This window comes from Vibrio sp. Y20_XG_PY13 (assembly GCF_024181925.1).
Classification (GTDB): domain Bacteria; phylum Pseudomonadota; class Gammaproteobacteria; order Enterobacterales; family Vibrionaceae; genus Vibrio; species Vibrio parahaemolyticus.
Genome location: NZ_JAMZAL010000001.1, coordinates 403,118 through 1,182,259 on the forward strand (window position 1 = coordinate 403,118; position 779,142 = coordinate 1,182,259).

The 779,142-nt window shown below is 45.5% G+C and carries 668 protein-coding genes, 3 tRNA genes, 2 rRNA genes and 9 pseudogenes (1 of these 682 running past the window's edge); 302 read left to right on the plus strand and 380 right to left on the minus strand.

From position 1 onward, the window contains the following. A protein-coding gene (locus NL646_RS01810; protein ID WP_253663761.1) for a biotin-dependent carboxyltransferase family protein crosses the window boundary here: on the plus strand, positions 1 to 118 show its end. It extends 818 nt beyond the left edge of the window; only the last 118 of its 936 coding nucleotides appear in the window; the start codon falls outside the window, past its left edge; the stop codon is at positions 116 to 118. 22 nt (positions 119 to 140) lie between these two features. Here the strand turns inward: NL646_RS01810 and NL646_RS01815 are convergent, their stop codons facing one another. The 3 genes from NL646_RS01815 to NL646_RS01825 all read right to left on the minus strand — a co-directional run bounded on the left by NL646_RS01815 (position 141) and on the right by NL646_RS01825 (position 5,065). Continuing rightward, entirely contained in the window at positions 141 to 1,574 is a 1,434-nt protein-coding gene (locus NL646_RS01815; RefSeq protein WP_025499132.1) for an FAD-dependent oxidoreductase, read from the minus strand. Positions 1,575 to 1,916: 342 nt separating this feature from the next. After that, complete coding sequence (locus tag NL646_RS01820) at positions 1,917 to 4,373, minus strand: ABC transporter permease (protein WP_180710053.1); 2,457 nt, start codon at positions 4,371 to 4,373, stop codon at positions 1,917 to 1,919. Then, positions 4,373 to 5,065, minus strand: coding sequence for an ABC transporter ATP-binding protein (locus NL646_RS01825; protein WP_005455354.1), 693 nt, complete (start codon positions 5,063 to 5,065; stop codon positions 4,373 to 4,375). The genes NL646_RS01820 and NL646_RS01825 overlap by 1 nt, the downstream gene beginning before the upstream one ends. Here NL646_RS01825 and NL646_RS01830 point away from each other — a divergent pair. The 4 genes from NL646_RS01830 (at position 5,064) to NL646_RS01845 (ending at position 10,775) form a co-directional block, all read left to right on the plus strand. Beyond that, a complete protein-coding gene (locus tag NL646_RS01830) occupies positions 5,064 to 5,666 on the plus strand; it encodes an arylesterase (RefSeq protein WP_021483970.1) in 603 nt (200 codons plus the stop codon). The genes NL646_RS01825 and NL646_RS01830 overlap by 2 nt on opposite strands. A gap of 83 nt (positions 5,667 to 5,749) precedes the next feature. Then, the gene (fabV, locus tag NL646_RS01835; protein WP_017447563.1) at positions 5,750 to 6,949 is read left to right on the plus strand and encodes an enoyl-ACP reductase FabV; all 1,200 of its coding nucleotides are present in this window, start codon (positions 5,750 to 5,752) and stop codon (positions 6,947 to 6,949) included. Between the two features lie 188 nt (positions 6,950 to 7,137). Next, complete coding sequence (locus NL646_RS01840; RefSeq protein ID WP_005498840.1) at positions 7,138 to 9,048, plus strand: GGDEF and EAL domain-containing protein; 1,911 nt, start codon at positions 7,138 to 7,140, stop codon at positions 9,046 to 9,048. A gap of 71 nt (positions 9,049 to 9,119) precedes the next feature. After that, positions 9,120 to 10,775, plus strand: coding sequence for an ABC-ATPase domain-containing protein (locus NL646_RS01845; protein WP_029857158.1), 1,656 nt, complete (start codon positions 9,120 to 9,122; stop codon positions 10,773 to 10,775). A gap of 133 nt (positions 10,776 to 10,908) precedes the next feature. On the opposite strand, the gene NL646_RS01850 is transcribed toward NL646_RS01845, so the two are convergent. After that, on the minus strand, positions 10,909 to 11,529 hold the full coding sequence (locus NL646_RS01850) for a DNA-J related domain-containing protein (protein ID WP_024701249.1): 621 nt from the start codon (positions 11,527 to 11,529) through the stop codon (positions 10,909 to 10,911). 132 nt (positions 11,530 to 11,661) lie between these two features. Further along, complete coding sequence (locus NL646_RS01855; RefSeq protein ID WP_005455357.1) at positions 11,662 to 12,501, minus strand: isopenicillin N synthase family oxygenase; 840 nt, start codon at positions 12,499 to 12,501, stop codon at positions 11,662 to 11,664. Between the two features lie 275 nt (positions 12,502 to 12,776). Between NL646_RS01855 and NL646_RS01860 the strand changes: the two genes are divergently transcribed. After that, positions 12,777 to 13,373: a DUF2238 domain-containing protein gene (locus NL646_RS01860; protein WP_253663762.1), complete on the plus strand. Its 597-nt coding sequence runs from the start codon at positions 12,777 to 12,779 to the stop codon at positions 13,371 to 13,373. Here NL646_RS01860 and cutA read toward each other — a convergent pair. From cutA to NL646_RS01885, 5 genes are all read right to left on the minus strand, one after another. Then, the gene (cutA, locus tag NL646_RS01865) at positions 13,335 to 13,667 is read right to left on the minus strand and encodes a divalent-cation tolerance protein CutA (protein ID WP_005455382.1); all 333 of its coding nucleotides are present in this window, start codon (positions 13,665 to 13,667) and stop codon (positions 13,335 to 13,337) included. The genes NL646_RS01860 and cutA overlap by 39 nt on opposite strands. An 8-nt stretch (positions 13,668 to 13,675) precedes the next feature. Beyond that, a complete protein-coding gene (locus tag NL646_RS01870; RefSeq protein ID WP_005479768.1) occupies positions 13,676 to 13,927 on the minus strand; it encodes a hypothetical protein in 252 nt (83 codons plus the stop codon). Then, positions 13,911 to 15,617, minus strand: a complete 1,707-nt coding sequence (locus NL646_RS01875; RefSeq protein WP_053305778.1) for an SgrR family transcriptional regulator — start codon at positions 15,615 to 15,617, stop codon at positions 13,911 to 13,913. The genes NL646_RS01870 and NL646_RS01875 overlap by 17 nt, the downstream gene beginning before the upstream one ends. Positions 15,618 to 15,696: 79 nt before the next feature. After that, positions 15,697 to 15,930 (minus strand): DUF3389 domain-containing protein, encoded by a 234-nt coding sequence (locus tag NL646_RS01880; protein ID WP_229611921.1) that lies wholly within the window; start codon positions 15,928 to 15,930, stop codon positions 15,697 to 15,699. Between the two features lie 42 nt (positions 15,931 to 15,972). Further along, positions 15,973 to 16,407 (minus strand): hotdog fold thioesterase, encoded by a 435-nt coding sequence (locus NL646_RS01885; protein WP_253663763.1) that lies wholly within the window; start codon positions 16,405 to 16,407, stop codon positions 15,973 to 15,975. A 204-nt stretch (positions 16,408 to 16,611) separates the two neighbouring features. Between NL646_RS01885 and NL646_RS01890 the strand changes: the two genes are divergently transcribed. Further along, positions 16,612 to 17,400 carry a M48 family metallopeptidase gene (locus NL646_RS01890; protein WP_005455384.1) on the plus strand — a complete coding sequence of 263 codons (789 nt, stop codon included), beginning with the start codon at positions 16,612 to 16,614 and terminating at the stop codon, positions 17,398 to 17,400. Between the two features lie 84 nt (positions 17,401 to 17,484). On the opposite strand, the gene NL646_RS01895 is transcribed toward NL646_RS01890, so the two are convergent. After that, positions 17,485 to 18,567, minus strand: a complete 1,083-nt coding sequence (locus tag NL646_RS01895; protein ID WP_140354420.1) for a site-2 protease family protein — start codon at positions 18,565 to 18,567, stop codon at positions 17,485 to 17,487. Positions 18,568 to 18,925: 358 nt separating this feature from the next. Here NL646_RS01895 and NL646_RS01900 point away from each other — a divergent pair, with 358 nt between their 5' ends. From NL646_RS01900 to NL646_RS01910, 3 genes are all read left to right on the plus strand, one after another. Then, a complete protein-coding gene (locus tag NL646_RS01900; protein ID WP_005455385.1) occupies positions 18,926 to 20,167 on the plus strand; it encodes an outer membrane protein transport protein in 1,242 nt (413 codons plus the stop codon). A 21-nt stretch (positions 20,168 to 20,188) separates the two neighbouring features. Continuing rightward, positions 20,189 to 22,597 (plus strand): VolA/Pla-1 family phospholipase, encoded by a 2,409-nt coding sequence (locus NL646_RS01905; protein ID WP_025540662.1) that lies wholly within the window; start codon positions 20,189 to 20,191, stop codon positions 22,595 to 22,597. A gap of 278 nt (positions 22,598 to 22,875) precedes the next feature. After that, positions 22,876 to 23,433 carry a PhnA domain-containing protein gene (locus NL646_RS01910; RefSeq protein ID WP_005455388.1) on the plus strand — a complete coding sequence of 186 codons (558 nt, stop codon included), beginning with the start codon at positions 22,876 to 22,878 and terminating at the stop codon, positions 23,431 to 23,433. A 158-nt stretch (positions 23,434 to 23,591) separates the two neighbouring features. On the opposite strand, the gene NL646_RS01915 is transcribed toward NL646_RS01910, so the two are convergent. The 3 genes from NL646_RS01915 to NL646_RS01925 all read right to left on the minus strand — a co-directional run bounded on the left by NL646_RS01915 (position 23,592) and on the right by NL646_RS01925 (position 27,346). Then, on the minus strand, positions 23,592 to 23,783 hold the full coding sequence (locus NL646_RS01915; RefSeq protein ID WP_005451745.1) for a hypothetical protein: 192 nt from the start codon (positions 23,781 to 23,783) through the stop codon (positions 23,592 to 23,594). A 279-nt stretch (positions 23,784 to 24,062) separates the two neighbouring features. Then, positions 24,063 to 25,082 (minus strand): TerC family protein, encoded by a 1,020-nt coding sequence (locus tag NL646_RS01920; RefSeq protein ID WP_025520708.1) that lies wholly within the window; start codon positions 25,080 to 25,082, stop codon positions 24,063 to 24,065. 521 nt (positions 25,083 to 25,603) lie between these two features. Continuing rightward, complete coding sequence (locus tag NL646_RS01925; protein ID WP_253663764.1) at positions 25,604 to 27,346, minus strand: bifunctional UDP-sugar hydrolase/5'-nucleotidase; 1,743 nt, start codon at positions 27,344 to 27,346, stop codon at positions 25,604 to 25,606. A 271-nt stretch (positions 27,347 to 27,617) separates the two neighbouring features. On the opposite strand from NL646_RS01925, the gene NL646_RS01930 reads away from it, so the two are divergent. Continuing rightward, on the plus strand, positions 27,618 to 29,252 hold the full coding sequence (locus tag NL646_RS01930; RefSeq protein ID WP_253663765.1) for an ATP-dependent endonuclease: 1,635 nt from the start codon (positions 27,618 to 27,620) through the stop codon (positions 29,250 to 29,252). Between the two features lie 193 nt (positions 29,253 to 29,445). Here NL646_RS01930 and NL646_RS01935 read toward each other — a convergent pair whose 3' ends face one another. Then, positions 29,446 to 29,928, minus strand: a complete 483-nt coding sequence (locus NL646_RS01935; protein ID WP_005483841.1) for a DUF1097 domain-containing protein — start codon at positions 29,926 to 29,928, stop codon at positions 29,446 to 29,448. A gap of 267 nt (positions 29,929 to 30,195) precedes the next feature. Beyond that, positions 30,196 to 31,101: a LysR substrate-binding domain-containing protein gene (locus tag NL646_RS01940; protein ID WP_005498809.1), complete on the minus strand. Its 906-nt coding sequence runs from the start codon at positions 31,099 to 31,101 to the stop codon at positions 30,196 to 30,198. Between the two features lie 264 nt (positions 31,102 to 31,365). On the opposite strand from NL646_RS01940, the gene focA reads away from it, so the two are divergent. After that, positions 31,366 to 32,817, plus strand: coding sequence for a formate transporter FocA (gene focA / locus NL646_RS01945; RefSeq protein ID WP_024702949.1), 1,452 nt, complete (start codon positions 31,366 to 31,368; stop codon positions 32,815 to 32,817). A gap of 115 nt (positions 32,818 to 32,932) precedes the next feature. Here focA and NL646_RS01950 read toward each other — a convergent pair whose 3' ends face one another. From NL646_RS01950 to NL646_RS01960, 3 genes are all read right to left on the minus strand, one after another. Then, a complete protein-coding gene (locus NL646_RS01950) occupies positions 32,933 to 33,502 on the minus strand; it encodes a YceI family protein (protein WP_005477055.1) in 570 nt (189 codons plus the stop codon). After that, positions 33,499 to 34,038, minus strand: a complete 540-nt coding sequence (locus tag NL646_RS01955; RefSeq protein WP_025553871.1) for a cytochrome b — start codon at positions 34,036 to 34,038, stop codon at positions 33,499 to 33,501. The genes NL646_RS01950 and NL646_RS01955 overlap by 4 nt, the downstream gene beginning before the upstream one ends. Positions 34,039 to 34,212: 174 nt before the next feature. Continuing rightward, positions 34,213 to 34,455, minus strand: a complete 243-nt coding sequence (locus tag NL646_RS01960) for a DUF2164 domain-containing protein (protein WP_005454378.1) — start codon at positions 34,453 to 34,455, stop codon at positions 34,213 to 34,215. A 214-nt stretch (positions 34,456 to 34,669) separates the two neighbouring features. Here NL646_RS01960 and NL646_RS01965 point away from each other — a divergent pair, with 214 nt between their 5' ends. Further along, positions 34,670 to 35,302 (plus strand): hypothetical protein, encoded by a 633-nt coding sequence (locus tag NL646_RS01965; protein ID WP_015313219.1) that lies wholly within the window; start codon positions 34,670 to 34,672, stop codon positions 35,300 to 35,302. Positions 35,303 to 35,490: 188 nt separating this feature from the next. Then, the gene (locus NL646_RS01970) at positions 35,491 to 36,279 is read left to right on the plus strand and encodes an EAL domain-containing protein (RefSeq protein ID WP_015313218.1); all 789 of its coding nucleotides are present in this window, start codon (positions 35,491 to 35,493) and stop codon (positions 36,277 to 36,279) included. A 39-nt stretch (positions 36,280 to 36,318) separates the two neighbouring features. Here the strand turns inward: NL646_RS01970 and NL646_RS01975 are convergent, their stop codons facing one another. Both NL646_RS01975 and NL646_RS01980 read right to left on the minus strand, forming a co-directional pair. After that, entirely contained in the window at positions 36,319 to 37,572 is a 1,254-nt protein-coding gene (locus NL646_RS01975; protein WP_253663766.1) for a DEAD/DEAH box helicase, read from the minus strand. Between the two features lie 78 nt (positions 37,573 to 37,650). Continuing rightward, positions 37,651 to 38,247 (minus strand): ACP phosphodiesterase, encoded by a 597-nt coding sequence (locus NL646_RS01980; RefSeq protein WP_101945289.1) that lies wholly within the window; start codon positions 38,245 to 38,247, stop codon positions 37,651 to 37,653. Positions 38,248 to 38,824: 577 nt separating this feature from the next. On the opposite strand from NL646_RS01980, the gene NL646_RS01985 reads away from it, so the two are divergent. After that, positions 38,825 to 40,240: a methyl-accepting chemotaxis protein gene (locus NL646_RS01985; protein WP_253663767.1), complete on the plus strand. Its 1,416-nt coding sequence runs from the start codon at positions 38,825 to 38,827 to the stop codon at positions 40,238 to 40,240. Positions 40,241 to 40,792: 552 nt separating this feature from the next. On the opposite strand, the gene NL646_RS01990 is transcribed toward NL646_RS01985, so the two are convergent. From NL646_RS01990 to NL646_RS02000, 3 genes are all read right to left on the minus strand, one after another. Next, positions 40,793 to 41,461: an HAD-IA family hydrolase gene (locus NL646_RS01990; RefSeq protein WP_005498787.1), complete on the minus strand. Its 669-nt coding sequence runs from the start codon at positions 41,459 to 41,461 to the stop codon at positions 40,793 to 40,795. Positions 41,462 to 41,644: 183 nt separating this feature from the next. Next, positions 41,645 to 43,396 carry an HD domain-containing phosphohydrolase gene (locus NL646_RS01995; RefSeq protein WP_015313214.1) on the minus strand — a complete coding sequence of 584 codons (1,752 nt, stop codon included), beginning with the start codon at positions 43,394 to 43,396 and terminating at the stop codon, positions 41,645 to 41,647. Positions 43,397 to 43,466: 70 nt separating this feature from the next. Beyond that, positions 43,467 to 43,976, minus strand: coding sequence for a hypothetical protein (locus tag NL646_RS02000; protein ID WP_005454066.1), 510 nt, complete (start codon positions 43,974 to 43,976; stop codon positions 43,467 to 43,469). Positions 43,977 to 44,246: 270 nt separating this feature from the next. Here NL646_RS02000 and NL646_RS02005 point away from each other — a divergent pair, with 270 nt between their 5' ends. The 4 genes from NL646_RS02005 (at position 44,247) to glgC (ending at position 49,714) form a co-directional block, all read left to right on the plus strand. Then, entirely contained in the window at positions 44,247 to 44,720 is a 474-nt protein-coding gene (locus NL646_RS02005; RefSeq protein WP_005454218.1) for a CreA family protein, read from the plus strand. A gap of 131 nt (positions 44,721 to 44,851) precedes the next feature. Continuing rightward, positions 44,852 to 46,156: an inosine/guanosine kinase gene (locus tag NL646_RS02010; RefSeq protein WP_024701266.1), complete on the plus strand. Its 1,305-nt coding sequence runs from the start codon at positions 44,852 to 44,854 to the stop codon at positions 46,154 to 46,156. Between the two features lie 238 nt (positions 46,157 to 46,394). Then, positions 46,395 to 48,143 carry a formate--tetrahydrofolate ligase gene (locus tag NL646_RS02015; RefSeq protein WP_253663768.1) on the plus strand — a complete coding sequence of 583 codons (1,749 nt, stop codon included), beginning with the start codon at positions 46,395 to 46,397 and terminating at the stop codon, positions 48,141 to 48,143. A 356-nt stretch (positions 48,144 to 48,499) separates the two neighbouring features. Beyond that, positions 48,500 to 49,714, plus strand: a complete 1,215-nt coding sequence (gene glgC / locus NL646_RS02020) for a glucose-1-phosphate adenylyltransferase (RefSeq protein WP_253663769.1) — start codon at positions 48,500 to 48,502, stop codon at positions 49,712 to 49,714. A 108-nt stretch (positions 49,715 to 49,822) separates the two neighbouring features. Here glgC and NL646_RS02025 read toward each other — a convergent pair whose 3' ends face one another. Both NL646_RS02025 and NL646_RS02030 read right to left on the minus strand, forming a co-directional pair. Further along, the gene (locus tag NL646_RS02025; RefSeq protein ID WP_253663770.1) at positions 49,823 to 52,987 is read right to left on the minus strand and encodes a glycosyl hydrolase family 18 protein; all 3,165 of its coding nucleotides are present in this window, start codon (positions 52,985 to 52,987) and stop codon (positions 49,823 to 49,825) included. Between the two features lie 277 nt (positions 52,988 to 53,264). Then, the gene (locus NL646_RS02030; RefSeq protein ID WP_025591183.1) at positions 53,265 to 54,146 is read right to left on the minus strand and encodes an AraC family transcriptional regulator; all 882 of its coding nucleotides are present in this window, start codon (positions 54,144 to 54,146) and stop codon (positions 53,265 to 53,267) included. A gap of 204 nt (positions 54,147 to 54,350) precedes the next feature. On the opposite strand from NL646_RS02030, the gene NL646_RS02035 reads away from it, so the two are divergent. Then, positions 54,351 to 55,499 (plus strand): iron-containing alcohol dehydrogenase, encoded by a 1,149-nt coding sequence (locus NL646_RS02035; protein ID WP_005498772.1) that lies wholly within the window; start codon positions 54,351 to 54,353, stop codon positions 55,497 to 55,499. A gap of 299 nt (positions 55,500 to 55,798) precedes the next feature. Next, the gene (locus tag NL646_RS02040; RefSeq protein ID WP_253663771.1) at positions 55,799 to 56,455 is read left to right on the plus strand and encodes a lysoplasmalogenase; all 657 of its coding nucleotides are present in this window, start codon (positions 55,799 to 55,801) and stop codon (positions 56,453 to 56,455) included. A gap of 89 nt (positions 56,456 to 56,544) precedes the next feature. On the opposite strand, the gene NL646_RS02045 is transcribed toward NL646_RS02040, so the two are convergent. From NL646_RS02045 to NL646_RS02055, 3 genes are read right to left on the minus strand one after another with little or no spacing between them, the layout of a single operon-like run. Then, positions 56,545 to 57,813, minus strand: coding sequence for a sigma-54 dependent transcriptional regulator (locus tag NL646_RS02045; protein WP_253663772.1), 1,269 nt, complete (start codon positions 57,811 to 57,813; stop codon positions 56,545 to 56,547). Continuing rightward, positions 57,803 to 60,157, minus strand: a complete 2,355-nt coding sequence (locus NL646_RS02050; RefSeq protein ID WP_253663773.1) for an ATP-binding protein — start codon at positions 60,155 to 60,157, stop codon at positions 57,803 to 57,805. Before NL646_RS02050 ends, NL646_RS02045 begins: the two co-directional genes overlap by 11 nt. Then, positions 60,157 to 61,443 carry an ABC transporter substrate-binding protein gene (locus NL646_RS02055; protein ID WP_021454501.1) on the minus strand — a complete coding sequence of 429 codons (1,287 nt, stop codon included), beginning with the start codon at positions 61,441 to 61,443 and terminating at the stop codon, positions 60,157 to 60,159. Before NL646_RS02055 ends, NL646_RS02050 begins: the two co-directional genes overlap by 1 nt. 287 nt (positions 61,444 to 61,730) lie before the next feature. On the opposite strand from NL646_RS02055, the gene NL646_RS02060 reads away from it, so the two are divergent. The 7 genes from NL646_RS02060 (at position 61,731) to NL646_RS02090 (ending at position 69,206) form a co-directional block, all read left to right on the plus strand. After that, on the plus strand, positions 61,731 to 63,110 hold the full coding sequence (locus NL646_RS02060; RefSeq protein ID WP_005397635.1) for an MFS transporter: 1,380 nt from the start codon (positions 61,731 to 61,733) through the stop codon (positions 63,108 to 63,110). 135 nt (positions 63,111 to 63,245) lie between these two features. Then, complete coding sequence (pyk, locus tag NL646_RS02065; RefSeq protein ID WP_025520728.1) at positions 63,246 to 64,724, plus strand: pyruvate kinase; 1,479 nt, start codon at positions 63,246 to 63,248, stop codon at positions 64,722 to 64,724. Positions 64,725 to 64,933: 209 nt separating this feature from the next. Then, positions 64,934 to 65,668, plus strand: coding sequence for an amino acid ABC transporter ATP-binding protein (locus NL646_RS02070; protein ID WP_253663774.1), 735 nt, complete (start codon positions 64,934 to 64,936; stop codon positions 65,666 to 65,668). Further along, positions 65,668 to 66,465 (plus strand): amino acid ABC transporter permease, encoded by a 798-nt coding sequence (locus NL646_RS02075; protein WP_253663775.1) that lies wholly within the window; start codon positions 65,668 to 65,670, stop codon positions 66,463 to 66,465. Before NL646_RS02070 ends, NL646_RS02075 begins: the two co-directional genes overlap by 1 nt. A gap of 9 nt (positions 66,466 to 66,474) precedes the next feature. After that, the gene (locus NL646_RS02080) at positions 66,475 to 67,293 is read left to right on the plus strand and encodes a transporter substrate-binding domain-containing protein (protein ID WP_005498752.1); all 819 of its coding nucleotides are present in this window, start codon (positions 66,475 to 66,477) and stop codon (positions 67,291 to 67,293) included. An 81-nt stretch (positions 67,294 to 67,374) separates the two neighbouring features. Beyond that, entirely contained in the window at positions 67,375 to 68,295 is a 921-nt protein-coding gene (locus NL646_RS02085) for an amino acid ABC transporter permease (protein ID WP_025611373.1), read from the plus strand. 92 nt (positions 68,296 to 68,387) lie between these two features. After that, a complete protein-coding gene (locus NL646_RS02090; RefSeq protein ID WP_005454118.1) occupies positions 68,388 to 69,206 on the plus strand; it encodes an EAL domain-containing protein in 819 nt (272 codons plus the stop codon). A 126-nt stretch (positions 69,207 to 69,332) separates the two neighbouring features. Here NL646_RS02090 and NL646_RS02095 read toward each other — a convergent pair whose 3' ends face one another. Continuing rightward, positions 69,333 to 69,872 carry an RNA-binding S4 domain-containing protein gene (locus NL646_RS02095; RefSeq protein ID WP_005454291.1) on the minus strand — a complete coding sequence of 180 codons (540 nt, stop codon included), beginning with the start codon at positions 69,870 to 69,872 and terminating at the stop codon, positions 69,333 to 69,335. 226 nt (positions 69,873 to 70,098) lie between these two features. On the opposite strand from NL646_RS02095, the gene NL646_RS02100 reads away from it, so the two are divergent. Beyond that, a complete protein-coding gene (locus NL646_RS02100) occupies positions 70,099 to 71,052 on the plus strand; it encodes an endonuclease/exonuclease/phosphatase family protein (protein WP_253663776.1) in 954 nt (317 codons plus the stop codon). Between the two features lie 7 nt (positions 71,053 to 71,059). Here NL646_RS02100 and cra read toward each other — a convergent pair whose 3' ends face one another. Continuing rightward, positions 71,060 to 72,040, minus strand: coding sequence for a catabolite repressor/activator (gene cra / locus NL646_RS02105; protein WP_025505589.1), 981 nt, complete (start codon positions 72,038 to 72,040; stop codon positions 71,060 to 71,062). A gap of 364 nt (positions 72,041 to 72,404) precedes the next feature. Between cra and fruB the strand changes: the two genes are divergently transcribed. From fruB to NL646_RS02125, 4 genes are all read left to right on the plus strand, one after another. Further along, positions 72,405 to 73,535, plus strand: coding sequence for a fused PTS fructose transporter subunit IIA/HPr protein (gene fruB / locus NL646_RS02110; protein WP_253663777.1), 1,131 nt, complete (start codon positions 72,405 to 72,407; stop codon positions 73,533 to 73,535). Positions 73,536 to 73,546: 11 nt separating this feature from the next. Further along, positions 73,547 to 74,521, plus strand: coding sequence for a 1-phosphofructokinase (gene pfkB / locus NL646_RS02115; RefSeq protein ID WP_029834567.1), 975 nt, complete (start codon positions 73,547 to 73,549; stop codon positions 74,519 to 74,521). A 19-nt stretch (positions 74,522 to 74,540) separates the two neighbouring features. Then, complete coding sequence (gene fruA / locus NL646_RS02120) at positions 74,541 to 76,274, plus strand: PTS fructose transporter subunit IIBC (RefSeq protein WP_237460234.1); 1,734 nt, start codon at positions 74,541 to 74,543, stop codon at positions 76,272 to 76,274. A 308-nt stretch (positions 76,275 to 76,582) separates the two neighbouring features. After that, positions 76,583 to 77,158 carry a porin family protein gene (locus tag NL646_RS02125; RefSeq protein WP_253663778.1) on the plus strand — a complete coding sequence of 192 codons (576 nt, stop codon included), beginning with the start codon at positions 76,583 to 76,585 and terminating at the stop codon, positions 77,156 to 77,158. Between the two features lie 68 nt (positions 77,159 to 77,226). On the opposite strand, the gene vmeV is transcribed toward NL646_RS02125, so the two are convergent. From vmeV to vmeT, 3 genes are read right to left on the minus strand one after another with little or no spacing between them, the layout of a single operon-like run. Continuing rightward, a complete protein-coding gene (gene vmeV / locus NL646_RS02130) occupies positions 77,227 to 80,286 on the minus strand; it encodes a multidrug efflux RND transporter permease subunit VmeV (protein WP_017447598.1) in 3,060 nt (1,019 codons plus the stop codon). Continuing rightward, positions 80,286 to 81,347 carry a multidrug efflux RND transporter periplasmic adaptor subunit VmeU gene (gene vmeU / locus NL646_RS02135; RefSeq protein ID WP_253663779.1) on the minus strand — a complete coding sequence of 354 codons (1,062 nt, stop codon included), beginning with the start codon at positions 81,345 to 81,347 and terminating at the stop codon, positions 80,286 to 80,288. The genes vmeV and vmeU overlap by 1 nt, the downstream gene beginning before the upstream one ends. Beyond that, positions 81,347 to 82,432 carry a multidrug efflux RND transporter periplasmic adaptor subunit VmeT gene (gene vmeT / locus NL646_RS02140; protein ID WP_253663780.1) on the minus strand — a complete coding sequence of 362 codons (1,086 nt, stop codon included), beginning with the start codon at positions 82,430 to 82,432 and terminating at the stop codon, positions 81,347 to 81,349. Before vmeT ends, vmeU begins: the two co-directional genes overlap by 1 nt. A gap of 150 nt (positions 82,433 to 82,582) precedes the next feature. Between vmeT and vdeR the strand changes: the two genes are divergently transcribed. After that, the gene (vdeR, locus tag NL646_RS02145) at positions 82,583 to 83,308 is read left to right on the plus strand and encodes an efflux transporter transcriptional repressor VdeR (protein ID WP_005478460.1); all 726 of its coding nucleotides are present in this window, start codon (positions 82,583 to 82,585) and stop codon (positions 83,306 to 83,308) included. Between the two features lie 74 nt (positions 83,309 to 83,382). Here vdeR and gcvT read toward each other — a convergent pair whose 3' ends face one another. Then, complete coding sequence (gene gcvT, locus NL646_RS02150; protein ID WP_005478448.1) at positions 83,383 to 84,501, minus strand: glycine cleavage system aminomethyltransferase GcvT; 1,119 nt, start codon at positions 84,499 to 84,501, stop codon at positions 83,383 to 83,385. Between the two features lie 260 nt (positions 84,502 to 84,761). Further along, on the minus strand, positions 84,762 to 85,385 hold the full coding sequence (locus NL646_RS02155) for a helix-turn-helix domain-containing protein (RefSeq protein WP_005454180.1): 624 nt from the start codon (positions 85,383 to 85,385) through the stop codon (positions 84,762 to 84,764). A 375-nt stretch (positions 85,386 to 85,760) separates the two neighbouring features. Here NL646_RS02155 and NL646_RS02160 point away from each other — a divergent pair, with 375 nt between their 5' ends. From NL646_RS02160 to NL646_RS02180, 5 genes are all read left to right on the plus strand, one after another. Beyond that, positions 85,761 to 87,056 carry a serine hydroxymethyltransferase gene (locus NL646_RS02160; protein WP_005498726.1) on the plus strand — a complete coding sequence of 432 codons (1,296 nt, stop codon included), beginning with the start codon at positions 85,761 to 85,763 and terminating at the stop codon, positions 87,054 to 87,056. A gap of 51 nt (positions 87,057 to 87,107) precedes the next feature. Next, entirely contained in the window at positions 87,108 to 87,488 is a 381-nt protein-coding gene (gene gcvH, locus NL646_RS02165) for a glycine cleavage system protein GcvH (RefSeq protein ID WP_005454126.1), read from the plus strand. A gap of 128 nt (positions 87,489 to 87,616) precedes the next feature. Beyond that, positions 87,617 to 90,481 carry an aminomethyl-transferring glycine dehydrogenase gene (gene gcvP / locus NL646_RS02170; protein WP_253663781.1) on the plus strand — a complete coding sequence of 955 codons (2,865 nt, stop codon included), beginning with the start codon at positions 87,617 to 87,619 and terminating at the stop codon, positions 90,479 to 90,481. Between the two features lie 306 nt (positions 90,482 to 90,787). Next, positions 90,788 to 91,747, plus strand: coding sequence for a hypothetical protein (locus NL646_RS02175; protein WP_253663782.1), 960 nt, complete (start codon positions 90,788 to 90,790; stop codon positions 91,745 to 91,747). Further along, the gene (locus NL646_RS02180; protein ID WP_140332605.1) at positions 91,740 to 92,858 is read left to right on the plus strand and encodes a hypothetical protein; all 1,119 of its coding nucleotides are present in this window, start codon (positions 91,740 to 91,742) and stop codon (positions 92,856 to 92,858) included. The genes NL646_RS02175 and NL646_RS02180 overlap by 8 nt, the downstream gene beginning before the upstream one ends. A 64-nt stretch (positions 92,859 to 92,922) precedes the next feature. Here NL646_RS02180 and NL646_RS02185 read toward each other — a convergent pair whose 3' ends face one another. The 5 genes and pseudogenes from NL646_RS02185 to accD form a co-directional block, all read right to left on the minus strand. Beyond that, complete coding sequence (locus tag NL646_RS02185) at positions 92,923 to 93,417, minus strand: YcxB family protein (protein WP_253663783.1); 495 nt, start codon at positions 93,415 to 93,417, stop codon at positions 92,923 to 92,925. A 224-nt stretch (positions 93,418 to 93,641) separates the two neighbouring features. Then, entirely contained in the window at positions 93,642 to 93,902 is a 261-nt protein-coding gene (locus tag NL646_RS02190) for a DUF5062 family protein (protein ID WP_005376453.1), read from the minus strand. 82 nt (positions 93,903 to 93,984) lie between these two features. Beyond that, a pseudogene (locus tag NL646_RS02195) lies at positions 93,985 to 94,347 on the minus strand (threonine aldolase); the annotation flags it as partial. Positions 94,348 to 94,353: 6 nt separating this feature from the next. Next, the gene (locus tag NL646_RS02200; RefSeq protein ID WP_025621640.1) at positions 94,354 to 95,214 is read right to left on the minus strand and encodes an immunity 49 family protein; all 861 of its coding nucleotides are present in this window, start codon (positions 95,212 to 95,214) and stop codon (positions 94,354 to 94,356) included. A gap of 240 nt (positions 95,215 to 95,454) precedes the next feature. Continuing rightward, positions 95,455 to 96,324: an acetyl-CoA carboxylase, carboxyltransferase subunit beta gene (accD, locus tag NL646_RS02205; protein WP_024701292.1), complete on the minus strand. Its 870-nt coding sequence runs from the start codon at positions 96,322 to 96,324 to the stop codon at positions 95,455 to 95,457. 103 nt (positions 96,325 to 96,427) lie between these two features. Here accD and NL646_RS02210 point away from each other — a divergent pair, with 103 nt between their 5' ends. From NL646_RS02210 to NL646_RS02225, 4 genes are all read left to right on the plus strand, one after another. Continuing rightward, positions 96,428 to 97,339: a LysR family transcriptional regulator gene (locus NL646_RS02210; RefSeq protein WP_049877423.1), complete on the plus strand. Its 912-nt coding sequence runs from the start codon at positions 96,428 to 96,430 to the stop codon at positions 97,337 to 97,339. Between the two features lie 155 nt (positions 97,340 to 97,494). Beyond that, complete coding sequence (locus NL646_RS02215; protein ID WP_024701294.1) at positions 97,495 to 98,109, plus strand: PolC-type DNA polymerase III; 615 nt, start codon at positions 97,495 to 97,497, stop codon at positions 98,107 to 98,109. A 173-nt stretch (positions 98,110 to 98,282) separates the two neighbouring features. After that, on the plus strand, positions 98,283 to 100,043 hold the full coding sequence (locus NL646_RS02220; RefSeq protein ID WP_253663784.1) for an ABC transporter ATP-binding protein/permease: 1,761 nt from the start codon (positions 98,283 to 98,285) through the stop codon (positions 100,041 to 100,043). A gap of 301 nt (positions 100,044 to 100,344) precedes the next feature. Further along, positions 100,345 to 100,737, plus strand: coding sequence for a hypothetical protein (locus NL646_RS02225; RefSeq protein WP_021448467.1), 393 nt, complete (start codon positions 100,345 to 100,347; stop codon positions 100,735 to 100,737). A 39-nt stretch (positions 100,738 to 100,776) separates the two neighbouring features. Here NL646_RS02225 and NL646_RS02230 read toward each other — a convergent pair whose 3' ends face one another. From NL646_RS02230 to NL646_RS02245, 4 genes are all read right to left on the minus strand, one after another. Further along, a complete protein-coding gene (locus NL646_RS02230) occupies positions 100,777 to 101,781 on the minus strand; it encodes a metal-dependent hydrolase (RefSeq protein WP_025522773.1) in 1,005 nt (334 codons plus the stop codon). A gap of 334 nt (positions 101,782 to 102,115) precedes the next feature. Further along, positions 102,116 to 102,574, minus strand: a complete 459-nt coding sequence (locus NL646_RS02235; RefSeq protein WP_005454292.1) for a hypothetical protein — start codon at positions 102,572 to 102,574, stop codon at positions 102,116 to 102,118. A gap of 94 nt (positions 102,575 to 102,668) precedes the next feature. After that, positions 102,669 to 103,697 carry a phospholipase A gene (locus NL646_RS02240; RefSeq protein WP_029831638.1) on the minus strand — a complete coding sequence of 343 codons (1,029 nt, stop codon included), beginning with the start codon at positions 103,695 to 103,697 and terminating at the stop codon, positions 102,669 to 102,671. Positions 103,698 to 103,929: 232 nt separating this feature from the next. Beyond that, the gene (locus tag NL646_RS02245; RefSeq protein WP_253663785.1) at positions 103,930 to 104,433 is read right to left on the minus strand and encodes a DUF2938 domain-containing protein; all 504 of its coding nucleotides are present in this window, start codon (positions 104,431 to 104,433) and stop codon (positions 103,930 to 103,932) included. Positions 104,434 to 104,517: 84 nt separating this feature from the next. Between NL646_RS02245 and NL646_RS02250 the strand changes: the two genes are divergently transcribed. Further along, positions 104,518 to 104,925: a helix-turn-helix domain-containing protein gene (locus NL646_RS02250; protein ID WP_025507947.1), complete on the plus strand. Its 408-nt coding sequence runs from the start codon at positions 104,518 to 104,520 to the stop codon at positions 104,923 to 104,925. Positions 104,926 to 104,988: 63 nt separating this feature from the next. On the opposite strand, the gene def is transcribed toward NL646_RS02250, so the two are convergent. The 7 genes from def to NL646_RS02285 all read right to left on the minus strand — a co-directional run bounded on the left by def (position 104,989) and on the right by NL646_RS02285 (position 110,914). Then, positions 104,989 to 105,495 (minus strand): peptide deformylase, encoded by a 507-nt coding sequence (def, locus tag NL646_RS02255; protein ID WP_020842054.1) that lies wholly within the window; start codon positions 105,493 to 105,495, stop codon positions 104,989 to 104,991. Positions 105,496 to 105,715: 220 nt separating this feature from the next. Next, positions 105,716 to 106,174 (minus strand): ABZJ_00895 family protein, encoded by a 459-nt coding sequence (locus tag NL646_RS02260; RefSeq protein ID WP_253663786.1) that lies wholly within the window; start codon positions 106,172 to 106,174, stop codon positions 105,716 to 105,718. Between the two features lie 32 nt (positions 106,175 to 106,206). Next, positions 106,207 to 106,536: a YceK/YidQ family lipoprotein gene (locus NL646_RS02265; protein WP_005478428.1), complete on the minus strand. Its 330-nt coding sequence runs from the start codon at positions 106,534 to 106,536 to the stop codon at positions 106,207 to 106,209. Between the two features lie 313 nt (positions 106,537 to 106,849). Then, positions 106,850 to 107,101: a DUF2999 family protein gene (locus tag NL646_RS02270; RefSeq protein WP_005395194.1), complete on the minus strand. Its 252-nt coding sequence runs from the start codon at positions 107,099 to 107,101 to the stop codon at positions 106,850 to 106,852. A gap of 100 nt (positions 107,102 to 107,201) precedes the next feature. Further along, positions 107,202 to 108,647 (minus strand): AGE family epimerase/isomerase, encoded by a 1,446-nt coding sequence (locus NL646_RS02275; protein ID WP_253663787.1) that lies wholly within the window; start codon positions 108,645 to 108,647, stop codon positions 107,202 to 107,204. A 113-nt stretch (positions 108,648 to 108,760) separates the two neighbouring features. Then, positions 108,761 to 109,297, minus strand: coding sequence for an AAA family ATPase (locus tag NL646_RS02280; protein WP_253663788.1), 537 nt, complete (start codon positions 109,295 to 109,297; stop codon positions 108,761 to 108,763). A gap of 270 nt (positions 109,298 to 109,567) precedes the next feature. Beyond that, the gene (locus NL646_RS02285; protein WP_025559407.1) at positions 109,568 to 110,914 is read right to left on the minus strand and encodes a magnesium transporter; all 1,347 of its coding nucleotides are present in this window, start codon (positions 110,912 to 110,914) and stop codon (positions 109,568 to 109,570) included. A 212-nt stretch (positions 110,915 to 111,126) separates the two neighbouring features. On the opposite strand from NL646_RS02285, the gene NL646_RS02290 reads away from it, so the two are divergent. Then, positions 111,127 to 112,002: a universal stress protein gene (locus NL646_RS02290; protein ID WP_005395202.1), complete on the plus strand. Its 876-nt coding sequence runs from the start codon at positions 111,127 to 111,129 to the stop codon at positions 112,000 to 112,002. A 45-nt stretch (positions 112,003 to 112,047) separates the two neighbouring features. Here the strand turns inward: NL646_RS02290 and NL646_RS02295 are convergent, their stop codons facing one another. Both NL646_RS02295 and NL646_RS02300 read right to left on the minus strand, forming a co-directional pair. Beyond that, positions 112,048 to 112,437, minus strand: coding sequence for a MazG nucleotide pyrophosphohydrolase domain-containing protein (locus NL646_RS02295; RefSeq protein ID WP_025498829.1), 390 nt, complete (start codon positions 112,435 to 112,437; stop codon positions 112,048 to 112,050). Positions 112,438 to 112,463: 26 nt separating this feature from the next. Then, positions 112,464 to 112,892, minus strand: a complete 429-nt coding sequence (locus NL646_RS02300) for a PaaI family thioesterase (RefSeq protein WP_020835230.1) — start codon at positions 112,890 to 112,892, stop codon at positions 112,464 to 112,466. Positions 112,893 to 113,103: 211 nt separating this feature from the next. Between NL646_RS02300 and gloA the strand changes: the two genes are divergently transcribed. Then, positions 113,104 to 113,490 carry a lactoylglutathione lyase gene (gloA, locus tag NL646_RS02305; RefSeq protein WP_253663789.1) on the plus strand — a complete coding sequence of 129 codons (387 nt, stop codon included), beginning with the start codon at positions 113,104 to 113,106 and terminating at the stop codon, positions 113,488 to 113,490. An 11-nt stretch (positions 113,491 to 113,501) separates the two neighbouring features. After that, entirely contained in the window at positions 113,502 to 114,602 is a 1,101-nt protein-coding gene (locus NL646_RS02310; protein ID WP_253663790.1) for an alkene reductase, read from the plus strand. Between the two features lie 120 nt (positions 114,603 to 114,722). On the opposite strand, the gene NL646_RS02315 is transcribed toward NL646_RS02310, so the two are convergent. After that, a complete protein-coding gene (locus NL646_RS02315; RefSeq protein ID WP_005498697.1) occupies positions 114,723 to 114,998 on the minus strand; it encodes a nitrogenase-stabilizing/protective protein NifW in 276 nt (91 codons plus the stop codon). Positions 114,999 to 115,238: 240 nt separating this feature from the next. On the opposite strand from NL646_RS02315, the gene NL646_RS02320 reads away from it, so the two are divergent. Next, positions 115,239 to 117,089: an acyltransferase family protein gene (locus NL646_RS02320; protein WP_253663791.1), complete on the plus strand. Its 1,851-nt coding sequence runs from the start codon at positions 115,239 to 115,241 to the stop codon at positions 117,087 to 117,089. A gap of 78 nt (positions 117,090 to 117,167) precedes the next feature. On the opposite strand, the gene NL646_RS02325 is transcribed toward NL646_RS02320, so the two are convergent. The 4 genes from NL646_RS02325 to NL646_RS02340 form a co-directional block, all read right to left on the minus strand. Continuing rightward, positions 117,168 to 117,638: an RES family NAD+ phosphorylase gene (locus NL646_RS02325; protein ID WP_005376497.1), complete on the minus strand. Its 471-nt coding sequence runs from the start codon at positions 117,636 to 117,638 to the stop codon at positions 117,168 to 117,170. A gap of 1 nt (position 117,639) precedes the next feature. Beyond that, on the minus strand, positions 117,640 to 118,092 hold the full coding sequence (locus NL646_RS02330) for an antitoxin Xre/MbcA/ParS toxin-binding domain-containing protein (protein WP_005454082.1): 453 nt from the start codon (positions 118,090 to 118,092) through the stop codon (positions 117,640 to 117,642). A 162-nt stretch (positions 118,093 to 118,254) separates the two neighbouring features. Continuing rightward, positions 118,255 to 120,429 (minus strand): catalase/peroxidase HPI, encoded by a 2,175-nt coding sequence (katG, locus tag NL646_RS02335; RefSeq protein ID WP_253663792.1) that lies wholly within the window; start codon positions 120,427 to 120,429, stop codon positions 118,255 to 118,257. Positions 120,430 to 120,622: 193 nt separating this feature from the next. Then, the gene (locus NL646_RS02340) at positions 120,623 to 122,164 is read right to left on the minus strand and encodes a glutamate synthase-related protein (RefSeq protein WP_031821976.1); all 1,542 of its coding nucleotides are present in this window, start codon (positions 122,162 to 122,164) and stop codon (positions 120,623 to 120,625) included. 157 nt (positions 122,165 to 122,321) lie between these two features. Between NL646_RS02340 and NL646_RS02345 the strand changes: the two genes are divergently transcribed. After that, positions 122,322 to 122,801: an aminoacyl-tRNA deacylase gene (locus NL646_RS02345; protein ID WP_005486498.1), complete on the plus strand. Its 480-nt coding sequence runs from the start codon at positions 122,322 to 122,324 to the stop codon at positions 122,799 to 122,801. 77 nt (positions 122,802 to 122,878) lie between these two features. Here the strand turns inward: NL646_RS02345 and NL646_RS02350 are convergent, their stop codons facing one another. Together NL646_RS02350 and NL646_RS02355 are read right to left on the minus strand one after the other, a co-directional pair. Next, on the minus strand, positions 122,879 to 123,556 hold the full coding sequence (locus tag NL646_RS02350) for a response regulator (protein ID WP_005395226.1): 678 nt from the start codon (positions 123,554 to 123,556) through the stop codon (positions 122,879 to 122,881). Further along, positions 123,553 to 125,127 carry a sensor histidine kinase gene (locus tag NL646_RS02355; protein ID WP_253663793.1) on the minus strand — a complete coding sequence of 525 codons (1,575 nt, stop codon included), beginning with the start codon at positions 125,125 to 125,127 and terminating at the stop codon, positions 123,553 to 123,555. The genes NL646_RS02350 and NL646_RS02355 overlap by 4 nt, the downstream gene beginning before the upstream one ends. 273 nt (positions 125,128 to 125,400) lie before the next feature. Here NL646_RS02355 and NL646_RS02360 point away from each other — a divergent pair, with 273 nt between their 5' ends. Continuing rightward, on the plus strand, positions 125,401 to 126,804 hold the full coding sequence (locus NL646_RS02360; RefSeq protein ID WP_017447632.1) for an anion permease: 1,404 nt from the start codon (positions 125,401 to 125,403) through the stop codon (positions 126,802 to 126,804). A 66-nt stretch (positions 126,805 to 126,870) separates the two neighbouring features. On the opposite strand, the gene NL646_RS02365 is transcribed toward NL646_RS02360, so the two are convergent. The 4 genes from NL646_RS02365 to NL646_RS02380 form a co-directional block, all read right to left on the minus strand. After that, a complete protein-coding gene (locus tag NL646_RS02365) occupies positions 126,871 to 128,283 on the minus strand; it encodes a coniferyl aldehyde dehydrogenase (protein ID WP_253663794.1) in 1,413 nt (470 codons plus the stop codon). A 125-nt stretch (positions 128,284 to 128,408) separates the two neighbouring features. Further along, positions 128,409 to 128,981, minus strand: coding sequence for a GNAT family N-acetyltransferase (locus tag NL646_RS02370; RefSeq protein ID WP_253663795.1), 573 nt, complete (start codon positions 128,979 to 128,981; stop codon positions 128,409 to 128,411). Between the two features lie 5 nt (positions 128,982 to 128,986). Beyond that, positions 128,987 to 129,472 carry a GNAT family N-acetyltransferase gene (locus NL646_RS02375; RefSeq protein ID WP_005454093.1) on the minus strand — a complete coding sequence of 162 codons (486 nt, stop codon included), beginning with the start codon at positions 129,470 to 129,472 and terminating at the stop codon, positions 128,987 to 128,989. A 17-nt stretch (positions 129,473 to 129,489) separates the two neighbouring features. Next, a complete protein-coding gene (locus tag NL646_RS02380) occupies positions 129,490 to 129,948 on the minus strand; it encodes an NUDIX pyrophosphatase (protein WP_015313152.1) in 459 nt (152 codons plus the stop codon). A gap of 183 nt (positions 129,949 to 130,131) precedes the next feature. On the opposite strand from NL646_RS02380, the gene NL646_RS02385 reads away from it, so the two are divergent. Beyond that, the gene (locus tag NL646_RS02385) at positions 130,132 to 131,037 is read left to right on the plus strand and encodes a DMT family transporter (protein ID WP_025520421.1); all 906 of its coding nucleotides are present in this window, start codon (positions 130,132 to 130,134) and stop codon (positions 131,035 to 131,037) included. A gap of 82 nt (positions 131,038 to 131,119) precedes the next feature. Here the strand turns inward: NL646_RS02385 and NL646_RS02390 are convergent, their stop codons facing one another. Beyond that, a complete protein-coding gene (locus NL646_RS02390; protein ID WP_005498670.1) occupies positions 131,120 to 131,434 on the minus strand; it encodes a multidrug efflux SMR transporter in 315 nt (104 codons plus the stop codon). A 154-nt stretch (positions 131,435 to 131,588) separates the two neighbouring features. Continuing rightward, the gene (locus NL646_RS02395; RefSeq protein ID WP_140107522.1) at positions 131,589 to 133,694 is read right to left on the minus strand and encodes a M4 family metallopeptidase; all 2,106 of its coding nucleotides are present in this window, start codon (positions 133,692 to 133,694) and stop codon (positions 131,589 to 131,591) included. Between the two features lie 350 nt (positions 133,695 to 134,044). Between NL646_RS02395 and NL646_RS02400 the strand changes: the two genes are divergently transcribed. Further along, positions 134,045 to 135,412, plus strand: coding sequence for an endonuclease/exonuclease/phosphatase family protein (locus NL646_RS02400; protein WP_253663796.1), 1,368 nt, complete (start codon positions 134,045 to 134,047; stop codon positions 135,410 to 135,412). 75 nt (positions 135,413 to 135,487) lie between these two features. On the opposite strand, the gene NL646_RS02405 is transcribed toward NL646_RS02400, so the two are convergent. The 4 genes from NL646_RS02405 to NL646_RS02420 form a co-directional block, all read right to left on the minus strand. Next, complete coding sequence (locus NL646_RS02405) at positions 135,488 to 136,027, minus strand: phosphatase PAP2 family protein (RefSeq protein ID WP_253663797.1); 540 nt, start codon at positions 136,025 to 136,027, stop codon at positions 135,488 to 135,490. Between the two features lie 387 nt (positions 136,028 to 136,414). Further along, positions 136,415 to 136,801 (minus strand): MAPEG family protein, encoded by a 387-nt coding sequence (locus NL646_RS02410; RefSeq protein ID WP_005454090.1) that lies wholly within the window; start codon positions 136,799 to 136,801, stop codon positions 136,415 to 136,417. A 206-nt stretch (positions 136,802 to 137,007) separates the two neighbouring features. Next, complete coding sequence (rarD, locus tag NL646_RS02415; protein WP_017447640.1) at positions 137,008 to 137,913, minus strand: EamA family transporter RarD; 906 nt, start codon at positions 137,911 to 137,913, stop codon at positions 137,008 to 137,010. Positions 137,914 to 138,001: 88 nt separating this feature from the next. Further along, the gene (locus tag NL646_RS02420) at positions 138,002 to 138,724 is read right to left on the minus strand and encodes a sulfite exporter TauE/SafE family protein (RefSeq protein ID WP_005486597.1); all 723 of its coding nucleotides are present in this window, start codon (positions 138,722 to 138,724) and stop codon (positions 138,002 to 138,004) included. Positions 138,725 to 139,101: 377 nt separating this feature from the next. Here NL646_RS02420 and mshA point away from each other — a divergent pair, with 377 nt between their 5' ends. Next, positions 139,102 to 139,638: a type IV pilin MshA gene (gene mshA / locus NL646_RS02425; RefSeq protein ID WP_017447641.1), complete on the plus strand. Its 537-nt coding sequence runs from the start codon at positions 139,102 to 139,104 to the stop codon at positions 139,636 to 139,638. A gap of 66 nt (positions 139,639 to 139,704) precedes the next feature. Here the strand turns inward: mshA and NL646_RS02430 are convergent, their stop codons facing one another. Further along, positions 139,705 to 140,679: a chemotaxis protein CheV gene (locus NL646_RS02430; RefSeq protein ID WP_005481272.1), complete on the minus strand. Its 975-nt coding sequence runs from the start codon at positions 140,677 to 140,679 to the stop codon at positions 139,705 to 139,707. Positions 140,680 to 141,227: 548 nt separating this feature from the next. On the opposite strand from NL646_RS02430, the gene NL646_RS02435 reads away from it, so the two are divergent. The 4 genes from NL646_RS02435 (at position 141,228) to NL646_RS02450 (ending at position 144,130) form a co-directional block, all read left to right on the plus strand. Further along, entirely contained in the window at positions 141,228 to 141,563 is a 336-nt protein-coding gene (locus NL646_RS02435) for an Hpt domain-containing protein (RefSeq protein WP_253663798.1), read from the plus strand. 96 nt (positions 141,564 to 141,659) lie between these two features. Beyond that, the gene (locus NL646_RS02440) at positions 141,660 to 143,291 is read left to right on the plus strand and encodes a response regulator (RefSeq protein WP_005486537.1); all 1,632 of its coding nucleotides are present in this window, start codon (positions 141,660 to 141,662) and stop codon (positions 143,289 to 143,291) included. A gap of 73 nt (positions 143,292 to 143,364) precedes the next feature. Beyond that, positions 143,365 to 143,529, plus strand: a complete 165-nt coding sequence (locus NL646_RS02445) for a hypothetical protein (protein WP_005454149.1) — start codon at positions 143,365 to 143,367, stop codon at positions 143,527 to 143,529. Further along, positions 143,522 to 144,130: a response regulator transcription factor gene (locus NL646_RS02450; protein WP_253663799.1), complete on the plus strand. Its 609-nt coding sequence runs from the start codon at positions 143,522 to 143,524 to the stop codon at positions 144,128 to 144,130. Before NL646_RS02445 ends, NL646_RS02450 begins: the two co-directional genes overlap by 8 nt. A gap of 10 nt (positions 144,131 to 144,140) precedes the next feature. Here the strand turns inward: NL646_RS02450 and NL646_RS02455 are convergent, their stop codons facing one another. From NL646_RS02455 to NL646_RS02480, 6 genes are all read right to left on the minus strand, one after another. Then, the gene (locus tag NL646_RS02455) at positions 144,141 to 145,028 is read right to left on the minus strand and encodes a LysR family transcriptional regulator (protein WP_005486496.1); all 888 of its coding nucleotides are present in this window, start codon (positions 145,026 to 145,028) and stop codon (positions 144,141 to 144,143) included. Positions 145,029 to 145,187: 159 nt separating this feature from the next. Next, positions 145,188 to 146,558, minus strand: coding sequence for a GGDEF domain-containing protein (locus NL646_RS02460; RefSeq protein WP_005486479.1), 1,371 nt, complete (start codon positions 146,556 to 146,558; stop codon positions 145,188 to 145,190). Between the two features lie 9 nt (positions 146,559 to 146,567). Beyond that, positions 146,568 to 147,164: a response regulator transcription factor gene (locus NL646_RS02465; RefSeq protein WP_005481323.1), complete on the minus strand. Its 597-nt coding sequence runs from the start codon at positions 147,162 to 147,164 to the stop codon at positions 146,568 to 146,570. Continuing rightward, on the minus strand, positions 147,157 to 148,323 hold the full coding sequence (locus tag NL646_RS02470; protein ID WP_005454249.1) for an EAL domain-containing protein: 1,167 nt from the start codon (positions 148,321 to 148,323) through the stop codon (positions 147,157 to 147,159). The genes NL646_RS02465 and NL646_RS02470 overlap by 8 nt, the downstream gene beginning before the upstream one ends. Beyond that, positions 148,307 to 151,972: a transporter substrate-binding domain-containing protein gene (locus tag NL646_RS02475; RefSeq protein WP_253663800.1), complete on the minus strand. Its 3,666-nt coding sequence runs from the start codon at positions 151,970 to 151,972 to the stop codon at positions 148,307 to 148,309. Before NL646_RS02475 ends, NL646_RS02470 begins: the two co-directional genes overlap by 17 nt. 409 nt (positions 151,973 to 152,381) lie before the next feature. Then, positions 152,382 to 153,833: a DUF1254 domain-containing protein gene (locus NL646_RS02480; protein WP_031829864.1), complete on the minus strand. Its 1,452-nt coding sequence runs from the start codon at positions 153,831 to 153,833 to the stop codon at positions 152,382 to 152,384. A 190-nt stretch (positions 153,834 to 154,023) separates the two neighbouring features. Here NL646_RS02480 and NL646_RS02485 point away from each other — a divergent pair, with 190 nt between their 5' ends. Together NL646_RS02485 and NL646_RS02490 are read left to right on the plus strand one after the other, a co-directional pair. Beyond that, a complete protein-coding gene (locus NL646_RS02485) occupies positions 154,024 to 155,022 on the plus strand; it encodes a LysR family transcriptional regulator (RefSeq protein ID WP_367618096.1) in 999 nt (332 codons plus the stop codon). 167 nt (positions 155,023 to 155,189) lie between these two features. Beyond that, on the plus strand, positions 155,190 to 156,044 hold the full coding sequence (locus NL646_RS02490) for a LysR family transcriptional regulator (RefSeq protein WP_253663801.1): 855 nt from the start codon (positions 155,190 to 155,192) through the stop codon (positions 156,042 to 156,044). Positions 156,045 to 156,217: 173 nt separating this feature from the next. Here NL646_RS02490 and NL646_RS02495 read toward each other — a convergent pair whose 3' ends face one another. The 14 genes from NL646_RS02495 to NL646_RS02560 all read right to left on the minus strand — a co-directional run bounded on the left by NL646_RS02495 (position 156,218) and on the right by NL646_RS02560 (position 168,148). Then, positions 156,218 to 156,676 carry a hypothetical protein gene (locus NL646_RS02495; protein WP_015313138.1) on the minus strand — a complete coding sequence of 153 codons (459 nt, stop codon included), beginning with the start codon at positions 156,674 to 156,676 and terminating at the stop codon, positions 156,218 to 156,220. 222 nt (positions 156,677 to 156,898) lie between these two features. Further along, on the minus strand, positions 156,899 to 157,462 hold the full coding sequence (locus NL646_RS02500; RefSeq protein ID WP_005459729.1) for an OmpA family protein: 564 nt from the start codon (positions 157,460 to 157,462) through the stop codon (positions 156,899 to 156,901). A 1-nt stretch (position 157,463) separates the two neighbouring features. Then, positions 157,464 to 158,849, minus strand: coding sequence for a VWA domain-containing protein (locus NL646_RS02505; protein ID WP_005454199.1), 1,386 nt, complete (start codon positions 158,847 to 158,849; stop codon positions 157,464 to 157,466). A gap of 1 nt (position 158,850) precedes the next feature. Beyond that, positions 158,851 to 159,429 (minus strand): tight adherence pilus pseudopilin TadF, encoded by a 579-nt coding sequence (gene tadF, locus NL646_RS02510; RefSeq protein ID WP_005498630.1) that lies wholly within the window; start codon positions 159,427 to 159,429, stop codon positions 158,851 to 158,853. Beyond that, entirely contained in the window at positions 159,419 to 159,961 is a 543-nt protein-coding gene (locus NL646_RS02515) for a TadE family protein (protein WP_005481299.1), read from the minus strand. The genes tadF and NL646_RS02515 overlap by 11 nt, the downstream gene beginning before the upstream one ends. Next, positions 159,958 to 161,046, minus strand: a complete 1,089-nt coding sequence (locus NL646_RS02520; RefSeq protein ID WP_253663802.1) for a lipopolysaccharide assembly protein LapB — start codon at positions 161,044 to 161,046, stop codon at positions 159,958 to 159,960. Before NL646_RS02520 ends, NL646_RS02515 begins: the two co-directional genes overlap by 4 nt. After that, a complete protein-coding gene (locus tag NL646_RS02525; protein ID WP_193291072.1) occupies positions 161,046 to 161,912 on the minus strand; it encodes a type II secretion system F family protein in 867 nt (288 codons plus the stop codon). Before NL646_RS02525 ends, NL646_RS02520 begins: the two co-directional genes overlap by 1 nt. After that, positions 161,912 to 162,826: a type II secretion system F family protein gene (locus NL646_RS02530; RefSeq protein WP_015313136.1), complete on the minus strand. Its 915-nt coding sequence runs from the start codon at positions 162,824 to 162,826 to the stop codon at positions 161,912 to 161,914. Before NL646_RS02530 ends, NL646_RS02525 begins: the two co-directional genes overlap by 1 nt. Beyond that, positions 162,823 to 164,088 (minus strand): CpaF family protein, encoded by a 1,266-nt coding sequence (locus tag NL646_RS02535; protein WP_005454188.1) that lies wholly within the window; start codon positions 164,086 to 164,088, stop codon positions 162,823 to 162,825. The genes NL646_RS02530 and NL646_RS02535 overlap by 4 nt, the downstream gene beginning before the upstream one ends. Then, a complete protein-coding gene (locus NL646_RS02540) occupies positions 164,085 to 165,284 on the minus strand; it encodes an AAA family ATPase (RefSeq protein ID WP_005454059.1) in 1,200 nt (399 codons plus the stop codon). The genes NL646_RS02535 and NL646_RS02540 overlap by 4 nt, the downstream gene beginning before the upstream one ends. A 3-nt stretch (positions 165,285 to 165,287) precedes the next feature. After that, positions 165,288 to 165,737 carry a hypothetical protein gene (locus NL646_RS02545; RefSeq protein ID WP_005498619.1) on the minus strand — a complete coding sequence of 150 codons (450 nt, stop codon included), beginning with the start codon at positions 165,735 to 165,737 and terminating at the stop codon, positions 165,288 to 165,290. Further along, entirely contained in the window at positions 165,737 to 167,080 is a 1,344-nt protein-coding gene (locus NL646_RS02550) for a type II and III secretion system protein family protein (RefSeq protein WP_005454128.1), read from the minus strand. The genes NL646_RS02545 and NL646_RS02550 overlap by 1 nt, the downstream gene beginning before the upstream one ends. Positions 167,081 to 167,082: 2 nt before the next feature. Beyond that, positions 167,083 to 167,835 (minus strand): hypothetical protein, encoded by a 753-nt coding sequence (locus NL646_RS02555; protein WP_005481305.1) that lies wholly within the window; start codon positions 167,833 to 167,835, stop codon positions 167,083 to 167,085. A gap of 58 nt (positions 167,836 to 167,893) precedes the next feature. Then, positions 167,894 to 168,148, minus strand: a complete 255-nt coding sequence (locus tag NL646_RS02560; RefSeq protein ID WP_005481274.1) for a Flp family type IVb pilin — start codon at positions 168,146 to 168,148, stop codon at positions 167,894 to 167,896. Positions 168,149 to 168,342: 194 nt separating this feature from the next. Between NL646_RS02560 and NL646_RS02565 the strand changes: the two genes are divergently transcribed. Beyond that, the gene (locus NL646_RS02565; protein ID WP_025498934.1) at positions 168,343 to 168,786 is read left to right on the plus strand and encodes a prepilin peptidase; all 444 of its coding nucleotides are present in this window, start codon (positions 168,343 to 168,345) and stop codon (positions 168,784 to 168,786) included. Positions 168,787 to 168,838: 52 nt separating this feature from the next. On the opposite strand, the gene NL646_RS02570 is transcribed toward NL646_RS02565, so the two are convergent. The 3 genes from NL646_RS02570 to NL646_RS02580 form a co-directional block, all read right to left on the minus strand. Next, a complete protein-coding gene (locus tag NL646_RS02570) occupies positions 168,839 to 169,747 on the minus strand; it encodes a LysR family transcriptional regulator (protein ID WP_005454057.1) in 909 nt (302 codons plus the stop codon). 607 nt (positions 169,748 to 170,354) lie between these two features. Beyond that, positions 170,355 to 171,338, minus strand: coding sequence for a GlxA family transcriptional regulator (locus NL646_RS02575; protein WP_005454316.1), 984 nt, complete (start codon positions 171,336 to 171,338; stop codon positions 170,355 to 170,357). 46 nt (positions 171,339 to 171,384) lie between these two features. Next, the gene (locus tag NL646_RS02580; RefSeq protein WP_253663803.1) at positions 171,385 to 174,420 is read right to left on the minus strand and encodes a M6 family metalloprotease domain-containing protein; all 3,036 of its coding nucleotides are present in this window, start codon (positions 174,418 to 174,420) and stop codon (positions 171,385 to 171,387) included. A gap of 265 nt (positions 174,421 to 174,685) precedes the next feature. Here NL646_RS02580 and NL646_RS02585 point away from each other — a divergent pair, with 265 nt between their 5' ends. From NL646_RS02585 to cqsA, 4 genes are all read left to right on the plus strand, one after another. Beyond that, entirely contained in the window at positions 174,686 to 176,908 is a 2,223-nt protein-coding gene (locus tag NL646_RS02585) for a M9 family metallopeptidase (RefSeq protein ID WP_253663933.1), read from the plus strand. 179 nt (positions 176,909 to 177,087) lie between these two features. Beyond that, positions 177,088 to 177,825 carry an EAL domain-containing protein gene (locus NL646_RS02590; protein WP_025638121.1) on the plus strand — a complete coding sequence of 246 codons (738 nt, stop codon included), beginning with the start codon at positions 177,088 to 177,090 and terminating at the stop codon, positions 177,823 to 177,825. A 288-nt stretch (positions 177,826 to 178,113) separates the two neighbouring features. After that, positions 178,114 to 179,058, plus strand: a complete 945-nt coding sequence (gene ylqF, locus NL646_RS02595; protein ID WP_140307802.1) for a ribosome biogenesis GTPase YlqF — start codon at positions 178,114 to 178,116, stop codon at positions 179,056 to 179,058. A gap of 353 nt (positions 179,059 to 179,411) precedes the next feature. Then, entirely contained in the window at positions 179,412 to 180,593 is a 1,182-nt protein-coding gene (gene cqsA, locus NL646_RS02600; protein WP_140261903.1) for an alpha-hydroxyketone-type quorum-sensing autoinducer synthase, read from the plus strand. Positions 180,594 to 180,670: 77 nt separating this feature from the next. Here cqsA and NL646_RS02605 read toward each other — a convergent pair whose 3' ends face one another. Next, positions 180,671 to 182,719 (minus strand): response regulator, encoded by a 2,049-nt coding sequence (locus NL646_RS02605; RefSeq protein ID WP_253663804.1) that lies wholly within the window; start codon positions 182,717 to 182,719, stop codon positions 180,671 to 180,673. A gap of 319 nt (positions 182,720 to 183,038) precedes the next feature. Here NL646_RS02605 and NL646_RS02610 point away from each other — a divergent pair, with 319 nt between their 5' ends. After that, the gene (locus tag NL646_RS02610; RefSeq protein WP_140124323.1) at positions 183,039 to 183,656 is read left to right on the plus strand and encodes an HAD family phosphatase; all 618 of its coding nucleotides are present in this window, start codon (positions 183,039 to 183,041) and stop codon (positions 183,654 to 183,656) included. Between the two features lie 86 nt (positions 183,657 to 183,742). Here NL646_RS02610 and NL646_RS02615 read toward each other — a convergent pair whose 3' ends face one another. Then, positions 183,743 to 184,291: a GNAT family N-acetyltransferase gene (locus NL646_RS02615; protein WP_005481267.1), complete on the minus strand. Its 549-nt coding sequence runs from the start codon at positions 184,289 to 184,291 to the stop codon at positions 183,743 to 183,745. 272 nt (positions 184,292 to 184,563) lie between these two features. On the opposite strand from NL646_RS02615, the gene NL646_RS02620 reads away from it, so the two are divergent. From NL646_RS02620 to NL646_RS02635, 4 genes are all read left to right on the plus strand, one after another. Then, positions 184,564 to 185,688 carry a fatty acid desaturase gene (locus NL646_RS02620; protein WP_065769775.1) on the plus strand — a complete coding sequence of 375 codons (1,125 nt, stop codon included), beginning with the start codon at positions 184,564 to 184,566 and terminating at the stop codon, positions 185,686 to 185,688. A 353-nt stretch (positions 185,689 to 186,041) separates the two neighbouring features. Then, positions 186,042 to 187,409 carry an anaerobic C4-dicarboxylate transporter DcuC gene (gene dcuC, locus NL646_RS02625; protein WP_005454288.1) on the plus strand — a complete coding sequence of 456 codons (1,368 nt, stop codon included), beginning with the start codon at positions 186,042 to 186,044 and terminating at the stop codon, positions 187,407 to 187,409. A gap of 229 nt (positions 187,410 to 187,638) precedes the next feature. After that, complete coding sequence (locus NL646_RS02630; protein ID WP_005486526.1) at positions 187,639 to 188,229, plus strand: LemA family protein; 591 nt, start codon at positions 187,639 to 187,641, stop codon at positions 188,227 to 188,229. Beyond that, the gene (locus tag NL646_RS02635) at positions 188,229 to 190,082 is read left to right on the plus strand and encodes a M48 family metallopeptidase (protein WP_253663805.1); all 1,854 of its coding nucleotides are present in this window, start codon (positions 188,229 to 188,231) and stop codon (positions 190,080 to 190,082) included. Before NL646_RS02630 ends, NL646_RS02635 begins: the two co-directional genes overlap by 1 nt. 154 nt (positions 190,083 to 190,236) lie before the next feature. Here the strand turns inward: NL646_RS02635 and NL646_RS02640 are convergent, their stop codons facing one another. Further along, on the minus strand, positions 190,237 to 190,593 hold the full coding sequence (locus NL646_RS02640) for a hypothetical protein (RefSeq protein ID WP_005454342.1): 357 nt from the start codon (positions 190,591 to 190,593) through the stop codon (positions 190,237 to 190,239). Positions 190,594 to 191,168: 575 nt separating this feature from the next. On the opposite strand from NL646_RS02640, the gene NL646_RS02645 reads away from it, so the two are divergent. Together NL646_RS02645 and NL646_RS02650 are read left to right on the plus strand one after the other, a co-directional pair. Next, positions 191,169 to 192,401, plus strand: a complete 1,233-nt coding sequence (locus NL646_RS02645) for an OFA family MFS transporter (protein WP_005486542.1) — start codon at positions 191,169 to 191,171, stop codon at positions 192,399 to 192,401. Positions 192,402 to 192,468: 67 nt separating this feature from the next. Continuing rightward, entirely contained in the window at positions 192,469 to 194,106 is a 1,638-nt protein-coding gene (locus NL646_RS02650; protein ID WP_253663806.1) for a VRR-NUC domain-containing protein, read from the plus strand. On the opposite strand, the gene NL646_RS02655 is transcribed toward NL646_RS02650, so the two are convergent. Together NL646_RS02655 and NL646_RS02660 are read right to left on the minus strand one after the other, a co-directional pair. Further along, entirely contained in the window at positions 194,103 to 195,230 is a 1,128-nt protein-coding gene (locus tag NL646_RS02655) for a tetratricopeptide repeat protein (RefSeq protein ID WP_253663807.1), read from the minus strand. The genes NL646_RS02650 and NL646_RS02655 overlap by 4 nt on opposite strands. Positions 195,231 to 195,239: 9 nt before the next feature. Beyond that, positions 195,240 to 196,562, minus strand: coding sequence for an anaerobic sulfatase maturase (locus tag NL646_RS02660; protein WP_253663808.1), 1,323 nt, complete (start codon positions 196,560 to 196,562; stop codon positions 195,240 to 195,242). Positions 196,563 to 196,940: 378 nt separating this feature from the next. On the opposite strand from NL646_RS02660, the gene NL646_RS02665 reads away from it, so the two are divergent. The 3 genes from NL646_RS02665 (at position 196,941) to NL646_RS02675 (ending at position 199,099) form a co-directional block, all read left to right on the plus strand. After that, positions 196,941 to 197,924 (plus strand): HAD family phosphatase, encoded by a 984-nt coding sequence (locus NL646_RS02665; RefSeq protein ID WP_031827593.1) that lies wholly within the window; start codon positions 196,941 to 196,943, stop codon positions 197,922 to 197,924. Between the two features lie 176 nt (positions 197,925 to 198,100). Beyond that, a complete protein-coding gene (locus NL646_RS02670) occupies positions 198,101 to 198,748 on the plus strand; it encodes an AcfA family outer membrane beta-barrel protein (protein ID WP_253663809.1) in 648 nt (215 codons plus the stop codon). 15 nt (positions 198,749 to 198,763) lie between these two features. Continuing rightward, positions 198,764 to 199,099, plus strand: a complete 336-nt coding sequence (locus tag NL646_RS02675; protein ID WP_005454158.1) for a YgiW/YdeI family stress tolerance OB fold protein — start codon at positions 198,764 to 198,766, stop codon at positions 199,097 to 199,099. 134 nt (positions 199,100 to 199,233) lie between these two features. Here the strand turns inward: NL646_RS02675 and yegS are convergent, their stop codons facing one another. The 11 genes from yegS to NL646_RS02730 form a co-directional block, all read right to left on the minus strand. Next, positions 199,234 to 200,133, minus strand: a complete 900-nt coding sequence (yegS, locus tag NL646_RS02680) for a lipid kinase YegS (RefSeq protein ID WP_005454287.1) — start codon at positions 200,131 to 200,133, stop codon at positions 199,234 to 199,236. A gap of 9 nt (positions 200,134 to 200,142) precedes the next feature. After that, a complete protein-coding gene (locus NL646_RS02685; protein ID WP_005454286.1) occupies positions 200,143 to 201,048 on the minus strand; it encodes a LysR family transcriptional regulator in 906 nt (301 codons plus the stop codon). 173 nt (positions 201,049 to 201,221) lie between these two features. After that, complete coding sequence (locus NL646_RS02690) at positions 201,222 to 201,647, minus strand: bifunctional diaminohydroxyphosphoribosylaminopyrimidine deaminase/5-amino-6-(5-phosphoribosylamino)uracil reductase RibD (protein WP_025508756.1); 426 nt, start codon at positions 201,645 to 201,647, stop codon at positions 201,222 to 201,224. 49 nt (positions 201,648 to 201,696) lie between these two features. Continuing rightward, positions 201,697 to 203,013, minus strand: a complete 1,317-nt coding sequence (locus tag NL646_RS02695; protein ID WP_253663810.1) for a BatD family protein — start codon at positions 203,011 to 203,013, stop codon at positions 201,697 to 201,699. After that, positions 203,010 to 204,740: a VWA domain-containing protein gene (locus NL646_RS02700; RefSeq protein WP_253663811.1), complete on the minus strand. Its 1,731-nt coding sequence runs from the start codon at positions 204,738 to 204,740 to the stop codon at positions 203,010 to 203,012. The genes NL646_RS02695 and NL646_RS02700 overlap by 4 nt, the downstream gene beginning before the upstream one ends. Further along, positions 204,733 to 205,803, minus strand: coding sequence for a VWA domain-containing protein (locus tag NL646_RS02705; RefSeq protein ID WP_029855965.1), 1,071 nt, complete (start codon positions 205,801 to 205,803; stop codon positions 204,733 to 204,735). Before NL646_RS02705 ends, NL646_RS02700 begins: the two co-directional genes overlap by 8 nt. Then, a complete protein-coding gene (locus NL646_RS02710) occupies positions 205,796 to 206,374 on the minus strand; it encodes a DUF4381 domain-containing protein (RefSeq protein WP_005477551.1) in 579 nt (192 codons plus the stop codon). The genes NL646_RS02705 and NL646_RS02710 overlap by 8 nt, the downstream gene beginning before the upstream one ends. Beyond that, the gene (locus tag NL646_RS02715; protein WP_015313118.1) at positions 206,375 to 207,337 is read right to left on the minus strand and encodes a DUF58 domain-containing protein; all 963 of its coding nucleotides are present in this window, start codon (positions 207,335 to 207,337) and stop codon (positions 206,375 to 206,377) included. 12 nt (positions 207,338 to 207,349) lie between these two features. Then, entirely contained in the window at positions 207,350 to 208,333 is a 984-nt protein-coding gene (locus tag NL646_RS02720) for a MoxR family ATPase (RefSeq protein WP_086494522.1), read from the minus strand. A gap of 85 nt (positions 208,334 to 208,418) precedes the next feature. After that, complete coding sequence (locus tag NL646_RS02725; RefSeq protein WP_025499466.1) at positions 208,419 to 209,720, minus strand: anaerobic sulfatase maturase; 1,302 nt, start codon at positions 209,718 to 209,720, stop codon at positions 208,419 to 208,421. Between the two features lie 114 nt (positions 209,721 to 209,834). Further along, on the minus strand, positions 209,835 to 211,361 hold the full coding sequence (locus tag NL646_RS02730) for an arylsulfatase (RefSeq protein WP_005454209.1): 1,527 nt from the start codon (positions 211,359 to 211,361) through the stop codon (positions 209,835 to 209,837). Between the two features lie 141 nt (positions 211,362 to 211,502). Here NL646_RS02730 and NL646_RS02735 point away from each other — a divergent pair, with 141 nt between their 5' ends. Next, complete coding sequence (locus NL646_RS02735) at positions 211,503 to 212,360, plus strand: LysR family transcriptional regulator (protein ID WP_005477563.1); 858 nt, start codon at positions 211,503 to 211,505, stop codon at positions 212,358 to 212,360. Here NL646_RS02735 and NL646_RS02740 read toward each other — a convergent pair. The 3 genes from NL646_RS02740 to NL646_RS02750 all read right to left on the minus strand — a co-directional run bounded on the left by NL646_RS02740 (position 212,347) and on the right by NL646_RS02750 (position 218,193). Then, positions 212,347 to 214,662 (minus strand): tetratricopeptide repeat protein, encoded by a 2,316-nt coding sequence (locus tag NL646_RS02740; protein WP_253663812.1) that lies wholly within the window; start codon positions 214,660 to 214,662, stop codon positions 212,347 to 212,349. The genes NL646_RS02735 and NL646_RS02740 overlap by 14 nt on opposite strands. 159 nt (positions 214,663 to 214,821) lie before the next feature. After that, entirely contained in the window at positions 214,822 to 216,369 is a 1,548-nt protein-coding gene (locus NL646_RS02745) for an arylsulfatase (RefSeq protein ID WP_021452642.1), read from the minus strand. 309 nt (positions 216,370 to 216,678) lie between these two features. Further along, positions 216,679 to 218,193, minus strand: coding sequence for an arylsulfatase (locus tag NL646_RS02750; RefSeq protein ID WP_021451831.1), 1,515 nt, complete (start codon positions 218,191 to 218,193; stop codon positions 216,679 to 216,681). A 281-nt stretch (positions 218,194 to 218,474) separates the two neighbouring features. Between NL646_RS02750 and NL646_RS02755 the strand changes: the two genes are divergently transcribed. The 3 genes from NL646_RS02755 (at position 218,475) to NL646_RS02765 (ending at position 221,515) form a co-directional block, all read left to right on the plus strand. Further along, positions 218,475 to 218,861, plus strand: a complete 387-nt coding sequence (locus tag NL646_RS02755; protein ID WP_072828631.1) for a winged helix-turn-helix domain-containing protein — start codon at positions 218,475 to 218,477, stop codon at positions 218,859 to 218,861. 89 nt (positions 218,862 to 218,950) lie between these two features. Beyond that, positions 218,951 to 221,305, plus strand: coding sequence for a fatty acid cis/trans isomerase (locus NL646_RS02760; RefSeq protein ID WP_140121165.1), 2,355 nt, complete (start codon positions 218,951 to 218,953; stop codon positions 221,303 to 221,305). Positions 221,306 to 221,323: 18 nt separating this feature from the next. Further along, a complete protein-coding gene (locus NL646_RS02765) occupies positions 221,324 to 221,515 on the plus strand; it encodes a hypothetical protein (protein ID WP_005454225.1) in 192 nt (63 codons plus the stop codon). A gap of 74 nt (positions 221,516 to 221,589) precedes the next feature. Here NL646_RS02765 and torS read toward each other — a convergent pair whose 3' ends face one another. Beyond that, complete coding sequence (torS, locus tag NL646_RS02770; RefSeq protein ID WP_253663813.1) at positions 221,590 to 224,556, minus strand: TMAO reductase system sensor histidine kinase/response regulator TorS; 2,967 nt, start codon at positions 224,554 to 224,556, stop codon at positions 221,590 to 221,592. Between the two features lie 43 nt (positions 224,557 to 224,599). Here torS and torT point away from each other — a divergent pair, with 43 nt between their 5' ends. Together torT and NL646_RS02780 are read left to right on the plus strand one after the other, a co-directional pair. Further along, entirely contained in the window at positions 224,600 to 225,649 is a 1,050-nt protein-coding gene (gene torT / locus NL646_RS02775; protein ID WP_367618099.1) for a TMAO reductase system periplasmic protein TorT, read from the plus strand. Positions 225,650 to 225,712: 63 nt separating this feature from the next. Then, positions 225,713 to 226,168: a methylglyoxal synthase gene (locus NL646_RS02780; protein ID WP_005454351.1), complete on the plus strand. Its 456-nt coding sequence runs from the start codon at positions 225,713 to 225,715 to the stop codon at positions 226,166 to 226,168. A 78-nt stretch (positions 226,169 to 226,246) separates the two neighbouring features. On the opposite strand, the gene helD is transcribed toward NL646_RS02780, so the two are convergent. Continuing rightward, positions 226,247 to 228,316, minus strand: coding sequence for a DNA helicase IV (gene helD, locus NL646_RS02785; protein WP_203503206.1), 2,070 nt, complete (start codon positions 228,314 to 228,316; stop codon positions 226,247 to 226,249). 458 nt (positions 228,317 to 228,774) lie between these two features. Here helD and yccS point away from each other — a divergent pair, with 458 nt between their 5' ends. The 3 genes from yccS to NL646_RS02800 all read left to right on the plus strand — a co-directional run bounded on the left by yccS (position 228,775) and on the right by NL646_RS02800 (position 231,759). Further along, entirely contained in the window at positions 228,775 to 230,928 is a 2,154-nt protein-coding gene (gene yccS / locus NL646_RS02790; protein ID WP_025503796.1) for a YccS family putative transporter, read from the plus strand. Positions 230,929 to 231,180: 252 nt separating this feature from the next. Continuing rightward, positions 231,181 to 231,378, plus strand: coding sequence for a hypothetical protein (locus NL646_RS02795; RefSeq protein ID WP_017448124.1), 198 nt, complete (start codon positions 231,181 to 231,183; stop codon positions 231,376 to 231,378). An 81-nt stretch (positions 231,379 to 231,459) separates the two neighbouring features. Then, positions 231,460 to 231,759, plus strand: coding sequence for a hypothetical protein (locus NL646_RS02800; RefSeq protein ID WP_005498550.1), 300 nt, complete (start codon positions 231,460 to 231,462; stop codon positions 231,757 to 231,759). 114 nt (positions 231,760 to 231,873) lie between these two features. Here NL646_RS02800 and NL646_RS02805 read toward each other — a convergent pair. Beyond that, a pseudogene (locus NL646_RS02805) lies at positions 231,874 to 247,556 on the minus strand (retention module-containing protein). Positions 247,557 to 248,423: 867 nt separating this feature from the next. Here NL646_RS02805 and NL646_RS02810 point away from each other — a divergent pair. Next, complete coding sequence (locus tag NL646_RS02810) at positions 248,424 to 248,675, plus strand: YgjV family protein (RefSeq protein WP_005454365.1); 252 nt, start codon at positions 248,424 to 248,426, stop codon at positions 248,673 to 248,675. Positions 248,676 to 248,740: 65 nt separating this feature from the next. Here NL646_RS02810 and NL646_RS02815 read toward each other — a convergent pair whose 3' ends face one another. Further along, a complete protein-coding gene (locus NL646_RS02815) occupies positions 248,741 to 249,022 on the minus strand; it encodes a DUF2218 domain-containing protein (protein ID WP_025522308.1) in 282 nt (93 codons plus the stop codon). Positions 249,023 to 249,081: 59 nt separating this feature from the next. Continuing rightward, positions 249,082 to 251,088, minus strand: coding sequence for a TonB-dependent siderophore receptor (locus tag NL646_RS02820; RefSeq protein WP_253663815.1), 2,007 nt, complete (start codon positions 251,086 to 251,088; stop codon positions 249,082 to 249,084). Between the two features lie 116 nt (positions 251,089 to 251,204). Here NL646_RS02820 and NL646_RS02825 point away from each other — a divergent pair, with 116 nt between their 5' ends. Further along, entirely contained in the window at positions 251,205 to 252,191 is a 987-nt protein-coding gene (locus tag NL646_RS02825) for a helix-turn-helix domain-containing protein (RefSeq protein WP_063518067.1), read from the plus strand. A gap of 208 nt (positions 252,192 to 252,399) precedes the next feature. After that, positions 252,400 to 252,786, plus strand: coding sequence for a Cu(I)-responsive transcriptional regulator (cueR, locus tag NL646_RS02830; RefSeq protein WP_005486235.1), 387 nt, complete (start codon positions 252,400 to 252,402; stop codon positions 252,784 to 252,786). 47 nt (positions 252,787 to 252,833) lie between these two features. Here the strand turns inward: cueR and vctC are convergent, their stop codons facing one another. From vctC to NL646_RS02860, 6 genes are all read right to left on the minus strand, one after another. Continuing rightward, positions 252,834 to 253,589, minus strand: a complete 756-nt coding sequence (gene vctC / locus NL646_RS02835; protein ID WP_253663816.1) for an iron chelate ABC transporter ATP-binding protein VctC — start codon at positions 253,587 to 253,589, stop codon at positions 252,834 to 252,836. 2 nt (positions 253,590 to 253,591) lie between these two features. Then, positions 253,592 to 254,542 carry an iron chelate uptake ABC transporter permease subunit VctG gene (vctG, locus tag NL646_RS02840; RefSeq protein ID WP_253663817.1) on the minus strand — a complete coding sequence of 317 codons (951 nt, stop codon included), beginning with the start codon at positions 254,540 to 254,542 and terminating at the stop codon, positions 253,592 to 253,594. Further along, a complete protein-coding gene (gene vctD / locus NL646_RS02845; RefSeq protein ID WP_005482134.1) occupies positions 254,535 to 255,470 on the minus strand; it encodes an iron chelate uptake ABC transporter permease subunit VctD in 936 nt (311 codons plus the stop codon). Before vctD ends, vctG begins: the two co-directional genes overlap by 8 nt. A gap of 22 nt (positions 255,471 to 255,492) precedes the next feature. Further along, the gene (locus NL646_RS02850) at positions 255,493 to 256,401 is read right to left on the minus strand and encodes a siderophore ABC transporter substrate-binding protein (protein ID WP_005487329.1); all 909 of its coding nucleotides are present in this window, start codon (positions 256,399 to 256,401) and stop codon (positions 255,493 to 255,495) included. A gap of 163 nt (positions 256,402 to 256,564) precedes the next feature. Beyond that, positions 256,565 to 257,245 carry a Crp/Fnr family transcriptional regulator gene (locus NL646_RS02855; protein ID WP_005455737.1) on the minus strand — a complete coding sequence of 227 codons (681 nt, stop codon included), beginning with the start codon at positions 257,243 to 257,245 and terminating at the stop codon, positions 256,565 to 256,567. A gap of 239 nt (positions 257,246 to 257,484) precedes the next feature. Then, positions 257,485 to 258,528: a hypothetical protein gene (locus NL646_RS02860; RefSeq protein WP_025524608.1), complete on the minus strand. Its 1,044-nt coding sequence runs from the start codon at positions 258,526 to 258,528 to the stop codon at positions 257,485 to 257,487. Positions 258,529 to 258,907: 379 nt separating this feature from the next. Between NL646_RS02860 and NL646_RS02865 the strand changes: the two genes are divergently transcribed. Both NL646_RS02865 and NL646_RS02870 read left to right on the plus strand, forming a co-directional pair. Beyond that, entirely contained in the window at positions 258,908 to 259,369 is a 462-nt protein-coding gene (locus tag NL646_RS02865) for a hypothetical protein (RefSeq protein ID WP_025499212.1), read from the plus strand. A 90-nt stretch (positions 259,370 to 259,459) separates the two neighbouring features. Then, positions 259,460 to 259,933, plus strand: coding sequence for a copper chaperone PCu(A)C (locus NL646_RS02870; RefSeq protein ID WP_253663818.1), 474 nt, complete (start codon positions 259,460 to 259,462; stop codon positions 259,931 to 259,933). Positions 259,934 to 260,039: 106 nt separating this feature from the next. Here NL646_RS02870 and yegD read toward each other — a convergent pair whose 3' ends face one another. The 3 genes from yegD to NL646_RS02885 form a co-directional block, all read right to left on the minus strand. Further along, positions 260,040 to 261,392 carry a molecular chaperone gene (gene yegD, locus NL646_RS02875; protein WP_253663819.1) on the minus strand — a complete coding sequence of 451 codons (1,353 nt, stop codon included), beginning with the start codon at positions 261,390 to 261,392 and terminating at the stop codon, positions 260,040 to 260,042. A gap of 85 nt (positions 261,393 to 261,477) precedes the next feature. Beyond that, positions 261,478 to 262,104 (minus strand): hypothetical protein, encoded by a 627-nt coding sequence (locus tag NL646_RS02880; protein WP_253663820.1) that lies wholly within the window; start codon positions 262,102 to 262,104, stop codon positions 261,478 to 261,480. A gap of 337 nt (positions 262,105 to 262,441) precedes the next feature. After that, positions 262,442 to 262,762: a DOPA 4,5-dioxygenase family protein gene (locus NL646_RS02885; protein ID WP_005455725.1), complete on the minus strand. Its 321-nt coding sequence runs from the start codon at positions 262,760 to 262,762 to the stop codon at positions 262,442 to 262,444. 685 nt (positions 262,763 to 263,447) lie between these two features. On the opposite strand from NL646_RS02885, the gene pdhA reads away from it, so the two are divergent. From pdhA to NL646_RS02905, 4 genes are all read left to right on the plus strand, one after another. Continuing rightward, a complete protein-coding gene (gene pdhA / locus NL646_RS02890; RefSeq protein ID WP_045586843.1) occupies positions 263,448 to 264,542 on the plus strand; it encodes a pyruvate dehydrogenase (acetyl-transferring) E1 component subunit alpha in 1,095 nt (364 codons plus the stop codon). Further along, positions 264,535 to 265,518 (plus strand): alpha-ketoacid dehydrogenase subunit beta, encoded by a 984-nt coding sequence (locus NL646_RS02895; RefSeq protein WP_253663821.1) that lies wholly within the window; start codon positions 264,535 to 264,537, stop codon positions 265,516 to 265,518. Before pdhA ends, NL646_RS02895 begins: the two co-directional genes overlap by 8 nt. Continuing rightward, a complete protein-coding gene (locus tag NL646_RS02900) occupies positions 265,515 to 266,669 on the plus strand; it encodes a dihydrolipoamide acetyltransferase family protein (protein ID WP_017448113.1) in 1,155 nt (384 codons plus the stop codon). The genes NL646_RS02895 and NL646_RS02900 overlap by 4 nt, the downstream gene beginning before the upstream one ends. 236 nt (positions 266,670 to 266,905) lie before the next feature. After that, positions 266,906 to 268,567: an electron transfer flavoprotein-ubiquinone oxidoreductase gene (locus NL646_RS02905; RefSeq protein WP_253663822.1), complete on the plus strand. Its 1,662-nt coding sequence runs from the start codon at positions 266,906 to 266,908 to the stop codon at positions 268,565 to 268,567. Positions 268,568 to 268,634: 67 nt separating this feature from the next. On the opposite strand, the gene NL646_RS02910 is transcribed toward NL646_RS02905, so the two are convergent. Then, positions 268,635 to 269,282, minus strand: a complete 648-nt coding sequence (locus NL646_RS02910; protein ID WP_031848340.1) for a glutathione S-transferase family protein — start codon at positions 269,280 to 269,282, stop codon at positions 268,635 to 268,637. A 128-nt stretch (positions 269,283 to 269,410) separates the two neighbouring features. Between NL646_RS02910 and NL646_RS02915 the strand changes: the two genes are divergently transcribed. Then, entirely contained in the window at positions 269,411 to 270,244 is an 834-nt protein-coding gene (locus NL646_RS02915) for a LysR family transcriptional regulator (RefSeq protein ID WP_253663823.1), read from the plus strand. Between the two features lie 15 nt (positions 270,245 to 270,259). Here NL646_RS02915 and NL646_RS02920 read toward each other — a convergent pair whose 3' ends face one another. The 21 genes and pseudogenes from NL646_RS02920 to NL646_RS03020 form a co-directional block, all read right to left on the minus strand. Further along, positions 270,260 to 270,832 carry a protocatechuate 3,4-dioxygenase gene (locus tag NL646_RS02920; RefSeq protein WP_025502744.1) on the minus strand — a complete coding sequence of 191 codons (573 nt, stop codon included), beginning with the start codon at positions 270,830 to 270,832 and terminating at the stop codon, positions 270,260 to 270,262. A 170-nt stretch (positions 270,833 to 271,002) separates the two neighbouring features. After that, a complete protein-coding gene (artM, locus tag NL646_RS02925) occupies positions 271,003 to 271,671 on the minus strand; it encodes an arginine ABC transporter permease ArtM (RefSeq protein WP_253663824.1) in 669 nt (222 codons plus the stop codon). Beyond that, the gene (artQ, locus tag NL646_RS02930; RefSeq protein ID WP_193268031.1) at positions 271,668 to 272,357 is read right to left on the minus strand and encodes an arginine ABC transporter permease ArtQ; all 690 of its coding nucleotides are present in this window, start codon (positions 272,355 to 272,357) and stop codon (positions 271,668 to 271,670) included. Before artQ ends, artM begins: the two co-directional genes overlap by 4 nt. Before the next feature lies 1 nt (position 272,358). Further along, positions 272,359 to 273,102 (minus strand): arginine ABC transporter substrate-binding protein, encoded by a 744-nt coding sequence (locus tag NL646_RS02935; protein ID WP_025558729.1) that lies wholly within the window; start codon positions 273,100 to 273,102, stop codon positions 272,359 to 272,361. A gap of 88 nt (positions 273,103 to 273,190) precedes the next feature. Beyond that, on the minus strand, positions 273,191 to 273,919 hold the full coding sequence (gene artP / locus NL646_RS02940) for an arginine ABC transporter ATP-binding protein ArtP (RefSeq protein ID WP_005483352.1): 729 nt from the start codon (positions 273,917 to 273,919) through the stop codon (positions 273,191 to 273,193). Between the two features lie 348 nt (positions 273,920 to 274,267). Beyond that, positions 274,268 to 275,653 carry an FAD-binding oxidoreductase gene (locus tag NL646_RS02945; RefSeq protein WP_253663825.1) on the minus strand — a complete coding sequence of 462 codons (1,386 nt, stop codon included), beginning with the start codon at positions 275,651 to 275,653 and terminating at the stop codon, positions 274,268 to 274,270. A gap of 501 nt (positions 275,654 to 276,154) precedes the next feature. Beyond that, a complete protein-coding gene (locus tag NL646_RS02950) occupies positions 276,155 to 277,258 on the minus strand; it encodes an NADH:flavin oxidoreductase (protein WP_025556625.1) in 1,104 nt (367 codons plus the stop codon). Positions 277,259 to 277,448: 190 nt separating this feature from the next. Beyond that, the gene (locus NL646_RS02955) at positions 277,449 to 277,853 is read right to left on the minus strand and encodes a hypothetical protein (RefSeq protein ID WP_253663826.1); all 405 of its coding nucleotides are present in this window, start codon (positions 277,851 to 277,853) and stop codon (positions 277,449 to 277,451) included. Then, complete coding sequence (locus NL646_RS02960; RefSeq protein ID WP_020835102.1) at positions 277,837 to 278,352, minus strand: hypothetical protein; 516 nt, start codon at positions 278,350 to 278,352, stop codon at positions 277,837 to 277,839. Before NL646_RS02960 ends, NL646_RS02955 begins: the two co-directional genes overlap by 17 nt. Before the next feature lie 463 nt (positions 278,353 to 278,815). After that, positions 278,816 to 279,730, minus strand: coding sequence for a heme o synthase (gene cyoE / locus NL646_RS02965; protein WP_253663934.1), 915 nt, complete (start codon positions 279,728 to 279,730; stop codon positions 278,816 to 278,818). Further along, positions 279,691 to 280,002, minus strand: coding sequence for a cytochrome o ubiquinol oxidase subunit IV (gene cyoD, locus NL646_RS02970; RefSeq protein ID WP_025556633.1), 312 nt, complete (start codon positions 280,000 to 280,002; stop codon positions 279,691 to 279,693). Before cyoD ends, cyoE (NL646_RS02965) begins: the two co-directional genes overlap by 40 nt. Beyond that, positions 280,002 to 280,604 carry a cytochrome o ubiquinol oxidase subunit III gene (cyoC, locus tag NL646_RS02975; protein ID WP_021821510.1) on the minus strand — a complete coding sequence of 201 codons (603 nt, stop codon included), beginning with the start codon at positions 280,602 to 280,604 and terminating at the stop codon, positions 280,002 to 280,004. The genes cyoD and cyoC overlap by 1 nt, the downstream gene beginning before the upstream one ends. Beyond that, positions 280,594 to 282,630, minus strand: coding sequence for a cytochrome o ubiquinol oxidase subunit I (cyoB, locus tag NL646_RS02980; RefSeq protein ID WP_253663827.1), 2,037 nt, complete (start codon positions 282,628 to 282,630; stop codon positions 280,594 to 280,596). Before cyoB ends, cyoC begins: the two co-directional genes overlap by 11 nt. A 4-nt stretch (positions 282,631 to 282,634) precedes the next feature. Further along, positions 282,635 to 283,516 carry a ubiquinol oxidase subunit II gene (gene cyoA, locus NL646_RS02985; RefSeq protein ID WP_005455699.1) on the minus strand — a complete coding sequence of 294 codons (882 nt, stop codon included), beginning with the start codon at positions 283,514 to 283,516 and terminating at the stop codon, positions 282,635 to 282,637. Between the two features lie 639 nt (positions 283,517 to 284,155). After that, positions 284,156 to 284,914, minus strand: a complete 759-nt coding sequence (locus tag NL646_RS02990; RefSeq protein ID WP_005455723.1) for an SDR family oxidoreductase — start codon at positions 284,912 to 284,914, stop codon at positions 284,156 to 284,158. 75 nt (positions 284,915 to 284,989) lie between these two features. Continuing rightward, the gene (gene mmsB, locus NL646_RS02995) at positions 284,990 to 285,892 is read right to left on the minus strand and encodes a 3-hydroxyisobutyrate dehydrogenase (RefSeq protein ID WP_005498503.1); all 903 of its coding nucleotides are present in this window, start codon (positions 285,890 to 285,892) and stop codon (positions 284,990 to 284,992) included. A 26-nt stretch (positions 285,893 to 285,918) separates the two neighbouring features. After that, positions 285,919 to 287,063: pseudogene (locus tag NL646_RS03000) on the minus strand (enoyl-CoA hydratase/isomerase family protein). 8 nt (positions 287,064 to 287,071) lie between these two features. Further along, entirely contained in the window at positions 287,072 to 287,857 is a 786-nt protein-coding gene (locus NL646_RS03005; RefSeq protein WP_253663828.1) for an enoyl-CoA hydratase, read from the minus strand. A gap of 41 nt (positions 287,858 to 287,898) precedes the next feature. Next, positions 287,899 to 289,053, minus strand: coding sequence for an acyl-CoA dehydrogenase family protein (locus NL646_RS03010; protein ID WP_140073552.1), 1,155 nt, complete (start codon positions 289,051 to 289,053; stop codon positions 287,899 to 287,901). 20 nt (positions 289,054 to 289,073) lie between these two features. Next, positions 289,074 to 290,567, minus strand: coding sequence for a CoA-acylating methylmalonate-semialdehyde dehydrogenase (locus tag NL646_RS03015; protein WP_140073553.1), 1,494 nt, complete (start codon positions 290,565 to 290,567; stop codon positions 289,074 to 289,076). Positions 290,568 to 290,596: 29 nt separating this feature from the next. Then, positions 290,597 to 291,823 (minus strand): thiolase family protein, encoded by a 1,227-nt coding sequence (locus NL646_RS03020; RefSeq protein WP_140073554.1) that lies wholly within the window; start codon positions 291,821 to 291,823, stop codon positions 290,597 to 290,599. Between the two features lie 257 nt (positions 291,824 to 292,080). On the opposite strand from NL646_RS03020, the gene NL646_RS03025 reads away from it, so the two are divergent. The 5 genes and pseudogenes from NL646_RS03025 (at position 292,081) to NL646_RS03045 (ending at position 296,903) form a co-directional block, all read left to right on the plus strand. Beyond that, complete coding sequence (locus tag NL646_RS03025) at positions 292,081 to 292,455, plus strand: MerR family DNA-binding transcriptional regulator (RefSeq protein ID WP_005455792.1); 375 nt, start codon at positions 292,081 to 292,083, stop codon at positions 292,453 to 292,455. Positions 292,456 to 292,533: 78 nt separating this feature from the next. Beyond that, positions 292,534 to 293,703 carry an isovaleryl-CoA dehydrogenase gene (locus NL646_RS03030; protein WP_005485970.1) on the plus strand — a complete coding sequence of 390 codons (1,170 nt, stop codon included), beginning with the start codon at positions 292,534 to 292,536 and terminating at the stop codon, positions 293,701 to 293,703. A gap of 34 nt (positions 293,704 to 293,737) precedes the next feature. Then, positions 293,738 to 295,121 (plus strand): annotated as a pseudogene (locus tag NL646_RS03035) (carboxyl transferase domain-containing protein). A gap of 37 nt (positions 295,122 to 295,158) precedes the next feature. Continuing rightward, positions 295,159 to 296,004 (plus strand): enoyl-CoA hydratase-related protein, encoded by an 846-nt coding sequence (locus NL646_RS03040; protein WP_005456044.1) that lies wholly within the window; start codon positions 295,159 to 295,161, stop codon positions 296,002 to 296,004. After that, entirely contained in the window at positions 296,001 to 296,903 is a 903-nt protein-coding gene (locus NL646_RS03045; RefSeq protein ID WP_253663829.1) for a hydroxymethylglutaryl-CoA lyase, read from the plus strand. The genes NL646_RS03040 and NL646_RS03045 overlap by 4 nt, the downstream gene beginning before the upstream one ends. 35 nt (positions 296,904 to 296,938) lie before the next feature. On the opposite strand, the gene NL646_RS03050 is transcribed toward NL646_RS03045, so the two are convergent. The 4 genes from NL646_RS03050 to NL646_RS03065 all read right to left on the minus strand — a co-directional run bounded on the left by NL646_RS03050 (position 296,939) and on the right by NL646_RS03065 (position 301,465). Further along, positions 296,939 to 297,490, minus strand: a complete 552-nt coding sequence (locus tag NL646_RS03050) for a DUF2301 domain-containing membrane protein (RefSeq protein ID WP_015313064.1) — start codon at positions 297,488 to 297,490, stop codon at positions 296,939 to 296,941. A gap of 25 nt (positions 297,491 to 297,515) precedes the next feature. Beyond that, complete coding sequence (locus NL646_RS03055; protein WP_005485953.1) at positions 297,516 to 298,394, minus strand: DMT family transporter; 879 nt, start codon at positions 298,392 to 298,394, stop codon at positions 297,516 to 297,518. A 285-nt stretch (positions 298,395 to 298,679) separates the two neighbouring features. Then, positions 298,680 to 299,993 (minus strand): methyl-accepting chemotaxis protein, encoded by a 1,314-nt coding sequence (locus tag NL646_RS03060; RefSeq protein WP_005498481.1) that lies wholly within the window; start codon positions 299,991 to 299,993, stop codon positions 298,680 to 298,682. A 278-nt stretch (positions 299,994 to 300,271) separates the two neighbouring features. Continuing rightward, positions 300,272 to 301,465: an acetate/propionate family kinase gene (locus NL646_RS03065; protein WP_005483382.1), complete on the minus strand. Its 1,194-nt coding sequence runs from the start codon at positions 301,463 to 301,465 to the stop codon at positions 300,272 to 300,274. Between the two features lie 360 nt (positions 301,466 to 301,825). On the opposite strand from NL646_RS03065, the pseudogene NL646_RS03070 reads away from it, so the two are divergent. Further along, positions 301,826 to 303,365: pseudogene (locus tag NL646_RS03070) on the plus strand (putative bifunctional diguanylate cyclase/phosphodiesterase). A gap of 78 nt (positions 303,366 to 303,443) precedes the next feature. Here the strand turns inward: NL646_RS03070 and NL646_RS03075 are convergent. Further along, positions 303,444 to 305,363 carry a DEAD/DEAH box helicase gene (locus NL646_RS03075; RefSeq protein ID WP_025547263.1) on the minus strand — a complete coding sequence of 640 codons (1,920 nt, stop codon included), beginning with the start codon at positions 305,361 to 305,363 and terminating at the stop codon, positions 303,444 to 303,446. A gap of 379 nt (positions 305,364 to 305,742) precedes the next feature. On the opposite strand from NL646_RS03075, the gene rnb reads away from it, so the two are divergent. Continuing rightward, positions 305,743 to 307,749: an exoribonuclease II gene (rnb, locus tag NL646_RS03080; protein ID WP_253663830.1), complete on the plus strand. Its 2,007-nt coding sequence runs from the start codon at positions 305,743 to 305,745 to the stop codon at positions 307,747 to 307,749. Positions 307,750 to 307,820: 71 nt separating this feature from the next. Beyond that, complete coding sequence (locus tag NL646_RS03085) at positions 307,821 to 308,624, plus strand: AraC family transcriptional regulator (RefSeq protein ID WP_017448088.1); 804 nt, start codon at positions 307,821 to 307,823, stop codon at positions 308,622 to 308,624. 4 nt (positions 308,625 to 308,628) lie between these two features. Here NL646_RS03085 and NL646_RS03090 read toward each other — a convergent pair whose 3' ends face one another. Beyond that, complete coding sequence (locus NL646_RS03090) at positions 308,629 to 308,982, minus strand: DUF3024 domain-containing protein (protein WP_237462050.1); 354 nt, start codon at positions 308,980 to 308,982, stop codon at positions 308,629 to 308,631. Positions 308,983 to 309,238: 256 nt separating this feature from the next. Here NL646_RS03090 and NL646_RS03095 point away from each other — a divergent pair, with 256 nt between their 5' ends. Further along, the gene (locus tag NL646_RS03095) at positions 309,239 to 310,066 is read left to right on the plus strand and encodes a phosphate ABC transporter substrate-binding protein (RefSeq protein WP_005462121.1); all 828 of its coding nucleotides are present in this window, start codon (positions 309,239 to 309,241) and stop codon (positions 310,064 to 310,066) included. Between the two features lie 54 nt (positions 310,067 to 310,120). Here NL646_RS03095 and NL646_RS03100 read toward each other — a convergent pair whose 3' ends face one another. Beyond that, positions 310,121 to 310,801, minus strand: a complete 681-nt coding sequence (locus NL646_RS03100; RefSeq protein WP_005462115.1) for a MaoC family dehydratase — start codon at positions 310,799 to 310,801, stop codon at positions 310,121 to 310,123. Between the two features lie 329 nt (positions 310,802 to 311,130). On the opposite strand from NL646_RS03100, the gene NL646_RS03105 reads away from it, so the two are divergent. Then, positions 311,131 to 311,221 (plus strand) — tRNA-Ser (locus NL646_RS03105). Positions 311,222 to 311,245: 24 nt separating this feature from the next. Here the strand turns inward: NL646_RS03105 and NL646_RS03110 are convergent. Continuing rightward, on the minus strand, positions 311,246 to 312,199 hold the full coding sequence (locus NL646_RS03110; RefSeq protein WP_253663831.1) for a LysR family transcriptional regulator: 954 nt from the start codon (positions 312,197 to 312,199) through the stop codon (positions 311,246 to 311,248). A 135-nt stretch (positions 312,200 to 312,334) separates the two neighbouring features. Here NL646_RS03110 and NL646_RS03115 point away from each other — a divergent pair, with 135 nt between their 5' ends. The 3 genes from NL646_RS03115 to NL646_RS03125 are packed head-to-tail and all read left to right on the plus strand — an operon-like array spanning position 312,335 to position 316,908. Next, entirely contained in the window at positions 312,335 to 313,573 is a 1,239-nt protein-coding gene (locus NL646_RS03115; protein WP_071652716.1) for an anaerobic sulfatase maturase, read from the plus strand. Between the two features lie 8 nt (positions 313,574 to 313,581). Then, positions 313,582 to 315,951, plus strand: a complete 2,370-nt coding sequence (locus NL646_RS03120) for an arylsulfatase (protein WP_253663832.1) — start codon at positions 313,582 to 313,584, stop codon at positions 315,949 to 315,951. A gap of 21 nt (positions 315,952 to 315,972) precedes the next feature. Then, positions 315,973 to 316,908, plus strand: coding sequence for a LysR family transcriptional regulator (locus NL646_RS03125; protein ID WP_367618097.1), 936 nt, complete (start codon positions 315,973 to 315,975; stop codon positions 316,906 to 316,908). Positions 316,909 to 317,020: 112 nt separating this feature from the next. Here the strand turns inward: NL646_RS03125 and NL646_RS03130 are convergent, their stop codons facing one another. Together NL646_RS03130 and NL646_RS03135 are read right to left on the minus strand one after the other, a co-directional pair. Beyond that, complete coding sequence (locus NL646_RS03130) at positions 317,021 to 317,194, minus strand: hypothetical protein (protein ID WP_020835079.1); 174 nt, start codon at positions 317,192 to 317,194, stop codon at positions 317,021 to 317,023. A gap of 57 nt (positions 317,195 to 317,251) precedes the next feature. Further along, on the minus strand, positions 317,252 to 318,802 hold the full coding sequence (locus tag NL646_RS03135) for a PAS domain-containing methyl-accepting chemotaxis protein (RefSeq protein ID WP_253663834.1): 1,551 nt from the start codon (positions 318,800 to 318,802) through the stop codon (positions 317,252 to 317,254). A 252-nt stretch (positions 318,803 to 319,054) separates the two neighbouring features. Between NL646_RS03135 and modF the strand changes: the two genes are divergently transcribed. After that, positions 319,055 to 320,509 carry a molybdate ABC transporter ATP-binding protein ModF gene (gene modF, locus NL646_RS03140; RefSeq protein ID WP_253663835.1) on the plus strand — a complete coding sequence of 485 codons (1,455 nt, stop codon included), beginning with the start codon at positions 319,055 to 319,057 and terminating at the stop codon, positions 320,507 to 320,509. Positions 320,510 to 320,522: 13 nt separating this feature from the next. Here modF and NL646_RS03145 read toward each other — a convergent pair whose 3' ends face one another. After that, the gene (locus tag NL646_RS03145; protein WP_253663836.1) at positions 320,523 to 321,989 is read right to left on the minus strand and encodes an EAL domain-containing protein; all 1,467 of its coding nucleotides are present in this window, start codon (positions 321,987 to 321,989) and stop codon (positions 320,523 to 320,525) included. A 334-nt stretch (positions 321,990 to 322,323) separates the two neighbouring features. Between NL646_RS03145 and NL646_RS03150 the strand changes: the two genes are divergently transcribed. The 3 genes from NL646_RS03150 to NL646_RS03160 all read left to right on the plus strand — a co-directional run bounded on the left by NL646_RS03150 (position 322,324) and on the right by NL646_RS03160 (position 327,225). Further along, positions 322,324 to 323,058, plus strand: coding sequence for an IclR family transcriptional regulator (locus NL646_RS03150; protein ID WP_005462094.1), 735 nt, complete (start codon positions 322,324 to 322,326; stop codon positions 323,056 to 323,058). Positions 323,059 to 323,064: 6 nt separating this feature from the next. Beyond that, positions 323,065 to 323,904, plus strand: a complete 840-nt coding sequence (locus tag NL646_RS03155) for an arginase family protein (protein WP_005482584.1) — start codon at positions 323,065 to 323,067, stop codon at positions 323,902 to 323,904. Between the two features lie 300 nt (positions 323,905 to 324,204). Beyond that, entirely contained in the window at positions 324,205 to 327,225 is a 3,021-nt protein-coding gene (locus NL646_RS03160) for a DUF6701 domain-containing protein (RefSeq protein WP_253663837.1), read from the plus strand. An 89-nt stretch (positions 327,226 to 327,314) separates the two neighbouring features. Here NL646_RS03160 and NL646_RS03165 read toward each other — a convergent pair whose 3' ends face one another. The 4 genes from NL646_RS03165 to pcp form a co-directional block, all read right to left on the minus strand. Further along, entirely contained in the window at positions 327,315 to 328,607 is a 1,293-nt protein-coding gene (locus NL646_RS03165) for a DEAD/DEAH box helicase (protein WP_005482719.1), read from the minus strand. A gap of 184 nt (positions 328,608 to 328,791) precedes the next feature. Next, entirely contained in the window at positions 328,792 to 329,778 is a 987-nt protein-coding gene (locus NL646_RS03170; protein WP_253663838.1) for a GTP-binding protein, read from the minus strand. Positions 329,779 to 329,841: 63 nt separating this feature from the next. Beyond that, positions 329,842 to 330,105 (minus strand): hypothetical protein, encoded by a 264-nt coding sequence (locus NL646_RS03175; RefSeq protein ID WP_005462091.1) that lies wholly within the window; start codon positions 330,103 to 330,105, stop codon positions 329,842 to 329,844. Positions 330,106 to 330,285: 180 nt separating this feature from the next. After that, positions 330,286 to 330,924: a pyroglutamyl-peptidase I gene (pcp, locus tag NL646_RS03180; protein WP_020835073.1), complete on the minus strand. Its 639-nt coding sequence runs from the start codon at positions 330,922 to 330,924 to the stop codon at positions 330,286 to 330,288. Positions 330,925 to 331,165: 241 nt separating this feature from the next. Between pcp and NL646_RS03185 the strand changes: the two genes are divergently transcribed. The 3 genes from NL646_RS03185 (at position 331,166) to NL646_RS03195 (ending at position 333,762) form a co-directional block, all read left to right on the plus strand. Beyond that, a complete protein-coding gene (locus tag NL646_RS03185; protein ID WP_005462100.1) occupies positions 331,166 to 331,414 on the plus strand; it encodes a hypothetical protein in 249 nt (82 codons plus the stop codon). Between the two features lie 480 nt (positions 331,415 to 331,894). After that, positions 331,895 to 333,118 (plus strand): tryptophan synthase subunit beta, encoded by a 1,224-nt coding sequence (trpB, locus tag NL646_RS03190; RefSeq protein ID WP_017448076.1) that lies wholly within the window; start codon positions 331,895 to 331,897, stop codon positions 333,116 to 333,118. A 230-nt stretch (positions 333,119 to 333,348) separates the two neighbouring features. Next, positions 333,349 to 333,762, plus strand: coding sequence for a VF530 family DNA-binding protein (locus NL646_RS03195; RefSeq protein WP_005462112.1), 414 nt, complete (start codon positions 333,349 to 333,351; stop codon positions 333,760 to 333,762). Positions 333,763 to 333,914: 152 nt separating this feature from the next. On the opposite strand, the gene NL646_RS03200 is transcribed toward NL646_RS03195, so the two are convergent. After that, a complete protein-coding gene (locus NL646_RS03200; protein ID WP_253663839.1) occupies positions 333,915 to 335,165 on the minus strand; it encodes a DEAD/DEAH box helicase in 1,251 nt (416 codons plus the stop codon). Between the two features lie 269 nt (positions 335,166 to 335,434). Further along, the gene (locus tag NL646_RS03205; RefSeq protein WP_005375557.1) at positions 335,435 to 335,650 is read right to left on the minus strand and encodes a DUF3820 family protein; all 216 of its coding nucleotides are present in this window, start codon (positions 335,648 to 335,650) and stop codon (positions 335,435 to 335,437) included. Positions 335,651 to 335,823: 173 nt separating this feature from the next. Between NL646_RS03205 and NL646_RS03210 the strand changes: the two genes are divergently transcribed. Next, positions 335,824 to 336,132 (plus strand): cysteine-rich CWC family protein, encoded by a 309-nt coding sequence (locus NL646_RS03210; protein ID WP_017448075.1) that lies wholly within the window; start codon positions 335,824 to 335,826, stop codon positions 336,130 to 336,132. Positions 336,133 to 336,173: 41 nt separating this feature from the next. Here the strand turns inward: NL646_RS03210 and NL646_RS03215 are convergent, their stop codons facing one another. Beyond that, entirely contained in the window at positions 336,174 to 336,518 is a 345-nt protein-coding gene (locus NL646_RS03215) for a HopJ type III effector protein (protein ID WP_025522811.1), read from the minus strand. Positions 336,519 to 336,729: 211 nt separating this feature from the next. Between NL646_RS03215 and NL646_RS03220 the strand changes: the two genes are divergently transcribed. Continuing rightward, positions 336,730 to 338,499: a choice-of-anchor I family protein gene (locus NL646_RS03220; protein ID WP_253663840.1), complete on the plus strand. Its 1,770-nt coding sequence runs from the start codon at positions 336,730 to 336,732 to the stop codon at positions 338,497 to 338,499. Between the two features lie 176 nt (positions 338,500 to 338,675). On the opposite strand, the gene NL646_RS03225 is transcribed toward NL646_RS03220, so the two are convergent. Both NL646_RS03225 and phhA read right to left on the minus strand, forming a co-directional pair. Continuing rightward, complete coding sequence (locus NL646_RS03225) at positions 338,676 to 339,014, minus strand: 4a-hydroxytetrahydrobiopterin dehydratase (protein ID WP_005482617.1); 339 nt, start codon at positions 339,012 to 339,014, stop codon at positions 338,676 to 338,678. Further along, on the minus strand, positions 339,004 to 339,798 hold the full coding sequence (gene phhA, locus NL646_RS03230; RefSeq protein ID WP_253663841.1) for a phenylalanine 4-monooxygenase: 795 nt from the start codon (positions 339,796 to 339,798) through the stop codon (positions 339,004 to 339,006). The genes NL646_RS03225 and phhA overlap by 11 nt, the downstream gene beginning before the upstream one ends. Positions 339,799 to 340,019: 221 nt before the next feature. Between phhA and NL646_RS03235 the strand changes: the two genes are divergently transcribed. Continuing rightward, positions 340,020 to 341,990, plus strand: coding sequence for an acetoacetate--CoA ligase (locus NL646_RS03235; RefSeq protein ID WP_203500570.1), 1,971 nt, complete (start codon positions 340,020 to 340,022; stop codon positions 341,988 to 341,990). A gap of 57 nt (positions 341,991 to 342,047) precedes the next feature. On the opposite strand, the gene NL646_RS03240 is transcribed toward NL646_RS03235, so the two are convergent. Then, positions 342,048 to 342,623, minus strand: a complete 576-nt coding sequence (locus tag NL646_RS03240) for a class I SAM-dependent methyltransferase (protein WP_253663842.1) — start codon at positions 342,621 to 342,623, stop codon at positions 342,048 to 342,050. A 225-nt stretch (positions 342,624 to 342,848) separates the two neighbouring features. Here NL646_RS03240 and NL646_RS03245 point away from each other — a divergent pair, with 225 nt between their 5' ends. Both NL646_RS03245 and NL646_RS03250 read left to right on the plus strand, forming a co-directional pair. Next, a complete protein-coding gene (locus tag NL646_RS03245) occupies positions 342,849 to 343,727 on the plus strand; it encodes a LysR family transcriptional regulator (protein WP_005461877.1) in 879 nt (292 codons plus the stop codon). A 175-nt stretch (positions 343,728 to 343,902) separates the two neighbouring features. Next, positions 343,903 to 344,799 (plus strand): cation diffusion facilitator family transporter, encoded by an 897-nt coding sequence (locus NL646_RS03250; protein WP_005462012.1) that lies wholly within the window; start codon positions 343,903 to 343,905, stop codon positions 344,797 to 344,799. A gap of 107 nt (positions 344,800 to 344,906) precedes the next feature. Here NL646_RS03250 and NL646_RS03255 read toward each other — a convergent pair whose 3' ends face one another. Both NL646_RS03255 and NL646_RS03260 read right to left on the minus strand, forming a co-directional pair. Next, complete coding sequence (locus NL646_RS03255) at positions 344,907 to 345,200, minus strand: hypothetical protein (RefSeq protein ID WP_050551424.1); 294 nt, start codon at positions 345,198 to 345,200, stop codon at positions 344,907 to 344,909. Between the two features lie 230 nt (positions 345,201 to 345,430). Then, positions 345,431 to 345,760 carry a hypothetical protein gene (locus NL646_RS03260; protein WP_017448068.1) on the minus strand — a complete coding sequence of 110 codons (330 nt, stop codon included), beginning with the start codon at positions 345,758 to 345,760 and terminating at the stop codon, positions 345,431 to 345,433. Between the two features lie 529 nt (positions 345,761 to 346,289). On the opposite strand from NL646_RS03260, the gene NL646_RS03265 reads away from it, so the two are divergent. Next, a complete protein-coding gene (locus NL646_RS03265) occupies positions 346,290 to 346,856 on the plus strand; it encodes a hypothetical protein (protein ID WP_253663843.1) in 567 nt (188 codons plus the stop codon). 189 nt (positions 346,857 to 347,045) lie between these two features. On the opposite strand, the gene yddG is transcribed toward NL646_RS03265, so the two are convergent. Next, positions 347,046 to 347,948 carry an aromatic amino acid DMT transporter YddG gene (gene yddG / locus NL646_RS03270; RefSeq protein ID WP_253663844.1) on the minus strand — a complete coding sequence of 301 codons (903 nt, stop codon included), beginning with the start codon at positions 347,946 to 347,948 and terminating at the stop codon, positions 347,046 to 347,048. A gap of 120 nt (positions 347,949 to 348,068) precedes the next feature. On the opposite strand from yddG, the gene NL646_RS03275 reads away from it, so the two are divergent. The 5 genes from NL646_RS03275 (at position 348,069) to NL646_RS03295 (ending at position 352,352) form a co-directional block, all read left to right on the plus strand. Continuing rightward, entirely contained in the window at positions 348,069 to 348,224 is a 156-nt protein-coding gene (locus NL646_RS03275) for a hypothetical protein (protein WP_005461930.1), read from the plus strand. 12 nt (positions 348,225 to 348,236) lie between these two features. Continuing rightward, positions 348,237 to 348,887 carry an isoprenoid biosynthesis glyoxalase ElbB gene (elbB, locus tag NL646_RS03280; RefSeq protein WP_253663845.1) on the plus strand — a complete coding sequence of 217 codons (651 nt, stop codon included), beginning with the start codon at positions 348,237 to 348,239 and terminating at the stop codon, positions 348,885 to 348,887. Positions 348,888 to 349,221: 334 nt separating this feature from the next. Then, the gene (yiaY, locus tag NL646_RS03285) at positions 349,222 to 350,370 is read left to right on the plus strand and encodes an L-threonine dehydrogenase (RefSeq protein ID WP_005461954.1); all 1,149 of its coding nucleotides are present in this window, start codon (positions 349,222 to 349,224) and stop codon (positions 350,368 to 350,370) included. 163 nt (positions 350,371 to 350,533) lie between these two features. Beyond that, entirely contained in the window at positions 350,534 to 351,610 is a 1,077-nt protein-coding gene (locus NL646_RS03290) for a PQQ-dependent sugar dehydrogenase (protein WP_025558889.1), read from the plus strand. A gap of 133 nt (positions 351,611 to 351,743) precedes the next feature. Continuing rightward, positions 351,744 to 352,352: an HAD family hydrolase gene (locus NL646_RS03295; protein WP_253663846.1), complete on the plus strand. Its 609-nt coding sequence runs from the start codon at positions 351,744 to 351,746 to the stop codon at positions 352,350 to 352,352. Positions 352,353 to 352,463: 111 nt separating this feature from the next. Here the strand turns inward: NL646_RS03295 and NL646_RS03300 are convergent, their stop codons facing one another. The 8 genes from NL646_RS03300 to NL646_RS03335 all read right to left on the minus strand — a co-directional run bounded on the left by NL646_RS03300 (position 352,464) and on the right by NL646_RS03335 (position 362,028). Next, entirely contained in the window at positions 352,464 to 352,943 is a 480-nt protein-coding gene (locus NL646_RS03300) for a Dps family protein (protein WP_005461991.1), read from the minus strand. A 216-nt stretch (positions 352,944 to 353,159) separates the two neighbouring features. Continuing rightward, positions 353,160 to 355,160: a methyl-accepting chemotaxis protein gene (locus NL646_RS03305; RefSeq protein WP_253663847.1), complete on the minus strand. Its 2,001-nt coding sequence runs from the start codon at positions 355,158 to 355,160 to the stop codon at positions 353,160 to 353,162. Positions 355,161 to 355,304: 144 nt separating this feature from the next. Further along, positions 355,305 to 356,522, minus strand: a complete 1,218-nt coding sequence (locus NL646_RS03310) for a hypothetical protein (RefSeq protein WP_025558891.1) — start codon at positions 356,520 to 356,522, stop codon at positions 355,305 to 355,307. Further along, positions 356,515 to 357,228, minus strand: a complete 714-nt coding sequence (locus tag NL646_RS03315; RefSeq protein ID WP_005482754.1) for an ABC transporter ATP-binding protein — start codon at positions 357,226 to 357,228, stop codon at positions 356,515 to 356,517. Before NL646_RS03315 ends, NL646_RS03310 begins: the two co-directional genes overlap by 8 nt. Then, on the minus strand, positions 357,228 to 358,463 hold the full coding sequence (locus tag NL646_RS03320) for an FtsX-like permease family protein (RefSeq protein ID WP_025558892.1): 1,236 nt from the start codon (positions 358,461 to 358,463) through the stop codon (positions 357,228 to 357,230). The genes NL646_RS03315 and NL646_RS03320 overlap by 1 nt, the downstream gene beginning before the upstream one ends. Beyond that, a complete protein-coding gene (locus tag NL646_RS03325) occupies positions 358,453 to 359,682 on the minus strand; it encodes an ABC transporter permease (RefSeq protein ID WP_025558893.1) in 1,230 nt (409 codons plus the stop codon). Before NL646_RS03325 ends, NL646_RS03320 begins: the two co-directional genes overlap by 11 nt. 40 nt (positions 359,683 to 359,722) lie before the next feature. Beyond that, a complete protein-coding gene (locus NL646_RS03330) occupies positions 359,723 to 360,469 on the minus strand; it encodes an outer membrane lipoprotein-sorting protein (protein WP_025558894.1) in 747 nt (248 codons plus the stop codon). Between the two features lie 116 nt (positions 360,470 to 360,585). Beyond that, on the minus strand, positions 360,586 to 362,028 hold the full coding sequence (locus NL646_RS03335) for a diguanylate cyclase (RefSeq protein ID WP_253663848.1): 1,443 nt from the start codon (positions 362,026 to 362,028) through the stop codon (positions 360,586 to 360,588). 475 nt (positions 362,029 to 362,503) lie between these two features. Between NL646_RS03335 and NL646_RS03340 the strand changes: the two genes are divergently transcribed. Then, the gene (locus tag NL646_RS03340) at positions 362,504 to 363,847 is read left to right on the plus strand and encodes a PAS domain-containing methyl-accepting chemotaxis protein (protein ID WP_253663849.1); all 1,344 of its coding nucleotides are present in this window, start codon (positions 362,504 to 362,506) and stop codon (positions 363,845 to 363,847) included. A 28-nt stretch (positions 363,848 to 363,875) separates the two neighbouring features. Here the strand turns inward: NL646_RS03340 and NL646_RS03345 are convergent, their stop codons facing one another. After that, positions 363,876 to 364,169 (minus strand): alternative ribosome-rescue factor A, encoded by a 294-nt coding sequence (locus NL646_RS03345; protein ID WP_253663850.1) that lies wholly within the window; start codon positions 364,167 to 364,169, stop codon positions 363,876 to 363,878. Positions 364,170 to 364,536: 367 nt separating this feature from the next. Here NL646_RS03345 and NL646_RS03350 point away from each other — a divergent pair, with 367 nt between their 5' ends. The 4 genes from NL646_RS03350 (at position 364,537) to NL646_RS03365 (ending at position 366,381) form a co-directional block, all read left to right on the plus strand. Beyond that, positions 364,537 to 364,746 carry a cold-shock protein gene (locus tag NL646_RS03350; RefSeq protein ID WP_005375625.1) on the plus strand — a complete coding sequence of 70 codons (210 nt, stop codon included), beginning with the start codon at positions 364,537 to 364,539 and terminating at the stop codon, positions 364,744 to 364,746. Between the two features lie 90 nt (positions 364,747 to 364,836). After that, the gene (locus tag NL646_RS03355; protein WP_005482675.1) at positions 364,837 to 365,382 is read left to right on the plus strand and encodes a YaeQ family protein; all 546 of its coding nucleotides are present in this window, start codon (positions 364,837 to 364,839) and stop codon (positions 365,380 to 365,382) included. Continuing rightward, positions 365,369 to 365,911, plus strand: a complete 543-nt coding sequence (locus NL646_RS03360) for a hypothetical protein (protein WP_025588520.1) — start codon at positions 365,369 to 365,371, stop codon at positions 365,909 to 365,911. Before NL646_RS03355 ends, NL646_RS03360 begins: the two co-directional genes overlap by 14 nt. 110 nt (positions 365,912 to 366,021) lie before the next feature. Continuing rightward, positions 366,022 to 366,381 carry a glutaredoxin gene (locus NL646_RS03365; protein ID WP_005482613.1) on the plus strand — a complete coding sequence of 120 codons (360 nt, stop codon included), beginning with the start codon at positions 366,022 to 366,024 and terminating at the stop codon, positions 366,379 to 366,381. A gap of 91 nt (positions 366,382 to 366,472) precedes the next feature. Here NL646_RS03365 and NL646_RS03370 read toward each other — a convergent pair whose 3' ends face one another. Continuing rightward, positions 366,473 to 367,099 (minus strand): OmpA family protein, encoded by a 627-nt coding sequence (locus NL646_RS03370; RefSeq protein ID WP_005482692.1) that lies wholly within the window; start codon positions 367,097 to 367,099, stop codon positions 366,473 to 366,475. Between the two features lie 290 nt (positions 367,100 to 367,389). On the opposite strand from NL646_RS03370, the gene NL646_RS03375 reads away from it, so the two are divergent. Both NL646_RS03375 and NL646_RS03380 read left to right on the plus strand, forming a co-directional pair. Further along, positions 367,390 to 368,022 (plus strand): thiol:disulfide interchange protein DsbA/DsbL, encoded by a 633-nt coding sequence (locus NL646_RS03375; RefSeq protein WP_241619090.1) that lies wholly within the window; start codon positions 367,390 to 367,392, stop codon positions 368,020 to 368,022. Positions 368,023 to 368,035: 13 nt separating this feature from the next. Then, positions 368,036 to 368,509: an FKBP-type peptidyl-prolyl cis-trans isomerase gene (locus tag NL646_RS03380; RefSeq protein ID WP_020842306.1), complete on the plus strand. Its 474-nt coding sequence runs from the start codon at positions 368,036 to 368,038 to the stop codon at positions 368,507 to 368,509. Positions 368,510 to 368,587: 78 nt separating this feature from the next. Here the strand turns inward: NL646_RS03380 and cyoE (NL646_RS03385) are convergent, their stop codons facing one another. From cyoE (NL646_RS03385) to NL646_RS03400, 4 genes are read right to left on the minus strand one after another with little or no spacing between them, the layout of a single operon-like run. After that, the gene (cyoE, locus tag NL646_RS03385) at positions 368,588 to 369,496 is read right to left on the minus strand and encodes a heme o synthase (protein WP_005461901.1); all 909 of its coding nucleotides are present in this window, start codon (positions 369,494 to 369,496) and stop codon (positions 368,588 to 368,590) included. After that, positions 369,489 to 370,508 (minus strand): heme A synthase, encoded by a 1,020-nt coding sequence (locus NL646_RS03390; RefSeq protein ID WP_253663851.1) that lies wholly within the window; start codon positions 370,506 to 370,508, stop codon positions 369,489 to 369,491. Before NL646_RS03390 ends, cyoE (NL646_RS03385) begins: the two co-directional genes overlap by 8 nt. Positions 370,509 to 370,518: 10 nt before the next feature. Continuing rightward, positions 370,519 to 371,055 (minus strand): hypothetical protein, encoded by a 537-nt coding sequence (locus NL646_RS03395; RefSeq protein ID WP_005482681.1) that lies wholly within the window; start codon positions 371,053 to 371,055, stop codon positions 370,519 to 370,521. Beyond that, on the minus strand, positions 371,052 to 371,888 hold the full coding sequence (locus NL646_RS03400) for an SURF1 family protein (protein ID WP_253663852.1): 837 nt from the start codon (positions 371,886 to 371,888) through the stop codon (positions 371,052 to 371,054). Before NL646_RS03400 ends, NL646_RS03395 begins: the two co-directional genes overlap by 4 nt. On the opposite strand from NL646_RS03400, the gene NL646_RS03405 reads away from it, so the two are divergent. After that, positions 371,836 to 372,072: a DUF2909 family protein gene (locus NL646_RS03405; RefSeq protein ID WP_253663853.1), complete on the plus strand. Its 237-nt coding sequence runs from the start codon at positions 371,836 to 371,838 to the stop codon at positions 372,070 to 372,072. The two genes, NL646_RS03400 and NL646_RS03405, sit on opposite strands and share 53 nt — an antisense overlap. Positions 372,073 to 372,080: 8 nt before the next feature. On the opposite strand, the gene NL646_RS03410 is transcribed toward NL646_RS03405, so the two are convergent. Genes NL646_RS03410 through coxB form a run of 4 tightly spaced genes read right to left on the minus strand, consistent with a single transcriptional unit; the run spans position 372,081 to position 376,374 of the window. After that, positions 372,081 to 372,965 carry a cytochrome c oxidase subunit 3 gene (locus NL646_RS03410; protein ID WP_015313021.1) on the minus strand — a complete coding sequence of 295 codons (885 nt, stop codon included), beginning with the start codon at positions 372,963 to 372,965 and terminating at the stop codon, positions 372,081 to 372,083. A gap of 51 nt (positions 372,966 to 373,016) precedes the next feature. Next, positions 373,017 to 373,556, minus strand: coding sequence for a cytochrome c oxidase assembly protein (locus NL646_RS03415; protein WP_005498389.1), 540 nt, complete (start codon positions 373,554 to 373,556; stop codon positions 373,017 to 373,019). 20 nt (positions 373,557 to 373,576) lie between these two features. Then, positions 373,577 to 375,214: a cytochrome c oxidase subunit I gene (gene ctaD, locus NL646_RS03420; protein WP_017447847.1), complete on the minus strand. Its 1,638-nt coding sequence runs from the start codon at positions 375,212 to 375,214 to the stop codon at positions 373,577 to 373,579. Then, positions 375,211 to 376,374 (minus strand): cytochrome c oxidase subunit II, encoded by a 1,164-nt coding sequence (gene coxB, locus NL646_RS03425; protein WP_017447848.1) that lies wholly within the window; start codon positions 376,372 to 376,374, stop codon positions 375,211 to 375,213. Before coxB ends, ctaD begins: the two co-directional genes overlap by 4 nt. A gap of 330 nt (positions 376,375 to 376,704) precedes the next feature. Here coxB and NL646_RS03430 point away from each other — a divergent pair, with 330 nt between their 5' ends. After that, a complete protein-coding gene (locus tag NL646_RS03430; RefSeq protein ID WP_025626433.1) occupies positions 376,705 to 378,399 on the plus strand; it encodes a phospho-sugar mutase in 1,695 nt (564 codons plus the stop codon). Positions 378,400 to 378,502: 103 nt separating this feature from the next. On the opposite strand, the gene NL646_RS03435 is transcribed toward NL646_RS03430, so the two are convergent. Together NL646_RS03435 and NL646_RS03440 are read right to left on the minus strand one after the other, a co-directional pair. Further along, the gene (locus tag NL646_RS03435) at positions 378,503 to 378,925 is read right to left on the minus strand and encodes a GNAT family N-acetyltransferase (RefSeq protein WP_025626435.1); all 423 of its coding nucleotides are present in this window, start codon (positions 378,923 to 378,925) and stop codon (positions 378,503 to 378,505) included. Positions 378,926 to 379,003: 78 nt separating this feature from the next. Next, positions 379,004 to 379,636 (minus strand): LysE family translocator, encoded by a 633-nt coding sequence (locus NL646_RS03440; RefSeq protein WP_005498379.1) that lies wholly within the window; start codon positions 379,634 to 379,636, stop codon positions 379,004 to 379,006. A gap of 228 nt (positions 379,637 to 379,864) precedes the next feature. Between NL646_RS03440 and NL646_RS03445 the strand changes: the two genes are divergently transcribed. The 3 genes from NL646_RS03445 to NL646_RS03455 all read left to right on the plus strand — a co-directional run bounded on the left by NL646_RS03445 (position 379,865) and on the right by NL646_RS03455 (position 381,793). Next, positions 379,865 to 380,692 carry an AraC family transcriptional regulator gene (locus tag NL646_RS03445; RefSeq protein WP_005498376.1) on the plus strand — a complete coding sequence of 276 codons (828 nt, stop codon included), beginning with the start codon at positions 379,865 to 379,867 and terminating at the stop codon, positions 380,690 to 380,692. A 79-nt stretch (positions 380,693 to 380,771) separates the two neighbouring features. Next, positions 380,772 to 381,482 carry an AzlC family ABC transporter permease gene (locus NL646_RS03450; RefSeq protein WP_020842318.1) on the plus strand — a complete coding sequence of 237 codons (711 nt, stop codon included), beginning with the start codon at positions 380,772 to 380,774 and terminating at the stop codon, positions 381,480 to 381,482. Further along, the gene (locus NL646_RS03455) at positions 381,482 to 381,793 is read left to right on the plus strand and encodes an AzlD domain-containing protein (RefSeq protein WP_017447854.1); all 312 of its coding nucleotides are present in this window, start codon (positions 381,482 to 381,484) and stop codon (positions 381,791 to 381,793) included. Before NL646_RS03450 ends, NL646_RS03455 begins: the two co-directional genes overlap by 1 nt. Here the strand turns inward: NL646_RS03455 and NL646_RS03460 are convergent. Both NL646_RS03460 and NL646_RS03465 read right to left on the minus strand, forming a co-directional pair. Next, positions 381,790 to 382,404 (minus strand): fumarylacetoacetate hydrolase family protein, encoded by a 615-nt coding sequence (locus NL646_RS03460; protein ID WP_005461913.1) that lies wholly within the window; start codon positions 382,402 to 382,404, stop codon positions 381,790 to 381,792. The genes NL646_RS03455 and NL646_RS03460 overlap by 4 nt on opposite strands. 202 nt (positions 382,405 to 382,606) lie before the next feature. Further along, a complete protein-coding gene (locus tag NL646_RS03465) occupies positions 382,607 to 383,635 on the minus strand; it encodes a porin (protein ID WP_025570368.1) in 1,029 nt (342 codons plus the stop codon). 613 nt (positions 383,636 to 384,248) lie between these two features. On the opposite strand from NL646_RS03465, the gene NL646_RS03470 reads away from it, so the two are divergent. The 3 genes from NL646_RS03470 to NL646_RS03480 all read left to right on the plus strand — a co-directional run bounded on the left by NL646_RS03470 (position 384,249) and on the right by NL646_RS03480 (position 387,211). After that, a complete protein-coding gene (locus NL646_RS03470; RefSeq protein WP_253663854.1) occupies positions 384,249 to 385,220 on the plus strand; it encodes a porin in 972 nt (323 codons plus the stop codon). Positions 385,221 to 385,694: 474 nt separating this feature from the next. Further along, a complete protein-coding gene (locus NL646_RS03475) occupies positions 385,695 to 386,552 on the plus strand; it encodes a DMT family transporter (RefSeq protein WP_253663935.1) in 858 nt (285 codons plus the stop codon). A gap of 44 nt (positions 386,553 to 386,596) precedes the next feature. After that, complete coding sequence (locus tag NL646_RS03480; RefSeq protein WP_253663855.1) at positions 386,597 to 387,211, plus strand: glutaredoxin; 615 nt, start codon at positions 386,597 to 386,599, stop codon at positions 387,209 to 387,211. 86 nt (positions 387,212 to 387,297) lie between these two features. Here the strand turns inward: NL646_RS03480 and NL646_RS23345 are convergent, their stop codons facing one another. From NL646_RS23345 to NL646_RS03490, 3 genes are all read right to left on the minus strand, one after another. Further along, on the minus strand, positions 387,298 to 387,432 hold the full coding sequence (locus tag NL646_RS23345) for a hypothetical protein (RefSeq protein ID WP_005461920.1): 135 nt from the start codon (positions 387,430 to 387,432) through the stop codon (positions 387,298 to 387,300). Positions 387,433 to 387,564: 132 nt separating this feature from the next. Further along, the gene (locus tag NL646_RS03485) at positions 387,565 to 387,912 is read right to left on the minus strand and encodes a hypothetical protein (RefSeq protein ID WP_253663856.1); all 348 of its coding nucleotides are present in this window, start codon (positions 387,910 to 387,912) and stop codon (positions 387,565 to 387,567) included. Positions 387,913 to 388,122: 210 nt separating this feature from the next. Next, entirely contained in the window at positions 388,123 to 389,325 is a 1,203-nt protein-coding gene (locus NL646_RS03490) for a multidrug effflux MFS transporter (protein WP_253663857.1), read from the minus strand. Positions 389,326 to 389,432: 107 nt separating this feature from the next. Between NL646_RS03490 and NL646_RS03495 the strand changes: the two genes are divergently transcribed. Continuing rightward, positions 389,433 to 390,320 carry a LysR family transcriptional regulator gene (locus tag NL646_RS03495; RefSeq protein ID WP_005498358.1) on the plus strand — a complete coding sequence of 296 codons (888 nt, stop codon included), beginning with the start codon at positions 389,433 to 389,435 and terminating at the stop codon, positions 390,318 to 390,320. Between the two features lie 248 nt (positions 390,321 to 390,568). Next, positions 390,569 to 392,389 (plus strand): bifunctional diguanylate cyclase/phosphodiesterase, encoded by a 1,821-nt coding sequence (locus tag NL646_RS03500; RefSeq protein WP_005461969.1) that lies wholly within the window; start codon positions 390,569 to 390,571, stop codon positions 392,387 to 392,389. A 52-nt stretch (positions 392,390 to 392,441) separates the two neighbouring features. On the opposite strand, the gene NL646_RS03505 is transcribed toward NL646_RS03500, so the two are convergent. Then, positions 392,442 to 393,725: a peptidoglycan DD-metalloendopeptidase family protein gene (locus NL646_RS03505; RefSeq protein WP_086458281.1), complete on the minus strand. Its 1,284-nt coding sequence runs from the start codon at positions 393,723 to 393,725 to the stop codon at positions 392,442 to 392,444. A gap of 124 nt (positions 393,726 to 393,849) precedes the next feature. Beyond that, positions 393,850 to 394,479 (minus strand): hypothetical protein, encoded by a 630-nt coding sequence (locus tag NL646_RS03510; protein WP_005482728.1) that lies wholly within the window; start codon positions 394,477 to 394,479, stop codon positions 393,850 to 393,852. A gap of 160 nt (positions 394,480 to 394,639) precedes the next feature. On the opposite strand from NL646_RS03510, the gene NL646_RS03515 reads away from it, so the two are divergent. The 4 genes from NL646_RS03515 (at position 394,640) to NL646_RS03530 (ending at position 400,016) form a co-directional block, all read left to right on the plus strand. Beyond that, positions 394,640 to 395,041, plus strand: a complete 402-nt coding sequence (locus NL646_RS03515; RefSeq protein WP_005487761.1) for a GFA family protein — start codon at positions 394,640 to 394,642, stop codon at positions 395,039 to 395,041. Positions 395,042 to 395,194: 153 nt separating this feature from the next. Next, complete coding sequence (locus NL646_RS03520) at positions 395,195 to 395,866, plus strand: YoaK family protein (protein WP_015313010.1); 672 nt, start codon at positions 395,195 to 395,197, stop codon at positions 395,864 to 395,866. Positions 395,867 to 396,334: 468 nt separating this feature from the next. Next, positions 396,335 to 397,699, plus strand: coding sequence for a YjiH family protein (locus tag NL646_RS03525; protein WP_025629385.1), 1,365 nt, complete (start codon positions 396,335 to 396,337; stop codon positions 397,697 to 397,699). 445 nt (positions 397,700 to 398,144) lie between these two features. Next, complete coding sequence (locus NL646_RS03530) at positions 398,145 to 400,016, plus strand: methyl-accepting chemotaxis protein (protein ID WP_020842326.1); 1,872 nt, start codon at positions 398,145 to 398,147, stop codon at positions 400,014 to 400,016. Positions 400,017 to 400,062: 46 nt separating this feature from the next. On the opposite strand, the gene NL646_RS03535 is transcribed toward NL646_RS03530, so the two are convergent. The 3 genes from NL646_RS03535 to NL646_RS03545 form a co-directional block, all read right to left on the minus strand. Next, complete coding sequence (locus NL646_RS03535) at positions 400,063 to 400,392, minus strand: hypothetical protein (RefSeq protein ID WP_020835034.1); 330 nt, start codon at positions 400,390 to 400,392, stop codon at positions 400,063 to 400,065. Positions 400,393 to 400,607: 215 nt separating this feature from the next. Beyond that, the gene (locus NL646_RS03540; RefSeq protein WP_005462067.1) at positions 400,608 to 401,765 is read right to left on the minus strand and encodes an amino acid permease; all 1,158 of its coding nucleotides are present in this window, start codon (positions 401,763 to 401,765) and stop codon (positions 400,608 to 400,610) included. Between the two features lie 711 nt (positions 401,766 to 402,476). After that, positions 402,477 to 402,788, minus strand: a complete 312-nt coding sequence (locus NL646_RS03545; protein WP_025627987.1) for a hypothetical protein — start codon at positions 402,786 to 402,788, stop codon at positions 402,477 to 402,479. Between the two features lie 143 nt (positions 402,789 to 402,931). Between NL646_RS03545 and NL646_RS03550 the strand changes: the two genes are divergently transcribed. Beyond that, complete coding sequence (locus NL646_RS03550; RefSeq protein ID WP_005462056.1) at positions 402,932 to 403,267, plus strand: helix-turn-helix transcriptional regulator; 336 nt, start codon at positions 402,932 to 402,934, stop codon at positions 403,265 to 403,267. A gap of 65 nt (positions 403,268 to 403,332) precedes the next feature. Beyond that, positions 403,333 to 404,091 carry a hypothetical protein gene (locus tag NL646_RS03555; protein ID WP_253663858.1) on the plus strand — a complete coding sequence of 253 codons (759 nt, stop codon included), beginning with the start codon at positions 403,333 to 403,335 and terminating at the stop codon, positions 404,089 to 404,091. 76 nt (positions 404,092 to 404,167) lie between these two features. Here the strand turns inward: NL646_RS03555 and NL646_RS03560 are convergent, their stop codons facing one another. The 7 genes from NL646_RS03560 to NL646_RS03590 all read right to left on the minus strand — a co-directional run bounded on the left by NL646_RS03560 (position 404,168) and on the right by NL646_RS03590 (position 411,651). Continuing rightward, a complete protein-coding gene (locus NL646_RS03560; RefSeq protein WP_017447865.1) occupies positions 404,168 to 404,914 on the minus strand; it encodes a phosphatase in 747 nt (248 codons plus the stop codon). 25 nt (positions 404,915 to 404,939) lie between these two features. Continuing rightward, positions 404,940 to 405,674, minus strand: a complete 735-nt coding sequence (locus NL646_RS03565) for a nucleoside/nucleotide kinase family protein (protein WP_253663859.1) — start codon at positions 405,672 to 405,674, stop codon at positions 404,940 to 404,942. A 9-nt stretch (positions 405,675 to 405,683) separates the two neighbouring features. Continuing rightward, positions 405,684 to 406,202 carry an MltR family transcriptional regulator gene (locus NL646_RS03570; RefSeq protein ID WP_005462031.1) on the minus strand — a complete coding sequence of 173 codons (519 nt, stop codon included), beginning with the start codon at positions 406,200 to 406,202 and terminating at the stop codon, positions 405,684 to 405,686. Between the two features lie 59 nt (positions 406,203 to 406,261). After that, complete coding sequence (locus tag NL646_RS03575) at positions 406,262 to 407,533, minus strand: zinc-binding dehydrogenase (protein ID WP_029840801.1); 1,272 nt, start codon at positions 407,531 to 407,533, stop codon at positions 406,262 to 406,264. Positions 407,534 to 407,580: 47 nt separating this feature from the next. Beyond that, positions 407,581 to 409,005 (minus strand): PTS mannitol transporter subunit IICB, encoded by a 1,425-nt coding sequence (locus NL646_RS03580; protein WP_015313003.1) that lies wholly within the window; start codon positions 409,003 to 409,005, stop codon positions 407,581 to 407,583. 12 nt (positions 409,006 to 409,017) lie between these two features. Beyond that, positions 409,018 to 409,461, minus strand: coding sequence for a PTS sugar transporter subunit IIA (locus NL646_RS03585; RefSeq protein ID WP_005487743.1), 444 nt, complete (start codon positions 409,459 to 409,461; stop codon positions 409,018 to 409,020). A 432-nt stretch (positions 409,462 to 409,893) separates the two neighbouring features. Then, positions 409,894 to 411,651 (minus strand): SgrR family transcriptional regulator, encoded by a 1,758-nt coding sequence (locus NL646_RS03590; protein ID WP_253663860.1) that lies wholly within the window; start codon positions 411,649 to 411,651, stop codon positions 409,894 to 409,896. A 489-nt stretch (positions 411,652 to 412,140) separates the two neighbouring features. Here NL646_RS03590 and NL646_RS03595 point away from each other — a divergent pair, with 489 nt between their 5' ends. Together NL646_RS03595 and arsB are read left to right on the plus strand one after the other, a co-directional pair. Next, positions 412,141 to 412,482 (plus strand): helix-turn-helix transcriptional regulator, encoded by a 342-nt coding sequence (locus NL646_RS03595; protein ID WP_024703322.1) that lies wholly within the window; start codon positions 412,141 to 412,143, stop codon positions 412,480 to 412,482. A gap of 84 nt (positions 412,483 to 412,566) precedes the next feature. After that, a complete protein-coding gene (gene arsB, locus NL646_RS03600; protein WP_253663861.1) occupies positions 412,567 to 413,622 on the plus strand; it encodes an ACR3 family arsenite efflux transporter in 1,056 nt (351 codons plus the stop codon). Between the two features lie 42 nt (positions 413,623 to 413,664). Here arsB and NL646_RS03605 read toward each other — a convergent pair whose 3' ends face one another. After that, the gene (locus NL646_RS03605; protein ID WP_025557904.1) at positions 413,665 to 414,444 is read right to left on the minus strand and encodes a helix-turn-helix transcriptional regulator; all 780 of its coding nucleotides are present in this window, start codon (positions 414,442 to 414,444) and stop codon (positions 413,665 to 413,667) included. Positions 414,445 to 414,465: 21 nt separating this feature from the next. Continuing rightward, a complete protein-coding gene (locus NL646_RS03610) occupies positions 414,466 to 414,999 on the minus strand; it encodes a YbhB/YbcL family Raf kinase inhibitor-like protein (protein ID WP_025557905.1) in 534 nt (177 codons plus the stop codon). A gap of 188 nt (positions 415,000 to 415,187) precedes the next feature. Between NL646_RS03610 and NL646_RS03615 the strand changes: the two genes are divergently transcribed. Further along, positions 415,188 to 415,979: a PhzF family phenazine biosynthesis protein gene (locus tag NL646_RS03615; protein ID WP_140069735.1), complete on the plus strand. Its 792-nt coding sequence runs from the start codon at positions 415,188 to 415,190 to the stop codon at positions 415,977 to 415,979. 93 nt (positions 415,980 to 416,072) lie between these two features. Here NL646_RS03615 and NL646_RS03620 read toward each other — a convergent pair whose 3' ends face one another. Next, entirely contained in the window at positions 416,073 to 417,101 is a 1,029-nt protein-coding gene (locus tag NL646_RS03620; RefSeq protein ID WP_253663937.1) for a lactonase family protein, read from the minus strand. A 545-nt stretch (positions 417,102 to 417,646) separates the two neighbouring features. On the opposite strand from NL646_RS03620, the gene NL646_RS03625 reads away from it, so the two are divergent. The 4 genes from NL646_RS03625 (at position 417,647) to NL646_RS03640 (ending at position 422,547) form a co-directional block, all read left to right on the plus strand. Then, positions 417,647 to 419,278, plus strand: a complete 1,632-nt coding sequence (locus NL646_RS03625; RefSeq protein WP_015312995.1) for a methyl-accepting chemotaxis protein — start codon at positions 417,647 to 417,649, stop codon at positions 419,276 to 419,278. 293 nt (positions 419,279 to 419,571) lie between these two features. Then, on the plus strand, positions 419,572 to 420,519 hold the full coding sequence (locus NL646_RS03630; RefSeq protein ID WP_253663862.1) for an HlyD family secretion protein: 948 nt from the start codon (positions 419,572 to 419,574) through the stop codon (positions 420,517 to 420,519). A 4-nt stretch (positions 420,520 to 420,523) separates the two neighbouring features. After that, on the plus strand, positions 420,524 to 421,450 hold the full coding sequence (locus NL646_RS03635; RefSeq protein ID WP_253663863.1) for an ABC transporter ATP-binding protein: 927 nt from the start codon (positions 420,524 to 420,526) through the stop codon (positions 421,448 to 421,450). Continuing rightward, entirely contained in the window at positions 421,450 to 422,547 is a 1,098-nt protein-coding gene (locus tag NL646_RS03640) for an ABC transporter permease (RefSeq protein ID WP_021487033.1), read from the plus strand. Before NL646_RS03635 ends, NL646_RS03640 begins: the two co-directional genes overlap by 1 nt. A 109-nt stretch (positions 422,548 to 422,656) precedes the next feature. Here the strand turns inward: NL646_RS03640 and NL646_RS03645 are convergent, their stop codons facing one another. The 3 genes from NL646_RS03645 to fdhF form a co-directional block, all read right to left on the minus strand. Then, a complete protein-coding gene (locus NL646_RS03645; protein WP_005482732.1) occupies positions 422,657 to 423,028 on the minus strand; it encodes a hypothetical protein in 372 nt (123 codons plus the stop codon). Positions 423,029 to 423,204: 176 nt separating this feature from the next. Then, entirely contained in the window at positions 423,205 to 424,146 is a 942-nt protein-coding gene (locus tag NL646_RS03650; RefSeq protein WP_253663864.1) for an endonuclease/exonuclease/phosphatase family protein, read from the minus strand. 78 nt (positions 424,147 to 424,224) lie between these two features. After that, the gene (fdhF, locus tag NL646_RS03655) at positions 424,225 to 428,493 is read right to left on the minus strand and encodes a formate dehydrogenase subunit alpha (RefSeq protein WP_253663865.1); all 4,269 of its coding nucleotides are present in this window, start codon (positions 428,491 to 428,493) and stop codon (positions 424,225 to 424,227) included. 242 nt (positions 428,494 to 428,735) lie between these two features. Here fdhF and NL646_RS03660 point away from each other — a divergent pair, with 242 nt between their 5' ends. The 5 genes and pseudogenes from NL646_RS03660 (at position 428,736) to NL646_RS03680 (ending at position 436,401) form a co-directional block, all read left to right on the plus strand. Beyond that, positions 428,736 to 429,167: a hypothetical protein gene (locus tag NL646_RS03660; protein ID WP_253663866.1), complete on the plus strand. Its 432-nt coding sequence runs from the start codon at positions 428,736 to 428,738 to the stop codon at positions 429,165 to 429,167. A gap of 218 nt (positions 429,168 to 429,385) precedes the next feature. Further along, positions 429,386 to 430,807 (plus strand): TolC family protein, encoded by a 1,422-nt coding sequence (locus NL646_RS03665; protein ID WP_253663867.1) that lies wholly within the window; start codon positions 429,386 to 429,388, stop codon positions 430,805 to 430,807. Between the two features lie 102 nt (positions 430,808 to 430,909). Next, positions 430,910 to 432,612: pseudogene (locus NL646_RS03670) on the plus strand (efflux RND transporter periplasmic adaptor subunit). 2 nt (positions 432,613 to 432,614) lie between these two features. Next, complete coding sequence (locus NL646_RS03675; protein WP_253663868.1) at positions 432,615 to 435,755, plus strand: efflux RND transporter permease subunit; 3,141 nt, start codon at positions 432,615 to 432,617, stop codon at positions 435,753 to 435,755. Positions 435,756 to 435,819: 64 nt separating this feature from the next. Continuing rightward, positions 435,820 to 436,401 (plus strand): cupredoxin family protein, encoded by a 582-nt coding sequence (locus NL646_RS03680; RefSeq protein ID WP_023584633.1) that lies wholly within the window; start codon positions 435,820 to 435,822, stop codon positions 436,399 to 436,401. 119 nt (positions 436,402 to 436,520) lie between these two features. On the opposite strand, the gene NL646_RS03685 is transcribed toward NL646_RS03680, so the two are convergent. Next, positions 436,521 to 437,870, minus strand: coding sequence for a ferric reductase-like transmembrane domain-containing protein (locus NL646_RS03685; RefSeq protein WP_025499626.1), 1,350 nt, complete (start codon positions 437,868 to 437,870; stop codon positions 436,521 to 436,523). 242 nt (positions 437,871 to 438,112) lie between these two features. On the opposite strand from NL646_RS03685, the gene NL646_RS03690 reads away from it, so the two are divergent. Together NL646_RS03690 and NL646_RS03695 are read left to right on the plus strand one after the other, a co-directional pair. Further along, entirely contained in the window at positions 438,113 to 438,964 is an 852-nt protein-coding gene (locus NL646_RS03690) for a carbenicillin-hydrolyzing class A beta-lactamase CARB-18 (protein WP_005459715.1), read from the plus strand. 302 nt (positions 438,965 to 439,266) lie between these two features. Continuing rightward, on the plus strand, positions 439,267 to 440,334 hold the full coding sequence (locus NL646_RS03695) for a sensor domain-containing diguanylate cyclase (RefSeq protein WP_047725670.1): 1,068 nt from the start codon (positions 439,267 to 439,269) through the stop codon (positions 440,332 to 440,334). 127 nt (positions 440,335 to 440,461) lie between these two features. On the opposite strand, the gene NL646_RS03700 is transcribed toward NL646_RS03695, so the two are convergent. Next, the gene (locus NL646_RS03700; protein ID WP_005459713.1) at positions 440,462 to 440,614 is read right to left on the minus strand and encodes a hypothetical protein; all 153 of its coding nucleotides are present in this window, start codon (positions 440,612 to 440,614) and stop codon (positions 440,462 to 440,464) included. Positions 440,615 to 440,887: 273 nt separating this feature from the next. On the opposite strand from NL646_RS03700, the gene speG reads away from it, so the two are divergent. Then, positions 440,888 to 441,418, plus strand: a complete 531-nt coding sequence (gene speG, locus NL646_RS03705) for a spermidine N1-acetyltransferase (RefSeq protein WP_005488166.1) — start codon at positions 440,888 to 440,890, stop codon at positions 441,416 to 441,418. Positions 441,419 to 441,600: 182 nt separating this feature from the next. On the opposite strand, the gene NL646_RS03710 is transcribed toward speG, so the two are convergent. The 7 genes and pseudogenes from NL646_RS03710 to NL646_RS03740 form a co-directional block, all read right to left on the minus strand. Then, positions 441,601 to 442,398 (minus strand): hypothetical protein, encoded by a 798-nt coding sequence (locus NL646_RS03710; RefSeq protein WP_005459709.1) that lies wholly within the window; start codon positions 442,396 to 442,398, stop codon positions 441,601 to 441,603. A gap of 176 nt (positions 442,399 to 442,574) precedes the next feature. Continuing rightward, positions 442,575 to 443,678, minus strand: coding sequence for an OmpP1/FadL family transporter (locus NL646_RS03715; RefSeq protein WP_253663869.1), 1,104 nt, complete (start codon positions 443,676 to 443,678; stop codon positions 442,575 to 442,577). Between the two features lie 116 nt (positions 443,679 to 443,794). Beyond that, positions 443,795 to 446,935 (minus strand): efflux RND transporter permease subunit VmeQ, encoded by a 3,141-nt coding sequence (gene vmeQ / locus NL646_RS03720; protein WP_005459706.1) that lies wholly within the window; start codon positions 446,933 to 446,935, stop codon positions 443,795 to 443,797. A 10-nt stretch (positions 446,936 to 446,945) separates the two neighbouring features. Then, the gene (vmeP, locus tag NL646_RS03725; protein WP_005391278.1) at positions 446,946 to 448,088 is read right to left on the minus strand and encodes an efflux RND transporter periplasmic adaptor subunit VmeP; all 1,143 of its coding nucleotides are present in this window, start codon (positions 448,086 to 448,088) and stop codon (positions 446,946 to 446,948) included. A 90-nt stretch (positions 448,089 to 448,178) separates the two neighbouring features. Then, the gene (locus tag NL646_RS03730; RefSeq protein ID WP_005479226.1) at positions 448,179 to 448,970 is read right to left on the minus strand and encodes a hypothetical protein; all 792 of its coding nucleotides are present in this window, start codon (positions 448,968 to 448,970) and stop codon (positions 448,179 to 448,181) included. 530 nt (positions 448,971 to 449,500) lie between these two features. Further along, a pseudogene (locus tag NL646_RS03735) lies at positions 449,501 to 451,659 on the minus strand (prolyl oligopeptidase family protein). 204 nt (positions 451,660 to 451,863) lie between these two features. Next, complete coding sequence (locus tag NL646_RS03740) at positions 451,864 to 453,435, minus strand: ATP-binding cassette domain-containing protein (RefSeq protein WP_253663870.1); 1,572 nt, start codon at positions 453,433 to 453,435, stop codon at positions 451,864 to 451,866. 445 nt (positions 453,436 to 453,880) lie between these two features. Between NL646_RS03740 and NL646_RS03745 the strand changes: the two genes are divergently transcribed. From NL646_RS03745 to NL646_RS03755, 3 genes are all read left to right on the plus strand, one after another. Next, the gene (locus NL646_RS03745; protein WP_005459700.1) at positions 453,881 to 454,306 is read left to right on the plus strand and encodes a universal stress protein; all 426 of its coding nucleotides are present in this window, start codon (positions 453,881 to 453,883) and stop codon (positions 454,304 to 454,306) included. Between the two features lie 235 nt (positions 454,307 to 454,541). After that, a complete protein-coding gene (locus NL646_RS03750) occupies positions 454,542 to 455,159 on the plus strand; it encodes an NAD(P)H-dependent oxidoreductase (protein WP_005459699.1) in 618 nt (205 codons plus the stop codon). Continuing rightward, complete coding sequence (locus NL646_RS03755) at positions 455,156 to 457,114, plus strand: monovalent cation:proton antiporter-2 (CPA2) family protein (protein WP_140082143.1); 1,959 nt, start codon at positions 455,156 to 455,158, stop codon at positions 457,112 to 457,114. The genes NL646_RS03750 and NL646_RS03755 overlap by 4 nt, the downstream gene beginning before the upstream one ends. Positions 457,115 to 457,222: 108 nt before the next feature. Here the strand turns inward: NL646_RS03755 and NL646_RS03760 are convergent, their stop codons facing one another. Then, on the minus strand, positions 457,223 to 457,516 hold the full coding sequence (locus tag NL646_RS03760; protein ID WP_005459692.1) for a hypothetical protein: 294 nt from the start codon (positions 457,514 to 457,516) through the stop codon (positions 457,223 to 457,225). A 244-nt stretch (positions 457,517 to 457,760) separates the two neighbouring features. On the opposite strand from NL646_RS03760, the gene NL646_RS03765 reads away from it, so the two are divergent. Next, positions 457,761 to 458,054 (plus strand): helix-turn-helix transcriptional regulator, encoded by a 294-nt coding sequence (locus NL646_RS03765; protein WP_253663938.1) that lies wholly within the window; start codon positions 457,761 to 457,763, stop codon positions 458,052 to 458,054. Between the two features lie 68 nt (positions 458,055 to 458,122). Here NL646_RS03765 and NL646_RS03770 read toward each other — a convergent pair whose 3' ends face one another. From NL646_RS03770 to NL646_RS03780, 3 genes are all read right to left on the minus strand, one after another. After that, positions 458,123 to 459,472, minus strand: coding sequence for an alpha-amylase family protein (locus NL646_RS03770; protein WP_005479245.1), 1,350 nt, complete (start codon positions 459,470 to 459,472; stop codon positions 458,123 to 458,125). Between the two features lie 476 nt (positions 459,473 to 459,948). Beyond that, positions 459,949 to 460,179: a PAS factor family protein gene (locus tag NL646_RS03775; protein ID WP_005479230.1), complete on the minus strand. Its 231-nt coding sequence runs from the start codon at positions 460,177 to 460,179 to the stop codon at positions 459,949 to 459,951. 286 nt (positions 460,180 to 460,465) lie between these two features. Beyond that, positions 460,466 to 462,916 carry a M9 family metallopeptidase gene (locus NL646_RS03780; protein ID WP_253663871.1) on the minus strand — a complete coding sequence of 817 codons (2,451 nt, stop codon included), beginning with the start codon at positions 462,914 to 462,916 and terminating at the stop codon, positions 460,466 to 460,468. A 533-nt stretch (positions 462,917 to 463,449) separates the two neighbouring features. Between NL646_RS03780 and NL646_RS03785 the strand changes: the two genes are divergently transcribed. The 5 genes from NL646_RS03785 to katG (NL646_RS03805) all read left to right on the plus strand — a co-directional run bounded on the left by NL646_RS03785 (position 463,450) and on the right by katG (NL646_RS03805) (position 469,569). Next, entirely contained in the window at positions 463,450 to 464,430 is a 981-nt protein-coding gene (locus tag NL646_RS03785) for a hypothetical protein (RefSeq protein WP_025510728.1), read from the plus strand. 256 nt (positions 464,431 to 464,686) lie between these two features. Then, on the plus strand, positions 464,687 to 465,562 hold the full coding sequence (locus tag NL646_RS03790) for a hypothetical protein (protein ID WP_253663872.1): 876 nt from the start codon (positions 464,687 to 464,689) through the stop codon (positions 465,560 to 465,562). 114 nt (positions 465,563 to 465,676) lie between these two features. Next, complete coding sequence (locus NL646_RS03795) at positions 465,677 to 466,567, plus strand: hydrogen peroxide-inducible genes activator (RefSeq protein ID WP_017447896.1); 891 nt, start codon at positions 465,677 to 465,679, stop codon at positions 466,565 to 466,567. 239 nt (positions 466,568 to 466,806) lie between these two features. After that, the gene (locus NL646_RS03800; protein WP_069527160.1) at positions 466,807 to 467,277 is read left to right on the plus strand and encodes a Dps family protein; all 471 of its coding nucleotides are present in this window, start codon (positions 466,807 to 466,809) and stop codon (positions 467,275 to 467,277) included. Between the two features lie 126 nt (positions 467,278 to 467,403). Beyond that, complete coding sequence (katG, locus tag NL646_RS03805; protein WP_253663873.1) at positions 467,404 to 469,569, plus strand: catalase/peroxidase HPI; 2,166 nt, start codon at positions 467,404 to 467,406, stop codon at positions 469,567 to 469,569. Between the two features lie 125 nt (positions 469,570 to 469,694). Here the strand turns inward: katG (NL646_RS03805) and NL646_RS03810 are convergent, their stop codons facing one another. Next, positions 469,695 to 470,225, minus strand: a complete 531-nt coding sequence (locus tag NL646_RS03810) for a cytochrome b (RefSeq protein ID WP_005479211.1) — start codon at positions 470,223 to 470,225, stop codon at positions 469,695 to 469,697. Between the two features lie 246 nt (positions 470,226 to 470,471). Here NL646_RS03810 and ati1 point away from each other — a divergent pair, with 246 nt between their 5' ends. After that, the gene (gene ati1 / locus NL646_RS03815) at positions 470,472 to 470,921 is read left to right on the plus strand and encodes an Ati1 family type III secretion system chaperone (RefSeq protein ID WP_005457555.1); all 450 of its coding nucleotides are present in this window, start codon (positions 470,472 to 470,474) and stop codon (positions 470,919 to 470,921) included. Between the two features lie 40 nt (positions 470,922 to 470,961). Further along, positions 470,962 to 472,455, plus strand: a complete 1,494-nt coding sequence (locus NL646_RS03820) for a VPA0450 family T3SS effector inositol phosphatase (protein WP_086484214.1) — start codon at positions 470,962 to 470,964, stop codon at positions 472,453 to 472,455. A gap of 91 nt (positions 472,456 to 472,546) precedes the next feature. Here NL646_RS03820 and NL646_RS03825 read toward each other — a convergent pair whose 3' ends face one another. After that, positions 472,547 to 474,451, minus strand: coding sequence for a S8 family serine peptidase (locus NL646_RS03825; protein WP_253663874.1), 1,905 nt, complete (start codon positions 474,449 to 474,451; stop codon positions 472,547 to 472,549). Between the two features lie 815 nt (positions 474,452 to 475,266). On the opposite strand from NL646_RS03825, the gene NL646_RS03830 reads away from it, so the two are divergent. Continuing rightward, positions 475,267 to 478,785 (plus strand): AAA domain-containing protein, encoded by a 3,519-nt coding sequence (locus tag NL646_RS03830; RefSeq protein WP_053300659.1) that lies wholly within the window; start codon positions 475,267 to 475,269, stop codon positions 478,783 to 478,785. A 405-nt stretch (positions 478,786 to 479,190) separates the two neighbouring features. On the opposite strand, the gene NL646_RS03835 is transcribed toward NL646_RS03830, so the two are convergent. Then, positions 479,191 to 480,648, minus strand: a complete 1,458-nt coding sequence (locus NL646_RS03835; RefSeq protein ID WP_253663875.1) for a DUF3360 domain-containing protein — start codon at positions 480,646 to 480,648, stop codon at positions 479,191 to 479,193. Positions 480,649 to 481,185: 537 nt separating this feature from the next. Next, positions 481,186 to 481,479, minus strand: coding sequence for a peptidylprolyl isomerase PpiC (ppiC, locus tag NL646_RS03840; protein WP_079722410.1), 294 nt, complete (start codon positions 481,477 to 481,479; stop codon positions 481,186 to 481,188). 250 nt (positions 481,480 to 481,729) lie between these two features. On the opposite strand from ppiC, the gene NL646_RS03845 reads away from it, so the two are divergent. After that, positions 481,730 to 482,644: a chemotaxis protein gene (locus NL646_RS03845; protein ID WP_005457535.1), complete on the plus strand. Its 915-nt coding sequence runs from the start codon at positions 481,730 to 481,732 to the stop codon at positions 482,642 to 482,644. Positions 482,645 to 482,784: 140 nt separating this feature from the next. On the opposite strand, the gene NL646_RS03850 is transcribed toward NL646_RS03845, so the two are convergent. The 4 genes from NL646_RS03850 to hutW all read right to left on the minus strand — a co-directional run bounded on the left by NL646_RS03850 (position 482,785) and on the right by hutW (position 485,953). Then, positions 482,785 to 483,321: an ATP:cob(I)alamin adenosyltransferase gene (locus NL646_RS03850; protein WP_005488170.1), complete on the minus strand. Its 537-nt coding sequence runs from the start codon at positions 483,319 to 483,321 to the stop codon at positions 482,785 to 482,787. Positions 483,322 to 483,396: 75 nt separating this feature from the next. Next, positions 483,397 to 483,927, minus strand: a complete 531-nt coding sequence (hutZ, locus tag NL646_RS03855; RefSeq protein WP_253663876.1) for a heme utilization protein HutZ — start codon at positions 483,925 to 483,927, stop codon at positions 483,397 to 483,399. 118 nt (positions 483,928 to 484,045) lie between these two features. After that, entirely contained in the window at positions 484,046 to 484,549 is a 504-nt protein-coding gene (gene hutX, locus NL646_RS03860) for a heme utilization cystosolic carrier protein HutX (RefSeq protein ID WP_253663877.1), read from the minus strand. Positions 484,550 to 484,582: 33 nt separating this feature from the next. After that, positions 484,583 to 485,953, minus strand: coding sequence for a heme anaerobic degradation radical SAM methyltransferase ChuW/HutW (hutW, locus tag NL646_RS03865; protein WP_031855327.1), 1,371 nt, complete (start codon positions 485,951 to 485,953; stop codon positions 484,583 to 484,585). A gap of 162 nt (positions 485,954 to 486,115) precedes the next feature. On the opposite strand from hutW, the gene NL646_RS03870 reads away from it, so the two are divergent. Genes NL646_RS03870 through NL646_RS03895 form a run of 6 tightly spaced genes read left to right on the plus strand, consistent with a single transcriptional unit; the run spans position 486,116 to position 490,687 of the window. Beyond that, a complete protein-coding gene (locus tag NL646_RS03870; protein ID WP_025517877.1) occupies positions 486,116 to 486,859 on the plus strand; it encodes an energy transducer TonB in 744 nt (247 codons plus the stop codon). After that, a complete protein-coding gene (locus NL646_RS03875) occupies positions 486,859 to 487,551 on the plus strand; it encodes a MotA/TolQ/ExbB proton channel family protein (protein WP_025500715.1) in 693 nt (230 codons plus the stop codon). The genes NL646_RS03870 and NL646_RS03875 overlap by 1 nt, the downstream gene beginning before the upstream one ends. Continuing rightward, entirely contained in the window at positions 487,548 to 487,961 is a 414-nt protein-coding gene (locus NL646_RS03880) for a biopolymer transporter ExbD (RefSeq protein WP_047123294.1), read from the plus strand. The genes NL646_RS03875 and NL646_RS03880 overlap by 4 nt, the downstream gene beginning before the upstream one ends. A 27-nt stretch (positions 487,962 to 487,988) precedes the next feature. Then, positions 487,989 to 488,858, plus strand: a complete 870-nt coding sequence (locus NL646_RS03885; RefSeq protein ID WP_025442966.1) for a hemin ABC transporter substrate-binding protein — start codon at positions 487,989 to 487,991, stop codon at positions 488,856 to 488,858. A gap of 9 nt (positions 488,859 to 488,867) precedes the next feature. Further along, positions 488,868 to 489,905, plus strand: coding sequence for an iron ABC transporter permease (locus NL646_RS03890; protein ID WP_140094460.1), 1,038 nt, complete (start codon positions 488,868 to 488,870; stop codon positions 489,903 to 489,905). Continuing rightward, positions 489,905 to 490,687, plus strand: a complete 783-nt coding sequence (locus NL646_RS03895; RefSeq protein WP_253663878.1) for a heme ABC transporter ATP-binding protein — start codon at positions 489,905 to 489,907, stop codon at positions 490,685 to 490,687. Before NL646_RS03890 ends, NL646_RS03895 begins: the two co-directional genes overlap by 1 nt. A 132-nt stretch (positions 490,688 to 490,819) precedes the next feature. Here NL646_RS03895 and NL646_RS03900 read toward each other — a convergent pair whose 3' ends face one another. After that, a complete protein-coding gene (locus NL646_RS03900) occupies positions 490,820 to 491,281 on the minus strand; it encodes a TetR/AcrR family transcriptional regulator (protein ID WP_005481342.1) in 462 nt (153 codons plus the stop codon). 525 nt (positions 491,282 to 491,806) lie between these two features. Here NL646_RS03900 and NL646_RS03905 point away from each other — a divergent pair. Beyond that, positions 491,807 to 492,106: a YfcZ/YiiS family protein gene (locus NL646_RS03905; RefSeq protein WP_005488152.1), complete on the plus strand. Its 300-nt coding sequence runs from the start codon at positions 491,807 to 491,809 to the stop codon at positions 492,104 to 492,106. Positions 492,107 to 492,150: 44 nt separating this feature from the next. On the opposite strand, the gene NL646_RS03910 is transcribed toward NL646_RS03905, so the two are convergent. Continuing rightward, positions 492,151 to 492,423 carry a YnjH family protein gene (locus NL646_RS03910; protein WP_005498191.1) on the minus strand — a complete coding sequence of 91 codons (273 nt, stop codon included), beginning with the start codon at positions 492,421 to 492,423 and terminating at the stop codon, positions 492,151 to 492,153. Positions 492,424 to 492,631: 208 nt separating this feature from the next. On the opposite strand from NL646_RS03910, the gene NL646_RS03915 reads away from it, so the two are divergent. Then, positions 492,632 to 493,231 (plus strand): hypothetical protein, encoded by a 600-nt coding sequence (locus tag NL646_RS03915; protein ID WP_021452488.1) that lies wholly within the window; start codon positions 492,632 to 492,634, stop codon positions 493,229 to 493,231. A gap of 111 nt (positions 493,232 to 493,342) precedes the next feature. On the opposite strand, the gene NL646_RS03920 is transcribed toward NL646_RS03915, so the two are convergent. Further along, entirely contained in the window at positions 493,343 to 494,452 is a 1,110-nt protein-coding gene (locus NL646_RS03920) for a 1-acyl-sn-glycerol-3-phosphate acyltransferase (protein WP_005498187.1), read from the minus strand. Between the two features lie 192 nt (positions 494,453 to 494,644). Here NL646_RS03920 and NL646_RS03925 point away from each other — a divergent pair, with 192 nt between their 5' ends. Next, positions 494,645 to 495,253: an AraC family transcriptional regulator gene (locus NL646_RS03925; RefSeq protein ID WP_140275068.1), complete on the plus strand. Its 609-nt coding sequence runs from the start codon at positions 494,645 to 494,647 to the stop codon at positions 495,251 to 495,253. Positions 495,254 to 495,418: 165 nt separating this feature from the next. Here the strand turns inward: NL646_RS03925 and NL646_RS03930 are convergent, their stop codons facing one another. Then, positions 495,419 to 495,901, minus strand: coding sequence for a hypothetical protein (locus tag NL646_RS03930; protein WP_005480810.1), 483 nt, complete (start codon positions 495,899 to 495,901; stop codon positions 495,419 to 495,421). A 13-nt stretch (positions 495,902 to 495,914) separates the two neighbouring features. Further along, a complete protein-coding gene (locus tag NL646_RS03935; RefSeq protein ID WP_005480803.1) occupies positions 495,915 to 496,448 on the minus strand; it encodes a nicotinate-nicotinamide nucleotide adenylyltransferase in 534 nt (177 codons plus the stop codon). A 222-nt stretch (positions 496,449 to 496,670) separates the two neighbouring features. Between NL646_RS03935 and nadE the strand changes: the two genes are divergently transcribed. After that, positions 496,671 to 497,501, plus strand: coding sequence for an ammonia-dependent NAD(+) synthetase (gene nadE, locus NL646_RS03940; protein WP_005480808.1), 831 nt, complete (start codon positions 496,671 to 496,673; stop codon positions 497,499 to 497,501). An 85-nt stretch (positions 497,502 to 497,586) separates the two neighbouring features. Here the strand turns inward: nadE and NL646_RS03945 are convergent, their stop codons facing one another. Then, positions 497,587 to 499,404 (minus strand): hybrid-cluster NAD(P)-dependent oxidoreductase, encoded by a 1,818-nt coding sequence (locus tag NL646_RS03945; RefSeq protein ID WP_025638764.1) that lies wholly within the window; start codon positions 499,402 to 499,404, stop codon positions 497,587 to 497,589. 266 nt (positions 499,405 to 499,670) lie between these two features. On the opposite strand from NL646_RS03945, the gene NL646_RS03950 reads away from it, so the two are divergent. Together NL646_RS03950 and pyrC are read left to right on the plus strand one after the other, a co-directional pair. Continuing rightward, positions 499,671 to 499,835, plus strand: a complete 165-nt coding sequence (locus NL646_RS03950; protein WP_005480188.1) for a YqaE/Pmp3 family membrane protein — start codon at positions 499,671 to 499,673, stop codon at positions 499,833 to 499,835. Between the two features lie 157 nt (positions 499,836 to 499,992). After that, complete coding sequence (gene pyrC / locus NL646_RS03955) at positions 499,993 to 501,021, plus strand: dihydroorotase (protein ID WP_005480191.1); 1,029 nt, start codon at positions 499,993 to 499,995, stop codon at positions 501,019 to 501,021. A gap of 87 nt (positions 501,022 to 501,108) precedes the next feature. Here pyrC and NL646_RS03960 read toward each other — a convergent pair whose 3' ends face one another. Then, a complete protein-coding gene (locus NL646_RS03960; protein ID WP_005464288.1) occupies positions 501,109 to 502,014 on the minus strand; it encodes a DUF808 domain-containing protein in 906 nt (301 codons plus the stop codon). A 172-nt stretch (positions 502,015 to 502,186) separates the two neighbouring features. Between NL646_RS03960 and NL646_RS03965 the strand changes: the two genes are divergently transcribed. Beyond that, on the plus strand, positions 502,187 to 503,104 hold the full coding sequence (locus NL646_RS03965; protein WP_020834982.1) for a M14 family metallocarboxypeptidase: 918 nt from the start codon (positions 502,187 to 502,189) through the stop codon (positions 503,102 to 503,104). Here NL646_RS03965 and NL646_RS03970 read toward each other — a convergent pair. Further along, entirely contained in the window at positions 503,099 to 503,887 is a 789-nt protein-coding gene (locus NL646_RS03970; protein ID WP_017447919.1) for a helix-turn-helix domain-containing protein, read from the minus strand. The two genes, NL646_RS03965 and NL646_RS03970, sit on opposite strands and share 6 nt — an antisense overlap. Positions 503,888 to 503,985: 98 nt before the next feature. Between NL646_RS03970 and NL646_RS03975 the strand changes: the two genes are divergently transcribed. Continuing rightward, positions 503,986 to 504,894: a DMT family transporter gene (locus tag NL646_RS03975; protein ID WP_005464099.1), complete on the plus strand. Its 909-nt coding sequence runs from the start codon at positions 503,986 to 503,988 to the stop codon at positions 504,892 to 504,894. Positions 504,895 to 504,957: 63 nt separating this feature from the next. Here NL646_RS03975 and NL646_RS03980 read toward each other — a convergent pair whose 3' ends face one another. Continuing rightward, complete coding sequence (locus tag NL646_RS03980; RefSeq protein WP_005498169.1) at positions 504,958 to 505,197, minus strand: YdcH family protein; 240 nt, start codon at positions 505,195 to 505,197, stop codon at positions 504,958 to 504,960. Positions 505,198 to 505,429: 232 nt separating this feature from the next. On the opposite strand from NL646_RS03980, the gene NL646_RS03985 reads away from it, so the two are divergent. Further along, positions 505,430 to 506,467, plus strand: coding sequence for a DUF4382 domain-containing protein (locus tag NL646_RS03985; RefSeq protein WP_253663879.1), 1,038 nt, complete (start codon positions 505,430 to 505,432; stop codon positions 506,465 to 506,467). Positions 506,468 to 506,571: 104 nt separating this feature from the next. On the opposite strand, the gene NL646_RS03990 is transcribed toward NL646_RS03985, so the two are convergent. Further along, complete coding sequence (locus tag NL646_RS03990; RefSeq protein ID WP_020841847.1) at positions 506,572 to 507,441, minus strand: GyrI-like domain-containing protein; 870 nt, start codon at positions 507,439 to 507,441, stop codon at positions 506,572 to 506,574. Between the two features lie 125 nt (positions 507,442 to 507,566). On the opposite strand from NL646_RS03990, the gene NL646_RS03995 reads away from it, so the two are divergent. Both NL646_RS03995 and NL646_RS04000 read left to right on the plus strand, forming a co-directional pair. Next, a complete protein-coding gene (locus NL646_RS03995; protein ID WP_253663880.1) occupies positions 507,567 to 508,715 on the plus strand; it encodes a PLP-dependent aminotransferase family protein in 1,149 nt (382 codons plus the stop codon). 414 nt (positions 508,716 to 509,129) lie between these two features. Then, positions 509,130 to 510,158, plus strand: a complete 1,029-nt coding sequence (locus tag NL646_RS04000) for a hypothetical protein (protein WP_023585592.1) — start codon at positions 509,130 to 509,132, stop codon at positions 510,156 to 510,158. Between the two features lie 95 nt (positions 510,159 to 510,253). Here NL646_RS04000 and NL646_RS04005 read toward each other — a convergent pair whose 3' ends face one another. After that, positions 510,254 to 510,580, minus strand: a complete 327-nt coding sequence (locus NL646_RS04005) for a DUF4156 domain-containing protein (protein ID WP_020834976.1) — start codon at positions 510,578 to 510,580, stop codon at positions 510,254 to 510,256. Between the two features lie 225 nt (positions 510,581 to 510,805). Between NL646_RS04005 and NL646_RS04010 the strand changes: the two genes are divergently transcribed. Then, positions 510,806 to 511,516 (plus strand): lipoate--protein ligase, encoded by a 711-nt coding sequence (locus NL646_RS04010; RefSeq protein ID WP_193281495.1) that lies wholly within the window; start codon positions 510,806 to 510,808, stop codon positions 511,514 to 511,516. Positions 511,517 to 511,565: 49 nt separating this feature from the next. On the opposite strand, the gene NL646_RS04015 is transcribed toward NL646_RS04010, so the two are convergent. The 4 genes and pseudogenes from NL646_RS04015 to NL646_RS04030 all read right to left on the minus strand — a co-directional run bounded on the left by NL646_RS04015 (position 511,566) and on the right by NL646_RS04030 (position 516,262). Beyond that, positions 511,566 to 512,603: an HlyD family secretion protein gene (locus tag NL646_RS04015; protein ID WP_005498155.1), complete on the minus strand. Its 1,038-nt coding sequence runs from the start codon at positions 512,601 to 512,603 to the stop codon at positions 511,566 to 511,568. 1 nt (position 512,604) lies between these two features. Then, entirely contained in the window at positions 512,605 to 513,921 is a 1,317-nt protein-coding gene (locus NL646_RS04020; RefSeq protein ID WP_025542278.1) for a glycosyltransferase, read from the minus strand. Next, positions 513,908 to 515,264: pseudogene (locus NL646_RS04025) on the minus strand (diguanylate cyclase). The gene NL646_RS04020 and the pseudogene NL646_RS04025 overlap by 14 nt, the downstream one beginning before the upstream one ends. 569 nt (positions 515,265 to 515,833) lie before the next feature. Then, positions 515,834 to 516,262 carry a VOC family protein gene (locus tag NL646_RS04030; protein WP_023624755.1) on the minus strand — a complete coding sequence of 143 codons (429 nt, stop codon included), beginning with the start codon at positions 516,260 to 516,262 and terminating at the stop codon, positions 515,834 to 515,836. 235 nt (positions 516,263 to 516,497) lie between these two features. On the opposite strand from NL646_RS04030, the gene NL646_RS04035 reads away from it, so the two are divergent. Beyond that, a complete protein-coding gene (locus tag NL646_RS04035; RefSeq protein ID WP_253663882.1) occupies positions 516,498 to 518,066 on the plus strand; it encodes a DEAD/DEAH box helicase in 1,569 nt (522 codons plus the stop codon). 105 nt (positions 518,067 to 518,171) lie between these two features. Here NL646_RS04035 and NL646_RS04040 read toward each other — a convergent pair whose 3' ends face one another. Continuing rightward, a complete protein-coding gene (locus NL646_RS04040; protein WP_140169723.1) occupies positions 518,172 to 521,051 on the minus strand; it encodes an amylo-alpha-1,6-glucosidase in 2,880 nt (959 codons plus the stop codon). A 220-nt stretch (positions 521,052 to 521,271) separates the two neighbouring features. Between NL646_RS04040 and NL646_RS04045 the strand changes: the two genes are divergently transcribed. Beyond that, the gene (locus tag NL646_RS04045) at positions 521,272 to 522,183 is read left to right on the plus strand and encodes a LysR family transcriptional regulator (RefSeq protein ID WP_020841841.1); all 912 of its coding nucleotides are present in this window, start codon (positions 521,272 to 521,274) and stop codon (positions 522,181 to 522,183) included. Here NL646_RS04045 and NL646_RS04050 read toward each other — a convergent pair. Then, a complete protein-coding gene (locus NL646_RS04050; protein WP_069497631.1) occupies positions 522,136 to 523,071 on the minus strand; it encodes a LysR family transcriptional regulator in 936 nt (311 codons plus the stop codon). The genes NL646_RS04045 and NL646_RS04050 overlap by 48 nt on opposite strands. 199 nt (positions 523,072 to 523,270) lie before the next feature. Here NL646_RS04050 and grxB point away from each other — a divergent pair, with 199 nt between their 5' ends. Together grxB and NL646_RS04060 are read left to right on the plus strand one after the other, a co-directional pair. After that, complete coding sequence (grxB, locus tag NL646_RS04055; RefSeq protein WP_024701478.1) at positions 523,271 to 523,900, plus strand: glutaredoxin 2; 630 nt, start codon at positions 523,271 to 523,273, stop codon at positions 523,898 to 523,900. A gap of 10 nt (positions 523,901 to 523,910) precedes the next feature. After that, on the plus strand, positions 523,911 to 525,035 hold the full coding sequence (locus NL646_RS04060) for an alkene reductase (RefSeq protein ID WP_140169722.1): 1,125 nt from the start codon (positions 523,911 to 523,913) through the stop codon (positions 525,033 to 525,035). An 83-nt stretch (positions 525,036 to 525,118) separates the two neighbouring features. Here NL646_RS04060 and NL646_RS04065 read toward each other — a convergent pair whose 3' ends face one another. Genes NL646_RS04065 through NL646_RS04075 form a run of 3 tightly spaced genes read right to left on the minus strand, consistent with a single transcriptional unit; the run spans position 525,119 to position 527,496 of the window. Continuing rightward, positions 525,119 to 526,177 carry a zinc-binding dehydrogenase gene (locus tag NL646_RS04065; RefSeq protein ID WP_140169721.1) on the minus strand — a complete coding sequence of 353 codons (1,059 nt, stop codon included), beginning with the start codon at positions 526,175 to 526,177 and terminating at the stop codon, positions 525,119 to 525,121. 4 nt (positions 526,178 to 526,181) lie between these two features. Continuing rightward, positions 526,182 to 526,694: a 2,4'-dihydroxyacetophenone dioxygenase family protein gene (locus NL646_RS04070; protein ID WP_140169720.1), complete on the minus strand. Its 513-nt coding sequence runs from the start codon at positions 526,692 to 526,694 to the stop codon at positions 526,182 to 526,184. A 40-nt stretch (positions 526,695 to 526,734) separates the two neighbouring features. Continuing rightward, positions 526,735 to 527,496, minus strand: a complete 762-nt coding sequence (locus NL646_RS04075) for an SDR family NAD(P)-dependent oxidoreductase (RefSeq protein ID WP_140169719.1) — start codon at positions 527,494 to 527,496, stop codon at positions 526,735 to 526,737. Positions 527,497 to 527,627: 131 nt separating this feature from the next. Between NL646_RS04075 and NL646_RS04080 the strand changes: the two genes are divergently transcribed. Then, on the plus strand, positions 527,628 to 528,632 hold the full coding sequence (locus NL646_RS04080) for an AraC family transcriptional regulator (protein WP_253663883.1): 1,005 nt from the start codon (positions 527,628 to 527,630) through the stop codon (positions 528,630 to 528,632). Between the two features lie 135 nt (positions 528,633 to 528,767). Further along, entirely contained in the window at positions 528,768 to 529,289 is a 522-nt protein-coding gene (locus tag NL646_RS04085; protein WP_005479918.1) for a DUF2058 domain-containing protein, read from the plus strand. Between the two features lie 94 nt (positions 529,290 to 529,383). Here NL646_RS04085 and NL646_RS04090 read toward each other — a convergent pair whose 3' ends face one another. From NL646_RS04090 to NL646_RS04100, 3 genes are all read right to left on the minus strand, one after another. After that, positions 529,384 to 529,998: a LysE family translocator gene (locus NL646_RS04090; protein ID WP_005464091.1), complete on the minus strand. Its 615-nt coding sequence runs from the start codon at positions 529,996 to 529,998 to the stop codon at positions 529,384 to 529,386. A gap of 77 nt (positions 529,999 to 530,075) precedes the next feature. After that, positions 530,076 to 530,468: a ribosome recycling factor family protein gene (locus tag NL646_RS04095; RefSeq protein ID WP_005479876.1), complete on the minus strand. Its 393-nt coding sequence runs from the start codon at positions 530,466 to 530,468 to the stop codon at positions 530,076 to 530,078. Between the two features lie 4 nt (positions 530,469 to 530,472). Further along, complete coding sequence (locus NL646_RS04100; RefSeq protein WP_005373812.1) at positions 530,473 to 531,342, minus strand: LysR family transcriptional regulator; 870 nt, start codon at positions 531,340 to 531,342, stop codon at positions 530,473 to 530,475. A 105-nt stretch (positions 531,343 to 531,447) separates the two neighbouring features. Between NL646_RS04100 and NL646_RS04105 the strand changes: the two genes are divergently transcribed. Both NL646_RS04105 and ansB read left to right on the plus strand, forming a co-directional pair. Next, on the plus strand, positions 531,448 to 532,704 hold the full coding sequence (locus NL646_RS04105; protein WP_005464135.1) for an adenylosuccinate synthase: 1,257 nt from the start codon (positions 531,448 to 531,450) through the stop codon (positions 532,702 to 532,704). A 412-nt stretch (positions 532,705 to 533,116) separates the two neighbouring features. Continuing rightward, positions 533,117 to 534,181: an L-asparaginase 2 gene (ansB, locus tag NL646_RS04110; protein WP_005464084.1), complete on the plus strand. Its 1,065-nt coding sequence runs from the start codon at positions 533,117 to 533,119 to the stop codon at positions 534,179 to 534,181. Between the two features lie 81 nt (positions 534,182 to 534,262). On the opposite strand, the gene NL646_RS04115 is transcribed toward ansB, so the two are convergent. After that, positions 534,263 to 535,099, minus strand: a complete 837-nt coding sequence (locus tag NL646_RS04115; RefSeq protein ID WP_005464081.1) for a pyruvate, water dikinase regulatory protein — start codon at positions 535,097 to 535,099, stop codon at positions 534,263 to 534,265. Positions 535,100 to 535,315: 216 nt separating this feature from the next. On the opposite strand from NL646_RS04115, the gene ppsA reads away from it, so the two are divergent. The 4 genes from ppsA (at position 535,316) to tyrS (ending at position 541,057) form a co-directional block, all read left to right on the plus strand. Further along, on the plus strand, positions 535,316 to 537,685 hold the full coding sequence (gene ppsA, locus NL646_RS04120) for a phosphoenolpyruvate synthase (protein WP_005479906.1): 2,370 nt from the start codon (positions 535,316 to 535,318) through the stop codon (positions 537,683 to 537,685). Between the two features lie 219 nt (positions 537,686 to 537,904). After that, on the plus strand, positions 537,905 to 538,684 hold the full coding sequence (locus NL646_RS04125) for a hypothetical protein (RefSeq protein WP_253663884.1): 780 nt from the start codon (positions 537,905 to 537,907) through the stop codon (positions 538,682 to 538,684). A gap of 224 nt (positions 538,685 to 538,908) precedes the next feature. After that, positions 538,909 to 539,715 carry a helix-turn-helix transcriptional regulator gene (locus NL646_RS04130; protein ID WP_005479785.1) on the plus strand — a complete coding sequence of 269 codons (807 nt, stop codon included), beginning with the start codon at positions 538,909 to 538,911 and terminating at the stop codon, positions 539,713 to 539,715. 82 nt (positions 539,716 to 539,797) lie between these two features. Continuing rightward, positions 539,798 to 541,057, plus strand: coding sequence for a tyrosine--tRNA ligase (gene tyrS, locus NL646_RS04135; RefSeq protein ID WP_005479869.1), 1,260 nt, complete (start codon positions 539,798 to 539,800; stop codon positions 541,055 to 541,057). A gap of 105 nt (positions 541,058 to 541,162) precedes the next feature. On the opposite strand, the gene NL646_RS04140 is transcribed toward tyrS, so the two are convergent. Together NL646_RS04140 and NL646_RS04145 are read right to left on the minus strand one after the other, a co-directional pair. Then, complete coding sequence (locus NL646_RS04140; RefSeq protein WP_253663885.1) at positions 541,163 to 542,197, minus strand: PotD/PotF family extracellular solute-binding protein; 1,035 nt, start codon at positions 542,195 to 542,197, stop codon at positions 541,163 to 541,165. Between the two features lie 137 nt (positions 542,198 to 542,334). Next, positions 542,335 to 542,694, minus strand: a complete 360-nt coding sequence (locus tag NL646_RS04145) for a DUF6559 family protein (protein WP_031850917.1) — start codon at positions 542,692 to 542,694, stop codon at positions 542,335 to 542,337. Positions 542,695 to 542,806: 112 nt separating this feature from the next. Between NL646_RS04145 and NL646_RS04150 the strand changes: the two genes are divergently transcribed. The 8 genes from NL646_RS04150 to NL646_RS04185 all read left to right on the plus strand — a co-directional run bounded on the left by NL646_RS04150 (position 542,807) and on the right by NL646_RS04185 (position 552,809). Continuing rightward, positions 542,807 to 543,688, plus strand: a complete 882-nt coding sequence (locus tag NL646_RS04150) for a LysR family transcriptional regulator (protein WP_023583967.1) — start codon at positions 542,807 to 542,809, stop codon at positions 543,686 to 543,688. 104 nt (positions 543,689 to 543,792) lie between these two features. Continuing rightward, positions 543,793 to 544,875: an efflux RND transporter periplasmic adaptor subunit gene (locus NL646_RS04155; RefSeq protein ID WP_017447945.1), complete on the plus strand. Its 1,083-nt coding sequence runs from the start codon at positions 543,793 to 543,795 to the stop codon at positions 544,873 to 544,875. Between the two features lie 10 nt (positions 544,876 to 544,885). Then, on the plus strand, positions 544,886 to 547,948 hold the full coding sequence (locus tag NL646_RS04160) for an efflux RND transporter permease subunit (protein WP_025500330.1): 3,063 nt from the start codon (positions 544,886 to 544,888) through the stop codon (positions 547,946 to 547,948). Next, on the plus strand, positions 547,945 to 549,447 hold the full coding sequence (locus NL646_RS04165; RefSeq protein WP_140080223.1) for an efflux transporter outer membrane subunit: 1,503 nt from the start codon (positions 547,945 to 547,947) through the stop codon (positions 549,445 to 549,447). Before NL646_RS04160 ends, NL646_RS04165 begins: the two co-directional genes overlap by 4 nt. Positions 549,448 to 549,632: 185 nt before the next feature. Continuing rightward, positions 549,633 to 549,887, plus strand: a complete 255-nt coding sequence (locus NL646_RS04170; RefSeq protein ID WP_011106259.1) for a hypothetical protein — start codon at positions 549,633 to 549,635, stop codon at positions 549,885 to 549,887. A 371-nt stretch (positions 549,888 to 550,258) separates the two neighbouring features. Beyond that, positions 550,259 to 551,275 carry a GGDEF domain-containing protein gene (locus NL646_RS04175; protein WP_017447948.1) on the plus strand — a complete coding sequence of 339 codons (1,017 nt, stop codon included), beginning with the start codon at positions 550,259 to 550,261 and terminating at the stop codon, positions 551,273 to 551,275. A gap of 65 nt (positions 551,276 to 551,340) precedes the next feature. Continuing rightward, positions 551,341 to 552,156, plus strand: coding sequence for a helix-turn-helix domain-containing protein (locus NL646_RS04180; RefSeq protein WP_005479824.1), 816 nt, complete (start codon positions 551,341 to 551,343; stop codon positions 552,154 to 552,156). Then, complete coding sequence (locus NL646_RS04185) at positions 552,156 to 552,809, plus strand: LuxR C-terminal-related transcriptional regulator (protein WP_140070941.1); 654 nt, start codon at positions 552,156 to 552,158, stop codon at positions 552,807 to 552,809. The genes NL646_RS04180 and NL646_RS04185 overlap by 1 nt, the downstream gene beginning before the upstream one ends. Before the next feature lie 52 nt (positions 552,810 to 552,861). Here NL646_RS04185 and NL646_RS04190 read toward each other — a convergent pair whose 3' ends face one another. Continuing rightward, on the minus strand, positions 552,862 to 555,270 hold the full coding sequence (locus NL646_RS04190; RefSeq protein WP_140087993.1) for a glycoside hydrolase family 2 protein: 2,409 nt from the start codon (positions 555,268 to 555,270) through the stop codon (positions 552,862 to 552,864). A 304-nt stretch (positions 555,271 to 555,574) separates the two neighbouring features. Between NL646_RS04190 and NL646_RS04195 the strand changes: the two genes are divergently transcribed. Beyond that, on the plus strand, positions 555,575 to 557,158 hold the full coding sequence (locus NL646_RS04195) for a BCCT family transporter (protein WP_015312921.1): 1,584 nt from the start codon (positions 555,575 to 555,577) through the stop codon (positions 557,156 to 557,158). A 69-nt stretch (positions 557,159 to 557,227) separates the two neighbouring features. On the opposite strand, the gene NL646_RS04200 is transcribed toward NL646_RS04195, so the two are convergent. Further along, positions 557,228 to 557,956, minus strand: coding sequence for a UTRA domain-containing protein (locus tag NL646_RS04200; RefSeq protein ID WP_140055492.1), 729 nt, complete (start codon positions 557,954 to 557,956; stop codon positions 557,228 to 557,230). Between the two features lie 209 nt (positions 557,957 to 558,165). Between NL646_RS04200 and NL646_RS04205 the strand changes: the two genes are divergently transcribed. The 6 genes from NL646_RS04205 to NL646_RS04230 are packed head-to-tail and all read left to right on the plus strand — an operon-like array spanning position 558,166 to position 563,468. Continuing rightward, positions 558,166 to 559,248 (plus strand): ABC transporter substrate-binding protein, encoded by a 1,083-nt coding sequence (locus NL646_RS04205; RefSeq protein ID WP_031855307.1) that lies wholly within the window; start codon positions 558,166 to 558,168, stop codon positions 559,246 to 559,248. Positions 559,249 to 559,278: 30 nt separating this feature from the next. Continuing rightward, positions 559,279 to 560,103, plus strand: a complete 825-nt coding sequence (locus tag NL646_RS04210; RefSeq protein ID WP_031855306.1) for an alkaline phosphatase family protein — start codon at positions 559,279 to 559,281, stop codon at positions 560,101 to 560,103. Then, positions 560,100 to 560,999, plus strand: a complete 900-nt coding sequence (locus tag NL646_RS04215; protein ID WP_025525367.1) for an ABC transporter permease subunit — start codon at positions 560,100 to 560,102, stop codon at positions 560,997 to 560,999. The genes NL646_RS04210 and NL646_RS04215 overlap by 4 nt, the downstream gene beginning before the upstream one ends. Before the next feature lie 3 nt (positions 561,000 to 561,002). Continuing rightward, on the plus strand, positions 561,003 to 561,788 hold the full coding sequence (locus tag NL646_RS04220) for an ABC transporter permease (RefSeq protein WP_031855305.1): 786 nt from the start codon (positions 561,003 to 561,005) through the stop codon (positions 561,786 to 561,788). Then, positions 561,788 to 562,807, plus strand: a complete 1,020-nt coding sequence (locus tag NL646_RS04225) for an ABC transporter ATP-binding protein (protein WP_140203248.1) — start codon at positions 561,788 to 561,790, stop codon at positions 562,805 to 562,807. The genes NL646_RS04220 and NL646_RS04225 overlap by 1 nt, the downstream gene beginning before the upstream one ends. Before the next feature lies 1 nt (position 562,808). Further along, complete coding sequence (locus NL646_RS04230) at positions 562,809 to 563,468, plus strand: HAD family phosphatase (protein ID WP_045604224.1); 660 nt, start codon at positions 562,809 to 562,811, stop codon at positions 563,466 to 563,468. 568 nt (positions 563,469 to 564,036) lie between these two features. Here NL646_RS04230 and NL646_RS04235 read toward each other — a convergent pair. The 6 genes from NL646_RS04235 to NL646_RS04260 all read right to left on the minus strand — a co-directional run bounded on the left by NL646_RS04235 (position 564,037) and on the right by NL646_RS04260 (position 572,686). Beyond that, the gene (locus NL646_RS04235) at positions 564,037 to 564,876 is read right to left on the minus strand and encodes a hypothetical protein (protein WP_029816689.1); all 840 of its coding nucleotides are present in this window, start codon (positions 564,874 to 564,876) and stop codon (positions 564,037 to 564,039) included. Between the two features lie 384 nt (positions 564,877 to 565,260). Next, on the minus strand, positions 565,261 to 566,109 hold the full coding sequence (locus NL646_RS04240) for a hypothetical protein (RefSeq protein ID WP_029854660.1): 849 nt from the start codon (positions 566,107 to 566,109) through the stop codon (positions 565,261 to 565,263). Between the two features lie 4 nt (positions 566,110 to 566,113). Then, on the minus strand, positions 566,114 to 566,902 hold the full coding sequence (locus tag NL646_RS04245) for an alpha/beta hydrolase (protein ID WP_253663886.1): 789 nt from the start codon (positions 566,900 to 566,902) through the stop codon (positions 566,114 to 566,116). 848 nt (positions 566,903 to 567,750) lie between these two features. Next, entirely contained in the window at positions 567,751 to 568,017 is a 267-nt protein-coding gene (locus tag NL646_RS04250; RefSeq protein WP_005464185.1) for a hypothetical protein, read from the minus strand. Between the two features lie 339 nt (positions 568,018 to 568,356). Continuing rightward, a complete protein-coding gene (locus tag NL646_RS04255) occupies positions 568,357 to 571,515 on the minus strand; it encodes an efflux RND transporter permease subunit (protein ID WP_253663887.1) in 3,159 nt (1,052 codons plus the stop codon). A 13-nt stretch (positions 571,516 to 571,528) separates the two neighbouring features. After that, the gene (locus NL646_RS04260) at positions 571,529 to 572,686 is read right to left on the minus strand and encodes an efflux RND transporter periplasmic adaptor subunit (RefSeq protein WP_253663888.1); all 1,158 of its coding nucleotides are present in this window, start codon (positions 572,684 to 572,686) and stop codon (positions 571,529 to 571,531) included. A gap of 741 nt (positions 572,687 to 573,427) precedes the next feature. Here NL646_RS04260 and NL646_RS04265 point away from each other — a divergent pair. Both NL646_RS04265 and NL646_RS04270 read left to right on the plus strand, forming a co-directional pair. Beyond that, positions 573,428 to 574,945, plus strand: a complete 1,518-nt coding sequence (locus tag NL646_RS04265; RefSeq protein ID WP_086582194.1) for a phospholipase D family protein — start codon at positions 573,428 to 573,430, stop codon at positions 574,943 to 574,945. A gap of 123 nt (positions 574,946 to 575,068) precedes the next feature. Then, positions 575,069 to 575,656: a trans-aconitate 2-methyltransferase gene (locus NL646_RS04270; protein ID WP_025635575.1), complete on the plus strand. Its 588-nt coding sequence runs from the start codon at positions 575,069 to 575,071 to the stop codon at positions 575,654 to 575,656. Positions 575,657 to 575,724: 68 nt separating this feature from the next. Here the strand turns inward: NL646_RS04270 and NL646_RS04275 are convergent, their stop codons facing one another. Then, positions 575,725 to 576,195 (minus strand): ASCH domain-containing protein, encoded by a 471-nt coding sequence (locus tag NL646_RS04275; RefSeq protein WP_140130105.1) that lies wholly within the window; start codon positions 576,193 to 576,195, stop codon positions 575,725 to 575,727. Between the two features lie 238 nt (positions 576,196 to 576,433). Here NL646_RS04275 and NL646_RS04280 point away from each other — a divergent pair, with 238 nt between their 5' ends. Both NL646_RS04280 and NL646_RS04285 read left to right on the plus strand, forming a co-directional pair. After that, positions 576,434 to 577,285, plus strand: coding sequence for a tetratricopeptide repeat protein (locus tag NL646_RS04280; protein WP_005464201.1), 852 nt, complete (start codon positions 576,434 to 576,436; stop codon positions 577,283 to 577,285). 13 nt (positions 577,286 to 577,298) lie between these two features. Next, positions 577,299 to 577,694 carry a DUF2391 family protein gene (locus tag NL646_RS04285; RefSeq protein ID WP_005464146.1) on the plus strand — a complete coding sequence of 132 codons (396 nt, stop codon included), beginning with the start codon at positions 577,299 to 577,301 and terminating at the stop codon, positions 577,692 to 577,694. A gap of 3 nt (positions 577,695 to 577,697) precedes the next feature. Here the strand turns inward: NL646_RS04285 and soxR are convergent, their stop codons facing one another. Then, the gene (gene soxR / locus NL646_RS04290; protein ID WP_005464169.1) at positions 577,698 to 578,135 is read right to left on the minus strand and encodes a redox-sensitive transcriptional activator SoxR; all 438 of its coding nucleotides are present in this window, start codon (positions 578,133 to 578,135) and stop codon (positions 577,698 to 577,700) included. 200 nt (positions 578,136 to 578,335) lie between these two features. On the opposite strand from soxR, the gene NL646_RS04295 reads away from it, so the two are divergent. The 5 genes from NL646_RS04295 (at position 578,336) to fusA (ending at position 585,047) form a co-directional block, all read left to right on the plus strand. Beyond that, on the plus strand, positions 578,336 to 579,544 hold the full coding sequence (locus NL646_RS04295) for an MFS transporter (RefSeq protein ID WP_253663889.1): 1,209 nt from the start codon (positions 578,336 to 578,338) through the stop codon (positions 579,542 to 579,544). 154 nt (positions 579,545 to 579,698) lie between these two features. Further along, positions 579,699 to 580,580 (plus strand): LysR family transcriptional regulator, encoded by an 882-nt coding sequence (locus tag NL646_RS04300; protein WP_253663890.1) that lies wholly within the window; start codon positions 579,699 to 579,701, stop codon positions 580,578 to 580,580. A 101-nt stretch (positions 580,581 to 580,681) separates the two neighbouring features. Beyond that, positions 580,682 to 581,686: an N-acetyltransferase DgcN gene (gene dgcN, locus NL646_RS04305; RefSeq protein ID WP_253663939.1), complete on the plus strand. Its 1,005-nt coding sequence runs from the start codon at positions 580,682 to 580,684 to the stop codon at positions 581,684 to 581,686. A 50-nt stretch (positions 581,687 to 581,736) separates the two neighbouring features. Continuing rightward, positions 581,737 to 582,729 carry an N-acetyl-D-Glu racemase DgcA gene (dgcA, locus tag NL646_RS04310; RefSeq protein WP_253663891.1) on the plus strand — a complete coding sequence of 331 codons (993 nt, stop codon included), beginning with the start codon at positions 581,737 to 581,739 and terminating at the stop codon, positions 582,727 to 582,729. Positions 582,730 to 583,022: 293 nt separating this feature from the next. After that, positions 583,023 to 585,047, plus strand: coding sequence for an elongation factor G (gene fusA, locus NL646_RS04315; RefSeq protein WP_253663892.1), 2,025 nt, complete (start codon positions 583,023 to 583,025; stop codon positions 585,045 to 585,047). Positions 585,048 to 585,125: 78 nt separating this feature from the next. Here fusA and NL646_RS04320 read toward each other — a convergent pair whose 3' ends face one another. Next, entirely contained in the window at positions 585,126 to 585,320 is a 195-nt protein-coding gene (locus NL646_RS04320; protein ID WP_140155090.1) for a hypothetical protein, read from the minus strand. Between the two features lie 187 nt (positions 585,321 to 585,507). Here NL646_RS04320 and NL646_RS04325 point away from each other — a divergent pair, with 187 nt between their 5' ends. After that, positions 585,508 to 586,320, plus strand: a complete 813-nt coding sequence (locus NL646_RS04325) for a phosphotransferase (protein WP_049877745.1) — start codon at positions 585,508 to 585,510, stop codon at positions 586,318 to 586,320. On the opposite strand, the gene nqrM is transcribed toward NL646_RS04325, so the two are convergent. The 3 genes from nqrM to NL646_RS04340 are packed head-to-tail and all read right to left on the minus strand — an operon-like array spanning position 586,298 to position 587,296. Further along, positions 586,298 to 586,507, minus strand: a complete 210-nt coding sequence (gene nqrM / locus NL646_RS04330) for a (Na+)-NQR maturation NqrM (protein WP_005464141.1) — start codon at positions 586,505 to 586,507, stop codon at positions 586,298 to 586,300. The genes NL646_RS04325 and nqrM overlap by 23 nt on opposite strands. A gap of 1 nt (position 586,508) precedes the next feature. Beyond that, a complete protein-coding gene (locus NL646_RS04335) occupies positions 586,509 to 587,009 on the minus strand; it encodes a NifB/NifX family molybdenum-iron cluster-binding protein (RefSeq protein ID WP_140155092.1) in 501 nt (166 codons plus the stop codon). Continuing rightward, positions 587,006 to 587,296 carry a DUF134 domain-containing protein gene (locus NL646_RS04340; protein ID WP_005464150.1) on the minus strand — a complete coding sequence of 97 codons (291 nt, stop codon included), beginning with the start codon at positions 587,294 to 587,296 and terminating at the stop codon, positions 587,006 to 587,008. Before NL646_RS04340 ends, NL646_RS04335 begins: the two co-directional genes overlap by 4 nt. 376 nt (positions 587,297 to 587,672) lie before the next feature. On the opposite strand from NL646_RS04340, the gene NL646_RS04345 reads away from it, so the two are divergent. After that, entirely contained in the window at positions 587,673 to 588,197 is a 525-nt protein-coding gene (locus tag NL646_RS04345; protein WP_005464155.1) for a copper resistance protein NlpE, read from the plus strand. Between the two features lie 215 nt (positions 588,198 to 588,412). After that, positions 588,413 to 589,189, plus strand: a complete 777-nt coding sequence (gene ompV / locus NL646_RS04350) for an outer membrane protein OmpV (RefSeq protein ID WP_140067670.1) — start codon at positions 588,413 to 588,415, stop codon at positions 589,187 to 589,189. Positions 589,190 to 589,279: 90 nt separating this feature from the next. Here the strand turns inward: ompV and NL646_RS04355 are convergent, their stop codons facing one another. The 3 genes from NL646_RS04355 to NL646_RS04365 form a co-directional block, all read right to left on the minus strand. Further along, complete coding sequence (locus tag NL646_RS04355) at positions 589,280 to 590,938, minus strand: ABC transporter substrate-binding protein (RefSeq protein WP_193231318.1); 1,659 nt, start codon at positions 590,936 to 590,938, stop codon at positions 589,280 to 589,282. A gap of 158 nt (positions 590,939 to 591,096) precedes the next feature. Then, positions 591,097 to 591,711 carry an outer membrane beta-barrel protein gene (locus NL646_RS04360; RefSeq protein WP_005464189.1) on the minus strand — a complete coding sequence of 205 codons (615 nt, stop codon included), beginning with the start codon at positions 591,709 to 591,711 and terminating at the stop codon, positions 591,097 to 591,099. A 182-nt stretch (positions 591,712 to 591,893) separates the two neighbouring features. After that, positions 591,894 to 592,778 (minus strand): LysR family transcriptional regulator, encoded by an 885-nt coding sequence (locus tag NL646_RS04365; protein WP_253663893.1) that lies wholly within the window; start codon positions 592,776 to 592,778, stop codon positions 591,894 to 591,896. Between the two features lie 91 nt (positions 592,779 to 592,869). Between NL646_RS04365 and NL646_RS04370 the strand changes: the two genes are divergently transcribed. Then, positions 592,870 to 593,778: a DMT family transporter gene (locus NL646_RS04370; protein ID WP_005479806.1), complete on the plus strand. Its 909-nt coding sequence runs from the start codon at positions 592,870 to 592,872 to the stop codon at positions 593,776 to 593,778. 72 nt (positions 593,779 to 593,850) lie between these two features. On the opposite strand, the gene NL646_RS04375 is transcribed toward NL646_RS04370, so the two are convergent. The 4 genes from NL646_RS04375 to pncB form a co-directional block, all read right to left on the minus strand. Next, positions 593,851 to 594,630, minus strand: coding sequence for a methyltransferase domain-containing protein (locus NL646_RS04375; protein WP_025572553.1), 780 nt, complete (start codon positions 594,628 to 594,630; stop codon positions 593,851 to 593,853). A gap of 170 nt (positions 594,631 to 594,800) precedes the next feature. Further along, positions 594,801 to 595,319 carry a glycine zipper 2TM domain-containing protein gene (locus tag NL646_RS04380; protein ID WP_131168392.1) on the minus strand — a complete coding sequence of 173 codons (519 nt, stop codon included), beginning with the start codon at positions 595,317 to 595,319 and terminating at the stop codon, positions 594,801 to 594,803. A 252-nt stretch (positions 595,320 to 595,571) separates the two neighbouring features. Next, positions 595,572 to 595,931 carry a hypothetical protein gene (locus tag NL646_RS04385; RefSeq protein WP_005479882.1) on the minus strand — a complete coding sequence of 120 codons (360 nt, stop codon included), beginning with the start codon at positions 595,929 to 595,931 and terminating at the stop codon, positions 595,572 to 595,574. A 293-nt stretch (positions 595,932 to 596,224) separates the two neighbouring features. Then, positions 596,225 to 597,535, minus strand: coding sequence for a nicotinate phosphoribosyltransferase (gene pncB / locus NL646_RS04390; protein ID WP_021821357.1), 1,311 nt, complete (start codon positions 597,533 to 597,535; stop codon positions 596,225 to 596,227). A 299-nt stretch (positions 597,536 to 597,834) separates the two neighbouring features. On the opposite strand from pncB, the gene NL646_RS04395 reads away from it, so the two are divergent. Together NL646_RS04395 and NL646_RS04400 are read left to right on the plus strand one after the other, a co-directional pair. After that, the gene (locus NL646_RS04395) at positions 597,835 to 598,560 is read left to right on the plus strand and encodes an NUDIX domain-containing protein (RefSeq protein ID WP_005463941.1); all 726 of its coding nucleotides are present in this window, start codon (positions 597,835 to 597,837) and stop codon (positions 598,558 to 598,560) included. A gap of 32 nt (positions 598,561 to 598,592) precedes the next feature. Next, entirely contained in the window at positions 598,593 to 599,246 is a 654-nt protein-coding gene (locus NL646_RS04400) for a nicotinamidase (protein WP_025527183.1), read from the plus strand. A 116-nt stretch (positions 599,247 to 599,362) separates the two neighbouring features. On the opposite strand, the gene NL646_RS04405 is transcribed toward NL646_RS04400, so the two are convergent. Continuing rightward, positions 599,363 to 599,830: an ankyrin repeat domain-containing protein gene (locus NL646_RS04405; RefSeq protein WP_005490844.1), complete on the minus strand. Its 468-nt coding sequence runs from the start codon at positions 599,828 to 599,830 to the stop codon at positions 599,363 to 599,365. Positions 599,831 to 599,931: 101 nt separating this feature from the next. Next, on the minus strand, positions 599,932 to 601,446 hold the full coding sequence (locus tag NL646_RS04410) for a catalase (protein ID WP_253663894.1): 1,515 nt from the start codon (positions 601,444 to 601,446) through the stop codon (positions 599,932 to 599,934). Positions 601,447 to 601,702: 256 nt separating this feature from the next. Here NL646_RS04410 and NL646_RS04415 point away from each other — a divergent pair, with 256 nt between their 5' ends. Beyond that, the gene (locus NL646_RS04415) at positions 601,703 to 602,059 is read left to right on the plus strand and encodes a VOC family protein (RefSeq protein WP_020834926.1); all 357 of its coding nucleotides are present in this window, start codon (positions 601,703 to 601,705) and stop codon (positions 602,057 to 602,059) included. A gap of 18 nt (positions 602,060 to 602,077) precedes the next feature. Here the strand turns inward: NL646_RS04415 and NL646_RS04420 are convergent, their stop codons facing one another. Beyond that, the gene (locus NL646_RS04420) at positions 602,078 to 602,818 is read right to left on the minus strand and encodes a DNA-binding transcriptional regulator YciT (RefSeq protein ID WP_005463954.1); all 741 of its coding nucleotides are present in this window, start codon (positions 602,816 to 602,818) and stop codon (positions 602,078 to 602,080) included. Between the two features lie 91 nt (positions 602,819 to 602,909). Further along, entirely contained in the window at positions 602,910 to 603,299 is a 390-nt protein-coding gene (locus tag NL646_RS04425) for a VOC family protein (RefSeq protein WP_025533509.1), read from the minus strand. A gap of 181 nt (positions 603,300 to 603,480) precedes the next feature. Between NL646_RS04425 and NL646_RS04430 the strand changes: the two genes are divergently transcribed. The 8 genes from NL646_RS04430 to NL646_RS04465 all read left to right on the plus strand — a co-directional run bounded on the left by NL646_RS04430 (position 603,481) and on the right by NL646_RS04465 (position 619,796). After that, positions 603,481 to 603,960: a peptide-methionine (S)-S-oxide reductase gene (locus NL646_RS04430; protein ID WP_253663940.1), complete on the plus strand. Its 480-nt coding sequence runs from the start codon at positions 603,481 to 603,483 to the stop codon at positions 603,958 to 603,960. A gap of 552 nt (positions 603,961 to 604,512) precedes the next feature. Then, on the plus strand, positions 604,513 to 604,953 hold the full coding sequence (locus tag NL646_RS04435; protein WP_140244332.1) for a PTS sugar transporter subunit IIA: 441 nt from the start codon (positions 604,513 to 604,515) through the stop codon (positions 604,951 to 604,953). 11 nt (positions 604,954 to 604,964) lie between these two features. Next, the gene (locus NL646_RS04440) at positions 604,965 to 606,365 is read left to right on the plus strand and encodes a fructose-specific PTS transporter subunit EIIC (protein WP_029839222.1); all 1,401 of its coding nucleotides are present in this window, start codon (positions 604,965 to 604,967) and stop codon (positions 606,363 to 606,365) included. Positions 606,366 to 606,486: 121 nt separating this feature from the next. Further along, positions 606,487 to 609,318 (plus strand): GH92 family glycosyl hydrolase, encoded by a 2,832-nt coding sequence (locus tag NL646_RS04445; RefSeq protein WP_005429443.1) that lies wholly within the window; start codon positions 606,487 to 606,489, stop codon positions 609,316 to 609,318. Between the two features lie 133 nt (positions 609,319 to 609,451). After that, positions 609,452 to 611,872 (plus strand): GH92 family glycosyl hydrolase, encoded by a 2,421-nt coding sequence (locus tag NL646_RS04450; RefSeq protein WP_253663895.1) that lies wholly within the window; start codon positions 609,452 to 609,454, stop codon positions 611,870 to 611,872. A 47-nt stretch (positions 611,873 to 611,919) separates the two neighbouring features. Beyond that, the gene (locus tag NL646_RS04455; RefSeq protein WP_253663896.1) at positions 611,920 to 614,625 is read left to right on the plus strand and encodes a GH92 family glycosyl hydrolase; all 2,706 of its coding nucleotides are present in this window, start codon (positions 611,920 to 611,922) and stop codon (positions 614,623 to 614,625) included. Positions 614,626 to 614,769: 144 nt separating this feature from the next. Next, complete coding sequence (locus tag NL646_RS04460; RefSeq protein ID WP_253663897.1) at positions 614,770 to 617,238, plus strand: GH92 family glycosyl hydrolase; 2,469 nt, start codon at positions 614,770 to 614,772, stop codon at positions 617,236 to 617,238. 77 nt (positions 617,239 to 617,315) lie between these two features. After that, a complete protein-coding gene (locus tag NL646_RS04465; protein ID WP_253663898.1) occupies positions 617,316 to 619,796 on the plus strand; it encodes a GH92 family glycosyl hydrolase in 2,481 nt (826 codons plus the stop codon). A gap of 31 nt (positions 619,797 to 619,827) precedes the next feature. Here NL646_RS04465 and NL646_RS04470 read toward each other — a convergent pair whose 3' ends face one another. Next, on the minus strand, positions 619,828 to 620,898 hold the full coding sequence (locus NL646_RS04470) for a nitronate monooxygenase family protein (protein WP_029809486.1): 1,071 nt from the start codon (positions 620,896 to 620,898) through the stop codon (positions 619,828 to 619,830). Positions 620,899 to 621,176: 278 nt separating this feature from the next. Here NL646_RS04470 and NL646_RS04475 point away from each other — a divergent pair, with 278 nt between their 5' ends. Next, complete coding sequence (locus NL646_RS04475) at positions 621,177 to 622,742, plus strand: bifunctional UDP-sugar hydrolase/5'-nucleotidase (protein ID WP_140078951.1); 1,566 nt, start codon at positions 621,177 to 621,179, stop codon at positions 622,740 to 622,742. Positions 622,743 to 622,775: 33 nt separating this feature from the next. Next, positions 622,776 to 624,218, plus strand: a complete 1,443-nt coding sequence (locus tag NL646_RS04480; protein ID WP_253663899.1) for a hypothetical protein — start codon at positions 622,776 to 622,778, stop codon at positions 624,216 to 624,218. 74 nt (positions 624,219 to 624,292) lie between these two features. On the opposite strand, the gene NL646_RS04485 is transcribed toward NL646_RS04480, so the two are convergent. Continuing rightward, positions 624,293 to 624,829 (minus strand): TetR/AcrR family transcriptional regulator, encoded by a 537-nt coding sequence (locus NL646_RS04485; protein ID WP_021484471.1) that lies wholly within the window; start codon positions 624,827 to 624,829, stop codon positions 624,293 to 624,295. 125 nt (positions 624,830 to 624,954) lie between these two features. Here NL646_RS04485 and NL646_RS04490 point away from each other — a divergent pair, with 125 nt between their 5' ends. Then, positions 624,955 to 625,176, plus strand: a complete 222-nt coding sequence (locus NL646_RS04490) for a hypothetical protein (RefSeq protein WP_025500180.1) — start codon at positions 624,955 to 624,957, stop codon at positions 625,174 to 625,176. 101 nt (positions 625,177 to 625,277) lie between these two features. On the opposite strand, the gene NL646_RS04495 is transcribed toward NL646_RS04490, so the two are convergent. Then, a complete protein-coding gene (locus NL646_RS04495; RefSeq protein ID WP_005395273.1) occupies positions 625,278 to 625,649 on the minus strand; it encodes a VOC family protein in 372 nt (123 codons plus the stop codon). Between the two features lie 59 nt (positions 625,650 to 625,708). Continuing rightward, positions 625,709 to 626,599 (minus strand): LysR family transcriptional regulator, encoded by an 891-nt coding sequence (locus tag NL646_RS04500; protein ID WP_253663900.1) that lies wholly within the window; start codon positions 626,597 to 626,599, stop codon positions 625,709 to 625,711. 109 nt (positions 626,600 to 626,708) lie between these two features. Here NL646_RS04500 and NL646_RS04505 point away from each other — a divergent pair, with 109 nt between their 5' ends. Next, positions 626,709 to 627,320, plus strand: coding sequence for a LysE family translocator (locus NL646_RS04505; RefSeq protein ID WP_025500177.1), 612 nt, complete (start codon positions 626,709 to 626,711; stop codon positions 627,318 to 627,320). Positions 627,321 to 627,409: 89 nt separating this feature from the next. Here NL646_RS04505 and NL646_RS04510 read toward each other — a convergent pair whose 3' ends face one another. From NL646_RS04510 to NL646_RS04525, 4 genes are all read right to left on the minus strand, one after another. Then, positions 627,410 to 628,381: a leukocidin family pore-forming toxin gene (locus NL646_RS04510; protein WP_025553336.1), complete on the minus strand. Its 972-nt coding sequence runs from the start codon at positions 628,379 to 628,381 to the stop codon at positions 627,410 to 627,412. A gap of 154 nt (positions 628,382 to 628,535) precedes the next feature. Then, positions 628,536 to 628,745 (minus strand): hypothetical protein, encoded by a 210-nt coding sequence (locus NL646_RS04515; protein ID WP_005464025.1) that lies wholly within the window; start codon positions 628,743 to 628,745, stop codon positions 628,536 to 628,538. Between the two features lie 105 nt (positions 628,746 to 628,850). Further along, complete coding sequence (groL, locus tag NL646_RS04520; protein WP_140201075.1) at positions 628,851 to 630,449, minus strand: chaperonin GroEL; 1,599 nt, start codon at positions 630,447 to 630,449, stop codon at positions 628,851 to 628,853. Between the two features lie 33 nt (positions 630,450 to 630,482). After that, on the minus strand, positions 630,483 to 630,773 hold the full coding sequence (locus NL646_RS04525) for a co-chaperone GroES (protein WP_005373989.1): 291 nt from the start codon (positions 630,771 to 630,773) through the stop codon (positions 630,483 to 630,485). 259 nt (positions 630,774 to 631,032) lie between these two features. Here NL646_RS04525 and NL646_RS04530 point away from each other — a divergent pair, with 259 nt between their 5' ends. Continuing rightward, the gene (locus NL646_RS04530; protein WP_025508552.1) at positions 631,033 to 631,383 is read left to right on the plus strand and encodes a rhodanese-like domain-containing protein; all 351 of its coding nucleotides are present in this window, start codon (positions 631,033 to 631,035) and stop codon (positions 631,381 to 631,383) included. A gap of 154 nt (positions 631,384 to 631,537) precedes the next feature. Here NL646_RS04530 and NL646_RS04535 read toward each other — a convergent pair whose 3' ends face one another. The 6 genes from NL646_RS04535 to NL646_RS04560 all read right to left on the minus strand — a co-directional run bounded on the left by NL646_RS04535 (position 631,538) and on the right by NL646_RS04560 (position 638,169). After that, on the minus strand, positions 631,538 to 632,002 hold the full coding sequence (locus tag NL646_RS04535) for a hypothetical protein (RefSeq protein WP_253663901.1): 465 nt from the start codon (positions 632,000 to 632,002) through the stop codon (positions 631,538 to 631,540). A gap of 10 nt (positions 632,003 to 632,012) precedes the next feature. Further along, complete coding sequence (locus NL646_RS04540; protein WP_253663902.1) at positions 632,013 to 633,692, minus strand: LruC domain-containing protein; 1,680 nt, start codon at positions 633,690 to 633,692, stop codon at positions 632,013 to 632,015. A 236-nt stretch (positions 633,693 to 633,928) separates the two neighbouring features. Continuing rightward, a complete protein-coding gene (locus NL646_RS04545) occupies positions 633,929 to 634,330 on the minus strand; it encodes a GFA family protein (RefSeq protein WP_005464047.1) in 402 nt (133 codons plus the stop codon). Positions 634,331 to 634,682: 352 nt separating this feature from the next. Continuing rightward, a complete protein-coding gene (locus tag NL646_RS04550; RefSeq protein WP_005481466.1) occupies positions 634,683 to 634,946 on the minus strand; it encodes a DUF3012 domain-containing protein in 264 nt (87 codons plus the stop codon). Between the two features lie 160 nt (positions 634,947 to 635,106). Next, positions 635,107 to 636,126, minus strand: coding sequence for a type 2 isopentenyl-diphosphate Delta-isomerase (gene fni, locus NL646_RS04555; RefSeq protein WP_005481444.1), 1,020 nt, complete (start codon positions 636,124 to 636,126; stop codon positions 635,107 to 635,109). 243 nt (positions 636,127 to 636,369) lie between these two features. Continuing rightward, the gene (locus NL646_RS04560) at positions 636,370 to 638,169 is read right to left on the minus strand and encodes a sodium:proton antiporter (RefSeq protein ID WP_253663903.1); all 1,800 of its coding nucleotides are present in this window, start codon (positions 638,167 to 638,169) and stop codon (positions 636,370 to 636,372) included. Between the two features lie 314 nt (positions 638,170 to 638,483). Here NL646_RS04560 and NL646_RS04565 point away from each other — a divergent pair, with 314 nt between their 5' ends. Beyond that, positions 638,484 to 641,198, plus strand: a complete 2,715-nt coding sequence (locus tag NL646_RS04565; protein ID WP_253663904.1) for a DUF2339 domain-containing protein — start codon at positions 638,484 to 638,486, stop codon at positions 641,196 to 641,198. Between the two features lie 124 nt (positions 641,199 to 641,322). Here the strand turns inward: NL646_RS04565 and NL646_RS04570 are convergent, their stop codons facing one another. Genes NL646_RS04570 through flgB form a run of 12 tightly spaced genes read right to left on the minus strand, consistent with a single transcriptional unit; the run spans position 641,323 to position 651,301 of the window. After that, positions 641,323 to 642,363 carry a flagellin gene (locus tag NL646_RS04570; protein WP_024703144.1) on the minus strand — a complete coding sequence of 347 codons (1,041 nt, stop codon included), beginning with the start codon at positions 642,361 to 642,363 and terminating at the stop codon, positions 641,323 to 641,325. Positions 642,364 to 642,380: 17 nt separating this feature from the next. Next, positions 642,381 to 643,280, minus strand: a complete 900-nt coding sequence (gene flgL / locus NL646_RS04575) for a flagellar hook-associated protein FlgL (protein WP_005497981.1) — start codon at positions 643,278 to 643,280, stop codon at positions 642,381 to 642,383. Positions 643,281 to 643,291: 11 nt separating this feature from the next. Further along, positions 643,292 to 644,665, minus strand: a complete 1,374-nt coding sequence (gene flgK, locus NL646_RS04580) for a flagellar hook-associated protein FlgK (RefSeq protein ID WP_025526556.1) — start codon at positions 644,663 to 644,665, stop codon at positions 643,292 to 643,294. Continuing rightward, positions 644,666 to 645,205, minus strand: a complete 540-nt coding sequence (locus tag NL646_RS04585) for a rod-binding protein (RefSeq protein ID WP_005481473.1) — start codon at positions 645,203 to 645,205, stop codon at positions 644,666 to 644,668. It abuts the gene before it with no gap. Between the two features lie 10 nt (positions 645,206 to 645,215). Beyond that, complete coding sequence (locus NL646_RS04590) at positions 645,216 to 646,337, minus strand: flagellar basal body P-ring protein FlgI (protein WP_005463987.1); 1,122 nt, start codon at positions 646,335 to 646,337, stop codon at positions 645,216 to 645,218. Then, positions 646,337 to 647,008, minus strand: a complete 672-nt coding sequence (flgH, locus tag NL646_RS04595) for a flagellar basal body L-ring protein FlgH (protein ID WP_011106240.1) — start codon at positions 647,006 to 647,008, stop codon at positions 646,337 to 646,339. Before flgH ends, NL646_RS04590 begins: the two co-directional genes overlap by 1 nt. Positions 647,009 to 647,040: 32 nt before the next feature. Further along, entirely contained in the window at positions 647,041 to 647,826 is a 786-nt protein-coding gene (gene flgG / locus NL646_RS04600) for a flagellar basal-body rod protein FlgG (RefSeq protein ID WP_005481471.1), read from the minus strand. A gap of 25 nt (positions 647,827 to 647,851) precedes the next feature. Further along, positions 647,852 to 648,583 carry a flagellar basal body rod protein FlgF gene (locus tag NL646_RS04605; protein WP_253663905.1) on the minus strand — a complete coding sequence of 244 codons (732 nt, stop codon included), beginning with the start codon at positions 648,581 to 648,583 and terminating at the stop codon, positions 647,852 to 647,854. 12 nt (positions 648,584 to 648,595) lie between these two features. Beyond that, positions 648,596 to 649,792: a flagellar hook protein FlgE gene (gene flgE, locus NL646_RS04610; RefSeq protein WP_005463978.1), complete on the minus strand. Its 1,197-nt coding sequence runs from the start codon at positions 649,790 to 649,792 to the stop codon at positions 648,596 to 648,598. 26 nt (positions 649,793 to 649,818) lie between these two features. Beyond that, positions 649,819 to 650,502 (minus strand): flagellar hook assembly protein FlgD, encoded by a 684-nt coding sequence (flgD, locus tag NL646_RS04615; RefSeq protein WP_005463939.1) that lies wholly within the window; start codon positions 650,500 to 650,502, stop codon positions 649,819 to 649,821. Then, positions 650,502 to 650,936: a flagellar basal body rod protein FlgC gene (gene flgC, locus NL646_RS04620; RefSeq protein WP_005464013.1), complete on the minus strand. Its 435-nt coding sequence runs from the start codon at positions 650,934 to 650,936 to the stop codon at positions 650,502 to 650,504. Before flgC ends, flgD begins: the two co-directional genes overlap by 1 nt. Before the next feature lie 2 nt (positions 650,937 to 650,938). After that, on the minus strand, positions 650,939 to 651,301 hold the full coding sequence (gene flgB / locus NL646_RS04625) for a flagellar basal body rod protein FlgB (protein WP_005463947.1): 363 nt from the start codon (positions 651,299 to 651,301) through the stop codon (positions 650,939 to 650,941). 78 nt (positions 651,302 to 651,379) lie between these two features. Here flgB and flgA point away from each other — a divergent pair, with 78 nt between their 5' ends. The 4 genes from flgA to NL646_RS04645 all read left to right on the plus strand — a co-directional run bounded on the left by flgA (position 651,380) and on the right by NL646_RS04645 (position 653,782). Then, on the plus strand, positions 651,380 to 652,177 hold the full coding sequence (gene flgA / locus NL646_RS04630) for a flagellar basal body P-ring formation chaperone FlgA (RefSeq protein ID WP_133280788.1): 798 nt from the start codon (positions 651,380 to 651,382) through the stop codon (positions 652,175 to 652,177). A 135-nt stretch (positions 652,178 to 652,312) separates the two neighbouring features. Beyond that, a complete protein-coding gene (flgM, locus tag NL646_RS04635; RefSeq protein ID WP_005464040.1) occupies positions 652,313 to 652,594 on the plus strand; it encodes a flagellar biosynthesis anti-sigma factor FlgM in 282 nt (93 codons plus the stop codon). A gap of 23 nt (positions 652,595 to 652,617) precedes the next feature. Continuing rightward, positions 652,618 to 653,055 (plus strand): flagellar export chaperone FlgN, encoded by a 438-nt coding sequence (gene flgN, locus NL646_RS04640; RefSeq protein ID WP_005463929.1) that lies wholly within the window; start codon positions 652,618 to 652,620, stop codon positions 653,053 to 653,055. Next, positions 653,036 to 653,782, plus strand: a complete 747-nt coding sequence (locus tag NL646_RS04645) for a lytic transglycosylase domain-containing protein (protein ID WP_025542801.1) — start codon at positions 653,036 to 653,038, stop codon at positions 653,780 to 653,782. The genes flgN and NL646_RS04645 overlap by 20 nt, the downstream gene beginning before the upstream one ends. 501 nt (positions 653,783 to 654,283) lie before the next feature. Here NL646_RS04645 and NL646_RS04650 read toward each other — a convergent pair. After that, on the minus strand, positions 654,284 to 654,802 hold the full coding sequence (locus tag NL646_RS04650) for an NUDIX hydrolase (protein WP_005464022.1): 519 nt from the start codon (positions 654,800 to 654,802) through the stop codon (positions 654,284 to 654,286). A gap of 334 nt (positions 654,803 to 655,136) precedes the next feature. Between NL646_RS04650 and NL646_RS04655 the strand changes: the two genes are divergently transcribed. Then, a complete protein-coding gene (locus NL646_RS04655; protein ID WP_005463993.1) occupies positions 655,137 to 655,397 on the plus strand; it encodes a DUF333 domain-containing protein in 261 nt (86 codons plus the stop codon). A gap of 252 nt (positions 655,398 to 655,649) precedes the next feature. Continuing rightward, on the plus strand, positions 655,650 to 656,306 hold the full coding sequence (locus NL646_RS04660) for a hypothetical protein (protein WP_005481502.1): 657 nt from the start codon (positions 655,650 to 655,652) through the stop codon (positions 656,304 to 656,306). On the opposite strand, the gene NL646_RS04665 is transcribed toward NL646_RS04660, so the two are convergent. Further along, positions 656,296 to 657,138 (minus strand): YdcF family protein, encoded by an 843-nt coding sequence (locus tag NL646_RS04665; protein ID WP_193274537.1) that lies wholly within the window; start codon positions 657,136 to 657,138, stop codon positions 656,296 to 656,298. The genes NL646_RS04660 and NL646_RS04665 overlap by 11 nt on opposite strands. 158 nt (positions 657,139 to 657,296) lie before the next feature. Between NL646_RS04665 and NL646_RS04670 the strand changes: the two genes are divergently transcribed. Both NL646_RS04670 and NL646_RS04675 read left to right on the plus strand, forming a co-directional pair. Next, positions 657,297 to 658,667 (plus strand): L-serine ammonia-lyase, encoded by a 1,371-nt coding sequence (locus tag NL646_RS04670; protein WP_025508228.1) that lies wholly within the window; start codon positions 657,297 to 657,299, stop codon positions 658,665 to 658,667. Between the two features lie 359 nt (positions 658,668 to 659,026). Then, complete coding sequence (locus tag NL646_RS04675; protein WP_025518534.1) at positions 659,027 to 660,523, plus strand: peptide MFS transporter; 1,497 nt, start codon at positions 659,027 to 659,029, stop codon at positions 660,521 to 660,523. Positions 660,524 to 660,616: 93 nt separating this feature from the next. Here NL646_RS04675 and NL646_RS04680 read toward each other — a convergent pair whose 3' ends face one another. Continuing rightward, positions 660,617 to 660,853, minus strand: a complete 237-nt coding sequence (locus tag NL646_RS04680; RefSeq protein ID WP_005464033.1) for a hypothetical protein — start codon at positions 660,851 to 660,853, stop codon at positions 660,617 to 660,619. A 207-nt stretch (positions 660,854 to 661,060) separates the two neighbouring features. Here NL646_RS04680 and NL646_RS04685 point away from each other — a divergent pair, with 207 nt between their 5' ends. Continuing rightward, positions 661,061 to 661,936 (plus strand): LysR family transcriptional regulator, encoded by an 876-nt coding sequence (locus tag NL646_RS04685; RefSeq protein WP_042772249.1) that lies wholly within the window; start codon positions 661,061 to 661,063, stop codon positions 661,934 to 661,936. On the opposite strand, the gene NL646_RS04690 is transcribed toward NL646_RS04685, so the two are convergent. The 5 genes from NL646_RS04690 to NL646_RS04710 all read right to left on the minus strand — a co-directional run bounded on the left by NL646_RS04690 (position 661,933) and on the right by NL646_RS04710 (position 668,022). Next, positions 661,933 to 662,712 carry a phosphotransferase enzyme family protein gene (locus NL646_RS04690; protein ID WP_180798731.1) on the minus strand — a complete coding sequence of 260 codons (780 nt, stop codon included), beginning with the start codon at positions 662,710 to 662,712 and terminating at the stop codon, positions 661,933 to 661,935. The genes NL646_RS04685 and NL646_RS04690 overlap by 4 nt on opposite strands. A 165-nt stretch (positions 662,713 to 662,877) precedes the next feature. Beyond that, positions 662,878 to 663,747, minus strand: coding sequence for a LysR substrate-binding domain-containing protein (locus NL646_RS04695; RefSeq protein ID WP_180798772.1), 870 nt, complete (start codon positions 663,745 to 663,747; stop codon positions 662,878 to 662,880). Between the two features lie 204 nt (positions 663,748 to 663,951). After that, complete coding sequence (locus tag NL646_RS04700; RefSeq protein ID WP_015312861.1) at positions 663,952 to 664,929, minus strand: OmpA family protein; 978 nt, start codon at positions 664,927 to 664,929, stop codon at positions 663,952 to 663,954. 454 nt (positions 664,930 to 665,383) lie between these two features. After that, a complete protein-coding gene (locus NL646_RS04705; protein WP_253663906.1) occupies positions 665,384 to 666,508 on the minus strand; it encodes a M14-type cytosolic carboxypeptidase in 1,125 nt (374 codons plus the stop codon). A gap of 113 nt (positions 666,509 to 666,621) precedes the next feature. Further along, positions 666,622 to 668,022, minus strand: a complete 1,401-nt coding sequence (locus NL646_RS04710) for an FAD-dependent oxidoreductase (RefSeq protein WP_253663907.1) — start codon at positions 668,020 to 668,022, stop codon at positions 666,622 to 666,624. A gap of 357 nt (positions 668,023 to 668,379) precedes the next feature. On the opposite strand from NL646_RS04710, the gene NL646_RS04715 reads away from it, so the two are divergent. Beyond that, on the plus strand, positions 668,380 to 669,288 hold the full coding sequence (locus NL646_RS04715; protein WP_253663908.1) for a VirK/YbjX family protein: 909 nt from the start codon (positions 668,380 to 668,382) through the stop codon (positions 669,286 to 669,288). A 51-nt stretch (positions 669,289 to 669,339) separates the two neighbouring features. Further along, positions 669,340 to 669,891, plus strand: coding sequence for an outer membrane beta-barrel protein (locus tag NL646_RS04720; RefSeq protein ID WP_077282527.1), 552 nt, complete (start codon positions 669,340 to 669,342; stop codon positions 669,889 to 669,891). A gap of 53 nt (positions 669,892 to 669,944) precedes the next feature. On the opposite strand, the gene NL646_RS04725 is transcribed toward NL646_RS04720, so the two are convergent. The 6 genes from NL646_RS04725 to NL646_RS04750 all read right to left on the minus strand — a co-directional run bounded on the left by NL646_RS04725 (position 669,945) and on the right by NL646_RS04750 (position 676,121). Then, positions 669,945 to 670,853: a multidrug transporter gene (locus NL646_RS04725; protein WP_140377130.1), complete on the minus strand. Its 909-nt coding sequence runs from the start codon at positions 670,851 to 670,853 to the stop codon at positions 669,945 to 669,947. A 65-nt stretch (positions 670,854 to 670,918) separates the two neighbouring features. Beyond that, positions 670,919 to 671,623 carry a phosphonate utilization transcriptional regulator PhnR gene (phnR, locus tag NL646_RS04730; RefSeq protein WP_005463955.1) on the minus strand — a complete coding sequence of 235 codons (705 nt, stop codon included), beginning with the start codon at positions 671,621 to 671,623 and terminating at the stop codon, positions 670,919 to 670,921. A 9-nt stretch (positions 671,624 to 671,632) separates the two neighbouring features. Further along, on the minus strand, positions 671,633 to 673,357 hold the full coding sequence (locus NL646_RS04735) for a putative 2-aminoethylphosphonate ABC transporter permease subunit (RefSeq protein WP_017448002.1): 1,725 nt from the start codon (positions 673,355 to 673,357) through the stop codon (positions 671,633 to 671,635). Positions 673,358 to 673,364: 7 nt separating this feature from the next. Then, entirely contained in the window at positions 673,365 to 674,483 is a 1,119-nt protein-coding gene (locus NL646_RS04740) for a putative 2-aminoethylphosphonate ABC transporter ATP-binding protein (RefSeq protein WP_017448003.1), read from the minus strand. 103 nt (positions 674,484 to 674,586) lie between these two features. Next, on the minus strand, positions 674,587 to 674,997 hold the full coding sequence (locus tag NL646_RS04745) for a GNAT family N-acetyltransferase (protein ID WP_253663909.1): 411 nt from the start codon (positions 674,995 to 674,997) through the stop codon (positions 674,587 to 674,589). A gap of 113 nt (positions 674,998 to 675,110) precedes the next feature. Then, entirely contained in the window at positions 675,111 to 676,121 is a 1,011-nt protein-coding gene (locus tag NL646_RS04750) for a putative 2-aminoethylphosphonate ABC transporter substrate-binding protein (RefSeq protein WP_017448005.1), read from the minus strand. A gap of 267 nt (positions 676,122 to 676,388) precedes the next feature. On the opposite strand from NL646_RS04750, the gene phnW reads away from it, so the two are divergent. The 3 genes from phnW to phnX all read left to right on the plus strand — a co-directional run bounded on the left by phnW (position 676,389) and on the right by phnX (position 679,804). Further along, positions 676,389 to 677,492, plus strand: coding sequence for a 2-aminoethylphosphonate--pyruvate transaminase (gene phnW, locus NL646_RS04755; RefSeq protein WP_017448006.1), 1,104 nt, complete (start codon positions 676,389 to 676,391; stop codon positions 677,490 to 677,492). Positions 677,493 to 677,518: 26 nt separating this feature from the next. Then, complete coding sequence (locus NL646_RS04760; RefSeq protein ID WP_017448007.1) at positions 677,519 to 678,898, plus strand: aspartate aminotransferase family protein; 1,380 nt, start codon at positions 677,519 to 677,521, stop codon at positions 678,896 to 678,898. A gap of 90 nt (positions 678,899 to 678,988) precedes the next feature. Beyond that, on the plus strand, positions 678,989 to 679,804 hold the full coding sequence (gene phnX / locus NL646_RS04765; RefSeq protein WP_253663910.1) for a phosphonoacetaldehyde hydrolase: 816 nt from the start codon (positions 678,989 to 678,991) through the stop codon (positions 679,802 to 679,804). A gap of 76 nt (positions 679,805 to 679,880) precedes the next feature. Here phnX and NL646_RS04770 read toward each other — a convergent pair whose 3' ends face one another. Next, on the minus strand, positions 679,881 to 680,909 hold the full coding sequence (locus tag NL646_RS04770; RefSeq protein WP_017448009.1) for a LacI family DNA-binding transcriptional regulator: 1,029 nt from the start codon (positions 680,907 to 680,909) through the stop codon (positions 679,881 to 679,883). Positions 680,910 to 681,158: 249 nt separating this feature from the next. Between NL646_RS04770 and NL646_RS04775 the strand changes: the two genes are divergently transcribed. The 3 genes from NL646_RS04775 (at position 681,159) to NL646_RS04785 (ending at position 683,223) form a co-directional block, all read left to right on the plus strand. After that, positions 681,159 to 681,602 (plus strand): PTS sugar transporter subunit IIA, encoded by a 444-nt coding sequence (locus NL646_RS04775; protein ID WP_005463973.1) that lies wholly within the window; start codon positions 681,159 to 681,161, stop codon positions 681,600 to 681,602. Between the two features lie 67 nt (positions 681,603 to 681,669). Beyond that, on the plus strand, positions 681,670 to 681,957 hold the full coding sequence (locus NL646_RS04780; RefSeq protein WP_005463968.1) for a PTS sugar transporter subunit IIB: 288 nt from the start codon (positions 681,670 to 681,672) through the stop codon (positions 681,955 to 681,957). 9 nt (positions 681,958 to 681,966) lie between these two features. Further along, the gene (locus NL646_RS04785) at positions 681,967 to 683,223 is read left to right on the plus strand and encodes a PTS ascorbate transporter subunit IIC (protein WP_005463995.1); all 1,257 of its coding nucleotides are present in this window, start codon (positions 681,967 to 681,969) and stop codon (positions 683,221 to 683,223) included. A 125-nt stretch (positions 683,224 to 683,348) separates the two neighbouring features. Here the strand turns inward: NL646_RS04785 and NL646_RS04790 are convergent, their stop codons facing one another. Both NL646_RS04790 and NL646_RS04795 read right to left on the minus strand, forming a co-directional pair. Next, a complete protein-coding gene (locus NL646_RS04790; protein WP_005464009.1) occupies positions 683,349 to 683,696 on the minus strand; it encodes a hypothetical protein in 348 nt (115 codons plus the stop codon). Positions 683,697 to 683,705: 9 nt separating this feature from the next. Then, a complete protein-coding gene (locus NL646_RS04795; protein WP_005464000.1) occupies positions 683,706 to 685,739 on the minus strand; it encodes a S8 family serine peptidase in 2,034 nt (677 codons plus the stop codon). 469 nt (positions 685,740 to 686,208) lie between these two features. Here NL646_RS04795 and NL646_RS04800 point away from each other — a divergent pair, with 469 nt between their 5' ends. Beyond that, positions 686,209 to 687,465, plus strand: coding sequence for a type 2 secretion system lipase (locus NL646_RS04800; protein ID WP_253663911.1), 1,257 nt, complete (start codon positions 686,209 to 686,211; stop codon positions 687,463 to 687,465). Between the two features lie 127 nt (positions 687,466 to 687,592). Here the strand turns inward: NL646_RS04800 and NL646_RS04805 are convergent, their stop codons facing one another. Genes NL646_RS04805 through NL646_RS04815 form a run of 3 tightly spaced genes read right to left on the minus strand, consistent with a single transcriptional unit; the run spans position 687,593 to position 692,125 of the window. Next, positions 687,593 to 688,969, minus strand: a complete 1,377-nt coding sequence (locus tag NL646_RS04805) for an efflux transporter outer membrane subunit (RefSeq protein ID WP_171901782.1) — start codon at positions 688,967 to 688,969, stop codon at positions 687,593 to 687,595. 14 nt (positions 688,970 to 688,983) lie between these two features. Beyond that, positions 688,984 to 690,948, minus strand: coding sequence for a MacB family efflux pump subunit (locus NL646_RS04810; RefSeq protein ID WP_017448012.1), 1,965 nt, complete (start codon positions 690,946 to 690,948; stop codon positions 688,984 to 688,986). Between the two features lies 1 nt (position 690,949). Then, positions 690,950 to 692,125, minus strand: coding sequence for an efflux RND transporter periplasmic adaptor subunit (locus NL646_RS04815; protein ID WP_253663912.1), 1,176 nt, complete (start codon positions 692,123 to 692,125; stop codon positions 690,950 to 690,952). Between the two features lie 771 nt (positions 692,126 to 692,896). On the opposite strand from NL646_RS04815, the gene NL646_RS04820 reads away from it, so the two are divergent. The 4 genes from NL646_RS04820 to NL646_RS04835 all read left to right on the plus strand — a co-directional run bounded on the left by NL646_RS04820 (position 692,897) and on the right by NL646_RS04835 (position 696,124). Further along, positions 692,897 to 694,240 (plus strand): OmpP1/FadL family transporter, encoded by a 1,344-nt coding sequence (locus tag NL646_RS04820; RefSeq protein WP_017448013.1) that lies wholly within the window; start codon positions 692,897 to 692,899, stop codon positions 694,238 to 694,240. Between the two features lie 78 nt (positions 694,241 to 694,318). Next, positions 694,319 to 695,038: a carbonic anhydrase gene (locus NL646_RS04825; protein ID WP_025521866.1), complete on the plus strand. Its 720-nt coding sequence runs from the start codon at positions 694,319 to 694,321 to the stop codon at positions 695,036 to 695,038. Positions 695,039 to 695,117: 79 nt separating this feature from the next. After that, positions 695,118 to 695,669 (plus strand): YtfJ family protein, encoded by a 552-nt coding sequence (locus NL646_RS04830; protein ID WP_005480925.1) that lies wholly within the window; start codon positions 695,118 to 695,120, stop codon positions 695,667 to 695,669. A gap of 20 nt (positions 695,670 to 695,689) precedes the next feature. Further along, positions 695,690 to 696,124, plus strand: a complete 435-nt coding sequence (locus NL646_RS04835; protein WP_005480927.1) for a hypothetical protein — start codon at positions 695,690 to 695,692, stop codon at positions 696,122 to 696,124. 79 nt (positions 696,125 to 696,203) lie between these two features. On the opposite strand, the gene NL646_RS04840 is transcribed toward NL646_RS04835, so the two are convergent. Both NL646_RS04840 and yjjG read right to left on the minus strand, forming a co-directional pair. Then, positions 696,204 to 696,743, minus strand: coding sequence for an NUDIX hydrolase (locus tag NL646_RS04840; RefSeq protein WP_017635078.1), 540 nt, complete (start codon positions 696,741 to 696,743; stop codon positions 696,204 to 696,206). A 51-nt stretch (positions 696,744 to 696,794) separates the two neighbouring features. Next, a complete protein-coding gene (gene yjjG / locus NL646_RS04845; RefSeq protein ID WP_253663913.1) occupies positions 696,795 to 697,469 on the minus strand; it encodes a pyrimidine 5'-nucleotidase in 675 nt (224 codons plus the stop codon). Between the two features lie 138 nt (positions 697,470 to 697,607). Here yjjG and NL646_RS04850 point away from each other — a divergent pair, with 138 nt between their 5' ends. The 4 genes and pseudogenes from NL646_RS04850 (at position 697,608) to NL646_RS04865 (ending at position 700,041) form a co-directional block, all read left to right on the plus strand. Continuing rightward, entirely contained in the window at positions 697,608 to 698,531 is a 924-nt protein-coding gene (locus NL646_RS04850) for a LysR family transcriptional regulator (protein WP_005384329.1), read from the plus strand. A gap of 115 nt (positions 698,532 to 698,646) precedes the next feature. Further along, positions 698,647 to 698,961: a hypothetical protein gene (locus NL646_RS04855; protein ID WP_253663914.1), complete on the plus strand. Its 315-nt coding sequence runs from the start codon at positions 698,647 to 698,649 to the stop codon at positions 698,959 to 698,961. Positions 698,962 to 699,008: 47 nt separating this feature from the next. Continuing rightward, positions 699,009 to 699,695 carry a YafY family protein gene (locus NL646_RS04860; protein WP_005497912.1) on the plus strand — a complete coding sequence of 229 codons (687 nt, stop codon included), beginning with the start codon at positions 699,009 to 699,011 and terminating at the stop codon, positions 699,693 to 699,695. A 164-nt stretch (positions 699,696 to 699,859) separates the two neighbouring features. Beyond that, positions 699,860 to 700,041: pseudogene (locus NL646_RS04865) on the plus strand (hypothetical protein). 70 nt (positions 700,042 to 700,111) lie between these two features. Here NL646_RS04865 and NL646_RS04870 read toward each other — a convergent pair. The 5 genes from NL646_RS04870 to NL646_RS04890 all read right to left on the minus strand — a co-directional run bounded on the left by NL646_RS04870 (position 700,112) and on the right by NL646_RS04890 (position 707,561). Beyond that, positions 700,112 to 704,230, minus strand: a complete 4,119-nt coding sequence (locus NL646_RS04870) for a M66 family metalloprotease (protein WP_253663915.1) — start codon at positions 704,228 to 704,230, stop codon at positions 700,112 to 700,114. 31 nt (positions 704,231 to 704,261) lie between these two features. Beyond that, a complete protein-coding gene (locus NL646_RS04875; RefSeq protein ID WP_005479976.1) occupies positions 704,262 to 705,131 on the minus strand; it encodes a hypothetical protein in 870 nt (289 codons plus the stop codon). A 1,032-nt stretch (positions 705,132 to 706,163) separates the two neighbouring features. Beyond that, positions 706,164 to 706,397 carry a hypothetical protein gene (locus NL646_RS04880; RefSeq protein ID WP_005497910.1) on the minus strand — a complete coding sequence of 78 codons (234 nt, stop codon included), beginning with the start codon at positions 706,395 to 706,397 and terminating at the stop codon, positions 706,164 to 706,166. An 87-nt stretch (positions 706,398 to 706,484) separates the two neighbouring features. Next, positions 706,485 to 707,039, minus strand: a complete 555-nt coding sequence (locus NL646_RS04885) for a sugar O-acetyltransferase (RefSeq protein WP_253663916.1) — start codon at positions 707,037 to 707,039, stop codon at positions 706,485 to 706,487. 123 nt (positions 707,040 to 707,162) lie between these two features. Then, positions 707,163 to 707,561: an OsmC family protein gene (locus NL646_RS04890; protein WP_005459319.1), complete on the minus strand. Its 399-nt coding sequence runs from the start codon at positions 707,559 to 707,561 to the stop codon at positions 707,163 to 707,165. A 205-nt stretch (positions 707,562 to 707,766) separates the two neighbouring features. On the opposite strand from NL646_RS04890, the gene msrB reads away from it, so the two are divergent. Then, positions 707,767 to 708,909, plus strand: coding sequence for a peptide-methionine (R)-S-oxide reductase MsrB (gene msrB / locus NL646_RS04895; RefSeq protein WP_253663917.1), 1,143 nt, complete (start codon positions 707,767 to 707,769; stop codon positions 708,907 to 708,909). A 32-nt stretch (positions 708,910 to 708,941) separates the two neighbouring features. After that, positions 708,942 to 709,091, plus strand: a complete 150-nt coding sequence (locus tag NL646_RS04900; protein WP_071653083.1) for a DUF2256 domain-containing protein — start codon at positions 708,942 to 708,944, stop codon at positions 709,089 to 709,091. 3 nt (positions 709,092 to 709,094) lie between these two features. Here the strand turns inward: NL646_RS04900 and NL646_RS04905 are convergent, their stop codons facing one another. From NL646_RS04905 to NL646_RS04915, 3 genes are read right to left on the minus strand one after another with little or no spacing between them, the layout of a single operon-like run. Next, the gene (locus tag NL646_RS04905) at positions 709,095 to 709,802 is read right to left on the minus strand and encodes an SDR family oxidoreductase (RefSeq protein WP_253663918.1); all 708 of its coding nucleotides are present in this window, start codon (positions 709,800 to 709,802) and stop codon (positions 709,095 to 709,097) included. Beyond that, positions 709,802 to 711,346 carry a cryptochrome/photolyase family protein gene (locus NL646_RS04910; protein WP_238815116.1) on the minus strand — a complete coding sequence of 515 codons (1,545 nt, stop codon included), beginning with the start codon at positions 711,344 to 711,346 and terminating at the stop codon, positions 709,802 to 709,804. Before NL646_RS04910 ends, NL646_RS04905 begins: the two co-directional genes overlap by 1 nt. Further along, entirely contained in the window at positions 711,347 to 712,684 is a 1,338-nt protein-coding gene (locus NL646_RS04915; protein WP_238815115.1) for a DASH family cryptochrome, read from the minus strand. 320 nt (positions 712,685 to 713,004) lie between these two features. Between NL646_RS04915 and NL646_RS04920 the strand changes: the two genes are divergently transcribed. After that, positions 713,005 to 714,018: a GGDEF domain-containing protein gene (locus NL646_RS04920; protein ID WP_015312837.1), complete on the plus strand. Its 1,014-nt coding sequence runs from the start codon at positions 713,005 to 713,007 to the stop codon at positions 714,016 to 714,018. Between the two features lie 138 nt (positions 714,019 to 714,156). Here the strand turns inward: NL646_RS04920 and NL646_RS04925 are convergent, their stop codons facing one another. After that, positions 714,157 to 714,735, minus strand: coding sequence for a malate synthase (locus NL646_RS04925; protein WP_005484284.1), 579 nt, complete (start codon positions 714,733 to 714,735; stop codon positions 714,157 to 714,159). A 174-nt stretch (positions 714,736 to 714,909) separates the two neighbouring features. On the opposite strand from NL646_RS04925, the gene NL646_RS04930 reads away from it, so the two are divergent. Together NL646_RS04930 and NL646_RS04935 are read left to right on the plus strand one after the other, a co-directional pair. Then, the gene (locus NL646_RS04930; RefSeq protein ID WP_253663919.1) at positions 714,910 to 716,466 is read left to right on the plus strand and encodes a DUF3612 domain-containing protein; all 1,557 of its coding nucleotides are present in this window, start codon (positions 714,910 to 714,912) and stop codon (positions 716,464 to 716,466) included. A 397-nt stretch (positions 716,467 to 716,863) separates the two neighbouring features. Beyond that, positions 716,864 to 718,861, plus strand: coding sequence for a methyl-accepting chemotaxis protein (locus tag NL646_RS04935; protein ID WP_253663920.1), 1,998 nt, complete (start codon positions 716,864 to 716,866; stop codon positions 718,859 to 718,861). A gap of 90 nt (positions 718,862 to 718,951) precedes the next feature. Here NL646_RS04935 and NL646_RS04940 read toward each other — a convergent pair whose 3' ends face one another. After that, a complete protein-coding gene (locus NL646_RS04940) occupies positions 718,952 to 720,307 on the minus strand; it encodes a diguanylate cyclase (RefSeq protein WP_253663921.1) in 1,356 nt (451 codons plus the stop codon). Between the two features lie 137 nt (positions 720,308 to 720,444). Between NL646_RS04940 and NL646_RS04945 the strand changes: the two genes are divergently transcribed. Together NL646_RS04945 and NL646_RS04950 are read left to right on the plus strand one after the other, a co-directional pair. After that, entirely contained in the window at positions 720,445 to 721,050 is a 606-nt protein-coding gene (locus tag NL646_RS04945; protein WP_140098686.1) for an alpha-ketoglutarate-dependent dioxygenase AlkB, read from the plus strand. 69 nt (positions 721,051 to 721,119) lie between these two features. Beyond that, entirely contained in the window at positions 721,120 to 722,214 is a 1,095-nt protein-coding gene (locus NL646_RS04950) for a DUF3541 domain-containing protein (protein WP_025442470.1), read from the plus strand. A gap of 109 nt (positions 722,215 to 722,323) precedes the next feature. On the opposite strand, the gene NL646_RS04955 is transcribed toward NL646_RS04950, so the two are convergent. After that, complete coding sequence (locus NL646_RS04955) at positions 722,324 to 723,523, minus strand: NupC/NupG family nucleoside CNT transporter (protein ID WP_253663922.1); 1,200 nt, start codon at positions 723,521 to 723,523, stop codon at positions 722,324 to 722,326. A 563-nt stretch (positions 723,524 to 724,086) separates the two neighbouring features. Here NL646_RS04955 and NL646_RS04960 point away from each other — a divergent pair. Together NL646_RS04960 and NL646_RS04965 are read left to right on the plus strand one after the other, a co-directional pair. Further along, a tRNA-Leu gene (locus tag NL646_RS04960) sits at positions 724,087 to 724,170 on the plus strand. 32 nt (positions 724,171 to 724,202) lie between these two features. Further along, positions 724,203 to 724,814, plus strand: coding sequence for a DUF2913 family protein (locus NL646_RS04965; RefSeq protein ID WP_005459325.1), 612 nt, complete (start codon positions 724,203 to 724,205; stop codon positions 724,812 to 724,814). A 118-nt stretch (positions 724,815 to 724,932) separates the two neighbouring features. On the opposite strand, the gene NL646_RS04970 is transcribed toward NL646_RS04965, so the two are convergent. Next, entirely contained in the window at positions 724,933 to 726,333 is a 1,401-nt protein-coding gene (locus NL646_RS04970; protein ID WP_015312832.1) for a tryptophanase, read from the minus strand. Positions 726,334 to 726,747: 414 nt separating this feature from the next. On the opposite strand from NL646_RS04970, the gene NL646_RS04975 reads away from it, so the two are divergent. After that, on the plus strand, positions 726,748 to 727,143 hold the full coding sequence (locus NL646_RS04975; protein WP_005459310.1) for a cystatin domain-containing protein: 396 nt from the start codon (positions 726,748 to 726,750) through the stop codon (positions 727,141 to 727,143). Between the two features lie 66 nt (positions 727,144 to 727,209). Here NL646_RS04975 and lhgO read toward each other — a convergent pair whose 3' ends face one another. The 3 genes from lhgO to NL646_RS04990 form a co-directional block, all read right to left on the minus strand. Continuing rightward, positions 727,210 to 728,436, minus strand: a complete 1,227-nt coding sequence (gene lhgO, locus NL646_RS04980) for an L-2-hydroxyglutarate oxidase (RefSeq protein WP_025522643.1) — start codon at positions 728,434 to 728,436, stop codon at positions 727,210 to 727,212. Between the two features lie 8 nt (positions 728,437 to 728,444). Then, a complete protein-coding gene (locus NL646_RS04985) occupies positions 728,445 to 730,568 on the minus strand; it encodes a TRAP transporter permease (protein WP_005459237.1) in 2,124 nt (707 codons plus the stop codon). 81 nt (positions 730,569 to 730,649) lie between these two features. After that, the gene (locus tag NL646_RS04990; RefSeq protein WP_020834857.1) at positions 730,650 to 731,660 is read right to left on the minus strand and encodes a TAXI family TRAP transporter solute-binding subunit; all 1,011 of its coding nucleotides are present in this window, start codon (positions 731,658 to 731,660) and stop codon (positions 730,650 to 730,652) included. An 882-nt stretch (positions 731,661 to 732,542) separates the two neighbouring features. Between NL646_RS04990 and brnQ the strand changes: the two genes are divergently transcribed. Together brnQ and NL646_RS05000 are read left to right on the plus strand one after the other, a co-directional pair. Continuing rightward, on the plus strand, positions 732,543 to 733,853 hold the full coding sequence (brnQ, locus tag NL646_RS04995; RefSeq protein WP_025578044.1) for a branched-chain amino acid transport system II carrier protein: 1,311 nt from the start codon (positions 732,543 to 732,545) through the stop codon (positions 733,851 to 733,853). A gap of 103 nt (positions 733,854 to 733,956) precedes the next feature. Beyond that, on the plus strand, positions 733,957 to 735,165 hold the full coding sequence (locus tag NL646_RS05000; RefSeq protein ID WP_193271670.1) for a GGDEF domain-containing protein: 1,209 nt from the start codon (positions 733,957 to 733,959) through the stop codon (positions 735,163 to 735,165). 36 nt (positions 735,166 to 735,201) lie between these two features. Here NL646_RS05000 and NL646_RS05005 read toward each other — a convergent pair whose 3' ends face one another. After that, entirely contained in the window at positions 735,202 to 736,557 is a 1,356-nt protein-coding gene (locus NL646_RS05005) for a sigma-54 dependent transcriptional regulator (RefSeq protein WP_253663923.1), read from the minus strand. Between the two features lie 268 nt (positions 736,558 to 736,825). Between NL646_RS05005 and NL646_RS05010 the strand changes: the two genes are divergently transcribed. Next, on the plus strand, positions 736,826 to 738,898 hold the full coding sequence (locus NL646_RS05010; RefSeq protein WP_253663924.1) for a sensor histidine kinase: 2,073 nt from the start codon (positions 736,826 to 736,828) through the stop codon (positions 738,896 to 738,898). A 233-nt stretch (positions 738,899 to 739,131) separates the two neighbouring features. After that, positions 739,132 to 740,523, plus strand: a complete 1,392-nt coding sequence (locus NL646_RS05015) for a glycoside hydrolase family 1 protein (RefSeq protein WP_025507394.1) — start codon at positions 739,132 to 739,134, stop codon at positions 740,521 to 740,523. Positions 740,524 to 740,615: 92 nt separating this feature from the next. Here NL646_RS05015 and NL646_RS05020 read toward each other — a convergent pair whose 3' ends face one another. After that, positions 740,616 to 742,652 carry a PhoX family phosphatase gene (locus NL646_RS05020; RefSeq protein ID WP_253663925.1) on the minus strand — a complete coding sequence of 679 codons (2,037 nt, stop codon included), beginning with the start codon at positions 742,650 to 742,652 and terminating at the stop codon, positions 740,616 to 740,618. 357 nt (positions 742,653 to 743,009) lie between these two features. Here NL646_RS05020 and NL646_RS05025 point away from each other — a divergent pair, with 357 nt between their 5' ends. Continuing rightward, positions 743,010 to 743,348 carry a YggL family protein gene (locus NL646_RS05025; RefSeq protein ID WP_005459294.1) on the plus strand — a complete coding sequence of 113 codons (339 nt, stop codon included), beginning with the start codon at positions 743,010 to 743,012 and terminating at the stop codon, positions 743,346 to 743,348. A 615-nt stretch (positions 743,349 to 743,963) separates the two neighbouring features. Here the strand turns inward: NL646_RS05025 and NL646_RS05030 are convergent. After that, positions 743,964 to 744,830, minus strand: coding sequence for a helix-turn-helix domain-containing protein (locus NL646_RS05030; protein ID WP_005459287.1), 867 nt, complete (start codon positions 744,828 to 744,830; stop codon positions 743,964 to 743,966). A gap of 168 nt (positions 744,831 to 744,998) precedes the next feature. On the opposite strand from NL646_RS05030, the gene NL646_RS05035 reads away from it, so the two are divergent. The 4 genes from NL646_RS05035 to NL646_RS05050 all read left to right on the plus strand — a co-directional run bounded on the left by NL646_RS05035 (position 744,999) and on the right by NL646_RS05050 (position 748,528). Continuing rightward, positions 744,999 to 745,244: a hypothetical protein gene (locus tag NL646_RS05035; RefSeq protein WP_020841707.1), complete on the plus strand. Its 246-nt coding sequence runs from the start codon at positions 744,999 to 745,001 to the stop codon at positions 745,242 to 745,244. Between the two features lie 536 nt (positions 745,245 to 745,780). Further along, complete coding sequence (locus NL646_RS05040; RefSeq protein ID WP_017448038.1) at positions 745,781 to 746,671, plus strand: LysR family transcriptional regulator; 891 nt, start codon at positions 745,781 to 745,783, stop codon at positions 746,669 to 746,671. 457 nt (positions 746,672 to 747,128) lie between these two features. After that, a complete protein-coding gene (gene rimK, locus NL646_RS05045) occupies positions 747,129 to 748,034 on the plus strand; it encodes a 30S ribosomal protein S6--L-glutamate ligase (RefSeq protein WP_005459235.1) in 906 nt (301 codons plus the stop codon). A gap of 65 nt (positions 748,035 to 748,099) precedes the next feature. Then, positions 748,100 to 748,528, plus strand: a complete 429-nt coding sequence (locus NL646_RS05050; protein ID WP_005459284.1) for a RimK/LysX family protein — start codon at positions 748,100 to 748,102, stop codon at positions 748,526 to 748,528. Positions 748,529 to 748,594: 66 nt separating this feature from the next. Here NL646_RS05050 and NL646_RS05055 read toward each other — a convergent pair whose 3' ends face one another. Then, positions 748,595 to 749,320, minus strand: coding sequence for an MBL fold metallo-hydrolase (locus NL646_RS05055; RefSeq protein ID WP_021451066.1), 726 nt, complete (start codon positions 749,318 to 749,320; stop codon positions 748,595 to 748,597). A gap of 311 nt (positions 749,321 to 749,631) precedes the next feature. Between NL646_RS05055 and speA the strand changes: the two genes are divergently transcribed. The 4 genes from speA to NL646_RS05075 all read left to right on the plus strand — a co-directional run bounded on the left by speA (position 749,632) and on the right by NL646_RS05075 (position 756,585). Then, positions 749,632 to 751,554 (plus strand): arginine decarboxylase, encoded by a 1,923-nt coding sequence (speA, locus tag NL646_RS05060; protein WP_005459323.1) that lies wholly within the window; start codon positions 749,632 to 749,634, stop codon positions 751,552 to 751,554. A 1-nt stretch (position 751,555) separates the two neighbouring features. Next, the gene (gene speB / locus NL646_RS05065; protein ID WP_005393578.1) at positions 751,556 to 752,476 is read left to right on the plus strand and encodes an agmatinase; all 921 of its coding nucleotides are present in this window, start codon (positions 751,556 to 751,558) and stop codon (positions 752,474 to 752,476) included. Positions 752,477 to 752,887: 411 nt separating this feature from the next. Further along, positions 752,888 to 754,093, plus strand: a complete 1,206-nt coding sequence (gene emrD, locus NL646_RS05070) for a multidrug efflux MFS transporter EmrD (protein ID WP_005459347.1) — start codon at positions 752,888 to 752,890, stop codon at positions 754,091 to 754,093. 326 nt (positions 754,094 to 754,419) lie between these two features. After that, positions 754,420 to 756,585 (plus strand): S9 family peptidase, encoded by a 2,166-nt coding sequence (locus tag NL646_RS05075; protein WP_253663926.1) that lies wholly within the window; start codon positions 754,420 to 754,422, stop codon positions 756,583 to 756,585. Between the two features lie 209 nt (positions 756,586 to 756,794). Here NL646_RS05075 and NL646_RS05080 read toward each other — a convergent pair whose 3' ends face one another. The 20 genes from NL646_RS05080 to NL646_RS05175 form a co-directional block, all read right to left on the minus strand. Next, positions 756,795 to 757,775: a porin gene (locus tag NL646_RS05080; protein WP_029846957.1), complete on the minus strand. Its 981-nt coding sequence runs from the start codon at positions 757,773 to 757,775 to the stop codon at positions 756,795 to 756,797. Positions 757,776 to 757,990: 215 nt separating this feature from the next. After that, positions 757,991 to 758,860 (minus strand): ABC transporter substrate-binding protein, encoded by an 870-nt coding sequence (locus tag NL646_RS05085; RefSeq protein WP_005459366.1) that lies wholly within the window; start codon positions 758,858 to 758,860, stop codon positions 757,991 to 757,993. Positions 758,861 to 758,895: 35 nt separating this feature from the next. Continuing rightward, positions 758,896 to 759,771, minus strand: coding sequence for a metal ABC transporter permease (locus NL646_RS05090; protein WP_005479618.1), 876 nt, complete (start codon positions 759,769 to 759,771; stop codon positions 758,896 to 758,898). Continuing rightward, complete coding sequence (locus tag NL646_RS05095) at positions 759,771 to 760,505, minus strand: metal ABC transporter ATP-binding protein (RefSeq protein WP_253663927.1); 735 nt, start codon at positions 760,503 to 760,505, stop codon at positions 759,771 to 759,773. Before NL646_RS05095 ends, NL646_RS05090 begins: the two co-directional genes overlap by 1 nt. After that, positions 760,505 to 761,431 (minus strand): metal ABC transporter substrate-binding protein, encoded by a 927-nt coding sequence (locus NL646_RS05100; RefSeq protein ID WP_015312818.1) that lies wholly within the window; start codon positions 761,429 to 761,431, stop codon positions 760,505 to 760,507. The genes NL646_RS05095 and NL646_RS05100 overlap by 1 nt, the downstream gene beginning before the upstream one ends. 22 nt (positions 761,432 to 761,453) lie before the next feature. Next, the gene (locus NL646_RS05105) at positions 761,454 to 762,008 is read right to left on the minus strand and encodes a DUF6162 family protein (protein ID WP_253663928.1); all 555 of its coding nucleotides are present in this window, start codon (positions 762,006 to 762,008) and stop codon (positions 761,454 to 761,456) included. Continuing rightward, entirely contained in the window at positions 762,005 to 762,325 is a 321-nt protein-coding gene (locus NL646_RS05110) for a hypothetical protein (protein WP_005497843.1), read from the minus strand. The genes NL646_RS05105 and NL646_RS05110 overlap by 4 nt, the downstream gene beginning before the upstream one ends. 42 nt (positions 762,326 to 762,367) lie before the next feature. Beyond that, positions 762,368 to 763,198 carry a DUF4198 domain-containing protein gene (locus NL646_RS05115; protein ID WP_005497841.1) on the minus strand — a complete coding sequence of 277 codons (831 nt, stop codon included), beginning with the start codon at positions 763,196 to 763,198 and terminating at the stop codon, positions 762,368 to 762,370. A gap of 15 nt (positions 763,199 to 763,213) precedes the next feature. Further along, a complete protein-coding gene (locus NL646_RS05120; RefSeq protein ID WP_005479631.1) occupies positions 763,214 to 763,753 on the minus strand; it encodes a DUF2271 domain-containing protein in 540 nt (179 codons plus the stop codon). A gap of 23 nt (positions 763,754 to 763,776) precedes the next feature. Next, positions 763,777 to 764,406, minus strand: coding sequence for a PepSY-associated TM helix domain-containing protein (locus tag NL646_RS05125; protein ID WP_005459339.1), 630 nt, complete (start codon positions 764,404 to 764,406; stop codon positions 763,777 to 763,779). A gap of 187 nt (positions 764,407 to 764,593) precedes the next feature. After that, positions 764,594 to 765,766, minus strand: a complete 1,173-nt coding sequence (locus tag NL646_RS05130) for a tetratricopeptide repeat protein (RefSeq protein WP_025534505.1) — start codon at positions 765,764 to 765,766, stop codon at positions 764,594 to 764,596. Beyond that, a complete protein-coding gene (locus NL646_RS05135; protein ID WP_101944873.1) occupies positions 765,763 to 766,383 on the minus strand; it encodes an energy transducer TonB in 621 nt (206 codons plus the stop codon). The genes NL646_RS05130 and NL646_RS05135 overlap by 4 nt, the downstream gene beginning before the upstream one ends. Beyond that, the gene (locus tag NL646_RS05140) at positions 766,383 to 766,787 is read right to left on the minus strand and encodes a biopolymer transporter ExbD (protein WP_005459364.1); all 405 of its coding nucleotides are present in this window, start codon (positions 766,785 to 766,787) and stop codon (positions 766,383 to 766,385) included. The genes NL646_RS05135 and NL646_RS05140 overlap by 1 nt, the downstream gene beginning before the upstream one ends. Beyond that, positions 766,784 to 767,338 carry a MotA/TolQ/ExbB proton channel family protein gene (locus NL646_RS05145; RefSeq protein WP_253663929.1) on the minus strand — a complete coding sequence of 185 codons (555 nt, stop codon included), beginning with the start codon at positions 767,336 to 767,338 and terminating at the stop codon, positions 766,784 to 766,786. Before NL646_RS05145 ends, NL646_RS05140 begins: the two co-directional genes overlap by 4 nt. Beyond that, the gene (locus tag NL646_RS05150; protein ID WP_253663930.1) at positions 767,338 to 768,705 is read right to left on the minus strand and encodes a MotA/TolQ/ExbB proton channel family protein; all 1,368 of its coding nucleotides are present in this window, start codon (positions 768,703 to 768,705) and stop codon (positions 767,338 to 767,340) included. Before NL646_RS05150 ends, NL646_RS05145 begins: the two co-directional genes overlap by 1 nt. After that, positions 768,706 to 769,473, minus strand: coding sequence for a DUF3450 domain-containing protein (locus tag NL646_RS05155; protein WP_005497831.1), 768 nt, complete (start codon positions 769,471 to 769,473; stop codon positions 768,706 to 768,708). 74 nt (positions 769,474 to 769,547) lie between these two features. Next, positions 769,548 to 771,641, minus strand: a complete 2,094-nt coding sequence (gene peuA, locus NL646_RS05160; RefSeq protein WP_025636555.1) for a TonB-dependent siderophore enterobactin receptor PeuA — start codon at positions 771,639 to 771,641, stop codon at positions 769,548 to 769,550. A 208-nt stretch (positions 771,642 to 771,849) separates the two neighbouring features. Further along, positions 771,850 to 773,223: a sensor histidine kinase gene (locus NL646_RS05165; protein WP_025557424.1), complete on the minus strand. Its 1,374-nt coding sequence runs from the start codon at positions 773,221 to 773,223 to the stop codon at positions 771,850 to 771,852. Then, positions 773,223 to 773,888, minus strand: coding sequence for a response regulator transcription factor (locus NL646_RS05170; protein WP_005459337.1), 666 nt, complete (start codon positions 773,886 to 773,888; stop codon positions 773,223 to 773,225). The genes NL646_RS05165 and NL646_RS05170 overlap by 1 nt, the downstream gene beginning before the upstream one ends. Before the next feature lie 158 nt (positions 773,889 to 774,046). Continuing rightward, on the minus strand, positions 774,047 to 775,000 hold the full coding sequence (locus NL646_RS05175) for an L-lactate dehydrogenase (protein ID WP_005479617.1): 954 nt from the start codon (positions 774,998 to 775,000) through the stop codon (positions 774,047 to 774,049). Positions 775,001 to 775,257: 257 nt separating this feature from the next. On the opposite strand from NL646_RS05175, the gene NL646_RS05180 reads away from it, so the two are divergent. After that, complete coding sequence (locus NL646_RS05180) at positions 775,258 to 775,968, plus strand: glycerophosphodiester phosphodiesterase family protein (RefSeq protein WP_025622571.1); 711 nt, start codon at positions 775,258 to 775,260, stop codon at positions 775,966 to 775,968. Between the two features lie 30 nt (positions 775,969 to 775,998). Here the strand turns inward: NL646_RS05180 and NL646_RS05185 are convergent, their stop codons facing one another. Continuing rightward, positions 775,999 to 776,481, minus strand: coding sequence for a murein L,D-transpeptidase family protein (locus NL646_RS05185; RefSeq protein WP_005479613.1), 483 nt, complete (start codon positions 776,479 to 776,481; stop codon positions 775,999 to 776,001). 229 nt (positions 776,482 to 776,710) lie between these two features. On the opposite strand from NL646_RS05185, the gene NL646_RS05190 reads away from it, so the two are divergent. Both NL646_RS05190 and NL646_RS05195 read left to right on the plus strand, forming a co-directional pair. Continuing rightward, positions 776,711 to 777,706 (plus strand): 2-hydroxyacid dehydrogenase, encoded by a 996-nt coding sequence (locus tag NL646_RS05190; protein WP_015312805.1) that lies wholly within the window; start codon positions 776,711 to 776,713, stop codon positions 777,704 to 777,706. Between the two features lie 83 nt (positions 777,707 to 777,789). Continuing rightward, the gene (locus tag NL646_RS05195; RefSeq protein WP_005467110.1) at positions 777,790 to 778,146 is read left to right on the plus strand and encodes a YibL family ribosome-associated protein; all 357 of its coding nucleotides are present in this window, start codon (positions 777,790 to 777,792) and stop codon (positions 778,144 to 778,146) included. Between the two features lie 502 nt (positions 778,147 to 778,648). On the opposite strand, the gene NL646_RS05200 is transcribed toward NL646_RS05195, so the two are convergent. From NL646_RS05200 to NL646_RS05210, 3 genes are all read right to left on the minus strand, one after another. Further along, a tRNA-Ser gene (locus NL646_RS05200) sits at positions 778,649 to 778,739 on the minus strand. A 69-nt stretch (positions 778,740 to 778,808) separates the two neighbouring features. Further along, positions 778,809 to 778,924 (minus strand): 5S ribosomal RNA (gene rrf / locus NL646_RS05205). A 125-nt stretch (positions 778,925 to 779,049) separates the two neighbouring features. Beyond that, positions 779,050 to 779,142: ribosomal RNA gene (locus tag NL646_RS05210) — 23S ribosomal RNA — on the minus strand; the annotation flags it as partial.

Genomic DNA, 779,142 nt, shown 5'->3' on the forward strand with positions numbered 1-779,142 from the left:
AATAGATTTGCCTAGATTAGCGCAAGCGAAGCCGGGTCAGAAAGTGCGTTTCATCAAGGGTGATAGACAAGGTTTGCAGGATGTGTGGTGTCAGTGGGCTCAGTTCTTTGGCTACTGAGCCCTATTCAGCTTTTGGCTGTTTACATCCCGTAGCGTTCAGCTAGAGCATGCGGATAGCCTCGTTCTTCGGTCAGTTTAATCGCGTATTGTTCGATTTCATCTTCAGACCAATTGACGGTCACTGGATGTTGCGCTTCTACATTTTGTTGAGGCGTGATATCAAACCAATACTGAAGCATTTTTTGAGCAGCTAACAACGTAGAAGACGCTTTCACAACTTCAATTCGAGCGTAGTGATTTTGTTCGAATGAAACATCTGCCGCGCGAAGCACAGGATCTGTGCCTGGAATCTGTTGAGCACCAAACAATGCTTTGCCACCTTTTTCCGCTGTTTTGTAATCAGGGATAAATTGGGCCATGTGTTGTATTGCGTTATGCGTTCTTTCACCCAAAATTTCTTCACGCCACCCACTGCGAATTTTAGACAGTAACGGTACAGGTAGCTCAGGTTGAGCAGAGAGTGCCGTGCTTTCAACTAAGCCATCTTCAAACAACGTGATCTCTTTCGTCATGCCGTGCAGCTGGAAATAGCCATCTCCATAAGGCGTTAACTGCGCCATTCCTTTATCTGTGCCACGGGGGCCGTGGAAAATGACTTCTGGCCATTGCTGGTTACATTCGTTCCATTTGGTCACGTAAGCGGCTTTGAATTCAACTAAACGGTCACGCTTAGCGCCAACTGCGTTATCAATAGTTCCCGTCTCGAAACCACATGCGTTGACTAAGTAATCACAAGTAAGCAAACAATTGACGCCATTGTGTTCGTAAGTCAATTGCCAATGATCACCAAGCCAATCTGCCTGATTCAGTGTCGCTTGAGTAATCACGTTTGAATTCGGCAGTTTTGCTAAGGTTAAGTTAGCAATAGCCGCTAAACGGAACACGCTCCAACCATACTCCTGAACGGCAACGACCGGATATTTTAATTGCTCTAAATCAGCGTGCTGAGCAAAAGGAATGCTCCATTCATCAAATGTGGATGGATGTTCTGGTTGGTTTTGTTTTGCCAGTTCCTGCAGTTCTTCTTTCGAATACAGTTTGAAATACTCTTCAGGCTCGCCAAGTACTTTGTTGTGTTCGTCTTTGTCGACCAACGCCTGGTATGCACTTTTAATCACCTCTAAGCGAGGCAGCAGCGCGAATGGGTCACCTCCATCAGAGTGAGGTACGGCAATAATGGTAGGACGAATATTCAGTGAGTGAGGATACAGTCTGATCGTATCTATAGATTGCGTAAGCAAATCCAAACATTGTTGTTCAGAAATTTCACGATACAAATTACCGCCCGCATGAAGGTGACAAATTGGTGGGCCGTTGACTAACGAGACGCCCTTTTCAATAACAGAGACTTTGAATCCCAACTCTGCAAAATGAATGGCGGCTGTGGCACCGGCTACACCACCACCTACAACGGCGATGTGTTTATCTTTATGACTTAGAAACTCAGACTTCATTGCTTCACTAAAAATTTTATAAGGAGAAATCTTTACTAACCGTGATTCTACTCGGGTTTGGGCATGATTAAAATCACAAAAAGTTCATGGGTTTGCGATAACTTTAAAAGTTGCTTTACGGAATAAAAAAATTGTAAAAAAAGTGCTTGACGAAGTGGTTTGATGAGCGAATTTTTAGCCTGTTGTGTATAAGAATCCCTATCTAAGACCCATGGCGTAAAGCTTGCGGAATCACCCCTATTTTTGACCTCTCCAGTTATCCCAAAAGTTATCCACCGTTTTTGTGGATAACTAAAATAAAAATGTCATGGAGTGAGTCCGCGTTAGTTATATAAATGGGTATTAAGTGTTTACTGGCGTTAGCAATCTTTTCAACAAACTCATTACAACAAGTGCCAGTGTAACGAAAGTGGCTAACGGTAAAGCTATCCACAATTCAGGGTGAATTTGAGCATTGAGGTCAAACCCATACTTCATCACTGCTGCAACACAGGCTTCGGCTGCCATAACGGCGACAGAACTTGCTACAAGCGCCATAATTCCGTATTCCGCCCACAAGGTTGTATTAATCCGTTTTTTGCTTGAGCCAAGCGTACGATACAGACGGATTTCTTGCTGACGTTGAGACAAGCTCAAGCGTAATAATGTAAAAATGAGCAATAGCCCTGCAACTACGCCTAACAAAGCAAGAATGGTGATCGCAGAAACGATTTGTTGTATTAGCGCCTGTATTTTTTCTCCCATAGTTCGGATGTCTAACACAGAAACTGTTGGGTGCGCTCTCGACATTGATGTAAGCAGCGATTCGTTTCCTTCATTGATTCGGTAGCTAATCAAATATGAACCCGGAACATTGGCCATCACATCAGAAGAAAAGATGAAATAGAAGTTAGGCTTCATATCTCGCCACTCAACATGGCGAATGGTATCCACTGTCGCATCAAAGTTTTGGCTGTTGATAACAAACCTTAATTTGTCTCCAAGTTGAATACCCAAATCGCGCGCGACATCGGCTTCAACAGATACACTGTTTGCGTTCATCCATTTTCCTGAAAGAACGTCATTGTATTCTGGTAACTGATCACCCCATGTTAAGTTGAGCTCTCGACGGATTGCGTCAGAGCCTTCCCCTTCATATTCAACGTCTTTAACGTTTTGGCCATTAATCTCTGTGAGTCGTCCTCGAATAATTGGAAATGCTTGTGACCGCGTCACTCCATTTTTATCCAGTGTTTCTAGGTAGTTAGCCAGTTCATAATCGGCAATGTTTAATGCAAATACATTAGGCGCATCCGCAGGCAAAGTCCGCTCCCAATCTGCGAGGATATCGCTACGGACAAGCCAAATAATGGAAAGGAGCATCAAAGAAAGCGACAGTGCTCCAAACTGCAGACCGCTGGTTATAGGCGTACGGTTGATTCGGCTCAGTGCCAACTTCATCGCTGGTTTGGTGGCAAAGCGGGAGAATAACTTCGTCAATGCGATGCTTAATCCGGCCAACACGACAAATAGTGCTGCAATACCCGCCAGTACAATCCAGACCAAAGTGTTGTTTGCGTACAACGCGAGCAATGGAAGCACAGGGACAAGAACGAGCAGCAGTCGCTTCCAAGATCGTTGAGCTGTGCCCTGCTGTAAAACCTCAAGTGCTGGTGTCTTAATTAACCCAAGTAGCGGGATACCAAGCGCCGGAACGGTGATGAGAATGGCAGAAACCACAGCGACAATAAATGGAGTGACGCCGTAACTCGGCAGTGGGTTTGGCAAGAGATCTTTCAGAGGAATACGTAACAAATATTCCAAGCCGCTACCCAGAATGAGTCCGACAATGCTGGCGGTTACCAATAGAATGGCAACTTGAATCAATACCCACTTTTCTATCCAACGTCTGCTCGCGCCAAGGCTTTTCAACATTGCGATGGTTTGAGTTCGGCTATTCACGTAGTTTTGGCAAGTAAGAACCAACGTTGTCGCGGCCATTATTATGACGATAGCTACGGTCAATGATAAATACTGTGTAGTGCGATCAAAAACTTCATTGCTGCGACTCGCGGTATCTTGAGTACGCCAGCGATCACTTGGTGACAGCTCTGTCTTATCTTGGAGTTGCTTTAGCGCCGCATTGTCTGCTTTTAGAAACAGTCGATACTGCACTCGACTGCCGACTTGTATCGCGCCTGTTTTTTCTACGTCGCTTTGGTGAATATACGCCGCAGGCATTTGTTGGAATGGATTGAAACTTAAACCCGGCTCCATCAGCACTGCACCTGAAACGGTGAAATCTGCATCACCAATGGTGACATTGTCACCTTTAGTAACTTCTAATTGAGCCATAATGCGTTCGTCTAACCAAAGCTGATTAGGCTTCACGCGACCTGACTCATTCCCATCTAAAACCAACTCTCCCATTAAAGGATAACTTTCATCGACACCTCGTACAGAAATAAGCTGCATTCCGTTATCGCTAAAAGCCATGGTCGAAAATCGGGTCATAACGGAGCGCTCAAGTTGCTCTGTCGATTTTAATAGTGAGTCAGATAATGGGTTTGCGGAAACGAACACCGCATCCGCTGTTAATGCATCTTTCCCCTGCTTAACAATCACTTGCTCCATACGAGATGCAAGTGCAGACAATGCAAAAATGCTCGCGATGACCAACACAAGAGCGACGCTGATCGGCCAGAGGTTTCCTTGCCTAATTTCGCCCAAACTCCAACGCACCAAACTTTTATTCGGAGAGTGTTGCTTCAATCCACGTTGATCTGAAGATGTTACTTCACTTGAAGATACTGCTGACATTACATCTCCTCCTTAAGCTCACCCGCCTCCATACGATAAATTCTGTCGCATCGGCTTGCTAAGTTCACATCATGAGTGACCAATATTAATGTCGTACCGTGCTGGCTATTGAGATCGAACAACAGCTCGATGACTTTGTCCGCGGTTTGGTGATCAAGGTTCCCTGTCGGTTCATCAGCAAACAGCAATTCTGGCTGAGTCATAAATGCCCTGGCCAACGCAACGCGTTGTTGTTCGCCACCAGAAAGTTGACTTGGTAAGTGGTCGAGTCGCTTTTCCAATCCTACAGCGCTTAATAATTCTGTCGCTCGTGCTTCATCTTCGGCTTCTCCGCGTAAAAGACACGGTAAGGTCACATTGCGAAGTGCACTCAAACTTGGGATAAGTAGAAAGCTTTGAAAGACAAATCCTAGAGAATCGGCTCGGATTTTCGCACGAGCTTCGTCATCTAGCTTCGAAAGTTCGTGTCCTAGAAGTGTGATTTCTCCGGAGGTTGGTGTGTCGAGCCCCGCCAACAATGTCATTAGCGTGGATTTGCCTGCACCAGATGTGCCGACAATTGCGATGGTCTCGCCCTTTCTGATGTCAACATTTACATCTTTAAGGATTGTTAATTGTTCTTGATTAGTAGAGACTTGTTTAGAAACCAAATTCGCTTGAACAATAGGTGCTTTGAGTACAGGTGTTTGCATGATTCGTTTACTTTCCTTAGTTCTCTTTTTTTGTCTTTCCGCCGCATCGCAAGCAAGCGAAAAGCTTCTTGTTCTTGGTGATAGCTTGAGTGCGGGCTATCAAATGCCGATTGAGAAGAGTTGGCCTAGCTTACTCCCTGACGCGCTGCTCGAACACGGGCAAGATGTAACAGTTATTAATGGCAGCATCTCCGGAGACACTACTGGCAACGGTTTGGCTCGCCTCCCGCAACTGCTTGACCAACATACACCCGACTTAGTTCTTATCGAGTTGGGCGCCAATGATGGGTTGCGTGGCTTCCCTCCAAAAGTTATTACGTCGAATCTGTCGAAAATGATTAGCCTGATCAAAGATTCTGGTGCCAATGTGGTCATGATGCAAATTCGTGTCCCACCTAACTACGGCAAGCGCTACAGCGACATGTTTTACGACATCTATCCTAAATTGGCTGAGCATCAACAAGTTCAGTTAATGCCGTTCTTCTTAGAGCATGTGATCACCAAACCAGAGTGGATGATGGATGATGGCTTACATCCGAAACCTGAAGCTCAACCTTGGATTGCGGAATTCGTTGCTCAAGAATTGGTTAAACATCTCTAATTTTGATGGTCTAGCTCAATAAGTTTTACCTAACTTTACGTTAATCTAACCAGAATTCCACTCACCGAGGTTAGATCACAACAATGCGAATAGAACCGTTAATTCAAGGTGTTGTTGCTCGCTCTGCGCATCCACACGGTTGTCATGCATCCATAAAAGAGCAAATTGAATACGTAAAAAAAGCCCCGCAGATCAAAAGCGGCCCTAAACGAGTTTTAATTATTGGTGCTTCCTCCGGTTTTGGGTTAGCAGCACGTATTGCCCTAACGTTTGGCGGCGCTGAAGCAGACACCATTGGCGTCTCGTTTGAACGAGGTCCATCTGAGAAAGGGGTTGGCAGCGCAGGCTGGTACAACAACATCTTTTTCAAACAAGAAGCAACACATGCAGGACGCACTGCAATCAATATTGTTGGTGATGCATTCTCTGACTCTGTCCGTAATGAAGTTATCGAAGCGATCGAAACCTACTTTGAAGGTGAAGTCGATTTGGTGATTTACAGCCTTGCAGCGGGCGTTCGTCCAAAACCTCATTCAGATACGTTCTGGCGCAGTGTGATTAAGCCTATTGGTGAGTCGGTTACTGGCGCTTCCATCTTACTTGAAAATGATCAATGGGTTGAAACCACGCTCGAGCCTGCCACCGAAGAGGAAGCAGAAGCGACCATTAAGGTCATGGGGGGTGAAGATTGGGAAAGCTGGATTGATACTCTCATCAACACGGAATCCGTCGCTCAAGGTTGCAAAACCATTGCATTCTCATACATGGGCCCAGAAGTTACTCACCCAATCTATCTTGATGGTACTTTAGGCCGAGCCAAAATTGATTTGCACCAAACCAGCCATGCATTGAATCTGAAGCTGGCTAACTTCGACGGTGGTGCCTACGCCACGGTGTGTAAAGCGCTGGTAACCAAAGCCAGTGTTTTCATTCCTGCTCTGAGCCCTTACCTTTTAGCTCTGTACCGAGTAATGAAAGAGAAAGGCACGCATGAACGCTGCATCGAACAAATGCAACGTCTGTTCACGACGAAGCTTTACGATCAGCCTAAAGTTCCTGTTGATGGCGAGCGATTGATTCGAATTGATGATTTAGAACTGGATCCGCAAACGCAGGCTGAAGTGAGTCATTTATTAGAACAAATGAATGCAGAGAACTTTAAAGATGTTGGTGATTACCAAGGCTTTAAAGACGAGTTCATGAAACTAAACGGCTTTAACTTTGACGATGTAGACTACTCGCAAGACATTTCGTTAGAAACCTTGGCGTCACTTAAGCCATAAGTTCGTCAAATTTGTTTCATATTTGAGATGGCTTCCAACAATTTTGGGTCCTGAAAGGTTTTCAGGACTTTTTTTTGTTTCGTCTGTGGGCGACCCTATACTTAAGTAAAACGACTAATGTTATAACAATTACTACTGCATAAATCTTCGATTCACAGGATGTGAAACTACCGGAAAGGAAGGCCTCTATGGGGAGATTTCAAACACTAGATTATGAGATTCCTGAATCCATGCAGCGAAGCTGGCAGGATATCGTCAATCTCCTCGCACAGATTGCAGACGTGCCAACCACGCTTATCATGCGAGTGCATCAAAACCACATCGAAGTAAACACCTCAAGCGACACTCAAGGTAATCCATATAAAGCTGGTGACAAAGAAGATCTTGGACATGGTTTGTACTGTGAACATGTCATTGAAACCAAAAGCCAACTGGTTGTTCCCGATGCCCTTGCCGATGAAAAATGGTCGAATAACCCGGACATCAAACTTGGTATGCTCTCCTATTGTGGTTTGCCGTTGTTTTGGCCAAATGGCGAAACGTTTGGAACCATTTGTATGTTGGACTCCAAAGCCAATGAGTACAGCGAAACTTACCGGCAATTGCTCAACACGTTCAAGGACTCGATAGAAGCTCAACTTGCTGTTGTCTACCAGCAATACAAACTGTTGAGACTTAACAGCGAACTTAAAAATCGCGTAGAAAACCGAACCACTGACCTCGCCCAACTCAGCTTTTCACTCACTCAAGAAATTGACCGCCGCAAAGCCGCTGAAAGACAAGTTAACTACCAGAAAACCCATGACCAAGGTACCGGATTTCTTAATCGCGCCGCACTGGAAGCGGTGGTTGAAGATACGCTTCAATCCCTAGAACACGGGCATCAGTCTTTAATTGTTATAAATGTGGGCTTTAGTAATGCGCGTAGCATACAAACTCGATACGGCTTTGAAGCGTTTGATGAGATCCTCAAAGAATTTCGCAAGCGCCTTGGGACGAACGATTCAAACTACTTCATTACTGGTCGCCCAAGTTCAAACGACTTAGTGCTTTTGTTATGGGGAGAAGATGCTGATTCGAAACTGCATAATCTGCTCGATAAAATCACTAACATCAGCGTGGGGAACTTCTACATCAACGACACAGAAGTGCATTTGCACTCCTACGTTGGCGTAGTTCAGGCTCATCGCTCGAGCAGCGCCAAACAACTTCTACAAAATGCTTGTTACGCAATGTTGCTATGTAAAGAGTCGGGTGAAGCTTACAGTTACTTCTGTGAGAGCCACACGCATGAGTTGAACAACCATAATCAGCTCGAAAGTTATCTGCTCCAAGCGGTACGTAATGACGATTTGATGTTGTATTTCCAACCGAAAGTGAACCCTCATACGCACAAATGGATAGGTGCAGAAGCACTATTACGCTGGCGTCACCCCGTTTTAGGTGATGTATCTAACGAAGCGCTCATCCACATGGCTGAGCAAAATGGGCTCATATTTGAAGTTGGCTCATTTGTTTTGCGTACTGCTATCGACAAAGCCAAACAGTGGTCTGAGTTATTCGATAATTTCAAAGTTGCGGTAAATGTCTCTCCTATTCAACTGCAAAACGTGAATTTCGCCGAGCAAGTTGAACACCTTCTCGAAGCGTTCCACCTTCCGGCACGTTTTCTTGAGTTAGAAGTGACGGAAAGTGCGTTAATTGCTGATGAAGTGGTCGCACGAACAACCCTTAAAAAACTGAATAAACTTGGTGTGACATTGTCACTCGACGATTTTGGTACGGGCTACGCCTCTTTCAGTTATTTGAAGAAGTACCCTTTTGATGCCATCAAAATCGACAAGAGTTTTGTTCAGCAAATGGAAAAATCCGACGATGACCGCGCAATCATTTGTTCCATCATCCATATTGCGAAAAAACTTGAGCTGCAAGTGGTCATTGAAGGAATTGAATCGCCACAACAAGAGCAGTTTTTGATTGGCGAAGGATGCGATATCGGACAAGGCTTTTTGTACGGAAAACCGATGCCTTGTAACGAGTTCGAACAAAGTTTGTTTAATCAGCGTCAAATTGGTGGCCAATACGCCTATTCTTCATAAGCTCTCCTTTACTCTCTTTGCGGTGGTTTCTATAATCGCCGCCCGCTTCTAATTAAAAGGCCAATATCTTCATGGATCAGTTAACTGCCACGCTTAAGAAAATTGAAAAGCAGAACTACCGTGCTTACCAACAAATCAAAGGTCAGTATGACTTCACTGATTTCACGTTGTTTATCGATCATGTTCAAGGCGACCCGTATGCTTCTGCGTCACGTTTTCGTGCGACTCGTGCTTGGTCACTAACTGGTCTTGAGTGGCTAAAAGACGAGTCTCCGGCGTTCCAACGCGCGGCTCGCGACTTTATTGCTCGTAGCTTTGAGCAATTTGCTAAACAAGAAAATACCGTATCAATCGCTTTAAATGGTCAAACGGTTTTAGACAGCACAGCGGTGCTATTCACAGAAGAAGGGATTGAACTGCGTTTTCGTGTCAACCTACCCGCTGAAGGCCGTTCTGTGCTTGGTAAAAAGGCGAACAACATCCTCACGTTCCATCTGCCTAAGTTTATTCGACGCGCGACGCTTGAGCGTGAGTTGGATAAAGAAGCAATGTTGAAGCACTGTCAAGTTGTAGAAGATCAAAGCGCACTAAGAGAACAATTAGAAGCACACAATCTTGTTGCGTTTGTTGCGAATGGTAGCGTTCTACCACGTATTGCGGGTAACTGTGATTTACCGATGAAAGAAGCAGTGGAGTTTACGGCTCCTGAGTCTTTGCAAGTGACTCTGCATGCACCAAACAAAGGTTACGTGACTGGACTTGGCATTCCCAAAGGCATCACTTTGATTGTCGGCGGTGGTTTTCACGGTAAGTCGACATTGCTGAACGCCATTGAGCGTTCTATTTACGATCACATTCCTGGTGATGGTCGCGAGTACATCGTGACAGATCAGAAAGCGATGAAGATTCGTGCAGAAGATGGCCGTTGTGTGCATCACTTAAATCTGTCGAACTACATCAACCATTTGCCAATGGGTAAAGATACTGCAGATTTCTCAACGCAAGATGCATCAGGTTCAACATCGCAAGCGGCTTGGTTACAAGAATCTATCGAAGCCGGTGCAACATCACTGCTGATAGATGAAGACACATCTGCAACTAACTTTATGATTCGTGATGAGCGTATGCAGGCACTTGTGGCAAAAGGCGATGAGCCAATCACACCGCTGGTTGACCGTATCGGTCAATTACGTGATGAACTCGATATCTCTACTATCATCGTTATGGGTGGCTCTGGTGATTACCTAGATGTAGCGAATACCGTTATTCAGATGCATGACTACCAAGCGGTCGACGTGACTGAAAAAGCAAAACAAGTGATTGCGCAGCACCCTACTCAGCGCCATAACGAATCAGAAGAGAGCTTACAAACTTTCCGACCTCGCGCACTAAACCGTGTGGCTCTTATGAATATATTGACTGACGGCAAGTTCCGCGTAAGTGCAAAAGGCAAAGACTCACTGCGTTTTGGTAAAGAATTTACTGACCTTAGTGCGCTAGAGCAGATTGAGTCTGCTGACGAAGTGAACGCCATTGGTTGGTTGTGGTTCCAACTTGCACAACTGCCTGGTTGGTGTAACAACCCAGCAAAAGAAATTGAAGAGATGTTATCGGGCGAATGGCACGCATCACTGCCTAAACAAGGTGACCTTGCTAAACCACGTACTTTGGATGTGATGGCAGCACTTAACCGTATGCGTAAGTCACAGTTCAAACCTTCACACTAAGTATTTTGTATTTGACGTATCACGACTTATCCAAGTCTGGCTCGTCTAAAACAAAACAAAAAGGCAGCAATTATCGCTGCCTTTTTTATTTTCAGTCCTAAACCACCAACTACAGTAGGTAGTTATTTACTATTTATCCATTTCGAAGCACGTTCCATGCTTCGCACAACACTCTGAATCTTTCGGCATCGCCATTTTCTCTATCAGGATGCCAGCGTAACGCCAGTTTTCGCCATTGTCGGCGGATTTCAGTACGAGATGCATCACCCGCTAGGTCAAAGAGTTTAAGCGCTTTCGCTTTATCGATGTTATGCTCCGAGGCGCCGCCTACAAAGCGTTGATAACGACTCCAAAACTCATTGAGTAATCGACGAACTTCATCTTCGTTCGCTTCATAATGGCTCCAATCTAAATAGTATTGTCGCAAAGGATCGTTTGGATCGACGCTATTTCTACTCGCTTCTAATGCTGACATCAACATGATATCCATCGCTTCTACTTGCAACCAACTGTCCGGAAAGAGCGTCTCTTGCAGTTGATACAGCGCATTCATTATCAGAAAGTTTCTTTTGAATAAGTCTTTATCTGGCGAGGGGTCAAGCTGGTTAATGTAACCGCGTTCACTGAGCTTGCTGGCCAAGGTGTGTACTTTCCAACCAGATGGTTGCTTTTTGAGAATCTCAAGCATTGGCCAAAGCAACGGGTTTTCTATTTCACTCTGACTGCTATCGCATACGCCATATTGATCTTCCATGCGCCCTCGTTTGATTTATAAGCGATTAAAATTAAGCACGTTTCAAAGCTCAACGTCATTACTTTTGTACCATAAACGAAAAAAGGCCGATAGCGAAAAACCATCGGCCTTTGGAATCAGGATCGCGTTTGATTAAATAACGCCTAGCTCACGTAAGCGTTCCATCAAGTAGCTGTGTGCTGTGTAACGCTCAGAAAGTACTGTATCTGGTTTTGGGTGCAAGAAAAGCGGTAATGAAATGCGCGATTTTTCTTGGCGAGCACCTGTTGGGTTGATAACTCGGTGTGTCGTCGACGGGAAGTAACCACCTGATGCTTCTTGTAGCATGTCACCGATGTTAATGATCAAGTTACCAAAGTCACATGGAACATCGATCCACTCGCCATCTTTGCTCATAACTTGCAGACCAGGCTCGTTCGCCGCTGGCAGTACAGTCAGTAGGTTAATGTCTTCATGAGCGGCTGCGCGAATTGCACCTGGCTCTTCTTCGCCTGTCATTGGCGGGTAATGAAGAACGCGAAGCAACGTTTTGTCACTGTTATTGATCATTTCTGACAGTGCAATAGAGAACTTCTCTTGTACGTCTTTTGGTGCGTACTCTTCTACCCAACCTAGCAGTTCCTGTGCAAAAGCGTTTGCGCGCTCGTAGTACTCAAGAATCTCTGCTTTCAACTGTTCTGGGATTTGTCCCCAAGGGTAAACATGAAAGTACTCTTTGATGTCTTTTACTTTGTGGCCTTTCGCAACTTCAGAAACCGAAGGTGGGAAATAACCATCTTGCGTTTCTACATTAAATTGGAAATCATTTTTTTCTTCTGAGCAGAAAAACTCGTGCCAGTTTTTGTAAATGGACTCAACCAACTCTTGAGGGATTGGGTGATTCTTTAATACGCCAAATCCTGTTTCGCGTAGTGATGCTACGAACTGTTGAGCAGCGTCGTCAGCAAGATAATCGACAGTTTCCAGTTTCATGACTTTACTTCTTTTTTATTAGACTGAGTCACGGATTCTATGGATGGGCATGTTGTAAATCAAACTTTAATGAAATGTGCACGCGCAAACGTTTTAATGTTGAGCGGTTCGCTAATAATTCAACATGTTTAGTTAATAATTGACCAATAAAAATAAACAATTGCACACCGTTCAATTAAGTGTAATCATTGTTAACGCATTACAAACAGAGATATAAACGGTTTAACTCGATGCTTGTACGCTCTAAAAAATCAATTGAAGGATCAACTAACCCTATGAAAAGCACTTCTACACTATTGGGATTGACGATTTTTTACGCCATCGTTTTTTTATTTTCAGCATTAGAACCTAGCTCGCGTGCTGTCTGGTTTGCTGAAATCATTCCGGCGATTGGTATTCTCATTGCGATTTGGGCGATTTCGATTCGCTACCAGTTCAGCAACACCGCTTACCTTTTGATGTTTATTTGGTTGTGCCTACACACCATTGGCGCGAAATACACCTTCGCTGAAGTGCCGTTTGATTGGTTCAATAACCTAATTGGTTTAGAGAGAAACAATTTTGATCGCGTAGCCCACTTTGCGATTGGTTTATATGCCTACCCGATCGCTGAGTATTTGATTCGCAACAAAAAATTCAACCCTACTTTTTCATGCTGGTTTGCGTTGTTTGCCATTATGTCTTTGGCTGCAGGCTACGAAATCATTGAGTGGTGGTATGCCGAACTGGCTGGTGGCGATGAAGGCATTGCCTTCCTAGGCTCCCAAGGAGACATTTGGGATGCCCAGAAAGACATGTTGTGTGATACGACGGGTGCCATACTGTCGTTGTTTTTAATGTCGGCTCAACGTCGATTCGCGAAGCCATTCTAAATACGGATTAAAACCATCCACAATAGGAACCTGTACGATTTGAGCAACCTCATATTCGTGCAGGTTTTCAATTTTTTCTTCCACTAACTCGTAAAGCTCACGTCGTGTTTTGATGATCAATAACCATTCGTGATCAGTACAAACTTCCCCTTTCCAAACATAATGGCTCTCAATTGGCATCGTCTGAATACACGCCGCTAATTGAGCTTCTAATAAACCTTTGATGATTTCATCGCGATTTTTTTCATTATTGGTGGTACTTAACACCATGCAGCAATCGTTTTGTTGGCTCATTATTTTTCCTACTTCATTGTCACTTTTCCGCCAATCATCTTAAACGCAGGCGTACCTCTGACTAACGTATCTCGTGCAAACTCTTGCCCGCAGCTCGGGCAAAAACAAGGGGTTTGAGTGTAATCTTCTACAATGCGTTCTTTAAAGCACTTCACCAAGGCCCCCTTTCCGCCCTTGCGATATTTATATAGCTGCGCTTTGCATTTCGCACAATAAATTTCGACAGTTTTACTCGGTTGCTTTTTATTCGGCTTGGCCATTATCTTCTATCTCTGGCTTGACCCACACATTGCTGAAATCGAACCACCCCAGCGCATTACATTTTGCGTTTTGAAGCGCACCGCTGTGGTCTTTGTTTACCCCTAGCCAGCAATGGAACATTGGAATAACCTGACAGCTTTTCACTAACTGCCTTCCTAATTCGCGAGCAGGAAAGTCGGCATGAATGCCTGCACGCCATTGATCGACTAATGTCGCCCATTCTGAAAAATCGTAACCCGCGCTGAATTTTTCGATGTCGCTGTAATCAAGTAGCCAACCCGCTAAGGCATCGTTGCGATTGGTCGCAATACCCATTGCTTTTACCCAAACGTCGACTTCTTCTGGGTTTGGCGGCTGCGTATCGTAGCGAATAAACTCGACATCGACACTGTGCGGTTTGAGCAAATGTTTAATTGCTTTGGCAATGACAGGAAACATCGGATGTTTTTTCTGATAAGCGACGGTAATCGATTTACCTTGTTGCGGGACTTCACCCACTGATGTCGGCCTTAAGTCAATCCACCCCGGTTTTAAACCAAATGCTTGCAGTACACCCAGTTCAATCACTTTATCTTGGGGAACGTGCGCGTAGATTTGATGGCTATTTAATGTTTGGCTTAAAAATTCGGCCCAACGTGGGTCTTTTGCGATCCCGGTGTTTTTGTTAAGCAGCAAGAAGGTACAGCCCGGATCGAGTTCCACTTCATCGGTCGACGCTTGTTTGTCCATTTGTGGCTTAGACAAGCTTGGATACACCATTGATGAGTAGGCTTCATCAATCACCCACACTTCAACTTGGTCCAGCAGTGGACGAAACCCAAAATAACCATCGAAAGCAGTAAGAATAAGGCGTTTGTCGTCGTTCACTTTCACTTGGAACGGACCTGTGCCAATAGGCTTACGGTCAAAATCCTCAGAGCGAAGCGCTTGTGGCAATAAGACTTTGGCTTGAGACTCGCTCAATGCTAACGGTAAATAGCGATCTGGACGAACAAGCTTAATATCCACGGTCCAAGGCTGTGGTGACGAAACTTGCTGAATGTGAGAGAACAAATTCAATCCACTCAAGGCAAGAATGCTCTCTACAACACAATCTGTCGTGAGTGGTTCACCATTGTGGAAGCGTACGCCACGACGCAAATAGAAACGCCAATGAGTGTCAGAAAGCGCCTCCCACGTATGTGCGAGATCCGGTTGAAGTTGTTCGTTTTCATCAAGACGCGTTAAACCGCTAAAAACTTGTCGCGCGATGTGTTGTTCCGAGCGACGCATCGGCTTTTGCGGATTCAGCATGGCTAACGGTCGGTAATAAGGCAATCTCACGACTTGCTCGCCTTGTCGATGCTGCAAGCCCAAATAACCTTGAATCACCTGGGTTAAACGTGCGGCGTCATTGTCTAACGCATCGAGCGCCTGTCCAATCTTTCCTTCGTCTAGGTAGCGTCTCGCTAAGTTTTCGCTTACGTCACTACGATTGCGTTTAAAGATCAGTTTGGATAGTTTTCCTCGGCCAGCAGCCGGGTGCCATTCTATCCACCCTTCTTCTTCGAGCTTATTGAGAACGATACGCGCATTTCGTCGCGTACAAAACAGAGCGTCGGTAATGTCTTCTAGCTGAACTTCTGTGTCGTTACCGGCAAATTTTTCAAAGAGTGTTTCGAACTGAACACGTAAACGAGGGCTACTCATAAAGAGGAAATACTTGTCTTGATGTCAATAAGTCAAGTTTCCTCATTTTTATGAAAAAGTGCAAATATGAAGGGGTAAATTATTGAATATCGATACCAATTTCTTGTGCGAGTTGGACAAGTTGTTCCTCATTATCCAATTTTATTGACCATTTGCATTCGGCCCCATGGGCTAACACAACATTTGCGCTACGACCAAGAAGTTGAAGTGCATCGGTTTGTGCTTGCAATGTGACCATTGCCTCACCCGTTAGTTTGATGACGATTTCACGCTGCGTCGCGATAATTTTACCTAATGAAAACTCGATAACCATTTTCTGCCTTTGGGTGAATCTCTGCTGATTGATGAAGTCGAATTAAGCCAATTTTGCTTTTTGTTGTTTCACAGCAATCGTTAGACGACTAGTACACACCAAACGATCACGTTCGTCTGTAATTTCAATCTGCCAAACTTGAGTCGAAACACCAAGGTGAATAGGTTTTGCGGTACCGATAACATAACCACTGCGCATTGCTCGTACATGGTTTGCGTTGATATCTAAACCTACGCAGTAGTTACCTTCACTCACGCAAAAGTTTGCGGCAATGGAACCTAATGTTTCTGCTAGTACGACGGATGCACCACCATGCAACATACCTAGCGGTTGATGAGTAAAACTGCACACTGGCATCGTTGCACTTAATGAGTCATCCGTGAAGTTGGTGTACTCGATTTGTAGGTGCTCCATCATGGTATTTCTTGATGTAGCGTTAAGGATGTCCAAACTGATCGACTTTTTCCAAATACTCATTTTTCGCTCTTACTGTTTGCAGGTTGAGACTGCTTATTCATATTTATGCCAAGCGCTTAGCATAGTCTCTATTGCTACGACACTTCAAGACAAAACGCGTTAGCCCTCAACTCTACCATCACACTTACCTCGCCTATGCATCTTGTCATCATTTGGGTATATACTACTGGTTCAAAACAAGAATTAGTGAATATGGAGCCACTTATGAAGGTATGGATTAAAGCCTCTGCTCTCTTGACCTTAGCAGGCTTAACTGCGTGCAGCGCCTCACCAACTGGTCGAAATCAAATACTGATGTTTTCAGATCAAGAAATGTCATCACTTGGTGCAAAATCCTTTGATCAAATGAAGAAGGATATTCCAATCAGTAAAGATAAAAAGACCAACGCTTACGTACAATGCGTAGCTAAGCAGATCACCAATGCCATTCCACCTCAAGCTGGTTTCAAAGATTGGGAGGTCGTGGTGTTTGATAGTGACCAAGTCAATGCGTTTGCGTTGCCAGGCGGAAAAATTGGTGTTTACACTGGCCTTCTCAAGGTAGCGAAAAACCAAGATCAGTTAGCAACGGTTATCGGGCACGAAGTGGCGCACGTTTTAGCAGAACACAGCAACGAGCGGCTGTCTCAAAGCCAATTGGCCAATGCTGGGCTGTCGTTAGCGAATGTGGCAATTGGCGCATCTGAATACAAACAATATCAACAGCTCACTATGGCCGCGTTAGGTGTTGGGGTGCAGTACGGCGTTATTCTCCCTTATGGAAGAACGCAAGAGTCTGAAGCGGATATCGTTGGCTTAGAGTACATGGCGAAAGCTGGATTCAATCCTAATCAAAGCGTCGATCTGTGGAAAAACATGAGTGCAGCATCAGGTGGAGCGCAGCCGCCGGAGTTTTTCTCTACTCACCCTTCTCACAGTACGCGAATCAAAGACTTGCAGGCAACCATCAACAAGTTACCGAAGTACAATGTGAAAGCACCGAAATGTGGTTAGAAAGCGTATAACCCTACAAAAGTCTGATACAAAAAAGCTCCTACTTAAGGAGCTTTTTCGTTATTTGTGTGTTGAGAACTTTCGTTAAGCTCCAAGAATTTGCAAAGGTAAGCTGAGTAAGCTGTCACCCAGTCCTGCGAAATACCAAATAATCCCAACAAAACCACCAACGGATGCTAAATACCAAATCAATGAGAACAATTGACCGTAACGAGTGAGTGGCAACAAGTGGCTGTGATGTCTTGCTCGCCATTCCATGACCACTTCCAGCATCCCCATCATCAGTAAGAATCCGAGCAGCGTTAAACCAAATGAATAGCTGAGCGCAATACCAAGTAGTGCTGTAACAATGCTGCCCGCCAACCCAATCCAAGTATTCATCGAGAAAGTAATACTCTTTAGAACATGGCCACCATCTAACGGTAAGATCGGCAGCAAGTTAAAGAGGTTTAGCAGCGCGTTAAACACAGCAAGACCAGCGAATATCATTTCGCCTGTCATCCAATAAAGCAGAGTAAACACAATGCTTAAAACCAATCCAAAGAAAGGCCCCATGATAGAAATGACAACATCTTGCCAACGCGTGTTTATTTTCTCGTCACTTAAAGCCAAGCCACCTAGAAACGGGATCAAGTAAATGCCCTTGGTTTTCATACCGAAATACTTCATCGCTTTGATATGCCCATATTCGTGGAACATAAGACAAGCGATAAGAGCCAGAGCAAACTCAATAGAAAACAACCATGAATAGGCAGCTAAACTTGCTGACGCCAGCGCAACTTTAATCACTTTCGCGCTTTTTAAGGCTTTCATACCTAAGGAAAAAATACCGATGACACTCAAGCGCTTTTCTGATGGTGGCGCGGCCTGTGGCACCTGCCTTTCAATGTCTTTTTCGTTTCTTGAACCTTCCGTAATTAGCTCACCGTTAACGGTGGCGCGATAGGTCAGATCAAAAGGTTGCCAATCCAATGTGCAGTCTAATTGGCAAAGCAAAACCTCTTCTCCAGCACTCAGCTTAAATTGATGCGTGTAAGTTTCGGTTTTCTTTTCGCTCGCATCAATTTGAGAAACTAGAGTGTTATCCCAGTACAATTGCTGCCATCCCGCCATCGATCCTTCTAATCTTAACGGGCGACCTAAAAATTCAGTGTGTAGTAATTCCAACGCGATTCCTAATGCGATAACCACAAAGGTCGAATTATGCCTCTTATAACAAGTGACATCAAAGCATGTGAACTCAAGATTTGAAGGTTATTTAATCATAAGATTTGCAAAACAATTCTGGTCGTACCATTTCCACAAAAAATATAACGATAATACATGCCCTTACGAGCAGGCGTTTGACGTATGCATCAAATTTAAAACGCCAAATACGCTCAAACTTTGACAAGTTATTAAACATACAATTAACATTACGTTTACATCACAGTTGTATTTCAATGCAATCACAACTGCTGTTTAGTACCACACAACAATTACAAGGACTTCGGTCCAGCATAATGACACCCTAGGAGGGTCAAGGATGAACAAGAAGCACTGCTCTCTGCTGACAATTTCAATATTGTTTGCGTGTAATGCCCATTCAGCGGGCTTTCAGGTTGCTGAACACTCGGCATCTGGTCTTGGTCGAGCATTCTCAGGTGAAGGGGCTGTAGCAGACAATGCCAGCGTTCTTGCACGTAACCCAGCAGCAATGACTCTTTTCAAAGAAGCTCAGTTTTCTGGCGCACTTTCTATCGTTGATCCTGAAGTCAACGTTTACGATACGCTTCATAAAGAGCAATCTGATGACGTAGCACCACTGCAAGTGGTTCCTGCGGGTTATTACATCAGCCCAATCAATGACAACTGGGCTTGGGGTATCGGTATGTTCACCACTTACGGTGTTGCAACAGATTATCCAGATGATATTTCTGCGGGTGATATGGCTGGCGACACCTCGCTACTTTCTGTCAATATCAATCCAAACATTGCTTACCGCATCAACGAAAAATTCAGTGTTGGTGGCGGCATCAACTTAGTTTATGCAGAAGCTGAACTGACACGTCACAAAGGTGCGTTGGCGCCGCTATTTGGTTCTGGTAGCAGTAAATCCGATAACCTAATTGGCATGGAAGGTGAGACTTTCGCATGGGGTTGGAACGTTGGTGCCCTATTTGAACTTAACGAAAACAACCGTTTTGGCTTTGGCTACCGTTCTAAAGTCGATCTAGATTTTGATGATGGTGAATTCAGCAGCTACGACTCCGGCATCGCAACCGCAGCAAAAGTTGATGGTCGCTTGAAGATTTCGCTTCCTTCTATTATCGAACTTTCTGCATTCCATCAACTTAATGACCAATGGGCGATTCATTACGGTTGGCAACAAACTGACTGGAGCACTTTTAAAGAGCTAAAAGCGACCAGTAATGAATGTAAAGGCGGCGTATGTTTCTTCAAACCAGAAAAGTATGAAGACAACAACCGTTACTCTGTAGGTGCAACTTACACGCTAAACACCGAGTGGACATTCCGCGCAGGCTTGGCTTATGACGAGCAAGCGGGTGAAGCAACATTGAGTATCCCTGATAGTGACCGTATGTGGTACAGCGCGGGTCTAACGTATGCAATGAATGAAAACCTATCGTTTGATGCTGGTTTTGCATTGGTACAAAGTGAGTCGGGCTCTTTCACTGAGACTAACGCAGCAGGTCAAGAAATTAAGTTTGATTCAGAAGGTACGGCATACATCAGTGCAGTACAGATGAACTACACCTTCAAATAATAGGATTCTCGGAGTAACCCAATGAAACATACGTTTAAACTATCACTGCTTTGTTCTGCGATCCTACTTGCAGGTTGTGGCGACAACACATCAAGCTCAGGCACAACAGATAAAGTAACGTTTGAATCGGAAGTTCAAGCATTGCTAGATCGTGGCACTTCAATTAGCTTTACTATCCAAGGTGCAAACGCAGACGTACCTGCCCCTTCTTACCTACTTATGGATACGTCAGATGGTACGCTTGGCCTGCCAACTAACGGTGATGATGCCCTTACTAATCCACGCGCATCAATGAACACAATGGACGGTTGGTCAACGTCTATGCCTATCGTTTTGAACTTTAACGGCGATGGCTTCGCTCCTGGCATGTTGGCTTCTGGCGTTAAAGTTATCAAAATCAACCAGCGTTTGACGGAATGGGACGGAAAAACTAACCCGATTGCAAAAGTCCTTGTTCAGAACCAAGATTACGTCGTTCAAGCCAATGGTAAATCTCTTTATGTTCAGTTTGCCGATTCTCTAGATGAATCGAGCGAATACATTTTCGCGGTCACGCAAGACGTAACCGACGTTAATGGCGAGCCTATTGGCACCTCTTCAAGCTACGCGGTGGCAAAGAGCAAACAAGTTAAGTACGAATCAGGCGATCTTGCATCCGTACAAGCGGTAACAGAAGCTGTCGAAGGCATTTTTGGTCTAGCGCAAGTCAACCCAGCTGATATTGTCTACTCATCATGGTTCAGCACTCAATCTGTAGGTGACACGTTAGCGGCTGTTAAAGGTGTTACTGCGACAGGTTTTGCTACTGGCGCGAACACGCTAAATACCATTTACAAAAATGATACTAACGAGAATGCTGTCGACCTTGCTACTGCGTACACAATGGTGCTTGGTGAGACACAAGACTTTATGACAGCGTTAGATTCGGACAGTGACTTTAATAAATACGTCAGTGACTTAGATGCAGCGAAAACCGCGATTAAAGGTCTTTACGTGCAATCTGGCGCGAGTGTGAATGTTACTCAGGGTCAAGTAAGACTGCCACACTACCTTGAAAAAGGCGCAAACTGGAACATGCAACCGATGGTGTCTGCTATGCCAAGCCTAGCGAAGCTAAACGCAGCACTTACCGATCCAGCAGAACAAGCGAACATGGTTCAGCAGCTTTCTTCTGGCGTTTTCGCAAGCTCTCCTGTAGACGTTAGCAAGCTGGCAACAGATCCAACTGAGCAGCTAAAACTGGTAGGCTCGAAACTGTACTTAAACGACGGTACACAGCTGGATAGTGAGCGAGTTATTACTCGTTACTCTCCTGTTCCTGAGGTTAAGTCTTTAGAAAATGTCGAGTTCTTACTGTTTACTCCTCAAAATGGTGTAGCAAAAGACGTGGTGATCTACCAACACGGTATCACCTCAGCGAAAGAAAACGCGTATGCATTTGCTTTTAATATGGTGCAGGCTGGCGTAGCTGTTATCGCTATCGATCTTCCAATCCACGGCACACGTAGCCTAGACGAACAACGATCGGCAAATGCGAACGTTCTTGCTTACTTGAACCTTTCTAACCTTGCTGTAGCGCGTGATAACCTTCGTCAAAGCGTGCTGGATGTACTGGGCTTACGTGCTAGTTTAGTAGTATCAGCGCAAGGCGGTCTATTGGCTGGAGGCCCTCTTCAAGGTTTTAACCCAATGACGGGCTCTCAAGTAAAAATGCTAGGTCACTCACTAGGCGGTATTGTTGGTACGTCTGCGGTTGCTGCTGCAAACAACACACTAGGCAGCCCTACTGCTGACGCACTGTATACATTTAGCGCGGCCTCTATTCAGAACTCTGGTGGTCAAATCGGTAATCTATTGTTGGGTTCTTCAGACTTTGGTCCACAAATCAAGCACAACCTTGCTTATGTAGCATCAACGGATTACAAGTCTTACGCTGACGCGCAATGTGCTCAGTTAGATGACAAAGCATGTTACGAGGTCTTTGAAGGTTTAGCGACGCCGGAACAGCTTGCAGCTCTGAGTGCTGGTTTCTCACAGTTCATCTACGCAGCGCAAACCACGCTTGATACTGTAGATCCATTTACTAATGCCGCAGACCTAGTTGCTTCAGGCACTCTAACTACACCATTCTTGATGACAGAAGTTGAAGGTGATAAGACGGTACCGAATAACGTTGCGAACGCTCCATTTGCAGGTACAGAGCCGTTAGCCAAGAAATTGGGCTTAACTGAGGTTAATAGCTTAAATACAGCGGTCTCTGCGACGTCAAGCTTTGTTCAATTCAACGCTATTGCTTCACACAGTACGTTTGCGTCGCCATCAGGCACACTTGCCGATGTCAATCATCATGCTGAAATGCAAAAAGAAAACGCGGACTTCTTGATGGACAACGCATTGAGTGATGTTTCGGATACAACAGTACTGAAATAATCGACCATTCATCCATCGAAAAAACCCAGCTTAGGCTGGGTTTTTTATTTTTCGCACTCAAAAGAGTGTTGAATAATTCACACAACAATTCATAACCCAAGGTAATTGACCACTTCTTTTATATTCCAAATATTATTTATTTAGCGATTGTTTTACATCTTTCACCTAATCAGGTTGGAATATTGTAAAATCTCGGCTTTAATTCGCTAACACCCTTTTATTTCTCAGGATAAAGTGGATAATACCGCCACAAAATAACATTACTAAGGTGAGTCCTTATGTCTATCGAAGCTACTCTGCTTGCACGCTGCGAGTCAAAATGTGAACTGTGTTCATCTGAATCTCCATTAACTGCTTATGCTGTACCACCACACGGTAACGTAACAGTTGATACCGCTATCATGGTATGTGACAAATGCCACAGCGAGATCGAAGAACCTAAAGACATTAACCATTGGCGTTGTCTGAACGAAAGCATGTGGAGCCAGGTTCCTGCAGTACAAGTAACTGCATGGCGCCAACTAACTCGCCTAAACTCTGAAAGCTGGGCTCAAGACGCTCTTGACATGATGTACATGGAAGAAGAGCAAAAGAACTGGGCAATGACAGGTATGTCTGCTGATGACAAAACTGTTGACTGCAACGGCACTGAACTTAAGAAAGGTGACGATGTAACAGTAATCAAAGATCTACCAGTTAAAGGTACAAACCAAGTAATTAAGCAAGGTACTGTGATTCGCGGTATCAGCCTTGGTGATGACCCTAAACTGATTTCAGGTAAGGCAAACGGTGGTCAGTCAATGTACGTGATCGCAGAGTACTGCCGTAAGAAGTAATTTTAGTTACTTTTGTATAAAACGGGGTTCCAGTTGGAACCCCGTTTTTGTTTGTGCTTCGGAAGGCCCCTAACCCATGCGTTTGAATCAGGTCCCTTTGAAACAGCAAATACAAAAATGCCAGCGGCTAAGCTGGCATTTTTTTCACAGTGTTCAGATTAACGGTACATACCGATATCTTTTTGAATGTGAGCTGACAAATCTTCTGCGTAGTAGCTGCGAGGAGCAGAGTTATCTACAAAAAGAATGTCGAGTAAGTGAGCAATCAATCCTTTGAAGTTAACCGCGTAGGTTTTCTTATCCATAGAGGTTGGTAAAGCTACATTTGTCATTTGCATTGCTTGTGCCATGATTGCCTCTCTTTAAAAGCAGTAATATGTTTTGTTGGTTGTATAGTAGTCACTTCCTCACTGTTTAAAAAATGACAAAATTTGACCAACCAAATTAGTTTTTCTAATAAAACAAATCATTCACATTGCTGCGAGCTAGAAATGCCCACTTTTCGCATAAAAATTCAACAACCGCCTACTTTTCTTGAATAACTTGGAGTTACAGGGATAACCCCAAGCTTTTAAGTAACAAATCTTTAACCAATCAATACTAAAAATATCTTTTCAAAAATCCGGTTATCAATATTTTTGATTAGTAATATTAACTCGAGAACGACTGTTTTCTTTGTTCTTATACACCGACGCAACTACCGCGGTAGTCATTACTAGAATCAAGAACGTCAACGACCAAATCGTTGGGATTTCGTATTCTGTTCCGACCAAAAGCATCTTCACACCGATAAACATCATGATCACAGAGAGCGCAGGTTTTAAGTAGACAAACTTGTCCAGCATCGCTTGCAGCACGAAGTACAGCGAGCGTAAGCCTAACAACGCGAATACGTTAGCCGCTAACACCAAGAATGGCTCGCGAGTGACCGCAAAAATAGCCGGAATTGAATCGAGTGCAAACATCACATCCATCACGGCGATCACGCCTACTACAATTAACATTGGCGTCGCAACCCACTTCCCTGCTTGCTTCAAGAACATATGATTACCTTGATACTCATCCGTCACTGGCAGCAATTTACGAATCACTTGCTCTGGGTATGGGTTCACTTCTTCCTCTTCACCTTTGTCGCGAGCAAGCTTAATGCCTGTCCAGATTAGGAACGCTGCAAATAGGTAGAGTACCCAATGGTATTGGGCGAGCAGCTGCGCGCCGACAGCAATCATAATTGCACGCAGAAGCAACGCGCCAATCACACCCCATAGTAACGCACGCGGACGAAGATGCTCTGGCACTTTGTATTGGGCAAATATGATGGCGAAGACAAATAAGTTATCAACGCTTAATGACTTTTCGAGCAAGTAACCAGTTAGGAATGAAACGGTCGCTTTCTCATTGCTGTAAGCACTATGAGGAGCGTAAACGTCCCAAAAGAAATAGATGGAACCTGCAAAAAGAAACGCGAGTAAGAACCAGAATATGCTCCAAACGATGGCTTTTTGCATCGTAATGGCACCGCCTCGGGTTTGATAGATATCAAGCGCAACCAAAACGAGTGTGAAAAGGCCGAATGCACCATACATTGTCAGTGATTCTTGAAATAGAACAGATTGGCTTAACTGGGTGGTATTTTCGATAAGAGACATGCTTCCTCCCACGCGGAAGGACAGCAGTGTTTGGTGACCTTCCGCAAACAATACAAACCAGCAGTCACATTACCCATGTGTCTGCTAATCAATGAATGCGTTGGTCTCGTTGAAGTGCCAAGATTGAATGTTCAATCAGACACCTTTACTTACCGGATAAGCTATCGCTTAACGAGATGACGATAAGTAAACTTGCGCTAACTACTCCCCAAACGCCGCCATCATACGCCTGATCATTCTGATTTCCAACAAAAATTCCCTATCAATAAAATCAATGCATTTAATCGCCAGCAGTCCATCAAATATATGAATATAAAGAAAAAGGAGCACTGACTAGCGCTCCCTCTTATTACTCTTTGTTCTTTATAGCCCATTTAGTGGCACAAAATACACAAGCATGGACCAAGCGGCTACCCACGCAATGACCACTGCAGCGTCTGCCCAGTCTTTTTTCCACATACTTTCCACCCTCTCACTCGCATGTAGTGTGGAAAGTACAGCAAAATCAATACCAAGAATGATTAACGATTTTGTTGAGAGTAAAGTTTGTGACTTTCGTTCAAACAGTTAGGCTCATCTGTAAGTAGTTCAATAAAACAATCCGCCATTGATAAGTTACTCACGCAACCCTCGCCTTTCATATCAAGCAGGGCTTCATAGCCTTCTTTGCCTTTCATCGTGTAAGCCGAAGAGGTGCCACGATACCAAGTGTCATCATCAACCTTTACCCAGCGGTATCCATCAAATATTTCTAATCGTTGGATCCTCTCACCTTTTGGCGCATCGGCTTGATAGTCAAAGTTCAGATTGTACGTATATGGGTAACTGCCTGACCCAGTACCTTCTACGCCGTTGTTTAGTGCGTTATTGATTGCACCTTCTAGAGCTCGACGAATAACCGCACCTTTCACATCGTAAAACCCGATCGGTACGGCAAAAGGCAATAATCGTCCGGCAACATCTGCCACTGTAATATCACCTGGATTGAGTGAAGTACGAACGCCACCTGCATTATGAATTGCAAATTGAACGTTGTGCCCGCGTTTATTTAAGCTATGAAGGAAAGAACGAGCGACCGCACCGGCAAGTTCACTTCCGCCCAACTCATCCGGTATACGGACATGACGCTTTTTGCTTTCCACATGAGCAATCACCTGCGATTGCAAGGCACGCACGCGAGGTATGTATTTATCTCTCAAAATAGCTTGAGTTTCTGGGTGTTTCTTACAGACCACAACATTTGGTTGGTCGTGAATAAAATCACAAGCGGTTTCAAATACGCCTTGGTCCAATTGTTGATTCAACGTTGAATCCCAGAAAATACGGCGCCCTAACAGCAATTCATTTTGACCATTCAACATGGTTGCTTGGCCATTCTCGTCAAACTCAAGCACACAATGGCCCATGGTCAGAGCATGAAAACCGGCTTGCACAACGTAGGTTCCATTTACTTTGATACCATAAGGATCATCTTCACCCAAGCCAATCGCAGTAAAGTCACCTTGCAAACGGTGGCTATGACCACCCACGATGATACCGATGCCTTCTACTTGCTCTGCAAGTTCTAAGTCGCCCTCGTAACCTAGGTGACTAAGCAAGATAATGTTTTTGATTCCATCATTGTTAATTTGTGCGACCGTCGCTTTCGCGGTTTCAATTGCAGTCATAAATGGCGTATCAGCGTCAGGGTTTGCTATATCGCTCATTTTATCGATGGACAAACCAAAAATAGCGACTTTTACACCGTTAAACTCTTTCACAAGGTATTGCGCACTGCGTGAATCCGGTTGATAGCTCAGTACGTTGTTACAGTCGCTTAGTCGATGCGCTTTGTTTTTTGACTCATTGGACAGATCCCAGTTGCCTGCGAGCAGCGGAAAATTTGTACGCTGACAAAATAGTGCAACTGGTTCATTCCCCATGTCGAGCTCGTGGTTTCCCAATGCCATGGCATCAATATTCAAGGCATTCAACAAATCGGCATTCGCTTTGCCTTTAAATAAGGAAAAATAGAGCGTGCCTTGGAAGCAGTCGCCAGCATGAAGGAACAACATTCCCTGCCCTTGACGCTGTGCATCATCACGTAGCTGTTCAACTCGAGTCGCGATTCGTGAGAATCCGCCCGCACTAACATAAGGTTCTAATATGAGGTCTTTGTTGATTTTGAGTTTTAGCTGTAATGACGTTGGCTCAAAGTAGGAATGAGTGTCATTGATGTGTGCCAGTTTGATTCTTACTGGCTTATGATTTTTATTCATTTTCATCTTCTCTCTTTTCATTCCTTATAATAATAAGAAGTGAATCATGACAGAATCATGAATTTTATGAAACTGTGAATTTTTGATTTCACGTTTACGTGATCACGATGCTGTCTGTCGTTCAATTGAAAGCAACTTACGCTTGTCGCGGTCTCTATTCAATAGGAGGCTCTCGTAATTTTGTGAACTGAGCTTAACTCAAAAATTTCGAATTCATATATGCTTAGGAGTAGCAAAATAACTCTCTATAATTCAAATAATTGCAAGGAGGATTGAGATGAGACTAGAACGCATCGAAATCTCCGGGTTTAGAGGCATCAAACGCCTTTCACTCTCTTTTGATGAACTCACTACCCTCATTGGTGAGAATACGTGGGGCAAATCTTCATTGCTCGACGCCCTATCTATCGCGTTACCAGCCAACGGAAGTCTATATGAGTTCGAACTGAAAGATTTCCACGTCGACTACTCCATTTCTCACCCTCAGTCTCAACACATCCAAATTATTGTCTGCTTCAAAGCACAAGATAAACATGAAGCAAACGCTGGTCGTTATCGCCGCATCAAACCCGCTTGGTGCACAACAGAAGATGGCGAACATGTCATTTATTATCGAATCAGTGCCTCTCGCGTTGATCATGACATCACAACCAAATACGCGTTTCTTGACCGTGATGGCAAACCGAAACAGATTCACCATTCAGAGAAATTAGCGGTTGAGTTGATGACGTTGCACCCTGTCATTCGACTAAGGGATTCTCGTCGCTTTCCTCGTCCGTCACACATTAATGGTGACAGCAAAAACGCGCGTATCGAAAAACGCATCAACAATACCTGTCGACGTTTATTGGCGATGCCGGGTCATGTAAACAAAGGGGAAATACGAAGCAGCCTCGATGCCATGAAAACGTTGGTCGAGCACTATTTTGCGTTTCGTAGCATCAGTAAAGGCAATCCTAGAAAACCGAGAGACGGATTATTCTACACTAGCCCATCTTCTGATAAAGGATTGAGCCAATACCTGAAAGAGACCAACGATAAGCAAAGTCGCTTGCTCTTAATGGGGTTGCTTAATGCATATCTCCAAGCCAAAGGACCGACGGATTTAAGACGTTGCGCGCGGCCTATTTTGATCATCGAAGATCCAGAAGGTCGTTTACACCCAACGCATTTAGCTCGAGCTTGGTCGTTGCTTCAACTTTTGCCAATGCAAAAAATCTTAACCACGAACAGTGGTAGTTTGCTTGGTTCCGTGCCGCTCTACTCCATCCGTAGGCTTATCCGTCTGTCCGATAAAACTATCGCGAAGAGTCTAAACACGTCTAAGTTTGGTGGTGACGAGCTAAGACGAATTGGTTTCCACATTCGTTTTCATCGCGCTGGCGCTTTGTTTGCGCGTTGCTGGCTATTAGTGGAAGGCGAAACTGAGGTTTGGTTGTTTAATGAATTGGCAAGACAATGTGGATACGATCTCGCCGCTGAAGGGGTTCAGATTGTCGAATTTGCACAATCTGGCTTACGTTCATTAATAAAAGTAGCCAAAGAGTTCGGTATCGATTGGCATGTGGTTACCGATGGTGACCCGGCGGGTAAAAAATACGCCCACACAGTGAGAGCGCAGCTTGGGCATGATCAAGAGCGCCATAGGCTCACTGAACTGCCCGATCGGGACATCGAGCATTTTCTTTATAATCATGGTTTCGAGCTTTTCTTTAAGAACATGATCAAAGTCCCTCATGACCATCCAATTCCGGCGAAGAAAGTGGTTAACCGCGTTTTGAAAAAACATGCGAAGCCCGATTTGGCTCTAGCCATTGTGTCTCACTGCGAAGAGAAAGGCATGGAATGTATCCCTGTGTTGTTGCGTTGGACTTTAAAACGCATCGTTACTATGGCAAGCGGGAATACTTAAGCCTTATATATCTATTTACTCGTTTTCCATTTAAATAGTCTTTGGGGATAGCACTGCGCTATCCCCTTAAAATTTAGGCAAAAAAAAGCACACTAAATTAGTGTGCTTGTATCAAATATCATTAATTTTGATTAACTGTATTGAGAGGGATAAAGCTCAATACACAGTGGATACAAATTAGATCGGGGGTTCACTACTGTGCTTGCTCAGCGAGCGAAGAAGAAGTAGCGGTTGATTTCGCATGTAACCAAAGTCCTGTTGCTTTCATCAAGTAACCAAATACGCCACCTAATACAAGCGATGGAACAACAAGTTGCCAATTGCCATCTGCTGCGAATGTCGCGCAAGAACCAATGAAAGTACCAGGAATGTACGCTAGCCAAGCCTGTTTCGCTTGAATACACATGAAAAACGCTACAACAGCTGTGATCACATAACCCAAGATCTCTAAACCTGCGTAAGTGGAACCATAAATAATTACCATTGCCCAGAATACACCGGTCAAGTTAGTAATTAAGCTTGTCGCTAAACCTTTTAATCCACTCGTTGGAGCAGCGAAGTAGCTTGTACAGCCTAAAAAGCCTGCCCAAGATAAAAGGCCAAGAGAAATGGCAATCCAACCCCAAACGCCGGACAGAATCCCAGTAGTAATAGAGATAGCTAAAAGTGTTGTCATGGTATTCGTACCTGCTTGGCAACTATCGCACCCTTTTGGTTTGATAACTGCCTTCATACATTGAAATCAAGAACCAATACTAGGCACATCGCGCCAGTTTATCGGTGATAATGATCACAACAATATCACCTTTTGTTTCATGTTTTACACAAATTATTTGACGCAACCGATAAATCAACAGATTTAGAAAATAACAAAAACAGAGATGGACGAATAAAAGAAATAAAAAAGGCTCTGCAATGCAGAGCCCATTAAAATTGATAGTACCTATAAGACGGATGGTTTGCCCTTCATCATGCGCAAACCTTCACGCTTTATGCAATCGACCAACGGGTTTTCGGCCATATCCGCACGCCAAATAAAGGACAATGTGCGCTCCATTTTCAGATCTGGTACGTTTAGCGCGACTAAACGTCCAGCCTCAATGTAACGTTCAACATCCAAATATGGCAAACAAGTTAAGTATTGTCCGTTAGCCACCAAGCTGCGCAACACAGGAACGTGTTCGTACTCACGCCATACATCTAAATCTTCAATCAAATGATGAATGGAGCTATCAAAGGTTTTACGAGTACCTGAGCCATGCTCACGCAACACCCATTTCGCCTGCTCTAATTGAGCTAAACTGACCGAAGGGTTACGAGCAAAAGGATGATGAGAAGCTGCGACTACAGTAAGGTGGTCACGACACCAGATTTCTTGGTGTAAACGGTTATCGTCACAACGTCCTTCAATAATGCCTAAATCGTATTTGTAATCTAACACGCCATCGATAACCCCTTTCGTACTTTGTACGCCTAGCGAGATTCGCATCTCAGGAAAATCGTTATCAATGATACTGATAAGGTCTGGCACCAAGTGTTCTGCTGGTGTTTGGCTCGCACCAAGACGGATCTCTCCGCTTAACAAATGTTGCTCATAGAATCCCATTTCTATCTGCAAGGCATCTTGCAATAAACGCTTTGCTTTTGGCCTTAACCACATCCCCCAATGTGTTAGGGCCATTTGCTTTCCTTGCCTTTCAAATAAAGGCCTGCCAAGCATTTTTTCTAACTGCGCGAGCGACATACTTGTCGCCGATTGTGTCAGAGCCAGTTTGTCTGCGGCCTGGCTTACACTGCCGGTATCTGCAACTGCGTCGAAAACCGCTAATTGCTTAAGAGAGTAGCGCAAAGTGTCCTCCATCATGGGCGAGTATTCCCATACTCTCACAACCTCAAAAACATGCCCCAATAAGCAATAGGGTTCATTTTACTCCGCGCTAAAAACTTATCAAATAATTTGATGAGATTTCTAAATATTATCAATTTTACCTGTACCACTGCCCGCCCTATTCTGGATATGCGGTTCGGGAACACCGCAAAACAAAAACAACAATTCATTTTTGAGCTAATAAATCAAGGAGCTTTTTATGGAACCACAAACTAAGGAGTCATTATGGCGGTGACCAGTTCTCAAACTCACCAGGACTTTTCTCCTAAAGAGATGATGGCTGAGGCGGAGAAATTCGCATTAAGTAAAGCAAACAAAACCAGCAGCATGACACTTGGCCTAGCAATAATGGCTGGTGCGTTTATCGGTTTGGCATTTTTGTTTTACATCACAGTGACAACTGGCAGTGCGAATACAGGTTGGGGTTTAAGCCGCTTAGCCGGTGGTATCGCCTTCAGTATGGGGTTAATCCTTATCGTTATTTGCGGTGGTGAGCTGTTTACCAGTTCGGTGCTTTCCAGCATCTCATGGGCAAACAAACAAATCTCTTTCGGCAAAATGTTGTCGATTTGGGGCAAGGTTTACGTGGGTAACTTCATCGGCGCAATGTTTTTGCTTGCTCTTGTGACTGCGGCAGGTTTGTACCAAATGGATGCAGGCCAATGGGGTTTGAATGCTCTTAATATCGCACAACACAAACTGCACCATACATTGCTTCAAGCCTTTGCTTTGGGCGTTCTATGTAACCTACTGGTTTGTCTTGCAATTTGGTTGACGTTTAGTTCTGCAAACGCAATGACGAAAGCGCTTATGACCATTCTTCCAGTTGCGATGTTCGTCAGCAGTGGCTTTGAGCACTGTGTGGCAAACATGTTTATGGTCCCACTAGGCATCGTTATTGCCAATTTTGCCCCTGAATCATTTTGGGCATCTGTTGGTGTACCGGCTTCCCAATATGCGGATTTAAATGTCGCACACTTTATTAGTGCGAACTTAATTCCAGTGACGTTTGGCAACATCGTCGGTGGCGCAGTACTCGTTGGTTTGGCTAACTGGTGTATCTACCGCCGCCCAGAGTTAAAAGCAGCCAATGTTTCATCTATCACAAATACAACTCAGTTATCGTCAGTTAAGGAAATCACAATGAAAAACGCATCTTTCGTAAAGGACATCATGAATCCAAAACCGGTTACACTCAGCGTGGAAATGCCTGTAGCCGCAGCTCTTGATACTCTATTAGACAACAATCTAACAAGCGCACCAGTGGTGGATCTCCACAATCGTTTAGTTGGTTTCTTCTCTGCACACGACGTGATGGTTGAACTGTGGTGTCAAGATTACATCCCAGTGAAAGATCAAAAAGTGGTTGATTTGATGAGCCGTGATGTCGTTGCAATTGATGCTAGCGATCGTTTGGTGGATGTGGTCGAGTTCCTATGCATCGACAAAGAGCAACTATACCCAACAAGCAGCATGGGGATTGCAACTCGTCTAACTTCTCTATCTTTAGAAGAACGAGCGAAAAGCATGAAGGTTAGCAAACCGCAAGTATTGCCGGTTCTTGAAAATGGTCAAATGGTTGGTGTTGTTACTCGCCAAGAAGTCCTTAAAGCCCTACGTCCAGTATTCGGTGAGCGACTAAACCTTGTTGAAGATAAAGCACTAGAAACTGCTTAAACAATAAAGAACGAACAATAACAAAACGCTAGTTGTTAGAAACTAACAGCGTTACATGGCACCAATAAAAAAGCGCTCTTGAAACCAAGAGCGCTTTCATTTATTCAAAGCTTAATTACTTCTTCACGCCTTCGATATGCAGTTCCATATCAACGTAGCTTGATGAACCCATTACTGGGATATCGAAATCAGCAAGCTCTAGACGAGTTGTGCCAACAAAACCAGCACGCTCACCACCCCATGGGTCGTTACCTGCGCCAACAAACTCTGCTTCGATAGTAATAGGCTTAGTCACACCGTGTAGCGTTAGATCACCCGTTACGTCTAGCTTACCATTACCTTTATCAACCACTTTCGTGCTCTTAAAAGTCGCTTCGCTGTATTTGCCAGCATCAATAAAATCGCCGCTGCGGATGTGTTTATCACGCTCAGCGTGGTTTGAGTCTAAGCTTGTGGTGTCTACTACTACGTTTACTTTTGAGTCAGCAATGTTTTTTTCATCAAAAGAAAAGTCACCAGAAAAAGTATTAAAACGACCTTTGATGAAGCTGTAACCTAAGTGGCTAACTTTGAAGTTGATAGACGCGTGAGCACCTTTCGTATCGATAACGTAGTCTGCAGCCTGAGCACCTAAAGGTAGTGCCATAGCGATTGCTAGTCCTGTAGCGAAGAGTGACTTTTTCATTTTGAAGCTCCTAACATTTTTCTTAATGTGTTGTCTTTATCGATAAAGTGATGTTTGAGCGCAGCGACAGCGTGTAAACCTGCAATTAGGATCACAGCCCAAGCTGCATAGAAGTGAACTTCACCTGCGATATCTGATTGACCAGAAAATAATTCTCCTGCGCCGGGTACAGTAAACCAATTGAATACTTCAATACCGCGACCATCAGATGTAGAGATGAGGTAACCTGAAACAAAGATTGTGAGAAGTAATAAATACATCACACCGTGTGCCGCTTTAGCTGCGACGACTTCAAATCGACTGCCTTCTACTTTTGGTGACGCCGTAACATGCTTCCACACGATGCGACCCACAGTAAGAATGGCCAGAAGAATACCGACAGAGCGATGATAATGTGGCGCAGTTCGATACCATTCGCTGTAATAGCTAAGATCGACCATCCACAAACCCACAGCAAACAGACCAATAATGCAAAGCGCAGAAAGCCAGTGCATTACTCGAGCAGGCAGGTTATAGCTTTTTACCAGTGTTTCCATCTCACGTTCCTAGATATATTCCTAAGTTAATGTTGAGCAAGAAACACAACATTAACCTATTTACCTTATATGAAACAGATTATTTACCATCCTTTACATCCAGCCAATCGCACAGTATCTATCAACTTGTTCGAAAATTTTGAAGGAACTTTGGCGTATTGAATGCGCAAAAGCTTAAATTGATACTTCTTGCTCTATCTCGTAAAGCTCATCAGACATTTCAAGCATTCGACGTTCTATCACGGCTTTCGCATCTTCAACGCCTTTGTTGTAATAGACTGCGCCTAGTTTATCGGTAATAAAATCTATCAGAAATTCGCTGTCAAACTGGCCAATCTCAATGCTGAGTTCATCCTGCATATAATCTTGAATTGCCGACGCTAATGTTTCTTTTTGGGCTCTTTCTAACTTAATCATGCGTGTTCCTTTTAGTGCGGCTTAATGGGGATTTCGCTAACCGTTACGAAATAGTCGAGTTTCGTCTCGATTGTGTAGCCTTTAATCACCCCAAATTCGTATTGCTTCTAATTTTGGTGTTTAGATCAAGAAGTTGCCGATCTAAATTAGTCTATTCTGAAAAGACTATGCTAACCTTTTGCGGTTCGTTTTGTTAACCATTAAGGGATATTCTTTGCTACTCGACCTAGTGATCCAAAGTGTCAATGATTTTCAGGACGATTGTCTTAAACTGTGTGAGAAGCATTATCCTGCCGTACATAACCAAGGTATGAGTGAACACCATCTTGGTCTTGCATTTTCTCGCCGAATGGAACACACCTTCCGTCATTTTGGTTACAACAGCATCGTAAGACCGATTGAAGTACTCGACGCTCCAGACCTACCTCACCACTATCGCATTTCTTCTGAGATTGGAACGGTTTGGGTGTTAAGCCATCACATGGTCAGTGCCGGTAAATCGTGTCGCGAAAACTTGTTGTCTTCAATTACCGAATGGCAAAGCGAATATGGCTACGCTCTCCAACCTAACGACCTACTCTTTCTTGTTTGCGATCATTGGATCAGTCGCAGTAAAACCAGCCGAGAACTGCTCCATTGGTGGATGGGCGAATTACCGGATCAAATCAACGAATATACTGAGCAAGGCATCACTCTTTACACCAGTGAATCTCAGCTCACTCAATCCCTTGATACTCGCTTTGGTATCAGTCCTTGTTACATCAAATTTGGCCACCCTTTGCGTCGTTCTAACAAACAGCAACTGGTTCGAAAGTACTTGCAGTTGTACGCCGTATTACAGTGGTAGTATCAAATTGCAACAGGTAGATTATCAGTCTATTCATACATTTGTTTGATACGGCTCGATAAATCTAATCATCTCGTATTAACCCTCTTGCCTCATATGGCCTAGCCCAATTAGATTCTGACTACTGAAATCAAAGTTGGTGTCCATGTAACACCAATCAAAAACCATTGATCTAGGTTGTCGTAATAATGATGAGCATCTCGCAGCTTCTTGGCTGCATTTCTAAACAAGTAGATGGGCAGTACATCGCGCAATATGAGGAGTTGACACTTCGCAGTGTCTTCCAACCCATTTATAAAAAGGATCTTTCCATCATCGGCTTGGAAGCCTTAGTGCGAATCAGCACTGCTGATGGTTCTATGATACGTCCGGATCTCTTTTTCCAATCTCCTTCCATCTCTGAACATGTTCAACTTAATGTCGAGCGACTTAGTCGCCTTATTCACATCAAAAACTTTGGGCAATCTCGTTACCGCAACAAAAAGCTCTTTCTTAATGTGCTTCCCAGAGCTGCAGAAATGCTGGCGAAGGACCTTTCATACAGCCATCTACTGAAGCAAGTTATTTGTGAGGCGGATTTGCGTCGAGAACAAATCGTGATGGAGTTAGTTGAATTAAGCGCAGGCGATGAGTCCTTTCTGTACAAAGCGACGAAAGAACTGAGTGACGGAGGCTTTAAACTTGCTATTGACGACTACGGCATTAATGCCTCAACCATCGAGCGAGTGAAATGCGTTCGACCAGACATCATCAAGATGGATCGTTCATTGCTGTTGAAATACGAAGACGGGGATTTTTCTGCGTTAATAGAAGCGTTAGCGCTCGCGAAAGAACTGAGTTCAAAAACCGTTATCGAGGGAATTGAAACCGAGCATCAACTTAACTTAATGAAAAAACTCGGTTTCGATATGTACCAAGGCTACTTGCTTGCGATGCCTCAAACCCTAGAAATGTACGAGGAAGCCAAAACGGCCTAAGATCGTCTTGTTAAGCACCGCCGCCTTTGAATACCTGGATTACTTGCGGTGCTTGCCACGATTTTTATGAATCGCGAGTTTTGCTTTTAGTTTGCGCTTTTCTGATGAACGACTCTTACGACGACCGCCACCATCACGCTCAGGTTCTACCTCTTCGATTAGACTTGGTTCGAATCCTTCTAGCCATTCTTGAGGCAAACGCTGGTCTAACAACGTTTCGATCGCACGAAGCAGGTATTCTTCATCTTGGCTCATTAACGAAACTGCCAAACCGGATTTACCCGCGCGGCCAGTACGACCAATACGATGTACGTAGTCTTCGGCTTTAAATGGCATATCAAAGTTCACCACTTGTTCAAGCTCTTGAATATCTAGACCGCGAGCCGCCACGTCTGTCGCAATCAGGGCTCGAACTTTACCTTGCTTGAATTCATCAAGTGCACGCTGGCGAGCACCTTGCGATTTATCACCATTAATCGAAACCGCTTTGACACCATCCAGTTTGAGCTCCTTTGCAAGCTCATCGCTGCCTTGTTTGGTTTTAGTGAAAACAAGTACTTGTTGCCAGTTTCGTGAACCAATTAAATACGCTAACAATTCACGCTTACGCTTTTTATCAACTGGATACACCATCTGCTTAACCGTTTCTGCCGTTGTATTCGCTGGAGACACTTCCACCTCAACAGGAGAATCCATCAGTTTGTAAGCGATGGTTTTAATGCGTTTTTCAAACGTCGCCGAAAACAGCATGATTTGTTTGTCATTCGGTAGTCGACGAAGAATGCGTTGCAGATCAGGCCAAAAACCCATGTCCAACATTCGGTCAGCTTCATCAAGCACCAACACGCCAGTTTTAGAAATGTTTACGTTGCCGTTAAACAAGTGGTCTAACAATCGGCCCGGCGTAGCAATAAGAATATCCGCGCCCTCTTCCAACTTGTTCTTTTGCACGCCAATACTTGTACCGCCGTACACACAAACAATACGTAGATCCGTGTGTTCCGCGTATTGCGTTAAATTGTCAAACACTTGCTGCGCCAATTCACGAGTTGGAACTAGGATGAGAGCGTGAGGTGTGCCATTACGTTTCTTTTGCTGTACCGCCTGAATAATCGGCAAACCAAATGCCGCCGTTTTACCGGTACCCGTTTGCGCAGCCGCAAGAAGATCTTTGCCTTCCAGTACGTGTGGAATCGATTTTTCTTGGACTGGCGTTGGCGTCACAATATTCATATTGTTCAACGTTTCGACTAACTGTTGTTCAATGCCAAGATCAGCAAAATTAACGGACATGATAAACCTCATAATTTTTGGAGCGCAGAGTTTACCAGAGCCGCCATAGCCATACTACCTCTACGCCAAAGGATTGAGTTATGAACTGCTTAGTTGTTGGTGAAATTCAAGTGATTGGCGCAGAACGTCTTGATAAAGCTCTGAGAAATTCGCCTCTAACGCTGCGTATTCACCATCTAACACTTCAAACGTTGTCGTCAAGTCTGCCATTCTCGGGCTTCGCTGAGACATCCGATGCAGTGCAAACTCAATGTTGGCGAGATCTTGATAAGATTGCAGCCAGCCGCCTCGCCACATGCGTTGATGCAATAACATAAAACGCGCAGGAAGCGGTTCGTGAACATCTTTGTCTACTTTTTGAAATGCGAACTCGACAAAGTCGTCTAACGACTCTTGATGAAAATCATTCCAATGCTTTGCTAAACAATGGTCCCAAAACATGTCTAGCGCAATTGGCGCGAAGCGTCTCGCTACGCCTTTAAAATGTGGCTTACATTCTTCGACAATAGGGTGATGATCGGTAATTCGGTCAACGAAGCGGTGGAGTTTGATGCCATTAGTAATGTCAGAATCGTATAGCTTGCTTGGATCTCCTTTGACGAAGTCTCCAAGCAAGTTTCCCATAAAATGGCTATTACAGTGATCTGCAATATGCAGGTGGGCTAAAAAGTTCATTTACCGTCTTTCGCCCTTCTTGGCTCGGTGTTTCATGAACTTAGTATAACGTCTAAAAGAACGTGAAGAGAGTACTAAACGGTACTATTCGTTTTCGTTGTCAGAGCCAACGTATTCCGACAAAATAATGCCAATTTCAAGCGCATCTAGCAGCTCTAGGCTTTCGTCGTTTTGGTATTGGTCGCTCATTGTGACCTCCTTTATGAAACTATGAAACATTGCGGTTTCAACTTGCTGCCACCATTCCTATTTCATTCGGTGACAGCAACTCCTTTTTATAGACTTTATATGACACATTCATGACAGCGAAAAGTAAAGATTTAAAAACCTATGAGCATAATCATAAGTAAACGATTGCAGCGTCGTTACTCTTCTCTGCCATCTTCACTTAGATAGCTGGAATTACATCGATATTTCTATCATTAAAAGACATAACATACTGTTATAGGCGACCCTAGATCTCATTTTGTAAAATAAACTCACCCTTCGTTACATATTTTGCTGATTCGCATCGCATATTTTGTTTCGATATATCCATAGATTTGTTCAATATCTTTTATCTCTAATGGAGTAATCAATGAGAGAAGTTGAGTTTAGAACGATAGACCGACTATTTATTAAGATGTCTATCAACGACAAAATGTGGGTTATTTTCCTCCTATTTCTGATGGCACTCACTTCGGTAGCAGGAAGCCGATACCTAAATGATTTACATCAGTTCGAGCGACAATCTATCGCCAACGTGCAAGCAAAACTAGATGGCATCATTGAAGCTAATCCCACAGATATCTATCAAATTACAGGTATCTCAAAAGCTAACCATCAACAAAAGAGCTTGTTTGCAGATGGTGTTACCACGGTTTATGGCACAACCTCTGCGGGTGAGCTTGTTCGATTGACCGAGCACGCAGGCAATCAATACAACGCCCTTACCTCTTTCCTTCTTAGTTTTCTATGGGTTTTGCCGTTTGCAGTATTTTGCTATTGGGTAGCGACATTCATCGGAGGCGCTTTGTGGGTGCTATACACCACAACAGAGAAAATTGGTGACGGTGACTTAACTTCTCGATTGGGCTTTCACCCTGGCCGTGACGAGTTTGGCACCATTGGCTGCGCACTAGATAAGTCGATGGATACATTAAGCGAACTGGTCAATAGCGTAAAAGAAAACGCCAATACGCTAAGTGAAACGTCATCTGCATTTGAACAAGACATGAAACTGAGCGAAACACAGATTACGCACCAGTACCAAACACTTGATTCTGTCGCAACCGCAATGGAAGAAATGACGGCGTCTGCCAAAGAGGTTTCGAGCATCTCTCAACAAGCGACCATGCAATCGGATCAAGATGCACAAAAAATAGAAACGAGCCGTAGCCGAGTACAGCACGTTATTGCTGAGATCGAAACCTTGTCGAGCTACATCGAGCAAGCTTCTTCATCAGTCACCAACTTAAATGAAAACACTACGCAGATTAATGATGTCATCACGACCATTAATGCAATTTCTGAGCAGACCAACCTGTTAGCTCTCAATGCCGCTATCGAAGCGGCTCGCGCAGGCGAACAAGGCCGCGGTTTTGCCGTTGTAGCCGATGAAGTCCGAACGCTGGCAAGTCGTACACAACAAGCCACGGTAGAGATCCAAGCCATGATTGAGAAGCTGCAATCGGAAAGCCAAAACATCGCTTCGATTACTGGCAGAACGGTCAAGCAAGCCCAAACAAGCAGCCAGTTGATCGATGAAATTGGTCAAGATGTCACAGCGATTGCGGACTCTGCTCGTTCATTGATGGACATGAGCATTCAAATCTCCACTTCCGCGGAGGAACAAAGTGCGGTTGCGAATGATATCGCCTCTGAGCTTGCTGATATCCGTACTCAGTCCAGCACAATTCGAGAGGTGGCGGAGCAGTCTACTGTTGGTGTCGCGAACTTAACCAAAGCGTCGGTTTCACTCGGTGAAGTATTAGAGCGTTACCGCACTGCTTGATAACAAGGTAATAACAAATAAAGGCTCCTAATTGGGAGCCTTTATTTTCTACATTTGTATTCACTTATTTGTTTCGAGAATATAACTCGCATTCACTTTCTCTACGTACTTGTCTCGTACTCATTCTTTGGTGTAATAAAACCGAACTTATTGAATAATTTGAAGTCTATTTGAGGAGTGAAAGGAAAATAGCATTGATCAAATACCGATTGGGAAACGGTTTATTTTGAAGTGAATCTCAAGTTCTCCTTGTACCTGATGAAATAATGTTCAAGCGGACGGCGTTCCGCTATGCTTAACCTGCCAATTCCAATTTGCTGCTGGAAAACAATATGAATAATTACAACGATACAAAAGACAACGAAAACCTAAACTGCCCTATTTGCCAATGTGATGAATACTTAATCTCATCAAACGGTGAAAAATTCACGTGTGCTGCTTGTGGATTCCACACGAAAAATTTCTCATCCATTCAATGCCTTTACCAAGCGCCATATTTACAGTCGAAAATTAAACAAATTCATAACCTAAGTCATTCTCGTCATTAAACGGTTAAACAGAGCAGCCCATGAGCTGCTCTTTTAATTCATCCAAATGTTGAATGCGAATAACTCGGTCATCGTCGACTCGGTTAATGGCCTCACCATTAAATAGCTGAACCGTCTTAATTCCGGCATTCAACCCTGCTTCTACACCTTTGGGTGTATCATCGATATACAAACAATCACTAGGCAAAAAGCCCATGCTCATCGCGCTGTACATGATCAAATCAGGTTCAGGTTTCCAACTGTTTGCTTCAAACGCAGAGAATACTTTTCCTTTGAATGCATCAAGCAGGCCGGTTAACTCAAGTGCGTATTCAATTTTATCTTTGGGACCATTTGACGCGACGCAGTATTCAATATTGTGAGAGTCGAGGAATTGGATCAGCCTTTTAGCGCCATCCATTGGTTGTAAATGACGAACAAACAATTTTTGAACTTCTGTTCGGTATTGGGGTTCAAGAACATCAATTGGAACATTAATGTTCATCAACTCTTTCGTATCAAGAAGAATATCGGCCAGTTTTCCACCTTTAAAGTGAGAAACACATTCTTCCATCGTTAACTCTGCACCGTGTAGATTAAATACATTCACTAGTGCTTGGCAGCATAAACGCTCACTGTCGACCAACGTGCCATCACAATCAAAAATCACGCATTTAATATTGGTAATTGCCATAGCCTTCCCCTAGACGCATTTGTCGATGTCGCTGATCAAACTTATTTTTTAATACAAATGTATGGCTTAATCATATTTGAGTTTAGATTTGTTTAAACGACAGACTTGGCATTTCGTAGAAATGGGGAAAAGCAATTCCTGTTTTTCTAAGCAAGATCACCGAATGTAATCTTGCTCAGTTTGTTATGCATCAGGATACATGTATCGAACTTCGATGAAGTCATCTAAATTATCTAGCAACAGTTGGCATAATATTGGGTCAAAGTGTTTGCCTTGTTCCAACTTAAACCAATCGACGACTTCATTAATTGTCCAAGCCCGTTTGTAGCAACGCTCTGTTAATAATGCGTCAAATACATCAGCAATTGCGACAATGCGTGCGAAGAGATGAATGTCCTCACCTTTTAGATTATTTGGATAACCCGTACCGTCCCATTTTTCATGGTGTTCGTGGGCAACCACCGCTGCTAATTTGGTGATGTCGCCCTCTTTCATGTTCAGCAACTCATAACCTTTAATGGTATGTTGCTTCATGATTTCACGCTCTGAACTTGTCAATGCGCCAGGCTTATCGAGAATCGATTCTGGCACGGAGATTTTACCGACATCGTGCATAGGGCTAATGATTTCAATCATTTCCACTTCACGATGCGTTAATCCGCAAAGTTGAGCCAAACGACGAGACAGTTTAGCGACACGTTTTACATGTTGGCCAGTTTCTCCAGAGCGACTTTCAATCGCCTCACCCAATACGTGAATCATCTCTTTTTGGACGTTTAGTGTTCGTTTTTGAAGCAACACAATTTTTCTATTTTTCTTATCAATCTCTTTGCGTTGGCGAATAGTCATAAACTGAATCACAACAACAAGAGAAAGCAGCACAATAATGCCGCACGTGAACAACAGTGTTTTGAGGTTTACTTTAAACAGTGGTGGTGGCGCATTAAGAATTTCAGCGTTTTTAGGGATGTCATAATGGCTGATTTCATATTTTGTAAGCGCCTTATAGTCCAGGACCGCTTCAGTGATAGCCAGCGCATGCGCCGCTGACGTCAGAGACATCCCCATCTTACTCGCCATTATCTCCGCAGCTTCATAACCAAATTGCTCAGAGCGGTTCACAAAGCCACCCAGTATTCCCGGCTCGCCTAAATAGAGTTCCCACATCACAAACACGGGGGCACGGCTTTTTGCACCAATAGCTCGAGCCACTTCTCTGTAGGTGTGATATTTCCCTGAATCCCCTTCCGTATTGTAGTGAGTCAACAAAACCGCATCATTAGCACTGACTGTAGAAAGCTGATTTGCCGCCTCTTGTAGGCTCGCGTCTCTGATTTCAATCAAATTGATACGTGGAAACTTGTTCATCTCTGCTTTTACGCGTTGATATATCAGTTCTGAGGTCACACTGCGATCGGCAAGGTAATACAAATTTTTGATACGGGGACGCAAACGATTGATCAACGCGATGTTTTCGACCACGCGATCTTCTTCGTAAATCACACTGCCATTTGTACTTACTGTATCGAGAGAAGAGTCTTTATCATTAATCCCAATCGCGACCATAGGAACATTGCGCTTGGGGTTCTGAAAATAATTTCTGACGAAACGCATGGCTGCGTCGTCAGAGATAATCACACCATCAAATTCATAAGCTCGATATTTAAACCGAAGATAACTCGCCATTTGTTGCAAATAGCCTTCGGAATGAACACGCTTCGCGTCCAAATATTCAATGGATAGTTTGACTTCGCCGTCAGTTTGCTTGAATCCCTTTTCGATTCCCGCCTGAATGTCATTAGTCCATTGATAAGACGGATCATAGGAGTGAAGCACGAGAACTCGTTTGAGCTCCCAATTTGTTTCCTCTGCTTGTACGGCAACCGTTCCTATGCACAACACAAGAGTGAGAAAACGCGCTAAACGCTTAACCATTTTTTACCCAGCCGAACCAATGCAATGCTGCATATAGTAGCGCTTCATTTTTAAATGAAGCCGATATTGATCAACTTTCTATTATAATTGTGTCACATAATTTGTGATCACTATTAAGTCTTTTCGCAATATCCGCTGAAAACTGTTGTTTATCTAAAGATTGAGAAACGGCCACGTCAGAAATCAGCGTGTTACCTTCATAGCTACTCGCAATGGCTGCACCCACCGGGTTGCCATCTTTAAAACCAACGTACAACTCAAAATCCGGCGTTAAGATAATTTGGGTAAGGTATTCAACTATCATCTCTTGGTCATACTGTTCTTCCCAACGTTGAGACTGAAGAATCGAAAACATAATAGTCAGTCGATGAAAATCCACGAGGAAAATGTCATCAGCCTGCAAATTCGCTTCACCTTCCAACAAAGAGTCTTTAGCGACGATTTGGTATTCTTGAGCATTTGTTGCTTGGAAATAGGTTTCGCGACCTTTCAAGCTTTCAGGAGTGGGAAATTCAACTTCGACGAGATCGTGCAGCCACGCATTTTTGCGTTCGATGCTGGCTAACTGCTGTTCATTCATTTGAGTACCTTAAATATCTCAGGCTACAGAGTAGTAGCGAGTCAAAAACGAGGGCTGTATATGAGCCATCACGCCAATATTCCGAAAACCTAACAGGGTTTTCTATATCGCATTGACTCAACTCTTAAACATGAACTCGCTTTGAAGCGGTACATTAGCATGAAGCCCTTAACAAACCTAGCTAAAGTCCTGAGGTTGCGCCAAATTTTGTTTTAGATGCCAACGTCTGATAGATTGAATCTATATATTTTTCTAATTAAGGACGGAATAATGAAAAAACGTTTGCTTGCTTTAGGTTTGGTTACCATTCTTGCTGGCTGTGGCAACGATGAGGTTGGTGATGTCTCTTTGGGTATGTTTACTATGAAAGACATAAAACTGAATACGCTCGTAGACCCTGAAGTTCCGGGCGTTACTTGTCATGTAGCGAGCATCGAAGCGGACTTCAGTTTAGCGGACCCAAGCGACAGTTCAATTTCTTGCCGTCAAACTGGTGAAATTACACCTGAGATGATTACTAAAATTGATAAGAGCAAATCAGGTGAAGTGGTATTTAAAAAGTCTAAGAGCGTTTTCTTCAAATCGATGAAGATTCGCCGTATTTATGATCCAGAAAATCAAACCTTGATGTACCTTTCTTACTCAACTAAAGAGACATCAGGCAGCTTCAAACACAGTCTATCAACTGTACCTCTTTGGGGTACGAAAGCTTACATCCAACCGACTGAAGCTAAGATAAATTAAGCTCACTTCGCTTACGAATTCGTCAGCCCGCTGCATTTTTCAGCGGGCAAATTTCTTTGCAATAAAACACCACGATTTTCATTTTTTTGTGATACAATCCCGCCTCTTTTTTTTCTCACTCAAGAACAAGCATGAAGTTTCCTGGTCAGCGTAAATCTAAACACTACTTCCCAACTCACGCTCGAGATCCATTAGTCAACCAAATTCGACAAGCGCCTAAGCTATACCGCCCAACCATTGTCGGTGTTGGTCAAACCATCGTAGATATCGAAGCTCGTGTGGATGATGCGTTTCTAGAAAAATACAACCTAAGTAAAGGACATTCTCTTGTTCTTGAAGAGAGCAAAGCAGATGCATTGTATGAAGAGTTAGTAGAGCAAGGTCTGATCACACACCAGTACCCTGGCGATACTATTGGTAACACGCTGCACAATTATTCTGTTCTAGCAGACAGCAAATCTGTATTGCTTGGCGTAATGTCAAAGAACATTCAAGTGGGTTCTTTCGCCTACCGCTACCTTTGCCGTACGTCTTCACGCATGAACCTAAACCACCTACAAACGGTAGATGGTCCGATTGGTCGTTGCTACACCCTTATATCTCAAGATGGTGAACGTACATTCGCGATTAACGAAGGTCACATGAACCAACTTCTTCCAGAAAGCATTCCTGAAGAAGTATTTGAGAAAGCTTCTGCGCTTGTTGTTTCTTCGTACCTAATGCGCGGTAAAGAAGAAGACCCAATGCCTAAAGCAGTACAACGTGCGATTGATTTTGCCAAGAAGCACGATGTACCTGTTGTTCTTACTCTGGGCACAAAGTACGTGATTGAAGGCAACGCGGAATGGTGGCAAGAGTACATTCGTGAAAACGTATCTGTTGTGGCTATGAATGAAGAAGAGGGCGCGGCGCTTACAGGCGAAAACGATCCACTCGCCGCTGCGGATAAAGCACTTGAGTGGGTAGATCTTGTTCTTTGTACTGCAGGGCCAAACGGTCTTTACATGGCAGGTTACACTGACGAAAAAGTGAAACGTGAAACTACACACGATATTCTTGAAAGCTCTATTGAGAAATTCAACAAGTTTGAGTTCAGCCGCGCAATGCGCAAAGAAGATTGTGTGAATCCAATGAAAGTGTATTCACACATCGGTCCATACCTTGGTGGCCCTCTAGAAATTAAGAACACTAATGGCGCGGGTGACGCTGCACTGTCTGCACTGCTGCATGACATGGCTGCAAACTCTTTCCATCAGAAAGAAGTGCCTACTTCAGAGAAACACGAAGTACGCTGTCTGACGTATTCATCACTTTCTCAAATTTGTAAATACGCGAACCGCGTGAGCTACGAAGTGCTAACTCAGCACTCTCCTCGCCTATCGCGAGCTCTGCCAGAACGCGAAGACAGCTTAGAAGAGACCTACTGGGATCGCTAAGAAGGTTAGCTTTAGAGCAAAAAATATACTTAGGTCACCGTTTGGTGGCCTTTTTGTTTTGATCTAGCGCAGTATTTAGTGGATTTTGTTACTATGTAGCACGCGAAGGCGCACGAACTTCTTTACACCTAATTTTTAACCAGTATTATTCTCGCGCAAACGTTTGCGCAACAACAATACAGTCTACATAGATTGCTTGATGTTGAACGCCGCGTGTTAGCCATATTTGGGAGTATCCATGCAGTCTGATATTGAAATTTGCCGAAACACACCGTTATCTTCCATCGATGTTATCGCTGAAAAAGCAGGTCTTTTGCCTGAAGAATTTGATACGCACGGAAAATACAAAGCCAAAGTACACCCTAAGTGTTTAGCCCGCCTGAATGATAACCAAAACGGGAAATTGGTTCTGGTCACCGCGATTACCCCTACTCCACTAGGTGAAGGTAAAACCGTGACAACCATCGGCCTTGCGCAAGGGCTGGCGAAGCTACAGCAATCCGTGATGGCATGTATTCGACAGCCATCAATGGGCCCTGTCTTTGGCATCAAAGGTGGTGCCGCAGGTGGCGGATATTCCCAAGTTGCGCCAATGGAAGAGCTCAATTTGCATTTGACGGGTGATATTCACGCCGTTACGGCAGCACACAACTTGGCGTCTGCAGCTTTAGATGCGCGCTTATTCCACGAGCAGCGCGAAGGATATGACGCCTTTGAAGCTCGAACTGGTTTAAAAGCATTAAAAATTGACGTTGAAAGCATTACTTGGAAACGCGTGATGGACCACAACGACCGTGCACTTCGCATGGTCAAAATTGGTTTGAACGAACAAGGCAAAACCATTAACGGATTTGAGCGTAACGAAGGGTTCGATATTTCAGCCGCATCTGAATTGATGGCCATTATTGCGTTGGCAAAAAATCTTAAAGACTTACGTCAGCGCATTGGCAAAATTGTTGTTGCTTATGATCTCGACGGTCAGCCTATCACCACAGAAGATTTACAAGTAGCAGGTGCGATGGCCGTAACGTTGAAAGAAGCCATTGCACCAACATTGATGCAAACGCTTGAAGGTGTCCCTACTCTGATCCACGCAGGCCCTTTTGCTAACATTGCGCATGGTAATTCTTCTATTATCGCTGATGATATTGCGTTAAAACTTTCGCGTTACACGGTAACTGAAGCAGGATTTGGCTCTGACATGGGATTTGAGAAAGCCTGTAATATTAAAGCAGCGGCTGCCAACAAAGCGCCTGACTGTGTGGTGATTGTTGCGACGTTAAGAGGCCTTAAAGCGAACTCCGGCCACTACGACTTGCGCCCTGGCATGGCAATTCCAGATTCGATTTTCTCGCCTGACCAAGCGGCATTGGTAGCCGGGTTTGAAAACTTAAAGTGGCACATCAAGAACGTCCATAAATATGGAATCCCAGCCGTTGTTGCGATTAACCAGTTCCCTCAAGATTGCGAACAAGAACTCATCGCGCTTCAAGATCTCATTCACGCATTCGATCCAAATGTTAAAGTCGCTATCAGCACTGCTTTTGCCCAAGGTGGTGAAGGTACGAGAGATCTAGCACAGCATGTCGTTGATGCTTGCGAAAAAACCACGAATTTCCGACCTCTATATCAGAAACATCAATCCCTTCAGGAGAAGCTGATGTCTGTGTGTGAAGCTGGATATGGTGCGACAAATGTTGAAATGAGTGAACTTGCAACTCAGCAATTGGCTCATTTTGAAAAACTAGGGTTTAACGAATTAGCTGTTTGTATTGCTAAAACGCCACTTTCTATCACCACCGATTCTTCAGTAAAAGGCGCGCCAGTTGGCTTTACTGTTCCAATTCGTGAACTGCGTTTATGTGCCGGTGCTGGCTTCGTGTACGCATTATCGGGTAGCGTTATGACCATGCCAGGTCTTCCTGACAAGCCAGCGTTTATGAATCTTGACCTTGATGAAGATGGTAATATCATCGGTTTGTCATAATGAGCTTCATTTAAATGAAATCAAACACAAAGGGAGCTAGACAGCTCCCTTTATCTTACTGTTTTAAATAGGTTTTACATTGTAAATCAATAATCTCTTTAAATCCCCAGATTCTATACCGCCCCAATATAATGCACTGTCTATTTTTTAATTCACTAATATAGTGCATCAACTCTCGGTCACAAAATTCATCATTTTGATTTTTAAAGAAATATTCAATGGCGCGATTCTTGTACTACAGTTTGCAGTAGCTAACAAACAAACCAGCACATGTCATTCTAAATTGTTGCGTTGTATAACACCTCCTCCGGTTAAGCACGGTTTAGACGCATGTAGAACAAGGGAAAGGGAATATTATGCAAGACGCACTCGCTGTAATTTTAGCAGGCGGGATGGGCTCACGACTTAGCCCACTCACTGATGATCGAGCCAAACCTGCGGTACCATTTGGCGGCAAATACAGAATCATCGATTTTACGCTAACCAATTGTCTTAATTCAGGTTTACGTAAAATTCTAGTGCTTACTCAATACAAATCTCACTCACTACAAAAGCACCTTCGTGACGGTTGGTCGATTTTTAATCCCGAACTTGGTGAGTACATTACGGCAGTTCCGCCTCAAATGCGCAAAGGTGGTGCATGGTATGAGGGTACCGCCGACGCCATCTACCACAACTTGTGGTTACTATCGCGGAACGACGCAAAATACGTTGTTGTGTTATCTGGTGACCATATCTATCGTATGGATTACGCAGCGATGCTTGAGGAGCATAAAGAGAAAGGGGCAAAGCTGACCGTCGCTTGTATGGATGTTCCAGTAAAGGACGCCTTTGCTTTCGGAGTTATGGGAATCGCTGAAAACGGACTGGTTAAGTCTTTTGTCGAGAAGCCCGAAAACCCACCTACTCTTCCAGACGATAAAACCAAGAGCCTTGCATCAATGGGGATCTACATCTTTGATATGGATGTGCTCAAAGAAGCGCTGACCGAAGATGCGAAACTGGAAACGTCTAGCCATGACTTTGGCAACGACATTATTCCAAAATTGATCGACACCGAATCGGTTTACGCTTACAAGTTTTGTGGCAGCAAAGGTCGTGTCGATAAAGATTGTTACTGGCGTGATGTCGGGACAATTGACTCCTTCTATGAAGCAAATATGGATTTATTGGAACCAGTACCTCCGATGAACCTTTACCAATCTAACTGGGCTATCCGCACTTACGAGCCTCAATTTCCACCAGCGAGAACCGTCTCTTCTGCAACAGGAAACGAAGGTATTTTCATCAACTCGATCATAGCTACCGGTGTTATCAACTCAGGTGGCTCAGTCCAGCACTCGATCATTTCATCAAATGTGCGCATTCAAGACAGCGCGACCGTTGTGGATTCCATCATTTTTGATGATGTAGAAGTCGGTGAAGGCAGCCAACTGGTGAATTGCATCGTCGATAAACACGTTCGCATACCACCGAATACACAAATCGGCATCAATAAGGTTGAAGACGCCAAACGCTTCAAAATCTCAGAAAAAGGCATTGTTGTTATACCGGAGAGCTACCAGTTCTGAAAGTCCTCAATTCAAACGACAACATAAACGAAAAAGCGCACGATAATTACCGTGCGCTTTTGTTTAAGTACCTATGAAAGTTAGGTAATAACAGTTAATCAATAATGATTAGATGTTACATACTGTAGCCCAGCTACCATCGCTACCTGGTTCAGAAGCCGTCCACCAGTTTGCTTGGTAAACCACACCATTGTGGATGACTTTGTCGCCTTGGTTTGCGTGGCTTGGGTTACCTGCCCAGTCAGTTTGTGGCAGATTTGGGTATGTTACCAAACCAGCAGTATCACAAGAACCTGGTTCAGTTGTACCGCCACCGCCAGTACCCGCGTTTAGGTCTCCGATTGGTAGATCTGGTTGCTCAAACTTGAACGCAAATTCTTTACCACCAGAAATCACTGAGTAGTTCGCAGGACCAGAGATTGGTAGGTAGTAAACCATATCAAGCTCGTAAGTACCGCCTGCTGGAAGATCTTTCCATGCTGGTAGAGAGAACGATACGCGGTGCATTACGCCATCCAAACCACCGATGTTGTTTGCACGAGTATGCCCAGAAGCAATCACTTTCAAACCGCCACCAGATTGGTCTTTCGCGTTGTCCGGCGCAGATACTGGGATATCGAATTGGAATTCAGTACCGCCAGGGATTGCTTGACCTGTGTTGTTCGTAAATGTGATCTTAGGGTTAATTGGGTAGTTTTGGTCGCCAACTTTGAAGCCGCCAACACTAACAGTAATATCTACTGCTTCAGTTGGTGTTGGACCTGTCGCTACTTTGTTACCGTAAGGCGTTGCAGACTTAAACTTGTCGTAGATAGCTTTGGTCATAGTGTTACCCATGTGGTATTCACCATTACCTGCAGCACACGCTTGTTCAGTTGCATCGATAGCAGTACGGTTGCCATTTGCATCTAGTACGTAACAGTTGTAGTCACCTGCTAGTTCCCAGAACATGATACCGCCGATTTCTTTATCGATAACGTAGTCCGCTTTCACTTCGATAGAAGCTTTATCTTCTGTAGATAGGAATACGCCCTTCTCCGCGTTCCACAACCAAGGAGCTACAGCAACACTGTCGTAATTACGAGTGTACGTACCAACCAATTTGTCAGAAGGATCGTTCACTGGATCTAGACCGTAAGCTTGAGCGTAAGAACCCCAAATGCCTTTCTCTAGGTTCTTCGCGTGCCACATTGGGTTCGAGCCTGCACCCATTTCACGACCTTGTGGATCTAAATCGTGCCACATGTTGTCGATGCCGATAGCACCGTTACCACAGTTGTTCTTCTCACCTTCACCTGTGCCTGGTTGACACTCAGCTTGGTTAGGTAGCGCTGCTCGGCCCCAAAGACCATTGTCACCACCAGTTACGCCTTGCCAACCACGGGTGTAATAAGGAACACCGATGTTGATACGGCCTGCTGGCATAGAACCACGGAAGTAATGGTAAGCCCAGTCAGTATTCAAGTAACCAATACCGCCATAAGCTGCTGTGCCGTATACGTTCCACTGTGCTAGCTCAGAGTCTTTGCCTGTATCGAATAATGCCGCGTTGTGGCCAACGTGATCGTTCCAAGCACCGTGCAAGTCGTAAGACATGATGTTTACGTAGTCTAAGTACTTAGTTACATCGAAGGTTTCCATACCGCGTAGCAAGTAACCAGACGATGGCGCTGCGATAGTCAGCATGTAATGCGTACCATCTTGAGCAGAAGCTGCATCTAGTTTTTCACGAAGTACTTTCATCAGCTCTTGGTAAGAAGCCCATAGGTACTGACGACGTGGTTCCATGAAGTCTTTATCGTAAGGGTTACCAGCACCAGCCATTGATGTTGGGTATTCGTAGTCGATATCCAGACCATCGAACTTGTACTTACGCATCATTTCAACTGCAGAAGCTGCGAACTTCTCAATGCCAGCATGGTTGATAGAACCATCAGCATTGGTCGTCATTGTGTAGAAGCCACCATCAGCAACACGATCGCCATTTGCATCGAAGTGACCGCCGGTTTCAGCCCAACCACCAATCGAGATTAGCGTCTTAACATCGTGTTTTTGCTTGTAAGTTGCTAGTGCACCAAAGTGACCTTTGAAACCAAGCGTAGGATCGACTTCAACACCTGGCCATGTTTTGCCAGTTGCAGCGTTGTTCGGATCATTAACATCGCCAACGTTCACTTTACCGTCAGAACCGATGCTCACAAACGCGTAGTTGATGTGAGTTAGCTGTTCCCAAGGAATGTCTTTAACAAGGTAAGTCGATTGTGGGTCGTCACCTGCGCGCCAGCTCGTGAAGTAGCCGATGACACGACGTGGGTGATCCGCACCCATTTTCTCACGACCTTCTTCGTCATAGATTGAACAGTAAGGTACGTCCACGCCTGTTGTTTGGTAAAGACCGTCAGGACGACAGTTAGATGCCACAGCTCCACCATTTACAGTTAACGTAGCAATTGCAGAGTCTGTGCTTGCACCTGCGTTATCTGTCGCTTTCGCGTATACCGCTAGAGCGCCCGCTTTTGAAGGCGTTACGTCTAGTGTGTAAGGGGCAGCGGTTGCTGTGCCAGCTAATGCGCCAGCAACGTAGAAGTCAACTTTAGCAACGCTACCATCCGCGTCTGCTGCGTTAGCAGTAAGCGTAACAGTACCGCCTAAGTCGATTGAAGTAGCTGAAAGCGCAACATCCACTGTAGGCGCTTCATTACCTGGCTGAGCTGAAGCAATCGTAAGCGTTACTGAACTTGCAGTACTTACCGCGCCAGCGTCATCATAAGATTTAGTTGAAAACTCGTGTACGCCTTCAGATGCAGTCCAAGATGCAGTGAAAGGAGCCGAAGTAGACTGACCAACTAAAGCACCATCAACAAAGAATTCAACTTTGCTAATTGTGCCATCAGTGTCTGCTGCATCTGCGGCGAGGTTAACCACTTCACCAGCGGTGATAGATGCCGACGCAGAAGGAGCGGTTAGAGTCACCGTCGGGATTTCATTTTGTGGTGGATCAACAGGACCTGTTCCATCACAAGCACCAAGAGATTCCCACTCGCCCCACTGGCCAGCTTGTGCAGGGTTATTGTTTTGCGTCCAGTAACGCGCTTTGTATGCGTTACCTTCGTGCTGAACTTGGTCGCCGCCATTATAAACTTTTGACGAATCCCAAACTTCTAGAGGGGCACAATCAACCGCTGCGTAGCTGTTGAAGGCCAATAGACAAGATGCAGTCAGAGTACTTAGCGTAAAGACACTTTTCACTGCTTTCCCGTTTTTAAGGTGCATAATCGCTCTTCCTTAAGTTATTGTTAAAACAATATTAAACGTGTTTAAAACAACACGTTCTTACTTTTATTTCGACGTAAAATAACTTAAGTACAAGTTGGAAATTTCACACTATGTATTTGCGAGTTTTCAACACCACCTCTCAAGAATCCACTAAATGGTTGCAACAAAATACCTATTATTTGGCACCAGCAACTAATTTTATAATTCGAATAAATAAGTGACTCGCAAATTAATAAAAAAGGCGAAAAAAGTCGTCATTTTGAAATAAAGATCACTATGCCTTTGTTGACCTTGGTGTTTCATTGAAATGTCGCTTGTACTCGCGACTAAACTGTGATGGGCTGCTGTAGCCTACAAGTCGAGCAGCATCGTTGACTCGTTTCCCTTCGAGTTGAATCAAATCTCTCGCTTTATTGAGACGTACTTTTTTGATGTATTGCAAAGGTGATTCTAAGGTTACGCTCCGAAACGCCTGATGAAATGCCGAGATACTCATGTTGGCCTCTTCCGCCAATGTTTGGACATTCAATTGCTCATGGTATTCGGCATGAACTCGATTGAGTGCTTTTGCAACTCTCGCGTAGGAACCTTCTTGGTGAGCCAATTCAAACAACACGTGCCCTTCTTTGCTTATAAGCGTTCGATAGACAATTTCCTCTAGTAAGGACTCGCCCAATATCGCCACATCCAAATCGTTGCAAAGCGCCTTCATTAATCGCTTGCAAGCATCGAGCATGGCGTCGTTCATTCGAACCGATTTGAGGCCACAACGTTTAGAATCTTCGCAGATATTACTGAATTTCTGTGCTTCGAGCTTTTTCACAAGTTTGTGCAGCAGCGTGGGCGAGATGTCGATAGAAATACCGAGCAAAGGCTCATTGTTGGTGGCAAATGCTTCACACTCTAGAGGCATAGGTACGCCCACCACCAAATAGTCATCCGGACCATACTGAACTGGCGTTTGCCCTATATGGATGTTTTTATGCCCTTGGCCAAGCACAATGATCCCTGATTGATACACAAATGGTTGACGGTTATTGCCTTTGCTACTGCGATAAAACCAAACGCCTTCGATAGCGGTTTGCTTAATGCCTTCTAAATTGTGCAGATCATGCTTTTCAACATACTGCTGCATGGTTTCAGCTAATGTGTTCATGTAATGCTCCATAAACCGTCAATCGGTCTACGCTTTGTTGTCATTTTGCTCACTATACTTTCTCTTCTGTTTCCGATTCCAGCGCTATAACAACAATTTTGTAGAAATAGGCAAGTAATTTACAGAAACCGACCTACAACACGACAAAAAGTCGTACTAATATGCACGTATTCAATCTCCTCAACTGGAAACAAGAGGTCTGCAATGAACTTTTCTTATGTCAACCCAACCAAAATTTTCTTTGGCCAACAACAAATCGCAGCAATCAAAGACGCGATCCCAGCGGATCAAAAGGTCTTGGTGATTTACGGTGGCGGCTCAATCAAAAAGAATGGCGTATACGACCAAGTAGCAGAAGCGCTCACTGGCCACGAATGGTCTGAGTTTTCTGGTGTAGAACCAAACCCAACAAAAGAAACATTGGATAAAGCGGTCGCTATCGTAAAAGATCAAAACATCGACTTCATTCTTGCTGTTGGTGGTGGTTCGGTTATCGACGGTTCTAAATACGTTGCGGCAGCATCAAAGTACGATGGTGACGGCTGGGACATTATGATCGGTAAGCATCAAGTTACAGAAGCAACACCGCTTGCGGCTATCCTAACGCTACCTGCAACTGGTTCAGAATCCAACATGGGTGCAGTGATTACAAAAGCAGAAACTCAAGACAAACTGCCGTTCATGTCTCCTGCTGTACAGCCTAAATTTGCAGTCTTAGATCCAGATGTAATGAAAACGCTGCCTGAACGTCAGCTTATTAACGGCATTGTCGATGCGTGGGTACACGTTTGTGAGCAATACATTACACTGCCTACTGGTGCGATGGTTCAAGACGGGTACGCAGAGACCCTGCTAAAAACCCTAAAAACGCTTGGCGAACAGTTCGCAGAGCGCGATGACGACCAATGGCGCGCAAACCTCATGTGGTCTGCAAACCAAGCATTGAATGGTTTGATTGGTAGCGGCGTTCCTCACGATTGGGCAACGCACATGATCGGTCACGAGCTGACTGCACTTTGGGGCGTTGATCATGCACGTTCTCTTGCCATCATCCAACCATCACTGCTGCGTAACCAGATGCAATTTAAGCGCGCGAAGCTTGAACAAATGGGGCGTAATGTATTTGGTTTGGAGTCTGGTGATGATCTTGCAGAACGCACTATCGAAGCCATCGAAGCGTTCTACCACCAACTTGGTGTAGCAACTCAACTAGACAACTACGGTGAGAGCCGCGAGCAAGCGATCGATGCCATCATTGACCAACTCAACAAACACGGAATGACAGTTCTGGGTGAAAACCAAGCGATTACTCTTGAACGCAGCCGTGAAATTTTAGAATTAGCTGTCTCATAACAGCAACAACTGTTCACTGCCCTTTCTAGGGTTTAACGGTATTGTGACTTAACGGTCACAATACCGTTTTTTTATGCTATTTTGTAAGCTTTAACGCGTTCAAATATTGGGCATTCTAAAAACAACAATTAATGCACAAAATTAAGTGTTCGCGTTGGTCAGTAAAATGGCGACCGTTTAGCTTTACATACACAAAAAATAAAATTGAAATCAAAGGTCTAACTTACGCATTTGTTAGATCTTTTTGTTTAGAGTAGTACTACGCTACTCACATTTGTCTGTTCGAGAGTTCTTTATATATGTGGCTAGTTGTCGTTGTATTAGCATTCATACACATCATAAGTGTCCGTAAAGGGCCGAAATGGCTATTTTACGTATCAAAGCCATTGCCTGTACTAGTGATGAATGGCATTTTGCTCAATTCTCCCGCGAGTCAACTTCCTTACACTCAGTGGATATTAGTGGGTTTATCGTTGTCACTACTCGGTGATTTACTACTGATGTTACCGCGAGATAAGTTCATCATTGGTCTAAGCCTATTTTGCTCTGCTCATTTGTCCTACAGTTATGGCTTTAGCTTAATGTCGGCATGGCATTTCACTCCTTGGCTTCCTATTGCTTTGTTTGGGCTCGGCATTTGCTTTTACTGGCTGTTTCGACCTGACCTCGGCAAAGAAAGAATCCCTGTCGCGATCTACATTTGGGTTTTGATGACCATGTGTTGGATGGCCATTGAGTATTATCTAAGTGGGAAAACGCAGTCGTCTTCGTTTGCGGTGTTAGGAAGCTTTATCTTCATCATTTCCGGCACGGTGCTGGCTTTTGAACGCTTTGGTGGTTACTCGGTATTTTCTCGGCAAGTGGTGATGGTCACGTACTATTCCGCGCAAACTTTAATGGCGATGTCCGTAATTGCCATCGTGATCCGGTATCCGTATCTCACGGTGATCAGTTAATTTTCTATGCCGAAGATGGTTGCTCATCACTCTGAGTTTTGATGAAAAAGCGTTTGAGCTTACTGATGCAGACCTCAAACGCTTTTTTGTTATCGCGACTTGTAATTGCCCTTTTCAATTCCGTGCTTTTTCATTCTCAAATACAGCTTTTTACGCGGTATTTGCAGATGGTTTGCCGCATCCGTAATTCGCCCGGAGTGCAAAAACAACGCATCTTCTATGAGCTGCTTTTCAAAATCGTCCACCAAATCATCCAATGGAAGCTGAATCTCATTTTGTGAGTAGATGCGCTCTTTACCCGTTAATTTAACAATTCCGATTGCGTATAACTCAGCGATGTTTCTTAGCTCTCGGATGTTGCCCGGCCACGGATAGCCTCTCAGTAGCGCAAGATAGTTAGAGTCGACATTTGGCAATGTTTTGCCTAATTTCTTACAACTCAGTTTTAAGAAGTAATGAAATATCGTCACGATGTCGTCAGGGCGCTGACGCAATGGCGGTACGTGAACCACGCCTTGGTTGAGTAGATAGTACAGTTCCGGCAGCAATTGATTTTTGGTGATGTACTCTTCCGGTTCTGAGTCAAAAATCGTTACAACACGCAGATTCTTTTTCCCACAACGTTCTCGCGCCAGTAATAATTGAGCCAGATGCCGTTGCCCCTCTTCAGGCAGTTCAGGTAAGCTCTCTAACACAAGTAAACACGACTGCTGTTTGTCGATGGCCTCATCAATGCTATCCATTGTTGTGTTTGCACTGAGAGCAAAAGAGCCATACTCCGTTTCTTCACTCTTAGACATCATGTCTTTAATTAACCCCGCGACGCTGTGACGCCCAGTGCCCGACTCACCATAAACCACCACGTGCGTGTCCAGTAACGCGTATTGGGCAACAAGCTTGCGGATCTGCTCCATATGCGCAGACTTACCAATTAATGAGCGCGAAATAGATTTCTCCGCCTGTAGCTGCAATTCCACCTGGCTGCTTCGATTTTCAAGCTGCTGTTTTACTAGTGTTAGGAGCTCCGCAGGATTGATCGGTTTTTCTAAAAACTCACACGCGCCCTGCTTTACTGCATCAACCGCCATTGGAATATCGCCGTGCCCAGTGATCACAATGACAGGGATTCGCTCATCGACGTTTTTGATCATCCGAAGCAGTTCTAATCCATGCATTTGCGGCATGTACATATCGAGAATAACAACGCCCGCCCACTCTGGAGAGACATATTGCAGCGCTTGTGTTGGGTCGTTAATGGCCTTTGACTTGATTGATGATATGTTCATCAAGTACGAATAAGAGTCCAAAACATCCTGATCATCATCGACCAATAATACTGAATATGGGTTATTGCTCATTAGGTAACTCCAACACAACCATCGCACCTTTTTCTAATGAGGAAGCGAGGTAGATACTTCCTTTATGCTTTTCTATTAATGACTTACAAATATTCATCCCCAGCCCTAGACCAACTTCTTTTGTCGAAACAAAAGGCTGAAAAATCCGCTGCACAATCTCTTCACCAAACCCAATGCCGTTGTCACTGATTGCAATCAGTGTGGTTTGGTTGGTTCGTTCCACCAGCGCCATTTGAATCCGTTTTTGTTCGTCCCTTGTGCTTTCCATCAACGCATCACAACTGTTTACTAAGACGTTAATGAAGACCTGTTCTAGCGCCAACATGTCGCCTTGCACTTTTACATCATCAGGTAACTGGTTTTCTATGATGATCTGTTGACGCTTCGCTCGCGTGTTCACAATGGTGGATGCTTGCTCCGCCACCTCATGAACACTTACAGACTTCACTTCTCTTTCACCTTCTGGCTTGCGAGCGAATTGGCGCAAACTGTTGATGATCTTACTCATCCGAGTCGCCAAACCTTCGATGTGAGTAATGGATTCACCAACCTTTTCTGGAGATTCCTGTTCGAGGAACATTCTCGCGCTGTATAAATACGTCGACATTGCGTTTAATGGCTGATTAAGCTCATGCGCTAAACTGGTCATGGTTTGCCCTACAACCGCCATTTTTGCAGCTTGAATCAACTCATCTTGCGTCTTTTTAAGATTGTCTTCGGTGCGAATGCGCTCTTCGATTTCGTTTTCTAACTGTTGGTTTTTCAGTAGCAAATCTTGCGTTTTTTCTAACACCCGACTTTCCAAGGTACGCGTGGTCATTTCTTGATGAGTGACATCCGTAATGGTCATGATCAGTTTGTATTCAGCACCATGAGCGAAAGGACGAATATCGAAACGCACATACTTTGGTTTCTTGTCTCCAAGTGACAATGTCACATGAATTTTGCCGAGTTCAATCCACAAATGAGAACCGTCGAATACCTTTTTTAGTTGATCTCGACAGCTCTCTGGGAAGTACTCCCAAATCGGATAACTTTCGTTAACCTCACCAAGTTTCAATAATTTACGCGCACTTAAGTTTGCTGATTCCACTACGCCATTGAGGTCACTGGTAATCAAACTCGCCGTTGTGTTGTTGATCAGACTCAAAGCGTTAGTTCGTTGAATTTCCAGTACCTTTTCACCATATTCGATGAGCTTTTCACTCAAGCGTCCGATCTCATCATTGCCGTCCACCACAACCGGATGGCTCAGGTCGTTTTTGATGATGGCATCAATACTGTCACCTAACCCTATCAAACGTGCCACAATGCGGCGGTTGATGAAGTAATACGTCAAGAACATACTCGTCATGATCGACAAACTAAAGCAGACGATCAAAACGTGGTTGCCGTAAGACACGCGCTCGGCGGTTTCACTCTTCACCTGTTTGAACGTTTGGTCCGCAGTAGAAACCAGTTCACCGATTTGTTGATGAATGGCATCCATGCTGAGCGCGATTTGCTCTTGTATTTTCTGAATATCGCCGTTCAGTGTCACTAATGACATCAATTGTTTATCGAACGCGCCTTCTGGACTCAACACAACCACAAGTTCTTGCAATAACTGTTTGTAAGCGATTGAGGTTGGCTGATTCATTAAGGTTGTGCTGCTTTCTTGCAGATCCATCAAACGAAAGTGAATCACCTTCATCCCATTATCGACCTGCTCCGGCATTGATGCGCCAGCAACATCAATCGCCATGTCGTACACCGCCGATTCAATATCGATGACCCGTTGCAAAGTACTCAATTGCACCAGCAAGTTTTGAATTTCTTTCGAATCGTTTACCCGCTCAATCTGCCAATGCACTTCTTGTCGAACCGGTTTGAGCTCAGAGCGAATATCTTGGTGAAGCCAGTTAATCTGCTCCATCAGTTGGTCGACGCGGCGAGTTTGATCGATGCGAGTTGAAATCATATCCACGTACTTTTCCAGTAGAGAGGCAAGGCCAGCTTCCGATTCGAGCAATTGATAAAACTCCGAGCTCATCTTATTGCTTTTCAGAACGGTCGAAATCGAAGCCAATTGCTCGTTGACCTGCATAGCTTGTTCAGTCAGCTGTACTTTGTTGTCTACCGCTTGCAACGCTTCTACGCGGCGGTTAATTTCACTGGTTTTACTTTCGAGAAAATAGCTGGCGTTATATTTAGGTACGCTATCTTCCAACAAAAGGCGCACCTGATTATCCAAGCTGTTCCATGTCGCCCAAGCGACCAAACACACCACTGTAAGCAAGAGCGTGCTGCAAGCAAAAGCGGCAATTAAGCGTGCACCGATGGTTTTGTATTTCGGGTATAACACTACTTCTCTTTCCCTCGCCATTGAGCCAATTGCTGATTTACGTTGTCCAATTTTTCCGACATCGCACGCCCTAATTCATGGGAAAACTCTGCCAATAACGCTTGGTAGTGCGTCATGCCAACTTCGGAGTCTTTATCCATGGTCGACAGCTTTTGCGCAATTTCGGTTACTTGCGCTTTACTCAGTGGCAATTCAAACAGTTGTTTTTCAATGGCTTGTAGCGAACGTTGTTTCTCTGGTTTTCCGTCGGCTAGTCGATTCAATTTAATGAGCGAGAGCCAAGCATCTTGAAGCTCCGGAAGACGCTTGGTGATCGCGGTATCAAAAATCAAGTTGATTAACGCTTCGCGTGGCATTACCTGTTCTAGGTCGAGAACGGGATTTTCTCCACCGTATCGAGCCGTATCGTCAAGCGCTGTTTTGGAGAAGGTGCTGCTTTCCATCTGTTCTTGTACTTCTTTCGAAAGCAAATGAGCAATAAAGGACTCTGCCAACTTATCACTCTTGCCCCGATTGATTTGTGCAATATAGGTAGGCATCAGCGTAAAGTCTTGGTCATAAGCAAAGCCAACGTAGTCGAACTTGCGTTGCGCAATCAGTGCGTAGCTGTCGATCGTCGGCCCAATACCAAACTTACCTTTGGCGATGTAATCCGCCACTCCAAAGCTGCGAGAAGAGATCGTCGCGAGGTTCGCACCCACATTGAGTAAAATCCGCCAGCCCTCTTGCCAACCATATTGACTAAGCACACTCTCGACCATCAATTGCGTGGTTCCGGAGCGGCTTGGTGTGCTCATAGTGACGTGACCAAAGTACAGCGGATTGGTCAGATCTTGAAAACGCTTCGGTTCTGGTAAATGGTTCGCGGCCAAATAATCTTTGTTCCAAACAATCCCGGCGCCGGAGTATCCAAACGCCACGACTTGATCGTTATTAGGTAATAGATAAGGCGACAACCATTTCGGCACTTGCACACGCGACGACATATCAGCCAAACGATGTTCATTAGACAGCTCTTGCATCAGAAACGGCGACGAGCTCAACACCAAGTCGATATCCTTCATGTAGCTTTTGCTAAGCAATTGCAGGCTTGATTGAGTGCGTCGGTGAACCACTCGGACTTCAGCATCAGGATAGTGCTGCGTAAAGTCATCCACCAAAGCAGTGATTGGTGCTTGAGAGAAGGTCGTGAGTATCACCAACTCTTTTTCTGCTGCCATTGTGAGTGGTGCATAAAGCGCCGCACCAAGAAGTAAACGACGCCCAAATTGCTTGAAATCAGCCATCAAATTAACCAAAAACCTTAAATAGTGTGCGGTAACTCAAATCTATGAAAGATTGTCAAAAAATCTTACAGAGTATGTTTGAGTCACTATTGACGCACTTCAACCAGAACTAAGCATATTCTATCAGTAACAAGTGTCAGCCTAACGTTCTAAATTCCCGTTTTTGACTCAACCTAAATATCAATATGGGTCAATTCTGTCTCAAATTCATGCCTTTGTACTGTGCAATCTGTCACTTCAAGATAGCCCTGCAACAAAACATTTGTGATTAAAACTTGGAGTGCAAGATGTTTAATTTCTTTAAAACACGCCCTGACCTCCCTCTTTCAGATGGCTCGAAAGAGGAAATGCAAGCGCGTTTCAAACGCTACCAATGGCATGTATTTTTAGGCTTGGTTTTCGGTTACGCCGTCTTCTACGTAGTTCGTATGAGTTTAGGTGTTGTTAAAAAACCAATGCTGGATGCAGGCATCGTAACCATCGAAGAACTCGGTATCATGGGTTCGGCTTTCTTCTTCACTTACGCTTTTGGTAAGTTCTCGAACGGCTTCCTTTCTGACTATGCCAACATTGGCCGATTTATGTCGTTCTCTCTACTACTGTCTGGTATCACCGCAGTATTCATGGGTTTGAACACCACGGCATTCTTCTTTGTTCTGCTTTGGGGTCTAAACGGCTGGTTCCAATCTGTTGGTTCAGCACCGTCTTGTGTGTCTCTGTTCCAATGGTTCTCACCAAAACAACGTGGTAGCCGTTACTCTATCTGGGGTGGCTCACGTAACATCGGTGAAGGTATCACTTGGATCCTAACGGCGTCTCTAGTGAGCTACTTCGGTTGGCGTGCAGGTTTCATCGGTGCGGGTATTGCAGCGATTGCAGCAGCGATTTGTATGTTCTTCATCCTAAAGGACCGTCCACAAACTTACGGTTTGCCAGATTCAGCAACAGCATTCGACGAAGAACCTGAGATCAAGAAAAAGAACGATCCGCAAGCAACTCGTCGCGCTCAAATGTTCATCCTGAAGCAACCAACCGTTTGGCTAATTGCAGCAGCGTGTGCAGCGATGTACATCTCTCGCTACGCGATGTCTTCTTGGGCAGTGCTTTACCTACAAGAAGCAAAAGGTTACTCACTGATTGACGCTGGCTTCGCAATGTCTACATACCCTATCGCGGGTCTAGCAGGTGCAATCCTATCAGGCATCATCTCTGACAAGGTGTTCAACTCTAACCGCCATATCCCGACTCTACTTTACGGATTGGCGAACATCGGTGGCATGTGCTTGATGTTCTTCGGCCCAGATAACCGCATCGTTGACGCAGTAGCACTAGGTATGATCGGTTTCGCTATCGGTGGTCTGGTTGTGTTCCTTGCAGGTCTAACTGCTTGTGACTTGATGCCTAAGAACGCAGTTGGCGCAGTGAAAGGCTTCATCGGCCTGTTCTCTTACATCGCCGCTTCTGGGCAAGAGTTAGCGTCAGCTTCTCTAATCAAAATCACAGAGGTTGATGGCGTAACTAAATACGACTTCTCTCAAGCGCAATATTTCTGGCTGGCTGCTGGTGTGATTTCTCTACTTCTTGCTCTAACAGTTTGGAATGCGAAGAAAGTGGTTGATATCGACCCAGTTGAAGAAAAAGAGCTAGAAGCTCGCCCTAGTCACTAATCCTGACTAAAGCGGGAGGCAACTCCCGCTTACTTCCCCAATGTCTTAAGTTCTTTTGCAAAGAGTGCTTACGAGATTGATAGAAAATCCCCCCCTATTTCTATTTTCCTTTTTAAGTGTCGATTGAGGTGACAAATGTGTAAAACCAAAATTGTGGCTACGCTAGGCCCAGCAAGTGAAAGCCGCGAAACACTAACTAAGTTGATTCGAGCAGGCGCGAACGTAGTCAGACTCAATTTTTCTCACGGAACGGCGCAAGAACACATTGCCCGCGCGAATTTAGTTCGTGAAATTGCGGCCGAACTCGACACTTATGTTGGTGTGTTAGTCGATTTACAAGGCCCTAAGATTCGTATTTCTTGCTTCGAAAATGGCGCAGTTCTACTCAATCAAGGCGACGTATTCACCCTGAGCGGCACACTTGACGCACAATCTGGAACCCAAGAAATGGTTGGGCTTGATTACCCAGAGCTGATTCAAGACGTGAACGAAGACGATATTCTGCTGCTAGATGATGGCCGCATTCAGCTAAAAGTAAGCCAAGTACACCGTGACGAGCAGTGGATTAAAACCACAGTATTGAACAGCGGTAAATTATCTAACCGTAAAGGCATTAACTTGTTAGGTGGCGGGCTTTCCGCTCCGGCTCTTACCGCGAAAGACATTCAAGACATCGACACCGCAGCTAAACTTCGAGCCGACTTCCTTGCCATTTCTTTCCCGCGCAATGCACAAGATATCGAATACGCTCGCAGCTTGGCGCAAAAAGCAGGTTGTCACGCCAAGATTGTCGCGAAGGTAGAACGCGCAGAAGTAGTTGAAACCAAAGAAGCCATGGATGATGTCATTAAAGCATCAGACATCATTATGGTTGCTCGCGGCGATTTAGGCGTAGAGATTGGCGACGCACGACTGCCAATGGTGCAAAAATCATTGATCAATCGTTCTAAACATTGGGGTAAGCCAGTCATTACCGCGACCCAGATGTTGGAATCGATGATCGAGAATCCTCTCCCAACTCGCGCTGAAGTGTTAGACGTGGCAAACGCGATTATCGACGGAACAGACGCCGTGATGCTGTCGGCGGAATCGGCGGCGGGCAAATACCCAATCGAAGCGGTCGAAGCCATGGTTCGCATCGCACAAGGTGCAGAGCACGAGCTGGAATGCAACCATGACTGCTGGGATACTCTGCAACACTTATGTTCTAACCCAGGCAAAAGTTTCGCGCTTTCATCAATGATTTCGGCTTCTCGCGTTCATCAAGATCTTGGCGTTGCGATTTTAACCCAACATGGTGAAACACCCCTGTTGATGTCTCGCTGCCAAAGTAAAACTAAGATTTGGGCTCTGAGCGACAACCCCGCTTTACTTGCACAAATGACCATTCTACGCGGTGTTGAACCTTTGTATTTCAAAGCAGCAGAAAGCCACGTCGATCTCGCGCCGCAGTTAGTGGAATGCTTACGTCAAAAGGCCAACGAAGCACATATTTCCTCCATTTTGATGACCCAACTCGATTCCATCGAAGGCATGGGTGAAATCAACGCGTGTCGCTTGCTGAGCTTGAATGTGTCTTCTCACATGAAGCCAGCGGAAGAAATCGCAGCTTAGGTTTACCTCCCCCTTATTCAAGATCGACCTTGAATTTCTCCCCCATAACTTGCTCCACAGGGACTTGACCTGCCAAATGGCAGGTCCTTTTTATTGCGCACGATATAACCAACCATTCGCTGACTCTTGGAATATGAGCGTTAACTTAATGAAATCACATTCACAACTTGTTATTGTAGAGCGATTGTTATCCCTAAAAGCGTGCCCCTTTGAAAGAGAACACTCCCGTCGTCGAATTTAGCAACGTAAACAAGTGGTATGGCGATTACCACGCTCTAAAAGATATCAACTTCTCCGTACATTCTGGCGAGATCGTCGTGGTGTGTGGCCCTTCTGGTTCAGGAAAATCAACGCTCATTCGTTGCATCAACCATCTTGAATCGATTCAAGAAGGCCAACTTCATGTGTTCGACCAGCCTTCTCATGCAAAATCCCTCAAACCCGGTAAAATCGGCATGGTGTTCCAGCACTTCCACCTTTTTCCTCATTTGACTGCACTGGAAAACCTTACCTTAGCGCCGATTCGCACACTCAAATTGTCAAAACAAGAAGCTGAAAAACGCGCACGACATTACCTCAAGCGCGTCAATATTGAAGAACAAGCGAGCAAATACCCCATCCAGCTTTCCGGCGGTCAGCAGCAGCGCGTCGCGATTGCCCGTTCCTTATGTATGGAACCGGACTTACTCCTTTTTGACGAACCGACTTCGGCGCTTGACCCGGAAATGATCAACGAAGTGTTGGATGTCATGGTTGAACTGGCTCAAAGTGGAATGACGATGATTTGCGTCACGCACGAAATGGGATTTGCCAAAAAAGTAGCGAACCGCGTGGTATTTATGGATGAAGGCCAAATCGTGGAAATGAACTCACCGATCGCCTTATTTGAAACACCACAGCATCCACGAACCCAAGCATTTTTGAACCAAATTTTAAGTTACTGATGATAGTTCGCGTAATCAAACCTGTGTTTCAAGCTTTACTGCAAATGACGCTCCTCTTCATCGCGATTGTGTGGGTGTTGGACTCTGGTGCCGATGCTATGGGCTATCAATGGCAATGGGAACGCGTGCCTGATTACATCGCTTTTTATGAAGATGGCGAATGGTGGCCAGCAGAACTTATCGATGGGTTATTGGTCACGCTAAACATCTCGGGTATTAGTCTATTCTTCACCTTAGTGTTGGGGTTGGTCACCGCGTTACTAAGGCTTAGCGATTCGAAAGTCGGCAATGTTATTGGCACCACTTATGTCGAGGTAATACGTAACACGCCGTTGTTGGTGCAAATCTATTTGCTCTACTTCGTGTTTGGCCCCGTGATTGGTTTGGACCGATTCAGTACCGCCGTTTTGGCATTGTCCTTTTTCCAAGGTGCCTACACTGCGGAAATATTTCGCGCAGGTTTAAACAGTATTCCTAAAGGGCAATTCGAAGCAGCACAAACACTCGGGTTATCACCGTTTTACACTTACAAAGACGTTATTTTGCCTCAGGTTTTACAGCGCACATTACCGCCATTGACCAATGAAGTGGTTTCTTTGATCAAAAACTCTTCCATTGTAAGCGTGATGGCGATTTTTGATTTAACAACACAGGCACGCAACATCGTCTCTGAGACGGCGATGCCGTTCGAAATTTGGTTTACCGTGGCAGCAATTTATCTTGCTCTCACTCTATCACTTTCTGGCTTGTCTGCATGGCTAGAACACAAACTCGGAGCCAGTTGGCGCAAATTATAAGGAGATAACATGAAGTTATTCAAAGCGACCATTACTGCATTATTAGGGCTAGCCATCGCTATGCCTACTATCGCGAAAGAAGACGTTCCCACTCCCAATGTAGATCAAATCAAAGAACGAGGCACTTTGCGCGTTGGTATGTCAACATTTGTACCTTGGGCAATGCGCAACAAGCAAGGTGAGTTAATCGGTTTTGAAATCGATGTGGCCAAACGCTTAGCACAAGATTCAGGTTTGAAAGTGGAATTTGTACCGACTGCATGGGATGGCATTATTCCCGCACTACTGGCGAAAAAGTTCGACGTGATTATCGGTGGCATGTCGGTCACGCCCGAGCGTTCCAAAAGCGTGTTGTTTACTGAGCCCTACTCGCACTCTGGAGTTCAAGTGGCAGCGAACAAAGAGCTTGCTTCAGGTTTTAGCGAATTCTCCGATTTTGACTCACGACGCGTAAAAATTGCGGCTCGTCGCGGCGCATTCACCGTTCAAGTAGCCAGAGAAACCTTCCCGAAAGCGAAGATTCTGCAATTTGATGACGACGCGCAAGCCTTCCAAGAGGTGCTGAATGGTAACGCCCACGCGGTCATTGCTTCTAGCCCAAAACCAGAACATGAGACAGTGAAACACAGCGACAAGCTATTCCTTCCATTCTCTGAGCGACTATCAAAAGGTAACGAAGCCTTTGCGGTTCGCTTAGGGGAGGAAGATAAAAAAGCCTTTTTCAATAAATGGATTGAAGAAAGAACCCAAGATGGATGGTTAAAACAGCGTTATGAATACTGGTTCTCGACATTAGATTGGCAAGACCAAGTCGCGCAAGGCCAGTAATCTGAATGGCTCGTGGTCTTCGCGAGCCTATACTTTTGGATCATCCATTTTACTTTTCCATCATCTATTGGAGTTAAATTTTTGGGCGAACAAACCACCACTCGCACAGCACCCACAAAGGCCAACACAGGTTCCTTTCTAGTTCGGTTAAACACGCTCGATTGGGTACTGCTTATTATCTGTGGTATTGGTGGTGTTTGGCTGTACCATCGTTCCAACGTTGGTGTGCATTATTTGTGGCAGTGGAAAGAGGCGTTTGAACTACTTTTCACACCAAGATCCGACGGTGGTTTGCCCTACTTCTTCCAAAGTTTGATTTCGACGTTAAGGCTCAGTATTTGGGGCATCAGTTTCGCATTAGTGCTTGGCACTTTGTTAGGCTTAGCCCGCTTCTCTCGCTCTGTTTGGTTGCGTACACCTGCCAACGCGTTTATTCAGTTGGTAAGAAACATCCCACCGTTGGTTTTTGTTTTTATTTTCTACTTTTTCATTTCTAACCAATTGATCCCGTTACTCGGTTTGGAAGATCTTCTACGAAACTACAACGGTGAACCAAATGCGCTACAGAGCTTTCTTTTTGGACCTTCTAACCTTTGGGAAAATCTTGCCTCTGGTGTGTTATGCGTCGGCTTACTCTCTTCTGCATACATAGCAGAAGTTGTGCGCGCAGGTTTACAAAGTATCGACCAAGGTCAGTGGGAAGCGGCGGATTCATTGGGCTTGTCTCGGTGGGTGAAATACCGATTCGTTATCGCACCACAGGTACTTAAAGCAATAACACCTGCACTTGCCGGTCAAACCATCTCTTTGGTGAAAGACACCTCCATCGTTTCGCTAATTTCTATACAAGAAATGACTTTCGTTGGGACAGAGATGGCAAATTCATCAGGATATATCTTTGAAATTTGGCTGATTGTTGGCTTTTCTTACTTCTTGATTTGTTTCGGTCTGTCACTTATTTTTCGATATATTGAGAAAAAATCGGAATCTATTTCAAATTAACTCAATAGCACATGCAATTAGACACATTTGATTCTTCAAATTGGAACTGCATCCTGTTACATTGACTCAATGCTAAATTCTCGGCGTTTTTCATGGAGTTAAAGAAACAGTCTGACTACGAACAGTACATAAGACAGGACGGTCTTGGGGAATATTACGTAGTCATCAACCAATTCACTTTTCACAGTGTTTATCAGCCGATTTTTGATAAGCACCAACGCGTTATTGGAATGGAAGCCCTCCTTCGTATTCATGGCGCAGACGGCGTTCAAATTCGCCCAGACATTTTTCTCTCCAACGCAAGTATCGACCCTTACTTTCGCTTATGTGTTGAATTTTTATCCCGAGCCATGCACATCAGAAACTTCGCTCGTCACTTTGCCGGAACGCCGATTAAGCTCTTTCTCAATGTTATGCCTCAAACCCTACTCACGCTCACCAAAGACATGGGCTTTAAAGACAACGGCTTGCTTTACAAACGTCTTGCTGATTTGGGGATGACCCCGTCTGATGTGGTGTTTGAGGTTGTAGAAGAATCCTGCGGTGATACTGATTTACTGATTAAAGCCGTACAGTTAATGAGAGCGAATGGCTTTATCTTTGCCATCGATGATTTTGGCGCGCAACATTCCGACATTGCCCGAGTTCAGCAGCTTTGTCCTGACATAATTAAAATTGATCGCTCTTATCTACTCGATTATTGCGCTGGTGATACCTTTTCCATTCGAAGTGCGGTAGATCTAGCGGCAAACATGGGGGCCAAAGTGATTATCGAAGGGGTTGAAGAGAACAACCAGCTGCAAGCCATGCGTCAACTGGAACTCGATTATTATCAAGGGTTTTATCTCGGTAAACCAAGTGCAATTCATCACTGGACAGAATACGCAACCTGCCAATGCACGGTGCATTAAGCTTATCTCGTCATGCCGCATAAGCCACACAAACTATCCCAACAAAAAAGCGCTGAACACATGTCGGCGCTTTTTGTATGTATGGGTTTGAACGCTAAGATTCAATCGCTTATATGATTCTATCGCTTAGAAGAAGTCGATAGAGTTACGTCCACTCTTCGGGTCACGCGTTGCTTGTGGTTTGTCTTCTTTCTTGCCTTTCTTAGCAGATTGAGACAGTGCTTCTTTTTGTGCTTTGCGCTCTTTATGTGCCGCTTTACGACCCGTTGATTTAGGTCCTGTGCCTTTCGCTTTAGGCGGCTTGCTTTGGCGAGACTTCTCTTTACGAGTAGATTGCGCTTCTTTCTTCGCTTTCTTTTCCGCTTTTTGTTCTGCCGTTTCTGGTTCTGTCACTGGCGCGTCACAAACCACCACATAGTATTCTTGGTTAAACTCAAAAAAGTCACCATCGTACATTTTGCGTCGTTTACGTGTTTCTAGCTCGCCATTCACCGCAACATAACCTTCTTCGATGATATGTTTTGCTTCGCCACCACCACTGACCAAGTTTGCGATTTTAAAAAGCTTATACAGTTCGATAGGATGCGCATCAACATCAATGCCAATCGCTTCGATTTCAATCTCGTCGCCTTCTAAATACTCTTCGTGGTCGTAATCTTGGGTCATGTTATTTACTCTTCATATTTGATGCTCTGAAGTTTAAACGCAATGCCCCAAAATAGAAACCTCAGCCAATGCTCTATCGCAGGTTCTTTGTGGCTTTTGAGCACGTCTTGACCTATTTAACTGACCATTCGCAAGCTGTTACGTCAATGCCAACTTCAAACGAGGCTGCAATTCCATAATCCGAAGGTATATACTCTCCAGGTTATTGTTAAAAAGAGCGAATACTTTGTCTCGACCAAGCAGAATTACCTTTGGTACGGCTAACTTGTTTAATTTTGTCGCACCGCCGAACGCCTACTACGACTTCGAGAATATTTATTCCCAAGAGCAGTGGCGAGACAAACTTGCTTGGACGCAAAACCAATTAGAAAAGCTCGAACCGGACATTATCGGTCTGCAAGAGGTGTTCAGTATCGAAGAAACCCGAGCGTACTTTTTGTCACTTGGCTTTCCGTATTTCGCAACGGTCGATACCCCAAAAATAGAAGACGAGTATATTTATTCTCGCCCCGTCGTCGCGATTGCGTCTCGCTTTCCTATTGAGGATGTAAAACGCGTAGAGTTCGATTCAAACTCACTCACGCCATTTGGGGTAAATGAAGCACCCGATTTCAGTCGCAAGCCGATTTATGCGCAAGTCGTTCACCCAGTCCTTGGTCACATTGCCATATATGTCACTCACCTCAAATCTCAACGCCCTGCGGATACCGAAACGCCAGAACCATCAAGTCGCGTAATGGCTCGTTGGTTGTCTACACAGCAACGCGGTTGGGAAGCGGCCATGTTGCGAGACGCGATGCAGGCACAATATCGAGCACATCCTATACCGACCGTGTTAATGGGTGATATGAACCAGCCCATCTCAAAAGAAAGCGTTAATAACGTGCTTACCGAAACCTTTAGTGACAGCGTCACCGAATTACAACTAAAGGATGGTTGGAATCTGCAAACGGGCTCGTCTCTTGAAGTGCGCCCTGCGACTCACTACCACTTTTCTACGGGGAACGTGCTGGATTACATCCTGCTTTCTCAAGAGTTTGATACACATTCGGATGTATCGGTAGCGGAAGTGATTGATTATCAAGTGTTAGAACAACACTTGATTAACCCATCCTATGAGAAAGACAAAAACGCCAGCGATCACGCGTTTGTGTCGCTGACGGTCGAAGTGAAATTGTAAGTGTTGACTATTGTCGTTTAACAATTTTGCGAGGAATAAGCTCCACACCTGGCTTGTAACGTTTGGCCGAGGCATTCAGTGCCAACTCCATCGCGCTATCAGCAATCAACTCAAATTGCTGAGGCAGAGAGTTGATTTTCACTGGTAAGAAGTCCAGCAGTCGATTATCACCAAATGTCGCCAGACGAACTTGACTCATGAGTTCCGGCTTTTCAAGCATCACGTCCAGGACGCCTTCAAGCAACGTGTAGGAAGTCGTCACGATCGCATCAGGCAAACTGCCTGCTTGAACCCATTTATCCAGTACCTTTTTTCCCTCCTCACGAGAGAAGTGCAAACCGTAACCGACGGTCATTGCCGTATCGTCTTTTTGGCAGGCAGACCGAAAACCCAGTTCGCGCTCTTTCGACACTTGCAAATCTTGCAACGCACCAATCAAACCAATGGTTTTGATCTCTGGTGACAGTACCGATTCTGTAAGCTCAAAAGCAGCATCAAAATCTTCACTGATAACGCAACAAAAATGCTCATCATCCATTGGACGGTCAAGTGCTATAACCGGAGTGCCCGAGTTTTGTAACTTGAGATAATACTCATTAGCCGATGGCATACCACTTGCGACAAATAGCGCGTCAATTCGGCGGCTGATTAGCGCTTCAGCAACCTTTTTCTCCGTTTCCGGATCATCATCTGAGCAGCCAATTAGAATTTGATAACCCGCCTTACGCGAGTTTTGTTCAATCAGTTTTGCAAGGCGTGCGTAACTGGTGTTCTCCAAGTCTGGGATGATAAGTCCAAACGAACGCGAGTTACCGGCACGCAACGAAGAAGCGGCATGATCCGGCTTGTAATTGTACTCGTCGACAACCGCCATCACTTTCTTTTGCGTCTTTTCGCTGATGCGGTATTTCTGCGCTTTTCCGTTAATTACATAGCTTGCAGTTGTCTTTGAAACCCCTGCCAATTTGGCTATTTCATCCAGTGTCATATTCTCAACCCTATTCTGTGCGCGCGATCATATTAATACATCAACGATCTTACGATAAGTTGAATTATAAGCTGAACCGATTCAGTATAAAAGCTGAAAGGATTCAGCAAAATCTAAAAATTGACGAAAATCACCAAAATCCGGCAATGCAGTAAGTCTTCGTCTAGGCTTTAAGCAATACAGCTCAAGGGGTGTTTAGCGTCAGATTTTTAAAACATTTTGCTAAGTCTTTTAAAAAATTTGCCACTTAGCTGAATCGATTCAGTATCGAAAGGATATTTAGCTAAGACACAACAAAACTAGAGCAAGACTGAATACATTTTTAATTTGATTGGTACGAATACCTTAAGGCTGGAGAAGCACCATGCTTAAGCTAAACAAGAACGACATTACCCTCTCGCAATCAGCGACAGATAAGTTTGCAGCAATCAAGAATATTGCGCAAAGCCTGACAGACAAAGGCCTTGTTGAACAAGGTTATGTGGAAGGCATGCTAAATCGTGAAAACCAAAACTCAACGTTTTTAGGTAACGGCATCGCGATCCCTCACGGCACAACCGACACTCGCTCAATGGTAAAAACCACTGGCGTCGCTGTTCACCACTTTCCTAAAGGTGTGGATTGGGGTGACGGAAACAAAGTCTTCGTTGCGATTGGTATCGCAGCAAAATCAGACGAGCACTTAGGCATTCTGAAGCAACTGACCAAAGTGCTAGGTGCTGATGGCGTGGAAGAGCGTCTTCGCGATGCAAAAAGCGAAGAAGACATCATTGCCCTACTTCATGGTGATGTTCAGCTTGAAGCGGACTTCGATGCCTCTCTTATCCAGCTACTTTTCCCTGCTAGCGATATGGTACAGATGAGCGCTGTGGCAGGTGGCCTCTTAAAAAACACTGGCTGTGCTGGCGCTGAATTTGTTGCTGATCTCGTGACAAAAGCACCGACTAATCTTGGCAACGGTTTGTGGCTAGTTGGTAGCGATAAGCACGTTTCTCGCACGGGTGTGTCTTTTGTCTCGACGGCCAACGATTGCGAATACGAAGGCCAAAAAGTGCGTGCTTTGGTTGCGTTTGCTGCTTGTAACAACGCTCACCAATCAATTCTGAACAACTTGTCTAAAATCGTTTTCAACAACGAACACAATAAGCTGTTAGATGCCTCTGCAGAACAGATTCTCGCGCTATTCAAAGGCGAAGAAATGGCTGCGCCAGCCGAAGATGGCAACGTAGCAGTCTTTAAGATCAAAAACGCACATGGCCTTCACGCTCGCCCGGGTGCGATGTTGGTTGCAGAAGCGAAGAAATTCGAATCAAACATTCGCGTGGCAAACCTAGATGGTGATGGTAAAGCAGTAAATGCGAAAAGCCTGATGAAAGTGATTGCCCTTGGTGTGAAACACGGTCACCAATTGCAGTTCTCTGCTGAAGGCCCAGACGCGGCTCAAGCGCTGGAGTCTATCGGCAACGCGATTGCTTCTGGCCTAGGTGAAGGTTAAGGGGCACGCAAATGACAGCATTAAAAACAAACAAAGTTGTGACCATCACGCTGAACCCTGCGCTTGATCTAACAGGCTCGCTCGACGCGCTAAAGGTAGGTTCAGTCAGCCTTGTTGCACAAAGTAGCCTTCACGCGGCAGGCAAAGGCGTTAACGTTGCAAAAGTGCTGAGCGACCTTGGCGCCGACGTTACGGTGACCGGCTTTTTGGGTAAAGACAACCCAGAACTGTTCCATCAACTTTTCACCGAAATTGGCGTAAAAAACGAGTTTGTTGAAGTCGAAGGCGCAACACGCATCAACGTAAAACTGGTAGAAGCCGACGGCCAAGTGAGTGACATCAACTTTCCTGGCGTTCAAGTAACGGCAGAAGAAATTGCTCGTTTTGAAGAGACACTGTTCCGCCTTGCAGACACTCACGACTACTTCGTTCTAGCTGGCAGCTTACCGGGCGGTATAACCGCTGAGCAATGCGCAGCATGGATTGAAAAACTGCATCAACAAGGCAAAAAAGTATTGTTCGACAGCAGCAAAGCCGCTCTACGTGCAGGTATTGATGCTCATCCGTGGCTTATTAAACCAAATGACGAAGAGCTGAGTGACTTTGTCGGTGAGCACCTAGAAACGCCAGAACAGTGCCAAGTGGCAGCACAAACACTCAGCAACAAAGGCATCGAAAATATTGTTGTGTCGATGGGTGCTGACGGTGTGATGTGGCTAAACCAAGGCGAGTGGCTACGCGCACAACCGCCACGCATGAATGTGGTGAGCACCGTAGGTGCGGGCGACACACTGGTGGCAGGCTTATGCTGGGGCCACATGCAAGTGATGCCGAAACACGATTTATTGCGCTTCGCGACAGCGCTTTCTGCTTTAGCAGTTAGCCAAGTTGGCGTGGGGCTAACCAGTCAAGAAGAACTGGAAAACATTAAGCTGCAAACACAAGTCAGCGAGCTTTACCCTAATACGAACTTAGACAAAAACTAAGGAACAGAAGGTTATCAGTATGAATATTGCCATTATTACTGCCTGCCCTAGTGGTGTTGCTAATAGCATCCTTGCGGCGGGTCTATTAGAACAAGCGGCCGCTAAACTAGGTTGGAACGCCAAGATTGAATGCCAATCCAGTGTTATTGCTCCAACGCCGCTGACAGACGCTGACATTGAGCAAGCTGACGTGATCGTAATCGCGGCGAACACCACCGTTGATACTTCTCGTTTCGTAGGTAAAAAAGTCTACCAAGCAGAAATCAGCGCGGTGGCAAAAGACGCTACCGCATTCTTAACGACCGCAGTCGAAAGTGCAGCAACACTTGAACAAGTAACCACAGTTGAAGCGCCTGTCGAAAGTGTTTCAGCAGCCAAGAAAATCGTCGCTATTACGGCATGCCCTACTGGCGTGGCGCATACCTTCATGGCAGCAGAAGCGTTAGAAGAAGAAGGCAAACGCCGTGGTCACCAAATTAAGGTGGAAACTCGTGGCTCTGTTGGCGCGAAGAACCACCTAACTGACCAAGAAATCGCAGATGCGGACTTGGTTATCATTGCGGCGGACATCGAAGTGCCACTTGATCGCTTCAACGGCAAAAAAATGTACCGTACAAAGACTGGCCCAGCTCTGAAGAAAACCGCTGAAGAGATGGACAAAGCGTTCGAACAAGCCACGATTTACCAACATTCAGGCGCTGCAAGTTCTGCTTCGGCAGCAGATGAGAAGAAAGGCGCATACAAACACCTAATGACGGGGGTTTCGCACATGCTTCCTGTCGTCGTCGCAGGTGGTTTGATCATCGCCCTATCGTTCGTATTCGGTATTGAAGCATTTAAAGAAGAAGGTACATTAGCCGCAGCACTAATGACCATCGGCGGCGGCTCTGCGTTTGCACTGATGATCCCTGTGCTTGCTGGTTACATTGCCTTCTCAATTGCTGACCGTCCGGGTCTGGCTCCGGGTCTTGTTGGTGGTATGTTGGCAAGCTCTACTGGCGCAGGTTTCCTTGGTGGTATCGCGGCTGGTTTCATCGCAGGTTACGCAGCGAAGCTCTTAGCAGATAAAGTAAAACTTCCGCAATCAATGGAAGCATTGAAACCGATTCTGATCATCCCGTTTGTTGCGACGCTATTTACGGGCCTTGTGATGATCTACATCGTTGGTGGTCCGGTTTCTGGCATCATGAATGGTCTGACTGACTTCCTAAACAACATGGGTTCAGACAGCGCCGTTCTACTTGGTATTATCCTTGGCGCAATGATGTGCTTCGACTTGGGTGGCCCAGTAAACAAAGCGGCTTACGCATTCGGTGTAGGTCTATTGGCTTCTCAAACTTACGCACCAATGGCTGCAATCATGGCGGCAGGTATGGTGCCGGCGCTAGGTATGGGTCTGGCCACTTTCCTTGCGAAGAACAAGTTTGAACCAAACGAGCGTGAAGCGGGCAAAGCATCATTCGTGCTAGGTCTGTGCTTTATCTCTGAAGGTGCAATCCCATTCGCAGCGAAAGACCCAATGCGTGTAATCCCATCTTGTATGGCTGGTGGCGCTCTAACAGGTGCTCTATCTATGCTATTCGGCGCGAAACTGATGGCACCTCACGGCGGTCTATTTGTACTGCTTATCCCTAACGCAATTTCTCCAGTCTTGATGTACTTGGTAGCAATTGCTGCAGGTACGGCGGTAACAGGCTTTACCTATGCATTCCTAAAAAACAAAGCTGATGCAAAACAAGAAGTTGCTGCATAAGCAAAACTTAAGCGATTAACACTTAAGCAATTAACAATGCCACCCTCGATTTGGCATTCAGCACCTCCCTTAAATTCCGGTTAAGGGAGGTGTTTTTTATTTCCCCTCTTCTGACAAAACCATACATTTCGATACTTAACCTTTGCTTTTTGACTCGTTATGCTGCACGCATGAGAGGTGCGACTTATTTGCTTAACTAACGCTTCGGTGACTTGTGTTTTTTCAAGTAGCCGATGAAAAATCCCAAATGCAGATAAAGCCTCTTATATTTCACTTCGTTTTAATCAAAATAATAAAGTTAATTACACATGAAAAAAGCTGTCCTTTTGTTAGCTGTTGTTTCAGCATTCGCGCAAGCAAATCAAACTGATGTCGAGAAAAAAGACGTATCAGGCTTTTACCTTGGTGGTGGTATCGGGGTTACAACTGTCTATGACGACAGTGTTTGGCCGTATGCGGTTAATCTGGATTCTAACGACTCCACATACAAACTGTTTGGCGGTTACCAGTTCAACCGTATCGTCGCAATCGAAGCGCAATACACACGCTACGGTGATATTTTTGACAAGTTTGAAGATGCACCACGCACAATGGTAAAACCTGAAAACATCGCTCTAATGGCGAACCTAGGTTACACCTTTGACAGTGGCTGGCGTCCGTTTGCGACGGTTGGCCTTGGTCGTACCGAACTTGATTTTGGCTCTTCGTCAAAAGCAGAAACGTCATTCCGTGCAGGTGTTGGTGGCGAATACTCACCTAAAGCGATCGAGAATCTGAATTTCCGCATCGCGTATGAAGTAGACACATTTGTAATTGACGAAACTTACGATGACTTAACCATCATGCTCGGCTCGCTTTACGCTGGCGTCTCTTACAAGTTCTAAAACGAAAAAAGCCCTGAGGAAATCCCTCAGGGCTAGGCAGGAAGCTGACTTAGATAAGTCAGGAGTCCTTATGCAGTGGTCGGTTTAATCCTAAATAGAATCGCAAACATTACTGGTACAACAATCAATGTTAGTACCGTTGCAAAACCAAGACCTGCCATAATCGTAATCGCCATTGAGCCAAAGAAGGCGTCAAACACGAGTGGAATCATCCCTAGAATCGTTGTCAGCGCCGCCATGCTTACTGGACGCACACGGCTGATCGCGCTATCTACAATCGCAAGATACGGATCTTTGCCAGACTCTAATTCCAAGTTAATTTGATCAAGTAACACAATGCCGTTTTTCAAAATCATCCCGCTCAAGCTCAGCAATCCAAGGAATGCAGTGAAGCTGAATGGCATGTTAGTTGTCAGTAGACCGAACGCCACACCAATAATGGAAAGCGGAACCGTAAACCAAATCACCAACGGTTTTTTGATTGAGTTAAACAGTAAAATGGTGATGATGAACATCAGCAAGTAGCCCATCGGCAGAGAACCAAATAGCCCTTCTTGCGCATCTTTCGATGATTCGTATTCCCCACCCCAAGTAATTTCGTACCCTTCAGGGATGTGTAAAGCCATCACTTTTGGTTGTACACGAGCAAACAAACTTGCCGCCGTATCATCACTCAATACATCGTGGTCAGCCAACACCGTTAAGGTACGTTTTCTGTCTCGGCGTTGGATCAGAGGCTCACTCCAATCTAGTTCGACACCATCAATGATTTGATCGACAGGAATGTACGTTTGTAATGACGGGCTCCAAATCTTCACGTTTTGTAGCGATTCAAAGTCCACACGCTCTGCTTCAGGTAGACGCATCATAATAGGTAACGTATGAGTTCCGTCACGCAGAACACCAAACGTGCTGCCGCCAAACGCCATTTGCAGCGTACTTGATAGATCTTCTTTCGAAATACCAAGGCGACGCGCTTTGGATTCGTTGAAGACGGGCACAAGTTCTTTCGTTCTTTCACGCCAATCGTGGCGAATGTTTCTCGCCCCTGGATCTGTGTGAAGGATGTCTTCCACCTGAACCGCTAGCTCTCGCAACACTTTCGGATCTGGGCCAGTAATACGCGCTTCAATTTTAGACGCTGGAGACGGGCCAAATTCCATCAGTTTGAACTGGAATGTAGGCTCATCGAACGTCTTAGCTAAATTGTCATCCAGCTTGTGAAGCAGCTTGAACATATTGTCACGGTCAGTTGTTCGCACTTGGAACTGAGCGTAAGCCTCGTAGCTTTTCTCCGGTTGGTACGTCAATGCAAAACGTTGTAGACCTTGGCCAATCGAAACCGAGACAAAATCGATGTCATCTTGCTGACGAATATAGCTTTCTACTTTTTCCGCTTGCTTAATGGTCTGACGGATATCCGTACCTTCTGGCATCCACATATCAACGTAGAACATCGGCGTATTCGAAGGTGGGAAGAATTGCTGCTTCACATTGCCAAACGCAATAACGGCACCCACTAACAACGCCACCATCGCAGCGACCGTCATCCAACGAAAACGTAACGAGAATTTAAGCAACGCGCCAAATACAACGAACAACCAGCCTTTGTAAGGGTCTTCGTCTTCACCGTTCGTGTCTTTCTCTTCTTCTTTTAGAAGCAGGTCTGCTAAGAAAGGCGTGAGTGTAATTGCCGTGACCCAGCTCAAGAACAATGAAAAACACAACACCCAGAAGAGTGAGCCCATGAATTCGCCAGTTGCGTCCTGAGATAAGCCGATTGGTGCAAACGCGGTAATTGCGATTACTGTCGCGCCAAGCAAAGGCCACTGTGTTTGTTTCACAATATCAACGGCAGCTTGAACCTTTGTGCGCCCTTTCTTCAGGCCAACCAGAATACCTTCAACCACAACAATCGCGTTGTCCACCAACATACCCAACGCGATGATCAACGCACCGAGCGAAATTCGATGAAGTTCTATGTTGTTGTAATTCATCAAGATGAACGTACCAAACACCGTCAATAGAAGTACCACACCAATGATCACGCCACTACGTAAGCCCATAGTGAACAACAGCACAATAATTACGATGGCTACCGCCTCAGCTAAGCTGATCACAAACGCTTTTACAGAATCATCGACCTCTTGCGCTTGGTTGTAGAAATAGCTCATGTCCAAACCCGCAGGTTTGATGGACTCTAAACTGCTTAACTCAGCGTTAAGGCGCTCACCTACTTCTACTACGTTAACGCCAGACGCAAACGAAATACCGATGTTGATTGCTTTCTTGCCGTTAAACAAAATCATGTTGCCCGGCTTTTCTTGAATACTTCGGGTGATCGTCGCAACGTCTTTTAAGCGAATCAAATTACCCGTATCACGACCGTGAATGATCAGGTTTTCTAACGCTTGAACGGTATTCAGCGTACCGCTAGGACGAATGACGAGGCTTTCACCATTCACCATAACTTCGCCAGCCGAAACCACGTTATTCTGTTGGTTAAGCAAACCAGAAACAACGTTCATGTCGAGATTCAGAGACGCAAGGCGGTCAAGCGAGATTTCAACGAACAACATCTCTTGCTGATCACCAGCAATGTCTACTTTGCCCACGCCATCAACCAGTTCGATTTCGCGTCGTAGGTGGTCGGCATAGCGTTTGAGCTCGACATAGTCGTAATCGTCGCCCGTCAGCATCAACATGACACCGTACACGTCACCGAAGTCATCAATAATCTGCAGAGATTGCACACCTTGCGGTAAAGTTGGTTGCAGATCGTTGATTTTACGGCGCATTTCGTCCCAAATCTGTGGCAGTTCGTCTGGGCCGTAATCCATCTTCATACTGACCATGATCTGCGACATACCATTCGAAGAGGTCGACGTGATTCGATCAATGTACGGCAGTTTACGAATCTCTTTCTCAAGCGGATACGTTAATTCTTCTTCCACTTCTTTGGAGGTCGCCCCAGGATAAGTCGCGACAATCATCGCGTCCTTAATCGTAAACGCAGGGTCTTCTAATCGACCAAGCTCTAGGAATGAAGTCACCCCACCGATAGCAAGAATAACAATGAACAACCAACTGATGACTTTGTTCTTAATGGAATACTCAGCAATGTTCATTATTGTTCCTTCTCCACAACATCCACATGCTTACCTTCGCGTAATTTACGCAGGTTTGAATTAACCAACACATCACCTTGAGTGATTCCCGATGAGACAATCGCCCCTTCACCGTTAACTTGTGAAATCGCCACAGGCACTTTAGTGACAGCGTCATTGTTCATTTTCCAAACAAAGAACTCATTATCATCGTTGCCTGCTTGAAGTGCCGTCATTGGGATGTTGTAACCATCGATAGAAGTGATACCGGCTTTGATCATGTCGACCATCACGCTCACACTCGTGCCGGGCAGAATCTCTTGCTCTGGTTGAGGCATGGTTAAGTACATCTCATAAGTCTGTGTTTCTGAGTTTGGCTCGCTAGTGTGCTCTAAATAGTCCAGCGCATACGTTGTCGGAATACCAGAGAACGTCGCACGCGGCTTATAACTCATGTTTTGTGCGGTTGGGTTCACCATCGCTAACACGTTGTCAGACAATTCGATACGCACATAAACCACATCGTTTTGATACAAGTTCAGTACAGGTTCGCCAATCGCCACGCGCTCAAAACGCTCTTTGAAAACGTCTGAGACTTTGCCTGCAAACGGGGCAAATAAACGCGTATAGTTCAACTGGTTGGTGGCGCTATAGAAGTTTGCCTCTGCCAGTTCCTTGTTTGCGGTCAGCTCATCCAGTTCTGCTTTGGATATCATTTGGCGACCGTGCAGTTCCTCACCTCGTTTAAGCTGGCGAATCGCAAGCGTGTATTGCGCTTCAGCATCATTTACCGCTTGCTTTTCTTTACTGTCATCCAGCTTGGCGATCATTTGCCCTTCTTTCACTACGTCACCAGCTTTCACTAGTACGTGTTGAATTTCACCGGCGCGACGAAATGCCATGGGTGTTTGTTCAGCAGGAACAACTAGCCCTTTAAACGCGCGATATTGGCTTTTCACTGGCGCGTCAACTGAAATGGTCGAAACATACAACGGTTGTTCGGCTACGTTTTGGCTATCACTTTGACAACCAGTAAGGACGGCCAATGCGATAGCCGATACTGCGAATAGAGAATGCTTCATTAAATGCCTTCCTCACGAATCCAAGCTTTCACCACTTGCCCTTCGACTAATCGTTCTACGCCAGCAATAACCACGTAGTCGTTGTTATCCAAACCTGACTCAATCGCACCACTTTCATTTAGTGACAATGTCACCTTATTCACTTGTTGCGTTGAGCTATCCATCACCCAAACTTCACCTTGGCTCTCTTGCTTGTTTACCCAAGCCGATGTCGGCAACGTCATGGCGTTAGACTTGTTTTGCTTAGCAATGTGTACTTGTCCTGTCATCCCAGTGAGCAAGTTGCGATCGGTTGGCCGAGTGATCGTCACAATCGCTTCATAGCTGTTGGTATCGATGTTTGGCTGCGTTGAGATTTCTTTGAACTTACCCGAAATACGTTTGCTTGGTTCGCTGTCCATCGTTACCCACATCTCTGCGTTTTTTAGTGCAGACAGAGAGACAGACTCCGCGTAACTAACGGGCAAAGTGAAAGAAACATCCAGTGTGGTGTTATCAATCAAATTGAGGATTTCTTGCTTTTCACCTACCACTTGATAAGGCTTCACGTAGGTGTACGACACCACACCGTCAAATGGCGCTTGAATTTTGGTGTAGCTCAAATCGGTTTTCGCTTGTTCAAAACTTGCCAACGCTGCTTTGTATTGCGTTTCTTTTTGATCGTAGCTATCGGTGCTGATGAGTTTTTTGCTGTACAGACTTTTTGCTCTTTCCCACTGAGTTTTCGCCAATGCATATTGGGCTTGCGCCGCGTCTAAAGCTAATTGCAGATCTTTCGGGTCTAGTGTGGCGAGCACTTCACCCTTTTCTACCCCTTGTCCCATTCTTACCAGTAGCTTTTCAACTTCCCCACCAACTTGAAAAGACAACTGCGCTCGATACGTTGCATCAATACGCGCAAGAAAAGCGTCAGAGTCGTCAACCGTAAGATCTTTAACAGCAAGTAATTTAACGGGTTTGATTAAAGGCTCTGCCGGTTCTGATATGGCTTTATTACACCCTGTCAGCAACGTAGAGAGACTTAACGTCACCACAGCGCCAATCAAAGTGTGCTTTATAGTTTGTTTTCGCACTGGCTTCTCCATAGACTTAAAATTTACTACACAGTCGTGCAGTATAGGCAGAATTGAATATTGATCAACATATTTTCCACATGGATAGCAAATTAATTAGTCAAAGCGTTCGGTTTCTGGTAAAAGTAGGCACGTTGATTAATATTCGGGAAAAATCGAACTATGAATGTAAGAAAGCAAGGCCGACGTAGCGCTGAAGCCGCAGAACAAACTAAGTGTCTGATCCTTAAGGTCGCTGCAGATATGTTTTGTGAGCTGGGTTACGAGCGAGTCTCGCTAAGAAACATCAGCGAAAAGGCGGGTGTATCACATAGTTTGATTCGTCATCACTTCGGCAGCAAAGAGAAAATCTGGCAAGCAGTGAGTGACGCGATGGATGAGTTCCTGCAAAATTATATGGCAGGCCTAATCAACGAAATGCCTGAGAACACCCCATCAAATCGCAAGATTTACCTGTTTATGGTTCGCATGTTGGCGTTTGCACTCGTGAACCCTCATCCAGTGCAAATGATTGCGGACTCAATCAGACAAGATGATAACGCGCTGTTTGACTACTTCTTAAAGTCAAAAGACGAGTTTGCCGAGATTTTCACGAGCATTTTCGCGCAGTACAACAGTGAATTCCCAGAAGCACAATTCGATCAGTGGGAATCAAAATGGCAGATGTTGATCTTTGCACACGGCGCAGTCAGCCTTGCTCCAATGATGCAAGAAACATGGCCAGATATTGCAGACAATCGTGAACAACTGCTGATCAAACACTGGGAATTGTTTAATACAATCATGGCGACGCAATTCAGAATCGCGAAAGAAGATATGATCCACCCTAGCAAGCTAGAAGACATCGTTATCGACATGTGTTGTACCATCGATGAAGCGGTAAACTAAAAAGTCAATAAGCGAAAAAAAGAAGACATAAAAATGCCGAGCTATTCAGCTCGGCATTTTTGTTTCATTCAGTTTTAACCGCGGTAGTAGCGTTGCGGTACAAACGGCATTTTTTCAACCGTCATCGGTAGCATTTTTCCACGCACTTCTGCGAACAGCTCCGTACCAATCGCAGCAAGATCGGCGCGCACATAACCCATTGATACTGGCTTACCTGCGTTTGGACCGGCTGTACCGCTGGTGACGATACCAATTTTCGCACCATCAGCATCAAACAGCTCAACACCTTCACGAACTGGCGCTTTTGTTTGACCAACAAGGCCAACGCGCTTACGTGCAACATCTTTGGTTTCAATCTGCTTTAGAATGATATCAGCACCAGGGAAACCACCTTCACGTTCACCGCCAACACGACGCACTTTTTGGATACCCCAAAGCAAGCTCGCTTCAACTGGTGTTGTAGTCGTGTCTAGGTCATGTCCATATAGACACAAACCACACTCTAGACGAAGAGAATCACGCGCACCAAGACCGATCCATTCCACTTCTTCTTCCGCAGTCAGTTTGCGTGCTAGCTCTTCTGCTTTGTCAGCAGGAACAGAGATTTCGTAACCATCTTCGCCAGTGTAGCCACTGCGAGAAACAATGCACTCAGCGCCCAGAATTTCCACTTTACGAATATCCATGAACAGCATGTCTGCCACTTCTGGAGCAAAACGTGCTAACACCGTCGCCGCTTGAGGGCCTTGAATAGCCAGAAGAGCGCGATCTTCAATGACTTCTAGTTCAACACCCGATGGCAGGTGCGCTTTTAGGTGAGCGATGTCTTGTTCTTTACACGCTGCGTTCACAACCACAAAAAGATGATCGCCCAAGTTTGCAACCATTAGGTCATCCATAATGCCGCCTTCTTCATTAGTGAAGAACGCATAACGCTGTTTGCCAGACTCAAGATCCACAATATCAACAGGAACTAATGTTTCTAGAAATGCTGCCGCGCCTTCACCAATTAAGCGAAGCTGACCCATATGAGATACATCAAACAAACCTGCTGCATCACGAGTGTGTAAGTGTTCCTTCTTTACGCCTAGAGGGTATTGAACCGGCATATCGTAACCCGCGAACGGGACCATTTTTGCGCCAACTTCAACATGAAGTGCGTGCAGTGGTGTTTTCAGAAGTTCTTGAGTCATTTTCGTCTCCATTTAGATAGACCCGAGAATGCTATCGGCATTCGATGTGTTTCCAATAATAAACATGGCTCATTCTATTTTGCACGAACAAGACAGCGATCGGCTTTCAAAAGTGTGACTCTTAACATTTTAATCACAACAAAACGTATAAAAAAGGCGCTTCATTGACCGATATATCATCAACAGAGCGCCATCATAACGTATTTACACTTGTTAGCAATCGTTTGCTTTCACTATAGGAAATTTACAACTATTTATCACTACTTGGCGGTAACCCACAAAATTTGAGCATCTTCCTCACTTACGCTGGTCAACATGTGTCCCATGTTCGCGTCGTAATAGACACTGTCACCTTCGCTCAAAACCACCGGCTCGTAAAACTCAGAATAGAACATAACCTCCCCTGATAAGATGAGCAAAAACTCCTCGCCATCATGACGAACCCAATCTTTGTATTCGTCGAAACTGCGAGCACGGATCTGGCTCTTAAACGGCATCATTTTCTTATTGGAAAGTTGTGTCGCGAGCAGTTCATGCTCATAGGTTTGAGTTGGGTGTGGTTTTCCTTCACTTTTCTTAGTGATATCTCTACGCCCTGTTGCCACTTTTTTTCTTGGAGGTTCAAATAGTTGTGGCATGTCAATCTGCAATCCAAGTGCCAATTTTTGCATGGCTTGGAACGTAGGAGAAATCTGTTCGTTTTCAATCTTACTTAGCGTAGAACGCGCAAGGCCAGTACGCTGACTCGCCTCTTCTAACGTAATGCCCAACTTAGAACGGATATCCTTAATGCGCTGACCAAGCTTTAACGGCTCGATATTTTGATCATTTTGTTCTTTCGCCAACGTCATCGACGGGTATTCATCGTAAATACTTTCTGCCATAAATCCCTCTATAAATATCCTTATTTCTCTCCTACTAGCATTGTGCATGAACCCTATAGTGGATAAAAGTGCACCACGTTAATTAAAGCGTGCTCTTGTTAACAAAACCAGAAATCTTGTTTCTTATAGGAAATTTTTGGTTGATTGTTCTCGCCTCAAGCGCTATGTTACCAACTTGTTAGATGTAGAGATGCAAATTTCCGTAAGAGATTGAAGAAGAAAAAGCGCAATCCGACGGAGTTTTCGCCCACTTTTTAGGGCTGGATGTTCACTCTGTTCTGCTACGCAGTTCAGCTGTTTTGAGGACAAATGAACCACATCGCAAGTCAATCAATCTTCTGCGGGTTCATTTTCAGATTTGGAAGGTCAACTACCATGAATAAGAGTTACCCTAACCACAGCTTGGAAAACTTTTTCTCTACCAACCTCTCTGCGACAGATGACGCTGTCTTTGCCGGAATTCAGGCGGAATTCACTCGCCAAAACGAACAAATCGAACTTATTGCTTCTGAGAACATCGTGTCTAAAGCGGTAATGCAAGCTCAAGGCACATGCCTAACAAACAAATACGCTGAAGGTTATCCCGGTCGCCGTTACTATGGTGGTTGTGAGCACGTAGATACAGTGGAAGCCATTGCTATCGAACGTGCGAAAAAACTTTTTAATTGCGAATACGCAAACGTTCAACCTCACTCAGGCGCTCAAGCAAACGGCGCAGTGAAACTGGCACTACTTCAACCTGGCGACACCATTCTTGGCATGTCTTTGGACGCAGGTGGCCACCTAACACACGGTGCACGCCCTGCTCTATCTGGCAAGTGGTTTAATGCAGTTCAATACGGCGTTGATCGTGAAACACTAGAAATCAACTACGATGATGTTCGCGCTCTGGCGCTAGAACACAAACCAAAAATGATCATCGCAGGCGGTAGCGCGATTCCACGTACTATCGATTTCGCAAAGTTCCGTGAAATCGCCGACGAAGTGAACGCAACCCTAATGGTCGATATGGCGCACATCGCAGGCCTTATCGCAACAGGCGCACACCCTAGCCCATTGCCACACGCACACGTTGTGACCACGACAACGCACAAAACACTGCGTGGTCCACGCGGGGGCATGATTCTGACTAACCACGAAGACATCATTAAGAAGATCAATTCGGCGGTATTCCCAGGCCTACAAGGCGGTCCATTAATGCACGTTATCGCCGCTAAAGCGGTCGCATTTGGTGAAGCACTTGGCCCTGAATTTAAAACTTATATTGATTCGGTGATCAATAACGCAAAAGTCCTAGCGGAAGTATTGCAAACTCGCGGTTGCGACATCGTAACCGGTGGTACAGATACGCACTTAATGCTGGTTGACCTTCGTCCTAAAGGCTTGAAAGGCAACAAAGCAGAAGAAGCTCTAGAGCGTGCTGGGATCACATGTAACAAAAATGGCATCCCATTCGATACAGAGAAGCCTATGATTACATCGGGCATCCGTTTAGGAACGCCTGCGGGTACAAGCCGCGGCTTTGGCGCTGAAGAATTCAAACTCATCGGTAATTGGATTGGTGACGTACTGGACGGTTTGGTGAACAACCCAGAAGGTGACGCAATCGTTGAGAAACGCGTTCGCAAAGAAGTAAAAGAGCTTTGCAGTCGCTTCCCTCTTTACCAGTAAACGACTTTTTAAATCAGAATAATTCCTGACAAGTTATTTGGAGATTAAGCAATGGACAAAACACTGAAGTTTACAGATAGCCACGAGTGGGTACGTGACAACGGTGACGGCACAGTGACAATCGGTATTTCTGAGCATGCGCAAGAAATGTTGGGTGACGTAGTATTCGTTGACCTGCCAGACGTGGAAGACGAAGTAGAAGCCGGCGAAAGCTTCTCTTTGGTTGAGTCTGTAAAAGCGGCTTCAGACATCTACTCACCAGTAACCGGTGAAGTAGTTGAAATCAACGAAGAGCTAGAAGACAGCCCAGAGCTAATCAACGAAGAACCATACGAAGGTGGTTGGATCGTGAAAGTGAAACTTTCGGACCCATCTGAGTTGGATGACTTAAAAGATGCGGAAGAATACCTAAGCTCTATCGAAGAAGAGTAATTAGGATGTGACGAAAGCTGTTCCCTAGCCTGTTTAGAGAGCAGCTTTTTTTCTAGGTTCGGACGTATAATTAAATGAGTCAATTAAGACCATTTCCGATACCCGAGCCAAGGAGTAGGTAAAGGACAATGACTGAATTACTTCAAAGCCTCAGCACACAAAACGAGTTCGTTGGACGCCACAACGGACCAAAACTTTCTGACCAACAAAAAATGTTGGAAGCGATCAACGCAGTTAGCCTAGACGCACTGATCAGCGAAACCGTACCAGCAAACATCCGCCTTGAGCAGCCAATGACGTTGGCAGAAGCGAAAAGCGAAGCGGACATGTTGGCTACGATGAAACAATTCGCAAAACAAAACCAAGTCAAACGTACATTCATCGGTCAGGGTTACTACAACACGTTCACGCCAAATGTCATTCTGCGTAACGTACTAGAAAACCCAGGCTGGTACACCGCGTACACACCATACCAACCAGAAATTTCTCAAGGCCGTCTGGAATCACTACTGAACTTCCAACAAATGGTTATCGACCTAACCGGTATGGAAATCGCAAACGCGTCTTTGCTTGATGAAGCAACGGCAGCGGCAGAAGCAATGACACTTTGTAAGCGCGCTGGTAAGAGTAAGAGCAACGTATTCTTTGTGGCTGACGACGTGCATCCACAAACCATCGAAGTGGTAAAAACGCGTGCTAAATTCATCGGTTTTGAAGTGCTAGTTGGCTCTTTAGAATCTCTACCAGAGCAAGACGTATTCGGCGCGCTGGTTCAATACCCAAGCACAACGGGTGAAGTTCGTGATCTAACGGACATCATCGCGAAAGCACAAGCAAACAAAACGCTTGTTACTGTTGCGACTGACCTACTTGCTTCTACCCTATTGAAACCTGCTGGAGAAATGGGCGCAGACGTCGCAATCGGTTCAGCTCAGCGTTTCGGCGTACCAATGGGTTACGGCGGTCCACACGCGGCATTCATGGCAACTCGTGACAAACACAAACGTACAATGCCAGGCCGTGTTATCGGTGTTTCTATCGATGCGAAAGGCAACCAAGCACTTCGTATGGCAATGCAAACTCGCGAGCAGCACATCCGCCGTGAAAAAGCGACATCAAACATCTGTACCGCTCAAGCGTTACTAGCAAACATGGCGTCTTTCTACGCGGTTTACCACGGCGCAGAAGGTCTGCGTACCATTGCTCGTCGTACGCACCACATGACTGCAATTCTTGCTGCTGGCCTAACGAAAGGCGGCTTTGAGCTTGCTCATAACAGCTTCTTCGACACCATCACCATCAACACTGGTGAGAAAACGCAAGATCTGTACACAAAAGCACTCGCAGCAGACATCAACCTACGCGTCCTACCTGGCAAACTAGGCATTAGCTTAGATGAAACAACAACCGTTGCAGACGTCGAAGCTTTGTTTGCTGTCTTTGGCGTAAAAGAAGACGTTACCGCTCTATCTACGGAAATCGCTGGTAACGAGTTTGCCGCCATTCCAGAAGCGCTACGTCGTACTTCAGAATACCTAACGCACCCAGTGTTCAACACTTACCACAGTGAAACACAAATGATGCGTTACCTAAAACAGCTTGAAAACAAAGACTTCTCGCTAACGCACGGCATGATCCCACTAGGCAGCTGTACGATGAAGCTAAACGCAGCGGCAGAAATGATCCCAATCACTTGGCCTGAGTTTGGTTCTATCCACCCATTTGCACCAACAGAACAAGCAGCGGGCTATGCAGCGCTAGCGAAAGATCTAAAAGAGAAGCTTTGTGAAATCACAGGCTACGACGCATTCTCACTACAGCCAAACTCCGGCGCATCGGGTGAGTATGCAGGTCTTATCGCGATTCAACGCTACCACGAAAGCCGTGGCGAAGGTCACCGCAACGTATGTTTGATCCCAAGTTCTGCGCACGGTACTAACCCTGCAACTGCATCTATGGTGTCAATGAAAGTTGTGGTTGTTAAGTGTGATGACGAAGGCAACATCGACATCGACGATCTAGCAGCGAAAATCGAGAAGCACAAAGACAACCTATCAAGCATCATGATCACTTACCCTTCTACGCACGGCGTTTACGAAGAGAAAGTGAAAGAAGTGTGTGAAATGGTTCATGCAGCAGGCGGTCAAGTATACCTAGACGGCGCGAACATGAACGCACAGGTTGGTCTAACATCCCCTGGCTTTATCGGCTCAGACGTTTCTCACCTAAACCTACACAAAACCTTCTGTATCCCTCACGGTGGCGGCGGTCCAGGTATGGGTCCTATCGGCGTTAAATCGCACCTAGCACCTTTCCTACCAGGTCACATCGAGAACGGTGTAGAAGGCGAAGACTTCGCAGTATCAGCTGCAGATTTTGGTAGTGCATCTATCCTACCTATCTCTTGGGCTTACATCGCAATGATGGGTGAAGCAGGCTTATCCAACGCAACCAAGGTCGCGATTCTAAACGCTAACTATGTGATGGAGCGTCTACGCCCTCACTACCCTGTTCTTTACCGTGGTAAAAACGGCCGTGTAGCGCACGAATGTATTATCGACATCCGTCCGCTGAAAGAAGAAACAGGCATTAGCGAAGAAGATATCGCGAAGCGCCTAATGGACTACGGTTTCCACGCGCCAACCATGTCGTTCCCAGTTGCTGGCACGCTAATGGTTGAGCCAACGGAATCTGAAGACCTAGCAGAGCTAAACCGCTTCTGTGATGCGATGATTTCTATTCGTGAAGAAATGACGAAAGTGAAAAACGGTGAATGGCCACTAGAGAACAACCCTCTCGTTAATGCGCCACACACGCAAGTTGACCTTTCTGCTGAAGAATGGGATCGCCCATACTCACGCGAACTTGGCTGCTTCCCTTCTAAAGCAACCAAATCTTGGAAATACTGGCCAACAGTAAACCGCGTAGATAACGTTTACGGCGACCGTAACCTAATCTGCTCGTGCCCAAGCATCGATAACTACGAAGACTAATTTTTGTAGAATCTAAATAGATAAAGGCGAACCGAATGGTTCGCCTTTTTGTTATTTAATCTCACAGAAACCGTCCTCACAGTTAACCACATTAATACCCACCCCATTACAAGAAACAAAATACGCTCATTTACCTTTAAATATCAACACGCAAAACAATAACACAACCAAAATTAAAGCAAATCGCTTATTCCCATTAGATTTTATTAATCAACACTGTGTAATCTGAAGCTATAATTTGTTTTCAAATACAAGTTTTTAGGTAAAATATACTCATCACAACGAATAGCATGCAAGTGGATAAAAATGTCTGGAGAAGACTCCAAATCATCAGGTGAAACTGGCGAGAATATTGTCAGTAAATTTTTCAAAAAAGTCGGATGGCCGAACTCTAACCCAAACATTAGTTTTCCGTGCCATTTTGGAACAACGCATCCATCTGATGCTGATGGACCAAGAACCAAGCATGGTGTAGATGAACACTTTTCTTACTTATCTAGCTTAGAAACTGAGACACTTGTACATATACTTGCTTCGGTAAAACACACAACTGGTGATTACCCAAAAAGCTTTACTAACAAGATAAAAGGTTATGTAGACGATATTATTTATTCAAGTGTTTGTTTTCGAGTATCAGATCATAATGCAGACACAAACGCAATCTTCTCTGGGAATACGATAAAAAACATAAAATACGTACCTGTACTTTTCTATTTGTCTAGTAAGGAAGATAAACATAAAGATTACTTCGCTAATATTTCAAACACCCAGTACTTCAAAAAGTTTGAGAATGAAGGAATCGAGGAATTTTATGTTGTCGATAACTGCAAATTTACCTTTATGCTTAACGCTATTGACCATGTTACTAATCACTATTCAGACTACGAAATCTTCTTTGGTCACACTAGCACAAGTTTAAATCGAATGTCGTTCAATCAACGTTCATATAGTTCGGTTATGCCCGTAGAGTACTTGACCCTTCCATATCTCACTTTTGTTTTGAGAAAGAACATCGAGAATGAGGAAGTGTTTAAGTGTGTAGTTGTTGCCAACGAGCCTTTCTCACAAGATAGTTTATCAAGACACACATATAGTGCTCTCCAACATTCAGATAGAATTAGTTCAGTATCAATCTGTTTTCCAGACTTCTTTTTAGATGAGCACAAGGGTGATGTTAGTAAAGTTATGCAAGCCCATAATATTACAGAGCAAAAACTACGTGTCGAAAACTACATACCAAACTTTAGGAACTTAACAAATGAATAGTGACGCTTTCATTCCTGTTGGTGATGTTTTACGTCAGTTTCTTGCAAACCCAATGATAAAAGCTAGTGACTTAAAACAAATCTTACAGAGTAGAGGCTGCTTTAGTAGCTCAAACGACAAAAAAGTGTTGGGACCATTACTAATTAAAACAGGTGTAGCTCCTTACGAGTTCGAACAACTCAAAGAAACTGTAAAGGAAAAGGAAGACAATCCAAAAATTCAAACTAAGCAGTTACAGTGGGATGCAACCCAAGGGAAAACATTAGTTCAAGCTTTGGGTTTTAATTTTGATTTCAATAATTTAATTAACGACCCATTTGATGTCTTAACGATAGAAAACAGTCCACAATTTCGAGCTGCTGGAAACGCAAAAGATCCGAATCATGTTATCGCTGAAATCAAACTAAAACGCCGAGATAAAACAAAAAACTTTGGTGATGATGAAAGCTACTTTGAATGCCAAGTCGAACTGAAAGTTGATGCATCAAACAAGCTTGATTTGAACATAACGACTAAACATACTGCTAAAGAATCTTTGTACGTAGCGAACGAGGTTGTAAGGCGAGCTACTAAAGCTTTAAAAGATGCCAGCTTAATCAAATCAGATAATATTAAGAGAATACTTTTCACCGACTTCACCAATATAGGTAGAATTAACTTCTTAAAAGCGCTGGTACAATCTACAAAGGTAGAGGTATACCCTTCTAAAAAACATACGCGAAGAATACACATTCAACCCGATGACACAGTGACTAAAACTAGACCTAAGGAAATAGATTTTCTTGAAAAGAAAATCAATGACTTAACCTTAAAAGGCTCTAATCTGGATAGTAGTGTTTTTTTGAGTAAAAACGAATTAAAAGAGCACTTGAAACTATATAGTGTACAAGGTTCGTATGAGATAAAAACAACTAAGCATGAAGGGACATGTGACCTGGTTTTTGAGTTCCCAATCTATGACTCAATGAATACCAGTGAACTACAGATCTATATTGCCAATTTTAATGTACGTGGGAAGCTTTCTCAAAAAAACAAAAAGGAATTAAAAACTTTTGTACTAAAAACATTTGAAGAGAAGAAGTTTTCATTATTTTCTCAGCATAAAATTTAGCATTTAAGTGTAAGATCAAAAAAGGCGAACCCGTTGGCTCGCCTCTTCTGTTAATAGAGATTTCTTAGCTCGCTTTTGATACGGCGTGCTGCTGTACCATAAACGTGATGACTTCTTCATTTAAGCAGGATTTACTGATGTATTGGCGTTGTTTACCAAGATGTAGGATAAAACCCAAATCGGTTTGTTCGAGTTGGTCGATTTCACTCCAAGCGAGGCTGCGATCGATTTTACCGCTTTTATAGCGCACGCCATCTGCATTCACTTCAAACACCACTTTGTTGCCACGGCTTGAACTGATGGTTTGACGCCATAGCCACCAGGTTCTTTTGAAGTAAACGCTGCACGCTTCAATCACACTCAATACGATAAAGAACCAACCGACATAACCGTTAGGTAGCAGTTCAAACTCCAATAAGACCACACCAAAAATGAGAAAGAGTAATCCTTTCAAATACGCTTGTGGGAACTTCGTTGGCTGGCTAGTTTGATCATAACACTCAGCAAAAAATGGCTTGTCGAGTGTGTATTCTGTGGTGAATTCGAAATCTTTAGACATGTATGGTTACTTCAAGGCTTCTGTAAATGAGTATTCTTGGTTGCACTCTTGCAACGCGAGCATTGTAGCGCTTCTCTGGCTTTATCTTTAGCCCTTTTGATGCTGTTTTGTAAATCAATGATAACGAAACATTAGAAGACCTCGGTGCACTTGCCAAGATCAGACAAGGCGAACCATCTGGCTCGCCTTGTTAATTAATGACCTATGTAACTTCTTCAGGCTTTCTACTTTAGAGGGTCGTTGTCTGGCAACGCACTGTGTATCCATACTGCTAGTCGGTGTTTGATGCTTGCGCCATCTAGCTTGCTTTCCGGTAGTGGCGTGATCTGTTTGGCATCGACCAAGAATAGATAAATCGCTTTTACTCTTAGAGGCTGTGGTGACTGAGGAAGGTCAAAACCTTGTAGCTTCGCCATCTTCCCACCAATCTCTAGTGCCTTCTTAACCAGTTTGTCTTCATTGTGAAGCTTGGAGCTTTTTGACATTGATAAATCCTCTTCTTCGCTTCAATTAAGAATACATGAAGTGTCACGTATGGCGTGTTAGTAAGCTCGCATATTGATAAGTTTATGTCTTACCACCGAGTAACTGGTTGAAAAACGACCTTAATTCTTCGTCACCAAGGCTGAGCAGGTAGTCACCGACATACCATTCAACGATGGATTGATGTGGATGTGCCGTGACTTGCGGATTACCAAACCAAATGCCCTTCTCTGTAGCAAAAGTATGTTGGAGTTCTTTCAACTTTTCACAGCTGAAAGGCAGGATCAGGTGCAACATGTTTGCTCGAGGTTGGGTTGGTCTTACCGCCAAAGATGGGAACTCATCAATGATCTTGTAGATTTGTTTTGTTCGCTCAAACAGAGCCGGCATTTGTGCCAACCTTTCATCAAACTGCATTGCCGCAGACACCATATAAGGTGTTCTATTAATGATTTATTTAGAACAGAGATCATGCTCACCGTAAACGAGCCATTTCGGTAAATATGCGGCTTCTGGAATCGTCCAGCCATACTTATCGTATGCCAATGCAGCAAGACCAGTCAGTTTCAGAGAAACATTTCCTTTTGGCGAATAACGAACATCTTCATTCATGTAGAACTGGTAATGCGCCTCTAACGCATCTCTCAGTGCTTCTTGATAATGCGCCTCATCTCCATCGATAATGGCAACAAACACATTCACAAATGGAATAAACAAAGAGTGTACATATGGCACTCTGGTTGATTCTAAGTATTGCGGAGAAGATTTCTCCATCACAGTTTGCAATAACTCAGGTAACGCTGATGAATTGCTAAATACACCGCTAACGAACTCGACTAGCGCAACATTAAACGGCGTCTTTATAGAAACTAACGACTCATCCATGATGGTCATCAGCTCTACACAGCGCCAATCTCTCGCTGCCATCGCTAAACAGATTTCATCCAACCATGCATCCATCGTTCCCCCTGCAACAGAACGGTTACCTACTTCCGAAAAGTGTCGGTGCCCAACGGAGAATTCAACAACTTGATCTGAATGATTGGCCAGTAAGTACACGTTATTCAGTAACTCAAGCGCTCTTTTTATATAAGCCGGCGAGGCCTGATGTTGTCCATATTTTGAAGCAGTAAAAAATGCTTGAAGCGAATCCCAAGCATCGCCTTTCATTCTTTTAAGAGGTTGCTTATAAAAAGATTGTTTTTCATCAAGCATTCTTTCCCAGAAGCTGTAGAAATCTTCATCTTCTTCACGAAAAATACGCAATTTTCTTTCTTCAGGTATCTCTAAATAGTGATTTTTCATTGGTTCCATCGTTCCCTAGCCTCGCATTATAAGTTGTTCTAATTTTTTGCCGTGATGATAATCATCCTCAAAATCAAGCAGTGAATGATGCCGAAGTTGTTTTATGAAATCAATTTATAATCAGTATCTTATATCGAAAAGCAATACTTAATTGAAATGAATCGAAAAGCCGCCTGTTACGCTCTTCAATCAATCGAACGCATAGCAGTGAGTATCTCAAAGAACATATAAAGCATGAGCCAACCGCAATTACTTAACTTCTAGTCGGATGCTTGTATTAGTGAGTTTTGCTATCAACCCGCCTATCCTCTCGCGCATATCGTGCCTTTGCACAATCATATCTAAAGCGCCATGCTCAAGCAGAAACTCGCTTTGTTGAAAGCCATCCGGTAGCTTTTCTCGCACGGTTTGTTCAATCACACGACGCCCTGCAAACCCGATTCTTGCCTCAGGCTCACCAATATTGATGTCCCCCAGCATTGCCAAGCTTGCCGAGACGCCGCCAAAGGTTTGATCGGTCAATACCGAGATATAAGGCAAGCGCGCATTGGATAAACGCTCCAACGCAGCGCTGGTTTTGGCCATTTGCATTAAAGCCATCAGCGACTCTTGCATACGTGCGCCACCACACGCAGAAAAGCAAACTAACCCGCAATTTTCCTCTATCGCCGTATTCACGGCATCAACAAAACGAGCACCCACAACCGACCCCATCGAGCCAGCCATGAAAGAGAACTCGAACGCGCAAGCCACGATGGGTAAGCCCAACAGCTCGCCTTTCATTACGACCAACGCATCTTTTTCGCCAGTACTTTTTTGAGAGAGAGCAAGACGCTCTTTGTAGCGTTTCTTGTCCTTAAAATTGAGCAGATCTTTCGGCTCATATTCGCTAGCAAGCTCTATACGCTCACCTTTGTCCAAGAAGCTGTCTAAACGATGTCGCGCAGACATTCGCAAATGGTGTTGACACTTGGGGCAAACTTCCAAGTTTTCCTTGAGCGCGATGCGATACAGCACTTGGTCACAAGACGGACACTTAGTCCATACGCCTTCCGGAATCGACGCTTTACGCGTATTAATGATGTTCTTTTTATCTAATATTTTTTCTAACCAACTCATTGGAAAACCTTTATGCCCAAACAACGGTAACTCGCATTGTATAAACCTGTTTTAAGTAATAAAGTGCAACTTATTGGCTTTATAATCCAACCAAGTGGGATTAATGGAGATGCTTGAGAAAATTGATCAGCAATGGCTAAAAAGCTTCCATTGTGTCTACGAGAACAACAGCTTTAAAAGAGCCGCCGAGTTTTTATCTCTGCCGACATCAAATGTCAGTCGCCACATTGCGTTACTTGAAGAACAGCTTGATGTGCGTTTGTTCGACAGAACGACTCGACGAATCTGCGCAACAGACGCTGGAGAGCACCTCTATTTACGTACACAACCTTTGTTAGACAAACTGAATGATGCACTTGAAGAAGTGACGCAACACTCTCGTGAGGTCATGGGGCAACTCAACGTTGTCATGCCAGATTCACCAGAACTAGCTAAAGCCGTCGTCTCTTTTTGTGCTCAGTACTCTGCTATTTCATTGAATTGCGAGACGAACCTAAGCCCTAAAGAGGACTTGCTCGATGGGTTTGACGTTATCTTGAGTTTTCACCGCGGCAAGCTTGAAGACAGCAATTGGATTGCAAAAGAGATCAAGCGTTGGCCGAGTATTGTAGTCGCATCACCTAAGCTACTGCACACACGTCAGAGACCTTTCAAAATTACCGATTTGAAGCACGTTCCTTGTATCAGCAGCTTTACTGCATTGAAAGGAACACCTTGGGTTTTCAGAAATTCGGAAGGAGAACTGATAAGTCAACGAGTACAATCTGCATTTAAGGTCAACAGTGGGCAACTTGCAAAAGCCGGCGCGTTAGCAGGATTCGGGTTTGCGATTCTACCTGTCGAGTTTTGCCATGAAGAAATCGAATCAGGAGATCTGGAAGTGATCGAACTGGAATATGAACCCGAAGATTTGGTGCTGTATGCCTTTTACGCTTCCAGAAAACACTTAGCCAAGAAGATCCCGGCGTTTATCGAGCACTTAAAACGCCAAGCGAATAACGAAACAAGCGGGTAAAGCCATAGACTTGCCTATTACTGCCCATACATTGTGAACCAGAAAGGCTGACTTTGTAGAATCCAAATAGATAAAGGAGCACCGTAGAATTCACCTTTCTTTTTCTGGCTCTTTCAATAATACTCTTGCGCAATATTACTCAGCTGGAAAACTTCATGCCTCAAGCAAACTCTGTGGTCGTACTCGACTTTGAAACCACTGGTCTCTCTCCTACTTTGGGTGACCGTGCAATAGAAATTGGTGCGGTAAAGTTAGTCGATGGCGAGGTTGTTGATAGTTTTCAGCAACTCATGAATCCCGGTTTCAGAGTGAGCTCCTTCATTGAGAACTACACTGGTATTACCAATAACATGTTGCGAACGGCACCAAGCTGCGAAGAGGTCATGGCATCATTTAGTGAGTTCATAGCTGGCGAGAACCTTATCGCTCATAACGCTTCATTCGATAAACGATTTTTAGATGCAGAGCTTGAGCGAATCAACTGTGGTTATTCAGGTGAGTTTGCTTGCTCCTTACTGGTGGCAAGACGGCTCATTCAAGATGCTCCGTCACACAAGCTAGGTGAACTTGTTCGCTATAAAAATATCGACAACGACGGTGTTTTTCACCGCGCACTAGCCGATGCACAAATGACGGCCAAGCTTTGGCTCTTAATGGTCGAAGGATTAGAAAACTCAGGTATCGTTAAACCAAGTTTTCAGTTGATGCAAACGGTTAGTAAAACAGCAAAAGGAAAGGTCGACCTGCTACTCGCCAAAAGCCGAGCTTAACTCCCCCCTCACTCAAAGTTCACTTTTGACTCTTAGACATTTAAGCAACTTTCGATATACATAAGATATTGAGCATCCCAGTGAACTTCCTACTCCGAAAGCGGCAGTTCACTGGTCTCACCAACCAAACTCGCTTACTATGCCATTTACCTAAAACGCTTTGTGAGTCACTCATGAGCCGAAAAAATAACAAAAATCTCAGCATTCTTCTTAAACTCAACACCTTTATTGCGCCTTATAAATGGCGGGTTGCAGCGGCCTTAGTTGCACTTGTCGCGACGGCAAGTTTAACGTTATCCGTTGGTTATGGAGTACGTATTCTTATCGACCAAGGGTTTGCACAGCAATCATTGCAAGAGCTTACCAATGCGATTCAGTTTATTGTTGGTGTCACACTGTGTATTGCCATTGGGACATTCTTTCGCTTCTACCTTGTATCTTCGGTGGGTGAGCGCGTCAGTGCGGATATTCGCCTTGCGGTGTTTAACCATGTGATTACGCTGCATCCGAGCTATTTTGAGACCAACAGTAGCGGCGATATTATGTCGCGCCTGACTACCGATACCACGTTGCTGCAAAGCATTATTGGTTCATCGTTCTCGATGGCGATGCGTAGCGCTTTGATGTGCTTTGGGGCCATCATAATGTTGTTTGCCACCAACGTTAAGCTCACGCTGATTGTGCTTGCTTCTGTGCCTTTGGTTTTGGTTCCGATTTTGTTTTATGGACGTCGCGTGCGTGCGCTCTCTCGCCAAAGTCAGGACTCAATGGCCGATGTCGGCAGCTACGCAGGTGAAGCGATAGAACATATTAAAACCGTGCAAAGTTTTAGCTCAGAGCCGTACGAACGAGCGGCTTTCGCTGTCGAGCTGGAAAAAGCGTATGAAGTGGGCAGACAGAGAGTCAAACAGCGCGCGATCCTGATCTCTGGCGTTATTGTGATTGTGTTTAGCGCAATTGCAGGCATGCTTTGGGTTGGCGGCAGCGATGTGATTCACGGAAAGATGTCTGCGGGTGACCTAGCAGCGTTTGTGTTTTATGCCATTATGGTTGCCTCATCGACTGCAACCATTTCCGAAGTCATGGGCGAATTGCAAAGGGCCGCAGGTGCTACCGAGCGACTGATTGAGATCCTTCAAGTAGAAAGCGATATTAAAGCACCAAGCAACCATTTGCCTGTCCGTTCAGACATGTCTGCTGAAGTTAGCTTTAAGTCGGTGAATTTCAACTACCCTTCTCGCCCAAATCAACCTGCTATCAAAGGATTAAACCTAACCGCTGAACAAGGCAAAGTCTTGGCGTTGGTTGGCCCTTCTGGTGCAGGTAAAACAACGCTATTCGAACTGCTGCAACGCTTTTATGACCCACAACAGGGGCAAGTGTTGTTTGGTGGCGAAGATATTCGACAGTTCGACCCAAACGAGCTTCGACGCCAAATGGCGCTCGTACCACAACAGCCAGCGCTGTTTAGCCATGAAGTGTTTCACAATATTCGTTACGGCAATCCAGAAGCCTCAGATGAACAAGTCATCGAAGCCGCCAAAAAAGCCCATGCCCATGAGTTTATTGAGAAGCTTCCCGAAGGCTATCACAGCTTTCTAGGCGAGCGCGGCGTTAGGCTATCAGGCGGTCAAAAGCAGCGCATTGCGATTGCTCGTGCGATTCTAAAAGATCCAAAAATCTTACTGCTGGATGAAGCCACCAGCGCCCTTGATAGTGAAAGTGAACATCACGTTCAGCAAGCACTTGAAGCACTGATGAAAGGACGCACAACGCTTATCATTGCTCATCGTCTTTCAACTATCCAACATGCGGATAAAATTGCGGTGCTGGACAATGGCGAGTTAGTCGATGTTGGTAACCACCAATCATTAATGCAAAGCTGTGAGTTGTATCAGCGACTTGTGGCGTTGCAATTTAAGCACTTAGAGTAGCGCCTAGTTAAGCCCCTAAAACAAGCAAAGGCGAACCAAACGGTTCGCCTTTTTCTGTTCATTCACTTCCGTGAACTTTGTGCAATCCAAACATCCTTTCGCTCATCTAAAAAACCTCACTCCACTATTTCACTACTCCACCACTCCACTTAGAAGACGAACAACTTCACTCGTAACTAATCTGTTTTCAAAATAGGAAATCACCACTGTAAAAGTTCACCGCGTTTTGTCTTGCTGACTATGGTTACAATATTTGTGAAATCAATGCCTTTAAACCAAATTACAAGAAAGTGGCACCGATATGAACAGCGAAGCGAAACAACTTTTTTATCATTTATGTCAGCAATACGATGCGCTATCTCAAGATTTAGAGTCTCGCGCGTTTCCTGAGTTTTCCGAGACCATCACTCATCCGCTTGGACACTGCTTTGTCCGTTGCCCTGTAGGCAGCCAGCGCTTTTCCATTGTTGCAGTCAACTTCGTGCCCTCCGTTCGCGGGCAAGGCGTGCTTACTGCATTTATCGACTACATTAAAAGCCATCCATATCATTACCAAGGCGTTGAAGTCGCTATCATTGAAAACAAAAGCTTAGCAAAACGACTGTTGTCTCTTGGATGGAAGTACAAATCTCTGTTTAGCAAGATCTTCTTTGCAAATAAGCCGACGCTGGTGAAGGACTTTCAATCGGCTTGATAGTCACCGAGTCGCTCCCCATGTAACCCAAGTAAACGCTCAATCAAAGTCCGTAAGCATATTGAGAAAAGTTTGGCGGTCTTCCGCTGTACTACCTCGATGAGCAGTGTATTCGACGTGTTCGTCCGCGCTGGCTTTCGGGGATAGATTGATGCCCCACAGCGCATTAATTTGGTTTGGCACAATGGAGTAACGCACATCAACAATTCGCATTTCGTCATCTGGGTCTTGCACTACAAAACCATTTGAAAACCAACGGAAACGTTCAATATCTTTCGCTTGCTGCGATTGCGGGTCGAGCCATGGAAATTGTGTTTTTACATTGAGCTTTGGTGTGGATTCGCCAGGATAGATTTTTATTGAGCGCCCCACTCTTACCGCATCCACATAGTAGTTATCTTCCGTTTCATAAATCACTTTCCAGACCAAAAGATTGCCGAAGGTTGGTTTTGCTTTTAGCTGCACAGCGCTGTGCTGTCGCTCTTGGACAATTTTCCATCCGGCCGCTTCTGCTCTATCTCGTTGAATAACCCCAAGAGTCAGATAAGCCAGAGACCATAGAAATGCGACACGCGCGTAACTTCGATTTCGCTTCAGTGCGGCAAACAAAAGCAGGATCAAAATAGGAAGTGAGAAAGCGGGGTCGATAACCGAGATCGTGTTCCAGGCATAGCGTGTGTTGCTTATCGGCCAAAAAAGCTGAGTCCCATAGCTGGTGCAAGCATCTAACAGCGCATGGGTACTATAACCAAGCGCGCAATAAAACCAACTCTGTTGAAAGTTTAGCTCTCGTCTTTTTGCAAACAACGGATACAACACTAAAGCACAGAGAAAACTGCCAAAAGGGATAAACAATAATGAATGGGTAAAGTGTCGGTGATATTCCAAAAACAGTAATGGGTCACTTGATGAACGGATAAGTACGTCCAAATCCGGAGCCATCCCTGAGGCCACACCTAATACGCCAGCAGCCACAATATGCCGCTTGTTACTTGCAGATTGCGGCAAAGCAGCGCCTAGTAAACCTTGCGTTAACGGGTCCATTATTTACGCCCACCACGATAACGTAGGCGAGAGAGAGGAGCATATGCGCTTCAAAATCGGTTCAAATTTAAAAACCAGAACGTTCTCCGACATAAATTATCCGTATTTAAGTGGATTGGAAAGCACGGCTTAATGATGCATTAAAGTGTTCGAAAACAAATGCTTTGATTTTAGTGTAAGAAGGAATCGCCCTATTCGCTAGTGAGAAGCGAACCTGAAGCAAGGATCGTGGTGTACGTCAGAAGTCCAAAACGGCGGATTTTTCAGACGCAAAATAAAACAAGGCGAACCAGATAGCTCGCCTTGTTTACTGAACGATTAACGACAAAAAACCTTAGTCTTGAGGGTTTTCTTTCGCGTTGATTTCAGCGTAAGTGTGCAGAAGCTCTGTCAGTGTTTTCACCCAAGCAAAAACATCCGAAGGTGTATTTTCGAGTAGTTTTTCCACTAGTTCACAGTGTGTTTCTAACGTGATTGCCTCTTCCAAATGGAATGAAATCGCATAGAAATGCCAAAGCACCAATCGCGTCATTCGCTCGCTATTTTGCTTTGCATTGTCTGAGTCATCAAACGCTTGTTGAATTTCACTCAGTGCGATTGCTGTCATGCGTAGCATTGCATCAAGACGTGCAGACAACATACGGTCTTCGCTATCCACTTCTTCTTGATCAAAAGTAAACAGCTCATTCATCACGTCTTCTGGCACCATTTTACTGATCATGCGAGCACTAAACTCTTCCAGTTCATGGCGAGGCATGGTTACAAGACAATCGAAGGTGTAATCACGAAGCATAAAATCACTCTAGGTTGGAAATCAATTTCAGCCACGCATTCTAAATACTGAAATCTCAATTGCCAGCGTTTATTTCTATTGGACTATCGAAAAACTACAGAACACCGTTGATCGCGATACCAACACCAATGCGCTGCTGATTATGGTCGTAGTCAATTAGGCTTTTGCCGTATCCAGTCGAGTATTGAGCATATCCCCTAACTTTTCCCCAAATTGGAAACAACAAACCAATCTCAGCATAGCCTTTATGCGTTTTAAAATTCTCGCGCCCCAAGAACGTCAACTCGTAATCGTCCCATTTGTAGGCGCTTGTTAGCTCAAAATGCCCCATGTAATCTTCGATATCTGGATTATCATCGCCTTTAGGATCATTCGGAAAGGTTTTTTCGTCCTCAGGTATGCGCCACCAAGGCTGGATAGAGGCGACAAAATTGTCTTTCGCAAAGGTTAAGTTGGTATAAACGCGGTTCCAACTGCGCGATAGCTCTTGTCTTTGGCCATTTGATTCATGCTCAATACCGAAACCCAGCCAAGTTGAGCCACCAAGCGGCTGCCAACTTGTAGGAGTGAAGTAAAACAGCTCAGGACGATAATTGGTTTCGCGAAACGGACGCGACGCATCCCCCGTGTATACCTGCCAGAAAGATTTTAGCGTCATACCAAAAAACAGACCATCGCCGTCAAACAACAAATCGTCGTAGTTCATTGGTACTTTAAAGCTGATTTGAAACTCTGCCTCTTCCTTACGCAGTTCATCGCCGTATTTGGTGTCGGCATACGCACGTTTGTTTACGCGATCACTATAAGTAAACGGCAGAATGTAGTTAATTCGATGTGCAACCAAGCTAAAAGGCTCGAACGCGGTTTGCTTTTCTGATTCCAAACGTTTGTCGATCAAGCTTTCCTGCGGTTCTTCTGATTCTTTCGTTGTTGATTCGACAGGCGCAGTGCTCGTGACGGTATCTAGCTCACACTGCTTGCGAATGCTCTCGATCGTTTCTTCGCCATTGCTTTTTTTGATTGTTTCTAGCAAACATAAATCGTATGCGCTTGCGGTCTCTCCCATCGCCACCGGAGCTACTAATAAACTCAGTATCGATATCCCTGTCGCTTTTGAAGCCATCTGAAATCCTCAATAGTCTTGATGTCAAACCAGACAATTCTAATTTTTATCGGTAAATCACTTGCCATAACGGAGTTAAGGTAATGTTAAATGTTGGCCGACTTTACGTCTTGGATTGATACGACAGATTTAAAAGATATCTGCTCACTATGAACAGAGCGCCAAAAAAACCAAGAGTTGAGCATCATAAATCCAAACCGAAAGCAGTACGTTTTTATGATGCTCATGCTCACTACATAAAATACTGACTCACTACTTTGATTGCGAATGCGGTAATGAATAAGCCCAATCCATAAGCCAAATGCGCCAATGTGCTAAGAAGACGGGCTTTCCAAGGTGTTGGGGTTTTACTGGCAGCAAAACCAAATCCTAGGCAAGGTTGAATGACCAAAAATGGGAACACCAACGTTACCGCACCTGTAATTAAGCCAGGCGCTGGGCTAGGCTCTACCAACCAATGATGACCAAAAGCAGCAATGTGAGCCAAAGCGAAAACAACGCCAATGGCATAGTGTAAAAACCAACCGAGTGCTTTTTCTCCCGGCATCGGGTCTGTTGACATAATTGGCGCATGCACAAGCTTCCCTTTGGGCATGCACAAAACCCAGCGCGCAACCAATGCATAGTTTAATGAGGGAATACCAAACACTCTCCTTTGTAGCCAAGCCCATAAATCCATTATCACAGTCGCACCAATCCCTATTAGCGCCGCTTGTAATCCTATTAAAAACAGCATTTATCGCTCCTCAAGTTTTTGATTTGTTAAGGTCTTAGTTGCATGCTACAACTTAAAGCTAACTTGAAGTCAATGAGGAATAGTATGGATATTGCAGAAGTGGTTAAAAAATCAGGATTGCCGACCTCAACACTCAGATACTACGAACAATTGGGGTTAATTCGCTCAATAGGAAGGAATGGATTGAGACGTCAATATTCGCCAGAGGTACTCAATAAACTCAACTTAATTAGTTTAGGGCGTATCGCTGGAATATCACTTAACGAAATGGCGGAAATGTTGAATCACTCAGAAGGTTCAAAACCATACATTGATCGTGACTTACTGGCGAAAAAGGCGCTTGAGATTGATGAGCAAATAACACGTTTGAAAGCGGTGCGAGACAGCCTAAACCATGTTGCCTCCTGCCCTCATGAATCACATATGGACTGCTCTTCATTTCAGAAGCTTATGAAGGTCGTAAAGCGTTATGTCCCCAAAAAACCGAGATAAACCACTCTACTTATCCTTGATTTAAAAGGAAGCAACTCGCGGTTGTGAGTTACTTCCTCCATCTTACTTAGCTTGCGCTTTTACGTACTTCTTCACTTTTTTCATCGCCATTTTTTGCTTTAGCGGTGAAAGGTAATCAATGAACAAGTTACCAGATAGGTGATCAATTTCGTGCTGCATCACAATCGCTAAGAACTCATCGCTCTCGATTGTAATCGGGTTGCCATCACGGTCCAATGCAGACACCACAACTGATGTGTAACGCTCTACATCGGCGTAGTATTCGGGAACAGATAGGCACCCTTCTTGACCAAGCGCTTTGTTTTCTCCGCTCACCACTTCTGGGTTGACTAAGATTAAAGGATCATTGCGTTCGTCAGAGATATCGATGACAACAACCGCCTCTTTTCTGCCCACTTGGGTTGAAGCTAAACCGATGCCATTGCCCGTTGCGTAAAGTGTTTCTAGCATATCGTCGATCAACGTTTGTACTGTCGATACATCAGTGACTTTTTCTGCTTTTACTTTAAGTCTTGGGTCTGGAATGGAGAGAATTTCGAGGACTGCCATACTTACCTTTCGTTATCTGTAAATCGTAATTTCCGGCGAATTATACACACGTTTCGGCAGACATAAACAGGTTGAGTTTTCGTGGAAAGACCGTTTCGTTCAGAACATTCAATTTTGCTAGAGACCAAAGAGGCACAAAGAAAGAGAAAACTATAACGCCAGCACGATATGGCTGGCGTCTTTTTTACGTATCTATCTTTAAGCGTTCGTTATATGTGAGTTACACACTCTTTTGCGCTTTTAGCAAAACCTTAATCGCCATTTTTTCACCACTCTTGAAAATAAAGTACCCGAGACAAACGGTTATTAACGTTAATACAACGATAATAATACTGAACCAGCCTAGTTCCGCTATCAGTTCAAATATAGAAATGTCCAAAAACATTAAGATGAGAGAAAACACCACTAAGCTCGATAAATTCCAAAGCAGCACTGAATACCATCTCGTTGTCGAAGGCATTATATTCCCTGTTTTATAGCCAAAATAATATCCTACACTCATCGCTGGTATTAACGTCCCAAGAAAGCCGACACCGTTCATTTCCATGCCAGAAATGTACTCAATAATAAATAGCAGTATGGCCAAACAAACTGATGCCAAACACAAAAGCGACGTTACAAAGAGCACCGAGGGAGCGTTGTTTTCTGTTAAGTAATTATTTTTCGATTCCACTTTCATTTCCTTCCATTTATTTGAATAAAATAAGTGTTTTAGATCATGCTACCGCTTGGACAGCCTAGAGAAACAACACCGCCATAACTCGTTGTTGGTGTAGCTACCATGATTAAATCAACAGGAAGAAACACAACGTCCGTTGCTAACGACAAAGGAATGTCAATCAATGATAGTGGGTATAACGCGATGGAAGTAATATCAGCTCTTAAATAGCAAGGTTGTCGTGCGACAGATAACGCGGTGCCTGAAAACGGCTTTCCGTATCCGCCACCAGCATGCGCATCTATAGACGAACACCCCACCATTAAAGATGCTGACACCACAAGAAATACAACTTGTAGCTTTTTAAATATATTTATTTTCATTTAACCTAGATTCCAACTAACTATTATTTTTTAAAACTAAACCCTCTCTCAAATTGTATATTCAATGAATTTACTCACATGGGCCTAGTGCAACCATGTTAATACGTCCTATGTATTAGAAACAATTCATTTATTTCCAATAGCACCCGTGAGTTCATACGACGTGACTAGAATCGCACTTAATTTTTTATGCAAGCACCAAGTTAAGCTCAACCTATTCGCTTTCCCGTTGGAGTCGCGTACCTTTCATCTGATGTAAAAAAGCCGCCAGAACCGTTTGGATCTGGCGGCTTTTGTTTTTATCAAAACTCGATTACTGCTGTAGCTTCGCTTTGGCTTCTACTACTTTGGAGAAGTCTAGGCCTAGCTCTTCCACTGCTTCTTTAATCAGTACAGGATTTTGCATTACCTGCGCCATTAACGCTTGAAGCTGATCTTGTGGCAGACCTAGTTGGCTGATAGTTGCCATTGCAGCCAGAGGGTTTTGAGTTAACGCCTGAAATAGCTCGTTGATTTGCTCGTCGCTAATATTGTTTTCTTTCAACATCGCAAGAATCGGGTTCATCAAATTACCTTTAAATACTATTTAAAACAGACCCGCAGTTTACCATTGGGTTTTGTTAGTTTGCACGCAGACTTTAACCACCACTCCACCATCGACCAAGTTATGGTCGAATATTGGTGAACGTTGCGGTAGTGACTCCATCACTTTGCGATGAGAACGCTTTTATATCCGCGTTAAAGTAATATGGATTAAGTGGCATTTTACTCTCGGCTGGTCGCGCGTAGTAAAGCTTGGCAGGCTGTTTTGCCATTTGTTGCGCGTACAAATACCCGACCAACGCATGTTCAAACTGGTGGTAACCATTTCCCCAATGGAACGCTTTGGTTGATTTAGGATTCAGACCAACACCTCCGTATTGATGATCCACCCACACGTCCATAAAGGTGGGTAATGTATATTGAAGCGTTTCTTTCATCGAGCCATCAACAAGAGAAACCGTCATCGCCGCTTGATCGAGTTCAGCCCATTCCCAAGACGAGCTATAGTGCTTGTGCGGTCTTGATTGCCAAGCAAGAATGCTCTCTTGCGTCCATTTACTCTGCCATTCTAGTGAGAAGAGCGCTTTGACTTGCTCAAAGTTTTGCTGGTATTGCGCTTGTTTAAGCGTGTGTTTCATTCCTTTGAAACCAAACTCTGTCCAATTGGAATTCTCCAACAACTGACCAGTGAGATACGTCATCCAATACGCTTTGATGGTGTGTCCAAAATCATTGTGTTTCGCATCTGGCATCATTACCGCTTTGTGGTGTATCGCGCCATAAAAGCGCTGCTCTTTGTCGGAGTGGTAGTTATCCAGCATCACTTGCGTCAGCCATTGCAGATCTTGCTTCCACTTGGCTTGCGCTGGCTCTGGTAAAAGTGGCGACGTTAGCAACAGATAGCCATTAATTTGGTCAAGTTGAGCGACTAACTCTTGCTGCTTCTCACTTTCCCCATCACCATCTTTCAAAACCCACGCCAGACCGCGATCATCGCTTCGTCGGTAATGTTTAAATATAAACGCTTGCTGGTCGATAAGTGCTTGTTCAACCTTTGGATCTTGCGTCAAGTAGTAGTACATCGCCAAGCCCACCAAGGCGTAAGCTTGGTCTTGAGAAGTTCGCTGTTGCCACTCCATCCCCGGTTTTCCACTACGCGTAAAGCTCACGAAGCCACCGTTTTTCTCATCTCGTAGATGATCAATCAGGTAATAAGCCCCTTTCTTGGCTAGCTCTAATGCTTGTTTGTCACCCGTAAGATGAAAAAGCACGCCATAAGCGTAAGTTTGACGCGATTTCATGCGTGTGTATTCGCGATCGAAGTGCGGGCTAATCCACCCTTTGTTTAATTCTTCACACGGCTTTTGTGGGTCGAGAATGACACCGTTATCACAACGAAATGTCGGAAAATTCCCCGCAGGTTGCCCATGCGCACTTTCCATCATCCAATATGGAGCTAGGCCATTTGTCACATGGTTTAACCAATCATCCCCCGAAGGCAGGTCCACATCAGCAAAGCTGTTCATGCTCGTCGTTGCGAGCAATAAGGTAAGATATTTAAAAGACATAATACTCAATTAAGTTATTGAATTTTATCCAGTATAAATAACTCCCTTTACACATATTGTCGTCGTGGTCACAATCGCCTTACGCATTTGTTTGCATTATTCATCTGTCTGCCTTATTCGATGACTGAGTCGAGAATAAACGCCACTCTGTCTTCGACTGACATTTTGGGCACTTCGATCAATTGATAACCAAACTTGTGGTATGCATCGACCATCTGTTGATATGTGGCGACCGCTTCAGAAAAATCTTGCTTTCGCTCTTCATCGTTACTGAATATCGATGCCCACGGTGGAAAAATGAATACTTGAGAATGATAACGAAGCGTTTGGCAATGCGTGATGAGCTCATCCGAGATTGGCAGTTGTTCCAACTTGCTGTAGCCATATACATCCACAATACTGCGATCAAAAAACACCTCCGTCTGGTGCACATTGAAAGCTCGGTAATTGCCCACTTCTTCTTTTGTCATTTCGTCTCGAAAGGCTTGTTTGTCATTCCAAGGTAATGCTGAACCGTGATTCGCAACCTGCGTTTGTATCACGTGACGACCTGTTTCTGGCGCGCAGATAAAGCCTTGTATTTTTAGTTGTTCGATAACCGAGGTTTTTCCTGCACCGGGACCACCAGTGAATACGATGAGTTTGTTCAAAATCTTTTCCTTATTTTTTGTTTGAGTGAAGTAATGCGTGTACGGCCAAGAAAATTGGCATGGCATTTGGCACACCAGCGTTAAGCGAGATCGGCAATGGAAAGTTTTGGGATAGAAATGAGCAGTGAAAAATATTGATGAAATGAAAGCTTAAACGGCGTGTTCAGCGTTTATGAAAACGGAGGAATTTTGAGCAAACCAAACTTGCCCAAAATATTGGGTTGGGAAATGGAGAGATTGGATCATTAGGTTAACGCGTCAATTGGCTTTCTATATCAAGAAGATTGCACCTAAGCCTAAGAACGCAAAGAAACCGACGACATCGGTAACGGTTGTTAATACTACCGAACCAGCCACGGCGGGGTCAATGTTAAACTTCTTCAAGGTGAATGGTATCAACGTCCCCGATGCCGCAGCCGCCAGACTATTGAGAAAAATTGCGCAGCAGATAATAAGAGCCAATGGCCAAGAGTCAAACACCATGTAGACGACACCCGCGATGACTAATCCCATGATCAAGCCATTAATGGTGGCGATTTTTAATTCCTTATTCACCAATAGCTTCAAGTTACTTTGGTGCAAGTGGTTCAATGCGATACCCCGAATGGCCACCGCTAAGGTTTGGCTACCTGCGATGCCGCCCATACTCGCCACAACAGGCATTAAGATAGCAAGCGCTACAACTTGCTCGACCACATTATCAAAAATACCGATGATGGCAGAGGCAACAAAAGCGGTCAGCAAGTTAATCACCAACCAAAGTGCTCTTAGCTTTGTCGCCACAGTTAATGGTGTGAACAAATCTTCTTCGCTTCGTACGTTTTCTGCCACTACAGCTTGTAGGCTGAGTTCACGCAAGGTAATCGCGATGGTCGCCATCGACAAAACGCCCATAATTTTGCCACCAGCCATGATAGGAAACCAATGCGCTCCACCATCAATCGAGACCTGTTTACTGACGCTTTGAATCGTTTGGATATCTTCCAGAATTGGCGTGACTACGGTCAAGTCTGTGAGTTTGGTATGGTTCTCATGCAGCAACAGGGTTTGAGGTTCTATCGTCCCAATAACGCCTCCGACATCACGCACGATGATCAATCGCACCGGGCTTTGTCCTCGTTTTAACAACTCGGTTTTGATGCCTCCTACGCTGTTTTTAGGATTTGCGACTAAAAAATGCGGCTCGGCATACCTCCCCACTTTGTTATCTTCATACGACAGCGCTTGTTGAATGTGCGCGACCGACTCTTCACTTTGGTCGATAAGGTACTCATCCACAAACTCGGTCGGTAGAAAGTCTGCAAAGATGATCAGTTCCGAATCCGTGATGTACGCTAAGCGTTCATGTTGCAGCTCTTTGTTGAGTGATTGATGAATGTGCTTGGCGGTATCGTATCGCAGCAAATTTAATACCGTCCAGTACTTCTCTGGCGGCACCGCTTCTATCACGCGTTTACGATAAGCAATGTTGACCGACTCCAAAATGTTCGCGATTTGCGCTTCCTGATAGTCTTTCAAAAAACTGAGGTCTTCGGTCGACTCTATCGCTTTAATGATCTCGGCAAGCAAATGAGGCACTTTGCGATTAATTTGTAATTGGCTGGAATCTATCATCATTGTCACCGATTTCCTTGGGCATCACGTTAGTGTCAACACGATGTCTATTACCTAAAGGCATGAGATCCTGATGTTAAAATTCTAGGCAATGGCGCGCACAATTGCGGAATTTATATTTTGCTCGCAGAAACAGAACGTCTTTGCATAAGGGGATGGTATAAACTTTTAGTGTGCATTAGGCGCATTTGCCTCGTTTGATAATGGAGTAATCAATGGCACCAGTATTTTTTCTGACTCAGCAAGCAGCCTTACCAAGTCGTAAGGTGCTTCGTAAAGTGATTCAGTTTGCGACAGCGCTGGCTCAACCCATCGTGGTATTGGTGGAAGACCACCGCCGGAGTGAAGATCACGCGTTCGCGCATTTCCTTAGTTTCAACTCTGACCATATAGAAAAGAGACAAGCTGAGTTTGAAGCGTGGACATCAAAATTTAAAGACTTCGTTATCGAGCTTTGTGAAGAAGAGGAAGTTGAAACGCCAACCCTCTCTTATGAGCATTTCAAAGGGAGTCATTGGATTGCTCAAGTCGCGAAACGGCTTGTCGACCACACAGATTTACTGCTCGTGGGGCATTTTAACAAGCATGACATTCAAACCTTACTCACCGAGCTAGCAAAAAACGATTGTGATTTATTGCTATTAAGCGAGCGTTCATGGCCTTCTCACGCCAACATGCTTTGCGCGATAGATCCGCTTCATCGCGGAGATGCAAAGTCGGTGGTAGATAAAGCCATCGTATCGCGAGGCTCAAAGCTAGAAAAAACCTTGAGCGGAAAAATGACATTAGTTTACTGCCGCTACGTTGCGCCTTATCTGTCTCGCTATCGTGCAGAGATTTTGAGCAACCAAAAAGCAGGCATTACGGACTTTATTACTGCGCAAAAGTTAACACGAGTACCACTGCTGCTGCCAGAAGGAAACCCTGAAACGGCGTTACCAAAAGCAGTTAAGCAATCACAAGCGGCAATTCTGATTATGGGTGCATGTAAACGAAGCATGTCATCCCAATTTTGGTCTGGCAGCACTGTAGACACGTTGCTTGATCAACCACCTTGTGACCTGCTGTTGGTCAATAGCACGAAGGATTGATCAGACTTCCCCATTCCGCCGCATCTTAAATAATATCACGCGCAGTTATTGGCTCTTCATGGTCTCTAACTGCGCGGCTTCATGTTCCGCGTTCAAGGCTCGTTTCTGCTGCTGTTTAACCTCATCCCAACTGCGTCCCGATTCAATCGCAGATACACGCTGCTCGTATTTAGTGCAGGCTCTTTCGAGTACTTTCTCAGGATCTATGCCCTTTTCTCTTTCCAACGCTTTTAATACATTAAGATAGTTCCACAACACATCGCCTAACTCGTCTTCCAAATGACAAAGGCGGTCCTCACGAATCTCTTCACGGACTTCATCGACTTCTTTGCCAATGGCCTCCAGATAAGTCTCTACGCCTTTAAACCAAGTGTTGGTTTGGTCATATTGAGATTTTCTCGTCGCAATTGCGTACAGCTCATCAAATTTCTTCATTATCTCTCCGTAGAACGAGTTTTTATTTACGCCTCTTTAGGACGAATAAACTTCCCTTTTGCCGTCACTCTAACTTCATTATTGACCAGTAATTGAGCCACCAGTTGATATATACCGCGGCGTTCACCTTCACAGTGTGCAGTAATCATGACGTGCTCATCTAACTCAATAGGTGCATGGTAGCGCACATCCAACTGCGCGGTAAGGGCTTGAATGTCTCTAAATAACAAACAGTGCGTCATTGCACCATCGAGCAGCGAACTCGCAATGCCACCATGCAACAGGTCGGTGTAACCCTGATGACGCGGTAAAACGTGAAACTCTCCGACAACAGAACCATCAGCTAGACACTGGTAGTTCACAGCCAAAGAGTTAGGATTTGCATCGATTGAAGAACAAACCGCACATTGATAATGAGATTCGTGAGTGGAATGAAAGTGACTGTTTGCGGACATGATAAGTACTCGGCTTGTAAAAAGGAGTAATTAGCATATGCCAATTATTCAAAAGAAACGGCGAGTAATCTTTGTTTGCACGTTGTAGGGCCAACAACCTCATTGTCCATAACGTTAAATAATCATTTTCATAATTAACGATAATTTCCAGTTTATTTAGAGCAGCGATAAGGTTTGCATCGTGATTACGCAACGTTATGAAAGGCGACTTATGAAGTTTCTCCACACGATGATCCGTGTTGTTGACCTAGACAAATCTATCGAATTTTATACAAAAGTTCTGGGTATGAGCGTTTTGGATCGTTTTGAAAACCAAGAATTCCGTTACTCACTGGTGTTTGTTGGTAGCCCTGATCAACCAGATGGCGCGACCATCGAGCTAACTTATAACTGGGATACCGGCAGTTACGACTTAGGTAACGCATTCGGGCACATGGCGCTTGGGTGTGAAGACATTTACGCAGCTTGCGAAAAAATCAAAGCGCTTGGCGGCAACGTCACTCGCGAACCCGGTCCAATGAAAGGAGGAGAAACGCACATCGCCTTCATTAAAGATCCCGACGGCTACCCAATCGAACTGATTCAAACTAAACAATAACAAGGTTTCCTATGACAGATGCATTATTTCAACCGATTCAACTTGGCTCTCTTTCATTAAAAAACCGCATCGTTATGCCTCCGATGACACGCTCTCGAGCCTCTCAACCGGGTAATGTTGCCAACGACATGATGGCCACCTACTACGCTCAACGAGCCGAAGCGGGATTAATCGTTGCTGAAGGCACGCAAATTTCACCAATGGGTCAAGGCTACGCGTGGACACCGGGTATTTATAGCCCAGAGCAAGTTGCTGGCTGGAAAAAAGTAACTGATGCAGTGCACGAGAAAGGCGGCGTTATCTTCGCGCAATTATGGCACGTTGGTCGTGTGACTCATCCTGACAACATCGGCGGCGAGCAACCTATTTCTTCTTCTGCGCTTAAAGCGGAAAACGTGAAAGTATTTATCGACAATGGCACAGACGAACCTGGCTTTGTCGACGTGGTTGAGCCGCGTGAAATGACCAAACAAGACATCAAGAATGTTATTGAAGAATACCGCCAAGCCGCATTAAACGCGATAAAAGCTGGGTTTGATGGTGTCGAACTTCACGCAGCAAATGGCTACTTGGTTAACCAGTTTATCGATTCTGAAGCGAACAACCGCACCGATGAATACGGCGGCTCAATTGAAAACCGTCTGCGTTTTCTTGGTGAAGTGGTCGAAGCAATGACGCAAGCCATTGGCGCCGAGCGTGTTGGTGTTCGCCTTGCACCATTCACTTCGTTAAACGGCACCGTTGATAGCACACCTGTCAACACCTACACCGCTGCTGCTGCGCTGCTTGATAAACTCAATGTGGTTTACATTCACATTGCAGAAGTGGATTGGGACGACGCACCAGACACTCCGCACGACTTTAAAACCGCAGTTCGTGAGGCGTATAAAGGCAAACTGATCTATGCCGGTCGTTACAACGCAGAAAAGGCGCAACACGCGATTGAAAGTGGCTTAGCCGACATGATCGGTTTTGGTCGTCCATTTGTTGCAAACCCAGACTTACCAAGCCGCATCAAGCATGGCTATCCACTGGCAGAACATGACCCAGCCACATTGTTCGGCGGCGGTGAAAAAGGCTTGGTGGACTACCCTGCTTATCACGCGGGTTAACTCATCTACGTAAAGCCGATTCGCAACTCGCGACAAACCAATAGCTAATCCAAAAGAACCTTGCTCTTCCCCCTGTGACGCCAAGATGCAGGGTTCTTTTTTAGGCTAAGCCACCAAGAATTAACGTCTTTGACAAGATGTGCAACCTCGGCACGCAGAGCGCGTCGTTTTACTTAGTAAACTGCGTTGTACTTTACAGTAGGCATTTTTCAGTGCGCGGCGGCCTGAAAACCAATCATCCGGTTTAGTGAGGATTAAGTAGCCATTAAATCTCTTAACCAACTCGGTTCGGTTGTTTTCGATAAATCGGCTATCAAACTCGATTTCGAAGTAATCCAACGCTTCTTCGATACAAGTAAAGCTGGCAATTTTTTCCTGAATCGTATTCTCTGTCATTGTTTCTTTAGCGTTATCATTTTCAATGAAGTCTAAGAGCCTCGCGCTTTACGTTCTTTGATTTAGCGCTTCTTAACATCACTCTTTCTGGGATTTCCATATTGAAATTCAATTTGGGAATTCGTTATTTCCCCAGCCTTTTCATTTTGACACTCAATTTAAGGTGCTGATTTAAAGCAATATTATTTCTGGTTCATATTTTGCTCTACTTCGTTAAACGGAATGTTGGAGGGACACGATATGACTTACAGAGCGGAAGTGGACGGATTAAGGGCGATTGCTGTCACGTTGGTGATTTTGTTTCATGCAGGAGTTGAGCAATTCGCTGGTGGCTTTATTGGCGTCGACGTATTTTTTGTTATCAGCGGCTATTTGATCACCACCATCGTGATTAACGATTTGGAAAACCAGAAGTTTAGCCTCGGTGATTTTTATGAGCGACGCATTCGCCGCATACTTCCCCTGCTACTGGTGGTGATTGCCGTCAGCTATTTGATGTCTTGGTGGCTATTTTTGCCACAAGCACACAAAGACGTTGGTCAGTTCGCAGTGTCTTCTATTCTTTCTTCATCCAACATTCTTCTGTATTTAAAAGGCCACAATTACTTCGGTTTAGAAGATCAAGCCAATCCGCTATTTCACACCTGGAGCTTGGGCGTTGAAGAACAATACTACATTGTCATTCCTTTGCTACTCATGCTACTCGCTCGTGGCAAAAACGCGTTTTACCTGACTTTTTTCATCGCGGTATTTGCGCTGAGTTTGATGACTATTGTTTATGCGAGCAACGATCCTGATTTCGCCTTCTACATGATCTTTTCTCGTGCTTGGGAGCTGGCAACCGGTTCATTACTCGCATTAGTAATGAGAAAAACCCAAGTTCAATCCAACGATACGCTGGCAACCATTGGCATCGTTTTGATATTGGCCTCTGCACTTTTGTTTGAAAAATCGCAAGATGGCGCGGGTATCACTTTGCTGGTGCCAGTCATCGGTAGCGCGTTAGTGATTTTGTTTGCCTCTAAAGACAATGTCTGCGGTAAATTGCTGAGCCTAAAATGGGTCGTGTTCGTCGGCTTAATCAGCTACAGCTTGTACTTGTGGCATATTCCGCTATTTGTGTTTTACCGCTACATGCTGGACGCAACTCAAGACGTCAATATCTCGCTTTACATTGCCGCTCTTTTTGTACTGTCTTACTTCACTTGGCGATTTGTGGAAAAGCCGTTCCGCAGCCGAAAAGCCATGAGCATGCGCACTGTGTCTGCGGTTGTTGTGTTGTTGACGCTGCCCTTGCTGACGTTCGGCGTTATTGGCCATCAAAACGGTGGTTTTCCAGAAAGAAGCGCATTTTTCGAGGCCATGCGCGTTAACAACGGTTACGGTTTAGATTGCAACGGCAACACCGACGTTAACGATGTGTGCTCGTCTGCGCCGCAGCCCACCATCGCTGTGTTAGGCAATAGTCACAGCATGGTTTACGTGAAGCGTCTATCCGAAGTAACACCAACTGGCGTGGTGCAACTTACTCAAGATTCCTGTGCGGTCGGTTATGTCGACATCCTCGAAGCTGCTGGCTCAATTTCTTGCCGACAGTTCTTCAAACAGGCAGTCGATACCATTTTGCGTACCCCTTCTATTCGTCGCGTCGTTATCTCTTCCAACTTCAATAAAGAGCTTTCACAAGCCGATTACGAGGCATCATTAACTGGATTGTTGAATGAACTGGAAGGGAAAGAAGTGGTCGTTTTCGGCCCAACCCCTTCTGCACCGTTTGCGGTGGGTGAATGCCTTTGGAAAGCGCGTTTGTTTGGCGAGCAGGAAGAGTCTGTATGCGATTTCTCTCCCAAGCGACATCACCCTCAAAACGTGGCGAAGTTAGTGAACTACTTTGATCAATTTGAGCACGTTGAGTTTGTCGACTTGACCGATGCCATTTGCAGAAATGGCGTATGTCGAATGAAAGTTGGTGCGAACAACGCCATGTATACCGATGACAGCCATTTATCTTACAAAGGTGCTGAGTTGGTGCTTGGGCATTACCACAACAGTACGAATGAAGCTCAACAGTTCACTTACGACCGACAATAACCAAGGAATTAGCTTTATGCTTCAGCGCTTATCTCAGGTAAGCGCTGAATATTTTAGAGCAAGAGAAAGCCAACGCCTCTATTTGAAAATGCGCGGGTCAAACGCGAAATCAAGCTTTTCGGCTTTCTTGATGATCTCTTTCATTTTGGGATGATTTGGGTTCACCACGTAGTTTTTATCACGAGGTGAAATCGTTGAAGGCACTTGCAGCGCAGCAAACTCAGGATGAGGATCATTGAGAAACTGATCACCAATGTATTGCGTAGACTCGCTCGCCGGTATTGCTCGCCACGTCACTGGGAGATCTTCTTCATCTAAGGTGGCGATGAGGTATTCTGGCATTTCGATACGATATAAATCGTACAGTTTGGTGATGGCAGGGTCGTTGTTTACGTGAACAAACACTTCCAACGAGCAAAGGGATTCCGATTCAGAGAAGTAGAGGGCTTCGGTTCCTTTTGAGTTCCATCGCCCTCCAAATAACTTTGCGCCAACGGGGCTAAATGGCGTGTCAGCAAATTTCTTTTGTGTGAGACGATAGAGCTTCATATTACGAGAATACCCCGTGCTCTAAACGGCCGATCAAATCTTTCACGATTTCAAAATCCACCGTGGTCGAGACCATGTCTAGCGGCCTTTTTCCACCTAAGCCGTAAACATTCTCTTTCATCCATTCAAGCGCGCGTTCTTCGTTGTCAAACAGCTCTGTCGCGAGTTTTAATAACATCGCTAATCGATAAATCGCATCACTTTCTTGCGTATTGAAGCGTTCATCGTTTTTTAGACGACGCTTGATCGTGCTGACAGGTATCAATGTGACGTTTTGAAACTCATTTTGAGATAGCTTCACACGCTCAACAATATTGCGATACACCTTAGGTTCAAAACCTTTGTGAACCGCATCAGTGCGACCTGTCTCGGCGTCTTCAATACCCAACATAAACCAGAAATTGGCTTTATGAGGTTGTTTCGGTTTGAAGCTTTTTAATGCTGCAGTTGCCATATCAAGCTCCTTTAGTTCATATGGTCTAGTGATTATGGTTCAAATGAGCTTAATTTTCAAACAAAGTAAACAGCCACGTAAAGAAAAAGGCGAGCATTGCGCCCGCCTCTCTTACTTATTCATCAACTTTGTTTACGCATCTATCGATGAACAGCGTTTCACTTATTGCAAGTCAAAACGATCCGCGTTCATGACTTTCGCCCATGCAGCGACGAAATCATGGATGAATTTTTCCTGATTATCATCTTGCGCATACACTTCCGCGTACGAACGTAGAATCGAGTTTGAACCAAAGACAAGATCCACTCGAGTCGCCGTCCATTTCACTTGGTCTGTTTTACGATCACGAATTTCGTATTGGTTCTCACCCGCTGGCTTCCATGTGTAAGCCATATCGGTGAGGTTTACGAAGAAATCGTTCGATAACGTACCCACGCGGTCGGTAAAGACGCCATCTTTGCTGCCACCGTAGTTGCTACCCAGAACGCGTAAACCACCAATCAGTACCGTCATTTCTGGTGCTGTCAAACCCATAAGCTGCGCTCGGTCGAGCAACAACTCTTCCGGCTTCACCACATAGTCTTTCTTCAACCAATTTCGGAAACCGTCAGCCACAGGTTCAAGCACTTCGAACGATTCCACATCCGTCATATCTTGAGAAGCATCGCCTCTACCTGGTGCGAAAGGCACAGATACATCATGACCCGCCGCTCGCGCAGCCAGTTCAATACCTACGTTACCAGCAAGTACGATAGCATCAGCAACGCTACAGCCCTCTTCTGCTGCGATGCTTTCTAGCACAGCAAGAACACGACTTAGACGCTCTGGCTCGTTACCTTGCCAATCTTTTTGCGGAGCCAAACGAATTCTCGCGCCATTTGCGCCGCCCCGTCGGTCAGAGCCACGATAAGTACGGGCACTGTCCCAAGCGGTGGCGACCAAATCAGCGATAGACAAGCCGCTCGCTTCGATTTTGCCTTTCACAAGATCGACGTTGTAGTCCGTTTTGCCTGCTGGCGTTGGGTCTTGCCAAATCAGATCTTCGCTAGGTACATCTGGGCCTAGGTAGCACGATTTTGGTCCCATATCACGGTGAGTCAGTTTGAACCACGCACGAGCAAACATATCTTCAAAGTATGCAGGGTCTTGTTGGAAACGCTCTGAAATCTTGCGATATTCAGGGTCCATTTTGAGTGCCATATCGGCATCGGTCATGATTGGATTGTAGCGCTTAGAGCCATCTTCTACATCAACAGGCTTGTCTTGTTCTTCAATGTCGATAGGCTCCCATTGCCAAGCGCCAGCTGGGCTCTTCTTCAGTTCCCAATCGTATTTGAAGAGCAAATAGAAATAACCGTTATCCCATTGAGTCGGATGCGTTGTCCAAGCCCCTTCCAAACCACTTGTTACCGTGTCACGACCAATACCACGAGTCTTGTGGTTCATCCAACCAAGGCCTTGTTCATGCACGTCAGCGCCTTCTGGATCTGGACCAAGGTTGGCAGCATCACCGTTACCGTGACATTTGCCCACGGTATGACCACCAGCCGTTAGTGCAACAGTTTCCTCATCGTTCATTGCCATACGTGCAAATGTCACTCGCATGTCTTGCGCCGTTTTCAAAGGATCTGGGTTGCCATCCACCCCTTCTGGGTTCACATAGATCAAGCCCATCATTACTGCTGCAAGTGGGTTCTCTAAGTCACGCTCTCCGGAGTAACGGCTGTTTTTCGCGCCACTTGGCGCAAGCCACTCTTGCTCAGAACCCCAATAGGTGTCTTTTTCTGGATGCCAAATATCTTCGCGACCAAAACCAAAGCCAAAGGTTTTAAAGCCCATCGATTCATAAGCCATGTTACCTGAGAGAATAATCAGGTCGGCCCAGCTTAACTTGTTGCCGTACTTTCTCTTGATCGGCCAAAGAAGTCGGCGTGCTTTGTCTAGGTTGGCGTTATCTGGCCAAGAGTTGAGAGGGGCAAAGCGTTGGTTACCGGTTGCGGCACCACCACGTCCGTCTGCGATACGATAGCTACCAGCCGCGTGCCATGCCATACGAATCATCAAACCGCCGTAGTGTCCCCAGTCTGCTGGCCACCAATCTTGGCTGTTTGTCATTAGGTCTTTTAAGTCTTGTTTGAGTGCGTCGACGTCCAGTTTTTTAAGTTCTTCTTTGTAATTAAAATCTGGACCAAATGGATTCGTTTTGGAGTCGTGCTGATGCAGGATGTCTAAGTTTAAGGCATTCGGCCACCAATCCATCACCGACTTGTCTGTAGATGTTTGTCCACCATGCATAACTGGACATTTACCTACTGAACCGCCGTTTGTATTGCTCATATTGTACTCCTTTATTTTGTAGCCTCCTTGGCTACTCATTCTCTACTCAATGCGAAAAACATTGAATACCTGACCAAAACAGCGTAGTCCACTTGACGCAAGAAAGAAGTCTTTTTCTTCAAAATTTGCACGCTGTTTACAAGCTTTTACTGTTACCAAACATGTACATATATGCGTTTTATATGGATTCAGATCAGATTGGATTTACCCCTGAATACTTAACGCCAGACAATCTCGCCATGTTTTGATCCCACGTCGCTAAATCCCGAACATTGAATTGGCTGAGTGAATGATGACCGCACGCCCTTGCCATCACTTGCATGAGCTCAACCGATGATTCAAAGAAGTTTTTCAGTTGTTGAGACGATTTTTCAATATCGAGACGCTGCCTCAAATCGGCATTTTGTGTCGCAATTCCTGCTGGGCAGTTGTTGGTGTTGCAGATGCGAGCTGCGACACAACCGATTGATTGCATCGCGCTATTCGCTACCGCCACGCCGTCTGCACCGAGCGCTAACGCTTTGACAAAATCCATAGGAACGCGAAGTCCACCAGTGATGATTAACGTGACACGGTCACTTGCACCTTTTTCATCTAAGTATTTACGTGCACGAGCTAACGCAGGAATGGTCGGTACGCTAATGTGATCACGGAACATGGTTGGTGCGGCGCCCGTGCCACCACCACGGCCATCGAGAATGATGTAATCGGCACTCGCATCAAGCGCAAACTGGATGTCTTGCTCAATATGGTTAGCACTTAATTTAAAGCCAATCGGAATACCGCCAGTAATGCCACGAACTCTGTCGGCAAACTTTCTGAAATCGTGAGTAGTATGAAGATCGGTAAAGGTTGGTGGCGATATTGCAGGTTGCCCTTCAGGAATGCCCCTCACCTGAGAGATCTTACCAATGTTTTTGTTGGCAGGAAGATGGCCTCCTGTCCCTGTTTTCGCACCTTGTCCACCTTTAAAGTGAAAGGCTTGAACCTTTAGGAACTTGGATTCGTCGTAGCCAAACTTCGCACTGGCTAGCTCATAAAAATACCGCGAATTAGCAGCTTGCTCTTCTGGCAACATGCCGCCTTCCCCGGAGCAAATCCCAGTTCCGGCTAACTCCGCACCTTTTGCCAGCGCGATTTTCGCTTCTTCCGAAAGCGCACCAAAACTCATGTCCGACACCAATAAAGGAATAGCGAGCTTGAGCGGCTTACGTGCGTTTGGCCCCACAATCAACTCGGTAGACACGGGAACGTCTTCCAACAGCGGTTGTGTCGCCATTTGCGCCACCATGATTTGTATTGCATCCCAATGTGGTAACAAGTGCCTAGGCACGCCCATTGCAGCCATCGGCCCATGATGACCGAGCTTAGAGAGCCCTTCTCTGGCAAGTTGGTGAATAAACTCTAGAGTTGGCTCCTCTTGAGTATTGGCAGCAGCGAGCTTTTCACTTTTCTCTCGTTTTTGATCTGGGCCTTCTTTGCCTACTTGCTCGGCGGTAAATCGTTTATGCGTACCATCGCAAAAAGGCGCATTGGCAGTGTGCTTGCACTGGCAGAGATAAGCATCTTCGTCTTTTTCCGCAGTAAAGCTCATTGGCTTCATCCCAGTTCCAGAATGCGAGCCGTCACAATAAGGTTGCTTTTTTGATCGCCCACAACGGCAAAAATAATATTCTTGCCCGGCCTTCAATTCGACCTTGATCGGCTTGTTATCGGCGATGATTGGCTTGCTCATGTTGCCCCCTAGTTATTGTTTTTCACCATGCTTTGTCGCTGGCTTTCAAATAAGCGTAGAACAGGAGCCAAAGAGCGTCAGTGCAAGCGGAGTAAAATGCGCGATTGCGACCGTCCTCTCCTATACTCTTTATGGGTCTCATACACGTGGAGGCTATATGACGATTGCAACCCGATTAGATGAATATTTGACTGAGCATAACATTCACTTTCAAACCGTGAATCACAGCCACAGTCATAGCTCGCTACAAAGTGGTGTTGCCGCAGGTGTGCCTTTAATGAATATCGCAAAAGGTGTGATTCTTGAGGATCATGAAGGGCGTCATATGATGGCGGTCTTACCTGCCAACAACAAAATCAGTTTGTCGAGATTAAACGACGAATTTAACGCCACCTTCCACTTGGTGAAAGAGCGCATGGTTTATCGACTCTTCACCGATTGTGAACACGGCGCTATTCCGCCGATTGGTAGCCCTTACCACATGTCGACAGTTTGCGATGAAAGGTTAGCAAATTTGGAACATGTCTATCTCGAAGCCGGCGATCATGAAACTCTGATTAAGCTGGATAGAAAGGCATTTAAAGATTTGATGAACGACTGCAAATACTTAAGATTCAGCAGTGAAGTTCTGCATTAAACTTGCCAAAATATGTCGACATTTCGTGAAAAAGGCTCTTTCAACAAGAGCCTTTCTTTGTGCTTTATCTCAAACACTTAGCTTTCTGAGACTAACTTATTGCGATAAACCCGAGTCGGTCGCCCTACTTTCCCGTGTTCTAAAAAGGCCACCAACTCACCTTGCTCAACGGCTTTATCCAAATAACGACGAGCCGTGCTCTTACTGATGGTTAAACTTTCCGACACACTCAATGCGGTGTGCTCGACATGCACGTGCGTAAACAGGTCCACCACCTGACGGAACATAAAAGGATCTAAACCAGCCAAATCCGTTGGCGTGCCTTTTCCAAGATGGAACAAGTCATCAAGCTGCGACTGTCGAAAACTCTCTTGGCTACGCATATGGTTTTTGACCTTTGCGAAACGAAGCAAGCTTTCGGTTAGTCTTGAGTAATCAACGGGCTTGACGAGGTAATCAAATGCGCCGAAACGATGGGCTTTTTGAACCGTAGATGCGTCATTGGCCGCCGTGACCAAAATGCATTCTGGTTTCTGGTCGCTCTCTAACCATTGATAAACCAGCTCGACACCTTGCCCGTCTGGCAAGTAGTTGTCGACGATGACCAAATCCGGCTTAGTATGCGTCACTAGCTGCTGGGCAATGTGAATACTACCAGCAATACCGACGACTTGATATTGTTCCACTTGCTCAATGAAATGGTGATGAAGCTCTGCAATGTTGGGATCATCTTCCACTATGACTACTTTTATCATCCTAACTCCTTGGGAAAATAGATCGTAAACGCGGTTTCTTGCTCGTCACTGTCCAACTCCATATGCCCATTGCCTTGCTCAACGATGGAACGTACAAGGTACATGCCTACTCCATGATCGGCTTTGTTTCGCTTAGTGGTAAAGCCCAATTCACACAACACATCAAACTCACTCTCGATCAGCGGGCCGTTATTCGAAACCTGAATGGTGTACTCACAGGCCGATTCTGAAATACCAATGTGTACATGACCGTTCTCTTGTCCTTTCACCGCTTCCAAAGCGTTTTGAGCTAAATTGCCAATCAACCCACACAATTGTTCTTCTGACAAACGGCGAGATAGTGCGCTCAAATCACTTTGGCCGTCAATGCTCAGTGCCACACCCAGTTCGTTGGCTTTGCTCGCCTTTGCCAAAATCAAGGCTGACAAGGCCGGTCTGCTATTCAGCGCATGTAGCGAATCCAGTTGTGATTGACTGGCTTTCGCTTGCGACAAACAAACTGAAAGCGCTTTATCGTAAGCCCCCATTTGTAAGAGACCCGAGATAGTCGAAAGCTTATTTTGATACTCGTGACGCGCAACGCGCATGTTCTCCATGTACTGCGTCACCTGACTGATTTTCTCCGAGAGTACGTGCATCTCATTTTGGTCACGCAAGCTAAACACTGCGCCATAAGGTTCACCTGTCGACGTACGAAGCGTAACTCTGTTCATCACCAAATTTTTGCCATTCACGCGAATCAATCCATTAATGTAATCGTCACCTTTCAGCGAAAAACTTTCAGGGTTATCTATCCCGTCGGTAAATACGTTGCCAAGCTCTTGATGATAGTTGAGCATAGCGCGAGCGGAATCATTAATAAGATACAAACTTCCCTCGGAGTTTATCGCGACCAATCCTTCATACGTCGCTTGCAGCACGCCTTGATGCGTTTTTAATGCCTGCTTAAGCTGCCAAGGTTCTAACTCTTGCATTTGAGTTCGAACATAGCGAGAAAACTTCCAAGACAACCAAATACAAATACCGACGGCAATGATTCCGAACGATATCAAAGGCAACAACCGTTCGCTTGTCCAGAGATCCAAAGTATCAATCAAATAGCCAACTTTGATCATGCCAATCACATCGCCTTCATTGGAAAAAATGGGAGATATGTAACGAACCGATGGCCCTAAAGATCCCACGCCATAAGAAAGATAGGACTCGCCGTTTTCCAGCGCTCTTTCAATGTCACCTCCCAATACAGGCAGACCAACGCGTTCAGCGACAGGATGTGCCAGCCTAATTCCTGCGCGATCACTCACAGTGATAAAGTCCGCATCACTCACCGCCTGAACCGCATTGATGATTTCTGACGTTTTGCTTGCGCTACCAGACCCAACAGCGGCAATAAGGCTGGACAATTGCGAGAGCTGCTGCGACTGAACTTGAGCACGCAGGCTGATTTGATGAGTGAGGATGTCGTCCAACTGATGAGCACTGTAACTCCACCAACTCAACATGCCCAATAGCATTACACCACTGAGCAATACGGCCAGTTGTTTAGTAAAAGAAAAGGAAGCAAACGGCACGATAGGATTCCAAGAAATGACTTGCCCTAAGCTTACCGCAATTCCTTATTCGACTTAGGGGCTCTCACCATGAATTTTGACGCGGATCTCAGTGGTGATTTTTATGACTTTTATTAATTTAATGCGTTTATTCTCAATTATTTTTCAAACAGATTTTGTCGTGACATGCAAATTGATAAAGAGCTCAAGTACGTCGTTGATGAAATTGATTTTTCTCAGTTTTTTGCCATTTCCAAACCCTATGATGAAGAAAAATAACTTGGAGATGGATGTATGAATAGTTCCCAAATGAAAATGCTCCTACTGGTCGCGATAGGCTGCATCTTATGGTTTATCCCAACCCCAGAAGGACTCACCGATCAAGCTTGGCAAATGATGGCGATATTCGTCACCACCGTACTAAGCTTGATCCTCGCCCCACTTCCTCTTGGCGCGATGGCGTTGATGGGTTTGACGCTCGCGACACTGCTTGGCGTACTACCAATCAAAACCGCACTGACTGGCTTCGCGCACCCAACGATTTGGATGATTGCAGCTGCGTTCTTTATCTCTCGCGGTTTTATTACCACCGGCTTTGGTCGACGCGTCGGATACTGGTTTATCTCTAAACTTGGTCACAACTCATTAGGCCTTGCTTACGGCTTAGTGTTGACTGATTTGCTGTTTGCACCTGCAACCCCAAGTACCACAGCACGTTGTGGCGGTATTATTTCTCCGCTATTTCGCTCGGTTGCGAGTGCTTATGATTCCGACCCAGAAAAAGGTACTGAGAACCGAATCGGCGCATTTTTGGTGCAATGTATCTTCCAATGTAACGCGATTACATGTGCGATGTTCCTGACCTCAATGGCAGGTAACCCACTCGCCGCTAACTTCGCAAAAGAACAAGGCGTTGAAATCACATGGGCTGGCTGGGCAACCGCGGCGATCGTCCCTGGTTTGTTGTGTTTGTTCCTCATCCCACTCGTGATGTACATGGTGTTTCCACCAGAGCTAAAGAAGACACCAGAAATGCGTGAAATTGCGCGTCAAAAGCTGGCTGAAATGGGCAAAATGACGCGTGACGAGCTGATGGTTTGTATCACTTTTATCGGTATGGTTTCACTTTGGGTATTGGGCCCAACATTAGGCATTCATGCAACGGTTACGGCTTTACTTGGGTTAGTTTTCTTGCTTCTCACTCACACCATCACGTGGGACGCCGTTCTTGGCGAAAAAGAAGCATGGCACACCATAACTTGGTTCGCTGTATTGGTAATGATGGCTGCACAACTTAACAAACTCGGATTCATCAGCTGGTTCAGCGAGTCTATGGCCGAGTCACTGTCCGGCTTTGGCTGGGTGACAACCATCGTCGTGCTTCTTTTGGTTTACTACTACAGCCACTATTTGATGGCGAGTGCAATGGCACACATCAGTGCGATGTATTCCGCGTTCTTGGCAATTGCGATCTCTGCTGGCGCGCCTCCAATGCTTGCTGCGATTGTTCTTGGTATTTTCAGCAACTTGTATATGTCGACCACGCATTACTCGTCTGGCCCTGCGCCAATCTTGTTTGGTGCTGGTTTCCACACTCTGCAAAACTGGTGGAAAATCGGGTTTATCTTCTCACTCATCGTCATTCCAATCTTTGTTTTTGTTGGCGGTGCGTGGTGGAAGCTTCTCGGCCTTTGGTAATCCGCAATTTACAACGCATAGAAACCAAAAACCGCCCGTTTGGGCGTTTTTTTATCAATCCAATCACTATCGAACAAAAATCTTCTGAATCGCTTTTATCGCCATTGCTCTACGACGCATTAAAGCCCCCGTTCTTGGCAGCCATTTCGGCGTGTGGAGTACGGTTTTCGCATGGCTAAAGGTTCTGAATCCTTCCACTCCGTGATAATGACCAATGCCTGATTGACCAATGCCACCGAAAGGCGCATCTTCAGCGCCAACGTGTAATACCGTGTCGTTAATGCCGACGCCGCCACTGTGTGTGTTGCGAACGATATGTTTGATGGTCGATTTGTCGTCCGACATAACATACAGCGCAAGTGGCCGCTGGTGCTGATTAATGTAGTCAATCGCTTCTTCTAAGCTTTTGTATGACTTGATGGGTAGAAGTGGCCCAAAGATTTCCTCTTGCATGATTCGCATATCTGCTGACACGTTTGTGACCAAATGAGGGTACAAAAGCCGTTCCTCTTGAGGTGACGCTTCAACAGTATGGATGCTTGCGCCCTGAGCTTTGGCATCCTCAAGTAGCGCAGTCAAACGATCATACTGTCGTTGGTTGATAATATGGGTCAGCTTTTGATTCTTGTTGGATTTCAAATAGAGTTTTTCAAAACGTTTTAAGAACAGCGTGATGAACTCTTCGACGCGTTCTTGCGGTACAAACGCGTAATCAGGCGCCACACAAATCTGGCCCGCATTGATGCATTTACCAAACAAAATTGCATCAACGGCTTTCTTCATGTCTGCATCTTCTGCGATGATCACCGGAGATTTCCCACCCAGTTCTAACGTCACTGGAGTCAAATTTTCTGCCGCTGCTTTTGCCACAGCGCGGCCAACATTTGTCGAGCCAGTAAACAAAAGATGATCGAATGGCAGTTGGCTGAATGCTTGTGCAACGTCTGCTTCACCTTCAAATACTTCGACATGCTCCGACAGCTCGCGACAAATATTGACGATGACTTTATTGGTTTTGGGCGTAAATTCGCTGAGCTTCATCATCACACGATTGCCAGCGGCCAAAGCAGTCACTAAAGGCGCAAGGCTCAAAATGACAGGAAAGTTCCACGGCGAAATGATCCCGACAACGCCGAGTGGCTGATATTGAACGGTCACTTTCGACGGAGCAAGCAACAGGCCTGATTCACGTTTACTAGGTTTGCACCATTTTTTTAGCCGCTTGAGGGTGTAATTGATGTGCGAGACCGTCGGCAAAACGTCGGTCATTGCGGTATCAAATTCTGAACGATAACCAAAATCGTCACTCAGCGCTTCCACCAACGCTTGTTTGTTCGCGATAAGCGCTTGTTTTAGCATAATAAGGCGCTGCTTACGTTCATCCAAACTAGGATAAGGTTCGGCGGCATACGCCGCTTTTAAGCGGTCGAGGCTTTGTTGTAACGAGTTGTCCACTTCAACCTCTGCGATTGCGTTCATGATGCTTCTCCTAGCCTAGTTTCGATCAATGACGCTCCAAATTAACACGAGCGCAACAATGTTACTATTGTAGCGCTCGCGAAATTAGAGTTCGAACTCTGATTAAAATATCGGTGGGTTTGGACCTAAGTCAGACGCAATTCATAAATGCCTAATCGTTTAGAGCGGTCAAGCGTCTCGAACTCGTGATCAACGTATTCTTTTAATGTGGCACCAGCACGCTCCGCAATATTGATACTGGCAATGTTATCTTCCATACAGTGGAATTGGATGAACTGCGCATGCCCTTTCTGCTTTAAAAAAGGAATCAAAACCGCAAGCACTTGGTCAATCACTCGGTGTCCTCGCCCATTGTTCGCCAACCAATAGCCAATCTCAGTAACGTGTGTGTGCGAATCCACACCCTTGATGCCAATAACACCCGTAAACTGCTCATCAAAATAAATCGCGCACCAGTGGGCATCTAACGCTTTGCTGTTCACGCGCTGAGAGATGTAGTTCACTGCTTCTCTGCGGTTGGTCACAAAGTCCGTCCAAGGTAAATAGCCAGATAGGCTGTTTCGATACGTGTTCACCACTTCCAGTAAAACCGTCGCATGCTTGGTGGTTAGAGGCTCAATTGAGACCCTTTCCGAGACGGAAAAGCGCGCTTGCGAGCCATTCCCTTGATAGTCGTGTGGATACATCGAATCTCCCATTCACATCATCCTTTAGCAAAGCGCTGCAATGCATCTCCCGCCAGTCGATAGATCTTCCATTCATCTTGAGGCTCTGCACCGATTGACTGATAGAAATCAATCGCGGGTTGGTTCCAATCCAATACAGCCCATTCAAAACGGCCACAACCACGATCAACGGCAATATTCGCCAAATGCTTTAACAACGCTTTCCCAGCACCAACATTTCGGTACTCAGAAGAAACATATAGATCTTCCAAGTAGAGTCCGTTCTTTCCAAGCCATGTTGAGTAGTTAAAAAAGTAGACGGCGAATCCTATCGGTTCTTCGTTCACATAACAAATCACTGCGTGTGTCGTCGAATCTTCGCCGAAAATCGCTCGATCAACGTCTTCGACGCTGGCTTTAACTTCATGTTCTAAATGCTCGTAACGAGCTAACTCTTTAACAAATCTTAAGATGGTTGCAGAATCCTGCTTTTGTGCTGCTCGCACAGAAATTTTATGAGTCACGTCCTTGTTGCCCTTTCCTAGCTGTTTTGCTCGATTAATGTATACGGTGTCAGCGACTCCACATCAACATAGTATTGCCAAACATGATCATAGAGATGATGTTGATTGGCAAACGGCGTAAGCTGCTTTGCTTCTTCCAGCGAACACCAGCGATATTCCGTGTGTTCTTCATTAAGCACCACAGGTTGGTTTGGCGGACAAAATAACACAAAGCATGGGATGACCAAGATTCGGTTCTCCTTCGCTTCGTAAAACTGTTCTAAAAAGTCCGCCTTATGTAACTCAACATCGTCAATCTGCGTCTCTTCTTTAAGCTCTCGCAGAATGGTTTGCCATCCTGTTTCACCAGCCTCTACACCACCAGCCACATGGCACCAATACCCGCCTTTAACGCGTTTGAGTAACAGAATTTTATCTACGCCATCAATTCGAGAGATGACAACGCCAGAGACATGCGTCGCTTGTATTGGGATCATGTATGCTCCTTAAATATCTAGATATTTCCTAGATGCGCTCCATGCGCGAAAGAAAGATAGGTTGATTGAGAACCCACAGTCTACCGCTTATTCTTTCTCTAGGCAGAGATGTTTGAATGCCGCCGATCATTTTGTCTGTTGAGTATGCTAAAGTGCGATCTGTCGCAACAAATGAGCAGTAAAATGTCTAATTCACTCAACACTATGGTTCCCATTGGTGTGCGCTTTATGGTGCTCTCCGCTTTCGGGTTCGCGCTAATGTCGGCCACGGTAAAGCATGTCAGTCTTCATGGTATCCCTGTCTTTGAAATCGTTGCAGCAAGAGCACTCGTTTCTTTAGTGATCAGTTATTTAGATGTGAAACGAAAACGAATCTCTGTTTGGGGCAACAACAAACCACTACTCTTAGCGCGTGGCGCGGTGGGCACCTTCGCGCTGATGTGTGTTTACTATTCGGTGACCACGTTACCTTTGGCAGAAGCAACCATCTTCCAATACATTCATCCGGTATTTACGGCGATGCTCGCTGTCATTTTTTTGAAAGAGCGAATTCAGCCCACAACCTTCATTTGTATTGCGCTATGTTTGCTCGGCGTCTACGTCATGGTTCGGCCAGAAACCGGCGTAGAATCTGCACAAACACTTCCAATGTTCAGTGTGATGATTGCTATTTTAGGTGCTTTTGGTAGCTCTATCGCTTATGTCATTGTAAGAAAACTCAGCCAAACCGAAGACAGCTCGGTGATCATTTTCTACTTCCCGCTTGTGGCGCTACCAACGTCCATCCTGTTTATGGGGGATAACTTTGTCATGCCAGATCTTTACCTGACGTGTATGTTGGTATTGGTCGGCGTGTTCACTCAAATTGGTCAACTTGGGCTGACTAAGGCGATGCAAACTCAACAAGCAGGTAAAGCATCAGCCTACTCTTACGTGCAGATTGTCTTTTCGGTACTATTAGGCATTGTGTTCTTTGGCGAGCTTCCATCACTATGGACATACATTGGCGGCGCGTTAATTGTAGCGGGCGCATTGATCAATGTGTTCGGCCATCATTTACGGTTGCCTTTTATTAAGCGTAGTGCTTAACGCCCCATCCCAAACGGGCAAGATATTTAAATGCAACAAAGCCAGAGTCGACTCTGGCTTTTCTTTTATGTTTAACCCGGCGTTAAGCTGAGATTTTTAACCCTGCAATACCTGCCACAATCATCAATAAACTCAGTGCTTTAATTAGCGTTGCTGGCTCATTGAACAAGTAAATACTGACGATTGCCGTGCCTATTGCACCAATGCCAACCCAGACGCCATAAGCGATGCCTAAAGGTAAGGTTCTTAGCGCGATACCAAGCAGCCAAAAGCTCAACAACATAAAAACGATGGTGAACGCCGAAGCGCCAAATTTGGTAAACCCTTGTGAATATTTAAGACCGACAGCCCATGCGATTTCACACAAGCCCGCAATGAAGAGAATTCCCCAAGCCATGTCATATTTCCCAACGAGATTGGGGTCGTCCCCGAGAAAAGATAGAGCGGTGAGGTCGTCCTCACTTCTGTGTGGCCCTCGAGTATAATCAAAAATTCGTATGAGAAAAATAAGGCTCTGAGAATTTCAGAGCCTTAGGAAATATGCTTTGTCGCTATTGTTTGAGAATGACAAAAGTTTGCCCATCACTCAGCGCGAAGCTTACCGAACCAGTTTTTTTATCAATACCCGATTTACTACACTCGCTATCATTGCTACATGAATCACTAGGGTTGTTGTTCCACACGCCACCAAGCAATCCTGAGCCCGTGACAATCGCCGTCCACGTTTTGCCATTGTTGATGGATTGTGTTGTCACACCGCCAGAAGGTGGTGGGGCTTCTTGTTCTGTATAACTCGCGGTTACACTCACGTTACTGATACCGCTATACGCGTAAACCCCAATATGCCACGTCCCTTCACTTGGCGTAGCAAAACTGCACACTTCGTTACTATTCGAGCTGATAGAGCGACAATCGTAGTTTGACAAACTTGGCGCACTGCCCAACTTAACGTAGAGGTCGGCATCCCCATTTGAACCTGCGGTCGTGATGGTTAAGTCTGAACCGTTTGCTGGCACATCAATAGTGAAGCAGTGCCACTGCCCTGTCGAAGCAGATTCGATATTGCTTGATGTCCCATTACTCAACGACACAGCATCACAAGCGCTTGAAGGTGGTTCAACGACACCACCATCCGTCGACACGCCAACTTGGGCAAAAGCCGCCGTCACATCACTCGCAGGTAAGCTTAAGTCTTGCGCCGCCGCCAATACGCCAGCAGCAGCTGAATCAAACGTCGCACTTGGTGTCCAATAGTTTTGGTTCGCGTGGGCAAATGCCTTGAAGGTGTTTTCGGTGCCCCAACCATAATCGACGGCTAACAGATAAAACGCCTTGTTAAACACACCACTAGAGTAATGAACATCCATACCACTGACATATTGAGACGCGTGGTCAATCGAGCGTCCGTCTAACGGAGGGTTGTCCATGTAACGTAATGCGCCAGTTGGAGACTTACGAATATCAAATCCGACTTTCCAATCGTTTGAACCTCGGGAATAGAACTCTGCTGCTTCGCCGGCCATATCCGAAAACGCTTCATTAATACCGCCAGATTGACCTGAATAAATCAGGTTAGAATTTTGCTCTGTAAACCCGTGGCTGACCTCATGCGCGGAGACATCCAAACTCACTAACGGATAGAAGTAACTCGCTCCGTCGCCGAATGTCATACTCGATCCATTCCAGAAGGCATTTTCATATCGCTTGCGGTAATGGACTCGCATTTGCAGCTGAAACGTCAAGGGAGCAGTATTCAACCAATCTTTGTACATGTCGTATACCACTTTGCCAAAGTAGTGCGCATCGTTTAACGGACTGTACGCGCCGTTAATCTCTTTGATCGTATTCGTTGGACAAGTAAAGGTGTGAACACTACCTGAAGTTCGGCCATCTAGGTTGATGGTTTGGACGATATTAGGCGTATCCATGATACAAGTGCTCCCCGACTGCTGAACAAGTAGCGGGTCGTATTCCTTACCATACTCATAGAAACCAATCTTTTGATTGCCTCCCGGGCCATCTGCTTCTGCATGAGCTAATCCTTCATACTGCAACAGCACTTCACCGGATTTAGCATCCACGAGATAAGTTGGTCTAGTGGGGTTTACCGCTTGTTCAGAATCGGCAAAAAACTGGATCTCATAGGCTAAATGCGCAACGTCTTTGTCATCGATATAAATACGCAATCCCTGTTGTTGATCTTCGATGTGATAGCCAACATCCAAATACGGCTTTTGTACTTTGCTTCTTATTCTTTCAAGGTTGAGCTGAGGAGTCGTGTTAGAAATGTCTTGCCCGATATCATGAACTAACGTACCACCAAAGCGTTTGATTTTCCCTTGTTTATCCCGGTGTAAAACGATCTGTTTCCCCCAGATCGGAATTCCTTTGTAGGTTTGTTGATACCGAACGTGGACATCACCATTTTTGTCTTGGTTGGCTTTAAGCTTTTGAACATTATTGCCCGGCTTTAATCCAAGCGCTTTGGCGACATTTTGGGTCGCGGCAAGGTTTTGCTTTTCGAGAGAAACCACACGTCCATGATTTGGCTCTAATCGCTCCAACTGAGCGGCAGAGAGAGAAGGTGAAACAAGAAGTGGTGACGCCAACACCAAGCCAACTGCGAGCTTGCGCTGATATTTTGATCCTAGATCCATCGGTAAGTCCCCTATTTTGCACAAATAGCAAAGCCAAACTGACAGATTTTATGCGCCGAATAATCCCTTAACAGGACGTTAGGCTTATTGATCTTATTCTGTTCATTGAGTCTAGCACAGGAATTTATAGACCTTATGGATGAGTTTATGGCGATTCAACGCTCTCGACACATGCCTTTAACAATTTGCATATAACCTTTTGATGTTGAAACTGTCGCATTTATTGCACAAATCACACAAAAATTGATTGTATATGTAATTATGCAAACGTTTGTGTGACTCATATCGCTTACAAATATTACTGATGTTATTAATATTTGCCCGAATCAATTATAAGGTATGACGTACCCATGAAAACAATTAAAACTTCTCTCGCTCTCCTTATCGGTGCCGCTTTACTGACTGGCTGCAATGACGACGACACGAAATACGTAAACGTTCAGCCAACTGAAGTAAAGATTGCCACCTACAACCTCTCTTTTGACCGCGCGACCTTCGAAGCTTTAGTAAATGAAATGCAAATTGAACCAGCACAGCAAACTGCATTGGTTAAAGCCTATTTAGACGGCTCCATCGCAACTGAAGACAAAACCACTGCGGAAAAAGTCATTCAAATTCGCAACGTTGCTGCGATCATTCAAAAGAATCGCCCTGATGTACTGATGATGGCGGAATACAACAACGACGGAACAGGCGAAGACAAAGCAGCCCTTGAAGGCTTCCAAAAGAACTACCTGTCTGTTGCACAAAGCCTCGATGGCGCGGGCGGAGAAGCAAACCTCGAACCTATCGAATACCCTTATGCAGAGTCTTACTCTACCAACACAGGTTTGTTGAGCGATTTTGACCTCGACAACAACGGCACTGCCGGCCAAATGCCGGGGGATGCATGGGGCTTTGGCATGTACCACGGCCAATACGCCTTTGCCCTAATGTCTAAGTACAAAATTGATACGGCAAATACACGAACCTTCCAAGAGTTTAAATGGAAAGATTTAGAAGGCGCGAAAATCCCAACCATTACTATCTGTGACGGCTCACAAAAAATTCCAGACGGCATGAAGTGTGGCGATGAGTGGTACTCTGCAGAGGAATGGGCTCAAGTACGCCTCTCTTCTAAAAACCACGTAGATGCACCAATTATCATCCCGACCAACAATGGTAATGAGGTTGTTCATCTTCTGATGTCGCACCCTACACCACCAGTTTTCGACCCAGGTAAAAACCAAGCGCAAAACGCAGCGGAAGTGGAATTTTGGCACCATTACATCCAAGGAAAAGAATTTTTCTACGACGATGCAGGTAAACAAGGTGGCTTGGCGAGCGGTGCTAAATTCGTCATGATGGGCGACCAAAACCTCGATCCAGTTGCTGGCGATGGTATTAGCTCTGTCATGCAAGATCTGCATAGTGATCCGCTGGTTAACCAAGACGTGATGGACGGCAACCTGTACCCAACAAGCTTTGGCGCAGCTGAACACGCCGTTGAAAAGAGCTCAACTCACCCATATCCGAACCGTATCACTTCAACATTTGGTTTAGGTGTAGACTACGCCTTGCCTTCTGCAAACTTAAACGTGGTTGATTCCGGCGTTTACTGGTCTGCATCTTATGAAGAAGGTCGTAAACTGTTTAACGATTCGCGCATCGGCAAATACGGTAATGGCAAAGATGTTTCATCTGACCACCGCATGATCTGGATTAAAGCGCAGTTCTAAGTAACTTCATAAACAACAAAGCCTCGGACATTTCCGAGGCTTTTTTCATTCGATTCATATATCTAACTCATATCCTTACCAACGATAAGTGATAGAGATACCCGCATCCTCGCTGATCACCCAAGGTACAAGCTGTACATTTTCGTCATACGCATCAGTAAAAATATAAGCACTCAACGTGCCTATAGCCGCGCCTGCCAACACGTCTCGCCAGTAGTGTTTCTTGGCTTCAACACGGCCGACGCCCACTAACGCTGCCATGCTGTATGCAGGAAGTCCGGCTTCCCATCCATAACGCAAGTAAAGGTTGGTCGCAGAAGCAAATGCGTTTGCAGTGTGGTTGGATGGAAAGCTGTCGTTGTCACTTTTATCTGGGCGTTCTGCATCGATGGTCTTTTTACCAATCAAACCAACACCAGAAGCAGTGCCAATGCTCAATCCTGCTTGCCAGAACCCTTCCCAATCGCCTTTATAAGCTGGCACAGCTGCAGCGGTTGCCACTAAACCGTAAGTGCCAACATCCGTTAGAACGTCCCAGTCTTTTTCGCTCATCGCCTTAACCGACTGACAGCACAGTAAAGATGCCACACCTACTACACGTATTGTTTTCTTCATTAATACAACCAATTACATTTAAACCGCGCGCAAGTTATCACACTTGTTGGTTTTATTCGATAAGGCAAACACCCTAATAGCGTGTAGAGATAGGAAACCTGAAGATAAAAAAAAGCCAACCACAAGGTGTGTGATTGGCTGTATATACTTGTGAACAATTGGGTTCACTAACAACGTCAGTTGGCTAGGTGACCCTCGGCTTAGAAAGGGTCAATAGTACTAAAGCATGAGGCGTGCCAACTTTAAAGCGCATAGAAACAGGCTGATATTTAATCAATTTCATTAAAACTTCATCAATAGCGACTATTTGCTCACAGTTTCCATTGCAATTTGCAAACTCGATTTAGCAATTCGCAAACAGATTCGCGCTGTAGGAACTTATTAGACTTACCACAATTTTCCGTAAGGGAAGTAAAACATATTCAAAACCACAAGAGACACAATCACGAGAAACGTCAGCTGCATACCCTTCACTCTTCCTTTAAAACTCTCTTGTAGGATACCTCTGGCATGAATGATGCGGCCAATTACAAAGATAATACCGGTAAGATGAATCCAAATGGGTGCTGCGCCGTTAAACTCTAACAACGCCATAAGAATTAGCGTAATGGGTATGTATTCGCTTGCGTTACTTTGTGCGCTGCGGGCAATTTGCAGTGCTTCTACGCCGCCATCTGCGTACGCAACCTTGTTAAGGCGCCTTTGTTTGATGACTTGAAACGCTAACCAAACTAAAAGTAGAGCCAGAATACTGGCATAAAGTGCAGTGATCATGTTGAGTCCTTTCTATTCAGATACCTATCCACTATACCTAAGTAACTTCAAGATGCCGAATAATGAAAAACATCGCTATTCATAACTTGAATTTCAGTGATAAAAAAAGCGCTCGACTGAGCGCTTTTATGTTTGGTTTTACTTGGATGCACGATGAACTAAAACGAACGTGGTTTGGCCCAAACTTGGTTTAAACCGGATTCGACCTACACCGAATGATTAGCCAACCTTTTGCGCTTTATTCCTTTCGCAACGCCTTCGAAGATCGTGAGCAACAAACCCACCCAGATAAAGGCAAACGTAACCGCTTTAACGTCATCGAACAGCTCCCCAAAGAACACGACAGCAAGAATAAACTGCAAGCTCGGCTCTATGTATTGCATCAAACCAACCGTCGATAAGTTTGTAATACGAATCGCGATTGAGTAGAAGATCAAAGGCAGAATCGTGATTGGCGCGCTGCCGAAGTAAAGCAATAAGGTTGTCGTATCAACGGAAGAAGCAAGCTCGCCTGTCGTCCATTGTTTGAACAGCAAATATCCCAACGCAAACGGCGCAAGAACAAGCGCTTCAATAAACAATGTTGTGCTCCAATCGTAGTTGATTTTCTTTTTGTAGAGTCCATACAGCGCAAAGAAAAGCCCCATTGTTAAGGCAACAAACGGTAGCTGCCCGTATTGAAACACTTGGTATAACACGCCACAAGTTGCGAGCAATATTGCAATTAATTGCCCCTTAGAAAGCTTATCTCCCAAAACAAATACACCTAAAGCGACAGACACAAGTGGCCCGATGAAAAAGCCCAAGCTTGCATCAATCACTCGATGGTGAGTCAATGCCCACGTAAATGCACTCCAAGAAATACACATTAGGCTACTTGCCACAAAGGTATACCAAAGAGACTTTTTATCTCGCCACACCTGTGACCAATTTGGCCAATGGCGAGTCACCGCGTAGACGATAAGAATCCCTACGGGTACCGAGCCAATAATGCGCCATGCCAGCAACTCATCCATTGCAGCATTAGGAAGAAAACGGTAGTAAACCGGCAGTAATCCCCAAATAACGAAGGATAACGCAGCCATAAAATTGCCGTAGTGACGATGATTCATAGGCTATTGCTCATTGAGATGAAGAAAAAGTGACGCGATTTTATAGCGCAAAAGGCGTTTGTAAAGTGATTATCATCGCGCCTAATTGTTACAGGTTCAGCCCTTGTACGACTGCCGTAAAGCCACTAACAAAACACAGCAGTAACGCACCAAAACGAATCTTTTCTTTCGGCAGCGATTGCGTCGTTTTCATCGCCAGCCAATACCCTAGCCCGGCAGCTGGTAACAACGGAATCGTAATCACAAGATGGTGCAACGTAAAGAAGCCCGCTGGGATTTGAACCACCAGAGAGATGATAGAACTGAATACGAAAAATGCCGACAAGTTACCACGTAACTGATTCGCTTCTTGATGTTGCAATAGCAATGCCATCGGAGGGCCACCGATTGCCGAGCTGGTACCAAACAAACCGGAGAAAAATCCAGCTAACGTCATACGCTGAGGTGTAGGTTCAATACGAAACGGAAGCACACTGACGATAACCGCGAACAGAACGAGTAAACCGATCCACAACGTCAGTGCTTGAGTGGAGACAAAGAACAGCATGAAGCCACCAGCAATAGAGCCGGGAACTCGGCCAATCAATGCCATTTTTAAACCACCGATTTCGACGCTACTGCGGTGTTTCAGCGCATTCATGATCGAAATAAACAACGCGACCAAACAGATAGGTGCAGGCACATATTCGGGCGCCCATAGAATGAGCAATGGCGCGGCCACAATGGCTAAGCCAAAACCAATCGCAGTTTGGACAAAAGAACCGAGAAAAATCAGTCCCATCGCAAGCAAGTTAACCGAATCAAATTCCATCTAGATTGTTCTTATATTCAGATGATCAATAAGGGCGCTAGACTTATCGCATTTCGAGATAGTTGCCTAACCCCGCCTTGCGTAGCATTCCTCAATGACCATGAAAAGACAATCTATTTGTCTGTTTTTAGACAACATTCATTTTCGCTAACCTCACTACCAACGTAAGGCTTTTCTTACAGAAAACTGAATGCACTGTACACCAAAACAACACATATGCCGTTGATAAAATCATCAAAATGATTGATGTCGAGCTCTAGCGCTTTATTTTGCATCGCTCTATAATGCTGACCCTTTTATCAATACTGTACTTATTTCCACAACAAAAAAGCGTACAGTTATTTACTTTTTTACCTTTAACTTGCTGTGAAAATAATATGAAAAAACAGACTGGATTTACTCTGATTGAGTTAGTAGTGGTGATTGTGATACTCGGCATTCTTGCTGTCACCGCCGCACCACGTTTTTTAAACTTACAAAACGATGCTCGCGAAGCCCGCTTAGAAGGTATGAAAGGCGCAATTGCGTCGGCGTTGGGGATCGGATATGGAAAAATGGCGATCGTAGGATTAGAGCATTATCCATACATTTCAAACAAACACACAGACGCGGGATCAGGTAAAGGCCCAGAAAGTCTTCCTTTCCCAGGTTGCAATCTTAATGGTTCTAAGAGCTGTACATTTAGATATGGATACCCAGATGCGGATGAAACTAGCTTAGCCGTACTCGTTGCTGAGCTAGATAATCAGTATGGAACAAGTGATTGGAAAGTAACCCAATCACAGGAAAAAATTGAAGTCGTAATTTCCGCTAGAGACGACAAAAATAGTAGCTTAACCCAGTGCGGTATTTTGTATGCTCCGCCAACTACATCAAACGAAAGCTATAAATTAGAAATTCTTCCTTGCCCATAACCAAATAAGGCTGCCAACCGGCAGCCTTATTACTTTTAACTCTGTGCTTGATGAGCGATACGCAAATTAAGCGAATACGTATTTATCCATCATATTCACCATACGACCAATTTCTGGCTTGGTAATGGTGTCATTAGCGCCAAGCGACAGCGCTTTTGCTCGGTTATCTTCACTCATTAGTGACGAGAACATGATGATTGGCATTTGGCGGAACGCTTCGGTTTCACGCAACCTTTTCACTAAGTGCATGCCATCCATTCGAGGCATTTCTACGTCCGTCACAACCGCATCCAGCAGTTCTCGCACTGGTAGCTGTTCTTCTTTCGCAACTTCAATCAGGCTCATCAATTTCTCATGCGCTTCACCACCATCTTTACAGGTGATAACGTTGTAACCTGACGACGCCAAAGTATCTTGAATCAGAGAACGGATGAACGCTGAATCGTCCACAACCATGATGGTTTTCGCGTTACGCTTACCAACCATGCGCTGGTTCAAATCAACAGATTTATCCACTTTCACGTCGTATTTTTCCATACTCAGCTCAGGGTTAATGTCTGCAATGATCTTTTCAAAGTCGAGGATCATAATCAGGTTGCCATCTTTGCGAACGACCGCCACAACACAATCCTGCTCACCGGCTTCTAAAAACTGACTTGGCGATTCCACATCATTCCATGAAATACGGTGAATACGTGAAATGCTGTCGATTAGGAAGCCATTGGTCATCTTGTTGAAATCGGTAACGATAACAAACTTGCGCTCAAGGTCTTGTCGCGTAGGGACACCTAACCAACCAGCCAAATCGACTAAAGGCGTTAGGACATCGCGAGATGAGAACACACCAATCATATGAGGTTGCGCGTTCGGATAATCTGTCGTCTCAGGCACGCGAATCACTTCACGTACTTTGGCAACGTTAATACCGTAATAACAGGTTTTGGTGCTGCCGTCTGGCAATTGTTTTTCTAGGTGAAACTCAATAATTTCGAGTTCATTGGTACCACTTTCAGTCAAAATGGTGCTGGTTACGTTACTCATAGACCCAATATCCAAAAAACGCGTCAAGAAAAGGCTTGATGCAATACCGTAAAGAACTTCTTCCTACGGCAAAAAATCCAAGCGTCCTTTTTAGTCTTTACGACTGTGTTTGTAAACCTTCAAAAGGACGATTACTGCACACTTCCATCTCAAACAGTGAAAATATGTCTCAATTTTGAACAAGACTTCGGTAGAGATTCTACTCTCCCACCTTCGTTACGTTCTATAGCGGCCATAACACTGAAAAGTTTAGGAATAATTTGAGCGAATGCTTTATGCCACAAGCAAAGTTACAACGCAGAAGATAGCAATAAAATGCCACTCATTTCTAACATGAAGAAATTTGAAACGCAGCTATCGAGTGTAGTGCAGCAACCTCTTCCTTATTGGCTTCCTATTTTGATGTAAGAAAAGCCTCACAACTACAACAAAACATTAGATATCAATAATTTAGAATTAGTTTAAAAACAGCCCTATACTTGACCCGTTTCTTAAAATTAATAACTATTTATCTGTTCTTAATCAATAACAAACGATGCTCCACTTATATGAATTCAGGCTCTTCTCTACATACTCAATGGTTAACTCACTTTCCAGCCGATATGCAACACCACATGGCAACGGTGTATCTGGAAACCATGACAGAAGATCTCGAAGTGTTAAAAGCGCATCTACAAGAACCAAAACATTCACTCCAGACCGTGCACAAGATTAAAGGCGGGCTCGCACAAATAGGCTTAGAGCATATTCATCAATCCGCTTTATTGACCGAACAATTAGGCCGATCTGATTCCCCCCTTTATCAAACGGCGTTAGAGAAACTCATCACCGATCTAGAGCTAAGCATTGAAGACGTTCATCATTGGGTTACTCAACATACGTAAAGCGATTCTCTTCCCTCAAAAAAACCTCAAGAGAAGCATTTAAGCTTCCGCTGCATTGAATTTTCTTACACGCTTTGACTGCACAAGGATTAACCCATGAGTTTTGACCGTAATCTGTGTAAAGTTCTGGTCGCTGACGATTCCAGACTGGTTACGAGCAGCGTGACCGCGATACTTCGACAACTCGATTTAAGTGACATCTATTACGCTTATAAACCTTTTGAGGTCATCAATCTTTGTAAGCAAATGCATTTTGATTTGGTGATTTGTGACTACAACTTTCAAACTCAGCTCAATGGCTTTCAGTTGTTAGAAGAGTTAAAGCACGCGCAAATTCTGCCTGCACATACAACGTTCGTCTTTTTGACCGGAGAAAATGATCACAAAATCGTTCGTTCAATAGTGGACTGCGACCCTGATGACTACTTGCTAAAACCGTTTAATCACACCTTTTTTCGCAACCGACTGCTGTCAGCCATGAAACGCAGAAGCGTGCTACTACCGATTTACGAAAAACTGCGTGAGATGGACTTTGAAGGCGTGATTGAAGCCACCGATACCCTTCTTCCCTTTCATCCCGAATATTCAAAACTGATCAGACGTTACCGTGCGCATGCAATGGTGCAAAACAAACAGTTTTCTAGCGCCCGTAGCGAATACGAAAAGTTACTCAAAGAAGACAATTTTGACTGGATTAAAACTGCACTCGCCAACACGCTAATTGAGACCGATGACTTAGAAAAAGCACAAGAAGTTCTGGAAAGCTTGAGCAGTAAAAAAGAGAACCCCTACTATCACGATGAAATGTCTAACATGGCGGTACTGAGTGAAGACATTCCTAAAGCGATCAAACACCTTAAGCAATCGACTATGTTGTTGGATGCTGGTTCTGAGCGTGAACTGGTGATCACCAACCTCTCTTTAGCCAGCGAATCTTACGATGACGCGGTCACTTACATTAAGCGCTACTACGAAAAAAACGAAAATACCTTCCGAGGTGGCATCTTCACCAAACTGAATTTTGTGCGCTGCCACTTATACCGAGCGCTCAATGCACCTTCAAATCAATGCTTTGAAAACCTTCTGTTTGGATTAAACCCACTGATTGGTGAAATAGAGAAGAACTCGCAATTCAAAGCCCAATTTGCATTGATTGACGCGCACATCGCACTGATTCGTGGTGATTTAAAAGCCGCTATTTCTCAAGTCAGAGCCGTACTAGCCAGCAATCAACTGTCGCACTTCTATGATCTTTACCATCTGTGCGTACTGCTCGAACGTTGTTCATTTTTAAGTGAAATGAAATCGATGTTGCCACGTGCTCGCCGAGCCATTGCCGAGGCGCAGCATCCAAGTATTTTCCGAAGCCAAGTGCACATGCTCAAAAGCCTGGAAGTGCGCCTGCAAGAATCGCAGACCAAAATCGAGCAAATCCGAAGACAAATTACCGCTCAGAAGTCGATTTCTACCTCCTCAATCACACCGCACTTTGATCGCTACTTTCAACTGCACGACCTTCTTCCTCACTCTAAGAAAATCTGTTTAGCGATTGTGAGGTTAGCCTCACTTCGCCCATTTGAGTATCGCGGCGAATACGCAATTTATCGTAAGCTCGAGCATTGTGACCGCGTAATACGAAACTTGTGTGATAACCGAGAATTACAATCCATTAAATACAACAACATGTATCAATATGCGAAACAGAACATCACGGTCAGCAATGGATGAATTAACGTTTTCTGTTTGTTAGTTTTCTGTCAGAGCGTGTTTTTACACAATTTTCTCATCGTTAAGTGTTTCAATGGCTGCCGCCAACATTCCAAAAAATAAGACACTGATTTTCATTTTTGGAAAGAGTCATTTTCCTTCCTCTCAGCAAGGTTTTTCCTACAATCCTACTCATCCAATCGAGCTGTTGCCTGACAGCGTACTAGTTGAAATATTAGATGAGGTTCACTTTGAATAACGTTCTTATTATCGACGACCAGCCATTGTACAGCGAAGCGCTTGCTTCTCTTGTTGAAAATGCAATCAACACAGCTGAAGTAATCCAAACCACTGACAGTGCGGAAGTAATGGAGCTCGTTCGAAGTCAAAGGATTGATTTGATTATTTTAGACGTAGTGCTTGGCGACCGAGATGGTATGCGTTTAGCCAAAAACATTTTAGCGACGGGCTATCGTGGACGACTGTTGTTTGTCTCTTCACGTGACTACTCTAGCCTTTCTAAAGCCGCTTACGAAATGGGCGCTAACGGCTTCTTAAACAAGAATGAAGCAAGAGAAACTATCGCCGATGCGATTGTGAGTGTGTCTCGCGGTTACTCGATGTTTAAGTCGACTCTCACGCCATCATCGGGTGATGTGACGCTATCAAACCGCGAAGCTATGGTGTTCCATTACTTAGCGCAAGGCTACTCAAATAAGAAAATTTCTGAGCAGCTTTCACTGAGCGCTAAAACGATCAGTACCTACAAAACACGTATCTTGAAGAAGTACCACGCAGACTCATTGATTGAGCTGCTGCATACTATCCCTCAGTCAGAAAACATTCAGTTTTGCCGCTAAGCACTGAGAATTAAGCACTCATGTATTTTGCAATGGCGCCAGTTAACAGCTGGTGCATTGCATCATGCCGATGACTTTGCTTCATTTGCACCACAATCTTGGGCCAACCATTCGGGTAGTAAGATTCCGGTACTCGTATAAAGTTGTACCCTTCTATTGGCGCTTGATACTCAAGTAACACCGTTGCCGCACTCTTTTGCTTAATTAGCTTCAACACGCTGCTGACATTATCTAACGCTGCAATTCGGTTGATCACCATACCGTGACTCTCCATTGCGCGCTTGGCAAGCTGCTCTTTCTCTTTCCAGCCGATGATTTCTAACATGATGAATGGTAATTGTGCAGCTTCTTCAAGAGTTGTAATCCCCAACTCTTCCGGAACCACAACCACTGCGGGTGCATAACCAATGAATTTCTGATGGACAGATTTCGGTAAGTCATCGTTAAAGTAATGAAGCTGCGCATCCACCTTGCCTAGGATGATCTCTTCAACCGTGTACTCAGTAATGGTGGCCACTGAAATGTGTGCTTTAGGGAACAGCTCCATCAAATCCATTGCGAGCAAGTGACCAAATGAGTATTGAGCGGTTTGCGGTAAACAGACTGTGATGTCTTTTTCGTAGTTTTCTGGCTCAAACTCACCACTGATTAAGCAAGTTTCAAGCTTTTCCAACGCGTCGGCAATTTTAGGCAGTTGACGCTTTAAATAGTCCGTCGGCTCCATGTGGTGAGGATGTCGGATAAAGAGCTCATCGTTAAGCTGAAGTCGTAATCGGGCAAGGTATTTACTGATGGACGCTTCACTTTTCCCCATCGCTTTTGCAACGGGCTTGAGTTGGCGGTGCTTATCCAATAAGACAAGAATTTTGAGTAGGTTTAAGTCGAGATCTTTGTTCACACGCGACACCAGATGTAAGGTCAGAAAATAATTAGAGCAGCCATTGTCTGCTGGCTGCTCTAATATAAAAGACCACTCTTTCTGTTTGGTCAAATTAATCAAACAGTTATGTCATGGTTATGTCCAATCACTTGGCATTTTTATCAATAAAACTATTACTTACTGTGATTGTTGTCTGCGTTTTTTCATCTCATAGAGATCTTCATCTGCTCGAACGATAACATCTTGCAGTGATTCGTGTGATTCGTTTGCCGCAACGCCAGTGCTTACGCTAACTTCAATGTCTAACGTTTTAAGTCGGTTGTCTTTGACAACGCTACGTAACTTTTTCGCCAACATCGAAGACTGACTGATGCTGCACCCCGGCAAGATTGCGATAAACTCATCGCCCCCAGTTCGGACGAGATAATCGCTGGTTCTGAACACTTTACGCATCGCATCGGCAATGATCTCGATAACCTCGTCCCCAACGTGATGACCATAGCGATCATTAATTCGCTTGATCCTGTCGCCATCAATGGCAATGACGGAATAAGGGGCCGTTTTCAAGCGGCGTTTGAATTCGCTATCTTTGAAGACCCTGCGGTTAAGTAACCCAGTTAAATCGTCTTTTGTCACATTCGTCAGTGCCGTCGCCAGACGAAGTTTGCTCTCTTTGGATTCATGCGCTTTGTTGTAATACGCCAAGGTTGCCAAAAAGAAAATAACAAACAGAAAGCTGTAATCCACCATCACTTTACTGAACGGGTACATGTAGACAATCAAGTTGTTGTTGTCTGCCACAAAAGATTGGGTGTACGCGAACGATGGCCACGGATAACCTGAAAAATAGATCACCATTTGTTTGTTACCATTGGAGATCTGTACGTCGACGGCTTTCCCTTCGTTATAAAGTGATGAAAGATAGAGCTGTTCTGAAAACTCGCCGACTAACTCACCTTGGAAATAAACCGGGCTCATGATGCTTATTGCCATGTCATCCGAGTAGGTGGTTTTAAACGGCAGAGAAAACAACACGCGATCAGTCAGTTGCTCTTTCCACGCAGCCAGAACGCAAGAGTAGTTGCTCTTGCACCAATCGACATCGAATGTGGCCTTCACACCTTCTAACGCTTTGATTGGTCGCTCTAAAATCAACTTGCTCCCAGTATAAGAGCGAAAGTACATAATGGCATTTTGTCGATTAAACGCATTTGATAAATACGCTTCGGCTTGATGCAGCGATTTGCGTGCGACGGCTTCAACGTAATTCAGCTTTTCGTACGGTGACAGCGAGTAAATCGCGTCTTGGAAGCTGAACTCAGTTTGAGCTTCCACTTCATCCACGCTCAAGCCTTTGTATTGTTCAAGCTTCGCTTCCGTCAGCAGCCCCATTAAAATGACTTTTTGCTTTATTTTGGCTAGGTTATTTGCGTAGGTGTTGAACTGCTTTACTTCATAAGAAATCAACACAGCGCCTATCATCATTGTTGAAGTCGCAAACAGTAACGTCGCCACAAAGAAAGACAGCGCGATGCTTTTAAATGTCATGGTGTCTCCTTAGGTCCCTGCTACTCTCGTTAGCTCGACAATGTTCTTTACGTTAAATTTATCCAGTACGCGGCGTTTATAAGTGCTGACGGTTTTATCGCTAATCGACAACACAGACGCGATATCTCGATTGGACTTGCCTTGCAGCAAATACTTCATCACGGCACTTTCTCTGCTCGAAAGTTGCGGCATTTCTCTGACTTCGTTCGCGACTTGCTTAAATTTAAAGAAGGTATAGCCCTTCACCACCGCTTCGATAGCGTCTTTCAGAATGTCGTGATTTTCCGATTTGCACACATAACCATCTGCGCCAGATCGAAACGCCATTTGACTGTACATTTGGCTGGTTTCCGCCGAGAAGAAAATGACCTTGCCTTCATAACCGTGGGATTTGATGCGTTTGTAGAAATCAAAGCCGTCGCAATCGGCCAAGTTCACATCCAAAATCAGCAGTTCAATGTTGCTCTCTTTTAATGTCTTAAATGCAGACTTTGCTGACGTTGCGGTAAACACTTCATTGGTCATCCCCAGCTCTTTCAGTAAGGATTTGATTGCAACGCAAACTAGAGGGTGATCATCAAAGATCAAACAATTCATTTTATTCATATCTTTCATTCAGTATGGTTATTGCTTCTAAAGGCATGGGTTTGTCGATGTAGAAACCTTGGCAAAGGTCAATTCCGTATTCACGCATCACTTGAAGCGTGACTTCATCTTCAATTCCTTCCGCGACGAGCCGTATGTTCAAACTTTTCGCCAGCGCACAGATGGCGACAACAATGTTGCGTTTTTTCATATCGCACTCGACGCCTTGCACAAACGAGCGATCTATTTTGAGCTCGTTGAACGGCAGTTGAGCCAGTTTTTCAAACGTCGATGAGCCTGTGCCAAAGTCATCAATTGAGACGGTGACGCCGTTCATTCTTAGCTTGAGTAAGTTCTTGTACAGAGATGCACTGGTTTGAAACGTGTCGCGCTCTGTAATTTCAATGGTGATTTGAGAGGGTTCAATCTCGTTCTCAAGGCATTGCTGCAAAAAGCGATGTGAAAATTCCGGATCTTCCAAGTTTTCATGATCAACATTGATGGATACTTTTTGCGTCAAACCCCGATGCTTGATGTCATAAATCGCGTTATTCAAGACGGCTTGGAACAACTCGGCAGAGAGATGGCAACGTTCAACAATCGGCAGAAAGTGGTAAGGCGACAACACACCATAAATCGGATGACTCCAACGCGCGAGCGCTTCATACCCAAGCACCTCTCCACTTTGCGCATCCACTAGCGGTTGGTAATAGTTTTTCACTCGCCCTTCACCCAACGCGAATAAGAACTCTTGATCTTGCACTTCGATGGGTTGAATAAACGTCGCCTTTTTGGTTTTTTCACCTTTCATTAGGCTCAGCAGTTCAACCACTTGGTTTTCGTCATACGGCTTAGGCAGCTTTCCTAACACCTCAAAGCTAAACCCTTCGCACATGGCACGCACCGCAGAGATGATGGTCAGCTCCATCGCGCTGACTAACACAACTTGTCCTTGGTATTGAATCTGATCGAGCATTTCCATCATGTCGATGCCGTCTTTTCCTGGCATCTGGATATCGCAAAAAATCACATCAAAATGCTGACGTTGCGCACATTGAATCGCATCATCGACACCGTTGAAGGACGTTACTTGCGCGCAATAGCGATTCAATATCTGCGTAAGTATTGTGGTTTGTAGTGGATGGTCATCAATCACCATCACATTAAGCTGTGTATTCATTCATCTCTGCCCAATAGTCTATATTGTCGATCTCCTGCTCGATTCGTAAAATTAACTCCGCGGCTCGCCTGTCAAACTCCGCCGCGGTGACTCGCTCTGCCTCAATGCAAAGCTCAGTCAGCATGCTGATTCCAATTGCCCCAACTGCACCTTTGATGCCGTGGATAACCCGTTTTTTATCTCGCTCAGTAGAGGCAGCTTGTAGGTTTTCAATATCCGTTGCCATAGATTGGCTAAACACACGCGCAATTTCTTTTGCGTCTTGCGTTTTAAAACGCTTAATCCAATCCGGTAATCGGGTCTTTTCTTTCTTGCCAATAAATGGCACCAAAACGGTTTTCAATTTGTTGAGGTCGTAAGGCTTGTAAAGTACATCATCAATACCGATGTCTTGTGTGCGCTCATTGGCAAGGCGAGCATCCTCCGCCGTCACACCGATGATTGGCAGCGATTTGAAACCAGACGCCCTCACATGTTTGATCAGTTCATAGCCATCCATTTCTGGCATGTGAAAATCGGTCAGCAGCAACACGACGTTTTCATCTTGGTTGATGTACTCCCAAGCCTCACGGCCGTTGTTCACAATCACAGGTTCGATACCAAGCTCACGCAGCTGCATTGAAATCACGCTTTGGTTGATTGGGTTATCTTCCGCAACTAATACCGTTCCGAGAATCCACGAAACTTCTTCGGACTTAAGCTCGTCCAACTTGGTCTCTTGCTGCGTTTGGCTAAGCAAATTGAACAGCGCATCTGGGTATTGAAGCTCTCGCAGCGTGAGACTACCGAGAATTTCTCGATCATCGCGCAGCATCACACCATCAAAGCCCGCTTCGTTGTCTTGTGCGGCGTAAAGGTTCGCCATACTTCTTGCCAGTGTTGCTGGCTGCATTTTCCATGCGTCACACCACTGACGAATGCTGAGTGGCAATGCCTCGCTGTAAGTCCAGTTCAAACGCACTTCTGGTTCTGAATCACAACGCTCAATTGGCAATTTGACGGTGATCGTCGTACCCAAACCGAATTGTGAATCGATGCAGAGCACGCCGCCCATACACTCGATCAATCGGTCAACGATGCTCAACCCTAACCCTGTGCCGCCATATTTGCGCGTAATGCTGTCATCCGCTTGAACAAACGGGTTGAGAATGCCTTCGAGTTGACCATCCGTCATACCGATGCCCGTATCTGCAACTTTCAAAATAAGCTGCTTTTCGTGCAGGATGACACTGATTCCGATCTCGCCTTCTGCTGTGAATTTCACGGCATTTGAGAGCAGATTGGTGGTGATTTGCACTAATCTCAGTGCATCGATTTCAATGAACGCATCCGAAAACGGCTTGATCGTAACTTTGTAATCCAAACCTTTCGCAAGCGCTCTTGGCTCGAAGCTTCTAAACACATCGCACAAGGTTTTGAGTAAGTCGGTTTTAGCAGGAGCAACGGTTAACTGCCCTGCTTCCAGCTTTGAGTAATCCAACACTTCGTCGACTAGCACATTCAAATGATTGAGTGATCGCATGGCCTGAGCAATCAACTCGCGATTTGAATCGGCCGTCACTTGGCGATTCAGCAAATCGAGGATGCCGTGCGCCGCCGATAATGGGGTTCTTAACTCGTGACTCATGGTCGCTAAAAAGTTTTCACGGGCGCGCACTGCAGTTTGTGCTTCTTTTTGCGCATCAATTAACGCCTGCTCACGCTCTTTTTGCTGAGTAATGTCTTGAATCACAGTCAGCACAAACTTCTTCTTCCCGCTTGGAGACGCGATGGTTTTTCGCTCTCGATACACATGTTTAATACCGAGTTCGCACCCCGCAGACGCGACCTCTTCCGAGATGCGTTGTCCGCCAATTACAGTGGCCAATTCATCCGAGTTGTTCACGAGAGGCGCATTAGTCGAGCAGCTTTTCAGCTTACATTCTTGGCATTGCTTGCTCTTATAGTTGGCACAGTTGCTCATTTCCAACTGGTTATCTTCACCGTGAATAAACACCAAGCTGTTAATTTCTTGAATGATGCCCATCAGCCATTGTTTTTCCGCTTCTTCATTGTTGGCATTCAGCTCAGCTAATTTCACCTTTAAACGTAGGTGCGCAAGAATGAAATACGCGGCAGCAAACATCAGAGAAAAAGCGACCGCACCTGCCAAGAAAAATTTGGCCATTTGCTCATCGTCGTAGCCATAAACTAGGTTGAAGCTTCGGTGCGAGCGCAGAAGTTTTTCTATCTCATTTGAGTCAATGGTTTCGATGATGCTGTTGAGCATGTGTTGGAGCTGCGTATTGTGTTTTGCAACTGCAAACGCATTCGAGAACGTCAGAACGTCTTGCTCATTGATCACCAAACCATCGACCTGATCTTGCGCAATCATGCTATGAACAACGTCATCAGGAATGTAAGCCACGTCCAAAGCGCCCGATTTCAAATCCGCAAGCAACTGTTTTAAATCGTCATAACGTTCAAAACGGTCCTGTTGCCACACACCTAAGTGCACCAACCCTTGCTTCTTTAAACTCAATAGAATGCCCGCTTTTTCTGGCAAAGACTTGTCGCGTTCGCTCTCTTCTGCTTGGATAGAAACGTAATTGCTGTGCATGAATGGTTTAGTGATCAGCCAGTCTGACTTAGGCACTGGGCCCACATAAGATACCGGGACAATATCGGCATCAAACGCCGTCAACCCATTAGAAAGACTCGACGTCGGTTTCACATAACTAAAGGCCAAACCCGTACGCGACTGAATTAAGTCGATAAAGTCAGGGAAGAATCCGTCCAGCTTACCCGTGTGCGAATCTCGATAGAGAAATGGATACGCTTCATCACTGCTGCTGTACGTGATCGTTAAGTTACTTTTATGATTACGACGGTACGCCACCAGCAACTTGTCGTTGATGTGATACGGGTTTTTTGATGCCACCGAACGAATGTTTTTACCGCTCTGCTCCCATTCAAGAATTTTGTCGATGCTGTCGATCAGTTTCTGGTTGTCTAGTGAGGCGATAAAACTCACCTCCTCTTCTTGCAGCCAATTCGGAATATCGACAATTCCTTTCACAATATCATTAGCATCAAGGTATTCGGTAATGCCCACATAGGTGTAAATCAACGCGTTAGCTTTGCCGCGTCGAACGTCATCAAAAGCTTCTAAACGCGTTTTCACGTAGATAATGTTGTCGATACCCTGCGAGGTTAGATTGTCGCAGTACACGCTGCCTTCCACACACACCCATTTGATATCGCGAATATCACGATCTTTGTAGCTAGCATCACGATACCAAGCAGCGATGGTGCTGGAGAAAAAGGGTTTCGAGAACAGAAAACGCTTCTCTCTTTCTGGCGTTTTGCTAAAACCCACAGCGCCATCAATCACACCGTTTTCAACATCGTTAAGCAACGGCGGAATGTGTTGATAAGCGCGCAGTTCTAGGTTGAGCCCAAGAACCTTAGCGATGTTAGAGAGATAATCGAGGTTGATGCCGTAAAATGGACCGACACTGTCTACAACGGAATTTGAAGAGTCGTTTTGTGTGATAACGCCGACTACGATGCTGTCTTTTGTATTTTCTTTCGCAAGCGCATTAAAGGAAACCGCAAGACTGGTTACGGTTGCGGTAAGTATGATTATTTTTCTTAGAATGCTGAACATAAATGCTTCCTCTAATTGGAAAGCCAGACTAAATTGATCAGCAAAAATGTCAAATTTCGAACTTTAGCGAAATGACAATTAACTATATGTTTTTAATTGATTAATTAAAAATAAGTAAGGACATTCTGACAAGATATTCCACCTTTGACTACACGATATTTGCGTTCAATATCTCAACAGTAAATGTTCTGTGTTTCAGCCAATAAACAACTGAAAAGTTGGAAAACGCGCCATCAGATTATTCTTATGACTTAGCCAGTTGATAAGTCTTGTTTATTTAGTAAAAAGCTCAGCCACAGGTAAAACAGTCCTGTAGCCGAGCTTAATTTTACAACAGACAATCTCAGTTTTGAGGTGCCGTGCTATAACTCAGGGAGACGTGTGTTTCCCTATATTGATACCAATGTTCTTATTTGACGAGTTCGATATCACCCATCGTCCAGCTCTTATCGAACATTCTCTCTGTTGGGCCATAGAAGCGGAAATACGTAAACCAACCTTCTCCTGGGTTCGTTTGTACCCAGTTGTTCTCATAACCTTTCACTGGCTTTGGACCGTAATAAACGTCAATCGAACCGTCAGAGTTAACTTTTAAATTCTTACGAGAAGAAATGTCTGGTGAGCCTGCATCGTTGATGATCATCAGACGATTGTGTTCATCGTAAACCGTCGTCGACCAGAAGTTTGACGCAGGGACATTCGCTGGTACATGCAGTTTGTAGGTATGTTCACCTGACAGCCAGTTACCATCACTATCTTGATACGTTACTAAGTAACGCTGACCAAAGCCTGGAATCGTACTCTTCATACCGCGAGAAACCGTGATCGCTTCGTAGAACCACGCCGCACGCTCATCAAGTTCATCGTAGTTTTCGCTTCGTTGATCAAGTGACACACTGATGGCATCTTTCCAATTCGTGCCTTTCCAGTACGGCTGTGTAAAACGCTTGGTGTAATCATTTGATTGCGCCATTGCTCGGCCAACTTTACTTGCTTCAAGCAGAATTTTCTTTTGCTCTTCTGTTGGGTTAAACGGCTTACCCTTCTCGATACCTAAGAACTTCAGCTGAGCCATAACAAAACGATCGCGTTCTTCCACTGGGTTTTCTTGGATGATTTGATGGATGGTCTTCCAGTATTCCAAGCCATCTTTTGGAATATGCGTCCAATCAATTTCCGGCACTTGAGCAACCGGGATTTTACGACCTAGTTTGCCATCGGCGTATGGTTGCGTTGTGATGTTTGGCACCACTTGTTTCACTACGCGATCAACATCCGGTTCAAGAATACGGATGCCACCATATACAACATTGGTCTTCGGTCTAATGACGTAATAGCCTTTTGGATTTAGATCTTTGTATTTTTCACCCGGTGGCACAATCAAGTATTTGCCACCTTTACCTTTATCTGGGCCCAATAAGCTCAAATCAGACAGTACGCGCTGATGGACATCAAGCATCATGCCCGCCATCTTAGCTTCAGGAAGGTTAATAATTAGCGGGCCTGTCTTTTCTAGGTTCCACGTACCGATAACATAAGGCGTTGTAAAGTTGGCGGTAATAATGCCTTGTTTTTGCTTAAGGGTATTGAAGAAGCCCATTTGACCTTCTTCAAATTTAAAATCATTACGGCTAACGTTCAGCCATTCCATAATACTTGAGGCAGGGATTCCCCAAAGATAAGCTTGGGTTGCACGCTGAAAATCCATTTCATTCAACATGTTTTTCATTGTTTCTTGTGTCGGAAAATCTGATTCAAATTTCAAATCACCCACGCGGCTTGGAACCACCGTTTCTTGTGCAAAGACAGAGGCAGACAGAAGCATACTCGTCACTGCTACTGCTAAAATGCGCTTTTTCATATGGAAGTAATCCTTATCTTATTAGATGGTGTTGCTCAAATTAGAACAAGTCTTTTCAAGTCTAGATTAATGTTGAACCGATTATTCTTTGTTCATATCTCAAACCCACCATCATCATAAGGTTCATAGATAAGGAGATAAATTGACCATTTATTATTGGTAATATACCAATTTTGGTATAAGTTAATTTATGCAAACACGGATACGCCTTACACCACAAGAACGTAATCGAATGAAAAATAAAGATAAAAACAAAAAGCCGTTACATAATTTAGATTTGAATCTGCTAAAGATTTTTAGAGTAGTATCGGAAGAGAAGAAAACAGTCGCGGCAGCCAAGAGGCTCAACATCACTCAACCAGCTGTCAGCCGGGCGATGGCACGTCTACGTGAGCATTTTAACGACCCACTATTTGTGCGAACGAGGTATGGATTAAAGCCTACGGACAAAGGACAACTTTTATCCGATAGCTTACCTAAAATAATGGATGATTTATCGAATCTCATTTTAGAGCTTGATGAATTTTCGCCAGAAAGCAGCTCCGCGAATATAAAAATCGCAATTAATGGATTTTTTGGCGTCTCTTTCCCTGCGAAATTACATTTAAAGTTATTAGATATCGCTCCTAATATCACAATAGAAACAGAAAGTTGGAGCTCAAATACCATTAGCAAACTGATTAATGGTGAGTTAGATTTGGGAATCAACTACCCTCTAAACAATGTCCCAAAAGAACTACAAACCAAGCACCTTGCCACCGATGAATTTCAGATATTAGCGAGAGATGCGCACCCTTTATCGAATCAAGCGATCGATTGTAATGACTTAAGTCTATACCCAATTGTCACTGCCATCGTCCCAGATTGGAATGAGAACAGAACGCTTATTGAGTGCTGGGCAGAGCGTGAAAACATTGAAACCGAAACCGCTTTTAGGTCCAGTTCCATTTTGTCTCTATTAGAAGTGATTTCGGAGACAGATGCTCTATTCCCCACATCTGCGTTTCTTTCAAGAAAGCATCTTTCCGGACTCAAAAGTTTGTCACTCTCTCCACAACTAAAAGCCTCCTTCAAAGGCGAGTCTCAAGATATTTACCTATACATGCACTATCGCCATCGCAATAGTCCTATTTATAAATGGCTGATTCCAATAATTGAAAGCACACTTTCATCCATTAACGATAATTAGTTGTTTTTTAAAGCCTTTCGATTCTTCTCAATGGTAACGTTTCATTTACCGGTGAGATATTAATATTTGATATATTCTGTATAACATCAACGAAGTTAATTGATCTTTGTTTTAGAGGTATATTGATTAAGCAATCAATATTAAAATAACAACAGACCATAACTTTAATGACTAATAAAAAACTGGATTTAAACTTAATCCAAACATTTTTAATTGCTGCAGAATATCAATCATACACCAAAGCGGCTGAGCACCTTGGCGTGACGCAACCAGCAGTAAGCGCTTCCATTAGGCGCTTGGAAGCACTAATTGAATACCCACTCTTCATCAAGGTAGGACGTTCAATTTCCCTGACGTCTAGAGGGCAGAACTTGCTCCCAAAACTAAGGCAAGCACTGTGTATGGTAGAGAATGCATTGTCCATTTCGCCTCAATTTAAGGTTTACTGCTCAGAGGTATTTTCGGGTAGTTTATCGTCTATTAACAACGTTTCTATTCACGAAGCTGTCGCGACAAAAAACCTGTTACTGGAACTGCTTCATCAGCAGAAAATTGCGTTAATCATTGATTCAATCAAGTCTGATGATTCTACACTGGTCAATGAGGTGATTCACGAAGAGCCAAATGTCGTCGTATGCCGCAAAACACATCCGAGAATTAATGGACAAATCAATACCAAGCAGTTTTTTCAAGAGAAACACTGCGTGCTGACTGATGAATGGGCTGTGAGCCAAACGACCAATCACAACCAATACCTAAATAACGTACAAGTCGAAACCGTAGCATCTTCTCTTTCTGGCGTCGTGTTAAACGTGATTGAGAGTGACAATATCGCGATAATCCCCCACTCTTTTGCAATGAAATGGAAGGAACAACTAGACTTACAAGTGATTGACTTGCCCATTGAGTCAAACCTTGTCACCTACCATTTCATTTATCACAAAAGAGAAAAAAACAACCTGCACCACAAGCGTATTCGAAACAACATCAAAGAAACGCTAAAACCATTTTACAAATCTTAGCTCTTTGCTTGTTCCCGATGCCAAGAACCATACAGTTGTATCGGTAAGCTAGGCGCGGTTATCTAGCGGCTTTACCTCGTGTACTGATAATAATTCTATAGACAGAACAAAAGCGATGGTGGCTAAATTCGTTTTTAAATAACAGATCTTTTTAAATGGCAAAGATATCACGATTAAACTTGATGATATTTTTTGTTTTTACAATCATAGCTTAGCAACTCGTATGTATTTCTAATATCCAAGTACTTTTCATAATGTAGATAGGCAATGATTCTAGCGTCTGTATTAAACATCAATACGTTTAATGCATTTATTGAATCATATAAATCTTTACCATCAACACCTGACTCTTTATAGCAGCTATTTATATAATTGAGTTCTTTGTAGAGTTCGCTAGCAATCAGCGGATTTTCTAACCTATCTTTTGCGAAATCATAACTTAATATACTTGTCGCGTATTGGATATAACGTAACATAAACTCTTTATCAGCTTCTGTTACTTCTAGGTGGTTAACGACTTTATCGACATCATCTCTGATATTATTTTTATTTAAGTCGATGCCTAATAAAGTGTCAGAAACATCTTTGAGTATACGAGGGTTATATACATACTCCTCTAGTTGGGCGCTCATCGCTGGTTTTTCTACTTCAGCATAGGAATGGTAAGCGTTACCAAAAAACAAAAATATCGACACGAAAATATGTTTACATTTCATTGGTTGAGACAACTAATTTATACATTACAGAAATAATATTCACAAAAATAAAAGCTTAGTAAAAACTAAGCTTTTAAATACCACATAATATTGAGCACATGAATATTAAAATTACAACAGCAAATAGTGGATTGCTCATTACTCTATAGTTAATACAACTCGACGGTTACAGCCTGACAGCTTATTCTCGTTCACCTTACATATAGGTGCAGACTCCCCAAAGGCCTTTTCCACAATTCTGTTGCCAAGCCCCAGATCTTTCTTTAAATACTTTGAGGCTGTACTTGCACGTCGAAGGGATAAACTTTTGTTGTAAGCCTGGCTTCCGACATCATCCGTGTGCCCTTCAACGAGAATACGTTTGTCTTCGTTAACCAGTTCTAAATACTTTGATATAGCTTGTTTATGTACGTTTGTTAGATAGTGCTCATTAGTATCATAGTGTAGAACTAACGACATTGAGTTCTTATCAAATGTGCAACTTTCCGTGGCGTTTGTAGCTTCAACCTTTTCAATTTTTTCATCTTGCACAATGGAAAGATCCTCATTAATTACTGATGCGAGTTTTCCATCCACCTGAGTAATTTTTGTATCAGAGCTTTTCAAAACTTTTGAAGTAACATAGTTTTCACTTTGGTTGATACAATTAGCGAGCGCGACATTTGAAGTAAAAATAATCGCAAATGGTATTAACTTTTTCATTTTAATCTTTTAATCGTCCTGTTTCTTCGTTAATCAGATTTAATATATATTTGTAAACGTCTTTACCATTTTTCGCATGATAAATGTTTTTCTCACCAACGCACTCACCGAAACCATCATCTTTTTGTACGTTGTAGTTAACACCTATTACGCCCATGGTGACCTTGGTTTTTTCACCCTCTAGCTTCGCATGTTCACTTTGAAACTTATTTTCTTTACTAGATATTCTTTTCTTAAGGCTTTCACACAAACCATGCTCACCCACTAATGACTTTAAGAATTTGTCATAAACCTGATAATAATAAGTTCGCCCATCATACTGGTCTACGTAATATTTAGTCACGACGTCATACTTATCTCTATAAGATCTATTTCTATTCAGTCCCATCGGGAATTGCACATCTGTATCTGCACCATCAGAAAGAATAATAAACACTTGCTCTGGGTTTCGATCTTCCTTTTTAACTTTATCCGCTTCTTTCGCCGCAGCAATTAAACCGAGCCATGATTGAGTACCACCACCTCTTGCTGGCATCACTTTGTTGGAGTTTAGAATATCAATAAATTCCTGATATTTATCAGTCAGAGGGATATCCTGCGACTTATTATAATCACTAGCATAGTGCGGCTTTTGCTCTACTACAGACTTATCAAACATCTTATCGACGATGCTTTCAAATGACGCTTCAGTGTGAGAAAACTCACTTGCATAATCGTATAACTTCACTCGACCAGCGCCTTTATCGAACTTTGCGTTGTAGGCGTTATAAGTTAAAAGCGCAACTCGACTTTTCTTATCCGGACCGGTTTTGAAGTTCTCCAACTCTTTAACGACTCTGGTAATCGTATCTTTTACGACCTGCATTTGAGTCTTGTTTCTTTCACCATACCATGGGTTACTCATCGATTGACTGGTATCCAATATGAAGTAGATATCAACGGGCTGAGGTAGGTATTTTCTCGTAATCGAGTCACCAGAGACCTTGAACTTGGGTTCTACACCAATTTCGTTGTGTGAGATCCACGAGTCATGCTCCGCAGTCGCGACAACGGTGAAGTCAGCAAATGGTGATAGCTCATTATTCCGTTGAACACAGCCATCTTTGTATTCACACTTTTTGGTGGATACGCTGATCTCGATATCGCTGATGTTGTCAGTAATGTATAAATCAACAATTCTCTGCGCATAGTCCTGGTCGTCTTTATTGTCTTTACCAGGGCTTGCGATCAAAGCAAGACTTGCTACTTCCGCCGCTTCTTCGATTTTTGAGTGCGCAAGTAAACGTTGTGTGTAACCGACAGAAAATGAGAACGTGATGATTAATATAGGGAGAAACGAAACAAATATGATTCCAGCCACTCCTTTCTGCTTAGTGAAGCCCTTCATATTAAATCCTTGCAAATGAGTATGAACTGGTCACAACCTTGATCGGCTCACCACGCATTACACCGATGATATTGAAAGGTGTTTTGTAGCATAGAGATACGTGATAAAGCGGAAGACGTCGGTTCTGTGTCGTCAGTGGTAATAGCTTCTTCGCTTCTGCCACCGTGATTTCCTTCAGATCTGGAAAATTACAATCTTCTGTTTTGCCTTTGAAGTTGGTAAACGTAACGAGCTTAGTGTCCTTTTCTTCTAACGAGAGCTCCGTGATTCTCATGCCTAATTCGCTGGCATCAAAATCTGGTAACGTACGTTTCAGCATGCCTTTCGCCATGTAAAACGCGTTATTTACTTGTGCCTCACAATGTCTACCGTTCTCACCACAAATATTAAGTTCGTTGGCGAACAACTGTCGACGCTCGCTTATGACGCTTACGATGGAATAAACCACTCTATCCAACTGCCCTTTCTTGTTTACTGCGATCGTGTAGTTGATATGCATGGCAATGATTGAACCAAAAAAGAGTAATACCAATGCGAGTTCAACGATAAAGGCTCCGGTTTGTTTCGACTTAGCCACCACAAGTGATCTCCTCACCTAATTTGAAAGTGCATCGTTCATATTCTTGAACTGCGACCATCTCTCGATTAATGCTCATGCTTGGCATAACAAAGTTAAACAAAGGGTGATAAGTGAAACTCAATTGATAGATGGCTATCGGCATATTGACTGAGTTCGCCACTGCATCGCCCTTTTTAACATTGGGGCAATCATCTAAGGCTTGGCCGCTACGGTTACATTGAACAAAATCAGACAAATTTTTAAAGTAATAGACCGATGCCGATACCGATGAATGGTCAACAACCTTCGACCATAAGGCACCACCGCTGGTTTCTAGTTTGGTTTTGACCACATCTTGATAGTCCACTTTTTCCGAGTTGCTAGAACTACCTTGTTTTTTACTACTCATCACAGCTGTCGTCAGCGCATGGTCGGTTACACCCATCGAATACGTAAGTACAGACAAGTCAAACCAGGTAAATAGCACCATGATCAAAACGGGTAAGCCCATCGCAACTTCGACCGTCAAACTTCCTTTTTGAAACTTGATCATAATTCAACGTACCTTTTCTTCGTGTAATCAACGACAAAAGCACCTTTGATATTCATGTTTTCAAGAAACTTCTTTGCATCATCTATATCGCTAAACTCACCAACGCAATAACGCTTCCATAAGCCGTGAGTGTAGGAATACACTTTGCCATAGTTGCCTTTCAGATAATTTAGGTAATCAGACGGAATGACTTTATAGGTTGCTAATACTTGAATTCGATAAATTGACGGCGCTTTAGGACGTAAGTTTTGCGGGTCTAATACTGAGCGCGCTACGTACTTTGGTTTCAAATCGACAGATTTCGTATCCATTTCCATATTTTTCTTTTCCTTTGACTTCGCGACCTGTTTGGGTGGAACTTTTGTATCTATTTTTTTATTCAGAGGTTTAACGCTCTTCATGAGCTTTTTCAGTTTGACTCGTGCGCCTTGCTCGCTACTGTCGTGTTTCAAAACCTCCAACGCCACATCCGGACGATTCGACCGAGTCGACGCCAAAAGGAGATTTGAACGTACCTTTTCATCATTTGGATTGGCAGCAAACAAGCCATAGAGCAACTCCATCGCGGGCTCTGGTCTGCCTTGCAACATCATCACTACTGCAATATTGTTGTTTGCCTCACGGTCTGATGCGCCATTCTTCTTACTGTCATTGAAGTGAGAAATTGCACCATCGTAGTCTTTTTTACGCGCAAGTATTTTGCCTTTTAGAAGGTAGTAATCACCCTCTGGACCGCCACTATCTAAATACTCTTCTAAGTAACGTTCACTCGCATCGTAATTGGATTTTAAATATTCAAGCTTAGCTAAGATATAAATAATATCTGGGTCTTTAAGATCCTTTTTCTCTAGAGTGTTTATGTATAACTCAGCGGATTTTTGGTCTTTATTATCCAAATATAAATTGATCAGTTTTATCTTATAACTCGGGACTTCGACTAAATTCGCTTTATAAAATTCAATAAGTTGTTCAGTTTGACCAGAGTTAGTCAGTAATTTTTCTTTTGTTACTAATTCTTGATTAATAGTTGAACAACCACTTAAAAAAAGTAACACCAAAAGAGAGAAATAGTTTTTTATATTCATTATCCTAGCATCCTCATTATCCCTGGCGCTGCGATTAGAACAACAATAGGAATCATGATAAAAGCGATCATTGGGATCGACATTTTTGCCCCCATCTTGCCGATTTTCTCTTCCAGTTCGAGCATGTTTATTTCTCGAATATCAGAAGCAAGAGAGGCTAACACTGCACCCACGGATGATCCGTACTTTAAGCTTTGAGTAAGCGTCATGACGAAGCTTTGTGCTTCCGTCGTTGGGACTAAGTCGTAAAACTCGGTGAGAGCTCGGTCTAACCCAACAATTTTGGCCCGTTCTGACGTTTTCTTAACGACATAAGCAAGGTTTTCATCGACCGTTTTTAGCTCGTTCGACAAGTAATCCAAGCTCGCTTCTAACGTCATCCCCGTGTGTACACAAACGTTCATCAAATCCAGTAAGAAAGGCAGCCGACTACTTACATGTCGCACGTTTGCATTCCCTCGCGATGAGATATACATATCCGGCGCGATCAAACAAACAAGCATAGAAAGCGAGAATGAAATAAACGCGGAGGAAAACTCCATCTCTCCTTGAATGTAGGAGTAGCCAATAAACGCCAAACAAAAAACCAAGGGTATAATTTTCAACAGATAATAGGCTTGAGCAATAAACTCGCTATGAATACCTGCTCTAACTAGATTATTTTTTGTTTCTTCTTTATTAAAAGATAATCGAGAAAGATGTAACAATAATTTGTCAACAAAAGGCGTTTTTTCTTGAGTTGAATCAATAATCTTTTTTGTTGAAATATTTGCTTTGGTTTTATCAAACACCTTTAACGAGTAATACGCGGCAGATAACGAGATAATTAAACCGAGCGCTAAGAAGATTAACTTAATATCAACCATTACCTAACTCCTCTTAATATCATGTAGATAAAGAAGAACCCAATAGCTTCACTAACCAAGACGTAATAAAAGATGGGCTTTCCCCCTTCTTCAAACATTACGAAGTTATAGTTTTCCGGGCTGGTCACTTTCAAAATCATGATAAAGATAACTGGCAACGCCGCGATAATTTTTGCTGATGCACGCGCTTCCGACGTCAACGCATTTTTCTTTTTCTCGATTGCCCTCGCTTCAAACATGATTCGGTTGATGCGGTTAATCACGTCTTTTAGCTGCCCACCTCGACTCAAGTTGATTCGAATTGTTGCGGCAAAGAAAAAGTACTCAACGTAAGGAAACGAAGCTGCACTTCGTGCCAATACATCGTCTGGGTCTTCACCAATCAGAAGTCGTTCTGACATCTTTTTGAACTCTTCGCCAACTTCATTATCAAGCTGAGTTCCTACGTATTCGAAGGCATGAACAATACTTTGTCCCGAAGAGAGCGCACCCGACAGGATGTTTAGTGCATCTGGAAAGTTGTCCTTGAATCGCTGCGCTTGGATACCACTTAATTTGAGGATAAACATCACAAATAATATTGGTTCTAACGCCAGCAGCACTTTCCAGTACTCAAACATAAAAAACCAGTCATTAACGCAGTAAACCGCTATCGAAGACGCAGCGAAAAAGCCGATCAGTTTTAGTCCTGCATTTGGGCTCAGCAGCTTTTTCAGCTGCTTAAATTTGTCCTTTACTTTCTTTTTATAGCTAACATCAAAACTCTCCGAGTCGATAACCGCTCGGGAGCCAGTAACGCCCTCGAATGTATTGGACTGTTCAATGATAGACGTGATTTCTTTTTGTCTTTTCACATGACCAATAAACAGGAATAACGCGACAGCAACCCATAGTGAAATGACGATCAGCATCATGAGAATAACTCCTGAAGTGCCCCATCTAAGCCGAAGAACTTAGCTCTCTCATAAATCACAGAACGCTTAGAAAGACCTGGCGTTCGGAACTCACCTGAGATTTTTCCTTCATCACCTACGCCATTGTTCTCAAAGCGGAAAATATCTTCCATCACTACGCTGTCCCCTTCGAGGCCAACAATCTCACTGATGAACAATATTTTACGACTACCATCATGCAGTCTTCGTACTTGGACGATCAGATCGACCGCACTTACAATAGTGCGACGAATCGCCTCAAGCGGTAGGCTTGCTGTAGCCATCATTACCATACTCTCGACACGCGCAATTGCATCACGAGGGGTGTTCGCGTGCAGTGTTGACATAGATCCATCGTGACCGGTGTTCATCGCTTGAAGCATTTCAAATGCCTCACCGCCACGACACTCACCGACGATGATTCTGTCTGGTCGCATACGAAGGGCGTTAATCACCAAATCTCGGGCGGTAATTTCACCAGTACCTTCGACGCTTGCTTGGCGCGTTTCCAAACGCACAATGTGAGGCTGCTGCAACTGAAGTTCGGCAGCATCTTCAATGGTGACAATACGTTCACCACTGCCGATAAAGCCTGACAAAGCGTTCAGTAGTGTCGTCTTACCAGAACCAGTACCACCTGAAATAAGAATGTTGCACTTGCAGTGGCTCGCAATGGAAAGTAGCTTCGCCATTTCAACGGACAGCGCGCCAAACTGAACCAAGTTTTCCAACTTGATTTTTTGCTCTTTAAACTTACGAATTGAGATTGAAGTACCATCAATCGCAAGAGGTGGTATTACGATGTTTACACGACTACCATCTTCTAAACGCGCATCACAGAGCGGTTTCGATTCATCAATTCGACGCCCTACATTGGATGCAATGCGTTTGGCGATAGTATTGAGCTGCTTTTCATTGACGAACTGGATTGGCGACTTCTCTACCTTGCCGTTGATTTCGATGAAAATATCTGACGGGCCATTGATCATAATGTCCGAGATATCATCGTTATCAACCAACGCTTGAAGCGGCCCTAAACCTTTAAGTTCATCCAGTAGTGCTTTGACGAGATCTAAACGCTTCAAACTGCTGATTTGCAGTTGCTTTTTCTCGATAAGAATATTGACGGAATCTTTTAGTTGGCTTTCAAGCTCTAATGGCTCGACATCGACTAAAGAAGCGGCATCAAGCGCGTCAAAGATTTCGTCTCTTATGTCAATATAAACTTCTTTTAGGTGATTCATTTCTTAAACCACGCGAACTTTTTCTGAACTTTGACTTTTTTACCAGTCAGCGAATTCACCATATTTGCAATAGCTGGGGTGAACTTAATTTTCGCCGTATTGTGAATGCCCTGTTGGATGATCAACTTTTCCAAATTGGCTTCATAAACGAAATCAATGGTGTCTTTCGCTTTAATTTTTTCTTTGGCGCCTTGGAGAGGCATCATGTAATCCTTCTGCGATCGAGTCATAGAAAAAATGATTCGATGCTCGGCCTTTCCTAATTTTTTCTTTATCGAGTGATAAGCGCGCAACGAGGCAACAGAAGGCTCACAAACAACAAAAATGCGGTTGTATCTTTCATTAATGTCTTCTGAAGTCAGTTCGTTTATCGCATTTAAAGGCAATGAATCTATGATGAAGTTGTACTGATCCACCAACTCATTAGAAATTCTAAATAGAGAGTCTGCATGGTCACTTATGCATGCAATGTTCTTTTCAAGGGCAAGGAAATCAAGCTTGTCTTTGATTGGGTGTACATAGCTCCCAGCAATTGCAGCATCGAGCTCAGATTGGTTTAAATCGATGCTATTTTGTTGCGCCTTTAGCCCTTTTAAACCCAAGAAAATATCCGAATTTAATGCCAGCGTATCGTGTTCAACAAGCAACGTTTTCAAGCTCGCTTGCTGGCTCAAGCTATGGGATAAAAAAGCACTGATGGTTGACACGCCAACACCGCCTTTACTACCAAGCATCAAGACTCTTTTCGCGATTCGCGACTTTTTCTTCACCGTTGGCGAAAATGTGTCTTTACCAGACTCTTTTAATGCCCCCAACAAGCCATCAAGTTCCGGATCCCAAAGAATGTAGTTCGCACCTAACGACAGCACTTTGTCACGCATCAAGATTGAGTCCGTGTTGCTCAACACAATCAGAGAGATGCTCACATCTAATCTTGAAGATATTTCCGCCACTTCCGAAACAAGCTCGCCACAATCTCGCAAATCAAGAACGACATGCTTTATTTCTGCGCTTGTTTTGTGCCAACTCTCATCATCGATATCATCTACTTTAAGAGGTGATGCGAAACCTTCGATCGCATAGAGCTCATCGATCGCTTGCAGAAAAGCCATATCATCTGAAACAACCAGATCAATGGTGTTATTCTTTTTGTCTTTACTCGATGAAGTCGTTTTGAATAGGTTATCTAAATCCATTTTTTACTCCACGACAGGATTCGTCATACTCAAACGTCTGTTGTATTCCAAGCTGCATCCAAATGGATGATTTTTAAGAGTATTGAATGAAACAGCACCACAGGTTTGTTCTTGAATCTTGTGATACTTCGCGACGATTTTTACACCTTTGCCCTCACTGTTTGCGTTCAGTGTGTATCGCAGTTTATTTACGCCTTTGGCTTTGATTTCTTTTACAAAACCATCAACAAATTGACTCTCTTCGGTGTCGTAATTGATTGCAAACGTAGACTTTGGGTATTGGCTATTGATTTGATTAACAAAGTTAACCGACTTATCCATTGCCACGTCTTTGTTGGTGACTCGAAACTCAAAGGTTTCCACAATGGTGTCTACCGTCGTTTTATTTGGGGTTACCGATACCGAGCAACCGGTCAGTAAAACGGAAACGACCAATAATAGGTTTGCCTTCATTAGTTAAAGCCTCCCGCCTTTATCGTATTTTCCAACTCTTCGTCATCAACTTTCGAAAGATCGAGCTTCAGCAAGCGCTCAAGGTCACTCGTTCGCTCGAACTTCGGCAGCTTGATGTCGGTTTCTTTGACAGGGTCGACAAGATTAACTGTCGCGACGATGATCAACTCCGTCTTTCTTCTTTCGGTATTGGTCTTACTGAATAACGCACCAAGAATTGGGATGTCGCCTAGATAAGGAATTTTTGCCAATGACTCCTGCTCTTCCGACGTTAAAAGACCAGCTAACACGAAGCTTTGGCCGTCTTTCAGTTGAACCGTTGTCTGAGCTTTTCGAGTTCGTAGCGAAGGGACGCTAACTAGACCGGAGTTCACACCATTGGTTTTATCAATCGAGCTCACTTCTGGTAGCAGTGACAGGCGGATGTTTTCTGAATCTGTCACCTTAGCAACCATAGACAGCTTTACCCCGTATTCTTTATAAGTTACGGAAATACCATCGTTGTCTCGGACGGTGATTGGGATTTCACCACCGACAAGAAAGCTCGCCGATTCACCAGAAATTACCGACAAGTTTGGCTCAGCCAGCACTTGGCCGATACTGTCGTTGCCACTCGCTGAAATAACCGCGACGATATCTTCTGCCGTAAAGTCCAGAATTTTGTTGACGAACTGACCAGCACCGCCAATCGACTTACCATTCGTCTCTGCGTATGACACGCCGAGTTCTGTTAAGAATGAGCTCGAAACCTCTGCAACCGTCAACTTCACATTGATTTGATCGGTAGTGAGCACTTTTAGGTTGTTGATGATATCTTCGAAAACGTAAGTAGCTGTATAGTCAAGCGGATCAACGGATTCTCCATTTGCGCCAGAAAGCTCAAAAGTATTTCTTTGCTTACTCTTTTTCAGCATCTCGCCAACATGGCGGTAAACTTTGTCTTTGATCTCTTCGCTGCTAACAACACCATCAATGACTATTTGCTCACCAATATTGGTCAGCTTAATGTCTTCATCTGGATATCTCGCAATAATGGTTTGCTTTAAAAGTCTTAGACTCTTGTTGACTACCACTTCTGCGTTATAAATTTCGTTTCCGGCTCGGTCATAAGCAATGATCGACGTTGCACCACGACCGATACCGTAAATCACGAGCTTCCCATTTGCGATTACCTTGTAGTCCGCAATTTGAGTGTCTGCGACAAATACGGTGTCGATGTTGCGTTTTACGTTAATGGTTTTTGCTGCGCCTTTATCTAAGCTCAATAGCTCCCCTGCGGAGACTGAAGCTGGGAGTAATAGCGCCACTCCTAATGTGACTAATAGTATATTTTTATTGAACACCCTTAATTCCCTCTCAGCTGTCGAACGCCAAATCGATGCTCAATTAAATCGCTACTTTTCACAGATAAGTATTTATGAACCATCTTTGCAGGAACCAACGTTATAGCTCCGATCTTTTGTGCCATTTCAAGCTTAAGTACTTGTTTAACGGTCAACGCGATGATCAAGCCATAGTCTTCGTTTGACGAATCATCTTCAGACACATTCATCGCCTGTAAAACTAATGCACCATCAATAATGACGTTGCTTGTTAAGCTATCGATATCGGAATAACCGCTTTCTAATAAATTCGATTGAGATGAGGTTGTAGCGACAAAGCTGACGCGGTCGCCAGGTTGTATTGGTAACGCCTCAACAATGCTACTGCCTTGAGAAAGGTAGTAATAAGGTACCTGATCTTTTTTAAGCGAAAGATACATGTAATCTTTTTCGCCGGGGTTAGAAACCAAGTTTGACGTTAGTTGAGTTCCTTCGGTGACATCTTTTGCCCATAGAGCGCCAGATTCAATCTTGATACTCGTATAAGGGGTATAAGAATGCTGTTTTGCTTCTGACTCTGAAAACTCACGAATATCAATTGCATCAATATTGACGGGATCAGCTTTGTTCACAGTTCGATTAACAAATGCGACTTGTACAAACACTTCATTTTCCACGACGGCCACAGGCTCTGGCTGGTCAAAGAAATCACTGACGTAAAAAAAGGCCAAAAACATAGTGATGGCAACAAATACAAAAATTAATGCTCTACTCATAGAATAAAAACCTTAAAAGAGAGGGTTTCCCCTCTCTCTAAATTTATAACGGGTTAACTTATCCTTGTTTACCGTCGGCAGTACCGCCTTTACTACCACTGCCACCGGCTGAATTAGCACTATCCATCGACGTAGAGATCTTACCCATTGCATCATTTAACGTTGTTTTCAAAGTGCCATCTTTGAATACAAATAGAATAATTGAAGACATTGCTACAGCGATGATTGCGTATTCCACAGCAGTGACACCACGTTTGTCAGACTTAAATTTGTTGCGGATATTACGAAGTTTAGAATTGATATTTAAAAGCATGTTTACCTCTATTTCCCTTGAATTAATCACTCATTTCGTGAACGAAGAAAATTTACATCAACAGAAACAATCACACCAATTAAGCTTTTTTATTTACATATAAGATGTTGTTATAAAAGTAATGAAATCCATTACATAATTTTTTATTATCCAAAATGATTTGAATTTATAAGTAACACATTTAAAATAGTAAAATGAATTATATAAATTTTGCTTTATGGCTAACTTGCCTGGTTAATGTCTTACTCATATTCTATGGTGACATTCGCTATAGAATTGTGAAACATCGATTTCTTCTTATTATCTTCATTACTTCACTACTTAGCTTGTTCTTTACTCCAGAACCACTAACTCAGATCGCAGTGAGTACCTCTGTTTTTATTTGTTTCTTTATACTTTGGTTGATAAATATTGTAGGCGGTGGAGATGTAAAACTCATTGGCGCACTTTTCTTAGGAGTGAACGATGAATATATGTTAGCGGCAATAGTAGCGATAGGATTACTGGGTGGGATTCAAATATTGGTTATGTGGTTAATGTCTGTTTATCGAAAAAAAACACCTTTTGAGAATGGTATCCCTTACACAATACCAATTGGTACAAGTGGGCTCTTTTTCTTCTACATGTCATTAATTTAATCATTATTAAAACAAACGCCATGTCTATTTATTCAATAGCCATGGCGTTTCTCTACATCACTTCACAACTGGTTAGCAAGCGACCCGTAGGTGGTCTACCAACCACGCCTTTAGAAGTAAGTCGGAATGTTTCGGTAATCAAACTTCTCAAACGTTCTTGGTCAATTTTCTTCGCAGCAGAATCATTACACCATACGTACATCTCGATATACTTGGATAGCGGATATTGGCTACACTTGTAATCACCTAATGTCCAACTTGGACAGATAACAAAAGTATTTGCCGCTTGCAGTTCATTGATCATCAATCGAGAGGAAGAAGTGGTAAGCCAATGTTTTACCTTAGAAATATCCACCCCAGAAGAATCAAGCAATACTTCAGCATCTCGCCTAGTCAAAGTATTACAAAAGACGATTCGCTCAGGGTAGCACTCCTCAGGTTTGACGGCACAGTCGCAAGCTAAAATGTATTGCTCTCTATTTAGGGGGAAAACGCGACCTTCCACGGATGTGGTGTCACCAATAGCGAAGACTAAATCGTGGTTATCTTTATCAACACAGTTCATGTCGCTATAACTTGTAATAGCCAACTCGACGTCATTATACACTCTAAAAGAGCTAATTACCTTCGCGACCAATTCAGGGGCAAATGAATCAGATATCGCAATAGAGTACCGATCAAACATATCTACTTGAGCCAATTCGTCAAATAATTGGTCATATAAAGACATTGTTCTGTCTGTATAACTAAGCAATATTTGGCCATGTTTAGTCAGATTGAATCCATCTTTTCGATCGAAGACTTCAGCCCCTATAGTACATTCAAGTTTTTTAATATGTTGTGAAACGGCTGGTTGGGTTAAATATAGACTTTCTGCTGCCGCAGTAAAACTTCTATGCCTTGCAACATGTGAAAAAGTGCGCAAGTACTTTACATCGATGGTACGTTTATTAGCTTTCATTTAAATAACACCAAGACCCAATAATTTTCCGATAGTTATAATTTTTATAAATCCATAAAGCTACAGATGAAGCCAGTTAATAAATAGCTCCCCTCTATAACTCAGTGTCTTATTTTACGTCTAAGCATTAAACAGTTGTATAAGAAACCAATTGCTTACTCATTGAGTTTGCCACTGATCCGACAAGATAAAAAACATTGTAAATATCTGTTTTGACTATTATTTTATGTTGCGAAATAATTAATTAAAAAAAGATAACTTTATAATATTGTGTCTTAATCACCCTCTTTATAAGGTCTAAATCCCCCTTTAATTTTAAGTAATTACTTAATAATATTCATATTGTTTTATTTCATAACAAACAGTATACATTATATGAACGACAATATTATTAATAGAAATTAAGTAATTATAAGAATACGTATATATAAGTATAAGTTACCGTTATTAAAAATCAATTCAAGACTAACTCATTTATACTCGAACGAAAATAGCAAACGTTTGCCATTTTCGTTCGAACTATAATATGGATTTAAAACGAATGTAAATACGACTATTCAATTAATAATGTTGTATAGATCATGATTCTGGCCATGAGATATGCTTATCATTCAGCTTTAACTTGGTTTCTTTTACGATATTCAAGCGGAGAACAATCATTTTCTCGTTTGAATATCTGCCTGAAAAACTGTGTATCAACATAACCAGATCGACTTGCAACTTCATCAATTGACAACTTTGTTGACCTCAACAGTTCTTTTGCAAAAGATAAACGCCCTAACTGAATAAACTTTAGCGGACTGATGGATGTCGCCTCTTTAAATCGGCGTTTTAACTGCCGTTCTGATAAGCAAGCTTCATTCGCTAAATCACTGATAGAGACGATGTCTAGATCCGTGGTGAGAATCCATTTTTGGATTTTTAGAATCAGCTCATCTCTGTGTTGCATGTAACGGAAAACATCACAGTATGAATGAGAGTTTCCACTGCTCTCTATTGTACTTAAAAACTGGTTACCAAGGTTTCGAGTGTGCTTTCCAAAATACTCTTCTACTATTTCCAGCATCACACTTGAGTGAGAGTAAGGTCCAGACGAAAGATAGACGTTTCCGTCAATGAGTGCTTTCTGCTCAGTCATGAGCATTATCTCAGGGAACAGTTCGCCAAAGAGGTGGGCGAAGTAAGAATGCATTACAGCTTTGTTTTGCTGCAAAAGACCGGCTTTCGCGACGACAAAAATACCAGTGTCAATTGCAACTATTTTGCTGCCTTTTAGATGTAACTCTCTGATCCAATCGAACAATGCAGGATCGATATTATCTAACGATTCTAAAGGATCGCCAATTGAGCCAATGATTAATATGTTTGTAAAATCAAATGATTGCCATTGTGCGGTGGGTTGAACGCTGATCCCCCCTCGACCAATTAACGGCCGATTGTTTGGCGTAACGACGTGTGTCATGAAACCTTGGAACTCTGCAAATTCAGCTGCTGTTTCCAAGATCTCTAATGAGCTTATTATTGATGCAAAATACCTCCCTGTCGGAGCAAGCGCTACGACACGGAGGTTTTTCTTATTGGTTTCCTTCAATCTTCATTCATCCTGCGAATATAAGACGATGAATTATAATACCTTTCTACCAAATATCATTTTTTATTACGAATCTATACAAATTATTAACCTTTGTTCTTAGGCTAATCAGCATCATACATAGAGTGACCCACAGCCCCATAGAGCCGCCTTCTTCACTCTTGCCAGGATCATTTTCCACAACGACTTCTTGCTTAACGACCATAACAACGCTCTTAGTAATAATTGCACCATCGTTGTCGTTTACCGCCACTTCAAACGTCAGCTTTTCACTTTTCTCACTCACTTTTGGTAACGTCACTTCTACACTTGCCGTGTCCGTGGTGGCAAACTGAGCTTTAGTCCCAGAAACTTGACGCCATTTGAATGAGTGATCCGTTGAATCAACGTCTTTTAAGCCAAGTACAGATAGTGTAACTTTTTCGTTTGATAGGCCTTCTTTACGGCTCGCTTCAACAGTGAAGATCGGCTCATCATTAACCGATTCAACTGTAATTACAGCCATAGCTGTATTAGATTCACGTCCGTTTTCTTTCATAATAGAAAACTCAAACTGGTCATTACCAAAGTAGTTTTCCTTGCTTTGGTAGGTATTCCCGTCAATCTTGCCGTGCATCGGCGGCTTCTTAATGACGATGGTGTCCCCTTTCTCAAGTCCTTGTTGCTGACGTAAGTTAAGTTCCAGTGGCGTATCTTCTAGCGCTTTGTATTGAAGACTATTAGCGGTGATTACGGGAGAATTGATCGTTATGACCACCTCACCTTCTGCTGTCGTCCCAAAATCGTCAGACACTTGATACTTCATTACTGCTCGTTGTTCTGGAATGTCTGAAACAGGAACAGAATAGTGGATTTTTTGTCCTGAGATTTCAGCGCTACCAATCGAAGGCTTTGATGTGATCTTATCTAGCTTCAATGTGCTATTCGCATCCGATGAGTGGTCATTCGCCAGTACATCAATCGTAATACTTTCACCGCTTAATACGGTGACGGAATCCGTTTCAACCGTAATACTAGGTTTCGCTTGAGGTTTTTCTAACAAAGCAGCAAAAGGATAGTTACGGCCACGCCCTTCGCTTAATCCGCTCGTCTTGTACGAACTGGCATTTCCATAGAACTGCTTCTTTTTCTCTCCGTTAGACAAATAAGCGTCCAAGAATGAATAGCTGTATTCTGGCTTAGCGTTTTCTAGCTCAATGACCAACAACTGCTCACCTTCATCGATATCAAATGGCGATGCAAACATAACTCGACCACCAAACGTAGGAATCACCCCCGATGACACTTCAACTTGAGTGTCAACGTTAATAGACGCATTCCCCCAACGGTTTGTAGTCAGGTCATATTTAAACATGCGATAACGCATCTCGGAGTTTGGTAGGATTGGCTTAGCAAATAAGTAGAAACCAACCAAAGATTGGTAACCATCGTTATTTTCTAACCCAAACCCTATCGTATTGTTGCGGCTGTCTTCATACACGTACGTTCTTGAAAGTGACGTTATCCAAGCCGATTTATTCGTCGATGAAGGAATAGACGCTCGTAACGTGCCGCTTTGATCTGTACTGGCGATATCATTAATCGAGATATTGGTTTCCCGGCCACCGGTGATGAGTTTTAAAGAAGGAGTTGTATCGTCCGAAATAGTTACCACATTGCTTGAGCCCGGGAACACATCACCTTGATCTGACCAACCACGAGTTTGTAGTTCATCCAGACCGTCCGCTTGGAATACTTGAACTTGCATTGGCCCTGTGTCATTGAAACGGTTGTCGATACTTACGGCCGTGATCAAAAGACCTTCACCTGACAACGCACGGTCGTATTCCGTTTTTCTTCTGTTTTCGAAGTAAGCTCTTGGACCTTGCTGTTTCAAATACGGATCGAGATACACCACACCCTCGCCTTGACGGGTCTCGATTGTGCTAGAACCAGACGCTTCAATCACTTTCGGCTTGATGAAACCAGCAGCTTCCTTACTCCATGCCAACATATTGACCGGCGTTTCCCCTGCATACGTATCACCTTGTTTACTTGCCCAGCTTCCGCCACCCATTAATCCCCATTGGCCAACAGAGCCGGAATGTTTGTAGGAGTACAAATCAGGTAGACCAAGCATCAAGTGTCCAAGTTCATGGGCAATCACGCCCATCGTAGATTGATGGTCACCTTGGAAGTCTGCAAACAAGCAGTAATCTCGGATGGTCTTTCCATCGATCTCAATCGCATTATGACTATAACGATGAGGCCAAATGTACGGCGTATTTACCGAACCGGCAGATTTGTCATATCCCGCAAATACAAACATCACAGACAATTCGTCAGGTGTGATTTTGTCGTCGTTATTCAAATCGTAAGTAGACAAATCCACATAACGGTCTAACTTGTCGTAAGCAGCTTTAAAAGCCTCATTTAGCTTACTGTCACAAGTCGCATCATTTTTTGAGTGGCAGTTCGGGTGAGCGATATCCAACGTAAGGTCGATGACACCATCGTTCGCTGTACCTTCCGTTTCTTTCGCAGGCTCTACAATGTAACGTCCGTAGCTATTCTTACTGAAGTAGTCTTTTACACTTTGCTGATTATCACCAAAAATCACATTGGTGAAGTCATTCACAAAGTCTTGGTTGTTAAAGCTCACCTGAACAACGAGCAAAGGTTGGTGCGTGGGCTCATTTGTTGCGTTTAGTGCTCGAATGGGAGTTTGCTCAAGATATGGCTCATTCATTGGATAAACGTGCTCAGAAGGCAATAAAGAAGACGTCGGGGTGACGCGCTCTTTTAACAACTCTCTCACTGCTTGTGGCATTTCTAATTTGGCTTCAACCCCAAGAGAAGTGACGACAAAACGCCCATCAACAATTTCATGATTACCATAAAACCACCCTGTCTCTTCATCGTGGACATAAATAATGCCTTCTCTATCTTGATACCAGAAAGATTCTTGATCGCCATAAAGTTTTAATTCTTTCTTTGAACCATCATTTAACTGAAATTGATGCCAAGTTGGCGCAGGCAGCGTATTGGCATGAGCAAAGGAAACCATCAAAGTGCTGATGATTGGAAAATATATTTTTTTCATATACCCGTCGACTAAAATAAAAACCAAGCGTTATGTATATCAAAATCAATTTTTCCTTCCCAATTAACATTTCTACTGAATTTATAAATAATAGTTATTTGTTCAATATCACATAAAAATAGGCGTGTTGAGCATAATACATTTTTATCTAGCCATTAAATTCTATTATTTAACTATGCATCAGTAAAAATATATATTTGACGCCCATTTCAAATACAATACTAATTCTATGAAAAATATTAAAACTGCATGTCTTCTATTATCCATGCTTGGTGTTTTAACTGGATGTGGTGGTGATGATTCTTCCGGTGGAGTCAAGACTGTTCCCGTCGCTGGCGTAGATTCTGGCGGCAAAAACGATGACAACGCCGACGTAGATTCAACTGTAGATGACGATTCAGATACAGATACAGATGATGACAGTACCGTCGATGATGATTCCACGAAAGATGACGATACCAGTGACGATGACACCGTGGTAGATGACGAAACTGAGCTTTTCCCACACAAAGGAAAATGTACTGTTGAAGATTTTACGGTTGACCGAGTCAATATCGAATCAAGAGTCGCAAACAGTGACTACGAGTGCATGAGAACGTGGTTTTCTCCATCGTTAGAGCAAGCAGACGTCGTCTTCAGTACCATGAGCGTGAGTCGAATTACTGGCGGATTAAAAAAGGCAATTGAAGCTTATAAAGGAACAAAAGAGCAAGCTCAGCAAATATACTATTTAGGTGAGTTCATTAAGGCAGCTTACAAAAACCGACACGATACCTTTGCCAAAAATTTACAACCTTTCCCATCCGAATTAAGCGTAGATATTGCCAATACTATTCAACAATTTTTGCGCTCACCACACGCTCTAACTGAAGGTCGCGAACAGCAAGAAGCGCTCGCATCCATGTTGATTGTTGTTGATAGTATTCGTCAACTCGCCGTCGCCGCACCCGATGTTTTCGCTATTCTCGATAGCTTTTCAGCAGATAAAAGCGACAGCTATTACTACCGTAAAGCCATCAACAATATCTTTGTCGCTATGGCTGGGCACTCACAAACCAAAGCGTTTTACGATGTGATTGAATCTGACTCAAGTTATATCCATCGTTTGAGTGGTTTTATTATCAACAACGAATGGGCGATAGGCACGGATTCTGAACAACTACTTGGCAATGCCGCGCGAGAGCTCGCTAGGCTGGTAAAAACTGAAGATGCAGAGACAAAAAAAGTCGTTGTCGACACTTTAGATTCTTTGTTAAAGCGCTACCCGCTAGGCGGTAAGTCAGACAGAATTTGGGTTGGCATCGCCGAAATGGTTGACGCTTATGCATCAGATTATCTTGAGCAGCTAGGGCTAAGTAACTCAAAATCCGTATTAAAACAGCGAATAATGACATTCAGTTATGATTGTCGCGGACCCGCGCGAATTCTTGCTCAAGAGATGACAGAAGCTCAAGCAATTACAAGCTGCGAAACATTAAACCTCAAAGAAGATGACTTCCACCAAACTGTTAACACCGGATATCAGCCTGTCGCTGATGATCATAGCGATAGTGTCGATGTTATTGTTTTTAAAACCAAAAGTGACTACTCAACCTACTCGAGCTTCCTTTTTGATAACACAACCAACAACGGCGGACAGTTCCTTGAGCGAGACCCATCAAAACAAGGAAATGTACCTCGATTCGTCGCTTATCAAAACGGATGGGACGACGACTTTTCGATTCTAAACTTAGAGCACGAATATGTGCATTATTTAGATGGTCGATTCAACCAATACGGTGACTTCCACGACACAATGCGCGAAGGCAATATCGTGTGGTGGTTGGAAGGTTTTGCTGAATACATGTACTACAAAGAGGGCTACAATGCTGCTCTAGTACTTGGCAAAGAAAAGACACACACATTGGCAGACGTGTTCAGTACGAACTACAGCGACGGTTTAAACCGTGTGTACCGCTGGGGCTACTTAGCTGTGCGCTTCATGATAGAGAAGCATCCTGAAGACGTTACTGAACTGTTAGGTTACTCGCGTACCGGCCAATACAAAGAGTGGGTAAAACTGCTTGAACGATTAGGGCCTGCTTACAATACCGAGTTTCATTCGTGGCTGGATGAGGTGACGAAAGACATTGACGATTCGGATATTTCTCAGCCAAAACCGAAAGAGAAGCCTAAGAAAATCGAACTCAATACCAGCATCCAAGTAAGTGGTAAAAAGTTCTCTGAAACGCTCTTCTTTGTCGATGTTTCAGAAAGTTATAATCAACTGGAAGTGTCTATCTCCGGCACTGGTGATGCCGATCTATACGCTTGTTACGACAAAGTATGCCACTACTTCGAGTACGAATGGTCGAACTACACCCATGGTAGTAACGAAACGATTTCAATCCCAAAAAATGAAGACGGGTCGATCAAAATGGGACAATACTATTTCAGCATCAGTGGTCGTGAAGAATTCGACGTAGAACTGTCTGTTGTTGCGAAATAAATTTCTATCATCGTTCATTAGGCACCTGTTTTCTCGATGGTGCTTAATGAACATTAAATATTATTTATAGAGGTATTATAATTCTTAATTTCCTGACGTAATAACTTTAGATATAGAATATGAAACGATATTTAAGTGTGAGTCAAACATAGTAATAGTAAACGGATAAAGTGGATAATATGAAAAGGAATATGCCTTACCTACCTAGTTTCAAATTGACTGACTTTGATATAAAAACGTTAGTACAACCTATCCTCTGTCCTAGAAGCCAAGAAATTCAATATTACGAAACTTTGTCTAAGATAAGCACTTTTGATAAAAGCAACATAAACAACGACGTATTCTTTTCCATTATAGACAACACGTTTATTCAAACTCTCGCTTTACAACAAATTCGATTTTCTCTTGAAAAATACCCTCACCAACTACACTCTTTTAATATTAAACTCTCTTGTTTAGCTGACGAAGATTTTGTCCGTGAGCTTTTAAGCTTCAATGGTGCTAAGTTTGCTCTTGAGATAAGCGAGCTTGATTGTTATACCGAATCAAAAGAAATACGCGAAAACTTGTCAGTGTTACAAGCGAACAATATCGAGATTTGGCTGGATGACTATCACCGTAACAACAAGCTGGCTAACATGTCACTTGGCAAAATACTTTGGGATCGTATCAAGATTGACAAAAGCTTTCTAAAACACGCCGACCAAGAGTCTATACAAGCACTAGAGTACTTCTTAGCCCCTTTCTGCTTACACGGATTGATCTTCGAGGGTGCTGAGTACATCGAGCATCATAAGATGTTAAAGACAAGCCACTCATTAACTCAAGGTTACTATTACTTTAGACCGTCCCCAATAAACTCTCTCGACTCAAAACCGCGCGTTGCCGAGTCAATCAAACTCTCCTATGCGGGTTAAATAAAGCAAAGCAATTTGAACAGTTCCACAGTTGTTCATTTTTGATGCCTAATTTAAGACCATTATGCCGCAACTGAATACCTTTGATATTGGTCCGAGATCGTGAGAGGAACACGTTGAAACTCTGTTTCTAAATGATAAGGGTTCCTGAACGTTTTCCGCTACAAGATAAAGTGTTAAGATCCTCACATCTATGCTGTCGTAGTTTCAGGTGACCGATATCGTACCTTTGATACCCCACCTCATACCTTCCACAGCTTAACCATAAATTTAAAGGCATATTTTCAAATGGTTAACAACTCAATCCAGTGGTTTCCTGGCCACATGCACAAAGCGCGTAAAGAGATCGAAGAAGCCATCCCGCAAGTGGATGTGATCATCGAAGTACTGGATGCTCGTATTCCTTTCAGTAGCGAAAACCCTATGATTTCAAAAATCCGCGGTGAAAAGCCTGTTGTAAAAGTGCTAAACAAGCGCGATTTGGCTGATCCAGAGCTGACGCAACTGTGGATTGACCATCTTGAGAAAGAACAAAACGTAAAAGCAATGGCAATTACGACTTCTGAGCCTCAAGAAGTACATAAAATTACGGAGCTTTGTCGTAAGCTTGCGCCACACCGTGAAGAAGTTGGTAAAAACATTCGTACCATGATCATGGGCATCCCGAACGTGGGTAAATCGACCATCATCAACACACTGGCTGGTCGCACTATCGCAGTAACGGGTAACCAACCAGCGGTAACGCGTCGCCAACAACGCATTAATTTACAAAACGGCATTGTTCTGTCTGACACACCTGGGATTCTTTGGCCAAAAGTGGAAAACCCACATAGTGGTTTCCGTTTAGCGGCAACGGGTGCCGTAAAAGATACGGCAATGGAGTACGACGAAGTTGCGTTTTACACTGTTGAGTATCTAGCAGCGCATTACCCAGAACGTCTAAAAGAACGTTACCAAATCGAAGAACTGCCAGAGTCTGACATTGAGATCATGGAAGAAATTGGCCGTCGTCGCGGCGCGCTACGAGCAGGTGGCCGAGTAGATCTTCATAAAGTATCTGAGATTCTACTTCACGAGCTTCGACAAGGTACACTAGGACAAATCACTCTTGAGCTTCCTGAGATGATTACTCAAGAACTGATCGAAGTCGAAATAGAAACGGCTCGCAAAGAAGAAGAGAAAGCGAAACGTAAGGAAGAACGTCGTAAACGTTACTTACGTAACAAACGCTAAGTTCTTTTTCTCACTCTATTCCTAGGCGCGATTTTCGCGCCTTTTTTGTCCGCCACTGTTACACCCACTAGATAACCCCGCCTCATAAACGTAACCACTTTTTGTCGTATTTACGTGTAATTTTGTACTACATTTTTTACGGCGTACAATCGCAAGAAACTATGTTTATTTATTGAACACAAACTAGTTTAGACCCCCACAGCCTAAGGAGTTACAGCCACCATCCAACCCTTAAATATCGAGTTTGCAAGCGCTAGCAAAGTTATGCAACTTGATTAGTGACACTCTCCCCAAAATCCTCAATATAAATAAGGTCAGCGCTGGCGTTTTTCCAAATCACAAAGAGATTTATTATGTGTACTAAAAACGAAACTAAACCACTGCCCTCTTTTATCGAGGAACGCCTTACTTTCCATATTCAAGATTTAATTAAATCTAACGAAAATCAAAAGCACCTCGTTCTTGGCAAACGACCGTCCGAAAATGCTGTGGTTATGCAAAGCAATGATTACCTTTCGCTCTCTCACAATGAGCTCATTCAGAAAGCGCATCGAGACGCAATTTCTGAACGAGATGACAATGTCGTGATGTCAGCAATCTTCTTGCAAGATGATCAATCAAAACCCGCCTTTGAGCACCAGCTAGCGACGTTTGTCGGCATGGAAAGTTGTTTGTTGTCACAATCAGGATGGGCAGCCAATATTGGTTTACTGCAAACCATCTGCGCGCCAAACGTTCCCGTATACATCGACTTTTTCGCTCATATGTCGTTGTGGGAAGGAGCACGCACCGCTGGAGCGCAGATTCATCCTTTCATGCACAACAACATGAATCATCTGCGCAAGCAGATCCAACGCCACGGTGCGGGAATCATCGTTGTCGATTCAGTGTATAGCACGATTGGCACAATCGCCCCGTTACGTGCCATCTACGAAATGGCGAAGGAGTTCGATTGTGGCTTAGTGGTAGATGAATCCCATTCATTAGGCACACACGGACCAAAGGGTTCTGGATTATTACAAGAACTGGGACTAACACAGATGGTGGATTTCGTTACCGTAAGTTTGGCTAAAACGTTCGCCTACCGCGCTGGTGCGATATTAGGCCCGAACAAGCTAGCACAATCGCTGCCCTTCGTGGCCTATCCTGCGATTTTTAGCTCAACGGTTTTGCCGCAAGAAGTCGTGCGTCTAGAAAAAACACTTGAGGTAATTAAAGCGGCTGACGACAAACGTGAATGTTTGTTCAAGCGAGCCAAAGAACTCGCGATCGGATTAAAACGTATTGGGTTTAACATTCGCAGCGAATCGCAGATTATTGCTCTTGAGTGTGGAAGTGAGAGAAACACTGAACGAGTACGAGACTTTCTTGAAGAAAGAGACGTTTTCGGTGCGGTGTTTTGCCGACCTGCCACGGGCAGAAACAAGAACATCATTCGATTTTCTGTCAATGCCGACATGACAGCTCAACAAGTGGATCACGTCTTATCGGCTTGTCAGGAGGCATTTGACCATCCCGACTTAGAGTTTGTGTAAGTTGATTCGTAGTGGACGCTGAGCCTACGCTTGGCTCCAGTGAAAGTTCAGAGCTCAGTTAAATCCTGAGCTCTGTTTTAAATCCAGTTAGCAATTTTATCGAAAAGGCGATTCTTATCTGCGGGTTTAACGATAAAGTCGGACATGCCGGATGAGCCTATTTTATCTAGCGTTACAGGAGAACTGTCTCCCGTATGCGCAATAATCGGCACCGATGCATACGGCTTTTCTGAGTTACGGATACGTCGCGACGCTTCTACTCCGTCCATGATTGGCATCTCAATATCCATTAAAATCAGATCGATATTTTCTTTTTCAAGAGTGTCCAATGCTTGCTGACCATCTTCCTTTTGTACCACTTCAAATCCCTGCTTCTCTAGTAACATCGCCGTAAACTTACGCAGAGACTCGTTATCATCCACAACCATGATGGTTCGCTTGATGGATTTATCTAAAGGCGCAGATGGCAGCGTTGACGAGATATAAGTGGAATCGTAAAGCAAACGTTCAATCGTAGCTTTGGTATTTAGCAGCCACGCTTGAGTCTCTACCCAAATCGGGTCATGGCCAGCTTTTTTAGCTCGTTGTGCAGGTTTGTGCTCAAAAAGATACACCACACGCGCTTCAGTAAATGAAAGTAACGATTCGATTCTGTCTAATTGGTTTTCTAAAACATCAAGGCTTTCCACATCGACGAATATCAGGTCAAATTCAAACTCGTATTCTTTCTTTTTAAAGACGCTTTTTACATCTAAAACGGTGACATCAAATCCCATGAAGCGACTAATATCAGCCATTTTTTGCACGATAATGTCTTGATTACTGACCAATAAAATCGATTTCATTTTGGTCAGCTCATCTTTAATTTCCGTTACCGTATCTGATGTGATAGGCGGAAAAGTCAACGTAAACTGTGACCACTCTCCCGGCTGGGAAATGCACTTAATATTACCGCCAAACGAACGCATGACTTTCTTACAGAACGGTAGTCCAAGGCCATAACTGCCAGATTTACCTGTGGTATAGAAGTCCTGAAAGATATGTCGAATCACATCTGGCGCAATACCTGAGCCGTTGTCCGTCACTACAATTTGGTTGACCGTGTCATTACTCTGCATACTCACATGAATATGAAACTCGTCTGAACTGCGATGATGAAATGCGTTCTTAAACAAGTTATACATAACGTACTTTAACAATGTATCGCTACCCAAAAAGTCAAACTCACTTCTTGCATCGAATGAGATCGCGAACCTGTCTGTCGAACGTTTATAACTGAAACTCTCAATGGCTTTTTCAACCACCGATTGAGCAGAATATCTTTTGAAGGAAGAGCGAGATACGCGGTTTTCATCAATCGATGTGAGCAATAAATCGATTGTCTCGTTGCCTGAATGAATAATGTTCATCGCATCTTCGCTCACTTCACGGAGCAAGGTTACGTCTTCACCACTCATCACATACTGATCTTTTTCGCCCATCGCCTTTTTGTTAGGCAAGACAGACTGAATAACATCTATCGACGTACATAAGCCACTGAGTGGATTACGCATTTCATGAGCAATACCAGCGCCAAACGACTTAGCGAGCGATACTCTTGCTTCATGCTCGATCTGATTTCGGAAATAGAACATGTTGCCAAACACATAAATAAACAAAAATATCGGCACATGCGTCCAATCCATTGTGATATCGAGATGAAAGCCTTTCGCGATCCACGCAAAAAACGTCGCTAGACCAATACCAGCGAACGTCTGAGCAAACATGACCCTTGTGACATGAACCAATAAAATATGCAGGAAAATAGCCGACATGAATGACATCACCCAAACATTGGACCAATCATTCATGAGCAACATATAAAAAAAGAAGAAAGGTAAACAGGTCGTAATCGTTATTTGATAATAGACGTGCACGTATTTTCGCCATGATGACGACAAACGGTTACGAAAAATGATGCCAAAAAACAGTGCGGAACAGAACAAACGTAGCGGCAAGTTTTCATAGGATTGCGGGAACATGAAGTCCCAAACGAAGTAGTAGAGCGGGAAGCCAATAAATCCCATCCAACCAACTAATGTTAAATTGGGCTCTGCGTACTCATATACCTTACGTATCGAATCCATACTATCTAATTTGTCTACTCCGCCTGACGTTCAAAGTTGTGACTTGCTATCTTTTTTATAATCACGTTGTTTTGTAATTATATATTACTTGCCAAATATAAGCAGCGCGAAATCCGTCAATTTATTCGCGATGCTTGTCTTTAAATTCAGTCTTTTATCTAAGTTCAGCTTGATTTCACGAATTTTTTGGTAACGAGTTCAATTGCATATTATTTTATTGTGATTCAAGTAGAATCAACTTATGCGAGGGCAACGCGAATGTTGTTCTCACTCATCTTCGTTTGATTACTCTGCCCAACTCACAAATCAAAGGTGTTCTATGGAAAGCTCTCAAATTAAAAATGTTGTTTTCGATGTCGGCAACGTACTGGTTCGTTGGTCACCACCAGAGATTGTACGCTTAACATTTGGTCATTCCGTAGATGCAGAACAAATGGCGAAAAGACTGTTCTCAAACAAGATTTGGCTAGACCTCAACAAAGGTTTGATCAGCGAAGAAGAAGCAATACACCGTTACCAACAAGAACTCGACTTAACGGCTGAAGAATGTTGCTGTTTCTTCTACTACGTAAAACAGACTCAGATTCAACTGTTCGGCAGTGTTGAGCTTTTACAAAAGGTGAAGCAAGCGGGTTACGGTGTCTACGCACTAACTGATAATGTTGTAGAAATTGTCGAACACTTAAAATCAACGTACGATTTTTGGCCTCTTTTTGATGGCGCGATTGTGTCTGCCGAAGTCGAACTTTTAAAACCTCAACCGGAAATTTATCAAGCGCTTCTCTCCCGCTACGACTTAAACCCATCAGAAACCGTTTTTCTGGATGATATGCCTTACAACGTCGAAGGGGCCAAACAGGTGGGCATGGCTGCTATTCAGTTTGAAAACGCGAGCCAATGTGAAAGTGAGTTAAAGGAAATGGGCCTGTCTTTTTAACTCGCCAGATTGTTAACTATCCCGCAAACAAAAAAGAGCAGCGTCAGTGCTGCTCTTATCGTCTCCGTTCTTTCGCTTAGAAAGCGTTATGAATAGATGACGTTTTCCTCAATGCCACTTACCAGCGCTTGCGCGTTAGACCAACGGAACACTTTTTCCATTACTTCTGTTCCGCCCGGAGCACGCCACGTACGCTCTTGGCATTCTTGTCCACCAATATGTTGATAGAACGAAATCGCTGATGTGTTTTGCGAGACTACTTCTAGATACAATCCTGAATCTTTGAAGTATTGCTGTTGCCACTCTGCAACGGCAAGCAAGAGTTGTTTGCCGATACCACGACCACGATAGCTATCATCAACATGCAGAGCGTCAATGAATGTACCGCGCTCAAAGTCATGATTGCCGAAGACACAGACAAAGCCGAGTAACAAGCCCCCCTCTTCTGCAAGAACGATATGTTGGTTAAATGGAGGATTGGTTAAGCGAGTTTGCCAAATCAACAATTTGTCGTCGATTGCTTCGCTGTCTAGGTAAGTGTTCGTTAAAATGCCTCGGTAGTGACGTTTCCAACTGTCCGCATGCAATTGAGCAATGCGCTCATAGTCCTTATATTCCGCTAATCGTAATTCCATTACGTATTCCTATTTTCTTACATTTTTTGCTTTTCCACAGAGCCTTGGCATATTTCACCTTTACAAAGCCAATTACTTGGTAGATTTCATACACCTCAAGCCATAGCTCATTTTTTAATACTACTCATTATTAAATTAAAAGCAAAATATCCCAGTTAGAATTCCGGCTCAGCTCAACAAGAATAGTCACATTTATCTAACTTTAATTTGACTTACACGTGTTCGCTGATATTCTAGCGAACAGTTGTTAGCTCAAAGTTAGGAATACCTCCGTGAATCAAAACAAACCACCATTTATCTGGTTGAATATATTGATTTTTTCAGCCAGTTTTGTTCTAACGTTTATTGTAATGCCTTGGTACGCATATCATTATGGACTGGGCTGGGAGCACTTGATTTGGGGTATCCTTGCATTCAGTTTCACTAACCTGTCGATTACTGCGGGATATCATCGCCTTTGGAGCCATAAAACTTACGAAGCTCATCCTGTATTACGTGCAATTTTCGCGATTGGCGGCGCTTTTTCTCTCCAAAACAGTGCATTACACTGGTCTTCTGATCACCGAGTGCATCACAAACATGTCGATAACAATGACAAAGATCCCTACTCCGCCAAACGTGGCTTTTGGTATTCACATATTGGCTGGATGTTGCGCGACTACAATAAGTCTAAAGAAAATGAGTACACCAATTGCCGCGATCTAAAACGCGATGGTATTGTGATGTGGCAACACAACTACTACGTGCCGTTAGCTTTGGTGACTAATATCGGTTTCCCTGTAGCTTTGGGTCTTATCTATGGGGATGTTTGGGGAATGCTGCTGGTTGTTGGCGCAGCTCGCCTGTTTTTGAGCCATCACACAACCTTCTTTATTAACTCTTTGGCGCATGTTTGGGGCAAGCAAACTTTTACGGACAAAAATACGGCCCGCGATAACGGTGTCTTAGCCTTCTTTACCTTTGGCGAGGGTTACCACAATTTTCACCATATCTTTGAAAATGACTACCGCAATGGTGTTTATTGGTGGCACTACGATCCAACTAAATGGCTGATCAAGTCTTGTTCTTGGTTGGGGCTGACGTCCAAGCTTCGCACTACATCAACTTTCCGAATTGAAAAAGCGCGAGCAACCCAGTTGTTGAAGAAAGCGAAAGAGAAACTGGAGTCCAAACCCAATGCGCAAACAGTTCTCGATCAACTTCAACAAGAGTTTGATGCATTGGTTCACCATATGCAGGAATACTACGAAGCACGCAAAGAGTTGCTCGGTGAAAAAACTGCGAACGTAGTGAAGAAATACGAGTGCTCTGTATCAAAATTGAAGTATCAACAACTTAAAACTGAGTTTGAGCGTCAACAACGCAGTTGGAACTTGATGATCCGTCGTTACGCATAATGCATTAAGTTGCTGAATAAGCCCCGCTTAGTCGGGGCTTTTTGTTTATTTTAGCCGTTACAAATGTGATCTAACTCGAATAATGTTTTTCGATTACTTTTAATTATTTCATCCGCATTTAATTCACCAATCTGCTTATATTTTCTTTCCATTAAAACCCAAAAAACCAGCACATAACACCTACAAAACGAAATTGAAACAAGAGAATCTGTCGGATTTAATTATTAAATTATTATTTGTTTTAGATCATGCAAGTCCCAGATTAGCCTCGTGCCACAGTTAAGAATTCTGTAAATTCCTTGTCATAAATTGAAACAGAACCTTTCTTTTTTTCATAACATCTGGAGACCCCTATGCTAGAGCTCTTAATAGGCTTGGTAGTAACCATTGCGGTGGGCTATTTCATTGTCAAAGGTTACAAAGCAGCTGGCGTACTTTTAACAGCCGGTATCAGTTTGCTTCTTATGACTGGCTTTTTGGGCCATGACGTTCTGCCATCAAGCATTACCTCAACCGGTAACATGGTGACGGACTCGCTAGAATACGTGAAATACATGCTGCAATACCGTGGCGGCGGCCTTGGTATGCAAATCATGTTGCTATGTGGTTTCGCTTCTTACATGACTCACATCGGCGCGAACAACGTTGTCGTGAAACAGTTTTCTAAACCGCTTTCTGTTATCAAGTCTCCTTATGTCCTTTTGGTAGCGGCTTACATTGTGGCGTGTTTGATGTCTCTAGCGGTGAGCTCTGCAACAGGCCTTGGCGTTTTATTGATGGCAACCCTATTCCCAATGATGGTTGCGATGGGTATCTCTCGTCCTGCGGCTGTGGCAGTGTGTGCATCTCCTGCTGCTATTATTCTTTCTCCTACTTCAGGTGACGTTGTTATCGCTGCAGAAAAGTCTGGCTTGGCACTAGATGTGTTTGCGGTACAAACTGTTCTTCCTGTTTCGATTTGTGCAATCGTCGTAATGGCGGCAGCAGCTTTCTTCTGGAACAAATACCTAGATAAGAAAGAAAATACGCCGATGGAAAAAATCGACGTATCAGAAATTAAAGCAGATGCACCAGCGTTTTACGCAGCACTACCATTCTTACCAATCATCGGTGTGTTCCTATTTAATGGACGTACGATTCCTGGTCTTAGTCTAGATATCTACACCATCGTTGTGGGTTCTATTTTCCTTGGCGCACTTATCCATTATGTCGTGAACAAATTCGACGGCAAAAAAGCACTTGAAGATTTGGACTCATGCTACGCAGGCATGGCCGATGCATTTAAAGGCGTTGTGATGTTGTTGGTGGCGGCAGGCGTATTTGCACAAGGTCTGATGTCTATTGGTGCTATCGATAACCTACTTCACCTTGCCGATAACGCAGGTGCGGGCGGCGTTGCACTAATGCTGATCCTAACAGGTCTAACCGTTGCAGCGGCTATTGCTACTGGTTCTGGTAACGCGCCTTTCTATGCGTTTGTAGAACTTGCACCTTCTCTAGCGGCGAAAATGGGCATCAACCCAGCGTTCCTAATCATCCCTATGCTTCAAGCATCAAACCTAGGTCGTACCATCTCGCCAGTATCTGGCGTAATCGTTGCAACATCAGGTATGGCGAACATCAGCCCATTTGAAGTTGTAAAACGCACTTCAGTGCCTGTTCTTGCTGGTCTATTGACGGTAATCATCGGTACTATGGTACTTGTTCCGATGACAGCTTAGTCACGGATTAGAATTTCTACATTCCACAAGGCTCGGCTTTCACGCCGGGCCTTTTTATTTTGCTCTCCTTGAGAATCCTTTCCCTTCGTTCTTATCCTAAATGGCTCTCATATTTCTTACGCAATGCGTGCCATATTTAAAAATACCCCACATTATAAGTAAGTCTAATTTGCTTAATATCTCAACTACTTATATAAAACACTGATACATTCACAAAATGGAACTCACTATGACTGCACTGATTGTCTTTATTGTTATTGTTCTGCTGGTTGTGGTTTACGCAATCAGTATTTACAACAAGCTCGTTACTCTACGAAATCGCTTTAAAAACAGCTTCGCTCAAATCGAAGTTCAACTGAAACGTCGATACGACCTAATTCCGAATTTAGTAAACACCGCTAAAGGTTACATGGATCATGAGAAGGAAACGTTTGAACGCGTTATCCAAGCTCGTAACCAAGCGATAGCAGGTTTAAAAGCCGCCAGTGATGCACCAGATAGTGATGCTGCAATTAGCCAGCTTAGCCAAGCAGAAGGCATGTTACAAAACGCTCTAGGCAAACTGAACGTTGTGGTAGAAGCCTACCCTGAATTGAAAGCAAACGAGACGATGAGCCAACTCCAAGAAGAGCTAACCAGTACCGAAAACAAAGTCGCGTTTGCCCGCCAAGCATTTAATGATGCCGTGACCAGCTACAACACTTACAAGCAAACATTCCCACCCGTTATCTTCGCGAACACATTTGGTTTCCAAGACGGTAAGTTACTTGAGTTTGCAGACACAGAAGCAATCCAAGAAGCGCCGAAGGTTGCGTTCTAATGGACTTTTTTCATCATCAAGACACTGCGCGCCAGCGAACTGGACTTTTGGTGATGCTATTCACTTTGGCCGTTTTAGCCATCACAGGGCTAGTGAGTGTCATTTCGATTGGCATCTACTTTTATTTCACTGGCGAACCGTTCACCACTCAATCCATCATCAGTTATTGTTTGTTGAGCTTTGTGGGCGTGCTATTGGTTGTTAGCATCAGCTCATTCATTCGTCTTAGTGAGCTAAACGCCAATGGTGGACGTGGCGTTGCAGAAAGTATCGGCGGCAAGTTGATTTCGACAGATACGTCAAATGCGAAACACCGCCAGTTACTCAATGTTGTGGAAGAAATGTCCATCGCGTCAGGGATTCCCGTGCCACCAGTTTATGTGATGGCGGAAGAGCACGGCATCAACGCGTTTGCTGCAGGCATGAGCATTGATGATGCTGTCATAGGGGTAACGCAAGGAGCACTAGATGCATTTAGCCGTGACGAACTTCAAGGTGTAATTGCCCATGAGTTCAGCCACATCTTAAATGGTGATATGCGGTTGAATACTCGTCTGATTGGTGCGTTATTTGGCATTACCTGCATTGCTCATTTTGGTCATCTGATCTTGGATAACTCGAACAGCACTCGTCACGTATCACGCAGTTCTTCTGATTCAAACAAAGGCTTCGCTGTCATCATACTGATTGCGATTGTCTGCTTGGTGCTGGGTTGGTTAGGAACCTTGTTCGGCAATATGATCAAAGCAGCGATTTCGCGCCAACGCGAGTTTTTAGCTGACGCCAGTGCCGTGCAGTTCACTCGCAACGATCAAGGGATTGCGGGAGCGTTAAAGAAGATTGGCAGCAACGTTCAAGGCTCTACCTTAAACACGAAAGCCAGTGATGAAATGAGCCACATGATGTTTGGACAGAGTAAATTGTCCGGTTTCTCTAGTTTGTTCGCGACCCACCCACCACTGGACGAAAGAATTCGAAGAATCGAACCCAATTGGGACGGAAGCTACGCTCAACATTCTCATGCTCAAAACACGGCGTTTGATAACGAACAAGTCAGTGGCTTTGCCGTAGGTGGCGGCTCTCCTGCTTCGCAATCTGCCTCACCATCGGAGCAATTGAGTGAGACAGGCCAACAGTTGATCAGTCAATTACCACCAGAGTTAGTTGATATCGCACGTGAACCATATAGCGCCCGATTTGTCGCATTCGCCCTCATTTTTGATGGCAGCGATATTCAGCGCGAAATGATTAAGTCGTACGTTCCACTCGCATCGCAATCTACATTGCTTCTCTGGCTAGATTATGACTTACCACTGCATCTGCGTTTCCCATTACTCGAACTCGCTCTGCCGGCGCTTAAATCGCTGAGTGAAGCCCAGAAAATCAGCTTATGTAAAGTGCTACGTGAGCTCTCAGAGACGGATAATCAATACTCGCTAGCCGAATGGTGTGTCATCAACTTACTAGAAAAGCAGCTTCTCGCCTCTTTTGGGTTCATCAAACAACACAAGACATTGAAGCAATTAGAGGAAAGTGTGTTTTGGCTATTGCGAGAGCTGGCATGGGTCAGCCACTCTCAAGCAGACAAAGCTCAGCGCGCCTACCATTGTGCCCTCGCCCATTTAGGCTTTCCTGAAGTGAAGTTAGAACCAGCTAACAGCAATTGGCATTTAAGTCGCGCCGCATTAGAGTTGTTGCTACAACTGAAACCCAAAGACAGACGAATGTTCGTCAAAGCTTGTCGACTCGCGATTGAATCAGATGGGGAAATTACCGTTGCGGAAGGAGAACTCTATCGCGTCATTGCTTGCTTCCTTGAAGTGCCGGAACCACCGCTTACCATCTCGGGTTAGCCCAGGCATGTCTTTTTAAGCCTTTCGCTCTAAACGAAGGTTATTTGCTGCAACTCAAGAAGAAACTTCACGCCAAATAGCGAAGTATCACCAAAACAAAAACGCCAGCGTTAATCGCTGGCGTTTTCATATTTGTCGGTATCAAAGCGCTAAATTAAGCTGCTTTAAATCGCTCTGGAATTTGCGTGATGCTTTCACGATAGCTGAACCACAAGTACGTAACAGCAAGTGAAAAGAAAAGATAAGATAACGCAAACACGATTGGTGAAGTAATCAATTGCGCAGACATACCCCACATAACACCTACAACCGTAATAGTCAGTTTAGATAACATGCCGCAAATCAATAAAAACAGCGCTAACTGCGGAAAACGCGAGCTACGGAAAGCAAAGAAATAACAGCTACCCACTGCCAGAGAAGCAATAGATAAACCTAACATAAATGAATGGATGTGATCTGCAGATGCTACACCAGCAGAAACAGAAGCCATGAGTAATAGGAACAATTTCATAAGTCACCTCACAACAAGTCTAAAAAAGCATCCCTTCATAAATGAAAACTCATTTTGCGCTCCATTTTGCTTATCTAGATCGCAATATCAAGCACATTTTTTATTCACTTTCGTCCTTGCTGACAACTCAGAGCGCGCACTTTACATACAGTTAACAAGCAGAATTTTATAAAGCCTTTAAATTCGGCACTTCGGCTGCTTAGCACTTATTTTGAGCACTTTTGTTACAAAAAATTAACTCAAAAACATTTTGAAACTATTTACAGGAAATGTGAGCTAAACGTCGAGTCGTTCTGAATTCACTCAGTTGCACTTAGCTTTACAGGATTGAAAACAAAGCACATTACGTTAGATCAACATTTTTCCTATATACAAAACCATCAATTAACAATTGATTTTATATTTTCAAATTATTTTTAGATCTGTAAGTAAAAAGAGATTCCAATCACATCTTTATTGGTTATAATCCGCGCTCATTGCGTTAAACGTTGAAAAACGCAAACTAATTTTGAGAAAAAACATCTTTAAACCAACACCTCTTTGCGTTGTAGCAAGAGGTAAAACTGAGAATGAAAATGAGCAAGATTGATAAAGCTATGCGCATCCTGCTTGCAGGGTTCTGTATCAACCTTTGTCTTGGCATCCTGTATGCTTGGAGTGTATTCAACAAGGCATTGGTGACTGAATCAGGCTGGAGTGCTGCAGAAGCTTCTGCACCTTACGCAACTGCAACGATCACCTTCTCTATCTGTCTTCTTGTTGCAGGTATCCTTCAAGACCGTATGGGTCCGCGTATGATCCTTATCCTAGGTACTGTTCTTACAGGTCTAGGCATGATCGCATCTGGCTTTGTTGATTCTCCACTAATGCTGAACATTACGTTTGGTGTGATCACAGGTGCAGGTATCGGTTTTGGTTATGCATGTCTGTCACCTTCTGCGATGAAGTGGTTCCACGCTTCGAAGAAAGGTATGGTCAACGGCATTATTGCGGCAGGTTTTGGTCTAGCAGCTATCTATCTTGCGCCAGTAACGTCTGCGCTGATCGACAGCATGGGCATTCAAACCAGCTTTATGGTTCTTGGTGTTGGTATCCTAGCGATTGCGGTTCCTCTTGCAGCAACCATCAACAACCCACCAGCAGACTACACACCTGCAGAGCCGAAAGTAAAAGAAGGCCAAGCACCTAAAGCGGTGAAAAAGTCAGATGACCTGACTTGGAAAGCAATGTTGAAAACGCCACAGTTCTACTCTCTATGGATCATGTACGCGTTCGCAGCTTCTGTTGGTCTAATGATCATCGGTAACATCACGACAATCGCAAGCGTTCAAGCAAACTTGCCAAACGCGGTTTACCTAGCGTCCATTCTTGCTGTATTCAACTCTGGCGGTCGTGTTGCTGCGGGTATGCTTGCAGATAAAATCGGCGGTGTTCGTACGCTTCTACTCGCGTTCGTTCTACAAGGCGTAAACATGGTGTTGTTCGCAACGTTCGATTCTGAGTTTACTCTCATCATCGGTACCGCAATCGCAGCGGTAGGTTACGGTACGCTTCTAGCGGTGTTCCCTACTCTAACGGCTGAGTTCTACGGTCTGAAAAACTACGGTACTAACTACGGTGTGCTTTACACTGCATGGGGTATCGGTGGTGCAATCGGCGCAGCAGTTGTTGGTTTCTCGATGACAAATGGCGACGGCTACACCTTGGCTTACACTATTTCTTCAGCAATGATGGCTGTATGTATCGTACTTGCGTTCATCACTAAGCCACTGTCTGAAGCGAAAGTAGCACAGCTAAAAAACGCATAATTGCGAATTGATTTGATAGCAAAAAGGCTTAACCTATGGGTTAAGCCTTTTTTGTTATCGGTCGTTTATGGAAAGCCCTATCGAACTTGCACCAGACTACTATCTAGAGAACTTCTTTAAGCTGACTCATCACGCAGTAACTTGGTACAGCGATTTACTGACCAAGGAAGAACACGCATGGCTTTGCTCGTTTGATTCTTTGAGCAAACACGCCCAGTGCCTTTTGGTGCGTTTATACAGCCGAAAGGGATGTTGGTTTCGAAGTGATAAGCTGAGTTATCAAGAAATACCTTCTATCAATGAAGCACTGGCAGAATTGAGTCAACATGAGTTTGTAGCCCTTTCCCCACCCCTTTCTCATCAAGAGTTAGCGGCCAATTTACTGACCAAACCAGAAATCTCTGCGCTTTATCCCGAACTGCCGAAATCACTCAAGAAAGACGCCCTTGTCGAACGTTTGAGTAATACGGAATTTGATCGCGTAGAGCAACTTGAGTTTACGATCGTCAGACTCAACTCCGCCCACATGATCGACGTGTTGCTCACCCTGTTTTTTGCCAACACTCATCAAGACTTAAGTCAGTTTGTGCTTGATGACTTAGGTCTACATCAGTTCGAGCAATATCAATTGAGTAAAGTGCGCCGCTTCTTTAATTCACGAGAGCAAATAGACCGCTTAATTGAACTGAGCCAACTGGCCAACCTGTACTGGCAATTTGACCGAAAAGACAAAGCCAATCTCGACCTCCTTGTTGAGGCGATGCCTCACCCTGTTCATCATCCTTATGTGGATCGTAAACGTGAGCACATGTTGAATGACATCGCGCGTGACTACGAACGGATTGATGAGCTAGAGACCGCCCTATCTCTATTTGGCCAAACTCAGCTTACGCCAAGCCGAGAACGACGCGCACGTATCTATGACAAACTGAACCATGATGATTTATTTAGTGACATTGTCACAGAGATGCTTCACTCACCGATCGATGTGTCTGAGCTCGAAGTCGCACAAAAACTTGAGCAGCGGCTGAAACGAAAACAAGGTGAGAAAGTGCCAAGAGTGACAAAGCCAACCTGTATGGAGTACCGCGTTGAACTGGATTTATCTCAACAGAGAGTCGAACTCGCCAGCAAAGCGCACTTTGAATCTTTAGGCTGGAGTGTGTTTTACGCCGAAAATGCACTGCTGAATGCATTACTTGGGCTCACTTTTTGGGATGCGATTTTCGCTCCCATTGAATGGGCATTCATCAATGCCTATCAACACCGTCCTCTGGATTTGTACCATTCCGACTTTGTAGCAAAGCGCCAAGCACTTATTGATGAAGCTTTCGCACAGTTAAAATTGGGTAATACACAAGCGATTTTAACGAAATACGATGAAAAGTTTGGTATCAGCAATCCGTTTGTTCAATGGAGCTTAATAGGCAAGGAATTGCTTGAACAGTCACTCAACACCATTCCTACCCGCACATTACTCGAACTATTTAAGGTTCAGTTAAGCGATCTTAAGCTTTACCGTAATGGGATGCCGGATCTGATTGCTTTTAGAGACAACGAGTTCGAGTGGATTGAAGTAAAAGGGCCCGGCGATAAACTCCAAGATAACCAATGGCGTTGGATCAAAGAGTTTTCTCGCCTTAATGTGCCATTTGCAGTGTGTTACGTCACCGTGCGAAAAGAAGATGAAATGCGGATTGACTAGCTTTTAGGCTTTGCAGAAGTCAGCGCTCTTTTCTGTTTTAGCTGGTCAATCACATAGCTTGGTGCGACTTTTTCTAGTCCCGTCAAGCATTCATCCGTTTTCGGATTATCGTAACGAATATAGATATCACAAACCGCGTACAGCTGTTCTGGCGCGCCTGAAATCAAGTAAGCCTGTTCAAAAGATTTCACAGCCTTATCGACACTGAACTCTTCTTGTAGCACACCATTCAAATACCAAAAGTAGCTGTTGTTTTTCGCCATGTTGGCCGCTTTTTCGATTTCATTTGCGGCTTGCTCTTTGTCGTTTAAACGAACGAGCGTCAAAGATTTCGAATAATGCAGGGCGGCATTGTCTGGAAGGCGTTCGATCGCTTTATCCAATGTATCAATCGCTTCTTGCTCACGTTGCTGCGCGCGGTAATTGTCGGCTAAGTTCAGCCAAACATCTGGGTTTTCCGGCATTTTGGATAACAATCCTTGATAGATATCGTCCGCTTGTTTCCAGTTTTCATGCCAGCGATACACATCGGCTAACAGCAATTGGGTGTTGTTAGCCGTTCCGCTCTTTAAACTCGCTATAAGCTCGTCCACAGGCTTTTCTATCGCTGGTCTTTGCGCTTCTGTCAAAACAGAATAGTCACGCACTAAGTTCAGTGCCGCCGCAATACGCACGGAAGAGGATTCGTCTTTAAGTAGTGGTTCCACCATGCGCCAGCGGTTTTCGATCGCGTAAGGTTGTGCGCCGACTATCGCAGCTTCACGAATTACCGCGTCTTTATCTTGTAAACCTCGAGCAACAGCCACCAGAGCATTCTGGTTTGGGTAGTTACCCAGTTCGCGCAGCGCTTGAACACGTTGTTCGGTCGGCAACTTTTGGTCTTGGGCTCGACAAGCGAGCTTAGAAATCACTTGCTGCGGCGTTGGTTGTTGCACTTGCTCTGCCGCAGTCGGCTGAGCTTGAGTTTGTTCCGTCGGCGTTTGCGCCATAACAGAATGATTAACGACCACGCCTAACGTGACCGCCAATAACGACTTAGAAAGCATCTTCACTTTGTTCGGTCGACGTTTGCGCGGTGCCAAACACGGTGTCTTTAACAGGGGGGCTTCTGTAGACAATGACATACCAATTCCTCAAAATTTTGTTTCGAATACTGGGCGTTGTTCACTCTCTTGGCGCACGACTGAATCGCTGTATTTGCCATGAGCCACCACGTTACCCGTTGCGCGTAAAATGTATGCCATCGCTTTGTCAGCATGTGCAAAGAATTTCTTCCATCCTGCACATAAATAGTTAAGTCCCGGCTCACCATCACGAGTACGAATGAAACGGTTTTTCGGGCATTCACCGTAGCATGCAAACTGATACTCACAGTCTCGACATTGCTGCGTTAACAAGCGAGATTTTGCAAAACCGAACTTCTGTTGCTCTTTGCTGTAGGCCAGTTCATCCAGCTTGTCATGATGAATATTGCCAATTTTATACTCCGGATAAACGTAATGATCGCACGCAAACACATCGCCATTTGGCTCCATCGCTAACCCCTTACCGCACACCTCACCCAGCGTACAAAGTGGATTAGCGCGCCCCATCCAAGCCTCTACACTGGCTTCAAAATATTGCACAAACACTTTGCCGATATCGTTCTTAATCCATTCATCAAAAACCGAAATCAGGAAGTTACCCCAAGCTTCATCAGCAACACACCAAGGTTCCATGACAGAATCTTTGTGACCCGGAATCAAACGCTTGTCTCCTTGTTTAAGCTGTTCTTGCGGTTGCCATTTTTGAGGCGCAGTGGTGCGGAACGTTTTCTGTTCAACAATAGGAATAAACTGCATTTGTGGCGAGCGGACTTCATCTCGAAGAAAACGGTATACTTCAAGCGGATTTCGGCTCGTCAGGTTGTTCACACAGGTAAGCGTGGCAAAGTTCACCTGATATTTAAGCAGCAACTCCACCGCATTCATGACTTGTTTGAATGTACCCCGACCGGCTCGGTTGGTTCGATACGCGTTGTGCAGCATTTCAGGGCCATCAATACTCAAGCCCACCAAGAAATGGTTCTCGCTTAAAAATTCGCACCATTCGTCATTCAATAACGTGCCGTTTGTTTGCAGATCGTTAGAAATCTTCACGCCTGCGGGCTGGTACTTCGCTTGAAACTCGACAATTTTCTTGAAGTAATCCAAACCCAGCATCGTTGGCTCACCGCCCTGCCAAGAGAAGACGATCTCAGGTGTGTTTTGCCCTTCAATATACTGTTTGATGTAAGCCTCTAACGTGGCTTCATCCATCATTGGTGAACATCCTTTTTTATACTCAAGTAAGTCCTGTTTGCTGAGGTAGTAGCAGTAAGTACAGTCAATGTTACAGGCAGCACCAATTGGCTTTGCCATAACATGTAAACGCTTAGACGCTTTGCCGTTGAACTGAGGACTTTGAGTAATTTGCATGAGTCACCTTTGCTGTTGCGAATTTGAAGGCGTGATCCGGATATTTATCTGCGATTCACCTTGATGACCCAATCATAAATTTCATTAATACCGCAGGCTTGTTATACCGCTTATAACCTATTTTCATGGCGCTTGTTGCTACTCTACTTTGGGCAGTTTGAGATAACCCATATGCGGCGTTTGGGAAGCATTACGCTATTCATTTCGTGCACAACCAAGGAATGCGACTACGCTTGCTTATGATGAAGGCGAATTTTCAACGCTAACGCGTGGGCGAGAAAATGACATGAGTACAACGTGTAAGTGGTCGTTTAAGGTTATCCGCCCTCATTGCCCTTTTTAGGGATCACAACCTAGTGAAATCAATCGAGGTAAATAATGAACAAAATCCATCTCTGTACTCTTGCCGTCTTAACTAGCTTATCTTTTTCCAGCCTCGCGAAAGATTGCGATGCCAACTTGCTCCCTTCTTGGAAAGACAGCGACAGCAAAACCGCCATTGTGAATTTTGTCGAGCAATCTACCGACAGTTCAAAGGCAACATTTATTCCCGTTTCTGACCGCATTGCCGTGTTCGACAACGACGGTACACTTTGGTCAGAAAAGCCGATTTATTTCCAAATTGCATTCGCGTTAGATCAAGTCAAAGCCCTTGCGAAAACGCATCCAGAATGGAAAACGCAGGAACCTTTTAAATCCGTCATTGAAAACGACTTAGAGAAAGTCTTTGCTGGCGGTAAAGAATCGCTACTCCAAATCATGAAAGTCACCCACAGCGGCATGACTGTAGAAGAATACCAACAATCCGTCGAGCAATGGCTTGCAGCGGCGAAAGACAAGCGCTTTGGTAAAGCCTATAACGACCTCACCTTTAAGCCGATGCGCGAAATGCTTACGTACCTGCAAGAGAACAACTTCAAAACCTACATTGTTTCGGGTGGTGGCGTGGACTTTATGCGCGTGTGGGCGCCAGAAGCTTACAACATTCCTGAAGAACAAATCATCGGCAGCGCGTTGAAATACGAATACAGCTTTAATGATGGTCAGCCGAAAGTGATGAAGTTGGGCGAACTGTTAACGCTCGATGATAAAGAAGTGAAAGTCGAAAACATTCAGTACATTATTGGTAAGAAACCAGTGCTCGCCGTTGGTAACTCGGACGGAGACCAAGCGATGATGCAGTGGGCGACAAGCCAACCAAACTCTATGGCGATGATTGTGCATCACACTGACGAAGCGCGCGAGTGGAAATACGACCGTCAATCGGACGTTGGCCGCTTAGATAAAGCGTTAGACGAAGCCAATGCGCGTGACAACTGGCAGCTTATCGACATGAAAAACGATTGGTGCGCTGTTTATTAAACAGGAGTGCTGTTCGAAGCTCATTCAATTGACGAACCAAGACCGAAAAATTCCCCACGCTTTGGGGAATTTTCTATTTGCACGCCAAATTCTTTTATTTCTTCACGATCACTTCACGCTTCATCACACAAAATGCGCTTCTACTCACTAAGTTGATTTGAAGAGGCAAAATTAGAATGAACAAAACACTTCTTGCGTTACTTGTTACCTGCTCAGTTTCGGTATCTGCGGCTCCTTATGTAGGTCTGGAATATGGATTAGGCACCACTGACCATGATTTGGAACCTCACTTTTCAGCTGACAACGTAACACTCAACCCTGAACTTGAAGATGGTATTTTCTCAGGCTTTGTCGGTTACGCATTTAATGACAACTGGGCATTGGAACTGGGTTACAGCCAGTTTGACCTTGATGATAGTCATTCAAAAAACCTAGGTATCAAGCCAGTCGATGGCAAAGATTACCATCATGAAATGGATTGGGATGCGTCAATCAAAGCCAAACAAGTGTCGTTGGCTCCAGTGTTTAGTTACGCATTAAATGATAAATGGACAACCAAGTTCAAAGCGGGTCTAACTTACACACAATACGACACCAAGGTGTCTAAACATCAAGAATACGAGCTTGTCGCGAACGACGATGTGGAAATGACCAACACGCTTTTCCATAGCGCGGAGAAAAATAACGAGTTAGGCGCAATGTTCTCTGTGGGTGCGGAATACCAAGTGTTCCCAAAGCTCACCATTGGCGCAAACGCAAAATACCAACTAGACAGCTACGCAAACACAGCATCCTTTAACGTAGGCACAACTTACTACTTTTAATTTAAGGAAACGATAATGAAAAAAATGATTTTGGCATCCATGTTTGCCCTACTTTCAAGCTCGGCTTTCGCCGCTTTTAATGGCCCAGAAGTAAGCGTAATCAACACAGTGAAAGATGCGCAAAACGCAACCGAAGACAGCGCCGTAATGCTCACTGGGCACATCATTCAATCACTAGGTAACGAGACTTACTTGTTCAAAGACAGCACTGGCGAAATCGAAGTAGAGATCGACAACGAAGAATGGATGGGCTTAGACGTGACACCAAACGACAAAGTGGCAATTCGTGGCGAAATCGATTCAGAATGGACCACCATGCAAATCGACGTAGATACCATCCAAAAGCTATAAACGAGCCCTAACAACGAAGAGTCCTAACAACGAAAGTCCTCTAGCCAAGGAGCTATTGTTGAAACAGTAAAAATAGTGATAAAACAAAGCCACCCATCGGTGGCTTTGTTTTTGCTCATCTCATAAGGTTAGACTTAGTGCGTCACGCACGGGCAATCTTTAGGTAGCACCAACTTCAAACTCTTTGGTTGCACTTCAAATCGAATTTTACGGGAATGATACGGTTCGCCATCCAAGTTAAGTGGTAGAGGATTCGGAAAATCGATCTCCAACCAACTGGCTCGGGTGTGTTTCACAAACTCGCCTTTCTCGGATGGGTTGTTAATCTCTTCAATGACTTTGGGCAATTCATGCGGTAAAAACGGACGAACCAGCGTTAAGTCCATCAAACCATCATCAATCATCGCATGGGGAGCGAGCTGTTGACCGCCACCAGCTAAGCGGCTGTTGCAAAATGCCCCTAACAACATTTCACCATCGTAACGGCCCCCTTCGATAATGATGCTGCCATCATAAGGTTTGAAGCCGAGCGCCTTCACAACGCCAGTCAGTGTGTAAGCCCCACCACCGAGAAAGTTTTTTAACTCAACAGGCGTTTCTGCCGTCACTTCTGCGCCAAAACCTGCCGCCGCAACATTGATAAAGCAACGATCGTTCGCCTTAACGCAATCAACAGACAGCGCTTGCCCTTCCACTGCCAAGGTTAATGCATCAGCAATCGAGTCTGGAATATGATTCGCGGTCGCAAAATCATTGGCCGTACCAAGCGGAATAATGGCAAGTTCAGGGCGACTTTCATGATCAATGTGGATAAGTGCCGAAGCAGCCTCATTGACAGTGCCATCGCCACCCGCAACAACAATACGCTCAATACCATCCGTTACCGCTTCTTTCACGAGACGCGGCATATCTTGCGATTCCCAAGTGACGCGAACTTGCACATCTACGCCCCTGTCTCTCATTTTCATGATGGCGTCTCTTAGCTCAGGATTACCGGCTTTTTTGCCGTTTAGAATCGCTCGTATTGTCTTCATATGGACTTCCTATTTCTTGATGACTTTCCCTGCGTGTTTGATTTGCGCGCGCAACCACTGATGAGCACTTTCATTAGTGCGACTAGGGTGCCAAATGGTGCAAAGATCGTAAGTTGTTACATCAAATGGAAACGGCAGTGCTTTCACATGATAGGTATTACTGAACAACTTAATCATCGATTCTGGCATCAAACCAATGTATTCGCTACCGCAGATAACCGGCAACATTTCCAGTGCTCCTGCGGCTCGATACATGATTTTGCGTTTGTCCAAATCAACAATATCTTCTGCACTCAGCATGCTTTTTCGGCTTTGCCACTGCGATACTGCAACGTGTTCTTCTTCAAAAAACTGCTCTTGAGAAATGCTCTCTGCGATACGAGGGTGATCTTTGTTACACACCACCATCAAACGCTCAGTGATCACGGGTTCAACTTTCAAGACCGTTCTCCCGCGTGGTGCTAAATCGATAATCAAATCATAACGTTGTAAGCGTAGATCACTTTCGTAATCCTCAGTAAACAGCGGGTGCACTTCCAAAGCGATATTCGGCGCTAACTCGTGAATCTGCTTCATCAACTGTGGCAGCAACTCGTAGCTTAAAATCGACACGCAAGCGATAGAGAAAATGCGATTGGAAACTTTAGGATCAAACTCAACCGATGCCGACAGCGTCGAGGTAAAGTTCTTTATCGCTGCAACCATAGCCGGATAAATATCGACAGCAAACGATGTTGGCTCAACACCAGAAGAACTGCGGTGAAACAATGGTTCGTCGTAGATATCGCGCAATCTTGCTAGCGCTTTACTCACCGCGGGTTGGGTGATGTCTAAACGTGCCGCCGCCCGAGACAAATTACGCTCTTCGTAGATGGCGATAAAAATGGGGATGAGATTAAGATCGGTCGGTTTCATGCTATTAAATTTTTCGAAAATCACTTTTTCAATTTTAATCTAACAGCATGATAGTTAACGTAGCTAAGTACAAGAAATGGGCGGTACGACCTGTTTTAATGAGTTTTAACTCAATTTTGACGTACTCCATTCACCGCATAAGTGGGCTGCTAACGTGCAGGCCAAAGCTTACATTAAGATTTGCCTAAATATGGGGTAAGAAACTCGCTGACTTCCTTGCTGCATAAACCAATTTCTACCTCAATACCGGCTTGTTTTAGAATCTCGATACCTCGACCACTGTTGCGTGGATCTGGGTCCAACATGGCTACGACGACTTTGCCAATACCGGATTTCACTAATGTCACCGCGCAAGCTGGCGTGCGACCTACAAACGAACACGGTTCGAGCGTAACGTATGCCGTCACCGATTCTAACGAGCCTTGATATGCATTCAGCGCTTCTACTTCCGCGTGGTTGCCACCAATAGCTTGAGTATGACCTTCTGAAACGATTTGATTGTCTTTCACTAACACGCAGCCAACCGGCGGGTTTGGTTGACATTCAGGAAGCGCATTTTTGGACACTTCCAATGCGCGGCGCATAAACTCTTGGCTCATTTGAACTCTATTCTCTAATAAAAACGAGGCGCTATAGTAGCGCCCCATTTTATTCATTGCCATCTCTTCCAATGACTTTGTCCAGTTCTGGTAACGCTCGCGGAATACGGAATTTAAAACGTTGTTGTTTGGTCTGGATCTTGCGCCACATCGACTTCATTAAATGAGCGCTATTTTCACCATTTTGCATTCGCGACGCACTTTTTTGCCACGATTCACTCGAATCGGCTTTGGTCATTTCCAGCTCTGCCGTATTTAAACGCAATTGTTTGTACAATACGGTCCTTGCTTCAGACCAACGTTTAGCCTTTAACAAACGGTGGAACGTCAACCATGCTGGTGTCGGTTTGTTGCGGTAGTAACGTTTAATGGCTACCAATGAAACAGTCACAAAACCCAGAAATACAAGCGTGGAAACAATCCATGCAAAGTACGTTTTGATGAAGGATTTCAACGTGTGCTTCGCGGCAAATGTTTTGCCCTCTAACACCACCGTTTCCACTTGTTGAGTCTTACTGTTCCACCAACGGAACTCATAATCTGGCAGGGTTAATTCACCACCTTGTTGAATCACGTACACACTCTCTTCTGTGCGTGTTGACTGGTAATCACCACGTGTTTGCGTATCTGTAAGACGGTGCGGTTGAGGATACGCTTGGTAACGGGTTGTTGATTCTCCTTTCAACAAGTCTGGTAGCAACACAGATAGCGAATCATGAGCCAAAATGGTGATTTTACGCGTGATTGCATCCCCAACTTTGAGTGACTCAGTGGAGGTTTCCCACTCTTGTTTTACGTCTACGTGCGTTGCAGAAAACCAAGGCGTATCACCGCTCAACAATCCCGATGGCAAGACAGTTTTGAACTTAATCGGCTGCGTGTAAAGTGTGCCTGACACCTTCTCGCCGTCCGGTGCTGACACCTGAACGCCCACAGCGACAGGTGGAATCACAAAATCACCAGATGCTTGTGGATACAAAGTCACTTCCCAGCGTTGACGCGACCAAGTTTGTCCGCCCTTGTGCTCCGTGAAGTTAGTGGCTAACTGATTACGCTGTTTGGCGATAACATTGGGCATTTCAATACTGCCAATTCGCGTCCCACCCGTAAACCAGCGCGGCGTTGCCACTTCGATGGTTAAAATGACTTGCTCGTTGACACTAAAACTTGGCGTTTTACGCTTTTCTCCAGCCGTTGGCTGTTGACCAACCCACGCTTGCAACTCAACACCATGATTGCGTTGAAGATCGTAAATGTCCTGAGCGAAAACGTGACGACTTACGAACAGACTCAAACAAACCACTAACCATGCCACTATCCGTACAGGAAGTGCAAAAGAGGTAACGCGATGGACATTCATCATCATTGGGCCGCCTCCTCTGTATTGTTTTCCGTTGTCGTAGTTGAGCTACCCGTTGTTGGCGAGCGTAATTGAATTTGAAATTTAGCGCGTAAAAAATACTTCGGATCCGCTTCGACTCGCTTTAGCCACTTATCGGCTAATTCTTGGCTACCTAAGATGTCGTCTGCACTTAACGTCTCTTTAATCATCAACTCTGCTGACGTTTGTTCATCCGCTCCTTCTGCGGTTTGAGGGGTGTCGCCTAGCTCGGTTGACGCCTCTTGCTCTGTTCCGGCTTGACTTTCACTCATCTGATTTATCTCATCGACGATGCCAGCAATCACTTTCAAGTTGTGCTCAACATCAGGTCTTAACGACTCGTTCAACGTTGGCTTGCTGGCTAAGGATTTTAACAAGTCGCGAGCAGCCAAATATTCACGTTGGCGCGCCAATGCGCTCGCCGCATTGTAAAGACCGTAATCTCGAACCTCTTCGGACGGGTCGTTTTGCATTTCCAAAAACGCACTGTGCGCGAGCTCAAACTCGCTAGCGTAGTAGTACGCCGTGCCTTTGCGTAATGGATCGACAAAGTGTTTTGCAGCTTCTAAATACGCTTGTTGGTTGAACAAACGCTGTCCTTGTTGGTCTGGCGTCAGCCACAAATCCCACCACCATTGCGCCACCTTGTCGAAGGTCGTCACTTTTTGCACAACTTGTGGCTGCTCGGCTTTCACAGAAATGTTCTCCGCCATTGCACTGGTCGGCATCAACAGTGTACCGCTCACCATTACGATCACGCACCACTGCACTAACCACCCTTTTCTAAACCACAGCATCATGATCAACGCGATTGGGAACAGCAGTTGATAGCCCATGTCTTTCCAAGGCATTGAAGATTCGCCATTAAGCTGCATATTGCGCTCAACATATCGATTCAGTTGTTCGATATCACTGTTATCGACCGTCACTTCCACCAATCGACCGTTGGTCTGGCTGGCCAGTTTTTGCAGAGAATCCAAATCCATCGGGTTGTTACTCACGATGTCTGTATTCCCCGCAGCAAGAATTAACAGTTGATAAGGTTTGCCTGCAAAATACGCTTGGTATTGCTTAATCGTGGCCGGGTTCACGCCATCGCTCACCAACAAAACGGTGGAGCCTGGTTGACCTTGCAATTGTTGATCAATTAACGGCAAGGCTTTTTCAGCAAGCTTACCTTGCACGGGCATGATTTCTGGCGTAATGGCCGCCAAGAATGGGTCAAACACTTTGCTGTCTTGAGTCACAGGCATCGCCACATGAGCACTGCCCGCAAACACGACTAAACCCGTTTTTCCGCCTTTTCGCGCAACTAACAAATCGCGTATTTTCTGTTTGGAACGCTCAAGGCGGCTTGGTGGGAGATCTTTTTGCAGCATCGAGTCGCTGTTATCAAGCACCACAAGCAGAGAGGCTTTATCTTCACCAAAGGGAGAAGATTCACGTTGCCAAGTTGGGCCTGCACAAATCACAATGGCGAGTAGCACAATCAGCATCAAGAGCTTAAGCGGCAGTTGCTTGCGCCAACCTCGCTCGCCTATCGTCAAAGCATTGCGTAAATGTTCGGGCAGAATATCCTTCCAGCTTGGTTTGCTTTCTTCTCGCCAGCGCAACCACACCAAGAAAAACATGGGGATCAAAGCCATTAACCACAGCGGTCGGATAAAATGAAACTGCGTAAAGAATTGCGTCCAACTAAGAGAATCAAACATCGCTCTCTCCTAATGATGATCGTGTTGCAGCCCTTCTTTTGAGTGTCGCGACGCTGAACGCGAGTAAATGCATGATGACCACTAACGCCATCAAGTAATGGTGAAGGCTTTGTTTTGGGCGGTATGTGGTGCTTTCGTAAAGTTGAGGTTCCAGTTTGCCAATCTCGTCGTAGGCAGCCGACAGTTCATCACGGTTGAGAGCTTCAAACGCTTCACCGCCGGATTCTTTCGCAATGCGATGAATCGTGTCCATATCCAACGCGGTTTCACCTATCGTTTCCGGATCACCCATCGCAATCACGTGCACTCGCACGCCTTTGGCTTTCGCAACTTTCGCCGCATCAATCGGTTCGACAAAGCTGCCCGTGTCATTACCATCGGTTAATACAATCGCGACTTTTTCACTGTTTTGATCTTGTTCTAAAGCGCCACGCGACTTATCGCTTTGCTCAAAAACTTTAATCGCTAAGCCAATCGCATCACCAAGATGGGTACTCTGCCCTGCCATCGCCACATCGGTTTGGTTAAGCAGTTCGAGCCACACTTTTTGGTCTGCGGTAAATGGAGTTTGCACAAAAGCGGCATCACCAAAAAGAACCAAGCCTAATCGGTCACCTTTACGAGACTGAACAAACTCCGTCAGCACTTCTTTCGCCGCATCAAGGCGAGAAATTTTTTCACCTGTACGAGAGGTGAAATCAGGCTCAGCCATGGAACCCGAAAGATCCACCACCACCATCACATCGCGCCCTAAACTCTCGCGAACTTGAGGCTCGCCTAACACGGTGGGTTTGGCCATCGCACACACCACCAAAAGCCATGAGAGAATTAACGTTGCTCGTTGCCACCAGCTTGGGGTTAACTGGCTTGCACCTTCTGACGGCGTCTCGCCAATCGCTTCCACCAACTGACTAAAAAACGGCACTTTGATCGCCATTTGCTTAGTGCGATATGCAGGCACCAAGTAGTACACCACCAATGGCAGCGGCAAAATCAGAAACCACATTGGGTGAGCAAATTCAAAACCAGACAAACCAGTTAGCGATGCAAGAAGATCATTCATGTTGACCTCCCTGATTTGCTTTGCGTTTCAATAATGGAGATTTCTTTGCCGCGTTTTTTTGAGCATCACAGCGGTGTTCACTCACCCAGTTTTTCGCACGAGCAATAAGCGTTACTCGCTCTTCGTTGGTTAGCATAACGCTTGGGTCAACAATACTTTGTAGCCAGCGCTTTGAAAGCTCATCGTTAAAGACCACTTGCGAGTTTGCTTGAGAATCTCCGGTTTGCGGATATAGCGCATCGAGCTTTCGCAAAAAGGCGGTATCAAACAATTTCGCGTTACGGCTATCAACATGAATCAACACAATTTTAAGCACAGAGAACAATGCTTTAGGCATGCCTTTGTCGCTCGGTTTGATTTGCGAAATCGTCAACAGAGCTTCTTGTCGGTAGCGGTTACACCACCACTGTTGAGCCAAACGATACGCGACATACACTAATGCAATGAGCGCAACCGCCGCTAAAATTTTCCAGCCAATAGTTTGCGGATACCAACTCACGCTTGGTGGCACGGCCACATCATGTAGCTCTCTGAGTATGTAGGTACTCGGAGGCGTAGGAAGACCACTCATTTAACGCCCTCCTACCAGTTTTTGAAATTGTTTAATGTGCTCGCCTGTCGTATCGAGTTCAATGTGCGGAAGGTGTTTCATCGCCATAAGTTGAGAGAGTGACTGACGCTGTAAGCTAGTTCGAGCCTCAAGCTTTGCGCTCGCGGCTTCTACCTTTGCTTTGCTGTCTAAATTGAGTTGATACTGCCCATCACCAACCACCCATTTCGATTTTGCCAAATCGTCTGGTAGCGCTTGTTCTAATGGGTCACTGACCATCACGGCGAGAACATCGTTGTGCTGTTGTAGCTGTTTAAGGTGGTCAAGATGGTGCTCCTCGCAGTCGCTCCAGTCGCTGATAAAAATCAAAGTGGATTGTTTGAGCTTCATGCGTTTAATGAGCTCAATCCATTGACTGAACGTCACTTTTTCGGAATTGCGGGAGTCCACATTGAGCGATTGATTGGCTTTAGCGAGACGCTTAAGTTGAGCCAGAAGATCGTTTTGCGAACGCTGCGCCTTGCTGTGAAACAACGCCTGTTGGGATGCGATGACAAAACCGACTCGGTCGCCATCTTTTAACACGCGCCACCCACACATGGCCGCGATTTCTGCCGCGACGACCGATTTCATTACTTGCGTCGAAGCAAAAAACATTGCGCTGCGCTGGTCGACACACACGATCACGTTGCGATCTTTTTCTTCGGTGTAGCTGCGCACGTGCGGCTTGCCTGTGCGCATCGTGACTTTCCAATCCAGGTTACGAATGTCGTCACCCAATTGATAATGGCGCAGCTCTTCGAAGTTCAATCCACGACCGCGAAACAGCGAATTGTGGCGGCCTGAGAGTACGCTGCCCGCTTTTAGATGAGGAAGTAAACTGAATGATTCTGCTTGTGCTTGCAAACGTACTAAACGAGCGTAATCGCAGTACAAACGGGGATCCATCCCCTGTGATTTTGGCGCAAGAGTTGGCTTAGCCATAATGCCTCCCGCTTACCCAATTTCTACAAAATCTAGCAGCTCTTGCACGACGCGTTGGTGATCGACTCCGTCTGCTAGTGCATCGTAGGTCAAAGAAAAACGGTGGCCCAGTACAGACGGAACCATGGCTCGCACATCGTCAGGAGTGACATGGTCACGTCCTTGCATCCACGCATACGCACGAGCGCATTTGTCTAGTGCGATGGAAGCACGAGGACTAGAGCCAATCTCAATCCATTTTGCTAAGTTTGAATCGGCATAACGCTCTGGCTTACGAGTCGCCATCACTAACGCTACAATGTAGTTTTCCACTAGGTCTGATACCACGATGTTTGGTAACTGACGGCGCGCTTCTAGCACCACGTCTGGCTCGATGTGTTTTGGCGTAATAATTTCGCTGCTGGTTTCCGCACCTAATTCTTCACTGCGCACCAAACGAATGATGTCACGTTCAGCGTCGTCTTCTGGGTAATCGACGGTAACCTTCATGATAAAACGGTCCATTTGCGCTTCTGGCAGCGGGTACGTGCCCTCTTGTTCTACTGGGTTTTGCGTTGCAAGCACCATAAACAAGTCTGGCAATACGTGAGTTTTATCGCCTACCGTGATTGTGCCTTCTGCCATGGCTTCAAGCAGTGCTGCTTGTACTTTGGCTGGCGCACGGTTGACCTCATCGGCAAGCACTATGCTGTTAAAAATTGGCCCTGGCTGAAAATGGAGTTGCGGCTTGCCATCCAACTCTTGATAAACCTCGGTTCCCGTCACGTCCGATGGCAAAAGGTCTGGCGTAAACTGGATTCGACCAAAACTGGTGTTTAACAAGTTGGCCAACGATTTTACAGAACGTGTTTTTGCCGTTCCCGGCAAACCTTCTAGAAGAATGTGCCCGTTCGTTAATAACCCGATGACTAAAGCTCGAACCACGTGGCTTTGTCCAATGACGCTTTTTTCTGTTTGTTCGATGAGTTCTTTTATCGCTTGTTGTGCGTGGTTCATAGGGTACCTTTTCAGTGGTTTAAGCCGTCTTTTCAATAGTTAAGTATAAGAACAAATGAAATAACTTAAGGTTATATTCACTATGTTATCTTTGCGGTTCTTCAGATTGGAGAAGTTGTGCAAGACCAACCAACATCGGTAATGCGTAATCAAAGAACATTTTGATTCCCGAACACAGATAGTTTAGTCCAGCCTCGCCATTCGGCGTTTTGATCAGACGGTTTTTCGGACACTCGCCCCAGCAATAAGGCAAGTAGGGACACTGCTTACAATACGTCGGCAAAGATTCGCGTTTTGCCATGCCAAAGGTGTATTGTCGTGTAGAGAAGGCCATGTCATTCAATGAGTGTTCATGAATGTTGGCGAGTTTGTATTCTGGGTACACATAGTGGTCGCAACTGAACACGTCGCCATTGTGCTCAATCGCCAAGCCTTTGCCACAAAACTCAGCCGTCACGCAAAGCTGAGACGGTTTCCCCATTACTTGCGCTACCGCGGTTTCAAACAGGTTAACCAGTACACGGCCAAGATCGTTATTCACCCACTCTTCAAAGGTCGCCATTAAAAAGCGTCCCCAGTCTTCAGGATCGACCGACCAATCCGTCACAACAGACATTGGATGACCCGGTTTCGCCAGATCACTACCTTTGGTTGGGATCATCTGTTCGTTCCAAAACTGCGGTGCGGTTGTTTGGAAGTCGTTCGCTTCAACCACCGGTGCAAACTGAATATATGTCACACCCAATTCTTGGGTTAAAAATCGATACACTTCGAGCGGGTATTTCGCATTGTGACGATTCACCGTCACCAACGCGTTGAATTTCACGCCATGCGCTTGGAGCTTATCTACCGCTTTCATCACCAGATCAAACGTCGGCTTACCGCTACGGGTTTTGCGATATTTATCGTGCAGCTCTCGTGGCCCATCAATCGACAAGCCAACTAGGAAGTTGTGCTCTTTTAAAAACGCACACCACTCATCGTTTAGCAAAATGCCGTTGGTCTGAAGGTCGTTTTCAATGCGAACGCCTTTCGGCTGATGTTTCTTTTGCAGAGCTACGACATTGCGGAAGTAGTCCAACCCAAGCAGCGTTGGCTCCCCACCCTGCCATGAGAAAACAATTTCTTCGCCATCCTGACTTTCGATGTAGCTTTTCACGAACGCTTCCAAAGTTGCGTCGTCCATTTTTGGCTGCTTTTCTTGGTGCAGTAAATTTTCTTTATGCAGATAAAAACAGTACTGACAATCGATGTTGCATTTTGCTCCGCCCGGCTTTGCCATCACATGGAATCGACGGTCATACGCGCCCGAAACCGGTGCTTTAGAAGCCGTTTTAAGAGGAACAATAGGCATGGTAGTAGAATGGCGAGGGGAAATCTTACTCATACGTTTCTCACTATTAAATATACCCAAATAACCTCGTAAGCGTAGTGCAGTAAACGGGAAGCTATTTGGGTATATAGCGCTCCGAAGAGCGCTATGGATTATCGATGTTCTTTATTACTTAGAAGACTTAGGTACGAATGAACCTGCTTCCATGCGAGGTGGGAACTCTTTAAACGTACCCATTACCTCTTTCACTTTCTCTACCGCTGGCATCATTAGGAATGAACGCTCGTACATCCAACGAGAGTAACCCATACCTTGGTCACCACGTTCGAATGGGTCGATGCTCAAATCGAAGATCAATGGAACACGAAGTTTAGTGAATGGTTTACGCCATACATCCATACCCGTTTCATTTTCTTGGATCATGAAGTGGTATTTGTATTTACCGTAACGTAGTGCAACCAAGTCACCGTCATCACTCCAGTAAACGAATTCGTTACGAGCAGACTTGTCTGACTTACCTGTGATGTATGGCAATTGGTTGTAACCATCTAGGTGAACTTTGTAGTTCATCTTGCCAACTTTCTTACCTTTCAGTAGCTCGTCTTTAACTTTAGTGTCACCTGCTGCTGCAACCAATGTTGGGAAGAAATCTTCAAGAGACATCATGCCATTAAAGGTTTCGCCAGCTTTGATGTGACCAGGCCATTTGATAAGAGCAGGAACACGGAAGCTGCCTTCCCAACCTGTATTCTTCTCACTACGGAATGGCGTCATACCTGCGTCTGGCCATAGGTCAACCATCGGGCCGTTATCTGTGGTGTAAACGATGATAGTGTTGTCATCAACACCAAGATCTTTCACTTTTTTCAGTAGTTCGCCGATTTGGTCATCGTGCTGTTTCACACCGTCAGCGTAGAAACCAGCACCGGTTTTACCTTGGTACTCTTCAGGAACGTGCGTGAAGTTGTGCATGCGAGTGGTGTTAAACCAAACGAAGAATGGCTTGTCTGCCTTAACTTGCTTGTCGATGAACGTTTCAGCCGCTTCTAGGAACTCACCGTCTACTGTTTCCATACGTTTGCGAGTTAGAGGGCCGGTATCTTCAATTTTGCCGTCAGCGTAAGAATGGATAACGCCGCGAGGGCCAAATTTTTTCTTGAACTCTGGATCTTTAGGGTAATCCACGTTCTCTGGCTCTTCTTCCGCGTTCAAGTGGTATAGGTTGCCGAAGAACTCATCAAAACCGTGGTTGGTAGGAAGGTGTTCGTCTCGGTCACCTAAATGGTTCTTACCAAATTGTCCGGTTGCGTAACCCATTTGCTTAAGCATGGTTGCAATCGTTGGATCTTTTTCCGAGATACCTTCCGGAGCGCCTGGTAAGCCCACTTTTGATAGACCAGTACGTTTTGGCATTTGACCAGTGATGAATGCAGAACGGCCTGCTGTCGAACTTTGCTGTGCGTAGAAGTTAGTGAACTTCGCACCTTCTTTAGCAATGCTATCGATGTTTGGCGTGTTGTACGCCATCATGCCTTGGTTGTAGGTACTAAGGTTCCAGTAACCAACATCATCACCAAAGATGACAAGAATGTTGGGTTTGTCCGCTGCGTGTGCAACTGCAGAAGCAGCGCCTAATGCTAACGTACATGCGTTAAGTACGAGTTTTTTACTGCTCGTTTTGGTCGCATTTTTCATATTATCTCCAAGAGTTCGCTAGTGCGTAAAAAATGGTATTCGCTTTTCAATACCATTGTTGATATAAGATAAAGCACTAATTTCAGGCGATAAATGCAGTCAAAATTAGTTAACCTATAAATTAAATTTATGAGTAACGTTATGGACTTAAATTTGATCCAAACTTTTCTTGTTGTCGCGGAGTTTCAATCTTATACAAAAGCCGCGGAACAATTGGGGCTTACGCAACCTGCTGTGAGCGCTGCAATAAAGCGTTTAGAGCAAGTCGTAGATAAGCAATTATTTGTGAAAAAAGGACGGGGAATTACGCTGACATCCGCGGCGTATCAACTACTGCCTCAGTTTGAGCAAGCGGTGAGTATTATTGATAATGCTATCATGGAGAAGAAGCACTTTGAGGTGTGCTGTTCAGAGATTCTGCTGCACATTATGAGCCCGATAAAAAATGCCATTTTTTACGAGTCACCTCCCGAAAAATACATCTTGTTTGAGCTTTTAAGACAACAAAAAGTAGATCTTGTAATTGATACAGTGGTCACAAAAGATGCGGCGTTTGTTATGGAGGAGGCGTACGAAGAAAAGGCCGTCATTATTTGTCGAGAGCAACACCCTCGAATCCAAGGCACTTTGAGCAAAGAACAATTTTATGATGAAACTCACTGTTTGTTTTCAGGCAAATGGAACAACATGTCGGGTTTTGAGCAACTTGCTCAGGAAACCATTTTGGAAAGAAAAGTGGATCTCGTCACATCTTCGCTTGCTGGTATGGCGTTGTACGTCGCACAACGCGATTGTTTAGGTCTAGTGTCTCAATCTTTTGCGAACAAATGGAGCAAAGCCCTTAAGCTTCAAGTTCTGCCTTGCCCCATTTCTATATGCACTATCCCTTACAAGTTCGTCTACCATAAACGTGAGTTAAACAACCCTGCTCATATTGCATTGCGAGAGAGAATCAAAACGCACCTAGCCGCTGCGCATTACGAACCTATTTCTTTGTAGTCACGGTCGCTTTGAGCTGTTGAACAACTTCCGCAGGAGCATGTGCACCAAGCTGCTTGGTGCACTGTTCAAAGGCAAATGCAACGCCGCCTTGTCGATAGTTTCTCGCTAACACTTCGCACTGGGCATAAAGATGCCGTGGGTCGCCACCAACTTCAAACGCCTTGTTTAAGGCCTTGCTCGCTTCTAATACGTCAGTTTTCTCCAACGCTAAACCGTACACATACCAATACTGAGCGTTATTTTTCGCACTTTCTGCAGCCTGTTTTAAATACTGATTAGCTTGTTTGCTGTTGCCTTGTCTTAACAGCGCAAGCCCTGCACTGTAAGGCAGCGAACTTGATTTCGGTTGTGCTTTCATTCCCGCATTCAGAATTTGTACCGCTTTGGCTTCATCACCTTGTCGGCGATACATGTCCGCTAAATTGACGTAGCTATTTTCGAAATAAGGTTCGATGTCGATAGCTTGTTGATACAGTTCTATCGCTTTATTAGCCTCTCCCAAACTACGATATACATTGGCTAAGTTGGTTCGCCCAAATCCGCGATCGGCATTAAAGCGTTGAATGTCCATGTATTCATCTAACGGTTTTTGAATGCGCTCTCTTTGTAGCGGATTCATTTCCCCATAATGACTGACTAGCGCAGCAGCCGCTTCGGTTCGCACCGACAACACTGGATCACTCAGCAACGGCTGTAGAATCTGCCAACGGTCACTAAAGTCATACCCTGCCGAGCCAGCAACAGCACCCAGTCGAATCATCTCGTTCTCATGTTTCACGGCGCGAGCAAGCGCAACCAACGTATTCTGGCCAGTATTGCCTGCCATTCGCTCTAAAGCCGATGCGCGAATGATGTCACTGATGGAAGAATCTTGAGCCGTATAAGCCAAGGCATCTGAACCACCTCGGTGACCTATCGCGTCTGCATAAAATGCGACCGAAAAGTGCTGAGTGTTGCGATACTTTGATTTTGGGAACCATTGACCAATCTGCTCATCGGCCCACTTCGCATCTTTATCATCATGACAAGCAGTACAAACATTGGGCGTATTAATATGCTTGCTTAAATCTGGGCGGGGAACGTGCCAACTGTGGTCTCTACGCGGGTCTACCTGCATATAAGTCGTCTCCGGCATGTGGCACGTTGTGCATTTCGATGCTTCGGTGTTCGCTTGATGAAAGGTGTGGTTTTCTGGCAGATAATCTGACGCTACATGGCATTGCGCACATACTGCTTCTTCAGGGATTTTAAGTTGGGCGGTATGTGGATCGTGACAATTTGTGCACGTTACGCCTTTCTCTGCCATGGCCGATTGCAAAAACGAGCCGTAGACATAGTCCTCATCGTAAATTTGGCCATCGTGATAGTAGAGCTCAGGGGTAATTAAACTCAGACGATACTTATCAAGAAATGCACCTTTGACGTGATCCGCTTCTTCATTCAACTGGGTACGTCGACTGTGGCACTGAGCGCAAGTTTGAACTTGGTTGGTTGGCACAATGTCTTTTGGCTGAAGCGTACTGTGCCCTTCTTTGTAGACCCACTCTTTGACTGCGGCTGAAAGATCGCGAGAAAAACCATAATGATTCGCGGTGGCAATTGGCATTCCATTTTGCTTGGCCTGTTTCGCCATTTCCACATGCAGACTTGCCGGGCCATGACACGCTTCGCAGCTGACGTTGATTTCCGACCACGTTGTTTGATAAGTATTGCTTTGCGCGTCGTAGTTTTTCTTCAAGTTGGTCGAGTGGCAATCAGCACACATGAAGTTCCAGTTTTGCCCTGTATTGGTCCAGTAAAACTCATCGGTTGTGGTCGTGTCTGGATATAAATGAAACCAACGTTGCCCGCCTTGTTCCACACTTCTCGAGTCCCAAGCAAAAGGAATCAGTTGTATGCGTCCATCATCAAATTCCACCATGTACTGTTGTAATGGCACCCAACCAAACGTATAGCTGATTTTGTAATCGTGCCACTGTCCATCTGGACCTTGGATGTTGACCCAATATTCATCGCCTTTGCGAAAAAAACAGTTTGCCTTGCCCTGATGCTCAACGGCTTGATTGTCGAAGTTACCCAGTACGGATTCTGAATCAGCATGGCGCATCGCCATATCATGGTGCGAGCCTTGCCACGCTTCCACTTCGACTTGGTGACAATCGATGCACGTTTCATTACCAATAAACTGAGCTTGAACAACTTCTGGTGGAGTTTGGGCGTTTTGCTGTCCAAACAGAGAAAAACTGACGAGCATAGCAAGGCTCACTATTGCCTGCTTCCAACTTGCCCACTGAGTCATAACGATCCTTGTTATTCTAATTTTGTTCTTCATCAACTGTAGGATGACTTTTTCTTTTTGGACAAGTAATTACATGAGTTTTAAGAAAAACTTAAACGGTGCGCAAAAAAAGAGGCTCATCAGAGCCTCTCGATTTGAAGTTTTGATCGTGCAGCAAACCTACTTATTCGGGTTCTCTTGCAGCTTCTCCATCACTTGATCAAGCGAGAAACTTGCGGCTTTTTGCCTTGGCGGGAACTCTTTGAAGGTTTCTAGGAACTTACTCACGTACGCTTGCGCCGGAACTAACATGTATGCCCTATCCATCATCCAATCGTAATACGTGTTGGAGGTAACATCCGCAACTTCATAAGGGTCCATGCGCAAATTAAAGATTTTTGGTACCCTTAATGGTGTAAAAGGTTCGGCCCAAACGAGTAATGTGCCTTTTGCACGCTGCTCCAAAAAGACGATTTTCCAATTGTTATATCGGATCGAACTCAAATCACCATCGTCAGTAAAGTAAAATATCTCTTCACGCGGTGCTTTCTCTTCTTTACCAGTGAGGTATGGCAGGAAGTTATAGCCGTCGAGATGAACTTTGAATTTTTCGCCACCAGCACTATAACCCTTTAGCAGCTTCTCTTTGATGTTGTCATCACCAGCGGCAGCTACCAAAGTCGGCATCCAGTCCATGTGGTGCATGATGTCATTCGAGACAGAACCCGCTTTAATTTTGCCCGGCCAACGCACCATTGCAGGAACACGGTACGCACCTTCCCAGTTGGTATTTTTCTCGCCACGGAATGGCGTTGTACCCGCATCGGGCCACGAGTTCATGTGTGGGCCATTATCGGTTGAGTAGAAGACGATGGTGTCGTCTTTAATGCCTAAATCATCCACTTTTTTCAGTAGTTGACCAACGTGGTTATCGTGCTCCACCATCCCATCAGCGTAAGTACTGATGCCTGTTACCCCTGAGTTCTTTTCACTTACATGAGTTCGATAATGCATACGAGTCGAGTTCCACCAAACAAAAAATGGTTTTTTCGCTTTTACTGCACGATCCATGAAGTCGAGTGCCGCATCTAACGTCTCTTGATCGACAGTTTCCATACGCTTACGAGTCAGAGGCCCTGTATCTTCAATTTTGCCGTCAGCGTAAGAGCGAATCACACCGCGTGGGCCAAACTTCTTACGGAACTCAGGATCTTTAGGGTAATCGACGTTCTCCGGTTCTTCCTCAGCGTTCAGGTGGTAAAGGTTGCCAAAAAATTCATCGAAGCCGTGGTTAGTAGGGAGATGTTCGTCTTTGTCTCCCAAATGGTTTTTACCAAACTGACCTGTCATATAACCCATGGGCTTTAGAAGCTCTGCAATCGTCACATCTTCAGGTTGCAAGCCCAAATCGGCACCAGGAAGTCCCACTTTACTTAGACCCGTTCTGAGCACAGTCTGGCCGGTAATAAAGGTGGAGCGACCCGCAGTACAAGATTGTTCACCGTAGTAATCTGTGAACATCATGCCCTCTTTCGCGATGCTGTCGATGTTTGGTGTTTTGTATCCCATCAAGCCAAAGGTGTACGCACTGAGATTGGACTGGCCAATATCATCACCCCAGATGACGAGAATGTTAGGTTTTTCTGCCGCGATACTGCTGCTTGTCGCGCCAATTAAAGCCGCGGCAAGAATCGCTAATCGGCGTTTAACGCCATATTTCGCTGTCATATAAACCTCTGTGTGTATTAGAAAAGTGCTTCCTGCAACAGAATGTATAGTTCACAACCTCCGGATTTGCGAATATTCAAAATGAGAATAAAGGCAATGGGGTTTAATAATTTCCGCGAACATATTCACACGGCGACAACAAAGATCTGAAGGCGTTTAGATAAGAGAAGATTCGCTAACGCAAGGAATGGCAGGAAGAGATAACAAACGATTAGAGGGTTGCGAAATAGATAAAATAAAAAACGGTTCGCGCCGACAACCAAGATAGATCATCACTGCGAACCGTTGGGGGTTCAAATACGCTTAGGATTAACCTTTCGCTTGTTGAACTTTACTTAGGTTCTTCATTTGTTCCATCACTTTATCAACCGAGAAGCTTGGGATCTCTTGACGTGGTGGGAACTCTTTGAATGATTTCAGAACTTTCGCTACTTTCGCTTGAGCAGGAACAAGCAAGAATACGTGGTTGAACTGCCATGTTTCGTAACCGAAGCCTTGGTCGCCCTTCTCTAGTGGGTCAACTTTAAGGTCGAAGATCATTGGTATACGTAGGTTTGTGAACTCTTTCGTCCAAACATCCCAACCTTCATGCTCTTGGATCTTGAAGTGAAGCTTGAAGCGCTTGTCACGCATTGCTAGCAAGTCGCCATCGTCTGACCAGTAGAAGAACTCATCACGAGCAGATTCTTTGTCTTTACCCATCAAGTAATTCATTTGGTTGTAACCATCTAAATGGTTTTTGTATGTGCGATCAGCAGACGATGATTTGTAGCCTTTCAGCAAGTCTTGCTTGATGGTGTTGTTACCCGCCGCAGAAAGCAGTGTTGGGAACCAGTCTTCACCCGCAAAGATGTCGTTTAACTTCGTATTTGGTGCAATGTGCCCAGGCCAACGAACCATTGCTGGTACGCGGAAGCCACCTTCCCAACCTGTGTTTTTCTCACCACGGAAAGGACCAAATGCTGCATCAGGCCAGGTCGCGTTCATCGGACCATTATCGGTGGTGTAAATCACGATGGTGTTGTCGGCTACTTTCAGATCATCCAGTTTATCTAGCAACTCACCAACCATGTTGTCGTGCTCTACCATACCATCTGCGTATTCACCCAAACCTGTTGTACGGTTTTCTTCTTTCACATGCGTCCAAATGTGCATGCGCGTTGCGTTGTACCACAAGAAGAACGGCTTGTTCGCTTTAACTTGACGCTCCATGAAGTTCATTGCCGCGTCTAGCGTTTCTTGGTCGACCGTTTCCATGCGCTTACGCGTCAAAGGACCTGTGTCTTCAATTTTGCCATCGGCATAAGAATGGATTACGCCACGCGGGCCAAAGTTTTTGCGGAACGCAGGATCTTTCGGGTAATCAGGGTTTTCAGGCTCTTCTTCCGCGTTCAAGTGGTAAAGGTTACCCATGAACTCATCAAAACCGTGGTTTGTTGGCAACATTTCATCTTTGTCACCAAGGTGGTTTTTACCAAATTGGCCTGTCGCGTAGCCCATGTCTTTAAGTGCCGTCGCCATTGTAATGTCTTGCGGTTGAAGACCTTGCTCTGCACCCGGTAGGCCTACTTTCGTCAAACCGGTTCGGATTGGCATTTGACCAGTAATGAAAGTACTACGACCCGCAGTACAGGATTGCTGCGCGTAGTACGCAGTGAAAAGCGCACCTTCTTGCGCAATTCTGTCGATATTTGGTGTGTTGTAGCCAAGCATGCCTTGGTTGTAAGCAGAGATGTTACCGTAGCCGATGTCATCACCCATGATAACCAGCATGTTGGGTTTAGAAGCTGCTTGTGCGGCAATCGGAGCTGCCGTTGCAAGCATCGTGAGTACTAGAGTATTTTTGCGAAAGTTCACGTTTTTTATTCCTTCACGTTAAAAACTTCCTTTATGGTATGCCTGCTGAAAAAACGATTGAAGTTATACAAGATATAACCAAATCTCATCTCAACTGGCATAGCGTTGCAATAACAGGCCGGACAATGAGCACATTTACCAACCACTTGTCATCATCGATTTGAATATCTTCTTTATATATTGCATTGATTTTTGATTAACCATTAATGATAATGGTTCGCAATTTCATTATTAATCTGGATATCAACGTGAGCGATCAAGCAACCTTGTCAGTTTTGCCAACCTTAACGTCTGATAGCCAAGATTGTGGTCACTCTTCTTCAGCAGATCATGTACTTACACTCGATAAGTACACGCAGTCTGTTACGATTCAAAGCCAACCAAAGAAGACGGATATCCAACTCACGCCCATTCAGTTTGAACTGCTGCGCACGCTCATTCAGCATCAAGATAAAGTACTGACCAAACCTTTCCTCTATCAAACCGTTTTGCAACGTCCGTTCACTGATCATGACCGAGCGCTGGATATGCACATCAGCCGAATGCGAAAACGCTTGATTGCCGAAGGCATGCCACCAGATCAAATTCAGACAATTCACCGTAAGGGTTATCTATTTAAATCCATAAATAGGTAAAGAAAGCGCGGCTATTTGTCTCGATTTTTGGTATTTCGTCACTTATTTTGCTTTAATTAATGCAAATTCAATTTACTCAAAATAACTCAATGAATTTGCGTCTAATTTTTATACTCTGCATTGCCAGTCTGTTTGCTGGTTGTGCTACTTATGCTGGCCTGAACTTTGACCAACTGTTCGGCCCTCAGTTGGTTCGTGAGCGTACTGCCAGCGTTGAAACGCCACAGGCAGATTTCTTCCAACGCGAGGTAAAACCTATCGTCGATAACCGCTGTGTGGTTTGCCACGCCTGCTACGATGCGCCATGTCAGCTAAAACTCTCATCAGTAGAAGGGATCGACCGCGGAGCATCGAAAGCATTGGTTTATGAAGGCACTCGCCTGACAGCGGCTGCACCTACTCGCTTGTTTGAAGATGCAGAAACCACCCAAGAATGGCGCGACGCTGGCTTCCACCCTGTTTTGAATGAACGCGACCAAAGCATGGCGGCAAACCTTGAAGCTGGCCTTATCGCTCGTTTATTGCAACAGAAAGAGCGCCATCCCTTGCCAGACCAAGTGCAATTAGAAGGTTTTGATTTCTCGATTGATCGTGAGCAAACCTGCCCGACAATTGAAGAGTACGAACAGTACGAAAAAGACAACCCAAACTGGGGAATGCCATTTGGTATGCCGAATCTAACCAACAGCGAATACCACACGCTGATGACTTGGCTAGAAAACGGCGCGATCATGAATATGCACATGCCAATCAGTGACCAAGAGCAGGCGCAAATCAATCAATACGAAACACTGCTCAACCATTCAGACCTCAAAAACCAGTTGATGTCGCGTTACATTTACGAGCACTTGTTCCTGTCGCACCTGTACTTTTCTGAGTTGAGCGAAAAACCTCGCTTCTTTACTCTGGTGCGCTCCGCAACGCCACCAGGACAGCCAGTAAAACGCATTTCCACTCGTCGCCCTTACGACGATCCGGGCGTTGAACGCGTCTACTACCGAATCATTCCAGAACAAGGCACTATTGTTGACAAAACGCACATGCCATTTGCGCTCAACAAACAGCGCATCAGTAACTGGAAAAAATGGTTTATTGAAGCGGATTACTCCGTTACTCAGCTACCTAGCTACGAGCCAGAAGTTGCAGCTAACCCGATGACGGCATTCATTGATATGCCAGTGAGGTCTCGCTTCAAATTCATGCTTGATAACGCGCAAAACACCATAATGGCGTACATTAAAGGCCCTGTTTGTCGTGGTCAGCTTGCACTTAACGTCATCAATGATCGCTTCTGGGTATTCTTCTTAGACCCAGACAAAGCTGACATTCCTGAGGTTAACGAGTTCTACCGTTCACAAGCAGATAACTTAAAACTGCCAGCCGAACAAGAAAGTAATACGCTTCCAGTCACGAACTGGGTTAAGTACGCACGCCAACAAGCGCGTTATCTTGAAGCGAAATCTGAGTTCACGAACAACTGGTTTAAGCATGGCGAAAACCTATCGACTGACGTCATTTGGGATGGTAACGGCACCAACCCAAATGCAGCATTAACAGTATTCCGTCATTTCGACAGTGCCTCTGTAGTTCAAGGTTTGGTTGGCGAGCAGCCAAAAACAGTCTGGATCTTAGATTACGCTTTGCTAGAGCGTATTCACTACCTATTGGTAGCAGGGTTTGACGTATACGGTAACTTTGGTCACCAGTTGATGACGCGTATGTTCATGGACTTCTTACGTCTTGAAGGCGAGAGTAACTTTGTTACCTTGTTGCCTGCGGATATGCGCCACCAGCTTCAATCGAGCTGGTATCAAGATCAAAGCCCTCAGCTTAGTGACTTTTTGCAACGTAACGTGAAGCCTTTTAATCAACCGACCAGCGTTGTTTACAAAACGGACGATCCAAAAACCGAACTACTGAACATGATGCGCAAACGCTTATCGCCAGTGCTGCTGCCGCGTTATGAGATTACCGATACTGCGCTTTCAGATAAAACGGAAAAAGAGCTAAAACGCATCGGTCAAGTGCGTGGTGAAGGGCTACAAACCGTCCCACAAATCACGATGCTGATGGTGCGTAGTAAGTCAGGTAAGGACGAACTGTTCACCCTACTTCACAATAATGCGCACACCAATATTTCGAGTTTGTTTGATGAAGAAAGCAACCGAGACTTCGCCAACGACGATATGACCATCGTGCGCGGCGTTGTCGGTAGCTACCCAGCAGCATTTTTCTCGCTTAAAGAAAACCAAGTAAAAGAATTTGTCGATCAGTTTAGCGCGATTCAAAACGAAGCCGATTACGTTAAGTTGTTGGATAGTTTTGCGATTCGCCGTAGCTCGGAAAAATTCTGGCCGTTTAGCGATCGTATCCACAATTGGTACCGTACAAATCAACCGATCGAATTTGGATTACTTGACTATAATCGTTTTGAGAATCGATGATGATTTAAGGGGGTTCTCATGGGTATCCGAGACAACATTGCCGCTCTGGAGCAACAAATTTACGTTGCTTGTTCAGAGGGAGACTACGAGACGGTCAACATGCTTGAGCATCAACTCGAATACTTACGTGGCAAAGTGGAACATCCATTAGATGATGACCCTTATGCCTTAGACACTCGATTCGAGTGGGAAGATGACATGACCAAATAGAAAAAACCTCCGGCATTTACCGGAGGTTTTTGTTTTTAGGTTTGGCTTAAGGCTTAGGTGTAAAAAGCAGAGCTTTATTCTGCCATCAGCTCATCAAGTGCATTAACTGACGCTGCGACTTGCTCGTCCAACAAACCTTGCTGAGCGTTGTATGTATCTAGCGGTTCGGCTGCAATCTCGATACTTTGGCAAGTGTTCATTAACGCAGTAAGACCTAAACTCCCCGCACTGCCTTTTAGTTTATGAGCGAGATTTTTCACTGCTAGGCTGTCATTTTTTTCTGCTGACTCAACCAACTGTCCAAGTACATCCGCACTGGTATTTCTGAACAAGTCGATGATATGCAGCATTTTTTCTCTGCCTAAAATCTTCATGTCGGACTGGATCACGCTTGGATTAATGATGACCATTTCTGGTTCCTCTCGTTGTTGGTGGTCTTGTTCGACCTGATTTTCAATAGTTAGATTGGTATCGCTCGTTTCGCTCAGAGGTAAGCATTCTCCACTTTGCGGAAGCAGTAATTGTTTGCCATCCAGAACATCCTGAATCAACGTAGCAAGGGCTTCTTTCTCAACCGGTTTTGGCAAGTAACCATCAAAACCCGCTGCCAAGTAGCGTTCAACTTCTTCCGCAAAAACATGAGCAGACACCGCAATCATAGGTGTCGGTGACAGCGCTTTGTCACCTGGCTTGTTACGTTCGATGCGTTTTAAGCGTTGAATCAAATCTGTGCCGTCGCAATCAGGTAAATTGATGTCAACAAGCGCGATATCAAAATCTTGTTTATCAATGATTCGTTCAGCTTGCAGACCATCTTCCGCCATCACAACTTGATGCCCCATGCTCTGGAGGAAACCTTCCGCCACCACGCGGTTTACTTCATTGTCTTCGACCAACAGCACTTTCGCTTTCACCTTGCAGCGAGCGCTCGCCACAACACCGATTTCCACAGGTTCGCTTTCTTCAAGTGGGATGGAGAACCAGAAACGGCTGCCTTCGCCCTCTTCTGAGTCGACTTCTAGCACGCCGCCCATGGCTTCTACGATGCGTTTGCTTATCGCCAAACCAAGCCCTGTACCACCGATTTGATTCAGACCACCTTCTGCTTGCGTGAAGGCATCAAACAGAGTTTTCTGATCTTTTTTCGAAATGCCGATACCTGTGTCTGAGACTTCAAATAGCACTTGCGATTCGTCTTCTAGATTCAGGCTGACGTAAATATCAATTTCACCGTCTTCAGTGAATTTGATCGCGTTACCCACTAGATTGTTCAGCACTTGGCTAATGCGCGTTACATCCCCTTTCCAGTATCGGCTGACGTCACTTTCAATGTGGTAAGAGAACAGCAGTTGCTTCTCTTGTGCTCGGCTGTTCATCAGTTGGAACGTGTCTTCAACCATTTGATGTAGGTCGAAGCCCAATCGGCGAATCTCAAGATGGCCGGCTTCAATTTTCGAGTAATCAAGAACGTCATTTAAGATGGCAAGCAAGGTTTTACCACTGCGGTTGATGATCTCCGCGTAACGCTTTTGAATTGGGTTTAAACCAGAATCCATTAACAAACGAGCAGTACCGAGCACGCCGTTCATCGGCGTTCGAATTTCATGGCTCATTGTCGCTAAGAAGGCCGATTTCGCACGGCTCGCCTGCTCGGCTTCATTACGCGCCTGAGCGTGGTTCACGACCTCTTCATTCAAGCGCAGGTTTGCTTGTCTCAACTGCGAAGTGCGCTGCTCAATCAATTCTTCAAGGTGTTCTTTGTGCTCTTCCAGTTCTCGTTTGGCTTTTGCCTCCCCTTCTGCCACCACTTTGAGCGCTTGGGCGGTATTGCGAGCGGTGATGATTGCTTGCCCCATGTGCGCGAGTTCGTCTTTGCCTTTAACTTCTAGCTCAACAGCCAAGTTACCTTGGGCAACAGAAAGCAGCGCAGCAGAGTATTCCGCCAAACGTTTCACTACCGACACGTAAACCACGCGCCAAAGGATAAGCACAACCACAATCAAACCAACAATCGAGATCACCGTTAGCGACCATTGGGCAAATTTCAGGGTATTGGTCAGCTGGTCAACGGCAAACGTGGTGGTTTTGTTGGAATCGTCCACCAGCTTGTTTACGGTGCTGTTCAGTTCAGAAAACAGCTCCAGCGTTTTTTGCATCAACTGCTGAGATTGCTCGTTGTTTTCGTATTGTTGCAGCAAAATGGTAAATACCACTTGGCGCTTACCGAGCTCGGTGAGCAATTGGCTCATCTGTTTTGAACGTGTTGGGTCTTCGACCGCTAAGACGCGGCGTTTCATGATCTTAAGATTGTTTTCAAACGCCGTCTGGATTTGTTGGATACGATCAACGTTGGTCAGAGTGCGTGCTTCTTCAATTTGATTAAGCATTTTAAAAGCGAGAAGATGCAGCTCGTGCAGACGCTCGGTTAGGTCAAGATCGACTTCAACCAAGGCATCGAGCGCTTGATAGACTTGGTCTTTTTTATTCGCTTCTAACAGGTCATAAATATGGGTTACGTTAGCAACCGCAATCGTGCTGGTGTTTTGAACTTGAGTGCGGGTGAGCTGTTCCAACTCTTCACTCAGCAGGCGCATTTCTTCAACACGAGTATCAATTTCTTTCGCGAGCCACAACTTTCTTTCAACCGTGACACCAAGCTCTGCGAGGTTATTGATCACATTCTGAACATTGCTTTCAAGTGCATCGAGCAGTTTTGAATCAAACGACTCACCGCCTAGCTCTTTAATGTGCGTCAACAGCGATTCAAGTTGTTCGAACAACACTCGCCCGGCTTCTTTCCTCTCTTGCTCATTTTGCGCATTAGAGAGCATTTGCACCGATGAAATGATTCGAGTACTCAATTCCGAGACTTGTCGCGCTTCTATCATGGCGGGGATCGCGGCATCTACCACGTTCCTTTCTGTTTTTGCCACCAGCGAAAAGCCGGATACGCCAATCAATGCTGATAACATGACCAGCATTGCCATCGCGATGAATGACAACAGAAGTTTACGACCGATGCTTGCGGTTGCTAGCAACATATTTTCATGACCTTAATGTTCGTGTTCGGCGACATATTACGTTATATTTTGCAGTGTTTACTTAATCTATGCCAACGAACTTCATTTCATGGTTATAAATCAACGCTCAATTCGTACAATTTTCAAGCATTCAGTCTTGGCAGCGTCACTTTGCGCTTCACTGCCTTCTGTGGCCGCTGAAAAGATCTGTGCGATCTACCCTCATTTAAAGGATTCTTACTGGTTATCAGTAAACTATGGAATGGTCTCTGAAGCAGAGAAACAAGGCGTCAACCTGCGCGTATTAGAAGCAGGTGGCTACCCAAATAAAAGTCGTCAAGAGCAACAACTTGCGCTGTGTACCCAATGGGGTGCGGATGCCATTATTTTAGGCACGGTTGATCCTCACGCCTATGAACACAACTTAAAAAGTTGGGTCGGCAACACGCCCGTATTTGCAACAGTCAACCAACTCGATCTTGATGAAGAACAGAGCACACTGCTCAAAGGCGAAGTCGGTGTCGATTGGTATTGGATGGGTTACGAGGCCGGTAAGTACTTAGCCGAGCGCCATCCAAAAGGCTCAGGTAAAACCAATATTGCCCTACTGCTTGGCCCGCGTACTCGTGGTGGCACTAAGCCTGTCACAACAGGGTTTTATGAAGCTATCAAAAACAGCGACATCCACATCGTTGACTCCTTTTGGGCAGACAACGACAAAGAGTTACAGCGTAACCTGGTGCAACGCGTGATTGATATGGGGAACATTGATTACATCGTCGGCAGTGCGGTCGCCATAGAAGCAGCCATCAGTGAATTGCGCAGCGCAGATAAAACCCATGATATTGGTTTGGTATCGGCGTATTTGAGTCACGGTGTGTATCGTGGTCTTCTGCGCAACAAAGTGCTTTTTGCTCCGACAGACAAAATGGTGCAGCAAGGCCGCCTGTCTGTCATGCAAGCGGCGCACTATTTACGCCATCAACCGTATGAAAAACAGGCATCGCCAATCATCAAACCACTGACGCCAAAGACGCTTCACGATGACACAATTGAAGAATCGTTATCTCCGTCAGAATATAGGCCGACATTCAGCATAAAGGCTGTTGATTGATGCGCTAAAAAAGTGTTTTATTGATAGATAACCAGTTCATAATCATAAAATCGGAATAACTTGATGCAAAAAACGACTCGTACCATGCCTGCGCATAAACACGTGGCATTGGTTGCCCACGACAATTGCAAACCTGAGCTCCTTCGCTGGGTAAAAGAGAATAAAGAAAAGCTGCAACGCCATTTCTTGTACGCTACAGGCACAACTGGCCACATGCTGAGCAAAGAAACTGGCTTAGCAATTAAGAGTATGATCAGCGGCCCGATGGGTGGCGACCAACAACTCGGAGCATTGATTTCGGAAGGTAAAATCGATGTGTTGGTCTTCTTCTGGGATCCACTAAACGCCGTACCTCACGACCCTGATGTGAAAGCCCTACTTCGTATCGCGAGTGTTTGGAACATCCCAGTTGCGACTAACCGTGCAACGGCAAAATTCCTCTTCGACTCTCCTCTTTTAGAACAAGAAGTCGACATCGAAGTGCCAGATTACGAAGCTTACCTTGCAGAACGCATGTAAATCGACGTAATCAAATAGATAACACAAAGGCGATACTGAGTATCGCCTTTGTTGTTTTTAACGGTTGAAAAAGTGCGTTTAGCGTGAGGTAACGATTGGGTAGTCGCCACTTACGAGTTCTTGCACAAATGCAGAACCCGCGCCCGTATGCGTGATCCACACTTTCTCTTTTGCACGCGTAATCGCGACATAGAACAGTCGGCGCTCTTCGGCATACGGGAATTTGTCTTTGGACTCGGTCAACGCACCGTCGATGTGAATCTGCTTCTTCTTAGCTGGGAACTGCCCTTCATCCACAGCCAAAATAATCACAAAATCGGCTTCTCGACCTTTACTCGCATGACAAGTCATAAAACGAATATCGAGATTCGGGAATCGTCTTAACCAGTCATCATACAAATCGGGTTTGTGGTAATGGTTACGGCCAAGCAGCAATACAGACTTAGTTTGTTTCGCTTGTTGATTCAATTGATCGAGGATTTTCTCAACTTGGTTGCTTGGCGCTGTGTGCACGCTCTTTTGCTTGCGTTGTTTGTGGCTGTTGAGCGTCTTCGGTAATTGTGATGGGTTTTGCTGCACGAACGTATTCGCTACATCGCCAATTTGATTATTGAAACGATAGGTTGTGTCTAGGTGATGTACCGTAGAGTGAGCGAATCGCTCTTTAAACCCAGTAATCAAGTCCACATCTGCGCCCGCAAACTGGTAAATCGCTTGCCAGTCATCGCCTACGGCAAACAAGGTTGCGCCAGGCTGCTTCTCTGTTGATTCACATAACGCTTCGATCAACGCCAAACGATCTGGAGAGATATCTTGATACTCATCGACCATAACAAAACGCCAAGGCGATACGAACTTCCCTTTATTCACGTAATCCGTTGCTCGACTTATCATGGTTGGGAAATCGACTTGATTGCTCTCTTTGAGCATTTTTTGCCATGCAGAAAAACACGGCCAACACAGTGCTAATTCGCTATTGAGGCGCGTATAGTCTTGGTGATCCACCAACTTCTCTTGCACTTGCTTTTTCGTTAAACCAACAGCAGCTAAATGCGACAATTGAGAATCCAACCAAGCAATTAGCTTCGGATTTTCCGAATGGCTACCCAGCTCATCATCACCTTTCAGGTAAGCAATAGGCCATTTATCTAAATGCTTTTGCCAACGTTTGAAATTTGTTGGTGTCATCCAGTGCTTTTTCAACCAGTCGACACACCAAGCCGTGCGTTGGTTATCGTCTAATGCAAGAGGGCTAATTTCGACAGGCTGCTGCTCGACTTGATTAAGAATGTACAAGCCGAGTTGATGAAAGGTATTTACTCTTACGCCTTCTGCCGCCAAACCGACTTTATCAACCAAACGCTCTTTCATTTCTTTCGCGGCATCTCGGCCAAACGCAAGCATCAAAAGTTCTTCCGCTTGAGCTTGATGGCTTTGAAGTAAGTAAGCCACTCTTGCAGTCAATACGCTGGTTTTACCCGAGCCTGCCCCAGCCAAAATGAGGTTGTGATCATCATTGAGCAACACTGCGTATTGTTGCGACAAGTTCAGCGGAGACGATTCAATGCGGTTGAACAAGACTTCCCAATTAGGACGTTCGTTCTCCAACCATTCTTGATTGCGCTCTCCCAACGTATGAGAGGTGTCAACCAGCCAAGGCTCAATTTCACCCATGCGATTAGGCATGCGCATTTTAGCTTCGTCGAGGCTGGTCTTGATTTCTGCGAGTTCTTGATTGAGTTTCTCTACCCACGCCATAACTTGAGAATGCGAAAGATAGGCAGGAAGGTGTTTGAGCTGGTACAACTCTTCTTCCCATTTAGGAAGGTACTCCGCCAGTTTTCGGCACTGAGTGTTGTGCCACTCTTGATATTGACGCACAGCTTCTAACGCAAACTTACGACATTGAGGCCAAGGTAAACCTTGTACTAACCAACTTTGTTGCTTGCCATCTTGCTCGTGAGCGAAGAACTGAAGCGAGCTCCAAAACAGGCCGCGTTTCACGTTGACTTTACCGTTCCAGACGGTGAAAGGAATATGCTCTTCACTGCCAATTGAGCTTAATAAAACACTGTTCTCTTTTATTTCGACATGATAATACTCATTTTGAATAAAAAACTGTGCTTTGCTGGTGGCAGTAAGCTGCATGAAACGTGCGCCTTTTAAGTGAGAAGTTGTCGATTTATATCATTTTAGGGCTTCAAATTGTAGCAGCGACCGCCACCTAAATACGCATCTTCCTTGATTCTTTAATAAAATTCACATTACTGCTGATTTTGTGAACATAATTGTCATTACTTCAACGCTATAAACCCAAACTCTAGACGGTTTTCGCATCCGAAAAACTGCTCTGCATTCTTAAGTCAATGACATTTCTGTCGATTTCATAACCAAGCGTGATTTTTTCTTAAATTAAATCATAAACACGCTATAGTGAGCTTGGTAACATATCCAAACAACTTCAAGATGATAGCGCCCGTGAAAGCCGTTTGTTTTAAGGCTCAATTAGTGAGCGTTAACCGTTAGAACGTCAACTTTCTAACGCAGTCATCCTTGAGTGAAATTGGGAATTTTTCTCCGTTTTTATCGGAAATGTAAGGCGCATTGTGCAAGCAGCTTCTAAATTTCGCCTCTATTGGGCAAATAAAACCATTAACTACAGCATTCTTATATTGATCACCCTGTTGGGTGTCGTTATTCCTGCTTGGTACTTCGGACAAAACACCTTGATCACACCTCTCATACTAGGTGTGATTGCCGCTGCACTAGCGGAAAGTGATGACAGCTTTATGGGACGAATCAAAGCTCTGATTCTCACGTTTATCTGTTTCGCGGTTGCGGCCTTCTCTATTGAAATACTGTTTCACACCCCTTGGCTGTTTGCCACGGGTCTGTTTATTTCCACGTTTGGCTTTATCATGCTTGGCGCAATTGGGCCAAAGTATGCCAGTATCGCATTTGGTTCGTTGCTGATCGCCATTTACACCATGCTCGGCGCGCACGAAAGCACAAATATTTGGTTCCAGCCGTTGTTACTGCTAACTGGTGCCGCTTGGTATTACTTTATGTCGATGATCTGGCAAATGTTCTGGCCGTTGCAGCCGGTGCAATTAAGCCTCGCGAACGTGTTTCTTGCGCTTGCTAATTATCTCGATGCCAAAGCCAAGCTTTTCCACCCAGTCACGAACCTTGCACCGCAACCAATGCGTATTGAAGCGGCTCGCCTTAATGCTGCTACGGTCACCGCACTCAATGCGTGTAAAGCAACGCTACTCACCCGTTCCAAGCGTGGTCATGTAGACGGCCCGAGTGACCGATTCTTGAATATCTATTTTATCGCGCAAGACATTCACGAACGCGTGAGTTCGAGCCACTACCGCTACCAAGATTTGGCAACGGAGTTTGAGCGTTCAGACGTGCTGTTCCGCTTTAAATATCTTCTTGAGACACAAGCGCAAGCTTGCCGGGATATTGCTCAAGCCATTCAACTCGGCAACGAATACACTCACACCGATGAGTCGATTCTGGCTTTGGCAGAACTACAAAATTCACTGGCGTATTTGGAAGAGCAGCAACAAGGTCATTGGAAGCGTTTGTTAATGCAGCTGACGTACCTGTTCAATAACCTCGCTACGGTTGAAAAGCAGCTAAACAACATCAATAACCCGGATGCCGAACGCCTAGAAGAAGACACGCTTGCCGATACCAACCCACATACGTTGAAAGCAATGTGGCAACGCATTTCGGCTAACTTTCATAAAGATTCGATGCTGTTTCGACATGCGCTACGTATGTCAATTGCGCTTACTATTGGGTACGGCATCATTCAGCTGTTTGATATTGACCGTGGTTACTGGATTTTGCTTACAACGCTGTTTGTATGCCAGCCGAACTACAGTGCGACGCGCCAAAAACTTACGGCTCGTGTGATCGGTACTTTAGCGGGGTTGTTGATTGGCGTACCGCTGCTAACGTTCTTCCCTTCTCAAGAAAGTCAGTTGGTGTTTATCGTTGTTTCGGGCGTGATGTTCTTTGCATTTAGGATGAACAACTACGGCTACGCGACCGGATTTATCACCTTGTTAGTCTTGTTCCTGTTCAACCAGTTAGGTGAAGGCTACGCAGTGGTACTTCCTCGGCTTGCCGATACACTGATTGGCTGCGCGCTAGCCGTCGCGGCTGTGATGTTCATTTTACCTGACTGGCAATCGAGAAGACTGCATAAAGTGATGTCTGATGCGATAGATGCGAATAAACAGTATTTGGATCAGATCATCGGCCAATATCGTATCGGTAAGAAAGACAACCTGAGCTACCGCATTGCTCGTCGTCAGGCTCACAATAATGATGCGACATTGACGTCAGCAATCAGCACAATGCTTGCTGAACCAGGTAAGTATCGCGCAGCCGTCGATGAGAGCTTCCGCTTTCTGACGCTCAACCACGCCATGCTCAGCTACATCTCTGCTTTAGGTGCCCATCGTACTCGCATCGAAGATGAATCCATTCATAAACTGGTTCTGGATGCTCACCGTTGTATCCACCAGCATTTGGATGTGTTGCATCAACAATTACACCAACATTGCGAAGAGTGCGATTTATCCAACATTGACGATGCGGGACTTGAGCAGCGTTTGAACGAATGGCGCGATGAGGATGACAGCTCGGCGCGTATGGTGCTTCAACAACTCCACCTTATTTATCGCATGTTGCCTGAGCTTCACTCGCTGGCGAGCAAATTTGCCGTTCGTGTGAACTAACTCGACCTTAGAGAGACTAACTTAAAGGTGCATGTGACTTAACACGCGTTCTTTATGCAATTAGGGAAGCACTTTTGCTTCCCTTTTTAATTTTAGATAACCCGAAGTAGGTAAAATTACCTTTCATAGGAAAAGTCTTACGTATCACTTAACGCACCTTGACAATACTCGGACAAAAAACCATCGATCAAATTCTAATCTAATTCTATTGAATAAGTATGTTGTGTGGCCACGGAGGCCGTTAGACAGGACATGAAGGATAAACCTGAGTACAGCGAGGATACAGAGATGAAAGCGCAACAATTTAAAGAGCTAAAAAAGAAGCTTGGAGACCTGACGGCAAGTCAGTTAAAAACATTGCAAGGCGAAATCAGCATGACGCTGAACAAAAAGGAAAAGCCATTGCTCTCCACTGAAGAGCGTGAAATGTTATCTAAACTGTTTGTTTGATTAAGTTATTGATATAAATCACTTGCACGTTTTATAAACACTTCCTATGCTAACAACAGCATAATAAGTGGAATTATGATCATGCCAGTTTCAGGGATTCACTCCGGTCAACAAATCATGCAGTTGTCGCACAAGATGGCGGATAAAGCTGCACATGAGATTCAACAAACCTTCGTAAAAGGCGGTGAAGACTTATCATTCAATAAAGTCGAACTCGCTAAAAATGTGGCTTTCGCCGCGAACCCTTCCCTAGCCGCACATGCTACTGTTATCGAACCTCTTATCGAAGTTACTCAAGCCGCAAGTTACAACCGTATTGGTGCGTCCGTTGTGGAAAAAAATAACGAGGTAATTGGCAGCCTTCTCGACATTCACGTCTAAAGAAACCAAGATAAAAATTATACCTAACTCCCTTTCCAGATATTGAAGAACACCAAACGCTAATAAGCGCAGCGGTCAAATCTAACCGCCGCACTTTTCATTTCTCAAGTCACTTTATCCGTTATCAATAACACCTCGATTAAGAAGCGATTCAACAATCTCGTTTGAGCTTAATCCATTGAAGTCTATTGCCTGACCTAAGTTCTCAACCACAATAGTCTGATGAACGTTCGCATCAGTAGTAATGCTCAAAGAGACATTGTCTGTCGTGGCATCGTAGTCCGCTTGAATATGCGCAAGTAACTCATCAATTCCTGCCATTGGGTCATTTAAATCCGCAATCACGTCTTTAAGATCGATCGTGTCTTCATTAAGCGTAAAGTCGGTGATGGTATCCACCGCACCTTCGTCAACGGTATCTTGAGTCCATTTAAAGATATCGTTACCACCGCCACCCGTTAGGATGTCCGAACCCAGACCACCGATGAGAATATCATCGCCGTCACCACCGATAATGCGGTCATCACCCGCCCCGCCGATGAGGGAAATTCCGCGATCACTACCAAGTAACAGATTATCTTCCGTTTCAGAAGAAACATCGATGTCACGGTTGTTAGACGTAACATTGATGCTGATATCGATTGGGTCTGAGAACGCTTGATCGCCATTCGATTCCGTTGAAACCGCAGTCAGCGTGATATCGTGATCACCTTGGCGCACATTATCGATGTGAAGCGTATCAATTTCATCAGCAGGCACTGTCCAAGTAGAAGTCGCGCTATCAAAACTGATGCTCGATGTGGTTGCATCACTCGTTAGCGTTGCGCCTCTTGGAACGCCTGTCACCTCTAACGCTAAGACTTCATCCAAATCCGTCAGTGCAGCAATAATGCCGACTAACGCTACGCCCTGAAAACTCGCACTTTGGCTAGCAGTAATACGTTGGATGTAATTAAAGTTCGCGTCAAAGGCAAGCGTCGGTTTGTCCGCCACTGGTGTCACGTTGATATCAAACGTTTCGGTGGCTTGCAGCGACGTTCCTGTGGAATTCTCGTAGTAAATTCCATTATCGTCCGCTGTAACCGTCAATGAAATCGCTGAACTGTTCACGTCACTTGCATCGACAAAAACACCGACATTTGGATCTGTCGAAGTCAACACCGCATTAAGTTGGGACAACGTTCCCATCAACACGGTTTCACCCGCTAAACCAACACCTTGCGTCACACCACTGCCGGATGGCGCGATAACACTGACATCACCTTCACTCGCACTGAGCGAAATCGTCATGATCTCGTTCTCATGGATACCAGTGAAATCCACATCCGCTATCGTAATGCCTGATATTTTTTGACCTGCCGATTCGAAGATCGTGCTGGTTACTAATGAGCCATCAATCTCCGGAGCATCATTAACCGCTTGAACGTTCATGACCGCAGAACCGCTGATTGTGATTGGATCCGGTGCTCCATTGGTCGTGCCATCATCAGTAATGTCATAGACAAAACTCACGTCGCCGTTGAAGTTTGCTGATGGTTCAAAGCGCCATTCCGTCGCGCTAATCTGCGTGATCGTTCCCGCTGATGGATCCGCAAGCGTGACATTACTGACCGCCAAGTTATCGTTTTCCGGATCAGTTGCATTTGCCAATAGTTCCGAGGCGGTAATGCTCACAGCGCCGCTGTCTTCTTCTATCGAAGAAAGCGTCACTTCCGATGTTTGAGGCGCATCGTTTACATCGAACACTTCAAAAGATGCAGAACCCGATACCGTCTTAGGATCGGATACACCATTTGTTGTGCCATCGTCCGTAATATCGTAAGTCAGCTCTACAGGGCCGTTGTAACCCGGCGCTGGCGTAAATTCCCAATTCCCTGTGGTTGAGTTAAACGCCAAAGAGCCAGAACTAGGGTCCACAAGTTGAACGTTACTCACCGTCAAGTTGTCGTTTTCCACATCAGTGGCATTCACAAGCAAATCTGATGCAGAAATTGCAAATACACCACTGTCTTCACCAATACTGGTCAAGGTAACTGGCGACGTTTCAGGCGCATCGTTCACGGCTGTAACATCAATCACAAAACTGCTGCTGTTGGTGTTTACAGTTTCATCAACACCACTAATAACAATGCCTTCGTTACCTTGGTCATCGACTGTAATGTTCACAGTAACATCGCCGAAGAAGTTGAGATCAGGGTTGAACTCAATCAATCCTTCTGCAATGGCGGCGTTGAGATCTGCGACTGAACCTTTTAGCTCAACTGCTCCTGTACCGTCACCCTGAACCGTCAAACCATATTTCGAGATAACGTTAGCGTTCAATGCGAGATACCCGCTATCTACCGCTACATTAAGAACATACTCTGCATTCGGGTTATCAAGTACCGCATCGACATCAGAGATACCGAAGCTATTTAGCAATAAGGCGTTGTCTTCAGGTGTTTCCACATCGACAACATTAACGAAGTCAGGTCTGTCGTTTACCGCTGTAACATCGACAGACACATCAAACTCTTCCGCATTACCCAAGCTTTGGCTGCCGTCTAGGCCGGTATCGACCGCTTGCACTTTAAAATGAAGCGAGCCACCCCAAGAATTGTCATTTCTATCACCAGAGTTAAAGACGATTTGATCTAGGTCTTGTGCATTGATTTCAAGGACAAAAACACCACTACCTTGATCAACAAATGTCGTTCCATCTGGAAGTGACAAGCTCGCACCATCTGGTACGTTTGAAATCTCAACCCTCAGTGTTTCTGGATCATTCTCTTGATAATTTGCACCGTCGCCAATCGACTCTTTGTTATCCACCACCAGCGCATTCACGTTGATGGTAATGTCTTCGCCTTCATTGCCTGAGACTTGAGCATCTGGGTTAACATCCACGTCGTCGCCAATCGGGTTAACGACTAACGTAAAGTTGCTGTTTCGCTCGGTAGGCACTTTCAACAACTCTTCTTGAATGAAGACAGAGATACCGATTTCAACTTCACCACTAAAGTGTTTTGGCGGCTTAATTTGAATATCGCTCAAGTCGATAGAAGTTTGCGTCAAGTCTTTAACTTGAATGCTCCACTCGCCATTGCCTGCGTTTTTCACAATGTAATCGGATGAATTAGACTCAACAACAAAGTCATTCGGAATGCCTGTCAGCTTAAGTGAAACAAAGCTTTCAGAGCCATCATCGTCGGTCAGACTGATCGTAACGCCAGTACCTGACTGGTTGAGTGAAATCAACGTATCTTCATCACCCGTCACGACGATAGGCTGACTTGGATCGGTTCCCGTAATTACAATGTCATCCACGACAGGCGTGACTTCAAATGTCACGTCGTCGGTAAAGGTGCGTACATCTACGTTATCGCCCGGATTGATCAATGTCGATTGGTCAAACACGGCAACGTCTGTGATTTCGCCTTCGATGTTAATTTTCACCGTATTTTGACCACCACCAACCGGGTAGTTTTCACTCGGTTTGAACAGAACGTTATCCAACGCTCCCGCTAAAATATCGGCTTCATTAAATTCGATACTCGTGCCCAAACTATTGCCATTGCTATCGACAAACTCACCCTGTGTCGTGTCATCAAGCGTCAACTTGATGTTGGTTAACGTTTCTCTACCGCCTAATGTGTTGTTGAAGCCATCTGCAAAATCGACGTTCAAATTAAGCTGAATTAATCCATCTTCGTAACCAATACCATCAGCGGTTGGAACATCGTTATTGAGGTCATCAACAGGCTGCTTGTTCGCATCAAGACCAAGTGTTCCAGTAATATCGACTGTGACATCTGGCGTGATGTTGCGATCCAACGGCTGGTCGCCTGCCGAATTTGGCACGTCAGCAACTGGCAGAATTTGCACCGGAATCAGTTCTGTGGACGATTTTTCATCTGCAGAGCCCGTATCTTTAGTCACAAATCTCACAGGCAAAACGAAGTCGCCAGCATAATCTTCAGCCACACGCATCGTTAAGCCTTCAAGGCCAACAATGTTTCCGCTTGCGTCGATATCCGCTTGGAATACGTATTTGCCGTTAATGAAATCAACGTCCGTACCCGTAATGATTAGGCCCGGCGGAATACCAGGTGAAGATGGGTCAATGACGATGGTCAATACGTCTTCCACACCATCAGGATTGATCACATCAATCTTGGAAGTAAGCTGAGCACCAAGATCGACAAAGTTGTCTTCTGAGCCTTCAATTTGTACGTCATCAGTCACATCAATTTCGGCCGCGACACTGGTTTGCGGGGTAAGAACCGTTGGGAACTCCAACACCACATCCGTTTGTCTTATTTCAGTTGCGTCTTTTTCAACCGAATCTTCACCTAAGTCATTCACACGCGCGTAAATCGTCAAACCAATTTGCGATAAACCGCCGTTATCACCATTGTCAGTGTCGTCGTTCGGCGTCAGATCAAGGCCAGATGGCGCTTTGATGCAGAAATTCTCCTCATCAATGATCGTCCAACGGCCGTCACCTTCATTCAGTGCTCCGATAATGACTAGCTGGTTAAGAATGGCAGGATCGGTCGTGTGCAACTGAACAACCAGTTCAGTTACCACCTCATCCGAAGAAGCATCAAACTCTTGATATTTAATGATGTTTGCACCAGCTTGGCCACCCGCAGAGGTGTTGATTGTAAAGTCGATTGCACCTTGCGCATCCGATTTAACAACGTCTATCGCAGTACCATTACTTTCTGTGACCAGCAAGCGCGTTTGATCGCCTATCGCACCAGAGGTATCTTCTGGTTCAACAACTGGATTCACTTGAACGTGAACCGAACCTGTAATCACCGCTTCTGCAATCCCTTGTCCTGGATTTGCCGCATCAACGTACTCATGGTCAATCTCTTTCACGGTCAACGTTGTGCTCAAATCAAAGTCGGCACTGGAATCTTGTTCCAACTTAACTTGAACATAACCACTCTGCGTAACGCGAGCAGAGAAGTCTTGCTCCGATTCATTGGCTTGTGGCGTTAATGTTAACGTACCAGCGACGAGCGTTTGCGCTACACCGTCCACGAACACGGTACAACTAGGAGGGAAGCCAGAAATCGTCACTTCTGAGAAGAACTCATCGGCATCTGGACTTTGGCTGGTCGTTGGTTTCCAATCGATGTTGAAGCGCGTATCTTCGTCACCTTCCGAAACCACGGTATAGTTATTTCTTGCGTCAATCACAGGGCCAACAATCACACGAATTTCCCCAGTTGAGGTGCGCGTATGACCATCGTTTTCAGTAACGATCGTGGTTGCTGTGATGTGAATATTCTCGGTAGACGATGCTTCCGGTTTAATCACAATGCCCGAGTTGATGTTTGCTTGCGTAATATTCGCTTCATAGATTGGCTGGTTATTGCCATCGTACCCAACGAACGTTAAATCGACCGAGTTGCCATCATTATCAAATATCTCAACGCCATCAGGAATGTTGGAAAGCAGTACCGTTACCGTTTCAGAGTGATCGTTCGGGTTATCTTTGAATTCTCCAGAAAGAATGCTGAACGAAATATCAACTTGGCCATTTTCATCCACAAATGTTTGAACGCCACGTACGTTGCCATCATCAAACTCTTGCCAAATGCCTGATTTATCATTGAGTTCAACGATTGGAATATCCGCTACGCCTTTCACATCAACAATGACGGTTTTGTTCCCGAGTGAAAGTACATCTTGCGCAGAACCTGTTGAAAGCGATGCGCTGTCTTTTACGATGCCTTCAACGTTGAAGGTGAAATCGTCGTTACTGTGCAGTGGTGGCAGCACTTCTACATTCGTCAGCTGCGACTCAGGAATTTCGTAATACAGCACATTGCCGTTGCCATCCGTTACTTCAACAATCTGTGAAGGATTCACGCCATCGAGCCAAACAAGCGTCACGCCGTCGATAGAGAAATTCGAGATGCGAACAAACAGCTCTTCTGAACCATCCATATCCGCGGATGGTTTCATTGAAATCACTTCGCTTAATTGAAGTGGATCGTGGTCAGTAACCGGATCGACCGTATCTTGAGTGCGAGCGTTATCCTCGAAAATATTGATGCGATTCACGGTAAAGCTCCCAGCATCAGCGACTGGAGAGACATCAATGACGATGGTTTCCGTTTCTGAGCGAGCCGTTTCTTTGCCTGTCAGTGGATTCACGCTCTCCGTGGTGATCGCAGTGACATCAATTTTTATTTCACCCGAGAAGTTATCAATTGGATCAACTTGAACATCGCCAATTCGACTTGCATCAACAAGGTATACCCCGCCCGTTTGCGCGATGGCACTGCCATCTGAGTAAACTAGCGTTGCGTTGCCCTCACCTTGGGTAAAGACAAGTTCGTACACGATGCTTTCTGGGTTACTGCTGTCTTGTGTTTGCGCGCTGATGTTCAGAGAAACGTTGTTACCATCTTCATCAACCGTGTAGTTAAAGGTACTGTTTGCCGTCCACGTCGCGATGTCTGCAACGCTTTCCACTTGAATGTTGAGCCTGCCATTGATGATGTGGTCAGACACACCGTTATTAAGGATCTCAACTCGGATGCGTGGATCTATGCCACTATCGCCTGTCGCAAAATGGCGGTCAGGCACAAAATAGAGGTTCTCAAGCGTAACGAACTCACCATTGAATGATTGAATGACATTCGAACCGTCCAACACAACAGAGCCATTGACTGGAGTAAGTTCAATGTACTCACCATTGGCATTTCGATAATAGAACGTGCCGTTGTGCGTGCTCGCATCGCGAATCGTGATGTCGCCTAGGCTTTCATTTCTATCGAGGTCGTGCAAGTTAATCACTAGATCGACTTTCGCTGGCGTAGTATCTAGACCAGATAAGTTATCTTGCGTATTGGCATTCTCAGTACCAAGGATAGAACCGTCACGGCCTTTATCTTCGAAAGACAACACCGATGAGGTATCGATTTGTGCATTTCTGTCTGTCACGGAGATGTCGAGATCGGCGGTACTCGTATCTCCGTCACCATCGGTAGCCGTAACATGAACCGTGAAATCGATTGAAGCCGCATCGGTATGATCAAGATCGTCATTTGGTCTAAAGCTAATAGAGCCATCAGTTCGAACAATCAAACGCCCAATTTCAGTGTCAACGCCGTTTAGGGTTTTATGTACAAAAACCGTTTGATTACTGCCGTTAAGATCAACGGTTGTCATATCTATTCCATTCTGTTTGAAATAGATACCTGAATCGTCTGCGCTAAATGAGGTCAGCTCACTGCCATCTGCACCATAATTTAAGTCGCCTTCTACAGGGTCTTGGAACAGTTGAACGGTTCGCGTTCCCTGCCCTTCAACACGAGTGATGGAACTATCGTAAATCGTTGGAACATCATCTGTGATCGTCACAGGAAGATTGATACCAGCGGTATCGCCATCCACATCCGTCGCAAAAACAGGCAGATTGAGCGTCAGTAAATCTTCGCCCTGAACACCATGATCCAGTACGCCTTCTAGCGTGAATTTGTATGTTCCGTCAGCATTTAACACCAGAGTAAATACCGACTTTCCATCTGGCGTTTGACCTTGGTAAGTGTAGTTGTTGTTATTCACACCAGTTTGTACGAGCGTGACCGCTTGTCCGCCTGACGTTACCCCGCTGATTGGGTCACCAGACAAATCTAACTGGTAAGAAACTATCGTATCCGCACCTTCTACGCTATCAAAGCTGCCGCTTGCCTCTAGGCTGTCTTTGCTCAGCTCTGAGCCTGAAGGCAAGTCATCTTCATCTAAGAACAACGGCGTCGCCGTTTTGATTTCCGGCACGTCATCCACGATGGAGATTGGCAAGTTCACAGATGCCGATGTATCACCATCGAAGTCAGTAACAGAAATAGGAATATCTAACGTTAGGCTGTTTTCGCCCGCGCCAGCAGGATGATCCACAGGACCCACTAACTCAAATTGGTAGCTATTGTCTTTTGCATCCAACGTTAGGGTGAAAATCTGCGTGTTCGTGCCAACAATCACCGCTTCATAGGTGCTTACACCGTCGGCTTCAGAGACCAGTCTTAGTTCCACATCTTGACCATTTGACTGCAAACCAGCGACCGCGCCAGCTAAGTCAGAAACATGATAACTGACGATTTCATCAGCGCCAGCAACAACGTTAAAGTGTCCATCTAACACTCGTAAGCCAGAAGTATCAGAGCCAGCAGGTAAATCATCTTCGTCAATCGTCAACTGGCTACTGTTATCCACCCCAGTGATAGACGGCACATCATCAACAACGGTAATTGGCAAACTAATCGTGTTCGACACATCGCCATCAAAATCCGTGGCATTCACAGGGAAATCAATCACTAGCTCATTTTCACCATTGCCATTTGGATGGTCTAGCTGAGCAAATAATTCAAATTGATACCTATCTTCTCCAGCATTTAACGTAAGTTTAAACACGATATCGGTAGTGCCTTGCACGTACGCACGGTACTCAATCACGCCATTCGCGTTTGAGTATTCAACAAGCTCTAGTGGCTGACCTGCTGACGTTAACCCAGCAACAGGTGAGACAAGATCCTCCAATTGGAAGCTAACGATAGAATCTGCACCGTCAACGACATCAAAATGTCCGCCGATAATATGATCACCTTGACCATCCGACCCTTTGTTCGGAATGTCATCCTCATCAATGGACAAGTGACTTCCTGGACGAATAGCTTCAATCGTCGGCTTATCATCCAAAATAGTGACTGGCAACGTCGCGTTAACGGAGTCGTTGTCCCCGTCGGTAATCACAATCGGCAGATTGATGGTCAGGTCATCAGAATTGGTTGCATGATCGAGCGCGCCAGACAATTCAAAATCGTAGCGTCCGTCTTGATGCAATGTCAGCGTGAAAATGGTGTCGCCACCAACGGTTTTTCCGACATAAACCAAAGCATCACTCGTTGACGCTGTAGCGTCTTGAGTAATCGCGATGCTCTCGCCGCCAGAAGTAAGTGCAGGCAGTAGATTGGAATTGAGATCCAGAACAAATGAGTCGATACCATCCGCGCTGGTCACTTCAAACTGACCAGAAACCGTTAGAGGCTCCTTGGTCTCGTCTGAGCCCAGCGGCAAATCATCTTCATGCACTTGTAAACTGTCTATATTCGTTACCACGGGTACATCGTCGACCACCGTAATCGGTAACGTGAACACTGGTGATACATCGCCATCACCGTCAGTCACGGTGATTGGCAGTTCGATTATAATGTTGTTTTGCTGATTACCATCAGGATGATCAAGTGGTTTTCTAAGATCAAACTCATAGGAGCTATTTGACGCATTCAGAGTTAACTCAAACACCACTTCTTGAGAATTAACCGTGATACCTTGATAAACATTCACTCCGCCAGTACTGGACGTTAAGACTAAGGTGACTGCCTCTCCGCCAGACATCAATGCACTAACTGGCGTCGTCAAATCACTCAGTTGAATCGAGGTGACTTGGTCTGCCCCTTCTGTTACATCGAAGGTACCACCGATGATGGTGTCTTGAGTACGGTCAGTACCCTGCGGTAGGTCGTCCTCATCGACGGTCTGTTCACTACCCTGAGCCAAACCGTCGATGGTTGGTACGTCATCCACAACAGTGATCGGCAACGTGAGAGTATTCGAAACATCACCATCAAAATCCGTCGCTGCGATAGGAAGGTTGATGACGATGTCGTTTTGACCATTCGCGGTTGGATGATCGAGTGGCTCAAGTAGTTCAAACTTGTAGCTGCCATCAGAAACATCCAACGTCACTCGAAAAGCAGGTGTTGTTGTTCCATCAATAATGGCTTCATAAACGGATACGCCACCTGAATTAGAAACTTCAACGAGAGTCAGTGATTGCCCACCAGACTTTAAGCCTTGAACTGGCGTGTTCAAGTCAACGATATGGTACTCGACGATATAGTCCGCACCTTCTGTCGCGACAAACTTACCAATAATACTCGTTGGTTCATTGCCATCAGAACCCACGGTTGGCAAATCATCTTCGTCTACTGTGAGTACGCTGTTTGCGTCGATACCATCGAGTGTTGGTCGATCATCAACAATCGTGACTGGAATAGTCGCGCTCGTGGTGTCGCCATCAAAATCGGTCGCGATAATAGGGAAATTCAGCGTTAGCTCATCTGCACCGATTGGATGGTCAAGTGTCCCTTCAAGAGTAAAATTATAACTGCCATCCGGTTTTACAACGAGCGTAAACACAGCATTCGTACCCGCGGTGGCTGTGTAAGTAAAACTGCCATCTGCGTTTGCAGTTTCAGTCATGGTTACGGCAATGCCTTGCGAAGTAAGCCCATCAACAGGCATCGCATTCGCATCGAGCTGATAACTGACGACACTATCCGAGCCTTGAGTCGTAGTGAACTTACCGTCTATGGAAAGCGCTTCTTTTTGATCAGAACCAATGTTGTTCAAGTCATCTTCATCGACCGTAATTGGCGCAACATTTGTGATCACTGGTTGGTCATCAACAATGGTCACAGGAATCGTGGCAGAAGTGGTGTCACCATCAAAATCCGTCGCGATGATTGGGAAGCTCAGCGTCAGTTCGTCACTGTTACTCGCATGGTCAATTGGGCCTTCGAGTGTAAAGTTGTAACTGCCATCTGGATTCACAGTTAACGTAAAGACAGGATTGGTTCCTGCGGTTGCCGTATAAGTGAAACTACCATCTGGATTTGCCGTTTCACTCAATGTCACCGCAATACCTTGCGAAGTAAGCCCATCAACAGGCGTCGCACTGGCATCCAATTGGTAACTCACTACACCATCAGAACCTTGATTGGTGGTGAAGTGTCCGTCAATCGATACTGAACCGTCTTGAGCCGAGCCAATCTGCGCGAGGTCATCTTCATCAACGGTGATCGCTTGAACATTGTTAATTGTTGGCTGGTCATCAACAATGGTTACAGGGATGGTGGCCGATGACGTATCGCCATCAAAATCGGTCGCGATGATTGGAAAGTTTAGCGTCAGTTCATCACTACCAGTCGCGTGATCGATTGGGCCTTCCAACGTAAAGTTGTATGAACCATCGGTATTCACCACCAACGTAAAGACAGGATTGCCATTTGCTGTCGCACTGTAAGTAAAGCTGCCATCTGCATTCGCTGTTTCAACCAAATCAACAACTTCGCCGTGCGACGTTACCCCTGCTACGGGGTTCGTCGAGCCGTCGAGTTGATAGCTCACCACTCGGTCAGAACCTTCCGTTGTGGTGAACTTGCCATCAATAGAAACAACGCCATCTTGAGCAGAGCCGATACTCGTTAAATCGTCTTCATCCACTGTAATGGCATCGACGTTTGTGATGGTCGGTTGGTCATCGACGATCGTCACTGGGATCACCGCAGAGCTGGTGTCACCATCAAAGTCCGTTGCGATGATTGGGAAGTTCAGCGTTAGCTCGTCGCTATTAATAGCGTGATCGATTGGGCCTTCCAACGTGAAGTTGTAAGAGCCATCATCGTTCACTATCAACGTAAATACTGGATTGCCATCTGCCGTCGCAGTGTAAGTGAAGCTGCCGTCAGCATTTGCCGTTTCTACGAGTACAATCGCTTCGCCATGTGAGGTAAGGCCAGTAACAGGATCCGTCGAGGAATCAAGTTGATAGCTCACCACGCGATCAGAGCCTTCTGTTGTGGTGAGTTTACCGTCAATAGAAACAACGCCATCTTGAGCAGAACCAACGCCCGATAAATCGTCTTCATCAACCATAATGGCATCTACGTTTGTGATGGTCGGTTGGTCATCGACGATGGTCACTGGGATCACCGCTGAACTGGTATCACCATCAAAATCGGTCGCAATAATCGGGAAGTTCAGCGTTAGCTCGTCACTACCATTGGCATGGTCTATAGGGCCTTCTAGCGTAAAGTTATAAGAACCATCTGCGTTAACAATCAAGGTAAAGACGGCGTTACCACCCGCGGTGGCTTGATAAGTAAAACTGCCGTCTGGGTTGGCCGTTTCAGTCATCGTTACCGCGACGCCTTGAGACGTCAGCCCTGCTACAGGGTCGGCAGAAGCATCCAATTGATAACTAACGACACCATCAGAACCTTGCGTTGTAGCAAATTGACCGTTTATAGAAAGTGCATCACTTTGGTCTGAGCCAATCCCCGTCAAGTCATCTTCATCAACTTGGATTGCATCCACACTCGTGATGATTGGTTTATCATCGACGATAGTCACTGGGATGGTGGCAGAAGTTGTATCGCCATCAAAGTCAGTCGCAATAATTGGGAAGTTCAGCGTTAGCTCGTCGCTATTAATAGCGTGATCGATTGGGCCTTCCAGCGTGAAGTTATAACTGCCATCCGTTTTCACGACCAACGTAAAGACAGGGTTGCCATCAGCGCTCGCAACGTAGCTGAAGCTACCATCAGGATTTGCAGTCTCTATCAACGTCACTGGATTGCCTTGCGAGGTGAGCCCTGCAACCACATCTACAGAGGTATCTAACTGGTAACTAACCACGCGGTCAGAACCTTGCGTTGTCGTGAACTGACCATCAATCGTAAGTGAATCATTTTGGTCCGAACCGATGTTCGCTAAGTCGTCTTCATCAACACTGATGGCTTCAACATTTGTGATAGTCGGTTGGTCATCGGTAATCGTGACAGGAATAACGGCAGAAGTCGTGTCTCCATCAAAATCGGTCACTGTGATCGGGAAGTTGAGCGTTAAGCTGTCACTGTTTGCTGCATGGTCAATCGCGCCTTCAAGTGTAAAGTTGTAGCTGCCGTCGGGATTGACGGTTAATGTGAAAACCGGATTTGTCCCTGCTGTTGCCGTATAGGTGAAGCTGCCATCAGAATTAGCCGTTTCTGTCATTGTGACAGCTACGCCTTGTGAGGTTAATCCATCAACAGGTGTCGCATTCGAGTCAAGCTGGTAACTCACAACTCTGTCTGCACCTTCAGTGGTCGTAAACTGGCCATTAATTGAAACTGGGTCGTTTTGGTCAGAACCGATACCAGCCAGATCGTCTTCATCAACACTGATCGCTTCAAAATCCGTTACAACTGGCAATGAGTCAACGATGGTGACTGGCAACGTAATTTTGCTCGTGTCGCCATCAAAATCCGTCGCGATGATGGAAAAGTCCAACGTTAAGGTGTCACTATTTGGAGCATGATCAACAGCCCCTTGCAGTTCAAACGAGTAACTCCCGTCACTGTTTACCTGTAACGTAAATACCGGATTGCCGTTTGCCGTCGCCGTGTAGGTAAAGCTACCGTCGGCATTACTGACTTCGGCCAACGTGATAACTTGACCGTTGGAGGTCAAACCGTTTAGCGGGTCTGAACCTGTTTCAAGCTGGTACTGAACCACACCATCTGAGCCTTGCGTGGTAGTGAACTGCCCTTCAACCAACAGTGCGTTGATTGTCCACCATTCGTAATTAAGTCATTTTCATCTACAGTGAGAGGCTCGACATTCTCAATCGTAGGAACGTCATCTTGAATGGTGACAGGCAAAACCATGGTGCTGGTATCGCCATCAAAATCCGTCGCTGTAATAGGGAAACTCAGTGTTAACGCATCACTACCACTAGCGTGATCGATTGTGCCTTCTAACGTAAAGTTGTATGAACCATCAACATTCACCACTAGCGTAAATACTGAGTTGCCGTTTGCTGTCGCGGTGTAAGTGAAGCTGCCGTCGGCATTTGCGGTTTCTACCAGCTCAACGGCTTCACCATGTGAAGTCAAGCCATCAATTGGATTGGTCGATGCGTCGAGTTGATAACTCACCACTCGGTCGGAGCCTTCTGTCGTGGTGAACTTGCCGTCAACCGAAACAGAATCATTTTGATCCGAACCGATGCTCGCAAGGTCGTCTTCATCCACCGTTAAAGCTTCCACACCATCAATAGAAGGCGCATCATCTTTAACTTCTATAACGATTTCTGCGGCTTTGGCATCGTTCGAACCTAGCGTCAAAGAAGAGCGGTCTCCGTCGGCATCAACGGCATAAACTGGAATGGTGAACGTTAACGATTCGTCGTTTGCGCCAGTATGATCCAGCTGTTCATAGAGGTTGAACTGATATTCGCCTTGAGACGGTGAGTCGATACTGATGTCGAATACCGTAATGCGCACACCATCAAGCTCAATGTAGCCTTCGTAAGTACGAACGCCATTGACATCAGAAGTGAGTTCAAGAAGTACAGTTTGCCCTTGCGATTGCAACTCGCCAGAGACATTAAATTCCGTTGGTTCTACTTCGAAGTGATCAATAATATCGCTGCCTGCGGCTGCCGAAATCGATCCGGTACCGCTAGTAATCGCGATGCCCTGTAGAGAACCTTGCTCGACGCCAGACTCGTCCAAAGACAAGCTTGTGACATTGTTAATGACTGGGTTATCGCCATCAGCAATTGTAATCACAAAGGTATTGCTGACCGTATCTTGGTCGAAATCCACGATCGTCGTTGGAAGGGAAAGCGCTATCGTATCGCTATCATTCGTCTGCTCAAGCGGTTTGAACTGTTCAAATTGGTAAGTGCCATCGGTGTTTAAAGTGATGCTTAATACCACCTCTCCCGTGCCAGCTACGGTTAACGTGATGTTACTGCCATCTTCAGACAAGGTCGCAACCGTCGCTTGGTTGTCAGTTAACAAACCATCAAATTGCGACAAACTTTCCTGATTAAAGGTGACAGAAGCCAACTGGTCACTGCCAATTTCGACAAACGTCCCCGTAATTGGCGTCGATGAAGATTCTTCATTCTCAAACGAGATGTCTTGCGGCGCTGGATTATCACCATCGATAATCGTCGTGACAAAATCAATTGGCGTACGAATGCTGTTACCACCAATATCAGTACCCGTCATCTCAAACTCAATACTGATGCGGTCACCAACAATCGACACCTGCCCGTCATCTACAGACGCAACATGGTCAATGCCTTGGCTTATGGTGGTCGTCACCTCCAACTCGATATCACGACCTAGCGAAGTCGCTTCAATTTCAATACGTAGGACTTCATTGCCATCTTGAACACCAATGATGGCATTTTGCGCTTCGTCGTATGAGAACTCGACAGCTTTACCACCAGATTGAATATCGGTGTTCAACTCGGCCAGTAGCGACTCTAGTGAAGCAGCAGATGGAACAAATGAGCTAGGGTCAAGCGGGAGATCGCCCGCCTCAACGGATACGCTGGTTGCAATAGATTGAGGATAAGTCGTAAGGGAAATCGAACCTTCGGTTACTTCCGATTCAAGAGATTGTCCACCATCAGCAAAAATGGTGACGTTGATGTCATCGGTTTCTTCGCGATCTTGCACGCCAGTGAGTGCTGCAGAGGTTTCGAAAAACGTCGAGGCAAGCATTTCTGGGTTGTTGTATTCAACCGTCACATAGCCAGCATTTGCCGAGCCAGACGCATCGCCACCAGCGGCCGTTGCTTCAAGAATTGCCGTCGGGTCGGCACCTTCCAAAATCGCTTGTTGGATAGCAGCAACATCATTTGCGTCAAAATTAGCACTATCAATCGCCGTCGGGTCGAAAGCAATTTGGCCATCAACCGGGGTTTGAACCAAAGTTTCCGGTTGTTCTGATGAAGGCTCGGGAAGACACGCGACACAGTTTTGGTCGACAAGATAGAGCTCGTTATTGATTAGAACATCCAAAGACGCATTGTTTTCTGTGACAATGACATCCCCTGTATTTAACGCATCTCCGGCGCTTACCACTCGGATCTTACCTGTAAGATCCAATACCAAAACTTCCCCTTTGACAGCATTTACAATCGCGTTTTGCGGCACGGTTTGCGTACTCATCTGACCTCCGCTAATGGCCAACGTTTCCCATTAACCTATTGCATAGTTTTTAGTTGAATATATGTGGTGTTTTGCACATCGTTGGTTGATTAAACTAACTATCAACTCATTAAACAATCGACTTATTGCGTTCCACATCCCAAAACAAGTGAAAGTTACTATCTGTCACAAAAATGGGACACATATCCTAGCGGCGCAATATCAATTAATTATATGAAATGCGTCACTTATTTCTAAACAAGTGTAGTCGGTCTGATAAAAAACGGAGTTATCAAAGTCACTTAACTAAAAGCGATACTGCCAGTTGCGATCAAAAGTGGTAAAAACGCAAACAAAATACTGTAGAGACTTGAGCGAGTTGATAACTTTATTAGTAAAGGAGAAGAAAAGAACGTCACAATTAGATACTGAACGAGATAAATAGGTTGGAAAAACAGGGCTAACATCATGTGTAAAGCCATGTGCAAACCTACACACCATGAATTAGGTTTTGTCCGAAGCGCAACAGCGCACAAAACAACCAAACTAGCAGAAAAATACATCATAAAAACGACACAAATAAAAATAATTCTCATTTGCAACATTAGGATAATATGCCCATATATTCAACTGCGTTTGAGCTATCAATCCCATCGTTATTATCAATCAACATAATAAGTAAAGTTATCAGTAATTTTCTCCCTAAACGTTTGCGTAATCGCTAACCTTCTCTTAACCTTGATTTGAGGCTTTCATCACGGTTTTTCCATTGATATAGTACGGCCAATACAAAAATAAAGACCATTCGAGGCATGGAGCTTCCTCGCTAATCTCAAGATGAGAAGAATTGGTACCGACAAATTCGGCAGATTTAAAGAGGGTCAAATAATGGAAATGAATATGGTTGAGATTTTAGGCTACGCAGCTTCAATCATGGTCGCAATTTCGCTAACTATGAAAGATATTGTTAAGCTTCGTATCCTTAACTTTATCGGCTGTGCACTGTTCACTGCTTACGGACTGATGATTGATTCGTGGCCAGTAGTGCTAACAAACGGCTTTATTGCATGTGTTAACGTGTACTTCCTAGCTAAAATGCAGCAGGAAAAAAAAAGCCTAGAGCCTGAAAAAGCCCAATAAAACTCGTATTTTGAAAGGCCCGCAAGTCATACACTGCGGGCTTTTTTATTGTCTAAAATTCGTTTTTATCGAATCCAATCAAGCTCGAGCGTCTCTCTACGTGAAAACATTTCGACATGCGATTCGATAATGCCCTTCACTTGCTCCAACTGCTTTTCAGAATCCGCTTCACACGCAATAATGAGGCACAGCCCATTCAAACTGAATTCTGCCTTTCCAGCAGGGAATGTTACCAAGCCACTTTGTTCATCCCACGTTGCAGGCACTTTACGTGCGAAATGTCGGCATAGCGTCACTAAGTATTTGCTCACATGTTCACTTTCAATCTGGGTCGTTTCTTTGATCATATTGTCACTTTGCTTATTCGTGGAAAAAGGCTCTCTCTCGAGAGCCTTATGAATAGGTTTTAGAATTGGTAAGCCGCTGAAAGCTTGAAATTGCGACCTGGTTCGTAATCATCTAGCGTGAAGCCGCGTACCGTGCCCGAACGTGACGCATGTGATGTGTAAACCTCATCGAAGATATTATCGATACCGAACGTTACCGATAAGCCATCAACGTTTGACGGCACCCACTGAGCGTACAGATTATGCACATCGTAGCTATCTTTAGCAGGCTGACCATCAAACACATTGTCTTCTTCAAGTACAAACATGGATGTCCAACCAAAGATGGTTTCTAGCGAATCAGATTGGTAATCCAGCGTTAAAGCAATGCTGTCACCCATGTCGATACTGCGACCATTTCCACCTGCGACTGGGCCACCAGTGTTCTTGTTTTTGGTATCAGACTGCGAGTAAGAAAGCTTACTGTTGAATTTGTCATACCCGTAGGACGCACTGGCTTCAAAACCTTTGATCTCAACGTCACCGATGTTGTAAATCAGGTAGGTTTGAGTCGCATCTTGGTATTTATCAGCAATGTAATCATCAATGTTTGTTTGGAAAACCGTCACATTGGCACCGAAGAAGTGTTTATCTAACGTCTTGTTGAAACGCAGGCCACCTTGGGTGTTTTGGCCCGTTTCCGCCTTCATGCCTTCATCGAGGTACGCAACGTCTTGATACGCGATGAACGTTTCCATCAACTCTGGGCCCTTAAACAGGGAACGCGAGCTCGCAAACAGCGTCCAGTCTTGTGTCACCGCCCACTCTGCAGCCAATGCCCAAGTCACGTCATCAAAATTGCTTGTGCCTGTTTCCGCTTTACGTTTGTAATCATCAAAACGCAGACCCGCAGTAATAAAGAAGGCATCCGAAAAGAAGAACTGATCTTCAACAAACAGCGCCGTTGAAACAGCCGATTCATCCATAAACTTGCTACTGCCGTAGTAACTAGATGACGTCTTATCCATGTAGTCAAAGCCATAAGTCACTCGGTTATCAAACTGAGCGAGAGCAAAATCCGATTGGAATTTCGCATTTAAGCCGAGGTTTTGGTTCTTAGCCGTGTTCTTTGACAAGCGGTTCGAAGGCCAACGCGGTGCCATAACCGTTTCATCACGTTTGATTTCGGTTTCGGTGTTGTAAAGCGTCACGTTACCTTGGTGCTGCTCGCCTCTTAGCTCGTAACTGAGCGTGACGGTATCGCGATCGTAATCCGTTGGGATCAGCAACTTGCTCGACAAGCCATTGTTTGCACTACCTGCCATATCAGGGCGCGGACTGTAATCGCCGCTGTCACGGTACATATCGTAGGAAAGTTCGAAGCGGTGAATGTCATTAAACTCGTAACCAAGCTTCGCAAGAATGTTGTAAACGTCCCCTGCCGAGCCGAACGTCTTATCACCGTTTCCATCTTTGAAATCGTCACGCGTCACATAGTGGCCATAAACCATTGCATCTACGTTTTCTGACAGCAAACCGTATAACGTTAAAGAGCCTTGTTGGTTGTCGTTAGATGCAAAACCACCGTATACACGCGCGCCAAAAGTTTCATCGTAACGAAGCAAATCACGTGCGTCTTTGGTTTCAAAATACACCGAACCACCCAACCCATTTTGCGTCACTGAGTTGTTACCCACTTGGATATCTGCCGACTTTAGAATATCGGGGTTCAGCGTCAAGTTACCGATGTGGTGGAACATACTCGCGTGTTGTGACGCGCCATTCAGACGGATATCCAAGTCAGTCTCACCCAAGCCGCGAATCGTGATGCGCTGGTTGACTGAGTGAGTGCCACCCACATCAACGCCCGGGATATCACGCAGTAGATCCGACATATGATCGGCCTGCTTTAATGACATATCGTCCGCGAACATCGATTCGGTATTGCTGGAAACTTTCGTTCCCCATACTACGACTTCTTCGAAATGAGAGTCAGATTCTTGAGCTAAAACGGGATTTGCCAAGGCCATTCCCACTGCAAGGCAAAGGCTTGAAAGCTTGATTGATGAGCAAGCTGGGCTTTCCATAAGTACATTCCTAAATATTAATGATAATAATTCTCAGGTATAATAAGCAGGTGTTTTATAAATACAAAGGCGATTCAGTTATGCGAAATCGCACAAGTGTTATGAGGAAACGTCAAATGCAGGAAGTCACCGCCAAACGAACTAAACTTGGCAAAATAGCTATGACCCAAAAACTGGAAGCCACGGAAAAGCAGTTAATTGTGACGCAAGGGCAACCATGCCAGACCCAACTGGCTGAAGGGAAGTTTTTGTCTTATCAATACAATGACCAGATTTTTGTGCATGGTGGGCGCTGCATTGAATTGGTTGACTCCAATATCGTCTCTACCGCGCACGCTTCGTTGTTGATAACCATTCTTCTCGAAGGAAAACTCTCTTTCGGCTACGACGATCTACAGTTCGATCTCGATGCCTGTGATACACCTCAAGGCGTGGTGGTGAATCTCATTCATCCTGCTAACTTTCGTCGTTCGCTTATTGAAAACAATCAGATCAACAAGATTAATATTCTTGTAAAGCCGCAATGGTTAGAGTCCCGTACGGAAGAATCGTGTTGCAGTACTGCCTTCTTTGAAACGCACCAAGCCTTTTACCACCTAGAGCTTAATCAGGCGTTAACTATTCTTACCACCGAACTCACCAACCGGGATACACCGCATCGTTTCCAAGACAAGCTCGAAATCGAAAGTTTGATTTATCAAATTCTGTTTCACGCTACACAACAAATGCCACAGGATTTTTGCCCTCAAAACACCAACTGTTACCGAGATAAAATCTCCGAACGTCATAGTGATTCACGCGTGGAAAACATTGTCAGCTATATCGAAACGCACCTTGAACAAGAGTTGAGCCTCGAACACATTGCAGAGGTATTCTCGATGAGTGTGTCTAACCTACAACGCCGCTTTAAACAGTCACTCAATATGACAGTGAATGGCTATGTCCGTTATCGTCGTCTTGAGATCGCAAGAGTACATTTGGAGCGTGGTTTAGTGTCGATTACTGAAGCCGCGTACGAAGCGGGCTATCACCACCCTTCTAATTTCACTAATGCGTTTAAAAAAGTGTTCGGTGTGCCGCCCCATGAGATCGTAAAAGAGTGACGGGAACGCTCAACAATGCGTCTATCCAGCCTACTTAGGTACTTTGGGGGTATATATCGTCAGCGACATGAGTATATACTCGCGTTAAACATCAAGCCAATGCCATCGGGTTGCAAATCAAACGCTGCGTAGAAACCAATATGTTTAACGCGCTGATACACAACGACAATTAACGGCATCGGCGTTATCTCGAATGTGGAGGTTAAACATGAATATTGGCGCTGTCGCGAAGCTAACTGGACTGTCATCAAAGTCGATTCGTTTGTATGAAGACAAAGGGATCATCTCTCCACCAGCACGCAGTGATTCTGGCTATCGCGAGTATTCAGATAATCATATTCAAGAACTTAACTTAGTTTCACGAGCAAAAAACGCAGGATTTTCACTTCAAGAATGTAAAGAGTTCGTCCAGCTTGCGCATAATCCAAACCGTAAAAGCAGCGAAGTGAAAGAAAGAACGATGGATAAACTGCGCGAAGTAGAAGAGAAAATTGCTCACCTGATGGAAATCAAAAAACAGTTGGAAGGTTGGGTATCGGCTTGTCCTGGCGATGCAAAAAGTCGCTGTCCAATCATAGACGAGCTCACTAAGTAAGCTCGCCTATCTATTGCAGTTCGTTAAAGGCAACAAGTTGGTTCAGATTAATGGTAAGTGCACATGCGCCTGCCATTTAACTCAATGATGTTAAATGGTGTTTCGTAGATGTCTTCCAATGTTGTTGCCTGAATCACCTCTTCAACCGCGCCACTTGCCACCACTTTACCTTGTTTAAGCGCCAGAATGACATCGGAATAACAGGCTGCAAAGTTGATATCGTGAATCACAACCACCATTGCTTTGTTCATGTCATGAGCAAGCCTTTGAATCACCTTCATGATCTGCAATGAGTGCTTGATATCCAAGTTGTTCAGCGGTTCATCTAAGAAAACGTAGTCCGTATCCTGAGCAATCACCATGGCGATAAACGCCAACTGGCGCTGACCACCACTCAACTCATCCAAGTATTTATCTTGAATGTCTTGCAGGTCTAAGTAATCAATGGCTTGTGCAATGACAGCATGATCGTCTTTGGTAAGATTGCCTTTTGAATAAGGGAAGCGACCAAAAGAGACCAGTTCTTTCACGGTAAATCGCATCGTGATTGAGTTCGCTTGGCGAAGCACAGCAAGCCTTTTCGCCAGCTCTTTAGTATCCCACTCAGCGATCTCTTTACAGTCGATGATGACGCTACCACCGTCTCGCTCTGTTAGGCGAGAAGCCATGGAGAGTAAGGTACTCTTGCCAGCTCCATTTGGGCCAATGATTGACGTCACTTTACCTTTTTCGAACTGAGTATCCGCGCTATCAATGACTTTACTCGAACCAAATGCTTTCGTTAGTTTCTCTATGACTATCATGTTTATACGACTTTGTTTTTCAACAGCAGATACAAGAAACAAATGCCGCCAAGGAAGTTAATGACCACGCTTAGCGTTGTCTCAAAATTAAATACGTTTTCAATGATCCACTGCCCTGAAAGCAATGAGCTAATGGCCAATAGTGAACAGCCTATCAACAATGTTTTATGTTGATAGGAATGAAACATCTCACGGCTCAAGTTGGTCACAAGCAAACCAAAGAACATAATTGGGCCAACCAAAGCGGTAGAAATTGCAATCAAAACCGCAGAAAGGATGAAGACGTTGCGGGTCACTTTCGGCACATCAACACCCAAGCTTTTCGCGTTGTCTTGATCTAGCCAAAACACATCCAATGTACGATGCATACGAAACAATAACCAGCAAGCCAATATCAACATCGGCGCACTGAAGTACACGAGATTAACCTTTACGTTGTTAAAGCTTGCATACAGTTTGGACTGCACGAAAGCGAACGTATTGGGATCCATCAATAGCGAGAAAAAAGACGCAACATTGGAAAATAGCTGACCAAATATCAAACCGACCAACAATAAGGTGATCAAATTTCGGCTGCCTTTGGAGAAATAGAAGCCAAACAAAAGCAGTGAAAACGCCACCATGATGCATGCCGCGATGGTGAAGTTGACGTAGATATTCAACACTAATGTACTCAACCCACCAAACAACAATACGATCAACACTTGCGTGAGCACGTACAAAGCATCAAAGCCCATAATGCTTGGCGTCAATATCCGGTTATGCGTAATGGTCTGAAATACCATAGATGACTGAGCAATCGCCACGCCAGCTAATACAATCGCCAACACTTTGGGTACGCGTCGCGAAAGAAAGTACTGGTAGTTGTCTGCGTTCAAGCCAATGCCGATAAACAAAAAGGCAAACACCAGAGCGATAACACCAAGCAAAACGATTTTGGTTGAATCACGCATGCTGCTTACCTCTTAGCAACATCGCAATGAATACCACGCCACCTAAAATGCTGATCACAATGGAAATTGGCATTTCATGAGGGAAGATGATCAAACGACTCACCAAATCACAGCCGAGTACCAATATGGCACCATACATGGCGGTTAAAGGAATGTTTTTCTTCAGGTTATCACCGTAAAAATGACTGACAAGGTTCGGCACAATAAGGCCAAGAAACGGCAGCTGACCAACTATCATCACCACACTTGCGGACATGATGGACACCAACAGCACGCCAATAGTAACCACTTGCTGATAGTTCAAACCCAAGTTCACGGCAAAGTCTTTACCAATACCGACCGCAGAGATTCTTGCGGCAAACAAGTAACTGAGAATCACCATCGGAACCGCAATGTAGAGCAGTTCAAAATCCCCCCGCAAAATGTTGGCGAAGTTCGCGACCGACCAAGCACTCAGGCTTTGGAGCGCATCGTACTTGTAGGCGATGAACGTGGTCATCGATTCAATAACGTTACCGAAAATGATCCCGACAAGCGGTACAAACACCACACTTTTGAATTGGATACGTTGGATGAAATGTACAAACGTGAGCGTTCCGAGCACGGAGATACCAAACACCAACCAAAGATGATCTCCATCGCCAAAGAACACCACGCTCATTACGTAGCCCAACATGGCACACTCGATTGTCCCCGTGGTCGAAGGCGCAGCAAAACGGTTTTGGCTGATCTGCTGCATCACAAGGCCAGCGATACTCAGCCCTGCCCCAGCAAGCAAAATCGCGAACAAACGAGGAATACGGCTAGTAAAGAAAAGCTCTAACGCTTTTGCATCGCCTGAAAACAATTGTTGGGGCGTCATATCAGCCACCCCAACAAACAACGAAACCGTGCTTAAAACCACAAGGGTTAGCAATAACTTTTTCAAAGTTAACCTCTGCTAGCCGGGCTTAAAGATCGACGGTGTTTTTGATCTCGTTGACCATTTTTTCTGTCGCAGTCACGCCTGACATAGCCAAGTACCACGCATCTACATCCAAGAACGTAATTTTTTGGTTCTTGTATGCCGTCGTCGCTTTCACCAAATCATTGTCCATCGACTTACGAAGGTCTTGGCTCGGCTTCGCATGCAGCGAATTACGGTCGATCACCAAAATGTTTTTCGGATCAGCTTCACGGATAAACTCGTAAGAAATCACGTCACCGTGTGTACCAGTCTTGATGTTTTTTACCGTTTCAATGAAACCAAAGTCATTGTAAATCGCACCGAAGCGGGACTTCGCACCAAAGGCACTGATGTTGTCACCGATGCTCAAAATCGTTAGTGCATCGTTATTGTTCGTTTGGTTGTAGTCGCGAATCGCTTTAAATTGAGCATCCAATGTTTCAATCTTTTGCTCGACTTTGTCTTCAATATTGAAGATTTTGCCAATGTTACGCCATTGAGCCTGCGTGCCTTCCCAATAGCCTTCGCCTTCTTTAGCTGCAAACACAACCGTTGGGGCAATTTCACTTAGCTCTTCATATTTCGCAGAGCCACGCGGGCCAACCAAGATCAGATCTGGTTTTTGCATATAAATAGCTTCAAAGTCAGGCTCAAACAAACTGCCTGCAGATGTGTAATTCTCTTTGCTGTACTTAGAAAGGTAGCTCGGAAGATGAGATGCGTTTGACACAGCTACAGGGTCAATCCCGAAGTTATCCAACGCATCTAAAGGACCAAAACCAATCACAACCACGCGCTTAGGTGATTGTTCTAGCTCGGTTTTTCCCATGTAATGGTCAATAACAACGTTAGCAGCAAAAGATGGAGAAATGGTTAGCAGCGAGAAAACAGCCGCACTGACGAGTTTTTTCATTTTGTTGAGCCTTAATGAGATCTATTATCATGCGCGTTCGCAATATAGCGTTACTCTCAAAAGCATTCAACAAGATTTATACGACTTTACATTCATTACAGTGATTTTAGATTAAACCATTTCAAGCACTTATGAATGGTAATCATTGCAATCCCGAATTGAATTATTCGTGCGAATCGATGAACGCTTTTAACGCCATTTCATCAAGAATCGCTAAGCCATTGTCGGTTTTTGCAATGAGTCCTTTATCGATAAGATCTTTGACCGCACGTCGATAAACTCGGCCTGACGTACCAAATCGTTCCGCCTCTTGGTTCACTTTGTCAAAGCCACCAAGCAGCGTATCCGTCTGATTACGGACGAGAAGATCATAGGCAATGTTGTAAGTGATGGGATGCAGCAAACGGTTAGTATAGATATCCATTGAGTCCTGATAGTCTTCTGCCAGTGCAGAGGCAAAAAACACCATCATCTCAGGGTGCTGCTGTAGTGCTTCGGTCAGTTTCTGAATGCAAATGACATCGACTTGCATGTGCTCATCAGCCACCACATTCCACTGGCAAGGGGTTTGAGTAAAGTACTCCATTTCGCCATAAATGTGGTAATCGCAGTTCGCCTCCCCTAGTTGGAAACGTCGCCCATTGGCGGCCAAAATGCTCATAGAAACACGTCCAACAGGCACGATATACAGGTACTGAAGTTGCTCGCCTTGGCGCAAAATGGCTTCGCCTGCATCAAAATAACGAGTGTTTACTTGGCACTGATAGATGAGATCACGAAACGCGGCACTTTTCTGTTCTAGATAGTTTTTGAAGCGACCAGTCGGATAAGGGCTGATTTTCATGCGTTTTTCTCTGCGCTAGGAAGGATGCGAATCCGGACAAATGAGCAACTCAAAGACTAAGCCAGTTTGCTTATTCATCCAGACAATTACTATTGATAACAATCTCAGATGGATTGTACCCCTTCCATTAAGACGATGAAACCAAGTAAATTATCACCTACTGAAATAGGTGCTTTAGGGCTGAAAATAAAAAAAGAGCGCCCATCGACGCTCTTTAAATATTTACTGAGTCTAGACCATTAAGCGGCTTCAGCTTGACCAATCCAATGGTAATGGTGGTTGGCTTTTTTACCCACCAGCCCAAGCTCTGCAAGCTCTTCGAAGACTTTGTCTACCTCTTCCGCAGAAAGTCTAAATTGCTTCGCTACCGCTTTTTTCGTACACGTGATTTGATGAGTTTTAAGGGCATCGCTCACCTGTTCTAGCAGTGTTTTTGGCTCTTCCGGTTCTTCAATTTTTTGCTCAATGGCAGGTTCATCTTCATCCTTAATGTGTGGAAGATAACCCGCTGGCTCTGGGTCAATATCGCGAATTGATGCCACGGTCATGCCTGCGTAGCGACGGTAATAATGACGGAAACGTTGTTCTTCACCAATCAAGCCAACAAAAAACGCCGCAAAGAAATCGAGCAGGATGGATAAGAACACCACCAGCCATAACTGAGCTTGTTGCGATGTCGTACCGAACGCATTTGCAAGGCTATCGATCAGACCGATGACCGAGCCTTGCGTTACAGGAGGCAAGCTGTCTCGCTCCATCGCCAATTTCTGCTGCTCTTCACGCAGGGTTTTGTTTTGCTCCTGAATTCGCGTAACCCCCGTTGCGATGCGCTCCATCTCGATATACTTCTGCGCCGCGATGTTGTTCAGCTCGATCTGTTTATCGATAGACGCAATCTGGCGGTTAAACGCTTCGATTTTTGCTTGCTCGACAGAAATATGGCTTTGTGCGCTGTTAGTCGCGCTGTTGATGCCGCCGATACTGCCGCCAATAGAGATAGCAGCAAGCACAGAGTAAAACACCAAGGCCGTAATTGCCCCGCCGTAATTTCTGTGGGCGCGACGCTCGCCGTATTCATACCACGCATAAAATTTGCCAGCTTCAAAGATGATGGCCAAACCACCAAACAGCGCCTGCATCATTGGGTTGTCGTCAATTGACAAAAATAGCAATAGAGAAAAAATCGTCGACGCTAAAATAGCGGCGCCTGTGAATGTATAAACACTCACCATCGCGAATCGACCTTTAGGGTATCGAAATTCGATCTGTTGTTCGTATTTCATTGGAGAAATTTCTTAAGATGACGCCTCTCTTGCCACAGCAAGAAACGCTCAGGAATACACAAAGGAGCAAGAGAATACCGTATCCTTTATTAAATTACTGTCATAATTCCGTTAACGTAAAACAAGTGTAGAATCAGTGTTCAGTTTGATCCGTTATCCCTCAAATTTTGCACACTAACTCGCCAGTCAATTTTCGCTATCGCCCGTCGTTAATGGCCTTGGGTTCACGACTCACCTGTTTTTTCCTTTTGCACATTTTCGCGCGGTGGGTAATGCACACAAATAAAATACACTTGCATCACTTTTTGGAAATCTTGCAGTTACATTTTTAAGGTTATTTGTTAGTATCCTGCGCCGAATCAGTCAGATATCAAATCGTATGGAAACCACTCAAATACAACCTAGGAAACAACGCGTCGCCGCTATTGCGGTTATTTTCGCGGTACTGTTTCAGCTGTATTTGGCCTCCACTGCGGCGCTCAATCCCACGCAAGTGCACAATAAAAGCTGGCTTAACAAAGTTCAGAATGAAAAAGTGTTGCTCTGTACCGCTGAAGGTTTTAAGTGGGTCGATATCAATACACTCATCGCTGCAAACGCTCAACCTTCTTCCGAATTTATTGATAACTTGAAGCTACACGATGGTTTCCAGTTTGAATGTCCACTGCTGCAAGCCGTGCAATTTTTCTTGCTTGTCGCGGTTGGGCTTTATCTTGCTACCATTCAGTGGTTACGCCGCGTTAAACACGCGCTCACGCCCTACCATTTTGCTCAATGCGGCAGATTGGTTTACCAGCATATCGCACCAAAGCAATCCCCTCCTTGTGTTTTTCCTGCCTAATGGTTCTTTAAGAACTCAGGCTCACAATAATAACAATTATCCCATTGAGCATTTGCTCGGGAAGTCATTCTATTTAAAAGGAAAATACACATGCTTAAACAAATGAAAATCGCCACTTTGTCACTTATCGCTCTCATTGCTAGCCCTATGAGCCTTGCTCACGATTACGAAACCGGAAAAATTCACATCGATCATCCTTGGAGTCGTGAAGCGCCGCCAAATGCTCCTGTTATTGGCGGATTCTTTCAGCTGACCAACCATGGGGATACGGAAGACGCGTTGATCGCAGCAGAAAGCCCAATCGCTGGTCGCGTGGAGATCCACACTCACGCGAACGAAGACGGTGTAATGAAGATGATAAAAATCGATGAAGTGCGTGTAGCGGCACACGAAACCGTGGTATTTAAGCCAGGCAGCTTCCACTTAATGATCTTCAACCCAACGCAAACATTGCAAGAAGGCGATAGCTTCCCAATGACGCTGACGTTCAAAAACGCAGGCAAAATCGATGTTGAAATGGCGGTGGAAAAGAAAGGTCATATGGAAAAACACATGCACCACTAAGCTCCTTTCATTTCATGCAAAAGAGCCCGGTCATACTGCCGGGCTCTTTTATTAGAAAAAGGTTCTATTTAGCGCGTGACATCAGTAACTCGCTCAGAACTAAAGGTCACTTAAAGCAAACGTCCGCCCAGCGTGCCAAGCCTGCGGTTACCGAACCAAAATAGTTACCGCTGACGACAGGAATATTTGGCAACACGGTTTGTACCGCGTCACGTAAAATCGGCGAACGAGCGGAACCACCAGTCATAAAGATCGCATCCGGTTTTATGCCTGCTTGCTCAACAGCTTCTGTTACCAGCGCCGTCATCTTGTTCTTTGGTGATTCAATCGCTTCAATCATCTCATCGCGCTGAACGTCCACTTCAATCAGCTCCGACAATAAGTTGATGCCAGTACGGTAAGCCGTTTGATCAGAGAGTGCCACCTTCGCTTCTTCTGCACGGCGGACAATGCTGTAGCCTAATGATTCGTGATAAACCTCAAGCAAGCGCGCTAGTTTTTCTGGCTCTTGCGCCTGTTTCTGCAACAGTTTTAACGCCGCTAAGTTCTCACGTGAGTAAAAGTCGTTTTGCGCTTCAACGTTATTGATAGCAATCGGATTCCAAAACTGAGTCGTCGGCATCACAATGCCCGACTCCATCTTGCTTTCCATCCCAAACGGGAACATCAACTGTTTGAAAGCCAACGCGATATCCAGATCGTTACCGCCGACACGCTGACCACTGTGAGCCAACAAACTTGCCGTTCTGTCTGCTTTTCCTCGCCAAGATGGCCCCATCTGAATCAAAGAACAGTCGGTTGTACCACCACCGATATCCACCACCAAAATCAGTTTGTCTTCGCTAAGCGTCGCCTCGTATTCTAATCCAGCGGCGACGGGCTCAAACTGAAATTCGATATTTTGAAAACCGGCACGCTTCGCAGCGCGAAGCAAAATATTCTCCGCTTGAATGTTCGCCGTTTCTCCACCACGACCATGAAAGTTGATTGGGCGACCAATCACCGCATCCGTAATACTTTGTTGAGCATGATTTTCCGCCTGAGCTTTGATGTTGTCCATCATGGCGCAAACCAGATCTTCAAAGAAGCTCAGCTGAACATCACGCAAGCCAGATGCACCAAGAAACGACTTTGGTGACTTCACGTAATAGATATCGCGTGGATCTTCTAAATAGCGGTTCAACGCTGCCTGACCAAACGCGATGTCTTCTGGCTCCAGCTCGATGCTCTCTTCTCGGTTCAAGTTGATTGCGCGGCGCAGTACCTGCTCTCCAACTTGATCAAACGGTTTGATGTCACGGTGACGAAACAGATGCTCAGACACCGACTCACGAGTCGGAGCTGCAAGGGTGGAAGGAATGAACGGGCTATCCCCTTCAAGATTTAGCAAAACAGGCTCGCCTGATTCCATTTTTGCCACTGAACAGTTTGCAGTGCCATAGTCAAAGCCAATATACATGAGTCCTCCCACTGACGAAAAAAAGGTCGGCAATGCTAACTCAATGGCACATGAATTACTACTCAAACGGTAGAGCGATTCTCGCTTATTCGCTTTCGGACGTTTCTTTTTTCATGGCAGGTAACACGACGGCTAACAATAACGCTAATAAAAGAAAAGCAGGCGTGAGTTTCAATCCTTGCCAAATTGAGTACGTGTCGTGAAACAGCCAAAAAATTCCTATCTTTAACAAGTAAGCAAAATAGCTGCTGAACACTAAACTCATGGCGACAAAACGCGTGCGATTGATGATGAGGATTCGCACTAAATATTGGCTGAGTAAACTCGCGCAGTGCATCGCCAATTGCCAGTTAATGATAAAAAAAGCCAGAGAAACAAATCCAGCTACCAGCATGGCGTCGTGCGTACTAACAATAAAGTAGCTGCCGAAACGGCTCATCATAACAGGATAATTGCCTTCGTAGACGATGGACCAAGAGATCGCATTCGCCACCGCAATATAATTGGCAAAATAGGCAATAGCATAGAAAGTCGTGCGGGAACTAAAAGGTTGAAATACGTCCGCACAATAGCCGCGCAATTCTTCTTGATTAGCGGTGGGGCCAACCCAATTGCGTTTGTGGTCTGGGAGTCGCTCGGCAAATGCAGGGCCATTTCGAAACAGTAGCCAGAAAATATACAGCGCCAATGCAATCAACAGTATCGTCAACATACTCCCCCCTTAGAAATGTCTGTGCCACTGCCGTTGCTATTGAGGTCGTAAACTGCACTTCCCTAATTGTCATCGTCATCGCTAACGTCACACATGGTTTAACGCGTATTTAAGCCTCTCTAAGCAATTAGAATTGCGATGATTTTTCTATCTTATATGTTTACTCAGCGAGTAATGTTCGTTTTAAAAACGAGCACGCTAACGGTTTTAAACGTGCGAAGGCACACCTTTAGGTCTAGCACACTACGGGATGGATTGCAGGGAAGGAAATAGGAAGAGAGGGAACGCGCCCAAATGATATCGACGTCATACGTCTATGCCATTTGGGCAAAAATCGTTAATTTTCTAGCTTTTCTTCGAAAACACCTAGTTCGCGACCTAACCAAATCGCGCTCTCTGTGTGATCACGCAGTTCTCGTTCGCTGACCGGGTGAATAAGCACAGAAAAATCCCCACGAATGGTATCTAACCAAGCCAAAAACTCTTCACTGATCGACTCAAGGTGCATTTCAAACATCGGCATCTTGTGCGGGCCGACTAATCTGTCGACCAATGGATACACGCGCAACACATCTTGACGCTCTTGGCGGATGATCTCATTCAGAGCTTGTGCTTTTTCCAATTGTTGCAAAGGAAAGTAAACGTGAACGTGGTACATAACTTCTCCAATCTGAATTCTAAGTGTTGCACTCCCCCGTCATTCAAAGCCTGTGTAGCCATCTAAACACTGAGCCACACTAGGTTCGAATTAACGCCGCTAAGGCACGTTGGAATCCAAACTTCTTCAATTGACTGCCACCCTACCTTGATTCCGTCTGATTGGGAAGAAGTTATCTTTCTGCAACAAATAAATCTACGACACTCAAATACTTTAGCTTTGTTTGTCAAATTTCACAGCCCAACTTTGTTGCAGATTTGTAACAAATGAAAGTAATTAAATTCAGCCTTTGAAATGAATAACATAAAAAACCAGTATTTTACTCTGAAAAAATGGGGTGTAAGCAAAACTTTACTGATGGGTTAAAGTCGAATTAAAGCACGATTTAACATTTTGTTTACACTTACTGTATCTGGTTATACCAAGATTGAATCAGAGGGTTGGGCCAAGTGAATAGCAGTCAACACGAGGTCTTGCGTTTTAAAACAATGTGTTTTTCAAACAAGCAGCGGTGTGAGAGACCAATCGTTTAAAGGACAAATAGATGCCTCAAACGCTCGATGACATTCGCAACCCTAGGTATGGCCTTTTGCGCTGATATCAAAGACTGAGTACCCATACAGACTTTGGTTTAATAATGAACAGCTGCAGTCCAAAAGACCCGCAGCGTCAAAAGGAGCTTGAGATGAACGTTCAGGCGTTACCCATGCATCGGTTTATCGACCATGATGGGAACCTAGTCGGCCAACTACCCAACTGGGCTGACATTGAAACTTTGGTCGGGTTTTACCGCGACATGGTATTAACTCGCACCTACGATCAGAAAGCCGTTGCGTTGCAACGAACAGGTAAGCTAGGTACCTACCCTTCACACCTTGGCTCAGAAGCCATTGGTATAGCGGTAGGACGGGCATTAAAAACCGATGACGTCTTTGTCCCTTATTATCGCGATATGCCTGCGATGTGGTGTCGTGGCATTGGTATGGAAAAAAACCTTCAATATTGGGGCGGCGATGAGCGCGGCAGTGACTTTGCGCCAGAAGGCAGCCCTATCCCAAGCCGAGACTTGCCATTTTGTGTCCCAATCGCAACACAATGTACACATGCGGTCGGCGTTGCTTCTGCGTTGAAAATTCAAGGCAATCACGAAGCGGCACTGGTCATGTGTGGCGACGGTGGGACATCCAAAGGAGATTTTCTCGAATCCATCAACTGCGCAGGGACATGGAACATTCCGTTGGTTTTTGTGGTGAATAACAACCAGTGGGCGATTTCTGTACCACGCAGTTTGCAATGCGCGGCGGAGTTTCTTTCTGAAAAAGCAAAAGGCGCTGGCATTCCAGGGATTACCGTCGATGGCAACGACGTTGTTGCTATGTATGACGCTACCATAACCGCATTAGAGCGAGCACGAAAAGGCAAAGGGGCGACACTGATCGAAGCGGTAAGTTATCGCCTAAGTGACCACACCACCGCCGACGATGCGACGCGTTATCGTAATGCAGATGACGTGCAAACTGCATGGCAATTCGAGCCCGTGAGCCGACTAAAAACCTTTTTGATCAATCAAGGTGCTTGGAGCGATGAACAAGAGCAACAATGGCAAAGCGACTGCAAGGAACAAGTCGAACTCGCGGTTGAACGCTACCTAAACTTGCCTCAACAAGCGCCTGAAACTGGATTCGATTACCTCTACGAATCGCTTCCTCAAGAGCTTCACGCTCAACGCGATGAATTGATCAATAAAGCAATGCGAATGCAAGGAGGCAAACATGGCTGAACTTACATTAGTTGAAGCAGTAAACCTCGTTCTGCATCATGAAATGGAACACGATCCAAACGTCGTCGTACTTGGCGAAGACGTGGGTGATAACGGCGGCGTATTCCGCGCAACCGTCGGGCTCAAACAAAAGTATGGACTAAAACGCGTCATCGATACTCCGCTTGCAGAAGCCTTAATCGGCGGCGTTGCAGTGGGCATGGCAACTCAAGGTTTACGCCCTGTTGCAGAATTTCAGTTCCAGGGTTTCGTCTTCCCGGCTATGGAGCACCTAATGTGTCACGCGGCCAGAATACGTAACCGTACTCGTGGACGCCTCACTTGTCCGGCTGTATTCCGCGCGCCTTTTGGTGGCGGCATTCACGCGCCGGAACACCACTCAGAAAGCATTGAAGCACTGTTTGCACATACCGCAGGCTTTAAAGTGGTGATTCCATCTTCTCCTCAGCGTGCTTACGGTTTGCTGCTTGCTGCCATTCGCAGTAACGATCCAGTGATGTTCTTTGAACCCAAACGCATCTATCGCACCGTTAAATCCGAAGTGATTGATAACGGGGAAGCATTGCCGTTAGACACTTGTTTTACGCTGCGCAAAGGCCGAGATATTACGCTCGTGACATGGGGAGCATGTGTTGTTGAATCTCTCCAAGCTGCGCAAACCCTATCAAGCCAAGGGATCGAAGTCGAAGTCATTGATCTGGCAAGTATTAAGCCGATTGATACCGCGACGATTTTCCGTTCACTAGAGAAAACCGGACGCCTGCTGGTTGTACATGAAGCCAGTAAAACGTGTGGTGTGGGTTCTGAGCTGCTGGCTCGAACCGCCGAGCACGCGATGTGCTTGCTAAAAGCGCCACCTAAACGAGTCACAGGTATGGATACCATTATGCCTTATTACCGTAACGAAGATTATTTCATGGTTCAGGAAGAAGACATTGTGATCGCAGCGCGCGAGCTCGTGGAGGATTGGAAATGAAGACGTTTAACTTACCCGATCTTGGCGAAGGTCTCGCTGAGTCAGAAATTGTAAAATGGCATGTCAATGTGGGCGACATGGTCAAACTCGACCAAGTGATCCTCACTGTTGAGACGGCGAAAGCAACCGTAGACGTTCCGGCTCCGTACGCAGGCAGAATTGTCAGCCGCCATGGTGAAGAAGGCGACGTGATTAATATTGGCGCCCTACTTCTAGAAATCGACGAAAGTGGCGCAGAAAACACTGTCTCTGCGGAAAAACGACAAACCGCCGATGCCGCAACCGTTGTTGGCACCGTATCTCACCAATCTCATAATGTAAATGTTGACGATTTTTGGGTGGGCGGCAGCCACAACAAATCAACAGACAAACTCATCACCGCTTTACCTTCCGCGCGTTTGCTAGCGAAAAAGCTAGGCGTAGATTTGAAAACGATGGTCGGTAGCGGACCAAGCGGTTTGATCGTCGATGCCGATGTTTACGAAGAAGCAGGCAAACAAGTTCCTGGAACTGAAGTGCTCAAAGGAGCGCGCCGTACGATGGTCTCGACCATGGCAGAATCCCATCAAAATGTCGCAGCGGTGACCATTACCGAAGAAGCGTTATTGGAAGATTGGTTGCCAAACGAGGACATCAGCATTCGTCTGGTACAAGCTATCGTTTATGCTTGCCAGCAAGAGCCAGCTCTCAACGCTTGGTTCGATGCAGAAACCATGACGCGCTGTGTTCATCCTACCGTCAATCTTGGTGTAGCGGTGGATAGCCGTCACGGACTGTATGTCCCCGTGCTTCGCCACGCGGATGAGTATGAACCGCAAGACGTTCGGCGCTGGCTCGATCAAACCGTCAAAGGCATCCGAGACAGAAAGATCAGCCGAGAAGACTTACAACACGCAACCATTACTTTATCCAACTTTGGGGCCATTGGCGGCATTTTCGCAACACCAGTGGTTTCGCCACCGCAAGTCGCGATTGTCGGTGCAGGACGAATTGTGGACCGGGTCGTGATCCGTAACGGTCAAGCCGTGGCCGTAAAAGCAATGCCGCTGTCCATTACCTTTGACCACAGAGCTTGTACCGGCGGTGAAGCCGCGCGCTTTACCAAGGTGCTTGCAGAACATCTGCAAAGGCCAAGTGTAACTAAGTCATAACGACATAAGGCTTCCTAAATGGAAGCCTTTTTTCTGCTTTACGCACTAATTCAAACCCACCAACCGAACAGATACAATCATCACTAATGGTTTGATTTTCATACTCATGTCACTCTTTCATATTTCAAAACCTTGACCACCTCTCATCGGATTCACGTTTACGTTAACTGAGCTATAGTTTTCTATATAAACGAAAAATGTCACCCAGATGACGAAAATAAAAAGGAAGCACAAAAATGGAACGTGAATGCATGGAGTTTGATGTGGTGATCGTCGGAGCTGGCCCTGCGGGGTTAAGTGCAGCATGTCGATTAGCACAGTTGAACCAAGATCGTGAAGGCGAAGCGCTGTCAATTTGTGTGGTAGAAAAAGGCTCTGAGGTCGGCGCACATATATTATCTGGCGCGGTGTTTGAAACTCGCGCCTTAGATGAGCTCTTCCCAAATTGGAAGGAAATGGGAGCACCCGTTTCTGCCCCCGTTCAACATGATGATTTTCTCTATCTAACGACGGAGCTTAATCATATACGTGTGCCCCACTTCCTCACGCCTAAACCCATGCATAATGACGAAAACAATCACGTTATTAGCCTTGCTAATCTTTGTCGCTGGCTTGCTACTCAAGCTGAGCAGCTCGGTGTTGAAGTATTTCCTGGTTTTGCCGCTGCGAGCGTTAACTACGATGAATCAGGTGCCGTTACTGGAATCACCACCAGCGATATGGGACTGGATAAAAACGGACAAGAGAAAGCCAATTTCGAACCGGGCATTGAACTTAAAGCCAAATACACGCTGTTTGCTGAAGGGTGCCGTGGGCATTTAGGAAAAGAGCTCATTCGTCATTTCGATTTGGATGCAGGCAAACAACCTCAGCATTACGCATTAGGCTTGAAAGAGATTTGGGAGCTGCCGGCTGATGCGAAAGATTTTACAGGCAACGTCATCCACTCCGCCGGTTGGCCATTGAGCGAAACCAACACAACTGGTGGTGGATTCCTCTATCACATGGAAAACCGCCAAATTGCGGTCGGGTTGATTGTCGATCTTAACTATCGCAATCCCCACTTGAGCCCATTCGATGAGTTTCAGCGCTTTAAACACCACCCTGCAATTAAACAACACCTAAAAGGGGCACAGCGTATCGCTTATGGCGCAAGAGCCATCGCAAAAGGTGGGTTATCTTCTTTACCGAAACAACAATTCCCCGGCGGTTTATTAATTGGCTGTGGTGCAGGAACACTTAACGTTGCGAAGATAAAAGGCAGCCACACCGCGATGAAATCAGGCTTACTAGCAGCAGAAGCCATTCATCAGGCATTACAAGACTCAAGGCGTGACCCTGATTATCAATCGCGATTTGAAGCCTCTTGGCTGTACGATGAACTCGCCGAAACGCGTAACTTTGGAGCGAACCTGCATAAGTTCGGTAGCCTGTTTGGCGGAGCTCTTTCTACCTTCGAGCACAACTTGTGGCTTCCTCTGATTAAAAAGCCAATACCGTGGACAGTGAAAGACCATTCCCACGATCACGAACAGTTAAAACCCAAAAATGAATGCCCGCCGATTGAGTATCCAAAACCGGATGGAGAAATCAGCTTTGATAAACCATCTTCGGTGTTTTTATCCGGCACACAACATGAAGAAAACCAACCGTGCCATCTTGTTTTGACTTATCCTCATATCCCCATCGATGTGCACCTCGGGTTGTTTGATGAGCCAAGCCAGCGTTACTGCCCTGCCGGGGTTTACGAAGTGGTCGAAATTGATGGGAAAGTGAAGTTTCAAATCAACGCTGCGAACTGCGTACATTGTAAAACGTGCGATATAAAAGATCCGTCACAAAACATTACGTGGAAGACGCCAGAAGGCGGTGGCGGGCCTAATTACCAGAATATGTAGTCAATAGAGCATGATAGCACCGTGTCTATCATGCTCTGTCTTTCAAGGGTGAAACAAAATCGAGGACTTAAACCTCTACTCCTGCTTCATCTTCTTCCACAATATCTGTTTCTTGACTTGCTTCCGCTAGCCACTTTTGTACCGCTTGGCTTGCTAGCACTTTTTGCTGGTAAGCTTTAGCGCCTTGGGACAATTCAATGCCATAAGTTTCAAAGCGCAACGCAACCGGTGCATACATAGCATCGGCAATCGACCACTCTCCAAACAAATAAGCGTCTGGGAACTTTGCCATTTGCTCAGACCAAATTGCGTCTATGCGTGCAATATCCTTTAGTGCTCCATCGCTCAGATCTACTTTTCGACGTGCGCGACAGTTCATCGGTAACTCGTTTCTCAAATCAAAAAAGCCCGAATGCATTTCAGCCGAAATCGCGCGCGCTTTCGCTTTGTCCGCTACATGGCTTGGCCACGCCTTTCCTTGTAGATACTGCTCGTTCACATATTCCAAAATCGCTAAGGAATCCCAAACCGTGACTTCGCCATCAACCAATGTTGGCACTTTGGCCGTTGGTGTTACGCTCGCCAGCTTGTCGTAGAAGTCTTCAGTAAACAGCGTTAGCTTAGTTACATCCACTTTTACATCGTATTGAGAAAAAATGAGCCACGCTCGCAATGACCAACTTGAGTAGTTTTGATTCCCGATAAAGAGTTGCATTGTTGCCTCCATGCCAAATGGTGTTGTTATTAATTAAAGCGTAAAATCACAATATCTGATTGTTTTATTTCAAACTAACGGATAGTTTTGATGGGACACTCCAATAAAAACGATGGATAGAAAAGAATATGGATATTGACGCGCTGCGCAGCTTTCTTGCGTTTGTTGAAACAGGCAGCTTCACTCGTGCTGCAAAACAAATCAATCGCACCCAATCCGCGTTTAGTGCTCAAATGCGAAAGCTTGAAGATGAACTCCGTGTCAGCTTATTCGAAAAGGAAGGTCGCAACCTTGTACTGAGCGAAGCGGGTATGTCACTTCGTGCGCATGCAGAGCAACTCGTAAGTTTGCACAATCAAGCCGTCAAGCAAGTAAAACGCTACGAAGACAAACGCCCACTGCGTTTAGGATGTCCAGAAGACTATAACGATAGCCTGCTGCCTAAAGTCATCCGCGTATTGCAGCAAACCGAACCGACATGCTCTATCCAGGTGTACAGTGAGCCAAGCGTGACGCTCCGCGAATGGCTAGATGAAGGCAAATTAGACGCCGCCATCGTGACTCGTGCACCCGATAGCGAAGAAGGATACTGGCTCGCAAGTGATAGAGGCGTGTGGATCAGTCACCCCGATTTCGCTATCGACGAATCACAGCCAGTCCCTCTCGCGCTATTTCAAACCGATTGTAAATACCACGCCGCCGCTATTAATGCGCTGACCAAAAGAGGAACGCCATATCAACTCTTAGCTTGCTGTAACACCTCTTCTGCGCAGCGAGCCATTGTTCGCTCTGGCATGGCGATTGGCGCGATGGGAAGAATCAGTGTCACAGATGATCTGAAGATCTTAGAAGATCTGCCTCCACTACTGTCGGTGGATATTGTTTTGGTAACTGGTGTCGAACCTCATCCCATACTAGACAAAGAATGCTTGTCGCAGCTGGCTGAGTTGATGCCTTACTAGCGAACATCAAACAGATTAAGCAATCACGAAATCGAACGTTCCGACTATTCGCCCATCAATATTTACTGGCTCAAACTGTAAATGGTCACGGGCTTTACCACCCCACCATTCGTTGCCCGTCTGTCCTTTCAAATAGAGTTGGGTGGTCAACAATTCATGGTCGCCACGCCACAGTTTGACGTGAATGTGAGGAGGTCTTGAGCTGTATGGGACAGGAAACAGTGTTTGAAAAAAATAGCGCCCATCTTCTTCAGTTACTGTCGCGCCAAAACCTGAAAAACTTGGGTCAAACTTGTTTTGGCTGGGTTGATTCGGATGGTCATAAATCCCTTGGCCATCACACTGCCAAATTTCTATTTTTACGCCAGAGATGGGACGACCAAACACATCCAGCACTTTACCTTGCAATGTTATCGTCTCTCCGATCAAAGTACCCGGTTTCAATACTAAGTTTTGGCGAAGCGGAATCTTCACCACGGGATAAAATGGACCTTCGGTCTGAGAGGGCGTCGGACGCATAGAGCTTTCCGCTTTAAGAAATGGCGCAAACATCAATGTCCATAACGCAAGAAAATGTCGTCGTTCCATGTTACAACCCAGAAAAATCTACTCACTTAAGTTTGGTGAAAGATGCGCAGTTTTCCACTTCCGGGTAAAACAAGAGAAGAGAAATAAAAAATACCCCTACCAGAGAGTCAGTCGCAGAGGCATTGTGAAATTGAAGATGTGATGAACTTAAATCAACAATGGTTTGGTATTTATACGGCTTCAAAAGCCAGAGCTTTCTTCTCAACTTGGCGGAAGATAAGCGTCAGAATCCCATTCACGCTCAGATAAAACGCGCCTGCTACACCGAAAACCATTAATGTATCGTAGGTTTGAGCATTAATGCGCTGAGCATAGCCCATCAAGTCCATGATGGTGATGGTGCTTGCCAAAGACGTGCCTTTGAACACCAAAATCACTTCGTTTGAGTAAGCAGGCACCGCACGGCGAATCGCATAAGGAAGTAACACACGTAACGTGGCACTTTTGTTCATACCCAGAGCACGACACGCTTGCCATTGACCTGAAGGAATCGCACTAAACGCACCTTTGAAAAGCTGAGTACTGTACGCAGCCGTATTTAATGCCAACGCTAACATGGCACAGAACCAAGGTTGGCTCAGCCAAGTCCACAGCACACTCTCTCTAACTGCATCAAATTGACCTGGACCGTAGTAGACCAAGAAAATCTGAACCAGCAACGGTGTCCCAGTAAACAGCGTGATGATGCCACGGCTGACCCAGTGCAAACCCGGAGTGCGTAGAATCAACGTCAAGGTCATCAATAGTGCAAGAATACAGCCGACAGCCAAAGACGCAGCCGTTAATTGAAGGCTAGTGCCTAAACCATCCAGCATTTGCCATACATGTTGTTCGTTCATGCGTTTGCCTCCTGCCCCATACTCATGCCTTGGATTGAGAATTTCTTATCAATCTCTTTGACCGCGCGTTGCGTGATAAGCGTGATCACTAAGTAAATCGCCGCAGCCGTCGCATACCAAGTAAACGCTTCGTGCGTTGCTGCCGACGTAAGCTGAGCTTGTTTCAGCAGATCCGTCACGCCAATCAAAGAAACCAGCGCCGTGTCTTTTAGCAAAACCAGCCATTGGTTGGTTAAGCCAGGAAGCGCATGTCGCACGGCTTGCGGCAACACAATGCGTACAAACGCGTGGAACTGACTGATACCGAGTGCGCTTGCAGCTTCTCTCTGCCCTCTGCCAACGGCTTTTAATGCGCCGCGCAGAGTTTGAGAAGCATAGGAAGCGAAGATCAACGATAACGCCACCACACCAGACAAGAACGGGCTAACCTCAATAAAGTCTCCGGTGATTAAAAACAGAACCTGAGTCGAACCAAAATAGATGAACAACACGACAAGGATTTCTGGCAAGCCACGCACCACCGTAACAAACGCCGTTGTAGGCCATTTCACGAATACGCGACGAGACATTTCACCACTGGCGAATACCACTGCCAGAATCAAACCGACTAAAAGGCTTGTGAAGGCTAGCTGAACCGTCATCCAGCTAGCTTGTACAAGCGCTAAAGAGTAACCCGTTAACGCCATATTACTTACCGAAGTACTTGTTGTAGATTGCGTCGTATTCGCCGTTCGCTTTCACGGCTTCTAGCGCTGTGTTTAGCTTGTTCACAAGTTCATCGTTGCCTTTGTTTACTGCGATACCAAAACCATTACCGAAGTATTTAGGATTCGTAACGCGCTCACCAACGTACGCAAGGGTGTCTTCCTTCTTGAACCACTCCGCCACTACCGCTGTGTCACCAAATACAGAATCAATACGGCCATTCTTCATGTCGATGAAAGCATCTTGGTAGCTTGAGTAAGGAACCGACGTTACACCCGGCATTTGCTCGATAAGGTAACTTTGGTGAGTTGAACCGTTTTGAACGCCTACACGCTTACCTTCTAACGCGTTTTGGTCAGCGACTTTGTCTTTGATAGAAACAAACGCTGCTGAGTTGTCGTAGTAAGCATTCGAGAAATTGACTTGCTCAAGACGCGCTTCAGTAATGTCCATTGCAGAAATAGCCGCATCATAACGTTTGAATTTTAATGCAGGGATCAAGCTATCGAAAGATTGGTTGTGGAAGCTACATTTTGCGTCCATTTCTTTACATAGAGCATTCGCCAGATCCACATCGAAACCTTGGATTTGATTGTTTTCATCCATGTATTCGAATGGTGCGTACGTCGCCTCCATCGCGAATTTGATTTCATCTTGTGCCACTGCGTTTGCTGCCACGTTTGCAGAAATAAGGCCGATTAGTGAAGTTAGTAGAATCTTTTTCATTGCAATACTCCGTGTGTACGTCTTGGGCTGACACTCGCAATGACAGCCGAGCTTAACTGTTAGTTGACTGAACTTATTGGTGTTGTTTTTAGTGCTTTAGATAATCAGCAAACTGTGTGGTTTGCGGGTTAGCAAAAGCGTCGTGCGTACCATGCTCTACGATGTGTCCTTTCTCGAGGTACAGAACGTGGCTAGCAATCTTCTTAGCAAAATCGACCTCATGCGTCACTACGACTTGGGTGATGCCAGTTTCGCTTAAATCTTTAATAATCTTAACGACTTGGTTCGTAATTTCCGGATCAAGAGCTGCGGTCGGTTCATCAAAAAGCAAGACTTCCGGTTTCATCATCAATGCACGAGCAATCGCCACACGTTGTTGCTGCCCACCAGAAAGCTGCATCGGCCATGCGTCGGCCTTGTCAGCCAAATGCAACGTAGACAAAATTTGCATCGCTTGGGTTTTAGCTTCTTCTTTATCCATTCCCGACACTTTAATAGGCGCTTCAATCAAGTTCTCCATGACCGTCATGTGAGGCCACAAGTTGTATTGCTGAAATACCATGCCCACTTTACGGCGAAGCGCTAAACCTTGCTTTTCTTTGATTTCAGCCGAGAAATCGAAGACGTCATTAGCGATGTTTAACTTGCCGTTATCCGCCCCTTCCAAAAGGTTTAGAACACGTAATAAAGAACTCTTCCCCGCGCCGCTTGGCCCCAGTAACACTAGCGTTTCACCGTTTTCACAATTGAAACTCACATCGTGAAGAACTTGTGTGTCACCGTAGGATTTGTTGATTCCGCTTACCTGAATACTCATGCTGAAATACCGCATTAATTGTCACTTGGCATTCATATTACCAACAAGGAGTTTTTATGCAATAAAAATGTATAAAAATTTAATTTGTTAACTTTTTGTATAAGAAACGAACAGCAAGATAGAGAATATGACTGGTTTGATGAGTGTGGTTTTTACAGAATTTGTTGATCAAAAAGGCCAGCTTACTTGCTGGCACTTATCTAACCTTGCATATATCGATAAACCCCAGAAAATTATGAAATAGTTCAGAATTGAATGCCGGACAAGAATACGTAGCTTTGACCGTGGCTACGTATTCTTGAGTTACCAAACAGATACAACATAACGAAGAACAGAATATCGAGTCACTCACTCTGGCTTGATATTTTGATTCATTCTGAACAAGTTATTTGGATCAAACTTCTTCTTCACTTCTTGCAAGCGCGCATACGTTGGGCCATAGGCGGATTCTGTACGTTCGGCTTCATCTTGTGTAAGGAAGTTGATATACGCACCGCCACTGGCATACGGTTTGGTTTTGGCAAAAAAGTCTCTCGCCCACGCGATACAAGCTTGGTCATCTTCTGCGGAGTCCCATCTCCCGTGCACATTTAATACGTAATTAGCGTCACGGCTAGAATAAGCCATAGATTCAGGTTCTGGTCTAGATGCCGCGCAGCCAAGAGAAGCGATAAAAATCTCGCATTGAGGCGATGGTAACTTCCCTGCGTATTCTATCGCCGCATCAATGACACCTTCGCTTAGCGAGTTAAAGTTATGCGATTTCCAATAGTTACGTGCGCCCGGAGTGAGTAAGGGATCAAACGCTTGTTGCCATGCAGCAAATGGTTGTACGCCAACATGCTCACCATGTGCGTCACCAAAATCTCTGAGTGGAGCAATTAGATTTTCACCCTCGGATGGGTCGCCTGCATAACATATCGCCAGTACGACAACCTCTTTACCGTGAACGCTTTCAGGTAAGAATGGGAGTGGCGGAGCTTTACGACTCACCATCCACACACTTAACTCTTCTGGCGCAGATTCGGTGAATTTTGCAAACTGCGTGATGGCCGATTTAGCTTGATCAAACGGGAAGACAATCAAACCACTCAGTACTTCAGGGCCAACGGGATGCAATTGGAATTCAAACTGCGTAACAATGCCAAAATTACCGCCGCCTCCGCGCAGCGCCCAGAAAAGATCCTCGTTTTCTGTTTCACTGGCAAGCAATTGGCGTCCGTCGGCAGTAACGACGTTTGCAGAGACTAAGTTATCTATCGTCATACCGTATTTACGGCTCAACCAACCAAAACCACCACCTAAAGTAAGACCAGCAATACCAGTGGTAGAGTTAATTCCTACCGGGGTCGCTAACCCGTGTTTTTGAGTGGCTTCGTCTAAGTCGCCTAAGGTACAGCCCGGCTCAACAAACGCTCTTTTTGCATTTTCATCGACTCGGACTTGGGTAAGGAGCGACAGGTCGATCATGACCCCATTATCACAGACAGCGTTGCCCGCAATATTGTGTCCCCCACCTCGTACAGAAAGTAGCTGACCATTGTCTCGCGCAAAGTTAACCGCCATCACAACGTCATCTGTCGACTTACAGCGAGCAATCAAACTCGGCTTGCGATCAATCATGCCATTCCAGATTTGGCGAACTTCATCGTAATTAGATTCGGTAGGTAAAACGACGTCACCTTGAAAGTGACTTTTGAAATGTTCAATGGTTGTGTTTTCTAAACTCTTCATATTAGTTGCCTCTCACGTTTTACATGAGCGCTTGTAAAAAGTGATGCAACTACGAGCTTGTACAAGCTTCCTCACTGTTAAACGTGACGTTTTAGTAGCCATTTTCTAGTAAACAACACACGCATCAACACAAACCGCATTCGAGCGTCATCATTCACTTCCGGCACAAGCTTGGAAACCTAAAGTGCAGAATCGGCAATCCATTGAGCGTTCAATATTGCAGATCCTTTACCTTACCCTCGTGCCTAGTTTGAAATAAAAACGCTTAAAGTTTAGAACGCCACTGAGTTTCATCTATGAAACACTGTCTTATTATTGATATTTTTGACGATTAATATTATTCCCATTTTTTATCAATGAGATGGAATTAAAAAATCGATAGGACTTAGTTGATGAGAAAAGCCAAACCAAACTCAGCTGTCGAGTGTTTACGGTAAGACGGCCATAAAAACAAAGCCTCCTTAGATACGAGGAGGCTTCTTCATTGGTTATGTAAACTCACTAACTGCGGCGGTTTCGGTTCTTATATACCACACAGAAGTTACCGCGCTTAGTTCGGCATTTAGAGCAACGTTCACAGTCTACTGGTGCGCGATTGCCTTCTTTCCAACGTTTAATCAACTGTGGCTCAGCGAGTAGAGGACGTGAAACAGCAAAAAACTGGATGTTGGTATTCTCTGCAATGTTCTCGATCGCATCAATATCGCGTAACCCGCCAACCGTAATCACGGGGATATGAATATCTTGACTGATCACTTGCCCGTATTCGTGAAAATAGCCTTCTTCTTGCAGTGTGTAACCATCGAATCTTTCACCAACAAGTTCGTTTGCTTTGCCGTGAATGTTGCCGGAGACGATGATCGCATCAACGCCCACTGCTTCGAGTTTCTTACACACAATGCGTGTTTCATCGAATGTTAAACCGCCGTCAAAGAATTCTGTCGCGGTTAGCTTCACAAGAATTGGAAACGCATCCCCCACCAACGTCCTGGTCTCAGAATAAATTTCCAAAAGCAAACGCATACGATTTTCTAAGCTGCCTCCGTATTCGTCTTCGCGTCGGTTGTAGTACGGGCTTAAAAACTGGTTGATTAAGTAAGTGTGCGCTGCATGAATCTCGACACCGTCAAAACCGGCTTCTTGAGCTCGTTTACTCGCTAATGCAAATGCTTTTACGATGTAGTCGATTTCATCCTTCGTCATCGCTTTGCCTTGAGTATTCGTGCCGCGCTCAGGCACATCACTCGGAGCAAAGATCACGCGCTCACCGACGTTGTAGGTGGTTTTAGTACCGCCATAAGCAATTTGCATCACAATTTTAGAATCGTACTGATGAACCAGTTTTGTGAGTTTTTTGTATTCTTCGATGAAAGAGTCGTTGTAAATACCCATCATCCCTGCGTTGGGCTTTTCTTCTTCAACGATATTGGCGTAACCTGTGACGATTAGCCCGACGTCACCTTTAGCAAGCTCTTCGTAAATATCGTAAAGCTTTGCCGTCATGTGGCCATCTTCGGTCGCCATATTTTCCCACGTTGCGCTACGCACAAAGCGGTTCTTTAGGGTCATGTTGCCAATGCGGGCTTCGGAAAACAAAATACTCAAAACCAGTCCTCTTAATTCGTTTTTATTGTTTGACGCGTTTGTAAATCAACAAGAACGAAAAAGGAACAGCGATACATAATGCATGGCTGTTCCTTCTCTGAATCCTTGAGACTTAACATCAACAAGGCGCACCTTACTGTTTCGGGGAGGACAAAACTTTAATCTGGGTTAAGGTTTGGTGGGATGAGTCTTAATACAACAGAATATTGGGTGGAAATAGTTTAGGAGAAGCGCCAAGCCGAGTAAGCCCTTCTCCACAAGGCCCGCTCTTTAAGCCAGATGCCTTCATAGCGAATTGAGTTTTCATTTTCAAAGATGCTGGCTTTACACAAAGCACATAGTGTTCTTTATTATTTCGCAATGTCCTAAGCAAACGACCGCGGACCTCAGAAGAAAGCCAACTCATTGGACTTTGTCCCACAGCCATTGGCCTTGGCACCATGTCGATTAGGTCGCTACATTTCTTTGACTCTTCTAGAAGTTTATATGTTAAATCGAACATGTCCGCGTTAACTGGCCATTGATTTGCTTGAGGACCGTATAAACTAATCCAGAATGTCTTTAGGTTTCTCTTTTCTTCAATTGTTAAACTCATTATTTTTCTCCCGAATTGACTGATAAAGGTTTTTAAAAAGCTCATCTGAGCCCAAAAAGGTAAAATGATGTATTAGACTAGTATCTAATATAAAAAGCTGTCCACTTTGGCTTTCAGAATCATAGAACCCTAATATTTCGAGCCCACCTTTAACCTCAATAACTTTATTATCCTTCGTAATACCTAATGTCTCAGATAACTCATTAGAAGCTGCGTTTAACCATTGTGGAAATGAACTGTTTTCCGTTAGCTTGAACAGAGATCTAACAAATTCTTTTTCAACACCAGTTAAATCTATGGGAGAAAAAAACTCTTTAGGACTCAGAACTTCATGAGAAATATGGCTATCGCCAAATTTAAATATAAGTATGTTACCCGTATGAAGTATTGTTTTTGATAAGGGGACATCGAGCACAACGTTTTGAGATAGATGTAACTCTTGACTTTGTGCAAAGCATTGAAACGAGAGTACTAAGGCTAACAGTTTTATAAACTTCATTTTATACACGACTCAGATTTGATTTTATCCAAATCTTTATATGGCAATCTTTTAATGTCTATAAACGTAGAAACTGTTTCTTCGAAATGCGACTAGCTTAATAAATATCTGCAATTGTTAAATATGTAAGCTAAAATTACTTTTCAACATGAGTTGATTATCAACCTTAAGTCTATTTTCAATATTAAAGCACGTAGTACCCAACCAACTTGTAACTCGATCATATATTGTTAATTTATCTTGCAAGCCATTGATTTATTAAAACAATGATTTTTTAGAGTGCACAGTCAATGAAAGGGAGAAAATAAAAACACAAAAATGGAAATGTATTAATAGATGCAATGAAATAGAGTTAAAGCGAAAATATCCTCTCACTTCAATTCCATGTTTTGACAGTTCCAGAGTTCTATTGCAAAGCTCTTTTTGCAAGCATCTAAAACTATGGTTATCCGTTGTCTAGCCTTTAAAGAGCAAGAGGTATCAACTCGACGCCAAGCACACCACTTATCCCCATCACCACCAGCAACGAGACTTTAAATACCGACTTCGACCACGCGACGTAGTTACTGTCGTCAATACTGCGAAAGGTCACTTTCGTCCACATAAAGCAAACGACAGCCGCAACCGCTAAGTATTCATACCCAGCTTCACCAAGTAAAAATAATCCCAACGATACTGCGCCAAAGGCCACCACATACGCTTTCATGTGTCGGTGCGCTTTATGAATACCCTCTTTAACGGGTAAAACCGGAATCCCCGCTTCTCGATAGTCTTGCATACGGAACATCGCAATCGCGTAGGAGTGCGGCATTTGCCATAAGCAGAACATGGTAAACAGCAAAATCGCTTCTAAGCTGATGAAGTTGGTCACCGCCAAGTAGCCCACTAATGGCGGCACGGCGCCAGAGATGCTACCAACGAGAGTGCCGTATACTGAGTTGCGCTTGTACCACATAGTGTAGAAGAACACGTAGTAGACGTAACCGAGCAGCACCACGACCGCCGAAAGCGGATTGACTAATTGGAACAGCAGCGCCGTTCCCACCAGTAGCATCGCCAAGGCATAGACAAAGGCGACATCAATATTGATGTTCCCTTTTACGGTCTCACGATTTTTTGTCCGTGCCATCTTTTGATCGATATCGCGGTCAAAAATATTGTTCACCACACAACCTGAAGCAATCACCAGTCCCACGCCAGCCAAAGTTATTAAAAACAACGTCAGGCTCGCAGGTTCTGATTTTGCGGCGAGGAAGAACCCCGCCGCAACTGAAATCAGGTTGCCGAAAATAATGCCCGGTTTGGTGATAGACAAATAATTTTTCAGCATACCCGCGCCTACAATTTCATGTTGACGCTCATGTTGTAGATAATCCAGATCGAACCAGCGATCAGGATCAGCACAACAATGGCGGTAAACATCAATGACACCAAGTTCCAACGCCCATCTGACGTTTTCGCTTCCATGTGTAGGAAGTACTTGAAGTGCACAAAGATCTGCACCAAAGCACAAGTAAACATCACAACGTAGGTGGTGCTCGCTGGCAAGGTTTGCGCCCAGACGAAGTAGAACGGAATCACCGTTAAGATCAGCGACGCAACGAAGCCTTTTACGTAATCCGACGAGCTGGTTTCAACATGTTGGCCCATTACATCACCCCCATTAAGTAAACGATGGTAAAGACACAAATCCAAACAATGTCTAGAAAGTGCCAGAACAGGCTCAAGCAGTTAAAACGCATCGCCATGTTGTCGTTCAGACCTTTAGTCGAAAGCTGGTGATAAGCCACTGCCAACCAAATCAGACCAAAGGTCACATGCAAGCCGTGCGTGCCAACCAGCGTAAAGAATGCCGATAGGAACGCGCTGGTCTGCGGGCCATAGCCTTCTTTAATCAGGTGATGGAACTCGTAGACTTCCATGCAGATAAAGCCAAGACCTAGCGCAAACGTCACTAACATCCAACGCTTGAGACCCGCCACGTCGTTGCGTTTCATCGCGATAATGCCAAAACCGAAAGTGATACTACTAAATAGCAACAGCATGGTTTCGACAAACACGAACGGCAGTTCGAAAATCTCTTTACCTGTAGGACCGGCAATCGAGTTGCTAGACAGCACGGCGTATGTCGCGAACAAAGTCGCAAACAATACGCAGTCACTCATCAGGTAAACCCAGAAACCAAACAGCTTGTTGCCATTCGTGTCATGGTGGTGATCGTGGTCATGATGAGCTGCGACATTAGTTTGCATAGGTCACCTCCAGATCATCGCTGTTTTCGTTGTCTTTCACGGTTCCTTTCTTCGCTTCTTCTAGCTGAGCTCGGCGAGCGGCTTCAATCGCTTTGATCTCTTCCACTTCAACGTAGTAGTCCACGTCATCGTTGTAGCTGTGTTGGATACACGTCACAACGATACCCACCAAACTTGCTGCCGCTAGCCACCAGATGTACCAGATCATCGCAAAGCCAAAGACCAACGCCCAAGCCGACACATAAATACCCGTTGCTGTGTTCTTTGGCATATGGATGCGTTCGTATTCCACTTCTTTCATTGGATCGAACTCGCCACTTTGTTTCTGGTACCAGAACGCGTCCAGTACATCGCCTTTTGGCAGATGAGCAAAGTTGTAGAACGGCGGAGGTGAAGACGTTGCCCATTCCAATGTACGGCCGCCCCACGGGTCACCCGTTAGGTCACGGTTTTGCTCGCGGTCACGAATACTCACGTAGATTTGGATGAACTGAGACAATACGCCCAGAGCGATCACAACCGTGCCCGTCGCCGCAACAGCCAATAGCGGGAAGTATTCAGGGTTGATGTCTTGGCTCAGACGACGGGTCATACCCATAAAACCCAGCGCGTAAAGCGGCAGGAACGCCATCAAGAAACCGACAATCCACAGATAGAACGCGCGTTTACCCCAAGTTTCATTCATGGTGAAACCGGTCGCTTTCGGGAACCAGTAAGTGATCGCCGCAAAACAGCCGAACACCACCCCACCGATAATCACGTTATGGAAGTGTGCGATAAGGAATACAGAATTATGCAGAACGAAATCCGCACCCGGTACCGCCATCAGTACGCCCGTCATACCACCAACGGTGAAGGTAATTAGGAAACCTACCGTCCACATCATCGGTGTGGTAAAGCAAATGCGGCCTTTGTACATGGTGAACAGCCAGTTGAAGATCTTCACCCCAGTTGGGATGGAAATGATCATCGTCGCGATGCCGAAGAAGGCATTCACGTTCGCGCCAGAACCCATGGTAAAGAAGTGATGCAACCAAACCACGAACGCCAAAACAGTGATGACAATCGTCGCCCACACCAGTGAGGTGTAACCAAATAGCTTTTTACGCGAGAAGGTTGCCGTCACTTCTGAGAACACACCAAAGATTGGCAGCACCAAGATGTACACTTCTGGGTGGCCCCATGCCCAAATCAAGTTGACGTACATCATCACGTTGCCGCCAAGATCATTGGTAAAGAAGTGCATGCCCAAGTAACGGTCGAGCGTCAGCAGTGCGATGGTGACGGTCAGAATTGGGAACGAAATGATGATCAGAATGTTGGCACATAGCGACGCCCAAGTGAAAACTGGCATCTTCATCATTGGCATTGATGGTGTACGCATACGCAAAATGGTAGCGAAGAAGTTCACACCCGTTAGCGTGGTACCGACACCAGATATCTGCAGCGCCCAAATCCAATAGTCGACCCCGACGCCCGGACTTGCTTCAATGCCAGACAGCGGCGGATACGCCAACCAACCGGTACGACCAAACTCACCTAAGCCGAGCGACATGTTCGTCAGGATCACACCAACCACAAACAGCCAGAAGCTTAAGTTATTCAGGTACGGGAAAGCCACGTCACGTGCGCCGATTTGCAGCGGTACGATGATGTTCATCAAACCAATCACGAGCGGCATCGCAACGAAGAAAATCATAATCACGCCGTGCGCGGTAAAGATTTGGTCGTAGTGATGCGGCGGCAAGTAGCCTGCTTCACCCGCAGAGGAAAGTAGCTGCTGGCTACGCATCATCACCGCGTCCGCAAAGCCACGTACAAGCATCAGCATCGCCACAGCGATGTACATGAAGCCGAGTTTTTTGTGGTCTACCGAAGTAAACCATTCATTCCATAGGTATTGCCATTTTCCAGCTTTGGTTACGGCAACCACCACGGCTAATCCCACCAACGCGACGATCGCCAGCGTGATGATGATGATCGGCTCGTGATATGGAATTGAATCCAGAGTTAATCTTCCAAACATGTGATTATCCTTGGTTTTCAGGCAAACAGTTCATGGAACCCGGATGTTGGGTCACGACGTTGCTGAACAGAAACGGAGGAACACTTGAGAACAGAGTGACAGGCGCAGCAACGCTTGGCTCAGCCAGCGAGCTGTATTGCTCCCAATCTTCGATTCGATCAGGGCTCGCTTTCACTTTTTGCACCCAGTTGAGGAACGCAGCGCGGTCCGGCATTGCGGATGCGGTGAACTTCATCTGCGAGAAACCTTCGCCGCTGTAGTTCGACGCAAAGCCCTTGTAGTCCCCTTCGTGGTTAGCGATCAGATTCAACTTAGTCACCATGCCTGGCATCGCGTAAATCTGAGTACCCAAACGCGGGATAAAGAACGCATTCATGATGTTGTCTGACGTCAGCTTAAAGGTCACAGGCACATCTTTCGGAAACGCCACGTAGTTTACGGTCGCGATGTTTTCTTCCGGATAGATGAACAACCATTTCCAATCAAGCGAGACCACTTCAATCGTCATCGGTTTGACATCACTCACCAGAGGTTTGGATGGCTCTAGTTCGTGGGTAGAACGCCAAGTGATGGTGGCAAGAATAGCGATAATGATGATGGGAATTGTCCATACCACCACTTCGATTTTGGTCGAGTGCGACCATTCTGGTGCGTACTCTTCGTCGGTGTTACTTGCTCGGTATCGGTAGGCGAAGTAAATCGTCATCAGAATCACAGGGATCACGACGATTAACATCAGCAAAAGAGCGGTGATGATCAGCTCTTTTTCTTGGACACCAATGGCACCTTTCGGGTCAAGCAAAGCAGAATTACATCCTGAGAGCAAAAGTATGACGCACGCCAAACTCCCCCTCGACAAGATGCGTTTATATCTTGAGGCTTCCATTAACTTTCTCGATGGTTGTCTGGTTTCAAAGCAAATGCCATTACGTTCGGTATCAAGCTAAGAACCAGTTGTTATAGTCATTAGAATGTTTATGTGTTGAGCATGTGCAACATTGGGATCATCGAGTATCAAACGGGATTGCAGCGTGGTTAAAACCACACTTACAGTGTGAGTTTAATGTTACACTTTGAAACACAATGTTACATTTGGCGCATTATGAGGAGTAAAAAGTTAAAGCTCATCAGTCACAACTGGAAACTAACCTTCCAATAATGAAATTTAGGTATGTAAACCACCAGCTAAAACTCTCGCGTAAAATTGACGTGCCACAGAGTAAAAGCCATATTTAATAAGGTGTTAGATAGACAGGAAAGAACGGATGGATGAATTGATCATAAATCCGGTGATAGTTATAAGATGATTAAAAATCAAACCAAAGAATTGTGACCAACATCAAATTAATGATTTCACGTAATATTTGAATGGTATTTATTCTTAATTAAATATGGCACGAATTTTATTTACTATATGAATGTGTGTATCGGTATTAAAAAAGAAAGCAGATCCTGCCCTCAATGCGACTCGTCACTAAGCAGACAAATATGCCTCCCTGAGGCAATCATTCTCTGAAAAAAGCGTTTACATTCGGATTCCGCCATCCACCTCAAGCACGCGGCCGGTGAAGTAATCACTCTCAAGAATGTATTTGACGGCATGAGCGATTTCACTCGCTTCCCCCATTCTCCCTACCGGAATCATCTTTTCTAGACGTTCGATCGCCTCTGGCTTCATTTGATCAGCCATCGCCGTATGTACAACCCCTGGCGCAATCGCAGCGGCTCGAATGCCGTACCTTGCAAGCTCGCGTGCCCACGTTGTTGCCATGGTAGCGACCGCCGCTTTAGAGGCGGAATAGTTGGTTTGACCAATATTCCCGGCTCTCGCAACGCTGGAGATATTGATAATGACCCCTTGTGAGCCACTTTCAATCATTTTTACAGCAGCCTCACGCCCACACAGAAATGTTCCCGTGACATTGACATTCATGACGAGATTAAACTGCTCCAACGACATTTTGCTGATAACGCCATCTTTGGCTTTTACAAGCAAACCATCTCGCAGCACTCCCGCATTGTTGATGAGTCCATTAAGCTGACCGAAATCTTGAAGAATGGCGTCAAATGTCGCTTCCACATCCGATTCATTTGTCACATCAACCGGATAAGTGAACGCTTTCGCACTTAACATCTGACATTGTGATTGTGTCTCTCGTAAACCGGTTTCATTCACATCGAGCAAAGCCAAATCAGCTCCGGATTGAGCGAGGGTAATCGCCATCATTTGGCCCAGCCCCTGCCCTGCACCTGTAATCGCAATAACGCTATTTTTTATGTCCATATTTGCTCTCCAAAACTTGTCGGCACTCAGACACGAAATATCGAAACTGGGAGCTTATTGCTCCCAGCACAATGGTCATTTGTTGTTCTTATAGAATTCAAACAGACTTGAGAAATCGAGCTCACCATGACCGCTCGAGTTATGGAATGCATAGAGGTTACGCGCCAACGCTCCCATAGGAACCGAGGAGTGGGTTTGCAATGCGGCATCTAATCCCAAACCTAAATCCTTTAGCATCAGCTTACTCATAAAGCCCGGTTGATAATCATGGCTGGCTGGCGCGCTATCCATCACGCCTGGGCATGGATTGTAAAGCTCTAACGCCCAGTTTCGTCCTGAGCTTTGCAGCATGATGTTGGACAAGACTTTTGGATCGAGCCCATGATCAATGCCTAAGTTCAGCGCCTCACACGTGCCTGACATCAAAATACCCAGCATCAGGTTATTACAGATTTTAGCCATCTGCCCATCGCCAGCTTTACCCGCATGAAAAACGTTTTTCCCCATGTACTGCAAAATGGCGTTCGCTTTTGAGAATGCCTCATCCGAGCCACCGACAATGAACGTCAACGTAGCCGCTTTAGCTCCCGCGACGCCACCCGAAACCGGTGCGTCGACAAACAACAAACGCTTGTTTGCCGCTTCATTGGCAACCAATCTTGCTGAATCGGGATCGATCGTCGAACAGTCAATCAATAGCGTATTCGGTGCGACAAGGTTCATCACGCCAACGCCCCCGTGTAAATCCCCTAAATACACCGACCGAACGTGAGACCCCGCTGGAAGCATGGTGATCACGGTGCTTGCACCATCCACCACTTCTTCGAGCGAGCTCGCAACCACTGCCCCAAATGGCATCAGTTGTTTTGCGGCTTCCACATCCACGTCAAATATTTGCACGTTAAACCCTGACGCTAACAAGTTCTGCGCCATTGGATTCCCCATTCGACCCAACCCAATAAATGCGATGGTACTCATGATTATTCTCCTTATTGACCTAACGGCTAACCTAGCGGCTGTTCACCGAGCTTGGCGAGCGGGTGTTCATCGTCAGCCCAAAGCGAGGTAAACAATAAGTCGATGACATCTTCATCGACTTCACTGACCGTTTTAAACATCCAGTTTGGCTCACCATCTCGGTCGATAAGGCGAGCACGAACGCCCTCTTCAAATTCCCCTAAGAGCGCACAACGAACCGACAGGCTCAGCTCCAATCGGAAGCAGTCTGCAAGAGGTAAGCGGTGATATTCTTTGACTTGTCGAAAGCAAATATGAGCAGTAATTGGGCTGCCTGACGAAAATGTTTCTTTCGCACCGGCAATCCACGGGCTGCTGTCTTCCATCGCCATAATGCGTTGAGCAATGAGGTTTAGGTCTACGCCTTTGCAAGCTTCTTTGATTTGGTCGAGATGAGGGCAGATTTGCGTGGTTGGTTTGCTGTCGATGATTTGTTCTTCCAACAACGCCAACAGTGCACTAACCAGTTCCTTCGCACCAGAAGTCCCCCATGGCACTTTTTGTAGCTCTTTTAACAAAGTGGGATATTGCTCTTCCAGCAACAGCCAATCCGCCAGACCAGTAGTGACAGCGTCACTCGAATTAACGAGCGCACCGGTCAAACCAAGGAATAGACCCACTTCGGGATCGATTTGACTAAGGAACCAAGTACCACCTACGTCTGGATATAGACCGATGTTGATTTCTGGCATGGCTAAACGCGATATTGGCGTAACAACCTTGTGGCTTGTGCCCATAAACAGCCCCATGCCACCACCCATCACGATGCCTTCACCCCATCCAATGATGGGTTTGTTGTAGGTATGGATTAAATAGTCACACTCGTATTCCAACGCAAAGTATTTTGTGCAAAATTCTACGGTCGCTTCTTTGCTCTCATTGTGCATGACGTGATACATCGCCCGCACATCCCCGCCAGCACAGAATGCTTTTTCTCCCGCACCACTTAACACCACACAAACCACGTGCGGATCGTGTTGCCATTTGATCAATTGATCAATTGATCGTGACGTTGACGCAACATATCGAACGTCAATGCGTTCAGTGATGGCGTGTTATCCAACGTCGCGACGCCGATGCGATGTACGCCATCGACACAATCCATTTCTGTAATGGTGACCGTTCCTACCATGAAGCCTCCTATTGGTTCTTCCAGTTAGGTCGACGCTTTTCAAGAAAGGCGCGTACGCCTTCTGTTTGATCTTCGGTATCAAATAAATCGAGGAATAATTCACGCTCTTTCATTAAGCCGTGTTTGAGTGGCGCAGAGCGCATGTTTTGAATCAGAATTTTGCACGCGGCGACCGAAGAAGGCGATTGATTTGCAACCGAATCAGCCATCGCAATCGCTTTACTTAAGGCTTCCCCTTTTGGCACTAGCTCCTCCGCTAAGCCTAGTTCTTTTGCCAGAGAGGCGCTGATTTGTTCGCCGCAAAGAATCATGCGTTTGGCCCATCCTTCGCCAACAAGCGCGGTGAGGTTTTGTGTGCCACCAGCGCAAGGAAGCAGCCCAACTTTCGCTTCTGGCAGCGCGAGTATGGCTTGCTCTTCGACCACTCGAATATCACACGCCAACGCCACTTCTAGCCCACCACCCATGGCATAACCATTAATGGCAGCAATAGATACACCTCGAAACTCGGAGAGGGTTTCAAATGCTTCACCAAAGCAGCGCGCCATCTCTAACGCGCGTGCTTTGTCACCATCAGCAAACAACTTGAGATCCGCACCTGCCGAGAAAAACTTGTCACCACTACCAGTAATGACCAAGGCATATACGTCTTTATTTTGGTTAAGCGTGCACACCAACGCTTTTAAAGCGTGAAGGCTGTCTGCCGTCCACGTGTTCGCGGGGGGATTATGCATCGTAATCACTGCGACGTGATTTTGAATGGTGTGCTCAATGGCTTGTGGCGTTGATGGCATAATGTGACTTCCCCTTTTGATGGCGCAGACCCGATAACTTGTTAGAGCAACGCTGACGTTTCTGAGAGCAGACGACGCGCGATGATCAGACGCATAACTTCATTAGTGCCCTCAAGAATTTGATGTACGCGAACGTCACGGAAATAACGCTCCATGGGGTACTCTTTTATGTACCCGTAACCGCCGTAGATCTGCAACGCCTGGTCGCAAATTTGAAAACCGACGTCGGTTGCAAAGCGTTTCGACATCGCGCAGTACGTCGTCGCATCGGAATCGTCTCGATCGAGTTTGCTGGCGGCATAACGCACCAATTGCCGTGCTGCGACAAGCTCCGTCGCCATGTCCGCTAACTTGAATTGCAGCGCCTGAAATTGCGCTAACGATTTTCCGAACTGCTTTCGCTCCTGCATATATTGCGTAGCTTGATTCAGAGCTTGTTGCGCCGTACCAACGGAACAGGTCGCGATATTAATGCGTCCACCGTCCAATCCTTTCATGGCAAATATGAAGCCTTGCCCTTCTTCGCCCAGTAAATGACTTGCTGGAATAACGACATTTTCAAACGTAACCGCGCGTGTTGGTTGGCTGTTCCAGCCCATTTTGGGCTCTTTTCTCCCATAACTGATGCCGTCAGCTTGAGCAGGAACAACAAATGCAGACACACCTTTGGCACCCGCTTCGCCCGTTCGCGCCATCACGACCAAAACATCCGTCTCTCCTGCGCCGGAGATAAATGCTTTACCGCCATTCAACACGTATGTATCGCCTTTTTTGCTCGCGGTTGTGGTCAACGAAGCGGCATCCGACCCCGCATTGGGCTCTGTCAAGCAATACGAACCCAACCATTCTCCGGTGACGAGTTTAGGACAATATTTGGCTCTCACGTCTTCGGTCGCGAAACTCGCCACCATCCAACTCACCATATTGTGGATGGTCATGAAAGCAGTCGTCGACGTGCACCCCATGGAGAGCTGCTCAAAAACAATCGACGCATCCAAACGGCTTAACCCCAAACCACCATGTGCTTCTGGCGTGTAGAGGCTGAGAAAACCCAGTTCTCCCGCCTCTCTCAATACGTCTTTGGGAAAGTTCTGTTTTTCATCCCACTCTGCGGCCATTGGTGCTAAACGCTCTAACGAAAACTGCTGAGCCGTATCGGCAAATGCACGTTGATCTTCATTAAGTTCAAAGTCCATAAAAGCTCCTTGCTGTTCACTCAGCGCAGTTGAATGGTCAAATTCGGCCCTGTTGGGATGTCATCATCAAACCATCTCGCCGTTACCGTTTTAGTCTCGGTGTAAAAACGCACAGCTTGCTTGCCATACGCATGCAAATCGCCATAGAAACTGCCCCTCCAACCCGTGAAGGAGAAGAATGGCAAAGGCACCGGAATCGGAACATTGATACCGACCTGACCAACTTGAATCTCGTGCTGATATTTCCGTGCAGCCGCGCCATTAGCGGTGAATATCGACGTGCCATTACCGTAAGGATTGCGATTGACGAGCTCGATCGCCTCTTGCAACGTCTCTACTTCAATGCAGACCAAAACTGGACCAAAAATCTCTTGGGTGTAAATCGACATATTCGGCGTTACGCCGCTAAACAGCGTTGGCCCGATCCAATTACCATCGGGAAACCCTTCGACTTCACATTGGCTGCCATCAAGTTCACACACCGCACCTTGTTGTTTGCCTAACTCAATCAAACCCAAAACGCGCTGCTTGGCTTGCTCACTGATCAATGGGCCATACGCAGCATCCTCATCATCCCAAGCGCCGGGATGGATTTTCGCCATTTCTTGTTTGAGATCGGCAATCCAGGCTTTTGACTCACCAACAAACACCGCGACTGAAATCGCCATGCAACGTTGCCCTGCAGCACCAACCGATGATCCCACCAAGTTGTTGATGACGTGCTCTTTGTTAGCATCAGGCATGACAACCATGTGATTTTTAGCGCCAGCAAAGGCTTGTACGCGTTTAAAGTATTGAGTTCCCGTGGTGTAAATGTACTGCGCGACAGGCACTGAGCCGACGAAAGACACCGCGCGAATATCGGGATGAGCAAGCAAGAAATCGACTTGATCTTTGCGGCCATGAACGATCTGCAATACGCCTTTTGGCGCACCCGCCTCTTCAAAAAGCTCAGCTAAGCGAATCGAGGTTAAAGGCACTTGCTCGGAAGGCTTAAGAACGAAAGTGTTACCGCTCGCGATTGCGATGGGAAACATCCACAACGGGATCATGGCAGGAAAGTTGAACGGAGTAATGCCGCAGCACACACCCAAAGGCTGGATGAGAGAGTAGCTGTCGATCTCAGTCGCGACATTTTCGACCGTTTCTCCCATCAGGTTGCTGGCAATGTTGGCCGCTTGCTCAACCACTTCTATGCCGCGCCAAACATCGCCTTTGGCATCGGCAAAGATTTTGCCCGTTTCGTGCGAAAGTAAGGTTGCGATTTCATCATGATGTTCTTTCAAAAGATGCTGATAGCGAAGCATCAAACGCGCTCGCTCTGATACCGCCACCTCTTTCCAAGATTGAAAAGCCGTTTGCGCACTTTCGATGGCCGCTTTCATCTCAGCATTTGTCGAACATGGCACATACGCGATTACGTCATTGGTGGCGGGATTGGTGACCTCAACCCAATCTGAGGTTTGAGACTCACGAAACTCACCATCAATAAATAAGGGAACCAAACGAGTCATCATTTACTCCTTTGTTAACTGTGCAGAAATTACAGCGGGATCTCGATACCTATCGCTGTTGCCTCGCCACCGCCAATACACAGTGACGCAACGCCTCGCATCACTTTCTTGTTGCTTGCATCCCCATCAATTCCCAGTGCTTGTAGCTGTCTTAAACTGTGGATCAATGTGACCAAAATTCGAGCCCCACTGGCACCAATTGGATGCCCGAGCGCACAAGCTCCGCCTTTAATATTGACCTTGCTTGAATCAAGCCCTAATTCCGCAACCGCAATTTGTGTCACTACCGCAAAGGCTTCGTTGATTTCCCAGAGATCAATTTCGTCAATCGACCAATCCAATTGCGACAACAATTGTTCAATGGCGTAGACCGGAGCCAACGTAAACTCATCCGCCTTTCTCGCATGAGTCGCGTGCGATTTGATAATGGCAAGCGGGGTAAGATTTTGGTGGCGCGCCGTCTCTTCATCCATCAAAATCAACGCGGCTGCACCATCGGAAATGGCACTGGAGTTCGCCGCAGTCACTGAGCCTTTTTTATCGAAAGCGGGTTTGAGCTGAGGAATTTTTTCTAGATCGATGGAGCGAGGATGCTCATCATAATCGAGATGGGTTGTGGCAGTTTTTGTCCGGATGTCAATTGGTGCAATTTCATCATCAAACAAACCACGCTCTTGCGCTTCTAACGCTCGTTTTGCAGACATGGTTGCCCACTCATCCATTTTCTCACGGCTGAATTTGAGCCTATCTGCAATTTGCTGAGCATAAACGCCCATCAAGTGCCCTTCGTAGGCATCCTGCAATCCATCAAGAAACATGTGATCGTAAGTGGAGTGATGCCCTAATCGCATGCCATTGCGCGCCTCTTTCAACAAATAGGGCGCATTCGTCATGCTTTCCATACCTCCAGCAACAGCCGTTCGAATGGTGCCAGCTTTGATCAAGTCATGAGCAAGCATGATGCTTTTCATTCCCGAACCGCAAACTTTATTGATGGTTGTGCACCCTGTACTGGGTGGTAAACCCGCACCGAGCGCTGCCTGTCTAGCCGGCGCTTGTCCGCATCCGGCTGGTAGCACGCAGCCCATCAACACTTCATCAATTACGGTCTCAGAAAGTACGTTTTCACCCAGCGATTTCATCGCGGCCTTTATGGCAAATGCGCCTAACTGCGGTGCGGAGTACGGTTGCAACAGCCCTTGAAAGCGCCCAATTGGCGTTCTTTTCGCACTGACAATCCAAATGTCGTTTCCCATGATTCGCGTTCCCTAACGGTGTATCACAGCGTACGAACTACCCACCACAATTGCCTATTCAGGTTTTCTCACCTCAAACGATGAAGCTCTATCCCTTATCCGGCAACGAAATTATCGCACTGTGATTTCTTGACGTTTACGTAAGCATAGCACTAGCCTTTACAGTGAGGTAAAGAAACACATTGATAACAACCTAATTTTTATTCAGTCATGGTCAGATTTCGAGAAGCTGGATTTTTATTCGAGGTAAGTGTGTTATGGAAAAATACAAAATCAGTGATCTCGCCAAAGAGTTCGACATCACGACGCGCAGTATTCGATTTTATGAAGATGTTGGCCTGATTGAGCCAGAGCGAAAAGGCAATATGCGCGTTTATCAGCGTAGGGACAAAATCCGACTTAAACTGATTCTTAGAGGGAAACGGCTCGGCTTCTCACTGGCAGAAATACGTGAACTGTTCGAACTTTACGACATGCAACAAACGGATGAACAGCTGCTCAAAATGCTTAATATCATTGAAGAAAAGCAAGCCGTGTTACAACAGCAGTTAAATGACATTGGTGTCGTCATGGGCGAGCTCAATGCGGCAAAAGAACGCTGCCTTCAAACACTAAAAAACAACGAAAAGTAACAACGCCACTAACTCAAATTTCCCTCACTCAAGCAGTGCACGATTTTCACAGTCACACACCTGTAACAGGGAGACGTTATGAAAACGAGCTACATCCCGCTGAATTTCGGGCTCGGTGAAACCATTGATATGCTCCGAGATCACGTCAATGCGTTCGCGAGTGAGCATATAGCTCCTATTGCCGCCGATATTGACCATTACAATCAGTTTCCGAGCCATTTATGGCCACTTCTTGGCGAAATGGGCTTGCTTGGCGTGACCGTCAGCGAAGAATATGGTGGTGCTGAAATGGGCTACCTCGCCCACGTTGTAGCAATGGAAGAGATAAGCCGAGCATCAGCCTCCGTCGCACTCAGCTACGGCGCGCATTCTAATCTTTGCGTAAATCAAATCTTTCGAAACGGCACCCCAACGCAACGAGAAAAGTATCTGCCTAAATTAGTTGATGGTTCGCACATAGGCGCTCTGGCGATGAGCGAAGTCAATTCGGGTTCGGATGTCGTCAGCATGCAGTTAAAAGCCGAAGACAAAGGCGACCACTTCTTACTCAATGGCACAAAAATGTGGATCACGAACGGCCCCGATGCGGACGTGGTCGTTGTGTACGCCAAAACAGATGCTGATGCGGGATCGCGCGGGATCACAGCGTTTATCGTCGAGCGCAGTTTTACCGGATTCAGTGACGCGCAAAAGCTCGATAAGTTGGGAATGCGAGGCTCAAACACATCTGAGCTCGTCTTCAACAATTGCAAAGTACCTAAAGAAAACATTCTCGGAGCACTCAATTGTGGCGTCGAAGTATTGATGAGTGGGCTTGATTACGAGCGCGTTGTTTTAGCTGCTGGCCCACTCGGCATTATGCAAGCGTGTATGGATATCGTCGTCCCCTACGTGCATGAGCGCAAACAGTTCGGCAAATCCATCGGCGAGTTTCAGCTTGTGCAGGGCAAATTGGCCGACATGTACTCACGTATGAACGCTGCAAAAGCGTACGTCTACACCGTCGCGGCGGCTTGTGATCGTGGTGAATGCACGCGCAAAGATGCCGCTGGGGTGATTTTGTACAGCGCAGAATTGGCAACACAAATGGCGCTCGACGCCATTCAGCTACTCGGCGGTAATGGCTACATCAATGAATACGCAACCGGACGTCTTCTGCGTGATGCAAAACTGTATGAAATTGGGGCAGGAACCTCCGAAATTCGCCGCATGCTCATCGGGCGCGAATTGTTTGAGGAATCACGCTAGATCCTGATTCACTCGCTAGAAAAAGGAAGTCATCATGGCCATCATAAAAAGCAAAACCAAGCCAACTGACGAGCTGTTTCTTTCTAACCAAGCCGCGATGGAAATGCTGGTTGAAAAGCTGCAAAAAGACATCGCCACCATCAAACTCGGTGGCGGCGAACGTGCCATTGCTCATCAGCGACAAAAAGGAAAACTCCCGGTTCGAGAACGAATTTCACATTTGCTCGATGATGGCAGCAACTTCCTTGAAATCGGTCAGTTCGCCGCTTGGCAAGTGTACGATGAGTCCATCCCATGCGCGGGTGTCGTGGCTGGCATCGGCATGATCGAAGGTATTCAATGTATGGTGATTGCCAACGATCCTTCGGTCAAAGGCGGCACCTATTATCCTCTCACCGTGAAAAAGCACCTTCGAGCACAAGAGATAGCTCAGCGTTGCCAACTACCGTGTGTCTACCTTGTCGACTCTGGCGGCGCAAATCTCCCTCATCAATCAGACGTTTTTCCCGATAAAGATCACTTCGGCCGTATCTTCTTCAACCAAGCCAGAATGTCGGCCAAAGGCATTCCTCAAATCGCCGTTGTTATGGGGCTGTGCACCGCAGGCGGCGCTTATGTCCCAGCAATGGCAGACGTGTCGATAATGGTGAAAGAACAAGGCACCATCTTTTTAGCCGGGCCCCCATTGGTAAAAGCCGCAACGGGCGAAATCGTGACTGGTGAAGAACTCGGCGGCGCAGATGTGCATTGTCGAAAATCGGGGGTGGCAGATTATTATGCCGAAAGCGATGAGCACGCCTTAGACTTAGCGCGCGAGGCGATTGCCAATGCGAACCGTCCAAAGCCGCCGAAATCAGACAGTGCCATCTTACCACCACGTTACGATGCGGAAGAAATGTACGGCATTGTGAATGCCAATTTGCGTTTGTCGTTTGATGTACGTGAAATCATCGCGCGTATCGTCGATGATTCGGATTTCGATGAGTTTAAAGCCCTCTACGGACGCACGCTGGTGTGCGGCTTTGCGCGCATTCATGGTCAGTTGCTTGGTATTGTCGCGAACAATGGCATTTTGTTTTCTGACTCCTCACAAAAAGGGGCGCACTTTATTGAACTGTGCGCCAAACGCACGCATCTCCGTAATGGGCGGAGAGCAAGCCGCTGGCGTGTTGACTCAGGTGCGCAAAGAGATAAACCAACGTCGCGGCGAAGAATGGTCCGAGCAAGAAGAACACACTTTCAAAGAATCGATCATAGACTTGTATGAGACCCAAGGGCATCCGTACTTTGCCAGTGCAAGATTATGGGACGACGGCATCATTGACCCCAAAGAGACGCGAAACGTGCTTGCACAAGCGTTAATGGCCGCGCTCAACGCGCCAATACCTGATAGCGAATTTGGCATCTTTAGAATGTAACCGCGCAATTGAAATAAACGTTCACAAGGAAATCATTATGCAGGAAAGACAACCAAGCATTGTTCCAAACGCTCAACGACACAATGATGTGCTTTGGCAGGTTGACGAATTCGGTGTTGCAACACTGACGCTGAATCGGACTAAGAAACACAATGCCTTCGATGCCTGCATGATTGATTTGATCATCCATCGCTTAGATTATCTTGCACTAAGAACCGATGTGCGTTGCTTAGTGCTGCGCAGTAATGGCAAACACTTTTCCTCTGGTGCGGACTTAGCTTGGATGCAATCGATGGCAAATAGTACCCGAAAAGAAAACCTAGTCGATGCACAAAGCCTCGCTCGCTTAATGGAAACGTTGGATGCCTTCCCTCAACCCACCATCGCTGTCGTACAAGGCTCAGCCTTTGGTGGCGCATTGGGGCTAATTTGCTGCAGCGATATCGCTATCGCCAGCCACTCCGCTCAGTTTTGCTTGAGTGAAGTCAAATTGGGATTGGTGCCCGCCACCATTGCACCATACGTGATGCGTGCGATGGGCAATCGACAAGCACGTCGTTACATCCTCAGTGGTGAAGTCATCCCTGCGGTTAAAGCGCAACAGTTTGGCATCGTGCATGAAGTGAAAGAAGATGACGAGCTTGAATCATGCGTAAGCGAAGTCGTCGCTTCTTTGCTACTCAATAGCCCAGATGCGATGAGAAAAGCGAAAGCACTCTGCGAACAATGCCACCAAAATCCCATTGATTCTCAGCTTATCCGCTACACCAGCCAATTGATCGCCGATATCCGTGTATCGCCGCAAGGGCAAGACGGTTTACAAGCTTTCTTAGAAAAACGGCCTCCGAGCTGGGTCCATCAACCTGATGCGGAGGAAGAATGACACTGCCTACTAACGTAAACATTGTTGAAGTTGGCCCTAGAGATGGACTTCAAAATGAATCACCGGTTTCGACTCGCACTAAAATCCGTCTGATTGATTTACTTTCTGACACGGGTTTGAGTCACATCGAAGCCGGCTCATTTGTCTCACCCAAATGGGTTCCGCAAATGGCAGATTCCAAAGAAGTCATGCAAAATATCACGCGAAGAGCCTCGGTGACTTACTCGGCACTCACCCCTAACCTCCAAGGGTTAGAGCAAGCCTTAGATGCTGGGGCCAATCAGGTCGCCATTTTCACTTCGGCTTCTGAAGGTTTTTGCCAGCATAACATCAACTGTTCAATTGCAGAGAGCTTGAAACGCTTCGAGCCATTAATGGTTCAGGCCGATAAATACCATGTTCCAGTTCGTGGATATCTATCGTGCGTCGTCGATTGCCCTTACGATGGGGCGACATCTCCAACACAAGTAGCCAACATATCGCAAGCGTTGATCGAGTTGGGATGCTATGAGGTGTCCTTGGGCGACACGATCGGGACCGGTACGCCTAATCGTGTAAAAGAAATGCTGGAATCGGTGCTAGCACGCATTCCAAGCCAACGTTTAGCCGTACACTTTCATGATACGTGGGGACAAGCGCTGGCAAATATCTACCAGGCCTTAAGCATGGGCATCACCACGGTAGACAGCAGTGTCGCAGGATTGGGAGGGTGTCCGTACGCACATGGTGCATCTGGCAATGTTGCTACAGAAGACGTGTTGTATTTATGCCAAGGCTTGGGCATTGAAACTGGCGTGGATTTGGAGCTGTTAGCCAAAGCAGGATGGATGATAAGCGATGAACTGCAACGCCAACCAACATCGAAAGTTTCACAGGCATTACGTCATAGAATGGAATAACGCACTTTGCATGACGGGCTCAACTAACCCGCCCGTTAGACTTCATAATTCGCTTTGATGCCGATATCAAAGTGCAGTGGCATGCGCCATTTTGCTATAGATAAGTAGGCCATGATCAAACCCGCAAGAAGCGCAGAGATTGCAACAATGGTTGACTGTTCGAACCACAACGCAAATGTCGTCACAACCAACAGCGTAGGTACCAATTTCAAGCCAAGGACTTTGAAACAGAACGACTCTTTCAACGCAATCCCAGAAAAGGTGACAAAGATAAAGCCTAATGCGAGCCACACTCGATTTAACTCTGGGTCGCAGACCATCAAGATCGCTCCTATCCAACCAGACCAACTGATGATAGTGCGAACTGACTTACTGTAAACGTGAATATTACTCGCAGACATTGCACCAGCAATGGTGAATACCGCAAATACTGCTCTATACCTGCCATCCATCCCATCGAGCCATTGACTTTCCAGCGCAGCCAACCCCAAAAGCGCGATGGCAAACACACTGATGCCAGCGCGATACAAGCAAACGCTCAGCTTATCTAAAAAATCTAATGTTTCTTGATGTTCAGTATTTGCCATCGTCGTTCATCTTTAGAGCGTGTATTTACGCTCGCTTGGGGAAGCGGAATCTGCCGCCAGTGCGGTAAATCACCAAAGAAAAGAGAATCAGCAGACAACCAACAAGTTTATTGGCCGTCAGAACTTCGCCATACCAAAGAATGCTGAGAACAACCGTCCAAACCGGCTCTAAGATCATAATCAGTGCCGCATTCCCTGCTTGGACAAACTTTTGCCCCATCGTCTGCATAACGTAACGCAAACTCGTCGCAAGCAACGTACTGAGCGCAAACCACCACCAAATGGATGAATCCACCTGCTCTGGTCGTGATTCCATCAAGAACGACACCAACAGACCTAGACAGCCTGCCGAAAACAGCTGCACACAAGTCAGTAATAAAACGGGCAACTTCTGCGAATATTTGCTGTTTACATTAAAGTGTAGCGCCAAGATAAGCGCCGCTCCAAGAAACCAGAGTTGACTCGCAGACTGCTTCCAACCTCCAGCCAATGAAAGGCACGCTAAACCAATCACCGCAATAGGTAACGAGATCCAAAAGATGCGCTGAGGGCGTTGTTGAAACATTACCCAAGCCACGATTGGCACGAACAGCATCGAGAGGCTCATAATAAATGCGCCCTCGCCTAGCGTATCGCTGATTGAAATGGCGTAAATCCACGTCATCACAGCGCCACCAAGCAGCAAACCAACACCGCTAGCCGCCAACACGTCTTTTAACCGTGCCGCTTTTAGTGGTCGGTAACACAATGGCAGTAAACATAGAGAGGCGATGGTAAATCGCAAGCCAATAAAACCAAAGGGCGGCAGCCCTTGTATCGTTTCTTTGGAAAAAATCCAGCCCAGTGCCGCTATCATCGTAGTGGCCACCAGAATCACGGTCGCTTTGCGTTCTGAGTTAAACATAATTACTCACAAAAAGGCCTGATGAATCGTCATCAGTGGGGATATTTATATCGATTTTAATCTACGAAAGTTATTTATATTCGTATCGCAAATGCTGACGAGGTGTGTAATAAGAATGGAAGATGTTAACGTTTGCGAAACGTCGGCATTATACATTGCAGGTGAGATTTCATCGAGAAATAACAGCGTGTTGCCTTCCTCACTATAAACGGTATTCGCGAAGCGAGGAAGGGAAACTAGAACCGAGAATGGGCTCTTTGAAGCAGAAGTTTTTGAAGCGATTAATTACAAGGTGCGGTTGAACTGTGCGACAGCTTCAACCACTCGGCTTGCTCCGTCTTGGATATCGTTCATAACATTGCCCGCCTTTTCAGACAGCTCTAACGTATCAAGCGCCTCTTTTTGACACTGAGAAATCAGTGCAACAGCGTTATTGGTGCGCTCTAGGTTTTCCGTCACCATCGAGACAATCTCATCTGTCGTGGTATTGGTGCGCATGGCAAGCTGGCGTACTTCATCGGCAACTACCGCGAAACCGCGTCCATGATCGCCGGCGCGAGCGGCTTCTATTGCCGCGTTAAGTGCCAACAAGTTCGTTTGGTCAGCAATTCCGCTAATGCTATTCACCAGTTCACTGATTTTCGATGAGTGAGCTTTCAAATCTTCAATGGCGGCATTGGCTTGCTGCATTTGCTCTGAAAGGGTCTGCATTTTCTCAAGGGTAGAACCGATTACTTGACGGCCTTGGACGGTTTGAGTGCCCGTTTCCTGAGATACTTCATTCGCCAACTGCGCCGCTTGCGCCATGGATTGCTCTTGAAGCACTTGCTGAGTAATGTTGGTCGCAAATTTGACCACTTTGTACAGCTCGCCTCTGTCGTTATGGATCGGGTTGTAAGAAGCTTCCAACCACACGACTGAGCCATATTGGTCTACGCGTTTGAATCGGTCGGTAACAAACTGCCCACTTGCCAGCCTTTTCCAAAAATCGTGATACGCCGAAGAGTTTGCCTCTTCTGGCAAACAGAAAATTCGGTGATGCTTACCCACGATTTGTTCATGCTTGTAACCCATCGTGCTGAGGAAGTTATCATTTGCTTTAAGCACTGTACCGTCTAACGTAAATTCAATGACTGCCATCGAGCGGCTCAGTGCATTCAGCATGTCTTCGTACTCGCGCGATGTCGTGATCGTTCGAGTCAGTTCAGAGGCAAACACAAAAAAGCTCTCAACCTGGTCACTTGTGTTTCGCACAGGCTGAATAACCACTCTTAACCACGCTTCTTCACCATCCCCCTTGGTGATTTGAAACGCGCCATTCCAGAATGCTTTTGCTTGAACCGACTGTTTCATGCGGTAAAAGTGGTCAGTATTTCTAACGTTTGATGGTACAAGGTCAGAAATATGCTTCGCCAAGATGTCCTTATCTGACAGTGAAAGTTGCTGCAAAAACTTTTGGTTTGCCGATGTGACGTTGCCTTTCGCATCCAACGTCAGCCTTAACATTTCTTCGTCTAGGCTTTGCTGGATCTGTTGCAGGCTGTAGAGCTCTTGTTTTAATCGTTGGTTTTCTTGTTGAAGCGACTTATTAAAAAACATTACTTTCCCTTACTCGACCAATCTATTGATTAATCAAAGGTTTATTATTTATATCTATACAGCTCGATATTACTCAGGTAGCAGTATACTGGAATTTAGACTTGGCTCACAATTAATTACATTAATATCACTAGAGGACATTTGTTAATCAATGTGAACGACAAAATCGCAATCAGATTCGGGCAAGACGCTTATATGAGGAAAGTGAAGTGATAGATCAAAAAAAGCTCTTTCCTTACGGAAAGAGCTTTGACTTAGTTCCCAAAATTTTTGCCGTTTTACAGCAGTTCCACCGACTGTTGAGCGATTACCCACTCTTCGTTGGTAGGAATAACCAGTGCTTTCGCACCTAGCAACTCAGATGTAGCAATCACACCTGCGTTACCAAATCGAGCGTCTTCGTTACCTTTCACATCTTCAACAAAACCTAGCAGTTTTAGGTTTTTCAGAATTTCACGACGAATTGGCATAGAGTTCTCGCCAATACCGCCAGTGAAGATGATGCCGTCGAATGAATCAAGCGCAGCAAGGTAAGAAGCGATGTATTTAGACACACGGTATGTGAACACTTGGAATGCAAGGGCAGCGCCTTCGTGGCCTTCTTCCATTGCTTCCAAAATACCGCGTGCGTCGCTTGTTAGGCCAGAAACACCTAAGAAGCCAGAAGCTTTGTTCAGTGAGTTGAACACTTTCTCTTGAGACCAACCTTTCTTCAGAAGGTACTCAATGATGCCTGGGTCAAGGTCACCACAACGTGTACCCATCATTAAACCAGACAGCGGAGTGAAGCCCATAGACGTATCTACAGATTCACCATTGTTGATTGCACAAACAGAAGCACCGTTACCTAAGTGAACAGAGATGAAGCTCGATTCTTCAATCGGCTTGTTGATCATCTTCGCAGCTTCGCGACTTACAAAGTAATGACTTGTGCCGTGGAACCCGTAACGACGAATGCCGAAATCAGTGTAAAGTTCTTTAGCGATTGCACCAGTGAACGCACGTTGAGGCATTGTTTGGTGGAACGCTGTATCGAATACTGCAAATTGTGGAAGGCTTGGAAACGCTTCAACAGCAGCACGGATGCCGATAGCACCAGCTGGGTTGTGAAGTGGAGCAAGGTCTGCAAGCTTCTCAATTTCTTGTGTAACTTCTTCAGTAATACGAACGGTTTTAGTGAATTTCTCACCGCCGTGAACAATACGATGGCCCACAGCAACGATGTCTTGAGCTAGACCTAACTCTTCGGTTAAACCTACTAGTTTGCCGATAGCGATTTTGTGATGGCTATCGTCACCTTCGATGGAGATTTCCTTTTTTTCACCGTTGAATTTCCAGCTCATACGAGCGTCTGATAGACCAAAGCATTCGCCCAGACCACTTAGCACCGCGTCACCCGATACGGAATCGATGACTGCAAATTTTAGTGAAGAGCTACCAGAGTTGATCACCAGTACAAACGAATTAGACATGTAGTTATCCTGTTGTGGAGCAGAGGTTGTAATTGCGCTTCCGCGCTGCGTACTTCTTGTTTGCTCCCCTATTATTCAATAATTTTTTAATCTTTCAACAATCTTTTAGTGAAAGCGATTTGATTGAACAAATTTTGTTGATCTATAGCAAGTTTTGATTTTATTTGAAGTCTAAAAAATATGATTTGTTAAAGCTAATTTATGAATTGGTCAATTTGTACAAATTCAAACCTATGAGCTACGTTGTTTATTGGATGTATAAAAATAACAATCTCATCAATAATTCGGGGTAATAGCGTGCCCACAATAGCCTTTTTATTAGTGATCTTAGGTTTGATTTTGCTCTGCTGGGGATGGCAGATGACAAAAAATATTTGCTCGAAAACAGAGGTACCCGGGTGGACATGGCTGTTGATGTTAATAAGTTGCTTCATTTTTGCGTATGCTGCTTTCTTGCACGCAATCATGAAAAAACCGGTGGCATCATTGCTTGAAACTGGTGTTTCTTTGCTCTTATTCGGTGGCAGTATTTTTGTCGTTTTAGTCATCAAGTGGAGCAACGATTCCATCTTAGAGCTACACAGCGTCGCGGAGCGAGAAAAACGCAATGCGGTTCATGACTCCCTGACAGGGCTTCCCAATCGCAAGTATTGCTTCGAACTGATTGATGACAGAATACAATCTGGTGACCCTTTCTCTGTCATTCTGTTTGACGTAGTGAACTTTAAACAAGTGAACGATGCGATGGGACACTTCTGCGGAGACCAGTTACTGATTCAGATTGGTCAACGATTGCAAGACAAGCTCAAAGGGAGCGACAAGATCTTCCGCGTGGGGGGGCGATGAATTTGTCATTCTCACCTCTTCCGCCTGTGAAAAAACGGGCACAGAACTTATCGAAAGCCTAGATTGCGCCCTCTCTGCACGCTTTCACCTAGATGAGTTCCAAGTATCTTCACGTGTCGTGTTTGGGATAAGCACCTATCCTTACGACGCGATCTCAAATGATCTTTTGATTAAACATGCCGACATTGCCATGTACCACGCCAAACGTAACGGCAATTTATTCGCATTTTATCATGATGATATGAACGTGGGTGCCAAGTACCAACTTGAAATTTCCTCTCGCATTCAATGCGCGTTAGAGAAAGAAGAGTTTCAGTTGTACTACCAACCCTTGATTGATGCGAACACCAATTTAGCTGTCGGATTCGAGGCAGTGATCCGTTGGCACGATGAAAACGGGAAAACTATCTCACCCAACGACTTCATCCCTATCGCGGAGCGCAGCAACCAAGTCCACAACATCACCATGTGGGTATTGGGCCAGGTAGAAAAAGATCTCAAAACCTTTATCGAAAAAGGCATTAAGTTGCCCGTACACGTGAACCTTTCAGCCAAAGACCTCTCTTCGAACCTTCTTTTCCATCGTCTTGAGAAACTGCTTGAAAACAATCCGCAATTTGCCGATCTGATCAGTTTGGAAATCACGGAAACCATGGCAATAGATAGAGTTGTAGAACTCAACCCACTCATTCACCAAATTAAAGGATTAGGTATTAAAATCAGTTTGGATGACTTCGGTACGGGGTACTCGTCGCTTTCTTTATTGCGGGATCTGCCTGTGGATCAAATTAAAATCGACCGTTCGTTTTTGTGCACAGCAAATCGCACAGAAGGCTCTCGTTCCATCGTAGAGAACACGATAGCTCTAGCACATGGTTTAGGGTACTCAGTGGTAGCGGAAGGCGTTCAGGACATGGACACGCTGTATTTTTTAAGAAGCAGAGGCTGCGACATCATTCAAGGCTACCTATTTTGCCCTGCGCTGCCGCTGAATGAAGTGATTAATTGGGTTAACGAGCACGACGACAAACAAAGTCATACCCGACGCGCATAAATAAAAAAGCCGAGCTTAATGCTCGGCTTTCAAATCAATCTCTACAACAATTTATGTAACTGTGTAGTACTGCGCTGATTATGCGTCTTGAGTGCGACGGCCACGGCCGTGACCACGTTCGCCACGGTAGTTACCACGGTGATCACCACCACGGTTACGATCGAAACGACGTTCGCCACCTTCACGGTTACCGTCACGGTTACCACGGAAGCCACCTTCACGACGACCGCCTTCACGACGCTCACCACCACGGTTGCCACCTTCGCGGTTACCACGGAAACCACCTTCACGACGACCGCCATCGCGACGACCACCGTCACGGCGACCACCACGAGACTCGCGGAAATCGTCGAAGTCACATACTACAGCACCAACATCTTGTTGACGGATACGCAGTTTGCTTAGCTTGCTCGCAGCTTCAGAAGTCATTGCTTTTGGTAGCTGAACGAATGTGTGACCTTGCGCTAGCTTGATCGCACCGATAGAACCTTTACCTAGGCCTAGTTCGTTTGCTAGAGCGCCAACGATATCTTTAACTTGAACGCCTTGCTCGCGACCAACTTGAAGCTGGTAAGTATCCCAGTCTTGGTTGTTGAAGCTACGACCGCCTTCACGACCACCTTCACGGCGTTCTTTACGACGCTGCTTGTCACGCTCAATTGCTTCAACCATTGGGTCTTCGCCAATGTAGAACAGAGGACGTTTACCTTGTTGACGCTTAAGAAGCATTGCAGCAAGCATCGCAGGGTCGATTTCTAGAGAAGTTTGTAGTTTCTCTACTAGCTCTGCGAACTTGTCTAGTGCTTTGTGCTCTTTCTCAGCTTCCAGTTCAGCCGCTAGCTTGTTTAGACGAGCTTCTGCAACTTGGTCACGTAGAGGAAGTTGGATTTCTTCCATAGATGACTTAGTCACGCGCTCGATAGTGCGAAGCATACGGATTTGGTTAGTGCGAACTAGAAGGATCGCTTTACCTTTACGTCCTGCACGGCCAGTACGACCGATACGGTGGATGTAAGACTCAACATCGAATGGGATGTCGTAGTTAAATACGTGAGTGATACGTGGAACATCAAGACCACGTGCAACAACGTCAGTTGCCACTAGGATGTCGATAACACCTTGTTTGATGTGATCAACAGTACGCTCACGTAGGGACTGAGGAATGTCACCGTGCAGTGCAGCAGCTTTGAAGCCACGTGCAGATAGCCAGTCAGCTAGACGCTCGGTGTCTTGACGAGTACGTACGAATACGATTGACGCGTCAGTTTCTTCAGTTTCAAGAAGACGAGACATAGCTTCATCTTTCTCTACACCTTTCACTACCCAGAACTGCTGTTGAACTTTGTCTACAGTGTGGTTTTTACCAGCAACGTCAACAGTTACAGGATCACGTAGGAAGCGCTCAACAATGTTTTTCAGCATTGGTGGCATAGTTGCAGAGAATAGAACGCGTTGTGCTGATTCAGGAGCGTGCTCCATGATTGCAGTTACGTCGTCCACGAAACCCATGTTTAGCATTTCGTCCGCTTCATCAAGTACGAAAGTATTCACTTCGTCAAGATGTAGACGTTCACGGTTGATAAGGTCTTGAACACGGCCAGGAGTACCAACAACAACGTGTGCACCGTTTTTAAGAGCACGCATTTGATCTACGATAGATGCACCACCGTAGATTTCTAGAACTTTAAGACCCTTGATGTTTTTACCAAGGTTTTTCATTTCAGCCGCAACCTGGATCGCTAGCTCACGAGTTGGAGCAAGAACGATTGCTTGTGGTTTACGTTGATCAAGATCTAGCTTGTTTAGAAGAGGCAGAGAGAATGCTGCCGTTTTACCTGTACCCGTCTGTGCTTTACCCAGCGCGTCAGCACCTTCCAATAGGTGTGGGATTGCCGCAGCCTGAATTGGAGTTGGTGACACGAAACCCATTCCGTCTAGAGCAGAAAGGATAGAATCATTCAGAGATAAATCGCTGAATTGAATAACAGAATCTTGCATTGGGATCCTACTTAATTAAACAAAAAAACAGTCCCATATGCTCTTCCAATTCGATACTGATTCATCCAGTTACTAAATCCATTCAGACAGGAGTTAGCACAGTACACAACCGCGATAAGCCATTAGGGACGACTAAGGGAGGCGGATTATTCCTTAAATGCATAAAAAAAGCTAGAAAAAATTGAATTACATCACAATTTATTCTCACTAATGGTAATATCCGCATAAAAATCCACCTACCGCCCGTTTCTCCGAAGAGAAAAGCACCGTTGAGCTGTTTAATTCCTCAATAATTCACAGCGAATTTGTGTGCTTTAGGTAGTAATAATAGCCCGCAATGATTATAGTGTGGCCAACTCCATTGGTAAGTTAAGAAAAGATGTTTCAAGATAACCCGCTATTAGCCCAGCTTAAGCAGCAAATCCAAGAAAACCTGCCTAAAAAAGAAGGTTCAATCAAAGCAACAGATAAAGGCTTTGGTTTCCTGGAAGTGGACAGCAAGACCAGCTTCTTCATCCCACCAGCGTACATGAAAAAGTGCATTCACGGCGACAAAGTCGTGGCCATCATCCGTACTGAAAATGAACGTGAAGTCGCAGAACCACAAGAGCTGATCGAACAATCTCTTACTCGCTTTATCGGTCGAGTAAAGATGTTCAAAGGCAAGCTAAATGTCGTGCCTGACCATCCTCAACTAAAGAAATTGTCTCTAAAAGCGAAACTAAAGAAAGGTTTAAAGCCTGACAACTTCGCGGAAGGTGATTGGGTTGTAGCACATCTTGTTCGTCACCCGCTAAAAGGCGACAACACGTTCTTCGTTGAAATTTCAGAGAAAATCACTGACGCTGACGACAAAATCGCACCGTGGTGGGTAACGCTAGCGCAAAACGATCTACCAAACTCAGAACCTGCTGGCATTGAGAACTGGGAATTAAAAGATGACGCCGATCTAGAGCGCATCGACATGACTCATGTTCCTTTCGTCACAATCGATGGTGAATCAACCAAAGATATGGACGACGCGTTGTACGCGAAGAAAACAGAATCTGGTGATTTTGAGTTAACTATCGCGATAGCTGACCCAACTGCTTACATCACACCTGAAGACGAAATGGATAAAGTCGCGCGTGAACGTGGTTACACCATTTATCTACCAGGCCGTAACATCCCGATGTTACCTCGCGACCTAGCGGACAACCTATGCTCTCTAATTGAAGGCGAAATCCGCCCAGCAATCTGCTGCACCGTAACAGTCAGCAAAGACGGTGTGATTGGTGACGATATCAAATTCTTCGCTGCAAACATCAAGTCACACGCGCGCCTAGCATACGATCACGTTTCTGATTGGCTAGAAAACGGCAACTCTGACGCATGGCAACCTTCAGAAGAAATCGCAACTATCGTACGTGATCTATACGAGTTTTCTCTAGCTCGCGCAGAATGGCGTGAGAAAAACGCAGTCGTATTCCCAGACCGTCCTGACTACCGTTTTGAGCTAAGTGAAGACAATGACGTTATCGCTATTCACGCTGATATGCGCCGCAGTGCAAACCGTCTTGTTGAAGAATCGATGATCACAGCGAACATCTGTGCAGGCCGTACACTGCGTGAAAAATTTGAAACTGGCGTATTCAACACTCACGCAGGTTTGAAACCAGAGAAAATCGAAGAAGTTGTGCAACTCGTTAACCCTGAGGGTACGCTAGAATTCACAGCAGAATCGATTGCAACGCTTGAAGGCTTTGCGGCTCTACGTCGTTGGTTAGCGGTTCAAGAGACATCTTACCTAGACAACCGCATTCGTAAGTTCCAAGCATACAGTGAAGTGGGTAACCAACCTCTTCCTCATTATGCGATGGGTCTAGACATTTATGCGACTTGGACATCCCCAATTCGTAAATACGGCGATATGATCAACCACCGTATGCTAAAAGCGGTGATTCTAGATAAAGAACCAGTACAAAAACCTGACGATCAAGTGGGTGAAGAACTGGCACTGCACCGTAAGCACCACAAAATTGCAGAGCGTAACGTGTCTGATTGGCTATACGCACGCACTCTTGCGGATGAACCAAGCAAGCAAACTTGTTTCACAGGTGAGATTTTCGATATTAATCGTGCTGGTGCACGTGTTCGACTTCTCGAAAATGGTGCAGCAGCCTTTATTCCTGGTGCCCTGATTCTTAATAATAAAGAACGAATTGAGTGCAATGGCGACAACGGCACAATCTCTATCGATAAAGAGGTGGTGTATAAGCTGGGTGACACATTGGAAATCGTTCTTGCGGACGTTAACCAAGAAAACCGCAGTTTAGTTGCAAAGCCAACACAGGTATTTGCTGATCAACCAGCAGCACAAACAGAACAAACTGTAAGTGAAGAATAATACCGAATGAAGTTTAAAGGCGCTCAAATGAGCGCCTTTTTTATTTGTCATGGAAAACGATAAGAACGAATATGCCGAACATTGAGATCATTCGCTTTAACCACTTCACTGCTCGCAAAAGTGAACGTTACACCGCCACCCATAACGGCTTATATGTCGTAGAAGAAGGCGCATTGGTCGTCCACCAGCCAAATGGCGAACAATTTGAACTACAAGCTGGCGACTTTACCCTATACAACTCTTCTGACTTAAGAAGTGCAGAAGCCATACCTGGCGAGAATGGCTTTAAAGCTGTCGCGCTAGTCTTTGACATCAGCCTATTTTGCGAGTTTAAGAAAGCACACCCTGGATTGCATTCAGAAGCAGAACACCGACGCTTCTACCCTTTCTCGCCAGAATCCAATTCAGAAATCACACAGCTTAAGAATACGTTATTGGCTTTAGCCAGTCGTAATGCACCTGATTACACTCAGAGCCACATCGCAATGGCGCTACTTTCTCTTATGGTGGAAGTTCAGCCAGACATTCTTTCGATCATTGACGATGCAAGCAGCCTAACAGCGTCTCAAAAGGCCATTAAGTACATCGAAAAGAACATTGAGAAGGATATAACGTTAGAAGGCCTAGCGGCGCACATGAGCATGTCTATTGCGACGTTAAAACGCCGCCTTGCAGCCGAAAACCTTTCTTTTTCTCAGATATTAAAAGTGAAACGTATTAACTACGCGGCAACACAACTGCGCGTTTCACAAAAATCGATAACAGAAATCGCATTTGAATCTGGATTTAAGAGCGCTGCTCACTTTAGTACCGCATTTAAATCCATTTACAACATTACCCCAAAAGACTTTCGTAATCAGGTAGTAAGAGGTTAATCCCCTACTCCCAAAAACACGCTTGAGGATCGCTTTCAAGTTCGGCAAAGAGATCTTCAAGCGTGTGACTATGCGGCAACTTTTTGTAAGGAATCCATCGAATCTCTTCTGAGCGAGAGGCAGGAACATAAAAGCGCCAAAGCTGAGTCTGAGAATCAAATAGAATTTTTGCAATTGGCGAGGTGTATTCACTGTGTTGTGAATCTAGCAAGAAATGCGCATGGTGAAGTTCAACGCCGTTTTCAATTGGCTCATAAAGACATTTTCCTTGCTCTACCGGCAAATTAGCATTGCGCGCCGAACAAAGAATCTGAACCAGTTTATATAAGCGGCTGGTTGCCATTTGAGAAACAGACATGACGTTCTCCTGATAGGTAGTTTTTAGTATACACCCAAGCGCCATTTAAGGCTGACTTCACCAACGTTCCGTTTACAGACTTCTCAGAGATTACCATCTCACCCTCCAAGGAAACACTACGTACATCACCACTTTGCTCAAATAACGTGATAAACACGCTGCTGTTTCACATTCGAACAATCTTTTCTGATTCACAAAAGTGTAACCTGAACGCAATATCATAAGCGCTGCTTTATACCGTATATGGAGTTTAAATATGTTACGTTTTACTGTGGCAACTTTACTAGCCATGGCTGTCTCCCTTCCTTCTGCTATGGCGAAAGAAGTCAACATTTCAGGTTCAACTTCCGTTGCTCGCGTGATGGACGTACTCGCCGAAGAATACAATAAGACACATCCAGATAATTACATCGCTGTACAGGGCATTGGTTCTAGTGCGGGGATCACCATGGTGAACAAAGGTGTCGTGAAACTTGGTATGAGCTCTCGCTATCTGACAGAAAGCGAAAAAGGCGAAGACTTGAATGTGTTTCCAATTGCTTACGATGGCCTTGCCGTTGTTGTGAACCGTACAAACTCTGTGACTAACCTTTCAGCACAACAACTGTTTGACATCTACAAAGGCGAAATCAAAAACTGGAAAGAAGTCGGCGGCGCGGATCAACCGATAGCAGTTGTCACGCGAGAAGCATCTTCTGGCTCGCGCTACAGCTTTGAGAGTTTGTTGGGTCTCACCAAAATCATTAACGACCGTCTGGTTTCTGATATCAGCCCAAACAACTTAGTTGTAAATAGCAACAGCATGGTTAAAACCATTGTGAACCATAACACACGTGCGATTGGTTTTATTTCGGTGGGGTCTGTAGACCTTTCTGTGAAGGCGATTCAGTTTAACGGGATTGAACCAACAGCAGCGAACATCGCAAATCACAAATACAAGCTGGCTCGACCATTTTTGGTGCTTTACAAAGTCGACTCGCTAGATCAAGCAGGCAAAGACTTTGTCGCGTTCCTAAAATCGGAAGCGGGACAAAAAACCATTGCTGACTACGGGTACATACCGGTTAAAAACTTTAACCAGTAAAAACAAAAAAGAGAGCATTGAAATGCTCTCTTTTTTATTGATTCGAATATGTTTTTAGAAGTGCAATTGAATCACAGATACCACTACCGCACCTGGGCGTCTTACACCTTCAATTTCCACTTTGATTTCACGCTCGATCTCTAAACCTTTTTTGATAGGCGTTACTTTAGTCAGTGTACTTACTGCACGCACGTTGTTACCAGCTTTAACTGGGTAAGGAAAACGCACTTGGTTCAAACCTAGATTCACAACCAATTTCGCTGTCGGAAATAATGGTTTATCCGCATCAACTGAGTCCGTCAGTTTAGGCAGTAGAGCCAACGTCAGGAAACCATGCGCAATAGTTGTTTTAAAAGGTGATTCAACAGATGCACGCTCTGGGTCAGTATGAATCCATTGCATATCTTCTGTTACCGCACCAAATTGATTGATACGCTCTTGAGATACATGAACCCAGTCACCCGTATGGATCACTTCACCGATCTTACCGCTTAGCTCGTCATACAGTTTTTGAGCCTCTGGCTGAAGAACAATCGGCGCAGGTTGAGGAGCCACTTCTTCATTTACTGCAGGCTGATTATGGTCGCGCACATTAGAAAACAAAAAGCTGTTTTGTGCCTTGCCCAAAAAGTCACTCCAGTAATCGCGTAGCGTTGGAGACATCCAATTCATAAACTCGGATTGATGAGCAGAAATCGCATCAACTTTGTCTTTAAATAGATTTGTGACCTTCATAAACACCCTTAGAAAAATTAAGCACAACTGGCTATACCAGTTAATTTTGAATTAGTTCACAAACTGTTGCAAACACTTTCGGGCGAACACATGTATCCTCAAAGCCTATAATTTGTTATTTTTCATAAAGATAACAATAAAACACCATTTTATTGATTAGCACTAGGATAAAGTAAAAACTCTACATTTAGGTGCGTTTCGCGTTGTTTTTACTCACTTTCAGTGTTGCTCACTATTACATCGGCGTCTAGAAAATCATCAAACGGCACTTCAATTGTAATTCAGTGCTTTACAACGACTACTCCACTCCCTATTATACGTCCCGCAACGGAGAGATGGCTGAGTGGTTGAAAGCACCGGTCTTGAAAACCGGCATACGTTAATAGCGTATCTAGGGTTCAAATCCCTATCTCTCCGCCACATTTAGAAAAAAGCCGTTGATAATCAACGGCTTTTTTCGTATCTACTGTCAAACTTCTTGTTATACACATCTAGAAAGTCATTCATCAGCTTAGAAATGGTACTGTGTAACCACACAATCATAGGATCGTTTTTGTAGGCCTTGTCGTATATAAAGCCAAACTCTTTTTCTTGCAGCGGCAGAAACACCTCATCGCTCGAAGTAATGTAGCTAAATTTTTCACCCAACTGTTCTGCTATATAGATTGAACAAGGAAACAATAAGTCTGTCGTCTCAACGGCATTGATAATGACATTGATATGCGTCGTTTTAAGTTTTACTTTGAAATCGATACCGTGACTTAACAGCAATCTTGAGAGTTTATCTTGCCGCTCATTCCAATGCTTTTGCAAGTGGATAGCCAGAGGATAAGACGCGATTGCCTCCAAGGATATTGACTCGTTATTAATTGGATGATCTTTTCTACAGACCATAACCGACATATCTTTTCCGACTTTTCTTTGGACTAAGTTTTTATTTAAATTTAATGGAAAATAATGAATTCCAAAATGAACGAGATGATTATTAATTCGATCTGGCGTTAACTCATTCCAATCTTCAATGGTTAATTCTATATTCGGCGCGTTCTCTGAAAAGTATTGAATTATTTCTGGGGCTAGCCAATATGCGATGTAACTATTCATCGCTATATTGATTTTTATATCTGATGTCGATGGATCAAAAGACATATCCTCAGTTAATTCATCAATATCATGAATAATATTATTGAGTTTGGCACGTATGGAGATTGCTTTTGGCGTTAGCTCCATCCTGCCGTTTTTTCTGGTAAGTAATTCATCCTGAAATATTTCCCTTAAGCTTCTTAGAGTTCGGCTCACCGCAGAAGCACTTGTCGACATTTGGTTTGCTGTTGCTGTGATACTTTTTGTTTCCAAAAGTAACGCCAACGGTTTCAGTAAGTTATAGTTAAATATCATGTCTAAACTCTCTCACAACGCTCCCTAAAAACATAATATCAATTTTGATAAGTATCAAGTATCACTATTATCAATTGTGGACAAGAACATATTAATTAAACTAGTTCCATCTTGGTTGGAGTAGAAGAATTCCTTATGGCTGGTTTACATACTACAGTGAAAGTTGTTGGCTCAAAATGCAACTATGATTGTCAATATTGTTTTTATTTAGAGAAGGACCTGCTCTTAAAATCTAAAAAATCAATGAATATAGAAACGCTAGAGACTTATATTAAAAATTATATTTCTAGCCAAGATACGCCTATTGTCGAGTTCGCATGGCACGGTGGAGAACCTACATTGATAGGCATTGATTTTTTTGAAAAGGCTGTTGAGTTTCAAAAGCAATACGCTAACGGAAAATTAATAAAGAACACAATTCAAACCAATGGCTCTAAATTAAACAGTGATTGGTGCCGATTCTTTCGAGAAAATAACTTCTTGGTTGGATTAAGTTTAGATGGGCCTGAGTGGCTTCAAGAAAAATACCGAACCAAACAAGGAAAAAGTGCTTTTAAAGAAAGCTTTTCTGCATTAAAGCTTCTACAAAAAATGAACGTTGAATACAACGTTTTGGCATGTGTGACCAAAGAGTATTGCAAACATGCTGAGGCTATCTATTCATTTTTCCGAAAGAATAAGGTGAAACATATTCAGTTCTCACCTCTTGTCGAATCTTCCCCGTCACAAACAGAGCAAGCTCGTGGCCAGCACTTTGGTAGCAATCTGATTTTCTCGACAGACAAACGCCATACAGATCCTCAGAAATACGAACCTATCGCCTGGTCTGTTGATGCCAAAGAATACGGACGTTTTCTCACCGACGTATTTCATCTTTGGGTTTCTCAAGATGTGGGAAAAGTCTTCATTTCGAACTTCGAACAGGCATTAACACAATACCTTGGCAACCCCTCTCCAAACTGTATTCATGCAAAAAAATGCGGCTCGTCTTATGCCGTTGAAGCAAATGGCGACGTTTATTTCTGTGACCATGTCGCCTACCCGGAGTCGAAACTCGGCAATGTATTCGAAACATCGTTGCACGAGATGTCGCTGAATCACGAACTTCAGTTCAATAAAGAATCCCGCTTATCTGTGCGATGTAAACAATGCCAGTTCTTGTCTCTCTGCAACGGCGGCTGCCCAAAACATCGCTATCTCTCCGACACTGGAGAGCATGAAAACGTCCTTTGTGATGGTTATTTCTATTTTTTCAGCTCAGTAGAAAAGTATTTGCAAGCAATGACGACGCTCTTAGCTCATGGCTATCCAGCAAGCTATGTCATGCAAGCATTAGACGGCCCTTTAATCCTAACACCCTCTAATAAAAGGTAATCAATTAAATGGATATTTTGAAAACAACGGTGACCATCACCGGAGCGCTCGCTCCGTGTTTGGTTGCGGCAGGAACGGTAGACAGAACAAAGCTCCCAATTCCTGACATTGAGCCCCAAACTTACACTCAACTCGACGTGCGAGATGTTCAGCGCCCCGAGCCAACTCGCCGAATAGCGGCACCAAAAGATGCACCTAACGTGCTTGTTATCTTGTTAGATGACGTCGGTTTTAGTCAGTCATCCCTTTTTGGTGGTGCAGTTGATATGCCGACACTTGATGCGTTGGCTAAACAAGGTCTTATCTATAACCAATTCCATACAACCGGCGTAAGCTCTGCAACTCGAACTGCCTTACTTACTGGCCGCAATCATCACCAAAATAATATGGGTTCAATTGCCGAAACATCGACGGCCTTCCCTGGCAATACAAGCGTTCGACCAAACTACATCGCTGCCCTACCAAAAATTTTGAAATATAACGGTTACAGCACGGCAATGTTTGGTAAAAACCACGAAATTCCAGCTTGGGAGACAGGGCCCGCAGGTAACCAAACGCTTTGGCCTTCTGAAGTGGGTTTCGACAAATTCTACGGCTTCTTCGGTGGTGAAACCGACCAGTTCCAACCAGTGTTGATTGACGGTAATACGCGCATTAAAACGCCGCGTAAAAAGAACTATCACTTCACAGCAGATATGACCGACCAAACTATTGAATGGTTGAACCTGCAGCACAGCTATAATGCTGACCAACCGTTCTTCGCTTACTACGCTACGGGTGCCGCACACGCCCCTCATCAGGCCCCAAGAGAATGGATTGATAAGTTCAAAGGCAAGTTCTCAATGGGCTGGGACAAACTAAGACAAGAGTCGTTTGAACGTCAGAAGAAGTTAGGCATTATTCCACAAGATACGGTTTTGCCACCAATGCCAGACTTTGTGCCTCGTTGGGATTCTCTCTCATCTGATGAAAAACGTGTCTTCGAACGCCAAATGGAAGTTTATGCAGGCTTCTTAGCACACACTGACCATGAGATCGGTCGAGTCATCGACACACTCAAGAAAAATGGTGAATTCGATAATACCTTAATCTTCTACATTGTCGGCGATAACGGTGCGAGCGCAGAAGGCAACCGTAACGGTAGCTTCAACTCACTAGCGTTCTATAACCTCATCACGGAAGAACCTAACCGCGTGCTAGAAAACATCGATAAGCTAGGCGGGCCAGATAGCTTCCCACACTACGCTTCAGGCTGGGCCGTAGCGGGTGACTCTCCATTTACTTGGACAAAGGGAATGTCTTCAGACTTTGGTGGCACTCGAAATGGTATGGTCGTGAGTTGGCCTGCGGGAATCGATAACAAAGGCCAGCCTTTGCGCGATCAATGGTCTCATGTTGTAGATATTGCTCCGACAGTACTAGAAGCCGCTAATTTACCAGTTCCAAAAGAAGTCGATGGTGTTGAGCAAATCCCGATGGCAGGCGTGAGCTTCACTAATACATTTAAGGAAACAAAAGCACAAACACGACACAAACCTCAATATTTCGAACTGGGAGGTAACCGTGCCATCTATCACGAAGGATGGCTAGCGCGTGTTACTCACTGGGCTTTAACTGAGGGGTCAACTAAGTTTAGAGACCTACAAGATGATAAATGGGAATTGTACGACACAACGAAAGATTTCTCTTTAGCCAACGACTTAGCAAAATCTAACCCTCAAAAGCTTGAGGAGCTGAAGAAGTTATTCGATAAAGAAGCAGAGAAAAACCATGTCTACCCTATCGATGATCGCACAATGGAACGTGTGAACGCAGAAATTGCGGGCCGACCTGATGCTCTGTTTGGTAAGAAGAGCCTAACGCTTTATGAAGGCGCAAGAGGCATCCCTGAAAACTCCTTCTTAAATATCAAAAATAAATCGTTTGATATTGTTGCGGACATTTCAACAGACAATGCGTCAAAGACTAACGGTGTGATTATCGCGCAAGGCGGTAACTTCGGTGGTTGGACGTTATATGTGAAAAATGGCGTCCCAACCTTCGAATATAACTGGTTAACCTACGAGTACACTAAAGTCTCTGGTTCTAAACTAAAAGAAGGCAAGAACGAGATTAAAGTGGCATTCCGTTACGACGAGAACGGCCAAGGTGGTAAAGGTAACGCAGCTGGCAGAGGTAAAGGCGGTAACGTTTATCTCTACGTGAACGATAAGCTTGTTGAGAAGAAACTTATCCCTAACACAAACAGCCGCTTGTTCTCGCTCGACGATGGCGTGGGTATTGGTGAAGATGAAGGTGGCGCGGTGAGTAAAGACTACCAAGCACCATTCGAGTTCAATCAAAAAATTGAACAAGTCACAACCTCTATCGTTCAATAGCGATAAATCTCCTGAGTCATTATGTTAATAGTGGCTCAGGAGTCACTTCGCACTCCCGTTGATTTCCCCAACAATTCATTACTCGAGTTCAAGATGTCCAAAGCCATTGACCTAAACTTAATCAATACATTTATTGTGGTGACCGAGTGCCTTTCTTATACGAAAGCGGCGGATAAATTAGGTGTAACTCAGCCAGCGATAAGTGCTTCCATTAAACGGCTAGAGCGCACAACAAACACAAAGTTATTTACGAAACGAGGGCGAAATATTGAGCTAACCAGCACGGCCCAGAAATGGCTACCTCAACTACAACAAGCGCTGAGTGTAATCGATAGCGTGATCACCCAACCTACTCCCTACAATGTGTACTGTTCAAATATCTATCCGGCTCAGCTATCCAAGCTTGAAAATGTCTTTTTTCATGAGTCAACATTAAGTGAAAACCATTTATTCTCTCTGCTTTACAGCAATGAAGCGGATTTACTACTGGGGGATATTGAAAGCAGAGAAGCGTCAATTATAGTGGAAGATGTTTGTCGAGAGCCTTGTGTTGTTATATGTCGAAACGGTCATCCAAGGATTGACGATCACATCTCCACCGAGATGTTAAGCGACGAAAAACATTGCGTACTTGCCAGTAAATGGAGTTTTGATACTGAGTTTGAAAAACATTTGGGCTTGATCGTCAAATCAAACAATATCGATTCTATCGCATCTAACTATTTGGGTATTCTCACCCACGTAGCTCAAAGCGACTGCATCGGAGTCATTCCGCTATCTTTGGCAAAGAAATGGGGAAAAACCTTTAATATTAAGCATTTTACTTCCCCTTTTGGCGCTTGCTTTATTCAATATCAAATCGCATACCACCAACGAAAAGTGAACTGTAAAAGGCATGGAGCGATGCGAGCGTTGATAAAATCTAGAGTATTAGAAGGTCAACAACGTATCATTTAATCAATTGATTCCTCCCTACTTTTCAACAGATTTTATTGACAAAAAAGCCGTTGTTCATCAACGGCTTTCTTTTCACTTTCATTGCTTTAATACAACTGATTAATGAGAAAAGCTAAAAAGCGATACCTATCACGGCTTCCAACATTTTTAACTCTTCATGAGTCAAAAAATCTGTCGATTGCCTGCTGAGCACACTGCTATTGAATTCAACTATTGCTACATTCTGTTGCTCGTCTTTTTCATTTTTTGGTTGCTCCGGGGAAAAGTTGGCATTTTGCGTAACCATATTTGCTCCTACCCTATGCTTTATTTAGAGAAGCACTAAGCCATTTACTTCCGCTGCTTATGCGAATTTTTTTATCATGTCAGAGAGTTCATTCGTACAGTTTTGCACTCTGCTGTTCATCTGGTTGGTTTCTGTCATCAGATCATACGACTCGCTGTATTTCAAATTGAGCGATTGGATGTTCTCATTGATTTCATCCGTGACGTAGACCTGCTCTTCGATGGCGACGGCTATCTGTTGATTTCTTTCTACAACATCTTGGATCAACGACTCTAGTTGCTGAATGCTCTCAAGCGCCGTTCCAAGCAAAGTGACCGTCCCTGTAGACATCTCGTCGCCTTTCTCCAACGCAGAAACCGCAGACTTACTGCCATGTTGAATGCTCTCAATCGCAGATTTGATCTCTGTTGTGGACTCTTGAGTTCGTTTGGCAAGCGTTCTCACTTCATCCGCGACTACCGCAAAACCACGACCTTGCTCGCCTGCCCTTGCCGCTTCTATCGCAGCATTCAATGCCAGAAGATTGGTTTGTTCGGCAATTCCATTAATCACCTCAATAACCGTCCCTATTTGATCCGTTTGTTGATTCAAACGCATCACCACTTTCGAAATCTCACCCAACTCGCCAACAAGATCGAGAACGGAATGGTTAACGTTATCGATAACATTGCGGCTATCGGTCATGGTGTTTTGCGCTTTCAGCGTTGCATCTGCGGTTGCTTGAGCATTATGAGATATCTCGGAAGACGACGCTTGCATCTCATTCACTGCGGTTGCAACAGAATCAATTTCGATTTTTTGCGCGCTTAGGTTTTCAGTAACGCGCTCACTGTTATCCGCCGCGCTATCGGCATTCGTTTTCGTCTCTTCACAGGAATCTTTTACCGAAACTCCTACTCTACCTAACAAGGCGTTCGCGAACTGCTTCCTCATTTTCATAGCCAGTTCGATTTCTGCAAGATCATTCACTTTCCCGCAGTGTATGTATTCCATCAGCGGGTTATTGAAATCCTGTCTTGCTTGTTTAGCCAGCTTCTCAATTGGTCTGGTCAACATGTAAATGGATAATGCCGAAAGTAACGCTGCTGCGCTGAAAGCCACCATTGGTGATTGATTCATCTCTAGAAGTAACAAGCCCAAAAAGTTCGAAATAAAAAGGAAAAAGGCAGCTCTCATCCAAAGACGTGTTCGAGGTAGGTAAAGTTGAAGCGGTTTTTTATCATTTCGCAGTTTCGCGTAAGCTTTCTCTGCGCGTTTGACATAAATACGTTCTGGTTTAAAACGGACAGATTGGTATTCAACAATTTCACCGTTGTATTTGATTGGCGATGCAAACGCATCCACCCAGTAATACCCTCCATTTTTTCGTCTGTTTTTCACCATTCCCATCCAATGTTTCCCAGCTTTGAGATGAGACCAGAGGTCTTTAAACGCCTGTTTAGGCATATCTGGATGGCGAACAACGTTATGTGGTTTTCCTATCAACTCTCCTTCTTCAAAGCCAGCAACTTCATTAAAATGCGCACTGGCATATTTGATGTAACTTGATGGGTCGGTTATGGAAACGAGACTGTAGCTCGCAGGATAATCGTATTCCTTTTCACTCATATACATGCATCCTTACATTTAATAAATAAGTGCCACATATGAGTGTAGCAGCATAATATCCATACGCATAATGATGACTATATGGAAATATTACCGCGACTTATTCAACAGAAGATTCGTTACATAAGTCTTTCGTTTCTGGTCGTAACAATCTTTGCTTTGGTTAAAATTAATACTGACATCCCCTTCCTTAGGCCCTTGGTTAGTTGTTATAACTAGTCCAATACAACAATAACAAGGAAGACAAACACAATGGCTATTCGCTTTAGTCAGCTTGCTGTACAAGGACATATCACCACACTTTCCATTGATGAATGGACAATCGATAACAATGACTCTTGGGGCATCTTCAGTGCAGAAGGCGACATCGGCTCCCTGCTAGGCGATCTGCTTTGTGGCGAACTGAAACCCACACAAGGGACTTTGGATCTTGGTGAATTGAAAGTCGCGCAAGTATCGCTTTCAGAGCAACAACGACTACTTGAACGTGAGCTAGAAAAGGACGACACCGATTTTCTCGATCGTATCGACCAAGGCAGTACCGTTTATGCTTTGATTTTTGAGTGCTGCCAAGATGCAGCAACGACGGAAAGACTGCTTCAAGAGCTCGACCTTCACCATTTAAAACAGAGCGGTTTTCGTGTTTTATCGACTGGCGAGACCAGACGAGTCATGCTCGCTAGAGCGTTGGCAACCCAACCTGACCTTGTGCTTCTGGATAATCCTTTTGTCGGTCTAGATGTTGCCCACCGCGCTTCACTCGCAACCTATTTGCACTCGCTTTCGCAATCCGTCCAGATGTTGATTACGTTTTCTCGCGAGTCCGACATGCCAGAATGGATAGATCATGTGGCGCTATTTAATGCCGGCAGTCTTGACAGCACAATGAATAAAGAGAGTTGGGACAACCACCCGATAATCGAACAAATCAAGTCACAATCCCAAAAACAAAGCGAAGAGATGATGGGGTTGATACGACGTCACCAACACTCTACGCACTTCGATGATCCTATTTTCGAACTAAAAAATGGCCAAGTTGAATACACTGAAAAACGTATTTTCACTGACCTGAATTGGCGCATAGATAAAGGACAACACTGGCAAGTTAAAGGGCCAAACGGCTGTGGTAAAAGTACGTTATTGGGGCTGATATTTGGCGATCATCCACAATGCTACAGTAACGACATCCACATCTTCGGCAAGAAACGAGGCTCTGGCGAAAGCATCTGGGAGATAAAACAGCATATTGGCATGGTCTCCTCTGCGCTGCATCTTCAATACCGAGTGAATTGCAGCGCGTTAGAGGTCATTCTGTCTGGGTTCTACGACTCGATTGGCTTGTATAATCAGCCTTCGCGTAAAGAGATTGACGTAGCTAAAGAGTGGCTTGATATCTTACACATGCGTCACTACGAAAAGACGTCTTTCAAACAGTTGGAATACGGTCAGCAACGTTTGCTGTTGATCGCGCGCGCTATAGTGAAGCAGCCAACGCTACTCATTTTGGATGAGCCTTATCAAGGTCTCGACTTTTTAGGACGACGCTTGGTAAAAAACACGTTGGAACTGATTGCACGTGAAAATCTCAGCCAATTGCTTTACGTCTCCCATTACCAAGAAGACAGCCTTGAGAGCATCAAAAACGAATTTGAGTTTGTCTTCGATGACGAAGCGCAGTGTTATCGCGCTCAAATTCATCACTGGTAATGCGTAACAAGAGCTAGGAAATCGGCTGCTGCGCAAGCAGGGAATATGATAAAGGTTTGGAATACAGGTAGCCTTGATGGTATTGCACTCCCATATTTTTCAAATGCTCTGCTTGCGCCGGCGTTTCGACGCCTTCGGCGATCAACTTCACTTGCAGCTCGTCCGCAAAATGAACGATGGCATTCAATACGGATGCACTCACACTTTGAATGCCTATGGTTTCAACAAAACACTTGTCGATCTTCAAATAATCAATTTTCATGTGCTGCAAAAATGCTAACGACGTTTGCCCAGTTCCAAAGTCGTCGATCAGTACATCAATTCCGTGCACACGCAACGCTGCAATATGCTTCCTTGCTTCCCCATTGATCAACTGACGCTCCGTAATTTCGATGCCGAGCGACACATTGTTCTCACTTAGCTTTCTGTGGATGAGTTGTAGTTTTCTTATTACATGAGAACCGACAAGGTAACCAGGAGGCACATTGACACCAAGATGCACCGGATGAGTAAACGTCAGTTTGGAGAAATCGTCCGCAGCTTTTTCTAAAACGTAGTCGGTCAGCAACGATACTAACCCGTTCTGTTCTGCCGCAGGAACAAATTCATCTGGAGCAATAAAACCTTTTTGTTGATGCTCCCAGCGTATCAGCGCTTCGTAACCAAACACGCATCCGCTTTCAACATCAATTTGAGGCTGGTAATACAAGGTTAACTCGTTTTTTTTCAGGGCTTTTTTTAGTTCTGCAAGAAGGTTTCTTTGCGGATCGACAAACTTGTTTAACGCGTATAGGCAAAGATAAATCATCGCGATAATAGGCACAGAATAGATGATGTAAGAAATCAATTTTTGCTCAACAAACAAGTCGCTAGCTTCAGCGAGTGCTTGGTATTCAAACACCTTAGATTCATTAAAAGCAATCGGGTTTGTACCTTTTCTGGATGCGCCAGCGGGCACCACATCGTCATGAATAAACAAAGCTGACCGCTTGAGGCGTAAATCGTTGTTAAATCCAATTGTCGCGCCAAAGTAGTCTCTATCAATGATGGTGATGGCTTTATATGTCTGCTGCCCTTGTGTCACCACTAGCAGTAATGGCTCATCTAGGCCGTTTATCTGGCCGAAGGTTAAGGCATGATTGGGCGTGAAGGTTAAGTATTCAGAAAGCGGTTTGGATAAGTGTCCAAGCTTCGATGAACAAATGATCTCATCGCCTTTGACAATGAGCATTTCATCGATGTCTCGCTCAAACATCAGGTTTTGCTGCAACTGCTCACACCGTTCTGGATGAATAAGCGCAGTTCGGTTTTCAGTCTCAATTTGAAAGAGAATTTCATCCGCGATTTGTATGTTCTTTTCGAGCAAGTGATCGAGGTTACTTTGCACACTCTCGTGTGCCAAATACAAAACCTCCGCAAATACCAAAGGAAGTGGCAGAAAAAAGATAGCAGCTTTCTTAAGAAGCATTTTATTCAGCATATAAAAGCGACCTTTTATAAACCGATTGACTCAGATGGTATCGAGAAAACGATACCCACCAGCAACTCACGTTTACAATATTATTCATTAGATTTATTGAGTATGCGAGACACCTCCTACTCTCGCAAATAAAACAAAATCTTAATTGTTTAAGTTCCAGTTTAGTGGCACGAGACTCAAAGGTGAGACATCCACTTTTCAAGTTTTCTTCAATATTTAACCGCTCACTACCATTTTCTCATTAAGTGAGAATTACTCATAAAAATTATTTTTCTTTTCTCAGTGATTAAGAATTATATTTGTCCTATATCTTTTAACACGTTACAACTCTCTTATGACATTAAACAAAGCCAACGCTAATCAGGTAAACGAAAAGGCACTGCAATTATTAATGCAAGTTGCGGTAAGCCAATTCCCAGTCTCTGCGAAAACACTCAGCGAACAATTGAACGTTCCATTAAGCAGTTTGTATCGACATCTAAAACTGCTGAAAGAATGGAACTTGATTGAAGAAAGTGTGCACGACAAGACGTTTGTTGTTGGACCAGCAGCCTTACTGTTGATGCACAGCTATGAAACCGCTCAGCACGGCCTTGATATGGTTGAAACCATCTTGGCGCGCTTGGTGCAGCAAACGGGGGAAATGGCGGCGTACATGGTGCCATCGGGTTATCGAGCGCTTTGTGTCAGACAAAAAGAAAGTATGCAGGCGCTACGATGCAGCTTCGTCCAGGGTCAAAGTCAACCCCTGCTTCGTGGCGCCTCATCTAAAGTGATGCTGGCTTTTATGCCTCAAAGTCGTTGCGAAAAGATCTTACGTTACTTTAGCCAAGATCATCGCTTAGACGAATGGGAAAAAGAGCTCGCCACAATCCGAAAGAACGGCTATGCCGTAAGTACCTCCGAGATTGACCCTGGTGTTTCTGGTATCAGTGCGCCAGTCATGAAAGGAAGTAAGCTGGTTGGCGCAGTTTCGGTTATGGCTCCGGCACACCGAGTAGAAAAGGATAAGCAGCGCATTATTTTGCATGTGTTGCAGGCGGCAAGGGCACTACCACCAGAAAGGTAATTCAACATGTTAAGCTTTTTCAAACGCTATAAGTTTCATCACACACCAAAGCAGCCGCATCATTATCCTTTTTCTTTTATGACGGTTTGCGAACACTTAGCCCCTATGTCTAAAGGTGCGTTTGAATTAGCAGACCAAAGTTTGGAAAACGCGAGCGAATGGTTGTATCAACAACATGATCACGCGACTGCAGCGAATTTCGGTCATTTTTCTCACTCAAAATTAGAGAGTGGTGAATTTCAGGAAGCATTGAGCCTATCGCTTTCTCGCCACTCTATCCCTGTGTTGGTTTCTAACTGCACGGAAGCCATTTTATCGATGCTTCCTGTCGTTGTGTCGTACCGCGATGAAGTGGGCATTGTGAATATCGGCCATAAGATGAGCCTAAAGCCGACGCTTGAACCTCGCATGGGTTCAGCGTTTCACTTTGCCCTTTCTCGCTATCAAAATGTGCGACTATTTTTTGCTGGTGTAAGCGAGCAAGACACGAAACAAGAAACCTTGGAATACGCCGAAGATCAAGGCTGTGATTGGGTAACGGATCGTGAGTTTACGTTCAGACACCGCAACCACGTAAAGCAGCAAATCAGCAATTATTTGGATCACTGTGACCAAATCATTGTGACGATAGATTTGGGTTCACTATCAACGAAAAACAATCTTGAAGGTACGCCATCGCTGGATATTCAAATGGTACTGAGAACATTAAGGCTGTGTTTGGTATCTGGTAAGGTAAAAGCGATTCAACTTGTAGGCGACCGTGACCGATTGGTGTATTCACGACAAACCAAAGCCATTCTTGAGGAGTTGTATCAGATGGCTCCCCTGCTCGATCACGCGGCGTAACGAATAATTGTACAGAATAAGGCCATCACTTAGCCTTATTCTGGCAGAGCCTCACCTTTTATTATCATTTACTAACAAATACTTACACCATCAATGCGACTTATGTCACATTTATCTATTGAACAAACAACCCATCTAAGTTCTAATATCCTTACATCACTATGGTATGACATACGAAATAAAAATCCCCATAGTTCAATAACTAAGCGGTTCTTCTAATAATATTTAGCCGCTATTTCTCTGAAACACTTATTTTCTCTCGCTTGATGTCATTCAGTTCCACGAGATTTAGGATACTTAATGATGCGTCTTTACTGCGTTATTGCTACGGCCATGTTGATGCCGTTAACAGCACAAGCAACGGTTTATGACGTTGCGAAACCATCTGAGCTAAACCAAATATGCTCAACTCATAGTTCTTTTGATATTCAAAGAACAGACACTACCTTTTTTTGCCATGGCAAGATCGTATTACCCGCTGGTGATTCCATCATCTCCTCTTCACCTGAGAACGAAGTCATACTAGAAGCTCATCAAGGCATTGTTTTAGAGGGCAATAACCGAATTGGTGAACCTAATAAACGCATCTCACTTCGCTCGCTTTCAGTCGAGTTGAAGGTTAACAATGAGCAAGCTTCTAGCATTGAAGATTACCAAAACAAACACACTGTTATTTATGGAGACCTTCTGTCGGCCTACCCAACAAAACTGCATAATGTTCTCATCGATGGAGATATAGAGCTAACGGGGTCGACGCTTCATATTGACGGTGAGTACAACACCATTATTGGTAAAATTTTGACTCACAGTACGACCGATATATTCAATACTAACGTTTGTGGCACCATTGAATCAAAAGGCCATCAATTGCATCTCAAGACGAATCACCCTTTCCAACAACATTTCGTCGTCGGTGATATTGTGGCGCACAGTTCTCTGCTTATTGATGATATGGCGGTTTACGGCACGACGGAGTCCAAAGGTGCATCTGCCGCACTGAACGGTTCGTTCTACGCGAAAGATACTGCGATTAAGTACTTCCAGACATTAAACTTTAATCAAGGTGTTGGAAGTCAGGTTTGCGGCGAAATCCAACAAACGCCGGGAAGTTCGCACCCTCATAGTTTAACTGGCAAGTATTCTCAGTTCTGCGGTGTTGGCCAATCACGTTGCGATTACTCGAGCTCCATTTGTCCGAGCACCGCAACTCCGCCGCCTGAGTGTAGCATGTTGCCTCCAAGTAACGATGACTTGGGCCTGACGGTGACACCATCTGATGACATGGCGTTGATGTGCGGTGACGATCTCCCGCAATTCACAGCGATCACAACCAACAACGATGAAGTAGTCAGCGCCCCCGTGATGGCAATATTGTCTGATCCCGACTTGTTCACGCTAGAGGTAGTGAAAGGGAAACCGACCTCAACTGAAAACCAGTTTCAATCTAACGATAATGGTGAGCTCGTTGTTCGTGTGGTTCCAAACGACATCGATAAGATCGCATTAGACGCCAATTACTATCTGACTTTCACGATGGTCGGAGACTCCGCTAAGGAGCAAACTGTCAACTTCATGTTTACGCCGTTTATGTTCGAAGCGTATTCAAATGAAAGACGGACACTGAATGAAATTCGCGTCATCGCTGGTAAACCAGAAAATGTTCATACACGTCTGCTCGCTTGTGTCTCCACAGGAGAACCCGTCGTTGCCAGCAATTACAATGGTAAACCCAAAGTAGTTCACCCTTTGATTAAACCTCTCGGTGGAAGCGAAGGTGATTTTAGTTATTCTGCTGAGTTCAAAGACGGATTATCGGAACATGGCTTAATTACTAACGAATCCGGACTGTTCGAGGTGACGTTATCTGACCAATTCGAATGTAAAGGATTTTCAGAGTGTCCGGACGACGGCACAGTTGAAGTAACAGGCAAGATTAATGTGTACTCGCGACCATGGACCTTGGCAATCTGTGAGAACCAAAACACCTTGCCTTCAGGCACATCCGAACAAGGTGATAAGTTCATTGCCGCTGGCGAACGTTTCTCGTTAACGGTGAAACCCGTCATCTGGCAAAAAGGGGGTTCTATCAGTGATCCTATCGACTCATCAGCTTATTGTGATGCTTTGGTCACGACCAACTTTATGCATGATGGCGCACCAGCAGCATCGGTTGTTTTGTCGAGCGAGCAACACTCGCCTTTAGACACGGCAAACCAAACCTCAACGCTGTTGAAAAGTAATTATGCGTTAACTCAAGGACACCAATCAGCCAAGAACCATCGCTTCGTTTTTAACGGATTGTATTGGGAAGAAGTCGGCAGCTTGAAAGTGAAAGCAAACCTCGGCAGTACGTATTTTGGCATGAAGGTTAACGAAGGTTATCGCCATATCGGACGTTTCTATCCGAAGTACTTCAAAGTGCAAAGTCAAGATTGGACTTACCCTAAAAACCAAGGCTTTGTATACATGAATCAACCGTTTGAGAAAGTTACCTACGATGTGGTTGCGCTAAACGCAAACAAAGAGGACGTAAAAAACTACGCCCATTTTGCGCCAAGTCTGCAACAGCATTTTTACTTAGGAGAGCTTGGCGGATACCAAGATCGTTTTGTGCCACCAGCACCACAAAAGGCAGAATGGAAACGCATCGGCGATGCCAGTATCGGTCAGTTTGTCATTGAAAAAGCATCTACAAATGCAACGTGTCACAACAGCCCGTGTTGGGAGAAAGATATAACTAAAGGTCAATACCCTGATGGCCCGTTCAACCGCGGTGCAAACAGCAAGAGCAGTAAAATTGGCTTAGTGACTACTCACGTGGTTGATGAGGTGAACTTCTTCGATGGCGGTGAAATTCTGACGAAACAGCCAGACATTCGTTTTGGTCGTTTGAACTTTAAGGATGTAGGCGGAAATCAAGGCATGAAGATCAAAGTGCCATTGGACGTAGAGGTATGGCAAAACGGTAGATTTGTTACAAACTTCGATGACAACTCGACAACCGCAAATGGCGCGTACTACACCAGCACGCCTATTTGGTCGAACGCGCCGGTAAATAACGCCCAATTATCTGGTGTTGCTAAGATGAGTGTTGGCAGAACCAACGACATCATTGCAAGCCAAATTGACGCGGCAAGAGAACAAATTCAGTTCAGCCTAAATCTAGATCACTCAGGCAACCAACTTCCTTGGCTCAAATATGACTGGGAAACTTCGACTCCCGAAGAAGAAAACCCGCCAACAATAGTCACGTTTGGTATTCACCGTGGAAACGATCGCATTATCTATCGTGGTGAGCCGAATATGCTCGGCTTAAATTAGCATCTTAGACCAACACTAAACGGCAAATAAAAAGAGCCCCTCATTGAGGGGCTCTTTCGTTACAAACGAATGTAATTATCTAACCGTGTTTAGTTCGTGCCACGACGCGCTTTCAAACGCTTCACCATTGCAAGACGACGCTCTGCTGAGCCTTGGTCTGTCGCAGACTGGTTAGGGTTATTACGACGACCTTGACGGTTCTTAAACGCTGGTTTCGAGTTCAATTTCTCGATGTAAGATTCACGCTGCTTTGGCTCATAACCCGCAAGTTCGATACGACGAATGCGTTGCTGAATGAGGTTTTCTACTTGAACAACCGTTAGCTCTTCATCTCGGTTTACGAACGAAACCGCATGACCTTGCTTACCCGCACGACCGGTACGACCGATTCGATGAACGTAATCTTCAGCAAGGAAAGGCATGTCGTAATTCACTACGTGAGGTAGATCTTCAATATCCAAACCACGCGCCGCAACGTCCGTTGCTACCATAACGCGAACTTTGCCCGTTTTGAACTCTTCTAGCGCACGACGACGAGCACTCTGAGCACGGTCACCGTGACAAACTACTGCTTTGATGCCGTCAAGTTTCAGCTCTTTCACCACATCATTTGCGGTTTCTTTGTAGTTTACAAACACCAAAACTTGTTGCCAGTTTTTGCGACCGATCAGTTCAGAAAGCAGTTCTGTTTTACGTTCTTGATCGACTGGGTAAAGTACGTGAGCAACAGTGTGCGCGGTAGTGTTTGCACGCTCTACTTCGATGCGTTTTGGTTTACGCAAAATGTCTTTCGCTAACAGATTTAGCTGGCTTGAAGTCGTTGCCGAGAACATCATGATTTGCGGATCAGTATCAACGTCCAACATGATCTTACGAACAGCATGAATAAAGCCCATATCCAGAATACGGTCAGCTTCATCAAAAACAAGGAACTCAAGGTTCGCAACAGAAACGTTGCCTTGTTCGATGTGCTCTTCCAAGCGGCCTGGCGTTGCAACCAGAATATCGACGCCGTTTTCTAAAGCAGAAACTTGTGAAGACATTTTACGACCACCAAATACAGCCACAACCGATAGGTCTGTGTACTTAGTGTACGCTTTAATGTTGTCAGCGATCTGTTCTGCCAGTTCACGCGTTGGCGCCAAGATAAGTGCACGGGCGGTTTTACGAGAAGCAGTACGACCGCTGTCTAGCAGCTGTTGAATCATAGGCAATGAAAACGCTGCAGTTTTACCAGTACCTGTTTGTGCTGTAGCGAAAATATCATGGCCTTTACGAGCCATTGGAATCGCCTTCTGTTGAATTGGCGTTAACTTTTCATAACCGCATTCTGCCAGTGCTTTAACCACTTCTGGCGCAAAACCTTGAGATGAAAATGACATTGAGCGTATTCCTTAAACAAACCACTTAAAATAGCTTTAAAAATTTAGCCGTGCACTATACCCGAATTTGAGTGATTTATCTCACTTTTCTCACTGAAACTCGATAAAAGAAAAAACGGTGAACCCTGCCATGCAGTCGATTCACCGTTTCATTCCAATATTTGCGCGAAGAATGGCGAATTCCCTATCCTTCGACACCCGCAAGTTGCAGTAATATTTGCTCTAGTTCATCCCAAGGAAGACGCTGAGAATCAATCACTTCAAGTCGTGATTCAAACCCTTCTAAGCTGATTTCGTTGACCGATACAACGCGATTTGCCACGTTAAATGCATAACACCCTTGATTGGTGTTGACTACTGCTTTCACACGTTCGGCGGTTAGGTCAGACAACATCGAGAACAGCTTATCAAAATCGAATTTGTATTCAGCACCAAACAACCAGCCACAACTGAAATAGCCCTGCCCTTTGTTCTCTTTACGGATGAATGCTTCACCCGGTGGTAACTGAAACTGAGGCTCTTGGTGTGCATGCTCATGGTGATGCGTTTCGATATGAGAAGAAGCACTGCCGTGTACGCGTTCAATATCCAGAACTTCAATCGGCAGCTCGCCGTTGTGAATCAACTTACTGAACACTTTAGCTGGCGTTTGATCGGTAACCCAATCGTTGAACACATCAATATCATGGCTTGAACAGAGATCGACTTTGCTGCCAATCACCACATCGGCACTGTCTAGCTGATCAACAAAGTTTTGATTAGACGTGTATTTTTCATCGCTCAAGTTACGAGGGTCGACTAACGCGATGGTCGCCTTTAAATCAACGTATGGCAGATATTGCTCTGATGTCAGCGTCGCAATCACTTGTTTTGGATGACCAAGGCCTGTTGGTTCAATCAACAAACGATCTGGCTTTTGGCGCAATAATGCCGTAATACCAACAGACATAGGAACGCCTGCGGTACAACACATGCAACCGCCCGGCACTTCTTTAATCAACGCACCTTGGTCGGTCATTAATGCACCATCGATGCCAATCTCACCAAACTCATTGACCAACACCGCCCAATTTTCATTTTCAGGTTTGTTCTTTAAAAGATTTAAAATCGTGGTCGTTTTACCGACACCCAAAAATCCGGTCAGTATGTTGGTAGGTACTCGATTTGACATGTTTTTCTCCGACACAGTCGTGCATTAGTGCTGGGGCAAAGTATACGGAGAATGTGACTTGCTTCAACGCTTTTTATCACGCTCGCTTATGTCTTGATTTAATGTGTGACGGTTTGAGTTTTGAGAATAGTCAGAATGACTTACCGCCTCTGCACGTTTCACATTCGACAGGTACATACTGGTGTGAATGACACAGGTAAAGAATGCGATAATCGCGACTAAGATAGGAAGGATTCCGAGCGTGTTTTCGAATTTAAGCGCAGCGATAGCCAAAGCGAAAACAACGACAGAGATAAGTGCAATAGCCTTACTTTTGTTGCTTTTCATGATAACTCGCCTTTTTGAGAGTAAGCCCCTGACACCTCCTGTGACAAGGGCACCGAACGAAAGTCATACACCTTCAATCCGACACTCTAATGCTACTCCTTTCGAAGCAAGCAAAATTTGAGCAAGTTAACATTTGGCAGAACATACGCTTAGTAACTTATTAGTTATTTCAGTAGCTTACTAACAAATTTGTCCACCACTCACCACAACATCGCTTTCGTGATCAATGACAACTTGTGCCACCAACTTTAGGCCAGCCACGATCATATCGAGGCTCATTGACGGGTGATTGCCATCCGTCGCTTGCTCAGGCAACAACGGAATATGCACAAATCCATGCCGAATCGATTTGTCCCTCAGATAATGCTGCACACCATAAAACAGGTGGTTGCACACAAACGTCCCCGCGCTATTAGAAACCTGACAAGGGATGCCACTCTCATGCAACGTTTGAGCAATACGCTTGATTGGCAAAGACGAAAAATACGCATCCGGGCCTTGTTCGATGATGGGCTCATCGATTGGCTGATTGCCACCGTTGTCTGGAATTCGGAAGTCATCCACATTAATTGCAACGCGTTCGGGCGTTATTGCCGCTCTACCCGCGGCCTGACCAACGGTAATAACACAATCTGGTTGATGCGCTTCAATCGCATCAATCACAGCACTGATGGACTCAAAACGCGTCACAGGCACCTGACAAGTAACAATGATGCCACCGTCAAGACTTGTTTCTTCTAGCCTTTTCACAGCCTCCAACGCCGGATTTATTGCATCACCACCAAACGGTTCAAAACCAGTAATCAAAACCTTTTTCATCACAACCTTCAAAGAGAAATTGTTTCGCCGATTATTGCATCGCCTCTTTCACTCTCCAACCATAAAGTCAGCTTGCAACCAAGCCACATTGTTTTGTGTGAATCCACTCTAACCTGCGCTCCCCAACAATAAGTGAATCAGCGCAAAACCGACCATAACTCAGCGGGAACTTGGTTTCTGTGCCTAACTTATGTAGAGTACGCGACCACAAAATATCGGCAGTTCAAAGAGATCGAATACCATGAACATTGATAACCACGTCATTGAAAGTCTTGAAGAGTTAGAAGCTTTTCTGCATTTAGTCGAGAGCGGTGCATTAGGTTTGGAAGGGGTAACTGGCGTTGCACTAGCGACAACAAACACTGATGGCCGTCCTTTTGTTGCAGTTTTAGGCGACAAACACCAACTTTTGTTGGGCCGTTGGGTCTCACAACACGTTTACGACAACGGTAAAGACATCGTTAGAAACGGCTCAGCACGTAAACACTGATTTCTGCGCATCCACGTGTGCTAAAAAGAGATAAGCTTGCTGTTATTTAGCAAGCTTTTTTTATAACTAAAACCCTCTAAATAACTTTAATCCCAGAAACAAGAAAGCTCCCTAACCCATTGTTCAAAAATAAAAAATAAGCTTTTGAGTTAATTCAAGAGTTGTGACATTTCGCTGACATAACATGGCTTGAAATCCCTAACATCTGCCAACGGAAGCGAATCTAACTTTCGTTTTCAGACACCATCGCAGAGTACACTTCCTTGTACTCTGTTTGTCCCGAAAGACCCTTGTGACAGCCTAGAGTCTTTCGGGACCTTTTTTGTTCCTCTTACTCACATTTTCCTCCAGACAAGACCAATCTCGTACTATTTAACTAGTTCATGATAGCAGCATCACGATTTAAGCAACTGATCACACAACCTATTTGTGAATTTGGGTATAAAAGTATCAATACTCTCATTTACTAGGACGTAACTAATGAAAAATTCTTTCGACCACAACATGCCCAACAATGAAGGATATTTTGGCGAATATGGTGGCAGCTTTGTCCCGCCAGAGCTTGAGCAAATCATGCGAGACATTAACGCCGCTTACGAAGAATGTTGCCAAGATCCAGAGTTCAAAGACGAGTTAGCTCGCCTTTATAAACACTTTGTCGGTCGACCTAGCCCTATTTTTCATGCAGCGAATCTATCTAAGAAATACGGTGCCGACATTTATCTAAAGCGAGAAGACTTGAACCATACTGGCGCTCACAAAATTAACCATTGTTTAGGTGAAGCCATCCTTGCAAAAAAAATGGGCAAAAAGAAACTGATTGCGGAAACTGGAGCTGGCCAGCATGGCGTGGCATTGGCGACTGCTGCCGCTTTGGTTGGCTTAGAATGTGACATTTACATGGGCGAAGTCGATATCGCCAAAGAGCATCCGAACGTTGTCCGTATGAGAATCCTTGGTGCTAACGTGATTCCTGCCACGCACGGACGTAAAACGCTGAAAGAAGCCGTTGATGCTGCCTTTGAAGCGTACCTCAAAGATCCAGAAACTCAGCTTTATGCCATTGGTTCCGTGGTTGGCCCTCACCCATTCCCTAAAATGGTTCGCGATTTCCAATCCATCATCGGGAACGAAGCGCGAGTTCAGTTCAAAGAGATGACGGGCAAATTACCGAACAATCTTGTCGCGTGTGTGGGTGGCGGCTCAAATGCCATGGGGTTGTTTAGCGCATTTTTAGAAGATGAAAACGTCGCGATCCATGGCGTCGAGCCTGCTGGACGATCTTTGGACAAAGTGGGTGAACACGCAGCCACCCTAACGCTTGGCGAGCCAGGCATCATGCACGGGTTTAAGTCTTACATGCTTAAAGATGAACAAGGCGAACCACAAGAGGTACACTCCGTCGCCAGTGGCTTGGATTACCCATCGGTAGGCCCACAGCACAGTTATTTAAAAGACATCGGACGCGTGAACTATGGTTCAATCAACGATGACGAAGCGATAGACGCCTTCTTTGAGTTGTCTCGCGAAGAAGGAATTATTCCTGCTATCGAATCTTCCCACGCAGTCGCATACGCAATCAAACTGGCACAACAAGGTGAAACAGGTTCGATTCTTGTCAACCTTTCAGGTCGAGGCGACAAAGACATCGATTTTGTGGTTGAAAACTACGGTGCAAAATACGGCATTGAGTCGCTTATCTAACTGGCAGCCACTGAGCTGAGTTACGTTTAATCGCAACGCGCAGACAAAAGCAACGCCACCTAAAACAAGGTGGCTTTGTAGTTTTCTCTCAATTTACCTTTGCTTTAGTGATTTAAATACGTTGCCTAGGCCTTCTGGCGTTTCTATTCAAACCATCGCCGCCTAACTATAGATATCTCTGTAATGTATACTTTGCTAAACTCCGCCCTTTGATGAGTAAGGCCCCTAAAATGATGACTGACGAAGAAAGAATCGAACTGCAACAAAACAACCCACTGCATGGGTTAAAGCTAGAGACTATGTTGCAAGAGTTGGTAGATTTTTATGGCTGGGACATTCTAGATACAGCCATGCGTTTTAATTGCTTTAATACCAAGCCTTCGATTGCAAGTAGCGTGAAGTATTTAAAGAAAACTGAATGGGCGAGAGAAAAATTAGAAAACTTTTACCTTTATCGCTTTAAGCGCATGCCACGCGCGAGTGAAGAAGAATACAATTTGCCACCAAGAGCCCGTACTTTCCCTCACGGTCTTGAGCCTAAAGAGCCAATGCCGCTAACCGTTGATTCTATTCTCAATTCACAAGCGAAAGCAGCATCCTCATTTAAAAAACGCTCATCTCGTGGCCGTCCGACACGTCGCTAGTACACTTCCTTGGAAAACAATTAGAGCCCTACTGACAGATCCAGTAAGGCTCTACTATTGTTCCTTAAAAGGGTTAACGGCGGCGAGTGGCCAACTGGTTCATCTCCGCCCAAGAAACTCTCGTAATTCGACTAACTTGTAGATTACGTCTTCTACTGATTACGCTTTTTCTTCTTTTTACCCGTTCCTGCTGGCTTTGCACGCGGCTCCATCGGTAAAAAGTAGGCTTCACTTTGGTCATCTTCCACTTCAAAGCCTTCTACCTGCTCGCGTTCAAGCTGGAACTTATTTTTCTTTTCTATCACTTTAAAGTGGTGGTAGTCATCGTAATCGATAAGAGATAGACCTAGACCCACTTCCCCTGCACGGCCACTGCGTCCGATGCGATGCATATAATCGGCAGGACTACGCGGAAGATCGAAGTTAATCACCACTGGCAATTTTTCAATATCGAGACCGCGCGCTGCGATATCGGTAGCAATCAGTACTTGAATCTCACCAGACTTAAAACCATCAAGAACGCGAGTACGAGCGCCTTGCCCTTTATCGCCATGAAAAACTTCGGCAGTGATGCCGCGTTTTGACAGTTTCTGAGCTAGGTGGTTACAGGCATTCTTAGCATTCACAAAAATTAAAGTCTGGCGCCATTGATGCTGTTTGATTAGATGTGCGAGTACCGCCGTCTTTTCACCTTTATTGACACTAAACACGCGCTGCACCAAAGTGCTGGCTTCTGCACTCTGTAACTGAACTTCAACGGGATCGTTAAGTAAGTGCTGAGCCAACGCTGTGACTTTCTCAGGGAAAGTAGCAGAAAATAGCAGTGTCTGTTTCTTCTCTGGCAGTAAGGCAAGAATCTTATTGAGCTCTTCGGTAAATCCTAAACTCAACATACGGTCGGCTTCATCGAGCACGAGCGTTTTTACTTGGTCTAACTTAATCGCATTACTCGATACCAGATCAAGTAGTCGTCCCGGCGTTGCAACAATGATGTCACAGCCACCACGCAGCGCTAGCATTTGCGGGTTCACGGATACGCCACCAAATACGGCAACCGTTTTGATCTTATCTCTAAGATGGTATGAGTAAGATTTAACGTTGTAAGCCACCTGCGACGCCAGCTCACGAGTAGGAACCAAAATCAGATGAGAAACGAAGTTACCACGACGATCATTTGATTCACCTTGCTGAAGAATTTTCTGCAGAATTGGCAGCGAGAAAGCGGCGGTTTTACCTGAGCCCGTATTGGCTCCGCCTATCATATCCCTGCCATCAAGCACATGAGGAATAGCATGAGATTGAATAGGTGTTGGTTGGTTATATTCTAACGCTTCTAGTCGCTCGACTAAGGTTGGAATCAGGCCAAGATCGGCAAATGTCGCTTGCTGTGTTTTATCTGTCATTACGATGAGAGGCTCAGTACTAGGTAAAGGCCGAGTATCTTATGCTATTTAGCACGAGGATGTTAGCGATAATGCGCGAAACAGAGGTGGTTTGGAGCAGCGCAATAAAGATCAGGAATGCTCTTTGCCTAATATTCGTGAATCCCCTCATGATAAACAATCATTTATGGGCTCATTGGCGATTCACTTTAAAGAAAAAAGAGTCAGGTAGTCTGACTCTTTAGAAGTAAAACACTCTGTATCGTGGAAAATAGGGTTACCGAGGCAGGTTACATCCTTTTCAAAGGTTTCACGACGCTGTCTAGCCCTTCAATTTTTAACGCTAAACACAGCTTTAATAGGTCACCTAACTCGCCGCTCGGCCAGCCCTTTTTATCAAACCACAGCAAATATTCCTCAGGTAAATCAATAAGTACTCTGCCTGCATATTTGCCAAATGGCATTTGCATTCTTGCCAGTTTAATCAGGTTTTCTTTTTCTAACATAAATGAAGCGCGGTTAAGACATCTCACGCAAGAGTACCACCAGCGGTGCTCCCTCACCAGTTAAAGGACCAAATAAGGCAAGAAGCTCAACGATCGTTAGGGCGGTTTATTTTGACGGCTTTGAGTTGCTTTGTGCTAGAGTACGCGACATTAAAAATTAGAACGAGAATGCAATGAAGTCACCATGTAGAGCAGCCTGTAAGAATAACGCTGGAATTTGTTCTGGCTGTCACCGAACGATGGATGAAATCATCCAATGGAAAGACAAAACCGAACTCCAACGTGAAACCATTATCGAGCAAATCACCGGAGAAGATTCCACCCACCGCTGTCCTGAATGCGATTCGCAAGCTCACTGCGATATTGCAGCAGGAAAAGAAACGTGTTGGTGTTTTGGTATTGAGCCTCGTGACTTACCTAAACCGGAGTCCGATCAGCTTTGTTTATGCCGCAAGTGTTTAGAAAAAAAGCCAGTCGCATAATACGACTGGCTTCTTCATGTAACGCGATTCTAAAATGATAACTATTTTGCGGTAAGCGCAGAAGTCTCAAATTGAATGCCTTCCCACCCCGTCACCATGAAATTGCGGATATTTTGGTGATCGTTGTTTTCTGGGTGAAGCAGTACGTCCTCGCGGTAGAAACGACCAAAACACGCCAACGTCGCTTCTTTATCGAGAGTGTTCAATAAGCCGAATGCAAAAATTTTGCACGAACCGTTGTTTTCATTCGCGTCATTTTGCGTATTGCCATTCGTAAATGCAGCGGGCGTAAAATCGTAATTGTCTTCAATCACCGCCATCGTCGTTTCAAATTCAATCTTTTCAGGTGACGATGCCAGCACATCAAGAAATTGTTGTAGTTCCATTTTCATTCCAAATCCTAATGCCATCGCAATCTCGCCAATGACACATTTGTTTCATAAAAAGCCCATATAAGAGTCATAAATCATACATATATTCAGAGCCTTACCAAATCACACGTCAATCAATGTTCTATTATCGTCCACTGCAGTGAATGAATAGATATCTGAAAATCATGCATTGAGCGACAGTATATCGGATTGATAAGGAGATATCATGACCACCCCACTTAAGGCAATAGGTGCAATGGCGTTATCGACGCTCGCCATCGCGTGTTCATCGCAACAGAACGATGTTATCGCATCTTTCAGTGCACAATGTAAGCCGATCAGTTCACCCGCTGTTGGGGAAACCTCAATCCAAGGTTTGACGTTTGTTGGGTCATCTATCGCCGATGCGCCGTTTGATACTTCTGCCGCAGAAATCGTGAACTATGATGCGTGCACGGACAAACTCTACGTGGTCAATGCTCAAGCCAAACGTGTGGATGTGTTGTCGCTCAACGAAAGCAGTGCGCCTTCACAAACTGATTTTATTGACCTAACCGATGCGGGCACTTCCGCAGGGATTGAAATCGGCGCGGCCAACAGTGTTGCTGTATTTAATGGTTTAGTCGCCGTCGCGATTGAAAACAATAATAAGCAGGAAGATGGCTTGATCGCGCTGTATCGCTCGGATGATCTTTCTCTAATCACCACTTTCAAAACCGGTGCGCTGCCAGATATGGTTGGTTTTTCTAAAGATGGTCGTTACATTGCCACCGCAAACGAAGGCGAACCGAACTCCGATTACAGTATCGATCCCGAAGGTAGCGTGACGTTGGTCGATTTGAGCAAAGGTATTAACAATGCTGACGTTACGCAAATTAGCTTTGGCGAATTTGATGGAGTGCGCTCAGATGAATTGCCAAAAGCTGTACGTATTTCCGGCCCTAATGCCTCAATTGCTCAAGACCTTGAACCGGAATATCTGACGTTTGCCGACAACGGGAAAATTTATGTCGCCTTGCAGGAAAATAACGCGATGGCGATTATTGATCCACAAAGCCAATCGGTAGAAAAAATCGTCGCTTTAGGGGAAAAGTCTTGGTCAAATTCAAAGCTGGACGCCTCAAATAAAGATAAGATCATCGGCAATTTGAAAAGCTATCCGCAATTAGTTGGCTTGTACATGCCCGACACGCTAGACAGTTACTCTATCAACGGCCAAACCTACATTGTTTCAGCCAACGAAGGGGATGGTCGCGAATATGGTTTTAAAACCACTCAAGCTGAATGTGATCAAGCAGGGTTCATGTGGGACGAGGATGACTATCAAGGTACGCCAGATTACACCAATGTTAAAGGCACCTGTTTGAGCCATATCGACGAAGTCCGTGGCAAGAAACTCAAAGTTACAACCGATCCCCCTCTTGCTGAAGCTCTGAAAGACAACAAACAGCTAGCTAGACTCAAAGTTATCAAACCAAACCACACATTAAACGCAGAAGAAAACGTTCAAGCATTTGGCGCGCGTTCATTCTCAATTTGGAATGAAAATGGTGAGCTAGTTTTTGATAGTGGAGACGATTTCGCAACAGTTGCCCTCTTGAACGAAGGTAAACACTTCAACAGCACAAACGACAGCAACAGTAGCGGTGATGACAGAAGTGATGATAAAGGCATCGAGCCAGAAGCTATCGAAGTAGCGAAAATCAATGGGCGATACTACGCATTTATAGGTTTAGAGCGCCAAGGCGGTATTATTGTTTACGACATCACCCAGCCAAAACAAGCGCAGTTCTTGCATTATGTAAACCACCGCGATTACACCCAACCAGTATGTACGTTGGTAGAAGACAGTGAGTGTGCAAATGGCACTTACAATCCTAAAGCGGGTGATCTAGCGCCCGAGTCAATCAACTACTTTACTCGTAACGGACAACATTTTATTGCCGTCGGCAACGAGGTATCAGGCACAACCTCAGTTTTTCGTATCGAACTCTAAAAACAGTAGTATCTCAAAGTGTCTACAACTGTGGCGCTAAAACCGCGGCCATAAAACAGAAGTGCTAAAGCTAAATAGGAAACGCCCGAATATCAGTTCGGGCGTTTTTTATTCACGGTTAAGTGTGTTAATGCTTTTCAGAGCATGAATAGCAAACAACGGCTGTCCATTCGTGTTTATTCGCTCAACACCAACGCATCACACTTAGACGCACAGATGAAATCGTTCTTATGCAAACCTTTAATGGAATGGCTCCACCAAGTCACGGTGACTTTGCCCCACTCGAGCAAAATTGATGGGTGATGAAATTCTTCTTCTGCCAATTCCGCAATCTTGTTGCTGAACGCCCATGCTTGTTTAAAGTTCTTAAACTTATAGACCTTCTCAAGTTGCGGAATGTCGTCCCTTTCAATGAGATGCCAATCGGACAGCTGCAGCAATAGAGATTGCTGTTCTTCTTTCGTCAGGGCAATGGCATCAAAGCTACAAGCTTCGCATTTTTGTTCATTCAGCATGAGCAGGTTCCTTAGGTTCAAAAAGTGGTGGAAGCAATCCAGCTTCTATCGCTAGATCCGCTTGTTTCAATAAATTCAGTTGGCTAATTTGGAAAAGCTGGGAGAAATCATCAATTACATAATATTTAGGCTGCATGATATCGATGCGATATGGTGTTCTTAATACCGTTTGTAGGTCAAAGGACTCACAAATTGCACTTTCGCTTTCCAATGCGTAGATGGTTTCTCCTGGGGAAGAGAGTATGCCGCCGCCATAGATTTTGGTTTTCGAGCCTTCTTTCACTAAACCAAATTCTACGGTAAACCAGTAAAGACGAGCCAAGTAAGCTCTCTGTTTTGGTGTTGCCGCTTGTCCGAGCTGACCATAATGTTCCGTAAACGCAGCAAACTCTGGATGCGTGAGCATGGCACAATGACCGAAAATTTCGTGGAAAAAATCCGGCTCTTGTAAATAATCGAACTCTTCTCGGGTTCTTAGGAAAGTCGCGACTGGAAAATGTTTGTTACCCAACAAATTAAAAAATCGGTCGAAATCGATCAGAGCAGGCACAGGCTCAACCTGCCATCCTGTTGTTTCCATTAAGACTCGATTGATTTCCGGCAACTGAGGCACGCGATCCTGAGGTAAGTTCAGCAGTTCCAAACCACGTAGATAAGCATCACACGCACGCTCTTTGATCACGCTCATTTGTCTCGTGACAAGGTCACTCCAAATGGCATCTTCTTCGTGGCTCCATTCTACCCTTCCATCCTGGCTAACGGGTTTTGAACGATATTGAGTCATGACTCATCTCCATTAACAAATCCTTTACATCAAGCCTATCTGGAGTCTTAAGAGACTCCAATCCCTGATCGATTTTCTCAATCAAAGTTTGATGTAACATATTGTTTACATTAAACCGTAACATTATGATTTATAAAACAACAAGCTTTGACGTGGGAGTTTGACTTTATTGGTATTCCCCCTCAGACTGAAACTGTTATCACTTTGTTATAGAGGGAACTATGCGCGAGAGCAACAAAGTATGGCAACCGAGCGAAAGTCGTATCGCAGAAGCCAATATTACTCAGTTTATCGAACACATTAATCGACAAGGGTTTGACCTAAAAAACTACGCAGACCTGCACCAATGGTCTTTGGATCATAACGAGCAGTTTTGGCAAGAGGTCTGGCTTTTTTGCGATGTAATAGGTAATGCAGGTGAGACAGTAAAAAGCCAAGCCGAGAGCAAATGGCAACAACCAGTACTCAATCGCGATTTATGTTGGTTTCCTGACGCTCATATTAACTACGCAGAAAACTTATTGAGCTTTGCTTATCAAAAACCACATGAGCTCGCCATCTGGTTTGAAAATGAGCGTGACGAACGACAGACCTATACGTGGCAACAGCTGTGTGATGAAGTCTCGAGTGTTCAACAGTGGCTTAGGGATTGTGGCATCAAACAAGGCGATGTTGTTGCTGGTTACTTACCGCACCTTCCTCAAACCGTCATCGCGATGTTGGCAACCACCAGCTTAGGTGCGACATGGACGTCTACCTCGCCAGATTTTGGCGTAGAAAGTGTGCTGGAACGTTTTGGACAGGTAAAACCAAAAATTTTGTTCACTTGTGATGGCTACACATTCAATGGCAAAACTTTCGACATGGCGGAGAAAAACCAACATATATCCGATCATCTCGATGGCCTCAAACAAGTGTGCCAAATCAGCTATCTCAAGCCTCACATCTTTGAATGTGATGTTTGTACCCAAGATTGGCAAAACGTGCTCAATCAATACTCACCCGAGCCCCTCACCTACACTCGCGTTAACTTCAATGACCCACTCTTTGTGTTGTATTCGTCCGGTACGACAGGTAAACCCAAATGCATCGTGCACTCGGTCGGTGGCACCATTCTGAATCACGTCAAAGAGCATCAACTGCACTGCGATATTCAACCGAACGATCGAGTTTTTTACTACACGACCTGTGGTTGGATGATGTGGAATTGGCAAGTTTCCGCCCTTGCAAGCGGAGCGTGCTTAGTCATTTTTGACGGTAGCCCTGTTTATCCTTCTCACAAGGTGCTGTGGAACCTTGCTCAAAATGCTGACGTGACCTTGTTTGGCACGTCGGCTAAATATCTAGAAGCGATTGAAAAAGCACAATTCTCACCGAAAAGAGCCGATGCTTTCCCCGCACTCAAGACGATTTGCTCAACTGGCTCTGTACTTTATCCTGAGCAATTCGATTACGTTTACGAGCACTTAAAGGAAGACGTACATTTAGCGTCCATTGCTGGGGGCACAGATATTTGCGGATGCTTTGTATTAGGCAATCCGATATCACCAGTCTATCGAGGCGAGTGTCAATCCGCAGGCTTAGGCGTTGATGTGCAAGTGTTTAATCCACAAGGCCACAGTGTCGTAGGTGAACGAGGTGAGCTGGTTTGCACCAATTCACTGCCGAATTTTCCTTCTGGGTTCTGGCGTGATTCAGGCGAGCGTTACCATCGCGCTTACTGGGATAAGTTCGATAATGTTTGGCATCATGGCGACGATGTAGAAAAAAGTGAGGTTGGCGGTTTTGTCTTTTATGGCCGTAGTGACACCACTCTTAATCCAGGTGGCGTTAGAATTGGTACCGCAGAAATTTACCAACAGGTGAATGCTATTGATGGCATCGTCGACTCCATCGCGGTTGGGAAAGAAGTGGATCGAAATGAACAGATCTGGCTTTTTGTTCAATTAGAAAGCCAAGATGAGTTGGATGATGAGTTAATCGGCAGCATTAAAGCGCAGCTGAAATCGGCCTGTTCACCACGCCATGTGCCGAGTGCCATTTTCGCCATCAGCGATATTCCGAAAACGCGATCAGGCAAACTGGTAGAACTTGCCGTCAAGCAAGTAGTCAATGGTCGACAAGTTGAAAACTTAGGCGCAATTGCCAATCCAGAGATACTTCAAGAGATTCAAACCGCGATATCAGCTTAGATTCCACCCACAAAAAAGCGAGCACCTTGGCTCGCTTTTTTTAATCTTTTTGGTAAATTAACGGCGACCAACGCCCATTAATACCGACATGATTTGTCCATCAGAGGTGATATCGAACACTTTTTTCGCTTCAACATCGACAAAACCAGCGTTGCTCAATGCATTCTCGGAGCGGCTTAAGGTGAAGCCGTCTTGCTCAGATTCTGCAACCCAATCAAAATGAACGAAGTAACCACCTTCATTTAGCAACGAATGAGCAATGTCTAACGATGATTCCACATCATCGACAAAAGCAAGGACAGAAGACGCAACCACAAAATCAAATTGTCCGCGGAAAGCAGGATGTTGCGCCACTAAACCTCGTGATAATGCATCTACGACTGGCTCAACGTTGAGTAACTCTTTCTTGTCGAGCTCTTCAATCATGGCTTCAGACGCATCTAACGCCACAATATCCTTAACAATGGGTGACAACAATTGGCTTAATTGTCCGGTGCCGCATCCAAAATCTAAAACTTTAATGCCATCAAGCTGAGTTAGCTGTTGTAACTGTGCAAACACCGACTGCGCAAATTGCTCTGTTGCTGGGTTCGATTCCCAGTTCTTTGCTAAGCCGTCCCAATCTTGTGCCATCGTGGCCTCCATGTTCACTTCTTATAGCCCACATATCACTATGTGACGTCAAAATGCAGTTGGCGCATTTTGAAATTAATAGGCTATAGGGTACCGCAAAACCGCTAAAAGACCATAGACTTATCTGGCGAATTACTATTTTTTTCGATAATCTTTCACAGCTTTGGGAGCACATCTCTATCGTGCCCTACTTTATTGCAAATTCTTAATTGGTTGTGTCAAATCATGAACTTAACTCAGGTAGAAGCTTTCTGCACTATCGCAGAGTGTGGCTCAGTCTCCGAAGCTGCGCGGCAGTTAGACTGTAACCGCACCAAACTCAGCATGTCGATCAAGGCATTAGAAAAAGAGCTCGATGTTGAGTTGTTCACAAGAACAGGAAACCAACTGACGCTTTCGGAAGCGGGAAAAGCAATTTACAAAGATTGCGAGTATTTGTTGGTCACAGCTCAACGAATCAGAAAAACATGCGCGCAAATCTCCGAAGGCTTCAACGCCGAAGTCTGGGTGGCGCGTGATGACTCACTGCCAGACGATTTGTGGCAAGAACTGTCTCACCGACTCAACAATCGATTCCCTTCTACAACGTTTAACCTCATCTTGGCCTCTAGTGGTGACTTGGCTAACTTAGTCAGTACTCATCAAGTCGATTTTGCGTTCGGTGTCGACTATGAACGCATCGATGACCCGCACATTGTTTACAAACCGCTGGGGAAAATCCGAATGATGTCGGTGTGTAGCGTTGATCATCGCTTAAGTAAGATGCGTCGCGTATCCGATGAAGATCTACGCAGCCAAATGCAGGCTTTGATGGTTTACCTCAACGAGAAAGACAACCCAGGCTTACAGCCGTTCTCGACTCGATACATTGGCTTCTCAAGTTTCGACTACATGCTCAACACCATTTTGGAAGAAGACGCATGGGGTGTATTGCCAGAGCCGCTTATTCGCCACTACTTGCGCCAACAAAAACTTGCCGTCATCAAACACACTTACGGTTTGACTCAAGAAGACTACTGTATGTTTGCCCCAAACGGTCAGATTGAACACCCAGCAATGACTTGGTTAGCAGATAAGTTAAGCGAATATTTATTTGACTTCTAAATAAAAGGCAGTGACCGTCAATATATTTGACACCGAAAAGTTGCATTAAGTCATTGTATTTAAAGAAAAACAATAAAACAGTCGCTTTCTCGTTTAATTTCCACTCAGTTTGTAGTTGCCTAAAATGCCTCAGAAGAGAAGAATAGTAAGGTATTAAAACCAAAAGGCATCTTTTATGTGTGACAGGACAAGCAAAAACGAAAACCGTATTCTAACCATTTCAGCCCTTTTAGCTTCTGGGTTTGCAGCTGGTGGTATGGTACTTGGCTTGCTTGTTGGGTCGATTGTCATCGTTTTTGACGGTGTTTACTCGCTAGTCAGTTTACTGTTAACTTTATTGTCACTGGCGGCATCTTCCTACATCAGCAAGCCATCAAAATCTGTATTTCCATTTGGTAAAGCGGTACTCGAACCTATCGTTATTGCGATTAAAGCGGCCGTGATTCTTGTTGTTGTGTGTTTTTCACTTTACTCAGCGATCTCTGCATTGATGACGGGTGGTCGTGAGGTTGATACCTCAATCGCGACTATCTTTGGTCTCGTGAACGTTATCGGTTGTGGTTACGCTTGGTGGTTTATGGCGAAAAAAAGTCGTCGGTTCTCATCAGGTCTGATCGATGCGGAGAAAAAACAATGGCAAATGGATACGCTATTAAGCGTGGCAGTTACTGTTGGTTTTATCGCTGCATGGCTAGTATCTCTTACCCCATTCGCGCATTACGCAGTCTACGCGGACCCAATGATGATGCTACTTATGGGCTTCTACTTCCTAAAAGTACCATTTGATATGTTGTGTGGCGCATTGCGTGAGTTACTAATGATGACACCAAGCAAAGAACTTTGTCAGGTTGTTGGTAACGACGTTTTAGAAATTGAAAAAGTATCTGATCATCAGTTAAAACTGGCAGGCATTACGAAGGTTGGTCAAGAGCTTCGCGTGAACATTGATCTACACGTTGATGATGACATGATTGAACTCGACACTCTTGAACAAACTCGAAAACAGCTAACCACGCGTCTGTCGAAGCACAGATTCAAACTGCAACTGAACTTAAACGTAGCGAATTGTTAGAACACGAAACAAAAGTCAGGTATTTCTATCATAAAGCACCTAGATTGAGTGTTCAGTCTTTACGAAGATAAAAAAACCGCCAGTAACGGCGGTTTTTTCTTTGTGTTTCAAGCTAGATCTTTGAAGTCTACTCGGCCAATTGAGCGGTTTACGTACTGGAAAATGCTCATTGGAGCAGATGTTTTGTCTAGGTGGCTCGGAATGTTAGCTGCTCGATAGCTAACATCGTCCTTAAAGCCATACTTTTCCACCAATTCGTTGTCTATAAGCCGATGAATGAGAGCAATAGCCACATGTATACTGAGCCCTGTTCTCTGTGAAATATCATCTGCATTGAGCCCAAAGTGCTTACCCTCATATATACGACCTCGTACCAGTTCGTGATATAGATTCATAGCCATGCTTTTCAAAGTCTTTCTATTTAATAAACCAAGCATACATAACCTTTTCTTAGCTACGTCAAAATGCCACATATTCAGTTTTCTTCTCAACCCTCAAATCAAGCCTGTCTCGGGCGCTCGGGATTACTCCAAATTTTTAGTAAACATCCAATACAGCCTTGATGGTTGAAAACGCAATGACAGTGCAAAACGACAAAACCGCCTTTTGAGGCGGTTTTAAAAAGTGTTGGTTAAGCCAATCCTTTAAAATCAACTCGGCCAATTGCACGTTTTACATAATCGGTAATAATACTTGGCGGAGAGGTGTCATCTAGATAAATTGGCACGTTCACCGCTCGGTAGCAAACGACATCAACAAGCTCATACTCCTCCACCAATCCTGTCGCTATAAGTCGATGAATCAGATTGAGGGTCGAGAATAGATTAAGCCCTGTTGTTTTGCATAAGTCTTCTGCATTTAGCCCGAAACGGTTGCCTTCATATAGCCTGCCAAATACCAGTTCTTTGTATAGATTAAAGGCTCTTTTTTTTAAAGCTTTTCGTTTAAAGAAGCCAAACATATCTACTCCTTTTGTTGTTAAGTCAAAACTTTAAGGGATGGCGATTATCAATGCGACTTAATATGCAAACTTTGACATATATCACTTTTTTAATTTGCACATAATAGAAAAATTTGGTCGTGTGGAGAACGCAGTTTATTTGCATTTTTACTCGACATTAAAATTCTAAACTTCTGGAAGAATGGTAATAAAAATGTGCAATAGTTCACTGTTTTAGATAGGAAAAACGTGAAAAATCCTGCGCTGTCAGTTGGCCGTTATCGGAATACTCACCCATCCGATTAACGCTAACCATAATAAGAAATTGACTCCCAATATCTGTAAGTAATACCGGCTCTGTAAACATTTTAAAAAAAGTTTAAAAGGGGTGAGTATGAAGATTGCGGGAGTCAGCACTCCGCCAACACAGCCCGATGAATTAATTAAAGTATCTGAGGGAGGTCACTTTGATACACCTCATCAAATTAAGTGTTCGCGTCACGTTTATTAAACGACGTTGTGCTACTAGCGAGTGAAAAGGAACAGAACAATGATCATAAACTACGCCCTGACAACTGCTCCTTATTCAAATGATATTGAATCATGTATCAATGTAATGACAGCGAGTATGTTTGCTCTTGTCGACCAAGGAGAAGAGACCGAAGTCGCTACGTGTGACTTTTACATCGTAGATTTATCCAGAGCCTCGAGTACTATCAGCTGTCATAAATTATTGAACATAAACGCCAGCATTGCCCACTTTATCCAAATTCTTGATGATGATTACTTGCTAAAAGAAAGCATCGCAAAACGTAACGAAACCATGCGTTGGGGTGTCTGTCCAGAACCAGATCGCCTCATTGTGATTCACGAACTAAAGGTAAAGAAAGAGCATCGAGGAAATAAGTATTCCAAAGCCTTAATTGAGGACTTTATTGAACGCTTTACATCGATTTACGACATCATCGGTCTAAAGGCTCTTCCTTTAGAAGATCGCTCAGAGGAAAGCGTAGAAGCGCTTAAAAGCTATTACTCAAAGATAGGCTTTAAGGACGTTGGTATTGATGATTTGATGCTCTGGCCAGCGTTAGAAGAACCAAACTGGAACGAAACCTAAGTTAGACATCGCATCTCATGATGCTACTTACCTTCCCACACCTATCTCAGCTTGGTGACTGATGCTTACTCTAAGAAAATGATTGGTGACCTGTCGATAACACGATGACGGCTCAAGCAGGCCTCCATCAACACCGGCAAGAACCAGAGAAGCCAAAAACCAGTCATTAATCACTCAGATAATGAGGGTTTAACCAGCAGCTTCTCGCTTCTCTTTTGTTACCAACCAACACAAGAGTGACCCAACTGTCACCATAATAACGCCTTGCCAGAAACCGTTGCTCAACGTCACACCAAGGATAAGCGACGAAAACAGCGCAGAGAAAATCGGCGTGAAGTAAGACAAAGTCGCCAAAAAGACCATTTTCCCGCCAACAATGGCGATGTTCCATAAGCCATAACCACCCGCCATCAACGCTGCCGATGCAAACAGATACCCAAGAGCTGACCATGAGAACGTCATTGTAGGCTCATCCGCAAATGCGTACTTCACCCAAAGCGAAACCGCAGTTGCGATAAAAAACAACGTGATCGCATTGTGCTTCGATTGCTGTCGCTGTGTGAGATTACAATAAACCGCCCAAATCACCGCGCCAGTGAACGCCATGAAGTACACCAGCGGATTGCTGCTTACGTTCGAGATGATTTGTGTCGGGGATAAACCGTTATCGCCGCTCACCGTCCAAGCCACACCAATAAACGCGAGGGTTACTGCTGGATACAACAGCCAATTTGGCTTTTTGTTGCTACCCAACACTGCAAACAACACCGTCAGTGCGGGCCATAAATAGTTGACGATAGATACCTCAATCGCTTGAGCTCGCGAATTCGAATACCCAAGAGCAAGCGCAAGAAAGATTTCATAGCAAACAAACATTGCGCCGCCAACTATCAGATACTTCGGAGAAAAGTAAGATAACTTTGGGATGCCCACCACAATCAATAAAAAGATTGAACTTAGCGAATACAACATCGCCGCCCCACCTACTGGCCCTAAACTTTCGGTTACGAGCCTTGCAATACCCAGCAAGCAACTCCAAGAGAGGATGGCAATGCAGCCATAAAGTGTGAAGCGAAATTGCACGGATTTCATGTGACCTACTACTCACGAATGCCAAAGGAAACTTCAGCTTAACTCAAAAATGATCCGCTTCAACGTACTGTTTTATAAATTTCAGTATAAAAATGATTCTGTTATGCGTTTGGAGTCGATATGAAACACTTTCTACCATCGAGCGTCATGCTGACACCTTTTGTGGTCCGCTACTATGATGAAGAAGAAGACGATCAAGAAATCGTCGAAACTAAGGCAAATGCTCAATCTCAATCCCCAAATATAAAAGAGCAACAAACGGAAATATCAGACTAAAGGAATCTTAAAATGAAAAAAGTCGCAGTTATTTTGAGTGGCTCAGGTGTTTATGATGGTTCAGAGTTACATGAAGCCGTGCTAGCCCTGCACGCCATCGAAAAAGCTGGTGCTTCTTGGCATTGCTTCGCTCCAAACATTGATCAATTACACGTCATCAATCATCTCACTGGCGAAGAAATGGATGAGCCACGCAACGTGCTCGTTGAAGCGACACGCATAGCGCGTGGAAACATTGAGGATGTGGCTAGACTGAACGTTGAAGACTTTGATGCGCTATTGTTACCAGGTGGCTTTGGTGCAGCAAAAAATCTGACTGACTTTGCCGTTTCTGGCGCGGAATGCTCGATTAATACACACGTTGCACAAGCTTGCCGTGCATTCGCAAATGCCAACAAGCCTGCCGGTTACCTCTGCATTGCCCCTGTCATTATTCCTATGATTTACGAACATGGCGTAAAAGGCACAATAGGTAATGATGACGCAACCGCAGCTGCGTTTCACCAAATGGGTGGAGAGCACGTTGAATGTAACGTAGATGAGTATGTGTTTGACGAGAAACACAATGTGCTTTCTACGCCAGCTTACATGTTAGCGCAGAATATCTCGCAAGCAGCTTCAGGAATCGATAAATTGGTATCAAAATTGGTCGAAATCGCCTAATTACTGATAGATAACTTAAAACTCAATTTTAAATCCCCATTGATAGATCGAATATCAATGGGGATTTTTTATACTTTAGTCTAATTGAGATATAAATCATCATAAGATTTCAATTTTTACCAATCGTTTGCGTCAATAGTTGCATATTTGGGCTACGTTGTATTTGTGTTGCACCTTCACACTGTGCAACAAGATCGCTGTCACAGTTTCTTCCTTTAAAGTACCCCTAAATGGGTAAACTTGCTCTGGATCAATTTCGTTCTAGAAAGGGGTGTGCGACAGTTAAATGGCAAATTATGAAAGATTATTAATAATAACAACGGAGCAATCCAATATGACAAGTGCATTTTTTATCCCTACGGTAAACCTAATGGGCGCTGGCTGCCTAAAAGACGCAGCAAACAGCATCCAATCTCAAGGCTTTAAGAAAGGTTTGATCGTTACGGATAAGATCCTTAACCAAATCGGCGTAGTAAAACAGGTTCAAGATCTTCTTACTGAACGCGGCGTAGCAACCGTTGTGTTCGATGGCACTCAACCAAACCCTACAATCACCAACGTTAATGATGGCTTAGCTCTTCTAAAAGAGAACGAATGTGACTTCGTAATTTCACTTGGTGGTGGCTCACCACACGATTGTGCAAAAGGCATCGCACTGGTTGCATCTAACGGCGGAAAAATCGGCGATTACGAAGGAGTGGATCAATCAGCAAAACCAATGCTGCCACTAATCGCAATCAACACCACAGCAGGTACTGCATCTGAAATGACCCGTTTCTGCATCATCACTGATGAAGAGCGTCACATTAAGATGGCAATCGTTGATAAACACACAACGCCTCTTATCTCTGTAAACGATCCAGAATTAATGCTTGCTAAGCCAGCGTCTTTGACGGCGGCAACAGGTATGGACGCGCTAACTCACGCGATTGAAGCGTACGTATCTATCGCGGCAACACCAATTACTGACGCTGTTGCGATCAAAGCGATCGAGTTAATTCAAGCGCACCTACGCACCGCAGTGAAAAATGGCGAAAACCTAGAAGCTCGTGAGCAAATGGCATATGCACAGTTCATGGCTGGCATGGCGTTTAACAACGCATCTCTAGGTTACGTGCACGCTATGGCGCACCAGCTAGGGGGTTTCTACGACCTACCACACGGTGTATGTAACGCAATCTTGCTTCCTCACGTACAACGCTACAACGCGCAAGTATGTCCAGAGCGTCTACGTGATGTCGCAAAAGCGATGGGTGTGGATGTAGAAGGTATGTCGGCAGAGCAAGGTGCTGCGGCAGCGATCGACGCTATCGTTGCGCTAGCAAAAGACGTTGGTATTCCAGCTGGGATTAAAGAGCTTGGTGCGAAGCTAGAAGATATCCCAACACTAGCAGACAACGCATTAAAAGACGCGTGTGGTTTCACTAACCCGAAACAAGCAACTCACGAAGAGATTTCTGCAATCTTCGAAGCGGCAATGTAATCGCAGAAAGACAGATTCATCTCTAACACCTTAACTCAATCCCCGATCTGGTATCGGGGATTTTTATATTCATACACCGCTCGCTGCAGCTTGTCATCATTTGGGGATCTCGCCATTTAGTGTTAGCTTTTAAGCATCCACGCACTTCAACATGGAAGGACCCATGAGAAATGTAACCATCGCCCTGCTCGCTTGTTTATCTTTTTCACTTCATGCTGCGCAATACCAAACTGATGAGGTTGCCAATGGTTTTCAAGTCCCTTGGGGCATTGAATTTATCGATTCGCAACGCGTAGTAGTGAACGAGAAAAATGGCACCATTTCATTACTCAATGTGATGACTGGTCAACGCCAGAAAATCCATACTGTTCAGAACGTTAACACCAGTGGACAAGCCGGTTTACTAGATGTCGCACTCGCCCCAAATACCGATAAGAAAAATCCACAGCTGTATTTCACCTACAGCAAACGAACCCAGAAAGGAAACACCGTCGCACTTGCCACCGCAACGCTAAGTGGCGAGCAACTAACTGGCTGGAAAGATCTCTTCATCGCCGATGCCATCACCGATACTGGCCGACATTTTGGCAGTCGAATCGCGTTTATTGATGGCAAGATCTACTTCACGATTGGCGATCGCGGTGAACGAGACAACGGTCAAAATACTCAAACACACGCGGGCTCAATACTACGCTTGAATCTAGACGGCACGGTGCCAACAGATAACCCTTTTACTTCCTCCAAGGCAAAGCCTGAAATATGGAGTTTCGGGCATCGCAATCCACAAGGTTTGTTCTACGACAAAGAGACAGATCAACTTTGGTCGATTGAACATGGGCCGCGTGGAGGTGACGAAATTAACCTAATTAAAAAAGGGGCGAACTACGGTTGGGCAAGAGTCTCACAAGGGAAAGAATATTGGGGCCCACTTGATGTGGGTGAAGCGAAATCACTGCCAGGAATGGAAGACCCCAAATTGGTTTACATTCCCTCTATCGCTCCAAGCAATATGGCGCTCTATCGCGGGGATAAATACTCAGAACTTGACGGCAAAATATTAGTTGGAGCGTTAAAGCTCACTCATATCAATGTCGTCGGCATTAACGATGGCAAGCTCACAGAATCGCAACGCTTACTGGAAAAGCTTGGAGAACGAATCAGAGATATCACAATAAGCCCCGATGGCTATATCTACTTTTCGACCGACAGCGGCAAAATCTTCCGCTTAACAGAGCAATAAGAACTGTGCAGCGCTTTTTCGATTTGTGATGCATCAGTGATTTATTTTCGTACAACTTAGCCAGAAGAATCTAAACTTAACAATAACCTTTTGTTTTTATAACAATAGTTTGGTTAAGTTGTACGAGGCCACTATGATTCCCTTCCCACTAGAATTTGAAAGAATAAAAGCCGTCATTTTCGATTTAGACAACACGCTCGTCAGTTCAGATATGAACTTTCAAGATCTTCGTCAGCAACTCGGTTGCCCTCAAACAGAAGATTTATTGGATTTCGTAGAGCGCATCGATCACCCGCATCACAAAGAGCATGCACATAATGTCATTTTTGACCACGAGATTTCCGATGCTGAACAGTCTAGCCCGATGATTGGCTGTCATGAATTGCTGAACTACTTGGAGAAAAAAACGATTAAAACCGCCATCGTGACGCGAAACTGCCTAATTGCAACACAAAGAAAATTGGAACATAACCAAATCACCGTTGAGCAAGTGATCACGCGTGAATGTTATCCACCAAAACCCGATCCTTTATCGCTACAAGTACTCGCCAAGGAGTGGCGTTTGATGCCAAATGAAGTGCTGTATGTCGGTGACTTCCTTTACGATTTACAAGCTGCGTACAATGCACAAATGCCGTCTTGTTTAGTGCATCACGGCATCACCGAACAATTTCAAAATTCGGCATCACTTGCGGTGAGAGAACTGTCCGATTTGCTGGCGTACTTTGAATCAGCGCACTGATCCCTTTGCCCGAAAAGCTCAACGAATCAGATTGCCAATTCTCAGAGACAAAAAAAGGAGCACTCATGTGCTCCTTTGGCTTATTCCCGAATCGTATGTAAATGTTTGAACTTAGCCTTGTAGGTAAGCGTTAAGCATCCACATCAATTTTTCTTGCTCACGGATGTAATCACCCATCAGTGCCGCAGTACCTTCATCGTCTGCTTCACCAGCGTTTTGTAAAATCTCACGCTGCTTAACAAGCAGAACGCCAAAACCATCAACCAAGCCTTTCACGCACTCTTCACCCGCTGTCGCGTTTTGATGCTCTTTGATTTCGCTTGATTCTAAGTAATGGCTAAACGCGTGTGCTGGCGTGTAACCCAACGTTAAGATACGTTCTGCAAGTTCATCAATTTTGGTTTGAAGATCTGTGTATATCTCTTCAAATTTTACGTGCAATTCAAAGAACTGGTGGCCTTTGATGTTCCAGTGATAACCGCGTGTATTCATGTACAGCACTTGGTAGTGGGCAAGTAGCTGATTCAGTTGTTGTGCTAGTTGTTCTGATTGTTGACGATCTAGACCAATTAAGCTTACTTGTTTGCTCATAATCTTGCTCCTTGGAGAGTAAAGTTTAAAAATTCTTTTGCAGTGTTTGCTGCCGATGGAATCATATTAGATCTGAGCGGTGAGGAAGGAAATTTGGTTTTAGCTATAGCTTTAATAACTAAACTCAATGAGCAATTAGGTTATGTGAGTAGTAGAATAGTCGAAACCCTCGACCATTGTATTTCTTCATGGTCGAGGGGCATTCATTGGGAGGTTCTAAGCCGTTTTAAACATGGCCATTTGTTGATTCAACTCAGTGACTTGTTGCTTCACTTGCAACGACGTCTCAGAAGCATGCTGACTGTTACTCGCCACCATTTCGACCGACTGCGTAATGCCTGCCATTAACCCATTTATGGATTGCGTTGCGTGAGATTGCTGCTCGGCAGCAGCGGCCAATTCTGCCATTTGCTCGTTTAGAGAACCGATCTGCTCTGTCGTTGAAACCAATCTCCTTACGGCATTATCGATGTGCTCAGCACCTTGCTCTGCCAGCGACTGGCTGTGTTCAATTTCCTGAACCACCGTGTCAGTTGAACGCTGAATTGCGTTAATTATACCGTTGATTTCTGTCGTCGATTGCGTGGTTCTTGTCGCCAACATGCGCACTTCATCGGCAACCACAGCAAAACCTCGCCCTTGTTCACCTGCTCTCGCCGCTTCAATTGCCGCATTGAGTGCCAGCAAATTAGTCTGTTCTGCTAACCCTTCAATCACTTCCGTCACGCGGCCAATTGCTTCGCTCTCTTTGCTTAACTGCGTAACTTGGGTGCTGGCACTTTCTATGCTGCTGTGTAAACTTTCCATGGTCGCTTTATTTTGCTCAAGTGCATCACGACCTTGTTCTATCTCATCTTTTGAATCTGACAACTTTTGCACCGATTGATTAGCTTGATCCAACGTATTGCTCGCGGCAAAGGCAATCTCTTCGAGTTGACGCCCCATTTCTGAGATATTGGATTGTTGTTGCTCAACGTTATTGGATGTCACTTGTGCCGATTCGAGAAGTGCACCCATGCTGGTGTCCACTTGGTTCGCTTTGCCATTTACACCTGCAACAATGCCTGCCAGTGACTCGTTCATACGATTGATAGAGCTCGTAAGGTCAGCCAGCTCATCCTTGCCAACAACGTTCAATGGCGGTTGAGAAACATCGCCAGAGGCTATAATCTTCGCTCGTTCTGATAATCGCTGGACTCTGCGCCCAATGGTATTTCCCATGTATTTTGAAATCGCAATCGCCGCAATCACGACCAGCAATGCTGCCACCAGCATCGACGTAAGCACATTTTTGATTGATTGACTGATGCCAACACCGCTTTGATCCGCTTTAGCTTGCTGAGCCAACACAATCGTCTCTAGGCTTTGATTTAACGCGTTTGCCGCAGGTAACAACTCATTTGCCATTAGCAAATTTGCTTTGTTCCATTCATCTGATTGACGCAGCGTAATCACTTGCTCAGCCAAGGGGAAATACAGCTGTTGCATCTCTTTAAACAATGACCATAGTGATTGGTCGTTGTCTGACAACATATCCAGTTTAGCGTCGATTTCTGCGACCGATTGGTTGTGGAATTTGATCAGGTCTTGATACTTCACCAGATGTGTTTGCTGTCCGTACAACAGGAAATCACGCAGTGCCGAGAGCGCATTAGCTAGAGAAGTGTAACTGTCTGCGTAGACTTTAAACAAGCGCTTACGCTCACCGCCCATTTCATTGCCTGACTCTTCATTAATTAGGCTTTGAATTTGGTCGAGCGCGACTTCAGCAATGGGTGCAGCTTCGTTAATAAACAGATTATGCGCTGGCAGATTTTCCGCGCTGTGGCTCAACTCAATAAGCAGAGAAAGTGACACTTTCATCGCTTCCCATTGCTGATGAATCGACTGGAAATCTGACTCCGAAATCAGAGCTTGTAAGGTTGGCAATGCATCGTCCGTTGATGCCATGATACTTTGCACTTCCTGACTCAAACGCAAACCTTCGGTTTCATCACTTCCCAATAACATGTACGCTCGGATTGAAGACAACGAAGCTTGAACCGATTGCTGAATTCCACGACTAGTATCAACAGTCGGCAAATCGGAACTCAATAATGATGATGCATGCTGTTCAACTATGTTGATATTACGGTAAGTGAAAATCGCAGATGCGATAAATACGACGGCTAACAGCACGAAACTGAGCTGCAACTTCCCTGATATTGTAAGGTTCATCCATAAACTCCTGACAACGATGAGCCTTAAATATAACGACATTTGCGTAAATGTTAAATCAATGTATAAAAATGCATTTAAAAACGAGGCATTCTTCGCCATTGATAAACGTATTCAGAGACAACGACTGGCCACACGGCAAAGCTAGAAGCTGTATCGAATATTCGCAAACAACAAAGTGGCTGGTGTTTCGCCAAACAAACTGTCTCCACTGCCTGAAAAACGTTGTAATACAGTGAGCAGTTGCCAATCGGTAGCTAAAGAATAATTACTTGATAAGCCAGCAAAGTAAGAACCATCGTCATAGTAGCTTGCTGACAGTGTGAAACGATTCAATGCGGTTAAATCAAAACTCACATCGGCATAGAAGGTATTTTTAGTAAAGCTCAGGGTTTTAGCGTTCAGCGGCAAGTTGAGATAAGCAAGCGCGCTGTTGGCATCTTGAGGTTTCGAGATAAACAGCCAAGCCCCTCTTGTCATCCAGTTACGAGCACCACCAAAACTGTAATCCGCTTCTAAGCTCGCTACAGTGTTATTCTGCGTTGGCTCACCTTGATATTCAGCGTCTATTGGATCAAACCAAGTTAACTCACCTCGCAGCCCTGCATCGTAAACATCGGTCGCAAATCCAGCTCCAAGAATGTAATCCGTCCGTGCTCGACCTGCAATAATTTGATAATCCCACCCAGAAACATTTGAAAAATAACGCAGCGAAGCACTGTTTTGCCCAGATTCTTGTGAAGGAGAGAACACCAAATCTAAGCCGTCGGCAAAACCAAGTTTTTTGCTGACCATAATGGCATCGGTGCCCGCTCTCTCTTCATAATCAAAGTCGTAAATCGAGTACGCGTTATAAACGTCATTAGGGTTCCAGATGGTATTCATGGACCAGTTAATACGAAAACGCCCGACACTGGCACTCCAATCGTCGCTCTTCCAGCTCACATACAATCGGTCAAATTGAGAATTCAGAATAACGTCGTCTTCGCGCCAGTTTTTGCTCAAATCAAAGTAGCCATTATCTAGCGCGACAAGTTCGGGATATTGAGGAATGTCTAACGCATCGCCCCACAAAGCTCGGTTTCGCAAGCCAACATTAACACGCCAGCTTGGAGAAAAACGGTATTCAAAATTCAGACGATTGTGCAGCAGATGATCGAGCGTATTGCTTTGATCATCTGGCATGCTGTATGTCGCCATATACTTAATATAACCATCAAAATCCCAAGATTTTTGAGGTTGTAAACCAGGGATATTGGCAACAGCACAAAAGCTGAAAAAGCCAAGCAAGGAAAGGCTTAATGCCCGACTAACCACCACCATCCATGGCGGAGAAAAACGAATGTGTAAGCCGCTACGCATGAAACTTCTCTGCCGTGCTACCGATGTTGGCGAAATCTCTCGCGAGGCGTCCGTCTTCAAACACAATAATACGATGGGCTCGTTTGATGACTCTCGGGTCGTGAGTCGAGAAAATAAATGTCGTGCCCTCTTGTTCGCTCAGTTGCTCCATGATGTCGAGTAACTCCGAAGTACTCTTTGCGTCTAAGTTGGCGGTCGGTTCATCTGCCATGACAAAGCGAGGCTTAGGTGCAAGTGCCCGTGCGACAGCGACTCTTTGCTGCTGGCCACCCGACATTTTGCTCGGACGTTTGTGCATCTGCTGAGCTAAACCAACTTGCTCAAGGAGAGACATGGCACGCTCTCGGCATTCTCGTTCCGTTTTGCCTTGTAACTGCATCACAAACTCGACGTTTTCCAACGCGGTCAAAACAGGAAGAAGACTGTAGTCTTGGAAGATAAAACCAATATTGTCTCGTCTATAGGCGATCAGCTCTTTCTCCGACATCTCTGAAATTAAACACCCATCGATTTCAACGCTGCCTGAAGTTGGAGCATCAATGCCGCCAAGCATATTGAGCAATGTTGTTTTACCCGAGCCAGAAGGCCCCATGATGGCGACAAACTCTCCTTGTTTTATTTCTAAATCAACGTGTTGTACCGCATGCACAGGGAAATCGCTGTCTGGATTATAAGTTTTCGTCAGTCGCTCAAGTTTAATTGTCATCAGGTCTTCTCCCCCATGGCATCAGCCGGTCGATGCTTGAGAATTTGTCGTGCGGGATACAGAGCCGCAAACAGACTGGCCATAAAAATCGCCACAATGATCATTTGATATTCGTAAAACGAAACACGGGGATAAAGCAGAGTATCGACGCCGTATGCACCTAAACCATCGGCCAGCCCTCCAAGCGACAATCCCGTCACACTGAGAAGCTTTATCATGGCAGCGCTGCCAAATAACCCTAAAGCACATCCCGTCAAACCAAGGAACATGGTTTCCAACGTGATCAAAATACGAATTTTGTGTTGCTGCATGCCCACTGCCATCAGCACTCCGAATTCTCTGGTTCGTTCAAACACCGACATAAGCATGATATTGATAATGCCAAGCGTCATAGCCAACACGAACACCACCAGCATGACTTGGTTGGAGATATCCATCGAGCTCATCATAGTCGAAAGCAGGGGTTGAATTTCTAGCCATGTTCTTACCGTTAACGGCTTTCCTGAACCATCGTCGATCAAGGTTCGGGTAAACGACACGATATTTTGCAACACGTCGTCATCATTGGCGTTGAGCAAAATGGCGATTTCATGCGCCCCTGCTATCCCTGCAATTTTCTCTAGGTCAGCTTTACGGATGTACACGTTGCCGTCATCAAAGGTCGTGGACGGTGTTTTGAAGATGCCTTTCACTCTAAACGCAGCGCCAGAGACATCCCCATTGATATCGGAAAGCGTCAGAATGACTTTTGAACCGACCCGTAGCTTCAATCTTTTCGCCGTCTTTTGCGATACAAGAATGGGATTCCGGCCCTCTTCATCCAACCAATAACCATCGATGATATGCTCAGAAAGCGGCGTTATCTTCTGCTCTTGTTCAAGATGAATACCATTAATACGAATACCGCGAGAACTGCGAGCAGAAGCTATCATGCCATCGGCAAGAAACCGCTCCGATACGGCTTTCACGCTTTGATGCTTTTCTAACGTTGTCACGATGCTTTGCGAGTCAGGTATGATGTCTTTCAGTTCAGGATTAACGAGATACGCACTTTGATGAATCTGCAAATGGCTGGTTTGCCAAGCAATCGCATTTTTGATCATGCTGTCCACTAAACCATTCATAAATCCGATCATGGCGACAACGCCCATCAAACCAAACACCATCGCGCCAAGCATGATGGACGTTCTGAGTTTGTTCCGCCAAAGATTACGCCAAGCCAATTTAATCAACATGCGCGCCCCCTTTCAGCCCACTGGCGATAGGTAAACGAAGAAGACGAATCATCGGGTAGACAAGGCACAAGGATAAAATGATGAGAACCACGATAATTTGGTTAAGCAGCAAGTGAGGATCGAGAGAAACAGGCACAATGGGCTCAAAACCACTTTCCAACATGACTTGAGCAGCTTCGCCAGTAATTTCAATGGGATTAAAATAGAAGTAGCCAAGCACAGGTGCACTGACAATCAAACCCAAAACAATGCCAATAATGGCGATGAAAAACGATTCAATTGAAATTAAACCAATCAGCTTGCTCCTGAGCATCCCAGTGGCCAACATCACGGCAAATTCACGCTGGCGTTCTAACGTCGTCATCAAAATGGTCGCGAATAGACCAAAACCAACGATGCCATACAGAATGTAGATGAGGAAGATCCCGCCAGCTTTGTCTAATGCGATTTGTTGAGAAAGCTCCGGCGATAACTCCTGCCAGCCTTTTACGGCGACGCTATTGCCGTAATCTCGCTTTAATTGCTCAATCACACTGGGCAATACGCGTAAATTTGAAGTATTGAGCACCCATGCCGTCACCTGTTTATCAAGTGAATACAATGTCTGAGCAGTATCAAGAGGCATATAAACCAATTGGGAATCCAACTGCTGTAACGGGAAATGCAAAATTCCAGCGACACGATACAACCCCGCAGCCGTCTGACCACGATACCCGGCCCCATACAACACCAACTCATCGCCAATCTTCAAGCGAAGATACTGCGCTAAACCGCCACCGACCAAAACCGCATTTTGCCCAGAGGCGATAAACTCACCTCGAACCAGTTTGTCACTAATGTGGGAGTACGCATTTTCCGATTCAGGATCAACGCCTAGAACCATGACACCTTTCGAACGCTCACCTTTCGCCGCTAAGGCAAAAGATTCAACACGCGGAAGAATGACATCGATATTCGAGTTTGCTTTAGATGCAGAAATAAAGGCATCGGTTTGAGGAAGCACATCATCAATGCTAGATGAGTCGCCAAACTCAGGATTTTGCAATTGAATAAGCCCAGTATAAAACTTTGCTGCGTTTTTGATGTTGGAACTGTAGCTACCTTCTTGAAAGGCTCTGGTGAGTAAGGAGAGAAAAAGCACTAGCGCGAGAGCAGTGGCCGTCAGTAACGTCCGCCTTTTTTGCCGCCATAAATTGCGCCATGCAAGTTTGATGAGCATCCGCTTCTCACCCCTCTCTTTTGTTCGTCTCTACCGCAAGTTAATCACGCAGGGATTTCATTTGCTGCTGCGAGAAAAAGTCATCATTTATATCGAAGTCAAACTGTGCCTGATGCGTGGTAAAAATGGTTATATTCCCCGGTTTATCGACGGGTTTCATCTCCATTCGCGTCGCTATCTTTCTACCGCCTAGCTCTTTAACGTCGTAAGTCGTCAACACATTCACTCGTTCATCGAATTCATCATAAAATTCCACTTTGCGTTGCAAATACGTCGACTGAGAAATCCATAACGTAACTTTGTTCCAAACAACAGGCGCATCAGGTTTAGCCATCGCTTCAATGACCCAGACTTTATCCCCCTCAAAGCTGTCATTGCCGAGTAAAGCGTGTTGATAATCCACAACGATTGATGATTGGTTGATCAGATCATCATTAGTAAAATCTGACCCCATCCAAGATTGGCTCAACATAGAAGGCGCGATTTTAATTACGCGCTCAATACTCGGCACCCAATTCCACATTTCTCTATGACGCTTTAGCGATGCGCTGCCTTTATCTTTGGCTGGCGCGGTTACCAACACGAGCGACAACTCCGTGCCTTTTGTCCAACTTTTCATCGTCATAGAGCGTGTCCAATCAGGACGAACGATCTCCATGGTTGCCTCGCTATAACTGGATTTTCCCCTCATTGCTTGGTCTGATTTTTGGACAATATCGAAAGCACTTTCGGCATACGAAAGTGAAGTGAAGAGCAGGAAAAACAGAGCGGCGACAATTTTTGGCATAACTTTCCTCTAAGTCTTTGAGCTAATCTCAGAAACGAAAAGCGGCAATAAAAACTTGAAATTCAATTGAGTATAGCAAGAGGAAAAATCGAAATAGCGATTCACTACGCAAAAACTTAAGGCACCTGACGAAGAAGAGGCTCAACTTTGCTTTTATCGATCACTTTGAACATCGCGCAGTTTTTACCATTCATTTTGCCGCAGTACATGAGTTGGTCGGCTTCGTGCAAGTTTATGATGCCTTTGAACTCGCGATAATAGGCGCAACCCAAACTCACGCTGACATGGATCGCTTGCCCATTGAGTAAAACAGGTCGATCGTAAACACAGCTGCAAATCGCCTTTGCAAGCGTTTCAGCTTCTTTTTCAGATAGAGAGGCAGTCACCAACGCAAATTCCTCACCACCGATTCGCGCTAAGGTTATTCGTTCGTCAGTCAGCGATTTTGCCGTGTCGGCAACAGCGACAATCGCTTGGTCACCGATTAAATGGCCGTATTTGTCGTTTATCGATTTAAAGTCATCAATATCAAACACCATCACGGTTACGTTTTTTTGCAATGAACTCAGCGTTGCCAGTCGCTCGATCAAATGCCTGCGATTATAAAGTTTGGTGAGCGGATCCGTCAGCGTCAGTTCAAGCAATTGCTGATTTGCTAAGGTAAGCTGCTTTGTTCGTAGAGTCACCATTCGCTTAAGGGCGAAGATATGGTAAAGCGTGGCAATAACCATGATGAAAATGGCAATTGGCAACAGGTAAATGGGATATACCGTTTTGACCAAACTCCAACGATTGAGGATCCGTTCTTTGTCTGAGTCGATGATTTTTTCAAAGTCGTGGGAGATTTTCGTCACTGGAACCGAACTGTGCTCGCCTGTCGCAATGCGCAGATCTTTGCTGTACAGATTGAGGGTAGGCACAAACATGCCTGCATCTGGTGTTGTCGCCATGTGGAAGTTAGCCACTTGCAAATCGGCGACAAAGTACAAGATATTTTTCTCGACGGCGGCTCGGATCATCGCATCGTTATTTAAATATTCCACTAGCGACGCTCTAGGGTAGTTGGCACGCACAAATTCCGCTTCATAGCTGCCTTTTACCAAGCCAATAGGAAGCTCTACCTCTCCATTAAGAACGCCCTTAATATCAACGGCTAGCATATCTTTATTGACGTACAACTTGGTTTGAATAGGCATGATAACCGCACCAAAATCAAGGTACTTATCGCGAGCCTCAGAGTAAATCAGACCAGCGTGAACATCCGCACGCCCCTCCTTAACTGCACGCAAAGACTCTTCCCAATCGAGCAGCAGGAACTCAACACGAACGTGATTTCTTTCGGCATACTCTCGCCAGAAGTCAATCAGAATGCCTTTGGGTTCACCATCTTGTGAGACATATGAGAACGGCTTCCAAGCCTTAGAATTGGTGACAATCAATGTATCGACTTTAGTTTGGTGAGCGAAACTGTACGAACACATGGCAAGCCATAGTAATAACAACGAAGTACACGCCCTGGTGCACTTGTAACCATAAGTACTAAAACTTGTTGATGCCATACCCACTACTCACCAGTCTTTTTTTGAAAACAATGTCTGCTGTTTGATTCGAATAAAGATATAGCAGACCTATCAATAACGAAATGAGATGCTTATTGATATGAATCTAAATTAGTACTTTTTAATACAAATTTGGTACTTTTTTGTTATTCTTACTTTGAACACGAAGTCACTAATTTGTTTATATGCACTTCATTAATAAGCTCAATTGAACAATTTCTTAAAAAGAAATTTTCTATACATCTTGTGAAGAAGTGACCTTCCACCCCTTTGTTTTGCATACAGTTATTTCCCAAACGCGAATCAAAGCCATCAAACATTCGCCAAAAACGCGACAAAATTGACTCTGCTGCCATTTGCTTTATGCACATGTACGCCTAAATTTACATACTGACAACTTTATTTACAAATACTTACATCGAACAAATAGCGAAAACTAAATTCTTGAAAAGCTCATTTAGAAAAGGAATTCAAAATGTTTGGCTTGCGAACTCGAAACCAAGAAGCAGAAAGTGAATACCGTCGCTTCATCAAAGGCTTATCCGATAGTATGGCAATGATTGAGTTTGATACGAGAGGCATCATTCTCAATGCAAATGATTTATTTCTTTCTTGTGTCGGATACACACGAGAAGCGATTGTTGGAAAACATCATTCGATTTTCTGTGACCGAGGCTATGTTCAGTCCCCTCGATACCAACAATTTTGGGATGACTTAAAAATGGGTAAGCATAAACGCGGTACGTTTGAGCGTCTAACCTCACAACGTGAAAGACTGGTACTTGAAGCCAGTTACTTTCCCATTGAATCTGAACACGGACAAGTTGAAAAAGTAGTCAAGATCGCGTCAGACGTGACACAACAGAGGCTAGAATCAGAGCAAAAAGAAGCCATTTTGAACGCGTTAGATCTGTCTCTAGCCACGATTGAGTTCGACCGTGAAGGATACATTCTGACCGCCAACCAAAACTTCTTAAAAACCTTGGGATACGAGTTGAGCGATGTTCAAGGAAAACATCACAAACTATTTTGCTTTGACGATTTTTACCAAGAAAATCCCGGCTTTTGGAAAGATCTCGCCGCCGGCCAGTTTAAGTCCGGACAATTTTTAAGGCGTTCAGCCTCAGGTAACAAAGTGTACATTGAAGCCACTTACAACCCCATCTTTGATCCGTTGGGCAATGTCATCAAAGTCGTCAAATTTGCATCTGACATCACTGATAAAGTTCAAAGGGATTTAGACATCTCTCAAGCGATAGCCGACTCTTCTTTTATCGCGAGAAATGCCAGCGAAGAAGCCACATCAAACGTCTGCGGCGCAGAACATTCTCTGAATGAGTTTCGCACCATGATTGAAGAAGTACTGAGTGCCGTCACCGCTTGTGACGATAAAGTTCAAGAGCTATTTAAAACCTCGCAGCAAGTCACTGAAATCGTCAAAGTGATCGACAGCATCGCCTCACAAACCAATCCCCTAGCTCTAAACGCAGCGATTGAAGCAGCTAGAGCTGGTGAACATGGACGAGGATTTGCAGTGGTTGCGGATGAAGTGAGAACTTTAGCAACTCGAACCAGCACGTCGATTGATGAAATCAACCACGTAGTTCTGAGCAACCAATCCCTAACGACCGAAACTCGCTCATTTATCGAGGTCATCAACCAAGGCTTTCTCAGTTCGATGTCGAAACTATTGGAAGTGGACGAGTTTATGAAATCAATCGATGAAGGTTCACACCTAACAGTTGAGTCGATCAGCGCGCTGAGAGCTATCGTCAATCAGGATACTCATCTCCCTTTGAATTCAGCATCAAATGGTTAGCGCAAACTTGATAGCAAAGTATTGATTTTTATGGGCAATAGGCCTGAACAGAAACTTTTCGGTCAAACAATTCTTTGACTCTGAGCATGAAAAAAGCCCTATCCAAAATCCACTTTGGTGAGAACTTTGAATAGGGCTCTTTGCCTCGGTGCTTCATTTTACGGTTGAAGCTGCCTTTACCTTTTTTCGCTTTGACGACTCGGGTTCTGAACAACTGACTGGTAACAACTGCCTTTAGCGCATTGTCTTTAATCTCACCTCTGCCGAATTCGGTGTCTTTGTTAAATTCATTCGGCTGAGGATTACATTTTGCTTTTGCCATAAATCCTCCTTAATGGTCGAACCAGATTGGACAATAATTATATAAAGAAGTCAAATTTGTAGAATTCCTCGTATTTTATGCTTAAAAACTTCACTTCTACGTCATTTATTTGAAATTTAATCAAAAACATGCCGGTTAAATAGTGACTAAATACAAATATTTCTCCATAAAGCACTAATATATGTTGACTCCTACAGGATTTAACCTAGACTCAAACACGGCTAGAAAGAAAGTTCTTTGTTTTCACATTTCGTTGGATTTCTTGTAACTCCGTCGTCCTGTGGTACGCAATAGCAATTTATTTTTCCACGCTATAAGCGCCGTTGAGGCGAAAGATTACACAAATTTAGATATTTAGGAAATAGACATGTCTAACACAGCTACTGGCACAGTTAAGTGGTTCAACGAAACTAAAGGCTTCGGTTTCATCCAACAAGAAAACGGTCCTGACGTATTTGCTCACTTCTCTGCAATCACTGGTGACGGCTTCCGTACTCTAGTTGAAGGCCAGAAAGTAGAATTTGTTATCTCTCAAGGTCAAAAAGGCCCTCAAGCAGAGCAAATCAAAGTACTTTAATTCTTAAAGAATTTGATATGATAGCCAGCTTTTAAGCTGGCTATTTTTTTGCCCAAAGCAAATTTTCGCCCATAAAAACGATATAAACCCATGGCTCTAAAACCAACCATTTATAAATTTCGTATCGCTCTTTCCGATATGAATAACGATTACTACGATTCCAAGAACCTTACTATCGCTCTGCATCCCTCTGAAAAACCTCAACGCATGCTGGCTCGTATCTTGGCTTTCTGCCTCAATGCCCAAAAAGACTTGGAATTTACCAAAGGCCTCTCAACCACGGAAGAGCCAGATTTATGGCATGTTGCAGATGACCAAAGCATCACGCATTGGATTGAGATCGGCGAACCCGAACCAGATCGAATCAAAAAAGCCTCTCGCCTAGCCAAGCAGGTCAAGGTCTATACGTACAATACTAAAGCACCGGTGTGGTGGGAGAAAATGTCAGGTAAGTTTTCAATGCTTCCAGTAAGCGTAGAAAGCTTTGACTACGACGCTATCGATATGATTTGTCAGCACCTTGACCGTGGTACAAACCTTTCTGTTATGATTACCGGCACCTCTATTTTTGTTGATGTGAACGATCAACACGTCGAAGTAACAGTGAAGGAACTGCAAAGTCATGACGCCCCTTAGTGAACTGATTAAACAAATGGGAATCAAAAAGATTCCCTTCGTTGATGAGCATAAAGCTGCCAAGAAGCGTTGGTTGAAAGAACAAGCTCCGTTGTTTGCACGCGTATGTGAAAACAAGCCAGCAACGAATCCAGTGCTTCACCTACTCGGGCTCCTGACGAAATCCCATATCGAAGCAAGTGCGATGTATGAACAACACGCTCATTCGACACAGCAAATGCAAAAGGTCTTGGCAGATACGCTTGGGGATGAGCAGGCAGACAAATTCACCAATCAATCGGCAGAAGATCTTGTTCTGATAACCCATTTGTGGCTCTTCACTCAAGGCTATCTGAACATGGATTTTAGCTTAGCGCACGATCACGCGGAGCAGACGCAAAACACATTACAGCACGAACTTGTGATTAAACGTATTGATGTTGACGCGTTCAGAACAGAGCTAATGCAAAGCTTCTATTTAGGTAAAGAGGCAAACCCAACAGCATCAAATGGCTTTTTCGGCTGGTTGAAGCGACTCTTTTCCTCATAAAATACATGGTTTTATCAATCCGAAACAACTGATAGACTGCGTCTCCAATGCAACAAGCATCATGTTTGCATTGTTAAGGACATTCATCCACTGAGCATCAAGGGATCATTATGAAGTTTATCCGTTGGATTTTAGGCAAAGTCATTTTATTGCTGAACGCTGTCTTTTCTCCTCGTGGCATCAAACGCACTAACGAAGCACAGAGCAACGTCGATGACAAAGCAAAGCAATACGCGTTATATCAGTTTGAAGCTTGCCCTTTTTGCGTCAAAGTACGACGTGCGATGAAACGACAATCCGTTAATATCGAATTACGTGATGCGAAGAATGACCCAACTCACCGCGCTGAACTTGAACAAGGTGGCGGTCGCGTGAAAGTGCCTTGTCTTCGTATTGAAAAAGATGGCGAAACGCAATGGCTTTATGAGTCATCAGACATTGTCGCTTATCTTGAAAAAGAATTTGCCTAGTTCCCCCTAAGAACATTGGCGGATGTAAAAGAGGCACCATTTGGTGCCTCTTTTCTATTTTGATGTTTTTGCTTCGAAACCGACTGGCGGCCTACTCATCGACAATCAGCATCAACTCAACACGTCGGTTACACGCTTTACCGCTTGATGTGGCATTGCTACATTGCGGCACATATTCGCCGAATCCGCGAGAGAAAACGCGCTGACGCGGAATGCTACTCGCTAGCATTTGTTTTTCTACTTCACGAGCTCGTTTTTCGGAGAGCGTATCATTGAAACTCGCCGCACCAGTGCTATCGGCATGGCCATCAATCACCACATCCACATCGGTTCTGCCTGCTAAATAGTGCCCCAGCTTTCGTAACCAATCTTGTGAGTTCGACGACAATTGCGCCGACCCTGTCTGAAAGTGAACTTGCTCTTTTAAGCGAATCATAAGGTGACCACCACCGATCGTCTCATGCGGGATATTGTGTCTATCCAAGAACATTTCTAGTGAGGTCACGTTGTTAGACTTTTTTTCGGCCGCCCTCGCCGTCTGATTAACACGTGGAGCCGTCGAAACGTGAGATGCACTCGCATACCCCCACTCAGGGTGTCTCAACTCAGTGTTTGTTTTTGGGGCTGTATCCAACATATTCCCACCCGGAACCATGTCTGGATTAAGGCTGCTACACCCACTAAGAATGCCACAGACAATGAAAAACCAATGCTTCATACCGTTACCAACGTAGAAAGAATTCTTGTTCACTATGTCGACGAAAAACACATATTCTTTAGTGTTTTTCGCTATTTGATTGTTTTATATGCACCGTTCGTGCCATTCTCAGTTAGAGCTTGTCGCCTATGCTGCAAAACAGTAAACGTCCAATTTGCTAACACCATGTCACTATTCGGTTATATCCACACCAATCTGTTACTAATCGTCTCACTTTATTGTTATTTAATGGTTTTAGTCGCTATCGTTAACCGATAAACTACCGTAAATTTCTCATTCAGAGCGTTGTTATGTTTAAAACTATCTCAAAAGGCGTCGCTTTATTTGCCGCTATTGCGGCTCTGTCAGCATGTGACAACGGCAATAGTCAGCCACAACAAGGTAAGCAATACGAAGTGTTGCCTGTTTCTCTTCAAGAATACAATCTGGCGCCACTAACCGAAGCTTTTGCCCTAACTTGCGGCCATTGTCGTTCAATGGAAGAGTTTGTCCCTCAAATTGAATCGCTAACAGAGCAAAAAGTTGAAAAGATGCACGTGACTTTCAATGAAAGTGCTCAGATCAGCGCAATTATCTTCTACACTGCTGTTATGCAGCTCGACGCAACACCAGATAAAGCATTCATGGCTGATTTATTTGCAGCGGTTCAAATGGGCGCAGATGCAACAGCAGAAGAGCGTCAACAAGCGGTAGAGAAAGCTTTTGAATCTCGTAACTTGATCAGCCCATACCATCTTGATGAAGCTCAACAGGAAAAACTGTTTGAATACATCACTAAAGCTGAATCCATCACTACTCGTGGCCAAATCAATTCTGTGCCAGCGTTTATCGTAAACGGTAAGTACCAAGTGATTACTGGCGGCCATGACAGCGTTGAGGCAATGGCAGAAACTATTAACTATTTGCTTAAGCAACCTAAATAGACAAGGAGTCAACGTGTCTAAATTTTTGTTTCCTATCATTATTTTTGTTTTAGCTGCATTTTTCATTTACCGCACTTGGACAAACCACAAAGTGGCAGATGAGAACTTTGCAAAAGGCCAAGCTTTCCTACTAGAAAATGCGAAAAAAGAAGGCGTGATCACCACAGAGAGCGGACTTCAATACCTAGTACTAGAAAAAGGTACAGGTGACGTTCACCCAACCGCAACAAGTAAAGTGAAAGTGCACTACCACGGCACGCTTATCGATGGCACTGTTTTCGATAGTTCAGTAAATCGTGGCGAGCCAATCACATTTGGTTTGAACCAAGTAATCAAAGGCTGGCAAGAAGGTCTTCAACACATGGTTGTGGGCGAGAAAATCCGTCTATTTGTACCGAGCACACTTGGCTACGGCAAAAATGGTACGGGTCCAATTCCACCTGCAAGTGTTTTGATTTTTGATGTTGAGTTGTTAGAGATTCAGTAATCTTCCCTCTCGCACAATAAAAAACGCCGCACTTTTCGCGGCGTTTTTTATTAGCAGATATACCATTAAGTTATTCGCTTACTGCAACACCATTCCAATATAGTGATCGGCTAGGAGCGCAACAAACAGCGCCAACAGATGATAAATGGAGAACTTAAATGTCTCTATTGCGCTATTAGGCTCGGGGGCAAACTTGAGTTTCCACGCGTGATAAATGAAACCCGCATTTAGCAGCAATGCTGAAAAGAGATAGATAAAACCGACCATCCCCACCAATACAGGCATCACGCACACCAATGTGAGCAATACCGTATAAAGTAAGATCGACGTTTTGGTGTATTCAATGCCATGGGTTACCGGCAGCATGGGAATGTCGACCTTGCGGTAATCTTCCACTCGATGAATCGCAAGCGCCCAGAAATGCGGCGGTGTCCAGATGAAAATGATCATTACCAATAGCCAAGCGTTACCATGCAGCTCACCCGTCACCGCTGTCCAACCTAAGAGTGGCGGCATCGCACCGGCAATGCCAGCAATCACAATATTTTGCGGCGTTGCTCGCTTCAAATACATGGTGTAAACCACCGCATAGCCCAGTAAACTCAAAAACGTCATCCACGCTGTGAGCGCGTTTACCCAAGCATATAGGAGTACAAAACCAACCACGCCGATTGCCACGGCAAAAATCGCAACCGACAAGGGATTGGTATCTCCCGACGGTAAAGGACGCGTATGAGTACGAGCCATTCTTGCATCAATTCTGCGGTCAATAAGATGATTAAATGCCGCGGCAGAACCAGCCATTAGTCCTATTCCAATCAATCCGATGGATGCTTGAATCCAAGGAAAATCAGTGACCGGAGCCAAGCTCATGCCAACAATGGCGGTGACTAACATTAGCGCGACAACTTTAGGTTTAGTCAGTTTTAAGTACGTTGAGCCGAGACGCTTTCGACTATCGAGTGTTAACGCAATTTCCTTACTCATAGCGAACTCCTTTCACTGCATAATTCCAATCGGCTTTTCCTTGCCACAAATAAAACTGACTGACACAAATCAGGCTCAACATGATTACAGCACCCAGGTTATGAGCCACTGCGATGTAAATCGGTAACTGAAACACCACGTTGCTAATACCAAGCGTAATCTGGCAAGCCAGCGCCATCCCAAGCCACATGCCGACTTTCTGTGAATGGTGCGAGTCTTGTTTCATCAACACCACACAATACGTCAGGACAACCACTGCGGTGACCATCGCACCGATTCGATGAGAGACATGAATTGTCATCCTCGCGGGATATTCCAACACACCAAATTCATAATTGTCGTGCCCCGTTTGCCAGAAAGAGAACGCCTCTTTCCAATCCAAGTAGTTCATCCAATCTCCTTCGCAAATGGGCAACGTTGTACACATCAAAGCCGCGTAGTTTGATGAAGTCCAACCGCCGAGCAACACTTGGGAGAACACAACCAAAAAGGCAAACACTGAAAACAACCTAACCGACCGAGAGGAGGGGGAAAAATACAGATTGTCTCTCGCTTTCAGTTGGCAATAAAACACCGCTTGCAGCGCGAGTAAGGTAAATCCACCAAGCAAATGAAGCATAACAATGACAGGCATCAGTTTTAGAGTCACCGTCCACATACCTAACATCGCCTGCCCCACAACCAAAAAGCTGAGCAGAATAGGAATGGATGGGTTCACGCGTTCAGTTCGAATAGCAATAACGGTAATAGCAAAAATCACCATGCCGAGTGTTCCAGCAAAATAGCGATGAATCATCTCTAGCCACGCTTTTTCATGCTCAATCTCGCGTTCTGGAAAATTGATGTTGGCGCGCAGAACATCGTCTTCATGGTGTGGTACAGAAAAGTGACCATAACACCCCGGCCAGTCAGGACACCCCAAACCCGCATCCGACAAACGGGTATAGGCGCCCAACATGATGACGACTAACGTCAGGCACAAACTTAATCTAACCAACTTTGTTAACGTCATGATACGCTCTCTATCCCACTCGCGACAATTTGAGCAACTTACGCAAATCCGCCAGCATATCTTTGCTGAGTTTGACCAAATCTTCGTTTGGCTCTGCGGTGTACGACATCACCAGCTGCCCCAGAGGATCCACAATCAGCACTTGCCCTTGTTGCACTTTTGCCGCCACGTTCTCATTCATCGCCATGGTTTCCATCGGCATTTCTATCGTGTCTGATGTTGTAGAAGTCCACAAAACTGGCACAACGCGTTCTTGATACTTGCCTAAAGCAACATGGCTTTGTTTGAGTAAATAGAGCTGTCTTTGACATTGGCTGTCGCAAGAATCAGGCACCACATAAGCCAGTTGCCAACCGTGCACCGCCGATGGAGCAGATTGGCCTAACTGCGCTAACGTTGTGTACGGTTCGATGAGCTTTCCTCGGTTTGTCACGCCCGTTTCGTACCAGCCTTGCGCCAAAATCAACTTTGCAACAATCGCTGGTAAGGCGAATAAGCAAATCAGTGCTATCAGAACAAACCGCCCTTTTGTAACTTGAGATGTCATGCCTCACCTCCTTGTGATGCCGCTTTTCTAAACCATCGAATACACACAACCATTGTGAGTAGTAAGAACACGCCAGCCATCACAAACCACTGTACGGCATACCCAAAATGCTTCGCGCTCGTCAGTGGAAGTGGATTCCAAGGAAATGGATATGCCCAGTTTTCTAGGTTGTCTGGTTGCAACACTGCCGGCATCAGCTCTACATTCAACAACTCATTGAGCTCGGAAATATTGAGGTTTTGGACTCGAATCCCCTCTCCCATTTCTGGCATCAATTCTGAGCTTAACGGATTCATTGATTTGCGATACAAACGTCCGGTTACGTTTGTGGGGCTCTTCAACATCGTTACGGTTGGTAAAGAATCACGAGTTCGCCGCCCTTCGACGAAACCCAATTCTAAAAGCGCTAAGGTTATTGGATCCTGACCGACAGAAACCACTTGGTATGCGAGATAACCCACTTTCCCTTGAAAGGTTTGGTTATCGAGCAAAACCACTGGCAACGGCTCTGGCTTTGCTTCCGTTTGCACTTTCACACCAATCACGCTCTCCTCTCGCCAGTCATTGTTATCAAGGACAGAAGTGAGGGATTGATACGGGGCATCAGCCCGAGCGAGTATCGCTTGTTCAAGCGCTTGTTTCTCCTGACCTCTTTCTAGTTGCCAAAATCCAAGTTTGACCAACAGAGAAAACACAACCACAGTTAAGCAAACTGCAATACCAAACCGCTTCGATAGCCATAACTTGTGCGATAACAAAGACGAAGAAACCGGAGGTACTATGTCCACCGTATTCCTATTCAAATTAACGCTAGTCCTTTTGCTGCTTTTCATTATCTTAAACCTCGCAAAAGCGCTTATCGAAATGGTTCGAGAAGACCCAGATAATCCGGACAAGCCAACAAAACCCATGAGCCACTATCTCGGTCGTCGTGTGATGTTTTCTGCGTTAGTGGTCATCCTTCTTTTGATTGCGTTAAGCTCGGGTTGGCTTGCGCCCAATCCACGTCCTTACTGACTCTGTCGCTACAACACATAAACAAAAACAAACAGGCATAGCCATACCACATCAACAAAATGCCAGTACCAACTGCCTGCTTGAAATGCGAAATGGTTGGTAGGAGAAAAGTGGTCCTTCGCGATTCTAAACAGCAATACAGTTAAGAATATGGTGCCAAGACAAACGTGCATGCCATGAAAACCAGTAAGCATAAAGAACGTATTGCCATAAACCCCCGATTGAAGCGTGAGCCCCATTTCCTGATAAGCGTGAATGTACTCTTTCGCTTGATAGAACAAGAAAAAGCCCGCCAACACGATGGTGATTTCAAGCCACACGACTAACGCTGTGCGTCGGTTTTTCTCCAAACTGATGTGTGCCATGTGTAACGTGATAGAAGAAAGAAGCAAAATAATGGTGTTAGTGAGCGGAATACCTTGCCAAGGCATCGCTTGGGTGCTTTCCCCACTAGGCGTTGTCGTGAGCGGCCACATAGCTTCAAAGCTTGGCCACAATACTTCATTGGTCATGAGGTTATTATCAGCCCCTCCTAACCAAGGGACAGACACCATTCTGGCGTAAAACAGTGCTCCGAAAAACGCGCCAAAGAACATCACTTCTGAAAAGATGAACCAACTCATCCCCTGACGAAATGATCGAGTGATCTGCGCGCTGTATTTGCCCGTCAACGATTCGGTGATGACGTTACTAAACCACCCTGCCAACATGTAAAGCAGAAACAAAAAGCCTACGGCAAGCACAATGCGACCAACAACACCGACCGCACCATCGCTTTGAGTACCTTGCACCGTCATGCCCGCACCGACGGCGACTAAAAACAGAGCAAACGCGCCAATGATCGGCCAACTACTTTGAGCAGGAACGTAATAGGTTCCAGGTTTATTACTCATCAGTTCTCTCCTTACAGACACTATTTGGCCTGTATCTCACTCCTTGAGAGGCTAACTGCCTGTGGGAGGAGGAAGTTTGTAGAGTGTATAAGACAGCGTTAATGTATGTATTGAGTCCGGCAAATCGGGCTCAATATAGAAAATCAATGGCATCTGAGCGTGCTGCTTTCCATCCAGCGGCTGTTGCGTAAAACAAAAGCACTCTATTTTGTTGAAGTAAGCTGCACCGTTGCCTGGAGAAACGGAAGGCACCGCCTGCCCCACGAGCCTTTGTCCACTTTCGTTAAATGCCAAGTATTCAGTTTGCACGACTTCACCTGGATGAACATTCATCGAAATGACTTTCGGCTTAAACTCCCACGGCATATCTGGGTTGACGTGTGCCATAAACTCCACACGAATCGTCCGGCTCAAATCGGGTTGCATCCCCGTAGGTTGAATCGCTGCAACATCACTGGTTTTACCGTTGATACCTAACGCATCACACATCACGTCATAGAGCGGCACGAGCGCAAAACCGAACCCGAACATGGCAAAAGTGGCCAGCACTAACTTTATCGTGAGCTTTTTGTGGGATGATTTTTCTGCCATGTTCTTCGCCTCTCGTTCCATTAATCCACTTTAGGCGGCGTACTAAAGGTATGGTGTGGCGCAGGGCTTGGCACAGTCCACTCTAATCCTTCTGCACGCTCCCAAGGCTTGGCCGACGCTTTCTTTCCGCCACGAATACATTTGATCACGATCCACAAGAAAATCAGTTGCGACAAACCAAAGGCAAAGCCGCCGATAGATACGATTTGGTTCACATCCGCAAATTGAATCGCGTAATCAGGGATTCTTCGCGGCATGCCCGCCAAACCTAAAAAATGCATCGGGAAGAAAAGGACATTGACGGAAATGACTGAGCACCAGAAATGCCACAAACTCAACTTGTGGTCATACATATTCCCCGTCCATTTCGGCAACCAATAATACGACGCCGCCATGATTGAGAAGACCGCGCCAGACACCAAGACATAATGGAAGTGCGCAACCACAAAATAGGTATCGTGGTACTGGAAATCCGCCGGCACGATAGCAAGCATCAAGCCCGAGAAACCACCGATAGTGAACAGAACAATAAACGCAATCGCAAACAACATTGGCGTTTCAAAGGTCAATGCGCCACGCCACATGGTTGCGACCCAGTTAAACACTTTTACTCCGGTCGGTACCGCAATCAACATGGTGCAATACATAAAGAACAATTCTGCAAACACGGGCATGCCTGTCGTGAACATGTGGTGCGCCCACACAAGGAAAGAAAGAAGCGCGATACTGCATGTTGCGTACACCATAGAGTGATAGCCAAACAGCTTTTTGCCACTAAATGCAGGAAGAATGGCAGAGATGATCCCGAACGACGGCAAAATCATGATGTACACTTCTGGGTGACCAAAGAACCAGAAAATGTGTTGGAACATCACAGGATCGCCGCCGCCCGCAGCATCAAAGAAGCTGGTACCAAAGTACTTATCGGTCAGTACCATCGTCACCGCACCCGCCAACACTGGCATGACGGCAATAAGTAAGAACGCAGTGATCAGCCAAGTCCAAACGAACATCGGCAACTTAAACCATGTCATGCCCGGTGCGCGCATGTTGACAATCGTCACGATGACGTTAATCGCCCCCATGATGGAGCTGATACCCATGATATGCACAGAGAACACAAACAGCGCAGTACTGTCTGGCCCATACGTAGTCGATAGCGGCGCGTAAAACGTCCAGCCGAAATTCGGTGCACCGCCCGGTAAGAACAATGAGCTCAACAGAATGAGAAACGCAAATGGCAGAATCCAAAAGCTCAAGTTATTCATACGTGGCAGCGCCATATCAGGTGCGCCGATCATCATCGGGATCATCCAGTTTGCTAATCCAGTGAACGCGGGCATGACCGCACCAAACACCATCACCAAACCGTGAACCGTTGTCATCTGATTAAAAAATTGCGGATCGACAAGCTGCAAACCCGGCTGAAACAGCTCCGCACGAATGACCATTGCCATCGCACCACCCGTTAGGAACATGGTGAAACTAAACCAAAGATACAACGTGCCGATGTCTTTATGGTTGGTGGAATACAACCAACGAGCAATACCTTTTGGCGCGTCGTGCGAATCGTGGTCGTCTAACGCAATTGTTGCGTTTGCTGCGGTATGCGCTTCAACGGGTGCCGACTTTACGGCTTTGTCTGCTGGCTTACTCATATTTCCTCCTTGGCACTTTTTTGTGCCTTAAAGGCATTGACGTCGGCCGCTTGAACCGTATCGCCAGTATCATTTCCCCAAGCATTGCGTTGGTAGGTAATTACCGCAGCAATTTCTTGATCACTAAGTTGGTTAGCAAAAGACTGCATCGCCGTCCCTGTGCGGCCATCAACAACCACACCGATATGTTCGGTGATATCACCTGTCGCGACAGGACTACCTTTAATTGAAGGGAACGCTCCCGGAATACCTTCACCATTGGCTTGGTGACAAACAGCACAACGCGCCGAGTAAATTGCTTCGCCTTGCGCCATGAGCTCATCCATCGACAAGTCTTGAGTTAGCGCCTCTTGCGCCGCAGCTTTTTGCATCGCGATTTCTTCTTTCTTACCCGAGAGCCACTGATCGAATTCATCTTCCGACATGGCATGGACTACGATTGGCATAAAGCCATGAGCTCGTCCACAAAGCTCTGCACACTGACCACGATAAACGCCCGGCTCATCAATTCGCGTCCAAGCCTCGTTGATGAAACCCGGGATGGTGTCTTTTTTCACGGCGAAATCAGGCACCCACCAAGAGTGAATCACATCGTCTGAGGTCAGTAAAAATCGCACTTTACGATTCACAGGGAGCACGAGTGGATTATCCACTTCAAGCAAGTAATGCGCGCCTTTCATCTCTATACCGTCAATCTGCTTTTGGCTGGTTGCGAGCAAGCTGAAGAATTCCACATCTTCGCCAAAGTAGCTGTAATGCCACTTCCATTGCGAACCTGTGATTTGAATGGTGATATCCGATTGGCTAGTGTCTTCCATTGCGACTAAAGTTTTCGTTGCGGGAATCGCCATCGCGACAAGAATGATGATAGGGATAACAGTCCAAATAATTTCCACTTTGGTGCTTTCGTGGAAATGTGCGGCAACTGCACCTTTTGATTTGCGATGACGGATGATGGCATAGAACATGACACCAAAGACAACCAGAGCTATCGCGCAACAAATGTAGAAAATGAGCATATGTAATTCATACACTTGCTCGCTTATCGCCGTGACCCCTTTGGTCATGTTGAGTTCATTGTCCTTTGACCAACCGTAGGAGGAGAATGTGATTAAAATCACACTCAGTGGTATGGCTAGAGTAGTCGCTAATCTTTTCAAAAGATCTCTCCTCTGCTCAGCCGCTACGCTTGCGCGAGCTTCCTTGCGTCCCATTGCAAATATCGAACAACTTTACGAAAAATCACAAAAAATACGATTTCGACACAGTTTGTTATATTTATGTTAAAAGGCTAGTTATAGTTCCAAAGTTCTTCAAGAAATTAAATGTGATTAAATTTTGTTCAGACAGGAAAAATAAGTTCGGTTTATCGATTGCCCTCTTTGAAATGGAATTGAGAACCATTTACATTAAAGTAAAAGAAAACATTGGATACTTTTTCAGAAAAAGTGTCCAAACAAGTAGGCTCCCCCTGCTAAGGAATGAAAGATATGACAGCACTAATTACTCAATGGCTAGCGCGAGATCCTGACCCTAAAACTCGTGAAGAGCTTCAGCACCTCGTTGATACGAATAATGAACAAGAACTTTCTGACCGCTTCGGCTCCCGTCTTGCCTTTGGTACAGCGGGTCTACGTGGCAAAGTGGGCGCAGGTCCAAACAGAATGAACCGTTTGGTGATTCAAGAAACTGCCACAGGTCTCGGCCACTATTTACTTGAACAAGTGCAAGATGCAGCGAGTCGCGGCGTTGTTATTGGTTACGATGGCCGACCAGATTCTAAACAGTTCGCGCACGATACTGCTTCTGTCTTAGCAGCACTCGGTATCAAGGTTTACCTAACCTACCAAGTCGCGGCAACGCCTATTGTTGCTTTTGGTGTACGCACAATGAATGCTGCAGCGGCCGTTGTTGTAACCGCTAGCCACAATCCACCCGAATACAACGGCTTCAAAGTGTATTGGGAAAATGGCGCGCAAATCATTCCACCTCACGACTCGGGCATCGCGGCAAAAATTGATGAAGCGACCACAAAGCCTCTGCCGTTGATGTCTTTAGACGATGCTAAACAACAAGGCTTACTGGTTTGGTTGGAAGACGATTACTACCAAACTTACCGTAAAACCATGAACGAAAATGCTTTGCTGACTCCTGATAGCAACACCGATATTTCTATCGCTTACACTGCGATGCACGGTGTTGGCGCAGACATGGCAGAAACGTTACTTGCTGACGCTGGCTTTAAAAAAGTGGCCAGTGTTGCGGAGCAGCGCGAACCTGATGGCACATTCCCTACAGTTAACTTCCCAAATCCAGAAGAAGCAGGGGCAATGGACATGGTCATGGCGCTCGGTAAATCCGTAGATGCGGATATCGCCTGTGCTAACGACCCAGATGCAGACCGTTTCGCCGTCGCCGTAAAACGCCCAGACGGTGAATACCAAATGTTAACTGGCGACCAAGTTGGTTCATTGTTTGGTGATTACTTGCTAGAGCAACAGCCGAACTCACTGGTCGGTAACACCATCGTGTCATCTCGCCTCTTGAGCAGCATCGCAAAAGCGCATGGCGCAGAGTATTACCAAACGCTAACAGGCTTTAAATGGCTAACCAACGTCGCGATGAGCCAAGAAACCGAGCAACATCCGTTCTTGTTTGCTTACGAAGAGGCGCTCGGCTACACCGTTGGCAATAAGGTGTGGGATAAAGATGGTTTGTCCGCGATTGTTGCGTTTTCGCAATTAACCGGAAAGCTCAAAGCACAAGGCAAAACACTGTGGGACAAGTTGGAAGCGCTTTACCGTCAACACGGTTTTTACTTTAACGCTCAGCGTAGTATTGCGTTGGATCCAAACTCACCACCAATTGGTGACAAGTTACGTGCAAATCCACCGAGCGAGATTGCAGGCAAGAAAGTATCGGTTACTGAGGACTTGAAAACTTCCGTTCGTACATTTGAGGATGGTTCAGAAGAGACGATTGATTTACCAGCAAGTGATGTGCTGATTTATCATCTTGAAGATAAATCTCGCGTAATCGTTCGTCCTTCTGGTACTGAGCCTAAGTTGAAATGTTACTACGAAGTCATCAGTGACTTCCCTGCTGACATGAGCTACGAGCAAGCGCAACAAGCTGCGGAAGCCAAAATGAACGCGCTGATCGACGCACACCAAAAAAGCTTGTAACCCTCTCAACGAGTAGTCATGACAAGCTCATGACTACATACTAAAAGAGGTGCTATTCGCGCCTCTTTTTCTGAATTTCTAACAAGCTAAACATCAGTAGCGACTAATCTGCGATTTCTTTTTGGAGGAAGTATTTGTGGATTCCCTCAGCCGGATAACCGGAATACTGCCCTACTTTTTCAAAGCCCAATTTGAGGTAGAAATCGAGCGCTTGGAAGCTGTAAGTATCTAAATAAATATGAGTCACGCCATACGGTTTCACATGCTGCTCTAACATTGCCATCAGTTTACTGCCTAAGCCCGATGTTCTGCTTCCTGCGTCCACCCACAAGAACTCCACAAAAACCGTATTTTTAAACATTTCCCCAGTAAGGCCGCCAATGATTTTGCCGTCTTCATCTTTTGCAAAGCAACCCACCGCATTCACTTCTCCTTCAGGTAAGTGCTTGCGGTTATATGATCGAATGCCATCACGAACGCAATCAAGATCGGCTTGGTCTGGGTTTAAACAAAATTCAAGTTTCATACACCTCTCCTTGGAAAACGTTTCTATCCTAAAACAAAAAGCCAGCAATTGCTGGCTTTCCGATTGAATTTGATAGGTTTATAGCACGAAGCTGCTCAACATCCACAAAGCGAGGATCACAAACACCAACCCCATAAGTTTGTGCTGGTAAGTGCGGAACTTCTCATTCTCCAGCAACCCTTTCCCTAATGTACCAGCCAACGCTACCAATAACAGGTTGAACAAAAGGCCAAGAACGTTCAACAACAAACCAAGCGCCAGCATCTGCTCGCCGGATGAAGCGGTAATATTGCTCGAAACGAACTGAGGCAAAAACATCACAAAAAAGACCAACGCTTTAGGGTTGAGCAAATTGCTCATTAATGCACGTTGATAGTAGGTCGATGCCATCTTATTTTTTTGATCAAGCTCTGGAGCAGATGAAGCTTCTGCTCTCAAGCAATCCCAACCCATTTTAAGTAGGTACGCACCACCTAAAAGGTGAAGTACTTTGAGTGCCACAGGGCTCATCGCAATCAGGGTTGAAACCCCCATCGCAGCAAGTAAAGTAAGGATAAGGCCAGACGTCGCGTTCCCCAGACTGGCAAATAAGCCAACCTTTTTGCCGTAGCTCATACTTGAGCTCGCAATCAGCAACATATCAGGGCCAGGCAAAAGCAACAAGGCGATAACCGCCGTGAGATAAATAGGAAGTACAGCTAAATCGATCATGATGGAACAGGTTTTCTACAACAAGGCGGCGAATCTTATACCAATAAATCAAACTCGACCAGATTAAATACCTTTAAATGTAGCGATATTTAGAAAGGATAAATCGCCAATTCACTCATATAAAAACAATTAACCTTTTTAACGATACCGAATAGCAATTTTGTACAAAAATAAGGACGATGGATACGTTACACTCGTATGACGGACTTCTCGAGCAGATTGGAAACAATGAAAGAAAAGAACAAGGAAATCGCGACATTCAAAATTGCTCAAGAACTTGGTGGCTTGGAGCTGCTAGATGCTAAGTATGAAAAGCAGAACTTCTCTCGGCACAGTCACGAAGGCTACACCATTGGTGTGATCGAAAAAGGCGCTCAACAATTTTTCCGCACTGGCGGCAACCACATTGCACCACAAAACAGCATTATCTTAGTTAACGCTGATGAAGTGCATAACGGCCATTCAGCAACCGAGGGGGGCTGGGAATACAAAGCAATGTATCCTGTGCCAGAACAATTTCAAACCTTGGGGCAAGAGCTTGGCTCACCCAATATCGCGCTGCCCTATTTCCCTCAACCTGTGGTTTATGATCCCGAACTGGCAAGCCAATTGCGCTTGGTGTTTGAGACTCTAGAAAAATCGGACAATCGACTGCTGCGAGAAACCTTGGTGTACGGCACGTTGATCAAATTGGCGAGTAAACACAGCACTCACCGCGCACCACTAAAAGAGTCCACCAAAGCGCAACGACAGTTACAGCTTGTAAAGGAGTTTTTAGAAGACTTTCCACAAACCGATGTGTCGCTGGAAGAACTCGCGAAACTGGCTGGGCTGAGCCCTTTTCACTTACTGCGCGAATTTCAAAAGCAATTTGGCTTTCCGCCTCATGCTTACCAGATCCAGCAACGTTTACGTATGGCGAAAAAGCTGCTCAAACAAGGGCAGAGAATCTCTGATGTCGCACAAGAATGTGGTTTTCATGATCAAAGCCACCTGCATCGACACTTTAAGAAAGCCATGGGCGTCACGCCGGGCCAATATCTTCGCTTTAGCTAAATCCGCAATATCGTACAAGGCGAGATGTCTCTACCACGTTACGTTGATAGCCTGACTTCAAAACAATTAAGAACAAACAATGGATAACACTTTGCCGTTACAAGAAGAATCAAAAGCCACTTTATTTTGGCAAGGCACACTCGCAATGATGCCGTTGAGTATTGCCGTACTGCCTTGGGGACTCTTAGCAGGTTCGTTCGCGATTGATACAGGGCTTCACCCGCTAGAAGGACAAGCGTTATCCGCGATTCTTTTCGCGGGCTCCGCTCAGCTCGTCGCGATGGGAATGATAAAAGCGGGCGCGGGGCTAACCACTATGTTGCTCACCACGTTTTTCATCACGTCACGACATTTTCTCTACAGCGTATCCATGCGCAGTAAAATTGCACCGCTTCCACTTAAGTGGCGGCTATCGCTTGGTTTTCTGTTAACCGACGAGCTGTTTGCCATTGCAGGCCATCATTCTGACGAACAATTTAATCGCTGGTACGCCCTTGGCGCCGGATTGAGCTTCTATCTGTTCTGGAACCTTGCGACGCTGACAGGCATCGTGGCGGGTAGCCTAATCCCAGAACTGAATGAAATGGGGTTGGAATTTGCAGTAGCCGCAACCTTTATCGCGATTGTCGTACCCACGATTAAAAATGCAGCGGTACTTTCTAGCGTCTTAGTGGCTTTGGTAGGCTCAGTCGCGTTAAGCTATTACCAAGTGGAAGGAAGTTTGATGATTTCGAGCATTTTAGCCATGTTAACAGGCTATTTTGTCGAACAAGTGCAGGAGAAACGCTAATGATTATGCTGTCAATTTTACTCATGACGCTGTTGGTGTTCACAAGCCGATACTTGTTTCTCGAACCGAAGTTGCCATTAAAGCTTGGCACGCGCACACAAAAGATTCTCAACTACGCGAGTCCGGCCGTTTTAACCGCGATCTGGGCGCCGATTGTCTTCATCCCCGAAGGGGAACTCAGTGTCAGCGTACAAAACCCGTTTTTATTGGCTGCGACATTGGCTGCGTTGATCGCCTATTTGACAAAAAACGTTCTCTTAACGACGGTTGTCAGTATGGTGGCGTTTCTTCTTTTGCGCATTTGGCTTTAATCAGCCACCCACTCAATTTCTAACAAGGTGACGTCGCCACATTTTAAACGCCCAAGGAATACGTCACCTTGATGGACTTCGCCAACCCCTTGCGGCGTTCCCGTCATTACCACATCACCGTCTTGTAAAGTTGTGTAGCTACTTAGCTCATCCAAAATCGCAAATGGCGGATACAGCATCTGTTGTACGTGGCCTTTTTGCACACGAACACAGTTAATCAATAGTTCTAAGTTAAGGTCATGAATATCAATGCCCTCAAGAGGCACAAAGCGGCTAAAAACCGCAGAACCATCAAATGCTTTTGCTCGCTCCCAAGGCAAGCCTTGCTTTTTGAGAGAAGATTGCAGGCCGCGTTTCGTCAGGTCTAGCCCCAAACCCACGGCGGCGTATTGACCATCTTTGATTAGAAAGCAAATTTCTGCTTCATAATGCAAAGGTTCTTGATGAAATGAGCGTAAGATCGTCGATACAGAGGTAGAAGGTTTATTAAACACCACCATTTGCTCTGGAATAGCATTATCCAACTCATGGATGTGCTCAACGTAATTACGCCCAACACACAGCACTTTTCCAACTTCTACTTTCTTTTCTTCAACTTGAATGACGCTCATTGATCTTCCCTGCAAAACAAAAACATCATCATAATCTAACCTTTTGATGGAACAACACTAGAACGCGCTCTGAAGTATCGAAAATAAGACATTCAGCCCGTTTTATGTTTTGTGTCATCAGTTTGAAACGCATGTTGATTCTTCGAAAAAACGAAAAAAGCCAGCATCATGCTGGCTTTTGAATCGATAACTGTAACGACAATTATAGGTAGTAACGTGCACCAAGTGCCCATTTGTCATCAGTTTTACGGTCGTTAGCGTCGTTCAAGTCAAACTGGTAACCCGCATAGCCCACAAACTTAGGTGTGAAGTTGTATTCTGCTTGCAGCGCCATTTCTTCACGAGCCGTTTCTGTCTTCGCGCCTTTCAATTCTTTGCCTTCAACCATTTCGTAGTTGATGCTCAGATTTAGGCTATTAGGTAGTGCATAAGCGATCAACGCTTCGTACGCGTCGCTTTCAGCTAGACGAGTTTTACCGTCGAAGTTCATGTTTTCGTTCGAACCGTAAACCGCTGCTAGGTACAAACCTTGACCGTAAGAACCGTATGCCGCAGATACTAGGTGAGATTCAGCTGAATGCTTACCGATGTACGCTGAATCTTGGAAGTCGCCACCGTTGTACGTGTAACCCACTTTTGCGCTCATGATCGCGTAAGAAATTGCAACTTGTACGCGGTCATCGTATGTGTGCGTATCCGTCGCTTCGTTCGTACCTTGCCAACCTAGACCAACGTTAATTTTGCCTGCTTCGCCAAGTTCGATTGCGTTGCGGTAAGAGATCATTTTCTCTGCGCGGCCAGTGCCTAGGTTGCCGTGGTCGTCATAGATAAAGTCGTTCGCAAAGGCAATCGGCATATCTGCTACGCCAGCTACGTCGTAGTAAGGTGCCCATTGCGTACCGCCCACTGCACGACCGTATGTATCGTGAGTCAGACCTAAGTAACCAAGACGAGTTTTGAATGAGTTTTCGCCGCCATCTAGGTAGTTAAGTGCCCATTCACCACGAGCGTCAGCAGTAAAGCCATTACCTAGATCCTGAGTCGCTGTGAAGTTGATACGTGGAGAGTTTGTGCCTACGTCAGTATCACCTTGCTCTGAACCGTTCAGGTTAACAGACACATGGCCACCAATAGAGAACGTAGTGCCATCGTTATTGTAAAGTTCCACTGCTACTGCTTGAGTACCGAATGTTGCAGCTGCGATTGCTGCCGCTAGGAATTTTTTGTTCATTTATTAAGTCCATGTATTTATTAGTCGGTTAGTCGATTTGCACCTTGAGCATTTGGATTTATGTACGAATAAACGCCAAATACTTCGGGTGTATACAAAGGCTTTTTGGGGCATCTTTTCCGCCAAAACTGAATTACCTTTGCGCAACAACTGCCGCCACTTTATTTGAAGACTCTTCAACAACCGAGTGAAAAATTATAAGAAACCGAATAAAAGCAAACGTTTAGATTGCTAACTTATCATTCACCCAATCGATAACCTTACAAATTGAAATGTTTTGTAACGCGCAAGATCACGAAATCTCATAACCCTCTGAAACTCAAATGATCGAGCCAGATAATTAAGAAACATTTGCTTACATTTGCGAATTTAAAACACCTTCAGGAACTTTTTGGAAAAATTGTGGTCACTAATCAAGCACGAAAAAGCTAAAAAAAGCTAAAACCCTTCTAGTTATGCACCTTTTCTAAAGAGGCGTTTAAACGCGCCAGAAATAAAAGTGCAATAAAATCATAACTTAATAGCAATCTATCTTTCATTTTCGCGGTTTACCTTAGCGTCATCAACACATCGGGCAAGTAAGCCCATCGATTACAACTAGGGTAATAAGAAAATGAAAAAGGCAGCACTAACTATTGCAATTCTAACAGCATTGGTATCAGCACCATCTTTCGCAGCAACAGTTTACAAAAACGACGGCACTGAGCTAAAAGTTGGCGGTCGCGTTGAGTTTCGTGGCGACTTCATCGGTTCAGATGGTGCGGAAGTAGAAGGCTCAATGGAAGACCAAAGCCGCGCTCGTCTTAACCTTAAAGGTAAAACTGACATCGGCAACGGCATGTCTGCATTCGGTGTGTACGAAGCAGAACAAAAGACAGGTAAAAGCGAGTTCAAAAACCGTTACATGTACGCTGGTGTAAATACTGACGTTGGCGCATTCTCTGTAGGCCGTCAAGACATGGCTGCCGTGATCATCTCAGACATGACGGATATCACTGAGTTTTCTGGCGTTCAGCAAGTGATTGATTCTTCTTCTGATAAGCAAGACAGCGTATTCGCATACCGTGGTGAGTTTGATGCACTACAACTTCAAGCGACTTACCAAGCAAACTCTGGCGATAGCCAAGACAAATACGGCATCTCTGGTATGTACTCTCTGCCAATGGGGCTAGACTTGGGTCTGGCTTACTCTGGCGGCGACGTAGATAAGAACAACTCTGAAGACCAAATCCTAGGTGGTATCGCTTACTCTCTAGATAACCTATACCTAGCGGGTACGTACTCTCAAGGTTCACTAACCGATTCTGAAGACTTTACTGCTTACGAGTTGGTTGCTAGCTACAAAGTAGCAAGCAAAGTAACGCTAGCAGCACTTTACACTGCACAAGAAAACGATCCAGACAACGGCTCAAAATACGACTCAGTTGAAGGTATCGAGCTAGTTGGTTACTACAAACTAAACAGTAACTTCCGTACTTACCTTTCTTACTACATCAACCAACTTGATGAAGTGAAAGACGCAACATCTGGTCTAGTGACTGAAGGCGAAGATACGCTACGCCTAGGTGTACGTTACGACTTCTAATTCACTCTTGTCCTAAGAGCGAGTCCACTTGGCCGGCACTTTTGTCGGCCATTTTTTGTGGTGCTCACAGATAAAGCAATGAATTTTCATCTTTATTCTGTTACCCCTTCACTGCTCCACTAAAAAATACGAGCCTCAGAGCCACCACTTCTGCCCTCTTTTAATGCACTTTATCACTGACTTAGTGCATTTCTTCTAACCTTGACATCGCCATAAAGTAAAAACACTTATAAATCATGCAGATAAAAATTGGCACGTGTTCTGCAATACTAGAAATGCAAATGCATGGCAGCGTTTGTGCTTCTCGTTCTTTGTACCTGTAATGACAGGCACGTCCTTTGAATTGGTAATGTCGCCTCCCTCTGGGAGGCATTTTTTTATTTGCGCAAAAAGCTTTAGGACGTATTATCCGTCTACCTCTTTCAAACCGGAAATATTCAATTGAATCATCATCCTGTTCAAGGTGCTTCTTGGATGCTAACTGCAGGATTGGCATTCGCCATCGTGAATAGCTTTGCCCAAATCGCAAGCATCCACTTTGGTGTGTCTTCCACCACTTTTGCATTGTTTCAATACGCGATCGCGTTGTTCGTTATTCTTCCTTATCTAAGAACGCTAGGCATTCGACGCTCTTTGAGAACTCAACATTTTGGCTGGCACGCTTTTCGTATTTTTCTCTCTGTTATCGGTATCCAACTGTGGCTTTGGGCGCTCGCTTACCCTGTTCCGATTTGGCAAGGCATTGCGCTGCTAATGACTTCTCCGCTGTTTGCGACCGTAGGCTCAGGGCTTATCTTGAAAGAGAAAGTGGGCACCGCACGCTGGCTTGCCACACTAACTGGCTTTATCGGTGCCATGATCATCTTAGAGCCGTGGTCAGACTCCTTCACTTGGGCAACTCTGCTGCCTGTTGGGGCGGCCTTCTTTTGGGCAGCGTATTCTTTGATGGTGAAAAAGATGTCGGTAAACGATCCACCGTCTACCATGGTGGTTTACTTGTTGTTACTGATCACGCCTTTCAATATTGTGCTAGCGATACCAAGCTTTACCATGCCTAGTGACTGGACTATTTGGCTGATCCTTCTTTTTGCTGGTGCACTAACAGCATTAGCGCAATGGGCGATTGTGAAAGCTTACGCAGTTGCGGACGCTTCCTTCGTTCAACCCTTCGATCACGCTAAACTGCCTTTAAATGTGCTGGCTGGATGGATGATCTTTGGATGGGTGCCTCCTGGTCGTTTGTGGCTAGGCGCTGCGATTATTGTAGCGTCGATTGCATTCATCACGCACTGGGAAGCAAAAAAGACAAAGTTAGTTGAAAGAAAAATCTAGCTTTTGAGTTCTATATTTTCAGGAAAGGAAATGAGGAACACCCTATGACACAACCAATCAAAATCACACTTTATCGCTGGGCTGGCAACTGGGGGCCGTTCAAAGTGAACATCCCATGCGGAGAATGTACGCTAACCAAAGATATTTTAGTGGACACCTTCGCGAACGAATTGGCGGATGTACCAGTCGAACTCGAAGTGAAAGATTGGTTATCTCACTGGTGGGAACCTTTGAAAGTCGGTGCATGGCACGCCCCTATTCTTCTGGTTGAAGGTAAAGTCGTGAGCCAAGGGGAAGCGCTAAACCGAGGCGTGCTCGTGCAATCGGTCATTTCGGAGTGGGTAAAACGTGATGAACTGAAAGGCAACATCATTTACGGAAAAGCCACTTGTCCGTATTGCGTCAAAGCTAAACAGTTACTCGACGATGCTGGTATTAAGTACGAGTATCACGATGTCGTCAAAGACAGCACTGCCCTGTATAGAATGATCCCAGAAGTTAAAGCGATCATCGGTGAGAAAACACCAGTGACCGTGCCGCAAATTTGGTTAGAGGGAAAATACGTCGGAGGCGCAGATAACCTAGAAAAGTGGTTAGCCGCAAAGGGGTTAGACAAGGTGCCGAATAACGTCGTAGAAATACCAAGCCAATCGGCATAGTAGTTATCGCACTAGCATAAAGACCGTATAAATATTTGGTTGATAGAAACAAAAAGCCCTGATTTTTCAATCAGGGCTTTTCTGCATTAATTCGCCAGTTTTTTCATAACACGAGCAAAAATAGAAGCTTTTTTCTTCTTCGCTTTACCGTAAAGCGCTTTGTGCATCGCGTCTTTTGCAATCATCTGGCCAATGTAAGCACCACCAATTTCGTTACCCATGACCTTCTCCTGAATGTATTGACTTAACTATGTTGTAATTTTACACCACAATAAGACAAAAACAAGATGCACGTCACGTTTATTTTGTAATTTTCTTTCAGGAAGTACTTTTTGATTTTTTAGAAAGCCTGTTTATCGCTTCGGTTGCTGGTAAGTTTTACCTGCAGCCATGTAGGTGTCTTTTTGCTTGATCTCAAAGAAAGTTTCGAAAAACCAAGCTGCAAACTTAATCATGTTGTCGCCTTCATTCATGACATGCTCAACGTATTCTTGCTCTACCCCGGACTCGTCTTCTTGTAGAGTGATGTGGTAAATACGTTTTTCGCCTTCAACTTCTGCAAGACCAAACTGACCAGTTAGGGATTCTGCCGCTTGTGCAACTTCTTCTTCCTCACACGCTTTAAGTAGTTCTAGCGCCTTTGGCATGTTTTCTTGCAAGGTAATTTCTTTTATCAGTGTTTCAAATTCGTTTTGTTGCATTCTTTCACCTAACGATTGGAGAGCGAGTTGTCAGTTTGCAGAAACTACTGCGCTAGCTTGAATCAAAGTACCGCGCCAAACCTTGCTCCCTTGATTGAAACAAGTTCAGCGCGATTTACTCAAGTCATTCACTAAGCCTGACTTAATTTAGCTGCGCATTTTAGAAAGGAGCCACTAACCTTGCAAGTACATTTCCCTTCACTAGAACATTCAACTGGAAGCTTCCGGTTGCGCAGTCTGACGAGGTGCCCTTCGATATTGGCTAACCACCAGTACGATGCAAGAAATTAGAGCGATAAAAAGATAAAAGATGCCTAGCTGATGCTGATCCGTCACCCACTTTTCAACCAAGTAGCCACCAAACAAACCCGCTAAACACATTTGAATTGAGCCAGACAATGCAGACACTGCAGACACTGCCCCAGCTTGCTGCTTATGCGGAGACAACAACAAACTTATCGAAACAGGAAAAGACATCCCTTGCGCAAAACTCAAACACGTGAATGCGACCAGTAACGATGCAACCGTAAACGGCGTCACCAACAGTAAACACCCAGAAAGCGCGACAATCGCAAAGCTCATCAACAGTATTTGCTGTGCTTTATAACGGTTATTGATCAAATTGAGGACGACGCTCCCCATCAACAAACCAGCCGACGGGATAATCATCAAAGAACCATAATCAGCCGCGGTTAAGCCCAATTCTTGCTGCATCAAAAATGGATATAAAGACAGTGTCACTAAGCCAGATAGGTAGCTTAACCAGTTATAACTGGCACTCCCGATAACTTGCTTGTTCGTTAGCAAGTAGTAGTAATTCACCATGACTTGCCTTACCTCGAACTTGCGTTTTGGATACGGCAGCGTTTCTGGCAGAACCAAGTAGCCAAGGATAAATATCGCCAACAAATAAAGCAGCACAAAGACAAATACCGCTTGCCAGCTAAAGTGATACGCAATCCATCCGCCAAAAAGAGGCGCGACAATCGGCATGACAGAAGCAGTGACAGAGATATACGACAAAGCTTTAGTTAACTGCATACCGTCATAACTGTCCCGTAGCACTGAGCGCCCTAAAACAGAGGCACTGCCGGCTCCTAACCCTTGCAGCAATCGCCCTGCCTCAAGTGCAGAAATGTTATCGCCAAAGACGATACAAATGACGGTACCGATTAAACAGATGCTTTGTCCGAGAATAAACACCGGTCGTCGTCCAATGGCATCAGAAAGCGGACCGTAAAATAGCTGTGACACACCGAAACCAACCAAAAATAACGTCACCAAACTCTGAATCGAAGGTTGTGGCAAGTTAAGGTCATGGCCAATGAGCGGTAAAGAAGGAAGATAGATACTGACGCCAACCTGGCCAGTAGCAATGATCATCATCGCAAGTAACAACGGTGTTTTACGCACTAGTCCCCTCCCACTTGTATTACAGACTTATTGCAAACAGTGTATATTTGATACTCAACGATGATAATCAGCTAAATTGGAAAGGAATTATTTCCTCGGAGGACTTAATGGATTGGATTCAAAGTGTACAAAGTTACATTCGAGTTATCGAAGAAGGCAGCTTCAATGCAGCCGCACGGAAGCTCAACACGACAAGCTCTGCCATCAGCAAGCGTATCCAGTGGTTAGAGGACAAAATTGGCGTCCAGTTACTCAAGCGTACCACTCGTTCAATAAGTCAAACCGAAGCTGGTGCACTATTCTACGAGCGAGCCAAAGTGCAACTTGACTCTTGGCAGTCCGTGTTAGATGAAACTCGCTCAGTAAACCAGTCTCCGGCCGGTCTGTTAAAGATTGGCGCAACGTTGGCGGTAGGTTCTAAGTTTTTAGTCCACTACCTTGATGATTTTCTAGAAAAATACCCCGATATCACTCTGCAACTCACCACGACGCTACCCGGTCAACTGCCGGAACTGAGTTTGGATCTATTCATCAGTCGTCATTTGGAACAGCTCAATTCATTAAGCTTTAAAGCAACCCCGCTGTTCGAACACAAAGCTCAGTTTTATGCAGCGCCGAGTTACTTAGAAAAATACGGCACGCCACAAAATGTTGAAGAGCTGACAAAACACAATATTTTGATTTGGGGAGAAAAACCGGCAAGAGAGATCAAGACCAACCGTGGGAAAAGAGTGAGCTTGTCAGGCAACTTCGCAACGACCAATCCAGAAGCTCTGTTTCATGGTGCAAAACGCGGAATGGGTATCTTGATGACCAACAACGTAATGATCAAAGACGATTTAAAATCCGGGGCGCTAGTGCCTATTTTGCCGGATGTTACAGCCGACGAGGCTACGGTGTATGCGTACTACCCAAAACTGGACTACCAACACACACGCACCCAATTGTTCCTCGACTATCTAAAATCCCGTTTAGAAGAAGAAAAACGCATCTAATTTGATAGTTTTCTTGTTAAATGTGTGAGTAAGCGACTACTTTGAAATTAATGCCTCAAACTTTGATAACACTCTAGTCTTACTAGACTCACCTATTAGTGTTAATTCCTTGTCTGTTGGGATTCAAAGTTTGAAAAATCTCCTTAAGTAAACGATAGTTTACTTGATGCATATCAAATTATAAGTCGTCGTGTCGCACAACTATCAAAGCACGATATGAAATTAATAACGGCTAGGTAACGTGTTTAATGGATCATGTACAAATCAGTGTCCAAAAGCTTGATGAAATATTGAAGCTCAATGGGAGCGCTCTGCTCAACAGAGTGACTTTAGATATCCATCAACAGTTGAAGAGTCATTGTACATGCGTTGTTGAAGTGGCTCATCTTCAACATGCTGCGCACACCATTTCCTTTGCAAGTGGCGGAGAGATCTCAGATAACCTCAGTTACCACCTGTCGGGCACTCCATGTGAAAAAGTCGCGAAAGACATTGGCGAGCACATCTTTTACCAAGATCAGGTCTATAAACGCTTTCCTGAAGACCAGATGTTTCAGGATGATGGCGTTCAAGCTTACCTTGGCCTACCGTTGAAAACACAAAGTGGCGAAGTGCTTGGGATTTTGCTGTCTACTTTTACTCGAAGCATTCACGCGAAAGAAGCACAAGATGTGCTCGAACTTCATCGCTTTTATGCCAATGTGATTATCCATAGCCTTCGTGAAAAATGGGTCAGCGAGCGTTCGGACAAACTCCTAAACCAACTTAGCTACGAAGTCTCTCATGACAACCTCACCGGTTTGTTGAACCGCAGCTGTTTGGCAGACACGCTCGAAACATTAACGCAGCAAGCCACCCGCCCTTTTAATCTGGCGTATTTAGATATCGACAACTTCAAATCGATAAACGACATCAACGGGAACTACATTGGTGACCAGATCATCAAGTTTACTGCAAATGCGATTCAACAGAGCTTGTCTTCCCCAAATAACGCGTTTCGCGTTGCTGGCGACGAGTTTGCCTTTATTACTTATGATGAAGATCCCGTAGCTGTATGTCAGGAAGTGCTCGATAAAATTGAAGCCGGTTACAGTGACAAATCCAATCGTATTTCTTTTACCGTGAGCATTGGCATTGCACGTGCGCCTGTTCACATGCTCAACAGTGATGAACTGATCCTAAATGCCAGCTTAGCGTTGAAAGATTGCAAAAAACACCGTGACACACGAATTCAACATTACGACACGCACTTAAGTGCGCTTTATCATCGTCAAACGCAACTGATTGAAGCGATGCGCATTCAATTAAGCACGAGCATTACTGAAAGTCATGAGCTTTACGTGGTGTTACAACCGATTGTTGATGTAAACAATGATCGCTGGGATTACTTTGAAATACTCGCTCGTTGGAACAGCAGTGTGTATGGCAACATCTCCCCTGCGGAGTTTATTGAAGCGGCCGAGCAATCGGGATTAATCATCGAATTAGGTGAGCGAATCATAGAGTTAGCATGTATTGCGAAGCAAGAGTTAGAGGCTCACCTCGGTTATACTGTGAAGCTATCCATCAACTGCTCTGCACACGAACTGGTCGATTCAAACCGCTACATCAACCACCTAACAACCTTGCTCGAGCGATACGGTCATGATGCTTCGGACTTTGTTATAGAGCTCACTGAAACCGTTTTGCTTTCTCAAAGTGGACGCGAGCAGATGGTTTTGAACTCGCTTCGCTATCTTGGTTTTAAAGTCGCACTGGATGACTTCGGCACCGGCTATTCGAGCTTAAATTACATTCATAATTACCCTATCGACAGCATCAAAATTGACGCCACATTTGTGCGCAATATGCTCTCGAACAAAACGTCAGAGCAAGTGGTGTATCTGATAGCCCAGCTAGCTCAACTGTTGGATGTCGACTTAATTGCAGAAGGCGTAGAAGACGACAGGGCGCTAAATAAGCTTATCGACATGGGTTGTCATTATATTCAAGGCTACTTCTATTCTCGCCCACACAACGTCGATGAATTGGTACACATGATTAACGATAGACAAGTCAAACGCGCATAAAAAAGACCAAGCAATTGCTTGGTCTTTTTGTTTCGATTAAGAGCCTAAACAGCTATAAAACCGCTTTCTCTTTGTTTTTTAGTAGCTTATCCATTTCATCTCGATTCGCGATGAAGGTTGCCATCTCCTTCTTAGGAACAGAGCTCGCCATCGGAATATTCGCGCGCATCGCGTTGACAGGGCGTCCGTACTCGATCAATTCATAATGAAGGTGTGGGCCAGTAACTCGGCCTGTTTTACCAGACAAACCGATACGCTGACCGCGAGAAACTTTTTGGCCTTTCTTCACTAAGATCTTGCTTAGATGCAGGTAACGCGTTTTGTATTTGTTACCGTGCTCAACAACAACGTAGTTACCCGCATACGGGTGCTTACGTGTCATAATCACGGTGCCATCACCCGTCGACACTACTGGTGTGCCAGTTGGCACAGCAAAGTCAGTACCGTTATGCGGTGCAATACGGCCTGTTACTGGGTGTAAACGATTTGGGTTAAATCCAGAACTGATACGCCAACTACGGCTCACAGGATAACGTTGGAACGCACGCTGTAGGCTTTCACCTTTCGCGTTGTAGAACTGACCATCCGTATGAAGATACGCGGTTATCTCACGACCACGATTGTAGATTTTGATCGCTTCGATTTCATTCTTGCCAGTTGAAACACCGTTGATAGTTTGTGAACGACGAACCACTTCAAATCGGTCACCCGCACGAAGATCACGTCCAAAGTTCACCTGCTCTTTTAGCAAGCTCACCACTTGGCTGATTTCTGCAGAACTCAGACCTAAACGATTAGCAGAAGAAGAGAAACTGCCTTGAATTACGCCAACTAGCGGCTCCTGACGCCAAACACCAGGAATGGAAATATCGGTAAAGTCATAGCCACCATCGCTGTTCAGCTGGTAAACCACTTTATCTGCAATCGAAAATTGCAGTTCCATTTTTTCTAGCTCGCCTGTGGCATCATTGCGCCAAAAACGCAGCGTATTACCAGGCTTTAAGGTATCAAGTGCAAGGTAGTTCAAATCCGTTTCCATTACTTTCATTAATGAACTGTAACCGAAACCGAGTTGGCTAAAGATAGTACTTAAATTATCGCCAGCTTGGATTTGATACTCAAAATTAGGTGGAGTGACGACTTCCGCAGTCGTCGCATCAAGAATTCGTTCAACAACCTGCGATTCTGGCAGGTTTAATGCGATGGTTTTAGTTAAAGATGACTCTTTGAGAGAGTGAGAAACACCTATCGCAACTAAAACTGGCAAGGAGTATAACAGTAGCGCTCTACGACTTGTCAGATTCGGCAACCGTTTTGTAATTTCATTTGTAGACACGGGAATTACTATCTCCTTTCAAACAAGGCTCATAGCTTATGCATTCCCGTATAAGAAATCACTATGAAATTTCGAGATCTAGCGCAGAAAACACTTAATTTTTACAGAAGTCAAAAAAAATTCATCACTGTTGCATATGTAGGTTATTACCTACACGGGTTAGAGTGGCTGAATTTGATTGATTTGGCTCATCTGCCATGGATTGACTTTCGCCATGCGTTAGGAATGAAATAGCAATTTTGGTATCCGTTTGCCAATTGATTTGAGCAAATTTAACTCGATCACCAATAAACACGCTGTCTAGCAACACCACTCGGCTCGGGATCGGATCAAACTTAAATAACCCAACATAATAAAATGCCCCTGAGCCTTGAGTCGTAACAATCATCGGCGCCGCAATCCAAAATTCTTTGTTGATTTTACGTTGAGCGATAAACGCGGTCGGTACCAAAACCTGCCCCTTTGTCGCGCCTGCATCATACTGACCAATCAGGTAGCCATTCTCCTTGTCCCACTCTTCTAAAAAAGAGACGGCATTTTGCTCTGGTACTTGAATTGTCCACGGATTCTTCGCTTGCACTCCCAACACTTCGGCAACGATAGGATTAGATTGCACCTCTGCTTGCGGAAACTTGGCCATGATTTCATCATCAGACAAGCTAAAGCGATACACACCAGCAATGATAACAATCGCTAATAGCACGATAGGAATAAGAAGAATGAGTGGAATTGGCAGAATTCTGCTGCGAGCCATAGCGACTTCCTTGTTTTTGTTCTAAAAATTGTGTTCGGAGTATATACCAATTCGAATAGGATCACCGCATACACTCAAATCTCGATGAACCAAGTATCGTGAAATCACTCGAGCGGATTTAGGTATAAACTGTTTAGTGGGCAATCGATAGGTAATAACGATGACAAACATAATTCACACCGGAGAGTGCGCCTGTGGCTTAGTTCAACTTCGCTGTAAAGATGAACCTCTGCGAACCTCTATTTGTCACTGCTTTGAATGCCAGAAACGAACAGGCAGCGTTTTTGGTGTCCAGGCCAAATTCGATAAGGAGCAGGTCATTTTAGATGGTGACACGACTAACTACACCAGAATCAGCGACGATGGTAATGAAGTGAAATACGAATTTTGCCCTGCTTGTGGCACGACGATGCGACTGTTGTTATCCGCAGCTCCCGAAATCGTTGTTGTTCCCGTTGGAATTTTCAATAACACCGAATTTCATGAGCCAAAAGTTTCGATTTATGAGCAAAGGAAACATGGCTGGGTGAGTTTCGAGTGCACAATGGAACACATTCAATAGAGGGGAATCCCCCTTTATTGGCTTGTTATTATCTGAGCAAAAGCTCTATAAATGAGATTTTTTTGAGAATGATCAACCGAGTTGAACAGGAAAAGGTTTCGTAACTCAGTGTGAGCGTTATAATCTGCTCCTAACATTTGGTGGGGTTTTATTGTGATTTCCAGACTTCCTCGTTGGGTGGAATATGGCGCGTTTCTACTTGCCCTTCTCGCGGGCTGCGTCAATGCCGTTGGTCTTCTCGGCTTTCAACATCAAGCGATAACGCATCTTTCCGGAACCGTAACTCAGCTAGGGAATAGCCTATTAACAGGTATGGATAATTCCATTCACCTGCTCTTTATCGTATTCAGCTTTTTGATTGGCTCTGCGTTTAGCGGCTTCTTTATTGAGAGTAGCGCTTTAAAGCTTGGCCGACGCTATGGTGTGGCACTTTGTATTGAAGGGAGTTTGTTACTGTTAAGTTTAGGCTTCTTGGTCGAGGGCGACTCCTACGGCCAATACTTAGCGTCAGCAGCATGTGGTTTGCAGAATGCGATGATCACCACTTTTAGTGGCGCAGTTGTCCGAACGACACACATGACGGGGATCATTACCGACCTTGGCATTATGATTGGTGAGAGCTTACGAGGACGTCAATTTGACCGCCGTAAAGCTAAGTTGTTTCTATTCATCTTCTTTGGTTTTTTACTAGGCGGGAGCGTCGGCGCTGCCTTATTTATGGCTTATGGCTTGTATGCTCTGGTATTTCCTGCAATTTTAGCCTTTGGTATCGCGCTAATTTACTGGGCTTACCTTTACTCCATCAGTCGCAACCAAAACGCTTAATTTCAAGCAACGGATTCAGCCATCAATGCATGAATCCGTTGCGACTCTGCTTCATTCCAATCCACCTTCGACTGTCTCAACTTTCTTTATATAACACTCAATACAGCCTTCTATAGCCCTTAGTACTATTAAGGTTAAGCCTAAAAACCAAGGTAATTTACGTGAGATCGTAATCACATTTGCCCGTCTTTTTATTATTCCAGTCACACTGCGCCCCATAAGAATCTGCACAGCACGCCTCTCGTGCTACAATTTTCTAACACACGCAACATTTTCATATACACAATGGCGTTATTTGGCAATTTATCCGATAAATCGGCTGAATAACTACATGTATTTAATGAATAGTATTGCAATGGATGCAGTTTGCGGGTACCCTCCGCATCACTGTGATTAAATACGGATGTTTAGTGAATATTTATGTCATGGAATATGGCGAGTATTGACTAGTAGTAACACGAGAAAACTATGCATAACAACACCAATGCTACTGAAGCACCTAAGGGCAACTTTTGGATGTTCTTCATTCCATCCCTAATCGGTCTTCTGCTGTTTATGGCGCCTATTTCTTACAATGGCGACCTCACTATCCCTGTTGCAGTCATGGCAAAAGTCATTCCTGCCTTACTTGGCGATGCACTTATTGCTATCGTTACCGCTATTATCGCTTTCATGGCTGCCGCTTCTGTTCTTTGTAAAATTTTCAAGCCAGCAGCGATCCTTCGTAACGGTTTCTTAAACGGACTTTTCAACCCGTCTCCACTTTGGCTTGTTGTTCGCCTAATCGGTGGTGCTGCGGTATTGATGACGTTCTTCCAAGTAGGTCCAAAAGCGATTTGGGAAGAAAACACGGGCGGCCTTGTTTTAACTGGTCTTCTACCAACGCTATTCGCAGTATTCATTTTTGCTGGCCTTCTGCTTCCTCTACTACTTAACTTCGGTCTTCTAGAACTATTTGGCGCGCTATTAAGTAAAGTAATGCGTCCGGTATTTAACCTACCTGGCCGTAGTGCGATCGACTGTATGGCATCATGGTTGGGTGATGGCAGTGTGGGCATCCTACTGACAAGCAAGCAGTACGAAAACAAGTTCTACACTCAACGTGAAGCGGCAGTTGTTGGTACAACGTTCTCAGCGGTATCGATCACATTCAGCTTAGTTGTTATTGCTCAGGTTCAACTTGAACACCTGTTCCTACCTTTCTACGGAGCTATCTGTTTAGCAGGTATCGTGGCTGCGGTTATCATTCCTCGTTTGCCGCCTCTAAGCCTGAAAAAAGACCGTTACATTGACGGCAGCAAGCCAGCAGAAGATGTAGATGCAGTGCCAGAAGGTCACACGACATTCTCATGGGGCATGGACTTAGCTCTAAAACGCGCTGCAGAAGTAAAATCTGTTCAGTCTGTATTCAAAGAAGGCGTACACAACGCTATCGATATGGTGTTTGGCGTACTGCCTGTTGTTATGGGTTTGGGTACCGTTGCACTAGTGATTGCTGAATACACGTCAGTGTTTGAGATCCTTGGTCAGCCATTCATTCCTTACTTAGAGCTGCTACAAATCCCTGAAGCGGTACAAGCATCACAAACTATCGTGGTTGGCTTTGCAGATATGTTTATCCCTGCGATTCTGGCGGCATCTATCGACAACGAAATGACTCGTTTTGTTATCGCAGCAATGTCTGTTACTCAGTTGATTTACATGTCAGAAGTTGGTGCACTACTACTAGGTAGCAAGATTCCAGTTAACATCGTAGAACTGTTTGTTATCTTCATTCTGCGTACGCTGATTACACTTCCTGTGATTGCTGGTGTTGCGCATCTGATTTTCTAAAATCAAAGCATACACAAAGGCTCCGCTTTGTCGGGGCCTTTTTTACAACTAAAATTTGGCTTACTTCCCCACTTAACTTCGCCCCCAACGTAAACTCTATAATTTACAAAGAAAAAACCTCAGTAAACGCTTATTTATAATACATAAAATTTTACTAAACTCCTCAATCAAACCTGTTAACAACAGCACTCTTTAAGCAATTCCTTTCATTATGACGCTTTCATTAAGATGGCTCACTAATCAGATCAAACTCACAAGTTTTAACTCAAATCACCGTTTTGTTTAATTTTGGTTAAAAAAGACAACAAATGGATTCATGTTTTTGATAAAGATGTCGATAAGAAAGTAATCAAACACAACAGGTTTCTTTTTCTGCCGAATTCACCCGAACCAAAAAAGAGGTGGAAGCAGAAGAAAACTATCCGGGAGACTTAGAGGAAAACTCATGAAATTCAGACATAAGGTTGTCACCGCCTCTTCAATTTTGCTGCTAATTACTGTGTCGCTACTATCGACGCAACAAGTTATGACGATTCGTTCTCAAACTCAGGAGCACATCAATTCAAGCGTTAAAGAGATTTTGACCAGTGTGAGCAACACCGTTCAATCCGAAATGAACGCGAAGAAAGATCTCGCACGCTCGATCACAGAGATCATAGAACTATCGCCAAACGACCGCACATACGTAAAAGACATTCTTGAAAAGCCAACTCCGAAATCGAGCTTCCTAGCGATTGGTTTTGGTTACGAAAGTAATGGCTTCGTGATTGAAAACGACGACGGTTGGGATGCAGGGCCTGATTATGATCCTCGCCAACGCCCTTGGTTTATCGCAGCCAAAAACAAAGGCGATTTGGTGGTTACCGACCCTTATGTTGATGCTTCATCTAAGAATGTGATCATCTCTGTTGGTACGCCAGTAAAACAAAACGGTCAGTTCTTAGCGGGCATGTTTTACGACCTAGAGCTAACTACCCTTTCCGACCTAGTTAACCAAGTGAACCTGTTTGATGCTGGTTACTTGTTCTTAGTCACTGACGATGGCACGACGATTGCGCACCCGCAAAGTAAGTACAACGGTGAAAAGCTCAATAGTTACCTACCGCAAGTTGACTTAAATAAGGCGACTCAACACATCGAAGTTGATAACAATCCTTACATGGTTAGCCTTACTCATATCCCAAGTGAGAACTGGTACGTGGGTGCAATCATTGATGAAACGGCAGCTTACTCAGTGGTTGGAGAGCTACGTAATAGCGCGATCATTTACTCAATCATCGCTGTACTTGCTTCAGTTATCGCATTAACACTTCTGATCAGAACTCTAATGCGCCCGCTAGATACACTAAACACGGCAATTAAAGACGTCGCATCTGGCAAAGGTGATTTAACGCAACGCCTAGAAACCGACACCGATCAGGAGTTTTCTGAGCTAGCGAAAAACTTCAACACCTTCATGGAAAATCTTCAGCAGCAGATCATTGAATCGAAATCGATCTCTGATCAGATTCTTACTGGCACTCAAATCACGGCAGAAGGCGCACGCGACTCCGCTGGTGCCATTCAAACTCAGCTTCAAGAATTGGAGCAACTGGCAACCGCAATGCACGAAATGTCTGTCACCGCGACAGAAGTTGCGAACAACGCACAAGGTGCCGCAAGCGCTGCTAAAGAAGCCGATCAAGCAACCATTGAAGGTTCATCAGTCGTGAGCGAATCAACACAAACCATTAATATGCTCTCAGACAGCATCGATTTGGCTGTTGAAGAAGTTCAAGTGTTAGAGTCAGCAACAGCAAACATCGAAACGATTCTTAAAGTTATCAACGATATTGCAGACCAAACCAACCTACTTGCATTGAATGCTGCAATCGAGGCTGCACGCGCAGGTGAATCTGGTCGTGGTTTTGCTGTAGTGGCCGATGAAGTTCGCACACTGGCACAGCGTACACAGGAATCGACAACAGAAATTCGCAGCATGATTGAGCAGCTACAATCTGGCGCGTCTTCAGTGGCAAGCGCGATGCATCAAAGCAAAGGCAGTGCTGTAGAAGCGGTAGAAAAAGCCGATTTGGCGAATGATGCGCTACAACGCATTCGTGATGCGATTCAACGGATCTCAGACATGAACTTGCAAATCGCCTCTGCGGCAGAAGAGCAAAGCCTTGTTGCGGAAGAAATCAACAACAACACGGTCAATATTAAAGACCTATCCACTCAAGTTGCTGATTCTGCAAACCGCACTAACGAAGCGATGCAATCTCAACACGACAATGTACGCAAGCAGGATGAAATCCTAAATCGCTTTACGGTTTAGGTCTTTCATCAACAAAAACAGCGAGCCTAGCTCGCTGTTTTTGTATCTATAGTTTTACATGGATATATCGGTCACTTGAACGACGATAATAATGGTCATCCACTTTTAAATACGTAAAGTTACCAATTTGAATGTAAGTGCTATTACGAGGAATGCGGTCGTAATAGTAGTATTGGTGCCTTGGCGGCCTTGGGTTCACCACAATCACATCATGATGTCGGTGTTTATGCTTGTGCTTACGTTTATGGTGGTGATGGTCATGATGATGCTCGTGTTTATGACCGTGTCTGTGTTTTGGATCTGCCATCGCTTCCGCACTGAACACACCCAAAGACAGCATAACGCCAACCATGGCAACAGATAATTGCTTTGACACAACGATTCCCCTTATCGATATAACTATCACTATATTAATCAGCATCTGCTTACCACATGTCAGTTGTTCGCTAAGGAGTATCACCTCTCGGTCAGAGCTTATGAACAATTATCAGCACGACGTCAAAGCCGTCATCTCTCGTAAAACTTATGTCATTGCCATTAAAAAAGCCGCTCGTTTTTCAACGGGCGGCTCATGTATTCAATGTGCTTGCATTACACAGCTTGTGCAAATAGTAGGAAGCAGCCAAACAGGAAAATCATACTCATGCCCATCACACCGCCACCAGCTTCATAAACGCTGTTGTCTTCGACAGGTACACGGCGCACTTTCATTGTCATCGACAATGGAACAAAAACTGCCAAGAACACAAGAATAATGCCTGCGTAGCTTAAAATTGCTAAGAAATGTTCCGGGGCAAATACAGCACCAAGTAGCGGCAGAATAAATGTGGTGACGAATACCACTGGCTTGCTGGTTTTGAGCAAGTCCGCGTTTTGGTCGTAAAGCGCCATTGCCACACCCAAGAATGAAGTTAGCAACGCCAAACCAGTAAACATGGACAGAATAAACTCCAAGCCATTGTACTGTTGACCAAGAACCGAGATCAGTTCAGTGACGTTTGAGTACTGTACCAGCTCATGTGGCGGCAAGTTACCCACAACCGCAAACAACCACAATAGGTAACAAACCAAAGGAATCGTAGAGCCGACAACGATCATGTTGCGCAGCTGAGTTTTGCTCGCTTCTTTGTTGTAAGTCACCAACGAAGGAATGACGACCATAAAGCCAAAACTGGTGAATAGCACAGAACTGGTTTTGATCAGTGCCATTTTGTCGCTACTAACGACTTCGTTTAGGCCTTCGAATGAAACACTAGGAGCAAGGGCAAACAGCGTTAAAACAAGTGCAACAATCATACCGATAAACAGACCACGGTTCAGCTTGTCGACCACACCAGTGCCAGCAGAAACAATCAGACCCACTAAGATAGTAAAGCCAACTTGGCTAGAAACAGTGGAAACAGAAAGGCCGACTGATGCCGTGATTTTTTGCACTAGATCGCCAGCGCCAATGATGTAAGCCATCAATAGACAAACAAGCAACGCGTAAAGCAGGCCATTAGTCACTAACTGACCGCCTTTACCCAGTGTTTCGCGGGCGATTGCGTTCATACTTACGCCACCACCGACTTTGCAACTCGCTTCAAGTAGAAGCAAAGCGGCATAAGTGGTTCCAGCCCAGATGAACAACATAAGAAGAGTGCCCCAAAGGAGGCCAAATTGAGCAAGCACCATAGGTATGGCAAGCATACCGGCGCCAAGAGCAGTACCTGCAACGATCAGGGAACTGCCGACAAGTTTTAGGTTCACGGTTAATACCTCTAAATTCAATCCGTTTATCTCTCGCCAGCTGTGCAGCATCCAAAGCACAGACGCAAAACGACCCTACTTCTCTCTTAGCCAGAAAATGGATACAAGAACCCCTGTCACAAGAAACATGCAGAAAAAGGTGGTTAGTTCAATTGCACATGAATGAATCGGGAGTCGTTTTGGGCGATGTTAATGGTTGATGAGATGTGACAACTTTGGGTTCGAAGCAAAATCGTTCATCTGGAATCATCAACCCCATTCTTTATGAATGGATTTGGTTCGAAAAAGATTGTAAGGCATAACTAGGACGATTGAAAAGCAAAAGGTCAGTCTTACAGCGATATATTTTAACAACCCTTTGATGGAGCAATAGATATGTTGCTATTTTCATCGCTAGTTAGTCTTTTATCGCTTAATGAGAAAAAGAACGTGCTGGAGCGCTCAATTATTGGCGTGTGTACAAATTAATTTACAGTTTAGATTAAGGTATTAGATTCCAAGGACGTAGCCTAGATCAGACAATATCGCTATTATTCGCTGCGTACCGACTCGCTTCGGTTCACATACCTCTAAACACTGATTTACGGTTCGAAAATTTAGGTAAATGAGTGTCCGAATGCTGGGTGTGGTTCCCCAGCATTTGCATCCCTTCTTTGTTTATTATTCCCTTTATTCAACACAATCCAATCGTTGACGATATTGTGCAATGCGTTAGCACGCTCTATCTAGCGCTTCAATGGCATAAGTTAGTTCTGATAGCCCCATATCAGCTATCTGTTTCTCGGTATCACTCATGCTTTCATACGCCAACAGCAGCTCACTTTCGGCTATAGCCTCACGGTGAAGATAAAGCTCTTTATAGCCCATCAGACGATGCTGTGACTGCCGAGTCAATGTCACAACATTCTCTTTTGAAGCGCGGTGTTTCTCATCAATTTCATTCAGCAGCTGATCTAAAATGCGTTGCATTTTGCGAATAGAGACTTTTGCTGTAATTGATTTATATGACTGATGCTTTTCCATTTTTATAAGAACTGACTGAAATAATTGCACATTTAATTAGAACGCCATTCTTATACCCTTTTTAAAATCGGGTAAAGATAGGGTGGTTAAAGTGGTCCACTTCTTGCGTTGATCAGGTCAAAACTGTCCTATCTGGAGAAGCCATGCACGTAGACCCTATCGTTGAAGCGCTCATTATTAGACGAAAAGAACACGGTTTGTCGCGTGAACAAATGGCAAATATCGCAGGAATGAGCGTCAAAACCTACCAACGCATCGAGCGAGGAGAATCGGATCTCAAACTTTCGCAATACCGCTCTATTTTGCGCTCTCTAAATCTGACTGACCTCGATATCGCGCTCGATATTAGAGGGATAGAACACGTGACCGCAGAAGATTTGGTGACGGTTGCTCGGCTGCTATCACCTGAAGCACAGTCCCTACTGGTGCGCCTCTTATCTCTAGTACTTGAACAACGCTCAGATCCTAACGCTTCCTAATTGTTTCGCTCTGTTATACTTATGTTTTGAGCACCCTACTCTCCAATATCAAGGGGAGGCGTTTTATGAACTACATATCAATTTTCAGAGGGCTTGCGACCAGTGTGTTTGTCATGATACTTGGCACAACAACATTACAGGCAAAACCTCATCCGCAACATTCGGTGAAACCCATTACTCAACCGGGCAATAAGCACCACAGTCATCCTGTAAATCGTCCGGAGCGACCGATTCGGCCGCCGCATCGCCCTTCACACGACTACAGACCGCCTTACTACCATCGTCCACCCGTCGTAATAAGACCGCCACGATACCATTCCTCTTTCATTTATGTGCGACCTGGTTATTGGTATCCACCTTATCGTGGTCGTTATTACTATTACCATAACGATCTGGTTGGCATCGCTACGTTTGCGATTTTCGCTGGAGTGACCTATGCCATTGTGCAAGACGCCTATTATCAACAGCGCGGCAGTCGTTACGTGTATGTCCAAAACCCACCAGCCGGAAATTACACAGTCATCAGTGGTAGTGATGTTTTACCTAACTCAGCGTCAACAACAACGAACTTAAGCACCGTGACAAACTCACCCAACTCTTATTCTGCCTCTCCTAACCAAGTGAGCACCACGACAACAGAGACAAGCAAAACGATCACTAAGAAAACCCCAAGTCCTTATAAGCTTGGCGAAATTGTTGACTCACTTCCCCACACCAAGCAGACGGTAGTGATAGACGGGCAAAGCTATTTCAAATACCAAGACACATGGTTTGCGCCACTTAGGACAGATCGTAAATATGTAGTCGTTGAGTCACCTTTGTAAGTAAGCAAGTTTGTACATAACTAATACAAACCCCGCCGATTGGCGGGGTCTACTTCTGATTATTCATGCACATACATCAGTAAAACGCGTCGAACTCAGGAATGCGCGGTTTACCTCTGAGTAGTAAGAACTTCAAGAAACGACGGGTTGAAGTCGTTAGGATTTTGTCCTTCTCCACGCCATATTTTTCCAGCAATTCGATGGCGAGATCCAGTTTTGAAATCTCTTCGCAAAAGTGCGCATCAGAGCCGGTACTGAAATACACGCCAATCTCTTTTCCTAAGGCAACAATTTGATCACAGCGCGCATCACTGCCCTTTCGGCTCTTGCCTGTGAGAGACGTATTGTTCACCTCAATCGCCACATTGTGGGATTTAGCGCAACGCAACACTTGCTCCATATCAAATGGGTAATTGGGATTACCTAAGTGCCCTAACACGTCCACTCTGCCACTTTTAATGACGTTAATTAGCGCGGCAGTGTGCTCCGCTTCGGTTGCGGGTCTAAAAACGGGCTCATGAAAGCTAGCAATTACCCAATCAAGATGTTGATCAGAGGAAAGCGGAAGATCGATCTCGCCTTTGACGTTTAAAGTGTTGGCTTCAACGCCACGGAGAATACCGACCTCATGCAAAAAGCGGGGCAAAATTCTTTGATTGTTGAAGTGCCAGTAGTGAGGGGCTCCTGGCATTTCGGGAGCATGATCGGTGGTACAAAGAAGTTTTAACCCCTTATTCTTGGCTGCCAATGCGTTCTCTAAAATGGTGCTGTAGGCATGTCCACTGGCAATAGTATGGGTGTGGCTATCAACGACGATATCCATGGTGACCTCCTAATTTGTGGACAAATTATCGAATTTCGAACGAACCGTTTTGATTGAGAAACAGCGTGAGATCCGCTGGAATTGAGTGATTTAAAACCTTATCTACATTTACGGCATCTGAGTTTAAATAAAACGCTAATGCGGCTTCTGGTGCGGTGCCACCACGAATCTTACGGTTTACTAAGCGTTCTTGCAGAAACTCAGGCTGTGTATCGACGAAGACGGTAAAATCTGCCAAACGATGCAGTTCATTCCACACAGGTTCATTAAGCAGTAACCAATTCCCCTCAACCACAACAACATTGCGATTCACTAAAATGGCGTCGTCGACTGGATCATGCAAATTGCGGTCGTAGTAAGGCCATTTCGGATCTTTCACTTTGAGCTGTTTGAGCTTGTCGATAAGCTCAGTCAGATTAAATGTTTGATAGGCCCCCTTAATACTGCGCAGAGACACGAGCTCGCCACCTCGTTCAATCGTATTGTTGTCGAGGATCTCATTTGGATAATGGAAACCATCAAACGGCAGCACTTGTAAAGGCTCTTGGCTTTCATCTTGTTCCGACAAGTATTCCCAGAACGCAGCGAGTGTCGACTTACCGCTGCCCGGAGGTGCACACAAGAACACCACTATGCGTTCCTGCTTCTCATGGTAGAGGCGAGTAAATTTTTCGATAAGAGGCTGATGGATTCGTTTTACGTCGGCATCGGGAAAGGTTGCTTCGGTTTCGAAGCCACTGACGTTTAAATTCACTTTCATGGTGAACCCTTACTGATTGATTTCCTCTTCGATTCTTTCTATCAACATTTCACACGACAGCTTGAGCACTGTTTTGATGAGAGATTCGTATCTCATTTGCGAAAAGGACTCAAACGAAGAGAACTTTAGCTGATTGATCGACTCAAGATAAAAGCAGTCTTGCTGAGAAGAGAGTACCGCTTGGTTTTTGATGAAGTCATAAATCACATCATCTGTAAACGCGATCTTTTCAGGCTGAGTAACCACATACTCCAATACCTGATCGTACAAGCCAATGTCTGCATAAGTTTGTAATGAGATTTTTCCCATCGCAAACATCAACTTGGAGACAACATCGGTCGTGACCAATGGCCCATCTTCTCTCAATAACGGATCCACAGCATACTCCTTCACTAAGTCGTCTTGGACGAACACACTCGGAAGTAATGCTTTTAACTTGAGGTTAATTATTTTGTTAGAAACCTGAAGAAACGCAGTGGCATTTTCACACTCATCCAATTTCTCCAGTAACTCGTCTTCACGTGACAACGTCTTATGACCTCTCCATTATGTGGCAGCGCAAAGGCTACCACACATGTTCGTTGCAACTAAACCGTTAAGCTCACGTCATAAAACTCAAGTAACGCTTTTTCTGCATGCGCGTTCCACACATAGTTGTTCGCGCACAAAATCGCATCGAGTTCCGCAAAGAACGGGTCTTGGTCTGCCAACGATAAAAAGTCATCAATCGCCGTCAATGGCAGGTCAATATGTGGGTAAATCAACTTCTTACCGCCCGGAATATCCAACTGATTCAGAATCGTATGTGGCGCAGCTTGTAAGCCACCAACATGTGTGATCATGAACGATGGATTGATCTTGCCTTGCGAGGAAAGCTCAATAGATTCCACCATGTCACCCTTTGAACCACCGGACGTCCCTACAATATGGGTTGATTCGTAATGCACGTTGTAGAAGTTAAACGGCACTTTGAAATTCTTATCCGTTGGGCCTGCAAAGAAGTTGAGGCAGCCATCATTGCCAAGTAGCTCATCGGCTTGTTCTAGCACTTGAGCAACCGCCGCGTAGACCATTACATCGTCGTAGCCTTTGCCACCGTTGAGTGCTTTGAGATACGCGACCGGATCGTCTATTTGAGCGGTATTCACGTAGTGCAGTTCTACGCCCTGCTCTTTAGCTTTTGCAACCGGAATGAGGCTTTCAGCTCGGTCTAAACGCGCAGCGTCGATGTCAGTAACCACCACCAGCGTTGGCTTTACAGGGCCGTTGATCGCGTAGTCAATTGCACCAATCCCCATTGGGCCAGCACACGCCAAAAGCGCTAACGCACCACCTTCTTTAATGCCCATATCGTGCTCGTACACGTATTGCGTGGTGTGGTAGCTCGCATGGTACGCGCCGATAATGCAAGACATTGGCTCAGCAAGCGACGCATCAGCAAAGTAATCGCCGTGGTAAGGCAGCACGCAGCCTAGGTCGATAGCGATTTTAGGAATAATGGAATACGTCGCGTTGCCACCAAATGTCTCATAGCTATAGCCCGCGGAGTAGCCTGTTGGTAAGCCCATGGCAGGTTGCAAAACAAAGTAGTCACCAGCTTTGAATTGATCTTTTAGATTCTCACCAACTTCAACAATAACACCTGCGTATTCATGACCTGTCATCACTGGCACTTCGTCAATGTTTTCAGGAACGCGTTTGTGTTTGCTACCTAACAATGCTGCTTTGTAAGTGGATAGACAAATGCTGTTTGAAATGTTTTTAACCAGAAGTTCGTCGGCTGAAATGTTTGGTAAATCAAAGGTTCTTAATTGAACGTTTTTCTCACCACAGATAACCGCTGCCGTTGTTTTTACCATGATTTTTCTCCTAATTGGGGCGATACCTGCCGCCCCAAACTGCATTGTTAGGCTGGTTGCTCAGTCGCGACCGTTTGTTGCTTAATCTTATCCATCAGCTCGTCAAGCGCTGGGTCGTTGAGGAAGTTCTTGAGCGTTACGACTGGTAAACCTGTCGCGTTGACTGCGCGGCTTTCTAAGCTCTCGTGTGTCACGACGATATCGGCTTCACTCGGGACTTTCTCGATGGCAAAGTTCTTCACTTCAATCTCTATCCCAGCTTGTACCAGCTTGCGTTTGAAGGTCGATGCGCCCATTGCACTAGAGCCCATACCCGCATCACATGCGAATGCGACAAATGAAATTGGCTTGCTCAGTTCTTGCGTCGTCGCAGCTGCAACTGGCTTAACTGCGCCTTCCGCTTTCATCTCTTTCATGTCAGAAACTGATTTCTCAAACTCGCTTTCTTTTTCTTCTGATTTGCTCACTTTCAAAATCGCACTTGCTACTAAGAAAGAGACAATCGTTGCACTTGTCACACCTGCGATGGTCGCGATGAAGCTACCTTTCGGAGTAAGAGCAAGGTAAGAGAAGATAGAGCCTGGACTTGGACCCGCGACCAAACCGGCATCGAATAGATTGAAGGTTGCGATGCCTGTCGCCGCACCAGCAATCATTGCCACAATCATGATTGGTTTCATGAGTACGTATGGGAAGTACAACTCATGAATACCACCAAAGAAGTGAATGATGATGGCACTTGGCGCAGAACGTTTAGACAAACCCTGACCAAACTTCGCGTAGGCCAGCAGCATACCAAGACCAGGGCCTGGGTTAGACGCCACCATAAAGAAGATGGACTTGCCCGTTTCTGCGGCCGCTTGCAGGCCTAGTGGGTAGTAAATGCCTTGGTCAATGGCGTTGTTCAGAAACAGCACTTTTGCTGGTTCGTTAATGATCGCTAACAAAGGCAGGAACCCCGTTGCAACCAACGCTTCAATGCCTGATTTCACGAACAAGTTTGCTGCGGTGACTGAAGGGCCAACAATCTCGTAAGCGAACAAACACAACAACATACCGACGATACCCAACGAGAAGTTGTTGACCACCATTTCAAAACCAGAAGGTATGCGGTGTTGAATACGTTTATCCACTTGCACCACAACCCAAGCGCTCAGTGGGCCCATGATCATTGCGCCAACAAACATCGGTATGTCAGCCCCGACAATCACGCCCATCGTACCGATAGCCCCCGCTACCGCGCCGCGTTTTTCACCAACAATCTGACCACCAGTGTAACCAATCAAAAGTGGCAGCAAGTAAGTGATCATTGGCCCCACGAGTTCGCCAAAGGCTTCGTTTGGCATCCAGCCCGTAGGAATAAAGAGTGCAGTAATAAAGCCCCAAGCGATAAAGGCTCCGATATTTGGCAGCACCATGGCGGTCAAATGACCTCCGAAGGCTTGCACATTGGCTCGCATGTTTGCTTTCACGTTATGTTCCTTTTAGTATGCTTTTATTATGTCTAGCACTTGTTCTTTGGAAGAGGCCTGTGCCAGTTTTGCAATGTTTTCTTCATCCACAAACATCTCGCTCAACGCTTGAATCACCTCAATGTGGGTATCAGAGTCTTTCGCAGCTAAGGTAATAAGAATATTGGCCGGACCGAGCTCCGATCCAAAATCAACAGGTGATGGGAAAATATGGATGCCTAAGCCTGTTTTTAAAACGCCAGTTTCAGGTCGGGCATGAGGCATAGCCAATCCAGGGCATAACACATAGTAAGGACCGTTTTCTTCCGTTGAACGGATGATCGCATCAGCATAGTGCTGGGAGACGTAACCTTTATTTTCTAGGTATTGAGTGGTCTTTTTAACCGCATCTTGCCATTGGTAAGCGCGATCATTAATTACATCTACTAGTTCGTGGTCGATTAACTCGTACAGCATATTTAACCCTATCAACAATTCGTCATCTGATGGGTTAATTATCAATAACAGAGTCCCAACCGCGCAACCGAGCTACTTTTGCGCTTCGAATCACACTTTAAAGCCTGTCAATTTGTTTAAATGGACAGATCTCAAAAATCTCACACGTAAAAAATCTACAAATTTTATTTGAGCAACAAGTCAATAGACGAATTTTGAATACAATCACTTTCTCGACAATATTCTTAAAGTTACATTATTTAAATCAGATCACATTAGACCTATTGACTCGATATAATTCGTGATTAATTTCAAAGTTCATTTCGAGCTATTTCTTGATGGCTCGCACTCAAACGTAGATAAACATCACATTTGTTGGCTAGAAGAAATAAAAACGTCACTGGCTTTCACCAAATTGCAGACACAAAAAAACCGCCATTCAGGCGGTTTTGATCAGTCCGCAGACCAAACGGATCGAATGTCTGGCCATCCCCAGTTTGTGAGTGCGACATCTTCCAAGACCCCTTGAAAACGTAGCGTCTGAGTATGGTGGAACATCGGTGCAATCCAATATTCGCTAATCAATGTGGACGCGATCGGCTCTAACGCGCTCAGGTAATCTTCAAGCGGTGAAAATGCACGGACATTTTCCATTTGAGCATCCAACCACGCCGCATTTTGCGCCCCTAAGGTGTGGTAAAGCACAGCATTGCTAAAGAAGTTGCTAAACGCAGACGCATGACGGTTATCGTCCAAGTTGATATTGGTGACAACTAAAGTCTCATCAAGCGTGCCGTTTTTGGCTTTCTCGCTCAGTTCTCGGTAGGAGTACATAACGATCTCCACTCGGCTGCCCGCACGCTCTAAACGCGAAGAAATCGCTCGCGCGCACCGGCGTAGCGCCGTGTAATTGTACCCTGCGATGGTGATCAGCTTTGGTAACTTGACCGCATCTCCAAATGGGCGCAACACCGGCTTCCAGTTTGGCAACAAGTTATAAGCAGCGACGCTACCGAAATTGATCTTTTCGCTCTTCATCACTTCGGCTAACTGCTCCGGTCGAATCAAATCACTGATGTATCGGCGCTGAGCCTGAGACAAAGCGTGCTTCGCATGATGGTTAAACAGTGCGAACAAACAACCGTCTTCCGTTCGACTGCGTTTGCTCGCTGGGGACGTTTCACTGTTCGGTGTCGACATGTAGTGACCGCACATGTCATCAACAAGGACTGGCTGTGGTTGCAGAGTATTCGCAGCGAGCGATGGGTTCTCCATCTTTTCATCGTTGACGATCCAGATCGTCACCAAATCCGTTAATACTCGACACGCGTAATAGCCATCAAACGCTTGCAGTTTCAAACGGTTTTCACTGTGCTCAACGACGGAAAATGGACCACTCCCCACCACCAACTTGTTGTTCGCAACGTTCACCTGACTCACGGGCTGAATGCCATATTTCACGCCAGAAATAAGCCCAGCAAAACCCAAGTCAGGTCGGTTAAGTGTAAACACCACTTTGAGAGGATTGGGCGCAGTCACGTTTGCCACATGCGCGAGTTCTTTCTCGTAGTATTCTAGTGAGCTCAATTTGGCAAACAAACTCACCACCGTGTCGGCATCGATTGTGTTTCCATTATGGAAGGTAAGCCCGGGGCGAAGGTAAAACGTCCATTTGAATTTTTGCTCATCGTATCGCCAATGGTGCGCCAGCTCTGGTTTTACGCGCCCGTAATAATCACTTGATACCAAACAGCAATAAATTTGGCGTAGCAAAAAGCGCTCACTGCTTCGCTGCAATTGATGAGGAACAACACGCTCGAACATGCGTTTGTAGGTCAGCTGAATATTGAGCCGCCCCTCTTTTACCGATGCGCCCGACGTTGTTTTGAGGAGTCGCCCAAATGCGGCTTCATCTTCATCCAGAATCGACAGCGCTTTCTCGTACTTACCAAGCTTGATTCGCTCTAGTGCAAGGCTTTCTTTCAGCGCGCTGAGTTCAACGTTTAACAACAATGTTGAACGTTGGTTCCGTCCCGGTTTTGGTCGCCAACTTAACCATGCTATCTCTTGCATCTGCGCCAGCAAACTGCGCGCATGACGAGGCGAAGTAAACAACAAATCGGCGATTTCTTGCAGCGTGGTTTTTGCTTCATTACCAACACCAAAAGAGAGCAAGCGTTGGTAATAACGAAATAAGTTGAGATCAGACACCGCACGTACCTTAACTCTAGGAGGTCATTGAATAGGCGTATTTTACTGAACTTGGCGGCAATAAAATAAGAAAACTTCCAAACACTTTGTTCCCCTTTTACTAGCATTTCGTCCCTATATTGTAGGAAAAACCCACCTATTTGGTCTTATCAGGAATAAAGCGAAGAAATCTACTCTCTTTTTTACCTCCCCTTTTTTCACCATACTGATTTGACTAGCAGGAAATATAGAAAATTGCTCATAACCTAACCCCCAAGCAGAACTTAGCTCCTGATACCACACCCCCAATGCGTCGTATCTTTAAGTTCTGCTTTTTTACTTGCTGCCATTTGACCGAATTCTTTGTTAGTCCACCAAATATTTGCGGGACATCATCCCTTCCCATTTTTTGACGTCGATTATCTTCAATTCTCCTTTCAACAGTTGCGCCTTAGAAAAAGCACACGTACACTTAATCGTAATTCGACGATTAACTATAAAGGTCTGCTCATGAGCAACAAATGCAGCGAAACGTGCCAAATTGCTTTTGAAACCACGCAACAACAACTCGATAAAGAACAAGCACTCGCCGCTCAAGCGAAAGCGCTGTCTCATCCAGCTCGCTTACGCATTCTGCATATTCTTCACACTTTAGACACCATGGGTGGCTGCTTAAATAGCGATTTAGTCTCTGAGTTAGGTTTAGCGCAATCGACTGTATCAGAACACTTACGCATTCTAAAACAGGCCGGGTTTATCAGTGCAGAACCCAACCCGCCAAAGGTTTGTTACCGTATTCAACGTGAAAAACTGAACGCGTTTAACGCTCAGTTTTCCGGTTTATTTAGCTAAGACACGTTGCGCGCTTTCCACGCGCGCAAAGATAAACTATAACTTAATACATCGCCTTTCGACGATAAACGAATAGGGACCACTATGACGACTGAAGTTTTAAATAGTGCCAGTGAAAAAATGAGCTTTCTTGACCGCTACTTAACGGTCTGGATTTTTGTCGCAATGGCCATCGGCGTGGGGATAGGCGCAGTCTACCCGCAAGTAGCAGAATGGAACGAAGCAATGTCCGTTGGTAGTACAAACGTACCGCTCGCCATTGGTTTGATTTTGATGATGTACCCACCACTCGCCAAGGTGAACTACGGTCTATTGGGAACGGTAACGAGAGATAAAAAGGCCATCACGCTGTCTCTGGCTATGAACTGGATCGTCGGTCCAATCCTGATGTTCGTTCTTGCCTTAACCTTCCTTGGTGATCATCCGGGTTACATGGTTGGCATTATTTTGATTGGCCTTGCACGCTGCATCGCTATGGTTTTAGTGTGGAATGATATTGGCGGCGGCAACAAAGAATATGGCGCGGCCTTAGTGGCATTAAATAGCGCATTTCAAATTCTGACTTACAGCGTTATGGCTTGGCTATTCATCACGGTACTTCCACCATTCTTTGGTTACGAAGGTTTTGTGGTTGATATTTCCATGGGTGACATTGCAGAAAGCGTATTGATTTACTTAGGTATTCCGTTCCTTGCTGGTTTTCTCAGTCGTAAGTGGTTAGTCGCTGCAAAGGGTGAGAAGTGGTACAACGATGTGTTTATTCCTCGAATTTCACCCATTACTTTGATCGCTTTGCTCGCCACCATCGTGCTGATGTTCAGCCTCAAAGGAGAGATGATTTTACAACTGCCAATGGATGTATTCCGCGTGGCAGTCCCACTAGCGATCTACTTCGTAGTGATGTTTTTTGCCAGCTTCGTTATCGGGAAGAGAATGGGCATCCCCTACGATAAAAATGCCTCCATCGCATTTACGGCAACGGGTAACAACTTTGAGTTGGCCATTGCGGTTTCCATTGCTGTATTTGGCCTGAATTCCGACCAGGCATTCGCTGGCGTAATTGGCCCGTTGATCGAAGTTCCGGTTCTGATTGCTTTGGTTAACGTCGCACTGCGGATGAAAACCAAATACAAAAGCTAAAATGGGAAACATTGAGACCGAGCCAAATAGCAATGTTAGGTACTAACTGGCAACGGTTTTGATGTACTCGCTGGGCGTTAAACCAAACTTGCCTTTAAAGCGTTGGCTAAAACGCCCTTCCGATTGATAGCCACACAACTGCGCGAGCAACGCTACGTTATACGCACCATTTTGCATCAGGTAGAGTGCGTGATTTAAACGCACTTCTGCCAGCACTTCCCGATACTGAGTACCCTCTTGCTTGAGTTTGCGTATCAACGTTGCTCGGCTCATAGCAAAGCGCTCAGCTACCCGTTCCAAAGGATGGTCATCGCCCGGAAAGCGTGACAAATAGCGACTGAGTTTTTCGCTAAAAGAGGTGTTCGAGCTGGTAAAAAGTCGATGCAATAATCCCCTTTCCGCTAACTGCTGATACAACCCCAACACCCAATAACGTTGCGTCGCTTCACTCAAGCTTTCTTGCTCAAAAGAAAACAGCGCATTCAGCGTCGCTTGCAATGCTTTATCTGTCTCCACCGCGGGTACATTTTCGCCAAGCGCATTGCTCATACTCAGCTCCAGCATGTCATCACTCGGCACGCAGTGAAAGCTGAACATTCGAGAGAGAAAACGCCCTTGCTGAGGAAGGTTTTCAAAATTCAGCGAAGCGTTTGCTTCACAAAGCATGATATTAGGATGAAGAATATCGAACGCTTCGTCTTTCCAAAACAGACGCTTACTCCCTTTAATGATCTGGATAATACTCGGGGAATGAATCCGAACGTTACGCAGCTTTTGCTGCTGCTCCGCACGAAACAGCGTCACTTGATATTGATGCCCCATCTTCTCCCCTTAAGTATTTCTTTATCGCGTGTAAGTCGCGGTTAACTGCGCGTTATCCAATGCGACACTATTCAACGTAAATCCCACAACCGCCGCTGGCGTGTTCTCATCCAAGTTCAACTTATCACTCGGCAACGCCCATACGGTAAACTGGTAGCGGTGCATACCATCTTTTTCTGGAGGACATGCGCCGCCAAAACCAGTAGTACCGTAATCGATACGAGACTCCTTACCGCCGAGCTTACTGATATCAACGCCACGAGGCAGCTCGTTAACCGAGGCTGGAATATCAAACGCTATCCAATGCCAAAAACCACTGCCTGTTGGTGCATCAGGATCGTACGCGGTAATCGCAAAACTTTTCGTACCCTTTGGAACGTCTTTCCACATCAGTTGTGGAGACTGGTTCGCACCATCACATCCCCAACCTGAATATTCAAATGTCTTCGCCATTGGATGACCTTCTTGAATATCTTTGCTCGTTAGTTCAAAAGCGTGGGCAGAGCCGATAACCAAAACGCTGAGGGCCAAAACAGACTTGTGAATCGCTTTCATGTGCTTATTCCTTTCAATGAGTTCAATTCAAGTCTATTCATCAACCCAAGCCAAGATACATCAATAAGTATCACAAAACATAAAAGCACCGTCTATTTTGATACTTTAAGATTCAAACATAAATTTCTTATTCTCTGAGTTGCATCTGGTTTATGCTAACCAACCGCTCAGAGAACAAGGAAGACAAAATGGAACTGGATATCTACGTCGTTGACGCATTTACAGACACGCAATTTAAAGGCAACTCAGCAGCAGTCGTACCCTTGCAAGAGTGGTTAGAACCAGAGCTGATGCAAAACATTGCAGCGGAAAACAACCTCTCTGAAACCGCGTTTGTTAAAACGATTGGAACGAATCAATATGAAATACGCTGGTTTTCACCACTTACAGAAATCGACTTTTGTGGACACGCAACGCTCGCCGCTTCTATGGTGTTGTTCGATCAACTCGGCGTTACAGGAAGTATTGAGTTTCACACATTAAAAGTGGGCACCTTAACCGTAATTAAGAACGCACTTGGCAAGATTGAAATGACATTTCCGACAAGAGCACCACAGCCCGTCGACGCCATTCCTACGCAATTAATTGAGGGATTAAACTGCGAAGTAACACATGTACTGCTTAGCCCACAAGCTTACTTCGTCATCGTGGAAGATGAGCAAACCGTTTTCGATGTTCAATATCGATCCGACCAACTGAAACAACTCGCTCCTTACGATGTCGTCGTCACATCAAAAGGCAGTCAATACGACTTTGTATCTCGCTACTTTTGGCCAGCGAACGGCGGAGATGAAGACCCTGTCACAGGATCAATCCACGCAGGCTTAGCACCATATTGGGCGCAAGAGCTCGGCAAAGCATCTTTAGTGGCGAATCAAGCATCAGCACGTGGTGGCGTTCTGTACTGCGAAGTCAAGGAGGATTACGTCAAAGTATCTGGTGATGGTGTGTTGTATATGAAAGGCAAAATTTACGTCTAACTGTACGTTGAAGAGTGGCGTTAACTGTTTTTATCCTTGAGAGCCTAGCCGCCCGCTAGGCTTTTCTATTTCCTGCTGCTTCTGCGTTAGTCGTTACAAAGGTTGTTCGACAATACATACTGGAGAGCCTATCCCACAGTCATAACCCGTTGCAGTAATTTCACCTGTTTGAGGATTGCGACGAAAGCTCACCACATCGTTGGAATGTTGATTGGCAACCAACAACCACTTTTGATCACGAGACAACACAAAATCTCTTGGAAAAACCCCTTCACAGTGAATGTCTGCTCGCCTTTTTGGCGTATCGCCAGACACATCAAACACACTGATTTTGTTCTGAGCTCGGCAAGAGACATACAAAAACGTTTCATCTTGCGAAAGACGAATCGCCGCCGCCGCTTGCTGATTCTCTTCCCCTTCTAATAATTCTGTTTGATTCGAGATAAGCCATTTATCTTGGTGCTTAACCAGAACAATCAAGGTTTCTGACAGTTCGCAAACCACATACGCTGTCGACTCTTGTTGGTTAAACACCACATGGCGCGGTCCCGAACCTGCGGGCAAATGAATCACTTGCGACAGTGAAAAATCCGGCGGCTGGGCATCGTAATCATAAATAAGGACGCTATCGCTGCCTAAGTCTACGACAACCAATTGATGACTGTGCTTTAAAAACGTGACTTGATGAGCGTGAGGAGAAGTTTGGCGCTCTAAATTCGGCCCGCATCCATCAACGTATAAATCCGCCAATAAACCAAGCGGTTTACCATCGCGATCCAATTGAAATACGCTAACATTTCCAGAGCCATAATTAGCAACCGCCAACAACGGTTCTTTGATATCCAAATGACACGGATAATCGCCATTAATCGGCAAAGAGACGGATTCACTACCGCGAAAAAACGCGAGCTCTGCACCTTCATTTCTATCCATTTCGCTAAACGTATACAGCCCGTGTTCGGTAGTCGTGAGATAGGACGGATTACGTTGAACTACAACATCGTCAAGCCGAGTCAGTTCACCCGTTTCAGTGTTCAACGATAGACGCGCAATGCCCGTGCTCGTACTCGGTGGGTTGGTGTAAGTGCCAATATAAAAATGCACGTGACCAGTTGTTGTCATGGATGGCCTTATATGAGTGATTCGCATTATTCAACACCTTGCCTATTGTCATGGCAGACCGCAATCCATTTTACGAATCAGCCACTTAAAATGTGAAGCAATTGCTCATTTAAAACCGCAACGACATCGCCATTTGCAGTTAAAGTAGTTTGGCGTTTTAAACAGTATGTCAGCCTTGAGCATGAAAGCCTCGACTTACGGTTACTTTCAAATGTTATATTAAAGACGAAGAATGTATTTTATGTTCAAGATCTAAGTTTCATTAGCAAACGCTATAATAAGAAACAAAAAATCGGGATAAAATAAATAATAATCATGTAACAGTTAATTTTCCTATAAACACCAAATTGAAACACATCATTAATTTCCATTTATTTATAAATTATAATTAATTTTATAAATAACAAGGATTTATTTTAATTATGAACATTTAGATTACGACTTAATTTTATTCACGATAAATTTATTTGAGACATTAATCACACTATATTTCAAATCTCAGTAATAGACTCCGAGCCTTTCAAACCCCCATTATCAGTGAGTCTATGAAACTTTCTAATTTAAGTATCAAGTATAAAATCAGTGCGCTGATTTTGATCATTTCGTTATCTGTTATCGCTCTCTCCGTTTTCTTTACATCTGAAATCAAGATGATAGAAGGAAAACTTACCGTATTTTCTGAAACCACCGTACCTAGCGTATTGCTCGTAAAAAATACCGAAATTGAACTCGGAATTTTAAGAAAGGATGAATTCTCTTTATTAACCAATGTGAATCACCCTCAATTCATGGAATGGGTAGCCGGATTAGAAAAATCTGAACAGAAAATTGATAAATATCTAGACCAATATGAGAAAGGACTATGGGATCAACGCGACCGAGACGCTTTCAATAAAGTAAAAAGTGCCTGGGTTAAATACAGTGCGTTTAACAATGAATACGCGAAGTTGCTATTGAACAATAAAATCGATGAAGCAAATGAAACATTGTTAAACGGATTTTCTACATTCACACAATTATCCGATGCGATTCGTGATTTAGTGGAACTAAACCAAACCTACGTACAAGAAGATATTGCTAGCGCTCATGAAGCAGTGCGCAGCGCAATCACCTACAGCATTATTGCTATCGTCGCGCTATTGGCATTGAGTTTTACGCTAGGCCTATTCCTAACCAAACAGATCTGCACACCACTAAATTACGTGGTAAACATGGCGTCGAAAATCGCGTCAGGCGACCTAACTTACCAGCTTCCACGTAACAAAATTGGTCATGATGAGCTTGGCACCTTGGCAGATGCCTGCGTTGATATGCAAGCGAAGTTGCTTACTTTGGTCGACAGTATCTCGTCAACCACAGCTCAAGTAGGCACCGCCATTGAAGAAGTGAGCGCGATTTCCGAACAAACTTCAACCGGCATGGATGAACAACAAGTTCAGCTAAACCTTATCGCAACAGCAATGAACGAGATGCAAGCGACAGTAAATGAAGTCGCCAGTAACACCGAAGCCGCGTCAGAAACAGCAAACAGTGCTTCTCACGATGCGAAAGAAGGCCGCGGTGTCGTTCAAGAATGTATTAACCAAATCCACGAAGCGTCATTGGCGATTCAATCGGTTGGCAACATGGTGACAGAACTGGAACAAGATGCGTCTAACATTAGCGTTGTGGTTGACGTTATCCAAGACATCGCGGAACAAACCAACTTGCTTGCGCTTAACGCTGCCATTGAAGCTGCGCGCGCAGGTGAACAAGGCCGTGGTTTTGCCGTCGTAGCGGATGAAGTGAGAACGCTAGCAAGCCGCACTCAAGCTTCAACCGAAGAGATCATCACGATCATCTCTAAACTGCAAAATTGTTCGAAGAGTGCCGTTTCAGCAACGAACAACAGCAGCGATTTGATTCAAGAGTGCGTTGAGCAAGCACAAAAAGCCGGTGCAACCATCGACCAAATCGAAAAAGGCGCAGATAACATTGCTGAAATGAGCATTCAAATTGCGAGTGCTTGCAGCGAGCAAAGCTCGGTAACAGAAGAGCTGCATCGCAACGTGGAACACATCAACCAGTTCTCTAGCGAAGTGGCGACAGGTTCACGCCAAACAGCAATTGCATGTCGCGATTTAAGTGAGCTGGCGGTAGGTCTACAAGAGATCGTCGGCCAATTCAAAACGGCATAGTCACTAACGTCATTCTTATCTATTCAAGCCCAGCGATCATCGCTGGGCTTTTTTAATGTCATTTGCCGATAAAAACCGGAGCTTGGTCAAGGTTCTTTAAATTGAGGCCTTCATAGCCCACTTCCAACGCTAAGCCTCTCTATTTAAAAAGAATCGCTTGTAGATAAAATGCTAAGCTCTAAAAAGAAATCGTTATGGATGGCGGTTAGCGACGGGTTGGCGGGCTCAATCAACACGCTCCCGTTCGCAAGTTATCTATTCATGCATTACTTCTTCAAAGGAAGCACCGCACTATGAAGCGAATCATTTTTGGCACATTGATTATTGCCCTTTTAAGCGCCTGTTCAAAAGATAACACGCACCAAGCGCTTGGTACCCTAGAGCGTGACCGCGTAACATTTACTGCCACATCTAATGAGATAATTAGAGCCCTTCCAGTCAAAGAAGGCAGCTTGGTCAGTGAAGGGGAAGTGTTGGTTCAGCTCGATACTAAGAATCAACAAGCAGTTCTTGCACACGCCGTCGCCGAGCAAGCCAAAGCGGGAGCGTATTTGCTTAAATTGACCAATGGTGAACGCCCAGAAGACATTGCAGCCGCATCGGCTCGCGTAGCCCGAGCGGAAGCGCAGCTCACCGAAGCGCAGAAAAACTATCAACGCAAAGCCGAACTGGTGCGTAAAAAGCTCATCAGCCAATCCGAAAAAGATTCCGCTCTTGCGGCAAGGGACTCGGCGAGAGCCGAATTCGACTCAGCAAAAGAAGAGTTCAGTAAGCTCACCGCAGGTTCTCGCCTCGAAGACATCGAACAAGCTAAAGCCGCTTTAATGGCGGCAAAAGCCGAAGTAGCGTTGCAAGAGCAAAAACTGGCAGAACTCACCATCACGGCCACGCGTGACGGTACGCTCGATAATTTGCCTTACAATCTTGGCGAACGCGTACCAGTGAACGGTGTGGTTGCCGTGATTCAAGCCAACCGCGTGCCGTATGCGCGAGTGTATGTTCCTGCCGATTATCGAATCGGGTTTATTCCTGGCAAAACCGTGACGGTAAATGTCGATGGCCTTGAGAATCCATTACAAGGCACCGTTCGTTGGGTGGCTAGTGAACCTTCATTCACGCCCTACTTTGCACTAACCGAAGAAGAACGTTCACGATTGATGTATCTAGCAGAAGTTGATTTACCTGAGTCTGCAAAAGCGTTGCCGTCCGGTGTGCCTGCCCAAGTAGATTTGGTGGAGTAAGCCAATGACCGAGTATGCAATTCAAGCTCAAAATGTGATCAAGAAGTTCGGCGACTTTACTGCTATCAATAACATCACACTCAACGTGCCCAAAGGCAGCATTTACGGATTTTTGGGGCCAAATGGCTGTGGTAAGTCGACCACCATTCGTGTGCTCACCGGCCTTCTCAGCCCCAGCGAAGGCAGTGTGGATGTGCTTGGATTAGAAATCCCAAAACAATCCGAACAACTGCGGCTCAAAATTGGCTACATGACACAAAAGTTCTCGTTGTACGACGACCTATCCGTTCAAGAAAACCTCGAATTTATTGGGCAAATTTTTGGTTTAAGCAGCAAGTCGCTGAAAGAGCGGATCGAAGAGCAGCTCACCACTTACGGGTTGGATCAATTGCGAAAACAGCGCGTAAGCGGTATGAGTGGCGGTCAAAAGCAGCGCCTTTCACTCGCCGCCGCGACCATGCACAAACCCGAACTGCTATTTTTGGATGAGCCGACATCCGCCGTTGACCCCGAAAATCGACGCGATTTTTGGGAGCAGTTGTTCGACTTGAGCGATCAAGGTACGACGATTTTGGTCACCACGCATTACATGGACGAAGCGGAACGCTGCCACCGTCTGGCGATCATGGAATCGGGCGAAATTCGTGCTGATGGAGAACCCGAACAGTTAATGGAACAGATGGGCGTTAATATCATTGAGGTGAAAGCCGACAAACTTCGTGAACTCAAAGAAAAGCTGATTCAACGTGACGAAGTTCGCTCTGCGGCGCAGTTGGGGATTCGTTTACGCATCCTTATCCACCAGCATGTCGAGCAGCCGATTGAATGGTTAAAGCAGACGTTTCCTGAACTTCAAAACGCTGAGATGAACCACGCTCGCCCAAGCTTAGAAGATGTTTTTGTCAGCGTGACAGGGAAAGGCCGCCAATGATGAAACCTATCGCTCGCATGAAAGCCGTCATGATCAAAGAGATTCGCCAACTTTCCCGTGACCGAATCACGTTTGGCATGGTGGTGATGATCCCGCTTATCCAGCTTTTGCTGTTCGGCTTCGCAATCAATACGGACATTCGCAACATTCCGGTAGGTGTTGTCGACCAAAGTGGCAGCACCGCCGGGCGGATCATTACCCAGTCCGTCAAAGTCACTCAAGTGGTGGATATCAAAGAAACCTATGCCACCGCGCAAGAGGCTGAACAAGCGATTCAAGATGGTATTGTGCGCGCCGTGCTGATTTTGCCAAGCGATCTCACACAACGCATGATGCAAGGTCGAGAACTTGGGCAATGGATTGTGGATGGGTCAGATACCATGATCAGCTCGGCAATATTGTCGTTGCAAACCATGCCATTAACCGATTTTGATTTCGAGATTCGCCCAGAGCCAAGCAAAACATTCGAAGTCGCACTCTACTACAACCCAAGTCGGCGTTCTGCGGTCAACATCGTACCCGGCTTACTCGGTGTGATTCTCACCATGACGATGATTTTGTTCACCAGTGCCGCGATTGTACGAGAACGTGAACGGGGAAATTTGGAGCTATTGATCACCACGCCCATCCACTCGATAGAGCTAATGGTGGCGAAAATCGTGCCGTATATCTTTGTCGGCTTAATTCAGGTTTTCATCATTCTAGGGCTGGGACATTGGATTTTCGGCGTACCGATTAACGGTGCAATCAGCCAAATTCTGTTTGGAACCTTGTTGTTTATCGCCGCCAGCTTAACTTTAGGATTGGTCATATCCACCATCGCCACAACACAGCTTCAAGCGATGCAAATGACGGTGTTCATTCTTCTGCCTTCGATTCTGCTGTCTGGATTTATGTTCCCTTACGAGGGCATGCCAGTCGCTGCACAGTGGATTTCAGAAGCCCTGCCCGCCACTCACTTTATGCGCATGATTCGAGGCATTGTGTTGCGAGGGGCGGATCTGATGGACTTATGGCGAGATACCCTTTGGTTGCTCGGGTTTACCGTATTTGGATTGGTCGTCGCGTCACTAAGGTTTAAGAAATCGCTCGATTGAAGTTGCTCATTTTTCTCTTCCGTAGAAACAAAAATAGCCTCGACAAAGAGGCTATTTTTGTTTGGAAATTTGAATGTCTTGCAGACAATGCTCAATGGCACGATTCGGTTTAGTAATATTCACCAAAAGAACAATCGCGTAAGTCAGAAATGCTGTAGTTCTTCAACGAGTTAATTTTGAAGTTAAAAACCACTTCTTTACATACCATCCCGTCTCGGTCGGAATAGGTGATGAACCCTTCACTGTAAGCACGTTTGCCATCAGAGGACTTAACATGCGCAGCAAGCTCTAAATGCCCTTTGTGAGCTTCTACGCGGTTCATCATTTCAAACACATCCATCCACTCTTCGCGATTTGCCATTTGTATCAACATGGATTTGGCCTGTGTTTCCAACTGCTGCGGATACACGTAATAACGGTTGTAACCAAAGTATGCGCACATCAGTAATAGAACGAGTGCAAATGAGGTTGTTCTTGTCATGCAAGCTGCCTCTTGTTGTTATAAAAACTCTGCTTCGTTAATTCAGTATAGGAAGCGAGCAAAGTTTAGGTTATAGAACTTGCTCAAATAACAGAGGATCGTCAGAGACAGTCAATTCTATGACAAGCTCAGCACAGGTTTTACTTATGAAACATGACAAATTCTAAGAGCTTGAACTATGGAATATGCACACCGATCTGGGTTGTCACCATGCGGTGATCTGAGCCTTGTGGAAAAGCAGAGGATTCACGAGAGCAAATGATTCGCTGTCCTTGCTCAGATTTTAGCCACAAGTGATCAATACCTATCATCATCGGCTCTGGCACGTTTATGCCTTTGATGTTAGTTGGCCAGCTCGTCACTGGCGCGGTTTGAAAACTCGGGAACAGCGCAGAAAAACGAGGGCTAACCGAGGAGAGATTGAAATCCCCCACAACCAACACCTCTGGCTCAGGATAAAGCGCGGTCAGCGTTTCTATGGTTCGCACCAACGTATTTCTTTGATGCCAAAGCTCGCTGGTTCTTGGTGATGGCGGATGAGCCGCAAACAAAGTGATCGGTGCTTGACCTTTAGGCAGCCAAACCGCTCTGATGACTTCTTGTCCATTTGGCGCACGATAAACCGAAACCTCCGTGATGGGGTGTCGGCTAAGAATCATCAAATTTGAAGGGTACCCCACGTCACGTTGTCCACCATAATAATGCGGATAGACATCATCCAACATGTGCAAGAGGCTGCCAACACGCGGCGTCAGCTCTTGCATCACCACCAAATCAGCAGGATACCTCAACAGATAGCTGATGAACTGATTGATGTCTGAGTTTTCGTAAAAAAGATTAAATTGAATGACGCTCAACGAGTGCGAGCAAGACGCCACATGACTGCGCTGCGGCGGAACAAGTAACGAGACAAACAAAATAGCGACAAAGGCAGAAAATGCACTTTGCAACCATCGGCGAGCGATAAAAAACGCCGAGGCTAAAACAACGTAAGTGAACACAATGAGGGCGGGAATCGAGGTAAGATTCTCCGCCCACCAAATATGTTCAATTTGCCTGACCGCCAGCCAAATAAGAGCGGGTAGAAGCAATATGATCCACTTAAAAACGCTCGACACACGCACTGCTCGTTTCGCTATTACATATCATAAGCTTAAATGCAATTTCTCAACTCGCCAGTGCGTGAAGCGTTGATGTTAGACGTGGTGTACCGCCTCCTCGACAGGCTCTGGTTGAGCGGCCGTTTCACTGATTTCAATCTTAACTGCTGCGACTTTGAATTCAGGAATTTTCGCATGCGGGTCCGTTGCCGTAGTCGTCAAGCGGTTGACTGGCGACTCAACGAAATGGAAAGGAATAAACACGACGCCTTTTTGCATTCGCTTGGTCACAAACGCATCAATTTCGATGCTGCCACGACGAGTCGACACTTTTAGGCGCTGACCATTATGGATACCAATTGCTTCGGCATCTTCAACACTGATCATCGCTCTTGGCCCAGCAAGGTTATCCAACCCTTTCGTTTTGCGTGTCATCGTACCGGTGTGGAATTGTTCTAGCACACGCCCTGTTGTAAGCACCAAAGGGTACTCTTCATCAGGCAACTCGGCTGCATAACGGAACGGCACGCCCACCATTTGCCCTTTCCCTCGGGTAAATTGGGTTTGGTGCATGATACGAGTACCGTTTGGATTGTTCTTGTTACTTGGCCATTGAACACCGTTCGGCGTGATCGCGTCCCAACGCAACCCTGCATATTGCGGCGTTACACGCGCGATTTCGCTAGTGATTTCAGAAACACACTGGTAATGCCAATCGCTGCCCATCGCGTTTGCGATCGCTTGAATGATCCACCAATCTTCTTTCGCCTCACCCGGCGCTTTCACTGCCGCATTAACGCGCTGCACGCGTCGCTCAGTATTGGTGAAGTGACCGGATTTTTCCGCAAATGAACAAGAAGGCAATACCACATCGGCGTACTGCGCCGTCTCGGTGAGGAAGATGTCTTGCACGACCAAGAAGTCGAGTGCTTCCAACCCTTCAATCACGTGTGCTTGGTTTGGATCACTCAGTACTGGGTTTTCGCCCATGATGTACATCCCGCAAACTTCTCGTTTGCACGCCGCATCGATGATTTCCGTTAGGGTAAGCCCTTGCTCAGAAGGTAAGTTCGGCGCATCCCACTCAATCGCGAATTTCTGACGAACAATCGGGTTATACACTTTTTGATATCCCGGATAGCAGTTAGGCAAAGCGCCCATATCACACGCACCTTGTACGTTTGATTGACCACGCAGTGGGTTAATACCACCACCCTCAATACCGATGTTGCCACACAACAATTGCAGGTTTGCAATCGAACGAACGTTGTCGTGCCCTGTTGTATGCTGGGTAATACCCATTGAGTAATACACCGCCGTGCGTTTTGCCGTACCAATCATTCGTGCCATCGCGAAAATATCGTCCGCTTTTACGCCCGTCACTAACTCAACTTTGTCGAGGTTGTACGCTGGCGACATCACCTCTTGAAGCAAAGTATCAAAGCCGTCTACGCGCTCTTCGATGTATTCTTGATCGTACCAACCATTTTTGATGATTTGCTGCATCACGCCGTTGAGCAACATAACATCCGTGCCCGGACGATGCGCCAAGTACAGCTCTGCATGTTCAGCCATGTCCACTCGTTTCGGGTCTGCCACAATCAAGCGCGCCCCGTGATGACGAATCGCCTGTTTGATGTGCGAAGCGATGATCGGGTGCGCAGATGTGGTGTCAGAACCGATAATAAAGATCACATCGGAATGCTTAATGCTTGGAATGTCGTTGGTCATCGCACCACTCCCCAACGATGCTTCAAGCCCTGTCACACTTGATGCGTGACACAAACGTGCGCAGTGATCAACGTTGTTCGTACCAAGTTCACGACGGATGAATTTTTGAAACGCGTAGTTATCTTCGTTAGTGGTTTTCGCTGAAGAGAATCCGGCCAGTGCGTTGCTACCAAAATCTTGCTTGATGGTCGAAAGCTTCGAAGCCACTAGCTGAATCGCTTCGTCCCAACTTGCTGGCTGCAACCAACCATCTTTACGAATCAGTGGTGTCGTTAAACGCTCTTCGCTGCTAATGAAATCAAAACCAAAACGGCCTTTCACGCACAGCATACCTTGGTTAACCGGCGAATCCGCCCCTTTTACATAGCGGATTTTGTTTTGTCGCTCATCGACAAACATGGTCAACTTACAACCCACACCGCAGTAGGTACAAATGGTATCGACGGCTTTTAGATGTTCGGTTCTGCCTTGAGAGCGGTCACGGCTGTCCACCATCGCGCCCGTTGGACATGCCTGAACACACGCCCCACATTGCACGCATTTTGAATCTCCCATGAGCGTCAAACCGCTGCAACTTGCGCCTTTTTCATCGGAGCGGAATCGTGGACGATCATCTGGTCGTAAAGCTGGTCGGCCATTTTTATCCGACACAAAACTCAACACACCATGTACCGCTTGCTCGTGGCATGCTTGAATACACTGACCACAACTGATGCAGCGGTTAGCATCAAATTCAATGAACTCAGAACTGCGGTCTACTTCGTATTTGTGACGAAGATCTTTCGCTCGCAAATCGAGCCAATCTTGATGACCAATCACGCTAGCAGAGGAAACGTCCACGGAAACATCGAAATATTGCTCGGCATGATATTCCGTTGAGTAATCTCGCAAGGCACAGTCGGTATTCGCTTGGCAACCACACTCTAAGCAGCGCGCCGCTTCTTTCATGGCCTCTTCGTTATCAAAGCCCAGTTCCACTTCAGCAAAACTCTGCTCACGCTGCGCTGGGGTCAACTCTGGCATGATTGAACGAGCAACTTTTTGGATGTTTTCAAAATGAAGTGGGTCAACCTGCGCCAGTTTTTTCTCTTTACGAGAGTTGAACGCAGGTTTCGGCATGTCCGCCATATCGCCATGGAGGAACAGATCAATCGCTTTTGCCGCAACTCGCCCATCTCCCACTGCTTCAACCGCTGTCGCAGGACCACGACGAAAATCACCGATACTGAAGATATTGCCCGTACCCGTGTGCATGGTTTGCGAGTCGGACTCAGATGTGTTCCAACGTGTTAGTGGAATAGACAAATCATCGTTTTCTAAGAAGCTGAGATCCGGCTTTTGCGATACCGCTGCAATCACGGTATCAAATGCTTCAGTAAAGAACTCACCCGTTGGTTTCGGGCTACGACGACCAGACGCATCTGGCTCACCTAACGCCATTCGCTCTAATCGAATTGCCTTCACGCGGCCGTTTTCATCCGCGATGTTTTCCGCCGGATTCGTTAAGAAATGGAACTTCACGCCCTCATGTTCAGCTTCGACGATTTCGTAGTCTTCGGCTGGCATTTCGTCGCGAGTTCGACGATAGATCAAAGTGGTATCGGCACCCGCACGACGCGCCGTACGCGCACAGTCGATCGCAGTGTTACCACCACCAATCACGGCAACTTTTTTGCCCGTAACGTAGTTTTGTTCTGTAACGTAATCTTTCAGATAATCAACACCGAGGTAGCAACCGTCCAAGTCGCTACCAGGATAATTCATTTCTACCGCTTGAGACGCCCCCACAGCCAAACAGACAGCATCGTAGTCTTCACTCAATTGAGACAGCGTAAAATCAACCCCAAGCTTTTTGTTGGTTTCAACTTGCATGCCGTTGCGGCACATCAGTTCGATTTCTTTGTCTAGAATGTCTTTGGGTAGGCGATATTCAGGAATGCCGTAGCGTAGCCAACCGCCTGCTTTTGGCATGGACTCAAATACGGTGACGTCATAACCTTCATTCGACAAGTAATAACCTGCCGTTAAGCCACCGGGGCCACTACCAACAACGGCGATCTTGCGATGCTTCGCTGGTTTTTTCTCTGGGACATACGCTTCATGCGCCGCTAGATCTGCGTCTGCGGCATGGCGTTTGAGTTGGCGAATGGCAATCGGCTCATCCACCAAAGAACGGCGACACTCACTTTCGCAGAATGCCGGACACACGCGCCCAATCGACAACGGCATTGGCAGTGTGCGTTTAATCACTTCAATCGCTTTTTGATGATCGTTTTGCGAGATATGGTAGAGGTAAGATTGGATGTCTACCCCAGCAGGACACGCCGTTTTGCATGGAGCTTCACAGTCGGCGTAGTGGTCCGTCATGATTCGGTTGAGCGCTTTTCTGCGGTGCTCACTCAGTTGTTCTGATTGTGTGACGACATTGAGACCGCGGTACACTTTGAGATCACAGGCGCGCTTAGTTCCGCCACTCTCCACTTCGACAACACACAAATCACACGGAATTTTCTCGTTACTTTTGTTCATTCCGCACAGTGAAGGGATTTCGACCCCACACACTTTGGCTGCTTCCAGAAGGGTTAGCCCCTCTTCTACAATTCTATATTTTCCATCGATGACAATTTCTATCATACAACCCCCGAAGCAGGCACGTTAAACCTTACATTCTATAAGGATAACCCCTACCATGGAAAGTTCGTGTGACAAAAAACTCAATAAAGAGATATTTATTGGCGATTAATATGTCTAACCTCCCCCAAGATGCACCAAATATCTCACGCTTACTTGGGGGTGAATGCTTGACTTTCCCCCTAGGGTAACCTTTATTATTAAGCGGTTACTCGTTATTTACACTCATTTTGACTGGACTCCGTATGCGCCTTAAATCACTGCATACAATTTGGCTAACGTTATGTACAACGCTGATACTGCTGGTATCTAGTGTGGTTAACAGCGCGCCTTTAATGAGTATCAAAATGATGTCGAGTGGCGCTATGATGCCTGAACTCATGACAGAAATGGCAAGCGCGAACGATCACTGTGGCTCCCCGAGCATGAGCATGAGCATGAGCATGGAGATGGCCTCATCGTTGAGCTCCGACTCTACAGAAATGGCCATGAGCTGTGTTGATGGCTCCGGCATGATCCATAATTGCTGCACAGCATCTTGTTCATTCGTTTTCGTCCCGTTACCAGCCCCTGTCAGCCAACTATCCCCACTGGCTTATCGCGCATCCATTGCCTCAGAAATCACCGCACCAGTGGTACAAGTCACCCATGATTTGTATCGGCCTCCGATAGTTTAATCCATACAAAGCATTCGACCCTGCATCCTTTTGCAGGCAGTTTCTTTGCGCCCAACTGATAGCGTGCTCACCTCAGCTATTCGCTCGTAACTCCATTTGTTACCTGCTATTTGGCGATAAAAAAGCACGTCATCCGTTTGGCAAATACCAACGCTCTCCCGCTCGGTTCAATCGTTCCCGAAACGCAAAAGAGCTTGGTATCAATTTGGATGTAAATTATGGAATTCAACCCAAATCGCTTAGTGGCACCAGTATGCTCACTGGCTCTGGTTGCCCTACCGGCTTTCAATGTGGTGGCGCAATCGCCAACCAATACGAAAGCACAACAAGAAGCGCAAGCTCAATCAATCCAAGCCCAATCAACCAATGAGCTAGCAAACCTCATTAGCGTTGCATTGAGCAACGATGGCAACCGCAAGCAGTTCTATGCTCAATCGGAAGCGATGCGCGAAACAGGCGTAGCCAGCGCAACTTTGATGGACCCGAAACTGAAAGTCGGTTTTGGTGGTTTGCCTGTCGATAGCTTCAAATTTGACGAAGATCCGATGACCAATATCTCCGTCGGTTTGATGCAACAGTTCGAACGTGGCTCGACGCTCAACCTTCAACAAAAGAAAGCCAATCAACAAGCCGATGGTTTGTCTCTGCAAGTTCACGCACGGGAGCTTGAAGTGGCAAATAGCATGACTCAGCTTTGGTTGGAGCTGGGCTATCAGCAGAAAGCAGAGCAAATTTTGCTAGAAAACCGTCGGCTCATGACGGAAATGGAAAACTTCATTCAAACCAATTACTCAATCGGCAAAAGCGAAGCGCAAGATTTACTGAATGCACAGCTTCAAGTGAGTAAGTTGGATGAAAAGCTGCAAGCCAACGCACAAATGCAGCGCCGTTTGGTCTCGCAACTCTCAGAATGGTTGGGCTCTGACTGGCTCAATACCTATACCCAAAACGGACGCTCACCACTTCAAGCCAGCAACACACTGACTTGGGCGTCATTAAACCAAAAGTTGTCTGCAAATAGCGAAACGACCAAGCACTACCAACAGTTGAGTGATCACCCGATGGTGAAAATGGCAGACGTAAGTATTTCTGCCAATGAAACTCAAGTGGACATTGCAGAGCAAGCTTACACGCCTCAATTCGGTGTGGAAGTGATGTACGCTTATCGTCAAGCCAACAATATGAAAGGCGAACCTGCATCGGATTTGGTGAGCGCGTATCTAACGATGGACATTCCCCTGTTCACTGGCAATCGCCAAGACCGCAACTTAGCCGCCGCCCAGTATCAAGTGGGTGCCGCTCGCTCACAAAAAGATACGTTACTGACTCAGATGAACGCGAAGGTCAACACATTGCTGGTTGATCGCGCCAACTTGAGTCAGCGTTTAGAGCGTTATCAATCCACCTTACTTCCCCAAGTTCAAGCTCGTATTCACGCGGTAGAAAGGGGTTATCAAAACAACACCGCACAGTTTAATGACGTGATCATGGCAAGCACAGACGAGCTGGCGCTAAAGCTCGAACAGCAACGTCTTATTACCGATTTAAACATCGTAAACAGCAATTTAGCGGCTTTATTGGGTGGTTTCGAATATCAAGTATCCGCACCCAACATCACGCCTGAAGCAAGCGCGAACTAAAACAAAAACATAAAAGAACCCAAGTTTGGGGACGATGGCGAATGCACACCAATAAACAATCAACATCGCTGTCATGCCTCATGGGGAAATAAGGAATTAGGAATGAATTCAAATTCAATCAAGATAGCAACCATCGCTCTGCTTGTTGGCGGGGCGTTAATCAGTACCTATCTGGTGCAAACCACGACATGAGCGGCACAGGCGGTAGCACTGCAAGCAGCTCAAACGAGCCACTCTATTGGGTTGCACCAATGGATCCAAATTATAAGCGCGACAAACCGGGCAAATCGCCAATGGGTATGGACTTGATCCCAGTGTACGCCGAAGACCTCGCAGGTGAACAAGACAAACCCGGCACGGTAAAAATTGACCCATCGGTTGAAAACAACTTAGGTGTAAAAACCGCTCAAGTCTCTTTAGAGCAACTTTCACCTCGGATTGAAACTGTCGGCTATATCGCGTTTGACGAAAGCCATTTGTGGCAAACCAACGTTCGCGTGGCGGGCTGGGTTGAAAAGCTTTACATCAATGCCGTGGGTGAAAAGGTCAACAAAGGCGATGTGCTGTTCACGCTGTATTCTCCTGAGCTAGTCAAAGCACAAGAAGAGCTGCTGAACGCCTACCGAACTGGGCGTAGTGGCCTAGTGAAAGGCGCGACAGAACGTTTGGTGACACTGGGTGTTGATCGTTCTCAAATCAGAGCCATCACTCAACGTGGGAAAGCATCACAAACTATTGAAATTAAAGCTCCGGAAGATGGCGTCATCGCGAGTTTGAACGTTCGTGAAGGTGGTTACCTATCCCCTGCTCAAGCGGTGATCAGCGCGGGCCCACTTGAAAACGTATGGGTGGATGCCGAAGTGTTTGAGCGCCAAGCTCACTGGATGAAAGCAGGCAGCGACGCCACTATGACGTTGGATGCGATTCCGGGTAAAGAGTGGCAAGGCAACGTCGATTATGTGTATCCAATTTTGGATCCTAAAACGCGCACGCTTCGTGTTCGTCTTAAATTCTCTAATCCCAATGGCGAGCTGAAACCGAACATGTTCGCCAATATTGCCTTACAACCTGTCAGCGACAACGCGGTGTTAACCATTCCAAAGTCTTCCGTTATCCGCTCGGGGGGTATGACTCGCGTCGTGCTGTCTGAGGGAGACGGCAAATACCGCTCAACGCGCATCGAAGTCGGGCGTGAAGCTGACGACAAAATCGAGGTACTACAAGGCCTGACTCAAGACGATCGCATCGTAACCTCAGCTCACTTTATGTTGGATTCAGAATCGAGCCAAACGGCTGATCTATCGCGCATTTCATCACCGACCGAAGCCACTGCACAAACGGCTTGGACGAAGGGCGAGATCACTGATGTGATGAAAGGCCATCGCATGTTGACCATCAACCACCAGCCCGTACCAGAGTGGGATTGGCCGGGGATGGTTATGAACTTTACCCTCGCTGACGGCGTCGATATGGGCTCGCTGCAAAAAGGCCAAGCTATTGAGTTCGAAATTCAAAAAGCCGCATCGGGTCAATACGAAATCGTCGATTACAAAGCCGATGACACCGTTCTCGCGACTGACGTTTGGGTAACGGGAGACATCAGCATGCTAATGGCAGATTTTGGCATGATCACGCTCAATCACCTTCCGGTTTCAGAATGGAGCTGGGATGCCGGTGAAATGAACTTCTCTGTGGGTGATGAAGTGGATTTATCCGGTTTCAAAGAAGGTCAGAAAGTCCGATTTCTAGTTGAAAAACAAGGTTCTGACTACGTTTTGAAACAAATTGAAGCGATCGAGGGCTAACTATGATTGGAGCAATTATCCGTTGGTCACTCAATAACCGCTTTATGGTTTTGATTGCGACCTTAATGCTTGTTTTAGCAGGACTTTACAGTGTAAAGAATACGCCTGTTGACGCAATTCCGGATCTTTCTGATGTTCAGGTGATCATCAAAACCAGCTACCCGGGTCAAGCACCGCAAGTGGTGGAAGATCAAGTCACTTATCCGCTAACCACCGCGATGCTCGCCGTACCGGGTGCAGAAACCGTTCGTGGGTATTCGTTCTTCGGGGATTCGTACGTTTACATCATTTTCAACGACGATACCGACATGTACTGGGCACGTTCACGTGTTTTGGAATACCTAAGTCAAGTAGCACCTAAATTACCACCAAGTGCAAAACCAACCTTAGGCCCAGATGCTACGGGTGTGGGCTGGGTCTACAGCTATGTATTGCAAGACAAAACGGGTCAACATGACCTTGCCGAGCTGCGCAGTTTGCAAGATTGGTTCTTAAAGTACGAACTGCAAACCGTCGATGGCGTTTCTGAAGTTGCAACCGTAGGCGGTATGGTTAAGCAGTATCAAGTCCAGATTGATCCGGCGAAGCTGCGTGCTTACAACTTAACGCTGCAACAAGTAAACATGGCGATTCAAAACGGCAACCAAGAAACGGGGGCATCCGTAGTTGAAGTTGCTGAAGCTGAGCACATGGTTCGCACCACCGGTTACTTGACCAGCATCGAAGACATTAAATCGCTGCCGCTTAAAGTGACCGACAAAGGTACACCGCTCTTATTGGGCGACATTGCTGACATCAACTTAGGTCCGCAAATGCGTCGCGGTATCTCTGAGCTTAACGGCGAAGGTGAAGCGGTGGGTGGCGTGATCGTGATGCGCTATGGCGAAAACGCGAGTGAAGTGATCAGCAAAGTTAAAGACAAGTTGGAAGATTTACAGCGTAGCTTGCCGGATGGCGTTGAAATCGTCACCACTTACGACCGTTCTACGCTGATCAATGCAGCTGTCGATAACCTTTGGAAGAAATTAGCGGAAGAGTTCATCGTCGTAGCCATCGTCTGTGCACTGTTCTTGTTCCATATTCGCTCTTCATTGGTTATCGCCCTGAGCTTGCCTGTAGGCATCCTTGCAGCGTTTATCGTGATGCATTCTCAAGGCATTAATGCCAACATCATGTCGCTCGGGGGGATTGCCATCGCTATCGGTGCAATGGTGGATGGTGCCATCGTAATGATAGAAAACGTCCACAAGCACATTGAGCGAACGCCACTCACGGATAAGAACCGCTGGCAAGTGATTGGTAAAGCCGCTGAAGAAGTAGGTGCGCCCCTATTCTTCTCGCTGCTTATCATCACGTTAAGCTTTGTTCCAGTGTTTGCACTGGAAGGTCAAGAAGGCAAGATGTTCTCTCCTCTCGCCTTTACCAAGACGTATGCCATGGCGTCAGCGGCAGCACTTGCGATCACGCTCGTGCCAGTTCTAATGGGCTACTTTATTCGCGGTAAAATACTGCCAGAACATAAGAACCCTGTTAACCGTGGTCTGGTTGCGCTGTATCGTCCATTGCTTAATCTGAGCTTGAAATATCCGAAAGCGATGATCGTACTGGCGCTCGGCCTATTAGCATCGGCGTACTACCCAACTAGCCAACTAGGCAGCGAATTCATCCCACCATTGGATGAAGGCGATTTGATGTACATGCCGACCACCTACCCGGGCATTTCCATCGGTAAAGCACGTGAGTTGGTTCAGCAAACGAACAAGCTGATCAAAACCGTACCGGAAGTTAAAACGGTTTGGGGCAAGATTGGCCGTGCAGAAACCGCCACCGACCCTGCACCACTCACCATGATTGAAACGGTAATTCAGCTCAAACCTCATGACCAATGGCGTGAAGGCGTGACCACTGAGTCATTGCGCAAAGAGTTCGACAATCTCGTGCAGTTCCCGGGGCTAACCAACGCATGGGTAATGCCGATCAAAACGCGTATCGACATGCTTGCGACGGGCATTAAGACGCCAATCGGGATCAAAATCGCAGGCCCAGACCTGGAAGAGATCGAAAAGATTGGCGCGCAGTTAGAACCTATCTTGAACAACGTTCGCGGCACTTCATCGGTTTATGCCGAGCGTGTAGCCGGTGGCCGTTACGTAACAATCGACATTAAACGCCGCGCAGCTGCGAGATATGGATTGAGCATCAAAGACGTTCAGCAAGTCATCTCAACCGCTGTCGGTGGTATGAATGTTGGAGAAACCATTGAAGGCTTGGAACGCTACCCGATTAACGTTCGCTACCCGCAAGACTACCGTGACTCTGTGGTTAAGCTGCAAAACTTACCGCTAGTGACACCAAATGGAGCGCGTATCGCACTCGCTGATGTCGCCGACATTCGTTACGAAGACGGTCCGCCGATGATCAAAACCGAAAACGCTCGTCCTAACGGCTGGGTGTTTGTGGATATCGATGGCCGCGACCTTGGTTCTTACGTGGTAGAAGCGCAGCAAGCAGTGGCTGACCAACTGGTGCTCCCGGCTGGATATTCGCTCGCTTGGTCTGGTCAATACGAATACATGGAACGCGCGAAAGATCGCTTGAGTGTGGTCGTGCCGATAACCTTGGTGATCATCATGATGTTGCTTTACTTCAGCTTCCGCCGTGTGGGTGAGGTGCTGATCATCATGCTGACTTTGCCTTTAGCGATGGTTTGTGGCTTGTGGTTGATGCACTACCTCAACTACAACTTCTCCATCGCCGTGGGGGTCGGATTTATCGCTCTCGCCGGCGTTGCGGTGGAGATAGGCGTCATCATGCTGGTGTATCTCAACCAAGCGTGGCACCACAAAAAACTTCACGCAGAAGAAAACCAACAAGCTCTGCAAATTGGTGATTTAACCGATGCCATTCGAGAAGGCGCGGGGCTGCGTGTGCGTCCGGTCATGATGACGGTTCTCACGGTCATCATTGGCCTTATCCCTATCATGTATGGCTCAGGTACTGGCTCTCAAGTCATGCAGCGCATTGCTGCACCAATGATTGGCGGCATGGCCTCTGCCCTACTACTGACTCTGCTGGTGTTACCAGCAATCTTCAAGCTGTGGAAGCAGCGAGAAGTCAACAAAACTCAAAACCCAGAGAAATAAACAACAAGCGCCATTGTACAAACCGCAATGGCGCACTACCTCATTGATAGTAAAGGAAATCGACATGAAAAAGACACTTATCACTCTTGCTCTAACTATGGTATCAGCAGGCGCATTCGCGCAAATGGATAGCTCGAACATGAACCACGACAACATGGATCACGGCAAAATGGACCATGGTTCGATGTCGATGGATAACATGAACATGGACGAGATGCCGATGGATCATTCAAAAATGGATCACTCCAACATGCAAGGCATGGCAGGAATGTCAGCCGTGGGTATGCCAGCGAATGGGGCGAAACCGGATAAAGTCGTCCATGTGATTTTGAGCGATGACATGAAAATCACCTTCAAGAAAGACGTAAAAATCGAACCGAACGACGTCGTGCAATTCGTGGTGATGAACACGGGCAAAATCGATCATGAGTTCACCATCGGTTCTGCAGCAGAGCAACTTGAGCACCGTGAGATGATGAAAAACATGTCAGGTAATCACATGCACGACTCAGGCAATGCTGTCACCGTAGAACCAGGTAAAGCAAAACAGATTTTGTGGCACTTCCACGGAGACAACAACGTAGAGTTTGCTTGTAACATTCCAGGCCACGCAGAAGCTGGCATGGTCAAAAAAGTGAAGTTGTAAGGTTATAAGTAGGCTTCGGCTTAAACAAGATAATCTAACGATGACAATACGTTAGGCATGAATACAATAAGACAAAAGGAGCTGCACTCAGCTCCTTTTTGTTTCGTTCATCCCTGCCACTATCGCATGACGAACAGCTCTTCATGGTAATGACGTTCGGTATCGACGCGATAAGCATTCAACTCTTTTTTCAGTGTTTGCGAAAAAGCTTCAGGCCCGCAGAAATAGAACTCATAACGCGCTAAATCGCCACATTCGCTCGCGATACGCTCTACGTTAAGTCGAGGAGACACCGCCGTATCAATCACGTTCAGCTTCACTTGCGCAAGACGTGCCATTTTCCACAACTCGTCCACTAAATGACTATCCAAACCTCGCGTGCAGTAAAACAAATGCACAGGAGGATGCGTTTTTAGCGATTTGAGTGACGCTAAGATGGCAAAGAACGACGCGACCCCAACACCACCCGCAATCCAAATCTGCGGCTTATTGACGTCAAACGCCAAGCGTCCGTAAGGGCCTTCAACCATCACTTCTTCTCCAATTTTAACCCTGTGGTACAAATCCGTGGTGAAATCACCCAACTCTTTGATCAAAAAGCGTACCTCTGCTTCATGCTCACCTGAAACAATCGTAAACGGATGCGGATCTTCATTACCAAAACGAACATAAGCAAACTGCCCAGCTTTGTGTCCTTGCCAAGTTTTTCCTTGGCCGTTATTGCTTGGCGCCAAAGTTAGCTCCATCACTCGCGCTTGAGGGAAGTAGCGAGTCGACACCACTTTGGCGGGATGGCGATTTGCTCGTCCGACAAAACCAAGCAAGCTATAAACGGCAGCTGTAGAGCCCATCAAGGCAAAGCCCAAGGCAACAAAATGAATTGGCTCACCCCAGTACGCGTGCTTGATCAACAAAACGGAGTGAACAGCAATCATCAAATACACTGCCGCCATTAAACGATGCGACAACTTAAATGGCTTGTATTTAACAACCGTCCACAGTGACACCACGAGCAATGCTAAGAGCAGGTAAAAACCCCACTCCCCCAAACCAAGCCCCACATCGCGCAACTCTTTGACCCAGAGTTCTAAACCGACAAAGTTGTTCCCAGAAGGCCCACCCCCGGTGTGTTTGATTGGTTTTTCGAGCACTCCTGCCGACACTAGCCATTTGGGCACTTTATACGTCAACCAATGCACGACTCCGAGGCTAACCCCCGCAATGCCGAGCCATTTATGCACACGATAGGCCTTATCCATCCCGTGAACCCATTGCTCGATCACAGGTAAGCGCAGCGCCAACACCATCGCAATAGACATCAAAGCCAACGACAAAACACCAGAATATTGAATAAGCGCGGAGCGCCATTGGAAGAATTGGGTCGAGGACAGCAGTTGCGGTTCACTCATCCACCACAACACAGACACGGCGGCAATTATCATCCATACAAAATTTCGTACAGTTTTCATGAACATCACTCTCAAATTGACGACAACTCTAGTTTAGTTTTTCTAGCGTAATGCAACGTCAATATTCGTAAAGTTGAGTAAACCCACAATATACCTAAGGTCAATAACAAACTTGGAGGTATTGCGCAGAATCCTACAGAAAATCGACAGGGATTTAACAGTGGTTAGAGTATTCACTCGTTATAGTTTGCTTAACATCGCCAAAGTGCGAATCAAAACCAAAAGAACGAAGAACACCACGCATGAAAAAGTTATTCCTGTTGGTTGGGCTGATGGTTTGCTCAACTGTTAGTTACGCCTCCAAATTAAACGAAGACATCTCCCTCATCGAGAAACAAACATCTGGGCGAATTGGAGTGTCAGTCTGGGATACACAAACGGACGAGCGTTGGGATTATCGCGGAGACGAACGTTTCCCATTAATGAGCACATTCAAAACGTTAGCGTGTGCCACCATGCTAAGCGACATGGACAGCGGCAAACTCAACAAAAATGCCACAGCGAAAATCGATGAACGCAATATTGTGGTTTGGTCTCCGGTGATGGATAAACTGGCTGGACAAAGCACACGTATCGAACACGCTTGTGAGGCCGCCATGTTGATGAGCGACAACACCGCCGCGAACTTAGTGCTAAATGAAATTGGTGGTCCTAAAGCGGTCACGCTGTTTTTGCGATCTATTGGCGACAAAGCAACGCGACTTGACCGATTGGAACCCCGTTTGAATGAAGCAAAACCGGGCGACAAGCGAGACACCACAACGCCTAACGCCATGGTAAACACCCTACATACCTTGATGGAAGATAACGCCCTATCTTACGAGTCACGCACACAGCTGAAAATCTGGATGCAAGACAACAAAGTATCGGATTCGCTCATGCGCTCTGTTCTGCCAAAAGGCTGGTCGATTGCAGACCGCTCTGGCGCAGGTAACTACGGTTCACGCGGCATTAGCGCGATGATCTGGAAAGACAACTACAAGCCGGTTTACATCAGTATTTACGTCACAGACACTGACCTTTCACTTCAAGCTCGCGATCAACTGATCGCGCAAATCAGCCAACTGATTTTAGAGCACTACAAAGAAAGTTAAGCTCGAACTCGAGCAACCAAGCCCTTCTCATTCAGAGGGGCTTTTTCTTACCTGCTCTCTCAAATGCTTAACAAATCTCTCTTATTCTTGCTGTCTTCGCTACGCTTTACCGAATGGTCACCTCTTGCTAATTAGGCATAAAAATTATCGGTTTAGACATGAGTTCAAGCTCACATTAAGCAACCTGACACTCACAAGTGGCGAGAAATAAACCATACTCTGTTAAAGGAACGTATTTTTCTTGAAAATAGCTGCGTGTTACTTATTGTTTACATTTAGAGGAATGTCTAGGGAGATGGCTATTGAGACTTGAAAGAACTTTTGACCCAAATGACTTGTCGACGCAAAACATGGAAAGCCCAATATGTTTACCGATCGGCTTTGTTCACTTTTTGGCTCAATCACAGACGTTACAGCAGGTGCTCGATACTGTCGCAGAATGGATCAATCGGATTTTTGAATCTGACCGCACCAGCATTACGCTGTACGAAAACAGTGACTACCTCAAGGTCTACTCTTTTTCCGGCAATAAAGCGATTCCTGCCGATTTTCTCGTGCCGATTGATCAAGCCTTCGTCGGGCGTGTGTTCAAAAACCAACAACTGATCATTTGTGACGACGTTTCTCAATCCGACGAGCTAGATTGCGTCATGTTGACCTCCAGCGGTATGGGCACGTGTATGGATGCGCCGCTGATGCATGGTCAAATGTGCTTGGGCACGCTTAACGTCGCGCATCATCAAACCCATTTTTATACCAAGGAACAAGCAGCACAGTTGCAATGCATTGCCAACTGGATAGCGTTGAACATTGCACTGCATATTCAGATCATGAAAATGGAGCACCTCGCCACCACAGACGATCTTACTGGCATTCCAAACCGCAGAGAGTTCATGCGTCAAATTGAGCATCGTCTTTCTGAATTTCGCACGCAAGGGATCAAATTCCACGTCGCGATTTTGGATTTAGATAACTTTAAAAAACTGAATGACAAGTTCGGGCACGACGCTGGCGACAAATCTCTCATCCATGCTGCCAATACCATTAAAGGGCATTTACGAGAATGCGACCTGCTTGCTCGTGTCGGTGGTGAAGAGTTTGCTATCGTCCTGAGAAGCCGCTCTTGTCAAGAAGCAATGGATACGTTAGAAACCATCCGAAATGCCTTAGAAACCACGACGATTCGATATTCAGGGCGTGATATGACATTCACCGCCAGTATTGGGGTAACTCAAGTGTGTGGCTTGGATGATTCTTTTGAGCCATTAGTGAAACGTGCTGATTTAGCGTTATACAAAGCGAAAGAAACCGGGAGAAATCGCGTAGAAATCAACCACAGCGAGCATCAAGGCGTATCGAATGAGCAATGAGTGAGATGATGAATCAACAATAAAAAAGGTAGCGACTGATGCGCTACCTTTGCGATTCCCAAGTAAATTCAAGATGAGGAGTGAATCACCTTGCGCTGACTTGGGATTAAGAAGTCAGCAAATTGAATTATGCTTTCTTAAGATCTTTAGCAGGGTAAGTTAGCGTCTTTTCGCCAGCTTTAACGTGAGCGTAAAAACCGCCGCTGCTTAAACCTGTAACAACCATTTCGCCTTGCTCGACACCTTTAGTCGCTACTACTACGTCACCGATTGAAAACATATTGAATACCTTGTTTGTTTAGATTAAGACACGAAGTCGTTGCGCGGTATTTAATATGAAATCAGCCTCCCTTACTAATCAGCTTTTTTATCGTCTGGATTAACGAGTATTATTAATGATTTTAGCAACTTACAAAGTTTGACGCAGGTCAAATATCCGTTGATACAAATGACAAAGTTGATGAAAATATGCGAGGTGTTTTCCCTAAGATACGTTAAGATTTTCTAGCATCAACCGGGGAGGATTTTCCCTCCCACTCATTGGAGAAGCAGGATGAAAAAAGGCCTAAAAATGCGTGCGTTAGAACGCTCTGATTTGCGTTTTATCCACGAACTCAACAACAATCGCAATATCATGGCCTACTGGTTTGAAGAACCTTACGAGTCCTATGACGAGCTCGAAGAACTTTACCGTAAACACATTCACGATGACGCAGAACGACGCTTTGTCGTTGAAGACGCTGACGGCATTTTGATTGGTTTGGTGGAGCTGATTGAAATCAACTACATCCACCGCAGTGCGGAATTTCAAATCATCATCGCGCCAGACCATCAAGGCCGTGGTTATGCGATGGAAATGATTCATCGCGCATTGGATTACTCTTTCTCCATCCTTAACTTACGCAAAATCTACCTATTGGTTGCGGTTGAGAACGAAGTTGCCATCCATCTGTATAAAAAGTGCGGCTTTATTGAGGAAGGCCATCTTATCGAAGAGTACTTCATTAATGGCAGCTATCGTGACGTGAAGCGCATGTACGTTTTGAAACATCAATACCAGAAGAGTATTGAAGAACAATCGTAAGCCGATTGAACGTTATCACTGGCGTTAATTCATGCTGTGCTATCTCTCGCATTGCTGCTAGAGAATTTCCTCAGTATTCATCGCTGAGCAAGGGCTGAAATAATGTCAGTGACACGCTCGAATCACAGGCTAGATTGTGTTGACGGACTGGACGTCACAAACGCATTAGCGCTGTGTTTCCATTATTCAAATTGATATTGGTACGATACCGCAACACGCTTGTCTGCTTCATCCAGATAGGTGTTGTTGTCCATGACAAACGTCATTACGTTAAACGAGTGGCGTTTGTTCACAAGGTAACCAAGGCCGATACCACCAAAGAAGCCTTTGTAGTTCTCTCCTTCACTGTTTTCTGAGCCGTAAGTGCCCGCTGCGAAACTGATTAACGTCAGTTCTTTGGTAAACGATTTCAGCGCAAATGCACCAACGTAACCGCTGCTGCCTGAAGAGCTCATCATATTGAAGCCATTCTCTGCACTTGGCGTGCCCGTAAAGTTAGGCTCGCTACAATGGCTACTTTCTGCACCGTCACAAACAGGAACATCACCAGTGTTGTACGTATAGCCTGCCATTGGGAAAATTTGGAAGCCTGCTGGCTCAATCCCGAAATAACTTAGCGGCATAAAGGTACCAACGCTGTAGTTGGTTTGATCCGCGCCGTTTACGTATTCATTTTTACCGAAGTTGAAGTTCACGATACCGACCGGAAACAACCACGAGCCACCAATACGCCACTCGCTCGCATCATCATTGATACGCAGGTTGATTTTGCGCGCTTGGTCAAGCGCAAGTGAGCCCGAGAATGAGATGTTTTGATCATCAAAATCGTAGTTGTTTGCGTACGACGCGCCAAATTTCGTGATGACTTTTGTTGGGTCATCCGCCAACTTGTTTTTATTGTCTTTTACTCGATGCTCGGCACCATGAGCCAGCGTACTGACCAACAAAGTCGTACACACTAACGCTAGTTTATTTTTCATTTTTTAGTCCTTTGAGATGTTGAATACCCGCACTTAGCTGCGCAGATACTTTTTGAATCATCACTCACTGGATGTGACAGAAGCGCCCTAACTACCTTAGATGGCGTGACAGCATCCAGTGCAGGTAGTTAGGGTAGAATGGCCTGTAAGGAAGGCGTTTTAGCGATTAGGAATGATTAGTTTTTCCAGTTGTAGCTCATGCTCATGAAGTACAGCGCAGGCTCATCAAAGCCAGCTTGGAAGAGTGGCGTTTCCGACGATTCCATCAAGATCGCTTCAAACGCGAAACCAATTGAGTTTTCTGAATCCAATTTGTAATCAATACCTGTACCAATGCGGTACGCCTTGCCAGTAGGAACGGTAATGTCACCGTTTGATTGGCTTTCATACATGCTGGTATCGAATGCAAAACCTGCATTCCACATCATTTTTTCATTCAGTTTGTACTGAGTACCCAATGCGATTTGGTAAGTGTCTTGTGTCTCTACATCGACCAAATCTGCAGCCTTAAGCGTGGTTGTGTATTCGCTCCAGTCTTGCCAGTTCACGTTCCACATCACTGCTAGGTCATCATTCACTTCGTGGTAAGCACTGAAGATCAGTTGTTGCGGAGCAATGGAGTTGCTATTGTCGAATTCAAATTCGGTTTCAGAAGAGTAAGACAGGCCAAGACGCGTGCCTGGTGTTGCCTCATAAAGTACACCTACTCGGCCGTTGAGCTGAGTATCTTGGTCTTCGTCATTGAAGTTCAAGGCTCCCTTCGTTTCCACTTCATACATACCGTACTGAATGCCAAGCGCCGCACCCACAGACCAGTGATCATTGATGCGGTAAGAAGCGGAAGGTTGAATGGTTAAGGCTTGCGTCGTTGCTGTAGGAATATCTAAATGATCACCCAAAAGACCTTCGTACTCGAGGCCAAGACCGTAGTTGCCATACAGACCAATACCCAGCGTCCATTTGTCGTTCACTTGTTGGCTGTAAAATGCCGACGCCATAGGAACAAAACCAATCACGTTGCCCGCATCGCCAGTCATCGTGTCTAGTTGCGCGTCACCGTAAAGGCCAATCAGGTTACCAGAGAAAGATTTACCAGAAACATTCGCCAGACCAGCCGGGTTTGCTGCCATTACTGAGGCATCTTGCGCACGAGCCGCCATACCAGCGGATGCCAAACCAATATCCGATGCTGTAGTTTCGTAAAGGTATAACCCACCCGCTTGCGCAGCAGCACACGTCAGTAGAGAGCTCGCTACGACGATTTTTGAAAGATTTTTCATGCTAAAACCTATTATTGTTAGGGGAACCCACGCTGCGACGGTGGTTGTATATCAATGAAAGGCATTGGCCAATCGCACACAGCGTGGGGGTGTTGTGGAGTCAGTTGAAATCAGCGTTATTGCTCGCTCACCTCAAGTTCAGTGGGTTTCTTTCGCTTAAACTTCTCGCGCAGAGATTGCATCATCACGAAGAACACCGGCGTCAGCAACGTGCCTACAAACGTAGAGAGAATCATGCCGCCGAATACCGCAAAGCCCAGTGAGTGACGAGATGCCGCACCAGCACCCGATGCAATCACCAACGGGAATACCCCCCAGATGAAGGCGAATGCGGTCATCTGTACTGCACGGAAACGAATTCGAGCAGCTTCTTTGGCAGCATCAATGATGGATAAGCCCTTTTCTTCTCGCAGAACTTTGGCAAATTCCACGATAAGAATCGCCACTTTGGCGGACATACCGATCAAGATGACCACACCAATCTGCACGTACAAATCGAACGGTTGTCCCACCAGCAGTAGCGTGCCCATTGCGCCGAGAATCGCGACTGGAACCGCCATCATTACCGCAGCAGGAATAGTCCAACTTTCGTACTGAGCCACCAAGAACAAGTAGGTGAACAGCAAAGACAATGCGAACGCGATTGGCGCCATGTTGCCTGCTTTCATCTCTTGGTAAGTCATGCCTGACCACTCGTACGAGTAACCACTTGGCAAAGATTCCGCAGCCAGTTTTTCAATGGCTTTTACAACATCACCCGAGCTGTAACCTGGAGCTGGCGCACCGTTCACGGTTGCAGAACTGAACATGTTGTAGTTCGACAAGGTATCCGGGCCGAAGATCGGCTTCACTTTCACTAGCGTTGCCAGTGACACCATTTTTCCAGAGCTTGAGCGAACAAACAGATGGTCGATGTCGTCGATGTTGTCACGGTATTGCTCTTCTGCTTGCACTTTCACTTGGTACGAACGACCAAACAAGTTGAAGTCAGAAATGTATGCACCGCCCAACTGTGCTTGCAGTGTGCTGAAGATTTCATTCAACGGTACGCCCATCGAAATCGCTTTATCGCGGTCAATATCGATGTAACGTTGCGGAATGTTCGCACGGAAAATCGAGAACGCACGCGCCACTTCAGGCAGTTGATTGATTTGGGCAACAAAATCAGCGGTTGTTTTTGCCAACTCTTGTGGAGAACGGCCCAAGTTGTCCTGCAGCACAAGGTTGAAACCATCCACCGCACCCATACCTTTGATTGCCGGCGTCGCGAAAACGAACGAAGCGGCATCTGGCGTTGAGTTCAGCATTTGGTTAACTTTATTCATCAATGCGCGTTGGTGTAGCTCCGGGTCTTTACGTTTGCTCCAGTTATCCAGTTTGATGATCAACATGCCCGAGTTTGGAATCGACGCCATGTTAATTACCGAGAAGCCCGCAACCGAAACCACGTTCTCCACACCTTCCATCTGTTTTAGCTCATCAACGTACTTCTTCATTAATGGTGCAGTACGCTGCAATGCTGCTGCGTCTGGCAAACGCATTTCGACCATGAACACGCCTTTATCTTCGTTCGGTACGAAAGAAGAAGGTACGGTCATGAACGCAAATGCCAGCACCGCAATAAGCGCGCCATAAACACCGATACTCAGCACAATACGACGGCTCAAGAAGCCAACTAAACCTTGGTATTTGCGCGTTATTGCTTCAAAACCTCGGTTAAACGCACGCAAAGGCGCAATAGGTTGCGAGTGAGTAGATTTCAACATCAACGCACAAAGCGCTGGCGTTAACGTTAATGCGTTGATCGCAGAGATCAGCACCGACACACAGATGGTGACCGCGAACTGGTTGAACATTCGACCAGAAATACCCGGCAATAGCGCAACCGGTACGAATACCGCCAACAAAATAAGCGTTGTTGCCAATACTGGCCCCGTCACTTCTTTCATAGCTTGGATCGTGGCCGGAATCGGGTCTAAATGCTCTTCATGGATAACCCGCTCCACGTTCTCTACCACGATGATCGCATCGTCCACCACGATACCGATGGCGAGGATCAAGCCAAACAACGAGATGGTGTTAATGGTCATGCCCATCACGCCCATGATTGCGAACGTCGCAATGATGGAAACCGGAATCGCTAAGGTTGGTATGATGGTCGCTCGCCAGTTCTGCAAGAAAACGTACACAACGAAGGTTACAAGAAGTACCGCAATCACTAGCGTCTCGTACACTTCATCAATCGATGTCTCTACGTATTCGGTAGAGTCATAAGCGATGTCGTAGACCAAATCATCTGGGAACGATTTCTCGTACTCTTTCATGGCCTCTTTCACGCGTTCCATCACGTCTAGCGCGTTCGCTGTCGGCAACTGGTACAAGGCCAGAACGGCGGCTGGTTCGTTATTCATACGACCATCAGCTTCGTAACCTTGTGCGCCAACTTCCACACGAGCCACATCTTTCAAGCGAATCAAAGAACCTTTCTTGCTCGCGCGGATGATGATGTTCTCGAACTCTTCTGCAGAAGTAAGGCGGCCTTTGGTTTGCAAAACATATTGATATTGCTGGTCACCCGGAGCTGGCATACCACCGATCTTACCCGCCGCCACTTGGATGTTTTGCGTTTTAATTGCGCCAATAACATCGCTAGCAGAAAGCTTCAAGGTGGCCAATTTATTTGGGTTCAACCAAATACGCATTGAGTAGTCTTTCTTACCCAGCAGCGTAATGTCACTCATACCTTCGATACGTTTTAGACGCTCAACGATATTGAGATCCGCGTAGTTAGAAAGGTAGATACTGTCGTAAGACTGTTTCGGAGAACGCAGTGTGATAACGCCCAGCATGTCGGAAGATTTCTTCTTAACCGTCACACCGATTTGGTTTACTTCTTGTGGTAGAGACGACGTCGCCTGTGCCACCAAGTTGTTCACACGAACCTGTGCCATATCGCCATCTGCGCCCACTCGGAAGTAAATACGCAATGTGTATGAGCCATCGTTACCAATCACAGAAGACATGTAAATCATGTCTTCAACGCCGTTGACTTTGGCTTCTATCGGTTGTGCTACGGTCTTTTTAACCACGTCCGCGTTTGCACCCGGATACATGGTGCTCACCGTAATTACCGTTGGAGAGATTTGAGGATACTCAGAAATTGGCAAGACTTTCAGGGCGATCATACCCATCAATGTCATCGCCAGTGAGATCACCAAAGCAAACTTCGGCCGGTGAATGAAAAATTTACTTAACATCAGTACTCACTCAGCCTTGTTCACTCTGTAGTTCAACGTCTTTCACCGTTGCACCCGGACGCACTTTTTGTAGACCATTGACGATGACTTTTTCGTTAGCCGCCAAGCCAGTCAGCACAGCACGTTTCACACCGTAGGTCTGACCAAGTTCAACGTTACGACGAGACACCACGTGATCATCACCAACCACCATGACGTAGTCACCCGCTTGGTCTTGCTGAACAGCCGCCGATGGGATAAGCAAACCATCAATGGTTTTGTTGCGCAGCTTGATGGTCAAGTTGCCATATTCACCCGGCATAAGTGCGTAAGTTGGGTTATCGAATTGTGCTTCTGCTCGAATTGAGCCTGTTTCTAAATCGATCTTGTTGCCAACGGCGTAGATCTTGCCATCAAGCGGATACAATGAACCGTCTGAAAGCGTCAGTGTTAAATCAACATCCAGTTTGTCATCGTTACGATGAGCCACATCAATCGCACTTCTTACGCGGCGGTAGAGCTTCTCATCCACATCAAAGCCAAAGCGAATTGGGTCAATTTGAGTGATCGAAACAAGAGGAACGAGTTGAATTTTCGAAATACGGTCACCCACTCGGAAGTTGCTGAAACCCACGCGGCCAGAGAAAGGAGCACGCACAGAGCTAAATTCAAGATCGAGCCTTGCTGAAACCAGCGTCGCTTTCGCCTCTTCTACCGAAGCAATCGCTGCGGCGTGCGCAGCAATGGCGTCATCGTATTGCTGCTCACTGATGCTTTTATCTTTGATGAGTTTCTTCACACGTTCTGCATCACGCGTAGTTTGAACGAGTTGTGCTTTTGCTTTTTGCAACGACGCTTTTGCATACGCCAGTGCCGCTTTGTAAGGACGGTCGTCGATTTCAAACAGCAATTGGCCTTTTTCGACCATATCGCCATCTTTAAAATGAATCGCGGTTAATTCGCCACCGACTCGAGGCATAATATCAACGTCATTTACCGCTTCAGTTCGACCGATAAAAGTATGATAAGGAGTGATTTTTGTTTCGGTTAGGGTAACGGTTTCAACAGAGGGTGCTTGGGCAGTTTTCGTTGCGATATCGCCAGTTTTGCATCCTGATAGTAATGCAGAAGATATAGCAATAGATACCAACGCAAATTTATATTTGGCTTTCATGATAAACCTACTTTATGTAGAAAGTGCCCTAGCCTAAATATTTAAATATATGGATAAACGCACTTTCTATTCTGGAAATAAACGAGGGAGTTAGAATTGGTAGTTAAATTCGATACGGTGATCACCATCACCGAAATTAACGTGCTCATTCCAGTTTGCAAAGTAACGAATATTTGCGCGAGGATTAATTTGATAAGACAACGCAAACTCATGAGTTAAGATATTATCTTCACCCGCGTAATAAGTATCTTTATATTGACTAGACCCTGACAATGTATGCATATACATTGGGTTGTAATTAATCCAGATTTTATCGGTTAATTCAATTTTTGAGTACATACCGACAACGGTGAAAGTACCTGGAATTTCGTAACCTTTGTCATCACCACTAAAATCATTAGCAATAGTGACACCCGCCCCAGCTAAAGGAAATAGCTGCAACATGCCAAACTTAGGTAGGCCTTGAATAAAGCTATAAGATGCATCTAATTTATCGTTATCAACATCGTAGTTTACATCCAATTGACGGCCTAGACCTTTTGCGACTTCTACTTGGAAATTACGTAGTCGGAAAGAGTCAATGCTGTCATCAACATTGGCATACATTGGATCGTCATTGTCGCGAATGCCAAATAGCTCACCACCAATGCCTTTCATTTCGATGATGTTCATCGCCATGGTGCCAGGCTGGCTAGATTGGTAAGTTTGACCTATTTTGATGTTCGCGCCTTTGTCAGTAATACCAAAGCCCGCTTGGGTGTAAACCGCAAGTGGGTCAGACATATCTTGTAGTTCTTCGTCATTATTTGTCTGAGCATAAGCAGAAGACGCGAGTTGAAGGGCTGCTGCCATGATAACAACAGACGGTTTCACTAAATTCATAAAACTGTATCCATTTTAATGATTATAAAATTATTCACGTCATGAGATCATCATAAATAGCAAGCAACACAACTCGCTTTGGATAATATAAATTATCAAAGCAAATTTAATAATGACGAAACATTAGACGTTTTAATTAAAATAAAATAAAGCGTCGTAAAAGTTCAATCACTGCTACTTATATCTTATATAACTTGAAATTTGGTAAGCTTTACGAAGAAGGGAATATTAAAACTTATGAAAACTCAATTATCATTAGAACAAATGATTAATTAAATTTACCATATAAATAAGGAGTGCAATGGTGTTAGGTGATCGCGATCAAGTTTTATTTGTATCGTATATTACTCTTCAGGTAAAGAAGAGAGTTGTAATAAATTGCAAATACCTTAATTTAATTAGCCTTGCGGTCAATTTAGAATAGTTACTCCACAATAAATTGAAAGGAAATCACACTCTGTGATCTCCTTTTATTTTCGAGTGCAAAAGCACCAATGCATTTCGTTAACTAAAAACGCAAACGATTCGCACTATTGCAGTTTCTCTATCCCCATATTGAACAGTGCAAAGCTATAAATATCTGCATTTGTCTCAATTATTTTACGCGTTGGTGTGCCAGCACCATGTCCTGCATTGGTTTCGATGCGAATCAAGGTCGGATTTGAACCCGACTGTTTTGACTGCAACTCAGCAGCAAATTTGTAAGAGTGAGCAGGAACAACACGATCATCATGATCACCCGTTGTAATCAATGTCGCTGGGTATTCCACCCCCGCTTTTACATTGTGCACTGGCGAATAACCTTTCAGATATTGGAACATCTCTTTACTTTGCTCTGCCGTACCGTAGTCATACGCCCAACCAGCACCTGCGGTAAAAGTATGGTAACGCAGCATGTCCAGTACGCCGACTGCTGGCAGCGCCACTTTAAATAGCTCTGGACGTTGCGTCATAACTGCCCCCACTAACAAGCCACCATTCGATCCACCGTTAGTGGCTAACTTGTTTGATGACGTTACCTTTTCATCAATTAAAAATTCAGCCGCCGCAATAAAGTCATCAAACACATTTTGCTTTTGCATTTGAATGCCAGCGTTGTGCCACTCTTTACCATACTCCCCACCGCCACGAATGTTCGCTACCGCGTAAACACCACCAAGCTCCAACCAAGCCGCACGTGTCGGGCTAAAAGATGGTGTGAGGCTGATGTTGAAACCACCATAACCATATAGGATGGTTGGTGCACTGCCGTCCATCGGTGTCCCTTTTTTATAGGTGATGATCATCGGCACTTTTGTTCCGTCTTTTGAGGTGTAAAACACCTGGCGAGAGTCATACAAAGCTGGATCAAATGGCGCTTTAGATTTGTAGTACACCTCGCTATCACCACCTTTGATGTTCAGACGATACGTAGTGCTGGGCATCTTGTAGTTGGTGAAAGAATAGTAGACTTCGGTTTCATCTTTTTTACCCGAGAAACCGTATGCGCTGCCAATATCAGGCAATTTGATTTCTCGAATGAGTTTACCGTTCATGTCGTATTGCTTCACCATCGAGATCGCATCAACAATATAACTCGCAAACAAGTTGCCACCCGCGGTAGAAACGCGTAACACGTTCTTTGTTTCAGGGATCAAATCTTTCCAGTTTTTGGGCTGCGGCTGACTCGCATCCACCGTCACGACGCGTTTGTTTGGCGCATTAAGGTTCGTAACCAAGTACAGCTTCGTGCCTTGGTTGTCTATTACCCAAGTATCAGAACTGGTGTTATCTAAAATGGTTTTAAGCGGACTGTTTGGCTTACTCAGATCTTTAAAGAACAGTTTGTTACCCGTGTCGATACGCTGGCTGAGATAAACAAGTAGCGTTCATCATCTGACGTATAGCCGCCAACATAACGGTATTTCTCTTCCTCAAACCCGCCGAAAATCAGCTGGTCTTCACTTTGCTTCGTCCCAAGCTTATGAAAGTAGAGCTTGTGTTGATCTGTCTTCGCGGAGAGTTCACTCCCCTGTGGCTTGTCATAACTTGAGTAATAGAAACCTTGATTGCCGAGCCAACTGATGCCGCTGAACTTAATATCCACCAGCGTTTCACCGACTGGCTTTTTGGTTTCTGTGTCTAACACAATGACTTTGCGCCAATCGCTACCGCCTTCCGAAATGCTGTATGCGACCAAAGAACCGTCTCGTGAAAAGCTCACTCCCGCTAACGACGTGGTGCCATCCTCACTAAAAGTATTTGGATCGAGGAAAATTTCTGCGTCACCATCACCTAACTGCCGATAAAGCACATCTTGGTTTTGTAACCCGTCATTTTTGTAGAAATAAGTGAACTTACCCTCTTTGAACGGTTGGCTTTGCTTTTCGTAGTCCATGAGCTTAGTGATGCGCTCTTCAATCTGCTCGCGGTAAGGGATTTTCGACAGATAATCAAACGTCACTGCATTTTGTGCCTTCACCCATTCTGCGGTTTCTGGGCTGAGATCGTCTTCCAACCAACGATAAGGATCACTCACTTTTGTACCAAAGTAGTCATCGACAACATTCACTTTTTGTGTGGTTGGGTACGTGATGGCTTTCGGGGTTACCTGTTCAACCGACGATTGCGCCGCTTCATTTGCATGCGCCACAGACAACACACTTCCGAGTGCGAGAGCCGTTGCGAGTGCTAGGGTGTTCTTTTTCATGAAATTCCTTTTTATTTTTCTGTTGTCTTTTTGTGCAATACATCAGAACTCTACTATATATCGACAAAATGAATCTAATTTCATTAAACGAGTTGTGAAAGCCATCCTAACTCCCTCATTTCCTGCCAGTTCTACAAACCAGTAAGTGGAAGTGTAGAACTTGGGAACAACACTGAAGAGCTACGATGGCGTTTACTCTTTCGTCTAATTCAGTTCGATTTGACGCAAAACCCCAGACTCAGAAGCGAAATCTTGGTCGTGACTAATCAGAACAAATCCACCTTTGTATGTATTTAACGCCTGACTAAGCATTATTTTTGACTCGAGATCGAGATGATTATCTGGCTCATCAAGCAGCAGCAAAGGCTGGGAGTGTTGATGGCTGACGATCAGCATTGCGAGCTTCATCTTCTCGCCACCACTTAGTACGCATCCCAACCGAAACACAGCGTCTCGACGAAAACCGATCCCCGCCAATAAGGTTCTCGCTTCACTTTCCGTCATCTCTTGGCAGGTCTCCATTACGTTCTCAAGTAACGAAAGATTTGGATTCACTGCGCCAAAGTGTTGGTCGAGATAATACAAGGGTGTATTCACTTGCAGCTCACCACTGAGCAACGACAACTCGCCAAGCAACGTCTTTAACAAGGTTGACTTTCCGCATCCATTTTTCCCTTTGAGATGGACTTTATCGTTCGCAAAAATCTGCAAAGTGATAGGAGTAGAATCCCCAAAAGGCAATATACCTTCTTGTATCGACAACACTTTTCTCGAACGGTTCGGATTATCTGCAAGATAAAGCTTTTGCGCTTTGAGCTGCTCATGTCGCGATTGCAACGCCCGCTCTTTGGCTTGTAAATGCACTTGTCTGAGTTGCTCATTCTTATTGCGATTTGAGGCGCTGGCGGTCGCGCTATCCTTTTTGCCATCAAGCAAAATTTTGGGCTGACTGCCGTCTTTGCGCAGTTTGTTCCCTTGCGCGGCGCGTTGGTCTGCTTTTTCGCGATTTTTCTGGGCTTGCTCAGCTAACCGTTTTTTCTGTTTATCGACCTGCGCTAACTGCCTTTCGACCGCTTGTAGCTCAGTGCGTTTTTGCTCGGCATACACGTCGTAATTTCCACCAAAAACCTGTAAACCTAGGCCCGAGAGTTCCCAAATTTCCTCCATTGCTCGCAGCAGCTCACGATCGTGACTGATGAGTAAAATCGCGCCGCCGAAATGCCTCATAGACTCTATCAACCATTGTTTCGCCTCGGTATCGAGGTGATTGGATGGCTCATCGAGAATCAAAAGTTCCGTTTCGTTTTCAAACAATTGCCATAACTGCATACGCGCCAACTGACCACCGCTGAGCCGAGCACAAGAGAAATCAGGGTCTTGCGGCAAGCCCATCGCAGCAAGCTGCTGTTTGAGTTTCAGTTCAATATCCCACTGTTCGCCAACCAGTTCGAACCAATGCTCAGAAACATCACCTTGTTCAATCTGCTTTAAAGCATGCAAGACCGAGTCTGTTCCCAGAAACTGGGCGATCGATTGCTGACCTGAGAGCAAATCAGACGGCTGCTGGCGATACATCATGAAAGAAGAGGGAGAAGTCACAACACCGCTGGCAGGCTGAGTTTCGCCCGCCAAAATGGAAGCCAAAAGCGACTTACCGATGCCATTGCGCCCAACCAAACCAACACGTCGTTTAGTCATGGAACAAGAAATAGACTGGAATAGCGTCTCGCCATTATCAAACTGATGGCTAACATTAAAAGCTTGTAAAACTGGCATAATTTGCCTCCTGTATGACAGGGACAACAGCCGTAGCTATGATTTGAGATTGCAACAAAACGCGTGCACAAACGCATTAAGCTTTATGTAAAGCTCGACGATAAACGTCAAATAAAAAATTTGTCTTGTTGCAAAGAAATATCGGAAAGTGAGCTACGCCTACTAACCCTGCTGATCCAAAAAATAAGTAAAAATATGGATGACAGGTTTAGTTCTTCATGTTGGCGTAATCTCCTAGAGAAATGATGCGCAAAGTGTAGCGGCTTTTTTGTTCAAAAAGCAAGCTTTCTAACCAAATGAGTACAAAGAGAAAGTTTCACAGCAAGTTGTTATATCGTATTAACTTTCTAACAAAACTTTGAACAATTTCGAGATCTTATCAACACAATTTTTGCCCAAGCCATACTATGCTTAGGGTAAAGATAATCCACATAAGGGCGTGGTTATGAAATACAAACATATCCTTGTTGCACTCGAACTGTCAGATGAAAGCACCGTGCTTATCGACAGAGCGGTATCAATGGCAAACTATCTCGACTCCGATATCTCCTTTATCCATATTGATGGTACGCACGGAGAAATCTATCGCGAGCTTGTAGACATTAAAGAGAACCCGGATCAAAGGCCGTTGAATGAGCATTCAATGGAATGTTTAAGAACATTCAGTGATTACATGGACTACCCACTTAAACACTTCTTTGTAGGTACGGGTGATTTGGCTGATAAACTGGAAGTCACCATTAAAGAGCAAGAAGTGGATCTGTTGATTTGTGGTCACCACCAAGATTTCTGGAGCAAGATCATTTCTTACTCAAGACACCTAATCAACAAATCACCCGTTGATATTTTAGTGGTGCCTATTCACGAATAAATTGGCGTGATCATGAAATAGCCCCACGGGCTCAGAGAACTTGTCTCATTTTATAAAACCACCAACTTGTTTGGTGGTTTTTTATTAATACTTCATCAGTTTATCTATTCCTACATGGTAGATAGGTTAACGTTTATGCGTTACATTTTGTAACTGACCGAGACGGACATAGCGCGTCAGTCTCTTCACCCACCTTCTCCATTCGGATAAGGCCATGCTGAAAGCAAGGATCCCTATGACAAATAAAAAAGTACTGATTCTCTTTGCTCATCCTTCCCAGCATCGTTCAGAAGTGAATACTCCACTTTTCAAAGAAGCTCAAAAAATCGAAGGCGTGACATGCGTTGACTTGTACGGTGAGTACCCTCGTTTCAACATCAATATCGACCGAGAACAACAACGCCTTCGTGAACATGATGTGGTGATTTTCCAATTTCCGCTTTACTGGTACTCAACACCAGCGATTTTGAAAGAATGGCAAGATTTGGTGTTGGAATACGGCTTTGCATACGGCACCGAAGGAACCGAACTGCAAGGCAAAACCATGCTGTGCGTGCTTTCTGCCGGCGGCAAAGAAGAAGCCTACAAAGCCGAAGGCTACAACCATTTTACGATTCGGGAACTGCTCGCTCCTATCGAGCAAATGTCCGCACTCACGGGCATGCACTATATTGCGCCTCTTGCTTTGTTTGGTTCGCGTACCGCAGCCGAAGAAGGTCGTATCCCGCGCCATATTGAACGCTATAAAAAGCTCTTAACGGCACTGGTCGAAGACCGATTGGATGTCGAGGCCGCCGCTTCGCTCATTAAACTTAACAGTGCATTGCCGGAGCTCATCAAGGAGGCGTCATGACAGGAATATTCTTACAAGCCTTTGTGTACCTTGTAGCCGCCGTTATCGCGGTTCCGTTAGCAAAACGCTTAGGTTTAGGCTCTGTACTGGGCTACCTAATTGCCGGCGTGGTGATTGGCCCAATTATCGGCCTAGTAGGCGAAGAGACCACAACCATCCAACATTTTGCGGAATTTGGCGTTGTAATGATGCTGTTCCTTGTTGGTTTAGAACTCGAACCTAAAATGCTGTGGGCGATGCGTAATCGCTTGATGGGGTTAGGTGGCTTGCAAGTTGGCGGCACTGTCGCCGCGATTATGGGTATCGCCTTGTACTTTGAGCAGCCTTGGACGATTGCTCTGGCGATTGGCCTAATTTTCGCGCTGTCATCAACCGCCATTGTGCTGCAAACCTTTAGCGAAAAAGGGCTAACCAAAACAGAAGGTGGTAAAAACGCGTTTTCTGTTCTGCTCTTTCAAGATATCGCTGTTATCCCGATGTTGGCCTTTATTCCATTGTTGGCCCTGCCGGAGTTAGTCGAACAAGCACAAAATGCCGTTCAAACTGCTGCGCAGCATCATGACGATTTAAACCTCGTGGCCGATTTGCCGGGCTGGGCATACGGAATTGTCATCACTGCATCGATTGCGATTGTTGTCGTTGGCGGACACTTTTTAAGCCGCCCGTTACTTAAGTACGTGGCTAGCTCTGGTTTGCGAGAAATCTTTACGGCGACCGCGCTCATGCTGGTGATTGGCATCGCTGCACTGATGAGTTTAGTGGGCTTGTCTCCTGCGCTTGGAACCTTCTTGGCTGGCGTAGTATTGGCAAACAGTGAATTCCGCCACGAGTTAGAGTCCAACATCGAACCATTTAAAGGTTTATTGCTGGGTCTGTTCTTTATTACCGTTGGCGCGGGAATCAACTTCTCGGTTCTATTTGGTGATTTCTGGCTGATCATGGCGCTGACCATTGGCGTGATGGTATTGAAAGCCTTGGTGCTGTTTATTCTCGCGCTGATATTTAGAGTGAAAGGCAGCAACCGCTGGCTGTTTACCCTAAGCTTGGCTCAAGCGGGTGAATTTGGTTTTGTGTTGCTAAGCTTCTCTGTGCAAAACCACGTCATTCCGCTTGAACTCTCGCAAACTCTTGCACTGGTGGTTGCGATTTCAATGTTCCTGACCCCGGGCTTGTTCATTCTGTTTGATCGTGTGATTTTGCCTCGCTTTGAAACCCAATCAAATGAACGCGAAAGCGATACGATTGAAGAAACAGGCACAGTCATCATTGCTGGTATTGGCCGCTTTGGTCAGATTGTGAATCGCCTATTAGTATCGAACGGCGTAACAACTGTAGTGCTTGACCATCAAGCCAACCAAGTCGATAACATGCGCCAGATTGGCACTCGTGCCTATTTTGGTGACGCAACCCGACCAGATATGCTACACACGGCAGGTATCGAGCATGCGGCTGCGTTGGTCGTCGCGATTGATAACCAAGAATCGAGTGTGGAACTGGTGAAATACGTGAAGCACACGTACCCGAAAGTGAAAATCATCGCACGCGCTTTCGACCGCGGTCATGGTTACTTGTTGCGTCAAGCTGGCGCAGATGTGATTGAATCGGAAACTTATCACTCGGCACTGGAAATGGGTGGACACGCCATGAAAGCGTTAGGCATTCACCCATTCTTTGTTGAACAGCAAAAAGACACTTACAAGCGCGTAGAAGCTCGTAAATCTGAAATGTTATACCAAGCGTGGGAAGACGATTCGGAAGGTGAGCGCTTCGATAACAACTTCCGTGAGCTATTCATCCAGCTCGAAGAGAAAATGGCGGAAGAGATGCGCAAAGATCGTCACGATAAGTTATCGCGTTCTGAACGTGGCTGGACGCCACCGCCAAAAGGTTACGCTGAAAACTTTGACGGTGAAAACGTGCAAGATATTACGCCACCAAAAGAAGAAGCGATTTAACGCCAAAACAGAAATACAAAAACCTCCCACCATTGGGAGGTTTTTTTGTCGGTTGTACGTCAGCACGCCGCCCTAAATCACCACAGTGACTTTCATCCATAATGAAAGTTACATGAGGTCATTCATCAAAATCTCATACTCTTCATTCGCTTCTTCAACTAGATGAGAAAGCTCTAACGCGTCGGTAACTGCAAGATTGAACTGCCACGGGGTTGCGTCTTCTTTGCCACAAATTCGAGTTTCACATCCACGACTTTCAAAAGACAAATCATCAAACTCGGTCGTATGACGCTCTTCAAGTTCGATAATTTCAACTTCCAATCTTCCAACAGGGTTTACTTTAACATGCGCGTGTAACTCTGAACTGCTAGACAAACAATAATCTCGATGAACTGCAATCATGGCCGCCTCCTTGTTCTGCCAACTAACAACTCATCAAAGAGTGTAGGAGAGGAAGTTTAAACGTGGGGTGAAATAATAATGAAGATTGATCTGTCTCATTGGAGGAGACAATTTTTGTCATCACAGTATGAGTCGGTATGAAACTCGCCTGAAATCACACAGAGTCAAACCAGAAAAGTTGGCATTCAAGGCGAGTTTCCCTATTATCGAAACACATTTAACGTTGGTCAGTTTAGAGGTCAGTATGGAGCTAGAAGCCGTCGCTAAAGCATTAAAAGAATTAGGGCACCCTACCCGTCTATGCATTTATAAAGAAGTCGTTAAAGCGGGCTACAAAGGCATTGCGGTAGGCGGTGTGCAAGAAAAACTCGGTATTCCTGCATCCACACTTTCTCATCATATTTCCAGTTTAGCCTCTGCAGGACTCATTACTCAGCGCCGTGAAGGCCGTATTCTTTTTTGTGTTGCTGAATACGAATGTTTGGACGATGTCATCGACTTTCTTCGTGCCGAATATTGCGTGAATGAATGCCAATAACGTCTTTGACGATTCAAATAAAAACGAGCTCCTATTGAGCTCATTTTTATTGTCTTCTGCCGCCGCTTTTATTTTTGCACCAATAACATGAACGACTTTGCCGGAACCTTCAGTTCTATCCCGGCTTTAACGCTTTGATCTGACATCAGATCGAACCAATCACACTCTGTCTTTAGCGATAGCGATTGTGCGCGCGTGGATTTGTTTAGCACTACAATGCCTTTCTCTCCGCGTTTTAGCACTAGCATATCGTCATTCCCTTCCAGTACCGTCATTGATTCGCCATGAGTCACATTATGGAACGCGATCATCTTCGCCATGCGCGGATCATTCCAAGCGTCTTTCCATCTTGGCTTTCCGTTTTTGTTCTTAATGCCGCTGGTATCCAAATCGGTATAAACCAAAGGCACGCCGCCATCGCGACCAAGAATGTAGGCATAAGCGATCCACTCATCCTCTTCATCCATTATCAAATCGAGAAAGACGTCGTTGTTGGGAATATCATGCGTCACCACAAAAGTGATGGCTCGACCGTTTGAAAGCGCTTGGCCAAAACAGTAAGGGTCAATCAGAGACTTGAAACTGCCTTTTTTTGAAAATGCTTTAAAGATGGTCGAAAACAGCGGGAAATCATACGCACCTAAACGGGTTTCTTGTAAATACGGCTCAAGAAACAGTTGATACTCTTCTTCTGTTGCACCGCCATCGGTAATGATTTCCCCAAAAATATGCACGTCTTGGGTTATGTCGTCTGTCCATACGCGTTTTAAGTGTTCAAGCGTCATGTGCTTCGCGGCATCAATACGGAAGCCTTTCACACCTATCGCTTTCAATGCTTTTAGGTAAGCTCGCTGCTGCTCGACAACATGTTCACAAACGCGAAGAGTTGGTAAACCAGGATCGGTTGGCCCACCTGTAATTCGGCCATTTTGGACCTGCCATTTATCTTTCCAGTCTTTGATGCCAAACGCTTCAACAAAATCTTCTTCGCTAAATAGCGGCTTGGATAAATCGCCGAAAAGCTTTAAAGACTGGTATTTATGTTCGTTTTGTCGGTATTGATCTAATACGTCCTGACGAGGATATTGCAGATCACGGCGTAAATGTGCTTCGTTAGCCATGTGGTTAAACACCACATCGGCGTACACCAAAACGCCTACGCGTTCGAGCTCGCGAACCATATAGATGAAGTCTTGGGTGTCACCGAGCGCGTTGTCGATAACACGGTAATCTTGTGGTTGATAGCGCTGCCACCAACGTTCATCGTGGGCGCTTTTCATTGGTGGCGAAACCAACACCGAGCCATAACCTAGCTCGTGGATTTCATTTGCTCGTTGGGCAATGTCAGCGTACTTCCAATCAAAGGCGTGCAAAATCACGTTTGCACCTGCTGATTGCGTTTCCTGTAAGCCACTCATGTTGTTCTCCTACTCGTTTCCACTCACGATTACTTGTTTGGTTGTTTTGTGTGAATGAACTCAATAGTCGAAATTATAAAAGCTATTCGCGATACGCCCTCACCCTTTTGCGCTTAACTCAAGGCTGAAAATCAAGGCGTAGATACGCCCTGCCTAGCACAATGAGAGTCTGTGAATCTCCTCCAGTCGATGACAGCTCTTGCCATCCGCAAACAAGATACCACTAAGCCATTGTTTTTATTTACATAAAATCCAAAAACAAATTCCAAGCAACAAAACCTTATGTACGCCCTAACCCGCTCGCTGTAAATGAGTAGGTTATAAAATGCGTTGACGTAACAAATAGTTAAGAAAAGCAAACTGGCAACTAGATCACGTTTGGTGAGAAGGGATTGGCGTCGAAAAGTGTGTTGAGGAAACGCAGAGACAAAAACGGCCCTTGGGGTATTGGGCCGTGATAAAGACAACGAAGTAGATTAGCGTTCTGGTGTTTCCAGAAGTTTAACGGCGCAATCCACAGCGTTGTTGATACCTTGACTGCTCTCAAGCTTACCTGAACTCGCAGGCCCAAGGGCACAAGAGTACAAAGCCAGTTGCTTATCGAACGGCAGATCCAACTGTTCATATAGGTTTTGTCGGATACGTGCATGTTGTTCTGGTTCTTGGCTTGCAAGGCTAATCAACGTGTCATAAATAAGCGTTTTCATGTCATTCCCTTTAATTTTATTGCACGGGGTGCATATATATTGTATCCGTTTAGAAACCACAAATCAGAAGCTAGGTCACAGAACGCGGCGCTAAAAAAGATTATGTGAGAAGGATATGCCAACACAAAATTGAGACGCTTTCGACAAAAATTGACAGATACATCTCGAAATCATGCAAACGTTTGGCATTTAACACTGTTTGAATACAACCAAAAGCAGGAAAAACGAACACGCCGCCAAAAATGGCGGCGTGTTTTTTTGTGTTACGAAACTAACTTAACGTCGATTAGAAGAAATAAACCAGCATCTCTACATCATCACCTTGTTGAGGAGCTTGAAGAGAAAAGTGCACATAGCCCGCTTCAGTCACTGGGATAGCAAGGTATTCATTGCTGCCCGCGTAGTTTGACGCGTACTCATGTTGCTCTGCTGTCGGCCAGTGTTCTCGGCTTGCGTACAAGTCCACATTACCTGCGCCGTAAGGGTCGTTCGCATTTGATTGGCTCGACATCCAAACGCGTACTTCTTTCACGCCTTCAGGCACATAAACAGCGGCATAACGCTGCTGATGAACCGTTAGCACTTTCGCTTCTCCTGATTCCAAAACCACAGGAGCTAAATCGTCTTGCACTTGTGTTGGTGGCGTTTGAGCTTCAACTTCTAAAGCTGCCACAAGGTTTACGGAGTCGTAGCTATCACGCCCTGTTAAACTGATGTAGTAACGGCCAGCTTTAACGTAACCATTTTGCTCTGGCGCAAATTGAATCTCTTCATTGCTACCGTCCGCGTACTGGCTCATTTCGAAGTCGTAGTAATGCGCCACTTTGTTGTAGCTCATGTAAAGGTCGGCATCACCCGCTCCTTCAATAGAGACATTAAAGCGAACGGTGTTAGCAGGCACGTCAACGTAGAACAGTTTTTCGCTGTATGCTTCGCCACTCAGTTGAAGGCTTTGGTTCGCCGCCAGCTCCGTCACTTGCACTTCAGGATCGGTTGGTTCGCTTGGCTCTTCTGGGTCCGTTCCTGGTTGCTCCGGTTCAACTACCGCTTCTAACGTATCCAACCAACGCTCAAATTCCGCATCGTATTGTTGACCAAGCACAGTAACCTGCTGCGCCCATTGTGCAAACTGACCTGAACGAGACAACGCCAACAAGCTCTCTACATCTTGAGGGTGGTTTTCTAGCATGAAGCGAACCGCCAAGTAGCCCCAACGGTAAATGCGGTTGCTATCGTGCGAGTATGTGGTGTCAAACACGGTTGAAAGGCTCAGTTTGCCACTTGGGATCAGATCGATCGCGGCCTTGTAACCTTGTTTGTAATGCATGTATTCCGCAAAGCCTTCCAGCCACCAAACGATATGACCATGAGCTAAGTTGTCGCTGAATGAACCGTATTGGTTGAAACGTGCATCCAAGTAGTGAGTGTACTCGTGCTCAAGGTTCAAAATAGATAGATCTTCGCCATTCGCGTAGCGATAAGCCACGAAACGCGCCGTATTATCGGCTCTTGACGGAGTCCCCTCTAAGTACTGACCGCCGTTATCCGTTGTATTGCCAAACAGGAATGAAGAGTAATCAACGTAGCTGTCGTTGCTTGCAAACACCGCGACTTCAACACGATCGTTCAAGTCATCCGCCACTGGTTGATTACCAGTATTCGCAACTTGATGGAAGTCTGCTTCTTTCGCAGCAAGCACTTCACACGCTTTCGCAGCTTGAGCATCGGAGAGATCTTCAGAGCGAATGATGGCAGGTCCCTGACATTCGAAACGATTTGGCATCACGCGTGCTGCTAGATTTTGCTTCGCTTGCTCTAGGTTTAGACCATTCAAACCCTCAGGTGCGTAGTAACTCATCATCTCAACGGCGGCAAGCCACAGTTTGTCGTGCTCACTGCCCAATGGGTAACGCTGCATCACTTGTTGCATGACAGCCAATGCTTTGCGTTTGGTTTCTTGATCTGGGCTCGCAAGTAGACGACCAGTTTCACGTAATGCATTAAAAACGATAAAATTTGCATCTGTATCTAACGCCCATGCATTGTCAGAAGCGAATCGCGCTAACGTATCAATATGGTGAGTGTTGTTTGCCATGTAGCGGTAGAACGCATCGTTCGCCGCGTGACCTGCCATAGAGCGGAACAAGTTGTTCAGGCCATCAACCCATTGGGTATCTTTCGCGGTGTCACGGTTAAAGTGCATCAACGCGGCCATCATGCTATCCATGGTCAGCGGCAACTGCTTCACGTTATCAACCATCAAAGTCAGGCTCTTCATTGCACCAACTTGCTCGCGACCTTGCTCCAAAGCATGAGGGTTGTTAAGGAACAGGTTCGTTGACTGAGCAAAACGCTGACTCAATGCTTCTGAAAACTCAGGTGTGCCAGTGCCAGCGTTGTAACGAACGTAATACGCCGCACGAATAAATTCGCCTAGATTTTCTAGAACGCGAGCTTGTTCTGCTTCACCACGATAGCGTGCAATTTCTTGATCCAACGCGACTTGAATGCGACTTAAACTTGCTTCGCTATAAATATCATTCAGCGTTGCTGACGGCGCAGAGAACCAAGCGTGGTAGCAATCATATTCAGCGCCAGAAACGGCAGCGGCCAAATCACGTGATTGTTGTAAATCAGCAACAGCACACTGATTTTGGGCAAAAGAGAAGCTAGAAACACTCGCTAGCATGCAAGCAAGCGCCAAACGATGACGCGGGAAAAAACGGATATGAGACATAACAACACTCATTGATTATAAAAATAAATTGAGTGGGGTTTATATTCCTTACAGCTCAAACAGTGAAATCAGTATCATAAAATTTATGAAACCGATCCCAAAAATAGACTTATTACTCTAATTTAATGGGACCAATCCCACACAGAAAAACTCAATAATTATTAATAAAAACATTAATTTACCTTTTTCTAAATAAGTCAATATGAGTCAAAAGTGACTCAAAAAATGAAATTTATCGCACCAGACCAAAAAGTTAGTTATTAGCTCAAATGAGAACCATTGAAAACGAGTTTTCATTATGAGACATGAACCAAATAAGCATCAAAACACATATCTGAGAGCAATAGATGATGGTAAATTCTCGCCACACGTCGTGCCTAATACTCTATTGCATAATGACATCATCCTTTTTTGTCGAAACGTAATATCAATGAGAGTAAAACCTGCATCGAGCAAATCACGGCACTGAACTAGGACTACATATCCCCTTCCATCACACCAGAAAGAAGTGGGACTTAAAAGGATCAGAAACCATGTCACTTTGGGGATTTTTAGGAGCGGGGCTTGCTTACTTATTAATGACGTTTGCCTTTGTTTTTGGCGGCATTTTTTGGTTATGTGCGGAAGGTAATACATTAAGAGAAACAAAACGCCAATCATCGATAATGTCAGGGATTATTGTTTGCACTATGGGAACTTGGGTGATTGCATTTAGTATTTATATTTACGGTTACTTTTGGGATAACTCTTCTCACTATTATTTTTACTTGCTCGCTCCATGGCCTCTTGCCATTGTAGGCATAACACTTCGTAACCATTGGGTTAGCCAATACGCAAGTGTAAAACAAGAAAAAAATGAAAAGTGGCAAAGGCACTGGAGAGAGATATTAGGCGAAGATACTGAAGATCTTCCACCGTATCGATATGACTACGGGCTCTACTCAGGCATTTGGCAAGCCAATGAAACACTCAGAGAGCAGTGCTTTGCAGCGCTTACTCACGGGAATTCAGTCTATGAGAGAGTAAAGGCTTTTCAAAAAATGGCTACTCACGAGCACAACACCGATGATCAAATTTTGCTGAGTAAACTCGCCCAATTAGAGAATGAAATTATCCAAGCACTGGAACAACACTCGCAAAAAAACGTAAGTATTGAAACAGGCTCTGGTACTTTATGCAAAGAGTCAAAACACAATGTTTATCGCCATGAAAATGGCCCAACAGAAGAGCAACTGTACGACTCAATCAACCTCCAACATGATTTGGATCGAGAGCTACGTAACATTATCTATGGCAGTCTTGGTGACGATGGCTTGGATGAATACTTTTTCCTCCGAGCACCACTCGAAGAGCTTACCGAGAATGAAACCGCAATCAACTGGATGCTCTGGGGTTTAGTAAGCAACCATTTTGACGTTGACCCATACCAAACGGCGTTGGAGCTCAATTTAATGAATGCGGAACCAAGATGGGGACAAGATGAGCGGTTTGTGGTGGTAACAACGGCAGCTTGAACGACTTTACGCGTTGATTACTAGACGCCCTCAAGCTGAAAACATTGCTCTGCCCGATAAACAACCAACTTATTGACTACAAGCTCATTTATCATAATCGAGATAAGCATAACGTTGCTCATCAAGTACTTAGGAGGCGCATTCGTCACGATCTCATCCAGAGCTTTTATCGGCTTCATGAAACATCGTAAAGAACTGTGCTTCCCATTTCTGCGTATATACTTTCTATCAACAGATGCCTTTTCAGAGAGTAGTTATGTTAGAAGAACGACTTTATGAACGTTATCTGCCTGGGTACTTAGAAAGTAATAGTGAAGAAGAAAAGCAGCGCCTATGGCAGCAAGCTGACCCTAACACGATTTATCAGCTCAATAGCGAATTACAAAAACTGCACGGCGAGGGTAACGACCTCATATCTTTTAGTGACCCCCATCGTTCGCACCTCCCTATCACCGCTTGGCCGGACATGCTATCGGCCGACATTGCCTTTTGGCGCAAGCACCAACACTGGTTGTTGCAAAGTAATGACCCTGTCACTCCAACTAATGAAGACGACTTGAGCGTCAATTATAAAATTCCGCTCAATTACATCAACCAATACAATGGTGAGCATTTACGCCTGTTCTACGGGTCTCGCCTCGTTTATGCGAGATTGTTCAGCGCCCTGCACTACATTTTGAATCACGTTAAATCGGTGATCGAAGATTGGAGCCACGATCGCTACCCCTATCAGTTACCCATAGAACTGTACATATCAACGACAAGTGAGCCGCAATCGGCAGTACGAAGTACATATCACCATTTCAATAGTGCTAACTATCAATCACTTAAAAACTATTTCCAGCAGCGCTATTCAAGTTGGATTGAAGAGCAATATCTCAATTGGATGTTCGAGCTCAACACACAACTTAATCACCAAACCGCCGCCACTTACATCATTGAATACGAGGATGAACTTGGCATTCCGCGTGTCGACTTTATTTGCAAAAACGAAAACACTTTGCGGATGATTCGCCCCGCTCATTTTGTTGAAGACATGCGACAAATGGTGAGCTCGACCGATTATCTTGATCACCAAGTACAACAAGTCGCGCTCAGAATCGAACGGCAATGCCGAGCGAAAGGATGGTAGATAAAGGCAGGAACAACGTTAGGGAAATTCGAACAACAAAAAGCCATCTTCTAAGCTTGATCATTAGAACGAGAAGTTTGAACGGCGAGAAGACTCAACGGATGGATAAACGCTATGCTATCGATAAAACAATTATCTTATGCCTTGGCTGTCTCAAAAACGCTGCATTTTCGTAAAGCAGCAGATTTGTGTCATGTTCGCCAATCAACGTTGAGCACAGGCGTCAGTGAACTGGAGCGTCAGCTAGGCATTAAGATTTTTGAGCGGGACAATAAAAAAGTGCTCGTCACGCCACTTGGTCGTGAGGTTTTAGACAAAGCCAGCAACATTATGCTTCAACTGGAAGACATGGCACACCTCGACCACAGTTGCGGCGAACCTTTTTGCTTTCCGTTGTCCATAGGCATGATCCCGACCATTGCACCTTATCTTCTGCCAAAGTTGTTACTCACCTTAAAAGAGCAGTACCCCAACGCGAAAATAGACATCGTCGAAGAACAGTCGCATGTCCTTGTCGACATGGTTCACAGCGGTGAGATTGACGCGGCCGTGCTGGCCATCCCCTACCCTTGTGACGGCTTGTTAACGTTAGAGTTTTGGCAAGAAGACTTTTACTGGGTCGCGCTCGATGGGCAAATGCACACAGACAAAAGCAGCATTACGTCCGAAGAACTACAAGAAACCAACCTCATGCTGCTTAAAGAAGGCCACTGCCTCAAAGATCATATTTTGGATGCCTGCCGCCTCTCTGAACAAACCTCCAATCAGGAATACCGTGCCACCAGCCTAAACACGTTAATTCAAATGGTAATGAGTGGAATGGGCACAACCTTGATCCCGGAAATGGCACTGGAACAGCTCGTCACGCACTACCCAGTATTATCGGCAGTGCATTTAAATGAGCCCGGCCCTCACCGCAGAATAGCCCTCGCGTTTCGCCCAAACTATGTGGACGTTTCCAGTCTCGAAGCGCTTTCCCGTATCGCGAAGCAATCTCTCAAATAATCTCGAAATCAAAATCGTTTAAACCCAGCAGCATACCGTTACCTCGGTGTGCTTTGTGTGCTTTGTAGGCGTTGATATTTGCTATAGACAACGCCTTCCATTCAGTAATCAAAATTTCCGAACGTTACATTCATTTTTATCATTTTTACAAATCAGAACATCTATCCAATACTTTTTTTAGTTGTTTGCTGACGGCTTATAAAAAGTCGTGAAACCAGATGGAATGAGAGGAAGCTAGCATGACGCACATCGATATCGGCATTGATAGAGAGCACCGATTAAGCACCGCAGAGGGCTTGAAGCAGCTCTTGGCAGATTCTTACACGCTCTATCTGCAAACGCACAACTTCCACTGGAATGTGGAAGGCCAGAACTTCAGAGAACTGCATCTCATGTTCGAAGAACACTACACCGAACTTGCGACGGCTGTAGACGAGATTGCCGAGCGCATACGCACACTGGACGTTCCCGCACCCGGCACGTTTAAAGAGTTCGCCAAACTCAGTGTAATTGAAGAGGTTGAAGGCGTTCCAAGCGCGACGGAAATGGTCGACATACTCACACACAATCACGAACAAGTCGTAAAGACCGCGCGTAAAGTGTTAAAGCTAGCCCAACAAGCGGATGACGAATCTAGCGTGGCGTTGGTGTCGGACAGAATGCGCATCCATGAAAAAACAGCATGGATGTTACGATCGCTGCAGAAATAACGCCGAGCGAAACAACCTAAGGATAATGCTCTGTATTAAAACATCAGTAATTAATAACGGATGCCCGTGTTTGTTCACCAGCTGTAACGACTAGCACTCGCAAAACGCAAGAATGGGAGAATTAACATGACACAACAAAATGCGCATTCCGCAGGCAAATGCCCCGTAATGCATGGCTCCATGACCACCAATGACAGAACAGAAAAGAACTGGTGGCCGAAGTCGCTCAACCTAGACATTTTGCATCAACACGACGCTAAAACGAATCCAATGCCGAGTGATTTTGATTACCAAGAAGAAGTCAAAAAACTCGATTTCTCTGCACTCAAACAAGACCTCATCGCACTAATGACCGATAGCCAAGAATGGTGGCCTGCTGACTGGGGACATTATGGCGGCTTGATGATTCGTATGTCATGGCATGCGGCAGGGACTTATCGAATCGCAGATGGTCGCGGCGGTGCGGGCACCGGTAATTTACGTTTTGCCCCGCTAAATTCATGGCCAGATAACGCTAATCTCGACAAAGCAAGACGTATCCTTTGGCCGATTAAGAAAAAATATGGCAACCAACTGAGCTGGGCCGATCTCATTGCGTATGCCGGTACGATGGCTTATGAATCCATGGGGTTGAAAACGTTCGGCTTCGGATTCGGGCGCGAAGACATCTGGCACCCAGAAAAGGACATTTATTGGGGCTCAGAAAAAGAATGGCTGGCACCTACCAACAACCCTAACAGCCGCTATTCAGGTGAACGGGATTTAGAGAATCCACTCGCCGCTGTGATGATGGGCTTAATTTATGTCAACCCAGAAGGCGTCGATGGACAGCCGGATCCACTCAAAACCGCGCACGACGTACGAGTTACGTTCGCTCGAATGGCAATGAATGATGAAGAAACCGTTGCCCTAACCGCTGGTGGCCACACCGTAGGTAAAGCGCATGGTAACGGTGATGCAGCCAATTTAGGCCCAGAGCCAGAAGGTGCCGACATTCACGACCAAGGATTAGGTTGGTTAAACAAGACAACCCGCGGCGTAGGCAACAACGCGGTCACCAGTGGGATTGAAGGCGCATGGACAAGCCAGCCAACGCAATGGGATAACGGCTATTTTCATCTGCTGTTAAATTACGATTGGGAACTGAAAAAAAGCCCAGCCGGCGCATGGCAATGGGAACCTATCGACATTAAAGAGGAAGACAAACCGGTCGATCCTGAAAACCCTAACGTTCGGCATAACCCAATCATGACAGACGCCGATATGGCGATGAAGATCGATCCGGAGTATCGCAAAATCTCAGAACGCTTCCATAGCGACCCGGCCTATTTCGCCGACACCTTTGCTCGGGCTTGGTTTAAATTAACGCACAGAGACATGGGGCCTAAGGCTCGCTACATCGGCCCTGATGTTCCGCAAGAAGACCTCATCTGGCAAGATCCGGTTCCTCACGGCAATGCAAACTACGATGTAGACGCGGTAAAAGCCAAAATCGCAGCCAGTGGGTTATCGGTTAGTGACATGGTCACAACCGCTTGGGACAGTGCACGCACGTTCCGTCAGTCTGACAAACGTGGTGGCGCAAACGGCGCTCGTATTCGCTTAGCACCACAAAAAGACTGGCAAGGTAACGAGCCAGAGCGGCTAGCCCGAGTATTACCGGTGTTGGAAAGCATCGCGAAAGATACGGGAGCCAGCGTCGCTGATGTGATCGTATTAGCAGGTAACGTCGGTATTGAGCAAGCCGCCAGCGCGGCGGGTGTTAACGTCACTGTGCCGTTCCTTCCAGGACGTGGCGACGCAACACAGGATATGACGGATGTTGAGTCTTTCGAGGTGTTAGAACCGTTGCACGATGGATATCGAAACTGGCTCAAACAAAACTACGTTGTAACACCGGAAGAAATGCTGTTGGATCGCACCCAGTTGATGGGGTTAACTGCCGCTGAAATGACGGTGCTCGTCGGAGGGATGCGCGTTCTTGGCACAAATCATGGCGGTAGCAAACACGGTGTGTTCACAGACCGAGTCGGCCAACTTACCAACGATTTTTTCATTAACCTAACCGACATGAACTACACGTGGGAACCCGTTGGCGAAAACCTTTACGAAATCCGCAGCCGTCGCTCTAAAGATGTAAAATGGACAGCGACCCGCGTCGATCTTGTCTTCGGTTCAAACTCAATACTCAGAGCCTATGCCGAGCTGTATGCGCAAGATGACAATGCAGGAAAATTCGTTGAAGACTTTGTCGCCGCGTGGACCAAAGTGATGAACGCCGACCGATTTTGATGTCATCCAAAGCGAAGCCTAATGTAACAATTAGGCATCCTTTCGCTTATATTAAAATGGCAGGTATCACTTACCTGCCATTTTGTTGCTCAGAAACTTTCGAAGCACATTCTTGTTTTGTCTTATCAAGCTTTGCCCAACATTCTCAGCAACGTTCCGTCCTGCTTAATAAAGTGATGCATAAAGCTGGCACCAAGGTGCAAAACCAATAGGAATGGCAACAACGCTTCACCACTAAACTCGTGGATCCCCTCGCCCAGCTCTTTCAGCATGTGTATTTCTCTGCCAGAACTCACTAATTCAAAACCAAACAGGCTCAGGCCGTACCCTTCTCCTACAGAAACCGCGATACCAGACAAAGGCAACACCACAGTTAAGGCCAAAAGAGAGTACATAACCACAGCCGCCGCGATAGACTCAAATTTACTTCTTTCAGTCATAGGTTTTGGCATACCTCCAATGAGTCTCCCAACTAACCTAGGCACGCTCAAGGCTAAGACTAAAAGTCCGAATGACATGTGAGCATTAAAAAGTAAGTTGTTTGATTCATCATCCATAACTAGACCAGAAATGAGTACCGCAATCATTCCAAGCCCGATAACCCAATGGAAAAACATCATTGATTTTGAGATTGCATTGTTCGTTTTCGCGTCCATCTTCTTTCTCCACGTAAAAGACATGGTTATTCTTCACATGAGCCATGAATAAAAGATGAATACTTTATTCAGACAAACCACTCTCAGACGAACTAAACAGGTCGCCGCCCTCTAGTTGTGGTCCGTGTTGATACGATAAAAATAAAAACTTACGCCCATACTCAATATCCTTCCACACCCTCACTCTTATACTCTTTCCCAAAATGAGTAATAACCATAATAAATTTTTAGATTGAGGGGAAAACAATGGATATCTACCAAGAAAGCATCAGTTTTTTAGGTAACGACGCGAACTTCGATGCAAACGGATTATTTCAATGTGAACTGTCATCGAATACAAATGACCATGATGAAGCGCTTTTCTTAACCATATTTAAGAACGAAACCACCATCAATTTGCACATGTCGTTGACCAGCCCTGTTGAGTTGCCAACACCTCTGCCAGAAGCCATCGCAATTGCAATCGGTGAACACGCGCTAGAACCATTTCGAGGTGGTTTCGGTGTTGGTTTAATGCCGGACAGCCGCAGACTGACCGTTTATAAGGTTATTTCGTTAGCTAATAAGCCTCAAAGTTATGTTCAAAACACATTCCAACAACTGCTAGAAAAAATTGAGCAGTGGCACCTCTTCATTGAACAAACCGATAACGAAGAAGCAATTCCAGAACAATTACCTGCTGGGATTTTCATTTAATCCCGCTAAAAACGACCATGTTTAGAAATGAGTTTATTTTATGTCGACAATTCAAATTAATAGTCAACATCGAGGTAATTTAGACCTCGCAGATATTCAAAATATCAAAACCAATGCGAAAGAAGGCGATACCGTTAAATTTGGCTCTGTATTTGGTAAAGAATACAGCGTTACCAAAAGCAATGATGGTGAAATTAGCCTCAAACAAAAAGAAAATCGCAGCTTTTTTAATCGCTTTTTTAGCAAAACAGATTCATCGAAAAACAGCGACTTAAAGCTGAACTTGATGAACCAACAACTGCACAAAAAAGAGAACAACGGCAACGTTAAGGTCCTGACGTTAACGTACAACCAAGCCAACCAAAAGATGCCTGCAGAGACGAAGAACTACTTCCAAAACCTTATCCAAAAGGGTGACTATGATGTGGTCTTATTTGCCGAACAAGAATCGAAATTGCTTGCTAACGACCTAGAACTCGATGGCATGAACCTGCTTAGCCAAAACAAAATGAAAGTCATGACTAAAGGGCTTAGTGAAGGTGTCAGCTACACTTCAATGTCTGTTTTTGCGAAAGATGGCGTCGATATCAACGTGAAAAAAGAGTCTGAATATCGTCACGGCATCGGTGGCCGAAACATGGAATTCTTCATGGGCATCACGGGTAATAAAGGCGGCGTGAAAACGGCTTTGGAGATCAATGGACAACCTTTAAACGTCATTTCTGCACACCTGGATTCCAACAAAGAAGTCAAACGTGAGTTCGAAGGCAACAAGTTGATGGAAGGCATTAATCCAAATGAGGAAGTTCTGATCACTGGCGATCTCAATGAACGTGAGAAGCGCGTTGCTGAAGGCTCTGATGTGCTGTACGACCCAATTGCCCACGATAATACGCACTTAGCGAAACATGGCTTTAAGTTCAAACCACTCGATAGCCATACTTACATGCAGCTAGATAAGCACACTGGCAATATTAAGCAGAAAGAAGGCCGAGATCGCCCTGACTTCGGTGAGCTGGATAATACTGGTTTAACCAACAAAACGGGCAACTTACAGAACCACCAAACCAGTGTTATCACAGAGGGTTTTGAGAATGTCAGCGACCATAAGCCAGTGCAGTCAACGTTCGAAGTCAGAAGCTTTTCTCAAAAGTTGATTGAAAACGCATTTACTCAAAATGCCAATGACTTTAAAAATGATGCCGCCTATCTGAAGCCAGGCACGAACCCAGCTAACGCAACGTTTGATGATGTAACCTCTGCTAACCAAGCACGTCTGGGTTTAGAAAACTTAAACCCGAATGAACAAGCATTCGTGAAAGAGAATTTTGCGAGCTTTATTATCGGTAAAGACGCGATCTTCAGCCAGCTAACTAGCGGCTTTATGGAGGAGATGGGCCAACTTCATGCCTCTGATCTTGCTAAGAACCCAACTCATCTACAAGCGCAGCAAATTGCGTTGAGCGAAAAATACGAACAGCTAAGCGATAAAGTAAACGCTGAGTTTAATAAACAATTCGTGGCAAATCTTTAGCCACAGAGCCGTATTTATCTCTGTTCGATATGGAAAACATAGAAAGTTAAAAACACAAAAAGGCCCTCTTCTCGGGCCTTTTTCATGGCGATCATTTGTTCGGCTTTCCTCCACCTTTTCCGCCGCCCTTACCACCACCAGAACCCGCAACCGTGATGTTATCGCTCCATCCACTCCAGAACAAAGAACCATCGCTTTGCTGAATGGTGCCAACACGATAATGCACTTCGCCATTGGCGCTGGAATCTTCAAACGTCATGACCGTTGGGTCGAGAACATCCCAACTGCTTAGGCTTTGCCATCGATTACGTTTTGCATTCCAACTCTCGCGTTCGACTCTAAAGCCTGCAATGGCACCTTGATCCCCCGAATAGTTCCAAGTGAGAGAAACAATACTATTGTTGATCGAGATGGAAAGAGCTTCTGGTGCCTTAACGACTAGAGGAGGTGGTGGTGGCGGTTCCGAAGGTGTCGCAGTCAGAGCTCCCACCAAATTAAGTCGTCCGTATTGAGAGATGCTCTGTAAATCTTGCCCATCAGCACCTATTGGATCCGCTCCCTGTTCCAACATCATACGAATCATCTGGTTACAAGGTACGCCAGAGGCATCTTGGCAAGTTGCAGGATCGGATAACTGATCTGCATATTTGTATGCCCAAAGTAACGCAGCTGCGCCAGCAACATGAGGGCTGGCCATGGATGTACCCGACTGCCAATGCAGACAGGCGTCATTATCGTAATCGAAGGTGCCACACTGCTCATTTGGCATCGTCGAGAGAATACTGTCACCGGGTGCCATTAGCGACACCCAATCGCTACCGAAACTAGAAAAACTGGCACGATTGTCATCGTCATCCGTAGCACCAACGGCAATCACGTTGTCGTAAGCCGCAGGGTAGTTTTTCATTGGGTCTCCTGCGTTACCAGCTGCGCTTACCAGCAACACACCTTTTCCCCAAGCGTAGTTAACAGCGTCATTTTCCGCTTGGCTATAACCGACTAAGCTAACCGGATTGCCCTCTTCATCGATTTCATCCGAGCCATAACTCATGTTAATCACGTGGTAGCCGTTATCGGCAGCATAGGTGATGGCATCAATGGAGGAAGATAGCGGGCATACCCCCGTCGCAGCGATAAGGAAGCAGCCAAAAAATGGGTCGCAGCTATAAATCAGATATTCGTAGCACGTCTTCAGGTTGCCAACAGAACTGTTAAAACCGACCCCAGCAATACCAATACCGTTATCTGTCTGAGCCGCCGCAATACCTGCGACATGGGTGCCGTGTCCAACCACATCCTCTAACGTATCACTTTGATAATCGGTGACAAATTTCTGCTGATCAACACATTTTCCGTTCCCGAACTCAATGCTACTCACGCTATCCCCTGCCATACGACAATCAATACCGGAATCGAGAATTGCTATCTTGACGGCAGAACTACCTTTCGTCATATCCCAAGCTTCGGGAGCATTGATATCTGCACCAGGCAAGCCAGAGGCCCCATCCAGATACGGACCAAATAGTGGGTCATTCACCACGGTAGAATGTACTTGCCCAGTATTATTGAGCGCCCACTGCTCAGAAAAGTAGTCACTAGCATAGATACTTCCACCGAGACCTTCATTGGGAACGTACTGAACGATGTGGTTGATATCAGGTTCTGCATACAACACATTCGGGTTCTGGTTAAAACGGGTTAACTGCGCTTCCACTGTTCCAACAGGCACTTGCAAGACATGCACATCAATGCCGGAAATGACTTTGAGCGATTTGGCTCTGCTCTCACGCATCAACTCCCCTACGTCAGACGCCGCTGCACCGGGACGGAATTTAACGAGAATACGATCCACGGCATAAGCCGGAGGTGGAGTTGTATGAACGGGATGAGGATGACTATCGAGGTAAGCCTGCGGTATAGCAAGGCTTTCTGGAACTGCCGCCTGCACAATCGCAGACGACAACAATAAAATCGGCAAGGATAATGAATGATGCATGGCACTATACTCCGTGTTGGATAAGTCCCTTCCTTGACTGAGGAACTCCATTTGCCAGATGAAACGGCAGCGGGTACGGCTCAGCCCCCATCAAAACCTTTTAACTTAGAATAGAAGTCTAATGATAAATTTACCAATAAGGAAAATATCTAAGGCATGCAATAGACCGATAGCAACGGTGAGAAAATGAGCAGGACTAACTATTTTCTTTGAAAAACCAGAAAATGTTTCTGGTCCGTAAAACACTTTCACCACATCAATTTTGGAAGAGAAGAGCGTTCTAAACGCATTTTTGGACAGAAATCAGTTAGGTCTGCAGCTAACGATTACTCCAAGCACATTAGTTTTTTATTGCGGTTTCATCAATTACCTAAATCTAAGATGAATATAAATGCAAAAGTGTTCTGATTTAGCTGTGAAGAACAGACAAACGTGTACCTCACGCACTAATCACGCAGCAATGCTCTGGATTTGACCTGCCCAACAAGTGCGATGTTTGCGATAACTTCCAGAAGCCACCAATACAACTTAAAAGTTGTCCATCAGCATAAAAACAACATTTTAGTTGTTTATACATGCATAAGTCACCAGCAGCCAAACATTCACATAATTAATCATTAAATTCATATAACATTAGGAGAAATAGACTTTAATACCCCTGCCCCAATTCTTCGACGGCTCGAATAGTCATCATCCGAATGACTAAAAGATCGACAAGTAAGAAATTGTTCAAAGTTCTAACAAAAAACACTCCCTTGGCAAGGGGATATTCGACTAAAATCACATGCTTATCGCAAAAATTTCAAGGACCGGGTATGAATAATCAGGGCTGGATTCACTATTGGCGTAATTCTCTTGCGGATGCCGATAGCGCGAAAGGTGCATTAAAAAAGCAAGACCTGAAAAATTATGTGCGAACGACAACCGACGAGTTCAAAGAAGGTAAGCTTAAACCTGATTCTACATTGCTAGAAGATCTGTTTCGCAATGAAGCAGATACCCTAACCGCCGTACAAATTCATCATCGACCGGTCACCTATTATCTTCGGAAAGTTCATGGGAAAGATTACAGCGGCAATATGCCTGGTGTACTGACACCAATTGTCTGCTCTTTATGGGTCAATCGTGAAGGACTACTATTTCCCAACACCACGCCATTCATACCTCGTGATTTGCTTGCTCCTCAAGGAAATGACACCTTTACTATCGCTGACGTCGATAAGCTCGATGAATTCCTAACAACAAATGAAATTCCAGCGCAGTCTACTGAAAGTATTCCAGCCAAATTCGAACAAGAAGAACAGTATCAGAACCATCAAAAAGATTGGCACAACTACTACGGACTCACCCAAAAACTATTTGCCGATTACTGCGATAGAAACCGAATCAAGCAGTTCTACGAACACATTGAAAGTCGTGGCTTAGTCAACAAAATCAGCGAGTGCTTGGGAGCTTCAAGGCATATTTTAAAACTGTACGATAACCTGAGCAATTCAAGCACAGCTTTGCCTCTGCTTGATAGTTACGCGGCAAAAACAGTAACCAACCACGATGAATGTATTGAAGTATCTCAGACAGTGCATTCGCGTTTTGGCCACTCAAATAGTCAATTCCCGCTAACTAAAGCGCAATGCGATGCCTTGACCCATACCTTAGCCATGCAAGAAGGCGATATTCTTGCGGTAAATGGTCCTCCTGGCACAGGTAAAACAACGTTTGTTCTATCTGTAGTCGCATCACTGTGGATTGAATCTGCGCTAAAAGAGAGTCAGCCGCCGCTAATCATTGCGGCATCGACTAATAATCAAGCAGTAACCAACATCATTGATGCCTTTGGTAAAGACTTCGATGAAGGCGACGACGAACTATCAGGCCGATGGTTGCCCGACATTTTTAGCTATGGTGGCTACCTGCCATCGGCGTATGGAGAATTGGAAGCAGCCAAAAGTTACCAAACTAAGCATTTCTATGAAAAAGTCGAGCAGTTGGATTTTCTCGATCAAGCCCAAGCGCATTATTTGGATAGAGCAAAACAGGCGTTTCCACAACAGAATTTTGCTGATGTAACGCAAGTTAAAGCGTATCTCCTTGCCGAATTGCGCCAACATCAAAACCAGTTAGATCACATCCAAAACAATTGGCATCACTACAACCGCCAACTAAATGACATCCATTCTCGGCTGGGGAACAATCCCCAACAAACATTGGCAGATCAACAACAAGCCGTTTCTAATGCGCAAGCATTGAAAGATAACGCCAAAGAACAGTTAACTGCGTGGCGAAGCTACCTCGGCAATGAATCTACATGGTTAACTCTGTTTAAGTGGTTACCGCCAATTAAGAATAAACTTGAACTCCAGCGCAGGAGTTTCATGTATAACCTTATTGAGCACGATGAAGAGCAAATTGAAAATCTGTCATCAGACCGATTTGAGAGCCTACTCAAGCAAGTATTTTCTAGTAAAAAAGACGATTTTGATGATCAAAAAAATCGGTATCAATCTTGGCTAGAGCAGTATCAAGAGTTTGAGCAATCACAACTGAATTGGCTTAATTCTATCAATAACTTTACTGAAGACTCTCCAGAGCAAACTATTCCACAACTGACTGACATCGATTCGGTTTTAGATATCACGACCCGTTTTCGAATGTTCCGCTTAGCGGTCCATTACTGGGAAGCATGCTGGCTGCTCAGTTGCCGAGATTTGGGTCAAGAGTTGAACAAGCAGGCCCGGAAAACAGGTTTGAAAACAGTTCGTCCTCGCTGGCAACGCCGAATGATGCTTACTCCTTGCATTGTATCAACGTTCCATTCTCTGCCTTCTCATATGACTTACCAGTCTCACGTTGGAAATAATGAATTTGAAACTGACTATCTGCTTAATGAAATCGACCTTTTGATCGTTGATGAAGCAGGCCAAGTAGCTCCAGAAGTTGCCGCAGCCTCGTTCTCACTAGCCAAAAAAGCGTTGGTGATTGGTGATATTTACCAAATCCCGCCGATTAGAAATGTGTGCTCATCAATTGACCGGGGTAATTTAAAGCAGCATAAAGTTATCAGCTCTGATGATGAATACACAGTCATTCAAGAGGAAGGCCGAAGTGTAGTGACTGGCAGTGTGATGCATGTAGCGCAACAAGCAAGCCGCTTTCATTATATGCCGGAAGCTGAGCCTGGAATGTTTTTGCAAGAACATAGACGCTGCTACGATGAATTAATCTCATACTGCAATGACCTTTGCTATCAAGGTATCCTGATCCCCAAGCGAGGACAAGCGACCGAAGATAGCCTCTACTCTCCTTTCAGTCATTTGCACGTCGACGGTATCGCGGAATCATTTAGCGGCAGCCGACGCAATAAGTTAGAAGCAGAAACTATCGCTGCATGGCTACATGCCAATAAGGTTGAAATAGAGAATTACTACGGCGAGCCACTGGCCAAGTGTGTGGGTATCATTACTCCATTTTCAGCTCAAGTGAACCAGATCAAGACCGCGTGTGGTGAGTTCGATATCAAAGCAGGCAAGGGGGATGACCAACTAACCGTTGGCACCGTTCACTCTCTTCAAGGTGCTGAACGCAAAATCATTATTTTTTCCCAGGTGTACACCAGACACAACGATGGCGGGTTTATCGATATGGATCCGTCAATGCTCAACGTCGCTGTCTCTCGAGCCAAAGATGCATTCTTGGTGTTTGGTGATTTGGATATCATTGAAGCTGCGCCATCATCTTCTCCACGAGGATTACTCGCCAAGTATCTCTTCACTGACGAGCGAAATGAGCTTGAGTTTAGTGTTGGTCAACGCCCCGATTTATTACAAATATGCGGCCATCCGAAACTGCTAACCAATGCCGAAGAGCACGATGCGTTCTTATCAAAACTGCTGAGGGAAGTACAACGAAAAATAGATATCGTCTCGCCTTGGTTACTGCTAGACAAACTGCAATCAACTGGTCAGTTAGAACTACTAAAAACAGCACTGCACAAAGGTGTCCAGATAACCATACACACCGACAGACATTTCAATACCACGGTCGCAAACCACCCGGATACTAATAAAGTAAAAGCGTTTCAACATTGCTGCGCGACCTTGGAACAGCTTGGTATCGTTATCAATGTGATAAATGGTGTCCATAGTAAAAGCGTTTTTGCTGATGATCGGTATATGGCGGTGGGGTCATTCAATTGGTTTAGTGCAAGCAGAAGCGGAAAATACGCTAATATCGAGACATCATTAATCTATGTCGGTGAGTTAGAGAAGGAGATCAAAACTCAACTCGACTTCTTAAATAGCCGAAGCTGCAACACAAACAAGCAGCCCGTGACGTAGACACAAAGCGTCACTCTTTTGTCCCGAAGTGACTCAAAATCATTTTCAGCATACCCTCAGACAGGTAATTGCTAATTAATCATTTTTAATTAGCAACTACGAAGTGAGTTGCATTCCTTTCAGATGAATTTTATTGGGAAAAATTTGGAACTAGAAGAGCAAGCGATTTTATGAGCGAAAATGACAATGGGGCATAAACCAGTTACATCAACTTCAAGTCACCATTTCCAAATGACTAGGGCGCTGAAGTGAAAATTGGCTTCCCCCTTTTTATCGAGTTTAACTCAGCACTAAAGAAGTGAACCAATAGTCTTATCTAATATCTGATGGACTTTGGACAAGAGTAGAGTGGGAACGAGAGAAGGCATAGATAGTTACCATCTATGCCTTTAGAACAAGCGTCTATTAGCTAATTAGAGCGGGAATACCCGGAAGCTGACCAACGACAGCAAGGGAACCTGCGCAAATGATAAAGGCCACGCCAGGGATCAGGTATTTATCTTTACCCGATAGTTCGTTAGCGCGCTCATGGTCACCGATAAGTCCGAGGTTATCCAACAGCATAGTTATTGCCCAGCCGAACACAGGGTTAACGAATGCACAAGCAAAAATACAGATACCCGCACTGAGTGAATCTTTATGCTTATGGATCATCTGCATACCCGCTTCAAGAAGTGGTAAGAACACACCGACAATCAACGCAACGCGTAAAACAGGCTCCCACATCGCGAGATCCATTGGGTAACCAATTACCGCGGCAGCAATACACATTAAGCCAGTTAACAGCGCGCCACCAGGAATAGGACGTTTGGCAATTGCGGCTGGAATCATGTACGTGCCCCAAGAAGAGGCTAAGTTACCGCCACCTAATAGTGAACCAACCCCCTGACGAATAGACGCGCCGACCATCGTATCGTCGACATCCATTAGTACGCCTTTCGCTTCTTTTGGGTAGTTAAGTTCTTGAAAAACTCGATGCCCAAGGTAGTCAGGAGACCACATAGCGACGGCTAATAGAGCAAATGGCGTAACAGCAATAAAGTGCTCCAAAGTTGGCCAACCTAGTTGCCAGCCGGTATTTTCACCCCACCAGTAGAATGGACTGAAATTAGGCAGGCCAGGCTCAGTGGTAAAAGCAAACTCAGCGCCCATCGCGTAAGCGACAATACCCGCTAGCGCAGAACACAGTGGGATAGCCAACCAACGTTTGTTGATCTTGGCTAAGTAGGCATAAACCATAACCGTTAGACCAATGACCACAAACGAGATGTAACCTTTGTCGGTACTTGCAGCCCACGCTTCTGTCTTATTGATTTGTCCGATCAATCCCACTGCGCCAAGGTAGATCAGCAACCCACCTCTAACCCCAATGCCAGTCAGGGTCATGAGTTTTGAACCGCCTTTAGTAAAAGCGAGAATTAAGCCAAACGCACAGACCATCAAACCGAGAGCCAGAGGATGCCCGCCAGCGGCAGCAATCATAGGAATCAGCGGTATCATTGGGCCATGAGTACCGGCCAAGTTTGCGTTCGGGTTTAGGATGGCGGAAAACAGGATAACGAACAGAGCACCTGCAATAAGCAGTTCGTAACGCACGTTTTCTGCAACGAACTCCGGAGATAAACCGAACTGAGCGGCAAAGGCCGCAACCATGGCGGTCACCATAACCACTTTTCCTATGGTGGCGGCTAACGCTGGTACCCAATCTTCGATTTCAATACTGTAATCACGCGATGGCAAATGAATACCCCAGCGACGAAAGCTCATGACGGTTAAATCATGGTTTAGAAAGTCTTCTCGGCTTTCAAATTCATGCGGTTTCTTGCGCACATCCCTGTAAAAAGTCTTACTTGAGTCAGACATTGAGTTATCCTTTTTTACGTTTCAAAGCTGAACCATCTCAACTAGAGTTTCGCGAGGTACACAAACCTTCGACCAATACGAGACCACACCCTAGCTGCTATCGAGCACCTTTATTGATTTGCACTTATTAAGCATGTGTTGCTACCGGTAGGAATATTAGACATTAGTAAAAGAGCAACAAAACTCTCACTTATTAAACATTAACTTAACAATGCGTTAGTGTGCGTTGATCTTGTATGAGTTGTTTTCTCAAGGTAAGCCAAAGGGAGAACGGTCGTCGCTCCAACTTATGTTTGTTAAAGACTAAGTTTTTGGGGAACGTAATGGTTGCTATTGAGGTACGTTGTCTATTTGCAGTCAGCTTGAAGCCATTAGAAATAATGGTGTGAAAGGAATTAAATAGAGTTTCTGACTCTGAATGATTTTGGGCAAGAATAAGTGAATCATGGCAAGCCAATTCGTGCTTACCATGATTTCTGCTCGTATGTACTGGCGTTCAAGAAACTCGAAAGTCAGCTCATGAGCTCTGGGTAGAGGCTATGTTCTGTAGAGAACCTTGACCACATGCCAGCCAAATTTTGTTTTGACCAAGTGCGGAGTTAACACTTCACCAGAAAAACAAACTTTGTCGAATTGAGGCACCATTTGACCGCGACGGAACTCACCGAGGTCACCACCACGTTTGCCAGACGGGCAAGTTGAATACTTTTTCGCTAGTGTTTGGAATTTAGCGCCTTTTTTCAGTTGCTTGATGATGTCTTCAGCTTGTTCTTTGTGCTTAACAAGAATGTGCAATGCGGCTGCTGTGTTTGCCATGTGTTTATCTCTCACTATTCTGGTGGCGCAAGTTTACCGAATACACTGGTTTGCGCCAAACATTTCTCCACCTAACCCATTTTAGGCCATGGCTTGCCCCAAACACACTTGGCTAGGTGATGAAAACCTGTGCAACACGGGTAATATTGACCTCGATTTATAAAGAGATTGCTTAAAAAGCTCACATTTACTTCCTATACGGTTGAAGCTGTCGCTTTATAAGATATGATTAGACACAAATCGGTGGCATTTATAAGGTTATTTCATGGCAAAAGTCGTTAGTAAGGCGAATCAATCTCAGGGTATGTTGATGTTTAAGCTTACCCTGCAACAAAACTTCGCAATAGGGACACTTAAAGTTCGTGAAATTGTACCCTACATGCCAACCACAAAAATCCCGTATTCCCATCACCATGTGATTGGTACGGTGACCATTCGTGATCTCACCGTTCCTGTTATCGACATGTCAGCTGCGGTTGGCTTTCGTCCAATTACGCAAGAAGAATACAAAAACTGCTACCTCATCGTGACCGACTGTTTACGCACTGTGGTTGCGTTTATGGTTCGTAGCATAGAGAAGATCATCGAATGTGATTGGAAAGCCATTGAAACACCACCAGCAAGTGCTGGAAAAAACATCTTCGTAACGGGTATCACTCGTTATGGCGATCAAACAGTTCAAATGCTCGATGTCGAGCTGCTGCTTTCTAAAATTTATCCGCAGTATGAAAACGCGAATATCCCGATGCTGACGGATGTAGAGCGTGAACGTCTCAAAGCACTGAATATCTTGTTGGTGGATGACTCGTCGATTGCGCGTAAGCAATTAAGTGACGCGCTAGATAGCATCAATATCTCCTATCAAATTTGTAAAAATGGCTCAGATGCGCTGCAGTTGATGAAAAATGAGGCAGAAGCAAATCGCCCAATAGATATTTTGGTCAGTGATATTGAAATGCCGGGATTGGATGGTTACGAGTTAGCGTTTGAAGTGCAAAATGACTCAGCTCTTAATCACTCGTACCGCATTCTGCATACTTCACTGTCGAGTGAGATTTGTGTCGATAGAGCGCATCAAGTTGGCGCTCACGAAGCGTTAGAAAAGTTTAATGCTGGTGAGCTCATCGAAGCTATGCTCCGCGGGGCAAAAGAGCTAGAAGCCAATGCCATGGCTTCTTAACGTTCAACTGAACATAATATGTGGCTTTGTGTTCACTCGAAATCGTTATCACTTTGTCGTCATTTCAACGATTTATTGCTGACTATTGATGACACTGCGACGCTTAAGGCACGTGTACTAAAGCGACTTGTTTACAGCGTTTACTTCTTTGGCATAGCGTAGCTGCGAGACACAAACTCAGTTTCTTCCACTTGGTAAACATGATTTATGTAGGAAGCCAAACTGTAAATGACATTGGCCATTAAGTTGGCGTAACGGAACAGAATCGGCGCTGGTTGCTTTTTCCCAGCATGCTCTATCGCGACGAGTGCTCGAACGGTTTTCTTTGCTTGGCAGCGGCACAAATGCAGTTGACTAGACGTAGCATGGCCTCCCGGCAGCACGAAACCTTTAAAACCACCGTCTATGCGCGCTTTTACGGCCTCATAGTCTGCTTTAAGCTCTTCAACTTCCGATTCTGTAATCGCTAACTTGCCACGCACCGAACCATTGAGATGGTAAACATTAGGCTGAAGGCGCGTGAGAATATCTCGACTGAAGTCGTCCAATTCCATCGACAGCACCAACCCAATCCGGCTGCACAACTCGTCTGCGGTGATCTCGAAATCGCACACAGGGCTGTCTTCGTAAATAAAGGGATAACAGATCTCGCTCAATTCCTTGCTTACAGGTCTCATGCTGTTGTTCCAATGTAAAAAAGGGAGCCAGTATAACCTAACTCCCTCTTAGTAATCATAAAAACGACGTCCGCATTAGGCGTTTTCGATTTTCTTGTGGCCTTCTTGTAGATGCACAAAATCAACCAAGTCATCGCCTGAGACTTGATACGCTTGACCGAACCCTTTTACGAACAAACCTTTCTCAGCTTTAAGGTTGAACAGTACAAAGTCTTCAAGCTGACTTAGACCGTCGATGATGTCACCGAAACGCGCTTTCATCTGATCAACGACCAATTGCCACATTTCAGTATCACGCTCAACAACCGTTGCTACCGCATCAAACGTCAAACGCTTACGTGCGAAAAGCTGTTTGGATGAATCTTCATCTTCGATCATCATCAGTGAAACGTTTGGATTTTCTAGCAGATTTCGAGCATGGCGAGCAATCTGAGAGATCAAAACGAAGTAACCTTCCTGATTCTGAACATAAGGCGCGTAACTTACGTTCGGACGGCCTTCGCTGTCTACCGTTGCAAGCTGTAAAGTACGGCGCTCCTGACGAAATTCCTTTATCTCTGGCCCTAGACGGCCTTGCAAACGCTCTTGTTTAACTTGTTGATCCATATTGATACCTGACTTTATTTCTATTTATTTGTCCCGAATTCTAGTTCGGTTATGTATGTTCGTGGTCGCGACTTCTCACACCCTTGAATGTAAAAGCCGCGACGACTGGCTGTCTTTGTTACTGATTTAGCTCAGCTTGCATGGCACGAAACGCCGTTACCTGCTCAGCAATAAGTTCGCGTTTTTCGTCACGCCCTAAGTACACTTTGAAGATATTGCTGCCGCATTCAGAGAAAAAGCCAAAGTAGTGACTTTCACGTCCCATAAACGGTTTACTGACCAGCGCGATATTTTTCACGTTATCCAATTTGAGGTGACCATGCAGCTCACCTTCTCGCCCCATTAGATTGTAATAACCACGCGCAACTTTGCCTTTCGGAAAAGGCGCTTTCACTTCGAAAATAGAGCCGAAGGAGTGTACGATCGTCGTCACTGGGCCAAAACCAACTAGGCTTTCAAGGATTGTTTGCGCTTGTTCGCCCGGAGCAATCGCAACCATCTCTCGCGGCAGTGCAGCGACAACATCAAATTCTGTCACACCTAAACGCTCTGCCATTGCGGCAGGCAGAAGTTGAGGTTCTTGTTCCAATAGAACTTCTACCTGTTGCTTGATTGATTCCATTTTGTTTTCCATCTTTTCTTCAATTTGTCTTCATTAATTATTGGATACTTTTGGCACGCTTTCGTTCATCTCTGATGTCAGTACCTGAATACAGGCTTGCGCTAACGAAACGGCCCAAAAACTGCCCGCTAAAGTAAGCACTAAGCTTCGCTCTTGAAGCTCAACTAAGCCTTTGTCTTGCCATACTTTAAACATCGGCATGAGAAAATCGAACGTATCGCTACCCATAAACACCGGCAATTTACTTGCCTGAACAATGCCGCGGTCAAACCCGGATTTTAGCGCTGCAAATAATGGCTCTAATGGGCTGTGCTTCATCATCATCGCAATCGTACTTTGCCCTTCATTCACCGCTTTGATGTAGGTGTCTAAAGTACGGTGCAGCATCATCCCGTAGCCGCCAATGTTGCCACCAGCACCGCATCCAATCGGTAACACTTCTGCGTACGTCTTGGCTAAGCTGTTGTATAGGCTACGCTCACGGTTATCGACGGCCCAGTGGTTCACGCTCAACTGCTTCATGTGGTGCTTCGCCATAAAGTTCACACCTAGCTCATACATGCCCGCTTTCTCTGGCGTCGTCGCTGGTGGTGGGATCTTGCCTTTTTCAACGAGATTGAGCATTGGCGCAGTTCCACCCACGACCAACTGATACAAATCCAAGCCATGCGCGCCTGTCGACATAAAATCGTTAAGATCTTGTTCAAGTATTTCTTTGGTTTGATAAGGCAAGCCGTACAACAAGTCGATGATGACTGGGATTTTGTCTTCCTTCGCCAGTTCCGAAACGCGTTTAAGTACGTCTTCTCTATCATCAAGACGCTTTGCACTGCGACGAACTTGAGTGTTGAAGCTCTGCACACCAAAAGAGAAGCGATTAAAGCCGCCATCTAACGCACCTTGATACAACTCATCGGAAAAACGATTGATGCGCCCTTCTAAAGTAATTTCGCAATCAGACGCGAGAGGGAAATAATCATGAATGGCCTGCCCCAGCACGCGAACTTGTTCGGGAGAAAGATCGGTCGGCGTTCCACCACCAATGTAAACCGCATGGAAGATGCCGCTTTGCGTCCAAGGAAGTGCTGCTTTCTCCTTCAATTCCTGCATTAAAGCAGCGAAGTACTCATCGACAAGTTTGCGACTGGCCGCATTCTGAAAGAAGTTACAAAAAGTGCAGCGAACACGGCAAAACGGTACGTGAATGTACAAACAGCGCTTGTTGTTTCTCACGTTTTGGTCAGAAGCAATGCTCGACAAAACCCCTGCTTGTTGAGGTGGAGGTACTGGCACACTCGCTCCGCCAGCATGAGCCGAGTGCTTCTTCACAAAAGCAAATCTCAGGGGGTCAGGGCTATCGCTGCCCAGAACTGATTCGTCAAATTTATCAATATCGACGCTCATATATACTCACTTAAACCCCACCACATAAGGGATAGAGGCTAATCTCAAAAAAACTGCAAGGATCATAATTTGACCGTAATGATAATGCAATTGATAATTGATCTTATTTCGATTGTAAGTAATAATCGCCTCAAGTTTTCATAGTACTACCGAGAATAACCCGTGAACGTACAAAGATATGTCATTGCAGGAGGCGCCTCTCTCGTCATTCATGCCGCACTTCTTTTTGTCTCGCAAGAGAACAAAGTGTTCGCAATGCCTGCTGGAAACCCAGCAAGCTCGGTAAGCCTCAACCTTGTATCTGCACCACCGCCAACGCTCGAAAAGCCCACACCAGAGAATGTGGAACCACCAAAAGAGCCACAGCCTCAAAAGCAGCCTGAGCCTGAAAAGAAGATCGTTAAGAAGCAGGTTGTCAAAAAAGAGGCGGTGAAGAAAAAGGTGGTCGAGAAAAAGCCAGAGCCAATTAAGCAACCTAAGAAAGTGGAACCAACCAAAACGGTTGCCAAGCAAGAAACTCAGCCCAAAGCCGAACCGAAGAAAAAAATAGAACCGGTGAAGAAAGATACGGTTACTCAGCAAACTGCATCAGCGAGCCAATCCAAAGGGGCAACATCTCAGCCTATTTTGGTCGACAAACCAACGTTTGTGAGTCAACCAACGCAGCCCCGCTATCCAAGATCTGCACAAAGACGCGGTATCGAAGGCGCAGCCTTGTATGAGGTATGGCTCGATGAAAATGGCAACCAAATCAAACATGTTTTGCTTGAATCATCTGGCGCCGAGTCGCTGGATGCCTCAGCACTGCGAGCCATTAAACAATGGCAATTTACACCACATATTTTAGGCGGGCTAAAAGTGGCTCACCGAGTACAAATACCAGTTCGTTTTAAGTTGGAAGGATAATGGAACAGCTACAAGAATTACAAACTCAGTTCGGTCTTATGACATGGCCTTTGATCATTTGCTCGGCACTCACCGTCATGATCATTGCAGAACGACTCTTCCAAGTATTCATCAGTCTTGGCGTTGGCAAAAGTGCCATTCGTCAACATTTGGCTAGTCTAGACCCAACCAACAGCCGAGATATTGAAGCGCTGGCCGATGAGTTGTCGGGCAAGCGTCCCTTGCTTTATCGCGGTGTAGCAATGCTATTGGCTCACCACTCATTCGCTAAATCGCTGCGTGAAGACGCGGCGGGCATGTGGCTGCAAGAAAAGCGTCATCAACTGCATTCTGGTCTTCGCCTTCTGACGTTGATCGGCGTAATCAGCCCGCTAATTGGTCTTCTCGGCACAGTATTGGGATTGATTGAGATGTTTAAAGGCATTGCGGTTTCAACTGGGAACATCACACCTAACGATTTGGCCGACGGCTTGGGTTTAGCCATGCGCACAACGGCCGCAGGCTTGATCATCGCCCTACCCGCTATTTCTGGCGCACAAATCATCGGTTTGTGGGCTGACCGCGTACTCGCCAAACTTGAGCATACTCTCAACTACGTGAATTTGTGGCTTGAAGGCATTTCCCTGCAGCACGTGTCTCCAGAAAAAACAACGGCAAGTGTCACCAAAACGGCTGAGGCGAAAGCTTCATGATCAAAGTACCACAGGACAATAACCGCAACGGCTTAACACCAGATTTAACACCGCTGTTAGACATCATTTTTATTGTGATGGTTTTCTTGATGCTTACCACCGCAGTCAAACTCGACTCATTAGATGTCGCGCTGCCAAGCACCGACTCTCAGGCCGTTGCAGAGGTCGATAAGCAGTCGATTACCGTTAATATCCTCAAGGATGAGCCTTATTGGGCGATCAACGGACAGACGTACATTGATTGGGAAAACTTCACTCTCGCGCTGTTAGAAGAGAGTAAATCGACCGATAAACCTATTGTGATTGGCGCAGAAAAAACGGCCAATATTCAATCACTTGTTCAGCTTCTTGGCTTTTTGCAAGAAAACGGAATTCAGGCGACTCAATTGCTCACTGAAGAGTCGCCATAACAAGAACATAAAACTGAGAACATTTTCATGAAGAACACATTATCACCAGTGCGCACTGCGTTGACTGCTGCCGCTCTGTTACTTGCAAGCACGAACCTTTTTGCCAACAACGCCCCGACCTCAGAACGCGTCGTCAGTGCGGGCAGCGCCGTTACCGAACTATTACTTGCGCTCGATGCGAAAGACAGCTTGGTCGCCGTTGATGTAACCAGTACTTTGCCGCAAGGCATGGAGTTACCCGACGTTGGGTATCATCGCCGACTTTCAGCAGAGGGCTTGTTGGCACTGAGCCCAACCAAGTTAATTGGCTCTGATGAGATGGGACCAACTACCACCTTAAATCAACTAAAGTCGGCAGGTGTGGATGTCGAGATAGTCAATACAGAAGCCAACGTTAACGGGCTTTTGCATCGTATCGACCAGATTGCAACGATCATGAACCGTGAGTCTCAAGCAGCAAACTTGAAGCAAGAGGTAAAAACGCAAGTCGAATCTTTGCAAGCGAATCAGCCTGCACCTTCTGCTAAAAAGAAAGTGCTGTTTTTGCTTATTCACGAAGGTCGCCCAGCCAATGTTGCAGGCTTGGATACCACGCCAGACGCCATCATCGCGTTAGCAGGCGGTGATAATCCTGCGGCGAAAAAACTGACCTCTTATAAACCACTGTCAACCGAAGCGATGGTAGAGATGCAACCCGATGTCATTTTAGTTAGTGGCCGCAGCTATGAGACCATGGGCGGTGCAGACGCCATTTTAAAGGCGATGCCGTTACTTGCAGCAACACCAGCAGGCCAGACAAAGAACATCATCACCATTGATGGACACGCTTTGGTTGGCGGTTTGGGACTTAAAAGCCTGTCAGAGGCTAAACGTCTCAATACCTTGCTTTACCCATAGAGATTTTCGATGCTGTTACGACGTATTCCTTTATCAACCACGCTGATTACGCTGTCTGGGTTTTTAGCGTTTATCGCCATCGCTTCTATAACCGTCGGCCCGATGAACATCAGTTTCACAGACAGTCTGCGCGGCTTAATTGGCGCACATTCAGAGCTGGCACCGCACATTCAACTCGTTATCAATGAGATTCGCCTGCCTCGTACGATTTTGTGTATGTTCATCGGCGCAATACTCGCCATTTGTGGTGTAGTCATGCAAGGGCTTTTCCGAAACCCATTGGCAGAACCCGGCATTATTGGGGTTTCTGCTGGTGCGGCGTTGGGCGGCGCTTTTGCCATCGTCGTTTTTGCTGAGTTTAGCCAAAACCATCCTCAACTCATGAACTTAGCAGCGTTGCCATTATTTGCTTTTCTGGGCGGTGCTCTGACAACGGTGCTGGTGTACTGGCTCGGTACGAATAAGTTTGGTACGTCCGTCACGATCATGCTGCTCGCTGGCGTGGCGATCAGTGCACTTTCAGGTGCCGCGATCGGCTTTCTCAACTTTTCTGCGGATGACCAAATGCTGCGCGATTTAACGTTGTGGTCGATGGGTTCGCTTGCGGGCGCAAACTGGGCAGGCATTGGCTTAGCTTCTGTGACTCTCGCGGTGCTACTTTTCTGGTTTAACAAAAAATCCATGTCTTTAAACGCATTATTGCTTGGTGAATCAGAAGCTAGCCACTTGGGCGTTCCGGTACAAAAATTGAAGCGTCAGCTCATTCTGCTTTCCGCCGTAGGCGTTGGTGTCACAGTTAGTATCTGCGGAGCAATCGGCTTTATCGGTTTGGTTATCCCACATCTCGGACGCATGCTAGCAGGCCCAGATCATCGCACACTGTTACCTATTTCGGCGTTATTAGGGGCTTTATTGCTGACCTGTGCAGACATGATCGCACGAGTGTTATTAACACCAGCCGAACTACCTGTCGGAATCGTAACTGCGCTCATTGGTGCGCCATTTTTCATTTACTTACTGTTCCAGCAAAGAGGGAAGATTCTGTAATGAATCACGTGGTTTTATCTGGCCGGAATATTTCAATGAAATACGGCCATCGACTAGTACTAGATGACATCAGCATCGATATTCGTGCCGGCGAAGTGACGGCGTTATTGGGGCCAAACGGCGCGGGGAAAAGTACACTACTTAAACTTCTGTGTGGTGAGGTTCCATCACACAACGAGATTGACTATTTTGGCGAGCCTAAAGAAGCCTGGAAACCTGAAGAGATAGCAAAGCACCTCGCCATGCTGCCACAGCACAGCACGCTCACTTTTCCATTTTTGGCACGAGAGGTGGTCGAACTCGGCGCGATCCCTTTGTCACTTTCAAACAAAGAAACGACTGAGCTTGCCCTGCACTACATGCAAAAAACCGATGTTCTGCACTTAGCGGAAAGCTTGTACCCTGCCCTCTCAGGCGGAGAGAAGCAACGTTTGCACTTGGCTCGAGTGCTAACGCAACTGCATCAATCTGGTGACAAAAAGATTCTGATGTTGGACGAACCGACGTCGGCACTGGATCTCGCCCACCAGCACAACACGCTTAAAATTGCTCGTGAGGCGGCAAAAGCGCAGAACGCTGCGGTGGTTGTCGTATTGCATGACTTGAACTTAGCCTCACAATACGCAGACCGACTTGTGTTGCTCCATAACGGCAAACTTGTATGCGATGGCAACCCTTGGCAGGCCCTAACGCCCGAACGTATTGAACAAGTTTATGGGTATCGCTCTATCGTGACAAAACATCCGACTCTGGACTTTCCTCAAGTCCACGCTGCGGCATAGCTTAAAGAGGCGCAGAGCCTCTTTAAGAAGCGCTTTCGAGCACTAGCCGGCTCTGTCACTCACTTGTTTAAATTTCCCCTCAGAAACGCAAAAGCCCCGCTAATAATTAGCGGGGCTTTTTGTAATTTGCGATTATTTGCTCATTTGAATCAGCGAGCGTCCAATCAACCATTCCAGTTCTTTATCTCCACCTGAGCCAAACTGGCTTTCTACCATTTTGTACAGACGATCAATGCCATTTGCTGCAAATTCGTGAGCGCTTTCAGACGTAACAATGTGATGGAATAGTAGTCGTAAAATCGCTAAGAATTCAGAGTCTTCTAAAGCTTTAATCCAGCTCTGTGAAAACGCATCTAAACCTTTTTCGAACTCTAGATGTTCGATAAACATTTTAAAGATACGACCATCTAGTGCTGCGGTGAAGTCCGTTTTCTTAGGAAAATGGTGGCTAATACCTGTACGCGATACACCTGTCTGCTGACTCAACGTCGTGTACGACATTTTGTCGTAACCAAGTCTTAGCAATTGATCAACAACGGCATCCATGATCTTCTGGATAGTGATTTCGGTATCTTCTTTACTACGCTTTGGCATACTTTAAGCTCTTCTCTTTGTAAATCCATCTAACTCACAATTAAATGAGGCCAGAATGAAATCATCCTCAGCATTATGTACTGTGCTTTCCTAACGTAACGTTAGGCCCTCAATCATAACGAAATTGCACTGCGTAACGTGCAATTTACGGTGATATTTGTGTCAATACACGTCGCTTAAAATCAGGCGAAAAGTGAATTGCATCAAAACCTTGCGCCAAATTATTCATTGAAACTATTCAAAGACCAAGAATGATAATTATGTAGAAATAATCAATCAAGAAATAGTCTTATAAATTTACCCCTAGTTCAACTGGCCTGGCCCAAATCTCGTTAGTATGTTGGTTAATTGCTCTTAAATGTTGATACATATCACATTAACGTTATTGTTAACTTACTCACCCAACCGTTAACCGGCAATTAACAAAACAACATACTGTTGTATTTTTATACGAAACTGCTCATTTTTGTAGATACAGATCAAATACCTGCTAGAATACCCTTAGTTTTTACAAGAGGATTCGTTATGAGTGTCGAATTAGAAGAAAGCCAAGTATGTGAAGCTTGTGGCTGTGCTGGTGAGATTGGTTTCATCATCAAAGAAGGCGACGAGGTTGCTGACGTAACGATTTTCGCAGAGACTAAAGATGCATTAGAGTCTGAGTTAGCGAAATACATCGAACTAGCTAAATCAGTCTGCGCTGGCGTTGAATACAATGTGTCAGAGCTGACAGAAGAATCTAAAGAGCTAACCGCTCGATTCAAGTTTGAAGTAAGTGCAGAAAAGCTTATTTTTGAACTGAAAACTCGCTCTCTAGCGCGTTAATTCAATTTAAAGCGAGCAACGAGCTCGCTTTATTCTTATCTAAATCACTTCTTTTGCTTCAACACGACCCACTTTAACGACCCATTGGTTTCGTAGTCGTTTTCATCAGAGCACACCAAAAGCACATCATCGACTTTGATTACCGCACCAGCGGTATAGGCTTTATCTTCATAGTAACAAATTCGCTGGCCTATTTTACCATCAGCAACCACCAAAGCCTTTGACTCCGGCGTACTGTAAGATTTGGCAAAAACTGAACCAGACAATAGCGCGACCATGGCGCTCAGAGTAAAAATAGAAACTCTTTTAAACTTCATGAATATCCCCTTATGCCCTAACAATACTAGCAAGGAAGTATTTCAGGTTCTTGGCAGAATCTCATATTCTAGCAATTTGTTCTTACTTCTAATTCTCAGATATTCCTCCACGTCGTTACGAACAACGGCGAGTTAAGCTCAGGCCGATATAGCCGTCACCGACTCTTTAGGTTATGCTTTTATCGTTTTTTATTGGAAAGTAATCGTTATGCGTTTCATCCCTTTAGCCCTCGCGTTAATTGCATTTAGCTCGTCTCCTAGTGCTTACGAGCTCGATTACTATTCCAAATTTGGCCATATCGACAACTATGGCAATCTAGATCTTCGAAACAAGCCATACACTGAACTCCCATCCGGCTTGGTCATAAAAGGGAATGTGGACATTTCCCAAACGCCAATTACTCAGCTGCCTAAGGGCTTAGATGTTGGTGGCAGCTTGGACGCGAAAAATAGCGCCCTGAAAACAATCAAGTCGGGCGTAAAAATCAAAGGTTACGCTAACTTACTTGGTAGTAAGGTTGAAAGCTGGCCCAAAGGGGTAAAGCTGGGTGGGTATTTGAACCTGACCGATACTCCGTTAAAAACACTTCCGGCAAAACTTCGAGTAAAAGGTGATTTGAGTGTGATCCGAACGCCACTGAAAGCGCTACCAGAAGGCTTGGTGGTCGATGGCAACCTCTACATTGGTGGTTCGGCCCTGACCGAGTTTCCCGACACAATGACGGTAAAAGGCAACATCTTTTTGGGTGGCAATAAGATAACCAAGTGGCCAAAGAATCTGACCTTAGGTGGCGCAGTCGCGCGTTAATTGGATAGACAAAAAGAGATACGCAAAGACAAAAACACCTCGTTCAATACGAGGTGTTTTTCATTGGATTAGTTGGATGCGCCTAAATCATTTGGGCAGCATACACAGCGACTAATCTTGGTTATTTACTGGGTTAGCGTAGCTCGCAACAAGATACGGTCTTGCGCCTTCTGGTAGCTGTTCTAGCTTATCAGCAAGCTGACGTTTCACCGCTTCTGTGATAATACTTGAATCTTCACGACCTGCAGCGAGCAAGTTGATCGGATACAACTTATAGTTCTCGTGGATCTGACGGTCGATTTCATTCGCTAGCGATTCAGGCGTTTCAAACTCTTGCTCAACCACGTCACCAAATGCCACATGAACACGACCTTTGTAACCAACAATGCCTTGGATGATGCTTTCGATATCTTCAAACTCGCCTTTTTCATAACGGCCGTTTTCTGCTTTCTCAAATAGCTCTTTTGCCTTAGCGATGTCACATGGATCGTTCTCGTAAGCAATCGAGACCGGCACAATTTTTAACGAGCGCATGTACTCACCAAACGCGACCTTTTGCTTGCGACCTTCAACATGGAACATTTTTAGGATCGCAGGATCTGTAAAGTCGTTACCGTCTTTCGCGCGCCCTTCCTTTTGAGCAATCCAAATAGAGTTACCCGTATCCAGCGAGTGTTTGATGTAGCCAGACAACTGTCCAAGCGCTTTCATCATCTCTCGTGGAGCTTTTGCAGAACGCTTAACAATAAAGCTCTTGTTCAAACGCATCAGCTCTGTCGCACACGGTTTTTTCAGCAAATTATCGCCGATTGCAATACGCACAGTGCGGTGACCACTTTGGTACAAACCGTAGTTAACTAAAGCGGGATCCATTGCGATATCGCGATGGTTAGACACGAATAAGTAGGAGGTGTTTTTATCCAGTTTGTCTAAACCAGAGAACGTGACGCCATCCGTTGTCTTATTCAACGTATCTTGAAGGTATTTTTTCACCTCGATTTGGATCGCTTCTACGGAGTCAAGTTTGCTCCACTTCGCTTTTAGGTAAATGCGAAGGAACGGACTCATGAGCGTTTTGAACCATTTCGCTTTGTTTTCAAAACGGTGATCGAGAATCGCAGTGATAAATTCATCATCTTGGATTAGACGATCCAGCGCTGCTGGAATTTCTTCGTCATTGTAAGGACGAATTTCAATATAAGGATCGGTATTGGCAGTCATTATTCATTACATATCAAAAAAAGCTGGCACATTTTACGCATAGTTTTGCTGTCTCGCAGCATTTCAACCCATACTTTTAACATGGTCATACCAGTTAGGCTACAATTTCTCATGCTAAAAATTACGGTTAGCTGGTTGGAATCGTTTAGGTTTAGCGTTACCCTTAGCGCCCCAAAAACACTGGTGATCATAATGAACTACGCTATTGAATTTCACGACGCTAATTACCCTTTTCTGAACGTTGCCGCGCGTAAAAAATCGCTAAAGCACAGTTTACTGTCTGTCGTAAGCGGATTAGCGATCATCAAATTGGGTAAGCAAGAGTATGCCATTGAACCCGGCCAGTATTTTTGGATTCCTCAAGGATGTTTGAGCTCACTCACTTTTTTACCTAACACTCATGTCCATCGTTGTGATTTTTCTGTGCGTTTAAATGATGCATTTGCTCAACAGGCCGGTTTTGTCAAACCATCGATTTTGCTGAAAGCCTTAATTGAAAAGTTGGTGAAGACCGAGACGCGTTCTGATATCCAGTTAGATTTGCTCGCTGTGGTTAAACACGAAGTACTGGCGATTTCACCAAATCTATCAAACTCGGCACTCAGCCAAGCAATCAATCAGTGGAAGCCAGGATGCGAAGCTCGCATTTCGAGAGAGCTTTGTTTGGTGCTTACGCTGCGCGAAGCAAAAAAAATGAAGTTGTCTGGGAAAAAGGAATCTCAAATTGTTGAGCACTTGTTTGCTGGCAACACAGAAGAATACGAACAGCTTTGCTTTCTAGTGTTTGGTGAAGCGCTATAAGTCAGCGGTGTATAGCGTTTTCTCACACAAAATTGCGAACACAAGATCGAAAAGGGCGTACTTTGCGGTACGCCCTTTTCTTATTCTTTGCCTCACGTAGGGTCACATATTTCCCCAAGTAACCCCAAGCACGACACACATCGAACGATTGGTGAAAACGATGAACTAAAATGGCACTTCAATTTGCATCATCCAGTCGGCGTCGTAATACTCGTGCCAACGATAGTCGAAGCGCATTCTTGGCTCACCATCAGCTTTATTACCAAAACCGATGCTGAACATGAGACCATGGCTGCGAAGCCACTCTTCTGTGGTCATTTTGTTTTCTTCTTCACGTAGCTCTTCTGGCATCCAAATACCAAGACCAAAATAGTTTTTGTCTACGTTTTGAGTAAGAAACGGAATGTCTTGCGATTTGATTGCCCACTCTTCCCAGTAGTTTTCTGTTGGACCTTCTGCTGTCGCTTCAGCAGCATACCAATCTAAGGTATCGGTACTAAGCACACCAACAGTATCAAAAATTTCTTCACAGATGGGCATGGTGTTGTCTTCAAACACCACGGAGCGATCAGAAAGATAGTTACATGCGGAGTTAGCTTGCGTCACCACAAGCAGCGCACATGCACTAAATACGGCTACTCTGACCATGAAAACCGACCTCTTATTTACCAGATAATGTTTCTCTATATAAGCCTTCGTTGAGCAACAGTTCACTGACAGTTGGTGTCGTATAGGTGCTGATATCTTTGCCTTCTATGAGTGCATTGCGGATATCCGTGCTTCTAATTTTAACTTTTTCTGGGCACGCCATGACAGTCCAACGTTCCGTAATTTCTTCCGCCTTATAAAATTTAGCAAATTTGAAGAAATTATCCGGACCAATGACAAAAGTTATATCGGCAGTTGGGTAGATTTCTTGAATTTTTTCTAATAACGCATAGGTCGTCACACTTTGTCCCGGTTGGTACAAAGCTTGCTCTAGGTCTGAGCGTTGAACATTAGAAAGCCCCATGTCCTTGATAAAGGCATCAACCAGTTTGCACCGAATTGGGTAATCCAACATATTCTTGCCCCATGCATGTGCAATGCTAGGCTCGAGTAGCACGAGATCGAAGTGGCTCAGAGACTCGATAACGCTCTTGTGACCTAAACTAGGAGGGTTAAATGCGCTACCAAAAATGGCGATTTTTTTCATATCCGGTGATTACCTGGTTGAAGAGAGTTTTCTAATCTGATGAATTCGGTATGATACTACTAATCTTTAGAGCTTTTGACACTAAAGCGACGTTTACGAGCCTTAATTGAATGGTTTATCACCATTTTAGCTCGATAACGACGTCACACTGTTTGATCTTTGGTGAATGACCACTCGAAGCAGTTTTTGTGTCTAAGATATTTGCAGGAAAAGGAACCCTAAATGGAACAATCCATCCGTGACGAAATGCGTGTATTGCCGTCAATTGACCCGCATTTCGAAATTGAACGCCGTATTGCTTTTATTAAGCGCAAGCTACAAGAAGCAGGTTGTAAGTCACTTGTGCTTGGTATCAGTGGCGGTGTTGACTCAACCACGTTAGGTCGCCTTGCCCAACTTGCTGTAGACCAACTTAACGAAGAAACTGGCAGCAACGATTACCAGTTTATCGCAGTACGTCTGCCTTACGGTGAGCAAAAAGACGAAGATGAAGCGCAATTGGCGTTGTCATTCATTAAACCTACGCATTCTATCTCTGTGAACATCAAACAAGGTGTTGATGGTATGCATGCCGCTTCTAATATTGCACTAGAAGGCACAGGGCTAATGCCAGAAGACGCGGCAAAAGTAGACTTTGTAAAAGGTAACGTAAAGGCACGTGCTCGTATGATCGCTCAATACGAGATCGCTGGTTACGTCGGTGGCTTGGTGTTAGGTACTGACCACTCTGCAGAAAACATCACTGGTTTCTACACCAAATTTGGTGATGGCGCGTGTGACCTTGCCCCTCTATTTGGTTTGAACAAACGTCAAGTGCGCGAAGTAGCCGCAACGTTGGGCGCGCCAGAGGTGTTAGTGAAGAAAGTGCCAACCGCAGACCTAGAAGAACTGGCACCGCAGAAAGCAGATGAAGATGCACTAAACCTAACTTATGAGCAGATTGACGACTTCTTGGAAGGTAAACCAGTTTCTCAACAAGTTGTCGATCGTTTAGTTTCGATTTACAAAGCAACTCAGCACAAGCGTCAGCCAATCCCAACGATTTACGACTAAGTGATCTTTTTTGCTCGCTTTTAAAACTCAAAACGCTGCTAAAATTAGCAGCGTTTTTTGTTGGTTAGTGGCCGCACCTTCTCGGTTATTCCGTTACTGTGACATCCGTTTCTGGAATCGCGCAACACGCCAATACCGTTCCCATTGCGCGTTCTTCATCCGTCAAGGCTGGTACATCTGGGTGATGAACTTGTCCTGATGTGAGCTGTACCTTACACGCACCGCACAAGCCAGCACGACAGCTATTACTCACTACTTTCCCTGCATCTTCAATTTGATCCAAGAGCGTTTTTTGATTGTTGCCTTGGATCTTCAAGCCATTGAATTCAATCTCAACCTCTTTTTCTGGTCTTGCTTCCACAGCAGAAACACCAAAGGCTTCTTGATGATAATGTGCCTCTGGCAAACCTTTCTTCAACAATAAGTTTTTGGCTTTTTGCATGAAACCATCAGGCCCACAAACAAACACTTGTCGTTGTTCAACGTCTTTGATTTGCTTGATATGAGACAGACTTAAACGCCCTTTAAGACCAAACCAATCCACCGCTGGTTGCGTTAAACAGATTTTCACTTCCAGCCCTGAATGTTCGCGTTTTAATTGCTCTAACTCTGAGCGACATGGAATATCGTGCTCAGTACGGCATTGATGGTAAAACACCACGTCATTCAGTTGATTGTGGTCTGCAAGATAGCGCACCATCGACAGCATTGGAGTAACACCACTGCCCGCCGACAGCAATAGTAGCGGCTGCGCATCATGCGTTTTAAGGTGGAACTGACCATCTGGGTTTTCTGCCTCTAATACATCACCGACTTGTAGGTTGTCTAACAAGGCATTCGACACGCGGCCACCTGCAATACGCTTAACTGAGATAGCATAGCGACCAGGGCGAGATGGGCTAGACGATAAGGTATATCGACGACCAATTTTCTTACCATTGATGTCCACCTCAATCGGCAAATGTTGGCCCGGTAAGTAGTTTGGTAAAGAGCCTTTGCTCGGTTCTAGCCATAAGGTCACGAAATCTTGAGCAATCTCTTCACGCTCAACACACGTCAGCATCATGCGCACAGGTGAGTTGTCCGGATAAAACTCCGGCTCCTTATATTCGAGCACTTCAACTTTATCGCCTTGGCGAATAATACCCTCATTGCGCGCCACAAGGTTTTGTCCAAAGAACACACCACCTCGTTCATTGGCGCGGAACTGTTGCAACGTTTTGAGCGGCTCTTTGCTTTCACGGAAAGTGCCACGCTGAGTATTGATCGTGGTAAGAATACAACGCTCACAAGGTTTGAGAGATTCGAACTCCACTTCCCCTATTCGGATGCGCTTCCAAGAATCTTCTTCAAATGGCTTGGTACCAGATACGACTAAGTTTGTGCGGAACTGATCCATGGAGTGTTGCTCAGAACTTCTTTTGTTCAATTCCTCTAGCGAAGCTTGGCTGATCACCAACACTGGATAGCCGTCAGCAAAACTCACATTTTGTCCCAGGCTTTCACGGACACGATTGGATTGTTCACCGCTAAAAAGCAACTCTACGCGCTGTCCCAATACCTGACTAAACCAATCATCCGCATCATCGGTAGTCGTGTAAGCGGTGAAGGTATCTTTCCAAACCGTTGCGGGTGTTTCCTGCATTTTGAAATCTTGATAACGGATTTTAAGTGGTTCCATTCCCAAGCTACTGAACACCACCCCATCGGCAAGCAACGCTGATTTCACGGTTACCATTTGAGGGTACTTTCGCGCAGTGATCATCGAACCATCGGCTTTGGCAATCATAAAACGACGGTCAAAACTCAACCCTTGTTTTTCTACCCATGCGGACGAAAGCGACACACCTCCGACTGATTTAACCGGAAAAACATTGATTTGGGATAAAACGGGTTGCGACATAGCCTTCTTCCTACGGGTGATCTTTAATTGTTGCAGTATTGTATACCTAAATGACATTAAGATGCAGATTCACGCATTAGCATTTATCCCAAAATCAAACCGTTAAGAGAGAAAACGACTTGGATTTACTGAGATGCCTTTACTACACTCAGAATTCACATTTTTTAACACTGCTCTGACCAAATACCATTTGATAAAGTGTGACACGAAACACATAATGCGCCATATTTTTGACGACACCCATTCATTGACTTGGAGCTTTACCCATGGATACAAAAAAACTGATTCTAATTTTGCTGTGTATCTTTCTTCCACCGGTAGCGGTTTACATGGAAAAAGGTCTGAATAAAGACTTCTTCATCAACTTGATCCTAACTTTCTTCTTCTTCCTACCAGGTACGATTCACGCACTTTGGTTAACGATGAAGTAACCACTTACACTCCTACTCTGTAGAAAAGTGAAAAATGGGATGAAATGTGAGGGCAATTCCTCTATCATCCTGTCGCCTAAGCGCAAGCGTTTGCTCCAAAAGGCAAATGCAGCGTTTAGGCTCCAATCAGACAACTTTTCAATGGTGGGAGCAATTAATGACAACACTGACTATTACTCGTCCTGACGACTGGCACGTTCACTTACGCGATGGTGAAGTTCTAAAAGACACCGTTCGCGATATCAGCCGCTACAATGGCCGCGCGCTGATCATGCCAAACACCGTCCCACCTGTTACCAATACCGAAATGGCACTTGCCTACCGCGATCGAATTCTGAAAGAGCAGCACGGCGAACAATTCGAACCACTGATGGCGCTTTACCTAACCGATAACACCACGCCAGAAGAGATTCGCGCAGCAAAAGCAACCGGTAAAATTGTCGCAGCGAAGCTTTACCCTGCAGGTGCAACGACTAACTCAGATTCTGGTGTGACCGATGCGAAGAACATTTACCACGTTCTCGAAGCCATGGAAGAAGTCGGGATGTTGCTTTTGGTTCATGGAGAAGTCACTCATCACCACGTTGATATCTTCGACCGAGAAAAAGAATTCCTTGATACCGTCCTCGCTCCTATCGTTAATGACTTCCCTAATCTTAAAATCGTTCTAGAACATATCACCACTGCCGACGCAGCACAGTTCGTTAACAACGCGTCTGATAATGTTGCCGCTACCATTACTGCTCACCACCTTCTTTTCAACCGCAATCACATGCTTGTCGGTGGCATTAAGCCTCATTTCTACTGCTTACCGATTCTAAAGCGCAATACCCACCAGCAAGCGCTAATCGAAGCCGCAACCAGTGGTAGCAAAAAGTTTTTCCTAGGTACTGACTCTGCTCCGCATGCAAAAGGCGCGAAAGAATCGGCTTGCGGTTGTGCAGGTTCTTACACTGCGCACGCGGCGCTAGAACTTTATGCAGAAGTCTTTGAAAAAGAAGGCAAGCTGGAAAACTTGGAAGCGTTCGCAAGCTTCAACGGTCCCGATTTTTACGGTATTGCGCGCAACGCAGATACGGTGACGCTAGAAAAATCAGCTTGGGATGTTCCTGAATCTATGCCATTTGGCAACGACATCGTTGTGCCTATTCGTGCAAACGAACAAATTGAGTGGAAAGTGAAGTAATCGCTTAACGTAAATAACGTGCATAAAAAAGGGCCTGACGTTCTCCGCATTAGAGACAGCATGGCCCTTTTTCATTTTATATGTGGATTATTTACCGCGAAGCTTTTCTACCACCGTCCAAACAGCAACTACAATCAAACCCGCCACAAAGCCGATAATGCCGTTAAGCAAAATAGGCAGAATCGCTGTAGCAACCGAATGACCACTAAAGTTCATAATAATCGGTTCTACAAAGTGGTGAATGGCGGGTACGTTGTGCACTACAATCCCGCCACCGACTAAAAACATCGCCGCAGTTCCCACAATCGTTAACAACTTCATCAGCTTTGGTGCAAAAGCAACTAAAGCACTGCCAACTTTCGCCATCCAGCCCTTACCTTTTGAGCGAATTTCAAGGTAGAAGCCCAAGTCATCCAATTTCACGATGCCTGCTACTAAGCCGTAAACACCAATGGTCATGATGACCGCAATTAAGCTCACCACTAAGATTTGCGTCACAAGACTCGCCCCAGTCACGGTACCCAACGCAATCACAATAATTTCCGCTGAGAGAATAAAATCGGTTCGAATCGCACCTGCAACTTTTCGCTTTTCGTAATCCTCTAACGACTCGCCCGTGTCCACAAGCTCTTCTTTTTCTTCATGGGGATGTGAGTGTGGAAACAGTTTTTCGAGTACTTTTTCAGCCCCTTCAAAACAGAGAAACAAACCGCCGATTAGTAGCAATGGCATGATCAACCAAGGAATAATTGCGCTAATCAATAATGCAGAAGGCACCAAAATCAGTTTGTTTTTAAATGAACCTTTGGCCACCGCCCAAACTACTGGAATTTCTCGCTCAGATGCGACACCCGAGACCTGCTGAGCGTTTAACGCTAAATCATCACCCAATACACCTGCGGTTTTTTTTGCCGCCATTTTTGACATCAACGCAACATCATCCAATACCGCGGCAATATCATCCAACAGTGTGAGTAAACTTGCTCCAGCCATTTTTTATCTCTTATATGAAATTGAGTAAGTAACAAAATGTAACACCATTAAACCCCTTGGCAAAGTGATGATTTTGCAAAGAATACCGTCACAATTGGTGTTTTGTATTGCCGATAAGATAAGACAGGTCTAGTCTTGTCATACCTTTCAGCACACAAAAGAAAAAGTATAGATGAAAAGCGGATACTCTTACCCAATCGGTACCCCAGGCCAACCTTGGGGCGAAGCAGAACGTAAAGCGTGGGTGGCACAGCGCGAAGTAAAACGCAGCTACCAAGAAGAAGTAGTCAGCAAAATTGATGCGTTACGCGACCGTTTCGATGTAGAACAATATGGTGCGCTTTCTTACGACCAAGCTCGCTTCCCACTGTTTTGCATCAAAACACGTAACTGGGACTCAGCAAAACCGATTGTTCTTGTAACTGGCGGTGTGCATGGCTACGAGACCAGCGGCGTACACGGCGCCCTAAAATTCGTAGAAACAGAAGCAGAGCGTTACGCAGAGCACTTCAATATTGTGGTGGCACCCTGCGTGAGCCCTTGGGGTTACGAAGTGATCAACCGTTGGAATCCAAACGCGATTGATCCAAACCGCTCATTCTATGCAGATAGCCCAGCGGAAGAGTCAGCCAACTTGATCAAGCTCGTATCGACATTGGGCGACGTGTTAATGCACATTGATTTGCACGAGACAACAGATTCTGACGAAACTGAGTTCCGTCCTGCCTTAGCAGCTCGTGATGGTATTGAGTACATTGAAGGTATGATCCCAGATGGCTTTTACACCGTGGGAGATACTGAGAACCCTCAACCTGATTTCCAAAAAGCAGTCATTGAGTCGGTTGCAAAAGTGACTCACATTGCACCAGCAGATGAACACGGCGAGATCATTGGTTCACCAGTCGTACAATTTGGCGTTATCAACTACCCAATGGTGAAACTGGGTCTGTGTGGCGGCGTAACAAATTGCGTTTACGGCACCACCACAGAAGTTTATCCAGACAGCCCGAAAGTAACGGATGAAGAGTGCAATGATGCACAAGTCGCTGCTGTTGTGGGTGGTCTGGATTACGTCCTCGCTCAGCTATAACAAGCGATTCTTATATTGCTCCGGTGTCATGCCGGAGTATTTCTTAAACATCGCGATAAAAGGGCTGGCTTGGTTGTAACCTAACGTCAGCGCGACTTCTTTTACGGTTTGCCCTTTGCGTAGCAACTCCATCGAGTGCAAATACCGCACACGTAAACGCCACTCAGTAAAGCTCATTCCTAACTCACTCTGGCAATGTCTCGCTAACGTGCGCTCTGTGGTATGCACTTTTGCCGCCCACTCCGCCAAGCTGATTTCATCGGTTGGCGATTCTTCTACCGCTTTTAAGATTGGCTGAAGATATTTGTTGTCGGTTGTCGGTAAAAAGTGATGTTCCACTTCTTGTTTCGCCAGTTGATCCAACAACACTCGCACCAAACGTTTGTCTTCATCGCTCTGCGCGACGTTAATGTCACGCTGACGAAAGTCCTCAATGATGGCAGAAACGATGGGGGTGACTTTAATTAAACTGGTTTTGGTTGGAAAATGCGCCGTCAGCTCTGGAGCAATATTCAATGAGCAATATTCGATTGGTTTTCGGTTGTAGCTGGTATGACGAATGCCCGCTGGCACCCAAATTGCCAAATGAGGTGGCGCTAAAAATCGTGTGTCCTCCGCATCCATTTCCAAAATCCCACCGCTGATCAGCTGCACTTGCCCCCAAGGATGGCTATGAATCCGGGTTTCCGTGTTGGAAAGAAACGCTTCAAAATTCATAAAAACATCCGATGGCGCACGATCAATTGATAATGAAGGATGAAGATTTCTCGCACTCTTTTTCAAAATTGTCTTCCTATCGCTTACGATGTCTTTTAAGAGATACTTTTCATTATAAAGACCTGTCAGACTAGCGCCATCAATTATTGTGCGATGAGGTTCTCATGGTTTATTTGCTTCCGTTTTTTACTGTCATGATTTGGGGTGGAAATTCTATCGTAAACAAAATGGCGGCAAGCACGATTGAACCTAGCGCAATGAGCTTCTATCGTTGGTTTGTTGCGATGGTTCTTCTAACGCCATTTTGCTTGCCAGCCGTAATCAAACAGCGTCATGTAATTCGTCCATACCTTACTAAACTGGCATTTTTAGCCCTACTCGGCATGGTACTTAACCAGTCGTTAGGCTACTACGCAGGCTTAACTACAACGGCTTCAAACATGGCGTTAATTACGTCATTAGTGCCTTTGATCAGCGTGTTTTTAAGCGTCCCTCTATTGGGTAAATCGGTTTCTATGTTGAGCATTGTCGGAGGGGTAATTTCACTTGGTGGTTTAGCATTCATGCTTGGGCACGGTGACGTCACCTACTTCTTGCATCAAGATATGACGCAAGGCGACAGCTTAATGTTACTGGCCGCGTTAGTTTATGCCGCATACTGTGTGCTTTTAAAGCGTTGGAAGATGCCATTTAACAGCCTAACATTGGTTTACATGCAAGGCTTCTTCTCTGTCATCATGCTGACTCCACTGTGGCTTTCAAGCGAACAACTGCTTCCTAGCCAAGAGGCGCTTCCACTGATCGCTTATGCTGGTATCGCAGCGTCTATTTTCGCTCCATTGATGTGGGTAAAAGCAATAGATTTGATTGGTGCAGACTCCAGCGCCATGTTCATGAACTTAATGCCTGTGGTCTCTGTCGCCTTAGCGTCAACACTGCTCGGTGAAGAGATTCACGTGTACCATATTATCGGCGGCTTGATGGTTATCTCCGGCGTGATTCTGTCGCAGATAAAAGTACGGAAGAAGCAAGATCTTATGGTATCCGAATCGTTGACAACTACAACTCGTTAATTTGTTGGACCCCTCCCTCTTCTAAAATCGGCTCGTTAATACGAGCCGATACTCATTGCTTGGTTAAGAACCCATAATTCGGTTGTGCAGCCAGTCTTTTAGCTCCGCTCGATTATGCTTGAGCACATTCATAGCGTGGTCGTCTATCGGGCTGCCTTGCAGCTCTAATACACGAATCTCTTTATCGAGTGCGTTATAGTTTTTAACGTTTTCAGCAAATGATGCATCGTTTTGGCTAAGCTGAGTGATGGTATCCAAATGTTCTGGGAATTCATGGGTTAATGAGTGATTTTCACCTAACATAGAGACCTCTTGAGTGGCGTTATTGATGTTTGCTCTGCTTGTTTTTTAAGCAATTCAACATTAACCATAGCACTTCATTCGGGGTGATATCGTCGAGTTGGCCACACTTTTACGCAACGCATTTAATTTACAACACCTTAAAATTTGGTATTCAAAAGCCCCCAATCTCCTGCGCAAAATCTCATCATTTTCTACTACATTTAATAGACTTCCCACTAAGAAGGTAACCCCAATGAACACCATAAAATTCAGCCTAGTTGGTGCAGCGGTGGTAGTCGCACTCTTTGGCTGTAACTCTGACAGTAATACCATCACCACGACAACTCCTGTGACTCTATCCGTCTCTGATGCGCCGATAGACGACGTTTCCGAAGTGGTCATCACTTACAGCAAAGTTGCTTTCCTTCCTCTTGATGGCGGATCACCACAAATTTTTGAGGTGTATAAAACCGATGAAGAAGGCAATTACGTGGATGAAAACGGCAATCTAATTCCTGATGGTGAAGATCCTCTGCCGTTGAGTGTTAACTTGCTCAACTATCAAGGCAGTGATGTTCAAGAGCTGGTTGAAGATGAAGTGATTCCTTCTGGCAACTACAAGTTGTGTGTGTTTGCCAATGATGGCGATCACCCCGACTACCCATCGTATGTGATTGACGAAGAGACAGGAAATCAAATCCCACTGACCGTCAAAGGCGATGGTGCTTGTCCTCAAGGCGTGGGTAAAGAGCCTAACTCTGGGGTATTGTTCTTTAACAACACCTTTGCGGTTAATCCTGATAACAATGAATTCGTGGTCGAGTTTGATCTGCGTCGAGGCTTAAAAGACGGAACGGGTCAAAATGAAGGGTACAGTATTCAACGCACTTCGGTGACCTTGATCAACACCGTTACGACAGGTGAAATTCAGGGCGATGTCGCCGCACAAACCTATGCAGATTGCGAAATTGATACGTCCAGTGCAAACGACTATGCGCACGCCGTTTACTTATATGAAGGCAGCGTCGCCAAAGAGGACATGGGGCCATTTGCTGGCGAAGACGGGAAAGCCACGCCAATTGCAGCAGCCAACGTGGTTCCAGATATGGAGCAAGTTAATTACGAATACGAGTTTGGTTTTGTAGAACCCGGCACCTACTCGGTTGGCTATACCTGCACTGCAAATGATGACTCTGAAGAAGGTATTGTCGCCGGAGAAACCTTCAGTATTTATCAAGCAACAAGTGAGTTAACGGTATCGGCTGGTGCTGAGACGGATGCCAATTTCTAGCCACCTATCAAGATATTCTAAAAATAAGGCAGCGCTTGTTTTGGGCTCTGCCTTTTCGTTCCATGCGACTGCATTCTTTTCGCCAAGCCGCGTGTTTCTGATGCTTAGAAAAAACTGATGGGTAGATAGAAATCCAGCTCAAACGCCTCATCATGGCTGAGGAAATGGTTTTTAAGATAATGAACATAAGCGGGCGTGGAACGTTGCTTAAAGCCTGAGTTAGGCAACCACTTCTCTAATACCATACTCAGTTGAGGAAGAAGCTCACCATATACTCCCGTTAAGCGAAAAACAGCATGTAAACCACCCGGAATCGTCATTTGATTCACGACACCGCGTACTTTGAGCGGCTTATCAATCGCCATACAAGCCACATAACGACACTTGTCGAGCTCAACCCAAGCAGGGTTGGAGTGATGCAAACCATATTGAACCGAAAAGTCCCGATTCTCAGAACTTGCCCACGCTTTCAAAATCAGCCACGCATTGCGAATGGAGCGGTTATAGCCCTCATGTCGAACATACGCCGCAAAGCGTTGTGGGACCTCCATAATTTTTGGTTCTGGCAACTCGCGTTTCGCAACCCGATGATAACCCGCTGCCACTTCCGGATCCTTCAAATACGGTTTTTCTGCGACTTGTAAATCATGCTTTCGCCATGCACCAGGAGACATAGCGAACGTCGCTTTAAACGCTCGGCTAAAAGAAGATACCGAGTTAAAGCCACACTTGTTAGCAATGTCTAGCACTGATGAGCCGGTATCAAACATCAGTTGATTGGCGGCGTATTCCATTCTGGTACGGCGGATATATTGATGGATGGATTCCCCCACGACATCTTTAAAAATACGATGGAAGTGTTGTTCAGAATAGGCTGCTACGTCCGCTAGCTCTTTAGCTGATAAATCTCTGCTAATGTCCTGGTGAATGTAAAACAGCACGTCATTGATTCTGGAAACTTGTTGATGGCTCACGGAGTAAACTTTCGCTCAAATAGCATAAATGGGCATGTTTAACAGCATAAATGGACACACCAAGCTTGGCAATTTACCTATACTATTTCTGACATAAAAAAAGACAATTACGAGAAGCACAGCACATGGAAATCGCACAGTCATTACAACAAACTAAGTCATCCTACATCCGAGAGATCCTCGCAGCAGCGAGCGATAAGAACGTCATTTCTCTTGCGGGTGGCTTACCGGACGAAAAAACCTTCCCGATCGACTTAATGAAACCGACGCTAGAAAACCTTGCGAACATGCCAGAGGTGTTTCAATACGGCGCAACAGCAGGCTACGCACCGCTACTTAACTTTTTGACCGATTATTACCAACTGCCAGAATCTCATTTGGCGATGATCACAACGGGTTCTCAGCAAGGGCTAGATTTGATTGCGCGTGCGTACGTGAATCCGGGCGATAAAGTGGTGATGGAAGCACCAAGCTACCTTGGTGCTATGCAAGTATTCGGTTTAGTGCAAGCCAACATCGTGACCGTTTCACAAACCGAGTGTGGCCCAAACCTTGAAGAACTCGAGCAATGCTTTGCCACGCAGCAACCAAAAATGTTCTACGCCGTGCCCGATTTTCACAACCCAACGGGCGTATGCTGGGCGCTAGAGACTCGCCAAAAAGTTGCCGAGCTTTGTATCCAATACGACGTTGCATTCATTGAAGACGCACCATACCGCGAGCTGCGTTTTTCTGGTGAAGCACTGCCGCTGGTTTCGGATTTCTGCCCGCAGCACTCCATCGTGTTGCGTTCATTCTCCAAAATCGCCTCACCAGGCTTGCGTATTGGTGTGGTTACCGGCAAACGCAGTTACCTTGAGCCACTCATCAAAATCAAACAAGGTGCAGATCTGCACTCTAGTATTCCTATACAAGCATTGCTGCATGGTCTACTTCAACATGACAATTTCGAAACACACATTTCAACCATCTGCGCACTTTACAAATCGCGTTACGATGTCATGTTTGCTGAGCTGCAAAAGCAGCTGCCAGAAAGTTGCGTACTCAAACCTGTCGATGGTGGCATGTTTGTCTGGGTCGAAATTCCAGAGTGCGACACGTTCGAACTTGCGAAAACTCTACTCGCAAACTGGGTTGCTGTGGTGCCAAGCCCGGTATTCTATCCGGAAGGTTCCAAGGTAACAGCCGCTCTGCGTCTTAACTTTACCAATGCCACACCAGAAGAACTGACGACGGCTGTCACTCGACTTGCGGATGTACTTAACGCTTTGTAATTGAGTACCCCGCGTTAGAACCTGCCTTTGAGATTCGAAAAAAGTCTCAAAGGCAGCATCAAAAAAGTTCCCCAAAAAAATTTATATTTTTCCTTCAAATCAACTCTCTACAGTAAGTGCCTGTTTTCTCTTGATCCTATCACTCATATAAAAATGAGAACCTAATCACGTATTTGATGGTTAGAAAAGTTACGTCTATCTTTCAGACAAAAGACATCAACTTCGCAGCATTAATGCTCTCAATTTCAGACACTTTACTCAGTCGTGGCTTAGCGATTGAGAAAACGACTAGAAAGCATCTGCGGGCATACCCACTACGAAGGATTGACCAGAACCATTCTGAATGTCGCGAGCCAGTCGCTTGATTGGCAATTACGTCAGTGAATCGCACCAAATGACAGAGGGGTTATCAGGATGAACACTCGAACCACGACAGGACTCGTCACCACTGGCTGGTCCGTTATCTTTTCACTTTTTACCGCATTCGCCGCGTATGCGAGTACGTCTCCAAACTGTAGTGACGTATTAGCGGGCAACACAACCGCCGTATCGCAAAAAATGATGGTCTTATTGGGCGAAGACATCACCAAATCCAACCGCATTACCACAGTGATTCCCGCCCAAAACAATCCATTTGTGACCGAAGAACTGGTCTCGGTTTCCAATGATGTATCGCCCAATGGACGTTTGCCACAAAAGACATTGGAAGAGATCAGAAAAGTACGCTCAGATTTAGAAAAAGCCGCACAGGAAGTAAGCCGATTACAGGGCACTTATGAAGTCGCGTTCGTTAGCTTGATTGATGGCTACTGCCAGTTCTCGAATCACGAACTTACTCAGCATGCCAAAATCGACTTTGACCATTTGGAAGGTCTAACGCTGTATTCAATCCCAGCGCTGTTGGCAATGGTGGATCAATCGTACGCGATGGCTGAAAACCGCCTAGCAAACGAGCAAAACCAATTGAGCAACATTGAAAAAGAAAAACAGAGGCAGAAACAGCAAGCAAGTGCTGCGGCAGCCGCTCGTTACCAAGACGGTAACGTGTTGGTGAAAGTCGAGAATTTTGATGGTTCTAACGTGATGTTCTCCGTCACAAACGTAGGTTCTCAAGGTTCATTACAGCCAAACTTCAACACTTTTAGCGCCTATCGCACCGAAAGTGGAGAGTTGGTCTATAAGTCAGAATCTTTACTGCATCTGGCTGATACGGCAGGCAACACGCTGCAAACTATGGGCATTGCCGAGCTTTCATCCAAAGGTGGAAACAGCTTGTCGATCTCTCCAGGAGAAACTCGAAAATTCGTCACCAGTATTGCTTCAGAAGTCGCGCCACACGCGCAATTAAGCTTAGAGTTTCCGGCCAAAGTGCTCAATACAGAGCAAGATTTCACGCTGTCGTTTTCCGACTCTATCGCGGTAGCAACAGCCAATGTGAATTAACGGCGAGAGAGAACATAACGAACAAACCCATGTTTGTTGAGCGTGTCAAAGACAGGCGAGCAACGCCTGTCTTTCAGTTATGAGCAAGCAAATCGCTACTGTTTGCATTTGTAAGCGTTTGCAAACATCGTCACTGACGTAGAAAAGCTTAACGGTTGGTATAAATACAAGGTATCAGCGCCTAAATCTGCTGCCTTGATGCGCATTTGGTTTAGTGTACCCCAAACCATGTCTTTATCTGCGTGAAGCCAGTAGTCGTAAAAGTGCCCTTCTGAGCCAATCACGGTACCCATCAGTTCACAGTTTTCAATCGCATTCACATTATCCCAAAGCACCTGTACTTGCTCAGATTCTTGAGTTGGGAACGTCACACACCCCGTTAATGATGCCGCTAACGCGAGACACATCACTCGCTTTTTCATATTCATATCGCCAAAAAATTTTATAGACGGCGGATTTTATGAGTTGCTTATGCGATGACCAACAAAATATTTCTATCGCGCGTTCAAGTAGAACTAATGGACAACGGAAAAAACCAAAAAGTGGCCACGCATCTAACGAGTAAAAACCTCGCAATCACAGACCTAGCAATAAAACCGTATCTGAGATAAAACAGTAACGATTAAATACACACGAGGGATAGAGTTTTGGTTGCTAAGAATAAGCTAATTCGCTTCACAGCTACGGAAGTCGCTGATGCATTTGAAAAAGAAGATGAGCTCATTAAACAAGTTCAATCCAACCAACTCTCGCAAGTGCTCTTACTTTGGCAAGTAAAAAGCCCGACGCTCGTGCTTCCCGCGGGCAAGAAATGGCCAGTGTCTAATGAATTGGAACATGCGTTAAATACGTCTGGCTGGAAGCTCTTTTCTCGTAAAACCGGTGGTGCACCAGTCCCTCAGGTACCGGGTATTATTAATCTATCCCATATCTATCACTGGCCAGAAGGTGAGCCTTACAACATCAAAAAAGCGTATCTCGATTTATGTGCGATATTAACGGTTTTCTTTGAACAGTTAGGCGTGAAAGTGGATGTTCATGCTACGCCTTATTCCTACTGCGATGGCGAATACAACCTCAACATTGGCGGGCAAAAAGTCGTGGGAACCGCGCAGCGTGTTTTACTTAAAAAAGGCGGCGGACAAGTGGTATTGTCACAAGCATGCATTCTGATTGATGCCGACGTCGAGAAGATTGTCGAACCAGTAAGAATGTGTAATCAGCTTTGTGGTCATTACGATGATATTCGTGGCGATGTCCACACACCGCTCTTCCATCATATATCCGACCGCCCATCGGTAGATTCACTCTTTCAGCAATTGACGAGTGCGTTTTTAACGCATGCAAAAGCTGAGTAAAAATCAGTGTAAACAAAAAGGAGCAAAAGCTCCTTTTTGTTTAACGATATTAAAAGCGAACTTCGACTTCTACGCCTTCAATCCAACGGCTTTTTTCTAGAGCTTCATCAAAACTCAGCGTCACCTTCAAATACGCAGGTTGACCTTCGAATGGGCTTTGCAGTTCAGAAGGCAGCTTGTTCACCACTTCAACCGGCTTCGATACCGTTGCACTGAACTTTCTGCCATCAGGAAATACAACTTTCGCTTTAGTATCCATCTTACTGTATTGGAGATATTTCGGGTTTAAGAAAGCGGTTATCTCCGGCGTAACATTGCGAGCGATCGTAAGTAAGGGAGTATTTTCAGAGACATTTTGCCCTTCGTGTACATGAACATCGAGCACTCGCCCTTTCATAGGAGAACGAAAAGTTAAATTTTCTTGTTGCGCGCGTTTGACTACCAATTCACGCATTAATGATCGGTACTCTTGAGTTACCGGACCAGCAAGCTCCAGTTCTTCTAAATCGCGCATCGCATCTACGTAAGCAATTTTTTGACTACTCAATTGATTACTCAAAGAGTTATTTACACTAACAATTGCAGCATAATCGACCTCTGAAACCTGTCCCTTTTTTCTATACACGTCATATTTTTTTTGAATTTCTTGTACTTTTTTCAAGCCCTCTTCAGAACTTCCAATCGCATTTTTATACAGTTCATCCGTACTCTGAACCTGATTTTTAGACAATTTAATCAACTCTTCTTTTATAAAATCAATCTCCTTGTTCAGAGCGTTGTCTTTTAACAGCAAGAGCGCTTGGTCCTGAGCTACTTCCGTACCAACATTGACAGGAATAGGGCCAACAATCGCTGAGCGAGTTGCGGTTACCGTTAATGGGTAAGAAGTAATTATCGCTGGCGCTGTCACTAACACCTGAGTTCGGAACAAGTAATATGCCATGAACAAGAGTGGACTGACTACAATGGCTAAAATCAAGTACCAACGAAGACGATAGCCGCCACGCTTTGCCTGTCCATAGACGACCTTCATACCGCTCTCAGACTGCGGTTTATTTTTCTTATCTAAGTGAAAGTTAACTTTCATACTAAAACTTTTTACCTCGCTTCAATACCCACCAAGGTGCCATACTTGATTCTTCATGACTTCTCCTCACAACCTCATTAACCATTGAGAAAGCGGTAATCAAACGCATAAAAAACTGGTAGACAGGGTAAAGAAATAACCATTTCGCTGACTTCAGATCCTCTTTTTTTCTCTCTGATACAAGCCCAATATAGACAACAAAAATCAGAGCAGATAAAAAGAGGTAGACAAAATAGAGCATTAGCATCAACGCCAATACAAATTTAAGTGGATAGACAATCACCATATAAACGCTAAATATCACCACGAGCAGCGGTAATAGAACATTTTGAATCACGCCATAAGCCAAAGTGAATACAAAGTTTCCCCAACCAAGTAAACGTGGAGACAGCCCCTCATTGTGCTTACGCAAAAATAAAAACAATAAATCTCCATCCCAACGAAGTCGTTGCAATACCAAACCTTTCAACGTATCTGGTACATCAGTATGGCCGATGGAATGCGTCGAAAAGGCCAACTTATTATCAGGATAACGACGTTTGTATTGCTTCAAACGCATGGTTAAGTCGAGATCTTCTGCAGTATGCGTATCCCACCCCCCAACTTGCTTAAGAAGGTTCTTTCGAAACGCTCCGAATGCGCCAGAGATGTTATTGAGCACACCCCACGTCGCCATCCCTGTTTTACCTGCTTGCATAGACAGCATGTACTCCAAGGATTGCATTTTGGTTAGTAAGTTGGCGTTGTGGTTGCGAACTCTTAGTGCACCACCGCTAGCAATCACATTTTTATCCGCAAACTGTTTCATCATGGTGAAAACCATGTCGTTATCGAATGACGTATCTCCATCTACGTTAATGACAATTTCACCGCTGGCCATCGATAAGCCGGCATTCAATGTCGAAACACGGCCTCCACGTTGCCACTTTGGCAAGACACGAACTTTACGATTACGGACACCTGTATGTCTTCTCTCACCATTTAATGCGGCTTGATAGGTATCTTGGTTTTGCACCGCCCCATCAACCACTGCGAGTATTTCAATATGACCTGGGTAAACTTGCTCAACTAACGTATCGATGGTGATCCCAATCGCCTCTCCCTCACCGTAGCAAGTGATAACGAAGCTTACTGATGGAAATCGTTTTAACTCTGGCTCTTCTCGCATATATGACCAACGAAATATCCCTGTTAACACCAACAAATACAGCGGCAACTCTATGATGATCATTACTGGAAACAACAATAGCCATAGTTCTTCATTGTGAAGAAGCATGCCTCGAAGATAGTCGAGTAAAACGAGACTATCTTGCAGCATAGATCTCACCCATCAACGATTCGATCCAAACAGAAACACCACCTTCAATGACCGGATCAGGCAAATCCCAAGCAAATACGTCCAACTCGAATTCTTCGTCTTCAACAAGATCACCCAAATCCGATAATTTTTGCTGTAAAACGGACAAGCTTGCGTTGGTAGTGTTTGGCATTAGGACAAGCAACACATCCTGTTTGTACTGACAACATATGTCCGTATCTCGAAACAAGCCGCTAAGACGGCGCGTCAGTTGATCCATCAACGAGAATAATTTGGCATCACCATATTGCTTACCGTATTCATCAATCGTCGGTAAGTGTAATCCAAGTAGAAGATGCTGCTCTTTGTGTCTCAATGCGACTTTATTTAGCCACGCCAGTAGGTTTTGGAAAAAGCTGACTTCGACTTTTCCTTTAATCGATAACTCAGGAGCCTGAATAGACTTTCCGTGCTGGAAGATGTACTCACCGACTTCGCCAAGTCGATATTGATAAATTTTACGAACAACAAGCTCTTCGACTTTGATCTTTGAATCACAGCTCAAACATTGACTGATGGTAGCAGCCTCGACAAACAAACTAGAGCAACTATGGCACACATGATTTTCAAGCGGACGGTCATAGTCCACACCAATATGGCGTAGCTGAGTCAGACATTTTGGACATTCAAGCTTCCCACGACGCTGAAAGCTATGTTGTTCACCAACATGACCACAAGTGAAACAGTGTAAAGAGCTCTGAGAATCGATATCGATACTGCTGCAGTCAGGACATACTTCTACATAATTCAAGTGTCCACTATTGCAATGGGAGCAAACACGAATTCTGTCAATCAGCGCTTCAGGCTCTAATACTCCCCGGCCTTGCTCGGAGAGTACGTATCGATAAGTGGAATAAATATCAGGAAACAGAAGGTCAATTATCGGAAACGAATAAATCGACGTTGACTCTAAACTTTTTAAAGCGCTCACTCGACGCTGACGATTTACTCCAAGCCAACCAATCAACGGGTCCAACACGTCCGGTTCGTCAATGGAGTCGATCTTGCTTTGAATGGATCGCCAAACTTTTTTTGACTCTACTTCTTCAAATACACCGTCGGCAATACATCGAGAATAAGGAGTTTCCACAGTGACATAAACCGCCCATGACCAACGCCCTTTCTCTTTAAAAAATGCTTTTAACGCATGGTTTATCTGCTGAGTGTCTTGGTAGGAAATACACACCACCCCCCCCCAAACCAACTGGGACCTCTTCGATCTGATTAACTAAGATAACTCCCTCACAGAAATTACTTGTTGGCGGTTCGCCTACCCAATAGAAACTTTTATTTTTTAATGACATTGCATTAGTTCTCACGACCAAAATATTTGCTCATCACAATAAAATATAGGACTAGATACCATAAAACCTTCCTATATTTTCCAAAGTTGAGAGCACACTTATATCTTTGACCTTGGCAGAGTGAGGCAAACTCTCTTTGCTACCAACCAAAATCAGTGCGCACAAAAATGTCAAGCCAGCATAAATCTGCTACTTGCCCAATCGAACAATAGGAATAAGTTACTAGCTAGCTATAACTTAGTAAGTTAAAGCTAGTGTTTCATTCAGCAAAGAGAAGGGTGAGCTGTAAACAGCACAATGTTGTAGAAAGAGCATGATAAACCTTTTTAAGCAAGCTGATATACGACGAAATTGATGCCGAAATAGGTCCTTGTATTCACATCAAGCTAATTGTTATTTGTATAAGTCAAGTTCCATCCTGCTCAGTATTTAATCACAGCAGTCAGTATCAAATCTGAGACTTAGTTATATATTACTAGCTTAATTTTGATAAAAATGGAGGGCATAACACAAAAATAAATCCAATCATTTAGTTTACTTATCAGACGAAAAACATCGAAATATCACGCTTATTGATTATAGTCATTTCGTTCGCTGCCTTTCTCCGAGAAGTACTCGATAAACTCAAACAGCATACCGTGGTCTTCTAGATAGTAGACGTTCTTTCTAAATGGGTGTTCGTCGCCTCGGTGGTCGAGCTCATAACCTGCTTTGCTTAGCCTTTCGATGAGAGCTTCTACATCCGGCACCACAATCCCTATGTGTTTAAAACCTGTGAAGTGTGATGTCCAATGAGTAGCGTCGCCTTTTCCTCCTGACGAGATGGCAATATAAGAATGATCATCACCTACGTGAAACCACTCAATCGGTCGGCCAAACCAATTATCTATTTTTCCGCCGCCGCGTACTTTCCATTCAGGGATAGCGGCGGTCAAAAATTGGATCATCTTTTGTGCGTCAACGACTGAGATATTGGCGTGTTCTACATAACTGTTCATGTATGTTTTCCTTTGGGTTCTTGTTTTTTGTTCTTAATGCAACTCTAGAACCTCAAGCTAAGTTTAGGTAAAGCACCTATTTTTGCCTGCCAAAAATAAATGAGATCCAGTTCAAATATTTATCCATGACGGAATTAGTTGAAGCCTGCGCGTAAAAGCCTCAGAATGTCGCACTTTTCGCACCGATTTGTTTTCGGCGCGTTGTTATCTAACTCTACAATTGAGAATCATACATATGGGTTTTACCTCGTTAGGTCTATCTGCTCCAATCCTTAAAGCTATTCAAGAAAAAGGCTACGACACCCCTTCGCCAATTCAGGCAAAAGCAATTCCTGCTATTTTGGAAGGGAAAGACGTAATGGCAGCAGCGCAGACTGGTACAGGTAAAACTGCAGGCTTTACGCTACCGATTCTTGAGCGTTTATCGAACGGCCCTCGCGTTCGTGCTAACCAAGTGCGTGCACTTATCCTGACGCCAACGCGTGAACTTGCGGCTCAGGTGCAAGAAAACGTGTTTATGTACGGCCGTCATCTTCCACTAAGCAGTGCGGTTGTTTTTGGTGGCGTGAAGATCAACCCGCAAATGCTGCGTCTTCGCAAAGGTGCGGATGTGTTGGTTGCGACACCAGGCCGCCTGATGGATTTGTACAACCAAAATGCGGTGAAGTTCGACCAACTAGAAGTTCTGGTACTGGATGAAGCAGACCGCATGTTGGATATGGGCTTTATCCGTGACATTCGTAAGATCCTAGCTCTGCTACCAAAACAACGTCAGAACCTACTGTTCTCGGCGACTTTCTCGGATGAGATCCGCGATCTTGCGAAAGGCTTGGTGAACAACCCTGTTGAGATTTCAGTCAACCCGGCGAACTCGACGGCAAGAACGGTTGAGCAAAGCATCTACCCAGCAGACGTGAAGAAAAAAGCACCGATGTTGGTGAAATTGATCAAAGACGGCGATTGGAAGCAAGTGCTGGTGTTTACGAAAACGAAACACGGCGCAAACCGTCTGGCGAAGTTCTTGATCGAACAACATCTACCTGCTGCAGCCATCCACGGCAACAAGAGCCAAGGCGCGCGTACCAAAGCATTGGCGGATTTTAAATCGGGTGAAATTCGTGTGTTGGTCGCGACGGACATTGCTGCACGCGGTATCGATATTCCTCAATTGCCGCAAGTGGTGAACTTTGAGCTACCTAAAGTGGCAGAAGACTACGTTCACCGTATTGGTCGTACTGGCCGCGCGGGCGAAGTAGGTAAAGCGATTTCACTGGTTTGTGCGCTGGAAGCGTCTGAGCTGTTTGCGATTGAACGTTTGATTAAAGAAGTGCTACCACGTAAAGAGTTGGAAGGTTTTGCGCCAACCAATGTGGTTCCTGAATCCAAACTGGATACGCGCCCAATCAAACCGAAAAAACCTAAGAAGCCGAAAAAACCAAAAACGCCAAATGCTGCAAGTGAAAACGCTCCAGCAACCGAAAAGAAAACAGGCAATGGTGCAAACAAACCTAAGCGTCGCTTCAACGGTGGTAACAACGGCAACAAAAACAGCACCAACCAAGGCGGTGCGGGCAAGTCTAAAGGCAACCGTGAAGGCCAAGGTCGTGCAAACAGTAAACCAGATGACCGCAAACCTAACGGCAACAAGCCGAATGGCAATAAACCGAGTGGAAATAAACCAAACGGTAATAAGAGTGGCAACGCTGGTAAACCGTCTGGTAACCGCAAGCCAAACAATGCTAAGCCTGCAGGAAACAAACCATCAGGCCAGCGTCGTAAGCCTCGTCCACAGGCCGCAAACTAATCTGCAAACAGCCCCGATAGCAAATACAACAAAGCCGCTGATAATCTCAGCGGCTTTGTCTTTCTTAGAACACAATTTTCTAGAACACAGCTTTGTTAAAACAGCCTACATTAAAGGTGTGATTCGAATATCTGCGATTTGCGCTTCGTTCTTTTCACCCTCAATACCACCAGCGTAAATGTAGGTTTCATTCGATGTGAGGTAACTCATATTGAAGTGGTCCTTCAGCGCGATCTGATAGGTTTCCCCCTGCTCCAACGCCACTTCAATTGGCGTTGAGTAACGCATACCTTGGTTTTCACCAATATGGCCCATCTGCAAGTAACCTTGGCCAACCACCTTACCTGCATCATCCAATACCTCTAACAATTTCACGGTGTTCGTGATGCCAGTATTAAGTTGTCCTAGGTTATTGTTGTACCAAGCATCGAACTGGTAAGTGCCCGTTACAGGAGCTGTAAACGACTCTGCACCTTTTACGAGGCCACTGTCTTTGCTCACCGTAACCACTGAGACATTGTCTTTGAGTGGCTGATATTCGCCATCAAGTTTGATGCGGATCTCTTCACCGACACAAACTGGTTGGCTTGGGTTAGAACGGAAGCCTTTATCGTTAATGCTTTCAGCCAAATAACAAGCAAAACCTGTTGGCGTATCGGAATAAGATTGAGCAATCACGTTCTTTTGAATCAGCTCGCCATTGCGATACAAGTTCACGTTGTACTTGCTCGTCACGTCAATCGAAACCGAATTATCAACGCTTTTTACCACCAGTTTTGGCTCTTGCGGTGAGTAAACGCGACTGTCTTCACTTGCATACGGTTTCACACCAGAAACCAAAGTAATGCTGCTATCTACATTCACAAGCGCACCCAGTGTCACGTGGAAATGCCCCTTTTCGTCCATCGTGACATTTTCAACTGGGTAGTAGCCTGTTTCATCTTTACTTGCTTCAGGCAAATCAATGGTTACCGAGTAGTTCTTTCCTTTAAAGGCAAAGTTTTCCAACGTGATTTGTTCAGACTGAGCCAACAACTTATTGCGCACCCAACTTGTGATAAATGGCTTCACTTCCAACTTACCTGTTTCGGTATGGATGCCAAATAGGGTCTCTACCACCATGTTCAAGTAGCCACCCACAGACCAAAGCTGACGCTGAGAGTTAATCACTGGGCCATCCAAGCTCGGATCTTCGCCATGATCACTATGGATGATGAATGACTTACCAGAAAGCCACTCTAAGTTCTCCATGTTGGATAAGTTGGTTGCCGTACCACGAACCAACGATTGAATGGCATTGTTCGCTGCTGCCACGTTTTGTGTTTGATGCGCGGCGCGCAAGCTGTACGCGGTAACAAATGGCCAAATTGCGCGGTTATGGTACACAGGCACGTCTGGTTGTTGAGGGAAGTAAACCGGCACGCCAAACTCACTGTGTGGGTAATTGGCCATGATTTGTTTCGCCTGCGCATCACTTGCCACACCACTGATGATCGCAAGCGCTTCGCCCAACATGTCGTATTTGTCGACCGCGATGTCTTTACCATTGTCAAACAAATAGCTTACGTACATACCGCGTTCGGCATTCCAAAACTGCTCGTTGATAGCGGTTTTTAACTTCTCAGCCCACTCGGTGTATTTGACCGCGTTGGTTGAGTCGTACTTCTCTGCCAACTTAGCCGCGAGCTGAATCGCGCGGTAATGAACCACGTTTGTCGATAACGCTTTGCTGCTACCAATCGCGTTGACATCGTTTGGCGTCCACGTTGAATACGTTTGCTCACGCCAATCGAGGAATGATTGCTCACCAGTGTATAAACCAGATTTCGCATCAAAAGCCGCCAGGCGATCGGCTTCAAGTGTATTACTGATCGCTTTGTAAGCACGCTCGGCAAACTGGTTGTACTCTTCTCCATCCAATGCCGAAAGTAAGCGTTCTGCACCAAGCGCCCAAGTCGTGCGGTCGGTACTGATTGGCCAGCTGCCGCCAGTGCCCGTATCTTGCACAATCTGCTCGCCATCGTATTGCTGATCGGTCGTATCGCGGAAAGCGGACAATTTGAAATTCAAACCATTTTGCACGCGAGTTGGATTCATCAATGCAAGCGAAAGGTCTGCTGCGTACGCCAAATCACGCGTCCACACGTAATGCCACTTCGCGCCCGTCTCAAAAACTTCCGCTTTGATTGGGTTGTTGTAGTTGTAATTGCCGTCTTTGATTTCAGAAACGGCAAGCTGGTCTAGCTCTTTCATCGTCAACGCAAACAACGCGTCAAACGCGACATCACCCGACACCACTCGCGGCCCTGTTTGCTCATTAATCACTAAGCCTTGGTCGAGCGCATCACGCAATTCTGTCGTCGTTGAAATACCAAATTCACGCAGCTCAGCTTTAGGATCTTTCACCGAGAAAATCACGGTATCACTCGAGTCATCGTAATTGGCGAACAGTTTCACTTCTTTATTCTGATGCCCTTCATGCACCATTGCAGGGTCGAGAATCGCATCAGAGTAGTATTTTTCCGCTTCTTCTTGCGTTGCTTTCGTCACAGTCATTGTCGCGCGACTTTCATCGGCAAAGCTCACAGAAAACTTGTAATACCCTTTGTCTTCAAACGTGATCTCAGAGTTGCAATCACCGTTCATACACGCTTCATTCGTGTCTGGTTTTGGCAGGTACTCTTGAGCTTTCTCGAACGCCGCGGGCTCCTCAAAATAGGTGTATTGGATCTGCCAACCCGGATCAGCAATCTTGAACTGATTGCTACCTCGAGCGACGCGCAGTACGGTTTCGTACTCGTTATTACCCAAATAGTTTAGCTTGGCATGCTCTGCCGTGCCCCAATCCCCATTTAAACCACGTAAATATAAGTCGGCTGAAATAATTGGTTTGTCGACCGGCACAGGCGCATCAGAAGAATCTGACCCACATCCAGCAAGACCAATACAAGACGCGACAGCAAGCGCAATAAAACTCGGTTTCATGTTCATCCCTTAGATTGTTGTTTTGGCGACAGTCTAAAGAACACCCTTTTGAGGGGAAAATAGGAAGTCAGGAGCGAGCTATAGATAACATCTATACGTCAAACCCCAACAGTGATGTAGATCTATGAAATGCGCATAATTTCAATCAAATGAGATTACAGATTTGTGATTTATAAATGAAATTGTGCAAAATACCCCTCGTTCTTAGAGGGGAAAGAAAATGGACAAATCTCTGCAGCAATTTTTACTGGTTGCACGCTGCCAAAGCATCAGCGCTGCGGCAAGAATGGCAGGGTTAAGCCAGCCAACGGTAACAAGCAATTTAAAGAAGCTGGAAGAGAATCTCGGCGTGACGCTGTTTGAACGTCACCCTAATGGCATGGTGTTGACCGAATACGGGCGCATCCTCTATCGCCATAGCAACGCGATGCAGCATGAATACAACCAAATGATGCAAAGCATTGATGAACGGAAACAGTACCAAGTCGGAAAAATTAAAATGGGTACTGGCGATGCGTGGTGGCCGCTGTTCGTCAAACAAGCACTCAATGAACATCTGACCAAGCAACCTTCGGCATCTACGCACGTCGAATTTGGCAATCACTTAGGCTTGATGGATTCATTAATCAACGAACAGATTGAATTTTTCATCGGCCACGAGATTGTCGGCTTGTCGTCTAAATGCGATGTTACGTTTATTCCGCTATTTCAAACGGTTGATGCCTATTTTGTTTCCCCAAACCACCCACTGCTAGGTAAAACCGTCACCGAAGAGATGCTGCACGAATACCCTGCTCTTTCGGTCACTTATGACGCAAAGAAATTCGCTCACGTCATCGACAACCCAATCCCGAAACAAAATGAACGCGAAAGGCAGCAACTGGATGACAGACCGACTTACGAAGTGGATTCTCTGCTCGCCAGTATTGATGTACTGAAAGAAAGCGTCGCGGTGATGTCTTACACCCGCCATCTGCAACCGTATTTGGAATCCTTTGGCTTACGATGCTTAACCATGGAAAACGAACCAAACCCTGGCACCGTCGGGATTTATCGCCACCGCCGAGAAACCTCGGAATCGCATCTAGATCTGATTGCTGGTATCACTCAGCGCGCTAAATTGCTCAACTAGAAAGTCCAAAAACAGGCGAACTCTTTTCGGTTGATATTGGCGGCTCTGATAAATGACATGCAGATCCGCTTCAGCGCCTTGCGAGAAGGCGCTGAAGTTTTTCATATACCCATCCAAAACCGTTACTAAACGTTGTTGTTTGAGGTCTTGCTGAATATCTAAAATCGATTTCAGCGCAATCCCCGCACCGTCCAACGCCCATTGTCGAATCACTTCACCATCATCAGAAAAGCGCTTTGGCGTGACCGTGATCGATTGGTGAGACTCTTCATCTTTAAAGTGCCACGTTTTTAATTCTTCATTGCTGCGCACCATGGCTAAGCAGCGATGGGCCGCGAGATCTTGTGGGCAGTTTGGGACACCTTGCTTCGCCAAGTAATCAGGTGACGCGCACAGCACACGTTGACTCGACGCCAGCTTGCGCGAGATGAGATTGCTGTCCGCTAACTCACCGTAACGAATCACCAAATCGAGCCCCGATTCAGCCAAGTTCGATAAATTGTCATTAAGATAAAGATAAGGCGTCACATCCGGATATTGCTCAGAAAAAGCCGACACCATCGGCGAAATAATTTGTTTGCCAATATCTCGTGGAGCTGAAATTTTCAACGTTCCGCGCACTTGCGAAATACCCGTTTGCAGTAAGTTTTCCGTCTCTTTCACGCTATCAATGATGTTCAGACAAGCTTGATGGTACATTGCCCCTGCATCCGTGAGTGATACGTGGCGTGTGCTTCGGTTGAGCAGCTTTACGCCATAGCGTTCTTCTATCGCTTGCAGCCTTGCCGTTACCGTCGCCGGAGACAAACCTAGCTCCCTTCCCGCCGCTGCCAGACCTTGATGTTTAACGATGCTGACAAACAACGTCATATCCGAAAACTTATCCATCTTCGCGCCCTTATTATTTGGAAAAACTGAACAATCAATTCAGATATTACCCAATTATCAAATTAAGTCGAATCCATATACTGACCCTATCGACATTGTTTAGACCCAGAACGTTATGTGGCAGGACAAAGTTAAACGCCGTAACGCTGTTCAACGCACAACAACACGCCCTGCCCAGCCAAGAGATAGGAAACAAAAAATGAAACTGTACATTTATGAACATTGCCCCTTTAGCGCCCGCGTCCGTTTTGTTGCAGGCATGCTGAATATTCAGCTCGACGTCATCAACATTGCTTATGACGACGAGAGCACCACCACAAACATCATCGGCGCAAAACAAGTTCCTCTTTTGATCAAAGACGATGGTGAAGCCATGGCGGAAAGCTTAGACATCATCAACTACTTCCTTGAATTGGCATCTTCCAACGAAAGCAGCCAACCCTCAACACCGGTTTTAGACTGGCAAAAACAAGCGTTTTTACCGCTACAAAAAGTCGGGTATCCGCGTTGGTCAAACATGACGTTACCGGAATTTGCAACAGAAACCGCGAAACAAGCATGGCGTGCAAAAAAAGAAACCGAAGCGTTAAATTTTGAAGCTTTGATTAACGATACACCTGCGATTGCGAAAGAAGTCGCCGCTTTGATAGAACAAACCAAACCCTTGCTCAACCTAAGTTCAGAAAAGCAAACATCACTGGTTGATCAAGCCATTATGTTCTCCATTTTGCGCGGTTTCTTCAGTGCTTCCGAAGTGCAATGGGATCCAGCCGTACTTCACTGGATGGCAACCGCTCGTAAAGCGACCAACGTGCCAGTGCTTATCTGAGGAGCGCAACATGAAACAAAGAACAAATAAGCTGTTTGAACCAGCTCAACTAAAAGCGTTGTCACTACAAAACCGCATTGTCATGGCACCAATGACTCGCGCACGCACCACTCAGCCGGGCAACATCCCGAATGAGATGATGGCAACGTATTATCAACAACGCGCTTCTGCCGGGCTGATCATTTCCGAAGCCACACAAATTTCGGACGATTCTCAAGGCTATTCGTTCACCCCTGGCGTTTACACCGATGCGCAAGTGGCGGGCTGGCAGGGTGTGACCCAAGCGGTCAAATCACAAGGCGCAGCGATGTTTTGTCAGCTATGGCATGTGGGCAGAGTCTCTCACCCAACATTCCAAAATGGTGAACAGCCTATCGCGCCATCTGCGCTCGCTCCGGTAGAGACGCAAGTTTGGATTGCAGATGAACAAGGCAACGGCAATATGGTCGATTGTGTTGAGCCACGCGCCATGACACAAGCGGACATCAACCGAGTTGTCGGTGATTTCGCGAACGCAGCCAAACGCGCCATTGAATCGGGTTTTGATGGTGTAGAAATCCACGGCGGGAATGGGTATCTGATCGATCAGTTCTTAAGAACCAACTCAAATCATCGAACAGACAACTACGGAGGTTCACGAGAAAATCGTATCCGTTTTCTTATCGAAGTAGTGGATGCAGTTATCGCCGCTGTTGGTGCGCATCGAGTTGGAGTGAGATTGGCACCATTCATTACGTTTAAAGATATGGACTGCCCAGATATCGTGCCAACGATCTTGGAAGCATCAAAACAGCTACAGGAGCGCGACATTGCCTACTTGCACTTGTCCGAGGCCGATTGGGCTGATGCACCAACGATTCCTGAGGCGTTTCGAATCGAACTTAGAAAGCGCTTTCGCAACGCTATCATTGTCGCAGGTCGCTACAATCCTCAACGAGCAAACAAAGTGTTAGAGAAAGGCTACGCGGATCTTGTCGCATTCGGACGACCATTCGTAGCAAACCCAGACTTAGTCTCTCGATTGCAACATCACCATCCGTTGGCAGAACTCGATGGCTCAACGTTGTTTGGCGGAAACGAACGAGGCTACACCGATTACCCTGCTCTGCAACAGGAATGCGCAGAACAGGCCTAACAAAAAAAGCCCCAACCTAGCTGCTACGGTTGGGGCTGTCACCAAACTAAAATTGGTTTTAGCTAGCTTAATCTGGCTAAGAGTTAAATCACTTCTAACGCGCCGCAGCGCCAAGGTTCGATAACGACTTTGATGTGGTCATTTGGCGTCATTAACTGTCTAAACGCATCTTCCACACCATCGATTCCCACTTTGGCGGTAAGCATTTTCTGCCAAGGCAACGTGTGTTCGGCAATCGCTTGTAGGCATTGCTCAAACTCGTGCGGTTGGTAGTAGTAAGAGAATCTCAAATCGAGCTCTTTTACCGTCGCGTACGCGTAGTTAATGATTGCGGGTGTAGTATGGATACCCGAGATGACGATTCGCGCTCGGGCAGGGGCGCGGCGCAGAAAATCGTCAATCAAAGTATGCTTGCCAACACACTCGTAAATGACCAGACGTGAGTTCATCGCGTACTGCTCACCAACGGCGATCTCGTCTTCCTTGGTCGAGTTGATCAATCGATTTGCGCCAAACTCGCTGGCAAGTTGCAGCTTTTCTTCCTGAAGATCGACCGCAAGAATATTGCTGACGCCACGTTGTTTCAGTGCAGCAATCACCGCCAGTCCTATAGGGCCGCAACCGACAACCAGCGCTGTTTCTTCCGGTTCGATTTCACTGCGATTGACCGCGTGCAAACCGACCGCCAGTGGTTCGGTCAATGCCGCCGCCTCAGACGGCATTCCGTCTGGGACAGGTAGCAATAACGCTTCATCAAGCAGGAAGTACTCAGAGTAAGCGCCATAAGTACCCGGAGTAACACCAACGCCCGCGCCATTTTGACTGAGTAACATCGGCACTGAGGTGACTCGGCTACCAACAGCCAACGTCTGTTGAGTGTCAGATCCGTATTCGACAATTTCCGCGCAGAACTCATGCCCCAACATCACTTGAGCGTGCTCACCGGCTTCATCAGGCATCAACCCGAGCTGGTGGAATACATCAAATACCTCATCCGCGTGTCGAGTAATGTGAAGGTCGGAGCCACAAATACCGCAAGCGAGACTACGAACCAACACTTGTCCCGCTGCGGGTTTGGGGATTTCGACTTGCTTCAGGCGGACACTACCATTCTGCATTACGATACTGTTCATCTGTTGCATGGGTTTACTCCGCTAGCTCATCGCTTAGGCCAGCAATCGCACCCGGTTTGATGTAACGCGCGGTAAAGCCTTGTGCTTTCGCTGTTGCAATAACAACTTGCTCAATCCAACCCGCATCCATGATGTTGATGAAGTTACCTTCTTCGTCAAAGTTAATGTTGGCACCTTGGATCACCATAAAGCCATCTGCACCACCCGACTCTTCTGGACAATGGAAGGTATGAATCGAACCGCCCGGCTCATATAAGTAGCTACCAGCGGTTTGGACTTGGTCTGGATACTCGATGTAGTGCCAAGCGCCACTCAGGGTATAGAAATGCACCACACCAGTGTGGTAGTGCTTAGGCAGAGTGATACCTGGTTTGAATTTGGCGCGAACCACCCAAGTCCCGTTTTCTGGATCTAGAAACAACGGGTAAACATCAACACCCGGTAGCGCGTCTTCGATGATCGACTCTTCATTAGTATTAAGAGTTAATAAGAAATCTTGGTGCTGAATAATTTCTGGTAATGACATAACTTACATCCTCGCTATTGCTGTAATGTGGCGTACTCGCCTATCCCATAAGTGGGTACTTAAAATTCTCGAAACCGTCAGATGCGCTGATGGTACAACCGTTGATACAGTTGGCTTTCTCGCTGACCAGAAACGTCACCACATCAGCAATCTCTTCTGGTTGTGTGAAGTTTTGGCGCATCTGCTCTTTGCGGATGTGGTTCCATAGGCCAATCTCTTCGTATTGCCTTAACATCGGAGTATCAACTCGTCCCGGAGCGACGGCGCAAACACGAATACCCAATGGTGCTAGTTCTAACGCCGCACATTTGGTCATCATGTCGACCGCTGCTTTGCTGACGTTGTAGGTAAAAGTCATCTCAGACGCCATTTGCGCGTAAACAGACGATGTATTAAGAATTACACCCGGTGTGCCTTGTGCTTGGAATTGTCGCCCAGCGGCGAGAATGCCGTAGTAGACACCATTTTGGTTGACCTTTGAGATCGGCTCAAAATCGGCAATTGGGTCGTGGTCAAGCAGAGGTTTCGGCGCGCCAATGCCTGCGTTGTTGACCATGATGTCAAGCGAGCCAAACTGTTCGACCGCGCACTTCACCATAGCTTCAACTTGTTGGTAATCGGTGACGTCCGCGACAAAGGTTCCCAACTGCTTTGAATCAAAACTTGTGTACATTTGCAGTGATTGTTCTGAAATATCGACAGCAAGCACTTTGGCTCCTTGCTCTCTCAGCTTTGCAATGATGGCTTGGCCAATTCCACCAGCCGCCCCAGTCACAATGGCCGTTTTATTGATAAGTTCCATACTGCTTCTCATCCATGCGTTGTTGTTATCAAAATGTAACTTAAATCAACTCACTGACACTCACTTGACCTTTTGCGAAGTAAATTTGATATATTGCGATTTACAACTTGTTAACATTTGAAAATCGAGACATGCATATCGTAAGAAGTGGCGCCGCCGATAAATTTGATAGCTTGGTTTCCGAACTAGGGCAGAATCCGGTTGAGATTATGGCTGCTGTCGGGCTGTCTGCGGCGCAATTTCGCGATCCCGATACCTATCTCGCTTATCCAAGGTTGGCTGAATTACTGGAGGAAGCGGCTGCTCGTTGTCAGCAACCGTTGTTTGGTGCGTTACTCGCCGATCGCCAAAACCTGCAAAGTTTGGGCGATTTGCCGATGCTGGTTTCTCGCGCAGAAACGGTCGGTGATGCCTTGGCGCGGGTGAATGATTTTCTCTATCTGCATTCGTCAGGGGTCACTCTCAACATGACGCCACAAGATGATTGGGTACGGTTGTCGCTCAGTATTGATGTGCACAGCGAACGCGGTATCGCGCAGTTGATGCAGTTGAGTGTGTCGCATCTGGCGATGTTTCTTGCCAGTCTGCTTGATATTGAAGCAAGCCACTTCTCTTTACACCTCACCCAACACGCCAGCTTCGAGGCAGAACAGAGCGAATTTGCCCAGCAAAACAAATTGCGTTTCGGTGATAAATTTGACGGTATCCTACTTAAAGCGAGTCTGCTTAACGCTAAGAACCACCAAGATGAAGACGCACTAGAGCGCCATTTTCAACAGCACCTCAAAGAGCTGCAAACCCGTTACCCCAACAATCTCAGTGACCAAGCGGCCAATATGATTGGTCGTTTGCTATCGACCGGAGAATGCAGCGTGGAGCGTGTCGCCAGAGCATTGGATTTACACCCGAGAATGCTGCAAAGCAAGCTAAAGCAGCAGGGCACGAGTTATCGACAGCTATTGCAGCAAGTACGTCAGGATTTCGCCGAACAGCGTTTGCATGAGAATGTTCAGAGTATTACCGATATCGCGTTGCAACTGGGCTATGCAGAAACTGCGGTCTTCAGCCGCCACTTTCGTCGCTGGACGGGAAAATCGCCAAGGCAATGGCGGTTAGATAAAATGGCGGCTAGATAAGCAGAGTTAAACGGGTGAGCAGACCATGTTTTGTTGGCAATTCTTGAGGCTTTTCTCGCTTAAAAAGCCACTCCCCTTTCTTTGCAGAGAATGACTGGTTAAAATGCAGAAAATTGCGCACTAACTGGATTAAACATGGCGAAACTCACCCTTCAAGAACAAATGCTAAAAGCGGGCTTAGTTAACGAGAAAAAACTAAAGAAAGCGAAAAAAGGCTCAAAGAAATCACGCGTTCAAGCACGCGAAGTTAAAGCGGCGGTTGAAGAGAGTAAACGCCAGCAGGTAGAGCGAGACAAACAGCTAAGCCAACAACAAAACGCAGAGCGTCTAAGCAAAGAGATCAAAGCACAAATCAATCAACTGATTGAGATGAACAAGATCGAGCTAAAAGATGGCGACATCAAATACAACTTCACGCACGGTACACTAGTGAAATCACTTTATGTAGATTCACTTATCCGCGAACAGCTGATCAAAGGCATTTTGGCTATTGCTATTGTCGGTGAAAGCTACGTTGTCATTCCGCGCGGAGTAGCGAATAAAATTGCTCAACGTGACGAATCCGTCATCATCGAACAGAAAGAAGCAGAATCTGAGATTCCGGCAGAAGACGACCCATACGCAGATTTCGTCGTTCCAGATGATTTGATGTGGTAAACAACCAGCAACACATAAACTAAAGAAAAGAGCCGCTGATTTAACATCAAGCGGCTCTTTTTTATAGAATGAGTGACAGAAACAATGTACGTCTTTATTGCTTGCTGATTAGCAAGTTCACACCAGAGACAGTCAAAAAGAGTGAACACCCGCGATTGAAACGTTTCGCCATTTTCGGGTTTGAAAACCAGTGTCTTAAATACAAACCAAAGATGGCGTAGATTGAAATGGCGACCATTTCTAAAATCAAAAACGTTGAGCCAAGTGCAAAGAACTGCTCTTGAACGTTAGCATTAGCATCAACAAATTGCGGTAAGAAAGCAGTAAAGATAAGAATCGCTTTCGGGTTGCCAGCGGCAAGCGTAAATTCTTGCTTCGCAAGCCCTGCGTAGTTGCGCGAGTTGTCCAAATCAGAGATCGGACTAGACTCTGAACGCCAAAGGTTAAATGCAATCCAAAGTAGATACAGCGCCCCTACCAGCTTTATTGCTAAAAATAGCATTTCTGACGTATACAAAATCACGGCCAAGCCAGATGCCGACAACGCAATCATTGCTGAAAAAGCGGCAATTCTGCCTAAACTGGCTACAAATGCGGCCCTAAATCCGTAGCAGCGGGCGTTGTTCATTGCCAATAAATTGTTTGGACCTGGAGCCATATTGAGAGCGAAGCAAGCAGGAATAAAAAGGAGAAGCTTCCAAATATCCATAATAAAATGGTCTTAGTGAGTTATTTTGGTTAGTACCCTAACATCTGCCATTAAAGTGAGTAAACCACAAACCAATCTTAAAGCAACTCGGCGTCAAATCGTGCCGTGCGAGCTTGAACTAACGTGCAGTTCGTTTCTGCCATCAACTCAGCTAAGGTGATGTTTGGGTTTTGTCTCACCAAACGTATCAACTTCACGTCCAAAGGTTCCAACTTGTCTTGGTGAGCGAGTAGAGCTTGCTCGATCTTGTTGATCGCAAAGCGCATCACCTCTGCCTCTTCGCTTTTAAGATGATCTAAAAACGCTTTTACATCCAAAGCCTCGCCTGAGATCTGCCAGTTACGAGATCGCCTAATTCGCTTAAGATCGCACTGTTTTTCTGCTGCGAGTGTTTTCGCTCGCTTGGCATGGTCGCCACCAATACGGTGAATCAAGGATGGGAGCGAAATCGTAATCTTCGTCTCTTTCATCGTCTTAGCCCTCAACCACCGACACATTCTCGCCAACCCAAGCCAACAATTGTTTTGCCGCTTTGGATAACACTTGATTTTGACGCACGATGTAGCCGAAATCAGTGTTTGGAAAACTTGGCAAAGGCGTAACTTCTCGGGAAAGCTTTAATCTCGGATCGAGCGAGAAATCCGGCACAATAGCAGTCCCAAATCCCGCTTCAGCCCAGTCAATTTGAGCTTCCACACTGCCCACTTCCATCACGCGATGCTTAGGCAGATTTAACTCAGGTAAAGACGCATCAATCAGCTCTCGGGTTCGAGTATCGTGCCCTAGCAGAATCAGCGTCTGGCTCTCTTTTCGATTGTCCTGCCACTCAAAAATGTTATCGCCAAACGCACACCAGTGAATCTGCGTGAGAGGCGTAAAATGCAGCGGTTGACTCTCTTTTTGTGCGATAACAAAGCCGATATCGGCACGTGCACTTTTCACCAAATCCACCGCTTGAGAAGACGTGGTATTGAACAATGCCAAATCGATACCCGGGTATTCACTTTTGAATTGCTGAAATGGTTTGATAAGCAGTAAACGTGAAACGATATCGCTCGCCGCAATAGAAAGCGTCCCCTGCGTAAGATCGTTGATAGCATTGAGATCCGACTGACAAATTTGCAGCTCATTAAGCATCCGCTGCGCCGTAGCTAACAAACGCTTCCCCGCTTGCGTCAACTGCACAGGATTTCGCTCAATCAGTTTAGTGCGCGTAGCCTGCTCCAACTGCTTGATATGCAAACTTACGTTCGGCTGTGTCATGTGCAGTTCCGTCGCTGTTTTGCCGAAATGTTTTACCTCTGCAAGAGTTACGAAGGTTCGCAGCCAGTTCAAATCTAACATTGCCAATTCCGATATGAGATTCTTATCAAGTTAATGAGTATAATTAATTTCTCTTATTATGGCGAACACCTTAAGATTTTTGCATCTGTTTTTGGAGATTAAATTATGTCGTCTATCGTTGTTGTGGGTGCAAACTGGGGTGATGAAGGCAAAGGCCGCATCGTTGACTTTTTGGCAGAGCAAGCTTCTGCGAGCATTCGTTTCCAAGGTGGTAACAACGCGGGTCACACCGTGGTTAACGACCTAGGTACGTTCAAGCTGCACCAGCTTCCAAGTGGCGTATTCAACCCTGACTGTTTGGCAGTGTTAGGTCCGGGTATGGTTATCAGCCCTGCGTTGCTGTCTCAGGAGATTGCGGAAGTTGAAGAAGCAGGCGTAAAAGTGAATATGTGCATCTCTGATCGCGCAACACTGTGTCTACCTCTACACGCACTAGAAGATACGCTAGAAGAACAGCGTTTAGGCGACAAAGCATACGGTTCAACTCGTCAAGGTATTGCACCTGCGTACGGTGACCGCGTAATGAAGAAAGGCATCCTAGTTGGTTGGTTGAAGCAACCAGAAGTATTAGTTGAACGCCTTCAATTCATGATGGATTGGAAACTGCCGCAACTGCGTGCGCTTTACCCGACGTTCGAGTTCGAACAAACCGCTGAAGAAATGGCGAACTGGTTGCTAGAAGTGTCTGCACCTTGGCGCGATTCAATTTGCAACGTAACGCTTCCTCTAAAAGAGCTACAAGCAAAAGACAAAACACTATTGTTCGAAGCACAGCTTGGCGCGGGTCGTGACCTTGTTTACGGTGAGTACCCTTGGACAACATCTTCTAACGTTGTATCAATGTACGCGGGTATCGGTAGTGGCCTTCCGGCACTTCGTCCTGAACGCGTTATTGCGGTTGCAAAAGCATTCAGCTCATCAGTAGGTACTGGTACGTTGATCACTGCAATGGAAGAGCAAGATGCTTTCCGCGAACTTGCAGGCGAGTTCGGTGCAACTACAGGTCGTCCACGCGACATGGGCTACTTCGACGCAGTCGCTACGAAGAACGGCGTTGAACTGCAAGCAGCAACTGAAATTGCGCTAACGAAAGTAGACTGTTTGACAGGCCTTAACGATCTAAAAATCTGTGTTGGCTACGAAGGCGACCACAGCGAAAACCCAATCTGGCCTCAAACAGCAGCACTAGCACCAATCTACGAGAAAATGGAAAGCTGGAGCGAAGACATCACAGGTTGTCGTAAGTTTGAAGAGCTACCAGTAGCAGCACAGAAATACGTTCTACGCATTGAGGAACTAATGGGCGTACCAGTAAAAATGGTCTCTGTTGGTCCAGGTCGTGAACAAATGATTATGCGATAAGATGTGAAACGATACCAACTCTGACTGGTATCGCACATCATTGGCAAGCGGCTTATCTGTTCCGGGGTAAAGCCGCTTTTTTTTTGCGCTATGTTTGCAGGCCATTTAATCTTCTAAAAGCTTAACTCCTATCCCCCTTCCCTTTACATCTCTAGCAAAACACGCCCTCACTTCTTACTTACAGATCCATCACTGGTATGTCGTTCAATGTTGAACAGGTTGCTGGTACATCTCACTTGTTAAAGAAGCACGTTAATTAGGTTAACTGGTTGATTTGATATTCTTTAAGTGATTAGTTGATCACGATTTTCATCTGCAATTTGTTGAGCTTGTGCTCAAAAATTCTCCCGTTCTGTTTTTAGGATAGAGGTTGTTCCCCAACCAACATCTAACCTAAAAGCAGGTGATTCCCATGACAAAAAATCTTTTCCGCCTCAGTACGATTACCCTTGGTTTGTGCCTCAGTTCTTTGTCGTTCGCCCAATCCGACCTTCCTAATATCAAAATCCTCGCGACTGGCGGCACCATAGCTGGCGCAGGTCAATCTGCCACTGAGTCGAACTACACCGCAGGTAAAGTTGGCGTCGAATCATTAATTTCTGCTGTGCCGAGCATGACCAACATTGCGGATATTTCTGGTGAGCAAGTCGTCAGCATCGGCTCTCAAGACATGAACGATGAGGTATGGCTGAAGTTAGCGAAAAGGGTTAACGAGCTGCTCGCTCAAGATGATGTTGACGGTATCGTCATCACCCACGGTACGGATACGTTGGAAGAAACCGCATACTTCCTTGATTTAACGGTGAAGAGCGACAAGCCCGTTGTGATCGTGGGCGCGATGCGACCATCCACCGCCATGAGTGCCGATGGCCCGGTCAATTTATACAATGCTGTTGTTACTGCAACCGATGAGGACTCAAAAGGCCGCGGCGTGCTAGTGGCAATGAATGACACCATTTTCGATGCGCGAGATGTAACGAAGACTAACACCACCTCGGTAAGTACGTTCCAATCTCCAAATTTTGGCCCTCTTGGCTACATTCACAACAGCGATGCAAAGTACCAAAGAAGCCCTGAACGTAAACACACCACAGAAACCCCATTCGACGTATCAAAACTCAACACACTACCTAAAGTGGGCATTGTTTATAACTATGCGAATGCGTCAAGCTTGCCAGTCAAAGCCTTGGTTGATGCCAAGTTTGACGGTATTGTGAGTGCTGGTGTGGGTAATGGTAACTTGTACCACACGGTCTTTGATGAGCTAGAAAAAGCGAGCAAAGATGGCATTATTGTCGTCAGAAGCTCTCGCACGCCAACTGGCTCAACGACTTTGGACGCGGAAATTGATGATGATAAATACGGCTTTGTTGCATCAGGCACGCTAAACCCACAAAAAGCACGTATTTTGCTGATGTTGTCACTCACGCAAACGAAGAACTATCAAGACGTTCAGAAGATGTTCCAGTACTACTAAGGAATAACTATATAAGTTGATAATTGATAACCAGTAATACGCAAAGAGGAGGTTGATAGCAACCTCCTCTCATCCAAGTGACTAGCCGAACAAACGGCGTTTCATTCCGGCTCTCTCAAGAATGCGCGTTGAAATTTCTTCTACCGACAATGACGACGTATTGATGTAAGGAATCGCTTCTCTTCTGAATAAAGCTTCAACCGTGTCCAACTCCAACTTACATTGCTCTTCACTGGCATAGTCGCTGCCCGACAGGCGATTCTCACGAATCTCATTCAAACGTTCAGGTGTGATGGTTAAGCCAAACAGTTTGTGGCGATGTACCTCGAACTCTGGCAACAAACGCATCATCTTGACGTCTTCGGCAATAAACGGGTAGTTCACCACGCGCAAGCCAAACTGCATCGCCATGTACAAACTGGTTGGTGTTTTGCCGCTGCGCGATACACCAAGCAGAATGATATCCGCCTGTTCCAAGCCTTTCAGTGTAATGCCATCGTCGTGAGCCAATGTATATTCGATCGCCGCAATACGGTCAAAATAGGTATCGGAATCTTTCCCTACACTGCGAGAGCGCTGCAACTTCGGGGCGGGTGCCATCTGAATGTCGTCTTGCACCTTTTGTACAATGCTTTCAAGCACATCGTAGCTGTATGCCGGAGCTTCTAGCAGCATTTCGCGTACACCAGGCACCACAATCGAGAAAAACACCAACGGTTTAACGCCATTGCGTTGGTAGGATGTTTCAATTTCTTTAACAACATCCGCAACTTTATCTTGGCTTTCTACAAAAGGAAAGGTTTTTTCATTAGGAATGAAAGGAAATTGACCAAGAACAACATGGCCCAATGTCTCACATGTTATCGCCGTACCGTCAGAAACATAGAACACATCACGACTTTGGTTATTTATTTGCATTTCTGTTTAATTTTTCAAAATCTTTTGAGTAGGATGGTAAACATAATATTAATAAACCAGTTTGGCTTTCAGTTAGGTTCCCCACAGCTTTTAAAATTCGTCAGAATTTTTTTGAGCCAGAACGTAATCGTTTGCCTTTGACATCAATTGAGACAAATACTTTGTTTGGATTGATTTAAGTCCCCCTACTAAGCTGCAATGTTTCTGGAGAAAGACATGCAAAAGAACACCCTCTGGTTCAATGGCCTATCCATGGATGATGTCGACAAAGTCGGCGGTAAAAATGCTTCACTTGGCGAAATGGTTTCTAACCTTGCTAATGTTGGCGTATCAGTACCAAATGGCTTTGCGACAACCTCATACGCGTTTAACCAATTCCTTGACCACGAAGGTTTGGATGAGCGTATTCACCAATTACTTGATGAACTGGACGTTGACGATGTTGAAGCTCTGCGTAAGACAGGCGCTACCATCCGTCAATGGGTATTACAAGCCCCTTTCCCTGCGGATCTTGAACAAGAAATTCGCAATAATTATGAAGAACTTATCGAAGGCAACACTGAGCTTTCGGTAGCGGTTCGCTCTTCTGCAACAGCGGAAGACCTACCAGACGCCTCTTTTGCTGGTCAGCAAGAAACGTTCTTGAACGTGAAAGGCATCGACGCAGTACTAGAAGCCACAAAGCACGTTTACGCTTCTCTATTTAACGACCGTGCGATCTCTTACCGTGTACACCAAGGTTTCGACCACCGTGGTATCTCGCTATCTGCGGGTATCCAACGCATGGTTCGTTCAGACAAAGCCTCTTCTGGTGTTATGTTTACGCTAGACACTGAATCTGGCTTTGACCAAGTCGTGTTCATTACATCGTCTTGGGGTCTAGGTGAAATGGTCGTTCAAGGCGCGGTAAACCCAGACGAGTTCTACGTTCACAAGCCAATGCTTGAAGCGGGTGAGCACCCGATCGTTAAGAAAACTTTTGGTTCGAAGTTGATCAAAATGATCTACTCAAACAACCAAGAGATCGGCAAACAAGTTGATATCATCGATACGTCAGAAGAAGAGCGCAACACCTTCTCTCTAAACGAAGAAGAGATCAAAGAGCTGGCTAAACAAGCGATGATCATCGAAAAGCACTATCAACGTCCAATGGACATTGAGTGGGCAAAAGATGGTATCGACGGCAAGTTGTACATCGTTCAAGCACGTCCAGAAACCGTATGTTCTCAAACAGAACAAAACGTGATTGAACGTTACGAACTGAACAATAAAGCCGATGTGCTTGTCGAAGGCCGTGCTATCGGTCAACGCATCGGTAAAGGCCCAGTACGTTTGGTTGATTCTCTAGACCAAATGTCACTGGTTCAAGAAGGCGATGTGCTTGTCACAGACATGACTGACCCAGACTGGGAACCAGTGATGAAGAAAGCATCGGCAATCGTAACTAACCGTGGTGGACGTACGTGTCACGCAGCAATCATCGCTCGTGAATTAGGTATTCCTGCTATCGTTGGTTGTGGCGACGCGACGAGCAAACTGACCGATGGCGCAACCGTAACCGTCTCCTGTTCAGAAGGTGAAACAGGTTACGTTTACCAAGGCGACTTGGATTTTGAAGTAAAACGCTCTTCTGTTGATGAACTGCCACTGTTGCCAACAAAAGTGATGATGAACGTGGGTAACCCTGATCGCGCGTTCGACTTCGCACAAATTCCAAACGAAGGCGTTGGTCTTGCTCGTCTTGAATTCATCATCAACAAGATGATCGGCATTCACCCTAAAGCACTATTGAACTTTGACGCTCAAAGCGATGAGCTGAAAGCGGAAATCAAACAGCGCATTCGTGGTTACAAAGATCCTATCGATTTCTACGTAAGTAAACTGACGGAAGGCATTGCGACCATCGCTTCTGCTTTCTGGCCAAAACGCGTCATTGTTCGTATGTCTGACTTTAAGTCGAACGAATACAGCAACTTGGTTGGTGGTAAAGCGTACGAACCGCACGAAGAAAACCCAATGCTAGGCTTCCGTGGCGCGTCTCGTTACATTTCTCCAGTGTTTGAAGACTGTTTCGAGCTAGAAACGCAAGCCATCAAACGCGTTCGTAACGAAATGGGCCTGAAGAACGTTGAAATCATGATCCCATTTGTGCGTACGCCAAGCGAAGCCGCATCGGTTATCGATTTGCTAGCGAAGTTTGATCTGCGCCGTGGTGACCAAGGTCTGAAAGTCATCATGATGTGCGAACTGCCATCAAACGCAGTGCTTGCCGATGAGTTCTTGAAGTACTTCGACGGCTTCTCTATCGGTTCAAACGACATGACTCAGCTAACGCTTGGTCTAGACCGTGACTCTGGCGATGTGGCTCACCTATTTGATGAGCGTAACGCAGCGGTGAAAATCATGCTGAAAATGGCGATTGATGCCGCAACCAAAGCAGGCAAGTACGTAGGTATTTGTGGTCAAGGCCCATCAGATCATGAAGATTTGGCGGAATGGTTGATGGAGCAAGGCATTAGCTCTGTTTCACTCAACCCAGACACCGTTATCGACACTTGGTTACAGCTAGGTAAAGTTAGCAAGTAATTTGCCGAAAGGAAGCCACTTAACACAAGTGCTCCTAAACCAATGAGACAAAGCCCTCAAGCTGCGGTTTGAGGGCTTTTTTGTTGGGCTTCTATCACGCCCTTGTCAAGGGTACGTGAGTTCGTGACGTCAATCCCAACCTAGAATCATCGTCAATTTTCCCTATCCCAAATTTCACCTAAAATGAAGTAAAACCGACCACGTTTAGGACGAGCTCTAATGAGAAAGCCGATCGTTATCTTAACCACACTTATGTTACTCACCTCTCCTGCTCATGCAGATTGGGACGAGATATCCAACAAAATGTCTGAGCTAGGCGAAGCGGTTTCGGATACTGCGCAAGATGTTTGGGACGACACTAAAGCCTTTTCAAAACAAGCGTGGCAAGATTTCACGAATTGGTCCGAAGAAGCAATCAATACGGCTGGCGAGTGGACAGATGCCAGTATCGAAAAAAGCAAAGAATGGATAGATTCCGCAGACAAAAAAATTGATGAGTTGATGGAAGGCGACACGCCAGAAGAAGCGCGTCAAGCGATTGATTTGATGACCGATAGCACCTTACTCAAACTCTTTAATGAAAAACCAGAAGCGAAAGCGATTTACGATAAAGCTTACGGCTACGCCGTTTTTGATTCTCGTAAACTCTCTTTGCTTTTCCACACTAATTCAGGCTCTGGTGTGGCAGTAGATAAGACCACCGAAAAACGCACCTACATGAACATGTTTGGTATGGGGGTTGCGCTAGGGCTCGGCGGCAAGTTTTATCAGCAAGTGGTTTTGTTTGAAAGCAAGCAGGACTTCGATACGTTCGTCAACGAAGGCTGGGAAGCAACCAGCGAAGCTTCAGCAGTTGCAGGCGAAGATGCCGAAGAGTTCTCTGCACAGTTCAACAGCGGCGTTGCCGTTTATCAGCTCAACTCAAAAGGCTTACTTATCGATGCAAACGTATCTGGTTCAAAATACTGGGTAAATGAAGAGCTCACCAACGCCCAGTAATTTACCTGCTCTGATTGAAAACACTTCACAACAACGAATGGTTTCACAGGAATTGATAAAAATCTGAGCATTAAAAATCATAGAATTAACAATCGAGAACGCAAAACTGAGTACCTGAGCAACTTTTTAGGGGGAAGTCACGAGAAGATGGTGACTTCCCTTTCTCGTTGGATTGCTTTTGGTTATGCTTGCGCAAAATTAAATCATGTCAACTCGATGATCGCATGCCTAACCAAAACTTTAACGCGCAACTCGCAGAAGCAATTTCTGCTTTAAACACGCCTAACTTCACCCCAAAATTGATGAGCGTGATTCACTCAATTTTCGATTTTGATTGCGCGATCATTCTTGGTTACCGAGAAGGCAAACACCCGATCTATCTATATGACTCGATTGAAAATGAACGTGAGTTGCTATTTCAACGTTACCTGACCAACTCATTTCAAAACGATCCGTTTTTCCAAAACCTCAACCAGCACAAGCAACAAGGCATCTTCACCCTAAAAGATGTGGCGAAAAAAGGCATCGAGTATCAAACGTATCGAAAGCAGTTTTACGATCAAACAGGTTGGAAAGATGAACTCAGCATGCTGGTAGAAATCGAATCCGGTCGTTGGGTAATTCTCTATTTTGGCTGCTTGCGTGAAGGTAAACGCTTCTCTGCCGCGCAAATCAACAACTTGCGCTCGCATTTTTCTGTTCTTCAATCGCTGTGCCAACAGCATTGGAAACAAGCCGAGTTTAACTTATCAGAGCCCGTAGTTCGCCCAGACGCCTACACAGGCAATATGAAGGTTGCCATTGAGCAGGCGTTAAGCTCATTTGGCATAGAGTCACTGACTCGACGGGAGCAGGAAGTCGCCTCCCTTCTTGCTCAAGGATTTGATACTAAAGAAATTTCTGCGCATCTTCATCTTGTTCAAGGCACAGTAAAAAACCATCGAAAGCGCATCTATTCTCAACTTAATGTTTCATCGTTGAGTGAGCTGTTTCAATTGTTCCTCAACCACCTGATCATGCACTCAAAATAGAAAACTATCCCTTTAGGGATATATCGGCAAAAGGTGTCGCGTTTTAGTCTGAATACAACAACCACTAAAACAGACAAGAAGAATGACGACACCATTACTGCAAGATTTACAAGATCGTGGTTTGATTGCACAAGCCAGCGATTTGGAAGAAATTCAGACACTTCTCTCACAGCCTCAAACCGTTTACTGCGGCTTCGATCCTACTGCAGGCAGCTTGCACATCGGCCACCTCGTGCCTTTGATTATGCTTAAGCGCTTTCAAGATGCCGGACACCAAGCCGTTGCCCTGATCGGTGGTGCAACGGGCATGATTGGCGACCCAAGCTTTAAAGCGACTGAGCGCAGTCTGAACTCAGCGGAAATCGTCTCAGGCTGGGTTAACGATCTCTCAAACCAAATTCAACAGTTGATGAATCACCAATTGAGCAAGCCAATGATCATGGTGAACAACGCTGACTGGATGAGAGCAATCAATGTGATCGACTTCTTCCGCGATGTGGGTAAGCACTTCTCGATCAATACTATGATCAACCGAGAATCGGTAAAACAACGCCTGCAACGCCCTGACCAAGGTATCTCCTTCACCGAATTTAGCTACGCTCTGCTGCAATCGTACGATTTTGCCGAGCTAAACCGTCAATACGGTTGCCGTTTACAAATCGGTGGCAATGACCAATGGGGGAACATAGTTAGCGGGATCGATTTAACTCGTCGTCAAAATGGTGAGCAAGTATTTGGCTTAACTCTGCCGCTGATCACCAAATCCGATGGCACCAAATTTGGCAAAACTGAAGGTGGTGCAGTATGGCTAGATCCTAGCAAGACCTCTCCTTACGCGTTCTACCAGTTCTGGCTTGGCGCAGAAGACGCCGACGTTTACCACTTCTTGCGTTACTACACATTCTTGAGCTGCGAAGAAATTGCCAGCATTGAAGCGCAAGACCAAGCAAGCCAAGGTAAACCGCAAGCACAACGTATTCTCGCTGAGGAAATGACGCGATTTGTTCATGGCGAAGAAGGCCTAGCTAGTGCCGAGCGCATCACTCAAGCTTTATTCAGCGGTAATGTGCAACAACTGAGTTTGGGTGAATTAAAACAATTGGAGTTGGATGGTTTACCAAGCATTGAGAGCGCACAACAAGATTTGGTTGAGCTGTTGATTGAGTCGGGTTTAGCAAGTTCGAAGCGTGTTGCACGCGAACACATCAGCAACAACGCCATCAGTGTAAACGGAGAAAAAGTGTCGGCTGATAACCCAAGTTTGAGCTTCCCACTGTTCGATCAATACTGGTTATTGCAACGCGGTAAAAAGCACTTTTGCCTCGTAAAGCGGGCCGCGTAGCAACACTCGCAGTACAAAGCCTATAAAAATTCCCCTCACCACTTTCGTGATGAGGGGAATCCAAACTTGAACGATTTTAAGCCTAAAAATAGGCAAAGACGTCGCTTATTGCGTTCTTAAACGTTGCCAGTACTTTTCGTAAATCGCTAACGTTTCTGCGCCAACATCATTAATGAACTCGCCTTTTTTCATGTCTTCTGATGAAGGGAAAATAGTACGGTTGTTTTTCAACTCTTCTGGCAATTTGTCACGCCCAGCGTTTGTTGCCGACGCATAACCCAAACTGGTCACGATTTCCGCTTGGTTCTCTGGTTGGTACATAAAGTTAATAAATTTATGCGCCAATGCTTTGTTTTTACTGCCAGACGGAATAGTAAAGTTGTCCATCCACAATACCGCGCCCTCTTCCGGCATCACGAACTTCAGCTCAGGCATTTCAACCTGCCCTTGGAATGCGTTGCCGTTCCATTGCATGCCGACCGATGTTTCACCGGACACGTAAGGGACTTGAGGTGCGTCTGAGTTGTACAGCAATACGTTGTTTTTCAGTGCCACTAAAGAATCGAAAGCCTGTTTGATTTCTGCTTCATCTTTGGTGTTCACGCTATGGCCATTTTTCTTCAGCGCCATACCGAACACATCGCGAACGTCATCAATCAGCATGACTTGTTGTTCGTATTGTGACTCCCATAAGTCAGCCCATTTTGTCACTGGTTGCTCAACCATGGATTCGTTGTAGCTGATCCCGGTAATGCCCCAAATATAAGGCAGAGAGTAATCATTTTTCGGATCGTGCGCTTGGCCAAGTAAGCCGTCCATTGTGTCTTGCATGTTTGGCACTTGAGCGTGATCTATTTTCGAAAGCAGCCCTTCTCGACCCATTTTTTCAATGAAGTACGCAGAAGCAAAAACCACATCGTAACCAGAACCTTTTAGCAATTTTAGCTTGGTATACATTGATTCATTATTCTCAAAGGTCGAATAATTAATCGTAATGCCTTCTTGTTTTTCAAACGCTTTTAACGATGTTTCCGGCAAATAGCCACCCCATGCATAAACGTTCAACGTTTTGCTATCTGCATGAGCAAACATGCTGAGCACAAGAGCACTCAGCCCCAATCCTTTGATGATTAATTTCATGGTATGCGATCCAACCAGTCCAGCGACGCGCTGGGATTCGGGTGCATAATTAGGTAATTGTTACCCAATTGAAAGAAAATTTAATTAATCTTTAACAGCAAAAATATTTATCGAATTTATAAAATTAATGCGCGTTTTTAATAGCGACTGTGCATACCAAAATGATGAGACATCCCATCTTCCATTCGGCCGCCTTTCCAGCCACCAGCACCGAATAAATGAAGCACATCTTGAGCGGTATAATCGACACCAGCGAAGAAGTCATGCGCCACATCAGAGCGGATGGCTTGCAACTCTGGTTGATTTTCCAAATCAAGATCTTGCGGATTCGCATACAACGCCAACGCAATTTTTTGTTGGCACGTGCTTAACTCGCTGGTGCTCGTCTTTACCTGACCGACGGAAAAGTACTCACGACTGCCGTATCCCACTATCAATCTGGTACTCATTAGCTTAATCACTTTCTTAATGCGGCGACGTTGTATAAATCTCAACATGTTGAAGTCCTTATTTATATTTCGATAATTAATAATAAGTTTTGTATACCACACATCAATACTCTAGAGTGTCAGGGTTTAGCACGGCACTCAAAGAGTATGGAGTTCAAGAGTGAAAATTGACGATCTAAAACTGTTCACCAAAGTCGTCCAACTTGGCAGCTTTACAGCGGCAGCCAATGCTTTGGACTTGCCACGAGCAAATGTTAGTCGACGCATTGGAGAACTGGAACGTTACCTCGGAACGCAACTTTTTCACCGCACCACTCGCAGCCTTTCGCTGACAAACAAAGGCGATGCCTACTACCAAGATCTACAAAAAGTACTCACCTTGCTTGATTCGGCAAACCAGCAAGCTAGTAACGAAAACATCGAGGTCAGAGGCAAAATCAAACTTGGCCTTCTGCCAGAAACCTATGAACATCTTCAACCCATTTTGTTTGAATTTCAGGATCAATACCCGCAGGTCGAACTCGACATTCGCAATATCAACAATGGCTTTATTGATATGTTTCAGCAGGGGTTGGACATCGCGCTGCACGGCGGCATGCTGTTTGATTCAGACATTGTCGCGAGAAAGATCTTAACGCTAGACCGATGTGTCGTTGCCTCACCGAACTATCTTCAAACTCACGGCACGCCCGCCACATTAGAAGAGTTGAGCGATCATCAGTGCATTTGTTTTCGTTGGCCAAATGGCAATGTCGACAACCTTTGGCATTTTCAGGAACAAAACGTAGCGCTCAAACCGAAACTCATTTCCAACAACATCGGCTTTATTAAAAGCTCCACAGTGCTTGACCGAGGCATCAGTTATATCCCAAAACTGTTGGTAAAAAATGAGCTCGAATCCGGTGCATTGGTGCAAGTATTGTCTCAATATGCTGTCACGGAAGAAACGGGGTGGTTACTCTATCCTCAACCGAAAACGCTGAACCAAGCTAGCCGGTTACTTATTGAACATTTGTGCAATAAAATCCCAAAACTTTTGTAGCTTGCATTTATTGTCATAAAATTTGTGACATTGAATCATGCGCACGCATGATTATCTGAACATCTGTGAATTATAAGATGGCGCCGAAATTATGGAGCCATCTTATGAATCATCAAATCAAAACCGCTGCGCTGAGCACTATCGCGCTCTCTCTACTCGGCTGTAATCAAGCTCAACCTCAGGTTGAGGAGCCAAGCGCATCCAGACCCGTTCAAGTGATTGAAGTCAATGAAAGGAATGAAGAACTCAACAAATCATTCAGCGGGATCGTAAAAGCAAAAGAAACCGCCTCACTCTCTTTTCGTGTACCCGGAACCGTGGAAAGCGTGTTCGTAAATAAAGGCAGCGTGGTAGAAAAAGGCCAAGTCATTGCCACGCTGGACAAGCACGACTACCAAGTCTCACTAGAAGAATTACAAGCGCGTATGTTAGAAGCGCAATCAGCCCACAAACTCGCGAAAGCCGAGTTAAAGCGCGTAAAACAAGCGACTTCTGATGATGCCATTGCCAGCGTAAACTTAGACCGAGCCATCAGCAGCTACGAACGTAGCCTCTCTGCCGTCAAAGTGGTTGAGAAAAACATCCAACGTGCAAAAGATGCCCTACGTTACACCACTCTACGTGCACCATTCACTGGCATTGTTGCCGACGTTTCTGTTGATCCACATGAACAAACCTTGCCGGGCGGCAGTGTTGTGTCAATTCAGCAAGAAGGCAGCTGGGAAGTCGACATCGACGTACCGGAAAATATGATTGCGCAATTCGCACTAGGTCAGCCGGCATCGTTGACTTGGTATGATTCGGAGCAATCCTACCAAGCAACCGTGGCAGAAATCGCGCCGAAGAAACACTTGCTCAAACAAACCTATACCGTCACGCTAGACATCGATTCGATTTCCAGTGCGCTATTCAACGGTAAAGCAGTCACGGTTAATACCGCGCTCAACACCAGTCACTCAAGCCATTGCTTTCCTTACTCTGCAATTTTGGGTGAGAAACAAACTCTGCACGTGAATGTGGTTCGTGATGCGGTTATTCATTCAGAGCCGGTCAACCTTGACTCTATCGACGCATACCAAGCGTGTGTGACCGGAAGTTTTGAGCAAGGCGATTATGTGGTGATCAGCGGTAGCCATTATCTGAGCGAGGGCGATGCCGCCCCAAACCTGACCATCAAGACGTTGTAGGTGCGAATCCATGATCAATTTAGCTGAATTCGCGATTCGCCAACGTAAGTTCGTTCTGTTCTTTATCGTATTGAGCGTGATCGCTGGCATCTATTCTTACTTCGACTTAGGCAAGTTGGAAGACCCGAGCTTTACAGTAAAAACTGCGGTAGTCGTGACCCTTTATCCGGGTGCGTCTGCCGAAGAAGTCGAGCACCAAGTCACCGATACCGTGGAAACCAAATTGCAGGAAATGGCGGAGTTGGATCGCTTGCGCTCATTGTCTCGCCCAGGTTTGTCTATGGTCTTTGTTGACCTCAAAGAGAGCCTTAATTCCAAAGCACTTCCGCAGGAATGGGACTTATTGAGACGCAAAGTGGACGATGTAAAACTGCAGCTGCCTTCCAGCGCGCAGATCAGCGTAGTACAAGACGAGTTCTCTGAAGTCTACGGCATGCTTTTCTCTATCCACAGCACAGATGCTGCGCCAGAAGAGTTGCGTCGCTACGCCGAAGAGCTGCAACGCCAAATCAAAGCCGTCGACGGCATCAAAAAGATCGAGCTACACGGCATTCAACCTCGCGTTGTACATATCGATATGCCAGACGAGCGCTTGGCTCAATATGGTTTGTCGATCGCACAAGTTTGGAACCAACTGAGCACACAAAACAGCACGTTCGAAGCGGGAAAATTCGATGCGGGTACAGAGCGTATTCGTATTGCGCAAACCAGTGAGTTTCAGTCTCTAGAAGACATTCGCAATTTAATCATCAATGGTGGCACCGGCGAGTTTGGCTCGGGGTTGATTCGTCTTGGTGACATCGCCGACATCACCATGGGTTATCAAACACCAGCATTGGCAGAAAACCGCTACAACGGAGAGCCCGCTGTCACCTTGGCTGTGAGCCCAGTTCAAGGCATTAACGTGGTGTCACTTGGCGATACGATTCAAGACATCATCGCTAACTACCAGGCAACGCTGCCGCTGGGTGTCGACATCTCGACCGTTGCTTATCAACCTGAAGAAGTACAAAAGTCTATCGACGACTTTGTTGGCAACCTGCTTGAAAGTGTCGCGATTGTTTTTGTGGTGTTGTTGGTTTTCATGGGCTTTAAGAGTGCAACCATCGTTGGCGCAAGCTTGCTCCTGACGATTTTGCTCACGCTTGTATACATGAACATCGCCAGCATCGATTTGCACCGAGTCTCGCTAGGTACGTTTATTCTCGCACTGGGCATGTTGGTGGATAACGCCATTGTGATCACCGATATGATGATCGCCAAGCTCAACAAAGGTATCGAGCGAACTCGCGCCGCGATTGATTCCGTCAAAGAAACCGCTGTGCCACTTTTAGGCGCAACTGTCATCGCGATTATGGGCGCAAGCCCAGTGTTGTTCTCCAAAACCGACTCCGCCGAGTTTGCGAGCTCTGTGTTCTACATTGTGGCATCGTCACTGTTGCTTTCATGGATCGTCGCGATGACGTTTACGGTATTAATGGCGTGGATGTTCATCAAGCCAAAAGCTAACAGCGAAGAGACCAAACCGAGCCGTTATAAACAGTTGGTATTCTGGACGGTGGACAACCCGCGTAAAGCATTAGCCGCTTTGGTTCCACTGATTTTAGTCACCGCCGTGGCAATCCCGTATGTGGCCGTGAACTTTATTCCTCAGTCGGATCGCTCAATTGTGTTTCTCGATTACTGGCTACCCAATGGTGCCAAGATTGAACAAACCTCGGCAGACATGCGTAAAGTTGAAGAATGGTTGGTCGCACAACCAGAAGTGGAAAGTATCTCTAGCTATGTCGGCACCAGTGCACCTCGCTTCTCGGTAACGGTAGAGCCTGAGCCGCTCGACCCTGCCTACGGGCAGATTCTGATCAACACCAAAGACTACGAGAGCATCAGTTACTTGGTGACGCGTGGTGATGATTGGCTAAAAGAGGCGTTTCCGGATGCCGAACCTCGCTTCCGAGCACTGAAGTTGGCAACCAAAGATAAGTTCGCGGTTGAAGTGCGTTTTTCTGGTCCGGATGAAACCGTATTGCATCAACTAGCGGCGGAAGCGAAAACGATTTTTGCTTCAAACCCTGATGCAAAATACATTCGCGATGATTGGCGCCAAGAAAGCAAAGTGCTCAAGCCGATTCTAAACCAAGACAAAATGCGTCAAGCAGGCATTAACCGCGCCGATGTCGCTTTCGCGCTAAAACGTGCGTCAGACGGCATGCCGCTTGGACAAATGAACCTGAATGATGAGCTGATTCCAATTCAGTTACGTGGAACATCGCAAAACATGGCGTCACTAGAAACGCTACCTGTGCGCTCTCTACTTGGCTTTAACAGCGTTCCGCTTGGTCAAGTGGTGGATGGATTCGAACTGGTCACCGAAGAGAGCATGATTTGGCGACGCGACCGCGTGAAAACCATCACGGTTCAAGCGGGTGTGAGCCGAGACTCCACACCAGCGAATGTAAGAAATGCCATTAAAGATCAGGTTGAAGCTATCCAACTTCCGACGGGTTACAGCATGGAATGGGGAGGCGAATATTACGATGAAGACAAAGCGGTCACCGACATCATGAAGCAGCAACCAAAAGCAATGCTGATCATGGTGATCATTTTAGTCGCGATGTTCAACGGCTTTAAGCAACCAATCATCATCCTCGCAACGCTACCACTGGCAGCATCAGGGGCTGTGTTTGCTCTGCTTGGATTCGATAAACCATTTGGCTTTATGGCGCTGATCGGAGCTATCACACTAACCGGGATGATCATCAAAAATGGCATCGTACTAATGGATCAAATTGAGCTCGAACGCACAAATGGCAAGAGCTTGTCTGACGCGATCAAAGAAGCCACGGTCAACCGTACTATGGCCATTTCTATGGGTGCGTTAACGACCGCGCTCGGCATGATCCCGCTGCTGTCAGATCTGCTGTTTGACCAAATGGCGGCAACCATCATCGGAGGCTTGGCAGCCGCAACCATATTGTCACTGTTTGTCATGCCTGCGCTGTATCGCCTTGCTTACAAAGAAAAAGCACCGTCCACACAAACCAACGCTGAGCTAGAGGAGGCGTCATCGTGAAAAAATTCATTCTAACGCCTGTCGTTCTAGCCCTAAGTTTAGCGGGCTGTGCAGTGGGGCCAGACTACCAAGCACCAACCACCAGCATGGCAGAAACCTACTTGAACGCCGAAAATGCAGGGTTGAGTACCGATTCACAACACGTTGAGTTTTGGTGGACTAAGTTTCACGATCCGGTGTTGAATCAAATGGTTCAAGACATGCAGAGCCAAAACATTCCGCTGAAAGTGGCGGCCGAGCGGGTGAAAATGGCCAACAACTATAAAACCATGGTGGAGTCATTCAAGGTACCGACAATTAATCTCGGTGCGGGTTACATGAACTATCAGTTCAGTAAAAATGACTCTTCACTCGGTCCGATATTGAATCCGCTCAGTGATTCCGTGTCGGGTCTGCCACCTCAAATTGGTAACGTCACCCTAATGGATAATCAGCACGATGGCGTATTTGCAGGCGCGAGTATCGCTTGGGAGGCTGATCTGTTTGGGCGCATTGACCGCCAAGCGAACGCGGCACAAATTCGTCTCGAACAAGCTCAGATTTATCAAAGCGGCTTGAACACGGTGATCACGGCGGATTTGATTCACAACTACTTGCAATACCAAGGTGCAAGCGAGCGCCTTGAGTTGGCAAAGTCGAACTTAGAAGATCAACGACGCACACTCGACCTCGTCGAGAAAGTCATGCGTAGCGGCTACGGTTCTGATCTCGATTTAGCCCAAGCGAAGGCCACGCTTGCGGCGATGGAATCGCTCGTTCCGCAGTTAGAGATTGCCCAACAAGCGCACAAACATCGTTTAGCAGTATTGCTTGGTGAGCCGCTAACGCAAGTCGAAATTCGCCTGTCTAAGCAGCATAGTGTACCTGTCATGCAGGACATGGTGCCGGTCGGTTTACCTTCCGATCTGTTGAAACGTCGTACCGATATTCGCTTAGCCGAGCGCGAAATGGCCGCGCTCAATGAAGAGTTAGCAGCAAGCGTTGCTGATCAATATCCAAAGTTCTTTTTGACGGGCGCTCCGGGGTTGTCGGCGTCAAGCTTTGACGATCTTTTCAGTAGCGATTCTTTCGGTTGGATGGGCGCGGCAGGCGTAAGCTGGAACTTGTTCGATGGGGGGCGTGGCGAGGCAATTGAAGCCATCAACCAAGCGCGTTTTGATTCGGCGACATTGTCTTATCAACATACGGTAGAGGCGGCTTTGGCAGAAACCGAATCCACGCTGTTTACTTATGGTCGCAGCCAAGAAAATCAGCGCCGAATCGATGAGGCATTGAAAGCCACCAATAACGCCGTCAACAAAGCCAAGTCACTGTACCGAGCAGGCTTGATTGATCACTTATCAGTTTTAGATGCGCAACGTCAGCAACGCATGATGCAAGATCAGCAAGTCGCGGCAAAGTTACAAACCGCACAAGCTACGATTGCGCTCTACAAATCACTTGGTGGTGATTGGACGCTACAACCAGAAGCACAACCCGAAACGAATGCCAAAGGTTAGGTTTCTTACAAGCCTCACACCTTTGCATCACAACGAATGCCGTTAAATCGGTTAAAAAGAGGCCACTTAGATGGCCTCTTAGTTTGTGAGGCAAATATTTCTACCACCTATACCCTCTCTCGGTTGTATAATGCCGGCTCTGAAATATTTTGTTACGTTACTTCGGTAACCCCTGAGATTACAACATGAACAACAGCAGATGGGTCGGCTTGCTCGGCGGCACGATCGTTTTACTTTGCACATTTCTCCTATTCGGATCTTCCGTTCATGCTGATTGGTACATGATGCCTGCAGAAGCAGTGAACGGCATCGCATTTACACTGGCTTTCGGGCTAGGGCTGAATAGCATTTTTGCCTACGTCACAGCATTCATTACGCTCGCTGCGTTATTCTACATTGGCTACGTTGTTGGCTACCGCGTTCATCAAAAGCTTAGGTAAAAACCTTAACTTTAAGACCATTTATCTCAACCTACCTAACACTTAAGTTTTAGCTTTTATTCAATAAATTGGCTTTTAACCTACTTTTTATGCGGACATATTGAGATCGGAGCATTTTCCCGAAAACCGTATAGTTTTATGCCATGCTGCCTCATAGAATAGTTTATAAAAACGGCAGTAGGTATCGAGCAACTTTATGAAATGCAGTGTCGCATGCAGACGAGAACAACGCCCGAGAAAGCATATGCGCCCAGCATTTCCCAACCTAAACGGCGCACTTTCTGTGTTTCTCCCGTCCTCCATTCACACTCAGTCCATACAGACTTCTCTCCCTGACTGCCCATTATTTGCTGTTCCTAAGAGACATAACGATGGACAGAACGCAGTTCACCAAAATTTTTACGCGCTACTACATGCGCTCTACAAGTTTGGGGATTATTTTTACCCTATTCGCTTGTGCAATCAGAGGGGTTAATCTTGTTGTATACCTTCCTTACGTGTTATCCGCGAGCACTTGTTTTACTTACCTTTGGGCAAGTCGAACTTTCACGCTCGAGCAAAAACATCAATCTGTCGTCATTGCCCTAATCCTCGGTTACACCCTCACTTTTTACCTGTACTTTTTCTTAGGCGGACATTTTCTTTTTTCGTCGTTGGTGACGATCAACCTACTTTTGACCATGGTTGAGTTCGGTGTTTTTTGGTCGTTCTTTACCTATGCCTTATCAATGACTTTTTGCTTTTACATTGATTTGATAACGGCAGGGAATGACCCTTTTAAACTCCACGCTTTAAAAGAATTTTTCATTCAAAGTACGTTTTTATTTTTGTTCAACCTGTTTATTTACAAAGGGCTACGCTCTATCGAGTGTTATTGGCATGGCATTTGGCAAACACAATATGAACAGGTGGAAAAGCTTGAACGATTGCTCGAAATCGACGAGCTCACTGGGTGCTATTCCCGCTTTAAAGGCAATCAACTGATCGAACAACAGATTCAACGTGCCCAACCGTTTACTCTGTTGTACATCGATCTTGATGGCTTTAAAGCCGTGAATGATGAATTTGGTCACGACGCCGGAGATAAGGTGTTGCAGATCACCGCCCAACGTATTTTGCATCTGTTAGACGACGGCCAGTTCGCGACACGCATCGGAGGCGATGAGTTTATTCTGTGCCTGCCAAACATCGAAGACACCAAGGAGTTAGAACAGTTTCAGTCTTTGCTGCATCACGCATGCAGTGCACCCATTTTTATCCATTTTCAAAACGTTCACATCGGTTTAAGTGTTGGTATGGCTCGCTTTCCTCATGAAGGAAGCTGTAGCGATTCCTTAATTCAACATGCTGACCAAATGATGTACCTCACTAAAAGATCAAGAACATAAAGTTTTGGCTCGGTCCGAGCCGCTGAGAAGCACTCAAAAATATAATAATTTCAGGACGTAGATATATGGTTAGTAAGTTAGAATTTTCGCATGCAGTGGCTGCTATTCGAAAGGAAAGGGGGTTAACTCAAGGCCAATTAGCGGATGAGCTAGCCCGAAGTTACAGCGCTTTTGAAAGCTTAAATCAACCCACATTAAGCCAGTGGGAAAGCGGTAAAGTAACGCCCAGTTTGCTCAAGCGGCTTGCTTTCGCTCACTACATCGGCAAGCAGTATCAATACACCTCCAGCGAATACAAACGGGTCAAAGCTTCACAAAGCAAAAGCATCTATTTGAGCTTTAAAGACATTGTTTACGAATACCGTGTAACCGATGTGAAAAATTGCGCCCTTAGCCAAATCAGTTTGACGGAATATGAGCAAATTAACGCCGTACACAAACAACTGATCACGCCCGGCGGAATAGAAGACACGCTCAATCAATTCAATGAATCCCCCAGCAAGGCCCGCCTCTACTACTGTGAAGGCATGTTGGTTGGCCATTTGATTTATCAAGAGCTGAGGTCTGAATTTAGGATTCTCAGCTTTTGGCATTTAGGGCGCTCGATACTGAAGTACTTAGTCACCGACATTCTCCAAGTCATGGGAAATACGATCATCCATTTCCCGGTTCATGAGCCCGTGATTAAACAACTTCTCTTCGACATTTTTATTCGGGACTTCTATCAACATCGGCGAGTTACGTTCTTTAGAGCCCCCGCCACACAAATCTTCGGAAACCCCATGGTGAAATATTGCTTTGATGGGCTGTTAGACCTAGTGCTCTATCGCTTTCATCAAGTAGGAAATGAGTTTATGCAGTCTCGACAGGAGGTTCATTGATGATGAATACCAACACAACCAACAACACCGTCTTATTGTTCACCTTCAACAACATTCAAGGTCGCGGCTTGCAAACCGCTATAGAACAGAACATAGAAAAACCCGTACTTTTAACCCGAGGCGCTGACGTCAATTTACCTAGCACCCGCGATGAACACTATGTAGCGATAGTCGATAGCTCTCTCCCTGAATTGCCGGAGGTCAAACAAACACTCAGTGAGTTAGAGCACGTAGATGCGACTGTATTAGTCAACGCAGAACCGAATCTGAGGGTCGAGAGCTTACTCACTTGGTCAAACTTGAAAGGTTTGTTCTATTTTGAGGATGATTTCGACAAGGTAATGATGGGGCTAAAAGGCATTTTGAACGGAGAAAATTGGCTCTCTCGCGATATTCTCAATCAACTGATTGGCCACCTATTGAGCCTAAACAATACCGTCGGTGAGCTAGAAACGAAACTCGAAATGGAACTGACCCGTCGTGAGATGCAAGTACTCTCCGCACTGTGTCAGGGTGGCTCAAACCTTGATATTGCCGACTCGCTCTTTGTCAGTGAGCACACGGTGAAATCGCACCTCTATAGTATTTTCCGTAAGCTCGAAGTCAAAAACCGCATGCAGGCCATTACGTGGGCAAAACGTAATTTGCTCTAGTGTGAAACAACAAAGGGAGCATGGAAGCCCCCTTTCAACGTTGAGTTTGTGTTTACTGCATCAAATGGTAAACCCGTAATGATGTCGACATCGCGTCCAGATCGTCTCCCAAAAACTCAATCGTTACAGGCTGGTTCGCCAGAAGAGTGAGGCTGGAATCACTAAAACGACCTTGGGTATCACACTCCACATGCACAAAGAAAGCAGGCTTATCCGCAACCAAAGTAATTTGGCTGCCCTCAATCGAGACATCAATATTGGCTTTCGCCATCGGCAACGTTTTCAGCTCATGAGTGCAAAACCATGTGTTGCTTATTCTGTCTTCACCGATTTGCGCTTCAACATATAAGAAGCCTGACGTAAGTTCATCCTTCTCAAACGATTCATCCAATTGCCACAAAATCGTATTACTGTCTGCTATGACCGTCTGTTCTAAGCTCCAACATTGCTTTTCTTCCCCTTGCCAATCTACCCACTTGAGCTGTGTATTGACGCTTGCGGGCTCTTTAGCATCATTGAGCAAATGCAGGCTCAACTTGCCTGTATGCTCAGAAAACACCAAATACTGCGGCGCAAAAAATCGCTTCGCATGGTAGTGCAACTGCTTCCAACGGCCACTGTACTCCAAGCTTGACCAAGAACTGACGGGCCAGTTGTCATTGAGCTGCCAATACAGCATGCCTCGACAAATTGGAGAAATCGCACGCCAGTGATCACACGCGGTTTTGATGGCCATCGCTTGTTGCACCTGGCTCAAATACAACATCTGCTCAAAGCCCGATGGAAAACGGAAGTAACGAGTAAACATCTCAGTGATGATGCTGTTACCACGTGGATTCTTTTGGTGTTGCTCGAACGTTGGTGAAGTGATGTTCCAGTCTCGCTCGGGTACAAACTGCTTCACCTCCGCGAAAGATGGCCAAGATTGGAAGCCAAATTCAGAGCAAAAACGAGGATTGATGTTTAGATACGCGCTAAATGATTTACCCGAATGCCATACATCCCAAAAGTGCATGTCGCCTTTACTATCGTCGTGCCATGCGTCACCAAAATCCAACTCGCCATTGCAGGGAGAGCTCGGCCAAAAGCGGCGCGAATCATCTTGCTGAGTAATCACTTGTTCAATCATGCGATTGAGGCGGTCATAATTGACGGTGTATTTCACTTTGTTGTGCTTAGATTCGTCATACCAACCAATGGCACCAATCACTTCGTTATCGCCACACCAAAGCGCAATGGAAGGATGCGCTTTAAGACGCGGAATTTGGAATCGAAGTTCTTCTTCTACGTCTTTTAAAAACTCGTCGTTTGATGGGTACAATGAGCAGGCGAACATCATGTCTTGCCACACCAGCAAGCCGAGTTCATCACAAAGGTTATAAAAGGTTTCACTCTCGTACTGACCGCCGCCCCACACGCGAATCATGTTCATGTTGGCATCAACCGCACTTTGCAATAGGTCTCGATAACGGTGTTCACATTCTCGCCCCGGCATCGCATCGACAGGAATCCAGTTCGCACCTTTGGCATTAATAGGCGTGCCATTGACGATAAATTCCATCGCAGAGCCATGTTCATCTGCCTGACTATTTAAGCTCAACTGACGAAGTCCAATCTTGCGCGACAGCGTTTGCTCACCACAACCAACAGAAATGGTGTACAGATGCGCATCGCCGTAACCTGCTGGCCACCAGAGTTGCGGCTTTTGAACATGGAACTGACAGTGATAGTGACCACTTCCTTCGGTTTGAATAAATTGAACTTCGCCATCAAATTCCACGGTAACATGATGGCTTTGGTTGTCGGTTTGCACTTCCACCAGCGCGTCTAAAATCACACTGCCATCGGCTTGCCATTGTTGCTCGGTTGAGACATTTTTTAACCAAATGTCGGTCACTACATCGATTTGGATTGGGTCGTAAATGCCCGATACCATCAAACAAATGCCCCAATCCCATCCGGAATGGCATTGTGTTTTGCGGATCAAATTCATGTGTGGAATTTGGTTGTTGCCCATTGCCGATGGAATAGGAAATGGCAGTTTTTTTGCTCTTGCGATACCTTCTAAATCCACCCGAGCAAACTCAACCCGAATTGTGTTAGTACCTTGTTTTAAATACGGTTTAATATCCACACGTTGCTGGGCAAACATATTGCTGCTAGTTAGTACTCGCTCACCATTGATAAAGAACTGAGCCAAAGTGTCAACGCGAGTCAGCGTCATCCAAATATGAGAAGCGCACAGTGTGGAGTCGCCCACTTCAAACTGTCGTTCAATATGCCAATCACATTCTTCGATCCAGCGGACTTTGGCTTCGTTATCAGCAAAATAAGGATTGGGGATGAGCTCTGCTTGCAATAATGCCGAGACATTATCGCCGGGCAAATTCATAGGAATATCGATATCTGGACGCTGTGGTGAAGTAAGTTGCCACGTCCCGTTGAGTTCAATTTGAGCCATAGGGTAAGACCTTTAATTTTTATTAGAACAGGTTGGCTCAATGTAATTCTGATGAGTCCCTACAAGAATAAGGGGAATGTCATTTACAAACGAAATGCGGCGCACTTCACGCTAAAATTTCAGTCAAAATCTCTGCAAAAAAATCAGAGGCTTGGCTAAAGTGTTAAAAATTAATCTAAATCTACGGTTATATTCGCTATCTCGACATGTTACCATCAGCGGCTTTTTGAACATCCTCACACTTTTCATCGACTTGATGTGAGGGGAAATGCACGGCTTCCGAGCCCTAAAAAGCGAAGTAATTATGTCAAATATGACGAATGCCGCCCCCCATACTCCTATTCAGGAAGCAGACTATTCTGCCATTCATCCCCCTTCCCTACTGAAACGCCTCGAACTCACCAATCCAGTATTCTGGTTGAGTGGTAGCTTCCTCAGTTTGTTCGTTCTGCTTGCATTGACGAACACCGAATCTCTAACCGCAATGGTTAACGCAGGCTTTGGGTTTGCGACAAAATATTTCGGAGCTTACTGGCAAGTATTGCTTCTTCTCAATTTCCTTATCGGTTTGGCTCTCGCGTTTGGTCGTACAGGGTATGTACGTTTGGGCGGCTTAGCGAAACCAGACATCGACACATTTAAATGGCTGTCGATTGTACTGTGCACCCTACTCGCTGGTGGTGGTGTTTTTTGGGCTGCTGCCGAGCCAATTGCTCACTTTGTTACAGCGCCACCTTTGTATGGTGAAGCTTCACCAAAAACTTCTGCAATCAATGCGTTATCTCAGTCGTTTATGCACTGGGGATTTTTGGCTTGGGCGATTCTCGGTTGCCTTTCATCCATCGTCTTGATGCACCTGCACTACGACAAAGGCTTGCCACTTAAACCACGCACGTTGCTTTACCCAATCTTTGGCGACAAAGCGATTCATGGCTGGATTGGTAACCTGGCGGATGCGTGCAGCATCATCGCCGTTGCCGCTGGTACTATCGGCCCTATTGGCTTTCTTGGTTTGCAAATCAGCTACGCGCTGAACTCATTATTTGGTTTCCCAGATAACTTCATTACCCAAAGCATGGTGATTGTCGCTGCCATCGTTATGTACACGCTTTCGGCGCTAAGTGGCGTAAGCAAAGGCATCCAACTTGTGAGCCGTTACAACATCATCCTGTCGGTACTGCTGATCGGTTACATCCTGTTCTTTGGCCCAACGAGCTTTATTATTGATGGCTATGTGCAAGGCGTAGGCCGCATGGTGGATAACTTTTTCCCGATGGCGCTTTATCGCGGTGACACTGGCTGGTTAAGCTGGTGGACGGTGTTCTTCTGGGGTTGGTTTATTGGTTACGGGCCAATGATGGCAATCTTCATCGCACGTATTTCGCGTGGCCGTACAATTCGCCAATTGATTTTGTCCATCAGTATTGCTGCGCCGCTGATCACCTGTTTTTGGTTCAGCATCGTGGGCGGTAGCGGTTTAGCATTCGAGCTCGCTAATCCGGGATTGATCTCTTCGGCTTTTGAAGGATTCAACCTCCCAGCCGTATTGCTTGCAATCACTGGTGAACTGCCATTTCCGATGATCATTTCGGTGCTGTTCTTGATTTTGACCACCACCTTCATCGTTACGACGGGTGACTCGATGACCTACACCATCAGTGTGGTAATGACGGGTTCTGCCGAGCCAAACGCCGTGATTCGCTCGTTTTGGGGATTGATGATGGGCGTTGTGGCTATCGCGCTGATTTCTATGGGTTCAGGCGGTATCACTGCGCTGCAATCCTTCATTGTGATCACCGCGGTTCCCGTATCTTTCATTTTGCTACCTAGCATTTTGAAAGCGCCGGGCATTGCCAATCAAATGGCGAAGGAGCAAGGTTTGGTTTAAGTCTGGTTTAGATACTCAACCCCATAAAATGCAAAGAGCCCTTAATTGGGCTCTTTTTAATTCTGCTGTTTATCCCACGCTGTCTATGCGAATCATCACCGCGTCAGGTCGCCAGTACTCCAACTCGCAATCCATTAGCTCGCCATCTTGCTTGTAGTTCACGCGACAAATTTTCAGTACAGGTTGTCCTTCAGCCAGATTCAATGCTTTCGCCACATGTGCTGGTGCTGACGTTGGAATGACATCGAATCGAGAACGCATTGTCTCGTAGCCATATTTCTCACGATAAATGCCCGTCAGCGACATAGTCAGATTCTCTGCCAAAATACCATCGAACAAACTCGCTTTTAGAACGTTTTCAACAAACAGCACGGCTCGTCCATCAATACAACGCAAACGCTCAATGATGTGGATTGGCGTCATCTGCTCGATATCAAGCGCTTTTGCGTAATCCCCTGCCGCCATTTCACTGCGCACGCTGACCAGTTGGGTGGCTGCAATCCGATGCTGCTCACGAATCATTTGATGAAAGTGAGAACGCGACAACGGGTTGTAGCAGATTCGCTCAGGAGACACATACCAACCACGGCGTTCTTCTCGATAAATCAGTCCTTCGGTTTCCAACGAGACTAACGCATCTTTAATCGTGATTCGGGTGGTAGAAAACAGCTCACTTAACTCTCTTTCTGAAGGCAGTTTTTGCCCTTGAGAAACCACGCCAGAGTGAATTTGCTGTCTCAAACTGGCTTTAATTTTTCCTAACTGCGTCCCTAACTGGCTCGCACCTGTTGCTTTCATTCTGACCTAGTCCAATAGATATTTTCTCAACAACATAAGCGGCTTAAGTAACAGAAATATGACAAGTCAAACTGCTCACTTATTCATCAAATGAAATACAAACGCCACAGAAGTGAATCATAACTGTCAAATTATCTGCACCAAACCGTCACATTCCCCCCATAGGATAAAAAGCGAACTTACTGACCTAGTCCAGAAGGATAGAGACAATGAAAACTTTGCTTAGCCGTTCCACTGCCGTGCCTGCCAAACTGCTTGCAGCCACCGCAATTACAGCAACATTATCGGCGCCTGCTTTTTCAGCGGATGCCAATGTAGAATCCCTAGTAAAAGCCGCTCAAAAAGAAGGCTCGGTTTACAGTGTGGGCATGCCAGACAGTTGGGCAAACTGGAAAAACACGTGGGCTGATTTGCAATCAAACTACGGTTTGAAACATCAAGATACTGACATGAGCTCTGCACAAGAAATCGCGAAATTCGAAGCAGAGAAGAAAAATGCAACCGCAGATATCGGTGACGTCGGTTTTGCATTCGCGCGAGTTGCCGTGAAAAAAGGCGTAACTCAACCGTATAAACCGACCACTTGGAATGACATTCCCGATTGGGCGAAAGATAAAGATGGCCACTGGGCGCTGGCATACACTGGCACTATCTCTTTTATCTCAAACAACAACCTAGTCAAAGACGCACCAAAAACTTGGGGTGACTTACTCAAAGGTGACTACAAAGTGACGGTTGGAGACGTAGGCGTTGCGGCGCAAGCGAACAACGCGGTTTTGGCAGCCGCTTTTGCCAACGGTGGTGACGAATCGAACCTTAAACCAGCAATCAAGTTCTTTGCTGAACTGGCGAAACAAGGTCGCTTGTCATTTACCGATCCGAACATCGCCAACCTAGAAAAAGGCGAAGTTGAAGTGGCGATCATGTGGGACTTCAACGCGCTGAACTACCGCGACAAGATTGACCGCGAGCGCTTTACTGTCACGATTCCACAAGATGGTTCCGTGATTTCTGGTTACACAACCATCATCAACAAATACGCGAAAAATCCAAACGCAGCCAAATTGGCTCGTGAGTACATCTTTAGTGACCAAGGCCAAATCAACCTAGCAGAAGGTTACGCACGTCCAATTCGCACCAGTATTACTCTGCCAAAATCTGTGCAAGACAAGCTGATTGCAAATGACCAGTACAGCAACGTTCACCCAGTGACCGACTTCTCTGCATGGGAAAAATCAGCACGTAAGCTGCCACGTCAATGGCAAGAAAGTGTATTGATTCACCAGCAGTAACCTCCCTCCAAGAAGTATTGAGAATTTATCATGAGCAATAAGGTTATCCTTGTTGTTCTAGATGGACTGAACTATCAGGTAGCCCGCAATTGTATGGGCTACCTAAACGGTCTACTAGAACATGGTCATTCACGACCAGAAATGCGCGCCACGCTTTACCCCGTGCAATGTGAACTCCCTTCAATGTCGCGTCCACTGTATGAGTGCATTTTAACTGGGGTTCGCCCCGTAGAAAGCGGCATTGTGAACAACAATATCGTTCGTCTGTCGAATCATGATTCCATCTTTAGTTTGGCAAAGTCGCAAGGCAAAGTGACTGCAGCGGCGGCTTACCACTGGGTGAGCGAGCTCTATAACCGCGCCCCGTTTGAGCCGATTCGCGATCGTTTTACGAACGATGAAACAATGAATATTCAGCACGGCTGTTTCTATCATTGGGATCATTATCCTGATGAAGCGCTTTTCATAGACGCTGAACATTTGCGTCGCACTCACCAGCCTGATTTTTTGCTGATTCACCCAATGAACATTGATGACATGGGTCACAAGCACGGATTGGATTCTCGCCAATACCGAAACTCAGCACGCGGTGCAGACATCATTCTCTCCAATTACATCGAGAAATGGTTGGCCGATGGCTATCAGATCATCGTCACCAGTGACCATGGCATGAACAACGATCTTTCTCACGGCGGTATTCTCCCTGAAGAGCGTGAAGTTCCGATGTTTGTGATTGGCGACAAGTTCACACATCAAGAGTGTCACGTTAAACAAACCGAGATTTGTGGCACGGTTTGTCAGTTGTTAAACCTTGACCATAATAAACCTTACACGCAAGCGTTGTTAGCACTATGAGCAGTTCTGTTTTATCACCAAGCGCGAGCCGCGCGGCGAAACCAACGACAAGCGTTTGGCTCAAGCGCATCAAACCCGCAATCTGGCTGGTTCCCTTTGCGCTTTTTTTCTACCTATTTCAACTCGCGCCCATGATTTGGGTGCTGTTTAACAGCTTTATCTACGATGGAGAGTTCGCTCTCGATAACTACATCGAAGTACTCGATTCTGCGTTCATGCTGCAAGCATTCGGAAACAGTTTATGGCTGTCCGTTTGGTCGAGCATTTTCGGGCTCGCCATTGCGACGCTGTTGGTTTCTTCCTTACGCCGAGTAAACAGTAAGCTAAGAGACGCCGTGATTGCCTTCACCAACATGAGCAGCAACTTTGCAGGCGTACCTCTGTCGTTTGCCTTCATCATCATCTTAGGCACAAACGGCGCGATTACGTTGTTGCTCAAGCAATATGGCTTGCTCGGTGATTTTGACTTGTACGGCAAATGGGGCTTGCTGGCGATTTACATCTACTTCCAAATCCCACTGGCGGTTTTACTGCTTTATCCCGCTTTTGATGCGCTGAGCGATGATTGGCAAGCGGCGGCTGCACTGTTGGGGGCAAGAACTGCGCAATATTGGGCGAAAGTGGCTTTGCCTGTGCTTTCTCCTGCCCTGTTTGGCACTTTCATTATTTTGATCGCCAATGCGATCGGCGCGTATGCCAGCGTCTATGCGCTCACTTCTGGTAACTACAACGTCATTACGATCCGTATTGCCAGTTTGGTGTCTGGTGATTTGTTCCTAGAGCCAAATTTAGCGGCCGCCATCTCGGTCATCTTAATGGCGCTGTTGGCGTTTATTACGGTGATTAACCAGTGGCTGATTGCCAAAAGTTACGCAGCTAAGAAAAGCAGGAAGTAAACCATGCAAAACGTAAATTCTCGATTCCATAAAAGCGTCGTTTACACCATCGTCGGAATCATGCTGATCCCGATTCTAGCGACGTTCATTTACTCGATCTCTTCTCGCTGGGGCGCAACGATTCTGCCTGATGGTTTCACTTTTGACTGGTACATTAAACTGCTAACGGATCCTCGCTTCTTACAGGCGTTTGGTCGCTCGCTCTTTATTGGCCTTTCAGCACTAGCACTGAGTGTTGTTCTCGTACTGCCTGCGATTTTCGTGGTGTTTTACTACTTTCCGAAACTCGACAAGCTGATGAATATCCTGATTTTGCTGCCATTTGCAGTACCACCCGTGGTTTCGTCTGTGGGCCTTCTTCAACTCTATGCTGACAGCGAAATTTCCCTCATCGGTACACCCTGGATTTTAGTGGGCACTTACTTCACCATCGCATTGCCATTTATGTATCGCGCCATTTCCAACAGCTTTGAAGCCATCAATTTACATGATTTGATGGACGCCGCGCACTTGCTTGGCGCAAGTACGACCAAAGCTTTTTTGTTGATCATTTTGCCCAATTTAAAGAAAGGTTTAATGGCATCGTTGTTCCTCTCCTTCTCATTCTTACTAGGAGAGTTCGTGTTCGCCAATATTTTGGTTGGCACTCGCTACGAAACCCTACAAATCTACTTGTACAACATGCGTCAAACCAGCGGCCACTTCACATCTGCGCTCGTGATGACCTATTTCCTGTTTATTTTCTTACTGACTTGGTTGGCAAGTCGTTTCAGCCGAGGAGTCAAATAATGAGTTACGTAACCGCAAAAAACCTTACCAAACATTTTGGTGACAATACGGTATTTGAAGACATTCAATTCGCTATCGAACAAGGCGAGTTCATCACGCTTTTAGGGCCTAGCGGCTGTGGTAAATCCACCCTACTTCGCAGTCTTGCGGGTTTAAATCCGGTTGATGGTGGTGAAATTTGGGTAAATGGCGAAGAGATCACCCACCAAGTGCCACAAGAAAGAGGCATCGGTATGGTTTTTCAGTCTTACGCGCTGTTTCCAAACATGACGGTTGAGGGCAACATCGCCTTTGGCTTGAAAATGAAGAAACTCGCCTCTGATGAAATTCAACGCGAAGTGACAAAAGTGATAGAGTTAGTTGACTTAAAAGGCAAAGAAAAACACTACCCACACCAACTTTCAGGAGGCCAACGTCAACGTGTGGCGTTAGCCCGAGCGCTCGTGGTTAAACCCCGTATTCTTTTACTTGATGAGCCGCTTTCGGCACTGGATGCAAAGATCCGTAAGCATCTTCGCCAACAGATCCGCGATATACAAAAAGAGATGAACCTAACTACCATCTTTGTGACTCATGACCAAGAAGAAGCGATGATCATGTCTGATCGAATCTTTTTGATGAACAAAGGGGAAATTGTTCAAGCCGGCACACCAGAAGCGATCTACACTCACCCTGCCAATGAATTTGTGGCTGGGTTTATGGGGCATTACAACTTGGTCGATGCTAACAAAGCCAAACAACTCTTTAATATCGATACCGAATGGAAGGTGGCAATTCGTCCAGAGTCCATCTACGTGAAAGAGCATGGTCGCCAATACGGAAACCATATTTCTGCACCGCAGATGGGAACCATCAAAAATCACCAACTGCTTGGCAATGTAATTCGCTACCAAGTATGCGTCGAAGAGTGCAATCTTACAGTCGATTTGCTCAACCGTTCATCCGAACGCTTGCTAGCTAACGGCAGTCAACTAGAGCTGCTGTTTAACCTTAATGAAATTCAACCAGTGAGAGCCTAACATGTCCAAACCTTTGTACGTCTTTGATATGGACGAAACTCTAATCAACGCCGACTGTGCGATGATTTGGAATGCGTTTTTGGTTGAAAAAGGCATAGCAACGCAATCAAACTTCATAGAGGAAGATCAGCGTTTAATGGCCTTGTACGCAGAAGGCAAAATGGACATGGAGGACTACCTAGAATTCTGTATGGCGCCATTGGCTGACATGCCCGTTGCACACGTCCATACGTTGGTAGAAGAGTGTGTAGAGCACCACATCCTGCCTAAGCAGTTTGAGCAATCCAAAACGTTGATAGCACAGTTGGATCGCGATGACATCGATATGGTTATCATCTCTGCGAGCGTGACATTCTTAGTCGAAGCGGTCGGCCGTCGATTAGGAATTCCCGTCGCATTAGGAATTGATTTGGTTGAGAAGCACGGCAGCTACAGCGCTGAAATTGCAGGCGTTCCGAGTTATCGAGAAGGCAAAGTTATACGCTTGAAAGCATGGTTAGATGCTCAGCCAGAATCTTATTCTGAAGTCCATTTTTACACCGACTCCATCAATGATTTACCTTTATGCGAATACGCAGATTACGCATATTTGGTTAATCCTTGCCCTCAATTAAAAGCACGCGCAGATAACGCCAATTGGACGGTTTTGTCTTGGGATTAGCCGTCAACATCTCAAGCGAATCTTAACAAAGTAAAAGAGCGAAATAGGCTGCTCTTTTACTTTCTTGGCTTTAATTTCCATCGCACCTAAGAGCACAACCTACCACTCAAACACGCTGCTGCTCTCGCGCAAAAACAAAACACATCATTAACAAACGCAAGGACTTTATGTCACCTTAATCTGAGATATGAAAGATTGAGAACATACTGAGAGCGAATTTATATAACAAAAACAAATAAGCAAAACTTAATTTATGAGTCAATTGGTTATCAAAAACTGAGTTTATGCACACTGCGCGTACAGTCGAACAACATATTCACAATCCAGACTAACGATAATGAAATCATTGATTGAAGAATTAACATTTTAACAATGATTACAACAATGTTAACTTTAGCTCCGTTGGTCGCGCTGGTGGTAAGCCTTTCACCAAGCCTATTGTCAGTTTTATATGGACGTTCGACCACCTCCAAAATGAATAGACACCCAATTTGGTGCCCTTTTTACGCCCGCAGAGGAAATTCTTTGCGGGCTTTTTTCTTTAAGTTGAAAGTCAGAGCGCACAGGATCAGTTTTGTTTCGTCAATCTCTCTACCTTGGAGGTAGTATACGAATCAACAAGCGGAGACAATTCTAGTAACTCTAACACCTTTTTCTCAAAGGTTTCATCAGCACTTCTCACCCAATCTAAAAACTTCTTTTGAGCAAACATAGGCTCGATTTCGTATAAAAACTCGATACTAAAGTAAAACTCGTTTTTGATATGCAAATTGTAAACTCTTCGATAGTCCTTCTTATACTCCAAGTTACCTTCTACGTATTTTGAGTAAGTTTTCTCTCCAACATCAATAGCTTGGCATTTAATTGGGGGGTAGCCGCGAAGAAACTCCCCTACGAGAAACTCTTCTTTCGCTCTCTTTTTTTCTTCGTTTATCGGCTCTAATCCCCAGCGATGATTTGCGTAATCGATAGCATCATTCATCATCTCTGTATGATCTCCTTTCTTAGATCCTTCAGGAGACTCTAGAGCATGATAAAACTCCACATACTCTTTTTCTATCAATGAAGACAACTGATTGACAGAGTGAATACTCTCATTGGCAGACTTGATCCTTAGCCTAATATATAAACCACCTTGTTTATTTATAGGTAATAGAGGGTTTAATATTTTTTTTTGAAATGAGAAATAAATAGAAGCCAATTTTATTAACTTTTCATGCCGTTCTACTTTTGAGTCAATATCGAATTTTTTTAACTCCACAAGATCTTGGTATACATGCCCTTCATATATATTATTCGGACACTCAAATGACAATACTAAGTCATCTATCTGGAATACATTATGTAGCAAGTTTGAAAAATCTGGTTTTCCTCGAAAGCCATCTTTACAAATTTTAATAAGGCCCATATTTCTAACTCTTGTTCTTTAAATATGCATCAATATCTTTTAAACGTTTACTAGCCATATTAGTACCAAACACTCTGCTAACAAATTAGTGATCTTCATGCCGACTTGTTAAAAATAATGAAAATTAATATATAATATTCCATGAAATATATAATAAAAACGGATAACGAGAATAATACCCCACTCAAGGTGCATTCAAACTTAACAACCAGAATTATAGAAGTAACATAGCAATATATGTCACTAAAACTAACTACATGTTATGTCTTTCGCTTGTGGCAAGTTTATAGCCAGTGGGACATTCAAGCTCATCTAAAATGAATGTATCTCCTCTTAGTTTGAAGCCCTTTTTCACCCGTGAAGTTATTTTTACATTGAAGTGCATTACTCTGCATTAGTGTCTTCGCCCAACCTCTTTATCCTAGCGGTCGTACAGGAATCGATAAGTGGCGACAAATCTAGTAACTCTAGTACTTTTTTTTCAAAAGTTTCATCGGCACTTCTCACCCAATCTAAAAACTTCTGCTTGGCGAACATCGATTCGTACTTATACCAAAATTCTATGCTCAGATAGAATTCATTTTTTATAGGTAAATTGTACACCCTTCGTAATTCATTCTTATACTTCAGGTTGCCTTCTGAGTATTTTGAGTATTTATTTTTTCCAACTTTAACGGGCTCACACTTTATTGGTGGATAACCTCTTAAAAAACCTCTAATTAAATATTCTTCTTTTTCCCTTTTTCGGTCTTCACCTTCTGGGTTCTCCCCCCATTGTTTGTTCGCACGTTCAGTCACATCTTTCATCAAGCCTGTATGATACCCCCGCATAGAGCCTTCGTTTTGCTCAGATGCATGGTAAAACTCATAATATTCCCTTTCTAAAAATGAAGATAATTGATTAATATTATTAATACCTTCACCAGCAGATTTTACCTTTAACCTAATATATAAACCACCTTGTTTATTAACAGGAAACAAGGGGTTTAACATTACTTTGTGAAACAAGAAGCATACCGTAGCTAACTTTATAAACCTTTCATGCCTCTCTATTTTTGATTCAACATCGAACTGTTCTAAATTAACAAGATCCTGGTGTACATGTCCTTCATAAATGTTATTCGGACACTCAAATGACAGTACTAAGTCATCTATCTTAAATGCATTATGCAATAAGTTAGAGAAATCCGGCTTTCCTCTAAAACCATCTTTACACATTTCAATAAAGTTCATATTTCTATCTCTTGTTCTTTAAATATGTATCAATATCTTTTAAACGTTTACTAGCCATGTTAGTACCAGACATCATCAGTTGTCTTCGATAGGATTCAACACCAAAATAGGGTAATGTATGTGGGCTCTCTGTGACCTCTCCATTCATCACCAATCCTAAAAACTTACAGCAACGGACGAGACTACTTGTCGACAATGGAGTTTGCCTCGCAGCAATGTTGGGGACAATATCAAAAGGGTTAGTCCTGGTTTTCGTGTAATTAATCTTCAAGCCAAGCTGCTGTGCATTTTTCCCTATCTTCGTTGTGTTTGCGCCCCCTGCGTGCACCACGACTTGTTGATTCAATAATCTTAAGCTCGGATTCTTTTTTCTAACATACTCAAGCGCAGAGTTAAAAATAATGGCACCTTGGCTATGTACTGTCCATTTGACTTGTTTACCCTGCTTCGCACATTGTTTCATTACCGCTGCAAGGTGTTGAGCATTGTGCGAAGTGAAACGAGTTTTGTCATAAACACATTCAATCAGATCTAGCTTCGCATTATCAGAAGGGTTGTGAAACAACGTATACTCTGTAGGCTTATCTTCTGTATATGCCACCTGCGTATGAACTCCCATTAATGTCGCTGCTTTCTCATAATCATTCAGCATTCCATTTACCGAGGCGTGAAGCGTGTTAACTTGATGTGTAGAGCGTGCCTGAGCATGATCCCACTCAGCCAAAAGTAACTCCGCTTCCTCGTTACTCTGTGTTCCATCGTATTCACTTCTTCTACCTTCTATTTTTTTCACGTGGTACATCTGGGTTCTTTGTTCTGGATGTCTTCCGATCTCCTTGCCATGCAATCTTTCATCAAATGCAATATCATGAATTACAACGTTTCCATCTATAAGTATGCAAGTTAACAGGTAATGGTAATTTTTGAAGGGATATCTGGTGCGAAATATTCGAAGCAATGGATTACGTTTATGTCTAACTACCGACGGTGCGCTTGGATTCGATGAAAGAAAATACATTTCTTTGATAACTTGTTTCTAATCATACTCATTTAGAGACGCAAGCATGATGAGAGATTGTCTTGATAGATACAGCTTTTTATTGCTAAAGAGTGCAGCCGAAATTCTCACTCGCCCATGTAAGAATTGTTCGATTTCATTAACCGATTTATTATTTAGCCCAATGTAATCAAAAGCCTCTTTCCTTTCAATAAACTCCCAAGTCATTACGAATCCCCATTCAAATAAAAGTGGGACATATACTAAGGTATGATGAAGGATAAAAAGGAGACTAGATCTTTTCGAAATTTCAAATATATAGCATCGCCTCCAATTTAATGAAAACAACAATTTTAAAAATTACACTCATCCCTATACTTGATGATAATTCACTAGATATATACATCTATTGATATAAAGGTTAAGTGCCTTAAATCTCGTTTGAAACAAGAGACACTTAACCATTGAACTAGAAATTATTGAGATACTTATCCATAGATACTAATTATACAGTACACCTGTAACAAAAAGGCCAGCCTGAAAGGCTGGCAAGTAGAGCAACAAGGTCAACGCCTACTGCTAACTAGCGTCGAACTCGTATTGGATACATCATTTTAATTTTATTGATTGTTCACAATCGGAGGTTATGACTTGCTCGCTTCGTCTTTGCGGCACTTCACCTTTACCAGCTGTGCCTGCTCATCTTTGATGTTTTTCACGATTCGAGCATCACGCGCATCAATTGCGTCTATGTTCATTTGCTGAATATCTGCTACAGCTTCATGCTTCATTTCAGAAAAGTCCTGACGTAAATCTGAGCTCCACTCTTCTCTGTCTAAAGTGTTAGCAGCAGCGATTGGCGATGAAGTTACAACAATAAGACCTAGAGTAGATAGAATTACGCTTTTCATAATAAGCTCCTTGAGGATTAGCAGTTCATTTTGGTTACAATTTATATACTGCACATACGATGCCAACTTTTTAACCCTTTAAATTCAATAACTTAATTAAATGTTCGTTTTTTATATTTATATCAGCATGGTAAATTTCGCACCCCAAGTGTTAAATTAACCAAGCAAATCCAACAGCCAATTTCATTCAGTTAATCTATAGTATAGAGCGCCATTTCTCCTCACAGTTATCGGCTCAAAACGTGTGCCTCAAACATTCATCTAAAGTCATTCAGGCCTAAATCCTCGGCATAAAAAAAGCAGCCCGAAGGCTGCTATTTATTATTAAGAAAAGAGATGCTAGTTCGATGTATTCGCAGAAATATCTGAAGATACTGACGATTTTCTAAAACGACCAATGACACGCAGGAAGAAGCGCTTAATCGCTCGAAAGATGTTTTTAATATCTTCAAGCATTAGATACAGACAAGGTACTAACACCAACGTCAGGACTGTGGCATACAGCACAGCAAAGCCCAAAGCGACGGCCATTGGTATTACGAAACGTGCTTGTAGACTGGTTTCGAACATAATAGGCAATACACCCGCAAAGGTCGTGATGGATGTCAGCGTAATCGCTCGGAAACGCGCGCAACCAGCCTCAACCACCGCCTGCTTGATGGTCATCCCTTTCTCTCGCACTTGGTTCACATAATCTGTCATCACCAACGAGTCGTTGATCACCACACCTGCAGCTGCGATCAAACCGAATGTCGACATCATGCTAATGTCTAGCCCCAACCAGAAATGTCCCCAAATCGCCCCTGTTAAACTAAACGGGATAACGGACATCACGATAAGAGGCTGGGTATAGCTCTTCAATGGTACGGCAAGCAAGATATAAACAATGATCATCCCTGCCACAAAGAACATGATTTGTTCGTTGCGTTGCGCGGCTTGCTCTTCGATGTCACCACCCAGCTCTGTTTTGACACTTGGGTGCAGCTTCTTCATATCAGGCAAAATACTATCGTCGATGATTTTCACAATTTCTTGTGGCTCAACGAGTTCTTCATCAATAGAGCCGTACACATAAACGGTTTGATAACCACCTTCGCGACGAATTGTGCTAACCCCAGGCTGCTCACTGATATTCACGACATCGCCCAACATCACTTTCTTGCCTGCTGGCGTAGTAATGACAGCGTAACGCAATGAAGAAAACGCTTCACGAGTCAGTTGAGGATAGCGAACCATGACTTTGATCTCTTCACCGTCGCGAATCAAACGCTGTGCTTCTCCGCCGTAAAAACTTCCGCCGACTTGTTGCGCAATCATGGTCAAGTCAAGACCAAGATCGTACGCAACAGGCGCAAGAGAAAGAAGTACTTCTTTGCTGCCTGAATCAATGGATGACGAGATATCGAACAACCCTTCTTCTTGCTGCAAACGTTCAATCAAGTAACGTCCTGCTTGATTAAGTTCATTGATGTTGGAGCCAAACAGTAAGTAGCCAAACTCATCACGATCGCCACCACCTGCACTTTGTTCGCGGATCTTGATACTCTTCACCCCCGGAATAACAGGCATCGCCTCACGCCAGCGTCGAGCAAGTTCAAAGGTATTGAACGGACGAATTTCCTCATCGACAAGCGGTACTAACACTCGTCCTTCGGTGCGGCTTCGATTGTAAGAAAGCACATCGCGAATCATACCTTGCCCATGATCAGCAATAGTTTGAGACTCGACCTCTTGCATGACACGCTCGATGGTTTTCAACGCTTCAATGGTTTGCTCACTGGAAACCGTGTCATTCATTTCAATAGTAATCGCAGGGTAATCGGTCGGTACTTTCGGGTTAGGGATAACACGCACATAGTTGGATTTAACCAATGCAGCACTGATCAGCAATAAACCACAGAACACAGCAAATACCGTCCAACGCCAATGCGTACAGGCTTTCACGAAGTTACGATAAGTGCCGTTTACAAAGCCGAAGAAACGTTGGTTGAAACGATCTCGCCACCCACCAGGTTTGACGGGTTTAAAATGGGTATGCGCCAAGTGCGCTGGTAGGATCAACTTTGATTCAATCAAACTGAAGATCAAACACAGAATCACGACACCAGCAATGCCGTAAAAGAAAGCGCTATCAATACCACTCGAAAGCAAGAATGGTGCGAATACAGCAATCGTTGTCAGAACACCAAATGTCGCAGGCGTAGCAACACGTTTGACACCGCGTACCACGTTCTCGACACCGCCGCCCTTTTCTTCGATTTCACTGTACGCACTTTCTCCCATGACGATGGCGTCATCCACCACAATTCCGAGCACCATGATGAAAGCGAACAGCGAGACGATGTTCACTGTAATACCCAAAGCTGGCATCATCATCACCGCACCAAGGAAACATACAGGTAAGCCGATCATTACCCACATCGCCAAACGGAAACGTAGGAAAATCGTCAACATGATCGCAACAAGCACCGCGCCTTGCAGCAAGTTTTTCAGCATCATGTCGAGACGACCATTTAGGTAATACGTCATGTCGACCAGAATTTTTAGCTGAACATCACTCGGCAAAGTTTTGTTTTTGGCTTCGATGTAGTTACGAACTGACTGAGCAACCGGAATGATGTTTTGATCGCGCGTCGCTTCGACTGACATGTAGATAGCATTTTGACCCGAATACTCGAAGTAGCGCTCTTCTTCGGTAAAACCATCTTTGATGGTGGCAATGTCTTGCAACAATACCTTGGCACCATTGGCACCTAGCTTAACGGGAATATTTCTAAACTCATCTCCACGGTAATATTGGTTCTCGATTCGAACCGCAATCATCCCGGAGTTTGTTTTGACTTCGCCCGCCGAGAAGTTTGCCGAGTAACGACGAATGGCATTGCTTACGTCATTCAACGTTAGGTCATACTTACGCAGCACGAGGGGATCGACTTCAATCGCAATCTCTTCCTCTGGCGCACTTAAATACACCAACATGACGTTATTAAGCTGCAGAAGCTCATCTTCAATCTGCTTCGCAATCGGCTTAAGCTCTTCAAGAGGCCTGTCCCCCACCAGCCCCATTTCTATCACGTCTTGTCGCCATTCAACCTGATAGACATTGATGGGCTCCATGCCAAGAGGCAGGTTAGAAATAGTATCGATGCGCTGATTCACATCATCAAGCACTCGCTTGATATCCGCGTTGACATCAACTTCGATAGAAATATAAGCACTGCCACGAGAAGCTCGTGACACCACTTTTTTAATGCCAGTAACGTCTTTGATCGACTCTTCTACTTTGACCAAAATACTCTCTTCAATTTCTTGAGGAGACGCACCTGGATAAGTCGCGCGAACGTCGATGTAGTTCACTTCGATATTCGGGAACATCTGACGCTGGATAAACATGTAACTCACGATACCCATGATGATAATAAACACCATCAACAGGTTGGCAGCCACAGGGTTATTGGCAAAATAGGCAATGATGCCCTTTTGATTCGTATCTTCCATGACAAACTCCTACTTACTGTACGACGGTTTCGGAGTCGTCATTCTTTTTTGCAATTTGAACCGCCATGCCTTTTTGAGGGTATTCAGGAAGAGTCAGGACCAATTGGTCACTTTGTTCCAAACCTTCACCTACCAACATGAATTCTCCCTCCGCTCTTAATACTGTGACAGTGCGAGGCTGAAGTTGATTTTCATCGTTGACGACCCAAACCGTGCGGTTTTTCACTAATTCTTGTGGAAGACGATAGATATGCTTGAGCTCTTTGCCCGTAAAGCTGACTTCTACGTAAGAACCAAATTTGATTGGCGGTTGCTGGTTATCGATGCCATAAGGGTCTTCAACCTGAATCACCATATTGATCATGCGTGTGGCGCTATCAATCATTCCCAAATCGCGAACGACTTTACCTTCACGTGTAGTCGAGAGAATGCCTTGCTGAGTTACAGTTGCTGTCAGCTCTTTGATTGACTCCGGCAAAAACGCACTATCAAAACCAGCAATTGGAACATGCACTTCCGCCACTTCGATGTTATTCAAAGTTGCGACACGAGATCCCGACGTCACAAACTGACCCACACCGACATCACGCTCGACCACTAAAGCATCGTATGGCGCAACCACTCGGCAGTTTTCCAAGTCGCGATTTGCACGTTTGAGAGCGGCTTGAGCAGACTTCACTTGCGCTTGCGCGCTAAGCACCTGAGGTTTACGCAAGTACAGATCGGAAACTTGCTTGTCGCTAAGTTTTTTCGCTTGGCGTTTCGCCACTTCCGCTTTTGCTTGTTCTTCAATTAACGATGCTCGAGCACTAGCCAGACCCGCTTCAGCTTGAAGTACGGCCGCTTCATAATTATCGCTTTCTATCGTGAATAGCACTTCCCCACGCTTCACGATGCCACCGGTTACAAAATTAGGGTGCCAACTGATCACTTCACCGCTGACTTGAGCAGAAAGGTGTGTTTTTTCGAATGGAACCAATTCGCCATGGCTGGTAATCACGACTTTATGGTCAGTAGGAAAAAGAGAAGAGGCTCGAACTGTGGGTTCGGTTATGGTTTCTTTTGTTGACTCTTTCTCTGGAGCTGTCGCTGCAATCGCGGCATATCCAGCGTAAGATCCGCCGACGACAACGAAGGGTAAAAGCCAACGTACTATGGGTTTTGCTAACATCAAAAATCCTTTTTTATTGTTGTATTCAGCCGAATGCTCTTGTTGGTTTTTCAACCTAAATGCGACATCAAAAAGCATAATGCTCAATGAGTTAGCAAGTACTCCCTGTGAGCAATCGGTGAGTTCATTGCATCTGAAATAGACGAAGATATTTGTACTTCTGTAGCGACTAACAACATGGTGTGTGGCCGTTACATCATTCAACTAACTTGAAACGAAATCATGCAGTTCAAGGCAAGGAACCCGTGTTCGTTGCCTGCTTGCTGAGGCCAATTTCAAGTAAAGTAAGAGAGCTGCGTTTTTCTGTGGTGACTAGCCACAAATAACCGTCTATTCAAAGTTAATAAAATTAACAAAAAATTAACCAGTTCCGCAAGTTGTGCTGACTTACTTCTTTTGTCTCTAGGCAAACGCTGTGCCAAACATTTACCTCAATAAATTCATATGGTTATATATTTCAATTGATTTATTACAGAGCGCTATTGGTTATTATCGCCAGATATTAGTGATAATGACCAATACAACAAGAAACATAAGTAAAATAAATGATTTTGTGCGCCATAAAAATAAACTGAAATTAGGAGAAAAACGCGCCCAATACCGCTTTCTTCCCGCAGTATGCTCTCACTTCATGGATTTACTTGACTAAACACTCGTTCTTTGGCCGCGATAACTGCACGTTGAAAGCACTTATGTCTATACTTCAATACAGTAAGGTTTTGTAAGACAAGGAAATGTGCATTGTTACATACGCTCTCCAAATTCATTTTCGCATCCATGTTCTCAGTGCTTTCAGCATGCTCATCAATCGAATCAAATCAGCCAAGTGAGAAATCCACAACTTTCCATTTCGGCTATCAACAAGATTCGGTTCTGGCTCATTACTTTGAAGCTTATGGCCAAGATCCTAAAACCATCACTGGCTTTTACCCGCTCAACCAAGGACACGATGCCCTTCTTGCTCGTACTTCTCTCATCGAGTCCGCACAAAAAAGCTTGGATCTTCAGTACTATATTTATCGCGGTGACGAAACCAGCCAGCTGATCACTTGGCGTTTGTACGAAGCAGCCAAACGAGGCGTCAGAATCAGACTGCTGCTTGATGACATGCAAAAACGCAACGACAACGTCATGGCGGCTCTAAATGCGCACCCCAATATTGAAATACGCCTGTTCAATCCTCATCAATACCGCTCCGCACGAATCTTTGCGTTAACCAGTGACTTCGAACGTCTGAACCGCCGAATGCACAATAAATCGCTGATTGCTGACAGTGTCTCTGCGATTGTCGGTGGACGAAATATTGGTAACGAGTATTTCTCTTTTGAATCAGAAGTAGAGTTCGGCGACTTCGATTTACTGCTCTACGGGGAAGCCGTGCAGCAAACGGCGGATCAGTTTGATCTTTATTGGAACAGCGTACACGCCGTGCCGATGGAGTGGATATCGCCAGAGTCTCAAAGCGTCTCCGATGCCGCGATTCAAAAACAAGTCACCAAACTGAACTTGCAAGAGAAATTCTCTTCTGGCCGATACGATTTTACCGCCTTGGATATGTATCAAGACCTCAAACAAGGCAAACTGAACTTGTACTGGGGTGATGGACAAGTTTGGTTCGATTTGCCAGATAAAGTCACGACACACGATAGCCAATTAGTCGGAAACTTAACCGAGCTACTAAAAAGTGTTGAGCACTCTTTCGTGCTCATCTCGCCTTATTTCATCCCAACAGAAGCTGGCACAAAAGCTCTGACGAATGCAGCTAAGCGAGGTGTCGACATCACCATCGTCACCAACAGCCTTGCGTCGAATGACGTCTTTGCCGTTCATGGCTGGTACGCCAAATATCGTGAAGATTTGCTCGAATCCGGCATCAAACTTTGGGAAGTGAAATCCAGCGCGAAGCTCAAGAGTAAATGGAGCTTAACGGGCAGTAGCCGTGCGAGCTTGCACGCAAAGGCAATGACGATTGATGACAAAACATTGTTCGTCGGCTCCATGAACTGGGACCCTCGATCTGCGGCTTTGAATACCGAAATGGCCGTTGTGATTGAACAACCGGAATACGTGCAAGCATTTTTGGCAAAATTACCCAGCCAACTGAAAGACAACGCGTATCGACTCACTCTACGTGACGGAGACATTGTTTGGACAAACACCAAAACTGGTGAGGAATATGATTCGGAACCCGAAGCAGGCGTTTTTCGCCGATTAGGCGCTTGGTTCTCCGGCATTTTGCCAATAGAAGATCAACTTTAACTTGGTCACATTCTCTGCATTTCGTTAGCGCTGCCAAAAATAGAGTTGTGTAGGCTAGCTTCAAGGACAGCAAAAACGCTATTCAAATTTGAATGGCGCTTTTTATAACGAAAAGGAAATTCAATGTCAGTTTCATGGGATCCGTACTATCAAAAAATCGCTCAACAACCACACAGGGTCAATGTAGAGAAAGCCCTACAATTTCACACATTAGCAAAGAAAATTGCCGTTGACGCTGGCTGCGGTACAGGGAGAGACTCCAATTTTCTTCTCGCACAAGGCTTTCGTGTTCACGCATTCGACAACAACTCAGATGCAATAAAAACCTGTGAGACGCGTTTTTCTGAACAGCCGAACTTCTCCATCTCGCAAGCGTGTTTCAGCGATTTTGATTACCCTAAGTGCACCCTATTTATTGCTAGCGCCAGCCTGTTCTTTTGCCCAAAAGCGCACTTTGAAAACGTGTGGAATCAAATCGATTCTTCTTTGCCATCAGGTGGTGTTTTCTGCGGGGACTTTTTAGGCGTGAACGATTCTTGGGTTGATTCAAACTCGCATGCTCATCTAACCTCACTCACTCGCCAGCAAGTCGAGCAATGTTTTGAAGGCTATGACATCGTCTCCATGCATGAAAGAGATGAAGATGGCACCACCATAGTCGGGACGCCTAAACATTGGCATGTATTCAGCGTCACGGCAGTGAAACGCTAATCTGAACGCAGGAATAAAAATAAAAACAGCACCAAACTCGGTGCTGTTTTTTAGTCACTCAACGCTGATTATTCAGATGGATACACCACTTTAAAGCGTTCTAGAACCAGCAAACGTTGCTCATGCCAATCGATGTTCAACTCATCGCACTCGGCTTTAAAAAATGCAGCATGTGCGTCACGCCACCAGTTCAACGTTCTATCACCTTCGCCTTCTGCGTAGGCAAACTCTGCGGTGACTTCATCGTATCGACAGGTGCTCACGTCCGTCATTTGAATTACACAAACAGGCTCACCGTCCCAATTGGTGACGACTTGCAAATGCCCGACCTCTGGCATCGACTCCCCGTGCTCGCTGTACCACAACTCCATACTGCACGATGCCGTTTTCTGCCCAATACGAACGAGTTCGGCACACACATTCGCGTTGTACTCATCGGCACAATAGTAGTCAGCACTGACTGATGGAATAGCACTTTTCTGCTCTGGGGAGAGCGCATCAAGATACCGATTTAAGTAGTTTTTGGCTTTTGCGTCCATGCACTTATCACACTTGAGAAAGAATTAAGGACGAGCATAACCAGTTGTAAAACAAAGAACAACTGACCAAAGAGTTTACCGTTCACAAACCTGTCTTTCTGCTTCCACTTTTGTCTTGAGCCATAAAAGTTGCGCAAAAGCGTGACAAGCATTTCTTTTGTAATAACTTTGCTAAACGTTTGTTCGATTTGCTATGGTTGCAGGGTCTATCTGTACTCTTCACGCAAAAGGACGTTTTATGCGCTTATTTATTGCCCTCTTCTTCTCCCTGATTCTCTCTCTCCCGACTCTGGCATCCGAAGAAAAATATTCTGAATCAGATCTATTAGATAGACCGTTAATGGAACGCTATATTTTAGATGAACTTAAATCCTTACGTCAGGATTACCAAAGCCTTGAAAAACGAATGATCACCGAGATCACCGATCGTGAATTAACGGTGGCGGATAAATCGCTGAACTACGCAAATGTGACGGTAACGTACTTCTTCTACATCATCGCGGGCGTGGCATCATTGATCGCCTTTGTAGGTTGGCAGTCGCTGCGCGAGTTTAAACACAACACAAAAGAAATGGCGGACAAGCGATTGGAAAAAATCGCTCAAGAATATGAAAAGAAATTTGTTGCGCTGGAACGAGATTTAAAACGCAAAACTCGCATCATCAGTGAAAACAACAAAGAGATTGAAAAGATCAACGAAATCCACAACTTGTGGTTACGTGCTCAAAGTTCGCAAACGCCGGAACAACGTATTGAGATTTATGACGAAATCTTGGTAATTCGGCCTGGTGACCTTGAAGCATTGACTTACAAAGCCGATGCGGCCATGGAAATAAACGAATACCATTGGGCGCTAAGCATATGTAACCGAGTGCTCGAGGTAGATTACACCAATGGCCCTGCGCTTTACCAACGCGCTTGTGCGTACTCTCGATTAGGGATTGAGGAACAAGCGATTGAAGATCTGGAACGCGCCATTGACTACAGCCCTTCAATTCGCGATTTGTTGGCAGAAGAACGCGATCTTGAATTGCTGCACGGTAACGAGCGATTCGAGAAGCTGTTGCAGCTGAGCAATAACAACGAATAACGGAACCTACAACATGAGCAGCCACTTTAATCTTGAAGATGCCAGCCAAGTATTAGTGGGCGCTTTTGCCCTTGCTGTGCCTATCTCTTTTTCGGAAGAAGCATGGCGATTGGGTGAAAGCTTACCTATGATAAACCTGCTCATGTTGTTAAGCCTTTCTGTGATTTTTCTCAGTTTTTTCGCTTATCAAAGCGTCTTTCAAAGCCACATTAGAAAGCGCATTCCCATCTTTGTATTTCGCGTTGTGATCGCCTATTCCATCGCCGCTATCGTGGTGGCTTTGGTGCTATTTTGTCTCGACAAGTTGCCGCTCTTTACAGACCCGATCGTTGCGATAAAACGCGTTATCGTCATCACAATGCCAGCGTCGATGGGCGCGATTGTGGTGGACAGTTTCGACAAAGAATAACGCTTACGCCCCTTCTTCTAAGGTCAAATTCGAACCTGAATGATCTTTGCCCAACACATCTTCTGGGTTTCGCAGTGCGCAGGTTTCTAACGACAAACATCCGCAGCCAATGCATCCACCCAAATCGTTTTGTAAGGCTTTGAGTTTTTGAATCTTTTGTTCTAACTGTTCATGCCAATGGCTCGCCATGACTTCCCATTGCTCTTTGTTCGGAGCTTGGTGTTTCGGCAGCTCATCTAGCGCATGTTTAATTTCTTCTAACGATAACCCAACTTGCTGAGCCGCTTTAATCACCGCGACACGGCGCAAAACGCTACGGTGGTAGCGGCGCTGATTGCCTTGATTTCTCCAACTCGAAATCAGTCCTTTTTGTTCATAAAAATGCAGGGCAGAGACTTTCACTCCAGAACGTTTTGCCACTTCTCCTACGCTGATTTCCATCCTTGACTTCCCGTGTTTCTATTTTGTTAAAAAAAGCTTTACCTCAAGTTTACTTGAGGTTCTAAAGTTACACCATCTTAAATAACGCTAAACCCAGACGGTCTCGAAATATTGCGTTCAGGACGCATAACTTGGTTGACAAACACAGCACCGCTAGAAGCCAACGTTTTGAAATCCATTGGGAATTTGAGGCAAACATAATGAAAAATAAAACTCAGCCGTACTTAGCAGGCCGCTTCTTCGACAGTATATCCTCTGGCTTGTTCATGATGGCACTGCCATGGGTCATGCTTTCCGAGCCCAAAATGGGCACATTCGTCGCTTTAGTTTCTCTGAGCTGCACCGCGATTTCTTTTCTGACAACGCCTTTCTTTTCCACTTTAGTGGACCGACACTCACGAAAAGCACTCCTCGTGCTCAATCAATGGATTCAATCGGGCATGGCTTTGGTGGTGTTCATTGCTTATTGGTTAGGGTTTGAGTCCCCCTGGCTGTTGGCTTTTGCGCAATTGGTGTATTGGGTTTCGAGTAACTTTGCATGGACGACCAACAACGCCTTCACTCAAGAAAATTATCAGCATCACGAATACGCAAAAATTTCGGGGCAGCAAGAAATTGTAATGCAATCCACGACCCTCGGCGCTGGAGCGTTGGGTATTGTTTTGCTTGAAATGTGGGGCATGAAAGAGTTTGCTTTGTTTGCGGCCAGCGCATCCGCTTTAGCGGCGATGTTCTATATTCTGACGCCGTACACCCAACAATTGAGGGGATCAAAGTCCGTTGCTTTCATCGCACAACTCAAAGAGAGCAAACAAATATTCCGTCTCGAACCCCGATTTTATGGCTTTATTTTGCTCTCTTGCCTCTCTTATCCTGCATTGACGTATTTGAGCAAATTGGTGCCGATTTGGTTTTCTGAACAAGGCATCTCTGGCGATTGGTTTGCAGGGTTCAACATCAGTTTTGGTCTCGGCTCGTTACTAACAGGTTTCATTGTCACCAAAGTGCTGAGTCGCGCCTCCCATAGCCACATTATGCTTGCTTCGATGGTCATGGTATCTCTAGCGTTTATCGGAATGAGTTTTGCGATAAGCCCGCTGACCATCTTATTGTTTACGGCTCTGTTTGGTGTGTTTAACGCGCTAAATCGCATTGCGAGAGTCAACTGGATGCATCACACCGTAGCGGTTCATCAACGAGGTCGCGTCGATGGCGGCATCAGCATGTTTGCCACCACCATTCAATCTATCAGTTATGTCCTGATTGCAATGTTGAGTCATTACGAACTAACACAATACGGTTTTGCAATAGCAGCTGTTGTCATAGTGTTAGCAGTGGTTTTGATGGGATTACTCAGCCGAGACGTCGAGCCGTTTAACGACCTACCCCTTCATGCAGCAGCAAAGTGAAGCATAGAAATTGAGAAGTTGAGAAATTGAAAAAGCGAGATAAGAAGGCAACCAACATCGTCTTCCTATTTTTTACGCCAGCACTTTTGCCTCTATCGCTCATCAGCAAGGTTGGGTATTCTGAGGTGACCAACATGAGCAGAGGGAAATCGCAGTGAACTTAAGACAATTGGAAGTCTTTTACGCCATTATGCAAGCAGGAACGGTGTCTGGTGCTGCTCGCTTACTGCACGTTTCCCAGCCCAATGTCACTCGAGTTCTCGCCCATACAGAGCAACAACTGGGCTTCGCTTTATTTGAACGCGTAAAAGGTCGCCTCGTTCCCACTCAAGAAGCCAAAGCCTTATTGCCAGAGGCAGAAAAAGTCTATCAACAACTCGGACAATTTCGCTCTCTGACCAACAAAGTCAAACAGGGAACTCAACATTTACGAGTCGGTGCCCCGCCTGTTTTGGCCGCGCACTTGTTAGCACCGACTGTCGCGTTGTTGTCGAAAGAGCACGGCATCTCCTTTGAGCTCTTAACGGCCAATCGCGATGAGCTGTGCTCAGGATTACTGAAACATGAATTGGATGTCGCCATCGCGTTCGGTGAAGAAACACCACCAGCGATCATGGGGCACGTGTTATTGAAAGAAAACTTAGCACTGATCGCTCCTAAAAGCGCAGCGATACCCGCAGAAAAAACCGTCATTTTAGAAGAGCTCATCAGTGACGATTTATCCATTATCGGTTTAGATAGCCGAGACCCTCTGGGCTTATTGCTGCATCAAACCTTATCGGCGCGTAACGAGCATTCTCAACATGCCATCACCGTACGCAGCTACTCCGCAGCGGCTGAACTGGTGAAACACCAAGCAGGGTTCGCCATTGTAGACCCATGGACCGCAAAACAATATCGCCAAGATGATGCCGTCTCCGTGCATGCTTTGGAGCCAAACATGTCCTTCTCTGTCTCTATTTTATTCGCAGAGCACACACCTCAATCCATTGCGACAAAGCAATTTATCACCGCCCTAAAACAACAGATGGTTTAAAGGTATAACTTGAAGTTATACCGGCCTAACAAATAAGCATTCGGTTTCCTAAATCAGTCTGGCTACATTAATGAGCAATAACGATGACGAAGGGAACCATCATGCAAATTGCTCAACCTTATCTACTCTTTCTTGGCGATGTAACCGATCCACTCGCAGCAAAAACCGCGCGTGGCATTTACCAATGGCGACCTGAGATTTGTCTTGGCCAAATCCGCCTGACACCAGAAACCGTATCGCTTGGTTTAACCGACATGACACTACAACAAGCGCAGCAGCAAGGAGCAAAAACGCTGGTGCTTGGCACAGCAAACCCAGGAGGCGTCATTCCCGAAGCTTGGCAAGCAACCTTACTTGAAGCGGCAGAAATGGGATTTGAAATTGCATCGGGCATGCACCAACGTTTGGCGGAATTTGCTCCTCTTGCCGATCTAGAACAACGCGGATTAACCAAACTATATGATGTTCGCCATTATGATGTCCCGCTCAAGGTCGGCAATGGCAAAGCTCGCGCAGGCAAGCGAGTACTTACTGTAGGAACAGATTGCTCCGTTGGCAAAATGTACTCTGCCCTCGCCATTGAACACACATTAAAGCGTAAAAACTGTCGCGCAGAGTTCAAAGCAACGGGTCAAACTGGAATTCTCATCGCAGGCAGTGGCATTTCAATTGATGCCGTAGTTGCCGATTTTATCTCCGGCGCAGTAGAAGCGATCAGCCCCGACTTCACTGACCACGATTGGGACATCATCGAAGGGCAAGGTTCGTTATTTAACCCTTCGTTTGCTGGCGTAAGTTTGGGCTTACTTCACGGCGCACAAGCGGACGCTCTGGTACTGTGCCATGAGATTGGTCGCCCGCACATCCGCAATTTACCACATGCGAGCTTGCCAACCATTGAACAAACGATAGAAGCGAATCTGGCCGCGGCTCGCCTAACAAATCCAAAAGCTCAATTAGTGGGTATTTGCTTAAATACTTCGGCGATCAGCGAAGAAGATGCTGCCCAGTTATGCCAGGATTGGAGCGACAAATATCAGGTGACCGTCACCGACCCTGTGCGTTTTGGCGTTAATGCGGTTGCAGATAAGATCCTTACTATTTAAGAAACATTTACGGTTTAGAAAATAACTGCGGTTTAGGGAAAACTAGTGAGATGAAAATTCATGTAGAACCCGTCACGATTGCTATGGCGACACCATTTCGCATCTCTCGCGGCAGTCGGACAGAGTGCCACGTAGTCCGCGTGACAATTGAACATCGAGGCATGATCGCCCAAGGAGAATGCACGCCATACCCACGTTATGGTGAATCGGTTGAATCGGTGATTAAGGCGATTTCTCACGCCGCGCATGAACTGCAAAGTTTGTATGCCAAAGGTGATGCTGATGTGATGGCTCTCAAAAGCCAGCTTCAATCGTTATTGCCCGCAGGGGCGGCAAGAAATGCATTGGATTGCGCGCTTTGGCATCTTCACGCGCTTTTGAGCCAAAAGCAGCAGGTTCACGACCTCTTTACGTTACCTGAGGCGATTGTGACGGCGATGACGGTTTCTATCGACACGCCGCAAGCGATGGCAAAACAGGCACAAGCTTACCTTAGCCAAGGCGCAAAACTGCTTAAGGTAAAACTGGATGGTGAAAACGTGATTGAGCGCGTTGCAGCAGTACGCGATGCCGCTCCGCACGCGCAAATTGTCTTAGATGCGAATGAAGCATGGCAAAGCCTCGACCTCGCGACGGTATTTGCTCAACTCGAACCGTTTAATATCACCATGATCGAGCAACCGTTGCCACAAGACTGCGACGACGTACTCGCCAGCATTCCGCACCCCATTCCACTTTGCGCCGATGAAAGTTGTCACACCAGAGAGCAATTGCATCAACTGCTTGGAAAATACGAGATGGTGAATATTAAGCTAGATAAAACAGGCGGGCTCAGTGAAGCATTATTGCTGGCCGACGATGCAAAAAAACTCGGTTTTAGACTCATGTCCGGTTGTATGTTGGGGACGTCGCTTGCGATGCGTGCTGCGTTACCCATTGCTGCTCAGGCAAGCGTTGTCGATCTTGATGGCCCGGTGTTGCTCGGACAAGATGTAACGCCGAGCTTAGTTTATCGCGACGGCGAAATCGTTCTTTCCAAATAGCCTAAGCAATCCAGAGGTTTTGATCGAAAAGTCAGAACCTCTCAGTTTATGATCTCGATTAAAAAACAATCAGCCCCATCATGAAATAAGTCACATAAATTATACGGTTATTACGGCATGCTAAGATTACAGTAGTCCAAGAAGGTGGTCTTATGCATCGAGTCATCCGGAAAATGACATGGAAGACGAATAGGCGGTAATCCCGCCCTACTCCAATGCAGTGCGTGGGTTTCTATAGCAACCCACTTCCTAGCAATTCGTAGGTTTTTCACGCCATCTTGCAAGGAGGCTCTATGCCTATCAACAAAATACGCAATATCGCTTTTGTCGGCCAAACCGGGACCGGTAAAACCACGCTGATAGAAAAACTGCTCTTCACCTGCGATGCCACGCACCATTTAGGCAGCGTAGAAAAAGGCGATACCGTTACCGACTTCGACCCTCAATCCATCCAATATCAACACAGTATTGAAGCAACGCCAGTCGCACTGCGCTGGAATAAACACCGGCTTAATATCATCGACACTCCGGGACAAAACGAGTTACTTGGCCGTACGATCAGCGTTTTTCCTGCCGTTGAAACATCCGCCCTTGTCATCGACCCTCAAACACCACTAAACCAAACTTCCGATCGCTTATTCACCTTTGCAAAAGAGCAGCAAAAATGTCAGATGATCATCATCAATAAGCTCGATAACCACGGTAATCAGTTAGAGAGATTGATGGAGAACATCGTTGAGCATTTTGGTGACCACTGCTTGCCGATCAACTTACCTTCGACTGACGGAGAGTCTGTAGTTGACTGCTATTTCGAACCAGAATTGGGACGAGAAACCTTACTTGCAACGGTAGATGAAGCTCATGAGACCTTAATTGACCAAGTCATCGAAGTCGATGAAGAACTGATGGAACTGTATCTGGAACAAGGCTCCGAACTCACCGCAGAGCAACTGCATGATCCATTTGAAGAAGCACTGAGAACTGGACATGTGATTCCGGTCTGTTTTGTCTCAGCACAAACTGGCGCGGGCGTCGAGCTGCTGCTACGCACCTTGGCGGAGATCATGCCCATGCCAAACGAGGGTAACCCTCCTCTACTGGAAAAGAACGGCAAAAAAATCAAAGTAAATTGCGAAACCTTAGAGCACACCGTCGCACACGTGTACAAAGTCAGCGTCGACCCATACATGGGAAAACTTGCCTACTTACGTGTGTATCAGGGTGAAATCAATGCGGGCAGCCAGCTTTATATTGGCGAAAGCAACAAGGCATTTAAAGTTGGGCACTTATATCAACTGCAGGGCAAAGATAGAACCGAGATCCCTCGCGCGCTTGCAGGCGACTTCTGCGTTTTAGCCAAAGTGGATGATCTCGAATTCGATTCAATCGTTCATGACTCTCACGAAGAAGATGGTGTTCAACTCAAAACGTTGGACCTTCCTGACTCCATGTATTCTTTGTGCTTGAAGCCTCTTAAGCGTGGAGATGAGCAAAAATTAGGAGATGTGCTGAATAAAATTGCCAGTGAAGATCCTTCGCTGCGCATCGAACATCGCGCTCGCACCAACGAAACCATCATCAGCGGCCAAGGGGAGTTTCACCTCAAAGTCGCATTAGAAAAGATGGCGAACGTGTACAAACTGGAAGTCGAAACCTGCCAACCAAGCGTCGAATACTTTGAAACCATCACCAAATCTGCCGAAGGGCATTATCGACACAAAAAACAAAGTGGCGGTGCAGGCCAGTTTGGTGAAGTGCAATTGAAGGTTCGTCCACTCGAGCGTGGCGCCGGATTTAAGTTCATCAACAAAGTGGTGGGTGGCGCCATTCCAACCGCGCTCATTCCTGCTGTAGAAAAAGGTATTTTGCAAGCGTTAGAGGAAGGCGCGATTTCTGGCAACCCAATTAAGGATGTGGAAGTCACCGTTTATGACGGTAAATATCACTCCGTCGATTCGAAAGAAATTGCGTTTGTCATCGCAGGTAAGAAAGCCTTTTTAGATGCGATTAACAACGCCGATCCTATTGTGTTAGAACCCATTGTCCAGATGGAACTGCACATCCCAACCGCGAACGTTGGCGATGTTTCTGGTGATTTATCTGGAAACCGAGGCTTGATCGAAGGCACCGAGCCAATCGACAGCAGCTTCACCTTACTCAGAGCCAAGTCACCAGTAAATGAGCTGCAAGATTACGCTCGTCGATTACGCTCCATCACTGGTGGTGAAGGCAGCTTTAGTATGACCTTAAGCCATTACGAGCCCGCGCCACCAGCAGTGCAAAAACAGGTCTGCCAAGGCAGTGCACAACAAGGTTAATTCCCTAAGGTTCAAATCAATCACATAAATAAAAAAGCGCCCTCATTTTGTTGAGAGCGCTTTTAGGTAAAAGAAAAATTATCTATCGAGAGACAAACCTATCTGACTGATTTTGCTTTCAAACTCTTCGATGCTGTTCGCTTTGTAAGTCGGAGCACCGTTAAAGTAGCGCGGTTTCTCTGGCAGCATCGCATTTTTCAGCTCTTGTTCTTGATCGATATTGTCATGGTAAACCGTTACACGATTTGGAATATCCTGCTTCATTACAGCCATTGTGGTTCTCCTTTATTAAGACGAATAGTAAGCGTAGAACGAATTTATCGGAGTACAGACGAGACTGTGTAAAATTTAGACACTCACAGCAAAATCATATTTAAACAGTTGCATTTAATATTTTTGAGGCACTTTGTCGTGGCTATTGGCAAACGTGAGTGCAGCGATTAAGGTGAGATCTCTCTACATGAAGGCAGGAAGTCCGGTGTCGCAGCAAGAACTCAACCAAATGGGCAGTGCCAAAGTTTTTCTCATCGAAAAAGATGGCGTCCAAGTAATAGAAAAACGTAACCCTACTCAAATAGAAGTGGCGTTTTATCAACGCTATGCCGAACAGTTTAACGCGCTTGGAATACACGTACCGCGCTTGATTCAATTCGACGACCAGAAAAACGTTCTGCACATTGAATACGTTCCCCACGCAGTCAAGCAAGCATTCTTACTTGAAGATGGTCGAGTCATTGAACAACTCCTCAAACTGCACCAACTTCCACCAACATCAGATGGTATTTATCACCGCCATCAGTGGACACCACAAGCGACCCAACAAGCACTCACTACACTTGAACTGGGCTCAGAGACAGAACAGTTCTTCCACAACCTCCAACAACGATCGGCGCACCTTTTCGATGGGCACAACTTGATCTCCGGAGACTCGAATGCTGGAAACTGGGGACAGCGCGAAAATGGCGAACTAGTGCTGTTCGACTGGGAACGCTTTTCTACAGGGCATGTCGCGATAGATTTAGCGCCGCTCATCGAAGGCATGGGCACATTTGATGATTACTTGAAGGTGGCAGGCAGATATATAAAGTGCGCCGAGAAAGGTGAAACAACAGAATTGGCGCGCGATATCGGATTAGCAAAAGCGTGGATCGTCGTCGAGGTAGTCAACATACTGGTCTCCAGAAAAAATCCGCAGACCAGCAAATATTTGGACTGGTTTCGACAAACCTTGCCGCAATGGGCCAAAAGCCTTAGCGCTCAGGTGATGAGTTAGGCTCTGAGATTTGATACAAGTGACGCTCAGGCTCTGCACACGTGGTTTCGCAGTTGCATACTTTGTCGACACCGACGTTGTTTAAACCGCCGCAACTTCCTTGAATACGCTTGTTATGAAAGATAACCCCAAGCGACATCAACAAAATAATCGCGAGAAAACCAAGAAAGGTAAACAACCAAACCATACTAACCTGCCTTTTTAATCGACGCCTTTACGCTAAGTATAGCTGGGCTCGATTTTGCGGCGAATAATGCAGCAGCCTGTTTTGGGCGTGCTAGCAACGAAGGTTTGGCTTTTTTACCGCCGCAGCCACATGATCCGCACCCACCTTTTTTCTGATGATTGGTTGATGGACGACCTTGCGATGCGTCTGTCAGTAGCTCTCTCGGAACGGCAAGTACATCTTCCAATGAGCTGCGCGTTGAAAGTCTGAACACTTGTTTGCCACTGTGCAAAAGCTTTTCTAATGCGCGCTCGCCGATGTTGCGCACCAGCACAGCTTCTACATTGTAGTCTTGTAAAGATTGGATAAGCTGGGACTTCGCTTTGCAGCCAGCTTGGGGCATTGCAGCGATGTTTGCTAGGTTTTTAAGCATTCCGTCAGTATCAGAATAAATAGCGATGTAAGGCGCTTTGACAAAATGGTTTGCCACCCGCTCACCATCATTAGGAATAGCATAAATCATAAGTTTGACTCCTCATTCGGAAAAACTAATGCATGACCTTCAACTAAACTTTTTGCGACCTTGAACCGCGCACTTTTTACTGTGTTGCCAAAAGTTTGTCTAGATATGCCCATTTGATCTGCGGCTTGTTGTTGGCTGAGTCCCTCTAAGTCAGCCAAGCGCAGTGCTTCAAGTTCTTCTGGCAATATGGCGACTTGCTCCAACTGATGGAATGGCACGCCATTGGGCTTGAAACAATGGTGCGCTGCACGGCCGCATATTCTTCTTTCTATTTTTGGTCTTGCCATTATCGTCCCTCTCAAACACTGTGCTACGTTACGCCCAAATTATGGCATATGCCAATAACATTTTTGGCATATGCTAATAATCTAAGTTTGCAAAAATCGTATTTAATAAGATTCTGACAGTTTTCACACCACAACGAACCTTCAATTGCCACTTGCTTAAATCCAGCTCAATACTCAGCCCTACAATTCAAGCATTTACATGCGTTTGATGATTCTGACTACTTTGTCTCCAAGTCATGGCGCGACGCTTGGATAGCGCCAAAAACACCGGTTTTATTGACACAGATAGATCATTCTATTGCTTTGTTATGACGTAAACGTCGGAAACAGGGCTAATATTAACGGCATACAAAATCTTGATTTAAAGAGGGATAAAATGAAAAAGACAATGTTGGCGTTAACTGGTGCGGTAATTATTCTTGCAGGCTGTCAAGACGAGAAACCAGTAGAAACAAGTGCAGTTGAAACTCCTCAAGCAGTAGAAATGGAAGTCACTGACACTGAACTGCCTGTCGATGCAGTACCAGTGGAAGAAGAACAAGTGATCACCACAGAAACGTTTGTAGACTCAGAGCACAACGCGAAAAACGCGCTAGATTGGAATGGCGTTTACAAAGGCACACTACCATGTGCTGATTGCGCAGGCATCGACGTGACTCTGACGCTAAATCAAGATGGCAGCTACGTGCTTGAGCAAAACTACCAAGACAAAGAAGATGGCAAGTTTAAATCAGAAGGCCACTTCACTTGGGATGAAAACGGCAGCATCGTAACGCTGACCGACGAAGACGCACCAAACCAATACTTCGTAGGCGAGAACATGCTTATGATGCTAGACATGAACGGTGAGAAAGCAACTGGCGAATTAGCTTCGTTTTACAACCTAACAAAGCAACAATAATCGTCACTCTGACCTGATAGATGTTGAAAACCGAGCCTCCCCAAGCTCGGTTTTTTGTCTTCCCCAACCTTCCCTTCCCCCAACCATACTGTTTTGTCATTACGCAAAAAGCGAAATCACCGAAAGCCATACATTTCCATACGCTTTGCTGATAGAGGCTTACAACACCATTTTGTACACTGTTCAAAATAAAATAAACGGTACAGGAAATACAAATGAACAAGACACTTATCGCACTACTAACTTTGGCAGCAGCTGGCACCGCAACGGCAGGTGACACATACATCCGTAACGGCAACATCTACAACAACCAAGGTGGTTGGGTTGCGGAAGTGGGCGTAGCTCAAGGTAGTGATCTATTTAAAGATCAAAAACACAATACTGCACCAATCCTAAACGGTGGTTACCACGGTGAAGACTTCAACGCAGATTTGGGCGGCATCAACTACCGCTTCTTGGGTGAAACCAACGATCTGATCAACATGAGCGCATACGTGGTAGGCAGCGGCATTCTTCGTGATGGCGATGTAGCAAAGAGCTTGAAAGGCACACAAAAACGTCGTTTAGCGGTTGATTTAGGTCTAAATACCGATTTCACTCTAGATGAGCACAACGTCATCTCGACATACCTACAACACGATATTAGCGGCGCATACAAAGGTTACTTAGCGGGCGCGACGTACTTCCACATCATGAACTTCGGTAGTGTTGATTTTGTTCCTTTTGCTAACCTAACTTATCAAAGTGAAGACTACGTAGATTACTACTTTGGCATCAAAGATCGTGAAGCGACGGCAAACCGCAAAGCATACAAAGGTGATGCAACGGTAAGCTACGGTCTGGGCTACAAGCTGGTTATGCCAATTAATGACAACTGGCAAATTAACCAAACAACTCAATACACTCGCCTAGGCAGTGGTATCAGTGATTCATCTGTTGTAGATAGCGCAAACCAATGGGTTGTTGGCGCAAGCGTGTCTTACAACTTCTAACTCAGATTTTAATTTAAAATCTAAAAAAGCCATCGTACTGATGGCTTTTTTGCTTTCTAGAATATGATGATGCGATTGGCATCAAACGGGCTAACTACTGTGAGCAAGCCAAAGTCGGTGTAAGTCGCTATAGCCTGTATTCTTAACTTGCACGCCCCGAACTTGTTGAGTTTTTGTCACTTCTTCGTAGCCAATGAACAAAGGCAAATAAACATATTGCGCGCGCAGCGCTTCTTCAATACCCAGCAAATGAGAAATCGGTTGTTCATAGGCAATGGCTTCTTGAAGCTGCTCGCGGTGACGCTCCATCTGGTTTTGTTCGAAACTAAAACGTAAGCCAGTGGCCACAGATAGCCATTCGAAGACCCCATATTCAAATGGCGCTTCCATGACCTCTTCAATGAACAATAAATCCGCCAAGTGTGAAACTGACTCGGGAAAACTAATGTCTTCCACTTTGATGACCTCTAACTCTAGCCCCGTGCTACGAATTACCTCATGCAACCATTCAGAATGGCGCATCAGGTTCGGGATAGTCCATATCGGTTCAGCAAGCACGACTTTGCCTTGTAGCGTTGGCGCTGTTTCAGCGCTACAACCAGGTTCAAGAGGCGATAACTGAATGCTGTCGACGGCACTTTGTGGCTCATGGTGCCGCTTTTGCTGATTAATATAGTTGGCAAGCTGGCGCCACTCTTGTTTCGTCAGTTGCGAATCTCGCCTCTCACGATAGGTGAGATAGGAAAGTGCGCTGATTTTTTCAATCTCAACATGGTCTGAAACTTGATTGAAACTCAGCATATTCAAGTTTTGAACATCGCCGTGAGAAAGCGTAATTTGATCCAAAAGCGCGCGTGCAGAAAAATACTCTTTGTGCGCTTGCAGCGTGATGCTCTCTTTGTTCCAACTACTGATTCGAAATGGCCCAGTGCCGATATGATATGAATAACCCGAGCCAAAAGAGGCCGAGTCTCGACACAATATTGAGGCATGTGGCGTGGCTAACATGTATGGAAAGAATTGGTTTGCGCGTTTGAGCACTATCTTCAAGCAGTTCGGAGTTTCGGCTGTAACGGTTTCAATGCATTGCCAAAGCTCATAAACCGGCCCTTTAATTTGCTTGAGTCTTTCTAAACTCCAAACCACGTCGTCTATGCTCAGAAGCTCACCATCATGACGAAAAATGCCCGGCCTTAACCATAACGTCATGACGTTTTCTTCCATTTTCCATTCATGCGCTAAAGCGGGCTCAATGCCACCATTGGAGTTTTGTGTTAGCAGCCCATCATAAACACTTTTGACTACGTGTAATTCGGTATGACGGAAGGTCTCTGCGGGATCGATATTTGAAACCCACGGATAAGAAGAAATAAGAATGGCGTTTTTAGACTCATTCAGCTCGTTCACTTTTTCCGATGCAATCGTAAGCGAACGAACCGCCGTTTGGCCGAACCAATCGATAAGCTTTGTTATCGAATTCATTCTGCCCCTAGCAAGCTCTTCCACCAAAAACTCGGTCATCGCTTGTTGCAAAGTAATGGTGATACTCAAGCGGCTTGGGTTGCTTCGCCCAATCGCCGGTTGCCAATCCACCCAACCGTAAGCCGCCAGCTTTTTCATCACAATGGAAACGTTACGTCTGGACGTGCAAATCACAGATTCGAGTTCGCTAAGCGTCACTAAATGATGCTTATGCGGTTCAAAATGTTTGAGCAGAAAATCTAAATATCTAAGATTTACATCGTTCACAGTGCTTCCTGAGCGTTTTTCTAAAAACCAAAAATAACACAGGAAGCTTAGTGACCAAACTTCCTGTGTCATATCTATATGAATTCAAACTGAGGGCTTAACTGAACAAACAACAGCACACCGCTTGGGTTAAGCCCAAAGAACTTGAATAAAAATGCTTAGAAACGGTAGCTCATACCGACAGAGAACGCGCTGATTTCTGCTTCAACGGTGACTTTTTCACTGCCTAGTTTCGCTACGTCTAACTCAGGTTTCATGTATTCCCATTCAACCTGTAGTGCTAGATTTTTTGTGATCGCGAACTCAGCACCTAAGCCGTAAAGTCCGGTTACTGTCGTTTCTGAAAACGTCGTGTGGCCTTCGTCACCAGTTAGCACAGAATTGCTTACTTTAAATTCCGCGTTGAAGTAAGAAAGACCCGCTTTCGCGAAAAGATTGAAACGGTCACCAATTGGCAGCGTTAATTTAGGTTGGATAGCCAAAAACTTCATGTCACCAACGGTAACGACGGAGCCGTCTAGAGCGTCGTAACCACCGATCGCACCTTCAAGAGAGATGTACTCGTTGAATGTGTAACCACCAAAAACTTTGCCAGACAGACTTTCGTTGTCTTTAACTTCAAGTTTCTCGCTTGCGTTGTAGGTATTTGATTTGATTGAACCACTGATATCATCAAACGTTGCTTTACCGATCGATGCACCAATGTAAGGAGCGGCGTTTGCCATAGAACAAGTTGCTAGAAGGGCTGCTGTTAGCCATGTTTTCTTTAACATTGTATTTCACTGCCTGTTTTATTATTGAGTTTGTGTATCGCCCTTCCTTAAGCATGTCGCGTTATCCATCTCGCTTGGCGTTAAACCGAGCGAGATGTTAGTGAATAAAAACTCAATAAAACACGAAATAATTAGACACAACTTTTCTATTTTCCTTCTTAATTAAGAATATTTAATCTTAATTACAGACACTGCTGCTTTAACCAGTTGGTCAGTTTGACGATCTCGGCCTGCTTTGCTCGGTTCTTCTTGTGCACAAAATAAAAACTGTCGCCGGTTTCTAAACCATGAGATGGGATGTAAACCAAGTCTTGTGCTTTATCTCGCTCGTTCAACATGAAGTCATTGGCAAACGCGATGCCTTGATCGTACCTTGCAGCCTCGACCGCCAAGAGCATGTGGCTAAAATGCTGAACATCGACATCATTTGGTAAAGTGTAACCACCCGCTTTGCACCATTCGGCCCAATCTTTCCCTCGTTCACGATAAATAGAATCTGTCGAGAGAATGGGATATTGCCACAGTGCGTCGGGGATAGATTGGTCTTGGATTTCTTTCCAAATTTTATGGCTACAAACTGGGTACAGCGTTTCAGCATAAAGCTTAACCGCCATATAGTTTCGTTTCGGTTTTTGCACAGTAATAAAGCAGTCGCCCACGCTGTCCGTTTGCTCTGGATCGCCCGCGACCATATTGAGTGTGAGGTCGATTTCAGGATACAAGCGCTTAAAGTCTGCCAAACGTGGGATCAACCACTTCACCGCCAACGAGCTGTAAATCGCTAGCCGAATACTGCCTTTATCCCCTTCTCTCACCTTTTGGCTCGCCATCGCAATTGAACTAATAGCCGGGCTGATGTCTTCTAAATACCGCGCGCCCGTATCCGATAGTGAAAGCTTGCGACCTTGGCGAATAAAAAGCGATTCGCCCAAATAATCTTCAAGTAAACGAATCTGATGGCTCACCGCACTTTGCGTCACATTAAGCTCCTCGGCAGCAAGGGAGAAACTCAGATTTCTCGCAACAACTTCAAAACAGTGAACCGCTCGCAATGGTGGCAATTTCATTATCTAAAAATCTCATACTTAAACTAATAAATATCACTTCACTTCATCCTATGACATCACCTAATCTTTGGCAAAGAATGAGGAGAAAAATGTGAAAGTCACATCTGTCGGGGCAGCAATGCTGCTATTAATTGTCGGGAATCTTATTGCGGTGCTTTCGGACTCTTTGATCAAAAGTGTCGCGAATGAAGTGCCGATGTTTCAGTTTGTCTTTTTTCGACAAATATCAGCGGTTATGTTCCTCCTTCCTGTCTGTTTGTTAGCAAAACAAACCAACTTTATGGAAGGATTTAAATGGCATGCGGTTCGTGCTCACGTGTGGTTGTTGGGCGCGGTATTTATGGTCATGGCGATCTCATCTTTGCCGCTCGCAACTGCGAACGCGATCTTTTATGCCGCGCCATTGATCATGCTCCCTCTCGCTGCGATTTTTTTCGGTGAACAACTATCTAAACAATCGGTCGCGGCGGCGGTAATGGGATTTGCAGGGGTCTTGGTGATTATTCGTCCGGATCAAATTGATTGGGCAGCAATCTCAGCGTTTGTGGTCGCGTTAACGTTAGCCATTAACAATCTGTTGATTCGTAAGTTGCCAAAAAACCAATCAGTGATGCAAACCTTGCTGATGACCAACTTGGCCGGTATTCCGGTTGCGTTGCTGTTGGTGCTCATAGAAGATCAGCCTTGGCAATGGGGTGCGTTCCCTGTTGCGGCAGGGTCAAGTTTGTTCATTATGATCTATGCGGCAACTTGTGTGCTGGCGTACCGTTCTATCGATAGCAACAAAATCGCGAGTGCAGAATACAGCGGTTTGATTGGTGCGGTTGTCGTTGGCTTTATCTGGTTTGGTGAAATACCAGATATTTTCATGGCCATCGGTACGGTGATGATCGTGGTGCCACTGATCTGGCTATCGAAACGCGAGCGTCGCAAGCAGAAAGAACATGCTCAGCTTCAGGCTCAAAAGGAGCACGAGCAGCAACAAGCACACGTTGCTTAATAAAGCCTACAAAACAAAAACCGAGCTTTCTGTGCTCGGTTTTTTTGTTGGTATCGAGAATCGAATAAGCCGCTAGGTTGTTCTTACGTAGGCAACCACGTGAGATAAAAACTGCATGGCATAACGTTCATTGAATCGCATTCTATATTCGTGCTCGGCTTCAGAAACAAAACGCCAGTCTTCACCAAAATACGCTTTGATGTCATCGACTGCTTCTGCCCGATCCTTAATATGCTTAGCATTCCATTGATATGTGCAGGAAACAACAAGTACGCCACCGATTTGCGTCGCTTGTTTCAACGCGTTAATAACTCTTAATGGCGATTCACACTGATCCAGCACGTTTAAACACACCACCAAGTCGTAAAACTTAGAGACGGTGTCTTTCTCTAACGGTTGATTAATCAACTCTAAATCGACGTGTGCGCAATTTTGCACTAACTCTCGATTATCTACCTCAACAGTTTTGAACGTGTTGAGCCCATGAATATAAGTCAGCTCGACCTGTTGTTCTTCCACCAACAACTGTTTCAATCCATTCAACAACATACCTGACGGCTCAACAAGCGTTGCTTGTTTTAGGCTATCTAATCGCTGAACTAACTCATAATAGTTTCTACCTAACGCAGCGCCAACCTCAAGCAAAGCATGAGGCGGTTTTCCATTCTTCGATACCGCTTGAGTAATAAAATCAGCCACTTGCGAACAATGGGATGATTTAGCAAAAGAAAGTGGAACAAGTTTCGACTCACTGGTGATCGCATCAATCTGCTTATCTTCCACAAATTTATCGAACCATTGTGCCTCAAAATAACCCGCCAAACCTCGACTGTTTAGGTAAAAATCTTCCATGCTGATTCCGTGTGTATTTTCAAAGGTTCTATTGTATCGAGCAGAGAAATTTAAGCGGGTTCTAGCTACACATTCTTGCGAGCAAAAAAATGAAAATACGATGAATGCAAAAAAGCCCTTTCGTCTATCAGACCAAAGGGCTTGTCTTTATCACTCAATTCAAGCGTAGATTATTGTGGCAGAACCACTTTGCCATCTTGGATTGGGAAAGTTTTCGTCGCAGGTTTGCTTGCCATACGAACTGTGGTTGGTGCACCAGCCACTTCATACGTTACGTCGTAACCTACCACCTTCTCAGAAGTCGTGTATTCGGTGTGACACTGCTTCTTCGTGGTCGTAATTACATCGCCCTTCTGCACATTTTCTTGAATCTTACGACCCGTCAATGCGCCTGCGATCGTGCCTGCTGCGGTTGCGATGACTTTACCAGAGCCACCACCAATTTGGTTGCCTAGTGCTGCACCAGCTGCCGCGCCGCCTACCGTACCGATGATTTTGTTGTCATCTGTTGGCTCAACTTGCTGAGTCACTACCACGTCTTTACATACTTGGTGAGGATTTTTCACAGTTTCAGTGACCGCTTCCACCAAAGTAATGTTTGCTTGAGTTGGCGCTGGTGGCGTTTTGTCTTTACAGCCAGCTAGTACAGCAACAACTGCCGTTGCAATTGCGATAGATTTAATATTCATGATTTACATCCCAGTATGGTTTGCTTTGATGAACGGTATAGTAAATCGCGAAGAGAAATTCACATCAGGCGAAAACAAAGCCTCTGTCATTACGGAGTAAAAAAACGGCGTTTTATAAAGAGAGCGTCAGAACAATCTCAGCGAGAGGTTAATTGAGGCCAATTCACATCACTGAGGTTTATTGTTTTGCGCTATTCACTGTGGGAGGTGATGATTTGCACTCAGGCAAAACCATCATTAAAGACATTTGAGTTACGCCAAACTCAAAAACAGCTCGTCGTCAGTGAGGTACTTGTGACGATGGCTCAAATTGCGAACATGCATGAACATAAAATCCGGAAAACCAGGGGCGATGATGTTGTTTGGTTCCCAGCACACGCCGCCGACAAATACGTAGCGGCCTTGCTTCTCTTCATCATGCAGTTGATTGTTAACAACTGAAGATAACTCGGCGCGGCACCCTTCTACCACACAGACGATTTGGCCTTTAAACAAGCCAATGACACGTCGCACGAGATTCGCTTTAATACCGCATTTCCAGGCTTGGCGTGTTGCCATCTCATAGCCGTGTTTTCTTATCGCTTTCTTTTGCAAATGTACAACTAAATTCATTTTTGACTCCTGATTCAAGCTATTACGTGAAGCCCAAAGTCATGAAAAAGCAGATAAACGCATAGATAAACTATGTCATCAGGCTAAGTGAGTGCTCTGCGAAAGAACACTTTCCACAATGCCGCAACGTTGGGAGTATCTATCAATCATAGTCTCTAGCGACGCAAAAAACGCAGGGGAGCAAAGATTGATATAAGACTAACTATAACGAAATCACCCTCTTCGTTTACCGATATAAATTTATCGAAACGATAGAGGGTGATTATCAAGAAAGGAGCTAAAAAGCGTGGTGTTTACGCATCAATAAGGTAGTTCTGCCCTTCGCTTTCGAGGCGATCAATGAGCTTACGACATTCATTTAAATCAAGCGGTTGTTCAAAGCGACGTTTAAGATTCATCAAAAAGAAAATGTCTTCACACATCGCCTTTTCTGGCTCGTCACTGATCTTGGCGACTGGAGAGCCATTACAGGTCACCATTTTAATCACGATGGAAAGCGGCTGATATGCCTCGCCTTGATCGTTAACGTAATTACCCATGTCATTTGCCAGCGACGTACCGATACCGAAGCTCACTTGCACACGGCCTTGGAAATGCTCACAAATGTCTAGCGCTTGCTCGAAGTTCAAACCATCCGTAAAGACTAGGGTCTTCGTCATCGGGTCGATGCCAAGCGACTCATAGTGCGCAATCATCTTTTCGCCCCAAGTGAATGGGCAACCGCTGTCGTGACGAACGCCAACGTACGCATTACTCAACTCTTCATCGAAGTCTTTGAGAAATGCGTCGATGCCGATGGTATCCGTCAGTGCGATACCCAGTGCGCCATTGAACATTTTTTGCCAACGTTGCAGGGCAATTTTCTGCGAATCACGCACGTTTACTAACGCTTGATGGCCCATAAACCACTCGTGAGCAACCGTGCCAATTGGGGTAAGATCTAACTCTCTCGCCAAATGGTAGTTACTGGTTCCCGTCAAGCATTGTGGCAATTCCTTGCTTAAGTACTCCAACATGGTGCGCTGCGCTTGAAAAGAGAAACGGCGACGCGTCGACATATCTGCGAATTTGAAGTTAGTAATGTTGCGACGTTCTAGTTCGGCTTTCAAATAGCGAACTTTGTCTTCCAATACGGTTTGGAACTGCTCGAACGGGATATCTGACCAACGTTGACGGCTGCGAACTTCCGACACAATGCTCATGATGATGGTTTCGTACAGAATGGTTTCCTTCCACAAACCATTGATTGTAATGCGTAACTGGCTTGAGCCATCCGACATGGTTTTGTTATGGAAAGAGACATCGCTTTGCGGGTTAAAACGGAAGTGACGTAACGCTTCGACAAACTCGGGCTTTAGGTACGGCGCAACGCGCTTCATGTACGCAATTTCATCTTCAGTAAAGCGAACATCTTGAAGTTTAAGAACTTCTGCCTTTACCTCTGGCAGCAATTCAGACAGATCTTCTTCGCTACGCACGATGAATTTGTACGACACCATCGCATCAGGATAAAGCGCGGCAACAGCACTCATCATGTTTACTTTGTACACATCAAAGTCCAATGCACTTTGAATGATGCGAGAAGAAAATAGTGTGGTCGTCATTCGGAGCCCTTCTACATGCCCTTCCGTGGGTATATAACTTTTTGTTACTAACTAATTTGCGTAAACAATAAACACCCATCTTTAGTTTGTCAACTTTTGTTACTAACCACTCTTTTTTATATGGTTTTTCCGTTTAAAAATTCAGCATTGATTGTGAATAAGTCAGATTTATACGCATTGTTATGCTCAATCGATTTCGTTAACAGCGTCGACAATGTTTCTAACAACTCGTTACTTACCCATTGATCGACCACTTGTTATACGCTAGATTACTTACAAATCAATATTAGGACCCAACCATGATCGTAACTGTCGACATTATTCCATTCAGACTATCTGGCTGTGCCGATAAAGGATTGGAAGTGTTGCTGATTAAACGTTCAAATCCGAATCGGCCTTACCATGGTGTCTGGGCATTACCGGGCGGGTTTGTCTTTGATAAAGACTTGACCAGCGAAGGCGGACGTCCGGCAGATGAAAACTTTGAAGCGGCGCGCCGACGCATTTGCCGCGAGAAGATTCATACCTATCCTCGTCACTTCAGCGAAGCGTTTATCGACGGTGATCCTAAGCGCGATCCGGAAGATTGGAGCTTAAACATCACCCACTACGCATTGGTTGACCGCAATAACGTCGAGCAAATCAACAATGCTGGCGTGCCCGAGTGTCAGCTCAAATGGTTCCCATTGCAGGCGATCCTCAATGGGGAAGAAACCCTAGCGTTTGACCACCAAAAAACCATCGAAAAAGCATGGCAGAAACTGCGTGCTTCGATTGAGTACACATCAGTGCTGCTGTTCGCACTCGATAAAGAATTTTTGGTCGCAGACATCATTTCTGCATATCAAGAATTTGGCATCGACATCAGCCGCATGACCATAAAACGCCGTTTGATCGACTCAGGTGTGTTGAAGCCGACCAACAAAGTCGCGTCCACCAACAAAGGCAAAGGCGGTAAGCCAGCCATGGTGTACACGCTGACAAGCGATGAAGTGACCTTTTTTCAAAACTGTTTGCGTGGCTAAACGCAAACAATCAGACAGACAAGGAGTCTGCCATGACTGTTCGAGTTAACTATCAAACTACAGCCGTGATCGACGTTGATCCAGAGAAAGGCTTTAGTGAGCTTTGTCCAGATGAATTACCTGTAGCAGGCGCATTGGACATCGTGCCGGAGCTACTAAAAAACCATGCGAAAGGTCGCTTGAAGCTAGTAAGCCGTGACTTGCACCCACCGAAAGCCGCTTGGGATGCAGAAACGCCCGCGAACATGCTAGAGCCTGTTGGCTTGCCAAATGTCGACGTAAAATGGAATCGCCACTGTGTGCTTGGCACAACAGGCGTAGAGCTTCTGGATGGGTTACCTCCAGTGCTTGACTACGATTTCCAAGTTAATAAAGGGATGGATCCGGACGCACACCCTTACGGCATCTTCTTCCATGACGTGGCTGACACCAAAACTACGGGTGCAAATGAGTTTCTGAAATGCAATAAAATAGATACCGTCGTAGTTGGTGGATTAGCGCTCGATTTCTGCGTCAAGAAATCCGTTATGCAAGCGTTAGATCTCGGCTTTAAGGTGATTGTGAATCTGGCTGCAACTCGCGCCGTTCTGCCAGATACGGTCGACAGCGTGATCGCAGAGATGAAAGAAAAAGGCGCACTGTTTGTTGCAAATGCCGATGAAATTATTGTTGAGCGCTTCGCGTAATTAACCGGTTTCCTTGTATAAAAACGGCCCAGATTTCTGGGCCGTTTTTATTTGCTTATTTTGGGATCGCGTCTTACTCATCATTTGCTTGCTTGGTTTTTTGATCTGTTTTTGCTCTATTTATTCTGAAGAGATTTCAACACTTCCGACTGGCCATAAATCTCTGCAAACGTCTTCAAGTCGAGTCCGGCTTTGTTGCGCAAATCAGGCGAACATTCCGCTTGATACAAGTCTTTCGCTATACTAATTTCGCGCTTAATCAGCGCCCCCATCAGGGCCGTGTTACCACGCTTGTCTTGTAAACAGGCATTCGCTCCAGAGTCGAGCAGTAACCGTACCGTGTCTTTATTACCCTGATATGCCGCCACCATTAGCGCGGTGTAACTTTCGTTGTTGCGCTGATCAATCGGGAAACCTTGCGATACAAAGGTTTCAACCACTTCATTGTTACCAATGCGCGCAGCATCAAAAAAGAGCTCTACTAGGGATTGATATTGAGTTTCGAGTTTGTCTTGAGAGGCAAACAAGCTAAAAGATAAACCCAAAGAAAATAGTACAGAGCTGAGCAAGAATACGTTTTTCATTCACCCATCCTCATTAAAAATGACAGAAAATGGCCTACGGGAGCCCTGATTTTCGGGCAGAAAAGAGCAGATACTTCTCCCGCAGGCCAAAACTTTACGCCTTACATCATCGCTTTGTTTTTCACTTGCGAGAGATTGGTATCGGTCGCTTCAGCAAGACGCGAACCGTATTCTTTGTCTGCACGATAGAAATAGCTCACCATCGTCGCTTTGATGTCTTTATCCATTACCTTATTCAGGTCGCCCGCTAGGTTAGCAATCAGATCGCTTCTGTCTTGTTCATTCATGCTGCGGTACAACACGCCAGCTTGATAGAAATCTCGTGGTTTACTGATCGCTTTTTGCTGAACCGTACCTACGAGCTTGGTTTCTACCGCTTTAAACTGATTGTCTTCAGCCAAGTTAAGCTTGCGGCTTGGTTCATAATTTACGTCCCCATTGCTCAGCTGCGCGTTATTGCTCAAACCATTTTGATTATGATTACTAACAGACGTTAACGGACGGTTCACTGGCAGCTGGAACAAGTTCGCGCCTAAGCGGTAAAGCTGAGTGTCAGCGTACGCAAACAAACGGCCTTGCAACAAGCGGTCTTCTGATGGCTCAATACCTGGGATCAGGTTTGAAGGTGCGAATGCCGACTGTTCGGTGTCTAAAAAGAAGTTTTCCGGCAGACGATTAAGCGTCATGGTGCCCACTTTGCGATCCGGTACATTCAACCACACTTTGGTTGCATCAAGGCCGTTGTAATCCAACTTGCTTAACGCTTCTGGCGACAACACCTTCACGTACAGATCCCACTTAGGGTAGTTTCCGCGACCAATTTCGGCGTACAAATCAGTCGTAAGGTGATTGAAGTCTTTACCCTGTATTTCCGTCACTTCATTAGGCCGAAGGCTCTTAATGCCTTGTTGGCTCTTCCATTGGAACTTCACATAGTTCACATCACCTTGTTGGTTGATCCACTTGTAAGCGTGAACGCCAAAGCCATCCATTGTGCGATAGCTCGCTGGCGTACCAAGATTGCTGTACACCCAAGTCAGCATGTGAGTCGCACTTGGTTCATGGCTAAAAAAGTCAAAGAATCGGTTTGGATCCTGAACGTTGTTCACTGGTGACGGTTTCAGAGAGTGCACCATATCCGGAAACTTGATCGAATCACGGATGAAGAACACAGGCAGGTTATTCCCTACCAGATCCCAGTTACCCTGTTCAGTATAAAATTTGGTTGCAAAACCTCGTGGATCACGCAGCGTCTCTGGCGATCCTTTTGAGTGAATAACGGTCGAAAAACGAACGAAAACAGGAGTCACCTTTCCCTTTTCAGTGAAAGGAGCGGATACCGTTAAATCACTAAAATCGCCAGACGCAACAAATTCACCGTGCGCCCCCGTGCCACGAGCGTGTACAACTCGCTCAGGAATACGTTCTCTAGCAAAACGTTGCAATTTTTGTATCAGGTGAACGTCTTGCAGCAATACGCTGCCGTTTTCACCTGCTGTGATTGAATTTTGGTTGTCACCGACTGGTGCGCCGTTATCTCTTGTCAGGGTTTGCGCCTGTAGAGATGTGCTGGCTAAGCCAACTGTAATTAATAAAAAGCTTTTTGACATCTGCATGGTTGCTCTCCAATGCGTGCTAACCATTTAGTCCACGAGTGGTAAATGGATATTCAAAAGCTCTTTTCTGCCCACGAAGAATATATCTTCAAAGATTCCATTTGTTTAATGGGAATTGGCGATAGATTTGATAGGGATAAACGATGAAAGTTTTCGTTTTTCATCTATTTAGATTAAAAAACAAACCAAAAGCATGAGAATCTCGTGGCGAGAGTGATTACACTGAATAAACATCACCAAGCAGAAAGGATATCGCATGCATCAACATGAAAAATTGAACTACGTTGAATTTGGTACGCCCAATATCGGTGCCACTAAGGCGTTTTTTGAGCACGTTTTTGGTTGGCAATTTGTCGACTACGGCCCTGACTACGCGGCCTTTTCTGGCCAAGGTTTGGATGGCGGATTTTATTCGGCAGAACAAGTCAGTCAAACCTCAAACGGCGCGGCACTATTGGTGTTCTATAGCTCTGATATTCATGCCACGTTAGAAAAAGTAGCGAAGTTTGGCGGGCAAATCATCCGCCCTATTTTCGAGTTTCCGGGCGGGTGTCGTTTCCACTTCACGGAGCCAAGCGGAAACGAGTTTGCAGTGTGGTCAGAGAGTCTCTGAGTCATCGGTATTGTGTTGTTAACCCAACACCACTTCAACGCCGAGTTTTTTCAACTGTTCGAGGTCGCTTTTCGGAGCGGCTTTGTCAGTTAACAACACTGAGATTTCGTTTGTCTTGCCAATCGACGAAGGATAAATCTGACCAAACTTGCTGGAATCCGTCAGTACGATATTGCGTCTTTTCTTTGCCAGAATGGCCTCTGCAATGTCGGCACGCATCATGTCTCGGCTAGTAAAGCCAGTATCTTGATGGAAGCCGTCAATACCTAAGAAAGCCGTGCTGAAATGAATGTTTTCAATACAGAGTTTGGTGAGCGGGCCAACGAGGCTTTCGCCTTGGTGCTGATACACGCCACCCAACAAGATAATGTTGGCCGATGTATTGCGGATAAGGTGCGCAATGTAGGCCGATGGTGTAATGATGGTCACGTCGCCGCGCTCGGCTAACGTACGAGCCAATAGCGCATTTGCACTGCCCCCTTCAATCAGCACCGTCTCATTCGGTGCGACCAAATCCGCGGCTTTGTTAGCAAGTGTTTGTTTAATATCAAAACGCACTTCTAAGCGGGTATCTATATCATCACTTTGCAGTGCGGTAGCAGCGCCGTGAACACGCTTTAAGTAGCCCTGTTGCTCAAGAAAATTCAAATCCTGCCTGATGGTCACGCCCGACACGCCGATGATGTCAGAAAGCTCCGTGACTTGAACGCGTTTACGGTCATTCACTAATTGCAGGATTTCATTTTGTCTTGGGTTCACAGGCTCGCTCCTTATTGATGAGCTTGCAGTATACGCCCGAATACTTTCATATGAAAGCAGCCTGTGAACAGGGGCAATAAGCTAAGTCACGTTAAACGGTAAGCTCAATACGGTTGCCATCTGGATCTAATACGCAGCTTTCGTAATAACCATCGCCAGTGTATCTCGGCCCGTCAATCCTTTGATAACCATCTTCCACCAAGGTTTTGGTTATTTGGTCAACGGCCTGCTCTGATCCTAATGCGAAGGCAAAGTGTGCCAACCCTGTTACTTGCATCGAGTGAGAGTTTTCACAGGCGGTCACTCCTTCCATCGACATCAACTCCAATCGAGCACCACTTTCAAACGAAAGAAAGTAAGACGAAAAGTGCTTCTTCGGATTGTGGTATTTATCATTGGATACGGCGTTAAAATATTTCTCATAAAAGCCTTTCAGCTCTTCCAAACGCTCTGTCCAAATCGCGACATGTTCTATTTTCATATTGGCTCTCTTCGTAAGTATTTGTGATTCAATAATTGCTGGCATTGGCATCAAATCTAACGAGGACGACTTGAATGAAAAAGAGAGCAAATCACTGCAACATTGTTCCTGTTTTATGGTAGGAGTTGTGTTTGCATGACGGTGATGTCCATAATGTCGCAAAGTTTTTCAGGACAGAATGATGGAAGAAATTTACTTCGCAGGCGGCTGCCTTTGGGGCGTACAAGAATTTATGCGCCACCTTCCAGGCGTAATCAGCACCGAAGCTGGACGCGCAAATGGCAAGACGGATAACACTCAATCTGAATACGATGGCTACGCAGAATGCGTTCGCACCGAGTTTGATCCAAGCCAAGTGTCGGTTGAAACCTTAATGGGCTATTTCTTTGAAATCATCGACCCATATAGCATCAACAAGCAAGGGGACGATGTTGGTGAAAAGTACCGTACCGGCGTATACAGCCATGATACCAAGCACCTTGAAATCGCCAAATCGTTTATAGCAACAAGATACGATGCCGATAAGATTGCGGTTGAAGTCTTACCACTCACAAACTATGTGCCAAGTGATGATGAGCACCAAGACCGACTCACACGCTTTCCAAACGATTACTGCCACATCCCGTTAGATTTGCTGCATAAGTACAAAAATCCGTCTTAATGGATTAGTCAAATTCAGCGTAACAACCCTCCCTAACCTCCCCTTGGCTTCTAGTTCGGCGCTTACATTAACCAATGTGTATCAAGGGGAGGAACTAGCTGAGTTCACTATCAGCTCTCATAAACCGTCATTCCGTTCGGTGGCAAGGGAGCGTGATACGGAATCTATTGCCAACGAGCAACCTGTACCATTGACCCCAACAAGCGCTCAAAACAAGAGTCCTGCTCGCTTTATGTCTTTTCTCAAAGAGATAGAAAATAGAGCTATTAAAAAGGTTATTGGAGGAGATTTAGCACAGTCCCTCTTTTTTATAGCAAAATTGAACCATATTTGATTCCCTTCTCGTTTATTTTCAAGCTTCATTATTAATTTCAAAATAACTGGAATATAAATCACATAATAAATTTTATAATATTCCGCGTTATTAATGACGGCTATCACACTTAAGCTTGGGTGATACAAAAGTATAGTTATTGTATTTTTTTTACTATTTCCGAAAACCACTTCATTAATTAAATTTGACTCATTACTTCAGTACCAATGAGTCACAAAATGATTACAGAACTAACAAACGTCAATTTAATTAAAGGCAAGCTTCAAGCAAATAATAAAAAAGAAGTCTTTGAAGAGCTAGCGCAAATGCTATTCGAAAATAATCGAATCAGCAGCAAAGAGGCTTTTTTAACCGACATAGAAGCACGTGAAACATTAAGCGTGACTTCAATGGACGGCATCGCCTACCCACACGCAAAAAGCAAAGCGGTCACAGAGCCTGCAATCGCTGTTGGCGTAAAGCGCGAAGGCATCGAGTATGGCGACGAAGAGGGAGTCAAACCGACCGTATTCTTCATGATTGCTTCACCAGATAACGGTGCCGACCACCATATTTATGTTCTTCAAGAATTATTCGGAAAATTTAGCGAAGAGTTTATTGAAGATATTCATAACGCAAAAGACGAAAACCAAATACTAAATATTTTAATTAATTCATAAGGCGTGAAATTATGAGTACAATCACAGCTCAAGCTACTAATAATAGCGATTTCAAAAAACTACTCAGTACCATGAAAGGTCACCTTTTATTCGGTACTTCTCACATGCTTCCATTTATCGTTGCGGGTGGTGTACTACTGGCGCTGGCGGTAATGGCATCAGGTAAAGGTGCGGTTCCTGCGGACGGTTTATTGGCGGATATTTCTAATATCGGTATTAAAGGTCTGGTGCTGTTCCCAATTATTCTTGGTGGCTTCATTGGTTATTCAATTGCAGACAAACCGGCACTTGCTCCAGCGATGATCTCTTCTGGCATCATGGCTGACATGGGCGGCGGCTTCCTTGGTTGTATCGTAGCGGGCTTCATCGCTGGTGGTGTGGTATTCCAACTTAAGAAGATCCCTCTTTCTGCTAACATGACTGCGTTGGGCGCTTACTTCATCTACCCACTTGTTGGTACGCTTATCTCTGCAGGTATCGTTCTATGGGGTATCGGTGAGCCAATCAAGATCTTCATGGCTTCTATGAACGAATTCCTAGCTTCTATGGCTGGCGCTTCTAAAGTGGTTCTAGGTACGATTCTTGGTGGTATGACTGCATTCGATATGGGCGGTCCAATCAACAAAGTAGCAACGCTATTCGCTCAAACTCAAGTTGATACTCAACCATGGCTAATGGGTGGTGTTGGTATCGCAATCTGTACGCCTCCTCTAGGTATGGCACTAGCAACATTCCTATTCAAGAAGAAGTTCACTAAGCAAGAGCAAGAAGCAGGCAAAGCAGCAGCAATCATGGGCTCTATCGGTATCTCTGAAGGTGCTATCCCATTCGCAGCAAACGACCCTGTACGCGTTCTTCCTTCAATCGTTGCTGGTGGTATCGTTGGCTGTGTGTTCGGCTTCCTAACAGACGTTCTACTACACGCGCCATGGGGCGGTCTAATCACAGCACCTGTATCAAGCAACATCCCAATGTACGTTGTGGGTATCGCACTAGGCTCACTAACAACTGCCGTTATCGTTGGCTTCTGGAAACCAGTTGCTGAAGAAGAAGCAGAAGACGAAATCGCAGAAGCAGCACCTGCACAAGCTCAAGCGGCTCCAGCAGCAGGCGAAGGCGAGTACGACATCGTAGCAGTAACATGTTGCCCATCTGGCGTAGCACACACATTCATGGCAGCGAAAGCACTAGAGAAAGCAGGTGCAGCAGCGGGTCTGAAAATCAAAGTAGAAACTCAAGGTCAAAACGGTATCCAGAACCGCATCACTGACCTAGATGTAGCAAACGCGAAGCTGGTTATTCTAGCTCACGATATCCAAGTAAAAGACGCTCACCGCTTTGCAAAAGCAAACGTTGTTGAGTGTTCAACGAAAGAAGCGATGCGTAACGCAGCGACTCTTGTGAAAGCTTAAACCTTAAGCTCCTCCCCCTAAGAGCCCTTTCCCCCAAAGGGCTCTATTTCAAGTTTTTAAGTTTTAGTAATACCTCTGCTTTCAACAACTACATAAACCTACAACTTACAAGGCTTTAAAAATGAAATTCAAACCTTCCCTACTCGCTTGCGCAGTTCTCAGTGGTCTAGTCGGTCTGACTGGCTGTAACGACGACACAACCAACATTTATGAAGGCGGTGACACCAACCCTGCACTGCCGGATATTCCTGACGGTGGCAAGCCTGTATGTCCTCCAGTTGGCGATGGCGACTGTGATGACAAGCCAAACCCAGAAACACCTGAAATCGACATGGGCGTTCACATTCCGGTAGATTTCGCTGATATGGACGTAACACGCTACGTCAACCCATTCATCGGCACAGGTAACCTGGGCAACACCTACCCTGGTGCAACCACACCACACGGCATGGTGCAGCTTTCTCCAAACAACGGTTCTAACGGCTGGGAATACATTTCAGGCTACTACTACCACGACGCACGTACTTCCGGTTTCTCTCATACCCACCTTTCCGGAGCAGGTGCTGGCGACTTGAACGACATTCTCGTCATGCCAATCAACTCGCGTTCGGATTACATGATTGATGAAGGTTCGGCAACGCTAAACCTAGAAGCGTCTCGCTTCCAACATCGTGATGAGCAAGCGACGGCAGGCTACTACAAAGTCGATCTATTGGATTACGACATCAAAGCTGAGTTGACGGCGTCTGATCGCGTTGGTGTACACCGCTACACCTTCCCTCGTGATGAGAAATCAGAAATCATCGTGAACACCGGCTTCAAAATTAACTGGGACTACACCTCTGATTCTTACTTGAAATGGGACAAAGACAATAACCGTCTAGAAGGTCACCGTTTCTCAGATGGTTGGGCACCAAGCCAAAAAGAATTCTTCGTGATGGAATTCGACCAACCAATCAAAAACGTTCGCTTTGCTTACTATGATAAAGAGCAAGGTCGTTACATGGACGTGCCAGAAGGCATTACAGAAATCGGTAACGAAACACGTGGCAAGTATCAATACGCACGCGCTTACGTTGAGTTCGACACATCCAAAGACGGCTTAACGGTTGAAGCGAAATTAGCGCTATCAAACGTTGAGATCGGCGAGAACGGCAAGTCTGGTGCTTCTCTTAACATGACTGAAGTTGCGGGCATGAACTTCGACCAAGTACGTGAAGCGGCAACGAAGAAATGGGAAGACGAACTCGGCAAGATCCAAGTCTCTGGCGACGAAGATTACAAACAGACGTTCTACACCGCGATGTACCACTCGTACCTAGGTCAAACCATTCACTCTGACTTAGATGGTCGCTACCGCCAAGTTCACCAAGGTCGCAACGCTTACCCAGATGGCAACACACCTTGGGGCGATAAGATTGATACGCTGAAAGAGTCAATCCGCACTGCCGATGCTAACAAAGATGGCAAAGCAGACTTCACGCGCTACGACACTTTCTCGTTGTGGGATACCTACCGCGCGGTTCAACCGCTGTCTTCGATTCTTGAGCCAGACCGCCTAGCAGACGTGGTGCTGTCTATGTTGTCTTACGCCGAAGAAGAATGGGTGGATGACAAAGGCAACGTGCGCAAAGGTCGCCTGCCTGAGTGGACATTCAAAGGCAACGAAACCGGCATGATGATGGGCATGCACTCAACGCCTGTGATTCATGATGTGTTGTCTAAAGGCTCACTAGAAAAACGCATGATCGATCTTGGCTTCACAGAAGCAGAACGCAAAGACGTGAAAGAGCGCTTAGTTGAAGCAATGATCACTGACGCGCGCGCCGCAACAAGCCAAGGCGTAGCATGGATCAAAGAGTACGAAGAACAAGGTTACGTGCCAGCGCAATTGCACGATACTCCACCAGATTCTTACGGCGGTCACTCACCATTTAAAGACTCTTGGACAGCATCTTACTCGCTTGAATACTCAATGAACGACTGGGCAATCGCGCAATCGATCAAAGAAGTATTTGGTGAAGAAGATCCACGCTACACCGAGTTCGCTAACCGTTCTAAAAATTGGCAAGCGCAATTCGACTTCGGCGGTAAGCAATACCAAGGTTGGTTTAAAGCACGTGACTATGATGGCGAGTTTATCGATGCAGGTTGGGTAGACCCAATCACCGGTCGTGCGGTTGGTAAAGACTGGCGTCCAGACATGTTTAACTGGGCATTCTCTGAATCGAACGGCTGGCAATACTCGTTCAGTGTTCAGCACGACATTCATGGCTTGATTGACCTGATGACACGCTTCGACAAGACACAAAACCCTGAAGCAGAACGCGGTGACTTGTTCGCAGCGCGCTTGGATGAGTACTGGTCAACCTACCCAGACCGCAACGCAGGCGACAACCAATTCCCAGTGTTCAACACAGGTAACGTTGGTCAGCACGTTCAAGGTAACGAACCAGATATCCACGTGCCGTACTTGTACAACTACGTAGGTCAACCTTGGAAAGGTCAGGCAGCCATCGCCGCAGCCACCAACATTTGCTACAAGAACACCGCTGACGGCATTTGTGGTAACGACGACTTCGGCACGCTCTCTGCGTGGTTTGTGTTCCGTGCGCTTGGCTTCTACCCAGTGAACGCCTCTTCTGGCATCTACGAAATCGGTACTCCGCTGTTTGAAAGCGCGTCTATCGATGTTGGCAACAACCAGAAGTTCACGGTTACCGCGAAGAACGTTAGCCGCGAAAACATCTTCATTCAATCGGCTCGCTACAACGGCAAAGACTTCAACCGCACTTACCTGACTCATGACGAAATCATGTACGGCGGTGAGCTGGAGTTCGTGATGGGCGACAAACCAAATCAACGTTGGGGCTCTCTAGAGCAAGATCTTCCACCAGCACAAGGCATCGGTGAGTTCTTGCATGAAGACGAGATGCCAGCGGGTTCTCGTTAATCCCAATAGTGACAACTCAGCCGGGGGAGCGCATCTCCCGGCTATCCCTACAAGCAAATTTTATAAGCAGTCCCTTAGAAACAGTCTCTTATAAACACTTTTTATATACGAATAACGACAAAACGGTATGCGCATGTTTAAACGTAATCTTATCTCTTTGGCTATCTTGGTTGGTCTGACGGGTGGCTTGGCTGGCTGTAACAGCGACAACGATTCTTCCTCTTCACTGCCGGGCGATCCAATTGTTGATCTTGCGGTGTTGAAATACGTCGATCCAATGATCGGCACAGCGGCTTCTGGTCATACATTCCCGGGCGCGACGGTACCGGCAGGTATGGTTCAACTGTCTCCAGATACTTTCATCGGTTCTAACACAGACCACGAGTCAGGACTCAACCCTTGGCACTCGGCATCTGGCTACTGGGATTCATCTAACTACGAAACTGGCGAAGTGGTTAACACTGACGTTCCGCTGTACGGCTTCTCCCATACTCACCTTTTAGGTACAGGCGCAACGGACTTAGGCGACATTTTGGTTCTGCCTTACGCAGACATGGCGAACACACAGCTGAACTCTTTCGACAAAGCCAATGAAGAAGCAAGCGCAGGCTACTACAAAACCAAGCTGAACCAAGGTCAAATCGAAGTAGAACTGAGCGCAACAAAACGCGTTGGTTTGCACAAATACACCTTTGCTGATGGCGCAGACCGCAACGTGAAGTTCGATTTGGGTCATACCCTAATGAACAACAACGGCAAGTCTTTGAAGAACAAAGTAGAAGTGGTGGACGAATACACTATTCGCGGTCGTAAAACATCAACAGGCTGGTTCCAAGGGCAAGATCACCAAGGTCAGGACATCTTCTTCTACGCGAAATTCAACCAACCAATCGCCAAAGCACTGTTGGGTGAACAAGACCTAGAACCGACGCGCGAAATGCGAAATGGTGCGGTTTACTCAGGCGATGATCTAACGGCTTACCTAAACTTCGGCACTGGCGAAGAGCCAATTGAAATCCGCGTGGGTATCTCTCCAGTTAACTGGCAAGGCGCACAGAAAAACTTAGAAGCGGAAGCACCAAGTTTCGACCTAGCAAAAGTGAAAGAAGACGCGGAATACGCATGGGCTGAAAAGCTCGCAAAAATCAAAGTAGAAGGCGGAACAGACGCAGAGAAAACCAACTTCTACACGGGCATGTACCACATGATGATCGCCCCAATCGAGTTTTACGATGTGGATGGTCAATACGTGGATATGCTTGGCACAGTGCGCACACTGAAAGATGGCGACACACCAAACTACTCGATTTACTCAACGTGGGATACGTTCCGCGCCGTTCACCCAATGTGGACCATCATCGACCCAGATCAAGCAACGCTATACGTGAAAGACTTGATTCGTAAATCCAACGACGAGTTTGGTCTATTGCCGAAATGGGAAGGTCACGGCTCAGAAACCGGCACCATGATCGGCTACCCATCGGCAGCGATTCTGGGCGATGCGGTAACCAAAGGCTTGATTGATGCAGAGCAAGCTTACACCGCATCAGTGAAATCAGCACGTTACACACCGCATGAGTACCCACAGATTCATGACGACATCCTAAGCTCACTCATGGCAGGTCAGTTGAATTACCACGAGAAAGAACAGTGTGTTCGTTACCCGAACTGGAACTCAGTGTCGTACTCGTTGGAATTCTCATTCTACGATTGGACGATCGCAGAAATGGCAAAAGCCGCTGGCGATATGGACGCGTATGAAGAGTTCAAAGCTCGTTCTTACAACTCTTTGAAACACTGGGATGCAGAAGCAGGTAACGCAGACGGCACGGGCTTCTTCGTACCAACAGAACTGAAAGAAGGCGACCCATGTGCACTGAAATACGCTTCAACTGACTTCGACCCTTACAAGTCTGACGCGTTCTACTACACAGAAGGTAACGCGTGGCAGTGGCAATGGGCGTTCATGCAAGACTTAGACAAGCTGACTGAAATTATGGGCGGCACGCAAGGTCTGAACGATAAGCTGAACAACCTATTTACTGCCGATCCAAATGGCGGCGAAGCGCACCAAGACATGACAGGCTACATCGGTCAGTACATTCACGGTAACGAGCCTTCGCACCACGTCATCTACTTGTACAACCGTACTGAAGAGTCTTACAAGGCGCAGGAATACCTAGACCAAGTTTACGACCAGTTCTACAAACCGACACCAGACGGCATCATCGGTAACGAAGACGTAGGTCAAATGTCGGCGTGGTACTTGATGTCAGCACTGGGCTTCTACCAAATCTCGCCAACCGATCCAACCTACAGCATCGGTCGTCCAATCTTCGACAAAGCGACGGTAGACATTGGCTCTGGCACGTTCACGGTAACGGCTGAGAACAACGGTCCAGACAACATGTACATCAAAGAAGTGACCATCAACGGTAAGCCTCTGGATGTGTTCAACACCTTCCAGCACAGCGAATTCAAAGCAGGCGGCGAACTGCACTTCGTGATGACGGCTGACAAGTCTGAAGCAATGCAAGCCAACCTAGGCGAATAATGATTTTGAGGGGACCTTGTGTCCCCTTTTCTCGTGGAATAAAAACAATGAAACTAAAAAGAACCCTACTCTCTACCGCAGTGTTAACCGCCATGCTTGGTCTTGCTGGTTGTGGCAGCGACTCTGATCCAGAAGCTCCAGTTATCTCTACCCCTACTTTGGAATTCGTTGATACCTTGATCGGCACTAAAGGTCTTGGCAACGTTAACCCATCTCCAGTTATGCCAGAAGGTATGATTCAACCGTCACCAGATAACTTCGATCCAAACGGTTGGAATGGGAAAGGCTCGCCTGTTGAATACGATCCTGTGCACAGCCTGCTTTCTGGCTTCTCAATGACCCACATTTCCGGCGCAGGTAAAGGCGACCTAAACGACTTCGCATTCTTGCCATACACAGGCTTTAATACCGATGCCGTGACCATGGATAAAAGCTCGGAAGTGGCAGAGGTTGGTTACTACTCGGTTGACCTTGTAGAAACTGGCGTAAAAGCTGAACTGTCGGCAACCGACCGCGTGGCGTTCCAACGTTACACCTTCAAACCGGGTGAAGACCGCAAAGTACGTATCGACCTGCAACACGAACTGTTAGAACAATACGGCAACCATTCTCGCAGCATCTACTACAAACGCGTTAACGACACTACCGTCGTAGGCGCGCGTACCTCAAACGAATGGGGTCAATGGCAAACCGTGTTCTTCGCGGCAGAATTCTCTGATCCAATCATTGAAGAGAACCTGTACACCAAGCTGGCTTCTGAGAGCAAACTGACTCCAACTGACGCTACCGAAGTCGGCTTAGAAGATTACCGTGGCTACGCAGAACACAAACCAATGCCGGGCGAACCAGAGCCTGACCCAGAACGTTTGGCAAAACGCGCAAACGATGTCCTGACTCATTTGAACTTTGGTAAAAGCGATGAGCCATTGGTGGTCAAAGTAGCGATTTCTGGCACTGGCGTTGACGGCGCACTGAAAAACCTAGAAGCAGACACCAACGGTTGGGATTTCGACAACGTCGTACAACAAAACCGCGTGGCTTGGGAAAACATCCTTGGCGAGTTTGAACTGGAAGGCGGCAACAAAGCCGACAAGACCATGTTCTACACCTCGCTCTACCGTACGTTTGTTGCTCCATTCCTATACCAAGATGTGGATGGCAAATACCGTGGCATGGATGGCAAAGTGCACCAAGCAGAAGATGGCCTAGTGAACTACTCAGTGTACTCAATGTGGGATACCTTCCGCGCGGCACACCCACTGAAAACCATCATCGATAAAGACCGCGCGATTGAACACGCACGCGATCTATTGAACAAATACCAAACGGGCGGCGTGCTGCCAAAATGGGAACTGCACTCGGATTACACCGGTGAAATGGTCGGTCATCCTGCGGTCTCGGTTATCGCCGATATCATGGTCAAACACCCGGAAGCCTTTACCGCTGCTGAGTTTGATTTGGCACTGAAAGCGGCTGACGAAACAGTCAACTTCAACCTTGATAAAACAGAGAGCTGGGTGCCTTACCAAGACGCTTGGAACGGTGACAAACGCTTCACGGTCATGACGCGTCACAACGACTACCAAGAAGACGTCGGCTTTATTCCAGCTAACACCAAATGGGCGCCTGATTCTGGCGACAAACCGGGTTACGTGGAAGGTTTGAAAATCGATAAATACGACGAGCTCGTGAACGAATCGGTGTCTTACGGTCTTGAGAACGCATACTACGACTGGTGTATCGCTCAGATCGCTAAACTTGCGGGCAATGACCAGCAGTACGACCGCTACATGACACGTTCTGAATCGTTCAAGAACTACTTCGATTACAACCCAGAACAATACGGCAAGTTGCAAGACACCAAAGGCAACGCATTGGGTGCAACGGGCTTTATGCGTCCGGCTTACATGAACAGTGGCAGCAAGGTTTGGGCAAACAACCTCAAAGCAGAATGTTTGGACGAGAATATGGCGCTGTCTATCCCAGACGATATGGACTACAACGCGTGTAAAGACCGCAAAGCGCTCAACGAAAACGATGTTTTCTGGCCTTACCGCGCCGAGCACCGTGGTGAAGACTTTACCGAAGGCAACACATGGCAATGGACATGGTTTGCACCGCACAACTTGAACGGTCTAGCCAACGTGATGGGTGGCGAGCACATCGACCGTACTGACTTCTCTCTTCCTGAAGACGTAACCGAACAAGGCAAAGCGGCATTATTAGCCAACTTGAATGCGCTGTTTAATGCAGATTCCAACGCCGATACTAGCCAATCACACGACATGTCTGGCTACATCGGTCAGTTCGTGATGGGTAACGAGCCTGATCACCACGTGCCTTACCTATACAACTGGACGGCAGAGCCTTGGAAGACACAAGAAATCGTCGACCAAGCGATGAACGAGTTCTACCACCCAACGCATGAAGGTCTGATTGGTAACGAAGACGTCGGTCAGATGTCGGCGTGGTATGTAATGTCTGCATTGGGCTTCTACCAAGTCACTCCGGGCGAAGCAAGTTACACCATCGGTCGTCCTCTGTTCGACAAAGCCGTGATTCCAGTCGCGGATGGTAAATTCACCATCACCTCAGAAAACAACAGCCAAGAGAGCATCTACGTTAAGTCGGTGACCATCAACGGCAAACAATTGAGTGACAACTTCAGCTTCGCCCACAGCGATTTGAAAGACGGTGGTGAGCTGCATTTCGTGATGACTTCAGAAAAGTCTGAAGCGATGAAAGCGCAGTAGCTGACACCCATTCAAATAACACCCCCAAACTACTTGGCGTTGTAACTAGGCGACATTGCTGCAACGTCAAGTAGGGCGGGGATAAAGGGGTACACCCTCGCCCCTTATTTTCTGTAGAACCTTCACTTCTGTGGAACCATAAAAATGAAACTAAAAAGAACCCTTATCTCTACCGCTATACTTGCTGCCATGTTTGGTCTTGCTGGCTGTAACAGTGATGACGACAACAGCAACTCTGGTACTCCATCCCTCGACACCACACTAACTCAATACGTCAATCCATTGATTGGTACAGGCGCAGATGGTCACACCTTCCCTGGGGCGGTTGTGCCTTACGGTTTGGTGCAACTTTCTCCTGATACCGAAATGGAAGGCTGGGGCTCTGCTGCAGGTTACTTCGACCACGGCAAGCTGACTGAAATCCCAGTATATGGCTTCTCCCACACTCATCTTTCTGGCACAGGCATTACCGACCTTGGTGACATCTTAGTTCTGCCTTTTACTAAGAAAGAAAACGCCGTTTTCAACACCTTCGATAAAGACAACGAAACCGCAGAAGCAGGCTACTACGCGGTTGAACTGAACAAAGGCGAAATCAAAGCCGAGCTAACTACTACGCAGCGTGTTGGCTTCCACCGCTACACCTTCAAAGAAGGCACCACGCCGCACATCAAGTTCGATTTAGACCACACTCTCAACAAAGGTCACTTCAACAACCGCACCATGAAGGGTGATTTGGAGTTCATCGACGCTTACACCATCCGCGGTTTACGTAGCTCGAACGGTTGGGCGAACAACCAGCACGTTTACTTCTACGCCACGTTCAACCAACCTATCGTCAAAGCCATCGCTTTGATTGACGGCGCAGAAACGGAAATCGATGTGAACAACGACAACATCGACGCAGTGAAAACCATCGCTTACCTAGAATTCGCACCATCATCAACACCGCTAGAAATCCAAGTAGGCTTGTCACCAACAGGCACAGAAGGTGCAGAGAAGAACCTAGAAGCAGAAGCGAAAGACGTGTCATTTGATACTGCGCGCGCTCAAGCCAACGATGCATGGCACCAAGAGCTCAGCCGCATGATGGTATCTGGTGGCACGGAAGATCAGAAAGAGATCTTCTACACCGCGCTTTACCACGCATCTATCGCGCCAATGATTTTCCAAGATGTCGACGGTCAATACCCAGCGATGCGTACTCGCATTCAAAAAGATGCTGGCGACACACCAAACTACTCTGTGTACTCCATGTGGGATACCTTCCGCGCAGCGCATCCACTGAAAACCATCATCGACCCAGAACGTGCCGAAGAGTTTGCCAACGACCTGATTCGAAAATACGAAGACGGTGGCATCTTGCCGAAATGGGAGCTGCACAGCCATTACACAGGCACCATGATCGGCTTCCCTGCAGTATCAATCATTGCTGACGCAATGGCGAAAGGGCTAGATATCGATCCACAACTTGCCAAAGACGCGGCTAAGTTTACCGTGCGTTACCACGAAGCTTCTGAATTCCCAGATTGGACCGAAGACAACAACATTGGCGCTGCAAACGTTGTTCAAGTGAAGGTTTACGAAGAAAACGGCTTTGTTCATCACGGTTACTGGAACAGTGCGTCTTACACGCTTGAGTTTGCTTACGGCAACTGGGCAATGGCAGAAATCGCGCGCATGGCTGGCGATGCAAAACTGCAAGAAGAGTTTATGACTCGTGCTGACAACTGGCTTAACCATTGGGATGCAGAAACTGGTTTCTTACGTCCAAAGAACCACCCGCTAAGCTCATCACCAAACAAACCACCATTGGAGTTCAACCAACCGATTGATGAAGATCGTTTGGATGAGTGTGAAATGGTTGAGTGGCCAGAAGGCTCAGGCGTGATGAAAGAGAAATGCCCACTGCTACCATTCGACCCTTACTATGTGGACGAGTTTGCCTACACCGAAGGGAACGCGTGGCAATGGAAGTTCCAACCAATGCACGATTTCAACCGTCTGAAGCAAGAGATTTACCAAGCAGACTTGGCGCAAGGCAAAGACACCACGCCAGAGAAAGCCTTCCGTGAAGACTTGGACGAGCTATTCAACGCGCGTTCTTCAAACACAGGTGAAGAGCTGCCAGACCTAACGGGTTACATCGGTCAGTACATGCACGGTAACGAGCCATCGCACCATATTCCTTACCTATACGCGCTAACGGATGAGCCATGGAAAGCGCAAGAGTACCTAGACCGCATCATGTCAGAGATGTACACCAGCGAGCCAACTGGTTTGATTGGTAACGAAGACGTAGGTCAGATGAGCTCTTGGTACTTGATGTCAGCAATGGGCTTCTACCAAGTGACGCCTGCGGATCCGGTCTACACCATCGGTCGTCCTATGTTTGATGAAATCACCATTCCAGTGGAAGGCGGCGAATTCACAGTCATCGCAGACAACAACAGCCCACACAACAAGTACGTGAAGTCCGTAACCATCAACGGCAAACCGCTGGATGCCAACTTCACCTTCAAACACAGCGAAATCAAAGCGGGCGGCGAGCTTCACTTCGTCATGACGGGTGACAAGCAAGAAGCGCTTCAAGCTCAGTCACGTTTTATGTAATTCGTGTTTAAAGAATAAGCAGATAGATCAACTCAGTGGCAGGAAGTGACGCGCTTCCTGCCTAAGGAATCAAGATTATGAACTTTACGAAAACCGCTATCGCCACCGCAGTGATTGCAAGTGTTATTGGTTTGGCTGGCTGCAACGATAACGACGATAACACCTCACCAAGCGTCGATACTTCCAACCTAAAATACGTCGACCCATTCATTGGGACAGGCTTTAACGGACACACCTTCCCGGGTCCTGTTGTGCCAGAAGGCATGGTGCAACTTTCTCCAGATACCGAGCTGATCGGCTGGCACTCTTCATCAGGTTACCACTTCGATAAAAAGACCCTGTTTGGCTTCTCCCACACTCACCTATCTGGCACGGGTATGGGCGGCTTAGGTGACATTCTGTTCCTGCCGTTTACCGAAGATAAAGCTAAATACATCGAAGACAGCGACGACTACCGCGAAGCGATTTCAGTCAAGATGGACAAAACCTCAGAAGTGGCAGAAGCAGGTTACTACTCTGTGAAGATTGCTGAGAACGGTATCAAAGCTGAGCTTACGGCGTCTGAACGGGTCGGCTTCCATCGTTACACCTACCCGCAAGGTCAACCACAACGTCTGAAGATTGACCTCAACTCCATCCTCAACAGTGACTGGGGTTCAACCTCTTTGCGTAACAAACTAACGGTGAGCGAAGACGGCCATACCATCACGGGCGAGCGCGATGCAGCGCACTTCTCTGGTTGGGCGAAAAACCAAAAAATCTTCTTCTATGCGACTTTCGATAAGAAGATCAAAAACGTTTACATCCTTGCCAATGGCGAACCTGTTGACGGCCTAACGGCAGAACACGTTTCTGAATTGATATACGATGACCAAGGTAATCCAGTTAAGCGTGTCAAAGCGGACGTCACTGCCTACATCGAATTTGAAGATGAAGGCTCACAAGAGTTGAATGCGCAAGTGGCGTTATCTGCGGTTGACCCTCAAGGCGCAGAAAACAACTACGATGCCGAAGCGAATGTCTCTTTCGATACTGCGCGCAACAACGCACGTGAGAAATGGGCAAAAGCACTCAACTTCTCAATTGAAGGGGGCACAGAAGATCAGAAAGAGATCTTCTACACTGCGCTTTACCACACCAAAATTGCGCCTATGGTGCATCAAGACGTGGATGGTCGATTCCGTGGCATGGGCAAAGGCTCAATTCGTGACGGCGAAGGGGAATACTCCATCGCTTACGGTCAAGCAACAGAAGAGCAACCAAACTTTTCGGTTTACTCTCTATGGGATACCCAACGTGCATTACACCCACTAAAAACCATCACTGAGCCAACCCGCGCGGTGCAGTACGCGAAGAACCTAGTTCAGAAGTACACTGAAAGCGGCTTACTACCGAAATGGGAGCACTTAGGTGACGAAACAGGCACCATGGTTGGCTACCCAGCGGTAGCAGTGATTGCGGATGCGATGACCAAATTCCCAGAAGAGTTTACTCAACAAGAGAAAGAGCTGGCGCTGAAAGCCGCGATCGACTCTTCGACTTACGACAACTACCCGGCACTGCAAGCCGATTGGGATCAAGGCGTATTGGATCGCACTTTAACCAAGCACATCGATTACATTGAGAAAAACGGCTTCACGCCTGCCATCCAACGTGTCGATGGTGAACCAGTATTTGAAGACTACACGGTTGAGTCTGTTTCTTACGGTCTAGAAAACGCGTTCTACGATTGGGCTATCGCGCAAATCGCCAAAGCAGCCGGTGATACTCAAGCGGAAGAGCAATACCTTGAACGCTCAAAAGGCTACAAAAAATACTTCGATTACAACCCAACGGAATACGCAGAACATGGCGTGACGGGCTTTATGCGCCCAGTGATGATTGATGAAACCTTCATGACGCCATTCGACCCATACGGCACAGAACACGAGACAGGCAACTACACCGAAGGTAACGCATGGCAGTGGACTTGGTTTGTGCCGCATGACATCGCAGGCTTAAAAACCATCATGGGTGGCGATGCTGAGTTCCAGAAAAACCTAGAAGCGACCTTCACCGCAGAAAGCCAAGGTACAGAAACACCGGATATGTCTGGTTTGATTGGTCAAGTTGCGTTTGGTAACGAGCCTTCGCACCACATTCCTTACCTATTCAACTGGACCGCAGAACCATGGAAGACGCAACAAGTCGTCGACCACATTCTTGATGACATGTATTTCGCTGCGCCAGAAGGTATTATTGGTAACGAAGACGTGGGCGCAATGTCCGCTTGGTATGTGATGTCTGCATTAGGCTTCTACCAAGTGAACGCAGCAGAACCTATTTACACTGTGGGTCGTCCGCTATTCGACAAAGCGGTGATTCCGGTGAAAGGCGGCACGTTCACCATCACCACAGAGAACAACGCCGATGACAACATGTACATCAAGTCTGTCACCATCAATGGCAAAGCTTTGGATAACGGTTTCTTCTTCGACCATTCCGAGTTCAAACCGGGTGGTGAGTTGCACTTCGTGATGACGGGCGATCAATCAGAAGCGATGAAAGCGCCTCAATAACCTTCACTTGAAATGTGTTCCTCAGGCCAAATCAGTCTGAGGAACATAAGCTCAAATCAATCCCTTCCACTAATGACAGTGTCATTTCTGCTGCCGAAACTTCTTTGCAACCCGATGAATTTTGTCCGCACCACAACGGCGTAAATTCATCTCGGTTTTGTTTCTCCATAAGCGCTCTTAACTGAGTCATTTCAATGGATGCATATGGGAATTTCGGCGCAGACTCACAGATGTAGCCTAGCTCCGACATCGCGCGATTCACAATGCCTCGTGCTGGCCTGCCCGAGAAAACATTAGTCACCGCCGTATGCTGCGCGCGCTCACTGGCAATCGCATATCGATGTAAAGACGAGGTTTTTGCCTCATCACACAACAAATAGGCGCTGCCAACCTGCACGGCACTTGCTCCTAACTTTAGCGCGGCTTCAACACCGCTTTTATCGGCAATTCCTCCTGCTGCAATAACAGGTAAATTCACGCGCTTAACGATTTGCGGTAACAACGCCATCAAGCCTAATTGAGTAGATAAATCATCCGATAGAAACATGCCTCGGTGTCCACCAGCCTCCAAGCCTTGAGCGATAATGCCGTCAACGCCTTTTGCTTCCAGCCACAGTGCTTCATCCACAGTGGTCGCTGTCGAAAGGATCTTCCCTCCCCAGCCTCTAATTCGCGCTAACAAGTCATCGGCAGGCAAACCAAAGTGGAAACTGATCACTGGCGGTGCAAATGGTTCAATCGCGTCAGCAATATCATGATTGAAAGGCATCCTTGTCGGAGCGTTTGGCTGAGCCTGTACGGTTGCACCAACTTCAGCAAAATACGGTTGCAGCGTTTTTTGCCACTCTTCGTGCTTGTTAGCGTCGTATTCCGGCATCTCATGGCAAAAGAAGTTGAGGTTGAACGGTCGATTGGTCGCCTGTTGAATAAGTTGAAGTTCTTTAACGATGGCGTCTTTATTCAGCATTCCACAAGGTAACGAGCCAAGCCCGCCAACATTACTCACTGCAATGGCCATTTGGCTATCTTGCACGCCAGCCATTGGGGCTTGAATAATCGGTAACTCTGTCCCCAAAAGTGCATTAAATGCGTTGTTTTTCATCGTTATTCCTTGAGTTCATCCAACTGAGTTTTTGTTGTTTTATGCACGTTTTCACTGATACGCATCAATATGTCCACTATCTCATATCGACTAATTTTTACCCAACTACGTTGTTATTTCTGTGCACTCAATGCCCACTCAAAATGACATTCCGCGTCAATTAGCGATTACTGACATGAATTTATGTGATCCAATTCAATCGCCTGAGTTACGTGCTTTTTTAAAGTTGCTCTGTTTCGCGAAACCTTACTTCTTACTCAACTTTTACCGGATCAACTATGAAGACATTTTCTAAAAAGCCGTTACTGTATGCGTTAGCGGCGTTCTCTATCGGTGTGTCATTTTCTTCCTTTGCGGAAATTCGCAACGTCACGTTGCTGCACACCAACGACATTGAAAGCGTTTATGAGCCCGTTGACGCATTTTGGAATCCAGACATTAGCCGCATTGGCGGTATTCCTTACCTTGCCACACTGATCAAACAAACCCGCGCGCAAGAGGAGACCAGTTTCTTGTTCGATGCGGGGGACATTTTCACTGGTTCACTCGCGAAAAAAACGCAAGGCAAGCTCTCTTTCGATTTGTACAGTGCGATGGGCTACGACGCGATAACGCTCGGTAACCACGAATTTGAATACGGCTGGCAAACCTTGAAAGAGAACATGCCAAGAGCCGCCTACCCCGTGCTCAATGCCAACATCAAGTTTGAGCAAAACAATGCGCCTTTTGCTTCGCCATATACCATTGTTGAACGCGATGGCATTCGTGTCGGTGTGATTGGGGTAATGGGCGTTGATGCCTTCTACAACACTATGTGGAAAGGTAATCGCAAAGGTTTGACTATCGACGATCCAATCAAAACCACTCAGTTCTGGGTTGATAAGATCCGCGACGAAGTGGACATGGTTGTCGTGCTCACACACCAAAATAAAACGGCACCAATGCAAACCGACAAAGAAGCCGATCCCGAAGTGCAACGCGGCTTTGATGAAGATTACGACATGGCAGGCAAGCTAAAAGGGGTCGATGTGATTTTTGGCGGCCACTCTGACCATGGCTTATGGAAGCCTGTCGTGCATCCAAAAACGGGCACAGTTATCGGCCTCACTTTCGGCCAAGGTAAATACTTGGGTTACACTAAATTTGCCGTAGACACCGAAAAGCACGACGTAAAACTGCTAGACGGAAAACTGATCCCTGTCGAGTCAGACAAACTTGAACGCGACAAGAAAACCAGCGATCTTATCGCCAACGCTCGCAAACAATACCCAGAGCTTGGTCAGCAGTTGGCGACCATTAATGACACGGCGTACCGACGTTATTATCGCGAATCCAACGTAGGTAATTTAGTAGCAGATATGATGCGCGAAGCCGCTAAAGCGGATGTGGGTATGATCAGCTCGGGCAGTATTCGCGTTGACCTCAACAAAGGCCCAGTAACGATGGAAAACGTAATGGATCTTTTCCCATTCACAGATAAACTTTCCGTCGTAAAACTCAACGGCGCACAGTTGAAAGAACTGTTGGAGTACAGCTACACCTTACCTTACGGTCTGGCACAATTCTCCGGTATTGAAGCGCGTTACGACAACGCAAAACCACAAGGTAAACGCCTGCTCAGCCTGAACGTAAATGGCAAACCAGTGAACGACTCACAATCATACAAAGTGGCCACTTACTCTTACGCAGCGAGCGGGGGTGACGGTTATCATGTATTTGAAAAGGGCACGTTTGAATCGCAAGGCGATTCAGTCACCCAAGTATTGATTGACCAATTTAAAGCCAAGAAAGACGTTATCGTTCCGGCGCTGGGTCGCCAAGTGGATGTCAGCGTCAAAGAGTGAGTCTCTGACAAATAACCTCAAAGGATAAGCACCATGACTTTTCGTCAAGAATACAATGGCTGTAAATCATTTGGCTGCCCTAATTGCGGCGTGCCTGATCTCAGTTTGTATTCGCGCTCAAATCGGCTCGGCTACGACTCGTGGCATTGCCCTGAGTGTGGGGCTTATCCTCCGGTTTTGATTAACGAGCCGATACTCGCATTGGCTCATCAACTTCAACAGCAAACCTTTGAGTTGAAGCTATTGCCTCATTGCGAATGCCGATTACCTGCTTGGCAACGTTACGGGAGAACCGCCGTCGGTAGCCCAAGAGTAAAGTGTCGCTGCTGTCAAAAAACCGCAACGCTGCTGAACCCGAACAAAGAATCCCACACACTCCAACCACTGCTTGATGCTCTATTGGCCGAGGTTTCACCCAAAGATTTACAGTATAAATTGGGCTTAAATCATCGCCGTTTTTCACAATCTCTTGAACGTTTGGCAAGTATGCTGGACACTTTTAGTCGCTTATACGAACGTCACTTATCGTTCTCGAATATCCAAACTCGCTCCTTTGTTCAAGTGGCGCGCTCTGGTTTTCGCCACCATGGCCGAGAACAACGTGCAGCGCATGTTTGGACACTATGCAGCGCCGATGCCCAAACGGGTTACGTGCTTTTGCTCAGTGACAACGCTTGGTTTCCTCAGACAGAGATGTCAGAGCACGTCATTCCTCAACCGCTTTGGGAGCCAAGCCGTTACCAATTAACGCAGCAAGAAGAAGCGCCAAACGAATCAGATGTATTTCTCCAAGCACAGCGCACTTACGACAAAATTCTTAGCCGCAGCCAATTTGACCAACTCGCTTACTGCGATGGTTCGCACGCGAAATCAAAAGAAGTGCTACTCACCCGCCCAGTTTTTGCTGCGCACGCGCACATGCAAAACTTGGCGAAATACTTTGCGAACAAAGTGCCGAAACGCTTTGTCCTCGAACATGAAAGCTTTTTACGAGGGGCTGCGATCACCGCTTTTAACTCCGCCATTAAGCGGGGCACGACGCAACTCTATTATTGCCATATTGGACAAAGTGAGGAAAATCTGAGCTTAAATCATGCAAAGCAAAAGATGAGTTGGTGGGATGAAACGTGGCGTCGTGGAAACATCCAAAATCAATATGGGAGCTGGCAAGTGGGGATGGGGTGGCTGACTCAAAAAAGCGCAAGACCATCGGAATCGATAGACGAATTAATCCCGGCACACCCGAATTGGAACAGCGAATTTTGGAACCGTTATACCCGATGGTTACCACCAAGCTACGCTGCCCACTTGAGTTTGCAGCGCATTAAACAGTGGCAAGCGATTTATCGATTTCTCTATAACTACTCAGCCATGCAATCACCACCAAAAGTTGGGGGGGATGAGATCGACCTGTCTCGCGTCGATAGCATAGCCGAATCAATCAACCGCTCGGTAAACGCTCCTGTACACCTTTGAACGCTCGAACTAAAAGGCTTCATCAAAACCGATGTTGTTTGAATATGCTGGAGCTCAGATACGACTTTTAGCCATTAGCCAAGTGATTCAATGGGAATGATTTGCCGAAACTTAGCATGAAGATCTGTAAGCGCGGCTTCAACATCCGGTTCTGCTCGGCTTAAATGTGCGATTAGCGTCATGAAGTAGCAGTCAAAAATCAACGGCATTTTGTCTTCAAGAACAGAACTTACGCTCGCAGATTGAAACAAAGCTTGGTTAAACGACTGGTAATAATCCAAATCCCAAATCACCTCTTTCAACAAGGCTCGGCTCAACTCGACGTTCGCAAAATAGTAGCGATAGTATTTCTCCGTCAGCGCCAAACCAATGTCGATAGCTGTCTTACCTTCCACACTGACTAGCGTCTCTTGGCTGATCTGTTGCAGTTGCGTCAGCATCCCTTCGCGCAAAATCGACAGTTTGGTCGGGAAGTGGCTGAATACCGTACCATCGGCGACTCCTGCTTCTCTCGCAATCTGCCTTGTGGTCGTCATGTCATAGCCATTCTGAGCAAAAGATGCCCACGCGGCTTTTAGGATTTTGTCTCTGGTTTGTTGTCGCTTCGTCATTGATGTATCTGCTTAATGAGCCTGAAAGGATCATACCTTGAGCGGCTGACATTGACAAATTGAGCGCGCTCAATTATAAAAAATGAGCACGCTCAATTTTTATATAAAAACAAAAGGAATCGCTCATGTACGTATTAAACAAACTAGGCCAAGGATTGATTTTCTTGCCGACCATATTCTGCTTTTCTTATATTTTAAGACCAATATTGATGGTGATTCTCATACCAGGCGGACTCGCACTTTTGGCGTTAATCGGTGGGGCAGAAGTCAGAGCAGAACTCAAAGCCATGCTGCTTGAGGAGATTTTTGGGGTCAGTCCATCACACACCACCTCGAAAAAGGCGTGAGTGCGCGAGAAACGTTGGCAAGGTTAAGCAAAAAACAAAACGCGCAGGTATCGAGATCTCAATACCTGCGCGATATGGATGTGGTGAAAAGAGGACTGGCGTTAATCAGTATTCATGTTCTGACCGATTCGCCATAAAACGCCACTAGGGTCAAACAAACAACATTCGCGCATGCCCCAAGGTTGCTCGACCAGCTCAGTTAAACGCGAACCAAATTCTTCATGACCCACTTTGGACAAGTGCTGATGCCAGCTTTCTGCGTCTTCTACGAGCAAGTGCATCATGAAGTTATTGCCGTGTTCTGGCTCATAAAAATTCTGTAAAAGAAACGCGCAACTGCCTTGAGAGAAGTACGCCACATCACCGAAGTCTGACGCCATATCAAAGCCTATCGCCTCATAAAAACGTTTTGAGAGCGCGTAATCTTTCGCTGGAACAAATGATTTGATTTCAACAATATTGAGGTTTTCCATTTCCAATTTCCTAAGCCCTTTTCCATCAAACTGACTGACGTAATCACGCTCTACGCCTTCTATTCGCCTTGCGTATTTTTCTGCGATGGTAGTGGTACACACTCTACCATTTGCGTTTGTAACCACGTGATGAATTTATGTTCGAGTTCTGTACGCTTTTTATCTTGGCTCAATAAAACATAATTGCAACCTGATAGCACAAAACCAAATGGCGCGACCAAATTACCGCGCTTAATATCGTCCATAACAAAAGGATACGATCCCATCGCCGCGCCTAAGCCATCCACCGCGGCTTGTATGCAAAAATAAAAATGCGCAAATGATTGCTGAGTGTTGCCGTTGAAGGTTTCACAACGTGTTGATAGCTGCCAATCCGCCCAAGCATGCGGTCTAGTTTGGCTATTCAACAATCGAACTGCATCCAAATCGTCTTGAATGGATTGCCAATACTCAGTAGAAAATACTGGCCCCACCCACTCTTCCACAAGAATGGTTTTGTTGTAATCGTGCTGCTGAGCAAAATCGTCTCGACGAATCGCCATCGAAAGCCCTGTTGACCCTAATGTTACCGGGCCTCCCGCCGTCGACAAACGAACATCAGCACGGTGTTCATCATTAAACGCAGCAAGCCTTGGCATCAACCAACGCATGGTTAATGTCGGTTCACAAGACACTTCAAGATGCTGATGCTTTTCTTGAATGAGTGTATTCACGCCTGTTTCTAGCGTTTGGAATGCCGTTTTTGTGTATGTCTTGAGTAATTCACCTTCTGCCGTCAACACGGATTTCCTACCCTCTTTCAAAAACAAAGGTTGCGACAGATATTGCTCAAGTTGCTTGATCTGCTTACTCACGGCTCCGTGGGTGATGTTCAGTTTGTCAGCCGCTTCAGTGTAGCTTGAAGAGCTCGCCGCAACGTGGAAGACATAGAAAGATTTTAGGTGACGCATCTGTGAGTTTTTCTCACCAATATGGGAATATTTTTCGATTATAGTCAGTAACAAAGACGCCTACAATTCCGCTACATCACAGACTTCATCATTCAAACAGGAAACCGATATGGAATTTGTAACTCTTGCGCTATTGGGGGTACTTATTGTTATTAGCCCTGGCGCAGACTTTGTTTTGGTATTAAGAAACAGCTTAAATCAAGGACGAGAAGCTGGCGTGTACAGTGCGATTGGTATCAGCATGGCGATAAGCATCCACATCGCTTACTCCATGCTGGGGATCAGTTACTTAATTTCACAAAATGAATGGTTGTTTAATCTCGTGCGCTATCTTGGGGCTGCTTATCTTGTCTACCTTGGGATTAAAGGAATATTCTCCTCGCAGCCTGCGTCAAACTCAGAAACCATTCAACAGAGCGAGTATTCAATGTGGCGATTTTTCATGCAGGGATTTCTGTGTAATTTACTCAATCCTAAGACGATGCTGTTTTTTCTGAGTATTTTTAGCCAAGTAATTTCTCCCGATTCTAGTCAGCAACATATCGCCTTGTTTTACGGGATTTATATGATTGCGCTGCACGGCATTTGGTTTTCTATCGTTGCAGTTTTATTCACGTCACCACAATTACAAGCCTTCTTGTTGAAGATTAAGCATCGACTCAATCAAGCATGTGGGACGGGTTTGGTCATTTTCGGCGCGATGCTGGGCTTAAAGGCTTAATACGTTTGCGGTCAGAGTTTGAACACAAAAAATGCGGCTAATGGAGCCGCATTACAATCCACAAACCTTCGGTCTGATAAGTGAAACGTTTATTGAGTGATAACGATGAGCTTATCCCAATCAATCGTGAAGCGAATTTGCGCCTCAGTGTAATGGCTCGTTGTGCCTTGATCGTACCAGTTACACGCATTGCGAGAGAAACCTTCGTCAACTTCTTTCATGCCCGCTCGTGCAATCATCTCCGTTTTGGGCTCTTCTCCGCGCTCAAATTCTGGTGTGAACACGTACTGGAATTTCGGTTTGAAACCGTAGATCAAACGCGGCAAGTTCTCTTCTGGTAATAGGTTTTCGTTTGAACAACCTGTGTAGTGGTAAACACCCGCCCATTTGCCGTAGTACTGGTAGTCGTTGGTGTAAATTTGGCTAAGAGAGGTGGTCCACTTAACGCCCATACCGCGTTCCATGGAAGCCTTTGGTTTGGCTGCGGTGACGTAATCCTTACTCGAGTAACGAGACGTATAAGCCACACCGAGATCGGTCGTCAACGAGCCAGAAAAACTTGGTGCCGAGCCCGGTGTTGCAGTCGCGGTTAAGCCGATAGACGGTGCAACCGTGGTTGTCGATACTGAAACATCATTGGCTTCGTTTTGCGGTGAGTAATCCTCACTAAATACAGGCGTGCCACCAGCTTGATAGATGCTGTAATCGAACGCAACTGGGTAGTTTTGAGTAAAACGGTCAACAATCGCTGCATCAAAAGTGTGTTTTACACCAGGCTTACCTGGTACATAACCATTCCCTAGAGTGATCACGCGAGCCGCTTTTTTGTCGTTCTTTGAGTTATGGAATAACTCAACCAGTAACTTCATCTGCACACGGCTACCACGAAACTCGTACGGGAAAAGCTCAGGCTCGCTTTGCATCACGACTTCATAACTTTTCTTCACGTAACCTTCTAGCGCGATGTTATCAATCAAGACACTTTCTACAACCTTGTTATCAGAAGCAGCAGCAGTAGCGGAAATCCCTAACATTAGGGGAAGCAGTATTTTCTTATTCATTATTTTATTACCTTACTTGGGAACAGTCCCAAATCAAGCTAACATATTGAATACACTGCATCAACGTGACGAAAACGATTCACATTATCAATAGTTTGACCTACACCCAGAAATGAAAAAAAACAGCCAACTTACGCTGGCTGTTTCGATGCAGTTAATGAATGACCCGAGCGTCCCCTTTAAGTAACTGAGACAGATCGATAGTGAATATCGTCACTGTCGGACGTTTAGGCAGAGCATTTTCGATCGAAAACTCTGGCCCAGCTGGAACGAGGGGGAAGTGAATAGCAGTCGGCCACGTTGACGAAGCTTCATTACCGCCCGGCTCAGATATTGAGAAAGAAAACGCAGGCAAACGGGTCATAACACTTACCTCAAATGACTGATTCGCGGGCTCAAGCGAGCCCGCTTAGGTTTTGCAATGTTATTGTTGTTTTAACGCTTACTTAATCACTAACGATTGATAACGTTAGATATCAAGTTCTTTGTCTTCAACGTGGTTGGTGATCATCGCTTCAGTGGTGATCATCAAGCCAGCAACAGACGCTGCGAATTGAAGCGCTGAGCGTGTTACTTTCGCAGGGTCCAAGATACCCATTTCGATCATGTTGCCGTATTCACCTGTCGCAGCGTTGTAACCGTAATCGGCATCACCCGCTTTGACAGCATTCGCCACAACTGAAGCTTCGTCACCTGCGTTGGTTGCGATTTGACGAAGAGGCTCTTCCATTGCACGTAGCGCAACTCGGATACCCACGTTTTGGTCATCGTTGTCGCCTTTTAGATCCGCCAATTCTTTCGCGATCTTAGTTAGGGCAACACCACCACCAGCAACAATACCTTCTTCAACCGCTGCGCGAGTAGCGTGTAGCGCATCATCCACGCGGTCTTTCTTCTCTTTCATCTCAACTTCGGTTGCAGCGCCGATCTTGATCACCGCTACGCCGCCAGAAAGCTTCGCAACACGTTGTTGAAGCTTGTCTTTATCGTATTGAGAGGTGGTTGTTTCGATTTGTTTTTCAATCGAAGTCACACGATCAGCAATCGCGCTTGCTTCTGCTGCGCCACCCACGATGGTTGTTGTGTCTTTGGTGATGGTCACTTTCTTCGCGCTACCTAGTTGCTCTAGCGTTGCTTTTTCAAGCTCTAGGCCGATTTCTTCAGAGATGACCGTACCTGCGGTTAGTACCGCAATGTCTTCCATCATCGCTTTACGGTTGTCACCAAAACCAGGTGCTTTCACCGCCGTCGCACGCACGATGCCACGCATGTTGTTCACAACCAATGTCGCTAGCGCTTCACCTTCGATGTCTTCAGCAATGATCAATAGCGAGCGAGAAGATTTCGCCACTTCTTCTAGCACTGGCAATAGCTCGCGGATGCTGCTGACTTTTTTGTCCACCAATAGGATGTAAGGGTTGTCTAGCTCTACGCTGCCATTTTCTTGGTTAGTGATGAAGTATGGCGACAAGTAACCGCGGTCGAATTGCATACCTTCAACCACAGACAATTCGTTGTCTAGACCTTGGCCTTCTTCCACCGTAATCACGCCATTGCGACCCACTTTTTCCATCGCTTCTGCAATGATTTCACCAATCGCGCGATCGCTGTTTGCAGAAATGCTACCCACTTGGGTGATGGATTCTTTGTCGCTGCATGGCTTAGACATTTCACGTAGTTTCTCAACCGCCGCTTCAGTGGCTTTGTCGATACCACGTTTTAGGTCCATTGGGTTCATGCCAGAGGCTACCGCTTTAAGACCTTCATTGATGAAAGATTGCGCCAGTACGGTAGCCGTCGTTGTACCGTCACCTGCTTCATCATTTGCTTTGGACGCCACTTGTTTCACCATTTGTGCGCCCATGTTTTCGAACTTGTCTTTCAGTTCGATTTCTTTCGCTACAGACACGCCATCTTTAGTGATCGTTGGCGCGCCGTAAGATTTATCAAGCACAACGTTGCGGCCTTTAGGGCCTAGTGTCACTTTTACTGCATCCGCCAGTAAGTTCACACCTTTCAGCATTTTTTGACGTGCGTCATTAGCAAATAATACGTCTTTTGCAGCCATAATTATCTCCTCAAAAAACTACTACAAAAATAATTACTCAACGATTGCTAACACATCAGATTCGGACAGAATCAAGTATTCTGCGCCGTCAATTTTCTCGGTTTTCACGCCGTAACCGTCATTGAAAATGATTTGATCGCCCACTTTGACTTCCATCGCAGCGCGTTCGCCATTTTCAAGGCGTTTACCTAAACCAACAGCAATGACTTTCCCGCGGTTTGATTTTTTCACCGACTGAGAAGTTAAAACGATTCCCCCTTCAGATTTATTTTCCACCTCTTGTCTTTCAACAATTAGCTTGTCATTTAAAGGACGAATTTTCATTTGAAGTGCCTCCTACTTAGAACCAAAAATAAAAGACATAGTTTGAACATAAAGATGGATTAACGAGTCGTCTGCTCGTTTTCGATGAAAATAATAAGGTCGAAAAATTGGAGTTCAAGGGGGAAATTCAATAAAAATTTTTTATCGAACTAAATAAAATTCTCTATCAAAAATTCTCATTCACCATCCGTCATAATGAGTCTATGATGGAGGCTATTTTACGCAGTGGCACACATAGTTTGATAAGGATGACGAAAGAATGAAAAAGGCAATTTCTCTGTTTCTTGCAACGCTGAGCTTAGGATTGCTCGCTCCTAACGTAGCGGCTTCTGAACGCGCGGAACAGGGATGGCAACTGATAGAGCAAGGCGCAATGCTCGTCGATGTGCGCACTCCGCAAGAGTTCTCTGAGGGGCATTTAGACAATGCGGTGAATTTCCCTCTATCTGAGCTTGATAAACATTTTAAAGACGTCAAAAAAGATCAATTGATTGTGCTGTATTGTCGCAGTGGTAACCGCTCGGGCCAAGCCTATCAATATTTGCAATCGCAAGGGTTCACAAATCTGCACAATGCAGGCGGCCTGGAAGAGTTGCAAAACGCCCAATAATCCCTCGTTTTGTTACTACATGACCCGTTTTCATCTGGAAAAAACAGAGCGCGTTGCTGATTAGCGGCAACGCGCTCTGCGACTTCCCCTAGTTTTATGTACGTTGCTTAACTCCTTTTAAGCACACGCACCCCATTATTCGCAAAGTCCGGCTCTAAAAATCTATGTGGTAGTTGTTATTGGAATTGTTTAGCGCAATTGACCAATTTTGCTCAAACTCTTGCGCACTCATCGGCACCCATTGCGCATAAAGATGTGTCCAGTTGCCATTCACTTCGAGCTCTACGTCACCCGCCACGTTTGGATACAACGTCGTGATACGAGATGTCGGGTCGGCAATCACATCGCCATTTGCGGTGGTATACGCCGCTTTCGAATACAAGTGCAACGCCCCCTCGGTCGAACCGGTATAATTCACAGACAAGGTAATTTTTTCACCAATATCGAATGAGAAGTCTCGTTCCGCCACGATGTCAGCCGTATTGTCGAGAACCTGAACCGATGGCGTCGGTGTTGGTGCCGGAGGCGTGGTTGAGCCACCACCTCCACCGCCGCCTCCACAAGCTACGATTAATGCCGAAATCAACGTCGTCATAAGCAGTTTTGTAGAATGTTTCATGTCAGGCTCCTTACTGCTGAGTTGCAGGAATTACTTTGTTAGCGGTTGAGGCTTGGTACCACGTTGTTTCTGACTCGCCACTGCTGGTTACCCAAGTTGGAAAATCGGGATACGCTTTACTGATGTCGACGTTTTCAATCGGATGATCCCACTCGTCACGAATGTTGATCGCCCACGGCATGTTGTTGTTCGTCAAGAATGACTCAGCGCCGCCGGAGTTATCATCATGCAGGTTGAAAAAAGAGTTATTCATCTCACTGGTTCCCGCAAAGGACTTGAAGTGCGTTTGCCAACTCATACCCGGAGGTGTGGCAGTAAAATCACCGTGATACGAGTCTTTCGAAGCAAAGATGAATGAATCGTAAGGCGGATAGCCAACTTGCTCACGTGAAACAGGCGTCGATAGCTCAACGGTGAGCTGATAATTCAGAACATCTGACGTTTGCTGACTCACACACGCGGTTTGAGTGCGATAAAAAGTACAATTGCTGTCTAACTCACCCAATGCTTCTAAGTCTTTGCGCAAGTTTTCTGAGACCACAAGCACCGCCTCACCGCCAGATTGCACCACTTGATGAGTGACGGGTTCGCCATTTCGAGTCAACACGGTCGACGCAATATTGGCAGGGTTAACATTTGGTAGATGAACCGCAAAACCGTTGGAGAACCCAGCTCCCATCGCCTGTAAGGTGTAATCGAATGTAATGTTTTTGATTTCACGCTGACCATTTAGCAGTTCAGTAACGCGATAACGCCACACCACATCGTTGAAATCGTAGTCGCCCATTAGCGGCCAGCGATCTTCAAACGCCATCGTCGCGTACGTGTCTGAGCTTGGATAAACCGAAGTTACCGTCACTTCTGGGTTGTTTTCTTGCACCAATGGCTCGTATTTCGAATCCGTCGAACCATCAGTGTTGACGCCATCAATGGCGGTGAATGGGCTCACTTCGACAGTAAACAGCAAGTCATTGAAATCATTGTCGCCATCAGGGCGATAAATATCTTCAAAACCCAGGACTAAGAACTCGTTTTGCGTATCGATAAAAGCCACGTTATGACGACGATTTTCTGAAGTCGACTCTGGGTTTAGATTGGAATAGCTATAAAATGGCGTGCCCCAACTGCCAAGGCTGGCAATGTTATTGTATGAGCCAGACCAGCCCCAACCATTCGGAATAATGAAGAACGCAAGCGTTTGACTGGCAGTGAGCTGCACATTCAGGTCGATAGTGTCACCTTCTTCCATCTCGCCATCTGGCGCTTTCGATGTGTTAGGGAAAATGATCACATGCGCTGCGATTTCATCTTTATTGATCGGCGGGTTATTGGTATCAAAAACAAAATAACCGAGCGTATTTCGATACCCAGCCCCTTCATTCAAAAAGGTGACTTTTGCGGTTGCGAACTCCGCGCCATTCAACTCTTCATCGATATCAATGCTGGAATAACGTTCTGGCGCAATAAAGGCGCTGTTGACGAGTGTGCCCTCTGGCAACATGGAGTAAACGTTGCTAAGTACATCTTGCGGCAAGGCTTCTGCGACCGAATAGGTATTAACGGGTTTACCTTTAGCTGAATAATTTGAACTGTCACTACCAGATTCAAAGGTAAAGTCGCTGGTCATAAGCGCACTGGCTGAAAATGATAAGCAGCAGCCAGAAAGCGCGATTAGTTTCCCTGTTCTCATAATGTTCCCCTTCTTTAACCGGACGTTGGTCATATGCAAGAAGGAGCAATTATGGTGCCTAATTTAAATTATTTATCTAACAAAGAGTTATGATGACAAGCGTGTTTTTTGTCATTTTGAGAATGAACATGACAAGCGAAGTAGAAGTCTGGAGAGTTCAGAAAATGTGCTCGTGTGCAGTGGAGTTTTAATCCGCGAGGCGTTGATATTCGCCCCGCGATAACAACGGATTTTCTCTAAAGTTTTGGCCCTGCCTCAAACTGGGTCAGGTTGTCGGTTATTTCTAACCACGGCGCTTTTGACGCCACGAAAATATGAAAGCTTGGTTTGTGAGATGGGGCATCATCCAATACACCTAAGCGAATATTGACGATTCCGTTATTCTTTTTCGAATACAAACTTGAGCCGCAATGGCGACAAAAACATAGCTCGGTATTTTCACTTTTCTGATAAGTTTGAATATCCTCTTTCCCTTGAATAATGAGCAACTTATCTAGAGCAATGCCGCCCGCCGATGAATAGTCAGAGCCAGTAAATTTTCGACATTCAGAGCAATGGCAGTTGCCCATGTATTTGAATTCATCCGCCACTTCGAGTTTTACCTTGCCACACAGACATGAGCCTTTGAGTACTTCCATTTGAGTCCCTTTTTTATTATGAACCTACGTGAGGTTGGTGATGGTCTCTTCACCATGCCACCACAAGACGACAAATTAAAGACGGGTAACGCAGGTTTTCAAAAATGAAACGAAAATGTAAAAACCACAACGCGATGAAAGTTAATTTCTACCGCGACGGCGAGAAGCATGAGTCCTAAAGCTCATTCATCCTAACGCCAAACGGTAGGAAAACAGAAAGACGATCAGAGAAAAGTAAAACGAGCTTTTCGGATACAAAAACACCAAGCAAGATGCTTGGTGTTTTCTTAATATTTTGTTTAACCACGCCATCGCTCTTCATAAGAGACATCGTGTTAAGCAAGTTCAGTGCTTAGAAAATGCAGTGCTTAGTAAAGCTGGTTGCTTCGTTTGCTGTCCAGTCACCTTTTGGCTTGTCTTTTAAGCTCTCACACCATTGCTCGCTGCCAACACCATCTTGAAGAACACAGTGCTTTGCAAAATCGACGGCATTGTCTGCTGTCCATTCTGTTTTGGGCTTATCGCGCATGTCGTTACACCAGCCTTCGGTGCCCACTTCATCGCTACAAGCAGTTAAAGCAGACACAGCTAACATCAGCATGACTAGTTTTTTCATAAATTCAGGTTCCAGTTGCAAACAATTAAATACCCATCACTTCAACAAGCGTTGTTCATCAAAGTGACTTTTGTATCAACTATAACGAAATTATCAGTCTACGTGTTAAGACACCGAAAATTTATTGAGCGACGCTGTGATAATCACACCATATCTGGTGTTACAGACGACGTGCTTTAGTTAACGCGTTCACCTTCGCCGATCCAGTGCCAAAGCAGGCCAAACGCAGCTCTAACGCCATTTGTTCAAAATGATCGACCACCAACTGCGTGCTGATGGTCGCAGCTTTCAATACTGCACCAGCTTGGCCTACGAGGTTCGCGCCTAAATGAATCGCTTTCGCCGCCTCAAGTCCATTGTGGATACCACCAGAGGCGATCAAAGGCAATTTAGGATGCTGCGCACGTATTTGAGCCAAGCACGTTGCCGTCGGGATACCCCAATCACGAAAAAGCTCTGCTGCGCGCTGCATGTGAGGGTTGTCTTGGCAATACCCTTCAACCGCACTCCAACTTGTGCCACCAGCGCCCGCGACGTCAATTGCGTCCACGCCAGCATCAACCAGTCGCTGCGCCACGTCACCGCTTATACCAAAACCTACTTCTTTGATGATGATAGGAACGTTAACGCGCGGCTTTAGTTGCTCAATAGCGTGCAATACACCAATCCAATTGTGATCGCCGTTTTTCTGAAACGCTTCTTGCATCGGATTAACGTGCACAAACAAGGCATCTGCTTGAATCGCCTCAACCGCACGTTGCGCGTTATCCAATTTGCCTTTGTCACGCAGTTGAGCAGCTCCTAAGTTTGAGTACAGCGGCACACCTTTCGCGAGTTCACGGATGGTTTTACCCAAGCCAGAGTGCTGGCTTTCTTCTAAGCTGATCCGCTGAGAGCCCACACCCATCGCGATACCTAACTCGCTTGCGGCTTCAGCTAAGCGGCAGTTGATCGTTTCGGCGTCTCTCGCTCCCCCCGTCATGGAGCTGATCAAAAACGGCAGCGCCAATCGATGGCCAAGAAACTCCGTCGATAAATCGATAGTGTTGAAGTCACATTCTGGCAGCGCACAATGTTCAAACTCGACAGACTCAAAACCCGCCGTTTTCTTTTTCATGCTCATGTCATGATGTAAAACAGCGTCTAAATGTAAGTCTTTTCGGTTAGTTTGCGGAGCCATAATGTCACCCTAAAGTAAAACAGTCGCGCAGTATTGCCATCCTCATCAGTAACGTCAATGCGAATTTTCTGAAATAGGTGCATTGCATTTCCGAAACCAGCAATGAATCGTTATTTACTCTGAAATTATAGGAAGAGAAACCCACCCTCTCGTTTAAAACGATAACGGCGAGTTACTCCCTAAGCTTGGATAACAAACGGACAGGATGCCAACTTAAAGGCGGTGAAATAGATGTTTTGCGTTCTATTGTGCGCTTTCAGGCAGAATTAGCGACACAATGGTACTTGTCGAACTTGGCGCAAACTGATCCGGATCATCACAGAATTGGATTTTGCCTTTGTCTTCGACATTAAACAGCGGGATCACCAAATTGGTTTTGTGATGTTCCAAATAATCTTGGTAAGTGAAGTTCTCACTCAGTTTGGTGTGCTTGATTTCCGCACCTCGGCTTAACAGGCTCGCTAGCTGGGTGTAACTAACATTGCCCCCCATCAACAGCTTGCCGTGATACTCCTGAGCAACAGAGTGCTTTTCACTGCCGTTTCCATTCGTCTTCACTTTTTGCAGACAATGTACTTTATCTTCGCCGAACTCATCAACAAATTGCATACAAGCCATGATGTTGAAGTGTTGATCTGGCGTGAGTGCGACCACTTGACCAATACCAATCATGTTCAGGTTGTCATCCGCATGGCTAGAAATCGGGTTACCGTAATAATAATCCAGACCCATCATACGAACTTGGCTGATGTACTCCCAGTTCGAGTCCGTCATCAATACACGTCGATCATAACGCGCTAACGCTTGGCCAATTTCACGTGCGACTCGGTTCGCCCCAATAAGTAGGAAGCCTCTCGGTGCAGGTTCAGCGACACCCAATGCAATCGCCATAGGGCGAGCAGTGGCACTTTGTAATACCACCGTACCGATGATCACCATAAAGGTCATTGGCACCAGTAAGCTTGCTCCATCGACTCCGTATTCAGTCAACTTAATCGCAAACAGAGACGAAATCGACGCAGCAACAATACCGCGTGGTGCCACCCAAGACAAAAAGAGCTTGTCTTTAATGTTCAAGTTGCTGCGCATCGTAGAAAGAAAAATCGATAACGGGCGCGACACCAACTGCATAAAGACAAACAGCAGCAACGCACCACTGCCCAGCGCTGCAAAATCATCCAAGCTGATTCGAGCCGCAAGGAAGATGAACAAACCGGTGATCAGCAAAATGGTCAAGTGTTCTTTAAAGTGCAGAATTTGTTGAATGTTAATGTCTTTCGCGTTGGCAAGCCACATACCCATCACGGTAACGGTTAATAACCCCGCTTCTGATTCGATGTGGTTAGAGACCGAAAATACGCCCAGTACCACCATTAAAACCGCAAAAGGCTGCAAGTATTCCGGCAACCACGCTCGACGCAATACCGTCGCCACTGCTGCACCAGACGCCACACCTAAAATGACACCTACGGCAATGATGGTGCCAAAGACTTCCATGCTGTTTACGGCGCTGTGCGACACGATAAACTCATACACCATCACCACAAACAGCGCACCAAGAGGGTCGATTAAGATCCCTTCCCAGCGCAAAATATTGGCAAGTGTACTGTTAGGCCTTACCGTCCGAAGCAGCGGCACGATAACTGTCGGCCCCGTGACGACGGTTAAGCTGCCGAACAACATTGCGAGCTCCCAAGTAAAACCAAGGAAATAGTGTGTCGCAACACTGGTTGCCGCCCACGAGATGATCGCCCCGATGGAAACAATGCTCCATACCGCCCCACTCACGCCACGAATTTCTTTAAAATTTAAGGTCAAACTGCCTTCAAATAAAATGACTGCCACCGCTAATGAGACCAACGGAAAGAGCAAATTTCCCAAAATTTCATCGGGTTTGAGCCATTGCATAAATGGCCCGACGATGAGGCCAGCCAACAGCAAAAACAAAATGGCAGGCAAGCGCAGCCGCCAAGCTAACCACTGACAGCCCAAACCAATGACCCCTACCGCTGACAGCACCAGCGCTTCATTACCCACTTGCATCTATCGTCACCTATTTTTATCGTTGTTTTAGCGTCACAGCGCTAGGATGCGTTGACCCTTAGAATTATGAATATAGTTTATACCCAGTGACTTAGCGGCGATGTGTGCCGAAAAGTCGTCCAGAAACTGCATCAAGACTTGCGTCATTCTCGCAGTTCCCCTCAGAGCAAGGTAAAGTGGGTACAAAATTTCACGCGGAACCTAGCATCATAAGACGCTCAGGCATAGAGCATGAACTAAGCTTTAGTGTACGTGCTCAAAGTTAAGAATCATCTATCGTGTGAGACAAACGACCAAGGATAGGGAGAAATGGATTGTTTACGACACTTGCACTGATCACGGCTTTTTTTGCCATATTGATCGGTTTGAAAGCCGCCAGTCGGATATCGTCGCTGGAAAAAGAACTGTCGAAATTACAGAAGGAAGTTGCCTCTCTTCGCGTCAGCACGCGTCGCGATTCAAAACTCGAAGCCTCCCAACCAGAGCCTGACACATCGGAATCCAGCCTTGGAGCGGCCTCTTCGATGCGTTCAGATTCTGGCGACTCGGCGTTAAGCGCTCCAAGCAATATCGAGCCTGAATTTGAGCCTTCATACATTGCAACTCAGCAGCACCATAGTGAGCAAGAGCAAACCGAACTCAACCAAAGCCAGCAAACACAAGTTCAGTTGGCGACGTTTACTCAGCAAGAAGACCCACTAATCCAGAAGCACGCGCAAAAACTCATTGCTAACTTCCAAGAGAACTGGCTAGTTTGGGTCGGCGCATTAGCCATGTTGATCGGTGGCGGCTATCTGGTACAAGTGATTGGTAGCCATATTGAGTTTTCGCCACTTATGCGTGTTTCTTTTGCCTTTTCACTCTCGTTACTTATGGTACTCGCTGGCGAGTGGTTCCATCGAAAAGAGCAAAACAACCCAGATCGCGCCGCACGCGCTCAAGGCTTTACCTATGTGCCTGCTGCTGTCACCGGAACGGGGCTAACGGGCATTTACTGCACCGTCATTTTTGCTTTTGTGGTTTATCAAATGCTGACGCCAAGTGTCTCGTTGATCATCTTGGCTGCGGCGGCATTTTGCAGTTTAGCGTTGTCATTGCGACAAGGGCCGTTAATGGCGGTGCTCGGTTTAATCGGTGGCTACACCGCTCCACTTTGGATTGGAGGTAATGAACCGAACTACTTTTTGTTAGCCGCATACATCTGCGCGATTTCGTTCGCGGCGACCTTATTGATGCAAAAAGTGCATCGGGCATGGATTGCGCCAAGCATCGCCGTTCCGCATGTCATTTGGATGCTGCTGTTGATTGAGAGTATTCCAACTGAACTGCTGTTCTCGTGGCTCGCGATTTATCTCTCCATCACTTTGTATCTCATTTTCGCGGTTCCGAGAATGGGTTGGATGCTCAATCCTCGTTTTCGCCACTATCAAAGCAAGTGGACAAATCAACCAACCGCGACCTCTCTTGCAGTAGCGTTATTGACCTTTTCTGCTATCACCAGAATGCCGGAACTGAACACTCTACAAATGGCGTACTGTTATACGCTGCTTGTGGCGATCATCTGGCTACCAGCACTGCGTACAGGCTGGTCGTTACGTGTATTTTTGCCATCCATACTCGTCTCGGCAACCGCGCTGATTGTTCTCACCATCGCGTTTGATGCGCTGTATATGTTAGAGCGAGAGGCCAGCATTTTATTCGCACTGGCGGTGAGTATTGCGCTGATTGGCTTTAGAACCTATTGCCAATCTTTGAGTGACCGTTCGCAAATCAGCAACGTGCTTTTATTGGTGCTAGCACCAACGATGGGTTTGGTCACGTTGTTTTATGCTGACGAATTCATGCACGCTTACGCCCTGTACTGGACGTTGTTCTGCGCGCTCATCGCGGCCTATTATGCGTTCCTTAGCCAGCGCCTTCGCTCTCTTGCACTTGAATGTTCAGCGGTCGTTCACGCTCTGATTTCTGGCGTCGCTTTCGTTTGGTTAAGCGACACTTGGCTCACCACTGCCATTTCGATACAAGTCGCGGTGATGGCACTGCAAATCCAAGCCGGGTTCTTTCGCCCAGCAAGTTGGGCGGTCAAAATCGTGATGGGTATTTTGGTGGTTCGTCTCACGTTGCTGCCATTTATTCCACAATGGCAGCCGGTTGAAAGTGGGCATTGGGCTTGGGTCATTCTTAGTTACGTGCCGTCATTGGCTATCTTAGCCTATGCCCGAAGCGTGCTAGCGAAACAAGATTCCGACCTGACCAACTGGTTTGAAGGGGCGTTTTTGCATGTGTTCTTAATGGCGTTGTTCACCCAAACCAACTACTGGTTAACGGGACAATACGGCTATTTGGGGCACATCGATTTCACAAGTGCCGTGGTCTTTGCCAACCAAGCACTGGTTATGGGCTTGGTTTACAGTTATCGCAGCCAATTTGCTCAGCAGCTCACCCTTGTTTATCAAGCCTACAGCTACTTATTGTGGGGCGCATTCGCGCTATTGACGGTATGGCTGAACAGCGTTGAATCGCCACTCATCACCAACAACGTATCGGCACAAGCCATGCCGGTGTTCAACATGCTGAGTTTAGGTTGGCTTCTGCCAGCGTGCATTCTCATTGCTGCGGTCGTTAGACGCTGGAATACGCTGCGTGTACACCGATTAGCGGTCGCATGTCTTGGCTTTGCATTAGCGGCCATTTGGCTAGGGATGTCGATTCGACAGTTCTGGCAAACCACGTCAATGACGCTGTTTCAGCCGACCAGTATGGCGGAATTGTTTAGCTACTCAGTGGCAGGATTAATGGTTGGTGGCGCTTTAACTTGGCGCGGTGTCACTCACAAGGCGATGATGATGCAACGCATCGGCTTAATTATACTGGCCTTTGTGGCATTGAAAGTATTCTTGTGGGATGTAAGCTCTTTGGACGGGTTCTGGCGCGCCATCAGCTTCTTAGGCTTGGGGGCATCACTTATTGCTTTGGGGTGGCTCTTTCAAAAACTGCATCGCTCAGTCACTCAGACCTCTGAGCCATAATCGACGTTCTTCAACACAAAAAGATAAGCGGAAAAGAGAGATTCCCGACAATGCATTTTCGCCGTTATTGGGGGGCAGCAAAAATGTAAAGCCGGGAATCATTGGAGTGTTCTTTGAAACGGCGTTATTTCAACAATGCAACCACCGTATGGCGACGGACATTCGCTTGCGCATTTAACGCTTGGAACGTCGAGGTAAACTGACCAGACGTCTCCATAAAACCATCCAGTTTTGCGTTCACTTCATCTACCGAAAGTTGATGACTTTTGCTTTGGATTGAGCGCATCTGCGTGTTCAACTCGCCATGAAAAGCTTTCGCTTCTTCTAAGCTGGTTTGCACTTGTCTTAAGTGCTGATTGACTTTCGAGATGGTCTGTTTGATGCCATCACGAGAGCCTAAATCAAAACTCAGCTCAGCAATACCGTCCGGCTCAGATTTCAAGTTCAGCACATTTGGCTGGCCAGCTGGGAAGCGATGCCCTTCGCCCGTGACCAAAACCTTCTGCTGCATTTGTTGATAAGCGTTATCGCGCGCTTCAAACAAAATGGTGCCGTCTTCAGCCAATGATGCGCGCATGCCCATTGCAATTAAACTGCGGTCGAGCATTTTCACCGTGCGTGCGCCGTCCGATTGACCGTCAAACTGAATCATTACCGCTTGGCCCTGAGGGAAATCCAAACGAATTTGTTCCGCTCGGTCACTGAGACGATGAACATTCAAACCTGGGATAGAGAAGCGACGAATATCGGCTTTATCCAACTTGAGATGCAACTCGTTATCAATCACCTTCTGGCCATCAAAGCGCGCTTGTTCCACAACACGTTGAATGTTCGCTTTAGAGCGCACAAGCGTATCTTGCAACCCCGGCACATTTTGTGCGCCTTGCGTAACCGCTTGAGTTAACCCACGTTTAATGTGCGTTAGCTCTTTACCAATGGTTTGCAGTGATTTTGAAGCAATTTGTACCGCTGTTGCTTGTTGCTGTCCCTGAGTCAGTTGAATGCCTGAAACAGAATAGGCTGACGCGGTGTCAGCCTGAACTTGAATTGGACGCGGTTTGATCGTACTGCTTGAATCCGCAGAGCGGGTTGGCATGATAGAGGCTTGTTCTTGGCCACCCAAGCGTATGCTATGGGCTCTAACCTCTACTGTACTCATTACCATAAAAGAACTTCCTAACCTTAAATACGGTCAAACAATGAAAGATCGTTGATCTTCACGTAGCTCGCCTGCGTAGCTTGCAGAGCAGCCATGTAGTTGCTTAAACGTACCGAAGCTTCACCGTAGTCCAATGCAGATAAGTCACCAGAGACTTTGTCGACAAACAACTTGTTTTCGCTGTGTGCGCCATCCATCAAATCTAGGTTGTTATGGCGACCACCGATTTCCGTCATCGCGCCTAGTACGTTTGCCATCGTATCATCGATGGCGTTTAGGCTAGCGTCCACTTCGGCTTGAAAATTCGGACTCGGCTTCTCAAATTCTGCAATCAAAGCGTCGATTTGATTAAGAACGTTCTTGCCGCCACCAATATCTAGGATCTCTTGTGCGGTCATGTTCGAATCCATGGTCACGCCTTTCGCCACCGTCACCACACGAACATCGCTGTTGCCTTCGACTACATAAGCGCCACTTGATTTATTCAGAGCCGCGGTATCGGTTTTTGTGCCCGAGAACAGAAAGTGGCCTTCTTCATCTTGCGCATTGAAAGACGATTCGATGGAGTCACGGTAGCTTTTCAGTTCGGTGATCATGCCGCTACGGTCTTGATCCGTTAACGAACCGTTCGCGCCCCAAAGAACAATGTCACGCATGCTTTTCAAACTTTCGCTCACTGAGTCTAGGTGTGTCTCTTGGCTTGAAAGCGTTGTTTTCAGGTTTGCGATGTTGCTTTGGTATTGAGCAATCGCGCTGTTTTCACGTTCCAAGTTAAGCAGCTTGATAGACGCCATTGGATCATCAGACAACTTAGTCAGTCGCTCACGTGTCGACATTTGTTGAAGTACTTTCCCAAGGCCTGCGCTGTTGCTCTGCAGGCTTTGCAGCATCATTTGGCTGAATTGGTTATCACTGATTCGCATCTGGGTTTCCTCTAGAATAACTGCAATACAGAGTCGAACAGCTGGTTCGCCGTACTGATCACTTTCATGTTGGCATTGTGCGCGTTAGCAAACGTCATCAAGTTCGCGGCTTCTTCATCGCTGTTCACGGCACTTACGTTGTCGCGAGCGGTATGCGCTTGCTTACTCATTGCCAGTTTTGCTTGGTAATCCGCATCGGCCTGACGCGCTTTGATCGCCGTTTGGCCAACCATTGAGGTAAAGGCATCGTTCAAGCTCACTGAGCCGTAGCCCGTTACCGCAACCGGTTTGTTACTCAAATCAATCAAAGATTTAAGAACATTCGCGTTACCCGGCGTACCATCGCTTGAAAACGCCAATTCTTCCGCGCTCAAATCTGTGATGGTTAAACTTGCCGCTGGGTTATCAGGGGCGTAGTTAAACAGTGGTTTGCCAGCATTGCCTTTCAAGTCTTTACCTGTAGCAAGTACCGCGTTGTACTCATCTGCCAGAGCTTTTGCCATGTCATCAAGCGCCACTTGGTTTGGCTTTAGAACGTCGGTTTGGTAATCGTTAATGGCACCCAACTTACCCCCGACCGAATCGCCAATAGCGAAGCTTTGATTAGCAAAATTCACGTGCAGATCCGCAAGATACGGATCGCTTGGATCAGGAATCGCAGACAGTTGACCAAAGTCCGAACCCATGACTAACGGCTGACCAGAAACCAACGTCACCTGCATGCTGCCATCCGGTTGATCGGTTGTTTTCACTTCGATCACTTGTGACAGCTCACCGATCAGCTTTTCACGCGTGTCCATCAATTGAGCAGGGTTACCGCCTGTACCTTGCATTTCAACGATTTGCTTGTTCACGTGAGCGATGTTCGACATCAGACTGTTTGCATGAGTCAGCGCAGCGGTGCGCTGATCATTCATGTCTTTATGTTGGTTGTGCAAAGACTGAGTTAGTGTGTTGAAGCGTCGAGCCAACGCTTCTGATTCATTGATGATTTGCTGGCGGTAAGGCATCGATTCTGGCTTCACTGTCGCGTCGTTAAGCGCGGCGTTAAGCGAGTCTAAGCCAGCAGAGATACTAAATCCGTCTGCACCCAAGGTGTTTTCTAGTTGGCTCATGTTGCTGGTGTAACCAGCCGCGTAAGCCGCCAAACTATTGGTAGACCAAGTTTGTTTAACCAAGAACTGATCAGTTACACGGCGGATGCTGGTCACTTCCACACCCATGCCAGAACTTAAGCGGTTGGACTTACCATCACCAACTGTCGCCATCAACGCTTGTTGACGGCTGTATCCTGGCGTGTTGACGTTCGCAACGTTTTGCGCCGTCACGTCAAGTGCAACGCGGTTTGCGTTTAAACCTGAGAGGGCGATATTAACTAGGTTCATTTACAGCTCCATTTTCCTGATCAGCGGCTGAGAAAAAGCGGTCGTCATACCGGCTTCTCCAAGCACTTGTTTAACTGAGGCGACCGCTTGAGCCGTTGAGTTAAATGGGTCGGTAATTTCTTCGAGTTCAAGCTGTGATATCGATTCAGAATCGACCGTTTTACCGTCATTTGCAGAAGACACATTGCGCGCCGAATCGAAGGCCACTTCGCGCATTGAAGGGCTCAACTGCTGAATCAGCATATTGGCGATGCCAGAGCTTTGTTTTTTCGCCAACTCCATTGCCAACTGACCATCGTACATGTCGCGAAAAACGCCTTGTTGCTTACTTGAAAATGGGCTGTCTTTGTCCGCTAACACGTCGCTGCTGCTGCGCATTTGACGCAGCACCAATTGTAAGAACATAGCTTCAAATTGACCCGCCACCATTTCAAGCGCGCCTTCTTGATCACGGCTGTGCTTGATGTTCGCCAACGCACTGTTGTCATGATAAAGCATTGAGTTCAATTGAGCTTGATCGCTGCTACCATCTAGTTTCATCGTTCACTCCTTAAATCACGACCAGTTCAGCATTCAACGCACCCGCTTCATTTAGTGCCTGAAGAATCGACATCAAATCGGTTGGGGTTGCGCCTAAGCTATTAACTGCATCGACAATGGTATTGAGCTCTGTACCCGGAGGCCAAATCACCATTTGAGCGAGCTCTTCGTTTACATCAATATCCGTTTGATTCACGACTTTTGTCTCACCATCAGCAAACGCATTCGGTTGGCTGACTTTTTCTGATTCTGAAATTCGCACCGTCAAGTTGCCGTGGCTTACTGCCGCTTCGCCAACTTTGACATTCTTGCCAATCACCACGGTGCCAGTACGGGAGTTGAAGACGATACGTGCAGGCTTACGACCCTCCACGACACTCATCTCTTCCAGCATCGACATCATGATCACGCGTTGTTGCGTGTCTTTCGGCGCTCGCATATCCACGCGTGCTTTGTTGATGGCTACAGCCACGTTCGGACCAAACGTATTATTGATCTCACGTGCGATGTTTTTTGCAGTGGTGAAACTTGGTTTGCGCAAGTTCAGCGTGATTTCATCGCGCTGGTTGAAGTCTGTTTTGATTTCGCGCTCTAGCGTTGCACCATTCGGCACACGACCCGCTGTTGGCGTATTCACTTCGACTTTCGAACCACTTTTACCTTCAGCAGATAAACCGCCCACAACAACGCTACCTTGCGCGATGGCGTACACTTCACCATCGATACCGCGTAGCGGCGTAAGAAGCAGCGTACCGCCGCGTAAGCTTTTCGCATCACCAATGGATGATACGACCACATCTAAGGTTTGGCCCGGCCCCGCCATAGGGTCTACCGATGCCGTCACACTTACCGATGCTACGTTACGCAGTTTAGGGTCCATGCTGTCATCAATCTGAACGCCAAATTGGCGCAACATGTTGGTGATGGATTGTGAGGTAAATTTTACTTGGTTGCGGTCACCTTGGCCGGCAAGACCAACCACCAAACCGTAACCGACTAATTGGTTCTCGCGGATGCCTCGAACATCCACCAAATCCATAATAGGAATTTCCACTTCAGCCTGTGAAGTCGCAGGAAGCCCTAAGGTCAATGCCAGTAGGAAAGACGAAAAAAAGGTATTGATTGGCTTCATTAGAATGGTACCCATGGGCTGTTAAAGAACTGAGTCAGCCATCCAGCAGCGTTGCTGTCTGCCAACGCGCCGCGACCAGCGTAAGTGATGCGAGCATCCGCAATTCGTTGAGAAGAAACTTGGTTATTGCGAGTGATGTCATCGACGCGAACAATGCCCGTCAAACGGATGAATTCATCACCTTGATTTAGGCGCAGCCACTTTTCGCCACTGATGCGCAATACGCCATTTGGCAACACGTCATGCACCGTGACCGTGATAGCACCTTGGAGCTTGTTGCCTTGCGAGCTAGACGCACTGCCATCGAAGTTTCGGCTGCCGTCAATGCTCACACCAAGTTCATCAAACTTTTTAGTGCCGATGGTTGGCGCAGCAAAGTTCACCGCTGAGCTCTTACCAAATTTGGTTCCGGCTTTTTTGCTTGAAGAAGTCTCTTCAGAAAGCACCACGGTTAGCACATCACCGACTCGGTACGCACGACGATCTTGGAACAAAGTCATCGTGTATTGGTGACGATAAAGGCTACCAGATTGAGCGTCTGGTAAGGTGTAATCCAACTTCGGCGGCGCATACTCCTCAGCATTTGGCTGAGGCGGAATAAACTCCTGACGTCCGGCACATCCCACCAGCAACACGACGGCTACTGCCCAACTCTTAGAAAGCCATTTCATTGCTTTTTCCTTCATCATCACCAACTTCATCATTACATCGATTGCGAGACAAACTTCAGCATGTCATCTGCTGCTGATACGACTTTGGCATTCATCTCGTAAGCACGTTGAGTCGTGATCATGTCGACCATTTCTTCCACAACTTGCACGTTAGAGCCTTCTAGCGCGCCTTGCTTGATGCTGCCTGCGCCATCTGCGCCAGCAATCAGCTCATCGGCTGGGCCACTTGCTTCCGTCTCGCGGAACAAGTTACCGCCAACGGCTTCAAGGCCAGCTGGGTTGATGAATTTTGCTAGTGTGATTTGACCAAGCTGCTGAGGTGTTGGATCGTCTGCCGTTGTTGTTGTCACTGTGCCATCTACGCCAACCGAGAAAGAGGTCGCGTTGTCAGGAATTTGAATTTGTGGCTCAAGCGGTAGACCTTGACTGTTCACCATCAAACCTTCTGAGTTGATGTGGAACTGACCATTACGCGTGTACATAATCTGACCGTCAGAGTTTTCAATCTGGAAGAAGCCTTGCCCCATTACCGCTAGATCTAGGTCTTGAGTCGTGTTTTGTGTGTTACCTTGCGTGAACACTTTTTGCGTGCCGACAACGCGCACACCACTACCCAGTTGAACACCGCTAGGTAGCTCGTTTACCTGATCCACCTGTGCACCAGGTTGACGCTGAATGCTGTAGAACAAGTCTTCAAATACAACGCGGTCGCGCTTAAAGCCGACGGTGTTTACGTTTGCTAAGTTGTTGGAAATGGCAGTCATCTTCGTGTCCTGCGCTGCCATACCTGTCTTACTTACCCATAATGCCGAATGCATTGGTTATCTCCTTTTGGGGCGAGACTTATCTCGCCGCCATTAATTTGTTACCGGCTTGCGCCAACGTTTCTGCAGTTTTCATCATGCGTACTTGCATCTCGAAGTTACGCGTTAGCGACATCACGCCGATCAGCTCATCGATCGCCGATACGTTACTGCCTTCGATGTGTTCTGGTGCCAATTGCACGGTTTCATCCGCTGCGAATGGCACACCGTCAACGCTATGAAGCAAGCTGTCGCTCTCTTTTTGCAGCTGATTGATTTCTGGCTTCACCAGTTTCAATGTGCCGACTGCGATTTCTGCACCGCCGCCCGGTGGAACAACCGAGACAAGACCACGCTCACTGATTTCGATTTTTTGGTAATCAGGCACCACCAACGGACCGTTTTCACCCACAACTGGGAATCCGTTGATAGACATTGCGCCAAAGGTATCGATTTGAATGTTACCGGCACGCGTGTAAGCCTCGTTACCCGCTGGCGTTTCCACCGCAAGGTAACCTTCACCCATGACGGCAACGTCGAGCGCACGACCTGTTTTCACAACGTCGCCAGAATCAAAACGCGTTGATGCAGAGTTTGTGACCACCATGGTTCGGCCATCAAAGCCCGGGCCTTGTAACTCCACGCTACGAACACGTTCCATATCCGCACGGAAACCTGCGGTATCCGCGTTCGACAAGTTATTCGAACGAACGTGTTGCGCTTTAAGAACTCGGCTTGCACCGGAGGTTGCTGTAAATAACAAGCTATCCATGCAGAACTCCTATTACACCGCGTTGAACAAGGCTTGAGTGAGCTTGTCGCTGGTCGAAATCGTTTTTGCGTTCGCTTGGTAGTTACGTTGTGCTGTCATCAGTGCCACAAGCTCACTGGTTAGGTCGACGTTTGAGCCCTCTAATGCACCTGGAGTCAAGTTACCCAGCGTGCCAGAACCCGGAACGCCCATGATCGGCGCACCAGAGCTAAAGCTTTGTGTCCAAGCAGTGCCGCTCACTTTTGCGAGACCTTGCGTATTAGCAAAATCAGCCAGAACCACTTGGCCTTGAAGCTGTGATTGACCGTTAGTGTAAGTTGCGTAAACCATGCCGTTGTCTTCTACGCGCACACCTGCAAGCTCACCAGATGTGTAACCGTTTGGGCTGTTTGTGCTCACGCCAAACGCGGCACCAAATTGCGTGCTACCTTTTAGGTTGATATCAACGCTCATTGCGTTTGCGCCCGCAGCTGGGAATGCCACATTGAAAGAGCCTGTTGGCGCCGCTAACGTACCGTCTTTATTAAACGTCACTGGAATGGTTGAAACAGGAGTTTTACCACCGTCGACTTGCACGTTCACTTCCCATGCGTTGTCTGCCGTTTTAGTGAAGTACTGCGTCACGGTGTGAGAGTTGCCAAGTGAATCGTACACCTGTGTCGTGTAAGAAGAGTTGAACGAGGTTGGATCTGCTGGATCGAACGGCGTTACCGCTTTATCAATCGCTTTTGCACTTGCATCGAAGTTCGCAACAAAATCAAGCTTATCTGTCGCTTTCGCGTTGAGTGACGATGTTGATACTTGGATGTTACCTACAGAACCCGTCATCAAGTTGTTGTTGCTATCTACGCTGTAACCTTGCAACTTCGCGCCATTGTTCGCTGTTACAAAATTGCTCTTGTCCGTACCAAATACGCCAGAACGAGTGTAAAGCGTTTGACCCATGTGATCTTTTGTCACAAAGAAGCCGCTGCCGTTGATCGCCAAGTCCATTGAACGACCAGTCCCCGTGATTGAACCGTTTTTATCGAAGTTTTGCGAAATAGACGCAACTTCTACGCCGCCAGGTTGCATGCCGTTGTATACCGCTGCGAACTCTGTGCGCGCACCTTTAAAACCATACGTTGAAGCGTTGGCAATGTTGTGGCTGATCGTGTTTAGCTCTGTGTTGGTCGCGTCCAGACCACTAAGTGCGATGTTAAAACTCATAAAAGACCTCTGATTTGCTTATTTGGTTAAGCACCAAACTGAGTGATTTGATAGAAAGGAACGTTGCCAACGCCATTAACATTGACCAATGCTGCGCCACCTGAACTCGGAATACGAACCTGTTCAACAGTGCCAGCCAGTAGAACATTCGGGCTCGCTTGGCCTTCTTGAACTTCTACAGATACCGTGTATTTGCCCGGCTTTAAGCCAAGCTCTTCTGGATTGATTGAGAACTCAACGTCACCAGCGCCGTGAGCGCCAAGTGGTACGTTCGTCTTCTGACCGAACTGATCCTTCACAACTAAAGTCACTTGGTTTGAACCGTGACTCAGTTCGATTTTGCCGTTTTGCGCACCATCACCCAGTTCGAATTCTTTTGAATTCACGTAAACCGTTTGACCAACCAAACCGGCGGTCGATAGCACTTGCATGTTGTCGAGTAGCACCATGCTGTTTTGCATGACCTTCGACATGTTCTCGGTACTTTGAACTTGAGAGAACTGCGCCAACTGACCGACGTATTCTGTGCCATCTAACGGGTTTAACGGATCTTGGTTTTGAATTTGCGCCACCATCAAAGAGATGAACTCATTTTGAAGTGAAGACGCGCTGTTCTTATCCGTTGGGTTTGGCGCAATGCCACTGTTTTCTTTTGCTGCCGCTTTAACCGGAGCGTCCGACGATAATGCCGTGTACTGTGCAAGACTCATTAGCTACCCTGCCCTAAACGAAGCAAGCCTTGCTGCATGCTTTTCACATTTGCCAACACTTCCACGTTCGTTTCGAAGCTGCGAGTCGCTGACATCATGTCCGCCATTTCAGCAACCACGTCGATGTCTGGGTAGTAAACGTAACCTTCACCGTTAGCGAGTGGGTTATTTGGCTCAAAGCGTTTTTCTGCCTGACCTTTGTTTTGCACCACATCGACAATACGAACTTCAGCATTTGGGTAAATGCCGTTTTCTGTCGTCATTTGCGTTTTTTGATACACGGTAGCGAACACAGGTTTAAGTGCTTTGTACGCATCATCTGGGTTTGCAGACACCGCATCCGCGTTCGCAAGGTTACTGGCAACCGTGTTTAGGCGAACGGTTTGCGCCGTCATCGCAGAGCCAGTAATCGAATAAATATCAGTGAATGACATAATTAACGTCCCTCAATCGCTTTCGCCAAGCCGTTAAATTTCATGTTGAGAAACGTCAGGCTGGTTTGAAAGTCCATGTTGTTTTGGGTGAATTTCGCTTGTTCAACACCAAGTTCCACAGTGTTGCCATCTTTACTGTTTTGGTACGGCACCGAATACTGGGCCTGAACCTGCAGCTTAGGTACAGAATTACTCACACCGTTTGTCGACATCTGGTTCATAACAGTGGTAAAACTTAGGTCTTTCGCCAAGTACCCAGGGGTGTCAACATTTGCTAGGTTACTGGCGAGGACTTTGGTACGCTGAACGCGAAAATTGAGTGCCTCTGGATGTACACCTAAAGCATTTTCAAATGTGATCGCCATGCATCTTTCCTTACAGTCGGCTCGAATACGCCAAGATACAAACAAGATACGTGCCATAAATTTTATTTATATTTATCAATGACTTACAGACAAGAGTGGAAACCAAACTTCCGGTTTACGGAAAGCAAAAAAATTAGGGGGAAAACTCTAATTTCCTCAAAGTGGATACTGTTATTAGGAATTCTTTCGACAGGACAAACTTTCGCCAGTCCGGACCAAACCACCTTCTCATCGGAGGAGCTAAAGGCCGTTGTCGCGAAACATTTTGAACAAGAAGTAGACCGCGTAGCCAAGTCCAACCAGTGGGGCGAGTATCAACTGGAGTACGATTTGTGGGTGCCAGGTTCTGCCAACCATTTACCCAAATGCGATGCCAAATTGGTGATCACGGGTCGCGATAACCAACCTTTGCCAGTCGGTAACTTAAAGCGTTCCGTCAGTTGCGAAGATCTCACTGCTCCATGGCGAATCAATGTCACGATCAAATCCTCGGTCACACTGCCAGTGGTGGTTGCGGCGACGACTGTAGGTCGCAGTGAAGTGGTGACAGCCAATCATCTGAAATTGGAAACTCGAACCATTTCGCGCTCGGACGATTTCTACACCGCTCCTAAACACGCCATCGGCTTGGAAACCACGCGTCGACTCCGCGCCGGACAAGTCGTCGATCCAACCAACTTAAGTGCCCCCGCTTTGATTGAGAAAGGCAATGAAATCATCATCATTGCTAGCAAAGATGGATTTAGTGCAAGCACCAAAGGTGTCGCCTTAGAAGATGGAGCGCAAGGCCAACAGATTGAGGTAGAAAACCTCAGTTCTGGAAGAGTCATTCGAGCGGTTGTGACAGGAAGAAACCAAGTTCATACTCAGTTTTGATTTTGGACTCAACGTAACATTTTTCAATTTTGCCTCTCGTCACATCACGTGAGTATCGAGTACAAAAATAAAATTTAATGTTCACCACATCCTTGTCGCCTATTGGATTTAGAACATGATGATGAGGACCACAGCATGAAAATCGACAAAGTCGCGGGCGGTCATGTCCCACAAACAAATTTCCAACAAGCAAGCAAAAAGCCTGTTGAAACAATGGAACAAACCAAAGTAAGCGAGCCTGCGTTTCAAGCAAACACAGCAGCAATTGATCGTGCCCAAGCAGAAATGAAATCGCTACCAGACGTCGATATGGAAAAAGTTGAGCAAGTTCGTAACGCGCTAGCACGCGGCGAATTGAGCCTAGATACAAAAGCGCTATCTAAGGCAATTATGCAATTCCATACTGGTCACGAGTAAAAGCACAGCATTAGGAATACACCATGGCAAGCGCGGCATCGCAGCGAATTCAGTATTTTGTTCGTTCAATTTCTGAAGACATCAAACTGTATCAGCAATTATTGACCCTACTTCAACAACAAAAGGCGTTGTATTTGAAGTTTGATGGTGAGGCACTGAACACCAACGTTCAGCAACAAACACCAATACTCAATAAGCTGAGCCGCTCTTCTAATGAAAGAAGCCAATGCATGCGTGAGCTGGGGTTACCGTGTAATGACTCCAGCGTAACAAGAATTTTCAACGCTTTGCCTGCCAAGATTGGTGCGCAAGCGAGAAAACAGTGGACGTTATTGGAGACACTCATCAAGCAGTGCCAACAATACAACCAGAGCAATGGCCAAAGCTCTGCTGCGTTCCATGAGTTAGTCAGTCAACTCAAACAACCTGTGCAACACACTTATGAAGATAAATCGTTTTAAACGATGGTCGTCTTGCCTACAGATTCAGCCGCCATCTCGGCTGGATACTGTAGGCCTTTTTATTTCTGCCTGTTTGTTGTTCAGCACTTCTTTTCTTTGCCAGGCAAAACCCAATACTACTGATATAGAGCAGCAGTATCAGGTTCTTGCGCCTTACAAATTACAAATCGACCAACGTCTCACTTCCGTCAATCCACTTCTCGACCACATCTTTAAGCAACTCAAAAGCAAGTCACTGCCCAAAAGTCTCGTTTTGGTGCCAATGCTAGAATCTTCTTACAACGCAAAAGCCGTTTCTCACGCCAACGCCGCGGGATTATGGCAATTGATTCCTGCAACAGCGATGCGCTTTGGTTTAACGGTTGATTCGAATGTGGATGAGCGTTTCGATACCCAAGCCAGCACGAAAGCTGCATTGGACTATCTGGCGTTTTTATACAACAAGTTTGATCAAAACCTCGCATTAACGCTGGCGGCCTATAATGCAGGAGAAGGCCGAATTACTCGCGCTATAAAGAAAGCGGGCTCCGATGACTTCCAACAGCTCACTCTGCCAAAAGAAACACATCAATACGTCAGTCGTTTTTTTGCCTTGGAAAAACTGATAGATATCGGGCAGTTACAACACTCTTCTTTTCAGCCATTGCTTCTATTTGCTGCTGAGTCTGCGGCACCATCACAGCCTCTGATCGACTTTAGTCGACTTCCTCCACTCGTTAATTTGTGATAATAATCACCAAAAAAACGAATGTCAGAAGAACGTAAAATTACAAGATCCTGTTCTGCTAATTTAAAAACTCGTGATCTCGATGCAAACGTGTGCAAAAAAGTTAAGGTAATGTATCTCAAGAATAAGAAAGAGTAGTGGTTTACTGATAATAGTCCAATTTGCACTTGTTTATTGGATAGATATGCATCACATTACGTGTGCAAAAAAGATGAAAACCAATGGTTGGACCTATTAATTATTTACACACTAAATATAAAACGGCTATTGTTTTCATAGTTTGAAACAAAACTCAGAATATCGAGATGACGCTTCGCTTGCGCGTCTGGAATAAGTCCGGGTTCCGGGGGGGAGCTCGGACTTTTTTATTGCGCTTAATTGCGTAAAGAAGTGAATGATTAAATCCCTAAACACATCATCCTAACCACTTCTAAACAACGCTTACTGAAGCTCATTCCCATTCAATAGGTATGAGCTCAGTCTTCGGCACTCTGGTGACAGCTAAAGCAACTCTTTAGCGATCAGGTGAAGTAAGAACGTTTCACGTTCGATACTCATTCCTTTCTTCGGGCTTTCTGCCATCGTCTTTTCGTTATGTGCTATCGCTTCATGGACATTCATCCAAACTGGACGCATACCATTCTTCACTTCGTAATCTTCATACGCTGTCTCACCCAGCTCACGATCGATTTTGCATGTGTAACAGTACGAAATCATGTGCATCACGTCAGCATCGTCTTTGTACCAAGGACGAAACTCTTCAAAAATGCCGAATGGTTTGATGCTATGAATATTTTGCGCCCCCGTTTCTTCTTCGAGTTCACGGACTAGCCCTGCAATCACATCCTCACCTTCATCAATTCCGCCACCAGGTAGCGTGTAATCGTGATAACGCTCTGTGTAGAGCAACAACACATCTTCACCATCAAGTACAATTGCACGCGCTGCATTACGCTGAAAGATAATTTTATCGTCCAGATGGTCGAGTTCTGGATGAATGGTCGATTGTAAATGTCTCATCGAAAATACCGCCGTAAATATGATGCGCGCATACTACCGGAGTTCACTCTTTAAATCATCGTTGTGTTAATAAGCAAGCCAAAGTAGCGATACCTAACCCAATTAAAGTGTACTAAACCTTTCACGAGATCGCGTCTTGTTGAGCGGCTTACGCTCGATACATTCACTATGTATCCGCAACAGATGTGACGTACTAGCAAGCTCTTTATGAGAAATGTCTAAAATTCTTCTAAATATGTCTACGCTCTTCTTACTTTTAACATCGATAAGACAATAATTGACGAAAGTTGCCTATAATCAAGGCAATACTCGCCTATCCCATGCGGAGATAAAGATGAAAAAAACAAGTTTAATGATGGCTATGGCAGGGACAATGGTACTTGCTGGTTGTTCAACTTATGACGGCGCAACTCGCTCAACAGAGTACACCTCTGTTGCCAATCCGGCGGCCGTTTACTGTGTACAACAAGGTGGCGAACTGGACACTGTGTCAGAGAACGGTGAGCGTGTAACTTACTGTGTGCTTTCCGACGATGAACGTGTTGAACAGTGGGAATACTACCGTAACAACCACAAAGAGAGTGACGAGCAATAAACTCGAATCTAATAAATAGTAAGATTATTCAATAACTAAGGAGCCAATCGGCTCCTTTTTTGTTCTTTGATATCCGCATTTTCCTACAGGAACTTCACACTACTCTGACTTTACCGTATGCAAATATAATATCGAACAGCGTTCTATTCCTGACATTCCTCTGACAATACTTTCCATTTGGTCAATAAAATCATGCCCAACATCACATAAATTCACATTTCTTCCACATTTTTCTGGAAACAGGTGGTCAGGATGAAAACACAAATAGTTAAACAAGCCGAAACGGCACAAAACAACGTGATTACTGATGAGTCAAAACGCATCATCTACAAATCGTGTTTAAGCGCATTGATGATTGTTGCGATCAGTATTCTCGTCAATCTGAGTATTCGTCTTGATTACGTAGTATTGGGATCAAGTTTGGGTGAAGTCTCTATCACTGAAACCTTACAAGTGATCATGCTGGCGATTGCTTCATGGTCGTTCTTCCAACTTTCTAAGCAAGAAGAACAAGTTAAACACGCCGCTATTTTGATTTCCGGCTTCTTCGCTGTGTTGATCATTCGCGAACTGGACTACTGGATGGATATGATCCGTCACGGATCATGGGTATTCCCTGCGTTAACCGTCACTGCTCTGGCTTGCGCAAAAGCTTACCAAGGTGGTAAAGGTACAGTGAACGAAATGGCACGCATTCTACAAGTTCCGCACATGAAGCTCTTGATTGGTGCCGTGGTTCTACTGCTTGTTTTCTCTCGCCTTTACGGTATGGGAAGCTTCTGGCAACAAGTCATGAATGAAAGCTACATCCGCGATGTTAAGAACATTTCGGAAGAAGGCATGGAGCTGCTTTGCTACTGCCTGATTGCGTTGAGTGCTGTTCGTATGCGACGCGAAATCACTGAATAGACTCGGGATCTAAACGGCGATTGAGCGCAGTTAAAATGGGATGAAACACTTCCAATGCTCGCTCTGCTGTTGCAACCGATTCATCAAAGGCCGTCATTTCGATGGCCTTTTTCATTTCCGCAATTTGTTGCAAAACATCCATTTCTAACGGTAAAGCGCGAAGTTGATTTATTGCTTGTTTAGCCCGCAGCAAAGGCTGTGCTCGAACGCTAGTTAAATCTCGTTGAAATGCCCCACTTTTAACACCCTCCAGATACACTCGATACGTCGTCAGTTCATCAAGTAAAAGAAACGCTTCTGCCTGTGGCCCTTGATGTGGGTATGGCACGCTAATGTGCTTCTGAATATCTAGAGAAATGTGTAAATCTAAACCCACGGACGCGCATTGAGATTTGAGCACGCGCAGTAAGCCTTGCTCATCCATTAGCGTTTGAATTTCTAATATGCGCTCAAGATGGTAGGCGTTTGATAGCAAAATGACCTCAACCGCCGCTTGAGACGGTAACGGAAATAAACCGCTTTCACACAGAACTTTCGCTGCATTTCGCATGTTTTCAAACGTATTCAAAGAGCGATTTTCAAGCAGAATTTGGCTTGTCGGAAAAGGCTTGGCCAGCGACGTATTCAGGGTCTGAAAATATGCATACATAGCGTCAGCTTCCGAAATGCTTTGTCCTTGCGTTTTTCCACCACAAAATACGAGAGCAGTATTCTCCATTGGCATTTCGCGGGTCTTAGCAGCTAGTGCTTCGACTCTCGTGATGCCTTCGGCACTCAATTGGTTATTAACCAATCGCTTACCTAGTACGATGACCACGTTACCTAACTTCATACTTCTCTCTCAATTTCTCCTGCGACAAAGTCACTGTTGTGTGGTCTTTGGCATAGTTACAAAAATCTTCTTTGCCAACCGCCTTACAGGCATTAACATCTAGTTAACAACATTGTTCTAGAGACCTATGAAAGGTTCATTGCTGAAGGAAGTCAATTATGCTGTCGATTTTCGATATTTTTAAGGTCGGTGTTGGGCCATCCAGCTCCCACACTAACGGTCCTATGCTCGCCGGATTCCATTTCACTCAACTACTTAGCGACTCTATGGCGAAAGTGCGTCGGGTGCAAGTTGACTTATATGGCTCTTTATCACTGACTGGTAGAGGACACCACACCGACCGAGCCACGGTGCTAGGGTTGATGGGCAATAAGCCCGATACCATCAAAATGACCAGTGCCAAAAGTGCACTGCAACACACCATCGAAAACCATACATTATCGTTAGCTGGCTCTCATCAAATTGAGTTTAGCTACGACCACGACATTGTATTTCACAGCGACAACCTGCCGCTGCATGAAAATGGTATGACGATCACCGCGCTAGATGCCGCAGGAGCTCAAGTCGCCTTTGAGACGTACTACTCTATCGGTGGTGGCTTTATTGCGACAGCGGCAGAGCTCGAACATGGAGGCCAACAAGCCAGCGCAGAAGTACCTTTCCCTTTTTCATCCGCAGACGAAATGTTGGAAAAAGCAGAGAAAAATGGCCTCAGCCTTGGTGGCATGATTCTACAAAATGAGCTGGCATTTCGAAAGCAAGAAGAAATTGACCAAAGAGCTGAACAAATTTGGAAAGTGATGTCACTGTGTATGCAGCGTGGTTTCGATACTGAAGGGATCCTTGAAGGGGGCTTGAACGTCACTCGCCGAGCTCCGAATCTGTTGAAAAAACTAGAAGCGAATGCAGCAGTAGAAAATGATCCAATGGAGATCATGGACTGGATTAACTTGTTTGCCTTTGCGGTCAGCGAAGAGAACGCGGCAGGCGGGCAAGTCGTTACATCACCAACTAACGGTGCCGCAGGTGTTATCCCAGCAGTATTGATGTACTACCATCGATTCATCAAAGAGCTGGACCTTAAGCAACTAAAAGACTTTCTCGCCGTTGCTGGAGCGATTGGTATTTTATACAAAACCAACGCGTCCATTTCTGGGGCGGAAGTCGGCTGTCAAGGTGAGGTGGGAGTTTCCTCTTCTATGGCAGCGGCTGGCCTAACCGCCTTGCGAGGAGGCAGCAACGAGCAAATTTGTATCGCAGCTGAAATTGCAATGGAACACTCTCTAGGTATGACCTGCGACCCAATAGGGGGACTGGTTCAAGTGCCTTGTATTGAACGCAATGCGATGGGCGCAGTAAAAGCGATTAACGCATCACGAATGGCACTAAAACGCACTAGCAAATGTCTTATTTCATTAGATAAAGTTATCGAAACCATGTACCAAACTGGTAAAGACATGAATAAGAAATATCGAGAGACATCTCTAGGTGGTTTGGCAATCATCCATATGGCACCACCATGTGAATAATAAGTACGCATAATTTGCATCTTTCTTTACACATCGCATTGTTGGTGGCACTTAGCATCAACAGTGCGATTTCTTCCCTTCCTTGTATCAATACTCGCCTGCTTTCCATCATTTATTTTTCAATACGTTAAATTCGTTATTAGCATTTTGTTTTGATAATAATTTATAAATTAGTTTTTATAACTACATTTATCAACTTAATCTAGAACAACGGATAAGCAAATAACAAACTTCACATTAGAAAATATAGTGCAGCTTTTGTCAGTTATGCGACAATTATTTCAATACTCAATATCTCGTTTAAGTAACATTTAACAGAAATAATCACTATCTTTCTCCGCTAATGTGAGTACAAAATTATGTGGAATAAACTAAACAAATCTATGATGTTCTGCCAAATGATGTTTGGCTTATCATTTTATGGCGTGTTAGTGAGCTTAACTCGCTTTTTTCTAGAAGATCTAAATTACAACGAAGCCGATACGATGATGATCGTGGGCGCTTTTTCTGCCATTGGGCCATTGTTTGCCATCGCTGGCGGATTTATTGCGGATAAGTTTTTAGGAGCTTACCGCTCTCTGTCCATCGCCTTTCTGGCGTTCGCTGCGGGTTACGTTTTGCTGGTACTTGGTGCTTCGGCGACAAACGTTCCTTTATCGATGTGTGGTATCGCTCTAGCAAGCTACGGCCGTGGTTTGATGTCACCTTCTTACCCAAGTCTTTACAAACGCACTTTTAAATCACAAGAAGATTTCGAAAAAGGTTACCCAATCAACTATTCGGTGAACAATGTCGGCGCTTTTTTAGGCCAGTACCTGTTCCCGATGATCGTGCTGGTAATTGGCTTTAACGGCGGCTTTACCATCTCTGCCGTCATGGCAGGCGCCGCGCTTGTGATGTTATTGATGTTCAGAAAGGGCCTAACTGGTGTAGCCGCTGAACTTGACCAAAAAGCGGTAAGCTTGAAAAACTGGGTATTCTTCGCACTGATTTCCGTCGCCATGATCGCGTTGGTGTTCTTCATGTTCTCAAACATGGATATTGGTCAAAACATCGTTTATGCCATCGGTGGCGCTGCGATTCTTTACTTCGTCTCTTTAATGCTGAAAGCCAGCAAAGCCGAGTCATTGAAGATGGGCACCATCCTCATTGTGACCTTCTTGACTACGTGTTTCTTCGTGTACTACGGACAAATGATGACGTCAATGAACATGGTGGCAATCAATACTTTGAAAGGCTCACTGTTTGGCTTTATCCCACTTGAGCCAGAAGCAGCAATGGCAATGAACCCACTTTGGTGTATGGTTGGTGGCCCTATTGTTGCGGGTTTCTTCGGTATGCTTGAAAAACGCGACGTTCACCTTTCGACAGCAACTAAAATCGCGATGGCATTTGTACTCACTGCAATTGCATTTGGCATCCTAACGTTTGCGGTCACAACCGTTGGTGAAGATGTGGTGATCATGCCTGAAATCTTCTTGGCGATTCACTTCTTCCAAGCCATTGCGGAAGTTATCGTTGGTTCAATGGTAGTAGCATTCATTCTGTCTGTAGCACCAAAACACATCGAGAACTTCTCGGTTAGTCTATTCTCCGTTGCTATCGCATTGAGTGGTATCGTTGGTGCCGCTTTCTCAACATCGATTGCTATGGAAAAAGGCCAAGAGATCACTCAAGAAATCGTACAAACCGTATACGGTGATTACTTCCAACTGCTTACGGTACTAGCGGTTGTGATGGTGGCGATTGCTATGGCAGCATCGGTAGTTATTCGCAAAATGCTGGATGCAGCAAAAGAAAGCGAAGCACAAGCTCAATCTGTCGAGATTGAAGCGGGTGTCGAGGTACAGAGCTAATCGCTTTCGCACCGCCACTTGATTACATACGCAATCAACAAACAAAAATGCCGCGAATTCATCGCGGCATTTTCGTAATGACAACGTGACCGATTAATCGCGGCGGCCACGAAGTTCAATGGGTTGGGTAGATGCATCGGTTTGAATCATCACACCGCCGTACATCGCTTCATTACGGCCTTTCAACGTAAGTTGCGAGTTTGCGCGTTCAACATCCACTTGGTTCGTATTACTCATTGTCATGTCAATGGTACCTGTGTATGAGCCATCCGCAGCAAATGCCACATTCGCTGAGCAAACCATCAAGCCTAATGCGATTAGTTTTTTCATACATCACCTCTGTTATTGTCTGTACCTGTGTCGATGTAGAAACAGTATCAACGTAAAGGGGGCAAGACGAGGAAACTCCTGATTTACCAAATGGAAATCCCCTTTCTTCACTTCCGATAGATGCCTCAAGAAAATTGACCGTTTGCTGTCTTTGGATGATCAGCTCAACGCTATGATGTGAAGCGAGCCGAATTGTTGGAGTAAAGAATGGCGATTAATCTGGATATTCAAAACATTCTTGTGCTGAAGCGCATGTATGAGCTGCGCAATGTTCGGTTAGTCGCAGAGTCGTTAGGAAAAACATCCGGAGCCATCAGTAAAAACCTCACCAAGATGAAAACCCAGTTCGATGATCCTCTGTTTGTGCAAACGAAACATGGCTTTGAGCCGACGACGTTTGTCGAAACAAACATGGCACACTTCGAACAGATTCTGATGAGTGTGGACTCCATTAAGCCGCAAAACTTTTCCCCAGAGGCCTTTGATGGGCAACTGTCGATTTATGCCAACACGCTATTTTGGGATTACTTCGGCGATGAGCTTTACTTGAGCCTGTTAAAACAAGCACCTCGAGCCAAATTTTCGTTTCTGCGCTGGGGAAACGAAGCTAAAAACCGTTTAATAGATGGTGAAAATGCGGTCGCAATCCACTACTTTGATGAGGACTTACCTCAATCGGTCGCACAAAAAGAGTTGGGAAAAGGAAAGGCCGTCTTTTTTGTTCGCAAAGAGCATCCAGCGCAAGATTTTGATGACTTGCAGCTCTACCCCTTTTTACTCTTCAAAACACCAGGATGGAATGACTACCGGTACCCTCTGTTGGAACGCTTGAAGAACATTGGTTTTAATGCGTCGCCAAAAGTGGAAATAGAACACCCAGCGATGATCCACAAAATCATCCTTCAAACCGATCATTTCGGTATCACGATGAGTGACCATGTCCCGCAGGGATGCAGAAGTATCGCACTACCGAACCGCTTAGAATTGAATGTCAGCTACGTGATGAGTTGTCGGCGTTCACAGCAACACGCACCATTAAATCTATGGTTATTTGATAAGATTAAACACGTGATTGCAAACTAACGTTCTTTTAGTATGCCCAAAGTAATCGCTTGGTGATGTTGACGCAGATAATCGATATCTTGCAAATACGCGATGTGATGTTCCTCTTCCAAATTAGCTTGAAATCTCTCATCCCTGCTGCTTGCCATCAGTCTCATGTAATCAACCAAAGCCGTGAGCCTTAACGTCATCACATCCACCAGATTTTCTCGCTCTAATTTCGAGCAGCCATACGCGTCGCAGAACAGTTTGGCACGTTGAATTTGCTGTTCCAAGTTGCCCATTCGGTCATTTTCATCCGTTTTAAAAGGAGCCCAACCGTAAATGGAAAAAGCAACGTCCCATAAACGAGGAGCAGGATGTGCGGTATCAAAATCGAATACACCAACCACGGTTTCACCATTTAGTGCAACATTGTATGGCATAAAATCCCCGTGACAGATCACCTCTTGGGGAGAGCGATCAGGTAACATCCAATGACACACTTCGCTTTGATGTGAAATGAGAAAATCTTCTGAAGCATCATGCATTCTACGCAACATTTTGGCTGCGGATAAAAGTGCAGTAACAGAAGCAATAGAACCTTGCAGTGGATAGTTGAAGGTATCTCCTTCCACAAAGCTCAACCACTCTTTACCACCCCCAATCCCAATCACTTTGGGGCATTGCGTGAATCCATTGGAATGAAGGTGATTTAACAACTGGTGGACGGTCATCGTCCAAGATCTTGCCGGACGGCTAACACGATCACCTGTACGATAAATGGCATTATCCCGACCACCTTGTAGCATTTCCATGACTTTTCCTTGTTCGATCAGATTTGGGGCGACGATTGAAACAAGCGTCATTTTATACCTTAAGTAACGAATCTTGTTTTAACTACCGACCAAAAAGCCCCCAACTTTGTTAGCTCAATCGCAGGAAACCACTTTCACTTATTCGAAGATGCAGGACTTTTAAGCTTATAGACTTTGCATGACCCAATGAGTAAAAGCCTCAACTTGCGGTTTATCGCTTTCCCTTGCCACTATATGGTGCGCGCTGGCGCTTGGCATGGACCATCCACCAATCGGAACCAAAAGTCCTTGTTGTAGCTCATCCTCCACTAAAAAGTCCCTGACAAGCAGTATGCCTAACTGATTCACCGCCGCTTGAATGGCTAGTAAGGAATGTTCAAACTCGGCGATAGGTTTACTCACTTTGCCTTCATAACCCTGAAAGCGCAGCCAAGCTTGCCACGATTCATGGTATCCGCCCGTGCACAGTTTTGGCGCTAGCGCGATATCGGTAAGATGAATGACCGAATTAAGATTTAAAAAACCAGGGCTCGCCACCACTATCCAGTTTTCTTGGGTAAGTTGAACAGCCAGCTCTGATTGCCAATCTCCATAACCGTTGATGATCTCCACATCCGCAATGGCGCTAGCATTTGGTACCGTGTTGGCAGTCGTTGAAATTTTTACCACGACATCAGGGTGCTGACGATGAAAATCGGCCAAGCGCGGCATTAACCATTGAGAACAAAAGCTGTGAGCGACATGAAGCGTCAGTTGAGTATTTTTCTGGCGAGCAAAAAGGTGTTGAGTTGCTACAGATAGCATCTGCAAAGTCTGGCTAACAACAGGCAAGTAGGCTTGGGCAGCTTGTGTTAACAAAAGCTGCGCACCATTGCGCTCAAAAAGTATCGCGTTTAACTGAAGTTCCAACGATTTAACTTGCTGACTGACCGCCGCGCGAGTGACATTTAGCTCTTTTGCAGCTTTTGTAAAGCTTCGCAAACGGGCTGTTGCTTCAAAGGCTTTCAGGGCATTAAGTGGTGGGAGGTTTTGCATCATGCTCTCCTACTAAACGGAGCATCGATATTATGAATCTGTGATGACAGAATGATGAACAACAAGCAAAGCGCACGCCGCCGCCGTCATTTCAATATACAGCCCAACAACCGTCTCGGTTCCATCCAAGCATAAGGTTGAAGACAAGATCAAAAAAGCCAGCGATAAACGCTGGCTTTTTGCTTTGTTGGCTATAGCAACAAATTATTGAGCTTGTTCAGTCGTTTGGTATTCAAACGCAGGAACAACTACTTCTACACGACGGTTCGCTTCGCGACCTTGACGAGTTTCGTTGCTAGCAACTGGGTTTGCTTCACCCATGCCTTTAACTGTCATACGGTCAGCAGCGATACCTTTCGCTTCGAATTCATTAGCAACCGCTTTAGCACGTTTTTCAGTTAGCTGTTGGTTGTACTGAGCAGAACCCGTTGTGTCACTGTAACCAGTGATCTCAACTTTAGCTTGTGGGTAAGTGTTCATTAGATCAACTGTACCAGAAAGTGCTGATGCATCTTTCACTTCTGCGCTTTCTAGGCCGAATTGTACTGTTGCTGTTTGAGCTGGGTACACGTGCTCAACGATACGAGTAGATGGACGTGTTTCTACCACTTCTTCAACTGCTTCTTCTTGAACTACTGGCTCAGAACCAAACTTGTAGTTGAAGCCGATACCGAAGAAGTCAGAATCCATGTCATCAATGATGTCGTCAGACATGTCTTGGTAACGTTGGTATTCAGCACGTAGGCTCCAGTTGTAGTTGATTTTGTACTCAGCACCTAGAGAGCCAGTTGGAACGAAGTCTTTCTCGTCACCAGCCATCATGTATGCCGCACCTACTTTAGCGAACAGGTTCCAAGAATCTGTTAGAGGTAGGTTGAATTTAGGAGCTAGAGTCAAAGCCCAAAGGTCACCATCAACTGTGTTTAAACCCGGCTTTTTGAAGTTAGCCGTGAAATCACCTAGGTAATCAACACCGTATTCTGCAGCAACGTATTCGTTGAAGTTGTAACCAATGTGCATACCAGCTGCAAAGCTGTCGTCGTCACAAGGTTCGTTTAGGTAACATGCATCATTTAGAGAGTTGTAACCTACTTTACCGCCAATGTAAGTGTCAGCAAGTGCAACGTTAGAGATCACACCACCAGCAAGTACAGTAGCCACTGCAATAGCGATTTTTTTCATTATTTTTTTCCTTTTTCTTGTACACAAAGCAACACAAATTAAGCAAGTCGCTGCTTATCATGTGAAGCCGCAACTTTCTCTTTTTAGTTGAATAGAAACAGCTAAATTTCGTAGGAAGGAATCAAAAAATGATATTCGAACGCCAATGATGTAACACGGATACCACCACCTCTCGATCACACGTTAATTATCTAAACGTGGGCTCTCATTTGAGGAGAAAATCCAACGACATTGGTTTAGCCATAGTCAATTCGTTGCGGAGAATATCACACTCTTAGCACTTTTCTGTGATGCAAATCACCCTATTTTTGCAATTTCTCAAACTTGAGAAGAACTCAGTAAATGGATGAATGGCAACTAATTTTTACAATAAAAAATGCGAATAACAGGAAAGAAAACAGCCCATCAAAGATGAGCTGTTCGGTAATGAATCAATGCTGTGGAACTATTGCATTTAAATTTTGTCGGTCACCGCAAGTGTTGCTGCAAGCACATCTTGCCCAAACATCACGCTGCGCTCAGGAGACCAACCGTACAACGGATCAGGGTGGTTGTTATTGTCTTTGAATGGCATCTCAATTGTGTACGATAAGCACTTAAATTGCTCGGCAACCCAGTTTGAACCAACCGTCAGGTTTGCCTTGCCTGGTTCGTCTTTGTCGTAGCCAATTTCATCTTGGAACTCTGGCGTAATAGTCAACAGTGCTTGTTTGAATGCATTTTCCAGCGCCGCTAAGTTTTCATCGTACGATGGGATGCCCTCAGAGCCTGCAACAAAGTTGTATGGGATCGCTTCATCACCATGAACATCTAAGAACATATCCGCGCCCGTTTCGAGCATGCGTTCACGAACAAGGAACACCTCTGGGCTTTTCTCCATTGAAGGCGTTTGCCATTCACGGTTTAGGTTTACACCAACCGCATTCGTGCGTAGGTGACCACGAATACCACCATCTGGGTTCATGTTAGGTACAACGTAAAGCACTGCTTTCTCAAGTAATGCACGGGCAACCGTATCGTTTTCATCCAGCAGACGCTGAATCATACCTTCCATAAACCACTCGGCCATGGTTTCGCCCGGATGCTGACGCGCGATCATCCAGATTTTCTTTTTGCCTTCTTCTGGCTCACCAAAAGTCAGTAGGCTCATGTCGTTACCATCTAGGGTATGACCCAGTGTATCTAGCTTGCAGTGGTGCGCGCTTTGCGCCATGTGCAGTAGATCGAGATGGCGATCATAAGTGTACGGTGCAAAGTATGCGAAATAGATAGAGCTGCGCTCTGGGATCACAGTAAACGTTAATGTGTCACCATCAAATTCAGCGGGAATACGGAACCATTCTTCACGGTCATAAGACACAACAACGTCGTAACCTTGCCAACCTTCAGGGTATGCTGACTTCGCTAGATCGAGCAGTTTGATGGTGTGAGACTGCTCTGCTTCAGTTTCTAAGCGGAAGTGGAACCATTGGTAGAATTCCGACATGTTGTCGTTAGGGATTTTCAGTTGGATGTCATTTTTATCATCCGCTTTAACGACATGGATGCTACCGCTGTCGAAGTTGCTGAATATTTTCATTCTGTTACTCACCTTTTGAATCTGAGCTTGAAAGAGAGAGGCTAACACAAGGCGAAAGCCCGCCCCAACGACTTTCACTGCAAACTGTCTCGTTTGTGGCTAAAGTCTTCAGTTTAGTCGAGCTTATCCGCTTTGCCTGCTGGTCCTGCAAGTTTTTCCAGCCACTTATCCCAGATAAATGGTTTTTGACCACAATCTTCTGCCTCTTCTTTTCGGCGTACCGCATTACGCACTGTCATTGCGCCAATCCAGCGAAACGGCTCTGGAGGGAAATGCCCCAATGGTCCTTTGGCTAAGCCACTTCGAGTCCATTCGTTATCCAACCCTAACACCATAGAAGAGAGGATTTTTCCGCCCATGCGAGTCTGCGCAACACCATTACCTGAATAACCAAAACCATAAAAGACATTACGTTGCTCGTTCAACTTCCCAAAAAATGGAAAGCCGGAGGTTGAACGATCGGATCCTCCTGTCCATGAGTATTCAAACTCCGCCTCTTTCAAACTCGGGAAAAGTTTATCGAATGACTTCCTTAGAAGATTTTGATAACGAGTTGGTTTATTGAACATCACGTCCACTTGGTTGTTGAAAGAGAACTGATTGCCTCCCTTGCCTAACATGAGGCGACCATCTGGCGTATCGCGGTAGTAATGAACAAAAATACGCGAATCCAACACGCTCGTTCCCGCTTGCCAGCCCGTTTTTCGTAACGACTCACCAAGCGGTTTGGTAATGACCATGTCGGAAGAAACCACCACGATACTGTTTTTGAACTGCGTAAAGTGCTCCACCATCCATGCGTTTAATGCCAGCACGACCTGCTTTGCTTTTATTTGTGCGTCAGGAGTGCTCACGGTAGCTGGTTGGCCAAAATCCAATTTGGTCATTGGTGTGTTTTCGAAGATTTCGATCCCCATTTCTGATGCAACTCGGCGCAAACCTCTAGCCAACATCGCGGGTTGGACGCTAGCAGCAACCGAAGAATGGAAACCTTCAAGATGACGGGGGGAGCCTGTATTTGCGTGCAGCTCATCTTCTTTGCAGCGACGCCAACTATTGACGCCTAAACGTGAAAGCTCATCGACGACAGGTTGCATGCAGCCCGCTTGCGCGTGATTTGTTGCCGTGTAATACACGCCTTCAAGCGACAACTGAGCATCAATATGGTGCTGTTTACAAAACGCGTCAATTTCAAGCACGGCTTGTTCGGACTCTTTGACTAACCAAGCAGCCTGAGCTTCACCAAACAAACGTTTTAAGGTCGGAAACTTTGTCGACCAAGTCAGCATGCAACCACCATTCGCTCCAGACGCGCCACTACCGCACAGCCCCTTTTCTATCACAACAACATGCTTTTTCGGTGCTTGCTGTTTGATCATAATGGCGGTCCAAAGTCCGGTGTAACCACCGCCAATAATCGCGACATCAGCGTCGATATCTTCATTCAGTGGCTTAGCTGGTTGAGGCTGTTCAAGTTCAAGCGCTTGCTTAAACCAGTAAGATAGGTGTGCCATTGTTTTTCCTTCGTGTCATTCATGAACTTGTTTTCGAGAAACTCACTGTACAAACGATGCGCAGTTTCAACGAGCAAGAAAAACTATCGCTGCGCGTAAGAAAAAATGACGCCACGCGGCAAAGTGTCCTGACACTTCCTTACTCACTCATACAATACCTGCCGCGGTTTTTCTCTTAGAATTCCGAACAAACGAACACTGTTCAAAATTAATTTTGAGTACGTTGGAATCAGCAAGAACACACCTCCTATTTATGCCTAGTGCATCTCTCCATTTTCGTGTTCCTCGCTGTTATTTCTCGTGCTGTTAAAACAGAACCCCAGTTAAGACAAGCTCTTAAGTGAGTCGGGAGTGAAAATGACTGCAAATAAATCCATTTTTGATCATACCAAAGTGATCTATGCTGATGAGTACGCCGACACCTATAACCCTATTTGGGTGTATAGAATGAAGTTCATCATGCGTGCGCTTTACTACAAACGAGCATTCAAACACCTTGCGAACAACATTGAATCGTCTTTGTTAGACATGCTTTGTACGCGTACACACCGATTCCTAGAAAAACCGTTTCGCCCGTACATCATTAAGAATAACTCCGCTTTTGATCGCTCCAACTTGGTGGTTGATCACTACAAAACGATTTCAGAACTGCTTTCTAAAGAGACCATTGCCGAGATTTACACCGATTCAAAAGGCTTAACACTGACCTCATTTGAAATCGATGACATCGAGTATTCGGTTCGATTGGTTTACGAAGCACGTTACCAAAAAGAAGGCGACATGAGTCTTGTGCTGCACAGCGCTGAAGACGGCAACTTCTACACACTTTCGTTTACCGTTGGTCATGTAGACACTGGGCGCTGCATTATGATAGGTGGCCTACAAGGCCCTCGAAGCAGTGAAGAAAACAACGCAAAAATCAAAAAACTGACTCGAAAACTGTACGGTCAGCGACCAAAAAGCTTGATGGTGAGTTTGCTAACACTCATCGCTCAAGTCTGGGAAGTAAACACCATACTCGCCGTAAAAACGCAATCTCACACATATGCAGCACGACGTTACAGTAAAGGACGCATCAAAACTGACTACGACGCACTATGGCAAGAGTTGGGAGGCATTGAATACAACCGCCATTTCTACGCATTAAAAGTGAATGATACGCGCCGCGATACTGAGGGAATGTCTCGCTCTAAACGCTCGATGTACCGCCGTCGTTATGAGTGGCTAGACAACACCAAAGCTGAGTTTGCGACGCGTCTGCGTTAATCCAGCGTATCACGCGACATCTTGTTTATTCGTTTACTATTCGGAGTCCTTATGTCTTACAAATACGCCGTAACATGCTTGTTGTCTGCACTTTCTGTCACCGCTTATGCCGAGCCAACCAAACACATTGTGGGGGCGAATTTAGGCTATGGTGACGTTAGTTACGACGTCAATAATGGCCATGATGACGGCGACATGTTCTTAGGGGATGTGTATTACCGTTACATGTTCGACCAAAACTTCGGCCTTGAAGCAGGTTACAAAGGCGCGTTTAACGGCATTGGTTCTGTACTCATTAGCCCAATATCAGAAATCACCGACGTGAGTTATGGCGGTCCGCGAATCAGCGGTTACGTAAGCTACCCTTTGGGTGCTGGTTTTGAGCTTTACGGTAAAGGCGGTATCACTTACTACACGTTAAGTTACACGCTTAAAAACAATGGCCAGAATAAAGAATATGACGAGTCTAGCCTTGGCGGAGAAGCCGCAGCAGGTGTCGCTTGGGGCTATAAACACTTTGGTTTGAACTTAGAATACAATTACGCCAAAAACAGCGATTTTGATTCTGGTGGCGTGATGTTTGGCGCACAAATGCGTTTCTAACTCATCCCTCTTTTCTAAGGCACCTGAATTCCGGTGCCTTTAGTTTATGTGCTTCAAGCACCTTCTAAAGACAACACAATGCCTGCCAGGATGAAAGCCACACCGATACCTCGGGTGAGATACCATTTTTCCGCAAGCAACCAAATGCCCATCAATAAACCAAATACGATACTGATCTGGCGCAGCGCGACAACTAAGCTCACGTTGTCTGTCATCGTCATCGCAAACAGAACCAATCCATAAGTCGATGCCATCATAATGCCAGCCATACTTGCACTTTTTCGGATTCGCCAAGCCGCTTGCAACTCTTGATCATTTCCGGTGAGCAGACACCAAAGTAAAACGGGTAAGCCCATCGCCCAAAACTGCGCACCAAGATAGAAGATCGCGCTGTATTGATCGCTGAAAATAGTTGATGCTTGCTGAGTCAGTAACGTTAATGCCTCTTTGTCCACCACAGAGTAACCTGTCGTGCCAATTGCCGCGATCAACGCCCAAAACACGCCTACATTTAGATACGCCACCAAAGAAACTTGGCGAACATGAGTCAACGGAACCAAAATGCAGCCAAAGGTGATCAACACAAAACCAAGCCACTGTTGAGATGAAAGCGCATGGCCGAGTGCAACACTGAACCCTCCCACCATCATGACCGGCAAAGCGCGTGCAATGGGGTAAATCACACCAACATCGGCATGTTTATACGCCATGATCAAACCGACGAGATACACAATTTGCGCTATTCCACTAAAAGCCAGCATTCCCCAAAACTCAACTGGCAACGAAGTCCAACCGAGCGTGATTAAATACCAAATCAGATATGGGGTAAGCACTCCACAAGCAGACAGGCTTGCAGCCATCGTGAATGCCATGCCTGATCCGGAATGGCTTTTACCCAAGATATTCCAGCCTGCATGCAAAACCGCAGAAAATACAACGAGTGCGATTGCCAAAAAATCCATTTGTTTTCCTGTTTAGATAAAACAAAGGCTCCGAGATGGAGCCTTTGAATATGAAAATGCGAACATTAGTGATTGAGCTCTGCTACCGACTCAATACTGATGGCATCGTGACGCCAGTATTCAATATCGCAGTCAATCAACTCGCCATGTTGGTTATAGTTAGTGCGTTCAACAACCATTGCCGGAGTGCCCGATGTTGCTCGCAACGCTTGCGCGACTTCACCAAGCAAAGTACTGGTAGAAATACGGTAACGCGTCTTCTGATACACCACACCAAAGTGCTCGCGATAAATGTCGGTCAGCGAGTTGGTCAAATCAAAGCTCAATAAATTGGGGAAGATCTCTGGACGAATATAGTTGGTCACATACACCACAGGTCTGTCTTCCAAATATCGAACGCGGTCGACACGAAAAACATCAGAGAACGGCTGCAGTTGTAACAAGCGCGCAGACTGCTTGTTAGCTAAAGTACCCTTTGCCGCAATCAGCTCCGTTTTTGGCACGCGATTTTGCGCTTTCGCCATGTTCGGAAAATTAAGTGTCTGAGTAGGGTCGTAGCGTAGTGGCTCAGGTGAAATAAACCAGCCTCTGCGATCTTCACGATAAATTCGCCCTTCGGCTTCCAATAACGACAACGCTTCGCGCAACGTAACTCGGGTTGTGTCGAACGACTCCGCCAACTTGCGCTCCGCAGGCAATTTCTGACGCGGTGATAGCATGCCCGCTTCAATCTGTTCAACAATCGAATCTTTAATTTTTACGTACTGCACGAGGTGTCCTTATCTTTTACGCCAAGCCTGAGTGCGACTTTCTAACCACTTCCCCAACGTCATCTGCACGATCTTCGCAATCGCGGCTGCAATCATGATCATCACGGCCATCGCAGCAGCTGCGCCCGTTTGGCCTGCATCGTCCATGTTTAGAATCGATACCGAAGCAGGAATCGTATCGGTTGAGTACAGGAATACTACCGCAGAAGTGGTGGTCAATGCATTAACAAACAAGTAGGTTGCGATGTCTAAAACAGCAGGCATACAAACCGGTAAGGTCACTTTGAAAAACAACTTATACTGAGGCAGCTTGACCGATGCTGCCGTCGCTTCTATCTCTGAAGGCAGTTGCTTGAGAGCGGTTAACGCTGTCATGTGGCCGACTGTGTAATAGTGCACTACGGTGTTAATCACCAGAAACGTCATCGTACCGTAAAGCACATTCAATGGGTTGTTCACATCATTGAAGTAAAAGATGTATCCCAAACCCAAAACCATGCCCGGCACCGCCATCGGCACCACGCTCAGCATTTGCATCGCCTGACGAACTGGCCCAAACGCACGACCTTTTTCAATACAGTAGGCACCGACGAAAATCACAGCGGTACCAATCAGCGCAGTCCAACCTGCCAGCGTTAACGAGTTGAAGAATGGGCTCCAGCCATAGGTACTCATCTCTGCGAAGTTGTAATTGTTCAGCGTCAGCGCTTTATTCCAAGGCCAGAACGTCACTAATGAGCCATACACCGCCATACCAAGCACCGCCAACACTGCGATAGAAATGATGCTGCAGTAAACCAAACAAATGCTGTCGCGCGCTTTGTTAGGCTCTGGCTGATAAGGCACCGAGCGCGTGTCGAATAAGCTCTTTTGTTTTTTCTGCACCCAACGATCCGCACCAAACGCCATTACCGCAGGAAATAACAGCATGATGCTGGTCACTGCACCCATGGCAAAGTTTTGCTGGCCCACCACTTGTTTGAAGATGTCGGTCGCCAGAACGTTATAGCTTCCGCCAATGACTTTCGGCACACCAAAATCGGTGATCACCAACGTGAATACGACAATCAGAGTGCTGATCAAACCGTATTTCGCCGCAGGTAACGTCACCATAAAAAAGGTCTTCATCGGTGAGGTTTTTAGAGCACGAGCGGCCTCATACAAACGGGCATCGGAAGTACGCAGCGAAGTGGTCAAAATCATCAGAGCATGAGGAAAGGTCCAAAAGATCAAACCCATTGAAATACCAATCACACCATACACTGAGTGACCACCAAGTAGCTCTTTCGCAACCCCTTGATTGCCAAAGAGGAAGATCAAGCTGATCGCAGGCAAAAGTGAGGGAGCAAGGATTGGCGCGGTACCTAAGATGTGAAATAGACCTTTAAATGGCATGCATGAACGCGTGAGTGCGTAAGCGTAACCAAAGGCCAGAATACCGACCACCGTCGTTACAACGAGTCCCAAACTAAACGTATTACCAACGGAAACCCACAAACTTGAAGAAGAAAAATAAGTTGCAAAGTTGGCTAGCCCAACAAACTCGCCATCGCTGTTTTGTACGCTTTTGGCCAGCATCGCCCACAATGGCATCAAGATGAACAAGATCATCATCGTGGAAAGACCCGCCAACAAACCAAACAGCACGAGGTTGTCGCGGCTAATGCGTCCCATCATTGATTTCGCTTTGTCTTGAGTCGTCAGGCTATTCATCGTCATTGTCTTCGCATCCATGTTGCACCTATGCCGCCAACGCTTTTGTAAACGCATTCCCCTGAGAAGGGATTACATAGCCGTGCAAGCCACTTTCTAAGAACTGGATGTAACGCACATCACCAATGCAAATATTGAGGTTTTGCACCGTCTCGACTGGCACATCAACAACGATTGGTTTCGCTTGGCTGTCGTTTTGTAGCTCACAATCCACGCGGAAAAATGCGCCCAAAAACTCGGTAGCGGTAATGCGTACAGGCAGCGAGTTGCGGTAGTTTTCGACAAACTTGATGTTCTCGGGACGCACCGCCAAATCAAAGCGATCACCACGTTGAATCTTACGATTGGTTAAACTTGGTGCTGGCAGTAGAGTCTCCGCAATACGCACCTGAGATTCGGTCACGACAGATGTCTCGATAAAATTCATGCTGCCGACAAACTCGGCCACAAAGCGCGTTGCCGGTTGTTGGTAGATTTCTTGAGGCGTGCCGACTTGCTCAATTACGCCATGGTTCATCACCACAATTCGATCTGCCATCGAAAGAGCCTCATCCTGATCGTGCGTAACCATAATGGTAGTGATGCCCAGCTTGCGTTGCAGCTTACAAATTTCATCACGTAAGTGAACACGTACTTTCGCATCCAACGCAGATAAAGGTTCATCCAGAAGAAGCAGTCCCGGAGATAAAGCAAGCGCTCGCGCTAACGCCACACGTTGTTGCTGACCGCCCGACAACTGGTTAGGAAACTTCAGCCCTGAGGTTGGTAAGCCTATCGTTTCGAGCCACTGCTCTACTTTCTCCAGCGCATCTTTGGTTGACATACCTTGGTTTTTCAAACCCACCGCAATGTTCTCTTGTACGGTGAGGTTTGGAAACAGCGCGTAAGACTGAAACACAATGCCGAAATCACGCTTTTCTGGTGGTAGAAATGTGGTCTCTTGGCCGTTTTGAAAAATCGCGCCAGAAGTAGGTAGATCTAAACCTGCAATTGCACGTAATAACGTAGTTTTACCGCAGCCAGAAGGGCCTAAAAAACAAACGAACTCACCTTTTTCGATCGCCAGTGAGATTTGCTTTAATGCAGTGAACTGTCCGAATTGTTTCACTACATTTTTAATGTTCAGATAAGGTTGGTTAATTGACATAACACACACTCCAAATGGTATATACCAATTTTAGTTTTTATGTGTTACGTTCCAATGACAAATTTATAGCCAGAAGATGACAAATAGATGAATGCCCTCGATATTAAACTCTTAAATCTAAACTCATCTTGAAATACGGAATGTCTGATTTATAAAAGCGCTCGCCCTCCTTCTGTAATCCAAACTTCTGATAAATTTTCAATGCCGACTCACGCGCATCGCACCAGAATACCTCTGCGTTCAACGCTTTAGCATCATCAATCATCGTCTCCAACATTCGAGAGCCGATCCCTTTACCTTGTTGACTTGAAGATACCGCAAACTTCCTTAGTCTTGCTGCGCCATTGTTGAAGAAGACTGACGCCACACCCACCATCTCTCCGTTCACATAACTCCCGTAATGATAGCCAGTTTCATCTTCATCAACCTTGCAAAACTCAATGCTTTTGCTTGGCCATAAAACCTGCTGTCGAAGCGGCAGTGTCTGCTCCGCATTAATACGTTGGATTTCCATTCACTTCCTCTTTTCTACCTGAGTATCCGGCCACTAATGTGCCTCTACTTTTCGCAAGATGCAAAAAAGGAGAGCAACCGCTCTCCTTTTGACAATCGGATTTGTCGTAACCCTTATGATTTTGGCTCTGATTTCGCGTCAAATTTCTCAGACCATGTCGCTAAGATTTCTGCACGCTTGCTGCCCATTTGCGCGAAGTCCATCTTCGCCATGTTCTCTTGAACGTTCGGGAAGTTAGATACGGTCGCTTTCACTTCTTTATGTGCAACCACTGGGTACATTTCTACGTAAAGCTCATTTGCTGCTTTAGAGATTGACCAGTCGACAACACGCTTGGCTACATCAGACTCTTTTACTAGGCCAACGGCTTCTGATTCCCAGCCGATACCTTTAGGTGTGATAACCGCAAGTGGTGCACCTTGTGTTTTCAGCTTCGCGCCGCGACTTGCCATCGAAATACCGATAGCCACTTCGCCCATGCCTGCTTGAACGCATGGCTTTGAGCCAGAGTGCGTGTAGTGTGCAATGTTTTTGTCTAGGTCACGCATGTAGTTCCATGCCTGATCTTCACCCATGTTTTGTAGCCAAGCAGACACCTGCATGTAGCCAGTGCCTGAAGACGCTGGGTTCGGCATTGCAATGTGACCTTTGTAAACCGGCTTCGTTAGGTCTTCCCAAGACGTTGGTTTCGGTAGGTTAAGTTGTTTCGCTACCGCTTCGTTGAAACAAACTGCGTTAAAGAACGCATCATTCCCAAACCAAGCTTGGTTTGATTGAGGGTCGTTTAGGTTCGCATGCAGCTCTTCCAAACCTTTTGGTGTGTAAGGCTTAAGAAGACCTTCATCTTTAAGCAATGCCATTGACGAGCCAGCAAGACCCCAAACCACTTCCGCTTGAGGGTTGTTCTTTTCTGCCAGCAATTTCGCCGTCATGATACCTGTTGAATCACGAACCCACTTAATCTTGATATCTGGGTTGTCTTTCTCAAACGCAGACTTGTATTTAGCAAGAATGTCAGTTTCGAAAGCGGTGTAAACCGTCACTTCCTGTGCAGCCATTGCATTGGTAACAAGCAGAGAGACAAGCGCAGCCAGCGATCCTTTCATCAAACGGTTTTTCATCATTTTCTCCAGTTAATTTGGCTAAGTTTTCATTTGGTCTGTACCAGTTGACGGTATACACCCTACTGAGCCTTTGTGACGAAATCATGACCATTAAATGGCAGTTTTGAGAAAATTATCGATAAATAGGCGACCAACTGATCGGTGAAATTTTGGATATGAAAGTTTTATGAAATTCACTGAATGGCTATTTACGACCCTTTTTCATCCTTGTTAGAGTGAGCTTAATTTCTGGTGTAGACCAATTAAATTATTCTGATGGAAATCGAGATGAAAAACGAATACCTACTACTGACTCCAGGTCCTCTATCTACTTCTGAAACGGTACGCGAAGCCATGCTGAAAGACTGGTGTACTTGGGATGATGAATACAACAAAGACATTGTCGAAGTGATCCGCACTAAGCTTGTAAAACTGGCAACAAAGCATAGCGGCTACACCAGCGTGTTAATGCAAGGCAGCGGTACCGCATCGGTAGAAGCAACGATTGGCAGTGCCATTGGCAAAGATGGAAAGTTGTTGGTTGTCGACAACGGTGCGTATGGTGCACGCATCGCTCAGATCGCTGATTACCTAAATATTCCATGCCATGTAGTTTCCCCAGGCGAAACATCACCGCCACACTTGAACGAGGTGGAAACTGCATTGGCATCGGATCCTGCTATCACACACGTGGCGATTGTTCACTGTGAGACAACCACTGGCATGCTTAACCCAATTGAGGCATTTTCTTCTGCTGCAAAAGCGCACGGTAAAGTGGTTATTCTCGATGCCATGTCGAGCTTTGGTGGCATTCCTATCGATATCGCAGAGCTAGGCATCGATTTTATGATCAGCTCTGCTAACAAATGTATCCAAGGCGTGCCGGGCTTTGGCTTTGTGATTGCGAAACAAACTGAGCTCGAAAAGTGCCAAGGTCAGGCACGTTCTTTGAGCCTTGATCTTTACGACCAATGGCACTGCATGGAAGTGAACCACGGCAAATGGCGTTTCACGTCCCCTACGCACACGGTTCGCGCTTTCTACCAAGCATTGTTAGAACTCGAACAAGAAGGCGGCATTGAAGCGCGTCATAACCGTTACCAAACTAACCAGAAAACACTGGTTGTAGGTATGCGCTCTCTTGGTTTCGAACCGCTACTGAGTGATGACCTTCACTCGCCAATCATCACTTCTTTCTACTCTCCGACTCACAGTGATTACCAGTTCAAAGCGTTCTACACGCGTTTGAAAGAGCAAGGTTTCGTGATTTATCCGGGTAAGGTATCGAACGCAGATTGCTTCCGTATCGGCAACATTGGTGAAGTTTACCCAGCAGATATCGAGCGCTTAATCGGTGCGATTGAAAAAGCCATGTACTGGCAAGTTGCGTAAAGCAGCCTTCTGATTGAGAGAGCGTTATGACTCAGAATATCAAACCGACTCATTTTCGCAGCGAAGGCGATGTCAACACAACGCCAGCACGCCAAGCTTGGAATGCATCGATGGACGACGAACGCACGCAAGCATTATTGAAGCGCGATTCCGAGGTCTTTCTTCATCAAGCCATGTCGACGCCTTGCTTAGATACCTTGGAAGCAGCGGAAGGCATCTACATCCAAGATGCTACAGGCAAAAAGTACATGGACTTCCATGGCAACAACGTCCATCAGCTGGGCTACGGTCATCCGCATGTGATTAAACGTGTGCAAGAGCAAATTGCCAAACTGCCGTTTTCACCACGTCGTTTTACCAATGAAACCGCGATTGAATGTGCCGAAAAACTTACACAAATCTGTGGCGGCGAATTGAATCGAGTGTTGTTTGCTCCGGGCGGCACATCAGCGGTAGGCATGGCACTTAAACTAGCGCGCCATATCACGGGCAACTACAAGGTGGTGTCGCTGTGGGACTCCTTCCACGGCGCATCGCTGGATGCCATCTCAGTGGGTGGTGAAGCGTGTTTCCGTCAAGGCATGGGACCATTAATGGCAGGTGTTGAGCGCATTCCACCAGCGGTGTCTTACCGTGGCGCTTTCCCAGTCGCGGACGGCAGCGATGTGCATTACGCCGATTACCTTGAATACGTGATTGAGAAAGAAGGTGGCGTGGGCGCGTTTATCGCAGAAGCAGTTCGCAACACGGATGTTCAAGTGCCAAGTAAAGCCTACTGGAAACGCATCCGTGAAATCTGTGACAAACACAATGTCATGCTGATCATCGACGACATTCCTAACGGCATGGGTCGCAGCGGTGAATGGTTCACCTACCAAGCCTACGACATCGAGCCAGATATACTCTGCATCGGTAAAGGTTTGGGCGGAGGCTTAGTGCCTATCGCAGCCATGGTAACCAAAGACAAATACAACACTGCCGAGCAAATCTCCATGGGTCATTACACTCATGAGAAAAGCCCTATCGGTTGTGCTGCAGCACTGGCAACCATGGAAGCCATTGAGCAAGACTGCTTGCTAGATAAAGTCAAAGCCGAAAGCCAGTTCATGCGTGAAAAGCTGTTAGAGATGAAAGCCAAATACTCAGTGATTGGTGATGTGCGTGGCATCGGCATGTTGTGGGGCATTGAACTGGTCACTGACCACGAAAGCAAAGCGCGTGCGTATGACGAAGCGGAAGCTGTGCTGTACCAATGCCTCAACAATGGCGTGAGCTTCAAGGTATCGCAAGGTAACGTGATTCAACTCAGCCCACCGCTGATCATCACTCGCGAGCAACTGACAGAAGCGTTGGCGATCTTCGAAGAAGCGATCGCCAAAGTGTGTAAAGACTTTAACTACATTTAGGGTCAATAGACCTCAACAAAAACCAATTTATCCAGAGCGCGCTTCCAGCGTGAAGGCAAGCGCCCTGGCAAGCAAGAAAAAGGATTGAACATGAGCAACTCACCAATTCAAGCAGTGATCTTTGACTGGGCTGGCACTATCGTCGATTTCGGCTCTTTCGCGCCAACCAGCATCTTTGTGGAAGCATTCAAACAAGGCTTTGATTTTGACATCGACCTTGAAGAAGCACGTGAGCCAATGGGGCTTGGTAAGTGGGACCACATCCAAGCTGTGGGTCGCATCCCTGCAGTTGATAAACGTTGGAATGAGAAGTTTGGGCGCTCAATGACCAACGAAGACATCGACACTATCTACGCGGCATTTATGCCTCTGCAAAAAGCAAAAGTGGCTGACCACGCAGAACCAATCCTCAACGCAGTTGAAGTTGTGAACGGTCTGAAAGACAAAGGCATCAAGATCGGGTCTTGTTCTGGTTACCCTCGCGAAGTGATGGACGTACTGATTCCAGTGGCAACGGATTACGGCTACCAACCAGATTATGTTGTCGCGACAGACGATCTGCCACAAGGTGGTCGCCCTGCGCCGTTTATGGCACTGAAAAACGTGATTGAGCTTGGTGTAAGCGACGTTAAAGCATGCGTCAAAGTGGACGACTCAGCACCAGGCATCTTTGAAGGTCACAATGCGGGCATGTGGACGGTGGGTCTGCTGCTTTCTGGTAACGAAGCAGGTCTGACATTTGAAGAATACCAAGCCGCAGACGAAGCAACCTTAGAGAAAGCTCGTGAAAAAGCACGCGCGAAGTTTATCAAGAGTGCACCTCACTACTTAATCGACACCATCTCCGATCTGGCAGAGGTGATCGTAGATATCGAACAACGCCTAGCCACGGGCGAACGTCCGTAGTTTTCGCTCGTGAATTCAGAATGTAAAAAGCCTCTCCATCTTGAGAGGCTTTTTGTGTTTATGGAAAGCGGAGGGGTCAATTAATCGCGGTACTTGCTCGACGCTTTAGCTTAAAGCCCATACTGGTTGGCCTTTCTTCTGGCTTACCTTTGATGGCATGCAACAGTTTTTCTGCCGCCTTGGTGCCCATGCGCTCGTAATCAAATTCTGCCGATGTCAAACTTGGGTAAGCGTGCTCCCCCATAGAAGAGCCTTCAAGACAAATAATGGCAATGTCGGTCGGGACTTTGAGAACACGGCGATGGCACTCAAAGAGCGCACCAATTGCTATCTCCTCATGGCTACACACCAAAGCATTCAAGCTTGAATCGCGCAGCAATAACTTCGCCAATCCTTCCGCACCCAATTGTGAAGATGGCGCTTCATGAGTCGTCAGAAAATGATCTGGGGTGAGATAGTTTTCAATCATCGCACTTTGCCAACCGTGTAACTGGCGTTGCAACGTCGAGTGATTCCCGCGCGCCCCAATAAAACCAACGTTCTTAAAACCTTGTTCAATCAGGTGTCTGGTACAGGCCTTACCCACTTCGAAGTGATCCACGCCAATGTTGAGATAACTGGCCTTTGAGCTCAGTTCGGCAATCTCTAACACTGGCGTATTTGATGCCTCTAACAGTTGATGCGTTCGCTGACTATGCTCACTTCCAAACAGTACAACGCCCGCAGGACGGCTCTCTAAAAAAGTCGAAAGCAACTTTTCTTCTTGCTCAATCGAGTAGTCGCTGTAACCCAGCAATAGTTGATAACCCGCTTTGTTTAACGCCTGTTGGAAGCTTGGTAAGAAATGCGCGCATGCTTTTTCAAACAGTGACGGAATGATAAGAGCGATGGAATAACTTTCTGCAGATGCGAGTGCCCCTGCGGCTTTGTTCGGGATATAGCCGAGCTCATCAACCACTTGTTGAATTTTTTCTCTCAGCTTATCGGATACCAGCTCTGGCGTTCGTAATGCTCGCGACACCGTCATCGTGCCTACGCCTGCTTGTTTGGCGACATCAGCCAAAGTGACATTGCCGGTACTTCTTCGTTTGCGAGGTTCGCTCATTGTTTTTATTTAATGTTCTCTAATTTCAGCTGCGACATCTTATCACAGCGCTTTAATGGTTTTGATATTAGCGCATTAGAACTCGAACACCAGCATATGAAACTTCGATGCCTGATAAAAATGATAGCGCTATCACAATTAATGCTAGCGCTATCAGATAGCGCTACCATTTGTGATCACTCTCAGGTTTTTCTGGCAAATTGATCGATAAAGTACGCAGCAACAAAACAACAAATCGGAAACATTCCAATGCTACGTGAACTGATTACCTCTGATGTCATTCGCATCCATTCTGACGCAACCGACTGGAAAGATGCGATCAGCAAATCTTGTGAAGCTTTGATTGAAAATGGCGCGATAGAACCAAGTTACGTTGAAGCAATTTACCGCTCGCACGAAGAGCTTGGCCCTTACTACGTGGTAGGTCCGGGCATGGCGATGCCACACGCTCGCCCTGAAGATGGCGTTAACCGTTTGTCACTGGCGATCACGGTGATCCAAAACGGCGTCAACTTTAACTCTGAAGAAAATGACCCAGTAAAAATGCTGGTCACGCTAGCGGCAACGGACAGTAATAGCCACGTTGATGCGATTTCGAAACTGGCGGAATTGTTTATGAATGAAGAGCATGTAGAGGCCATCTGCAACGCTCAAAGCAAAGAAGATGTTCTTGCGATCATCGACAAATACTAAGTTTTACTCCTGACATACCCCATTCACAAATGGGTATACCCCCTATAAAAAAGAAAAGGTCTGAATTATGAAAATTATGGTTGTTTGCGGTCACGGTCTTGGTACTAGCCTAATGATGGAAATGAGCATCAAAAGCATCGTAAAAGAATTGAATGTCGATGCCGCAGTGGATCACATCGATCTTGGCTCAGCAAAAGGCACAAGTTGCGACATTTTCATCGGCACAAAAGACATTGCAGAACAGTTGGAAGCACTTGGCGTTGAACAACGTATCGTAGCGCTTGATAACATGGTCGACAAAGTCGCAATGAAAGAGCGTTTATCTGTGGCACTTCAAGAGCTTGGCGCTCTATAAGGTGGCGTTATGGAATTCTTCAGTTTCTTAATGAACGATGTCCTATCAGAGCCAGCGGTTCTGGTCGGTCTCATCGCTCTAATCGGCTTAATTGCCCAGAAAAAACCAGTCACCGAGTGCATTAAAGGCACGGTAAAAACCATTCTTGGTTTCATCGTGCTTGGCGCAGGTGCAGGCTTAGTTGTGAGCTCGCTAGGCGACTTTGCGACAATTTTCCAACACGCATTTGGCATTACAGGCGTGGTTCCAAACAACGAAGCTATCGTCTCTATCGCGCAAGAAGCGTTTGGTAAAGAGATGGCGATGATCATGTTCTTCGGCATGTTGGTGAACATTCTGATCGCTCGTTTCACGCCGTGGAAATTCATCTTCCTAACAGGTCACCACACACTATTTATGTCGATGATGGTGGCGGCGATTCTGGCATCTAGCGGCATGAAAGGTGTTCCACTGATCGCTCTTGGCTCTGTGGTTGTGGGTTCTGTAATGGTGTTCTTCCCTGCAATTGCGCACAAATACATGAAGCAAGTAACAGGCTCAGACGACGTTGCGATTGGTCACTTCTCAACGCTTTCTTACGTCCTAGCTGGTTTCATTGGCAGCAAGTTTGGTAACAAAGAGCACTCAACAGAAGAGATGAATGTCCCTAAGAGCTTGTTGTTCTTACGCGATACGCCAGTGGCTATCTCGTTCACCATGGGCATCATCTTTATGGTGACGTGTTTGTTCGCTGGCGGCGATTTTGTCCGTGAAGTCAGTGGCGGTAAACATTGGTCTATGTTTGCGCTAATGCAATCCATCACTTTCGCCGGCGGTGTGTACGTCATCCTGCAAGGTGTACGTATGGTTATCGCAGAAATCGTTCCTGCATTTAAAGGCATCTCAGACAAACTGGTTCCAAACGCAAAACCTGCACTGGATTGTCCGGTTGTGTTCCCATACGCGCCAAACGCGGTATTGGTGGGCTTCCTATCGAGCTTTGCAGCCGGTCTAGTGGGCATGTTCCTGCTGTACGTGATGGGTCTTACTGTGATTATCCCAGGTGTCGTTCCACACTTCTTTGTGGGTGCTGCGGCAGGTGTATTTGGTAACGCGACAGGTGGTCGTCGCGGCGCAATTCTAGGCGCGTTTGCACAAGGCCTACTGATTACTTTCCTACCTGTATTCCTAATGCCAGTACTGGGTGATCTTGGCTTTGCAAACACAACATTCAGTGATGCTGACTTCGGCGCGGTAGGTATCCTACTTGGTTTGATTGTTCGCTAAGTTTTCTCTCTAATGAATGCGGAATTAGGCTCGTCGGCATTCATCTCTGAGAGGCTTTAGCCATAGAAAAACACTCAAAAAAAAACGCCCCTCACGTGAGGGGCGTTTTTCTTATTGAGGCTATCTTATTGGGACAGCAACTTTCTCGTTGGTTCTTGCTCGGTGTACTCAACCGCATCGCTGGTGGAAAGCTTGTCGACATCTTCTTGAGAGCCGGTTACTACCAACACTTGCTGTTTCACCAAAGCATCGACCACTTCAAGGTTGTTGTGACGAAGAAGCGCTCTCACTTCGCTTTCTTTCCCTTTGTGATATTTCACAAAATAGCGAGCCGGTTGTTGCTCTGCACTTGTTGGACGCTCATCCACAAGAGGAAAGCCTTGGTTGTTGGCAAGGCTGGTGGCGCTCATGCCAATCGCCAATAGCGCGGTCAAACTCCCCGCCGTTACGGAAAGTAAGGTCAGCTTCTTCATAGTCACTCCTTATTGAAATGTCAGAGACCAACTGTTGATTGTACCTGTGTCTCTTCTGGCACTGTCGACGGCTTTTAGTTCCCAAGAACCTTGCGATTCAAAACCAGAGAAATCAACTTGGAAAGTGGTTTTGATATCGTTAGCGCTGCCGCCAGTATTGTCGTGAAGCACGACTTGTCCACCTGTCGGTGAAGTCAGAGTCACTCGTAGGTCACCGATGTAAGTATGGCTAATATCTACGTCAATGCTTACAGTACCTGAGTCGCCAGTGCGATCGACATTCAGTGCGCTGATGGCACCAGAGGTTTTGTTGTCAGGAATCGCAACAGGGTTAGTGTTTGAGTAGCTAGAATCTGAAGAGCTACCGCCACCGTCAGGACCATTACAGCCCGCATCCAAGAACAGCTTCGCCGCTTCCGCATTCACTAGGCCGTGACCTGTGCGGTTATCTCGACCTGCAACATCAATGTCTGTCGCGGTTTTGATCAACGCGTTACGTACTTGCGCTGCGGTACACGTTGGGTGGTAACTCCACACCAAGCCAGCTACGCCCGTTACGTGCGGAGTCGCCATCGAAGTGCCGTTGTAGTACTCGTAGTCTTCACCTGATGTAGTTGCAACCGTGATCTCTTGGCCTACGTAACCCAATAGCTCTTGACCAAATGCACGATCAACTGTCACCGACACCATGCGATAAGCGTTGTTTTGGTCAACTAAGAATGGGTTTTGTAACCCAGCTAATGCCGCGTTGCTGTATACAATCGCCGCGCTTGCGCCTGCGTTGTAACATGCTCGAACTGCATCCACCTCTGGGTATGTACCTGAAGATTGATTGCCAATACGCTCAGTAAGACAGATTTTGCCTGACATGTCGCCACAGTTGAAGTTACCGCCAGACACATCACAGCTTGCCAATGTCGCGGTGACTGAACCTGCAACTGGTGCTGGTACAAACTCAGTGCCGTTGTGGACCAAACGGTTATGAGGCACGATGCCACGGTCAAACTGGCTAACACCGTTTAGCGTAATGTCAGACAACTTACCTTCGCCTACTGTTACGGTGGACAGGATCGCCACACCCGGCGCCGCGATTTCAACTTGATCCGTCGCTTGCGAGAACGCCGCGTGATCATTTTGATTATCGACCGCTGCAACTGACATAACAGAATCGTAAGACGCTGGGTAGCTGTGCGCAGTATTGCCGTCGTTACCCGCCGCAGCGATTAACAGTACGCCTTGATCGTAGATCGCTTTCAGCGCATTTTGCTCCGTGCGACTCGATTGGCTACCACCGAGGCTCATGTTCACCACGTTTGCGCCATTATCAGCACACGTTTGTATCGCTTTCACAAGACCAGAAGAGTAACCCCAGCCCGCTTCGTTAAACACTTTCACGATGTGAAGGTTCACGTTTTGGTTTGGCATCACGCCCTTCACGCCTTCAGTATTCGCGATCGCAGCGATAGTGCCCGCTACGTGAGTACCATGCGCGTTGTTGTTGCCAGGATCACTCCATGATCCTGTGCCGCTGTCATTGGTACCAGCAACACGGTTACCGCTCAAATCGTTGTGCGACAGATCGTAGCCAGAGTCGATGATACAAACCGTGCGGTTACCTGCATTGAAGTCATCCAACTGCTGAGCATTCACTGCGTTGTAACCCCAAGGTACCGTTTCACTTAGCAGGTAACGCGGAGGATCGACTTCCACGTATTCCACATCACCACGGTTACGCAGTGGTTCAAGATCATCCCCATCCAGCTCAACGCTGTAAATGGCACGGTTACCTAGTTTTTCCACTTTACGTGCTTTCACCTGTTGCAAAACAGATTCTTGCGCGATACGTGGTCCCCAAAACGAGTTGCCCCCCATCGAAGATCGGCTTACCGGATCTTCTTTGAATTTGACGATGTATTTCGTCGGCAACTTGGATTCGTCGAATCCCATCGGTGGAGCCGCGAATGCTGACATGGAAGCAGTCAGCGCGACGGCGACAGCAGACAATGTAAATAAGCCTTGTTTTTTACTTGTTGTGTAGTGCATTTGCCCTATTCCTTAGTTGAGCTAATTTTTATTCACTATATCCTCATGAAAAGTCATCATTGCGATGTATACATGAGTCACTCAGCTATAGTTCATCGTCCAAAAATGCCAAACAATTTGTTTCATGAATATACAAATTTGTACAAAATATCATTCAATCAACATTTTTAGTTAACATCAAAAAGCATCAACAAAACCTTATAAAGCAATCACTTATTTAACAAAAAGTGCATGTTAAATTAATGTTAGTGAGTAATTATTCTAAATATGGGCCATTTAATCGATTGCTATGCTGAATGAATTTTTTGACCGTGATGCCAAAATCAAAATAATGAATATTTAGTTGTTGACTGTCTGGAGTATTTACTCAGAATTAGAGGGTTTAGTGAGAAAAATTCTCATCTAAACAATGTTATAGCCAAGTATTTTTTCAATGTGCTTGGGTCAATAACCATTACAAGAAGAGTGAATGATGAAAAAAACAATCACACTATTAACTGCATTACTCCCGCTTGCTTCTGCAGTTGCCGAAGAGCCAACCTTATCACCAGAAATGGTTTCAGCGTCTGAAGTGATCAGCACGCAAGAAAACCAAACCTATACCTATGTTCGCTGTTGGTATCGCACCAGCTACTCGAAAGATGATCCGTCGACCGATTGGGAATGGGCAAAAAACGAAGATGGTAGCTACTTCACCATTGACGGCTACTGGTGGAGCTCCGTTTCATTTAAAAACATGTTCTACACCAACACGTCGCAAAACGTTATCCGTCAGCGTTGTGAAGCAACATTAGATTTGGCGAACGAGAACGCAGACATTACGTTCTTCGCCGCTGACAATCGCTTCTCATACAACCACACGATCTGGAGCAACGACGCAGCAATGCAGCCAGATCAAATCAACAAAGTGGTTGCACTCGGTGACAGCTTGTCTGATACAGGCAACATCTTTAACGCATCACAATGGCGCTTCCCTAACCCGAACAGCTGGTTCTTAGGTCACTTCTCCAACGGTTTTGTGTGGACAGAATACATTGCCAAAGCGAAGAACCTTCCGCTCTACAACTGGGCAGTTGGCGGCGCGGCTGGTGAGAACCAATACATCGCGCTAACAGGGGTTGGTGATCAAGTTTCTTCGTACTTAACCTACGCAAAACTGGCGAAGAACTACAAACCAGCAAACACCTTGTTTACGCTTGAGTTTGGTTTGAATGACTTCATGAACTACAACCGTGGCGTTCCAGAAGTGAAAGCGGATTATGCAGAAGCACTGATTCGTTTGACGGACGCAGGTGCGAAGAACTTCATGTTGATGACACTGCCAGACGCGACGAAAGCGCCTCAGTTTAAGTACTCAACACAAGAAGAGATCGACAAAATTCGTGCGAAAGTGCTTGAGATGAACGAGTTCATCAAGGCACAAGCGATGTACTACAAAGCGCAAGGTTACAACATCACGTTGTTTGATACTCACGCCTTGTTCGAGACGCTAACTTCTGCGCCAGAAGAGCACGGTTTCGTGAACGCGAGCGATCCTTGTTTGGACATCAACCGCTCATCGTCTGTCGATTACATGTACACCCACGCATTGCGCTCTGAGTGTGCAGCGTCTGGTGCTGAGAAGTTTGTGTTCTGGGATGTCACGCATCCAACAACAGCAACTCACCGCTATGTTGCAGAGAAAATGCTAGAAAGTAGCAACAACTTAGCCGAGTACCGTTTCTAACCAGACACGGCTTCTGAGTTGAAACCTTATCTTCGTACACACGTTGATAAGCAAAATGGCCACGACACATCGTGGCCATTTTTATCGAAGGAACTTTGTGATCACAGCAGTCGCAGCGCTAAACAAGTTACAGTGGCGCGACGTCGGTTCCCCCTAAAGACTGGTAAAGCGTAACCTGAGTGAGAAACTGGTTGTAGCGGTTTTCCAACAAAGAAGCTTGCGCGTTTCTGGTCTCTTCTTGGGCATTCAAATAGTCCATGATCGACGTCGAGCCATACTGATACCGCGCAGCATAAATGGACTCAGCGGCACTTGCAGCATCATATTGCTCTTGTAAACGCGCCGCCTGATACTTCAATTTTTCTCGTGCCGACAAGGCATTTTCGACATCTTGGAATGCGGCGTACAACACTTGGCGATAACTCACAATGGCCGATTGATAGTCTAAATCGGCAATGGCTTGGCTATTTTTCATCTCATTCCACTGCAAAAACGGCAACGTCATATCTGCACCTAAGCTGCCAATCGGGTTGGAAAGCAGGTCTTTAAGCGCTTGTGACGATCCACCCAGAGCCCCAGTGAGCGTCAGCTTGGGCAAGTAGTCCAAATCTGCTGCGTCTTTATTTGCTAGCGCGGCTTTGACTTCATAAATCGCTGCTTTAATGTCGGGTCTGCGGATCAATAAATCAGACGGAGCACCAACACTCAACGATGGCATATCGCCTTCAGGCAGCATTTGGATGTTTGCACTGATGCTCTTCGGCGGTTGATTGAACAAAATCGCAAAGGCGTTGTTTGCCTCGAGTAAACTCTGTTCAAACTCACTTTGCTGCGCTTGTAAGCTTGCCAACGTACGTTTGGCTTCAAGCACATCTAACTGATCCACAGCGCCAAGTTGGTACTGTTTTTCAATCAATTGTAGCGTTTGAGCTGCGTCTGCCACATTACGCTGACTGAGGTTTAAGCGCTGTTTTAGATAGCCGATTTGCCAATATAACGATGCCGTCGTTGCCACCAAACTTTGTGCGGTCGCCTCGCGATCTTGTTGACTTGCCATCGCCGTCCACTTGGCTTGGTCAACGTCTGCCGAGATTTTTCCCCACAAATCCAACTCGTAATTGACGGACAAGTTAGTGCTGTAGCTATCTGCCGATTCCCCGCTATCAAGAGATTTTTGAACTTGTCCTGATGTGGAAGAACTCAACGTAGGGAAAAGGTCATCTTGCGCTAAACCCAGCTGTAAACGCGCTTTCTTTAGCGTTAGCGTTGCCAGCGTCAAATCGTTGTTTTGAGCCAACACCTGAGTAATGTATTGATTAAGCGTTGGGTCGTTAAACGCCAACCACCAAGGATCCATACTGACATCACCCGCAACATGCATCTGTTGCCAATTTGCAGGCACTTGCACCTCAGGAGCTTGATAGTCGCTACGCATAAGCGAACCACAACCTGACAACCACACTGCAATTAAGGCAGCCGCGACCAATCGAGTTTTGAATTTCATTGTGTTACTCATTTTTAGTCTCTCGCTAGCGCTTCTATCGGATCGAGTTTGGCAGCATTGCGAGCGGGTAAAAAGCCGAAAGCGATGCCAATCAACGTTGAGCAAATAAACGCCCAGATGATCGAGTTCATTGAGTAAATCATTTGGAAGCTGCTGCCAGATGTACTGAATGCAAAACCAATCAAAAACGCCAAGCCAATACCAGCAATGCCACCACACAAACACACCAGTACCGCTTCAATCAAAAACTGACGCAAAATATCCGCTTGCCGCGCACCCACAGCCATTCGCACACCGATCTCTTTCGTGCGCTCTGTCACCGACACCAACATGATGTTCATTACGCCAATTCCGCCGACAATTAGGGAGATCACCGCAATCGCTGAGATCAGTAACGTCATGGTTGCGGTGGTTTTCTCGATGCTCTGACGAATGGTGTCAGTGTTAATCGTGAAGAAATCTTCTGTACCGTGGCGCATTTTTAACAAGTTGATGATGCTCTGTTCTACCGCTGCGCTTGGGGCATGCTCATCAATCCGTACAGTAATGCCGTTGAGGTAGCGTTGTCCCATCATTCGTCCCGACATGGTGGTGTATGGCACCCAAATTTTCAGCGCGTCGCTGTTGCCAAACGCGTCTTCTTTTTTCTGCGTGACACCCACAATACGCACTGGCAATGAACCAAGAAAAATCACTTCACCAATCGGATTTCTATCCGCAAACATTTCCTTTCTGGTGTTGTCATCAATCACTGCTTCTTGGGCGAGCGAATTCACGCTCTCTTCATCCCAAAACTGACCTTTGGCGATCTCATAACCGCGCACACGGAAATAATCTTCCCCAACCCCTTCCACAGACGCGGTTGCATCCTGATTGGCGTAACGCACGGTTAAGCTGTTGGATAAAGACGGCGTGACACTGTCGACAAAAGGTAGACTCTCCAACGATTTAGCATCGTCGGCGGTTAGCGTTTTCACTCGTCCGGAGCGGCGGTCACCAAACCCTTTGCCCGGCCTGACATCAATGGTGTTTGTTCCCATGGATGAAATATTCGACAAAATTTGCTGTTGTGAACCATTACCTAGTGCCACCACGGAAACCACCGAAGCTATACCAATAATGATGCCGAGCATGGTCAAAAACGTGCGCATTCTGTGGCTAGACATCGCCAGCAGCGCCATTTTGAGCGCGTCAATAAAACTGTCCCACTTCCACCACTTACTGGCGACTTGCGCTGGGCGATGAAAAGACGCGCTCGGTGTCTTTGCTGCTTGCTCATTGATTACAACTTGTGCATTTGGCGTATCTGCAATGATTTCACCATCTTTGATTTCAATGATGCGATCCGCAAAGTTCGCCACGTTCATATCATGAGTCACTAAGATGATCGTATGCCCAAGTTGATGCAATTCTTTAAGCAGTGCCATCATCTCTTGCCCACTGTGACTGTCTAATGCGCCAGTGGGCTCATCGGCGAGAATCACCTCACCACCGTTCATCAGTGCACGAGCAACACTCACGCGCTGTTGCTGGCCACCACTCAGTTGGCTGGGCTTGTGAGTCAAACGATCTTCCAGCCCCAAGCGAGCCAATAGTGACTGCGCTCGCTCCGTTCTTTGACGATGAGGAACTCCCGCGTAAACCGCAGGTACTTCCACGTTTGCCACCGCGGTTAAATCCCCCAGCAGATGGTAACGCTGGAATATAAAGCCAAAATACTCGCGGCGCAGTTCCGCCAGTTGGTCGGATTCCAACGTCGAGACATCTTGCCCATTAATGAAGTATCGACCGCTGGACGGTTTATCCAAGCAGCCGAGCACATTCATCAGCGTCGATTTACCAGAGCCTGATGCACCCACGATCGCGACCATTTCACCGCGTTTTATCTCTAAATTAATGTGGTTCAACACAGTAAGCGACTCGTCGCCAGAGACAAAACGTCGAGTTAAATCCTCAACTTTTAAAAGCACGTCACTCATCTTAGAACCTCATTGGAGGTCGACGACGATCACCTCGGCTTGATGATTCTCCATCCATAGCATTGCCAAGAACAACTTGGTCGCCCTCCTTCAAACCTGAGAGAATTTCTGCGTTCACTTTGTTGTTAATACCCACTGTCACGGGCTTTTTCACCACTTGGCCCTGTTCAAGCACTGGCACGGTATAGTTGCCTTTGCCGCCAGATTTTTGCAGCACTTGTGAAGGGACAATCAAGGTATTTTCCGATTGCTCAAGGACAATCGAAACTTGCGCAGTCATGCCAATACGCAAAATACCTTGCGGGTTCTTCACGTCAAATACAGCGTTGTAGTAAATGGCATCGCTATCTGAAATGCTCAGATCGCTATCATCGCCATCCATGATGGTTGGCCCCGGCTCAATGGCGCGCAATGTGCCTTTAAACTGCTGATTCGGTTTGCCTAAAATGGTGAACAGCGCCGTTTGGCCTGGGTGAACAAAAATCACATCGGCTTCCGAAATTTCGGCTTTCACCGTCATCGTATCTAACTTGGCTAACTCGATAATAGTTGGCGTGGTTTGATTGGCGTTTACAGTTTGTCCTTCTTCCACCGCGGTGTAGACCACCGTGCCATCCATCGGTGCGTTGATGGTGGTGTAACCGAGATCTAACTGCGCATTGTCGACGTTGATTTTGGCTTTCTCGATTTCGGCATCCAGTTGCGCTAACTCGGCTTTGTAGATGGCGAGCGTCGCTTCGGCATTCTCGTAATCAGCTCGTGAGCTCGCTTTCGCTGCCAACATGCCTTTTTGGCGCACGTATTCATAGTTTGCTTGTTTAATCTGCGCTTGCTTAGCCTGGTACTGAGCGTTGAGACTATTAAGAGACGCTTGGGCTTCTTTGAGGCTATTTTGCTGAGTCAGGCTGTCAATCTGTGCAATCAACTCTCCCTGTTTTATCTCATCCCCTAAGTTCACAGCGAGACGTTGAATTTGCCCAGATACTTGCGCACCTACATTCACCAATTTGGACGCTTGCAACATGCCGTTGGCTAATACCGCCTTTTCGATATTGCCTTTGCGAACGACTTCTGTCGCGTAAGGAGAAATGGGTTCTGGACGTTGCAGATAATGATAACCACCAGCACCAATGGCAAGTAGGCCACACAAAACGAGCCATTTTTTATTGAGTTTCATAACAGGAGTGAAGTAAATAATCGTTTTGATTTTATACTGCTATTTGTCTTAGCCGTACAGGGTACGAGACGTAAAGATAGGTAAATTAACGTCAAGATACTGAAGGAATAACTTCACTAACGTGAAAAATCCGAGATATTATAGTCACTTCAAAACTTTATCATTCAATAAATATAACAAAAATCATTTTCAATATAGAAATTCAAGTTATAAGTATTATAAACAAAACTTTTAAATACCAACAAACCAGTAAAATCTAAGCTTATTCAATATGCCATCCATTTAAATTTCATTATGGTCATTTTGATGATTGAATTTAAAGAGGAGTTAAGTGGCAAGTTAAATAAAAAATACCCACATAACACAGGTAAGACCGAGAGGAGTGTGTCATGTGGGTTTAAAACGATAGTTCTCTTGCTGATTCGAACTACCAACGTTGGGATGCAATGGAAATACAAATGACTCAGAGTTTCCATCACGGACACTTTATCGCTGGATTTGCCTCTGTTTGTTAGGGAACAGTCAGCACAATAAAAATAGAGAAGTAATACCGCAAAAATAAAAATAGGGGCTCTGAGTTTAATTTACACGTAAAATAATCACCACATTCACGACATGAACCATTAATAAATTCATCAATAAATATTTATTAAGTTAAATTTATTTATTGTCAACATACTGTTAGTTTTACCCCTAAATATACTGGTCAGATTTGTTTATTTTACTGCTTTTCGTTGCAATACAACCTCTAATTAATTCATGAGAAAAAACATGCAGCGACAATTAACTCTTTCACCGATTTATTTATTAATCGGTTTAGCCTCCTCGACGGCGTATGCCGGAGGTTTTCAAATTAACGAACATTCGGCGACGGGTCTTGGTCGTGCTTTTGCTGGTGATGCTGTTATTGGTGATAATGCGTCTGTAGTCAGCCGCAACGCCGCAGCGATGACGCTGTTTAAACAAAATGCCTTATCGTTCGGTGTCACTTACGTCAAACCTGACGTTACCGTTAAAAATGCGCAATATCATCGAGCTAACATTAATGCGGATGTCAATGTTGGTATGGGCGGTTTTCCTCCGTCCCCTCAAGTTGACATTACCCCGTCCTTCTCTCAAACCGTGACCGACATTGATGACGTCGATGGCGTTGGTCAACCAGCCGTTGTACCCAATTTTTACTTTATTCACCCTATCAACGACGACTGGTATCTAGGCTTATCGGCATACTCCAACTTCGGAACCGACATGGAGTTTAAACCAAACTATGGCGCACCTGTTTTTGGCGGTGTCACCAGCGTAGCGAGTGTCAACCTTGGCGCAAGCTTGGCATACAAGGTGAACGACCGTTTTAGTATCGGTGGTGGTATTGATGTGATTTACGGCTCTGGTGAACTGTACCGCGATATGGACGTGGGTGTTTGCGTTGGTGGAAACATACTTGGAAACGAACTAGAACAACGTTGCGGAGCCGTAAAAGGCAACGCACTTGATGTGGAAGCTGGCGGCATTGGGCTTGGCGCGAACATTGGCATGATGTACGAGTTTAACGAACGTCATCGCTTAGGTTTAAGCTACAAGCACAGCCCTAACATCGATGCCAAGGGTGACATCCACTTTGCTGGCGAATCGTACGACTCGCTTGCTATGCCGCTACCGGATATTGCGGAGTTTTCCGGTTATCACCGCGTCTTACCTAAATTTGCCCTGCACTATTCTGTGCAGTGGATTGGTTGGTCAGCATTTGACAGCTTGAAAGCTGATGATCAGTTGCTAAAAGATTTTCAGTGGCAAGACTCCGCGCACTACTCCATCGGTGCGACTTGGTACGCCAATGAACGTTGGACACTTCGCACGGGTTACATGTTCGACAAAACACCTGTCGATGAGCTGACTTCGCTTTCTATCCCAGATTCGAACCGTCACTGGTTATCTGCAGGCGCCTCTTACCAATGGTCATCAGATACCACGGTTGACATCGGCATGACGTACTTGATTGGTGAAGATGTCAACGTAGAAGAGTACGCGTATGAAGGTGTTCCTGCACCGATGGTAACGGGCGTGACCCATTCAAATGCGTTCCTAATTGGTGCCCAACTCAGCCACCGTTTCTAATTTGTCAGGCAGTGATCAAACCTCTAGGTCATTGCCTTGTAACAACGCTTATCAAAGCGACCGAACAGAGACATTATTATGAACAAAACACTACTTGCTTTTTCACTCTCACTTCTCACTCTAAGCGCGGCTCAGGCTTCGGAATGGGGCTATGGCAATGACAAACACGGGCCAGAACACTGGGGAGAAATCGCCAAAGACTGCGCAACCACGAAAAACCAAAGCCCAATCAACATCGACAACCCAGCCGATGCAAAACTGGAAGCACTGAACCTTTCGTACACTGGTCAGGTCATTGGTTTAACCAACAATGGTCATACGCTGCAAGCGCAAGTGAACGGACGTAACAGCTTCACCATCGATGGCGAGACGTTCGAACTGCAACAGTTCCATTTCCACACACCTTCAGAAAACCAAATCAAAGGCCGCCAATATCCACTTGAAGCGCACTTTGTACACGCCAACGAAGACGGCGAGTTGGCGGTAATTTCGGTGATGTTTGATGCTGGTGATCAAAACGCAGCACTGTCTAAACTGATCAACGCAATCCCACAAGAGAATCAAACCACGTTCTTTAAAGATACGTTTGAGATTAACGACTTACTGCCAAAAACTGCAAACTACTATCGATTTAACGGCTCTTTAACCACACCGCCATGTTCAGAAGGTGTGCGCTGGTTTGTGCTTAAAGACACTCAAACCTTATCCAAAGATCAAGCCGCGAAACTGATGGAAGTCATGGGACAAAACAATCGTCCGCTGCAACCGCTAAATGCGCGCGTTGTACTTTCTAACTAATCGCCATATCCGATAAGGGGCATCGTATTTGCCCCTTATTTTGATTCGCTCTAACCTCACTTCGTTACAGGAACCCCCAATGAAAACTCCATCTGTTCTGTCACTCTTACTCGCACTCGCCCCGACATTCGCCTTCTCTCATAACCTTTCTGTCGGTCAAACCACCCCATCCGTCAGCATTGATACCTATGGCGAAATGACGCTGCAAGGAGACGATGTGGCTTATCAACCTTGGGCAACTCAGCAGATGTTAGGCAAAGTCCGTGTGATACAAGCCATTGCAGGTCGTAGTAAAGCTAAAGAGATGAACGCGCCGCTGATGTCAGCAATCACTGCCGCTCACTTTCCTGAAGATCAGTATCAGACCACAACCGTGATCAACCAAGAAGACGCCATCTGGGGAACCGGTACATTTGTAAAATCGTCGGCAGAGGACAGCAAAAAGACATTCTCTTGGTCTTCCATGGTGTTAGACAAAAATGGCGTATTAGCAACAACTTGGGATCTGCAGCAAGAAAGTTCTGCGATTATCGTACAAAATAAACAAGGCGAAATTTTATTCGTGAAAGAAGGGGCTTTAACTCAAGACGAAGTCACACACGTCATCGAACTGATTAAACAGAATATCTAAACCTAAGGTAAGGAAAAGCTATGAAACTGTTCAACACCATCGCACTCTGTCTTTTAGCGGCTGTAGCCTCTTTCCAATCGGTTGCAGGAGACAACGATTGGGACAAGATTGCAGATAAGACCGTCAGTTTTAAATCGGAAACCGACACAGTCAATCCACTGTCACCATTTGCTAACGCTCGTTTCAGCCACATAAAAATCAAATGTACGCAAGGTACGGTCGATCTGAAAAGCGTTAAAGTAATCATGAAAGATGGTCAGGAAAAGACGTTCGACAGTTTAGGGGTTCTGACTAAAGGCATGTCATCAAGAAGCTTAAGCCTACCAACAAAAGATAACGCGAAGTTAGACAAGATCGAGTTGAACTATGAATCGGTTGGCAGCACTGCGCTGCAAGTCGCGGGGGTGACCAAAAAAGCGCAAGTGGAAATCTTAGGTAAGAAAATCGACGAGTAAGCAATGGCTCAACGAGCTCACCCAAACTAAAAACAGCGGCACTAGCCCGCTGTTTTCATTAAAAAACCGTCATGGATAACTAAATGAATTTCTTCAGCTTCGCCAAACCATAAGCCGCGATAGTGACACAATCTTTGATCGTGCCGTCGATCATCATTTGTTCGAACTCCTCAACAGAAAAAGCGCGAGTGATCAAATCCTCTTCTTCACTGTCGAGTTGATTGCCCACGTCCGTTAAATCAGTGGCGAAGTAGACGTGACATGTCTGATTCAAAAAGCCGTATGCGATAAACTGCGCGCCGACATACGCCATGGCGCTCGCCTGCATGCCCGTTTCTTCACGCAGCTCGCCTTTGGCAAGCTCAAGATGATCCGCATCTGGGTTTGATTCCCACGCCCCTTGTGGGATCTCCCAACAACGTTGACCTACGGTGTAACGGTACTGCTGAACCAAGTGAATCATCCCGTTATCGATAGCCAGAATCGCAGCACAATCAGGTTTGTCGACCACACCATAGATACCCTCTGCGCCGCTCGGACGTAAAATTTTGTCCTCACGCACCGTCATCCACTTATTCTGGTAAACGACTTTGCTGTCTAGCTGTTTGATGTCTGACATGGTTATTCCTTGATTTTTCCGAGGGTTACTGCGGAATAATACCCGATTCAGTTACGCCACCAAAATGTTCTTTAGTTCACTCAAAGACTCAACGGTATAATTTGGTGCGATACGCTCATCGACGCTTGCGCCTGTGGTATTTAACCAGCAAGTTTCAATACCAAAATTATTACCACCCAGAATATCGGAATGCAGGTTGTCACCCACCATCAGTACGCGCGTTTTGCATGGGTTGCCCATTTGCTGCATCGCGTATTCAAAAATACCTAAGTCCGGTTTTGCTACGCCCACTTGTTCAGAGATCACCACTTTATCGAAGTACTCAGTCATCCCTGTGCGCTCAAGGCGAATTGCTTGCAACTCTGTAAAACCGTTGGTGATAATGCCCATTTTAGTTTTGCCTTGCAGCGCTTCCATCAGCTCTTTTGCACCTGGCAACAAACTGCAAATATCGGCCATCGCTTCTAAAAATGCGCTGTTGAGATCTGCTGTTGTAGTATTCAACTTCTCAGCCCACTCGGTAAAACGCTTATGTTTTAGCTCATCTGCCGTTACTTTACCGTCTTGGTAATCCACCCAAAGCGGTTTGTTTACGGTTTGGTAATGAGCAAAATCTTGTTCAGTAAAATCTACGCCTTTGCGAGAAAACATAAGCTGCAAACCTTTGAAAGCATCAAAGTGGAATAAGGTTTCGTCAGCGTCAAACAGGATCCAATCGTACTTCATTTTCTTCTTCCCAAAATCAAGGTCGTAATACTGGTGCATAGTCTAGATTGTTTTCTTCTTGAAGATAATCTCTATAATTGGAAATTAATTGTATCCTTGTGCTCAACAATAAATGCTTCACGATAATAGGAGATTGATGTGAACGCGATTGCCTCCCTGCCCGTTTTTGTTGCTGTTGTCGAATGCGGCAGCTTTTCCCTTGCGGCCAAACAGCTGAATCTGACGAAATCGGCGATCAGCAAACGCATCAACCAACTAGAAGACGATTTGGGCATTCGTCTCCTTAATCGAACTACGCGTAAGCTGAGCCTGACCGAAGCAGGAGAACGCTATTTTGAGTACGCCTCTCAAGCGCTCAACCTAGCCCAGCAAGGCGTAGACGCGGTATCGGAACTGCAAGGCTCTCCACAAGGTCGGCTCAAAATTACCGTGCCGATGTCTTTCGGTGTACTGCATATCGCGCCTTTGATCAGCGAGTTTCTCGCTCGTTACCCGAAAATTGAAGTGGATTTAAACCTCGAAGACAAAATGGTCGATTTGGTTAAAGACGGTTTTGATTTGGGGATCCGTATTGGTGAACTCACCTCTTCCAATCTAATCGCAAAACGTCTCGCCCCTTGTAAAAGTGTGCTTTGTGCCTCGCCAGATTACTTAGCGGAGTTCGGCACACCACAAAAACCAAGTGATTTAGTCAGTCACAACTGCCTGCGCTATTCCTATTTCCGTGGCGGCGTTGAATGGATGTTCATCAACAATGGCAGCGAATACAAGGTGCTTCCAAAAGGAAACTTTATCGTCAATAACAGCGAAGCCATTCGCCAGTTGCTGTTAAGAGGTTCGGGCATTGCGCAACTGCCAACATTTATTGCAGGAAGAGACTTTGCTGCAGGAAATCTAAAACCGGTGATGGAAGAGTATTCTCTACCAGAACACGCCATTTATGCGGTTTTTCCTGAGCGCAAGCACATGCCGTTGAAAGTAAGAGCCTTTATCGATTTTATCAGCGAAAAACTCGGTACAGATTTACCTTACTGGGATCGTTACAACAGCCCAGAAAAATAACCATATTGATGATAAGTGAGTGAGATTTCACTACTGACATGTTCTGACATTCCATCCGCGTAACCTTATTTGGAACTCAACAGGCAATCCGCCAAAACCAATAAGGAATCACAATATGGAAACCGTTATCGAAACTGTGCAATTTCGTCTAACCGCAGGCACAACAGAGCAAGACGTGGTCGCTGCTGCCAAACAGTCACAAACGTTTGTGAAGAATCTGCCGGGCTTTTTGTATCGCTCACTCAGTCACGAAGCGACGGACGATGTGTGGACAGACATCATTTACTGGCGTTCAATGGACGATGCGAAACAGGCGGGAAAACAGATTAAGCAAGCCGTTGAATTTCAGCCTCTGTTATCAATGATTGACTGCGAAAGCTTCGAGCTTAAACATCACAACTTAAAAATGTGCAGTGAGCTAGAGAAGTAATCAGCCACACTACCACTAACAACCAGTAGGTCTAGATAAGGAACATCATGAGCAAATCAGAACGACTGTTTGAGCTACTGACGCTTCTGCGCGCAAAGCGTTACGCCGTGACAGCGAAAGAGCTCGCAGAAAGAATGGAAGTTAGCGAACGTACGATTTATCGCGATATTCAGTCGTTACTCAGTTCTGGTGTTCCGATTCAAGGTGAAGCAGGTGTCGGCTACCTGTTGCAAGCTGGCTCTCATCTGCCGCCTTTGATGTTCTCAGAAAAAGAGATGATGGCGCTTGAACTGGGTATGCGGATGGTTCGAGCCTGGTCGGATGCCGAACTTGCCGAAGCGTCTCACTCTGCGTCCACCAAAATACTTTCGGTATTGCCCGATAAGCTCAAACAACAAGTGGAAGATTGTCCGCTGATTGTGCCCGATTATCACACCCAATCCGAGACTGCCAAACGAGGGCAGCTTCTGCGCCACGCGATTGATCATCAGTTTAAGGTCAGTTTGGATTACCAAGATGAAAGCGGACAAGTGACCGAAAGAAAAATCCAACCGTTAGGCCAGTTCTTTTGGGGCAAAGTCTGGACGCTGGTCGCCTGGTGCGAATTGCGCGATGACTACCGCCAGTTCCGCCTCGACCGTATCCAAGCACTGCGTATGCACGATGAAGAGTTTCAGAGTGCGGAAACCAAATCTCTCAAACATTATATTGCGCAGTATGAATCGAAAGATTGAGTGTTCTTCATCCTTCCATCACAAGGATTCTAAATTGCTCTGCTCAATGCGCGATATTTGGAAAGGCACATTTGGTTAAACTAATGTTTCATTTTTAACAGATGCGCAACCAACCTAAGATCATTAACTTAAGTAGCACGTCAACCACACCGGAGCGTGAAGCTATGAAAGTACTGATTCAATACACCCAAGCAGGGAAATATCGAGATCAAGCGTGGGAGTCTTTAACTCTTCGATCTAAAGGTGATATGCAGGCCGTTACCCTTCTTATGCTGCCCAACTTATCGAACAAAGCAAAGCGACACTTGTGATGACAAAAGACGGACAGATCATCTTTCACTCCTAAATTCCATCAATCCTATGACGAAAAAGGCCTGCATTGCTGCAGGCCTTTGTATGAGTGAATTAAGAGTTATTTACTGGAAACTCACTGCCGTTGGTAGGCGATCAAGCATCTTGTAGTAATCACCAGCCACAGCGCCGATATCACCACGTAAATACGCTTGAATCATATTGAGATCTTTCAGCCAAAGTTCTTTGTCAGCATCTGAAGACGCCATGTACCCTGCGTACACATTGTCGACCGCGAACATCATGTCTTCGGTGTGATCGTTGTAAATCAAAAGCATCGCATCTGTGTAAGCTTCGAACGCTTTCAGCTCATCGTGCGCTTTACCACCTTTGTAGCTCAATGTGCCCGAAGTTGCATCGATGACCAAATCACCCGAAGTCACATTCGCTGTCGTAAAGTTGATGAAAGACTGGCTAAACGACAGCACACCTGCCGCGATATCCGCATCAATGGTTCGCTTCATTGCGTTGACCATTGGCGCATCCAGCAGCAATACAGGATCGTGGAACGCTGGGACAATCGCTGTTCGGAATGGCCCCCAAGCGCTATCGATGCTCTCTGCGACCTTGTTTAGTGTTGCAGGCTCATAGCTATCTAGGTACGTTTTTAGATCGTAACCTTTGGACGTCACCAGTTGATTTGCGTAGTCGTAAGCCAGCTTGTTTGCTTTTGTTGCCACAAACTTCTCGCCGTCGATAACAAACTCAACCTTGTCACCCGCAATAATACCGTAGCGGTCTTGCTGCTTCGTAAACGTATCAAACTGAGATTGACCACGAGTCTTCACTGTGTAGTCGTAAGACTTCATTTGGCGCACACCCATTCTCAAGATGACATCGCCAACACGTCCGCGGCCTTCTGCACCAATATCAAGGAATCTTGCAATACCACGAGGCATTGGTGGTAGGGACTCCATTTGCTCAGTGATGTGTAGGTTCACGGTAACACCTTTTAGATTGGTGTATTCCTTACCGTCTTTACCCACCAATTTAACTGGCGTATTTAACGCATCATTTGCCACGATGTTGCCCATGATGTCTTCGTATTCAGCTTGCACCCCAGGGATATCAAGCAGCGATGCAAAGCTCACCTCATCGGTAAAACGGTTCGAGAATCGACGTGCTAAGAAGTGGCTCGCAAGCGCTTTGTCTGGCCAGTTACCCAACACAGACACCGCATTTGACCAAGGGTAATCCGGGTCAAAGCTACCAATTGAGTTTAGGAAGCGTCCATTCGCAGTTTCCGCAACAGCTATATAGCCCTCATCTGAATCTTCGATAAAGCGTGCTGCCAAATCATCAAAACAGCTGGCTGTTGAAAGATCGTAATCAGCCGGAATTTGGTGTGAGTTGTTGTCTAACAGTTGACCAAAAGAAATCACTTCTTGGTTGTCTGCCGCATTTTCTATCACACATTGATGCTCTGGTGTGCGCAAGATATCAAGGAAGAACGCCGCGGATTTTTTCGCCCCATTCGCGTAATCACAGAACCATGAGTTATCGGCTTTGCCTTCGCTACAGTATTGAGGGTTTGAAGCAATGCGCAATAAGAAATCACCCGGCTTATCCGTTGACGAAGTGTAACCAAGATTGGTGTACAGGTTATCGATGCGCTCAAGATCTTCCATCTTGTCACGGATAGCGCTCATTTCCATATAACGGCGCACTAAGTAACCAGGATAATCGGACGAGAATAATCCCGTCGTCCCATATAACTCCAAGTTGCGTCGATCATAGCTATCGAGATAGTTCTGCCACTCGTAAGAAACAATTTCTTCTAGGTTTGTACCTTCGTCAAAACGGTTACAGTCGCTGTTTAGAGAAACGTTCCCATCGGTACAGAAATCGTAAGACTTACGCTCAATTTCATTCACTTTATCTAGGTAGTAAAGTGCGCCATAACGAGTTTTCGCATTCAGTTCTGGATCATCAGACAACGCGGCGGTATCGAATCGGCTGAAGTCACAGTTGTAGAGTGATTTGCCTTTCTCGTTCCCCGTTAGTGCCTTCACTTCAGAACAAACCATCAGCGATGTGTTGTCTGGATTGTTGCCAAACTTGTATGCAAAGCTTTGTTGGTAGGCTTGCTGATCAGCGAGGTAACGAGCGTATGCCGCTTTGTCTTCATCGCTCGCACTGTCTGCCGGTTTCGCAACAGATGCAGGAGCTGAACCTGAAGAATCTTGAATCGTCTCGACTTTACGACCGTAACCAAACTTAAACGCCGCAATATCGTACAGACCCCAAGTTGGCGTTTCATCCAACATGCTTGGTGCGTAGTCCATCGTCGAACTGTAAGCAGGAATGTTGTTCAAACCAAGTTGATGCGCTTGCTCTAGCGTGTAGTAGTTCGCTTTGTCATTTGAGCCTTTAAAGTTATGGCGCAGACCCATGTTATGACCAAGCTCGTGAACAAGCGTATTGCTGTAAGTCGCAACCGTAATCGCATCTGCGGCTTTCACTTGCAACTCTTTTGGCAGGTATTTCCAACGCTTAAGCTGACGCGATACTTCGTGACCGGCGTCATCAAGTTTGATCTCAAAGTAACGCTCGTCATCCAACTTCAAGTTGTCCAACATGGCCTTGTTGGTTGAAGAAACCCACGACGCTTCGATTGGATAGACGTTGTTCTCTGCCCAGAAAGACAAACGGTTCTCTTCAGCTTCAACCACCTTTTCAAACTCCATGTCATCATTGAAGTTTTTCATTAGCTGAGTTGGGCTCTTCGTCGCTGCTTTTCCAGAAACGATGTCTTCTTTTGAAACGAGCGGCGCATGAATGTTTTCATCCGATTTCAGGCTCGCCATCGCCGCCATTGTAGAAAGCGCTTCAATTCTATCCGCGACTTCTGTTTTCACAGATTCGCTGCTGCTTGGCAATGGATCTAAGCCATCTAAGTCCAGTTGATTACGATTATAGAAACGCGCCAAGTTATCCCAATAGAAAGGTACACCCGTTCTTGCAACGCCTGCGTATTGGTTCACGTGGCCTTTGATGATTTCCCCCGTCATCGGGTTGGAAACTGACGGGCCGTAGCCAAGCAGACCGTTCGCTAGAGGCTCGTCAATCAGGTTAATCACGTTGTAACGCAGATCACCTGGGTGAATACCAGCCGCTTTGGTTTTGTTCACAATCTCGATTTCAGGCTTGCCTGCATCCGCCCCAAATACATTCAGCGCTTGGTTCATCTTGTCGATCGATTGCAGCGTTGCATCCAAGAACAACTTGTTCTTCTCTTCAAAGAAATTGTCGCTCAAGTAATATTTGATAGAGCCTTGATCTGGGTTGAAACGATTGAGGTAAACCACATCACGGTCGTATTTATTCGTGACTGGGTTAAGCTTTTTCGTCGACGTGGTGAAGAAACCAATGTCGTTCTCATCACCCACTGGGTACAAGATCGGTTGGTAACCTTCGGTTGCCACTTCACTTTCGTGCACTAACGAGTAGTAGAAACGAGATTTAAACGCGCCATCCACAAGCGCTTCATCCAAGCTCGCTTTCGTTGCAAAGTTGATGTAGTCAGAAATATTATCTAAATCGATACGGAACGTGCGCTCTAGTTCGAAATTGAGAAGACCGTTTTTAGGGTCAAAGTCCCACGAGATCAATCGTGGTGCGCCAATTTCATCAATGCCCTCGGTAATGCCATACAGATCTTCCATATTGAATTCTGCAATTTCGAGATCTTCAGGGCGAGGAGTGAAGTGGGTTTTCTTCTTGTAGTTTAGGCTTGCGTCTTCGTTGGTTTCTTCTTTGTTGGTGCAATCACCATGCGCGTCTTCTTGACAGCGATACGCCGCAAAGTCACCCGGAATCGTCAGCACTTGCGCGAAGTTAACGCCGTCGTCGTCTGCGACAAATTTCTCTTCACCGCAGTAGTTATTAGCATCTTTGCTTAGATGCGCGTCTGGGTAGTTTTTATCGTAACTGCGAACTTCCAGACCTTCTTTGGTAAAACAAAGCTCAACGTAACGAGGTGAGCCTTGCAAGAATGGGAATTGGTTCAGAGCAAAGCGTGGCGCGGCACCAGTCGTCGGAACGTAAAACCAACGACCGTCTTTAAGGTCTTTTACTGCGACTTCTTTTGCATCTCTTTCGACATAGTCATACGCCTGATCATCTGCGCCACAGCCTGCAAGTGCGGCCGTTATTGCTGACACCAGAGTCAATTTTTTAAACATTATTTGGATATCCTTAATTGTTGTTATTTTCCTAGAAGGAGTAAGTCACTGTCGCGATGTAAGACGCTTTCTCTTGGTCCAACAAATCGATGTTGCCCAAGGTGCCTCGCTCTGCATCTTGATAGAAACCCGTTGATGACGCCGCGAGTAGCAATGACCAGCTTTCATCAAACTCGTATGTGCCGTACAACGCCCCCTCATACTGCCAACTGCTTCTGCGCGTACCTTGATAACTGATGCTGTTACCACCTAACGCCGTGATCCCCACTGCGAACGATTCCCACGACTTTTCCGCAACAGCAAACAACGAGTAAGTCCACTCAGTCAGCGAGCGTCCACCCATGGTTTTGTATTCGTGGAAATTTTTTCTCAGTCTTGGCGAAACCGAAAAATCGACGCTCCAAGCTGAAAAAGAGATCGGCACATCTAAACGAACCGCGGTGTGCAGTTCATCTTTACGAGATGTTTCTGAAGTTGGAATGGTGAGCTGACCCGCAACGCCGATTTTCCCTGTATCTCCAAAGCGATATAGGTTCGTGTATTGCAAGCCCAACACCGAATCTGTCGCGTAGGTGCCTACTTCATCTTCTAGGGCACGATAGCCCCCCGTAGAAAAATAGGCTTTTGTGTCGCTCGAAAAGGAATAAACGAGATCGCCTCCCCACGAGAAATTGCGGACAGAACGGTAGTCGTCTTTATCGTAAATGTTTGTATCGTAAGATAGGTAAACGGCCCCACTAAACTTACAAACAATACAGGACGTATCTCCTTCATTTTGTGTAGATTCAGGCGTGCTAGTGCTATCAATTACACTCGTTTCCACCGCGAATGATGGCGCTGAAAACAGCGTACCCAACAACATTGCAAGCGGCGTCATCATCCACTTTGTTGTGTGCTGCATGTTTTGAAACTTCCATGAGAATTAAGTTCATTAGAATAAACTTAAAGACAAACAGATTATTGGGATGAAATTCCATAAAAATTCAGATAATCAACCCCAATAAACCTATCAACCATAAAATTACTCTTATGGTTAAATCCTTATTTAATTTTTTAATACTATTTATCTGAGTATTGTCACGTTCTACTTTGCTTAAAAACGTACTTTAAAATGACTTTTTATAAATAAAGCCACACACCACAACATTAAAGAAGCAGCAAAGCAACACCATTAAAACAAAAGTTAAAAGACAATTATTATCAACAACTTAAAATCAACAAAAACAGTTAAAATGAATGAGTCAAAATGTATAAGTTAAAATACAATAAAAATATAAGAACATCATTCCGTTTAATTTTAGTCGTTATTGTATTGAGAAAGTTTAATTTTCAATTTCTAAAATTGGTGGGATACACATAAGAGAAATCATCAAAACCATCCGTTGTTAATAATGAATTTCGCATTTAAAACAAAAGATAGAAACAAGATCAAATTCATGTTTTCTAATATATCGATTCAACCTTTCACAAGTTTGAATAGAAAATCAAACTTTCAGTCAATCTAAAAACAACAAAACATTCACCAAGTGAATATTCAAAAGATAAGTCAAAACTAAATAGCACATACGGTCAGCATATTTGTGAATTACTATTCATTAATTATTTTTTCATAAATTAAACATTAATGTGACCAATTTCACACAATCGCACCGCGTACAACATAAAGTAAACGAAATTTAAGTGTTTACTGACTCAAAACGTGTCGATAGAACAGAGGTTAAACATCGAGCTGAAACACGTATTTCCCACCCAAATTTATTATACATAGCAGTGAGTTACCTGCATCCAAGCGGTTAAAATGCGTACTAATGTGACTCATTTTTGAGAGAGGAACATAAGAAGAGCAAAAGCACTAAAAGAGGATAATGCGATTTGAATAACCAGTGCTTCAAACCGCACTTATGAACTTATGCAGAGAAAGAAAGACTATCAGTTACTGTTGAATGGTTTTATGACCACAGTTTTCGCAGATCAAGTGACGTTCAAATTCATCCATAGAAGCAAGGAAGGCGCCGAATACTACACTTTTGAGAAAGCCAGCGATGAACTCTTTCTTGTTGCGATTTTTATCGCCTTCATAGCCACTTTTTTTTCTAACTAACACCACGACATGATGCGTTTCTACCCCACATGTAGGGCACATGAGGACTTCTGTCTTGTTCGACATCTTAGACTCCTTGACGAATTATCCCTTTCTGATGGCATGATTCTCATACGCCTGTAAAGCGAGTCATCATGCCATCACTATCGATTCTTACTCTTCTTCGTTGAGACGACGAATTAACGTCGCTGGTGTGCCTCCGTATAGACAATCTGGCGGCACATCATGGTTAACGACTGAATTCGCCGCAATGACTGAGCGAGCACCTATCGTCACACCTTGGTTAATGACGGAGTTACCGCCAATCCACACATCATCTTCAATCGTGATGGGTTTACAAAACGTTTCCCAACGTCGGCGACTTCGGTAATCAACAGAATGAGAAGCGGTATACAATTGCACGCTCGGGCCAATGAGCACGTGGTTCCCGATGGTAATTTTGGCACCATCGAGCATGACCACATTCATGTTGATAAAGGTCTCTTCGCCGATTTCGATGGTTTTACCGAATTCGCAATGGAAAGGGGCTTGAACAATACAAAGACCCGCTTTGCCAAACAGCTGTTTTTGCAATTCGTCGCGCTTACTTTCGTCAGTGTTGTTATTGAAGGCGCGCAGGGCAAGAGTGGCTTGAGTTCGAATGGCGTCAATTTCTTTGTCCATGCCATCAAATACTTGGCCGGACATCATTTTTTCTAGTTCGGTCATTGGAAAATTCCTACTACTTCAGACCAAACACACAGTACGCGAATTGCACAAGAAAAAAAGAGAAAAGCCTGCACTTTTCTCTTTCCTATTTTGCTATTTTTTCATTCTGCGGAGGGTATCGATTTACACGATTTCCCAGCTGTGTGTCATTTCGACACCTTTGCCAAGCATTAGGCAAACCGAGCAGTATTTTTCTAGCGAGTCAGCCGCCACTTTTGCTACGACTTCTGGGTCAAGCTCGTCACCTGACACTTCAAAGTGGATATTCACTTGCGTAAAGATACGCGGCGCGGTTTCACGACGCTCAGTGGTTAGCTTAGCGTTAACAGATACCACCTTTTGGCCTGCGCTTTTTAAACCATCCACAACATCCACAGAGCTACAACCACCAGCGGCCATTAGCACCATTTCCATTGGGCTTGGTGCCGTTGCACCACCGTTACCATCCATCACGATTGAGTGACCGGACTGCGATTGACCGAGGAATTTAAAATCTTCGACCCATTTAACTTCTGCTTGCATGGTTTACCTCATTTTGGCATCGCTCGTTGGGTGTAACTTTTGCCCGATTGAGCGGTGTATTTCGTGCCGATACTGTATCTTTCTTATCAAAAAGGGCAACGGAATTTTAAAAATCGCTGTAATTTTTTCGCTCTGTTGCCTTTCTATTTACGTAGCACTTTTTATTTCAGTCACACTTTCTACGGAAAACAACGTTGAGGTAGCTATGAAGAAAATATCTAAGTTATTGGTCGGATTCTCTTTCGCACTTCCTGTCTTTTTTCTACTTTTGAGTAAAACAGGCACCGCCGATACAATGGATAAGATGAAGGCTTTAGAGAATGCAGAAATCGCCACACTGGCTGGCGGCTGTTTTTGGTGTACGGAATCGGACTTAGAACAGCTTCCTGGCGTCTTGGATGTGGTGTCTGGCTACTCCGGCGGGCACGTGAAAAACCCAACCTATCGCCAAGTATCCTCTGGAAAAACCGGACACATTGAATCCATCGAAGTGAAATACGACCCGAAAGTGGTGAATTACGAACAAGTACTCGATTACTTTTTCCGCCACATTGACCCAACCGACGATAAAGGATCGTTTGTCGACCGAGGTCCACAGTATCGACCTGCTATTTTCTACCACAACGCAGAGCAAAAGCAGATCGCAGAGCAGTTTATGATGGAAATCGACAATGCAAAAGTTTATCCAAAACCGCTTAAAACTGAGTTGATCAAGTTTGAGACATTCTATCCAGCGGAAGAGTACCATCAGGATTACTACAAAAAGAGCAGCCTAAAGTACAAGTACTATCGTTACGCATCCGGTCGAGACAAATACTTGGATGAAGTGTTTGGTGACGATCGCAAAGAACATCCGAAAACACTGCGTCAGCTTATCGATGAGAAAAAGCTGCTGTCGAAGGTAAAAGCATACAACAAGCCGTCTCAATCGAAGATCAAGTCTACGTTGACTGAGTTGCAATACTACGTAACGCAAGAAGAAGGTACCGAGCGCCCGTTTGACAACGAATATTGGGACAATAAAGAAGCCGGTATTTACGTCGACATCGTAACTGGTGAGCCGTTGTTTTCTTCTACCGACAAGTACAAATCGGGTACGGGGTGGCCAAGTTTCACTAAGCCAATCAACCCAGGTTACATCGTCGAAAAAACCGATTACAAGTTGATTTACCCTAGAACAGAAGTTCGCAGTAAGTTTGGTGATTCTCACCTAGGGCACGTATTTACCGACGGCCCAAAACCAACCGGGCTGCGTTACTGCATGAATTCGGCAGCGATGAAGTTTGTGCCAGTAAGCAAAATGGCACAATTGGGTTACGGCGACTATTTGTTCTTGTTTGAACAATAATGAGGACTGGTTAGCGTTTGAGAATTAGTATGATGAAAGGCTTTAAATCGCACTTACCAACAAAGCTGTGCCCCGTCTGTGAGCGACCTTTTTCATGGCGCAAGAAATGGGCGCGAAATTGGGAGACAGTGATTTATTGCTCTGAACGCTGCCGACGCAGCAAACCTGAGAAAAAACCGTAACGCTTACCAAGGCAGACGCTCACCATCATACGTCAAAAACGCCCCGCTATCTTGCGGGGCGGCTTTTGCTATCTGCCCCATTAAATCACTGGCAACGCGCTCTGGCGTAAACAACTTGCTCTCAGGGACATTCGCTTGAAACGGTTCAGACAACGCGGTATCGGTCGTGCCCGGATGCAATGCCAAGACCACGCCATTTTTAAGCGTGCGTTGCCATTCAATCGACATGGTTTTGAGAAACATATTCAGCGCGGCTTTCGAGGCTCGATAGCTGTACCAACCGCCAAGACGATTGTCGCTAATGCTGCCAACTTTGGCCGATACAACCGCAAATTTCGGTGCACCACTGCGCTTTAAAAGTGGCGTGAAATACTTAGCGAGCAACATGCTTGGCAAGGTGTTAACGGCGATGTTTTGCAGAAAAAAGTCAGGCTCCACCATGCTGAGATTTTTCTCCGGACCTCTGTTTGACGTATGCAACATACCGGCACAGTTGATAACCCAATCAATACTGTTAACCGCTTGACTCAAATTTTTAACCTGCGTTTCATCCGTGACATCGACCTGGTGCCAAATCAAGGCTGAATGTTCATAATCGGGTTTTGTGCGCCGATAGGTCGCGTGAACTTGTGCCAGCGGAAAGCGCACTAGTGCTTCTTTGACCATCGCCAAACCAATCCCTCCGTTTCCACCGACGATCAAAATGTTCATCACAAATGCTCCAAATCCGTGATATAGCGTTCAGCCGTCTCAAGAATCGCTTGGCGCTGCGAAGCTTCCATATTGTCCCAAGACCGGAAAATCATGCCGATGCGTGGATTGGTAGCGAGTCGCTTTTCATGCTTGTCCATAAATCGCCAATAAAGACTATTAAACGGACAAGAGCCTTCACCACTGCGCGCCTTGTTGTCATAGTGGCAACCTTTACAGTAATCGCTCATTTTGTTGATGTACGACCCGCTTGCGGCATAAGGCTTAGTGCCAACAATGCCACCATCGGCAAACAATGCCATACCGCGTGTATTGGGCATTTCTACCCACTCAATCGCATCGACATAAATGCCTAGATACCAAGCATCTACTTGGTCAGGATTCATCTCGGTGAGCAAACAAAAGTTGCCCGTCACCATCAAACGCTGAATATGATGGGCGTAGGCATAATCGAGAGACTGGCCTATTGCATTGCGCATACAAGCCATCTTGGTTTTTCCTGTCCAAAAGTAGTCGGGTAAATCACGTGATGCTTCGAGCTCATTTTTCTGCGGATACTGCGGCATATTCGCCCAGTACACACCCCGAATGAATTCCCGCCAACCTAAGATCTGACGAACGAATCCTTCTACCTGCGCAATATCGATGTGTTTGTTAGATTGGTATGCACTAAGTGCAGCATCGATTACCTCTTTGGGGTGCAGTAACTTACTGTTCATCGAGAACGACAAACGACTGTGATACAAACTCCATTTGGATTCGTGCTCCGCCGTCATCGCATCTTGAAACCGACCAAAATGAGGGAGACAAACCTGACAAAAATGCGCGAGCAAAGATAGGCTTTGAGCGCGATTCACTGGCCATAACAAATCACCATTTAGTGAACCGATGGTCGAGATCTTGTGTCGCGTTAGTCGCTCTACAATCTCGTCAACATTCAGGCTAAACATTAGCGGTTTGGGTAATTGCTCGATATCTTTCACTTTCAGTTTATTACGGTTGTTGGCATCGTAATTCCACTTTTCACCCACTGGCTTACCGTCTTGCATCAAAATATCAAAGCGCTTGCGCATCCGTCGGTAAAAGTGCTCCATCATGACGTGTTTGCCTTGCGGGAACTGCTGTTCTATTTCTGCAAAAGGCAGTAAAAAATGCTCGGTATCGACGCAACGTTTGACAACACCTTCTAATTTCAACTTGGTCAGTTGTTCCAACAGTCGATATTCATCAGGCCGTTGATACTCAAATTTGCTTGCCCCTACTTCACGAACGTAGTGCTGCAATACTTGGTCAAGATCATCAAAAGCGGCAGTGTCATCCAAAGTTAGATGCAGAACATGATGCCCTTCTTCTTGCTTCTCTTGAGCAAACATAGCCATCGCGGAGAAGAAGGCGCACACCTTTTGAATGTGATGCGTAACGTAAGTATTTTCTTGCTTGAGCTCAGCGATCAAGTAAAGCACGGTATCATCCGCTTGCTGAAACCAAGAATGCTCGCTGTTGAGTTGGTCGCCGAGAATCAATCGCACCGTGTCATAACGCATTTATTTATCTCCATTTTCTTGCTGCGTTGTGATTGGCCAGTCGACCATATCGACAACGTCTTGCTGCGCTCGGCTGTCACGCCCTTGCCATCGTTCAATGAACTCATGATTTGGGTCGTACATTTGTGTCTGCTTCTCCAAATTAAACTGACGAGAGCCTCTCGGATCTGCCCCTACTCCCGCTAAATATTGCCAGTTTCCCCAATTCGAGCCGACATCGTAGTCAATCAACTGCGTTTCAAAGTAGGCCGCGCCATACCGCCAGTCCAGCCCCAGTTCATGAACAAGGCAACTTGCAACCAACTGGCGACCACGGTTAGACATATAACCAGTGTGATTCAGTTGGTGCATACACGCGTTGACGATGGGATACGGTGTGGTGCCATTTTTCCACTGCTGAAAACGATGCGCATAAAAACTGGTTAACGGCGGTTGGTTGCGAATACCACCAAACTGAAACAGCCTTTGTTGATAACACCTTGCGTACCAATAAAAATATTCGCGCCACAACAATTCAAAGTAAATCCAGTAAGTCGAATCATTCGCCCCTTGGGTTTGTTCATACTGTTTGAGCATGGCATAAATCATTCTTGGCGACACACAACCAAGCGCAAGCCAAGGTGAAAATTTGGTGGAATACGCCATCCCGTCGAGTCCGTTGCGCGTCTCTTTATATGAGCTTGCCAAGCCAGAAGAAAAGTAACGCCGACAATGCGCAAGACCACTCCGTTCTCCGCCAGAAAACTGCGCAGACTCATCAAAGTGAGAAGAGGATAAAGTTGGCAGTTGAGCGCCTTTTGGTATTGGTGGTAGGCGGCTCGGCGCATCTATTGGGTGGGTGATTTCTATCCCTTCAACGCACTTTCTAAACTGAGTAAAAGTCTCGGGCAGATCAGACAATGTAAACGGCAGCTTGCTTTCGTCGAACAAACTGCGTACAGCGTGCTGAACAATGACAAGGTGTGGATATTCATCTTGCAGCTTGTGCAATATGCTCTGTTCATCCGAACCAGCCATTGCGTCTGAATAAAGATGAGTGACACTCAAATATTGAATGGCATATTTGAGGGCTTGATACGGGGATATATCTAGCGCCCAAAGTCGCTGACCTAACTGGCCGAGTGCGTCATTCAGTTCGCACAAAGACGCATCGATAAATTTCTGCCTAGCTCGTCCGAGCGTTGCCTCCTGAGCAAAATGATGGAGAAAAGGAGTTACTGAAGGGCGACAATACAAGCAAACCAATTCATCCAGAAAAGATGAGGCATCAACCAATAGCGAGTTATCGTGAAGTCTTAAGTCAAAGGTAAACCAGTAAAGCCCTATTTTCTTTTTCAAAAAACGTCCTTAGGCGAGGAGCTAAATGTACTGATTTGTTTTACGCTCGGCATCGCGAGCGGATCATCCGTTCTTACTAACTACAGCGCTTTCCATGCTCTTTGCATGAATCGTGAACATAAGAGCCAAATCGTATTCCCACCCTCAATCGTTCACTTTTTAAACCGTGATTTTATAAAATCAAATTTCAGATTTATGAATATCACCGCTATTTGCTCATTTTTTTATATAAACCAAGCAAAAATGATAAAAATTAAAGCGATATTAGTTAATATCCGGTAATCTAAATCCAATTCCATTTTGCTAGTAACATCGCAGAAATGACTGACGAGTTTAAGAAATCGACCGCTAACTTAAAAAAAGCGGTGCCACTAATGATCAAAAATCATGTAGCTGCCACCCCCGCAAACTACGCGCTTTGGTATACCTACGTAGACAAAACCATTCCAGAACTCAATTTTGAGATGGACGAAGTGTTAGAACACTACGGTATTTGTCCACCAGCAGCGAACAAACAGCTTTACAACAACTACGTGGCCAGTAGAGCAGAAACCAGTTTAGAAGATCTCAAAACCAACGTAGAAGTACTATTACATGAAGTGTCGAGCTCCATGAGTGATACTTTGTCAGATACCTCTTCTTTCTCTGCGATGGTCGATAAAAGCTTCAACAAATTAGAAAAAGTTGAAGACAACAGCTTGAGCATCGAAGAAGTGATGGTGGTGATCCGCCAACTCGTTGCTGAATCTCATGAGATTCGCCACTCAACTAAATTCTTAAACCGTCAACTCACCAATGCGAGTGAAGAAATTTCTCGTTTGAAGAATCAATTAGCCGAAGTACAAAAAGACGCGCTGTTTGATGGACTCTCTAATCTTTACAATCGTCGTGCCTTTGATACTGATTTGAGCATGCTGATTAACGCTAATCAGGCGATGACTCTCATCTTGCTGGATATCGACCACTTTAAAGCGTTTAACGATAACTATGGGCACCTTTTTGGTGACACAGTATTGAAAGCGATCGCGCGTCGACTGCAACAGAGCTGTCGCGATGGCGTGAGTGCATACCGCTTCGGCGGCGAAGAATTTGCGTTAATTGTGCCAAACAAATCCCTACGAATCGCCCGCCAATATGCAGATACCCTGCGCCGCATGATTGAAAAGCTGCGTGTTCGTGATAAACGCTCGGGCACACAAGTTCATAGCATTACCGCTTCTTTTGGTGTGGCAGAGTTCGAAGTTGGTGACACCGTAGATTCATTGGTCAACAAAGCCGATAAACAGCTTTATGAAGCAAAACAGCTCGGTCGAAACCGAGTGATGCCTATCTAAGCTAACCTCTCTGAGAATACAGTAAAGACGGTTAGAACAAATAAAGAAACCCCGCACTGTTTAGCGCGGGGTTTCTACTTTCTCGTCCTACATACCCAAAGCACTTCAACACGTTAGGCTACTTGGGCTTATATTTGATTAATCAATGCTGTAGCAGTAGCTAAGAACATAGTCGTCACCATTTTTTGCGGTGTACTCTTTGTCTTCGCTACACGCCATCGGTTTGCCTTTCTTGTCGCCTTTAATAAGACTAATCCAATGACGCATCGCGGTTGGCGCATTGCCAGTCAGCTCTGGATTGAACGTAATGCGGGTTTCCAATTGGATGTCATCGATATCCATCAACTCCACACAACCTGTGCCTTTATGGCAACCAAACAGCACTTCTACGTGGTTGCCTGAATCATCTTTGAACAAGATCGATTTTGGGTCTTCCTTTTCACCAGTGTACGCCACGAAGTGTTTTGGGCTTTTCAGGCCGCTGTGTGTACCGTCTTTGAAATAAGCCAAAACATGGCGGTAATCAATCACGTAACTTGATACATCTTGGTGCGACCCGTTCTCCAATGGGAACATGCGGTCTAGTAGTTGCTTCGCTTTTACTTGTTTCTCACTCTGCTGCTCAGCACTTACCGCTTCGACGGCAAATACGGCTTCAGCGATAAATGGGCGTTGTTGTTGTTGCATCTCTTTTTTATCGAAGTTCAGCATATTCATCGTCATATCCTCGCACTTAAAAACTCGTCCTAGAGTAAAAACTTAAATCCTTTATTTAAGTTTCAGGCAATTCTGTGAAGTTGATGGTTAATTTCCTTGCCTGCTCATTATGTAGACTAGCGAAATATTGACTACAATTTCACAACAAAAATTTTACAATGTGAATTTTACAAAATGTCTGTGTCAAAAAGCCTTATTCGTCAGTCCCATTTTCTTGGTACGAAAATTCGTAACCTAAGAAAAAACAATCATTTAACGATGGAAGATTTGTCTGCTCGTTGTGTAAGGATTAATCCTGAGTACGCGCCGTCGGTTTCTTACCTTTCGATGATTGAGCGCGGAAAACGCGTCCCGAGTATCGATATGCTCGAGGTAATCGCAGAAGTTTTTCAAAAAGATCCAGCGTGGTTTTTAGATGATGAGCCCGAATTAGAAGCCATTACCCCCAACAAAGGGAATCGAGGCGGGATTAATGGCATGGCGCTAGAACCGAGCTTCCTGTTTTCCAATGACATTCTTCAGATTGCTATTCCAGAAATGCTGTCTCAAACCGGGATCACAGGTCGTCAATTTGCTCACTTGCTGATCCGCGCGCACCAAGAGAACCATCAAAACCATTTTCCTGATTTAGAACGTGCCGCCGAAGAAGTGGGATTGAAGCGCCTTAATTTGTCGGTTGAGGATTTGATCGACATTGCCAAAAGTATGGGCTTGGATATCCGCTGGGTTGACCGAGCACCTCAAGATGTCATCGATGAATTGGGCGTCAACGCCAAGCAATTGATTACGTCATTCATGGAACCACCAGGCACCATTTATCTCAACAAACGGATGCGCGACTATCCTACCCGTTTAAAATACGACTTATCGGTATACATTGGCCACCGCGTATTGCACAGCAGCGACGCGATGAATAACGTGCTCTCCATCGGACATCAGAATAACTGGGAACAAATGGACAGCCCCGTGTCGAACTCTGAGCTAAATTCGCAAGACATTCTGCAAGCTTGGCGAGACTTTGAGTCCAGCTTTTTTGCAGGAGCTCTGCTTTGCCCTAAAGTGCCATTTCGTCAGTTGCTCGACCGCTCCGGTTACGAAATTGATGTTCATAAAAAAGCAGGCGTTTCGCCATCCGTTGCGATGCGCCGCATGACCGTTGTGTCACCATATCCCCATTGGCACTATTTCGACGCGTACGGGCCGGGCAAGCTTAAAGCCGTGTATCGAGGGAATGGCATCCCATTACCTTGGGGCAACATGCGCAAAGTGAATGACCCATGCCAACACTGGGCGGTATTCAGACGCCTATCCCAACCTTTAGATACGAGCTCTGCACAAATCTCGATTTTGAATGCGGGTGACGAGCCACGCATTTATTGCTGCGAATCGGTCAACGTATTTGACCCGGCGGGGAACAACCGAGTGTTGTGCGCGGGGATAGATTTAAACCCTGCGATTTCAGCACAAGGTGGCGATGCGGTTTCCATAGCGGAAGAGTTGAAGTCTCTCTGTGTCGCTTCCGGCGGAAGCAGTGTTATTCCGCCTCATATCAAAAAAGACTTAACTACGATCGCTAAAATCTTAAATATCAATTGGATAGAACGTGGTATTCAAAGCCAAGCAAGATTGATTTGTTCAAGAGGGGCGGTATGTCCAAGACAACCAAGCTGTTACAGCAAATGCGGGGAAGCGGACGAGACGGGTGACAATGTGAATATTATCGGTCTCTAGAAAGAAAAAACGCCAATCACAAGAAAGGTGATTGGCGGTATATACTTGTGAACAATGTGTATTCACTAACAACGTCAGTTGGCTAGGTGACCCTCGGCTTAATAAGGGTCACTCTAGATAAAGCACGATGCGTGCCAACTTTAAAAAAGCCATTTTTTAATAGATCCAGGTGCATATCGACGCATTATTAACCAGCACTTTCGCAAATTGCATTTGCAAAATGCAATAACATGCAAATATGCCACTTGTTACATTGCTACTAATCACTTTCTCAGCAAAAAACCAACTACTACTTTATGATTATCCATTAGCTTTCATATTTTTACCCTATACTGCTAATTAATGAGGAAAAATACCTCAGTAAATGGATTTCACGGTTGGTACCTAGGAGAGCTCTATGTTTGCGTTCGTTCGTCAGTTTCCCCTCTATATCATGGTCAGTGTTGTTGCAGGCGTCCCATTATTACTTGCTATTTTTCTTGCGGTTCAGCACACCATCAATTTAAACACTCAGTCCCACCAAGCCCTGAAAGATCAGCAGCTAGTGACCTTAATCACCCACTACGACAACCTAGCGCATAATCTCGCCGTCGAACGTGGACTAACAGCCGGCGTACTGGGTAGCCAAGGCAAAACTGAAATCGTGCAAAAGCTGGCTCAGCAAAGAAAAAAAGTCGATGACGCGATCAATTCATTGGTTCAACTTAACACGCCATTAATTAGCAGCAGCGATAGCTACGACTTACTCCAAGATGTCCAAGTGCAGCTCAATCGACTCAATCAGGTTCGACAAGGGGTCGACCGCCTTTCGCCTCAAATCGCACCTTTTGGTTATTACTCCAATCTGAATCAGCTCATCATCGACAACATTGACGTTTTGATTGCACAGACTCAAAGCCGAGAGCTAGGTACACTTGGCGATGCGTTGATCTCTGTGATCGTGATGAAAGAGCGTGCAGGCCAAGCACGCGGCGCACTTAATGGGGTATTTGCGAAAGGAAGCGCCACATCTGTTTTGTTCTCCAACATTGAGGGATACATCCAATCGGGTGATTACGCATCAAGAAAAGCGCAAATTGCGTTCCCAGAACAATATCGACAGTCATTGCAATCGCACCAAAACAGTCCTGCGTGGAAGAAGGTTGAACAAGTACAGCAATCCTTCCTTAACCAGAGTGCCAACCTAGACAGCATTCAGGGGCCTCAAGCAACTGAATGGTTTCCTATGGCAACAGAGCGCATCGGTCTAATGAACCAGTTGCGTAACCAAATGGTTGATCAGATGCTCAGTGCAGCAGAACATTCCGCGCAGCAAGCCACGTTAAATCGCAACTTGTTGATGGCTGCGACTGCTGTGATTTCTCTGCTTATGATCATGATGGTGTGGGGTTTGGTTGCAAGCCTACGAAGCCGCGTTGGTCGCCTAAAACAAACCCTGCGCAGTATGTCTGAGCACCATGATATGACGGTTGAACTCGATTCTCGCGGCAAAGATGAAATCGCTTCCATCTCGAACAGCATTAATGCCTTGATCTCTAACTTCAGAAAGCTGCTGTTTGACGTCACTAAGACCAATAACGAGAGCTCAAATCGACTACAAAACATTGTTGAATCTGCGCAGGATCTTGATAGCAGTAGCCGCTCTACCATCGCTAAGTGCGACAACATCGCAACCGCGATGACTGAACTCGCACAATCGAGTGTGGAAATCGCTCAGTCCGCAGAGCGCGCAATGGGTGACACCACAACCATGAATAACAAAGTGGTCGACTGCCAGACCCAAAGTGAATTGTCTTACCGCTCCGTGCAAAGCTTGTTGGAGCAGATCAACGCCACTGAACAATGCATGGCAGAATTGGCGAACGACACGCAGAGCATTGGCCAAATAGTCGAGACCATCAACAGCGTTTCTGAACAAACCAACTTATTAGCCCTTAACGCAGCAATTGAAGCCGCTCGTGCGGGCGAACATGGTCGCGGCTTCGCGGTTGTCTCTTCTGAAGTGCGTGATTTGGCGCAGCGCAGCCAAGAAGCTACCGAGAACATCAGCAAACTGTTGGACCAAATTGGCGAGAAAACCCGTTTCTCAGTAGAAAGCATGGCGAAGAGCAAACAAGCCAGTGACGACACGTTTGAATCCGTGCAACAAGTGAATGAGAGTGTGTCTTTACTCGAAAGCAGCATCGAACACGTGAACAATCACATCAGCACCATTACGCACTCGACCATTGAGCAATCTAAAGCATGTGAAGCCATCGACCAAGATATCGACGTATTGGCGAGCATCGCGCACAAAACGGGTCAGCACGCTGATGACTTGAACCAGATTGTTTCCGGTTACCAAGCTGAAGCGATGGAGCTAAAACATCAACTAAGTGCTTTCAAATTGGCATAGAGAATTCTTGGGGACGCAGTTTTCTGCCTTCCCTATCTTTCTCATTCTGTAAATACAACAAAGCCCAGAATCAATCTGGGCTTTGTTTTTTTATCCACCGTGTTTTTGTTGATACATCCGTTCGTCGGCGATTTTCATCATTTGTTCTGGAGAAGTCATTTGCGGATCGAAGATGGCGTAACCAATACTCACGCGTAGGTAGATCAGCTCTTCGTCATAAATAACGGGCGTCGAACACAACGCCAACCTGAGCTTTTGCAGTAACTTCTGCACGTGCTCTTCCATTCCCAAATTGTGTACAACCACTAAAAACTCGTCACCGCCCATTCGCGCGACCATGTCTGAACGTCTCAAGCTGCTTTTGATGCGCTCTGCGGTGGCAATCAACACCTTGTCACCCGCGTCATGGCCGAAGGTATCATTGATGTGTTTGAATCGGTCTAGATCTATATTGATCAACGCAAAGCTGTAACGTTTTTTATAGCGCTTAGCGATTTCAAACTGCTGCTTGTATGACTGCATAAAGTAACGGCGATTGGGCAAATGCGTCAGTTCATCATGCAGCGCACGGTCGTCGGCGATGATGTACAAACGGTAAATCACGATCAACGCAATACTCAGAGCAATAAGAATGGGATAGCCAATGATTCTGACGATGTTCAGCTCAAACCACGAAATTTGTTGCTCAAGCTGCCCACCCGCGTAGGCCGCCATGCTCCAGCCACCATAAGGGAAGTGCACATGCTCTTTGGCGTACAATTTGCCCGTTTGATTAGGATCACCAAAGAACATATCCCCATATTCGCCGCCGCTGTCATAACCGCGTATCGTTAAAGGATAATGGTATGAGAAGTCGAATACGCCGGTTTCTCGCATTAAACCATCAAAATCCACCACGGCGCTGATCACCCCCCAATACTCTTTGTTGATTGGTGGGTCTCGAAATACTGGCACGCGTACAATAAGCCCTCGCCCACCTTGAACAAGCGACACCGGCCCCGCGATGAAAATCTCTTGAATATCTTTGGCTTTTTGAACTTGTACCCATTGCGCTGGTACTTTACGGTAATCCAGACCAAGGACGCGCTCGTTGCCTTGAGTTGGGAATATATGGCTAATTACATCATTTTCCGCAATACCGATGACCGTGATGTGCTTACTTTTGTTGAGAATACGATCGGCGGCAATGCTTAGCTCCTCTTCTTCGCTATTTGGCAGCAAAGTGATTAGCGTCGCTAATGTGCTGGCTTTGTAAATATCAGCCATGAGTACCGCTTCCAAATTGGAGCGGAGGATAGACAGTTGTTCTTTGGCTTCAACTTGCACGCGCTCTTGCTGAAGGTCTTGCTGATTCTGATGCAACAGCTCAATAACACCAACACACAAGGCAACAGAAGCGAAAAAGAACAGTGCAAAATAGCACTGCTTTCTGGGTGAATAACGCATTAGCTCCCCACTAGCTCGTCCGTTACTACGAGAATTATTCTTTTATTGTTAAAATTCTTATTATCTACAAGAATAACCAATAGCCTTTGCAAAGGTAATAATTATCTGAAATTTTTGTGGTTTAAATAGGCAACGGGATGCAAGGACAAGGCGATTTATTTGAAAGTACGGATTGGCAAGAGGTACGCCAAGGCAAGCTCTTTTATCAGCCAAACTTTCTTTCTCAGCAAGAAGCGGATACGTACTTTTCAACGCTTAGGAGTACCTTGCCTTGGCAACAAGAACGCATAACCATTTTCGGGAAATCGGTACTTCAACCTCGTTTGCAGACTTGGCATGGCGATGCGCCTTACACCTATTCGGGCTTAACCATGGCACCTCACCCTTGGACGTCTGAGCTGTTATCACTCAAGGCTCGCTGTGAAAGCCTTGCCAACACCCCGTTCAACTCTGTATTGGCGAATCTGTATCGCAACGGTCAGGATTCAATGGGATGGCACCAAGATAATGAACCAGAGCTGGGCAGAAATCCGGTGATCGCCTCGTTGAACTTAGGTGATACGCGCCGATTTGTGCTACGAAATTTACATTGTAAAACTCAAATAGAATATGAGCTCGGCCACGGCGCATTATTGATCATGGCTGGGGAGCTTCAGCACCATTGGAGACACTGCGTTCCCAAAACAGCCAAACCAAAAGGAGAACGTATCAACCTGACTTTTAGACATATTTTGAACTATTGACTCAGGTTTTACATTCTTAACAAACATTGATGATAAGTTTACATCCAGGTTATATCAGGGAATGGATTTATGCGTATCAAACCTATCAGCTTGGCGGTCTTGCTCTCTTGCTCACTTATCTTGAATGTTCAGGCATCTCAAGAAGAGGTGCCTGCACTTAATTACTCTCAATCAGCACAGCTGATTCGCGACACATACGAACGTGAGTTATTCACGCTTCCTCCTTTTAAGGAAGGCCACTTTGGGCTGCGTATGTTCCGCCAAACCTTAGATGAAAAATACTACGCAACCATTTGGACAGACATGGCTCAAGTCGCAAGCCGATTGAATCGCTTCGCGAATGACGTCGTCAAACCAGAAGACATCATTTTATATTCCTCTGAGCGGCTTACTCGCTACCAAGAAAAAGAGGACGAACGCAGCCAACGTCGTTATACCGTAACAAAACATCACCCTGAGTATTTGTATCTTGGCGTCGATTTACTGGGCGCGATGGCGAGAGCAGATGAGTACGGCTTAAAGCACCAACAAGATAAAACACTGCGAGAAATCATTCGTCGTTACGATTTTACTCGCTACGCCACCGATAAAGAGATGATTGAAGCATGGGCGGCGCAGTTGGCAAATCAGGTCTATTGGCTGCGTCAACTGGGTGAACAAGATGTGGTGAACGCGTTCATTGAAGCATTCCGAGCGACCTACCCCGACGACAATGATAAAAAGCTCTCTGCTCAGCAATACGGCAACAAAATCTATGGCATGACACACATCATCTTTGCCGACTCTCAGTATTATCAAAAGCGCGTGAATGAAGCGGATCATCAATGGATTTATGATTACTTCCGCGACAACATCGACACGATTTTATTGCGAGCAAAAGAAGACATCATTGCCGAAGTAGGTATTTCATTTTTACTGGCTGGCCTTGACCACGATCCCGTCGTTGAGAAAACACGCCAAGCGATTCGAGATGCCATCAGCACCGAACAAGGGATGATTCCATCCGTTGATGGTGACTTTGATCTAAAGTATGGGGAACATCGCAATGTGCTCGCGATTATGCTTTTAGATTGGAAAGGTGTGCACAAGGCACCAACATATCAAGCGCACCCGAAAGCATTCAAATCGATCCCTTATGGGTTAGTACCTAAATCCCCCAAATAACATCGAATAAACATGGTTCGGGAATGCTCTTGCACTGACTCACACAGCTTTCCCAACACCATAAAAAAAACCGCCACATCGGCGGGTTTTCATTTATTGCTCAATCATATTAAAGCGAGATAAAGATACCTGCTAGACATGCGCTCATTAGGTTCGCTAGCGTACCAGCCGCTACCGCTTTAAGACCCATGCTTGCTACATCTTTACGACGTTCAGGTGCCATCACACCGATAGAACCTAGCTGAATCGCAATCGAACCGATGTTCGCGAAACCACATAGAGCGAATGTGATGATCACTTGAGTGTGCTCAGACAGTGTCGCTTTGTGCTGTACGAAGTCGATAAACGCCACAAATTCGTTCATTACAACTTTCTGACCAATGTAAGAACCAGCCGCTAGGATCTCGTGGCTTGGCACACCAATCAACCATGCTAGCGGTGCAAATAGGTAACCCAAAATCGCTTGCAGTGTTACACCAGCAAAACCAAACATTTCACCTAGGTTTTCTAGGCCTGTGTTCACCATCGCAATCACACTCACAAAAGCAATCAGCATAGTACCGACAGCCACTGCGACTTTCATACCGCCCATCGCACCGCTTGCTAGTGCATCGATAACGTTGCTTTCTTCTGATTTGTCTAGCTCAATGTTGTTGTAATCGCTTGGCGTTTGACGCTCAGGAACGATGATTTTCGCCATTAGTAAACTACCAGGAGCTGCCATGAAGCTCGCAGCGATAAGGTATTTCAGCTCTACACCCAAGCCGGCATAGCCGCCAAGCACACTGCCCGCTACCGATGCCATACCACCAGCCATTACTGCAAATAGCTCAGAACGAGTCATGTTTGATAGGAACGGACGAATAAGAAGTGGTGACTCACCTTGAGATAGGAAGATATTACCCGTTGCAACGAGTGATTCCGCTTTACTGGTACCCAAGAATTTCTGGATAGCGCCGCCGATAAATTGAATTACTTTTTGCATGATGCCCAAGTAGTAAAGGGCAGAGATAAGAGCGCTGAAGAAAATGATGATAGGAAGGACGCGAACAGCGAAGATGAAACCAGTAGAAGCGAGATCACCAAAAAGGAATCGAATCCCTTCATCAGCAAAGCTTAATAACCCGGCAACGCCATTACTTAAACTCGCTAGTGCGGCTTGTCCCATCGGGAAATAAAGCACCAGAGCGGCAAAGCCCAACTGAAGTAACAAAGCGCGAGACACTGTTTTCCAATTGATGGATGAACGGCTCTCAGACAGTAGGAAAGCACAACCTAGTAGTGCAACAATACCAAATAAACTAATCATGAGTCGGACCTACTGAACGTTGAAAAAGAAAAGAGAACCAAAGGAATTGGCAGAAGAAAGGGACAACGTACCGAGTGGCAAAGCACTCGTAGATCCAGAATGTAGACTGAACGGATAGTTCGACATCTTAATTTTTACCTTATACAAGCAATTGAACTTAGCTGGTCCGGTCCGTGGGGTCATTCACTGCTGGTGAGTTTATAACTCGACCTGCTCCTTGTGACGGCTTGTATGGGTAAGGGTCCTGAACAACTAAACCCTAATTCCCGCTTAAACGGGACGCAAGTATAGCCAAGCGAACGAGATATTCATCACATTTATTGACGCAAACGTTCAAGCGTTCAAAATTTATGCAAACTTGCTATTTTGCAGCCATACTGGTAGGAAAAGTAAGGGCATTGGGACGGTTCTTTATGGTAAAAAGATCAAAAACGGCCAATAAATACGCAATCAAACGTGAAACACCAAAAATGAGCAATTTTACTCTCGCCAACAGATGGAGTTTGGTTATACAATTTGGAGTGCTTCTTTTTGAGGCCTCTGTGTATGCAGAGCATCATGATGCCGAGATGGTGAAATTGGTAGACACGCTAGCATGAGGTGCTAGTGCCTTAGGTGTGAGGGTTCGAGTCCCTCTCTCGGCACCATTATCCTTCTTCTTAAATTTCGTTTGAGTGTAATGCAAAGTTCTAAGCAGGCAAGACAATCCGCAGATGCTAACCAACTTCTGAGCGAGCTTGCAGTGCACGCCTTATTGCACCTGCACTTCAAAATCCATGCGTCTTCACGCCCTCTCCCTACAACAGAGCGTAATGATCTGCTGCAAAAATGGCTAAAGCCTAAACTGAAAAGCAATCGCTACAAACTGATTAAAAAGCCGTTAAAGTCTCTGACTCAACAGGCGAAAGGGGAAAATGGCAACCTTGAAGCCTTACTTGAACGCTGCATTGACGCGAACAAACCAAGTAACCCGCAACCTCACTTGGATAGCTACCTGCTACTAATTAACGAAATTGAGAAAAAACTCGGTACCACGGTACTGCTTTCTCGTCCTGAAGATGTCGACCTATCGCATGACCAACATGGCTGTTTGCTGTGTGTGTTATCAAATAACTTAAACCAACATTTCGACGACAATAACGCCATGATTGCACCAATTTCGATGCTTTTCCGTGGCCCAATGAGTCAGCGCTCATTGTTCCTTGGCAGTATTTATGCAAGTGGCACATTCAATTATGAAGTGCAATATCAAGACGAACAGTTCGTGCGCATCACGTTAGAGCTAGCGTAATATCCGCTCGGAATGAACTGAACAGACAAAATCAAAAAAGGCCGCGACACTCGCGGCCTTTTGCTCTTTACTAAAGTACCTAGATACCTAATTATCTAAGTGTCAAACCTACTTCAGGTTAATCAATTTCACGGAAGCGAGCCGTAAAGTGACGTAAAACCGGAGGCTCATATTCGAACGTCAAACCTTTCAATTCATGAGCTCGGTTCTTCAACTCGATCAACGCATCCGCGATATAGTCCATGTGGTCGTTAGTATAGACTCGACGTGGAATCGTTAAGCGCATTAATTCAAGCTCAGAGGCTTTCTGTTCACCCGTTTCAGGGTCACGTCCGAGCAACAATGAGCCAATCTCAACAGCTCGAATCCCAGCCTCCAGATACAACGCATTGCACAAGGCTTGTGCTGGGAATTGATCGGCTGGAATGTGCGGCAATATTTTCGCCGCATCAACAAACACCGCATGGCCACCAGTTGGATATTGGATTGGAATTCCCCCCTCCCGCAGACGCTCGCCCAAGTATTGCACCTGACTGATTCGATAATGCAGGAAGTCTTCATCCGCGCCCTCATACAAACCTCGGGCTAAAGCCTCCATATCGCGCCCAGCCATGCCGCCATAAGTGACAAAACCTTCCATAGGAACGCAGCGCGTTTGCACCGCTTGGAACAACTCTTGATGATCACGAATACAACACATGCCACCAATGTTCACCATTGGATCTTTCTTGGCAGACATCGTGAGCATATCGCCGTATTGATACATTTCACGAATGATTTCCAAAATCGACTTGTCAGCGTAGCCTTCTTCACGCTGTTTGATGAAATAAGCATTCTCACAATAGCGAGCCGAGTCAATCACCACTGGGATATCGTATTTGGTGGCAATTTCGTACACGCTGCGCATGTTTTCCATCGATACCGGTTGGCCACCCGAGCTGTTACACGTCACTGTCGTGATGATGGCACAGATGTTCTTCGAGCCATGCTCTTCAATCGTTTCTACCAGTTTGTTGAGGTCGAAGTTACCTTTCCAATCGTAAGGCGTCGTGGTATCGAACGCTTCTTCCGTCACAACGTTGATAGCCTTACCGCCGTTGAGCTCAATATGCCCCGCAGTAGTATCAAAGTGATAGTTCGAGATGAACACCGGCGTTTCACCGCCACGTACTTGGCGCATACGTTCAATCAGAGCAGGGAACAATATCTGCTCCGCCCCTCGGCCTTGGTGTGCAGGCACGGTCAGTTTGTAGCCGAAAAAATGCTCCACTGCGCTGCATAAGTTGTAGTAGTTACGACTACCCGCGTAAGACTCATCCCCCAACATAATGCCAGCCCACTGGTTATCGCTCATGGCACCTGTGCCGGAATCGGTAAGCAAATCGATATACACGTCATCACTGCGCAATAAAAATGGGTTGTAACCCGCTTCTTTGAGAGCGATTTCTCGGTCAGCCAACGTGGTCATTTTGATTGGCTCAACCATTTTGATACGGAAAGGTTCTGGAATACGTTTCATTGTTAATTTCCTTGTACGCATGACCCTACGCGTTAAAGCGTAAGAGTAGAAAACAAATAGATCAGATGCTTTTCAATGCGAGAGCATTGAGGAAATTAACGAGAAGAAATTTTGCTGAGAAGAGACAAGCAGTAGTCTAGGTTGTACCAGAACGACAGCACCAAACGGCTATCGAGAATATCCTTAATTCTCATCGTCTTCGTCCTCCTGATAAAAGAAAAGTCAGAAACCCCATGTCTCTGACTCTTTCAATATAGTGCACTTTTCGGACAAATTTCAGTGAAGCGGCGCTCATTTATGTATCGAAAGGACTCTCCACTATTTTGTACGACTTTCCGTTCCAACTTCTTCTCATTATGTAAAGCAACACAGCCGTGCTTATACTCAATCAAGGACAAATAACGGAGTGTCTTTATGAGTGTTAGGAAATATTGGGGAGCCGCAGCCACTCTTGCAATCCTCACGATCACCAACAATGTCTACGCCGTGGACAAGCAAGTTTCACCCGCGATGAAAAAGAAAATGCAGGCAATTTGTTCGGCAGAAAAGAGTCAACCCGGTGGATGGCAAGTTTCTCAAGTTACTCCAGAAGCGCAGCGCTCGTTGAGTATGGTTTTGTACCAGATGAACGCCGAAGATAAATTAAAAAACATCAACGAAGTACGCACTCAAGTGGTAGCGGGTACTCACTATGCGTTTGAGTTCGAGCTTCAAGACGGTGAAGTGTGGAACGCAATGGTCTTACGCAGTGCAAGAGGCGATTACATGATCGAAAGACACGCCAAAAAAGGCGAACTTTGCCCGAAGTAGAATGCCACCAACAAAAACCTGATGAAATGAAAGAGCCAGTGTTCAAAACTGGCTCTATATGTCTGACTAGACGACTTTAGCTACCACTTTCTCATCGACCTTATCGCAAATGTACTCTCCGATAGGCATGGCAGATGTGGCCGCTGGGGAAGGCGCATTACACACATGAAGGCTTCTTGCGCTCTCTGCAAATAGGAAATCGTGCACTAGAGTGCCGTCCGGCAACACCGCTTGCGCGCGAATCCCTGCAGGGTAAGGCTGGAGATCCTCAACACGAATACTCGGACAATATTTATTGACCAGTTTTAAATACCCAGGCTTCCACCACGAGTTTTTAAACTCTTCCAAGCCCGTTTTTAAGTGCTTTTGTGTGACTTTCCAAAAGCCAGAAAAACTCAGCATTTGCAGTGTATCTTGCAGGTTAAAGTTCACTTTTCCATACCCTTCTCGCTTCCAACCCTGAACGGCATTTGGACCAACCGTCACAGAACCATCAATCATACGAGTCAAATGCACCCCCAAAAATGGCAAATCTGGATCTGGAATTGGGTAGATTAAGTGATTCACCACTTGGTTATGCTTACTGTCTAATCGGTAGTATTCACCGCGATAAGGCACGATTTGAAAATCGGTCGGAATGCCCATCATTTTTGTCATCCGATCGGCCATCAATCCACTGCAAGTGACTAGAAACTTGCAGTTCAGCTGCATAGATTGTCCATCGGAAACGCAAGTCAGTTGTACTTCTTCATCTTTCTCATCGGCGGCAACCACCTTGGTTCTCAAGCTAATATGACCACCTAAACTTTGGAACTCCTGTGCCATATGCTCTGTTACCAAGCGGTAATCAACAATACTGGTGGTTTTCACGTAAATCGCGCCCAACCCTGTGATATTCGGCTCCGCCAACTTGAGCTGCGCTTCATCAAGCAATTCCACATCAATCCCGTTGACGTGGCAGCGTTCATAAAGGGCGTTCATTCGTTCGACTTCTTGCTCGTTAGTTGCAACCAACAACTTGCCGCAGTTTTCGACCGGAATATTATGCTGAGAGCAAAACGAGAGCGTTTTTTCTACGCCGCGTTTACAAAAGTCGGCTTTTAAACTGCCCGGCGCATAATACACACCCGCGTGGATAACGCCGCTGTTATGCCCGGTTTGATGCTTAGCAAAACCAGACTCTTTCTCAACCAATAAAATAGAACACTCTGGATGGCGTTGTTGGAGCTGCCAAGCCGTGGACACACCAACGATACCACCACCCACAACAATGTAGTCATAGACTGATTTCATACGACCTCTTATAAAACCGAAAGTTGAGACTGTTGCAATTTGAACTTGCGCCCACTGTAAACAAACACGGCAACGAATACCGCGCAGCACACCACACGAATTAAGATTGGAATGTCGTGCCAAACCAAAAGTGCACCGATAGTAAGCAGAACCAGTCTCATCAATATATTCAATGGTCCTTCTAAATAACCTTCAATGGCACCAATGAGCGCGTAAGTACCCACTATCGCAAAGAAGCCGACCGTAATTACTGATGTCACGTCCCAACTGACCAATCCGGTATAGGCAATTAACAATGGAACCAAGTACAGCCCCTTCGCAATTTTCCAAGCCATTAAGCCTGTTCGCATTGGTGGCGTTTTCGCAATGGTCGCCGCTGCGAATGCGGTTAAACACACTGGTGGCGTAACGTTACTGTCTTGCGAAAGCCAGAATATGATCAAATGCGCAGCCAACAATGCCAAGCCAACCGCCTCTAAACCCAGACTTTGCTCTAGTAGCGTTTCAACAAAATCAGCAGGAACCAGTGACAGCATTTCTTTCGCCGTTTCCAGCGCCATTGGCGCATTGAGAAGATCGAGCTTATCTGGTGCCGCTAGCATGAAGATCGCTTTCGCTTGCTCAGGTAATTGCCCTGAAACCATCAACTCTAAAAGTTGGTTCTCGGCAATCAACTTATACAAGGCAGGGGCAGATAAAGTGCCCAGAACAATATACGCAGCTGTCACAGGTAAGCCCATACCTAAAACCAACGATGCCAAAGCAATCAACACGAGCATGATGAACAAATCACCATTCGCCCAACCATTGATCATCAAAGAGAAAGTGTTGCCGATACCTGTGGTACTAATTACGTTGATCACTAAACCAATACCCACCAGCAAGACAGCGGTGGTTGCCATGTTCTTCGCGCCTTGAGACATAGCCTCGATGATCGCTTTTGGTCCCATTTTGTGATCTTTCGAAAACCACGAAGAGACAACAACAGAAATGATGGAAAGGCCTGCCGCATAAGTGGGTGTAAAACCTTTCACGAGCAACGTCACCAGAACCACCAAAGGAATGAGGTTGTGCCAACCACTCACCAGAACTTTGATAAGCGATTCGTCACTGGTTGTAATTTTCTGCACGCCGCTTCGCTTCGCTTCGATACGCACAAAAAACGCGACCGACAAGAAATAAATCAACGCAGGGACAAACGATACAGCAATGATATCCACGTAAGGAATTTGAGTATAAGACGCCATAATGAACGCGCCCGCGCCCATCACCGGAGGCATCAACTGACCACCAGTCGAAGCCGCAGCCTCAACCCCTGCAGCAAAGCGCGAAGGGAAACCTGCTTTTTGCATCAACGGAATACTGATCACCCCTGTCGACACGGTATTCGCCACGCTAGATCCCGACACAGAGCCCATTAAACCCGAGCCAAGCACGGCAATGAAACCCGGCCCTCCGATGATTTTTCCTGCGGCTGCACGAGCGACATTGATGATGTAATCCCCAACGCCAGAGCGTACTAAAAACGCACCAAAAAGGATGAACATAAAAACGAATGTCCAACTGATGCGAGAAATAGAACCGAACATGCCTTCAGAAGAATAGAAACTGCGATAAAGCAGGGTTTCCATGCTCAACCCCGGAAAATGAAAAATACCCGTCGCCCATTTTCCCCACAGAACAACGTAGCTCAAACAGATCACAATCAACACAGGAATAAACCACCCCATGGTGCGGCGAATCAGTTCGATGACGATCAATATCGCCATAATGGCAAAGACCCAATCGCTAGTGACAAACTTAACACCACGTTCATACAACGCATCTTCGGCATAAGGAATGTAAAGCAAACAGGCGATAGCCCCTGCTGCGATGAGCACATCGACCGCTAGAGCCATTTTGCTCTGCTTCAAAGAGATATGAGCCGGATACCAAAGTGCACAAATTACCGCAAAGCCAGCAAAGTGCGTCGCGGATATCCAGAGTTCCGGTAACGTCGATAAGGTGTTAAACCAAATATGCAATGCAGAAAGTACCACGCCGAACACCGTGATGGTGGTGGTTACCCACGGGAAATCGGTGCGCGTGGGCAGCTCAAATTTCTGCAATTCCTTTTCCATAGAGTCGCTCATATCCTACTCCAAGCTCTAACGGCTTTTTCAATGTTCAAAACAAAATAAAGGCCCCGAGATGCACTCGGGGCGAAGTTGGCGTTATTGCGCCATCAGTTCAGATGGGATTTCGATTCCCATTTCTTTGTAGTAACGAACCGCACCCGGATGCAGCGGTAAAGGAAGCCCCGAAATCGCTTTTTCGATCGCCATCGCTTTGGTTGCTTTGTGGATGCCTTGTAAGAACGGAAGGTTCTCGTAAATGGCTTTGGTCAGTTGGTAAACGTCCTCTTCCGAGATATCGTCTCGAACCGCAAGGAAGTTGGGCTGAGCAATCGTCGTGATTGGTTTATCTAAACCTGGGTAAGTGTTGGCAGGAATGTCGTACTTGGTCCACAACTTGTAGTTACCGTTGGCTTGCTTGATTTGCTCGTCAGTGAACGAAAGTATCGAGATATCTTTGCCTAGCGCCGCAAATGCTTGCGTCACCGCCCCAACAGGAACACCTGCTGGCGTATTCATACCATCGATGGTGCCATTTTGTAGCGCACTTGCACTGCCGCCGTACCCCATAAAGGCAAGGTTGAACTTATCTGGGTCAACACTCAGGCCTTTCATGATCTGACGGCCTGAGTTCTCAGTACCGGAGTTCTTTTTACCGATAGAGAACTTTTTCCCTTCGAGGTTTTTCAGATCACTAACCGTACCGGTTTTTGCTAAATCGCTACGAACAATGAAGTGTTCAACGTTTTGCCATAACATTGAGACTGAACGCAGCTTTGCTTGGCGACCGCTTTTCTCGTAAGGACCTTCCCCCGACCAAGCCCACGCACCGTACAAACCTTGCAAAATCGCAAATTGAGCTTCGTTTTCATTCAATAGTTTAACGTTTTCACCAGAGCCAGCAGAGCTGATAGCAGAAAGGGAGAAGTGGTGCTTTGGTGCGAGTTTCACTTTACTTAATGTCGCCAAAGCCACCCCAACTGGGTAGTAAGTGCCGCCAGTAGAAGCGGTTGCAAGGATGTAGCTGCGCTCTTCCGCCGCTGCATTTGTCGCGATACCAAAAGATGTCACAGCAATAGCCAGTGCTTTTACGAGCTTATTCATTTTCATTATTACTCTCCGTGTAGTCGTTTCACGATTATGGATTTACATCATGTTAAATCTTTATTAACAACAAAACGCTAAGAGCAACTTAAATGCCAATTTTCAACTCATTGTTTTTATTTAATAAATATAATCTCCCAGCCCAAAATGAGCAAAAACTCGCTCATTTACCCGTAAACCAATAAGCAAGATATTGCCGACGATAGAATGAGACTAAGCGGTACAACCTCGCAAAACGTTAATGAATTGTGATCGATACAAAAGATTTGCCCTTTTTAGCCATGAGCAAGTTTTTGCCGATAACAAACGAGCATTCAACTCTGTCGCGGAGTGTCCCAACGCAACATCTCTTAGCGAAATAGGTTAAAAAACGTATCTAGTTCATATCAAGTCGAGCACCACCATAAATTAGCGTTCACTTATTAAGCAATACAGCTTAGATAAAAACTCCAAATGATGAACAAAATTCCAACAAACACGGGCATGTTAACGGACTGAAAAGTTATTTATTCCATTTTAATATTTAAATTCCAGTTTAAACCACTAACTTAAAGATAAAGATTAACCATATCAACTTATTTTCTCCTTTGGGGTTGTGCCGATCCCCTTAAGTTCGTTAGGGTAAATGAACACCAAGGCAAACGTATTCCTTGGTATTTTTTCGTCATTAAGGATCTCTCATGTCAGCAACTGCGCAATCTCCATTCGCATTAAAACGCCCATCCGGCGTTGCTGCAGCGATCCTCCTGCTCTCTCTGGAACTGATTCAGAGCTGACAGGCTACATCTAAAATTTCTGTCAGCTTGAGAAGAAGCTGACGGGAACAACCACATACTCTCTCCCATTCCTTTCAGTTTCTTCCAAGCGAAACGTGTAAGAGGAATAACAATGTTAAGCGCACGCAATATCGCCGCCTTAGGCTTTATGACTTTCGCCATGTATTTGGGCGCAGGTAACCTTATCTTCCCTCCATTTTTGGGTTACCAAGCGGGTGAAAACTTTTTGAGTGGAATGTCTGGATTCCTTTTAACTGGCGTGGGTCTACCTGCTTTAGCACTGGTAATGGTGGCGATAGTTAATGGCTCAGACAAGCTAACCGCTGCGCTACCAAAACCGCTAGCAACCAGTTTTTGGGTGATGGTCTTCATCGTCATCGGGCCAGCATTTGTGATTCCGCGAGCCATTACCGTCGCCTATCAATTTAGCTTCGCCCCAATCTTTGGTGAGGCGGCATTAGTGCCGTTTACGATTGCCTTTTGTGTAGCAACCATTTGGTTTGCGCTTTACCCAGGTAAGTTGGTTGATAACTTAGGCAAAATCCTAACACCGGCGTTAATGGCGATTTTGATCATCATGTCTGTCACTGCCTTGATTTACCCAGCAGGTGAGTTGACACAAGCCAGTGGCCCATACGTGAGTGGTGCGTTTGCAGAAGGTCTGACGCAAGGGTACATGACGATGGATGCGTTGGGCTCAATTGGCTTTGGTTGGATCATTTTCCGTGCCATCCGCAGCATGGGAGTGGACTGCCCGAGAGCAACGGCGAAATACACTCTAATTGCAGCCTTAATGTACGCTGTCGCGATGGCGTTTGTTTACATTTCGTTGTCTTACATCGGTTCCACTAGCTCTTACTTAGGTTCAGAATTTAGCAATGGTGGCGATATTTTAACGGCGTTCACCTTCAACCACTTTGGTGCGTTTGGCTCGGTGTTGTTGGGTGCAGTCATGGTATTGGCCTGTTTAACCACAGCGATTGGCGTAACAACCGCAGGCAGCGAGTTCTATGACAACACCTTTAGCAAAGTGAACTACAAAAGCTGTGTCGTCATCACCATGGTACTGTCAGGCTTTATCGCCAACATCGGTTTAGAGCAGCTATTGGCAATCACTTTACCTGCGGTTGTGGCACTTCATCCTGTGGCGATTGCTTTGATGATGATGGCGCCCGTTCGCAACAAAATGTCTCAGTTCATGTTGGTGCTTACCGCGTTCACCGCACTAGCATTTGGTTGTGTCGATGCTCTGCACATTTTGGGCTACATGCCAGAAGCCGTAGACCAATGGATGAGCCACAACATGCCTTTGTATAATGAGTTCGCGAGCTGGATTGTACCTAGTGTCATCATGGCAACGATCGGACTTTTGTTCACTAAAAAAGCAGAAGAAATCAAAGAATTCGAGCTGGTCAACGAATAGCCGTTTAACTTAAGACATCATTCTATAATTACGCTAACATACTGGACGTTTATTGATGACGGGCAAAGGAGTTGCCCGTGTAATGGTTCGTTGTAGAGCACATATGGAGAGTCACTATTTAGATATAAGAACCCTCAACTTTATTATCATTTTGTTTTCTTGTATCTATGCTATTAGCCTGCTTTGCTATCAATATACTCAGAGCAAAATTAAAGGATTAAAAACGTTCGCCATTTCTCTGCTGTTTATTGGCTTAGGCCCTTTTTTATTGGGATTTCGTGACTCAGCCCCAGATTGGCTGACGATCATTCTTTCCAATACCATCATTATCATCGGCTTTTTGCTCACGTTATATGGCGTCAGCATTTTTCGTAAATTCCCCCTCAAGTGCGCTCATGTACTCACGTTTCTGGTACCGGTATTCAGTGGCCTTTTTTATTACTTCACCTTTTATTCGCCATCTATTCGTATCCGAATCATTTTTCTTAGTATCTATTTGAGCTTAGTCACCTTCTGCAGTGGTGTTGCGATGATCAAGGGAAAAAGAGACGATCTAAAACTGCCCGTTCAAGTGATGGCGTACGCCTTCTTTGGGTTTAGTGCTTTTATGGCGGGCAGAACCGTTTGGAGCATTTGGGCACCAGAAGTCACCAGTTTTATGAATGCAGGTATCATCCACCAGCTGACGTTTCTATTTAGTATCTGCCTCATTGTTGCTTTGAGCTTTAGTATGTTGTGGTTGATCAACGCAAGATTGGTGAAATCCATCAACGATCTTTCTCATTTGGATGCATTAACTGGGTTATACAATCGACGTGCAATGGAAGTCATTGTGCCTAACCTTGTGAATCAAGCACGCGAAACAAATACGCCTATCAGCATCGTTATGACTGACGTGGACGATTTTAAAACCATTAATGACCAATACGGACACACCACTGGCGACTCAGTTATGGCAACCATCGCCACGATTTTTAAACAAACGTTACCAGAGTCAGCATGTACCGTTCGCTTTGGTGGTGACGAGTTTATGATTGTGTTGCTTGCCAATGCCGAAAACGCGAAAGCCTATGCCGAGTTAGTTCGCCGCAGCATTGAACGTGAGACGTCGCTGCTTGCTTTTAAAAACCAAGTCACGATGAGCTTCGGCATCAGCGAGCTAATGCCCAATGACAGCTTGCAAGATGCACTCACCCGAGCCGACGAAGCACTGTATTGTTCGAAGCATACCGGGCGAAATCAAGTCACGACATTCCAAGATGAAAGCGAGGTGGGTGGTAAGTTCATCCAAACACCGACTAAAAGCGCATAACGGAAAGGTAAAACGACATCGCTCCTATTACTCCATTCACGAATCGGTGTAATCGGAGCGATTCAGACCAAATTTTTGCATTTTCTGATTTAAGGTGCGACGTGGTAAATCGAGCTCTTGCATCACTTCATTAATCCGTCCTTGGTGCCTCACTAAGGAATCATGCAACACTTTGCGCTCAAAGTTGTGCAGCTGAATCATCAACGGCACACCCGCTTGAGTTTCTTCCGTAGTTGACGACGGGCGGCTAGAAAGAATTTCCATCACAGAAACCGTATCATCCAGCGCGAAACGCATTGCGACGTTACGTAATTCGCGCACATTTCCTGGCCAAGCGTAAGAAAGCACGGCATTTCTGTCGGCATCACTCAACGGTCGACTGTCTGAATTTGTTTGCAACGCAAAGTGCTCAAACAGAATCAACGCGTCTTCTTCTCGCTCCCTAAGCGGCGGTAAGTAGATCTGTGCAACATTAAGTCGGTAATACAAATCTTGGCGGAACTCTTCATGATCGTTGAGATCTTCTTTCGCGGCAGCGATCACTCGCAAATCCACATTGATCTGCTGGTTACCACCAACTCGTTCGACAGTATGTTCTTGCAATGAGCGCAGCACTTTCACTTGCATTGAAAGCGGCATGCTCTCAATTTCATCGAAAAACAATGTGCCTTTATCGGCGTATTCGAGTTTGCCAATCCGTCGTTTACTTGCTCCGGTAAAAGCGCCGGGCTCGTGACCAAACAGCTCACTTTCGAACAGATTTTCGGGAATCGCTCCACAGTTTATCGGTACGAAACGATGTAATTTTCGTTGGCTTTCTTTATGCAGGCTGGTAGCCACCAGCTCTTTACCACCGCCCGTTTCACCATAAATAATGACGTTAGTATCAATACGCGCTAGCTTTGCAACTTGTTCACGCAATTGCTGCATGACTCGGCTTCGGCCAATCAGCACTTCCTCGAGCCCACTTACGCTCGCGAGATATTCTTGACGATCTTGCGTTGACGTCTGCGCTCGATAAGTCTCGACCGCTTCAGTCACACGTTGCGAGAGTCGCTCTGGCTGAAATGGTTTCTCAATAAAATCAAATGCGCCCTTTTGCAACGCACTCACCGCCATATCCACATCCCCATGTCCGGTGATCAGGATAACGGGCGTTTGGATATGATGGTCAATAAGGCTTTCTAAAATCGAGAGACCATCGCTATCAGGCAAGCGAACATCGCTGACAACAGCATCAAAGTCTTGACTTAGTATCGCCGCCTTTCCAGCGTCACCGGTACTGAATGCCTCAACGTTAAATCCGGCCAGTTGCAGCCATTGGCTAGTTGCCTGACGAACAATGTCATCATCTTCAATAAGTGCGATGTTGGGGGTGCTTTCAAAAGCCATGAATTACTGCCTGTTTAAAACGTCTTTCGTAACGGTAGCAAAAACCACGAGGGAGAAAAGGAGCTAGATCTCACTTCTTAATTACAACTCTTTAACATCCAATCAGTTAGGCGCACTCTGTCTCAATCTGGATAAGTAATCACTGTGAACCGCACAGGAAAAATCTAAATCGGCAAACCTGCATGTGGATTGGGTCATCAATCAAGATGAGGCAGAACTGAAAATCAATAACTTATCTTAAGAAAACGAGGACTTGGATGGAGTCGGTATGACGCTCAGCGGAAAAGGGAAAACGTGGTTGCTTGTGATTTTTGCAAGCGCGATGGTGCTATTTTCTTACAGTGCTAGTCGTGAAATCGCCCACCAATTGCTCAGCGCACAAACGCAAACCGAAGCGCAACAAAAACTACTGGATTACATCGGCGAAGTCCGCCGAGCACTGAAACGCTTTTATCACCTGCCTTATTTAGTCACCAACAATCCCGAAACTATTGCGTTTGTGAAAGGCAATTTGACTTACTATGAATCGCTGCAAGCCCAGTTAACCCAACTCGACAAAGCCGCGAACACCGAAGGTTGGTTGATCCTCTCCACCTCTGGTGAAGTGTTGGTTTCCAGCCTCATCGATGAACGATTTAGCCGTTCAGATCGACGTGCCATTGTTGAACAAATTCATCGCCAAGGTGAAGGCGTCTCTCTGGTAAATAAAACCAAAGGCTCGAGCCCTCTGTATTATTTATCGGCACCGATTTTTGATGGCCTTAACATCGCGGGTATTGTCGTCGTACAAATTAACTTGAGCCTTCTGACGGAACAAACCATCACCAGCCAAGACATTATTACACTGCAAAACCGCCATCAGCGTTTCTTCCTGTCGAGCAGTACCACTTACAACGCGGACTGGTTCAATGAGCCAAACCATGCAGTAGATGAGGAAACACAAAAGCTCTACGACAACACCGTGATCCATTTTTGGACGCTGGATCAACAACGCTATTTTGCCCATACCGTTAAATTGGATGACCTCAATTGGTATGTCAGTTATCTCATCCCGACCAAGCCAGTTCAACAAGCCATTAATGTCATTGCTTGGAGTGTCGCTGCACTGCTGTTATTGATGATTTTGTTGGTCATCATCGGTTTACAACGGCACCAGAAAAACCAGAACCAACAGCGTATTCAGGCTCTACTGGAGGAATCCCAAAGGCGACTTAAGCAGATGATCAACAAAACTCACGTTGGGTTGCTGTTGATCAATGAGCAAGGACAGCTATTCGATCTCAATCCAATGGCTAAGCGGCTGTTTTGCTTGCCGGAAAATGTCAATCGTCAAACTTTTGCTTGGGAGTTGTTTGATGCAGGTAATCCCAACTCAACCACGCTCACACTGCTCAGAGATCTACCAAAACATAAGGAGCTGGCAGAAATCAGTGCCGTTGAAACGATGGCAAGGCGAAGTGATGGGAGCGTTTTCCCGGTGCTGTTCTCATTAACGACCTTTCCTTGGCACGGAGAGCTGTATTTTCTTGCCACCCTCATCGATATCAGTAAACGCAAAAAGGCTGAACAATCGCTACAACTCATCAACCAAGAGCTAGCGCAGCGGGTAGAAGAGCGCACGCAAGCGCTACGTCAAGCTCAGGAGCAATTGATTGAATCGAGCAAAATGGCGGCGTTGGGCCGCATGTCGAGCGCGATTACCCACGAGTTGAATCAACCTCTTACCGGATTGCGCACCCTTCTCACCACCAACGAGTTATTAGCAGAACGCGGCGAAACCGCCATGATGAAGGCCAATAATGTGCTCGTGCAAAAGCTGATTGACCGCATGGCAAGCATGACGAGCCAGCTCAAAACATTCGCGTACAACAAACCTGAAAAGCTACAAGCGCTGTCGTTAACCAGCGCGTTGGAAGAGACGCTGCGTGTCTATCAATCTCAGCTGGCGAATGTGGATGTTCGCGTTCGAATACCTAGCGATCTGCCGCAAATTCAGGGGGAAGAACAACGCTTACAACAAGTGCTTGGCAACCTGATATCCAATGCGCTTGATGCCATGCAATCTAGGGACAATCCCCAACTTTCAATCGTTGTAACACCAACTAACAGACACGTTGAAGTGGTGGTCAGTGACAACGGTTGTGGCGTGGCACTAGAACAACTCGACACCATTTTCGAACCATTCCAAACCAGCAAAAAAATAGGCGAGGGCTTGGGTTTAGGACTGTCAATCACCGCGAACAACATGCGAGACATGAATGGGCAAGTCACAGCACAACGCAATCCTGGTTCCGGTATGTCGTTCATCTTGCGATTTCAGCTCGCCAATACGATTGATTGAGCCAACTAAAAGTGACTTACACAGATATTTATTCAAAAATCAGCAGTGATACTCGCAACTCAACCCCCAAGCGGCTATCGGATCTGGCTTCGGTTGGCGTCTTTTCTAAAACCGAACAAATCGCCCTTCAGAAAGTCGATCTGGCTACAAGAATCGTGATGTGACCTGCACTATTCTCAAGCAAAGAAAAATCCAAGTAACTGCAATTTTCTAATGATAAAAGAGTGAGAAACATGATTAAGTTTCCAGATAATTTCCTTTGGGGTGGTGCCATTGCTGCAAACCAAGTAGAGGGGGCATACAACCTTGGGGGTAAAGGTTTATCAACATCAGATATGTTGCCAAACGGCATTCTGAGCCCGCATCAAACGCGTGAAGAACGAACACCAGGTATCAAAGATCTTGCGATCGATTTCTACAATCGCTATCCAGAAGATATTGCCCTGTTTAAAGAGATGGGATTCACCTGCCTGCGCTTGTCCATCGCTTGGAGTCGTATTTTTCCTAATGGCGATGAACTGGAGCCAAACGAAGAAGGACTGGCGTTTTACGACAACATTTTTGATGAGCTAGCCAAACACGACATGCAACCATTTGTGACGCTTTCTCATTACGAGATGCCTTACGCCTTGGTTGAGAATTATGGTGGTTGGGGCGATCGTCGAGTGATCGAGTTTTTCGAGCGTTACGCTAAAACCGTGTTAGAACGCTACAAAGATAAGGTCAAACTGTGGCTTACCTTCAACGAAATCAACATGTCTCTGCATGCACCATTTACTGGGGTTGGTTTGCCAGAAGACGCAACAGAGCAACAGATTTACCAAGCGATTCACCATCAATTGGTGGCGAATGCTAAAGCAGTGAAGCTGTGCCAGGAAATTGTACCGAATGGCAAAATCGGCAACATGTTACTGGGTGCCATGAACTACCCATACACTTGTAACCCTGATGATGTGTTAGCCGCCATGCATGAAAACAACAAGTGGTTGTTCTTCGGTGACGTGCAAACTCGTGGTCAGTACCCTGGCTATATGAAGCGCTATTTCCGTGAAAATGGCATCGAAATTCAGATGCAAGACGGCGATTTAGAAGACATCGCCTCGGCCAGTGTCGACTTTATCTCCTTCAGCTACTACGCCAGTGGCTGTGCGAGCGCGGATCCGAAACAAAAGGAAGTCGGCAATATTGTTGAGAGCGTGCCGAACCCATATTTGGAAAAGAGCCAATGGGGCTGGTTGATCGATCCCAAAGGTCTGCGTATTTTGCTGAACTTCTTGCACGATCGCTACCAAAAGCCGCTCTTTATCGTGGAAAATGGTTTGGGAGCGAGAGATGAATTTGACGAAAATGGCGAAATTCAAGATGACTACCGCATAGCCTACCTCAACGATCACCTAGTGCAAGCGCACGAAGCCATTCTTGATGGCGTGGAATTAATGGGTTTCACCAGTTGGGGGCCGATTGATTTAGTAGCCAATTCAACGGCAGAAATGAGCAAGCGTTACGGATATATCTACGTTGATCGTCACGATGATGGACAAGGCACTTTAGAACGTAAACGCAAAAAGAGCTTCTACTGGTATCAGGATGTGATTCGTACCGCAGGTGGTTCGTTAAAACGCTAACGCACATATGTCAATGACAGCGAAACACAAGCCTAAACATCAAGCCCTGCAATTGCAGGGCTTGAGTTTTAAGGTCTTAATACACGATGAGATTAAACCGCTATTTCGCCACCATCTTCACGACGAATCACAACGGTTGCAGCACGAGGACGAACTGTAGTTCCAGCCGGAGTTTCTTGCGCGGCATCATCATTGTATGGCCAGTTACCAGGGTGTTGAATGTTTACAAATAGCGATTTGTAATCTGGGCTAATGGTAAAGCCTGTCACTTCACAACCGTTTGGACCAACAAAGAAGCGTTTCAGCTCTGCTTGGTTGTCTGCACCGATCACTGCTTGATCGCCATTTTCATTCGTGAGATTAGATGGTACAACCGCCAGCATTTGGTCGTTGGTGTAAGACGTGACTTCATCTGCGCCGTTATCAGTTTGAATCCAAAGAATACCGCGACCATCAAATGCCAAGCCATCTGGACTTGCAAACTGGTTAAACTCATTCAAGCCAGAACGGTTTGTGTCTGCATCACCATTTGCAGGCGAACCAAAGACAAAGATATCCCAAGTAAAGTCTGTCGCAGAAGTGCCTTCATCCCAACGAATAACGTGACCAAACTTGTTGTTTAAGCGTGGGTTTGCTGGATTCGTTTCGTCTGTGCGGCGCGTGTTATTGGTTAGCGTGAGGTATACAGAGCCCGTGAATGGGTCAACCGAGCACCATTCAGGACGATCCATTGGCGTTGCGCCAACAAGGTCAGCCGCACCAGCCGTATTAATGATAACTTCCGCTAACGAGTTAAAATGATCAGCAAGCGTGCCACCAGATGTCGTCACACTATCAAGCGTTAGCGGCAACCAAGTACCTGTGCTGTCTTCATTGAAACGCGCAACGTAAAGTGTGCCTTCGTCCATGTACTTGTCGCCCGTCGCCAAGCGATTCGCAGGATTTGCATCAGCAGGATCCCAAGCCGCTGCAGACTCGAACTTGTAAAGGTATTCAAAACGAGAATCATGACCTGAGTAAAATACTACGGGTTTGCCTGCTTCTAGCTTACCGAAAGCACAACCTTCGTGGCGGAAACGACCAAGCGCGGTACGCTTTTTCGCACGAGAGTTTTGGGTATATGGGTCAATTTCTACAATGTAGCCATGGCCGTTCGCTTCGTTACGGTAATCGTCTGCAGAGCTGGTGCCTGTTGGTGCAACATTAAAACGCGTGAACTCATCTAAACGCTCTTCTGAGTTACCTGCCAATGTTTCCCACAAGTAACGCGTGCTCTTATCATCCACACCAATACGATTTTGTTCTTCTGTACGAGTCCCCGCATTAACGAAGTAGCCAGGCCAGTTCTCTTCACACGTGAGGTAAGTACCCCACGGCGTATAGCCGTTGCCACAGTTGTTTAACGTACCACGAGCTTGGCTGCCATCAGGCGAAAAACGCGTCACAGTAAGCGCCGTGTGAGCGACTGGGCCAGATAAATCCATCACTGTCGCACCAGTGTATCGGCGGTTAAGCGGATCGGTATCCACCAATTTCCACATATTGTCTTCTAGCTGAATACGAACAACGGAAACGCCGTGAGCGTTAATCTCTTTGCGAACTTCATCAACTATTGTGCGAACGCCATTCGCAACTGTTGGACCGTTTGGATGCAGTGCTGATGTATCAATGTATTCATGGTTGATGCAAAGCAGGCCGTCGGTCGTACTGTCATTTAATGGGAAAAAGTGCATGCCATCATGGTGCATGCCCAACGCGTTAAGTTGGTCTGAGCTGGTATTGCTGCCATCATTTTTCCACGCGCTGCCTTGAGCATTCAGCGGTGTACCCCAAGGTACCAGTACCTGAGCGGTATAACCCTGTGGAATAGAAACGGCATCAGTCAACGAGCCAGGAATTGAGTCAAAGTTAAGTACCGCTTTCGAAACGCCAGAACCGTTACTTGCCGACGTGCCAGAGCTCGAAGAGTTACAGCCCGCCAATCCAAAAGCACCAAACGCAGTCATTGCGCTGATACCAAGGCCACCTTTTAAGATGCTACGACGAGATAGACTCGCTTCTAGTACTTCTTCAAAAGGCTTGTTATCGCTTTGGTTATAACGCGTTGCGTCGAAGGTTTCCTTGCTCATTTTTACTTTCCCGATCTTATAGTTAGTGAATAAATTGTTGAACGGCAAGAAGTTTGGAGAAGAAAAATGACAGAAATGCTCAATCTATATGAAACTTGTATTTCAATGATGTGATCACTCAATAAACGAGACACGGCAACTCCGTATCCCTATCGACTCTTCATATATTCCTCCTCTCTCACTTCCCACAGCGAGCAATGCAACACTCCAGAGCTCAAAAATCGTGCACAACGCCAACCTATCCTTAGGTTTGATTACATAATCGCCAACTGTATCGCTTCATTCTGATTTTTCTTGGGCTAAAGTCTGATAGAAGGTATAAGGTGTACGTACTCAAATCATCTACGAGAGAGAATCATGAAATTAGACAAAATCGATAACAAGAACCGTCGTATCCGTAAAAAGCTGTTCTTAGGTGAGTTCGCAATCCTAGGTTTCGAAATCAGCTGTGAAACAGACATCAACGACTTCGACCGTTACGATGCATTCGTTGATGACTTTATCGACTACATTGATACTCTAGGTCTATGCTTTGGCGGCGGCGGTCTGGAGCTATTTGAAGGCTTCCTATGTTCTACAGAACGTTACGGTAGCGCGACAGAAGAGCAAAAAGCACAAGTCGTTGCTTGGTTAGAAGCTCGTCCAGAAGTGAAAAGCGCGAAAGCTGGCGACTTGCTTGACGCAAACTACCTGTAATAGCAGACAAGCAAATACGTTAGAGAAAGCTGGTCTTCGGACTGGCTTTTTTTATGGGTGATGAAACTGAATTTAAAATTAGATTTGAAGTGTTGGTGGTGTTTGGAGCTGGCAATGCGTAGAGAACGTTTGAATTCTATTGCCAGCTCAAGGACTTCGAGTATGGTTAACTATGATTTCTTAGCTGTTGCTTCTTTCGTATCTTTCCAGTACTGGATGCGAACACGATGTAGCTGAGCTCTTCTCATTTTTTTCATAGTAATCTCCCTCATCTTCTATAAGTAACGCTCTTTATGAGCTTATTGTCTAAGGTTTTTTATCCCCTTCAATCTATAAGGGAACCAATTATTTAACCGTGACTCATTTCACAACATAATGATAAAAACGGTTCTATTGCAGCCATTTTTGACACCTAAAACCGATTATTATCTTCCTGACACGGTCAAATTACTCACGAGATATGACAGAAAAATGGCAATCAAGTTCCCTAAATTAACTGTCATTGAATCTTAATAATGACTCCTGAAAAACTTTGCAAGTAATATACCAATTGCACATCACTTTCCGTCGAGTAACTCTTTTCACGTTCTTACTGGCAGTTGCATACCATTCCCATTAAGGCTGAATTCGCTGCTGATAATGCTGGCGGTAGTCGCGTGGTGTTAGTCCTTTGTACGTTTTGAAGTGGCGATTAAACAGGGCTTGATTACGATATCCGACTCGCTCAAACACAATCCCAATCGGCAACGACGTAGATTGCAGCAAATCTGCGGCATGATTGATCCGCAATTTCATTAGACGTTGGCTAAACGGCTCTTTAAAGTGCTTTTGAAACAATCTTGTGACCGCACTTTCACTCAGCGATAAGTAGTTCGCCAAGTCTGCGAGCGTCACCTTAGTTGCAAAGTGTTGTTCGAGATACGCGTTAACACTTGCCACGCGCTCTCTTTCCTGTAGCTCGTGTTCACTCATCGATAAGTATGAGTGAGTCATCAGTGTTTTTGCTCCTTCATCGTGAGCAATCAGAGACAAAACATGGAGAAATCTCGATAGTTGCTCCATTGCAGGAAACGTCATGAGCTCATGCAGAAGATCCACCACGTGCTGAGCTGTCCGTTCAGAAAACACCACACCTTTATTGGCCGCCTTTAAAAGCGGGTCAAGCTTTCTAAGCTCTGCGCAATAGAACATCAAATTGGCAATCCACTCACGCTTAAACCAAATCACATGAGTCTCACACTTGCTTTCGACCAATGTGGAGTGAATTGAATGAGGCACACCAGGCGCGATCAATAGCATTTGGTTGTGAGTCACTTCTAATTCGTGATGACCAATATGCAAACTGCCAGTGAAGTGTCGATGGATGACCAACTCAAACACATCATCGTGAAAATGGAGGTCGTACTCTTTCTCTACCTCATCAATGCGACGATAGCGCCAAGAAAAACCTGGCCTCTGCGGTACTTTTTCGATGTGCGCCATTGGCTACTCCACAAGATAGTATTGTTTCACGCTCAAATAATATCAGTATTGCCGACATAATCTTCATCACGCCGAAATAGTATTGATATTAAACGGCATACTATCAACTTGGAGTTGTCCCTCTCCTTATTCTTGCCTTGTAAAGACAAGCTAACTAAGGAAGCTTTTATGAGCCACTTCACTATCAAGCTACGCCAAATCCTGCACAAGACACGCGATGAATGGGCAAAATTCGCTATCAGAGAAATGGAAATCTCACCTAACACCATCGCCAAATTTTATGGCTACAAATCGAGTTGTGATCTTGAGCAAATTCTTAAACACGATGAAAACGACGCCAACTCGGATATTTGCTCGACTCCTTGTGCGAGATCTCTCACAAGCGATGTAAGCAAAACGACCATCTTTGACTAAGATAAAATCAAAAAATTCATATAACCAATTGAAAATTAAAACTTATAGTATTTTTCATAATATTCGCTGCCAAAGTTTTTTTACCTAGCTGATTGAGAGTAATCAGCAAAACATCAATACTGATTGTGTCGACAGGATGTTGGCGGGAACAGGAAAAAAGCCTAATGGACTAGGTATCTTCAGGATGAAGATTTGGTAGCTTAGGATGAGTTATCAGCAAGGATGTAGTTAAGCTCTAGGATAGAGTTCGCCCGTCAGGATGATAGGCAAGAATGGACACCGCTAGGAAGGCGATGAACAAGGAACTCGGTTAAAGGACTTAGCCACAATCAAGGATAGATGCAGGGAGCACCTATTAGTAGCTGGATTGCTGCGAAAGAGAATAAGCCCCGTCTGGGAAACCAGGCGGGGTTTTATTTTGTTTGCTATTTACCATTCGCGAACCACCCCAATTCACTTCAGCCAATTTATTTCGGGCAGTGCCATGCTATTATTTTCTCAACGTCTCTTAGCAAGCTCACAGCACATCACGCACTATGCTTAATCCCGTTTGGTTACACACGTTTAAGACTCTGGTCGAAGTCGGCCACTTTACGCAAACCGCAGAAAAGCTCTACATGACTCAACCCGGTGTTAGCCAACACATCAAGAAGTTAGAGCAAAGTTGTCAGCATGCCTTGATCAAACGTGAGAACAAAAGTTTCGAGCTCACCGAACAAGGTCGTATGGTTTACGCCTATGCGCTGGAGCTAGAGGAGCGCGAAAAAAGCTTACTAGAAGAACTCAGCTTTGATGATGCCTATTCTGGCCATTGTAAACTCGCTTGTTCCGGTGCGTTGGCCCTCATGCTTTACGGCCCTCTATTAGAGCAACAAACGCAACATCCTAGTTTGTCCATCCACTTAGAAGCCGCGCCAAACCAATCTATTCTTAATGGTATCTCTGAAGGCCGCATTGATATCGGCATCGTGACTGACGCTCCAAACAAAAGCCTCTTCCAAAGCGAACGAATCGGTCGAGAAGCGCTGTGCTTGATCCTTCCCCACGCATATAAAGCCGAGCCCTTAACGCCTGAGATCTTGCAAAAATGCGGTGTTATTGGCCATCCCGATGCCGAGCACTATATGACGTTGTTTTTTGACCAATGTGCAGAGCCACAATTAAAAGAGACAAAAATGAGTGACATGCCGCTTTCAGGCTTCGTCAATCAATTAAGCCAAATATTATTGCCCGTTAGCAAAGGATTGGGATTTACGGTGTTGCCTCAAAGTGCAGTAGAAAGCTTTCCAAATAGAGAAGAATTGCACGTCGCGCAGCTAAAACAAACCGTTTATGAAGATTTGTATTTAGTCAAAAAACGGGGGCGCACATTACCGCTGCGCTATACCACGATAAAAGAGGTGTTATCAGACATCATTGGGAAATAAGCGTCTTTCGTAAAGAAAGTGGGGGGCATTGGTTAAGACCACCTTTTGTATAAGTTTCGTAAAATTTATAGTGGCTAAAAAATCTTTTCTGCTGTGATTTTTGTTCCAAGAACACCAATATGCATGGCCTTGCGCAAGTAAATTCGAGTGTTTTTTGCACGAATTTCGAACTCAATGCCCATGATTTTTTCACTGGTTTTATTCGCTAAACTATTGACACACAATCGCTGTAAGGCGTGATAAATCGACAAATAATTTTTGTCGTAACGAATGCTTTTTTTCGTTTTAAACTTGTAACAAAAAAACCTAAGGTGCGCACCTCTGACGACGTGGTTGTTCAACCACACTTCTAAATCGTTGAAGTAAGTAGGTTATGTCATACCATGATCACCTGCCTACTACATTCTATACTCTATACTTATATTTTAATTTGGTACTGACTTACTAAGGAATTGCCATGCGTATTGCTATTCTCTCTCGTAATGAGAATTTATATTCAACCATGCGCCTAAAACAGGCGGGTGAAGAGCGTGGGCATCAAATCGATGTTATCGACACTCTGCACTGTTATATGGACATTACGAGCAACAACCCTATGATCCGCTATAAGGGTGAAGAATTGCCGCAATACGATGCTGTTATTCCACGTATCGGTGCATCCATTACTTTCTACGGCACTGCTGTTGTGCGTCAGTTTGAAATGATGGGCACATTTTGTGTCAACGAATCTGTAGCGATCAGCCGCTCTCGTGACAAATTGCGTTCATTGCAATTGCTATCACGTAAAGGCATTGGTTTGCCGCGCACTGGCTTTGCTCACCACCCTGACAACATTCAGGACGTGATCAAAAACGTTGGTGGCGCACCTCTAGTCATTAAATTGCTAGAAGGTACTCAAGGCATCGGTGTTGTACTTGCTGAAACAAATAAAGCGGCAGAAAGTGTGATCGAAGCATTCATGGGTTTGAAAGCAAACATCATGGTGCAAGAGTTTATCGAAGAAGCAAAAGGCGCGGACATCCGCTGTTTTGTTGTCGGTAACAAAGTTATTGCTGCAATGAAGCGCCAAGCAAAAGAAGGCGAATTCCGTTCGAACCTTCACCGTGGTGGTTCTGCGCAACTCGTACGCTTAAGCAAAGAAGAACGCGCAACCGCTGTAAATGCAGCGAAAGTGATGGGCTTGAACCTTTGTGGTGTGGATATCCTTCAATCTAAAAATGGTCCTGTGGTGATGGAAGTGAACTCTTCACCTGGCCTAGAAGGCATCGAACTAGCAACAGGTAAAGACGTTGCTGGTATGATCTTCGATTTTATCGAGAAAAACGCTAAGCCAAATTCAAACCGTACTCGCGGTAAAGGTTGATTTTTGTTTAACGCACAAGAGAGCCAAAATCCGGCTCTCTTGTTACTCGTCGCTAGGATGACACTATGAATCAGAAAATGATCATTGGGAATGCCGAAGCTATTTGCTTGCCAGAGTTAGGGATTACTCACCTTGAAGCGCGTATTGATACGGGCGCACAAACATCTTCATTGCATGTAGATAACATTGATTGCTTTGAAAAAGATGGTCAGTCTTACGTTGCATTCGATCTACACCCGGATGTTTATCACTTAGAACAAGTGGTTCGCTGCACAGCGAAGCTAAAGGCAAACCGCAAGGTTAAGTCTTCGAACGGTACTTTTGAGCACCGCTGCGTCATCACCACAATGCTGCGCTTGGGCGACCAAGAATGGCCAATCGACATTACGCTGACTAACCGTGAAAAAATGACTTACATGATGTTGTTAGGTCGTCAGGGTATGGCAGACAAAGTGCTGGTAGACCCTAGCCAATCTCACTTATTGGCGTCTTAACCCCGTAGCTTCAGATGAGTGATCGAACGTTTTTGTTGAGCATCACTCGTCTGGCTTTACCTTCGTCTACTTCCTACGAAATAGCGCAAACAACAATCCCCTCGCTTTAACTTTTGTCACTCGCCAATGGGTCATCGGCTTAGTCGGCGCAGTATGCAGAATGTGCTGATACGCTTTCTCATCAAAAGTCACCTCTCCCCCATGTGCCAAAAGCAAACATTGCGGATTCATTTCAAACACGCGCTTTAATGATTGGCGATATTGGTTTGGATGAAATATGGGAAACGGCGCAATAAGATGCTTCTTAACCTGCACCATTAAATCCGCCACATACAATACATCTTGTTCAGAATGATAAACCGACAGATCTCTATCGGTATGTCCTTGCGTTTCTAGTACCTGCCAATCATCAAACCCCGGAATACACTCACCATCGATGAGTTCGATATCGGGCTTTAGCTTGCGCGAATACCACAGGTTTCGCTTTGGTTTACGCATCCGGTTCGCCATCCAGCGCGCTAACATCAAATCGGTTAAATGCATTAACCAACCATCTACACCGTCATACCACTGGCTTTCTCGCTTTGCGGCTAACACTTTGCATCCGGTCAAATCACGTAGCTTGTGCGCGCCACCAGCGTGGTCTGGATGCATATGAGTCACAACGACCAACTTTAGGTCAGAAAAAGGGCGATGGAGTTGATGTTCAATAAAATCTTTAAGGTGAGAAATGTCTGCTCGACTTGCACCATCAAGCAACAGTAATTTATCGGGATATTCGGCGAGATACATGGTCTGAATGTATCCCTGAATTCTGTGCAGCTGCAAAATATGTCCTTATTTGAGTGAGATTTTTCATGACCGCTTCCTTGCTGGTCAGACCAACTATAACAGCAGAATCGACGCTCCGGTAAACAAATGTTCACACCCGACTACGACAACAAATCATAATCGAGATGATAGATTTTAATCATTAGACTCAGAGGCACTTTTATCCGTTAATGCGCGCACACGGAGTTCGTGTCAGGGTATGAGGTTAATACCTCATGATTTGCTTTTTTGTACTTTTCCTTCTAATTAATTAAGGACTTAAGTACATTTTTGTGAGAATCGAGTTGGAAAAAGCAACTAAATTAGACCGCATCCGCGCGGACTACAACGTTCACTACTGGAGCCAAGGTTTCTACGGTATTGATGACCAAGGCGAGGTTTACGTATCACCTCGTAGTGATCGTGCACATCAAATCCCTTTCAGTGCCATTGTAAATGAGCTAGAAGCGCAGCAGTTAAATCTGCCTGTATTAGTGCGCTTCCCGCAAATCGTGCACCAACGTGTGCATGGAATTTGCCACGCTTTCAACCAAGCAATTGAAGAATACCAATATCCAAACAAATACCTGTTGGTGTACCCAATTAAAGTCAACCAACAACGTGAAGTGGTGGATGAAATTCTAGCGAGCCAAGCTCAACTAGAAACCAAACAGCTTGGTCTTGAAGCGGGTAGCAAGCCAGAATTGTTGGCAGTACTTGCATTGGCTCAACAAGGCAGCTCCGTGATCGTGTGTAACGGCTACAAAGACCGTGAGTATGTGCGTCTTGCACTGATCGGTGAAAAGCTAGGTCACAAAGTATTCATCGTACTAGAGAAGCTTTCTGAGCTGGATCTGGTGCTAGAAGAAGCGAAAAGCTTGGGCGTAAAACCGCGCCTTGGTTTGCGCATTCGCCTCGCCTCTCAAGGTGCAGGGAAATGGCAAGCAAGTGGCGGTGAAAAATCGAAGTTTGGTTTGTCTGCATCGCAAGTGCTTAGCGTTATTGAACGTCTGAAACGCGAAGGCAGCCTAGATGCGATGCAATTGGTTCACTTCCACCTTGGCTCACAGATGGCAAACATCCGTGACGTACGTAATGGTGTGAACGAATCTGCTCGTTTCTACTGCGAACTACGCGCACTGGGTGCAAACATCGAATACTTCGATGTGGGCGGCGGTTTGGCAGTCGACTACGACGGTACACGCAGCCAATCATCGAACTCGATGAACTACGGCCTTGCAGAGTACGCACGTAATATCGTCAACACAGTGGGCGATGTGTGTCAGCAATACGAACAACCAATGCCAGTGATCATTTCTGAATCCGGGCGTTCACTGACAGCGCACCACGCTGTATTGATTTCGAACGTAATTGGTACCGAAACATACCAACCGGAAGAAGTGCATGAACTGGGCGTAGATGCACCACTTTTGCTACAAAACATGTGGCGAAACTGGGAAAACTTACAAGATGGTACAGACGCTCGTGCGTTAATTGAGATCTACAACGATACCCAAAGTGATTTGGCAGAGGTACACTCTCAATTCGCAACTGGCGTGCTTAACTTGGAGCAGCGTGCATGGGCAGAACAACTGTCACTGCGTATTTACTTCGAACTAAGCCGCAAGATGAGCACTAAGAATCGCTTCCACCGTCCGATTCTGGACGAGTTGAGCGAACGTCTTGCAGATAAGTTCTTCGTGAACTTTTCTCTCTTCCAATCTCTACCAGATGCTTGGGGTATTGATCAGGTGTTTCCTGTTCTGCCACTTTCTGGTCTTGGCGATGCGGAAGAGCGTCGTGCTGTGATGTTGGACATCACATGTGACTCTGATGGCGCGATCGATCACTACGTTGATGGTCAAGGCATCGAGAGCACGCTACCTGTACCAGCTTGGAGCAAAGACAAACCGTACCTAATGGGCTTTTTCCTAGTAGGCGCATACCAAGAAATCCTTGGTGATATGCACAACCTATTTGGTGATACCCACAGTGCAGTAGTCAATGTTGATGAACACGGTCAATTTGAGATCAGTTACATCAATGAAGGTGATAGTGTAGAAGACATGATGCGCTACGTTCATATCGACGTGGATGCGATTCGTGACAATTACAAACAATTGGTTTCCCAACGAGTTGAAGCCAATGAACAAGCACAAATCCTAGCAGAACTAGAACAAGGTCTAGCGGGATACACCTATTTAGAGGACTTCTGATATGAATGATTTGTTTACTAAAACCGATTATTCGCTTTACTCCAACTCTATGTCGTTTTTACGTCTACCGTACATTCGTAATCCGGTATCGGCAGACGCAGACGTTGTGGTGCTAGGGGTTCCTCTGGACATGGCTACATCTGGTCGTCCAGGCGCACGCATGGGTCCAGATGCAATTCGCCGTGCCTCAGTAAACTTGGCATGGGAAGGTAAGAAGTTCCCTTGGGACTTCAACGTATTGGATAAACTGAAAGTGATCGACGCGGGCGACCTTGTGTTCGATTGCGGTGATGCGGAAGATTTCACTTACCGTCTAGAGGCGGCAACCAGTGAAATTCTAAAAAGCGGTAAAACCATGTTGGGATTGGGCGGTGACCACTTCATCACACTGCCTATCCTACGTGCTTACGCAAAGCATCATGGTCAAATGGCTTTGATTCACTTTGACGCTCATACGGATACCTACGCAAATGGCAGTTCATACGACCACGGTACGATGTTCTACCATGCGCCGAAAGAAGGTTTGATCTCAGCGAAGAACTCAGTACAAATCGGTATTCGTACCGAGTACAAACAGCAAGATCACGGCTTCAATGTGATTAATGCGATGCAAGCGAATGACATGTCGGTGAACGAGATCTTAGAAGAGATTCGTCGCACCGTCGCAGACAAGCCAGTGTATGTTACTTTTGACATCGACTGCTTGGATCCAGCCTTCGCACCGGGAACAGGTACACCAGTTTGTGGTGGCTTGAACTCAGACAAAGCGCTGAAAATTATTCGTGGCTTAGCCGGCATGAATATCGTGGGTATGGATGTTGTAGAAGTATCGCCTCCATACGACCACAGCGATGTTACCGCACTAGCGGGAGCAACCATTGCGCTAGAAATGCTTTACGCATACGCATCTGGCCGCGAATAAACATAATCATTTCTAAGGGAGCTTCGGCTCCCTTTTTCTTTATCACGGCTTGTTAAGCCTTTTCCTCACCTAGATTCGCTTTTTCCCCCACTAAAGATTGGCACTTTCTCATCTACTGTTTTTATCAGTAGAACCAATGAGCTAGCAAGTACCATATGTCGAATCGACATAGAAACCTCCCCTGAATTGAGAAAATGGCATCATGCGTTTACTCCCACAAAATAATGATTAGTTTTTCTAATCCAAATCATAGATTTTTATCTTGCTCAAGTTCACACTTTTAGATTGCTAATTGTATAGGCAAGCACTAATATCTCGCGCAAATAACCCCGTAACACCAGCAATAAATTGGCACTTCGACTTGGAGAGCTAAGGGTTTTTACGTCTTAAATTTTTTGGAGAGATACGCAAATGTCTGCCTCGTTTCCATTAGCGAAACTTACCTTTTTAATCGCAATATTGACTGCCGTGGGTCAAATGACCCAGACAATGTACGTGCCTTCAATCGGTCATATGGCGGGTGAGTTTTTGGTATCTGCGTCATCACTTCAAGCAGTGATGGCTTGTTACCTGATCCCATATGGCTTGTCTCAATTTGCGTACGGCACGCTATCAGACCGCTTAGGTCGTAAACCGATCATCATTGTCGGTCTACTTATCTACATCCTAGGTACTTTGGTGGCGCTATTTGCACACCAATTTGAGTGGTTCTTGGCTGGTAGCTTCATTCAAGGTTTGGGGATCGGTTGTGGCGGCGCGATGTCACGAACTCTAACTCGCGACTGCTTTGAAGGTGCTGAGCTGCATCGTGCAAACAGCTTGATCAGCATGTGCGTGATTTTCTCACCACTAATGGCACCAGTACTTGGCGGCTACCTAACAGAAGCATTTGGTTGGCGCTCTAGCTACCTATTTCTAGCCCTGTTCGGCATCGCGGTAGTGATTACCATGATGACCAGCATGATGGAGACTCTGCCAAAAGAGAAACGCAAGTTCGAACCAGTGGCAAAAAGCTACAAGCACGTTTTGTCTGACCGCCGCTTCCAAGGCTTTTTAATCTGCCTAGTTGCGACGTTTGCTGGCGTAGGTGTGTTCGAAGCAGCAGCTGGGGTATTACTAGGTGGTGTATTGGCATTACCAGCCACTACCGTAAGTTTGCTGTTTATCTTGCCGATCCCGGGCTACTTAGTGGGAGCAGGTTTGTCTAGCTATATCGCGCAGCGTCGCTCTGAGCGTCGTGCGTTAAATGTTGGCTTGGTGTCGATCTTTATCGGTTCAGCCGTCGTATTAATCCCAGGCTTGTTTGGCGTAACAACTGCACTGACATTAATTGGTGGCGCAACTATTTATTTCCTAGGTGCGGGCATCCTGTTCCCTGCGGCAACAACAGGCGCAATTGCTCCGTTCCCTTACCACGCGGGGACAGCTGGTGCGACTCTGGGTGGCATGCAGAACTTGGGCGCCGGTATTGCAACCTTGCTTGCATCGCTATTCCCAGCGCATAACCAAATGCCGCTTGGTGTTTTGATGATGGCAATGTCAATTGTCGCGATGCTTGGCCTATTGTGGGTACACAGAGCGCACGATCACTCAAACGAAATGCCACAAGTCATTTAACCGCCATTTCAATCTGACCAAAACATTGAAAAGGGACACACGAAATAGTGTGTCCCTTTTTTCATATCACACTCCCTCTATTTATTGATGAGAATGATTTAACTTTAGAAGTGATATTTGTTAAAAATAACAGTTGCTTACACAATGCGTTTTCAAGCCAACAGGTCACAACAATGAGCCGTTCAGAAATGGTGAGAGTATTCACTTCTCGAACCACATTTCTGCTCTCTAAAACAAAAGCGTGACCAGCCTGAAAACTCTCAATGAAACCAAAGTCCATACCCTCAGGATGAGGCAACTTAGGTATAAAATATAAGGATAAACAGATGCGTTTCACTTTCACTACGTTGGCCGTATCGGTCGCGCTTATCGCCGGATGCAGCAATCAAGGAACTCCAACCATGACTCAATATTCCCAATCACAGATCGTTGCTCAGCAAACTCAAGCCCCGGTTGCAAAAAAAATCCCTCACGCGATGACCATTCATGGTGATACTCGCGTTGATAACTACTACTGGATGCGTGACGACGAGCGTAAAGATCCAGAAATTTTGCAGCACCTAGAGCAAGAAAATCAGTATGCGGAAACCGTTCTCAAGCACACTGAAGCTCTTCAAAATGAGCTATTTGAAGAAATTAAAGGTCGCATAGCAAAAGACGACAACTCCGTTCCTGTGCGTAAAGGAAACTACTTCTACTCAAGTGAAGTTACCGGAGATAACGAGTACGAAGTTCATCTTCGAGCGAAAGATTTTGCTGGTAAAGACAAACAAGTCATCTTAGATGTCAATGAACTTGCGAAAGAGCATGAATTTTTCAGTATTGGTGGCCTGTACGTCAGCCCGAATGAAAACTTATTGGCGTATGGCGAAGACACATTAAGCCGCCGTGTTTACACCATTAAAATTAAAGATCTGACCACAGGTAATTACTTACAAGATGAAATTGAAGGGGCGTCAAGCGCTGTCGCATGGCAGAACGACAACAACGCGTTCTATTACATCAAAAAAGATCCACAAACCTTGCTAGGCTATCAAGTTTATCGTCACGTATTAGGCACACCACAAAGCAGCGATGAGCTGATTTTTGAAGAAACCGACAGCGCCTACTACACCTCACTAAGCAAAAGCAAAGATGGTGACGAGGTTTACATTTGGCATTCGAGTACAGAGACCAGCGGCGTCTCCATCATCGATGCGAACAATCCTAAAGCGAAGGCGGAACCGTTCTACCCTCGTGAAGATGGCATTGAATACAGCATTTCCAAGCTAGACAATTGGTATTACATTTATACCAACTATCAAGCCGTCAACTTCCGTTTGATGAAAGTTAAGCAAGAGGAGATGCACGATCGTTCTAAATGGCAAGACGTGATTGCCGCAGATGACAATACTCAACTTGTCGACTTCGAGCTATTCGATGACCACCTCGTCTATGAGCAGCGCTCTAACGGTCTAGCGAGCGTCACTGTGCGTCAGCTTTCAACAGGAAAAGAATTCCCGCTCACATTTAATGACGATGCGTTCGCGGCATACTTAACAGGCAACTTCGAACTGGATAACAAAAAAGTTCGCATTTACTACAGTAGCTTGACTACTCCAGGAACCTACTACGACTTCGATCTGAAAACGGGCGAATCTGAAATCATGAAGCAGACACCTGTATTGGGTGACTTTGATGCGGATAACTACCAATCAGAGCGCATCATGATCAAAGCACGTGATGGAAAAGAGGTCCCTGTGTCACTGGTGTATCGTAAGGACTTGTTTAAGAAAGATGGTACAAATCCGCTTTACCAATACGGTTACGGCTCTTACGGTGCGACCATCGAACCGACGTTCGGCTCTGCACGACTAAGTCTGTTGGACCGTGGTTTTGTATTTGCAATCGCTCACATTCGCGGTTCTGAAATGCTAGGCCGACCTTGGTATGAAGATGGTAAAAAACTCACCAAACAGAATACCTTCAACGACTTTATTGATGTGACTAAAGGTTTAGTTGAGCAAGGCTACGGCGCGAAAGACAAAGTCTTCGCCGTTGGTGGGTCTGCTGGAGGTTTATTGATGGGTGCCATTATTAATCAAGCCCCTGAATTGTATCGCGGTATTGGCGCACATGTTCCATTTGTCGATGTTGTTACGACAATGCTTGATGAATCGATTCCACTCACCACTAATGAGTATGATGAATGGGGTAACCCGAACAACAAAACATACTATGACTACATGTTGAGTTATTCGCCTTACGACAACGTCAAAGCGCAAAACTACCCGAACATGTTGGTGACAACAGGCTTACACGACTCTCAAGTGCAGTACTTTGAACCGATGAAGTGGGTAGCCAAGCTTCGTGAAATGAAAACCGACGATAACGTCTTGTTGTTCAAAACCGATATGGAAGCAGGACACGGCGGCGCATCTGGCCGATTCAAACGTTTGAAAGAAGATGCATTGGAGTACGCGTTCTTCCTCGACTTGCTCGATAAAAAATAAGCATATACACGCCACGCATAAAAATGCCCGCACACTGCGGGCATTTTTTGTTTGGACACATTCTCGAAGCAGAGAAGCAATTTAAGCCTAAACCTCATTCCACCTGCTTAGGGGGAAATCACGACCAAAGCGGAAAGAAAAACGCCTACTCACAACGAGTAGGCGTTAACACAATAAATGTGTTTAGGCAGTAGAAACTGTCCTATTTATTAGAAGTAGTAACGAGCGCCTAGAGTCCAGTAATCGTTCTCTTCGCTGTTGTAGTCATTACCTAGATCGAATTGGTAACCAACGAAAGTAACGAACGAAGGAGTCACTGAGTACTCAGCTTGTAGTGCTGTTTCGCTCTTAAGTGTCTTGTTGTCTTTGTCGTTTTCTACGCCTTCGTAGTTAACGCTGAACGTCCAATCATTTACGCCGTAAGCCAGTAAACCTTCAAGCTGAACTGTTTCTGGAAGACCTAGGTAGAAATATTCGTTCATACCGTAAACTACAGCAGCATACAAACCAGAGCCGTATTTACCGTAGTTAGCAGAGAATACATGAGATGTCGCAGATTCGTTCTTAGTACCGATTTGACGGTCACCGCCACTGTAAACGTAGCCTAGACCAAAGCCTGCTAGCTCAGTGCTCAGAGCGATTTGGCCACGAGCATCATACATATCGTGCTCACCTTGCCAACCAAGACCTAGGTTAAAGCCGAAGCCTTCACCAAACTCAAAACCCTTACGGTAGCTAAGCATACGTTCTGCACGAGCCGAGCCAAGGTTGTATTGATCTGCGTACAAGAAGTCGTTGGCAAACGCGATTGGCAAATCCGCAACACCTGCTACGTCGTAGTATGGTGACCATTGTGTACCAGCAACAACACGGCCAAACTGCTCATGTGTCGCACCAATGTAACCCAAACGAGTGTTGAACGAGCTTTCACCACCGTCTAGTAGTTTGATAGACCATTCGCCTTTAGCGTCAACTGTCACACCATTACCGATGTCCTGTTTACCGCCAACATTGATACGAGGAGATACGTCATGAATGCGTACATCTTCCTCAAAGTACTCACCCACGCCCACAGAAACGTGGCCGCCGATAGAAAGAGATGTGCCTTCGCTGTTGTAAACTTCAGCTGCGAAAGCTTGAGAACCACATGCTAGTGCCGCCACTGCAACGGCTAGAGTTTTCATTTTCATTGTTAACATCCGTATAGTTGTTTGTACCGGTTCGTTTCAAAACAGAATAAAACTGAATCGTTCGCAACGAACAGATAACAAAGTAGTAATGAAATATAAATGAAACAAACACTTTCTTATGCAACTGGTGTTATTTGTGCTTAATTCTTGACCTACGCCACAAAAAAATAGGGAACTTTTCATTCCCTATCATTACTTCTGTGGCATTTTACGTGTTACATCTTCCACCGTGCGAGTGGCTTCTCAGTTTTGATACCCTTACTGCCCCAGCGGTCAATATTATCAATTTGCAGTATGCGATCTGGTGATACCAAAGAAGTTAAGATTTTTGATGGTTTTTTATCCGTCACCAACCATAGTGTTTTATCTTGTTCAAACTGAGCTTTTAAAGATAGTTTGTCTTTTTCACTCCATTCTAACTCTGGTTTGAACTGACGTTTGACGACAAAAAGTTGGTTTCCTGAAGCAAAATCTTCTAGTGATTCACTCATCAACACGATTGAATCGATCTCTTTTTCAAATATCACTGCTTGTTGTTGGTTAATCAACTCACGCACGCTAAGCATTAACGCTTGTTGATTACTTTGGATTTGCTCTTGGAACTGCGGATACAACTTTTGCAGATCGTCACCGACAATGGCTGTCATACGAATTAAATTACTTGGGTTCAACCAAACGTATTTAGATGTGGCTCCATCTTCCAGCTTTAAGGCCGCAACGCCTTGAGCTCTAGGGGAAATCGCTTGTGAAGCATCAATTTCGATCAAACGAATGTTGCCTTGTCGTGCGTAGACATACGTCGGGTCTTGGTCCCAAATGGCTCTCATGGTGATGGCCACGGTTGCGCTCTTTCCTGCCTCTGAAACTTGGTTTGCACCTTTAGTGGCGAACCAATTTGCCATGCGTTCAATGCCATAGCGTTTGGGAGGCAGATATGTGGTTTCCACGCCCGTTCCTTTCATCAGTTGCTCTGACAGCATGTAAGTCACAGGGGTACTGGTTAAAATATCTTTGGCCATCGCCAATGATGACAATGTACTCATCGCCATCAATCCTAAACCTAAAGTAAGAGTTTTCATTTTCATGTCGAGATACTTAAGTTGGGTAGGTAAAAGCGTTATCACGCTTTACGAATAATTCGATAAACCGTTGCAGTTAAGAAGAAAGCAGCGGAAACAATGATGATCGACGCGCCCGATGGCACCGGTAAGTCGAGCTCCATTGGCAATATGGTGCCAACCAAGCAAGCAACCGTCGCAAGCAGAGAAGAAAGCAATACAAAGCTTCCCATTCGCTTGGTGAGCAACCTAGCTGTCGCACCAGGGATCAACAGCAGGGCACCTACTAACACGGCACCAATGATCTTCACTGCGGCGATCGTCACTAAAGTGATCATCATGACGAATAGGTAATCGTAAAAGCTGGTATTGAAGCCACGCACGCGAGCAATATCTGGGCTGATACACGTGAGCAAAATGCGATTAAATGTCGGAATCAGCAGCAGCAGGATGATCAAGCAGCTCACTGCAAGCAACGTGATGTCTCTATCGGTCACCGTCAAAATCGAACCGAACAGTACGTTTTCCAGCATGTGTATGTTGATCTTACGTGCGACGTACATCAGCAACGCCGCCCCGACCGCCAGAGCTAACGCCAGAAATACACCGACCAACGTGTCATAAGGTACATTGGTGCGATTTCTCACGAAGTGCAGCAGCAACGCAAAGATCATGCAGAAGCTAAACAACCCTATGATTGGGTTTTCTGGCGGTTCACCAAGTAAAACACCAATAGCGATACCCGTCAGTGCTGCGTGGCCAACTGCTTCGGAGAAAAACGCCAAACGCTTAGCAATCACTAATGTGCCCAGCCCGCCGAGTAGCGGCCCCAAAATCAGCGCAGCGACCATCGCGTTCACCATAAAAGCGTACGCAAAGCTGTCGCTCAACCATCCAGCATCTACACCACTCACCGCCAGTGCTCGTAACCACTCCATTACGCCGCCTCCGCTTTGGTTGTGTAGTGCTTAAATAGTGTTTCAATACGATCTGGACTCAGAACATCCGAGTGGTGTCCGGACGCCACAATCTGACGGTTAACAACGTGCACTTCTGCATCCAAGCGACGCACCGCAGTGACATCATGATGAACCGCTAACACCGTTTTGCCCTGCGCGACAACTTCATGAATCAACCCTTCAAGGTAACGCACACCTTGCTCGTCCATCCCTGTTGTAGGCTCATCCAACACCAATAAGCTTGGGTCATCTAACAAAGCCTGAGCGAACAACACACGCTGTTGCTCACCACCAGAAAGTTGCCCCATACGACGATCTGAGCGAGCGGCCATGCCGACGCGATCTAATTGCACCAACGCACGTTGTGTTTGTTTGGTTTTACGGCGCCAGAATAGCGGGACTCGTGTTTGGTTCAGCAACACAAAATCCATCACCGTTAGCGGTAAGCTGGCTTCAAACATCGCTTTTTGAGGAACATAACCAACGTTTCCGCCAAGCTTATTGTGAGTCTTACTCGGCCAATGAACGGAAATGTCGCCAGTAAAAGGCGTAAGTCCAAGTACGGAGCGCAACAACGAGGTTTTTCCTCCACCATTTGGACCCATGATCACATGGCACTTGCCCGGCTCGAAGGTTGTCGTGACATTTTGCAATATCACGTTGTCACCGTATTGGAGACTTAAATTATCTATCGAGATAGAAGGACCAAGCATTACGCTTTCTCCTGTGCGTGTTTGCTTGCCACGAACTTCATCGCTTCAATCAAGGTCTCAACATTTTCGCGCATCTCAACTTCCACTTTGTTCGCTTCGTATTCCCCATGCGTCATGTGAGAAAAACGGTAGAGCTTAACTCCTGTCGCTTCTTCGATGGTATCAACAAAGCGATTGGGCATATTCAGCTCGTAAAACAACACATCAATGCCAGATCGTTTGATCTTCTCGATCGTCTCTTGCAGTTGGCTCGCGCTCGGCTCCACGCCATGAGCTGGCTCAATCACTGCGGCAACATCCACACCAAACTCTTGCAGAATGTAGCCGTATGCGTTGTGCGTTGTCGCAACCTTCATACCCGCCGTGTCCAACTCGCCCAACGACAACATGGCATCACGTTTCATCATGCGAAAAGTTTTAGCGTATTGACGCGCGTTTTTACGGTAGAAATCGGCATTTTCAGGGTCGAGCTTGCTCAACTCGCTCGCGATGGTATAAACCTTTTGAATCGTTGTTGAGAGCCCAACGAACGTATGTGGATTCACCGCGCCTTGCCCGACTGATTGTCCCATTGCTGGCAATAGCGGAACTTCTTTGTTGGCTTCAATGACAACGAGATCATCACGTTGCGACGCGTTGATCACCTTCAACGCAAAATCATCATGGCCAATACCATTCACCACTATGACATCCATTTCATTGAGACGTTTTAGATCATTCGGTTGCGGTAAGTAGTTGTGTGGGTTAAAGCCTGCATCCACCAGCGGCAAGATTTCCGCTTTGTCACCAACAACAGCGTGCACATAGCTGAAATAAGGCTGAAGCGTGATACCAATTTTCATTTTGTCACTCGCGAAACTGGACGTGCTAGCGACCAATAAAGCGCAAGATGCAAACATGGAACGTAAAAGCGAACGTGTGATCATAATATGTATTCTTTGAATTGAGTTAAGTGTGCGAAGGATGAGCAGAAGATGGAGAAGAGAGAATTAGCTGTTGCCACCCCTGTTGATGGCGATGGCTTTCTTCGCTCAATGTTGGGGTTGGCGCAAAACCATGGGCATCGATTAGCCAAATGTCGGCGTGGCTTTGACGACTGTCCAGAATCATTGATGCTGCTCCCTGCTCACTCTGTCTGATGCCCAAGTAGATCCCGTCACCAATGCTCTGCCATTGATGCGAACCTTTACGCTTCCAGTTTTGATCTTGAACAAAGGGCGCAATCCACAGTGACGCCATCTCTTCCGTATCTGGCCAGGTGCCGAACTCTGCGTGTAAATCGCGCAGTTCTTCATGCGCCAGTTTTAGCTCGGCAATCAAACCGAGCTCTTCTTGGTGCAAGTCCGTGATTCGAATTTGATGAGAAAGCACTTCAGAATGGGGAGAATCAACTTGGTGCAGAGGCATCAAAAAGCTGGCAGTCGCAAGAATACCAGCGATGGTAAGTGCCACCCATTTCCCTTCTCGGCTACCGTTATCGGGACGAACTTTTTGTGTGATCATTTCTCTTTCAGCTCAACCACATCCACTTCAACTGGGCTTTCATGACCGGCATCGAAAACCAAGTAGAAATCAGTCTCTGGATGAGAAAACTCGGCAATAGAACGCTTGTCTGTTCTAACTTTGGCGATGAGGTTATCTTCGTAGTCGTACATTTCGACATCGTAATCGATCGCGGTTGAGCCATCAGAGTAGCCAGTTTCACAAATCACTTTATCTTGAGATAAATGACAACTCATTAGAGGAAAGTGAGCAGAAGCGTGAAAGGAAGAAAGTCCAGCCAATAGCAGAGCAGCTTTAAGAATAGAAGTGTTGTTCATGTTGATTCCAAAATGGCTCAGCGCTTGCTGAGCCTAATTCGATTAGTTGAGTAGAGTTTCAAACGTTAGGTGTACATTCGCGCTGGTTTTGTCAGCTAATGGGTGATTGTTCAACTCACCTTTGTAGTTCGCTTTCATTAGGTAGCGCCCTGCCACGTCTGGCGTAAAAGTAATTTTTCCGTCTTTATCACTCACCACGTCAATTTGCTCTTGATGGTTGCGATACAACGTTCCTTCACGCGTGATCTCTGCCGTCACACCTTGTTGAGGTTTGCCATCGAAGAAGAACTGGAACGTCACCGCTTCACCTTCAATGATGTCAGATGGGTGAGTCAGCGGTTTTAGCTCTAGCAATTTGCCTTCAATTTCTAACGCTTTTTCTGTTGGTTTACCGACCGTGATGTAGCTTTCTGCGCGGGTGTAGCTTAGCTGAGTCACCACATCACGCGTTTTTTCTGGTAGCACATCAGCGCGCTCAGCTTTATTGGCTCTAACCCACTTCACAGTATCGCGGCGACCTGCTTTGTACTGGGTGTAGTAGCTCGGCTCATTGTTGATCGCAACCTTATGCGTGCCCTCTTCAACAAAGAAGAAATCGAACATCGAACGACGCTTACCGCGTATTACAAAGTTCGGGCGCTCAGAGCGGCCATCCGGCATGATGACAAAAGCTTGTTCGCTACCTGCTGGCTTATCGAATACAAATGTGCCATGAGAAGCAGTCACATCGAACGTGAGCCAATCACCACCTTCTTTAGAAACGGTAAAGTGCGAAGGCAAAACCCAACGAGGATGTGCTTGTGCCGTTGTCGCTGCAGCTAATCCCATTGCCATTACGCTTGCTAACGCCACTGCTTTCATTTTGGTTTTCATTGTTGTGTCCTTCTATCACTTAACTTGGTAATTGACGGTGATGACCCCCGTCTCTTGAGTTGGTTTGAGTTGGTAGCGCACCTCACTGTCCGCTAATGTCATTTTTTGGCGCAAGTAGTTGCGACCACCATGTTCACGAACGACCTCAACATGTAAGGTATAGTCACCTTGCTCGAGGCGTTCGCCTGCGTCGTTAGTACCATCCCAAACAAATCGATACTGCCCAGCAGGGCGAGTCGCAGACGTCACAGCGTCAATCAGATCGCGATCATAACGACCTACTTTTCGCCACCAGCTGCGCATGTCTTTGAGCCACTCATCCTTACCGACCCAAAGCTGAATGGTTTTAACGGATTGACGTTGTTCATCTTCAACCCACACTGCGACGTAAGGACGGGCGTACATTGAGGTATCGATCTTTGGCAATTCAAACTCAAAGTCGATTTTGGCGGCATCAGGTAAAGGCGCAGCCAAAACTGGCCATGGTGCTAAAGCCGCAACTAACGCCGCTTTGCAAAATAGGTTTTGGCGAAGTAACTTGCCTGTGTTCAACATAAGCTTTTCTCTACAACTGGCTGTTAAGGCACAGCAACAAAATAAATGACGAGCGACAGCAACGAGCCAAAGCTCATCCACTGTAGTGATGTTCTGAACGTCTTTTTCTTCGGCAATAACAGGCATACACCGGTCAGGACGAAAAACACCATCAGTAGTGCAGTGATGTCGATAAACCACTTCCAAACATCACCACTGTTACGACCTTTATGCAGATCATTCAGCAGTGCCACCGCGCCATAATTGGTGGTTTCGATATCGGCGTCGCCAGTGGTCATATCAACGAAAACCGTGGCGTTATAACCCGGCCCTTTGAAATCCAGAGAGAGCTCGCCAAGCACCAATTCACCTTGCTCCACTTCGGTGTAAACGTCCAAAGCAGATGGAGTGCCGCGTAAAGCCACTTCTTGGGTCAAAAAGTCAATGAGTGCAACGCGGTTTGGCTGGAAGCTTTCGCCGTTCAAAAACAAGGTCTGCGGCGGGATGATGATGGTGTGCTGTTGAATGATGGGTTCTTTTCGCTCAAACAGCTCAGGACGATTTAGCGTGATGCCAGTGAGCGCAAAAAATAGCGTCACCAATAAAAGAGCCATCGAAATATAGATATGTAGACGGCGCGCCCACGTTTGAACACCTTTGCTTTTAAGCAACATAGAAAACAATCATCACCAATAAATGTGGAGCATAATTTAGGTGATAATCATTCTTATTGGCATTTAATTTACATTGTTTACGTTTAGTGGAGATGAAACGATAAACACCTTCTAGAGCAAGGTAATTTAAGGCTCAAAAACAAAAAAAGACCCGAGAATGACTTCGGGTCTTTTCATTTGTTCTGCGCTAAGAGCTTTGTGTTGCTTCCGCTTTACGCCGTTGGGTTAAGTATTTCACCCAACTCTTGGCTTGATTCGATGGTTTGATTTCATTCGCACGTTTGGCATTCGCCAATGCGTCATCCAAGCGATTCAACTTGTAGTAGGCTCTGGTTTTGATGAGCGCGACGTCAGCATTACGACCTTTTACCTTATCCAAAGCAGCCAATGCTTGTTGGTAATGGCCTTCTTGAACAAGTAGCTGAGAGTAGTTCCAGTAGTATTTAGAATCCAACTTCGCGGCAATTCGCCAACTATCGATGGATTTATCCCACTCTTTTGCCATCTGCCAATAGGTCGCCTGCTGAGCTTTTAACTGGCTATCGACGTTAAGGTCTTCCAACTGCTCCATAATTAAAGCAGCACGCTCTGGGATTCCACGTTTCGCATAAAGCTGTGCCAGCAGTTTAAAATCATCTTGACTGAGCGCGACACCTTGTAGCTTGGCTAAAGCCATTGAATCTAGTGCGCGTTTGCTGTCATCGACACGTAAGTGCAAAGCGACGAGCTGACGCCACCACTCAACTCGTTCAGGCTCAATTGCAATCAAACGTTTGATGGTGACAATAGCAGGCTGCCACTTTTTGAGTTCCAGTTCAGACGAAAGCTTAATCGACAATGGACCGAGTTCATCTGGCTGACCAAACTTCTCGTAGCGACCCATCGCTGATAACACTTTATTCCATTGGCTCAACTGGTAATGCGATTGTGCGATGCGCAGCCAAACTTCATGAGCTTTCTGGTTTTTAGGTACGGCTTTACTCAACTCGTAATAGTGCGGCAAGGCTTTAGCAAACTGTTGTTCGTTCAACAAAATATCCGCTAGCATTTTACGTGTTTGCCACGCTTGCTCGTCTTGCAATAAACCGCTGCTTACCGCGAAATCCAGTTGCTTGATAGCAGGCTTAACTTGCTCATTCTGCCAATAAAAAATACCGAGCATACGAGCAACAAACGCTTGATCGTAGCCACGCGATAGGTCTAACGATTCGAGAGTTGAGATCGCTTCTTTAAGCTTCTCTTCTTGAGCTAGGCTGTGCGCACGCTGCACTCTAGATGCGGTGTACTGGCTAAGCTCTTGAGCTATCGCACTGGCTGCGGTCAAACTAAGCAGCGTTGTGATTAAGAATTTCTTCATCATTTGCCTAATTTGAACTCCACTTTTGCGGTTTGTCCGAACTGCTCAATTGACACACCATTTTCAACTTTGGGTTGGTATTTCCATTTCTTCAACGCGCTAATGGCTTCTTTTTCAAACATACGCTTTGGCTCTGCATCGATCACTTCAATGTCTTTTGGACGACCTGCCGTGTCAATCGTAAAGCGCATGATCACATAGCCTTCAACCTTGCGTTTTAATGCTTTACTTGGGTAACGAGGTTCAACTTTATACAGCGGTAACGCTTGTTGATTGCCCATGGTTCCCTTTAGGTTTGGCGCATTAATCGCAATACCATCTAACGCCGTGTTTAACCCAAGCGCGCTGATCGGTGTTACTTGACTCATCGGCTCAACTTGCGTATTGGCTTGAGACAGCTCCATCGGCTCTGGTGCTTGAGGTGGCTCTGGCTGCTCTGGTACCGAACGTTGACGACGCTGCACATCGGCATCGTTTTCCACCATGACCATATCAAAACGCACTGCCTCAGACGGCTTTGGTGCGCGTTGATTGCCGTTATCGACCATCCACGCCATAAAGCTAAACAAACTCACGGCGATCAATAATGACGCTGGTAACGCAATTAACAGCCTACCCATTAAGGTTTCTCCGCTGCCAGTGCAATGTTCTTCACGCCAGCACCTTTAGCGGCATCCATCACTTTCACAACGGTGCCGTTGTAAGCGTGTTCATCAGCCTGAATCACTAACGATGCATCTGGCTGGTCTAGCAATAGGTGCTCAATAGATGCTTCTACGCGTTCCAGATCGACCAAGCGTTTGTCGATGTATACATCGTTTGCTGCCGTAATGGCGATGAAAATACCTGCGTCTTTTTGACTGACCACGTTCGATGCTTGAGGGCGGTTCACTTCCACGCCAGACTCTCGCACGAAAGAGCTGGTAACAATAAAGAAAATCAACATGATAAATACAATATCAAGCATCGATGTTAAATCGACTTGAGCTTCGTCTTGTTGATTTGGTCTGCGTCCGAGTCTCACTTCTGACTCCTTAAAGATTGTTCTAATTGGATCGCTTTACGTTCACATACTTTGCTTAAACGAGCATGTACAAACATGCCCGCCAATGCCGCCACCATACCTGCCATAGTAGGCAGCGTTGCTAAAGCGATGCCCGAAGCCATCAATTTTGGATCGCTGCTGCCTTGTGAGGCCATCACGTCAAAAACGGTAATCATGCCAGTGACAGTACCCAACAGACCAAGCATGGGACAAATGGCCACCAATAGCTTGATCGTCGAAAGGTTTTGGCGCAATTCGATTTGTGCCTTTGCAATCCATCCATCGCGAATTTGATGTGCATACCAAGAGTGGTGCTCTGACCGTGCCAGCCACTGTTCACGAAGCTGTTTATTTACCTTCGGAAATACCGTCGTTAAGTAAACCACTCGCTCCATAACCAGTAACCAACACACCGCTACAACGGCAGCCAACCACCATAGGATTTGGCCACCTTGCTGCATAAAGCTCATCAAGGTATTGGCCCAATCCTCACTGATCAAACCCAAAGTGTTGAGTAGGATCTGCTCCATTACGCTGCGTTCTCCGCTATCGTGTTACGGTTGCCTTTGTTGTTAGACATATCGCGCTCTGCTTGTTCAGCAACTAAGCCAATACCCTGCTTTTCTAGAATGTTGCGAATGCTCTCGGCTTGAGAACTCAGCACATTATGCGCCAGAAGCAGTGGCATTGCGGCTACCAAGCCGAGAACCGTTGTCACCAACGCCATCGAAATACCGCCCGCCATGACTTTTGGATCGCCATTACCAAACTGAGTGATCACTTGGAATGTTTCGATCATGCCCGTTACCGTACCTAGCAGACCTAACATTGGTGCCAGCGCTGCAAGCAGTTTGAGCATCGATAGTCCTTTTTCAAGGTGCGTTTGCTCATCAACCACCGCCTCAAGTAGACGCAATTCTAATGCTTCGACACTTCGATGTTTGTCGTTTTGATAAACAGAAAGAACGCGACCTAGAGGGTTATCTTCTGCTTTGGTTGGATTCTTTAGCTGCTTCGCGATTTTTTGGCGAGCAATGAAAAGAGACACACCGCGAACCAACGCGATAATCAAACCAATCGCCAATAGAACAAGGATGATCTGACCAACTACGCCACCCGCATTTAGACGATCTTTCAGCGTTGGCGAGTTCGCTAGTTGTTCTAAAAGAATGCCACGCGATGGATCAATAACTAACGAATCCAATTCGCCGTTGGTGAATGCGCTCGCAGTCGGACCATTTTCTGGCTGACGCAAATAGTTCACTGCGTCACCACGCTGGCCGTTCCATTTCACATAGCCATTGTCATCAAGTAGTGCCATTGCGCCAAGACGAACACCGTTGACTTTCTGTTCTTTACCTTCTCCATCGAGCAAAGTGAAAGAGACCTTCGCCAGTTCGCCACTTGCGGTAACTTGCTCTTCCATACTGCGCCACATCGCTTGCAATTGCTTCAACGTCGGTAGAGACTTCGCCGCGACAATAGCTTCAATGTCTTTTTGATATGAGTTGGCATCTACGCCTGTCACTGCGTGTTTCAGTTCTGACTCAAGCTCTTTCGCGTTTTGACGAACAACACCAAATAGTTCGCCTAGGCTGCCCGTTTCTAAACGCAATTTTTCTTCTAGCTGAGCCAGTTCCGCTTCATTTTCACTAAACGTGACGCTTAATGTATCAGCTTCGGCTTGAAGGGCTGCACGCTCAGCAACAAGCTTGTTTTTAATTGCTTGCAGCTCTTGTTCGGTTTTCTTGAAACCCGATTCACGTGACGCATTGTGCGTTTGCTGCTGACGATTTTCTTGCTGCGCTTTTTGCAACAACGTATCGCTCGCTAACGTTGTGTGAGGCATCATCGCCGCGGTTGAGATAAGAGCAACCGATAGCCATTTCTTGATCATTTACTTGCCCTCCGCAACCGTTAGTGACACTGGCAGAGTTAACATACTCGGTGCAATTTGTTTGTTTGCCATAGCAAACGCCTTATCTAGCTCGGTCTTTTGTTCCGAACCAACAGGCTGCCAGGCTTGTTGCTGTTGCGACCAACTCCAGAATTTGTCACCAGACAGGCTACGCGCAACCAAAGATACACGGCCCAAGTAAAGGACATCTGCTTCCACTTTTTCGTTAGCATCTAGGTTAATTTTGCCTTGGTAGATACCAAGCTTGGTGCCGTAGTCCATTTCAATTTGGTAGGCTTCCAGGATTCGACGGAATTTCTCTGCGTCGGCAACATCGGCTCGCGTCATCAGATCATCAAGCTTCGCAATGCGTTCTTCACGCTGAGCTTTACGAATAGGTTTGTCGCTGGCCACTATGCGCTTGAGTCCTTCAAGCATGTGATACATCAATGGCACGACACCCTGACGAGTTTGAGCAATCTGCTCAATTTGCTCGTTCAAGCTGTTCACTTCTTGATGTTGGCTCTCGACCAAACTTGAAAGATGATCACGATAAATCTTCAAGTTGCTGACTTCTTCCTGAAGCTGTTCGATTTCCGCTTCCAGCGTCAGAGCCTTTTCTGCGCTTGCATCAATACGTTTTTGGCTAACCGCTGATGCTTGGTTAGTTTTACTCTGCACTGCTTGTGCATCGTTTAAATTCGCCGCCTGAGCAGGAATCAAAACGGATGAGATCAACAGAGCGATACTTGATTTCATTAGATTCATACGAGTTTAAATGCTATTTCCTAAAAACGACTAAAGGGGAAGACCGGACTTCCCCTTTACTAATCAAATTGTTATCAGTACTTGAACTGGATTGTCGCCATGTAGTTTCGTTCTTCTCCAACCACTACGCCACTCGCGCCTTTTTGATCACCGTTCGTGCTACCACCACCTGCGAGGTAGTCAGTATCGAATAAGTTTTCGACATTGAATCGAGCGATGATGTCCAAGTTTTCATCGTACTTATGTTTGTATGACACGCCCATATCAATGCGAGCGTAGCCATCTTTCTTGAAGGTGTTCTTTGCATCACCGTAGCGATCACCTTCATAAATCAAACCAAGGTTTAGGTTCGTATTGTCCTGAACCTTGTAGCTAGACCATAGACTTGCCGAGAACTCTGGCACATCTGCAGGGCGGTTGCCTTCAAATCTTTCTGCCTTCTTCAACTCGGCATCCAAGTACATTGCAGAAGCGGTTAGCGACAACTCTGGAGTCACAAAACCTTGAGCCATTAACTCAGCACCTTTGTGAACTTGCTCACCACCTTGCGTTTTCTTATGTAGGAGCTGATTACTAGCATCTTTACCACTTTCAACATCCAGCGAGATATTCTCTAACGTGATATCAAATACAGCACCTGATACAAATAAACGCTGATCAAACAGTTCCCATTTCGTACCGATTTCATAAGAGATACCACGCTCAGCGTCGAGTTTCTCACCATCATTGATGTAAATACGACTACCGTTGCTGACTTCACCTTGCGGCATAAAACTCTCAGAGTATTGCACGTAAATCGAACCATTCGATGTCGGGTGGAAAATCACACCTAACTTTGGAGAAACTTGGTTCTCTGTCAGCGAATCTTCACGCTTTTCGTCATAACGAGCACCCGCAAGTACTTGCCAGTAATCGTTAATCGTCATCATGTTTTGCGCGTAAATCCCCCAAGTGTCATGTTCGCGTCTTGGGTATTTTTTCGAGCGTACGGTTCCAGGACGAGTAACTGTCGTACCTGCCGCTACATCCTCTCCTGCATGGAAAGCCATAAAGCGGTCGTATTTGTAGTCGAGGTAGTTCGCCCCCACCAAAAACGTATTTTCTGTACCCAACAAAGAGAAGTTGGTTGTTACGTCTAAGTACGCGGTATCGAATACCCAGTTATCTGTGCGCTCGTTCCCTTTATGTCGAATCACACCATCTTTGTCATAATTGTCAAACTTAGGGTAAGACTCTACATCAAAACGCTTAAAGTCTTGACGGTTGTAACCCGCTTTCACATTCACGTTATCAGTCACTTGAGCATTAATATCGATACCGTAGTTTTCTACGTCGTTATCAATTTTTGACCACTGAGCGTCCCAGATGTACTTATCACCACGAACTGGCTTTCCGTCCACGATGTAAGCACCTGAATCTACGCTACCTTCGTCTTTTGTACGGTCATAATGCGCTGACACCATGATGTTTTCAGTGATGTCATACTCAACAACTAGGCCACCCACAACACGGTCAGTTTGCGGCTTTGTGCCATCGCCATACGTACGCCAAGAGCTGTAGTTTTCTTTCGCAAAAATAGCGCGAGCACGTAGCGTTTCTGCGTCATTTAAAGAACCACTTACATCAAGTACGGTACGCGAATGTTCGTTTGAACCGATATCTTGGCTCAAGCTTACCTGTGTTTGTGTTGTTGGTTTCTTAGAAACCATGTTTACTAAGCCACCCGGCTCAGACTTACCATAAAGTAGACCAGATGGACCTTTTAGCACTTCAACGCGCTCTAAAAGCTCAATTGGCTGACGGTAATGTGACCAGTGCTGACGACCATCACGTAAGAAGCCATCAGAGCTACTTAGTTCAAAACCACGTAGCGAGAAACGTTCACGGTTACGGCTAGTACCACCCGCGCTTACACTCGCGTCATTACGTAACACTTCACCTAGTGTACTTGCGCGTTGCTCATCGATGACGGTTTCGTCGATGACCGCAACCTGTCCCGGAGTTTCTAGCTGCGTCATTTCCATACGCATCGCTGTACTGTTGGTATCAGCTTTGTAGCCGAACTCGCGACCTTCTACAACTAGGTGCTCATCTGTTTGAACGTTTGCCACTGCAGGCGCTGCTAGCACCGCACCGATCACTAATGCCAAATGGCTCTTAGTAAACATATCCTTTCACTCCGATTATTTTCGGGTCGCACATTCAGTGAATGTGATTCCCTCTTATTTATTTTGCGAGTGAATATAAGTGATAAGTATTACCATTTGCATTAAATTTACATTCTTTGCATTTGCAAAGTTTTGTAAAGAACTCTCTGATGAAGAACCGCTCATACGAGATCCAGATCACAAATCGAGTTCACTTCATTGTTACCCGTTATTGTCTGAACACCAAACTCACGGTTAAACCACCTTGAGAACGATTCTCTGCATTGACGGAACCACCCATCATTCGCATCGATTCCTTAACGATCGCCAGTCCAAGGCCGTATCCACCAAGCTTTTTGTCTCGCGAGGCATCCAAGCGGGTAAACGGGTTAAAGATATCAGACAACTTGTTCTCTGGGATGCCTGGTCCATCGTCAGAGACAGACATAACCAGATAAGCCTGCCCATTGATTTCTTGATTAGTCAGAGCCACTTCGATCCGAGCATCTTCACCCGCGTATTTGATGGCATTGCCAACTAGATTATTCAGACAACGCACCACGAGAGTATCTTCACAGTAAGCTCTCGGCTCGGTCACACGTGAAATAAATACAATGCTCTGTGATTCCCTCAAATCGATTTTGCAACGCTCAACTTGTGGGGCTAGTAGCACTTCAAGATCGCTACGCTTGGTCTCTTTGTCGTAGCGAGCATTCTCAAGGCGACTAAATTCCAAAATGTCACTGATTAGATGATTCAGCTCTTTGGCTTCGTCTTCTAGCCGCGTCACTAATCCTTGTTCGCTTTCACCAACTCGTTTACGCAAAAGGTGCAAAACCAAGTTCTGTCTAGCAAGAGGCGTTCTTAGTTCATGGGACACATCGCGAATCAAAAGACGTTGCTTCTCCGCTAGCAAGTGAATCTCTTTCGTCATGTGGTCAAAGTCTTGCGCGAGTTCATTAAATTCTCGCGTGTTGGACTTTAGCTCCTGCACAACACTGACATTAAAATCGCCGTTAGAAAGCTTCTTGCTCGCCTCTCTGAGTCTGTCCAACGGTTGCTGTAAGTTACGTGCCATTAAAAGCGAGAACAAAGCCAAAATCACGGCGGCAATCACCACTTTGATAATGGAAAAGTACAGTATGAAGTCATTCGCAGGATGTAAGCGATGCGGCAGTTGAATGACTAAGTTGTGCTGCTGAACCAATGGAATGCTGATGATTGGTCGATTCACTTTGTCTTCCAATTGATCATCAATGCTGCGTTTGAATTGGAGCTTAAATTCAAAATGTGGATGCATGAGACGATGCGTCACTGGTTGAAGCTGCTCGTTCAGTACAAACAAATAGAACTGCTGCGCGTTCGCCCAATCAGCCAACTCATCCATGTCGCCATGTTCAATCAGCACGTTGGCTTGGTGAGCAAGATCCAACATTTCCATTTTGACGCTATTTGGAACTTTCAACATGGCTTTCACCAAGGCTTGTTCCGCTAACGCTTGCACCAGCAAAATGCTGATGACTATCGCGGTCATGTAACTGAAAAGCTTAAACGCAAGGCTGTCTTTGCGTTTTGCTATGTAGGATGGACACACCAGCTTCATCACGCGCCCACAGATTCTAAATAACTGTAGCCTTTGCCTCGAAACGTTTTGATGTGCTGTTTAGATAAGCCCGCTTCAACCAATTTTCGGCGAATGTTACTAATGTGCATATCTAGGTTGCGATCAAACGGGCTGAGTTCTTTTTTCAACACTTCTGTCTGTAACTCAGCTTTGGAGATCACCACGCCTTGATTCTTAACCAAATGGCTTAAAAGCTCCGCTTCAGTGCTGGTCAACGGTAAGCTGGTTAGCTGATCACTAATACTCTGGGCGGTATTACAAATGGTTTGGCGTTGACGCTCCAAGCCCACTCGACGCAAGATCGCTTTGATGCGCATTAGCAACTCAGCGACGTTGAATGGCTTACCAATGTATTGATCGGCACCCGCTTGATAACCATCCAGCATCGAGTTTTCATCGTTCAATGCTGTAAGCATCAGAATTGGCGTAGCAAATCGTTGGCAAATACGACGAGCAACTTGCATCCCATTTAAGTTTGGCAACATCACATCGAGCAACACTAAATCGACTGGCGTTTTCTCCATGTACTGCAGCGCGCTTTCACCACAATGCACAGAAGAGACGGTATATCCTTCATCTTGCAAAACTACTTCTAAAAGCTCACACAAAGGAACGTCATCATCAACAATCAGAACTCGAGACATGCCAAATTACCACTTAAATAAAAATGGTTCGCATTCTATTACTCATTTGCAAATTAAACAACCATAGTTTATGGGGCTTTTCTCTGTTTGGAAGACACAAAAAAGCCTACTAAACAGTAGGCTATATAAGGCAAAACGGAGAATTTCTTTGTTTACAATCAGCACTTCAAACCTGTCGATTGCGCGACATTCTCAACAATGGATCTCAAGTTCATACTGATAGAGTGTAATGTTTCAAGCTCCTCTTCTGTAAACGGGTGAGTAAGAACCGACTCTGCACCTTTTTTCCCGACCACCGTCGGTAGACTTAGCACGACGCCACTCACACCATATTGACCCGACATCATCGTGCCAACTGGCAACACAGAGCGCTCATTGATTTTGATGGCTTGAATGATTCGAAATACGCTGGCTGCAATACCATGCACCGTATTATGTTTGCGACGAAATATCTCGTAACCCGCTTGCTTAACCGCTTCGAGCAACTCATCAGCATCGATTCTCTCGATATTGTGCGTATCGCAATAATAATCCGCAGGCTGGCCAGCAATAGAGATCAAACTCTTTGGTGTGAAACAGTGGCTTCCGTGCTCTCCCAGCACATAACCAAATATGTTTTTAGGGTCAAGATCCACACGGTTAGCAACAATGCTCATCAAGCGAGCTGTATCGATAACACACCCGCTGCTGATCACTTTGTTTGGCTCAAAGCCTGTATTGGTAGTAATAAAATGAGCAACAATGTCACAAGGGTTGGACACGACAATCAAAACCGCCTTTGGCGCAACACGCTCTATTTTTCTAGCGATCTCGACGCCAATCTTCGCGTTGATTTCTGCGATATCTAAACGTGTTTGTCCTTGTTGAATTTGCGCACCTGCCGTTATCACAACAATATCGGCACCTAACAAATCGAGGTAATCATCTGAGGGAATAATGCGGGTATTTTTGGAAAAGGTTAACGCCGCTGTGTGACGAAAATCGAAGACTTCCCCTTCAGCTCTTTCTAAGTTTTGGTCTAACAGAACAAGTTCACTGACGCTGCCTAGCGTGAGCAAATAATTGCAAACACCAACTCCAACGGCGCCAGCGCCAATCACACCAATTTTCATCTTACTCTCCCTGAAAAAATGCGGCTCTTGAAAGATACGTCGCTCTTTAAAAATGAGCGGCAAGAGCATAAAAGTCCAACGTCATTTTGTAGCTCAGAATCTCTTACCAATCTAGTCTTTCATTTCCGCACCATGCTTGTTTGGTGAAAATTACACCGTTGAATCGTGACGTTACCGCCCTGAAGAAGCCTTTCACCTCTATATCAACGGCCAAAAGCGAGTACAATCTGGACATCTCATTCAAGAAGGCAAACAAAATGGAAACTCTGTTAATTGGTCACCGCGGCGTTGCCGGCTCGTTCCCAGAAAATACAAAAGTCAGCGTTCAAGCTGCAATTGATCTCGGCCTAAAATGGGTAGAAGTAGATGTTCAGCCAACAAAAGATAACGTACTTGTGGTTTGCCACGATCATACGTTAAATCGATGCAGCAATGGCAAAGGACGAGTTGATGCGCATACGTTGAAAGAACTAAGACAATTAGATTTCGGTGGCTGGTTCAGCGAAGATTTTGCTGGCGAAACTATCATGACTCTTGAGGAGCTATTAAGTTTGGCTACCGAGCGAGGTCTAAATCTGAATATTGAAGTGAAAGTAGACCGCCATCCAGCGAACGAAGTCGCACAAACGCTCGCAAAAGTGCTTACCGAAAGTTCAATGCCTAGAGAAAACCTTTTACTCTCAAGCTTTAGTCATGATGTCATCAGAGCACTTTACCAGCATTGCGAAGGTTATCGTTTGGGTGTTTTAAGTGAGTTTTTTACAAAAAAGGACGGGCTATTGTTAGATGAAGTGAAAGCGTACAGCTGTAACCTAAATATTAACTGGGTTCGTTCGCGTCAGATCATTAAGCTGCAAGAAGCGGGCTATAAGGTCATGTGTTACACGGTCAACAACCCGAATAAGCTCAAGCACCTTCCGCAATTAGATGGCATTTTTAGTGACCATCCAAAACGTTTTATGCAGTAACCTTTCAAAGCTCCCGTGGGATAACGAGTCCTACCACTCGATCGTGATCGGTGTTCCCATGGTGACAAGCTGGATGAATTCATCCATTTCTTCGTTGGTGAGCGCAATACACCCGTTGGTCCAATCAAAACTCTGAATAAAACTAGGATCTTGCGTCTCACCATTCTTTAAACCATGAATTTTAATGTTCCCACCCGGGGAGACACCTCTCCGGTGCGCCTCTAACGTGTCAATAGCATCGGGATAGCTAATGTGCACCGAGCGATAAAACGCAGAATCCTCAATCACGTAATCGAGCGTGTAACTGCCTTCTGGCGTTCGGTTGTCGCCTTCTTCTTGCTTATGGCCTTTAGGACTGGCACCCAATGCAATACGATATTCTTTTAGTATGATGCCATCTTCTATCAAGTACATTCTGCGTTTCGATTTATCAACTTTAACCAGATCGACAGCCGCGTGCGTACTGAACGTAACCAATCCACACAGAATTAAAGCACACCATTTTATCGACATTGCCAGAACGCCCAAACCAAGAGTCAGAAGGAAATAAAAGAGAAGCTATGCTAGTCAGATGATGCTCACAAAGCAATCTGATTATAACGTTGAGACGTAAAAAAGACGGTGCTAATCGCATCTTGATTTTACTGAAATTTAAGCAAAGATTTCACTATTCATTAGGCCTAAGTTGCATTACTTTATAAGTAGATTTATTTATAAAACCCATACTTTTTGGGAGGGAACTATGATTAACATTGCTTTTTTTAGTGCAAAATCCTACGACGAAGCCTCTTTTAATAAAATTAAGAACAATCGCGACTTCGAATTTCATTATCACGACTTTCGACTCACCGAAAAAACCGCAAAAATGGCGCACGGTTGTGACGTGGTGTGCGCTTTCGTCAATGATGATCTTTCTGCTCCCGTTCTAAAACAACTTTCCTTGGGCGGAACAAAACTCATTGCGATGCGTTGTGCTGGCTTCGATAAAGTAGATCAACAAGCGGCTAAAGAGCTTGGCCTTCAAGTTGTGCGAGTGCCTGCATACTCTCCCGAAGCGGTCGCCGAGCATACCGTCGGTTTGATGATGTGTTTGAATCGTCGTCTCCACAAAGCGTATCAACGCACCCGTGATGCCAACTTCTCTTTAGAAGGATTAGTTGGCTTCAACTTTTTCGGCAAAACCGTTGGCGTTATCGGCACTGGCAAGATTGGTATCGCCACGATGCGAATCTTTAAAGGCTTAGGGATGGAACTGCTTTGCTACGACCCTTACGAAAATCCTCTGGCTTTAGAAATGGGAGCACGATACTGCTCTCTTGAAGAGATTTACGCCAATGCAGATGTTATCTCTCTTCACTGTCCAATGAGCGAAGAAAACTACCACCTATTGAACGAAAACGCTTTTGCTCAAATGAAAGATGGCGTGATGATCATCAATACAAGCCGCGGTGAGTTACTCGACTCTGTCGCCGCTATCGAAGCACTTAAACAGGGTAAGATTGGCGCTCTCGGTTTAGATGTGTACGACAACGAAAAGGACTTGTTCTTCCAAGATAAATCCAACGACGTTATCGTGGATGATGTTTTCCGCCGCTTATCGGCATGCCACAACGTTCTGTTCACTGGCCATCAAGCTTTCTTAACTCACGAAGCGCTGAATAACATAGCATCTGTGACATTGAACAACGTAGAAACCTTCTTCTCCGGCCAAGTTTCAGGGAATGAACTAATCAACTAAACATAGAATCGAGGAGGATAGTAGAGCGTAGATTTTCAGCTATGCTATACTCCTCGACCATTAAAAAATTGAGTCTATTTACCATGAGCATTAAAACTGATATTCAAAAGCTGCATAACCGCGTAGATACCTGCCAACGTAAACTGGATGCAGCACGTTCTCGTGGTGATCACGAAATGATTTCTAAATTCACGGATGAAGTTGAAGATCTAACAAAGAAGCTTAACCAACTTAAGCACAAACAAACATACGAACTAAATAAAGAACGTAAAAGCCTGTTAGATATGCCATTCTCTCGTGAAATCACTAAAGCAGAACAGGCAGACATCGGTAAACTGAAGAAACGCGTACGCGGCCTGGTTATCGTTCACCCTATGACTAAAATGGGTAAAGAACTACGCCTAGACGTGATGACTGGCTTCGCACCGAAAGAGTTCTAATACACTCGACAAACACATTAAATGTAAGAACGCCCAAGCCCATCGCTTGGGCTTTTTTGTATCTGAATGAACTAGAGAAAAGGGAAGTTGAATAGCTGCAAGGTGTGCAACAGTAAAACTCAAGTTGCCAGCCACCCAATCTCACAGCGTTTAAGGCTTGCTGCTTTAGAAAGCGTCACTTTGATAGGTTCGAAAGCCTTAATGGAACATCTGTATGCTAAAGATCATTCATTTAAGAACAAACCTTGTATTGAGTGATTGTGTGCTGAATATTAGAACCAGGGCGCCTAATTTGGAGGGGATCTCAACCGGGGATTTTCTAAACCTCTATCATTTCCAGTTTGCGCTGAAATAAAAAACCTCGCTATCTCTAACGGGGCTTCTTAATTGTGCTTAGAGTCGGGGAGCGCGACCGACTTGAGATTTAATACAAATCCCATCTAATTTTCAAACGTCGAAAATGACGAAAGCCTGCAAATTACTTTGCAGGCTTTCTGTATAGTGGCGGAGAGATAGGGATTTGAACCCTAGATACGCTATTAACGTATGCCGGTTTTCAAGACCGGTGCTTTCAACCACTCAGCCATCTCTCCACAAATTGTCATCATCAGATTAGTACACTGAAGATGTTGTTACACGTAGTACGAGTAACGATATTTAAAGCCTGGCGATGTCCTACTCTCACATGGGGAAACCCCACACTACCATCGGCGCTATTTCGTTTCACTTCTGAGTTCGGAATGGGATCAGGTGGGTCCAAAACGCTATGGTCGCCAAGCAAATTCTTGCTTTTACTTTCAGCTTTTTCTAAAAACTGAAGGCAAAAAATCTGGAAAGCTGTTTCAGTTCTTACACATTCAATTTGTTCTTGCTTTGAGTCCATCAAAACCCCTTGGGTGTTGTATGGTTAAGCCTCACGGGCAATTAGTACAGGTTAGCTCAACGCCTCACAACGCTTACACACCTGACCTATCAACGTCGTAGTCTCCGACAACC

Excerpts from the sequence above, each read along its gene's own strand:
- NL646_RS01815 (WP_025499132.1), bottom strand. The coding sequence starts at position 1,574 with ATGAAGTCTGAGTTTCTAAGTCATAAAGATAAACACATCGCCGTTGTA.
- NL646_RS01820 (WP_180710053.1), bottom strand. The coding sequence starts at position 4,373 with ATGTCAGCAGTATCTTCAAGTGAAGTAACATCTTCAGATCAACGTGGA.
- NL646_RS01830 (WP_021483970.1), top strand. The coding sequence starts at position 5,064 with ATGATTCGTTTACTTTCCTTAGTTCTCTTTTTTTGTCTTTCCGCCGCA.
- NL646_RS01825 (WP_005455354.1), bottom strand. The coding sequence starts at position 5,065 with ATGCAAACACCTGTACTCAAAGCACCTATTGTTCAAGCGAATTTGGTT.
- fabV (WP_017447563.1), top strand. The coding sequence starts at position 5,750 with ATGCGAATAGAACCGTTAATTCAAGGTGTTGTTGCTCGCTCTGCGCAT.
- NL646_RS01840 (WP_005498840.1), top strand. The coding sequence starts at position 7,138 with ATGGGGAGATTTCAAACACTAGATTATGAGATTCCTGAATCCATGCAG.
- NL646_RS01845 (WP_029857158.1), top strand. The coding sequence starts at position 9,120 with ATGGATCAGTTAACTGCCACGCTTAAGAAAATTGAAAAGCAGAACTAC.
- NL646_RS01850 (WP_024701249.1), bottom strand. The coding sequence starts at position 11,529 with ATGGAAGATCAATATGGCGTATGCGATAGCAGTCAGAGTGAAATAGAA.
- NL646_RS01855 (WP_005455357.1), bottom strand. The coding sequence starts at position 12,501 with ATGAAACTGGAAACTGTCGATTATCTTGCTGACGACGCTGCTCAACAG.
- NL646_RS01860 (WP_253663762.1), top strand. The coding sequence starts at position 12,777 with ATGAAAAGCACTTCTACACTATTGGGATTGACGATTTTTTACGCCATC.
- cutA (WP_005455382.1), bottom strand. The coding sequence starts at position 13,667 with ATGAGCCAACAAAACGATTGCTGCATGGTGTTAAGTACCACCAATAAT.
- NL646_RS01870 (WP_005479768.1), bottom strand. The coding sequence starts at position 13,927 with ATGGCCAAGCCGAATAAAAAGCAACCGAGTAAAACTGTCGAAATTTAT.
- NL646_RS01875 (WP_053305778.1), bottom strand. The coding sequence starts at position 15,617 with ATGAGTAGCCCTCGTTTACGTGTTCAGTTCGAAACACTCTTTGAAAAA.
- NL646_RS01880 (WP_229611921.1), bottom strand. The coding sequence starts at position 15,930 with ATGGTTATCGAGTTTTCATTAGGTAAAATTATCGCGACGCAGCGTGAA.
- NL646_RS01885 (WP_253663763.1), bottom strand. The coding sequence starts at position 16,407 with ATGAGTATTTGGAAAAAGTCGATCAGTTTGGACATCCTTAACGCTACA.
- NL646_RS01890 (WP_005455384.1), top strand. The coding sequence starts at position 16,612 with ATGAAGGTATGGATTAAAGCCTCTGCTCTCTTGACCTTAGCAGGCTTA.
- NL646_RS01900 (WP_005455385.1), top strand. The coding sequence starts at position 18,926 with ATGAACAAGAAGCACTGCTCTCTGCTGACAATTTCAATATTGTTTGCG.
- NL646_RS01905 (WP_025540662.1), top strand. The coding sequence starts at position 20,189 with ATGAAACATACGTTTAAACTATCACTGCTTTGTTCTGCGATCCTACTT.
- NL646_RS01910 (WP_005455388.1), top strand. The coding sequence starts at position 22,876 with ATGTCTATCGAAGCTACTCTGCTTGCACGCTGCGAGTCAAAATGTGAA.
- NL646_RS01915 (WP_005451745.1), bottom strand. The coding sequence starts at position 23,783 with ATGGCACAAGCAATGCAAATGACAAATGTAGCTTTACCAACCTCTATG.
- NL646_RS01920 (WP_025520708.1), bottom strand. The coding sequence starts at position 25,082 with ATGTCTCTTATCGAAAATACCACCCAGTTAAGCCAATCTGTTCTATTT.
- NL646_RS01925 (WP_253663764.1), bottom strand. The coding sequence starts at position 27,346 with ATGAAAATGAATAAAAATCATAAGCCAGTAAGAATCAAACTGGCACAC.
- NL646_RS01930 (WP_253663765.1), top strand. The coding sequence starts at position 27,618 with ATGAGACTAGAACGCATCGAAATCTCCGGGTTTAGAGGCATCAAACGC.
- NL646_RS01935 (WP_005483841.1), bottom strand. The coding sequence starts at position 29,928 with ATGACAACACTTTTAGCTATCTCTATTACTACTGGGATTCTGTCCGGC.
- focA (WP_024702949.1), top strand. The coding sequence starts at position 31,366 with ATGGCGGTGACCAGTTCTCAAACTCACCAGGACTTTTCTCCTAAAGAG.
- NL646_RS01950 (WP_005477055.1), bottom strand. The coding sequence starts at position 33,502 with ATGAAAAAGTCACTCTTCGCTACAGGACTAGCAATCGCTATGGCACTA.
- NL646_RS01955 (WP_025553871.1), bottom strand. The coding sequence starts at position 34,038 with ATGGAAACACTGGTAAAAAGCTATAACCTGCCTGCTCGAGTAATGCAC.
- NL646_RS01960 (WP_005454378.1), bottom strand. The coding sequence starts at position 34,455 with ATGATTAAGTTAGAAAGAGCCCAAAAAGAAACATTAGCGTCGGCAATT.
- NL646_RS01970 (WP_015313218.1), top strand. The coding sequence starts at position 35,491 with ATGATGAGCATCTCGCAGCTTCTTGGCTGCATTTCTAAACAAGTAGAT.
- NL646_RS01975 (WP_253663766.1), bottom strand. The coding sequence starts at position 37,572 with ATGTCCGTTAATTTTGCTGATCTTGGCATTGAACAACAGTTAGTCGAA.
- NL646_RS01980 (WP_101945289.1), bottom strand. The coding sequence starts at position 38,247 with ATGAACTTTTTAGCCCACCTGCATATTGCAGATCACTGTAATAGCCAT.
- NL646_RS01985 (WP_253663767.1), top strand. The coding sequence starts at position 38,825 with ATGAGAGAAGTTGAGTTTAGAACGATAGACCGACTATTTATTAAGATG.
- NL646_RS01990 (WP_005498787.1), bottom strand. The coding sequence starts at position 41,461 with ATGGCAATTACCAATATTAAATGCGTGATTTTTGATTGTGATGGCACG.
- NL646_RS01995 (WP_015313214.1), bottom strand. The coding sequence starts at position 43,396 with ATGGTTAAGCGTTTAGCGCGTTTTCTCACTCTTGTGTTGTGCATAGGA.
- NL646_RS02000 (WP_005454066.1), bottom strand. The coding sequence starts at position 43,976 with ATGAATGAACAGCAGTTAGCCAGCATCGAACGCAAAAATGCGTGGCTG.
- NL646_RS02005 (WP_005454218.1), top strand. The coding sequence starts at position 44,247 with ATGAAAAAACGTTTGCTTGCTTTAGGTTTGGTTACCATTCTTGCTGGC.
- NL646_RS02010 (WP_024701266.1), top strand. The coding sequence starts at position 44,852 with ATGAAGTTTCCTGGTCAGCGTAAATCTAAACACTACTTCCCAACTCAC.
- NL646_RS02015 (WP_253663768.1), top strand. The coding sequence starts at position 46,395 with ATGCAGTCTGATATTGAAATTTGCCGAAACACACCGTTATCTTCCATC.
- glgC (WP_253663769.1), top strand. The coding sequence starts at position 48,500 with ATGCAAGACGCACTCGCTGTAATTTTAGCAGGCGGGATGGGCTCACGA.
- NL646_RS02025 (WP_253663770.1), bottom strand. The coding sequence starts at position 52,987 with ATGCACCTTAAAAACGGGAAAGCAGTGAAAAGTGTCTTTACGCTAAGT.
- NL646_RS02030 (WP_025591183.1), bottom strand. The coding sequence starts at position 54,146 with ATGAACACATTAGCTGAAACCATGCAGCAGTATGTTGAAAAGCATGAT.
- NL646_RS02035 (WP_005498772.1), top strand. The coding sequence starts at position 54,351 with ATGAACTTTTCTTATGTCAACCCAACCAAAATTTTCTTTGGCCAACAA.
- NL646_RS02040 (WP_253663771.1), top strand. The coding sequence starts at position 55,799 with ATGTGGCTAGTTGTCGTTGTATTAGCATTCATACACATCATAAGTGTC.
- NL646_RS02045 (WP_253663772.1), bottom strand. The coding sequence starts at position 57,813 with ATGAGCAATAACCCATATTCAGTATTATTGGTCGATGATGATCAGGAT.
- NL646_RS02055 (WP_021454501.1), bottom strand. The coding sequence starts at position 61,443 with ATGGCTGATTTCAAGCAATTTGGGCGTCGTTTACTTCTTGGTGCGGCG.
- NL646_RS02060 (WP_005397635.1), top strand. The coding sequence starts at position 61,731 with ATGTTTAATTTCTTTAAAACACGCCCTGACCTCCCTCTTTCAGATGGC.
- pyk (WP_025520728.1), top strand. The coding sequence starts at position 63,246 with ATGTGTAAAACCAAAATTGTGGCTACGCTAGGCCCAGCAAGTGAAAGC.
- NL646_RS02075 (WP_253663775.1), top strand. The coding sequence starts at position 65,668 with ATGATAGTTCGCGTAATCAAACCTGTGTTTCAAGCTTTACTGCAAATG.
- NL646_RS02080 (WP_005498752.1), top strand. The coding sequence starts at position 66,475 with ATGAAGTTATTCAAAGCGACCATTACTGCATTATTAGGGCTAGCCATC.
- NL646_RS02090 (WP_005454118.1), top strand. The coding sequence starts at position 68,388 with ATGGAGTTAAAGAAACAGTCTGACTACGAACAGTACATAAGACAGGAC.
- NL646_RS02095 (WP_005454291.1), bottom strand. The coding sequence starts at position 69,872 with ATGACCCAAGATTACGACCACGAAGAGTATTTAGAAGGCGACGAGATT.
- cra (WP_025505589.1), bottom strand. The coding sequence starts at position 72,040 with ATGACACTGGATGAAATAGCCAAATTGGCAGGGGTTTCAAAGACAACT.
- fruB (WP_253663777.1), top strand. The coding sequence starts at position 72,405 with ATGCTTAAGCTAAACAAGAACGACATTACCCTCTCGCAATCAGCGACA.
- pfkB (WP_029834567.1), top strand. The coding sequence starts at position 73,547 with ATGACAGCATTAAAAACAAACAAAGTTGTGACCATCACGCTGAACCCT.
- fruA (WP_237460234.1), top strand. The coding sequence starts at position 74,541 with ATGAATATTGCCATTATTACTGCCTGCCCTAGTGGTGTTGCTAATAGC.
- NL646_RS02125 (WP_253663778.1), top strand. The coding sequence starts at position 76,583 with ATGAAAAAAGCTGTCCTTTTGTTAGCTGTTGTTTCAGCATTCGCGCAA.
- vmeV (WP_017447598.1), bottom strand. The coding sequence starts at position 80,286 with ATGAACATTGCTGAGTATTCCATTAAGAACAAAGTCATCAGTTGGTTG.
- vmeU (WP_253663779.1), bottom strand. The coding sequence starts at position 81,347 with ATGAAGCATTCTCTATTCGCAGTATCGGCTATCGCATTGGCCGTCCTT.
- vmeT (WP_253663780.1), bottom strand. The coding sequence starts at position 82,432 with ATGGAGAAGCCAGTGCGAAAACAAACTATAAAGCACACTTTGATTGGC.
- vdeR (WP_005478460.1), top strand. The coding sequence starts at position 82,583 with ATGAATGTAAGAAAGCAAGGCCGACGTAGCGCTGAAGCCGCAGAACAA.
- gcvT (WP_005478448.1), bottom strand. The coding sequence starts at position 84,501 with ATGACTCAAGAACTTCTGAAAACACCACTGCACGCACTTCATGTTGAA.
- NL646_RS02155 (WP_005454180.1), bottom strand. The coding sequence starts at position 85,385 with ATGGCAGAAAGTATTTACGATGAATACCCGTCGATGACGTTGGCGAAA.
- NL646_RS02160 (WP_005498726.1), top strand. The coding sequence starts at position 85,761 with ATGAATAAGAGTTACCCTAACCACAGCTTGGAAAACTTTTTCTCTACC.
- gcvH (WP_005454126.1), top strand. The coding sequence starts at position 87,108 with ATGGACAAAACACTGAAGTTTACAGATAGCCACGAGTGGGTACGTGAC.
- gcvP (WP_253663781.1), top strand. The coding sequence starts at position 87,617 with ATGACTGAATTACTTCAAAGCCTCAGCACACAAAACGAGTTCGTTGGA.
- NL646_RS02175 (WP_253663782.1), top strand. The coding sequence starts at position 90,788 with ATGTCTGGAGAAGACTCCAAATCATCAGGTGAAACTGGCGAGAATATT.
- NL646_RS02180 (WP_140332605.1), top strand. The coding sequence starts at position 91,740 with ATGAATAGTGACGCTTTCATTCCTGTTGGTGATGTTTTACGTCAGTTT.
- NL646_RS02185 (WP_253663783.1), bottom strand. The coding sequence starts at position 93,417 with ATGTCTAAAGATTTCGAATTCACCACAGAATACACACTCGACAAGCCA.
- NL646_RS02190 (WP_005376453.1), bottom strand. The coding sequence starts at position 93,902 with ATGTCAAAAAGCTCCAAGCTTCACAATGAAGACAAACTGGTTAAGAAG.
- NL646_RS02200 (WP_025621640.1), bottom strand. The coding sequence starts at position 95,214 with ATGGAACCAATGAAAAATCACTATTTAGAGATACCTGAAGAAAGAAAA.
- accD (WP_024701292.1), bottom strand. The coding sequence starts at position 96,324 with ATGAGTTGGTTAGAAAAAATATTAGATAAAAAGAACATCATTAATACG.
- NL646_RS02210 (WP_049877423.1), top strand. The coding sequence starts at position 96,428 with ATGGAGATGCTTGAGAAAATTGATCAGCAATGGCTAAAAAGCTTCCAT.
- NL646_RS02215 (WP_024701294.1), top strand. The coding sequence starts at position 97,495 with ATGCCTCAAGCAAACTCTGTGGTCGTACTCGACTTTGAAACCACTGGT.
- NL646_RS02220 (WP_253663784.1), top strand. The coding sequence starts at position 98,283 with ATGAGCCGAAAAAATAACAAAAATCTCAGCATTCTTCTTAAACTCAAC.
- NL646_RS02225 (WP_021448467.1), top strand. The coding sequence starts at position 100,345 with ATGAACAGCGAAGCGAAACAACTTTTTTATCATTTATGTCAGCAATAC.
- NL646_RS02230 (WP_025522773.1), bottom strand. The coding sequence starts at position 101,781 with ATGGACCCGTTAACGCAAGGTTTACTAGGCGCTGCTTTGCCGCAATCT.
- NL646_RS02235 (WP_005454292.1), bottom strand. The coding sequence starts at position 102,574 with ATGCTTCGTGATTACACCTTCGATTGTCTTGTAACCATGCCTCGCCAT.
- NL646_RS02240 (WP_029831638.1), bottom strand. The coding sequence starts at position 103,697 with ATGGCTTCAAAAGCGACAGGGATATCGATACTGAGTTTATTAGTAGCT.
- NL646_RS02245 (WP_253663785.1), bottom strand. The coding sequence starts at position 104,433 with ATGCTGTTTTTAATAGGATTACAAGCGGCGCTAATAGGGATTGGTGCG.
- NL646_RS02250 (WP_025507947.1), top strand. The coding sequence starts at position 104,518 with ATGGATATTGCAGAAGTGGTTAAAAAATCAGGATTGCCGACCTCAACA.
- def (WP_020842054.1), bottom strand. The coding sequence starts at position 105,495 with ATGGCAGTCCTCGAAATTCTCTCCATTCCAGACCCAAGACTTAAAGTA.
- NL646_RS02260 (WP_253663786.1), bottom strand. The coding sequence starts at position 106,174 with ATGAAAGTGGAATCGAAAAATAATTACTTAACAGAAAACAACGCTCCC.
- NL646_RS02265 (WP_005478428.1), bottom strand. The coding sequence starts at position 106,536 with ATGAAAATAAATATATTTAAAAAGCTACAAGTTGTATTTCTTGTGGTG.
- NL646_RS02270 (WP_005395194.1), bottom strand. The coding sequence starts at position 107,101 with ATGAACCCGATTCTTGCGATGTTGAAAGAAAACAATATTAGCGACGAG.
- NL646_RS02275 (WP_253663787.1), bottom strand. The coding sequence starts at position 108,647 with ATGTCTTTTAAATATCTTACCTTATTGCTCGCAACGACGAGCATGAAC.
- NL646_RS02285 (WP_025559407.1), bottom strand. The coding sequence starts at position 110,914 with ATGATGATAGATTCCAGCCAATTACAAATTAATCGCAAAGTGCCTCAT.
- NL646_RS02290 (WP_005395202.1), top strand. The coding sequence starts at position 111,127 with ATGGCACCAGTATTTTTTCTGACTCAGCAAGCAGCCTTACCAAGTCGT.
- NL646_RS02295 (WP_025498829.1), bottom strand. The coding sequence starts at position 112,437 with ATGAAGAAATTTGATGAGCTGTACGCAATTGCGACGAGAAAATCTCAA.
- NL646_RS02300 (WP_020835230.1), bottom strand. The coding sequence starts at position 112,892 with ATGTCCGCAAACAGTCACTTTCATTCCACTCACGAATCTCATTATCAA.
- gloA (WP_253663789.1), top strand. The coding sequence starts at position 113,104 with ATGAAGTTTCTCCACACGATGATCCGTGTTGTTGACCTAGACAAATCT.
- NL646_RS02310 (WP_253663790.1), top strand. The coding sequence starts at position 113,502 with ATGACAGATGCATTATTTCAACCGATTCAACTTGGCTCTCTTTCATTA.
- NL646_RS02315 (WP_005498697.1), bottom strand. The coding sequence starts at position 114,998 with ATGACAGAGAATACGATTCAGGAAAAAATTGCCAGCTTTACTTGTATC.
- NL646_RS02320 (WP_253663791.1), top strand. The coding sequence starts at position 115,239 with ATGACTTACAGAGCGGAAGTGGACGGATTAAGGGCGATTGCTGTCACG.
- NL646_RS02325 (WP_005376497.1), bottom strand. The coding sequence starts at position 117,638 with ATGAAGCTCTATCGTCTCACACAAAAGAAATTTGCTGACACGCCATTT.
- NL646_RS02330 (WP_005454082.1), bottom strand. The coding sequence starts at position 118,092 with ATGGCAACTGCAGCATTAAAAAGCTTCAAACCGAAACAACCTCATAAA.
- katG (WP_253663792.1), bottom strand. The coding sequence starts at position 120,429 with ATGAGCAATACAAACGGCGGTTCAGTAGGTAAATGTCCAGTTATGCAT.
- NL646_RS02340 (WP_031821976.1), bottom strand. The coding sequence starts at position 122,164 with ATGAGCAAGCCAATCATCGCCGATAACAAGCCGATCAAGGTCGAATTG.
- NL646_RS02345 (WP_005486498.1), top strand. The coding sequence starts at position 122,322 with ATGACGATTGCAACCCGATTAGATGAATATTTGACTGAGCATAACATT.
- NL646_RS02350 (WP_005395226.1), bottom strand. The coding sequence starts at position 123,556 with ATGATAAAAGTAGTCATAGTGGAAGATGATCCCAACATTGCAGAGCTT.
- NL646_RS02360 (WP_017447632.1), top strand. The coding sequence starts at position 125,401 with ATGAATAGTTCCCAAATGAAAATGCTCCTACTGGTCGCGATAGGCTGC.
- NL646_RS02365 (WP_253663794.1), bottom strand. The coding sequence starts at position 128,283 with ATGAACGCAATCGCAGAGGTTGAAGTGGACAACTCGTTACAACAAAGC.
- NL646_RS02370 (WP_253663795.1), bottom strand. The coding sequence starts at position 128,981 with ATGGGAGATTCGATGTATCCACACGACTATCAAGGGAATGGCTCGCAA.
- NL646_RS02380 (WP_015313152.1), bottom strand. The coding sequence starts at position 129,948 with ATGATCCCAATACAAGCGACGCATGTCTCTGGCGTTGTCATCTCTCGA.
- NL646_RS02385 (WP_025520421.1), top strand. The coding sequence starts at position 130,132 with ATGTCTAATTCACTCAACACTATGGTTCCCATTGGTGTGCGCTTTATG.
- NL646_RS02390 (WP_005498670.1), bottom strand. The coding sequence starts at position 131,434 with ATGGCTTGGGGAATTCTCTTCATTGCGGGCTTGTGTGAAATCGCATGG.
- NL646_RS02395 (WP_140107522.1), bottom strand. The coding sequence starts at position 133,694 with ATGGATCTAGGATCAAAATATCAGCGCAAGCTCGCAGTTGGCTTGGTG.
- NL646_RS02400 (WP_253663796.1), top strand. The coding sequence starts at position 134,045 with ATGAAAACAATTAAAACTTCTCTCGCTCTCCTTATCGGTGCCGCTTTA.
- NL646_RS02405 (WP_253663797.1), bottom strand. The coding sequence starts at position 136,027 with ATGAAGAAAACAATACGTGTAGTAGGTGTGGCATCTTTACTGTGCTGT.
- NL646_RS02410 (WP_005454090.1), bottom strand. The coding sequence starts at position 136,801 with ATGATCACTGCACTTTATGCCAGTATTCTGGCTCTACTTTTAGTTTGG.
- rarD (WP_017447640.1), bottom strand. The coding sequence starts at position 137,913 with ATGAATCATCGTCACTACGGCAATTTTATGGCTGCGTTATCCTTCGTT.
- NL646_RS02420 (WP_005486597.1), bottom strand. The coding sequence starts at position 138,724 with ATGGAATTTGATTCGGTTAACTTGCTTGCGATGGGACTGATTTTTCTC.
- mshA (WP_017447641.1), top strand. The coding sequence starts at position 139,102 with ATGAAAAAACAGACTGGATTTACTCTGATTGAGTTAGTAGTGGTGATT.
- NL646_RS02430 (WP_005481272.1), bottom strand. The coding sequence starts at position 140,679 with ATGAGTAACGTAACCAGCACCATTTTGACTGAAAGTGGTACCAATGAA.
- NL646_RS02435 (WP_253663798.1), top strand. The coding sequence starts at position 141,228 with ATGAATTCAGGCTCTTCTCTACATACTCAATGGTTAACTCACTTTCCA.
- NL646_RS02440 (WP_005486537.1), top strand. The coding sequence starts at position 141,660 with ATGAGTTTTGACCGTAATCTGTGTAAAGTTCTGGTCGCTGACGATTCC.
- NL646_RS02445 (WP_005454149.1), top strand. The coding sequence starts at position 143,365 with ATGGCTGCCGCCAACATTCCAAAAAATAAGACACTGATTTTCATTTTT.
- NL646_RS02460 (WP_005486479.1), bottom strand. The coding sequence starts at position 146,558 with ATGACATTTAAAAGCATCGCGCTGTCTTTCTTTGTGGCGACGTTACTG.
- NL646_RS02465 (WP_005481323.1), bottom strand. The coding sequence starts at position 147,164 with ATGAATAAAATGAATTGTTTGATCTTTGATGATCACCCTCTAGTTTGC.
- NL646_RS02470 (WP_005454249.1), bottom strand. The coding sequence starts at position 148,323 with ATGAATACACAGCTTAATGTGATGGTGATTGATGACCATCCACTACAA.
- NL646_RS02475 (WP_253663800.1), bottom strand. The coding sequence starts at position 151,972 with ATGTTCAGCATTCTAAGAAAAATAATCATACTTACCGCAACCGTAACC.
- NL646_RS02480 (WP_031829864.1), bottom strand. The coding sequence starts at position 153,833 with ATGAAAAAGCGCATTTTAGCAGTAGCAGTGACGAGTATGCTTCTGTCT.
- NL646_RS02485 (WP_367618096.1), top strand. The coding sequence starts at position 154,024 with ATGCAAACACGGATACGCCTTACACCACAAGAACGTAATCGAATGAAA.
- NL646_RS02490 (WP_253663801.1), top strand. The coding sequence starts at position 155,190 with ATGACTAATAAAAAACTGGATTTAAACTTAATCCAAACATTTTTAATT.
- NL646_RS02495 (WP_015313138.1), bottom strand. The coding sequence starts at position 156,676 with ATGAGCGCCCAACTAGAGGAGTATGTATATAACCCTCGTATACTCAAA.
- NL646_RS02500 (WP_005459729.1), bottom strand. The coding sequence starts at position 157,462 with ATGAAAAAGTTAATACCATTTGCGATTATTTTTACTTCAAATGTCGCG.
- NL646_RS02505 (WP_005454199.1), bottom strand. The coding sequence starts at position 158,849 with ATGAAGGGCTTCACTAAGCAGAAAGGAGTGGCTGGAATCATATTTGTT.
- NL646_RS02515 (WP_005481299.1), bottom strand. The coding sequence starts at position 159,961 with ATGATCAAGTTTCAAAAAGGAAGTTTGACGGTCGAAGTTGCGATGGGC.
- NL646_RS02520 (WP_253663802.1), bottom strand. The coding sequence starts at position 161,046 with ATGAATATAAAAAACTATTTCTCTCTTTTGGTGTTACTTTTTTTAAGT.
- NL646_RS02525 (WP_193291072.1), bottom strand. The coding sequence starts at position 161,912 with ATGGTTGATATTAAGTTAATCTTCTTAGCGCTCGGTTTAATTATCTCG.
- NL646_RS02530 (WP_015313136.1), bottom strand. The coding sequence starts at position 162,826 with ATGATGCTGATCGTCATTTCACTATGGGTTGCTGTCGCGTTATTCCTG.
- NL646_RS02535 (WP_005454188.1), bottom strand. The coding sequence starts at position 164,088 with ATGAATCACCTAAAAGAAGTTTATATTGACATAAGAGACGAAATCTTT.
- NL646_RS02540 (WP_005454059.1), bottom strand. The coding sequence starts at position 165,284 with ATGGATTTAGATAACCTATTCAAAACGACTTCATCGAGTAAAGACAAA.
- NL646_RS02545 (WP_005498619.1), bottom strand. The coding sequence starts at position 165,737 with ATGAAGGCAAACCTATTATTGGTCGTTTCCGTTTTACTGACCGGTTGC.
- NL646_RS02555 (WP_005481305.1), bottom strand. The coding sequence starts at position 167,835 with ATGAGTAGAGCATTAATTTTTGTATTTGTTGCCATCACTATGTTTTTG.
- NL646_RS02560 (WP_005481274.1), bottom strand. The coding sequence starts at position 168,148 with ATGCTTTTAAATATCAATTCTAAACTTCGTAATATCCGCAACAAATTT.
- NL646_RS02565 (WP_025498934.1), top strand. The coding sequence starts at position 168,343 with ATGAATTATATAAATTTTGCTTTATGGCTAACTTGCCTGGTTAATGTC.
- NL646_RS02570 (WP_005454057.1), bottom strand. The coding sequence starts at position 169,747 with ATGAAAGCTAATAAACGTACCATCGATGTAAAGTACTTGCGCACTTTT.
- NL646_RS02580 (WP_253663803.1), bottom strand. The coding sequence starts at position 174,420 with ATGAAAAAAATATATTTTCCAATCATCAGCACTTTGATGGTTTCCTTT.
- NL646_RS02585 (WP_253663933.1), top strand. The coding sequence starts at position 174,686 with ATGCTTGGTGTTTTAACTGGATGTGGTGGTGATGATTCTTCCGGTGGA.
- NL646_RS02590 (WP_025638121.1), top strand. The coding sequence starts at position 177,088 with ATGAAAAGGAATATGCCTTACCTACCTAGTTTCAAATTGACTGACTTT.
- ylqF (WP_140307802.1), top strand. The coding sequence starts at position 178,114 with ATGGTTAACAACTCAATCCAGTGGTTTCCTGGCCACATGCACAAAGCG.
- cqsA (WP_140261903.1), top strand. The coding sequence starts at position 179,412 with ATGTGTACTAAAAACGAAACTAAACCACTGCCCTCTTTTATCGAGGAA.
- NL646_RS02605 (WP_253663804.1), bottom strand. The coding sequence starts at position 182,719 with ATGGATTCGATACGTAAGGTATATGAGTACGCAGAGCCCAATTTAACA.
- NL646_RS02610 (WP_140124323.1), top strand. The coding sequence starts at position 183,039 with ATGGAAAGCTCTCAAATTAAAAATGTTGTTTTCGATGTCGGCAACGTA.
- NL646_RS02615 (WP_005481267.1), bottom strand. The coding sequence starts at position 184,291 with ATGGAATTACGATTAGCGGAATATAAGGACTATGAGCGCATTGCTCAA.
- dcuC (WP_005454288.1), top strand. The coding sequence starts at position 186,042 with ATGCTAGAGCTCTTAATAGGCTTGGTAGTAACCATTGCGGTGGGCTAT.
- NL646_RS02630 (WP_005486526.1), top strand. The coding sequence starts at position 187,639 with ATGACTGCACTGATTGTCTTTATTGTTATTGTTCTGCTGGTTGTGGTT.
- NL646_RS02635 (WP_253663805.1), top strand. The coding sequence starts at position 188,229 with ATGGACTTTTTTCATCATCAAGACACTGCGCGCCAGCGAACTGGACTT.
- NL646_RS02640 (WP_005454342.1), bottom strand. The coding sequence starts at position 190,593 with ATGAAATTGTTCCTATTACTCATGGCTTCTGTTTCTGCTGGTGTAGCA.
- NL646_RS02645 (WP_005486542.1), top strand. The coding sequence starts at position 191,169 with ATGAGCAAGATTGATAAAGCTATGCGCATCCTGCTTGCAGGGTTCTGT.
- NL646_RS02650 (WP_253663806.1), top strand. The coding sequence starts at position 192,469 with ATGGAAAGCCCTATCGAACTTGCACCAGACTACTATCTAGAGAACTTC.
- NL646_RS02655 (WP_253663807.1), bottom strand. The coding sequence starts at position 195,230 with ATGTCATTGTCTACAGAAGCCCCCCTGTTAAAGACACCGTGTTTGGCA.
- NL646_RS02660 (WP_253663808.1), bottom strand. The coding sequence starts at position 196,562 with ATGCAAATTACTCAAAGTCCTCAGTTCAACGGCAAAGCGTCTAAGCGT.
- NL646_RS02665 (WP_031827593.1), top strand. The coding sequence starts at position 196,941 with ATGAACAAAATCCATCTCTGTACTCTTGCCGTCTTAACTAGCTTATCT.
- NL646_RS02670 (WP_253663809.1), top strand. The coding sequence starts at position 198,101 with ATGAACAAAACACTTCTTGCGTTACTTGTTACCTGCTCAGTTTCGGTA.
- NL646_RS02675 (WP_005454158.1), top strand. The coding sequence starts at position 198,764 with ATGAAAAAAATGATTTTGGCATCCATGTTTGCCCTACTTTCAAGCTCG.
- yegS (WP_005454287.1), bottom strand. The coding sequence starts at position 200,133 with ATGAAGACAATACGAGCGATTCTAAACGGCAAAAAAGCCGGTAATCCT.
- NL646_RS02685 (WP_005454286.1), bottom strand. The coding sequence starts at position 201,048 with ATGAAACCGACCGATCTTAATCTCATCCCCATTTTTATCGCCATCTAC.
- NL646_RS02690 (WP_025508756.1), bottom strand. The coding sequence starts at position 201,647 with ATGAGCCAAGAGTTTATGCGCCGCGCATTGGAAGTGTCCAAAAATGCG.
- NL646_RS02695 (WP_253663810.1), bottom strand. The coding sequence starts at position 203,013 with ATGATGATGAATGTCCATCGCGTTACCTCTTTTGCACTTCCTGTACGG.
- NL646_RS02700 (WP_253663811.1), bottom strand. The coding sequence starts at position 204,740 with ATGTTTGATTCTCTTAGTTGGACGCAATTCTTTACGCAGTTTCATTTT.
- NL646_RS02705 (WP_029855965.1), bottom strand. The coding sequence starts at position 205,803 with ATGAATGATCTTCTTGCATCGCTAACTGGTTTGTCTGGTTTTGAATTT.
- NL646_RS02710 (WP_005477551.1), bottom strand. The coding sequence starts at position 206,374 with ATGAGTGGTCTTCCTACGCCTCCGAGTACCTACATACTCAGAGAGCTA.
- NL646_RS02715 (WP_015313118.1), bottom strand. The coding sequence starts at position 207,337 with ATGGCTAAGCCAACTCTTGCGCCAAAATCACAGGGGATGGATCCCCGT.
- NL646_RS02720 (WP_086494522.1), bottom strand. The coding sequence starts at position 208,333 with ATGAACCACGCACAACAAGCGATAAAAGAACTCATCGAACAAACAGAA.
- NL646_RS02725 (WP_025499466.1), bottom strand. The coding sequence starts at position 209,720 with ATGAGTAAGATTTCCCCTCGCCATTCTACTACCATGCCTATTGTTCCT.
- NL646_RS02730 (WP_005454209.1), bottom strand. The coding sequence starts at position 211,361 with ATGAAAAATGCGACCAAAACGAGCAGTAAAAAACTCGTACTTAACGCA.
- NL646_RS02735 (WP_005477563.1), top strand. The coding sequence starts at position 211,503 with ATGGACTTAAATTTGATCCAAACTTTTCTTGTTGTCGCGGAGTTTCAA.
- NL646_RS02740 (WP_253663812.1), bottom strand. The coding sequence starts at position 214,662 with ATGACTCAGTGGGCAAGTTGGAAGCAGGCAATAGTGAGCCTTGCTATG.
- NL646_RS02745 (WP_021452642.1), bottom strand. The coding sequence starts at position 216,369 with ATGACAGCGAAATATGGCGTTAAACGCCGATTAGCGATTCTTGCCGCG.
- NL646_RS02750 (WP_021451831.1), bottom strand. The coding sequence starts at position 218,193 with ATGCTTGCAACGGCAGCTCCGATTGCCGCACAAGCAGCTTCTAAACCC.
- NL646_RS02760 (WP_140121165.1), top strand. The coding sequence starts at position 218,951 with ATGAATTTGCGTCTAATTTTTATACTCTGCATTGCCAGTCTGTTTGCT.
- NL646_RS02765 (WP_005454225.1), top strand. The coding sequence starts at position 221,324 with ATGGGTATCCGAGACAACATTGCCGCTCTGGAGCAACAAATTTACGTT.
- torS (WP_253663813.1), bottom strand. The coding sequence starts at position 224,556 with ATGTTGCTAGCAACCGCAAGCATCGGTCGTAAACTTCTGTTGTCATTC.
- NL646_RS02780 (WP_005454351.1), top strand. The coding sequence starts at position 225,713 with ATGCAAAAAACGACTCGTACCATGCCTGCGCATAAACACGTGGCATTG.
- helD (WP_203503206.1), bottom strand. The coding sequence starts at position 228,316 with ATGCAGCTTACTGCCACCAGCAAAGCACAGTTTTTTATTCAAAATGAG.
- NL646_RS02795 (WP_017448124.1), top strand. The coding sequence starts at position 231,181 with ATGAAGGATAAACCTGAGTACAGCGAGGATACAGAGATGAAAGCGCAA.
- NL646_RS02800 (WP_005498550.1), top strand. The coding sequence starts at position 231,460 with ATGCCAGTTTCAGGGATTCACTCCGGTCAACAAATCATGCAGTTGTCG.
- NL646_RS02810 (WP_005454365.1), top strand. The coding sequence starts at position 248,424 with ATGGAAATGAATATGGTTGAGATTTTAGGCTACGCAGCTTCAATCATG.
- NL646_RS02815 (WP_025522308.1), bottom strand. The coding sequence starts at position 249,022 with ATGATCAAAGAAACGACCCAGATTGAAAGTGAACATGTGAGCAAATAC.
- NL646_RS02820 (WP_253663815.1), bottom strand. The coding sequence starts at position 251,088 with ATGGAAAGCCCAGCTTGCTCATCAATCAAGCTTTCAAGCCTTTGCCTT.
- NL646_RS02825 (WP_063518067.1), top strand. The coding sequence starts at position 251,205 with ATGCAGGAAGTCACCGCCAAACGAACTAAACTTGGCAAAATAGCTATG.
- cueR (WP_005486235.1), top strand. The coding sequence starts at position 252,400 with ATGAATATTGGCGCTGTCGCGAAGCTAACTGGACTGTCATCAAAGTCG.
- vctC (WP_253663816.1), bottom strand. The coding sequence starts at position 253,589 with ATGATAGTCATAGAGAAACTAACGAAAGCATTTGGTTCGAGTAAAGTC.
- vctG (WP_253663817.1), bottom strand. The coding sequence starts at position 254,542 with ATGCGTGATTCAACCAAAATCGTTTTGCTTGGTGTTATCGCTCTGGTG.
- NL646_RS02850 (WP_005487329.1), bottom strand. The coding sequence starts at position 256,401 with ATGAAAAAACTCGTCAGTGCGGCTGTTTTCTCGCTGCTAACCATTTCT.
- NL646_RS02855 (WP_005455737.1), bottom strand. The coding sequence starts at position 257,245 with ATGAAAATCAGCCCTTATCCGACTGGTCGCTTCAAAAACTATCTAGAA.
- NL646_RS02860 (WP_025524608.1), bottom strand. The coding sequence starts at position 258,528 with ATGAAATACGAACAACAGATCGAATTTCGATACCCTAAAGGTCGATTC.
- NL646_RS02865 (WP_025499212.1), top strand. The coding sequence starts at position 258,908 with ATGGAAACCACTCAAATACAACCTAGGAAACAACGCGTCGCCGCTATT.
- NL646_RS02870 (WP_253663818.1), top strand. The coding sequence starts at position 259,460 with ATGCTTAAACAAATGAAAATCGCCACTTTGTCACTTATCGCTCTCATT.
- yegD (WP_253663819.1), bottom strand. The coding sequence starts at position 261,392 with ATGTATATTGGCTTTGACTATGGCACTGCAAACTGTTCAGTGGCAAAA.
- NL646_RS02880 (WP_253663820.1), bottom strand. The coding sequence starts at position 262,104 with ATGTTGACGATACTGTTGATTGCATTGGCGCTGTATATTTTCTGGCTA.
- NL646_RS02885 (WP_005455725.1), bottom strand. The coding sequence starts at position 262,762 with ATGTACCACGTTCACGTTTACTTTCCTTTGCAACAATTGGAAAAAGCA.
- pdhA (WP_045586843.1), top strand. The coding sequence starts at position 263,448 with ATGAACGTTCAGGCGTTACCCATGCATCGGTTTATCGACCATGATGGG.
- NL646_RS02895 (WP_253663821.1), top strand. The coding sequence starts at position 264,535 with ATGGCTGAACTTACATTAGTTGAAGCAGTAAACCTCGTTCTGCATCAT.
- NL646_RS02900 (WP_017448113.1), top strand. The coding sequence starts at position 265,515 with ATGAAGACGTTTAACTTACCCGATCTTGGCGAAGGTCTCGCTGAGTCA.
- NL646_RS02905 (WP_253663822.1), top strand. The coding sequence starts at position 266,906 with ATGGAACGTGAATGCATGGAGTTTGATGTGGTGATCGTCGGAGCTGGC.
- NL646_RS02910 (WP_031848340.1), bottom strand. The coding sequence starts at position 269,282 with ATGCAACTCTTTATCGGGAATCAAAACTACTCAAGTTGGTCATTGCGA.
- NL646_RS02915 (WP_253663823.1), top strand. The coding sequence starts at position 269,411 with ATGGATATTGACGCGCTGCGCAGCTTTCTTGCGTTTGTTGAAACAGGC.
- NL646_RS02920 (WP_025502744.1), bottom strand. The coding sequence starts at position 270,832 with ATGGAACGACGACATTTTCTTGCGTTATGGACATTGATGTTTGCGCCA.
- artM (WP_253663824.1), bottom strand. The coding sequence starts at position 271,671 with ATGAACGAACAACATGTATGGCAAATGCTGGATGGTTTAGGCACTAGC.
- artQ (WP_193268031.1), bottom strand. The coding sequence starts at position 272,357 with ATGGCGTTAACGGGTTACTCTTTAGCGCTTGTACAAGCTAGCTGGATG.
- NL646_RS02935 (WP_025558729.1), bottom strand. The coding sequence starts at position 273,102 with ATGAAAAAGATTCTACTAACTTCACTAATCGGCCTTATTTCTGCAAAC.
- artP (WP_005483352.1), bottom strand. The coding sequence starts at position 273,919 with ATGAGTATTCAGGTAAGCGGAATCAACAAATCCTACGGTGACACACAA.
- NL646_RS02945 (WP_253663825.1), bottom strand. The coding sequence starts at position 275,653 with ATGAAGAGTTTAGAAAACACAACCATTGAACATTTCAAAAGTCACTTT.
- NL646_RS02955 (WP_253663826.1), bottom strand. The coding sequence starts at position 277,853 with ATGAGTTTAACAATTGAAGAAAAGAGAAACCTAAAGACATTCTGGATT.
- NL646_RS02960 (WP_020835102.1), bottom strand. The coding sequence starts at position 278,352 with ATGAAGTTTATAAAACTGTTAGCCTTAGTACTCTCGTTTCAATGCTTT.
- cyoD (WP_025556633.1), bottom strand. The coding sequence starts at position 280,002 with ATGGGCCAACATGTTGAAACCAGCTCGTCGGATTACGTAAAAGGCTTC.
- cyoC (WP_021821510.1), bottom strand. The coding sequence starts at position 280,604 with ATGCAAACTAATGTCGCAGCTCATCATGACCACGATCACCACCATGAC.
- cyoB (WP_253663827.1), bottom strand. The coding sequence starts at position 282,630 with ATGTTTGGAAGATTAACTCTGGATTCAATTCCATATCACGAGCCGATC.
- cyoA (WP_005455699.1), bottom strand. The coding sequence starts at position 283,516 with ATGGAAGCCTCAAGATATAAACGCATCTTGTCGAGGGGGAGTTTGGCG.
- NL646_RS02990 (WP_005455723.1), bottom strand. The coding sequence starts at position 284,914 with ATGGACATAAAAAATAGCGTTATTGCGATTACAGGTGCAGGGCAGGGG.
- mmsB (WP_005498503.1), bottom strand. The coding sequence starts at position 285,892 with ATGAGTACCATCGCATTTATTGGGTTGGGTCGAATGGGGAATCCAATG.
- NL646_RS03005 (WP_253663828.1), bottom strand. The coding sequence starts at position 287,857 with ATGCCATCAACGCCACAAGCCATTGAGCACACCATTCAAAATCACGTC.
- NL646_RS03010 (WP_140073552.1), bottom strand. The coding sequence starts at position 289,053 with ATGGACTTTGAACTTAATGAAGATCAACGTGCATTTGCCGATACGGCT.
- NL646_RS03015 (WP_140073553.1), bottom strand. The coding sequence starts at position 290,567 with ATGACTCGTTTGGTTCCCTTATTTATTGATGGTGAGTTTCGTGAGTCT.
- NL646_RS03020 (WP_140073554.1), bottom strand. The coding sequence starts at position 291,823 with ATGGGAAACGACATTTGGATTGTCAGTGCGAAAAGAACGCCAATTGGG.
- NL646_RS03025 (WP_005455792.1), top strand. The coding sequence starts at position 292,081 with ATGGAAAAATACAAAATCAGTGATCTCGCCAAAGAGTTCGACATCACG.
- NL646_RS03030 (WP_005485970.1), top strand. The coding sequence starts at position 292,534 with ATGAAAACGAGCTACATCCCGCTGAATTTCGGGCTCGGTGAAACCATT.
- NL646_RS03040 (WP_005456044.1), top strand. The coding sequence starts at position 295,159 with ATGCAGGAAAGACAACCAAGCATTGTTCCAAACGCTCAACGACACAAT.
- NL646_RS03045 (WP_253663829.1), top strand. The coding sequence starts at position 296,001 with ATGACACTGCCTACTAACGTAAACATTGTTGAAGTTGGCCCTAGAGAT.
- NL646_RS03050 (WP_015313064.1), bottom strand. The coding sequence starts at position 297,490 with ATGGCAAATACTGAACATCAAGAAACATTAGATTTTTTAGATAAGCTG.
- NL646_RS03055 (WP_005485953.1), bottom strand. The coding sequence starts at position 298,394 with ATGTTTAACTCAGAACGCAAAGCGACCGTGATTCTGGTGGCCACTACG.
- NL646_RS03060 (WP_005498481.1), bottom strand. The coding sequence starts at position 299,993 with ATGTTTTTTAATAAGTCGCTTCAACAAGAAAACCAACGATTAAAACAA.
- NL646_RS03065 (WP_005483382.1), bottom strand. The coding sequence starts at position 301,465 with ATGTCTAATTCGTTTGTACTGGTGATCAACTCTGGTAGCTCTTCACTA.
- NL646_RS03075 (WP_025547263.1), bottom strand. The coding sequence starts at position 305,363 with ATGCAAGATTCTGTTATTCAATTCAGCGATTTATCTCTGAATGATTCT.
- rnb (WP_253663830.1), top strand. The coding sequence starts at position 305,743 with ATGTTTCAAGATAACCCGCTATTAGCCCAGCTTAAGCAGCAAATCCAA.
- NL646_RS03085 (WP_017448088.1), top strand. The coding sequence starts at position 307,821 with ATGCCGAACATTGAGATCATTCGCTTTAACCACTTCACTGCTCGCAAA.
- NL646_RS03090 (WP_237462050.1), bottom strand. The coding sequence starts at position 308,982 with ATGTCTGTTTCTCAAATGGCAACCAGCCGCTTATATAAACTGGTTCAG.
- NL646_RS03095 (WP_005462121.1), top strand. The coding sequence starts at position 309,239 with ATGTTACGTTTTACTGTGGCAACTTTACTAGCCATGGCTGTCTCCCTT.
- NL646_RS03100 (WP_005462115.1), bottom strand. The coding sequence starts at position 310,801 with ATGAAGGTCACAAATCTATTTAAAGACAAAGTTGATGCGATTTCTGCT.
- NL646_RS03110 (WP_253663831.1), bottom strand. The coding sequence starts at position 312,199 with ATGATATTTAACTATAACTTACTGAAACCGTTGGCGTTACTTTTGGAA.
- NL646_RS03115 (WP_071652716.1), top strand. The coding sequence starts at position 312,335 with ATGGCTGGTTTACATACTACAGTGAAAGTTGTTGGCTCAAAATGCAAC.
- NL646_RS03120 (WP_253663832.1), top strand. The coding sequence starts at position 313,582 with ATGGATATTTTGAAAACAACGGTGACCATCACCGGAGCGCTCGCTCCG.
- NL646_RS03125 (WP_367618097.1), top strand. The coding sequence starts at position 315,973 with ATGTTAATAGTGGCTCAGGAGTCACTTCGCACTCCCGTTGATTTCCCC.
- NL646_RS03130 (WP_020835079.1), bottom strand. The coding sequence starts at position 317,194 with ATGGTTACGCAAAATGCCAACTTTTCCCCGGAGCAACCAAAAAATGAA.
- NL646_RS03135 (WP_253663834.1), bottom strand. The coding sequence starts at position 318,802 with ATGAGTGAAAAGGAATACGATTATCCTGCGAGCTACAGTCTCGTTTCC.
- modF (WP_253663835.1), top strand. The coding sequence starts at position 319,055 with ATGGCTATTCGCTTTAGTCAGCTTGCTGTACAAGGACATATCACCACA.
- NL646_RS03145 (WP_253663836.1), bottom strand. The coding sequence starts at position 321,989 with ATGCTGAATAAAATGCTTCTTAAGAAAGCTGCTATCTTTTTTCTGCCA.
- NL646_RS03150 (WP_005462094.1), top strand. The coding sequence starts at position 322,324 with ATGACATTAAACAAAGCCAACGCTAATCAGGTAAACGAAAAGGCACTG.
- NL646_RS03155 (WP_005482584.1), top strand. The coding sequence starts at position 323,065 with ATGTTAAGCTTTTTCAAACGCTATAAGTTTCATCACACACCAAAGCAG.
- NL646_RS03160 (WP_253663837.1), top strand. The coding sequence starts at position 324,205 with ATGATGCGTCTTTACTGCGTTATTGCTACGGCCATGTTGATGCCGTTA.
- NL646_RS03165 (WP_005482719.1), bottom strand. The coding sequence starts at position 328,607 with ATGTCATTTTCATCTCAAGGTTTTGCGCCAGAAGTGGTTAAAGCACTG.
- NL646_RS03170 (WP_253663838.1), bottom strand. The coding sequence starts at position 329,778 with ATGTCAAATCGAGTACCTACCAACATACTGACCGGATTTTTGGGTGTC.
- NL646_RS03175 (WP_005462091.1), bottom strand. The coding sequence starts at position 330,105 with ATGAAAAGCAACAAAAGTAAGGCTATTGCACTTATCTCTGTCGTTGTT.
- pcp (WP_020835073.1), bottom strand. The coding sequence starts at position 330,924 with ATGAAAAAGGTTTTGATTACTGGTTTTGAACCGTTTGGTGGTGATGCA.
- NL646_RS03185 (WP_005462100.1), top strand. The coding sequence starts at position 331,166 with ATGAACATTGATAACCACGTCATTGAAAGTCTTGAAGAGTTAGAAGCT.
- trpB (WP_017448076.1), top strand. The coding sequence starts at position 331,895 with ATGAAAAATTCTTTCGACCACAACATGCCCAACAATGAAGGATATTTT.
- NL646_RS03195 (WP_005462112.1), top strand. The coding sequence starts at position 333,349 with ATGATGACTGACGAAGAAAGAATCGAACTGCAACAAAACAACCCACTG.
- NL646_RS03200 (WP_253663839.1), bottom strand. The coding sequence starts at position 335,165 with ATGACAGATAAAACACAGCAAGCGACATTTGCCGATCTTGGCCTGATT.
- NL646_RS03205 (WP_005375557.1), bottom strand. The coding sequence starts at position 335,650 with ATGTTAGAAAAAGAAAACCTGATTAAACTGGCAAGAATGCAAATGCCA.
- NL646_RS03210 (WP_017448075.1), top strand. The coding sequence starts at position 335,824 with ATGAAGTCACCATGTAGAGCAGCCTGTAAGAATAACGCTGGAATTTGT.
- NL646_RS03215 (WP_025522811.1), bottom strand. The coding sequence starts at position 336,518 with ATGGAACTACAACAATTTCTTGATGTGCTGGCATCGTCACCTGAAAAG.
- NL646_RS03220 (WP_253663840.1), top strand. The coding sequence starts at position 336,730 with ATGACCACCCCACTTAAGGCAATAGGTGCAATGGCGTTATCGACGCTC.
- NL646_RS03225 (WP_005482617.1), bottom strand. The coding sequence starts at position 339,014 with ATGCTGAATGAACAAAAATGCGAAGCTTGTAGCTTTGATGCCATTGCC.
- phhA (WP_253663841.1), bottom strand. The coding sequence starts at position 339,798 with ATGACTCAATATCGTTCAAAACCCGTTAGCCAGGATGGAAGGGTAGAA.
- NL646_RS03235 (WP_203500570.1), top strand. The coding sequence starts at position 340,020 with ATGCGCGAGAGCAACAAAGTATGGCAACCGAGCGAAAGTCGTATCGCA.
- NL646_RS03240 (WP_253663842.1), bottom strand. The coding sequence starts at position 342,623 with ATGGCACAAGATTGGGACGGCTTAGCAAAGAACTGGGAATCGAACCCA.
- NL646_RS03245 (WP_005461877.1), top strand. The coding sequence starts at position 342,849 with ATGAACTTAACTCAGGTAGAAGCTTTCTGCACTATCGCAGAGTGTGGC.
- NL646_RS03250 (WP_005462012.1), top strand. The coding sequence starts at position 343,903 with ATGTGTGACAGGACAAGCAAAAACGAAAACCGTATTCTAACCATTTCA.
- NL646_RS03255 (WP_050551424.1), bottom strand. The coding sequence starts at position 345,200 with ATGGCTATGAATCTATATCACGAACTGGTACGAGGTCGTATATATGAG.
- NL646_RS03260 (WP_017448068.1), bottom strand. The coding sequence starts at position 345,760 with ATGTTTGGCTTCTTTAAACGAAAAGCTTTAAAAAAAAGAGCCTTTAAT.
- NL646_RS03265 (WP_253663843.1), top strand. The coding sequence starts at position 346,290 with ATGATCATAAACTACGCCCTGACAACTGCTCCTTATTCAAATGATATT.
- yddG (WP_253663844.1), bottom strand. The coding sequence starts at position 347,948 with ATGAAATCCGTGCAATTTCGCTTCACACTTTATGGCTGCATTGCCATC.
- NL646_RS03275 (WP_005461930.1), top strand. The coding sequence starts at position 348,069 with ATGAAACACTTTCTACCATCGAGCGTCATGCTGACACCTTTTGTGGTC.
- elbB (WP_253663845.1), top strand. The coding sequence starts at position 348,237 with ATGAAAAAAGTCGCAGTTATTTTGAGTGGCTCAGGTGTTTATGATGGT.
- yiaY (WP_005461954.1), top strand. The coding sequence starts at position 349,222 with ATGACAAGTGCATTTTTTATCCCTACGGTAAACCTAATGGGCGCTGGC.
- NL646_RS03290 (WP_025558889.1), top strand. The coding sequence starts at position 350,534 with ATGAGAAATGTAACCATCGCCCTGCTCGCTTGTTTATCTTTTTCACTT.
- NL646_RS03295 (WP_253663846.1), top strand. The coding sequence starts at position 351,744 with ATGATTCCCTTCCCACTAGAATTTGAAAGAATAAAAGCCGTCATTTTC.
- NL646_RS03300 (WP_005461991.1), bottom strand. The coding sequence starts at position 352,943 with ATGAGCAAACAAGTAAGCTTAATTGGTCTAGATCGTCAACAATCAGAA.
- NL646_RS03305 (WP_253663847.1), bottom strand. The coding sequence starts at position 355,160 with ATGAACCTTACAATATCAGGGAAGTTGCAGCTCAGTTTCGTGCTGTTA.
- NL646_RS03310 (WP_025558891.1), bottom strand. The coding sequence starts at position 356,522 with ATGCGTAGCGGCTTACACATTCGTTTTTCTCCGCCATGGATGGTGGTG.
- NL646_RS03315 (WP_005482754.1), bottom strand. The coding sequence starts at position 357,228 with ATGACAATTAAACTTGAGCGACTGACGAAAACTTATAATCCAGACAGC.
- NL646_RS03320 (WP_025558892.1), bottom strand. The coding sequence starts at position 358,463 with ATGTTGATTAAATTGGCTTGGCGTAATCTTTGGCGGAACAAACTCAGA.
- NL646_RS03325 (WP_025558893.1), bottom strand. The coding sequence starts at position 359,682 with ATGCTCATCAAACTTGCATGGCGCAATTTATGGCGGCAAAAAAGGCGG.
- NL646_RS03330 (WP_025558894.1), bottom strand. The coding sequence starts at position 360,469 with ATGCCAAAAATTGTCGCCGCTCTGTTTTTCCTGCTCTTCACTTCACTT.
- NL646_RS03335 (WP_253663848.1), bottom strand. The coding sequence starts at position 362,028 with ATGGCATCAACAAGTTTTAGTACTTATGGTTACAAGTGCACCAGGGCG.
- NL646_RS03340 (WP_253663849.1), top strand. The coding sequence starts at position 362,504 with ATGTTTGGCTTGCGAACTCGAAACCAAGAAGCAGAAAGTGAATACCGT.
- NL646_RS03345 (WP_253663850.1), bottom strand. The coding sequence starts at position 364,169 with ATGGCAAAAGCAAAATGTAATCCTCAGCCGAATGAATTTAACAAAGAC.
- NL646_RS03350 (WP_005375625.1), top strand. The coding sequence starts at position 364,537 with ATGTCTAACACAGCTACTGGCACAGTTAAGTGGTTCAACGAAACTAAA.
- NL646_RS03355 (WP_005482675.1), top strand. The coding sequence starts at position 364,837 with ATGGCTCTAAAACCAACCATTTATAAATTTCGTATCGCTCTTTCCGAT.
- NL646_RS03360 (WP_025588520.1), top strand. The coding sequence starts at position 365,369 with ATGACGCCCCTTAGTGAACTGATTAAACAAATGGGAATCAAAAAGATT.
- NL646_RS03365 (WP_005482613.1), top strand. The coding sequence starts at position 366,022 with ATGAAGTTTATCCGTTGGATTTTAGGCAAAGTCATTTTATTGCTGAAC.
- NL646_RS03370 (WP_005482692.1), bottom strand. The coding sequence starts at position 367,099 with ATGAAGCATTGGTTTTTCATTGTCTGTGGCATTCTTAGTGGGTGTAGC.
- NL646_RS03375 (WP_241619090.1), top strand. The coding sequence starts at position 367,390 with ATGTTTAAAACTATCTCAAAAGGCGTCGCTTTATTTGCCGCTATTGCG.
- cyoE (WP_005461901.1), bottom strand. The coding sequence starts at position 369,496 with ATGAGTAAGGAAATTGCGTTAACACTCGATAGTCGAAAGCGTCTCGGC.
- NL646_RS03390 (WP_253663851.1), bottom strand. The coding sequence starts at position 370,508 with ATGACGTTAACAAAGTTGGTTAGATTAAGTTTGTGCCTGACGTTAGTC.
- NL646_RS03395 (WP_005482681.1), bottom strand. The coding sequence starts at position 371,055 with ATGACATCTCAAGTTACAAAAGGGCGGTTTGTTCTGATAGCACTGATT.
- NL646_RS03405 (WP_253663853.1), top strand. The coding sequence starts at position 371,836 with ATGTCCACCGTATTCCTATTCAAATTAACGCTAGTCCTTTTGCTGCTT.
- NL646_RS03400 (WP_253663852.1), bottom strand. The coding sequence starts at position 371,888 with ATGAAAAGCAGCAAAAGGACTAGCGTTAATTTGAATAGGAATACGGTG.
- NL646_RS03410 (WP_015313021.1), bottom strand. The coding sequence starts at position 372,965 with ATGAGTAATAAACCTGGAACCTATTACGTTCCTGCTCAAAGTAGTTGG.
- NL646_RS03415 (WP_005498389.1), bottom strand. The coding sequence starts at position 373,556 with ATGGCAGAAAAATCATCCCACAAAAAGCTCACGATAAAGTTAGTGCTG.
- ctaD (WP_017447847.1), bottom strand. The coding sequence starts at position 375,214 with ATGAGTAAGCCAGCAGACAAAGCCGTAAAGTCGGCACCCGTTGAAGCG.
- NL646_RS03430 (WP_025626433.1), top strand. The coding sequence starts at position 376,705 with ATGACAGCACTAATTACTCAATGGCTAGCGCGAGATCCTGACCCTAAA.
- NL646_RS03435 (WP_025626435.1), bottom strand. The coding sequence starts at position 378,925 with ATGAAACTTGAATTTTGTTTAAACCCAGACCAAGCCGATCTTGATTGC.
- NL646_RS03440 (WP_005498379.1), bottom strand. The coding sequence starts at position 379,636 with ATGATCGATTTAGCTGTACTTCCTATTTATCTCACGGCGGTTATCGCC.
- NL646_RS03445 (WP_005498376.1), top strand. The coding sequence starts at position 379,865 with ATGAAAGAAAAGAACAAGGAAATCGCGACATTCAAAATTGCTCAAGAA.
- NL646_RS03450 (WP_020842318.1), top strand. The coding sequence starts at position 380,772 with ATGGATAACACTTTGCCGTTACAAGAAGAATCAAAAGCCACTTTATTT.
- NL646_RS03455 (WP_017447854.1), top strand. The coding sequence starts at position 381,482 with ATGATTATGCTGTCAATTTTACTCATGACGCTGTTGGTGTTCACAAGC.
- NL646_RS03460 (WP_005461913.1), bottom strand. The coding sequence starts at position 382,404 with ATGAGCGTCATTCAAGTTGAAGAAAAGAAAGTAGAAGTTGGAAAAGTG.
- NL646_RS03465 (WP_025570368.1), bottom strand. The coding sequence starts at position 383,635 with ATGAACAAAAAATTCCTAGCGGCAGCAATCGCAGCTGCAACATTCGGT.
- NL646_RS03470 (WP_253663854.1), top strand. The coding sequence starts at position 384,249 with ATGAAAAAGGCAGCACTAACTATTGCAATTCTAACAGCATTGGTATCA.
- NL646_RS03475 (WP_253663935.1), top strand. The coding sequence starts at position 385,695 with ATGCTAACTGCAGGATTGGCATTCGCCATCGTGAATAGCTTTGCCCAA.
- NL646_RS03480 (WP_253663855.1), top strand. The coding sequence starts at position 386,597 with ATGACACAACCAATCAAAATCACACTTTATCGCTGGGCTGGCAACTGG.
- NL646_RS23345 (WP_005461920.1), bottom strand. The coding sequence starts at position 387,432 with ATGGGTAACGAAATTGGTGGTGCTTACATTGGCCAGATGATTGCAAAA.
- NL646_RS03485 (WP_253663856.1), bottom strand. The coding sequence starts at position 387,912 with ATGCAACAAAACGAATTTGAAACACTGATAAAAGAAATTACCTTGCAA.
- NL646_RS03495 (WP_005498358.1), top strand. The coding sequence starts at position 389,433 with ATGGATTGGATTCAAAGTGTACAAAGTTACATTCGAGTTATCGAAGAA.
- NL646_RS03500 (WP_005461969.1), top strand. The coding sequence starts at position 390,569 with ATGGATCATGTACAAATCAGTGTCCAAAAGCTTGATGAAATATTGAAG.
- NL646_RS03510 (WP_005482728.1), bottom strand. The coding sequence starts at position 394,479 with ATGGCTCGCAGCAGAATTCTGCCAATTCCACTCATTCTTCTTATTCCT.
- NL646_RS03515 (WP_005487761.1), top strand. The coding sequence starts at position 394,640 with ATGACAAACATAATTCACACCGGAGAGTGCGCCTGTGGCTTAGTTCAA.
- NL646_RS03525 (WP_025629385.1), top strand. The coding sequence starts at position 396,335 with ATGCATAACAACACCAATGCTACTGAAGCACCTAAGGGCAACTTTTGG.
- NL646_RS03530 (WP_020842326.1), top strand. The coding sequence starts at position 398,145 with ATGAAATTCAGACATAAGGTTGTCACCGCCTCTTCAATTTTGCTGCTA.
- NL646_RS03545 (WP_025627987.1), bottom strand. The coding sequence starts at position 402,788 with ATGGAAAAGCATCAGTCATATAAATCAATTACAGCAAAAGTCTCTATT.
- NL646_RS03550 (WP_005462056.1), top strand. The coding sequence starts at position 402,932 with ATGCACGTAGACCCTATCGTTGAAGCGCTCATTATTAGACGAAAAGAA.
- NL646_RS03555 (WP_253663858.1), top strand. The coding sequence starts at position 403,333 with ATGAACTACATATCAATTTTCAGAGGGCTTGCGACCAGTGTGTTTGTC.
- NL646_RS03560 (WP_017447865.1), bottom strand. The coding sequence starts at position 404,914 with ATGGATATCGTCGTTGATAGCCACACCCATACTATTGCCAGTGGACAT.
- NL646_RS03565 (WP_253663859.1), bottom strand. The coding sequence starts at position 405,674 with ATGAAAGTGAATTTAAACGTCAGTGGCTTCGAAACCGAAGCAACCTTT.
- NL646_RS03575 (WP_029840801.1), bottom strand. The coding sequence starts at position 407,533 with ATGGTAAAAACAACGGCAGCGGTTATCTGTGGTGAGAAAAACGTTCAA.
- NL646_RS03585 (WP_005487743.1), bottom strand. The coding sequence starts at position 409,461 with ATGCTGTACGAGTTAATCGACCACGAACTAGTAGATGTAATTAATGAT.
- NL646_RS03595 (WP_024703322.1), top strand. The coding sequence starts at position 412,141 with ATGAGCAACAAATGCAGCGAAACGTGCCAAATTGCTTTTGAAACCACG.
- arsB (WP_253663861.1), top strand. The coding sequence starts at position 412,567 with ATGACGACTGAAGTTTTAAATAGTGCCAGTGAAAAAATGAGCTTTCTT.
- NL646_RS03605 (WP_025557904.1), bottom strand. The coding sequence starts at position 414,444 with ATGGGGCATCAATATCAAGTGACGCTGTTTCGTGCGGAGCAGCAGCAA.
- NL646_RS03610 (WP_025557905.1), bottom strand. The coding sequence starts at position 414,999 with ATGAAAGCGATTCACAAGTCTGTTTTGGCCCTCAGCGTTTTGGTTATC.
- NL646_RS03615 (WP_140069735.1), top strand. The coding sequence starts at position 415,188 with ATGGAACTGGATATCTACGTCGTTGACGCATTTACAGACACGCAATTT.
- NL646_RS03620 (WP_253663937.1), bottom strand. The coding sequence starts at position 417,101 with ATGACAACAACTGGTCACGTGCATTTTTATATTGGCACTTACACCAAC.
- NL646_RS03625 (WP_015312995.1), top strand. The coding sequence starts at position 417,647 with ATGAAACTTTCTAATTTAAGTATCAAGTATAAAATCAGTGCGCTGATT.
- NL646_RS03630 (WP_253663862.1), top strand. The coding sequence starts at position 419,572 with ATGAAGCGAATCATTTTTGGCACATTGATTATTGCCCTTTTAAGCGCC.
- NL646_RS03635 (WP_253663863.1), top strand. The coding sequence starts at position 420,524 with ATGACCGAGTATGCAATTCAAGCTCAAAATGTGATCAAGAAGTTCGGC.
- NL646_RS03640 (WP_021487033.1), top strand. The coding sequence starts at position 421,450 with ATGAAACCTATCGCTCGCATGAAAGCCGTCATGATCAAAGAGATTCGC.
- NL646_RS03645 (WP_005482732.1), bottom strand. The coding sequence starts at position 423,028 with ATGACAAGAACAACCTCATTTGCACTCGTTCTATTACTGATGTGCGCA.
- fdhF (WP_253663865.1), bottom strand. The coding sequence starts at position 428,493 with ATGATAGAAATTGTCATCGATGGAAAATATAGAATTGTAGAAGAGGGG.
- NL646_RS03660 (WP_253663866.1), top strand. The coding sequence starts at position 428,736 with ATGCGCCTTAAATCACTGCATACAATTTGGCTAACGTTATGTACAACG.
- NL646_RS03665 (WP_253663867.1), top strand. The coding sequence starts at position 429,386 with ATGGAATTCAACCCAAATCGCTTAGTGGCACCAGTATGCTCACTGGCT.
- NL646_RS03675 (WP_253663868.1), top strand. The coding sequence starts at position 432,615 with ATGATTGGAGCAATTATCCGTTGGTCACTCAATAACCGCTTTATGGTT.
- NL646_RS03680 (WP_023584633.1), top strand. The coding sequence starts at position 435,820 with ATGAAAAAGACACTTATCACTCTTGCTCTAACTATGGTATCAGCAGGC.
- NL646_RS03685 (WP_025499626.1), bottom strand. The coding sequence starts at position 437,870 with ATGAAAACTGTACGAAATTTTGTATGGATGATAATTGCCGCCGTGTCT.
- NL646_RS03690 (WP_005459715.1), top strand. The coding sequence starts at position 438,113 with ATGAAAAAGTTATTCCTGTTGGTTGGGCTGATGGTTTGCTCAACTGTT.
- NL646_RS03700 (WP_005459713.1), bottom strand. The coding sequence starts at position 440,614 with ATGTTTTCAATCGGTGACGTAGTAGTAGCGACTAAAGGTGTCGAGCAA.
- speG (WP_005488166.1), top strand. The coding sequence starts at position 440,888 with ATGAAAAAAGGCCTAAAAATGCGTGCGTTAGAACGCTCTGATTTGCGT.
- NL646_RS03710 (WP_005459709.1), bottom strand. The coding sequence starts at position 442,398 with ATGAAAAATAAACTAGCGTTAGTGTGTACGACTTTGTTGGTCAGTACG.
- NL646_RS03715 (WP_253663869.1), bottom strand. The coding sequence starts at position 443,678 with ATGAAAAATCTTTCAAAAATCGTCGTAGCGAGCTCTCTACTGACGTGT.
- vmeQ (WP_005459706.1), bottom strand. The coding sequence starts at position 446,935 with ATGTTAAGTAAATTTTTCATTCACCGGCCGAAGTTTGCTTTGGTGATC.
- vmeP (WP_005391278.1), bottom strand. The coding sequence starts at position 448,088 with ATGAAAGCCAAATATAAATTTGCGTTGGTATCTATTGCTATATCTTCT.
- NL646_RS03730 (WP_005479226.1), bottom strand. The coding sequence starts at position 448,970 with ATGAATTTAGTGAAACCGTCTGTTGTTATCATGGCAGCAGCCCTTCAA.
- NL646_RS03740 (WP_253663870.1), bottom strand. The coding sequence starts at position 453,435 with ATGCCAGTTTTACAAGCTTTTAATGTTAGCCATCAGTTTGATAATGGC.
- NL646_RS03745 (WP_005459700.1), top strand. The coding sequence starts at position 453,881 with ATGAAATACAAACATATCCTTGTTGCACTCGAACTGTCAGATGAAAGC.
- NL646_RS03750 (WP_005459699.1), top strand. The coding sequence starts at position 454,542 with ATGACAAATAAAAAAGTACTGATTCTCTTTGCTCATCCTTCCCAGCAT.
- NL646_RS03755 (WP_140082143.1), top strand. The coding sequence starts at position 455,156 with ATGACAGGAATATTCTTACAAGCCTTTGTGTACCTTGTAGCCGCCGTT.
- NL646_RS03760 (WP_005459692.1), bottom strand. The coding sequence starts at position 457,516 with ATGATTGCAGTTCATCGAGATTATTGTTTGTCTAGCAGTTCAGAGTTA.
- NL646_RS03765 (WP_253663938.1), top strand. The coding sequence starts at position 457,761 with ATGGAGCTAGAAGCCGTCGCTAAAGCATTAAAAGAATTAGGGCACCCT.
- NL646_RS03770 (WP_005479245.1), bottom strand. The coding sequence starts at position 459,472 with ATGAGTGGCTTACAGGAAACGCAATCAGCAGGTGCAAACGTGATTTTG.
- NL646_RS03775 (WP_005479230.1), bottom strand. The coding sequence starts at position 460,179 with ATGAAAACGCTTATTTATGACACGTTGATTAGCCTTGCAAGCCAAGAA.
- NL646_RS03780 (WP_253663871.1), bottom strand. The coding sequence starts at position 462,916 with ATGTCTCATATCCGTTTTTTCCCGCGTCATCGTTTGGCGCTTGCTTGC.
- NL646_RS03785 (WP_025510728.1), top strand. The coding sequence starts at position 463,450 with ATGTCACTTTGGGGATTTTTAGGAGCGGGGCTTGCTTACTTATTAATG.
- NL646_RS03790 (WP_253663872.1), top strand. The coding sequence starts at position 464,687 with ATGTTAGAAGAACGACTTTATGAACGTTATCTGCCTGGGTACTTAGAA.
- NL646_RS03795 (WP_017447896.1), top strand. The coding sequence starts at position 465,677 with ATGCTATCGATAAAACAATTATCTTATGCCTTGGCTGTCTCAAAAACG.
- NL646_RS03800 (WP_069527160.1), top strand. The coding sequence starts at position 466,807 with ATGACGCACATCGATATCGGCATTGATAGAGAGCACCGATTAAGCACC.
- katG (WP_253663873.1), top strand. The coding sequence starts at position 467,404 with ATGACACAACAAAATGCGCATTCCGCAGGCAAATGCCCCGTAATGCAT.
- NL646_RS03810 (WP_005479211.1), bottom strand. The coding sequence starts at position 470,225 with ATGGACGCGAAAACGAACAATGCAATCTCAAAATCAATGATGTTTTTC.
- ati1 (WP_005457555.1), top strand. The coding sequence starts at position 470,472 with ATGGATATCTACCAAGAAAGCATCAGTTTTTTAGGTAACGACGCGAAC.
- NL646_RS03820 (WP_086484214.1), top strand. The coding sequence starts at position 470,962 with ATGTCGACAATTCAAATTAATAGTCAACATCGAGGTAATTTAGACCTC.
- NL646_RS03825 (WP_253663874.1), bottom strand. The coding sequence starts at position 474,451 with ATGCATCATTCATTATCCTTGCCGATTTTATTGTTGTCGTCTGCGATT.
- NL646_RS03830 (WP_053300659.1), top strand. The coding sequence starts at position 475,267 with ATGAATAATCAGGGCTGGATTCACTATTGGCGTAATTCTCTTGCGGAT.
- NL646_RS03835 (WP_253663875.1), bottom strand. The coding sequence starts at position 480,648 with ATGTCTGACTCAAGTAAGACTTTTTACAGGGATGTGCGCAAGAAACCG.
- NL646_RS03845 (WP_005457535.1), top strand. The coding sequence starts at position 481,730 with ATGGCAAAAGTCGTTAGTAAGGCGAATCAATCTCAGGGTATGTTGATG.
- NL646_RS03850 (WP_005488170.1), bottom strand. The coding sequence starts at position 483,321 with ATGAGACCTGTAAGCAAGGAATTGAGCGAGATCTGTTATCCCTTTATT.
- hutZ (WP_253663876.1), bottom strand. The coding sequence starts at position 483,927 with ATGGATCAACAAGTTAAACAAGAGCGTTTGCAAGGCCGTCTAGGGCCA.
- hutX (WP_253663877.1), bottom strand. The coding sequence starts at position 484,549 with ATGGAATCAATCAAGCAACAGGTAGAAGTTCTATTGGAACAAGAACCT.
- hutW (WP_031855327.1), bottom strand. The coding sequence starts at position 485,953 with ATGAGCGTCGATATTGATAAATTTGACGAATCAGTTCTGGGCAGCGAT.
- NL646_RS03875 (WP_025500715.1), top strand. The coding sequence starts at position 486,859 with ATGGAACAGCTACAAGAATTACAAACTCAGTTCGGTCTTATGACATGG.
- NL646_RS03880 (WP_047123294.1), top strand. The coding sequence starts at position 487,548 with ATGATCAAAGTACCACAGGACAATAACCGCAACGGCTTAACACCAGAT.
- NL646_RS03885 (WP_025442966.1), top strand. The coding sequence starts at position 487,989 with ATGAAGAACACATTATCACCAGTGCGCACTGCGTTGACTGCTGCCGCT.
- NL646_RS03890 (WP_140094460.1), top strand. The coding sequence starts at position 488,868 with ATGCTGTTACGACGTATTCCTTTATCAACCACGCTGATTACGCTGTCT.
- NL646_RS03895 (WP_253663878.1), top strand. The coding sequence starts at position 489,905 with ATGAATCACGTGGTTTTATCTGGCCGGAATATTTCAATGAAATACGGC.
- NL646_RS03900 (WP_005481342.1), bottom strand. The coding sequence starts at position 491,281 with ATGCCAAAGCGTAGTAAAGAAGATACCGAAATCACTATCCAGAAGATC.
- NL646_RS03905 (WP_005488152.1), top strand. The coding sequence starts at position 491,807 with ATGAGTGTCGAATTAGAAGAAAGCCAAGTATGTGAAGCTTGTGGCTGT.
- NL646_RS03910 (WP_005498191.1), bottom strand. The coding sequence starts at position 492,423 with ATGAAGTTTAAAAGAGTTTCTATTTTTACTCTGAGCGCCATGGTCGCG.
- NL646_RS03915 (WP_021452488.1), top strand. The coding sequence starts at position 492,632 with ATGCGTTTCATCCCTTTAGCCCTCGCGTTAATTGCATTTAGCTCGTCT.
- NL646_RS03920 (WP_005498187.1), bottom strand. The coding sequence starts at position 494,452 with ATGACTGCCAATACCGATCCTTATATTGAAATTCGTCCTTACAATGAC.
- NL646_RS03925 (WP_140275068.1), top strand. The coding sequence starts at position 494,645 with ATGAACTACGCTATTGAATTTCACGACGCTAATTACCCTTTTCTGAAC.
- NL646_RS03930 (WP_005480810.1), bottom strand. The coding sequence starts at position 495,901 with ATGGTCAGAGTAGCCGTATTTAGTGCATGTGCGCTGCTTGTGGTGACG.
- NL646_RS03935 (WP_005480803.1), bottom strand. The coding sequence starts at position 496,448 with ATGAAAAAAATCGCCATTTTTGGTAGCGCATTTAACCCTCCTAGTTTA.
- nadE (WP_005480808.1), top strand. The coding sequence starts at position 496,671 with ATGGAACAATCCATCCGTGACGAAATGCGTGTATTGCCGTCAATTGAC.
- NL646_RS03945 (WP_025638764.1), bottom strand. The coding sequence starts at position 499,404 with ATGTCGCAACCCGTTTTATCCCAAATCAATGTTTTTCCGGTTAAATCA.
- NL646_RS03950 (WP_005480188.1), top strand. The coding sequence starts at position 499,671 with ATGGATACAAAAAAACTGATTCTAATTTTGCTGTGTATCTTTCTTCCA.
- pyrC (WP_005480191.1), top strand. The coding sequence starts at position 499,993 with ATGACAACACTGACTATTACTCGTCCTGACGACTGGCACGTTCACTTA.
- NL646_RS03960 (WP_005464288.1), bottom strand. The coding sequence starts at position 502,014 with ATGGCTGGAGCAAGTTTACTCACACTGTTGGATGATATTGCCGCGGTA.
- NL646_RS03965 (WP_020834982.1), top strand. The coding sequence starts at position 502,187 with ATGAAAAGCGGATACTCTTACCCAATCGGTACCCCAGGCCAACCTTGG.
- NL646_RS03975 (WP_005464099.1), top strand. The coding sequence starts at position 503,986 with ATGGTTTATTTGCTTCCGTTTTTTACTGTCATGATTTGGGGTGGAAAT.
- NL646_RS03980 (WP_005498169.1), bottom strand. The coding sequence starts at position 505,197 with ATGTTAGGTGAAAATCACTCATTAACCCATGAATTCCCAGAACATTTG.
- NL646_RS03985 (WP_253663879.1), top strand. The coding sequence starts at position 505,430 with ATGAACACCATAAAATTCAGCCTAGTTGGTGCAGCGGTGGTAGTCGCA.
- NL646_RS03995 (WP_253663880.1), top strand. The coding sequence starts at position 507,567 with ATGGAAATCGCACAGTCATTACAACAAACTAAGTCATCCTACATCCGA.
- NL646_RS04000 (WP_023585592.1), top strand. The coding sequence starts at position 509,130 with ATGAACACTCGAACCACGACAGGACTCGTCACCACTGGCTGGTCCGTT.
- NL646_RS04005 (WP_020834976.1), bottom strand. The coding sequence starts at position 510,580 with ATGAAAAAGCGAGTGATGTGTCTCGCGTTAGCGGCATCATTAACGGGG.
- NL646_RS04015 (WP_005498155.1), bottom strand. The coding sequence starts at position 512,603 with ATGAAAGTTAACTTTCACTTAGATAAGAAAAATAAACCGCAGTCTGAG.
- NL646_RS04020 (WP_025542278.1), bottom strand. The coding sequence starts at position 513,921 with ATGCTGCAAGATAGTCTCGTTTTACTCGACTATCTTCGAGGCATGCTT.
- NL646_RS04030 (WP_023624755.1), bottom strand. The coding sequence starts at position 516,262 with ATGAACAGTTATGTAGAACACGCCAATATCTCAGTCGTTGACGCACAA.
- NL646_RS04035 (WP_253663882.1), top strand. The coding sequence starts at position 516,498 with ATGGGTTTTACCTCGTTAGGTCTATCTGCTCCAATCCTTAAAGCTATT.
- NL646_RS04040 (WP_140169723.1), bottom strand. The coding sequence starts at position 521,051 with ATGAAACCGAGTTTTATTGCGCTTGCTGTCGCGTCTTGTATTGGTCTT.
- NL646_RS04045 (WP_020841841.1), top strand. The coding sequence starts at position 521,272 with ATGGACAAATCTCTGCAGCAATTTTTACTGGTTGCACGCTGCCAAAGC.
- NL646_RS04050 (WP_069497631.1), bottom strand. The coding sequence starts at position 523,071 with ATGGATAAGTTTTCGGATATGACGTTGTTTGTCAGCATCGTTAAACAT.
- grxB (WP_024701478.1), top strand. The coding sequence starts at position 523,271 with ATGAAACTGTACATTTATGAACATTGCCCCTTTAGCGCCCGCGTCCGT.
- NL646_RS04060 (WP_140169722.1), top strand. The coding sequence starts at position 523,911 with ATGAAACAAAGAACAAATAAGCTGTTTGAACCAGCTCAACTAAAAGCG.
- NL646_RS04065 (WP_140169721.1), bottom strand. The coding sequence starts at position 526,177 with ATGCAACAGATGAACAGTATCGTAATGCAGAATGGTAGTGTCCGCCTG.
- NL646_RS04070 (WP_140169720.1), bottom strand. The coding sequence starts at position 526,694 with ATGTCATTACCAGAAATTATTCAGCACCAAGATTTCTTATTAACTCTT.
- NL646_RS04075 (WP_140169719.1), bottom strand. The coding sequence starts at position 527,496 with ATGGAACTTATCAATAAAACGGCCATTGTGACTGGGGCGGCTGGTGGA.
- NL646_RS04080 (WP_253663883.1), top strand. The coding sequence starts at position 527,628 with ATGCATATCGTAAGAAGTGGCGCCGCCGATAAATTTGATAGCTTGGTT.
- NL646_RS04085 (WP_005479918.1), top strand. The coding sequence starts at position 528,768 with ATGGCGAAACTCACCCTTCAAGAACAAATGCTAAAAGCGGGCTTAGTT.
- NL646_RS04090 (WP_005464091.1), bottom strand. The coding sequence starts at position 529,998 with ATGGATATTTGGAAGCTTCTCCTTTTTATTCCTGCTTGCTTCGCTCTC.
- NL646_RS04095 (WP_005479876.1), bottom strand. The coding sequence starts at position 530,468 with ATGAAAGAGACGAAGATTACGATTTCGCTCCCATCCTTGATTCACCGT.
- NL646_RS04100 (WP_005373812.1), bottom strand. The coding sequence starts at position 531,342 with ATGTTAGATTTGAACTGGCTGCGAACCTTCGTAACTCTTGCAGAGGTA.
- NL646_RS04105 (WP_005464135.1), top strand. The coding sequence starts at position 531,448 with ATGTCGTCTATCGTTGTTGTGGGTGCAAACTGGGGTGATGAAGGCAAA.
- ansB (WP_005464084.1), top strand. The coding sequence starts at position 533,117 with ATGACAAAAAATCTTTTCCGCCTCAGTACGATTACCCTTGGTTTGTGC.
- NL646_RS04115 (WP_005464081.1), bottom strand. The coding sequence starts at position 535,099 with ATGCAAATAAATAACCAAAGTCGTGATGTGTTCTATGTTTCTGACGGT.
- ppsA (WP_005479906.1), top strand. The coding sequence starts at position 535,316 with ATGCAAAAGAACACCCTCTGGTTCAATGGCCTATCCATGGATGATGTC.
- NL646_RS04125 (WP_253663884.1), top strand. The coding sequence starts at position 537,905 with ATGAGAAAGCCGATCGTTATCTTAACCACACTTATGTTACTCACCTCT.
- NL646_RS04130 (WP_005479785.1), top strand. The coding sequence starts at position 538,909 with ATGCCTAACCAAAACTTTAACGCGCAACTCGCAGAAGCAATTTCTGCT.
- tyrS (WP_005479869.1), top strand. The coding sequence starts at position 539,798 with ATGACGACACCATTACTGCAAGATTTACAAGATCGTGGTTTGATTGCA.
- NL646_RS04140 (WP_253663885.1), bottom strand. The coding sequence starts at position 542,197 with ATGAAATTAATCATCAAAGGATTGGGGCTGAGTGCTCTTGTGCTCAGC.
- NL646_RS04145 (WP_031850917.1), bottom strand. The coding sequence starts at position 542,694 with ATGTTGAGATTTATACAACGTCGCCGCATTAAGAAAGTGATTAAGCTA.
- NL646_RS04155 (WP_017447945.1), top strand. The coding sequence starts at position 543,793 with ATGAATCATCAAATCAAAACCGCTGCGCTGAGCACTATCGCGCTCTCT.
- NL646_RS04160 (WP_025500330.1), top strand. The coding sequence starts at position 544,886 with ATGATCAATTTAGCTGAATTCGCGATTCGCCAACGTAAGTTCGTTCTG.
- NL646_RS04170 (WP_011106259.1), top strand. The coding sequence starts at position 549,633 with ATGAACAACAGCAGATGGGTCGGCTTGCTCGGCGGCACGATCGTTTTA.
- NL646_RS04175 (WP_017447948.1), top strand. The coding sequence starts at position 550,259 with ATGGACAGAACGCAGTTCACCAAAATTTTTACGCGCTACTACATGCGC.
- NL646_RS04180 (WP_005479824.1), top strand. The coding sequence starts at position 551,341 with ATGGTTAGTAAGTTAGAATTTTCGCATGCAGTGGCTGCTATTCGAAAG.
- NL646_RS04185 (WP_140070941.1), top strand. The coding sequence starts at position 552,156 with ATGATGAATACCAACACAACCAACAACACCGTCTTATTGTTCACCTTC.
- NL646_RS04190 (WP_140087993.1), bottom strand. The coding sequence starts at position 555,270 with ATGGCTCAAATTGAACTCAACGGGACGTGGCAACTTACTTCACCACAG.
- NL646_RS04195 (WP_015312921.1), top strand. The coding sequence starts at position 555,575 with ATGTCAAATATGACGAATGCCGCCCCCCATACTCCTATTCAGGAAGCA.
- NL646_RS04200 (WP_140055492.1), bottom strand. The coding sequence starts at position 557,956 with ATGAAAGCAACAGGTGCGAGCCAGTTAGGGACGCAGTTAGGAAAAATT.
- NL646_RS04205 (WP_031855307.1), top strand. The coding sequence starts at position 558,166 with ATGAAAACTTTGCTTAGCCGTTCCACTGCCGTGCCTGCCAAACTGCTT.
- NL646_RS04210 (WP_031855306.1), top strand. The coding sequence starts at position 559,279 with ATGAGCAATAAGGTTATCCTTGTTGTTCTAGATGGACTGAACTATCAG.
- NL646_RS04215 (WP_025525367.1), top strand. The coding sequence starts at position 560,100 with ATGAGCAGTTCTGTTTTATCACCAAGCGCGAGCCGCGCGGCGAAACCA.
- NL646_RS04220 (WP_031855305.1), top strand. The coding sequence starts at position 561,003 with ATGCAAAACGTAAATTCTCGATTCCATAAAAGCGTCGTTTACACCATC.
- NL646_RS04225 (WP_140203248.1), top strand. The coding sequence starts at position 561,788 with ATGAGTTACGTAACCGCAAAAAACCTTACCAAACATTTTGGTGACAAT.
- NL646_RS04230 (WP_045604224.1), top strand. The coding sequence starts at position 562,809 with ATGTCCAAACCTTTGTACGTCTTTGATATGGACGAAACTCTAATCAAC.
- NL646_RS04235 (WP_029816689.1), bottom strand. The coding sequence starts at position 564,876 with ATGGGCCTTATTAAAATTTGTAAAGATGGCTTTCGAGGAAAACCAGAT.
- NL646_RS04240 (WP_029854660.1), bottom strand. The coding sequence starts at position 566,109 with ATGAACTTTATTGAAATGTGTAAAGATGGTTTTAGAGGAAAGCCGGAT.
- NL646_RS04250 (WP_005464185.1), bottom strand. The coding sequence starts at position 568,017 with ATGAAAAGCGTAATTCTATCTACTCTAGGTCTTATTGTTGTAACTTCA.
- NL646_RS04255 (WP_253663887.1), bottom strand. The coding sequence starts at position 571,515 with ATGGAAGATACGAATCAAAAGGGCATCATTGCCTATTTTGCCAATAAC.
- NL646_RS04260 (WP_253663888.1), bottom strand. The coding sequence starts at position 572,686 with ATGTTAGCAAAACCCATAGTACGTTGGCTTTTACCCTTCGTTGTCGTC.
- NL646_RS04270 (WP_025635575.1), top strand. The coding sequence starts at position 575,069 with ATGTCAGTTTCATGGGATCCGTACTATCAAAAAATCGCTCAACAACCA.
- NL646_RS04275 (WP_140130105.1), bottom strand. The coding sequence starts at position 576,195 with ATGGACGCAAAAGCCAAAAACTACTTAAATCGGTATCTTGATGCGCTC.
- NL646_RS04280 (WP_005464201.1), top strand. The coding sequence starts at position 576,434 with ATGCGCTTATTTATTGCCCTCTTCTTCTCCCTGATTCTCTCTCTCCCG.
- NL646_RS04285 (WP_005464146.1), top strand. The coding sequence starts at position 577,299 with ATGAGCAGCCACTTTAATCTTGAAGATGCCAGCCAAGTATTAGTGGGC.
- soxR (WP_005464169.1), bottom strand. The coding sequence starts at position 578,135 with ATGGAAATCAGCGTAGGAGAAGTGGCAAAACGTTCTGGAGTGAAAGTC.
- NL646_RS04295 (WP_253663889.1), top strand. The coding sequence starts at position 578,336 with ATGAAAAATAAAACTCAGCCGTACTTAGCAGGCCGCTTCTTCGACAGT.
- dgcN (WP_253663939.1), top strand. The coding sequence starts at position 580,682 with ATGCAAATTGCTCAACCTTATCTACTCTTTCTTGGCGATGTAACCGAT.
- dgcA (WP_253663891.1), top strand. The coding sequence starts at position 581,737 with ATGAAAATTCATGTAGAACCCGTCACGATTGCTATGGCGACACCATTT.
- fusA (WP_253663892.1), top strand. The coding sequence starts at position 583,023 with ATGCCTATCAACAAAATACGCAATATCGCTTTTGTCGGCCAAACCGGG.
- NL646_RS04320 (WP_140155090.1), bottom strand. The coding sequence starts at position 585,320 with ATGGCTGTAATGAAGCAGGATATTCCAAATCGTGTAACGGTTTACCAT.
- NL646_RS04325 (WP_049877745.1), top strand. The coding sequence starts at position 585,508 with ATGAAGGCAGGAAGTCCGGTGTCGCAGCAAGAACTCAACCAAATGGGC.
- nqrM (WP_005464141.1), bottom strand. The coding sequence starts at position 586,507 with ATGGTTTGGTTGTTTACCTTTCTTGGTTTTCTCGCGATTATTTTGTTG.
- NL646_RS04335 (WP_140155092.1), bottom strand. The coding sequence starts at position 587,009 with ATGATTTATGCTATTCCTAATGATGGTGAGCGGGTGGCAAACCATTTT.
- NL646_RS04340 (WP_005464150.1), bottom strand. The coding sequence starts at position 587,296 with ATGGCAAGACCAAAAATAGAAAGAAGAATATGCGGCCGTGCAGCGCAC.
- NL646_RS04345 (WP_005464155.1), top strand. The coding sequence starts at position 587,673 with ATGAAAAAGACAATGTTGGCGTTAACTGGTGCGGTAATTATTCTTGCA.
- ompV (WP_140067670.1), top strand. The coding sequence starts at position 588,413 with ATGAACAAGACACTTATCGCACTACTAACTTTGGCAGCAGCTGGCACC.
- NL646_RS04360 (WP_005464189.1), bottom strand. The coding sequence starts at position 591,711 with ATGTTAAAGAAAACATGGCTAACAGCAGCCCTTCTAGCAACTTGTTCT.
- NL646_RS04365 (WP_253663893.1), bottom strand. The coding sequence starts at position 592,778 with ATGAAATTGCCACCATTGCGAGCGGTTCACTGTTTTGAAGTTGTTGCG.
- NL646_RS04375 (WP_025572553.1), bottom strand. The coding sequence starts at position 594,630 with ATGGAAGATTTTTACCTAAACAGTCGAGGTTTGGCGGGTTATTTTGAG.
- NL646_RS04380 (WP_131168392.1), bottom strand. The coding sequence starts at position 595,319 with ATGAATATTAAATCTATCGCAATTGCAACGGCAGTTGTTGCTGTACTA.
- NL646_RS04385 (WP_005479882.1), bottom strand. The coding sequence starts at position 595,931 with ATGAATTTAGTTGTACATTTGCAAAAGAAAGCGATAAGAAAACACGGC.
- pncB (WP_021821357.1), bottom strand. The coding sequence starts at position 597,535 with ATGACGACCACACTATTTTCTTCTCGCATCATTCAAAGTGCATTGGAC.
- NL646_RS04395 (WP_005463941.1), top strand. The coding sequence starts at position 597,835 with ATGATCGTAACTGTCGACATTATTCCATTCAGACTATCTGGCTGTGCC.
- NL646_RS04400 (WP_025527183.1), top strand. The coding sequence starts at position 598,593 with ATGACTGTTCGAGTTAACTATCAAACTACAGCCGTGATCGACGTTGAT.
- NL646_RS04405 (WP_005490844.1), bottom strand. The coding sequence starts at position 599,830 with ATGAAAAACGTATTCTTGCTCAGCTCTGTACTATTTTCTTTGGGTTTA.
- NL646_RS04410 (WP_253663894.1), bottom strand. The coding sequence starts at position 601,446 with ATGCAGATGTCAAAAAGCTTTTTATTAATTACAGTTGGCTTAGCCAGC.
- NL646_RS04415 (WP_020834926.1), top strand. The coding sequence starts at position 601,703 with ATGCATCAACATGAAAAATTGAACTACGTTGAATTTGGTACGCCCAAT.
- NL646_RS04425 (WP_025533509.1), bottom strand. The coding sequence starts at position 603,299 with ATGAAAATAGAACATGTCGCGATTTGGACAGAGCGTTTGGAAGAGCTG.
- NL646_RS04430 (WP_253663940.1), top strand. The coding sequence starts at position 603,481 with ATGGAAGAAATTTACTTCGCAGGCGGCTGCCTTTGGGGCGTACAAGAA.
- NL646_RS04435 (WP_140244332.1), top strand. The coding sequence starts at position 604,513 with ATGATTACAGAACTAACAAACGTCAATTTAATTAAAGGCAAGCTTCAA.
- NL646_RS04440 (WP_029839222.1), top strand. The coding sequence starts at position 604,965 with ATGAGTACAATCACAGCTCAAGCTACTAATAATAGCGATTTCAAAAAA.
- NL646_RS04445 (WP_005429443.1), top strand. The coding sequence starts at position 606,487 with ATGAAATTCAAACCTTCCCTACTCGCTTGCGCAGTTCTCAGTGGTCTA.
- NL646_RS04450 (WP_253663895.1), top strand. The coding sequence starts at position 609,452 with ATGTTTAAACGTAATCTTATCTCTTTGGCTATCTTGGTTGGTCTGACG.
- NL646_RS04455 (WP_253663896.1), top strand. The coding sequence starts at position 611,920 with ATGAAACTAAAAAGAACCCTACTCTCTACCGCAGTGTTAACCGCCATG.
- NL646_RS04460 (WP_253663897.1), top strand. The coding sequence starts at position 614,770 with ATGAAACTAAAAAGAACCCTTATCTCTACCGCTATACTTGCTGCCATG.
- NL646_RS04465 (WP_253663898.1), top strand. The coding sequence starts at position 617,316 with ATGAACTTTACGAAAACCGCTATCGCCACCGCAGTGATTGCAAGTGTT.
- NL646_RS04470 (WP_029809486.1), bottom strand. The coding sequence starts at position 620,898 with ATGAAAAACAACGCATTTAATGCACTTTTGGGGACAGAGTTACCGATT.
- NL646_RS04475 (WP_140078951.1), top strand. The coding sequence starts at position 621,177 with ATGAAGACATTTTCTAAAAAGCCGTTACTGTATGCGTTAGCGGCGTTC.
- NL646_RS04480 (WP_253663899.1), top strand. The coding sequence starts at position 622,776 with ATGACTTTTCGTCAAGAATACAATGGCTGTAAATCATTTGGCTGCCCT.
- NL646_RS04485 (WP_021484471.1), bottom strand. The coding sequence starts at position 624,829 with ATGACGAAGCGACAACAAACCAGAGACAAAATCCTAAAAGCCGCGTGG.
- NL646_RS04490 (WP_025500180.1), top strand. The coding sequence starts at position 624,955 with ATGTACGTATTAAACAAACTAGGCCAAGGATTGATTTTCTTGCCGACC.
- NL646_RS04495 (WP_005395273.1), bottom strand. The coding sequence starts at position 625,649 with ATGGAAAACCTCAATATTGTTGAAATCAAATCATTTGTTCCAGCGAAA.
- NL646_RS04500 (WP_253663900.1), bottom strand. The coding sequence starts at position 626,599 with ATGCGTCACCTAAAATCTTTCTATGTCTTCCACGTTGCGGCGAGCTCT.
- NL646_RS04505 (WP_025500177.1), top strand. The coding sequence starts at position 626,709 with ATGGAATTTGTAACTCTTGCGCTATTGGGGGTACTTATTGTTATTAGC.
- NL646_RS04510 (WP_025553336.1), bottom strand. The coding sequence starts at position 628,381 with ATGAATAAGAAAATACTGCTTCCCCTAATGTTAGGGATTTCCGCTACT.
- NL646_RS04515 (WP_005464025.1), bottom strand. The coding sequence starts at position 628,745 with ATGACCCGTTTGCCTGCGTTTTCTTTCTCAATATCTGAGCCGGGCGGT.
- groL (WP_140201075.1), bottom strand. The coding sequence starts at position 630,449 with ATGGCTGCAAAAGACGTATTATTTGCTAATGACGCACGTCAAAAAATG.
- NL646_RS04525 (WP_005373989.1), bottom strand. The coding sequence starts at position 630,773 with ATGAAAATTCGTCCTTTAAATGACAAGCTAATTGTTGAAAGACAAGAG.
- NL646_RS04530 (WP_025508552.1), top strand. The coding sequence starts at position 631,033 with ATGAAAAAGGCAATTTCTCTGTTTCTTGCAACGCTGAGCTTAGGATTG.
- NL646_RS04535 (WP_253663901.1), bottom strand. The coding sequence starts at position 632,002 with ATGAAACATTCTACAAAACTGCTTATGACGACGTTGATTTCGGCATTA.
- NL646_RS04540 (WP_253663902.1), bottom strand. The coding sequence starts at position 633,692 with ATGAGAACAGGGAAACTAATCGCGCTTTCTGGCTGCTGCTTATCATTT.
- NL646_RS04545 (WP_005464047.1), bottom strand. The coding sequence starts at position 634,330 with ATGGAAGTACTCAAAGGCTCATGTCTGTGTGGCAAGGTAAAACTCGAA.
- NL646_RS04550 (WP_005481466.1), bottom strand. The coding sequence starts at position 634,946 with ATGAAAAAACTAGTCATGCTGATGTTAGCTGTGTCTGCTTTAACTGCT.
- fni (WP_005481444.1), bottom strand. The coding sequence starts at position 636,126 with ATGGCTCCGCAAACTAACCGAAAAGACTTACATTTAGACGCTGTTTTA.
- NL646_RS04560 (WP_253663903.1), bottom strand. The coding sequence starts at position 638,169 with ATGCAAGTGGGTAATGAAGCGCTGGTGCTGTCAGCGGTAGGGGTCATT.
- NL646_RS04570 (WP_024703144.1), bottom strand. The coding sequence starts at position 642,363 with ATGGTAATGAGTACAGTAGAGGTTAGAGCCCATAGCATACGCTTGGGT.
- flgL (WP_005497981.1), bottom strand. The coding sequence starts at position 643,280 with ATGCGAATCAGTGATAACCAATTCAGCCAAATGATGCTGCAAAGCCTG.
- flgK (WP_025526556.1), bottom strand. The coding sequence starts at position 644,665 with ATGAACCTAGTTAATATCGCCCTCTCAGGTTTAAACGCAAACCGCGTT.
- NL646_RS04585 (WP_005481473.1), bottom strand. The coding sequence starts at position 645,205 with ATGAAACTAGATGGTAGCAGCGATCAAGCTCAATTGAACTCAATGCTT.
- NL646_RS04590 (WP_005463987.1), bottom strand. The coding sequence starts at position 646,337 with ATGAAGCCAATCAATACCTTTTTTTCGTCTTTCCTACTGGCATTGACC.
- flgH (WP_011106240.1), bottom strand. The coding sequence starts at position 647,008 with ATGAAATGGCTTTCTAAGAGTTGGGCAGTAGCCGTCGTGTTGCTGGTG.
- flgG (WP_005481471.1), bottom strand. The coding sequence starts at position 647,826 with ATGCATTCGGCATTATGGGTAAGTAAGACAGGTATGGCAGCGCAGGAC.
- NL646_RS04605 (WP_253663905.1), bottom strand. The coding sequence starts at position 648,583 with ATGGATAGCTTGTTATTTACAGCAACCTCCGGTGCAAGCCGAGTTCTT.
- flgE (WP_005463978.1), bottom strand. The coding sequence starts at position 649,792 with ATGAGTTTTAACATCGCACTTAGTGGTCTGGACGCGACCAACACAGAG.
- flgD (WP_005463939.1), bottom strand. The coding sequence starts at position 650,502 with ATGAGTCTTGCACAGTACACGGCATTATCGTCGGACGCTCCGGTTAAA.
- flgC (WP_005464013.1), bottom strand. The coding sequence starts at position 650,936 with ATGTCATTCACTGATATTTATTCGATTACTGGCTCTGCGATGACGGCG.
- flgB (WP_005463947.1), bottom strand. The coding sequence starts at position 651,301 with ATGGCGATCACATTTGAAAATGCTTTAGGTGTACATCCAGAGGCACTC.
- flgA (WP_133280788.1), top strand. The coding sequence starts at position 651,380 with ATGACTTACAGACAAGAGTGGAAACCAAACTTCCGGTTTACGGAAAGC.
- flgM (WP_005464040.1), top strand. The coding sequence starts at position 652,313 with ATGAAAATCGACAAAGTCGCGGGCGGTCATGTCCCACAAACAAATTTC.
- flgN (WP_005463929.1), top strand. The coding sequence starts at position 652,618 with ATGGCAAGCGCGGCATCGCAGCGAATTCAGTATTTTGTTCGTTCAATT.
- NL646_RS04645 (WP_025542801.1), top strand. The coding sequence starts at position 653,036 with ATGAAGATAAATCGTTTTAAACGATGGTCGTCTTGCCTACAGATTCAG.
- NL646_RS04650 (WP_005464022.1), bottom strand. The coding sequence starts at position 654,802 with ATGAGACATTTACAATCGACCATTCATCCAGAACTCGACCATCTGGAC.
- NL646_RS04655 (WP_005463993.1), top strand. The coding sequence starts at position 655,137 with ATGAAAAAAACAAGTTTAATGATGGCTATGGCAGGGACAATGGTACTT.
- NL646_RS04660 (WP_005481502.1), top strand. The coding sequence starts at position 655,650 with ATGAAAACACAAATAGTTAAACAAGCCGAAACGGCACAAAACAACGTG.
- NL646_RS04665 (WP_193274537.1), bottom strand. The coding sequence starts at position 657,138 with ATGAAGTTAGGTAACGTGGTCATCGTACTAGGTAAGCGATTGGTTAAT.
- NL646_RS04670 (WP_025508228.1), top strand. The coding sequence starts at position 657,297 with ATGCTGTCGATTTTCGATATTTTTAAGGTCGGTGTTGGGCCATCCAGC.
- NL646_RS04675 (WP_025518534.1), top strand. The coding sequence starts at position 659,027 with ATGTGGAATAAACTAAACAAATCTATGATGTTCTGCCAAATGATGTTT.
- NL646_RS04680 (WP_005464033.1), bottom strand. The coding sequence starts at position 660,853 with ATGAAAAAACTAATCGCATTAGGCTTGATGGTTTGCTCAGCGAATGTG.
- NL646_RS04685 (WP_042772249.1), top strand. The coding sequence starts at position 661,061 with ATGGCGATTAATCTGGATATTCAAAACATTCTTGTGCTGAAGCGCATG.
- NL646_RS04690 (WP_180798731.1), bottom strand. The coding sequence starts at position 662,712 with ATGGAAATGCTACAAGGTGGTCGGGATAATGCCATTTATCGTACAGGT.
- NL646_RS04695 (WP_180798772.1), bottom strand. The coding sequence starts at position 663,747 with ATGCAAAACCTCCCACCACTTAATGCCCTGAAAGCCTTTGAAGCAACA.
- NL646_RS04700 (WP_015312861.1), bottom strand. The coding sequence starts at position 664,929 with ATGAAAAAAATCGCTATTGCAGTGGCTACTGTACTTGCTGGTGGTGTG.
- NL646_RS04705 (WP_253663906.1), bottom strand. The coding sequence starts at position 666,508 with ATGAAAATATTCAGCAACTTCGACAGCGGTAGCATCCATGTCGTTAAA.
- NL646_RS04710 (WP_253663907.1), bottom strand. The coding sequence starts at position 668,022 with ATGGCACACCTATCTTACTGGTTTAAGCAAGCGCTTGAACTTGAACAG.
- NL646_RS04715 (WP_253663908.1), top strand. The coding sequence starts at position 668,380 with ATGACTGCAAATAAATCCATTTTTGATCATACCAAAGTGATCTATGCT.
- NL646_RS04720 (WP_077282527.1), top strand. The coding sequence starts at position 669,340 with ATGTCTTACAAATACGCCGTAACATGCTTGTTGTCTGCACTTTCTGTC.
- NL646_RS04725 (WP_140377130.1), bottom strand. The coding sequence starts at position 670,853 with ATGGATTTTTTGGCAATCGCACTCGTTGTATTTTCTGCGGTTTTGCAT.
- NL646_RS04735 (WP_017448002.1), bottom strand. The coding sequence starts at position 673,357 with ATGGATGCGAAGACAATGACGATGAATAGCCTGACGACTCAAGACAAA.
- NL646_RS04740 (WP_017448003.1), bottom strand. The coding sequence starts at position 674,483 with ATGTCAATTAACCAACCTTATCTGAACATTAAAAATGTAGTGAAACAA.
- NL646_RS04745 (WP_253663909.1), bottom strand. The coding sequence starts at position 674,997 with ATGGAAATCCAACGTATTAATGCGGAGCAGACACTGCCGCTTCGACAG.
- NL646_RS04750 (WP_017448005.1), bottom strand. The coding sequence starts at position 676,121 with ATGATGAAAAACCGTTTGATGAAAGGATCGCTGGCTGCGCTTGTCTCT.
- phnW (WP_017448006.1), top strand. The coding sequence starts at position 676,389 with ATGAAAAACGAATACCTACTACTGACTCCAGGTCCTCTATCTACTTCT.
- NL646_RS04760 (WP_017448007.1), top strand. The coding sequence starts at position 677,519 with ATGACTCAGAATATCAAACCGACTCATTTTCGCAGCGAAGGCGATGTC.
- phnX (WP_253663910.1), top strand. The coding sequence starts at position 678,989 with ATGAGCAACTCACCAATTCAAGCAGTGATCTTTGACTGGGCTGGCACT.
- NL646_RS04770 (WP_017448009.1), bottom strand. The coding sequence starts at position 680,909 with ATGAGCGAACCTCGCAAACGAAGAAGTACCGGCAATGTCACTTTGGCT.
- NL646_RS04775 (WP_005463973.1), top strand. The coding sequence starts at position 681,159 with ATGCTACGTGAACTGATTACCTCTGATGTCATTCGCATCCATTCTGAC.
- NL646_RS04780 (WP_005463968.1), top strand. The coding sequence starts at position 681,670 with ATGAAAATTATGGTTGTTTGCGGTCACGGTCTTGGTACTAGCCTAATG.
- NL646_RS04785 (WP_005463995.1), top strand. The coding sequence starts at position 681,967 with ATGGAATTCTTCAGTTTCTTAATGAACGATGTCCTATCAGAGCCAGCG.
- NL646_RS04790 (WP_005464009.1), bottom strand. The coding sequence starts at position 683,696 with ATGAAGAAGCTGACCTTACTTTCCGTAACGGCGGGGAGTTTGACCGCG.
- NL646_RS04795 (WP_005464000.1), bottom strand. The coding sequence starts at position 685,739 with ATGCACTACACAACAAGTAAAAAACAAGGCTTATTTACATTGTCTGCT.
- NL646_RS04800 (WP_253663911.1), top strand. The coding sequence starts at position 686,209 with ATGATGAAAAAAACAATCACACTATTAACTGCATTACTCCCGCTTGCT.
- NL646_RS04805 (WP_171901782.1), bottom strand. The coding sequence starts at position 688,969 with ATGAAATTCAAAACTCGATTGGTCGCGGCTGCCTTAATTGCAGTGTGG.
- NL646_RS04810 (WP_017448012.1), bottom strand. The coding sequence starts at position 690,948 with ATGAGTGACGTGCTTTTAAAAGTTGAGGATTTAACTCGACGTTTTGTC.
- NL646_RS04815 (WP_253663912.1), bottom strand. The coding sequence starts at position 692,125 with ATGAAACTCAATAAAAAATGGCTCGTTTTGTGTGGCCTACTTGCCATT.
- NL646_RS04820 (WP_017448013.1), top strand. The coding sequence starts at position 692,897 with ATGCAGCGACAATTAACTCTTTCACCGATTTATTTATTAATCGGTTTA.
- NL646_RS04825 (WP_025521866.1), top strand. The coding sequence starts at position 694,319 with ATGAACAAAACACTACTTGCTTTTTCACTCTCACTTCTCACTCTAAGC.
- NL646_RS04830 (WP_005480925.1), top strand. The coding sequence starts at position 695,118 with ATGAAAACTCCATCTGTTCTGTCACTCTTACTCGCACTCGCCCCGACA.
- NL646_RS04835 (WP_005480927.1), top strand. The coding sequence starts at position 695,690 with ATGAAACTGTTCAACACCATCGCACTCTGTCTTTTAGCGGCTGTAGCC.
- NL646_RS04840 (WP_017635078.1), bottom strand. The coding sequence starts at position 696,743 with ATGTCAGACATCAAACAGCTAGACAGCAAAGTCGTTTACCAGAATAAG.
- yjjG (WP_253663913.1), bottom strand. The coding sequence starts at position 697,469 with ATGAAGTACGATTGGATCCTGTTTGACGCTGACGAAACCTTATTCCAC.
- NL646_RS04855 (WP_253663914.1), top strand. The coding sequence starts at position 698,647 with ATGGAAACCGTTATCGAAACTGTGCAATTTCGTCTAACCGCAGGCACA.
- NL646_RS04860 (WP_005497912.1), top strand. The coding sequence starts at position 699,009 with ATGAGCAAATCAGAACGACTGTTTGAGCTACTGACGCTTCTGCGCGCA.
- NL646_RS04870 (WP_253663915.1), bottom strand. The coding sequence starts at position 704,230 with ATGTTTAAAAAATTGACTCTGGTGTCAGCAATAACGGCCGCACTTGCA.
- NL646_RS04875 (WP_005479976.1), bottom strand. The coding sequence starts at position 705,131 with ATGCAGCACACAACAAAGTGGATGATGACGCCGCTTGCAATGTTGTTG.
- NL646_RS04880 (WP_005497910.1), bottom strand. The coding sequence starts at position 706,397 with ATGTCGAACAAGACAGAAGTCCTCATGTGCCCTACATGTGGGGTAGAA.
- NL646_RS04885 (WP_253663916.1), bottom strand. The coding sequence starts at position 707,039 with ATGACCGAACTAGAAAAAATGATGTCCGGCCAAGTATTTGATGGCATG.
- NL646_RS04890 (WP_005459319.1), bottom strand. The coding sequence starts at position 707,561 with ATGCAAGCAGAAGTTAAATGGGTCGAAGATTTTAAATTCCTCGGTCAA.
- msrB (WP_253663917.1), top strand. The coding sequence starts at position 707,767 with ATGAAGAAAATATCTAAGTTATTGGTCGGATTCTCTTTCGCACTTCCT.
- NL646_RS04900 (WP_071653083.1), top strand. The coding sequence starts at position 708,942 with ATGAAAGGCTTTAAATCGCACTTACCAACAAAGCTGTGCCCCGTCTGT.
- NL646_RS04905 (WP_253663918.1), bottom strand. The coding sequence starts at position 709,802 with ATGAACATTTTGATCGTCGGTGGAAACGGAGGGATTGGTTTGGCGATG.
- NL646_RS04910 (WP_238815116.1), bottom strand. The coding sequence starts at position 711,346 with ATGCGTTATGACACGGTGCGATTGATTCTCGGCGACCAACTCAACAGC.
- NL646_RS04920 (WP_015312837.1), top strand. The coding sequence starts at position 713,005 with ATGACTGACGAGTTTAAGAAATCGACCGCTAACTTAAAAAAAGCGGTG.
- NL646_RS04925 (WP_005484284.1), bottom strand. The coding sequence starts at position 714,735 with ATGAATATGCTGAACTTCGATAAAAAAGAGATGCAACAACAACAACGC.
- NL646_RS04930 (WP_253663919.1), top strand. The coding sequence starts at position 714,910 with ATGTCTGTGTCAAAAAGCCTTATTCGTCAGTCCCATTTTCTTGGTACG.
- NL646_RS04935 (WP_253663920.1), top strand. The coding sequence starts at position 716,864 with ATGTTTGCGTTCGTTCGTCAGTTTCCCCTCTATATCATGGTCAGTGTT.
- NL646_RS04940 (WP_253663921.1), bottom strand. The coding sequence starts at position 720,307 with ATGCGTTATTCACCCAGAAAGCAGTGCTATTTTGCACTGTTCTTTTTC.
- NL646_RS04945 (WP_140098686.1), top strand. The coding sequence starts at position 720,445 with ATGCAAGGACAAGGCGATTTATTTGAAAGTACGGATTGGCAAGAGGTA.
- NL646_RS04950 (WP_025442470.1), top strand. The coding sequence starts at position 721,120 with ATGCGTATCAAACCTATCAGCTTGGCGGTCTTGCTCTCTTGCTCACTT.
- NL646_RS04955 (WP_253663922.1), bottom strand. The coding sequence starts at position 723,523 with ATGATTAGTTTATTTGGTATTGTTGCACTACTAGGTTGTGCTTTCCTA.
- NL646_RS04965 (WP_005459325.1), top strand. The coding sequence starts at position 724,203 with ATGCAAAGTTCTAAGCAGGCAAGACAATCCGCAGATGCTAACCAACTT.
- NL646_RS04970 (WP_015312832.1), bottom strand. The coding sequence starts at position 726,333 with ATGAAACGTATTCCAGAACCTTTCCGTATCAAAATGGTTGAGCCAATC.
- NL646_RS04975 (WP_005459310.1), top strand. The coding sequence starts at position 726,748 with ATGAGTGTTAGGAAATATTGGGGAGCCGCAGCCACTCTTGCAATCCTC.
- lhgO (WP_025522643.1), bottom strand. The coding sequence starts at position 728,436 with ATGAAATCAGTCTATGACTACATTGTTGTGGGTGGTGGTATCGTTGGT.
- NL646_RS04985 (WP_005459237.1), bottom strand. The coding sequence starts at position 730,568 with ATGAGCGACTCTATGGAAAAGGAATTGCAGAAATTTGAGCTGCCCACG.
- NL646_RS04990 (WP_020834857.1), bottom strand. The coding sequence starts at position 731,660 with ATGAAAATGAATAAGCTCGTAAAAGCACTGGCTATTGCTGTGACATCT.
- brnQ (WP_025578044.1), top strand. The coding sequence starts at position 732,543 with ATGTTAAGCGCACGCAATATCGCCGCCTTAGGCTTTATGACTTTCGCC.
- NL646_RS05000 (WP_193271670.1), top strand. The coding sequence starts at position 733,957 with ATGGAGAGTCACTATTTAGATATAAGAACCCTCAACTTTATTATCATT.
- NL646_RS05005 (WP_253663923.1), bottom strand. The coding sequence starts at position 736,557 with ATGGCTTTTGAAAGCACCCCCAACATCGCACTTATTGAAGATGATGAC.
- NL646_RS05010 (WP_253663924.1), top strand. The coding sequence starts at position 736,826 with ATGACGCTCAGCGGAAAAGGGAAAACGTGGTTGCTTGTGATTTTTGCA.
- NL646_RS05015 (WP_025507394.1), top strand. The coding sequence starts at position 739,132 with ATGATTAAGTTTCCAGATAATTTCCTTTGGGGTGGTGCCATTGCTGCA.
- NL646_RS05020 (WP_253663925.1), bottom strand. The coding sequence starts at position 742,652 with ATGAGCAAGGAAACCTTCGACGCAACGCGTTATAACCAAAGCGATAAC.
- NL646_RS05025 (WP_005459294.1), top strand. The coding sequence starts at position 743,010 with ATGAAATTAGACAAAATCGATAACAAGAACCGTCGTATCCGTAAAAAG.
- NL646_RS05030 (WP_005459287.1), bottom strand. The coding sequence starts at position 744,830 with ATGGCGCACATCGAAAAAGTACCGCAGAGGCCAGGTTTTTCTTGGCGC.
- NL646_RS05035 (WP_020841707.1), top strand. The coding sequence starts at position 744,999 with ATGAGCCACTTCACTATCAAGCTACGCCAAATCCTGCACAAGACACGC.
- NL646_RS05040 (WP_017448038.1), top strand. The coding sequence starts at position 745,781 with ATGCTTAATCCCGTTTGGTTACACACGTTTAAGACTCTGGTCGAAGTC.
- rimK (WP_005459235.1), top strand. The coding sequence starts at position 747,129 with ATGCGTATTGCTATTCTCTCTCGTAATGAGAATTTATATTCAACCATG.
- NL646_RS05050 (WP_005459284.1), top strand. The coding sequence starts at position 748,100 with ATGAATCAGAAAATGATCATTGGGAATGCCGAAGCTATTTGCTTGCCA.
- NL646_RS05055 (WP_021451066.1), bottom strand. The coding sequence starts at position 749,320 with ATGTATCTCGCCGAATATCCCGATAAATTACTGTTGCTTGATGGTGCA.
- speB (WP_005393578.1), top strand. The coding sequence starts at position 751,556 with ATGAATGATTTGTTTACTAAAACCGATTATTCGCTTTACTCCAACTCT.
- emrD (WP_005459347.1), top strand. The coding sequence starts at position 752,888 with ATGTCTGCCTCGTTTCCATTAGCGAAACTTACCTTTTTAATCGCAATA.
- NL646_RS05075 (WP_253663926.1), top strand. The coding sequence starts at position 754,420 with ATGCGTTTCACTTTCACTACGTTGGCCGTATCGGTCGCGCTTATCGCC.
- NL646_RS05080 (WP_029846957.1), bottom strand. The coding sequence starts at position 757,775 with ATGAAAATGAAAACTCTAGCCGTTGCAGTGGCGGCACTAGCATGTGGT.
- NL646_RS05085 (WP_005459366.1), bottom strand. The coding sequence starts at position 758,860 with ATGAAAATGAAAACTCTTACTTTAGGTTTAGGATTGATGGCGATGAGT.
- NL646_RS05090 (WP_005479618.1), bottom strand. The coding sequence starts at position 759,771 with ATGGAGTGGTTACGAGCACTGGCGGTGAGTGGTGTAGATGCTGGATGG.
- NL646_RS05095 (WP_253663927.1), bottom strand. The coding sequence starts at position 760,505 with ATGCTTGGTCCTTCTATCTCGATAGATAATTTAAGTCTCCAATACGGT.
- NL646_RS05100 (WP_015312818.1), bottom strand. The coding sequence starts at position 761,431 with ATGATCACACGTTCGCTTTTACGTTCCATGTTTGCATCTTGCGCTTTA.
- NL646_RS05105 (WP_253663928.1), bottom strand. The coding sequence starts at position 762,008 with ATGATCACACAAAAAGTTCGTCCCGATAACGGTAGCCGAGAAGGGAAA.
- NL646_RS05110 (WP_005497843.1), bottom strand. The coding sequence starts at position 762,325 with ATGAACAACACTTCTATTCTTAAAGCTGCTCTGCTATTGGCTGGACTT.
- NL646_RS05115 (WP_005497841.1), bottom strand. The coding sequence starts at position 763,198 with ATGAAAACCAAAATGAAAGCAGTGGCGTTAGCAAGCGTAATGGCAATG.
- NL646_RS05120 (WP_005479631.1), bottom strand. The coding sequence starts at position 763,753 with ATGTTGAACACAGGCAAGTTACTTCGCCAAAACCTATTTTGCAAAGCG.
- NL646_RS05125 (WP_005459339.1), bottom strand. The coding sequence starts at position 764,406 with ATGTTGCTTAAAAGCAAAGGTGTTCAAACGTGGGCGCGCCGTCTACAT.
- NL646_RS05130 (WP_025534505.1), bottom strand. The coding sequence starts at position 765,766 with ATGATGAAGAAATTCTTAATCACAACGCTGCTTAGTTTGACCGCAGCC.
- NL646_RS05135 (WP_101944873.1), bottom strand. The coding sequence starts at position 766,383 with ATGGGTAGGCTGTTAATTGCGTTACCAGCGTCATTATTGATCGCCGTG.
- NL646_RS05145 (WP_253663929.1), bottom strand. The coding sequence starts at position 767,338 with ATGGAGCAGATCCTACTCAACACTTTGGGTTTGATCAGTGAGGATTGG.
- NL646_RS05150 (WP_253663930.1), bottom strand. The coding sequence starts at position 768,705 with ATGATCAAGAAATGGCTATCGGTTGCTCTTATCTCAACCGCGGCGATG.
- NL646_RS05155 (WP_005497831.1), bottom strand. The coding sequence starts at position 769,473 with ATGAATCTAATGAAATCAAGTATCGCTCTGTTGATCTCATCCGTTTTG.
- peuA (WP_025636555.1), bottom strand. The coding sequence starts at position 771,641 with ATGTTTACTAAGAGCCATTTGGCATTAGTGATCGGTGCGGTGCTAGCA.
- NL646_RS05165 (WP_025557424.1), bottom strand. The coding sequence starts at position 773,223 with ATGAAGCTGGTGTGTCCATCCTACATAGCAAAACGCAAAGACAGCCTT.
- NL646_RS05170 (WP_005459337.1), bottom strand. The coding sequence starts at position 773,888 with ATGTCTCGAGTTCTGATTGTTGATGATGACGTTCCTTTGTGTGAGCTT.
- NL646_RS05175 (WP_005479617.1), bottom strand. The coding sequence starts at position 775,000 with ATGAAAATTGGTGTGATTGGCGCTGGCGCCGTTGGAGTTGGTGTTTGC.
- NL646_RS05180 (WP_025622571.1), top strand. The coding sequence starts at position 775,258 with ATGGAAACTCTGTTAATTGGTCACCGCGGCGTTGCCGGCTCGTTCCCA.
- NL646_RS05185 (WP_005479613.1), bottom strand. The coding sequence starts at position 776,481 with ATGTCGATAAAATGGTGTGCTTTAATTCTGTGTGGATTGGTTACGTTC.
- NL646_RS05190 (WP_015312805.1), top strand. The coding sequence starts at position 776,711 with ATGATTAACATTGCTTTTTTTAGTGCAAAATCCTACGACGAAGCCTCT.
- NL646_RS05195 (WP_005467110.1), top strand. The coding sequence starts at position 777,790 with ATGAGCATTAAAACTGATATTCAAAAGCTGCATAACCGCGTAGATACC.